The following is a 916455-nucleotide window of genomic DNA, read 5'->3' on the forward strand; positions in this document are numbered from 1 at the left end:
CTGCGCTGATCGTCAGCGAGGAAGAGGTGCAAACCGGTCTGGACCGTTTTGCGCAGGCGTGTGAAAAAGTGAAATCCGGGGTGTCATCATGATGGTCATCCGTCCCGTTGAGCGTGGCGATCTCGCCGGGCTCATGCAGCTTGCCGGTAAGACGGGAGGCGGGCTGACCTCGCTTCCTGCCGATGAAAAAACGCTGTCGGCGCGCATCGAGCGCGCCCTGCAAACCTGGCAGGGGACGTTGCCAAAAAGCGAGCAGGGGTACGTGTTCGTGCTGGAAGACACCGACACGGGAACCGTGGCAGGGATCTGCGCCATTGAAGTGGCCGTCGGGCTTAACGACCCGTGGTACAACTACCGCGTCGGCACCATGGTTCACGCCTCGAAAGAGCTGAACGTCTATAACGCGCTGCCCACGCTGTTTCTCTGCAATGACCACACGGGGGCCAGCGAGCTGTGCACGCTGTTCCTCGACCCGGCGTGGCGCAAAGAGGGCAACGGCTATCTGCTCTCCAAATCGCGCTTTATGTTTATGGCCGCCTTCCGCGATCGCTTTAACGAAAAAGTGGTCGCAGAGATGCGCGGCGTGATCGACGACACCGGCTACTCGCCGTTCTGGGAGAGCCTGGGCGAGCGCTTCTTCTCGATGGAGTTCAGCCGGGCGGACTACCTGTGCGGTACCGGCCAGAAAGCTTTTATTGCCGAGCTGATGCCGAAGCATCCTATCTATACCCATTTCCTCAGCCCGGAAGCGCAGGCGGTGATCGGCGAAGTGCATCCGCAAACCGCCCCCGCCCGCGCGGTGCTGGAGAAAGAAGGCTTCCGCTACCGCAACTATGTCGACATCTTTGACGGCGGGCCTACGCTTGAGTGCGATATCGACCGCGTGCGCGCAATCCGTAAAAGCCGGCTGGTTGAGGTCTCTGAAGGCCAGCCCGCGCCGGGCGACTGGCCTGCATGCCTGGTGGCGAACGAAAATTACGCCAACTTCCGCGCCATGCTGGTGCGAACCAACCCGAAATGTGAACGTCTGGTGCTGACGGCTGCTGAGCTCGATGCCCTGAAATGTAACGCCGGCGATAAGGTTCGCCTGGTGCGTCTCTGCCCTGAGGAGAAAACAGCATGACATTATGGATTAACGGTGACTGGGTCACGGGCGAAGGCGAACAGCGCGTAAAGACCAATCCGGTTGGAAAAGAGGTGCTCTGGAAGGGGCATGACGCCAGCGCCGCGCAGGTAGAACAGGCCTGCCATGCCGCTCGCCGTGCGTTTCCGGCGTGGGCAAAACAGCCTTTCGCCGTGCGCCAGGCAATTGTTGAAAAGTTTGCCGGGCTGCTGGAGGCAAACAAGGCTGAACTGACGCGCATCATCGCGTCTGAAACCAGTAAACCACGCTGGGAAGCGGCAACCGAAGTGACGGCGATGATCAATAAAATCGCCATTTCGGTCAAGGCGTACCATACCCGTACCGGCGAACAGCATACCGACATGCCGGACGGCGCGGCCACGCTGCGCCACCGTCCGCACGGCGTGCTGGCGGTGTTTGGTCCGTACAACTTCCCGGGGCATCTGCCGAATGGCCACATTGTTCCCGCGCTGCTGGCGGGCAATACCGTTATTTTCAAACCGAGCGAGCTCACGCCATTAATCGGCGAGGCGGTGGTTAAGCTGTGGGAACAGGCCGGCCTGCCGCCGGGCGTGCTGAACCTCGTGCAGGGCGGACGTGAAACCGGCCAGGCGCTGAGCGCGCTGAACGATATCGACGGCCTGCTGTTTACCGGCAGCGCCGGGACGGGCTATCAGCTGCACCGCCAGCTGGCGGGGCAGCCGGAAAAAATTCTGGCGCTGGAGATGGGCGGCAACAACCCGCTGATTGTGGAAGACCCGGATGATATCGACGCCGCGGTGCACCTGACGATTCAGTCCGCCTTTATTACCGCCGGACAGCGCTGCACCTGCGCCCGCCGCCTGCTGGTGAAGCGGGGCGCGCAGGGGGATGCCTTCCTGAAGCGTCTGGTAGAAGTGAGCGCGCGTCTGGTGCCTGCCGCGTGGAATGCCGATCCGCAGCCGTTTATCGGCGGGCTGATTTCCGAACAGGCCGCGCTGAACGTGCTGAAGGCCTGGCAGGACCACGTTGCGCGCGGCGCGAAAACCCTGCTCGAGCCGAAGCAGGTTCAGCCGGGTACCTCGCTGCTGACGCCGGGCATCGTTGAGATGAGCGGCGCGAGCAACGTGCCGGATGAAGAGGTCTTTGGCCCGCTGCTGTGCGTCTGGCGCTATGACGACTTCGATGCGGCCATTGCGATGGCGAATAACACCCGCTACGGCCTGTCGAGCGGGCTGATTTCGCCGCATCGCGAGAAGTTTGAACAACTGCTGCTGGAAGCACGCGCCGGGATTGTGAACTGGAATAAACCGCTGACCGGGGCCGCGAGCACCGCGCCGTTCGGCGGCGTGGGCGCGTCGGGCAACCATCGCGCCAGCGCGTGGTATGCCGCTGATTACTGTGCGTGGCCGATGGCGAGCCTGGAAACCCCGGCGCTGACGCTGCCGGAGACGCTGAATCCGGGGCTGGACTTTACCGGAGGGGACCGTCATGAAAGCGCGTGAAGTTAACTTTGACGGGCTGGTGGGGCTGACGCACCACTATGCCGGGCTCTCTTTTGGTAATGAAGCCTCGACGAAGCACCGCTTTCAGGTCTCGAACCCGAAGCTGGCGGCGAAGCAGGGGCTGCTAAAAATGAAGGCGCTGGCGGATGCCGGTTTCCCGCAGGCGGTGATCCCGCCGCAGGAGCGTCCGAACGTGGCGGTGCTGCGTCAGCTCGGCTTTAGCGGCACCGATGAGCAGGTGGTTGAAAAAGCGGGTACGCAGACGCCGCACCTGCTCTCGGCGGCAAGTTCGGCCTCCTCTATGTGGGTGGCCAACGCCGCGACCGTCGCGCCGTCAGCCGATACGCTGGATGGCAAAGTTCATCTGACGGTGGCGAACCTGAACAATAAATTCCACCGCGCCACCGAAGCGGAAACCACCGAGCGCGTGCTGCGCGCCATTTTCAACCATGACGCCCATTTCGCGGTGCATCAGGCCCTGCCGCAGGTGGCGATGTTTGGCGACGAAGGCGCGGCCAACCATAACCGCCTGGGGGGCGATTATGGCGACCCGGGCATGCAGCTGTTTATCTACGGACGAGAAGAGGGGGGCCACGCTGCGCCAACCCGCTATCCTGCGCGTCAGACGCTGGCGGCCAGCCAGGCCGTTGCCCGCCTGAACCAGGTCAATCCTTCCCAGGTGATTTTTGCCCAGCAGAACCCGCATGTGATCGACCAGGGCGTGTTCCACAACGACGTGATTGCCGTTTCCAACCGCCAGGTGCTGTTCTGCCACGAGCAGGCGTTTGCCCATCAGGAAAAGCTGCTCGCCACGCTGCATGAGCGCGTGCGCGGCTTCACGGCAATTCAGGTGCCAACGGAGGCGGTGAGCGTGCAGGACGCGGTCGAAACGTATCTGTTCAATAGCCAGCTGCTGAGCCGCGATGACGGCAGCATGATGCTGGTCCTGCCGCAGGAGTCCCGGGATCATCAGGGCGTGTGGCGCTACCTGACTGAGCTGGTGAAGGCCGATAACCCGATTGACGAACTGCGCGTTTTTGATCTGCGCGAAAGCATGGCTAACGGCGGTGGCCCAGCCTGTTTACGTCTGCGCGTGGTCTTGACCCAGGACGAAATGCAGGCGGTTAACCCGGCGGTCATGATGAACGATACGCTCTTTACCCGTCTGAATGACTGGGTCGATCGCTACTATCGCGATCGGCTAACGCAGGCGGATCTGGTTGACCCGCAGCTTCTGCGTGAAGGACGCGAGGCGCTGGACGCGTTATCGACAATCCTGCAGCTGGGATCGGTTTACCCGTTCCAGCGCTAAAGGAGTGGATATGGAAAATTTACTGGCGCTGACCCTGGCCGATGAGACGCCGGAACAGAAAGAGGGGGACGGCCCCTCATTTCGCTGGCGGTGGCTGGGGCGCGGGGTGCTTGAGCTGACGCCGACCGCAAAAAGCGATCTCTCGCTGCTGCTTTCAACGGGCATTCACGGGAATGAAACGGCACCCGTTGAGATTGTCGATCTGCTGCTGCACGCGCTGTATCGCGGTGAGATCGCCCTGACGTGCCGCGTGCTGGTGGTGCTCGGCAATCCCCCTGCGCTGGCGCAAAACAAACGGTATTTGGTCAGCGACATTAACCGCATGTTCGGCGGGCGCTGGTCGCAGTTTCCGCAGAGCGATGAAACGGCGCGGGCAGCGTGGCTGGAGAGCGTCGTGACCGCGTTTTTTGCCGCTGCGGGGCCCGTGCGCTGGCATCTGGATCTGCATACGGCAATCCGCGCGTCTTACCATGTTCGCTTCGGCGTGCTGCCGCAGCGCAATCAGCCGTGGGAGGAAGATTTCCTGAGCTGGCTGGGAGACGCCGGGCTGGAGGCGCTGGTATTTCACCAGTCGCCGGGCGGAACCTTTACGCACTTCACCAGTGAGAACTTTGGTGCGTTGTCCTGTACGCTGGAGCTGGGGAAAGCGCTGCCGTTTGGCCAGAACGATCTCACCCGCTTTGCGCCTACGCATCTCGCCCTGCGGGCGCTGCTGGGAGGAAAGGCTCCCGAGCACGCGCATCAGCCCGTTGAGCGGTACCGGGTCGTACAGCAGATCACACGCCGCAGCGATGCCTTCCTGCTGCATATGGCCGCGCATACTCTGAACTTCACCCCGTTTCGCAAAGGGGCGCTGCTGGCCGAGGATGGCGAGGAGCGTTACGAGGTGCAGAAAACCACCGAGTATGTTTTATTCCCTAACCCCACCGTCGCGTTTGGCCTGCGGGCCGGGCTGATGCTGGAAAAAATATCCTGAACCTTTCCCCTCTCATCATTCGGGAGGGGGAAGTAAAAAACTTTTCTTAACGATTAAAGCGCTTGCGCTTGTTTTGCAGAATATTCCTGGTGAATTGCTTTATTATTCACCTTCACTCCGTTATAATTCTTCTAAATCGCTTTAAAATCATCGCATTGAATATTTTTTGTTGCAACTCTCCACGCTTTATCCTTATTTCCTCCACATTTGGCGAAAATTTGTTTTTTACACTTTCATTGTTTTACCGTTGCTCTGACTAATTGACGATAAACCTCGTAAAGTTAATCTCGTCAACACGGCATAGCGCCGAAGAATAACTGAAAGAAAGGAAATAAATTATGCGTAAGTTTACTGCACTGTTTGTTGCTTCTACCCTGGCTCTGGGCGCTACCAGCATGGCGTTCGCCGCAGATACTGCGACCACCACCACTGCCGCGCCTGCTGAAGGCAAAATGATGATGCATCATAAAGGTCCGGGTATGCACAACGAGATGATGATGTTTAAGGATCTCAACCTGACGGATGCGCAGAAGCAGCAGATCCGCGACATCAGAAAAGGTGAACGCGACCAGATGAAACGTCCTCCGCTTGAAGAGCGTCGTGCGATGCATGACATCATCGCCAGCGACAGCTTCGACAAGGCGAAAGCCGAAGCGCAGATTGACAAAATGGCCGCGCAGCACAAAGCCCGCATGCTGGCTCACATGGAAACTCAGAACAAGATCTACAACATTCTGACCCCGGAACAGAAAAAACAATTTAATGCGAATTTTGAGAAGCGTCTGACAGAACGTCCGGCGATGGAAGGTAAAATGCCAGCACCAACCGAATAATCGGTTCACACTCTTAAGACCGCCGGGATCCTGTCCACAAAAGCGCAATCGCTGTGGACAGGACCGGCGGTTTTTCTTTCCTGCCCTCTTGCCTGCCGCCGCCAGCGCGGTATCCTCCTGTAGTCGCTTCAGGGAATGTTTGTAGAGTCATGGCGTTAGCATTTTTATTAACGTTGCGCTAAGGCCTGCCCGTTCTGCTGCCGATACTGTTTCTGTGAATACCCAACGATAACAATCAAGACAGCAACGATAGCAATATCCTTGCCCTGGCACGGGTTGTGCCATTCAGGAGTGGTGATGGAGTTCTTTGATATCCGTAAGATGCCGGTCAGCCTCTGGCGCAATGGTGCTGGCGAAACGCGTGAGATTTGCTGCTTCCCTCCCGCGACGAGGGATTTTCACTGGCGTGCCAGTATCGCGACTATCGCCAGCAACGGCGAATTCTCCTCGTTTCCCGGCGTCGATCGGGTGATTACTTTGCTGGAAGGCGGGGAGGTGACCCTGGATGCCGGTCAGGCGTTCTTCCATACCCTGAAGCACCATCAGCCCTATAGCTTTGCCGGCGACCTGCCGGTGAAAGCGCTGCTGTCCGATGGGCGGATGGCGATGGACTTCAACATCATGACCCGCCGCGACTGCTGCCGGGCGAAGGTGCGCGTGGCTGACCGTACCTTTACCACCTTTGGCACACGCGGGGGCGTGGTGTTTGTGTTAAGCGGGGCGTGGCAGCTGGGCGATAAGTTGCTGACGGCCGATCAGGGCGCCAGCTGGGAGGAGGGTACCCATACGCTGCGTCTGCTGGAGGCTCAGGGTACCTTATTGTTCAGCGAAATCACATGGCTGCCAGGCCATTGAGTTCAATGATCTCAAACTTACCGGCCAGGACAGGTTTACAGAGAATTTTGTAGCCATCGTGGTCAAATCCGGCGGGCGTGCGCAGCAGGGTTGCCGCGTCGTTGATGTTGTCGACAGCGCCCAGCCAGAGCCAGTTATTGACGATGTGATACTGGGTCATTGTCTCGCCCACCTCTTTGAGCGCAACGGCGCTTTCCCAGGGCCAGCAGTTCACGTTGATGGCTGCCAGACCGCTGAGGAGGCGGGCCTGGTGCGCCTCAACGCTTTCTTTCCCGCAGCAGGCACCGGCGCAGCGCTTCAGCGCGGATCGAAAACAGGCGCGTCCGCGGGTGGTTGCCTCCAGACCTAAAAGGCTGTAGCAAAGCTGGAGCTCGTCCGCGAGCGTCTGCAGCGCCTGAAGTGCGGCTCGTTTATTGGCGAACAGCCCGTAGAGATTCGGGGCATGAGAAAAATCAACGTCGCGCGCGTAGACGACCTGCGGCTTGCCCTCGCTGATCTGCAGGGAGCAGAGCTGACGGTTGCGGCGCAGGCGCTTGTTGAACAGCGGCTGCTGTTCTTTTATCAACCGCGCCTCCAGCAACAGCGCGCCCATTTCTCCGGCCGTCTGGAACCAGGTAATGCGTCGCGACTGGCGCAGCATGGCGGCTTCGTCCGGCGTACGAAGATGGGATAATACCCGACTGCGGATGTTAACGCTCTTGCCGATGTAGAGCGGGAGAGTGTCGCTTTCGCCGTGAAAGATGTACACGCCCGGCTGTTTAGGCAGTGCCTCAAGCCAGGGGCGAAGGTGCTCGGGATATTCGTAGATAGCCGCCGCTTCAAACTCAAGACGCGGGGCGGATTGACGCCTGCTCACATACTGCTCCATATACTGTTCAGGTATACAGTGTAGCAGGAGTGTGGTGGTTAAAAAAGAGCCGGGTGGCGGCGACACCTACCCGGCCATGACGTGCGGCCTGATGCCCTCACCCCAACCCTCTCCCACGGGAGAGGGCGCAAACACTAAAAACGGTAACCTGGGGTTACCGTTTTGCTTTTATTTCTTCCAGAAGTCGTCAAACACCGTAATCGGTGGGCGACGCTTGTGCTCGGTTTTCAGATACCAGCCTACGATGATTTTCGCGGTACCTTCATCCAGCTTTTTGCCTTCCAGATAATCATCAATGTTGTCGTAGGTGACGCCAAGGGCCGCTTCATCCGGCAGGGAAGGGCGATCGTCTTCAAGGTCCGCTGTCGGCGCTTTCTTATACAGATGCTCAGGACAGCCCAGCGCGGCCAGCAGTTGCTTACCCTGACGCTTGTTCAGACGGAAGATAGGGTTAATGTCGGTGCCGCCGTCGCCGTATTTGGTGAAGAAACCGGTGATCGCTTCTGCCGCATGGTCGGTGCCGACGACGACGCCTTTGGTCATCCCGGCGATGCTGTACTGCGCTTTCATGCGCTCGCGGGCTTTTTCGTTGCCGCGAACAAAATCGCTCAGCTCAATGCCCGCTTCGCGAAGCGCCTGCTCGCTTGCCAGCACCGAGCCCTTAATATTCACGGTCAGCACGCGGTCAGGCTGAATGAAGGTAATGGCATCCTGGCAATCCTGCTCGTCCGCCTGCACGCCATAAGGAAGACGCACCGCGATAAACTGCAGCGTCTCATCGCCCGTCTCTTCGCGAAGCTCTGAAATTGCCATCTGGCAGAGTTTACCGGTCAGGGTAGAGTCCTGGCCGCCACTGATGCCCAGCACCAGGGATTTCAGGAAAGCGTTCTTTTTTAAGTACGATTTTAAAAAATCCACGCTGCGGCGGATCTCTTCATGTGCATCTACCGTGGGCTTCGCGCCCAGTGCCTGAATAATCTCTTGTTGCAGAGCCATCACGCCCTCCATATGCAGTACATAAACAGATTGTGTTAGCTGTTAAAACTAACCCTTTGGGCGAGAAACGACAAGGATCACAGTTTCGAGTGCGCTAATTTGCGCCGATTTAGCAGGTTATCGTTGTTTTATTAGAATTTTCCGAAATTCGTCTGGCGTAACTCACAAAGTTGAACAATAGTACTTTTTATCCCATGCTTATATAACACGCTGATAAACAAGAGGACGGAATATGAACAAGAACGTAGCAGGAATTCTTAGCGCAGCGGCGGTACTGACTATGCTGGCAGGGTGTACGGCTTACGATCGCACCAAGGATCAGTTTACGCAGCCCGTAGTAAAAGACGTTAAAAAAGGGATGACCCGTTCGCAGGTGGCCGCGATTGCCGGCAAACCTTCTTCTGAAGTAACCATGATTCATGCGAAAGGGACCTGCCAGACCTATATCCTGGGTCAACGTGATGGTAAGGCAGAAACCTACTTTGTCGCGCTGGATGATACCGGTCATGTGATCAACTCCGGCTATCAGACCTGTGCTGAATACGACACCGATCCGCAGGCACCTAAGGCGCAGTAACCCTCCTTGCCTGAGGATGTTAACAAACCGGCCCAGGGGCCGGTTTTTTTATGCATACGTAAATCTTATTTCTTTGCGCGAATTATTTGCCCGAAATGTGAAGGGAGTCAACAAGCCAGGTCAATGAGAGACAATTTGAGTCTATCCAGAATTATCCCCTGTCTGTACCATTGCGTATACTCACTCCAACGATAAACAACAGTACGCAAGCTACCTGTCTGCCGGGACAGCGAGTCGAGTGATAGCGCGATGGCAGGTAGTCATACAAGAGGGAAAACACGATGGAAAAGAAACATATCTACCTGTTCTGCTCAGCGGGCATGTCAACCTCGCTTCTGGTGTCAAAGATGCGTGCGCAGGCTGAAAAGTATGAAGTCCCTGTGGTGATTGAAGCGTTTCCAGAGACGCTGGCGGGCGAAAAAGGCCAGACAGCCGATGTCGTTTTACTGGGGCCGCAAATTGCCTATATGTTGCCCGAAATTCAACGACTGTTACCGAATAAACCGGTCGAAGTGATCGACTCGGGGCTGTACGGCAAGATTGATGGTTTAGGTGTTCTTAAAGCTGCTGTGGCAGCAATTAAAAAAGCTGCTAATTAATTTTTATTTTTCCCGTCAAAGAGTTATTTCACACACAATACGCCGTAACATGCGTTACGGCATTTAAGGGTATTTTCCTATGAGTAAAGTCATCGCTTCACTTGAAAAGGTACTCCTTCCTTTTGCTGTTAAAATAGGAAAGCAGCCTCACGTTAACGCCATCAAAAACGGTTTTATTAAATTAATGCCGTTGACGCTGGCCGGGGCCATGTTCGTTTTAATTAACAACGTTTTTCTGAGCTTTGGTGAAGGTTCCTTCTTTTATTCATTAGGAATTAGGTTAGACGCTTCCACTATTGAAACCCTTAATGGTTTTAAAGCCATCGGCGGCAACGTCTATAACGGTACGTTGGGGATTATGTCGCTGATGGCGCCTTTCTTTATTGGGATGGCACTGGCAGAAGAGCGTAAAGTCGATCCGCTGGCCGCCGGGTTATTATCCGTTGCTGCCTTTATGACCGTCACGCCTTACAGCGTGGGTGAAGCCTATGCCGTCGGTGCCAACTGGCTGGGTGGGGCCAACATTATCTCCGGTATTGTTATCGGCCTGGTGGTGGCAGAAATGTTCACCTTTATTATCCGTCGCAACTGGGTTATCCGCCTGCCGGATAGCGTACCGGCTTCCGTTTCCCGTTCATTTTCCGCGTTGATTCCGGGCTTCATTATTCTCTCTATCATGGGGATTATCGCCTGGGCGCTCTCCCACTGGGGCACAAACTTCCACCAGATCATCATGGACTCTATCTCTACGCCGCTGGCGTCGATGGGTGGCGTGGTCGGTTGGGCGTATGTGATTTTCACCTCTCTGCTGTGGTTCTTTGGCGTGCATGGTTCACTGGCACTGGCCGCGCTGGACAGCGGGATTATGACCCCCTGGGCACTGGAAAACGTTGCGCTTTACCAGCAGTACGGCTCCGTTGACGCGGCGCTGGCAGCCGGTAAAACCTTCCATGTGTGGGCGAAGCCGATGCTTGACTCCTATATCTTCCTGGGCGGTACCGGGGCGACCTTGGGTCTGATCATCGCGGTCTTTATTGTCTCTCGTCGTGCTGATTACCGTCAGGTCGCGAAGCTGGCGCTGCCATCAGGCATCTTCCAGATTAACGAACCGATTCTGTTCGGTCTGCCAATCATCATGAACCCGGTAATGTTCATTCCGTTCATCCTGATTCAGCCGCTGCTGGCCGCTATCACCCTGACGGCGTATTACATGGGCATCATTCCACCGATTACCAACATTGCACCGTGGACCATGCCAGCAGGTCTGGGCGCCTTCTTCAACACCAACGGCAGCGTCGCAGCCTTCCTGCTGGCGATATTCAACCTCGGGATTGCCACCCTGCTGTACATGCCATTCGTGGCGATTGCCAACAAAGCCGCCACCATCATTGATGAAGAAGAGAGCGAAGAGGATATTGCCCTCTCACTGAAATTCTAAGATTGACCGGCGCGGGGAAGCCTGCGCCAGCCACAAGGAGCTTAAACATGTTAGATTTGGATAGTATTGTCGCAGACGAAGCCGCCGAGAACGATCTTGAAGAAGTGGTGATGGGGCTTATCATCAACTCCGGACAGGCCCGCAGCCTGGCCTATGCCGCACTGAAGCAGGCTAAGCAGGGGGATTTCGCCGCCGCGAAAACCATGATGGAACAGTCCCGCACGGCGCTGAATGAAGCGCACCTGGTGCAGACAAAGCTGATTGAAAGCGATCAGGGCGAAGGGAAGATGAAGGTCAGCCTGGTGCTGGTCCACGCGCAGGATCACCTGATGACCTCGATGCTGGCGCGTGAGCTGGTGGCGGAGCTCATTGAGCTTCACGAGAAGATGCAGTAAGTCAGACTGAGCAGCAGGAGGTCAGCACGATGGAAATTAAAACCGCACTTGAACAGCAGCTGTTTAATGGCAAAAATTTTCATGTGGTTATCTACAACAAAACGGAGAGCGCCAGTGGTCTGCACCAGCATGACTACTACGAGTTCACGATTGTTCTGACCGGTCGCTACTACCAGGAGATCAACGGTAAGCGCGTCCTGCTTGAGCGAGGGGATTTTGTCTTCCTGCCGATGGGGTCTTATCACCAGAGCTTTTACGAATTTGGTGCCACCCGCATTCTGAACGTGGGCGTCAGCAGACGTTTCTTCGAGAAGCACTATCTGCCGCTGGTGCCGTTCTGCTTCGTTGCCTCCCAGGTCTATCGGGTCAAAAACGAGTTCATGACCTGGATTGAGACGGTTATCGCTTCGCTTAACTTCCGCGACAATGAATTTGATGAGTTTATTGAAACGGTGACATTCTATGTGATGAACCGGCTGCGCCATCATCGTGAAGAGCAGCAGGTGACGGATGATATTCCGCAATGGCTGCGCGGCACCGTTGAGCTGATGCACGATAAAGGCCAGTTCAGCGAAAATGCGCTGGAAAATATGGTGTCGCTGTCGGGCAAATCCCAGGAATATCTGACCCGTGCAACGCAGCGCTATTATCGTAAAACGCCCGTGCAAATTATTAATGAAATCCGCATTAACTTTGCCAAAAAACAGCTGGAAATTACCAACTATTCTGTCACCGATATTGCGTACGAGTCAGGATACAGCAGTCCCAGCCTGTTTATTAAGACCTTTAAAAAATTGACGTCATTCACACCGAACAGTTACCGGAAGAATTTAACGGTAATGAATTAACTTTCGGCGGATTACCCGCCACAAATATTGCTTTAATGGCTTGCCCAAATAGCGGGAAGAGTACGCTATACCTTGCAGGCGATTAACCTGATACGCTAAGGGAGATATTATGCAGAAGAAATTAAAAGTCGTAACCATTGGTGGCGGCAGCAGCTATACCCCGGAACTACTTGAAGGTTTCCTGAAACGTTATCATGAATTACCGGTCAGCGAATTATGGCTGGTGGACGTTGAGGAAGGTCAGGAGAAGCTGAATATTATTTTCGACCTGTGCAAGCGCATGGTGGAAAAAGCGGGCGTGCCTTTGACCGTGCATAAAACCCTGGACCGTCGTCTGGCGCTGAAAGATGCGGATTTCGTCACCACCCAGCTGCGCGTTGGCCAGCTGAAGGCGCGCGAGCTGGACGAGCGTATTCCGCTGAGCCACGGCTATCTGGGGCAGGAGACCAACGGCGCTGGCGGCCTGTTTAAAGGTCTGCGTACCATCCCGGTCATTTTCGACATCGTCAAAGACGTGCAGGAGATCTGCCCGAACGCGTGGGTGATTAACTTCACCAACCCGGCCGGGATGGTCACTGAAGCGGTCTATCGTCATACCGGCTTCAAACGTTTTATCGGCGTCTGCAACATTCCGATCGGCATGAAGATGTTTATCCGCGACGTGCTGGCGCTGACCGACAGCGACGATCTCTCCATCGATCTGTTCGGCCTGAACCACATGGTGTTTATTAAAGATGTCATCGTGAACGGAAAATCGCGCTTTGCCGAGCTCCTCGACGGCGTGGCTTCCGGTCGCCTGACGGCGGCATCCGTGAAAAACATCTTTGACCTGCCGTTCAGCGAAGGGCTGATCCGCTCGCTGAACCTGCTCCCGTGCTCGTACCTGCTTTACTACTTCAAGCAGAAAGAGATGCTGGCCATCGAAATGGGCGAGTACTATAAGGGCGGCGCGCGCGCGCAGATCGTTCAGAAGGTCGAGAAGCAGCTGTTCGATTTGTATAAAGACCCGAACCTGAACGTCAAACCGAAAGAACTGGAGCAGCGCGGCGGGGCCTACTACTCCGATGCGGCGTGTGAAGTGATCAACGCCATCTACAACGACAAGCAGGCGGAACACTATGTCAACGTGCCGCATCACGGTCATATCGACAATATCCCGGCGGACTGGGCCGTCGAGATGACCTGCATCCTGGGGCGCGAGGGCGCTAAACCGCATCCACGCATTACCCACTTCGATGATAAGGTCATGGGCCTGATCCACACCATTAAGGGCTTTGAAGTGGCGGCAAGCAACGCGGCGCTGAGCGGCGAGCTCAATGATGTTCTGCTGGCGCTGAACCTCAGCCCGCTGGTGCATTCAGACCGCGATGCGGAGCAGCTGGCCAGCGAGATGATCCTGGCACATGAAAAATGGTTGCCGAATTTTGCCGCCACGATCGAGAAGCTGAAGTTCAAACACCACTAAGAGGACGCACAATGGAAAACCTGCTGATCGTTAATGCTGATGACTTTGGTCTCTCGAAAGGCCAGAACTACGGCATTATTGAAGCCTGTCGCCGGGGGGTTGTGACCTCTACCACGGCACTGGTGAATGGTGAGGCGGTTGAACACGCGGCGCAGCTGAGCCGCGAGGTGCCGGCGCTGGGCGTCGGCATGCATTTTGTGCTGACGCTCGGGATGCCGCTTTCGCCAATGCCGGGCCTGACGCGCGACGGACAGCTTGGAAAGTGGATTTGGGAACTGGCGGAGCAGGATGCTCTGCCGCTCGAAGAGATTGCCCGCGAGCTGGACTGTCAGTTCAACCGCTTCGTTGATGTGTTTGGTCAGGCGCCGACGCATATCGACAGCCATCACCACGTGCATATGATCCCGGCGATTTTCCCGATTGTCGCCGGGTTTGCCCAGCGCAAAGGCGTGGCGATGCGCGTGGATAGGGAGGCGCGCGGCGTGCCCGACTGCGACGTGACAACCACTGAGGGGTTCAGCAGCGCATTTTACGGCGACGAGATCGACGAAGTGCTGTTCCTGAAGGTGCTGGACGATTCCGCCGCGCGGGGGGAAAAGTCGGTAGAAGTGATGGCGCATCCGGCTTTTGTCGATAACACCGTGCGGAAAAGCGCCTACTGCTGGCCGCGCCTGGCGGAGCTGGACGTGCTGACGTCGGCGTCGCTGAAGTATGCGATTGCCGAGCGCGGGTATCGGTTGGGGACGTTTGGGGATCTTTGAGATAAAGCCCGGTGGCGGCTTCGCCTTACCGGGCCTACAAAACCAATCGAATGTAGGCCGGGTAAGCGCAAGCGCCACCCGGCTTTTCTTACGCCGGAATCTGATCGATCTTGCTGCTGCGCGACCAGACGCGGTGCGCGGCGAGCAAATCAAACAGCTTCGTCATAAAGGCATCGTCAACGTTATCTCCCTCGACAATGCCGTCTTCACCCTGATCGGTCACCTTCAGCTGCGCTTTAAATTGTCGCGCGTCGCCGGACAGCGCGATCGGTTTCAGGTGCTTATAGGCTTCCAGCAGATAATAGACGGCGTCCCCGTTGGTCAGCAGGCTGGCAATATCCCCGCACGGCACAATCACCGCATCGACGGTCAGCGATGGCGCCCCGGCAAAGGTTGCGGCCACCGGCAGCACTGAGCCATCGTCAGCCGTCACTTCACCCATGCGGGAATAGAGCAGTTTGGCATGCACGCCCTGAGTCTTCAGCGCCTGCATAATCCCCAGCACGTCGCTGGCGCGGGTTTTGTCATTCAGCAGAATGGCGACCACGCGGCCTTTAATCGAGCCGCCCGGCACGGCATACAGGCTCAGCGACGGATCTTTCTTCACGCCGTTAACCTCTTTCGGCGGAGCAAGGTTGCGCTGCTCGTCGGTCAGTGTAATGCCCAGGTTATCCGCGACGCTCTGGGCAAGCTGAATATCAATATGCGCCAGCTGATCGACCACGCGCTCGCGAATGTAGGTGCGCACCACTTTACTCAGCTCAAAGCTGAAGCCGCCGATGATGTGCTGTTGCTCAATCGGCGTCTGGCTGTTCCAGAACAGGCGAGGGTGGGCGTAATACTCACCGAACGAGGGGCTGCGCTCGCGAATTTTATTGCCATCGATACGCTCCTGATACGATTCGAATCCACCGCGTTTCGGGCCGGGAGGCGTTTCACGCGGCCAGTTATCGTTAATGGAGTTCGGCTCATAGTTTGCCGGGTTGGTATCAATATCCTGACGGTGCATCCCGTCGCGCTGGAAGTTGTGATACGGGCAGGTTGGGCGGTTAATCGGAATTTCGTGGAAGTTCGGCCCGCCGAGTCGGCTAATCTGCGTATCGGTATAGGAGAACAGGCGTCCCTGCAGGAGCGGATCGTTGGTGAAGTCCAGCCCCGGCACGATATGCCCCGGGTGGAACGCGGCCTGCTCGTTTTCGGCAAAGAAATTATCCGGGTTGCGGTTGAGCACCATTTTACCCACCAGCTGCACCGGCACCAGCTCTTCCGGGATCAGCTTCGTCGGGTCCAGAAGGTCGAAATCGAACTTAAATTCGTCCTCTTCCGGTATGAGCTGCAGGCCCAGTTCGTATTCCGGGAAGTCGCCCGCTTCAATGGATTCCCACAGCTCGCGGCGATGGAAGTCCGGATCGCGTCCCGTCAGCTTTTGCGCCTCGTCCCATACCAGCGAGGCTTTACCCGCGACAGGCTTCCAGTGGAAGCGGACAAACGTGGCTTTCCCCTCGGCGTTGATCAGACGGAAGGTATGGATGCCAAACCCCTCCATGGTGCGATAGCTGCGCGGAATGCCGCGGTCTGACATCGCCCACATCACGTTGTGTAAGGTTTCAGGCTGCAGGGAGACATAGTCCCAGAAGGTGTCGTGCGCACTTTGTCCCTGCGGTATGGCCCAGTGGGGCTCCGGTTTTACCGCATGGACAAAGTCAGGAAATTTATGCGCGTCCTGAATGAAAAACACCGGGGTGTTGTTGCCCACCAGATCGAAAATACCCTCTTCGGTATAAAACTTGGTGGCAAAGCCGCGGATATCCCGGACGGTATCTGCCGACCCCGCGCCGCCCTGCACGGTGGAGAAACGCACAAACACCGGGGTAATTTTATCCGGGTCGGAGAGGAAATCCGCTTTGGTGATCGCTTTCAGGCTCTTGTAGGGCTGAAAGTAGCCGTGCGCCGCGGAACCGCGCGCGTGGACGATGCGTTCTGGTATCCGCTCGTGGTCAAAATGGGTGATTTTTTCCCGCAGGATAAAGTCTTCCAGCAGAGTTGGGCCGCGCACGCCTGCGCGAAGGGAGTTCTGATCGTCAGCAATACGCACGCCCTGATTGGTGGTGAGCGCAAAACCTTCGCCGCCTTTACGGTGTGGCTCAAGAGATTTCAGCTTCTCGTTTCCCGTGTCCGGCGATTTCATGCTTCCCGGTGCGGTAGGCTGTTCGCCCGGTGCGGAGGGGCCAGGGGAGGGGCGGTGAGAGCCGTCTGCAGGGGCGAGAGAGTCCATACCCGGTTGAGATTCTTCAGTGCCATGAATCGGTGATTGATGTGTTTTATCTTTGTTCGACATTGCACGCTTCTCCTTTATCCATTGCTAAAAACCCTATTAAGGATAGAACAATGTCACGACATGGTTCGCGAACTAAGAGTTTTCACATGCCGTGATTAGCGAAAGGAGCCATCTCACCCACTCGGAGCGCGACGGAAGGCAGCAGGATCGGCTATCATAGAATTTTCCTGCTTCAAGAATTTTGCTTTAGTGAATCCGTCGCTTATGAAACCTCTTCGTCAACAAAACCGCCAGGTTATTAGCTATGTGCCCCGCGTTGAGCCCGCGCCGCCTGACCATGCCCTGAAAGTGGAGGGCTTTCGTGATGTCTGGCTGCTGCGGGGGAAATACGTGGCCTTTGTGCTGATCGGCGAACATTTCCGTCGCTCTCCCACGTTTACGGTGCCGGAGTCCGCACAGCGGTGGGCGATGCAGATCCGCCAGGATGAAGAGGTTGAAGAATAACAGCCATAAAAAAACCGCCTGATGGCGGTTTTTTTATTTCTACCGTGATTAACGGTGCGCCAGCTCGGCGTCGTCTTCACTTTCCAGAATCGCTTTGTCGGTCTGCTTCAGCCACTGGCTGGTCAGCGTACCGGCGGTCATGGAGCCGCTCACGTTCAGCGCGGTACGACCCATGTCGATCAGCGGCTCAACGGAGATCAGCAGGGCGACCAGCGTTACGGGCAGACCCAGCGCAGGCAGCACAATCAGCGCGGCGAAGGTTGCGCCACCGCCAACACCCGCAACGCCTGCGGAGCTTACGGTAACAATCCCGACCAGCGTGGCGATCCATACCGGATCCAGCGGGTTGATACCCACCGTCGGCGCGACCATCACGGCCAGCATCGCCGGGTACAGACCCGCACAGCCGTTCTGACCAATGGTGGCACCAAAGGAGGCAGAGAAGCTGGCGATGGATTCAGGCACGCCCAGACGACGGGTTTGCGCTTCAACGTTCAGCGGAATAGACGCGGCGCTGGAACGGCTGGTGAAGGCAAAGGTCAGTACCGGCCAGACTTTACGGAAGTATTTCAGCGGGCTGACGCCGTTCACGCCCAGCAGGATGCCGTGCACCACGAACATAATGCCCAGGCCGAGATACGAGGCGACAACGAAGCTGCCCAGCTTAATGATGTCCTGCAGGTTAGAGCCGGCAACCACTTTGGTCATCAGCGCCAGCACACCGTAAGGGGTGAGCTGCATAACCAGACGAACCAGCTTCATCACCCAGCTTTGCAGGGTGTCAATCGCGATCAGCACACGTTCGCCTTTTGGCGCGTCGTCTTTCAGCAGCTTCAGCGCCGCGACGCCCAGGAACGCAGCGAAAATAACCACGCTGATGATCGAGGTTGGGCTCGCACCGGTCAGGTCAGCAAACGGGTTCTTCGGAATGAAGGAGAGCACCATCTGCGGCACGGTCAGGTCAGCTACTTTACCCACATAGTTGGTCTGAATTGCGGTAAGACGTGCCGTTTCAGCGGTACCCTGAACCAGACCTTCTGCGGTCAGGCCAAACAAGTTGGTGACCAGCACACCCACCAGCGCGGCAATCAGCGTGGTGAACAACAGCGTACCAATGGTCAGGAAACTGATTTTTCCTAGCTGAGTGGCGTTATGCAGGCGGGCCACGGCGCTCAGAATAGAGGCGAACACCAGCGGCATAACGATCATCTGCAGCAGCTGGACGTAGCCGTTACCGACAATGTTGAACCACTGAATGGAATCTTTCAGAACTGGATTATCGGAGCCATAAATTGCCTGTAATGCCAGACCAAATACGACACCCATGGCCAGACCAACCAGCACCTTTTTCGCCAGGCTCCACTGTTTGTGGCGCGCCTGCGCGAGAAGCAATAGCAATATAACGAACGCAACGACGTTCGCGATGAGTGGAAAATTCATCCCCGTTCTCCTGATTTATTATTGGGTCGGTTTTTACCGATCCTGTTGGCGGAAGGTTAGCAGAAGTGTGATGTAGCGCTTATATCCAAATGGAATGGGTTATGACAAATGGGATAATTTTGTCGGTTTACTGTTCAATCTGGTGATGAATAAAGCGATTGAACTGAAATTGCAGCGAATTAATCATCTGGGAAGACCAGCGGACTGCACTGTTTTCGGGCAAGGTTTGCGGCATCCAGACGGCGTAAGCAAACAGCGCCATGCACAATACCCGCTCAAGCTGGTTACCTTTCTGCGGTGCGAGGATGGGAAAACGGAAACGCCAGCGGCAGGGCCATAGCAGCGGCACGCCCGCAGGCGTCAGCATATCGGCCAGAATATGGCTTAAATAGCCCAGCACCATCCCCTGGATGGCATCGGCGGGGACTATCCAGCTTTCAGGCACTTTTAAATAGAACAGCGTCAGCAGGCCAAACACGGCCAGCAGGCTGTGCGTAAACCCCCGGTGGCCGAACGCGCGGGCGATGGGTTTCGACACCCATTTCAGACGCTGTCCGAGGAAGGATTTAGGGTGGTCGATGTCGGGCAGCAGACAGGTCAATACGGCGGAAGGGACAATATGCCACCAGTCCCCCTGTGCCAGCATGGGGGTAAGTTCAGCGTTTTTGGCAAATACTGCGCACGCAATAGAAAAAAGCAGGTGGCCTTCCGCCGTCATGATAAAACCCACGAAACTGTCAATTCATACAGTATAGGGTTTTTATACAGTAGGCGGAAGAGGTGACGGTGTAACTGTTTGTCACAAACCGAAGGAGGGCGTTAACCGCCCTGCAGGTGGCGCGCCGTCAGTTCTGCCAGTGAATGTAGCTTCACGTCGGCAAGCGCAAACCGGGGATCGTGGCGGCCTTCTTCCGCAGGCACCACAATGGAGCGCATCCGCGCGGCTTTAGAGGCCACCATACCGTTAACGGAATCTTCCAGCGCAACGCAGCTGAGGGGATCCAGGCCGAGCTTAGCGGCACAGTCCAGATAGACCTGTGGGTGCGGCTTGCTGTAAGGCAATTTTTCAGCGGATGCCAGCGCGTCAAAACTGTCGCGCAGTTCAAACATCGTGAGCACTTTTTCCAGCATATGCAGCGGTGAAGCGGAAGCCAGGCCAACCTTCAGCCCCTGGGCTTTACACAGCGCGACAGCCTCACGTACGCCGGGCAGCAGCGGCCGGCTCTCTTCCACCAGAGAAATGGCGCGGCTGATAATGCGTGCGGTCACCTCATTGCGATCGGGACCCACCCACGGCTGTTGGGCAAACCACAGGTCAACCACCATATCGATGCGCAGGCCCAGCGTATCGGGTAGTTCATTACGGCGGCTGATATCGACGCCCAGACTGGCCATCACATCCAGTTCGGCGCGATCCCACAGCGGTTCGGAATCGATCAGTAATCCATCCATGTCAAAAATTGCGGCAAGAATTTGGCGCGGTGTCGACATCACAACGTCTCCTTATCCAGGGTGTTCGACAGACGATACGTGCTAAGCACAATCTGCAATTTAGCATATTGCTTTTAAAGAGCGGGCGAAATTGATGGCCAGCAGGTAGACTTAGGCACAAATAACGCGTCTTTATGAAGAGGAACTGATGACGTATCAACAAGCTGGACGCATTGCGGTCTTAAAACGTATTGCTGGCTGGGTGATTTTTATTCCTGCCGTCATTTCTACGCTGATTTCTGTACTCAAATTTATGTACGATCACAGCGAAAAACAGCCGGGTATCAGTGCGGTAATGCTTGATTTCGCTCATGTCATGATTGAGATGATGCGTTTTAATACGCCATTTTTGAATGTTTTCTGGTTTAACTCACCCACCCCGGATTTTCATCATCAGCTGAATATCGGCTTCTGGGTGATATACGCCCTGATCTTTGTCGCGCTGGCACTGCAGGCCTCTGGCGCGAGAATGAGCCGCCAGACGCGCTTTTTACGCGAAGGCGTTGAGGATCAGTTGATTCTGGAGCAGGCCAAAGGCCCGGAAGGCATGAGCCGGGAGCAGATCGAATCCCGCATTGTTGTGCCGCGTCACACCATTTTCCTGCAAATTTTCCCGCTCTATATCCTTCCCGTGATCATCATTGTGGCGGGATACTTCTTCTTCTCACTGCTCGGTTTTCTGTAAGCGATAAGGGTGGCGGCAAGGCCACCCGTGCGCGTCTCAGGCGGCAAGCATACGCTCGAGTGCCCGCTGGGCGTTAACCAGGTGTTCTCCGCCAAAAAGAATGGCACGGTTCATCAGCGTATAAAGCTGATACACCGGCTGGCGGTCGAGGAAACCGGGCGGCAGGGGGGAAACAGACTGGTATCCGTCGTATATTTGCGGTGGCTGCTCCGGATGAAGCGGCAGCATGGCAAGATCGCACTCTCTGTCACCCCAGTAGCAGGCCGGGTCGAAGATGTAGGGGCCGTTGGGACCCAGCGCGCAGTTATCAGACCACAAATCGCCGTGAAGCAGAGACGCCTGGGGCTGGTGGGAGGCCAGACGCTGTTGAACGTGCTCGACGATGGCATCAATATTGCCAAATTCCAGCCCTTTCTCGGCGGCCAGCTCAAGCTGCCAGCCAATGCGCTGCTCGGCAAAAAATGTCGACCAGCGACGCTGCCAGGCATTGGGCTGTGGCGTGGTAGAGAGATCGTTGTCAAAATCGAGACCAAACTGCGGCTGGTCGCTCCATTGATGGAGGCGCGCTAACTGTTGGCCGAGGATAAACGCATTATGGGCATCCAGCGGTCGGGCGGGGAGATATTCCATGACCAGAAAACTGTAATCGCGGTCGCTACCGACGGCCAGCACCTGCGGGACCGTCACCGTTTTACTGCGCGACAACAGCTCCAGCTGGTCGGCTTCGGCGGTAAAGATCGGAAGCAGCTCTCGCTCATCGCACTTAACGAAAAGATCGCGTCCTGCGTAGCGTAAATGCCACGCGGCGTGGATCTCACCGCCTGGCAGTTCGTTACGCAGTTCAATTTCACCTTCACCCAGCTGCTCACGTAAAAGATGACTGATAGCCTGCCACATGTTGTCTCTCCCATGTTGTCTGCCAGATCATAAAGTTAGCGCATAACTGCGGTAAAAAAATACGAACTAACGCACACCTGAGCGGTTTAAATTCATACAGCGCACTTATTGTTCTTTTTTCCGCCAGCTTTCCCATGTATCCACGTCAATTTCGGCAGGCTTGTCGGTCACGCTCTCTACCAGACTGGCGGCCAGCGCATGAACCTCTTCCTGGCTCAGGGCGCCGATGAGACCAAATGCCAGGGTGCCTAAATCATGAATATTGCCCTCGTCATCCGTCAGGGTGAGGAGAAAATTAGCCCGGGTGAAGGCGTTGTTGAGCTCATTCAGTTCGGTCAGCGATGCTTCATGAAGGTTGATGGTCACGACGTAACGTGTGATGTCACCACTGCTCATAATTCACCTCATTGTTATCATGGAAGTTTTCTTAGCATAGTCGATAGTTTGCGTTTGGCGACTCAGAGCGGACATTCCCCTCCGTAAAGACGAAGGGGAAAGGCGTTAATTTCGGGACAGGTAATCGACGATTTTTTGCGTATCGGCAAGTGAGCAGAGACGCGTGCCCTGATTGATAGTTGCGGCGCTACCCGCCGCCACGCCGTAGCGCGTCATTTCCAGCAGAGACGCGCCCTGCGCCAGTTTTAGCGTCATCGCGCCCACCATGCTATCGCCCGCACCAACCGTGCTCTGGCTCTTCATCGGCGGTGGAACAACCTGAACGGACGACGTTTCATCGACGGCCAGTGCCCCCTGCGGACCAAGGGAAACCACCACGCGCCGCGCTTTGCCGCTGCGCACCAGCTCCTGCGCGGCGGTGCGCACATCGTCAGGCTGCGTCAAGTCGCGGTTGACCAGCGCGCTTAGCTCTTTCTGGTTGGGTTTGACCAGTTCAAGATTGCCCGGCACTAAGGCCGCCTGCAGGGCCTCGCCGCTGCTGTCAACGATGCAGCGGATGCCGCGTTGCTGCGCCGCCTGAATAAGCGCGGTTAATTTTTCAGTGCTGACGCCGGGCGGCAGGCTGCCGCTTACCACCAGCAGCGCGCCGCTCTCTATCGTCAGCACTTTCTCTTCAAGCTGACGAAACTCGTCATCGCTGAGTTTCGCACCCGGCATGACAAAACGGTACTGCTCGCCGCTGGACTCCACGTGGACATGCAGGTTTTGCCGCGTCCAGTCTTTGGCCTCGACGGTCTCTACGGCTACCTGTTCATCTGCCAGCAGAGAGACCAGATGTTCACCGGTGGCTCCGCCTGCGGGGAAAATTGCCGTGGCTTTGCCGCCGAGGTGGGTAATAGCCCGCGCCACGTTGATCCCGCCGCCGCCGGGCTCAAATACCGGGGCGCTACAGCGCAATTTACCTTCCGGGTAAATCTGCGGCGTCAGGGTGGCGGAATCCAGGGAAGGGGAGAGCGTCAGAGTATAGATAGAAACCATCATTACCTCCTTTTAGTATGGGTTCTTATTAGCCTGGCACCATTTGACAGGAAGGCAATGTAAATAACAGTATGATTTTAAATATGAATACTGACAAAAAGTGAGGCGGGGGATATATAAAATAAAACGCTTTTTGAGATCGTTCTTATTCAAAAAATGAAATAAGAAAACATTGCTATGTTATTTGCGGCTTTTTATAATTTGTTACCTTTCTCTGGACGCCTTGTCATTGATCCTCAAGAAAGATTCCGGGACCGTGTGGTCTCTTTTTTTGTTGTACGGACTCCTTAATAAAATGAAGCTTTTAAAGACAGTGCCCGCTGCACTGATGCTGGCGGGTGGCGTGTTTGCGGCTATGAACGCGACCGCCGATGATTCCGTTTTTACTGTCATGGACGATCCCTCCACCGCGAAAAAACCGTTTGAAGGTAACCTGAACGCGGGGTACCTGGCACAATCCGGTAACACGAAAAGCTCTTCTCTGACGGCGGACAGTACGCTCACCTGGTACGGTAATACCACCGCCTGGTCTCTGTGGGGTAATGCCAGCAACACTTCCGCTAATGACGAACGTTCTTCCGAGAAATATGCGGTAGGCGGACGTAGCCGTTACAACATGACCGACTATGACTACCTGTTTGGACAGGCAAGCTGGTTAACCGACCGTTACAACGGTTATCGCCAGCGTGATGTGTTCACCGCCGGTTATGGTCGCCAGTTCCTGAACGGTCCGGTACACAGCCTCCGTTTTGAATTCGGTCCGGGTGTGCGTTATGACGAGTACACCAATGGCGATACCAAAACCCAACCGCTCGGTTACGCTTCCGGTACCTATGCCTGGCAGATGACTGACAACACCAAATTTACCCAGGGTGTTTCCGTATTTGGTGCCGACGACACGACGCTGAACTCTGAGACGGCGCTGAACGTGGCTATCAACGAACACTTTGGTCTGAAAGTGGCCTACAACGTGACCTGGAACTCTTCACCACCAGAAACCGCGCCGGATCATACCGACCGCAGAACCACGGTTTCACTGGGTTACAGAATGTAATAAAAGCGGGCCGATGTTGATGTCGGCCCGTTTATTGTCTGTGGCTATTTGACGTCCCTTCTGATGACCTGTCTTCGCCCCTAGCCCCAAATCATTGCCGCCCAACGGAGTAGCAGCATTGCGCCGCAGATGGCAATCAGCACCAGCACCATTTTCCAGTGTTTTACGGCAAATCGTTTTGTTGGCATAACCTAATCCTTGTTCGTTGATACCCACAGTCTACCAAACAGGGCCGAAATATGCCCCTTCTCGGGATCGATTGGGTTATGCCAGCATAGGGTTCGGCTCAGAACCAGTGGAATCGTTCGGCGAGAATCAACAATAAACCTGTGGCGGAAAGGAGATTCAATATCACAACCGTTCTGCTGGATACGTTCATGGTATGCACCTTTGGGTTTAAGGACCTGTTCAAGAGTAGCTCAGCATCTTCGAAATGCGAGCGCAGGGGAGAAGCAACCTGCAAATTCGTACGAAAGTGCCAGCCCATCAATCTGGCCGCAGAGGGTGCAATCTCCTTTGCGTTAGTGTTAACATTACGTCGCTTGCCGTAAATCCACATTAATCTGAATTCGGCAGGTGAATGATGACGAACCAATTTGACGATTGTTGGTCAGATGGTGTCGTAATCTATTGTCAAATCACGATTATTTTCTTTGTATATGCTCTTATGTGTGGGGCATCACTGCAAATAAGGATATAAAATGCCTGTAATTACTCTTCCTGATGGCAGTCAACGCCATTTCGACCGTGCTGTTAGCCCAATGGATGTTGCCCTGGACATTGGTCCTGGTCTCGCGAAAGCGACTATCGCTGGCCGTGTGAACGGTGAGCTGGTGGATGCCTCCGATCTGATCGAAAACGATGCGACGCTTGCCATCATCACCGCGAAAGACGAAGAAGGTCTGGAGATCATTCGTCACTCCTGCGCGCACCTGTTAGGCCATGCCATCAAACAGCTGTGGCCAAACACCAAAATGGCGATCGGTCCGGTTATCGACAACGGTTTCTACTACGACGTTGACCTCGACCACACCCTGACTCAGGAAGATATCGACGCGCTCGAAAAACGCATGCACGAGCTCGCCGAAACCAACTATGACGTCATCAAGAAGAAAGTCAGCTGGCACGAAGCGCGTGAAACCTTCGTGAAGCGCGGCGAGAGCTACAAGGTCTCTATTCTTGACGAAAACATTTCGCATGATGACAAGCCTGGCTTGTACCATCACGAAGAATACGTCGACATGTGCCGTGGACCGCACGTGCCGAACATGCGCTTCTGTCATCACTTTAAGCTGATGAAGATCGCAGGCGCCTACTGGCGTGGCGACAGCAACAACAAGATGTTGCAGCGTATTTATGGTACCGCGTGGGCCGATAAAAAAGCCCTGAACGCGTACCTGCTTCGTCTGGAAGAGGCGGCGAAGCGTGACCACCGTAAAATCGGCAAGCAGCTTGACCTGTACCACATGCAGGAAGAAGCGCCGGGTATGGTGTTCTGGCATAACGACGGGTGGACTATCTTCCGTGAACTGGAAACTTTCGTACGCTCCAAGCTGAAAGAGTACCAGTATCAGGAAGTGAAAGGCCCGTTCATGATGGACCGTGTGCTGTGGGAAAAAACCGGCCACTGGGACAACTACAAAGATGCGATGTTCACCACCTCGTCTGAGAACCGTGAATACTGCATCAAGCCAATGAACTGCCCGGGCCACGTTCAGATCTTCAACCAGGGTCTGAAATCCTACCGCGACCTGCCGCTGCGTATGGCGGAGTTCGGTAGCTGTCACCGTAACGAGCCATCAGGTGCGCTGCACGGTCTGATGCGTGTTCGTGGCTTTACGCAGGATGATGCGCATATCTTCTGTACTGAAGATCAGGTCCGTGACGAAGTTAACGCCTGTATTCGTATGGTCTACGATATGTACAGCACCTTTGGCTTCGAGAAGATCGTGGTCAAACTCTCAACGCGTCCGGAAAAACGTATCGGTAGCGATGAGACCTGGGATCGCGCAGAAGCGGATCTCGCCGTGGCGCTGGAAGAGAACGGCATTCCGTTCGAATACCAACTGGGCGAGGGCGCATTCTACGGCCCGAAAATTGAATTTACCCTGTATGACTGCCTCGATCGCGCATGGCAGTGCGGTACTGTACAGCTGGACTTCTCCCTGCCGCAGCGTTTAAGCGCCTCTTATGTTGGCGAAGACAACGAACGTCAGGTACCGGTAATGATTCACCGCGCAATTCTCGGTTCTCTGGAGCGCTTCATCGGCATCCTGACCGAAGAGTTCGCCGGCTTCTTCCCAACCTGGCTTGCGCCAGTGCAGGTCGTGGTGATGAACATTACCGATTCTCAGGCGGATTACGTTAAAGAATTGACGCAGAAACTACAAAATGCGGGCATTCGCGTAAAAGCAGACTTGAGAAATGAGAAGATTGGCTTTAAAATCCGCGAGCACACTTTACGTCGTGTCCCGTATATGTTGGTCTGTGGTGATAAAGAGGTGGAAGCAGGCAAAGTTGCCGTTCGCACCCGCCGTGGTAAAGACCTGGGCAGCCTGGACGTAAGTGAAGTGATTGAGAAGCTGCAACAAGAGATTCGCAGCCGCAGTCTTCAACAACTGGAGGAATAAGGTATTAAAGGCGGAAAACGAGTTCAAACGGCACGTCCGAATCGTATCAATGGCGAGATTCGCGCCCAGGAAGTTCGCTTAACAGGTCTGGAAGGCGAGCAGCTGGGGATTGTGAGTCTGAGAGAAGCAATCGAAAAGGCTGAAGAAGCTGGAGTAGATTTAGTTGAAATCAGCCCTAACGCCGAACCGCCAGTTTGTCGTATCATGGACTACGGCAAGTTCCTTTATGAAAAGAGTAAGTCTTCTAAGGAACAGAAGAAGAAGCAAAAAGTTATCCAGGTTAAGGAAATCAAATTCCGTCCTGGTACCGACGATGGCGATTATCAGGTAAAACTCCGCAGCCTGATTCGCTTTCTGGAAGATGGCGATAAGGCCAAGATCACACTGCGTTTCCGCGGTCGTGAGATGGCCCACCAACAGATTGGTATGGAAGTGCTTAACCGCGTCCGTGACGATCTGAGTGAACTGGCAGTAGTCGAATCCTTCCCTACGAAGATCGAAGGCCGCCAGATGATCATGGTGCTCGCTCCTAAGAAGAAACAGTAAGGCCTTCAAGCAGCAAAATCTGTGGAGCCTTCGGGTTTCATAGGTTTTGTTCGCCTATGTTTCGTTTATTTAACAATGCGAAGTGGAAGTTATTAAGATGCCAAAAATTAAGACCGTACGCGGTGCTGCTAAGCGCTTCAAAAAAACCGGTGGTGGTGGATTTAAGCGTAAGCACGCAAACCTGCGTCATATTCTGACCAAAAAATCTACTAAGCGTAAACGTCACCTGCGTCCAAAAGGCCTCGTTTCTAAAGGCGATCTGGGTCTGGTTATCGCGTGCCTGCCGTACGCATAAGCCGTTAACGTTTAATTTTTTACTAAGAATATAGATACAGGAGAGCACATATGGCTCGCGTAAAACGTGGTGTAATTGCACGTGCACGTCACAAGAAAATTTTGAAACAAGCTAAAGGCTACTACGGTGCGCGTTCACGCGTTTACCGCGTTGCCTTCCAGGCTGTTATCAAAGCAGGTCAGTACGCTTACCGTGACCGTCGTCAGCGTAAGCGTCAGTTCCGTCAACTGTGGATTGCGCGTATCAACGCAGCAGCACGTCAGAACGGTATTTCTTACAGCAAATTCATCAACGGCCTGAAAAAAGCCTCTGTTGAAATCGACCGTAAGATCCTGGCTGACATCGCAGTATTCGACAAAGTAGCGTTCACCGCTCTGGTCGAAAAAGCGAAAGCAGCACTGGCATAAGCCAGTTGAAAGAGGGGGCTTTGCTCCCTCTTTTCATTTAACACCATCAGAAGATTGACATTTATCCGTCCAGGCTTTTCAATAAGGTCTTAACGGTTTTTACCCAACAAGGTAACGCAAGCATGAATGCTGCTATTTTCCGCTTCTTCTTTTACTTTAGCACCTGACTTCAGGAGGCTAGCGCGTGAAAGATGAAACGAAAAACAGCGCCAGATAAGCCTCCCGATGGAGGCTTTTTTTGTGCCTGAATTTGAGAGAATAACTCCACCAAATCGGTGTCTGCACCGACATAATGAGGAAAATCATGTCACATCTCGCAGAGCTGGTTGCCAGTGCAACAGCCGCCATTAATCAGGCCTCAGATGTTGCCGCGTTAGACAATGTCCGCGTCGAATATCTTGGGAAGAAAGGGCACCTGACCCTTCAAATGACAACCCTGCGTGAGCTGCCGCCAGAAGAACGCCCGGCAGCGGGTGCGGTGATTAACGAAGCCAAAGAGCAGGTACAGCAGGCGCTGAACGCGCGCAAAGCCGAGCTGGAAAGCGCGGTGCTGAATGCGCGTCTGGCCGCAGAGACGATTGACGTTTCTTTGCCGGGTCGCCGTATCGAAAACGGCGGTCTGCACCCGGTTACCCGCACCATCGATCGCATTGAAAGTTTCTTCGGTGAGCTCGGCTTTACCGTGGCGACTGGCCCGGAAATCGAAGATGATTACCATAACTTCGACGCCCTGAACATTCCTGGCCATCATCCGGCACGCGCTGACCACGACACTTTCTGGTTCGACGCTACGCGTCTGCTGCGTACCCAGACCTCCGGCGTTCAGATCCGTACCATGAAGGATCAGGAGCCGCCAATTCGCATTATCGCGCCGGGCCGCGTCTATCGTAACGACTACGATCAGACCCACACCCCAATGTTCCACCAGATGGAAGGTCTGATCGTTGATAAAAACATCAGCTTTACCAACCTGAAGGGCACGCTGCACGATTTCCTGAACAACTTCTTTGAGGAAGATCTGCAGGTTCGTTTCCGTCCGTCCTACTTCCCGTTCACCGAACCGTCTGCAGAAGTTGACGTGATGGGTAAAAACGGCAAATGGCTGGAAGTGCTGGGCTGCGGCATGGTGCATCCAAACGTGCTGCGCAACGTGGGTATCGATCCGGAAGTTTACTCCGGCTTTGCCTTCGGCATGGGCATGGAGCGTCTGACTATGCTGCGTTACGGCGTGACCGACTTACGTGCATTCTTCGAAAACGATCTGCGTTTCCTCAAACAGTTTAAATAAGGGCAGGACAGAACAATGAAATTCAGTGAACTGTGGTTACGCGAGTGGGTGAACACCACGCTGGACAGCGAAGCGCTTTCTAACCAGATCACCATGGCGGGTCTGGAAGTGGACGGCGTTGAGCCGGTTTCAGGTGCATTCAACGGCGTGGTCGTCGGCGAAGTGGTAGAGTGCGGTCAGCACCCTAACGCTGACAAACTGCGTGTAACAAAAGTGAACGTGGGCGGTGACCGTCTGCTGGATATCGTCTGCGGTGCGCCAAACTGCCGTCAGGGCCTGAAGGTGGCCGTGGCGACCGTCGGTGCGGTACTGCCGGGCGATTTCAAAATTAAAGCGGCTAAGCTGCGCGGCGAGCCGTCTGAAGGCATGCTGTGTTCCTTCTCCGAGCTGGGTATTTCCGACGACCACAACGGCATCATTGAGCTGCCGCTGGATGCGCCAATTGGCACCGATATCCGTGAGTACCTGAAGCTTGATGACAACACCATCGAAATCAGCGTCACGCCAAACCGTGCCGACTGCTTAGGTATCATCGGCGTGGCGCGCGATGTGGCCGTGCTGAACCAGACCGAACTGAATGCGCCGGACGTTGCGCCGGTTGAAGCGACCATCAGTGACGTGCTGCCTATTCAGGTTGACGCTGCGGATGCCTGCCCGCGCTACCTCGGTCGCGTGGTGAAAGGCATTAACGTAAAAGCGCCAACCCCGCTGTGGATGAAAGAGAAGCTGCGCCGCTGCGGTATCCGCTCTATCGACGCTGTGGTTGACGTGACTAACTATGTCCTGCTGGAGCTGGGCCAGCCAATGCACGCGTTCGATAAAGATCGTATCGACGGCGGCATCGTTGTGCGCATGGCGAAAGAGGGTGAAACCCTGGTTCTGCTGGACGGCAGCGAAGCGAAACTGAACGCCGACACCCTGGTGATTGCTGACCACAGCAAAGCGCTGGCAATGGGCGGTATCTTCGGGGGCGAGCATTCAGGCGTGAACGACGAGACGCAAAACGTCCTGCTGGAATGCGCGTTCTTCAGCCCGCTCTCTATCACCGGTCGCGCACGCCGTCACGGCCTGCATACCGATGCCTCTCACCGCTACGAGCGCGGCGTTGACCCGGCGCTGCAGTATAAAGCGATGGAACGTGCGACTCGCCTGCTGATCGATATCTGCGGTGGTGAAGCAGGCCCGGTTATCGACGTCACCCACGAAGCGACCCTGCCGAAGCGTGCCATCATTACCCTGCGCCGCAGCAAGCTGGATCGCCTGATTGGCCATCACGTTGCCGATGCGCAGGTGACCGACATCCTGACGCGTCTGGGCTGCGAAGTGACCGAAGGCCAGGACGAGTGGAAAGCCGTTGCGCCATCATGGCGTTTCGACATGGAAATTGAAGAAGATCTGGTGGAAGAAGTGGCCCGCGTTTACGGCTATAACAACATCCCTGACGAGCCTGTCCAGGCAGGTCTGGTGATGGGCACCCACCGTGAAGCCGACCTGTCCCTGAAGCGTGTGAAAACCATGCTGAATGACAAAGGCTACCAGGAAGTGATCACCTACAGCTTTGTGGATCCAAAGCTGCAGCAGCTGATCCACCCGGGCCAGGAGGCGCTGATCCTGCCAAGCCCAATCTCCAGCGAAATGTCCGCGATGCGTCTGTCTCTGTGGACGGGCCTGCTGGGCACTGTCGTTTATAACCAGAATCGTCAGCAAAACCGCGTGCGAATTTTCGAAAGCGGTTTGCGCTTTGTACCGGATAATCAGGCAAATTTAGGCATCCGTCAGGATCTCATGCTGGCTGGCGCCATCAGCGGCAACCGCTATGAAGAGCACTGGGACCTGGCAAAAGGCACGGTTGATTTCTACGATATGAAGGGCGATCTGGAAGCAATTCTGGATCTGACCGGTAAATTATCTGAAATTGAATTCCGCGCAGAAGCCATCCCGGCACTGCATCCGGGCCAGAGCGCAGCTATCTATTTAGACGGCAAACGCGTTGGTTTTATTGGAGTTGTTCACCCTGAGCTGGAGCGCAAGCTGGACCTGAACGGCCGTACCATCGTGTTCGAGCTGGAATGGAACCCGGTGGCTGACCGCGTTATTCCTCAGGCTCAGGACGTCTCCCGCTTCCCGGCAAACCGCCGTGATATCGCGGTTGTGGTCGCGGAAAATGTGCCCGCAGCAGATATTTTGGCCGAATGTAAGAAAGTTGGCGTAAATCAGGTAGTTGGCGTAAACTTATTTGACGTGTACCGCGGCAAGGGCGTAGCAGAAGGTTTCAAGAGCCTCGCTATTAGCCTTATCCTTCAGGATACCAGCCGTACACTCGAAGAAGAGGAGATTGCCGCTACCGTCGCCAAATGTGTAGAGGCATTAAAAGAGCGATTCCAGGCATCATTGAGGGATTGAACCTATGGCGCTTACAAAAGCTGAAATGTCAGAATATCTGTTTGATAAGCTTGGGCTTAGCAAACGGGATGCCAAAGAGCTGGTAGAGCTGTTTTTCGAAGAGATCCGTCGTGCTCTGGAAAATGGTGAGCAGGTAAAACTCTCCGGTTTTGGCAATTTTGATTTGCGAGACAAAAACCAACGTCCGGGCCGCAACCCGAAGACGGGGGAAGATATTCCCATTACAGCCCGCCGCGTGGTGACCTTCAGACCCGGCCAGAAGTTAAAAAGCCGTGTCGAAAACGCAACGCCCAAAGCAGAGTAATATGAACTAACTAAAAAGGCCGCCCACGCGGCCTTTTTTCTTTGCGCTCTCCGGCAAACCCGCCGTAAAATCAATTACATCTCACGCTACTAAAACCGTACACATGCTTGATTATGCCCATCGCCAGCACCGTTCCGATAAGCGTCGCCTGCTTTTGCTGGTGCTATTGCTCATTGTCGCCGCGGCCGTGAGCCTCTGCGCCGGAGACCGATGGATAGGGCCTGAAAGCTGGTGGGGGCCGGACGGGCAGCTCTTCGTCTGGCAAATTCGCCTGCCGCGCACCGTCGCGGTGGTTCTGGTGGGTGCCGCGCTGGCGCTGTGCGGCACCATTATGCAGGCGCTGTTTGATAATCCGCTGGCGGAACCCGGGCTGCTTGGCGTGTCGAACGGAGCGGGCGTGGGGCTGATTGCGGCGGTGATGCTGGGCGGGGGAGAACTCTCCGGATGGAGTATTAGCCTGAGTGCTATTCTCGGCGCATTGCTGATCACAGCGATCCTTCTTCGCTTCGCCAGACGGCACTTATCGACCAGCCGTCTGCTGCTTGCCGGCGTGGCACTGGGGATCATCTGTAGCGCGTTGATGACCTGGGCGGTTTACTTCTCAACATCTTTTGACTTGCGTCAGCTGATGTACTGGATGATGGGCGGCTTTGGGGGCGTTGACTGGCACCAGGGCTGGCTGATGGCGCTGCTGGTACCGGTCATCGTGTGGGCTGCCCTGCAGGCGCAGCCGCTGAATATGCTCGCGCTGGGTGAAACCTCTGCCCGCCAGCTCGGCATGCCGATTGGGTTCTGGCGTAATGTGCTGGTGATCGTCATTGGCTGGCTGGTTGGCGTCAGCGTGGCCCTGGCGGGCGCGATCGGTTTTATCGGGCTGGTTATTCCGCACATGCTGCGTCTGTGTGGGCTCACGGACCATCGGACTCTGCTTCCGGCCTCGGCGGTCGCCGGGGCCGTCACGCTGCTGGTGGCCGATATCATCGCCCGGCTAGCCCTGACGGCCGCAGAGCTGCCGATTGGCGTGGTGACCGCCACGCTGGGCGCCCCGGTATTTATCTGGCTACTATTAAAAGCTGGACGTTAAATCAACTAGCCGTAAGACAACCTGAGGGAATGCTATGCAGTCAACTATCCTGAATACTGAAGTGACCACCATTGACGGCGAGAAAACCACGCTGGAAGGCTACAAAGGCAACGTGTTGCTTGTCGTCAACGTGGCATCCAAATGTGGCCTGACGCCGCAGTACGAGCAGCTGGAAAACATTCAGAAGGCCTGGGAGAAAGACGGTTTCACCGTGCTGGGCTTCCCGTGCAACCAGTTCCTCGGCCAGGAGCCGGGCAGCGAAGAGGAGATCAAAACCTTCTGCAGTACCACCTATGGCGTGACGTTCCCGATGTTCAGCAAAATCGATGTCAACGGTGAAGACCGCCATCCGCTGTATGCGAAGCTGATCTCTGCCGCACCGAAGGCCGTTGCGCCGGAAGGAAGCGGTTTTTATGAACGCATGGCCAGCAAAGGCCGCGCGCCGCTTTACCCGGACGATATACTCTGGAACTTCGAAAAATTCCTGATTGGTCGCGACGGCCAGGTCGTTCAGCGTTTTTCACCGGATATGACCCCTGAGGATCCGATCCTCATGGAATCGATCAAGCTGGCGTTGGCGAAATAATGTCGTTGCTGATGCAGCTCACGGACGTTGCCGAGAAGGGGCGTCTGGAGGCGATATCCGGTGCCGTCAATGCGGGAGAAATTCTGCATCTTGTTGGGCCAAACGGTGCGGGGAAGAGCACGCTGCTGGCACGGATGGCAGGCATGACCGACGGAGAAGGGCAGATAACGCTGCTGGAGCATACGCTCGCCGACTGGTCTCCGGTCTCGCTGGCGCATCGGCGCAGTTACCTCGTGCAGCAGCAGATGCCGCCCTTTGCGATGCCGGTCTGGCACTATCTGATGCTGCATTTGCACGACAAACAACAAACGTCACTGCTGACGGACGTGGCCGCGGCTCTGGGGCTGGAAGATAAACTGTCCCGGCACGCCAGCCAGCTTTCCGGCGGAGAGTGGCAGCGGGTGCGCCTGGCGGCTGTCATCCTTCAGATCCACCCGGCCGGCAATCCTCACGGGCGGATGCTGCTTCTCGATGAGCCCATGAGCGGCCTGGACGTGGCGCAGCAGGCGGCACTGGATACGCTGTTAAGCACCCTGAGCCGAAAAGGCATTGCCGTGGTGATGAGCAGCCATGACCTCAACCACACCCTGCGTCATGCCCACCGGGTATGGCTGCTCTCGAAGGGAAAGATGATTGCCAGCGGTGCGCGGGATCAGGTTCTTACGCCACCCCATCTTGCCCGCGCGTATAACATGTCGTTCCGCAGGCTGGATATAGAAGGACATAAGATGCTGATTTCTACCGGGCAGGTGTAACCGTTTCTTGCCTGTGAGCACAATTGCACGCTAAATTACGAAAAGAACAATAAAAGCAGAGGATTCGTCTGAAAATGCGATTCTGGTTTCTCCTGATGGCCACACTCTTTCTTGCGGGATGCAGTAGCCATCGTGCGCCGCCGCCTAACCCACGGCTTTCAGATTCGATCACCGTTATTGCCAGCCTTAACGATCAGCTGAGCAACTGGCGCGGCACGCCTTATCGCTACGGCGGCATGAGCCGCGGCGGTGTGGATTGCTCCGGCTTCGTTCTGATGACGTTTCGCGATAAGTTTGATTTACAGCTTCCGCGCGAAACGCGCAAGCAGGCAGAAATCGGCACTGAAATTGATAAAGACGATCTTCTCCCCGGAGACCTGGTTTTCTTCAAAACTGGTTCGGGTGAAAGCGGTCTTCACGTGGGCATATATGATACAGACAATCAGTTCATTCACGCCTCGACCAGTCGCGGGGTGATGCGCTCCTCTCTTGATAATGTTTACTGGCGTAAAAATTTCTGGCAGGCACGACGTATATAGTCTTTGTCGGATACTTCTCTTATGACGGCATGGTAAGAATAAATCATGCCGTTTTTTCTCAAATAAGATGCTTAAAGTTAAATTTACCTAAAATTAGCGAATCCTGCATGTGTCTGTTTTATCTAAAACTGGCTATTATTCTGCAACCAGGATAAAATTATTTTAGATTCAGGGATAAATCTGAAAATTAATACGGAACTAATGAAATTAATCTTATTAAAATCAAGACAGTGGAATTGTGTCGGCAATTGCTCCAGGATGTCCTCTCTCATCTTTAATGCGGGGCGAGTGCAATGATTATTACGCTAGATAATGCTTACCAGTCTGAACTGCTGCTTCTGCCTGCCCGTAATAGTGCAGGTGAGCTGAAAGGTTTAGAAATTCTGGTTAACTTTACTGGCGTCGGCAGCAATGTGCGGATCCCCACTGAGCTTGTTATCCCTCGGCTTTCAGCGGCTGAAGAGTTAGCGCTGTTTGACGAAAAACTGCAATTGCTTGATACCTGTAAACTGTTTTTTATTCAGCATCAGTTAATTGCATGGATCAATATTACACCTGCAATAGTTGAATTTTTATTAAGTAATGGAAACGCTGTTTCAATCCTTGAGCGTTATCCGTTTCTTGAGTTTACTGTTAATGAGAATTATCCAGGTTTAAATAACGGAAAGGACGACCTGCAGCTGGCGAGAATGGCAATCCATTTCCCGTTGGTCCTGGCAAACTTTGGTGCAGGCGCCGCCTCGCTCAAAGCGGTCTATGATGGATTATTTAAACGGGTCATTCTTGATAAAGGATTCATTCAGCAGCGTGCCCTGGAGCTCTCTTTTGAGCCTTTTATGCGCGCAATCCTCTGGCAAATCACGCCGCACTGCCAGTCAGTGATTGTCTCGGGCATTGACGACCACGGCCTGTTGCAACGCGTTTTGTCCTTCAATTTTGGTGCAATGCAGGGGGCTCTCTGGCCAGCCGTCTCTGCAGAACACGTCACTACGCTGGTTCAGCAGCGATAACCCTTGCTTTCGCCCGTGTTTAAGTCCGGGTAAACCCTCTACACTAAAAGCAGGAGGACTTATGACCCTGTCTTTTACTGCTCACTGGCATGACGAGTTGCCTGGCTTTTACACCGCACTCAAACCTACACCGTTACACAATTCACGCCTTATCTGGCATAACGATTTGCTGGCTGAAGAACTGGCTATTCCGCCTGAGCTGTTTCAGCGTTCAGAGGGCGCTGGCGTCTGGGGCGGTGAAACGCTTCTTGCCGGTATGCAGCCTCTGGCTCAGGTCTATAGCGGACATCAGTTTGGCGTCTGGGCGGGACAGCTGGGCGACGGCAGGGGGATCCTGCTCGGCGAACAACAGCTTCCCAACGGGGAGACGGTTGACTGGCACCTGAAAGGCGCGGGCCTGACTCCCTATTCGCGGATGGGCGACGGGCGAGCGGTACTGCGTTCAACGATTCGCGAGTGCCTGGGCTCCGAGGCGATGCATGCCCTGGGTATCCCCACCACCCGCGCGCTGTCGATCGTGACCAGCGATACCCCGGTTATGCGTGAAACCGTGGAAAAGGGTGCAATGCTAATGCGTATCGCGCAAAGCCATTTGCGCTTCGGTCATTTTGAGCATTTTTACTATCGTCGCGAGCCGGAAAAGGTGCGCCAGCTGGCTGACTTTGCCATTCGTCACCACTGGGCACATTTGCAGGACGAGGCGGATAAATACGTTCTCTGGTTCAGGGACGTGGTGGCTCGTACCGCAACCCTGATTGCCCGCTGGCAAACGGTAGGCTTTGCCCATGGCGTGATGAATACGGACAACATGTCGCTTCTCGGGTTGACCTTTGACTACGGTCCTTTTGGCTTCCTGGATGATTATCAGCCTGGGTACATCTGCAACCACTCCGACTATCAGGGGCGCTACAGTTTTGACAATCAGCCCGCGGTGGGCCTGTGGAACCTGCAGCGGCTTGCACAAACCCTGTCGCCGTTTATCGACGTTGATGCCCTGAATGATGCCCTCGACAGCTATCAGGAGATCTTACTGCGGGAATATGGCACGCTGATGCGCAACAAGCTGGGGCTGGTGACGCAGGAGAAGGGCGATAACGACATCCTCAATGGCCTGTTTGCCCTGATGGCGCGCGAGGGCAGCGATTACACGCGCACCTTCCGGATGCTGGGGCAGACGGAGCAGTACAGCGCCGCCTCGCCGCTGCGCGATGAGTTTATTGACAGACAGGCGTTTGACGACTGGTTTGCATCCTACCGCACGCGGCTGCAGCAGGAGCAGGTGGATGATGCCGCCCGCCAGACGCAGATGAACACCACGAACCCCGCGATGGTGTTGCGCAACTGGCTGGCGCAGCGGGCGATTGAGCAGGCAGAGCAGGGCGAGTACGACGAGTTACACCGTCTGCACGTGGCGTTGCGCACGCCGTTTGCCGATCGGGACGACGACTACGTCAGCCGCCCGCCTGACTGGGGCAAGCGGCTGGAGGTCAGCTGCTCAAGCTAGCGATTTTTGCCGGGCGGCGGCGTCGCCTAACCCGGCCTGAACATCACTGCGCGACCCAGCCGCCATCCATATTCCACGCGGCGCCGCGAACGTTCACGGCGATGTCGCTACACAAAAACAGCGCCAGTTCGCCCAGCTGCTCCGGGGTGACAAACTCACCCGAAGGCTGTTTTTCTGCAAGGAGCAGATCGCGAGCCTGCTCCGGCGGTACGCCCTCAGCGATACGTTTGTCGATCTGCTGCTGCACCAGAGGCGTCAGCACCCAGCCGGGACAGATCGTATTGGCGGTAATGCCGGTGCGCGCGGTTTCCAGCGCCAGCGATTTCGTAAAGCCCACTACGCCATGCTTGGCGGCCACGTAGGCCGACTTCTCTTTTGACGCGACCAGTCCGTGAACGGAGGCGATATTAATGATGCGCCCCCAGTTTTTCTCGCGCATGGCGGGCAGCGCCAGCCGGCTGGTATGAAACACCGAGGAGAGATTAATGGCGATAATGTCGTTCCATTTCTCCACCGGAAACGCGTCAACCGGGGCGACATACTGTATCCCGGCATTGTTGACAAGAATGTCCACGCCGCCAAACTGCGATTCGGCGTAGCGCATCATGGCTTCAATTTGCAGCACGTCACGCAGGTCTGCATCGTGATAGCCCGGCTTTTTGCCCAGTTGCGCAATCTCTTCTCGTGCTGATTCGCTGTCGCCGAAACCGTTGAGGATCAGCTGCGCCCCGGCCTTCGCCAGCACGCGGGCGATCCCCAGACCAATGCCGCTGGTCGAGCCTGTCACCAGTACGGTCTTACCGTTCAGATTCATCTTTCTCTCCTTACACAATGCCGGTCAGATAGAACACGGCAATGACAAAAAGCACTGCCAGACTTTTAATGATGGTGATAGCGAAAATGCCGCCGTAGGCCTGGCGATGGCTCAGGCCGGTAATCGCCAGCAGGGTAATCACCGCGCCGTTATGGGGCAGCGTATCCATACCGCCGCTCGCCATTGAGGCCACGCGGTGCAGCACCTCAAGCGGGATATTGGCGGCGTGGGCGGCGGCGACAAACGAGTCGGCCATGGCGGCGAGGGCAATACTCATCCCGCCGGATGCCGAGCCGGTGATCCCCGCAAGCACCGTCACGCTGATGGCTTCATTCAGCAGCGGATTCGGAATGGCCGCTAGCGCGTGGGATAACACCAGAAAACCGGGCAGGGCGGCGATAACCGCGCCGAAACCGTATTCCGAGGCGGTATTCATCGCCGCCAGAATGGCACCGCTCACCGCGGTCCGGCTGCCTTCAGCCAGACGCCCCCGGATATTGCGAAAGCCAAAAATCAGCACCAGCACGATACCGGAGATCAGCGCCGCTTCCACGGCCCAGATGGCGGTGATCTTGCCCACCTCGGTCACAATCGGTTTCGCCAGACCTGGCAGCGTAAGCTCGTGGGTTGTGCCGTACCAGCCGGGGATCCAGCGGGTAAACAGCAGGTTTAGTATGCCCACTACCAGCAGCGGGGAGATAGCAATCAGCGGGTGAGGGAGGTTAATGTTGTCCGGCGTTTCCGGTTCATTTTTCAGTTCCGTGCCGTAACCCTCGTTGTTGCTGAGCGCCTTACGACGCTGGCGCTCCAGCCAGAGCAGGCCAAAACAGATAATAAACAGCGAGCCAATCAGCCCCAGCCACGGCGCGGCCCAGGCGTTGGTACCAAAGAAGCTGGTGGGGATAATGTTCTGGATCTGCGGCGTGCCGGGCAGGGCATCCATGGTAAATGAGAATGCCCCCAGCGCCACGGTGGCCGGTATCAGCCGTTTAGGGATGCCGCTCTGGCGGAACAGTTCCGCGGCGAACGGATAAACCGCAAACGCCACCACGAACAGCGACACGCCGCCGTAGGTTAACAGCGCGCACACGAGAACAATTACCGGGATCGCGTGGCGACGGCCGAGGATCTGAATCGCCGCAGCGACGATGGACCGTGAGAAACCGGAAAGCTCAATCAGTTTGCCAAACACCGCTCCCAGCAGGAAAACCGGGAAGTAGAGCTTGACGAAGCCGACCATTTTTTCCATAAACAGGCCGGTAAACGTCGGGCCGACGGCGCCCGGGTCGGTCAGCAGCACGGCGCCGAGCGCCGCAATCGGCGCAAACAAAATCACGCTGTATCCGCGATAGGCCGCCAGCATCAGCAGCGCCAGCGCCGCCAGGGCAATTAATACACTCATCACGACTCCTCACTGTCATTATTATTCGGGTACCAACGAGATGTTTAACGCTCAACGGTCAGGGCAATGCCTTGCCCGCCGCCTACGCACAGGGTGACGAGCCCTTTTTTAACGTCACGGCGCTGCATTTCGTGCAGCAGCGTCACGAGGACGCGGCAGCCGGAGGCGCCAATCGGATGACCGAGGGCGATAGCGCCGCCGTTAACGTTCACCTTTTGCGCATCCCAGCCGAGCTGCTTGCCCACCGCCAGCGCCTGGGCGGCAAAGGCTTCATTGGCTTCAATGAGGTCCACGTCATCGAGCGTCCAGCCCGCCCGCGCCAGCGCGGTCTGACAGGCGCTGACCGGACCGATGCCCATCACCGACGGGTCAACGCCCGTCACGGCATAGCTCACGATGCGACCGAGGATCGGCAACCCGCTCTCCCGCGCCTTTTCACCACTCATCAGCAGCACCGCAGCGGCGCCGTCGTTGAGCGTGGAGGCATTTCCCGCCGTGACCGTGCCTTCCTCCTGCAAAAAGGCGGGGCGCAGCTGCGCAAGCTGCTCAGCGCTGGTCCCTGGCCGGGGCTGTTCGTCACGGCTGACGATAAGCGGCGGTTTTTTACCCTGTTTCACCGTCACCGGCGCTATCTCGGTGTCAAAGCGACCCGCTTCGATGGCGGCGGCCGCTTTTTGCTGCGACCGGGCGGCAAAGGCGTCCTGCTGCTCGCGGGAAATATCATTCTCACGGGCGACGTTTTCAGCGGTGATCCCCATGTGGTAATCGTTGAACGCGTCCCACAGACCGTCGGTAATCATGCTGTCCTGCAGGCCCGTATGGCCAAAACGCAGCCCTGAACGTGCGCCGTCCAGCAGATAAGGGGCATTGCTCATGCTCTCCTGACCGCCAGCGATAACCACATCCGCGTCGCCGCAGCGGATCGCCTGCGCGGCGAGCTGCACCGCTTTCAAGCCCGCACCGCAGACCAGGTTGACCGTTGTCGCTGGAGTGCGGACGGGCAATCCGGCGTTGATGGCCGTCTGGCGCGCAGGGTTTTGTCCGCATCCCGCCGACAGCACCTGACCGAAAATCACCTCATCTATCGTCTCAGCTGGAAGACCGCTGTTCTCCAGCAGACGACTCACCGCTATGGCCCCCAGCTCAACCGCTGAAAGGGAAGATAGCGATCCGCGAAAACTGCCAATGGGGGTTCGCGTTGCCCCGACAATCATGACCTCTTTCATCGTAAGTCCTCAGCTGAAGCGCATCTCGCGAACGTCGTCCGCCACAATTAATTTCCCGGCGGTCTTAGCCGCAATGTCGTCGATACTGACGCCGGGGGCGTATTCCCGCAGGATGAACGCGCCGTCCGCGATCTCGAGCAGCGCGAGGTCGGTTAAGACCCGGCGGATGCAGCCCGCGCCCGTGAGCGGCAGCGTGCAGCGCGACAGCAGCTTTGACTCACCGCTTTTTGACGCGTGGGTCATTACCACAATGATGTTCTGCGCCCCGGCGACGAGATCCATCGCGCCGCCCATGCCCTTCACCATCTTTCCGGGGATCATCCACGAGGCGATATTGCCCTCGACGTCCACCTCAAACGCGCCCAGCACGGTCAGGTCAACATGGCCGCCGCGGATCATCGCAAACGACTGGGCCGAGTCGAAAATGGCCGCGCCTGTCCGTGCGGTCACGGTCTGTTTACCGGCGTTGATCATGTCGGCGTCGAGGCTCTGCTCGTCAGGAAAAGCCCCCATCCCCAGCAGTCCGTTTTCCGACTGGAGCATCACATCCATCCCGTCCGGAATGTAATTCGCCACCAGGGTAGGGATACCAATCCCCAGGTTGACGTAATACCCGTCGCGCAGCTCGCGGGCGACGCGCATGGCCATCTGTTCACGGGTTAACATCGTCACACTCCTTCCGTGCGCAGCGTGCGCTGTTCAATGCGTTTTTCAAACTGGCCGACAATCAGCCTGTCGACGTAAATTCCCGGGGTATGAATGGCCGACGGGGGCAGCTCGCCCGGGGGAACAATCTCTTCCACCTCGACGACCGTTATCCTGCCCGCCGTTGCCATCAGCGGATTAAAGTTTTGCGCGGTATGTCGATAGACAACGTTGCCGTACCAGTCCGCTTTCCAGCCTTTAATGAGCGCGAAATCACCGGTAATGGCCTCTTCGAGGATGTAGTGCTTACCGGCAAACTGGCGCACGTCTTTGCCGGCAGCCACGGGCGTGCCATAGCCGGTGGCCGTGTAAAATGCCGGAATACCTGCACCGCCCGCGCGCACCTTTTCCGCCAGCGTGCCCTGAGGCGTGAGTTCAATCTCCAGTTCACCGCTCAGCACCTGCCGCTCGAACAGCGCGTTCTCGCCGACGTAAGAGGCCACCACTTTGCGAACCTGCCGCGTTTCGAGCAGGAGCCCGAGACCGAAACCGTCCACGCCGCAGTTGTTTGATACCACAGTCAGATCTTTCACCTGACGGCGTCTGACCTCTGCAATCAGGTTCTCCGGAATCCCGCACAGGCCGAAGCCGCCCGCCAGCAAAGTCATCCCGTCCGTCAGCCCATCCAGCGCCTGCGCATAGCTGTCGACGCGCTTATCCAGTCCCGCCATCGTCATTCCTCCTCTTAACCGTGGCGGTATCATTAGGGGCGGCAACTCATTTGTTAATTTTGAATTTGTGACCCACTCATTTGGTTTTTTTATTAATTTCCTGTTAACTAAATTTTTTCAATTAGTTAACGAGATGAAAAATGAGAATGAGTGTCAAACAGTTACGCGCGTTTTTAGCGGTAGCTCACACTCTGAATTTCGCCCACGCCAGCGAACGTCTGAATCTCTCCCAGCCGGCCCTGAGCCTGACGATTAAAGCGCTGGAGGACGCGCTGGGCGGACCGCTGCTGCAGCGGAGCACGCGCAAGGTCGCGCTGACGCAGGAGGGCGAGACGTTTTTGCCGATGGCGCGGCGGCTGCTTGCCGACTGGGATAATGTCGAAGAGGCAATGCACCAGTGCTTTACCCTGCAGCGCGGTAAAATCTCTGTCGCGGCGATGCCGTCGTTTGCCGCGAATGTTCTGCCCGAGGTGCTAAAAGCGTTTCGCGATCGCCATGCCGGGATCAACGTCACCGTGCATGACGTGATTAACGAGCAGGTGATTGAGATGGTGCGGGAAGGGCGGGTCGAGATGGGCATCGCCTTTGAGCCCGCGCCCACGCACAACCTGCTGTTTACCCCGCTGGGTCTCGACCGGTTTGTTGCCATTGTGCCGAAAGATTCCCCGCTGGCGGGCAAAAAGCGCCTGACATGGGAAGCGCTGCTGACGCTGGATTTCATCACCCTGCAGCGCCCCTCTGCGGTGCGTCTGATGATGGAAGAGGAGCTGGCGCGAAGCGGCAGAAAGCTGGACGTCGCGCTGGAGAGCCATCAGCTGGTGACGGTCGGGCGGATGGTCGCAAGCGGGCTGGGCGGCAGCGCCGTACCGGCGCTCTGCAAGACGCAGATGGCGTCGCTGGGCGCGGTCTGTATTCCGCTGGACAGCCCGCCCATTGAAAAGTGTATTGGGGTGATCCATCCCGGGCACACGCAGCTTTCAAAAGCGGCGCATGCCCTGCTGGAAACGCTGAAGGATTTTTACCAGCCCGATTAAGGGGCAAGAAACACCTGCGGCGCGGCGTGAGCCGGGTGCCTGCCGACGTGAACCTGTGCGCCGTACCAGCGCGCCAGCGCATCGGCCTGCAAAACGGTTTCCGGCTCTCCCTGGGACACGATCCTGCCGCTGTGCAGCAGCAGGATGCGGTCCGCCCACAGCGCCGCCAGGTTGAGGTCGTGCAGCACCGCGCAAACGTGCAGATGTCCCCGGCTGGTCAGGGATTTCAGCAGGCGCAGGAGATGCTGCTGGTGATAGAGATCCAGCGCAGAGGTGGGTTCATCAAGGAACAGCCAGCCGCGCGGCGCACCGTCGCACCAGAGCTGAGCCAGCGCGCGGGCGAGCTGGATGCGCTGCTGCTCGCCGCCGGAGAGTGCGGCAAACCGCCTGCCCGCCAGCGGTAAACAGCCTGTGACGGCCATGACCTCCTCAATAACCGACGCTTCTGGCGTGCGGGTCCAGGGCGCTCGCCCCATACCGACCACCGCCTCAGCCGGCCAGTCAAATCCGAGCTGCGTGTTCTGGCGCATCACCGCCCGGTAGCGGGAGAGCCTGTCCGGCTGCCAGGCCGCAAGCGGTGTGCCCGCCAGGCTGCACCGTCCGCCCGCAGGTTTAAGGTAGCCGGTCAGCAGCCGCAACAGCGTTGATTTTCCGGCGCCGTTGGGGCCAATCAGCGCCACCAGCTCGCCCTGAGATAAGGTCAGCGACACGTCGTTAATCAGCGTGCGCTGCCCGACGCGAAAAACAAGGTTTTCTGCACAGTAGCGCTCAGCCATGCGCACCTCCGCGACGAAAGATAAGCCACAGGAACCATGGCGCGCCGAGAAGGCTGGTCAATAAGCCAACCGGCATTTCCGCCGGGGCGACGAGGCTACGCGCCAGCGTATCGGCCACCAGCAGGAGTAGCGCACCGGCCAGCACCGAGCCGGGGAGCACGGCCCGATGGTCGGCCCCCAGCCACATGCGCACCAGGTGCGGCACCACCAGGCCGACAAAGCCGATCACGCCGCTGACCGCCACGGCGGCGGCCACCAGCAGGGCGCTGCACAGCAGCAGGATCCGCTGCACGGCGGCAACCTCCACGCCGAGGTAGTGCGCCTCTTCATCGCCCAGCTGCAGCAAATTCAGGGCGCCTGCCAGCCGCCAGATCGCCAGCGCGGTGGGGAGCATCAGCGACGCGACGGCCAGCAGCGTTGACCACTGCGCCTGGCCGAGGCTGCCCATTCCCCAGAGCGAAAGCTGGCGAAGCTGGGCATCATTGCTGAGCCATGACAGCACGCCGACGGCCGCGCCGCACAGGGCGTTGATGGCAATCCCTACCAGCAGCAGGCGCGACAGGGAAGCGTCACGCTGCCGGCTGAGCAGGAAAATCACGAAGGTGGCGGCCAGCGCGCCGAGAAACGCCGCCAGCATCGGGGCATACAGCATTACCAGGGCAGGCAGCGAGAGCGGAAGCACCACCCATAGCGCAACGGCGAGCGCCGCGCCGCTGCTGATGCCGAGCAGGCCCGGGTCCGCCAGCGGGTTGCGGAACAGCCCCTGCATCACGCAGCCTGCCAGCGCCAGTGAACCGCCGATCGCCAGCGCCAGCAGCACGCGAGGCAGGCGGATCGTCAGCCAGATTTGACGCAGCGCCTCGTCGCTGCCGTCCCACAGCAGGCTGGCCGGCAGGTGTAATGCCCCGACCCCGGTCGCTGCGAGCGTCATGACGGTCAGGATCGCGGTCAGCATCCATAACGATAAGGCTATCCGCCGGGACATCAGGGCAGTTGCTCCGCTTTGGCACGCAGCTGCCGGATGGCTTCCGGCGTTCGCACGCTGAAGCCCAGCAGCGCCATATCGTCAATTGCCAGCACCTGCCTGTTCCGTCCTGCCGGGGTTTGCGCCAGACCTGGCAGTTTCCACAGATTCGCTTCACCGCCAAGGGCGTTGATCCCGTCCTGCGAAATTACCACAAGGTCAGGCTGGCTGGCGATTGTGCCCTCCTGAGACAGCGGCTGATAGCGGGTGAACCCCTGCATGGCGTTCTGCAGACCCGCCGCACGAATGGCCGCGTCCGCGCCGGTCTGTTGTCCGGCAGCCATGGCGGTCATCCCGCCGTGGTTGAGAATAAACAGCACCCGCTTATTGAGCGGTGACGTGGGAAGCGCCGACAGCGCCTGGCGCAGCGTGCTGCGCAGGACCTCCCCCTCGGCCTCGCGGTGCGTCGCTTCAGCGACGATCCGCACCTTTTCGTCAATGACGTTCAGGTCGTTACCGGCAGGAATAGCGATTACCGGGACGTGGCTTTGCTCAACCTGCTTTAGCGCCAGAGACGGCTGCGCCTGGGCGCTGGCCAGCACTAGCGTGGGGCGCATGGACAAAATCCCCTCCGCATTGAGCTGGCGCAGATAGCCCACGTCAGGCAGGTCGTTCGCCGCCTGCGGCCACTGGCTGGTGCTGTCGCGGGCCACCAGCGAAGACGCTGCGCCGAGGGCGTAGACAATCTCAGTGACGTCGCCGCCGAGGGTAACGATTTTCTCCTGCGGCGCAGCAGACGCCAGCAGGGGCAGGGCGCTGAGCAGGGCAAGCCACCGTTTCATGCCGCCAGCCCTTTCGCCGTTAAGGCGTCAATCTGGCTGCGCCACTGGCTCTGCTCCGGTTCGCCTTCCGTACGCTGGCCGTACAGCTGGGCGATTTGCGTTCCATCGGCGGCAAACAGCTCCAGGCTGGTGACATGCCCGTCAGCCGTCGGTTTGCGCGTGACCCACGTCTCCGCAATGGAGCCTTCAAGCAGATGCAGGGTAAAGGTTGGGTTAAAGATGTTCAGCCAGCCTTTCATCGGCGTCAGCTTTTCCACCGCGCCGGTGAAAATCTGCACGCAGCCGCGGTTGCCTACGAAGACCATGATTTCGTTACCGTCCCGGCGCGCCGTTTCCAGCAGCTGCGCCAGCGCGGTGTTTTCTACCCGGCAGGCCAGATCGTCACCCACCAGGCGAAACGCCTGCTGGCGGCTGAGGTTATGGCGCTTGAGCAGGTTGAAGAACTGATGAACGTCGGTCATGGCGCGCCACTCTTTGTCTACCAGCACGGCATCCGCGTTTTCAGCATGAGCCGGTGCATCGGCCATCTTCAACGCCAGCGGCGGGTTGTCGGCAAAGATAAAGCGCGTCAGCACGTCGCCCCAGGCGGAAACGTCGGTGTTATCCGTGGCGTAGACCTTCAGCAGGGCATCGCCCTGGTGGTCGAAGAACTGAATGCTCTGCCGCTCGCCGCGGGCGGTGGCTTCACTGATGTGAAACGCGCTCGCCCACTGGTTGAGGAACAGGCGCAGATCCAGCGCGCGCGGGTTCAGCACCAGCCCGGCGTGGCCGTTCAGGTGCTGGTTGGTGAAGTTCCCGACCTGTTCGTGAACGGCGTAGTCGTTGCGGCAGATACATTTGGTTTCGCCCACCGCCTCCAGCGCGCCCAGGATCTCGCGGATGTCACCGCGCAGTCGCCAGGCGTCGTGACCCACGCGGGCAAAGGTCAGCTCTGCTTCACTGATGTTCATTAACCCCGCGACGTCGCGCGCGTACTTACCCGGATTGGCTTCTTTTAGCTCATGCCAGCGCGTGTAATGATTCATTGTCTCTTCCTTCTGAAAAGTTGCCCCGAAGGGAATTACCACTGATAGCTTACGAAAATCTTGCCGTTACGACCGTCCTGCGGAATGCCCTGAGGTGACCAGTACGCTTTGTCGAAGGCGTTGCCGAGTACCAGCGTGGTGGTCACGCCTTTGAGTCGCTCCTGGCCTTTGTAGCTGACATAGAAGTCGCTGACCGCATAGCCCGGCTGCTCGCTGTAGCTGCTGCTGATATGCGTAGAGCGATCGACAAAGGTCCCAATCCAGCCGACGGAGAACCCGCTTTGCGCCACCGGAACGTCCAGCTTGCTGGTGACGGTATCCGGGTTGATGCTGGAGATGTACTCGCCCGTATCGGTGTCTTTCCCGCGCGTGCGGTTATAGGCCAGGTCGAGGCTGAAGAGGTCGGCCGAGTATTTTGCCATCATGTCCCAGCCCCAGATTTTGGCGTTCGGGACGTTATAAGACATGGTGGTTGCCGCCGCGAAATTGACGGTGGTGGAGATATAGTCTTTGGCTTTGGTATCGAAATAGCTGGCTTTAAACTCCAGCGCATCGTTGGCAAGCATCAGATCGTCAAAGCGCAGGCCAAAACCAAACTCCTGCGTTTCGTTGGTTTCCGGGCGCAGGTTCGGGTTCGGCACCCAGTAGTTGGTATAGAAGCGGCCAATGGAGAAGTGTTTGGCGTCGTTATACATCTCGCCCATGGTCGGCGCACGGAAGGCCTGCGCGTAAGAGCCAAACAGCATCAGCCAGTCGGTTGGGCTGACGGTTAACCCGGCGCGGGAAGACCACTTATCGGCATCCACATCGTTGTAGCCGTCGCTGCTGCCGCGGTAGTTGTCATAGCGCGTGCCGCCCAGCAGGGTAACAGGCAGATCGCGCAGGGTGATCTCATCCTGCAGCCAGCCGGAGCTGAAGTCGATTTTCGCGTCCGGGAAGCCGGTGGTTGCCCCGCCCGGATGCTGCTCCTGACGATAGTATTCCCCGCCGTAGGTCAGAAGGTGTGCTGCAACGGTGTCGCTGAACAGGCGGGTGCGGTTTTCCACCTTGCCGCCTTTGGTGGTCTGCTTGCGGAACTCGCCGCTGTTGTCGATATTCTGGGCATTAATGCGCGCTTCGGACCAGTAGACCTTCGCGTCGGCGTTCAGCCAGTCGTTACCTTCCGGGGCGATGCGGTAGCCCACCTGCGCGTCACGCTGAATGGTGGAGCGATCGGTCATCGGGTTGCTGCTGTCCGCCCCGGTAGTTTGCGGGTTTTTCGGCTCCTGAGCGGCGTTATTGTAGTAGCGCAGGGAGCCGCTCAGGGTCTGGGCTGGGTCGAGTTTCCAGCTGCCTTTCGCCAGCATGTTGTTGATGGATTCGTCGTTAGGGGCGGTTGCTCCGTCGCTCTGGCGGATGTCACCGCGATCCCGGCTGGACCAGGCCACCAGACCGTCCAGGGTGTCGGTGCGGCCGTAGGCGCTGGCCCCCATCCCGAGGCTATGATCGCCCGTCGCGCCCGTTCCAAACACGCGGTAGCCGCTGTTTTTACCCGGCTCCAGCAGATCTTTCGCATCAGCGGTATCGTAGGAAATCACGCCGCCCAGCGCGCCGCTGCCGTACAGCAGGGCCGACGGGCCGCGAACCACTTCGATACGTTTAATCAGCGCCGGATCGAGGAAGGTGCTGTTCAGGTGACCGGTATCGGTGCCCTGGCGCACGCCGTCGACCAGCACCAGCACGCCGCGACGGTCATATCCGCGCAGGTTGACGTCCTGCCCGTTGGTGCGCCCGGTGCCGTCCAGCGTCAGACCGGGGACGTTACGTAGCAGGTCGGCCGCCGAGCTGGCGGTTTGTTTCTCCGGCGCGCTGGCGTCAATCACGCTCACCATCATGGGGGCTTCAAAGGCGCTGCGGGCGTTGCCCGTGGCGGTGACGGTAATGTCGTCTGTGGCGGCGAACGCGACGCCCGGCAGGGTGCTGACAATCGCCAGCGCCAGAAGTGACGGACGTAAAGATGCGGAAGGCAGGTGTGGCATAGCAACTCTCCATAAGAAGTGAAAAGCGCTGGCTGCCTGGGGTTTACCTGGGTGGCTGGCGAAGTTTTTTGTGTTGTTTATTTTGTGAGGATCAGTTTTCCGGCATGGGTCTGGCGCAGCAGATAGCGCTGACCGTCATGCTCGATAATGACCCGGCCCTCATCGCCGAGCAGGGTTTTGCTGTCAATCCGACGCTCGGTAGGGGCTGGTGCTGTGTCTGTTTTTGCTGGCGTTGCCGCGCTGTTATCCGTACGTGACATAATGTTTATAAATAACAATCAATGTAACAATGATAATCATTATCAATAAACTGCAAATTCACGGCAAGCGTTTTTGTGAAAAAAGGGTGAGAGGATCAATATTGTGCAATGAAAAGCCCGGTGGCGGCTTCGCCTTACCGGGCCTACAACGGCAGGAATCGTAGGCCGGGTAAGCGCAGCGCCACCCGGCAGGGTTTCAGAAGCGCGTATCTACCGCAGCAGCTAGCTTCTCCAGCAGCAGTTCGCTGTCTTCCCAGCTCAGGCACGGGTCGGTGATCGACTGGCCGTACACCATCTGCTGTCCGGCAACGATTTTCTGCGTGCCTTCTTTGATAAAACTCTCGGCCATAATCCCTGCAACGGCGGTTGAACCGCTGCGGATCTGCTGGCAGATCTCGTCGCAGACGTCCAGCTGGCGGCGATGCTGCTTCTGGCAGTTGCCGTGACTGAAATCCACCACCAGATGTTCCGGCAGATCGAACTCGGCCAGCGTTTCACAGGCTGCCGCAATATCTTCGGCATGGTAATTGGGTTTCTTGCCGCCGCGCATAATGATGTGCCCGTACGGGTTACCGCTGGTCTGGTAGATGGTCATATGACCGCTTTTGTCCGGCGACAGGAACATGTGGCTGGCACGGGCTGCGCGGATGGCATCAACCGCGATACGGGTGTTGCCATCGGTCCCGTTTTTAAAGCCGACCGGACAGGAGAGGGCGGAGGCCATCTCACGGTGGATCTGGCTTTCGGTGGTGCGTGCGCCAATCGCGCCCCAGCTGATCAGATCGGCGATAAACTGCCCGGTCACCATATCGAGAAACTCGGTCGCCGTCGGCACGCCCAGCTCGTTGACCTGTAAAAGCAGCTTCCGCGCCAGCTCGATACCGTGGTTAACGCGATAGCTGCCGTTGAGGTCAGGATCGGAAATCAGCCCTTTCCAGCCCACCACGGTGCGCGGTTTTTCAAAGTAGGTGCGCATGACGATCTCAAGGCGATGCTGGTACTTATCCCGCAGTCCCTGAAGTCGTTTTGCATAATCCATCGCGGCATCCAGATCGTGGATGGAGCAAGGCCCAATCACCACCAGAAGACGTTTGTCTTCACCATTGAGGATTTTTTCAATGCGGCGGCGGGAAGCCGTCACGTGTTCCGCGACGGCGGCGGAAACAGGATGCCGCTGGGCCAGTTCAGCCGGCGTGACAAGGCTGTCAATGCGCGCAGTGCGGAGTTCATCGGTTTTATTCATGGAATGTCTCAGAAAATTTTTGCTTCATCGGCAGACTACCGGGAAGTGATGGGCATCACCTTAAACCAATCCCTGCTGATTTCAAGTTCGGGGCGACACCGCCCCGTGGTTGCAGATGATGATACCTGAATCTGAGCTAATGTACTAGCATATTAGTACATGCGGCGGTTAAGCCCCATGATGTCGAGAATTTTGGTGGCAATTTCTTCAACCGAATAGTTGGTGCTGTTCAGCCACGGGATCTGGTTTTTGCGGTACAACGCTTCCACTTCGGAGACCTCCATACGGCACTGGCGCATAGAGGCGTAGCGGCTGTTCTCGCGGCGCTCTTCGCGGATAGCCGCAAGGCGTTCAGGGTTGATCGTCAGGCCGAACAGCTTGTGCTGCAGCGGCTTAAGGGCGGCAGGCAGCACCAGGTTATCCATGTCATCAGCGATAAACGGGTAGTTTGCGGCGCGGATGCCAAACTGCATCGCCAGATAGAGGCTGGTCGGGGTTTTGCCGCAGCGCGACACGCCAAGCAGGATCACCTGCGCCTGGTCGAGATTACGCAGAGAGATACCGTCATCATGTGCAAGGGTGTAGTCAATGGCGGCGATACGCGCGTCGTACTTGGTCAGGTTGCCGGGGTTCAGCCCGTGGGTACGGTGGGCAATAGGCGTCGGATCGAGCTTAAGTTCGCTTTGCAGCGGAGCCACCAGCGCCTGCACGATATCCTGGCAGAAGCCTTCACTTTGCAGAATGATGGAGCGGATCTCGGGGATCACGATCGAGTAGAACACCAGCGGGCGGACGCCGGTCTGCTGGTAGATGGCGTCAATCTGGTCCTTCACCGCTTTGGCGCGGCTCTCGTTTTCGACAAACGGCAGCGTAATGCTGTTAATCGAAACGGGAAACTGCGACATCACCGCGTGGCCCAGGACCTCGGCGGTGATCGCCGTACCATCAGAAATATAAAAAACGTGGCGATCGACAGCACTATCCATTTTACTCACCCTGAATATCAGACCTAATTGTCTGAAAGCATAAATTAAAAAAGTAAATTACACAGCAAAGAACTTATCTTAATTATAAATGAAACGGCGTTTTTGATTTTCCTGAAAAGTGGATTTCATTTTTCAAATAGCGACTTTATTTTTGGGGTTTCTGGCTGAAAATATAGGAATCATCGGGTTAATGCCTGGTGGGAAAGTATCCGAAAAGTTGAAATTTTAAATTGCTTACACGATTCACCGTTTTTTTAGCGCTAATAAATATGCCAGTATAAATACGTAGTCAGGTGTTACTTACTCCGATCAAATATCACAAAAGGATTGTTTCGATGTCCAACAATGGCTCGTCACCGCTGGTGCTTTGGTATAACCAACTCGGCATGAATGATGTAGACAGAGTTGGGGGCAAAAATGCCTCCCTGGGTGAAATGATTACAAATCTGTCGGGTATGGGTGTCTCCGTACCGAACGGGTTTGCCACCACCGCCGATGCCTTTAACCTGTTTTTAGACCAGAGCGGTGTTAACCAGCGCATTTACGACCTGCTGGATAAAACGGATATTGATGACGTCACCGAGCTTGCCAAAGCCGGGGCGCAGATCCGCCAGTGGATCATCGACACACCTTTCCAGCCGGAACTGGAAAAAGCCATTCACGACGCGTACAACCAGCTCTCTGCTGACGATGCGCAGGCCTCCTTTGCCGTGCGTTCCTCTGCGACCGCAGAAGATATGCCGGACGCCTCGTTTGCCGGGCAGCAGGAAACCTTCCTGAACGTCCAGGGTTACGATGCGGTGCTGGTGGCGGTGAAGCACGTGTTTGCTTCCCTGTTCAACGACCGTGCCATCTCCTATCGCGTGCACCAGGGCTACGACCATCGCGGCGTGGCGCTCTCCGCTGGCGTGCAGCGCATGGTGCGCTCGGACGTGGGCTCATCCGGCGTGATGTTCTCCATTGATACCGAATCCGGCTTCGACCAGGTGGTGTTTATCACCTCCGCGTGGGGGCTGGGTGAGATGGTCGTGCAGGGCGCTGTAAACCCTGACGAATTCTATGTCCACAAGCCTACGCTGGCCGCTGGCCGTCCGTCGGTGGTGCGCCGCACCATGGGCTCGAAAAAAATCCGCATGATCTATGCCCCGACCCAGGAGCATGGCAAGCAGGTTAAAATTGAAGATGTACCGCAGGAGCAGCGCGACCGCTTCTCCCTGACCGACGCCGAAGTACAGGAGCTGGCGAAGCAGGCGGTGCAGATTGAAAAACACTACGGCCGTCCGATGGATATCGAATGGGCGAAAGACGGGAACACCGGCAAGCTGTTTATCGTGCAGGCGCGTCCGGAAACCGTCCGCTCACGCGGTCAGGTAATGGAGCGTTATACGCTGCACGCGCAGGGCAAAATCGTGGCGGAAGGCCGTGCCATCGGTCACCGCATCGGTGCCGGTCCGGTCAAAGTGATCCACGACATCAGCGAGATGAACCGTATTGATCCAGGCGACGTGCTGGTGACCGACATGACCGACCCGGACTGGGAACCGATCATGAAGAAAGCGGCGGCTATCGTCACCAACCGCGGCGGTCGTACCTGTCACGCGGCGATCATTGCCCGCGAGCTGGGTATCCCTGCGGTTGTCGGCTGCGGTGACGCCACCGAGCGCATGAAGGACGGACAGAACGTGACCGTCTCCTGTGCCGAAGGCGATACCGGCTACGTGTACGCCGAAATCCTCGACTTCAGCGTGAAGAGCTCAAGCGTGGATACCATGCCGGACCTGCCGCTGAAGATCATGATGAACGTCGGTAACCCGGACCGCGCGTTTGACTTCGCCTGCCTGCCGAACGAAGGCGTTGGTCTGGCGCGTCTGGAATTTATCATCAACCGTATGATCGGCGTTCACCCGCGTGCGCTGCTGGAGTTTGACGATCAGGATCCGAAGCTGCAGAACGAAATCCGCGAGATGATGAAAGGCTACGACTCGCCGAAAGAGTTCTACGTCGGCCGTCTGACCGAAGGCATCGCGACGCTGGGTGCCGCCTTCTATCCGAAACGCGTGATCGTGCGTCTGTCTGACTTTAAGTCTAACGAATACGCCAACCTGGTCGGCGGCGAGCGCTACGAGCCGGAAGAAGAGAACCCGATGCTGGGCTTCCGCGGGGCCGGACGCTACGTGTCCGACAGCTTCCGCGACTGCTTCGCGCTGGAGTGTGAGGCGGTGAAGCGCGTGCGCAACGACATGGGGCTGACCAACGTGGAGATCATGATCCCGTTCGTACGTACCGTAGATCAGGCGAAAGCCGTTGTGGACGAGCTGGCGCGTCAGGGGCTGAAGCGCGGCGAGAACGGGCTGAAGATCATCATGATGTGTGAAATTCCGTCCAACGCCCTGCTGGCCGAGCAGTTCCTGGAGCACTTCGACGGCTTCTCTATCGGTTCGAACGACATGACGCAGCTGACGCTGGGTCTGGACCGCGATTCCGGCGTGGTCTCCGAGCTGTTCGACGAGCGTAACGAGGCGGTAAAAGCGCTGCTCTCTATGTCCATCCGCGCGGCGAAGAAGCAGGGTAAATACGTCGGGATTTGTGGTCAGGGTCCATCCGACCATGAAGACTTTGCCGCATGGCTGATGGAAGAGGGGATTGATAGCCTGTCCCTGAACCCGGACACCGTGGTGCAAACCTGGCTGAGCCTGGCGGAACTGAACAAGTAACGCCGCGCTGACCCGAAAAGGCGAGGATATTATTCCTCGCCTTTTTTATTTCCCCTCTTATTTGCTCCCCATCACAAATAAAGTAAAAAACCAAATATCATAATTTGCCTGTCAATTTAGACAATTGTTGGCGCGCAAACCGTTGCTAATACTTGAGCCTTACATGCGCATTTCCCTTCAGATGATGCGCAACTGGTTGAAATACGTTTTAACCTGATAAAAAGGCAAATAACAATGACACTCTCCTCTGTATTGCGTACCAAAGATAAAATAGGATATGGCTTAGGTGATATGGCCAGCGCGCTGGTCTGGCAAACGGCAACGTTATTTCTCGCCTATTTCTATACGGACGTTTTTGGGCTGCCCGCCGCGATTATGGGCACCATGTTTTTAGTGGTGCGCGTGGTCGATGCGTTTGTCGACCCGTGCATTGGCGCCCTGGTGGATCGCACCCAGACGCGTCACGGTCGTTTCCGTCCCTGGTTGCTGTGGTTCGCCATTCCGTTTGGCGTAAGCTGCCTTATCACTTTCTATGTACCGGACGTGGGACCGACGGCGAAAATCGTTTATGCCTGCCTGACCTACGCGATCTTAAGCCTGATTTATTCCGCCATTAACGTGCCTTACTGCGCCATGCCCGGCGCGTTGACGTTAGACCCGCGCGAGCGTCACTCCCTGCAGTCGTGGCGCTTTGGCCTGTCGTTTATCGGCGGGTTGATTGTGACGGTCATCGCCCTGCCGCTGGTTTCATTGTTAGGCCAGGGCAACGTGCAGAAAGGCTATTTCTATGCCATGAGCCTGATGGGGCTGCTGGGCATTGTGCTCTTTTTCTGCTGTTTCCTGATGACCCGAGAGCGCTATTCGCCGCGCAATGATACCTCCGGCTCCATGCTGACCGATTTAAAACTGCTGGCCGGTAACAGCCAGTGGCGTATTGTGTTCCTGTTTAATATTTTGCTGTTAACGGCGGTGGTGACGCGCGGTTCCGCCACGATGTATTACGTGAACTACGTGCTGTTGCGTCCGGATCTGGTTTTTGCCTTTATTGTTTCCGGAATGGTCGCCTCCTTAAGCGGCGCTTTATTATCTGAACGGCTGCTGGGGAAATTTGATCGCGTACGCGCCTATCAGTGGACCATTATTTCCTTCGTCATTTTCGGCGCGCTGATTTTCTTCCTGCCGCCTTCACAGGTGTGGCTGATTTTTGGCCTCAACATTGTCTTTAGCTTTGTGCAAAACCTGACCACGCCGCTGCAGTGGACCATGTTTTCCGATGTGGTCGACTACGAAGAGCACCGCAGTGGCCGCCGTCTGGACGGGCTGGTCTTCTCCACCGCGCTGTTTGCCATCAAATTCGGCCTGGCGCTGGGCGGCGCGGTGGTCGGCTGGGTGCTTGGCATGGTGGATTACGCCCCGGGACAGGCAACTCAGGCACCCCACGTACTCTCTACGATTAACGCGCTGTTCACCCTTATCCCGTGCGCGCTGTTCCTCTGCATGGTCGCGCTGCTTGCCATCTACAAGCTCAACAGCCGGCTGGTGGATTCCATCGCCCGGGAGCTGGCCAGCAAGCGTGAGGTAAGACCCGACGCGGGGCAGCTCAGCCCGGCAACACCTTCCGCACTACAGGAGTAAAATATGACTGCTATCTATAAGGACGCGGGACGTCCCGTGCACGAGCGCGTCGCCGATTTACTGGCGCGTATGACCCCGGAAGAGAAGTTCGCCCAGATGCATGCGTACTGGCTGATCCTCGATGAAAACGGCAACCACCGCGAGCGCAGCGATCTGAGCGATGAATTCGCCGGCGTGAGCGAGCAGGCCGCGCTGAGCGAACGGCTGAAGCTGGGCGTCGGGCAGATCACCCGTCCGCTGGGCACCCACATCGTTGATGCGAAAACCGGCGTGCGCGCCGCGAACCGCCTGCAGCGGATGATGATGGAAGAGACGCGCCTCGGCATTCCGGCCTTGTTCCATGAAGAGTGTCTGGTGGGGCTGCTGTGTAAAGACGCCACTCTGTTCCCGTCGTCGCTGAACTACGGCTCTACCTGGGATCCGGAACTGGTGCAGCGTGCGGCAGAGCAGATCGGTAAAGAGGCGCGATCCGTCGGCTGCCAGCAGGGGCTGGCCCCGGTGCTGGACGTTTCCCGCGACGTGCGCTGGGGGCGTACCGAAGAGACCTTCGGCGAAGATCCGTGGCTGGTGGGGGTGATGGCGACCGCCTACGTGAAGGGCTTACAGGGCGATAAGCGCGACCTGCTGGCGACCCTAAAACATTACGTGGGTCACTCGTTCAGCGAGGGCGCGCGCAACCATGCCCCGGTGCACCTTGGGTTCAGCGAGCTGAACGATACCTTCCTGCTGCCGTTTGAAATGGCGGTCAAGCTGGCAAACGCCGGGTCGGTCATGCCGGCCTATCACGATATCGACAATCAGCCGGGGCACAGCGACAGCTTCCTGCTGACTACCGTCCTGCGCGAACAGTGGGGATTCGACGGGATTATTGTGGCGGATTACGGCGGCGTCAGCCTGCTGCACCAGCATCACGGGATTTCCCACGATGCGGCCGAATCCGCCGCGCTGGCATTCAACGCCGGGCTGGACGTTGAGCTGCCAAAAGACGACTGCGCGCGCCATCTGGCGGAAGCGGTAGAGCGCGGGCTGATCTCTATGGCGAAAGTCGATGACATCGTGGCGCGCGTGCTGACGGAAAAATTCCGCCTGGGGCTGTTTGAAAAGCCGTACGCGGATGAAAACGGTATCGATCTGCAAAATGATTTGACCCGCCAGGCCGCGCGGGAAGTGGCGACAAAATCGGTCACGCTGCTGGAAAACAACGGCATTTTACCGCTCGGCGGCAAACCTCGCGTGGCGGTGGTGGGGCCGACGGCAGACGATCCGCTGGCGTTGCTCAGCGGCTATAGCTTCCCGGTGCATCTGATCATCAGCGATATGGTGGAAGAGACCTTGCAGGTCACGACCCCGCGCGCGGCGCTGGAGCAGTATCTCGGGGCATCGAACGTCCGCTATGCCAAAGGGTGCCACATCATCGAGAAACGGATGGCGGGCGCGCCGGTCTTCCCGGGCGACAGCGGCGGCAAACCGATGCAGCAGTCGCCGGTCTCGCAGAGTACCGCATTGATCCCCGAGGCCGTGAACGCGGCGCAGGAGAGTGACGTGGTGGTTGCCTGCGTGGGCGATCTCGCCGGGCTGTTCCAGAGCGGCACCGTGGGGGAAGGTTCCGACACCGACTCCCTGAACCTGCCGGGCGTGCAGCAACAGCTGCTGGAGGCGCTTGTAGCGACGGGCAAGCCGGTGATTGTTGTGATGACCGGCGGGCGTCCGTACAACCTTCAGGGGCTGGAGGATAACGTCGCGGCGCTGCTGATGGCGTGGGCGCCGGGGCAGGAAGGGGGCTGGGCGATTGCGGACGTGCTGACGGGGCGGGCGGAGCCGCAGGGGCGTCTGGTGGTGAGCGTGCCGAAAAGCGCCGGGGCAATGCCGTATTACTACAATCACAAGCTCAAAAGCGGCGGCACGCCGTTTGCGTTCCACTTCGGTTCGCGTTACCCGTTTGGCTTCGGCCTCGGCTGGACGACGTTTAGCTGGGGGGCTGCCCGCGTAGCGGAAAGCAGCGCGCCGGTCGACGGCGAGGTGACGCTGAGTGTAGATATCACCAATACAGGTGAACGCAGCGGCAGCGAGGTGGTGCAGGTTTACGTCAGGGATAAGGTCGCCACCCAGGTTCGGCCGCTCCAGGAGCTGAAGGCCTTCCAGCGCGTCACGCTCTCGCCGGGCGAAACCGCCACGCTCAGCTTTACGCTACCGGTTGAGATGTTCAACTTTACCCGACGGGACGGGAAACGCATCGTTGAGCCGGGCGAGTTTGAACTGCAGGTTGGCGCATCGTCGGCGGATATCCGCGAGAGGGTGACGGTCAGGGTAACCGGGGAAACCCGCGTGCTGCCTGCCGAGTGGCGGATGCTCAGTACCTGTAAGGTGACACGCGCGTAGTCAGGATAAAAAAAAGCCCATCGTGGGAGATGGGCAAAGACTACACACAGCAATTCGTTGTTTCACTCAGGGGATTTCCATGCTTATAAATCAAGGTGTTGATTTATAACCGTGAGCTAATAGTAGGCATTGTGATCTTTAGCGTCGATCAGATTCGTCTCAATAGTTAAAGAGGCGTAAAGATTTCTTGAGGTTAATCGCGGGTTTAATGCAGAAACGGCGGGTCTGACCAGTGTGCAACGAATAAATACTTTAGCATCGTTAAAGTATTGTGAGGGGGAATGTAGGCCGGGTAAGCGTTAGCGCCACCCGGCAAAAAACTTAATGCGTGTTCTTCTCTTCCAGCTCTTCCAGTTCGCTCAAAATCACGTCCGGGTCTGTTCCCGGAGGCGGAATTTCATGCACCCAGGCGGAGAACAGGCGCCAGGTAACGGCGAGCAGAACCGGGCCAATAAACAGGCCAATCATGCCAAAGGCAATCAGACCGCCAATGACCCCGGAGAGGATCAGGATCAGCGGCAGGTCTGCACCCATGCGGATGAGGATCGGACGAATGACGTTATCCATGGTGCCGACCACGCAGCTCCAGACCAGCAGCACCGTTCCCCACGTGGTGTCACCCGTCCAGTACAGCCAGATAATGCAGGGAACCAGCACCAGCAGCGGCCCCAGTTGCGCAAGACAGGTCATCAGCATGACAACGGTAAATACGGTGGCGTACGGTACGCCGGAAATCGCCAGACCGATACCGCCCAGCACCGCCTGCACCAGCGCGGTGACCACCACGCCCAGCGCCACCGCGCGCACGGCCTGCGCAGCCAGCAGTACCGCAGCATCACCGCGTTTGCCCGCCAGGCGGGTGGCAAAGTGACGAACGCCTAAAGCGACCTGCTCGCCGCGCCAGTAGAGCAGGGCGCTGAAGAGCAGCATCAGGGTACAGTGCATCATAAACCGGCCGATATGTGCCGCCTGACCGACAAACCAGGTGGTCGTGGTGCCAATGTACGGGCGGACTTTTGCCATCAGCGCGCTGCCGCCCATCTCCAGCAGACTATGCCAGCCGCTGTAGAGCTTGGCACCCACCACCGGAATGCTGTTCAGCCAGGCCAGATCCGGCAGCGTCACGTCGCCGCTGCTAATGGCGCGAATAACCGGGCCACTGGAATCCACCAGGCTATTCACCAGCAGGGCAATCGGGATAATAAACAGCAGGAACAGCAGAAGCGTCATGACCAGCACGGCTAACCCGCGACGGCCGAACAGCAGCTTCTGCAAGCGCAGCAGCAGAGGCCACGTGGCCACGACCACGGTCGCGGCCCAGGCGAAGCCGAGAATAAAGGGTTGAACAATCCACAGACACGCAATAATCATGAGGGCCAGGAACAGCACCGACAGCAATATTTGCGCAACATCCCTGGGCTGGCGAAGATTGACCATAAATGAAACTTTCCTTAAAAGAACGCCAGTACGACTGGCGGGAACGGAAAACCGCGTCTCTCTAATCATTGATGATCTCGGCGGTTTTTGACAGGCGGATTTTGCCTGTAATTCAGCAGAGATTATAAGAAAAAAATGTGATAAAACTTTTAAGATACACGCAAACGATTTCATACAACTCTAATTAGGGTCGACAGTCATGATCCCACAGATTTCTCAGGCACCTGGCGTCGTTCAGCTGGTGCTTAATTTTTTGCAAGCACTGGAGCAACAGGGTTTTACAGGTGATACCGCCACGAACTATGCCGACAGGCTGACGATGGCGACCGATAACAGTATTTACCAGCTTCTTCCCGATGCCGTGGTTTTTCCTCGTTCAACGGCCGACGTGGCGCTTATCGCCCGGCTGGCGACGCAGGAGCGCTTTGCTTCACTGGTCTTTACGCCGCGCGGCGGCGGCACCGGGACCAATGGTCAGGCGCTGAACCAGGGCATCATTGTTGATATGTCGCGCTATATGAACCGCATCATTGAGATCAACCCGGAAGAGGGGTGGGTGCGGGTCGAAGCGGGCGTTATCAAAGATCAGCTTAATCAGTATCTCAAGCCTTACGGCTACTTTTTTGCCCCGGAGCTTTCCACCAGTAACCGCGCGACCCTTGGCGGGATGATCAACACGGATGCCTCCGGTCAGGGCTCGCTGGTCTACGGTAAAACCTCCGATCACGTGCTGGGCGTGCGTGCCGTTCTGCTGGGCGGCGATATCCTCGATACCCAGCCGATGCCGGTCGAACTGGCGGAAACGCTGGGTAAAGATAACACCGCCAGCGGACGCATCTATCGTACCGTGCTGGAACGCTGCCGCGAAAACCGCCAGCTTATTCTCGATAAGTTCCCCAAACTAAACCGCTTCCTGACCGGGTACGACCTGCGTCACGTCTTTAACGACGACCTGACCCAGTTTGATTTAACCCGCGTGCTGACTGGCTCCGAAGGGACGCTGGCGTTTATCACCGAGGCGCGGCTGGATATCACCCGCTTGCCGAAGGTGCGTCGTCTGGTGAACGTGAAATATGACTCCTTCGACTCCGCGCTGCGCAATGCGCCGTTTATGGTGGAAGCGAAAGCGCTGTCGGTGGAAACGGTCGACTCCAAAGTGCTTAATCTGGCCAGGGAAGACATTGTCTGGCACTCCGTCAGCGAGCTGATTACCGACGTGCCGGATAAAGAGATGCTCGGTCTCAATATCGTGGAGTTTGCCGGCGATGATGCGGAGCTGATTGAGCGCCAGGTCACCACGCTCTGCCAGCGTCTGGATGAGTTGATTGCGCAGGGCCAGGGCGGCGTGATCGGCTGGCAGCTCTGTAACGATCTGGCCGGGATTGAGCGTATCTATGCGATGCGTAAAAAAGCCGTGGGCCTGCTCGGCAATGCAAAAGGAGCGGCGAAGCCCATTCCCTTTGCCGAAGATACCTGCGTGCCGCCTGAACATCTGGCGGATTATATTGTCGAGTTTCGCGCCCTGCTGGACAGCCACGGCCTGAGCTATGGCATGTTCGGCCACGTCGATGCGGGGGTACTGCACGTGCGTCCGGCGCTGGATATGTGCGACCCGCAGCAGGAGATCCTGATGAAGCAGATCTCCGACGACGTGGTGGCCTTAACCGCCAAATACGGCGGTCTGCTCTGGGGAGAGCACGGGAAAGGGTTCCGCGCGGAATACAGCCCGGCATTCTTCGGCGAACAGCTCTACGCGGAGCTGCGCAAGGTGAAAGCGGCTTTCGACCCGCATAACCGCCTCAACCCGGGCAAAATCTGCCCGCCTGAAGGCGTGGACGCGCCAATGCTGCAGGTGGATGCCGTCAAGCGCGGCACGTACGACAGGCAGATCCCGATTGCGGTGCGCTCCTCCTGGCGCGGCGCGATGGAGTGCAACGGTAACGGCCTGTGCTTCAACTTTGATGTGAAGAGCCCGATGTGCCCGTCGATGAAAATCACCAGCAACCGTATCCACTCGCCAAAAGGGCGGGCGACGCTGGTGCGCGAGTGGCTGCGTCTGCTGGCCGACCGCGGGGTGGATCCGCTGAGGCTGGAGCAGGAGCTGCCGGAAAAACGGGCCAGCCTGCGCTCGCTGATTGAGCGCACCCGCAACAGCTGGCATGCCAACAAGGGCGAGTATGATTTCTCCCATGAGGTGAAAGAGGCGATGTCCGGCTGTCTGGCCTGTAAAGCCTGCTCCACCCAGTGCCCGATTAAAATCGACGTCCCGGAATTCCGCTCGCGCTTCCTGCAGCTGTATCACACCCGCTACCTCCGCCCGGTGCGCGACCATCTGGTGGCGACGGTGGAAAGCTACGCGCCGCTGATGGCGCGCGCGCCGAAGACCTTCAACTTCTTTATCAACCAGCCGCTGGTGCGCAAGCTCTCCGAAAAACATATCGGCATGGTCGATCTGCCGCTGCTGTCGGTACCGTCTCTGCAGCGCCAGCTCGTCGGGCATCGCTCGGCGAACATGACCCTGGAGCAGCTGGAGGCACTCACGCCTGAGCAAAAAGCGAAGGTGGTGCTGGTGGTGCAGGATCCGTTCACCAGCTACTACGATGCGCAGGTTGTGGCCGATTTCGTCCGTCTGGCGGAGAAAGTGGGTTACCAGCCGGTTGTGCTGCCGTTCTCCCCGAATGGCAAGGCGCAGCACATTAAAGGTTTCCTGAACCGCTTTGCGAAGACCGCGCAGAAAACGTCTGACTTCCTGAATCGCGTGGCGCAACTCGGGATACCGATGGTCGGCGTCGATCCGGCGCTGGTGCTGTGCTATCGCGATGAATACAAGCAGACCCTGGGCGATAAGCGCGGCGACTTCAACGTGATGCTGGTGCACGAGTGGCTGCCGATGGCGCTGGAAGATAAGGCTGTTCAGGATGTCAGCGGTGAACCGTGGTATCTGTTCGGTCACTGCACGGAAGTGACCGCGCTGCCGGGTGCCCCCGCACAGTGGGCGTCTGTTTTTGCCCGCTTCGGTGCGAAGCTGGAAAGCGTCAACGTAGGCTGCTGTGGGATGGCCGGCACCTACGGACACGAAGTGAAAAACCACGCCAACTCGCTCGGCATCTATGAGCTGTCCTGGCATCAGGCGATGCAGCGTTTGCCGCGAAACCGCTGTCTGGCGACGGGTTACTCCTGCCGCAGCCAGGTAAAACGGGTAGAAGGCAACGGTGTACGTCACCCATTGCAGGCTTTACTGGAGATAATTGGATGATCTGGAAACGTGCCGTGACGCTGCAGGCGCTGAACGCCATGGGCGAGGGGAATATGGTGGGGCTGCTGGATATCCAGTTTATTCGCATTGGCGACGATGAGATTGAGGCCACCATGCCCGTCGATAGCCGCACCCACCAGCCGTTTGGTTTATTGCACGGCGGAGCGTCCGTCGTGCTGGCCGAAACGCTGGGCTCGGTGGCGGGGTATCTCTGCACCGAAGGGGAGCAGAAGGTTGTCGGACTTGAGGTGAATGCTAACCACATTCGCTCGGTGCGCAGCGGACGCGTGCGCGGTGTTTGCCGCGCGCTGCACGCCGGAAGCCGCCATCAGGTGTGGCAAATAGATATCCTCGATGAGCAGGATCGCCTGTGCTGCTCGTCGCGGCTGACCACGGCGGTTGTGTAAAGTTTTCAGATGTCTTGCCTTTGGTCAAAAACTAGCCAGTACGTTGTGGTATACTGGTTAGGTTTTGTACATAAGCGAGGACATCATGGATACTGAAATAACCCCAACACAGCTGGCAATTGAATATTTACGTCGCGATAAGAGCAACCTGTCTCCGGCGCAGTACCTGAAAAAGCTGAAACAGCTTGAGCTGGAATTTACAGATTTGCTGGCGCTCTCTTCAAATGAGCTGAAAGAAGAGATCTACTTTGCCTGGCGGTTGGGCGTTCACGTCCATTGAGTACATGAGAATAAAAGGGCCGCGAATGCGGCCTTTTTTGTGCCTGACATTCAGTATCGGGCGGGGAGTTTATTGATTTTGATGAGCCTGCCTTCTTCCATTTCGATGAATCCGCCGGTTTTTAAATCCGCCAGAATGCGCATCACGCCGCTGCGGGAGAGCTGGGTTTTCTCCCTGATATACCTTTCCGCCGTCACGCTGAGCCGATAACTCTCATCTTCCTCCATCAGCTTGACCAGCTGCTGGCGAATCATCTCATACGCCGTCGGCGCGCCCTGCGGCATCACGTTGTTATAAAGACGGCTATACACAAAGATGAGCTGTTTAGAAAGCAGTCCCCATAGCGCCTTCTCTTTGATAATTTCATTCACCCGCTCGGTGGTGAGCGTCCCTATCAGACAAGGGCTGACGGTCTTAATATAATCATTGAAATAGATGTCGGTCAGGTTGGCGAGGCCGAACACGGCTGGACTGCGAGCCGTAGACAGCATCATGTCATCGCTTCTTCTGTAGATGGCGATGGTTCCTTCGAGAATTAAATAGCACATGCCCTGACCGTTAATTTGCAGGTCCAGCCGCTCTCCTCGGGCGGTATGTCGCGTTGTGCAATCAGGCAACAGGTGTGAAATAAGCTCTTGCGCGTAGGGAAAACCCCGTTGAGACTTTTCTGAAAGGGACATGGCAGCCGACAACCTTAAAAATAACCTGGCTAATTATAGCGCTTCTCCCGGGTACAGGCACGCTGGCTATCAATATTTTCGCGGCAGATGGTGAATGTCAAGCAGCACCCCACGTTCCATGGTGATGTACTTCCCGGTCCGCAGTTCTGCCAGAATACGCATAATTCCGCTACGTGAAAGATACGTCCTGCTTTTGATGTACGCGGCGGCCGTCGTATTTTTCCGTATGGCATCGGGCTCCTGCATGAGTTCAACAAGCTGGAAGCGAATGATGTCGTAGGCAGACATTTGCGATATTTGCGCGCAGTGCTCATACACCCGTGAGGCCGTATAAATCAGCAGCTTTGAAAAGTGCTCCCATAAATCCTGCTGCGCAACAATCTGATTAAACGTCTCCAGCGACACGCGGGCGATTTCTGCCGTCTCCAGGGCCCTGACATAGAGATGCTCCGAAGAAAATTGACTGCTGACGCCAAGAATAAAAGGCGCTGATTCAGAGTTTAAAACAATGCCGTCGCCGCGACGATGAAGCGCCACGCTTCCCTGGAGAAGTAAAAAACACTGGCGCACATCATCTTTATAATAATGTACGGTTTCTCCCCGACAGATGACCATTCTGTTCGCAGCAGGTAGCACTGATTTAATCAGGGTATCTATATGGATAAACGGTTTTAAACCCAGAACGGTTGATTCGTGGTTATTCAATGGTGTGGTTAAACGCGTATTCATAAGATACCTCACAGCGACTACGGGTCTGATCGTTTTTTGATCTACCTGGAGAATTATCTTAAAAATGAAGGAGTCAGGGAATATTTCGGCAAGGTCCAAAAGTAGACCGTTGAGCATCTGATATCTAACCCCTTGAATGAAAACATAAAGACGATCAAGTCTACTAATAGACCAGGAAATAAGACGTAAGCGTATCCTGAAAGAAATGTTGAAATTACGTTAAATCAGAGTCTACAGCTAGACCATCAAAAAGTTGTATTCACCAAAATGATTATATAAATTTTAATAGCCAGTCAGAAAGACCTTATAGCGTTAATTAAAAAGAAGATGAATCCACTGCGATTTATTTATCAACTTTCTGCTGCGTACGTTTTAATAATAAATAAAGTTATCCCGTAAACAGGAAAATGAAGCTTATGAAAAAGAACATTATTTTAGCGATGGTTGCGACAGGTTCTGCCTTAATGATGAGCAATGCACTCGCTGCTGCAGGGACCGTTAATTTTAACGGTAACATCCTGGATTCTGCCTGCGATGTCGCGGTTGCTTCTCAAAATCAGGTGGTGGTATTAGGCGATTACAATAAAACAGAATTTCCGGCAACAGGCTCCCGCACTGCGGCAACGAAATTCGACATCGTCCTGAAGAACTGCCCGGTTACGGTCAACAGTGCCAAAGTCCGTTTTGACGGTACGCCCGATCTGACTAACGCCGATCTGCTTGCTATTGATACCTCCGTCGCCGGTGCGGCAACGGGTGTTGCTATTAATTTGATGACCGCTGATAAAGCGGATCTGCCGTTGCACGGCAGTAACAGCTATAGCTATGTGCTAAGCAGCACCGCCGATAATACGCTGAATTTCTACGCGCAGTATATTTCAACGGCGGCATCGGTGACGGCAGGTCCTGCAAACTCCGTGGCAAATTTCTCCGTTGTTTATAACTAGTCATTAAGCAGAACACGATTCGGTTCCATGACGTTCTGCGTGGGGGCAGTCTCTGCCCCCGTGTTTCAAGAGGTGTAACATGCATTTTATTAGCAAGGCCCTGCTCATATCGGCCGCCCTGACAGCATCGTTTTCGAACGCTTATGCCGGGGTCATTATTGGCGGTACCCGCGTTATTTTTGATGGTGGGAAAAAAGAGGCATCAATCAGTATCAATAATGCTGATAGCGTGCCTTATTTAATCCAGTCCTGGGTTGACATGCCAGAGGGGAATGCTAATAAAGCACCTTTTATTGTAACGCCGCCTTTATATCGACTGGATGGCGGGCAGCAAAACATTGAACGTATTTTACTCTCGGGTTCACTACCCCAGGATAAAGAAAGTCTTTTCTGGCTGAATATTAAAGCCATACCGTCTGCCTCAAAACAGGAAAACTCACTGCAAATTGCTGTCAAAACGCGCATCAAGCTTATTTATCGCCCGTCAGGTCTGAAGGGAACAACGCCGGAAGAACAAGCGAATAAATTAACCTGGTCGCGTAGCGGGAATAAGCTCATGGTCACCAATCCAACGCAATATGTCATCAACTTTAATGAAATAAGCGTCGGTGATAAAAAACTGGATGAGGTCTCCTGGGTGGCACCGGGTGCAACGGCGGTATTTAGCTTACCCGCAGGTGCCAATGGTAACCACATTACATTCAAAGTCATTAATGATTACGGCAGCCCCGGAAGAATGTATCAGGCCAGCTTTTAATTCATCAAAAGCGGCGATCCTCATATCAGGTCAGATTAATGATGATGGCAACGAAAACTAAAAAAATGCAGCCTGCGCGTCTGGCGATCTGTATCGCCTTTGCGCTGGTAAATGCAATGCAGACTGTTTATGCCCGTGATTCGTTCAACGCCGAGCTGGTTGAACTGGACAACCCGGGCACGGGTAAAGCTGATTTATCTGCTTTTGAATCAGGTTCGCAGGCACCAGGGAAATACCACGTTGACATTATCCTTGACGACCAACTCATCGAGACCAGCGATATTGATTTTACCGCAGTAAAAAGTGGGGAAGAGGGCGATAGCCTTAAGCCTTGTCTGAGTATTGAACAGCTCAACAGATGGGGCGTCAAAACCGCGCTTTTTCCCGACTTAGCCAGTAAGGACGCGTCCTGTGTCAACCTTCAGGCTATCCCTCACGCCAGCACGGATTTTCAGTTTGCCGCGCAGCGACTGATCGTCAGCATTCCTCAGGCTGCCATTGATATGCCGGCACGCGGGTATGTCTCGCCAGCGCTATGGGATGAAGGGATCGCCGCCGCCATGTTGAATTACAGCCTGAGCGGCGCAAACAGCCGGGCAAAACAAAACGGCAGTAAAAACAGCAACAGTCAATACGCCAACCTGCGCCCGGGTCTCAACGTTGGACCGTGGCGGCTGCGAAATTACACCACCTGGTCGAGGGATGAAACCGGTCAGGACAAATGGGATACCGTCTACACCTATGCGCAGCGGGCCATTATTCCGCTCAAAGCGCAGCTCACCCTGGGGGATAGCTCCGCGCCAGCCGACGTGTTCGACAGTATGCCGTTTCGCGGCGGACAGCTGGCTTCGGATGATGACATGCTCCCGGATTCGCTGAAAGGCTATGCACCCGTGGTGCGGGGGATCGCGCGCACCAATGCCCAGGTGGTGGTGCGGCAGAACGGCTATCAGATTTATCAGACCTACGTGGCGCCAGGCGCTTTTGAGATTACCGATATGTACCCCACGGGCGGCGCCGGGGATCTGGACGTCACCGTTAAAGAGGCTGATGGCAGTGAGCAACATTTCACCCTCCCGTACGCGTCATTACCGGTTTTACAGCGCGAAGGACGGCTCAAGTATGCAGTGACCGGAGGGCAATACCGTTCTTATAACGGCAGCGTCGATAAGACACCTTTCGGGCAAATCACCGGGATCTATGGTCTGCCGTATGGGCTAACGCTGTATGGCGGGCTGCAGGAGTCGAGTAAATATCAGTCGATCGCCACCGGGCTTGGAAAAAACATGGGTGATTTCGGCGCCATTTCTGCGGACATGACTCAGGCCTGGTCCACCCCGCAGGGCGGTGAGAAATCTAACGGTCAGTCATGGCGTGCGCGATACAGCAAAAACATTGTGGGGACCGGAACCCATTTCTCGATTGCGGGTTACCGCTACTCGACCAGCGGTTACTACGGTATGCAGGAGATCCTTGATTCGTACGGTGACAGCTCCGCGCTTCAGGATCGACGCCGCAACCGGGCCGAGCTGACGATGAGCCAGACGCTGGGCGGTAATCTTGGCTCGCTGACGCTGAGCGCGGCCCGTGAAGACTACCGGAATTCGGGTAAAACGATGGCGTCATACAGCCTGGGCTACAACAACTACTGGCACAACATCAGTTACGGACTCACCTGGACCTACAGTAAAAACGGCAGTGCGGGTTCATATGATAACAATAAACGGTACGACAAAGATCAACTGCTGGCCTTTAACGTCAGTATCCCGCTGGAGACGTTTTTGCCGCAGACCTGGGCTAACTATGGCGTGAGCGCCAGCAAGAATAACGGCACCACCCACAACATCGGCCTGAACGGCGTAGCGCTGGAAAACCACGCCCTGAACTGGAACGTGCAGCAAGGCTTTGGGTCGGACGGCGTCGGCTACACGGGCAATCTGAACGGTGATTATAAGGGAACCTACGGCGAAGCGACGGCGGGCTACAGCTACGATAAAAACAGCGAGCGCCTTAACTACGGCCTGCAAGGGGGCATTCTTGCTCACAGAGAGGGGATCACGCTTTCGCAACCCCTGGGCGAGACCAATGTTTTGATTAGCGCGCCGGGCGCACACGGTGTCGATATCCGCAATCAGGCGGGCGTTAAAACGGATTACCGCGGATATACGGTGGTCAGCAATCTCTCCGTATACCGTAAAAATGACATCACCCTTGCCCCGGAAAGTCTGCCGGATGATGTTGAGCTGGATATTAATACCCGGACGGTGACGCCGACGCGTGGCGCGATCGTTTTGGCCGACTATAAGGCGAAGGTGGGGCGGCGGGTGTTATTTAATTTACTGCATAACGGCCAGTTTGTTCCCTTTGGCGCGATGGCAAGCCTGAAGGGCGCCGACGGCAGCAGCGTTATTGTTGGCGATAAAGGCCAGGCTTATCTCACCGGCCTGGATACTCAGGGAACCGTCTTCGTCACGTGGGGAGCGGAAAGCGAACGGCAATGCCGCGCACCTTACGTGCTTTCCCCGCAGCCGTCGGCGGGGGGAATTACCGAAATTAACGTCAATTGTCTTTAGGGTTTTTTAACATGCGCTTAATTAACATCATATTCCTGCTGTGTATCGCCGCAGGCTGGAACAGTGCTCATGCAGGAACCTGCACGACGATTACGCCGCAGGAATCAACTTTGTCCATCGGCACCATTACGGTTCAACGTGACGTGGCCGTTGGAACCGTATTATTTTCGCGAAACGCGACAATAACCGGTTCCTATTTAACGGGGTGTGCCAATCCATTAATGCTGGGTTTTAGCATGCGGTATTTGAATGCGACACCGAGTGCTTACGGTAATCATGTTTATGACACGAATGTAAACGGTATAGGCGTGCGTTTTTCGTCGGGTAATTATTTTGAAAACCCGGCCAATACCTTTTCCTATAATGCGCAGGCAAGTTATGTCGAATGGTGGGGCGGTAAAATAGAACTTATCGTTACCGGACCGGTCTCGTCGGGGTCGCTGACGCCGGGCGTGCTGGGGGTAGTGATGCTGCAGGGCAGTGACGGCGTTTATCGTGATGGCCTGACGACCACCCTGCTGGGCGGAACCATTAATGTACTGGCCTGCAATATTACAACACCGCAACTGACATTTCCGATAGGCGATATTTCTGCCGCGCTTTTTGGCTCAACGATAGGCACCACACCGGCTGGCGCTCAAAATACGCAAAATCTCGGGCTTAACTGCGATGCGGGGGCTAACGTCAACGTATCACTCAGCGGCATTCAGAATCCTGACGTTGCAACACCCAGCGTGCTCGCGCTTACGGGGCAGGGTAATACAGGCACGGCGAAAGGGGTTGGCGTTCAGTTGCTCTATAACGGTACACCTCTCACCCTCAATGCGCGTTTGCCGCTGAAGCTTGCGGCAGGGGGGCAGGAAGCGTTCCCATTAACGGCGCGTTATTACCAGACGCAAACGACGGTAGAACCCGGCACCGCAAATGCGTCAGCAACCTTAAATTTGACCTACCAGTAAAGGGGATGATGATGAATATAATGCGCACGGCAGCGTTCATCGCGGCAATAATAAGCGGTAATGTTATTGCAGCGGATAGCGTTAACGTCAGCGTCACCGGCAATATCGTTGCTTCTCCCTGCGTATTTAACGGGGGGAATGACAATCTGGATGTTAATCTCGGCGATATTCAGGCATCCAATATGGCAACCCCGGGATCGTCTTCCGAACCTGTGCCTTTTAACCTGATGTTTACCCAGTGCCCCGTGGGAACCCGCAGCGTCACGGTCACCTTCAGCGGTAATCCCGACCCGATTGCCGGCGCGGACTACTACATGAACAGCGGCTCGGCAACAAACGTGGCGGTTGCCATGCGTGAAGCAGGCGCGGGGATATTAAAGGGAACAGGTTCCAGCCTTACGCAAAATATTGCGGCAGACAGAACTGCGACGATGGCCATGCAGGCTTCGGTTCACGCTGTCAGCGGTGGCGCGACACCGGGCAGTATCGGGGCTGTCGTTGTGATGACGATGCAATACAACTGAAAAGGCAGCGCGTTGACCATCCTCAGCGACTGACAGATATCGGTACTTGCTATGTTGAATATTCTGATTCAAGAGACAGACCAGTTTTTTTACAGCGGGTTGCAGCGTTTTTTTGTGGATTTCTTCGTGCGTAATTTTAAGCAGCAAATCCATTTTGCGGTTGGGCTTAACCATCAAAATGTGGGTGCTGCTGATATTATCGTGCTCTCCCTCTGTAAAGGGGAGACGCTAATTTGCTTTCCTGAATTACAGGCGCGCCAGAAAGGAATTGTGATAGGGTTAGTTGATGATGAGCATTATTATTCAGCTTTACCCCTCTGTTTTCAGGATATTATTTTTATCTCGCGTCGCGCCTCGCTTGACTGGATAAGTCAGGTGCTGTTCGTCGCATGGTACCGAACACAATCATCCGGCTATCTCCCGGAGAAAAGAAGCTGCTCCGAATGCCAGCATAAAATACTTTCACCGCAACAAAAAAGGATTATGGCGAATTTTTACCAGGGACTCTCTGTTGTGCAGATTGCCCGGGTACTAAAAATGAGCAATAAGACGGTGTTTACGCATAAGTATCTGTTGATGCAGAAATTTAACCTGCGAAGTGATTTTGAACTGATGGTCCTGATTCACCGGATGGTGGAGAGAAACAGATATCCGGGCAGAGTGGGTGACTATCTCACATCTTCATTGATAGTGTGAATTACAAAAAAATGTGTGCAGTTATACTCCTTTAGAAAAGCGGGGGTGTCATGTTACTTTTCGTGCTTTATATAATGACGCCTTCGCTATGCAAATTCATAAAACCATCAAGCCGATTTTTGTCTCTAAGTTCCAGTGTGTTGGGCCAGAGTGCTTAATATCGTGTTGTCGCGGCTGGTCAATCAATATTGATAAGAAAAGCCATCAGAAATATATCTTTTCCCCGCATGCTGAAATTGCCGCTATCGCCAAAGAAAATCTTATCCTTCAGCGAAAGGGTAAGAACAACTATTCCAGAGTGAAGCTAAACGAAAAAGGGGAGTGTCCTTTTATCGATGAAAACAAACTCTGCATGATACACCGCGATTTAGGGGAAGAGGCACTTTCGCCAACCTGTAGCACCTATCCCAGAAACTCAAGTCGGTACCGGGATGAGACACGCCATACGATGACGCTCTCCTGTCCGGAAGTGGTTCGACGCGTCCTGTTTGATCCGGATGCCATGCTGCTCCAGGAGAAAAATGAGCTCGTGCCAGGCAATAAGACGAACCTGATTGGGCAGCGTCAATCTGCTTCGCAGACGCAGCAGGTCATACATCTTTTTGCGTGGAATTTAATCCAGTCACCTTCGCGTAACATTGAAGAAAATTTGATGGCGCTGGCGCAGTTTATTCTGTGTCTTCAACACGTTAATTTTGATTTGCATAATAAATTTGCTGAAGTAGAAAATTTCTACGAAGCCTTACGCCATGAACTTCAATGCGGAAAATCGCTGATCGATTCCAGTAATTTGGCTAAATCAAACGCGATGAAATATCTGGCGTTGTCTGTGATGGGAACGAACGTGGCGAAGGATTCGGCCCGGGACGGTTTTATTCTTGAAGGGCATCAGCAAATTGCCTCGTATTTGAACGTTGCGGGTTCAGGCAACGCTGCGGAACTGGAAGCAAAATTCGACAAGATTAATCAGCAGTGGCACGCATTGTGTGAGGACTCCTGTTTATCAGAACCCTACGTGTTGCGCAATTATCTGTTGTACAAGCTTTACAGCGGTTATTTTCCCGGCAAAAATACGGCCACCATCATGCGTCAGTTTTACCGTATTGTTCTGGAATTTTTCTATCTCAAATTCATTCTCAGCGTAAGATCGATGCAGGGTGAAATCGACCAGCAGGTGGTGATGAAAACCATCGCCAGCCTCTCAGAAAAGACCATGCACAATAGCACCATTGATGCACGCATGGACTTTGCGATAGATAAAATCAACGGGGGCGATGATTTATCCTGCCTGCTGTTAATTGGGTAAACGCTCAATGTGTCAGAGGCTCACCGTAGGTGAGCCTCTTTTTATTTACACATTCACAGCGTTAATCAGCCGCGATTTCATGGACTGATACGCCGACGCGGCATAGTCCTCCGCCCAGCGCTGGTCCTCAATCGCCTCCAGCTGCACCGCGCAGTACTTCGTTTCCGGCGTTTTGGAGATGGGATCGAGATTATCCTGGGTCAGCTCGTTGCAGGCGCCAATCCACCACTGATAGGTCATATAAACCGCACCCTTGTTGATACGCTCGCTGATGCTGGCGCGGGTAATCACTTTGCCGCGACGTGAACGTACCCAGACCAGTTGACCCTCCTTAATGCCCAGATTTTCCGCATCGGCCGGGTGCATTTGCACCCGACCCGGCTCGTCGGCCAGGCTCTGCAGCGCAGCGCAGTTCCCGGTCATCGAGCGGCAGGAGTAGTGTCCCACCTCACGTACCGTACACAGCACCAGCGGGAAATCTGCATCCGGGGTTTCCGCCGGCGCGCGCCACGGTGCGGCAAAGAGCTGCCCTTTACCGGTCGGGGTGTCGAACTGATTGTCTTTGTACAGGTAAGGCGTGCCCGGATGATCCAGCGTCGGGCACGGCCACTGCACGTGGCCCATCTCGCCCATTTTTTCATACGTCACGCCGAAGAAGAGCGGGCACAGCTCGCGCATCTCATCCCAGATCTGCTGGTTGGAGTCATAATGCATCGGGTAGCCCATCTCGGTGGCGAGCAGGCTGATGATCTCCCAGTCGCGCTTCACGTTGCCGCTGGCCTCGATGGCTTTGCCAAAACGCTGGAACCCGCGATCGGCACAGGTAAAGACGCCGCCGTGTTCACCCCAGGAGGTGGCAGGGAGCAGAACGTCCGCCACTTCTGCCGTTTTGGTCATAAAGATGTCCTGAACCACAACAAAGTCGAGCGCCTCAAAACCGCTGCGAACGAGACCGAGATCGGCCTCGGTCTGAAGCGGATCTTCCCCCATGATGTAGTAGGCCTTGACCTTGCCTTCCAGCGCCAGATGAGGCACCTCGGTAATGCGCGTCCCGACGCGATCGTCCATTTTATTGACGTCAATCCCCCAGGCGTCGGCGAACTTCTGCCTGACCGCCGGATCGGTCACATCCTGATAGCCGGGGAACATATTCGGCAGTACGCCCATGTCGCAGGCACCCTGGACGTTATTTTGACCGCGCACCGGCCCGACGCCGACGGCGGGTCGGCCAAGGTTACCGGTCAGCAGCGCCAGGCTGGAAAGCCCTCTGACCACATCCACAGCCTGACCAAACTGGGTCACGCCCATACCCCACATCACGGTGGCGGAAGGGGCCGCCGCGAAGGTGCGCATCGCCTGGCGAACGTCGCGGGCGGGAATGCCGGTAAGATGCTCAACCTTCTCCGGCGCATAGTCTTTCACCGTCTGGCGGTAGGCCTCCAGCCCCTCCGTAAAGCGCGCCACGTAGCTTTTGTCGTATAACTCCTCTTCCAGCAGCACGTAGCCGAAGGCGTTCACCAGCGCCATGTTGCTGCCGTTTTTCAGCTGCAGATGCTGGTCGGCGATGCGCGCCGTTTCGATGCGCCGCGGATCGCAAACGATAATTTTCGCGCCGTTTTCACGCGCTTTCAGCACGCGCCGGGCGACGATAGGGTGGGAGTCCGCGCAGTTATAGCCAAACACCAGCAGACATTTTGAGTTTTCAATATCGTTGATGGAGTTGCTCATGGCGCCGTTGCCGAGCGTTTCCTGTAAACCGGCCACGGAAGGGCCATGACAGACGCGCGCGCAGCAGTCCACGTTGTTGGTGTTCAGCACCGCGCGGGCAAATTTTTGCATCACATAGTTTGTTTCATTGCCGGTTCCGCGGGAGGAGCCGGTGGTCATGATCGACCGAGGCCCGTGCTGCGCTTTAATGCTGCTGAGCCTGTGGGCGGTATAGCGGATTGCCTCTTCCCAGGTAACGGGGGTGAAAGCCTCGCCTTTGTGGTAGCGGATCATCGGCTGAGTGAGGCGCGGGGTGAGCAGACGGGTATCGTTGAGGAAGTCCCAGCCGTAAAAGCCCTTCAGACACAGGGTGCCCTGGTTTGTGACGCCCTCTGCCGCTTCGGCACGGATGATACGGTTATTTTCAACGACAAGGTTTAATTTACAGCCTGCACCACAGTAGGGGCAGACGCTGGCGATCTTTTTCATCAATAACAGACCTGTTAAGAAATGAAGCAAAGTTGACTGGAAAACCCAGTCCCGTAAACGGTGTTAAGCAGGAACCGTGCCAGGTTGGCTTTGCTGGTTTTACAGGGTGTTAAGGGGGAAAGACGCGTGTCATCGTCAGGCCGATCGTCAGTTTTGACGATGACACGTTAGGGGCGTGGCGAGCAGGAACTTAGAGATCGTCCATCGTGTAACCCACCACGATTTCCAGCGTCTTACGAATCACATCCGCCTGAACCACGTCGTTAGTGGCTTCCAGCGTCTGAATGAGCCAGAGGATGATCGCTTTATTGGACAGATGACCTTCGGAGGCCAGAACACAGCGTACTGCAGTAGAAAAAACAGCGGACTCTTCAGCAAAACGATCGCCTGCGTGACGGAAATATTCCGACAGCGCACTGTCTAAAAAAGCAGAATGGTATTCGGGTTGAAGCTGAATATTTTGTCTCATTTGTTCTCACCGTAGCTGTTAAATTGCAGTCAATGTATTTTTTTGGGGTCGGACGGTTTTCCACTTCCAAATAACGGCACTACATTGTCTCGGTTATCGTTGAGAGGTCCCTCTCTGTTTGTTCGTCCTTGCGCGGTTCTGCGACGTGTAAAGGCGATGCTGTTTGAGCCGATATCGGCAATCACCACCGCAAGTGTCTCCCGCCGCCGGGGATCCTTTTCATGCTCTTTCATTACCCGCAGACGCTGCAGCAATCCTTCGGTTGTCACTGGCCCCCGCTCTTTCAGAAGAGAAAGAACGGCTTCACCGATAAGCGTGTCGATCAGTCGGTCTGCGTCACTGCTATTCATCACGTTACCGTTCGAAGAGCAGACCAAGCAGCATGTGGTAATGCTCTTCCTCTTCCGGGCCATCGGCCTTTTCGAGGCGGCTGAGCAGTTTGGTACAGAGCGATTTGCGATTAAGGTTTCGCCCGTCGCTGAGAATTTCTACAACCACCTGGCCCAGCGTCTCCTGCTGGGTAGGGAGCGCGGCTTTTTCGAAGTACTGTGCGATTGCTGATGCGGAATCTGTGGCGTAACCTTTCTGCTGCATGTTTCGCTCCTGTAAAATTTTGTAATCACTAACGTTACAATTAAGGTATACACAATTCCTAAATCTGTACATATAAAATGTACAGATTTTTAATGTTTTTATGATATATTTTATAAATTACTTTATTTTCAGTTGGTTACTAGCTTGTCATGAATCGGTAATGTGACAGGATATATTGTACAAAAATGTCGGGCGCTGGTAAGTTATACAATCGAGAAGAACGGTCCTATCAACTGCCGTAAATGATTGAGATGTAAATTATTTGTCAGGCAATTAATGTGCTATAAGTGAAAATTACCCACGTCTACTGTGGCCAAAACCCTAACCCCAGGAAAAGCATGCTCACAACCATCATTTACCGCAGTCATATCTGCGAGGACGTTCCGGTGAAAGCGCTGGAATCAATGGTCGCTGCTGCAAATCGTAAAAATCGGCAATCCAATGTCACGGGGATCTTGCTGTTTAACGGCACACACTTTTTTCAATTGCTTGAAGGGCCGGTGGAGCAGGTTTCTGCTATCTATGAGCAGATCTGCAACGACCCGCGCCACCATAACGTGGTCGAGTTAATGCGCGATCACGGCCCTGTCCGGCGTTTTGGCAACGTGGGCATGGAGCTTTTTGACTTGCGCCACTTTGACAGGGACGAGGTACTGCAGCAGGTGCTCAATAAGGGGACGACACGCTACCAGTTGACCTATAACGACCGCCCTCTGCAGTTTTTCCGCACCTTTGTTGAGGCCACGGAAAAAGCGAACTATTTTGAACTTCCGCCTGCGGATTCCTGGGAATTCGTTCGCGAAGAAACGCGCCTTTCCGCGCAGCCTGAGGTGGTTGCGAAAGGGGCGGATTGTAGTTTTGCGTTCCAGCCGATAGTCGATCCGTTTATGCAGCAGGTCGTCTCCTGGGAGGCGCTTCTGCGCACTCCTGACGGTGACTCGCCGGGGGCCTATTTCGCCAGCCGCCCCCATGAAGAAGTCTACACGTCTGATTTGCAAAGCAAGCAGGTGGCACTTTCTATGGCCAGCGCGCTGGGGCTACAGGACCAGACGTTATCCCTGAACCTGCTACCCATGACGCTGGTCAACATTCCCAACGCCGTGGATTTCCTGCTCACCGCGATTGAGGCAAATGGGTTTGTACCCGAACAAATCGTGGTGGAGTTTACCGAGAGCGAAGCTATATCTCGTTTTGATGAATTCACGGATTCGGTCAGGCAGCTAAAAAGCGCGGGTATCAGCGTGACGATCGATCACTTTGGTGCCGGTTTTGCCGGGCTGCAGCTGCTGGCCCAGTTCCAGCCGGACAGAATTAAGATTAATCGAGATCTGGTCGCGAACGTGCATAAAAGTGGCCCCCGACAGGCCATTATTCAGGCGATTATCAAATGCTGTTCCTCGCTTGAGATCCAGTTCTGCGCTGTTGGGGTAGAGAAGGCGGAAGAGTGGATGTGGCTGGAGTCCGCGGGGATTTCCCAGTTCCAGGGACATCTTTTTGCCAGCCCAAGACACGGGGGTATTCCCGCGATTGCGTGGCCGGAGAAAAAGTTCGACTTCGGATAAAGCTGTACGCAATCCGGCAGACTTAACTGTACGAACGGCAAATTTTATACAACAATGTATTAACAGGTGGATGGAAAAGAACCCCGTTCACCCGTTCAAAATGCGGTCTTAGTTATACAAATGATGTGTACAATCTGATAAGGTTGGTGCAGTTAGGTATGGAAGTTCTGAGCGTGAGGGAGTTAATGGCCTATTACAGTATCGGCGAAGTGGCCGAACGATGCGGTATCAACCCCGTTACGCTGCGTGCCTGGCAGCGCCGTTATGGATTATTGAAGCCGCAGCGCAGTGAAGGGGGTCATCGTCAGTTTGACGATGAAGATATCCTGCGCATTGAAGAGATCAAACGCCTGATGAAAAGCGGCGTTTCGGTCGGAAAAGTTAAAGCCTTGCTGGAAAACAAGGAAGTGCTGACGCAGGGCAACTGGGTCTCGTTCCAGGAAGAGATGATGACCGTTCTGCGATACGCCAGTCCTCCAAAGCTGCGGGCCAAAATAGGTGAATTCCGCCGCGATCACGCGATGGATGCGCTGATTGACAATATTATCTCTCCCGTCCGTCAGCGTATGAACCAGGATCAAAATACCGTGCGTCACATGGCGAGCCTGTTTGACGGCGTACTGATCGAATTTGCGATTGCAAGCCTGGCGGAGTCCCGCAAAAAAGCCGGCAAAGACGCGCTCCTGATTGGCTGGGAGTGTGATGACCGCACCCACCTGTGGCTGGAAGCCGCGCGCCTGTCGCAAAAGGGCTGGCACATTGACGTGCTGGCAGAGCCCATTGACTCGCCGCGTCCTGAACTCTTCCCGGGGCAAAAAATCTTTGTCTGGACGGGGAAATCCCCAACGCCTCGCCAGCAGGAACAGCTTGACCACTGGCGTGAGCAGGGGTTTGCTGTATCATTTCATCACTGAGTGTAAGAGGCCTTGAAGGCCTTTTTTTGTCTTTGTCACTTTCCTTGCAAAAAGCTATCTTAAGAATAGGCATTATTCCTGCGGATGAGATTTACCCGGCTAATTTTAAACGGCATCTGCTTTTTTCTGGGGGCTTTGCTGTCGGAAACTTGTTCAATAGGGGACGGTGTCCCCTTATTAATACTCAGCGAGTATGGCGCTCATTCCATGCATCTGAAAATTGAATATTACCGTCAAGAATTCTCCAGGTGATTTTTTCATATTGAATGCTGACACTTTCTATGTGATTCATTTTATCGTTCCCCGCCAGCTTAATATTCGGAACGCTACAGTGGACGCCAGTTAATTTCACATTCTCCATAAGAACGGTGTAGTAGCAAACCTCCTGACCTGCATCATTGATGTGATAAAACCTTATTTCTGCGCTTTTCAGCGTCTGCCCAGTTGCTGCAGCCTTGTAAAGATATGGCGTAGAGCTATCAACTTCTTTCTCGATCATCATGGATGAGTGCTGGCGGGTGCCGGTGATTTTGCCGTTTGCGCTGTCAACGGGTAAATTTATACCGTGGCTCAGACCGATAATTTCAATACTACCTTCACGATCTTGTACATCAACAGATCCTTTGATATCTGCACCGCCATCGTCTTTAAGCCACATATAGGGAGGTATAGGCATTTTATTGTCTCCTTAACTTTTTGATTAACTTCATTGTTAAAATATAGAGAGGGGTAGCGATAATTAGCATTGTAAGCCAGTCAATAAGTGAATAGGCATCATACATTGATTCTGCATTTTCATTTCCGGCTATAATGATTGCTGTTGTTCTGGCTACATCATAGTTAATATATAACTCCGGGCCTGGTAGCATATGACCAAGAGCGAGTAATAAAATGAGAAAGTAAATAATTTTACTTGCCCTACGAGCAAGGTTTTTTAATGTAGCCACCCGCTACTACCTCTACCCAGCCTCGCGCCATGAGTGACCGCATGCATGGAACCTGAATAAGCGATGTATTCATTAGCGCGTTATGAATCATCGTAAAATCAGACATGTTGGCGATAGTTATGCATCCTTTTGAAACTGTGCCGGGGTGTAGTCGGAAATTTCCACGCTTTACACTTTCTATCCATGTGTAGTCATCTATGCCCCAGTCATCACGCCACAAAGCAAACCAGTCAGATTTACCAAAAGCATTTCGGCCAATAAATCTGTTAGCTTCATCGTGAATCTCCTCTTTTTTTTGTGAAAACCAGTTACCCTCCCTGCGATCTACAATCCAGTATTTCCCTGGGGGAATAGGGCCAGTATTGGCGACATGTCCGCAACTGGCATTGTTTCTGTTGGCCCCCAACCCGGAGTGCGCCATGAACACGCCTACCCCATACAGATCGAAAGGCGCGTAATCTGCACCGTTCAGAATCATCTTTCCCTGTAATGGCATATGCCACCTTATTTCCATTAAAAGTGTATGGTTAATGCTACAGCGATTAATAATGTGATCCAGAGTGAGTGAATGATTTTCAGAAAAAGACTCGCATTATCAGTCTGTCTATTGCTGAGAAGCGCTTTCCTGCTGCGCAACTGAAGCGTAGGCCTTCTACAGCGTGCCAAATCGCATCTGTTAAATTGAGTTTGCGGCAATCAAAGTAGCTATCTCAAAAATAGGCATTTCCGATGCATATTTTACTTTTCTCCTCTCCGTCAAAAATGCCACAACGAAATGCATTATTAATCAATGCATTGAACAATTAAATCCATCCTGCCTGCATCCTGCCACAGGGTCTATGCTTAATAAAAGTAGGCAAAAAGGGCGGTTTAACCGAATGCCCCTGCTGATAGAGGGTTGAAGTGATAATCGTTATCACTAACATGGTGTTATGCCCTGATGGCTTATCAGATGAGGTGGACCTATGGAACTGCATTCAGAAACCTTTAATCCAGCCGATTTTGCCTGGCGCGGGTTAACGCTCACGCCAGCGGCGGCGGCACATATTCACGAGCTGGTGGCGAAAAAGCCCGAGATCCTCGGCGTGCGTTTGGGTGTCAAACAGACCGGCTGCGCAGGTTTTGGTTACGTGCTCGATACCGTCACCGAACCCGAGAAAGATGACCTGGTATTCGAGACCGACGGCGCGAAACTGTACGTCGCGCTGCAGGCCATGCCGTTTATTGACGGCACCGAAGTGGACTACGTCCGCGAAGGCTTAAACCAGTTATTCAAATTTCATAACCCGAAAGCCCAGAACGAATGCGGCTGCGGCGAAAGCTTTGGGGTATAGGCGGAACTATGTCTCGTAATACTGAAGCAACGAGTGAAGTAAATACCTGGAGCGGTGGGCACCTCAACTATAAAGAGGGGTTCTTCACCCAGCTGCAGACCGATGAGCTGGCAAAAGGCATCAATGAAGATGTCGTGCGGGCGATCTCGGCGAAACGTAATGAGCCGGAGTGGATGCTGGAGTTTCGCCTGAGCGCCTTCCGTGCCTGGCTGGAGATGGAAGAGCCGCACTGGCTGAAAGCACATTATGACAAGCTGAACTATCAGGATTACAGCTACTACTCTGCGCCCTCCTGCGGCAGCTGTGACGACACCTGCGCCTCGCAGCCCGGCGCGGTGCAGCAAACCGGCGCGGAGAACAGCTTCCTCAGCAAAGAGGTGGAAGAAGCCTTTAATCAGCTGGGCGTGCCCGTGCGCGAAGGGAAAGAGGTGGCGGTGGACGCCATTTTCGACTCCGTCTCGGTGGCGACCACCTACCGCGAGAAGCTGGCAGAGCAGGGGATCATTTTCTGCTCCTTCGGCGAAGCGATTCACGATCATCCGGAACTGGTGAAAAAGTACATCGGGACCGTAGTGCCTTCAAACGATAACTTCTTTGCAGCGCTTAACGCGGCGGTGGCCTCGGATGGCACCTTTATCTACGTGCCGAAAGGCGTGCGCTGTCCGATGGAGCTTTCCACCTATTTCCGCATCAATGCCGAAAAAACCGGCCAGTTCGAACGCACGATTCTGGTCGCAGATGAAGGCAGCTACGTCAGCTACATTGAAGGGTGCTCCGCCCCGGTCCGCGACAGCTACCAGCTGCACGCGGCGGTGGTGGAGGTCATCATCCACAAAGATGCCGAGGTGAAATACTCCACGGTGCAAAACTGGTTCCCGGGCGACGGCAATACCGGCGGTATTCTGAACTTCGTCACCAAGCGCGCGCTCTGTGAAGGCGAAAACAGCAAGATGTCGTGGACCCAGTCCGAAACCGGCTCGGCCATCACCTGGAAATACCCGAGCTGCATTCTGCGCGGGGATAACTCCATCGGCGAGTTTTACTCGGTGGCGCTCACCAGCGGCCATCAGCAGGCCGATACCGGCACCAAGATGATCCACATTGGTAAAAACACCAAATCGACCATTATCTCGAAAGGCATCTCCGCCGGTCACAGCCAGAACAGCTATCGCGGGCTGGTGAAAATCATGCCGACGGCCACCAATGCGCGAAACTTCACCCAGTGTGACTCGATGCTGATTGGCGCAGATTGCGGGGCGCATACCTTCCCGTACGTCGAATGCCGTAATAACACGGCCCAGCTTGAACACGAGGCGACCACGTCGCGGATAGGAGAAGATCAGCTCTTCTACTGCCTGCAGCGCGGGATCAGCGAAGAAGACGCCATCTCGATGATCGTTAACGGCTTCTGTAAGGATGTGTTCTCTGAACTGCCGCTGGAATTTGCCGTTGAAGCCCAGAAACTCCTCGCCATTAGTCTTGAACACAGCGTCGGTTAAGGAAAGCACATGTTAAGCATTAAAGATTTACAGGTCAGCGTAGAAGACAAAGCCATCCTGCGTGGCCTCAATTTTGACGTCAAGCCGGGGGAGGTCCACGCCATCATGGGGCCGAACGGTTCCGGGAAAAGTACGCTTTCTGCAACGCTGGCGGGGCGCGAAGATTATGAGGTGACCCACGGCTCGGTCGAGTTTAACGGCAAAGATCTGCTGGAGATGTCGCCGGAAGATCGTGCGGGCGAGGGCATCTTTATGGCCTTCCAGTACCCGGTCGAAATTCCGGGCGTCAGCAACCAGTTCTTCCTGCAGACGGCGCTGAATGCGGTGCGTAAGTATCGCGGGCTGGAGGCGCTGGACCGCTTCGACTTCCAGGATCTGATGGAAGAGAAGATTAAGCTGCTGAAAATGCCGGAAGATCTGCTGACCCGCTCGGTGAACGTTGGTTTTTCCGGCGGTGAGAAAAAGCGTAACGATATTCTGCAGATGGCGGTTCTGGAACCCGAGCTGTGCATTCTGGATGAGACCGACTCCGGTCTGGACATCGATGCCCTGAAGATTGTCGCTGACGGAGTGAACTCCCTGCGCGACGGCAAGCGCTCGTTTATTATCGTCACCCACTACCAGCGCATTCTGGACTACATCAAGCCGGATTACGTCCACGTGCTTTACCAGGGACGTATTGTGAAATCCGGTGATTTCACGCTGGTTAAACAACTGGAGGAGCAGGGTTATGGCTGGCTTACCGAACAGCAGTAATGCGCTCCAGCAGTGGCACCGGCTGTTTGAAGCCCAGGGGGGCACGCGCTCCGAGCAGGCGCAGCAGCATCTCCAGCAAATGCTGCGTCTCGGGTTGCCGACGCGTAAGCACGAGAACTGGAAATACACCCCGCTTGATGGCCTTCTGAACGCCGAGTTTGTGACTCGTCTGGCGGATCTCACCCCAGCACAGCGCGACGCGCTGGCCTTGCGTGTCGATGCCCTGCGACTGGTGTTCGTCGACGGTCAGTTCCGTCCGGAACTGAGCGACACGGTTCAGGAGAGCGGCTTTGAGATTGAGATAAACGACGATCGCCAGCGCCTGAGCGCCCCGGTTCAGCCTGAGATCTTCCTGCACCTGACCGAGAGTCTGGCCCGCAGCGTGACGCACATCCGCGTGAAGCGTAACCAGCGTCCGGCAAAACCGCTGCTGCTGATGCACATCACTCAGGGGCTGAACGGCGATGAAATCAATACTGCGCACTATCGCCACCATCTGGAGCTGGCGGAGGGGGCGGAGGCCACGGTCATCGAACATTACGTCAGCCTCAATGAGACGCGTCACTTTACCGGATCGCGTCTAACGATGAATGTTGCCGCGAATGCGCAGCTTCATCATGTCAAGCTGGCGTTTGAGAATGCGCAGAGCCACCACTTTGCCCATAACGACATTGTCCTGGGTCAGGATGCCGCGGCGTACAGCCACAGCTTCCTGCTCGGCGGGGCGGTGCTGCGCCACAATACCAGCACGCAGCTTAACGGTGAAAACACCACGCTGCGCATCAACAGCCTGGCGATGCCGGTTAAATCGGAAGTGTGCGACACGCGGACCTGGCTGGAGCACAACAAAGGCTACTGCAACAGCCGCCAGCTGCACAAAACCATCGTCAGTGATAAAGGCCGCGCGGTGTTTAACGGACTGATTAACGTGGCGCAGCACGCTATTAAAACCGACGGGCAGATGACCAACAATAATCTGCTGTTAGGCCGCCTTGCGGAAGTGGACACTAAACCGCAGCTGGAGATCTACGCCGACGACGTGAAATGCAGCCACGGTGCGACGGTCGGGCGAATCGACGACGAGCAGATGTTCTACCTGCGCTCGCGCGGCATCGATCAGCAGGCGGCGCAGAAAATGATTATCTACGCGTTTGCCGCCGAACTGACGGAAGCGCTGCACGATGGTCAGTTAAAACTGCAGGTGCTGGATCGGATAGGTCAGCGCCTGCCTGGAGGCGAAGCATGAGTTTTCCCGTCGAGAAAGTACGGGCAGATTTCCCGGTTCTGACCCGTGAAGTAAACGGTCTGCCGCTGGCCTACCTGGACAGCGCGGCCAGCGCGCAGAAGCCGAATCAGGTGGTGGATGCCGAAGCCGAGTTTTATCGCCACGGCTATGCCGCCGTGCATCGCGGTATTCATACCCTGAGCGCCGAGGCGACCCAGCGGATGGAAAACGTGCGCACGCAGATTGCCGCCTTCCTTAACGCCCGCTCGCCGGAAGAACTGGTCTTTGTTCGCGGGACCACTGAAGGGATTAACCTTGTCGCTAACAGCTGGGGCAACGCTCAGGTCCACGGGGGGGATAACATCATCATCACCCAGATGGAGCACCACGCCAATATCGTGCCGTGGCAGATGCTCTGCGAGCGCGTGGGTGCGCAGCTGCGGGTGATCCCGTTAAATGCCGACGGGACGCTGCAGCTCGAGCAGCTAGACGCATTGCTTGACGATAAAACGCGGCTGGTGGCGGTCACCCAGGTCTCCAACGTGCTGGGGACGGAAAACCCGGTGGCGGAGATCGTCGAAAAGGCCCACCATGCGGGCGCGAAGGTGCTGATTGACGGCGCCCAGGCGGTGATGCACCACGCGATTGACGTCCAGGCGCTGGACTGCGATTTCTACGTCTTTTCAGGCCACAAGCTCTACGGGCCGACCGGGATTGGCGTGCTGTATGTGAAAGAAGATATCCTGCAGGCGATGCCGCCGTGGGAAGGGGGCGGGTCGATGATCGCCACCGTCAGTCTGACGGAAGGCACCACCTATGCGCGCGCGCCGTGGCGTTTTGAGGCGGGCACGCCCAACACCGGTGGGATTATCGGTTTAGGGGCGGCGATTTCTTATGTCTCCTCAATCGGCCTTGATAGCATTCAGGAGTACGAACAGCTGCTGATGCACTATGCGCTTGAGGAGCTTGCCAGCGTGCCGGATCTGACCCTCTACGGGCCTGCCGACCGGCAAGGGGTGATCGCGTTCAATCTCGGGAAACATCACGCCTATGACGTGGGCAGTTTCCTCGATAACTACGGCGTGGCGGTCCGTACCGGGCACCACTGCGCCATGCCGCTGATGGCGTTTTACCAGGTACCGGCAATGTGCCGCGCGTCGCTGGTGATGTACAACACAACGGAAGAGGTCGACAGGCTGGTGGCGGGGCTTAAGCGCATTCATCAGCTGCTGGGCTAACGGAGAGGCGAAAGATGGCGGAACTGCCGGACAAAGATAAACTGCTGCGTAACTTCTCGCGTTGCGCAAACTGGGAAGAGAAGTATCTCTATATCATTGAGCTGGGACAGCGCTTGCCGCCGCTCAGCGAAGAGGCGCACACCCCGGAGAACAGTATTCAGGGCTGTCAGAGCCAGGTGTGGATTGTGATGGCGCAGTCGGATGACGGCACTATCGAACTGCACGGCGACAGCGATGCGGCCATTGTAAAAGGGCTTATTGCGGTCGTCTTTATTCTTTATCACCGGATGTCGGCGCAGGATATTGTCGCGTTTGATGTCCGCCCGTGGTTTGAAAAAATGGCTCTGACCCAACACCTCACCCCGTCTCGTTCCCAGGGACTGGAAGCGATGATTCGCGCCATCCGCGCCAAAGCTGCAATCCTTAGCTAGACTTACAGAACAGCATTCATTCTGTTTCGCGAGGTGGTTCCCGCCTCGCTGGTTTTTCAGCTTTCTGGCGTTCTGTCAGTGAATAAGGAATCTCAGCATGAAGCGCGCGTCTCTAATAACTCTATTACTCCTCAGTTCGCTCGGCGCCCTTAATTCGGCCCGCGCGATGGACTATCCGTTGCCGCCCGCAGGCAGTCGTCTGATTGGGCAAAATCAAACCTACACGATACAGGAAGGGGATAATAAGCTGCAGACCATCGCCCGCCGGTTTAATACGGCGGCACAGGTGATCCTGGAAACGAACAATACCATTGCGCCGGTAAACCCTGCGCCGGGAACCGTGATTACCATCCCGTCGCAGATGCTGCTGCCGGACACGCCGCGCGAGGGCATTGTGGTTAACCTCGCAGAGCTTCGGCTCTACTACTTCCCGCCGGGAGAAAACATCGTTCAGGTCTTCCCGCTCGGCATCGGACAGCTGGGGCTGGAAACGCCGGTCACGACCACGCGCGTGAGCCAGAAAATCCCGAATCCCACCTGGACACCTACGCCGGGCATCAGAGCACGCTCTCTGGAGCAGGGAATTAAATTACCTCCGGTGGTGCCTGCCGGGCCAAATAACCCTCTGGGACGCTTCGCACTGCGTTTAGGCGTGGGCAATGGGGAATATCTCATCCACGGCACCAGCGCACCGGACAGCGTCGGCCTGCGGGTCAGCTCCGGCTGTATGCGGATGAATGCCCCGGACATTAAAGCCCTGTTCGAACAGGTGCGGGTGGGCACGCGGGTACAGATTATCAATGAACCCGTTAAGTTCTCCGTGGAGCCGGATGGTAAACGCTATATTGAAGTCCACCGCCCGCTGGCGCAGGCTGAGGGAGAAAACCCGCAGGTCTCGCCCATTACCCATTCCGCAGACTTTGCGACCTTTGTTTCTCAGGCGGGAAGCGACAAGGCGCTGATTGATAAAGCCCTGTCACGCCGCGCCGGGATCCCGGTTATCGTGTCGTCAGGCAGCGGCCCGTCAGCCAGCAATAGCGTGTTGTCGGTGCAGAACAGTCGGATGTCCGCAGCGGTAGCGGAAGATGAAGGGGAGAAGGTGACGCAGTAGTGGTTTGACGCAGGCAAAAAAAATGGCGCACAATGTGCGCCATTTTATTAACAGGTACTATTACTTACGGTATTTAGTAGCCTGGTTGTCCAGACGCTGGTTAGCGCGAGCTGCGTCGTCTTTAGCAGCCTGAACGTCGGAACGCATTGCGTTCACGTCGTTGCTCAGCTGGTCAACTTTAGCGTTCAGAGTCTGAACGTCAGAAGACAGCTGATCGATTTTAGCGTTGCTGGAGCAACCAGCCAGCAGAGTAGAACCCAGGATTACCGCGCCCAGTACCAGTTTAGTACGATTCATTATTAATACCCTCTAGATTGAGTTAATCTCCATGTAGCGTTACAAGTATTACACAAAGTTTTTTGGGTTGAGAATATTTTTTTGATGGGAATACACCTATTTTTGATCGTTCGCTCAAAGAAGCATCGAATCAGCCCTTTTCAGGCAAAAATCTAAGTAAAAAAAGGCATTTATCATCGGATTCATCTTAGATAATTCGCAATTAAATAGAAAAACCCGATTTGCAATTTGAATGACTTTGGCTAATGCGAGGAATAAAAAAAGCGCCCGGCGGGCGCTTTTTATCAAAATTAATTCGTTCGGGAATTATTACAGCACGTGAACAGATGCAGTATTGGTGGTTCCGCTTGGTACCAGCGCACCAGAAACCATGACCACAACGTCACCTTTCTGTGCCAGACCACGATCCACCAGCTCCAGCGCCACTTCTTTACCCAGACGGTAGAAATCATCCGTAGACGCGATCTCTTTCACCAGGTGAGGGATCACGCCTTTGCTCAGCACCAGCTGACGGGCAGTGGTTTCGTTGGTGGTCAGTGCCAGGATAGTCGCATCCGGGAAGTATTTACGCACCGCGCGAGCAGATTTACCGCCCTGGGTGGCAACCACGATCAGTGGTGCTTCCAGTTTCTCAGCCGTTTCTACAGCACCGCGGCATACTGCTTCGGTGATGCGCAGTTTGCGGCTGTCGTTGTTGTAGTCCAGACGGCTTTTCATAACGCGGTCGGTACGTTCGCAGATGGTGGCCATGATGGACACCGCTTCCAGCGGATATTTACCTTTCGCGGATTCGCCGGACAGCATAACGGCATCAGTACCGTCGAGGATGGCGTTTGCCACGTCGCCTGCTTCAGCGCGGGTTGGGCGTGGGTTTTTGATCATGGAGTCCAGCATCTGCGTTGCGGTGATAACCACTTTACGCGCGCGCACACATTTCTCGATCATCATCTTCTGCGCGAAGATCACTTCTTCGACCGGGATTTCTACGCCCAGGTCGCCACGTGCAACCATGATGCCGTCAGACGCTTCGAGGATTTCGTCGAAGTTGTTCAGGCCTTCCTGGTTTTCAATTTTGGAGATGATCTGGATCTTCTCGCCGCCGTGGGCTTTCAGGTGCTCACGAATTTCAACCACGTCGGAGCGCTTACGGATGAAGGAGGCAGCAACGAAGTCAACGCCTTGCTCGCAACCGAAGATCAGGTCCTGTTTGTCTTTTTCAGCCAGTGCTGGCAGCGCGATGGAAACGCCCGGCAGGTTAACGCCTTTGTTTTCGCCCAGGTCGCCGTTGTTCAGCACTTTACAGATAACTTTGTTGCCTTCGATCGCGGTGACTTCCATACCGATCAGACCATCGTCTACCAGCACGGTGTTACCGACGGACAGATCGCTGGTGAAGCCTTCGTAGGTCACTGCAACGATTTCGCTGTTGCCGACAACAGTTTTGTCGGTGGTGAAGGTGAAGGTCTGGCCCGCTTTCAGAGAGACGTCGTTACCGCCTTCCAGTTTGATGGTACGGATTTCTGGACCTTTGGTATCCAGCAGGATCGCGGCTTTTTTACCGGTCTTGCTCATTACGTTGCGCAAGTTCTGGATACGCTGACCGTGTTCTGCATAATCACCGTGGGAGAAGTTCAGACGCATCACGTTCATGCCGGCGTCCAGCATTTTGGTCAGCATCTCTTCAGATTCGGTTTTCGGGCCGATAGTACAAACAATTTTCGTCTTTTTCATGACAGTCTTAGTCTTTAAGTTGGGAAGGATATGGAAATCTCGCTCCGGGGGCGCACTGCCGCGGAGTCAAACCTGTGTTGCAAAAGAGTATATGACACGCACTAAGGATAGGAGACATCAAATGAGCGTGCAGAAGAAAGTGTGCCTGAGTGACAGCCCAACGAAGGAGTGGAGAAGTTGTACGTTGTTTTTTGTATTCCAAGCGCTGAAACCATTCACCAGGGATTTGGCGCGCATTATACGCTGATTTTAAGATAAAAGGAAAATGGAAACGGTGTTTCAGAAATAATCTGTGCTGTTTCTCATAATATTGTTATCAAGGCGTTAAGCCATGATGACAACTTGTGGCGGCAGGTGAGGGACCTGCCGCCATTTGCTTATTTCTGCAGCGCCTGGCTGAGGTCGGCAATCAGGTCTTTGGGATCTTCAATCCCGACTGACAGACGGATCAGCTGCGGCACAATGCCGTTTGCCAGACGTTGCTCCAGCGGAATCGAGGCGTGCGTCATGCTGTAAGGTTGGCTCACCAGACTCTCCACGCCGCCCAGGCTTTCCGCGAGGGTAAACAGCTTCAGGTTGCGAATCACCTCGGTGGCGCGTTGCGCATCGCCTTTGACCACGACAGAAATCATCCCGCCGGGCAGGGCCATCTGCGTACGGGCAAGCTGATATTGCGGATGTGATTCCAGGCCGGGATAGAACACCTTTTCGACCAGAGGATGCTGATCGAGCCATTGCGCAATCGCCAGCGCGTTGGTGCTGTGCTTTTCGACCCTCAACGCAAGCGTGCGAATACCGCGCAGCGTCAGGAAGCTGCTGAACGGATCCAGTACGCCGCCCACCGCGTTTTGCAGATAGCCCAGCTTATCCGCCAGTTCCTTGTTGTCCCCGACAATCGCCAGCCCGGCCACCACGTCAGAATGGCCGTTCAGGTATTTGGTGGCGGAGTGCACCACAATGTCGAAACCCGACTCCAGCGGACGATGGATCACCGGCGACGCGAAGGTGTTATCCGCCACGCTGATGACGTTATGACGACGGGCGATTGCCGCGATGGCCGCCAGATCCGCCAGCTTCAGCAGCGGGTTGGTTGGCGTCTCGACCCACACCATGCGGGTATCCGGGCGAATGGCGGCCTCAAGCCCGGCTAAGTCGTCCGGTTTAACCCAGCTGACCTGCAGGCCGGTGCTGCGCTTGCGCACGTTCTCGATCAGACGGTATGTGCCGCCGTATACGTCATCAATGGCAACGATGTGGCTGTCTTTATCCAGCAGTTCGAGCACCGTGGAGATGGCCGCCAGACCGGAGGCAAAGGCGTAGCCGCGCGTGCCGCCTTCCAGTTCGGCAATCGCCGTTTCCAGCGCATGGCGGGTAGGGTTGCCGCTGCGGGAGTACTCATATCCGGTATGCTCGCCGGGCGCGGGTTGCGCAAAAGTCGATGTGGCGTAAATCGGCGGCATGACGGCGCCGTGCTGGTCGTTGAATTCACCGCTGTGTACGCTGAGGGTGGCCAGATTTTTCATCATTGATTCCTTTATTGCTGTAGACGGTTGCGCCAGGCGGTCAGAACGTCGCTGCGCGTAATCAGACCGAGAAAACGGTCGTTGTCATTAATCACGGCCACCAGACCGCGGTCGAAGATGGCGTTCAGGGCGCTTTCCGGCGCGTGTTTATCCAGGAATTCGACCTGACGCGTCATGGCTGCCGTCACCGGAAGCGCGAAGCGATCGCCGTCGCCGCCGATGTGCCGCAGGAGATCCCACTCGTCGATAATGCCCACCACCTTGCCGTTCTCCAGCACCGGCAACTGGGAGATGTCATACAGGCGCATCCGTGCCAGGACGATGGAGAGCGTGTCGTCCGGGGCGGCGGTGACGGTGGCGCCTTCATCGTGGCGCAGGGCAATGTAGTCAGAGAGATCGCCGGCCTGGGGGCGCGTGATGAGTCCCTGCTGTCGCATCCAGTCATCGTTGAACATCTTCGAGAGATATTTATTGCCGCTGTCACAGGCGAAGGTCACCACGCGCTTCGGCGCGGTCTGCGCCTGGCAATACTTCAGCGCGGCCGCCAGCAGCGTGCCGCTGGAGGAGCCCGCCAGAATGCCTTCCGTTTTCAGCAGCTCGCGCGCGGTGGTAAACGCTTCGCGATCGGTAATGCGCCAGGCGCGATTCACCCCTTCAATGTGGGCCAGCGGCGGAATAAAGTCTTCGCCAATACCCTCAACCAGCCAGGAGCCCGCATCGTGGTAGCGTCCGGTCTCCACCTGGTCGGCCAGAACGGAACCGGCCGGATCAGCCAGGACAAACTCCGTGTGCGGAGAGTGCTCGGCGAACCATGCCTGCAGGCCGCCCAACGTGCCGCCTGAGCCGACGCCCACCACGATGGCATCGATTTTGCCGTCAAGCTGTTCATACAGTTCCGGCGCCGTGGTGGTGCGGTGCGCCAGCGGGTTGGCTTCGTTATTGAACTGGTCGATGTAAAACGCGCCGGGCAGTTCGTTCGCCAGACGCTGGGCGTAATCCTGGTAATAGGCAGGATGGCCCTTGTTGACGTCGGAGCGGGTCAGTACCACCTGGGCACCCAGCGCCCGCAGGTGGAAAATCTTCTCGCGGCTCATTTTGTCCGGCACCACCAGGATCAGCGAGTAGCCTTTCTGGGCGGCGATCAGGGCCAGACCGAGGCCGGTATTGCCCGCCGTGGCCTCAATAATCGTGCCGCCCGGCTGCAGCTGCCCGGTGCGCTCCGCTTCGTTAATCATCGACAGCGCAACGCGATCCTTAATCGAACCGCCCGGATTCTGGTTCTCCAGCTTCAGGAACAGCGAGCAGGGACCGGTATCAAGCTTATGCAGCTGGATCAGCGGGGTACGACCAATCAGTTCAGTGACGGAGTGATAAATCGTCATGATGTTTTCCTTTCTGGATGTCATGACGGGATGATAGGGCGGTGAAATTTTCTCAATAAAGAACCATTCACTGCTCTTTAGATCAGAAAGGAATATAAATGTCATTTTTGGAAGTCAGGACAGCAAGACGTAAAGTTGTCTGGATGTGAGGATGGCTATATTGGCATGAAATGCTGAAAAAATGACCGTTTTTCGCAGGCATTCGCCAGCAGATATGCATCCGGCAGATAATCATTGCTGAAATTGGTCTAAATGCATCCCACCCGGTAAATCCGCTGTTTATTTCCGAAAGTTATAACAAATTCTTTTTTGTTCATTTAAAAGCTGATAACGCCTGTTTACTATCGTTTGGACATCCATACTGCTAAACCGCCATGGGCGGCACGGATAATGAATAAGAATGATTGTACTGAGCAATATTTCGAAGGTTTTTGACAACGGAAAGGTGGCACTCACAGCCGTTGATAACGTCAATTTGACGATAGCACAGGGACAGATATACGGGATTATCGGTTACAGCGGGGCAGGTAAAAGCACGCTGATTCGTCTGCTCAACGGCCTGGAAAAACCCAGCGCCGGTAGCGTCACCATTAATGGACAGGACATTTCGGCGGCAAAAGGTGAAGCGCTGCGTCAGGCGCGCCTGAAAATCAGCATGGTGTTTCAGCACTTCAACCTGCTGTGGTCGCGCACGGTCAGCGAGAATATTGCGTTCTCGATGCAGATTGCCGGCGTGCCGAAAGCAAAAATCACCGCCCGCGTCGCCGAGCTGGTGGAGCTGGTCGGCCTGAATGGTCGCGAGAATGCTTATCCGTCACAGCTGAGCGGCGGGCAAAAGCAGCGCGTCGGCATTGCCCGCGCGCTGGCCAATAACCCGGATGTGCTGCTGTGCGATGAAGCCACGTCCGCGCTTGACCCGCAGACCACCGATCAGATCCTCGATCTGCTGCTGGATATTAACCGCCGGTTCAAATTGACCATCGTGCTGATCACGCACGAGATGCATGTGGTGCGCAAAATCTGCGACCGCGTGGCGGTGATGGAGAACGGTAAAGTCGTGGAAGAGGGCGACGTGCTGAGCGTCTTTACCCATCCGCAGCAGCCGATTACGCAGCAGTTTGTCCGTCAGGTGAGCCAGTACGCTGAAGAAGAAACGTTCAATACCGAACTGGCAAACGATCTGGAAGGTACGGTCATCAGACTGACCTTTACCGGGCACAGCACGCATAAGCCGATCGTGGGTGAACTGACCCTGCGCTATGGCCTGCCGTTTAACATCCTGCACGGGAAAATGACGCAAACCGCCCACGGCGTGTTTGGCCAGCTCTGGGTACATGTCGTGGCATCCGATGAACAACTGAACAATATCCTCGCCGACCTGAAGCACAGCGATATTGAAGGCGAGGTGATTAAACATGGCTGAGGATCTCTTTCCGCATCTCAAGTGGGACCAGCTCTGGGCGGCGACGCTGGAGACGCTGTACATGACCGCGCTGTCCGGCGTGGCGACTTTTGTACTGGGTATCGTGCTGGGTCTGGCGCTGTTTTTAACCGCGCGCGGCGGGCTGTTCCACAACCGCACGGTCTACAGCGTCATTTCGATTGTGGTGAACGTGTTCCGCTCGATTCCGTTCATCATTCTGATTGTCCTGCTGATCCCGTTCACCAAGACCGTCGTCGGCACCATCCTTGGTGCCAACGCGGCGCTGCCGGCGCTGATTGTGGGTGCCGCACCGTTCTACGCACGCCTGGTGGAGATCGCCCTGCGTGAAGTGGATAAAGGCGTCATAGAAGCAACGCGCTCGATGGGCGCACGACTGAACACGTTAGTGTTTCGGGTTTTACTGCCGGAATCATCACCTGCACTGGTATCTGGTATTACGGTGACGCTCATTGCGCTGGTGAGCTACAGCGCAATGGCGGGGGTGATTGGCGCCGGTGGTTTGGGAAATCTGGCTTATCTGGAAGGATTCCAGCGCAACCATGGTGACGTCACGCTGGTGGCAACGGTGACCATTTTAATCATCGTTTTCATTATCCAGTTCTGCGGCGATGTCATTACTTCACTGTTAGATAAACGCTAATAAATACACACAGGAACCACATCATGAAAAAGACACTGACACTGATCGCTGCCGCAACCCTGAGCGCCCTGAGCTTCGCTTCCTGGGCTGACACCCTGACCGTGGGCGCATCCAACACGCCGCACGCCGAAATTCTGGAGCAGGCAAAGCCGATTCTGGCGAAGCAGGGGATCGACCTGGAGATTAAACCATTCCAGGACTACATTCTGCCGAACACCGCGCTGGCGGGTCATGACATCGACGCGAACTATTTCCAGCACATTCCTTACCTGAACAGCGTGCTGAAAGATCATGCGGGCGATAAAGACTACGATTTTGTCAGTGCGGGCGCGATCCACATTGAGCCAATCGGCATCTACTCCAAAAAATACAAGTCGCTGAAAGACCTGCCGGAAGGCGGCAAAATCATCATGCGTGACGCGGTTTCTGAAGAGGGGCGTATTCTCTCTATCTTCGAAAAAGAGGGCGTGATCAAGCTGAAGCCGGGCATCGATAAAGTGACCGCGCGCATCAGCGATATCGTCGAGAACCCGAAAAAGCTGAAGTTCACGCCTAACGTTGAAGCGTCTCTGCTGCCGCAGATGTACAACAACAACGAAGGCGACGCGGTGGTGATTAACGCCAACTATGCGATTGACGCGGGTCTGGATCCGGTTCACGACCCGATTGCGGTTGAGAGCGGTGAAAACAACCCGTATGCCAACATCATCACCGTGCATCGCGGTGACGAGAAGAAGAAAGACATCGTCGCGCTGGTGAACGTGCTGCACTCAAAAGAGATTCAGGACTGGATCCGCACCAAGTACAAAGGCGCGGTCATTCCAGTAAACAACTAATTTACTGATTTTACAGATGAAGCCCGGCGAGTCTCTCGCCGGGCTTCTTTTTTGTATCCGGCTGGAGAATCATTTAAGCTCAACGTTTAACAGGCAATGGAGTGATGACGATGGGTAATGTGACCAAAGATGAAGCGCTGTACCAGGAGATGTGCCGGGTGGTCGGGAAGGTGGTGCTTGAGATGCGTGATTTAGGGCAGGAGCCAAAGCATATTGTCATTGCCGGAGTCCTGCGTACCGCGCTGGCGAACCAGCGCGTGAAACGCAGTGAATTGACAACCGAAGCGATGGAAACGGTGGTTAAAGCGCTGGCCGGGTAAAGCGCCAGCGCTTCGCAAGCTGCTCGAGCGAGCAGCAGAGCAGGTAGTAGACCACGCCCGTAAAGATAAAAATGGCCGCCGGGTAGATTTGCACCCGGTTGTTGACCTGTCCCGCCACCGTGGTCAGTTCCGGTACGTTCACGATAAACGCCAGCGACGTATCCTTCAGCAGGCTGATAAAAATTCCCACCAGCGACGGCAGAATATTCCTCAGCGCCTGCGGCAGCAGCACGCGCCACAGGGTTTGCTGCGTGCTGAATCCCTGTGACAGTGCGGCTTCGTACTGCCCGGAGGGTAGCGCATTAAGTCCGGCCAGTACCGAGTGCATTACGGTAGCCGCCGTAAACCAGGCCAGCGCCAGCGTGACGGTCAGCGCCCCCGGCAGATCGCCCCCGGTAATGAGCGGCAGGAGATACCACATCCAGAAAATTACGAAGATGAGCGGGATACCGCGAATCAGCTCTGCCCACAAAAAGAGGGTCTTGCGCACGAGCCCGGTAAAGCGCCAGGCCAGACACGCGAGCACTATCCCACCGGGCAGAGCAATGACGGCGGCCCCAATCGCCATCATCAACGAGAGCAATACGCCCCCCGGTTCACCCGTTGCCGCGCGTCCCCACAGCAGATAATCGAGGTTATCGGTGATGACATTAAGTCCGGCAATCATGTTTTTCACTCCCTGAGGTGGCGACGTTTAGGCGTTTACGTTTCGCTTCAGGTCCAATGCGAACCAGCACCATCCCCATGACCAGGCCGGTCAGCAGATAAAGTGCGGTTCCGAAGGTAAATGCTTCCAGCGCGTGCGCGTTATAGCTCTCAATCTGCCTGACCTGATAGGTCAGCTCGGCGAAGCCAATCCCGCTGGCGAGCGAGGAGAGCTTCATCAGATTAAGGTACTGGCCAACGACCGGCTGCCAGGCGTTGGCCAGCCCCTGCGGCAGCAGGATGTAACGAAACAAACGCCACGCGGAGAATCCCTGAGCGAGCGCTGCCTCCCGCTGTCCGGCAGGCACGGAACGTAAGCCCGACTCCACCTCTTCAATTAAAAACGCCGAGGTAAAGACACCCAACCCCCAGGCAGAACATAAAAATTCGGGTGTAAACCACCAGACGTCGCCGGGCAGAATTGACCAGCTGTGATCCGCGTTCACCGCGTCGCGGAACGCCTGCGGTAGACCGTTCCAGGCGGCAAAATACCAGAACAGCAGCTGCACCAGCAGCGGCGTATTGCGAAACAGCGACACCCAGCTGCTAACGACCGCGTTCCCGAGGCGTCCACCGGAAAGGCGCAGAAGCATAAAGATCAATGCGAGCAGGCTGGCCAGCATCATCCCGGCAAGCGTTACCCACAGGGTGGTGAGGAATCCGGAGAGTATCCACTGCAGAGGCTGTCCGGTCAGTACCCCCTGCCAGTCGAGCGCGGGCATTACAGATGCTCCTGATGCAGCGGGTTGAGCACCTTTTGCAGGAACCGCTGCGCGCGCGGATGCGAGGGCCGACTGAAAAATTGCGCCGGCGGCGCAATTTCCAGAATTTGCCCCCCGTCGATAAAGACGACTCTGTCGGCAATTTCCCGGGCGAACTGCATCTCATGGGTTACGACAATCATCGTGATCCCGCTGTGGGCGAGGGCTTTCATCACAAACAGCACTTCACCAATCATCTCCGGATCCAGCGCCGAGGTGGGCTCATCGAACAGGATGATTTGCGGTGAAGAGGCCAGGGCACGGGCAATCGCGACGCGCTGCTGCTGCCCGCCGGAAAGCTCTGCCGGAAAATGATGGGCTTTTTCCAGCATCCCGACCTTCTCCAGCAGGGCCAGCGCGCGCGCCTGGGCAGGCTGTGGCTTCCAGCCGTGAACGTGCTCCAGGGCCAGGGTGATGTTCTGGCTGGCGGTGAGATGGGCGTAAAGATTGAACTGCTGGAACACAAACCCCACGCGGCTGCGCAGCTGACGCAGCCCGGTACCGGAGAGCTTTCCGGTAGGCTTGTTATCGACCAGAATCTCCCCGCCGCTAAGGGTTTCAAGCTGGTTGATGAGACGAATCAGGGTGGATTTACCGGAACCCGACGGGCCGAGGATGGCGACCACTTCACCGGGCGTGATGGTGAGATTAATGTCGTTTAAAACCTGATGGTCACCGTAGCGTTTGTCCACATGACGAAACTCGACGCTGGCCTGTTCCAGATGTGAAAAATCCGCGGCACCGGCCGCGGAGTGTGAAAATAAACCTGAGAGCATAATTATCTGGCTTCTATTTTAAAGGCGCGAGGCTGCGGGGCAGGCGTGTTTGGGCCAAACCAGACATCGTAGATTTTTGCTGCCTGACCGTTCTTCTCGAGATTAACCAGCTCGTCGTTAACGGCCTTCAGCAGCGCCGTTTCACCTTTTTTCACCCCAACGCCAATCTCTTCTTTGCTCAGCAGATCGGGCAGGATTTTGAAGTTCGCTTTATCCGGTGCCTGCGCCAGCAGACCGGCCAGAATGGTGCTGTCCTGGGTAATGGCCTGGACGTTGCCATTGCGCAGCGCGGTCAGCGCCAGGGGAATGTCGTCATAAGAGAGGACGCGGGATTGCGGGAAACGCTGGTGCAGCGCCTGCTCGCCCGTCGTGCCTTTGACCGCGCCAATGCGCGCCCGGCTATAGTCATCGAGCTTGTCCGGTGATTTCACCGGAACGAGGAACTGCTGGCCGGTGACGAAGTAAGGCGTCGAGAAATCAATCACCTGCGCGCGTTCCGGGGTGATGGTGATATCTGCCACGATCAGGTCTGCTTTCCCGGACTGCAGCAGCGGAATACGGTTGGCCGGATTGGTGGCAACCAGTTCAAGCTTCACGCCGAGCGATTTTGCCAGCGCTTTGGCGAAGTCCACGTCGTAACCCACGATCTCGTGCGTTTTGGCATCAATCGAGCCAAACGGCGGGTTGGCGTCAAACGTGGCCACTTTCACCACCCCTGCGGCCTTAATATCCGCCAGCTGATCGGCCTGTGCCTGCGCTGAAAGCAGGCTCCCCGCCGCCAGTAATCCCAGAACCAGTGTCCGTTTGGTAAACCCTTTCATGTTTGCTGCCATAGTCATACGCCATCCCGTTGTTTTTGTTTTACCCCGCTACGCTCCCATAAGCGAAAGCTATCGCCAAATAAGAAATCGTTCTTTGCTTTGAGCAAAAAAGCATTAGTGAACAAGGTGTTAATGAAGCGTGAAAAGAACGGGAGGCTATTTGCAAATCCTGCACATGGACAGTGGATTTTGGTATTTCACCCGCGCGGCATTTGAGTGCTTAACTGAGGTCAGACACGGCGAGAGAGGGTAAGACGATGAAAAAGTGGATCAGCACGTTACGGCGGTTTTTTGCGACCCGACCAGTGAATGCGGAGAACAGCGCGCAACGTGTTCTTGAGTCAATACTGCCTGTCGCCAGCCTGTATGGCGTAGACGTTGCCAACATTGACCCGGAGTGGTTCCATGATAAAACGTCACGCTGAACTGCGCCGCACGCGCGAAACGTACTGGAACGAGGTGTGCTGCATTTTGTTCTGACGCCGGATAGCTGTTAATGTTGACAGATGGTTGAGTCTGCTCAGTTAACGGAATGAAGAACCCCTTTTTAAAGCGCGGCATTATTGTCTGGACGATAGTCTGCCTCATCAGCGGTGTCCTGCTCTATGCCGAGCAAATTCGCCGCCAGTTCTGGGAGCACGATCGCGAGTTTGCAGCACTCTTCTCTGAGTTAAGCGCGGTACTGACGCAAAATGAGTCCGTATTGCCACTTCTGAATGGCGATGAAGATATTGCCACCCTGCGCAAAAAATTCCCTCAGCTTCTTGCCCTGGAAAAGACCTCCGGACGCCCGCTTGATGCGCCACGGGTTGAACCTGCCCACGAGATACAGTACTGGCTTTACAATCCCTGGCGTCAGATCCGCGTGCTGGTGGACCTCGGCCCGATCCTGAATGCGCACCATCCCTTTACTCATCTCGGGATCCGTTTTATGCCAAACGGCGACGAGCCAGCGTCTGATGCCTTCTGGCACTGGCAACGTGCTTTCCCGCAGCATACTCAACCTTTTACGCTGGAAGCCGATTCCCGGCCAGACTGGCTCGCCGTTAACGGGTTGATGTATCCCATCTTGTTTATCGGTTGGGGGATAGTGATTGCGCTGGCGAGCGTGGTGCTCTGGCAGCGCAAAGCGCGGAAAGAGGCCGAGCAAAGGGCGCTCTATTACCAGCACGCCAGACTGAATACCCTGGGAGAGATCACCGCCGGTATCGTGCATGAGATTAACCAGCCGCTTACCGCCGCACAGACGTGGATCCAGGGGGCGCAACGCCAGCTGCAGCAGGACAACGGGCCCGCGGTGTCGCAGGCGTTAGTGGCCGCGCTGACGCAAATGCAGCGAATTAGCGCCTTGCTGACCCGCTTTCGCGAACACGTAGTGCAGGAGAAAGTATCCCTGCGCGAAACTGACCTGGCACAGTGCTGGCTACAGGTGGTGAACCTGCTTGAGCATGAGCGCAGGGCCGAACATATCACGGTCAGCCATATGTTTGCCCCGGGGGCGACAACCGTTCTGGCCGATCGTCTCTGGCTGGAGCAGGTGCTGCATAATTTGCTCAGCAATGCGATTCAGGCGCAGCAGGCCTCTGCAGCTGGCTGGGTAAAGATTGAAAGTCATAAAAATGCGCGCGGTATCCTGATTACCGTGACTGACGGTGGTCCAGGCTTTAGCCCGGAGGCGTTACAAAATGCCTTCATGCCGTTTTACAGCGGCAGAGAGGAGGGAATCGGGCTGGGGATGACCTTAACGGAGTCATTGATGACACGAATGAATGGATCGATTACGTTGGGTAATGCTCCGCAGGGCGGAGCGCAGATCAAACTACAACTGATGCACGGAAAGGAGGCTACGGATGGATAAGACAGTCTGGCTGATTGATGACGATGAATCCATCAGGGAGTCGATGGCGTTTTTGCTTTCAGGCATGGGCTGGCCGGTCAGAACGTTTGAAAGCGTCGATGCTTTTACCGCTGCCCATGCGCGTGAGACCGCGCTGGTGGGCTGTATGCTGCTGGATATGCGGATGCCGGGTAAAGGCGGACTCGCCTGGCTTGAAGAGGGCCAATGGCCCTGGCCCCTGCTGCCGGTGATAATCATGACCGGACACGGTTCGGTTGACGCCTGCCGCCGGGCATTCCGTAACGGCGTCTTTGAGTTTTTTACCAAGCCGCTGGATGCCGACAAGCTTATCGAAACCGTGGGCCTGGCCTTCGAGGAGAGCCAGCGCCGCTTTGCCGACTGGCAGGAAACAACCCGGATCGCGGCGCGTTTCGCGCAGTTGACCGCGCGTGAGCATGAGGTGCTGGGTGAGTTGATGAAAGGGCTCAGCAACAAAGAGGTGGCTGCCCGGTTGAACCTCTCGCCGCGTACGGTAGAGGCGCACCGCGCATCGGCATTTACCCGGCTTGGCGTCAATAGCTTAGTCCAGGCAATCCGGGAATACGATAAATTGCAATCCGTAAAACTACCAGGATGAGTGCGTAATCAACCGAATACCGTTTCATCGTGCGGCTGAGTAACCTCTGGGTGTCTCTCAACACGCGAGGAAGTGCGATGAAAAAAATAATGATGGTTGCGGCACTGGCCGCGGGTAGCCTGAGTCTGGCGGCACAGGCCGATACGCTGAATCAAAAGAATCTCTCACTGGCGCAGGCGAATGCGCTGGCAACCTCCGCCATTCAGGCCTGTACGGCAAAAAATTATCAGGTGACCGTCACCGTTGTTGACCGCGCGGGCGTGGTGAAAGCGGTACAGCGCACGGACAATGCCGGTCCTCACACGGTAAAAGCCAGCGAAATGAAAGCTTATACGGCGCTTAGCGCAAAGAATGCGTCCGGTAAGGTGATGGAAGCGGCGCAGAGCAACGCCGGTGCGCAAAACATGCGTGACATTCCGGGTTTCCTGCTGCTGGCGGGGGGCTTGCCGGTGAAAGAGGGCGATGAAACAATCGGGGCAATTGGTATCGGCGGTGCGCCGGGCGGTCATCTTGATGAAGCCTGCGCGCAGGCGGCTATCGACGGGTTAAAAAAATAAAAAAAAGCACCGGCTTGCCGGTGCTTTTTAATCAGATCTTGCAGGCGTCGCCGCAGTCGTCGTCGGCGACAATCGCCTGCGCTTTTTTATCCGCGTCGTCCAGACGTTCCGCATTACGCTCTTCTGCTTCATCCAGACCGTTAAAGACTAAATTATCGAGATCAATTTCCATGTTGCACCTGCTCTGTTCAGTTTTCGATACTGGCACAGTATAGGGCAAAAAAAGCCAGCAATGTACCTCGCAGCACATAAGGATAATCCCTGCCATACTCAGTGCTTTATCGCTGAGGAGAGCACATGATTACACTCTGTAAAACCTGCGGAACGGCTTACGATACACAGCCTGAGAAATGCCCGATCTGCGAGGATGAACGCCAGTATGTACCCATCACGGGGCAGGCGTGGGCCGATCTCGATACCGTCACCGCCACGCATAGCAACAAATGGCAGCAGCTGGAGCCGCGATTGTTTGGGATCAAAACGGTCCCGGCGTTTGCGATCAATCAGCGGGCGCTGCTGCTGCAAACGCCCCACGGCAATATTCTCTGGGACTGTATCGCCAACCTCGACCCCGCAACCAAAACGCTCATTACCGCCCTCGGCGGCATCAGCGCGATTGCGATTTCACATCCGCACTATTACACCACGATGCAGGAGTGGGCTGCGGCGTTTGATGCGCCGGTGTACCTGCACGCCAGCGACAGCGAGTGGGTGATGCGCGACAGCCCGGCCATTCATTTCTGGGAGGGGGATGCGCTGGAGATTTTCCCGTCAGTCACCTTGCTGCGTCTGGGGGGGCATTTTGCCGGGGGAACGGTGCTGCACTGGCAGGAGGGGGACGGGGTACTGCTGGCGGGCGATATTCTGCAGGTCACGCCGGGTAAAGACGCCGTCTCGTTTATGTGGAGCTACCCGAACTATCTTCCGCTGCCGGCCCGCACCGTGGCGTCGGTCGTGAATCATCTGGAAGGCAGAACGTTTGAACGTCTGTACGGCGCGTTCGAAGGGCAGAACATCCTCGCTAACGCGGACGAAATTGTGCAGCGCTCGGGCCAGAAATATATTGCTTGTCTGAAGTAAACCACGATGGGTAAACTTTACGAGTGTGATCTCGATCATACCTAAACTAAAACAGATAAAAGAGACATTGCTATGCAACATATCATTGAAGGTTTTCTCAGCTTTCAAAAAGAGATTTTCCCGCAACGTAAAGAACTCTTCCGCAGTTTAGCGTCCAGCCAGAATCCCAAAGCGCTGTTCATCTCATGCTCCGACAGCCGTCTGGTCCCGGAACTTGTCACCCAGCAAGAGCCAGGACAACTCTTTGTCATTCGTAATGCTGGCAACATCGTGCCGCCGTTCGGACCGGAGCCAGGCGGTGTGTCCGCTACCATCGAATACGCCGTCGTGGCGCTGGGCGTCACGGATATCGTGATTTGTGGTCACTCCAACTGTGGCGCGATGAAGGCGATTGCCGATAACGCGAACCTGGAGCCGATGCCTGCCGTGTCACACTGGCTGCGCTATTCCGACGCGGCGAAAGCCGTGGTGGAGAAAAAAACCTGGGATAAGCCGATCGATAAGGTCAATGCGATGGTGCAGGAGAACGTGTTTGCGCAACTGAGCAACATTAAGACCCATCCTTCCGTCGCGGTGGGCCTGCGTAATAACTCCATCCGACTGCACGGCTGGGTGTACGACATTGAAAGCGGCGAAATCCTCGCCCTGAATAAAGAGACGAAAACCTTCGTTTCGCTGTCGGAAAACCCGGAAGTCTTCTTCGAGTAATCCGCGACAGCAGGGCACGGATGCCCTGTCAGTTTTCAAAATAGGGCAATCTCTGCCGCACCCCCGACGCGGGTTTTTCCGCCGCTTGCGCCATCGCCTCTGCAATCTCTGCACACTCCGCCAGCCCCTGAACGAAGGGACGATCGTGCATCAGCCACGGTATCGCACCGAAGGCGATACGCCCGCGAACGGTGTCTGGCGCTTTTAAGGTGTAATCCTCGCCGATATCGGGTATCTCATCGCCGGTCGCTTCCAGCTGTTTTCGCAGCGTCGGGAAGGGCAGATCTTTCGTTTTGAGCGGCTTTTGCCCGCGCGCATCAATAAAAACGTCGAAGCGGTAAACGGTCTCTTGTGTGGTTATCACCGTTCGATCGCTGCCAACGTCGAGCGTGTAGTCGTCACCGAGCGCGGCCACGCTGATGATGCCGGCTTCGCGAAGCGCGAGCAGCCTGCGGATAGACTGCGGAGGGATGGCGGCATAGTTGTCGATAAATACCCGAGCCAGCCCCTGTTTGAAGCGTTCAACGTCTCGATCGCTGAGATGGGGAACGATCTCCTGAACCACTTCATGCAGCCGAAGCACGGTATAGCGCCAGGCCACGGTACGGCGTTCGCGTTTATTTTTCTCAACTTCTTTCAGGTTATCTTCCGCCCAGGTAAAGGGACCGTGCCGTTTACGATCCTCAAACCAGGCCTCACGAAGGGTGTCCGCATTCAGCGTATGCAGAGACATTTTTTCGCACCACTCCGGATCGGCAAGCTGAAGCTCTTTGACCATCAGGACAAAGATACGATCGAGCAGGCCATCCGGTCCTTTGGCAATCTCGCTTTCCACCACGCGTTCGGTCAATATCGACAGCGGCTCGTAAGGAATAGGGCAGTAAAAATCGGCTTCCGGCAGAATGCCAGTCCGGGACATCAGGACAATCTTCAGCGCCTCGCTGCCTTTATTCAGCACAAATTTATCATCGCGAAACGCACCGTGCTGCATTACGACCGCCATGGCCGCGTCGAGACCGCTTAACGATGTCCCCATAATACCGACGCGACAGGGAGGAATACTGGCGTCCATCAGACCGGACCATGGGCTGGGGAAGAACGTGCGCGTGGCTTCATCCTCCTCTGGCCAGACGTGGCCGGTGGCGATAACCGCGAGGTCGAAGCGTTCAGGAAAGGCGCTGCCGTTGACGGAAAGCGTAACGCCTTCTTTCGAGGGCACGATATCGGTGACCTGGGCGGATTTATGGACATCAACCTGAAATCCCCGTTTTTTCGCCTCTTTTACGATGGACCGAAAGCTGTCGCGGAAATACTCACCCAGCAGGATCCGGGGCAGGAACTGTCGGTTATGCAGGCGGGCTTTATCAACCTTGAAGCGTGCCAGATGGGATTCGCTCTGGCCCTTGAGCCAGTCGAGGTAGGTCATAAAAATGGGCGGGATTTCAATACTTGCGATATTTGCCAGCATCAGACGAGAGTTATCGTCGTCGTTATAGGGCATACCCACGCCCGCTTCATCACTTTGTTCAAAGACGGAGACCGAAAGCGGCTGCGGGTTTTTAAGAAGGGCGTAAAAGGTATAAATCCCTGTTGGGCCGGAACCGATAATGGCGATTTTCTTCATCGACGGTTGTCCTCTCTTTTTTCCATGAGAAAAGCGTAGCAGGAGAACAGTAATGAAAATGAAGGATTAGGAAAATTCAGGCTATCAGAAGAGGATTTGCACCATTTCAGGACTGAAATGGTGCGTCCGAGTGGACTCGAACCACCGACCCCCACCATGTCAAGGTGGTGCTCTAACCAACTGAGCTACGGACGCAGAATGGTGCGTTCAATTGGACTCGAACCAACGACCCCCACCATGTCAAGGTGGTGCTCTAACCAACTGAGCTATGAACGCAACGTGTTGTCGGTGACAACGGGGACGAATATTAGCGGCACAGCACCGAGGTGGCAAGAGGGAAAATGCAATTTTCTCTCTGATTTCACGCGATTGCTGTATTACCGCGCAAAGTGAAGAGAAAGTAGCCGCCGGGTGGCGGCTACTGCGTATTTAACGGGCAGCGCGTTGCAAAATGACCGTTGATGGCTGGCGCTGCAGGAAGCGCATGCGCATCATCATCATAATCGCCGCCGACGTCAGGCCGATGATAAAGCCCATCCAGAACCCCGCCGGTCCCATGCGGTCAACCACAAGGTCGGTCAGGGCCAGAATATAACCACACGGCAGACCCAGCACCCAGTAGGCGATGAAGGTGATAAAGAAAATGGAGCGCGTGTCTTTATAACCGCGCAGCACGCCGCTGCCAATCACCTGGATGGAGTCCGAAATCTGGTAAATCGCAGCCAGCAGCATCAGGTGCGATGCCAGCGTGACGACCTCCGGATTGTCGTTATAGAGCAGGGCAATCTGCTCGCGCAGCGCCACGGTGAAAAGCGCTGTGCAAATGGCCATGCAGACGCCGACGCCCAGTCCGGTCCGCGCGGCGGTTTGCGCATCGAGCGTCGAACCTTGTCCCAGGCGGAAGCCCACGCGAATCGTCACTGCCGCGGCCAGCGACATTGGCAGGACGAACATCAGGGAGCTGAAGTTCAGCGCAATCTGGTGCCCGGCCACGTTCACAATGCCCAGCGGGGAGACCAGCAGGGCAACCACGGCAAACAGGGTCACCTCAAAGAACAGCGCAAGGGCAATCGGCAACCCTAACTGCACCAGACGCGTCATGATGCTCCAGTCCGGCGTGCTGAATCTGTTCTCGTTGCGAATGTCGCGCATGGAGCGGGCGTGCTTCACGAAGGTAAGCATCGAGAAGAACATCACCCAGTAAACGGCTGCTGTCGCCACGCCGCAGCCGACGCCGCCCAGTTCCGGCATCCCGAAATGACCGTAGATAAAGATATAGTTAACCGGGATGTTGACCAGCAACCCGATAAAACCCATCACCATCCCGGGCTTGGTTTTCGCCAGACCTTCACACTGGTTACGCGCTACCTGGAAAAAGAGGTAGCCGGGCGCACCCCAAAGCAGGGCACGCAGATAGCCCACGGCTTTATCCGCCAGGGCCGGGTCAATGTTATGCATAGCGCGGATGATATGGCCCGCGTTCCAGAGCACGACCATGATCAGCACGGAGACAAACCCTGCCAGCCAGAACCCCTGACGGACCTGATGGGCAATGCGCTCGCGACGACCCGAGCCATTGAGCTGAGCGATAACAGGCGTGAGTGCGAGCAGCAGACCGTGGCCGAACAGGATGGCCGGAAGCCAGATTGACGTACCGATAGCCACGGCCGCCATATCGGTGGCGCTGTAGCCACCTGCCATTACCGTATCCACAAATCCCATTGCGGTCTGGGCCACTTGCGCGATGATCACTGGTATAGCCAGTGCCAATAACTGGCGCGCTTCATTCATGTACTTCTGCACGTGAACACCTTTATTTTGTAGTTATTTGAGAGACTAAAAAAGCCGCCGAAACGGGCAGCGAGAAGAAAATGCAGGGGGGTGCCAGCTATTGTAGCGGGCTTTAGCTATTTATCTAGTGAAAAAATCGCCAGAAAATGCGCTCCGCTGGCAACCTGTTTTTCCAACTGTTATTGTGGTGGGATTAAACGGTGTCACCACCGTCCGGAAAAAACAGGAGTTGTAAGCATGTTTACTGGTATTGTGCAGGGCACCGCCAAAGTGGTGTCCATTGATGAAAAACCTAATTTCCGTACTCATGTTGTTGAGCTGCCGGAATATATGCTTGAGGGCATTGAAACCGGTGCGTCGATTGCGCATAACGGCTGCTGCCTGACCGTGACCGAAATTAACGGCAACCAGATTAGCTTTGATTTAATGAAAGAGACGCTGCGCATCACCAACCTGGGCGAGCTGGCGGTGGGCGATACCGTCAACGTTGAACGCGCGGCGAAGTTCAGCGATGAGATTGGCGGCCACCTGATGTCCGGCCACATCATGACCACCGCTGAAGTGGCAAAAATCGTGACCTCGGAAAATAACCGTCAAATCTGGTTTAAAATGCAGGATCCGTCATTAATGAAATACATCCTCTATAAAGGATTTATTGGCATCGATGGGATTAGCCTGACGGTGGGGGAAGTGACGCCAACGCGTTTTTGCGTGCATTTAATTCCTGAAACGCTGCAGCGCACCACGCTGGGCACCAAAAAACTGGGGCATAGCGTGAATATCGAAATCGATCCGCAAACCCAGGCGGTGGTGGATACGGTTGAGCGCGTGCTGGCAGCAAAAGAAGCCGCAATAATAAAGACCACTGAAGAAGAATAAAAAATAACCCCGGATATCCGGGGTTATTTTTTTAGCGAGCGACACGCAGTCCGTGTTCAATCCCACGGCTGAATACCACCTGCCAGAGCTGAATATCCCGTGCGCGAAACGCCCCCGCGCAGGCATTCAGATAATAGCTAAACATCCGTTTGAATCGTTCAGAATAGTTGTCCGCAATCTCAGGCCAGGTCTCCTGAAAACGCGCATGCCATGCCATCAACGTGGTGTCGTAATCCGCGCCAAAGTTATGCCAGTCTTCCATCACAAAATGGGATTCGCTGGCGTTGGCAATCTGGCGAACGGACGGTAAACAGCCATTCGGAAAGATGTATTTATTGATCCACGGGTCAACGTTATTGTCGGTCCGCTTAGAGCCGATGGTGTGCAGCAGGAAGATGCCGTCCGGTTTCAGATTACGATCCACCACCTCAAAATAGGTGTCGTAGTTTTTCGGCCCGACGTGCTCGAACATGCCGACGGAAACGACCCGGTCAAACTGTTCATTCAGATCACGGTAATCCTGCAGCCGGATATCCACATCGAGACCCTGGCAGCGCTCCCGCGCCATTTTTTGCTGTTCCGCTGAAATCGTGACGCCCACTACGCTGACGCCATAGTGCTTCGCCATAAAATACGCCAGCCCACCCCAGCCGCAGCCGATATCCAGCACGCGCATGCCGGGCTGTAGCTGCAGCTTCTCGCTAATCAGACGCAGCTTTGCCTGCTGTGCTTCCTCAAGCGTCGACGCGTCTTTCCAGTAGGCGCAGGAGTACTGCATGAACGGGTCCAGCATACGGCTGAACAGGTCATTGCCGAGATCGTAATGCTCTTTGCCGACGATCCACGCGCGTTTTTTACTTTGCAGATTGAACAGTCGGGCAGAGGCGACACGCAGGGTGTCTTTCAGATTGCGCGGGAGTTGGTTTTCCAGACCGGCACGCAGCACGCTGGCAAAAAAGGTATCCAGACGTTCGCACTCCCACCAGCCGTCCATATAACTTTCTCCCAGGCCTAACGATCCCTCCCGCAATACGCGTTTAAAAAAGTCGGGATGTTTAACCTGAGGATCGGATGGCGATGATCCATTGATAGTGATGCCTGCTCGACCTAACAGTTCACTGACGATCCGGGACCAGTTATCGTCCGGAACGCTGACTTCTTCTATACACGATGAACTCATAGCTTCTCCATCACCCTGATGTGATCAGAACCTTCAAACAGCGTAGACGCTTTTTTTGGTTTGTGAGAAATCTCACGGTAAATACCGCGAGGCTAATATCCGACGTAGAACAGAGGAAGGGAGATAACCCTTGCCGAAATGCCTTCCATGGTAAAACGGGAGCACTCCGGCTCCCGTTAACACTTAATATTTATCGTATTTAATCGAACCAAATTTAGTATAGGCCTCAAAATTTGGTGATTCAATAGAAAATTGTTAGCAACCTAATCACTGAAATGTAACATGATTTCTGGCGCAATCAGGCATGCGAGGTTTCCACCTGAGCGCCGCTATCCTGCTCACGCTGCGCGGAGGCCTGCATGCGATAGCCCATCACCGCCAGCGCAACGGTGACCAGCATCACGCTGGTGGTGGTTAACAGTGGCGTCGCAATCAGCGCCGAGACCACCAGGCTTGCCAGGAAGCACAGACCCAACTGCAGGGTATTTTGCAGCGCGGCGGCGCGGCCTGTCGCCTGCGGGAACGGGCGTAACGCTTGTGCCACCACGATCGGGTAAATCGCCCCGTTCGCCACGGCCATGACGCAGAAGGGGATCAAAATTTCAGCCAGGCCCGCGCCCGGAATAAACCCGACGGCCCAGGTGCCGATGACGCTCAGCGCATACAGCACCAGCAGCCATGGCAGCATCTGCTGACCTTCCCATTTTTGCAGCGCCGCGCGACAGCCGTACCCGCCCACCAGGAAGGCGATAGTCTGCGGAACATAGCTCAAACCGATGGCCGCCGGGCTGTAGCCCATATCGTGCAGAATGAACGGCGAGCCGGTAAGCCACGCGAAGAAGCTGGCCGAACAGGCGGCGTAAATCAGGACATTGCCGCGATATGCTTTGGCGCTCAGCAGGGAGGTGAAGGTAATCGGCTTCGCATCCGCATGCGCCTCTTTTTTATGCGCGGGCTTAAGGGCAAACGCTGGCAGCATCAGCACCAGCGTGATGGCAAACAGCGTGGCAAAAATGGCCTGCCAGTCAAAGTGCGCGAGGATCCAGCTGCCCAGCAGCGGAGCCAGGGCAGGGGAAAGACCCACCAGCGGCATAATGGTGGCGAAAATACGGTTTGTGCGGTTAGCCGGATAGTAGTCGGTCACCAGTGCCTGCCAGGTCACCGCCGCAGCACAGACGCCCACGGCCTGAATAAAGCGCAGCACCAGCAGCCAGGTGGCATCGCGCACCCACAGCATCCCCAGGCAGCCCACGGCAAAAATGGCCAGACCCAGCAGCAGTACCGGTTTACGACCAAAGCGATCCGAGAGCGGTCCCCACAGCAGCTGCGCGAAAGCGAAACCGGCAAGGAACAGGCTCAGGCTGGCGCTGATGGCCGCCGCAGGGGTTTGCAAATCTTCCTGCATGGCGGCAAACGCGGGCAGGTACATGTCGGTGGCCAAAAAGCCCAGCACGCTTAAGCCGCCGAGCCAGACTAAAAATCCTTTCCTGGGTTGCATTCTCTTATTCTCCTGAGGAGGCAGGTGTACGTTGGCGCAGAGTGTAGGGAGTGCAAAGCCGCTTGTGAAACGCTAATATTTGGCGGGTGCATTCAAATTTTTTGCAGGCAGAAAATGTGGTCAGATTATTCTCTTGAAGTGGTCGATGCTGTCGCGCGTAACGGCAGCTTTAGCGGTGCAGCGCAGGAGTTGCACCGCGTCCCTTCGGCCATCAGCTACACGGTGCGTCAGCTGGAGGAGTGGCTGGCGGTTCCGCTGTTTGAGCGGCGCCATCGTGATGTGGAATTAACGCCCGCCGGGGCGTGGTTTTTGAAGGAAGGGCGTTCTGTTATCAAAAAAATGCAGATCACCCGCGAACAGTGTCAGCAGATCGCTAACGGCTGGCGGGGGCATCTTTCCATCGCGGTGGATAACATCGTTAAGCCGGAACGTACCCGGCAGATGATCGTCGATTTCTATCGTCATTTTTCAGATGTCGAGCTGCGGGTCTCGCAGGAGGTGTTCAACGGCGTCTGGGATGCGCTGGCGGACGGCAGGGCAGAGATGGCAATCGGGGCCACGCAGGCGATCCCGGTCGGGGGACGTTACGCCTTTCGCGATATGGGCATGCTGAGCTGGAAGTGCGTGGTGGCAAGCGATCATCCGCTGGCGGTGATGGAGGGGCCGCTCAGCGATGATACGCTGCGCAACTGGCCGTCGCTGGTGCTGGAGGATACCTCCCGTTCATTGCCCAAGCGTATCACCTGGCTTCTGGACAACCAGCGGCGGGTGGTAGCCCCTGACTGGGAATCGTCGGCGACGTGCCTCAGCGCCGGACTGTGCGTCGCGATGGTGCCCGTTCATTTCGCGCGTCCGCGCATCGATACCGGAGAGTGGGTTGAGCTGACGCTGGAGAATCCGTTCCCGGATGCGGCCTGCTGCCTGACCTGGCAGCAAAGTGATGTCTCGCCTGCGATGGCCTGGCTGCTGGATTATCTGGGAGACAGCGAAACGCTAAATCGGGAATGGTTACGGGAGCCAGCATAGCTGGCCCCGTAAAGCGATTAACGACGGTAATCGCGGAACGGACCGTCCGCAACGGAACGGCGTTCGATAAGACGCGGGTGAACTTCAATGGACTGCGACTCTTCACGTTTGTTGACGATCCTGTCCATCAGCATATTGAAGGCCGTTTCGCCCAGCGAATCTTTCGGCTGATGAATGGTGGTCAACGCTGGCGTGAAGAAACGCGCGTTACGCACGTTGTCATACCCGATCACGGAAATATCCTGCGGTACGCGCAGACCCAGCTCGTCGGCAGCGCAGAGCGCGCCCATTGCCATGATGTCACCCCCGCAGAAAACGGCGGTCGGACGGTGTGGCTGGGAGACGATCTGCTGCATTGCGCGGTAGCCCGACTCCGGCTCAAAGTCGCCCTGCACAATCCAGTTTTCCGGCACGTTGATCAGCGCTTCTTCCATCGCTTTCATAAAACCGGCCAGACGGCCCGCGCCGGTGTTGCGCTCCAGCGGACCGGGGATCACGCCAATCTCGCGGTGACCGCGTTCGATCAGATAACGACCGGCCATATAGCCGCCTTCAAAAGCGTTATCGATAACGGAATCAGTGAAATCCGCGCGCGCTTCACCCCAGTCCATGACCACCATGGGAATATGGCGATACTCTTCGAGCATCGACAGCACGGATTCCGGGTACTCGGAACACATTACCAGCAGGCCATCAACGCGCTTTTGCGCCATCATCGACAGGTAGGCGCGCTGTTTTTCAATGCTGTTCCACGCGTTGCCCAGAATCAGGGTATAACCTTTCTGGAAGCAGTTTTTCTCAACCGCTTCAATGATCTCGGCAAAATAGGCCGCTTCACTGCTGGTGGCCAGCAATCCAATGGACTTGGTGTGATTAACCTTGAGGCTGCGCGCAACCGCACTTGGCGAATAGTGCAGCTCTTTGATCGCTGCCCAGACGGCGTTGCGCGTCTCTTCCGCCACAAAGCGGGTTTTGTTAATTACATGTGATACGGTTGTAGTGGAAACGTTTGCGCGTTTTGCTACGTCTTTAATTGTTGCCATTAAATGTCACTCCAGACCATATCCTAAGCTCCTGAAAAACTTGAAGGTAAACGTTTGCCTTCTCTCACCCTTATCACGCAATCTTGAATTGCGGCACGCCGGGAAAACGACACGGGACGTCAGGAGGGGGTCAATGGCCGGTACGCTAATAAATTTAGCGTGGAATTTTGTCCTATCTTGATGAAAAGGGGAAGAGGTAAAGTGTTTATCAGCCTAAATCCAGGAAGATTTTTGACGTAAATTATGCAAAAATGAGCAGGCTCACTTTTCGTGGGGGGATTAAAAGGAGAAAAATTGATGAGTTCCGATCTGAAGTTTTCGCTGTTCACCACCGTTATTGTGCTGGCTCTGATTGTCGCGGCCGGTCTGACGGCTGCGCTGCACTGATTTACGCGGAGGGAGAGTCTTCTCCCTCCCGATCGACCCGATTGTTACTTCTCTGGCAAAAATCTTTTGCCATTTTGTTAACTTCTCATTTTTTGTGATTGATGTCATGCTTTCCGCTTCTTTGTTCTGTGTCACCACATGACACGGCATCCGGAGTTGACGCATGAAAATCAATTTTCCCCTGCTGGCCCTGGCGATTGGCGCTTTTGGGATTGGCACCACTGAATTCTCCCCGATGGGGTTACTGCCCGTCATCGCCCGCGGCGTGGACGTCTCGATCCCTGCGGCAGGGATGTTAATCAGCGCCTATGCTATCGGCGTGATGGTGGGGGCGCCGCTGATGACGCTTCTCCTTTCGCACCGCGCGCGCCGCAATGCGCTGATTTTCCTGATGGCGATTTTCACCCTGGGCAACGTGCTTTCGGCCATTGCGCCGGACTACACCACGCTGCTGCTGTCACGCATTCTGACCAGCCTTAACCACGGCGCGTTCTTCGGGCTGGGATCGGTCGTGGCTGCCAGCGTGGTGCCAAAACATAAGCAGGCCAGCGCCGTAGCCACCATGTTTATGGGGCTAACGATTGCTAACATTGGCGGGGTGCCTGCGGCAACCTGGTTGGGCGAGGTTATTGGCTGGCGGATGTCATTCCTGGCGACGGCTGGACTGGGCGTGGTCGCAATGGTGGCGTTGTTCTTCTCCCTGCCGAAAGGCAGCGCGGGTGAACGTCCTGACGTGCGCAGAGAGCTGTCGGTGCTGATGCGCCCGCAGGTGCTCTCCGCGCTGCTCACCACCGTGCTGGGGGCAGGGGCGATGTTTACCCTCTACACCTATATTTCACCGGTATTGCATGACATCACCCACGCAACGCCTCTCTTTGTGACCGCGATGCTGGTACTGATTGGCGTGGGCTTCTCGATTGGCAACTATCTCGGTGGGAAATTTGCCGACCGTTCCGTAAGCGGCACGCTGAAGGGCTTCTTAACCCTGCTGATTGTCATCATGATTGCCATTCCGTGGCTGGCGCGTAATGAGTTTGGCGCCGCGATCGCGATGGTCGTCTGGGGAGCCGCCACCTTTGCCGTGGTGCCGCCGCTGCAGATGCGCGTGATGCGTGTTGCGCATGAAGCGCCGGGCCTCTCATCGTCGGTCAACATCGGCGCCTTCAACCTGGGCAATGCGCTCGGTGCGGCGGCCGGTGGGGCCGTGATTTCAGGGGGACTGGGGTACAGCTTTGTGCCGGTGATGGGGGCGATTATTGCCGCGCTCGGCCTGCTGCTGGTGATGATGTCGGGTCGTAAACAGCCTGAAGCAGCCTGCGCTGCGGAATAAACCAAAAACGCAGAAGGGCGAACCCTTCTGCGTGTCTCTTACGCGGCGAAGTTCTTCGCCACAAAGTCCCAGTTAACCAGTGCCCAGAAGTGCTCCAGGTAGTTCGGGCGCGCGTTGCGGTAATCAATGTAGTAAGCGTGTTCCCATACGTCCACGGTCATCAGCGGCTTAGCGCTGGTGGTCAGCGGAGTGCCTGCGTTAGAGGTGGACACGATAGCCAGTTTGCCATCCGCCTCTTTAACCAGCCACGTCCAGCCCGAACCGAAGTTCTTGATGGCTGCATCGGTAAATTTCGCTTTGAAATCCGCGAAGCTGCCAAAGGCGGCGTTGATAGCGGTAGCCAGTTCACCGACAGGTTCGCCACCGGCGTTTGGCGCCAGGCAGTGCCAGTAGAAGGTGTGGTTCCACACCTGAGCCGCGTTGTTGAATACGCCACCCTCTGAACTGCGGACGATCTCTTCCAGCGTTTTGCCTTCAAAATCGGTGCCCTTGATCAGATTGTTCAGGTTAGTGACGTACGTCTGGTGATGCTTGCCGTAATGATATTCCAGGGTTTCCGCAGAAATATGCGGTGCCAGGGCGTCTTTTGCATACGGTAGTGCAGGTAATTCGAACGACATTGCTTCTCTCCTTATTGTATTTTGCGTTGCCAATAACCACACAGACAACAAGGACAGGATAGCAAATTGAAAGGGTATGCAAAAGAGGAACTTACCCTGCCACGGGTGTGGCAGGGCAGGGGTTAGCGAATGGTTTTCGGCGTCATCACGCGACGTGCGCCGACGTAATGGCGTACCCAGTAGTCTTCACTGAGAGAGGTGATCTGAATATCCTGGCCGCTACGCGGTGACTGGATGAATTTTCCGTTACCGACATAGACGCCGACGTGGTCAGCCGTGCCGCGACCCTGAGTGCGGAAGAACACCAGATCGCCGTTTTCCAGCTCACCGCGGTCAACCGGTGAGGCATCGCGCAGGTGGTACATCTCATTAGCGGTACGAGGAATGCGGAACTTGACCAGATCTTTATAGGCGTAATAGACGAGGCCGCTGCAGTCAAAGCCGGTACGCGGCGAGCTGCCACCCCAGTGATAGGGTTTGCCAATCTGCCCCATCAGTTTGTTCATCGCGGTTTTTTGCGCTTTCTGTACGCGCACCTTATGCACTTCCGCTATTTTCGTGACCTTCGTGCATTTCGCCTTGTGGCCTTTACGCGTGATGCATTTTTCAGTAACAAGGTTAGCGGCGGTTTGCGAAGCTTTACTTTTGGCGGAGTGGGCAGTACGGGAAGGTTTGGTTTTCGTCTTGCTGGAAGCGGTCTGTTTCGTCTGAGCCGGTGTTTTTTTCTTGTCGTTCTTAGCGGTGGTTTTTTTCTTACGTTCTGTGGCTTTCACCAGATGGTTTTTTTGTACAGCAGAATGCAGCGCCTGCTGAGAGGCGTTTGCCACTGGCGTGAAAGTGAGTGAAGTAAACAGTAAAGCACAGAGCGTGATCGAGATTTTATTTATCCGCGCCACTGGGCAGTCCCCTGATAAATGCAGGTCATCAATAATACCCGCGTGTGATTTACAAAGCCCGTCGATTCTAATCTATAAAAAGCCAGAAAGTTAATAGCATTTTTCAATCTACAATCGTGTTTCGTAAGCAAGTGCAAAAAAATTCATCGTTCTGTCGCTCATTTGCCCATTCCCTAAGCAAAACCCTGACCGCCGCAGGGTAAACACCATTTGCAATGCAACTTTTCCTGACTCGGAGTAGAATGTATAAACGTGACAAAAATGTTATTTTCCGATGCCAGTCTGAACCGCTACAATGTCAGACGAATGCCGTAACAGAAGTTAAAGGAAGCAAGACATGAGCACCACTATTGAAAAAATCCAGCGCCAGATCGCTGAAAACCCGATTCTGCTGTATATGAAAGGTTCTCCAAAGCTGCCAAGCTGCGGCTTCTCCGCGCAAGCGGTTCAGGCGCTGTCTGCCTGTGGTGAGCGTTTTGCTTACGTTGATATCCTGCAGAACCCTGACATCCGCGCTGAACTGCCGAAGTACGCGAACTGGCCGACGTTCCCACAGCTGTGGGTAGACGGTGAACTGGTTGGCGGCTGCGATATCCTGATTGAAATGTATCAGCGCGGCGAACTGCAGCAGCTGATCAAAGAGACGGCAGCGAAGTACAAAACGGAAGAGCCGGACGCAGAGTAATTTTCTCTGCGCAAATAAAAAAAGCGACCCGCTATATGGTCGCTTTTTTTTGTCGGGTGGCGCTGCGCTTACCCGACCTACGATTGGTGCTCGTCCTCATCACCCATCGGCAGCGGCCAGCCGCCCAGACGCTTCCAGCGGTTGACGATCTCACAGAACAGCTCTGCGGTACGCTCCGTGTCATACAGCGCGGAGTGCGCCTGCGTGCCGTCGAACGGAATGCCCGCCGTAATACAGGCCTTTGATAGCACCGTTTGTCCCAGCGCCAGGCCGCTCAGCGCGGCGGTGTCGAAGGTGACAAAAGGATGGAAGGGGTTGCGTTTAAGCGACGCGCGCTCGGCGGCGGCCATGGTAAAGCTGTGATCGAAGGTGGCGTTATGGGCCACCATAATGGCGCGGCTGCAGTTACTCTCTTTCATGCCTTTACGCACCATTTTAAAAATGGCGTGCAGCGCGTCATATTCACTTACTGCACCACGCAGCGGGTTATGCGGATCGATACCGTTAAACGCCAGCGCTTCCGGCTGTAAGTTTGCCCCTTCGAAAGGTTCAACGTGGAAATGCAGCGTGGTGTCCGGTGTAAGCCAGCCCTGTTCATCCATCTTCAGCGTGATGGCGGCAATTTCGAGCAGCGCATCGGTTTTAGCGTTAAATCCGGCTGTTTCTACATCAATGACAACGGGATAAAAACCACGAAAACGGTCGCACAGACCGCTAAATTGAGCGTTATCGGACATCAGGGTCTCTTACATGGGGAAAAAGCAGAGCGCATTATGGCAAATTTTGCGGGGGGATGCAGTAAAACTACGGGCGCACGTTGCGCCCTGAGGGATCAGTTGCCCAGACCGCGACCGGCGTCTTTGGCTTCAATCAGCTCGATTTTGTAACCGTCCGGATCTTCGACAAACGCAATCACGGTGGTGCCACCTTTTACCGGACCCGCTTCGCGCGTGACGTTACCGCCGTTGCTGCGGATGCGCTCACACGCTTCGGCCGCGTTGTCCACTTCCAGCGCGATGTGGCCGTAGGCCGTGCCCAGCTCATAGCTGTCAACGCCCCAGTTGTAGGTCAGCTCGATCACCGCTTCATCCGTTTCCGGGCCGTAACCCACGAACGCCAGCGAGTATTTGTATTCCGGGTTTTCGCTGGTGCGCAGCAGCTTCATGCCCAGGACGTTAGTGTAGAAATCGATAGAACGTTGCAGGTCGCCAACGCGCAGCATGGTGTGAAGTAGGCGCATAATTTCCTCATTAACCAATGAAATAGACTGTCTTTTTGAACAGAAACGATGTTTTAGTATAGCGGCGAAGCATCGCCGCTATCAATGAACAATGGCGAGATTACAAAGAAGGGTAGTCGGTGTAGCCTTCCGCGCCGCCGCCGTAGAAGCTTTCCGGGCGCTGCGGGTTGAGCGCTGCTTTTTTCTGCAGACGAGCAACCAGGTCCGGGTTGGCGATGTAGTCGCGGCCAAACGCGACAGCATCAATCAGCCCTTTGCCGATCAGGTCTTCGGCTTTCTCCGGGGTATAGGCGCCTGCACCGATGATCACGCCGTGGAAGCGCTCGCGCACTTTCTGACGGAAAGCATCCGTGTAAGGCTTACCGCCGGCCCAGTCAGGCTCGGACATGTGCAGATAAGCGATGCCACGTTTAGCCAGTTCTTCGATCAGGTACAGAGCATCCGCTTCCTCGTTCGGGCCGTTGTCGACGTTCTGGAAAGACCCGATTGGGGAAACGCGAATGCCGATACGGTCCGGGCTCCACTCCTTGCATACCGCATCCACCACTTCCAGCACCAGACGGGCACGGTTTTCGACGCTGCCGCCGTACTGGTCGGTGCGATGGTTAGACGACGGCGACAGGAACTGGTGCAGCAGATAGCCATGCGCGGAGTGCAGCTCAATCAGGTCAAACCCGGCTTCACGGGCGTTTGCCACGGCCTGGCGGAAGTCGTTAACAGTCCCCGGGATTTCGTCCAGCTCCAGCGCACGCGGCATAGAGGTATCCACGCGGATCGCATTGCCGTTTTCATCGCGCAGGGACGTACGGGTATTGGCGCTCAGGGCCGAAGCGGAGACCGGTGCCTGGCCGCCAGGCTGAATGCTGCTGTGAGAGATACGACCGGTATGCCACAGCTGGACCGCAATGCGACCTTCTTCAGCGTGGACGCCCGCGGTGATTTTCTGCCATGCGGCGATCTGTTCCGGGCTGTGAAGACCCGGCGCACCCGCATAACCCTTAGCCTGAGCAGAAATCTGCGTGGCTTCGGTGATGATCAGGCCAGAGCTTGCGCGCTGACGATAGTATTCACCCATCAGTGGGGTTGGGATGTCACCCGGCTCAATGCTGCGCAGACGGGTCAGCGGAGCCATGAACACGCGGTTTGGCGCCGTGACGGCACCCACTTTCAATGGGGTAAACAGTTTTTCAGCTGACATAAAGACTCCTGAGTAGACCAGTCGACTAGTAATAAGGTAAATAAAAAGCGCCCATTATACGTCAGGCGCAGTAATGCTGTTTTTCACATGTGCCAGCGCGCTTTCCAGCGGCACGGCACTGCGCGAAATTTTTGCCTGCAGGTTGGCCCCTAACCAGAGGGAATAGAGCACCTGAGACTGCATCAAGGGGTCGCCGGTAAAGGCCAGCGTTTTTTCGTCGCGGCCTTTTTCCAGCGCCTGAGCCAGCAGGGCGATCACGCCGCGGGCACCTTTATCCATCGCTGTGCGCATATCTTCAGAAAGATCGCACACTTCTGCAGACAGTTTAACGGTCAGACAACCGCTGATAATGCCCTGCTGACAGAACTGGTTCAGCGTTTCCTGATAGTAGTTCAGAACACGATCCCGGTAGTTACCTTCATCCGATGCAAAGTGGGTCGCCAGACGCTGGTGGTAGCCAGCATAATGACGCTCCAGCATCGCTACGCCGAAGGCCTCTTTGGACCGAAAGTAGTGATAAAACGACCCTTTCGGTACCTCAGCGGTTTTTAATAACTCGCTCAACCCCATACCGGTAAACCCGCGATGCATACAAAGTTGCTCGCCGGTCGCCAGTAGATGTTCGCGGGTATCGTGTTCAGTATTTCTGCTCATGGCCGCACTCTAATAGACCGTTCGGTCTAATGCAAGCGAGTTTACTGACGACATGCGCTCAGTATATCCAGCTGCTGTTGATAAACCGTTGATTTCACGTCCATCATACCCAGCACGGTCGAGAACAAATTGTCCTGAGAAACCGCATTTTTTGCTGCATGGTCACGCAAACACTGTTCGTTGATGCCAAAGTTTTTCGCGTAATCCGGTGACAGCCAGAACATAAATGGAATATGCGTTTGCTGCTCCGGCGCCAGCATGTACGGTGTACCGTGCAGATAAATACCGCTTTCACCCAGTGATTCACCGTGATCGGAGAGATAAATCAGCGCGGTGTTCATGCTCGCCTGACGGGCTTTCAGCGCATCAATGGTTTTGCTGACCATGCTGTCGGTGTAGAGGATAGTGTTATCATAGGTATTCATCAGCGCCTGATGATCGCAATCCTGAATCTCATTGGTGTCGCAGGTTGGGGTGAATTTACGGAAGTTGTCCGGGTAGCGGCGATAGTACGCCGGACCATGACTTCCCATCAGGTGGATAACCAGTACCGTGTCCTGCTTCAGACCATCCAGCACGTTGTCCAGACGGTAGAAATTCACATCATCAATACAGGATTTGTCTTTGCAGAACTGATCCAGATTCCACTGTGTCATGTCGGTATGGGGCACGCGATCGCAGGCGCCTTTACAGCCGCCGTCGTTGTCGCGCCACAGCAGGTTGACACCCGCATGCTTGAGCACGTCGAGCAGCCCCTCGCGATGGTGAGCCAGGTCGGCATCGTATTTGCTGCGCGTCATGCCGGAGAACATGCACGGAACGGAAACCGCGGTTTCGGTGCCGCATGAGGAAGCCTGCGGGAAGTTAATCACATCCTGCTTTTTCAGCTCCGGGTTCGTTTCACGATCGTAACCATTAAGGGAGTAGTTCGCCGCGCGAGAGGCTTCCCCAACGACCAGTACCAGAACGGTTTTCTTTTGTTGACCGGTAATCAGTGGCCCTTTATGGGCATCTTCACCAATACGCACCAGCGTTTGATCGCCAGCAAACCAGCGCATTTTGCTGTACTTCACCACGGCGCTGACATAGTTCGCCGGGGTGACCATTTTGACGATGCTTTTGTTGTTGCGGAACAGCGACGCGTAGTCTTTATAAAACAGCGCGGCAATCAGGATAATCACCAGCAGAGCGCCGAGCATCGCGGCCACACGCGTCAGCAGCGCATACCACCATTTTCCGGTACGAATGCGGGTCAACGCCAGCACCACGGAAGGCACGAGGCCAGCGATGACAATCCACAGAATCATCTGCGGGGTCACCAGGGCCGTCGCTTCCTGAGAGTTAGTTTCGAACACGTTCACAATCATGTTCTGATCGATCACCGCGCCGTAGGTATACATAAAGTAAGTTGCCGCGGCGCAACCGATCGTTAAAACGATCAGCAGCGGCTTACGGATATAGGGGATATTAAGCAGGCTAAAAACAATCACCCAACCGCAAAACAGCACCAGCGGTACGGAGGCGGCAAAGAGGATGTCGTGCAGATGGGCAGGGGCAATAATGGCCCAGCTGTGCTGGATAAACAGCCCGTTGATTAGCGTAAAGAAGAGTGCACAGCCCAGAGTAAATTTAATGTCGTTACATTGTAACTTTTTGATTAACCACATCGATCGATGAACCTGTCATTATCATGATGGGCCGAGTATAAAGAGGGAAGATTAGTGAAACCTTAATGCCACAAATCTGTGGTACAGGCCTTGCACGTGGCGCGTTTAGCGTCTTCACTGTAGGTGAGAGTGGTTATCTGGAGGTGAGTGTGGCAGAGCAGCTGGAGTTTTTCCCCATCCAGAGCCCGTGCCGGGGGATTTGTCAGGTGGATGAACGCGGATATTGCCGCGGGTGCATGCGTACCCGCGATGAGCGTTTTAACTGGCAAAACTTTAGCGACACGCAGAAGCAGGAGGTATTACGCCTCTGCCGTCAGCGTCTTCTGCGCAAAATACGCGCAAACAAAGCCGGTGAGACCGAAGAACCCCAGCAACCTTCACTTTTTTAACACGGTAATTGCGTATACTCATGACATCACGTCCTTGAGGAAAATGTTATGGTTCAGCGAATTACCCTTGCCCCCCAGGGGCCAGAATTCTCCCGTTTTGTGATGGGCTACTGGCGCCTGATGGACTGGAATATGTCCCCCCTCCAGCTGGCGAGCTTTATTGAAGAGCATATCGATCTGGGCGTCACCACGGTCGACCATGCGGATATTTACGGCGGTTATCAGTGCGAGGCCGCGTTCGGCGAGGCGCTCAAGCTGGTCCCGGCACTGCGCGATCGCATGGAGATCGTCACGAAGTGTGGAATTGCCACCACGGCAAAACCAGAACACGCCCTCGGTCATTACATCACCGACAGCGCGCATATCATCAAGAGCGCCGAGCAGTCGCTGGTCAATCTGGCGACCGATCGTATCGACCTGCTGTTAATCCACCGTCCGGATCCGCTGATGGATGCCGATGAGGTGGCGGAAGCCTTCCTGAACCTGCATCAGAGTGGGAAAGTGCGTCACTTTGGCGTTTCCAACTTTACCCCGGCACAGTTTGCGCTACTTCAGTCTCGTCTGCCGTTTACCCTCGCTACCAACCAGGTTGAGATCTCCCCGGTACACCAGCCGCTGCTGCTGGATGGCACGCTCGACCAGCTGCAACAGCTGCGCATTCGCCCGATGGCCTGGTCGTGCCTGGGTGGCGGACGCCTGTTTAATGATGATGAATTCCAGCCGCTGCGCAACGAGCTTGAAACCATCGCCCGCGAGCTGAACGCGGAGAGCATCGAGCAGGTGGTTTACGCGTGGATCCTGTGTCTGCCGTCAAAACCGCTGCCCATTATCGGTTCCGGCAAGATTGAACGCGTGCGATCTGCGCTGGCCGCTGAAGAGCTGCAGATGACCCGCCAGCAGTGGTTCCGCATCCGCAAAGCCGCGCTGGGCTACGACGTGCCATAAACCGCCAGAAGGTGACTTTCCGGTGAAATCTTTGCCTCTGGTATACACTTAAGGGGCAAAAAATAACCCGCGGAGGTCATTATGAAGCGTTTTGCTCTGGCAATGGTCACGCTGGTTGTTTGCGCAGGGGCGCAGGCAGCCAGCGACGAAGTGGAAATGAATCTCGTCACCTCTCAGGGTGTGGGTCAGTCCATCGGTACGGTGAAAATCACGGAAACCGACAAAGGGCTGGAGTTCGCTCCCAACCTCAAAGCACTCCCTCCCGGTGAGCATGGTTTCCATGTTCACGCCAAAGGCAGCTGTCAGCCCGCATTAAAAGAGGGCAAAGCGTCGGCAGCAGAAGCGGCAGGGGGTCACCTCGATCCGCAGCATACTGGCAAGCATGAAGGCCCGGATGGAATGGGGCATTTAGGCGATCTGCCCGTGCTGGTGGTCAATAACGACGGTAAAGCCACCGATCCCGTTGTCGCGCCGCGTCTGAAAAAGCTGGATGAAGTCAAAGGCAAAGCGCTGATGATCCATGTTGGCGGCGACAATATGTCCGATCAACCTAAACCGCTTGGCGGCGGCGGGGCACGCTATGCCTGCGGCGTGATCTGATCCCCAATCGTTCCCGGCGGTGGGGCCTGCTCCAGCTGCGACAGCGAGCAGTGCAGCCGCCAGATTATCGAGGCCAAATCACGGGCTGCGGGCAGATGATGTCGTGCAAGCGTATCGCAGATCCGCTGCAGTTCATTTAGCGTGGCTGCCAGCGGCCGCTGCTGGACACCGCGCTCGCTCATTACATCGCGCAGCAGGGAAATACACACATCACGAACCTGCGACAGTGGATCGGAACGCGTTTCCCACGCACGAAGCTGCCAGACCACGTGCGAGCAGTTCAATAGCACCACGCCCCAGCGCAGCAGCCAGCGTCGGGACAGCGCGTCCTGGCTGTTATTCAGCTGGCTGACGTGGTGATACACCAGCGATTCATACTCGTTTTCACCCAGATGCGGTTTACGGCTGAGCTGGTCTACAAACCCCCGGCGTAACTCCCGGATATGCCTGCGGCTCTTGCGGGCATCGGAGCCGGGACGCAATACCGCGAAAGCCAGCCATGCCAGCCCCACGCCAAGGATTTTCGCCAGGTTGTCATTGAGAAAATCGGCGTAATCGTAAGCCGGCGGATTGGTCACGGAGATAAACGAGCCCATAAAGACAATCAGCTGTCCCCAGAGGCCCGCCTGTTTTGGCATTTGCAGCTTAAGAAGCTGCATGGTGGTTAACAGGGGAAACAAAAACAGCAGGAACTGCCACAGATCGCTTATCTGCACCATCAGGCTAAACTTCACCACAAAACTGAACAATGACAGCAGCACCAGGGTGCGCAGCAGCAGCGTCAGCGAGTTGAACGGCGAGGCCGCGACGGAGTAAAGCACGCAGCTGATGGCGGCAAGCGTCAGGGCCGCCGTACCGGACTCCCACTGCGTGGTGATGCTCCACGCCCCCACCAACATCAGCGCGCAGAAGGTGCGAAAACCGCTCCACAGCGCTTCGAGGTAGTCGGTATGGCGGGCGAGAGCCGGGCTCCCGGGCACGTTGAACTCCGTGACCGGCGTGGCATTCTCAACCGCGTTAATCCAGCGGCTGCTGCGCAGGTACAGTCGGCAAAAGTAATTCAGACGCTGCCAGAAGGCGCGATGGCGATAGTCGTATTCATCAACCGGGGCGAGCGGGGCGATGATCTTCGCAACGGTGTAGATGTCCGCATCCGGGCGCGCAAGGGCCGCGAGCAGCGTTTCGATGACGGCACGGGTGTTTTCCGGCGGCGTCGGCCAGTTGAGCAGCATCCGGCGCAGGCTGGAGATGGCGCTGGTCATACGCAGCTGCTGGTGCAGTAAATAATTTAGCAGGGTGTTCTGACGACGAAAGCGGTAGTGGCTCCAGAACGCCTGAATACGCAATAGATTCATGGTCAGGATCTGCCCGATCACCTTTTCATGCGCGAGGCGGATCTCATCGCTGGTATCCGGTTGCCACAGCAGGCTCGCGTGCTCAAGCAGCCGGGTGTGCATGGTCTTGAGGGCGGTGATGAGCGCGGTGCCGTCGGAGGTGCTGGGGAGGATCATCATCATGAAGCCGCCGCTGAGGATCCCGACAATGACTTCGCAGACGCGCGCCTGCGCGATGTCCCACAGCTCGGTGGTGTCGAGTACGTTGACGACCGGGAAGGCGATAATGGCGGCGGTATAGCCCGCCAGCTGGAAAGCGTAGGCGACGTTATTGGTAAAATGGGCGCAGGCCCAGGTACAGCACCCCAGCCACGCCGCCATGCTCAGCAGGAACAGCCACGGATCGTTCAGCGTATGGCCGGCGATAATTAACGCCGCCGTGGCACCCAGCAGGCTGCCGGCGATGCGTCCAAGACTCTTACTGATCACCCCGCCGACCGTAGGAAAACTCACCACTGCGGCAGACGTCATCGCCCAGTAGGGTTCATCCAGGTTCAGGTAGTAGGCGACGGTCAGCGCCAGGCACATGGCAATGCCGTTACGCAGCGCGTAGCGCCACTGGGGACGCGTCGCTTTCATCCACGGGGTGTTGTGCCAGGAGAGTGCCGGCAGCTTCATCACCGGTTTCCGATGGAGACGGTGCAGGTGGTGCCGGAGACCAGGGTAATGTCCTGCGGTAAACGGTCAAATTCTACGCGAACCGGAACGCGCTGGGCCAGGCGCACCCAGGGTACGTTCGGCTTAATGTCCGGCACCAGGCCGGAATCCGTTTCAACGCTTTGATCGTAAATGGCGCGGCCAATGCTGGATACGTGACCCTGTAACTTTCTCGAGCCGCTGTAAAGCGTAATCGCGGCGGGGGATCCCTCGCGAATATGGCGAAGCTTGGTCTCTTCAAAATAGCCCACGACGTAGAAGGAGTGGCTGTCGACGAGGGCAAAAACCGGCTGGCCGGTAGTGGCGTAGTTACCCACGCGGGCGGAGAGGTTGGTCACCCATCCATCGACCGGTGCCGTAATCACGGTTTGGGTCAGTTGCCACTGCGCCTGCTTCAGCGTCGCCTCCGCCACGTTGACGCTCGCCTGCATGGCCTTAACGTTGATATTCGCGGTGTCTAAATCTTCCGCTGAGATGTAGTTTTGCGACAGGTGACGGCGGCGGTTGGCCTCGTTGTTGGCCTTTGCCAGGTCAGACTGGGCTTTCGCCAGCTGCGCCTCGGCGTTCAGAATCGCAATGTGGTACGGGGTGTCGTCAATTCGGAATAAAACATCTCCCTTTTTGACGAACTGGTTATCCTTAACCAGTAGCGTCGTGATACTTCCTGACACCTGAGGGGTGATGCTGACCTGTTCAGCGCGAACTTTGCCGTCACGCGTCCAGGGCGACTGCATATAAAAATTCCACATCCACCAGCCCGCAACCAGCGCGAGGGCGAGGACAAACAGGGTGGAAAAGTATTTCAGCGTTTTCAGAGGCATAGTCACCACACCATCAAGACAGCAAGGCCCAGACATACGGAGAGGGCAAACAGGGAAAGATCCATCAGCATGGGATGCCAGATTTCGCCGGAATACATCCAGTCGCGAAGCAGACGATGCGCGATGAGCCAGAGAATAAAGCCCACCAGCACGGCCTTAAACAAGGGGGGAAAGTAGACTGACGCACCGAAGATCAGATCCTGTAGGGGTAACCCCTCTGAGCGATGAAAAAACGTCACGGGCAGAAATCCTTTGCAGTGAACAGAATGCCGCGTTGGCTTGTCATAGTATGATGAAGCATCACAATTCAGTGTAAGTCATACTTTTAAGTTCGATGAATGCAGTATTGCATTTGTTTTGGCAATACAAATGCTGCACACTATTCTAAAATCAGTATAATAACTTAGCAAGCTAATTATAAGGAGATGAAATTGGAATCGCCATTAGGTTCTGATCTGGCAAGGTTGGTACGCGTCTGGCGTGCTCTGATTGACCATCGCCTGAAACCTCTGGAACTCACACAGACGCATTGGGTCACGCTGCACAACATTCATCAGCTGCCGCCCGATCAGTCGCAAATTCAACTGGCAAAAGCGATAGGCATTGAGCAACCGTCGCTGGTGCGCACGCTTGACCAGCTGGAAGAAAAGGGGTTGATCTCGCGGCAAACCTGCGCGAGCGATCGTCGTGCGAAACGGATTAAACTCACCGAAAAAGCGGCGCCTATCATCACGGAAATGGAAGCCGTGATTACCAGGACGCGCGGTGAAATCCTGTCTGGTGTTTCACCGGCGGAGCTGGAAATGCTCATCAGCCTCATTGGGCGCCTTGAGCAAAACATCCATGAACTGCAGTCGCGAGACTGACAAACACTAAGGCCTTGCAGCAGCAAGGCCTTTTTTTACTTAAAGACGACCACACGGTTACGACCCGTCTCCTTCGCTTCATACATCGCCTTGTCGGCACTTTCCACGCACGTTTCTGCGGTTATCGTTGATGACGTTGCCGTAAACACCCCCATACTGATGGTGATGGGCTCCGGCAACTGACCGCCGCTGCTGGTTTTATCAAAGCTGCTTAGCTTCAGGCGTATGCGCTCGGCCACCTGGTACGCGGAGTCTGACGACGTGTTGGCCAGCATCAGCACAAACTCCTCACCGCCGATACGGGCCGCGATGTCCTGCGGGCGCACGGAATCCATTAGCAGGTTGGCGACAAACTGCAGGACTTTATCGCCCTGGAGATGTCCGTAGGTGTCGTTAATACGCTTGAAGCGATCGAGATCGCTGACGATGACGGAAACGGGGCGATTGGGTCTGGCGATATCCAGCGCCTGGTTTAACGATTCATAAAAATAGCTGCGGTTATAAAGGCGTGTGAGCGGGTCGCGGATCGAGTTCTGATAGGACTGCTGATATTTTACGTGCGAGTCGCGATACAGTCTGAAGACATCGTAAAGCAGAACAAAAATAATCAGCAGCGTGGCGACAGTTTCAAATAACCGGGCGCGGTACCAGGAGATATCTTCGGCATGTCCACCCGCTAACAGCATTGAAAGCGTGACGATATAGCAAACGCAAAGAAAATTTCCGCCTACCCAGAATAAATTGCGCACGCGCGTGACAAACATCAGCGCTACTAATGTTATCACCCAGAAAACAATTAAAGATATATTAATGCAATGGCTCCAGAGGACCATAAACTGCCGGGTTTCATTATCAACCAGGTCAATGGATAACAAGGGCGAGTGGCTGGAATATATCCAGGCCAGTCCCACTGCACAGGCGGTAAAAAGAGACGCGCCGCTCACAATTGAGATATGCGCCAGCCGTGAAAGAGGGTAATCGCGCATGGGATAGAGTATTGCTGCCACGATAAACAGCACCGCCATTAAAAAGTGGCGGAACATATAGTAGATCATCGCATCGTTGTAGTTCACGACGTTGAACTGATAGAGATCCAGCCAGGCGGGGAAGCTGGTCAGCGTTCCGACCATCAGCAGTGCGGACCCGGCAAAGGCAAAGGCGATTGCGACCAGATACAACCGTCTTTTGTCACACCAGTATTTCATCGCCATAAAACAGGCAATAAACAGGTGAAACACCAGAAGAAAAATGGTGAGCGTAGGGAATAAAAGCGGTGAAAAGGACGGAACCCATTCAACGAGTTTTAAAAACAGCGCGTGTAATATCCCGATAACAACAAGGCAACCGAGACAGAACGTAATATAACGGCTCGTTAGAGCGCGACGATTCGCAAGCATAGAATTTTTACAAATTATAATGAATAAAGAGAAGGTAGTTGCGAAGAGTCTAATCAATTAGTGCAATAAATACTTTGCGCAGAAACAATATAAGGCGTGATTAATAATTGATGAGGTGAATGTATTTTGTAATTATATTTGTGAGAGTGATATATATTGTAAATGGATGTGGCCCGAGGACCACATCCACTTTTAATTAACGTGGGGAAACGGTCACCTGGCTTCCGTTGCTCGCCAGCACAACGCGCTGGCCTGCAGAGAAGCGAGTGCTGCCCTGTTTCTGAACAACCATGATCGTGCTGCCGTCGTCTTTACGGATTTCCAGCTCTACGCCCTGAGTTTTGTTCATCGCACCCTGAACGCCCTGGCCGGCTACGCCACCCGCAACGGCACCTGCGGCTGTTGCCAGAGAGCGACCCGTGCCGCCGCCGACGGTATTACCCAGGAAACCACCCAGGACGGCACCGCCAATTGCGCCCATCACGTTGTTTTCATCGCCACCCTGAATCTGTACAGGGCGTGCGTTAACAACGGTACCGTAAGTCACGTTCTGAACCTGTTTCGCTTCAGAAGCGCTGTAAACGTCGCCAGAAAGTGAACTGTCATTCACACAGCCAGCCAGAGTTAAACCAATCAGCGAAACGCCCAGTACACGTAAAATCATTTGAATCTCCTGTTCACCAAAAACGCCCGATTGAGGGCATCCGTTATGGCTAAATTATATGGCATAAGGAGCCATAGTTCATATCTTTGCATTAACAATAGGAAAATTGTACTTGAATTTGACTTAACGAGACATAAACAGGGTCCGCCTGTGTTACCCGTCTGACATTGTTAAAAAATATTATTGCCGGATGGCAAAGCGGCGCCGTTTATGGTTGAGTGGATATCCTTAGCCCACGCAACGTAAGGAAAGCGCATGAAATCGGGTCGCTACATTGGTGTGATGTCAGGCACCAGTCTGGATGGGGTAGATGTCGTTCTGGCCGCCATTGACGAAAATATGGTGGCACAGCAGGCGAGCCTGACCTGGCCAATCCCCATTTCACTGAAAGAGGATATTCTGAGTATCTGTCAGGGGCAGCAGCTGACCCTTTCCCAGCTTGGACAACTTGATGTTCGCCTGGGGGCGCTGTTTGCGGATGCGGTGCAGGCTTTGATGCAAAAAGAACATCTTCGCCCGCAGGATGTGGTGGCCATCGGGTGTCACGGACAAACGGTCTGGCATGAGCCCATCGGAGAGGCCCCGCATACTCTGCAAATCGGCGATAACAACCAGATTGTGGCGAAGACGGGCGTGACGGTAGTAGGCGATTTCCGTCGTCGCGATATCGCCCTTGGCGGACAGGGCGCGCCGCTGGTGCCCGCGTTCCATCAGGCGTTACTGGCGCACCCTTCAGAGCGGCGCATGGTGCTCAACATTGGTGGGATCGCCAATCTGTCGATGCTTATCCCGGGACAGCCGGTCCGCGGCTACGATACCGGACCGGGCAATATGTTAATGGATGCCTGGATCTGGCGTCAGTGCGGCCAAGCGTATGATAAAAACGCGGAGTGGGCGAGCGGGGGGAAAGTGATTCTACCGCTGCTGCAGTCGATGCTAAGCGATCCTTATTTTGCTCTGCCGGCCCCTAAGAGCACGGGGCGTGAATACTTCAACCTGGGCTGGCTTGAGCGTCAGCTGGCGCCATTCCCGGCGCTTGCGCCGCAGGATGTCCAGGCGACGCTTGCCGAGCTCACGGCCGTGTCGATCTCCGAACAGGTTCTGCTCAGCGGTGGATGTGAGCGCCTGCTGGTGTGCGGCGGAGGAAGCCGCAACCCGCTGGTGATGGCGCGTCTTGCCGGGCTGCTGCCGGGTACCGAAGTGACCACGACCGATGAGGCCGGCATCAGCGGTGATGATATGGAGGCGCTGGCCTTCGCCTGGCTCGCCTGGCGCACCATTGCCGGACTGCCGGGCAACTTGCCGTCGGTAACCGGTGCGCGTGAAGCGAGCGTCCTTGGGGCGATTTTCCCGGCCAATCCTCGTCATAATCAGAGTTAACTGAAATTCAGCGCGGCGCGTCGTCGTTAGAATGGAACGAAACAGGGGGGCAGCCATGCCCTCCAGGACCAGGAAAGTCTTCGGAATACGCCCATGAAAAAACTTCTTCTTATTGCCGCCCCTTTGTTGCTGTCAGGATGCAGCGTCTATAACCAGTTCCTTGAGCGCATGCAGACCGACACGCTGGAGTATCGCTGCGACGAAAAACCGTTGACCGTGAAGCTGAATAATCCACGTCAGGAGGCCAGCTTTGTTTACGACAATAAATTGCTGACGCTGAAGCAGGGTATGTCGGCCTCCGGCGCACGTTACTCCGACGGTATCTACGTCTTCTGGTCGAAAGGCGACAGCGCCACGGTCTACAAACGCGACCGTATTGTGCTGAACAATTGCCAGCTCGAAAACCCGAAGCGTTGAGATTTTTACAGGGGCGGCGCACAATAGCGCCACCTACTCTCAATGTCAGCTAACGCCATGTCAGATAACGACGAACTGCAGCAAATTGCGCATCTGCGCCGTGAATACACCAAAGGCGGCCTGCGTCGCCAGGATCTTCCCGCTGAACCCCTCGTGCTTTTTGAACGCTGGCTGAAACAGGCCTGCGAAGCGAAACTGGCCGACCCCACGGCCATGGTCGTCGCGACGGTGGATGAAAACGGTCAACCGTATCAGCGCATCGTATTGCTCAAGCATTATGACGAGAAAGGACTGGTGTTCTACACCAACCTCGGCAGCCGCAAAGCGCACCATCTGGAAAACAATCCGCGTATCAGCCTGCTGTTCCCGTGGCATATGCTGGAGCGTCAGGTGATGGTCACCGGCAAAGCGGAACGTCTCTCGACGCTGGAAGTGGTGAAGTATTTCCACAGCCGCCCGCGTGACAGCCAGATTGGCGCCTGGGTATCAAAACAATCCAGCCGAATTTCCGCCCGCGGCGTGCTGGAAAGTAAATTCCTGGAGCTGAAGCAGAAGTTCCAGCAGGGTGAAATTCCCCTGCCAAGTTTCTGGGGCGGTTTCCGTATCCCGATTGAGCAGATGGAGTTCTGGCAGGGGGGCGAACACCGCCTGCACGACCGCTTTTTATACCAGCGCGACAATGGCGGCTGGAAAATCGACAGACTGGCACCGTAATCCCCGAAATTTGTTGATTTAAGCGCTAGCGCACACCGCGCTTGCGCTTTATTCTATGGTCCTTTCGCATCAGGCGAAAAGTCGTGTACCGGCAAAGGTGCAGTCGTTTATACATGGAGAATTTGATGGCAAGCAGTAACTTGATTAAACAATTGCAAGAGCGGGGCCTCGTGGCCCAGGTGACGGATGAGGAAGCGTTAGCAGAGCGACTGGCGCAAGGCCCGATCGCGCTCTATTGCGGCTTCGATCCCACCGCTGACAGCTTGCATTTGGGGCATCTTGTTCCATTGTTATGCCTGAAACGCTTCCAGATGGCGGGCCATAAGCCTGTTGCCCTGGTGGGTGGCGCGACCGGTCTGATTGGTGACCCAAGCTTTAAAGCCGCTGAGCGTAAACTGAATACCGAAGATACCGTGCAGGAGTGGGTAGATAAGATCCGCAAACAGGTTGCACCGTTCCTCGACTTCAACTGTGGTGATAATGCCGCCATTGCCGCGAACAACTACGACTGGTTTGGCAGCATGAACGTGCTGACCTTCCTGCGTGATATCGGCAAGCACTTCTCTGTTAACCAGATGATTAACAAAGAGGCCGTGAAGCAGCGTCTGAACCGCGACGACCAGGGTATCTCCTTTACCGAGTTCTCCTACAACCTGCTGCAGGGGTATGACTTTGCCTGCCTGAACAAACTGCACGGCGTTTCCCTGCAGATTGGCGGTTCCGATCAGTGGGGTAACATCACCTCCGGTATCGACCTGACCCGTCGCCTGCACCAGAATCAGGTCTTTGGTCTGACTGTTCCGCTGATCACCAAAGCCGACGGCACCAAATTCGGTAAAACCGAAGGCGGCGCGGTGTGGCTCGATCCGAAGAAAACCAGCCCGTACAAGTTCTACCAGTTCTGGATCAACACGGCGGATGCCGATGTTTACCGCTTCCTGAAGTTCTTCACCTTTATGGACATTGAAGAGATCAACGCGCTGGAAGAAGAAGACAAGAACAGCGGTAAAGCACCGCGCGCTCAGTACGTGCTGGCGGACGAAGTGACCAAACTGGTTCACGGTGAAGAAGGTCTGGCCGCGGCAAAACGCATTACCGCAAGCCTGTTCAACGGTACCCTGAGCGATTTGAGCGAAGCGGACTTCGAACAGCTGGCGCAGGACGGTGTGCCGATGGTTGAGATGGAAAAAGGGGCTGACCTGATGCAGGCGCTGGTGGACTCCGAGCTCCAGCCTTCCCGCGGTCAGGCGCGTAAAACCATCGCGTCTAACGCTATCACCATCAACGGTGAGAAGCAGGCCGACCCGGAATACACCTTCGTTGACGGCGATCGTCTGTATGGTCGCTACACGCTGCTGCGTCGCGGCAAGAAAAATTACTGCCTTGTCTGCTGGAAGTAATTAACAGTCTTCAGGGGCGTGGGAAACCACGCCCCTTTTGTTTTTTCAGGGTTTGGTAAGAAAAAAATGAAGAACATCCTCGCCATTCAGTCCCACGTTGTTTTTGGACACGCGGGCAATAGCGCCGCGGAATTCCCGATGCGTCGCCTCGGCGTCAACGTCTGGCCCCTTAATACCGTGCAATTCTCTAACCACACGCAATACGGCAAATGGACCGGCTGCGTGATGCCGCCTTCGCATCTCACTGAGGTTGTGCAGGGTATTGCCGATATCGACCAGCTCAAACGCTGTGACGCCGTGCTGAGCGGTTACCTCGGCTCAGCGGAGCAGGGGGAGCATATCCTCGGTATCGTGCGCCAGGTGAAAGCCGCAAACCCGTCGGCAAAATACTTCTGCGACCCCGTCATGGGCCATCCGGAGAAAGGCTGCATCGTGGCGCCAGGCGTTGCAGAGTTTCACGTCCGTCACGCGCTGCCCGCCAGCGATATCATTGCGCCAAACCTGGTCGAACTCGAAATTCTCTGCGAGCGTCCGGTTAACAGCGTAGAAGAGGCCGTAAGCGCGTCCCGCGAGCTTATCGCGCTGGGGCCTGACGTTGTGCTGGTAAAACACCTTGCGCGCGCAGCGATGAGCCAGGACCGTTTTGAGATGCTGCTGGTGACGAAAGAGGATGCCTGGCATATCAGCCGTCCGCTGGTGGATTTTGGCCAGCGCCAGCCGGTTGGGGTCGGAGATGTCACCAGCGGTCTGCTGCTGGTGAAATTACTGCAAGGGGCGACAATGCGCGACGCGCTCGAGCATGTTACTGCGGCGGTGTACGAAATCATGATTGCGACGAAAGAGATGCAGGAATATGAACTGCAAGTGGTCGCGGCACAGGATCGTATCGCGAAGCCGGAGCACTATTTCAGCGCAACCCAGCTTTAAACACCGCCCGGCGGCGCTGCGCTTGCACGGGCCTACGGAATTCGTAGGCCGGGTAAGCGTCAGCGCCACCCGGCAACACAGTCTGCTCGGTTAATTCAACCCTTCCGCTTTCAGCGCTGCAGCCACCGCAGGACGCTCTGCCACGCGTTTCATATACGCTGCAATATGGTCTAACCCTTCCAGGTTAAGCTTAACCGCGCGCGCCCAGCGCAGCACGGTGAACAGGTATGCGTCGGCAATCGTGAAGCGCGAACCTGCAATCCACTGATCGTCTTTCAGCGACGCGTTAACATACTGCAACTTTTTCTCAAGAAGGGCGCGCAGGGTCGGTTTGAACTCTTCCGGCGTATCCGGGCGGAACAGGGGGGTAAAGCCTTTGTGCAGCTCGGTGGCAATGTAGTTTAGCCATTCCAGCGTCTTATAACGCGAAATGGTACTGACCGGCGCCAGCAGATGGCGATCGGGTACGCTATCGGCCAGGAACTGCATAATCGCCACGCCTTCAGTCAGCAGAGTACCGTCGTCCAGCAAGAGCGCCGGAACTTGTCCTTTCGGGTTGATGGCAAGAAAATCATCGCCGTTTTCCAGACGTTTTTTCATCAGGTCAACGCCATCCAGCGTGAAATCTTTGCCGCTCTCGCGCAGGGTGATATGGGAAGCAAGAGAGCACGCACCCGGTTTGTAGAACAGTTTCATCGGTAACTCCTTTTTGCTGAGGTTTCAGCTATGTTAGTGCGCAAACGGATAAAAAAAAAGCCGCTAATGCATTAGCGGCTTCTGGTCAGTCGTTTCTCACGGAAATCAGGCGGTAGCGGTGTTTGTCGCTTTAGCGGTCTTGTCGTCGTCCTGAGTCATACGGTTCAGTTTCGGCGCTGTCAGCAGCATCAGAGCGGCAATTACCGCAGTCGCGATACCAATCTGCATGAACACGGTACCGTAGACGTTCAGGGAAAGCAGTGGATCGGTTACATTTTCCGGAACAGCCATAAGGTTAGCAATCTTACCCGCGATGATTGCCGCACCGGCAGTGGTCAGGAACCAGCTACCCATGATGAAGCCCATCAGACGCTGAGGAACCAGCTGCGCAACCATGGCCAGTCCCAGGCCGGAGATCATCAGCTCGCCGATAGACTGCAGCGCGTAGCTCAGGATCAGCCAGTTAACGGAAACGATACCTGCGTCGGACGCAAATTTGGTACCCAGTGGCAGTACCAGGAAGGCACCAGAACACAGCACCATACCCAGCGCAAACTTGTGCGGCATCGGCAGACGGTCACCCATCTTGTTATAGATAGCAGCCAGAATTGGGGAACCAATCATGATCCAGAACGGGTTCAGTGCCTGGAACTGCTCAGGTTCAAACGCGATACCCAGAATGGAGTGCTCTACGTTACGGATGGCGAAGAAGTTCAGTGAAGTTGGCATCTGGCTGTACAGCACGAAGAAGATAATCGCTTCCAGCATCAGAATGAACGCCACAATCATCTTGCGACGGGCCGCACCCTGCATGGCGAATGCTTCTTTTGCAAAGATGACCACGATACCCAGCGCAACCACGCCCAGAACGGCACGTGCGATACCCTGGTTGTGCAGCAGCCAGGTGGCGATGGCCGCGAGGACAACAACGCCCACGATGGTGGCCAGCAGTTTGCCCATATGCACAGGCTCGAAGTCAGGTTTTGAACCGTAGTCTTTGACCCAGCTGCGGCAGAACAGGAAGTTCACCACGGTGATCAACATACCCACGAAGCTCAGTGCAAATGCCACGCTCCAGCCGAATTTCGCCGCGAGCCATGGAGTTGCCAGCATAGAGAAGAACGAACCGATGTTGATGGACATGTAGTACATGGTAAATGCACCGTCCAGGCGCGGATCGTCTTTGTTGTAGCAGGTCGAAAGCAGAGAGGACGGGTTCGCTTTGAACAGACCATTACCGACGGCAATCGTCGCCATACCCATATACACGACAGCGGCATCATGCCCTGACCATGCAACCAGACCATAGCCAATCGCCAGGACAATGGCGCCCAGCATGATGACGCGTTTAGTCCCGAGGACTTTATCGCCCAGCCAGCCGCCAATCGCGACCAGACCGTACACCAGAGCACTGAAGGAAGAGAACAGCGTGATGGAATCGGCTTCGGACATACCCAGCTGTTTTACCAGGTAAACCGCCATGATCCCTTGCAGGCCGTAATAACCAAAACGCTCCCATAACTCGATAGAGAAGATGAGATAGAACGCTTTAGGTTGTTTAAAAGCGTTAAGACTCACGCTTTCATCTGTTGGTTTATTGTTTGCAGTAGACACATATACCTCTTTTTTTACATCCCATATTAATGGGGGTGTTCATAGCGTGATGGCCGTAGTCCATACGCCTTATAGTTATATTGGGAGGAGAAACGGCGGGTAATGTTCACTATCCTGCCCCGTCTGGCAATACGTTTGTAATAATCTGTTACATATATCTGGAGTGGTATAATCGTTGGTTCATGCAAATGTTATTCAGCGTTAAATTTCATACGATGAGTAAAGGTAGTTTTTTCGACTGGTAATGACCCGTCCGGATCGGCTTTTGGCGATATGTTCTGCTATTCGTCGCTTTACGCAGTGATATAGCCCATATTCTGAAAAATAGCTGGTCTTATCTTCGGTTACAGGAGGTGAGTATGTTGTCAGACAAAGGGTTTAGGCCGATTTTGACAACAAAAATTCAACATGAAGTTATCAGGGTGATCGCGATCACAGATGTATAGAAATTTTTGGCTATGAAAAAAGTATTAACCTGTTTGAGCGTTAAACAACCGAACAAGTGACAGGTCAGAGTAAGCGAAAGACGGACAAGTAACGGCCAAAAGAAGAGCATTCGATAGCCCTTCCTTTAATATGGGATTGGGGTGGTCAGGGATACACTTTTTCTTTGTATTCGCAGAGATCTTCAATAATGCAGGAGCCGCAGCGAGGCTTGCGGGCAATACAGGTATATCGGCCGTGCAGAATCAGCCAGTGATGGCAATCCACCTTAAATTCTGCCGGAACCACTTTCAGCAGCTTCTCTTCGACCTGCTCGACGTTTTTGCCTGGCGCGAAGTTGGTCCGGTTAGACACGCGAAATATATGCGTATCCACGGCGATAGTGGGCCAGCCAAACGCAGTGTTAAGCACCACGTTTGCGGTCTTACGCCCCACGCCCGGTAAGGCTTCCAGCGCAGCGCGGTCCTCCGGTACTTCGCCTCCGTGCTGTTCCAGCAGGATCCGGCAGGTCTTGATGACGTTCTCGGCTTTGCTGTTAAACAGGCCGATGGTTTTGATATACGACTTCACGCCTTCCACGCCCAGCTCCAGCATGGCCTTCGGCGTATTGGCGACCGGATAGAGCAGGGCAGTGGCTTTATTGACGCTCACGTCGGTCGCCTGTGCAGAAAGCAACACCGCGATCAGCAGCTCAAACGGGGAGGTAAAATTCAGCTCCGTCGTCGGGTGCGGGTTCTCGTCCCGCAGACGGGTCAGGATCGCAATGCGCTTTTCTTTATTCATGAAGCCTTCTCGGGTGTCCCTTCCAGAACGCTACGCTCAGCCGCGCGGCGCTTACGTTTTTCATCAATCAGGTATTTTATCGCCAGCATCATGCCAAGGCCAATAAACGCGCCGGGCGGCAGCATCGCCAGCAGGAATGGCGTATCGGTGTGGAACACTTCAACGCGCAGCGCTTTGGCCCAGCCGCCGAGCAGCGCATCTGCGCCGTCAAACAGCGTACCGTTACCGAGGATCTCGCGCAGCGAGCCCAGCACGAACATGGCGCATGTGGCACCCATGCCAATGGAAAACCCATCCAGCGCCGACATGGCGGGGCTGTTTTTCACCGCGAAGGCTTCCGCGCGCCCGACAACGATACAGTTGGTGACGATAAGGGGAATAAAGATCCCGAGCGACTGGTACAGGCCAAACGCGTAGGCGTTAATCAGCATCTGAACGATACTGACCACCGACGCAATGATCATGACGTAAATCGGAATACGAATTTCCGACGGCGTCCAGCGGCGCAGGGCAGAGATGGAGAGGTTGGTCAGGGTCAATACCAGCGTGGTTGCCAGACCCAGACCGAGCGCGTTGGTGGCGGTGGACGTTACCGCCAGCAGTGGGCACATGCCCAGAAGCTGTACCAGCGCGGAGTTGTTCTTCCACAACCCCTGGACAATAACCTCTTTAACCTGGCTCATGATTACTCCTCACAGGCCGGAAGATTGTTGATTTGCGCGGGCAGCGTTTCAGCATACAGCCCGGCTCGTTTTACGGCATTCACCACCGCACGTGGGGTGATGGTCGCCCCGGTGAACTGGTCGAACTCGCCGCCATCTTTCTTCACTGCAAACGCGGTGTCACCTTCGCCATGGATCACTTTACCGGCAAAGTGCAAAATCCAGTCGCTCAGACGGGTTTCAATTTTATCGCCAAGACCCGGCGTCTCATGGTGCTCCGTCACGCGGGTGCCCAGTATGGTGCCGGAGAAATCGCTGCCCACAAGCAGCTGAATGGCGCCGGAATAGCCGTCAGGCGCCGTCGCTTCCATCACTGCGCCGACCGGTTTATCCCCTTTGCGGGCGATAAAGAGGCGGTGCGGGCCTTTCCCAAGCTGCGGCGCGTCTACCACAAAGCAGCTTTTTTGCAGGTCATTATCGTAGAAATCGGACGGGATCACCTGATCGAACAGCGCCTTTTGCTGCTTCGAGGCCTGTTCTTCGATGGTCGTTTTGGTCAGCGCATTAACCAGTGCTGTCAGCCCCGTCAGGACCGCGGCGAAGACAGCCAGCGTGACGCCGTGTTTTTGCATCGTTTTTAACATGGCGAAACCCTTAGCGATGACCGTACACGCGTGGACGCGTGTAATAGTCGATGAGCGGAACGGTTATGTTGGCAAGCAGGACGGCAAAGGCCACGCCGTCCGGGTAGCCGCCAAAGCTGCGGATGAGCCATACCAGCAGGCCCGCCAGCGCGCCGAAGATCAGACGTCCACGGTTAGTCGTGGACGCCGTCACCGGATCCGTCAGGATAAAGAAGGCACCCAGCATGGTCGCACCGGAGAGCAAATGCATCTGCGGGCTGGCCAGTGATTCAGGCGAGAAGACCCAGCCCAGCGTGGCGCAAACCGCCAGCGTCACGAGGAAGCTGACCGGAATATGCCAGCGGATGGCTTTCTGCTGCAGCAGGAACAGGCCGCCCAGCAGATACGCCAGGTTGACCCACTGCCAGCCTGCACCCGCCAGCATGCCGCTGTAGATCGCGGATTTCATGATCTGCTCAACGCTGTGCCCGGCATGCAGGGATGTTTTAAAGGTATCGAGAGGCGTCGCCTGGCTGATACCGTCCACGCCTATGCGCAGCGCGTTCATATCCGCACCGAGCGCCGTATGGCCGGTAAAGATCACGTGCAGGGCATCCATAAAGCCCGGAACCGTGGCCGCAATCTCATGCGGAGGCAGCCAGCTGGTCATCTGTACCGGGAAGGAGATCAGCAGCACCACGTAGCCAATCATCGCCGGGTTGAACGGGTTATGGCCGAGCCCGCCGTACAGCTGTTTGGCAATGATCACCGCAAACACGGTACCCAGGACCACCATCCACCATGGGGCGAACGGTGGGATACTGATGGCCAGCAGCAGGCCGGTCAACAGCGCGGAGTTATCGGCAAGAATGCGCGAGACAGCCGCCTTGCGCAGCTTAAGGACAAGCGCTTCCGCCGCCAGGGCGCTGGCGCAGCCCAGGATTATCTGGAACAGGGTTCCCCAGCCGAAAAACCAGCACTGAACGGCAATGCCCGGCAGCGCCGCCAGGCAGACCAGCATCATGATGCGCGATGTCTGGCGCTGATTGTGGGTGTAAGGGGAGCTTGCGATTCTGAAAACCATTTAATCCTCGTTAACTGCTTGCTGTGCGGCTTTCTTCGCCTGAACGCGCGCAATGGCGGCGGCGACGGCGGCCTTACGCGGGTCATCGTTGGCGGCCTGCGGTTGCTCATCCTGCTGCGCCGCTTTACGGGCTTTAGCGCGGGCAATTGCCGCTTCGACGGCGGCTTTACGCGGGTCGACCGGCGCTTCGGGTTCTGCGGTTTGTGTCTGCTGCGCCGTTTTGCGCGCTTTAGCACGGGCAATCGCCGCTTCGACGGCCGCTTTGCGAGGGTCGACGGCTTCCTGCTCGACCACTACATTTTGCTCACCGGCTTTGCGGGCTTTGGCCCGGGCAATCGCTGCCTCAACGGCGGCTTTACGCGGGTCGATCTCCGCCTCTGCCTGGACCGTTTGCGCTTTTTCAGCCTGACGGGCGCGCGCTGCGGCCTTACGTGCTTCACGCGCGGCAATCGCTTCGCTGTTGTCCGGCTTCTCGCCAGCCGGGATCACCACAGGCTGCGCCGCAGTGGCTTTTTTCTCGCGAACGCGCGCCAGTGCGGCGTTAATCGCATCCTGATCTTTCTCGGCAGGCTGAACGGCGGCCTGCTTATGGCGCTCCTGACGGGCGATTTTTTCGCGTTCCAGTCGCGCCTGGCGCGCTTCGAAGCGCGCTTTGGCTTCTGCCGCGCGTTTTTCTTCCATGGAGATGGCATAAATTTCAGCCTTCTCCTGGCGGAAATACTGCACCAGAGGAATGTTGCTAGGGCATACCCAGGCGCAGGCACCGCATTCAATGCAGTCGGCCAGGTTATGGGCTTTCGCCTTGTCGTGCAGCTGGCCTTTGCTGTACCAGTAGAGCTGCTGCGGCAGCAGATCCGCCGGGCAGGCGTCGGCGCAGGCGCTGCAGCGGATGCAGCCTTTCTCTTCCTGCTCCTCGCCCATTTCGGTCGGAGAAGGCGCGAGCAGACAGTTGGTGATTTTCACTACCGGAACGTCCAGCCACGGCAGGGTAAAGCCCATCAGCGGGCCGCCCATGATCACCATCTGGTCGCTGCCCGGGCAAAACTCAGCCTGTTCCAGCAGATGACGCACCGGCGTACCCAGACGCGCCCAGACGTTGCCCGGACGAGAAATTGATTCCCCGGTCAGCGTCACCACGCGCTCGGTTAACGGTTCGCCGTCAATCACCGCGCGCTTCACGGCGTAAGCGGTGCCGACGTTTTGCATCAGCACGCCGATATCCGAAGAGCGTCCGCCATGCGGGACCTGCTTGCCGGTGAGAATTTGCGTCAGCTGTTTTGCGCCGCCGGAAGGGTACTTGGTCGGGATAACGCGCAGGCTAATATCGTGACTGCCCGCCAGCACGGCGCGCAGCATTGAAATAGCCTGCGGTTTATTGTCTTCGATACCGATCAGCACTTCCCGCGGCTGCAGAATGTGCGCGAGGATGCGGATACCTTCCACCACCTGGGCGGCGCAGTCCTGCATCAGACGATCATCGGCGGTGATATACGGCTCGCACTCGGCGGCGTTAATAATCAACGTCTGAATGTTATCACCACCGCCGCGGAGTTTGACACCGGTCGGGAAGCCTGCACCACCCAGACCAGCAACGCCGAACTGATGAATGCGCTCGATAAGCGCTTCGCGACTGTGGGCGCGGTAATCGCTCCAGCCGTCACGGTCAATCCAGCGGTCTTCGCCGTCGGCTTCAATAATCACGCTCAGCTCTGAGAGCGCGGACGGATGAGCCACCGTATGAGGGGCGATAGCGACCACCTTACCGGAGGTGGGGGCGTGCACCGGCAGCATACGTCCGCGACCAAAGGTCAGCGGCTGACCGCGAAGGACGGTATCACCTTCTTTCACGCACAGCTCACCCTCCGCGCCGATGTGCTGCTTGAGCGGCATAACGAAACGGGTCGCCAGCGGAATTTGACGCAGCGGCGTGCCGTTAGACTGGGTTTTCATCTCCGGTGGATGAATACCGCCGTCAAAGTCCCAAATCTTCTCTTTTCTGAAAGCAGAAAATAACTTAAGCATGTTGTTCCACAGGAATATTGCGAACCGGAATGGCTTGAAGATCCCACTTCCAGCTTTCGGTAGTCGTTTCAACCGGGCGCAGCTCGATACATTGCGTCGGGCAGGGGGCTACGCAGAGGTTACAGCCGGTGCACAGGTCCGCCACGACGGTGTGCATGGCGCGGGTTGCGCCCACAATGGCGTCAACCGGGCAGGCCTGAATACATTTGGTGCAGCCGATACAGTTGGCTTCGTCGATCACGGCCAGCGCGCGGACCGACTCCTGCACGTCCGCATCGCCGTCAACAGGCTGCGGGTCAACGTTAAGCAGGGCCGCAATTTTCAACATCACCGCTTCGCCACCGGGCGCACAGCGGTTAATTTTTTCACCCTGAACCCCTACCGCTTCGGCATAAGGGCGGCAGCCGGGGTAGCCGCACTGCCCGCACTGGCTTTGTGGCAGAAGCTCATCAATTTTTTCTACAACGGGATCGTCCTCTACCGCAAAACGGCGGGAGGCGTAGCCCAGGATAAGGCCAAACACCAACCCCAGAACGCTGATAGAGGCGATGGCAATCCAGATAGCATTCATTACAACTTCACCAGACCACTAAAGCCCATAAAGGCCAGAGACATTAAACCTGCGGTCACCAGCGCAATCGCGTTACCGCGGAAGGGCGCAGGGATATCCGCTGCTGCCAGGCGCTCGCGAATGGAGGCGAACAGCACCATCACCAGAGAGAAACCGACTGCCGCAGAGAAACCATACAGCGCCGACTGCATAAAGTTATGGCCAAGGTTGATGTTCAGCAGCGCTACGCCGAGAACCGCACAGTTGGTGGTGATCAGCGGCAGGAAGATACCCAGCAGGCGATAAAGCGCCGGGCTGGTTTTACGCACCACCATTTCGGTAAATTGCACCACCACCGCGATAACCAGAATAAAGGCCAGCGTACGAAGATAGGTTAATCCCAGCGGGATGAGGATCCAGGTATCGATCCACCACGCGCAGATGGACGCCAGCGTCATCACGAAGGTCGTCGCCAGCCCCATACCCATTGCTGTTTCCAGCTTTTTGGAAACGCCCATAAACGGACACAGGCCAAGGAACTTCACCAGAACGAAGTTGTTAACCAGCACGGTGCCGACAAAGAGCAGTAAGTAATCGGTCATTATTTAGCCTGAAATAAAAAAGCCGCCTATTATCGGACAAACCGACGCAGGCGACAACAGGTTATCTGTAGGGTTATTACGGGTTCACGAAGGTGTTTTTCACCCGCGTCGAACGTTTGAAATAGGGCACCAGCAGCGCCGCAGCCAGCAACGGGAATAGCAGCTGACGAACGGCCAGCGCGTCTGATACGGGCGAAAAGGCAAACGCTTTCACCGCCAGCAGGACCGAAATCAGCAGCCAGATAATGTAGTGCTTAGGCACACTCTTGCGGCGCTTAAAGAAGGCGATGGTCAGCCACAGCGTGTAGTACCACATTCCAATCGCGAAAACGAACGACACAAACCACAAAGCAATATTCAGCACGCTTTGCGACATCAGGGTCTGGATGGCGTGAGGGGTAATCAGTGCGGTGGTATACAGCAGCAGCGCAAGCGATGCGCTTAATAAGGCAACCAGCAGCCATGCCAGTGGGGCGATTAACCAGCCTCCAATGCGTTCTCCAGGCGTTGCGGTCATGAACTCTCCCATAATCTGCGCGAAATGTTGTACAGCCAGTTTGCAGGGCGGAGAGTATATAACATTTCGCGCGGATGGCTACTTTCTTATAAAACGTAACGCCATACAGACTTAGGCACTTCACCGACGTTGAACAAACGACCACCGGAAACCAGCTCCGCGCGGCGATGGTCTGCGGCGCGATACATATTAATGATGTCCTGATTATCCGACAGGGTGTAGTTCAGATGGTCAAACAGTTTTTCCAGGCTCTCAAGCGAATTGATCTTGCGAAATTTTAATAAATAGTCCTGAACTGTCATATTAATAAGTTTCCATATAAAAGTGAGTAATACCAGTTAAGGTAATTCGGTCGAATAATAAACGGATTAATAAAGACGTAAACAGCCCACTCAGGTAACGCGACGAAATTAGGAGTTTTCTTTGCTGAAATTAAGGCATCAGACGATGCCTGGAAGAGAAGGTTAACCGTGTTCACCAGGGCTGGCAATACGAAACTGACATATTATGTCACTCTTTATTGCAGTAACCGGTTACTTGGGTTGGGCGATGGTGACAGGCTCCGGCGGCTGGTAGTTATCGATATGGCTGGCGACGCCCAGCAAAATGACCGAAACTCCAAGGACAATCCATCCCGCTAATTCAATGATTCGATTAATAATTGACGTCATAATGCGTAATTGTACTTTATCCATAAAGACAGGGCGCAAATGTTACAGTGACGTCTCCCTGACGGCAAGCGCTTTGGGAACGGTTCCCTTAAACAAAATCAGTAGGTTAATACTATGTAACAAAAACAACCCGTACAACCTGCTATTTTAAGTCATAGGGCACATTATTAATCTGTGCTCATGCCAGGTTAGCCAGTGTGAAATAAGAACGTCATAAAAGAGGATGGCACTATGAGTGATAATATCCGCGTCGGGCTTATCGGCTACGGGTACGCGAGCAAAACGTTTCATGCGCCTCTGATAGCCGGGACGCCGGGGATGGTGCTGGCGGCGGTATCCAGCAGCGATGCCGCTAAAGTCCATGTCGACTGGCCTTCCGTGCCGGTTGTCTCTGAACCTAAACACCTTTTCAACGATCCGAATATTGATTTAATCGTCATCCCCACGCCGAACGACACCCACTTTCCGCTGGCAAAGGCCGCGCTGGAAGCCGGTAAGCACGTAGTGGTCGATAAGCCCTTCACCGTGACGCTGTCACAGGCACGCGAGCTGGATGCGCTGGCAAGGAGTCTGGGCAGGCTGATGTCGGTGTTCCATAACCGCCGCTGGGACAGCGACTTTCTGACGGTAAAAAGGCTTCTCAGTGAAGGCACGCTAGGGGAGATCCTCTTTTTTGAATCGCACTTTGACCGCTTTCGTCCGCAGGTGAGAAACCGCTGGCGCGAACAGGCCGGTCCGGGCAGCGGCATCTGGTACGATTTAGCCCCGCATCTGCTGGATCAGGTCGTCAATCTTTTTGGTCTGCCGGTGAGCATGACGGTCGATCTCGCCCAGCTCAGGCCCGGCGCGCAGACAACCGATTACTTCCACGCGGTGCTCAGTTACCCGCAGCGGCGAATTGTGCTGCACGGCACGATGGTCGCTGCCGCAGAATCGGCCCGCTATATCATTCACGGTACGCGCGGGAGCTACGTGAAGTTTGGTCTCGATCCGCAGGAAGACAGGCTTAAAAACGGTGAACGTCTGCCGCAGGAAGACTGGGGCTATGATATGCGCGACGGCGTGGTAACGCGGGTCGAAGGCGAGGAGCTGGTCGAGGAGACCTTGCTGACGATACCGGGGAATTATCCGGCGTATTATGCCGCTATCCGCGATGCGCTGAACGGCACGGGAGAAAATCCGGTTCCGGCCAGCCAGGCGATTCAGATTATGGAGCTGATTGAGTTGGGCATCGAATCTGCCAAACATCGCGCGACGCTCTGTCTGGCATAATTTTTTAATATTTTGTAGTTGTAGGCCGGGTAAGGCGTAGCCGCCACCCGGCAAAAGGGTTTACGCGGTTGCCACCTTATCCCGCAGCGCCTGCTTCTCAGCAGGCGTCAGGAAGGCAATTTCCAGCCCGTTGATCTGCGCCTGACGGATCTGCTCGCGGCTCAGACCCGCCTGCGGTGCGGCGATGTTGTACTCGTGGATAATATCCACGCCCTGAACCGCCGGGTCGTCAGTGTTCAGCGAGGCCAGCACGCCGTGCTCGAGGAACGTTTTTAGCGGGTGATGCGCCAGCGTCGCCACGGTGCTGGTCTGAATGTTAGACGTCAGGCACGACTCAATCCCGATACGCTGCTCCGCCAGGAAATCCATCAGGGCGCGATCTTCGACCGCCTTCACGCCGTGACCGATACGCTCGGCGCCCAGCTCGCGGATGGCCTGCCAGATGCTTTCCGGGCCAGCCGCTTCACCCGCATGGACGGTAATGTGCCAGCCGGCATCGCGCGCGCGGTTGAAGTGGGAGAGGAACAGGCTGCCCGGGAAGCCCAGCTCGTCGCCGGCGAGGTCGACGGCGGTGATGGCATCGCGATGGGCCAGCAGCGCTTCCAGCTCCTGCAGGCAGGCGGCTTCACCGAACGTACGGCTCATGATGCCGATCAGCCGAGCCTGAACGTCGAAGGTTTTACACCCTTCGCGCACACCTTCAATGACGGCTTCCACCACGCCTGCAACGGGCAGGTTGTGGGTCATCGCCATATAGCCCGGCGAGAAGCGCAGCTCGACGTAGTGCAGGCCGTTGCGGGCTGCATCTTCGATGTTCTCAAACGCCACGCGGCGGCAGGCATCCAGCGACGCCAGCATCTTCACGCCCCAGTCGAGTTTGCTCAGGAAGCTGACCAGGTCCGGTTCATTAGAGGTCACCTGTACGTGAGGGATCAAGGACTCAAGGGTCTGAGCAGGAAGCGTTAAATTGAACTGGCGGCCAAGATCGAGGATGGTTTGGGCACGAATGTTACCGTCAAGGTGACGATGAATATCAGTTAAAGGCAGGCGTGTATCAATCATGGTCGCACTCTTTTCTGGTTAAAGTGCGCCATATTATAAAAACAAAACGGGGTAAAAAGCTATTTGCGCAAGGGAATATTCCGTTGCGCAAATTGATTACAGGAGCGTGTTAATCCCGGCAATGAGGCGTTGCACGCCTTGTTCCAGCTTGCTGCGCGGGCAGCCCGCATTCAGGCGAACAAAGCCATTTCCTTCTTTGCCGTAGGTATATCCCGGCATGATGGCGACCTTTTGCTGCTCGATCAGCACTTTTTGCAGCGTCCGATCGTCAATGTTCAGCGGGCGCAGATCGATCCAGGCCAGATAGGTCGCTTCGGGCGGCTGCCAGTTCAGTTTCGGAAAAGCGCGGTTTACTTCCTGCGCGATATACAACAAATTATCTTCGAGATAACCCCGCAGGGCATCCAGCCACGGCTCCCCCTGCTGATAGGCGGCGATATGCGCCGTCAGTGCCAGCACGGAAGGGGAAGAGAGTCCGTCCCGGCCTTTTAGCGCGCTGAGGTAACCGTTACGGCTCTCTTCATCGCCAATCAGGCCGTAAGCACCCGTCAGCGCCGGAATATTAAAGCTTTTCGAGCCGGAGGTGAGAAGCGCCCATTTGCCGCGCGCCACCGCGTTCCACGGCGTGTGACGATGCTCTCCCCACACCATGTCCATATGGATTTCATCGCTGATAACCGCCACGTCATAGCGCTCGCACAGTTCCGCCATCTGTGTCAGTTCATCCCGCGTCCAGACCTTGCCGGTCGGGTTTTGCGGGCTGCACAGCAGTAAAATTTTGTTTTCCGGTTTCGCCAGCGCCGCTTCGAGGGCCACCATATTGCCCTGCCAGCCTGCAGCCTGCTTTTCCATCTCAACCGCAACAACACGACGCGCGTTGCCCTCTATGGCTTTATAAAACGCATCGTATGCCGGGGTGTGCACCACCACGCCGTCGCCGGGGTATGACCAGAGGCGTATCAGTTCAGAAACCATGTAGATGACGGAGGGACCATAAACCACGCTTTCAGTATCAATCCGGCTGTTAAAGCGCTGCTGGAACCAGTGCGCGATGGCGGCGAGAAACTCGTCGTTCTTCCAGCGGCTATAGCCAAACACGCCGTGATGAATGCGCTGTTGCAGCGCGTCGGTTATGCAGGGCGCGGTGGCGAAATCCATATCCGAGATGGTGAAGGGCAGCAGGTCGGCCGCGCCAAAGCGGTCGGCGACGTAGTCCCACTGCGTACACCAGGTGCCGTGTCGATCCACGACGGTAGAGAAATCAAACATGACGTTAATCCTTAAAGTAAAACCCCCTCATGAGAGGGGGCTGAGGCATCAGGCTTCTACTGTTCGCATCAGGGTAGCCAGCTCATCCTTCACCGACTGTACCTGCGGGCCGATGACCACCTGCAAATTGTGCTGATTTAACTGTACCACGCCAATGGCCCGGTTGGCTTTCAGGGCGTTGGTATCCACTTTTGACATATCCGCCACCGACAAACGCAGGCGGGTAATGCAGTTATCCAGCGAGGTGATGTTATCCGCACCGCCCAGCGCCGCCAGAATGGCAGGGGTGTTGTAGCCGGATTTGCCCACGGTACCGGCAACCGCCTGTTCAACGCTGGTGGCCGTATCGGTATCGCGGCCTGGCGTTTTCAGGTTAAAGCGGGTGATGGCGAAGCGGAAGATCCCGTAGTACACCACGAACCAGATTGCCGCCACGACCGGGACCAGATACCACTTGGTGGAGAGACCGTGCAGGATCCCGAACACCACGAAGTCGATGACGTTGCCGTCGGTGTTGCCGATAGTGACGCCCAGCACCGCCATCACGGTAAAGCCCAGACCGGTCAGTACAGCGTGAATCAGATACAGCACCGGCGCAACGAACAGGAACAGGAACTCGATTGGCTCGGTGGTACCGCCTACGACGCAGGCGATCACGCCGGAAATCAGCAGGCCTTTAATTTTATGACGGTTTTCCGGACGTGCGCAGTGGTACATCGCCAGGGCGGCACCCGGCAGGCCGCCGAGGAAGGCAGGCATTTTACCCTGAGACAGGAAGCGGGTGGCGCTTTCGGAGAAGCCGTGGGTGGTCGGGCAGCTCAGCTGCGCCTGGAAGATGGTCAGCGCACCGCTCACGTCGTGACCGCACACCTCCATCGTCCCGCCCGCTTCGGTGAAGCGAATCAGGGCCACCAGGATATGCTGCAGGCCAAACGGCAGGAGCAGACGCTCGCCGGTGCCGAAGATCATCGGACCGAAATCTCCCGCGCCGTTAATGATGCGGCCAATACCGTTGATGCCCAGCGCAAAGACCGGCCAGATCAGCGGAATGATCAGACCAAACAGGCCCATCACCACCAGGGTGATAATCGGCACGAAGCGGGTGCCGCCGAAGAAGGCCAGGGCATCCGGCAGACGGATATTGTGAAAGCGCTCGTGCAGCATCCAGATAATCACCCCGGCGATCACCGCCCCGAGGATCCCGGTATCAATAGACTGGATACCAATCACGCTCTGAATGTTGTTAGCTTTCAGCACGGCAGCGTCGGTGGTCGGCAGAATGCCTTTCGCGGTCAGCCAGAAGTTAACCGCGAGGTTCATCACCGCGTAACCCACAAAACCGGCAAACGCCGCGACGCCTTTATTTTCGCGCGCCAGGCCCAGCGGGATAGCGATACAGAACATGACGGGCAGGAAGCTAAACGCAAAGGAGCCGACTTTACTCATCCAGATAAAGATCGCCTGCAGCACGGGGGTACCGAGGAACGGGATCAGCGTGATGACGTCTTTACTGCTTAGCGAGCTGCCGATCCCGAGCATGATCCCGCAGAACGAGAGGAGTGCCACGGGCAGCATAAAGGTTTTACCCAGTTGCTGGAAAAATTCCCACAGCGATATTTTTTGTGCTGCTTTCGCCGTCATAAAACGACTCCTTTATTGTTAAAATCAGTTTGTCTGCTTCAATGCCGCGAGAAGATAAAACGTTTTATCAAAGTTTAGTGCGCGCTAAATCACATTCTCAGGCTTTGACTGGTAGTATAAAGATAACGTATTGATAAAACGTTTTACCGATCTCATTTCAGGGAGTCACGCCGACACATGGCTGTAGCGAAAAAAATCACCATCAACGATGTCGCGCTTGCGGCGGGCGTTTCCGTCAGCACCGTTTCTCTGGTGCTAAGTGGGAAGGGGCGAATCTCTCCTGCCACCGGTCAGCGGGTGAACGAGGCGGTTGAACAGCTGGGCTTTGTGCGTAACCGTCAGGCGTCGGCGCTGCGCGGCGGGCAAAGCGGGGTGATTGGCCTGATTGTTCGCGACCTGACGTCACCTTTCTATGCGGAGCTGACGGCTGGATTAACCGAAGCGCTTGAAGCGCAGGGGCGGATGGTCTTTCTGCTGCACGGCGGTCGCGAGGCCGATCAGCTGCTTTCCCGGCTCGATATGCTGCTGAATCAGGGTGTGGACGGGGTGATCGTCGCCGGGGCATCGGGCGTGGGCAGCGAACTGTGCGAGCGCGCCGCCGAAAAAGGCGTGCCGCTGGTGTTTGCCTCGCGCGCCAGCTACCTCGACGAAGCCGATACGCTACGCCCGGATAACATGCAGGCCGCGCAAATGCTGACCGAGCATCTTATTCGTCGCGGGCATCAGCGCATTGCCTGGCTGGGCGGTAAAAGCTCGTCCCTGACCCGCGCCGAGCGGGTAGGCGGCTACTGCGCGACGCTGATTAAATTCGGCCTGCCGTTCCACAGCGAGTGGGTCGTGGAGTGTGAATCCAGCCAGAAGATGGCGGCGGAAGCGATAGGCGCGCTGCTGCGAAGCAGCCCGACGATCAGCGCCGTGATTTGCTATAACGATGTGATCGCTATGGGCGCCTGGTTTGGCCTGATCCGCGCCGGGCGTCAGAGCGGCGAGGGCGGGGTGGAAACCTTCTTCGGCCACCAGGTGGCGCTGGGGGCGTTCGCCGACGTCGGGGAAAACGCCCTCGACGACCTGCCGATCGTCTGGGCAACCACCCCAGCGCGGGAGATGGGTTACACCCTGGCGGACAGGATTATGCAGCGCATCGACAATGCGGATGTGCAGGCCGGGCACCAGATTGTGGCAGCGCGGCTGGTGACGGTGAAATAATCTCCGCTGCACATCGCCTGGCGGCGCTGCGCTTGCACGGGCCTACAACGGCTCTGAATCGTAGGCCGGGTAAGCGTCAGCGCCACCCGGCAATAAAAAACCCCTCATGCGAGGGGTTTTGACGTTTACTGCTGCGGTGCCGCCGGTTCGGCTGGCGCTGCCGGTTCAGCCGGTTCCGGCATCCCCAGAGCAGGCATACCGAACATGCCGACGAAGTCTTCCAGCGGCATCTTGTCGCCGTTGAGCGTGACCTGGCCGTTGGCGTACTGCAGGCTGGTGGAAATCGTGTTGTTTTCCACTTTGGTGATGCGGAACATCTGGCCCATTGCCGCCAGACCTTTCACCTGCTGGTTCGCCAGCTTGCCGGCATCTTCATCGCCGTAGCCTTCCAGCTTCGCAATCTGGGTCATAAACTCGGTCGCCATATCCATCGGGATGGTCAGCTTGCTGTCGAGTGACTTCACGCTGCGATCCACTTCCTGCGCCAGCGTCTGCGGTTCACCCGTGGCGGTGGCCGGATCTTTCAGGAACAGAGACAGGTTGAAGCTGGTTTCGCCTTTGCTGTTTTTCCAGCTCAGTGGCGCAACGGTTATCACCGGCTCGCCTTTCAGCAGGATTGGCAGGTTGTTGAACAGCACCGCCATCGCCTGCTGCTGGTACACTTCCGGGTTCTGCTGCAGCGCGGTATCGGTCAGCAGCGCCTGGCTCTCTTTACTGTATTTCTGGCTAAACTCGTGCCACGCCTGGCCGTCGATATTGCCGATCTTCAGCGACAGTTTGCCGGTGCCCAGATCCTGATTCTGTACTTTCAGGCTCTTCAGCGTGTAATCCAGCTGGGTATTGATGCTCTTACCGTCTTTGGAAACGTCGGATTTGCCGTTGACGTCCATGCCTTCCAGCACGGCCATCTCTTTCCCTTCAACCGCAATGGCGACTTTATCGAGAGACAGTTTTTGATCGCCGATACGCTCCTGGAAATCGGTCATTCGGCTGTTGCCGTCGGCTTTCAGGTTGCTGAAGGTGAGCTGAACTTTTTGGTTATATTCGTTCACGGCATTGACCAGGCCGCTCTCCGCTTCACCCGTCAGGGAGAACACGTTTCCGTCGCGGTCAGCATCGAGTTTGAAGTGGCCGCCGCTGAAGGCGACTTTTTCATTCTCTTTCTCGTAGTTCAGCGCTTTCAGCGCAATATCGGAACTGGTGTCACCGGCATAGCTAATTCGGGTATTAATGTCGAAAGGCGATTCATTCTTTGCCAGGTCAAACAGCGGTTTGGTGACGTCGTTATTCACCAGCACGGTATGAACGGACGCCATCGACGGGATCAGGTTAAAGGACTTCAGCTGCGCCATCGGGAATGGGCCGTGGCTCACCACTTCGTCCAGCACCACGCTCTGGCCCGGTTTCAGCCAGCCGTTTTCAGCACCGGCAACCGGCTTCACCACCAGCTGCATACGGCTGGTAAACACACCGCGGTGATAGTTCTGGTAGCTCAGTTCCAGACCTGCTTCCGGCGCGCTGCGCTTAATCTCTCCGTTAGCCTGCGCCACCATCTCAGCCAGACGGCCTTCCAGCTGTTTCCCGGTAAACCAGGAGGCACCCGTCCAGACCACGCCTAACGCTACAATCACTCCTACCGCTACGACCGATTTTTTCATTGCGACTATCCCTAAAATGAAACCAGGCGGTAAAAACCGCCTGGAGATATTAAGCCTGCAACTAGCTTAGCAAGAGTTGTTAAAAAAATCAGTAAGTCCCTAATACCCGTCATACTTCAAGTTGCCTGTGCGTTGGCTTTCCTCGCTCACCCCAGTCACGTACTTATGTACGCTCCTGGGGATTCGCTGCGTCGCCGCCTTCATGCAACTCGAATTATTTAGGGTATAGCTTATTGAAAACGCGCGCGAGGCGACCGGTGCCGCTCACGCTGACCGGGGACTCATTGGCTGCAACGAATGCTGACTCACCGGGCGTAAGCACCAGACGCTGTTCGCCTTTGCGCAGCGTCGCTTCGCCTTCAACGCAGAACAGAATCGCCGCGCTCTCCTGAGCCACCGACGTTTCGGCGCTGTTCAGGTCGTGCAGGGAGAAGGCAAAATCCTCAACCGGGATCGGGAAGTCCAGCTCTGCGCCGTTTTTCACCGGCTGAGTCAGCAGCTCCGCGGCAGGTTTAGCCACAAACTTCACGTTGGCAACCAGCTCAGGAATGTCGATGTATTTCGGCGTCAGGCCCGCGCGCAGCACGTTATCGGAGTTGGCCATCACCTCCAGCGCTACGCCCTGAAGGTAGGCGTGCGGGGTTTCCGCGAACAGGAACATTGCCTCGCCCGGGTTCAGCTTCACCACGTTCAGCAGCAGAGGGGAGAACAGGCCGCTGTCGTCCGGGTAGAATTCCGAGATCAGACGGATAGTCTCCCACGGTTCACCTTGCTGGCTGTCCAGGGCGGCTTTCAGTACCGCCAGTGCGTGGGATTTCTCTTCACCCTGCATATTCAGCAGGCTGGCAAACAGCTGGCTCAGCGCGTCGGCGTTCGGGTTTTCGAGGAAGTGGGCGATAGCCTTGTTGGCACCCGCGACCGGTTGCAGCAGAGAAATGATCTCCGAAAACTCGCGGAACGCGTTCATCGCCAGGAACGGCGTCAGCGCGAACACCAGCTCCGGCTTGTGGTTAGGATCTTTGTAGTTACGCTCGGCGGCGTCTAACGGGATACCCGCCGCGTTCTCTTTCGCAAAGCCGATTTCAGAGGCTTGCTTGTTCGGGTGAACCTGGATGGAGAGCGGCTGGTCGGCGCACAGCACCTTAAACAGGAACGGCAGTTCGCCGAAGCGGCGAGCGACCTTGTCACCCAGCAGCGCGGCTTTATCGGCATCAATCACGTCGCGCAGGCTGCGTACCTGGCCGTTGGCGTCTTCAATTTTTGAGCTGCTCTTCGGGTGCGCGCCCATCCACAGTTCTGCCATCGGCAGGTTGTCCGGGTTGGCGATACCGTAGAGATCCGTTAACGCAGTTTTACTTCCCCAGGCGTAGTTTTGCACTGAGTTAATGAGTTTTTGCATTATCAAGCCCTGATTCAATTGTGGAATTAACTCCGGGTATTAAAGCAATAAACCTCATGGAAGTAACCTGTGGATGTAAAAAGTCGTACTAGTCTCAGTTTTTGTTAAAAAATTGTGTAGGATAAGCTGACTCGCTTTTAAGCCGGGCAGCGGAACATCTGCCCTGAATAAACAGACCGAAGCAGTAAGTGAGAGACCAATGTCGAATAAACCCTTCCATTATCAGGATCCTTTCCCCCTCAGTAAGGATCAGACCGAGTATTACCTGTTAACCCGCGATCACGTCTCCGTTTCTGAGTTTGAAGGACAAGAGATCCTCAAAGTCGATCCGCAGGCGCTGACGCTACTGGCGCAGCACGCTTTCCACGACGCCTCGTTTATGCTCCGTCCTGCGCATCAGCAGCAGGTGGCCGATATCCTGAGCGACCCGGAAGCCAGCGAAAACGACAAATACGTTGCCCTGCAGTTCCTGCGTAACTCAGACATCGCCGCGAAAGGCATTCTGCCAACCTGTCAGGATACCGGTACGGCGATCATCGTCGGTAAAAAAGGCCAGCGCGTCTGGACCGGCGGCGGTGATGAAGCGGCGCTGGCGCACGGTGTTTATAACACTTACACCGAAGACAACCTGCGCTATTCGCAAAACGCCGCGCTGGACATGTACAAAGAGGTCAACACCGGCACCAACCTGCCAGCACAGATTGACCTCTACAGCGTCGACGGTGATGAGTACAAATTCCTCTGTATCGCCAAAGGCGGCGGTTCAGCCAACAAAACCTATCTCTACCAGGAAACCAAAGCGCTGCTCACCCCGGGCAAGCTGAAGAACTACCTGGTTGAGAAGATGCGCACCCTCGGCACCGCGGCGTGCCCGCCGTACCATATCGCGTTTGTGATTGGCGGTACGTCGGCTGAAAGCACGTTGAAAACCGTCAAGCTGGCCTCAACCAAATACTACGACGGCCTGCCTACCGAAGGTAACGAGCACGGCCAGGCGTTCCGCGACGTACAGCTTGAGCAGGAGCTGCTGGAAGAGGCGCGTAACTTGGGTCTCGGCGCGCAGTTTGGTGGCAAATACTTTGCCCACGACGTGCGCGTGATCCGTCTGCCGCGTCATGGTGCCTCCTGTCCGGTCGGGATGGGCGTCTCCTGTTCTGCGGATCGCAACATCAAGGCCAAGATCAACCGCGAAGGCGTGTGGATCGAAAAACTGGAAAACAACCCGGGCAAGTACATTCCGGAAGAGCTGCGTAAAGCGGGTGAGGGTGAAGCGGTTCGCGTTGACCTGAACCGTCCGATGAAAGAGATTCTGGCGCAGCTTTCGCAGTATCCGGTCTCGACCCGTCTCTCCCTGAACGGCACGATTATCGTGGGGCGCGACATCGCGCACGCGAAGCTGAAAGAGCGTCTGGACAATGGCGAAGGGCTGCCGCAGTACATTAAAGATCACCCGATCTACTACGCTGGCCCGGCTAAAACGCCTGAAGGCTACGCCTCTGGCTCGTTAGGCCCAACCACGGCAGGGCGTATGGACTCGTACGTTGACCAGTTGCAGGCTAACGGCGGCAGTATGATCATGCTGGCGAAAGGTAACCGCAGCCAGCAGGTGACGGACGCCTGCCACAAGCACGGCGGCTTCTACCTCGGCAGTATCGGCGGCCCGGCAGCGGTGCTGGCGCAGGGCAGCATCAAGAGCCTGGAGTGCGTGGAATACCCGGAACTGGGTATGGAAGCGATCTGGAAAATTGAAGTGGAAGATTTCCCGGCGTTTATCCTCGTGGATGACAAAGGCAACGACTTCTTCAAGCAGATCCAGTCGTCCCAGTGTTCGGCGTGTGTGAAGTAATTCTGTAAATTGCCGGGTGGCGCTGACGCTTACCCGGCCTGCATTCTCGTAGGTCGGGTAAGGCGCTGCCGCCACCCGACACCAAAAAGAGCGCACAAAGCGCCATAACGTTTCTCAGAAGTCATCAATACTTATCCCTTAAGCATGTGAGCAATCCCTCTTTTGTTATCAAGGAGAAAGTAATGACCACGGTACGCCATGAGAAAGATTCGATGGGCGCCATCGACGTCCCGGCCGACAAGCTATGGGGCGCGCAAACCCAGCGTTCGCTGGAGCATTTCCGTATCTCGACTGAAAAAATGCCCGTCTCGCTGATTCAGGCGCTGGCGCTCACCAAACGTGCAGCTGCGAAAGTGAACCAGGATTTAGGCCTGCTGACGGCAGACAAAGCGACCGCCATCATCAACGCCGCCGACGAAGTGCTGGCGGGCAAGCATCCCGACGAATTCCCCCTCGCCATCTGGCAGACAGGTTCCGGCACCCAAAGCAACATGAACATGAACGAAGTGCTGGCGAACCGGGCAAGCGAACTGCTGGGGGGCGTGCGCGGCATGGAGCGTAAGATCCATCCGAACGATGACGTCAACAAAAGCCAGAGCTCTAACGACGTCTTCCCCACGGCGATGCACGTGGCGGCGGTGATTGCTATCCGCGAGCAGCTTATTCCGCAGCTCAACGTTCTGAAATCCACGCTCAATGAGAAAGCGCAGGCCTTCCGCGACATCGTTAAAATTGGCCGTACGCACCTGCAGGACGCCACGCCGCTGACGCTCGGCCAGGAGATTTCCGGCTGGGTGGCGATGCTGGAACATAACCTGAAGCATATTGAGTACAGTCTGCCGCACCTGGCGGAGCTGGCGCTCGGCGGGACGGCGGTCGGGACCGGGTTAAACACCCATCCAGAATACGCGGTGCGCGTGGCGAAGGAGCTGGCAAACATCTCCGGGCAGCCGTTCGTCACGGCGCCCAACAAGTTCGAAGCGCTGGCGACCTGCGATGCGCTGGTCCACACCCACGGTGCGCTGAAAGGGCTGGCGGCATCATTAATGAAAATCGCCAACGACGTGCGCTGGCTGGCCTCGGGGCCGCGCTGCGGCATTGGTGAAATCAGCATTCCGGAAAATGAGCCGGGCAGCTCCATCATGCCGGGTAAAGTCAACCCGACCCAGTGTGAAGCCATGACTATGCTCTGCTGTCAGGTACTGGGCAACGACGTGGCCGTCAACCTGGGCGGTGCATCCGGCAACTTCGAGCTGAACGTCTATCGCCCGATGGTGATCCACAACGTTCTGCAATCGATTCGGCTGCTGGCGGACGGGATGGAGAGCTTTAACGAGCACTGTGCGGTAGGGATTGAGCCGAATCGCGAGCGTATCAGCCAGTTGCTCAATGAATCCCTGATGCTGGTGACGGCGCTGAATACCCATATCGGCTACGACAAGGCCGCCGAGATCGCTAAAAAAGCGCATAAAGAGGGGCTGACGCTGAAAGCCTCCGCCCTGGCGCTGGGCTATCTGACGGAGGCGGAGTTCGACGCCTGGGTTCGCCCGGAAGCGATGGTCGGCAGCCAGAAATAATCAACCCGCCACATACAGGTGCAGCCGCGGAATAATCAGCTGCAGCGGCTGCGCCTGAGGCCTGTAACGGTGCTGGACATTGTCCGCATCGTAATTCAAAAGCTCTCCAATATCCGGCACGATGGCCCCCTGATCGGCATCAAAGAGCGCAATCAGCGGCGTCGGACAGGCATACTGAACCTGTTTTTGCTGACCGGAATACCAGACACGGGCGATAGGCTGCACCTTCACCGGGCGCTTTATCTTGAGGCGCGTGTCCACCGGTAGCGAGGCGATGCTGTGGTACTCCTGCTCCAGGCGCTCAATCCACTGCTCACGCGACCACGGTGCGACGGTGCGCGGCGTCTTCAAACTTTTTTCCAGCTGCGCCAGAATCTCATCCCGGGTGAAGTTTTTAATGATGTGCTTATTTGCCCAGCCGAAGCGCAGCGTAGCGGGGTGACGCAGTACCGTCAGCGTGCGATAGGCATTCAGGGTAATTAACCCAGGAAGCTGACGGTGCACCCATTCAAACCGGGCGGCAGGGGCGAGGCCGGACTCTTCGGTAACGATCTTTTCAAATGCCGCTTTCAGGGTGTTGATATGGGTAATCTGGGCTTCCAGCGCTTCGCGCGTTGTCGCATCGGTTTGCAGGCAGATCACGCCGGGCAGACGCACGGCCGCCTTACTGCTGCGGTTTTCAGACTGCTGCTGGATAAACAGGCGACGATAGTGTTTCAGCGCCAGCTCAAGGGCGGCGCTGCCGATGTGCTGTTCAACCTCGATGGTGTCCAGCGGGTCGTGTTCTGCCCCTTTAGCTACCTCGGGCAGGGTAAAGACGCGCGCGGCCAGCAGACGGCAGGTCTGCAAACGTTCGGTCAGGGTCAGGAGCTCGTGTTCTATTTCCCGAAACGTGCTGTTCAGCCGTTCGAGGAGATCGTAAGTCGCCATAAACACTCTCATTAGTTACAACATACTTATCATATAGCACAGCACGCCGGGTCAGGCCAGCGTGCGGTTTAGGTCAGACAGGAACGGGAAGGGCGATGTTATGGTATACCGGCCAGCTAAAGCAGAAGCGCGCGCCGCCAAGCTCGCTCTCCTCGCAATGCACCGTGCCGCCCATTGCCTGCGCGATAGAGTAGACAATCGCCAGCCCCAGGCCACATCCGCCAGTAGCGCGATCGCGGCTGGGGTCGAGACGGACAAACGGTTCAAACACGGTTTCTCGCGCTTCCGGAGCTATCCCCGGGCCGTCATCCTCCACCGTCAGGCTTGCCTGATTGCCCTGCAAATCCAGCCCAATCTGTAGCGTACTTTCGCTGTAGCGCATGGCGTTGTTCATCAGGTTATCCAGCACGCGTTCCATCAGGCGCATATCGAGCGCGCCGTAATCACCCGGCGTGACGCGCGTCAACAGCGTACGCTGCGGGTTCACGCTCTGAACGTCATCAATGTGGGTTTGCAGCCAGGCAGGAAGATCTGGCGTGCTGAGGTTCAGCTCGTTTTGCGGGCGATCGAGGCGCGCGTAGGTCAGCAGCTCCTCAATCAGCGCCTCAAGCTGGCCAATGTCGCGGTTAAGCGCCTGAGACTCCGCTTCAGTCAGATTTTCGCTCATCTCCAGACGATAGCGCAGGCGCACCAGCGGCGTGCGCAGCTCGTGCGCAATTCCGTCGATCAACTGCTTCTTACTGGCGATCAGGGCATTGATGTTATCGGCCATCTGGTTAAAGGCCACGCCCAGACGTTCAAAGCTGGAACCGCTGTCGAAGTGAATGCGCTCGGTAAAATGCCCCTCGCCAAAACGCTGCGCAGCGGATTCCAGCTTCAGCATGTCCTGCCAGTGCGGGCGCATCCAGATAAAGACCGGAAACGCGAGCGAGATGGCGATAAAGGCCATCAGCGCCATGTCCAGCAGGCGCATCTGGTGCAGATAATAGAGATAGGGAACCGGGCCGACGGCCAGCACGTAATGGCTGCGCGGGATACGCTGGATAAAGGTGTATTTCTCATCCAGCGCGACGATGTCCCCGTCGCGCAGACGCTGCATGGCGGGTGGGTCCAGCTCAAAATTTTTTAAGGGCTCGATGCGTAAATCGAACGAGAGATTCAGATCCAGCTCTTTCAGGGTTTTCGCCCAGTCGTGCGGCGGGATCTCTCTTAGCTCGCTGCGCATCAGATAGAGCGAGCTTTTCATCAGGTCGTCCAGCGACTGCCTGCCTGCACGTTCGGCGGTGAATTTATAGACCAGCCCGACCAGCATGGTCATGACCAGGAAGCAGACAAACAGCAAAAGATAAAACTGCACAAACAGCTTTTTCATTGGATCTCACCGAAGAAACGCTTTGTGCAGAATATACATGAAACCCGCCGATATTTTCATGTCTGTGAAGCGTGTTACATGGCTTTCGCGCTGTTTTTTACCTTGGCGATGAGTGTTTCCGTTACGGCCAGTCCTTCCGCAATGTGCACATCAATCACATCGGTTCCAAATTTGTTAATTAAATCCAGAAGTATTTCGTAAGACTGGATGAGTTCAAGGAGATCAAAGAGCGCTTTCCGATCGGCGCGTGAGGGAGAGGCATGGCTAAGCGCTGCCTGATTAACAATCCATTCAAGATTGGTTTTGATGGCTTCAACCTGACTGTAGCTATACATATTTCATGGGCTTAAATCCTCATATCAAGATTTTATGGGAGAGGTTTCGTGAGAGCTTCACGGTGAGAAAGCGTTGTAGCCGGGTCAGTGCCAGCTGAAGAAAGGACAGTAGAAGGTTTAATTATGGGATAGTTCGCGTGCTTAGCAAGTTAATTGTTGCGCAAACGGATAAATAAAGGCGCGAAAGAGAGGGCATCACTGTGTAATACCTTCATTTCGCGCATGTTATGCTAACCGGTTAACGGAATCAGGTTTCCCAGGCGTGGGGGGCAAACAGGTAACCCTTATTACGCACGGTTTTAATGCGGTAGGGCTCGGTAGCGTTATCCTGCAGCTTTTTGCGCAGACGCGAAATCGCCACGTCAACGCTGCGGTCCATTCCGTCATAGCTCACGCCACGCAGGTTTTTCAGCAGCGCGTCGCGGTCCATGATTTGCCCGGCGTGCGTTGCCAGCTCCCACAGCAGGTCAAAATCTGCGGTGGAGAGGGCGATAAGCTCGCCAGAGAGCAGCACCTGACGGTTAATGGGGTCAATAGACAGCGTACCGAAGCGCATCGCTTTGTGCGGTGTCAGAGACGCCGCGGGTGCTTCGCGTTCGATGCTGGCGTGCTGGCGCAAATGGAGGCGCAGGCGAGCGAGCAGGACGGCAGGCGGTGTGGTTTTCAGAATGTAGTCATTGGCACCCATCTCCAGCGACAAGATATGGTTCATATCGCTGTCCAGCGAGGTGAGCAGGACGATAGGGCCCTCCCACCTGGCGCGCAGGTCACGGCAGAGCGTCATGCCGTCTTTGCCTGGCAACATGATATCCAGCAGCACCAGATCGGGGTTTTCACGGACGACCACCTCTTCGGCACGATCGCCGCGAGGTTCAACAATGACGTCCATATCATGTTTACCCAGATAGGCGGCGATCAACTGCCCGACTTCGGGTTCGTCTTCAACATAAACAATCTTATTCATACAGCGTCTGTTTTCGTGAAAAAAGCCAACATACACCGCGGAACCTTAACCTTCCATTAATCTTTCAAAATTAACGCCGGTTCCGTAATTCTGGCTGTTATTCGCTTTCACTAGCGCAGCGGACGGCCGCCGTCCACGGCAAAGGTTCTGCCGGTGACATAGCAGCTGGTGAGCAGGTAATCCACAAGGTCGATGACCTCTTTCTCGCCCGGGGCGATTTTCATAAGCGACTTATTCAGCGCCTGCTGGCGATACTCCGCATCATCGTTTTCGTTAAACAAAATCATCGCCGGGGCGATGGCGTTCACCTTCACCTCGGGCGCAAGCTTGCGGGCAAACGAGCGCGTCATATTATCCAGCGCGGCTTTGCTGGCCGCGTAGGCGATGTGCTTGTCGCTTCCGCGCTCCACTACATAATCAGTGAAGTGAATGATGTCGCCCGCAGCATGCCCATGGCCGCGCAGCAGATCCTGCAGGGCGTGGTTGAGCAGATAAGGGGTATTAACGTGGATCTGCAACATGGCGGAGAGCGTTTCGCTGAGTGACGTACCGGGTTTTTCGGCACGCCATGCGCTGGCGTTATGGATCACGGCGCGCAGCCCCATCGTGGTGGACTTCACCTCTTCCGCGAAAGCCAGAATGCCTTCATCGGTTGAAAAATCAGCCTGAATGCAGACAGCACCGGCTTTGCGTAACCCTTCAATCGACGGGTATTCCGTACGGTAGCTGACAATGACAGGATGGCGAAGGTTGAGAAAGTGATGGGCAAGAGCGAGGCCGATACGGCGGCCTCCACCGGTAATCAGTATTGGGCGAAGCGGTGCATTTCCCATCGTATTCTCCTTTACAGTTCAACAATGGGAAAGGCGATGCTATCCCATTAACATCCAGGTTGCCGGCAGGGCAGCAACCAGTAGCAGTCCAATTAATGCCATCTCACGGCGTTTCAGCGCATTCTCCAGCTGATGCGTGCGGCGGGCGTAGATAAACACCAGCAGACCCGGTGCGTACAGCACTACCGACAGCAGCAGATGCATAGGCCCGGAAGCATACAACAACCACAGGCCGTAAATACAGGCTCCGACACCCACGACATAATGCGCCGGGCGTGTGGCAATTTTTAACAGATACGCACCCACTAAGAAATAGGGTACCAGAATCATCTCCGAGGCGATGGTCAGCAGCGTGTTATAGTCTGAGCCTGTGAGCCAGATCAGCACCAGGCAGACCTGAACGCTGATGTTGGTCAGCCAGAGTGATGCCGATGGCGCGCTGTTTTTGTTTTGACGGGCGAACAGGCGTGGAAACGCCTTGTGCGTCGCGGCCAGGAACGGCACTTCAGCCGCCATGATGGTCCAGCTCAGGTAAGCGCCGCAGACGGAGACGATCAGTCCTGCAGCAATCACCACATCGCCCCAGGGACCGAGCATTTTCACCATCAGGCCTGCCATTGACGGGTTACGCATTTCCGCCAGCTCAGGACGCGCCACCACGCCCAGCGACAGCAGCGTCACCAGCAGATAGACCCCGAGCGCGGCCAGTACGGCCAGCAGCGTGGCGCGGCCCACATCGCGTTTATTCCGCGCACGGGCAGAAACCACGACCGCACCTTCCACACCGATGAACACCCACAGGGTAATCAGCATCGTGTTTTTCACCTGCTCCCAGACGGGAACGCCCAGCGCAACGCCGCTGAAATCGAGCTTGAATACGTCCATACGGAACGCAATAAAGGCCAGAACAATAAACAGGCCGAGCGGAACCAGTTTCGCCAGCGTCGCCACCAGATTGATGCTGGCGGCCGTTTGTACGCCGCGTAATACCAGCCAGTGGACGAACCACAGCAGCACCGAGGCGCCCACAATAGACTGCCAGGTATTCCCGTCGCCAAAGAGACGCAGCTCTGGCGTATCGGTAAAGAAACTGAGCGCCGAGAAGACGATCACCAGATAGGAGACGTTGGCGATAACGGCACACAGCCAGTATCCCCATGCGGAACAGAAGCCAATCAGCTCGCCGAAGCCTTCACGGGCATAGGTGAAAATGCCGCCGTCCAGGTCCGGGCGAATGCGAGTGAGGAGCAGCATGGCGAAGGCCAGCAGCAGTATTCCGACACCGGTAATGCCCCAGCCAATGATGAGCGCGGAAGGGCTCGCGACGGCCGCCATATTTTGCGGCAAACTGAATACGCCTGCACCCAGCATTGAGCTTAAAACGAGTGCAGTCAGAGCACTCAGGCCAAGTTTCTTTTCCATTGGCTTCCTGTTATGAAAGGTCAAAATCCAGAATAATTATTTCGCTCAGGCGCATAAAAATGGTGGATCACACTAAGGCGCGGGATTTTACGGAGTGTAACGAAAGCATGCAATGACGTGTGGCAGAAATTCAAAAAAAAGTAACAAAAAAGGCGGCATTGCGCCGCCTTTCGTAAACGATTTTGTTACTTGTACAGATCGGCGCTGATGGTCACGTTGTTACCACGTTCCTGCCACTGGCGGGTGATGTGGTAGTACTTCGCCCCTTTCTTCGCCGCACGCTTCGCGACCTGGTAAGAGACTTCCGTCATGTTGCCGTAGTTGCCGGTAAACTTGATGCTGTCGAACGGCACCATCTGCGCTGCAGTGGCGTTGTTCAACTCTTCAATTTTGGTACCGTCCGGCAGCGTAACGGAATAGCGGCCACCTTTCGTGGACTGCGTTTCGAAGAAACGGCCCACTTCAGCGCTTGGGGCAGCCGTCGTTGCTACGCCTGGAATTTCAACTTTCTTCGCTTCTTCGCCGCCTTTTGCTATTGCCGCGCGACCTGCTTCTGAATTCGCCGGGATGGCATCCGGGCTCTGCAGAACACGTTTTTTCGCATCTTTTTTATAGATGAACGCGGTAATACGCTGGTTGCCACCTTGGTTAGCATCGACCTGACGCACGATGAAGAACGAGTAGGCCCCTTTCTCTTTCGCGGCTTTGGTGATGGCATCGTTCACTTCAGGCTGGCTGCGATAGAAGCCCTGAACGGTGACAGTGTCGTAAGGTTCCAGCTCAATCGCCTGATCTTTCGGCAGTTCAACAACACCGTTGATCACGCGGTTTTTCGGTGCGTCAGCTTTTGGCGCATTGTCTTTGAACAGCGCAATGGTCACGCGCTGGTTACCGCTGTTGCCGTAATCGGACTGGTCAACGACATAAAACGAGGCAGCCCCGTTTTTATCAGCAGCTTTTGATGCCGCGGCGACGGCGTCGCCAATAGAATTATAACGACCCACAATGACCGTATGGTCAAAAGGTTTTAACGCTGCCGCTTGCTCCGGCGTTAACTCTGTTGCGGCATTCGCAGACAGGGCGGTCGCGGAAAGAAGTGCGGACGCCAGGAGTGTGTTCTTAAGCTTCATAAAAATGATCCTTCGCCTTGCGCAAACCATGTACTGGTATTGTTGTTAATTTGAGACGGTCCCGATTATTGCATTTAAAACCCGTCGCTGTCTGCGCCATTTTTCACTGCCCGTGCTTACTGAATCACCTTATTCGATAACATTTAGTGATATGTTGAAAAAACACGCGTTTGACAAGTAAAACTGATAAAGCATATGACTTTTACAAGTTAATTTAATGTTAACAAGTTGTTCTCTTATGGCGCTATATCATGTTTTTACCGCTTCGTTTGCGCGATTTATCGGTTCTGGCGATGAATTTAAGGTAAATATCACTGTCAGTGACGCCGATCGCTTATTTTTCACAGATAAAGTAAGAAATAGTGTTTTCCGGCGGTAGATCACGGGCGCTATTTTCAGTAGGTTATAGACAGTTTGTTACTGTTTTATTTTCCGGGGTTAATCATCTCTCGTCGCTCGCGCGATGGCGAAAATTGATACAAACCGCGGGCATTTATCGATAAACCATCATCAAAAACCGATGGAAGGGAAAACTATGCGTATTGGGGTACCAAAAGAACGGTTAGCCAATGAAACCCGCGTAGCGGCAACACCGAAAACGGTGGAGCAACTGCTTAAACTGGGTTTTACGGTCGCGGTCGAAAGCGGCGCAGGCAAACTGGCGAGTTTCGATGACGAGGCCTTTATCCAGGCTGGCGCAGAAGTGGTCGACGGTGCTGACGTCTGGCAGTCGCCGGTAATTCTGAAGGTCAACGCACCGGAAGAGAGTGAAATTGCGCTGCTGAATCCGGGGACGACCCTGGTGAGCTTCATCTGGCCTGCGCAAAACCCGGAGCTGATGGAGAAGCTGGCGGCCCGTGGCGTGACCGTGATGGCGATGGACTCCGTGCCGCGCATTTCGCGCGCGCAGTCGCTGGATGCCTTAAGCTCCATGGCAAACATTGCCGGCTACCGCGCCATTGTTGAAGCGGCCCACGAATTTGGTCGCTTCTTTACCGGTCAAATCACCGCCGCGGGTAAAGTCCCTCCGGCGAAAGTGATGGTGATTGGTGCGGGCGTAGCGGGCCTTGCCGCCATCGGTGCGGCAAACAGCCTGGGCGCTATCGTACGCGCCTTTGACACCCGTCCTGAAGTAAAGGAACAGGTTCAGAGTATGGGGGCCGAATTCCTTGAACTGGACTTTAAGGAAGAGGCAGGCAGCGGTGATGGTTACGCGAAGGTGATGTCCGAAGCCTTTATCAAAGCCGAAATGGAACTCTTCGCTGCACAGGCGAAAGATGTCGACATTATTGTCACCACCGCGCTTATCCCCGGTAAACCGGCACCGAAGCTGATTACCCGTGAGATGGTTGACTCCATGAAATCGGGCAGCGTGATTGTCGACCTGGCCGCCCAAAACGGCGGTAACTGTGAATATACCGTACCGAATCAGGTGACCACGACCGCTAACGGCGTGAAAGTGATCGGTTATACCGACCTGCCGGGCCGTCTGCCAACGCAGTCTTCTCAGCTCTACGGCACTAACCTCGTCAACCTGCTGAAGCTGCTTTGCAAAGAGAAAGACGGCAACATCACCGTCGATTTTGACGATGTGGTGGTGCGCGGCGTCACCGTGGTCCGTGAAGGTGAAATTACCTGGCCTGCGCCGCCTATTCAGGTTTCTGCTCAGCCTCAGGCGGCAGCGAAAGCGGCACCCGCGCCAAAAGAACCCGCCAAACCGGCTTCTCCGTGGCGTAAATACGCGATCATGGCGCTGGTGATTATTCTGTTCGGCTGGCTGGCTGACGTTGCACCGAAAGAGTTCCTCGGCCACTTTACCGTCTTCGCGCTCTCTTGCGTCGTAGGCTACTACGTGGTGTGGAACGTCTCCCATGCGCTGCACACGCCGCTGATGTCGGTAACCAACGCCATCTCCGGGATCATCGTAGTGGGGGCGTTACTGCAGATTGGTCACGGCGGCTGGATCAGCTTCCTGAGCTTTATCGCGGTGCTGATCGCCAGTATCAATATTTTCGGTGGTTTCACCGTGACTCAGCGCATGCTGAAAATGTTTCGTAAAGGCTAAGGGGTAGCATATGTCTGGAGGATTAGTGACAGCCGCATACATTGTTGCTGCAATCCTGTTTATTTTCAGTCTGGCGGGGCTTTCCAAACACGAAACGTCTCAGCAGGGGAATAACTTTGGTATCGCCGGGATGGCGATTGCGCTGATAGCCACCATCTTCGGGCCGGATACCGGCAACGTGGCGTGGATCCTGGTAGCGATGATCATCGGCGGCGCGATTGGTATTCGCCTCGCGAAACGCGTTGAAATGACCGAGATGCCGGAGCTGGTCGCTATTCTGCACAGCTTCGTGGGTCTGGCGGCAGTGCTGGTGGGCTTCAACAGCTACCTGTATCACGAACCGGGCCTGGAACCGATTCTGGTGAACATCCACCTGACGGAAGTGTTCCTCGGTATCTTCATCGGTGCGGTGACCTTCACTGGTTCTATTGTCGCGTTTGGCAAACTGCGCGGGAAGATCTCCTCTAAACCGCTGATGCTGCCAAACCGTCATAAGCTGAACCTGGCGGCGCTGGTGGTGTCGTTTGTACTGCTGGTGGTCTTCGTGCGTACCGAAAGCGTCGGTCTGCAGGTGCTGGCGTTGCTGGTCATGACCATCATCGCGCTGGCGTTCGGCTGGCACCTGGTGGCGTCCATCGGCGGTGCGGATATGCCGGTGGTTGTCTCGATGCTGAACTCCTACTCCGGTTGGGCGGCAGCGGCGGCAGGCTTTATGCTGAGCAACGACCTGCTGATCGTCACCGGTGCGCTGGTGGGTTCTTCCGGTGCGATCCTGTCTTACATCATGTGTAAGGCGATGAACCGTTCGTTCATCAGCGTTATCGCCGGTGGTTTCGGGACCGATGGGTCTTCTTCCAGTGCGGATGAAGAAGTGGGTGAGCACCGTGAAATTTCTGCGGAAGATACCGCAGACATGCTGAAAAACTCGCATTCCGTGATCATCACTCCGGGCTACGGCATGGCGGTGGCGCAGGCGCAGTATCCGGTGGCGGAAATCACCGAGAAACTGCGCGCGCGGGGCATTAAGGTTCGCTTTGGTATTCACCCGGTGGCAGGGCGTCTGCCTGGCCACATGAACGTGCTGCTGGCGGAAGCGAAAGTGCCTTACGACATCGTGCTGGAAATGGATGAGATCAACGATGATTTCGCCGACACCGACACCGTGCTGGTCATTGGCGCCAACGATACCGTTAACCCTGCTGCACAGGACGATCCGGGTAGCCCAATCGCCGGTATGCCGGTTCTGGAAGTGTGGAAGGCGCAGAACGTGATTGTGTTTAAACGCTCCATGAATACCGGCTATGCCGGGGTTCAGAACCCGCTGTTCTTCAAAGAGAACACCCACATGCTGTTTGGCGATGCCAAAGCCAGCGTGGATGCGATTCTGAAATCACTCTGACAGGGTTAAGCCCGGTGGTGCAAGCTTACCGGGCCTACCAAACCCGTAGGCCGGGTAAGGCGAAGCCGCCACCCGGCAAAAAAAACCGCCGGTTCCCCGACGGTTTTTTTTCATCTTGCTGGTTAATCGTCTTCCGGATCGTCCAGCTCAACCGGCGTCTGGTACTCATCCGGCTTAATGACCAGCAGGTCGCAGCGCAGATGGTCGATTACCTGTTCGGCGGTATTGCCGAGGAAGGCGGCAGAAATACCGGTCCGGCCAATGGTGCCCAGCACCACAATCCCCGCCTGCAGGTGTTCCGCCAGGTCCGGGATCACCTCTTCAGGCAGCCCTTTTTCCACGTGTGTCATCTTCTCGTCGATGCTGAATTTCTGGCGCAGCGCTTTCATGGCCAGCAGGTGCTGACCGCGGATCGCGTCGTTGTACACGCTCGGGTCAAATTCAGGCAGCTCAATGGCAATGTTAATCGGGGTGACCGGATAGGCACCCACCAGATGCACTTCGGTATGATTCACCTGATCGGCAAGCTGGAGGGTCTCCTTCACCAGCTTCTCGTTCAGCGAATTGTGGTAATCCTCTTCGCTCGCGAGGTTTACCGCCACAACGGCTTTCCCGCCTTCAGGCCACGGCTGGTCTTTCACCATCCAGACCGGGCAAGGGCATTTACGCAGCAAGTGCCAGTCGGTCGGGGTGAAGATCACGGATTCCAGCTTGTCGTGCTGGTGCGCCATCTTCAGCAGCAGGTCGTGCCCCCCGGCGACAATCTCCTGGATGATGGCTTCGAAAGGTCGGTTATGCCAGACCACTTTAATATCAATGGGCACACCCGCTTCCAGGTAATACTTCGCCTGTTCACGGATCCACGCGGTACGCTGGCTGATGACGCCCTGACGCATAGCGGTGCGCTCGTCAGGCGACAGAAGGGTGGTCATCTCATACGAGAAGTCATAGATCGGCAAAAACGCTTTGATTTTGCCACCAATCCGTTGATGCAAATACACAGCACGTCGTAATGCTGGCTGATCGTCCTGATTCGGATCGATAGCTACCAGCATGTTTTGATACTTGGCCATACAGGTCTCCTTACTACTGTCACCACAGTCTGTAATTAAAAGAGTAACCTATATATCCTGAATGAAACAGAGGGGAGGTTTTGCCAGATCAATAATTCATGAAAATATATCAGAGGAAAAGCACTGTGGTCGTCACCGCGATAAACGCAATAAACAGCAGCACCATCACCGCTATCGCAAAGGTCGTGGAGTCCTGAACGTAGGTTTTTTCCTCCCCCTTCATCGGGCCGACAAGCATGATCCAGATGAAGATAAAGGTCACTGAAGCGATCACGACTGAAACGAAAAACAAACTTTCTCTCAATTCATAACCTCAACGAGAACCTTTCGGGCGCTGTGTGGGGACGTACTACGGTGAAAATATCTTGAAACGAAAGTGATTATACCAGACCAATAAATCACAAGAATTTATCAGTCTGGTCATCAACAGGTGGAAAGTTATGCCACGTTGCGGGCGTGCCCGGCAAGAACGGCCAGCGCTTCACCGTTTTCGATAGTGATGTATTTACCTTTAACGGCCAGCATCCCGCTTTTCTGGAAACGACCCAGCAGACGGCTGATGGTTTCCACGGTCAGACCCAGGTAGTTACCGATATCGCCACGCGTCATTGTCAGACGGAATTCACGCGGCGAGAAGCCACGCTCGGCGAAGCGGCGGGAGAGGTTGTAGATAAACGCGGCCAGGCGCTCTTCTGCATTCTTTTTGGAAAGCAGCAGGATCATGTCCTGATCGCCTTTGATCTCACCGCTCATCAGACGCATCATCTGCTGACGCAGGTTAGGCATCTTGCCGGACAGATCGTCCAGGGTTTCAAACGGGATTTCACAAACCATTGAGGTTTCGAGTGCCTGAGCAAAGCTCGGGTGATGGCCCGTGCCGATGGCATCAAAGCCCACCAGGTCGCCCGCCAGATGGAAGCCGGTGATCTGCTCATCACCCTGTTCGGTGATGGTGTAGCTCTTGATGGTGCCAGAACGGATAGCATAGAGCGATTTCAGTTCGTCTCCCGCTTTAAACAGCGTCTGCCCTTTCTGAATAGGCTTTTTGCGCTCGATGATATTATCAAGCTGATCGAGTTCATGCTCATTCAGGGTAAACGGGATACAGAGCTGGCTGATGCTGCAATCCTGGCAATGGATAGCACAACCGCCAGACTGAATGCGTCGTATAATTCGCTTTTCCGGGATCATAGGTTTGCTCAAGCCTTAATTGATATTGGTCAATTTTAACATCTTTTTGGTAAGTACGTAAGCCTGACAAACCCTCAATAAGGACAAGAGACGGCAACGTGTCGCCATCTTCTTGAAATTCCACAGCTTGATTATGGATTTTTAGCCTAACCGGTAGAAAATTAAGCACAAAAAGCCTGGGAACTAGAGCAAGAGATACCCTTCGTGACGCAGCAGCCACTCTTTTCGCTGCACGCCACCGGCATAGCCTGTCATGGTACCGTTACGGCCAATGACGCGATGGCAGGGTACCACGATGCTCACCGGGTTAGAGCCGTTCGCGGCACCCACTGCGCGTGCTGCTCCTGCGCGGCCTAGCTGCTCCGCAAGCTGGCCGTAATGCATGACCTGCCCGCACGGAATCGAACGTAGCGCCTGCCACACTTCGCGCTGAAAAGGCGTGCCCGCCGTGGCGGTCGGCAGAGTATCGATGATGCTGAGATCGCCTTCGAAGTACGCTGCAAGCTTGTCGCTCAGCCCGCCCGGATTGGTGGCGCGGATACGTTCATATCCCTGTGAGCGGTAGTGAATCGCAAGCAGTTCTTCCATGCGGTCGCTGTGCTCTTCCCATTCGACGGCGCGCAGGCAGAACTGCTCGTCCGCGATCACCCACAGCGGCCCGAGCGGCGTCGCAATCTTGTCTTCGAGTAATCTCAGCATCCTCATTCCTTTAGTTCAGCCTCGGGTAAATCCCCGGTCCAATCGGCAGGCCGACAAGATACCATGCCACCAGCATCACCAGCCATACCCCTAAAAAGATAAGCGGGTAGGGTAAAACCAGCGAATAGTAGGTACCCAGTTTGGCCTCGGGTTTATAGCGCTGCAGGAAGCCTAAAAACAGCGGAACAAACGGCGAGACTGGCGCCAGCGGAATAACCGAAGAGTCCGCGATGCGGAACAGGATCTGCGCGAAAGCCGGGTGGAACCCCAGCATCATAAACATCGGCACGAAGATCGGGGCCAGAATCGACCAGATGGCGGAGCCGCTGGCGATAAACATGCACAGCAGGGATGACAGAAGCGCCAGGCCGACAAACGCCGGTACGCCGCTTAATCCGGCGGCCTCCAGCGCGTCGGTCAGGCCCACGGCCATAAACTTGCCCATGTTGCTCCAGTTAAACATCGCCACAAACTGGGCCAGCGGGAACACCATCACGATAAAGCCCGCCATCTCCTTCATTGGCTCGATCATCAGCTGCGGCAAATCGCCCTGACGGCGGATTTTGCCGGTAGCGATACCGTAGGCCAGCGAAACGACAAAGAAGAAGAGGATAATCAGCGGCACAATGCCCTGAATAAACGGTGACGGCAGGACCGTATGTTTAACCGGATCGCGCAATATGCCGTTTTCCGGGACCACCATCAGCGCCACCAGCGCGATAAAGGCCAGCGAGACCACGCCAGCCACGCGCAGGCCGAAGCGCTGCTCTTTGCTCAGGGTCTCCAGCTTTTCATCGCTACGGCCTTCCCATTTGCCCAGGCGCGGCTCGACGATCTTATCGGTAATCAGCCCGCCGACAATCGTCAGGACAATGACCGAGCTTGCCATAAAGTACCAGTTGTCGATCACGCTGACGTGCATGGCCGCATCAATGGCCTTTGCCGCCTCCGTGCTGATGCCCGAGAGCAACACGTCGGTGGTGACGATCAGCAGGTTAGCGGTGAATCCGCAGCCCACCCCCGCAATCGCCGACAGCAGGCCCGCCACGGGATGACGACCGACGGCGAGGAAAATCAGCGCCCCCATCGGCGGCATGATCACCAGCGCGGCGTCGGAGGAGATATGGCTGAAGAAGGCGATAAACAGCACCATGTAGCTCGCGTACCGCGCGCTGACGTGGGAAGCCATCTTCACCATTAATGCGGGCAGCAGGCCAACGCGTTCTGCCAGCCCGGCGCCCAGCACCAGCGCCAGAATGGCGCCCAGCGGGGCGAAACCGCTGAAGTTTTTGATGACGTTAGGTAAAAACCAGTGCAGCCCGTCAACGCTGAGCAGGTTCTTTACCGCCACCAGGCTGCCGTCAGCCGGGCTGCGCACGCTCACGTCAAAGGCGGAGAGCACGGCGGTGGCGACCATCAAAATCACAATCAGATAGATAAACAGCAGGAAAGGGTGCGGCACTTTATTGCCGATCCTTTCAACCCAGCCATAGAGCTTACCGGATGGGGAATGCGAAGGTATGGATGACATACTCATGGGCGTTCCTCGGGAGTGTTGTGTTGTTGTGTTTTTTTATTTTAAAGGTGACGGTGTCACGCCCTGTGGGATCGGACACGCGTACGGTTTTTCTTGTAATTGTTGTTCGAACTCTTCACGGCATTTGTTCAGCAGCGCTGCGTCCAGCAGCAGATTGAGCGCGGTCGCACCCATCACTTTTCCGGCCAGCAGCATGCCTTTGTGAGCAATGGAAGTACGCCCCTGGGACACCAGCTGCCAGGTGTGCAGCGGTGTGCCGACGGTAAAGCAGGGGCTGAAGCACTGGGCGACCGGCATTTTCCAGCTGACGTCGCCCACGTCCGTTGAGCCCGCCAGCACGTTGTCGGTAATAGCGTAGGGCGCGACTTCATCCACCAGCAGCGTCGCCTGATGACGACGGGCAAAGGCTTTCCCCGCTTCACCTCCCGTAGCGGCAATATTTTTCAGGCTGTTTTGCAGATCGTTGGGTGTCAGCGTGGCGCGGATCTCGCGGGCAAACTCTCGCTCCTCGTCGGTCCACTCCGGCGTGCCGTAGTGCTGCAGGGCGCGATACATCGCCGCCTCAAGCGTGCGGTTCGGCAGATAGCTGGAGCAGGCTTTATCAAAGCGGCATTCGACGGTGGTTTCGGTCATCAGCGCCGCGCCCTGGGCGATTTTCTCGATGCGCTCGTAGATCTGCTGCGCATCCGCCATCTCCGGGGCGCGGATCAGGTACAGCACCTCGGCCTGCGCCTGCACCACGTTGGGCGAAATCCCGCCGGTATCGGTAATGGCGTAATGGACGCGCGCTTTCTCGATAATGTGTTCGTTAAGGAAGTTGGTGCCGGTGGTCATCAGCGTCACGGCGTCCAGCGCGCTGCGTCCCAGGTGAGGGGAGTTGGCCGCGTGCGCCGCCACGCCGTGAAAACGCCAGGCGGCCTGAATATTCGCCAGCGTGCTGACGTTAAACATCCCGGCAAAGGCTTCCGGGTGCCAGGTGACGGCGGCATCGACGTCATCAAACAGCCCTTCGCGCACCATAAAGGTTTTCCCGGAGCCGCCTTCTTCGCCGGGACAGCCGTAAAAACGTACCGTTCCGCTGCCGCCATGCTGCTCCAGCCAGCTTTTCACCGCCACCGCGCCCGCCAGCGCCGCGGTGCCTAAGAGGTTATGCCCGCAGCCGTGTCCGTTGGCTCCCGGCGTGGCGGTCTGCGCGGTCGCGCAGTGTGCCTGCTGGCTTAATCCGGCCAGCGCGTCGTACTCGCCCAGCAGGGCGATAACCGGTTTCCCGCTGCCGAAGCTGGCGATAAACGCGTTGGGGATGCCGCCTGCCTCGCGGGTCAGCGTGAAGCCTTCTGCTTCCAGCTCGCTGGCCAGCCGTTCGGCGGACCAGAACTCTTCAAAGCGGGTTTCGGGACGATCCCAGATCGCGTCGGCAATATCGGTTAACGTCCGACATCGCGTATCGATCGCATCGGCAATAAAAGCGTAGTTCTCCTGCATTACACACCTCGCGTCCACGGGAAATTAAGCGCAGTTCGCGCCAGCGTTTCGATGGCGACAGGCATGACCTGCTCATCGAAGTCGAATTTTTCGTTGTGATGTCCGGCGCTCAAATCCGTGCCAAACACCATATAGGACGCCATGCCGCCGTTCTGCTGCACGCGGGCCATCATCAGCGTGGCGTCTTCGGAGCCTGCTGGCGCCTTCACCTTATCGATGGCGTGAACAACCCCGGAAACCTGGCTCGCCTGTTCGCGCAGATAATCCACCCAGGCCGGCGTTGGCGCGCTGGAGGTGGCTGCCCCCATCAGGCGCATCTCCGTGCTCACGCCGTAGAGCGCCGCCGCGCCGGTAATTACTGCCTGCGCGCGTTCAAAGACGTACTGATTAATCACTTCGGTTTCGCCGCGGGTTTCAACTTTGATCAGAGCATTGGCGGGCACCACGTTGCGTCCGCTGCCCGCCTGCATCACGCCGACGTTTACCCGGGAGGCACCTTCGCTGTGCGGGGCGATGCTGTGCAGGGCGAGGGCGGCCTGCGCGGCGGCGAGCAGGGCGTTACGACCGTCCTCCGGCTTACCGCCCGCGTGTGCGGCCACGCCGGTAAAACTCACGTCGAACTTGGTGGTGGCCATAAAGTTATCGCTGCCGCAGATTACCGTACCGGCGGGGACGCCAGTACCAATATGGATAGCCGTGAAATAGTCCACGTCATCCAGCGCCCCGGCGGCAACCATGGCGCGCGCGCCGCGCGTACCTTCTTCGGCGGGCTGGAAGATCAGCTTGATGGTGCCGTTCAGCCGGGCTTCATTCTGCTTAAGCACCTGCGCCAGCCCCAGACCAATGGTGGTGTGGCCGTCGTGCGCGCAGGCGTGCATCATTCCTGCGTTGCAGGAGGCAAACCCGTCGCGGAACGGGCGATGGCTGTCGTCGAGCGCTTCGCTTAAATCAAGGGCGTCCATGTCCACGCGAAACGCCAGGGTTGGACCAGGGCGGCCGGTATTCAGGGTGGCCACAATGCCGGTAAAGCCGCCTTCAAACGGCGCCAGCCATTTCTCAGGCGCGCCCTGCGCCCGCGCACGGGCAAACTCATGCGCCAGGGTAGCGGCATCGGGCAGCCCCATCCGGCTTTCGGCATCGACCACGTCGCGACCCATCGCCAGTTCGTAACCCAGCGAGTCCAGGATTTCCGCGACTTTCGCGGCGGTACGAAACTCTACCCAGCCGGATTCCGCGAAATGGTGAAAATCACGACGCCACGCGCTCAGCTGCGGGGTTAACGTCTGGATGTACTGTGCCAGTGTGTCCATATCTGTTCCTGTCATCATTAAAATATGTGAACTGCTTCACGCTGTGATAGTTTTTACTTATCACTAACCGATTTTTCACAGTTTTAACCGTTCAGGAATTACCCTCGCACATCCCTTTCCATTAAAGTAGATGACAGTTTCTTTACTCTGATAAACAACGGTTATCGGTCGGGCTATGACATTCCAGATTAAATTTCATCAAATCCGGGCGTTTGTTGAGGTTGCGCGTCAGGGCAGCATTCGCGGTGCCAGCAGGACGCTGAATCTTTCCCAGCCGGCGCTGACCAAATCCATCAAAGAGCTGGAGGAGGGCATGGCGGCGCAGCTTTTCGTGCGCAGGAGTAAGGGCGTCGCGTTGACGGAATGCGGTGAGGGTTTTTACCAGCGCGCCAGGTTGATTCTGGAAGAGCTGCGCGCGGCGCAGGATGACATTCGTCAGCGGCAGGGGGAGCTGGCCGGGCAGATCAACATCGGGATGGGGGCCAGCGTTTCACGCACGCTTATGCCCGCCGTCATTACCCGCTTTCACGCGCAGCATCCGCAGGTCAAGGTGCGGATTATGGAAGGGCAGCTGGTATCGATGATCAATGAATTACGCCAGGGCGAACTGGATTTCACCATCAATACCTATTATCAGGGGCCTTACGACCAGGAATTTACGTTTGAAAAGCTCTTCGAAAAACCGTTTGCGGTATTTTGTCGGGAAGGGCATCCGGCGACGGGGGCAACGTCTATTAATGAACTTCTGCATTATAACTGGACAATGCCGACCCCGCGGGGAAGCTATTACAAGCAATTAGAAGAGGTATTTAGCGATCGTTCGCAAATACCGCGAATAGGCGTTGTCTGCGAAACCTTTTCCTCCTGTATTAGCCTGGTTGCGCAAAGTGATTTTCTAAGCATATTGCCGCAGGAGCTAGGGTGTGACCCGCTGCTGGCGCACCGCCTGGTCATGCTGCCGGTTGTCGAATCGCTTCCAAAAGCAGCATATTATTTAATTCAGCGCCGCGATTCACGTCAGACGCCCCTGGCTGAATCATTAATTACACAGTTCAGGCGGGAAGCGAGGAAAATAATCGTGGCGTGAAAGTCAGATAATAAAAAAACAGGATCTGCCCGACATCAGACAGATCCTCCAGTACACACAGCAGTGCGTCCTTTCGCCAATCCTGAGTATTATATCCATGAAGCAGGTATATTTAGGTATAACACCTTTCCCGCAAAATGAAAGGATGTTGAGTGTTTGATTTTACGAAAATTTAACACAAATCACTTATTTCATCTTTGCTGAAATTTTAGTTAAGTCATATTTAAGTTTATTTTATAAATACTATATATATTCATCAGGTTAATATTTGTTGCACACGACGGCCCGTAACGGTGATTGAGGCCTGTCTCGGGCGCAGGTATAGTACCGTCCTCAGTTGTAGCCGGAGGATATCCATGAACCCTGACGACAAATCCTTTTTTCTTGACGCCATGGAAGATGTCCAGCCGCTGAAGCGTGGCCCGGATATTCACTGGCAGCCCAGCCGCAATACGCGGACGCGACAGGAGGTGGATAGTGAACAGCTGGATAACTTCCTGACGCTCGATTTTCTTGACCTTCTTCCCCTGGAAGAACCGCTGGCGTTCCAGCGCGAAGGGGTGCAGCAGGGCGTTATCGATAAGCTGCGCTCGGGTAAATATGCCCGCCAGGCCAGCTTAAACCTCCTGCGTCAGCCTGCCGAACGCTGCCGTCAGATGCTGTTTTCTTTTATCTGCCAGGCCAGACGTGACGGGTTACGTAACCTGATTATTATTCACGGGAAAGGGCGGGAGCAGAACTCGCATCCGAATGTGGTGCGCAGCTACCTGGCGCGCTGGTTAACCGAGTTCGAGGATGTACAGGCCTTCTGCGTGGCGCTGCCGCATCACGGCGGCAGCGGGGCATGTTACGTTTCACTGCGAAAATCCGATGAAGCAAAACAGGAGAACTGGGAGCGGCACGCCAAGCGCAGCCGCTAGCGGGCGATATTCTCGCCCGCCTGAGACTCAGAACGTTTCCCAGTTGCTGTCGGTGGAGGCGTTTGTCGTTGCCGGGCGCAGCAGCTGTGGCGTTTTCAGATTGGCCGGGCGTGGAGCGACCGCTCTTTCTTTGCCGTTCAGACGAAACGCGGCTACCGCCTGGCGCAGCTGTTCGGACTGATCTTCCAGCGCCGCTGCTGCCGTGGCGGACTCCTGCACCAGCGCGGCGTTTTGCTGCGTCACGCTGTCCATCTGCGAAACGGCCAGGCTCACCTGCTCAATACCGCGGCTCTGCTCGTCAGAGGCCGATGAAATCTCACCCATGATATCGGTCACGCGGGTGACGGCGGCGACGATTTCCTTCATGGTGGTGCCCGCCTCGCTGACCTGCTCAGAACCGGTATTCACCCGGCTGACGGAGTTCTCGATAAGCCCTTTGATCTCTTTCGCCGCCTGCGCGCTGCGGCTCGCCAGCGTACGGACTTCGCCAGCAACAACCGCAAAACCACGCCCCTGTTCCCCGGCGCGTGCCGCTTCCACCGCGGCGTTAAGCGCCAGAATGTTCGTCTGGAACGCAATGCTGTCGATCACGCTGGTAATATGCGCAATTTGCTGCGAACTGTCGGCGATTTCGTTCATGGTGCGAACCACGTTATCCACGACGTGACCGCCGCGCGCGGCCGTTTCAGAGGCATTTTTCGCCAACAGCGTGGCCTGACGGGCGTTATCGGAGTTCTGTTTAACCGTCGCAGTCAGCTCTTCCATGCTGGCGGCAGTCTCTTCCAGCGAGGCGGCCTGCTGCTCGGTGCGGGCGGACAGATCGTTGCTTCCTGCGGCAATTTCGCCTGCGCCGGTGTAGATGGAATCGGTGCTTCCGCGCACGGCGCTGACGGTGGTCACCAGCGACTGCTGCATCTCATGCAGGCCAGCGGCCAACTGGCCCATCTCGTTGCGGCCAGATATTGCGATATCCTGCGTCAGGTCGCCCCCTGCAATGGCGCGAATATGGTTCATAATGGAGTGGAGCGGTTTTAACAGCAGGTGCTGTAAACCCTGCCAGATGACCACCAGAACCGCGATAACGGCCAGCAGAATTGCCGCCAGGGTCCACTGCATCTGCGTGAAGCTGCTCTGGTTCTCTTCGGTTGCGGCCTTCAGCAGGGTGTTGTTTTCGGCGCGCCAGCGGTTATAGACCGCTTCCATGTCGTCCTGCGCCTGCTGCGCGTCCAGATCCCCATAGGCCTGATAGTTGTCGGCACGCAGATACTCAATCGATAAGCGCATCACTTCGTGCATCTGGTTCCAGGATTTCTGCATCTCGTCGGTCAATGCCGCCTCCTGGCCCTTAACCTGCGGCAGTTTCTGCCACTCTTTGTTATAGGCTTCGGCTTTTGCCAGCGAGTCGCCTGCGGTGCCAAGCAGCTTATTGATCGCCGCCAGGGAAGCCGGGTCACGCTGGTTTTTCAGATAGCGGATCGCCACGCGGGTGACGGTGACGCGCGTTTTCACCAGCGTGTTCACGCTGTCGCTCAGGCTTTCCTGCTGGGCATTGAGCACGCCGGAGTTCTGGAAGTTATGGCGATCGTTACTGACGGCAGAGTAGAACAACCCTCCCGTGACAACTTGCAGCAGACAGAATATGGTGAGGGCAAAGATAATACCGGTAATCACGTGCAGATTTTTCAGCATAGCGGTCGTCCGTTAGAAAGGATGCAGAGGTACACCAATACTATCGTCGTATAGAATTTAAACTTTAATTTAACTCGCGCTTAACTAAGGGCTCCCTGAGGGAACCTGTTGTAAATCCGGATCATTTTTATGAGGAAGGTCAACATGAGCAGCATTGATAAAAGTGGGACGTACGCGCTCGGGACGCGGACGGTGAAACGGCTGGGCTACGGCGCGATGCAGCTGGCCGGGCCTGGCGTCTTTGGGCCGCCGAAGGATAAGCAGGCCGCGCTGGACGTGCTGCGCGAAGCGGTGGCGGCGGGGGTGAACCACATTGATACCAGTGATTTTTACGGCCCTCATGTCACTAACCAGCTGATCCGCGAGGCGCTTCACCCGTACCGGGACGATCTGACGCTCGTCACCAAGATCGGCGCCCGTCGCGATGACAAAGGCGCCTGGCTGCCGGCCTTTTCCGCGCAGGAACTGACGCAGGCGGTGCATGACAACCTGCGTAATCTGCAGCTGGACGTGCTGGACGTGGTGAATCTGCGAATCATGTTTAGCGCACACGGGCCGGCGGAAGGGTCAATTGCTGAACCGCTTTCCACCCTTGCCGAATTACAGCAGCAGGGGCTGGTGCGGCATATTGGCCTGAGCAACGTCACGGCAACCCAGGTTGCGGAAGCCCGGAAGCTGGTGCCGGTGGTGTGCGTGCAGAACATGTACAACATTGTGAACCGGGGTGACGACGCGCTGGTGGATCTGCTGGCGCAGCAGGGGATTGCGTATGTACCGTTCTTCCCGCTGGGCGGCTTTACGCCGCTGCAATCTTCCGGGCTGCAGGCTGTCGCCGACTCGCTGGGCGCAACGCCAATGCAGGTTGCGCTGGCATGGCTGCTGCAGCGTTCCCCAAATATCCTGCTGATCCCAGGCACCTCTTCCGTGGCGCATCTGCGGCAAAACCTCGCGGCAGGGGAACTGCAGCTGCCGCCTGACGCACTGGAAACATTGAGTACGCTGATGGACTGATCGTCACAGGCGCAAAGCCGGAAGGGCGCTTCCGGGCTTTGCGCGTTTTAAATCTTCTGACACTTCAACGCGTTTGGGTTCGCCTCCGGAAATGACCTTGATCCCTGGCCATAATCCGTAATACTGTATTTACATACAGTATCTGGCGAGAAAGGCATTATGGACACTCTCTTTTCTTATCATCCAAACCAATCTATTGAATTACCGTTGTTTGCAGAGCGTGTAGCCTGTGGCTTCCCCAGTCCGGCGCAGGACTATGTGGAAGATCGTCTCGATCTTAACCGGTTGGCAGTGAGACACCCCAGTGCGACCTATTTTATCAAGGTGAGTGGAGACTCCATGATTGGCGCGGGGATCGGTGACGGCGATCTGCTGGTGGTCGATCGTTCGTTAAATGCCGAACATGGGGACATCGTCGTGGCGTCGGTCGCCGGTGAGTTTACGGTGAAAGAGCTACAGACCCGCCCGGTTCTGAGACTTCTGCCGCATAATGCCCGCTATCAGCCGATTACCTTTCAGTCCGAAGAGGAGCTGCAGATCTTCGGCGTCGTCACCCACACGCTTAAAACGCATAAACATGTTCGCGCTGGTTGATGTGAATAGCTTCTATGCCTCCTGCGAGAAGGTATTTCGCCCCGATCTGCAGGGGAAGCCCATCGTGGTGGTGTCCAATAACGACGGCTGCATTATTTCACTGTCGCCGGAGGCAAAGCAGTTCGGCATAAAAATGGGGGAGCCCTATTTTAAATTCAAAGAGAAGGGCTATCCGTCGCGGGTTTACGTCTTTAGTTCGAACTATGCGCTGTATGCCGATCTCAGCAGTCGGGTGATGCAGACGCTGACGGATCTGGCTCCGGCCATAGAAATTTACTCGATCGACGAGGCGTTCGTGAACGTTTCAGGGATCGGTAACTGCCTTGCACTGGAAGCGTTCGGACACCAGATGCGCACGCAGGTCTATAAAAATACGGGCTTAACCGTTGGCGTCGGTATTGCCCCGACCAAAACGCTGGCGAAGCTGGCCAACTATGCGGCGAAGCGGTGGGCGGGCACCGGCGGCGTGGTCGATCTCTCAGGCCGCGAGCGGCAGCGTAAACTGCTGGCAAAGGTGCCGGTAGAGGAGGTGTGGGGGGTAGGGCGGCGCATCACGAAAAAACTGAACGCGATGGGGATTACTACGGCGCTGGAGCTGGCGGAGGCCTCCTCGTGGGTCATTCGCAAACATTTCAACGTGGTACTGGAACGCACGGCGCGCGAGCTTCGCGGCGAGCCCTGCCTTGACCTGGAAGAGTACACCCCCACGAAGCAGCAAATCATCTGTAGCCGTTCGTTTGGACACCGCATTACCCAATATGAAGAGATGCATCAGGCGATTTGTGCCTACGCGGAGCGCGCTGCAGAGAAACTGCGCGGCGAGCATCAATACTGTCGTTTTATCAGCGTGTTTGTGCGCACCAGCCCGCACGCTGACAACGAAATTTATTACGGCAATCAGGCTTCTGTCACCCTGATGACGCCCACCAATGACTCGCGCGATATCATCCGCGCCGCCACGGAGGCGCTGGGGCGGATATGGCTCGACGGGTATCGCTATATGAAGGCCGGGGTCATGCTGGCGGATTTTTTCAGCAGCGGCGTCGCCCAGCTTAATTTGTTTGACGATAATCGTCTGCGCGCCAACAGCGCGGCGCTGATGGAGATGATCGACAGCGTAAATCACTCCGGCAAAGGGAAGATATGGTTCGCCGGGCAGGGGATTGAGAAACCGTGGGCAATGAAGCGGGAAATGTTGTCACCGGCCTATACGACGCGATACGCGGATTTACCGGTGGCGAGGTAGAGGATGGTTGCGTTATTTCTTTTGAATCAACCAGGTTGCCGCAGCCGCCAGCACGCCGATCAGCGGCATTTCGCTCGCTCCGGCCAGGAAGTTATGGCGATCGATCTCATTATTTTTACGGATATCCGCAAGGCGGGTAAGCGCCTCTTTTTCATCCGCAGCGCCGATCTCCTCAAACTGTTTTTCAAACCCCTGAGCGATGAGCTGAGCGGCCGCATCGGTGTTTGCGCTCTCAATCGCAATGAGGTTCGGGCCTTTTTGGAAAAAACAGTAATCCGGCATACGTGCTCCAGAAAGAGGGAATACGGTAAAAACACTCTATTCTTTGCGATTAAAAAATGCACGTGATTTACGGCGGAAACAATCAGTTTTTCTTTATTATTTCAGGCAGTAACTGCTCAATCACGCTGACGACCTTTCTGACGCGCTGCGGAATAAAGCGGGCGTCAGGATAGACGGCATAGAGGAAGCGATCGGGTAACCGCCAGTCGGGCAGCACCGGTACCAGCGTGCCGGTTTGCAGCGCGCGTGTCACGAGCGGCTGCTGCATGCCGCCGATACCAATGCCGGACTCTAGCGCCTGCAACAGCGCGTCGCTGGTGTTGGCACGGAAAACAGTATTCACGTTGACCTCGACCGTCTCCTCGTCAGACATCAGGCGCAGGGGAGCACCCAGCGGAATGCCGCTGAACCGCACGTGTGGCAGCGTCGCCAGCTCGCTGACGGCGCGTACCGCCTGAAAGCCGGGGGCGGCAAACAGCCTGGTTTCAATACGCCCCAGCACGCGCGCCGCATGCGCCTGCGGGGGCTCACTGCTCAGCCGTATCGCGACATCCACGCCCTCCGTCACCAGATCGGCAAGGCGGTCATCCAGGGAAAGCATCAGCTGCAGCTTGGGATGCAGACGCTGCAGCGCCAGCAGATGCGGCAAAAAAATCTGCCCCAGGCCGCTCGGTAACTGGACATGGACGCGTCCCTGAACGCTATGATCGACAGGATGTAAACGCCTCTCCGCTTCTCCCATGGCGTCCAGCACAAGCTGCATATCACGCCGGTAACGTTCACCCTGTTCGGTCAGCTTCATCTTACGCGTCGTACGGTGCAGCAGTACCACACCCAGTGATTCCTCAAGCGCCGCGATCTGTTGACTGACGGCGGACTGCTTAATACCGGTCTGACGGGCGGCCGCAGAAAACGAGCCCGCTTCAGCGACGCGCAGAAAGGTAGAAATGGCATTGAGCTTATTATTCATTTAATGATTCTGCTTATAAGTGCCATCGGTTTCATGGGATATCTCCAGAAAAAATAATATATCACACTGCGTCTGTCACCCTTTCCGGAGAAACACCATGAACAAGATGCAGCAACACAACGTCGCCCTGGTCGCGGGCGCCAGCGGCATTGTCGGCAGACAGCTGGTCAATACGCTCCTGCAACATCAGTGGGAGGTGATCGGCCTTAGCCGCCATGCCGCGTCTCATCCTGACGGCATCCCCGTGGTGAACGTCGATTTACTGGATGCGCAGGACACTGCACGGGCGCTGCACGCTCTGAACGGTGTCACCCACATCTTTTACAGCGCCTGGGCGAACGCGGCGCACTGGGCAGACATGGTTGAGCCGAACGTCACCATGCTGCGTAATCTGGTCAGCACCCTCGAAACAGCGGCAACTTTGCAGACGGTAAGCCTGATGCAGGGCTACAAAGTCTATGGTGCGCATCTGGGGCCGTTTAAAACCCCGGCGCGGGAAAGCGATCCCGGCGTAGCGGGTGCCGAATTTAACGCCGCGCAGCTCACGTGGCTCAGCCAGTTTCAGCGGGGGAAAGGCTGGCACTGGAATGCCATCAGGCCGGGCGTGGTGGGGAGCTCGGTGCCGGGCAATGCCATGAATCTTGCGCTGAGCATCGCTCTGTACGCCTCCCTGTGTAAGGCGCTGGGTTTACCGCTGCGTTTTCCCGGTTCAGAACAGACCTGGCACAGCATTGTTGACCATACCGACGCCGGGCTGCTGGCCGAGGCAACGCTGTGGGCCGCCACGTCACCTGCGGCACAGAATCAGGCCTTCAACGTAAACAATGGCGATATCTGGCGCTGGAGCGAGCTGTGGCCGCGCATCGCACGCTGGTTTGAACTGGATTCTGCGCCGCCGGTGAGGCTGTCATTTCATCAGCTGTTTAACGACTATCGCGGCGTATGGCGCGAGCTTGCCGGAGAGCGGCTAGTGGAAGCGGATATTTTGCAGCTAAGCGACGGGCGGTTTGCCGATTTTGTCTTTAGCTGGGATTACGACATGTTCGGTGACGGGAGCAAGCTGCGCAGGGCGGGCTTTACGCAAATGCAGGCGACCGATGAGATGTTTTTCCGCCTGTTTGCGCAGCTGAGAGCCGCGCGGATTATTCCCTGAGAACACAGGGCGTCCTGATAACCGTCAGGACGCCGAGGGCTTACTCAACCGCTAACAGATTGACGATCTCGGCCACGCTTTTCACGCTGCGGATGTTCCCAATCCCCGTGCCGAGCGCGATATAGCCTTCATCGGTGTTATTTTCCAGCATGCCCAGACGCAGGCCCCGTAATCCTCCCATCGCCTTGCCCAGCGCGTCGTTGCTTGCGCCTGCTTTATCCATCGATGCCAGTTTTTCCGCCAGCTTGCCGGGAAGCGCGCGGTAGTAATGGGGCACGGTGCGAAAAAGCAGTAAGTCCAGGCCGTTGGCGGCAACAATTTTCTCTTTGACCCCCTGCGGCACGCGGCTTTCTTCGGTACTGATAAAGACCGATCCGGCAAACACGCCTTCCGCACCTAACGCATGTGCTGCTCTGGCGGTGCGATTATCGGTAATACCGCCCGCGGCCATCACCGGGATGTGCTTCACGGCATCGGCAATCAGCGGCACGATGGAAAAGGTGCCCAGCGCCGTTGCGGGTAACGTTCCGCCCTCATCAAAACCGGTGGCGACGATAATGTCTGCCCCCAGATCTTCTGCGAGACGGGTGTTTTCCGGCGTGGGATTGATGTCGCGGTAGATAATGGCGATCCCTGCCTCTTTTAACTCGCTGAACAGCGCGGGAATAATGCTGCCTTCCCCATAGCCCGTATACACCACGGCCCTGACGCCTTCGTCTTTCACCACCTTAAGAATTGGTCCAGTCCAGACGTCATTAACGGCGGTGGGGATCAGGTTCACGCCAAACGGTTTTTCGGTCAGCCGTTTGGTTTTACGAATTTCTTCGCGCATTTTTTCGGCTGTCGCTTCCGGCGTGGAGACCGCGGTGTCGGCGGTTAAGCCTGCATTGGGTCCCAGCACGCCGAGCCCGCCGGCATTGCTGACCGCGGCAACTAAACGGGCATCGGTAAGCCAGGATAACGGCCCCTGAATAACAGGCTTTTCGATACCCAGGATCTGACAGATACGGTTATTTTTCATAGCAGACTCTCCCTTACGTTTGAATGGAGGAGAGTGTAGGGTGCAATATTGTTAGGAAAAATAGCCTAAAAGATTCATCACTGTTATAAAATCAATAACAATATCCCGTTCGCGGTTTGAAATCCTTTATGCAAATAAATCTCTTTGAATCTATTCGAATTTTTATTGAAATTGTCGAGTCAGGCAGTCTTACCCAGGCTGCGGAGAATCTGCAGATCCATCGTCCGGCAGTCACCAAAGCGTTACAGCTTCTGGAGCAACACAGCGGCACGCGGCTCCTGCAGCGCACAACGCGTCGAATTAGCCTGACGCCGGATGGGGAAGCATTCTATCGCCAGAGTAAACCCCTGCTGGCGCAGGCGGACGAATTACTGGAGTCGTTTGGTACCGACCGGGCAATACACGGTCAGCTGCGTGTGGATATGCCGGTCTCTTTTGCCACGCTGCGGGTGATACCCAATCTGCCTGATTTTTATCGTCAGCATCCTGAGATCGACATCATTCTGAGCAGCTCTGACCGCCGTCGGGATATGCTGCGGGATGGTCTGGACTGCGTGCTGCGGGTGGGAGAGCTGGACGACGGCGATTATATCGCGCGTAAAATCGGGAACATCAAAATCACGACCTGCACCAGCCCGGCCTGGCTGGCAAAACACGGTACGCCAGAAACGCCGGATGATTTACGCAAACATCAGGCCATCAACTGGATTAATACCAGCAGCAGACATATTCATCCGTGGACGTTTACCACGCCAGAAGGCGTCGCGGAGATGACTTTACCCGGAAAGCTTGTGGTGGATAACTCCGAGGCCTACATCGCGGCAGGCCTGGCCGGGCTGGGGATAATGCAGGGGATGAATCTCTTTCTCCAGCCTTACATTGACCGCGGCCTGCTGGTTGAGGTCTTGCCAGCCTATCGCTCGCCGGACCGCAAGCTGTCACTGCTCTACCCACACCGTCACCTCTCCCGCAAAGTGCGGGTATTTACCGAGTGGCTGGAGAGTCTGGTGTGAAAACGGCCAGTTCATGGCATAGGGTCCCAATCTGCCCTACGGCATTGAGCAGGCGGGGCGTCGGCTCGTTTGCGCAGTTTAGCCGCAGAAAGTGCGTGAGTTCTGCGCCAGGAGAAAACAGGGGACCGGGGCTGACGCCAATACCCAGCGCCAGCGCGCGACGATGCACCTCCAGGGCGTTGATCTGCTGAGGCAGTTCTACCCACAACAAAAAGCCGGCTGCGGGTACGTTTACGCGGGTTCCGGGGGGAAAACTGGCCTCGACCCGCGCCACGACGGCGGCTATTCCCTCCGCGATACGCCGCTTGAGCCGCCGCAGGTGACGGTCGTAGTCGCCGCTTGCCAGCATCTCGCTCGTCGCGGCTTCCAGCAGCGGCGCACCGGCCCAATCTCCGGCCATGCGGGCCTGCAAGACCTGCGTATAATAGCGTCCGGCGGCAATCCAGCCGATTCGCCACCCCGGCGCAAGCGTTTTAGACAGGGAGCTGCAGTAAATCACATTCCCGCTCTGGTCGAACGCCTTGCAGGCCGGAGGACGTTGCCCCTCACCGACCAGATCTCCGTAAACATCGTCCTCAATCAACGGAATTTCTGCCTCTTCAAGCAGGGCAACCAGTTCCTGCTTGCGTGCGACGGGCATGCTGGCACCCAACGGGTTTTGCACGGTGGGTGAGGCCAGGACGGCAGCGGGGCGATGGCAGCGAATGGCGTCAGCCAGCGGTTCCAGCAGCAGGCCTTCCACAGGGTCGGTGGGGATCGCTAAGGCCTTCAGGCCTAAATCCTCCAGCAGCAGGAGCGTGCCAAAGTAGGCTGGCTGCTCAATTGCCACCACATCACCTGGCTGACACACGGCCCGAAGTGCCAGGCGCAGCGCCTGCGTCGCGCCCGAAGTGATAATGAGATCGTCCGCGCCGAACCGGGCTCCCCATTGCGCAGAACGCGCGGCAATCTTACTTCGTAGGTCTGCTCTTCCCGGGGGCAGGCTGTAGCTCTGTCCATGCGCGTCCAGACGACGGCCCGCAGAGTGCAACGCCCGCTGCAGCGCGTCTCCTGGCAGCCACGCGGGATCGGGCAGGGCGGCACCCAGCGGGATCAGTCGGGCTTCTGCACTGCTGAACAGCGACCGGGCCACGGCTGACAGGGTGACGTGGACCGGGCCTGCCGGGGAGCGCGCGGGCTCCACGCGCGGTGGCAGGCTGGTCTGGCGGATGTAGTAACCTGAACGCGGGCGCGCAACGATCAGCCCTTCAGCCTCGAGGCAGCGAAGGGCCTCCAGCGCCGTCGGAAGGCTAACGTGCTCGCGCTCGGCCAGTTTACGCGCGGAGATCATCCTGTCACCGGCGCGCAGCGCGCCAGACGTCAGCGTGAGGCGCAGCATCTCGGCAATTCGGCGATAGTGTGGGGACGACTGGGACGGGGCAGACATGGGTATCTGTTCAGGCTAATTTTCGATAAAACTGACTATACAGCCAATAAAGCGCGCCATCTATAGTGTCCGGCATGTTCAGGACAAGGAGGCATTATGCACAGCGATAATTTCAACATTTCCACCTATTTCAAACGCATAAACTACACCGGACCAGCGGCTGCCGATACGGCCACCCTGCATGCGCTGATGCGTCATCAGCTCTTTTCCGTTCCCTTTGAGAATCTGGACGTGCAGGCGGGTAAAATTGTCTCGCTGGCGCCAGACGACATTGCCGATAAGGTGTTAACGCAGGGGCGTGGCGGCTACTGCTACGAGGTAAACGGGCTTTTTGCCATGGCGCTGGCGGCGTTAGGGATACCTTACCGTTTCGTGGCGGCGCGCCCGATGTTCTACCCCGCGCGGCGGCCGAAAACCCATATGGCGTTGATTGCCGAGGTGGAGAGCCGACAGTGGCTTTGCGACCTCGGGTTCGGCAGCTACGGCATTCGTGCGCCGATGGCGCTGGACACGCTTGATGTGGATATCACGCAGGATTTCGACACGTTCCGACTGAGCCGCAGTGCGGAGGGCGAATATCTGCTTGAGGCGAAGGTGGAGGGAGAGTGGGCCCGGCAATATGGCTTTGATCTCACGCCTCAGGAATGGATTGATTTCGTCCCGGCCAACTACCTTAACTCCACGCACCCGGATGCGATCTTTGTGCAGAAGCGGGTGGTGGTGCAGCACAGCCCGGAAGGACGTCAGATTTTACTGGGCGATATGCTGAAAACCATCACCGCGAACGGCACTGAAACGCGGCAGCTGGCGGAGGATGAAATCCGCCATGTCCTGAAGGACCGTTTTGCACTGACTGCCGCGTAATCAGCCGGGAAACGGTGGAGCCTCAGCGCAGTTCATCTTCTGTGGCTTTGCGCTGAGCGCCCCACTGTAACAGCAGGCTAAACGACGCGGGTAACACGGTCAGCGTCACCAGCGTCGCAACCAGCAGCCCGCCGATGATGGCATAGGCCATTGGACCCCAGAAGACCTGGTGAGAAATGGGGATCATGCCCAGAATGGCGGCACAGGCGGTCAGACAGATGGGTCTGGCCCGGTGTTCCGCAGCCGCCATAATCGCGGCATCGTTTGTCATCCCCTGAGCAAGATTGCTGTCAACCTCGCTAATCAATATCACCGCGTTCCGCACGATCATCCCCGCCAGGGCGATGACGCCCAGCAGCGCGACAAACCCCATCGGCGTTCCGCCGGGCAGCATAGCCAGCACGATCCCCGGTAAACCAAACGGTGCCATCAGGAGGGCCAGCATCATCCGGGAATATCGCCGCAGCTGAAGCATCAGCAGCAACAGCATGATGACCAGCGTTACCGGAAGAACGGTAAAGACGGAGCTGTTCCCCTTATCCGATTCGGCAACCGCGCCGCCTTCTTCAATGCTGTAACCTGCGGGCAGGCTCGCGCGCAGTTTATCCACCGTCGGACGCAGCGCCGCGGATACCGCTTCAGCCTTCAGCCCCGGGGCGAGGTCGGTTTGCACCGTGATAAAGGGCACGCGCTGGCGACGCCAGATGACCGGATCGTCCACGCCCCAGACCGGCGTCGCGACGGCGCTGAGCGGAATTTTTTTACCGTCGTTCCCCTGAATCGTGAGTGAGGAGAGGGTGGCGGTGCTGTGGCGCGCATTGTCTGTGGCCCGGAGCACCACGTCGACAAGGCGGTCGTTATCTCTGATGGACGTGACAACGCTGCCGGACCAGACGGTATTCAGCGTGCGGGCGAGACTTTCTGACGATATTCCCGCTGCTCTGGCCGCCGTCTGATTCACCTTAAGGGTGATGACCCTCTCCGGCTCTCCGGCCGTCTGGTTAACGTCGCGTGAGTACGGGGAGCGGCCAATCGCGTCCGTGAGTCGGTTCGCAAACGCCCGGACCTGCAGATAATCCGGCCCGCTCACCCGGTATTTGATGGGCCAGCCGACGGGGGGCCCCAGTTCAAGGGGCGACACGCGCGTGATGATGTCGCTAAACTGCGTCGCCAGGATCGTGTTGAGCTGTGCGTGCAGACGATCCCGCGCCTCAAGATCCTTAGCCACCACAACCATCTGGGCGATATTTTCATTTTCCAGCAGCACGTCCATCGGCAGGTAAAAACGGATGGCGCCTGAGCCAACGTAGGTCGAAAAGCGATCGATATTGCCGTTGTCGGCCAGCGCTTTTTCCAGCCTTTCCACCTCTCTGAGGGTTTCCGGCTGCGAGGCGTTGGCCGGAAGCGTCAGGCTGACCAGCAGTTCAGGCCTGTCGGAGGCAGGGAAAAACTCGCCCTGCATAAACGTCGTGCCGTACGCTGACAGCCCCAGCGCGGCAAGCGCAATCAGCACGGTGGAGAATCGGTGGCGGAGTGCCAGGCGTAAAAGCCGTCCGTACTCGCGCGCGATCCTTCCCGGTCCCGCCGCGTGATGTCTGACTTTTTCCGGCAGCAGCCACGTACCCGTCAACGGCGAAAACAGGATCGCGACAGCCCAGGAACAGAGCAGGGCGATGAGCACCACCGCAAACAGGGAAAAGCAGTATTCACCGGCGCTGGAGGCTGCAAAACCAACGGGAATAAAGCCGGCAATCATCACCAGGGTACCGGTGAGCATCGGGAAGGCCGTCGTTTTGAATGCATGGGTGGCCGCATGCCGACGGGAATCCCCGGCTTCCAGCCGGGAGACCATCGTTTCGACGGCGATCATGGCGTCATCCACCAGCAGGCCCAGGGCAATGATCAGCGCCCCGAGCGAGATACGCTGAAGGCCGATGCCTGCGAGCATCATGCCGGCAAACGTCATGGCGAGCACCAGGGGGATGGCCGTCGCCACCACCAGTCCGGCCCGTAAACCCAGCGAGACAAATGAGACCGCCAGCACGATAACAACGGCTTCGATAAGCACCCGGATAAACCCGCTTACCGCATCACTTACCACCGCTGACTGATCGGCGACTTTTACCATCTCGATACCGTGCGGCAGCCCGGCGCTGAGGGTCGCCATTTTTGCGTTCAGCGCAGCACCGAAACGCAGCATGTTGCCTGTCGGCGCCATCGAGACCGCCAGCCCGATAGCCGGTTTGCCGTTCACCCGGTAGGCCGGGGCCGGTGGCTCGGCGATTTCCCGGGTGACGGTGGCAATGTCGGTCAGCGGAATATAGCGATTGTTAATGTGCAGCGTGACGGCCCGTAAACTCTCTTCGGTCGTGAGCGCCCCGCTGACCTTTATCGCCATATTCTCCTGCCCGGTACGCATCGTTCCTGCCGGAACAACCGCGTTTTGCGCCCGGAGGGCGTCGGCGACCGCCTGAATATCCAGCCCCATACCGGCCAGGCGCGCCGGAGAAAAGGCGAGAACCCACTGCTCCTGCTGTTCGCCCAGCAGGATGATTTTGCCCATATCCGGCAGGGACATCAGCTCGCGCCGTATTGTCTCTGCGCGATCCCGCACCTCCCGCAGGGTGAAACCTTCGGGAATAAAGGCATAAATTGTGCCGAACGTGTCGTCAAACTCGTCGTCCACGGCAGGACCCTGCACCCCTTCAGGCAGGGACGGCGCGATGTCCTGCATTTTTTTGCGAACCTGATACCAGATGTCCGGCACGCTTTGCGGGGGCGTATCGTCACGGAGGTTGACGTGGATAACGGTGCGTCCGGCCCGGGTTTCACTTTCGAGATAGTCCAGCCAGGGCGTTTCCTGCAGCTTTTTTTCAAGCGTATCGGTCAGCAGGCGGGTAGTATCCGTCACGGAGGCTCCCGGCCACTGCGCGGAGACGACGGCCGTTTTAATGGTGAAAGCCGGATCTTCGTTACGCGGTAGCTTCTCATAGCAGAACACGCCCATCGCAATCACCAGCAGCATGAAAAAGCTGACCATCTGCTGGTTCTTCAGCGCCCAGGCGGAGAGGTTAAATTTGGCTTCCTGTCCTGTGTTCATGGCTGAACCTCTCCGGGCATCACCGGCTCGCCGGACCGCAATGTGCTCACGCCCGCCGTAATCACCCTGTCGCCGGGCTCAAGGCCGGAGGCAATCATGACGGAGGAGGCCGTATAGCTCGCGGGTACCACCACGCGCAGCCGCGCCCGCGACTGCGGGGTAATCACAAAAACGGCCGGTTTGTCGCCGGCACGGGTCAGCGCGGACGCGGGAAGGGTGTACCCGTGCGGGGCTGACGATGGCAACGTGACGGTAACGCTGGCACCCAGCGCCATGGCCGCCGGTGGGTTTTGCAGGGTGGCCCTGACGCGCCAGGTGCGGGTCTGAGGATCGGCCTGCGGGGTGATATCCCGCAGTAGGGCAGACGCCTGTACCGACGGGGCGCTGAGCAGGGAAACCTGCAAAACCGCCTTATCCAGAGGCGGGATCGTATCGGGCGCGGCAATATCAAACACCACGTCGCGGACTTCCCCGGTTGCCAGCGTCAGCACGGACTGACCGTCGCTGACAACCTGTCCCGCAGAGGCGTTCACGGCCGTAATGACGCCCGCTTGTGGGGCGAACAGGTGCGTCCAGCCGAGGCTTTCGCGGGCATTTCGCCACGCGGCCTCGCTGCTTTTTAAGCGCGCGCGGGCGACAAGCCAGTCCGCACGGGCGCTGTCGAGCTGCGTGCGGGCTATTGCACCCGTTGGCATGAGCTTTTGCATGCGACTGACGTTAAGCGCGGCGACCTGCGCTGAGGCTTTGGCGCTTTCATAATCGGCCTCAGCGCCGTCGAGCTGGTTTTGCCCGGTCGTATTGTCAAGCGTGGCCAGCAGCTGTCCGGCGGTGACCCTGTCACCAATATCGACGCTACGCGTCAGTATCCGCCCCCCGGTACGAAAGCTCAGGGTCGTTTCATCGTGGGCATGGATCTCACCGGTTCTTTCCAGCGCGGGAAGGGAGTGGGCGGTGCCAACGACGACGTAGCGTACCGTTCGCACAGGGTTGGGTTTGTTTTCGTGTTTATCACCGCAGCCGGTCAGCGGAAAAATCGCCAGCGCAAGCAGGGCCAGGGGAAGAAAATGCAGCCAGGAAAGGGTGCGCGCCACGCCGTACAAATGATGCAGGCAGTGGCGGAGGGAGAGAAAAATTTCGTCTGACATAACGCCGCTCCATAAAGGGAATGGCGTTATTAAATGTGCGCTACGTCGAGAAAGATTCGATGTTCTGTCAAGGCTTTATCAAGAGTGGAGATTTTCATTATCGGACGGATGCCAGGGCAACAAAATGCACACCGCGAGGCCGCCGGTTTCCGGTAGTGACGCGCTAATCTCACCCCCATGCGCCTGACAAATCGCCCGGGCGATGGACAATCCGAGGCCGCTGCCGCCGGAATGCCGCGCGCGGGACTGCTCCTCGCGGCTAAAGCGTTTAAACATTTCCGGTAAAAACTGGTGCGATACGCCCGGCCCGTCATCGGTAAATTCGAGGGTGTAATGACCGCTGGCGTAGTGCAGCGCCACCTCAAGATGGCCGCCATCGCGCCCGTAGCGTAGCGCATTTTCCATGAGGATGGTAACGACCTGTCCCAGACGGAACGCATCGCCTCTGAAGGGACAGGTGCGCGGATTACGCAGCGTTATCCGGAAATGATGCGCATCAGCCTGGGGCATGATCCAGGCAACCCGCTCCTGAATCAGCTCATCCAGACAGAACGGCTGGTCCTCCAGCACAAGGTTACCCGCGTCGGCCAGGGAGAGGAGGTGGAGTTCATCGGTGAGGCGGTTGAGGTGCTGGAGCTGTTTCATCACCATGCCCAGTTGCGCCGGGCTGGCATCAAACACGCCGTCTAACATGCCCTGCAGACGCCCGATGGCGGCCGTCAGGGGCGATCGCAGCTCGTGCGCCATCGCAACGTGCGAGGCGCGGAGCTCTTTTTCATAGCGGGCGAGTTGTCCCGTCATGGAGTTAAAGTCGGCCGCAAAGCTGACCATTTCCGCCGGTGCATCCTTGATAAGTTCCGCCTGACGGCCAAACTGCCCGTCGGCCACATCCTTTGCCGCATCGCGAAGGCGGCTGAACTGTAGCGCCAGCGGGCGGGCGTGTTTTAGCCCCATCACCACAATAAACGGGATCATTACCAGCACCAGCAGGGCTACCGTGACCCAGTCGGCTGAGGCGATGGACGGCGTGGAATAGCTCAGGCCCCACCAGGTGTCCACAATCGAGTGGAAGCGGGCCGGGTTGGCCTGCGGGTTCTGGCTGAGCGTAAGAAACTCCTGCCGGACCGCTGGCGGCATCCTGCCCATGATCCAGTAGTTCTGGACCGCATAGCGCAGCCACATGCAGGTGGCAATGACGATCACGCTGCCGATGGCCAGCGCTAAAATGCGCGCGCAAATCCAGCGCCACAGAGAGGCGTGTCGGTTTTTTATCATGGCTGTCTGAACCTGTAACCCACGCCGCGCACGTTGATCAGCACGCCGGAAATACCCACCGCTTCGAGTTTTTTACGCAGGTTATAAATATGGGTGTCCACCACGCGCTCCAGCGCCTCGCTTTCCGGCAAGCAGTGTTCCAGTAAATACTGGCGGGAGAACGGGTGCGCAGGAGAACGCAGCAGCGTGGCCAGAAGCGAGAATTCCGTTGGCGTAAGATCGAGCATCACGGGTGCGTCGTCGCCGTTATCCACGCTCGCAACAATGGCGGCGACATCCACCTCCAGCGTTTGCCAGCGAAGGATCGCTTCGTCTGTCTCTTTTTTACTGCTGCGCCGCAGCACCGCCTGCACCCGCGCCACCACTTCGCCCGGATGATAAGGCTTCACAACGTAATCATCGGCACCGTAACGCAGGGCGCCAATGCGATCGGGAGTATCCCCCATGGCCGTAACCATAATCACCGGCACATCGCTTTTACGACGCAGGCCCGCCAGCACCTCGGTGCCGTTAAGCCCCGGCAGCATTACGTCCAGCAGAATGAGGTCGGGCTTCCACCGCTGCGCCATATCCAGCCCGGAAAGACCGTCCCCGGTAATGGTCACGTCGTAATTTTCACGCCGTAAATAGGCTTCGAGCACGCCAGCCGCATCGGCGTCATCTTCAATAATCAGCACTCTTCTGGACAACATCCGTTCACCTTGACCATTTCTTAACACTATCCCGACGATTCATTGATTCAGCCAAATCATACTGCGCCAACATTGTGTGGCTGTCCCTGTCTCAGGAGACGCCAGCGTCTGTATGGAGAGCAGTATGATAGCGATAAAAAAAGTCCTGTATATGTCCGTCCCGCTTCTGCTGGTCGTGACGTCTGGCGTGCAGGCGGATGATGGCACAGCGTCCGATTCCTTAACCGTCGGGCTGGGAGGGCAGTATGCCCCGCGTTACTCAGGCTCAGACAAGCAGGTGTGGCAGGTGGTTCCGGTACTGCAGGGTCGTAAAGGCGCTTTCTTTATTGATGCGCAAAAAGGGGTGGGATATGACCTGCAAAACGACAGTGGTTGGTATTTCGAACACACGCTGGGCTACGACTTCGGAAGGGCTGAGAAAAATTCTGGCTGGCGTGAGGGGGCAAACAATCTGAAAGGGATGGGGGACATTGATGCCACCCTGAATACCGGCCTTGCCGTAGGCTGGCAGGCCGAGCCATGGCTGAGTATGGAAGGCAAAGCGACGCTGCCGTTAACGGACAGCCAAGGGGCAAGCTATCAGGCCTCCGTGACGCTAATCCCTTTACAAAATAACCAGGACACGGTCGCCTTGCAGTCTGCGGCCCTGTTTGGCGACAGCCGTTATCTGAATACGTGGTATGGGGTCAGCGAGCAGCAGAGTCGCCGCACCGGATATCGCCGCTATTCAGCGCCGGGTGGATTTTATGGCGTCGACACCAGCCTGACCTGGAGCCATCAGTTCGATGCTCACTGGGGGACGGTCCTGAGCGCGGACTATACCTGGCTTAGCGACCATGCGAATGACAGCCCGATCGTGATGCGGCGCAACGAGGGGTCTGCAACCGCCGCGATCACCTGGACATTTTAAATTCGCAGAGCACGATGTGCGCGAGGGGGGAGAGAGGATTACTTCTTCTTATCCATCATCGCCTTTAAATCGGCAAACGGGTTAAACGTGGCGACGCCCACGTCTTTTTGCGCGTCTTCCCCGGCGACCACGGTGGTGCCGTACTGATCCGCTTCGGTGTATTTCGAATGCTCGTGATCGTGGCAAAACAGGCACAACAGCTCCCAGTTGCTGCCATCTTCCGGGTTGTTGGTATGGTCGTGATCGATATGGTGAACCGTGAGTTCACGCAGATTGGAATAGACGAACTCGCGCGAGCAGCGTCCACACACCCATGGATAGATTTTTAATGCTTTTTCGCGATAGCCGCTTTCCAGCCGCGCGTAGTTTTTAGGGATCAGAGCCATTGCCGGTTTTACCTGCCATGAAAAAAATGGGGGATATTATATCCCATTATGGCGCGTAATGACGCCCCGCTCAATTCTGTCAATTTATTTGAATCATTCCGTTAAATAAACGGCATTTATTCTTACCGGGTAATGCGTAAAGTGGACAGAACGCAACGCATTATCAGGACACATGGTTATGAAAAAGATCGGGTTTTTATCCTTTGGTCACTGGACGCCTTCACCGCAGTCCGGCGCGCGCTCGGCGGCAGACACGCTGCTGCAGTCCATCGATTTAGCCGTGGCGGCTGAAGAGCTGGGGGCAGACGGCGCCTATTTCCGCGTGCACCACTTTGCCCGACAGCTTAGCTCGCCGTTCCCTCTGCTGGCCGCCATTGGCGCAAAAACGAAGACCATCGAAATTGGCACCGGCGTGATCGATATGCGCTATGAAAATCCGATGTACATGGCCGAAGATGCGGGCGCGGCGGATCTGATTTCCGGCGGTCGTTTGCAGCTTGGCATCAGCCGTGGCTCGCCGGAGCAGGTCATCGATGGCTGGCGTCATTTCGGCTATGTCCCGCAGGAAGGGGAAAACGAATCGGATATGGCGCGTCGTCATACCGAGGTGCTGCTTGAGGTGCTGCGTGGGGAAGGGTTTGCCAAACCGAACCCGCAGCCAATGTTCCCGAATCCGCCGGGGCTGCTGCGCCTGGAGCCGTATTCTGAAGGGCTGCGCGAGCGTATCTGGTGGGGCGCCGGCTCCAATGCGACGGCAGTATGGGCGGCAACGCTGGGAATGAACCTGCAAAGCTCAACGCTGAAGGACGATGAAACCGGTGAGCCGTTCCATATTCAGCAGGCAAAACAGATTCGGGCTTACCGTCAGGCCTGGAAAGAGGCAGGGCATACGCGCGAGCCGCGGGTGTCGGTCAGCCGCAGTATTTTTGCGCTGATGGACGACCGCGACCGGATGTATTTCGGTGCCAGCCGCAACGACAGCGATAGCGTGGGTTATCTTGATGAGAAAACGCGCGCCATCTTCGGCCGCAGCTATGCCGCGGAGCCGGACAAGCTGGTTGAACAGCTGAAAAAGGACGAGGCGATTGCCGAGGCGGACACGCTTTTACTGACCGTACCGAACCAGCTGGGTGTGGATTATAATGCGCACGTGATTGAGTCTGTTCTCAAACATGTCGCACCGGCAATGGGCTGGCGCGAGTAGTTCCGCTAGCAGCCGTGAGATCGTAATGGAAAACCTGGCCCTCTGGTATCGCCGTTTTGGCGAGCCAGAAACCGTTCTGCAACCTGAAACCGCGCCGCTGGGGGCGCTTGCGCCGGGTCATCTCCGCGTGCGAATGCTGTTTTCTCCGGTGAACGCGTCCGATCTCATTCCCATTACCGGCGCCTACCGCCACAGAACCCCGTTACCGGCGGTCGCGGGGTATGAAGGTGTCGGCGTTGTCACCGGGGCGCCCGCCTCGTTTAAGCATCTGGTGGGTAAGCGCGTCCTGCCGCTGCGCGGTCAGGGCACCTGGCAGCGCTATGTGGATTGCCCGGCAGAGTATGCGATACCCGTTCCGGACACCGTCGACGCACATCTGGCCGCGCGGGCCTATATCAACCCGCTAGCGGCGCAGATGATGCTGACCCGTTACCCGCCTCGTGGAAAGCGGGTGCTGCTCACGGCTGCCGGGTCGGATTGCGCCATACTGCTGGGGCAGTGGGCGCGTCAGGCGGGGGCGGAAGCGGTGTATGGCATTCACCGTTCTGCCGTGCATGTTGAACGACTGGAGGCGATGGGCATCATTCCCGTCGCGCAGCATGACGCAAACAGAATCGGCACCGTCGCCGCCCGCAGCGATATCGTCTACGATGCCACCGGCGGGCCGCTTGCGGAAGCGATCCTCAGCGTGATGCCAGAGCAGGGCATGTTTGTTTGCTACGGGCTGCTCTCCGGGCAAACCTTCAGACAGCAACGGCCCGTGCCGCGCGTGGCGTGGTTCCATATCCGAAACGGTCTGGATGCGCTCAGCGCTGGGGCGTGGCGCGCCGAGTTTGACCGCATCTGGCTTAATTTGCCCAACAGTGGGTACAGCGACGTCACGGTGTATCCACTGGCGGAATGGCAGAGAGCGATCGGTACGTATCGCGAAGGTGGAAGGACCCGCAAGCCCCTCCTGTCGATGGCGGACTGACCGCTATTGATGGCTCATATCGCTCAGCAGCACGGCGATACTTTGCCCGCCCGCCGTCTGTTCCAGGCCAATCTTGACGATGATGGTCAGCGGGACGGAGAGCAGCATCCCAACGGGCCCGAGCAGCCAGCCCCAGAATATCAGGGACAAAAAGACCACCAGCGTGGAAAGTCCCAGCCCTCGCCCCATCATTCGTGGCTCAAGAATGTTACCGAACACCAGATTGATGACCAGGTATCCGGCCAGCAGGATCAGCGCGTCATAAAGCCCGCTGAAAACCAGCACCTGAAGGATAGGGGGGATCGCCGCCAGCACGGAGCCGATGTTGGGAATGTAGTTAAGCGCAAACGCCAGCAACCCCCAGACAAACGCAAAGCGAACGTCCAGCGCCAGAAGCATCACCCAGACGACACCGCCCGTGACCAGACTAATGGCGGTTTTCAGCACCAGATAGCGGGAGACGCTGTCCAGCGCGCGTTGAATCGCCCCCATCCCTTCAACCGGACGGACCATCATCTGCTGCAGTTTTGCCGGCAGCTGCGGTACCTCCAGCAGCATGAACACCACCGTTAAAAACAGCAGGAAAATGGATGTCATGGCATTGGAAAGCTGTGCCAGCAGGCTGGTGACGATCGTCATGGCCGCATTGGGGTCGATATATTTCAGGAGTTCCTCAACCGAGACTTCGATACCCGCGCGCTGCAGCCAGGGTTCAAGCTGCAGCAGCGGTATCGCCAGCGAAGAGCGGTATTTTGGCAGCGTTCGCGCCAGTTCGTTTAGCGAGGTCCCCAGATACGCCACCAGCAAGACCATCGCCACAATAATGATGCTGATAAGCAGCGTGATGGCCAGCACGCGCGGAATGCGTAGCCGCGTCATGCGCTGTACCAGTGGATTAAGGATCACTGCAACAAACAGGGACAGAATAAAAGGCACAATAATGTCGGCGGCAAAACGAACGCCTGTCAATATGATCACCAGCATGCCCAGCATGATGACAATTTTTAACCCGTTCAGGGTAATGATGGGTTTAGCCATGGTGACTCCGGAATAATCTTTTTATTTATAATAAAGGTGAAAGGCATTGCAATAAACTAACCAAAATCAAACGGGATGGGTAAAGAATTGCAAAGACTTTGAGTAAAATCCTGGCTTATGGTACAAATTTGGTGTGTTTAACTACCGAGGACAATTTTCATCCGCACAGACGAGAAGCAACAACGCGGATAATTGTAATTTTATGGACAATATGTTCAGGACGTACTCTTCAAACAATACCGCTGTATACTCCACCTCCTTCTGCCTGCTTTCTGGTGAGCAACACTGGCGCACCGCACTATAGTCATTTCTTCTGCCTGAGCTGGCGCTAAGCGCTTAGCTGTCTGATTTCAATTCGTATTTTTTGGTTTGCTGCACGCAGCGGGCCACGATGGATTATATTCTCAAGCAGGAGAAAAACATGTTTTACTGGATCCTATTAGCGCTGGCAATTATCGCTGAAATTACCGGCACGCTGTCTATGAAGTGGGCAAGCATCAGCGATGGCAACACCGGTTTTATTTTGATGCTGGTGATGATTTCGCTTTCTTATATTTTCCTCTCGTTTGCGGTGAAAAAAATTGCGCTGGGCGTCGCGTATGCACTGTGGGAAGGGATCGGTATTTTGTTGATTACGCTGTTCAGCGTGCTGATATTTGACGAAACATTAACACCAATGAAGGTCGCCGGGTTAACGACGCTGGTCGCGGGTATTGTGCTGATTAAATCCGGTACCCGAAAACCTGGCAAACAGCAGAAGGAGCAGAACCATGCAACAGTTTGAATGGGTTCATGCGGCCTGGCTGGGGCTCGCCATTGTGCTGGAAATCCTGGCGAACGTTCTGCTGAAATTCTCCGATGGTTTTCGCCGTAAACTCTACGGCCTGATGTCGATTGCCGCGGTTCTGGGGGCGTTCAGCGCCCTGTCTCAGGCGGTAAAAGGGATCGATCTTTCGGTGGCCTATGCGCTGTGGGGCGGTTTTGGTATCGCCGCCACGCTGGCCGCAGGCTGGGTGCTCTTCGGCCAGCGTTTAAATAACAAGGGCTGGATGGGGCTCATCTTGCTGCTTGCCGGCATGATCATGATAAAACTCGCCTGACAGACCTCAAACCATGATTTACAGGCAGCGAAATTCGCTGCCTGTATTACGCTTAGAAAAGCAAAACATGAAGAGGATGGCTGATGTATCGCACATTAAGCTGGCGCAATATTCCCAATGCGAGAACGTTGTTTGCCATGGTCTTCATGGCGGGGATCGGCTTAATCATCTCCATCGTCGCACTGCTCTATCTTTCCCTGCATCTTATCAGCACCAAAACCAACGAAATTGATGAACACCGTACGGCGCTTTCCGTGCAGGGGGCTATTCAGACCTCGGTTAATCGCGTCTCCTCGCTGGTGCTGGATAACGCCGTCTGGGACGATGCGGTGCGGGAGGCCTACCGTCCCACGCTCGATACCGACTGGTTGTATAACACCTGGGGTGCTGGCTTTAAAATCAATAACCTCTATGACGGGACCTTCATGCTGGATGAGCATTTCAATGTCATCTGGGGATCGTTTAAAAGTCAGCCCTTTCAGGAGACGAATCTCGATTTTTTCGGTAAGGGGCTGAAAGCCCTTATTGCTCAGCACGCGCGCGACTTATCAAGCGATAAAAATATCTATGCCGGGATCAGCAAAACACGCAGCGGCGTCGCTTTTGTGGGCATTGGGTTGATTCGCCCGATGGTCGGAAGATTACAGGTTACCGACGGAACACGCCGCTATCTGGTGATCACCCGTCATCTGAACGCCAGAATCTTATCCGACCTGGGAGCGACCTTTCAGATCGATAACCTTCACTTTACGCCGGAAAAAATTAACGAGCTGAGTATGCCGCTGCGCAGTTCGGCTGGGGAGCTGCTGGGCTATCTTAACTGGCAGGCGCGGCTTCCGGGGGCGCAGGCCGCCCGGGCGGCATCTTCTGATATCAGGCAGATTGTGGTGCTGGCATCGGCCCTGATCCTGCTCTTTATTCTGGTGAGCAGCGTGGGGCTGTACAAGCTTGCGCGAGGAGAAAGCCAGGCGCGTCTGGTTGCCAGAACGGACTGGCTAAGCCACTTGCCTAACCGGCGTGCGCTCATCGAGGCGCTGGATCGGGTGCGTTTACGCGGTGATACCGACGTCAAAAGCGTGGTGTTTATCGATCTCGATGGTTTTAAGGATGTGAATGATATCTATGGTCACAGCGTGGGGGACGATCTCATCGTGGCGATTGCAAAAACGCTGAGTGAACGCGTGCCGCCGGGCGGGATGCTGGCGCGGATGGGCGGGGATGAATTTGCCATGACCATCGGCGGTGATGATGCAGAGGCGCTGGCTACCGCCTTTGCCGTTTCTGTGCTGGATTTTCTCACCACCCCGGTTCAACTGGGGGAACGCACCATCCATATCGGGGCCAGTATCGGTATCGCCAGCGGAACCCTGACTGAATGCAACAGCTCAGAACTGTTTCGCCGCGCCGATATTGCCATGTATCACGCCAAAATGAGCGGGAAAGGGCGTATTACCCACTATGATGCGGAGTTGAACAGCGTCCGGGAACGCAAGCTGGCGATTGAAAATCAGATTCGTGACGGTCTGGAACGCGATGAGTTTGATGTCTGGTATCAGCCGATTATTGACGCCCACAGCCAGACAATGAGCAGCGTCGAGGCGCTGGTCCGCTGGCCGCGTCGTCCGGACGGGCCGCTTGGGCCGGATATTTTTATCACCATCGCGGAGACCAGCGGTCTGATTTACAAGCTGGGCCAGTTTGTGTTGCAGCGGGCCTGCCAGGATCTGCAGCCGTACGGCGACTTAAAGCTCTCCGTAAATATCTCCCCCGCGCAATTTCGCGATCCCGCCTTTGAAGAAAAAGTGGCCAGCGTGCTGGAGACCACCCGTTTTCCGGCCCACCGATTGCAGCTTGAGGTCACGGAGTCCTATGTGCTGGAAAACCCTGAGCGTGCCCGCATGGCGATAGCCAATCTTAAAGCGCTGGGCACTGCGGTGGCGCTGGATGATTTTGGTACCGGTTATTCCAGCATTGGCTATTTGCGGCGTTTTAACTTCGACACCATCAAGATCGATAAATCCCTGGCCGGGCTGGTGGACCACGATGAACAGGCGGCCGCGCTGGTGAGCGGCACGGTGCGGATCGCCAATGCGCTGGGCATGGCGGTGGTGGCAGAAGGGGTGGAAACCGAGAAGCAAATGAAACTGCTGCGGCTGGCTGGCTGCGATCAACTGCAGGGTTTTTGGTTCAGCCAGCCGATGCCGATTGAGTCGGTCAGAGCGTTACGTAAGGTTAGACGCTGCTGATTTACTGCTGCGCCAGCGCTTCCAGCTTGTCGCGAAAACCGGTCACGGACAAGGCCCGGTTATCGGCGCGCCAGCGGTCTTTCGCCGCCGGGGCAGAGCTCTGCACACCGATCAGCTGCCAGCCGTTTTCCGTTTTCAACATCAGCGGTGAGCCGCTATCGCCCGGTAACGTATCGCACTGATGGGAGAGCACGCTGGTTTGCGCCCAGCCCGTCACAATACAGTCGGTATGCGTATAAAGCGTATCCAGATGATCGACAGGATAGCCCGATTGCGTCACCTTCCGGTCGGCGGCTTTCAGCGCGGCGGTGAGTGCGGCTTTGTCGCCCTCAAATAACGGCAGCGGCGTAATGCCTGAAGGCGGGTAGCGTAAAACGATCAGGCCAAAGTCCCATGAGGCAGCCCCCGGCGGCACGATCCAGCCGTCACCATCCGGTTTCAGGCGTTTGCCAAGAGAGGGATCAACCCGACCTTCAATGCCGTGGATTTCATAGCGCCAGGTCCCTTTTTGCGACACAAACCGCAGGGCAACCGCTTTATCCGGCTTGCCGTTTGGTGGGGTTAACAGACAGTGGCCTGCCGTCAGGGCAAGCTGCGGGGTGATCAACGTCGCAGTACATAAGTTACCGCTGGCGGTTTCCAGTTGACCTATAGCATCCCAGGGGGCCTGAGTGGGATCGGCGACGCGCGTGCGATCGTCATGACCGAAAAAAAGCGTCTTTAGCTCTTTCGCGCTAATGGTGTCATCACCGCCATCATCCGCATGTGAAAATCCAGAAAAAAGACCAAACGTTCCCAGTAACAACACAACAGATTTACGCATATCACACTCTGGTGGGGGTAATTATGATTATTAAAAGTGAACCCTATGAAAATACTATAGACGGGACAGCGCTAAAGTGGGAGTAAAATCAGCGTGCTACAATCAGGAAAGATAAAAATGGCTGGCGATGAGCGCGCATAAAATAAGCAGGATCAGAATCAGCTCAAACCGATAGCGTCGCAGCATACGCCCTCCGGATAAAAAAAACGGCGCGGAACCTGTTCCGGTTCGGCGCCGGTTTACCAACGTGCCCCGAAGGGCACGGTTTAGCTTGTACTCTTACGCAGCTGGCTGTGCAGCTGGTTTAGCAGCTTCGTGTTTTACTGCTTTTTTGTGATGCTTTTTAGCAGCCTGAGCTTTCTGCTCTACAGCCGGTTTAGCGGCTTTTTTGTGGTGATGCTTTTTAGCAGCCTGAGCTTTTTGCTCTACAGCCGGTTTAGCGGCTTTTTTGTGGTGGTGCTTTTTGGCAGCCTGAGCTTTCTGCTCGGTTGGTGCTGCGGTTGCAGGTGCAGCGGCTTCTTTTTTCGCTGCAGCTTTGTGATGTTTCTTATGGTGAACCGCTTTTGCTGGGGCAGCGGTGGTGGTTGCAGCAGGTGCGGCAGCCGGTGCAGCAGTTGCGGTAGTGTCAGCAGCAAATGCAGCAGAAGACAGACCCATAGCAGCGGCAACAACCAGAGCTAATACTTTATTCATTCTCATACCCTCGAATTTGGTTTTTCATTTAACCCCACTGCGGGGCCGTTGAAATAACTATATCCCTGTAAATTCGAGGTTTCCGTGAGTGATTGGTATCGGCGTGTAACCATATGTACATTGCCGGGGTTCTGCACGAACGACTCCCTCTCCCTTGAGGGAGAGGGCTGGGGTGAGGGGGGACATACGGCTGTGGAGGTCATTCCGTTCACTTTATGTTCCTTGCTACTCTGTAGGGGCATAACCTGTGAACGTGCCATGGCGGCTCAATCGCCGCCGCCCTGGCAACCCGGGCTCCCGGCGGTAAATCGCCGCTGCGCGGTACCTTCGGCTTATTCCTTCCGGCTTATCGGGGACGGGCGGAGGTAACGTCCCTGTAAAGCCCGCCCTCTCGGCGCATCCATGCGCCTCGCCCCGGCCGGAAGGCAAACGCCTCAGCGATTTACAGCCGGACCAGGGCATCGCTGCGGGGAAATCATTACGCTTCGAAAATGTGTATCGCTTCTGCTTAAAAAATTTACTGGAGGTCCCTCACCCCCGGCCAAACAGATTACAAATAGCGCGAGGTCAGATGTTCGCGGAAGTAACGGATATTCAGATCCTCGCCCGTCGCCTGGGTGATTAACTGCGACGTGCTGAAGCGGCTGCCGTGCTGCCAGATGTTCTGGCGCAGCCAGTCAAACAGCGCCGAAAAATCACCTTCAGCGATCGATGTCTGCAGACCCGGAAGCGCCGTTTTCGCGGCATGGAACAGCTGCGCGGCATACATGGCTCCCAGCGTATAGGATGGGAAGTAACCAAAACCGCCGTCGGTCCAGTGGATATCCTGCATACAGCCGTTGCGGTAGTTGTCTTTGGTGGATAACCCGAGCCAGGCCTGCATTTTCTCGTCCCACAGGGTGGGAATATCGTCCACCTCGATCTCGCCGTTGATCAGCGCACGTTCAATCTCATAGCGCAGCACCACGTGTGCCGGATAGCTCACTTCGTCCGCATCGACGCGGATATAACCCGGCTTCACGCGCTGGTTCCAGGCAATAAAGTTCTCTTCGCTGAATGCCGCCTGGCTGCCAAAACGGGCGTGCACCGCAGGGAGGAGATGTTTGAGGAAGGCCTCACTGCGTCCCAGCTGCATTTCAAAGAACAGGCTCTGTGATTCATGGATCGCGGTTGAACGCGCCAGAGCAATTGGCTGTCCTGCCCACGCGCGCGGCAGGTTTTGTTCGTAGCGGGCATGTCCGGTTTCGTGGATCACCCCAAACAGCGCGCTGAGCAGTTCATCTTCGTCATAGCGCGTGGTGATACGCACGTCTTCCGGGACGCCGCCGCAGAACGGGTGCGCACTCACGTCCAGGCGGCCGCCGTTAAAATCGAAGCCAAGCATCTTCATGGCTTCCAGGCCCAGCTCACGCTGTGTTGCCGTCGGGAAGGGGCCCTGAGGGGGAACGAACGAGCGCTGAGCCTGTTTTTCCACCACGTTTGCCAGCAGGTCCGGTAGCCAGGACTTCATATCGCCGAACAGAATGTCCAGACGCGCGCTGGTCATGTCGGGTTCAAAAATATCCAGCAGTGCGTCGTAAGGCGTACAGCCTTTGGCTTCCGCCCGCAGGCGAGCCTCTTCGCGGCTGAGTTTGACTACCTCTTTCAGGTTGGCGGAAAAGCCTTTCCAGTCGTTGGCGGGACGCTGGGTACGCCAGGCGTGTTCACATTTACTGCCCGCCAGCGATTTGGCTTCCACCAGCGATTCGGGCAGCAGGGTCGCCTGCTGGTAGTGGCGCGTCATTTCGCGCAGGTTGGCCTGCTCGACGTCATTCAGATCTTCTCCTGCCGCTGCCGCTAACAGGTCACCGACTTTTTTATCGGTCAGGATCTGGTGCTGCAGGACGCTCATCTCCGCCAGCGCCTCGCCGCGCGCGGCGCTGCCGCCTGGCGGCATCATGGTGAACATGTCCCAGCTGGCGATGGAGGAGAGGTGCGAGAAGCGGGAGAGACGCTGGAAGGTGCGGGTGAGAGCCTGATAAGCCGATGTTTTTTCCATTCTTGTTCTTCCTTATCGTTTTGGGAGTGTTAAGGGAGTGTAACGTGATTCATGCACTTTTCATGCACTCATCTTACCCGCTCTGCAAAGGATAGTTATCTGAGGAGAAAGAAACTTAACAACAGGACGATTTTCGTAAGCTTGAAGATGCGTTATCCGGATACCGGACTCAGTTCGATATCGTATACTCGGTCATGCGCATACCACCGCGTCAAACCATGTGTATAAGACCAGATAACCATTGAAACAAATGCTTCTGGCTTTAAATAAGACCACAGTGATGCAGTGAAGGGATATTAAGCCCCTACATTGAGATTAGTAATTATCCCTCACCACTTCATCATACCGCTCAATGAATGTTAATTGCTTATTACTTCCGTTGTAACTATCAACCCATTTTTTTACTGCTTCATCGAATAGGAACAGGAAATCGGTATAGTTCAGATAGACTATACCATCATGTTGTTGAGTTGGATGTCCTCGCTTACAGATGGCAATACTAAGGCGACGCTCTCTACCTTGTGTGACTTTGTGCGAGTTAAGATTAGTCATATGGAGAAGCGAGTTTCTTAACTCATACAGTTCATCAGACGTAATCCCAAGGCTTTGTATGGTTGAATATGTATCAAGCCAATTCTGAAATACTTTTTTAGTGTTGCCGAACTCGATATAGGCGATTGTATCAATGAAAGACATCAACAACTTGAAGCTTGCAAGGTAATGCTTGTTGTTAAAAAGCAGCTTTATCGGCTTCATATGGTCATCGTTGAGTAGCTTGGCTATTTGAAAACCTTCTTCATTCATGTAACTATCAAGGTAATCAGGCAGAGTTTTCACACCCTCAATGTTATGGTTGGGCATATGCTTGTTTCTCAGTTGTTCCGATAAAGAGACCTGAACTTGGGGCTGTAATTTTCCGTGAATAACAGGCGTCACAATAGCTAAAGGAGAGGCGGGGGCATTTAAAGCCTCAAGGGCTAACTCAAATGGTAAGAGAGAATTGCCAATCCTTAAATTTGAGTTATACCTTGCAAGAGATAACTTGTTATCACCATCCAGAACTGCTGGATGGATATCATGAAATGAACGACAAGAAGCCAGGTCAGTTTCTAATCTGCGTTTTAGGAATTCAAGCTTCTCATTGTCATTTCCTTCCAGTTCGTGGGGGACGATTCCTGCATGAGTGATGAACAATCCATCGTGAGAAAAGTAAAAGATGTTATAGACAGTTTCTTTCATTTTCCACCTAACTCCTTATCTTGCATGGTTCTTAACCACTCATCATGACATTTATCACATAGCCATCTTTCCATATCGGGTTGGAGTGTGCCACATTTAGCTGTAGAGCCAGGCACGGGAACTCTGCAACCTGAAGGTTGAAGACGTAATTGTACTTTGGTGAAGTTGCTAAGATGTCCCATTTTGGATAGTCCTTTCAGATGTTCGATTGAGCAAGGTTACCTGCTGAAATAAAAAGTGAAAAGCCTGATAAGCAAGATTGAGAAAGTCACAAAACCATCAGAGTCAATTTTTTCATGTCATCATCCTTTACGCGCTTCAGCCTTAACAGCAGCAATATCCTTGATGCGTTGCAGTTTCTGCTGTTTTTCGTAACGGGCTACGTACCAGTCATCTAACAGCATCTCAATCATCTCAATCAGAAGATCAGCTTCATCAGCGCTTACATCTAAAATCAGGTTGATGTCCTTTTCCATGTGAGCGCCAATATTACCGATGCTTTTAACATCTAAAATTGCCTGCCATACAACAGGGTCAACCATATCCTCAATAGCAAAGATTTCTTGATGAAGATTGGGTTTACCTGTTACACCCCAAAAATCACGAATCATGCCTTGCAAACAACGCCTTGAGAGGGTGGCAGATGCCTTGGGTGAAAGGTCAGCAATGGAGCACGCTTCTCGGTAATCACTAATAATTGGCGTGGGTATGTACGATGGATATTTTTTAGCTCGTTCTTTTTGTTCTGACGGTATAATGCGTTTATATCGTGCAGTGTGGCTAACAGTGGTCAATTGCCCAAACAAATTAGCCAGTTCGTCTGTTCGTAAAAGAATTGATGCCTTCTTGCAGGATGGGTTAGGGCATGTTATGCCTTGCAGTTCATATTTTAAGAAACCATCAGAAGAATCGAGATTTAAGGCTGCTTTGACAATATCTTCATTTTTTATGACAGCGGCTGTATTGCAGTGAGGACATACCCAAGACATCGTAACTCTCCATAGCTGGTTTTCTCTCATTATATGCCACGATATTCGTGTTGTTTTCAATGTGATTTGCTCAAAAAAAAGTGGCCAGTTGGATAGTCGGATCACCCGATTTTTTGATACAAGGGGCGCGAAGCCCCTTATGAGTCAGTCGTAGAGCCACTTGCCTGCTTTTGCCGACTCTGCAAACATTCTTACGGTCAACGGGATGCGGTTTGCTTCAACTTCTTCCCGCTTCAGCTTAAACCAGCGATCTAACAATGGGGTATTCTGCCAGGGAAAATAACGAGACCAGTTCACACCAGACAAATCGACGTTGAACTCTTTTTCGTACCGGTTTAATGCGTCATGCAGGTCATCGCCCGGTGAATCGAATAAATCAGAATCCAGTTCCAGAGGAACTTCTTTCCAGTCGTTATCCAGATAACCAGGAATTTCATCCCGAAACATAAATAACACGTCGTCTACGATGCTCATTAGAATGATGTCCACGCTATGCGGTCTTTTGGTCGTGCAATCAAATTGTATTTCTCTTGCGTACGCGTTGAAACTCGATGAAGAGTCATTGCAAGCGAGGCCCATCCTAGCCAGGGGATGTAACGACCAATTACCGCTGCGAGTTTGTTAGTGGGCTGCATTCTGACTCCAACGGGAGTAGGAATTTTAATCCCGAAAGGGAGACGTGCGTCCCGTAAAATTATTCGGGCGTACTTTGAAACAACGCTTGTCCCCAGGGTTGCACCTTTAGGTTTAGCCCGAGTACCTAGCCATGGTTGTCCGCCCAAAATAGCCGCACCTGAAACGGCATCTATCCCCAACTCCATACAGAATTCTTCCAGAAAGATGATCTCAAGTAACTCCCCCGGAGTGACGTTTGAATGGCCTCTGTAGAAGTAGGTTCCGTTAATCTCTTCCGTAGTATCCATACCAGTACTCCAGTTACGCTGTCGCCCGTTCATTCCATGCGTCAGAGAAAATGATATTGCCGTCGTTATGTTTCCACGTAATTTTCTCATAGTGCAACTCAACCGTTTCGAGGTGGTTGTTATTATTGTCGCCCGGCGCGGCCATTGCAGGTGATACCGAAACAATCCGCACGCCTTCCAGAAGAATATTGAAGTACTCCGCTTCAAGACCCGCGTCATTAATCTTATAGAACTTGAGTTCGGCTTTTTGCAGAGCCTGACCTGTCGCGACCGCTTTATAGAGATAGGGCGATGAGTAATCGAATTCCTTTACGATCATCATTGGGGAGTGGATGCGTTTACCTGTAGGTTTACCCGTCAGGTTATCGGTTGGCGTCGAAAGATTATGGTGAAATCCCTTGAACTCAATGCTGTATTCCCTGTGCTGCACATCACAACCACCTTTAATCAGTGCACCACCATCATCGAACAACCACATATTGCCTGGAATAGCCATTTTAAAATCCCTCTTTTCTTAGGATGGAGGCGACAAGCTTACAAAGAGATGGAGGGATGATAAATGCACAAAATGGTTATAATTTATTGATTTTTCTTAATTTATAATTAATCGTAACTAACGTTAGAAACGATCCCCCGCACAATCACGCTCATGCGGGGGATAGCGTATGTTTATTTCAAACGCTGATGCAGGCTTCCCCCCACCAGCAGCGCCGCGCACAGCATCAGCGCGATAAACCCGCCCACGCCGTTCCAGCCGTAGTTATGCCAGAACACGCCGCCGAGCGTCCCGGCGATGCTGGACCCCAGGTAATAGCTAAACAGATAAAGAGACGATGCCTGACCTTTGGCGCGACGCGCGCGCGGACCAATCCAGCTGCTGGCGACCGAGTGGGCGGCGAAGAACCCCGCGGAGAAGAGCAGCATGCCGGCAAAAATCAGCCACAGGGAGGAGAAGAGCGTCAGCAGCAGGCCGACCAGCATCACCGCCGTGAAGAACAGCATGACCGGGCCGCGTCCATAGCGTGCGGTCATCGCCCCGGCCTTCGGAGAACTCCACGTACCGGTCAAATAAGCAACCGAGAGTAAACCGACAATCGCCTGGCTCAGATGCCATGGCGAGAGCATCAGGCGGTAGCCAATATAGTTGAACAGCGTGACGAAGGAGCCCATCAGCAGGAAGCCGACCAGAAACAGGCGCGGCAGCCCTTTGTCACGCCAGTGCAGGCGGAAGTTGATAAACAGCGTTTTTGGGCGCAAAGAGGTCGGGCGGAAATGACGCGATTCCGGCAGAATTTTCCAGAACATCAGGGCTGATGCCAGCGCAAAACACCCGATGACCGCCAGCGCAATACGCCAGCTAAAGAAGTCCGTAAAGACCCCGCTCAGCAGGCGTCCGCTCATTCCGCCAATCGAGTTCCCGCTGATGTAAAGCCCCATAGAGAAGGCAACAAAGCTCGGGTGAATCTCCTCGCTGAGATAGGTCATCCCGACCGCCGCCACGCCGCTGAGCGAGAGCCCAATCAGCGCGCGCATCACCAGAATACCGTGCCAGCTGGTCATCATGGTCGAGAGTAACGTGCAGACCGACGCCAGCATCAGCGCGGTCACCATCACCTGTTTACGGCCAATGGCGTCGGACAGCGGCCCGGTAAAGAGCAGGCCAATCGCCAGCATGCCGGTAGAAATAGAGAGTGAAACGCTGCTGCTGGCAGGCGATACGCCAAATTCATGCGAGAGAACGGGCAGGATCGGCTGAACGCAATAGAGCAGGGCGAAGGTCGCCAGACCGGCGGAAAAGAGCGCCAGCGTGACGCGCATAAATTGGGGGGTACCACGTTTAATGAACTGGACCGGCTGCGGTGCTGCGGGTAAATCATTGATATCTCTTGCCGGATCGATATCAATAGTAGTTGTACGACTCACACAGTTTCCTTGCTTAAACATCCCCGTGATTTCTGGTGACGGGTATGACCACCTCTTCAGGGTAGGAAAATGTAAATATTCTGTCTAATATATTAATAATCTCAAATGATACTTTAAAAATATGAATATCGAGCTGCGTCATCTCCGCTACTTTGTCGCCGTCGCCGAAGAGCTGCATTTTGGCCGCGCGGCGGCACGGCTGAATATCTCTCAGCCCCCGTTAAGCCAGCAGATTCAGATCCTGGAGCAGCAGGTTGGGGCGCGCCTTCTGGCCCGTACCAACCGCAGCGTGAGCCTGACGGCGGCGGGCAAGCAGTTCCTGAACGACAGCCGACAAATTCTGAGCATGGTCGAGGACGCCGCCGCCCGGGCAGAACGGCTCTATCTCGGGGAAGCCGGAGAGCTGCGGATCGGGTTTACCTCGTCGGCACCGTTTATCAGTGCCGTCTCGGAGACCCTTTCGTCATTCCGCCGCCATTTCCCGGATGTTCATATTCAGACGCGCGAGATCAATACCCGCGAGCAGATTGCGCCGCTGAATGAAGGTTCCCTGGATCTGGGACTGATGCGTAACACCCAGCTGCCGGATACGCTGGCGTGGGAGGTGATCCTGCGCGAGCCGCTGATGGCCATGATCCCACACGATCACCCGCTGGCGTCGCGTCCGGCGGTTTCGCTGGCAGAGCTGGCAAAAGAGCCGTTTGTCTTTTTTGACCCGCAGGTCGGAACGGGTCTGTATGACGATATCCTGGGGCTGATGCGCCGCTACGATCTTGCCCCGGTCATTACTCAGGAAGTCGGGGAAGCGATGACCATTATCGGTCTGGTCGCCGCCGGGCTGGGCGTGTCTATTCTTCCGGCCTCCTTTAAACGGGTCCAGTTGCGCGAAATGCGCTGGGTGACCATTGCCGAAGAGGATGCCGTTTCTGAAATGTGGCTGGTCTGGTCAAAACACCGCGAGCAGAGCCATGCCGCACAGCGCTTCAAGCAGCAGTTAATAAGCGCCTCTGCCGGGCGGCATTTCCAGGGAAAAGGGGGCAAAAATGTGCGGTAAATCACATGGCTAAGTAAATATTTGACGGCAGCCATGCAAGTGCTTCACCATAGCAAACAGTTTATTTCGAAGCTCGAAAATAAGGGAGTACGAGGTGGTTGCTGATAGTCAGCCAGGGCATATCGATCAGATTAAGCAGACCAACGCTGGCGCGGTGTATCGCCTGATTGATCAGCTTGGTCCGGTTTCGCGTATCGATCTTTCGCGCCTGGCACAACTGGCACCTGCCAGTATCACCAAGATTGTCCGCGAGATGCTGGAAGCGCACCTGGTTCAGGAGACGGAAATTCAGGAGCCGGGCAGCCGTGGCCGTCCGGCAGTCGGGCTGGTGGTTGAGACGGAAGCATGGCACTACCTGTCACTGCGCATCAGCCGCGGCGAGATCTTCCTTGCGCTGCGCGATTTGAGCAGCAAGCTGGTGGTAGAGGACCGCCTTGAACTGCCGCTCAACGCGGAGGAACCGCTCCTCGACGCGATTGTCTCGCACATCGATCGCTTCTTTATTCGCCATCAGCAGCGGCTTGAACGCTTAACGGCGATTGCCATCACCATGCCGGGCATTATTGATACCGAAAATGGTATTGTTCACCGCATGCCGTTTTACGACGATGTCAAAGAGATGCCGCTGGGCGAAGTGCTGAAAAACCATACCGGCGTACCGGTCTATATTCAGCATGACATCAGCGCCTGGACGATGGCGGAGGCGCTGTTCGGCGCGTCCCGCGGCGCGCGGGATGTGATTCAGGTGGTCATCGACCATAACGTCGGGGCGGGGGTGATTACCGACGGACGTCTTCTCCACGCCGGAAGCAGCAGCCTGGTGGAAATTGGCCACACCCAGGTCGACCCGTACGGTAAGCGCTGCTACTGCGGCAACCACGGCTGTCTGGAGACCATTGCCAGCGTGGAAAGCGTGCTGGAGCTGGCGCAGGTCAGGCTCAGCCAGTCCATGAGCTCCTCGCTGCACGGACAACCCCTTACGGTGGATTCTCTCTGCGCCGCCGCGCGTCAGGGGGATCTGCTGGCGAAGGACATCATTACCGGGGTGGGGAATAACGTTGGCCGCATTCTGGCGATCATGGTGAACCTCTTCAACCCGCAAAAAATCCTCATTGGCTCACCGCTCAGCCAGGCGGCGGAGATCCTCTTCCCGGCGATTACGGCCTGTATTCAGCAGCAGTCGCTTCCCGCCTACAGCCGGAACATTGCGGTAGAAAGCACCCAGTTTTCCAACCAGGGTACGATGGCTGGCGCGGCGCTGGTCAAAGATGCCATGTATAACGGCTCGCTGTTGATCCGCCTGTTACAGGGTTAACTCTTTTCCGCAGATGTAAGAAAAATTGCGCTATCTCAAGCCGGGTAGCGCATGCATCCCGTAGACTTCCTCCACTGAATTATTTACCTGGTTTATATTTTCGAAGCATACCCAAGAGGTGGAGTGAGTCATGCTTAAGCGTTTCTTTGTTACTGGTACAGATACCTCTGTCGGCAAGACCGTCGTATCCCGCGCATTGCTGCAGGCGCTGGCAGCAAGCGGTAAACGCGTGGCAGGGTACAAACCGGTCGCAAAAGGGAGTAAAGAGACGCCAGAGGGATTGCGCAATAAAGACGCCCTGGTGCTGCAAAGCGTCTCGTCACTGGAGTTGCCCTATCACGCGGTCAATCCCATCGCGTTAAGCGAAGAGGAGAGCAGCGTAGCGCACAGCGGCCTGATTAATTACCCCCTGTTGTCCGACGGCCTGGCGAACCTGAGCGAGAAGGTTGACCACGTGGTAGTTGAAGGGACGGGCGGCTGGCGCAGCCTGATGAATGATTTGCGCCCGCTGTCTGAATGGGTTGTGCAGGAGCAGCTTCCGGTGGTGATGGTGGTGGGTATCCAGGAAGGGTGCATCAACCACGCGCTGCTGACGGCGCAGGCGATAGCCAATGACGGCCTGCCGCTGGTTGGCTGGGTAGCAAACCGCATTAACCCGGGCCTGGCGCACTACGCGGAGATCATCGACGTGCTGAGCACCAAACTGCCCGGACCGCTGGTGGGCGAGCTGCCTTATCTGCCACGCGCCGAGCAGCGCGAGCTAGCGCAGTACATCGATCTCTCTGCCCTCGGTGGCGTGTTGACCGTAGACAGAGTCGTGGCGTAACGTCCGCGACAATACGGACGCCAGCACGCAGGCGACCAGCAGGCCGGGCAGTAAAAAATACTGTCCGGTCATTTCACAGACCATCAGCGCCGACATAATGGGCGCGTGCGTGGTTGCGGCAAGTAGCGTTGCCATTCCTGCCAGCCCCAGCAGAATCGCCGTTTCAGAACCCGGCAGCCACAGCGCGAACAGCTGCGCGAACAGCATCCCCGTTGCCATACCGACAAACAGCGTGGGCGTAAACACCCCGCCCGGCGCGCCCGATCCGCTGCTCGCCAGTACCGCCAGCAATTTGCAGATAAACACCCCGGCAATCACCGACAGCAGCGGCGGCGCGAGCAGAAAAGCCTGAACCACGCTGTAGCCATTCCCCCACACCTTCGGCGTCAGAAGAGACAGCAGCCCGACGATCGCACCGCCCAGCGCTAATTGCCACGGCGGCGAAAGCTTGAGGCGCAGGAAAAGACCGTGGCTGAACGCCATCAGCCACATCAGCAGCGGCCCGCAGAGACCCGCCACCAGCCCCATCGCGACCAGCAGGGCATAATCGGCCGCGGTGAGGATGCCGCTCAGATGGACCGCGTAGAGCGTGCCGGTACCCGGCGCCAGAAGCTGCGTGGTGAGAAGCGCCACCACCGCCGCGATAACCACGGGCCCGAGCGAGGCCAGCATCAGGGTGCCAAACAGAATCTCAGCGATGAACAGGCTTCCGGCTAAGGGAGCATGGTAGGCGCTGGCCATCCCGGCGGCGGCACCGCAGGCTATCCATAATTTCCACTCGGATTTGGGCGTAAAGCGCCGGGCGAAAAGGGAGGCGGCGAGGGCGGCAAGCAGGATCATCGCCCCTTCACGCCCGATGGCGCTTCCGCTGGCAACGACCAGCAGTGAGGCGAGGGATTTAACCAGGCTGGCTCCGTAGTCAAACTGGCCGTCACCGGTCTCCAGCGCTTCCATGTAGTCGGTGGGGGCATGAGGCCGCTGCGCGGTCAGACGCTGCCATCCCCACAGCAGCAGCCCGGCGGCCAGACCACCCAGCGCAGGCGTCAGCGCGCGCCGCCAGGGGGAGAGCGACGCGGCGGCATTCACCAGGCTGCCGCTGTCGTTGCTGAGAAGCAGCCACTCCAGCAGGTACATGCTGTGGCGGAACACCGCCACGGCCAGCGCGGCCAGCACGCCGGTAACGGTAGCAATCAGCAGTCGGCGAAACATCGCGCGGATGTCGGGGTACGTATGAAGACGTTGCATGAGTCGCGAGTCAACGGGAAAGATACAATATTGTGGCGGCAAATCGCGGGGTTAGCAAAAGGTATGCGTGCGAAAAAGCCGGGCGATGCCCGGCCTGAAAGGTTAGCTCTCGCTATGAATATTCAGCGCCCGGCGCGTACGCCCTGAACTGAGATACTCGGCAATATAGTCCTGAGAAATCTCGCCGTTGTAGCGCCCGTCCTCATCCACGATCGGCATCCAGCTGGTGTTGCTCTCATACAGGCGTGACAGCACCACGCGTAGGTTGTCTTCCGCTTTACCGGTCATGCGGAACGGATGCAGGATGTCGGCGCAGGTCCCGCTGGCGTTTCGCGCTTCGCGACGCTTCACAAAGCCCAGCGGTTTGCCGTGCTCGTCGACCACCGTAATGGCACGAATGTCATTATCATCCATGGTCGCAAAGGCTTCAGGGAGCGGCGTAGAGCCCCGCACCGTAATGGTCGGCTGCTGGTCGGTGACGTCGCCCGCCGAGACCAGCAGCAGACGCTTCAGGGTGCGGTCCTGACCGACAAACGAGCCGACAAACTCGTTCGCCGGTTTCGCCAGCAGTTCATCCGGGCTGGCGCACTGCACGATTTTCCCCTGACGGAATACCGCGATACGGTCGCCGAGCTTGAGGGCTTCGTCGATATCGTGGCTCACCAGCATGACGGTTTTTTTCAGCTTGCGCTGCATCTCCAGGAACTGGTTCTGGATCACCTCGCGGTTGATCGGGTCCACCGCGCCGAAGGGTTCATCCATCAGCAGTACCGGAGGATCCGCCGCCAGGGCGCGGATCACGCCGATACGCTGCTGCTGGCCGCCGGACATCTCGCGCGGGTAGCGGTTGAGGAATTTATGCGGATCCAGCGCCACCATATCCATCAGCTCTTCGGCACGGGTTTTACAGCGTGCTTTATCCCAGCCCAGCATGCGCGGCACGACGGTAATGTTCTCTTCGATGGTCATGTTCGGGAACAGGCCAATCTGCTGGATCACGTAGCCGATGTTGCGGCGCAGGGTGACGGTGTCCATCCCGCTGGTGTCTTCGCCGTTAATCAGGATTGTCCCGCTGCTGGGGGTAATGAGGCGGTTAATCATCTTCAGGGTGGTGGTCTTCCCGCAGCCGGACGGGCCGAGCAGGACGCACATTTCCCCTTCGGGCACGTTCAGGTTGACGTTATCCACGGCCTTAAAGGTCTGGCCGTGCTTCTGTGAAAAGTGTTTGGTGAGGTTTTCCAGTTTTATCATTATCGAATCCCCTTTGGAGTCAGAACCACCTGCAGACGGTGCAGCAGCCAGTCGAGCACAATCGCTAAAAGACAAATCATCAGCGCGCCCGCAATCAACATGCGGATATCGCTTCCGCCGATGCCGTTGAGCAGCAGCAGGCCCAGGCCGCCCGCGCCGATCACCGCGGCAATCGCCATCACGCCGATGTTCATCACCACGGCGGTACGGATGCCGCCGAAAATCACCGGCAGCGCCATCGGGATTTCGACCCAGCGCAGGCGCTGCCAGAAGGTCATGCCGATGCCGCGCCCGGCTTCACGCAGGCCCGGCGGCAGGCTGTCGAGCGCGGTATGGGTGTTACGCACAATCGGCAGCAGCGAGTAGAGAAACACCGCCGTGATCGCGGGCAGGGCACCAATCCCCTGACCGATCAGCGAAAACAGCGGGATCATCAGGCCAAACAGGGCGATAGACGGAATGGTCAGCACGATGGTGGCTATCCCCAGCACCGGCGTTGCCAGCCACCTGTGGCGGACAATCAGAATGCCCAGCGGTACGCCGATGATGATGGCTAAACCCACGGCCAGCGCCACCAGCCACAGATGCTGCAGCGTCAGGGTTAAGAGGTAATCCCAGTTGTCCAGAATGTAGTGAATCGTCTCCATAGCGCCTCCTACAGCAGCTGTTTGCTACGCAGGAAATCGCGGGCGACCTGCTGCGGTGACTGATGGTCGATATCCACCTTTTTGTTCAGCTCGGTGATAACGTCGTTGTTGAGCTGGGCCGAGAGGGTGTTGAGCGCCTCTTCCAGGCCGGGGTTGGCCTCCAGCGTGTCCTTACGCACCACCGGGGTGACCGCATAGCTTGGGAAGAAGCCTTTATCGTCTTCCAGCACCTTGAGGTCGAAGCCCTTCACGCGACCATCGGTGGTATAAATCAGCCCGGCGTCAACGAAGCCGTCGCGCACGGCGTTATAGACCAGGCCGGGGTCCATCTGACGGATCTGCGGGCGGTCCAGCTCCATCTTATAGGCCGCCTGAAGTGGCTTCATGCCGTCGCTGCGCCCGGCAAACTCCAGGTCTAAGCCCAGCAGCCAGTTCTTATCCGGGTTGGTTTTACGGATCTGCTCAATCTTCGCCACCATCTCCGACATGGTGTTGATGTGTTCCGCCTCGGCGCGCTTGCGCTGCATGGCGAAAGCATAGGTGTTGTTCATATCGGCGGGCTTGAGCCAGACCAGACCGTGCTTCGCGTCCAGGCGTTTCACCGTCTCCCAGGACTCCTCTGGCGACATGCGCTTGTTGATGTGGTTAAAGATGATCAGCGACGTGCCGGTGTACTCCCAGGTCATATCAATCTGCTTGTTGATCATTGCGTTACGGGAAATCACCGTGGCGATATTGGTTTGCGGCTGAACCTGGAATCCTTTCTTTTGCAGGTACTGCACGGTCATCGCCGAGAGAATGTGCTGCTCGGTAAAGCTCTTGGTCGCCAGAATCAGCGGGGCCGCCATCGCCTGGCTGGTGAACAGCGCCGCGGCACACAGCGCCGTCAGGCCGGAAAACAGTCTCATAAAAGCTCCTTGTTATTGTTATCGAGCGAGATGTGGACTCATCACGCGACCCAGCGCCGCCAGCAGGGTATCGAGGATCAGGGCGAACAGGGCGGTGGCCGCCGCGCCGAGGATCAGGGTCGGGAAATCGTTCAGGTAAATACCGGGGAAAATCAGCTCGCCGTAGCTGCTGGCGCCAATCAGGAATGCCAGCGGCGCGGTACCGACGTTAATGGCGGTGGCGATGCGGATCCCCGAGAGCATGACCGGCCAGGCGGCAGGCAGCTCAACCTGACGCAGACGCTGCCATTTGGTCATCCCGATGCCGTTTGCCGCTTCCAGCAACGACGGCGGGACTGAGCACAGCCCGGCGTAGGTGTTACGCACGATCGGCAGCAGCGAGGCGAGGAACAGGGCGATGATGGCGGGCGTATCGCCAATGCCAATCACCACCATCGCCAGCGCCAGAACGGCCAGCGGCGGCAGCGTGTTGCCGACGTTGAAGAGTTGCATCACATATTCGGCGATACCCCGCGCTGCCGGGCGGCTCAGCAGAATACCGGCTGGAATACCCACCAGCAGGGCAAAAAACATCGACGAGAAAACCAGAATCATATGCTGTTGCCCGAGATAGATCAGGTCAACCTGACGCGCCTTTATCGTCTCCATCCCGATACCCCAGACGAGGAGGGCGAGGACCACAATAATGGCGCCGACAAACAGCAGCGAACGTTTGAGTAATGGGTGCATTGCGGTGTGTCTCCCTGTGCGCATGCGTTATAGCAACCACCGGTTGCCTGTTGTTATGCCATGTTTCGGCAGGGGTATTTCACCTATAGCAAGCGTTTGGGAAGGGTTCCAGCGAAGGGTTAAAATCAGTAACCCTATGAAAACAGTGATAACCTCGGGTTAAGCCTTATGGCGTAAGGGCTGATTGAGGAAGAGGCAGAATAGTCCTAAAGACGAGAAGTGAAAGTGACGTTGTCACTAATAATGGCCGCACCTCTGTCGGTGCGGCAGTGCATTTACGCTGTTTTGTGCGCTTTTGATCTCCATTCCTGCCAGATGTTTTCAAGACCCTGCCGGTATGAAGTGACGGGAAAGTCGGGAAAATGCCGCTTAAACTTCGTCGAATCAAACAGGTTATCAACGTCGTATCTGGGCAACAGCTCCCGCATTTCGCGCGCGCCCTGCGAAAACAGCGCCGTCGCGGCGAAGGCCAGCTCGCCCAGCACGGCGTAGTCCGCCTTCTGGCCGAAGATATCGCAGGCGAGGGTAACAAACTGTTGATACGTCAGCCTTTCATCGCAGCAGGGCAAATGCCACGTCTGCCCGTATGCCTCAGGCGTATTGCCCAGCCGGGCAAGCGCGCGACTGGCATCCGGCGTCCAGATGAGGGTGCGAAGCGTATCGTCACGTACCGGAACGCGCGGGCGTTTGTGCTGCTTCAGCCTGTCGATAATGAGCATATTCGTGAAGCTCTGCGTTCGCTCAGGCCCGTAGAACTCCGGGGCCCGACCAATGAGGACGGGAATGTCGCCCCGCTGCATTTCGGCAAGCACCCGGTTGGCCATCAGCGCACGCACGTTGCCTTTCCGTCCCCGGGGCGCAAAGCGCGTCTCTTCAGTTTGTGGCACATCACTCTGGGGGTACATGTAAGTATTGTCAAAATAGACGAATCTTGCGCCAGCCTTTCGCGTGGCCTCCAGGGCATTGTCCAGCATGGTTGGGAACTGACGCTCCCACAGCGCGGAATCAGGCGGCAGACCGGCGGTAAAATAGACTGTGTCGCTGCCTTTAACCGCCTCCTGCGTCTGCTGCGCATCCAGAAGATTGGCCGCAACCGTGATATCGCTGGTGTGGACTTTCTGCGGATGGCGGCTGACCAGCCTGATATCGTCGGTATAGGCGCGTTTTAATTCGCGGGTCAGTTCACGGGCGATTTGCCCGCTGGCACCCAGAATAGTTTGCATATGAGCTCCCTGATGAGATGACGATCCGGTTGACCGTATAAAAAGTTTAAGCTTAAAGTTAACTTTAAGGTCAAGGCGTAAGAGCAGATGAAATGAAAATTGGCGAGCTGTCGAAAATGACGGGTATTTCCCCGTCGCGTATTCGGTTTTATGAGGCGGAAGGTTTACTGCCGCGTCCTGTCAGGCAGGGGAACGGCTACCGGTCGTATTCTCAAGAGACGGCAGCGCTGCTGAACATCATCGACAGCGCGCAACGTACCGGGTTCTCACTCGAGCAAATACGCCGCTTTCTGCCGCAGCCGCAACAGCGCTGGGATCATGAGGGACTGATCCAGTCCCTGAAGACGCGTATTGCCGAAATAGAAGCGATGCAAAAGCAGCTTGAGGAAAACCGCAGGGAATTGCTGACGCTGGTCGCGAGTATCACCAACCGGCCGGAGGGGATCTCCTGCGACGACAACATGCAGCGCCTGCTGGGGCAGTTGCAACACTCAGACGGTAGCGCGAACCCGTCGAACCCGCGTCGAGACGGTGATAATTGAAACGATAGCGATCACGGCAAGCATCAGTCCGAGCGCCAGCATGGCGTTAAACCCGATCCACCTGAACAGCAGCAGCCCTGCGATACCGCCCGTAATAAACGAAAACAGGGTGGTTAAGTGGGTTTTCAGCTGACTTTTTTGCGCCGCCGTATCTTTGGAGTAATCCCTGCGCAGCATCGCCACCATTACGGAGGCCAGGGAAATTCCCGCGTCCGTTAGCGTGCCGGTAATGTGCGTCGATCTCACCCGTCCACCGGAAAGCTGCGTGGAGGTGGAGTTGTGAATGCCCATCAGGCCGCACAGGAAAAGAATAATCTCGCGGTTGCTGGTGAGGGCATGAAAATACATCTCGTAGAAGGAGACGCCGGTCAGCAATATCCCCTCGACAAACAGGATCTGGCAAAAAACCAGCCTGACGTTATGGATAATGCCCCATATTACAATCATGCGGGCAAGAATGGCGCCTGTGACAAAGGAGAGAATAATCGAGCCGAAAAAAATGATATCGCTCAGGTCAGTGGAAGAGACTTCGCTGGATAACTGTGAGGTGTTGCCGGTCATATGTGAGGGGAAAAAACCGAATGCCCCGAGGGCGATGGCATTCAGCAAACCTGCCGAGGTCGCCAGCCAGAGAGCGAGCCGGCGATCCTCCTTATGCGTTCGTTCTTTCTTGAGTCTAATCAGCAAGAATACCTCCGGGTTGAGCTTTGCCTGAATAGTCAGGCTAGCAAAGCGGTGCAACGGGCTGTCCAGGATATAGCTTAATTATTATTCCCTCTGACGGCTTTCAGGGTTAAGTAATTAAATAAAATATCCTTGCTCAAGCCAGGGGCGTGAAGACTTTACACCATGCCGTTATTGCCGTGACGCAAAAACGCCGGGCGCTGGTTAAGACGCTCGAACCAGGCCTCAATGGCGGGCACGTCTGGCTTATCAAACGGCGTCATTTTCCAGCGATTCACCGACAGCCCAAGCACCACGTCCGCGAGGGTAAACGTCTCGCCTGCCGCAAAGGCGCCGGTGCGCTGCAGCTGGTTTTCCAGAATGGTGATGCAGTGGTTCCACTCTTTTATTCCCGCCGCAATGCGCTCAGGGTCGTTAAAGTCCGGGTTTTTACGCCCCAGCGCCGGGAAAACATAGCGCCAGGCGTTATTGAATTCGGTTGCCTGCCAGTCCATCCAGCGCTCAACGTTGGCGCAGGCCTGCGGTTCTGCGGGCAGCAGATCGTGACGTCCGGCCTTGCGCGCCAGATAACGGCAAATGGAATTGGACTCCCACAGCACGAAATCGTCATCGATCAGCACCGGCACCATGGCGTTGGGGTTCAGGGCGCGGAAGGCATCCGTTTCCGTTGAGGCAAAACCGCTGCCGTAATCTTCCTGTTGATACGCGAGGCCTGCTTCTTCACAGGTCCAGAGTACTTTACGCACGTTGATGGAGGTGGTTTTGCCGAGGATGTTAATCATGCCGCCGCTTCTCTTCAGAGTGATGAATCGTTTAAAAACAATACACCAGTGGTGAAGAAAAGCGTCAACAAATCATCCGGCGAGTGATTTGTGACGACGCGAAAGCAGAAGCGTCAATACAACCGCGCCCAGGAGCAACATGCCGCCCAATGCAAACGTGCTCTGCCAGCCGAGATGGTCGAATACGAGGCCACCGGCCGTTGAACCCAGCGCAATAGAAAGCTGGATCACGGCGACCATTAACCCGCCACCGGCTTCGGCATCTTGCGGCAGCGTTCGCGCAATCCATGTCCACCATCCCGTTGGCGCCGCCGTCGCCAGCATCCCCCAGAAGCCTAACAGCAGGGCAACGATCCACACGCTGTGACCGGTCAGTATCAATACGCCTGCAATGACGGCCATCAGCAGGGGAATAGCGATTAACGTCAGGTAAAACGCGGCGTTCAGGACCAGAGCAACGAACAGTGTGCCAACAAAACCCGCGACGCCGATGGTGAGTAAAATCAGCGATAGGCCGGAGGGGCTGACCTGCGTGACGGTTTCGAGAAACGGACGCACATAGGTAAACAGCGCAAACTGTCCCATAAAGAACAGGCCGCAGGCCAGCAGACCGATGGAAACCACCGGCTGGCGGAATAACCCAAAGACGGATGCACGTGACGCTGTATTTTTATTGCCGTTCATATCGGGCAGGTTAAAGCATTGCCAGAGGAACGCCACTATCGCCACGGGAACCAGGCACAGGAAGGCGCCGCGCCAGCCAATGGTGGCGCCGAGATAGCTCCCGAGCGGGGCGGCGACTACCGTCGCCAGCGCATTCCCCCCGTTGAATATCGCCAGCGCGCGAGAGACCTGATGCTGCGGAACGAGGCGAATGGCCGTTGCGGCAGACATGGACCAGAACCCGCCTATAGCGATACCTATCAGCGCGCGGCCGGTCATGTAAACCAGATAGTTTTGGGCGAAAGCGATAATCATCCCCGAGAGCGCCATCAGGAGCGTCATGCCCAGCAGAAGGTGTTTGCGGTTCATATTCCCGGCAAGCCGGGAAAGGAAGAGGCTGGTCAGAACCGCCAGCGCGCCGGAGATGGCGATCCCCTGGCCAGCGAGCCCCTCCGTAACGCCCAGATCTCTGGCAAGAGGGGTAAGCAGGCTGACGGGCATAAATTCCGAAGCAATCAGGACGAATACGCACAGGGTCATGGCAAAAATACCGCCCCAGTGCGCGCGTTCATCATTCTGTGAGGTGGCAGGGTTCAGAGTGGACATAGTCATCTTTCACGAAGGGCCGCCCGCTCAACACGGGCGGCGGAGAGGTTTATTTCAGGCTGGTTTTGAAGAACTGTTCAAACTGGCCGAACGGGATCTTCCCGGCAGCATTGTCGTAGAGATCGACATGGTTTGCGCCCGGAACAATCACCAGTTCCTTCTGCTTGCTGCCGACCGCTTTAAACGCATCCTCCGCAAAGTAGCGGGAGTGCGCTTTTTCACCGGTGACGATAAGCGTCGGGATAGTAATTTCCCCGGCGTAGCTCAGCAGCGGCATATTCATAAAGGATAATGGCGTGGTTGCGGTCCACGCGCCGGTGGAGTTGACGGAACGCGCGTGGAAGCCACGCGGCATGCGGTAGTAGTCATAGAACTCCTTCAGTACCGGATGCGGGTCTGCTGGCAGCGTCTCTGGCAGAATACGTTCAGCCGCCGTCACCTTGCCGTTCTCATCGACATAAATGTCATGGCCGCCGTGCGCGAAGGTACCGTTCTCAGCATCTTTCCAGCGCTGTGCGTTCAGATACTGCAGAACGGCACGGCGGTCAGACGTTGAATAGCGATCTTTCCCGTCGCCCACGCCGTGGCTCATCGCCCGGCTCATGTCGTACATCACGCTGGTGGCGACCGCTTTCACGCGGGTGTCCATGGAGGCCGCATTCAGTGCCATACCGCCCCAGCCGCAGATGCCGAGAATACCGATGCGGTTACGATCAACCTCTTTCTGTAACCCCAGAAAATCCACCGCCGCGCTAAAGTCTTCGGTGTTGATATCCGGAGACGCAACGTTGCGCGGCTGGCCACCGCTTTCGCCCGTATAGGACGGATCGAACGCCAGGGTCACAAACCCATTCTCCGCCAGGGTCTGCGCATACAGGCCGCTGGACTGCTCTTTGACCGCGCCAAACGGCCCGCTGACCGCAATCGCCGCCAGCTTGCGGTCACCGCGGCTTTTAGGAAGATACAGATCGCCTACCAGGGTGATTCCGTACCGGTTCTGGAAGGACACCTTACGGTGATCGACTTTGTCACTTTCGGCGAAGGTTTTATCCCATGTGGTCACCATCGAAACGGGTGCGTTTGGGTTGGTGGTTTCTGCATAACTCATTGTTGTCACTCCACTTAATGATGCGCATAGCAGCATCGCAACGGACAGTTTTTGGGTGAATGTTTTCATGAAAATAGACCCTGTGGTGTTGTGTTGCGGACATTATAGTTAGCAGAAATAGTGCTGATTAGAGGCCGAAAGCTGCTAGGATTCATATCATATTGTTATAAATTGGGGGCGTGATGGCGAAGCGGGAAAACTACAATGAGCTGTACCTGTTTATGCAGGTGGTACGGGAGGGGAGCTTCACGGCGGCTGCGCAGCGGCTTGGGCTGGCGCAATCCGGGATCAGCCGCTCGGTTCGCGAGCTGGAGGAGCGGTTGGGCGTTCAGCTTCTGGTCCGCACCACGCGCAAGCTGTCGCTAACCCACGCCGGGGAACAGCTTTACCGGACCGCCGAGTCCGCGTTCGATACGCTCGATACGGGCCTGGCGACCCTGGCACACTATCGTCAGACGCCGTCCGGCACGGTGCGTATTAATGCCAGCCAGCACGCTATCGACAAATGTCTGCTGCCAAAGCTCGCCATTTTTAAACAGCGTTACCCGGACATCAGGCTGGAACTGATGAATGAAAGCCGCTTCGTCGACATTATCGCCGAGCGGTTCGATGCGGGTGTCAGACTGGGGCCGGAAGTGGGGCAGGGAATGATTGCAGTGCGTATCACGCCTAATATGGAAATGGCCGCAGTGGCTGCCCCGGAACACTTCAGACGCTACGGTTTTCCCCAGACGCCTGCGGATTTAGTGGCGCATCCGTGCATTGCCTACCAGCTTGCCGACGGTAGTGACTATCAGTGGGAGCTGGTGCAGGACGGGAAAAAAATCACCCATCGGCCAGAGGGGCAATGGGCGCTGTCTGACAGCTACATGGAAGCCGAAGCCGCCAGGCTGGGGCTTGGGCTGGCCTATGTCCCGGTGGAGCTGGTGGCTGACGATCTGGAGCGCGGAACGCTTATCCGGGTGTTGCAGCGCTATAGCCTGCGCATGGACGGGCTGTACCTCTATTATCCGCACCGCAACGTGTCGCCTGCGCTTAGAGCGGTGATTGATACGCTTAAAATTTAGGGCGGCGTTGACATTCTGGAAGGCGCCTCGCAAACCGCAAATTAACCGCGTGAAATTCAGGGTTATGTCTTTTCTTCGACCGATCGGGGTCGTAAAGTGCCTGCGTTGCGGCACATCCGCAATCGGGCGTAGGAACCCGCATCTACAGAGCGATATTTATATGTCGCGACAGCGCCGATCTCGTTAAAATTGCGGTGGCGCTGACGGAGCAGCCGCAAGGCTGGCCGTTTTCTCTGTGGGCGGTATTCCTACCTCTGTCAGCGCTACCCCCTCGAGCGTAGGAACTCATCGGGTGGTTCACCCAAATTTATACACGGAGGATGCCTTACCATGGCTACTATCCCAACCCTGACTTATCTTCCATCTGACGAAAACGTCATTCTGCAACTTATCTCCCGGCCGCTTCCGGCTGATGCCGATCTGTTTGTCGTCGCCGACAACTGCGCCGCGCTGGTGAGCGTGCTGGTCGAAATCGATGATGTCGCGAGCCGCACTGCGCTGTGCGAGCGTCTCCTTCAGACCCTGCGCAAGCTGCGTGAGCTCTGCGATGCCGATCTTCCGCCATACCTGATTGAACAGTTGATCATGGGTGAGAAAATCAACTCCTGCGTGCCGGACTGCTGGCAGGACACCCTGACTCAGGTGGACTACGTTCTGGCGCTGACACAGGCGGTGATGGGGGGAACGCTGCCCGCTCACGTAGCGAAGGAACTGACAGGCCTGCTGCACGATATGGTGTGGCTGCTGGCTGAGTTTGTGAAGGAACCGCGCATCACTACACATTAAGGGCGCAGGCGTGGAGGGGCGGCAGCGCCCCTTTGAAAGTGTGATTAACGCGATCGGTTCCCGGTATCCAGAAGCGACGTACCGTAAGAGTTGTCGATGGTACAAAGCCAGCGACCATCGCTTTCCTGTCGAAAAACATAGGTCGCGCGGCGCGACATTTCTGTTATTCCACCCTGACCATCAGGAAAACGCAGAACGGTTTCCATGATAACGAGGGCATTACCGCCACCTTCGATCACCTGCATCTCCCCTTGTTCGACGATCAGCTGATCCTGAAAATAATCAGAGATGGCAATAAACGCGCTGCGGATGTTCTCTTTGCCTTTAACCGTCATGCCTGGCTTGACCACCAGAGCCGCGTCTTCGGCGTAATACTCCATCAGCGCGTCATAGTTTTTGGTGGTGATGGCATGGTCACAGGATTCGATTATCTGGCGTAGCGGATGTGGGGTCATGCGCGTTTCCTCTTTATAGGGTAAACAGGTATTAACGTAACAGTCTGGCGTGTTTGTATAGCTACCAGGTTTTGTGGCGGGGTGTTGTGGGAAAGTTGAGGGGGGAGATAACGTTAGGTCTGCTGTGAACGAACAGCGGACATCATTTCCGATGGTTGATAACGCAAAGCAGCCTGCTGTAACTTCCACCAGGCTGCGGTGAACAACGGCGCCAATAAGCTGGTGCGCCAGTATTATTATAAAACCCAGACGATATGTCAGACAGGCTTATCGTCACAGTGGCTGGTATAGAAACTCACGCCATTGCCATCAGGGTCCAGCATTGAGAAGTAATAATGTCCATACAGCGAACCTTCTGCAATTTCCAAAGGGGAATACCCTTTTTCAATCAATCCGGTTCGATAATTCTCAAGATCTGATCTGGAATGACCCGCGATCATCAGATCAATTTTTTCGGAAATAAAATCAGAGCGCTGGCCGACACGGCTGTCGTGAAGCGTATCAGTCATTGGATCGTCTTTTGCCGCTAACAATAAATGTGTGCCGCCGCGTAGTTCGATGATTGCCATTCCTGGAAATTTGTCGAATCCGCGAAGACCTAACCCCTGATAAAAATCGTAACTCGACTCAATATTTTTCACTTTCATGACAAAGTGTGCGATGGCTGCAGATGGTAAACACTCTTCCATTTCATTGCCTTATATGTGTTTAGTGGTGGAAAGTTACAGGAGCGATCTTGTCGTACTAGGATCGCAGTGCTAATCTGACTGGCCAGTCGAAAACATTATGCGACTGATCAGTCGAAAAAGACAAGGGGAAGTTGTGACGCGTAAAAAAGAGATCGACAGAGAGCACGTTTTGGATGCTGCCGAAAGAATCATTCTTGAGTCTGGAGGGCGGATATTTACGCTGGATGCCGTTGCGGAACGTGCTGGCATCAGTAAAGGCGGCCTTGTGTATACCTTTTCATCAAAGGATGGCCTGATATACGCCGTGCTTGAGCGAGAAGTGAAGCGTTTCCAGCAGGCAGTCAGCCAGCGTCTTATTGATACCGCCGCAGGGCCACGGGAATTAATTCTTGCGCACATCGAGGAAGCGCTGGAGGAGGAGGATGCTGTAACACAGATGGCGGCGTTTCTTATCACGGCTCTCGTGCATGCGCCAGGTATGCTGGAACCCGTTCGCAACCTGTATCGCTCACTCCTCGAACCACTACGCGAGGCTGGAGAGGAGATGGCCGATGTCAGGCACGCGTTTCTCGCTGTAGAAGGCATATTCCTGCTACGCGGACTGGGGCTCGCTGATATCCCGGCAGACGAAATAAAATCGGTATTGCGTCACGCGCGTGAAATGATTTTGGCGGCGTTGGCACGAACCCGCTGAGGCAATACAATAAAAGCACCTGTTCAGTAGATGCTTTTATTCAGAAAATATGTCTTAGATTTTGCCCAGCAGAATATTCAACATGCGGCGCAAGGGCTCCGCCGCGCCCCACAATAGCTGATCGCCAACCGTCAGAACCGAATATATTGGATCGTTGTTAAGTGACATCTTCTTGTAACGGCCAATACCAACCTGAAGCGAACCGCTGATATAAGCCGGGGTCAATTTACTGACGCTTTCAACCTTGTTATTGGGCACATAGTTAACCCAGGGATGAGAATGCGTCACTAACGCTGCGAATTCTTCTTCGCTGACGTCACGCCTGAGCTTCAGGGTGATTGCGGCGCTGTGGCAGCGTATCACGCCAACACGAATACACAATCCATTTACCGGGATCGCACCAGGAGACAAACCAAGAATTTTGTTTGTTTCGGCTTCACCTTTCCACTCTTCACGGCTATTACCATCCCCCAAATCGCTGTCAATCCACGGTATAATACTGCCCATTAAAGGTGCGCCGAAATTCTGTATCGGCATGTCAGCACTGTTAATTAACGCACTGACTTTATTGACTAAAGGCAGCACTGAACCTGATGATGCCAGTTCATCAGAGGACAAATGCTTACTGATCCAGGCACTTTGAACAATTAATTCCCTGACATATTGCGCCCCCGCACCTGATGCAGACTGATAGGTCATAACGCTCATCCATTCGATCAGGTCAGCCTTAATCAACCCAGCCAGCCCCATAAGACTCAGCGTGATGGAACAGTTGCCACCGACAAAAAGTTTAATTCCCTCTTTAACGGCACGATCAATCGTGGGGCGATTGACGGGGTCGAGAATAATGCAGGCTTTCTCATCCATCCGTAGTGCTGAGGCCGCGTCAATCCAGTAGCCTTGCCAGCCACGATTAATCAAAGCAGGATAGATTGCTTTTGTGTAATCACCGCCCTGACAGGTAATGATGATATCCATTTCGGCCAGGTCACTGATGGAATTAGCATCTTTGAGTGTGTAGCTGACGCCGCCAATGACTGGACCGGCGGCCCCGGGGCTTGAAGTACTGTAAAAATGCGCTGAGATATCGTCGAAGTCGTTCTCTTCGACCATTCTCTGTAATAAAACAGAACCGACCATTCCTCGCCAACCAACAATACCAACCTGCTTCATTTGTTTAGCCTTATCAACGTTACAAGAATGTTAATTTCCGCATCAGGTTATATCTCATCCCAGGAAGAAGATCACTACGGACTGCAGCTAATTCCTTAATTATTAAAATGTTTCATAAGACATCAGTGATATTTATACCTGATAAAACCATCAGTTTAAAAACGATCGCAGGCATGACGTGCAATGACTGTCATTGAAGAATGAAAGAGCAATTATTAAGAAGGGAATCTCTGGCAAAGGGGGAGCCCGGAATTGGCTGCCGGGCCTGGTGAATAGTTCAAAATGAGTGATGATTGTTCTGACAATCAGGCCGCTTTCACAGCCCTGATTTTTTTCGTGTCAGCCGCATCGGATTCCGTTTTATCCGCTACAGCTGGAGCATTGAGATCGGGAAGCTTGCTGGTACGCAGAATATGCTGCACGGTCTCTTTCTGCTCGGCGAGATACAGGCCAAGATTTTCAGCCTGCGTTTCATCCATCTGCATTCCGCTTTGCAACAGCCAGTCGGTGAACGCGTCTGCCATATCGAGCAGCTTGTCGTGAGCGTCAGCCTCTTTCTTACTGGCAAATGTCATTTTCTCTTCACCTTTTCTTACGACAACAAATTTTGTTTCAACAGCCATCGTGCACCTCGCTATACTGTATTTATATACAGTATAGCAGTAACAGATCGACGTTGCAGCAAAATATGCATTACTGGCGAAGCTGCTGCGTTTCCGGGCCACCCAAACTCCGTCGCCATGCCCCAGGCGCCTGACCATACTGACGCTTAAAGCTGCGGTTGAAGGACTGCTGGGAGTCAAAGCCAAGTGCTATCGCCACGTTCAGAATCGGTTCATCGCTGCGGGTTAAGCGCTCAACCGATTTTTGCAGCTTTTGCGCGCGAATATACCCGGCGAGGGGATAGCCGGTATGCTCTTTAAACAGGCGCTGGAGGTGCCATTTTGAGTAGCCGGAACGCCTGGCGACGGACTCAATGTCCAGACGGCTATCCAGGTTGTTGTCGATCCAGTCGAGTAAATCATGCATAAATGCGCCAGTGTTCATCTGGTTGCCCTCACGCTGCTTGTATAAAAGTATCTTTGTCTGTTGCATTAAAAGGTGGCGCGTTTTTGTAGTAATTGCAAGTTTTATTGTTGCATTTAAAACCCTGAGCGAAACGGGTCTTTTTACATCCGCTCAAATAGCACATAAAGTGCAACAATTATTCTTGCACTTAGTTAAGCGCCTTCCTACAATCGCCGCGATAGTGTACTCGCAACTGTTACAGTTTTGTGGCGATGAACGACACAAATGGCCTTGAGACAGCCACCGGACAAAGGAAGTGGCGCGGTGCCTCCTGCTGCGTCTTGCCCGGCGGCGATAATGACTGGAATAAAAATAATGAGCCTGCAAAAAACCTGGGGTAACTTTCATCTGAACGCGCTGGGGGCAATGTTGCTCTCCGTGCTGCTCGTCGGATGCGATAACAGCGTCGCGCAAAATGCCGCGCCGCCTGCGCCCGCCGTCAGCGCTGCTGACGTGGTGGTGAAATCTATTAGCCAGTGGGATAGCTTTAACGGACGGATTGAAGCGGTGGAGAGCGTTCAGCTACGTCCGCGCGTTTCCGGCTACATTGATAAAGTGAATTACACCGACGGCCAGGAAGTGAAGAAGGGCGAGGTGCTGTTCACGATTGATGACCGAACCTATCGCGCCGCGCTGGAACAGGCGCAGGCGAACCTGGCGAGAGCCAAAACGCAGGCCAGCCTGGCGCAAAGTGAGGCTAACCGTACCGATAAGCTGGTCAATACCAACGTTGTCTCCCGTGAAGAGTGGGAGCAGCGTCGTTCGGCCGCCACTCAGGCGCAGGCCGATATTCGCGCCGCGCAGGCGGCAGTGGACGCCGCGCAGCTCAACCTGGACTTCACCAAAGTCACCGCGCCTATCGATGGTCGCGCCAGCCGGGCGCTGATCACCAGCGGGAACCTGGTGACTGCGGGCGACACCGCCAGCGTCCTCACCACGCTGGTCTCGCAGAAAACCGTTTACGTCTACTTTGACGTGGACGAGTCAACCTACCTTCACTACCAAAACCTGGCCCGCAGCGGGCAGGGGGCGTCCAGCAATCATACGGCGCTGCCGGTTGAGATTGGCCTGACGGGCGAGGAGGGCTATCCCCATCAGGGCAAAGTGGACTTCCTTGATAACCAACTGTCGCCAGGTACCGGCACCATCCGTATGCGCGCGCTGCTGGATAACGCGCAGCGTCAGTTCACGCCGGGACTGTTTGCCCGCGTACGCCTGCCGGGCAGCGCCGAGTTCAAAGCTACGCTTGTCGACGACAAAGCGGTGCTGACCGATCAGGATCGTAAATACGTCTATATCGTGGATAAAGAGGGGAAAGCGCAGCGTCGTGACATCACGCCGGGACGTCTGGCAGACGGTTTACGCATCGTGCGGCAGGGGCTGAACCCTGGCGATAAAGTCATCGTCGAGGGTTTACAGAAAGTGTTTATGCCGGGCATGCCGGTTAACGCGAAAACCGTTGCCATGACCGCCAGCGCCGCCCTCAACTGATCCCTTGACCTGAGAATCCACCCATGGACTTTTCCCGCTTTTTCATCGACAGGCCGATTTTTGCCGCGGTCCTGTCGATTCTGATTTTTATCACAGGGTTAATCGCCATCCCGCTGCTGCCGGTGAGCGAATATCCTGACGTCGTGCCGCCAAGCGTGCAGGTGCGTGCGGAGTACCCAGGCGCCAACCCAAAAGTGATTGCCGAGACCGTGGCGACGCCGCTGGAAGAGGCGATCAACGGCGTTGAGAACATGATGTACATGAAGTCCGTCGCGGGTTCCGATGGCGTGCTGGTCACTACCGTCACCTTCCGTCCGGGAACCGATCCGGATCAGGCACAGGTTCAGGTGCAAAACCGCGTCGCGCAGGCCGAAGCGCGTCTGCCGGAAGATGTGCGGCGTCTGGGCATCACCACCCAGAAACAGTCCCCGACGCTGACGCTGGTGGTGCATCTGTTTTCGCCTAACGGTAAGTACGACTCCCTGTATATGCGTAACTACGCCACGCTGAAGGTGAAGGACGAACTGGCGCGTCTGCCCGGCGTCGGCCAGATCCAGATTTTCGGCTCCGGCGAATACGCGATGCGCGTCTGGTTGGACCCAAATAAAGTGGCGGCGCGCGGTCTGACCGCCTCGGACGTGGTCACGGCGATGCAGGAGCAAAACGTACAGGTCTCCGCCGGTCAGCTTGGCGCCGAGCCGCTGCCGAAAGAGAGCGATTTCCTGATCTCCATTAACGCCCAGGGGCGTCTGCATACCGAAGAAGAGTTCGGCAATATTGTCCTGAAAACAACGCAGGATGGCACGGTCGTCCGCCTGCGCGACGTGGCACGTATCGAAATGGGCTCTGGCAGCTATGCGCTGCGTTCCCAGCTGAACAATAAAGACGCGGTCGGGATTGGTATCTTCCAGTCGCCGGGGGCGAACGCCATCGATCTGTCTAACGCGGTGCGCGCGAAAATGGACGAGCTGTCCACGCGCTTCCCGGCGGACATGAAGTGGGCGGCACCTTACGATCCGACGGTCTTTGTGCGCGATTCGATCCGTGCGGTGGTGCAAACGCTGCTGGAAGCGGTGGTGCTGGTGGTGCTGGTAGTCATTCTGTTCCTGCAAACCTGGCGCGCGTCGATCATTCCGCTGATCGCGGTGCCGGTGTCGGTGGTGGGTACCTTCAGCATTCTCTACCTGCTGGGCTTCTCGCTGAATACCCTCAGCCTGTTCGGGCTGGTGCTGGCCATCGGTATCGTGGTGGACGACGCCATCGTGGTGGTGGAAAACGTCGAGCGAAACATTGAAGAGGGGCTTGCTCCACTTGCGGCGGCGCATCAGGCGATGCGCGAAGTGTCCGGGCCGATTATCGCTATCGCGCTGGTGCTGTGTGCGGTGTTTGTGCCGATGGCGTTTCTGTCGGGCGTTACCGGCCAGTTCTACAAGCAGTTTGCGGTGACGATCGCGATTTCCACGGTCATCTCCGCCATTAACTCGCTGACGCTCTCTCCGGCGCTGGCGGCACTGCTGTTAAAACCGCACGGCGCGCCGAAAGACTTCCCGACCCGGCTTATCGATCGTCTGTTCGGCTGGATTTTCCGTCCGTTTAACCGCTTCTTCCTCCGCAGCTCGAACGGCTATCAGGGGCTGGTGGGCAAAACGCTGGGACGACGCGGCGCGGTATTTGTGGTGTATCTGCTGCTGCTCTGTGCCGCAGGCGTCATGTTTAAAGCGGTGCCCGGCGGGTTTATTCCGACGCAGGACAAGCTTTACCTGATCGGCGGCGTGAAAATGCCGGAAGGCTCTTCGCTGGCCCGCACCGACGCGGTGATCCGCAAAATGAGCGAAATCGGGATGAATACCGAAGGCGTGGACTACGCGGTCGCGTTTCCGGGGCTGAACGCGCTGCAGTTCACCAATACGCCGAATACCGGGACGGTCTTCTTCGGCCTGAAGCCGTTCGACCAGCGTAAACATAGTGCGGCGGAAATTAATGCGGAGATTAACGCGAAAATCGCCCAAATCCAGCAGGGCTTTGGCTTCTCCATTCTGCCGCCGCCGATTTTAGGACTGGGTCAGGGGTCGGGCTATTCCCTGTACATTCAGGATCGCGGTGGTCTGGGCTATGGCGCGCTGCAAAACGCGGTGAACACCATGTCCGGTGCGATTATGCAGACGCCGGGAATGCACTTCCCGATCTCAACCTACCAGGCTAACGTTCCGCAGCTGGACGTGCAGGTTGACCGCGATAAGGCGAAAGCGCAGGGCGTATTGCTGACCGATCTTTTCGGTACGCTGCAAACCTATCTGGGCTCGTCGTACGTCAATGACTTCAACCAGTTCGGGCGCACCTGGCGCGTGATGGCGCAGGCCGACGGGCAGTTCCGCGACAGCGTGGAAGATATTGCGAATCTGCGCACCCGCAACAGCCAGGGCGAAATGGTGCCGATTGGCAGCATGGTGAACATCACGACCACCTACGGGCCGGATCCGGTGATCCGCTACAACGGTTACCCGGCGGCGGACCTGATTGGCGATGCCGACCCGCGCGTGCTTTCATCTGCGCAGGCGATGACGCAGCTGGACGCGATGTCTAAGCAGATCCTGCCGAACGGGATGAACATTGAATGGACGGACCTGAGCTTCCAGCAGGCCACCCAGGGGAATACGGCGCTGATCGTCTTCCCGGTCGCGGTGCTGCTGGTGTTCCTGGTCCTGGCGGCGCTGTATGAAAGCTGGACGCTGCCGCTGGCGGTGATCCTCATCGTGCCGATGACCATGCTGTCCGCGCTGTTTGGCGTCTGGCTGACCGGGGGCGATAACAACGTCTTCGTGCAGGTAGGGCTGGTGGTGCTGATGGGGCTGGCCTGTAAAAACGCCATTCTTATCGTGGAGTTTGCCCGCGAGCTGGAAATTCAGGGCAAAGGCATCATGGAGGCCGCGCTGGAGGCGTGCCGCCTGCGTTTACGCCCGATTGTGATGACCTCCATCGCCTTTATTGCCGGGACCATTCCGCTGATCCTTGGTCACGGCGCGGGTGCAGAAGTGCGCGGCGTCACCGGGATCACGGTCTTCTCCGGGATGCTGGGCGTGACGCTGTTTGGTCTGTTCCTGACGCCGGTGTTTTACGTGACGCTGCGTAAGTTAGTGACGCGTGGTAAAGAGGAAAGGGAAGTTCTGCCTGCCTAGGGATATTGCAGATAATAAAAAACCGCCTTCATAGTGAAGGCGGTTTTTTTTCGCATCAGATAAAACGTTATGACGTTTTTTGATACTGGGCAATGAGGTCGGGGAGCGGATCCCATCCGCTGCTGTCGGCGTTTTTGACCGCTTCCAGGGCGCTTGCCACGGTATGGCGGGCCAGTACCGCTAACGACGCCTGCTCAGCTTCTTCGGAAATCGATTTGAAATACCAGCAGGCGTTCGCGCTGACAACGCAGCGGGCCGGTACGTCAGGGCGCGACGCCCACAGCTTTTTATCTTCGATGACCGACAGGTAGATATCGCGCAGGGTGATCTCTTCCGGTGGGCGACCAAGATGAATGGAGCCGTTACGTCCAAGCGTTGAGACGATAATGCCGTCTCGCGTCAGCGGAACCATCAATTTGCGGATGAAGCTCGGGTTCGCTTCCAGGCCGTAGGCCAGAATCGCACTCGTTGAACGTTCACCCAATTGCTCCGCCATCGCTACGCTGAGAACCATCTGCAAAGCTGTCGGGAAGCGGTAATCTAACATTTCTCTGTCCTGGGTTGCGGTGAATCTTATTCTTTTTGGCACCGCAGAGGTGAATAAGCAATAAACAACAATATAACAAATACGGTAATTATTTTGAAGCAATCTGCGGCATTTGCGATCAAACCCCCTGTTCTGCTTTAGCTAAACGTGCGGTTCGGGAAGTCAACCGTCACCATGAGGCCTCCTTCAGCGGAAGTGCTCAGGTTTACGCTGCTGCTGTGTTGCTGCGCCACCGCTTTGACGATGGCAAGCCCTAGCCCGCTGCCGCTTTGCACCTGATTGGGATCGCGGAAGAAGCGGTCGAACACGCGCTCCCGCAGTTCAACCGGAATGCCGGGTCCTGCATCTGAAACGCGAAGCCGCGCGAAGCTATCTACTACACGGACATCGACCTGAATCCGCCCGCCCTCGGGGCTGTACTTCACGGCGTTCTCAATAAGATTATCAATGAGCGACACCAGGCGTTCCCTGACGCCTGAGATCCAGATTTCATCCTCGGCGAAGAATTCCAGCTCAATGTCGCGCGCAGACGCTAGCGGCTCCAGCTCGGCCATTCGTTCCTGAATAAGCGTTGTCAGCGGCACGGGCTCCATAGCCGTATCAATACGCGCTTCACTGTGCATCATCAGCAGCAGTTGGTTGACGAGACGCGCGGCGCGGCTGTTGCTGCGAATCACTCCCGCAAGCAGCTCCTGCTGGTTCTCGCTGATGACCCAGGACTGCAGCGCTTCCACGTTGATGCGCATCGCCGCGAGGGGGGTACGCAGCTCGTGCGCGGCATCCGCAATGAAAACCCGTTCCCTTTCCGCGCTTTCACGGACTCTGGCAAGGAAGTCATTGATCGCGTCCACCATCTGACGAAGCTCCCTGTGCCTGGGAACGGCTTTTAAGGGGGAGAGATCGTCAGGCGTGCGTAACGTAATTTCATTGACCACCTTACTCCAGGGACGCATCGCAATGCGTATTGACAGCCATGCGGGAAACAGCAGAAAAGGGAAGCAAACCAGCAGCGGCAGGATGTAGTAGCCACGTGAGTTCAGATAGATAAAGAAGTTCCAGCCGCTGGCTGGGGTGAAAAGGGTAACCTCCACATTGGAGTGAGGGGATTTGAGGGTGCGGCTGGTCCAGACGCGACCTCCACTCTGAACGTGTTCCAGTTCTCCGGGCCGGGTGTTTGCTACTCCGCCAGGTGCCCCTTTTGATGAAAATATAACGGCATTATTCTTGCGAACGATGAGGTTAATCGACAGCACGGGATCGTCCCCGCCGCCATAGCCTTCACGCAGCGCCTTACTGAAGGCTTCCAGCACCGCGGTGCGATCCTGCGGGCGTCCGTCCATACGCTCGACCAGGGTAAAAAGGGTTTCGTAGGTATTACTGCCCGTGAGGATAGGAGGACTGCGCAGGTCCTCCCACAGAATGAAGGTGACAAAAAGACACCACAGCAGGGTAAGCAGCAGCAGCTGGGCGATAATAATTCGCCGTACCAGCGTTGGGCGTCTCAGGTGATACCAGACGTTTTGCATCAGCCGGTCACCTTCTGAATGGATACGGTATCAATGACGTACCCGACGCCCCGCACCGTTCGCACATAGCCGTCGCCGATCTTTCGCCGCAAATTCCCCATATGCACGTCGAGCGCATTACTGAGGTTCTCTTTGTTGCCGAATATCCGTTCTTCCAGAAACCGTCGCGTAATTACGCGGTCAGCGCGCAGCATCAGCGTTTCCAGTAGCGCGTATTCACTGGCCGTCAGATCGATATGGCGCGCACTTACCGTCACGCGACGCGTCGGGACATGAAGAGATAGGCCTCGAATTTCTATCGCCTCATTCTCGAAACCGTAGCTGCGCCGCGCCAGGGCTCTGACTCGCGCCAGCAGCTCGGCGAGAATAAAAGGTTTGACGAGATAGTCATCCGCACCGGCATCCAGCCCGCTCAGCCGATCCTGCAATGTGCCTCGCGCCGTCAGGATGATGACCGGGATCCCCTTGAGCTGCTGACGCAAACGCGTCATCAGGCTCATGCCATCGCCGTCGGGCAGTCCCAGGTCGAGCAAAATAAGTTCCGGCACGCAGACGTCCAGCTGATGCAGCGCATCCTCTTTACGGCGTACCCATATGACGTCAAATCCTTGATCTGAGAGGGCGATACGTACGCCATTGCCGAGATCGAGGTCGTCTTCGATTAGTAGAATTTTCACACTGGTAACTGTATCAACCGTGAATGAAGAACATCTTAAGAAAAAAACGGTATCAGGAAATCTGTCCGGGTTACAGCATCTGCTCGCGCTTCAGTGTTTCTTCATTTTCGGCTCATCAGAACCTTAGGGTCAGTATTCAAAATGGGCGTTCTGGCGGTTAACCGCATGCATCGTCATCATTTGAATCCAAAAGGGCTTCTGTAATGAGAAACATCGAACTGCGTCATACGTTCCCCCATTTACTTTCGGGCCGCAGCCTGAAAAACATCGCGCCGGGCGTCGTTCTGGCGTTACTGGCCACGCCCGTACTGGCGGCAGAACAGAGTCACGAAAACGTCTTAACCCTGGGGGGCGGCGTGGATGTCGCGCCACGCTACTCGGGTTCAGATAAAACTCGCGTCTCAGCGGCTCAGGTAGTGGATTATTCCATGGCAAATGGCTTCTTTATCGGCACCACGCGAGGGATCGGTTACGGCAACAACATTGGTAACCTGGATTACAGCGCAGCGCTGAGCTATCGAGTTGGTCGTAAAGATAAAGACGTGAGCAGCGATTCGATCAGCTCCGGCAGCGACGAGCTGCGAGGGATGGGCGAGATAAAAGGCTCGGCTATTGTTGTGCCTGGGCTGGAGTACAAGGTGACCGACTGGCTTCATCTACAGCTGCAGGCTGAGGTACCGGTTTCTGAAAGGGACAACGGTGAAGCGGTACATTTCGGCATTTCCAGCCCGTTCTACACCTCACCAACAAATGCGGTGACGCTGGCGCTGACCGGCAGTTGGGGATCCGACAAGTATATGCAGACGTATTACGGGGTCAACGCCGCCCAGTCGGCCGCATCAGGCTTTGCCCGACATGACGCCGGGGCCGGGATTTATGCCTGGTCGATGAATCTGGACTGGACCCACAAGCTCACCTCGCGCTGGAGCGTGCTTGCCTCAGCGGGCGTGACGCAGTTGACGGGGGATGCGGGGGATAGCCCGATTGTGCATCGTAAAACGTCCCCTACGGGGAGTTTGAAGGTGACGTACAGTTTTTGATGGTGGGCTGTGGTGGCTTAAAGTTTTGAGCGCGCACTAACAGTGTAGATAAGCCGCTCCGGTTGAGATGGCGGGGCGGTTATCCTTGCTGATAGTTACAGCACTGCACACGTGTTTGACGGATTTATCTAAAGCTCCATTGTGCTGTAATGACAAACACGGAGGGGATGATAATATCCACATCCATTCCAAAATAAGACATAAATCTATAGTTTATTGAGTACAGTTTTATTTCATCGGCAGAGCAGCCTCCAGGTATAATGTCCGCTCAGATAAACGGCAAAGAGGGTGTGATAAAATGCTGACATATATCACTATAGGTACAAATGACCTTCAGCGCTCCGTGGCGTTTTATGACGCTGTTTTTAGAGTGCTTGGCTATTCACGTGTGCCTGCCTGGACAGAAGGTTGGGCAATGTGGGGAGATGAAAATAATCCGGAGGAGGGTTTCAGCTTCTGTATTTGCCCTCCTTTTGACGGGCATCCCGCAACGGCGGGAAACGGGACAATGTTCGCATTCCGTGCCGATAACGCGGACCTTGTCAGACGGTTCCATGCGGCAGGCCTCCTTGCGGGCGGGAAGAATGAAGGCGCGCCGGGTACACGAACCGCGTACGGTCCCGATTTTTATGTTGCCTACCTGCGCGATCCTGATGGGAATAAGCTGGCATGTGTTTGCCAGCATTATTCTTCGGAGACAGATGAGTATTCAAAGGAACAATAGTTTCTCCATGGATGAAATTTAGAATGTTTAGCGGTGACTAAATCAGCCGTGTAATAGGGCGTTCCCTACGAGTAATCTCAATTCAGAACACGGCTGGCGCAGACTGCCTCTGGCTCGATGCGGACGATCTGACTGTGCTTAAGGTCCGCAGTGAGCGAGAAGCAGACGAGAAATGAAGATGATTGCCCGTGATGTTGTGTCCGGGGTAGCTTTGTAAGGTGGTCAGGCTGTTATTACAATTCCCGAACCGAGAGCTGTGGAGAGTTACTCTCTGGGTAAAAATGGATCCGGCCTACATTTTGATGAAATGCTTCTGGTATTTCTTATTTACAGATAAATGAGAGGGCTTTTGACACCACACTTCGTGGCGTAATGGTAAAGTGTCGTGATGCTCACTCTGGATGGGTTTGCTTCTATGCTGCAGAGGTATTTGTAAGAAACACCCATTTTATTAGCGAGTTGTTGTCGCGTCAGGCCAGCGATACTGCGCCATTCCATCAGCGTTTTTTGGAGGGTTTCCTTTAAAACTTCATTTTCAAGGCCGCTTTTTACCGCTGTTACAGTGAGTGCCTCTTTTCTGACATTATCCCAGCATTCATGGTTACCCGGTTTTGAGGGGGTCTGTCGGTCTGCCAAAAATGCTACGGCGTCATTCTGGTTGTAATGCTTCTTTTTCTTCATCGTTACGCCTAGAATTACCCCATCTTCAACAGTTCTGCTAATGAAAATGACTCTTTGTATGCCTGCTCCTTCTGTTTGAATCCCTGTTAAATTCTCATCTACTCTGAACAGAGTAGTGAAATCATCGCCGTTCAAAAATCTGTCGATAGCATGTATCACCTTCGCCCGGGAGTGGGTCGGGAGAGCTAAAAACTCTGCCTGTGCTGTTCCAGTTATTTTCATATTTTTGGGGCTCCGGTGTTGATTAGTTGCATTTTTTGTTTAGGCAGTAATTTACCTTTTCAGACCTGATGAACACGAATGTCCAGACCTTTAAACGCATTCACATATTCTTTTACTGTATTTTCCTCTGTCACAATGACATCGATATCGGTACTTTTTGCCACAACATATCTTGCGACACCGGGCATTTTCTCTGCGGTTAGAGCAACAATGTTTTCGCTGCTTTGATGTATGACGGCTTTTTTGAATTCACAGTCTGCGTAGTCGTAACCCGTTAATCCCGATTCCGGGGCCATCGCGCACCCACCAATAAAAGCCTGATCAAAATTTATCCCCTGGATCTGAGCTAATGCCGTGGAACCGATACAACCGTTCACACCCTTGTGAATCTGCCCGCCAAGGATAATTACTTCGCACATCGGTTTATTCAGAAGTACGGTCGCTATTTCAGGCGAATTCGTTACCACGGTTAAGCTCAGGTCTTCCGGAAGAGCCTCCGCCATGACCAGATTGGTCGTTCCTGAATCGATAAAAATGCAGGTTTCCGGTTTCACAAGTTGTGCACATTTATGCGCGATCTTGCTCTTTGATGAGGTGTTCAGGGATTTTCTGACATCAAAATCACTCACTTCAGGGATGGTGATCACCGCTCCACCATAGACCTTCTTACAAAACCCATCTTTGCTAAGTTCATGTAAATCACGGCGAATTGTATGTTCAGATACATTAAGGGTACTGGCTAACTCGGTCACAAGCACCCTGCCAGTCTCCCGGAGAGATTCTTTAATGAGCTCTTGTCGTTGGTCGGGGAAAGTTGCATAATCGAGCATGTTTTTTCCTGAAGTTATCTAAATCAAGCATCAGAGAGCATGATCGTGCATAAGCAATCCTCATGTCAACTCTCTGTACAGAAAGATGAGGCCTGAACGTGTTAGCAAATCCTGATGTGCGTTTTCTGAACCAACTCGCTGCGTTATCCGAAGATCTTATTTTGAAGGAACACGTTGTGGCCGCAAAAATACAGGGAGGGCGTGATGTTTCGGAAAACGAACACTATCCTGAGGGCAGTGACAGGGTTCTGAATACCCTGAAGGACTACATTTCGACGGAATACCCTGCACACGCGGTGGATGACCATAGTCGGGATGTTTCTGAGAATGAGTTTGTCTGGTCTGTCGATGTATTTACCACTGAACGACTGAGTGATCATGGCTTACCGGCGAAAGGCGTCTCCGCAGGGTTGTCTCACCGGGGAAAAAGCGTGGCAGGTATGGTTGTCAGGCCATTCACGCGGGAACGTTTCTGGGCCGAAGGCGCTGAGGCGCTGACCTTTGGCCCTCTCGGTCAGTTTCGTCTTAACACCAGAAGAAATATACAGTTGCATCAGTCGATTATGCATGTCAGTGAAGATGACTTTTTCAATGAGGTTACCCAGAAAGGCATTCAAAACCTGTCTTCCCGTGTGCTTATGACCCGACAGGGTGACCCGTGCCACGCAATGACCATGCTGGCTGCCGGCTACATCGATCTGTGCATCATCCATCCCGACAAGATGAGTGCACTCTCTCCCCTGATCCTGCTGGTCAAAAATGCCGGGGGATGTGTGACTGAATTGTCCGGACAACATGCCGGGTATCTGGCCAGCTCCGGGCCGGTTCTTCATGCAGAAATCCTCAGAGTGCTCAATTCAGCTAAATAAAGGTAATTCATGTCCATTTCAACACTGGAACGCTATCAGCGTTTGGGTACGAAACTTATTTTGTTTGTCGCCGGCTTTAGTACATCTTCATGGGCTGTGGTGGTGCCTTATGCCAGAGCCAATACCGGCGTAAACGAAGCAACATTAGGTACGCTTCTGCTTTGTCTCGGTGGCGGTGCATTGCTGGCCATGCCACTTACAGGATACCTGACGGCAAAATACAGCTGCAAAAAGGTCATCCGGGTGTCCGTCTGGAGCATTATTTTTTCACTGCCTTTACTCTCATTGATTGCCTCACCGTTGCTGCTGGCGGCAGTACTGCTGATATTTGGTACCGGGATTGGTATTACTGCCGGTGCCATCAATATTCAGTCTGTTATCGTGGAAAAAAAGGCCGGTAAACCGCTTATGTCAGGCTTTCACAGTATGTACAGCTGCGGAGGAATTGCCGGTGCCGGACTCATGACCGTGCTCCTGTCTACGGGTGTACCGGTTTCTGTCGCGACGGCATTTATCTCGGTAGTGGTGATCGTGCTGTTCACAATAAGTCATAAAGGGCTACTAACTGAATCCAGCCATGCGGAAGGTCCCACTTTTGCAAGGCCAAAAGGGATTGTCCTGTGGATGGGGATTATTTGCTTCAGTGTCTTTCTTGCTGAAGGCACGGTTCTTGACTGGAGTGCCGTTTTCCTTACGGAGATCCGGGGCGTGGCCGAATCCAACGGCGGACTCGGTTTCGCAACTTTCGCGCTGGCAATGACCTTTGCCAGAATGATTGGAGATCGTGTCATTACCGTGCTGGGAGCCATACCTGTTGTGGTTGCCGGGGCCCTTATCGCTGCCGTCGGGTTTGCGCTCGTTCTGTTTATACCCGACTGGAAAATATCTTTAGTCGGATATGCGTTAGTGGGGCTGGGATGCGCCAACATTGTCCCTGTCATGTTCTCGGCTGCAGGTCGACAGGCTGCCATGCCCGCGGCGGTGGCCATTCCGGCAGTCACAACGATGGGTTACCTTGGTGTTCTGGCAGGGCCTGCCATCGTCGGATACGTTGCCCACTTCAGCACATTACCCACAGCTTTTATCTGTATCAGCGTACTGATGATCCTGGTTTCCCTGATGACTCTGAAAACGAGAAGCGTGATGGCAGGAAGAACCTGCTCCGCCGAATCAGGTGCCTGACTACCGGAAAGACTTTTGGCTTTATTTATTCCCAGCACTATCAGCGGAAACTTAAGTATCAGATGCGGCCCCATTCAGGATGATGACTATGGTTAAGATGACTGATGTCGCCCGTCATGCGGGCGTCTCTATCGCGACAGTATCAAGGGTGTTATCAGGCGCTAACGTTGTGTCCCCGGACACGCATAAAAGAGTCATGGATGTTATCGCTGAAACGGGTTATGCCATTAACCAGACGGCACAGAGTTTATCGGTGCAGTCTGCGGAAAATATTGGTTTGCTGGTCAGTGAGGCTGTCTATAAAACGCGGTATTTTCCTGAACTTATCCGGCTCACTACGCAATTTGCGCAGGAGCATAACAAGAAACTGATTATTACGGATGCCAGGGCTGACGCTGAGGATGAACGGCAGGGTATTGCCCGTCTGGAGAATCAGCAGTGCGCGGTGATATTGATCATGAGCGTATCCATGGGCAGCGCGGAGCTGGGGCGGATTATTGAGCAATCTGCGTCAGATATCATACTGATCAATAAACGGTTAAGGCAGAACCCGCGTCATGCTATCTGGGTGGATTATCAGCCGTGTATCCTCAGGTTGGTGGAGATGTTAACTCGCTATGAGCGGGAGGATATTGCCATCCTCGGTGATTTTTCAACTGGAACCCCTGATTGTGAAATTATTGAACAGTTCCGGTATGCGGCCAGAAAGCTAAAACTGCCTCGTTCGAAATATCATCTGGTTCCTTGCGCCAGGAATTTTCAGGCGGGGCGCATGGCTATGTCAGGCCTCCTGTCGGGAAAAAGGGCAGTATCAGCCGTCATTACCTGCAATACTGAAATCTATTATGGCGTTTCACAGATGCTGTCCGAACAGCACATACCGGTGTCTCCTTTACTGATTACGTTTGATGAAATTTACGATCCGGTACTTGAGCATCAGGATGTCAACGTTGTCGTTATAAATTACCCGGAACTTATCAGGGAAGCGTTACACAAAGCCGCAGCCTTGTTTCACAATGCCCCCGGCACTGACGCAAAGGTATTTCGGGGAAACCTTATTCTGAGAACGTTCTGACAGTTCGCCTCCTGCTGAAGGGAGGATTGTCATGCACCCGGTTACGGGCGCTGTCATTGTTTATGGATGACGAGTCAGCGCCAGCAGTCTGGCTGCCACAGCAGCACCATCATGTTTTCCCCGCTCCCATACATCTTCAAACTCATCCAGTACAACGCGGTAATCTCTGCCTTCGCTAACCTCATCACTCAGATAGGAAAACCCGTTAACGTATTTATCTATGGCAAGGAACCGACGGTTACCGAAGAGATACAAATCCGGCAATTCCGTATTGCAGGTCCGGGTTCTCCATTCCCGTTCAAAACGCTCTGCAATCTCCTTTAATCCAAGACCCTGACTCTCCCTGCACTGAAGGATATTGCTGATAAACACCACCGGGCATCCTGAACGCGATATCGCTGACGTGATTCCGTCTACCTGGATATGAGGAAGAATGCTGGTATAGAAGCTTCCTGGACCGAATACAATCAGATCGGCATCCCTGATGGCTTCCAGAACGGCTGGATTGGCACCTGCCGCGTGCCCGTCTGATGTGCGTAAGTCGATATTTCTGATGCCTATTGAGGCATCTGATTCGGCGAGTTTGGTAATTTTATCCTGAGGAGAGACAACCTTCCCGTCATTCAGGGTTGCCGACAGAATAAGATCGTTATTGAGCGAAGAAGGCCAGACGTTACCTGCAATGTCGCACAACTTTTTGAACACAAAAATGGCTGTGTTGATATCCCTGTTATGTGCCAGATAAGCACCGGAAAGAATAAAATTCCCGATACTGCCATTACGGTAATCAAAGTCATTCCCGGCTTCTGCAGCAAAGGTCTTCAGGTAATTTACGATAGCGCCCCTGAGACCGGGCTCCAGCCGTTCAAGTACGGGGTGGTATCCCTCCAGATAGGCTGTAAATTCTGCTCTCGCATCCTGCGACAGCAGATCGGAAGATAAGCGCGTGTTACAGATGCGCACGACATCTCCCGACCGTTTTTCCCCGTGAGCCATCGTCATCAGAGCCTGACGGATATCTCCCACGGACAGCATATCGAGACTCAGCCTGATGGATCTCGAACTCCCGCCACTGTCCCAGGCGGGCACGACGCGGGTCAGAGATATATCATCCCTGCACAAAGCATTATTCAGGGAGCGACAGGCGCTCCCACCTGAAAACAGAACCACTCGTTTCATTTACGTGCTTCCTCACAAGCAATCTCATGCCCAGTACTTCTGATTCAGAAGGGGCCTGATTATATAAAACAGCTCGATCGTGCTCGATCTGGCAGTTTTCATCTTTACACTATGCTCGATTATGATACTTTGTGAGAGGCACGACAAGATCTGGCCGTATTTTTCAGAAGTGAGTTTGCCGGCAACTTCATGAGATAGCATTCATCCGGACGAAACCGGTAGCAGGAAACGCTCCACGCTGCATACGAAGGAAACAGAATTAATGAACGAGAAATTACCGTCCTGCGCTGACACCGGGGTGGAACGTGTCCGTCTTAAAGACGGGGATTACTTTTTCCCTGCTGAACCCGCCATAAAAGCGGATTCTTTGCGGACAAAATCGCTCCTTCATCGTTTTAACCACACCGATCCCGCTCATACGGATCCCCGCCTGCAATTGATGAAAGAGTTGCTGCCTGAATGTGGGGAAGGAGTATCTGTCACCACGCCTTTCCACTGCAGCAGAGGGTATAACATTCGGGCGGGGAAGAATTTCTACTGTAACGTTGACTGCGTCATCCTTGATCTCACTGACGTTATCATCGGGAATGATGTGCAGCTAGGGCCGCAGGTGAATATATATACCGTTAGCCATCCCGTTGACCCCGGCCACCGAAGCACCGGGATCGAATATGTCCAGCCGGTCACCATCGGCGACCGCGTCTGGATAGGAGGGAAATCAGTCATTCTTCCGGGAGTAAAGATCGGCAATGATGTTGTTATTGCTGCCGGGAGTGTCGTGACCTGTGATATTCCGGACAGGGTTGTAGCCGGTGGGGTTCCCGCCAGAGTGTTAAAACATATTCAGTAAGGGAGTGTAACTAAAATGAAACGTTCACATGCTGGAAAAAGTATTCTCGATGAATCCACAATCGCTGAGGGTGTCAATCTTGTTGCTGACAGGCTTAATTCTGATTTCAGCGATGCTGTGATTATTACCGTCGTACCGGGCGGGATATTTTTTACTGCTGACTTAACCAGAAAGCTGAGTTTTGATCTTGAAATGGATTATATTTCCTGCCCACACACGCCCGGTGAGCGCAATAACGCGTCAGAGATTGTTTTCCATAATAATATCGGCATTGAGGGCCGACATGTGATCGTTATCGATGACGCGATCGAGTCCGGTGGAACAATGAAACGGCTTGTGGAGCATCTGACTGAAAAATATAAACCACAGTCAGTATCGGTTGCGGTCCTTTTCGTTAAGCCCGGACGCGTAACCATTCCTGCACACTGTTATTACGCTTATGAAATGGAGAATGATGATCTGCTCGTAGGGTACGGTATGCCCTGGCAGAACAAGTTCCGCAATCAGCCCTTTGTGGCTCAACTGAACAAAGACAACTGAGCCGGCTTCGGGTTAAAAACTAACGATGTCCGCTCCTGGCACAAACCTGACATTGGAGAAATAGTAGGTCAGTTTGGATCGAGGAGCGGAAGTATGCAATCGCTCTCATAGTTGATGTCAGCGGCACGCATGTCAGCCCAGGAAATGTTGTCAGTTACTCTATCCAGGGGACAGGTTCACCAATATGCTTACAGACTGGTGCATTATGCTGAAATACAGTCCTACTGAAGCTACCAAAAAATCCGCTCATGATATAAAGAGAACCTGGCCTGAAGCAGCATGGCGGATTTGAGCAAAGCGCGCCATTCAAAACATAATCATGATGCTAGCCGCGCATGTCGAAGCCGGATTTTTGAAAATCTCTATAAACTTCTGGATTGCTGAAGGCCGGGAATTTGGCTTTATGGGCGGCTGATTTTATCGCTTCGCAATAGGCTCTATTGCCGTTACTGGTTGAGATGCTTAAAGGTGTGCCATCCTGAGCAAATTCCATATGCAACCTGCATTTTTTCCCTTTCCAGTTTTGTGGCTCTTCAATTTCGGCGTTTATTGCCGCCCTGATTGCCCGCGCCTGCGCGCCCCATTCATCCCGATCGTCCCAGCGTCCTGAACCGCAATTACCCGTTGCCGTGGTCTTATGGCAACCGGAAGGGTGTAGCGGCGCGCATCCCGCGGCCAGGTTCACCAGTATAGCCATCATAGCGATTTTCTTTACTGCTTGAGACATTCCCACTTCTTACCCCGCAATCCATTTAAGCTTCAGTAATGTTTCAATATTCTTCCGTAATTCATGACCTCTTTTCAACTACCAATAACGGGTTATAACGTCGGCGACCTGGCTGCCGGTTCCACCTCCGACTAACCGTTCGTTTTTGAACTATGTTTAACACCAGTCAGAATAATAAAATGGTTAAGCATTTATAGGACCTGAGCGGCGGGGCCTCCGTCCGGAGCATTTGAAAGCCAGAACCTCACATAAAAGTGTGCCAACATTTCGTGGGTAATATTAATGTCCGGAGAATAACGTGGTCGGAAAGCTATTGTTGAACTACATGCCAGGGCTACAAAATTTGTTAGCCTACGATAAAAGCTGGCTAAAACATGATGTTAAAGCCGGGTTATCCGTTGCGGCTGTCGCGCTACCCGTTGCTATTGCTTATGCTGAGCTGGCGGGGGTTGGGGCAATAGTAGGGCTGTATTCCTGCATTTTACCGATGATAGCTTATGCACTGTTTGGCTCTTCACGTCAGCTTATTGTTGGCCCTGATGCCACGACCTGCGCGGTGATTGCGGCCGTCGTGTTTCCTCTCTCAGCAGGTAACCCCGAACTGCACTGGCAACTGACGATCATCATGACATTGATGATGGGCGGGTGGTGCCTGCTTGCCAGTAAATTTCGCCTGGGCGCACTTGCCGATCTGCTTTCTCATCCCATTCTTACGGGTTTGCTGAATGGCGTAGCTGTGACGATTATTGTCGGGCAATTAGGCAAGGTTTTTGGGATTAAGCTAGATGAAGCGCAGGTTATTGAGAAAATAATAGCCTTGCCAGGCCGACTTTCGGACAGCCATTTATTAACGATAGGAATATCGCTTATAACGTTAATTATTTTAATGGTTATCAAAACGTACCGCAGCCAGTGGCCAGCACCTTTAATTGCCATTGTGATAACAACGGCACTGGTATGGGGGACATCTGCGCAACAGTATGGTATTGCCACTATCGGTGGGGATGGCTTCCAGTCTGGTTTACCCGTCGTTCACTGGGGGGCGTTCCAGCCCGGTCCGATGCGTGATTTAGTGATCCCGGCGCTGAACCTGGCCCTGGTGAGTTTTGTCAGTCTGATGCTGACCGCCCGCAGTTTCGCCGCAAAAAATGGCTATGAAATTAATGCTGATGCTGAGTTCCGGGCTCTGGGTATTGCGAACATTATGTCTGGCTTATCTCAGGGGTTTGCTATCAGTGGAGCCGATTCCCGGACCGCGGTTAATGATTCCGTTGGTGGGAAAAGCCAGCTGGTTTCCGTGGTTGCAGCCTTACTCATCGGTATCGTCGTGGTATTTTTCACTCAGCCATTACAATATATTCCGGTATCTGCGTTAGGTATTGTTCTAATGTATGCATCGTGGTCATTGATTGATTTACGAGGGCTATGGAACCTGAGGCGCAGAAATAAACAGGCATTTCGCCTGGCTTTCTTCACCTTTGGCTGTGTGTTAATTATCGGCGTTATCCAGGGGATCGGCCTTGCGGTGTTGCTTGGGCTGTTACAGTTCCTTCGTACGGTGTTTCGTCCCTCTGAGCACCTGCTGGGCACTGATGAAGATGGAATGATTCACTCGTTAGGGAATACCACCGATATTAAAATGGTTCCGGGCGTACTGATGTATCGATTTAACTCACCGTTGACCTATTTTAATGTGGCTTATTTTAAACGCCGGGTATTGAACCTGGTTGATGGTGCCGCTTTACAGCCTAAATGGGTGGTGATTGATGCCGTTGCCTGCTTCACCTATTCAGACATCAGTGTCCTGGCAACCATTAATGAGTTAAAGCGTGACCTGAAAGGTCGACAGATTAAATTAATCCTCGCGGGCAGAAAAACGGAATTAACACGCTGGTTTAAAGACAGTCGGCCAACAATGAATGACGATGACATGATTCTGGCACCAGACCTCTATTTGGCACTGCGGTTCATTCAAAGCAAAGAGAGTGCGAGTGAATCTGGTGGAGAGGGATAACTGGTTAAAGCTTGCCCGCCAACCGCGAGCAAGCCACACCCCTTAGCGATACAGCGTCTTTTCCGCAACCGGAATAAGGAGCCCGGATCGCCAGTCCGCGAGCGTCAGCTGCGCAAGCTTACCCAGCGAGGTATAAAACGGATGCCCGGCGTTGTCGACAAACACGGACAGGAAGCGGGGGCTCCACGGCAGCAGGTGCCACGCCAGAAGTTGAGCGCACTCCGCATCGCGGCCGTTCTCGGCCAGCCATGCCGCCAGCAGCAGTAATGTCCCGAAGTGATCTTCCGGTTCATTCTGCTGCATTTCAAATGCGATATTGTTCTCCCGCATCCACTGGCGCAGCGCGAGGGTCGAGTCGCCAAACAGCACGGATTCGCGGTCCAGCCAGACGGAGCCCCACGGTGGAGCGGGCAGGGCGTAAGGGCCAATAAACAGTCGTTGCCAGGCGTCCGTCAGCGGTTCGTCGGCAGACGCGGCAAAGGTGTCGGCTACGGGTCGCAGCGTTTCCGAAGGCAGGGGCCAGTCCTGAACCCATTCGCCCGCAGTGAGGGCCTGCACCAGCGGCGCGGCCTGCTCGCTGTCTGGTGCGAAATAAAACAGCGCACCCAGCACCCGGGCGCTGAACGCGAACGATTCACGATGTGAGACGTCTTTCATTACATCTTCCTTGTTCGCGCGGAGGGTGTCCGCGCGACGGTGTTAAACGATCATACAAACCATAGAATAAACTACGGTCAAGCCATTCACCCGCTACACCTTCTCGATCTGTACCAGATTGGTGTGCTGCGGGTTGCCTTTCGCCAGTGGTGAAGGGCGGTGCGTGGTCAGGGTGTTGATGCATGAGCCGTAGTCGATACGATCGCCACTCATATTGGCGTCGTGCCAGGCGCCCTGGCCCATGGCGCTCACGCCGGGCATGATGCGCGGCGTCACTTTTGCTTCAATTCTCACCTCGCCGCGACGATTAAAGACGCGCACCGTATCGCCGTTCTTGATGCCGCGCTTTTCGGCATCGACGGGATTAAGCCAGACCTCCTGACGGCAGGCCGCTTTCAGCACGTCGACGTTACCGTAGCTCGAGTGGGTACGGGCCTTAAAGTGGAAGCCAAACAGCTGCAGCGGAAACTGCGCACGCTCGGGCGCGTCCCAGCCGTCGAAGGTTGATGCGTAGACGGGCAGCGGGCTGATGGTTTCATCTTTTTCCAGCTCCCAGGTGGCCGCAATCTCCGCCAGCTTACTGGAGTATATTTCAATCTTGCCCGATGGTGTTTTCAGCGGATTGGCTTCCGGGTTCTCGCGGAATTTTTTATAGGCCACGAAGTGGCCGTTTGGATCTTTACGCTTGTAAATACCCATTTTTTTCAGCTCGTCATAGGACGGCAGTTGAGGGTCTTTTTCGAGCATTTTGGCATACAGGTACTGCAGCCACTGTTCCTGCGTGCGTCCTTCGGTAAATTTCTGATGAATATCCGGTCCGAGGCGTTTCGCCACTTCGCTCATGATCCAGTAGATCGGCTTGCGTTCAAACTTCGGCGCGGTCACGGGCTGGAGGAAAATCAGATAGCCCATATTGCCAGCATAATCGTTCGGAATGATGTCTTCCTGCTCGACGGTCATCAGGTCCGGCAGCACGATATCGGCGTACTTCGCTGACGAAGTCATGAAGTTATCGATGACCACGATCATCTCGCACTTGCTTTCATCCTGCAGGATTTCGTGGGTTTTATTGATATCGGAGTGCTGGTTGATGATGGTGTTGCCCGCGTAGTTCCAGATGAACTTAATCGGCACGTCCAGCTTATCTTTCCCGCGCACGCCGTCGCGCAGGGCGGTCATCTCCGGCCCGCGGGCGATGGCGTCCGTCCAACTGAAGCAGGAGATTTGCGTTTTGACCGGGTTGTCCGGCAGCGGCATACGTTCAATGGTGATGGTGTAGGTTGACTCACGTGCGCCGCTGTTACCGCCGTTAATCCCCACGTTCCCAGTCAGAATAGGCAGCATGGCGATGGCGCGGGACGTCAGCTCGCCGTTTGCCTGGCGCTGTGGTCCCCAGCCCTGACAGATGTAGGCCGGCTTCGCGGAGCCGATTTCGCGGGCAAGCTTAACGATGCGATCCGCCGGAATGCCGGTGATGCGTGAGGCCCACTCTGGCGTTTTCGCCGTGTGGTCATCACCCTGGCCGAGAATATACGCTTTGTAGTGACCGTTAGCGGGTGCGCCTTCCGGCAGCGTTTTTTCGTCGTAGCCAACGCAGTATTTATCCAGAAACGGCTGGTCGACCAGGTTTTCGTCGATTAACACCCAGGCAATGCCCGCCACCAGCGCGGCATCGGTACCCGGACGGATCGGGATCCATTCATCCTCGCGTCCGGCTGCCGTATCGGTATAGCGCGGGTCGATGACGATCATGCGGGCGTTGGACCGCTCGCGAGCCTGTTCCAGATAGTACGTAATCCCGCCGCCGCTCATGCGCGTTTCCGCCGGGTTATTGCCGAACATGACCACCAGTTTGGTGTTTTCGATGTCGGACGTGCTGTTACCGTCGTTGCTGCCGTAGGTGTAGGGCATCGCGCAGGCGATTTGCGCCGTGCTGTAGGTGCCGTAGTGGCTCAGAAAACCGCCGTAGCAGTTCATCAGGCGCGCCACCAGCGAAGCGTAAGGGGAGGAGCGGGTGATATTGCCGCCGACAATGCCGGAGGAATAGTTAATGTACACCGCTTCGTTACCGTATTTGGCCGCCACGTCTTTCAGGCTGGCGGTAATGGCGTTCAGTGCCTCATCCCATGTTATGCGCTCGAACTTGCCTTCACCGCGTTTGCCCACGCGCTTCATCGGGTAGTTCAGACGGTCAGGGTGATTGATACGACGGCGAATTGAACGTCCGCGCAGGCAGGCTCGCACCTGATGGTTACCGTAAATATCCTCGCCGGTGTTGTCCGTTTCGACCCAGTACACTTCATTGTCACGTACGTGCAGACGCAGCGCACAGCGGCTGCCGCAGTTGACCGAGCAGGCGCCCCACACCACGGTATCTTCAGGCGGCTGGACGGCGTTCTTCACCGCGGCGGCAGCGCTTTTAAGACCAAACGGAAGCGAGATCCCACCAGCGGCAAGCGCCAGAGAACCAATTGCGGTAGATTTCACGAGAGTTCGACGGCTAATTCCGCCGTGATGTTCAGTATCGGACATGGCTCACCCCATCATTATACCCGTCATACTTCAAGTTGCAGGTGCGTTGGCTGCACTCACTCACCCCAGTCACGTACTTATGTACGCTCCTGGGGATTCGTTCCCTTGCCGCCTTCCTGCAACTCGAATTATTTAGGGTATATAATTGCGTATTATTTTTCCCGAAATGATATCCGGGCTAATGATGGGGTGAGTGTTACTGATTTGGGGGGACTAAATATTAATCCTTATCAAATCAAAGGGGATTGAAGCTCAATTACTGAGGTTCAGCTGCCGCACCACTGCCGGTGCGGGTGTATAAAATTTTAAAGGTGTCGTTGGCGCAGTGGCCCACCACCTGCGTGCCCGCCTGATCGGCCTGGTCGTTAGGCACAATGCTCAGCGTAAAGCCTGACTCAGGCACGCCGTTGTTGATAATCTTCTGCTGAATGTCGCTTTTCACACGCTCGCAGGAATCCGGTGCCGCCAGCGCGGCCGTTGAGGCACTCATTAACAGCAGGGCGGTAATCCAGGGTAACCGTTTCATCTGTAGCTCCTTTTCTCTGTGTAGAGATTAATTTTAGCAGGCTTCGTGTAAACAACTGTATTTGCTAATATGATTGGGAATAATCTCCCTGTACGGTAATAAATGTGAAGAAATACGCAGCGATAACGCTACTGGCAGCAACACTGGTGGGGTGCGACAACAGCTCCGCGCCGCTGTCGTTTACGCCCGAGATGGCGAGTTTTTCGAACGAATTTGATTTTGATCCGCTGCGCGGCCCGGTCAAAGACTTTACTCAGACGCTGTTCAACGAGAAGGGCGAAGTGTCCAAACGGGTCACCGGCACCGTCTCGACGGAAGGGTGTTTCGATACGCTGGAGCTGCACGACCTGGAGGCCAACACCGGAGTGGCGCTGGTGCTGGATGCCAATTACTATCTTGACGCAGAAACCCAGCAGCGAAAAGTGAAGCTCCAGGGGAAATGCCAGCTGGCCGAACTGCCGTCAGCCGGGGTGACGTGGGATACCGACGACAACGGTTTTGTGGTGGCGGCGCACGGCAAAGAGATGGAAGTGAAGTATCGCTACGATACGGATGGCTACCCGCTGGGCAAAACCACCGTCTCCGGGGATCAGCATCTGTCCGTCCAGTCGACGCCGTCTAAAGATCTTCGCAAAAGAATGGATTACTCGGCGGTGAGCATGTTGAATGACAAGCCGCTGGGTAACGTCAAGCAGAGCTGCGATTACGATCGACACAATAATCCGGTGAGCTGCGATCTGACGATCACGGACGACAGCGTCAAACCCGCCGTTGAGCGCAAGTACACCATCAAGAACACGATTGAATATTACTGAGAATAAAACCGCGCAGGTTACTGCGCGGTAGGTCTCAGCAGGCTGGCGCCTGACGGCTTGTGCCCGGCCAGGTGCTGATGCTGGAAGATGCACATGCGAATGGTATTGCGATATTCACCGTTTATAAAGAACTCGTGAATCAGCTCGCCTTCCACCATAAAGCCCAGCTTGCGGTAGATATGGATCGCTTTCTCGTTCTCTTTGTCCACAATCAGGTAAAGCTTGTAGAGATTCAGAACGTTGAATCCGTAATCCATTGCCAGCTTCGCTGCCTGTGAGGCAAGGCCTTTTCCCTGATGCTCAGGGGAGATGATGATCTGGAACTCCGCCCGACGGTGAACGTGGTTGATTTCAACCAGCTCAACAAGACCGGCTTTTTCGCCTTCACACTCCACCACAAACCGACGTTCACTCTGATCGTGAATGTGCTTATCGTAGAGATCGGACAGCTCGACAAACGCCTCGTAAGGCTCTTCGAACCAGTAGCGCATCACGCTGGCATTATTATCGAGCTGGTGGACGAAACGAAGGTCTTCACGCTCCAGCGGACGGAGTTTAACGTCGCAGGATCCAGACATTACGGGGCTACCGTGCGGCCAGTGCGGCGATCCAGGCAGCGCAGAGTGTTAGGCTCCCAGTAGGCATTGACGTTTGCACTTTGCTGACACTTATCGCGCGCGTCAAAAGCGACATCTTCTTTGTCCCACTCTTTTTCAGCACGTTTGTTGACCTTCTGACGAAGGTTACGGGTGTCATTCCATTGTTCTTTGTCCATGGCGGCGTTCTGGCGGCTTTGCGCGCTGTCACCAGACTCAATAACGAGCTTGCTGGTTTCCGCTGTCGCAGAGGCGGCAAAGGCGAACGATGACAGCGCCAGCAGGGCTGTCAGACAAAGGCGTTTGCTTAATGTGGTCATAGCGTTTCCTTTTAAATGGGTGCAGATAATCAAGTTACCCCGTACAGATTCTACACTAAAGCGAAATGACGGCATACCCGCGGAGCAAGTATGGAAAAGTAAAGGGCATCATCAGGTATGATGGTTAAATAAATCCTCACCTGACGTGAAATATGCTTAAAACGACGCTGCTTTTTTTTGCCACCGCGCTATGCGAAATCATCGGCTGCTTCCTGCCCTGGCTCTGGCTGAAGAAGGGAGGAACCGTATTGTTGCTCGTTCCCGCAAGCGTCGCGCTGGCCCTGTTTGTCTGGCTGTTAACGCTGCATCCGGCGGCCAGTGGGCGCGTTTACGCGGCTTACGGTGGTGTTTATGTGTGTACTGCGCTGCTGTGGTTACGCGTGGTGGACGGCATCAAGCTCAGCGCATACGACTGGGCCGGGGCGCTGATTGCCCTGTGCGGTATGCTGATTATTGTGGCGGGATGGGGGCGCGCCTGAGTCCCCGGGTTTTGTGATCGTTAGCTGATTTTATGATCATTATACTTGTATGGTAGTAGGGTTGATGGGTAAATTTCCAGCATCACAACGAACGATGTAAGGAAAGGAATTATGAAGATTGTCGCGGCTGACGTGTTTGTTACCTGCCCGGGGCGGAACTTTGTCACCCTTAAAATCACCACCGATGAAGGGATTGTCGGCCTCGGTGACGCTACGCTAAACGGGCGCGAGCTCTCCGTTGCCTCGTACCTGAAGGATCACCTTTGCCCCCAGCTGATTGGCCGTGATGCGCACCGCATCGAAGACATCTGGCAATTTTTCTATAAGGGCGCCTACTGGCGTCGCGGCCCGGTCACCATGTCGGCCATCTCCGCCGTGGACATGGCGCTGTGGGACATCAAAGCCAAGGCGGCCAACATGCCGCTCTACCAGCTGCTGGGTGGCGCCTCCCGGGAAGGGGTGATGGTCTACTGCCATACCACCGGGCACACCATTGACGACGTGCTGGAAGACTACGCCCGTCATAAAGAGATGGGCTTTAAGGCGATCCGCGTGCAGTGCGGCGTGCCGGGCATGAAAACCACCTACGGCATGGCCAAAGGGAAGGGGCTGGCCTACGAGCCTGCGACCAAAGGCGACTGGCCGGAAGAGCAGCTGTGGTCCACCGAAAAATACCTCGATTTCACGCCGAAGCTGTTCGACGCGGTGCGCAGTAAATTCGGCTTTAATGAACATCTCCTGCACGACATGCACCACCGCCTGACGCCAATCGAAGCGGCGCGCTTCGGCAAGAGCATCGAAGAATTCCGCATGTTCTGGATGGAAGATCCAACGCCTGCGGAAAACCAGGCGTGCTTCCGCCTGATCCGCCAGCATACCGTTACGCCCATTGCGGTGGGGGAAGTGTTTAACAGCATCTGGGACTGCAAGCAGCTCATCGAAGAGCAGCTTATCGACTATATTCGCACCACCATTACCCACGCGGGCGGCATTACCGGGATGCGTCGCATCGCGGACTTCGCCTCGCTTTATCAGGTGCGCACCGGCTCGCACGGCCCGTCGGATCTCTCGCCCGTTTGCCACGCCGCCGCGCTGCATTTCGACCTGTGGGTGCCAAACTTTGGCGTCCAGGAGTATATGGGCTATTCCGAACAGATGCTGGAGGTCTTCCCGCACAGCTGGCGCTTTGATAACGGCTATATGCACCCGGGCGACAAGCCGGGGCTGGGCATCGAGTTTGATGAAAAACTGGCAGCGAAATACCCCTACGATCCGGCCTATCTGCCGGTAGCCCGTCTTGAAGACGGCACGCTGTGGAACTGGTAAACGAGGAGCGAACGATGAAAAGCGTAGTGATTCAACAGCCGAACGAACTGGTGATTGAAGAGCGGCCACGCCCGGAGCCAGGCGCAGGTGACGTCCGCGTCAAAATCACGCTGGCGGGGATCTGCGGTTCGGACAGCCACATCTATCGCGGCCATAATCCGTTTGCGAAGTATCCACGCACGATCGGCCACGAATTTTTTGGCGTGATTGACGCCGTGGGCGAGGGCGTAGACAGTGCCCGTCTGGGCCAGCGCGTCTCGGTTGACCCGGTGATCAGCTGCGGGCATTGCTACCCGTGCTCCGTCGGAAAACCGAACGTCTGCACCTCGCTGGTGGTGCTGGGGGTTCACCGTGACGGCGGCTTCAGCGAATATGCGGCAGTGCCCGCTAAAAATGCCTGGCCTATCCCGGATGACATTCCCGACCGACACGCCGTCATGGTTGAGCCCTTTACCATTGCCGCCAACGTAACGGGGCAGGCGAAACCGACGGAACAGGACGTCGCGCTGATTTACGGCGCTGGCCCGATGGGGCTGGTCACCGTGCAGGCGCTGAAAGGCGTCTATAAGGTCAAGCAGGTTATCGTGGTAGACCGCATAGACGAGCGCCTTGAGATGGCCCGGCGCAGCGGCGCGGATTGGGTCTTTAATAACGGCGAGCAGTCACTGCAGGCCGCGCTGGAGGAAAAAGGCATCAAACCGACGTTAATCATTGATGCCGCCTGCCATCCATCTATTTTGCAGGAAGCGATAACCCTGGCCTCTCCGGCGGCGCGCATCGTGCTGATGGGCTTCTCCAGCGAGCCGAGCCAGATTGTTCAGCAGGGCATTACCGGCAAAGAGCTGGCGATCTTCTCCTCGCGCCTCAATGCCAACAAATTCCCGGTCGTCATCGACTGGCTGAAGAGGGGACTGATCGACCCGGAAAAACTGATCACCCATACTTTTGACTATCACCACGTAACAGACGCCATCGAACTGTTTGAGAAAGATCAGCGGCAGTGCTGCAAAGTCTTACTCACGTTCGGCCAATAATCATTTACGCGATTAAGGGCCTGCGCAGACAGGCTCTATGTGGTTCGCATCTTACCTTTCAGAGATAGCCATCATGACACAAGCACAACCGCAACGATCCACTGCCGATCTGGTGAAAGCCGCCGTTTCCGGCTGGCTCGGCACCGCTCTGGAGTTTATGGACTTTCAGCTTTACTCGCTGGGGGCAGCTCTGGTCTTCCATGAGATCTTCTTCCCCGAACAGTCAGCCGCGATGGCGCTGATCCTGGCGATGGGGACCTACGGCGCAGGCTATATTGCGCGCATAGTTGGCGCCTTTATCTTCGGCAGAATGGGCGACAGCATTGGCCGTAAGAAGGTGCTGTTCATCACCATCACCATGATGGGGATCTGCACCACGCTGATTGGCGTCCTGCCGACCTATGCGCAGATCGGGATTTTTGCCCCGGTTCTGCTGGTGACGCTGCGCATTATTCAGGGGCTCGGGGCCGGGGCTGAGATTTCCGGAGCCGGGACCATGCTGGCGGAGTACGCGCCGAAAGGGAAACGCGGCATCATCTCCTCGCTGGTGGCGATGGGCACTAACTGCGGGACGCTGAGCGCCACGGCGATCTGGGCCATCATGTTCTTTGCCCTTGACCGTGAAGAGCTGCTCGCCTGGGGCTGGCGCGTGCCGTTCCTCGCCAGCGTCGTGGTGATGATCTTTGCCATCTGGTTGCGTATGAACCTCAAGGAGAGCCCGGTCTTTGAGAAAGTGAACGATGCCCAAACCGTGCAGCCGGACACATCGCTCGGTTCAATGGTGAAAAGCAAATCCTTCTGGCTGGCGACCGGCCTGCGTTTCGGCCAGGCGGGCAACTCGGGTCTGATCCAGACGTTCCTCGCGGGCTATCTGGTCCAGACGCTGCTGTTCGATAAGGCCATCCCTACCGATGCGCTGATGATAAGCTCCATTCTCGGGTTTATCTCCATCCCGCTGCTGGGCTGGCTTTCTGATAAAGTAGGGCGCCGTCTGCCGTACATTATTCTCAATATCTCCGCCATTCTGCTCGCCTACCCGATGCTGTCGATCATTGTCGATAAGAGCTATGCGCCGGGGACGATCATGCTCTCTATCATCGTTATCCATAACTTCGCCGTTCTGGGTCTGTTCGCGCTGGAAAATATCACCATGGCGGAGATGTTTGGCTCGCGAAATCGCTTTACCCGTATGGCTATCTCGAAAGAGGCGGGCGGTCTGGTAGCTGTGGGCTTTGGTCCGGTACTGGCGGGGATCTTCTGCAATATGACCGGCTCCTGGTGGCCGATTGTTGCCATGCTGGTGGCCTATTCCGTGATTGGGCTGCTCTCGGCGATCCTGATGCCGGAAGTGCGCGACCGTGATTTGAGCGCGGCGCAAGACGCAGCGGAGTCCTCACCAGAAGAGCGTGTGGGTTACGGCGCGATCTCCTCGCGGCGCTAATGGTTTATATCTTGAGTGACTTATCACACAACTTTATATTTATGTCACACCACATGAGCAAAAGTTAATATAAATCAAAATCTCAAACGTCAGTATCAGTATGGTTGATGGCAGTTATTTTTTTACCCCAACTACCATTCTAGTTGGTGTAGTCAGCAGGCGCAGCCGCTTCAGAAGGAGCGGCAGCGAACCACAGCTTTCTAATTAACGAGTCTTAATCATGGAAAATACCTTATTACAGGCCAACGCGACGCTGCCTCAGTACGATCGCGACAGCCTTAAAGCACGCATCGTTCATTTAGGCTTTGGCGCATTTCACCGGGCGCATCAGGCAGTGTATGCCGATATCCTCGCCGCTGATCACGGCAGCGACTGGGGTTACTGTGAGGTTAACCTGATTGGCGGCGAGCAGCAGATTGCCGATCTGAACGCGCAGGATAATCTCTATACCGTGGCGGAGATGTCTGCCGATGCGTGGACCTCCCGCGTGGTGGGCGTGGTCAAAAAGGCCCTCCATGCGCAGGTAGACGGGCTGGAGACGGTGCTGGCAGCGCTGTGTGAACCGCAGGTGGCGATTGTCTCGCTGACCATCACCGAGAAAGGCTACTGCCACTCACCGGCGACCGGGCAACTGATGCTCGATCACCCGTTTATCGTCGCCGACCTGCAAAACCCGCACCAGCCGAAATCTGCGCCGGGTGTAATCGTGGAAGCGCTGGCGCGTCGCAAAGCGGCGGGTCTGCCGGCGTTTAGCGTGATGTCCTGTGACAACATGCCGGAGAACGGCCACGTGATGCGCAATGTCACCTGCGCGTATGCCCGTGCGGTAGACGGTGAGCTGGCGGACTGGATCGAGGCTAACGTCACCTTCCCGTCAACCATGGTGGATCGCATCGTGCCCGCGGTCACCCCCGAAACGCTGGATAAAATTGAACGGCTGACCGGCGTTCGCGATCCGGCGGCAGTAGCCTGTGAACCGTTCCGTCAGTGGGTGATCGAAGATAACTTTGTTGCGGGCCGTCCGGAATGGGAAAAAGCTGGCGCCGAGCTGGTGTCGGACGTGATCCCGTTTGAAGAGATGAAGCTGCGCATGCTCAACGGCAGCCACTCGTTCCTGGCGTATCTGGGCTATCTGGCTGGATACCAGCATATCAACGACTGTATGGAAGATAAGAACTACCGCCTCGCCGCGCACGCGCTGATGCTTGACGAGCAGGCGCCTACGCTGAAGGTCAAAGGCGTTGATTTAGGTCGTTATGCCGATCTCCTGATTGCCCGCTACAGCAACCCGGCCCTGCGCCATCGGACCTGGCAAATTGCGATGGACGGCAGCCAGAAGCTCCCACAGCGTATGCTGGATTCCGTGCGCTGGCACCTGGTGCATCAGAAACCTTTCCCACTTCTGGCGCTGGGCGTGGCAGGGTGGATGCGCTATGTCGGCGGCGTGGACGAGCAGGGTAACGCTATTGACGTGAGCGATCCGCAGCTGGCGGTGATTCAGGCGGCGGTGAAGGGCAGTGCGGAAGGGGAAAGCCGGGTCAAGGCGCTGCTCGGCATCGAAGCCATCTTCGGCAAAGAGTTACCGCGTGAAGCCGTCTTTGTTGATGCGGTGATGACCGCGTACCGGACGCTGCTGCAACAGGGCGCGAAAGCGACCATGGCCCAATACGTCTCTCAACGGTAATTCAGCACATGCCGCCGTTCGCGGCGGCATGTCTGCGCACAGCTTAGTGCATCCCCAGGCGAATCAGCTCAATCGGCTCGAACTTACCTTCGCATCCTTCCACTTCAACCGTTTTGCTGCGGCGCACCTGCGCGGCATCCAGCCCGTCGCTGTGGATCGCTTTAATCACGCCAGTTTTGCCCGTGCCGCTAATCATGACGCGGCTGCCGGTGGTGATTGCATTGCGGTTACGGTCGTATGTCATCATGGTATTTTCTCCTCTCTAACCTGTTCGTTACGGCGCTATTTCAGGGTTGCCGTTCACGGAGCATATAAATACGCCTGTCTGCATCACATGTTTTTGTTTTTGATCAAACTCACACTTTTTTCTTTATTGTGTTGGGCACTGACGGTTCACGACAGCAATTTACAAAGCAGACCGTTATTTTCATTAATTGATAGTTTCGAAAGGGAAGCGTTGAGGGTTGGTTTATATTCCCGGTGCCATTCTGGGTACAGGAAATAACCCTTTCATTGGAATAAGGAGTCAGGCTTATGTATAAGAAGATTTTGATGCCTGTTGATGTGTTTGAAATGGATTTGAGCGACAAAGCGGTTCGCCACGCGGCAAACCTTGCAAAGGCAGAGGGCGCCTCGATTACCCTGGTCAATATTCTGCCGGCCAGCAGTCGGTCCCTGCTGCGCGGATTTAACGCCGATATTAAAAAGTTCGAAGAATATATGACTGAAGAATCCGGGAAGAAAATGAACGCGTTAAAAAGACTGTTCGATATCTCGCCGGAGAAAATTGACACCCTGGTTCGCTTTGGCAACGTCCGCGATGAAATTATCAGGCTGAGCAAGGAAGGGGAATATGACGTGATTGTCATCGGGTCGAAAAATCCGGGCATCACCACCCATCTGCTGGGATCAAATGCGGAATCTATCCTGCGCTACGCCACAATTCCGGTGTTAGTCGTTCGCTAAACCCATCGCCGCGTCCGAAAGGGGGCGGCGTAAAATTACTCTTCGCTAAACCACTCGCTATTTTCCTGACGAATCAACTGCACGGATTCGCTGATTTCCTGCAGATGCAGCGTCATCGCTTTTTCCACAGCGTCCGCATCGCGTTTTTCCAGCGCGCTGAAAATATCATGATGCTGTCGGAGCAACATTTCCGGCGGGGAGACGTGATCGAGGCTCATGTAGCGCACGCGGTCAATGGTGGCCTTGATGTTCTCGATGGTGTCCCAGGCAAGCTGGCAATCGGCTATCTGCGCCAGTTTCTGGTGGAATTCATCATCAAGCTGGAAGAAGTCATTCAGCTGCTTACGGTCAATCGCAATCCGCTGCTGATGCAGGTTCTGCTCCAGCAGGTAACACTGGTTGTCGTTGATGAGCGTTGCGGCACGGCGCGCCACCGCGCACTCAATGGCCTGGCGAACGAAACAGCCGTTGCGCACCTGAGAGAGTGAAATTTTGTTCACGTAGCTGCCGCGCTGCGGGCGGATCTGAATCAGACCGTTTTCCGCAAGCTTAATAAACGCTTCACGCACCGGCTGACGGGAAACGTCAAACCGCACGGAGACCTCTTTTTCTGAAAGCGGCGTTCCCGGTGGGATCAGACAATGGACAATATCACGTCGCAAAATGCGATAGATTTGCTGGTTTACGGGCTGGGTGGGATTGAGTTGCGATTCAGCGGCCATGAGTTGTCATTTCTCAGAGAGTTAGCCCGAACATACTACCATTCTTTTATAATCCGAAACAGACCCGGCCCGCAGGCCGGGAAGGGTAGATTTAGCCACGATGGACGCTAAGTCCGGCAAAACTCTGGCTGACTGGCATCATTTCTACGGTATTGATGTTGACGTGTTTTGGCAGCGTCGCCACCCACCAGACCGTTTCGGTGACATCTTCCGGCGTCAGGGCGTTCGCGTTTTCATAGGTTTTGTCTGCTTTCACGTCATCGCCTTTGAAACGCACGTTGGAAAACTCGGTGCCACCCACCAGGCCCGGCTCGATGTCGGTGACGCGGATGGCGGTGCCGTGCAGATCGGTCCGCAGGTTAAGGCTGAACTGGCGCACAAACGCTTTCGTCGCGCCATACACGTTGCCGCCCGCGTAAGGCCAGCTCCCGGCGGTGGAACCGATATTGATAATGTGGCCACGATTACGCTCAACCATGCCCGGCAGCACCGCGCGGGTCATATAGACCAGCCCTTTGTTGTTGGTGTCGATCATGTTTTCCCAGTCTTCCACGCTGGCTTTGTGGGCAGGCTCCATGCCCAGCGCCAGACCGGCATTGTTGACCAGCACGTCGATGGCGCGCCATTCTGCTGGCAGATTCGCAATCATCTCTTCGATCGCCGCGCGGTTACGCACGTCCAGCTGCGCGGTCAGGATGCTGTCGCCTAGTTCGTCTTTGAGCTCCTGTAAACGCTCCTGACGGCGGCCGGTCGCGATAACCTTGTGCCCGTTGGCGACGAAGCGACGCGTGATGCTTTCACCAAAACCTGCCGTTGCCCCGGTAACTAAAATAATCATCTCACTGTTCCTCAACGCTTTTTGTGTTGTACTAACATAGCACGGCCGCAGAGGGTGCGTTAAGGCAACATTTGTATGACAGCGTTGCAGGGGATGGCGGCCTGGCCTACTCTGGGAGGATACCCGTACTCAGGAGCGAAAGATGACGGCCACGAATCCCTTTTTTAACATCAGCCTGCTGCCTTACCAGGCCCCCCATTTTGATGAGATCAACGACAGCCACTATCGTCCGGCCTTCGATGAAGCCCTTCGCCAGAAGCGGGCGGACATTGACGCGATTGTCTCTCAGGCCGCTGCGCCTGACTTCACTAACACCGTGCTGGCGCTGGAGAAAAGCGGCGCTTTGCTCTCGCGCGTCAGCAGCGTGTTCTTCGCCATGACTTCCGCGCACACCAATCCGTATTTACAGGCGCTGGAGGAACAGTTCTCCACCGAGCTTGCCGCGCTGGCAAACGACATCTGGCTGAATGACGTACTGTTCGCCCGCGTGGAGAGCGTCTGGCAGGACCGTGCCGCGCTGGACGCCGAATCCCGTCGTCTGGTCGAGGAGACGTATCAGCGGTTTATTCTGGCCGGCGCGCGTCTGAATGAGACAGAAAAAGCCGAGCTGAAGGCGCTGAATACCGAGGCGGCTTCCCTGACCAGCCAGTTTAACCAGCGTCTGCTGGCTGCCGATAAAACGGGTGGGCTGGTGGTGGATTACGCGCACCAGCTTGACGGGCTCAGCGCCGGTGAGATCGCTGACGCGGCGCAGGCTGCCGCGGAGCGAGGGCTAAACGATCGCTGGCTGATCCCGCTTTTGAACACCACCCAGCAGCCCGCGCTTTCCGCGCTGCGCAATCGTCAGACGCGCGAAAACCTGTTCAACGCAGGCTGGACGCGTACCCAGAAAGGGGATGAAAACGATACCCGCGCGCTGATCCTGCGTCTGACGGCGCTACGTGCACGACAGGCCCGTCTGCTGGGCTTTGAGGATTACGCCAGCTGGAGCATCGCCGATCAGATGGCGAAAACCCCAGCCGCCGCGCTGGAATTTATGCGCGGCATTGTGCCTGCCGCCTGCGCCCGTGCGGAACGCGAGCAGGCCGATATTCAGAAAGTCATCGACGACGAGCAGGGCGGTTTCACCGTGCAGGCCTGGGACTGGGCCTTTTATGCGGAGCGCGTGCGCCAGGCAAAATATGCCCTTGATGAGTCGCAGATCAGGCCCTACTTTGCGCTCAATACCGTGCTGCAGGATGGCGTATTCTGGGCAGCCAGTCAGTTGTTTGGCATTCGCTTCGTCGAACGATTCGATATCCCGGTGTATCACCCGGACGTCCGCGTATGGGAAATTTTCGACCACACCGGTGAGGGCATGGCGCTGTTTTACGGTGACTTCTTTGCCCGTGATTCCAAGCAGGGCGGGGCATGGATGGGGAATTTCGTCGAGCAATCCTTCGAGTTTGCTGCCCGTCCGGTGATCTACAACGTCTGTAACTACCAAAAACCGGCGAATGGCGGTGTCGCGCTTCTCTCCTGGGATGACGTGATAACCCTGTTCCACGAGTTTGGCCATACGCTGCACGGTCTCTTTGCCAGCCAGCGGTTCGCCACGCTTTCCGGCACCAATACGCCGCGTGATTTTGTTGAATTCCCGTCGCAAATCAACGAGCACTGGGCCAGCCATCCACAGGTGTTTACCCATTATGCGCGCCATTACGAAACCGGTGAGCCGATGCCGGACGCGCTGCGGGAAAGCATGCTCAACGCGACCCATTTCAACAAGGGTTATGACATGACCGAACTGCTGGCTGCCGCACTGCTGGACATGAACTGGCACGGCATCAGTGAGGCCGTTTCGAGCGTGGAGGATTTTGAAGCGGCTGCGTTGAAAAAAGAGGGACTGGATCTGCCCGCCGTACCGCCGCGCTATCGCAGCAGCTATTTTGCCCATATCTTCGGCGGGGGCTACGCGGCGGGGTATTACGCCTACCTGTGGACGCAGATGCTGGCGGACGATGGCTACCAGTGGTTTGTCGAACAGGGCGGCCTGACCCGTGAAAACGGGCAGAAATTCCGCGAGGCGATTTTGTCCCGTGGTAACAGCACGGATTTAGCCGAACTGTATCGCAACTGGCGCGGGCACGATCCGAAGATTGAGCCGATGCTGGAGAATCGCGGGCTGAGCGCGTAAAACCGCCGTTAGCAAATAACAGAACCGGGCTTCGCGCCCGGTTTTTATTGTTTTTCCCGCAACGACTATTCGAATTCAGAATGAATAAATTGCCTGACCTGAAGTATCGAATTCAGGTTAAGTTTTTGCCCAATATTATTGGTGTAGGTATAGACAGTTTTGGGGGACAGGTAAATTTTTCTTGCAGCAGCAACCGTGTCATCAGTATCCAGCAGGGCGAAAAGTGTCTTTTTCTCCTGTTCTGAAAGCATGCTCAGACTTCTGCAGCGCGCGATGTGGTTCAACGCATATTCTGATGAATACGTCTGACCGCCCGTAAGCTGCTTTCGAAACTCCATAAAGCACGATTTCCTGTAGATTGTCACAAGCGGTTCGAGAACTCTTGAACTGACATCCTTGCCACCGATGAAGATCATTTCATGCTTTTCAGTGAGTTTCTTTCTTTTCAGAAGGTTGAAAATGGCACCCAGGCTTCGGAATGATTCAATATCTACGACGCAAACCTTTCTGCTGGGGGACGCTTGCTGGAGGATGACAGACAGCGCTTTATTCAAGAAAACATCTTTCGTCAAAATTATGTGAGGCATAAACATAACCAAAACATCTCAGAACAATGTGAAAAGGGGCCCTAAGGCCCCTGTGGTAACATCAGAATCCGATACGGACACCTGCCACACCCTGGATCGGTGTTTCGATTTGGCTACCCTGACGATAATTAGCCTCACCGTACAAGGTTACGTCTTTACCAACGTTGACTGAAGCGCCCAGACCGTACTTGCCTGATGTGCCTTTGACGTTGTTGCCAAAGCGATTGCGCTCATTGATCGTGACTTCGTTTGAGTTAGCAAACTCCTGGAGGACCGCAGCTGACAGATAAGGTTTGAACTCAGTCGAGCCAATATTGAACTTCCCGGCAAGCTTCGCACCGGCTTCACCTGTGACAGAACGCGGTGAGCCCGTATTACCTTTCATGCCGTTGCTGAGTTTCACATCCTCACTGGTCATCTGAACAAACGCCAGGCGCCCATAAGGCGTGATGCTTACGTCATCTTTGAGATCGAACTGATAACCACCTTCAACGGCTGTGCTGAGTGCATACTGCTTCCAGTCACCGCCGGTTCTACCGCCATTGGTCATGACCGCTCTCAGTTTGTTGTTAAGACGGTTACCTTTCACAACACCGTCAGCGTAGAACCCGCTGGCGTCAAACCACGTTGCATACAGGCCGAGGCCGTAGCTGTCAATTTTGCTTGTGCCGCCGCGGGCATGCTTCACTTTGTTATCGCTAAAGGACATGAATGCGCCAGTGACGAGGCTGCCGCCCGCAAAGTCTGTCCTGGTGTCAGCGCCGATCTCCATACCGTTCTGGCTAAGCTGATAGGCCGCGCCATTGCTTGTATCAATGTCACTTTTACTGCCGAGATAGTGTCCCCATACGTTGCTTTCTGGTCCGGTTTTATCCAGACTCGCGCGATACGCGCGCAGGCCATCCAGCTCACCGTGGATAACGTTCAGACCGGCATTGGACATGGCCAGAATGGCATCGGTTGCAGGGGTGGTCATCGGCTTCTTGCCGCCGTTCCCGTTACCGCCCGCGTTGCCGTTGTCACCGCCCGCGTTGCCGTTGTCACCGCCGCCAGGGTTCTCGCCGCCAGGGTTCTCACCGCCTGGATTCTCACCGCCTGGGTTCTCACCGCCTGGGTTCTCGCCGCCTGGGTTCTCGCCGCCAGGGTTCTCGCCGCCAGGGGTCTCACCGCCGGGGTTCTCGCCGCCAGGGTTCTCACCGCCGGGGTTCTCACCGCCAGGGTTCTCACCGCCAGGGTTCTCACCGCCAGGGGTCTCACCGCCAGGGTTCTCGCCGCCGGGGTTTTCACCGCCAGGGTTCTCGCCGCCGGGGTTTTCACCGCCGGGGTTTTCACCGCCAGGGTTTTCACCGCCAGGGTTTTCACCGCCAGGGTTCTCACCGCCGGGGTTCTCGCCGCCCGGGTTCTCGCCGCCCGGGTTCTCGCCGCCAGGGTTCTCACCGCCCGGGTTCTCACCGTCACCGTCCATCGCGCCGAGGTACCAGACGTTACCGCCGGTGAGACCGTCCTTATCCTGCTGGCTGTACAGGGTGTACATATAAGTCCCGCCGTCTACGAAGCGGGTGCTTCGCCCGGATGCCGTGACCATTTCAAAATCAATGTCACCGCCTTTCTCATGGATGAGGTTTAGCGTCAGGTCATCGTGGTCAGATATCTCCTTGCCGGAGTCATTAACGGCAATACCAAACTGACCAGTACCCTGATCGATAGTAACGAAGTTGCCTTGACGATCGGCAAGAGAGGTGTTCAGAAGGAAGTTCCCGGTACCGTTCAGCTCCGTAATCGTCAACTTCGCAAATTCACCATCGCTGTTGCGCAGGAAGTTGACATTACCGCTGTCCATGGTGAGCTTACCGACCTGAGCTGTGGTCTGGCCGGATGTGGCATCGGAAAGGTCGTTAACAGAGAGGGTGCCTCCCTGAATGTTTACGTCCGTTGCGAGAGAGCCAGCGTTCATCAACAGTTCGCCACCGGCGCTCACTCTGGTTTCGCCGTCGGCCACTGCACCGGATCGCAACCACGACTGGCCGCCATTGATGGTGGTATCAGTGGTCGTGCCACCACCATAGACATTCTGTTCCCCGCCATTGTGGATAGTCGTAAAAATGGCTGAACCGGTATAGTGGATATCCTGAGTACCACTGTTAATGATTGTTGATGTGGCCGCGCCGCCTTGGTATACCCTCAAAATACCACCCTCGATGGTGGTGTGGGTGGCAGTACCGCCTTCAATGTTCTGTTGACCACCGCTGCTGACCGTAGTCGAGATGGCCGTACCGAAGACCTTCTGTTGCCCATCGCTGTTGATTGTAGTAGAGGTGGCGATGCCTCCAGCGGAGACGTACTGAGCACCGCCGCTGTTGATTGTGGTAAAGGTAGCCGAGCCACCACTGGAAACGTACTGCCAGCCGATGTTGTTGAGAGTGGTATTAGTTGCCGTACCTCCATTCTCAACGTTTTGTCTTCCATACATATAGATGGTAGTGCTGTTAGCAGTACCGCCACTGGATATGAGTTGATTACCGCCGCTGCTGATGATAGCTAAGGTGGCCGAACCACCGCTCAAGACGTGCTGTTTACCGCCACTGCTGATAGTGGTACTTGAGGCAGCACCACCACTGGAAACGTGTTGAGCACCACCGCTGTTGATGATAGTAGAAGTGGCTCTGCCGCCATTTGATACGTCCTGCCTGCCAGCACTGTTGATTGTGGTTGAGGTCGCCGAGGCACCACTGTAGACGTACTGCCGGGCACCACTGTTGAGAGTGGTAGAGGTAGCTACACCGCCAGCGAAGACGGTCTGATAGCCCCAGTCATCAATAGTGGTGTCAGTGGCTGAACCGCCACTGGAAACGTGCTGATAACCACCGTCGAGAATGGTACCAGTAGCAGAGCCGCCCTCGACGTACTGATACCCTCCGCGGACGATGGTGGTGTGCGTTGCCGAACCTCCACTGGAGACGTACTGCTGGCCACCACTATTAATGTCAGTAGAGGTGACCAGCCCACCACTGGAGACGTACTGATATCCCCCACTATTGATAGTCGTGGAGGTTGCCTTTCCGCCAGCAAGGACGTTCTGTTTGCCCCAGGCATTGATGGTGGTATCAATGACCGAGCCGCCACTTGAGACGTTCTGATAGCCTGTGTAGATGGTCGAGGAGGTGGATGCGCCACCGATATTCGTGGAACTGGCCTTCCCGCCATTATAGACGAGCTGAGAACCACCACTGATACTGGTACCAGTAGCCGATCCCCCCTCGACGTGCTGATAACCTCCGCGGTCGATGGTAGTAGATGTGGCCACGCCACCATTGAAGATACTCTGTTTACCACTGCTGTTGATGATCGTTGAGGTGGCAGAGCCACCATTAAAGATGTTCTGTTCACCACCGCTGTTAATGGTGGTTTCAGTAGCCGAGCCGCCGGCGGAGAGCACCTGCCTACCACTGCTGTTGATGGTAGTAGAGGTTGCCACCCCCCCGGATAGTTGTTGAGAGCCAAAACCGCCGATGGTGGTATAGGAAGCCGAGCCACCAGTGTAAACGAACTGAGTGCCACTAATGGTAGTAGAGGTGGCCGAGCCGCGGAGGCTCTGAGTACCACCGAGTTTGATTGTGGTATCAGTGGCCGAGCCGCCACTGGAGACGCTCTGAGTACCACCGCTGTTGATTGTGGTAGAAGTGGCCGACCCGCCACTTGAGATGAACTGAGAACCATCGCTGATGGTGGTATCAGTGGCCGAGCCGCCACTGGAGACACTCTGAGTACCACCGCTGTTGACTGTGGTAGAAATGGCCGAGCCCTCGACAAGCTGGTGACCACCGCTATTGATTGTGGTAGAAGTGACCGCGCCGCCATTGTAGACGTACTGACGACCTCTAGTGATTGTGGTAGAAGTGGCCGACCCGCCACTTGAGATGAACTGAGAACCATCGCTGATGGTGGTATCAGTGGCCGAGCCGCCACTAGAAACCAACTGAACTCCATCAGCATTTATAGTAGTAGAGGTTGCTGAACCGTCACTCTCGACGTGCTGATAGCCTCCACTATTGATGGTAGCAGTAGTGGCTGAGCCGCCACTGAGGATGTACTGTCCACCACCTTCGATGGTGGTAGAATTCGCCGAACCTCCGTTATCGACATATTGATAACCCCAGGTGTTGATGGTTGTGTTACTGGCCAATCCACCCATTGATACGTGCTGACTACCACCGCTGTTGATAGTGGTAGAAGTGGCCTGGCCACCACTGAAGATGCTCTGAGTACCACTGTTTATGGTTGTAGAAATTGTAAAGCCACTATTAGTGACGTGCTGGACCCCAGCGCTATTTATAGTAGTGGTGGTGGCCGTTCCTCCGCTGACGAACTGGTTACCGCCATCAAGGATGGTAGAGGTAGCTTCCCCGCCGTTATAGATGAGCTGAGAACCACCGCTCATTATGCGTGTCGATGTAGCCGACCCGCCACTGGACACGCGCTGATTACCACTATAAATGGTGGTACTAGTGGCAGACCCGCCACTGGACACGTGCTGAGCACCACCACTGATGGTGGTGTCGATGGCAGTGCCGCCACTGTAAACGTGTTGTTCGCCATCAATTCCAACGATAGAGGTATTAACCGCTTCACCGCCATTAGAAACGTGCTGCTTTCCACCGAATTTAATGTCAGTAGAGGTTGCCCGGCCGCCACTTGAGATGTACTGAGTACCACCGCTGTTAATGGTAGTAGAGGTGGCTGAGCCGCCTCTGTAAACGTGTTGATTACCACGGTCGAGGGTAGCATTGGCGGCCAAGCCACCACTAGAGATGCGCTGTTCACCGCCATTACTGACGGTGCTATAAGTGGCGGAACCACCATTTGAGATATGCTGAAAGCCACCGCTAAGGATGGTAGTAGAATTGGCCCAACCACCACCGTAGATGTGCTGGTTGCCATTGCCATAAATGGTGGTGACATTGGCCCAACCGCCACTGGAGACACGCTGAATGCCACCGCTATTGATAGTGGTGAAAGAGGCCCAGCCGCCATTGGAAACGAGCTGAGCGCCACCCGTGTTGATGGTGGTAGCAGAGGTATAACCGTCACTAGTGATGAACTGACTACCACCGCTATTAATGGTGGTGGAGATGGCCCTGTCTCCTGAATGAATACCCTGTATACCCGTTACCGTCTCGCCCACATAATCCACAGCCATGACCGGCCCTGAAGGCAGCAGCACGGCGCCCAGCAGTAACGCCAGTGCGCTTTTCTTCGGCGTCAGCTTCGGACGACCGGACCCGGTCGCCAGCTCGGAGGTTACCACCCACTGCTGGCGCGACTCGCACCAGACTGTGGTATATATCTTGTTCATATCTATGTCCCTTACTTATCAACTAATCCTGAATGCAGACGCTCCACCATGCCGATGACCTGCCGGCCGGTTATCAGACTCGTGCACTCGTACTGACGCGGGGTGTTCTTGTGATGCGGACACCACAAAAAATCTATGTGGTCAAAATCAACGGACGTGTCATCCCAGCAGCCGTTACAACCGTGACTGCTAAACACCCGCCAGGGGGTGTAAAATTCGCTGTTGGGGAGGCTGAATCCGCTGATTAACACCACCGGGATACCGGATGCCCAGGCAAGCCATGACAGTCCGCTGCCAAGTCCGATAAAGAAGCTCGCATGCTTTAACAGGTCAACACGCTCCTGGAGCGGCATATTCCCCGTAAAGTCTTCGGCGCCCTGGGGAATGTGATTCCAGACGAAGCCCTGGCCGTAATGCGCATGGCGGTCAATGCACAGCACCCGGTATCCCAGAGATTTAAGGTGGGCAACTACCTCTGCCCAGCCATGGCCGTTGTTCCAGTACTTCGCCTGGTTGGTGGACTGCGCGGCGATGCAGACGTATGGCTCCGCAATTTTTCGCTCCGCATCCAGCTTCAGGCGGGGAGGGCATTCACGCGGGTCAACCCCCAGGATGTAGCCGGCATTGCGGTGGAAGCCGACCTTCCTGAAATCGATCGGTTGGTGTGTGGTATCACCCTTAAAGAAGAGGCCTACATACCAGGACGCGTAAGGATTTACCGTTTGTAGATTCTCCTTTGTGGAGAACGTAATTTCGGGATATTGCGCGCTGAGCAGTTCAATGATTTCCTGCCCCATAACGCACTCAAGCTGACAGCGGTGCAGCTGGCGAAAACGCTCTGCATAATGGAACCACCCAAGCATGTCGCCCAGCGTGCCCGTAGGGAAAAAGATAACAACGGGCTTGTCCTTCATATCCAGTGTTTCATCCAGGATCGGGCTCGCCGAACCCTGGTGGAATACCTGAATGCGGAAACGGACGTAATATTTTTTATTACTAATGACCCAGCCGCCTTCTGAATCACAACTGAAAAGAATATTGCCACTGTCGTCATCCATTAATATGACGTGCCATTTTCCTTCCGGAAGAAAAACGCGCGCGCCATAGTTAAAGTCATAAAGAATTCCGTCCGGTCCTGTGCAGGACGGGAGTTCTGGAGGGTTTGGGAAGTTAGCTGACATATATACTTTGTCCTTGGTGGTAATTTTAAATCTGTAACAAATAGGTTGAGTGCACTACATTTATTTAAGTAATGCTTTCCATGACAGGTTGCGAATTGCTGTGTTTATGCAATTGAAAAATGTTATATGTGCGTGCAAAACTCGCGCATGCTTACCGGTTTAGAAAATAGATAACCCTGGAAAATACTCACTCCTTTATCTTTCAAAAGCGACAGTTGCTCTTTATCTTCTATACCTTCAGCAATGACATGAATTTGTAATCGTTCTGCAAGAGTTACAATGGAATCAATTACCGCGGAATAGATTAATGATCCATTGCTCGCAATTGTGAGGCATTTATCAATCTTGATTGTTGAGAAACCTGCATGTTCAATATATTTAAGGCACGAACTCCCGCTGCCGAAATCATCGATCGCAAATCGCACACCTGACTCAGTAAGCTGTTGCATAGCATCAAGCGCAAAGTCGTCCAGGTTCATTGTTCCGCGTTCGACAATTTCCAGCGTGACAGCAATGCGTCCGTCGAATACTTTCTTAAAGTTCGTCACTGCTTCAATAACTCTTGAAGAGTTCAACTGTCTCGCACAGATATTGAATGAAAGATAAAAGTCATCAGGTAAAGTTCCTTCATAGCCTTCAAAAAATGCTTTAACATCAGACATCAGGCTACAAGTGACATCATTAATCACCTCGCATGATTCCATTGCTGAAAGATATTTTTCGGGAGATTGGTAAATCCCATCTTTGAGAACTCTGAGTAATACCTCTCCGCCTACGATCTTATCGCCCTTACATACCGGCTGAATGAAGGGAACAAATTCAGTACCAGTCAGTTCCGCTGATAAGATTGTTTCTCTAATCAATGTACGAGCTTTGATGAAGAAACGTTCTGCCTTCATGAGCATTTTGGTGCTTATCATAATGTCGCTCCTTATCTACTGGATCCGCTACCCGAGGTATTACTTCTTTCCCCCGGGTCGTGAATGGCAGTAGCGCGGATGCTGCTCGTGAAGATTAAGAATCTGCTCATTCACTTCTGCGAACAATCCTATCAACCGGAAATGCTTGATAGATACTTGTATCGTTGATTGATTAAAATACAAGACGATATTCTATTTGTTATGTCTTTTACAGGTTATATATCTGCTTGAGATGCCGTCGCGCCTGCCTGTGCTACGATGCTTGCAAGACGTTAATGGGTTTTCGAAGGTTGGAAAAAACGAGAGGATCCATTCAAATACCATCATGGATAAGGAGTCGTAGATGGTTTTCGTGATTGATAATAGGGTTTTTTATCGTTCTGAAGATGGTGCCTTATGGCCATCCGGAGACGAGGGCTCTACTGTCATTCTGACCCTGACAATGAACAGGCTACTAACATGCCTTCTCGAAAAGCATGGTCAAGTCCTGACTCGGAATGAACTCCTGGATAACGTCTGGGATGCTCATGGGTTGCGCTCATCGAATCACACATTAAATAAATACATCTCAGAACTGAGAAAACACTTCATCCAGCTTGGTATTACGGATGAATGTATTATCACAGTGCCTCGGGTAGGCTTTATGTTTAGCAGCGATATTGACGTCAGAGATATCACTGAATCTACGATTGCTGATGGGCGACTCAAAGAAATTGAAGAGCCGGAAGTACTAAAAGTAGTCCGCCGTACTGCGTTAGAGGGTAAGTACAAGGCTCTTCATTATACGCTGGCACTGATTGTGCTTTTAATCAGCGCTACCTTAGTTGTGTCAGGTCTCGTAATTCCGTCGAAAGACTTAATGGAAATAAAACAGATTAAGCCCCATTTTTTGTTTAACTATGACACCTGTCCTGTCTATACAGTCCAGAGCAACTCTGCATCCCTGTCCGAGCAAAAAAAAGAACTGTTTTTAGAATTGGCTAACTCAAGTCATATTCAGTGTCTGGAAGGCACATCTTTTCTCTATCAGGTTTCAGAGTCCTATCTGTACGGCAATAAGGGGAGGGCGTTTATTAGTCGATGCACGCAAAAAAATAATAATTACATCTCCTGTCTGAATAACTACTGGAGTGGTTATGAACGCAATCAATAAGAAAACAGGGATCCCTGCCGTAATTTTACTCCTCATCCTGGCGTTATCGGTGTGGTTCTACGTTCACATGCGTCATAAACAGAGTGCGTTAAGTGTTAACTGTTCCACAATTTTACGTTATAACCACTATGAACCTGATTTCGTCGCTACGCTGGAGTTTATTTTCCGTCTGGATGAAGACCACGATGGCCAGGCTGTCCTGTCGGGGAATATCCGGTCAGCGCGAGGTGTTCATGTCATCTCACGTACAATTCTTTTTAGCTATGAGATGAACAGGCCCGGTGAGATTGCCCTTACAGATACGCGCTACGTTAAAAATCCGCGTGATACAGCTGATGATGACAGTTTTAAAAGCAGCTTCTTTTTTGTTCCCGAGGGAACCGTTCGCCAGCTGAAGATTGAACCTACAGGTAATGGCTGGCTGATTGGCAATCTGCAGTCGCCATTTGCGCTTTGCGTCAACAGATAAGGCAGGTCAGCCATTGTGAAGCTGCTCATATTCCTGTGTAGCTATCTGTCAGGAGGGGGTCATGGTGTTGGCTTAAAAAACCGGGCGTTACGCCCGGTTTTTTTATCTTACCACCAGCACAGGGCATTTCGCATGCCGAACCACTGCCGCAGCGTTTGAGCCCAACAGATAGGTCGAAATGTCCGGCTTATGGGAGGCGATGATGATCAGGTCGGCGCCGATCGTATCTGCGAGCTTAAGGATCTGATCCTTCGGAGACCCCGTCACGGCATGCGTCTGTATCTTGTCTGCAGGGATTTTGAATTGCTTAACTATTTCATCCAGTTTTGCTAAGGCCGCGTGCTGGAATTCTTTCATCTTCGGCATTTCTACGGAGTAGGCCAAACCTAATGATGAGTAATAAGGAAGAGATGGAATAACAGTAAGAAAGTGAACTTTGGCCGTGTTAAGTGCCGTATGTGCCTGAACGAAAGGGATAACCATGTGCGTCAGGCTATCCTCGGAAATATCAATGGGAACCAAAATGGCGTTGTACATGTGTCCCTCCTCAGTGTTTTTTGCACAACTCAGGTTAGACCGTTAATTCCTGCAAAACAGAGAGCAGGCTGTCATAACGGGGACAAATTTCGGTTATGTGATATTCGTCCGGTCGAACCTGCCTCTGAATTCGTCAAAGTAGTGTGACAAAAAACGTCTTTTGAACGGGACATCCTGGGATTCATCGGCCCACGACACTGCCCATTTCTGCAAAACAGCAAAGTTTCAACCGGGCGCAATGCCCGGTATCGTATTCATATTGCGTGACAGCTTACGGAAGCCATAATTTTATTCCCGCCAATATTACCCATAATTAGCTCGAGTAATTTCCGGTATTCTTCACGGGTCATCACCTCGGCCCGAATTTCAGTTTTACCTTCTGCTTGCGCCGTATCGCAATAAATGGCTTTCAGACTTAACGTCAACTCTTTCGCCATGTTGACAATATTCTGCCGCACCGCATCTTCATGCTCGTCATTACAGGTGATTTTAAGGACATAGCATTTTTCGCCTTCATGGAGCGCGGGCAGTTGATTAATCCGTTGCGCAGCTTCGCGAAGCAATATGTTGGCACAAAGGATAATCACGCTGGCCATACCGGCATTCCAGAATTGACCTAAGCCGCACAGCACACCAATTCCGGCCGAACACCATAGCGTTGCGGCGGTATTTAGACCACGAATATTCATTCCTTCACGCATAATGACGCCAGCGCCAAGGAAACCTATTCCGGAGACGATCTGCGCTGCAATGCGCCCCGGGCTATCGGGTGACGTCGAGATGGAACTTAAAATAAACACGGCAGCGCCCGTCGCAACCAGTGCATTGGTACGAAGCCCGGCCATACGCTGGCGCCACTGTCTTTCCGCGCCGATAATTGCGCCCAGCAGCATCGCTGCGAGCAGATGAGAGATATAAGGGAACATCAGCCTGTCGCCTGTTAACATGATTAAACGATAGGCGTCAGTGCTTCACTAAGCACAGTATGACGCCGTTAAAACGCAAAGCATGTCAGCGCGAGGGTGGCGGAAAGAGTGAATGGTTAAACATGAACATCGTGATGCCCCACAAATTTGGTCGTTCTTAATGTATTGGGATGCAATCACGTAAAGAGGATTGCTGCCCACCGTAAAGGTAAGCAGCGAGAAAATCGCGTCAGCTTACCTTCGTATCGACGATAAAATAACTTTCCAACGAAGGACTCCTGTGAAAATTTATTGCCAGTATAGTCAGGGTCGATAATGAGTAAAGTGAAAAAACAACGTCCGTTATGAAGTGTTTAAGTTCGGAAGACATATTTTTTAAGACGTCATCTGATTTTCAAAAATACCCGGTATACTACATTTCCTTTTTTACAGGCGATAACAGACAAAGGCAGGATGTATGTCTCTTCGTTCGCTGCGGGCGTTATGCCTGACAAGTTTTTTCATTGCAGATGTCCGCGATGGCCTGGGGCCTTTTCTCGGTATTTTTCTGACCGAACGCCACTGGACCCCTGATGATATTGGCATCCTGATGACGGCCGGCGGGCTGGCGGGGTTACTGGCCACGCTGCCGGCGGGGTTCATCACCGACACCTCCCGCAACAAGCGTGCTGTGCTCGCGCTGCTGTGCATTCTGATCACACTAAGCACGCTTCTGCTCTGGTTTAGCCAGCAGAGCGCCGTGGTCGCCGTGTCGCAAATCGTCACCGGTATCTGTGCGGCATTTGTCGGGCCATTGATCGCCGGGATTACGCTGGGGTTGACCGGGCAGAGCGGCTTCAGCGCGCAGATGGGCAGAAACGAGGCGTTCAATCACGGCGGCAATTTCATGACCGCTCTGATTGCAGGCGGAATTGCCTGGTACTGGGGCGTGGGCGGAATTTTCCTGCTGATGACCTGTACCACGCTGCTAACGCTGTGTGCGCTGCTTGCCATTCGCAACAGCGATATCGATAACGACGCGGCGCGCGGGCTGTCCTCTTCAGCGAGCCTGCCGGTCCCCGGTTTTGCGATGCTGATGAAAAACCGGGCGCTGTTTGTGACCGGGCTGACGCTGCTGCTGTTCCACCTGGCGAACGCCGCGCTATTACCGATGCTGAGCATGAGGGTGGCTGCGGCACCCGCCACGATCAACCCCGGTTTGTACGCGGCGGGTACCGTCATCATCTCGCAGGCCGTGATGATCCCCGTCGCCATCTGGGCTTCGCGCCGGATCGAACATTTTGGCTACTGGCGCTTAATTATGCTGGCGCTGCTGGTCATGCCGGTACGCGCGGCGCTGGCGGCATCCACGGACGCGCCGTTAATGATGATCCCGGTACAAATTCTCGACGGCCTGGCCGCCGGGATCCTCGGTGTCGTCGTACCATCGTTTATTGTGGTGCTGCTGCGCGGAAGCGGGCACGTCAATGCCGGGCAGAGTGTGGTGATGCTGATGCAGGGAGTAGGGGCATCCATGAGCCCGGCGTTAACCGGGACGATCGCCGGTCATTACTCGTTTGCGACGGCATTCAGTGTCCTGAGCGCGATTGCGCTGGCCGCCGTCCTGATCTGGTGGCGCGTTGCGCACCGCAGCTGGGAAACAAACGCGCCGGGTGAGGCTTAGCCACCACCCGGCGTAGCACTTAAGCCAGTTCGTTAGGGCACGGCTCACCCTTTTCTAACTGCTGAAGATTGCCCAGCGTGGTTTCCGAAATGCTGATCAGCGCTTCGGCAGTCAGAAACGCCTGATGTCCGGTAAAAAGGACGTTATGGCAGGCAGAGAGGCGACGGAACACGTCGTCCTGGATGACATCATTAGACTTGTCTTCAAAGAACAGATCGCGTTCGTTCTCATACACGTCCATCCCCAGCGCACCAATTTTCTGGGTTTTCAGCGCTTCGATTGCGGCCTGAGAGTCAACCAGTCCGCCGCGGCTGGTGTTGATGATCATCACGCCATCTTTCATCTGGTCAAACGCCGCCTGATTGAGCAGGTGGTAGTTTTCCGGCGTCAGCGGACAGTGCAGGGAGATCACGTCGGACTGTGAGAACAGCGTCGGCAGGTCAACGTACTCCACGCCCAGATCCAGTGCTGCGGCGCTTGGGTACGGATCGAATGCCAGCAGACGCATGCCAAAGCCTTTCAGAATGCGCAGGGTAGCCACGCCAATTTTACCGGTACCGATCACGCCAGCGGTTTTGCCGTACATGGTAAAGCCGGTCAGCCCTTCCAGCGAGAAGTTGGCGTCACGGGTGCGCTGATAAGCGCGGTGAATACGACGGTTGAGGGACATCATCATGCCAATCGCATGTTCCGCGACCGCTTCCGGGGAGTACGCCGGAACGCGAACCACCTTCAGACCCAGCTCTTTCGCCGCGTCGAGATCCACGTTGTTAAAGCCCGCACAGCGCAGGGCGATGTACTTCACCCCCTGTTTTTTCAACTCTTCCAGCACCGGACGACTGCCGTCATCGTTTACGAAAATGCAGACGCCTTCACAGCCGTGCGCCGTTTTGGCGGTTTTTTCGGACAGCAGAAAGTCGAAAAATTCAAGCTCAAACCCGTAAGCCTCGTTAACATGTTGCAGATACTTTTTGTCGTACTGCTTTGTGCTGTATACCGCGAGTTTCATAAGACTTTCTCCAGTGATTTTGCATTCACGTTAGCATGATTAAAATTATCTTACAATTTCTAAAATATTATTGAATTCAATAAGTTCTATCAATTATTCTAGAGCATATGTGCACCCTAACTCCATGATATTCATATCCAACGCTTTCTTAAGGGGGGAGTTACACCAGAGACATGTCTGTTAGTTTTAATATTGGGGGACTCAAGTGGTTTACCAATGCCTAAAAACGTGACCACGCGTAGTTATTGATATTGCGTAGCTCTTTGAATGTATTAACATCAAAGGTAGTATTATCATTATTGTTTAAAAATGACAGGGAGACCGAATGTACAACCATAATCGGGAAAAAAGTCATTTCGAGGAGAAAGTCTCAGAGATTGAAAATCTTGCGCAGCGAATTGCCACAAAGCATTTGCTGTATGGTACCTCTGGCATGTTTTTTGAAGCTCAACAACTTGTTGCTCGTTTGAGAAGGGAGATCGAATCGCATTGCTTGACCTGGTCAGGCGGGATTCAAGTTCTTGATGAACAGATACATCATCTTAAGGAACAAGATGACTTACTTACCTTCAATAAGGCTAAATTATTCATTGTTGTTGAAAAAAATCGGACAACAACGACGACTTTAGCGCTTAAACAGATCGGTTTCGTTGCCGGTGGGGCGCAAGTGTATGGAGGCGCTAGTTTATGCGTCGGTTCGCTGGGTCTTGCCTGTGCTGCGTATGGTGCACCTATGATTACTCATGGGCTAAACAACATGTATGAAAATGGATACTATCTTCTCTATCGTGAAGATAGGTCTGGCACGCTAAGAGATGCTTATCGTTACGCAGCAGCGAAGCTCGGCTATGGGAATAATGAAGCTGATATTGTCTATGGTGTAGTTGATATCTCTTTATCAGCCTATGGCGCGGGCAGGAGAGTACTGGCTCCGAGAGAAAAATCCTGGAGTCTGTTTCGCAACATCGAATCTGATTATATCAGAGGATGGCAAGAGGCTTCTAAAACAGCGATGGCTCTGGATTTAACCAGTGGAAGCGTCACAGGTTGGCAGATGTACCAGATAGCTAAAGAGAATTAATTATGTCGGAACAGTTCGAGTTGTCATTAACCCCACCGATTCTACCTGCCGTGTGCTATTTTATTGTATCTATTATCATTTTTTTCTTATTGTACCTGGGGAAACTCAAGGTCAACAGGCTTCGTAAATATCCTCTATTCATAGCCTATACGCTGTTTGTGATAGCCATTGCAGCCATCCAGATTAACGTTTTTGCCAACGGCTATGAGTTTGTTAGCGGTTTTTTACATATCGATTTTGATCCCTGGCGGTACGACTCGGTGTATTGGGGGTCATTAATATTCGCAATGCTTTACCTGCTGGCAATGCCCAGGAACCGGTATTAATTACAAAGCTCTTCCGGCTTTTGCGCCTGAAATTATGCGTAACCCACTGAATCTAAAGTATGTTCTTGAGGTTGCGCATAGCAAAAAAGTTCCCGCATATTATTTACAGCATCTATCCTTAATCTTGGCGTTAACTTCACCTTAACCGCTAAACATGCGACAATGATCGGCACTGCCGGCTTAATTCTTTCGCTAAATCAGGATATTAACTGCCCATGAAGGGTAAATACAAAGCCGCTCTTGCGCTTTTACTGCTGTTCATATTGTTGCCGCTGACGCTGCTGATGACGCTCGCCCAGTGGGTACCGACGCTCGCCGGGATCTGGCTGCCCGTCGGGACGCGCATCGCTTTCGAAGAGAGTCCGAAACTGACTCGCCACGCGCTGGTGATCCCCGATCTTCGCTATCTGGTTGAAGACTGCGAAATTGCCCGCATCGATAACGTGACGCTGTCACATCCCAGCCGCTGGAAGCTGGATATCGGCGCGCTGGATCTTAACTCCGTTTGCCTGAGCAAAATTCCCCAGTCCGCGCCGTCAACGGTTGCTCCCAAAACGCTGGCCCAGTGGCAGGCGGTATTGCCCAATACCTGGCTTACGGTTCACCGTCTGACGCTGTCGCCCTGGCAGCAGTGGCAGGGTGAGCTTAATGCGTCGCTGACCCCGTCCAGCCAGGAGATCGCCTATAAAGGCGAGCAGGTCAGCATTAAAGGCACGCTTCGCGGCCAAACGCTCTCGGTCAGCCAGTTTGATGTACAGCTCCCGGACCAGCCGCAGCCGATTAAGCTGGTGGGCGAGTTTATCTTGCCGCTGGTTCCTGACGGCGTGCCGGTGAAAGGCCACGCGGTGGCGACCTTTAACGTGCCACAGTTAACGTCCCTGGTCGACGCCGATCTGGACTGGGAAGAGAATCAGGGACAGCTGGTGGTGATGGCGCGGGACAATCCCGATCCGCTGCTCGACCTGCCATGGCAGATCACGGCGGAGCAGCTGAACATCAGCGACGGGCGCTGGAACTGGGATCTCTCGGGTATGCCGCTGAGCGGGCGGGTGTCCCTTCGTGCAGACAACTGGCAGCAGGGGCTGGAGAAAACCACCCTGACCGGACGACTGAATGTGCTGACGCACGGCGATGCGGGGAAAGGCAACGCGGTACTGAATATTGGGCCCGGCAGGCTCAGTATGGAAAACAGCGAAATGCCCCTGCATCTGAGCGGCGAGGCGAAGCAAAACGATCTCATTCTTTACGCCAAATTGCCCGCCACGCTGACCGGCAGCCTGTATGAACCGCAGCTGGCCTTTGAGCCGGGCGCGCTGCTCCGCTCGCGCGGGCGCATCATCAATTCGCTCGATATCGATGAAATCCGCTGGCCTCTGGCGGGCGTGAAGCTGACGCAGAAGGGCGTGGACGGTCGTTTACAGGCGATTCTGCGCGCCCATGAAAACGAGATGGGTGATTTTGAACTCCACCTGGACGGCCAGGCCAATGACTTTTTACCTGGTAACGGCCTGTGGCAGTGGCGCTACTGGGGAAAAGGCGGTTTTACGCCGATGCATGCCCGCTGGGATGTCGCCGGGAAAGGCGAGTGGCGCGACAACCTTATTGAGCTGACGGCGCTCTCCACCGGTTTTGACAAGCTCCAGTACGGCACGATGGAGGTCAGCAAGCCGCGTCTGGTGCTGGACCAGCCGGTACGCTGGTTGCGCGATGCCGAAAAACCGGCCTTCAGCGGCGCGCTGTCGCTCAATGCCGGGCAAACCCGTTTCTCCGGCGGCAGCGTGTTGCCGCCCTCGGTCCTGACCTTCAGCGTCGACGGCACCGACCCGACAATTTTTCAGTTTAAGGGCGACCTCCATGCGGACAAAATCGGTCCGGTACAGGTGAACGGTCGTTGGGATGGCGTGCGCCTTCGTGGGCAGGCCTGGTGGCCGAAACAGTCCCTCACCGTATTCCAGCCGTTGATCCCGCCGGACTGGAAAATGACGCTGCGCGACGGGGAGCTTTATGCGCAGGTCGCCTTCTCGGCGGCGGCCGATCAGGGCTTTGAAGCGGGTGGGCACGGCGTGCTGAAATCCGGCAGCGCCTGGATGCCGGATAACCAGATTAACGGCGTCGACTTTGTGCTGCCGTTCCGCTTCAGCGAGGGAACCTGGTCCCTCGGCACGCGCGGTCCGGTCACGTTGCGCATCGGCGAAGTGGAAAACCTGGTGACCGCGCGCAACATTACCGCGGATTTACAGGGCGATTATCCCTGGACGGAGGACAATCCGCTGCTGCTCACTAACGTGAAGGTGGAAACCCTCGGCGGGAAGATCACCATGCAGCAGTTGCGGATGCCGCAGCACGATCCGGCCCTGCTGCGCGTGGACAATATCTCTTCGAGCGAGCTGATTAGCGCCGTCAACCCGAAGCAGTTTGCCATGTCAGGGCCGGTGAGCGGGGCGCTGCCGTTCTGGCTGGACAACGAAAAATGGATCATTAAAGATGGCTGGCTGACCAACCCGGGGCCCATGACGCTACGCATCGACAAAGATACGGCCGACGCCATCGTGAAAGATAATATGGTTGCGGGTGCCGCGATTAACTGGCTCCGCTATATGGAAATTTCGCGTTCGTGGACGAGAATCAATTTAGATAACCTGGGTGAATTAACCATGCAGGCGACCATCAAGGGGACCAGCCGGGTCGATGGCAAAAGCAGCTCCGTCAACCTGAACTATACCCACGACGAGAATGTCTTTACCCTCTGGCGCAGCCTGCGTTTTGGGGACAACCTGCAAACCTGGTTTGAGCAACATGCGGCGATACCTGCTCCCCGCAGTTCGACTGGCAAGGAAAGTGAGGAACAACAATGAATAAGATGGCTGGTGCGCTCACCGTCGCCGTTGCCGCGCTACTGACCGGCTGTACGCCGCGAATTGAAGTCGCTGCGCCAAAGGAGCCGATTACCATCAATATGAATGTCAAAATCGAACATGAGATCCACATCAAGGTCGATAAAGACGTTGAAACCCTGCTGAAATCGCGCAGCGATCTGTTCTGAGGACGCCATGAAACGAGTAGCTCTGATTTTGCTGGCGCTGGGGATGAACGTGCAGGCAGCTGCGCTGACCTTAAACGATGCCCGGGCCCAGGGGCGCGTGGGGGAAACCCTCAGCGGTTATCTTGCCCCGGTTCAACAGGACGCGGAAACGCTGGCTTTGGTCAATCGTATTAATGCGGCACGCACGGAAAACTACCAGAAGCTGGCTGACAGCAATAATTTGCCGGTCGATGAAGTGGCCAAAATGGCAGGTCAAAAACTGGTTGCCCGCGCGCAGCCTGGCGAATACGTGAAGGGCATTAACGGAAAATGGCTTAAAAAGTAGCTAGCGGTAGCGCTTGCGGTATTCCCCCGGCGAGACGCCAAAACGCTGCTTAAACGCCGTTGAGAAATGGCTATGGTCGGTGAACCCCCAGCTGTAGCCAATGCCCGCCAGCTTTTCATCATCACCGGCTGCGCGCAGAACCTGCGCGCACAGATCCAGACGACGGTTTTTGATGTACTGCGCCACCACCAGCCCTTTCTCGGCAAACATGCGGTAGAGGCTGCGCACGGACATACCGCTCTCGGCGGCAATCCATTCCGGGCGTAGCGATTCAGACTGAATATGGTCGTCAATCAGCGCCACCACATGCTGGAACTGGCGCTCCTTGCGCGGCTGAATGATTTCACGCTGCTGGAAAGCGGGACGCAGCAGACAGATCATCGCCTCAAGCGCCGCTTCACTTTCGCGGTCACTCAGGTCGGCATTGCTCATGCTCTCCATCAGCAGGCGATGGCTCAGTTGTACCGTGGGCAAGGTGCGGGAAAGGGCGGTCGCGCAGCTTATCTCCTGGAAACGACACTGCTGCTCAATAATCTGACGGGGAACCAGCAGCGAAATCTGGCGGGATTTTTCCCGCCAGTTGATCGAACAGGGACGCGACGCGTCAATCAGCGTGATATCACCGGTCCTGAGTAGCGCGCGACGGTCATCCTGTTCAATTTCCGCGCTGCCTTCAAGCTGAAACACGGTATAGAACCAGGCATCGTTACTCTGTGTAATCTCCTGACGGGAGCGGAACAGATTAACGCCGCCTGCGGTCACGGTGCTGAGCTTCAGGCTGCGCGCATAGCTGGTCTCCAGCTCGCCGAAGAATTTCCCCTCGGTGGGCTGCGCGTTAAAACGCCCGCAAACCTGGTTAATTTGCGCCAGCCACTGCTGATACTGTTCCTGCTCGCTTGCACACGCCATCGTTTCTCTCACTGCACCGTCAACGTTTTTGCATTGTTGCATTTGTGTTGCATTTTGTCAGAGCTATGAGGCTGACTATAGGAAAGAACACTCACCGGTAACAGCGATATAAGCGGCAATTATCGCGATTTGCGGAGCCTGTCACAGGTGGCAAAGCGAATGTCACAGAGACAAAAGCGAGAATGCAAAACCCCACTTAGACTGGATTAACACCCTGCGAAGAATAACGAAGGAGTATCCTATGTCTGAATCACAGGTGGCCATTCAGCCTGCCGTACAACAATTTTTAGACCGACAGCATGGCCTGTGGATTGAAGGGCGTCAGGCCGCGTCGGACAGTGAAAAGCGGCTGAACGTCTACAACCCGGCCACGGGCGAAGTCATTGCCTCGACTGCCGATGCCAGCGTCGACGACGTTGACCGTGCCGTCATGTCCGGCTGGCGCGCGTTTGTCGCCCGCAGCTGGGCCGGAAAACTCCCGGCGGAGCGCGAGCGGATCCTGCTCCATTTCGCCGATCTGGTGGAACAGCACAGCGAAGAGCTGGCCCAGCTTGAAACGCTGGAGCAGGGGAAATCTATTAACATTTCCCGCATGTTTGAAGTCAGCTGCACCCTGAACTGGATGCGCTATACCGCCGGGCTGACCACCAAAATTACGGGTAAGACCCTCGACCTTTCCATCCCGCTGCCGCAGGGCGCCCGCTATCAGGCGTGGACGCGTAAAGAGCCGGTTGGCGTGGTGGCCGGAATTGTGCCCTGGAACTTCCCGCTGATGATCGGGATGTGGAAAGTGATGCCTGCGCTGGCCGCGGGCTGCTCTATTGTCATCAAGCCGTCAGAAACCACGCCGCTGACCATGCTGCGCGTAGCGGAACTGGCCAGCGAAGCGGGCATCCCGGACGGGGTGTTCAACGTGGTGACCGGGAGCGGCGCGGTGTGTGGCGCAGCGCTGACCTCGCATACGCATATTGCAAAGGTGAGCTTCACCGGCTCAACGGCGACGGGTAAGCAAATTGCCCGTGCGGCGGCGGACACGCTAACCGGCGTGACCCTGGAGCTGGGCGGGAAAAACCCGGCTATTGTACTGAAAGACGCCGACCCGGCGTGGGTGATCGAAGGCCTGATGACCGGCAGCTTCCTGAACCAAGGGCAGGTGTGCGCGGCGAGCTCGCGCATCTATATTGAAGCGCCGCTGTTTGACACGCTGGTCAGCGGGTTTGAGCAGGCGGTGAAATCCCTGAGCGTCGGGCCGGGCATGTCGCCGGAGGCGTTTATCAACCCGCTGGTGTCGCGCGCCCACTGTGACAAGGTGCAGACCTTCCTTGATGAGGCGAAGTCGCGCAACGCGGAGCTAATCGTCGGTAACCGGGGGCCGGAAGGCAAAGGCTATTACGTTGCGCCTACGCTGGTGGTGAACCCGGATGCCTCGCTGCGCCTGACCCGCGAAGAGGTGTTTGGCCCGGTGGTCAACGTGGTGCGCGTCGCCGACGGTGAAGAGGCGCTTCAGCTGGCAAACGACAGCGACTATGGCCTGACGGCCAGCGTCTGGACGCAAAATATCAGCAAGGCGCTGGAGTATACCGACCGGCTGCAGGCGGGCACCGTCTGGGTAAACAGCCATACGCTGATCGACGCCAACCTGCCGTTCGGCGGCATGAAACAGTCCGGTACCGGGCGTGACTTTGGTCCGGACTGGCTGGACGGCTGGTGTGAAACCAAGTCGGTGTGCGTGCGGTATTAAAAACATTGCCGGGTAACGCTGCGGTTACCCGGCAGGCTTTAACCCGGCGGCTATTTCAATGCTGCGGCAATGACCGATGGAATAGCGTCAAACGCCTGCGCAACGCCTTTAGCCCTGACCTCTTCACTGCGCGTCGCCCCTTCAGCACGGACAAATTCCACTCTGTCGATGCCCAGAAAGCCAAAAAATTTCTGCAGGTATCGCTCCTGAAAATCCATGTCTTCGATTGGCGTACCGTGATATATCCCGCCGCGGGTTGAAACGACAATAATCCTTTTGCCGGTCGCATGCCCCACCGGGCCCGTCGGGGTATAGCTAAAGGTTTTTCCCGGCTGGGCGAGTCGATCTAACCAGGCTTTAAGCTGAGTTGAGACGGAGAAGTTATACATAGGCGCACCTATCACGATGAGGTCGCTATTGAGAAATTCGTTCACAAGTTCCCCGGACAGCGCGTGTTCGCGGACATCTTCAGCCGTCGCATCGGTGGCTATCCGCAGCGGCCGGAACCCAGCGGCAACGGTGCCGGTGAGATGGGCGATGGGGGTTTTAACGACGTCGCGATAGACCACCTTCTCTGACGCGATCTGGCGAACCACCTCTGCCGTCAGCTGATGTGAAAGTGAGAATTCGCCGTTAATACTTGAATCTATATGCAGGATATTCATTTCTCTGTTTCCTTTGCGTCGGTTTGGGTTGCTTGTTCGATAAACTGACTCACGGCGTCCGGGTGGGAAATCATCGACATATGGCTGCTCTTAATACGCAGGACGATGGCGTTCATGGCGCCGGCGAGCTGCTGCTGGATACCGGGAGAGAGGGCGCGATCCTCTTCGGTTATCAGATACCATGAGGGTTTTTCACGCCATGCTGCATGTTCTACCTTCTCGCTGAAGGCGCTTGCCGCGATAGGCTGCTGCGTTGCCGTCAGCAGTTTTACGCGTTTGAGGGGCAGATCGTTGGCCATCGTGCGCTGATAGGCATCGGGATCGTCCAGCCAGATTAACCCTTTTTTATCCGGGCGCATGTCGGCCATCGGGGCGTTGAGGTGGGTAAGAAGAGAGGTAACCGATTCACCGCTGTCGGGGGCAAGGGCGGAGAGAAAAACCAGTTTTTTCACCTTCGGGTTATTGCCTGCCTGAGCGATGACCGCGCCGGCCCAAGAGTGGCCAACAAGCACTACGTCCCCTTGCTGACGGTCGATGACACGCTCTGTGGCGGCGACGTCCTCTTCAAGCGAAGTCAGAGGGTTTTGCACTGCCGTGACGTGGTAGCCCCGGGTCTGCAAACGGCCTATCACCTCCTGCCAGACGGAACCATCAGTAAAGGCACCATGCACGAGGATGATGTTATTAATCCGCGCCTGCACAGACTGCGATGCAGCCATGCAAAGCAAAGAAAGAAGAACGGGCAAGCGTGTCGGTTTCATAAGCGTGACGTAATTTCCTGAGAGACGTTGAGGCACAGTGTAACGAGAGGGACAAAGAGGCTTGTAGTGTCTGAAATGACTGTTAACATACGAAATCAGACATTTTACTCAGGCCTGAATCATGAGAATTGCCATTTTAGCGTTACCCGGAAGCATGAAATCCGCCGTGGCTGGGCTCTGCGACATGTTCTGGCTGGCTAACGAGGTGATTGCTCAGCAGCCGGACGGCGAGGGCATTTCGCCTTTTGAGGCGGTCATCATCACGGCGGAAGGAAAGCCTGTCCCGGACGCGCAGGGGCGGCCGATCGAGGCCGAAGCGAGCTTTGTTACCGGAGGTACCTTCGATCTCGTGATTGCCTGCGGGATGAAGCTTGACGAGCAGAAACGCCCGGTCTCGCCAGCGGCCGTCCTCGAGGCTGGCGCATGGCTGCGCGGCCAGTATGATAAAGGCGCGATGCTTGCGGGAGCCTGTGCCGGTGGGTTGGTTCTCGCCGAGGCGGGGATCCTCAATGGCCGGGCATGCACGACGACCTGGTGGCTTTACCATACTTTCCGCCAGCGTTATCCGCTGAGCAAACCTGTCTGGGGTAAAGCGCTGGTGCAGGACGCACGGGTTATCACATCCGGTGGCCCGCTCTCGTGGGTTGACCTGTCGCTGCATGTCATCCGTCTGCACGCGGGGCAGAAGCTGGCGCGTCTGACGGCCGATATGGCCGTGGCTGACAGCCAGCCGTTATCTCAGCAGGTTTACGCGCCAGCAGGTTTTTTAAATTCAGTCCATCCGATGATAATGAAAGCGGAACATATCGTCCGGTATGAAAATCCGGCGATTACCGTAGAACAGCTTGCCCGGGCGCTGAATATGACCACTCGTACCCTTCACCGAAAAATGGCGGAGGAGATGAATGAAAGCCCTAAAAACTTTTTGACGCGCATGCGCATTGAAAAGGCAATGCGTCTCCTGGAGCAACCGGGGTACGCAATAACGGAGATTGCCAGCGCTTGCGGTTACGCTGACGACACGGCATTCAGGCGCGCTTTTACGGGGGTGACGGGCATGTCGCCCGGTCAATACCGCAAATGGATCGCCGAGCGTCATGCGGAATAGCCGCCGTTCTCACCGGCATACTCGATCCCGCCCGGCCTCCTTTGCCCGATACAGCGCCGCATCGGCGCGGGCGATGATCTCGGTGCCTGCTAACCCCTCCGCCATGCTCGCAATCCCCATGCTCACGGTGACATGGTCGCTAACGGTTGACGCGCTGTGTGGTATGGACTCCGCGCGCAGACCGTCCTGAATGCGTAAGGCAACCTTTTCCGCGATGTTTTCCGGGCAATTGAAGAGGATGACCACGAACTCCTCGCCGCCGTAACGCGACACCACATCGTCAGGTGTGCGCACCGACTGCTTCAGCACCCGCGCCACGCGGGTCAGACAGTCGTCGCCTGCCTGGTGCCCGTAGGTGTCGTTGTAGAGCTTGAAATAGTCGATATCCAGCATGATCACCGAGAAGGTTTTCTTCTGCTCAACCGCGTTTTCCAGCACCACCTCCATTTTCCGGCGATTGGCGGTTTTGGTTAACGGATCCTGATGCGCCAGCGCATCCAGTCTGGAGATCAGCAGCTGATTCTGCTGATTACGCCGCCAGGCCTCGTCAAACCAGCTCAACAGAATGAAACGCCCGCAGATCAGGATCAGCGTAAAGACGCTCCAGATGACGACGAAGTGAAGGTTGAGGCCATCGTTCCGTATCCAGCTTGCTATCGGCAGGGTGATCCAGAGCGGGAGCACAAAGGCGAGCAGCCCCTCGGGGTAAAAATAGAGCGCCGTTAAGCCGGCGAGTAATAAAATGACGCACAGCGGCCAGACGTGAGGCAGCAGCAGCTGGGTAATAAACCAGAAGCTGGAGACCGACCAGATGGCGCTACAGATAAACAACACCACGCTGATTCCGGCGATTCGCCGCCAGGCCATGAGGATCAGCGCGGCTGAGAGAATAATAATGCCGAGCATGGAGGCATCGACCATTCTCGTCAGCTGCGGCGAGTGGGGATAAAGGGGATCGCTGGCCTTAAGCAGAACGTGTCGCAGCAGGATCATCACCGCGAAGCTGATATTGACGAAGGCCAGCCACGGCAGGTTCATCGCCAGCCCGTGCATGACCATGGCATGGCGCGTTGGCCAGGTTGCCCGTTCAAGTGTCGGTTTTTTTCTTTTTTCCATTGACGCTTTTACCCTGTCTGGCGAACACGTGAAGCAGGAAAGGGCGGACGAACCGCCCTTTTGCATGCACCGTTACGGTGTCACAATGTTAAACCAGAAATCAAACTTATCCATGTAACTAAGCATGGCATCAAGTTTCGCGCTGTCGCCACTTATTTTGACATTTCCGCTGTCCTGAGCCTGTTTCAGCGTCACTTCCTTGAGAATGATTTTATTCAGGGTGTCACGGTTGAGCGTCAGCGTCGCATCCGCATCTTTTGCTTCTGCGTTCGCCGTGTGGTTCAGCACGCCATTTTCCAGCTCGAGTTTGTACTTCCCGCCATCGCTGCCCAAATCAATGTTAAACACAGATTTAGCCTCACCGGCTTTCTGGCCATTGATATGGACTGCCAGGTAGTCAAAGAACATCTCTGGCGTCATCGCGCGAACCGTATCCGGGCTAGCGGTATTCGGCGTTGGACCTTTCACCACGCCGTTACGCAACTCCTGCGCACCGGTCAGGTAGAAGTTACGCCACGGGCCGGATTCGGCTTGATAGCCAAGCTGTTCCAGCGCATCCGCTTCCAGGTTACGTGCCGCCTGATTGTTTGGATCGGCAAAGACCACTTTACTCACCACCTGCGCCACCCAGCGATAGTTCCCCTGGTCGAAGTCGGTTTTCGCCTTGTTCAGGATGGCATCCGCGCCGCCCATATACTCAACGAATTTCTTCGCGCCTTCTTCCGGCGGCAGCTCATCCAGCGTCGCCGGGTTGCCGTCAAACCAGCCCAGATACAGCACGTAGGTGGCTTTGACGTCATGGCTCACCGAACCGTAATAGCCGCGGTTCGCCCAGGTATGGGCCAGTGAGTCCGGGAGCGTGAAGTTCGCGGCAATTTCGTCGCGCGTCAACCCTTCGTTCGCCATACGCAGCGTCTGGTCGTTAATGTAACGATAGAGGTCACGCTGGCTTTTCAGCAGTTTGACCACGTTTTCGTTGCCCCAGGTCGGCCAGTGGTGTTGTGCCATGATGATTTCGGCCTTATCACCCCAGCGCACAATCGCCTGGTTAATGTATTTCGACCACGGCAGCGGCTCGCGGATTTTCGCTCCGCGCAGCGAGTAGGTGTTGTGCAGGGTGTGGGTCACGTCCTCTGCGGATTCAATGACTTTTTTCTCTTCGATATACCAGAGCATTTCCGATGGCGCTTCGGAGCCAGGCGCAAGCATAAAGTCGTAGGTCAGGCCGTCGATAACCTCTTTCTGCCCATCTTTCTCGATAATATTGGTCGGGGCAATCAGCGTGACCGTCCCGGCGGAGGTTGTTGTCCCAAGACCGGCACCCACCTGACCTTTGGCATCTGGCTTCAGCAGGTTGCCATACATATAGCTGGCGCGGCGGCTCATCACATTACCCGCCATGATATTCTCGGCAACGGCCGCTTCCATAAACCCGGCAGGGGCGTAGACCTTCACTTTACCGGACTTCACGTCCGCTTCATCCACCACGCCGCGCACCCCGCCATAGTGGTCAACGTGGCTGTGGGTATAAATGATGGCCACAACAGGTTTCTTGCCGCGATGTTTAAAATAGAGATCCATCCCGACCTTCGCCGTTTCTGCCGACACCAGCGGGTCAACCACGGTAATACCTTCTTTCCCTTCGATGATGGTCATATTCGACAGATCAAGATTTCGAATTTGATAAATACCGTCGGTCACTTCAAACAGGCCGCTGATATTAATCAGCTGAGATTGACGCCATAAGCTGGGATTAACGGAATCCGGGGCTTTATCGCCTTCTTTAATAAAGGAGTACTGCTGCGGGTTCCAGATGATATTGCCTTGTTCCCCTTTGATAATTTCCTGAGGAATAGGGGCAATAAAGCCTTTATGGGCGTCCGTAAAATCGGTGTTATCGGAGAAAGGAAGCTGATTAAACAGGGCGTTATTGGCTTGTTGCGTTGCGGCCGTGGCATCCTTCGGGGCTTCTGCGGCATAGGTGGAGCTAACGGAAATAACAAGTCCAGCCAGAGCAAGACTCCTGACGATCAAATTGAATTTCATCCTAACCTCTCAGTGGTGTATTACGTCGTTCGTGGAAACTTCGTGTCCTGGCTGAAAGTGGTTCAAGAAATGCAATGGAAATAAACGAGGTAGAAATAACTATAATCGGGGAGAGGCATTCAGCAAGTAAATAGATGAAAAACCGGGCATTGCGCCCGGTGCGTTATTTATTTCTGTTCGTCTTTCTTTTTCCCGAGCGTTGGCGTCTCGTCGAAGAAGTTCCACGGTTTAAGGAGGGTATGCACCCATTCCGTCGGCATGATCGGCCACTCCTCCGCGCGTGCCACGTGGGTGGTGCCGGTGGTCATCCAGACCACGTCATCCTGATCGTTGAGCGACTCGTTATCTTTGCTGTACTGACCCAGCCCGGTGTCGTGCACGGAGCGGTTCGGGAATTTTCCTTCCGGGTAAAGTTCATCCGGGTGGTAACGGGTCACCCACAGCTGTTTGTCCATAAAGCTCAGGCGATGGTAAATCCACTCGTCCGGGGCAAATTTCGCGCCGGTTGCCACCGGGTGCGTGCCGCCTGCGTAAGGGATAATCTGGTACGAAACCGGGTTGCCCATGCGGTTTTCTTTGCGGGTGTTGCTCAGCAGGCGAATCGTGCCCGGGTCGAATTTCTGCGCCGCCTGCTGCTCGGTATCAATATCGTACTGATTGATCTGCATGGTGCTGGTGCGCGGGCCACCGGCGGTATTCGGCTTCACTTCCGGATCCATGGCCACCAGCTTGTTGTTGATGCCGTCCACGTCCATATCAAGACGGAAATTGTAGATGTGCTGGTGCGTGGTGCCCACGATGTTATGGTCGATCAGCGTGCCGTATTTTGTATCGTCTTTGGCGGTGGCGTCGTGCATGGTTTTCGCCTGTACGCCTTTCACCGCTTCGATACCCGTCGCACCGGCGTCAATCCCGATGGTGCCATTTTCATGGAACACCCAGTCGAAGATGTAATCGTAGTTGCCCACGGTACTCACCCAGCGCACCACCAGTTCGCGGCGCTCGGTGCTGACGTTAGGCTGGCCCATCTCCTGATGCTTGTATTCCGGCCCCGCGTAGCGTTCGAAAATGGCGATCGCGCGCGGGATCTCCATCGGCGCGCCGGTGTAATCCGGGATGGTTTCATTGAGCATCACGGCGTTGGACGGCACGTCTTTGCCGCGCACCAGCGGTGAGGTCAGGGTGCCCATACCGTAGTCGCCGGAGTCGAGATAGGCTTTAAAGTACCAGCCCACGTCCGGATCGCCGTAAGGGACGATCATGCCGCCGAGCGACCCCTGATACATAATCTGGCGTTTTTTGCCGTTGTCGTTATAGGTGACGGTTGAGATCATCGGGCCGACGCGGGAGTCCAGGCTCAGGTGGAAATCCCAGTTCTGCCAGTGCACCATATCGCCGGTGATGGTGTAGTTCTTGCCTTCCGGCTCAATGATGTCGAGCGGTTTTTTAGGCGTCTCTATACGGTCGCGGCCATCGTAGGGACGCGGCGTCATCGGAACCGGAACAACGGCGCCTTCCTCAATCTTCTGGATTTTCTTCTGCTCAAGATCGACCACGGCCACCAGGTTTTCAATCGGGTGCGCCCAGTAGTTGCCGTCGCCAACGTCCAGATAGCTCACTACCTTCAGCAGGCGATCTTCCTGCTTCAGGCCATCTTTACCGTCGAAATAGCCGACGGTCAGCGGCGTGGTAATCACTTTTTTCGGGTCGGTGATGCCGTGTTTTTTAAGCACCTCGGCAAACTCCGTGCTGTCGTTGATGATTTGCTGAACCGCGGTGAAATCATCCAGCAGCACCATGCCGTGCGCGTCTTTCACCGGCTCCCAGCGCAGGATTTTTTTATCCTTCAGATCCACCAGGCTTTCGATAACGTGCTTTCCGTCGAGCATCACGATCTTCGCCTGACGCGGGGCATCCACCGCCGTACCGTTAAGCACAAAGTCCCACACTTTGGCTTTCTCTGGCTCAGCAAGGGCAATCTGGGTAAAGCGGGTATTCGGTTTAAAATCCGCCGAGGCTTTCACAATCTCAACGGCTTGCTTAATTTCGTCCGCCGTCAGCGCGTTTAGCGGGTGAGGGCGTTTTTCAACCTGGAAAGTCTGGTCAAGACCGGACTGGAAAACATCGTTGATGAAGCTGTCAGAGATAAAGGCTTTTTTGCCTTTCATCACCACCGGCACCTCGAGCTTGAGGGTTTTACCGTTGACGATGGCGGTTTTAGCGCCCGGTTTGACCTTCACAAAGGCGCCGTCTTTTGCAATGGTGAACATCTGTGCGTAATCATCCCACTGAACGTCGGCGCCAAAGTCCTGCAGCGTTTTGTCCATCGGGACCATATGCGCCTCACTGCCGTGGGCGAAAACAGGGGATTGCCAGGCGCAACACAGCGCAACGGCCATAGCCAGCGCCGTTCTACGGGCAGAAAAAGAAGAATTGCTTCCCATCGTAGACCTCATCTTGTTGTGTTTATTGTGTTGTGACAGCCTTATCCTGACAGGCGCCTGAGAAAAGCGTTTGCCTGCATCTGCCAGATTATTTGTCAGCCTTGCCAGGTTAAAAAAAGAGCGGGGGTAAATCACATGCCGGGCCATTTCCCCTCCCCATTGAGGCTGAGGGAACCCCACAAATGATGTCAGCACAGACGGCCCCCTCTCCCTTGAGGGAGAGGGCTGGGGTGAGGGGGAACATACGGCACTGGTGGGCATTCCGTTCACTTTATGTTCCTTGCTACTCTGTAACGACATGACCTGTGAACGTGCCAGGGTGGCTCAGTCTGCACTGAACCCCTAAACCTGGACACTGCGATTTCATTGTTGCTCTGCCAGCGTCCGGTATTGTACCGGACTCATCCCGCCCGTTTTTAAACTGATTCGTTCGGTGTTGTAATAGCGAATATATCTGCCAATATCGCTTTCCAGTTCTTTCACTGAACTGTACTTTTTCCTGTAATACATCTCTACTTTCAGATGACTGAAGAAGTTTTCCATCACTGCATTATCCAGACAGTTACCCTTACGCGACATACTTTGTGTGATGCCCGCTTCAGCCAGCATTCTGCGCCATACAGGTGTTCGGTAAGCCCAGCCCTGATCGCTGTGTAGCATCGCGCCTTCTTTGTTTCTGCATGCTTTAAGCGCTTTTTTTAGCATCCTGCAGACCAGAGGTTGTGACTGACTGGTTGATGTTTGCCAGGCCACTATTTCATTATTGAACAGGTCCTGAAGGGCTGACAGGAACAGTTTTTGACCACCGGCACGGAACTCCGTCACGTCTGTGCACCACTTTATTCCACTGCATGCAGCAGTGAAGTTACGGGCAAGCAGATTATCTGAAGCCAGTCCGCCTCCAGCCATACAGGAACGGTATTTCCTTCGGCGTAACTGACATGTCAGGCCATACTTTTTCATCAATATGCGAACCGTTTTATGGTTCAGGATGAAGGCTTCATTACGCAGCGCCACCGTCATTCTTCGGTAGCCGTAGCGTTGTGCATTTCTCTGACTGATGGTGGACATAGCACTGACAGCAGATGCATACCGCTCCGACTGAGTGACAGGTCTGGAGAGCTGGTAATAATACGTGCTACGCGCCAGCCCTGCGGCACATAACAGGTAAACAAGTCGGTGGTCTGCAAGCAAACTCTGTATCACTCGCGTTTTTTCTGCTGTTCCCTGAGAGCGTTTTCCTCCCTCAGGGCTTTGAGCTTTTTTAAATATGCATTTTCCGCCCGCAGATATTCCAGCTCTCTCAGAAGTTCTGAGGGAGTCATCTCACTGAGCGGTCTGGAGTCAGGTATAAACTTTTTCTGTGACATAGCGGGCCCGGGTTTGGCTGTATTAAGCGCCTGTGCGCCTCCTTTCCGGTAACGTCTTGTCCAGTCGAGAATGAGCGATTCATTTGGAATGGCAAAGCGCGCTGAAGCTTCCGCATAGCTGCAACCGTGTTCAGTAACATAACGGATTACGCGGAGCCTGAAAGCTGAAGTATAGGCCCGTGCAGGACGGTCCTCCAGCCCGGCCTTTCCCTGACGCCTGTAAGCCCGTATCCAGCGGGTAAGAGGCGTCCGGCCAACACTGAACAGATGTGCTGTTTCTTTAATGCTCGACTCACCAGTCATGTAATGCTGTACAGCCGCAAGACGAATGTGAAAAGGATATCTCATCTGAACCTCCAGATTTTATGATCTGGTGTCCAGGATATGGGGTTCAGTGCAGTCGCCACCACCCTGGCGACCTGGGCTCCCGGCGGTAAATCGCCGCTTCGCGGTGCCTCGGCTTATTCCTTCCGGCTTATCGGGGACGGGCGGAGGTAACATCCCTGTAAAGTCCGCCCTCTCGGCGCATCCCTGCGCCTCGCCCCGGCCGGAAGGCAAACGCCTCAGCGATTTACAGCCGGACCAGGGCATCGCTGAAGGCCCTCAGCCATTCTAAAAGCAGCGTTATTGCTTCTGCTTGCACATTACTTGAGAGCGCTCAGCCATTGTGGAGAGGATGAGGAGCAGGGAACTTAGCTGAAATCACCCTGCTGGCGCGCCACCAGCGTCAGGATGGAGTAGAGCGCCACGGCCTGCTGGTGCTGGTTGAAGATCTCAACCGCCCATTCCACCACGCCCGTCGGTCTTTCCTCGGCGGTGCGCTGTTTCTTCAGCGTTTTACGCTTGCAGGTCAGACGCACCTGAATAGTATCGCCCGGTTTAACCGGCTCGATAAAGCGCAGGTTCTCCATGCCGTAGTTGGCAATCACCGGCCCGACGCCCGCATCAACAAACAGCCCCGCGGCGGCGGAAATCAGGAAGTAGCCGTGCACCACGCGCTCGCCAAAGATCGACTCTGCCGCGCCGATCTTGTCCATATGGGCGTAGAAGTGGTCGCCGCTCAGGCAGGCAAAGTTCACGATGTCTGCTTCCGTCAGGGTGCGGCGCGGCGTCAGCAGGCTGTCGCCCGGCTGCAGCTCCTCAAAGTATTTGCGGAACGGATGCACGCGATCTTCTTGCACCGTTGCGCCACGCACCCATTGTTTGCCGATGGCGGCCAGCATGGTCGGACTGCCCTGAATCGCGGTGCGCTGCAGGTAGTGCTTCACCGCGCGCAGACCACCCAGCTCTTCGCCGCCGCCCGCGCGCCCCGGGCCGCCGTGCACCAGCTGCGGCAGCGGGGAGCCGTGCCCGGTGGATTCTTTCGAGGCTTCCTCGTTGAGGATCTGAATACGCCCGTGGGCGCGCGCCGCGCCGAGAATAAACTGGCGGGCAGTGTCCAGGTCTGCGGTGACCAGCGTACCCGCCAGGCTGCCGCCGCCCGCGCGGGCAAGCTGCATCGCGTGGCGTGCGTTGCGATACGGCATCAGCGTCGCAACCGGGCCAAAGGCTTCGGTTGAGTGCACTGCCGGGGTTTCATCCGGCTGCGGGCAGAACAGCAGGGTCGGTGGGAAGAACGCGCCCGCGGCCTGCAGATCCGCTTTGCCACCCAGACGGATCTGGCAGCCTGCGGCGATCAGTTGCTCCACTTTCTCCTGCACGTCCGCACGCTGTTCGGCGTTGACCAGCGCGCCCATCTTTACCCCTTCCTGCGCCGGATCGCCCACAACCACCTTTTCCAGCCGGGCAACCAGCGCCTGGCTCACGGCGTCAATCTGGCTCTGCGGGACGATAATGCGGCGAATGGCCGTACATTTCTGCCCGGCTTTGGCGGTCATCTCGCGCACCACTTCCCGAATGAACAGGGCAAATTCCGGCTGCTCCGGCGTGACGTCTTCCCCCAGCACGCAGCAGTTCAGGGAGTCGGCTTCCATGGTGAACGGAATGGAATTCGCCACAATATTCGGGTGCACGCGCAGACTTTGCCCGGTGCTGGCGGAGCCGGTAAAGGTCACCACGTCCTGGCTGTCGAGCTGGTCGAGCAGATCCCCGGCGCCGCCGCAGATCAGGCTGATGGCGCCGTCCGGCACCAGCCCGCTGTCGACGATGGATTTCACCATCGCCTGCGTCACCTGCGCGGTAGCGGTAGCGGGTTTGATGATGGCGGGCATGCCGGCAAGCCAGGTTGGAGCCAGCTTTTCCAGCATCCCCCAGCAGGGGAAGTTAAAGGCGTTGATGTGCACCGCCACGCCGGATTTGGAGGTCAGGACGTGGCGCGCCGCAAAGCCGCCTTCTTTTGAGAGCGGGATCAGCTCGTCTTCCGGCCACACGGTGTCATCCGGCAGCTCGCGGCTGCCCAGACTGGCGTAAGTGAAGAGGGTGCCGATCCCGCCTTCGATATCGACCCAGCTGTCCGCCTTCGTCGCTCCGGTCTGGGCGGACAGGGCATAAAACGTCTCTTTCTCGCTAAGCAGGTGCTTTGCCACCGCCTTCAGCATGGCCGCGCGTTCGATAAAGGTCATCGCGTGAAGCGCTTCGCCGCCGCGCTCAATCGCATAGCGACGGGCGGCCGCCATGTCCAGCCCTTCGCTGGTCACGCTCCACAGCGCTTCGCCACTGATGGCGTGATGAATAGTGCGTTCACGGCCCCGGCCAGACTGCCAGGTACCGGATAAGAAGCTGGCTAACTGCTGCATCGCTTATCTCCAAATGTTACGTAATTTACCCATTAATAGTTTGATCATGAATCATAAAAATCAAGCTGAGTTTTAATGAATTGTTAACATTGTGATCCGCTCTGACGAAACACGGCGCGCGAGGACGCTGTTCAGTACGCCTGCAGTAAAAGCCTTGCGAGCGATATCACAAAACAAGGAAACAATTCTTGGGGTTATATTTAACCTTTGTGTAACTTTTAAAAAACAAAGTGATTCAACATTACGCTTTAATTTGCAAACTAACGAATCATAAAGGTGATGACGTGACGCAAGAACAACGGTTTGAGCAGCGCATAGCGCAGGAGACGGCGATTGAGCCTCAGGACTGGATGCCTGACGCCTACCGTAAAACGTTGATCCGCCAGATTGGTCAACATGCGCACTCCGAAATTGTCGGCATGCTGCCGGAAGGGAACTGGATCACCCGCGCCCCGACGCTACGCCGCAAGGCGATCCTGCTGGCGAAGGTGCAGGACGAAGCCGGACACGGGCTCTACCTCTACAGCGCGGCGGAAACGCTGGGCTGCGCGCGGGAAGACATCTACCAGAAGATGCTCGACGGCAAAATGAAGTACTCCTCCATCTTCAACTATCCGACCCTGAGTTGGGCCGATATCGGCGTGATCGGCTGGCTGGTGGACGGCGCGGCCATCGTCAACCAGGTGGCGCTGTGCCGTACCTCCTACGGTCCCTATGCCCGGGCGATGGTGAAAATTTGTAAAGAAGAGAGCTTCCACCAGCGCCAGGGCTTTGAAGCCTGCATGGCGCTGGCGCAGGGCAGTGAAGCCCAGCGTCAGATGCTGCAGGACGCCATCAACCGCTTCTGGTGGCCGGCGCTGATGATGTTCGGGCCGAACGACGACAATTCGCCGAACAGCGCCCGCAGCCTGGCGTGGAAAATCAAACGCTTCGGCAACGACGAGCTGCGCCAGCGCTTTGTCGACAACACGGTGCCGCAGGTGGAGATGCTGGGCATGACGGTGCCCGATCCCGACCTGCGTTTTGATGAAGAGAGCGGCCATTATCACTTCGGCGAAATCGACTGGCACGAGTTTGACGAGGTCATCAACGGGCGCGGCATCTGCAACCACGAACGCCTGGCCGCCAAACGTAAAGCCTGGGAAGAGGGGGCGTGGGTGCGGGAAGCCGCACTGGCGCACGCGGAAAAACAACACGCCCGCAAAGTGGCTTAAGAGGAATCACGATGAGCAATGTCTACTGGCCGCTGTACGAAGTGTTCGTACGCAGCAAACAAGGGTTATCCCACCGTCACGTGGGCAGTCTGCATGCCGCCGACGATCGCATGGCGCTGGAAAATGCGCGTGATGCCTATACCCGCCGCAGCGAAGGCTGTTCTATCTGGGTGGTTAAGGCGAGCGAGATTGTCGCCTCCCAGCCGGAAGAGCGCGGCGAGTTCTTCGACCCGGCGGAAAGCAAGGTTTACCGCCATCCGACGTTCTACACCATCCCTGACGGCATCGAGCATATGTGAGGCAAAGAATGAATTCAGTGACTGCCTATGCCCTGCGTCTGGGCGACAACGGTCTGGTGCTCTCCCAGCGTCTCGGCGCCTGGTGCGGCCACGCGCCGGAGCTGGAGATCGACCTCGCACTCGCCAATATCGGTCTCGACCTGCTGGGCCAGGCGCGCAATTTCCTGACCTATGCCGCGGAGCTGGATGGCCAGGGCGATGAAGACACGCTGGCATTTGGCCGCGACGAGCGCCAGTTCCGCAACGTCCTGCTGGTGGAGCAGCCGAACGGCAGCTTCGCCGACACGATTGCCCGCCAGTACCTGATGGATGCCTGGAACGTGGCGCTGTATGAACGCCTGGCCCAAAGCCGCGACGGCCAGCTTGCCGCGATTGCCGCCAAAGCGATTAAAGAGGCGCGCTACCACCTGCGCTTCAGCCGCGGCTGGCTGGTGCGTCTGGGCGACGGGACCGAAACGTCCGCGCAAAAAATGCAGCAGGCCATCGACAGCCTGTGGCGTTTTACGGCCGAGCTGTTTGAGGCCGATGACGTTGAGCTGGAATTGATTCAGTCCGGCGTGGCGGTTGACCCGCGCACGCTGCGCCAGCCGTGGGAAAGCGAAGTGTATGCCGGTCTGAATGAAGCCTGCCTGCAGGTGCCCGCAGAGGTGGCGTACCGCACCGGGGGCAAGCAGGGGCTGCATACCGAACATCTGGGCCCGATGCTGGCGGAGATGCAGTATCTCCAGCGCGCGTATCCCGGTCAGCAGTGGTAAAGGAGAACGCTATGCAACGCCTCGTCGACATCGCGCCCGCGCAAATTCCGCAGATCTGGGCGCTGTTAAGCCAGATCCCGGACCCGGAAGTGCCGGTGTTAACCATCACCGATTTAGGCATGGTGCGCAGCGTGAAGGCGCAGGGGGAAGGCTGGGTCATTGGCTTCACGCCAACCTACTCGGGCTGTCCTGCAACGGAACACCTGCTGGGGGCGATCCGCGATGCGATGACCGCGCACGGCTTTACCCCGGTGCACATTGTGCTCCAGCTTGAACCCGCCTGGACCACCGACTGGATGACCGCCGACGCGCGCGAGCGCCTGCGGGCGTACGGTATCAGTCCGCCGGTGGGGCATAGCTGTCACGCGCACGCGCCGGTGGAGGTGAGCTGCCCGCGCTGCGCCAGCACCGACACCTCGCTTATCAGTGAATTTGGCTCGACGGCCTGCAAAGCACTCTACCGCTGCAATACCTGCCGTGAGCCCTTCGACTATTTCAAATGTATTTGAGGCTGCCATGACAACGTTTCATTCATTAACAGTGGCAAAAGTGGAACCCGAAACCCGCGACGCGGTGACCATCACCTTTGCGGTGCCGCAGGCGCTGCAGGAGGCCTACCGATTCCGTCCCGGCCAGCACCTGACGTTAAAAACGACGCTTGGCGGGGACGAGCTGCGCCGCTGCTACTCCATCTGCCGGAGTACCGCCCCGGGCGAGATCAGCGTAGCGGTCAAAGCCATCGACGGCGGGCGCTTTTCCCGCTATGCCCGGGATGAGATCAAAGCGGGTATGGCCCTGGAGGTGATGGTTCCTCAGGGGCAGTTTGGCTACCAGCCGCAGGCCGAACGCGAAGGCCACTACCTGGCGATTGCGGCAGGCTCCGGGATCACCCCGATGCTGGCGATTATCTCCGCCACGCTGGCGACCGAGCCCAACAGCCATTTCACCCTTATCTACGGCAACCGCAGCAGCCAGAGCATGATGTTCCGCCAGGCGCTGGCGGACCTGAAGGACAAATACCCGCAGCGGCTGCAGCTGGTCTCCATCTTCAGCCAGGAGCGGCTGGACAGCGATCTGCTCTATGGCCGCATCGACGGGGAAAAATTGCAGGTGCTGGCTAAAACCCTGATCAACTTCCGCCAGTATGACGAGGCCTTTATCTGCGGCCCGTCGGCGATGATGGACGACGCCGAAGCCACGCTGAAGGCGCTGGGGATGCCGGACAAATCCATTCACCTTGAGCGCTTTAACACCCCGGGGATCTCCGTTAAACGCGCGGTGCATGTGCAGGCGGAAGGCCAGAAAGTGACCGTTCGCCAGGACGGGCGCGACCGTGAAATCACCCTGACGGCAGATGATGAAAGTATCCTGGATGCCGCCCTGCGTCAGGGCGCGGATCTGCCGTATGCCTGCAAGGGCGGCGTCTGCGCCACCTGTAAATGCAAAGTGCTGCGCGGGAAAGTGGACATGGCGACCAACTACAGCCTGGAGCCAGACGAGCTGGCCGCCGGGTATGTGCTGAGCTGCCAGTCGCTGCCGTTAACCGCCGACGTGATTGTCGACTTCGACGCGAAGGGGATGGCATGAGCGAACTTATTGCTACCTGTCATGGCCGCGTGCTGCAGCTGACGCTCAACCGTCCGGCGGCGCGAAACGCCCTCAACAACGCGCTGTTAACCCAGCTTGCGGAACAGCTTGAGGCCGCTGCCGTGGATGCCGACATCGCCGTCTGCGTGATTTACGGCAACGAGCGCTGCTTTGCCGCCGGGGCCGATCTCAACGAAATGGCGGAAAAAGACCTGTCTGCCACCCTGAACGATATTCGCCCACAGCTGTGGGCACGCATTAACGCGTTCAGCAAACCGCTGATCGCCGCCGTGAACGGCTTCGCGCTGGGCGCGGGCTGCGAGCTGGCGCTGCTGTGCGACGTGGTGATTGCCGGTGACAACGCCCGTTTCGGCCTGCCGGAAATCACGCTCGGCATTATGCCCGGCGCGGGCGGCACCCAGCGTCTGATTCGCAGCGTCGGGAAATCCCTGGCCAGCAAAATGGTGCTGACGGGCGAGAGCATAACTGCACAGCAGGCGCTGAGCGCCGGGCTGGTGAGCGATGTTTTCCCGGCAGCGCTGACGCTGGAGTATGCCCTGAAGCAGGCGGCCCTGATGGCGCGCCACTCGCCGCTGGCGCTGCAGGCGGCGAAACAGGCGCTGCGCCAGTCTCAGGAGGTACCGCTCCAGGCCGGGCTCGCGCAGGAGCGCCAGCTGTTTACGCTGCTTTCCGCCACCGAAGACCGCCGGGAAGGCATCGACGCCTTCTTACAAAAACGCACCCCCGACTTTAAAGGACGCTAATTGTGGAATTTATTCTCAGTCATGTAGAACAGGGCGTGATGACCATTACGCTGAACCGTCCGGAGCGTCTGAACAGCTTTAACGACGTGATGCACCAGCAGCTGGCCGAGTGCCTGAAACAGGCCGAGCGTGATGACACCGTGCGCTGTCTGCTGATCACCGGGGCAGGACGGGGTTTCTGTGCCGGTCAGGATCTGAATGATCGCAACGTCGACCCCAACGGCCCGGCGCCGGATCTGGGGATGTCCGTTGAAACCTTCTATAACCCGCTGGTTCGCCGCCTGGCAAAGCTGCCTAAACCGGTCATCTGTGCCGTTAACGGCGTGGCGGCAGGTGCGGGGGCCACGCTGGCGATGGGGTGTGACATGGTGATTGCGGCCCGTTCCGCCAACTTCGTGATGGCCTTCAGCAAGCTCGGCCTGGTGCCGGACTGCGGCGGCACCTGGCTACTGCCGCGCGTGGCGGGACGCGCCCGCGCCATGGGGCTGGCGCTGCTCGGGGACAAACTCAGCGCCGAACAGGCGCAGGCGTGGGGGATGATCTGGCAGGTGGTGGATGACGAGCAGCTCTCCACCACGGCGCAGCAGATGGCGCTGCATTTTGCGTCGCAGCCGACCTTCGGGCTGGGGCTGATCAAGCAGGCCATCAACGCTGCAGAAACCAACACCCTGGACGACCAGCTCGATCTGGAGCGCGACTATCAGCGTCTGGCCGGACGCAGCGACGATTACCGCGAGGGCGTTAGCGCCTTCCTGGCGAAGCGCGCGCCGAACTTTACGGGGAAATAAGATGCTGAATATACGGACTGTCGCCGTGATCGGCAGCGGCACGATGGGCGCAGGGATTGCCGAAGTCGCCGCCAGCCACGGTCATCAGGTGCTGATCTACGACATCTCCAGCGATGCGATATCGCGCGCCATCGACGGGATCCGCCAGCGTCTGGCCTCCCGGGTAACGCGCGGAAAACTCTCCGCCGATGCCGGGAGCCAGATCCTGGCCCGGCTGGTTCCCGTTACGGATATCGACGCGCTCTCCGCGGCCGATCTGGTCATAGAAGCGGCCTCAGAGCGTCTGGAGGTGAAAAAGGCGCTGTTTGCTCAACTGGCTGAGATCTGCCCGCCGCAGACGGTGCTGACCAGCAATACCTCTTCCATCTCCGTCACGGCGATTGCGGCGGACGTCCACCACCCGGAGCGGGTCGCAGGGCTGCACTTCTTTAACCCGGCGCCGGTGATGAAGCTGGTGGAGGTGGTCAGCGGGCTGGCGACCTCTGCGGAAGTGGCCGACGCGCTGTGCGAGCTGGCGCTGAACTGGGGCAAACAGCCCGTTCGCTGCCAGTCAACGCCGGGATTCATCGTCAACCGCGTCGCCCGTCCGTTCTATTCTGAAGCCTGGCGCGCGCTGGAGGAACAGGTCGCTCCGCCGGCGGTGATTGATGCCGCCCTGCGGGAAGGCGGCGGTTTCCCGATGGGGCCGCTGGAGCTGACCGACATGATTGGTCAGGACGTGAACTTTGCGGTGACCTGCTCGGTATTTAACGCCTTCTGGCAGGAGCGTCGTTTTCTGCCTTCGCTGGTGCAGCAGGAGCTAGTGCTGGCAGGAAGGCTGGGCAAAAAGAGCGGGAAAGGCGTTTACGACTGGCAGGGTGACAAACCTGACGTGCAGTGGGTTGAGTCGGTGAACGACAGCTATAGCCCGATGCGCGTGGAAAAAATACGTGACGGTGTCACGGAAATAGATGATGTCTATCTGGTTGAAACGCAGGGAGAGACCGCGCAGGCGCTGGCGCTACGGCTCAACGGCCCGGTGGTGGTGGTGGACCGCATTGAGCGTGACGTGGCGGTCATTGCCGCCGCCGCCAGCAACCCGCACACCGCGACGCAAAAAGCCATCCGCTACCTGCAACAGCAGGGGCATCGGGTGGTGCAAATTGCCGATTACCCTGGCCTGCTGATCTGGCGCACGCTGGCGATGATTGCCAACGAGGCGCTGGATGCCCTGCAAAAAGGGGTCGCCAGCGAGAAGGACATCGATACCGCTATGCGCCTCGGCGTGAACTACCCGAGCGGGCCGATCGCCTGGGGCGAGCGCCTGGGCTGGCAGCGCCTGCTGACGCTGCTGGAGAACCTTCAGCGTCATTATGGCGAAGAGCGCTATCGCCCCTGTTCACTGCTGCGCCAGCGCGCGCTTCTGGAGAGTAGCTATGAGTCATAACGCCTGGCATAACGCCCGCACCATGTACGAACGGGACGCCTGCGCGCAGGCGATGGGGATGGACATTGTCGAGATGGACGAGGGCTACGCGGTGGTGACCATGACCATCACCCCGCAGATGCTGAACGGCCATAAAACCTGCCACGGCGGCCAGCTTTTTTCGCTGGCGGATACCGCCTTTGCCTACGCCTGCAACAGCCAGGGGCTGGCGGCGGTAGCCTCCGGCTGCTCGATTGATTTTCTGCGTCCGGGCTTTGCCGGGGACACGCTCACCGCCACCGCGCGGGTGAAGCACCAGGGCAAGCTGACCGGCGTGTATGACATTGAAATCCAGAACCAACAACAGAAAACCGTCGCCCTTTTTCGCGGAAAATCTCACCGCATCGGCGGCAGCGTGACAGGAGAGACAGATGCGTGACGCATTTATTTGTGATGGCGTTCGAACCCCGGTGGGGCGCTACGGCGGCGCGCTTGCCGCAGTCAGAACCGACGATCTCGGTGCCGTGCCGCTGCGCGCGCTGCTGGCCCGCTACCCGCAGCTCGATCTGGAGCGGATTGACGACGTGATTTTCGGCTGTGCCAACCAGGCCGGGGAAGATAACCGCAACGTGGCGCGCATGTCGTCCCTGCTGGCCGGGCTGCCGCAGACGGTGTCCGGGACCACCCTTAACCGCCTGTGCGGTTCCGGGCTGGACGCGATTGGTTTTGCCGCGCGCACCATTAAGGCGGGCGACGGCGACCTGCTGATCGCGGGCGGCGTGGAGTCGATGTCCCGCGCGCCGTTTGTGATGGGCAAAGCCACCGCCGCGTTTCAGCGTCAGGCGGAGATCTTCGATACCACCATCGGCTGGCGATTTGTGAATCCGCTCATGCATCAGCAATTCGGAACTGACAGTATGCCGGAAACGGCAGAGAATGTAGCTGAATTGTTAAAAATCAGCCGTACCGATCAGGACGCGTTCGCGCTGCGCAGCCAGCAGCGTACCGCGCAGGCGCAGCAGAACGGCGTTCTGGCGCAGGAGATTGTGCCGGTGCTGGTGCCGGGCAAAAAAGGGGCAGTCACAGCGTTCAGCGTGGATGAACATCCGCGCGCGGACACCACGCTCGAGCAGCTTGCCGGTCTGAAAACGCCGTTCCGTAAGAACGGAGTGGTTACGGCGGGAAATGCCTCCGGCGTCAACGACGGCGCTGCGGCGTTGATCGTCGCCAGCGAGAAGATGGCGCTGGCTCAGGGGTTAATCCCGCGCACGCGGATCGTGGCGATGGCGACGGCGGGCGTGGAGCCACGTCTGATGGGGCTCGGCCCGGTACCGGCCACTCGCAAGGTGCTGGAGCGCGCCGGACTCAGCATTAACGATATGGACGTGATCGAGCTTAACGAAGCTTTCGCCGCGCAGGCGCTGGGCGTGCTGCGTCAGCTGGGCCTGCCGGACGATGCTGCGCACGTCAACCCGAACGGTGGCGCGATTGCGCTGGGCCACCCGCTGGGCATGAGCGGTGCCAGACTGGCGCTGGCCGCGAGTAACGAACTGCACCGACGCGGCGGGCGCTACGCGCTGTGTACGATGTGCATCGGTGTGGGTCAGGGCATTGCCATGATCCTTGAGCGTGTTTGAGCATAAAACAATGTGAGTACCCTACAATGACAAATACAACAAAGCTTGATCCGATTGAAACGGCCTCCCTTGACGAGTTACAGGCGCTGCAGACCGAACGTCTGAAGTGGACGCTGCATCACGCCTACAGCAACGTGCCGATGTACAAACGCAAGTTTGACGCCGCGGGCGTTCATCCTGACGATTTCAAAGAGCTGGCGGATATCCGTAAGTTCCCGTGCACCACCAAGCAGGACCTGCGGGATAATTATCCGTTCGATACCTTCGCCGTGCCGATGGAGCAGGTGGTGCGCATTCACGCCTCATCCGGCACCACCGGCAAACCGACGGTTGTCGGCTACACCCAGGGTGACATCGACAACTGGGCCAACCTGGTGGCTCGCTCCCTGCGCGCCGCGGGCGGCAGCGCGAAGGACAAAATTCACGTGGCGTATGGCTATGGCCTGTTTACCGGAGGGCTGGGGGCGCACTACGGCGCCGAGCGTTTAGGCGCGACGGTGATCCCCATGTCCGGCGGCCAGACGGAGAAGCAGGCGCAGCTGATCCGCGATTTCCAGCCGGACATGATCATGGTGACGCCATCCTACTGCCTCAACCTGATTGAAGAGCTGGAGCGTCAGATGGGCGGCGATGCCAGCACCTGTTCCCTGCGCGTGGGCGTCTTCGGTGCCGAGCCGTGGACGCAGGCCATGCGTCGCGAAATTGAAAAACGCTTAGGCATTACCGCCCTGGACATCTATGGCCTCTCCGAAGTGATGGGGCCGGGCGTGGCGATGGAGTGTATCGAAACCGTCGACGGCCCGACCATCTGGGAAGATCACTTTTATCCGGAGATCGTCAACCCGAACGACGGCACGCCGCTGGATGACGGTCAGCAGGGCGAACTGCTGTTCACCACGCTGACCAAAGAGGCGCTGCCGGTGATCCGCTACCGTACCCGCGACCTGACGCGTCTGCTCCCGGCAACCGCGCGCAGCATGCGCCGTATGGACCGCATCAGCGGCCGCAGCGACGATATGCTGATCATTCGCGGCGTCAACGTCTTCCCGTCGCAGCTGGAAGAGGAGATTGTGAAGTTCGAACATCTTTCGCCACACTACCAGCTGGAGGTGAACCGTCGCGGGCATCTTGATTCACTTTCCGTGAAGGTGGAGCTGAAAGAGAGCAGCCTCACGCTGACGCACGAGCAGCGTTGCCAGGTGTGTCACCAGCTGCGCCACCGCATTAAGTCGATGGTGGGGATTTCCACCGACGTGACGATCGTGAACTGCGGCAGCATCCCGCGCTCAGAGGGGAAAGCCTGCCGGGTGTTTGACCTGCGTAAAGTTGCGGCCAACGGTTAAAACACCTTACCCCTCATCCTAACCTTCTCCCCAAAGGGGAGAAGGGACTGTACGGTGCGGTCTTTTCCCCTTTCCCCTCTGGGGAGAAGGTCAGGGTGAGGGTCCTATGCTATGATTCATCCAGGACAAAAATAACAACAGAATGAATCACATGAATAAACTCGACGCCTTTATCCAGCACGCGGTCAGCTCCGTTCCCGTCAGCGGGACCTCGCTTATCTCCTCGTTATACGGTGACGCGCTTTCCCATCGCGGCGGAGAGATTTGGCTCGGCAGCCTGGCCGCGTTACTGGAAGGGATGGGATTCGGAGAGCGCTTTGTACGCACCGCGCTGTTTCGCCTTAACAAAGAGGGCTGGCTGGATGTTTCCCGCCTCGGGCGACGCAGCTTTTACCGCCTGAGCGATAAGGGGCTGCGCCTGACGCGCCGTGCGGAGAATAAGATCTACCGTGCGGAACTGCCCGCCTGGGACGGAAAATGGCTATTGCTGCTCTCAGAAGGGCTGGACAAAACCACCCTCGCCGACGTCAAAAAACAGCTGATCTGGCAGGGGTTTGGCACGCTGGCACCGAGCCTGATGGCCTCGCCGTCGCAGCATCTGGCCGACGTGCAGTCTCTGCTTCACGATGCTGGTGTGGCGGAAAACGTGATTTTCTTTGAAGCCCACTCGCCGCTGGCGCTCTCCCGCGCCGCGCTGCGTTCACGCGTAGAAGAGTGCTGGCAGTTAACCGAGCAAAACGCGATGTACGAGTCGTTTATCAGCTCGTTCCGTCCGCTGCTACCGCTGCTGAAAGAGGCCGCGCCGGAGGAGCTGACGCCGGAACGTTGTTTCCAGATCCAGCTGCTGCTGATTCATTTTTATCGTCGCGTGGTGCTGAAAGACCCGCTGCTGCCGGAAGAGTTGCTGCCTGCGCACTGGGCGGGGCAAAGCGCCCGACAGCTCTGCATTAATATCTATCAGCGTGTCGCGCCGGGGGCCCTGGCGTTTGTCAGCGAGAAGGGCGAAACCTCCGTGGGCGAACTGCCCGTGCCCGGCGCGCTCTACTATCAACGCTTCGGTGGTCTTACAAGCGTATAAGGAGTGAAGATGCCTGTTTATCAAATTGATGGTCTGACGCCGGTGGTACCCGACGAGAGCTACGTTCACCCAACGGCAGTGCTGATTGGCGACGTGATTCTGGGCAAAGGCGTCTATGTTGGTCCTAACGCCAGCCTGCGCGGTGATTTTGGCCGTATCGTGGTGAAAGACGGTGCCAACATTCAGGATAACTGCGTGATGCACGGCTTCCCGGAGCAGGACACAGTGGTGGAAGAGGATGGGCATATCGGCCACAGCGCCATTCTTCACGGCTGCGTGATCCGCCGCAATGCGCTGGTGGGCATGAACGCGGTGGTGATGGACGGGGCGGTCATCGGCGAAAACAGCATCGTCGGCGCGGCGGCGTTCGTGAAGGCGAAAGCGGAGATGCCCGCTAACCATTTGATTATCGGCAGCCCGGCCAAAGCGATTCGCGCGCTGAGCGAGCAGGAGCTGGCATGGAAGCAGCAGGGGACGCGGGAGTATCAGGTTTTGGTGGAACGCTGCAAGCTCACTATGCACCAGGTGGAGCCGCTGCGCGAGGTTGAGCCTGAACGGAAACGGCTGACGTTTGATGAGAATTTAAGGCCGAAGTCGGCGGTGTAGGGGTAAGGCCGTCTTTTTTCGCCATATCCATCAATAGCGCGATGCCAATGTAATTACTCCAGTTAAAGGTATTTTGCAGCACCACCACCGCATTGCCTTTTTCTTTGTCATAGCCGATAAAGCTGGAGTAGCCGCCGATATAACCGACCTGATAGGTGATTTTTTCCAGACCGATAAAGTCGGTGGTCCAGGCAATACCCTGTACCCCGTCGGGACGTTGAATATCGGTATTTCTCACTTCGGCAAAGACGCTGTCCAGCAAGGGATTGTGGGTCGTTGAGACGTGATAGCGGGCATAGGTCGCCAGATCTTCGGCGTTACTGTATAAGCTCGCTGCCGCCACCATGTTGTTGGAAAAATGCCAGTCCGGTGTGAGCTGCCCGCGCGGGATAAACTTCGGCTGATCGCCCGCGTGGCCAAGCGCCCGCTGTGGATACCCTTTTAGCTGCCGGGGCGTAAAGCTGCTGTTAGCCATTTGCAGCGGATGGAAAATATAGCGCGAGGCTAAACTCTGGATATCTTCGCCGGTTTTGTGTTTCAGGATATAGCCGATCAGGGCGTAGCCGGTATTGGAGTATTGCGGCACTTTATTCTTTGGCGCTCGCCAGTCGGCGAGGTAGCGCAGCACGTTATCGCTATCCAGCTCACCGTAGAAATTATCGCCCGTGCTTAAGTAGCTGATGAATTTTCCAAGCATCGGAACATCCATATTCTGACGCGGCAGGCCGGAAGTGTGGGTTACCAGTTCAAGCAGGGTGATTTTTTGTGCATCCACGCTAAGCGGCGTCCCCGGCGGAAGCAATGTCGCCAGGTTATCGTTCCAGTTCAGTTGCCCTTCATTCACCAGACAAGCCACCACTTCCGCCGTGATCCCTTTGCTGAGGGAGCCAAGCGCAAACAGGGTATTGGGCCTGACCGGATAGCGATTGACCGCATCGGTTACGCCCCAGGTGTAAAACTGCGGTGAGCCGTGATTATGGATCACCGCGACCGTCATCCCGGGAACGGATTTTTGCGCCATGTAGTGACGCACCACGCTGTCAACGTCGCCATCCAGTGAATCATGGGTGAGAAGTTCCTGAGTACCTTCCGGGGAGGACATTTGCGAGAGCGTGCCACAACCGCTGAGGAGTGGGAGAGTAAGCAGAAGCCAGATAATTTTTTTTGTTATGTTCTGCATACCTGGTAGCGAGTGTGGTGGTCATTGGCGCGCCAGGAATGTATCACAAATAGCCTGCGTGAATGTAAACTTTCTACACGGTGGCGGCTCGTTGATGGTTACCGTGACTTTTCGGCCTGTTTTGAGGATTTCAGTATGACTCGCTTTTATCAACTTACCGCCACCCGTCTGGATGGGCAGCTTATCTCTATGGCCGACTTTGCCGGAAAGGTGGTTTTGGTCGTTAATACCGCCAGCCAGTGCGGCTTCACGCCACAGTACGGTGGCCTTGAAGCGCTATACAAGAAATACGCCGATGAAGGATTAGTCGTGCTGGGCTTCCCCTGCAACCAGTTCGGCAAACAGGAACCCGGCGGCGCCGACGAAATCTCGAAAACCTGTTACATCAACTACGGCGTGAGCTTCCCGATGTTTGAGAAAGTCGAGGTTAATGGTAACGCAGCGCATCCGCTGTTTCGTTATCTGAAAAACGAACTGCCCGGCGTGCTGGGCGAGCGGATTAAGTGGAACTTTACTAAGTTTCTAATCGGACGCGACGGTAAACCGTTCAAGCGTTTTGCACCGATGACTACGCCCGAGAAAATGGAGGGGGTAATTGTGGAGGCTTTGGGGAGGTGAGCTTTTTGGTGAATGGAATTAACCAGCATCTCTGTTCCCTCCATGTTCTTAAATACGCCCGTAGAATGCGCAAATGCAGCACGCTGCATCTCGTGATGATGACATCAGGTTTCGCTTAAGTTATTTAGTTAATAGTATGTTATCAGTTTATGCCACGCAAACGGCAGAACAGCACCCTATACTTTTGACTATTGCGTGAATGATCTACTTGTCCGGATGGCATACTCCTCTTTGTATTTTTACTCATATACCTATGAGCTAATGACAAAATGTGACACTCCAGATGGATATAATCACAAATTGTAAAAAAAAGGGTCGATTATTCATCGATCCGTTGCAACGAATAAGGAGAAAGTTGTGAATAACGTCAATACCTTCCTTAAGGAAAATTTACCTTCAGTAAGTAAGAACGTTTTTGTTGCTCCAGGTATCCCTGAAAAAAAACTGAATAACGTCGCTAAAGCATTCAATGTCGCTGATAACCTGAATGCTGTGCTGGCCATTTATGACAATACGGTATTTGGTAGTGCAAAAGATGGCATCGTTTTTACCGGTGAAAAACTGGTTATAAAAGAAGCATTTGAAAGTCCTTATGACGTATACTACAACAATATTGAAGCCGTAGAATATATAGAAGATGTCACCGTAAATGATAAAGGCAAGGAAAAGCGAACAGAATTTGTCTCCCTTAAACTAAAAAATGGCGAGATAAAACCACTCAAAAGTTTGATGGAGTGCAACTATAAGAAGCTGAGCGACATTCTTGAGCATACCATTAGTGACTTTGATGAGTTTAAAGAAGAAGATCAGCTCATCACTCTTGCCGAAATGTCAGAGGCTCTTAAAGTGGCTTACGTCAAAATCATCGTTAACATGGCGTTCTCAGATGACGGTCAGGTTGATAAAAAAGAGTTTGCCGAAATTCTCTTGTTGATGACCCGACTTGAGTTAACGACCGAATCCCGATTTATACTGCGTAGTTACATCGGTGCAGAATCCAGTCTAATGCCGGTTGAAGAGTTAATAGCGATTATTGACCGGGAATGCGTGCCTAGCCATAACAAGTCAATAAAAATCTCTCTTGTTAAAGACCTGATTAGCATTTTCATGAGTGTTAATGACGGTGAATATAAAAACTTTCCATTTCTTCAGCAAGTGCAACCCCTGCTGGGCGTAACTGACGAAGAAATAGAACTTGCGGTGATGGCTATTCAGCAAGATTTTAAGATGTTACGAGAAGATTTTTCCGACGATGCGCTGAAACGCAGCATGAAAGAACTTACGGCGAAAGCAGGTGCGGTAGGTGTGCCGCTTGCTGCTGTCTATCTTTCTGGCTCTGTTATCGGTATGTCCGCTGCGGGCATCACTTCTGGCCTCGCAACGCTTGGACTTGGCGGCGTGCTGGGCTTTTCAAGTATGGCAACGGGTATTGGTGTTGCGGTGTTATTAGGTGTAGGGGCCTATAAAGGGATTCGTCATCTTACGGGTGCTAATGAACTGGATAAATCAAAGCGCCGGGAGCTGATGCTGAATGAAGTCATCAAGCAGACACAATCCACATTGTCCGCGTTAATTAATGATCTCAATTATATTTCTGGCAAGTTTAACGACGCTCTGGATGCGCACAATCGGCAAGGTGAAAAAATTCAAAAGCTCCAGAAGATGATGAATGCATTGACCGGTGCGGCGGATGAATTGAATAAGAAATCGAATAAGATGCAAAACAGTGCACTCAAACTTAAGTGCCCTATCTACCTTGATGAGGCTAAACTCAGTTCTCTGACCCGAGAACCCATCAAAAAACAATTCTATGATATTGTTCTTTCATTCTATGAAGAATGTATTGTCGAAGAGCAACACGATGGTAAGACCGTTGAAGTGAAAAAACGTAAAATTAAAGAAGACACAGCTACTCAGCAATTAGAAAAACTTGCCGCCATCTTTGAAGGAATCGGCTATTTCAGAGCGGGGGACGTTATTAAAGGAAAATTGACTGGATTATTCTCATAATGAAAAAAACGGATACTCAGGTATCGGCCTTGCTGGTGCAGAAGCACCAGCTTGAACAAAGCGAGAGTCAATTAAGTGACCTTGATGCCGCTCTGGATGCACTTAACGCTTTGCAAACTGATACCAATGCTGCTTTAGATGAAATGATTTTCGCTATGGATGGTGTTCTGGAACACGCAGGTGTCACGTTTGATGAGAATTTCCACACAACGGTTTCCAGTGAATTCAGCGATTACCTTGAATCCGGTTTGACCCCGTCATCGTCCAGTATCAGTAAACTGTCGATGATAGAAACAATAGCGTTCACCAGCGATATGGACTGGGAAACCTATTCCCAGTCCGTATCGCACTATGCCCATAAGCATAATGTCGATTTAACTGTCGATCCGTTTAGCGCGCTGATGTCCCCAACTCAGAGAATTGCTCTGGAGAAACGCATTCAGGAAGACTTTACTTTTAAGACTGCCCACTGCGACAAATATGATTACATGATCGCTGGCACCTGTGGCGTTATTGGCGGGCTTATCGATATTTTTCTGGTAGGCGCACCTGGTGAAGGAAAACTGACCCAGCTTGCAGATAATGCAGTGGACGGTGCAGTCGAGAAATTCGCCTCAGCCTTTGGCTGGAAAGGCGGTGCAGAAGGGAGTGATCCTACAAAAAGCGCTATCGGTTTTCTGGAGAGAAAATTCAAGGTCAACTATGACCATCGGCATGGCGGTGATGTTGACGGTCTGTTCAGGATGAACACGAAGAATCACCATATTAAAAGTCTTGCCCACTCCCCGGACTTAGTCGGTTTATTTTTCTCGATCCTTGATCAATTTACCAGCACGGCACATTTTGTGGCAGACGGAAAACTGGTTTCCGTAGATACAGAAACTTTTGAGCTTAAAGGGAATAACCTTGTCTCTAAGGTATTCAGCGGTTTCGTAAACTGGATGGGCCATCTTTTTTCTGATATGGCGGGCTCTTCCGGGGCGCAAGGAAGAGGCTCTGGTATCCCTATACCTTTCTTTTCATTACTTCAGTTTATTGACGTGGGTGAATTTGGTCAGCATCGCCAGTCATTCGCTACCGTCGCCGTCCAGGTTTTTGAGAAGGGATACGACTTACGGCATGGATTAGCGATGGCGATCCCTGTTCTGATTACTGAACTGCTTGTGCGGATCACCTGGACGGTTAAACAACGTTGCTACCATAAGAAGGTCTGGGGTGAATGTATCCCTTCTGCGAATAACCCAGAACTCAGGCGAATGTTACTGGTTGCGCATGGAACCTTGTGTTTGATGGATGCAGGCGATGCGGCACTTCGTTCAGGAGGAGAAATGATTCAGTTCCTCCTGAGAACGAACCTCATTGGCTGGGCAAGGTTTGGAACGCTGGCGATTAAAGAGCTCCATGTCTGGTACAAAGCCGGTGGAATTGATGCCAGTGCTGTAGATGAATATATGGACCATGAACTTCGACGAATGCTAAAAGCGGGTTAACGATACGATCTCATTGAATAAATGCAAAGCCTGGATGCCTGGCTTTAATAAACTAGGCACTGGCTAATCTGTCAACGCAAAGCAGAAAAAGTGCTTTCATTGCAAGACTGATATGTGTCTTGAGATGCCTTGTCGGCTTGTGGCAGGTAAATGCCAGGAGCGGAAATTGGAGGTCAGTATCATTATTTTCGGAGTCAGGCCGTGCAAAAGCCGGGGACGACGACCTTCTGGAACAGGTGCGGGCTGGCTAAGACGGATTAAGGATATGCTGGAAGTTTCGCGAGGAATTCGGATCTGTGAAGGCCGCACGAACCGCCTCGGTGGATTCCCACATTACATAGTTCAGGTAACTCGGACTGTCGCCGATCGCTCGGTGGAGTTGCATGGAAATGAAGCCCGGTTGCTTCGTTATGACCTCGGCAGCCGCCTTGAAAGCATCCAGAAAGCCTATTTCGTCGGAGGGATCTGCAACCGTGAAAAGGTTGATGAGCACGAGAGGCGCGGCCGCAATACCAAGTTGGCGGTCAAACGGAAATTTCTCATCCAGGGGTTTAAATGGTTTTATGGCGACCATGGTGGCGCTCCTGTCTATTATGAATTGAGCTGGATGATAGATACTGCTTGCACTCAACTGAGCATCGACTGCTGAGCGAAGATACCCGCCATCGTGCCTTGCCATACTGCCGTAGTAACCGATGGGATACCGGGGTTGGCAAGGTCACCTGCGGCGTAGATGCCTGGTATGCTGGTTTCACGGTGTTCATCGGTCTTGAGTGCGATGCCGGTCGGCGTGTTGACCGTGGAGAGGCCCAGTACGTCATGCAGGCTTGCGGACGGTCTGGTACGCGGATGCGCGAAAAGAATATCGACTGACACATCGGGGCCGGTTTCGATCTTGATAGTGGCACTATGGCTCCCGTAAGGTTCGATTTCGCTGATCCTGCCATCAACTATAGGTACCTGGCGGGCGGCCAGATCGGCCCGTATGTCGAGAGTGATGTCATGACCGTTGCCAAAGACAGTCAATCTGTCTGTCCAGTCATGGAAGAGCCTGACCTGATTGTGCGACTGCGGGCCAGACCAGACGAGGCCCCAGTGTTGGTCGGCGACTTCAAAGCCGTCGCAGTAGGGGCATGGTATGATGGACGTCCCCCAGCCTTCAGCAAAGCCAGGAATATCAGGCATCTGGTCAGCGACGCCATAGCTCAAAATCAAGCGGCGCGCCCGCAGGCTTTCGTTATCGTCTGTGACGACGCAGAAATCGTCGAGGGTGCCAGATACGCTTTCGGCCCGCGCGTTGACCAACTTGATCGTTGGATAGCGTGCCAGTTGCTGCCGTGCCTCGACAAGGATATCTTGCGGTGGCTTGTGATCGTGGCCGAGCAGGCCATGTGAACGGCCAGCAAAGCGATTGCGTTGCCGGCCAGTGTCGAGGACCGTGACCTTGCGACGGGCACGGCCAAGCTGCAGGGCGGCGGCAAGACCGGCAAAGCTGCCTCCGATGATGATGACGTCATTCATGGTGATGAGTTCCGTGTTGAGGATGTAAGGAGATGAGCCAGTTCTGGCGCACCTTGCACATTTATGAAACTGTGTAGTATCGTAATTAATAAATTACGATACTGTCAAGGACTGTATTTATAGTGACCAATATAAAAAAAACGGCCCGGCGGGGTCGACCTGTCAATGAGGCGCTTGGTCAGACAATCGTCGAGGCCGCTTCCGAGCTATTCGTGGAATTGGGATTTCAGGCGACGACCTTGGACAAGGTCGCCCAGCGGGCGAAGATATCTAAACTCAGCATCTATCGGCATTTCGAGAACAAGGAAGCACTTTTCAGTGCGGCCATCGTGGCGGGTTGCCATCAGTTGTTTGCCCCACAGTCCATTCTTGAATGCGTAGATGGTTCGGTTGAAGATCAGCTGATGGCGGTGGGATCATTACTGCTGCGCACGCTGTTGAGACCCGACGTTAGTAGCGTCGAAGCCATGGTCATGGCCGACAAGACGAATCAAAAATCGTTAAGTAAGCTCCATTACGAAGCCGGTCCCGCTCATGTCATCGCCCAAATCGAAGCCCTTTTACGTCAGTTGCACGCGAAGGGGCTGCTGAGGGTTCCCGATCCACTTCAGTCCGCTCGCTTGTTTGCCGCACTTTTCAAAGGCTCCGACCTTCTGATTATCGCGCGCTTCGATAAGGCCAGAGTAGAGGACGACAACGAGATCGAATCTTATTGTCGGTCGGCCGTCGCCATGTTCATTACCGCGCATGGCGGCACTCGGGATGCGGTATCCCGGCTGTGATCTTGCTCAGAGAGTATATGTATGTGCATTCTGTAGAGATTGGGTCCAAAAAGCTCCCGAAATGGGAGTATTAGTATGAGTTATGTAAGTGTTTGTTTGTATGCTGATTTTCGAGTCCTGTGTTAACCCGACACATTGTAGAACCCAGATTATCGTTTCATGACACAGGACGATCTCTACGCTATTCAACTCAATGGTAAGGATTATGTGTAATTGCGGTGAACTTCCATCATCAGTGGTTGAACTTGAATATCATAATCAGGAATTTCAGTTTCAGCGGGAGTTATTTCTTAATCACTACTTCGAAATACCCGAAAGCGATCATTTCGAGCCATCGCTTGATTACTCACAATCTATGTATTGCTGTTTGGACTGCGGTCAGTCATGGTATATAGAGTGCACTCCAGAAGAGAACCCTTCTCCATTATTCGCCTTAAAAGTAGATGAGCCTGGTGTTTTACCTTCGGTTAAGGAGATTCAGGCAATGAAGCATTACCTAAGCATAGTCGCTCACGGAGGGTTTGATTCAGAACAATGTAGAATGGTGGACTGTCCAAATAATAAGCTGCTTGGGCGCGAATTATGCCATCTACATACACCATTTCCGTAGTGCAATTGGAGGTAGTCATCCTTTTGCTTCCGGGCCATTGGTGGCAACAGGCAATTTCCGCTCATATGTAACCTTATGCGTTTATGCACGGAATGGGTTACATACCCGACACGTAACCGTGTCGAGTATCAGCACAACTAAGAGGATTTAGCTATGTTCAAGGCTGGCTGTCCGTCAGCATGACGGAATAGTGAATACCCTGTGGCAGATTGATCGAGAATGGCTTATTGAGTGTCAGCGGGATGGTCTGTGGTGCAACCTGTATCGTCCTGACACTGTTTCCTGCCAAGTGTGCATTCACGTATAGCTCTTGATCAAAGTAATTTATCTCACCACCGATCTCAGCTGTTCTGTTTGCTTTACCTTGAGACAAATCGATATACATCGTCGCTGCGGCAAATTTTCTGTCCAGCTCAGAGGTAACTGCTTTCCCGGGCAACGGACGGAGTGAGTACAGTATCACATTACGAGTATTTACTTTTTTCAGAAGGCTGTCTGCGGCTACGGTTACTGAGGTTGGCCCTGAAACTGGCGACTGCATTTCTGTTTTTAGGTACTGAGTGCTGTTTTCTGAGGGCGCAGAACTACATCCCATCAGCACTAAAGATAAAACAGCGATTCCTGACATTCTATTCAACTCAGATATCCTTTTTTAATTATGAGTAACTGGTGGTCGTTCTGTCAGTATCGGCATGGACCAGAAATAATTGATACTGTTTTATCCTGAGGCTATCAAAGCAAAACCCCATTACCCCCGCAGCCACGGCGTAATCGTCAGCCCGGTAAGCAAGCCTTCCGGGCTGAGCAGGCGAGTGACGGTTTGCCCCCACGGTTCCATACGGTTAGCCACCAGTAACCGATAGCCTTTTTCACTCAGAATACGGGTAGCAGAATCGATATCCTGTACTTCGTATTCAACCCATCCCTGCGGTATCGGGTGCTCTGCGGGCCACTGTTCTTCGCCAAAACATGACATAGCCGCCTGTGCGAGCGGCCAGACAGCAAAATGCTTCACGCCTGCCAGCTGGCCCTCTTCAGTGAGCAGATAATCGGTATTCCCCTCCATCGGCTTCAGCGGAAGGCCGAGTGTCTGGACATAAAACGCGGTGCTGGACTCCGTATCCCGAGAAATGGGCCCGAACCCGGCGACAAACAAGACATCCATTCCCGCTAACGTCTGCGACATATCTACTCCTGCGTGAGGTGAAATTCACCCTGAATTTATATTACGACGGGCTGAAATACGACTCTCAATTCTGGTATCGCATTCATCGTGCCTGCACGCCCACGACGGGTTTAAAATTCAACGCGATGACGATCAGCAGCACGACTCCCGCACTCATGATCAGCCATGCGCTGGTCAGCGAGACCGAACTGTCGCGAACGATCCCCGCAATTAACGGCATAAGCGCGGCGATCATGTATCCACCTCCCTGAACTTTTGACAGTAACTTCCCGGCCTGCGCGGGCGTTCGCGCATGATCGAACGTGACGATGAGCGACAGCGGGAAGAGGGCGCCGATCCCGATGCCAAGCAGTAGCGTAGATAATACCGGCGTTGTACCCGGCGAAAAGACCAGACACAGGAGTCCCGCCAGCAGCAACAGCAATACGGCGATCAGCGGCACGCGACGGTCGGGGAATTTACCGATCAGCGCGGAGACGGCAAACCCTGCGACAACCTCGGTTAACGTCAGCCAGGCCAGCATGTAGCCGCTGCTGCGTGCGGACCATCCCGCCTGAATATAGAGCGGGGGCAGCCAGGCCAATACCAGCGTATAGGCTCCCGTTCCCACGCCGAAAAAGAGCAACAGCAGTGCCGTACGGGAGGAGGAGAGCGTAACGGTTTCAGGGGCTGTTTTTTCCCCCTGAGGATGCTTAACCAGGGTTAACCACAGTATCAGCGCCAGCAGCGCTAACAGCCCGGCCATTGCCAGCGCGGGCTTCAGCGTCAGCCATGAAAACAACGGCTCGGCGCTGGCGGCAGCGACTGCCGCACCGGCCATAATGCCCGTGCTGAATAGCGACATTACCGTGCTGGCCGTTTGCGTATATTCCTTTTTTATCAGGGCAGGCATTAAGGCCTGGATCGTGCCGATACTGGCCCCGCCCAGTAACGCGGTGCCCATAAGACTCTCCGGTGAGGCGCTAAAACCGCGTAATAAACAGGCCACAAGCAGGATGAAGAGCCCGAGCATAATTCCCCGTACGGCACCAACTCTGGCTAAAAGCCAGGGGCCACACAGGGCAGCCAGTCCCATCATCGCGACCGGCAGGGTGGTCAGCAGGCTAAATTGCGTAGCCGTTAGCCCCGCTTCGCGCTGCAGCACGGAAAACAACGGTCCGACAGAGGCCAGAATGGGGCGCAGGTTCAGCCCGACGATAAAAGCGATAACGGCGAAGAGTAAAGGCGATGTGCGTTTCAACAGGAGATCCTTTTCGGTTGTGAATGGCCGGGCAAATTGCCACAAGCATTTATCTTAACGTTAAGATAAAATGTGTTTTTGCGTAAGATGTACCGCACAACAGGATAAATACCCACACCATCAGGGGTGAAAATGAAAGACCATGTAGACTTCGTTGTCGGCCAGTGGAGCCGTGCCATGCCGGAACTGGACGCCTCATCGATGAAAATTTTTGGCCGAATGCTCCGGCTGATGAAGCATCTGGGAAAAGAATGGGCGGAGGCGATGGCGCAGTTTGGTTTTCGCGAGGGCGAGTTTGACGTGCTCGCCACGCTGCGCCGCGCCGGTGAGCCGTACTGCCTTTCCCCCACACAGCTGTATAAATCGCTGTTGATCACCTCAGGGGCGATGACGAACCGGCTCAGCCATCTCGAAAAGCAAGGGCTTATCAGGCGAATTGCCGATCCGGATGACAAGCGCAGCACGCTCGTAAGCCTGACACCGCACGGGCAGGAGCGTATCGAACAGGCGCTGATCGTGCACACACAGACGCAAAATGCGCTGCTGAGCAACTTGTCTGACGCGCAGCACGCGCAGCTTGAGTCCCTGCTGAGGGAATTGCTGCTGGCGTTTCCGGCAGAGGAATGGGATGAATCGTCACCGTGTGCCGATAATACAAAAATTGCATGATTACACCTTACAAAAAGGGAATGTATGTCTTTACCGCCACTGTATGCGCTGCGCGCGTTCGAAGTTGCCGCACGGCTGAACTCCTTCAGCAAAGCGGCTGAAACACTCCATATCACGCCGGGGGCGGTCAGCAGGCATGTCCAGACGCTGGAAATGTGGTTCGATTGCGAATTGTTTAAACGACAGGGGCCGAGAGTGGAGGTCAGCGATGCCGGACGTATTCTGGCCGGGCAGCTTAGCGAAAGTTTCTCGAATATTGAGTGGGCCTGTCGTGCATTCAAAAGTGAAAACCACCTTCTGCGCCTTAAAGCACCCAGCTCGCTGACGATGCGATGGCTTCTGGATGTGCTTAAATCCTTCCGCGAGAACCACGCGAAGCCCAAAATCGAAATTGCCAGCGTCTGGATGGACTTCGATACCGTTGATTTCAGTCGTGAGCCTTACGATTGTGCGATCCTCCTCGGTAACGGCTATTTCGGCGAGTCAACAGAAAGCAGGCTGCTCTTCAGCGAATGGCTTATTCCCGTTTGTACTCCGTCTTTGCTGGAGTCTGCCCGGCATACGCTTCCAGATTGCGATCTTATTCATCCGTCGCCGGACAGACGGGACTGGAAGCGCTGGCTGAAAAGGACGGGCTTATTCCCCGGCCTCGACATGAGCGGCGGAATCGTGTTCGACACCCTGGAGCAGGGAAGCCTTGCGGCCATGCACGGACACGGCGTGGCGATGGCCGACCTCCGGCTCACGCTCGACGTGCTGAAAAGCGGCCTGCTCGCGCTGCCTTTCAGGGAGGCGATAGCAACAGGGGACGGTTACTACCTTGTCTGGCCCAAAAATTCGCTCAGAGGACAGAGTATTGAACGGCTGCTGGCGTGGCTTAACCTTAACGCGCCGGTGGTGCCTTCTTTGGATATCGTCTGTCTTGATTACAATCAAAAGCGGGTTTAATAAATAGCGGAATATTTATTATGGGATATTCCGCATATTGAACGTATTTATGCGTAGGGAATATTCGCCATCTTTTTATATCTTTTCGGCAGGGCGCTGTTCAGGTTAAGTAATTTATCGAGAATATAAAGCGCAGGCGTCCCTTTTGCGCGTTCAGCATCGATCAGCGCAGTGCGTAACAGATTGGCAGCCGAGGTCATTTCACGGAAATAATCCTCGGATTCACGCGTCTGAGCTTCGCCTGACGCGGCGTAACGCACCTTTGGCCACTGCGCAAAGTCAAGCAGCGGAAGGATCCCATCCTCTTTTGGTAAATGCGCTGAGAGCAACTCTTCGGCGTTGCCCGGATTGCTTTGGGCGAAAGAGAGGAGGTGCAGTCGGTGGATGAAAGGTGAAAGCGCTTCTGAGCTTTCTTTTCCTGTTGAAAGTAACGTTATCAACTCATGCACATTTGCTTGGGCGCTAAATTTATGAGGCGAGATAACGTTAATTACATGGAATAAAACATCGAGTGTCATAGGTGCTCCATACAGGCTTTGTATTATTTATTTTTTTATCCCAGGGATAAGTGAATGGTATTTCAGGGGTGTCACTTTTGAAAAACGATAAATAGTGGGAATCAATGTGAGTTTTACTCAATGTTGCGCTTTGGAGTGCAATCACGCACATCCTCACGTTGCAGCGATTTGTTTCACAAATGCCATCGCCCATCAACCGTTCAGGATGGTATAACGTCTTGCGGCAATCGGGTTGCCGTCAGATGACCCCATTCACAAAGGTGTATATGAAACAAATTACTTTCAGTGACCTGCAGCAACAAAGCGAGCAGGCTGCAAATTCTCCTCGCTTACGCGCCCATCGCAATTTACACCCTGAGCTGAGCGACCCGGTGCAGCGCCTGGCCATCGCGATGGAACCCGGTACCTATGTTCGCCCCCATCGCCACCCGCACACGTTTGAACTGCTGACGGCGCTGAGCGGTCGCTTTCTGGTGTTGAATTTTGATGACAGCGGTAACGTGACCCAGCGCGTGGTGTTAGGTGAAGACTGCAAAGTGCTGGAGATGGATGCCGGTACCTGGCATGCCGTGCTGTCGCTGGATAAGGGCGGTGTTATTTTTGAGGTAAAACACGGTGGCTACCAGCCCGTTCCTGAGCACGATACCGCCCCATGGTCACCGGCTGAGAACGCACCTGGTAGCGCGGAGCTGATGAAATGGTACGCCCAGGCACAGGTGGGTGACGGTGGTTTTACCCTGTAATTGTGCTCTCATGTTCCCGGCGCGCAAAGGCGCACCGGGGAAGAGAGAGAGACGAACCCGCCAACTCAACTCGCCCTATTAAAATGCCAGTCGCGGGCAGTCGACAGTGTCACGAACGGACCTGCCAGAGTGCTGTTGTGATGGGCAATAATGTCGCTGGCGGATAAATAGTCATTATCCATTGTGGTATGCGCATCAGAAATCAATACCGTCCTGAACCCCAGCTCCGGTGCGGCCCGACAGGTCGTATCAACGCAAAACTCAGTTTTCATCCCGGCAATGACCAGCTGTTTGACACCTCGCTGATTAAGTTCTTGTAGCAATACCGTATCCCTAAAACAGCAGGGATAGCGCTTGGTGAAAACAACATCCTGCTCCTTCACGCCCAGCTCGGGTATCAGCTGTGTTAACGGACCCTTCTCTGAGAGCGGGGAGTCGTCTGGTCCAATATGGCGGGCAAAAAAGAGGGGCACCTGCGCGCGTCGCGCGTGGGTGATTAACAAACGGATATTTTCCAGAACGGCATCGGCGGAACAGGGGGAAACCGGGCCCCGGAAGAGGCCCTGCTGCATGTCGATAACCAGGAGTGCATTGTCAGACGAAACCATTTTATTTCTCCATTCAGAGGGTGGTGAACGGAGAGATATTTCCCCGTCCAGAGTGGCGGGGATTGAGGTTCTGTTTGTCAGCCGTTTGCTACAGATACACTCACGCCGCCGAAGGTTCCGGTGGTGAGCGTGGTTGTTGGCTGAACTGACTGATACATGCAATGACCTTTGTTTATTTCGCTGTTAGCGTAACTATCGCGTACAGTTATAGCGCTGGTGAGAGATTCTCTTCAATACACCAACATCAGTAGGTGCAACGTTAGCGTTGCGCCGGGATGATATTAAATACTGCCGAGCCCTTTCAGGAATTCCTCAACCTGCTCAGGCGTCGCCGTATCTGCCTGGTAAAGGATATCGAGCTTGACGTTCTTCAACCTGCAGAAGCCAAATACACCTTCGATAATCTGCGTTTGAATCGCCTTCGAATAGCCGTGTTTATCAAATCCGGTGAGATCGCTGCCGCCAGTGGCAATCAGGCGGACGGGAACATCCCGTAAGTTGCCCACAATCCGTCCGTCGTCGGCCACCTTATACGCCCAGTTCAGGGTTAATACACGATCGAACCAGCCTTTCAACAGCGCGGGGACCGACCACCAGTACACGGGGAAGACAAACACCAACATATCCGCTCGCTCGACGCGCTGCTGCTCGCGCAGAATATCGTCGGGAAGGGCGCTCGGATCGCCGTGATACAAATCAAGGTCGGCGCGAGACATGGCCGGATTAAACCCTTCAGCATGCAGATCTGCGATCTCAACCTGCGTACCTTGCTCGCGTAATTTTCCGGCAATATGGGTTGCCAGCGAATGGGATAACGAATTGTCGACAGGGTGAGCCGTCACGATCAGTGCGTTATTAATGGCATGTGTAGCAGACATAGCGACCTCAAAATGGGGGAGTAGTGATACCTATATTACTATTGGTAACTTAGGTGTCAATCCGCCCCCGACGATCATTTTGTGCTATGCGCGTAGGTCTCCAGCACGCCGGTCATGGCGCCGCTGAGCATATCTTCCGCAATATTTCGGGCGAGTACACCGTTGCCCGCCGCGGTGCTGAGCGCGTCCGCCGCGCCAATGATGGCCGTCAGTACCGCTTCCCCCTGAACGCCTTTTAAGACGATAAAAGGGGAAAGCGCGGTACGCAGGCAGTCGGCACATTCGGCCACGCATGCCTCACGAAACGTCTGCAACGCGTGGGAACCGGACAGCGCAGCCGCGATTGGCCCGGTTTCAGGCCCGGCAGTAATGGCGCAGTCGATATAGGCGGCACTGAAAAAGCGGATCGTCTTTTCCAGCGTTTTGCTGTCGACCGCCAGCGTCTCACGGAATTTCGCCAACTGCCGATCGCTATAATCCTGGTACAGCGCCATCAGCAACCCTTCACGATCGCCAAAGTGGTCATAGGGGATAGGCTTGGTCACGTTGGCCCGCTCGGCCAGGTAGCCAAGCGTCAATGCCTCCGTGCCTTGCTGGCGAACGATTCCGCGTGCAACCTCGAGCAGCTGCACGCGGCGGTCCTCTTTTCTTAAGCGCTTAACAACCATACTTTCCTCAAAACTGTTATCTACTCATGGTAGTTTACACGCTTTCTGCGGGGCGCTGCACGCGTTGTTCCACAGGGCGGATCCGGAACCATATCGCATACATCGCGGGCAGGAAGACGAGCGTGATGATCGTCCCGCCCAGCGTCCCGCCGATTAGCGTGTAAGCCAGCGTGCCCCAGAACACCGAATGCGTCAGGGGAATGAACGCCAGCACGGCGGCCATGGCGGTCAGCAGGACCGGGCGTGCGCGCTGGACCGTCGCTTCAACCACCGCCTGGAACGGCTCGAGACCGTCCTTCTGGTTATGATCGATTTGACCGATCAGGATCAGCGTATTGCGCATTAGAATGCCGGAAAGGGCGATCAAACCGACCAGCGCGTTGATGCCAAACGGCTGATTGAAAATCAACAGTACAGGCACCACGCCAATCAGCCCCAGCGGAGCGGTTAAGAACACCATCACCATCGCTGAGATTGAGCGCACCTGCAAAATGATGATCAGCAGCGTCAGGGCAATCATGATCGGGAACAGCGGCAACATGGCCTGCGTGGCTTTGCCCGATTCCTCAATCGAACCCGCCATGTCGATACGGTATCCGGCCGGCAGCGCATCAACGATCGGCTGGAGCTGCTTCATGATGGCGACCGACACATCCGGTGGCTGAAGATTGTTAGCGATATCCCCCCGCACGGTTATCGTCGGGGTGCGATCGCGACGACGCAGGATTGGGTCTTCCATACCAATCTCAATCTTGCCGATTTGAGACAGCGGAACGCGCTGTCCCGCATTGCCGACAAGGGTAAAGCCCTCGATTTTTGCCGGGTCAAGACGGATATCTCCCGCTGCGCGGCCAATCACCTCTACCGAGCGAATATCTTCCCGCACGGAGGTGACGGGCACACCTGAGAGCAGGAACTGAAGCTGCTCGGCAACGGCACTGGAGGTTAAGCCTGTCGCCTGCAGGCGGTTTTGATCGAGGGTGAAATGCAATACGGGAACGCGTGACCCCCAGTCGGTGTTGACGGTTCTCATCATCGGGCTTGCCTGGAGCACGGCTTTCACCTTATCAGCGATGTCATGCACCTGTTCGACATCCGGACCCGTCACGCGCCAGGCAACCGGGAAGGGCGAGTAAGGGCCAAACACCAGCTGGGTTACCCGCACGCGCGCTTCAGGCGCAAGGCCGTTGGCGACAGCTTCTCTCAGCCGGATCTTGAGCGCCTCGCGTGACGTCTCGCTGTCCGTCAGGATCACGATCTTCGCAAAAGACGGATCGGGCAGTTCAGGCGCCATCGCCAGATAAAAGCGGGGCGAACCCTGACCAATATAAGCAGTAACAATTCTGGCTTCAGGCTGCTGACCCAGCCACGCTTCTATTTTTGCCGTTGCGGCGCTGGTTTGCGCTATCGAGGTGCCGTAGGGCATCTGCACTTCAACCAGCACTTCCGGGCGATCGGAGGTTGGGAAAAATTGTTTTTTTACCAGCCCCATGCCGAGCACGGCCAGGATGAATATGGCGACCACAGCGCCGGCCACCCGCCATTTCCTGGCGATAACGCGGCCAAGCAGCTGGCGAAAACGGTTATAGCGAGGCGTGTTATAGATGGCGGCATGACCTCCTTCTACTTTGGGGATCGCCGGCAGGATCTTCACCCCAAGATAGGGCGTGAACACCACCGCGACAAACCACGATGCAATCAGGGCGAGGCCGACAATCCAGAACATATTGCTGGTGTATTCCCCGGCGGTCGACTGGGCAAAACCATTCGGCATAAAGCCAATGGCCGTCACCAGGGTTCCGGCCAGCATGGGCGCGGCGGTATGGCTCCAGGCGAAGGCCGAGGCTTTGATTCTGTCGTAACCTTCCTCCATTTTTACCACCATCATTTCGATAGCGATAATCGCATCGTCAACCAGCAGGCCGAGGGCGAGGATCAGGGAGCCCAATGTCACGCGGTCAAAGTTTATTCCCGCGGCTTCCATCACCACGAAGACGACCGCCAGCGTCAGCGGGACCGCCGCCGCAACCACCACCCCCACGCGCCAGCCCATGCTGACAAAACACACCACCATGACCACAAGCAGGGCGACGAAGAATTTAATCATGAACTCATCGACCGACGAGCGAATATTCACGGACTGGTCGGTGACTTTGGTCAGGGACATGCCAAGCGGCAGGCTATCATTGATTTTTGCCGTTTCCGCATCCAGCGCTTTACCCAGCTCCAGACCGTTCCAGCCTTCGCGCATCACGATGCCCAGCAGAAGGGCGGGTTCATGCTGATTACGTATCAGCATCGTCGGGGGATCTTCGTAGCCTCGCTCAACCGTTGCTACGTCGGACAGCTTGAGCGTTTTGCCCTGAGCAACAAAAGGCGTATCGCGGATTTTCTGCAGTTCATCGAACGCGCCGTCCAGGCGGATAAAAATTTGCGCGCCTCGGGTCTCAATGGAACCCGCCGCGGTTAACGCGTTCTGGCTGTTGAGCGCATTGAAAATATCCTGGGGTGAGAGCCCTATCGTCGCCAGACGGTCATGGGAGAAGGAGATATAAATCCGCTCGGCCTGTTCGCCGATAATGTTCACTTTCTTCACGCCGGGAACGTGCAGAAGCTGCTGGCGCAGGCCTTCGGCATCACGTACCAGCTGTCGCTGCGGTTCGCCTTTCGCTTTCAGGGCAAAGAGGGCAAAGGTGACATCCGAGAATTCGTCATTGATCATCGGGCCGATGACGCCCGCCGGAAGACGTTGAGATTCATCTCCAAGCTTCTTACGCGCCTGATAGAACTCCTCCTGCACTTCGGCAGGCGGGGTCTTGTCCTGCAATGACAACGTGATAAACGCCATGCCGGGACGGGTATAGGTTTCGGTACGGTCGTACCATTTAAGCTCCTGCAGGCGCTTTTCCAGCGGTTCGGCGACCTGATCCTGGATCTCCTGCGCGGTGGCGCCAGGCCAGACGGTTATCACCGTCATTTGCTTTACCGTGAAGGGCGGATCTTCCGCGCGTCCGAGCCCAAAAAAGGCGTAAATTCCGGCAATCGTGACCAGAACGATCAGAAACAGCGTGATGGAACGTTCGCGGACGGCCAGCGCTGACAGGTTGAAGCGGCTTCCGCTCATGGCGTGTTCTCCGTCAGGGCGGCATTGCGTTGTTTAGCAAGCCTGACGACCTCACCTTCGTGCAGAAGATGTGCGCCTAACGCAACAATTTTCTCACCGGGCTTCACGCCGCCCGTAACCTGCACCGCATCTTCACCCACGCTCAGCACCTTGACGGGCGTCCATGCGACTTTTGCCGGCTGGGCGGAAATACGCCAGACGCCGGGACCTTTTCCTGCATCATAGAGTGAAGCCAGCGGAACCTGCATGACCTGACCTTCCGCCTTATTGTCCTGAATGTTCAGCGTGACGGTCGCCCCCAGCGGCGCGTTTGCCAGCAGTCCATCCAGCACGTATCGGGCTTCATAAGTGCGGGTCGCGGCATCGGCAGAGTCAGACAGCAGGCGCAGCGTTGCGGTGACCGGGTTTTCTTCTTTGCCATAAAGGGTGGCCTGCGCCTCGCTGCCGACGGCAGGGCGCAGCGTTTCCGGAAGCTGCACGAGGGCTTCGCGTTGTCCCGCTCTGGCGAGCCTGATCACCACCTGTCCGGCACTGACGACCTGACCCGGCTCGGCGAGCGTCTCCATGACCACACCGTCTGAATCCGCCAGCAGTACGGCATAGCCCGTGGCGTTTTGCGCCACGTTGGCCTGGGCCCGGGCGGCGCTGAGATCGGCCCTGGCCGTATCGGCCGCCGCTTTGATCTGGTCATATTCCGAGGCAGATACGGCGCCGGACGCCACAAGGCCGCGATAGCGCGCTTCATCGCTGGAGGCTTTTCGCGCGCGCGCCTGGGCAGCATCTACCGCGCGCTGCTGCGCCTGAGCCTGTAATTTCAGGTCAACGGGATCCAGGCGCAGTAAGGGCTGGCCCTGTTTGACTGTCTGCCCCGTATCAACCAGTCGCTCAAGGATTTTTCCCTGAACCCTGAAACCCAAATCGCTTTGCGTTCTTGCGACCACAACGCCCGTGAAGGCGCGGGCGGTATTGTTCGCAAGCTCGACGGAAGCGGATCTGACGAGCGGTGGCTTTGTGCGCGGATCGTCACTCGCGGAAATATCGCCGCATGCCGCCAGGGCAAACGGCAGGAGACAAACGGCAACGTGGGCTGAAGTGAGCCTGAGCATGGGAAACCTTTTTGACGTAACAGGACGGTATCCGCATTCTCTGACTAGTGACCAAAAATGTCAATGGTCACAATTTAGGGGGCCAGGCTTCTTAAAATCAGTGAAGAGAGAAGCACCGCCGCGGTGGGGGCCATTTCGAGGTTGTACTGTAGCTGGATGGGATTGATAAAAGGACACATCACCATGTGGATAGCCTGTGTGACCTCGTCCAGCGGCGTTTTTCTCTCAAACTCTCCGGCCTGCCTGCCTTCGATAATGATGCTCTCAATCAGCTTCATCAGGCTTTCTGCATACCGTTCTGTCGACGGCCACTGCTCGCGTGCGGCGACGGCGGCAATGTCGTACAGCTTACGGTCGTGGAAAAACAGCTCGCTTCCCGCTTCGGTGAGCGCTTTGAAAAGACGGCGTAATTTTTCGCTTGCTGACGGCGCATCCTTGATGGCGGAAAGCACCGCCGCCATGATCAACTCCAGGCGGTTAGCGCAGATCACCTCGCCGATAGCCTGTTTGGAATCGAAAAACTTATAAATGTAGGACTTAGAAAAACCGATGGATTTAGCCAGCTCGGCGACGGTGGTTTTTTCATAGCCGTAGTGACCGAAGTGCTCAAAAGCGGCTTCGACGATTTGCTCTCTGACAGCGTGGTCAAGTGGACCACGTGCTGATGGGGGGTTCATATTTTTAGTCATTATTTAAGCTTAGCGTGACAGGCTACGATTAACAACGAGTGACCATTTCGTACTTTGGTTACCGTCATTCATCATGCGCCCTTCAGACGGGACGATCAACCAGGTGGGGGTAAGTGTATCACTGTTTTTCGTGCACTATGGCATCTATCTGTCTGCGATAAGCGAGGATTTCAGCGCAACTCCCTTGCACTGAACAGAGCCGTTTTTGCTTAAGCCGAGCGTGGACGCAATATTTTTTCAACGATGAGCACCAGACGCTTTCGCGTCACGAACCGGTGTAGCTGCCCCAGAAGCCAGTTACCGCATCCGGTAATCAGGGTGCTACGGTTACTCTCCACGGCCTTTAGCGCCAGGGCGACCACCTTGTCTGCGGGCATTCTTTTACCTACCGAGGCTTCCTCCGCATTCACCACATCAAAAAAGGCCGTATCCGTTGCGCCGGGGCAAAGCGCCAGAACGCGGATGCCCTTTGAGCGATATTCACCCCACAGCGCATTCGAAAACGAGAGCAGGAAGGCTTTGGTTGCGCCATAAATCGCCATATAGGGATCCGGCTGCATCGCGGCCGTTGAGGCCACGTTAATAATCACCCCCGAGCCTTTCTGGAGCATTCCCGGCAGCATGGCGTGCGTCAGCTCCACAGGGGCCAGGCAGTTCACGTTTATCTCATCACGCTGCCTGTCGATAGACAGCTTTTCGAATGGCCCATAGGTGGCGAACCCGGCGCAATTGATCAGAATGTCGGGGCAACGCCTTAAGGTTTCAAGCCGTTCCACAATGTGGGGAATGGCTTCCGGTTTCACTAAATCCTGCACAATAATCGTGATGGATACGCCATGCTTTCTGACTAACTCTGCGGCAAGCGCCTGCAGCTTTGGCTCGGAGCGGGCGATCAGGATCAAGGCCACGCCGCGGGCCGCGAGCTGCCTGGCGAAATCACGACCTATGCCCGAAGACGCTCCGGTAACCAGCGCTGTTTTTCCTGTATAATCAAAAGAATTCATATTTTTAATCCCGTTTCCCTAATGTATGCCGCACAGGATAAACCGTGCACTTAGGTACACGGTCAAGCGTGATTTTTACAAGGTGAGGGCGGCGCGATGCGAATTGGTGAACTGTGTGCGAAAACGGGATTGTCGAAAGAGACGGTGCGTTACTATGAGCGGCAAGGGCTATTAGAGAATATCCCGCAACCCAATCGCAGCAATAACTACAAAGTCTATTCCGCCGTCGATTTACAGCGTTTAAACATGATCAAGCATGCCAAAATGCTGGGCTTTACCTTAGCTGAAATTTCAGAGGTTTTAGCTGTCTGGGTTGACGACAAATTTACCGCTGAGCAAAAACAAGCGTCCCTGCGCCGCAAGCTGCAGCAGCTGGAAGAGAAAGAAGCGGCGTTAATTGAACTCAGGGCCAGGATAATCAATGCGATTAATAAGGTTGGTCAACCCTGTATCGACGAGTTTTGAACTGTGGGTGAGCGGAGGCCGCAAAACCGATGCGGCCTTATCTATCAGGCAGCCAGTTCAGGCATCTGCTCCTTCACGAAATTCAGTACTTTCTTCGCGTCCAGGGACGCATAGGGCAGACTCTCAATAATGGCGATTGAACGTGTATTACCCACCGTCTCTTTTATCTCATCGAGTTTGTACTGAATGTGCGGCGCGACGAGGAAACCATCGAAAGCGGGAGCGACACTGGCGAAGTTATCCAGCCCAACAGCGCTAATCATCAGCGGATAGCCTTCGCGTTCTGCCAGAGACTGCATCTTTTTGGCGAGAGAGTTTGCGGTATTACCAAACAAACAACAGATCAGAAGCTTTTTCATATTTTGTTCCTCCTGAAAACCGCTCTTAGGGTAGTCCTCAGGTTGTCACCGAAATGCGTGCTGTCTCTTATTTTGGCGACAAATTAATGCTCTCTTAGCCAGTCGAGAAAAAACTGGCTAAACGCAGTGACCTGAAGCGGCTGCAGCTTACGCTGCGGGTAAACAAACTGCAGCCCGACATCTTTGCGATCGTACCGACTAAATCCGGTGAAGCTGTCGGCAAACAGTACCGTGAGTCTGCCTGTATCAACATCGTCTTTTACATCCCACCACGATTTCCCCGCGATGCCAGCTCCGCTGAGCGCCCACTGGCGAAGCAATGCTCCGTCGTCGCACACCATGGCAGGCTCTACGCGTACAATGCTTTCTTCGCCATTGGTTTCAAAGCGCCATTCGTTCATCACCACACCCTGAGACTCAAGTGCCAGGCACTGATGCTGAGCCAAATCTGCAAACGTGGCGGGGATGCCGCGTTCGTTAAGGTACTCCCCGGAGGCGACCAGTACCCGATGGTTCGGGCGGATGTTTCTGACGACAAGGCTGCTGTCCGGCAGGTTGCCGAAACGCACGCTCATATCCAACCGGTTAGCGACCAGGTCCTCAACGTGTTCTTTTAGCGAGATGAAAAATTTAACGTCAGGATGGCATCGGGAGAATTCCACGACGGCGGGGCTAAGATACTGTCTGCCAAAGTCCGAGGGGGCAGAAAGGCGAATGTTGCCGCTGAGCACGCCTTCTTTTTGCGTCAGTAACGACTCGGCGTGATGCACCTCCTCCAGCACGCGCAGCGCGGCATGGTAAAACTCTTCCCCGGCGCGGGTCAGCGTGATGGACCGCGTTGAGCGGTGAAACAGACGGGTCTGGTAACGCTCCTCAATCGCCTTCAGCCTGGCCGTCATGGTGGCGGGGGAAAGCGACAGGCGTCGTCCGGCGGCAGAAAGACCGCCAGCCTCGGCCACTTCAACCAGTAATGCCATGTCTTCGAGTTTGCCCATTATTCATATTTTCCGAAAAGTGCATCTGCTTTTAGCGTAATTATCAAAACAAGATGCCGTCTGTAAAGTGATTTCATCCAAACCATAAGGGATGAAAACATGCAACGTACCTCACTTTTTGAACGCTACAGGCTGGGGCAGCAAGACCTGAAAAACCGTATCGTCATGGCGCCGATGACCCGCGCACGCTCCCTTCAACCGGGCAATATTCCCTCCACGCTGATGGCAGAGTATTACCGGCAGCGGGCCAGCGCCGGATTAATCATCACGGAAGCCACGCAGATCTCGCCTCAGGGCCAGGGATACTCATGGACACCCGGCATCCATTCGCCGGAGCAGGTTTCAGGATGGCAGCTCACGACGGGTGCCGTGCATCAGGCGGGCGGGATTATTTTTTCTCAGCTCTGGCACGTGGGGCGAATGTCGCACGCCCGTTTTCATCAGGATGGTCAGCCCGTTGCGCCGTCAGCACTGGCGCCGGACGCGCAGGTGTGGGTGGTGAATGAACAGGGGGAAGGCCAGATGGTTGACTGCCCGCAGCCGAGAACGCTCTCGCGCAAGGAGATTCACAGCATCGTCGCGGACTATCGTCAGGCGGCACTGAATGCCGTCCAGGCCGGGTTTGATGGCGTGGAGATCCACGGCGGAAACGGCTATCTGATCGACCAGTTTCTGCGTCAGACATCCAATAAACGCACGGATGAGTACGGCGGCACGCTGGCGAACCGGATCCGCTTTGCTCAGGAGGTGTTAAGCGCCATTGCTGAGGCCATTGGCCGCGAGCGTACGGGCATTCGCCTTTCCCCGTTTATTACCCAGCGCGGGATGAACGATCCGCAGGTGACGGAAGCCATTCTCGCGCTCGCGGCCTGGTGTGAGCAAAAAGGTATTGCTTTCATCCACCTGGCGGAAGCCGACTGGGACGATGCGCCGCAGGTACCTGAACAGTTCCGTCGATCCCTTCGCGAGACGTTTAGCGGAACCCTTATCGTTGCGGGTAACTATGGCCTTGAAAAAGCGGAAAAGATCCTTGCTGCCGGCTATGCCGATTTGATTGCCTTCGGACGACCGTTTATTGCCAACCCGGATTTACCGCACCGGCTGGCGCACCAGCTGCCTCTGGCCCAGGTGCGCGACCCCGCCACGCTGTTTGGCGGCACCGCGACGGGCTATACCGATTACCCCATTTACATCCTGCAGGAGGAAACGTTATGACCCGTAAAACCTTAATTATCGGCGGCGCGTCCGGCATCGGTTTCGCCGTGGGCAGCCTGCTTGCCGGGCGAGGCGAGGAAATTATTCTTGCGGGCCGCGACGGCGCGAAGCTGAACGCTGCGCGGCAACGGCTGAGCACCCACGCCGCCTCTGTTCACACCCTCGTGCTGGATATCAGCCGTGAGGCAGAGCTTGTCGCGCTCGGTGAAACGCTGGGTGAGGTCAATAATATCGTCGTTACCGCAGGTTCACAGGCTCCGGGAGGGCTTCTTTCCGGGCTTGATCTCCGCGCTGCAAGGCTGGCCTTTGATACAAAATTCTGGGGAAGCATCAATGTCGCCCGCTATCTCAGCGGGAACATCGCTCCCCGCGGTACGCTGACGTTCACCAGCGGGTTCGTGGCGCGTCGCACCGTGGCGGGCGCCATTGTTAAAACGACGATGAATGCCGCGATTGAGGCCGCGACAAAAGTGCTGGCGAAAGAGCTTTCACCGCTGCGCGTCAACGTCGTGAGTCCGGGGCTGACCGACACGGAGGCGTACGCGGGCATGGACTCCGCCGCGCGGGAAAAAATGCTCGCCGGTGCGGCGGAAACCCTGCCAGCCAAAGCCTGGGGAAGGGCGGAGGACATCGCGCAAGGGTATCTTTTCGCCATTGATAATCCCTTTGTCACGGGGTCGATCATTGATATTGAGGGCGGGGCGTTAATTAACTGACCCTCGCGGATTTGAACCGCAGGAAATCGACTGCGGGTAATGTAATACTCTATTGAGAAATATCATGAAATATACGACGTGTTTTCGTCCAGCTGTGGCGATGCTTATTCTTGCCGGTCTGTCCGGCACCGCATTTTCGGCGCAGCTGGAATGGCTTCCACCGAAACAGCTTATTGTTGATAATAGCCTGCCCCAGGCGCAATTAAGGGCGAATGAAGCCGTTGCCAGAGAATATGCAACGTTCTGGAATACGGGAGAAGAGTCCCTGGCGCGTGATGCGCTGGCAGTGAATTTCATCGATAAAACGCCTCCGGAAGGTCGTAAGCAAGGTCCCGAAGGCGCTATTTTAGCCTCCCGTGCGTTTCGTACAGCCGTGCCTGATTTACGCTGCGACGTTGAGCAAATGATTATTTCAGGCAATCGCGTGGTCTCGCATTTACATTTTCACGGCACATTCACCGGGACATTTGGCAAGCTGAAGGGAAAGGGGCAGAAAATAGATTTTATCGCCACGGATATCTATGAGATCGCTGACGGCAAGATTGCGGCTAACTGGCATATTGAGGACAACCTGACGCTGATGAAACAGCTGGGCGCATTGTAAATTCACCACTCCGGGGCGGCCCGGAGTGATGCGAAAATCCTATAAGCCAAGATCGCTCAGCGAAGGGTGATCGTCCGGGCGTCTGCCCAGCGGCCAGTGGAACAGCCGCTCGGATTCTTTTATCGGCATATCGTTTACGCAGGCAAAGCGGCGCTTCATCAACCCGTCCGGCTCAAACTCCCAATTTTCATTGCCATACGAGCGGAACCAGTTGCCGGAATCATCGTGCCATTCATAGGCATAGCGCACCGCGATCCGGTTATCCGTAAATGCCCAGAGCTCTTTAATCAGACGATAGTCCAGCTCTTTTTTCCATTTCCGCTCCAGAAACGCCCGGGCTTCTTCACGGTTAGTGGCGAACTCCGCGCGGTTGCGCCATTGGGTATCCAGCGTATAGGCCAGCGCGACCTTCGCCGGGTCGCGGCTGTTCCAGCCATCTTCTGCCAGTCTGACTTTTTCGATGGCGCTTTCACGCGTGAAGGGCGGTAAAGGAGGACGTGTGTTCATGGCGATTACCTCAGTGTTATATGATGTAGACAGGTCTGTCTACATGCGGTAATCTATGCCTGTAAAATAACGCTGTCAACATCCGTTTTGAGGCTACCCAAAAGTGAAAACAGAATCCGCAGGCAACGATACCAAAATCAGCGTCAGAGATAAGATATTACTTACGGCGCACGATCTGTTTTATTCCACAGGCTTCAGGGCGACGGGCGTGGATACGCTGATTAAAGCATCGAAGGTGACGAAGGTGACGTTTTATCGCCATTTTCCGAGTAAAAGTTTACTTATTCTCGCCTATCTGCGCTATCGGCACGAAATATGGATTGGCTGGTTTGAATCCACGCTGCGTCGACATCTTGATGAAGGTGAAATACCTTCTGATGCGATATCGGCAACGCTTTACGAATGGTTTATTTCGCCTGAGTTCCACGGCTGCGCATTTATTAATGCCAGCGCTGAGGCAAAATCGGAAGATATTGAAAGCGAAATAAAAGAGATATGCCGCGATCATAAAATCGAAACAAAGAATATTATTGCGTCGCTGACGAAGATCGCTGATGAGCGCGTCGTCAATGAAATCATGCTGCTCATTGACGGTGCCATTATTCATGCGCAAATGGGCATGGAGACGGATGATGTCATCACTCCGTTGAAGCGGGCATTAGCCGGGTTAATGGGATTTCCCCTTAACCCTCGTCGCGACGGCTGATAAACGTTTTTAGCATTTCTCCGGCACTATGAATATGTCGCACGACTTCAGCTCGTGCATTCCCGGCATCCCGTTCCCTGCAGGCTGTAAGGATACCTGCATGGTCATCCTGAAAAACCGGTGTTGCGGAAAGGAGCTTTCGCTGAAGGTATTCATACCGCTCTATCTGATAGCGGGTATCATTAATCAGCCTCAGCAGGCGTTGGTTTTTGCACCCACTGTAGACAAGATCGTGGAACTCCCGGTTAAGTGTGCCCTGCATGTCAAATTCAGTCGTTCTGGCGAGAAGCGTATGCGTAAGTTCGGCCCTCGCCAGCGTATCAGAGCTCAGGTTTTTCACGCTTTGAAAGACGGCTTCCCCTTCCAGTAAGGCACGCAGGGAGTAAATCTCATCCAGATCATCAACAGAAAGCGTTCTGACAACAGCGCCGCGGTTCCTGAAAATTTCCACCAGCCCATCGCGTTCAAGCTGCCTGATTGCTTCTCTCATTGGGATTCGGCTGACAGAAAAATGACTGGCAAGATCCCTTTCAACAAGCCTCTCTCCATCACGCAGACGACCGCTGTTTATCATCTTTCTTAATTCACTGGCGAGCACGTCCGGGGTCGAAAGGGCGTTAAGCTGCATACTGTTTCTCCTGAAAATATGGAATAATGGTATACCATCTGATAGCTTACGTCGAGACAGGTGATTGCGAACAAATATCGCCAGCAAAATCCATCGGATATCATTATCGGGAGCATCAAGATGAGCCGTCGTGAGCATCATTATCAGGTTAAGGTCGAGTGGAAAGGGAACAAAGGTCGGGGGACGGAATCCTATAAAGCCTACGATCGTCTTTATGACATCACGGCGGGTGATAAATCTCCGATTTCAGGTTCATCAGACCCTGCATTTCTGGGGGATGCATCATGCTGGAATCCTGAAGATCTTCTTGTCGCGTCAGCCTCTGCCTGTCACAAATTATGGTATTTGCATCTTTGCGCGGAAGCGGGGATAAGCGTTTATACCTATATTGACCGGGCGGAAGGAACGATGTGCGAAGGAGAAAAGGGGTGTTTCACCTCTATTGTCCTGAAGCCTCAAATCACGCTTCGCCCAGGGGATGATATCGATCGCGCTGTGGCACTTCATCACCGCGCGCATGAGCTCTGCTTTATTGCTAACTCACTGAATTTCCCAGTGACCTGCCAGCCAACCATACTGCATAGCGCCCGTTCATCCGTCGATGAACAATAACGCTAAGCGTTGCATAACCTTCAACCGGGAATGAGTAAATGGCTTCTAACCGTACTTTCGCTCTCGATATAAGCTGGAAAACGCTGCTGAAAGACGCGGGGCTTGAGCCAGAACGCATTCTCCGCAGGGCAGGATTACCTGACGATCTCTTTTTGCAAAAAGCGCGCGGACTCGATACGAATGAATACATTCGCTTCTGGAACGCGCTGGAGGCTGAAACGAACGATCCTGCCTTTCCCGTCCCGCTCATTGAGTTGATCTCTGCGGATGTGTTTGATCCGCCCCTTTTTGCCGCACTGTGTAGCAGCAATATGATGCAGGCTGTCCAGCGTCTGGCCAGATATAAACAGCTTATTGCTCCCATGGTTCTGGAGACAACGGTCGACCAAAACGGCAACCTTACCGTCTCACCGCGTTGGCTTTTTGCGACAACTATTCCGCCGTTTCTCCAGGTGGCAGAGCTGGGCTTCCTGCTCAAGCTTCTGCGGCTGGGAACTCGCGAACCGGTTAACCCCTTACGGATCTGCGTTTCTGCGCTACCGTCATCGGTTCAGAACAGCCACTTTTCGCGTTTCTTTGGTGCTGACGTGCAATACGGAGAACAGCCCGCCATCAGCTTTTCCGCAGCCGATGCGCTTCGACCCTTTTTAACGGTCAATGAGGGGATGTGGCAGGTATTTGAACCGGAACTGCAGCGTCGTCTCGGTCAGTTAAATGAACGGGCTTCAACCGCCGAGCGCGTACGAGCGGTACTCCTGGAGCTAATTCCCGGTAACGAAGCGACTATTGAAAAAGCGGCTGAGCGTCTGGGAATGAGTAAACGCACGCTGCAGCGAAGGCTTGAGCAGGAAGGGGAAAACTTTCGCAACCTTGTCAACGCGTGTCGAGAACACCTGGCCCGTCATTATCTTCGCAATACGCGTCTTTCCGGGTATGAGATCGCGTTTTTGCTGGGTTTCGAAGATCCTAACTCATTCTATCGCGCATTTATGACCTGGACGGGCCAGACTCCAGAAGCGGCCAGGACAGCCATGCGTCTTGAGTAAACACGTGCGTATGTATCGCTCTGATGGCGTAGTTTGCGAGTCATATGGCGCGATACGCTAGTTAACATGAGGTCAAAGGAGAGCAAACTAGCCACAGTCTACTTACCGAGGTATCTATGTTTACTCAGGACAAAAAAACTGCGCTGGTCACCGGTGCATCGTCAGGTATGGGCAAAGCCATCGCCCGTCGTCTTATTCAGGATGGCTATCAGGTTTACGCTGCTGCCCGTAGCGTTGAGAAAATGCACGATCTCGCCCAGCTTGGCGCGTACCCTCTGCGTATGGATATCTCACGTGATGAAGACATTGTGGTTGCCGTGAATACCATCATGTCGCAGACAGGTGGGGTTGACGTACTGGTCAACAACGCGGGTTTTGGGCTCTATGGACCGGTAGAAGAGATCGGTATTGATGAAGCTCGCTATCAGTTTGAGGTTAACGTGTTTGGTGCGGCCCGCCTTACGCAACTGCTGATCCCGGCCATGCGTGCCAGACGCAGCGGTTACATTATTAATATCACCTCTATGGGGGGTAAGATTTACACCCTTCTGGGAGCCTGGTATCACGCAACGAAACATGCGCTTGAGGGATGGTCTGACTGTCTGCGTCTTGAAGTGGCTGAATTTGGCATTAAGGTTGTGATTGTTGAACCGGGTTTAATCGAGACAGGCTTTGGTGATGTGGTCAGCGGCAATATAGTTAAACGTTCAGCAAATGGCCCTTACGCTCGCCTCGTGGAGAAGGTGGCTAAATCGGTCAAAAATGCATACGGAAATGGCAGAGGCAGCGACCCGAAGGTGATTGCGGACGTGGTTGCACGCGCCGTTAAAAGCCCTCATCCGCGTACACGCTATGCAGCCGGCAAGTATGCAAAGATGCTCATCCGTATGCGTCTCTGGTTGGGAGACCGTCTGTTCGATCGCGTTATTCTTGGCCAGACGCTATGACCCAGGCGCCGAGGATGAAAACATCCTCGGCGTCAGTATGTGCCATTACACAAGGCTGTAAACCCCCGCTCCCCAGTAACCGGTACCCGGGGAAGTCTGTTCTTTCCAGCCTGATGCGATCAGTTCCTTCGCAATCAACCGATTGATCATCCCGTGCCCCATGAGCAAGACGGGGCCGTCAGAGTCCTTCGCGACATTCACCAGGATTTCTGCCGCCTTAACGGCACGTTTTTTTGCGACGCTCACGCACTCTGCCTCGCCAGACAGGCCGCAGAGCCAAAGAACGCGAAACAGCGCTGCCCAGTAAAAAGGCGATAGCCGTAACCCCGGAATACGGAACACCGGCAGTTCTGCTTCCCGAAAAACCTCATCAATTAAACCCGGTTCACACCCCAGCGTTTTCAACGATGAAAGGGCTCGCGGGAGAGGGCTGCTGAGAAACGTGAGCGCACGGTACGCCTGAATTTGAGCCCTTTCAGGCGGCCTGTCGTTGCCCGTCGAAGAGAGGTTATAGCTGTCGATCCATTCGGTCATTTCCCTGTACGAGACCCTTGGCGCCCCCCTGTAATGGGGTTCTCCATGCCGCATCAAAATAATTTCCATACGTTCTAATCGCAAGTCCTGGTCATCCACTCAACACAGGCAGACTAGCGCGATCGGGTGAGGGTTTTCACCCACCCGTTTTGGTGTGTCGGGCGAGATCCATAATATGCGGGCTGTACTTAACGTCGTTCACCGCAATAATATATGCGGCAAGAATGTAACTGTTTTGTCTTTCTCGTTTCGCACGGCATCACACCTAAAGCGGTTAGTAAGGATACCCTCCATGTCTCTTCGAATTCGACAGGCCACCGGGGCCGATTCAACGCTGTTAAGCGAGCTGGGATATCGCATCTATCCCGCCCATTTTCAGCATCTGTGGGTGTCAGAGGCAGAGATGAAGGATTTTCTGCACGGAGAGTACGCGCGTTCTGTAGTTGAACAGAGCCTGAAAGATAACGCGGTTTCCTGGTATGTTGCAGAGACCGATCGGCCAGTGGGATTCATGAAAGTGACCTGGGAAGCCATGCTTCCAGAAACGGACAAGAAGGGTGTTCTCCTCAACAAGCTCTACCTTGATCCCGCCGCAACCGGCAAGAACTATGGTCAGGTGATGTTCAACAACATCGCAGACATGGCCCGGAGCAGGGGGAAAGACTACCTCTGGCTGGAAGTGCTTGAGCAGAACGCGGGAGCGTACCGGTTCTACCAGAAGCAGGGCATGCTCTGCGTTAAGAGCGTCCTTTTCGAAACCGCCTCACAGCAGAGCATTCTCAGGATTATGGGGATGCCTCTTTAGACAGCGTGTCATGCTGTGCCAGCGATAGCGCGCTGGCACTGGCGGGATCGAACAGCGAGAGGCTCTCAATCTGATTGAGTAAAATCACCTTCCGGAATGACATGGCGCTGCGGGGTTCCGAGTCGAGCGTGATGTCATGCTCCGCATACCACCTGCTGTAATTATTCTCGATGCGAAAGTTCATCGTCTTCGCGTCTCTGTACCCGCTCAACATAGGGATCAGCACGATGTTGGCCGTTTTTTCATATTCCAGCGTCGCGGTGTGGATCATACCCACGTAAATCCGCCTCGAGCGCAGCGTGACCTGCGCCAGCTCGCCTTGCTCCATACACTGGTACAGCAACTGTTCAATACCGCTCGACTGCGCCAGGCGTTTGTAGAGCTTTTTCCGGTTCTCGCCGTCCAGCCTGGCGCTGCCCGCCCAGTTAGAACGGTAGAGACAAAACAGGATGGCAAACGCCAGCATCACGACCACCGGCGCCTGAATGCCTAAAAAGCTCCAGTTCATAAAGTCGATTTGCCAGTCGGTGTATTTCGGTGAGGCAAAGTGAAAAGCGTTGTTGGCGGCGGAAAGGGCGAGCAAGAGTAGCCAGAGCAGGCCGGTAGCAATCACACCCTGCAGAACGAAAATACAGCCGTAAAGCGCAACGAGAAAATAGACATCCCAGCCGAAGGAACGCTTGATTTTAAAGCGGGTCGACAGGTCGCGGCTGGTGTACCAGTACCCGCATACCATCAGCACCATAAATATCGCCGTTCCCATATCAGGCCCTCTTCAGCGTGTTGACGTGACGCAGAAAATCCTGCCTCACCTCGTTGCTCTTGTAGTTCACCGAGGCGTTCCCGTCCTGGTCGATAATGATGCGATCGCCATCTTCCACGGCTTCAATAATTTCCTGCTGACTCATTACCTGCAGTAAGGATTCCGGGCTTGAGAAAAGGGAGAGGAAGAAACGTTTCATACGGGCATCCTTTTGAATAAAAAGGATAAGCCTGGAAGAAGACCGACGAATTTGCCTTAAGGATATCCTGAAAGTGAAAGCCGGGTGGCGGCTACGCCTTACCCGGCCTACAAAACCGTCAAACTATTGAGTTATCAAGTTGTTGATATTGATAGGTAATAAAAAATAAATCTGCACAAACTTGGACAAATAACGTTAATTGTGTAAGTTTTAATTATGCGATTACGCCACGTTGTTTACAGCCAGGATGTGACCCATGAGCACTTTGCCCTCTGTCGTGAGTCGGTTTGTCGAGTACTACGCCGCACTGGATAGCCAGCCGCCGTCCGCGCTGGCGGGGCTTTATCATTCGAATGCCACGCTTATCGATCCGTTTGGTGAGCACAACGGTATCTCTGCGCTTCAGCGCTACTTCACCCATCTGCTGGCCAACGTTGAGAACTGCCGTTTTTCTATCGATCCGCCGCTGTGCAGCGGGAACCGGTTTGTTGTCACCTGGGTGATGCACTGGTCGCATCCGCGCATTGCCGGGGGCGAACCGCTCGACCTGCCCGGATGTTCAGTGGTGCAGACGGAAAACGATCTCATCACGCGTCAGCGGGACTACTACGATGCGGGAGAGATGATCTACGAACATCTTCCTCTGCTGGGCTGGGCGGTACGCGGCGTTAAGCGGAGGGTGAAATCATGAAGACGGTGCTGATTACCGGCGCAAGCTCTGGGATTGGCGCCGGGCTGGCGAAATCCTTCTCTGCTGACGGCTACCATGTGATTGCCTGCGGGCGAGATCCGGCGCGTCTGGAAGCGCTGCATCAGACCTGCCCCAATCTCACCGTTCGCCTCTTCGACATGACGGACAGGGACGCCTGTCGCCAGGCGCTGACCGGCAGCTACGCCGACCTGATTATTCTCTGCGCCGGGACCTGCGAATACCTCGATCGGGGCGTGGTGGATGCGGCGCTGGTGGAGCGGGTGATGGCGACCAATTTCCTTGGCCCGGTGAACTGCCTCGAGGCGCTCCAGCCGCAGCTGGTTGCCGGTAACCGCGTGGTGCTGGTGAGTTCGATGGCTCACTGGCTGCCTTTTCCCCGCGCAGAGGCCTACGGCGCGTCCAAAGCGGCGCTGAGCTGGTTTGCCGAGAGTTTGCGCCTGGACTGGGAGCCAAAAGGGATTGCCGTCACGGTTGTCTCTCCGGGCTTTGTCGATACGCCCCTGACGCAAAAAAACGATTTTGCCATGCCGGGCAGGGTGACCGTCGACGAGGCGGTCAAGGCGATCCGTATCGGACTGGCGGCTGGGAAAATGCATATTGCATTTCCGTCCGGGTTTGGCTTCATTTTGCGGCTGCTCTCCGGGCTGCCTGCGTTTCTTCAGCGCGCGCTGCTGCGCAGGATGGTGCGTTCATGAACATTGCGATTATCGGCAGCGGCATTGCCGGGCTGACCTGCGCCTGGCGGCTGGCCGGGCACCATCAGGTAACCCTGTTTGAAGCAGGCGCCACGCCGGGCGGCCATACCGCAACGGTTGACGTGGCAACGCCACAGGGCACATACGCGATCGATACCGGGTTTATCGTCTATAACGATCGCACCTATCCGCGTTTTATGGGCCTGCTCAGCGAGCTGGGCATCAGCGGGCAAAAAACGCAGATGAGCTTTTCGGTACACAATCCCGCGACGGGGTTTGAGTACAACGGACACACCCTGACATCGCTGTTTGCCCAGCGTCGAAACCTGGTGAATCCGGCATTCTGGCGGCTGCTGGGCGAGATCGTTCGCTTTAACCGCCTGGCGAAAGCGGCGCTGGACGGGCAGGTGGACCCGAGCGCCACGCTGCAGACGTTTTTGCAGCAGCACGGCTTCACGCCGTTTTTTGCGCGCCACTACATTCTGCCGATGGGGGCCGCCATCTGGTCCTCGTCGCTGCAGGAGATGAAGCGTTTCCCGCTGCCGCTCTTCCTGCGTTTCTTTCACCACCACGGCCTGCTGGATATCACCCATCGTCCGCAGTGGTACGTCGTCCCGGGCGGCTCGCGGGAGTATATCCGCGCCATGCTGGATAAGCTGGGCGACCGCCTGACGCTGCGCCTGAACGCGCCGGTGCAGCGTGTGAAACGCCATGCGGATGGCGTCACCCTCCAGCTCGACGACGCCAGCCATACCTTCGACCAGGTGATCTTTGCCTGCCACTCCGCCAGTGCTCTGGCGATGCTTGATGACCCGACGCCCGCCGAGCGCGAAGTGCTGGGTGATATCGGTTGGCAGCGCAACGAGGTCGTTTTACACAGCGATCCGCGCTGGCTGCCTGTGCGGCCGCGCGCCTGGGCCAGCTGGAACTACCGTCTGAGCGAGCAGGCGCAGGCCAGCGCCTGCGTCACCTACAACATGAACATCCTGCAGGGGCTGCCTGCGGGCAGTCCGCTGTTCTGCGTCACCCTGAACCCGGACGCGCCGGTGGATGAACGCTTCGTTCTGCAACGCTTCGTCTATGAACATCCGCTGTTTAACCCGCAAAGCTGGCGGGCGCAGGCGCGGCGCGGCGAGATCAATGGCCATCGGCGGAGCTGGTTCTGCGGGGCCTACTGGTACAACGGGTTTCATGAAGACGGCGTGCGCAGCGCGCTGGACGTGGTCAATGCGATAGCTGCCGGAGAGGGGAACTGAGATGAACAGCTGCCTTTACCACGGCGTCTTACGCCACCGCCGCCTGCAGCCGAAAACCCATGAGTTTCGCTACAGCGTGTTTATGGCCTGGCTGGATCTCGATGAGCTGCCGCTGCTGGCGTCCGTCGGCGTGCGGCGCAATCGCTTTGCCGCCGCCTCGTTCCACGACGCGGACTACCCACTCGGCACGCCGCTTAAAGAGAACGTGCTGAGCAGGCTGGAGAGCCTGACCGGGGAACGTCCGGACGGACGTGTCATGCTCCTGACGCAGCTGCGCTATTTCGGATTCCATTTCAATCCGGTCAACTTTTACTACTGCTATGACGGGAAGGGTACCCTGCGCTGGGTGCTGGCGGAGGTTCGCAACACGCCGTGGAACGAGCGTCATTATTACGCGGTCGACGGGCAACATGCCCAGCCCACGGAAAAAGCGTTTCACGTTTCCCCCTTCAACCCGATGGACATGATCTACCACTGGCGCTTCAACGCCCCGGATAACACGCTGCATATGCACATTGAAAATCATCAGGAGGCGAAGGTGTTCGACGCCACGCTGGCGCTGCGCCGGGAGCCTCTGACTCGCCCTGCGTTGCGTTCGCTGCTCCTGCGTATCCCGCTTATGACCCTGAAAACCGTTTTCGCCATTTACTGGCAGGCGCTGCGCCTGTGGCTCAAGCGCGTGCCGCTGTATAACCATCCCGTCAGCAGGAGTGAACGCTCATGACCGATCCCGTCTTTGCGTTAGAACCCGATATCCCGCGCAACGTGCGCCTTGCGCGCTGGCTGCTTTTTCGTCTGTTAAGCGGCATTCGCGGCGGCTCGCTCACGCTGCGTGAAGGGGCGCAGACCTTTCATTTTGGCGAGACATCCTCCGCGCTGCATGCCGACGTGCAGATCCTTACGCCCGGCGTTTACTGGCGCGTCTTAACGGGCGGGAGCCTTGCCGCGGCAGAAGCCTGGATGGACGGCGAATGGGAAACCACGCACCTCACGCCGCTACTGGAACTTCTGGCGCTCAACGGCGAGGTGCTTGGTCGTCTCGAAAACGGGTTTCGTCTGCTCGGCAGGCCGCTGGAGCGGCTACGCCACTGGACGCGGCGTAACTCCCGCGCGCAGGCGCGTGAAAATATTGCCGCTCATTACGATCTGGGTAACACCTTCTACGCCCATTTTCTGGATAAGGAGCTGCTCTATTCCAGCGCGCTGTTTACCGCTGACGAGCAGGATCTCACTGCGGCTCAGCAGGCCAAAATGGCGCGGTTGTGCGAACAGCTGGCGCTGAAGCCGGACGATCATCTGCTGGAAATTGGCACCGGCTGGGGCGCGATGGCGGAATACGCGGCCCGTCATTATGGCTGTCGGGTGACCACCACCACGCTATCGCAGGAGCAGTACGTCTGGGCGACCGAGCGGATCGCCCGCGCCGGGCTGCAGGATCGGGTCGAGGTGCTGCTCTGCGACTATCGCGACCTCACCGGACAGTACGACAAGCTGGTCTCGATAGAGATGATCGAAGCCGTCGGGCAGCGCTATCTGCCCGTGTTCTTCCGTACCTGTCAGGCGCGGCTGCGCCCGGGAGGACGGATGGCTATTCAGGCCATCACCATTCAGGACCAGCGCTATCGCGACTACAGCAAAAGCGTCGATTTTATCCAGCGCTACATTTTTCCCGGCGGCTTCCTGCCGAGCATTACCGCGATGAACGAGCTGATGACGCGTCACACCGATTTCGTGGTGCGCAATCTGTTCGACATGGGTCCCGACTATGCCCGCACGCTGGCCCACTGGCGGCAGCGCTTTGTCCACGCCTGGCAGGAGATTGAAAAGCTCGGCTTTGATGAGCGGTTTCGCCGCATGTGGCTGTACTACTTTGGCTACTGCGAAGCCGGGTTTAACGCCCGCACCATCAGCGTGGTGCAGCTGACCGCCGAGCGCGTATGAAACGATATCTTCAGGTCTTTCTGCTGGCCGTCGCGTTCGATCTTTACTGGGCGCTGGTGGTGCTCTTTCGCGAAAAGGGCCTGATTATCTGGCTCACGCTGGCGATCCTGGCATGCCTGCTCTTGCCGTCTGTATACCGTTTTTACGCCATTGGGCTGGCCGCGGCGGGCAGTTTGCTGGATACGCTCTGGGCGCTGACGGGACTGATAGCCTTCACGGGCGACTCCCTGATGCCGCTATGGATGGTGGCACTGTGGCTGATGTTCGCCACCGTCTGGACGCAGCTGACGCGCACCACCACGTTGCCCGGGTGGCTGCTGACACTGCTGGCGGCCGTAGGAGGCCCGGTGGCGTACCTGATTGGCGAGCGGCTGGATGCCATCACATTTCTGGAGCCGACCTTTATCGTCGTCAGCTGGATGGCGCCGGGCTGGCTGGTGTTGATGCTGTTTTTCCACCTGCTGATGGGGAGACAAAAATGAGAGCTGCGATTTTGCTGCTTTGGCTAATCGCCATGCCCGCGACCCAGGCCGCCGACTGGCTGGCGTGGCGTAAGGTGGGCGATGCCACGCTCACCTGGGGGCCGTTCACCGTCTACACCTCCCAGTTGCGTACGCCGGACGGGCGTTACGGTCGGGAGAACCAGGATCAGGCGCTGATAATTACCTATGCGCGCGACATCGATCGCGATGAGCTGGTCGAGGCGACCCGCGACCAGTGGCAGGCGCAGGGGATCCTGGCGCAGGAACCGCAAAGCGAAGCCTGGCTGCGGATGCTCCGGACACTGTGGCCGGATGTTCGACCGGGCTCACAGCTGGCGTTTGTCCTTGATGACCAGCAGGGGCAGTTCTGGTACCGCGATCCGCCCCTTCAGAAAACCTTTATTCCCCTGGGACCACGCCAGTCAGAAGCGTTCAGTACCCGCTTTCTGGCCATCTGGCTGGCTCCCCGTACGCAATATCCTGAGCTGCGTCAGCAGTTAATCGGAGGCCAAAAATGAAACGTTTCCTGATGATGGTGCTGGCATTGACGATGCTGCTGGCGGGCTGTAGCACGGAGGTGACCGAGTACCGCCAGCAGCAGCCGCGGCTTGATATTTTCCATTACTTCCAGGGAAAAACCGAAGCGTGGGGGATGGTGCAGGATCGCAGCGGCAAGCAGATCCGACGTTTTCACGTGGAGATTGCCGGAGACGTTATCGGCGATACGCTGATGCTCAACGAACATTTTGTTTACGACGACGGTGAGAAGCAGCAGCGGGTCTGGCATATCCGGCGTCTGGGGACCGATCGCTATGAGGGCACGGCGGGGGATATCGAAGGGGTAGCGACGGGGCAGGCCGCAGGCAACGCGTTCAACTGGCATTACAGCATGAACGTGAAGGCCAACGGCAGCACCTGGCTGCTGAACTTTGACGACTGGATGTACCTGCAGGATGAGACGCACCTGTTTAATAAAACCGAGATGAAGAAACTGGGCGTCACCGTCGCCACGGTGACGCTGTTTTTCACCAAGGGATAAGGGATCCCCACTCAATTTGTAACCAGAAGCGATTCGGATTTTTTAAATGACATGATTATTTTGCAGCGATGACCTGGTCCGGCTGTAAATCGCTGAGGCGTTTCCTGCAGGCCGGGGCGAGGCGCATGGATGCGCCGAGAGGGCGGGCTTTACAGGGATGTTACCTCCGCCCGTCCCCGATAAGCCGGAAGGAATAAGCCGAAGGGACCGCGAAGCGGCGATTTACCGCCGGGAGCCCGGGTCGCCAGGGTGGTGGCGATTGCACTGAACCCCTAAACCTGGACACTGCGATTTCATTGTTGCTCTGCCAGCGTCCGGTATTGTACCGGACTCATCCCGCCCGTTTTTAAACTGATTCGTTCGGTGTTGTAATAGCGAATATATCTGCCAATATCGCTTTCCAGTTCTTTCACTGAACTGTACTTTTTCCTGTAATACATCTCTACTTTCAGATGACTGAAGAAGTTTTCCATCACTGCATTATCCAGACAGTTACCCTTACGCGACATACTTTGTGTGATGCCCGCTTCAGCCAGCATTCTGCGCCATACAGGTGTTCGGTAAGCCCAGCCCTGATCGCTGTGTAGCATCGCGCCTTCTTTGTTTCTGCATGCTTTAAGCGCTTTTTTTAGCATCCTGCAGACCAGAGGTTGTGACTGACTGGTTGATGTTTGCCAGGCCACTATTTCATTATTGAACAGGTCCTGAAGGGCTGACAGGAACAGTTTTTGACCACCGGCACGGAACTCCGTCACGTCTGTGCACCACTTTATTCCACTGCATGCAGCAGTGAAGTTACGGGCAAGCAGATTATCTGAAGCCAGTCCGCCTCCAGCCATACAGGAACGGTATTTCCTTCGGCGTAACTGACATGTCAGGCCATACTTTTTCATCAATATGCGAACCGTTTTATGGTTCAGGATGAAGGCTTCATTACGCAGCGCCACCGTCATTCTTCGGTAGCCGTAGCGTTGTGCATTTCTCTGACTGATGGTGGACATAGCACTGACAGCAGATGCATACCGCTCCGACTGAGTGACAGGTCTGGAGAGCTGGTAATAATACGTGCTACGCGCCAGCCCTGCGGCACATAACAGGTAAACAAGTCGGTGGTCTGCAAGCAAACTCTGTATCACTCGCGTTTTTTCTGCTGTTCCCTGAGAGCGTTTTCCTCCCTCAGGGCTTTGAGCTTTTTTAAATATGCATTTTCCGCCCGCAGATATTCCAGCTCTCTCAGAAGTTCTGAGGGAGTCATCTCACTGAGCGGTCTGGAGTCAGGTATAAACTTTTTCTGTGACATAGCGGGCCCGGGTTTGGCTGTATTAAGCGCCTGTGCGCCTCCTTTCCGGTAACGTCTTGTCCAGTCGAGAATGAGCGATTCATTTGGAATGGCAAAGCGCGCTGAAGCTTCCGCATAGCTGCAACCGTGTTCAGTAACATAACGGATTACGCGGAGCCTGAAAGCTGAAGTATAGGCCCGTGCAGGACGGTCCTCCAGCCCGGCCTTTCCCTGACGCCTGTAAGCCCGTATCCAGCGGGTAAGAGGCGTCCGGCCAACACTGAACAGATGTGCTGTTTCTTTAATGCTCGACTCACCAGTCATGTAATGCTGTACAGCCGCAAGACGAATGTGAAAAGGATATCTCATCTGAACCTCCAGATTTTATGATCTGGTGTCCAGGATATGGGGTTCAGTGCAGATTGAGCCACCCTGGCACGTTCACAGGTCATGTCGTTACAGAGTAGCAAGGAACATAAAGTGAACGGAATGACCACTACAGCCGTATGTTCCCCCTCACCCTAACCCTCTCCCCAAAGGGGCGAGGGAACTGTTTCGTGTCTACGCTGTGTCCGCAAGGTGTGATGTCATGCCCCGGCAGAACGGGTTTTACTACCCGAGTAAATAAAGACAAGCGCAATCCCCAGGCAGACTACCGCCCCCAGACGACTCGTTGAAAACGAAATGGCGGGATTACCCAGCCAGCCAAAGTGATCAATCAGCATGCTCATGGCGAGTTGGCCAAAGATCACCGCCACCGTGGCGACGGCGGTGCCGATGCGCTGTACGGCGAGTACCATAATCACGATATAGGGCACGCCGAATATCGCCCCGAGAAGCTGCCATTTCGGCACGTCCAGCAGCGTGACCGCCTGCTTAGGCTCAAAGAAGAAAATGAGCAGGGCGGTCACCAGCGCGCCGACGGAAAACGTCAGGAACGCGCTTTTGAAGACACCCACGTTGCTGCCAAGCTGTCCGTTAATTGCGGCCTGAATGCTCAGCGTCGCGCCGCCGCAGACGGCCAGAAGAATCATAATCAGTGTCATACGTTTACCCCTGTGCCACCAGAACCAGTGCCGCAATAATGAACCCCAGTGCAATAATGCGTTTCGCGTTTATCTTCCTGTGCGGCGTACCCAGCAGACCAAAGTGATCGATGATCAGGCTTTTAAAGACCTGACCTGCCAGAATGCCAATCATGGTCATTGCGATGCCGATAGCGGGGGTCGCCACGGTAAGGATGACCACGTACACCGGACCGAGCACGCCGCCGAGCAACTGCCAGCCGGGCTGTGCGAAAAACGACGGGCTGTTGCGCGGGCTGAAAAACAGCATCAGCAGAAACGTCAGCGCGGCGCCAACGCCAAAAATGCTGAACGTCGCCCATAAATCCCCGACCTTTCCCCCCAGCGGTCCCAGCAGTCCCGCCTCGACGGAGAGGCCCATCCCGCCGGCAATCACCAGTAAAATCAAAACAAACTGCATTCTTCTTCCTCCGTTTTCAGGCGAAGAAGATTACGTGGGTTGTTCAATGAGAAAAATGCCATAATGCAGTAAACACCTTTGCGAGAAATGCATTAATGGTTGACGCCAGCAACATCAACATCCGCGCGCTGCTGATCTTTATCGACGTGTATGAAGCGCAGAACTTCTCCGTCGTGGCGCGGCGGCAGGGGATATCGGCCTCGCAGATATCGCGCGTGATCCACCAGCTTGAGGATGCGCTCGGGCAGCAGCTTTTCTATCGCAATACGCGGGCCGTCATTCCCACGGAAAGCGGTCATCTGTTTGTTCGCTACGCCCGGTCGATGGCGGAAAACCTGGAAGAGGCGCGCCGGGAGCTGGACGCGCGTGCGGTGGAACCGTCCGGTGCGATCCGCATTAACGGACCGGTGTTTTTCGGCCAGAAGCACATAGCCCCAGGACTTCCCGGCCTGTCGGAACGCTATCCCCGCCTGAGCGTAGAGCTGACGCTGACCGATGATTTTATCGACCCCCATCGGGATGCGGCGGATGTTATCTTTCGGATTGGCGTGCTGACGGACTCCTCGTTTCATGCGCGGGTGTTCGGGCAGCAGGTTTATCATCTGGCCGCGTCGCCGGACTACGTGCGTAAACACGGTGCACCTGAAGGACCGGACGATCTGAACCGTCATCACTGTCTTGTCTATCGCGGATCGTCAGGGCCAAACCGCTGGCTCTTTCGCAGGAAGGGCGAGGCGTGGATACACTATCCCGTGACGCCATTGATGACCTCCAATAATGCGGAGGCGTTACTCGCTGCGGCGCTGGGCGGGATGGGGATTGTGCTGTTCCCGGACTGGTTGGTGAGTGAACAGCTCCAGCGCGGTGAGCTGATTCCGTTCCTGCCCGCGCTGGAGTGTGCCATCAATACGGAACAGCAGGCTATTGCGGCGATCTATCCTGATGCCCGACATCCGCCCCTGAACGTCAGGGCGGTAATTGATTATTACGTCGAGCGTTTTGGCACGCCGCCGTACTGGCAAACGTAAGGGGATTACGCGCCAAGCTCTTTGCGGATAATCTCTGCGCCAGCGCTAAGTGCTTTCAGCTTTCCGTTAGCGACCTCACGGGAGAGGGGAGCCATACCGCAGTTGGTTGACGGATATAGCTTGTCGGCATCGACAAACTGCAGCGCTTTACGCAGCGTATCGGCCACTTCCTCCGGCGTTTCAACCGTGTTGGTTGCCACGTCAATCGCGCCAACCATCACTTTCTTGCCGCGGATCAGCTCCAGCAGATCCATCGGCACGCGGGAGTTGTGGCACTCCAGAGAGATGATGTCGATGTTAGAGGTCTGCAGCTTAGGGAAGGCCTCTTCGTACTGGCGCCACTCGGATCCGAGCGTCTTTTTCCAGTCGGTATTGGCCTTGATGCCGTAGCCGTAGCAGATGTGTACCGCGGTCTCGCACTTCAGCCCTTCAATGGCGCGCTCCAGCGCGGCGATACCCCAGTCGTTGACCTCATCAAAAAAGACGTTAAACGCCGGTTCATCAAACTGGATAATATCCACGCCTGCGGCCTCTAGCTCTCGCGCTTCCTGATTGAGGATTTTGGCGAATTCCCAGGCCAGCTTTTCGCGGCTTTTATAGTGCGCGTCGTAAAGGGTGTCGATCATGGTCATTGGCCCCGGCAGAGCCCATTTGATCGGCTTATCCGTAAGCTGACGTAAATATTTAGCATCGTCCACGAAGACCGGTTTCTGGCGCGCGACGGCGGAGACCACGGTCGGCACGCTGGCGTCATAGCGGTTACGAATGCGCACCGTCTGGCGGTTCTCAAAATCGACGCCGCTCAGGTGTTCAATAAAGGTGGTGACGAAGTGCTGACGGGTCTGTTCCCCGTCGCTGACGATATTGATTCCCGCACGGACCTGCTCATCCAGAGACAGGCGCAGCGCATCCTGCTTGCCCGCCAGCAGTTCCTGATCCTGCAATTTCCAGGGTGACCACAGCGTTTCAGGTTGCGCAAGCCAGGTCGGCTTAGGCAGGCTGCCAGCCGTTGAAGTCGGGAGCAATGTTTTCATAATAAAAGACCTTTTTTGATGTATTAAAGCGTGTAGTTATCAGACCACTGCTCAAGAATGTGTTTGTAAGGCTTAATGAAGTACTCTTCAGTAAATCGACCCTGTTCAATCGCCAGACGGCTTCGCTCTTCCCGGTCATACACAATTTTGGTTAAGGAGTGATCCTGCTGGTTCAGATCCGGTCGATAGCACAGTCCGGCCGCCGAGTTGGCGTTATAGATTTCCGGGCGATAGATCTTCTGGAACGTCTCCATCGTGCTGATGGTGGCAATCAGTTCCAGATCGGTGTAGTCGCTCAGCAAATCCCCGGTAAAGAAGAACGCGAAAGGCGCCACGCTGTGTTCCGGCATGAAGTAGCGCACGCTCAGGCCCATCTTCGCGAAGTACTGCTCCGTGAGCGATTCGCCATCCGGCTGATACTCAACGCCCAGCACGGGGTGCTGATTACCGGTGCGGCGATAGGTATCTTTGCTGGAGACGCTCAGGCAAATCACCGGTCCTTTTGTGAAGTTCTCTTTGTATTCCGGTGAGTTCACAAAGTGGCGGAAAATATTGCCGTGCAGCTCGCCAAACTTTTCCGGAATGCTGAAGTGCTGCTGGTTCTTGTTATGCTCCAGCAGCAGGACGCTGAAATCATAATCCCGCACGTAAGACGAGAAGTTATTCCCGACGATACCGGGGATGCGCTGGTTGTTTTTCTTGTCGACAATATATGTTTGCAATATCTCAATGGCCGGGAACGGTTTTTCCGCGCCAATGTTCAAATCGACAGAGATGATTTCAAGCTCTACCGCGTAGCGATCGGCGGTTGGGTTATCCCAGCGCGCTAAGGCGTTGAAGCGGTTGTTGATCATCACCAGCGTATTGCGCAGGTTCTCCTGACGTTTTTCCCCGCGGGCCAGGTTGGCAAAGTTAGTGGTCGTACGCGTATTTTCTGACGGGTTGTAATTCTCATCGAAGCAACTGCGCTTAAGGTTATATGTGAAAGCTTTGCTCATTGTGGTTATGCATCCTAAGTTCATGTTGCTAAGAAGTTACCAATGCATAATTTATGCCTGAGCCCGCGGCGCAGGGGAAGTGACTTAATTTCAATGCAACATGAGCGAAGTTCATGAAGTGTAATGCGCGAGGTGTCGCTGCGCTTACCCGGCATACGATTCTGCTAATGTCGCACTCTTTCCTCAATTCCCGCTATAATCCCCAAAATTTCCAACCGGTTTAGAAACAATCATGACAAAACTCACCTTACAAGAGCAGATGCTGAAAGCGGGCCTCGTCAGCAGCAAGAAAGCGGCGAAAGTGCAGCGTACGGCAAAGAAATCACGCGTTCAGGCGCGTGAGGCCCGTGAAGCGGTCGAAGAGAACAAGAAGGCGCAGATCGAGCGTGACAAGCTGCTGAGCGAGCAGCAGAAGCAGGCCGTGCTGGCGAAAGAGTTTAAGGCGCAGGTGAAGCAGCTGATTGAGATGAACCGCATCACCGTGGCGAAAGGCAACATCACCTTTAACTTTACCGACGGTACGCTGATTAAAAAGATTGAAGTCGATAAGCAAACGCAGACCCAGCTGATCAATGGCCGTCTGGCGATTGCGCGTCTGGTGCTCAATGCTAACGGTGACTGCGACTACGCGATCATTCCGGCAGTGGTGGCCGATAAAATTGCCCAGCGCGATGCCGACAGCATCGTGTTAAACAGCGCGCTCAGCCAGGAAGAGCAGGACGAAGACGATCCGTACGCGGACTTCAAAATCCCTGACGATTTGATGTGGTAAACCGCATTCAGAACGGGGCGGCGTGACGGGCGTTAACCGGCTCGCCGCTCACGGGATGAATAAAGTTCAGCTCGCTGGCATGCAGCATCAGCCGGGGCGTTTCTTCAGCGCCCGGCACGTCAAGACCGCCATACAGATCGCAGCCCAGAATAGGGTGCCCCAGCTGCTGGCAGTGAATACGCAGCTGATGGGTTCGCCCGGTCTCCGGGATCAGTTTCACCCGCGTTAACGGCAGCCCCGTCCCCTGATAAAACCGTTCCACAACCCGATAGCGGGAGCGGGCGGGTTTACCGGTGATGGCGCAGATCGACATCAGCGGGAACAGCGCCGGGTCTTTGGCAATCGGCGCATCAATTACACCTTCGTCATTTTCCACATGTCCGCAAAGCAGGGCGCTGTAGGCTTTCTCCACGCTGCGCTGGCTGAACTGCTGGCACAGCGCCGCGTTGATGGCTTTATTGCGCGCAACCACCATCAGCCCGGACGTGCCAAAATCCAGACGGTGCACCAGCGTGCAGCCGGGGAACGTCTGAACCAGACGATAATGGACGGAATCAAGGTTTTGCGGATTTTTGCCCGAGAGGCTGAGCAGGCCGGAAGGCTTATCGATCAGCAGCAGATACTCGTCCTGCCAGAGAATTTCGATCTCATCGAGACAAGGTGGGGCAATAAAGTTATCGACGATTACAGACATCAGGCCGCCCGGCTGGAGAGTGGGAGCGGATGATAACGAAAAGCGGGGAAAAGAAAAACCCTCCCACCGGGCGGTGAGAGGGTGAAGTCTTACGCTGCAACCAGGCTGTCGATTGCGGCTTTCGCGTCGGTCTGCGCTTTGGTCGCCACTTCCGGACCGTAAGCGATACCTTCCGCGAACACGAAGTTCACGTCAGTGATGCCGATGAAGCCCAGGAACAGGCTCAGGTACGGCGCAACCAGGTCGGTTGGGGTATCTTTATGGATGCCACCGCGGCTGGTCAGGACGATCGCACGTTTACCTTTCACCAGACCTTCCGGGCCGTTCTCGGTGTAACGGAAGGTTACGCCAGCGCGCGCTACCAGGTCGAAGTAGTTCTTCAGCTGGGTTGGGATGTTGAAGTTGTACATTGGGGCGTTGATGACGATAACGTCGTGCGCCTGCAGCTCAGCAATCAGTTCGTCGGACAGGGCCAGCGCTTCCTGCTGACGCGGAGACAGCGGTGCATCGCTTGGGCGCAGCGCGCCAACCAGCTCACCGTCCAGCACAGGAATTGGGTTTGCAGCCAGGTCACGCACGGTGATTTCGTCAGCAGAATGCTGTTCACGCCACTGTTCAACGAAGTAATCAGACAGCTGACCAGACTGAGAGTACCCTGCCAGAATACTGGATTTCAAAACTAATACTTTGCTCATGGGTGATTCCTGTTGTTGCATTTGATTGAAGGGGGTTGCCCCGTTGCTTGTTGACACTCTATTCACAATCCTGCCACAGAGATAGCGCAATATATCGAAGCCTATGTTCGAATTTTTTGAATAAGGCGCGAAAGGCGTCAGTGTGGTACTCTATAGCAATCATTAAAAAGAGAGTTTATCAGGGCGTGTACTGCCCTTTAACGCTATGACAGAACAACAAAAATTCACCTTCCCGATGCTCCTGCAACAGCTTGATTCTCTGACGCTGCGCGACAAACAGCGCTTCGCCCGCCGTCTGCACGGCGTCAAGAAGGTTAAAAATCCTGATGCACAACAGGCCATTTACCAGGAGATGGCGAAAGAGATTGAACAGGCGGCAGGGAAAGTTGTGCTGCGTGAAGCCGCACGTCCGGCGATTACCTACCCGGAAAACCTGCCCGTCAGCCAGAAGAAACAGGACATTTTTGAGGCCGTACGCGACCACCAGGTGGTGATTGTGGCGGGGGAAACCGGTTCGGGGAAAACCACCCAGCTGCCGAAAATCTGTATGGAGCTCGGGCGCGGGCTAAAAGGCCTGATTGGCCACACCCAGCCGCGTCGTCTGGCGGCGCGCACCGTTGCCAACCGTATTGCCGAAGAGCTGCAGACGGAGCCGGGCGGCTGCATCGGCTACAAGGTGCGCTTCAGCGACCACGTTAGCGATAACACCATGGTCAAGCTGATGACCGACGGTATTCTGCTGGCGGAAATCCAGCAGGATCGCCTGCTGATGCAGTACGACACCATCATCATTGACGAAGCGCACGAGCGTAGCCTGAACATTGATTTCCTGCTCGGCTACCTGAAAGAGCTGCTGCCGCGTCGCCCGGATCTGAAAGTTATCATCACCTCCGCGACCATCGACCCGGAGCGCTTCTCGAAGCACTTCAACAATGCGCCGATTATCGAAGTCTCTGGTCGTACCTATCCGGTCGAGGTGCGCTATCGCCCGATTGTTGAAGAGGCGGATGATACCGAGCGCGACCAACTGCAGGCCATCTTCGATGCCGTCGACGAGCTGGGTAACGAAAGCGCGGGCGACATTCTGATCTTCATGAGCGGCGAGCGCGAAATTCGCGATACCGCCGATGCGCTCAGCAAGCGCGACCTGCGCCACACCGAGATCCTGCCGCTGTATGCCCGCCTGTCAAACAGCGAGCAGAACCGCGTCTTCCAGCCGCACAGCGGACGCCGCATCGTCCTGGCGACCAACGTGGCGGAAACCTCGCTCACCGTGCCGGGCATTAAATACGTGATCGATCCGGGTACGGCGCGCATCAGCCGCTACAGCTACCGCACCAAGGTCCAGCGCCTGCCGATTGAGCCCGTTTCGCAGGCGTCCGCCAACCAGCGTAAGGGCCGCTGCGGGCGCGTGTCGGAAGGGATCTGTATTCGTCTCTATTCCGAAGACGATTTCCTGTCGCGTCCGGAATTCACCGACCCGGAAATTCTGCGCACCAACCTGGCGTCCGTTATCCTGCAGATGACCGCCCTGGGGCTGGGCGACATCGCGGCGTTTCCGTTCGTCGAAGCGCCGGATAAACGCAACATTCAGGACGGCGTGCGTCTGCTGGAAGAACTCGGGGCGATTACCACCGACGAGCAGGCGACGGTCTACAAGCTGACGCCGCTGGGCCGCCAGCTTAGCCAGCTGCCGGTCGACCCGCGCCTGGCCCGTATGGTGCTGGAAGCGCAAAAGCACGGCTGCGTGCGCGAGGCGATGATCATTACCTCGGCGCTCTCCATTCAGGACCCGCGCGAGCGTCCGATGGACAAACAGCAGGCGTCGGACGAAAAGCACCGTCGCTTCCACGACAAAGAGTCCGATTTCCTCGCCTTCGTGAACCTGTGGAACTATCTCGGCGAGCAGCAGAAAACGCTCTCCTCGAACCAGTTCCGCCGCCAGTGCCGCGTGGATTTCCTCAACTACCTGCGCGTGCGCGAGTGGCAGGATATCTACACCCAGCTTCGGCAGGTGGTGAAAGAGCTGGGCATTCCGGTCAACAGCGAACCGGCGGAGTACCGCGAAATTCATATCGCGCTGCTGACCGGCCTGCTGTCCCACATTGGGATGAAGGACGCCGAGAAGCAGGAGTATACCGGCGCGCGTAACGCCCGTTTCTCCATCTTCCCGGGTTCCGGCTTGTTCAGGAAGCCGCCGAAATGGACCATGGTTGCGGAGCTGGTGGAAACCAGCCGCTTGTGGGGGCGCATTGCCGCGCGTATCGATCCGGAATGGGTGGAGCCGGTGGCTCAGCACCTGCTGAAACGCTCGTACAGTGAACCGCACTGGGAGCGCGCGCAGGGCGCGGTGATGGCGACCGAGAAAGTGACCGTTTACGGCCTGCCGGTCGTCGCCGCGCGTAAGGTCAACTACAGTCAGATCGATCCGGCCCTGTGCCGCGAGCTGTTTATCCGCCACGCGCTGGTGGAGGGTGACTGGCAGACGCGGCACGCCTTCTTCCGTGAAAACCTGAAGCTGCGTGCTGAAGTGGAAGAGCTGGAGCATAAATCGCGCCGCCGCGACATTCTGGTGGATGATGAGGCGCTGTTTGAGTTTTACGACCAGCGCATCAGTCACGATGTGATTTCCGCCCGCCACTTCGACAGCTGGTGGAAGAAGGCCAGCAAAGAGACGCCGGACCTGCTCAACTTCGAAAAGAGCATGCTGATTAAAGAGGGGGCGGAGTCGGTCAGCAAACTCGACTACCCGAACTTCTGGCATCAGGGCAACCTCAAGCTGCGTCTGACCTATCAGTTTGAGCCGGGGGCAGACGCGGACGGCGTGACCGTCCACATTCCGCTGCCGCTGTTAAACCAGGTGGACGAGAGCGGGTTCGAGTGGCAAATCCCCGGCCTGCGCCGCGAGCTGGTGATTGCGCTGATCAAATCCCTGCCGAAACCGGTGCGCCGCAACTTTGTGCCTGCGCCAAACTACGCGGAAGCGTTTTTAGGCCGCGTTACGCCGCTGGAGCTGCCGCTGCTGGACGCGCTGGAACGTGAATTCCGCCGCATGACCGGGACGACCATCGACCGCGACGACTGGAACTGGGATCAGGTGCCCGATCACCTGAAAATCAGCTTCCGCGTGGTGGACGATAAAAACAAAAAGCTGCTGGAAGGGCGTTCCCTGAGCGAGCTGAAAGAGGCGCTGAAAGGCAAAGTCCAGGAGACGCTCTCTGCGGTGGCGGACGACGGTATCGAGCAGAGCGGGCTGCACATCTGGAGCTTTGGCCAACTTCCGGAAAGCTACGAGCAGAAGCGCGGCAACTATAAGGTGAAAGCCTGGCCTGCGCTGGTGGACGAGCGCGACAGCGTGGCGATCAAACTGTTTGATAACCCGCAGGAACAGCAGCAGATGATGTGGCGCGGGCTGCGTCGCCTGCTGCTGCTCAACATCCCGTCGCCGATCAAGTATCTGCACGAGAAGCTGCCGAACAAGGCCAAGCTGGGGCTCTACTTTAACCCGTACGGCAAGGTGCTGGATCTGATTGACGACTGCATCTCCTGCGGCGTGGACAAACTCATCCACGAGGCGGGCGGTCCGGTCTGGACGGAAGAGGGCTTTGCTCAGCTTCATGAAAAGGTGCGCGCGGAGCTGAACGACACCGTGGTGGAGATTGCCAAACAGGTCGAGCAGATCCTCACCACCGTGTTCAATATCAACAAGCGTCTGAAAGGGCGCGTGGATATGACCATGGCGCTGGGGCTGTCGGACGTGAAGGCGCAGATGGCGGGGCTGGTGTATCGCGGCTTTGTCACCGGCAACGGCTTTAAGCGTCTGGGCGATACGCTGCGCTATCTGCAGGCGATTGAAAAACGTCTGGAGAAAATGGCGGTCGATCCGCACCGCGATCGCGCGCAGATGTTGAAAGTGGAGAGCGTGCAGCAGGCGTGGCAGCAGTGGCTCAACAAGCTGCCGCCAGCGCGACGCGACGATGAAGACGTGCAGGAGATCCGTTGGATGATCGAGGAGCTGCGCGTCAGCTTCTTTGCCCAGCAGCTCGGTACGCCGTATCCGATTTCGGATAAACGTATCCTGCAGGCGATGGTGCAGATTTCCGGTTAAAACCCGGTTTTCTCCCTCTCCCTGTGGGAGAGGGCATCAGCCCGCACATTTTTTCACCCGTTCACCATTGCCAGCGTAAACCCATCCCATCCCTTAACCCCCACCGTTTGCAGCGCGGTGGCGGTTAAGCGCGGGTTATCCCCAATCATCTCGATAAACCGACGCACGCCCAGCACGCGCGCGTCGTCGCTTTGCCCGTTAATGACCTCGCCGTCGCGCACCACGTTATCGCCAATGATTACCGTGCCGGGACGGGAATAGTGCAGCGCCCACTCCAGATAGCCGGGATTGTTTGGCTTATCGGCATCGATAAAGATCAGGTCGAACGGTGGAACGTCACCGAAATTCTCCAGCGAGTTAAGCGCCGGGCCTTCAATTAACTCAATACGATCGTTCAGCCCCGCGAGGCGAATATTCTGGCGGGCAACATCGGCATGCGTCGGGTCAGCCTCGAGCGTAATCAGCTTTCCGTCCGGCGGCAGGGCGCGCGCCATCCAGATTGAGCTATAGGCACCCAGCGTCCCAATCTCAAGAATGCGCCTTGCCTGCGTCATGCGCACGAACAACGCCAGCAGCTGCCCCTGATTGGCCGCGACATCGTGTTCAGGTAACCCGGCGCGTTTGTTGTTTTCCAGTACCTGATGAAGTACGTCATCGTCAGGAATAAGCGAAGAAATCATGTAATTATCTACTGCAGACCATTGTTGTTGCATAGATTGACTCCTTGGGAGGGATTGCCGGGTGGCGGCTGCGCCTTACCCGGCCTACAGGGCGAAATGTAGGCCCGGTAAGCGAAGCGCCACCGGGCAGGTTTTCAGGCACTGACCCAGCCGCCGCCCAGCGCTTTATACAAATCAATCTGCGCCAGCAGCAGGTTATTTTTCACCTGCACCACGCTGGTCTGAACCGAGAACAGCGTGCGCTGCGCGTCCAGCACGTCAAGATAGGAGGAATAACCGTTGCGATAGCGATTCTGCGCAATGCGCAGCGTCTCCTGGGCCACATCCTGCTGGGCAAGCAGTTCCGTCAGCTGTTCCTGATAGCGACTTATCGCATCAAGGCTGTTGTTGACTTCGGCAAACGCGTTACGCACGGTTTTTTCATAGGCGTACAGCGCCTGGTTCCGCTGGGACTGAGAAATATCCACCTGCGCATTCAGCGCCTGGCGGTTCAGCAGCGGGGCGAGAATACTGCCCCCGACGCTCCAGAGCTGAAGCGGGTTGTCCAGCAGGCCTGAAAGGGTGCGATCCTGAACCGATCCGGTGGCGGTCAGGTTGAACGACGGCAGCAGGCTGGCACGTGACGCCGCGAGCGAGGCATCCGCCGCCACCAGCTGGCGTTCGGCCTGAACGATATCCGGTCGACGATTCAGGAGCGTAGAAGGCAGCTGCGACGGCAGCGTCAGCGGCGTCAGCGCCGCAAAGCTTTCGCTGCGTGCCACCGCGCCGGGATTGCTTCCCAGCAGCAGGCTCAGGGCATTCTCCTGCTGCGCAATCTGGTGCTGCAGCACGGGCACCTGCGCCCGCGTTGAGCGCAATTCGGAATCCGACTGCATCAGCTCCAGACGCGAGCTGTAGCCCGTCTCAAACTGACGTTTCGCGAGGTTAAATGCCTCTTCGCGCGATTTCAGCGTGGACTCCGTCACGCGCAGCTGTTCGTCAAGCGAGAGCAGGGTGACATAGCCGGATGCAACGGAAGACGCGACGGTCAAATCCGCGGCAGCGGCGGCGGCTTTTTGCGCCTCCAGCGAGGCTTCGGCGGCATTGGCCGTGCTGCGGTTGACGCCCCAGATATCAACGTCATAGCTCGCCGTCAGGCTCCCTCTGTACAGCGTGCCGTAGACCGGCAGCCCGGTCGCGGCGGATTGCGAACGGGCGCGCGTCCCCGTTACGCCCGCGTCAAGCGAAGGAAACAGGCTGCCGTCGGCCGCGAAGACCCGCGCCTGATACTCGTTAATTCGTTCGCGGGCGATCAGCACGTCGCCGTTATTCTGCAGCGCCTGGTCCACATAGCGGTTGAGATGGTTGTCATGGAAATTGCGCCACCAGAGCTGCTCCGCCGGGCTGGCAGGGCCGGCGTCAGCTCGCCACTGGGTGGGGATGTGCAGCGTCGGCTGCGCCGGTTTGACGTCGACGGACTGGCATCCGGCCAGCATGACCGCTGCCACCAGCGCGGCTATCGGGCGAAGGATCATTACTTCGCCTCCCGCGTATCAATGGTCACCTGTACCGACATACCCGGACGCAGCAGCGCGGAATCTTCTGGCTTGCCGAGCACCTCGATGCGCACCGGGATACGCTGGGCGATTTTGACAAAGTTACCGGTGGCGTTGTCCGGCGTGATGGCGCTGAATTCAACCCCGGTTGCAGGCGAAATGCTCTCCACGCGGCCCTGATACGCTTTGTCGTTCAGGGCATCGACGGTGAATTTGACAGGCTGACCGACGCGCAGTTCCGCAAGCTGGGTCTCTTTAATATTGGCAATGACCCAGTGCTGAGGGGGCACAAGGGTGGTGAGATGGGTCCCGGCGGTCACATACGCCCCGAGACGCACGGCGATCTGGCCGAGCTGGCCGTCACGCGGCGCCACAATGCGGGTGTTCTGCAGGTCAATCTGCGCCAGCTCCAGCGCCGCTTTTGCGTTTTCAACATCCGCCTCCAGCGCACCGCGATTGACAATCACCGTCTGCAGATCCTGACGCGACATCTCAAGCGCCGCTTTCGCCTGGTCGATGTCGGCGCTGCCCTGGGCGGCACTGGCCAGCGCCGCGTCGCGCTCGCGAATCGAGAGCGAGCCGTCTGAAGTCAGCTCTTTCACCCGCTTTAAATCCGCCTGCGTTTTCAGGCTCTGGGCGCGGGCGTTTTTCAGCGCGGCGTCATTTTTTGCGATGACGGCTTCGGCGCTTTTACGCTGCTGCAGGTTGTTATTGAGGGCGGCAATTTTCATCGCCAGCTGTGCCTCGGCTTGATGTACGCGCTGACGATAGATGCGGTCATCAATCTGCAGCAGCAGGTCGCCTTTTTTGACCTGCACAAAGTCCTGAACCTTCACCTCGGTGATATAGCCATTCACCTGGGGGCTGATAAACGTCGTCTGGCCGCGCACGTAGGCGTTATCGGTAAACTGCGCGTGGCGGGTGAACGGCGGCAGCTGCCACGCATAAAGGATCACCAGTACGCCGACAATACCGATGGCAGCGGCGGTGAAAACGGAAACAATGCGCACATTTTTGCGGGTGTTGGCCTGCTCTTTGGCGGCATCCTGCTGACTCATAAACTCTCCAGAAATATTTTAATTATTTGTTGCCGGTGGCGTTCTTCAGCGCCAGACGGGCAGTGATGCGCAGGCGCAGCAAGCGCCATAAAATCCAGACCAGCGTGGCGGCAGCGATGCTCGCCGTCAGCAGATAAGTATCGTTATAAGCCAGAATATTCGCCTCCAGCGCGGTGACCGTTTGCAGCTGCGTTATCGCCTGGGTTCCCAGCAGCGCGCTGTCGCCAATCAGGCTCTTGTACATTTGGGTATAAAGCTGAATTCGCTCGTTGACCAGCGGGTTGAGCGTGGTGAGCTGGTCCGCCAGCAGGCTGGAGTGGTACTTCTCGCGCCAGGTCTGGAAGGTGCCGAGGATCGCGGAGCCCAGCAGACCGCCGAGGTTCTGGCTCATGCCAAACATCACCGAGAAGCTGACCAGGTTGCGCGGGTCGGCGATCACCCCGCCAATGGCGGCCAGCATGGCGGGCGCCAGGAAGAAGGCGCTGCCGAAGCCCAGCAGGAACTGGCTCAGCATCAGCTGATCCGGCCGGGTCAGGTTGTTGGACTGGCTGTCCAGCAGCGAGGCAACAATCATCAGGGCCAGAGAGGTGATGATTGGCCACGCCAGTTTCGTCGGCTTGATGGTGAGACAGCTGGTGACAATCCCGCAGACGATCCCGGCGAAAATGGACCACGCCAGGTAGGTCATCTGCTCATTCTGTAATCCCACATACTGCAGCCAGCCGATGACGCCGGTGTTTTGCTCTGCCAGCACGACACGGATCAGCAGCATGATCAGCCCCAGACGGACGATGCTGCCGCTCGACAGCCAGCGGGTGTTCAGCAGCGGGTTGGCACGGTTATGTTCAAAGACGATGGCAGCCACAATCAGCACCAGCGATAGCGCCAGCGACCAGCCGATCCACGGCGCCTCGAACCACCAGTCAAGACGGCCTAAGGAGAGCACGGCGCAGAGCAGGGCCATCCCGGGGGCCATTAAAAAGAAGGTGATGAAGTCTTTTTTCTCAAAGACCTTGCGCCGGTCGCCCGGCGGTAGTTTTAAGGCGATGACGCAGGCCAGGGAGATCAGCGCCAGTCCCAGCTCGAAGAAATAGAGCCCGCGCCACTCGTCCAGCTGAAGCAGTTCGGTCGAAAACAGGCGGGCCAGCGGGATGGCGAGTGACGATCCGGTGATGCCGATGGTCAGCGCCTTGAGGCGGTGCTTCGCCGGCCAGGCCTGGATCTGATAGTAAATCCCCAGCGAGCTGAGCGCGGCGGCTACCATCCCGTGCGCGGCGCGAACCATCAGCGCCGAGCTGAGGTCGTTCACGAACAGGTGGAAAAAGGTGACCAGCACGTACAGCACCAGAAAACCTTCCGTAAAGGCGCGCAGACCGTACTGCTGGCGGAATTTGACCAGCAGCAGGTTGATAGAGATGTTGGTCATGACGTAGACCGCGGGCAGCCAGGCGATTTCGGTCGACCAGGCCCCGAAGGTCCCCTGCAGATTTTGCAGGTTGGCGGTCACCACCGCATTTCCCAGCGCCCCCGTCAGGCACACCAGCAGGCCCACGACGCCGTAGGCAATGCGTTTTGGCGTACTGTGTTCGGGCGTGGAGGGCGAACCCAGCAGAGCGGGTTTCTCATGTGGCTGCCACTCGCGAGGAGCATAAGGGTCGCGTTCGGGCAGGCGCATAACGTCGTTTACCTTAGAAATAGTTGAATAATTAGCGGGCTAGCGATTCTACGTCTGCCGCAAATGATAATTCAAGTGAATATGATTTACGCATGTTAATCAAATGGTGAAGGGGATTTTAAGGAAAAAGAGCGGCCCGATGTCGCCGTTGTGTTGAGAACCTGAAGTCGCTACCCTGAAGGGATACAGAGAAGGAGTTCATCATGGAACAGACCCATTTTCCCATCCTGCCGGATGCCACGCTGGCGGCCTTTAATACTGTCGGTGAATGGCTGGCGCAGGACGACCTGAGCGGCAGCCGCCAGCACCTGGACGTCGATGTGGTGATCCTGGCAGGGAACGCGGTGATCCCGACCATTGAGGCGGCCTGTCGAATTGCCGCGCAGAGAAACATCCCGCTTCTGATTAGCGGCGGTATTGGTCATTCAACCGCGTTTTTATATTCAGCTATCGGCAGTCATCCGCGTTATCACACCTTACAAGTCGAAGGGCGGGCGGAAGCCAGCATTCTCGCCGACATTGCGCGGGCGTTCTGGCAGATCCCCGAGGCGCATCTGTGGGTTGAGGATCAATCCACCAACTGCGGTGAAAACGCGCGCTTTAGCTGGAACATGCTGAAGCAGCACCATCGAACGAGCGGGCGGGTGCTGGTGGTACAGGATCCCACGATGCAGCGCCGCACGATGGCGACGTTTGCCCGCGTTTGTCGGGATGAGCCCGTTTCACCGCAGTGGGTCAGCCATCCCGGGTTTACGCCGACGCTGCAAAACGGTAACGAGGGCGTGGAATTCAGCGAGGGCAACACCGGCCTGTGGCCCGTTGACCGTTATCTTTCACTGGTTATGGGGGAACTGCCGCGCCTGTATGATGACGCCAACGGCTATGGCCCGGCCGGGCGGGATTTTATCACGCACGTTGAATTCCCTGAGGCCGTCACCGCCGCATGGAGACAGCTGCAGCAGGACCCGGTCCTGAAGGTGGCGCGAAAAATCAGCTGAGCACGGAACAATTCCCTCGCCCCATTGGGGAGAGGGTTCCCCCAGTAATTTCTAAACCCGAAGCGATGAACGTTGCTTAAGAAAAATGAATGAATTGCAGCGACGCCCTGGTCCGGCTGTAAATCGCTGAGGCGTTTCCTGCAGGCCGGGGCGAGGCGCAGGGATGCGCCGAGAGGGCGGGCTTTACAGGGACGTTGCCTCCGCCCGTACCCGATAAGCCGGAAGGAATAAGCCGAGGGTACCGCGAAGCGGCGATTTACCGCCGGGAGCCCGGGTCGCCAGGGCGGCGGCGATTGAGCCGCCATGGCACGTTCACAGGTCGTGTCGTTACAGAGTAGCAAGATACATAAAGTGAACGGAATGACCACCAGAGCCGTATGTTCCCCCTCACCCCAGCCCTCTCCCTCAAGGGAGAGGGGGTCGTCCGTGCAGGCATTCTATTGTTGGGAACCCTCAGCCTTTGGTGAGGGAATCACAGCGCCGCAAACTTATCCAGCGTCCGCACCAGCTGCGTCACGAAACCATATTCGTTGTCATACCACGCGACGGCTTTCACCAGCTGCAGCTCTCCCGCTTCTGACACTTCCGTCTGCGTGGCGTCAAACACCGAACCATAATGTGAGCCAATCACATCGGACGACACAATCTCTTCATCGGTATACCCGAACGATTTATTGCCCTGCGTCGCCTTTTTCAGCGCGGCGTTGATCTCCTCAACGGTCACTTTCTTGCCCAGAATGGCCACCAGCTCGGTTACCGAACCCGTTTTAACCGGCACGCGTTGCGCGTGGCCTTTCAGTTTACCGCTGAGCGCAGGGATCACCAGACCAATGGCTTTGGCGGCACCGGTGGTATGGGGAATGATATTCTCTGCCGCCGCCCGCGAGGCGCGAAGATCTTTCCCGCGCGGGCCATCCACCAGCGCCTGCGTACCGGTATAGGCGTGAATGGTGGTCATGGTGCCCACCTTAATTTCAAACGCATCGTTCAGGGCTTTGGCCAGCGGGGCGAGGCAGTTGGTGGTGCAGGAGGCGACGGAGATGATGGTATCACTGGCGTCAATGGTGTCGTCATTCACGCTGTAGACGATGGTTTTCATGTCACCCGCAGGCGCGGAGATCAGCACTTTCTTCGCGCCGGCATCCAGGTGCGCCCGTGATTTCTCTTCAGAGGTATAAAAGCCGGTGCACTCCACGACGATATCCACACCGGCGGATTTCCACGGAATGTGCTTCGCCTCTTTTTCGGCGTACACCGCAATGGTTTTACCGTCAACAATCAGCGCATCCTCGGTGAAATCCACGCTCCACGGGAAGCCACCGTAGTTGGAATCATGTCTGAGCAGGTAGGCCAGCACTTTCGGGGAGGTGAGGTCGTTGATGGCGACGACGGTATTACTGTCCTGGGTTTCAAGAAGGCGACGCAGGACAAGGCGCCCAATGCGTCCAAAGCCGTTAATGCCAATTTTACTCATGGTGTTCTCCTGTAAACGTGTCGATGCGACAGTTTGAACTCATCCAGGCTTAGACCATCACGGGCAGGGCGGCAATTGAAGATGCTTCATGCGGGAGGAAGTATTTGAAAAACCATACAGAAAAGTTAATGAATTTTTAAGGAAAGGGGATTATGTTGGCGCGGTAACTGTTTTTAATCGGGAAATCACATGCGCACTAAATATACAAGCCTGCAAATCGGCATCCACTGGCTGGTGTTTCTGTTAATCATCGTCGCCTACTGCGCCATGGAGTTCAAAGGTTTCTTCCCGCGCACCGCGCGTCCGGCGATCAATATGATCCACGTGTCATGCGGGATCGGTATTCTGGTGCTGATGGTGACGCGTCTGCTGGTTCGCCTGAAATTCCGTGCGCCCCCGATTCAGCCGAAGCCAAAAGCGATGGTGACGGGGATGTCTCATCTGGGGCATCTGGTGGTGTATCTGCTGTTTATTGCGCTGCCGCTGATCGGGATTGTGATGATGTACAACCGGGGCAGCGACTGGTTTGCCTTTGGCCTGGCGATGCCGCATGCGGCGGAGTCCAATTTTGATCTGGTGGATACGCTGAAGGCGTGGCACGAGACGCTGGCAAACCTGGGCTATTTTGTGATTGGCCTGCACGCGGCGGCGGCGCTGATGCATCACTATTTCTGGAAAGATAATACTCTTCTGCGCATGATGCCGAAAAAGCGTTCGTAGTCTTCTCGCCCGGCGGCGCTTCGCTTGCACGGGCCTACAAACGGCTCTGAATCGTAGGCCGGGTAAGCGCAGCGCCACCCGGCTTGTTTTTAACCCAACAGAGCACGCTCTTCGGCACTTAACGCCAGCGCCTGCGTTGACCCCGTCTCCGACGACTTCACCGCCGCTTCCAGCACGGCCATGACCGCCAGCGCCTCAACAGGGTGGACAGGGTTGGTGATTTTCCCGCGTAACGCATCACGTACGTTGATGTAATACTGGCGCTGATCGCCTTTCGGGGTTGGGATCGTCTGTGGTGCACCGTCAGCCCCAAAGAACACCATACTGTCGCTGTCTTCGCCCCAGGTTTCACTGCCCGGGATCACCCCTGAGAGCAGCTGCGCTTCCTGCTGATCGATTCTGGCCTTCACCACGCTGCCTTTGTCCCCGTGGACGGTAAAGCGCGCCGTACCGCCAGCCACCAGCATGCTGGCGTGCAGAATCACCTTATGCTCCGGGTAGTTTAAGACCACGTGCGCCCAGTCGTTAATTTCTGCGCCGTCGCGCAGCGTCGCGATATTCCCCTGAACGGACTGCGGCAGGCCAAAGAGCTGTAGCGTCTGGTCGATAAGATGTGGGCCCAGGTCAAACCACAAGCCGCTCCCGGGGACGTTCTGCTCGCGCCAGCGCACGCGCACTTCCGGGCGGAAGCGGTCAATATGCGACTCCAGGTGTTTAACCTTGCCGAGCGTGCCTTGCTCAATAATCTGCTTAATGCCGAGGAAATCGCTGTCCCAGCGGCGGTTATGGAAGACGGAGAGCAGCAGCTGCTTTTCGTCCGCCAGCGCAATCAGGTCGCGGGCTTCCTGCATGTCGAGGGTGAAAGGCTTATCCACGACCACGTGTTTACCCGAGTTCAGGGCCAGCGTCGCCAGCGGGGCGTGCGTGGCATTGGGGGAGGCAATCACCACCAGATCGATATCAGGATGCTGAATGGCCTCTTCCGGTGTCGCCACCACCTGTACGTCCGGCAGATCGCGTTTAACCTTCTCTTCATCACGAGAAGAGACCACTGCCAGCTTAATCCCGTCCACAGACTGGATCAGCGGGGCATGGAAGGTTTTACCGACAAATCCATACCCGATCAGCGCAATGTTGATTGTTTGAACGTTACTCATGACCTTCTCCACGTTAATTCGCGCACACCGTGACCTGCAGTGCGCTATGGTCCCCAAGCTCAGGCCAGGGACGATCTAAAAAGAGTTGTTGAATACTGGATAACCCGGATACCAGATACGGCTCGCAGCGGTTAATTTTCAGGTGATCCGCGACAATCCAGTGCGCATGACTGGCGTCGAGCATCCCGCGTTTAACCTCGGCATCCGCTTCTTTACCGGCGCTCAACCCCAGTTCGGCATGAATGGCGCATGCCCCGAGGATGGCGATATCTGCCCGATAGCGGGACAGTAAAGACAGTGTGGCGCTGCCGGCAAACAGGCGCTGCTTGTGGTCCCATTTTCCACCGAGCAGGATCAACTCAACGTCTTCCCGGTCGCTAAAGTTCTGGGCGATATCCAGCGATGTGGTAATGACGGTGAGCGGCCCCTGAAGAAAGGTGGCGACGGCCATCACCGTGCTTCCGGCATCCAGAAACAGGGTGGAACCCGGTGGAACCCGCTGTGCGACCTGTTTACCCAGGCGCTGTTTGGTCTCTGGCAGCAGCGTATTGCGGCCCTGACGGTTCATGGCGGAGAGGTTGAGCGCGATGGCTCCGCCGTGGTTTTTCTGCGCAAGGCCCTGGTTTTCCAGGTCGGTCAGATCCCGACGGATAGTATCGGCTGAAACCTGCAGCTTTTCGGCCAGGTCGGTGATGCTGGCCTGGCCATGCTCGCTGAGGATATCCAGGACGTAGCGTTGACGAGCGGTTTTGTGCATGGGAGTACATTCCTGCAAAATGTCGCAATAGTTTGCATAATACAGCATTTTGACGCAGAGAGAAGAGGATTGTGGTCATGACGATGTACAGCGGTGTGATGATTCAGATAGGTGATTATTAAAATTTTATTAAGCAGGTATAAGGAAGCCGTTTTGAATGTTAATCACAATGTTATTGTTATGTTTTATTTAACGATTTGGGCTATGTAACCAACGTATTGTCATTGTGTGGTTTTAAATGCTGTTAAATTAAAATAATGCAGTTTTTAATTGCTTTAATTAGTTTTTTAAAAGCTTTTAATTTTAAATATACCCCTTTGGTTACTTAAATTGACATTTCTTTGAAAATCTTTGTGTCTGACCCGCTATGAAATTAACGCAAAAATGTGCACAGAAAGAATTAAGAATTTTCCTTAGATAACAGGAGGTTTATATGTTTCATCTGAAAGGAGACTTTTAGAGTTTTGTCCAGAAACCCCATGTTTTTTCTTACTTGTAACACCACATTAACATTGTGGGTGTAGTGGGCTATACCACATTTTGTTATGCTGCTAACCAGTTTAAGAAATAAGTAAATTCTTAATTGAAATAAGACGCAGGCAGATCTCATCTCCAATGGAAATGGGTATGGGGATTATTACCTAAAATTCAGCATGGTAGCTTAATAAGATATTTGTCTAATTATCTGTACCTCTTTTTGGGTATTTGCTTGAGTATCACTCAGAGTCAGGGAGATAACATGACGATATTACGAAAGCCTATGTTACGCCGATTTACAGCAGCACTGGCATTCATTTCATTAGCCATAAATACGGCGTACGCCAATAGTAGTCAGGTGGGAATTGCCCCGGTGGCAACCACAACCTTAAAAGAAAGTATTCTTTTTGCTATCGATCGCGATCCATCAATTAGTCAGCAGGCCGCGCAATTAGGTATTGGCCAGGCACAAATAGATGAAGCGCGCAGCGGCTGGATGCCGCAAATATCGTTGAACGGAAGTACAGGGCACAGCCAGACCACCGATTCCAGCGGGTCGCTGAAGAACTCCGCCGCCTGGGGGCTGAGCCTGACGCAGTTGCTGTACGATTTTGGTAAGACCAATAACAGCATCAGCCAGTCTTCCGCCCAGCGTGATAGCTACCGCTATCAGCTGATGGGCACGCTCTCTGACGTGGCGGAAAAAACAGCGCTGAGCTATGTAGAGGTCAAACGCTATTCCGATCTGCTGCAGGCGGCAAAGGAGAATGTCCTGGCGCTTAAAAACGTTGAGCAACTGGCGAAGCTGCGCGCTGACGCGGGCGTGAGTTCGACCTCCGATGAGCTCCAGACCCGCACGCGTATTGCCGGCATGCAGGCGACGGTCGCGCAGTATCACGCCGCCTTAAACAGCGCCCGCGCAAGGCTTGCTGTATTAACCGGCATGCAGGCAGATAACTTTTCGCCAGTGCCTGCGAACCTCGCGGTTGAGCCAGATTCGCTCAACCGTATTGATTATTCGTTAATACCGGCTGTGATGGCCGCGCAGAACATGGAACGTTCGGCTCAGTATGGCGTGGAAACGGCGAAGTCCCAGCACTGGCCGACGTTAAGCCTGAAAGGGGGGCGCACCCGTTATGAATCGGACAACCGTTCATACTGGGACGACCAGATACAGCTCAATGTCGATGCTCCGCTGTATCAGGGGGGCGCGGTTTCCGCTCGCGTTCGGCAGGCGGAAGGCGCACGGGCCATGGCCTCGTCCCAGGTCGATCAGGCGCGTTTCGATGTCCTGCAAAAAGCCTCCGTCGCGCAGGCGGACTGGGCCGGTGCACGGGGAAGAATGGAGGCCGGAAAGCAACAGCTGGAAAATGCGCTGCGCGCCCGCGATGTTTATAAAAATGAATACACCCTGAGCAAGCGGAGCATTAATGATTTGCTCAGCGTTGAGCAGGATGTCTGGCAGGCCACATCAGCGAAAATAATCGCTGAGTATGATGGCTGGAGTTCGGCAATTAATTATGCTTCCGCGGTTGATAATTTAATGCCGCTTATTGGAATAGAGAAAAACGCTGCCGCAAAATTACCTGACTTGAGTTAAAAAAGACGCGCAGTGTTGCGCAAAAATAAGTCTGAAAATAATGGGTGTTTTTTCCCAGGGATAGCTACATCCGTCTGGTGGACATATCCACAGGGATCCGCACACCTGCAAGGAGAAGAAATGAGTAACGTAAAGGTTGTTGATGTCATCATTCGCAAAACGGCGGAGAAAACGAAATTAACCGGCGAAGGAAATCTGTCGGTCTCTATTTCATCGCCGAGCGTGATTGAAATCCAGGGTTCTGCTCAGGATGTGGCGCGTTATGTCCGCCAGGGGAAAGACCTCCTCATTTATATGAAAGATGGCAGCGTTATTCGCTGCAATAACTATTTTGTCGAAGATCCAGAGACGCATAACCAGTCAGAACTGGTATTCAACGACCGTCAGGAACTGACACATATTTCTTTTGCCGATGCCGGGGAAGCGTCAGGCGTTGCGGTGACCGAGTTAACCGCGCAGGCCACACCGATTAGCAGCATTCAACCTTTCCTCGAGCAGGAAAGTGTTTTAAGCGACGCGCCGTGGGGCTGGATTGCGGGAGCTGCGTTAGGCGGCGGTGCCATCGGGGCACTGCTGGCAAACGGCGGTGACGGCGAGACTAAAACAAAAGTCATTGATAATACCAAAGAAGTTGAAAGCGCCACGCCGACCTTCTTGCTGTCGGATAAAGCGGGTGACAAGCAGGGCGTGCTGAGTGCAAACGAGATCACGGACGACAGCAACCCAACCTTTAGCGGCACCGGTCAGCCGGGCGCGACCATTCAGATCAAAGACAGCAGCGGCAGCACCATTGCCAGCACCATGGTCGGTAAAGACGGAACGTGGACGGTAATATTACCGACCCAGACGGACGGGGAGCACACCTGGTCGGTCGTGCAGATCGACGGCAGTAAAACCACCGATGCGGGCAGTATTACCGTGACGGTCTCGACCGCCGAGGCCGCCATTACGCTTGCCACCACGGCGGGCGATAACGTGCTGAACGCCAGCGAGCAATCTGCGGGCTTTACGCTCTCCGGTGCCAGCAAGAATCTGGCGCAGGGTACCGAACTTACCGTGACGCTGAACGGCAAAACCTACGCGGCTGAAGTCGGGGCAGACGGCGCGTGGAGCGTTAACGTACCCGCGGCCGACGCTCAGGCGCTGGGCGACGGTACCTGGACGGTTAACGTGAGCGGTAAAGACGCGGCGGGTAACACCGTCAGCGGAAGCCAGACGATTGGCGTGGATACCACCGCGCCAACCCTCTCTGTCGATACCCTCGCACAGGACAACATCATTAATGCGTCTGAGCATAATCAGCCGCTGACGCTAACCGGTAAAACGAATGCGGAAGCCGGTCAGATCATCACGGTCACCCTGAACGGTAAAAATTATAACGCCACGGTGGGCAGCGACGGCACCTGGTCCGTCACGCTGGAGGCGGGCGACGTGCAGGCGCTCAATGAGGGTAATCACACCCTGACGGTTAACGTGAGCGACAAAGCGGGCAACGGTTCGTCCGTGACGGCAGATTTCACGGTGGATACCGTCGCGCCGGTCATCACCATCCATACCGTGGCGGGCGACGATATCCTTAATATCAGCGAGCAGGGCCAGGCGCACATTATTTCCGGCCAGGCGAGCGGTGCCGCCGCGGGCGATGTGGTCACCGTAACCCTTGGCGGTCAGACCTTCACCGGCGTGGTGCTGGCGGACGGCAGCTGGAGCGTCGGCGTTCCGGCTTCCGTCCTGGGCGCGCTGGGCGAAGGCAACCATACGATTTCAGTTTCCGTGACCGACGCGGCAGGCAACACCGGCAGCGCCACGCACGACATTACGCTGAGTGGACATCCGCCAGAATTTACGATTGACGCCATCAGCCAGGATAACGTCCTGAATGCCCAGGAGGCGATGCAGCCGCTGAGCCTGACCGGCACCAGCAACCTGCCGGACGGCACCACCGTCACCGTGACGCTGAACAACGTCAACTATCAGGCCACCGTCGAAAACGGTATCTGGGCGGTCCAGGTGCCGGTTTCCGACGTCCTGAATCTGGCAAACACCCTTTACACCGTCAGCGTCAGCGGTACCGACAGCGTGGGTAACAGCGGTTCTGCCGAAGCAAATCTGCTGGTGGATACCGTCCTTCCGCAGGTCATCATCAATACGTTTGCGGGCGACAACCTGGTCAATAACGCCGAAGCGGGCGTCGATCAAACCCTCAGCGGTCGCGTTACCGGCGCGGCGGCGGGCGATACCGTCTCCATCACCGCAGGCGGCAAGAGCTACACCGCAACGGTTGGCAGCGATCTGACCTGGAGCGTGAAGATCCCATCAGCGGATCTTCAGGCGTTCGGCGACGGCGATTTAACCTTCACCGCGTCGGTGACCAACGGGCACGGCAATACCGGCACCGGCGAGCGTGATATCAATATCAACGCGGAGCTGCCGGGTCTGCGCGTGAACACCATTTCCGGCGATGACGTGATCAACGCCATTGAGCAGCAGCAGGATCTGAGCGTCACCGGCTCCAGTAGCCATCTGGCCGCGGGCACGCAGATTATCGTCACCATCAACAACGTTGAGTACGTTACCGCGGTTAACGCCAGCGGCAACTGGCAGATCGGCGTTCCGGCGGCGGACCTGCAGGCCTGGACGGCGGGCGGCATGACGGTGAGCGTCAGCGCGGTAGATGCCTGGGGCAATCCCGTTGCGGCTGAACACCCGATTGAACTCGATCTGAACGCCGTGGCGGTCACCATTGATACCGTCTCCGGCGACGACCTGCTGAATGCGGCAGAAAAAGGCGGTGATTTAACCCTTTCCGGCCAGACGCAGGGCGTGGAAGCGGGGCAGACCGTTGTGGTGAAATTCGCTGACCAGACCTTTACTGCGCAGGTGCAGCAGGATGGCTCCTGGAGCCTGACTGTACCCGCCAGCGCCATGGAAACCCTGACCGACGGGCGCGCGCAGGTGAGCGTCAGCGTCACTAACGTCAGCGGCAACAGCGCGGACGCGGCGCGCGTTGTCACGGTGGATACGCAGCCACCGGCGATTACGCTCGATAACCTGACCGCCGACAACATCATTAATGCGGCAGAAGCGCAGCAGGATTTACTGTTAAGCGGCAGCAGCAGTGCGGAACCCGGCCAGACGGTCACCGTGACGCTGAACGGCAAAACGTATCAGACCACGGTCCAGACGGACGGTACCTGGCAGCTGAGCGTCCCGGCGGCTGACGTCGGTGCCCTGACGGACGGCATCGTTACCGTGACGGCAACCGTGAGCGACGTGGCGGGCAACACCAGCAGCGCCGATCGCGTGGGTCTGGTGGATGCGACTGTACCGCAGGTGACCATTAATGACTTTGTCACCGGCACCAATACCATTAACCAGCTCGCCCATTCACAGGCGCAGATCCTGAGCGGCTCCGTCACCGGTGCGGCAGCGGGTGACCTGGTGACTATCACCATTAACAGCGTCGATTACACCACCGTGGTGGATGCGGCGGGCAACTGGAGCCTCGGCCTGCCGGCGCCCGTCGTGCAGGGTCTGGCGGACGGCACCTGGACCATCGACGTCTCCGTGACCGACCGATCCGGCAACACCGGAAGCAGTTCACTGGATGTGGTGGTGAATACCGTGACGCCTGTTATTGGTATCAGCACGCTGGCGGCGGACGACGTAATCAATGCGACCGAGAAGGGCGAAGATCTGCTGCTCTCCGGCACCAGCAACCAGCCGGAAGGCACGCGCGTCACCGTTAACCTGAACGGCATCAACTACACCGCCACCACCGACGCCAGCGGCAACTGGAGCGTGACCGTACCGGCCTCGGCCGTAAGCGCCCTGGGAGAAGCTCATTACACCGTGACGGCGAGCGTCACGGATATCGTGGGCAACAGCGCCTCAACCTCACACGATGTGCTGGTGGACAGCAGGCTGCCGGTGGTGACGATCAACACGCTGGCGGGCGACAATATCGTTAACGCGGCGGAAGTGGCGGCAGGGCAAACCCTGTCCGGTAACGTGACGAACGCGGCGCCAGGTGACACTGTCACGATTATCCTCGGCGGTCAGACTTACACGGCTACCGTGCAGGACGATCTCACCTGGAGCCTGCCGTTAAGCGAAAGCCAGTTAACCGCGCTCGGCAATGGCGATCTCACCGTATCGGCCAGCGTGACCAACGCGCACGGTAATACCGGTTCTTCTTCTCTCGACTTCAGCATCGACGCCCAGCTTCCGGGACTGCGTATTGATACGGTCGCAGGTGACGACGTGATTAACGTCATCGAACACGCCCAGAATCTGATTGTCTCCGGCACCAGCACCGATCTGGCGGCGGGCAGCGCCGTCACCGTGACCATTAACGGCAAAGCGTATTCCGCAACGGTGCTGGCCGACGGCACCTGGCAGGCAGCGGTACCGGCGGCGGACGTGTCCCAGTGGGCGGATGGCTCGCTGGATATCAAGGCAAGCGCGAAGGATGCCTCCGGTAACCCGGTGACCATCGGCACCGTCGTGGACGTCGATCTCGCGCCGGTCGCCATCACCATCAGCAGCGTGACCGACGACAACGTGCTTAACGAGGCGGAAAAAGGCGAGGACCTCGTGCTGTCCGGCACCACGTCCAACGTGGAAGCGGGTCAGACCGTCACCATCACCTTTGCGGATAAAACCTATACCACGACGGTGGATGGCAACGGCGACTGGACCTGGACCGTTCCGGCTGCCGATCTGAGTGCCCTGAAGGACGGTGACGCCAGCGTGCAGGTCAGCGTCACCAACGTGAACGGCAACGCGGCGTCTTCGGCGCAGGCATTCAGCGTCGATACCACCGCGCCGACGGTGACCATCACCACCATCAGCAATGACAATATGCTGAACGCGGCAGAGGCGGCGCAGGATCTGACCCTGAGCGGGACGTCTACTGCCGAAGCGGGCCAGACGGTCACCGTGACCTTCAACGGCAATCAGTACACCGCGCAGGTGCAGGCGGACGGCAGCTGGACGCTCGACGTTCCGGCGGCGGATCTGGCGGGCATCACCGACGGCAGCGCGGCGGTCACGGCGACCGTGTCCGACAAAGCAGGTAACCCGGCCAGCGCAGGTTCCTCGGTGCTGGTCGACACCACCGTGCCGCAGATCACCTTCAACATCGTTGCGGGCGACGACATCGTGAATATTGCCGAGCACGGCCAGGCGCTGATCGTCTCCGGTAAGGTGACGGGCGCGCAGGCGGGCGACGTGATCACCGTGACCCTGAACGGCAAAGACTACACCGCTATGCTGGACGCGTCCGGCAACTGGAGCGTGGGCGTTCCTGCGGCGGACGTGGGCGCGCTGGCAAACGGCGAGCAGACGATCTCTGCGACCCTCACCGACAAAGCCGGTAACAGCACCACCGCGACGCACGAATTTGACGTCTCCCTGACCGCGCCGGTCATTGCCATTAATACCCTGGCGGTTGACGACGTGATCAACGCGACTGAGAAAGGCCAGGATCTGCAGGTGTCCGGCACCAGTAACCAGCCGGATGGCACGACCATTACGGTGACCCTGAACGGCATCAGCTATACGGCCACCGCCGACGCGAGCGGGAACTGGAGCGTGACCGTTCCGGCGGCAAACGTCTCGGCGCTGGGCGAAGCGAGCTACGCCGTGACGGCGAGCGTGACCGACAGCGCGGGGAACAGCGCGAGCACCGGGCACAGCGTGCTGGTAGACAGCGCGCTGCCGCAGGTCACCATCAACCCTGTCGCCACGGACGATGTCATTAACGCGGCGGAAGTGGCTAGCGGGCAGACCCTGAGCGGCAAAGTGAGCGGCGCGACGAGCGGTGACACTGTCACTGTTTCAGTCGGTGGCAATACCTGGACCGCGACGGTTCAGGACGACCTGAGCTGGTCGGTCAACGTGCCGTCCACGGTCTTAACCGCCATCGGTAACGGCGATCTGACGGTGTCAGCCAGCGTCACCAACGGCCACGGCAACACCGGAACGGGCGAGCGCGAAATCGTTATAGATGCCAACCTGCCGGGCCTGCGCGTCGATACCGTGGCGGGCGATGACGTGATCAACAGCATTGAACACGCTCAGAACCTGATTATCACCGGCTCCAGCGAAGGTCTGGCAACGGGCGCGGCGCTGACGGTGACCGTCAACGGCAAAACCTACGCGGCAACCGTACTGGTGGACGGCACCTGGACGGCGGCCATTCCGGCGGCAGACGTCAGCGCGCTGAATGCGGGCACGATCGCCGTGACCGTGGAAGGCCAGAGCGCGGCGGGCAACCCGGTTTCCATCAGCCATGACGTGAAGGTGGATCTCGCTACGGTTGCCATCAGCATTGACCCGATTGCCACCGACGACGTGATTAACGCGGCGGAGAAAGGCGCGGACCTGGTGCTGTCCGGCTCGACCACCAACGTGGAAGAAAACCAGACCGTTACCATCACCTTCGGCGGCAAGTCGTACACCGCGACGGTGGATGCCAGCGGCAACTGGACGGCGACCGTACCGTCTGCCGATTTGGGCAGTCTGAAGGACGGCGATGCCAGCGTGCAGGTGAGCGTCACCAACGTGAACGGCAACAGCGCCACGGCGGGCCGCGAGTACAGCGTGGACGCCACCGCGCCGACGGTGTCTATTGAAATTGTCAGCGACAACAACATCATCAATGCGGCCGAAGCGCAGCAGGATCTGGTGATTAACGGCGTGACCAACGCCGAAGCGGGACAGACCGTCACCGTGACCCTTAACGGCGTGGACTACGCCACCACCGTACAGGCGAACGGCAGCTGGAGCGTGACCGTGCCGTCTGCTGACATGGGCGCAATTACCGACGGCAACTACACCATCAGCGCCGCCGTATCGGATAAAGCGGGCAACCCGGCCTCAGCGGATCGCGACGTGCTTGTTGATACCACCGTTCCACAGCTGACCATTCACACCGTCTCCGACGACGACGTGATCAACAGCGCCGAGCATGCGCAGGCCCTGATTGTCACCGGTTCCGTGACCGGCGCGGCGGCGGGCGATGTGGTCACCGTTACCCTCAACGGCAAATCCTACACCGCCACCCTGGACGCCTCCGGAAACTGGAGCGTCGGCGTGCCTGCGGCGGACGTCACCGCGCTCGCCGCCGGGGATCACGCTATTACCGCAGCGCTGACCGATAAAGCAGGCAACAGCAACAGCGCCACGCACGGCGTGGAGGTGAACCTGACCGCGCCGGGGCTGACCATTGACACCGTCTCCGGTGACGATGTGATCAACAATGCCGAGAAAACCCAGGATCTGACGATCACCGGTACGGCCTCCGGCCTGGCGGCAGGCGCGGTGGTAACCGTAATGCTCAACGGCAAAGCGTACAGCGCGCAGGTGGACGATAACGGAAAATGGACCACCACCGTTCCGGCGAACGAAGTCGGTCAGTTGGGCGAGGCGCTTTATACCGTCACCGCCTCGGCGACGGACAGCGTCGGTAACAGCACCAGCGCGTCGCACACCGTAAACGTGGAGTCCGTTCTGCCTGGCGTGATCGTCAACACCATTGCGGGCGACGACGTCATTAACGCGGCGGAGCTGGCAGCCGGCCAGACCATCAGCGGTAAGGTGGTGAATGCCGAAGCGGGCAATACCGTGACCGTGACGATTGGCGGTAATATCTACACCGCAACGGTGCAGAGCGATCTTACCTGGTCCGTTAACGTGCCGTCGGACGTGCTGACCGCGCTGGGTAACGGCGATTTAACGGTGTCGGCCAGCGTGACCAACGGCGTGGGCAACAGCGGATCCGCTGAGCGCGATATCACTATTGACGCTAACCTGCCGGGCCTGCGCGTGGATACCGTGGCGGGTGACGACGTGATCAACAGCATCGAACACGGGCAGAACCTGATTATCACCGGCACCAGCGACGGGCTGGCGGCGGGCGCGGCGCTGACCGTGACCGTCAACGGCAAAACCTATCCGGCGACCGTGCTGGCGGACGGCACCTGGCGCGCGGCGATCCCGGCTGCGGACGTGGGTGCGCTGAATGCAGGCACGGTCACCGTGACCGTGGCAGGCCAGAGCAGCGCCGGTAATCCGGTCTCCATCAGCCATGATGTGACGGTGGACCTGGCGACCGTTGCCATCAGCATCGATGCGATTGCCGCAGACGACGTGATTAACGCCGCCGAGAAGGGCGCGGATCTGGTGCTCTCCGGGGCGACCTCAAACGTTGAGGAAAACCAGACCGTTACCATCACCTTCGGCGGCAAGAGCTACACCGCGACCGTAGGCGCCGACGGCAAATGGACGACCACGGTGCCAGCCGCCGACCTGGCGGGTCTGAAAGACGGCGACGCCAGCGTGCAGGTGAGCGTCACCAACGTGAACGGCAACAGCGCCTCGGCGGGCCGCGAGTACAGCGTGGACGCGACCGCACCGTCCGTGACCATTAACACCCTGGCGACGGACGACATTCTCAATGCCACCGAAGCGAAGAGCGATCTGACCGTGTCCGGTACCAGTACCGCCGAAGCGGGCCAGACGGTCACCGTATCGCTGAACGGCAAAGACTACACCACAACCGTCAGCGCGGATGGCAGCTGGACGCTGAACGTTCCGGCGGCCGATGTTGCGGCCCTGACGGACGGCAGCGTGACCGTCACCGCAAGCGTCAGCGACAAGGCGGGCAACCCGGCATCGGTGGATCACAACCTGGCGGTAGATATCACCGTGCCTGCGGTGACCATCAATACCGTGGCGGGCGACGACGTGATTAACATCGCTGAGCACGGCCAGGCGCACATCATCAGCGGCACCGCCACCGGCGCGGCAGCGGGAGATAAGGTGACCGTCACCATCGGCGGCCAGACGTACACCACCGTGCTGGACGCGGCGGGCAACTGGAGCGTCGGCGTCCCGGCCAGCGTGATTTCCGGCCTCAGCGACGGCACCGTGACCGTCACGGCGTCGGTCACCGACGCGGCGGGCAATACCGGCACCGGCACGCATGACGTGACCGTCGATACCGGCCTGCCGTCCGTGGCCTTCAACGCCATCAGCGGCGACAACGTGCTGAACGCGGTGGAGAAAGGTCAGGATCTGAGCGTCAGCGGCACCAGCGCCAACCTGGCGGAAGGCACCGTGGTGACCGTGACCCTGAACGGCAAAAACTACACGGCGACGACCGCCGCAGACGGCACCTGGAGCCTGACGGTTCCGGCGGCGGATCTGGCCGGTCTCGGTCAGGCCAACTACACCCTGAACGCAACCGCCACCAACGGCGTGGGCAACAGCGTGAGCAACACCGCGAACCTGCTGGTGGACACCGCGCTGCCAACGGTCAACATCAACACCGTGGCGGGCGATAACGTCATTAACGCGGCGGAAGTGGCCGCAGGCCAGACGCTGAGCGGCACCGTGGCGAATGCCGAAGCGGGCAACACCGTGACCGTGACCATTGGCGGCAACAGCTATACCGCGACGGTGCAGAACGATCTGACCTGGTCCGTGAACGTGCCGTCTGACGTGCTGACCGCGCTGGGCAACGGCAGCCTGAGCGTAACGGCGACCGTCACCAACGGCCACGGCAACACCGGCACCGGCGAGCGCGAAATCGCTATCGACGCTAACCTGCCGGGCCTGCGCGTGGACACCGTGGCGGGCGACAACGTCATCAACAGCATTGAGCATGCGCAGAACCTGATCGTCACCGGCTCCAGCGACGGGCTGGCGTCGGGCACGGCGCTGACCGTCACCGTCAACGGTAAAGACTATGCGGCCACGGTGCTGGCGGACGGCACCTGGAGCGCGGCTGTTCCGGCAGCGGACGTGAGCGCGTGGCCGGAAGGCACCGTCAAAATCAGCGTTACCGGCGACAGTTCAGCGGGTAACCCGATTACCATCAGCCACGATGTGACGTTGGATCTGGCGACCGTTGCCATCAGCATCGATGCTATTGCGACCGACGACGTGATTAACGCGGCGGAGAAGGGCGCGGATCTGGTGCTGTCCGGTGCGACCACCCACGTGGAGGCCGGGCAAACCGTGACCATCAGCCTGAACGGCAAAATCTACACCACCACGGTGGACGACAGCGGCAACTGGACCTGGACCGTACCGTCTGCGGATCTGGCCCACCTCAAGGATGGCGACGCCAGCGTGCAGGTGAGCGTCACCAACGTGAACGGCAACAGCGCCTCAGCGGGGCGTGAGTACAGCGTGGATACGACCGCGCCGTCCGTGACCATTCATACCCTTGCAGCTGACGATATTCTGAATGCCGCAGAAGCGCAGTCCGATCTGACCGTGTCCGGCACCACCACCGCCGAAGCGGGCCAGACGGTGACCGTGACGCTGAACGGCAAAGACTACACCACAACCGCAGGCGCGGACGGCAGCTGGACACTGAGCGTTCCGGCGGCGGATCTGGCGGCGCTCGGCGACGGCAGCGTCATCGTGACGGCGAGCGTCAGCGACAAAGCGGGCAACCCGGCGTCGGCCGATCACACTCTGACGGTGGACGTGACCGTTCCTGCGGTGACCATCAATACCGTGGCGGGCGATGATGTCATTAACCTCGCAGAACACAGCCAGGCGCACATCGTCAGCGGCACCGCCACCGGTGTGGCCGCGGGCGATAAGGTCACCGTCACCATCGGCGGCCAGACGTACACCACCGTGCTGGACGCGGCGGGTAACTGGAGCGTCGGCGTCCCGGCCAGCGTGATTTCCGGCCTCAGTGACGGCACCGTAACCGTCACGGCGTCGGTCACCGACGCGGCGGGCAATACCGGTACCGGAAGCCATAACGTGACCGTTGACACCGGCCTGCCGTCCGTGGCCTTCAACGCCATCAGCGGTGACAACGTGCTGAACGCGGTGGAAAAAGGTCAGGATCTGAGCGTCAGCGGCACCAGCGCCAACCTGGCGGAAGGCACCGTGGTGACCGTGACCCTGAACGGCAAAAACTACACGGCGACGACCGCGGCAGACGGAAGCTGGAGCCTGACGGTCCCGGCGGCGGATCTGGCGAGCCTGGGCGAAGCCAACTACACCCTGAGCGCGACCGCGACCAATGGCGTGGGCAACAGCGTGAGCAACACCGCGAACCTGCTGGTGGACACCGCGCTGCCGGGCGTCACCATCAACACCGTGGCGGGCGATAACGTCATTAACGCGGCGGAAGTGGCCGCGGGCCAGACCCTCAGCGGCAAGGTAACGAACGCGGAAGCGGGCAATACCGTCACCGTGACCATTGGCGGCAACACATACACCGCGACGGTGCAGAGCGATCTGACCTGGTCCGTGAACGTGCCGGAGTCCGTCCTGACGGCGCTGGGCAATGGCGATTTGACCGTGTCAGCAACCGTCACCAACGGCCATGGTAATACCGGGACCGGCGAGCGCGAGATCGCGATCGACGCTAACCTGCCGGGCCTGCGTGTTGATACCGTGGCGGGCGACGATGTGATCAACAGCATCGAACATACTCAAAACCTGATCGTCTCCGGCACCAGCGACGGGCTGGCGGCAGGCACAACGCTCACCGTGACCGTCAATGGCAAAACTTATGCGGCCTCCGTGCTGGCAGACGGTTCCTGGAGCGCGGCGATCCCGGCGGCAGACGTCGCGGCCTTCGCAGCAGGTACGGTCACCGTGACCGTTGCAGGCCAGAGCGCGGCGGGTAACCCGGTGACCATCAGCCATGACGTGACCGTCGATCTGGCGGCGGTGGCTATCAGCATCGATGCGATTGCCACCGACGACGTGATTAACGCGGCGGAGAAAGGTACGGAACTGGTGCTCTCCGGCAGCACCTCGAACGTGGAGGAAAACCAGACCGTTACCATTACCTTCGGCGGCAAGACGTACACCGCGAAGGTGGATGCTGACGGCAACTGGACGGCCACCGTGCCGTCTGCGGATCTCGCGGGCCTGAAGGACGGTGACGCCAGCGTGCAGGTGAGCGTCACCAACGCGCACGGCAACAGCGCCTCGGCGGGCCGCGAGTACAGTGTGGACGCGACTGCGCCAACCGTGAGCATTGATACGGTCGCTGGCGATAACGTGATTAACGCCAGCGAAGCGTCTGCGGGCGTGGCCATTTCCGGCACCACCACGGCGGAAGTCGGGCAGACGGTCACCGTGACGCTGGGCGGTAAGAGCTATACCGCCCAGGTGCAGCAGGGCGGTATCTGGAGCGTGAACGTGCCGGGCAGCGATCTGACCGCTCTGGCGGATAACGGCTACACCGTGCAGGTCAGCGTGAGCGACGCCGCGGGTAACCCGGGCAGCGCGGGCAAAGCGATTACGCTTGATACCACGCCGCCGACCGTCAGCTTTAACGCTGTCGCGGGCGATAACGTCATTAACAGCGTGGAGCACGGGCAGGCGCAGATTGTCAGCGGCACGGCAACCGGCGCGAGCGTCGGCGATAAAGTGGTTATCACCATCGGTTCGAACCAGTACACCACTACCGTTGACGCCAGCGGCAACTGGAGCGTGGGCGTCCCGGCCAGCGTGATTTCCGCGCTGAACGACGGCACCGTGACCCTCAGCGCGACCATTACCGACAGCGCGGGCAACAGCAGCACCCAGACCCATGACGTGGTGGTCAACACCGCCTCCGTGGCGCTGACGGTGCACACCGTTAGCGGTGACGACGTCATCAACGCGGCTGAAGCCGGTTCGTCCCTGGTGATTAACGGCTCCAGCGCCCAGCTCGCCAGCGGGACGCAGGTTACCGTGACGCTGAACGGCAAGAGCTATACGGCCACCATCCAGAGCGACGGCAGCTGGACGACCACCGTTCCGGCCGCCGACGTGGGCGCCCTGGCGGATGGCGCGCGCTATCAGGTGTCCGTGTCGGCGCAGGACAGCGCGGGCAACAGCGCGTCGGCGACGCACGGCATCAGCGTGGATACCACTGCGCCGGTGGTGAGCATTGCGACGCTGTCGGCTGACGACATGCTGAACGCGGCGGAAGCCCAGCTGCCGCTGACCGTGCACGGATCTTCCAGCGCGGAGGCGGGTCAGACCGTTACCGTGACGCTGGGCGGCAAAACCTACACTGCGCTTGTCGGCAGCGACGGCACCTGGACGCTCGACGTGCCGGCAGCCGATCTGGCTGCGCTGAGCCAGGGCGCGCTGACGGTCACCGCCTCGGTCAACGATAAAGCGGGTAATAACGGCCAGACCACGCACACCTTAACGGTAGACACCGTCGCGCCAGCCGTAACCATCAGCACCGTGGCCGATGACGATATCGTCAACAACGCCGAGCAGCTGGCGGGCCAGACCATCCGTGGCACGACCACGGCGGAACAGGGCCAGACGGTGACCGTCTCCTTCAACGGGCACAGCTATCAGGCGACCGTCGGGGCGGACGGATCGTGGTCGGTCTTCGTGCCGGGCCGTGATTTCCTCGGCCTGAGCGACGGGGAGTACACCATCACCGCTTCGGTAAGCGACAGGGCGGGCAACCCGGGCAGCGCAACGCACGACGTGACGCTGAACGGCGATGTCCCAACCATCACCATTAATACCTTTGCGCAGGACGATATCGTCAACGCCGCCGAGCACGGCACGCCGCTGGTCATCAGCGGCACCACCGACGCGCCTGTAGGCCAGACGGTGACCATCACGCTGAACGGTAAAACCTATACGGCGACCGTGCAGAATGACGGTACCTGGAGCTACACGGTGGGAAGCGCTGACGTGACCGCGCTGGCAGACGGCGGCTCGTACGTGATTAACGCGCAGGTCAGCAATACCATCGGCAACAGCGCCAGCGATAACCATACCGTCACGGTGGATCTCACCGCGCCGTCGATGGGGATCGCTATTGATTCGCTGCAAAACGACACCGGCCTGAGCGCAACGGATTTCATCACCAACGACAGCCAGGTCGTCGTCAACGGCTCGCTGACCGCGCAGCTCGGCAATAACGAGAAGGCGCAGATCAGCCTCGACGGCGGCGTCACCTGGATCGACCTGACCGTGACCGGCACCACCTGGCGCTACGCCGATGGCCGCACCCTGACGGACGGTACGTATCAGTACCAGGTCCGCGTGATTGATAACGCGGGCAACGTGGGGGCCACGGACAGCCAGGACGTGGTGATTGACCTGACGAAGCCTGCGGCAACCACCATTACCGTGGATTCCATTACGCAGGATACCGGCCTGTCCGGCAGCGACTTTATCACCAGCGACAACCAGATCAGCCTGAAAGGGACGCTCGGCGCGGCGCTGGGCAGCGGCGACCACGCGCAGATCAGCCTTGACGGGGGCGTCACCTGGACCGACGTCAGCGTCAGCGGCCTGAGCTGGACGTATGTTGATGGCCGCACGCTGGCCGACGGGGATTACAACTACCAGCTGCGCGTGATTGACGACGCGGGCAATATCAGCGCCACCGCCAGCCAGGTGGTGACCATTGATACGGTTGCGCCGGACGCGAGCAAAACCATCGCCATCGACAGCATCAGTGACGATACCGGCCTGAGCAGCAGCGACTTTATCACCAACGATACGTCCCTGACGCTGCACGGCTCGCTCGGCGCGACGCTGGCCGACGGCGAATACGCCCAGATCAGCATCGACGGCGGCGTGACCTGGCAGAACGTCATCGTCACCGGCAACAGCTGGTACTACGTCGATGGCCGCACGCTGGGTAACCAGACCTATGACTACTACGTTCGCGTGGTGGATGCGGCGGGCAACGTGGGTGCCAGCGCCCATCAGCAGGTGACCGTCGATACGGTCGCCCCGGATGCGGCGATTACGGTGACCGTGGATAACATCACCGTGGATACCGGATTCGACAATAACGACTTCCTGACCAGTTCGACCTCGTACACGCTGCACGGAACGCTCGGCGCAGCGTTAGGGGCGGGTGAGTACGTGCAGGTGAGCATGGACGGCGGCAGCACCTGGGTGTACGCCACCGTCAGCGGGACGCAGTGGAGCTACAGCGACACGCGTACCCTGACCGACGGCAGCCATAACTACGAGGTGCGGGTCGTTGACCAGGCGGGGAACGTTGGGGCCACCACCGCGCAGGCGGTGACGGTGGATACCCACGCGCCGCAGTACGGCGTCACCATCGACAGCATCAGCGAAGATACCGGCCAGTCCGGGAGTGATTTCATCACCATGGACACCACGCTGACCATCAACGGTTCGCTGGGCAGCGCGCTGGCAAGCGACGAGCGCGTACAGATAAGCCTGGACGGCGGCAATACCTGGCTTGATACCGCGGTCACCAACCAGCGCTGGAGCTACACCGATACCCGCGATCTGCCTGACGGAGACTACACCTACCAGGTGCGGATTATCGACCAGGCGGGCAACGTCGGCTCCACCGCCTCTCAGGTGGTGACGGTGGACACCACGCCGCCAACCACCGTAGGCACGGTCGTGAGCTATACCGACGGTGAAGGCGAGCGTCAGGGCACCTTTGGCAGCGCGGTGGCAACGGACGATAACTCGCCGCTGATCAACGGAACGCTTAACCGCGCCCCGGACGACGGTGAAATTGTGCAGCTCTATCGTGACGGGGTCCTGCTCGGTCAGGTGACCATGAACGGCAGCGCAAGCTGGTCCTTCCAGGACAACGGCCTGAGCGACGGCAACCACACCTACATTGTGCGCGTCACCGACAGGGCCGGTAACTACACCGAGTCTGACGGCTTTGTGCTGAACGTTGATACCAGCATCCCGACCACCACGGCGGCGATTACCGCGCAGACCACGTCGGACACCACGCCGATCGTCACCGGTACCGTCTCCGCTGACCTGGTGAACGGTGAATACCTGGTGGTAACGGTGAACGGCAAAACCTACACCTCGCAGACCGGCGGCGCGGTGGTGGTCGATCCGGATCACAACACCTGGTATCTGCAGATCCCGGACGGCGATGCGCTGAGCGTGGCGAGCTACAGCGTGACGGCGCAGGTGAAGAGCAGCGCGGGTAACGGCAATACCACCGGTACGGCAACCGGCAGCCTGGTGATTGACACCACTTCGGTGAATACCGACTGGGCGACCACGGCGGGGAACAGCAACAACTCCACCATGACCCTCGGCATGAACAGCAGCGGTCTGTGGAACATCATTGCTAACGGCCAGTCTTATTCCAGCAGCGATAGCTCGACCTATGCCGGGAATACCCTGACCAACACCCGCGGCTATTACGTGGTGAGCCAGACCGCCGCCGACTTTGACCGTAACGGCACGCAGGACATTTTCGCCACGGAGACCACCTACTCAGGATCCACGCAGGTGATGTGGACCTACGATGGCAGCACCTATAACGCCAGCCAGCTGGCGATGGGGACCACCATCTGGTACGGCGGCGTGATTGCGTACGACAAAACCGGGGATGGCTATCTGGATCTGGCGTACGGTGACTCCGGCGCGGACTCCATTACCTATCTGATCAACAACAACGGGGTACTCTCGCCTGACGGTACTTACGGCGGCGCGGGGTTCTGGGGACAGTTCACCACCATGCGTGAAATCTCCGGCGTCGATATTAACAATGACGGCACCGTGGATGTGGTTCAGCACACCAACCGCAGCGGCGCGTACTCGTTAACCGTGATCAACAACAACGGTAACGGCACGCTCTCTATCGGTCAGAACCTGACGAACGTGTTTGTGGCCAACGCCTCGAATACCACCACGGCGGCGTCCATGACGTGGGCGGACTTCAACGGCGATGGCTACATGGATCTGTACCTGGGCAGCAGCTACAACAACAACGGCGGGGTGATCTACTACAACGACGGTACCGGGAAGCTCTCAACCACCAAGAGCGCGGTCGAGGCCTCTAACGCCACGGCGGGGTATCTGTCGGTGGCGGTGGACTGGAACGGTGACGGGCAGATGGACATCGTCAAGCTCAGCACCTACGGCGGCTCGCAGACGGCGACGCTGTTCACCAACAACGGTTACGGCTCGACCTGGACTGCAAGCCAGCTGGCTTCCGGACTGGCGAACGTCACCGGCGTGGCGGCAGTGGACTACAACTGGGACGGTGCGCAGGATCTGCTGGTCTCTCAGCAGAACGGCAAGGTGGTGCTGGTACAAAACAGCAAAACCATTGCTGACGGCACCGCGATGCACCTGCACATTGTCGACAGCGAGGGCATCAACGCCTACTACGGCAATACGGTCAATCTGTACAACGCCGCGGGCGTACTGGTGGCCTCGCAGATCATCAACGCCCAGTCCGGTATCGGTTCGAACGATACCTCTGCGCTGGTGAGCTTCTACGGGCTGGATCCGAATGAAACCTACTCGGCCGAGATCCTGAAGATCACCAACGGCGTGTCGGATAACGTCACCTGGAGCGGCCTGGAGGCGGGCAACGGCAAAGAGGGCTACGTCCTGACGGCCGAAGCGGCCACCGGCGGCCACAGCGGAACCATTACCGGAACCGGGTATAACGACACCTTTATCGCAGAGGATGGCACCTATACCTACAACGGTTCCGGCGGCTGGACTACCCATTCCGACCATGACACCTGGAGCAACACCGGTGGGATGGACGTGGTGGATTACCGCAATGCGACCTCCGGCGTAACCGTTGATTTGCGCCTTTCTACCGCGCAGAACACCGGATTCGGTACGTCACGACTGCTGAACATTGAGGGGATCAACGGCTCGAACTTCGACGACGTCATTACCGGCAACAGCGGTGATAACCAGTTCGAAGGTCGGGGCGGGAACGACACCTTCAACATCGGCAGCGGCGGTCACGATACGTTGCTCTACAAGCTGATCAACGCCTCGGATGCCACGGGCGGTAACGGTCACGACGTGGTGAACGGCTTTACGGTCGGCACCTGGGAAGGGACCGCGGACACGGATCGTATTGACCTGCGCGATCTGCTCTCCGGCAGCGGCTATACCGGCACGGGCTCGGCGAGCTACGTGAACGGCGTGGCCACGCTGGACAGCAGCGCGGGCAATATCAGCGATTACATCCGCGTGGTGCAGAACGGCAGCAATACCGAGATCCAGGTTGACCTGGACGGTACAGGCGGCCAGTTCTCGCCAACCACTCTGGTGACCCTGAACGGCGTGCAGACGGATCTGGCGACGCTGCTGGCGAACCATCAGCTGTTAATTGCGTAAACCAGCGCCGCGGGGAGAGCTCCTCGCGGCCTTTTGGCGTTTCTTTTTCACGAATTGCGTTAACCCGGAGATTATGAAGACACATCCACAGTACGAACCCTGGCTGCAGGGCATGCTTATCATCGCGAAACATTATCGGCTGGATTTCTCAGCGGAGCATGTTCGGGTCACGATTAACCATGAAAGCCAGTCTCCGCGCCAGCTGGTGCTGGAGGAGATGGCGCGCCAGCTTGGGCTGGGGATGCGTATGGTGGCGGCTGAAGCGGTATCCCTCGATCCGTGGCGTCTGCCGCTGCTGGCGGAATTCACCGGCGGACAAATCGCGGTCATTAACCGCATGGACAGCGAAGGCAACGTCAGCCTGCAGTTTAGCGGCGACGCGGGGCTGGAGACGACGCTGACGCCTGACGAGCTCGGGGCGCGGCTAAAGGGGCTGATGGTGTTGCGCCCGCTCGAATCCACGCCTGATGCCCGCGTGGATGACTACATCAAACCGTATGAGAAAAACTGGTTCTGGCAGCTGGCGCTGAAGGACTGGCGACGCTACAGCGACATTATGCTGGTGGCGCTGGTGGCCAACGTGCTGGCGCTTTCCGGCATGGTCTTCTCCATGCAGGTCTACGACAGGGTGGTGCCGTCGCAGTCGGAAGCCACGCTGTGGGTGCTGTTTGGCGGCGTGATGATTGCCATCGTGTTCGAATTCATCATGCGCATGCTGCGCGTGCATATTTCTGACGTGGTGGGCAAACGCGCCGACCTGCGTATCTCTGAACGCGTGTTTGCCCACGCGCTGCGGATTAAAAACGGCGCGCGATCCAAATCAACCGGATCGTTTATCGCGCAGATCCGCGAGCTGGAGTCGGTGCGGGAGCTCATCACCTCCACCACCATTGCGGCTATCTCCGATCTGCCGTTCTTCCTGCTGTTCGTCTTTATTCTGTGGATGATTGGCGGCCCGCTGGTGCTGGTGGTTCTGCTCGCGGTTCCGCTGCTGCTTATTCCGGGCCTGCTGGTGCAGCGCCCGCTGGGGAAACTCTCCAGCGAAGGGATGCGTGAATCCGCCATCCGTAACGCCACGCTGGTGGAAGCGGTGCAGGGCATTGAAGACATCAAGCTGATGCGCGCCGAGCAGCGTTTCCAGAACCAGTGGAATAACACCAACGACGTCGCCGCCAGCGTCGGCATGAAGCAGCGCTGGCTGACGGGCCTGCTGCTCACGTGGACGCAGGAGGTGCAGTCCATCGTCTATGCGGTGGTACTGCTGGTGGGCTGTTACCTGGTCATCAGCGGTGACATGACCACCGGTGCGCTGGTGGGTACCTCGATTCTGGCGTCACGGACCATTGCGCCGCTGTCGCAGATCTCAGGCGTGCTCTCGCGCTGGCAGTCGGCAAAAGTGGCCCGCAAGGGGCTGGACGATCTGATGCAGCGGCCGATTGACGATCCGCAGCACGGCAAGAAGGTGCACAAGGCCCACCTGCGCGGCGACTACGCGCTTGAGGACGTCGGGTTTTATTACGACGAGGAAGAGAAACTTACCGTACTTAACATCAGCAAGCTGCAGATCCGCGCCGGAGAGCGCGTGGCGGTGCTCGGACGTAATGGCTCCGGTAAAAGCACGCTGTTACAGCTTCTGGCGGGCATGCAGGAGCCGCAGCAGGGCAGCATTCTGCTGGATGATATTGCCCTCAATCACCTCGACCCGGCCGACGTGCGTCGCGACATGCAGCTGCTGAGCCAGCAGGCCCGTCTGTTCTTTGGCTCCGTGCGGGACAACATCCTGATGGGGAACCCGCTGGCGACCGATGACGAAATTCATCAGGCGCTGGTTAACAGCGGCGCGCTGGAGTTTGTGCGCAAACAGAAAATGGGGCTGAACTATATCATCAACGAGGGCGGGGCTGGCCTCTCCGGCGGACAGCGTCAGGCGCTGCTGCTGGCGCGTGCCCTGATCACCTCGCCGAATATCCTGCTGCTGGACGAGCCAACGGCCTGGCTGGACGAAATGAGCGAGAAGCAGTTTATTCAGCATCTTCACACATGGCTGGGTAAACGCCGGACGCTGGTGGTGGCGACGCATCGCCTGCCGATCCTGGACCTGGTCGACCGCATCATCGTGCTGGAAAACGGCAAGGTGGTGATGGACGGCCCGCGCGACGCCATCCTGCACCAGCACGGAATGGCGCCGCAAAAGACAGCGCAGCGCACCGTGACCATGAAGCCGGCGGCGGTTGCCGAGGAGGGCGCGGCATGAATGATTTCTCCCGTTTCAATAGCCGACTGAAGGAGCCTCGCCTGCCGCGCTCGTCGCTGGTGGCATGGTCGCTGTTCGCCCTGCTGGCGGCGTTTATCGCCTGGGCGAGCCTGTTCCATCTTGATGAGGTGACGACCGGCAGCGGCAAGGTGATACCGTCTTCGCATGAGCAGGTCATCCAGTCCCTGGAAGGCGGCATTATCCACAGCCTGATGGTGCGCGAAGGCGACATTGTGGAACGCGGCCAGCAGCTTGCGCAGCTAGACCGGACGAAAACCGAGTCGAGCGTGCTGGAGAGTGAGTCTCGTCTGAATGCGGCGATGGCCACGGCTGCGCGCCTGAAGGCCGAGGTGAACGACACGGAACTGGCGTTTCCGGGTGAGCTGGATGACGACGTTGAGCTGGTCAAACAGGAAACGGCACTCTACCAGTCCCGGCGCGAGAGTCTCGAAAAAGGGCTGGCCGGGTTGCGTCAGGGTGCCGAGCTGGTGCAGCGCGAGCTGTCATTAACCCGGCCGCTGGTGACCCAGGGGGCGGCCAGCAAGGTTGAGGTGCTGCGTCTTGAGCGTCAAAAAAATGAGCTTGAGAACAAAATCACCGAGATGAAAAACCAGTATTACGTTCGCGCCCGTGAAGAGCTGGCGAAAGCCAACGCGGAGATTGAAGCCCAGCGTTCGGTGATGAAAGGGCGTGAGGACTCCCTGACCCGGCTGACCTTCAATGCGCCGGTTCGTGGGATCGTGAAGGACATTGACGTCACGACCGTGGGAGGCGTTATCCCGCCGAACGGCAAGCTGATGAGCCTGGTCCCGCTTGACGATCAGATGGTGGTCGAAGCGAAAATATCGCCGCGCGATGTGGCGTTTATCCATCCCGGTCAGAAGGCGCTGGTGAAAGTGACGGCCTATGACTACTCCATTTACGGTGGGCTGGAAGGGGAAGTGACCATGATTTCCCCGGACACCCTGCAGGATGAGGTGAAAAGGGATGTCTACTATTATCGCGTCTATATTCGTACCGACAGTAACCATCTGACCAATAAGCAAGGGCAGGAATTTCCGGTCTTTCCGGGCATGATTGCTACCGTTGATATTAAAACCGGCAGCAAAACCATTCTGGATTATCTGTTGAAACCGCTGAATAAGGCAAAAGAGGCGCTGCGGGAACGATAGGTGAAGGGCGTTCGGGAGACCGAACGCCTGGAGAATTATACGGTTGACGTCGCGTTGTTAGCGTGGCGTCGCTCTTTGGGTACTACGTTGATGTAATGCGTAACATAGGCAAAATATAACCCGGCATAATTTTCGACGAGTTCGATAAACGCCGGGTATATCGATAGCCGACCATCACCCCGATCTTTCAGGTAGCCTGCCTCCTGAGCCGATTTGATAATCCGGTTAACGTGGATACGCGAAACGAAAAATTCTTTTGCGAGCGTGCTGGCTGAATAGTCGATGACGGCACCATGGGCAGATTTATTTTTCATAGCCTGCAGGTAAAGATAAAGCATAATCATACGTCCGCCATCTTTATCGATAAATAATCCCACTTCAGGCAACACCTTCCTGAACGTTAATCCCCGAAAAAGATATTCTGCCGCGCGGCGGAAGAAGTTATTTCTCAAAATATCATTATCCAGCAGGTTCACGTTAATATTGAATGTTGGGTAAAGAATGCTGACGGGCAAAAATGCGCCGGACATATAACGCTTAAGTTCATTCAGGCCTTTTTCAGTTGGCGCGATTCTCGTTTTGCGTCGGTCTTCCGTGCAGCGCCAGGTCCTGATGCGCCCGGTGGTTCTCAGTATCGTAATGATCGCAATAACGCTGTTGGGGCTGGCTATCTTATAGCGAGAACATAAATCTTTAATCTCTGAAACTGACTCCGCCTGATTTCCAAAAATAAAACAACACATAGAGAGGATAATGTTAAATCGTGATTCCTGCAGCATTGTCTTGTAGAAAAGAGGTTGTTTTTTATAGATGGTGTCATTAATTGTGTAGTGCTCTAATATTGCCTCACCGAATCGCGGATTGTTCTTTATAACATCCCTTCGATGTAGCAAGGCCCTGGATGAGATGTGATTATCCATAGCATTTTTCTCGTATTTTAATGAGCCGATAGATGAAGTGTTCAGTCTTCTTTTTCGGAATTCTCATTATACCCTGAGAATGAGATATTTGCCGTTGTTATTTGCAAAGAAAAGTATATTTGCGAACTGGTGATTAACGCAAAGATGTTCCAGTGAATCAGGCTGATAACTGTATCTTACCCTGAGGCTCCAGGATAAAATTACTGTTCTCAACGTGTGCAATAAATTTAATTTATTCACAAATGGAAACGGCGCTTTTGGTGCCCAGGAGCAGGTTATGATCCACAAAGTTTCTCTCAGAAATGGGGCGTGCGATGAACAAAAATTTGTCGTTTCAGCCTGCGCGTTCACATTCCAGGGATATCGCGAGATCCTTAGCAGGTACGGAGTACAGGCCACGCATATTCACTTTGAGGGGGATGAGGTCTCCCAACAGGAATTGCAAAATATCCTTATAAATCAGAATGCTCATATTGTGGCTTTTCTCGGCAAAGGTATTGTCGATCTTCTGGAGAGCCTGAAGCGACTGGCATTCGTGCTCAATGCACTCCCCGTTATTCGACGCGTCACCCTGTATGGTGACATACCGGATGGCTGGTTGTATCGCACCCTTAGCAGTCTTTTAAATAACCGCTATCAATTGTCATTAATTCGTATAGCCCATGTTTCAGATGTAATAACCTGTTTTCACACCCACCATAACGGGTTTAAAGACCGCTCACGTTTATTACGCGAACGCAGTACGGATATTTCTCCACATGAAAATATTAAATGGCTTACAAAAAGAGAGATTGATGTATTGTTAAATTTCTACCGCGGCATGTCCGTAAAAGAAATGTGCGATAGAATGGGGCTCTCTAATAAAACGGTTTACACCCACCGCAAGGAAGGTGTGCTGAAATTAAGGTTAATTAAGCAATGGCTACACGATCCGCACAATTTAAAAGTGGAGGGAAGTATTAAGCGGCGAAGTCAAAAAACGGAATTTACGGATAAGGAAGCAGAAATCTTCAATGCGTTGCATAACAAAGAGATATTTCCTGCCTATCAGATTATTACCGATCGTGATAAAAAAGGTGTAGGGTTTGAGATACTCATTCGCTGGAATAAGAATGGTAAGATTGTCAAACCAACCAGTTTTCTTACGGATATTTCCAGTTATGAAATATGGCTAAAAATAACGGCGCTAGTCATCCATGCCGCCGTATCAGGAATTAATAAGTATAACGGGAAATACTATTTTTCAGTGAATATCCCGCCTCGTCTGGCTTCCGGCAATGCCTTGCCAGATATGGCGAGAAAAGCCATCGGCATGCTGCTCAAACCGCAGTGGGCCGAAAAGCTGGTCTTTGAATTTGCAGAAGATATTGACGTGACGAAGGACAAAAGGATCCCTGAAACCATGCGGCATTTACGCAATACGGGGTGTCGATTGTTTCTGGATGACTGTTTCTCTAACCACCAAACCATGTTCCCGGTGCGCCAGGTGCATTTTGACGGACTCAAACTGGATCGGGACATCGTCGAGCATTTTGTGGCAAACGACAATGACTATAACTTGATTAAAGCGATACAGATTTATAGCGACATGACCGGGGCAGACTGCATTGCAGAGGGGGTTGATAGTGAAGAGAAATTCGAGAAATTAGTCGCGCTGGGCGTCAAAAACTTTCAGGGGTATTATTTATCGCGTGCTGTAAAAGAGGAAGAGTTAGACCGCATGGTCAGGTTGTTCAGTTAAGAAAAAATAAAGCCCCGAAGGGCCTTTTATTATTTCCGACCCAGCAACAGGCCGAGAACAATACCGACCGCACCCGCTGCCACGAGCCCGGTGAGGGGGTTATTTCTGACCGCTTCAGTAACATCGGAAACAGCATCGCTGGCCTGCGCGGCATATTTTTTTGCCGCACCTTTTACCTGATGCTTTGGTGAATCAACGAACTCACCAAACTGCTGCTGCGCCGAACCTGCAAGTTCATCAAGTTTATTTTTTGCTTTGTCTTCAGCAAACTGGGTGTTTTTATCAGTACCGATATCAGACATTTTTGCCTCCTTTTGTTGATAATTAAAGGATAGCCGTTCTTTGCGGATGTGAGAGACGAAAGGTTAATTTCAGCACCTGACAGGGTGGTTTTCGGATATATCTCTGTGCGGGGTGCTCGCACAGAGAGCGAGGGGTTGGCGCGTCATTCCGGGCTGTCCGGCTCCCAGGAGAGGATATCGCCCGGTTGACACTGCAGTGCCTCGCATATTTTCGCCAGCGTATCAAAACGTATCCCTTTCACCTTGCCGGACTTGAGCAGCGACAGGTTTTGCTCAGTGATCCCCACAAAGGCTGCCAGTGCTCTGGACGTCATTTTCTTCTCTACCAGCATTTTGTCCAGGTGAACCACGACAGCCATAATTAGATGAACTCCTTATTTTCTTCTTCCGCTTTGATCCCTTCGACCAGGGAGTGAAAGGTTACCAGCAGCAAACCGCCTGTTAATAACAGAACAAAATCCCCAAGCAAAAGGGTGACCTGGTAGTAATGTCCCGGCCACGCGATCGTCAGCGGGATCAAAAAGCGACAGACCGGCAGTGCGATCCCAAGGCTTAACATCGCGATGGCAATCTTGCGAACGCAGTTTGCCAGAGCCCGGGAGAGGATCTGTTTTTGACGAACCTGCCGGGTGACGCTCATTCCCTGCCAGACAGCAAAGGCAAACAGCCCCGCCGGAAGATAAAGGATCGCCAGCAGGAGTATCTGGCGCAGCGACGAAACCGTTGCAACAGCCAGATCGTCTTTCTGAACCTCGGCGAGCTTTAGCAGAGTGGAAATAAAAAACGACTCGTCGGTGAAATAAATCCACAAAGGGGCGATTAATACCAGGATGAGAAATAGCGGCAGCACCCCTGCGATGAACACCAGACTGAGTTTACCCCTCGCACCATTCACATCGAACCTTCCTGAGTGTTTCATATTATTTTAAGACCAGCACGCACAAGCATGACATAAGCATTAGCGCGATGGCAATCTTACCGCCGTTCAGCCAGTTAGCGGCGCGTTTCATCCAGGGTTTTGGCCACACATGATAGACGCAAAAGGCGAGATAAGACGCCTGAATCACCCAGGTGAGCATTCTGAACAGGTAGCCTGAACTGCTCAGATGGGTGATGGTCTGCATCATTTCCATGCAATAAAGAATGAGCCCAACGGTCAGCATTGTGTTCATCAGCCGAAGTTTATACTGCGCGGCCCACGTTCCGCGCCCAAACAGCAGGGCCGAAACAATGGTCAGTATCGCCCAGAGAATGTCAATCCAGTTCATGATGCGCCTCTGCTGTATGAGATGACTGGGTTAATAGCAGTCGCATGGCCGGGACAACCACCGGCCACGCGGTGTCGGAGAGGATCACCACGGCGCTTTTACGCTGTCGGTCGAAGGCGATAGCTGAAGCGAACCCCGACGATTCACCATCATGCCAGGTGATATCGCGCCCCTGAATGCGTGTGGTGAACCAGCCATAGCCCACGCGTGAATCGGGATCGTCAGTTGCAAACTGCGGCGTCATTGCGTCGCGCCATGCGAGCTGTCCTGCCAGCAGCGACTGAGCGTAATGGGCCATGTCGACAATGGTTGAACGCACGCCTCCGGCGGGGGTAAATGCGTGCATTATCCACGGCGCTTCGCTCAGGCCGGAAGCGGACCGACCCCGGCTGAACGTGGAAGAGGTGGGCGTTGTATCACTGGCGACGACAGAACCTGTCATGTGCGCCTGAGCGAATACGCGCGTTTGCAGGAGGTCAGCAAAAGATTGATGCGATGCACGCGCCAGCGCCAGTCCCAGCAGCGCATAGCCGGTGTTGGAATAGTCAAATCCGGCCGGGCGTTCGACGCTGGCTTTATTCACCATGTCTATTAATGTCTCCTCATCGAAGTCCCAGAAATTGTCTCGCAGGATGATGGACTTAATAACCTGAACTTTCTCGGGTAACGACGTCGCCAGCGGCGGCAGGCCGGAGCGATGTGAAGCCAGCTGCGCCAGGGTAATATCGCTCGCCGGGCCTGCGATCTCCGGAATAAGTTCACCGACGCGGGTTTGCGGAGTCGCCTCGCCGCGTCGCTGCGCCTCAACCAGCAGGCAGCTGGTCATGGTTTTGGTCAGGCTGGCGATTTCATACTGTTTTGTAAAATCGCTGTCCCACAGGGCGTACTGCACGCCTTTCGGCGTGATAAGTGCGACGGCAACGCTGCCGCGCGCACCGCCGAGGAGTGGCGTCAGGAACGAAACGATGGTTGCATCACCCGTCTGGCGCGGGGACGGCGTGCTGACGCCCGGCTGCAGGTAGATGCCTGCGGCAATCAGCGACACAAAAACCACCCCTGCGGCTAACACTCGCCTGCGGTTGTATACATACTGTTTATTCATGGTCTGCGCCTCAGAACTCGTACTGGATCATTGATGACAGGGTGTACTGCATGCGGCTGTTAACCAGCGGGCTTTTACCCGCTTCATCAAGCAGGCAGGCTGCGCGACCGGTCACCCCAGCCGCCAGATTTTCACTGATGTGCCAGACCAGTTCGCTATCGACTCCAGCTTCCTGTAAACCCGAAGATGGGGAATACGCCTCAAACCCGGTGCGCTGAGACTGGTTCGCGGTGACGCCATAGTGGCGCTGCTGATAGCCGCTGTTCGCCCAGGTGATGTCACCTGCGACCGAAAATTCGACGTCCTGCCCGCGCCAGAGGGTGGACTTTACGCCGCTGTTCACGGTCCTCGCCAGCTGCTGCGTCTCGCCACCGTACCGGTGTTTTTGCGTTGCACTTAACGCGCGCAGCCATATCGTCCAGTCCTCGCGTTGATAACGCATTTCCGCGCCCGCCATCAGCATGTCGGCCATATCACCCATTCCCTGGAGATCACGGTTTTTTCGAGCGGAGAAGGGATAGTTAACCGTCTCTTTTCGCCCCTCATCAGAGGCCAGCAGCAGGCTCACGGCAAACGGGGCGTCGGGGTGAAATGTCCATGCCAGCCCCTCCGTGGAGAGATCCCATTGCCCCCAGTCTTTACTCTTCAGACTCAGGCCGCCCTTCAGTAGCGGTTCGGGTGCGTAATGCCGCGATCCCGAATAAACGGGACTGACCGCGACGCCCAGACCCGCGTAACCGGACAGCTCCGCACCGTGTAAGGGGGCGCAAAGCGCGATCCCCGCGAGCAAAACGCCATACAGCAGACTTCTTTTCATTCGATGCCTCTCCAGGCAAAAAGTAAGTTGAAGTGCGTGCAGGCTAGCCTGGAGTTTATCGTTTAACAATAAACATTTATTGTTTTACACTAAAATTGGTAGGGCGATAAAGCTCTCACTACAAAAAGAGATGCGGCCGTGGAGGAAAGTACGATATCGTAACTCTATGATTGAATGAGGAGTTCGCAGGAACGCCGTCGCAACAGGACGATAAATGATTGATGACATCCGTTATCTGATAGTGTTTGCAAAGATTGCTGAAGCTGGAACCATTTCAGGTGGGGCAGAAGCGTTAGGGCTTACAACCGCAACGGCAAGCACGCATTTATCAAAGCTGGAAAAAAATCTTGGCTGCGCGCTGCTTTACAGAAACACCCGCAAACTTTCTCTGACTCACGATGGCGCAAATTTGCTGGAAACGGCTAAATCGATGCTGGCGCTGTATGAGCAGGGGGTCATTGAATTCAAGCAGCGTTCGATATCAACGGCGAATAAGCTTACTGTTTCACTTCCTGCCGTTTTTTTAAAGAGTGCGTTTACCCGGCATCTGGCCGATTTTATAAAGCGACATCCGGGCATTTTACTGAATATCTCTTACAGTGATACGCGCAGAGATATTATTGCTGACGGTATTGATGTTGCATTTAGAATCGGCGAACTTCCGGACAGTTCACTGAAAGCACGCCATCTTTTTGTGCTGCCGCGCCAGGTCGTTGCTTCCCGGGAATTGCTCAGCCATTACCCGACGATTACGCATCCTGATGACCTGGCGCAACTGCCATGGATTGGACTCAATATGCGGCAGAATAGCCGGGAATTTCGCCATAAAAATGGGGAAGTGGCTGTCGTAACGTATACGCCTGAAGTGTATGTAGATAATGTCGAAGCCGCTTATGCGCTTGCCAGGCAACAAATTGGTCTCGCAGCACCTCCCCGTTATTTAAGCGAAGAGGACGTTAAGCGTGGAGACATGCAGGAAATACTCCCTGACTGGTCATTAGAACCGCTGAAAGTCTATGCCGTATGGCCTTCTAATATGTCGACCAGCAGTATTGCCTACAAATTGATTAATGATATTTATAACGCGATTGAGTCCCATATGTTATAACGAGTTTAAAATGCTAAAGCGAGCATGTAACACGCCGTAATAAGCAACAGTCCGCCCATCAACACGTTAAACGTACGGATCTGCTGTGTGCTCCTGAGCAGCACCGACACCTTTGCTCCCATTAATGCCCATGCGGATAGCGACAGGTAACAGACTAAAAAATAGACCGTTACAAAGACGAATGCTGTCGCAGGGTTTGAGGGTTCGGAAAACATCGCTGCCCCTGAGGCGCACGCGGTCCATGCCTTAGGGTTGATCCATTGCATAACAAAACCCTGAACAAAACCGGGTGCATCCGTTTTTGTTAATGACATATCGGGCCGGGAAGACGCTATTTTATAGCCCAAATACATAATAAATAAAGAGCCGACAATATTAAGATGCCGAAAAAACACAGGATATTTTTCGATTGCAGCGTAAAAACCGAAACAAATAAAGATAAGTAATAACGTAAACCCTATTGTTGCACCGGAGACAAATGAGAAGGTCTTTCTAAAACCGTGAGCGGCCCCAGACGATATAATTACCATATTAACGGGGCCAGGAGAAAATGAAAGCGTCAGTGAAAATATAAACATTGTGAAAATGAACAGCATTTTATCTCCGCGTGTTGGCTTATCTGCATTAGAGGTGCTGCGACGATTAAGTCGCGACTTTATTCGTCATGTTTCTGAATACTACCTGGGAACATACGTCAGAGTAAGTGGCATTTATCTAAAGGTGTGTTTGATTTTTTGCACAGATCGCGCAGCCGCGGGGTAGCGCCTGCCGCAAGCAATCGGCAGGCGCGGGTGGCCCATAAGTAACAGATCCTAATATAATTTATGTAATGCGTGCGGTTCCTGTGTCAGGCATATAACAGCGCTTGTGATAAAACGGAAATAAGGTGGTAAACAAGGGATCGTCAATTTAACGGCAGGTAGATATCCGTTTGCAGCGCATGTTCAGGCACCTCGTGAATAAAGTTGAGGTAGTGGAAAAATACCGGGGCATCGCGCAGCGTTTCGCCGCTGGCCGGCAGCCAGTCGCGAAACATCGCCCACACCGTGGCGGAAATGGTATCCAGAGAACCCGTGTGACGCCCCACGGCGTAACGTCCGCCGTCGATTTCACCATTGGAAACCCCAAATTCATTTTCTGGTATCGCTTCAGCGATACTGCCGCAGATATCGAAGCGAAAGGCGTCTGCTGGCGTAGTTGCCGGGTCATCCCAGGCAATGCCAAACGTGCTGCTTTCGTGCACTGGCGATAAGCCCGTGGTTTTACGCCAGGCGATAAATGTCGCCGCGCTGTCATTAACCCGATCCGGGCTGCCACGGTGCTGCAGCATTGCCACTCGGGTCTGTGGGAAATCGACAATCTTAACTTCCATCGTTTTTTGCTCCTGAAAGGTCATTTTCGGTACGCGCTGGTGCCAGTTCAGCCAGTCCGGCTTTTGCCGAAACTGACGCGGGCTTTTTCCAAACGCATTTCTGAAGGCGCGACTGAACGATTCAGGGCTCTGGAACCCGGCATTGAGCGCAATATCAATCACCTTATCCTGAGGGTTAAACGCCAGTCGCCAGGACGCATGACGCAGGCGTAGCCACTGGATATAGCGATACAGAGGCTGACCGCTAAATGCCAGAAACTGCCGGTGAAAATGATAAGGCGAACAGCAGGCTAACGCGCTGAGCTTCTCCAGCGTGAGCGGTTCATCGAGATGGCGGGCGATATAGTCGCACACCATCGTGAAGCGCTCGCGGTAAGCCGTTTTGATTGCATCGTTCATTGCATCCTCCTGATGACCCACTTTGCCTCAGCGAACGGCCAGAATCCTGACCGATCTTGCTAATTATGGAGAAGTTATACTGGCCGCATATCGTTGTGCCGCAGCAATCGCCCTGTCGTCAAAAATATACTGTTCGAAATGATGGCTTGCATCGGTGACGCGATAAATTTTCCATTTACCGTCTTCTATGCGCAGATACACTTTTAGCTGCAGTTTCCGCTCATTACCCACACCCAACTGAACGTTAACAACTTTCCCGGACGCAGAGTTAATCGCATTGCTTACGCTTAGGTCAGGGATCCACTCAGCCGCATAGTCCTGCGAATAGGTAAAATAGTCGGAACCGATAATTTCTTGTTCATAGAGAGAGGAAATTTTCTGCAGTCGGGAGAGTGTGTCTTGCGCAATATAGTCACGCATTTTTGGTGAATCGAGATTATCTTCTTTGCTGTCTGTAACGAAAGCAGTGAGGTAAAACTTGTAAAAGTCATGAGTACGTTTTTCCGGCGCATCCATTTGTGTTGAACATCCCGTCAGTAACAGGCACATCAAGAGAACGTAACGCATCAGCTTTTCCTGTAAATTTTGTAAGCAGGGCGTGCGGAGCGATATCCCGGGCCACCCCACATATCTCTTTGTCTGAAGTCAGAGTACCAGGTAGTGCCGTCATAAATTGCCATGTGACCCGCAGGATTACCGCCATCATAGGGCTGAATAACAACCACATCGCCTTCCTGTAACGTTTCACCTTGCCCTAAAACTCGAAAACCTGCTCGTTCAAGGTTACTGCCATAGTCCTTTGCGTTAGGTGCATTGCCAATATCCACGCCACCTGCACGTATTGCCTTACGGGTAAATTCTCCACAGCGTCTTTGCGATGAAGTTCCCGCATTCTGGCGTGCGTGCAGGGCTGCTGCGTGTTTGTTCCATGCCATGTGTTAACTCCTGTTGTATATGAAATCGTCACTAAACAACGGAAGCTACAATCCGGTTAGGCAAATAATGTCATTAAAAAGTTATATATTTCAGTGTCTTATATCTTTTTGTTGTTTTATTTGCCTGGTTGATGATATGCAGTAGATACGCTGCTGTTGCAACGAAAACAGAAGGTTTACATCGACAGGAAAGTTAAATACCATACCCCCCTATAGTATCAGGAGGGCGTATGCCGCATTCACCCGAAGATAAAAAACGTATTCTTACCCGCGTCCGTCGCATTCGGGGCCAGGTTGATGCCCTTGAACGCGCGCTGGAGTCGGGTGACCCCTGTCTGGCCATCCTGCAGCAAATTGCCGCCGTGCGCGGGGCTGCCAATGGCCTGATGGGCGAAATGGTTGAAATTCACCTCAAAGACGAGCTGGTAACGGGGGAAACTACGCCGGATCAGCGAGCCGTACGCATGGCGGAAGTCGGCCATTTGCTGCGCTCTTATCTAAAATAAACCCACACACCTGACAAAAAGGGAAGACATGATGAAATCTCGCGCTGCAGTTGCATTTGGTCCCGGCCAGCCGCTGAAAATCGTTGAAATCGACGTGGCACCGCCGAAGAAAGGCGAAGTGCTGATCAAAATCACCCATACCGGCGTGTGCCATACCGATGCGTTTACGCTGTCGGGGGACGATCCTGAAGGTGTCTTCCCGGCGGTACTCGGCCATGAAGGCGGCGGGATTGTGGTGGAAGTGGGTGAGGGCGTGACCAGCCTGAAACCGGGGGACCATGTGATCCCGCTGTACACGGCGGAATGCGGCGAGTGTAAGTTCTGTAAATCCGGTAAAACCAACCTCTGCCAGGCGGTGCGCGCCACCCAGGGGAAAGGGCTGATGCCGGACGGCACTACCCGTTTCTCTTATAACGGCGAGCCTGTTTATCACTACATGGGCACCAGCACCTTCAGCGAATACACCGTTTGCGCGGAGATCTCGCTGGCGAAGGTAAACCCGCAGGCGCCGCTGGATAAAGTCTGCCTGCTGGGCTGCGGCGTGACCACCGGTATTGGCGCGGTGCATAACACGGCAAAGGTCAAAGAGGGCGATACCGTGGCGGTGTTCGGTCTCGGCGGCATTGGTCTGGCGGTGATTCAGGGCGCGGTGCAGGCGAAGGCCGGTCGTATCATCGCGGTCGACACCAACCCGGAGAAATTCAGGCTGGCGGGTGAAATGGGCGCGACCGATTTCGTGAACCCGAAAGATCACGAAAAACCGATTCAGGACGTCATCGTAGAGCTGACCGACGGCGGCGTTGACTTCAGCTTCGAGTGTATCGGCAACGTCAACGTGATGCGTTCCGCGCTGGAGTGCTGCCACAAAGGCTGGGGCGAGAGCATCATCATTGGCGTGGCCGGTGCGGGTCAGGAGATTAAAACCCGTCCATTCCAGCTGGTCACCGGGCGCGTGTGGCGCGGTTCGGCGTTTGGCGGCGTGAAGGGCCGTACCCAGCTTCCGGGTATGGTTGAAGATGCCATGGCCGGCAAGATCCAGCTCGACCCGTTCATCACCCACCGTTTACCGCTGGAGCAGATCAACGAGGCGTTCGATCTGATGCACGAAGGAAAATCCATTCGTACCGTTATTCATTTCGGCGACAAGTAACTCTTCTGCCAGCGGTTTTTCACCGCTGGCGTTTCTTTAATAATCTTCTCTAAAGTGTGACCAGTGCGGCGTTTTTAGCCGTAATCTAAATCCCCACCGTGCCGATGACTATTTAACACGCGTGTTTTTACGCATCTTACCTATAAGAGAGTCGACGGTCATGGACAACACTACTTCGATGCTGGCACAGCGTAAGCTGAGCTTCTTGCATCACATCAGGCTGGTTCCGCTGTTTTCCTCCATTCTCGGTGGCATTATTCTTCTGTTTGCCTTGAGCTCGGGTCTGGCGGGTTATTTCCTGCTGCAGGCCGATCGCGATCAGCAGGATGTCACTTCCGAAATTCAGGTGCGTATGGGGCTGTCGAACAGCTCAAACCATCTGCGAACCGCGCGTATCAACCTGATCCACGCCGGTGCGGCAAGCCGTATCGCGGAGATGGATGCGATGAAGCAGAACATCAGCGAGGCTGAAAAGCGTATTAAGCAGTCCCAGGAGAGCTTTACCGCCTATATGAATCGTGCCGTGCGTACCGCTGAGGGCGCAGCGCTGGATGAGGATCTCAAGGCGCGGTACGACGCCTATATCGCGGGCATGCAGCCGATGGTGAAATTTGCCAAAAACGGCATGTTCGAAGCGATCATCAACCACGAAAACGAAACGGCGCGCCCGCTGGATGACGCTTACAACGCCGTTCTGCTGAAGGCGATTAAGATCCGTACCGACCGTGCGAATGCGCTGACGGCGCAGGCGCACAGCCGCACGCAGCTGGGCCTGATGTTTATGGTAGGCGCGTTTGCGCTGGCGCTGGTGCTGACGGCGATGACCTTTGTCGTGCTGCGCCGCACGGTAATCAATCCGCTGCAGCGTGCAGCGAAACGTATCGAGAATATCGCTAAGGGCGACCTGACGATGCCGGACGACGTGGCGGGGCGCAGCGAAATCGGCCGCCTGACGCGCGATCTGCAAACCATGCAGCACTCGCTTGAAAACACCGTGGGCACCGTACGTCAGGGGGCGGAGGAGATCTACCGCGGCACCAGCGAGATTTCAGCCGGTAACACCGATCTCTCTTCGCGCACTGAGCAGCAGGCTGCGGCCATTGAGCAGACCGCCGCGAGCATGGAACAGCTGACCGCGACGGTGAAACAGAACGCCGATAACGCCCATCATGCCAGCAAGCTGGCGGAAGATGCCTCCGGTAAAGCCAGCCGCGGCGGCCAGATGGTCTCCGGCGTGGTGAAAACCATGGGCAATATCTCCAGCAGCTCGAAGAAGATCTCTGAGATTACCGCAGTGATTAACAGCATTGCGTTCCAGACCAATATCCTGGCGCTTAACGCGGCGGTAGAAGCGGCACGTGCGGGTGAACAGGGGCGCGGATTTGCCGTGGTGGCAAGTGAAGTGCGCACTCTGGCAAGCCGCAGTGCGAATGCCGCAAAAGAGATCGAAAGCCTGATTAACGAATCGGTATCGCTGATCGACCAGGGCTCCGGCGAGGTTGTTGCCGCCGGTAACACCATGAATGAAATCGTCGAAGCGGTGAAACGCGTCACCGACATCATGCTGGAGATCGCCGCGGCGTCCGATGAGCAGAGTCGCGGTATCGTCCAGGTGAGCCAGGCGATTTCTGAGATGGATAAAGTGACCCAGCAGAACGCCTCGCTGGTGGAAGAAGCCTCCGCGGCGGCGGCGTCTCTGGAAGAACAGGGCGCGCGTCTGACCGAGGCGGTTGGCGCGTTTCGGTTGAACGGTGCAAAGTCGGGCCGCGCGGTGATCTCTGCGCCAGTGGCGAAGAATGCACCGTTGCGCCCGGCGGCGACGGTTTCCGGGGATAACTGGGAGACGTTCTGAGTGGCGTGTTGTGTCGGGTGGCGGCTTCGCCTTACCCGACCTACAAAAACTGACCTACAAAAAAGGGACCTTTCGGTCCCTTTTTCACATCTTATTTCTTATCGGGTAACGCGTACGCGATAACGTAATCACCGCGATCCGGCGACTGGCGGGCGCCACCGGCGTTAATGATGATGTACTGCTTACCGGTTTTCGGCGACACGTAGGTCATCGGGCCGGACTGGCTACCGACAGGCAGACGGTCTTTCCAGATCTCTTTCCCGGTGGCGGTATCAAACGCGCGCAGGTAGAAATCCTGGGTACCGGCAAAGAACAGCAGGCCGGACTGGGTAGAGAGCGACGCGCCCAGGGTTGGCATACCGATCGGGATTGGCATGTGCATGCGAATACCCAGCGGGCCGGTATCTTCCACCGTGCCGACAGGAACCTGCCACACCAGTTTGCCGGTTTTCAGGTCAACGGCTGACATGGTGCCAAACGGCGGCTTCTGACACGGAATGCCCAGCGGTGACAGGAAGCGTTCACGCATCGCGCCGAACGGCGTGCCGTCCATTGGAACAATTCCCATCTCGATGCCGCTGGCGTTTTTCGCCACGTTCGCGCGCGGTACCATGTAGTTTGCCAGACCCAGGCGCATATCGTTGACGAACATCAGGCTGTTGTTCGGGTCAACGGAGACGCTGCCCCAGTTCATCCCGCCGAGTGAGCCAGGGAACTGCAGGGAACGGTCGAGGCCCGGCGGGGTGAAGACGCCCTGATGACGCATCTCTTTAAACTGGATGCGGCACAGCAGCAGGTCGACAGGCGTCGCGCCCCACATGTCGGACTCGGTCAGCGTCTGGTTGCCAATCATCGGCATGCCAACGGAGTACGGCTGGGTTGGGGAGTAGCGTTCACCCTCAACGTTACCCGCCGGAACGGGGCGTTCTTCCACCTTCGCCACCGGCTTGCCGGTTTCGCGGTTAAGCATGAAGATCATGCCCTGCTTGCTGGTCTGCACCAGCACAGGCGTGGTGCCGCCTTTACCGTCTGGCAGATCGTACAGCAGCGGCTGGGAAGGCAGGTCGAAATCCCACAGATCGTGGTGGGTGGTCTGGAAATGCCAGCGCACCTGACCGGTGGTCGCGTCGACGGCGACGATGGAGGAGCTGTACTTATCGTCCAGCGCGGTACGCTCACCCGCCCAGAAATCCGGGGTGGCGTTGCCGGTTGGCAGGTAGATCAGGTTCAGTTTGGCGTCGTAAGACATCGCAGACCAGACGTTCGGCGTACCACGGGTGTAGGTCTGGCCTTCCGGCGGCAGGCCGGTCAGGTTCGGATTACCCGGATCCCACGCCCAGGCCAGCTTACCGGTGTGAACGTCGTAGGCGCGCACCACGCCCGGCGGTTCGCCGGTAGAGTAGTTATCCGCGACGCGACCGCCGACGACAACAACGTTCCCGGCAACCAGCGGCGTGGAGGTCTGCTGATAATACCCGGGCTTGATCTCGCCCATGCCGACGCTCAGATCCACGGTGCCATGGTCGCCAAAGTCTTCGCAGACCTTGCCGTTATCCGCGTTGATGGCAATCAGACGGGCATCGGTGGTGGGCAGGAACAGGCGGCGAGAGCATGCCGCTGGTGATGTCCCGGTCTGTGACGCTGTCACGTTTGCATGATCTTCAAAGTAGCCCAGACCGCGGCAGCGCTGCCAGTTCGGCGCGGTCGCTTTCGAATCATAACGCCATTTTTCTTTACCGGAATCCACGTCCAGCGCCAGCACTTTACTGTACGGCGTACAGACATACAGCGTGTCGCCAATCTGCAGAGGCGTGTTCTGATCTTCCGCACCCGAGCCGTTGCTCTGCGGAATATCGCCGGTGTGCGCAACCCACGCGACCTTCAGCGAGCTGACGTTTTGCTTGTTAATCTGGTCCAGCGCGGCGAAACGGTCGCCGTGGGTTGTGTTGCCCCAGTGCTCCCAGTTCTTTTGCTGCTCGCCGGGTGCGACGGGTTTCACCGGCACGGGTTCGTTCGCTGCCACGAGGGTTTGCGGCTTAAACATCCAGCCCAGGCTGATCAGCATGGCCACCGCGAGCACGGCCGCGACGCCAAAAGCGGGCGCCTTGTTCGCGGCGCTGCGGTTCGCAGCACGCAGGAAAGGCCAGACGATGGCGCAGAGGAAGGCCAGAACGGCAAAGGTAAACAGGCGAGAGAACAGCGGCCAGAAATCCCAGCCCGCATCGCTTACCGCCCAGAACAGCGAGACAATAAATGCGATGCTGTAAAGCACGATCCCGCTGGTGCGGTTGAGGAAAATCAGGATCGCGGCAATCACCATCACCACGCCCATGATCAGGAAGTATCCACTTCCGCCTACGGTGGCGAGCTTAAAGCCCAACCCGCCGACCGCCAGACCTATGAGCATCATCAGTCCGGCAAGAAGCCACTGCAGAATACGAGGTATCCCGCGCGGCGCGCTGCCAAATGCCATGTCTTTCTCCTTTCGATCCCCCGCAGCGTCGGGTATGTACCAGTTGGGTAATAATTGCGGGAGGAATAATGATTAATACGAGTGAATTCGGTTTTATAAAATGATTTGCGAACCATTTGGTGAATTCGCCGTTATGATAAAACTGTTAAATTGTTTTACGCAATTGTTAATGAATTATTCCGCATTAATTGATTAACGCACGGGCTAGTCCACTCTCCCCTAAGGGGAGAGGGTTAGGGTGAGAGGTGAAAAAGGTGTTATACCGGCATTGATTTACGGATAGCGCTCAGCAGCGTCTGTGCGCCCGTGGAAAGGGGGGTATCCACCCGGGTCAAAATGCCGATGGGTTCGCCGGCACCTGGGGAGGTAATCGGCAGGGCGATCAGCGTTCCCTGGCGTAAATCATCTTTTACCGCGCCGGAGGGAACGAACCAGACGTAGTCATAATCCAGGGTGAGCTGGCGTGAAAGCGAGGCCGACAGCGTTTCGATACACCCTGAAGGGAGCGTACATCCCTGCATCTGCAGCAAGGATTCGGCGGTCTGGCGGGGGACGGTCCCTTTCGGGCACACCACTACCGGCCACTCCATAACGCGGCTTAGCGTCACCGTGTCCTGCAGCAGGGGATGATTGGGACGAACCACCAGCTTCAGGGACTCCAGGAATAACAGTTCGTAATTGAGACCGCCCATCAGTTCAGGGTCGGACATGCGACCGATACCGATATCCAGCTCGCCCGATTTCAGCCCCGCGAGCAGCATGGTGTTATTCATGGTGGCTACCTGAATTGTGGTATGCCGCTGCTGCTTGTGGAACTGGCCGATAACCGGCGGAAGAATACCCAGCGCTGCGGTAGGCAAGGCGCCCACGCGCACCACCTCACTGGATTGCGCTTCTTTTCGATGCAGGGACTGGCCCGCGGTATTGAGCGCATCCAGCACTTTAACGGCGTGCGTAAGGAACTGTTCGCCCACGATGGTAAGCTGTGCGCCCAGCCGCCCGCGGTCAAAAAGACGGGCACCGGTCAGCTGTTCCAGCTCGTTGAGGGTTTTCGAGAGCGCAGGCTGGCTCAGGTTAAGAGTTTCAGCCGCACGCCCCAGCGTTCCCTGTTGAGCGACGGCCACAAATGTATGCAAATGGCGCAAGCGTATGCGCTGACTGAACAGACCATTTTTTTCCATAGGCGATGTTAAAAACAGAGCGATGCGGGTGACAAGTTAAGTTGTTTAATTTTGATAACCTGATAGCAAAATATTTTTAACATTTGATCTGTTTGAGTTACAACATGTTTTTCGGCAGGGGAATAAGAGCGAACGTCCTTGTTCATTTATCGCTCATTACTGAGGGGAAAGGGTTAAGCGGTTAGATCACGCCGTCACCGCCGTCAGAACACCACACCTGGCCGGACGTAAATGAACATTCATCCGAGGCCAGCGTGACGTACAGCGGGGCAATCTCGACGGGCTGACCTGGACGCCCCAGCGGTGTATCTCCGCCAAACTCCTTTACTTTTTCCATCGGTTGCCCGCCGCTGGACTGCAGTACCGTCCAGTAAGGCCCAGGGGCAACCGCGTTGACGCGAATGCCTTTTGGACCCAGCTGTTTGGCTAAGGATTTGGTAAATACCGCCAGACAGGCTTTTGTCTGGGCGTAGTCCAGCAAAACGGGGCTGGGCTTCACCGCCTGAACGGAGGAGGTATTAATGATAACGGAGGAGGCTTTCAGGTGGCGCAGGGCCGCTTTGGTGATCCAGAAAGGGGCATAGACGTTGGTTTTAAACGTCGCGTCAAAATCCTCGGTGGTCAGGTCTTCAAGCGATTCACGGAACTGCTGACGCCCCGCGTTATTGACCAGAATGTCCAGCCCGCCCAGTTTCGACACGGCTTCTTCGACCAGATTCTGACAGAAGGTTTCGTCCCGGACATCCCCCGGCAGCGCGACGGCCTTGCGACCTTCCGCTTCGATCAGGTCGATGACCTCAGAGGCATCTTTTTCTTCTTCAGGCAGATAGTTGATGGCAACGTCAGCACCTTCACGGGCATAGGCGATAGCAACCGCGCGACCAATACCGGAGTCTCCGCCGGTAATCAGCGCTTTTTTGCCGGCAAGGCGGCCATGTCCTTTATAGCTTTTTTCCCCGTGGTCGGGTACAGGCTGCATTTCGGATGCCAGTCCCGGCGGCGTTTGCGGCTGTTCCGGGAACGGGGGCTGCGGGTAAGCGTTCGTACGTTGTTTTGTATCACTCATAGCTGACTCCTTAAGCCAAGGGGTGAGATTTGATGGATAACTGCAGCGTTAACGCTTCGCTGAATTATTTCTGCAAACGATCAACACGGACGACGGCAGGAGATGATTTTTTATCAAGCGAGCCGTTGATACTGATCATCTGGTCGGGTTTTACCGTTCTGCCGTCGAAAACTGCTTGGGGAATAATAACGTCGATTTTTCCGGTTTTATCCTGAAATACAAACTTATCGCCGCTACCATCAATAAGATTACCGCGTAATGAAATTGTCGCACCGTCGTGCATTTGTTTTGCCTGATCGATGGTCATAATACGCGCATCGTCGGTTCCGCGATATCCGCTATCAAGCGCGTGCGGTGGCGGCGGGGCTTCACCTTTTTGTAACCCGCCGTTATTATCAGCCCATGCGGTTGGAACCAGAAATATCAATAAAGCGGAAATAAGTGATAATTTCATCCGATATCCTTCATTTTGGGTGTCTTGACTTATTAAGTATTGTTGCTATTTCTTTATGTGGCAAATGTGATAAGTCCTAAAAACATTCGCGTGAAAAATCAAACTTATCGGATAATAAGCGAAACGGTGACGATGACCATGAAGCGTGAAAATGAAAAGTTACCCGGGATAGATGAGCATTATCGTTTGCTGACGTTTGAATACGCGTTTCGTCAGGTCGGTTTTATTGTTCTGTTGGCTATTATCGTCGCGGCGATTGCCGGTCTGTTTTCCAGCGGAATGGTCAGCGACACGGTCAAAATGAATTCCGCTAAATCACTGACCATAAACTATGAACGCTTTGGACGGCGGGAGACAGAAACGCGAATGGAGCTGGCGTTCCCGGTGCAGACAGAGGGAAAGTATGTCCTCAGCATGACCAGCGAGAGCAGCGAGGTTTACGAGCCTGGCAGCGTCTGGCCGCAGCCTGACAGCATGTTCAGCCGAGGGAAGACCCTCTATTTTGTCTATAACAATCTGAAAAAGTCAGACAGCTTCTCTGTGTTACTCTTCAGCACGCCTTCCAGAGCCGGTAAATGGAACACAGTCATCCGCGTCAACAGCGAGCCGGAGATTAACATCTGGCAATTCATTTACCCGTAGGAGGCTGATATGGATATGGTCTTTCGCGCGCTGGCGATTTATCTGTTCCTCATGGTGGTATTTAAAGTGGCCGGACGTCGCGCGCTGTTGCAGATGACCAGCTTTGATCTCATTCTGCTCCTGATAATTAGTGAAGCTACTCAGCAGGCGCTTCTCGGACAAGATTTTTCCGTCACCGGCGCGATGATTACCATTACCACGCTGGTGGTGGTAGATATTATATTTGGACTGATGAAGAAATATTTTTCCCCGGTTGAGAATATTCTGGATGGCACTCCCGTGATTCTGGTTGAGAACGGCGTGCCGTTAGCCGACAAACTGAAAAAAGTGGATGTCTCCTGCGATGATATTCTGGTGTCAGCCCGGCAAAATAATGGAATTACAGAAATAAGCGATATTAAATATGCCATACTTGAACGCAATGGACATATTTCGATCATTCCTTTCGAGAAATAAGAGGCGGAAAGATGAGCAATCTTTTTCACGACAACAATTATACCGTGGGTGAACTAACAAAAAAGCTGGCAAGCAAATTAACCGATCTCGGACTTCGCTTAACCACCGCGGAATCCTGCACGGGCGGCAAGCTCTCAGTGGCGCTTTGCGCTGAGGAAAACACCGCCGAATTTTATGATGTCGGCCTAGTCGTGTTCAGCGACGAAGCCAAAACGCGGATCCTCGGCGTGCGCCCTGAAACGCTCGCGCGCTATACCGCCGTCAGTGAACAGACGGTTACCGAGATGGCTGCCAGTATTCGCGACATCGCCCAGGCGGATATCAGCATCGCCATCAGCGGCTACGCAGGCCCGGAAGGGGGCGACGACGGCACGGCGGCGGGGACGGTCTGTTTTGCGTGGAACATCCGCGGCGAGACGAAGACTCGCACCGTGCTTTTCTCCGGTGACTGTCAGGACGTGGTGGAAAAAGCGGTGCATTTCTCGCTGGCCGAGCTGCTGGCAGCATTGTCGGACGGGCATAACGGTTGATTTCACGAGGAGGTTCTATGGCGGTCGTAGTGATTACCGGTGGGACGGCGGGCGTGGGAAAAGCCACGGCGCTGCACTTTGCAAAGGCAGGTTACGATGTTGGCCTCATCGCCCGCGATGAGGCAAGCCTGCACTCCACCCAGGAAGAGTTGCGCCGCTTCGGCGTGAATGCGCACGCCGTGCAGGCTGACGTCGCCGACAATCAGGCGGTGGTGGATGCCGCTAACGAAATTGAGTATCGCCTCGGCGCGATTGATGTCTGGGTCAACAACGCCATGGGGGCCGTGCTGGCACCGTTTCGCACCCTTACGCCGGACGAGTTTCGTCGCGTGACTGAGGTGACGTACCTCGGCTACGTGAACGGCACCCGCGCCGCTCTCGAACTGATGGTTCCGCGCGACAGGGGCGTGATTATCCAGGTGGGGTCCGCGCTGGCCTACCGTTCCATTCCATTGCAGTCAGCCTATTGTGGTGCCAAAGCGGCGATCCGCGGGTTTACCGATGCGGTGCGTACGGAACTGATGCATGAGAACAGCCGGGTTCAGCTTTCGATGGTGCAGATGCCGGGGCTCAATACCCCGCAGTTCGAATGGGCGAGGAATAAGTTCGCCTGGGCGATGCGGCCAGTGCCGCCGGTCTTTGAGCCTGAGGTGGCCGCGAGCGCTATCTTCAGGGTGGCGCAAAAACCGGTTCGCGAGCTGTGGGTAGGCAGCAGCACCATCCAGTCGATTGTCGGGCAGTTTCTCTTCCCGGGTTTTCTGGACCGGCTGATGGTCAGGAAAGCCTGGGAAGGCCAGATGACCGACGATCTGAACGCGCCGGATCGCCGGGACTACCTCGACCAGCCGGTTAACGATCTGCATAAAATCCATGGCCGCTTTACTGACGAGGCGAAAACCTGCGCGCCGTCCGTCACCTCCGGCATGCCGGGTAAAGTGGCGCTGGGCGCGCTCGCGGTGGCAGGGATAGTGCTGACGCGTCTGATAACCCGCCGGAAACCGTAATCAGCGCAGCGCGCTACGGTGCGTCCAGAACCAGCGATAGCCGTAGCCGCCAAGGCTGAGCTCAACGGTTTTACCGCAAATCAGCGCGTCATCGTAGCGCTTGTCCTCGAGACAGGCGGTCCAGGTGGCGTTGCGGATCCCTTTTGCGGTGAACTGCACCGGCTGGTCGCTAAAGTTGACGAAGGTCAGGATGCTGCGCTCGTCGGTCTCGTAATAGATCCCCAGCACTGCGTCATCATCGATTGTGATAAGTCGAAAAGGCGCAACGGCAATTTCGGGGAACTCCGAGCGGGTATTGGCAATATCGATTATCCGGTGCAGGAGCGAGTTGTGGTGAAGCAGCGAATCGGCGACGTTGACTTTCTGATAGCGGTAAGGGCCATGGTCGATAATCGGGGCGATAAATTTTTCAGGGTCGGCCGCGGAGAAACCGCCCCCTTGTGACCCCGCCCACTGCATCGGGGTGCGAACGGCGTAGCGCTCCTCCAGCTCCAGGTCGTCACCCATACCTATCTCGTCGCCGTAGCGCATCACCGGGACACCCGGCAGGGAAAACAGCACCGCGTGACAGAACGCCAGCCGCTTCCGATCGCCATTAAGCATCGGCGCCAGGCGGCGGCGGATCCCGCGCTGATAGACGTTCATCTCCTCATCAGGGGCGAAGGTATCGAGGACAAACTGTTTGTCTTTCTGGCTGATACCTTCAAGATCCAGCTCGTCGTGATTGCGCAGCCAGTTGGCAAAACAGCAGGCGTCAGGCGGGACGATCGTCTTCTTCACCGCATTGCGCAGCGGGCGGGCGCTTTTGCGGGCCAGGCTGACGTAGAAATACTTGTTGAGCCAGAAATTCAGCACCAGATTCAGGCGGTCATTATTGCCAAAGTAGTCCTGATAGGCCTCTACCTCGACGTCCACCTCACCCAGCAGGATCGCGTCCGGATTCCGCTGTTCGATAAGACGGCGCATATGCTCGAGGATCCACAGGCCCTTTTTTTCATCACCGTTTCCCGCCTGCGTGGTCAGGTGGGAGGCGGCATCGAGGCGAAACCCCGACACGCCCAGCTTGAGCCAGAAGAGGATGATATTCTCAATCTCTTTCAGCACCGCGGGCGAGGTGAGGTTCAGATCCGGCTCGTGGCGATAAAACATGTGCCGGTAGTATTGTCCCGCCTCGTCGTCCCAGCTCCAGATGCTCTTCTCCACGCCGGGGAACATGGGGGGCGTATCGTCCTCGTCGTTATCCGACCAGAGGTAATAATCACGATAGGGTGACGCCGGGTTGCGGCGCGCCTGCTGGAACCAGGGATGTGCGTCCGACGTGTGCTGGATCAGCAGCTCGATTATCACCTGCATGCCAAGCTCGCGGGCCTGTTCGATAAAGGCGATGATATCGGCCAGTTTTCCGAAGCGGGGGTCCACCTGAAGATGGTCGCTGACGTCGTAGCCTTCATCGAGAAAGGGCGTCAGGTAAAACGGGGTGATCCAGATGACCGTCGCCCCCATCCGGCGAATGTAGCGCAGCTTGGCCGCGATCCCGGCGATGTCCCCGCAGCCATCGCCGTTCAAATCATAAAATAGCGCGGTATCAATCTGATAAATAATGGCTCGTGTATGCCAGTCCGTCATAGCGTTCCTCAGTGATAGCCTTCAGTATCCGAAACTTTTCCCCGAAAGACGTAGTAGCTCCAGGCGGTGTACACCAGGATCACCGGAATAATCAGTAATGTCCCTACCAGCATAAACAGCTGGCTGGCAGGCGGGGCCGCGGCTTCCCACAGGGTGATGCGCGGCGGAATAATGTTCGGCCAGAGGCTGATGCCGAGCCCGCTAAACCCGAGGAAAATAAGCCCCAACGTCAGCAGGAAAGGGCGAGAGTGGCTGTCCGGATTGCGGGTCAGGCGCCAGATCAGCACGCTGAAAAGCCCGACCAGCAGAGGAACCGGCAGGAACCAGAAGAAGTTGGGCAAGGTAAACCAGCGGTCGGCCACGTACTGCCAGCCGAGCGGCGTCCAGATGCTGACTACCGCGATAACCACCATCAGCGCCAGCAGCACGTGGCGGGTCAACTCGCGCATGCGGACCTGCAGCGCGCCTTCGCTTTTCATAATGAGCCAGGTGGTGCCCAGCAGCGTGTAGGCGACGACCAGTCCGATGCCGCAGAAGAGGTTGAAGGGGGTGAGCCAGTCCAGCGCAGAGCCGACAAAACGTCGGCCCTCCACGTCAAAGCCGTTGATCACGGCCCCCACCACCACGCCCTGGCTGAAGGTGGCAAGCAGGGAGCCGCCGGCAAAGGAGTAGTCCCAGAATTTGCGGTGCGACGGCGTGGCTTTGAAGCGGAACTCGAAGGCGACGCCGCGAAATATGAGACCGATCAGCATCGCGGTGAGGGGGATCGTCAGCGCATCAATAATGACCGCATAAGCCAGCGGAAACGCGCCGAACAGCCCCGCGCCGCCGAGCACCAACCAGGTCTCGTTGCCGTCCCAGACGGGCGCCACGCTGTTGACCATCACATCGCGCTCTTTCGCATCGCCCACAAAGTTAAACAGCAGACCGATGCCCAAATCAAAGCCATCCATGATGATGTACATCAGCGTGGCAAAGACGATGATGGCAAACCAGATAACAGAGATATCGACGCCCATCAGATTCTCTCCTCTTCCGGAACAGATTCAGCGGCAGACAGCGGACGGGCAGGCGTGCCCGAGATGTTTGAGGTCAGCGTATCGACAGGCTGTGGACCTTTCTTAATCAGCCGGATGAGGTAAACATAGCCCACGCCAAACACGGAAGAATAGACAACAAAGAACGCCAGCAGGCTGATGCTCATCTGCAAGGTGCTGTGCAGCGATACCGCGTCGATGGTGCGCAGATAACCATAGACCACCCACGGCTGTCGGCCCACTTCGGTGGTTACCCAGCCGGCGAGCAGCGCCAGCAGCCCGGCAGGCCCCATGCAAAGGGCAAACCAGTGGAACGGGCGCGACTGGTAAAGCCGATGACGATAGCGTAGCCAGACGCTAACCAGGCCGAGAGTTATCATCAGCAGCCCCATCCCGACCATCACGCGGAACGACCAGAAAACGATGGTTGAATTTGGCCGATCCTCTTTTGGAAAGTCTTTCAGCGCGGGGACCTGTTTATCCAGGCTGTGCGTCAGGATAAGGCTGCCGAGCGCGGGGATCTCCAGTCCGTATTTGGTGCGCTCTTCCTCCATATCCGGCAGACCAAACAGCAGCAGCGGGGTGGCCTCGCCGGGCGGATTTTCCCAGTGGCCCTCAATGGCGGCAATTTTTGCCGGCTGATGCTCAAGCGTGTTCAGGCCGTGCATATCGCCCACCACCGCCTGAATGGGTGCGACCAGCAGCGCCATCCACATCGCCATGGAAAACATGGTGCGAACGGCAGGCGTATCGTTACCGCGCAGCAGATGCCATGCCCCCGATGCCCCGACAAACAGCGCACTGCTGAGAAACGCGGCGATAGCCATATGGATAAGGCGGTAAGGGAAGGAGGGGTTAAAGATGATGGCCAGCCAGTCCTGCGGGATCACCTGGCCATTCTCAATGGTGAAGCCCTGCGGCGTGTGCATCCAGCTGTTTGAGGCGAGGATCCAGAAGGTCGACATCAGCGTGCCGAGCGCTACCATGCAGGTTGAAAAGAAGTGCAGGCCGGGACCGACCTTATTCCAGCCGAACATCATGACGCCAAGGAAACCGGCCTCCAGGAAGAAGGCGGTTAAGACCTCATAGGTCAGGAGTGGGCCGGTAATACTGCCCGCGAACTGCGAGAACCCGCTCCAGTTGGTGCCAAACTGGTACGCCATCACCAGCCCGGAAACGACGCCCATGCCGAAGTTAACGGCAAATATCTTAAGCCAGAAATGGTATAGCGAACGCCAGACGTCGTTTTTGGTGCGCAGCCACATGCCCTCCAGCACCACCAGATAGCTGGCGAGACCGATGGTGATCGCGGGAAACAGGATGTGGAACGAGACGGTAAAAGCGAACTGAATTCTGGCCAGATGAAATGCATCGAGTTCGAACATGGTCCGTACCTCTGAGACGATGGGGCACGCGAATTGCCGGGCAGTTCAGGGCTGCCCGGCAAACCGATTACGGTTTAGTCTTACCGGCACCCAGCTCGGCACCGGTCAGCGGGTCGGAATGTGGATCGGATTTCGTGCGGGCAGACATCGCCTTGACCAGGGTTGCCTGCTCGGTTGTGAGCGTGACGCTGGCACTGCCATCGCCGCCATCCACCGCAGGCTGGGGGGACTCAACGTGATCGAAGTGTTTATCGCTGTTCCAGCTTCCGCGAACCTCTCCACCTTCTGACATATTGTAGTACTTGTTGGTGAATTCCTCGACTGGCGGCAGTTTCCCCGGCGGGAAGTTATTACGGATGGACTGCAGCGCCTTCTCAAAGGAGAGCTGATGCGCCGCCTCACGCGTCATCAGAAACGCCAGCGCGTCCTTTACGCCGGGATCGTCGGTCACGTTGATCAGCCGTTCATAGATGATTTTCGCTCTGGCTTCCGCTGCCACGTTTGAGCGCAGGTCCGCCGTCGGCTCCCCGATGGTATCGACGTAGGCCGCGGTCCAGGGTACGCCCGCAGAGTTAGTGAGCGGGGTACCGCCGCCATAGAGCAGGGAGGTGATGTGGCTGTCATTCCCGTTTTCGGTCATGGAGCGATACAGTTCGGCCTCATTTTCCACCCCTTCCGCCAGCGCGCCTTTGGCACCTTTATTCAGCATTCCGACCAGGGTACCGATGATTTCGAGGTGGCTTAACTCCTCCGTCGCGATATCCATCAGCATGTCCTTGCGGCCCGGATCGTCATCGCTCAACCCTTGCGTAAAGTAGCGGCAGGCGGCGGCCAGTTCACCCTGCGGCCCGCCAAACTGTTCCAGTAAAAGGTTGACAAGGCCGGGGTTGGGTTCGGCGACGCGAACCGTATATTGCAGCTGTTTGACGTGTCGAAACATAGGCACTCTCCTGTGGATTATTTTTTCGCTTCGACACCCGATGCGTCTGAACGCAGCAGGAACTGTTCCGTCGTTTGCGGGATATGGCGAATCAGCCAGTCGGCCATTTCACGTTCTTCTGCGAGGATCGTCTCAATAGCGGGTATCGAAGCAGTGTCCCCGGCTTTTTTGGCCGCTGCCAGCAGGGAGGTATAGCAGGCGATTTCAAACTGTTCGAAAACATAGCCGCTGATCGAGCCCTTCACGATTTCGTCTGAAGGGAACATGCCGCCGATGGATTGCCCCAGCGCCGCCATTTTGCTCATCGAGTCTTTTAAGACCGAACGAGAAATATCATTACGGTCGAGGATTTCCTCCAGCAATGTGATTTGCCGTTTTGTCTCATTAATATGCTGTTCAATTCTGGCGCGAACATCAGGATAATTATCGATACGGCTGGCCATGGATTCCAGCATAGATTCGGCTTGCTTTTCCATCGCATGGGCATCGCGTAGCCAGTCATGGTAGTGTTCTACGTGATTCATCATTGTATCCTCATTAGGGTTCGCTTATTTGGTCTCACTTTCAGCAGCCTGATCGGCACGCGCGGCACTGTAGCCAGATAAATGGCCGACAATATTGGCGTAAATACTGATGATAATGACCCACAGCACGCTGTTCTTCCACCATATTACGGAAGGGATGGCGAGAATGAACCATATTATGGCTGCCGTTAAATGGCACCGTTTAATTGTCCTGGGACTGATGCTCATTTTATTTAACCTGTATTATTGCGTCATTTCTGCGCTTTTTGGTTAATATTTCCAACGGCCAGGTCGGTGAGTTTAAGGTCGGTCTCTTTTTCTTCTTCCAGGGTTTCGGCAAGAAGTTTAACGGCTTTTTTATAGCCCAGTTGTTCTGCTAATGTGGCAAGGGTACCGTAGCTGGCTATTTCGTAATGCTCAACTTTTTGTGCAGCAGCAATTAACGCGGCATCACGCACTTCATTTTTTTCCGTACTTTCGATGACTTCGTTGGCTTCTTCAATTAAGCCTTCCATCGCCACGCACTTCATGCGTTTGATCTTAATACCGTCTTCCTGCTCGACGATCTGGTCAATACGTTCAATCTGACCCTGCGTTTCCTCCAGGTGTGCGGTAAAAGCGGCGCTCAGCTTCTCGCTGGACGCGGCGCGGGCGAGCTTGCTCAGCGCGCGGGTAAGCTGCTTTTCTGCGCTGTAGGTATCCGACAGAAGATGAATAAATACATCCTCAACACTTTTCATATTCATAATAATTACGCTCCGGTAAAATAAAGAAAGGGTACTGCGAGCTATTTAGCCCGCAGCATGCTCTCAGGTTTTATTAAAAGAGTTTTAAATAAGATCAGGAGTTATCAGATTTACGGCCTCCGCCGTGACTGTTCTGGCCCCCTTTCTTACCCGCTTCAGATGCGCGTTGCGGATCGTTTTTGAAATTCCCACCGCTGTGCTGGCCACCTTTACGTCCAGCTTCTGATGCTTTTTCACGGTCTTCAGCGAAATTACCGGAACCACCACGATGCTCTGCCATATTAAACCTCATAGTCATATATTGGTTATGTCAGTACGATACGAAAATATTCCGTATCACTCGTCGTTCGAGTAATAACTCTAGTCGCTGTGCGTCATCCGTCAAATGCGTTTTGCTATTTGCGGTTGCGTTATTTTTAAGTATTTGTAAATTTGCGCTTCGCTTAAAATGGAAATATGGATAGGCAGGAAGGGCTTGTAAACAACCATTCAGATTAATCCTAACTTCGAGCTAAAAATTTGAAAGGTGAGGATAAAAATAATGGCGTGCTCAAATTGATTAATTTGCAGTCAGGAGAAAAAGAAAAAATACTCCTTTATAGCTAGAAAGCGGAACCCTAAATAATTATAAGGAAAATCCTGGATAAAAGCGTTCAGGTCGAAAGGGCGGTTCCGTTCGGATCCGTTCGGGGGCCAGTAGCACACGGTTTGACCACTGTCGTCTTAAGATCACAAATCAGAAATTCTTCCCCCCGGAAGGAACGGGTTTCTCTACACTCCAGGTAATATTCACTGGAGGCATGACATCATGGCGAACACCATCACGGCTGATGACATTCGGGAACACTTTTCGCAGGCTATGTCGGCGATGTACCAGCAGGAAGTTCCGCAGTATGGCACCTTGCTCGAACTGGTTGCGGACGTAAACCTGGCGGTTCTGGAAAATAATCCACTATTACATGAACAACTCGCTAACGCCGATGAGCTTGCGCGCCTGAACGTTGAGCGTCACGGGGCGATCCGCGTCGGCACGGCACAGGAACTTTCAACCCTGCGTCGTATGTTTGCCATTATGGGGATGTACCCGGTCAGCTATTACGATCTCTCTCAGGCGGGGGTACCGGTCCACTCAACGGCGTTTCGCCCGATCGATGATGCGGCGCTGTGTCGAAATCCGTTTCGTATCTTTACCTCGCTGCTGCGCCTTGAGCTGATTGAAAACGTCGCGCTGCGCGAACGTGCCGCAGAGATCCTCTCTCACCGGAACATCTTTACCCCCCGCTGTCTGGAACTGATCGACCTCCACGAGTCGGAAGGGCACTTTACTGACGCACAGGCCCACGAGTTTGTACAGGAAGCGTTGGAAACCTTCCGCTGGCACCGCCATGCTACGGTCGATCAGGAGACCTATCTGGCCCTGAGCAACGAGCATCGGCTGATTGCCGACGTGGTCTGCTTCCCGGGCTGCCATATTAACCACCTCACGCCGCGCACGCTGGACATTGACCGGGTGCAGGAGCTGATGCCGAAGTACGGTATTGAGCCAAAAATACTGATCGAAGGCCCGCCGCGTCGCGAGGTGCCCGTCTTATTGCGTCAAACCAGCTTTAAGGCGCTGGAAGAGCCGGTGCTGTTTGCCGGGGAACATAAGGGTACCCACACCGCGCGCTTCGGTGAGATTGAGCAGCGCGGCGTGGCGCTGACGCCGAAAGGCCGGGAACTGTACGATAGTCTGCTTTCCCAGGCCGGTACCGGTAAAGATAACCTCACGCACCAGCTGCATTTGCGGGAGATCTTTGGCGCTTTCCCGGACAGCGAGCTGTTAATGCGCCGTCAGGAGCTGGCCTATTTCCGCTATCGTTTGACGCCAGCGGGTGAAGCGCATCGCCATGCGTTCCGGCCGGGAGACGATCCGCAGCCGCTGATTGAGCGCGGATGGGTGGTTGCCCAGCCGATCACCTACGAAGATTTCCTCCCGGTCAGTGCTGCGGGGATTTTCCAGTCCAATCTCGGGAACGAAACCCAGGCCCGCAGCCACGGTAACGCCAGCCGCGATGCGTTTGAAGACGCGCTGGGCTGTCCGGTGTATGACGAGTTTGCGCTCTATCAGGAGGCTGAAACCCGCAGCAAACAGCGTTGCGGTTTGCTCTGAAATCGTTACTCTGCTGGGGTGTGATGGAAAAAATAAGGTCGTTATGCAAAATCCTTCCGCCCCTGTGGTTGAAACGCGCCAGGGCGCACTGTCTGGTTTAACCGATGAAAATGTCCACGTCTGGTGCGGTATTCCCTACGCCGCACCGCCCGTGGGGGAGTGGCGCTGGCGCTCACCTCGGCCTCCTGAACGCTGGGATGGCCTGCGCGAGGCTACGGCTATCTCGCCCTCAAGCTGGCAAAGCAGCGAGTATTGTCAGGAGTTAGGCGGCGGCGATCCGGGCCAGTTTTCCGAAGATTGTCTCTACCTTAACGTCTGGTCCCCCAAAGAGCGCACCGGGGCGCTTCCGGTTATGGTCTGGCTGCACGGGGGCGGGTTTACGATTGGTGCCGGAGGCCTGCCGCCGTATAACGGCAAAGCGCTGGCCACGCGCGGCGTGGTTGTCGTGACGATCAACTACCGTCTCGGTCATCTCGGCTTTTTCGCCCATCCCGCGCTGGAAGGCGAGGAAGGGCGCGTGGTGCATAATTTTGCCCTGCTGGATCAAATCGCCGCCCTCGAATGGGTGCGGGAGAACATCGCCGGGTTTGGTGGCGACCCAGACAATGTGACCCTGTTTGGTGAATCTGCCGGCGCGCGCAGCGTGCTCTCTCTGCTGGCCTCGCCGCTGGCAGCAGGATTATTCCATAAGGCGATAGTGCAAAGCGGATACACCTTGCCGGACACGCCGCGTGAACAGGCGCTGCAAAAAGGGGAGGCGCTGGCCGCCCATTTTGGCCTGGAGAAGGCGACTGCTGAGCAGCTGCGCGCCATTCCGCCGGAGGCGTTCTGGCCGTTAACCGCACCGCTGAACGTCGCCCCGGCGCCCATCGTCGGGGATTGCGTTCTGCCCGAAGCCATGCTGGACGTCTTTTTTGCCGCCCGTCAGCATCCCGTGCCGGTGATGATTGGCTCCAACAGCGATGAAGCCAGCGTGATGGCGGTGTTTGGCATCGATCTCGCGGGGCAAATTCAGAAGCTTCGCCGGGAGCGTCGCTTCGGGCTGGGGCTGATTAAGCTGCTCTATCCGGGCGTGAAAGGCGATGAAGAGTTGGGCAGACAGGTGTGCCGCGACATGGCGTTCACCACGATGGGCTATGTGGTGATGCAGGCTCAGCAGCGCGTGGGTGGATTGTGCTGGCGTTACTGGTTTGACTATGTCGCCGAGGCGGAACATGGCACGTATATCAACGGCGCCTGGCACGGCAACGAAGTGCCCTACGTCTTCGATACCCTCGGCCAGGTGGAGCCTTCACGCCAGTATGTCAACGAACGGGATCTGCAGTTTGCAGCCCAGGTGGCGGATTACTGGGTGAGCTTCGCGCGATACGCAGGGCTTCGCGACACCCTGCCCGGGCCGACGCACTGGCCCGCGTGTCGCAAAGGGCGGGACGTTCTGTTACGCATTGGTGTGAATAAACATGCAGCTTTCAGGCTTGAAAACCGCTTTATGCGCGCCCGCATGAGCCTCTTCAAACGGGTGATGAAGCACCACGTCAGCCTCGATTAAGCAAACAGGCGCGAAACGCCGCCAGTCCATTTTCCTCGCCTGGCGTTTCGCGCAGCACCAGCCGGTAGCTTGCGCCGGTTTTTATGCTGGTTTCATAGGGCCGTAGCAGCCTTCCCGCGCGGACATCTTCTTCCACCAGCGTTTCGTCGGCGATGGCAACGCCCAGCCCCTGAATGGCGGCCGTAATGGCGAGATCCATCGTGTCGAAGTGTTGATTTTTGTGCATGACAAAGCCCGGACCTTCCTGTTTCGTCAGCCACAGCGACCAGTCTGTCTTATCCCTTGTGGGGTGCAGGAACGTCAGCGAGCCCAGCGCTGCTCCTGCCCGCACCGGGCTTATCACCGGGGTGAGCGCCTCCTCGAACAGCAGATCGCCTGCGCTCATGTGCGTGCCGAACACGATGGCCGCGTCGTAAGATTCGGTTTTGAAATTGACGTTGTGATCGGTGGTGGTGGTCAGCGCAATTTGCAGATCCGGATGCTCGCGCTCCACCTCCAGCAGGCGCGGCACCAGCCAGCGCATGGCGCAGGTGGGGGCCTTGAGCCGGATCACGGTGTGCTGGCTGCGGGCCTGGTCGGCCACGGACAGCAGCTGCTCGAAAGCGGACTGCAGCTCCGGAAGCAGAGCGCTGCCCTGCGGTGAGAGGCGCAGCCCGCGCGCGTGGCGTTCAAAAAGCGGAAAGCCAAACCACGCCTCAAGGGAGGCAATCTTGCGGCTCACGGCCCCCTGCGTCAGACACAGTTCTGCGGCGGCATGGGTCAGATTCAGGTGACGCGCGGTGACTAAAAATGCGTCGATGGCGTTAAGCGGGAGCGAACGGCGCGACATGGAAAATCCTCAGATATGCATTTTTTTCATGGCTATTATGACAACAATTCGATTGTCCCGACAGCACAGATGTTGTTTGAATAGTTATGCAATGTCCATGAGAAGGGAAAGAGGATGACTTTACGAACGCCTGTGCAAACGCGCTCCAAACTGCCCGATGTGGGCACCACCATTTTTACCGTTATCGGCCAGCTCTCGGCGCAGCATAACGCGATTAACCTTTCTCAGGGCGCACCGAATTTTTCCTGCGACCCGAAGCTGATTGCGGGCGTCACCCGCGCAATGGAGGCGGGGCATAACCAGTATGCGTCAATGACCGGCCTGCAGCCGCTAAAAGAACGTATTGCCGATAAAATTGCCACGCTCTACGGCACGCGGTATGACCCTGCCAGCGAGGTGCTGGTGACCGCCAGCGCCAGCGAAGGGCTCTATTCGGCAATAAGCGGGCTGGTGCATCCAGGTGATGAGGTGATCTACTTTGAGCCGTCATTTGATAGCTACGCGCCGATTGTCCGTCTGCAGGGGGCAACGCCGATTGCCATCAAGCTCACCGTGCCGGATTTTGCCGTCAACTGGGATGAGGTTCGCGCCGCGATCACCCCGCGCACGCGCATGATTATCATCAATACGCCGCACAACCCGAGCGGTCAGGTTTTCTCCGCCAATGACCTGCAGCAGCTGGCGGCCCTGACGCGCAATACCGACATCATTATTTTGTCTGACGAAGTGTACGAACACGTCGTTTTTGACAATGAACCGCACCACGGGATGGCCACGCACCCGCAGCTGGCGGAGCGTAGCGTAATTATTTCCTCTTTCGGAAAAACCTATCACGTCACCGGGTGGCGCGTGGGTTACTGTGTTGCCCCGGCGGTACTGATGGACGAGATTTGTAAAGTCCATCAATTTTTAATGTTTTCTGCCGATACGCCAATGCAGCACGCGTTTGCTGAGCATATGGTCGACCCGCAAACCTGGCTGTCGCTGTCGGCGTTTTACCAGCGTAAGCGCGATCTGCTGCACAGCCTGCTGGCCGATTCGCCGTTTACGCTGCTGCCGAGTGCCGGATCGTTCTTCATGCTGGCGGACTACAGCCAGTTCAGCGACGAGCGCGACAGCGAGCTGGTGAAACGGCTGATCGTCGAGTACGGTGTTGCCACCATTCCGCTGTCGGCGTTTTATGCGGACGGTACGGATAATAAATTGATTCGTCTCTCTTTTGCGAAAGATGAGGCGACGTTACGGGCAGGTGCCCAGGCCCTGTGTCGGGTTAAACCACGCTAAGGAGTATGAGATGAAATTACGCGCGCTAGTTGTCGGCATGGGATTGCTGTGTACCTTTTCCTCCTTCGCGGCGTCCGAGCTGCGTTACGGTCTGGAAGCAGAGTATCCGCCGTTTGAAAGCCGCAATGCGGCAGGCGAGCTGGAAGGGTTTGACGTTGAGCTGGGGAATGCCATCTGCAAAGCGGCAGCGCTGAAGTGCAGCTGGGTGGAAACCTCGTTTGATGCGCTGATCCCGGGGCTGGTGGCGAAGAAATTCGACGCCATCAACTCGGCGATGAACATTACTGAGCAGCGCCGCAAGAGCATTGATTTTACCCAGCCAATCTACCGTATTCCGTCACAGCTGGTCGGCAAGGCCGGTACGGCGGTTGAGGCGACGCCTGAAGGGTTGAAGGGCAAAACCATCGGCGTGCTGCAGGGTTCCATTCAGGAAACCTATGCCAAAGAGCACTGGGAAAAGCAGGGTGTCACCGTGGTGTCTTATAAAGATCAGAATATGGCCTGGGGCGATCTGCTGAATGGCCGTATCGACGCCTCGCTGGTCATGTCCGCGGCCGGGCAGGCAGGTTTCCTCAGCAAGCCGCAGGGGAAAGGGTTTGGCTTCATCGGCAAACCGGTGTCTGACGACACTATCCTCGGCAGTGGGATCGGTTTTGGGTTGCGTAAGGGTGACGAGGCTACCAAAAAGCAGCTTGATGCCGCAATTGATAAAGTACGTGCCGACGGCACGATCGCTAAACTCGCTGATAAGTACTTCCCGGGTATCGATGTCAGCGTAAAATAACCGCCTCATTAGCCCCGGCGAACGATGTCGCGCCGGGGCATTTTTATACACATTTTCCAGGCTTTCTTTACACCACTTTCAGGCCGTTCTGGTCGACAGAAAATATTTCTCACTTTGTTCAGATAATCACCGGCCAACAATTGGATTCTTAACCATTTTTGTTTAGGCTGTGCGTTCTTTCTTGCCGTCATTTCGCCGAGCGCGGAACACATTCACACGACCATAAGGACGTTTTTCCAGGCATGAATCGCAGACGTTTTCTAAAAGGCTCGCTGGCAGTGGCAGCCCTGAGCGGCACATCCGGCCTTGCTTCCCTGTTTTCCAAAGCGGCATATGCTGCCGACTCTGACATTGCTGACGGCCAGAGCCGTCGTTTTGACTTCTCCGTACTGCAATCCATGGCGCATGACCTGGCGAAAACCCCGTGGGGTGGCGCGCCGCGTCCGCTGCCGGAGACGCTGGCGACGATGACGCCGCAGGCGTACAACGCTATCCGCTACGATGAAAAACAGTCACTGTGGAACAACATTGAAGGGCGTCAGCTGGACGTGCAGTTCTTCCATATGGGGATGGGGTTCCGTCGCCGCGTGCGGATGTTCTCGCTGGACCAGTCCACCGCTATGGCGCGCGAGATCCACTTCCGCCCGGAGCTGTTCAGCTACGGCGAAACGGGTGTGGATACCAAACAGCTGGAAGGGCAAAGCGATCTCGGCTTTGCGGGCTTCCGCGCCTTTAAGGCCCCTGAACTGGCGCGTCGCGATATCGTCTCTTTCCTGGGCGCGAGCTATTTCCGCGCAGTGGATGACACTTACCAGTACGGCCTTTCTGCCCGCGGTCTGGCGGTAGATACCTTTACCGACACGCCGGAAGAGTTCCCGGACTTTACCTCCTTCTGGTTTGAAACCGTCAAACCCGGCGACACAACCTTTACCGTCTATACGCTGCTCGACAGTCCGAGCATTACCGGCGCCTATAAGTTTGTGATCCACTGCGAGAAGAGCCAGGTGATCATGGAGGTGGAAAACCATCTCTATGCGCGTAAGGACATCAAGCAGCTCGGCATCGCACCGATGACCAGCATGTTCAGCTGCGGCAATAACGAACGCCGCATGTGCGACACCATTCATCCGCAAATCCATGACTCCGACCGCCTGGCAATGTGGCGCGGCAACGGGGAGTGGATCTGTCGTCCGCTGAACAACCCGCAGAAGCTGCAGTTCAATGCCTATATGGACAAAAACCCGAAAGGGTTCGGCCTGCTGCAGCTCGATCGCGATTTCTCGCACTATCAGGACGTGATGGGCTGGTATAACAAACGCCCGAGCCTGTGGGTTGAACCGCGTAACGACTGGGGTAAAGGCGCGGTTGGCCTGATGGAGATCCCGACCACCGGTGAAACGCTGGATAACGTGGTCTGCTTCTGGCAGCCGGAAAAAGCTGTCAAAGCGGGCGATGAGCTGGACTTCAAATATCGCCTTTACTGGAGCGCGATGCCGCCGGTGCGTTCCCCGCTGGCCAACGTCTATGCCACCCGTACCGGCATGGGCGGCTTCCCGGAAGGCTGGGCACCGGGCGAAAACTACCCGAAAGTGTGGGCCCGTCGCTTTGCGATTGATTTTGTCGGCGGCGACCTGAAGGCCGCTGCGCCAAAAGGCATCGAGCCGGTGATCACGCTCTCCAGCGGTGAAGCCAAGCAGGTGGAGATCCTCTACGTTGAGCCGTTTGACGGCTACCGCATTCTGTTTGACTGGTACCCAACGTCGGATTCGACGGAGCCGGTGGATATGCGCCTGTTCCTGCGCTGCCAGGGCGACGCCATCAGCGAAACCTGGCTGTACCAGTATTTCCCGCCAGCGCCGGATAAACGTCAGTATGTTGATGACAGGGTAATGCGTTAACCCTTGTGCCGGGTGGCGCTAACGCTTACCCGGCCTGTGTTTCGATACTGTAGGCCGGGTAAGCGCTAGCGCCACCCGGCAATTGAGAGGCACCATGTCTTCAGAAATCATTCCCGTTTCACAACACATCGAACTGCGTTCCGTCGAAGAACATTACGCCACCGACCTGCACAATCTCGTCATCAAAAACAAAACCTTCCTGCAAACCGCCTTTGACTGGGCGCAGCACGTGGGCAGCGAAGAGGATACCCGCCGTAACGTGCAGAGTAACCAGATGCTGCACCAGCGCGGCTACGCCAAAATGTTTATGATCTTCAAGGATGGTGCGCTGGTTGGCGTGCTGTCGTTTAACACGATTGAACCGACCAACAAAACTGGCTACATCGGCTACTGGCTGGATGAAGCCCACCAGGGGCAGGGCATTCTCTCCCGGTCTCTGCAGGCATTTATGCGCTACTACGTCGAACGCGGTGAGATCCGCCGTTTTGTGATCAAGTGTCGGGTGGCGAATCAGCACAGCAACAGCGTTGCCGTGCGTAACGGTTTTACGCTGGAAGGGTGCCTGCGGGAAGCGGAATACCTGAATGGCCGCTTTGACGATGTGAATATCTACGGCAGGATCTGTACCCTATAACGCGCCCAGCAGCGGCGTGCGGGTGATGCGCTGGTCGCCGTTAATTACTTTTTCGCCGCGCAGGTGAATGCTCTCGCCGGCAAAGGCTTCAATGACCGCGTTATCGGTGATTTCGACCCGATGCTCGATAAGCACATCACCGCTGATGCGCGCGCGTCCCTGGATCACCACTTTGTCATCCAGCATGATCGGCCCGCCGCGCAGCCACGCCTGACCACCAATCAGGACGTGGTGCTTGATGATGCAGTTTCCTTCCACCACGGCATTCTCCGCAATCTGCGAGCTGTAGCGCACCGTCGGAATGGCATCGTCGTCAAAACCGGCAATCACGCGGGCGTTACCATAGACCTTTGCGCAGTCGCACACCCAGACGTTATTCAGGTCGTTACCCTCGAGGATCGCGTTGTCGAAGACTTCGGCCCGGTGCTCAACAAAGGCAAAATTAACCATTGCCTCACCGTAGATTTGCGCCTGATGCACAATGCGCGACTGGCTGACCGTCGCCTTATCGTAGATTTGTAGGATCTGTTCATGGTCCGGCGTTAACCCTTTGGCAGCAATCACCACGCTGTGATGCAGCACGCGCGCTTCGCCGTAGATATGACACTCGCCGCGTACGCAGGACTGCTGAATGGTGACGTTGTCACTTATACGCGCCCCGTGGCTGACCTCCGCGCCGTCCAGCCAGCAGCTGTCGCCGATATGCGCGTCATGGCTAATGATGCATGGAAGGGTAAGGCGCGCGTTGCCGGACACGGTTGCCCCCGCGAACACCACGCTGTTTTCGTCGTAGATCCAGCAGTCGCCGTCCTGCGCGAGGGCGCGCTCATCGTCAATCCAGCCGCCTTTTGTGCCGGCCGTCACGTCGTTAAAGTCCGCCGTCGCGACGATCTGCCGCAACGTCGCAGAGTGGGTGGTTTCGCCGTTTTTCCATTGCCAGAGGCGGGTTTCATCGCTGAGCCTGTATTTTTTCATCGTTTGATCTCTGGTATGCGTCTTCACTAAACGTAGCAAATTTTTCGGTTTTAGAACGGCTGGCAACCAGACGGTAAACGCCTTAAAATGGCATGTAAAATGCACTTTAACTTTATGCGAACGCAGGAAAAACAATGACCGTCGATGAGAATTACTTCACAGAGAAATATGGCTTAACCCGTACCCATTCAGAGGTGCTGTACAGCGCGGAGATTGTGAAGCCCGGTAAAACGCTCGATCTGGGCTGCGGCAACGGCCGTAACAGCCTGTACCTTGCGGCCAACGGGTACGATGTGACCGCGTGGGACAAGAACCCGATGAGCATCGACAATATCGAGCGCATCAAAGCGGAAGAAGGGATCGCTAATCTGCATACCGCGATTAAGGATCTGAACAACCTGAGCTTTGACGGCGAGTACGATTTCATTCTCTCCACCGTGGTGCTGATGTTCCTGGAGTCAAAAACCATCCCGGGCCTTATTGCCAACATGCAGCGCTGCACGACGCCGGGGGGTTACAACCTGATCGTTGCCGCCATGGATACGGCGGATTACCCGTGCACCGTCGGCTTCCCGTTTGCGTTTAAAAGCGGTGAGCTGAGCAACTACTACGAAGGCTGGGAGTTGCTCAAATACAACGAAGACGTTGGCGAACTGCACCGTACCGATGAAAACGGCAACCGCATCAAGCTGCGCTTTGCCACAATGCTGGCGCGCAAGCCCGCTTAACGGGCGGCCAGCAGGCAGATCTGCAGCGCAGTCTTGTAAGACGCCTCGAACGACGACAGCGGCAGGAATTCAAACTTCGAGTGGAAATTATGCGCCCCGGTGAAGAAGTTCGGGGTGAGTAGCCCTTTAGCCGAGAGCGCCGCGCCGTCGGTGCCGCCGCGCATCGGCGTCGGTTTCGGCGTAATGCCGAGCGATTCCATTGCCTCGAACATCAGATCGATGGCGCGCCGGTCTTCGCCAATCGCATTGCTGATATTGCTGTAGGTATCTTCAATGCGATAGTCCACTCTGGCTGTTGGATGTTGGGCGGCAATCAGCGCGGCCACGTCGGCAATCTGCTGCTTGCGGGCGGCAAAGCTGTCCTTGTCAAAGTCGCGGATATTGGCCTTAAGCACGGCCTCGTTCTGTCCGGCCTGAATGCCGTTAAACCAGATATATCCTTCACGCCCTTCGGTACACTCCGGCGTTTGCTGGCGGTCAAAATGGTTGATGTAGTCAGTCGCCATCAGCAGGGGATTCACCAGCACGCCTTTGGCGGACATCGGGTGCGCCGTCACGCCGGTAAAACGGATCTCCGCGGCTGCCGCATTAAAATTCTCGTAGACAATTTCCCCCAGCTCGCAGCAGTCGATGGTCCAGGCAAAGTCGACGTCGAAGCGCTTTAGATCGAGCGCCTTGGCGCCGTTCAGGCCGATCTCTTCGTCAGGCACAAACGCCACGACGATATCCCCATGCTGATGTTCCGCCGTCAGGTTTTCCAGCACCGTCATGACCACCGTGACCGCCGATTTATTATCGGCGCCCAATACGCTGGTACCGTCGCTGAAAATAATCTCCTCATTTGGATAAGCCAGAATTTCCGGATGCTCTTTAACCCGCAGCCAGATGTCTTTCTCTTTATTCAGACAGAGATCTTCACCGGTAAAGGTTAATATTTGTGGATGAATATCCGGTGACAGTCCCACGTCGACGGTATCAATATGGGTAATAAAGCCGATGCGCGGCGCACCGGGCACGTTACCTTTTTTTACCGCCGTTACCGTGGCGAATTCATCAATCACAATATCGTCTAACCCCAGCTGTGCCAGCTCCTGCGCCAGCTCCCGCGCCATGTCGTGCTGGCCCGGCGTTGAGGGCAGGGTTTTGACTTTAGGGTCGCTCTGGCTGGTGATCGCGAGATAGCGGAAAAAACGGTGCGTTAATTGTCTGGAAAGCGGCGAGCCCATAGTGATTTATTCCTTATTTATTTTTCAGGTGTTTGCCACATCACTTTAATGTTATTTATGAAATGGCAAAAGAATTAATTAGCCGTCGAATTAAAAAGACAGGAATAAATGATGAAAAGCAAACTCACAACTATAGCGCTGGCACTCGCTGTACTCACGGTCAGTTCCGCCGTTGCCGCGAAAACGCTGGTGTATTGTTCCGAAGGATCGCCGGAAAACTTTAATCCTCAATTATACACCTCGGGAACCAGCGTGGACGCCAGCGCCGTGCCGGTCTATAACCGTCTGGTTGATTTCAAACCCGGTACCACGGAGCTGGTGCCGAGCCTGGCGGAGCGCTGGGAGGTGAGCGACGACGGCAAGGTTTATACCTTCCATCTGCGTAAAGGCGTGAAGTTCCAGAGCAATAAATCCTTTACGCCGACTCGCGACTTTAACGCCGACGACGTGATTTTCTCGTTTATGCGGCAAAAAGACGTGAATCATCCTTACCACAACGTCTCTAACGGCAGCTACTCCAACTTCGAAAGCCTGGAGTTTGGTAGCCTGATTACCGCCATTGATAAAGTCGATGACCATACCGTGCGCTTTACCCTGGCTCACCCGGAAGCGCCGTTTGTCGCCGATCTGGCCTGGTATTTTGCCTCAATCCTTTCAGCGGAGTATGCCGACGCGATGCTGAAAGCGGGCACGCCGGAGAAGGTGGATATGGAGCCCATCGGCACCGGGCCGTTTAAGCTGGCGCAGTATCAGAAGGACTCCCGGATCCTGTTCACTGCGTTTGCCGACTACTGGCAGGGGAAATCGAAGCTGGACAGGCTGGTGTTCAGCATCACCCCGGATGCCTCCGTGCGTTTTGCCAAAATTGAGAAGAACGAATGTCAGGTGATGCCGTTCCCGAACCCGGCCGATCTGCCGCGCATGAAGGCCAACAAAGACATCAATCTGATGAGTAAGGCGGGGCTAAATACCGGCTTCCTGGCGTTCAACACGCAGAAGCCGCCGCTGGATAACGTGAAGGTCCGTCAGGCGCTGGCGATGGCCATCAACAAACCGGCGATTATTGATGCGGTGTTCCACGGTACCGGCACCGTGGCGAAGAATCTGCTGCCGCCGGGCGTCTGGAGCGCCGACAGCGCGCTTAAGGATTACGACTACGATCCTGAAAAGGCGAAAGCGCTGCTGAAAGAGGCCGGTTTTGCCAGTGGCGTGAGCGTCGACCTGTGGGCGATGCCTGTGCAGCGTCCGTACAATCCGAATGCGAAACGCATGGCGGAGATGATTCAGGCCGACTGGGCGAAAATTGGCGTACAGACCAAAATCGTCACCTACGAATGGGGTGAATACCTTAAGCGCGTGAAGGGCGGCGAACATCAGGCCGCGCTGATGGGCTGGACGACCGCAACGGGCGATCCCGATAACTTCTTTGGTCCGCTGTTTACCTGTACCTCGGCAAACGGCGGCTCAAATTCGGCGAAATGGTGCTATAAACCCTTTGATAAAATTATTGCGGAAGCAAAATCAACGACCGATCGCGATAAACGCGTGGCTCTGTATAAAGAGGCTCAGCAGATGATGCATGACCAGATGCCCGCGGTGATGATTGCGCATTCAACCATTTTCGAACCGGTGCGCAAGGAGGTGACGGGCTATGAAATCGATCCGTTTGGCAAACATCTGTTCTGGCAACTGGATATAAATCAGTAATTTTTCACTGCCCGGCGAGCCTCCGGGCAGTCTTTTTGCAATTTGTGCTCACCGCATCATTTTTTGTCACAACAAACCCGCCAGTCTTTTGCTATAACTTCAAATGCATACTTGCAGATAACATGGAAAACTATCATGCGTACTCAAACTTTTTTTAAAGTTGCAGTGCTTACTGGTCTGTTGGCGTTGGCCGGCTGTTCTTCAAAAGTCGCCGCTCCAGAACAATACTCCGGCTTTTTAAAAGACTACTCAGGCTTGCAGCAGACAACGTCTGCGACGGGTAAACCAACGCTGCGTTGGGTCGACCCTTCTTATAATGAAGCTAACTACGACAGTATTCTCTGGACACCGATTACCTATTATCCAACGCCAAAACCTACCACGCAAATTGGTCAAAAAACGCTTGATGAGCTGTTGAACTACACCAATAACAAAATGAAAACGGCGATTGGTACGCGTAAGCCGGTTGTGACCACGCCGGGTAAACATAGCCTGATTTTCCGCGGCGCGATTACCGGGGTGAGTTCGCAGAAAGAGGGGCTGCAGTTCTATGAAGTGGTGCCTGTTGCGCTGGTGGTTGCCGGGACGCAGATGGCAACCGGACACCGCACCATGGATACGCATCTCTTCTTTGAAGGCGAGTTGATCGATGCGGCCACCAATAAACCGGTCATGAAGGTGGTACGTAAAGGCGAAGGTAAAGAGCTGAATAACGAAAGCACACCAATGACCTTTGCAACGCTGAAGCAGGTTGTTGATGACATGGCGACGGATGCCACCATGTTTGATGTGAAAAAGACCGCAAAATAAAATAAAACGGCCTGCGTAATGCAGGCCTTTTTATTTATGCCATCCGTAAGCGCCTGAACCAGGTTTCCGGTTTGGTAAACATCACCATATTTCCTCCCAGAATCAGCACTAACCCCACGATACCGTTGATATGCCAGACGTACCCTTCATACACCGTGGAGATGGAGAGCGCCACCAGCGGGAAGAGCAGCGTGCTATAGGCCGCTTTGCCTGGACCAATGCGTCCCACCAGCGTGAAGTAGGCACCAAAAGCAATCACCGAGCCAAACAGAGCCAGATACACCAGCGCACCGAGATAGCTCACCGTCCATTCCGGCACAAAGCTATCGCCTCTGAACAGGGCAATGCAGCCCATCACCAGCGTGCCATAGAGCATCGCCCAGGCGTTGGTGGTCATGGTTTCCAGTCCTCTGCGCTGATGGCGCATGCTGATCATATTGCCCAGCGAGAAGCCGTAGGTACCGAGTGCGGAAAGCCCAATCCCGGTCAGGAGTGACGCGCTCCAGCCGCTGGCCAGCAGATCGTCCCAGAAGAGGGTGATGATCCCAACCAGCCCCAGTGCCGCCGCCGTCCAGAAACGCGCGGGCGGGCGCTGCCCGAAGAAAATAAAGCTGTTAATGGCGTTATAGAGCACGGCCATAGAGAAGATCACCGATTCCAGCCCGGTGTTAATGTGCGAGGCTGCGGTGTAAAAACACCAGAAGTTAAAGCAGAAAACGCAGCATCCCTGGAGTATGCAATATAGGTGATCCCGCAGCGCCAGCGTGCGCAGGCGGCGCAGGGCGATTAACACCATCATCATCGTGAGGCTGGCGACGGCGAAACGCCAGAAAATAGAGACGGGCGCCGCCACGGGACCCTGCTGCAGAAAAATGGCAATCCATGTGGTTCCCCAGATGACCACCACCAGTCCATAGAGTAATGCGTTCATATTTTTCTCTTCTCAAACCCCGAAAGCACGCAGTATGGCGCTGAGATGCGTAACGGGCTTTCACCGGCTTGCGGGTGACTTGCAAAATCTTGCGCTTTTTTCTTCCACGGGGACTGGCAACAGGAGACAACTCTTCTTAGACTGAGATTCCGATCAATCACGCGCTAACGGTTATGTCTCACGCTTACGATACCTTTGAAACGCTTTGCCAACAGAATGCGGTCCTGCGGGAAACCGTCTCGCTGAATTCGGGTATTCAGCTGGCAGCGTGGTACAACAAGCACGATACCATAACGGTAAAAAGCAACCATCATACCCTCAGCCTGTACGTGGCGGACGGCTACGAAAGCTATCAAAAAACGCCGGGCGGCTGGAAGAACGGTGGGGGGCCGGACCGTTTCTGCCTGATGCCCAAAGAGAGCGAATCGACGTGGGATATCCGTGATGACCTGTCGTTTGTGCATCTCTACTGCACCGATGAACACCTGCGCGACGTGGGGGAGAAAATCTGGGACAAGCGCCCGCTATCGCTGACCCTGGACGAGCGCATTTTTGGTAGCGACCCGAAGATTACCACGCTGTATCGCCAGTTTTTACTGGGCTGCGACTGGCAGCAGCACGCCAACCAGCTCACTCTGAGCACGGCCTCCACGCTGCTGCTGACCCATCTGCTGCAAAACTACTCAAACGTGCAGTGGAAGCTGCCGGTTGTCACGGGAGGGTTGTCGCCGTTTGTGCTGCGCAACGTCCTCGCCTTTATCGAAGAGAATCTCGGGCAGCCCCTGACACTGGCCGAACTGGCGGCGCAGGCTGCCCTCAGCGAATACCATTTTGCACGCATGTTCCGCCAGTCGACGGGGCTGGCGCCGCATCAGTACGTGATGCAGAGGCGAATGGATAAAGCGAAAGCCCTCGTCCAGCACACCTCGACGCCGCTGACGGAGATCGCACTTACCTGCGGGTTTAACTCCGCCAGCCACTTCAGCAACCGCTTTCGCAGCGCAACGGGCATGACGCCTTCGCAGCTACGCGCGGCGAGCGCGTGAAAACAGGGCGTAGCACACCCCGCCCAAGACCAGCCCCCAGAATGCCGAACCGATGCCCAGGATCGTGACGCCGCTCGCGGTCATCAGGAATGTAACGATGGCCGCATCGCGCTCCGCTTCGTGGCTTAATGCCTGATATAAACTCCCGCTGATGGTGCCCAGCAGCGCCAGACCGGCGAGCGTCTGGATCCAGCTAAGCGGCAACGCGGCCATCAGCCCGGTAATAGAGCCGCCGAAAATCCCCGCCAGCAGATAAAACCCTCCGGCAGCGATGGCCGCCAGCCAGCGTTTATCGGCATCCGGGTGCGCATCCGGGCTTTGACAAATAGCGGCAGTAATGGCCGCAATGCAGATAGAAAAGACGCCAAACGGAGAAAACAGCAGCGCCAGTCCACCCGTGACGATGATGAGCGGTGAGACCGCCAGCGGGTAACCGGAGGCCTTCATCGTGGCGAAACCCGGCGCATTTTGCGAGGCCATGGTCACCAGGAAGAAGGGCACGCCAATACTCACCAGGCTTGTGAAGGTGAAGGCGGGCGCAATAAACTCAGGCATCACCAGAGAAAGCGTGAGCCTATCGGTGACAACGTCACCTCCCGCCCAGGCCACAATACCGCCGACCAGCAGCGTAACGACGATGGCATAGCGCGGCGCCAGCGCTTTTGCGATCAGCCACGCCGCAATCATGCTGCCGCACAGCAGAAAGTGCCCTTCGAGATGCGCAAACGCGTGCAGGCCAAACTGCAGCAATACTCCCGCCAGCATAGCGGCAGCAAGCGAATGGGGGATCAGCTTCATCAGGAGGGCGAAGAGCCCGGTAATGCCGCAGATCAAAATAAGCGCGTTCGCAAAGATGAACACGCCGATGGTTTCCGCCAGCGTGACGCCGTGCAGGCTGGTGGCCAGCAGCGCCGCGCCGGGCGTCGACCAGGCGGTCAGGACTGGCGCCTTGTACCACCAGGAAAGCGCCAGCGTGCTGACGCCCATCCCAATTCCCAGCGCGGTCATCCAGCCCGCAATCTGCTGTGCGCTGGCGCCTGCCGCAGCGGCAGCCTGCCAGATGATGGCGGCCGAGCTGGCGTAACCGACCAGCACGGCGACAAATCCAGCCAGTGCGACTGGAACAAGGTGAGAGGAAGGGCGCATGAAAACTCCGTTGTGCGTTATAGCGTCCGGGATAAGGTAGCACTGTGCGCTATAGCGTACAAGTGGTATGCTGGTCGTCACCAGGAGGGAACATGGACATCACACGACATCTTGCAACCACATTGAAAACGCTGCGCCAGGCGCGCGGCTGGAGTTTGTCGAAGCTCGCAGACGAGACCGGCGTGTCAAAGGCCATGCTCGGGCAAATCGAGCGCAATGAATCCAGCCCGACGGTGTCGACGCTGTGGAAAATTGCCACGGGACTGAACGTTCCGTTTTCCGCCTTCATCACGCCGGAGGCGGACCAGCAGGCGGTATTTGACCCCCAGCAGCAGGCGATGGTCGTCAAGCCGCTCTTTCCGTGGGACGAGACGCTCAGGTTTGATTATTTCTCCATTACCCTGGCACCCGGCGCGCTGAGTGAATCCACGCCGCATGAGGCCGGAGTGATTGAACATGTGGTGGTGGTCAGCGGCGAGCTGGAGATGAAGCTTGACGGCAAGTGGCAGACGATTTCTGCCGATTCGGGCGTCCGTTTTGCCGGCGATAAACCGCACGCCTACCGCAACAGCAGCGACCGGACGGTGCATTTTCACTCCCTGATTCATTATCCCCGCTGAGGCTACGCAAAACTGTTTCGCTGACGCATACTTCTGACTACAATAGCCGCCATTTTGACCATAACGGATAACGACGAAGTATGCGCCTGCAATCCCATCATCTTGAACTTTTAAGCCCGGCCCGCGACGCCGCCATAGCCCGTGAAGCGATCCTTCATGGCGCTGACGCCGTCTACATTGGCGGCCCTGGCTTTGGTGCCCGCCATAACGCCAGCAACAGCCTGAGCGATATTGCTGAACTGGTGCCGTTCGCCCACCGTTTCGGGGCGAAAGTGTTCGTGACCCTGAACACCATTCTTCATGATGATGAGCTGGAGCCTGCGCAACGTCTGATTACCGATCTCTACCAGTCCGGGGTGGATGCCCTGATTGTTCAGGACATGGGCCTGCTCGAGCTGGATATTCCCCCCATTGAGCTGCATGCCAGTACCCAGTGTGATATCCGTACGGTCGAGAAGGCGAAATTTCTCTCCGACGTCGGCTTTTCACAGATCGTCCTCGCGCGCGAGCTGAACCTGAATCAGATCCGCGATATTCATCAGGCGACAGACGCGACGATCGAGTTCTTTATCCACGGCGCGCTGTGCGTGGCCTATTCCGGTCAGTGCAATATTTCCCACGCCCAGACTGGCCGCAGCGCCAACCGCGGTGACTGCTCTCAAGCCTGCCGTCTGCCGTATACCCTGAAAGACGATCAGGGCCGCGTCGTGGCGTTCGAAAAACACCTGCTCTCCATGAAGGATAACGATCAGACTGCCAACCTGGGCGCGCTGATCGACGCGGGCGTGCGTTCCTTCAAGATTGAAGGACGCTATAAAGATATGAGCTACGTGAAGAACATCACCGCGCACTATCGCCAGATGCTGGACGCCATTATTGAGGATCGCGGTGACCTGGCGCGCGCGTCGGCCGGCCGCACCGAGCATTTCTTTATTCCGTCGACGGACAAAACGTTCCACCGCGGCAGCACGGACTATTTCGTGAATGCCCGTAAAGGGGATATCGGTGCGTTTGACTCACCGAAGTTTATCGGTTTACCGGTCGGCGAAGTGCTGAAAGTGGCGAAAGATCACCTTGATGTTGCAGTGACGGAGCCGCTGGCGAACGGCGATGGTCTTAACGTGATGATTAAGCGCGAAGTCGTGGGCTTCCGTGCGAATACGGTCGAGAAAACCGGCGAGAACCGCTACCGCGTATGGCCGAATGAAATGCCGGCCGATCTCTACAAGGCGCGACCGAACGCGGCGCTTAACCGTAACCTCGATCATAACTGGCAGCAGGCGCTGCTGAAAACCTCCAGCGAACGACGTATCGCCGTGGATATTGAGCTGGGCGGCTGGGAAGAGCAGCTGATCCTGACCATGACCTGTGAAGATGGCATCAGCGTGACGCATACGCTCGATGGTCTTTTCGAGGTGGCAAACAACGCGGAAAAAGCGCTTAACAGCCTGAAGGATGGCGTGGCGAAGCTGGGCCAGACGATTTACTACGCGCGCGCTATCGACGTGAATCTGCCGGACGCGCTGTTCGTGCCGAACAGCCTGCTGAACCAGTTCCGCCGCGAAACGGCAGAGATGCTGGATGCCGCGCGCCTGGCGCAGTATCCGCGCGGTAGCCGTAAAGCCGAAGCCGTCCCTGCGCCAGTATACCCGGACACCCATTTGTCCTTCCTCGCCAACGTTTACAACCATAAAGCACGTGAATTCTATCATCGCCACGGCGTGCAGCTGATCGACGCGGCCTATGAAGCGCATGAAGAGAAGGGCGATGTGCCGGTGATGATCACCAAGCATTGCCTCCGCTTTGCGTTTAACCTGTGTCCTAAGCAGGCGAAAGGGAACATTAAGAGCTGGAAGGCCACCCCAATGCAGCTGGTAAACGGTGACGAAGTTCTGACCCTTAAGTTCGACTGCCGTCCTTGCGAAATGCATGTGATTGGCAAGATGAAAAACCACATCTTCAAAATGCCGCAGCCCGGCAGTATTGTGGCATCCGTCAGTCCGGACGACCTGATGAAAACCCTGCCAAAACGCAAGGGCAGTTAATTACCTGACGTGCGTGTCCGGTTTGCGCGATTTCTGCCACAGGTGGTGTTCGCGCAAACCCTCCGCCGACTCTTCCGCAGCGCTTCGCAACTCATCGCTGTCGGCTTCATGACGAAGCTGATGCGCCACGTTCTTTACCCATAAATATTCATGTCCTTTGTGCCCGGCCATAAGCTGGCCTGAAAACAGCGCGCAGATCAGCATGATAAGAGATAACCCTTTTTTGATCATGGATTCACCGTTGAATGATATTGCGGAATAATCATGCCGATTATTTTTTAGTGTTATTATTCAAAAGTTCAAATTAGCGCAAAGAGAATGTCAAAGAGTGTGGTTCAAAAATCAACCTAAGATATTTCCTAAAAATCTGTTGCGATTTGTAAACCGCCATTTTTAGTACACAATTGGACAGTTGCATTAAGGATAAATCCTATATAATAGTCAACCTCTGGCTAAGGAATGGGTCTGCTTAAATGAAAAAAATAATGGCGCTTGCGCTTCTGGTGGTTGCAGTAGGAGCCGCTGCGGGGGCTCATTATGTTGGTAATGATGCACCTGAATATATTCAATCCGCAGAAACTCGCGTAGGTTCATATTTAACCAGCGATTACGGGCGCGTGGTCTGTAATAGCACCAAAGTTAACGATCAGCGTTGGGAATTAGATTGCACTAATCGGACGAGAGGGAAAACATTCCAGTTTGCGGTGTATCCGTCTGAAAAAGCACCTTATGGTGTCTCGCGATCATTTTATCTCGAAGCCATTAATGATGACGCAAAACAGAGTGCTGAACAGGGTCTGATGCGTTATTTGCAAATCAATACCCAGGCAAGTTAATAGCGCTGTTTAGGGTTCGTTAAGATGAAAGGTGTTAGGTTGTAAGGGATCCGCAGCCCGGCCATGGAGTGTCGGGACGTAGAGACCAAAATACAAATCTATCCATGCAAGCATTTACCGCCATTTTTGGCGGTTTTTTTTGCTCAGTGTTTACCGTGGTTTTATGGCTTCAGTCGATAGTGTGACTGCACCAGGCCAGAAGGGAAGCTGCGGCTTGATACCAGCGTCAAATCGATATCTCCGGGCAGGGCGCCGAACAGCGATTTTCCCGATCCGAGCAGAACAGGAACGTTCGTGATCACCATATCCGCTACCAGTCCTTCGCGCAGGAACGACTGGATCACCTTTCCACCATCGAGATAGACGCGATGGACGTTCTGCATCGCCAGATCGTCGAGCACCTCCTTTGGCGTGCGGCCGGAAAACTGTACTTTGCCCCTCAGCGCGTCGGGCACGGACGTATCGGCCAGCTGTCGGGAAAGCACCAGCACGGGCCGATCATACGGCCATGTGTCAAAAGTCAGCACCTTCTCGTAGCTCCCCCGGCCCATCACGATCCACTCTTTGTCCGCGATGAACGCCGCATAGCCATGATCCTCAGTCGGGTCATCGCGCTGCAGCAGCCACTCGATATCGTCATTCTGTCGGGCGATGTAGCCATCAAGACTGACCGCGATGAAAACGTGTGTGGTGACCATCAGGTGCTCCGTATTAACCATAAAACTAACGCCTCAGCGGGCGGTACCAGTACGTGAAAATTGTTTGCGATACTGAGCCGGGGAGAGCGCGAACTGCTGGCGAAAATGATGACGCAATGTCGATGCCTGACCAAACCCGGTCTGTTCAGCGATGCTGTCGATGCTTAACCGGCTGCTTTCCAGATAATCTTTCGCCCGCAGCAGGCGCTCATTGATCAACCAGCGTGCGGGCGTCGTTCCCGTTGCCGCCTCGAAGCGGCGAAGAAAGGTGCGCTGGCTCATTCCGACCCGACGCGCCAGCGAGTCGACGCTATGCGCTTCGATAAGATGCGTGTGCAGAAAATCAAACAGCTGGCCGAGACGTTGACTCTCCCGCAGCTGCGCCACCGGGCGGCTCAGCTGCTGCGGCTGAGATCCATCCCTGTGAGGGGGAATGACCAGCCGACGCGCCACGCTGTTGGCGGTTTCCATGCCATAATCCCGACGCACAACGTGCAGGCAGAGATCGATCCCCGCCGCGCTGCCCGCGGAGGTCAGTATATCGCCCTCATCCTGGTAGAGCACATCCTCAACCACGTCGATGTCAGGGTAACGGGCTTTTAGCGTATCAATGTAGCGCCAGTGAGTCGTGGCTTTACGTCCATTCAACAGCCCCGTAGCGGCCAGGACAAACACACCCGAGCAGATGGAGAGTAGCTGACACCCGCGCACACTGGCCTGACGCAATGCGCCGCAGAGCGCATCCGGAACCGGTGAGTCCAGGCCCCGCCAGCCCGGAACCACAATCAGATCGGCGGACTCAAGCAGGGAGATATCGCCATCGGTAATGATGCGGATCCCGCCCGTCGCCCGAAGTTCACCGCTGTCCACGCCCGCCACGGCAAAACGATACCATTCGTCGCCCAGCTCGGGGCGAGGCAGGCCGAAGATTTCCACCGCCACCCCAAACTCAAAGGTACACAGACCGTCATACGCCAGCACGACCACCTTCGGGCGGGCAAGTTGTCTTAAGTTTGTCATCTTTTTGCTGTTTTCTGGCATAAGCGAGCGCATTCACGGGCTGAATTTGTGGATAGAGTAGTGTTAACACAAACGCCAAAGATGAGGAAGGATCATGAGCTATGTTACTGAATTTCCGGCTGCCGAGCCGCAGGAAGCTGTTACCCATTTTCTGCGTCGCCTGAGCGTCGAAACCGACTGTGCCGATGTGCATCATGCCATCGCCAATAATGAGCAGGACTTTGTTTTGCTGCATGTGGTGGGGAGCCCGGAGCAGTTTGCCCGTCGTCACGTACCTGGCGCATTGCATCTGCCGCGGAGCCAGATTACCGCTGAGCGCATGGCTCAATGGCCTGAAGGCACGCTGTTCGTTGTCTACTGCGCAGGGCCGCACTGTAACGGCGCGGACAGAGCCGCGCTCAAGCTGGCGCGCCTCGGGCTGCCGGTCAAAATCATGCTCGGGGGGATCACCGGCTGGGAAGATGAAAAGTTCGCCTTTGCCAGCAGCGAAACCGCCGCCGCGCTGTGAAGATGAATTTTTTTCAATGCCCGTGAAATTTTCTCGTTTGCCGACGCCGGTGAGGTATGACATTGTTTTTGGACATTTAGACATCCAGAAGTCTAAAACTTCAAATGATGAATTATCACTGCTGGCAATTACCGTCGGCAGACTGAGGAGATTTCCATGCAACGACACCACGCCCCGTACCGCGCCGATGTAGTCGGCAGTTTTTTACGCCCGGATGCCATCAAACAGGCGCGCCTGAAGTTCGCCAGCGGCGAAATCGATGCCGGACAGCTTCGCGCGGTAGAGGATGAGGCCATTCGCCATGTCGTTGAGCAGCAGTGTGCGTGCGGCCTGCACGTGGTCACCGACGGCGAGTTTCGTCGTGCCTGGTGGCACTTCGACTTCTTCGACGGACTGCAGGGCGTTGAACGTTACGATTCGCAGCAGGGCATCCAGTTTAACGGGGTGCAAACCAAAGCCCACGGCGTGCGCGTCACCGGCAAGCTGGGCTTTGGCGAGCATCCGATGCTGGAAGACTTTCGCTATCTGAAAAGCATCAGCGGGAACGCACAACCGAAAATGACCATTCCCAGCCCGAGCGTGCTGCATTTCCGCGGCGGTCGCAAAGACATTGATGCGACAGTGTATCCGGACCTGAACGTCTATTTCGACGATCTGGCCACCACGTGGCGTGATGCCATCCGCGCTTTCTATGACGCGGGCTGCCGTTATCTGCAGCTGGATGACACCGTCTGGGCCTATCTCTGTTCGGACGATCAGCGCCGTCAAATCCGCGAGCGCGGCGATGATGCCGATGAGCTGGCGCGCATCTATGCCCGCGTTCTGAACAAGGCGCTGGAAGGCAAGCCGGACGATCTGACCATCGGGCTGCACGTCTGTCGCGGTAACTTCCGTTCCACCTGGATCTCCGAAGGCGGCTATGAGCCGGTGGCGGAAGTGCTGTTCGGGACGGTCAACGTTGACGCGTTCTTCCTTGAATATGATAACGACCGCAGCGGGGATTTCGCGCCATTACGCTTTGTTCGACCGGGCAAGCAGCAGGTGGTGCTGGGTCTGATTACCACGAAAAACGGCGAGCTGGAAAACCCGGAGGGAATTAAAGCTCGTCTGGAAGAGGCGGCGAAATACGTGGCGAAAGAGCAGATCTGCCTCAGCCCGCAGTGCGGCTTTGCCTCTACCGAAGAGGGTAACAGCCTGAGCGAAACCCAGCAGTGGGACAAAGTCCGTCTGGTCACGCAGATCGCCAGCGAAGTCTGGTAAAATCGTCCTCCTCAGCGCTGCATTATAAAAGTGCAGCGCTGTGCCATTCTGAGACGTTCTCTTTACATCCGGCGTTCCCCTCCCAGAAATAGCGCTATCTCCATTCTGGCATCCTTTTTGCTCCTGCTTCGCTGACACTTTTATTTCCGCGTCCACGCCGTAACGGACGTTTTCGCACAGCGTTCTTTTTCAGGAGTGAAAATATGCAGCGTCGTACCTTATTAAAAGCCTTTGCGTTATCCGCGTCCGCCGTGGCGATGGGCATGAGTTTTGGCGCGCAGGCGGCCGATACCATCAAAGTGGGGATCATGCATTCTCTTTCCGGCACGATGGCCATCTCCGAGACTCCGCTGAAGGATGTCGCCCTGATGACGATTGATGAAATCAACGCCAAAGGCGGCGTGCTGGGTAAGAAACTGGAGCCGGTGGTGGTGGACCCGGCCTCAAACTGGCCGCTGTTTGCCGAGAAAGCGCGCCAGCTGTTGAGTCAGGATAAAGTGGCTGTGGTATTCGGCTGCTGGACGTCTGTTTCGCGCAAATCCGTACTGCCGGTCTTTGAGGAGCTGAACGGCCTGCTGTTCTATCCGGTGCAGTATGAAGGCGAAGAGATGTCGCCAAACGTCTTCTATACCGGCGCGGCGCCGAACCAGCAGGCGATCCCGGCGGTGGAATACCTGATGAGCGAAGACGGCGGCGCGGCGAAACGCTTCTTCCTGCTGGGAACCGATTACGTCTATCCGCGCACCACCAACAAGATCCTGCGCGCGTTCCTGCATTCGAAAGGGGTGGAGGATAAGGACATCGAAGAGGTTTACACCCCGTTTGGCCATAGCGACTACCAGACCATCGTCGCCAATATCAAAAAATTCTCAGCGGGCGGCAAAACCGCCGTGGTGTCGACCATCAACGGCGATTCCAACGTGCCATTCTACAAAGAGCTGGCTAACCAGGGACTGAAGGCGACGGACGTGCCGGTGGTGGCGTTCTCCGTGGGTGAAGAAGAGCTGCGCGGGATCGACACCAAACCGCTGGTGGGGAACCTGGCGGCATGGAACTACTTTGAATCCGTGGATAATCCGACAAACCAGGCCTTCGTGGCGGATTACAAAGCCTATGCCAAAGCGCATAAGCTGCCGAACGCCGACACCGTGGTGACCAACGACCCGATGGAAGCGACTTACGTGGGGATTCATATGTGGGCGCAGGCGGTGGAAAAAGCGGGCACTACCGACGTGGATAAAGTGCGTGCGGCGATGGCCGGTCAGTCCTTTCAGGCGCCGTCAGGCTTTACGCTCACCATGGATGCCACCAACCACCATCTGCATAAGCCGGTCATGATCGGTGAAATCGAAGGCAACGGTCAGTTCAACGTGGTGTGGCAGACGGAACAGCCGGTACGCGCCCAGCCGTGGAGCCCGTTCATCGCCGGGAATGACAAAAAGCCCGACCAGCCGATGAAAACCGCCAGCAACTAAGCCATCACCGCAGGGAGAAACGTCATGAACGCCATGCGCCTGTTCATTGCTCTTGTATGGCTTTCCGGACTGCTGCCAGGGATGGTGCAGGCATCGGATGCCGATCGTTTTGTTGCCGCCAGCCGCAGCCAGCAGGCGGATTTGTTGACGCAGTGGGCTGCCGCGCCGGACGCGGTTAGGCTGCCGCTGCTGCAGGCGCTGCAAAAGGAAAATTTGTATACCGACACCCAAAAGCACGCCTTTGCTCAGCGCAATGGTCAAATGATCTCGCTCGGTGACGCAAAGGCGGCCGAAGGGCCAACTAAAGCCGTTCGTCTGACCAACCGGCTGCGCGTACTGGCCGCCACGGCCATCGCGACGCATCAGCTGGTGAGTGACAGCGTCACCGAAAGGCGATCGGCGGCACGTCAGCTTCAGCGGGATGCCCAGCCCGGGATGCTCGCTTTTCTGGAAAAGCGGGTAAACGAAGAAACGGACGCGGTGGCGCGTCAGGCGCTGCTGCTGGCGGTGGCAAATCTCCAGCTAGCCAGCCCGCTGGCCGAGGTGCGCCGCAAGGCTGTTGAATTATTAGGGCAGTCTGACGATCCGGACGTGGAGTCCAGACTTACCCCGTTTACCCAGGCACAGACAGAGCCGGATGCCGGGGTTCGCGCTGCCGCGCAGGAGAGTCTTAGCCAGATCCAGCATCGGCTGATGTGGGGCGATCTGCTGGGCCAGGCGTTTATGGGGCTTTCTCTGGGGTCGGTGCTGCTGCTGGCGGCGCTGGGGCTTGCCATCACCTACGGCCTGCTGGGGGTCATCAATATGGCGCACGGCGAAATGCTGATGCTGGGCGCGTATGCCACGTGGATGGTGCAGCAGGCGATGGCCGGGCTTGCGCCCCAGTGGCTGGCGCTCTATCCCGTTATCGCGCTGCCGGTCGCGTTCTGCCTGACGGCGGGCATTGGAATGGTGCTGGAGCGCACCGTGATTCGTCATTTGTACGGTCGTCCGCTGGAAACGCTGCTGGCGACGTGGGGCATCAGCCTGATGCTTATCCAGTTGGTGCGCATGACCTTTGGCGCCCAGAACCTCGAGGTGGCGAACCCGGCATGGCTCTCCGGCGGGGTGCAGGTTTTTGCCAACCTGACGCTGCCGTGGAACCGCATTGTGGTGCTGGGCTTCGTGCTGCTGGTGCTGTTCTTCACCTGGCTCATTCTGAATAAAACCCGTCTGGGGCTCAACGTGCGGGCGGTGACGCAAAACCGCAGCATGGCCGCCTGCTGCGGGGTACCAACAGGGCGCGTCGATATGCTGGCGTTCGGGCTTGGCTCAGGGATTGCGGGGTTAGGCGGCGTGGCGCTATCGCAGCTGGGTAACGTCGGGCCGGAGCTGGGACAGGGCTATATCATCGACTCCTTCCTTGTGGTGGTGCTTGGAGGCGTAGGCCAGCTGGCAGGCAGCGTGGCCGCGGCGTTTGGTCTGGGGATCTTTAATAAAATCCTTGAACCGCAGATGGGGGCGGTGCTGGGCAAGATCGTGATTCTGGTGGCGATCGTGCTGTTTATTCAGAAACGCCCCCAGGGGCTGTTTGCGCTGAAAGGGAGGGTAATTGACTGATGAGCCAGCCGCTGACCTTAACGCTGGCGCGCAAAGCGCCACGCACAACGCAACTTGCAGGCAGCCTGCTGGTGGTGTGTCTGCTGATATTGCCGTTTTTCGCCTTACTGCCTGCGACGCATCCGCTAGCGTTGTCGACCTGGATGCTGACGCTGATTGGCAAGATCCTCTGCTACGCCATCGTTGCGGTGGCGCTGGATCTGGTGTGGGGCTATGCCGGGATGCTGTCGCTTGGGCACGGGATCTTCTTCGCGCTGGGCGGCTACGCGATGGGGATGTACCTGATGCGCCAGGCCGCGGGCGACGGTCTGCCCGCGTTTATGTCGTTCCTCTCCTGGAGCGAACTGCCGTGGTTCTGGTGGGGCACCCAGCATTTTGCCTGGGCGCTGGTACTGATTGTGCTGGTGCCGGGGCTGCTGGCGCTGGTATTTGGCTGGTTTGCCTTCAGCTCGAAGATCAAAGGGGTCTACTTCTCGATTATGACCCAGGCGCTGACCTATGCCGGGATGCTGCTGTTCTTTCGCAACGAAACCGGCTTTGGCGGCAATAACGGCTTTACCGGCTTCACCACGCTGCTCGGGTTTTCAGTAACGGAAACGACTACCCGTATCGCGCTGTTTCTGGCCACCGTGCTGTTGCTGATCCTGGCGTTAGGCACCGGATTTGCACTGTCGAAGAGCAAGTTTGGCCGCATCCTGACCGCGGTTCGTGATGCCGAAAATCGGCTGATGTTTTGCGGCTACGATCCGCGCGGCTTCAAGCTGCTGGTATGGACGCTCTCTGCCGTGCTGTGCGGTCTGGCGGGGGCGCTGTACGTGCCGCAGGTGGGCATTATCAACCCCGGTGAAATGTCACCAACGAACTCAATAGAAGCGGCCATCTGGGTGGCGCTGGGCGGGCGTGGCACGCTGGTGGGACCGGTGATTGGCGCGGCGCTGGTGAACGGGGCGAAAAGTTTCTTCACCGTCGCGATGCCGGAATACTGGCAGCTGTTTCTGGGGTTGATTTTTATCGCCGTCACGCTGTTTTTACCGCGCGGCGTCTATGGTCTGTTTCGAAAGGGAGATAAATAATGCAGCCAGCCGAAGGGTTATTTACCCGCCAGTTGCCCGGCGATCGTTACCGCGAGCAGACCGACCCTGTGCTTCAGCTTGAGGCCATTAACGTCAATTTTGATGGCTTTCAGGCCCTGACCGATCTCTCGCTGAATATCGGCGTGGGTGAGCTGCGCTGCGTGATTGGCCCCAACGGAGCCGGTAAAACCACGCTGATGGACGTCATCACCGGCAAAACGCGTCCAAAGAGCGGCAGGGCGATTTACGATCAGTCCATCGATCTGACCGCGCTGGAGCCTGCGGCCATTGCCCGCCAGGGGATCGGGCGTAAATTCCAGAAACCCACCGTTTTTGAAGCGCTGACGGTGTGGGAAAACCTGGAGATCGCCATGAAAACCGATAAGTCCGTCTGGGCGAGCCTGCGGGCAACGCTCAACGGTGAACAGCGCGACCGGATCGATGAGATGCTGGTTTTGCTGCGCCTTAGCAGCGAGCGCGACCGCCGCGCCGGGCTGCTTTCCCACGGGCAAAAGCAGTTTCTGGAGATCGGCATGCTGCTGGTGCAGGACCCGCATCTGCTGCTGTTGGATGAACCCGCCGCCGGGATGACCGACGCGGAAACGGAATATACCGCCGAGCTGTTCAAAACGCTGGCGGGCAAGCACTCCCTGATGGTGGTGGAGCACGATATGGGCTTTGTTGAAACCATCGCCGACCATGTGACGGTGCTGCATCAGGGGCGGGTGCTGGCGGAAGGGTCGCTTCGCGAAGTTCAGGCCAACGAGCAGGTGATTGAGGTCTATCTGGGACGTTAAGGAGAGGGAATGTTACAGGTCAACGAACTGAATCAGTATTACGGCGGCAGCCATATCCTGCGCGGCGTGAGCTTTGAGGCTAACACTGGCGAAGTCACCTGCCTGCTGGGTCGCAACGGCGTGGGGAAAACCACGCTGCTGAAGTGTCTGATGGGGCTGATCCCGGCGAAAACCGGGGAGGTCATCTGGCAGGGTAAAAAGATTACCCACAGCAGGCCGCATCAGCGGGTGCAGACTGGCGTGGCGTATGTTCCGCAGGGGCGCGAGATTTTCTCGCGCCTGACCGTGGAAGAGAACCTTCTGCTGGGGCTGTCGCGATTTTCCGCCCGTGAGGCGAAGCAGGTGCCGGAAGAGATCTGGCAGCTGTTCCCGGTGCTTAAAGAGATGAAGCATCGTCGCGGGGGCGATCTCTCCGGCGGGCAACAGCAGCAGCTGGCGATTGGGCGCGCGCTGGCGAGCCGCCCGCAGCTGCTGATTCTGGATGAGCCGACCGAAGGCATACAGCCGTCGGTGATTAAAGAGATTGGTCAGGTGATCCGCACCCTGGCTGACCGGGGGGATATGGCGATCCTGCTGGTTGAGCAATTTTACGACTTTGCCGCCGAGCTGGCAGACAGCTATCTGCTCATGTCGCGCGGCACCATTATTCAGCGCGGACGGGGTGAGAACATGGAGCAGGAGGGCGTGCGCGGCCTGGTTGCGATCTGAAATGTTATAATATAACATCCTCGTTCTTATCAAACGGAATGAGGGTGTTATGTTGACTGCACATATTGGAAAATTTGCTATGACTCTGGGGGCGCTGCTGGTCAGCGGCCAGCTGTTTGCTCACTCGCACGGCCATCAGATGGCTGAAGCGGAACAGAAAGCGGCGAACGGTGTGTTTGAGGATAAAGACGTGAAGGACAGAACGCTGTCTGACTGGGACGGGACCTGGCAGTCGGTCTATCCGTTCCTGCTTGATGGTTCGCTCGATCCGGTGTTTAAACAGAAAGCGCAGAAAGACAAAAGTAAAACCTTTGACGAGGTGAAAGCCTACTACCGAACGGGTTATGCGACGGACGTGGATGCCATCGGCATCGAAAATAACGTGATGGAGTTCCATCAGGGTAAAACGGTCAGCCGCTGTCATTATGATTACAGCGGCTACAAAATTCTGACCTACGCGTCAGGTAAGAAAGGCGTTCGCTATCTGTTTGAGTGTAAGGACGCCAGCAGCAAGGCGCCGAAGTTCGTGCAGTTCAGCGACCATACCATCGGACCGAAGGCCTCTTCGCACTTCCATATTTTCATGGGCAATACCTCCCACGAGGCGCTGCTGAAAGAGATGGATAACTGGCCGACCTATTACCCGAACGAGATGTATAAAGAGCAGGTGGTGGAGGAGATGTTGCACCACTGATGCTTTATTGCCGGGTGGCGGCTACGCCTTACCCGGCCTGCATTTGCTACGCCGCTTTGGGCGACTCGCACCACGCCTTCACGCTCATCCCGCGCAAAATCATCAGCCATGCGACAACAATGGCGACCATCATGATGACAAACAAGGACCAGTGCGGCAGGTTGGTCAGGATGATACCGGTGATCATCGGGTTTGCCGCAGCGCCGAGCCAGCCCAGCGCCTGCGCGGAGAAATAGCTCGCCTTCATTCCCGGTGGCGCAATGTTGTCGATCAGCATGTATTCGCCCGGCGCATAGATAATCTCACCCAGGGTAAAGATGGCGGCAGCAATGCCCCAGTAAACCAGGTTCTCTCCGGAGAGCATAAAGCCGCCCAGCCCCACGATAAAAAACAGGGTGGCGAGGGTCATCAGCGGGCGGATATTGCTGGCTGAGATTTTGCGGCCCAGCGCGTATTGCAGCGTCACCACCACGGCGGCGTTGACCGGGAGCACCACGGCCACCACCTTTTCGGCGAAATCACTGTCCGCATGCGCGGCCAGAACGTATTGCGAAATACAGCTCGCGAACGACCCGCCCACGTATGAGGCCAGCAGGCCAGACAGCGTGTACCAGAACAGCGCGCGGTCTTTCAGCAATACCGACGGCTGCCAGGGCGTCTTCTCCTCGGTAGTATCCAGCGCCACGCTTTTTTGCACAAAGAAATGGATAAAGCCCAGCGGCAGGGCAGCGCAGAAGGCCGCCAGCCAGAACGGCAGTTGCAGGCTGTACATCACCAGCAGGGTGCCAATTGGCGGTCCGATCGTCCAGCCAATGTTCAGGAAGCTGTAGTTCAGCGAGAAGACGCGCGCTTTCTGGCTCGCGGTGAGCACGTCGGAGAACCAGGCCTTCAGTACCGTCGAAAAGACGGAATAGGCGCAGTTGATCAGCGCAAAGAACAGCACCACCAGCGTGACGTTATCGACCAGCGGGATCGCGACAAAGCCGGCGATAAAGGCCACGATGGCGATCAGCATGTAGCGTTTTTTATCAAACTTATCGGCAAGAATGCCAAACCCCAGGCTGAACACCACGCCGATAGTCAGCGCAATCGTCAGGGCATAACCAATATTCTCGACGCTCATGCTGTAGACGCGCGTGAGATAGATGGTCATAAACGGCAGCGTTGCCCCTCGACCAATGGTTAACAACAATGACGATGCCAGCAGCGCTGCGGTTGAGCGCCTGAGAGATGGTTTCATATTCCTGCCCGACAGTTGCTTATGCTTTTATTAGATGTGTGTTAACAGGATTACCATGACATAAGGGGCTTGTATAGCACCTGATTTATCCCTAAGTGCTTCAGCTGCCTGCCAGAAATAATGATCTTCTCGCGGCGCACTTTTTTCTGTTACCTTGAAGTGTTAACAAATTATTAATAATTCAGGGGCTGGGTATGACGCGGAAAGACGGGCTGCTGGCGTTGCTGGTGGTCGTAGTATGGGGGCTCAACTTTGTGGTCATTAAGCTGGGGCTGCACAACATGCCGCCGCTGATGCTGGCCGGTTTACGTTTTATGCTGGTCGCTTTTCCGGCCATCTTCTTTGTCGCCCGCCCGAAGATCCCGTTGAAACTGCTGCTGGGCTACGGTCTGACCATTAGCTTTGGCCAGTTCGCGTTTCTCTTCTGCGCCATCAAGTTCGGCATGCCGGCGGGTCTTGCCTCGCTGGTGTTACAGGCGCAGGCGTTCTTTACCATTATTCTCGGGGCGTTCGTGTTTGGCGAGCGTCTGCAGGGCAAACAGCTGGCGGGGATCACCCTGGCGGTGTTCGGCGTGCTGGTGCTGATCGAGGCCAGCCTGAATGGTCAGCATGTGGCGCTGCTCGGGTTTATGTTGACGCTGGCGGCGGGGCTGAGCTGGGCCTGCGGGAATATCTTCAACAAGCTGATTATGCAGCACGAGGCGCGCCCGGCGGTGATGTCGCTGGTGGTGTGGAGCGCACTGATCCCGGTGATCCCGTTTCTGCTGGCGTCGAGTATTCTGGACGGTCCGGCGGTAATGTTGAACAGTCTGGTCGATATCGATATGACCACGATCCTGTCTCTCGTCTATCTGGCCTTTGTCGCCACCATTGTGGGCTACGGGATCTGGGGATCGCTGCTGGGACGGTATGAAACCTGGCGCGTCGCGCCGTTATCCCTGCTGGTGCCGGTGGTAGGACTTGCCAGTGCGGCGATATTGCTGGATGAAACGCTAAGCGCGCTGCAGCTGTTGGGCGCCGTGCTGATCATGGCCGGGCTGTACATTAACGTGTTTGGTCTGCGGGTTCGTCGGACGACGCGGGTAAGCGAAAAGGCATAAAAAAAGCCCCGCATCTGCGGGGCAAAAACGAATCAGAGGCCGTGCTGATTATAATAAGGCACGCCTAATTCGTCGGATTTGTCGCTACCAGCACCCATGTGGTTGAAATCATAAGGCGACTGGTCATGTGCTGACGGCAAAATCATCGTATCAGGATTATTTTGCTGCGTTGCACGAGGGGTTTGCTCCGCGAAGGTCTGGCTGGAGAACAGCACCAGCAAGGCGAGGGCGGCGGAGGCGATAACTTTCATGATTTCCTCGGTTACGTCTGTTACAGGCGATGATTAACTACAGTGTTTTAACGGATACAGGTATCGGGATTCGCCCGGCACGCTGGTGATTCGGTACTTATGAGGCGGCACGTCAAAATAGTTCTTGAACGTACGCGTCAGGGTTTGCTGCGATTCAAATCCGTAACGCTCCGCCAGATAAAGGATCGGCTCATTGCTTTCTTTCAGTTTCTGGGCAATTTCCGTCAGCTTGCGGCTGCGAATATATTGACCTAATGAATGACCGGTCTCTTTTTTGAACATCCGTTGCAGGTGCCATTTGGAGTAACCCGAACGCTCTGACACTTTTTCAAGGGAGAGCGGCGATTCCAGGTTATCCTCGATCCAGTCCAAAATGCTATGAATGGTGATAGCGTCAGTATTGCGTCTGGACATCGTCATACCTCTTTTTTCTGTTTACGGCAGGATTTTCTTCAGCAAAAGCTCAAGGGTTGCCACTTCATCTGCCGTTAAGTTTTTTGTTAGTTCCTGATGCAGTGTTTGTCCTACTAATTGATGACATTGCTCGCACATGTCCGCGCCATCGCTGGTTAGCTTCACCAGTACGCCGCGTTTGTCATTCGGGTTAGGGCTTCGTTCTATCCATCCTTTGCAGACGAGACGATCGAGCATGCGGGTTAACGCGCCCAGATCGACAGAGAGCACCTTTTTCAGCTCAACCGGCGTGATACACACTTCGCAGCGAATGGAACACAGCACTTTGAACTGTGTTGCGGTGATATCCAGCGGTGACAGGTAGTCATTGAGCAGGCGATCTTTTTTCTGATTGACCATATGAATAAGACGACCCAGCGGAACAACGTCGTTAAAGATATCACTGGTGCTTTTCACAATGGTTGCCCTGGCAAGTAATTAGTCACGGCAGATATTATTGCTCAGGCAAGTATAAGTCAACTGAATGAGTCAGCCGATGCCACGAATTGCTAAAACGTTTCATGAACTTTTTTTGAGGTCTTTCAAATCAGATAGATAACTGACAGTTATCTTTTCAGAAGGGAAATAATCGTTACGTTGCACCCATGGCTGAATGTCACACTTTCACCCTATAATTGCTGTGTTAAATATGGATAAGGACAACAACGCACTATGTTGGATTTAATTAAAGCAATCAGCCTTGGGCTGGTGGTCTTGCTGCCGTTGGCTAACCCGTTAACGACGGTGGCGCTGTTCCTCGGGCTGGCAGGGAATATGAATAGCGCCGAGCGCAACCATCAGTCGATGATGGCCTCGGTGTATGTGTTTGCCATCATGATGGTGGCTTATTACGCCGGACAGGTGGTGATGAATACCTTCGGGATTTCTATCCCGGGCCTGCGTATCGCTGGGGGGCTGATTGTGGCCTTTATTGGTTTCCGCATGCTGTTCCCGGCGCAAAAAGCGCATGAGTCGCCGGAAGCGGCCAGCAAATCGGAAGAGCTGGAAACCGAACCGAGTGCCAATATCGCCTTTGTGCCGATTGCCATGCCGAGCACGGCGGGGCCGGGTACCATTGCGATGATCATCAGCTCCGCGTCGACGGTGCGTGACAGCGCAACCTTCCCGGACTGGGTGCTGACGGTAGCGCCACCGCTGATTTTTGCGATTATCGGTCTTATCGTGTGGGTGTCGCTGCGCAGCTCTGGCGCCATTATGCGCTGGGTAGGCAAGGGCGGTATCGAGGCGATTTCCCGTCTGATGGGCTTCTTACTGGTCTGTATGGGCGTGCAGTTTATTATTAACGGCGTGCTGGAAATTATTAAGACCTATCATTGATGTCTTGCCCGGCGGCGTTTCGCTTGCACGGGCCTACGGGTTTTGTAGGCCGGGTAAGGCGAAGCCGCCACCCGGCAAGAAGGCTCACCCGTGCTGCCCCTGTTCCTCCAGCGCCACCGGCCATTTACGGAAGATGAGCACCGACCAGACAAGCGCCACCAGGGCCGGAATAGCCCCCAGATAGCCAATCGCCGACATCGACACGTGCAGTATGACCTGATTTCCCACCAGCGCGCCCGCGCCAATCCCTAGATTGAAAATCCCGGAGAACAGCGACATGGCAACGTCCGTTGCATCCGGCGCCAGGGCCAGCACTTTCACCTGCATGCCCAGACCAATAATCATGATCGCCACGCCCCAGAACAGGCTGAGGATCGCCAGATGGCTTTCACTGCCCGCGGCGGGCATCAGCAGCAGCAGGCAGGCCAGCAGCAGGCCGATGGCGCTGCTCACCAGCAAGGAGGCGTGCCGGTTACCCAGCTTGCCGAACAGCACGCTGCCAACAATGCCCGCGCCGCCGAGGATCAACAGTAAGACGGTGGCAAAGTTGGCGCTAAAGCCCGCTACCATCTGCACAAACGGTTCAATGTAGCTATACGCCGTGTAATGGGCCGTCACCACAATGACGGTCAGCAGGTAGATACTCAGCAGTGCTGGGCGACGCATCAGCAGCGGCAGGCTTTTCAGCGAGCCGGAATGTTCGCTCGGCAACGCGGGCAGCAGTTTAATCAGGCATATCAGCGTAACCAGCGCACCCATACCGATGGCGAAGAAGGTCGTACGCCAGCCGAAGTATTGCCCCACGATGCGGCCAATCGGCAGACCCAGCACCATCGCCAGTGCGGTACCGGTAGCAATCAGGCTCAGCGCCTGCGCGCGTTTCCCTGCCGGCGCCAGGCGAATCGCCAGCGACGCGGTGATCGACCAGAACACCGCATGGGCAAAGGCGATACCGATGCGGCTCATGACCAGCACCGTAAAATTCCACGCCATAAATGACAGCACGTGGCTCGCAATGAACAAGACAAACAGACCGATCAGCAGCCTGCGCCGCTCCATCTGGCTGGTCAGCAGCATAAACGGCAGGGACATCAGCGCCACTACCCAGGCGTAGATGGTCAACATAATGCCCACCTGAGCCGTTTCCATCTGGAAACTTTCAGCGATGTCAGACAACAGCCCAACCGGAACAAATTCTGTGGTATTAAAAATAAACGCGGCAATGGCCAGCGTGACCACGCGTAGCCACGCAACCCTGCGGGAAACTGTGTTCGTTGTCATAGGGATGTCGGAGATTCGTTGCTGAAAAGAAGAGGAGACGATCTTAAATCGTCAAACGGCGAAAACTCAACCATTATGTGATGCAGATCTCAATATTTACCTTATAAAAGCGGTAGCCGGGAACGCTGTTTTCATTGAATATAAAAGAACAACATAATAAAAACAGGCGGTAAGACAATGCAGGAGATTGATTTTTATCTGGTAGATGCGTTCAGCGATACCTCGTTCGGCGGCAACCCGGCAGCCGTTTGCCCGCTGAAAGCGTGGTTGCCCGATGAGACCTTACTGAAAATGGCGCAGCAGCATAATCAGTCGGAAACGGCTTTTTTCGTCTGCAGTAAAGGGGGCATTGAGCTCCGCTGGTTTACCACGCTCACCGAAGTCAATCTCTGCGGCCACGCTACGCTGGCGGCCGCGCACGTGCTGTTTACCGAGCTGGATTACCCGGATTCGCGGATCCACTTTGAAACCGCCTCTGGCCGCCTGACGGTCAGCCGGGAGGGTGAGTGGATGACGCTGGACTTCCCGGCATGTCCAACCCATGAAGAGACGCCCCCGCCTGAGATGCTCTCGGCGCTGGGTATCAGCCGCTACGTTGAAGCCCGGAAAGGGCGCGCCTGGGTCATCGTTCTTGAAAATCGCCAGCAGGTCGAGGCCCTCGCTCCACACTTTTCGGCGATGACGCCGGGCGAGCATAAGGTGAGCGTGACGGCGCGCGGTGAGGGGGAATACGATTTTGTCAGCCGCTTTTTCTCACCGGGCGTTTCCGTCCCGGAGGACCCGGTCACCGGCTCCGCGCACACCATGCTGATCCCGTACTGGAGCGAAAAGCTGGGTAAAACGACGATGTTTGCCCGTCAGGTTTCAGCGCGCGGTGGCGATGTGCGCTGTGAGCTGAAAGGCTCGCGGGTGCTGATGAGCGGACAGGCCACACTTTATCTGAAAGGCACAGTTTTTCTGCGCTAAATAGCCATAACAAGAGAGGAAGAGACAATGCAGGAAATTGATTTTTATCTGGTGGATGCCTTCAGCGACAAAACCTTTGGCGGCAACGCCGCAGCGGTATGTCCTCTGGAAGAGTGGCTGCCGGACGAGACGCTGCTCAAAATGGCGCAGCAGCATAACCAGTCTGAGACCGCCTTTTTCGTGCGCACCGACGGTGGGTTTGAGCTGCGCTGGTTTACCACGCTGGATGAAATTAACCTCTGCGGACACGCTACGCTTGCCGCATCGCACGTCATTTTCGAATACCTTGACTACCCGCATACCGAAATCACCTTCACCACCCGCTTCGTGGGCGAGCTGACGGTTAAACGCAGCGGCGACTGGCTGACGCTGAACTTCCCCGCGTGGTCAACGGAAGTTGTGGATAATCCTCCCGAGGTGCTGTTTAGCGCCCTGGGCATCACGGCGGCAAAAGAGGTGCGCGAGGGTCGGGATTACATGGTGGTGCTGGAGAGCCAGCAGCAGGTGGAGGCGTTAACGCCGGATATCGGGGCCATGCTTCCGCTGGATAAAATGGTCTGCGTGACGGCACCAGGCGAAGAATATGATTTCGTCAGCCGCTTTTTCTGCCCGGGCGAAGGGGTGCCCGAAGATCCGGTTACCGGATCTGCCCACAGCATGCTGATCCCGTACTGGAGTGAAAAGCTGGGCAAAACGTCGCTCAATGCCCGCCAGGTGTCGCACCGTGGCGGGGATCTGCGCTGTGAGCTTAAGGGCGACCGCGTGCTGATTGGCGGCCAGGCTACCCTGTATCTGAAAGGGCGTGTTTTCCTGCGCTAGCCGAGTGAGGCGCCGCCGCATATCACCATCTCCTGACCGGTGATGGCGGCGGCTTCATTGCTAAGTAAGAAATTCACCAACCCTGCCACCTCCTCTGGGGCGATCAGACGTCCGATTGGCGGACACTTCGGCGGCGAGGTTTCTCTCCCCGGTGCGCTGAGCATCGGCGTTTGGGTAGCCCCTGGCGCGACCACGTTAGCGGTGATCCCGCGCGGGGCCAGCTCCGCCGCCCAGCTTCTGACCATCCCTACCATCGCTGCTTTGGTGGCAACGTACTGCGATCGTCTTGCTGTACCGCGAGAGGTTCTGCTGCCAATCGCCACAAACCGTCCACCTGCGGCCATTGCGGGCGCAAAATGGTTAAACAACGCCTCACAGGCCCAGACGTGGAGTTGCCACAGTGAGGTGCTCACATCGCTTTCGAGCTGGCCCAGGGGCGCAGCGGCCATCATCCCTGCAGCATGGATCACCGCCTGGGGCGTCGCGATGGTTTGCAGGGCGCTGCACAGCGCAGCAGGATCGCTGATATCCACGCGCAGGCCCGTGAAGCCAGGGGCATTCAGCATCACTGCCCGGCGGCTGAGCCCGGTGACCTGCCAGCCTTCCGCCAGTAAACGCTTGACGATGGCCTCACCAATTCCGGAGCTGGCCCCGGTGACGACGGCGTGACGCATGTCAGACCTCCAGCATCGTTCGGGGAATTTTAAATACCGCTTTGCGAACGGTCAGCGGCGCCTCTGCGGCGCACAGCGCCTGGTGGGGTTCTCCAGGACAAAAGACCGCAAAGTCTCCTGCGGCAAGACTGATCCTGACGCTGTGTTCAGCAGGTGAAGTAATAAAGAGATCCGGCTTATGCTCTTCGTCCTCCGGCTTGCCAGTGGGGCGTGCGCCAGCATAAATATGTTCTTCTCCTGCCAGGACAACCTGAATATCGGCCCACTGGCGATGGTACTCCGTATGCCGATCTGCACGTGGCTGCGTCTGCGCCGGACCAATCTGGCAAAACCAGGTTGCATTTTCCGGCTGCCAGCGCCCGTCATCGCGTTCGCTGAGCGCCTGCAGCGTGCAGTCCGGACGGGATAGCAGGGTGTACAACGCCGACGGTAGCCCTGCCAGCGGCAGGGCGTTGAGATGACCGATAATCATATGGACTCCTTAACCCATTCCGATGTCACCCGCACATATTTGATGGCCTGGCGGAAGTATGTGTACGCGATATGAAGAGCGCCATCGGGCCCCTGTTTGATGCTGGGATAGGAGAATTCGCGGTTCAGCTTTTCCAGAGAGTTGTTGGTCATGCAGTAACCATCCCCCTCGTCCAGATGACGCTGCCACGGCCAGCTTTTTCCGCCGTCAGGCGAAATGGCGACGGTCATCGGCGCCCGCGGTGCGCCCCAGAAGGCCGTCCGACCGTGGGTAACAACCGGCTCCTTGCGGTCATCACCATCGTCAATTTCATCGTATAACGAGGCGCGACGTTCCCGCGCCCCGGCGGCGCTCATGGGGTTAAAGACCAGCGCGAGTTCACCGCCCGCAAGCGTGGTCACCTGGATAGAGGAGTTATTATTAGGGAGCTCCGTGGGCTCCGGTACGGACCAGCTTTCGCCGTTATCCGTTGACTGGCTGTAATAGATATTGTCTGCCCAGCGGCTGCGGAACAGGGCGACCAGTGTGCCGTTGAGCAGGCGGGTAATATTCATATGTACGCAGCCGAGGCTTTCCGGTACCTCAACATCGCGCCACGTTTTGCCGCCGTCCCCGGATATTTTTACCGCGCTGATATCGTCGTTTCCGACCCATTTCTCACCTGGTTGGGTACGGCAATAAAACACCGGGAGCAGCCAGTTACCGTTATCCACCACGACAATCGGCTGGCGGATAAACGTGCCCGGTTTATCGAGCAGGGTAGCGATCTCCCCCCAGGTTTTCCCAAGATCCCGGGACTGGCGATAGCGAACGATAGCCGTATCCTGATTACCTGAGATCTGCGCGGTCCACAGCAGCCACAGGACGTTGTCCGGGGCCAGGAACAGAACCGGGTTCTGTTCGGAACGCGTGGCATCGTCCGACAGTTTTACCGCATCACTCCACTGCTGGCTGCCCGGTGCCAGGCGTGACCCCCACACGGAGATATCGGCAATGCCTTCCTGAGTGCCGCCAAACCAGACGCACATCAGCGAGCCATCCGGCAGCGGCAGCAGATTCGCCGCGTGGTTTTGTGGGCAAGAGGAGGGCAGCATGGCGGTTTGCACGTGCGCATCCTGTTGTGGTCGAACAATCCCGTCGCGGGTTACGGTTACAGACATATCAGACTCCATTATTTTGAGCGGGGGTTGGCGCTTTACCCTGCGCTTTTCCCGGAATGAGGCGATCGATCGCCATGATGACGGCAGGGGTCAGCAAGGCAATGTACATATTGTTGATGCCGAAAGGGTCGCCCAGCAGATACCAGGCGGAGGTGACGACGCAGGCGCCAATCAGGCCCGCATTGGCACCGCGGGTGCTGCGGAAGAACGGCGCGTAAAACGCAATAACGGCCACCACGGAAATCGACAGGCGAATGGCGCGGGTAAAGAACGAGAGCTTCAGGACTTCAGGTACCAGCAGAACAAAAATCAGCGGCAGGAAACCAATCAGCAGGGAGATCCAGCGGGTGGCCTTAAACTCCTGATCGGGCGTTGGGTTGCGCATCGGCACGTAAAAGTCTTTTACCACCAGGGAGGCGATAGCCAGCGCCACGGTACTGACGCTGACGAAAATAGACGCCACCAGAGAGGTGGTGATCAGGCCGGCCAACCACGGGTTCATGTCCTGCAGGAAAATCGGCATTGCATACAGGCTGTTAATTTCCGGGTGCAGGTATTTTGCCGCCACCCCAATCACCGCAATGGCCAGCGCAATCGGCAGGCAGAAGAAGAAGGCGACCCAGGTAGAGCGTTTGGCCGATTTCACGTCTTTGGTGGAGGAGATTGCCTGGATTACAAACTGGGTACAGAAGATAGAGCCGATGGTGCCGATGAGCCAGGCGAAAATGGTCGACGCACCGATGTTACCGTCCCAGGTCCAGTAGAAGGCCGGCATGTTTTCAATCATTGGCGTAAAGCCGCCGGTTTTGGAGAGCGCAAAGCCCATGATAGCGAGGATACCGAAGTATTTCAGTGCGCTGTGCAGTACGGTCACCCAGGCTACCCCCTTCATGCCGCCAAAGGCGAAGTAGAAGGTACTGACGATGGCCGTAATGAAGGCGGCAACGGGCAGGTTGACTTTCAGTACGGTGGAAATAGCCGCTGCGCCGCTGACGTAATTCCCCACGTTAACCAGCAGCAGGGCGTAGATCATGATGACAGAAATAATGTTTTTGGTGCTGTTACCGTATTTTTCAGCAATCGCACCCGAGATAGTGATTTTCCCAGTGTTGTAGATGCGTTTTACCAGCAACAGGCCAAAGAGCGGGAAGCCAATCGCGGCCCCGATGACCGACCATGACGCGGCAAAGCCGTCTTCAAACGCCGCCTGTGCGGTGCCGATGGTGGATTTAGCACCGATATACTCGGACATCAGCAGGATCCCGACAATAAACGCCGGCATCGCGCGGGAGCCTTCCATAAAATCGCCGGAATTTTTACTGCGGATCCGGAAGGTCAGCCAGGTGGTGAAAAGGATGTAAGCAATAACAATGCCCACAATGATTAGGGTATCTTCAGCGGTAAAATTATTCATCTTTGCCTCTCTTCAGGGCGAGTGAATCCTGGGCACCTCGGGTACCCGGTATTCTTATTGACGAAACCAACGCCGTTTAGTTAAGTGACATTGTCACTATTCGGCGTATCTGTTGGCACTGCTGCTCGCTAAATGCCACGGCATATCGACTCTCACCGACGTCTTCCCCCATGATCTGCAGCGCTTTTTTGACTGCGGCAGGGGAAAACGCCACGTTGTACAGTTCGGTGCGCAGTTGGGTGACGCTCTCCTGCGCAAGGCGGGAACCGTCAATATCACCCGCGTTAAAGCGTGACCAGATAGCGTTGATGGCCGTCGGCGCCACGTTTGCCAGCCCGGAAATGCAGGCCGAACATCCGTCGATGAAGCCCTGGTGGATAAGCGAATCTGGGCCGTTGAGCACGTCGAATCCGTCCATGTCCCTCACCGCATTAAGGAATCCGCGCAGGCTTTCATAGCTCCCGGCACTGTCTTTAATACCGACGATGTTGGGATGTTCGGCCAGCGCGCGTGCGGTAGCGGGTTCAATGGTATTGCCGGTACGCGCTGGAATGTTGTACAGAAATACCGGTACGGCTAGCGCGTCGGCGATAGCGGTGTAGTGCGCGACGAGTTCAGACTGTTTCAGCGGAACGAAGTAAGGGGTAATGACGGAAACGGCATCGACGCCCAGCGAGGCGATCTGTTTCCCCAGACGGATGGTTTCGCGGGTCGAAATTTCCCCAATGTGCGCCACGACCGGTGCGCGGCCGGCCACCGTTTCCACGCAGGTGCGGGTGACGGCGATTTTTTCTTCTTCGTTAAGCACGAAGAACTCGCCGTTTGTGCCGCCGCAGAAGATGCCGTTGCCAGCACTGAGTTGACGATCGACCTGTCGTTTCAGGCCCGACAGGTTCAGCGCGCCTTCCGTGTCAAAGGGGGTTACAACGGCCGTTAGCACGCCCCTGATGTTGTTACGCATTACACACTCCTTTGCTATTAATGTTGGGGAAACAGTGTCCGGTAAATCGCCTGCACCTCGTCGTGATTAACCTGACAGGGTGCATTGTTCATGAGCCGCTTAACGTTAAGGGCCGCATCACTGAGGGAGGCGATATCTTCACGCGGTACGCCCAGTGTCTCCAGGTTATCCGGCATGCTGAGTCTGCGGACCAGCGCGGCAAAGTACTCCACCAGCGCGTGGGATTTTTCTTCGTCTGACAGCGACGTATCCGCGCCGGGCACCAAATCCCAGACTTGCGCAAATTTCGTCACGCAGTGGGGACGAACCACGCGCATGCAGGGCGCCAGCAGAATCGCGTTGGCCACCCCGTGAGGCAGGTGATATTTGCCGCCGAGCGGGTAGGACAGGGCGTGAACCAGGTGCGTGCCAGCATGTGCAATGGCGACCCCGCCGTAGTAAGACGCCCACAGCATCTCCAGCTTCGCCAGCAGATTGCCCGGTTCGGCGCAGGCCGTTTCAATGTTGTTGAGCAGCTTAGACAGGCCCATCAGCGCGGCGTTATCGCTAACCGGATTAGCGACCGTTGAGGTGAAACACTCAATCAGATGGCACAGGGCATCAATCCCGGTGGATGAGGCAATGTGTGCGGGCATGCTGGTCGTCAGCTCCGGCAGCAGGGCGACGTAATCGGGCAGCAGGACGGGGGAGATGATGCCCACTTTCGTGCTTTGCTCTGGTATGGTCAGAATGGCATTCGGCGTTGCTTCCGATCCGGTTCCTGCAGTGGCCGGGATCAGCAGTGACGCGATGCGTGCCACCGGTTTTATGCCCGCGAGCAGGTTGTCCAGCCCTGGAGAAAGCGGGTGACAAAGTACTGAAAGCAGTTTGGCTACATCCAGTACGCTACCGCCGCCGAGCCCGACGACCAGCCCAAACGTTCCCTTTAACGTCGAGAGCAGTTGGTTAACGTCGTGATGGGTGGGTTCAGGCGGGACATTGTCGATAATCGTGACGCCGCGCTGGTCCTCTTCGAGGATCGCGCGGATCTGCTTTGCTGCCTCCAGACGCGCAATATTGCCGTCCGTCACCAGCAGGATCTGCGTTTTATCAGTAAGTAATGGCCTGATGGCGGCGATGGCATTCGCCCCGCTAATCAGGGTGCTGTTGATCGTAACCACGCTTTTCTCCTGTCTCTGTATCCATGATTGATTTCGCTCAAGCAAGACGCTTCATGGTCATCGTGTGGCTAAATTTATAATTTATTCGCAAACTGATTAACTTGATCTTGCTCACATATAATCAATCATGATTGAATATAATCATTAACGGGAAAGGCTAACCCGAAGTGGGGATGAAAGTGAGCAATGTGAACAGAGAGGTCGTGGTCGTCGCCGATGACTTTACCGGCGCAAATGATGCCGGTGTCAGCCTGGCGCTGTGTGGCAAAAAAGTCAGCGTGGCGTTTCATACACCGTTTACCCAGGCGAGCGATGTGCTGATCGTTAACACCGATTCCCGGGCGCTGAAGGCATCGGAGGCGGCCGAAAGGGTGGCCGCACTCGGGGCTGAAATCGCGGATGCCCGCTGGCTCATTAAAAAGATGGATTCCACGTTGCGTGGCAATGCAGGAGCCGAATCTCAGGTTCTTAAGGCATTAAGCGGCAGGCGGCAGGTGATCGTGGCGCCGGCATACCCGTCAGCAGGGCGGATCACGCGGTACGGCAGGTGTCTGGTAAACGGCGTTCCGGTGAATGAAACCGAATTTGCCAGCGATCCCAAAACGCCTGTCCCGTCTGCCGCTATTGCTGACCTGTTTACCGGGGTGAGCGCTAAAAGCGTGACCGTGAAAACGCTCACTGCCGAACTTGCCCGAGGAACGGAATGGCTCATCGTGGATGCGCACACCGATGAGGAGATGGACGCCATTATCGATGCCGCGTTGGCCTGCTCACAGAGGCCGCTGCTGGTGGGCTCTGCCGGACTATGCGATGCGCTGGCCCGTCATCTGGCCCCGGTTCGGCGTAAACAACTGCTGGCCGTCGTCGGCTCGATGAGTGAGATCGCGCAACGACAGATTGCACTGGCGGTAAGCCAGGCGGACGTCTCGTCGGTACTCATTGATGTGAATGACGCGCTGCGCGGAGACACGTCCGGGTATCTCGAACAGATTGCGCAGGTACTTCAGTCTGGCCATCACTGCATTGTGCATACCTGTGCGGGCCACGAGGCCCGGCATCAGGTCGAGCAACTCTGCCAGCAGTATCGCGTCACCCGCGCAGGCCTGGGCGAAAAAATTTGTACGTTTTTAGGCGAACTGACCCGACAGGTGCTGGCGGCGCAGACGCCTGACGCGCTGTACGTCTCCGGTGGCGACGTGGCGATGGCTGTCGCGAGGGCACTGGATGCTCGGGGGTTTGAGATTACCGGGTGCGTCGCACAGTGCGTGCCAGCCGGAAAATTTCTGGGTTGTGGCTGGCAGCAGCCGGTAATGACCAAAGCAGGGGGCTTCGGAAACGAAGAGACGCTGCTTGAGGTGTTGCATTTTATCGAGGAGAGACTGAGTGACTAAAATTATTGCTGTAACCATGGGTGACCCGGCTGGCATTGGCCCGGAAATCATCATCAAATCCCTCACCGAAGGTGAGTTGTCAGGGGCACCTGTGGTGGTTGTGGGCTGCGCCAGAACGCTGCAGCGGGTGCTTGAGAAAGGAATCACCGGGCAGGCGGATATCCGCACTATCGACGCGGTCAGCGGCGCGCGCTTTGCCGCTGGCGTGATTAACGTGCTTGATGAACCGCTGGCCGATCCTGATGCACTGAAGCCGGGTATCGTTCAGGCTGAGGCCGGGGATCTGGCTTATCGCTGCGTGAAGCGTGCTACCGAACTGGCGATGGCGGGTGAGGTGAAGGCGATTGCAACGGCTCCCCTGAATAAAGAGGCGCTGCACCTGGCCGGGCATCTCTATCCGGGTCATACCGAGCTGCTGGCGCATCTGACCGACAGCAAAGATTACGCCATGGTGCTGTATACGGACAAACTGAAGGTGATTCACATCACGACCCACATTGCGTTGCGCAAATTCCTTGATACGCTCAATCAGGATCGGGTAAAAACCGTGATTGGGATTGCGGATAGATTCCTGAAACGCGTCGGCTTTCAACAACCGCGCATTGCGGTTGCCGGCGTTAACCCGCATGCGGGTGAAAACGGCCTGTTTGGCGATGAAGAGATCAAGATTGTCGGCCCGGCTGTCGACGCGATGAAAGCGCAGGGGTTAAACGTCACCGGACCGTGTCCACCGGATACGGTATTTATGCAATGCCACGAAGGTATGTATGACATGGTCGTTGCGATGTATCACGATCAAGGGCATATTCCGCTAAAATTACTCGGCTTTTATGACGGGGTGAATATCACCGCCGGCTTGCCGTTTATCCGTACCTCTGCGGACCACGGTACCGCATTCGATATTGCCTGGACCGGCAAAGCGAAGTCTGAGAGCATGACGGTGTCTATCCAGTTGGCTATGCAAATTACACGGGAATGATATGAAGGGATATAACCGGTTAGAGCAGATAATGGATTACCTGAAAGGGCACAATCTGGTGACGGTGGATCAGTTGGTGGCAATTACCGATGCCTCTCCGGCGACGATCCGCAGGGATTTGATAAAGCTCGATCAGGAAGGTGTCATTAGCCGCACCCATGGCGGCGTTACCCTTAACCGGTTTATTCCTTCCCAGCCCACAACGCATGAAAAAATGCAGCGCAGTCTGGCAGAAAAACATGCCATCGCCAGCGCGGCGGCAAGCTTTGTTAAAGCGGGCGACGCCATTGTGCTCGATGCTGGCACCACGATGATTGAACTCGCTCGCCAACTTACGCATCTGCCGCTTCGCGTCATCACCAGCGACTTGCACATTGCGCTGTTTCTCTCGGAATTCCGTCAGATTGAAGTGACGATAATTGGCGGGCGTATTGATGATTCAAGTCAGTCCTGCATCGGTGAGCACGGGCGTCGCTTGCTGCAGAACGTGTGGCCAGACGTGGCTTTCGTTAGCTGTAACGGATGGGATATCACCCGCGGCATTACCTCACCAACGGAAGAGAAGGCTGCCTTAAAGCGGGATCTGATTGCCAATGCAAAACGTCGCGTACTGCTGGCGGACAGTTCCAAGTACGGAGCCTGGTCGTTGTTTAACGTGGCGCATCTTAATACCCTGACGGATATCGTCACGGACAGCAGGCTGGACGAAGCGACACAGGCCGGATTGAGGGCGTTAGATGTCCAGTTGACGCTGGCGTCATGACATAAGTTAATACTATGAAGCACCCTGGCAGGCCTGCGCTATGTTGAAATTTAGCCTCATAAAAAAGCAAGGAGCCTGCCATGTATTCCATTACCTCTGAATCTGCACGTCATCCGGACATTCTCGCTCTGATCGCGGCGCTTGACCGCTATCAGAGCGAACTCTATCCCGCCGAAAGTAATCATCTGCTCGATCTGGCTGCGCTGCCGGAAGCCTCGCTGATCCTGATGATCATTCGCGACCAGCAGCTTCAGGCCGTTGGCTGTGGCGCTATCGTGCTCAACGGCGACGGTACGGGCGAGATGAAGCGGGTCTATATCGATCCGGCCCATCGCGGACAGCATCTCGGCGAAACGCTGCTGGCCGCCCTGGAAGATGAGGCTCTGAGCCGTCATTGTCATACCGTAAGGCTGGAGACGGGCATCAAACAGCATGCCGCGGTGCGTCTTTATGAACAGTGCGGATACGATTTGCGCCCGGCGTTTGCCCCGTACGTTGACGACCCGCTCAGCCTGTTTATGGAGAAGGCGCTGGTTGAAGACGTTCGTTTAGCAGCGCTATAAAGGCTTCCAGCTGGCGGGTCATCGCCCCGCGTCGCCATACCAGCCAGGTGGTGAGCCAGCGCCAGTTTTCCGCCAGCGGCCAGGCTTCAACCTGATGATGTCCCGGCATACTCTCCAGCATCGAGCGCGGCATCAGCGCGATGCCCGCGCCCGCAATGACGCAGGCGAGCATGCCGTGATAGGACTCCATCTCATGAATGCGGCCGGGCGTGGCGCGGTCAGCGTGAAACCAGCTCTCCAGGTGTCGGCGATACGAGCAGTTGGCGCGAAAGGCATAGACGTCGCTGCCGCTGACCTGCGAGGCGCGCGTCACCTCCACATGCCCGGCAGGCGTGACCAGCATCATCTCTTCCCGGTAGACCGGCATGCCTTCCAGCTCCGGGTGCGAAAGCGGACCGTCGACGAAGGCGGCGCTTAGGGTTCCCTCCAGTACGCCATCAATCATCGTCCCGGAAGGCCCGGTAGAAAGGGCAAACTGAATACGCGGATAGCGCTGGTTAAACTGCGCCAGCGTTTCAGGAATGCGCACGGCGGCGGTGCTTTCCAGCGCGCCGAGGGCAAATAACCCCTGCGGCTCATCCCCCGCGACAACCATGCGCGCTTCATCCACCAGGGCGAGGATCTGCCTGCTGTAGCGCAGGAAGTTATGGCCAGCCGGGGATAAGCGCAAACGCTGGTTTTCACGAATAAACAGCTCAACGCCCAGATCGGCTTCCAGCTGGCGGATGCGGGTCGTCAGGTTAGACGGCACGCGATGCACCTTCTGCGCCGCCTGGGTGATGCTGCCCGTCAGCGCGACGGCGTTAAACATTTCAAGCTGGGTTAAGTCCATGGCATTCTCGTTTCGTGAATAAGGTGGTTAGTATTATTCATTTTTAAGAAATAGCAGAGTGAGCCACAATCAATCAACCGAAATGCGTGGAGAACATCATGAAATATTCATCTGCTACACATGCCCTCTCTGTTAACCCGGCAACGGGTGAAACCCTCGCTGCGTATCCCTGGGCGACGCCGGAAGAGGTTGAACGCGCGATTTCTCAGTCCGACGCGGGCTATCGCCAGTGGCGACGCGAAAGCGTGTCCCACCGGGCGCAGAAGCTGCGGGATCTCGGCGCCGCGCTGCGAAACCGCGCGGAAGAGATGGCGCAGATTATCTCCCGTGAAATGGGCAAGCCCATCCTGCAGGCGCGAGCGGAAGTGGCAAAGTCCGCCGGTCTGTGCGACTGGTATGCCGAGCACGGCCCGGCAATGCTGCGTGCGGAGCCGACGCTGGTGGAAAACCACAACGCGGTCATTGAATACCGCCCGCTGGGGCCGATTCTCGCGGTGATGCCATGGAACTTCCCGCTCTGGCAGGTGCTGCGCGGCGCGGTGCCAATTCTGCTGGCCGGTAACAGCTATCTGCTCAAACATGCGCCCAACGTGCTCGGCTCTGCGGATCTTATAGGGCAGATCTTTGCGGATGCGGGTTTCCCTGAAGGCGTGTTCGGCTGGGTGAACGCCACCAATGACGGCGTCAGCCAGGCGATTAACGATCGTCGTGTTGCTGCGGTGACCGTCACCGGCAGCGTGCGTGCCGGGGCCGCCATTGGTGCTCAGGCAGGAGCCGCGCTGAAAAAATGCGTTCTTGAACTGGGCGGCTCAGACCCGTTCATCGTTCTCAACGATGCCGACCTGGATCTTGCCGTGAAGGCGGCGGTAGCGGGGCGCTACCAGAATACCGGGCAGGTGTGCGCGGCGGCAAAACGCTTCATTGTGGAAGAGGGTATTGCGGATACCTTTACCCAACGCTTTGTTGATGCGGTTGCTGCCCTGAAGCTGGGCGCTCCGGACCAGGAAGAAAACTACCTGGGCCCGATGGCGCGTTTTGATCTGCGCGATGAACTGCATCAGCAGGTGCAGGCGACGCTGGCAGAAGGTGCAACGCTGCTGCTGGGCGGTGAGAAAATCAGCGGCGAGGGGAATTACTATGCGCCAACCGTGCTGGCGAATGTCACCCCGTCGATGACGGCGTTCCGCCAGGAGCTGTTTGGTCCGGTCGCGGCCATTACCGTCGCGAAAGACGCGGAGCATGCCCTGATGCTTGCCAACGACAGCGACTTTGGCCTGTCCGCCACTGTCTTTACCGCTGACGCAGCGCTTGCGGATAAATTCTCCCGCGAGCTGGAGTGCGGCGGCGTGTTTATCAACGGCTTTAGCGCCAGCGATGCGCGCGTGGCTTTTGGTGGCGTGAAGAAAAGCGGTTTCGGCCGCGAGCTTTCCCACTTTGGCTTGCACGAGTTCTGTAACGTGCAGACGGTGTGGAAGGATCGCGTGTAATCCTTAATTTCGGCCCTCGTCGTGAGGGCCGTTGTCATTATTCTGCCATGGTTCTGTCATTTTCATTTTGTAGACTCGCACGCGTCTAACGCATTGTAAATGAAGCTAATTATGAACCTAACGCAAATTTTTCGCCGTATTGCGCAGCGTCTCACCCCGCGTCACTTTGGCCTGTTGACGGGCATCTTTTGCATCATTGGCCTTTTCTCCGCGCTGCAGCTCTCCTCGTCACTCCTGCTTAACGCCTCCCTGAACAACGCCCAGCGCAACGAGCAGCTAAATCTGCTGGCCTGGCAGCAGCAGAGCAAGCTGGATCTGGCCCGTGTTTCCCTGCTGGCGGCAAGCGATCTGCTTAACCGGTCCGGCGTCTGGTTTATGCAGGATAAAGAGACCGGCTCCGACGGAAGCTGGCATAGCCTGATGGACGATGCGCAAAAGGCGCTGACGGTTTCTCAGCAGGCGTGGAAGGCCTGGCTGGCGCTGAATCCGCCGAAAGATGACGCCCTGGTGAACAGCTATCTGCTTTTCTACGGTGCGATTAAAGAGCAGGCTGAAGGTCTGGTAAAAGACAACACCATCGACGCTTTTTTTGCCGTCCCGGCGCAGGCGTTTCAGACGGATTTTAACGATAACTATGCACGCTATCAGCAGGCAAGCGAGAAGCAGGCCATGCAGGGGCGTCAGAGCCTCATGGCACAGCTCTCAGGATTGCAAACGTTGTTCCTGTTTGCGCCGGTGCTGTTGCTCGCCATCGCCGCTGTCGTCTGGTTCGGCATGTCCAGATGGGTGATCACGCCGCTGCGTCGGTTGATTGCGCATATCAACCGGCTGGCGGCAGGGGATCTCTCCGGCACGCCGCCGGACGTCATGCGCTTCAACCGGGAGATAGGGCAGCTTAGCGACAGTATTGCCACGATGCAGCACGGTCTGCAGCAGCTGGTCACGCAGGTCAGCCATGCCACGGTGACCATGGTGGAGAACATTAGCTCCCTGGCACAGGGTAACCAGAAGCTGTATCAGCAGTCGGCACGCCAGGCGAAAGAGCTTGAGGATGTGACGGCGCATATCGCGGCGCTGGAAAACCATGTGGAAGGGAATACCGGCTATGCCAGACTCGCCAGCTCGCGGGCGGATGAAGCGCGTCAGGCCGCCGCGGGGGGAGACCAGATGATGTCGACCGTGAATGCGTCCATGCAGGCGATCGTCGACCGATCGTCTGAGATGCGCGGGATCGTGGCGATGATCGACAGCGTGGCGTTTCAGACCAACATCCTGGCGCTGAATGCGGCCATCGAGGCGGCCCATGCCGGAAACCAGGGGCGCGGGTTTGCCGTCGTCGCCCGGGAGGTTGGATTGCTGGCCAGAAAGAGCAGCCACTCGACGCAGACCATTCAGGAGCTGATCAACCGCTCGGTTCAGGGCATTGAAGACGGTTCCCGTGCCGTCACCCTGATGGAAGAGAATCTGCAGCAGGTCACCGGTCTGGTGGGCAATTTAAGCAGTTTGCTGAATGAGATCTCCACCGCCACCCTCAGCCAGGGAGAGAGTATTCACCAGATGACCCGCCAGCTTCAGGCGCTGAACCAGGTCTCCCGTCAGACGGACCTGCTGGTCTCTGACGCCTCAGATGCTTCTGAACGTCTGCAAAAGCAATCCGATCTTTTATTGCAGGCCGTTTCGCGTTTTCGTCTTAGCGCCTGACGCAATACATAAGCCTCTGTTATACTCGCAGCCCGTTTTAGCCTGAGGGCAAGGAGCAAAGTGTGGCTGCGGTCATCCATAATGAGATGTTGGACGAGATTCTGGCGCAGGTTCGTCCGTTAATTGGAAAGGGGAAGGTTGCCGACTATATTCCGGCCCTTGCCTCGGTCAGCGGGAATAAGCTGGGCATTGCTATCTGTACTATCGACGGACAGCGATACCAGGCAGGGGATGCAACAGAACGTTTTTCCATCCAGTCCATTTCGAAAGTGCTCAGTCTGGTTGCGGCGATGCGCCAGTATGAAGAAGACGAGATCTGGCAGCGGGTGGGCAAAGATCCGTCCGGCCAGCCTTTTAACTCGCTGCTTCAGCTCGAGATAGAACAGGGTAAACCGCGAAATCCCTTTATCAACGCCGGGGCGCTGGTGGTCTGCGATATGCTGCAAAGCCGCCTCAGCGCACCACGTCAGCGAATGCTTGAGATTGTGCGTCAGCTCTCGGGCGTTGACGACATTACCTATGATACGGTTGTGGCACGCTCGGAGTTTGAACACTCTGCCCGTAACGCGGCCATCGCCTGGCTGATGAAATCCTTCGGTAATTTCCACAACGACGTGGCGACCGTCCTGCAAAACTACTTCCATTACTGCGCCCTGAAAATGAGCTGCGTTGAGCTGGCTCAGACGTTCCTGTTCCTTGCGCACCAGGGGCACGCACCGCACCTTGATCAGGAAGTCGTTTCGCCGCTTCAGGCTCGTCAGGTTAACGCGCTAATGGCCACCAGCGGGATGTATCAAAACGCCGGCGAGTTTGCCTGGCGCGTTGGGCTTCCGGCTAAATCGGGCGTTGGCGGCGGGGTCGTGGCGATTGTGCCGCATGAAATGGCGATAGCCGTCTGGAGCCCGGAGCTGGATGAAACGGGAAATTCGCTTGCCGGCGTGGCGGTTCTGGAGAAACTGACCCAGCGTCTGGGACGTTCAGTATACTGATGCCCGATCTGGATCCTCTCTTTTCCCGTCTGGCGCGATCGACATTTCGCTCGCGCTTTCGTTTAGGCGATAAAGAACGACAGTACTGCTGGGACAAAGGTCCCGAAACCATTGACCAGCATGCCGCGGATTTTGTCGAAAAGCGCCTTGCGCCTGCACAACCCGCAAATGACGGTAAACAGACGCCTATGCGCGGTCACCCGGTGTTTATCGCCCAGCATGCCACCGCCACCTGTTGTCGGGGCTGCCTGGCAAAATGGCATAACATTCCACAGGGTGTAACGCTCACCGCGCCGCAACAAAATTATATCGTCAGCGTTATCCATCACTGGCTGGTGCTGCAGATGAACGCCTAAATTTGACGAGTTATGCTCCAGTGGTATTTGTGTTATAGATGCATCCTAAGTTAGTCCCGATCATGCTGACGACCGCAATAATTGCCATAAGCTTTCATATGGAATGATATTTAATGCGTTCTGCTCTTACCGCTTTCAGGCCGTTCCAGCCTGACACGCCGCTGCGAAATGCATCGACGATCTTCATCCTCACCACCTTGTTCTATTTTGTGGGCGCGGAATTACGGCTCGTTGAGGCCCTGTCGCTGTTCTGGCCGCTGAATGGCGTCATGGCAGGGATCTTCGCCCGCTATATTTACCTGAATCGCCTGCATTACTATGCGGTATGCTATGTCGCGATGCTGTTGTACGACGCGGTGACGACCAACTGGGGTATAGCCTCAGTGGTGATCAATATGTCTAACATGATCTTTATTGTCGTCGTCGCCGTGCTGGTCCAGCGCGACAAGCGACTGATGAAGAAAACCCCCGATCCGCTTAACGCGCTACGCCTGTTTAACTACTGTCTGATTGCCGCGCTGCTTTGTGCCTTGCTCGGCGCTGCGGGGTCGGTCGGGATTGACAGTCACACCTTCTGGCCGCTGTTTGCCGACTGGTTTAGCGAGCAGTTCTCAACCGGCGTGCTTGTTGTGCCCTGTATGCTCACGTTACGTATGCCCGGGCGTGATCTCAGGTTACGTCTGGAGCAGCTGCTGCCGGTGATGGCGCTGATCGTCTCGGTGGTCGCGTCGGTGGTGATTGGCGGAGCGGGGAGCCTCTCGTTTCCTCTGCCAGCGCTTATCTGGTGTGCGGTTCGTTACTCATTGCCTGCGACCTGTCTGCTGACGTTTATCACGGGTGCCACTGAAATCATTTTGGTCGCCAACTCGATTATTAACATTGCCGTGGCGACGCCGTTTACGACGCCAATGATGTTTTCAGCCCGGCTGGGTATCGCCACGATGGCGATCTGCCCGGTGATGGTCTCCGTCAGCATGGCGGCGATTAATTCCCTGATCCGCCAGGTTTCGCTGAGGGCGGATTATGACTTTTTAACGCACGTCTACTCGCGTTCCGGGCTTTATGAGGCGTTAAAGCATGAAGAGACGTACCGGCATACCCGTTTTTTGACCGTCATGCTGCTGGATATTGATTATTTCAAAAGCATTAATGATAACTACGGCCACGAGTGTGGAGATCGCGTGCTGGCGTCGTTTGCCCGACAGGTTCAGCAGGTCGTTGGCGAAGACGGCATGGTGGCGCGCATGGGCGGGGAAGAGTTCGCTGTGGTGGTTCATTCAGGCGACGCGCAGCACGGTTTTGAACTGGCTGAACGTATCCGTTCCACCGTTGCCAGCCATCCTTTTACATGGCGTCACCAGACGCTCTTTCTGACGGTCAGTATTGGCCTCGGCAGTGGAAAGGCTGAGTCATGGCAGTTGACCGAGGTATTCAACAAGCTCATGGCCGAAGCGGACGATCATCTCTATCGTTCAAAAAAAGCGGGTCGAAACCGTACCAGCGCCCGGGTGGCGGACGAGCAAATTGCCGCGCCCACCGGGAGTGAAACATAGCTGCGTTAATCGTCATAAGGCATTGACGTGAATAGTAAGCGACTTAACAGGCTGTCAGAACGCTGACAATGCCTCTGTTTAAGCTACGCTTTTAGTAACGCTTTACGTCAGGAGACATTATGAAAGCACCTGCAACCCCTGAAAATGAAACAGACAGACTCAACTCGCTACGAGAATCCGGTCTGCTTGAGATCGACAGTTCCCCGGCGTTTGACCGGTTAACGCGTCTGGCAAAACGCTTCTTCCAGGTGCCGCTGGCGATGGTCAATCTCATTGATGAGCATTCGCTAATCGTTAAGTCCGCTGATGGTCAGGCACCCGGCTCCGTTCCGCGTAACATCTCATTTTGTGGGCATACGATCCTCACCGAAGCGCCGCTGGTGGTAGGGGATATGCTTCAGGACGATCGTTTTGCGGATAACCCGCTGGTGGCCGGTGAACCTCGCGTGCGGTTTTACGCGGGCTTCCCGCTGCGCCTGCGTGACGGCGCAAGCGTTGGCTCGCTGTGCCTGATTGATTACGCTCCCCGGGAGTTTTCTGCCGCCGACCTCGCCGTCCTGGGAGATCTTGGCGCGCTGGCGGAAGATGAATTTGCTGCCATCAGCGCGGCGACCACGGATGAATTAACCGGGCTATTCAACCGTCGGGGTTTTAATCAACTCGTGCGCTTCACGCTTTCCGTTGCCCGGCGCCGGGCAGAGCCGCTGACGCTCGGCTGGCTGGATTTGGATCGCTTTAAGGAAATTAACGATCGCTTCGGGCATGAAGAGGGGGATAAGGCGCTGAATGCCATGGCGCAACTGATGCGTGCCTCTTTCCGCGAAGCGGATCTGCTGGTTCGTTTTGGCGGGGACGAGTTCGCCGTGCTGTTCGCGGATACGGATGAGCAGGGCGCCTGGATTGCCATGCAGTATCTCGTCGAGCAGGTAGAAAACTATAACGCCCGCAGGTTACACCCCTGGTCGCTTCACTTCTCATGGGGGCTAAGTGAATTCGATCATAACGGCAACGACCTGCAGCAGTGGTTAAAAGATGCCGATGAAAAGATGTATGCCATGAAGCAGCAGCGCCAGCGCGCCCGGTGACATAACAAAAGCCTATGTCCGATCCGTTTGCGTTAAGAAGATGTTAAATGCACAGTGAGGGTATTCAACGTAAGGAAAAACAATGAATACCTCACTGCAAATCAAAAACCTCACCCGAGACGAAATTCTCACCCACCTTGATGCGCTAGCCGGGATCCTCGAAAATTGTGTGAACGGCGGGGCATCCGTCAGCTTTATGCTTCCCTTTAGCCTGGAGAAGGCCCGCTCTTTCTGGCGCGGCATTGCTGAAAGCGTAGGGCGCAATGAGCGCCTCGTGCTGGCCTGTGTCGACCCGCAGGACGGCGTCATCGGAACGGTGCAGTTAATCACAGACCAGCCGGAAAACCAGCCGCATCGTGCCGATGTGGCGAAGCTGCTGGTTCACGAGAAAGCGCGCCGGAAAGGTGCCGCGATGGCATTGATGGAAGCGCTTGAAGCTGAGGCTCGGGCCGGGAACATTTCGGTTCTGGTACTTGATACCTCCACCGGCAGCGGCGCCGAGACGTTCTACCAGCGCGCCGGATGGCAAAAGGTGGGGGAGATCCCGCGCTATGCCCTTATGCCGGACGGCGCCATGACGGCCACGTCTGTATTTTATAAGTTCTTATGATTATTTTGTACAACTACGCGACGTATTGATCAAAACAGGGTTCCCGGTCGTTAAGTTTTGGTAAGTTATCGTACCAATCTTATCGGGCTGTATGACTAATCATAAAAGGAACCCCCTTGTGAACACGCTCAACCGTCGTGATTTTCCCGGTGCTCAATACCCAGAACGCATCATTCAGTTTGGTGAAGGCAATTTCCTGCGTGCGTTCGTCGACTGGCAAATTGACCTGTTAAATGAACATACCGATCTTAATGCCGGAGTGGTTATGGTCCGTCCTATTCAGAGTGACTTCCCGCCGTCGCTGAGCACTCAGGATGGTTTGTATACCACTATCATTCGCGGCCTGAACGAGCAGGGTGACGCGGTGAGTGAGAGCCGTCTTATCCGCTCGGTTAACCGTGAAATCAGCGTCTACGACGATTATGACGCGTTTCTGAAACTGGCACACAACCCGGATATGCGTTTTGTTTTCTCGAACACCACCGAAGCGGGTATTAGCTACCACGCGGGTGACAGATTCGACGATGCCCCTGCTGCGAGCTACCCGGCAAAGCTGACGCGACTGCTGTTTGAGCGCTTTAACCATTTCAACGGTGCAACGGATAAAGGCTGGATCATCATTCCGTGCGAACTGATTGACTACAACGGTGATGCACTGCGTGAACTCGTCCTGCGCTATGCCCAGGAGTGGTCGCTGCCTGCGGCCTTTATCCGGTGGCTAAATGACGCAAACAGCTTCTGCTCGACGCTGGTTGACCGTATCGTGACCGGTTACCCGCGCGACGAAGCGGCTGTACTTGAAGCTGAGCTGGGTTATCACGATGGGTTCCTTGACACGGCTGAACATTTCTATCTGTTCGTTATCCAGGGGCCGGCATCCCTTGCTCAGGAACTCCGTCTGGATAAGTACCCGTTAAATGTAGTGATTGTCGACGACATCAGGCCCTACAAAGAACGCAAGGTTGCCATTCTGAACGGGGCGCATACGGCGCTGGTGCCGGTCGCCTTCCAGGCCGGGCTGGATACGGTGGGTGAGGCGATGAATGATGCAGAGATCTGCGCATTCGTCGAAAAAGCGATTTATCAGGAGATCATTCCTGTTCTCGATCTGCCGCGTGACGAGCTGGAATCATTCGCCAGTGCGGTAACAGGGCGTTTTCGTAATCCCTACATCCGACACCAGCTGCTTTCCATTGCGCTTAACGGCATGACCAAATACCGCACCCGCATCCTGCCGCAGCTGCTGGCAGGGCAGAAGGCAAGCGGACAACTGCCTGCGCGTCTGACGTTTGCCTTAGCGGCGCTGATCGCGTTTTATCGCGGGGAGCGTAACGGGGAGAACTATCCGGTGCAGGATGACGCATTCTGGCTGCAACGTTATCAGCAGCTCTGGGCGCAGCACCGCGACCAGCAGCTGAGTACCCGTGACCTGGTGCAGTCTGTGCTGAGCGTGAGCGAGCACTGGGAACAGGATCTGACGCAGGTCGCCGGTCTTGTTGACCAGGTCACCCTGGACCTGGATGCCATTCTGCTGAAGGGAATGCGCGCAGCGGTTAAATCCCTTTGCTAATTAGTTGACCCGGCTTCGGCCGGGTTTAATGACACCTTTATTTAGTTACAACATACTATTTGCCCCTTTTTTTAAAACCAGATGCAGCACCGTGCGGTTATTGCTAAGCAGGCGAGAAAATTCAATGTTTCGTTAACATGCTTGCAACTGTGAGGGGGATCACGTTTAATAGCTTCGCTCTTTTCTTTCCTGAAACTCACTATGATTGTTCGTCCTAAACAGCACTGGCTACAACTGATTTTTGTCTGGCACGGTTCGGTACTTCCCAAAATCTACACCCGATTGCTGCTCAACTTCCTGCTTTCTATCGCCGTTATCCTGATGCTGCCGTGGTACACCTCGCTGGGCATCAAATTTACCGTGGCGCCATTTAGCATTCTCGGCGTGGCGATCGCTATCTTTCTGGGTTTCAGAAACAACGCATGTTATTCACGCTACGTTGAGGCTCGCCTGCTCTGGGGACAGCTGATGATAGCGGCACGCTCGCTGTTTCGCGAGGTAAAAAACACGTTACCTGACGATAAGCACCTGGGTGAATTTGTCCGCCTGCAGATTGCTTTTGCCAACTGCCTGCGCATGACCCTGCGGCGGGAGCTGAACGCCGAGCAGCTCTCTCGCTATCTTGCTCCGGATGATTTACGTCACGTGATGAGCGCCAACTCGCCGGCAAACCGTATTTTACTGATCATGGGGGAGTGGCTGGCCGTGCGGCGGCGTAACGGGCAACTCTCAGACATCCTGTTCCACAGTCTGAACAACCGTCTGAACGATATGTCCATCGTCCTTTCCGGGTGCGAACGCATTGCGACAACGCCGGTACCGTTTGCCTATACGCTGATTTTGCACCGCACGGTGTATCTGTTCTGCATCATGCTGCCGTTCGCGCTGGTTGTGGATCTGCACTACATGACGCCCTTTGTCTCGGCGCTGATCTCCTACACCTTTATCTCGCTGGACACCCTGGCGGAAGAGCTGGAAGACCCGTTCGGCACTGAGAATAACGATCTGCCGCTGGACGCCATCTGCAACATGATGGAACGCGATCTGCTGCAGATGAACGATGAAGAGAACATTCCGGAAAGGCTGATGCCGGATAAGCATTATCAGCTGACCTGACGGGCGTTCCACTCGTCGCGGGTGATCTCCCACAGTTCAGAATCCAGCATACCGCTGACGTAGGCTTTTTGTTCCGTTCTGATAAGCCGCATGCCGCTACTGTCTGAAATACGCCGGGAGCGGCTGTTGGCGGCGGCTTTCGGGGCGCGTAATACGGATTTGTTTAGCGTATTGAACCAGTAATCCGTCGCGGCAATGCTGGCCTCGCGCATGTATCCCTGGCCCTGAAACTCCGGGGCCAACCAGAATCCTCGGTTGTTATCTTCCACGTCGTACAGACAGATAATACCCATCAGCGCGTCCGGCACCTCGCGACGACGAATGCTCCAGAACCAGGCAATCCCTTTCGCCATATCCGGCAGCGCCACGTTGTTGACATAGTTTTCCGCACCGTTATCCGGGTAGGGCCAGGGCACGGAAGAGACCATATAGCGGACAATCTCCCAGCGCGGATAAAGCTTTTGAATCTGGGCCGCATCTTCGGCAACCAGCGGTTTTAGCAGCAGGCGTTCTGTCGTGAGCGTCGGTATCGTCATCCGCGGATCTCCATATTTAAGCGTTATGCTTTTGTTTGCGTTCTGGTATTTTCACTTCTATCACATTCTTTTTAGTTGAGTTGTAACTTTTTACAACCAAAACTACCACTCAGTCGCTGACGATATTCTGATGAAGTTTTTTAACCGGACGGGTTTTCCAGGATCTCCTGCAGCATGGCAAAGAGAGGCACGGGAAATGCGGCTAAAAAGCCGTTAAAGAGGTGATATGACGTTACGAAAAGCTAAGCCACAGGAAGCCGAAACGCTCTGGAATATTCGCAACCAGGCGATTCGTCACGGCTGTAAAACCAGTTACGACGCAGAGGTCATTGCGCGCTGGACGCCCGATCTCATGCCCGAACGCTTTCGGAAGATGATCATTGAATACCCTTTTTATGTGGTGGAAGATGAAAAGGGCGATGTTGCGGCAACCGGCTATCTCGATCTGGATACCCATTGCCTGGAGGCGATTTTCACCTTGCCTGCAGCCTTCGGTAAAGGCATGGCGACCCGGATTATTGAGGCACTCAAACAGGAAGCCCGTAGCCGGGGTATAACCCGCCTGACGCTCGATGCGACGCCTAACGCCCAGTCGTTTTATCAGAAGCTGGGGTTTGTTACGCTGAGCGAAAGCTATCATCACTCGCGTATGGCAGGTGTCGATTTACGCTGTTTCGAAATGGCGATCAATTTGTAATGTGAGGAACACATGGCTGTCACGGTAAGACCTCTACGCGCAGACGATTATTCCCAATGGCGACCGCTGTGGGATGGTTACACCCATTTTTATGATTGCTACCTCGAGGAATCCGTCACCGCAGCGACGTGGGAAAGGGCGCTATCAGCGCATTCCCAGATGTTCTGCCGGGTGGTAGAGAAGGACGAAAAGGTCATCGGTTTCGCGATGTGCATTCTGCATGAAGGAACCTGGTCAACGGCTCCCATCTGCTACCTGGAAGATCTGTTTGTTGATGCCGACGAACGCGGAGCGGGTGCAGGTAAGGCGCTTATTGATGCTCTGATTGAGGAAGGCAAGCGCGAAGGGTGGTCGAAACTGTACTGGGTCACCCGGGAGAACAACCCGGCGCGTAAACTCTATGACAAATATGGCGAAGCTGACGATTACGTCCGCTACCGACTCTCCCTTTAAGGCGACAACGCCTGTGTTTGTATCACACTGTATCAGCGTCCCGGATACATACACAGGCTTGCAATAAACCCGCTTTCGCACATATCCGCTATACATTGCAGTGTTGTTATATCCCCGTGAATTGTACTCAACCGGAGATACCAACATGTTTAGCAAACTCACGTACTCAACTCTTGCGCTGACCGTTTCACTTGGCACCGTGATGTCCTGTCAGGCCGAAGTCACCGGCACAAACGTCGCCGCAGCATTTGACCATCCCCAGCAAATCAATGCCGGCGATCTGAATGTCGGCTATGTCGACATTGGTCCGAAAGACGGTCAGCCGGTTATTTTACTGCACGGCTGGCCGTACGATATTCACAGCTATGCCGAGGTTGCACCCGCACTGGCGGCAAAAGGGTACCGGGTCATTGTGCCGTCTCTGCGCGGCTACGGCACCACGCGTTTCCTGTCAGCAAAAACGCCGCGCAACGGCCAGCCTTCGGCGATGGCGAAAGACATCGTCAACCTGATGGATGCCCTGAATATCCGGCAGGCGGTGTTTGCAGGATATGACTGGGGCGCCCGGACGGCGGATATCGTTGCGGCGCTGTGGCCCGAGCGCGTGAAGTCACTCGTTTCAGTGAGCGGGTATCTCATCAGCAGCCAGCAGATTGGCAAACAGCCGTTGCCGCCAAAAGCGGAGCAGCAGTGGTGGTATCAGTTCTATTTCTCTACCGCGCGTGGTGCTGAAGGCTATGCCAAAAACACGCATGACTTCGCCCGTTTAATCTGGTCTCAGGCCTCACCTGACTGGAAATTTAGCGATGCGGTCTTTAACACCAGCGCCAAATCCCTCGATAACCCGGACCACGTCGCGGTGACGCTCAGTAATTATCGCTGGCGTTTAGGGCTGGAAAAAGGCGAGCGCAAATACGACCGCTATGAGCAAAAACTGGCCACGCTGCCGAATATCACCGTACCAACGATCACCATCGAAGGCGGCAACAACGGCGCGCCGCATCCGGCACCGCAGGTCTATGCGGCTAAATTTACCGGCAAATATGAGCACCGCACCTTCGGCGCAACCGTAGGGCACAACCCGCCTCAGGAAGATCCGCAGGATTTCGTCAAGGCAGTTATCGACGCGGATAAGCTGTGAAATGTGCTATTTTCAGTACGTTACCCTTCGGTCTGGAGAGTTCGGTGGAACATATTGACCACATCCTTGTCGTCGATGACGACAGAGATATTCGTGAACTGATTGTCGATTATCTCGGTAAGTCTGGCTATCGCGCGACGGGCGCGGCCAACGGCAAAGAGATGCGTAGCGTACTGGATAAACAGCATATCGACCTGGTGGTGCTGGACGTCATGATGCCCGGCGATGACGGTCTCACGCTATGCCGGCAGCTACGCAGCGGCAAACATAAAGATCTGCCCATCCTGATGCTGACGGCCCGCAATGAGGAGACGGACAGGATCCTGGGTCTGGAGATGGGTGCGGATGACTACGTGGTGAAGCCGTTTGTCGCGCGTGAGCTTCTGGCACGCATTAAAGCGATTTTACGGCGTTTTCGCACGATGCCGCCCAATCTACAGGTGACAGAAGCAGGGCGGCTGGTGATGTTCGGTGAATGGCAGCTCGATACCGTCGCTCGCCACTTAATCGACCCGGAAGGGGTGATTGTGGCGCTCAGCGGGGCGGAGTATCGTCTGCTGCGCGTTTTCCTGGACCATCCGCAGCGCGTGCTGACCCGTGACCAATTGCTCAATCTGACACAGGGGCGTGACGCCGAGCTGTTTGAACGTTCTGTCGACCTGCTGGTGAGCCGGGTTCGCCAGCGTCTCAATGAAGATGCCCGCACGCCCGCCTATATCAAAACCGTGCGCAGCGAAGGCTATGTCTTTACGATGCCGGTGACCATCAAAGAGGTTAACGAATGACGCTCTGGCCACGCTCGCTGCTGGCCCGTTTGCTTATCGTCGTGCTGCCCGGTTTGCTGCTGGCTAACGCCCTGAGCCTGACGCTGGTCATGATTGAACGCATGCACAGCGCCCGCACGGTGATGCTCGGTAATCTGGAAAACGACGTCGCAACCAGCGTCGCCATTTTAGACCGCTTACCGGCCAGCGAACGCGCCGCCTGGCTGCCGCGGCTTGAACGGGGTAACTATCGCTATATTCTGGGCACAGGGGAACCCGGCGCAGCGCCGACGGATAAGCGTTCGCAGGATGCTATCCGAACCTTAAAAGCGACGCTCGCGGCACAATATCCTCTCAGCTTCACCGCCGTTCCCGGCGCCATTTCACATATCCAGGCGCATCTAACGTTAAGAGACGGCTCGCCGCTGACCATTGACCTCATCCCGCGCATGCCGCCCGTCGCCAGCTGGTTACCCGTTGTGCTCATCCTTCAGCTGCTGCTCCTGGCGGCCTGCTCCTGGATCGCCGTGCGGCAGGTGGTTCGGCCTTTTTCACAATTTACCCGCGCGGTGGATTCACTTGATCCGGCGGCCAGCACGCCAATGACGGAGAAAGGGCCGCTGGAGCTGCAGCGCGCAGCCCATGCCTTCAACGCCATGCAGGCGCGCATTCAGTCTTATCTCAGGGAGCGCGCACAGATCCTGGCCTCTATTTCTCACGATCTCCAGACGCCCATTACCCGCATGAAGCTTCGTGTAGAAATGACGGAGCAGCCTGAACTGCGGGACAAGCTCTTAAACGACCTTGATAACATGTCGCGTCTGGTGCGGGAGGGTATTGCGTATGCCCGGTCATCAGAATCACTGGAAGAGACGTCACTGAAGCTGGAATTGAACGCCTGGGTCAACAGCATCGCCAGCGATTATCAGGACATTGGTAAAAACGTGCAGTTTCAGGCAAACGAAGTCCGTTTGCCGATCGTCACGCGTCCGCAGGCGCTTCGTAGAGTGATGTCTAATCTACTGGATAATGCCCTGAAGTTCGGCAACTGTGCCGTCATTGCCATTGATGATTCGTCTGCCGAAGAGGTGGTGATTCATATTGTGGACGACGGACCGGGAATACCCGAAGCCGAGCTGGAGGCGGTTCTGCAGCCGTTTTATCGTGTTGAAACCTCGCGTAACCGCGATACCGGCGGGACAGGACTCGGCCTGGCGATTGCCGCGCAGCTAACCGCACAGCTGGAAGGAAAACTCAGGCTGGCGAACCGAGCCGGGGGCGGACTGGATGTCGCCATTACGCTGCCGCGCCGTTAATTGTACCGCTCTGTATCTCCCGGCGTGGGGATACAGAGCCAGACAAAACCAGCGTTTTTACACATATCCTGAACATATCCGCACGATGAAATAGCCTCACTGCAGTGTCGCAGGACGTGTAATGTGAGGTCATTATGTTTCTGGTAATCGCTTTTCTGGGCGGGATGATAAGCCTGCTCAGCCCATGTACGCTCCCGGTTATTCCACTCCTGTTCGCCGGTTTCCAGGGGCAACGACGCCATATTCTGGCCCTGCTCGCCGGGATGGTCGTGATGTTCACCCTGGTGGCGATGGTCATCACCGTCGCCAGCGAGTGGATAACAGCGGCAACCATTGTTGGGCGCTGGATCGCCATCGTCATTCTGGCCACCGCCGCGCTGGCCTTAATTTTCCCGTCTTTCGCCCAGCGTATCGCGGGACCGGCCGTCAGCGCGGGAAATGTTCTCAACACCCGAAGCGGGCAAACGCGCGGAATGGCATCGGCTTTTCTGGCCGGGCTTGCGGTCGGGCTACTCTGGTCTCCCTGCGCGGGCCCCATCCTGGGCGCTATTTTCAGCATTAATATCGCGGGCCACTCGGCCATCGCCACGGGCGCACTGCTCGCTGCCTATGGCAGCGGATGCGCGCTGATGCTGGGCCTGCTCGTTATCGGCAGCCGCACGCTGATGACACCGTTAAGGGCAAAGTCTGCGCTGATGGCGAAGCTCCGTCAGGGGGCAGGAGTTGCAATGTTAGCGGCAGTCGTCCTGAACGCGACGGGGATAACCTCGCTGCTGAAAGGGGCTAACGGCGTCGCAGACCGTCTTGAGACCGCGCTCTTAAATATGGCAAAACCCACAACCGCGCCGGTGAAGCTCCAGCCGGTGGCGATCGCTGAGCCCAGCAGCCAGCTGCCTTCGTTAAGCGGGGGAACAGGGTGGATTAACGGTGACCCTGTCACGTCTGAAGCATTACGAGGGAAGGTGGTGTTGATTGATTTCTGGACGTGGGATTGCGTTAACTGCCAGCACACGCTCCCGCATGTGCGAGACTGGGCCACGAAGTATCAGTCGCAGGGCCTGGTGGTGATTGGGGTTCACACCCCAGAATACCCCTGGGAAAAACCGCTTTCGTCGGTACAAAAGGCAGTAACGAAATGGCAGTTGCCGTATCGGGTTGTGACGGATAACAACTATCAAATCTGGAATGCGTTCGGCAACCAGTACTGGCCAGCGCATTACTACTTTGATGCCAAAGGGCAGCTGCGCTATACCGCCTTTGGCGAGGGTGATTATGCGCAGCAGGAAAAGGTTATCCAGCAGTTGCTCAAAGAAGCCCGCTTATAATCGGATCAGGGCTGGCGTTGAGCCACGATAAACAACCGAGGAAAAGCCAGCAGTATCTGCCCGTTTTCCTGAAGCGGATACTGCTCTTCCAGCAGTTCATGGTAGCGTTTCAGGAAACGTTTCTGCTCGCTCTCGTTCAGTTCCTGGAGCCAGGGGCGCAGGCCGGTGGCGCTTACCCAGTCAATAATGGCCTGATGAGAGCTCATTTTGTGATAATAGGTTGTCCGCCAGATATCCACGTCACAGCCAGCCTCCGAGAGAATATCGTAATAAGCATGTATACCCGGCAGAGGTTCGCGGCCACGGTCCGGGTAGTCTTGCTCCAGCGCCACTTCACGCATCGCCACATGGGTGGGTTCCAGCCAGTTATCAGGCATCTGGATCGCCAGCACGCCATTTAACTTAAGCAGGGAGACAAGATGAGGCAGGAGATCGTAATGGTCCGGAACCCATTGCAGCGACGCGTTAGCATAAATCAGGCTCAGCGGCTGGCCAGGCTTGTACTGACGGATATCGGCCTCAACAAAGTGGCAGTCAGGTAAGGCAGCGCGTGCTTCCTCGAGCATGGCAGGGGAGTTATCGACGCCGGTGATGTGAGCAGAAGGCCAGCGATGCTTTAACAGCGCCGTGCTGTTACCTGGCCCACAGCCCAGATCGGCGATAGTAGCGGCTTCATCAAGAGGAATTCTGGCGAGCAATTCGGCGGCTGGACGCGTTCTTTCTGCGCCAAATTGCAGGTAAAGAGAAGGGTTCCAGTCGGCCATCATCAATTCTCCGTTTTGCATGATTCTGCAAGAATAGCACAGGCAGATACCTGCAAAGCGGTACCGGCCAGGGTTTTGGGCGGATGAAGTCAGCAGATTCTGTAAAATGAAGGGGAAGGTGGGAAAAATAAGCAATCGGAAATATTACCCCTTAAAAGATTAAGGGGCAATGTTTTTATTGTAATTACTTTATGATTATTGTTTTTTATTATTTTATCGGCAAAGTGCTTCTTATGCTCTGTACCCGAAACTTTAAATATTAGATAATCATCGATGGGTATATCCCTGGTGTTTCGTAGGTCTTTGACCTCCTGACCGCTTAGTTTTGCGAGAACTTCGTGGTCAGGTACTTTTTAAGTATAGGGAATATGCGGCACAATGAAAGCTGTCCTAAAAGACAGGTGATGATAGTTTCAGGTGTTATTATCAGGAACAAGAGCATGATTTCTGTCATTGAATTTTTTTTACACGACTACGATGATTTACCCCCAGCACTAGCGCACGAACTCTACCGACTCAGAAGAAAAACCTTTCGGGACCGACTCGACTGGAAAGTGGAATGCGTCGAAGGGATGGAAAAGGATCAATTTGATTCCCATAACACGACATACTTACTGGGTATGTATGATGGTCAGCTGTTATGCGGCGCGCGATTTATTAACTCAACGCAGCCGACAATGATAAGCGAAATCTTTCACAATTATTTCGATAATCCCATTGTTTTTCCAGCCGATGTTCCCTGCTGTGAAGTGAGTCGTTTATTTTTAGATAAAGAAACACGAGACTCTGCAAGTTTGCAGGGCGTGCCCGCCAGTAAAGCATTGTTTCTTGCAATGAATATTTATTGCATAAAGAATAAATATCACGGAATGTACGCAGTAGCCAGTCGCGGTATGTATGCCATATTTCGGCATGCGAACTGGAAAGTTGAAGTTATTCAGCGCGGTGTTTCTGAAAAAGGGGAGGTTATTTACTATATTTATATGCCTGCCAGCACCCGCGTTATTGAAGATATTATTAGTAAAGACAAATCCAGCCACTGGCTTCGCGAAATGCTCGGGCATTTACGCTATCTATAACCAGTGTCTGAGGGTCAGTCGTCCAGTAACCGGAGTTCTGTTCCAAGCTTTATTGCATGTCTGGCATTATTCACACCGAGTTTTTTCATTATATTGCCCATATGGAATTTAACGGTGCGTTCAGCAATAGATAAAATAACAGAAATTTCTGCATAGGTTTTTCCGGCGCTGACCCATTTGAGGATTTGTCGCTCACGTGGCGACAAGAACACATTCTTTTTCTGCTGATGCTGACTATACAGATTGAGTGTCTTCTGATGTAACTGAACAAGGAAGCGTAGAAATTGCGGCCGATATTTCTCTATGTCAATACCAGAATGCTTAGGACTGATGACGGATAAGACAACAAGATTATTCAGATAGTCATGCAGAGGAAAAGTCTGCCCCTGGTATATATCATACTGAACGCTTTCGTCGAAAATGCGTGTCAGGTTATAACCATCCGACAGGACGACATCGCTTTCCCAGAAAAAGTCTTCAACACAGCGCAAAGCCCGAATAATGACAGGGTCAATGAACTGATATTTTCTTTCAAGGTAGATATTAAACCACTCAGGACTGTTATTGAGTATCCTCATCTGTGAAGGATCTTTCTTGTTCATAATAGCGTAGGCAAAGACGATCCCTTTGAAGTCCTCAAAAAACGCGTCCAGCTCACTCTGAATTAGCGTATTGATCGTTATGTCGTTGTAATATGTATCCTTCACGTGAGTTGCTGCCTCCTGTTCGAGTGGAGGAGCAAGTATAATATGCTTCGTTATCTGTAGCGAGTCGCATTTTAATCCAGTCAACAGATAAGACAGGCTACCTCTGCAGGCAGCCTTGTGAACGTTTGGCATTTTTGAATGGTAAATGCAGATGACTCAGGGAAATGTTTATGATTTTATCGAATTTCGAAATCGTTCACTAAATATAGTAGGCTGCAAAATTTAGGAGGTTTCCCGCATTCCATCCGCGTAACGGACAAGCGTACCAACTCATGCACCTTCAAATCAGGATTCAAACCAGTAGGTTACAGAATACCTTTAAGGGCCACATGATAAAGCAGCATGATGGTTTTCCCGTCGACGATTTTACCCGTCTCAATGCCTCGTAATGCCTCTTCAAGCGTCATTTCCAGCACGTCGATATCTTCTCCTTCCGCCTTGATCCCACCGCCAGCGCCGGTTCTGTCTCTCGGCTGGTACTCGGCAAGGTAAAAATAGAGCTTTTCCGTAACGGAGCCCGGGCTCATATAGGCTTCAAAAATTTTCTGCACGCGTGAAACGTGAAATCCGGTCTCTTCTTCCGCTTCTGCTTTGATGCGGCTCTCGGGATCCATGTTGTCCAGCAACCCCGCAGCGGCTTCAATTAGATTGTCCTCATGGCCGTTGATAAAGACGGGGAAGCGGAACTGGCGAGTCAGGATCACCGTCTTTTTATCACGGTTGTAGAGCAAAATCGTCGCGCCGTTGCCACGGTCGTAGACTTCCCGCTGCTGCCGCTGCCATTCGCCATCACGTCGCTGCAGGTCGAAGGTGTATTTTTTAAGGACGTACCAGTTATCTGACAGTGTTTCACTGTTAATGATGCGCACATCTGCACGTTTCGATTGCACGTTTGTTCCTCCTTACGTAGAGTAATTATCATAAACAGCATTATCGTGCATTTACAAGATAGAACATGCAATTTCAGGAATTCATGATGCTCACCAGTCAACGAAAACAATTGATCCTCGAAAAGCTCGGTGCCGAAGGTCAGGTCCAGTCAAAAGCGCTCAGCATTCTCTTTGACGTCTCTGAAGACACCATCCGGCGCGATCTGCGCGAGCTGGCGGGAGAAGGGCGTTTGCAGCGGGTTCACGGTGGCGCGCTGCCGTCATCTTCCGCGATTGCTCCGTTTGCTGAACGGCAATCCGTGAAAATGGATGCGAAAAAAAGGGTGGCCCGCAAAGGCGCGCAGCTGATTTCATCAGGCCAGGTGGTGATCGTCGATGGTGGCACGACAACGTCGGAGCTGATTACATTTCTCCCTCCCGAGCTTCGTATCACTGTGGTGACGCACAGCCCGAGCATTGCCCTGGGGCTTGTCGATCATCCGTCCATTGAAGTGATTCTGATCGGCGGTCGCTTGTATAAACACTCTATCGTTGCGGTCGGCGCTGCGGCCATCGAAGGCATCGAAAATATTCATGCAGACCTGTTCTTTATGGGCGTGACCGGGATCCATCCTGAAGCTGGATTAACGACCGGTGATTTCGAAGAGGCGTGCATCAAACGTGCATTTTCCGGCAGAGCCGCGGAGACTGTTGTTCTGGCTTCTCCGGAAAAGATCAACACAGCGTCTTCGTTTGTGATTGGTGATGTGTCATCGGTGAATACCATCGTCGTGGAAGACAATACCGATAAGGACTGGATCCGCGCAGTATCAGAAAAGGGGGTATCCGTCGTGTTAACCTCAGATCGTGATACTGTCTGACAGCCAGCCTGAGAGCACAGCATGGCTGTCGGTTTTCCTTAAGCCTCAGGAATGTCCTCAAGCGCGGTATAAACCCTGAGGCCGTATTTTCTGGCGACCTCAATGTCCATATCGGCACCTTTAGATGCACCGGCGATACGATAAATTGCATCGCATTTAGCTATGAGCCGGTGAGCAACGGGGTAGAGCATCGCTTCGCTGATTTCATCACCAACGGTTTTCGAGCCAGCGGCCTTTGCCAACGGCAAAGCAAGCCATTCACCTATGATCGGAATGTGACCACGCTGGTAAACGGCTAATGCTGCGCTTTCGAGACGCGCCAGATTCTCATCAATGCGCGCCTGAACGCCGTCGGTTCCGCTGCGGTAGGGGCCGGCAATTAGAATCAACTGTTGTGTCATAAATACCTCTGTCAGTGTTATTGCACGAAGCTGCACGATTACAGATCATACCTTACGGGATTAATGTGACTTAATGAAGTACTTTCGTGCACAATCGTGCAAATAGACGCATGACAGATATTTAATGACATCTGACGCTACAGACTCTGCGGCGCATGGCACACCGCCTCGATATTATGACCATCAGGCGAGATGACAAACGCGGCATAGTAATTTTCACCGTATGATCTCAACCCCGGCCCGCCGTTATCACGTCCTCCGGCGCGCAGTGCAGCATGGTAAAAATCATCAACCTGCTGACGCGTATTGGCCACAAACGCCAGATGCAGAGGCGCGGGTTTGTCATTTGTATGGAAAAGGCAAAGTGAAACATCGCCGGAACTCATTTCTACACCATACTCCGGCGTGCCTTCATCGATGAGTTCTACACCAAGCGGGCGAAGCGCCTCGAGGAAGAAGGTTTTACTTTTTTCATAATCGCTGACGCCGAATTTCACATGATCAAACATTATCGACTCCTGAAAAGAGATAGAGAAATGAAGAGTATAGGAGGTGAGTGGAGTCGAAGATGATCAAAGTCGTGTCAATGTGACTGATATCTCGCTACATAACAGACCGTTTACGTCCAACAAACGTCCAGCGCAGATAGTCGTAAAGCCAGTTAAACAGCATCGTGTATGGCAGGAAAAACAGTACAAGACCAATCTCAACAAAAAATGCCTCAGTCATTGTAAGATTCAGCATAATCATCGCGACAGGCATTAAGGTTATGATGAGTCCCGTTTCAAAACCTACCGCATGGATCGCACGAATGAGAAATGTTCTTTCAAACTGGTATTTTTTCTGCAGGGAATCAAAGAGCTTATTAAAAATAAAATTCCAGACCGTTGCGGTAAGTGCGGATATGACGGACAACGAGCCTGACTGGAGTACCGACACATTCATCAGCCAGGCAAGTGAAAGGGCAATAATAACGTTGGCCGTCACCTCAAAAATGACAGCATGGAAGATTCTCTCTTTAACACTTTTATTTAATTCAATTTCCATTTGATTAGGGCTGCGTTTTTCAAAAGCTTAAGTATATCAGACATCTTTCAACTCTTTCTAAACAGCAGGTTATGTTAAATACAGCCCAAACCAACTAATGTGGAATGTACGGCCTCATTAAGAGGGGTCTGCGGTTCGTGACCTAAAAAGGCAATCAGTTTTGAATTATCCATCTCTATTGTCTGCTCCCAAAGATAACGCATCTCCCGCATTTCATGCAGCGTGGTGTTAAAGGGACTCATCGCAGAGATAAGCCACCAGGGAAACGACTTCACCTTCGCCGTAATACCGGCACGTTCCGCGACGTGCTTTATGGCTGCGGTCATCGCTGTCCCATCAGGATCCCAATACCCGCGCATATGGAAACGGGCCAACGGTTCGAGTTCATCCCGACGCGCCAACAGTGCTGCGAGCGTTTCGGCGACATCCGGCAGATAAGCCCACTGGTGGCCTGCGCCGGTTTTCCCGGGGTTTTTAATGACCTGCGGTGGATGCCCCGGTTTGACCAGTCCCTGTGAAAACCAGTTGTTGCCAGCATGGGGACCAAAAAAGTCTCCAGCCCGCAAAATCAGCACCTTTCCGCCACGCTGTGCATAGGCTGCGAGTTCCTGCTCCATTTGCGCGCGTATGGCGCCTTTTCGAGTAACCGGATTCTGAGGGGAATCCTCGCGTAAGAGGGGAAAAGCATCCGGACCGTAGTTATAAATCGTGCCCGGCAGAACGATTAATGCACCGTTTTTCTCCGCTGCGCTGATGGTGTTATGCAGCATGGGCAAAACGAGCTGTTCCCAGTTTCGATAACCCGGCGGGTTAACGGCATGGACAATCACACTGCATTCTGACGCCGCCGCCTCAACCTGTTCAGCATTCAGCGCATCTCCGCTTATCCACGAAATGCTATTGTTGCGATCGGCATTTTGCGGAGTGCAGCGGCGCAATGCACGCACATCCCATTCGTCCCGGTTCAATTTACGGGCTATTTCGCCACCGATCCCACCCATTGCGCCCAGTATTAGTACCTTATTTGTGCTTTTCATCATCTGACCCTTATTGGATATCTGCTTGACATCTTAATGACCGCACGGGCTAAATGTAATTGCATAATATAAGCCAGCAGGTATGCATTTTTGTATGAAGCTAAATATCCCGTGGGAATGGTATCGCACATTTTTGGCCGTGATGAGGGAAGGGTCTCTGTCAGGGGCCGCACGCAGGCTTGCCATTACCCAGCCAACCGCCGGACGTCATATTGCAGCACTGGAATCAGCCCTAGGCCTTGTTTTATTTACACGTTCACAAACAGGATTGCAGGCTACGGACGCAGCCGTCGAGCTGAAGGGCCATGCACAAGCGATGGAAAATACGGCCATGATGATTGAGCGGTCAGCTGCCAGTTTCAGCTCCGGCGCAGCCGGATTACGAGGCGTGGTGCGCGTTGCCGCAAGTGAAATCATCGGCACTGAGGTTCTGCCTCCAGTGATTGCACAAATAAAGGAGGCATACCCGCAAATAACCGTTGAACTGGTTCTGTCTAACCGCGTTCAGGATTTACTGAACCGGGAAAGCGGATATTGCTGTACGCATGACCACACCGGTGCAGGAGCAACTGATTGCTCGTCGGATGGGCAGGATTGAAATAGGTCTGCATGCCGCGCCAGCCTATGTGTCACGACATGGAGCACCGGAAAGTATTGATGCGTTATTCACCCATACGCTTGTGGGTTTCGATAGTATGACGCCCTTTATTTTACAGGCACTTAAACAGTACCCACAGCTAAACCGCGAGCTGTTTACCGTGCGAACCGACAGCGATATTGCACAATTAAACCTCATACGTGCCGGAGCAGGTATCGGTATGTGCCAGGTGCATCTGGCCGATTTTTCTCCGCCGTTACAGAGGATAATGCCTGATTTCTTTGCATTTCATCTCGACACCTGGCTGGTGATGCATGAAGATTTACGCCACAGCCAGGCCTGTAAAACGGTGTTTGATTTTCTTGCAGAGGGTTTACAGGCTTATATCAACAGGGAAAAACGGTAAGTAAACCTGGGAAGAACAGTACCGTTAAGCTGGCATGCGCTGGACGCGCTGTGAGATAGCCGGCGTAGACGCTTGCAGAAGCCAGGCCAACACGATGTCCGCAAAACTCCAGATTTTCCCTGACTCCATATTGGTGCGCATAATGTATATTATGTTAAATTGACTTCGTGGGTCTATTCTCCATGGTGCTCTCATGCAGCAACAGAAATCAGGACGTTGGTGTCCTCCCTTCTCGATAAAATCCACTGTCGATGACAAACCATTTGTGAGAAAAACTCACAGCACCATTCGATAGCACATGCTGGTACCCTTCATGCCAGTGCAATAACCTGTCGCATACAGAATTGCTGGCAATAAAAGAAGGAACACCGAATGAAGTATGTGAATCTGGGTCGTAGCGGTTTGAAAGTCTCCCGTCTTTGTCTCGGTTGTATGAGCTATGGTGACCCCGAACGTTTGCCTCAACCCTGGTCCCTGGATGAAAAGGCGTCACGTCCGCTCATTCGTCAGGCGCTTGAAGCTGGCATTAATTTTTTTGATACCGCAAATATCTACTCGGGCGGAAGTTCAGAAGAGATCACGGGAAAAGCGCTGAGAGAAATGGCCAGACGCGATGAGATCGTTGTGGCGACAAAGACCTTCTTTCCGTGGCGCAACTCACCCAATACCGGGTTTCTTTCCCGCAAGGCCATTTTTCAGTCTATTGACGATAGCCTGATGCGCTTAGGTATGGATTATGTGGATCTCTTTCAGATTCACCGCTTTGACCACTCCACGCCTGTTGAAGAGACCATGGAGGCTCTGCATGACCTCGTAAAATCAGGAAAAGTACGTTATATCGGCGCATCATCTATGGAAGCCTGGCGCTTTGCAAAAATGCAGCATACTGCAGAGCGTAACGGCTGGTCCCGATTTATTACGATGCAACCGCAATATAACCTGCTTTACCGGGAAGAAGAGCGCGAGATGCTGCCCCTGTGTGAAGACCAGGGCGTTGGTGTGATCCCCTGGAGTCCGATGGCACGCGGCAGGCTCACGCGCGACTGGAGTGTCACGTCCCGACGAACGCAAAACGATGCCTTTGCGTTGAAAATGTATGAGAACGCAGCCCTTCTGGATAAGCCCGTTATTGATGTTGTTGCCAGCATTGCCGAAAAGCACGCTGTGCCAAGAGCTCATGTTGCAATTGCCTGGCTGTTATCAAAATCCGTCATCACAGCACCGATCATTGGCGCAACGAAACCAGAACATCTTTCCACGGCTATCAGCGCGCTGGACTTTTCACTTAGCGATGCAGAAATCACGGAACTCGAGGCACACTATCTGCCGCACCCTGTTGACGGGATCATTCCCCCGCTTCCGGATACGCCGCCTTCCCTCACGCCGCCTTCAGCAATCCAGAACTGTTAACACCCTGCCCTGGCCCGGCGTTGCCGGGTCTCCCAGACCACTCATTCCCGGTCACTGATGTGAAAAGGGATACGGTGCCGGCGCGAATGCGCCCGGTACGGAAGCAGAATGCTGGTCATGCATCATCTTGCTCATAAACTGAAACTCCCTATAACAAAGAAAGGATTCTAATTGAGTCATTACCAGGCATAAGCCTGGGGCGCTTCACCTCCGGGTCCGGGCCAGATTTCGTCGAGACAGCTCATGGTGTCGTCTGATAGCGTGATTGTCGTTGCGTGAAGCGCCTGATGGAGTTGTTCGACCGTACGAGGCCCGATAAGTGGAGCAGTAACGACAGGATTCTGCAGGAGCCACGCAAGCGCCACATCGGAAGGGGTTTCGCCGAGGTCCTCACATAATCCTTCGTAGGCTTCCAGCTGCGGACGGTGCTGTTCAATTAGACGGGCAAACGCGGGCCTTGCACGGCGCCCGCTTGCCATCTTTTTCAGTGCGCCACCAAGCAACCCTCCTGCAAGTGGGCTCCAGGGAATCACTCCCAGGCCAAAATGGCGGCATGCGGGAATGACCTCCAGCTCAACAGTCCGGGCAGTCAGATTGTAGAGACTTTGCTCAGTAACCAGGCCCAGAGAATGACGAGCCGTGGCAACTGACTGCGCAGTCGCAATGTCCCAGCCCGCGAAATTGCTGCTACCGATATAAAGCACTTTTCCCTGCTGAACAAGGAGTTCCATGGCCTGCCAGACCTCTTCCCATGGCGTATAGCGATCGATGTGATGCATCAGATAGACGTCAATATGGTCCGTCTTAAGCCGTCGCAAACTGTCCTCGCAGCCCTTGCGAATATGATAAGCAGAAAGACGGCGATCGTTCGGACCTGGCCCCATAGGCTGATAGACTTTCGTCGCCAGAACAATACGGTCACGGCGGCCCCCCTGCTGGAGCCAGCGACCAATAATCTCTTCGGACAGCCCCGAGCCTTGCTGGATATCGGGTGATTGTTCAGTGCCATACACGTCTGCTGTATCAATGAAATTTATACCCGCCTCAAGCGCTTCATCCAGAATGCGGGCGCTGGTTTTCTCGTCGGTGACGTCACCAAAATTCATGGTTCCGAGACAAAGGCGGCTGACTTTCAGGCCGGTGCGGCCAAGATGCGTATAGTTCATACACGGCTCCGTTAGGTGAATGTTCCGCCCTGACCGACGGCCAGAGCGCATAATTTTCAAGAATAACGAAGCACAACGTGTTCAGTGAGAGGCGATGAGCGGATGGACTTGTGAAATAAATTCAGCAACGGATTAGCGCTAATCGGTCTATGGTGTATATCATTTCCGTATCAACACATTCGCGCCTTAACGCACAAGGAAAACGATTCTGTATGCAAATAAGCAGAGCTGATGTCGCCGATCTCATTTATTTCATGGCTATTGCACGTCATCGCAGTTTCAGCCGTGCGGCGATTGAATTAGGTGTCAGTGCATCAGCGCTTAGTCATGCCCTGAAGGGACTGGAATCACGGCTCGGGGTTCGCCTCCTTAATCGCACGACCAAGAGCGTTACACCTACGGCTGCAGGTGAAGAACTGGTTCAGTCTGTCCTTCAGCCTTTCGACAAGATAGAAGGCGCGCTTGAATCGCTTAACCGGTATCGTAATACCCCTACCGGACGTATCCGCATCAATGCTGCCGTTGAAGCGGCCAATCTTTTGCTTGCGCCAGTTATGCCCGCGTTTATGGATCGCTATCCCGATATTGAAATCGATATTGTGGCCAGCAACCGTATGGTTGACGTCACTGATGCGGGCTTCGATGCCGGTATCCGCTATGGTGGCACGGTCCCGGAAGACATGGTTGCCCGGCGTTTATCTGCCGATATTCGCTGGGTTATCGCAGCATCCCCCGACTATCTTGAACGCTACGGAACGCCTGAATATCCGGATGATTTATTACACCATCGTTGTATAAGCAATCGTCTCGGCGACGATCGGATTTATCGCTGGGAACTTGAGCGAGACGGCGAAACGTACCAAATCACTGTGCCAGGCTCTGTGACGGTCAATCAGGCTGAAACGGGCCTTGTGGCCGTCTTAGGCGGAGCCGGCCTGATGTATTTTCCGGAGCCTCTTGTTGCACCCTATGTGAAAGATGGACGGCTCCGCCTGGTGCTTACGGAATGGTCCCCGCTGGAGGAAGGTTTTCATATCTATTATTCAAGCCGCCGGCAACTGCCGACCGGGCTTCGCCTTCTGATTGAGTTCATACAGGAGGCCAGGCCGCTGGGGTTGTGAAATAGCGTCGCCATACTGAACGAGGCGTTATCGTCTTTATCGCCCCGTAGCGGATATAAGAAAATCAATCAGGGCCTTCACTCTTTTCGTTTTACCCGCGTTTTTGGGGTAATAGAGATAGACTGGCGGGTAAGTTTTCCAGTAACTCTCCATCACGGGGATAAAGTGCTCCCTGTCAGGCTGTAACTGCCAGATGGGTTCAAACAAGCGTCCAATTCCCAGCCCGTTACGGATCCCGTCAGCCATAACGTCGATATCGTTACTGATTAACTGCCCGGGCATCTCAACCGTCAACTGCTCTCCGCGATCGTTAAGAATCAACGGAAGGATGCGGTTGTTAGTGATAAAACGGTAGCCAATGAGCTTGTGTTGACTGAGGTCAGCCGGCACCTCGGGCATTCCATGCTCGCTAATATAAGCTGAGGATGCATATAACCCTTCACGAAAGGGTTTCATTAACGGCCGCGCCACCACCCCACCTTCGAGGATATCGCCAAAACGGATCCCAAGATCAAAACGCTCTTCAATAACATTCACGGTACCGTCGTAAACCGAAATTTCAAGCTGTATACCCGGATATTGCTGACAGAATTTCGCCATTGCAGGCTTAAGAATTAACAGATAGGCAAAACGCGAGAGCGTGATTCGCACGATACCAGAGGGCTCCTGATTCTGGTCGCGAATGCTTTCAAGCGAATGTTCCAGCGACTCCACCGCCGCAGCGGTCTGTTCCAGCAACAGCTGCCCGGTTTCCGTCAGCTCAATACGGCGGGTCGTACGCACAAAAAGCGGATGGCCAATATGATCTTCCAGCAGCTTAAGCGCATTGCTGACGGAGGGAGGCGTAATTTCCAGTTTTCTTGCGGCTGCCGAAATATTGCCCTCACGTGCAATGCTCTGAAAGATGCGTATCTGGTTATACAGGGCGTTATTCATAATGTGTTCCTAAAGCAATCTCCGCCAGATTATTAAGTACAGTCTAAAGATGCTTAAGTCAATGCTCCTCTAATATTCGTGAAATTCGCCTCTTATACTTTTATCTCTTTCTACAACGACCTGAGTTCAGGAGACTATGATGCGAATTTTATGTCTGGATATCCCCGAACCTGGAGCATCGCTGGAAAAATATGCTCCACACCTTAACGCTGAAGCGCTACACGCCTGGGGATTGTATAAATCCGGCTTCATCCGCGACATCTACTTCCGTCAGGACAGACCTGGCGTCGCTATTTTTCTTGAATGTGACTCTGTCGATGAAGCGATGAACGTAATGGCCGAATTCCCGCTGGCAAAAGCTGGCTTATTAAGCTTTGAGTGCATTCCGCTTGGCTCCTTTATTAACTGGGAAAATCTCTTTGCCGCTGAATTTAAAAATAAATAGTGAGGCCCGATATGAAACCTGCAGATAAACCCGTGCTGTGTGTCGTTTCCAGTCATCCGATTAAAGGCGCATCCGGTGTACCAACCGGTTTTTTCCTGGCTGAGCTGACGCATCCGCTGAAAGTACTGGAAGATGCCGGACTAAAAACGACGATAGCCAGCATTCGCGGGGGACAGCCGCCGGTGGATGGATTTGACCTCAGTGACTCTGTCAACGCCTGGTTCTGGAACGAAACCGATTTTCAGCAGCGCCTGGCCACAACGCCTGCGTTATCTGAGCTGAACGGTTCCGATTACAGCGCCGTTTTCTTTGCGGGCGGGCATGGAACCATGTGGGATTTCCGCGACAGCCATGATGCCCAGCGTATTATCCGCGAAGTGTATGAAAGTGATGGGATTGTCTCAGCCGTCTGCCACGGGCCTGCGGCACTGGTTGACGCAAAGCTCAGCAGCGGCGAATACCTGGTGAAAGGCAAAAACGTGGCGGCCTTTACCAACAAGGAAGAGGAAGAAGTTCACACCACAGATGTGGTTCCCTACCTGCTTGAGACTGCACTCCGCGAGCATGGCGCGCTTCATCATGAAGCCCCGAACTGGTCTGAAAACGTGGTTACCGACGGACGCCTTATCACGGGGCAGAATCCCGCTTCAGCGCACGGTGTCGGTGTGGCGCTGTTAAATGCCCTCCGCCAGCCAACTTAATTCATTCATCTGTCTTTCATCGTTACTCACCCTCTTTGGCCGGTTTACGTCAGCAACGTTCCGGCCTTTTTTCAGGAGCTGAATATGAAAACTCTTCCTCCAGTCGCGCTGGGCACATGGTCCTGGGGCACAGGTTTCGCCGGTGGCGACACCGTCTTCGGCAATCATCTTTCTGATACTCAGATGGCAGACGTGTTCACCACGGCCATGAGTAAGGGTCTCAACCTCTGGGATACCGCAGCAGTATATGGCATGGGGAGTTCCGAGGCAGCGCTGGGAACATTAGTCCGTCAGTTCCCCCGCGAGGATATGATTTTATCCACCAAATTCACGCCGCAGATTGCGAACGAGCAGTCTGCACAGCCTGTCAGCGATATGCTTGAGGCCAGCCTCGGACGCCTGGGCGTGGACGCGATTGATATCTACTGGATCCATAATCCCCTCGACGTCGAAAAATGGACGCCAGGACTGATCCCACTTTTACAAAGCGGTAAGGTAAAACGCGTAGGTGTTTCCAACCACAATCTGGCACAAATCAGACGCGCCAATGAAATCCTTAACGCTTCCGGTTATTCCCTCAGTGCAGTACAGAATCATTACAGCCTGCTTTATCGCGCCTCTGAAGAGGCCGGGATCCTTGATTATTGCCGACAAAATAACATCACGTTCTTTGCTTACATGGTCCTGGAGCAAGGCGCGCTCAGTGGTCGTTATGATTCAAATCATCCCATGCCTGCCGGGAGTGGCCGGGCCGAAAGTTATAACGCTGTACTGCCGCAGATTGAAAGATTAACCGCCGCCATGAAAAAAATGGGAGCCGAAAGGAATGCCAGCGTTGCACAGATAGCCATCGCATGGGCTATTGCAAAAGGTACCCTTCCCCTCGTTGGTGCGACTAAAGCCCATCACGTGCTGGACGCCGCCTGCGCTTCAGACATCCAGTTACGCGATGAGGAAATCATCCTGCTGGAACAACTCGCCGCAGAGACCAGAGTGGATACACGAGGCGCCTGGGAAAAACCGATGGTGTAAAGTCCATCCGGAACAGACTGTCATGAATCACATTCACGTAGGACAGTTCCGGGCGATCCTAATCTGTATCACTTTTACTGCTTTGTATGAAGGGTGAGAATATGAAAATCATTTGCCTTGAAGAACATTATCTCGACAGCGAGTTAGGGCGAGCGTGTATGCCTGTTGCGCTTGAGCAGGCGCCTTTCCTTGGCGACTGGGGGAAAACCGTCGCTGATGGTCATAATCCTGACCGAAGCCGGCCGCAGATAGAAAAGAATGCGCTGATAAACGTGAAAGGCGCTGATTTGGGAAGCCGCCGCCTCAGGGATATGGATGAGGCTGGAATTACCCTGCAGATACTCTCTGTGGGCGGATTCCCCCAGCTGGCACACGAGGATGAAGCGGTAACATTAAATACGGCGGCAAACGATCGCCTTGCCGGGGCGGTAAGAAATCACCCGGATCGCTTCGCGGCATTTGCCACACTTCCCTGGGCACAGCCGAAAGATGCTGAAAATGAGCTTGTCCGCGCAGTTGAAAAATTGGGGTTTAAGGGGGCTCTTCTGAATGGCCGACCCTCTTCATGCTTTCTCGATCATCCTGACTATGACTCCCTGCTTTCCCGCTTTAATAAACTGAATGTGCCACTCTATCTTCATCCCGGATTACCGTTTAAAAGCGTGCAACAGGCCTACTTCACGGGCTTCAGCGCAGAGGTCAACGCCCGGCTCTCTATGTTTGGCTGGGGCTGGCATCACGAAGCCGGGATCCATTTGTTACGGCTTATGTTATCGGGCGCATTTGATAAATATCCCCACCTGCAGGTAATCAGTGGCCACTGGGGGGAGATGCTGCCCTTCTGGCTGCAGCGTCTTGATGACAGCCTTCCACTGGCTGCAACGGGTCTGTCACGCACGCTAACGAGAACCTTCCAGGAGCACGTTTACGTTACCCCGTCAGGTATGCTGTCGCTGCCGCACTTCCAGTTTATCTACGCGTTAATGGGGGCAGAAAGGATCCTGTTCTCCGTCGATTATCCCTATCAGACCCTGGACGGTGTAAAAACCTTTATCGACAGTCTGCCCGTCAACAAGGCTGAAAAAGAGGCCATCGCATTTCGCAATGCAGAACGTTTACTGGGCATCACGGCGTAGTTCACGGGTTCGTGATGACCGGTACAATGAGAACAGTCGACCATTATTAGTTTTTGTCTAAAAGTAAATGAGTCTTTACTGCTCTAAAAAAAACAATGGTGTCACTCTATACTGGGTTAAACATTCACCAAATATATTTAACTCATTGAAATGAAAAATATCCTTATTGTTTCAGGCCATCCTGAGCTTACCCATTCCGTCGCCAATGCCACGATCCTTGATGAAGTGGCGACCGCCCTTCCCGATGCTGAAATTCGTCGTCTGGACTGGCTCTATCCGGACGGCAAATTCAATATCGCTGCGGAGCAGGAAAGCCTGCTCAGGGCCGATGTGATTGTCTGGCAGTTTCCTTTTTCCTGGTATGGGCTGCCCGGGTTAATGAAACAATGGCTGGACGAGGTCTTTGTCCACGGCTTCGCGCATGGCTCAACGGCGAAACTGGGCGGTAAAAAGCTGCTCCTCTCCTTCACTACAGGGGCGCCACAGGCGCTCTATACCGCTGACGGTTTCTTTGGCCATGCCATTGAAGAGTATCTTATTCCGTTCGAGACCACGGCAAAACTGTGCAATCTTGAGCTGCTGGCGCCGGTTTATACCTGCGGTATCAGCTATGCCGACCGGGATGCCGACAAAATCGCGCAGCAAAAAACGCTTGCCCGGGAACACGCTTCAAGGCTTGTCGATCTGCTCAATTCCGTCGTGAATAATCCAGAGGGAGAATAACGATGCAGTATACCCGGCTCGGTAAAAGTGACTTACTGGTCTCCCGCATCTGTATGGGATGTATGGGGTTTGGCGACCCGTTAACGGGCCAGCATCGCTGGACGCTGGACGAAACAGCAAGCCGGGACATCATCCGCTACGGTCTCGAAAAGGGTATCAATTTTTACGATACCGCCATCGCCTATCAGAACGGCTCCAGCGAGCGATACGTTGGCCGGGCGCTGCGGGAGATGGCTAAACGCGAGGACGTGGTGCTGGCCACCAAGTTTCTGCCGCGAACCGCCGCGCAAATTGCCGCGGGGATCGGCGGAAAAGAGGCAATAGCCCGATCGCTCGATCAGAGCCTGCAGAATCTGGGGATGGACTACATCGACCTCTACATCTACCACATCTGGGATTACAACACGCCGGTTATCGAGGTGCTTGAAGCGCTGCATGCCGCCGTTACTGCGGGCAAAGTGCGCGCTATTGGTATTTCCAATTGCTATGCCTGGCAGCTTGCGAAAGCGAACGTCCTTGCCGAACGCGAAGGGCTGACGCCCTTTGTTTCCGTGCAAAGCCACTACAACCTGATTATGCGTGAACATGAACGAGAGCTCTTCGGTCTGTGCGCTGAGGATGATATCGCCATGACCCCCTATAGCGCGCTCGCCAGCGGCCGTCTCGCCCGGAAAGAAGGCCACACGCGGCGAGCCACCGAGGATGCCTATGCCCGCGGAAAATATGACAGCACGGCTGAACAGGATCGGATCATTATCGAGCGCGTCGCCGAGCTTGCTGAACGACAGAGGGTGTCCATGACGGAAATCTCACTCGCCTGGCTGCTGACAAAAGTCACGTCACCTGTCGTAGGGGCCACAAAAAAAGATCACGTCGATGGCGCGGTAAACGCCGTAAATCTTCAACTGAGCCCGGAGGAAATCCGGTTTCTGGAAGAAACCTACCAGCCGCACGTTCTGACGGGGATCATGGCGCAAAACACGCCGCAAACGAAAGACGCCAGGCAGGTCTGGACGCGGTAGCCCTTATTCACTTTCATGAAAGCTTATGAGGAGGAAGGATGATTTTTAAAACAGTGGTAGCCACTCTTTTCACCCTCTCCGGGCTCGCGTCAGCCCTGGCAGCAACGCCTGCTTATTACATCGCAGAGTTTCAGGCGACCGATCTTGACGCTATCAAACCGTACAGCGCTCAGGTTGAATCTACCTTCAGACCTTTTGGTGGACGCTTCATCGTCAGAGGAGGTGAACCCGATGTTAAAGAAGGGTTTGGAGCACAGGGCAGACTGGTTGTAATCAAGTTTGAGAGTCTCAAAAATGCCCAGGACTGGTATAGCTCGGCCGCATACCAGAAGATCATTCCTATCCGACACCGTGCCGGCAATTCGCGAACCTATATCGTAGAAGGATTGCCAGAACTGGCTCCTGTTACACCATAGCGTTTTACAGTCCTGTTAAGACAAAGGAGGTTTATGATGGTGTTACTTCAGCGCAGAGCAGCAGCATTGTTTTTGTTTGCCTTTATCTTCCTCATGCCCGCTAGTCATGCTCATAGCCGTGAAAAGACCGACATTAAAACGCTCGTTATCGTCTCTCACCCTTATCCGGAACGCTCAGTTCTGACAAAAGGGCTGCAGGAAGCCGCTGAGAGTATGGAAGGCGTGACGGTTCGCAACCTTGAGACGCTGTATGGCTATGACACACGTCGGATTAATGGCGACGCGGAGCGAAAAATGATGCGTGAGAACAGGCGTGTTGTTTTTATCTTCCCTACACACTGGTTCAACATTACACCAATGATGAAGGCCTGGCTGAATGAAACCTGGGGAAGTGTCGGACCCGGTCTTTGGCAGGGAAAGGAGATGTTTATTGTCAGTACGGCTGCGGGGGGAAGCTCCACTTACGGGCCGGACGGCAGGATCGGGGTATCGCTTGCGGATGTGTTTTTACCGATGAAGGCAAGCGCCCTGCATGCAGGTATGACGTGGCTTCCTCCCCTGGTCTTTGAGAGCGCCAGCAGCGATCGGTTACCTTCTTACCAACACCAACTTATAGAACGTCTTAAACAGCCATTTCAGTAAAAGGATCATCGTGAAAAAGACTCTTATGCTTTTAATTTGCATGCTGATAAGCAGCCCTGTCTTTGCAACAAAACTGGACGCGCCGGATAAGCGAGTGATGAATCTCTTTGAGCTCGGCGTCAGGCCCGATCGGGACAAAGATTTTGCAGACGTAGCCAGACAGACGATTTCAGCTTCGGTTGATCATGAAGTAGGTACGCTGGCGATGTACGCCCTGCACCGCAGCGACAATCCACATAAGGCATTCATGGTCGAACTCTATGAAAACGAGAGTGCTTACCGCAAACATCTAAATGCTGAACCATACAAGGCATTCGCTGCCCGGGCACCTGACATTATCGATTGGAAAAATAAAATCACTCTGGAGCCCCAATTTCTGGGGGACAAACACATCATACCGAATGAGCGAACCATTAATAATCTGGTGATCGTCGAGGTAAAGCCTGAATTTCAGACCGAATTTAAAAACATCGTCATGCCTGAAATGGCTGAGTCACTCAAAGTAGAGAAAGGCGTGTTAGCCATGTATTCCGCTACAGACTCGCAGACTCCGAACCGCTGGTATTTCTATGAGATTTACGCCAGTGAGGAAGCGTATCAACTGCACCGACAAACGCCACACTTCCGTGACTATCTCAGGCAAACGGCGCATATGAGCACCAGTAAGGACGCTATCCCGGTAAAACCGGTATTTCTTCGTAACAAAGGCGGAATCAAACAGGATCCGCACCGTTGACCAGTAAGGATTGACATGAAAAGCGTAATTGCAGCAGCGGCCATGTCGCTTGTTATTTCTGATTTTTCTAATGCTGAGGAAACAAGAGGTAAAACTATGATGAAAATTGAACCTTCAGCGATTTCTGAAGCTGATATTCGTTCTGTCTCACCGGCTCTTGCGCGCTTTGGTCGAGAAGCTATTACTGAAGATCTGTGGACACGCGATGCCCTCTCGCCCAGGGATCGTAGTATGGTGACCGTCGCCATGCTAATTGCCAGAAACCAGCCTGGCGACCTTAAGCACTATATAGACATTGCCCTTGATAATGGTGTTACGCCAGCGGAGTTGTCAGAAATCATTACCCATCTGGCGTTCTACTCAGGTTGGCCAAATGCAATGTCAGCCGTCAGCGTGACCAAAGCAGTATTTGAAACTCGTGGCGTCACGGCAGATGCACTTCCTGACGCTTCTCCGGACCTGCTTCCTCTCAATCAGGAAGCAGAAAAGCAGCGTTCAGAGACAGTGGAAAAAAATGTTGGCCCAATATCTCCGGGCCTGGTTAAATTCACTGCAGATCCACTGTTCCTGGATCTCTGGCAAAGACCCGCGCTGAAACCCCGCGACAGAAGCCTGATTACGGTCAGCGCGTTAATCGCATCCGGACAGAGCGCGCAGATTGGCTATCACCTCAATAGAGCAATGGATAATGGACTTTCTGTTGAGGAAGCTGGTGAGATCGTTACCCAGGCCGCCTTCTATGCTGGCTGGCCAAACGCATTTACCGCTGCTCCGGTTGTCGGAGAGGTGCTAAACAATCGATCATCGAGTAAAAGGTAATATTACTGAACACTAAAACCTGACGCACATCACAAAATTAGAACGATCAGTTCATGAACCAACAGACGTGACATCGAGTGATTTATGGACAGCGTTTAACACAGTTATGAACCAAAACTGAGTTCATAACTGTGAGTTTGAATCGCCATTTGATTAATATCCATTTAAAACAGTTTGTTATACTGTTTCTGGTGCTGTCGTAAATTATGTATATTCCTCAAACCCAGAATAGTTAAATCACGTTGATTGTTAACTTACGCTGTTTTGTACCACCCACCTTCAACCAACAGTGCTGACGCTATACCTGTTCTAAAAAGCTTTTCTGCCCGGCGGTTGCCGGGCAGCTCTTCGCCTTTCATGCACTCGACTTCAGTTCATTTGCGGGAACAGTATTAAAAGGCAGCGGCCCTAACTGCATCACGCTTCCCGCCTGATCGCCTAGCTGTTGCCACTGGCGTTTCATCGCGCTCAGCCTCAGTGCCAGATACCCTTTTGAACTCTGCTGCAGGTCGGCCAGCGTTTGCTGGTAGCTATCAGCAACGGTCTGCCATCCGTTGACCAGCAGCTTAGCGGCATCAATGGCAGACTGAGAAAGTCTTTCACTGGCCGTCAACTGGTTATAAACCGTGTCAAAAACAGCCACTTCCAATTCAAGCCCGACGAGATTGGTCAACGTTGTGCTGTACTCTTTTTGCGCTTTGACGATATCGGCAGAGCTTATGGTCATCGCCAGCGTTCCGCCCGCGACCAGGGTAATACCGGCAGCCAGAAGCGTTTGCGTTGCCCCACCGGTTTCGATAATTGTTGTGGCCGCAATGACAATCATGCCGATCCCTATAATGTCGCTCACCGCTCCCGCCGAAATCTGCACAATATCTGCATCCATCTGTTTATTCAGATCGTTTAGCTTCTGCCGAAGTGCCGATATTTCCCCTTTATCACCGGTAATTTGCGTCTGCACGATTTCTTTAGCCGCTTTAAATGTGCTCTGACTGCTGTTGATCCCATTCACATAAACCTGGACGTTATCGACAAACACCCCCGTGGAAGTGACGTTTTTCTGAGCAAGAAAAAGCAACTGCTGGATGCCCTGCTGGATATAAGGAAGCTGGCTTTTATCCCCCATGTCATATTTTTGTGCCGCCGGAAGAAGTGCATCGACATAAGCCCCCACCTGATTCGAAAAATTACGCACATTCACCAGAGAAGAGATGGCCGCCGGATTAATCGAGGATAACCATTCCTGCGCCTGATCGCGCGCAATAGCCTGCTGTGCAGGAAGATCAGGTAAAATATCTAAATGAATGTTGGGTTGACATAATACAGTGCTCGCATAAGTCTGTTGAGCAATCGATGAAGCACCAATGCCCTGAATACCTGTCATTAAGGTATTGGTTGATGATGATTCAGTATCATTTTTCACAGCTGCAATGGCTTGCATGATCATAATGAAAACCTCAAAGTCGTTAATTGGTTTTTGCCTTACTGCAATTGCTCAACGGTGCGCATCACTTCCTGCCAGTTCGCCTGCACGGTATTAACGGAGACGATAAGAAAATCCGCAGTCACCTGTTGTTGGGTGACCTCCGACAGCTCGGCCGTCACGGTTTGCCAACCATATTGAAGAGATTGTGTCAGGCCACACAAAATAGCGGTTCCTTTGGTCAATGCGTTCAGTGCATCACTGGTGGCGCCGAGCTGTCCTATTTCCTGATAAAGCCTCTCCGTTTCCTGTTGCGCCTGACCAATCGCCCGCTCTGTGCTTTGCACATAGCCTGTTAATTCCATAATGGCGGTGCCAATCCCAAGAGTAAAAATGCCGATGATAATTTCCATCCGCTTTTTACTTTCAAGCTCAGCATTCAGCGCATTCAGCTGAGCGTTAAGAGCTTCTAATCTTGCCCGATCGGCAGCTAATAACTGTTGCGCCCTTTGCTGATCGGCTAGCAAGTTCCTTGAGTCCGTCGTAATGTCATTATTAAAGGAAATAACAACCTCATTGAAATTATTCAGAGAGGCGGATAGCGGCGCGCTATCGGAGAGTAATTGCTTAATCTGCCCCTGAGCTTTTGTGAGATATCCCTGTCCGTCAGGACCATTTAATTCAGAACGGATGTTAGCAACCGTAGAATCCAGCTCGTCTCCAAACCTGATAACCTCGGAATACAACGAATCCATTTTCACCACAATGTCAGACAGATAATAATTCGCATGATTGTGGACGGAGACAATATTTTCATTCAGGTCGGAGATCTGCGGATCGTTAATGGGCGGAAGCTGTTCTAATTGTTGTGCGACCAGCTTCATCTGTTGACGCACATTTTGTTGAGCCGTTAATGCCTGAGTAAAGCTGACTTTTAATGCTGGCATACTCTGAACCTTAGACAAGGGTCTTTTATTGGCATCATCGTGAAACGATGCGTCCGGTTTGTCTGTTAAAACAATCAGACCCTCACGGGCCTGATTGATGATTGATGAACGCTATGCAGCAGCCAGCCGTGCAAACGTCGCCGTTGGGTTAGGCAACAGGATCCCACCGCTGGTAACCGATGCGTTGCTGACCGGTAAAGAACCATAATCCAGGAGTTTACGGGCATGATTGCCAACATCATCCCAGTCCGCTTTCGCCGCATTGAGTTGCGCGATCAGGAAATAACCTAAATCGGGGGTCGCGCTGGTCAGCGCCGACTGGAAGACAATAAAGTCCTGTTCAAGCGTCTGCCAACCTGCCAGTAAAGAACCCGCGGCCTGAACCGCAGCGGATGCCTGGCCTGAAAGGTTCTGAACAATCGTATTCACGTTTTTGGTGGCAGAATACTGTTGTTGTAGTTTTGTTCTGGTCGTAATGGCCGTGCTGAGCGCGCTGGTTTGCTTGGCATAGTCAACTCCCCCGGCAATGGCAACACCAGCACCGGCTCCAACGACCACCAATCCACCGACAATCAGTGCGGTACTGACACCTGCGGTCGCAATTTCCGCCAGTGCCCCCACGGCAATCATTAATCCCCCTACTACTGCGGCGGTTGAACCCGCTGCAATCATAGTCAAGTCTTTACTCATGGCGGAATTAATAGCGTCGATTTGTTTCCCCAGTGCGGCAATTTGCCCGTCTTTACCGGCTAATGCCGCCTCTGCCGTCGAAAAATCACTGGCGAAATTGCGGGCATCTTCGGCAAGCGTGGTCTGGAACCCCCCCACTGAATTAACCACGGTATGCGTAGCGGTTTGTTTTTGAGCGACCAACGCCTGAAGTTGCTGAACACCCAGTTTAAAAGTATTAATTGATGCTGTGTCCGAAGGGTTTTGCTGTATTTTTACCGCCAGCTTAACCAAAGGATCATAATAGGAATCAAAATTGTTAGAGAAGCTCACAATATCCGTATTGGTTGAGATCATTTGCGGCTGTATGACATCACGCCAGGATGTGGCATGGTCTCTGGCCTTTGCCTGATGTTCCGGTAGATCGGGTAATATATCAGGCAGAGAGAGATCGGCCTGTGTTAAAATGGTGCCAACATAGTTTTGAATGATCACAGCTGCCGTGGTTGAGGCATCAGCACTCGCTTTCATGTTATTACTGTTAATCGACGGATTAGTGCCGGCCTGTAGAATATGATTTAGCATTATTAAATACCTTTTCCGTTACTAAGATCGGAGTGAACTCTTAGAACTCAGTTAAATATAAAACATATTGACCGTGGCTAATCAGGTCATTTCATACCAAGGAAATCGCGTTTTAATCTCACGACTTCTTTCAATAAGTGGATTAAAGCAAAATCAACTTAATAAAAATCACTTATTTACGAAAAGACCGTCAAAGCCTGGAATGTTTTCCTAAATCACGCATTGACACAGTATTGATTGAAAGTTCAGATTCGGGTGATCCCGACAATATGCGGAGCCCCCTGCAAAGGCTGGAAGATTTCAACAATAGACTCCCACACCACTAAAGCAGGCGGAATTGAAGCAAGGCACTTGAAGCGATAATTTGTCCCGGCCACTAACTGCGTTGAGACGGCCTGCGGCTCATACGTCACACCAACAAATCCCGCCATGGCTTCTTTAAATACCTGCCAATCTTTTTCGGTCAACGTATGATAAGCCGTCCAGCCACCAACAATAGTCTCTTGATTCGACATGATATTGCCTCGATATTAGTCATCCTACTCATTTGGCTTTTCGGAGTTCGCCCCATTTATTTTGAAATGGTTTCTGGAATCCATTTATTTCCATAAGGATTTGTAAAGAAAAAGAACCACCAACTTCAATCTGGCAGAAGCTGCTTGTGATATATTTTATATTTTGGCTGGTGCAATAACTGGAAATCAGAACGTTCTTAAATATGAGTGGTGCAATCATTTCCCGCAACTGACTTTAATAATACGGAATTTCATTTTACTGCACCATGGGTTACATGGTGCAATGCGCTACTTAATGACATAAGCAAAGTATTAATGATGGCTATATCATCTTAATCCAGAGCAATACCTCAAGTGATTAATTATTATCAGAATAAACACCCCCTCACCCAGAAAAGGCAAAGAAAAATCACTTCCGTTTTAAACTAACAATTAAGCAATCATTAACGGTTAATTTATTTATTAACCAAAGCTTAATTATGTAAATATTTTAAATTTTGATTTGTCGACCTTTTTTCGGCTGGAATAAAAAACCCGCAGAGTCACCTGCGGGTTTTCAAATTGCCGTGCCGCCCATTTTCGCGACCACATGCAGACGGTACACTTCAGCAGGATCGATGGAGGGTTTACGGCCTCGAGAGGCTTCGCAGCGGATTAATTCTCTGTCATCTGGCGACGATGTTGTTGCGCCTGCTGCTGATGGCTGACCGAAGACTGGCCGTTATTCGCCGTCTCGTGTGCAATCGCCGCTTTCTCGTGTTCATTCATCTCGGAAAACGACGTCGCTGTTTCGTTAGTACCGCATGGACGGGTTTTGATCATCTCCTTATGCATTTCCGCCATGCCCTGGCTCGAATCCGATGTGTTGCTTTGCATCATGTCATGAGACATTGCTGCCTGTTCACGATTGTTGGTCTCTGCAGCCCAGCTGGATGCAGAAACTGCCAGGATGGCAATAACAGATAAAACGATCTTTTTCATGGTTGTATCTCCGAAGTTAAAGTGCCAGACATATGGGGCCTTATTTATGATTTAATTATAAAAAACAGCCCCTGTTTATCGCGTGACGGGCTGATGACAATTCTGTCAGAGGCGATCTCCCTCCCCCTTTAGTTCAGCGCAGAATAAAAAAAGGACACCTTTCAGTGTCCTTTATGTTCATCACATGTGTTTTTTATGCCTGCGCAACCAAATTAACTTATACGCCGCAGGAATAATAAACAGCGATAGCAGCGGAGCCGTGATCATCCCGCCAATCATGGGCGCCGCTATCCGGCTCATGACTTCTGACCCGGCACCGGTACCCCACAGAATGGGCAGCAGACCGGCAATAATCACCGCGACGGTCATCGCCTTTGGCCGCACGCGCAGCACCGCGCCATGATAAAGAGCGTCATCTAGCCCCTGTTCGGTGAACGTTTCCCGATGGGATAACGCCGGGTGCGCTTCAATGGCATGACGCAAATACATCAGCATGACCACCCCAAATTCTGCCGCTACCCCGGCCAGAGCGATAAAACCGGTGCCGGTTGCCACAGACATATGGAAGCCCTGCCAGTAGAGGAACCATATTCCTCCGACCAGGGCGAACGGCAAGCTCATCAGGATCAGCAACGCTTCATCCACGCGACGGAACGCCAGATAAAGCAGAATGAAGATGATCATCACCGTCATCGGCACCATCAGCTTCAGTTTCTTGTTGGCGTGTTCGAGCAGTTCAAACTGTCCGGAGAATGAGACGCTGGTACCCGGTCTCAGCTTTACGTTCTGACTGATAGCCGTTTTAATGTCGTTCACCACCGACACCATATCCCTGCCGCGGGCATCGATATAAATCCAGCTCGCAGGTCGGGCATTCTCCGTTTTTAGCATCGTGGGGCCGGAAACCACGTTGATATCCGCCACATCGCCCAGCGTGATCTGCTGTTTCATCGGCGTGAGGACAGGCATCTGCTTCAACGCGCTCGGGCTGTTCCGGTAGTCCTGAGGATAGCGAATATTAATCGGGTATCGGGCGACGCCTTCCACCGTTTCACCCACCGTCGCCCCGCCGATGGCCGAGGCGACAAAGAGCTGCACATCACCCACCGTCATCCCGTAGCGGGAGGCTTTTTCCCGGTTGATATCGACATCAATGTAGCGCCCGCCCTCCAGACGTTCAGCCAGGGCAGACACCACGCCCGGCACCGTTTTGGCTACCGCCTCGATGCTCTGCGCCGTGGCGTCAATATCCGACAGAACGGTACCTGACACTTTGATACCGATGGGGCTTTTGATCCCGGTCGAAAGCATGTCTATCCGGTTACGAATGGGCGGAACCCAGAGGTTCGCCAGGCCCGGCAAACGAACGGTCTTGTCTAGCTCGTCAACGATCTTGTCAATCGTCATGCCGGGCCGCCACTGATCCTCAGGCTTGAGCTGAATGGTGGTTTCCACCATTTCGAGCGGCGCGGAATCCGTTGCCGTTTCGGCCTTGCCGGTTTTGCCAAACACCGAGGCCACTTCAGGCACGGTTTTGATGAGCTTGTCCGTTGTCTGTAACAGCGCGGCAGCTTCAGCCGGAGAGACGCCCGGCAATGTTGACGGCATATACAGCAGGTCACCTTCATTTATCTTTGGCAGGAACTCGCCGCCCACCTGGCTCAGGGGCCAGATCACCGTGAAGATGGATAAGGCCGCAGCCAACAGGGTTGTTTTAGGCCAGTGGAGCACACGAATCAGTAGCGGATGATAGGCTTTAATCAGTAGCCTGTTCAACGGGTTACTGGTCTCTGCGGGGATTTTACCCCGGATCCAGAATCCCATCAGGATGGGGATAACAATGATGGCCAGCGCGGCCGCGCCCGCCATGGAGTACGTTTTTGTGAAGGCCAGCGGACCAAACAGCCGCCCTTCCTGACCCTCAAGGGTAAAGATAGGAATGAAGGACAAGGTGATAATCAGCAGGCTGATAAACAGCGCGGGGCCAACCTCGACAGAGGCGTTGGTGATCACCTTCCAGCGCGTGGCGTTATCAATCTGCTCTCCCGGATGCTGGTGATCCCACTCTTCCAGCCGTTTGTGCGCGTTTTCAATCATCACGATAGCGGCATCCACCATCGCGCCGACGGCAATGGCAATGCCTCCCAGCGACATGATATTGGCGTTCAGTCCCTGGAAACGCATGACGATAAAGGCAATACACAGGCCAAGCGGCAGAGAGATAATCGCCACCAGCGCCGAGCGAACGTGCCACAGGAACAGGGCGCAGACGATGGCCACCACGATAAACTCTTCGAGCAGCTTGGAACTCAGGTTGTCGATTGCCCGATCGATGAGCTGGCTGCGATCGTAGGTAGTCACAATCTCAACCCCTTCCGGCAGGCTGGCCTTCAGCGTCTCCAGCTTATCTTTCACCGCCGTGATGACCTCGCGCGCGTTTTTGCCCGAACGCAGGATCACCACGCCGCCCGCCACTTCACCCTGCCCGTTCAGCTCGGCAATACCGCGCCGCATTTCCGGCCCCGTTTGTACGCGGGCAACATCACGAAGGTAAATCGGTACCCCGTTCTCGCCAGTTTTCAGGACGATGTTATTGAAATCGTCCATCGTCTGCAGATAACCGCTGGCCCGGACCATATACTCCGCTTCCGCCATTTCAACTGACGATCCCCCTGCCTCCTGGTTAGACGACTCAAGGGCCTGCTTAACCTCCGGCAGACTAATGCCGTACTGAGCCAGTTTTAACGGATTGACCTGGATCTGATACTGCTTCACCACGCCGCCGACGGAGGCCACTTCAGCCACGTTCGGGATCGTTTTCAGTTCAAATTTCAGGAACCAGTCCTGCAACGAGCGTAACTCGGCGAGATCGTGTTTTCCGCTGCGATCCACCAGCGCATACTCAAATATCCAGCCCACGCCCGTGGCATCAGGGCCGATCTCTGAGCTCACACCGGCAGGGAGTTTGCCCTGAACCTGGTTCAGATACTCCAGCACGCGCGAACGGGCCCAGTACAAATCGGTACCATCTTCAAAAATGACATAGACATACGAATCACCAAACTGCGAAAAACCGCGCACGGTCTTTGCGCCGGGAACCGACAGCATGGTGGTGGTGAGTGGATAGGTCACCTGGTTTTCAACAATCTGCGGAGCCTGGCCGGGATAGCTGGTTTTGATAATCACCTGAACGTCAGACAGATCGGGCAAGGCATCGACCGGGGTGTTGATGATGGTCCATGTCCCCCAGACGCTGAGGAAGAGCGCCCCCATCATGACCAGGAAACGGTTGGCGACTGACCGCCGGATAATCCATTCAATCATCATCGTCTCCTTAATGGCCAGAATGCGCGCCGTCAGCCGTTTCAGCGTGACGCATGCGCTCCAGCGCGCCGGTAATATTGGCCTCCGAGTCAATCAGGAACAGACCGCTGACCACTACCGACTCTCCCTCTTCCAGTCCGCTACCAATGCCGGACTGCTGCTGAGCTTCATGCAGAACGTGGATCCTTTTCGGCACAAAACTCCCGTCCGCATCAACGGTAATAACGCGCTGTTCTTTGCCGGTATCGATTACGGCCTGGGAGGGGATCAACAGCATTTCCTGGCTTTGGGTATTTAGCTTCAGGTACGCATTCATGCCCGGTTTCAGCAGTTCATCCTTGTTAGAGACCTGCAGACGCACCTGCAGCGTACGGGTGGTTTGATCCACGCTCGGCAGAAGGCTCCACTTTTCAACCGGGAAGGATTTATCCGGATAAGCCGGTATGGAAACAGCAAACTGCGAGGTATCTTTCAGCAGATAAGCGATGGATTCAGGTACTGCCGCGCTGATCCAGACCGGATCCATTCCCTGAATTTGCGCCACCACCTTATCTTTGGAAATATTCATCCCGGTACGCAGGTCAAAGGCCGTGATCACCCCGTCGATAGGCGCCTTGATGGTAAACCGGGTCTGGATCGTTCGGGTCGCACGCAGCCTCTGAATATCGTCATCCGGCATTCCGGCCAGGCGAAGACGCTCCAGCACACCTTTTATTTGCGTTGGCGTTCCACCGGTGCCGGATAGCAGCAGAAACTCGCTCTGCGCTTCGACCCAGTCCGGAATGGTTATATCAATCAGCGGCGTGCCTTTCTTCACCTTATCGCCCGTCGTCAGCGGATACACTTTCTCCACGAACCCTTCCGCACGCGCCTGCACAATGACAAACTGATAGTCGTTATAGCTGACGTTGGCCGGGATCGTCTGGGCATAATTCAGCGTTCCGCGCGTCACCTTTTGCGTTTTTAATCCCAGGTTCTGAACCTGTGTCGGGTCGATACGTATTCCGGTGCTGCTTTTATCGTCATTTTCATCCGCATATTTCGGCACCAGATCCATATCCATAAACGGCGATTTACCGGGCTTATCGAATTTAACGTCGGGCTTCATCGGGTCATACCAGAAAAGCACCTTTCTTTCAGAGACGCTGTTTTCTGTTTTTTCAGACGAATGAAAAGCCTGCCATGCCGTTACCGATATCAGCCCTCCCGCAATCAGGCTGCTGACTATCATGGCAGCATATTTTATTTTTAATGAGGCCATGCCGTATCTCGCTATTTAATGCTCTTCAGTAAAGAGATATTGCCCTGCTGAACAAACGAAAAATCAACGTGACTGCCGACCTTTAAGGCGTTGATACTCTCATCGGCCTGAATAAAGGTGAAACGCATGGTCATCGCGGGCCAGCCAATCGCCGGGATGGCCTCATGAGAAATCGTGACTTTTTTATTTGTGAGATCAATGTCCTTCACGATACCGGTCCCGGTGATGAGCTGCTCTGAGCTCCCTTCGCTGGCAGCACTCATTCCCTCGTGCTGATGAACTTCAGCCTGGAGGCCAGCAGAAAACACAATAGAGATCGCACCGAATACAATAGCCTTAAGTGAATTGCGCATATTTATTTTCCTGTTTAATTAAATACCGTTATTCGACCCACCCGCCGCCGAGCGCGGTGAAGAGATTAATTTCATTAACCTGCCGGGCATAAATAAGGTCGAGAATATTTTTCTGCGTGGAGAAAAGAGAACGTTCCGCATCAAGCACTTCGATATAGCTGACCGCCCCGCTGGAATATAACCCTCTGGCCCGCTGCAGGGTGATGCGTAGCGAATCAAGATACCGCTGTTGCGCAGCAAGCTGCTGGTTAATGCTGTCCCGCAGCGCGAGCGCGTCGGCAACCTGTTTGAAGGCGGACTGAATTTTTTGTTCGTAATTCACAACCGACTGCTGCTGGCGAATTTCAGCCAGCTTCAGGTTGGCCTTATTCCTGCCCGCATTGAAAATGGGAATTTCGATTTTAGGAATAAAATTCCACATCCCGCTCCCTGACGTGAACAGGCTGGATAATTCCGTACTACCTGTGGAAAGCCCGCTGGTTAGTGATATGGACGGGAAAAAGGCAGCACGCGCGGCGCCGATATTCGCATCGGCCGCTTTAAGCTGGTACTCCGCCTCCATAATATCCGGGCGCTGTAACAGTATCGCTGAGGAAAGATGGGGAGGCAGTTTTACTGGCGCGACATCGCCGGCATTCATGCCGCTGTCGCCCGGGAGCGCGCGATACGTGCCGAGGACCAGCTGCAGGGCATTATTGGCCTGCGCCAGCTCTCCCTCTCGTTTGGCAATATCTGCCTGCGTGCTTTCGATCTGTCCCCTGGCCTGCTCCAGCGCCAGGACGTTCGTACTGCCCGTCACCAGCTGCTGCTCAACGAACGCATAAGACTGCTGGTAATTTGTCAGCGTTTCCCGCGCAATACGCAGCTGTTTATACGCCAGCTGCTGGTTGAAATAGCTTTGAGAAACGTTAGAGACGAGCAGGATATGCACCGCGCGCCGGGCCTCTTCGCTGGCGAAATAGTTTTGTTGGTCAGCCTCGCTCATGTTCCTCAGCTTGCCGAAGAAGTCGAGTTCATAGCTAAGCGCAAGGCCCGCGTCGTACTGCTGCGTGGTGGGTTTGTCACTTTTAAGCCCGCCGCTGTACGTGATACCCGAAGAGGCATTCAGCTGAGGATAACGGTCTGCATCCGTCACGTTGAACTGCGCCCGCGCCTCTTCAACCTTCAGGGCGGCCATTTTTACATCGCGATTGTTATTCAGGGCTTCCGTAATCAGCCCCGCTACCTGCGGGTCGGCAAAAAAGGTGCGCCAGCCGGTGTCCTGATAACCCGCCACCGCGGGCGTCAGGCCGTTGCGCGAGATTGAAAATTGCTGAGGTACCGGTGACGCCGGGCGCTGATAGTCGGGGGCCAGCGAGACACAGCCTGCCAGGATAAATACCGTACTGATGCTTAGTCGTTTTAACAGGAACATAACGGTCCAGATGAAGTCCAGAGTATTTTTAGGGCTACTCTACGGAACACATCCTGTTTGACGGGTGACAGGATAATGACAATGTTGTCATTTTTAACGTAAGTCATTGTGAACGGTCGCGGGCGCCATAGAATGTCATCAGCAGCCATTCTGGGGAGCATGATGAAAATACTGATCGTCGAAGACGAAATGAAAACCGGTGAGTACCTGTGTAAGGGGCTGACTGAAGCCGGGTTTGTTGTGGACCACGCGGATAATGGCCTGAACGGCTATCATCTCGCCATGACCGCTGAATACGATCTGCTGATTCTGGATATCATGCTGCCCGATGTGAACGGCTGGGACATTGTCCGTATGCTCCGCTCTGCCGGCAAAGGGATGCCCATTCTGTTACTTACGGCTCTCGGTACGATTGAACATCGGGTTAAAGGGCTGGAGCTGGGCGCGGATGATTATCTGATTAAGCCTTTCGCCTTTGCCGAGCTGCTCGCCAGGGTAAGGACGCTGTTAAGACGCGGAAATACGGTGATCGCGGAAAGCCAGCTTCAGGTGGCTGACCTGACGGTTGACCTCGTGTCGAGAAAGGTCAGCCGGGCCGGAAGTCGCATCCTGTTAACCAGCAAAGAGTTCAGCCTGCTGGAGTTTTTCATGCGCCATCAGGGAGAAGTGCTTCCCCGCTCCCTGATTGCCTCCCAGGTGTGGGACATGAATTTTGACAGCGACACAAACGCGATTGACGTGGCGGTAAAGCGGCTGCGCGCGAAAATCGATAACGATTTTGAACCGAAGCTGATCCAGACGGTGCGCGGCGTGGGCTATATGCTGGAGGTGCCGGATGCACGTTAAGCTTCCCCGGCGCCCCTTTTCTCTTGCCCTGCGGCTGACCTTTCTTATCAGTCTCTCCACTATACTGGCCTTTTTCGCCTTTACCTGGTTTATGCTCCATTCCGTTGAAAAGCATTTCGCCGAGCAGGATATCAGCGATCTGCAGCAAATCAGTACTGCGATGCACCGCATACTGCAATCACCGGCCGATCCCGATCAAAAGAAAATCAGCAAGATTAAAGAGTCGATCGCCAGCTACCGCAACGTGGCCGTCCTGCTTCTGGATCCGCAGGGCAATACCCTGTTCAGCTCGGCGCAAGGGGCGGCTTTGCGCCCGGCAATGAACACGGCGAACTTTAGCGAACACCGTCGCGCACAGGATGTGTTTCTCTGGACGGTAGAAGACCCGGCCAACCCCATGCACGCCGGGTCCGACATGAAAATGGAAACCTACCGGATTATCGCCTCTTCAGGCACGGCGACGCTGCAGGGAAAAACCCAGGACTACGTCATGCTGATCGGGCTCTCCATTAATTTTCATCTCCACTATCTTGAAGCGCTGAAAAAGAATCTCCTGGCGATTGCGGCGGTTATCAGCCTGCTGATTATCCTTGTCATTCGCATCGCGGTGCGCCAGGGACATTTGCCTCTGCGTAACGTCAGCAACGCCATAAAAAACATCACCTCTGAAAATCTGGATGCACGACTGGAGCCGTCCCGAGTACCCGTTGAGCTGGAGCAGCTGGTCATCTCCTTCAACCAGATGATCGAAAAGATTGAAGATGTCTTTACCCGTCAGGCTAACTTTTCCGCCGACATCGCGCACGAAATCAGAACCCCCATCACCAACCTGGTGACGCAAACGGAAATCGCGCTGAGTCAGAACCGCACTCCGAAGGAGCTGGAGGATGTGTTGTACTCCAGCCTGGAAGAGTACAACCGGATGACCCGCATGGTAAGCGACATGCTTTTCCTGGCGCAGGCGGATAACAATCAGCTCATCCCTGACCGGGTGATGTTTGATTTAAGCGCCGAGGTCATGAAAGTGTTTGATTTCTTCGAAGCCTGGGCGGAAGAACGTCACATCGCGCTGAAGTTTAACGGGATGCCCTGCCTGATAGAAGGCGATCCGCAGATGTTCAGAAGGGCCATAAATAATCTGTTATCCAACGCCCTGCGCTATACGCCAGCGGGCAAAACGGTGACGGTCTCACTGCGAAAACAGGATAACGACGTTGAGCTGGCGACAGAAAACCCCGGCACGCCGATCCCGCCGGCGCATCTGCCGAAGCTGTTTGACCGTTTTTATCGCGTCGATCCGTCCAGGCAGCGTAAAGGCGAAGGCAGCGGGATTGGGCTTGCTATCGTGAAGTCCATTGTCACCGCACATCAGGGAAAAGTCCGCGTGGAATCGGATGCGGTGTCGACGCGCTTCATCCTCACCGTGCCGGGGAAAGTGCTCTGAGCGTCAGCAAACAGCACGGCACACCTCAAGGACCTTTTCCCTGAGCCACCGGTGCGCCGGGTCCCTCTCCATGCGCGGATGCCACATCTGTGAAACCGTTATGGTCCGGGTCTTAAAGGGCAGTTCAAAGACGTGCACGCGCTCGGTCATCGCCTGATTGAGCAGATATAACGCCGGCACCATGGCAATCAGATCGGAGGCCAGCGCCACGGATAACGCCGTCGGAAAGCCGGGCACCACGCTGGCGACCTTGCGCTTCATCCCGCGCTCCGCCAGCGCCTCATCGACAAACCCGTGCAGCGATCCGTCCGGTGAGGCCACAACATGGCCCCAGGCGACATAGTCACTCAGGCTGACCTCCGGCTGCTCTGAAAGCGGATGCCCCTTGCGCACCGCGCCAACAAACCGATCCTGAAAGAGCCTTTGCAGCCGTATTTCAGGCCCCATGTTACCCTGCACGCCGATCTCCAGATCGACAAGTCCCTCACGCAAGTAGCGCGACGTTTTTTCCGGTTTCGGTGAGAAGCGGATGCACACCCCGGGCGCGACGCTCGCCACCGCAGCAATGAGCAGAGGCCCAAACGCCACCACAAAACCGTCGTTGGCCCGAATGGTGAACAGCCGTTCGAGGCTTTCCACCTTCATCGCGTCGGTGGAGGGTTGCAGCACCGCCCTCGCCTCATGCACGGCGCTTCTGGCGCGGTCCCGGGTGGCTTCGGCCCAGGGCGTCAACACCATGTGACGACCGGCCCGCACAAGGATCGGATCGCCGGTCACCTCCCGCAGCCGGCTCAGGGTGCGGCTCATGGCGGAGGTGCTCAGGCTCAAACGTCGCGCCGCGCCCGCCACGCTGGCTTCTGCCAGCAAAACGTCGAGCGCAACCAGAAGGTTAAAGTCAGGATCGGACACGATGGCTCCTCAGATATGGCGTTACGTGCAATGATTAAGTGCAAATGTTGCTTCTTCCGCCCTGTATACCGCATGATTATAGTTTCGTCATCACGATTCTTATTCGGAGTAACGACGATGACGCTCTTTTCAAACCAGCCCGGCGATGATGGTTTACCCGGGCATGAACGCGCCAGGGTGATGGCCGCCGTTATGACCACCACGCTGATGGGCGTTTTTGACGGTACCATGATCAACATCGCGCTCCCCTCCATGGCAAGAGCGATGCAGGTCCCCGCGAACGTTGCGGTCTGGTTCGCCAACGGTTATCTGCTGTCAGCGGCGATGACGTTGGCCATCTTCGCGGCGCTGGCAGCCCGCGTGGGCTATCGCCCAATCTTTCTGGCCGGGCTTGCCACCTTTACGCTCACCTCGCTCGGCTGCGCGCTGGCAACAACGCCGGAAATGTTAACCGGGATGCGAATTCTGCAGGGCATCGGCGGTGCGGCGACCCTGAGCATCGCCCCGGCGATCCTGCGCTCCGTTTTTCCGGGCCGGCTGCTGGGCCGCATTCTGGGGCTGCACGCCCTGCTTATCGCCTCCAGCACGGCGATTGCCCCGGTGCTCGGCGGAACAATACTGGACGCCCTGAGCTGGCAATGGCTGTTCGCCATTAACCTTATTCCAGGCAGCATCGCCCTGCTGCTGGCATGGCGGGCCTTGCCGCGGGAATCGGCCGCTGACCGCACTCCCTTTGACGCGCCGGGCGCCGTGCTCTCCGCCGTCCTGTTAGGTTCAGCGATCATGCTGGCCGACAGCCTTCAGCACGTGACGCAACACATTAACCAGGAGGCCGTCTGCTGGGGCGTTCTCGCGCTGGTCGGCGCCTTCGCCTTTACCTGGCGGATTCGGCGCGCACAACATCCGTTACTGCCGCCGGTGATGTTCAGAAACGGGCGCTTCACCCTCGCCGCGCTGACCTCGCTGGCGTCGTTTGTGAGCCAGGGGATCACGTTCGTCGCGCTGCCGTTCCTGTTTCAGAGCGTGTATGGCTACAGCCCGGTGGTTTCCGCGCTGCTGTTCACCCCGTGGCCGATTGGCATCGTGCTGATTGCACCGCACGCCGGGCGATGGGCGGATACAATTTCCGCGCCGCTGATCTCGACCCTCGGGCTGATCGTCTTTGTCGGTGGGTTGGTCCTGCTGGCCACGTTGCCGGAGAATCCTTCCGTCTGGAATATCTGCCTGCGCAGCCTGGTCTGCGGTATGGGATTTGGCTGCTTCCAGAGCCCCAATAACAGGGAAATGCTCGCTAACGTCGCGCGGGAATATGCCAGCTATGCCTCCGGCGTGTTGTCGATTGTGAGGACATTCGGCCAGTGTCTCGGCGCCGCCGTGGTGGGGGTGCTGCTGGCTGTGACTACAGGGTCAGGTCATCAAACGCTTGATGACCGGGCCGTGCATCTGGCGCTGTGGATTGCGGTGATTGCCTCAACGGGATCGGTCTTATTTAGCCTGAGCAGGCTGCGCCCTGCGGTTCGGGCATCAGCGTAAACTATTGCAGCGCCGAGAGGCGCTGCTCGTTTTTACGCATAGGCTGTAGGGCGTTCGTTCCACGCATCAGTGTACTGAATATTTCCGTCCAGAATTTTCCATGTGATTTTTGCATATCGCAAAGATACATTTTCCATGTGACCTGTACCGGGACAATCTCTTGTATCATGCATTATTGGAGTTATTGAAATGACTTTCACACCTTCCATAAGAATGTTGAAGTATTCCACTTCCTGACCAGCATCATTGATGTGGTAGAACTTTAATTCAGCACTATGAAGCGTCTGACCTGTAGCGACTGCTTTATATAGATAGGGTGAAGATGAATCAATTGCTTTTGTTAAACTGAACGCTGAGTGTTGCCTTGTACCTGTAAGTTTACCCGTTGCATCATCTGTTGGAATGCTCAGGTTATGAATCAGATCCCTGAGCTCTATACTTCCTTCACGGTCTGCAACATCAGAACCGCCACGGATCATTGCTCCGCCATCGTCTTTCAAAAAGAGGTGTACTGGTACAGCCATTTCTATAACTCCTTATTTTGATTAATCTCTTATTCCATTGGCTATGAGGTTAATTACAGGCATGATCGCTACACCATCTGCATAGAACAGATCAGAATTAGTGAATGAATAAACCTTGCCCGTGATTTTTACATTTACCGTGCTCCCATAAGCTGAAGCAGTAACATTGCTTGTATTGGCTTCAAGGAATGGTGATCGATCTTCAAGGGCTTTCATAATGTTCCCGCTGTTGTCTTTATCTAAATAGAAGCGGTAAACATCCGACACCGTAGCGCCCCCATCATCATACTTTGTTATGTACAGTGTGACGGCATCAGAGAGTTTCTGTTTGCTGACAAAACTATCGTGAGGAGGTGCATTAAAATAGTATTGATATGTCAGAAACCCACAAACAACGAGCAATAGAATCGTTGTGAGTAAGAAATGAAGCCGTTTAATAACCGTATTTCTTTGCATATTCGATACCTTGCCTTATCCAAAACTGATCGTGAGGATCATCCCCATAAGGCGGTTTTTGATACCAGTGTCCCCATTTCTTTTTGGAGGTTTTAGCTCTTTCCTGCGCCCATCCAGCCCCCATCAATAACGTTTTTGATGGTATCCCGGCGGCATAACCAGCCGAACCATAATTGAAGTTCCCAAAATTTGCTAACTCAGGGTGTCCCTGCTTGTAATCCCACGGCCCCTTATTTCTTACTTTTTGATAAAACCAAAGATAGGTTGTAGGGATAGCCATGTTTCTACTCATACCATGCGCTCTTGCAATCCTCATGTTTGCCAACACAAGTGCGATTCCTTCTTTAGGTAACAAAGGTATAACAGCCACATTAACCATCCATTCATTGTGGGTATATGGCCGCGTATCGTACACTTTTACGATGGTAAAAAAGATATCTGTTTCCAGAGAAATGACGGAAAAATATCCGACCACGGTATTAATCGCATTAAAAATCAAAGAAGTTTAGGCTGCGCCCTGCGCGGTCTACAGGCAAGCGTTGCACAATGTAGGCCGGGTAAGCGCAGCGCCACCCGGCAAGAAAGACGACTCGTTTGTTTACTCCAGCGCCAGCAGTGCAAAGCTCGCCAGCCAGTGTCCGCCGCTATAGTGGCTGCCGACCACATGCCCGACGCTGGCGGCCAGATGTTTCGTCACCGCCTCGCGCAACGCCGGTTGCGCCGGGTGGCTGGCAGGAAGCGCTTTCGCAATGTGCTTCATACACCACGCGCGGCTGAGGTTTAACCCGTCCAGATGGGCAATTTTCGGATCGGTACGGTCGCTCACCTCCGCCGGGTTCATCAGTGCCGTAACGGCGCCCACCTCTGGCAGAAACGCATCAAACCAGGCCGGGAAATCTTCAGACACTTTGCTCATCAGCAGCGCCTCCGTCAGCGCGCCGGAAATATACTCGTCTCCGCCGGGTTCATAGTGTGCCGGATAGCGCGTGTCGGCGAGATAAAACCGCTCCGCTGCCGCCAGAATCGCCTGTTCAAGCGCCTTGTCTCCCACTGCGCGACCGTAATCGAGCGCCAGCGCGAGAGCAAACGCGGTGTTGTAGTGCGTCCCGACGCGGATCGGATAGGTCAGCTTAGCAAGATAATCCACCAGCCGGTTGCGAATATCCTGGGTGAGCGGCTCCAGCATCCGGTACCAGCCTGCGGCCTGCGGCAGCGACGACTGTTTCAGCTCCTGGGCCAGCGCCAGCAGCCAGCCGTAACCATACGGGCGCTCAAACGAGGCGCGGAACGGCGCGTTAAAATAGGCCAGCTCCTTCGCCACGTTCTCTTCGGTCATGTGCTCGTCAAAAAGCGCGACGATCGCGTCCCGGCACGGTAATTCCGGATAGAGGCGCACGCAGCGCAGCAGCAGCCAGTAGCCGTGCACCGCCGAATGCCAGTCGAAACAGCCGTAGAAAATCGGGTGAAGTTCGCGGGGCGGCAGAACGTCACCATCATCATTCAGCAGGTGCATGATGTGGTTCGGGTATTCCTGGCGCAAATAGGTCAAAGGCATGCGGGCAAACGCGTCGGCCTGATGTTGCGTTAATTCCATAACAGCTCCTTAGCGAAACACGAGGAAATACATTAAGAACACGTTCACCACCAGCAGGGTTAACGCGGTCGGGATCTGGATCTTGATCACCTGATATTTGTCTTTCAGCTCCAGCAGCGCGGCGGGAACGATATTGAAGTTCGCGGCCATCGGCGTCATCAGCGTGCCGCAGTAGCCTGCGTACATGCCAATCGCCAGCAGCGGCGCAGGGTTGCCGTGATGCACGTTGATCAGAAACGGCAAGGCGATACCGGCACTTAATACCGGGAAGGCCGCAAAGGCATTACCCATAATCATGGTAAACAGCGCCATACCCACACAGTAAATCACCACCAGCATGAAGCGGCTATCCGGGTTCACAAACAGGCTCACCACTTTCTGCACCGAGTCGCCCGTGTTGGCCACCACGAACACGCCGCCGAGCATGGCCAGCATCTGCGGCAGGATCACCGCCCAGCCGATAGTATCGACAAGACGACGGGACTGACGAACGGCATGCAGCGGTGTGCCTTTGGTCAGCCACCAGCCGGTGAGGATCGCCGCAACGCAGGCCACGCACAGCGCCGCCAGGGTGAGCTGCTTCTGATCGAGCAGAAACACGCCGCCGACCGAAACGCCCTTCAGGAATAACGTGCCCAGCACCGTCACCACCGGGATCATCAGCGCGGGCAGGAACAGCCAGTTTTTAAGCCGGTTTGACGACGCGACGCGCTCCTCCTCGGTCGACATTTTATAGTGCCCTTTCCCGACGAGACCAAAACCCGCCAGCAGCGCGATAACGATAACGCCACCGCCGATAATCCGGTACGCCAGTGATTTCCCCAACTCCTGCACCATCAGATCGCCAAACAGGAAGATCCCGCCAAACAAGAACCAGAACAGCGCGGTGGTAAAGCGCTTCGGATTGGCGCGATCGCGCAGGGTCATCACAACCAGCAGCATCACGACAAAGCCAATCAGGTAGTACACGCGGTTAATGGTGATAAGCGTCATCATTGCGCGGCCTCCTGCGTACCCTGCTCTGCACGCCAGGCCATCACGTCGCGACGGATACTTGCATCGAGGCGCAGCAGGCGCGTCATATGAATAATCAATGCCGCAATGGCGGTTGGGATAGCCCACAGGCCGATATGCAGCGGTTCAATGCCCTGAATGCCATTCTCTTTCAGGAACGCGTCGATCAGCAGCACCGCCCCGAAGGCAATAAAGATATCTTCCCCAAAGAAAACCGCGATGTTGTCACACGCGGCGGCATGGGCTTTGATTTTGTCGCGAATGTGCTGCGGCAACTCGCCATATTCATTCAGCGCCGCCCCTTCGGCCATCGGCGCCAGCAGCGGGCGCACCGTCTGGGCGTGACCGCCCAGCGACATCAGGCCCAGCGCGGCGGTACCTTCACGGGCGACAAAATAGAGCATCAGAATACGCGCTGAGGTGGCGCTGGCGATCTTCGCCACCCAGGCCTGGGCGCGCTCTTTAAGCCCGTAATATTCCAGCAGACCAATCACCGGCAGGATCAGGATGAAGGTGGCCAGCGATCGGCTATTGACGAACTTCTCGCCGAAGGTCTCCAGCAGCATGCCGAAATCCATACCGACCAGCAGACCCGTCGCCAGCCCCGCCACCACGACCACCAGCAGCGGGTTGAAGCGCAGTGCAAAACCAATAACCACGATCGGTATCCCGATCAGCGGCAGCAGCGTAGTACCGTCCATAACGTTTACCCTATTGAAAGTGAGCGTTGCGCGCCGACGGCTATTTTTTTAATTTGCGGCGAGCGATGTTGTGTTTTGTTGGCAGGCTTCGCAAAACCTGCGCTAAAAAGCTATATCTGAACCTCAAAAACATGTAAACAAATTATCAATAAAATGTTCTTATTTTATCGATGAGTTTACATTTCTGGCTAAGGAACGTTATGACCTCAGAAAAGAGTGCTTCACCCGATCGCGACGATATCAACGATGGCCGGATCGTCTCTTCCCGCCACCTGGTATCCGAGCGCTGCGCGGAGTTATCAGAGCTGGAATATGCGCTGATCATGACCAGCAACGCGTTTAACAAATGGATGGTGCGCTGCATGACGGCTGCCGGCGAGCCCGATATGGGCGCCTTTGACGTTTCGCTGCTGCATCACGTGAACCACCGCGACCGCAAGAAAAAGCTGGCCGATATCTGCTTCGTCCTCAACGTGGAAGATACCCACGTGGTGACCTATGCGCTGAAAAAGCTGGTCAAAGCAGGCTACGTGACGAGCGAGAAAGCGGGTAAAGAGCTCTTTTTCTCTACCACGGAGGAAGGGAAAGCGCTGTGCATGAAATACCGGGACGTGCGGGAAGCGTGTCTGATTGCGATCCACGCGGAGAGCGGCATTGCCGGGAAGTCGATTGGTGAGACCGCGCAGCTGTTACGCACGATCTCCTCCCTGTATGACACCGCCGCCCGGGCGGCGGCGTCACTGTAACTAAGGTCGTCGGAACAGCGTAATGCTGCGACCGGCCAGTTCATATTCTACGGTTTCGGTGATCGCTGCCCCGGTGGCAGCGTCATCCGCCGTAGACAGCTCCAGCACCCATCCCCCTTCGCCAAACTGCGGGATCTGGAACGGCACGGTGCCTTCAAACGGGTTGAACAGCATCAGCACGTCGTGCCAGATACCGTCCTCCTGCCGAAGATCCGGCCTGCTGATGGAGACCCCAAGCGTCGAGCCTTCGTCCCACTGCTCGGCCTGCTGCGGACCGCCTCCGGCATTGAACCAGCGGATCTCCAGCCCGTCGCGCCAGCTCTCACGACGCAGCAGCGGCTGCTGCGCGCGCAGGGCAATCAACCGCCGGGTGAACTCGCGCAGCGCGGCTTCATTTTCTGACAGCCCCTTCCAGTCGATCCATGAGATCTCACTGTCCTGGCAGTACCCGTTGTTGTTCCCCTTCTGCGTACGGCCAAACTCGTCCCCGGCAAGCAGCATCGGCGTGCCGTGGGAGAACAGCAGCGTGGTCAGGAAATTTCGTTTCTGCCGCTCCCGGGTAGCAATAATATCCGGGTTCTCCGTCGGCCCTTCTTCGCCATAGTTGTACGAGCGATTATCGTTATGCCCGTCGTTATTGTCCTCGCCGTTGTCGGCGTTATGCTTTTCGTTGTACGACACCAGGTCATTCAGCGTAAAGCCGTCATGGGCGGTGATGAAGTTGACGCTGGCCCACGGACGACGGCCGCGCAGATCGTACAGATCGCCGGAGCCGAGCAGCCGCGCGGCAAAGTCCGTGGAGACGTTGTCCCCCTTCCAGTACTCGCGAACGGTGTCGCGGTATTTGTCGTTCCACTCCCCCCAGCCTGGCGGGAATCCGCCCACCTGATAGCCGCCGGGACCGATATCCCAGGGTTCACCAATCAGCTTCAGTCGGGATAAGACCGGATCCTGAGTCATGGCGTCAAAAAAACCGCCGCGTGGGTCAAACCCTTCGGGCTCGCGGCCCAGAATCGTCCCCAGATCGAAACGAAAACCGTCAATGTGCATCGACTCCGCCCAGTAGCGCAGGGAGTCCATCACCATCTGCAGCACGCGCGGATGCGAGGTGTTGACCGTATTTCCCGTCCCGGTGTCGTTGATGTAGTACCGGTGCTGGTCCGGAAGCGTGCGGTAATAGCTGTAGTTATCAATCCCCTTAAACGAGAGCGTCGGGCCAAGCTCGTTCCCTTCCGCCGTGTGGTTGTACACCACGTCCAGAATCACCTCGATGCCTGCGTCATGATAGGCGCGCACCATATCGCGAAAGCCCTGGATCCCCGCCGGGCCGTAGTAGCGTGACGCAGGGGCAAAAAAGCCCAGCGTGTTATAGCCCCAGAAGTTCTTCAGGCCACGGTCAAGCAGATGCTGATCGTCCGGGAACCAGTGAACCGGCAGCAGCTCCACCGAGGTAATGCCCAGGCTTTTGATATAGTCGACCGAGGCTTTGTGTCCCATCCCTTCAAACGTGCCGCGCAGCTCGGGCGGAATGGCAGGGTTCATCTGGGTAAAGCCTTTCACATGGCTCTCATAAACAACGGTATGCGGCCAGGGCACGTTCGGCCGGTTGCTGTCCTGCCAGTCAAAGGCATTCGGGTCGATGACCCTGCCTTTCGGCGTGAACGGCGCGCTGTCCCGCGTGTCAAAGCTCAAATCCAGTTCATCATGCCCCAGCTCATAGCCGAAATGGGCGTCGTTCCAGTCGATATCGCCCACCAGTTCACGGGCGTAGGGGTCGATAAGCAGCTTGTGCGGGTTGAAGCGATGACCGTTTTCCGGGTCGTAAGGGCCGTAGACGCGATAGCCGTACAGCGCCCCAGGCTTCAGGTCGGGCACATAGCCGTGCCAGACCTCATGGGTATATTCCGACAGTTCCAGCCGGGCGATTTCGGTTTTCCCGGACGGGTCAAACAGACAGAGTTCCACCCGCTCAGCGTGAGCGGAGAACAGCGCGAAGTTGACCCCTTTCCCGTCATAATTCGCACCCAACTGCTGGCCATGACCGGCCCGAATTTCAAACGTTGTATCCTTTGCCATTTTCGTTCTCCACGATTATTCGCAGGTAAGCAGAACCAGTACACATCCCTTTTCTGGCGTTAACGCCAGCGTTTCTTGCAGTATGCGGCTTTCGCCGCTGAACAGATCCCGATAGCGCTTCCCGGCCAGTTCGTCGGGTAACGCGACCGTGGTATTGACCCACAGCTGATGATTATCGGTGACGTCAAAAACCAGACGCGGCACGGCAACAATCAGCGCCTCGCCGTCCTTAACGCGCGCATAGACAATCAGGTTATCCTCACGATCGCCGGTGACCTTAAGCGGCAGCCAGTCGCCATAGCGGAAAAGCGCGTCGTAGTGCGGTCTAAGCCGCAGCAGCGTGGCGGTAACGAACTGTTTGACCCTGCCGTCACGCCAGCATATCGGGTTGTCAAACACCCCGGCATCCGCCGCGCTGAGGTGCTGCACCAGGGCCGGAAAGTCCGGTTCCCGCCGGTTATCCGGGTCGACAAGGCTAAAATTAAGCGCCTCGCTGCCCTGATAGATATCCGGGACGCCGGGCGCCGTCAGCTTGATCACCGTCTGGCTGAGGCTGTTCATCAGCCCGGCGCGGATAAAGGGCTGCATCGCCTCGCTGAAATCGTGCAGGAACAGGGTGTTGTCCGGTGAAAGCAGGTGCCGTGCATAGCTCAGCACCACGCTCTCATAGCTCTCGTTGCTGTCGATCCAGTCGGTGCGCTGCTTCGCCTCGCGCAGCGCTTTCTCAAGGAAGCCAAGGAAACGTTCTTCCAGTGATTTCAGCCCGTCGGCGTCGTCCGGTGACAGCGTGGCGGGCCAGACGCCCGCCAGCGCCTGGTAGATCATCCAGGTATCGGCGGCGTTCGGCGCGGTACCGTCATTGAGAAAACGCACCTGGGTCTGGTTCATCTGCCGCCAGCGGGCCAGGTTTTCCCCCCACCATTCCGGGGCTTCCGTCAGGGTGTAGAGACGCGCCCGGGCATCTTCCCCGCGCTTGGTATCGTGCGTGGAGGTGCCCAGCAGCGCGTCGGGCTGACGGGCGAGACGAATGCGCATTTCCTGGTGGAAGCGGGATAATGAAAACGCGCGCGGCGTCGGGTCGGCGCCCACTTCATTGAGCGCCAGCTCCAGGTTGTGGCGGAAGAACAGCGTGTCTTCAACGGATTTCGCCATCAGCGGCCCGGTGAGCTGCTGGAAGCGGGTCCTGAACAGCGCGGCGGTGTCGCAGCACGCTTCCGGCAGGTCGCCGGTAAGAATGCGCACGATCAGGCTGAGCGCCGCTTCCGACGTCTCCACGCTGGCAACCACGCGGTTAAGCAGCGCCACGTCCGTCTGGGTTAACCCCTCGCGAGTGCCATAGGTGCGGTAGACCGGAAACGCAATAAGCAGTTCGCGCAGCGCGTGGCGGATTTCCTCGCGCGGCAGCGCAACCTCATTGCGGCGTGCCAGATCCTCAGCAAGGTTCAGCAGCGTGGTGAATTCACCCTCAAAATTACGATCGGCCATCAGGCCTTTGGCATCGCGAAGTTCCGCGTGGCGATCGACCGTGATGCCCAGCGTCTCGTCGTGGATTTTCTCCAGACGCCCCAGGCTATCGTCGTCGACCAGCACTTCCGCCAGCGAGGCGATAAACTCGTACCCGGTGGTACCGGATACCGGCCAGTCAGCGGGGAGCTGTTCCCCTTTGGCGAGAATCTTTTCGACCGTAATGTAGCAGTCGGGCCCGGTGGCCTGCCGCAGGTGCTGCAGATAGCCCAGCGGATCCGCCAGGCCGTCGACATGGTCAATGCGCAGACCATCCACCACGCCCGCGTGGACCAGCTCAAGGATCAGCCGGTGCGTGTCGTCGACGACCGCATCATCTTCAACCCGAACGCCGACCAGCCCGGTGATCTCAAAGAAGCGCCGCCACGAGAGCTGCTTCGGCGCTTCCCGCCAGGACATCAGCCGCCAGCTTTGCGCGTCGTGCAGTTCCGCAATGCTCTTCTCCTCGCTGTACGTGCCCGGGTTGAGCGGATACTCCGCGTCGTAGTAGACCAGCGCGGCCTTTTTCGTGACAGGGTCACGTTTTAGCGTGATGGCCCCCTTCTCCAGCTCCGCCTCAAAGGTGTCGCCGAGGAACGGCAGCGTTAGCGGTCGCGACCCGTCGATATCAAAGTAGCGGAAATAGCGGCTCTGCTGGCCATATTCAATTACGTCGCGCCACCAGAGGTTTTCCAGCGAGGTGGACATATGGTTGGGGACTATGTCCAGAATCAACCCCATACCGGCCTGCTTAAGCGCCGCGGCCATGCGGTCAAATCCTTCCCGCCCGCCGATGGCGGGGTCGATTTCATTCGGATTGGTTACGTCATAGCCGTGGGTGGACCCCGTCGTGGCAGTGAACACGGGCGACGCGTAAAGGTGGCTGATGCCGAGGTCCTTCAGATACGGCACCAGCGCCACAACGCGGTCAAACGTCATGCCGTTACGGAACTGAATTCGGTACGTGGCGGAAGGGATCATAACGATGCTTCTCCATTAGCAAAGCGAACGACAATACCGTTCGGCGGTAATACGTCGGTGACTTCCGGCGAGGCAAAACGCGTCTCCCCCGCCAGAGCGGGCAGCGCGACGGGCTTAATGCCGATATTCAGCGCCAGAGAGAGCGTCCCCGACGGAAAGCGCCAGCACACCGCTACCATGCCGGGCGCGGTCTTGAGCACATGGCCCTCAACGGCGCCGCACGGATGCAGAAGCGGAACGATATAGCGATGGCGCAGCGTCAGCAGGTGGCGCGTGTAGCGCAGCCACGTCTTGCCCTCGTCGGTGGCGACTTTATGCCAGTCGAGCTTTGAGCGGATAAACGTGTTCACGTCGTTCGGGTCCGGGACGGTTTCATCGTGCCCGGCATGACCGGTAAACTCTTTCGCGCGCCCTTCCCGCACCGCCTTTGCCAGTTCGCCGTAAAAGTCGGTGAAGAACAAAAATGGATGCGTTTCACCGAACTCCTCGCCCATAAACAGCAGAGGGATATGCGGGGAGAGCAGCAGCGCAGCAAGCAGCACCCGCGTCTTGTCGGCACCGGCCAGGGAGATAAGCCGCTCGCCCTGGGCGCGATTGCCAGTCTGATCGTGGTTTTGAATAAAATCGACGAAGAACTGCGGCGGCTGCGTGCGGCATTCCACCCCGCGAGACTCGCCGGTTTGCAGAGATACCTCGCCCTGGTAGACAAAGCCTTCCGCCAGCGCCCGGGCGAACTTTTTCTCCGGCTCAAAGGCAAAGTCCTGGTAGTAAGCGTGCGTCTCTCCGGTGGCAAACACGTGGGCGGCGTTGTGGAAGTCATCGTTCCACTCGCCGGTAAACAGCGGCGCGTTGCCTTGTTCATCGCGCGGATGCAGGAAAATCACGTTGCGGCTGTCTTCCGTGGTCAGGTGAACGTGACGGTGCGGAATGGCCTCGCGGATCCTGGTGGCAATCTCCTCGAGAATATGCGTGTCGGAGCCGTCTTTTATCTGGTCGATGGCATCAAACCGCAGGCCGTCAAGGCGGTATTCCGTCAACCAGTAGAGCGGCGCGTCGGTCATGTACTGCCTCACCGGCTCGCGCTCGTAGGCGATGCCGTTGCCCCACGGCGTCATCCGCTGTGCATCGAAAAACGCGGGCGACAGCAAAGGCAGATAGTTCCCCTCCGGGCCGAAGTGGTTAAGCACGATATCCAGCACCACCGAAAGCCCCAGCCCGTGCGCGGCGTCGATAAACGCGTGGAAATCCTCCGGCGTACCGTAGGCTGAGTGTGGGGCATACAGCAGCACACCGTCATACCCCCAGCCGCGGGAACCGCCAAACTGAGAGACTGGCATCACTTCAAGCTGGGTAATCCCGAGTTCTGCCAGATACGGCAGCTTGTCGATGGCCGCCCGGAAGGTGCCCTCCGGGGTAAAGGTGCCCATGTGCAGTTCGTAAATGACCGTCTCTTCCCACGGACGCCCTGCCCAGTCGCGGTTGACCGGCTGGTAGCGTCGGGGATCGATCACCACCGAGGGGCCGTTAACGTCGCCCTTTTGCGCCCGCGAGGCGGGATCGGGCACCGCCATGCCGTCCTGAAGAACAAACTGATATTCTGCACCGTGCGTGACGCCGGGGACGTCTGCCTGGAACCAGCCGTCGCCCGTTGCCGTCATCGGCACGTCGGCGGCGGCCAGACGTAGCGTAAGTTCTTTCTGTCCTTCTGCCCAGACGCGAAAACGTACAACGTCATCGGAAATAAACTCAGCACCCCACCGCTTTTGAAATGTCCTGAATTCCATTCATTGTCCTCGAATGACCCACATTTTACGCGGAACGAAGTACAAGCTTAGTTCAGGATTAAAAGTGTGTTAGCCCAGCGGATTTAACCGCTTCGTCTATTCTTTATGAAATAACTCACTACCGGGAAAATTATGCAGATTCGAAAAGGATTAAATACGGACCTCGTCCGTCTTGAATGTTGTGACTTTTCTTTCACCATTAGCCACATTGCGCGAGAGCCCTTTAGCCATTGTGATTTGCATATCGAAGCCGTCGCCGAGCCCTGGATAAAAACCTACGAACTCGACATTCAAACGCTTGAAAACCACTGCGTTAATCCGGACGCCATATTTCTTGTTGCGGAAACGGATGACGGTGAAATAGCCGGATTTATTACCGCTTCAATTGGCTGGAATAAATTTATCTCAGTGGATTATATCGCCGTTGAGCGTACAAAACGCAGAACCGGCGCCGCACAAAAATTGATGGCCGCCGCCCACGTCTGGGCCCGCAGCGTAAACGCGCCGGGATTACGGCTTGAAACACAAAATGTGAACGTCTCTGCCTGTCTGTTTTACCGTCACTACGGATTTACCCTGGGCGGATACGACCGTTATCTCTACAACGCCTTGCCGGAAAAAGACGAGGTCGCCCTGTTCTGGTATTACATGCTGGTCTAGCGACGCGGCCGTCATATTTCTGTCATTGAATTTCATTACGCTTTCGGGATTTTAACCAGGGTGTTGAGGAAAAAAGCGTGAATTCAATGGCTAAGGCATTACTGCTGGCATTACCTGTTTTGAGTGCAGCGGCAACCGCGACGGCTGCCGGGCGCGACCTGTGTGAACCCAAAGCGTACGAAATGGCGCTGCGCTATCAGCAGAAATCGGCAGAGATTATGGCCCTGCAGCTGCAAACCTATCGGTTTGCCACCGAGCGTTTCAACGAGAAGTTAAAGGATCTGAAAACGCCCGAAAATTACGCCGTGGTGATGGACCTCGACGAAACGGTGCTGGATAACACCCCTCTGCTGGTGCGCGACGCGGAGCAGTGTCACGACTATACACAATGGGACACCTGGAGCGACTGGGAGAAGCAGGGAAAACCCGGCTTAATCCCGGGGGCGAAAGCGTTTCTTGACCACGTGAATCAGAGCAAGGTCCGGATCTACTACGTTTCGGATCGTATGCAGGAAAATAAAGCCGACACGCTGAAGACGTTAAACGCTCTCGGCCTGCCGCAGGTGTCTGACGAAAGCGTGCTGCTGGATACGGTCAGCAAGGAAGAGCGTCGCCAGAGCATCCTCAAAAAACAGCAGATCGTGATGCTGTTCGGCGACAGCCTGCCGGATTTCGCCGTGCAGTTTAAAAACAAAAAGCCGAGCGAGCAGCAGCGTGAGCTGGTTGAAGCCAGCGCCGAACACTTCGGCAACGACTGGATTGTGCTGCCTAATGCCGCTTATGGCGCCTGGTCCAAAGCCACGCTGGATAGCTGGAACGCACCGCTGAAAAAATAGGGTCTTACGGGCCGGAAAAGGCATCCCCCGCCTTCCCGGCCCTTCTGTTGGCTATCCATCCCGTTTATAGGTCCTATCATTTCTGGGCAGGTTCTTATAATTTTACGGAGCAGTAAGATGAGCACTTTCAAAGGAGACTCGTATGCTTACCGTGAAAAAACTTGCTCTTTCCACGCTGATTTCCAGTTCACTGCTTTTCTATCCTGCGCTCCAGGCCTCGGCAGAGACGCCCCAGCACGTCGTTAAACAACCGGCGGGCGGATACAGCGTTCAGGTTGGCGACGTTCTGGTCACCTCGTTTACCGACGGGACCGTCGCGCAGGATCTGCACAAGCTGCTGCGCAGGACAACGCCGCAAAACATTGATGCGCTGCTCGCGAAAAATTTCCAGACCAACCCGCCAGAGGTGTCCATCAACGCGTTCCTGATTGCGATGCCCGGACATAAAATCCTGGTGGATACCGGCTCGGGCCAGCTCTTTGGCCCCGGCAACGGCGGCCGTCTGATTGAGAGCCTCGCCACGCAGGGGATTAAACCCGAGGACATTACTGAAGTCCTGCTAACCCACGCCCACTCCGATCATGCCGGTGGCCTGGTGAAAGATGGCAAGGTGGTGTTCAGCAACGCGCGCGTTTTTGTTGGTAAACCGGATATCGACTTTTTCTTTAACGACGACAATCAGAAGAAAACCGGCTACGGCAAGAACTACTTTGACGTCGCGCAGAAGACCTTAAAGCCCTATCTTGACGCGGGGAAAGTGGTGCCGTTTAGCGGCACATCGGAGATTCTCCCGGGGCTGACCGGCACGGTTCATCCCGGCCATACGCCGGGTTCAGCCTTCTACACGCTGACAAGCAAAGGCGAGAAGATCACCTTTGTCGGCGACATCATTCACGCCGCGGCTGTTCAGTTCCCGCAGCCTGCGGTGACCATTACCTACGATGAAGATCAGAACAAAGCGGCAAGCGTTCGCGAACACGCGTTTGCTGACTTTGTGAAAAATAAAGATCTCATTGCCGCGCCGCACCTGCCTTTCCCGGGCATCGGCTATGTAACAAAAGGCGAGAACAGCGGCTATGCCTGGGTCCCTGTCACCTATACCAACCGGGACGCCAGCGGCGCGAAATAGAGCGATGACGCGGATATCTGACATGGATATAGACCTGCTCCTGACGCTGGACGCCCTGCTTCAGGACAGGAACATCACCCATGCGGCCGCGCGGCTGGGCATCAGCCAGCCCGCGCTGTCTGCCCGTCTCGCGCGTCTGCGCTCGCTGTTTGGCGAACCGCTGTTCATTCCCTCCCCGCATGGACGCGGGGTATTACCCACGCCGCGAGCGGAAGCGCTCAAGCCGCAGGTGGCGAACGTACTGCGCGGCATCAGCGCGATGTTTGCCCCCACGGCATTTGATGCGCAAACCAGCAGCCGGACCTTTGTTATCGCGCTGCATGAGAACCCGGCGCTGATGCTCGGTACCGAACTACTTAACCAGGTGGGAACCGACGCCCCCGGCATCCGCCTGCGCTTCGCCCTGCCGGAGATGGCTGACCTGCCGCAGCAGCTGGAAAACGGGGATGTGGACATCTACATCGGCGTGAGCGCGGGCGCTCATGACGGCTGGGTGAGGCGCAAACTCCTCGACGACGCGTTTGCCACCGCCCAGCGTAAAGGCCATCCGCGCGGAACAGGTCCGTTAGATCTGGAAAGCTACTGCGCGCTTTCCCATCTGGTGGTGTCGTCGGCGGGAGATCCGTTTACCGGCTTTGTCGACCAAACCCTTGCCGGGCTGGGCTATCAGCGACACGTCGCCATGTCCACCCAGAGCTACGCCATGGCGCCACCGCTTGTTGCCGGTACCGACCTGATCTGTACCCTGCCGGAACGGATGCTGCGACAGTTCGCCAGCACGCTGGATATTTTCCCACCGCCGCTGCCGCTCCAGCCAATTACCATCAACATGTACTGGCACCCGAAAAACAGCCAGGATCCGGCAAATGCCTGGCTGCGTGAACAGCTGCTGCGGGCCGCCGGACGTCAGGTGTGATCGAGGGTAACCAGAAACTTTTTAAGCACTTCTGAGCGAATAATCCGGTGGCAAACCAGGGTGAGTTCGCTCTCCCGCAGCCGGTCGAGAATGTCCACGTAAACCACATTCTCGACGCTCACCGCCTTTGCCGACGCGGGCAACAGCGCCAGCCCAAACCCTGCCGAAACCAGGCTTATCACCGTAGGCACGTCGGTCGCGTTTTGCACTACGTCCGGCTGAAAGCCCGCCCCGCTGCAGGCGTCATAGAAATACTGTTCCAGCCCCATTCCCTCCGGGTCGCGCAGGGAGATCCATTTTTCGTCTTTCACCGACGAGAGCGTCAGTGCGGCGGACCCGGCCAGGGGATGCTGACGATATAGCGCCAGCACCGTTTTCTCCGAGGTAAACGGGCGACTTTGCAGATCGTCCGGCAGCGACGGCAGCGGCGCGCGGATAATGGCCACATCCAACTGGTTGCTCTGCACGGCGGCGTAGAGCGTCTGCACGTTTCCCGTCATCAGCGACATGGTAATGGCGGGCCAGCGGCTGTGCATCTGGCGCAGCGCGGCGGGCAGCCTGCCGTCGAACATCGCGCTCGACACGCATCCGAGGTTTAACACCCCCTGCTCGCCCCTTGCCGTTTGCCTGGCGTCCAGCACCGCCTGCTCGGTTAACGAGATGGCAAGCCTGGCTTTTACCAGGAATGCTTCGCCCGCGGGCGTCAGGGTTAAGCGGCGATTCGCCCGGCTGAAAAGCGTGACGCCTAAACGTTCTTCCAGGGCCTTTATCTGCTGGCTCAGCGCCGGTTGCGCCATGTTCAGACGCTCGGCGGCCCGGTGCATGTGGAGCTCTTCGGCCACGACGATGAAGTGGCGCATCTGACGAAACTGCACGAGACGCCTCCTTATATTGATATGAATTTACTTATCAAATTAACAGTAATGATGCAATTGATGCTATTGGCCATTGCCATAAAAATGGAGGTATTCAACCAAGGGAGAAAAATATGGAAAACAAGATTAACGATCTCCGCAGCGCCATCGCCTTACTGCAGCGCCACGAAGGGCAGTATCTTGAAACCGATCGTCCGGTCGATCCCAACGCGGAACTGGCGGGCGTCTATCGCCATATCGGCGCAGGCGGCACGGTCAAACGCCCAACCCGCACGGGCCCGGCCATGATGTTCAACAGCATTAAGGGCTATCCGCACTCCCGCATTCTGGTGGGCATGCACGCCAGCCGCGAGCGCGCGGCGCTTCTGTTAGGCTGCGAGCCCTCTGAACTGGCAAAACACGTCGGCCAGGCGGTGAAAAAGCCGGTTGCGCCGGTTGTCGTTCCGGCCACACAGGCCCCCTGTCAGGAGCAGGTCTTCTACGCTGACGATCCTGACTTCGATCTGCGCAAGCTGCTTCCGGCTCCGACCAACACGCCGATTGATGCTGGCCCGTTCTTCTGTCTGGGGCTGGTGCTGGCAAGCGATCCGGAAGACAGCTCGCTGACGGATGTCACCATTCACCGCCTCTGCGTGCAGGAGCGCGACGAGCTTTCCATGTTCCTTGCCGCCGGGCGCCACATCGAAGTGTTCCGCAAAAAAGCGGAGGATGCCGGAAAACCGCTGCCGGTGACGATCAACATGGGACTCGATCCCGCCATCTATATCGGCGCGTGCTTTGAGGCCCCCACCACGCCGTTTGGCTACAACGAACTGGGCGTCGCCGGGGCGCTGCGTCAGCAGCCGGTCGAGCTGGTGCAGGGCGTGGCGGTCAAAGAGAAAGCCATCGCGCGGGCGGAGATCATCATCGAGGGCGAACTGCTTCCGGGCGTGCGCGTGAGAGAGGATCAGCATACCAACACCGGCCACGCGATGCCGGAGTTCCCGGGCTACTGCGGCGAGGCGAATCCCTCCCTGCCGGTGATCAAAGTGAAAGCCGTGACCATGCGAAACCACGCCATCCTGCAAACGCTGGTGGGGCCGGGGGAAGAACATACCACGCTGGCCGGATTGCCGACCGAGGCCAGCATCCGTAATGCCGTTGAAGAGGCAATTCCCGGATTCCTGCAAAACGTCTATGCCCATACTGCGGGCGGCGGTAAGTTCCTCGGGATACTGCAGGTGAAAAAACGCCAGCCGTCAGACGAAGGACGCCAGGGCCAGGCGGCGCTTATCGCCCTGGCCACTTACTCGGAGCTGAAAAACATTATTCTTGTCGACGAAGACGTAGATATTTTCGACAGCGACGACATCCTGTGGGCAATGACGACGCGCATGCAGGGTGATGTGAGCATCACCAATATTCCGGGGATCCGCGGCCACCAGCTGGATCCGTCCCAGTCGCCGGATTACAGCACCTCGATTCGCGGCAACGGCATTTCCTGCAAGACGATCTTCGACTGCACGGTGCCGTGGGCGCTGAAGGACCGCTTCGAGCGCGCGCCGTTTATGGAGGTGGATCCGCGTCCGTGGGCGCCGGAGCTGTTTGCTAATAAGAAATAAGCATCAGACAAACATAAAAAGGTCACCCGGCTTAAGCCCGAGTGACCTTTATTATGAGAGCGTCATACCTGGTTCATCTCTCACTAAACTGATTAATCAGCGCCGCCATAACTGCAGCGCAAATAAAGTAATGAATGAAAAGCCAGAGTAAGCCATACCATGCGAAATTCATCACCTCCAGGATCCGCCATGGACTGGCAAAGAGCCTGCTCATGATAATTCCCGGCAAGCGTATCGCCGGTACCTTCTGGTCTGGCCATACTGCCCATACAGCTATCGCCGACAGCAGCAAAAAGATCGCCGTCACCAGGAGCTGTGGCCCCAGACCGGGTGTAGTAATGGCCGAAAGCGCAGCAAAATAGAGTCCGCCAAAGAACCACTGAATAATGATGAGTGAAAACAGGAACTCAATGCCCAAAAAAGCACTGAGCAATCTGGGCCTGGAATGAGCACCTATCAGCACCATATCGCTGAAATAAAGGTAGAAAAAAAGTGTGGCTATCGTAATGGTGCTGACCAGGCTAATGCCCCCTGTGGAGGGTAAAATAGCGCTGAAAAGAAAGCCCCAGAATGCGAATAAGAAAAGACCCGCCGAGGTGATGCCTAAACGGGGTTTCTGCAGAAACTGCTGAATGGCGGGATTCAGCCTGGCGAGCGTTTCGGGGAAAAAGTGCAGTAGGTATCGATATCGTGCTGCCATTGCCTCAATAAGACCCGGCACTAATCTTATCCAAAATGGGACCTTCTGACGTTCACTTTTGAGCAACTTAATAGCCAGCCTCTCCCGCCATGATCCATGCTTCCCTTCCGCCTCCATTTTCTGCCAGACACGGAGGATTTCAGTCTGGCGTATCTGATGATTGATGGCGTGCTGAACGTCAAGCGGGATGACATGGCTAAAGTCGTAATCATTTATCCGCCAGTCCAGCGTTTCCGCCACGATATCAAGTTGCGCTTCAGTTAATCCATCCTGTTCAGCCAGTGCAGCGGCAAGACGTTGACTGAAAATTCGTTGTTGTTCAAGACTTCCTCGCCCGTTAATGCGGGCGGAGAGACGCTTGAGATAAGCAATACCTGTTATCTCTTCGTTGACGAGCTTATAAGCCAGAGCCGATATTTCCTGTTCCGTGTATAACGCTTCACGCTCTGGTAAAACAACGGCCACGCGTTCGTCAGTTTCTTCCAGACGATCAACCATGGCTGCCGGTTCATCGACAAAAACAGGTTGCGGCCCCTTCTCTTTGCCTTGCTGTGCTAACCGTTTTGCATCATCAAATGCTTCCCGCAGCCGTTGGTAACCCGTGGGGTCGGTATCAGGGCGATTCTTTTTTAACTGGCGGGCATAGGCTCGCCGAATTTCCGATTCATCCTCTGTAGGGGCAATATCAAGAATTTGCCAGATACTCATCTACCTGACCCCTTCGTAGTGATTGAGAAAAAGTTCAACCTCACGTGTGCAACGTTCAATCCGCTGCGGCTCCTGACTCTCAAGAGCCCACTCAAATTCTGTTGTAAGCCGGTCAATGCAGACACGCTCGTCCCCAAGAAGCCGTTCATACAGACGTGAACTGCGAGCCAACAGCGCGACGTTCTCCTTACGATCGCGAGGATGGATTTTGAGTGCAGCGAGCTTTTGCAGGCTCTCGGCAATGTGTTCATCGCTCATCTGCCCTGGCACTTTCTCAATAATCAGCCTTGAGATGGCGGGGTTTCCCTGGCACTGGCATTCAACTTCCAGCAAACCATCGAGGGTATAGGTAAAGCGGACATCCAGAGAGACCTCTCCCGCCGGGGCTGGAGGAACATCAATACTCATTTCACCCAGAAAAATATTATCGCGAACTTTGCGCGCCTCCCCCTGGTAAATCTTCAGTAAGACAGTGCGTTGATTATCTTCAACGGTATTGACTGTCTCCATCTTACTCACGGGTAGAAAGGTATTACGTTCGATGAGTGGCAGGAAATAACCCGTCTCAAGACGGTCCAAACTCCGTCGGGCAACTTCAACCCCCAGAGAAAAAGGCATCACGTCCGTGAGAATAATATCCTCAACGGCTACATCAGACATGACCATTCCCGCCTGAACGCCCGCGCCAAGCGCTACGGCTTCATCTGGATGAAGATCGTGACGTGGGAAACGGCCGAAAAGACGTGCGACCGTCTGGCGTACGAGTGGCATACGGGTAGCCCCTCCTACCAGCAGGATGTGGTCCAGATCGTGTACTGAGAATCGCGCATCATGGAGGGCCTGCTGAACAGGAGCCTGAAGCCGGTTTAAAATCGGTTTGCAGCACTGAGCAAATTGCTCTTCATTCATTAACCAATGCCACTCAGTATCATTCCAGAATAGCGTTGCCTGTGCCTCAGCATACTGACTAAGCGTCAGTTTCATGCTTTCTGCTTTTGCCAGCAGCTCGGCTCTCACCGTATCGGGAGCAGCGTTGAGAGCAGGATATTGTTGCAACATCCAGTGCAGAATAGCCTCAGAGAAATCATCTCCACCTAACCGTACATCACCGCTGCTGGCACGGACTTCCACCACGTTCTCAAACATATCGATAATGGAAACATCAAATGTCCCGCCGCCAAGATCGAACGTAAGGTATTTTTGTTCGCGGTTTTCCAGTAATCCAAACGCAAGAGATGCAGCTGTAGGTTCGTTTAACAGGCGGATTGCGTTCAGTCCTGCTAATCGCGCAGCATTTTTTACTGCCCGGCGTTGTACATCATTAAAGTAAGCCGGAACGGTAATGATCGCTTCGGATACGGCCTGACCAAGCCAGACTTCAGCATCGTCTTTGAGTTGGCGAAGCAGCAGAGCGGATAACTCCTCCGCACGAAATTGCCGCTGTCCAAGCGGAAGCTGGACGTCTGTCCCCATAAAACGTTTAAAGCTCGCATGCGTGAGATGGGGGTGAGTTTGTAAACGATCCCGGGCGGAACGACCTATCAGAATATTACCGTCATCGTCAAGCCCCACGACGGAAGGTGTCAGGACCTCACCAAATTTATTCGTAACCAGCACTGGCCGCCCCTCAAGCCATACACTGACCGCGCTGTTCGTTGTGCCGAGATCGATTCCCAGCACCTGATTATGCGTCATCGGTATACCCGTTTTTTATTGTTAGTCTATTGATTATACAGACAGTTAGAAGGAGCTAATGCCCAAAAAAGGGGGATCTCGATGTTATTGCCGCTTCCCCTGCTTTCTTGTACCCTTTCAGCGTTTACCCCAATCCCCTAAAAATCGAGACATCCGGACGCCTATGACTGCACATATTTCCAAAGATCCTTTGCATGGCGTAACGCTGGAGATGATGGTCAACGCCCTGGTGGCGAAATATGGCTGGAGCGAGTTGGGCGACCGCATCAAAATTAACTGTTTCAGAAAAGACCCCAGCATTAAATCGAGCCTGAAATTTCTGCGCCGCACCCCGTGGGCGCGTGCGGAAGTGGAAGCCCTGTATCTGGACTCCCTCAACGATGAGGGAAATACAGAGCAGGCGGCACCCGCCTTTAATCCCTGGGCCAACAGTCGGATTATCAAGAGCTAATACGCAAATGACGCGACACGTAAAACGGATCGGTGCGCTGGCTGCCTGCGCGCTTTTACTTGTGAGTTGCTCCTCAAAACCACCGAAATCGCTGGTTACCCCTCTCCCCACCGTCAGCAAACCGACGCCGCAGGCAAACGAGCCGATGCGCGGCATCTGGCTGGCGACCGTCTCACGTCTCGATTGGCCCCCGGTGGCCTCGGTGAATGGCCGCAGCGCGGACCAGCGCATCGCGATGCAAAAGCAGGCGCTGATCGCAAAGCTCGACAACCTTAAGCACCTCGGCATCAACACGGTGTTTTTCCAGGTGAAGCCGGACAGCACGGCTCTCTGGTCATCAAAGATTCTCCCGTGGTCGGATATGCTGACGGGCAACATCGGGGAGTATCCGGGATACGACCCGCTGCAGTTTATGCTCGATGAAGCGCACAAGCGCGGCATGAAGGTCCATGCCTGGTTCAACCCCTATCGCGTGTCGACCAACACGAAGCCGACCACCATCGCCGCGCTAAACCGGACCGCCTATCAGACCCCGTCCAGCGTCTATGTTCAGCATCCGGAGTGGGTGCGCATCTCAGGCGACCGCTTTGTGCTTGACCCGGGCATTCCCGAGGTGCGGGACTGGATAACCAAAGTGGTGACCGAAGTGGTGGCGAACTACCCGGTAGATGGCGTGCAGTTTGATGATTACTTCTATGCCGAATCGCCGGGCTCCGCGCTGAATGATTCGCAGACCTGGCGGCAGTACGGCCAGGGATTTGCCTCAAAAGCCGACTGGCGAAGGCACAACACGCAGCAGCTGATCGTCCAGGTCTCCCGCGCGATCAAGCAGACAAAGCCCGACGTTGAGTTTGGCGTCAGCCCGGCGGGGGTATGGCGTAACCGCTCCTTTGACCCGGCAGGCTCCGACACACGCGGCGCCGCGGCCTATGATGAATCCTTCGCCGATACGCGTCAGTGGGTGCAGCAGGGCCTGCTGGACTACATCGCGCCGCAGATTTACTGGCCCTTCTCCCGGGATGCCGCGCGCTACGACGTGCTGACCAAATGGTGGGCCGACGTCGTGAAGCCGACCCATACTCGCCTGTATATTGGCATTGCGTTCTATAAAGTGGGCGAGCCGTCGAGAAACGAGCCGGACTGGACGGTTCAGGGCGGCGTGCCGGAGCTGAAAAAGCAGCTCGACCTCAACGATTCGCTGCCCAACGTCAACGGCACCATCCTGTTCCGGGAAGATTACCTGAACCAGCCGCAGACCCAGCAGGCGGTAAACTACCTCCGTGGACGCTGGGGTAGCTAAGTGATTACCAGGCAGAAACGCCCGTTTCTGCCTGTTTTTTACGGCTTCGGCCCGAACATCGCCTCGAGCTGCTGAGCATCCGGCATTCCCACCACCTGCTGCAGCTCATTTTCCGCATTCAGATAGTAAATGGCCGGCGTGGCGTTAGCGCCCAGGCTGTCCATCAGTGCCTGATGTTTCTGTAGGATCTCAACCGTTTCGCGAGAAGCGTCCCCTTCAGGCTTGGGCAGTTTTTTGCCGCCGGAGAGCTCGTATTCGCGCCAGGCCGCAACCGGATCTTTCGCATTCAGAATCGCTGAGGCGTTACGCCCGCTGTTGGGGTTGAGGAACGCCACCAGCAGCGTATTGAGCTGAACCTTACCGGCCTTGACCCACGGCTGCGCTTCGGCCCAGAACTGCTTGCAGTACGGGCAGAACGGATCGGCAAAGACAAAGACTTTACGCGGGGCGTTATCCGCCCCTTCCTTCAGGGGATGCGCCGCGTTGAGGTTCTTCCACATTTCGCGTCCCATTGGGGCGTAGATCTCTTTCTGGAAATAGCCTTCGCTAAGGTTCTTCCCTTTGTCATCATAAAGATATCCCGAGATCACGTGCTTGCCGTCCGGCGTGAGAAAGAGCGTCACGCCCATATCCTGATACTGCCCAAGCCAGGCTGGCGCCCCGCCAGGCGCATCCAGCTTCTTGATGATTTTGATATTCTGCTGCTCGCTGAAGTGCTTCACCACATCCGGTATGGCTTCAGCCGCCTGTACCAGCCCTGACGTCGCCAGCGCCGAAAGTAACAGTAATTTTTTCATTTCCCTCTCCGGTTTGTCGGGGGCATTTCGCCCCCTTCAGGTTAGCGGTTTTTCAGTGCGTCACTGACCATTTCGTCGAACTGTTCGTACGGCACCCAGCCGGGCAGCAGCCCCTCGCCGATAAGCGTGGCAGGCGTGCCCTGGATCCCCATTTTTTCCGCCACAATGAGGCTGCGCCTGATCGTCAGCAAACTCTCCTCGTCCGGCGTCGTCACGCTCACGCCCGCCCGCCTCTGCGCCTCCTGAATGCTGGCGTCATCGTGGTACCCCTTTTTCGCCATCAGGGCATGGTTCAGCTTCATAAACTGCCCGGGATCTTTTCGCCAGAGCGTTAAGGCGTCTCGCGCGGCGGTCAGCGAACTTTCCGAGCGGAAAGGTAAAAACTTAAAGACCACCGCCACGTCCGGGTGTTTTTCGACAATCTTCTCCAGGTACGGATCGAATTTTTTACAGTACGGGCAGTTGTAGTCGGTAAACACCACCAGGGTGAGCTTTGGGTTTTTCGCGCCGATGCGCGGGGAGTTCGGATCGTTAAACAGGAAGTCAGCGATCATCTTCTGCGCACGCTGCTCCTGGTCCGCCGTCAGCGGCTGGGCAGCAAACACCTGAAGCGGGGCCAGCAGGAGCAGCAGCGTAATAAAGAGTTTTTTCATCATACCGTTAGCCTTTTGCATTGTTCAGAGTGGTGACCAGGGTGCGCTTGTCCAGCAGCGGCGAGAGGATTTCCCCTTCAGACAGGCCGGGGCCATACACCGCGTTAAACGGAATGGCGTAACGGTTTCGCTTCGCCAGAAAATCCGCGATAAACGCGGACGGCTGGCTCCAGTCTCCGCGCAGGGCCACCACGTCCGGCTGGCGCAGCGCGGCAATAACGTCCGGCTGACTGAGTACGCGGTGCTCGTTCACCTTACACGTCACGCACCAGTCCGCCGAGATATCTACAAACACCCGTTTCCCCTGCGCCAGCGCCTGCTCAATGGCCTCTTCACTGAGCGGCTGCCACGGGATGGTTTGCGCAACGTTTTGTGCCGGTGCGTCAGGCGGCGCGTTAAGCAGACCGCGCAGCTGATACCCGCCGAACGCCGACAGCGCGATGACCACCAGCCAGAACAAGGGTGAGGATTTTTGCCCCTTCAGCGCGAACAGCACCAGCGCTGCGGCAGTCAGCGCCAGCATCACGATCTGGCTGACCGCCTCGCCCAGATGCACGCTCAACAGCGTCGCCAGCCAGAGGCTTGAGACCAGCATCATCAGACCCAGGATGACCTTGAGCGTGTTCATCCAGCGGCCGGGTTTCGGCAGCAGCATCGCCGTTTTCGGTACCAGGGCAACGAACAGCCACGGCAGGCTCATGCCCACGCCGAGCATCAGGAAGATGAGCCACAGGGCGTTCAGCGGCGCACCAAGGGCAAAGGCAACCGCCGTACCGAGGAACGGCGCGGAGCACGGCGTCGCCAGCAGCGTGGCGAACATTCCTTCGCAGAAGCTGCCGCCGATCCCCGCTCCCCCTGCCGTCGCCAGCCGTCCTGCGGCAGAAGAAGGCAGCAGCATTTCAAACGTCCCAAACAGATTCAGCGCAAACAGGAAGGTCACGGTGACCATCAGGCCGATAAACCACGGGTTCTGGAACTGAATGCCCCACCCCAGCGACGCCCCGGCCAGCTTCAGCGCGGTGACCATCCCGGCCAGCAGCATAAAGGAGGTGAGGATCCCGGCGCTGGTGGCCAGAAAGCGTAGCCTGATGGCGCGGCTGTCCGATCCCGCCAGCAGGATGCTGTTAAGCTTCATGCCCATCACCGGCAGCACGCAGGGCATCAGGTTCAGGATCAGCCCGCCCAGCAGCGCAAAGAGCACCATTTTTCCCGTGCTGTCCGGTACGGAGGTCTCTTCGGGCGCGGTCCCAACGGTCATGGTGGTTTGCTGCGCCCGTTCGCCGTTGGTCAGCACAAACGACAGCCTTTTGCCTGCCAGCGAGGCGGGTTTATCGCCCCACTCGTCGGTCACGGGTACCGTCACCCGAAGGGTATTGCCGTCGTGTTTAATGACCGGCTCGCCGGGCAGAATGTCACCCTCCAGCGGGTCAAAGTAGATCCCCGGATTGTCCCATTCCCCGTCCGTGGTGCCGGTAATCACCAGCTTGTCGCCTGAAAGCCACGCGGAAAGATCCGACGACACGCCTGATGGGCCCGGCACGGCGCGCATCGCCTGCTCGAACTCGCTACGGAAGCCCTCGTCCACCGACTGGGTAAAATCGAGATGCAGCGGGTAGTCCGTCAGCAGGCAGACGTTGCTGCAGGTAGAAAGCGTCAGCGTCCCGTCGAGCGCGTCGCCCGTCACCCCGTCGAGCGTCATCGGGATCGTCACCTTATCGTGATAGCCCTGCGTGGTCATGCCGGAGATATCAAAGCGCGACGGCACCGGCCATGACCAGCTGTCCGTTACGCCTTCCGGCCAGCTGATTTTCGGCGCCACGCCGCCCTCGCCCGGCGATCGCCAGTAGGTTTTCCAGCCGGGCTTTAGCTCAACGGTGAGCAGGCCTTTAACGTGCGTTTGTTCCCTCTCCGCCTGAAAGCGGATGCGGGCGTGATCGTTTTGTGGGGAAACCAGCCAGCCGGTGTCTGCCGCATGGACAATGCCGATGCAGGACAGCCACAGGAAGACGAATCCCCTGAAGAGGTTAACCATGTTGTACTCCGTGAACAGTGAAAAATTATCGTGTGGTGACGATGTTTTTCATTCACGGAAAACGCAGTTTTTAAGGTGTATTCGGGGAGGAGGTGCCTGAACGGGCTGTTCCGCAGGAGCCAATGCCCGCCCTTGCGTCAACAGCTGCAGCAGCGCGAAGAAGATAACAATGGCCGGCAGCGCGCCGTCGAAGAACAGCGGCTGCGCGCAAAGCAGCGAGTGTGCGCCCAGCTGACACGGCGACGGGCCGGGTTGTTCAGTGCTGCTGGTTTGAGCCGGGGCATCTGCACTCAGTGAAATCTGCGGATCCAGTCCCTGTAAAAAATGGTTGAGCATCACCGCACGCTGCACGAGGCAAAGCGCCATCGCGAGACAGGTGATAATCAAAAGCCATTTTCCGAGGAGCTGACGGTTGCGCATAACATTCCAGAGTGACAAGACGACCCGATCATAAACGATAGTGATGAATCTACAAGTGCCGGAAGTGTAAGGTTTTGTCTGCCGCCGCTATTCGCCCGTCAGCGCGTCATAGACGTCCCGCAGCCGCGTGCGCAGAAACAGCACCGCCTTGTGCTTGCGGGATAACAGCGCCTGTTCGCTGGCGCCGGTCTCCTCTGCCAGCACCTTAATGCTGTAGCCGTGGAGTTCGGTCTTTTCAAACGCCTCCCGCTGCGGCGGAGGAAGTTCAGACAGCGCCTGCCCCAGTTCTTCCCACAGCAGCGTCTTGAGGTACTCCTCCTCCGGCGTGTGCGGTACGCCGAACAGGGTTTCGGCCAGCTCGTCTTCCGGGAAACCGTCGTCCTCTTCGCCCGTAAAATAGCCGGAGAGCGACACCTCGCGCTTTTTACGCGCCCGGTCGGTCATCTCGTTACGCGCCGCGCGGAACAGCCAGGCGGCGACGTTTTCGACCGGCTGCTCCACTTTCATCAGCTGATACGTCACTTCCTGCAAAATGTCGTCGGCATCATCGCGAACGGACGTCCGTCCGCGAATGAAGGCTTTCAGCCGGGCGCGACAGGCGTTGAGCGCCGACATCAGCATGGATCCGCCTGCCTCCCCGGCTTTCATCTCGCTCACTCTGCGTCCGGCGCTTTTGGCGTGGCGTCTTCGCGCTTATCGTCACGATGACCATGCCAGCCGCAGTGGCCGCGTCCGTGGCGACCAAACCCTTCGCGACGCTGCTGAATAAACGCCTCGCGCTGTTCTGGCGTCATATTCATCCAGCGCTCGTGCATCCGGCGGTGCGCGCCAAACATCCCCGGGCGGAAACCTAACCCGCCGAACAGAATGCGGCTCAGCACCAGAATGCCCAGTGCCTGCCAGAATCCGATGGCCTTCACGCCGAGGATGGCCGGGAGCAAGGCGTTCCACAGGGTCATCACCAGCAGGCCGAGCACGATGAAAATCACCGCGCCGATGACTAACCCCTTGCCCATACGGTGGCGACCAAATCCGCGCCCGTGACCTCTGCCGTGCATATCAAAATCTCTCATGGTGTTTACCTCGTTTACAGTAACTGATTATGGCGTGTGATGAGGTAGACGGATGAGGGAGGGAAATATTGCTGGGGTGAATAAAATTTTTTGTGCTGTCGGATTTGGACTCATAGCTGTTAGAGCTGGCGGGCGCTATGAGTCTCCTTCAGGCCATCATTTTTTGCGAAAGATTCGCTTAACGAATGCGATGGCGATGACAGCCAGTATGATCGACACCAGTGCGAGGAAGATGAGCAAGGATAAGAGTGGACTTACCAAGCCACCTAAACTGGTGAAGTCGCTGATACGCCCAAGCTGCTCGGGCGTGCATATACGCAGAATGATCTCAGGAATAATAAGCAAAAATATAATGACGGTCAGGACATAAATCAAAGCACTCTTGCGCTTTCCCATTTTCGATGTTGCCCCTCTATCAAACATGATCAATGATAATAAGGTAATGATACTGCAAGATTATATAAAATAGCACAAAACTCATAAATCACATCCTATTCGAGGTATTAAAGTTTTACTAAAAACTGCCGATTTATGAGTTACCACTTAATTTTGAGGCTCCAAAATGCTCTCTGATATTTTTAAAGACAAAGATTTTATTATCTATTTTATATATGGCGCTATATTTATATTAATTGTAAATAGAGCGTACGGAATGTCTAATTTACTAAGATTTGTCTTTCGCTACCTGGCAATTGGCTACTCAGATGTAAGAATGAAAGAACTTGATGATAAATGGTTTGATGTCCAACTATTCAAAATCACAAATGGAATTAACACCACCAACCTAAGCGACGCGCGACTAATACAAAGAGGGTTAAATGAGGGGGTGTTAAAGCCATCATGGTTTTTATTTACCAGTTCATGGGGAGACATCACCATAAAAATGTCGAAAAAGAAATTAATCTTATCCTCTTTAATGGGGTTGGTTATATTTTGCATGGGAAATTATGCATGGATTGAGCAAACCAAGATTGTAGATGGATTCGTCAAAATCGACTACAAGGAATTTAGTTATTACCTTTCTAAAGAAAAGCTGATCATAACATCACTCAACAGATCCATTGATAACGCCACCGTTCACAGTAAAGAGGATTGCAAGAGTATCCCGAACTCAATCGCTAAGGACTCAATGTTCTCTATAGCATGCACGAAGCTACTTGATGATAGATTGTCGTATATATGGTGGCTTGAAAAAGAAATCCAGTCTGTAAATAGTAGAAAAAACATGCTAAAACTTATATCTTACATTTATTGTATCACTAGCGTTCTGTGGGGGTTTTCATTATACCAATTCAATCGTGCCAGCACTCATGTCGTAAATTATAAGTTATCAATGCAAAATCAGACCTCATAGAGAGAAGTGAAAGACCACCTTCGAACACTTTTATAGAAGGTGGCTTTCGATAATGCCCCTGTGAAAGGTGTTATTACTGAAAGCCTACCCATTTTAGCTCCATATATTTTACAGCTATATTGCTTTGTGTTGCTTATTTAGAATGTAATTTCAGACAGAGCAAATTACAAACATATTCCGGAAAAATAGATTAATAAAAAGACCTGCCGAACACTAAAAATGTTCACTACATGTGCGAATAGCTACCTCGATCCATAGCAAATCAAAAAAACATGTTAGTAATTACAAATGTAAAAAATCACCGCCGAAAACTGTCAGAATTATAGAATTGTGGTGGAAGTAGTAAACGACGAGGCCCTCTCAGGGGCCTCGCTTCAAATCAAGCCTGCACCGGCAAACTAAAACTCGAAATACTCCGCGAAAGTTGCTGAGCCTGCTCTTCCAGCGAGGCCGCTGCCGCGGCGGACTGCTGCACCAGCGCGGCGTTCTGCTGCGTCACGCCGTCCATCTCGGTCACCGCCTGCCCGACCTGGCTGATCCCGCGGCTCTGCTCTTCGGAGGCGACGGAGATCTGCTCCATCAGCGTATTCACTTTATTCACTGACGAAATGATCGAGTCAATCACCTCGCCCGAGCGGCTCACCAGCTCCGCACCGTTTTTCACGCTGGAGACCGACTGCGCGATCAGGCTTTCGATGTCCTTGGCCGCCACTGCGCTTTTCTGCGCCAGGGTGCGCACTTCACTGGCCACGACCGCAAAGCCGCGGCCCTGCGTGCCGGCGCGCGCCGCTTCAACCGCCGCGTTCAGCGCCAGGATGTTGGTCTGGAAGGCGATGCTGTTAATCACGCTGGTAATGTCTTCAATGCGCTTCGAGTTCGCTGCGATGGTATTCATCGTGTCGATCACTTCACGGGTCACCGCTTCACCGGTGTGGGCATTTTTCACAGCGTCCTGCACCAGCTTCCCGGCCTGATACACGTTATCGGTATTGTTCGCCACCGTCGCGCTCAGCTCTTCCATGCTGGCCGCCGTCTGGGTTAACGCCGAAGCCTGCTGCTCGGTGCGTGACGCCAGGTCGATATTACCGGAGGCAATCTCCTGGGCTGCGTGCGTTACGGTATGGCTCGCATCGCGCACCTGGGCGATGGTCGCCAGCAGCGCCTGACGCATCTGCTCCATCGAGCCCATCAGATGGTCGATTTCGTTGCCTGTACTCCCCTTCACCGGCACCGGAATGTCCAGCTTGCCTGCCGCAATCTGGCTGCAGTGCTCGCGCGCCAGGTTGACCGGCGCAAAAACAAAGCGCTTCATCAGCAGGCTGACGGCGACAATCACCACCACAAACAGGCTGGCGATAGCGGCAATGATCGCCAGACCAGAGACGAAGTTACTGCTCGCATCTTCGTTCAGGCTTTTGGCGTATTTCTGGTGGACGGAAAGGACCTGGTCGAGAACGATCTCGTACTGGCGGTCGAGGCGGGAGACTTCCGGGATCAGCGCGTTAAATTTGGCGACATCGTGCGCCTCGGCGGCATCGATCAGCGGCGCCAGCCCCTGATTGCGGTAGTTTTGCCAGGCGTCCTGATAGGCAGTGACCAGCGACGCTTCATCGCTCAGGCGCGGCGACGCCATAAAGGCTGCAAAGGCGTGGTCCGCTTTGGTCAGCGCCTCTTTCACGGCGGTAAGCTTTGCAGCGCCGTCCGCCGCGTTGCCCGCTTCCACCATCTTCACATATTCCATCACCCGAACGCGCAGTGTACGGCTATGGTTGATCGGGTCAATAATGGACAGCACAACCTGGATCTCTTTATTGACGTTATCCAGCGAATTATTACTTTTAATGATGAGGCCAACGCTGGTGACGGTGCTGACAACAAAGAAGAAAAGCAGCGAGAACAGGACAATCAGGGATGACTTTTTCAACGACATAAACCAATACCTCAAGGAGAATTATTCCTTATGGTTATCGGCGCTTCCAAAACTTAAATTAATTAAAGTTATTGATGTATCGGTCCGGGCTATATTGCTCACTTATAGCGCCGCTGCAGGGTGGCAGACAGCTTGCGTTGCAACGGTTCCGGGGTCTCTCCCTCGATCAATTTGCTAATCAAATCAAAGCAGTGCCACGCCAGCTGGCGGTTGTCCTGGCGAATGGTATCCACCGGGATCGTCAGCGAATCGTAGAGGTAGTGATCGTCAAAACTGGCTAACCTGATATCGCTTTGCAGCAGGTTATGTTGGCCCATATAGCGCAGCACCCCTTCCAGCAGCCCGCAGGCGGCGGCGAAGAGCGCTTTCGGCGGACGACCCAGACGGGCGCAGAGTTCAGCAAACATCTCGTATCCGGAGCTCGGGTGATAGTTGCCGTGAATGATCCACTCGGGGCGCAGCTCCACACCGGCCTCACGCAGCCCTTGCTTAAACCCTTCCAGGCGGTCGCGCGTGGGCGACAGGCGGGGCTGGCCGCCGAGAAAGTAGAACTCATCAGGATGCTGGCGCGCAATGTCCGCCACCAGTTCGGTCGTCGGGGTGATGGAATCGGTGATCACCAGCGGCAGCGCGCTGTCGTTGATGTGGCGGTCAAACAGGACAACGGGCAGCTGCTCGCTCAGCTTGTGGTAGTCCGCATCGTTAAGCATGCTGGAGGCCACAATCAGCCCGTCCACCTGACGCGCCACCATGTTGTTCACCACCACCGTCTCCTGCCCCGGGTTTTCATCGCTGCAGGAGATCAGCAGCTGAACGCCCGCCTCGCGGCACAGCGTTTCCAGCTCATGAGAAAAAACGGCAAAACCGTAGTTGGTGATCTCCGGGACCACCAGACCAATGGTGTGGCTGCGGTTATCCCGCAGCGACCGGGCATGAATGCTGGGCTGATAGTGGTGCTCTTTTGCAATCGCCAGCACGCGCTCGCGCGTCTCTTCCGCCACGCGAAGCTCTTTGCTGCGCCCGTTCAGGACCAGGCTGGCGGTGGCTTTTGACACACCCGCCAGCTCCGCGATGTCTTTAATGGTGACGCGTTTTGTTTTTCTCACAACGACTTAGATCCGGCTGCCAAAACCCTCATTCTATCATGCAGGCGCGCAGCGACCAGTAGCGTAATGTGATATCGGACGCACCTTCGAATCGCACCCGGGCCGGTTGGTCAGGAAAATAGCGGCTGCTCATCACCCCTTCACCGTGATTGATGAAAATTTCGACGCTGGAACGGTCGCACAGAACGTGTAAATGACGGACGTCGCCCTGCCAGTAGCGGGTCAGCGTTTCACCGGTTTTCAGGCTCGCGCGTTCCAGGCGTATACCCTGCTCATCGAGCGTGAGACGCAGCGCACCGCCAAAATCGACATTCACATGCGATGCGCCCAGCTCAAACTCCAGGCGCGTCGCGTCCAGGTCCGGCGCGTCGCTGGCGTGCCCCTGCCAGCACTGCTCATCTTCACGCAGCGCCGTCAGCTCGCGCGCCGGGGTCTGCCAGAGCCTGCCGTCGCGATAGTGTAGTTCGCGCGGGCAGGTCATCTGGTGCATCCAGCCGTGCGCCCGGGTGGGCTGAAGCATCTCTTCCCCGTCCGGTACGCCCATCCAGCCGATCAGAATGCGGCGTCCATCTTCCGCCAGCGTCGTTTGCGGCGCGTAAAACTCAAACCCCGCGTCCAGCTCGTGCAGATCGCCGTGATCGAATGCGGCGCTGGCATAGTCAAACGCCCCGCTCATCCAGGTGGCCGGATAGGTGTTGAGGTAGCGATGCGGCTCGCGCGCCAGCCCCTGCGGGCAGCAGATCAGGACATGTGTCCCGTCGAGGGCAAACAGGTCCGGACACTCCCACATATACCCCGCATCCGTCAGGCCGTTAACCCCGTGACCGGCGATCTCCCCGCAGGACGTCCAGGCGTGCAAATCGGCTGATTTAAATAGCAGCACCTTGCCGCGCTTCTGCACATCCTGCGCGCCGAGCACCATGCACCACTCCCCGTCGTGCTGCCACACCTTCGGGTCGCGCACGTGGCCGGTGTAGCCTTCCGGCAGCGCCAGCACCGGCCCCAGCTTCCTGAAGGTCCCGTCCGGCTGCTCCACGGCCAGGCACTGCCAGGCGGTGCGGCTGCCGTCATCGAACTTGACGTTTCCGGTGTAGCACAGGGTCAGAACACCCTGGTTATCCACGGCGCTACCGGAGTAGCAGCCGTTGCGGTCATACGCTTCGTCGGGCATCAGCGCCAGGGGCTCATGCCGCCAGTGCACCAGGTCCGCAGAGCTCCAGTGCCCCCAGCACTTAAAGCGATGCTCGCAGTCCAGCGGGTTCCACTGATAGAACAGGTGATAGCGGCCGGCAAACCAGATAAACCCGTTCGGGTCGTTCATCAGCCCCGTCACCGGCGCGGGGTGCCACTGCGGATAGTGGCTATCCGCCAGCGCCCGTGGCTGACCTTTCATAACGGCCTGCAGGATCGCAGGCCAGCGGGAAGGCAACGTCATTATTCAGAGTCCGTTTTATATTTCAGCAGCAGTGAGACGGTAAACGCCACGCCGAAGGCAATCACCATGCCGATAATATAGTTCAGCAGCGAGCTGGCCTGCACGATGGCCATGCCCGGAATGGCGGTCAGCCCGACAGCGGTCATGTACACATGCACGGAGACCACCCAGGCCCCGCCCACCGCGCCGCCAATCAACGCGGCGATAAACGGCTTAACGAAGCGCAGGTTGATACCAAAAATGGCCGCTTCGGTGATGCCCAGCATCGCAGAAAACGCCGACGGTAAGGTAATGGCTTTGATTTTGGCATCTTTGGTTTTGAACCACACCGCCAGACAGGCGCCGCCCTGCGCCACGTTCGCCATGGCCCAGATCGGCAGCAGGAAGTTAACGCCAATCGACGGGTTACCCAGCAGTCCGGCTTCAATCGCGTGGAAACTGTGGTGAATACCGGTGATCACAATCACCGAGTAAAGCCCGCCGAACAGCAGCCCGGCCAGCCAGCCAGCGTGGGCGATCAGCGTGCTCAGAACGAAGGAGATGCCATCCCCTAAGGCGCGCCCCGCCGGACCGATAATCAGCAAGGCGATAAATCCGGAGATAACGACGGTGAGGAACGGCGTCAGGATCAGGTCTAACGCATCCGGGATCGCGCGGCGCAGGTTTTTCTCCACGATGCTCATAAACCAGACGGCCAGCAACACCGGGAATACCGTACCCTGATAGCCAATCATCGCGATCTCAAGGCCGAAGAAGTTCATGGTGTGGAAACCAGAGGCCACGCCCCAGGCGTTGGTCAGCGCCGGGTGGGTCAGAATCCCGCCCAGCGTCGCGCCGAGGTACGGGTTACCGCCAAATTCGCGCGCGGCGGTAAAGCCAATCAGAATAGGCAGAATGATAAACGCCGCCGAGCTGCACATGTCCAGCATGATGTAGATGGCGTTATCCGCATTGACCCAGCCGTAGGTTTTCACCATGCCGAGCAGGCCCATCAGCAGACCGGACGCCACAATCGCGGGAATGATCGGCACAAAGATGTTGGAGAGCAGACGGGCAATGCGCTGGAACGGGTTGAGCTTGCGCGCCGCCAGGTCCGCGGCTTCCGATTTGCTGGATTCGCTGATCCCCGCCGCCTGAATAAACGCGGCGTACACCTTGTTAACCACGCCCGTGCCAAAAATCACCTGCATCTGCCCGGCGTTACGGAAGCAGCCTTTCACGCCGTCGACCTTGCCGATAGCCTGCTGATCCGCCAGCGCGTCATCGACCAGTACCAGACGAAGACGCGTTGCGCAGTGCGCCGCGCTGGCGATATTTTCCTTGCCACCGAGCAGTGGAATAAGCTCGCGGGCGATTTGATTAAAATCCATAGATACCTCTGCCTGACTTCTTTTTATGATGTGCGAAACGCTCCCGCCAGGCGGGAGCGTGATGGGTTAAAACCAGGTTTCCATCTGGACCCCAAAGTTCCATTCCCCGCCGGCGTTGAAGCCGCTGCTGCCAAAGGCATCATCGCTGGCGTAATGATCCAGTTTGCTGCTCCAGTCCATCCAGGTGGCAAACAGGCGCAGCTCCGGACGGCTGAAGAAATCGCCGATTTTGCTCGCTTTTAACGTTGGCGCAAAGGTCAGCTTGTAGAAACTGCCGTTCACAGCGTTGCGGTCCTTATAACCTTCCGGATTTAAATCCATGTACTGATAGCTTCCCTCAAACGCCAGCGCGAAGTTCTGCGTCACCTCTTTAATCAGGCGAGTGTTGAGCGTTACCCACTCATAGCTATCGCCCTTGACGTAGCGATCTTTACTGCTCTGTGCCAGTACGGCTGGCGCAACGCTCCAGCCACCGCCGATCGGCGTGACACCGTAACTTGCGAAGCGCCAGGTATCCGCCTCAGACAGCAGTGCGCCGTCGGAGCCGATGCTTTTCACCTCCGCACCCAGCCCATGTCCATAAAGCAGCGCCGTTTTGGCGGTCCCTTCACGCAGGCCGTAGAAGCTGTCATTATGCAAACCCACCAGGGCATGAACGCCGGTATTGGCGGCATCCGTTTTGATGAGATCGCCATTGGTATCTTTACGGTCGTCGTTATCTTTCGCCCGCAGGCCGCTCACCATCAGCTGGAACGGGCCGGCGAAGTGGTTCATGCTGAGGATATAGTTCTGAACGTTGTTGTCGGTCTGCTCCACGCTGCCGAAGTTGCGGCCATAAATGGAGAAGTTGCTGCGCAGCGAATCGCTCCATTTCACGTCATAGACGCCGCCGCCGGTACCGGCGAGGAACACCACGTCGGAATCCAGCCAGTGAATGTCAAAGTTGTCGCGGTCAAAGCGTTTACCCGCCCAGAAGGTGCTGCCCTTCAGCGCGCCGGTAAAATCAGGCAGGTTGCCCAGCTCCGCGAAAGCCTGGCGAATATTGAGATCGCTGGTATCGGCTGACCAGTCGTTATAGGTTCTCTGACCGTCGGCCAGCATCGCTTTAAAGCGTGTGGTCGCCCCGTTGTCCAGGGTTTGCTTGTGCTCCAGATTCAGCTCCACGTAGGTATCGGCTTCGTTACCCAGACGCCCTACCGCACCGCCGGTTTCACCGGCCGGGGTCAGATAAGGACCGCTTTTGCTGCTGGAAGCCGCATCGTTCATCAGCAGGCCAGAACGAGCATAGCCGTGGAACTCAAACCCGCCGGTCTGATCCGCCTTCTTCTCCAGCGCGGTGGTGCGCTGCGCCACCTCCTGGGTCGTCGTTTGCGCCTGCTGCTGGGCGGCAACCAACTGCTGCGTTTTTTGTTCTGCATCGGTGGCGCGCTTCTCAGCCACCTGCGCACGCGTTTCCGCCGCCTGGAGGCGCTGCTCCATTGCGGCAAGACGCGCTTCGATACTTGTCATATCCGTTTGGGCAAAAACAGAGGTACTTCCGGCCAGCATGCCTATCATCACGGCAAGTCTGCGTTTTTTATACATTTTGTCGCATCCCTAAAAGAAGTCATTAAACGTGCTAAATTGCTAAACCGGTTTAGGTTGCTGATACTAAACCTCTGGATTTTGGATCGGCAATCTTTTTTGCTAAACCGATTTAGTAAGTGTGATCGAGGCGACAATTCAGGCCGCCGGATGGCGGCCAGGAGAGGAGAAATTACAGGTCGTGCTGCCAGGGCAACGCGGTCATCGCCCCTTTGGCCGTGGTGGCCAGCGCGCCGCAGCGCTGGGCGAGCGCGATAACCGGAGGCAGTGCCTGACCGTCGGCCAGGCCGTAGAGTAGCCCCGCGACGAAGGCGTCGCCCGCGCCGGTTGTATCGACACACTGAACGGGGGTGGCCGGATAATGTTTCACAGTGCCCTCATGCCAGGCGATCACCCCCTCTTTACCCTGGGTGACCAGCACCAGACGCGCCGGGCAGCGCGCCATCAGCGTGTCCAGACCGACGTTTACCTGCACATCTCCGGTTAAAAACGCCAGCTCTTCGACAGAGAGTTTCACCACGTCTGCGCTCTGCAGGGCCTGCTCCAGGCAGCGACGCAGTTCGTTCTCATCCGGCCAGAGGTCCGGGCGAATATTGGGGTCGAAACTGACGTAACCGCCCGCCTCCCGGATGGCGGCCATCGCCTGAAAGGTCGCAGAACGGCCCGGCTCGGCGCTTAAGGCGATGGAGCAGACGTGCAGCCACTCCCCGGCGCTGAACGTCGGCAGATCGGCAGATTCCAGAAACAGATCGGCGCTCGGGCGCACCATAAAGGTAAACGAGCGTTCGCCGTGGTCATCCAGATCGACCACCACCGTTGAGGTGCGGTGCGCCGGGTCAAGGCGCATATACTTCACGTCGACCCGCTCGTCGGCTAATGTCTTAGACATAAAACGCCCAAAAGGATCGTCGCCAACCCTGCCGATAAAGGCGCTCTGGCCGCCCAGCCGGGCAATGCCGACCGCGACGTTTGCCGGTGCGCCGCCGGGACACTGCAGTAATCTGCCTTCTCCATCGGGCAGCAAATCCACTACCGCATCGCCAAGTACCCAGATTTTTTTCATGTAACCCTCTCAGCTAAACTATGTTAAACCGTTTTAGCTATTTAAGCACAGGCTGGACAAAGGGGAAATAACGGGAGGGAAAATTGACTTAACGCACCAGGTGCGGCCAGTGAATATCACCGACGCCATTAATCTGCGGACGGGCAAACAGAAAGCCCTGGAAGCGGCGGATCCCGGCAGATTCGAGCCAGCACCACTCTTCTATTTTCTCGATGCCTTCGGCTACCAGGGTAATTTCAAGATCGGAGCAACAGCTGACGATGGAGCGCACGATCGCCTGCTTCGGGCCGCTGAGGTGGATATTGCTGACAATCTCCCGGTCGATCTTAATTTTATCCGGCTGGAACCGGGTCAGCAGCGAGAGCCCCGCATATCCGGAGCCAAAATCATCGATCGCCAGACCCACGCCCTCACCGCGAAGCTGCTTGATGGCGCTGTTAAACTGGTTAAACCCGGAGATCATCTCGTTTTCCGTGACTTCAATGACCACCTGCTCCGGCTGAAGCCCATGTTGTTTAATCTGATCGACCAGAAATTTCACTGCTCCGGGGACATTCACCAGCGACATGGGCAGCAGGTTTACCGCGATTTTATGGCTGCCAATGCCCAGCTTTTCCGCCAGCGCAAAGGCATACGCTTTCGTCTGGAGATCAACTTCGTAGATGTTGTCCGGGTCGACAGTGCTGAAGAAATGCTCCGGACTGCCGCCGTCGTTGCCGCGGATAAGGGCTTCAAGGGAGCTGATCTTCCCTTCCGAGGGCTCGACAATAGGCTGCAGCGCAAACTGGCAGGTTTGTCCGGTAAACAGGCCCAGATGTTCGCCAAAGGGTAACGCCTCGGGTGAAAGCGTCCATTTTTCAGGGGTGTAACGCGCGCCCGACGGGGCCGGACGTTTGCCCATGATAAACGTCTGAATAAATTTGAACACCCGATCGTCGGAGGTCAGATAGCTATCCAGCTTGCTGTAATGCAGGACCGACTGCAGCACCTCTTTCGGCGACTGCGTTTGCAGATCGAACAGCAGCATCCCGACGTTTTCGAATCGTCTGCGCGGGCCATAATCCCGCATCAGTTCAACCACTCCACTGTGCCGCTTGTCCTCACGGATGGTGTGGAACAGTTTGACCACACTCTCTTCCGACCCTTCGAGGATTTGCAGAACGTCATTCCCTTTTGCCAGGAGGACACCGGTGATATCCAGTTTTGTGTTGCGGCCCGTGGCGCGATCCACCAGCTCCCGCAGTTCGGTGGACGGGCGGGATAAATTCAACTGGCTTCGGTAAATCAAAGTCGTCAGCACAAAAATGGGTTCCGATGAGAGAGAGGTGCCTTGAAGCTATTATTTAACATACTTAATCAATGCGACCTAACATATTCACGCCACAAGAGAACGTTACTTTTTCGCGTCCCCGATCCGGCTGTTAATTCTTTCCTGCATGTAGTCGTAGAACGGGTTCGAGGTGACCCGCATCAACGCCTCTTTTCCAACGCTCAATACGGATGTTTCGCCCCAGAGCGCAATCGTCCCCAGGCTGATGCCATAGCGGTTTTTCACCCCAGGCTCGCGACCATAGAGATCGTCATCCGGCGGGAAAGGCACGGCAACGTGCGACAGGGAATAGACATCCTGCGGCCAGGCCTGCGCAAGCGGCACGACCGTCTCGCGGGTGCTGCCTGCCGGAGTTGTTTTCGCTACCGCCGAGAAACTGTGCTCGTCCGCATTGGTGATAACCGTGACACCGTAACGTCTCTGCGCAACCGGCAGCAGCGCCGTGGTGGCCGTCCATGATGACGGTTTAAAGAGCGGACGGAAGCTCGCCGCCTGGTTGATATCGAACATCACCAGCTCGCTGCCGTTTGCCGGAAGCTGGTCAAACAGGCCGCTGACCACCGCGCGAGTGCTGACCGTAGAATCCATCACCGACTGGAACGCCAGAACCGGCGGGAACTGCGCCAGCCGTTGCTCCCGCGCCGCGCGGCCAATTTGCTCCTGCAGAGCCTTCGTCAGCAGCCACGACTGGCGGGCGGCGTTCACCGGGAAAGAGTTGTATTTATACGGATTATATTCCGGGGAGATATTCAGCCAGGCCGCTTTGGCAAATGCCGGCAGCAGCGCCGGTAGCCCGGCGAAACCGGCAAAGCGCGCAAAGGCCGTCACGCCGATCATAGGCGAGAGCAGGATCACCTGCTGCGGTTTGCGCAGCGCAGGCGCGTCCAGCGCATCGAGGGCATATTTCATCGCCAGCGCCCCGCCGTTAGAGTAGCCCACCAGATGCAGAGGTACAGCCTCACCCGCCAGGCGCGTGGCTTCCCGTACGGCAAGGCGCGTGGCCGCCAGCCACATTTCCCAGTCAACGTCCGTCAGCGCGCCGGGCGCGGTGCCGTGTCCGGGAAGACGCGGGACTACGGCCACAAAGCCATGCTGCTGATAGTTCACGGCAAGGCGCCTGACGCTGTATGGCGAATCCGTCAACCCGTGCAGCAGCACCACCGCGCCGAGGGGCTTGCCGGCTGGCATCAGCACAAAGGAGCGGTTGGCATCGGGGGCAAACTGACCGGGCCACACCAGGCTATGACGGTAATAGCGGTTTAACGGGGTTTGTTCCTCGCCCGCTGTTTTCGCCGTCACCGCGTTATCCAGATCGGTGAAAATCGCCTTTTCCCGCGCGAGGTACCCGGCAAAGTCGGCGTTATCCAGCTCGCGCACGGACATCTCATCGGCCCGCCAGGTATGCCAGAGATGCAGTTCCGGCCCCTGCTGCGAGAGATACACCCGCACCGCCAGCAGAACGACCAGAACGATCCCCACGACCATTCCTGTTTTCTTTGCAAGCGCGATCAGGCGCACGCTGACTCGCCAGGGCAAATTCGCCATGAGGGATCCTTTTATGTTCTCAGTGCTTCTATCTTATCAAAAATGTGAACAGGCTGACGTATTCACCAAATTCATACCTGCACGGTCAGACAGTGCACCAAAAGTGAACTACGCTGCACAAATGTTGATCATTGGTTAACCAAATATTGCATGAAGTTTACTGCGCAGCGGGTTTTCACCCGCCTGTGAACATGGCACGCGTCATGCATTGTTAACCAGGTAACACAATTTCGGCCATTGACAGCCTGTTAACAGCGAGGCGGTATGACGACGAAACCTGAGATGTTGAGCCGTATCGAAGCGACCTTCAGCCAGCTGACACCCAGCGAAAAGCGGGTCGGGAGCTGGCTGCTGGCGCACGCCGCGCAAATCCCGTTTGAAACGGCGGAGAGCGTCGGGCTGGCAAGCGGGACCAGCGGAATTACCGTCGGTCGCTTCCTGCGCAAGCTGGGGTACCGCAACCTGGAGGATGCCAAAAAGAGCCTGCGCGATCCGTACCAGCCCTGGGGCATGAACGAGCGCCTCGACTCCTGGCAGCAGCAGCGCCCCCTGCCCAACCGCCTTCAGCATGCTCTGTCGCTGGAGGTGGATGCCATCACGCAGGTGTACCAGCTGGCACAAACGGATGCCTTTCGTCAGGTGGTGCACAACCTCGCCCACGCGGACGCGGTGTTTGTGCTGGGGATCCAGTCCACGCGCGGGATTGCCAATGCCTTCTTCAGCCACCTTGAATACCTCCGCCCGCGCGTGAGCTATTCGGAGGGCGCTTCCGGCAGTTGGGTGGAATCCCTGAACTCCGGGTTTGCGCACCCTTATGTCGTGCTGACCGACACGCGCACCTACTCCACGATGGCCCGCCAGTACTGCCGCGTCGCGAGCGAGAAAGGCATTCCGCTAGCCTTAATCACCGACATCTGGTGCCCGTGGGCGCGGGATTACCCGATTGATTTACTGCAGGTGAAAACCGATACCGGTCATTTCTGGGATTCACTTGCTCCCGTGAGCTGTCTGTTCAACCTGCTGCTGTCGGGCGTGGTGGAAGCGCTGGGTGAGGCGCTCCCGGCGCGTCTGGCGGTAAACCGACAATTACAACAAGAGTTTGGTCAATTCGAACGCTAAAGGAGCGGAGCTATGCCCGAAGAGAGTGAACTGATTGATGTGGCGAAGACGTTTCCCACGCTGCATATCGATCTGAAGTACGCCACCGCCGACAACATCACCGGCCGCCCGATCTATCAGGAGGCGCAGTGCCTGCTGCATACCGACGCGGCCACCGCCCTGGCAAAAGCCATCAGCATTGCCTCTCTGGCCGGTCTGAAGCTGGTGGTCTACGACGCCTATCGGCCGCAGCAGGCGCAGGCCCAGCTATGGGATGCCTGTCCGAACCCGGAATACGTGGTCGACGTGGCGATTGGCTCCAATCACAGCCGCGGCACGGCCATCGACGTGACCCTGATGGATGAACATAACGCCGTGCTGGATATGGGGGCCGGTTTTGATGAAATGCATGACCGATCGCATCCGTATCACCCCTCCGTGCCGCCGCACGCCCAGCGCAACCGTCTGCTGTTGAACGCCATCATGTTTGGCGGCGGTTTTGTGGGTATCAGCAGCGAATGGTGGCACTTTGAACTGCCGAATGCCGCCAGCTACCCGCTGCTTGACGACCGTTTTGCCTGTTTTCCACTGACGCACACCCCTCTTTAAACCTGGAGCACTGCCATGAAAACATCGCTTATCTCGACTCTGATCGCCGCCACGCTGGCCCTGAGTGCCCCGCTGGCGCTGGCTGCCGTCCCGAAAGACATGCTGGCGATCGGTAAAGCCGCCGACCCGCAAACGCTCGATCCGGCCATCACCATTGATAACAACGACTGGACCGTCACCTATCCGTCCTACCAGCGTCTGGTCAAGTACAAGCCAGGCTCTACCGAGGTGGAAGGCGATCTGTCGACGGGCTGGAAGGCGTCCGACGACCAGAAAGAGTGGACCTTTACCCTGGCGGATAACGCCAAATTCTCCGACGGCACACCGGTCACCGCCGAGGCGGTCAAACTCTCCTTTGAGCGCCTGCTGAAGCTCAGCCAGGGGCCGTCCGAAGCCTTCCCGAAAGATCTCAAAATTGATGCCGTTGATGAGCATACGGTGAAGTTCACCCTCAGCCAGCCGTTCGCGCCTTTCCTCTACACCCTGGCAAACGACGGCGCCTCCATCATTAACCCGACGGTGCTGAAGGCCAATGCCGCGGACGATGCGCGCGGTTTTCTGGCGCAAAACACCGCCGGCTCCGGACCGTTTATGCTGAAGAGCTGGCAGAAAGGCCAGCAGCTGGTGCTGGTGCCAAACCCCCACTGGCAGGGTGAGAAGCCACACTTCAAGCGCGTCTCAGTAAAAATTATCGGTGAGAGCGCATCGCGTCGTCTGCAGCTTTCCCGCGGTGACCTGGACATTGCCGACTCACTTCCGGTCGATCAGCTTGCGGCCCTGAAGCAGGAAGGGAAAGTGGCCGTCGCCGAATACCCGTCCCTGCGCGTGACTTACCTCTATCTCAACAACAGCAAAGCGCCGCTCAATCAGGTTGATTTACGCCGCGCGGTCTCCTGGGCGACGGACTATCAGGGGATGGTGAAAGGCATTCTGAGCGGCAACGGCAAGCAGATGCGCGGCCCGATCCCGGAAGGCATGTGGGGCTTTGACGCCACGGCCATGCAGTACAGCTTTGACGAGGCCAAAGCCAAAGCGGCGCTGGAGAAGGTTAAAGACAAGCCCGCCAGCCTGACCTTCCTCTACTCGGACAACGATCCGAACTGGGAGCCTATCGCCCTCTCGACGCAGGCCAGCCTTGGCAAGATCGGCATTAACGTCAAGCTGGAAAAACTGGCCAACGCCACCATGCGCGACCGCGTCGGAAAAGGCGATTATGACATTGCCATCGGCAACTGGAGCCCGGACTTTGCCGACCCGTACATGTTCATGAACTACTGGTTCGAATCGGACAAAAAAGGGCTGCCGGGCAACCGGTCGTTCTATGAGAACAAAGAGGTCGATTCCCTGCTGCAGGCGGCGCTGAAAACCACCGACCAGGCGGAACGCACCAAAGATTATCAGCAGGCGCAAAAGGTGGTCATCGACGAGGCGGCCTACGTTTATCTGTTCCAGAAGAACTACCAGCTGGCGATGAACAAAGAGGTCAAAGGCTTCACCTTTAATCCAATGCTCGAGCAGGTGTTCAACATCGCCACCATGAGTAAATAACGGTTCTCGCCGGGGGAAAGTGTATGACGTTCTGGAGCATCGTGCGCCAGCGCTGCTGGGGGTTACTCCTGGTGGTGGCCGGTGTCTGTATTATCACTTTTATTATTTCACACCTGATCCCCGGCGATCCGGCCCGTCTGCTGGCCGGCGATCGCGCCAGCGACGAAATCGTGCAGAACATCCGCCAGCAGTTAGGGCTGGATCAGCCGCTGTATATACAGTTTGGCCGCTACGTGGACGCCCTGGCCCACGGTGATTTAGGCACCTCCATCCGTACCGGGCGTCCGGTCGCTGAAGACCTGAAGGCCTTTTTCCCCGCCACGCTGGAGCTGGCCTTTTGTTCTCTGGTACTGGCGCTGGTCATCGGCGTGCCGCTGGGGATTTTGTCGGCGGTTTACCGCAACCGCTGGCTGGATCACCTGGTGCGTTTAATGGCGATGACCGGGATCTCCACGCCGGCCTTCTGGCTCGGTCTGGGCGTCATTGTCCTGTTCTACGGGCACCTGCAGATCCTGCCGGGCGGCGGCAGGCTGGACGACTGGCTCGACCCGCCTGCCCATGTCACCGGCTTTTATCTGCTGGACGCACTGCTGGAAGGTAACGGAGAGGTCTTTTTCAATGCGCTGCAGCACCTGATTTTGCCCTCGCTGACGCTGGCGTTTGTTCACCTGGGCATCGTGGCGCGTCAGGTCCGTTCCGCGATGCTGGAGCAGCTTAGCGAGGACTACATTCGCACGGCCCGCGCCAGCGGCCTGCCCGGCTGGTATATCGTCCTGCGCTATGCCCTGCCCAATGCGATGATCCCGTCCATTACCGTGCTCGGGCTGGCGCTGGGCGATCTGCTGTACGGCGCCGTGCTGACCGAAACCGTCTTTGCCTGGCCGGGCATGGGCGCCTGGGTGGTGACCTCCATTCAGGCGCTCGATTTCCCTGCCGTGATGGGCTTTGCCGTCGTTGTTTCGCTAGCCTACGTGCTGGTTAATCTGGTGGTCGATCTGCTTTACCTGTGGATTGACCCGCGAATCGGGCGCGGAGGTGCCGAATGATGTTAACGCAGGAAACGCCCGTCCCGGTTAAAACCGCCAGACAACGCATCAACTGGGCAAAGCTGTTCTGGATGCTGCGTCAAAGTCCGCTCACGATCGTTGGCGGCGTCATTATGATGGCGATGCTCTTCCTGATGGTGACCTCACCCTGGATAGTCCCGCATGACCCGAACGCGCTGGATCTGACCGCCCGCCTGCAGGCCCCTTCTGCGCAGCACTGGTTTGGTACCGACGAGGTGGGCCGCGACCTGTTCAGCCGCGTGCTGGCGGGCAGCCAGCAGTCGATTACCGCCGGGCTGGCGGTGGTGGTGATTGCGGGCGGCATTGGCTCGCTGCTGGGCTGTCTGTCCGGCGTGCTCGGCGGGCGCGGCGACGCCATCATCATGCGGGTGATGGACATTATGCTCTCGATTCCCTCCCTGGTGCTGACCATGGCGCTGGCCGCCGCGCTCGGGCCGAGCCTGTTTAACGCCATGCTGGCGATTGCGATTGTCCGCATTCCGTTTTACGTCCGGCTGGCGCGCGGGCAAACCCTGGTGGTGCGCCAGTTTACCTACGTGCAGGCCGCCCGCACCTTTGGCGCGTCCCGCTGGCATTTGATCCGCTGGCATATCCTGCGCAACGCCCTGCCGCCGCTGATTGTGCAGGCGTCGCTGGATATCGGCAGCGCCATCCTGATGGCCGCCACGCTGGGGTTTATTGGCCTGGGGGCGCAGCAGCCCACCGCCGAATGGGGGGCGATGGTGGCCGTTGGCCGTAACTACGTCCTGGACCAGTGGTGGTACTGCGCGTTTCCCGGTGCGGCGATTTTGATTACCGCCGTGGGCTTTAACCTGTTTGGCGACGGTATCCGCGATCTGCTGGATCCGAAATCGGGAGGGAAACAGTGATGACCGACCCGGTACTCAAGATTGAAGACCTGCACCTGAGCTTCCCGATTTTTCGCGGCGAGGTCCACGCGCTGAACCACGTCTCGCTGGAGATCGGCAGGGGTGAAATTGTCGGCGTGGTGGGCGAATCCGGTTCGGGGAAGTCGGTGACCGCCATGCTCACCATGCGCCTGCTGCCGGAGGGCAGCTACCGCATTCATCATGGTCAGGTGAAGTTACTCGGCGAAAACGTCCTGACGGCGTCCGAGAAGCAGCTTCGCCAGTGGCGCGGCGCAAAGGTCTCGATGATTTTTCAGGAGCCGATGACTGCCCTCAACCCGACGCGGCGAATTGGCAAACAGATGGTGGAGGTGATCCGCCAGCATCAGCCGCTTTCCCGGCATGAGGCACAGCAGAAGGCGATTACCCTGCTGGAAGAGATGCAAATCCCGGACGCGAAACAGGTCATGGCGCGCTATCCGTTTGAACTGTCCGGCGGGATGCGCCAGCGGGTGATGATCGCCCTTGCCTTCTCCTGCGAGCCGGAGCTGATTATCGCCGACGAACCGACCACCGCGCTGGACGTCACCGTCCAGCTACAGGTGTTGCGCCTGCTGAAGCACAAGGCGCGGGCCAGCGGCACCTCGGTGCTGTTTATCAGCCACGATATGGCCGTGGTGTCCCAGCTCTGCGACAGAATGTACGTGATGTATGCAGGCAGCGTGATCGAGAGCGGTGCCACGCAAACGCTGATCCACCAGCCTGTTCATCCCTATTCCATTGGCCTGCTGCAGTGCGCGCCGGAAAACGGCCAGCCGCGCGCCCCGCTTCCCGCCATCCCCGGCACGGTCCCCAACCTCAGCCAGCTTCCGCAGGGATGCGCGTTCCGCGAGCGCTGCTTTGCCGCTGGGGCGAAATGCAGCGAAACGCCGCGCTTACAGCCCACTGGCGCTGAGGGCCAACAGGCTGCCTGCTGGTATCCACAACGGGAGAAACACCATGTCTGATGTCCTGCTGGAACTGGATAGCGTGTACGTGAACTTTGCGGCGCGCAAAAACTGGCTGGGTCGAGTGACGGAACAGGTCCATGCGCTCAACGGGCTCGACCTGGAGATCCGTCGGGGAGAGACGCTTGGCATTGTCGGGGAATCCGGCTGCGGGAAAAGCACGCTGGCCCAGCTGCTGATGGGCATGCTTAAGCCCAGCACCGGCGCCTGCCAGCGGGCGCACCACGCGGGCGGCATGCAGATGGTGTTTCAGGATCCGCTCTCTTCGCTCGACCCGCGCCTGCCGGTCTGGCGCATTATCACCGAGCCGGTGTGGGTGCAAAAGCGCAGCAGCGAGCGCGAGCGCCGTCAGCTGGCTGAAAACCTGGCGCTGCAGGTGGGCATTCGCCCGGAATATCTCGACCGGCTTCCGCACGCCTTCTCCGGCGGGCAGCGCCAGCGCATTGCCATCGCCCGGGCGCTCTCGTCCGATCCGGATATCATCGTGCTCGATGAACCCACCAGCGCGCTGGATATCTCCGTGCAGGCGCAGATCCTCAACCTGCTGGTGACCCTGCAACAGCAGCGTAATCTGACCTACGTGTTGATCTCACATAACGTCTCGGTGGTCAGGCACATGAGCGACCGCGTGGCGGTGATGTACCTTGGGCAGATTGTGGAGCTGGGTAGCGCTGCGCAGGTGCTTGGCGAGCCGCGCCATCCTTACACCCGTCTGCTGCTCGACTCTGTTCCCCGCACCGGTGAACCGCTGGATGAGATGCTGGCCTTACGCAAAACGGAGCTTCCCGGCAATCGCCGCCTGCCCGAAGGCTGTTTCTTCCGCGACCGTTGTCCGATGGCAACGCAGGGGTGTGAGCGTCCCCAGCCGTTACAGCCCTCTCACGAGGGCCGTGACGTCCGCTGCTGGCGCAGTGTGGGTTAATTGCCGCATGATGCGGCAATTTCGCCCGGCTTTATTTTTTAAGAATAACATCACTGCAGCTGAAGAAAGTCTCGCGGGCGGGATCCTCATGACGTGCCCATGCAATATAAATAATGGCCTTATTACCTGTGGTATAACCCTCCGGTAATTTGACATCCAGTTTATAATGCCCGGGCACGGCTTTCGTCCCATCCGGAATACCTACAAATTTCACATCGGGGGATTCCTGTAAATCTGACCATTTCAGCTTACTGGTAGCAGGATTAAAATCGGGCTTGCTTAAATATACCGTAAACTCACTGGGGTCGTGCATCTGACTGGCTTTATAATCCAACGCAACGCGCCCCTCTTTTACTTCCACTTCAGTAGTGTGCCAGTCCGCGCTGGGCAAATTAATGCTTTTATAATTTTCAATACCTGCTGAACATAATTGCTCATCAGGTACTTTTGTTTGCCATTGGTCTTTAGGGGCATTTTGAGAATACGCGTTCCAGTTTACAAACAGTCTCTCTCTTTCCCAGTTCTCATTGCCTGCAGCCTCATACGCAGCCTTACAGGCCGCATTTTTAATGCCGCCACTGCCGCTACCGTAGTCTTTTTGAATATAGCAATAGTATTGCCGCGAAGGAGGGGTTTCCAGCGTGCCGTGTCTCGGCGCGGATGCTCCGTCAGTTTTTTTTGTTTCTGCAGCCATGGAAAGTGAACTTAAACTGGAAAGTACCGCAATACAACCAAAAGCAAGAACTGTATATTTCATGACATTCACCGTTTGAATTGATGTATTAATCACTGCGGTACCAGTATAGTCATAACAACAAAAATGCAACCGCCAATAAATAGCTAATCGCACTGCTCAGGGTTGCACCCTATTATAATTGGTGGGTGACGATATAAATAAGCCAGACTAATAACGTGATACATCATATATTGATAAGTTCATTTACTAAAAAAAACTGGCGGGAGTCATTTTATGAAACGACTAACGAGAAATTATTTCATTAATTAATAATATCAAATGAAATTAATGGCACTATGTTTAGCCGTAGTTAATTATAATATTTTACCGTTCGGAGGGATAGCCGGGCGTAAACCCGGCTGTGGATTAGTTAAGTTTATAGTCCAGCGTAATCTCAGCCTTCAGGAGCTGCGATACCGGACAGCCCGCTTTGGCTTTCTGAATAATACCGTCGAACTGCTGCGGGGCGATGCCGGGAACGGTCACCTTGCTTTTCAGGGCAACCTTCGTGATAGCAAAGCCGCCGTCGGTTTTTTCCAGAGAGACGTCCGCGGTGGTATCAATAGAGTCAGCGGTATAGCCCGCTTCGCCGAGCATCAGCGACAGCGCCATCGAAAAACAGGCCGCATGTGCCGCGCCGATCAGCTCTTCCGGGTTGGTCCCCTTTTCACCCTCAAAGCGGGTGTTAAAGCCATAAGGCTGCTGATTGAGAACGCCGCTCTCGGTGGAAACCGTCCCTTTACCGCGCTTAATGTCGCCAGACCAGTGTGCCGAACCGTGCTTATGAATAGTCATTCTTGCTCTCCTTTTGGCTTACAAAGGGTTAAGTATAGACTACGCATCTGGCACACCCTGGAACACAGACAATTCCAGGACTTTCACCTGCTGTACCGACAAAAAGGATAATGCTATGGCGCTAAAATTCAGGATGGCCGTTGCCGTAACCACACTGGCTCTGTCGCTGTCTTCACTGGCGAAAACGCCGGAGAACTTTATCTACACCAGCTCGGGCGATCTCGACGCGGCGTTTCCGCTTGTTGCGCGAAGCGATATCGGCGGCGTGCAGATCGTTTACAACTGGCGCTTGCTGGAGCCCGAGAAGGACAACTATGACTTCTCGCGGATTGAACAGGATCTGGCGCGCGTTAAGGCCGCCCGAAAAAAGCTTTTTATTCAAATCCAGGATCGTTTCTTTGAGCCGGACGCCCGCTACGTGCCGGACTATCTGATGCACGATAAGCGATATAGCGGCGGGATTGCGCCGCAGTTCGATAACCCCGGTGAAGGCAAGCCAGTCGGTTCTGGATGGGTGGCGCGTCAGTGGGATCCTGCCGTGCGCCAACGCTACCAGGCGCTGCTGGCCGCCCTCGCGAAGCGCTTTGATGGCGAGGTATATGGGGTAAACCTGCCCGAAACCGCGATTGATATCGACGAAAAAAATCCGCCCGCCGGGTTTACCTGCGACAGCTATTTTGCGGGAGAAATGGAAAACCTGGCCTTTGCGCGAAAGGCTTTTCAGAAATCACACGTGGTGCAATATGTTAACTTCTGGCCGTGCGAATGGGATAATGACCACAACTACATGGGGCGTCTGTTTGCGTATGCCAGCGCTAACAATGTCGGCCTGGGGGGGCCGGACATTGTTCCCAACCGCAAGGCACACATGAAGAATGCCTATCCCTTCTTCCATAAAAATAAACAAACGCTGCCGCTCATCGCCATGGCGGTTCAGGAACCGACCCTGACCTATAAGAATCCTCAGACCGGTAAGCCCTTTACCAAAGCGGAATTTGTCCGCTTCGGCGAAAGTTATCTCGGTGCCGATATTATATTCTGGAGCACGTCGTCTCCCTGGCTAAAGGCAAAGTAATCGCCTGCACATCCCGCTCTTAAGCCAGGTAACGAGCAAGTTCGTCAAGGAACACACGCAGCGCGGCAGGCTGGTATTCACGGGACTGATAAATGCCATGGATGGCAAGCGGTTTCGGCTCCAGGGCCGCCAGTACCGGCACCAGTAATCCCTGCTCCAGCGCGGCAGACGCTTCGCGCTCCGGCAGCATGGCGATACCGCAGTGCTTAACCGCCGCGTCCATCAGCAGCGAAGAGATGCTGGCGCTCAGGTTGCCGCTGACGGCCACGCTCAGGCTTTCCCCTTCCGGCGTCAGGAAGTGCCAGGACTGCCCGGCGAAAAAGCTGTAGTGCAGGCAGTTGTGCTGCGCTAATTCTTCGGGGCTGACGGGGGTACCGTGCTGCGCCAGATAGTCCGGCGAGGCGCAAAGCACCGAGCGACATTCCCCCAGCCGGCGGGCAATCATGCCGGGTTCAGGGTTATCCGTAATGCGCACGGCGACGTCAATGCGCTCTCCCACCAGGCTGACCGGGTGGTTATTCACGTCCAGCTCAATGCGCAGCTGCGGATAGCGCGAGAGCAGACCGGGCAGCACCGGCGCAATCAGGTGCATGGCGGTAAAGTGCGCGCAGGCCACCCGCAGCGTGCCGGACGGGAGATCTTTCTCCGACTGGCCTTCAATTTCCTGCGAAATCTGCGAGAGCGTCCGCGTTTTTTGCAGCACCTTTTCCCCTGCCGCGGTCAGCGTCAGCTTGCGCGTGGAGCGGTTTACCAGCCGCGTTCCCGCCCACTTCTCCATTTGTTCAAGGTAGCGGCTCACCATTGGTCGGGAAATGCCCAGCGCGCGGGCCGCCGCGCTCAAGCTTCCCAGCTCGCATATCCGGTTGTAGACCTGAGCGGCGATAACGCGATCCATATAAGCTCCATTTGCTCGATTTATGAAACTAAGCATGTCCTGTTTCAGGAATTCTGGCAAATGCGAATATCCGTACAATAGAGACATTCCTGAACAACAGAGACAACAGCATGAAATTCACTCACCTTGCCCTGCTTTCCACCCTTATCACGCCGGCTGTTTTTGCCGCGCCGTTGAGCATTGATACCTATAACCCGCAGGAGAAAGGCATTTTCGCGGTCTCCTCCACGCTGGTTTCCGGCCCGAAAGAAGCGGTGCTGTTTGACGCGCAGTTCAGCGTGAAGGATGGCGAAGCGCTGGTAGAGAAAATTCGTCAAAGCGGTAAGACCCTGAACAAGATTGTGATCACCTCCGGCGATCCGGATTTCTATTTTGGCCTGCAGCCGCTGGTCAAAGCCTTCCCGAACGCCAAAGTGGTGGCCACGCAGCACGTGGTTGACCACATCAAGGCCACCAAAGACGCCAAGCTCGCCTTCTGGGGTCCGCAGATGAAAGACGGCGCGCCAACCGAGCTGGTCGTCCCGCAGGTGCTCGCCTCCACCACGTTTATGGTGGACGGGGAAAAGATCGATATCGAACAGCCTGACAGCTACGCGGCCTATGTCTGGATCCCGTCAGCGAAAACCATCCTCGGCGGCACCGGGGTAGCCTGGGGGATCCACGTCTGGACGGCTGACACCCAGACGGCGGCAAGCCGTAAGCAGTGGCAGGAAACGCTGGTAAATATGGCGGCGCACAAACCCGAGCGCGTGATCCCGGGTCACTATCTGGGTACCCCGCCAGCCGGAGCGGGTGCGATTGATTTTACCCGTGACTATCTGCAGCGCTTTGAAAAGGCCTTATCCGTTCATAAAGATTCTGCGGGCGTCATCAGCACCCTGAAAAAACAGTATCCGAACCTGGCTGAAGAGAGCTCGCTGGAATTAAGCGCCAAGGTGAATACCGGCGAAATGAAGTGGTAATGTAAACTCTGCTCCTGCTATATTTTTGTGATAGCAGGAGCACCATTATAATATCTTCTCAACGCCACTTCAATTTACCCCCACATTTCAAAAGCACACAAAAGCATACACTTATGTCATTTTTATTTCTAAGATGAATCTGAGCCACAACCGGGAAAATATTTGCCATTCTGTTTGTGAATTAAATTTTTTGCGAGCCGTACCATTAAACAGACAACGACACGGAGGCAGCATGTTTACTTATTACCCGGCTAATACCGCAGCAGCACAACCTGAACTCGTTAACGCGATTGCGCAGGGTCTTCACGCCGAGCACGGTGCTGTGACTGAAGATGACATTTTGATGGAACTGACCAGGTGGGTGGAATCCACAGATAATGACATCCTCAGTGACATCTACCAGCAAACTATTAACTACGTTGTCAGCGGGCAAAACGCACCTTTGTAAAAACCTGCTAAGCTGGATCAGCAACCTAAGGGGTTACATTTCGTTTGCGTAAGCAAACTGGTCCTTAAAACTATCAACAGGATTGAGGAGTTAATATGAAATCGAACCGTCAGGCACGCCATATTCTGGGACTGAACTACAAGCTTTCTAATCAGCGCAAAGTGGTGATTGAAGGCGACCACGAAACGCAGGTCACTCACGCCACCGGCAGAAAACGCCACGCGGGCAAGTAAGTTCCAGACTGAGATCCAGAACACCATCGGTAATCCCGATGGTGTTTTTGTTTATGTGTTGCAGTAATTAATATTTAGCTCCTTTATAATACCGCCTGACCGCATCCCATCGCACAGGCCAGAAAGATGACAAACAGCAGTGTCAGGGACGGATCTTCATAAAAAGAGTGAGTGACATGGACAACAAACTGAAAAAACATCGTTCCTTATACATCCCATACGCCGGACCGGTTTTACTTGAGTTCCCCCTGCTCAACAAAGGCAGCGCCTTCAGCATGGAAGAGCGCAGCAGCTTTAACCTGCTGGGCTTACTGCCCGAAGTGGTTGAAACCATTGAAGAACAGGCAGAGCGCGCGTGGATCCAGTACCAGGGTTTCAAAACCGAAATCGACAAACACATCTACCTGCGTAACATTCAGGACACCAACGAAACCCTCTTCTATCGCCTGGTGCAGAACCATCTCGAAGAGATGATGCCGGTGATCTACACCCCAACGGTGGGTGCGGCGTGCGAGCGTTTCTCCGAGATCTACCGTCGCTCCCGCGGGGTATTCATCTCTTATCAGAACCGTCACAACATGGACGATATTCTGCAGAACGTGCCGAACCACAATATCAAAGTGATTGTGGTAACCGACGGCGAACGTATTCTCGGCCTTGGCGACCAGGGCATTGGCGGGATGGGGATCCCCATCGGTAAGCTCTCACTCTACACTGCCTGCGGCGGCATCAGCCCGGCGTATACCCTGCCGGTGGTGCTGGACGTTGGCACCAACAACCAGCAGTTGCTCAACGATCCGCTCTATATGGGCTGGCGCCACCCGCGCATTACCGACGATGAGTACTATCAGTTTGTCGACGATTTCATTCAGGCCGTGAAGCACCGCTGGCCGGACGTTCTGCTGCAGTTTGAAGACTTCGCGCAGAAAAACGCGATGCCGCTGCTGAACCGCTATCGAGATGAGATCTGCTCCTTTAACGACGACATCCAGGGTACCGCATCCGTGACCGTGGGTACGCTTATCGCCGCCAGTCGTGCAGCTGGCAGCCAGCTGAGCTACCAGAAAATCGTCTTCCTGGGCGCAGGCTCTGCGGGCTGCGGTATTGCCGAGCAGATTATCGCCCAGACGCAGCGCGAAGGGTTAAGCGAAGAGCTGGCACGTTCCCGCGTCTTTATGGTTGACCGTTTCGGCCTCCTGACCGACGGTATGCCAAACCTGCTGCCGTTCCAGACCAAGCTGGTGCAGAAGCGCGAAAACCTGAAAAACTGGGATACCGACAACGAAGTCCTTTCCCTGCTGGACGTAGTGCGCAACGTGAAGCCGGATATTCTGATCGGCGTTTCCGGGCAAACCGGTCTCTTTACCGAAGAGATTATTCGCGAGATGCACAAGCACTGCGAGCGCCCTATCGTGATGCCGCTGTCTAACCCGACTTCCCGCGTGGAAGCGACGCCGCAGGACATCATCGCCTGGACCGAAGGTAACGCGCTGGTTGCGACCGGCAGTCCGTTCGATCCGGTGGTGTGGAAGGATAAAACCTATCCGATTGCCCAGTGCAACAACTCGTACATCTTCCCGGGCATTGGTCTGGGGGTGATCGCCTCCGGCGCGTCCCGCATTACCGACGAAATGCTGATGTCGGCGAGCGAAACCCTTGCGGGTTACTCTCCGCTGGTCAATGACGGAGAAGGGCTGGTGCTGCCGGAACTGAAAGACATTCACAAGGTGTCGCGCGCCATCGCGTTTGCGGTAGGTAAAATGGCTCAGCAGCAGGGCGTGGCGGTGAAAACCTCTGCCGACGCGCTGCAGCAGGCCATCGACGACAACTTCTGGAAGCCTGAATACCGTAGCTATCGCCGTACCTCGATTTAATTCGCTTTGACCGTTCCCACTCCCTGCGGGAGACGCAGTGCGGCCCAATCGCCCGGTGGCGCTTCGCTTACCGGGCCTACGGGGGCTCTCCCTGTGGGCTCAGGAATCCCAGTAATTTTTTTACCGGAAGCGATGAATGTTGCTTCAGGAAAATGAATGACTTACAGCGACGCCCTGGTCCGGCTGTAAATCGCCGAAGCGTTTCCGTAAGGCCGGGGCGAGGCGCAGGGATGCGCCGAGAGGGCGTGGCCTGCAGGGATGCAGGCTCATGCCCGACCCGATAGCCTGAAGGAATAAGCTGAGGGCATCGCGAAGCGGCGATTTACCGCCGGGAGCCCGGGTCGCCAGGGTGGTGGCGACTGCACTGAACCCCATATCCTGGACACCAGATCATAAAATCTGGAGGTTCAGATGAGATATCCTTTTCACATTCGTCTTGCGGCTGTACAGCATTACATGACTGGTGAGTCGAGCATTAAAGAAACAGCACATCTGTTCAGTGTTGGCCGGACGCCTCTTACCCGCTGGATACGGGCTTACAGGCGTCAGGGAAAGGCCGGGCTGGAGGACCGTCCTGCACGGGCCTATACTTCAGCTTTCAGGCTCCGCGTAATCCGTTATGTTACTGAACACGGTTGCAGCTATGCGGAAGCTTCAGCGCGCTTTGCCATTCCAAATGAATCGCTCATTCTCGACTGGACAAGACGTTACCGGAAAGGAGGCGCACAGGCGCTTAATACAGCCAAACCCGGGCCCGCTATGTCACAGAAAAAGTTTATACCTGACTCCAGACCGCTCAGTGAGATGACTCCCTCAGAACTTCTGAGAGAGCTGGAATATCTGCGGGCGGAAAATGCATATTTAAAAAAGCTCAAAGCCCTGAGGGAGGAAAACGCTCTCAGGGAACAGCAGAAAAAACGCGAGTGATACAGAGTTTGCTTGCAGACCACCGACTTGTTTACCTGTTATGTGCCGCAGGGCTGGCGCGTAGCACGTATTATTACCAGCTCTCCAGACCTGTCACTCAGTCGGAGCGGTATGCATCTGCTGTCAGTGCTATGTCCACCATCAGTCAGAGAAATGCACAACGCTACGGCTACCGAAGAATGACGGTGGCGCTGCGTAATGAAGCCTTCATCCTGAACCATAAAACGGTTCGCATATTGATGAAAAAGTATGGCCTGACATGTCAGTTACGCCGAAGGAAATACCGTTCCTGTATGGCTGGAGGCGGACTGGCTTCAGATAATCTGCTTGCCCGTAACTTCACTGCTGCATGCAGTGGAATAAAGTGGTGCACAGACGTGACGGAGTTCCGTGCCGGTGGTCAAAAACTGTTCCTGTCAGCCCTTCAGGACCTGTTCAATAATGAAATAGTGGCCTGGCAAACATCAACCAGTCAGTCACAACCTCTGGTCTGCAGGATGCTAAAAAAAGCGCTTAAAGCATGCAGAAACAAAGAAGGCGCGATGCTACACAGCGATCAGGGCTGGGCTTACCGAACACCTGTATGGCGCAGAATGCTGGCTGAAGCGGGCATCACACAAAGTATGTCGCGTAAGGGTAACTGTCTGGATAATGCAGTGATGGAAAACTTCTTCAGTCATCTGAAAGTAGAGATGTATTACAGGAAAAAGTACAGTTCAGTGAAAGAACTGGAAAGCGATATTGGCAGATATATTCGCTATTACAACACCGAACGAATCAGTTTAAAAACGGGCGGGATGAGTCCGGTACAATACCGGACGCTGGCAGAGCAACAATGAAATCGCAGTGTCCAGGTTTAGGGGTTCAGTGCAGACTGAGCCACCCTGGCACGTTCACCGGTCACATCGTTAAAGAGTAGCAAGGAACATAAAGTGAACGGAATGACCACCAGAGCCGTATGTTCCCCTCACCCTAACCCTCTCCCAAAGGAGAGGGAATTACATTCGTCCCACCCACTAGCCAAACCCCTTTTCCCCCGCTACACTCCTTTCATCCATTAACCCACTGAATATATAGGGAGGCCAATTATGCTGTATCGTGAAATTTTCAATGTTTCACATACATTTGGTGATCGCACCAGCTCAAGCGTTATCGGTATCGTGCTGCGATAACTTCTGCTTGAGCGAAGACACCAACCCCTGAAATCCCTTCTCTCGGGCTTACTGAGTTATCGTCAGCGATGTTTGACGAGGCATAAACATGCCTGTAACTCTTGGGTAAGCAACAATGAGCACTTTACTCACTACACAATCTTTACGCGTTGATACGGCGTTTGGCACGCTCTTCGACTCACTCTCCTTTACGCTGAAAAAAGGCGACCGCATTGGCCTGCTGGGCGACAACGGCTGCGGCAAAAGTACGCTGCTGAAGGTGCTGGACGGCACGGACTCCCCTGCCGCCGGAACGGTAGCACTGGCCGGGCACTGCCTGATGGCGCGCGTGGAGCAACATCTTCCGGACGCTATTTTTCCGCTAACGATGCTGGATGCCGTCCTGGCCCAGTTGCCCTCAACTGAACGGGAAAGCCTGCGCTGGAAAGCAGAAACGCTGCTGGCGAGCATGGGCTTCACGCCGCAGGATATGATGCTGCAATCCGCCACGCTGAGCGGCGGGCAACACACCCGCCTGCTGCTGGCGCGGGCGCTGATTCACGAGCCGGACCTGCTCCTGCTGGATGAACCCAGCAACCACCTGGACCTCCCGACCATGCTCTGGCTGGAACACTTCCTACAGAACTGGTCGGGCAGCTTTGTACTGGTCTCGCATGACAGACAGCTGCTGGATGCCGTCACCAACGGCAGCTGGATCCTGCGCGATAAAACGCTTCACTACTTCGCCCTTCCCTGCACGGCCGCCCGCAAGGCGCTTGAAGCAAAGGATGAAAGCGATGCCCAGCGCCACAAGGCCGAGCAAAAGGAGATCGACCGCGTGACCGCCAGCGCGAAGCGGCTGGCGACCTGGGGCAAGGTTTACGACAACGAAGACCTGGCCCGCAAAGCCAAACAGATGGAAAAACAGGTCGAACGGCTGAAGGAGAGCCAGACGGCGCTCACGGCAGGCAGCCAGTGGACGTTAACCCTGCGCGGCGACGCGCTGCGGGCTGACCGTCTGCTGGAGATGGAAAACCTTAGCGTCCCGCCTGCGCCCGGGCTACCGCCGCTGTTTAACATCGACATGGCGCGGCTAAAAAGCGGCGATCGCGTGGCGATTGTCGGGCGTAACGGCTGCGGCAAATCGTCGCTGATGAGGCTTATCTGGCAACAGTTTGCCGATGAGTCCCCAGACAGTGGGTTGAAAATCCACCCGCGCTTGTCGCCAGGCTATTACGACCAGACGCTGAATCAGCTGCCGGACAACGCCACGCTGCTCGACGCGCTGGAGCCTTTCGCGCCGGATCCGCAGAACCGCAAAATGGCACTGATAAGCGCGGGTTTCCCGTGGGCGCGTCACGGGCAAACGGTCAGCACGCTCAGCGGTGGTGAACGCTCGCGCCTGCTGTTCGTAGGCCTGACGCTCGCCCGCTATAGCCTGCTGATGCTGGATGAGCCGACCAACCACCTGGACATGGAAGGCAAAGAGGCGCTGGCGCAAACCCTTCAGCAGTTCGAAGGCGGCGTGCTGCTGGTCAGCCACGATCGTCAGTTAATTAGCCAAAGCTGCAACCGTTTCTGGCTGATTGAAGAGGGAAAGCTGAGCGAGTGGCACGATGCAGAAGCGGTGTTTGAGCGTCTGCGTGAAAGCGCGGGGCTGGTGACCACCGCCGCGCCAGTCATGGATGCGGAGACGGTTCAATCCTCACCGTATGACGATCTGCTCGAACGGCTGGTCGCGCTGGAAACGCTGCTGGAAGACGATCTGGCGCGTAAGCCGAAGCATCAAAAGCCGCAGCTACAGGCGCAATGGCGTAAAGAGATAGAGGAGATAGAAGCACAGCTGTAAGTCTGCGCCCGGCGAGCATCTCGCCGGGCCAGAATTTTCCCCCTTAATTATTAGAGGAACGCCGTATTCTTAATCTGAAATCGAATCAAATGATGACATTATGTTGCCGCAGCCTTGCATTACCAGGCTAATGTATTAATCCTTAAGAGGTACTACACCTGCTATGCAGATTCTTATCATGAACAAGGAGATACACATGAAGGCTGCTGTTGTCACTCAGGATCACCAGGTCAACGTTACCGAAAAAACCTTACGCCCGCTAAAGCATGGGGAAGCCCTGCTGAAGATGGAGTGCTGTGGCGTATGCCATACCGACCTCCACGTGAAGAACGGTGATTTCGGCGATAAAACCGGGGTTATCCTGGGCCATGAAGGGATTGGTATCGTAAAAGAAGTCGGCCCTGGCGTGAAGTCGCTGAAAGTCGGCGACCGCGCAAGCGTGGCCTGGTTCTTTGAAGGCTGCGGCCACTGCGAATACTGTAATACCGGCAACGAAACCCTGTGCCGTGACGTGAAAAACGCCGGTTATTCCGTCGACGGCGGGATGGCGGAAGAGTGCATCGTTACCGCGGATTACGCGGTAAAAGTGCCGGACGGTCTGGATTCGGCGGCGGCCAGCAGCATCACCTGCGCTGGCGTCACCACCTATAAAGCAGTGAAGGTGTCGGGTATTAAACCGGGCCAGTGGATTGCGATTTACGGTCTGGGCGGGCTGGGCAACCTCGCGCTGCAGTACGCCAAAAACGTCTTTAACGCCAAAGTCATCGCCCTTGACGTTAACGACGAACAGCTGAAGCTGGCGGCCAGCATGGGTGCGGATCTCACCATCAACTCCCGCAGCGAAGATGCCGCTAAAATTGTGCAGGAGAAAACCGGCGGCGCGCATGCCGCAGTCGTCACTGCCGTCGCAAAAGCCGCCTTCAACTCAGCCGTTGATGCCGTGCGTGCCGGTGGCCGCGTGGTCGCCGTTGGCCTGCCGCCGGAAGCGATGAGCCTCGACATTCCTCGCCTGGTGCTGGACGGCATTCAGGTGGTGGGTTCGCTGGTCGGTACCCGTCAGGATCTGCAGGAAGCCTTCCAGTTCGCCGCTGAAGGCAAGGTCGTGCCGAAAGTCACGATGCGCCCGATCGAGGATATCAACGCCATCTTTAAAGAGATGGAACAGGGCCAGATCCGCGGCCGTATGGTGATTGACCTGCGTTCATAATCACCCACCGTTCAATTACCGCTCCTGACAGGGGCGGTTTTTTTATAGCCATTTTCCGGCAATCCTTATCTTAATTCCTTTGTTCCCTTGTTTTCCCCCGCGCCCGATGATGAATCCGACGCTAACAAGAAGATAACAAAGGAATTCACCATGCAAACCCCATTTCGTCTGCCGCTGCTGACGGCGCTCATTCTGACGACAACCGCAGCCTGGTCCGCGGATGCGCCCGTCAAAGGCGGCACGCTGATTTATCTGGAGCAACAGGCGCACACCAACCTCTATCCGCCTGCCGGTGGCTTTTACCCGAACGGCGGCATTCTGAACCAGATCACCGACAAACTGACGTGGCAGAACCCAAAGACGCTGCAGGTGGAACCGTGGGTAGCCGAAAGCTGGACCACCAACGCCGATAAAACCGAATACACCTTTAAAATTCGCCCCGGCATCACCTTCTCCGACGGCACGCCGCTGGACGCCAACGCCGTAGCGAAAAACTTTGATACCTACGGCTTAGGTAACAAGGCGCAGCGCCTGCCGGTGTCAGAAGTGATCAATAACTACGATCGCAGCGAAGTGGTCGACCCGCTGACCGTGAAGTTCTACTTCAAAAAACCGTCGCCCGGGTTCCTGCAGGGCACCGCCACAATCGGGTCGGGCCTGGTCTCACTCAGCACGCTGAAGCGCAACTTTGAAGAGCTGGGTGATGCCCGGCATATCATTGGCTCCGGCCCGTTTGTGGTGAAGGACGAGAAGCTGGGTCGCGAAGTGACGCTGGAAGCGCGTAAGGACTACCAGTGGGGACCGAAAAACCTGGCGCAGCAGGGTCCAGCCAATCTTGACGGCATCAAGTTTATCGTGACCCAGGAGGACAGCGTGCGCGTCGGCGCCCTGCTGGCCGGTCAGGCAGATTTTATTCGTCAGGTGCAGGCGTATGACGAAAAGCAGGCGACAGACCAGGGCTATAAAATCTACGCCGCCCCGACGCGCGGGGTGAATGACAGCATCAGCTTCCGCCCGGATAACCCGCTGGTCTCCGATATTCGCGTACGCCAGGCGCTGCTGCATGCCACCAATGCAAAACAGGTGGTCGAGACCCTCTTCTCGGCCAACTATCCGCAGGCGAAGTCGGTGATTGCCGATTCCGCCGCAGGCTTTGTCGACCTCAGCGACAAATTGACCTTTGACCCGGCAAAAGCCAACCAGCTGCTGGACGAAGCGGGCTGGAAAGCGGGCGGCGACGGGATCCGCGCCAAAGACGGCCAGCGGCTGGCGCTGACGGTGTATGAATCCCTGCCGCAGCCGCAAAATAAAGAGGTGCTGCAGCTGGTTGCCCAGCAGTGGCGACAGGTGGGCGTGGCGCTGAGCGTTAAAGCCGGTGACGCAGGCAGCCGCACGCTGGATAACCTTGATCCGCTGAAAACCCCGTTAACCGTCTCCGAAGTAGGCCGAGCCGATCCGGACGTGGTGAAAAGCATGTTCTACCCCGCAAATCGCGACGCGCTGCTGCAAAAAGGCGGCTCCAGCGACAAGGTCAAAAGCTTCCGTGACGACAAGCTGAATGAACTGCTGGTGAACATTTCTGCTGAAGTCGATCCGCAAAAACGCCTGCAGCTGACCGGCGATGCCCAGCGCTACCTGCTGGACAACGCCTACGTCATTCCAATTTTCGAAGAGCCGCAGGTCTTTGCCGGTGCGCCGTGGCTGAAAGGCGTCAATTTTGAAGCGGTCGGCCGCCCGTCGTTCTACGGCGCGTGGATTGAGAAACACTGAGGAGCTGACGATGCGCCACGCACTTCTTCAACGCTTTGGGCACGGGCTGCTGGTACTGTGGGCCGCCTTTACCCTCTCGTTCGTGTTGCTCCAGGTGCTGCCGGGCGACGCGGTGCTGATTAAATTTCAGAACCCGGACCTGGGCTTGAGCCCGGCGCAAATCGAGGAGATGCGCGTGGCCTATGGCGCGGACAGCCCGCTGTGGCAGCAATACGGCCATACGCTGCTGGCGATGCTGCGCGGGGATTTCGGCTATTCGTTACAGGCCGGGGTGCCGGTCAGCGAGCTGATTGCCAGCAATCTGCCGGATACCCTGAGTCTCGCCCTGCCCGCGTTTGTACTCGCAGTCCTGCTGGCGTTTGCGCTGGCCTTTGCGTCGCGCCTGCCGGGTCTGCGCTGGCTGAGTAATACCCTGCAGTCGCTGCCGGTCCTGTTTATCTCTTTACCGACGTTCTGGCTGGGGATTGCCCTCATCCAGCTCTTTTCTTTCCAGCTGCGGCTAATCCCGGTGATTAACCCGACGCCGCTGCAGGGGCTGATCCTGCCGATCGTGACCGTCGCGATCCCGATCTCCGCCCCGCTGGCACAAATCCTGATGCGCAGCCTCGACCAGGTGGCGACGCAGCCGTTTGTCGCCGTCGCCCGGGCAAAAGGGCTGAGTGAAACCGCCGTCCTGTGGCGTCACGTTACCGGCAACGCCCTGCTGCCGGTCCTGAATATTGCCGGATTGCTGCTGGGCGAGCTGATTGCCGGGGCGCTGATCACGGAAACCGTTTTTGGCCGCAGCGGGCTCGGACAGCTGACCCAGCAGGCGGTGAATAACCAGGATATCGCCGTGCTTCAGGCGGTCGTGATGATTTCCGCCCTCGGTTTTGTCCTGATCAATCTGCTGGTGGATCTGCTGATGCCGCTGCTGGATCCCCGTCTGCAACCCCTTTCAGGAGGTGCTTCATGAGCCTTGTCGATTACGCAGCCGCGGCGCGAAAACGCGTCCCCAGCTGGCAGGGCGTCGAATGGCAGCCCGGACTGTGGCTGGCATGGGCGGTGATTATTATCGCCGTTTTTGCCGCCGTGGCGCCCGGCCTGTTAACCCACTACAGCCCGATTGAGGGCATCGCCGGCGCACAGCGCCTGGCGCCTCAGGCGGAACACTGGCTCGGCACCGATCAGCTTGGCCGCGATGTTTACACCCGTATTGTTTATGGTGCGTCCCACTCCCTTAGCGCGGCGCTCGCCGCCGTCACGATGGGGCTGGTGGTGGGCACCGGCCTGGGGGTTATCGCCGGGGCGTTCGCCGGACGCGTCGAGTCTCTGCTGATGCGTGTCGTCGACGTGCTGTTGTCCATCCCGTCTCTGCTGCTCTCGCTGACGGTCATTATTCTGCTCGGGTTTGGCACCGTTAACGCCGCGATTGCCGTCGGCGTTGCCTCCATTGCCAGCTTCGCCCGCCTCGCGCGCGGTGAAGTGGTGCGCATCCGCCATACGGATTATGTCGAGGCGGCGTTTGGCAGCGGCGGGACGTTTTTCGCCGTGCTGTGGCGACACATCCTGCCCAACGCGTTAACCGCCGTCCTCGCCTTTGCCACGCTGCAGTTTGGTCAGGCCATCCTGGCGCTCTCCACGCTGAGCTTTCTCGGTTACGGCACCCCGCCGCCCGTGCCGGAATGGGGCTTATTGATTGCCGAAGGCCGTAACTATCTCTCTACCGCCTGGTGGTTAACCACCTTCCCCGGCGTCGTCGTCATCGCCGTGGTGCTGGCCACCAATCGTATCAGCCAACAGTTCAGCGGAGGTCGCTAATGACCGTTCTCTCAGTGGAAAATTTGACGATCAGCTACCGCACCGCACGCCAGTGGAGAGAGGTGGTGCATAACGTCAGCTTCACGCTCGGGCGAGGGGAAATGCTGGCGTTTGTCGGTGAATCCGGATCCGGCAAAACGACCACGGCACAGGCAATCATTGGCCTGTTGGCGGATAACGCCCGGCGCGATGCGGGAAAAATCGTGCTCAACGGCGAGGAGATTAGCCGGTGGTCCGCTAAACGTCTCGATACCCTTCGCGGGGCGCGAATTAGCCTGGTTCCGCAGGATCCGGGTAATTCGCTCAATCCGGTGAAGACCATCGGCTCGCAGGTCGGAGAGATTATTCAGCTACACCAGAAAGTGACCCGCGCCGAGCGCGACGAGCAGGTGCTCACCCTGCTGACAAAGGTCGGCCTGAGCCACCCCGAACAGCGCATGACGCAGTATCCCCATCAGCTCTCCGGCGGGATGAAACAGCGCGTGTTGATTGCCATCGCCATTGCCCTGCGCCCGGACGTGATCGTTGCCGATGAGCCCACCAGCGCACTGGATGTGACGGTGCAAAAACGCATTCTCGATCTGCTGGATATCCTGCGGCGGGAATCGGGCACTGCCGTTCTGTTTGTCACCCACGATCTGGCCCTGGCCGCCCAGCGCGCGGACAGGCTGCTGGTTTTTCGCGATGGCGAAATTCAGGAGCAAGGCAGCACCGTCGATATTGTCCGTACGCCGCAGCACGCCTACACCCGTCAGCTGCTGAGCGATCTCCAGGGCCAGCGCCTGACCATTGCCCCGGTATCAGGTCTTCCGCTCGCGTCACCGGCCATTCGCGCCCGCGCCATCAGCAAACGATTCTCGTTGGGCAAAGGTCATCAGCTTCAGGCGCTGGATCGGGTGACGTTTGACGTCAGGCGCGGCAGCACGCATGCGCTGGTCGGTGAATCCGGCTCCGGGAAGACCACCCTCGCCCGTATTTTGCTGGGTTTTGAACAGGCCGACAGCGGACAGGTCATTATTGATGATATTGATGCCACCACGCTCAGCCGCGAGGCCCGTCGTCAGCTGCGCCAGAAGATCCAGTTTGTCTACCAGAACCCGTTTGCCTCTCTCGACCCGCGTCAGACGCTGTTTGACATCATCGAAGAGCCCCTGAAGAACTTTTCTCGCCTCGGTAAGGCGGAGCGAAAGGCTCGGGTGGAAACCGTGGCGCAGCGGGTTGCCCTGCCCGTCGAACTCCTGGGCCGCACCGCCCGGGAACTTTCAGGCGGACAGCGTCAGCGCGTGGCCATCGCCCGGGCGCTGATCCTCGAGCCGACCATTCTGGTGCTGGACGAAGCCACCTCGGCGCTGGACGTCACCGTGCAGGCGCAGATTCTGGCTCTGCTTCAGCAGCTGCAGCAGCAGCTGGGATTAACCTACCTGTTCATCACGCACGATCTTTCTACCGTCCGTCGGATCGCCCACAGCGTCACGGTGCTGCGCAGCGGTCAGGTAGTCGAACACGGCGACGTCGGAACCTTATTTGCATCGCCGCAGAACGATTATACCCGCGAGCTGATTGACGCCATTCCCCATTTTTCACCCGCTACGGAGGAGTTCGCATGACGCGAAAACGCCTGGGATTTTTCACCCGCCTGCTTGACGACGCTACGCCGAAGGAGCGCTATCGTCTGGCAACTGAACAGATCCGCCACGCCGAACGCCACGGTTTTGACAGCGCCTGGATTGCGCAGCACCACTTTCACGAAACTGAAGGCGGACTGCCGTCGCCGCTGCTGTTTCTGGCACACGTAGCCGCACATACCGAAACCATCCGCCTGGGTACGGCCATCATTACCCTGCCGATGGAAAACCCGCTCCGCGTCGCAGAAGATGCCGCCGTGCTGGATTTACTCGCCAATGGCCGTCTTGAAGTCGGTTTTGGTTCAGGCGGCACACCGACCTCATTTCTGCCGTTCGGCATGACGTTTGAGGCGCGTGGCGCGGCCTTTGCCGACCATTTGCATGTGATTCAAAGCGCCTGGCGCGGGGATTCGCTCACCCATCCGGATAACCACCTTTACCCGCCTGCGCCACAGCTGGCCGACCGTATCTGGATTGCCACCTTTTCGGTCGACGGTGCCGTTCGCGCCGCGCAGGCCGGACACGGTTTAATGCTCTCCCGCACGCAGCCGCGCCCGGCAGACCAGTTGGATTTAACGCTCGACGCGATCCAGAACCCGATTGTGGATGCCTACCTAGAGGCACTGCCCGCCGGTATCGCACCGCGCATTCTGGCTTCCCGTACGGCATTCGTCGCCGACAGCGACGACTATGCGCTCAAGGTCGCCACACCGGGTCTCACGAAACAAGCCCAGCAGCATCGAGCCGCCGGGCACGCGGTTAAAGGTGACACCGTCACCGATTTTCGTCGCCAGTTCGACGCCCATATCGGTTCGCCCGAGACGGTGCTGCGCTCGCTGCAGGCCGATTCCGTTCTCCGGCGCGCCACGGACATCTCATTCCAGGTCCATTCGGTCGAGCCCACCCATCGCGACACCCTGCGCTCCATCGAACTGATCGCTGAACATATTGCCCCCCATATCCATTGAGGAGATACCTATGTCATTAAGTCACGACATTCTCGCCGAGCTGGCGGAAATTAAACCCGGTTCCCCTCTGGCAGAGGCGCGCGCCACGCGTGATGCCGCCACTCGCCACGCGCAGGGCAGCTACGAAATCTTATTTACCCAGCAGGATAGCGATTTTGCGCTGGACGAGCGCTTCGCCGTGGCGGCAAAAGTCGCCAGGTGGCACAACGCGGAGGCGCTGGCCGCGCACTATGCGGGGTTTGGCCTGGCCGACCCGACCTCTGAACGCCTGACCCCGGCGCTCAATTTCGCGCGGCTGCTGACCTTCTCCCCCGTCGAAGCCACGCCGGCATCGTTAAAAGCGCTGACCCAGGCGGGATGGAGCAAGGAAGGCATCGTGACCCTGGCGCAGCTTATCGCGTTTGTCAGCTTCCAGAGCCGACTCATCACCGGACTGCGGCTGCTGAACGACAAACCCATCGCCAAAAGCGATGCGCCGGTGGCGGCAGGCATCTGGCACACGACCGCCACCACGGCTACCGGAAAGGCGGCTCCCGTCGCCTTCACCCAGCAGGAACTGGGCTGGGAGCCATGGATCGCTGCCAAACCGCTGGCGGATTTTCGTGACGATGAGGTTGCCATCCTTGCAAAATTTGGCCATACCGATTCCGACTATTTCCGCCTGCTGGGGCGCAACCTGCCGGTGCTTGAACAGCGTACGCTAACGGATAAAGGGATTTTTTATACGCCGGGGGGATTGCCGCGCGCCGAGCGCGAGCTGGCGGCAACGGTTGCCAGTAAAATTAACGGCTGCATCTACTGCGCATCTGTCCATGCGCGCAAAGCCAGCCAGCTGTCAAAGGATGACCCGGCGGTAGAGGCCCTGCTGGCCGTGCGTCCGGGACAATCCCTGAACGAGGGACAATCTGCGCGCTGGCAGGCGGAAATCGATTTTGCAGCGGCGCTGTCGGTTACCCCACCTGCCGCCACGCCGCTGCACCTTGCCGCGCTGGAAAAAGAGGGGCTGGATACCTTAGCCCAGCTTGACCTGGTGCAGTCCGCCGCGTTCTTCGCCTGGGCCAACCGCCTGATGCTGACCCTGGGTGAGCCCTGGCTTGCCTGACTTCAATCAGGCTAGCGCACGCGCGTTAGCCTGAGCCCGTCTGGCCCACAGGTAACCGTAGATCAACAGCGCGCTCATGGCAGAGAACGAGAGTATCGCCGCAGGCAGCGTGACGTAGCGCCAGCTAAAGCCGAGGGTAATCATCATCCCGCCAAAGTACGCCCCGATCGCGCTGCCGAGATTAAACGCCATCTGCCCCCCTGCCGCCCCCAGCATTTCGCCACCCTTCGCATTTTGCAGAAGCAGGATCTGCAGCGGCGCAGAGAGCGCGAACAGCCCGGCACAGCAGATAAAGCCCATGATCAGCGAGGCCGTTTTGAGTTCACCACAGGCGAAAAGCAGCAGCAGCGAGGCGACAATCACCATGTCGGTGGTCGCCGCAATGCGCAGCGGGCTAAAACGCCCCGAGAGTTTGCCGCTCAACAGGTTGCCCAGCACCATGCCAAGCCCCATCAGCATCATGATGATCGTCATCACGCCTTCGGTGAAGCCTGAAACGTTGACCATAAACGGTTTAACGAAGCTGAACCACGCGAATACCCCGGCGTTGCCAAACATGGTGGCGGCAAAAATCAGCCAGGGTTCTGGTTTTTTCAGAAAGTGGAACTGCTCGGTCAATTTGATTTCTGATGTGTCGTGGATGTCCGGCACCCAGAGCAGAACCGAGAGGATCACCAGCGCGTCGAACACCGCAATCAGGAAAAAGGTATAACGCCAGCTGAACTGGTGCCCCAGCCAGGTACCCAGAGGGACGCCTACCAGGTTGGCCACGGTCATCCCGGCGATCATTCCCGCCACTGCGACCGTCACCTTCCCCGGCGGCGCAATTTTAGAGAGGATAATCGCCCCGACGCCGAAAATCGCGCCGTGCGGAAAACCGGAAATTAAGCGTCCCGTCGCCAGCCAGAAATATGATGATGAAAAGGTAAACAGGGCGTTCCCCACCGCGCACAGGGCAACCAGAAACAGCAGCGTCGTTTTTAACGAGAACTTGCCTGAGAACAGCGCCATAATCGGGGCGCCAATCACCACGCCGAAGGCATAAAACGAGATCATATTCCCGGCGGAGGGAATCGAAATACCGGTGTCATGCGCCAGCTCGGTTAACACGCCCATAATGCCAAACTCGGCCATGCCCAGGCCAAATGTGCCAAGCGCCAACGAAAATATTGTCTTTTTCATACCTCAACCACGGGTTAATCACTCGCAGCGGGCATTATTGAATAATCTTGTATGGTGAGCCAGTTCAAACTGGCAGACTGACACGTTAATCCATTTATACAGTGCACGCTGTGAATATTGTCAGCCGATAATCGCGATGCCAAGGCGTTCCATAATTTGCGACACTTGATAACTGTCCAGCTTAACGCCCTGTAGATCAGTGCCACGCACGTCCAGTTCACCCAGTTCCGAATTGGTTAAATCGCAGTGTGTGAAATTTGCTGCACGCCAGTCAAATGAAGAAAACTCGCCGCCTGACATATCCGAACCACTGAAAGTTGCCCCCAGGATCTGCGCGCCGTTCCAGCGGTTTTCCCACAACTCGCATTTTTCCAGAACCACCTTCGAAAAATTGGCATAGCTCAAGTTGCTTTTTGTTATATAAGCACTGCAAAACCAGGTACGCGTGGTGATCATGTTCATAAAACTGGCACCGCGAAAATCAGCCCCTTGCGCCCTGCATTCACGGATTTCGATGCCTAAGGCATTCGAATGCCTGAAATCTGCCATCGATAAATCGCAGCTTTTGAAAATAGCATCTTTAAGCTGCGCCCGAGTAAACTTAGCGCCCTGCTGGCTTTCCCGGTCATAGAACTGACAGCCGATAAACTCCGTGCTGGTTAAATCCGTGCCTGAAAAGTCGCAGTTACGAAAGATCGCATTCTCTATTTTCTCGCCGGTAAAACGAGTACGACCGATTTTTTCGCCCTCAAAAATCAATGCCATCACACCACCTGTTTATTCATACAGTACCATTCACCATTCTACCTCGTTCCCTGATGAAGAGAAACACGCTTATCAGACACACATATCAAAAATTCCCGCGAAGGTTGCAGGTCAGCATTACACTTCAAAGTGTTAGTTCCTTCTATGCACATCACACGTTCCGGAGATGAGGATTATCATGGGAAACGCAAAACAGAATAAAACCAAAGCAGTGACCGTGACCAAAGCGAGTGTAGATAGCGTGGTTAAACCCGTGCTGAAGACCAAAGAGTACGAAAAAGAGCTTCGTCGCCTGCATGTGGAACTGGTTAAGCTCCAGCAGTGGGTCGTCGCCAAAGGACTCAAGGTGTGTATTGTTTTTGAAGGACGCGACGGTGCCGGTAAAGGCGGCACCATCAAAGCGATCACCGAGCGCGTCAGCCCTCGCGTGTTTCGCGTTGTTGCGCTCCCTGCCCCAACTGAAAAAGAAAAAAGCCAGCTCTACTTCCAGCGCTATGTACCGCACCTGCCTTCGGCAGGCGAGATCGTGATATTCGATCGCAGCTGGTATAACCGCGCGGGCGTTGAGCGGGTTATGGGGTTCTGCACGGAGGAACAAGTGGAGAAATTTTTGGATGGCGCACCGGTGATGGAAAAAGCGATGGTCGATGCCGGAATTATCCTGCTGAAGTACTGGCTGGAGGTGACGCCTAAAGAGCAGGAGCGTCGCCTGCGCGACCGTATTAACGATGGTCGTAAGATCTGGAAGCTATCGCCGATGGATATTAAATCCTTTAACCTGTGGGACGAGTATACCCTCGCGCGCGACGCCATGTTTGAAGCCACCGATACCGCATGGGCGCCGTGGTTTGTGGCACGTTCAGAAGATAAAAAACGCGTGCGACTGAATATTATTTCGCACCTGCTTTCGCAGATCCCGTATAAAGAAATACACGTAGACAAGGTGGATTTACCGAAACGAAAAATCGGCAAAGTCAAACCCACAAAATATCCTTTCCGCTATGTGGAGGAGCGGTTCTGATATAACTGGAAGCCGCCTCGCAGAATAGATATTACCAGGAGAAACGGTATTGTTTTTTGTTGGCTGCGGTTGATAATGACCGCACCAACAAAGGAGATAACGATGAAACATACCACAGAAACAGAGCTGGGCCAGAACATCGCACCGCGTAAGCCCTTGTGTCATGCAGAACATAACTCAACCAGGCGGCATCAGCCATCAGACGAAGATCGTGCATTTATACGGGCAATGAATGAGTTTGTAGAAAAACATGGAACCATTACTGATGATGAGTTTTTCAGGGTGCTTTAATGCTAAGACAATTTAATGTTTATCGGAATACATCATTCGCAACACGGGACAAGCTGCCTTATTATATGCTTATTCAGGATGATTGCTATGACGACCTTGCCACACGCGTCATCGTACCGCTCGCAAGAAATAATAAGTTACCGTTATGGTAGAGCCATCTGGCTCCAGGCGTAAATATCGATTTTGAAACGTTTCTGATTTATTCGCCAATGATAACTAACCTTAACAACAACAAAATAAATCCTAAAGACTTTGTTTGTAATTTACGCAACGCACGTCATGACGTTATAGCGGCAATTGATCGTTTATTGACTAACACATGACGCCAGCCGGTCAGGCATTTTCCCTGCTCGCGCAAGCGCAGCGCCGCCGGGCAAAGCCGACGGCGCAGGGCTCACTTCAATCCTTCCGTACTTTCCTGTTTCGCTTCCAGACGCTCCACATCACGATACCAGCGCGGATGATGCTTCTGCGCCCAGCGGCGGCTCACCTTCCCTTCAATCATCCCTTTGATTGACCCTTTCACCCAGAACGCCATATACATATGGATCAGGATGGCGTGGATCAAAATGATGGCCGACGTGGCGTGGATAAGCAGCGCGTAACGCACCACCTGAATCGGGAAGTAGTGGGCAAAGTACGGACGCCAGATAATGACACCGGTCACCAGCAGCACAAAAATCATGCTCATGATGGTCCAGAACATCATCTTCTGGCCGGCGTTGTATTTGCCCACCTTCGCCACTTTATGCTCGTTACCTTTCAGGACTTCAACAATCCCTTTCACCCACGGGATATCCTGCTTGTCCGGGATGTTGTGATGAACAAAACGCACGAACATAAACATCAGCACCACGAAGATCAGCACGCCGAAGAACGGGTGCAAAATGCGCCCCATCTGCGGCGTACCGAAGGTTTCGGTCAGCCACTGCAGCGTCGGGAAGAAGAATGAAATCCCCGACACCGCCACCAGGAAGAAGCAGATCACCACCGTCCAGTGACAGGCGCGGTCGATAAACTTCGTGCGCACAATCATTTTCGACTTACTCATGATGCTCCTCCTCGTCGTCATCCACCTCTTTGTTTGGCCCAATACCGATGTAGTGATAAATGAGCCCCGCAAAGGTGGCGATAAAGCCCGCCGCAGAGAGCGGTTTAAGTGCCCCTTTCCACAGGTTGATCGAGGTATCGATCGCCGGATCCTTCGGCAGGTTGTGGTACAGCTCCGGCTGGTCGTTATGGTGCAGCACGTACATCACGTGCGTACCGCCCACGCCCTGTGGGTTGTAAATGCCCGCCTTGTCGTAGCCGCGCGCTTTCAGCTTATCGACGCGCGCCTGCGCCACGTCCAGCATCTCTTTCTTGGTGCCGAAGTGGATCGCCCCGGTGGGACAGGTCTTGACGCAGGCAGGCTCCTGCCCGACGCTGACGCGGTCCACGCACAGGGTGCATTTGTATACCCGGTTATCCTCTTTATTGAGGCGCGGAATATTAAACGGACAACCCGCGATGCAGTAGCCACAGCCGATGCAGTTGTCCTGCTGGAAGTCGACGATTCCGTTGGCGTACTGAATAATCGCGCCCGCTGAAGGGCACGCCTTCAGGCAGCCCGGATCTTCACAGTGCATGCAGCCATCTTTGCGGATCAGCCACTCCAGCCTGCCGTTCTGGTCGGTTTCGCTAAAACGCATCACCGTCCAGGATTTGGCGCTCAGATCCGCCGGATTGTCGTAGACACCCACGCAGTGCCCGACCTCATCGCGGATATCGTTCCACTCTGAGCACGCTACCTGGCAGGCCTTGCAGCCCACGCAGGAGGAGACGTCGATAAGCTTGGCGACTTCTGCCTTGTAGTCCCGCGCGCGAGGCGCGGGCGTTATCGGGTTAGTCGCGGAGCGTTTGATAATGTCTTGTGTTTCCATCGCCATTGAATCGCTCCTTACGCTTTCTCGATGTTGACCAGAAACGCTTTGTATTCCGGCGTTTGCGAGTTGGAATCGCCGACGTTTGGCGTCAGGGTATTGGCGATGTAGCCTTTCTGCGCCACGCCTTCAAAGCCCCAGTGAAGCGGGATACCGACGGTTTCCACCTGCTGACCATGCACGTTCAGACTTTGCAAACGACGGGTCACCACCGCCACCGCGCGAATAAAGCCGCGCTTGCTGCTCACCTTCACGCGGTCGCCGTTGGCAATACCTTTCGCCTTCGCCAGCGTCTCGCTGATCTCCACAAACTGTTCCGGCTGCGCGATGGCGTTAAGCCGCGCGTGCTTGGTCCAGGTATGGAAATGCTCGGTCAGGCGGTAGGTCGTACCCACGTACGGGAATTTGTCCTTTTTACCTAAGCGCAGGACGTCGTCTTCGTAGATACGCACCACCGGGCTGGAGACCACGTTCGGGTGCAGCGGGTTGGTCCCCAGTGGCGTTTCCATCGGCTCGTAGTGCTCCGGGAACGGCCCTTCCGCCAGCTTGTTGAGCGCAAACAGGCGTCCCAGCCCTTCCGGCTGCATGATAAACGGCCCGGTGTTGCTGCCCGGCGCGGCGGTGTTGTAGTCCGGGATATCGTTCCCCGTCCATTTCGCCCCGTTCCACTGGATCAGCATGCGCTTCGGATCCCACGGCTTGCCGTTTACGTCTGCAGACGCGCGGTTGTACAGCACGCGACGGTTCAGCGGCCACGCCCATGCCCAGCCCAGCGTATTGCCCAGCCCGGAAGGGTCAGCGTTGTCACGGTTGGCCATCTGGTTACCCTGCTCCGTCCAGCTGCCGGTGTAGATCCAGCAGGACGACGCCGTCGTGCCGTCGTCGCGCAGCAGCGCGAAGCTGTTCAGCAGTTGGCCTTTCTTCGCCACCAGATTGCCGTTAGCATCATAGAGATCCGCCAGCGCCATGCCGTTGTTCTCTTTCGCTACTTCTTCAGACTCGGGACGATCCGGCTGCTTGTAGCTCCAGCTCATCTTCAGCAGCGGCTCAGCGCCTTTGCCGCCTTCGGTGCGGTACATCTCGCGCAGGCGATGGTAAATCCCGGCAAGGATTTCGCCGTCGTTACGCGCTTCACCCGGAGCGTCCTGGCCTTTCCAGTGCCACTGCATCCAGCGGCCGGAGTTGGCTATCGAGCCGTCCTCTTCGGCAAAACAGGTGGACGGCAGGCGGAACACTTCGGTCTGAATCGACGCCGGATCGACATCGTTTGATTCCCCGTGGTTCTGCCAGAAGGTGGAGGTCTCGGTCACCAGCGGATCGATAACGACCATGTACTTCAGCTTGCTCAGGCTGCGAACGACTTTGTTCTTGTCCGGGAAGGAGGCCACCGGGTTGAAGCCCTGGCAGATATATCCCGTGACGTCGCCCTTATCCATCATGTTGAAATACTTGATGACGTCATAAGCCTGATCCCACTTCGGCAGCCACTCAAAGCCCCAGTCGTTCTCTTTCTGCGCCGCATCGCCGTAGAAGGATTTCATCAGGCTGACGTAGAACTTCGGATAGTTGCTCCAGTAGTTCACCTGGTCCGGCAGCGTTGCTTTTGGCGTGTTCGCCGCCAGATAGCTTTGCAGATCCGTCTGCTTTTCAGACGGCAGCGTCAGGTAGCCCGGCAGGCTGGTCGAGAGCAGTCCGAGGTCGGTGAGCCCCTGAATGTTGGAGTGACCGCGCAGGGCGTTCACGCCGCCCCCCGCCATGCCCATGTTGCCGAGCAGCAGCTGGATCATCGCCATGGTGCGGATGTTCTGCGCACCCACGGTGTGCTGCGTCCAGCCCAGCGCGTACAGGAACGTGGTGGTTCTGTCGGCGGCGCTGGTGGAGGCCAGCACTTCACACACCTTCAGGAAGTCCGCTTTCGGCGTGCCGCAGATGTTCTCCACCACGTCCGGCGTATAGCGGGAAACGTGCTGCTTCAGCAGGTTCCACACGCAGCGCGGATGCGTCAGGGTTTCATCACGCATCGCATAGCCGTTTTCATCGAACTGATAGTTCCAGGACGCTTTGTCGTACTGGCGTTTTTCGGCGTCATAGCCGCTAAACAGTCCGTCATCGAAGGCAAAGTCATCCCGCACCAACAGGTTCGCGTTGGTGTAGTGCTTAACGTATTCCGCGTTAATGTTGTTGTTTTCGATCAGGTACAGCAGCACGCCGGACAGGAACGTAATGTCCGTACCGGAGCGGATTGGCGCATAGATATCGGCCACCGATGCCGTACGCGTAAACCGCGGGTCGACGACGATAAGCGTCGCATCGTTGTTGTTTTTCGCTTCCATCGCCCAGCGGAACCCCACCGGATGGGCTTCAGCGGCGTTACCGCCCATCACCACCACGACGTTCGCGTTTTTGATATCAACCCAGTGGTTGGTCATCGCACCGCGACCAAATGTTGGAGCAAGACTTGCTACCGTTGGTCCGTGTCAGACGCGCGCCTGGTTGTCTACCGCCAGCATGCCGAGAGAGCGCACAAATTTTTGCGTCAGCATGCCGGTTTCATTACTTGCCGCAGACGCGCACAGCATCCCGGTGGAAAGCCAGCGGTTAACCGTTACGCCCTGCGCGTTCTTTTCAATAAAGTTGGCGTCGCGGTCGGCTTTCATTAATTTGGCAATACGGGAGAAGGCCTCATCCCAGGAGATTCGCTGCCATTTATCAGAACCCGGCGCGCGGTATTCCGGGTAGCGCAGGCGATTTTCACTGTGAACATAGTCCAGCAGCCCCGCCCCTTTCGGGCAAAGCGCCCCGCGGCTCACCGGATGATCCGGGTCCCCTTCAATGTGGTAAATCGCTTCTCTGGCGTTCTTCGCGCCATCGCCCAGGCTATACATCAAAAGCCCACAACCTACGGAGCAGTATGTGCAAGTGTTACGGATCTCTTTCGCGCGCAGCAGCTTATAGTTGCGTGCCTGAGCCAGCGCCATTTTGGGAGCAAATCCCAGCATGGCTGCCGTTGTTCCGGCCATACCGCCCGCGCAGATTTTAAAAAATTGTCTGCGGCTGACGTCCATCGTTGTCCTCGTGTTCATATAAGACTTCGCGCCGCAAACTAGCAGTAAAGTCCCTGATTTTTTTGCGTCAAATCAAGGTCATCTGTCTTCACCCCCTTAATAGTCACCCCCGGAACATTTCATTACCCCTTTTTGATTAACGGCTTAAGAGAATAATTCACGACAGCGACAGACGTAATGCGATACATTTTTCCTTTGATTTTTATTGCAATGGCGAAGTAATGGACAGAAAAAAGGCAACGCTTATTGGGTTGGCGGCAATACTGTTATGGAGCACCATGGTCGGCCTTATTCGCAGCGTGAGTGAGGGACTGGGGCCGGTAGGCGGTGCGGCGATGATCTACACCCTCAGCGGATTACTGTGTCTGGTGACGGTAGGATTTCCTGATATCAGACGGTTCTCGCCGCGGTATCTTATTGCGGGTAGCGCTTTATTTGTCAGCTACGAAATATGCCTGGCGCTGTCGCTGGGCTATGCCGCAACGCGATCGCAGGCGATTGAAGTCGGTATGGTGAATTACCTTTGGCCAAGCCTGACCATTGTGTTTGCCATTGTGTTCAACGGACAGAAATCTACCCTGTGGGTGATCCCCGGCCTGGTCATATCGCTGCTGGGCGTCTGCTGGGTATTGGGCGGTGAACAGGGTTTACATCTTGATGAAATAACCCGCAATATCGTTTCCAGCCCACTGAGCTACGCGCTGGCGTTTGCCGGGGCATTTATCTGGGCCGCCTACTGCACGGTCACCAGCAAATTTGCGAAAGGACAAAACGGCATCACCCTGTTCGTTTTGCTGACCGCGCTGAGTCTGTGGGTGAAATATGTCCTGAGCGATCAGCCAGAGATGGTGTTCACGCTTCCGGTAGTGGTGAAACTCGTCATGTGCGGCATTGCCCTTGGGTTTGGATACGCCGCATGGAATATTGGCATCCTGCACGGTAACGTCACTGTTCTGGCTGCCGTATCCTATTTTACCCCGGTCCTTTCAGCCGCGCTTGCCGCCGCAGTGCTGAGTTCCCCCCTCTCATTCTCGTTCTGGCAAGGCGCCCTGATGGTCTGCGCCGGGTCGTTACTCTGCTGGTACGCAACAAGAAAATAACGCTTTCTCGCACGGCCGGGTAAATTTCAACCCGGCAACATAATTAACATAAATTTAAAGTGTGATCGCACCTCAGAATATTCATCCTAATAATAGGATGTCTGTTTAATTTCGGTTTATATTTGGCACCTTCTGTAAACGCTCAACAAGATAATTGACACAAACTGACAACGACATGAAACTAGTCAACCATGAATATTAACACTATGGATAGCATTGAATGTAATAATTCAATTCTGACACATCCATGCAAATATTCGCAATATACGTTCAAACCCTCACCAAACTCACTGTTATTAAACCAAAAAACTAATAGCACCCCCTCAACGCATCGGGAATACCGAATTCTAACTTAATATACTAAAACTCACAGAAATTATAGCGATGGCAATAGTCCCGAAGATAACATAATTAATAATCGTATAAAATTCGGGCGCTTTGTTTGAATATTCGCCTTTTCACACGATCGAGATCACACTAATTGAAATTATCTCTAATATTTTGAAACTTATTATTGAAATAAGACTACGAGATTTTTAAGAATAGCATGCCATTGACGAACAGCCTCGTTTAGAAATCGTTCAAAGTGGTTCAGGAAATACCCAAAAAAAATTATAAGGAACATTTAAGATGAAACTTAAATTAGTTGCAGTGGCAGTCACTTCCATGCTGGCAGCAGGCGTTGTTAACGCTGCCGAAATTTACAACAAAGACGGTAACAAGCTGGATCTGTACGGTAAAGTAACAGGTCTGCACTATTTCTCTGATGACGCAGGCGCAGATGGCGATAAAACCTACATGCGTATCGGCTTCAAGGGTGAAACCCAGGTTAACGATCAGCTGTCCGGTTACGGCCAGTGGGAATACCAGATTCAGGGCAACAAAGACGAAGGCGACAACCAGTCCTGGACGCGTGTGGCGTTTGCAGGTCTGAAGTTCGCGGAAGCAGGTTCATTCGATTACGGTCGTAACTACGGCGTGATTTACGACGTGACCTCCTGGACCGACGTGCTGCCAGAATTCGGCGGTGACACCTACGGCGCAGACAACTTCCTGCAGTCTCGTGCAAACGGCGTTGCAACCTACCGTAATCAGGACTTCTTTGGTCTGGTTGACGGCCTGAACTTTGCTCTGCAGTACCAGGGCAAAAACGGCAGCGTAAGCGGTGAAAACACCAGCGGTCGCAGCCTGCTGAACCAGAACGGCGACGGCTATGGCGCGTCCCTGACTTACGATCTGGGTGAAGGCTTCAGCGTGGGTGGTGCAATGTCCTCTTCCCGTCGTACCGCTGACCAGAATGCGGCTGGCGTATACGGTGAAGGCGACCGCGCTGAAGTATACAGCGGTGGTGTGAAATACGACGCGAACAACGTTTACATCGCGGCGCAGTACTCTCAGACCTATAACGCAACCCGCTTCGGTACTTCTAACAACAAGCGTACCGACATTTACGGTTTTGCCAACAAGGCGCAAAACTTCGAAGTTGTGGCTCAGTATCAGTTCGACTTTGGCCTGCGTCCATCCATCGCTTACCTGCAGTCTAAAGGCAAAGACATCGAAAACTTCGGCGACCAGGATCTGGTTAAATACATCGATGTTGGCACGACCTACTATTTTAACAAAAACATGTCCACCTACGTGGATTACAAAATCAACCTGCTCGACGACAACAAGTTCACTCGCCAGGCAGGCATCGGTACCGACAACATCGTGGCGCTGGGTCTGACCTACCAGTTCTAAATATTGTCACTACAAAAGCCAGCTGAACAAGCTGGCTTTTTTTATCTTCCTATCCGGCTGACGACTCTCCGTTCGCAGCCCAACGAAGCCAGGTTTGCAGCAGCTTGCCGTCCTCGGTCATCTCTGAATCTGAACGCACGCAGAGGTGATAGTCGCGCCCGTCATCAATGGGTAAGTCAAATATCTTCACCAGCTCGCCGCTCTCAAGATACGGCGCAATCAGCGGCTCACGCATTAGCGCACAGCCCAGACCAGCCTGTACGCCCGCCAGCGTCAACAGTCCGTCTTCAAACAGCGGGCCGCTGCGCCGGAGTGGACGTTTTACCCCCTGCAACAAAAACCACTGCGTCCAGCTCGTACGCTCTTCATCGTGCAGGAGCGGCATTTGCAGCAACTGCTCAGGCGTATCGATATGGCCATGAATGCGTAAAAACGCACGGCTGCACACCGGCACCATCTGACCGGAAATCAGCTTTTCACTCTGATAGCCCGCCCACTGCCCGTTGCCAAAACGAATCGACATATCCGACGCGTCGCTCAGATAGTTACGGTGGTTGGCATACACCACGTTGATCTCGGTTTGGGGATTGGCGCGCATGAACGCAGGTAAACGTGGAATGAACCACCCCATGCCAAAAAGCGGGATCAGGCTGATGGTGACCTGACGCGTTTGCGCCTGCTCCGCCAGGTGCTCCGTTGCCTGGCGCAGCACGTTAAACGCCGCGCGGATCGAGCGGTAATATTCACGTCCGTGCTGGCTCAGCACCAGCCTGCGCCCCTGACGCTCCGTCAGCGGCATTTGCAGATACCCTTCAAGCACCTTGAGCTGATGGCTTACCGCCGACGGAGAGATATCCAGCTCCTGCGCGGCCAGCGTGACGCTGCCCAGCCGGGCGATGGCCTCAAAGGCACGGACAGCCCGAAGCGGCGGATCGTTTGCCAGGCGACTGTCTGCATACGCGGACAAATCTGCCGATTGTTCTGTTTTATTCATATGTTGATTTCTTTAGGCTTTTTAGCCGGGAACGCGATTACATTATCTTTATATAAATCATTAAGATAAAGCAATGCCGGTTTATCATAAGAAATAATATATGTGTATTTTACAATTTAATTCATTTATCGGATGGTAGCCACAGAAACAGCACTTTGCGGGTACAGACGTTGGATACACTCATACAACAACTGATCAACGGTGTGATGCTGGGAAGCATCTACGCGCTGATCGCGCTGGGCTATACCATGGTGTATGGCATCTTGCGCATTATTAACTTTGCTCACGGCGATATTCTGATGGTCGGTGCGCTCACCACGCTTTCCGCCATTAACGCCCTGAATACCACCTTTCCTCACATGCCGCTGCTGTTGCAGCTTGGTGTTGCCCTGGTGATTGCCATGGCCGTTTGCGCCCTGCTGGCAATGGCCGTGGAGCGGTTTGCCTACCGTCGACTGCGTAACGCCCCACGCCTGGCACCGCTGATCTCGGGTATCGGCGTCTCGGTCCTGCTGCAAACCGTGGCGATGATTATCTGGACGCGCAACCCGCTGATGTTCCCGCAGATCCTGCCCATGGATCCGATCGCCGTGACGTCAGGAAGTGAACAGCATCCCCCTGCCATTGTGACCGTCACCGGCATTGTTACCGTGGCGCTGGCGCTTGCGGTAATGACCGGGCTATGGCTGCTGGTGGAATACACCCGCCTGGGCCGCGGCATGCGTGCCGTGGCGGAAAACCCGCGCGTGGCCACGCTGATGGGGGTTAACCCCAATGCCATTATTACCCTGACGTTCGCCATTGGCGGCGTATTTGCCGCGCTGGCAGGCGTCATGATGGCCAGCAACTACGGCAACGCCAGCTTCTCAATGGGCTTTTTGCCGGGAATCAAAGCCTTTACCGCCGCCGTGCTGGGAGGCATTGGTAACATTCGTGGCGCAATGATTGGCGGGATCCTGCTCGGCATTATCGAAGCGCTGGGCGCAGGTTATCTGGGGGAACTCACCCACGGCGTCTTTGGCAGCAACTATCAGGATGTCTTTGCCTTTATGGTCCTGATTCTGGTGCTGGTCTTCCGTCCGGCTGGCCTGCTGGGCGAGCGCGTGGCGCACAGGGCGTAAGGAATACCATGACAACACTTCAACTCCAGACCCCAGCGACGACACGCAAATTCTGGTCAGGCATGAGCCTGTTCTGCCTTGCGCTGCTGATTGCTCCCGTGGTGGCCACGCAGCTTGGCGGCAACTACTGGGTGCGCGTTATCGACTTCGCTCTGCTCTACATCATGCTGGCGCTGGGGCTAAACATTGTGGTGGGCTATACCGGCCTGCTGGACATGGGCTTTATCGCCTTTTACGCGGTCGGCGCCTACCTCGCGGCACTGATGGCCTCCCCACACCTGCTGGCGGTATTTCCTGTCCTCAGCGTCTGGTTCCCGGACGGGCTGCACACCTCATATCTGCTGATTATTCCGCTGGCAGCACTCGTCGCGGCGGTCTGCGGCATTTTACTCGGTGCTCCTACGCTGAAGCTGCGCGGGGACTACCTCGCGATAGTAACCCTCGGCTTTGGTGAAATTATCCGCATTCTGATGCGCAACCTCGACCGACCGGTGAACATCACCAACGGTGCGAAGGGTATTACCGGGGTGGATACGCTCAACCTGTTCGGCCTGAAGTTTAGCGGCGTATACCACTGGTTTGGTTTCAACGTGCCCGCGCTTTGGCTGTGGTACTACCTGCTGATGCTGGTGATTGTGGCGATTATTTTTGTCTGCCTGCGCCTGCAGCATTCCCGCATTGGTCGCGCCTGGCACGCCATCCGTGAAGATGAGGATGTGGCGCGCGCGATGGGCATCAACGTGCGTAACTATAAGCTGCTGGCCTTTGCGATGGGTGCCTCTTTTGGCGGCGTGGCGGGTGCCCTGTTCGGCGCGTTTCAGGGCTTTGTCTCCCCGGAATCCTTCACGTTACAGGAATCCATTGCCGTGCTGGCGATGGTGGTGCTGGGCGGTATGGGACACATTCCTGGCGTGATCCTCGGCGCGATACTGCTTACCGCCCTGCCGGAACTGCTGCGCAGTCAGGCAGCGCCGGTTCAGCAGGCGCTGTTCGGTACGGTACTGATTGACCCGGAAGTGCTACGTCAGCTGTTCTACGGCCTGGCGCTGGTGCTGGTGATGCTGGTGCGTCCTTCAGGCATCTGGCCGGTTCGCCACAAGGAGGTGAAAGCATGAGCCTGTTAACCGTACGCAACATGTCAAAACGCTTCGGCGGGCTGACTGCCGTAGATGACGTTTCGATAACCGTGAACAGAGGCGAGATCTACGGGCTGATCGGCCCCAACGGCGCGGGAAAAACCACCTGTTTTAACCTGATCACCGGGCTTTATCCGGCGGACAGCGGTGAATTTTCGATTGCCGATAAGCCCTATTTCCCAAAGCACATTGAAAAAGTCACCGCCGCCGGGATTGCCCGCACGTTTCAGAACGTGCGCCTCTTTAACGACATGTCGGTGCTGGAAAACGTGATGGTGGGTCGCCACGTGCGCACCCGTAACGGCCTGTGGGCCGCGCTGAGCCGTCACAAACGCGCCCGTGAAGAAGAGAGGCAGACCCGGGAACTGGCCTGGCACTGGCTGGAGTACACCGGCATTGCCAGGTTCGCCCACTACCGCGCCTGCGATCTGGCCTATGGTCATCAACGCCGTCTGGAGATTGCCCGCGCGCTGGCAACGGATCCGCTGCTGCTGGCGCTGGACGAACCCGCCGCCGGGATGAACGCAGCGGAAAAAGTGGCGCTCGGCGAACTGCTCATCCGCCTGCGCGATGATGGCAAAACCCTGCTGATGATTGAGCATGACGTCAAGCTGGTGATGGGCATCTGCGATCGCCTGACGGTGCTGGATTACGGCAAAACGCTCGCCAGCGGCACGCCGGAGAGCGTACGTCGCGACCCGGCAGTGATCGCCGCCTGGCTTGGAGGCAACGCCCATGTCTGAATTACTGAAGGTAGAACGTCTGGACGTGCATTACGGCGGCATTCAGGCCGTACGCGATGTCTCCTTTACCCTGCGCGAGGGCGAACAGGCTACGCTGATCGGCGCTAACGGCGCGGGGAAAAGCTCCACCGTGCGCGCCATTACCGGGCTGGAAAGCTTTAGCGGCAGTATTGAATTCCGCGGTAAAGACGTCCGCAGACACAGGCCCGAGGCGCTACTGCGCGACGGACTGGTGATGGTCCCGGAGGGCCGCGGGATCTTCTCCCGCATGACGGTACTGGAAAACCTGCAGATGGGCGCCTGGCTCAGGCGTGACACTGTCACCTTTAGTCGCGAAATGAACGAGATTTTCGAGCGCTTCCCGCGCCTGGGCGAACGCCAGCATCAGCTTGCCGGCCTGCTGTCCGGCGGTGAGCAACAGCTGCTGGCCCTTAACCGCGCCCTGCTCAGCCGCCCGCGCCTGCTGATCCTCGACGAGCCGTCGATGGGCCTCGCGCCGAAGATGGTTGAAAACATTTTTGCCGTCATTGCCGGCCTGCGCGAGCGCGGCGTTGCCCTGCTGCTCATCGAACAAAACGCCCGTCTCGCGCTGGAAGTCACCGACAGCGCGTGGGTGATGGACAGCGGCAGCATTGTTCATCATGGCGAATCGAAAGCGCTGCTCAATGACGACCAGATTGCACAGATTTATTTGGGCGAAATGCCCGTTTAACCACACCAGCCAACATCAGGGAAATACAATGAAAACAGTAAAAATCCGTGCGCTCAGCGCCGCCATCCTCCTCGGCAGCTTTGCCTCGACGGCCACGTGGGCCGCTGACAGCGAAACCGTGGTTATCGGTCTGGCAGGCCCGCTCACTGGTCCGTCCGCCCGTATCGGTAAAGATCTGGAGAACGGCGCGCAGCTGGCCATTGACGACATTAACAAGCAGCACCCGACCATCGGCGGCAAAGCGGTCACCTTCAAACTGCAGTCCGAAGACGATCAGTCCGACCCGCGCACCGCCGTGGCCGTCGCGCAGCGTCTGGTGGACAGCGATGTGGCGGGCGTGGTCGGCCACTGGAACACCGGCACCAGCATTCCTGCGGCCCGCATTTATCACGATGCAGGCATCGCCCAGGTGGCACCGGTCGCGACCGGTCACGCCTATACGCAACAAGGTTTTGATACCAGCTTCCGCGTGATGGGACACGACGATGACGGCGGTCAGTTTGCCGGTCAGTACGCGGTGAATACCCTGAAAGCCAAACGCATTGCGGTGATCGACGACCGTACCGCATTTGGTCAGGGGCTTGCAGACCAGTTTATTAAATCGCTGGAAGCCCAGGGCGTGAAAATTGTCGATCGTCAGTACGTGGATGACAAAACGGTCGATTTTAGCGCCGTACTGACCGCTATCCGCAGTAAAAACGCCGATCTGATCTTCTTCGGCGGCGTCGACAGCCAGGCCGCACCGCTGGCGCGTCGCATCAAACAGCTGGGCATGAATGCCACGCTGATGGGCGCAGGCGGATTCGTCAGCCAGACGTTCCTGAAGCTGGCGCAGAAAGAAGGCGAAGGCGTTGTGGCGCTGGAGCCGGGTCTGCCCGTTGACCAGATGCCGGGCGGCAAAGCGTTCGAGCAGGCGTACCAGTCCCGCTACCACACCCATATCGAACTGCACGCCCCGTTCGCCTATGACGCCACGCGCGTGCTGGTTGCGGCAATGGAAAAAGCAAACTCCGTTGAGCCGTCCGACTATCTGCCCGCCCTGCGCGCCATCAGCTATTCCGGCGTCACCGGACAGATCGCGTTTGATAAAGAGGGCAACCTGAAATCGCCGTCGTTCACGGTCTACAAAGTTGTCGACGGCAAATGGCAGCCGCAGACCGTGCTGGGCGGCGCAAAAGCGAAGTAACGCAGCGAGGCAATGTGATGAGTGATAATAACGAGCTGGGCATTCTCGCCCGCCGCAAAATTGAAGCAGAAATTATTAAGCCAATTTATGAAATCCTGGTGCGCGAGATAGGGAAAGCCCGCGCCCAGGCGGTGATTGGCGAGGCCATTGAGCAGGCCGCGATTGACGCTGGCAAAGCGTTTGCCAGCAAAGAACCCAACGGCGCGAACATCAAGAGCTTTATCGCCCTGCAGTATCTGTGGGAGAAGGATAACGCCCTGGAGGTGAAGGTGATCGACGCCGACGACAAGCAGTACAACTACAACGTGACCCGCTGTCGCTACGCGGAGATGTATCACGAAATGGGGCTGGGCGAGATTGGCCATCTGCTCTCCTGCGCGCGGGATGAAAAATTCATCGTTGGCTATGCGCCGGACGTTGAGCTAACCCGCACCACCACCATCATGCAGGGCGGTGCGTGCTGTGATTTCCGCTACCGCAGCAGCAAGGACAAGCCATGATCCGCGTCAACGCCGAACGGCTGTGGTCAACGCTTGAGATGATGGCGCAGATCGGCGGCACGCCCGCCGGTGGCGTCACCCGTCTGGCATTGAGCGAGGAAGATCGTGTTGCGCGTAACCTGCTGCGCGACTGGGCGATGGACGCCGGTTTTACCTGTGACGTCGACAGCATGGGCAACATGTTTATCCGCCGCGCGGGGAAAAACCCGCAGCTTGCCCCGGTCATGACCGGTTCGCACGTGGATACCCAGCCGCTGGGGGGGAACTACGACGGGGTTTACGGCGTGCTGGCCGGGCTTGAGCTGCTGCGTACCCTCAATGACCATCACGTTGAGACGGAGCGTGACATCGTGCTGGTTAACTGGACCAACGAAGAAGGCGCGCGCTTCGCGCCAGCCATGCTCGCTTCAGGGGTCTGGACGGGTCAATTTAGCGAAGCGTACGCTCATGCCCGCGCGGATAACGATGGCATCACCGTGGGCGAAGCGCTGGATAGCATTGGCTACCGGGGTGAAGCCCCTCCCCGCGCGTTTCCGGTTCACGCCTGCTACGAGTTGCACATCGAACAGGGCCCGATCCTGGAAGACGAAGCCATCGATATCGGGCTCGTCCGCGCGGCAATGGGCCAGCGCTGGTTTACCCTGACGCTGGACGGATTCGCCGCTCACGCGGGCACGACGCCGATGCACAGCCGCCGTGACGCGCTGACCGCCTTCGCTGAGCTTGCATTGAAAGTGGAAGAGATTGGCTATCGGCATGCGCCGGACGGACGCGCGACGATCGGTATGGCGCAGGTTACGCCAAACTCGCGCAACGTCGTGCCGTTTCGTGTGGAATGCAGCGTGGAGTTTCGCCATCCGGCGCAGCAGGCTCTGGAAGCCATGGAAGCGGCGCTGCATAAGGTGGCTGAAAGCCTGAGCCTGCGCGGCGTGTCGGCTCTCGTTGAGCGCATTTTTGACTACGCGCCCATCGCGTTTGATGCTGAATGCCTCGCTCGTACGGAGAAGGCCGTGGCGGAACTGGGCTATTCGTCGAAACCGATGGTCTCCGGTGCGGGACACGACACCTGCTATGTGAGCAAAATTGCGCCCGCCAGCATGATCTTTATCCCCTGCGTGAAGGGCGTCAGCCATAACGAAGCGGAAAGGATCCTGCCGGAGTGGTCGGAGAAAGGGGCGAACGTGCTGTTGCACAGCGTCCTGTCCGCGGCCCAGGAGAGCTAGAACGGTGCGAAAGCAGAGGTCCTCTGCTTTCGCCAGAGTCTATACCGCAACGCGCCGGCTGATTTCAACCACCCGATCGCTGGGAAGGTGGTAGTGGTTAATGACGTGCGTGCAGTTGCGTTTCATGAAGGCAAAAATGTGCCGTTGCCAGGCCGCCATACCGGCCCCGCCTTCGCCTGCCACAATGGTTTCATGCCCGACATACCAGGTGGCATCATCCGTGGCAAAAAGCGCGTTAATCTCGCTGACCCCCTGTAACAACCGCGGAATGTCCGGGTGTTCCATAAAGCCATATTGCGCCACGCCGTGCCAGTAGCCCGGCGCGCGCTGTTCCACCCTGATACGCTGCTCTTCCCCGACGTAGGGCACATTGAGTATATCAATGGTCAGCGACAACACATCCTGCTGTAGCGCCCGGTTTCGCGCGACATGCCAGCGCATGACCGGTGGGATATTGTTCTGTGTACGGGTCAAAAACACGGCAGAGCCTACCACTCTGGGCACCGTCTTTTGCTGAAGCTGGGCAAAGAACGCATCCACGCTGACGCCCTTCTCGCCCACCGATGCGGAGACCGCCTTAACGCCGCGGTGCCAGATTAGCATCACCGTACAAATGGCTGCGGCCATCAGCAGCGGGATATAGCCACCCTCCAGGACTTTAATTAGATTGGCAAACAAGAAGGTGGCATCAATCACCAGGAAACAGAGGGCAATAAGCGCGCTGCTGACCCGGCTCCAGCGCCACACTTCCCGCATCGCCACAAACAACAGCCCCGTGGTCATCAGCATGGTTAACGACACGGCGATGCCGTACGCCGCGGCAAGCTTATCGGAGGATTTAAAGAACACCACCAGCCCGATGGTCACCACCATCAGCAGCCAGTTTATTATCCCGATATAAATCTGACCGTAGCTTTCTGCCGCCGTCTGTTTGATGCGTAACCGGGGTAACCAGCCAAGCTGAATGGCCTGGCGCGTCATGGAAAACGCGCCGGTAATAATCGCCTGACTGGCAATGATCGTCGCCAGCGCGGCAAGAATGATGAGTGGAACCTGGACAACAGGCGGACAGAGCGTGTAGAAAAGGTTTTGCTTGCTGTCGGCACCGGCCAGAATCAGCGCTGACTGGCCAGCATAGTTGAGCAGCAGCGAAGGAAAGACGATACCGTACCAGGCAAGCCAGATCGGCTTTTTACCAAAATGCCCCATGTCTGCATACAGGGCCTCGGCCCCCGTCACGCAGAGAAAAACGCCGCCCAGGACCAGGAAACTGGTGTACCCGTTCGAAAACAAAAATGCGATGCCGTAAGCAGGATTAAGGGCCAACAGTACCGAGGGGTGCTGAACGATCCCCCGCACGCCCAGCGCAGCAATCGCCAAAAACCACAGCGCCATCACCGGGCCAAATATTTTTCCTATGCGGGCTGTACCAAAAGGCTGGATAAGAAACAGCGCCAGCAACACTGCCACCGTCAGGGGTAATATGTACGGCTGGGACTCAGGGATCACCATCTCCAGCCCTTCAAGGGCAGAAAGCACGGAGATGGCCGGGGTGATCGCGCCATCACCGTAAATCAACGCTGCGCCAATCAGGGCGGCAAAAATGACCCAGCGCCCGCCTTTGCCTTTCTCCACCAGAAGCGACATTAAGGCCATGATGCCCCCCTCGCCATGATTATCAATTCGCATGGCGAAGGCGGCATATTTTATGGATGTCACCAGGATGAGTGTCCAGGTAATCAGCGAGAGCAGGCCCAGTATGACGCCGGGCGTAGGGTCATGCTCAGAGAGCGAAAGTACCGTCCGAAAGGTATAAAGCGGGCTGGTGCCGATATCACCAAAAACGACGCCCAGCGCCCCCCCTGCAAGCAGGGTTAACCGGGAGAGCGGTTGGGACGGTTCACTGCTGTGGCGAAGGCTCATATTTTCCAGCAAGAGTCAGATAATCCTGTAAAAAACATAGCCCATCTGCCCCGCCCGCGCCAACCGCGCGCCCTGTATTACTGCGGCTTGACCTTCGCCAGGCTGAACCAGATCCCCACGGCCAGCAACAGCAGCATTCCGCCCGCGCTGCCCAGCGCCACGCTGTGCGAGGTGATAAATGCGCTTTTCGCCGCCTCAATCACCGACTCCGCCAGCGTCGGGGTCAGATCCTGCGCCACCTTCATCGCCTCACCAATGGATGACGAGGCTTTATCGACGAGCGAGGCATTCAGCCCTTGCGGCAGGTCAATCGACGCCGAGAAGCTGCGGGTCAACAGCAGACCAAAAATGGCGATCCCCAGTCCGGCCCCCAGTTCGTAGGACATGGTTTCAATTGCCCCTGCGGCGGCGGCTTTCTCTTTCGGCGCGGCCGCCATAATTGCCGAGGTCGAGGCCAGCAGCGCGCTGGCGGCACTGAAGCCGAGCAGCACCATCAGTCCCCACGCCTGCCACTGCTGTGTGCTGAAGTCGAGCATCGACAGGCCGATAAAGCTGACGGCGCTGAGCCCCATGCCGCCGGCCGCGACGATGCGTAGCCCTAATCGCCCAACCAGCACGCCTGCGATCGGCCCGCTGAACCCGCTGGCGACCATCACCGGCAGCATGAACATGCCCGCTTCAAACGGCGTAAAGCCATGAACAAACTGCAGCTCCTGGGCCATCAGCAGCTCAAACCCGACCAGGGCAATCATGGCGGTCATCGCCATCACCACGCCGCTCAAAATGATGCGATGGCAGAACAGACGCATGTCGATCATTGGTACGCGAGCGCGGAGCTGAATACGCACGAAGATAAACAGCAGTACCGAGCCGGTAATCAGCGCGGACGCGACTATCCACGGTGACAGCGCGCCTTTCAGGGCTGTTTTCGCACTGTAGACCAGCAGTAAAATCGCCACAATCAGCATAATGGCATGGCTAATATTCAGCGGCTGCTCCGGGCGGCCGTGCTGAGGAGGCACAAAACGCGCAGCCAGCGAAACCACCACCAGCACAATCGGCACGTTAATTAAAAACACCGATCCCCAGTAAAAATGCTCAAGCAGCATACCGCCAATCAACGGGCCAAACGCCGCCCCACCGGAACCGACCGCCGCCCAGACGCCGAGCGCAATATTACGATCCCGCGCGTCGATAAACAGCGTACGGATCCCAGCCAGCGTAGCCGGAATAATCATCGCCGCACCAATTGCCAGCGAGGCGCGCGCCGCAATCAGCCACCCTGCTGACGGGGCAAACGCTGCCGCCAGCGATGACAGGCCAAACAGCGTACTGCCGATCATCAACAGCCGTTTAAAACCGATACGGTCACCCAGGGCGCCCATCGGCAACACCATACCCGCCATCACCAGCGAGTAAATATCGATGATCCACAGCAATTCATTGCCGCTGGCACCCAGCGTCATGCTCAATGTCGGCGCCGCCACGTGCAGCACCGTCGCGTCGATCGCCACCGGGATATACACCAGCACGATAATCATTAACGCTAACCACTGACGAAACATAAATTTCCTTTTCTTTTAAAACATGGACACATGTCCAGGATGCGATCCTACGCAAAGTTGAACACATGTCCAGCTTTTTGTTACACTCGTTTCGTTCCCATTGAGAGTGAGTAAACATGCGATATCTGAGCAAGGATGAACGGCGGGAAGCCATCTTACAGGCAGCCATGCGCGTGGCGCTGGCAGAAGGACTGGCGGCAATGACGGTACGCCGCGTTGCGGCTGAAGCCGGAGTCGCCACCGGACAGGTGCATCATCACTTTACGTCCGGCGGGGAGCTAAAATCGCTGGCCTTCGTACGGTTGATTCGCGAGCTGTTGGATGCAGATGTCGCGGGTAAACAGGCCGGTTGGCGGGAGCAGCTTCATGCCATGCTCGGCAGCGATGACGGGAGGTTTGAGCCCTATATTCGCCTGTGGCGTGAAGCGCAGATCCTTGCCAGCCGTGATGCCGACATCAAGGGCGCCTATGTGATGACCATGGAGATGTGGCATCAGGAAACGGTGGCGCTAATCAAAGCAGGAACGAAGGCCGGGGCATTGCGTCCGGGCGATCGGGCAGAAAATATTGCCTGGCGCTTGATTGGTCTGGTGTGTGGTCTTGACGGGATGTATATCTTAAACATGCCCGAAATGGACGAGGCCGCGTTTAACAGGCATCTTGATACATTAATTACGCTCGAGTTGTTTACTACCCCGTCCGAGCCGTGATGTTGCCGGGTGGCGGCGACGCCTTACCCGGCCTGCGTTTCACCATCTCCTCATCCGTTAAGACTGCAGCATGCCGTGCTGCATCAGGAAGCCCCACCAGGGAATGCCGAGGAACATGTGGAGTAAAAACGTGCACAACGCCACGAGCGTACCGATAGTCCACCATGACTTGATGTCGTTGTACCCGGCAGCAAAGATAATCGGTCCCGCTGCGCCGCCATAATGCGTGATGCAACCCCCATAGGAGTTGGAAAACAGAATGGCGAGAGCAAGCAGAACGGGTGCCGTTCCGGTAACCAGCCCCACGGTGGCAAAGACCGGCACCATCGCCGCGACGTACGCCCCACCTGAGGCAAAGAAATAACGAACCAGCACGCTGAGAAACACGATAATAACGATGGTCATATTCCCCGCGCTGAGAAAATTGAGGTGCGCTGACAGGAAATCAGCCAGCCAGCGGAAAAATCCCTCCTTGCTCAGCGTGGCGCTCAGACCGATGATACCCCCGTACCACATCAGGGTATTCCAGCCGCCTTTGTTTTTCTGTACGTCGCTCCAGCCGATAATATTAAACAGCAGCGCCGCGCCCATTGCGATAATGGCGACGGCGGATTCATTGAGCCCAAGCTGACGAGAAAAGATCCAGCCCAATAAGGCAGCGATAAAAATAACGACCAGGCCCTTCTCTTTGAGGCTCATTGCCCCGAGACTTTGCAAGCCGTTGGTAGCAATAGCGACATTATCAATTTTTTTAATTTCCGGGGAGGCAACGCGATAGCAAATATAGGGAATGATACACAGCATCAATAACCCCAACGGTGCTCCCGCCAGCATCCAGCCTATCCAGCTAATATGAACATGGAAGATATCGGAAATTAGCTGCAGCGCTAACGCGTTTCCGGCAAAGCCCGTTAAAAACATATAGCTGGTCGTTTTAGTCACCATATAGACATTGACCATTAAATAACGGCCAGCCTTGCACGGCGTCTCTTTTGGCGTTGAGCCTAATACCGTCGCGATGCTGTTAATAATAGGGAAAACCACGCCACCTGCCCGCGCGGTATTTGAGGGTGTCGCCGGTGCCAGCACCAAATCCAGCAAGGCGGTCACATACCCCAGCCTCAGCGTCGTGCTGCCAAACTTGAGGATAAACCAGTAGGCAAGGCGTTTCCCCAGACCGGTAGTAACAAACGCCGCGCTAAGCGTAAAGGCGCTAAACACCAGCCAGGTTGTGCCTGAGGCGTATCCGCTCAGGACATCCATTGATTTGACAGGAGAATCCGGGAATTTTGTTACGGTAAAACAGGTTAATGCCACCGCGACCAGCATAATGACGGGTTCGGGATACGGTTTAATGACCAGCCCAACGATAGCAGACAGATATATGCCTGCCAGTATCCACGCCTCTTTGGTTAATCCATCAGGCGGAGGAATAAATATTGATAGTAATATTATTACGGCAAGTAAGATTGTTTTTAAAACATTGGATTTAAGCATATCTCACCCATGAGAAAAGGGTCCCTGAATAGCAGAGGCCGCACCAGAAAGAGGCCTCCACCGATTAAATACATTTGCCAAATGAATAACTAAAAATCACACACTAACAATATCGATATTATCACTCTCTTTGAATTGATATTCGGGCAGGGTATCAAAACTGAGATAGCGATAGATATTTTCATGCGCATCGTGAAGTTTATCCGTATAGCTAAAATAGTCTTCCACGGTTGGCATTTTACCCAGTATGGCAGCGACGGTGCTTAATTCAGCTGAGGCAAGGAACACTTTCGCATTTGTTCCCAGACGATGCGGGAAATTTCGAGTGGACGTCGATACTACGTTGCTCCCCTCACGCACCCTCGCCTGGTTCCCCATACACAGAGAACAGCCCGCAGGCTCGATTCTCGCCCCCGATTTAATAAACTGATTAAAATAGCCTTCTCGGGAGAGCTGTTGGGCATCCATTTTTGTCGGCGGTGCGAGCCACAAACGCGCCTGGTTTTCGCTGGCACCGGCCATGATTTTCCCCGCAGCGCGGAAATGACCGATGTTTGTCATGCAGGAGCCAATGAAGACCTCTTCAATAGGGGTGCCGGCAACCGCCGAAAGTAATCGGGCATCGTCCGGATCGTCCGGGGCACAGACCACCGGCTCGGTGATTTCATTGAGATCGATCTCAATGACTGCCGCATATTCCGCGTCAGGATCGGCGCAGAGCAGTGACGGGTTAGCCAGCCACGCCTCAATTTCAGCAATGCGGCGCTCAAGCGTGGCGGCATTCTCATACCCTTGCTTAACCATCCAGCGCAGCAAGGCCGCATTGGAACGCAGATATTGCGCGACATTCTCTTCCGCCAGTCGCATAACGCACGCGGCAGCGGAGCGTTCGGCGGAGGCGTCAGCCAGTTCAAACGCCTGCTCTGCGCTTAATGTTTCCAGGCCTTCAATCTCGAGGATCCGGCCCGAGAAAACGTTACGCTTATTCTTTTTCTCGACCGTCAACAGCCCCTGCTTTCTGGCGTAGAGCGGAATGGCATGCACCAGGTCGCGCAGGGTGATCCCTTTCTGCATCTCGCCCTTGAAGCGCACCAGCACCGACTCAGGCATATCCAGCGGCATGATGCCGGTGGCCGCTGCGAACGCAACCAGCCCGGAACCGCCCGGGAAGGAGATCCCCAGCGGGAAGCGGGTATGGGAGTCGGCACCCGTGCCTACCGTATCCGGCAGCAGCATGCGGTTAAGCCACGAGTGGATAATGCCGTCACCCGGCTTGAGCGCCACCCCATTCCGGCGGGTGATAAACTGCGGCAGGGTTTCATGCAGTTGCACATCTACCGGCTTAGGGTAGGCAGAGGTGTGGCAGAAAGACTGCATCACCAGGTCGGCTGAAAACGTGAGGCAGGCCAGGTCGGTCAGCTCGTCGCGCGTCATCCCGCCGGTGGTGTCCTGCGATCCCACGGTCGCGATCTTCGGCTCGCAATACTGCCCGGGGCGGATCCCCGCCACGCCGCAGGCTTTACCCACCATTTTCTGTGCCAGCGTAAAACCGGTTTCGGATGGCGCAGGCAAAGCGGGCGTGCGGAATACCGCGGAAGGCCCAAGCTTCAGCGATTCCCGCGCTTTCGCGGTCAGGCTGCGTCCGATAATCAACGGGATCCGCCCGCCGGCGCGTACTTCGTCCAGCAGCACTTCGGTTTTAAGGGTAAAGGTCGTCACCAGCCGCTGGCTTTCTGTCTCACGAATTTCGCCCTTGTACGGGTAAAGATCGATCAGCATCCCGGTCGTCAGCGCGGAGACATCCATCTCTATTGGCAGCGCACCGGAATCTTCCAGGGTGTTGAAGAAAATGGGCGCGATTTTGCCGCCAAACACAAACCCGCCGTTACGTTTATTCGGCACGTACGGAATATCGTTCCCGATGTGCCAAAGGATGGAGTTGGTGGCGGATTTACGTGAGGATCCTGTCCCCACGACGTCACCGACGTACACCAGCGGCCAGCCCGACGCTTTGAGTTCTGCCAGCTGGTGCAAAGGGCCACGTACGCCGGGTTCATCAGGTGCTACCCCTTCCCTGACGTTACTGAGCATGGAGAGTGCGTGCAGCGGAATATCAGGACGTGACCACGCCTCCGGTGCCGGAGACAAATCGTCGGTATTGGTCTCACCGGGAACCTTAAACACCTTCAGAGTAATTTTTTCAGGCATGGCCGGGCGGCGCGTGAACCACTCGGCATTTGCCCAGGAGTGAAGCACCTCTTTTGCCCGGACGTTGCCGCTCTTCGCTTTGGCTTCCACCTGGCTGAATTTTTCAAAGATCAGGATGGTAGAAGAGAGTTGCTCAGCGGCCAGCGGTGCCAGGTTCGGATGGTCAAGGAGCTCAATCAGCGGCTGGACGTTATAGCCCCCCTGCATGGACCCCAGCAGCGTCGTAGCCGCTTCAGGAGAAAGCCCGTTAATCCGGTATTCCTGCAATGCCACCTTGAATAAAAAATCGGCTTTTAGCTTTGCTGCAGGATCGACGCCCGGCGGGACGCTGTGGGTTAATAAATCGATTAATAGCGGATGATGCGCGGGCGCATCATTTATTAAACGATAAATAAGTGCATCGGTTTGTTCCGCTGTTAACGGTTTCGCCGGAATACCCGATTCAGCGCGCGCTTTCTGGTGCTGATAATAATCATCTAACATAGGTTCTCCTGTTAAAGCTAAAGTTGTTCACAAAATTCTGTTAATCGTTCGAGTCCGTAAGGCCATTCGCCAAAACCGGACTCAGAATTAATATGTCCGGCCTCACCGATATCGATGAGATGGCCGCGCCAGCACGTTGCCCAGTAGTGAGCGCGAGCAAAAGGCATCAGAGGATCGTTTCGGCTGGCAAATATCATGCAGGGGACGGGTAATGGCGTTGGCTGAATGGCCTCTTCGAGGCCGAAAAAAGCGGGTTCAGCCGGTGCGACCATCACCACCCCAGCGACGTTTACCCGCCGCGTTTGCAGCAGCCGACATGACGCCAGCGCGCCAAAGCTGTGGCCGACGAGGATGGCGGGCAGCGGACACATTGCCAGCTCGCGGGTAATGGCGGAGACCCAGTTTTCGATATCGGGCTCAAACCAGTTTTTCTGCTGGATCCGTTTCCAGAAGGGAAAACGCCGCCCCCAGCAGCTTTGCCAGTGATGTTCATCGCTGTCTCTGAGACCCGGGACCAGAACAAGGGTATAACCCTGACTGAGCTGCTGCAGGCGTTGTTCAATCATGACGTTTTCCTGTTACGCTATTCGCGATTAGTCGGGTGGAAATTGTGACAATAACCAACCAACGGAAATAAGATCGGCGCAACCGCCGGGGCTTAAATTGCGTTTGATAAATTCCGCGTCCATTCTGAGCAGCGCGATAACTAATTTGTCCGCCGTGAGACGTTTTATTTTTAATAACCGCCTTGAATAACGTCTGGCATAATTCAGCCCTTCAATTCCGCCTCGGGAAACCAGATTGGTATCCGGATTCGCCGCCATCAAACCCAGCAGCATTCTCAAGAGCGCCACGTCTTCGGATTCATCCTGACGTAACGCGGTGCGCAGGTGCGGGAGACCCGCCTGGCGGACGGTGATAAAACCGCTGGCCGCTTCCCCTCTCGCCCCGGTAAACCCGTACGTCTGGAACTGCTGCTCCCCCTTCGTTCTGGCGATACCGGTCGTTTTCAGCTCCTGTTCAACGATGCCGGTACAGATAATGCGGGTCTCGCGGCATAAGCTGCGCTGCGTAAGCGTTTCATCCCTTTGCGTCAGACGTCCCGCCGCGGCACACAGCAGCCCAAGAGAGAAGATCCCGCCTTTATGGGTATTCACCCCGCCAGTGGCGTCAAACATCGCCTGCTCGCAGGCCAGACCGGTCGGTCTTATGGCCCGCAGCGTTTGCGGGCCAGTAAGATGAGCCGTCTCTCTGCCAACGTTAAAGAACGTCGAGAACCAGGGCGCAATCGCCGCGATACTCGTTATGAAAAGCGCAAAATCCATGTCGCGATGCGCCCCGCTGTTTACACGATCCACCAGACCCGGCTTCGGGGTTAAGCGAATTTCCCGATACATGGCCTCGGCAGCCAGCTCAGCGAAGGTGCGCTGAACGTCTGGCGCATTACATCTGGCAAGCGAAGTAGTCATCGGTTAACGCCTCGATTACGCGCGTGAGTTCGGCCTGCGAATGACGGCGGGCACGAGAGCAGACATGAGCGGGTTCATGACAGATAAAGCATCGGCGCATCGGCTGCTGGATGGCGTTTCTTTTCAACAGTCCCGTCTTCGGACAAAACACGTCGATGTCCCACAGGCGTCCCAGAGGATGGTTATCTTCCAGATGCGCCGTGACGTGTTTTATCATCCACGCGGGTGCCGACACCGACCAGAGCGCTTCTGGCCCCGTGACCGGCTGCAGGATCTGATGCCGACAGACCGTCCACTGATGCGTGCGGAATACCTCGCCGAGAGCCTGATTCGCGACGGCCATCACCCGTCTGGTCAGGTCGGTATCCTTCACCTCCCCCGGCCAGACCAGCGTGACGGATACAACCGTATGTTCGGACTGAAACAGCCACGCCTGCTGGCGACGGGCTCGCTGTTCTCTGGCGCTCAACACCTGTTCCAGAATGACTTTCACATTCGAGGCTTTATCCGTCATGAGGATTACTCCTTCACCTGGCGAACCACGTCTATCACGCTCCCGTCGCGGTAACGCACCACGCCGACGATCCGGTCAGTGAACTCGACAGGCTTGGGTTCACCCGAGATGAGCAGCGCCTTTTGATACAGGGTGTCGATGTCTACGACGGACAGCCCGGCGTTAATCAGGCGTTCGCGAATTTCCGGGCGCGCCGGGTTCACGGCAATACCGTGATCGGTAACCAAAACGTCAATACTTTCGCCCGGCGTTACCAGAGTCGTGACCTGTCTGACGACGGTAGGAATGCGGCTGCGGATCAGCGGGGCAACCACGATGGTGAGATTGGCCGCCGCGGCGACGTCGCAGTGTCCGCCCGACGCACCGCGCATCACGCCGTCGGAGCCGGTCAGGACATTGACGTTGAACTGGGTGTCCACCTCCAGCGCGCTGAGGATGACCACGTCCACCCTGTCGCAGCAGGCAGCTTTTGCAGCCGGGTTTGCATAGACGTTGGTGGAGATTTCCACGTGTTCGGGATTGACCGCCATAGAGGCTGCCGCCGCGCCGTCAAAGCTTTGCGTATCGAGGATCTTCTCGATTAACCCTTTCTGATGCAGATCGACAATGCTGCCGGTGATCCCGCCGAGCGCGAAGCGGGCAACGATATTGTGTTTGCGCATCCGGGTTTCCATAAACCGTGTACAGGCGGTTGACGCCGCCCCTGAACCGGTCTGAATCGAAAAGCCGTTGCGGAAATAGCCGGAGTGTTCGATAACGTCGGCAGCAGAGCGGGCAATCATCAGCTCGCGCGGATTACTGGTGACCCTGGCGGCACCTACGCTGATTTTTGCCGGGTCACCGACGCTCTCAATCTGCACCACATAGTCAACCTGATCCTGAATAATACTGGCCGGCAGGTTGGGGAACGGCTTCAGGGTTTCGGTAAGCAAAACCACCTTTCTGGCATATTTTGCGTCGACCATCGCATAGCCGAGAGAGCCGCACTGCGATGTGCCGCCGTTGCCGCTGGCATTGCCATATTCGTCGCTGCACGAGACAGCCAGAAAAGCGACATCAATGGCGATTTCGCCCTTCTGAATCAAATTTACCCGCCCGCCGTGGGAGTGGATTTGTACCGGCTCGTCCATCAGCCCGTGTGAAATCGCATCTGCCAGTTCGCCGCGCATCCCGGAGGTGTAGATTTTGCCGATCACGCCATTACGGATGTGATCTATAAGCGGCGTATTGCAGGACATTAATGAGCTGGACGCGAGCGTGATGCCTTTCAGGCCGCGCTGAGCCAGTTTGTCCATTACATAATTGATGACCTTATCCCCTTCGCGGAAGGCGTGATGGAAAGACACGGTCATGCCGTCATGCAGATCGCAGCGGGCCAGCACCTCGTCCACGCTGGCAAACAGTTTGCGCTGTGACTTTTGCTGGCTGTCAGCAAGATAAGGCGTCGTCGCGTTAGCGCCGCTGAAGGCGACGTATTCACGGCGAGAGCCAGGAATGTGATGCAGGGTTTCAGTTAGGTTTTTCATTGTTCATCCTGTCGCTTGCAATAGGGGATTACTGACGAATGCCGGAGGCATTTTTGCGTTCGATCACCACGCGGGCATGGTTGATGATTGGTGCATCGATCATTTTGCCGTTCAGCGAAATCACCCCCAGTCCGTTGCGTTCCCCCTCCTCTGCGGCGGCAATCACGCGCTCGGCGTAGTCCACTTCTTCCTGTGTTGGTGCGTAGGCGTTATGAAGAATTTCAATTTGGCGCGGATTAATCAGCGATTTTCCGTTGAAGCCCATCCGGCGGATGAGATCCACTTCTTTCAGGAAACCGGCCTCATCATTCACATCGGCGTATACCACGTCGAAGGCGTCAATACCGGCCCCGCGCGCGGCATGTAATACGGCGCACCGGGCATAGAAGAGCTCTGTCCCGTCGCCCCGCTCGGTTTGCATATCCATCACGTAGTCAAAGGCGGCCAGCGCAATACCCATTAAGCGGTCGGAGGATTTCGCAATGGCGACAGCGTTAATCACGCCCACGGCAGATTCTATCGCCGCCATTAATTTGGTTGAGCCAACGGGACGTCCACAGGTTTCTTCGATGCGGACGATTTCACGTTCGAGCTGATGTATATCTTCCGGGGAGTCGGTTTTGGGTAAACGAATGACATCGACACCCGCCCTGACGGCGGCTTCGAGATCTTTTAATCCAAAAGGCGTATTCAAAGGATTAATTCTGACAACGGTTTCAATATCGTTGTACATAGGATGTTGCAGGGCATGAAATACCAGAAGACGGGCGCTGTCTTTTTCTTTTAACGCGACGGCATCTTCCAGATCAAACATAATGGAGTCGGGTTTATAGATAAATGCCGTCGAAAGCATGGCGGCACTTGAACCGGGAATAAATAACATACTGCGGCGTAACTTTTTCATTATAACGTTTCCCATGTAATGTCTTCCCGGGCCATTCCTCTGAGCAGAGCAGCCTGCACGCGGGCGCGGATCACGCAATCCAGCGCGCCTTTATCTTCAACGACGATCAGCCCCTGCTCGATGTTGAACGAAGCCAGGGTTTCATTGACAACCTCTGCAATACGTTCGCCAAATTGCTTATACACTTCGCTCTGGATGACCACATCCAGCCCGCTCTCGACGGGACTCACCTTCACCATCAGGTCGCTGGACTCCAGCGTCCCCGCCATTGCGGCTTGCACAATTTTCATATCAATTTTCCTGTGATCATGCGGTTAAACCGCTGCCGACATCGGTTCGGATAAACAAGGCTGATGCTGTACCTCTTTATTCAGAAACGCGCGCGTGGTGGCCGGCACCATACGGCTGGCGGCAGAGATTTTGTTTTCATTCAATAAACGACGAACGGCTGAAGCCGAGACAGGCACGTTATTGCCATCCGTTTTTCTTTCTATTTCGTGCACACTGATACGGGCCGCCGTACTCGTTTCATCTTCCAGCCAGCGATGCATCGCCCGGTTATACTCCGCGGTTAACGGGCAAAACGGTTCGGTACCGACAAAACGATGGTTAATATTCAGCGCGGGGGCGATGTAATTTCTGAAAAGCATGAGATCAATGGCAGCGTAGGCTTTATCAATAACCTGCTTATCCTTCAGGAAATAGCCCGGGAATGTGCCGCGGGAAATAATATACGCAGACCCCGGATGAATCGTGACATTAGGGAGATGCTGCGATCCGTTCCTGACCATCGCAAACCGTTCTTTAAACGAAAAAGCGGAGACATCTTCCTGAACAACGAAAACATGCATCCAGTCGCACTGGCGTGCCGCATGCTCGATCAGATATTGATGGCCCAGGGTGAATGGATTGGCGTTCATCACGATCGCGCCATTGTTTTTCCCCGGCACGAAATGATGGCGACGCAGCTGGCTGCAGTAACGATGAATACCGACCGGCGTATTCTCCATTAATGCCGCACAATTCTCGACTGTCACCAGCGGGTAAAATCCGCATCCGCGAAACGACTTTACGTTATCCGGGCAGGTAAAAAGAAAGAGCTGATGTTCGCCGTTTTGTGCCGCCAGAAGCTCGGCCTCATGAATTAACGTCAGGCTTAACGACGTGCCCCGCCACACGGCATCCACGGCAATGCACTTTAGCGTGTTACCCGCAATACCGGTGCAGGCAACAAGCTGACGCCGATCGCGCGCAACGATAAATTGCTCGATATCGTTATCAATGCCTAAACCGTTGCGGGCCAGAAAACAGGCAACCTCCTCTCTGGCCTTCGCGTTACCGGCGTTAATCACCTCAAATTCTGGCGCTGTGGCGGTGTACATCGTCTCTCTCCTGAGCGTTTAGACGGTCAATTCTTGCTGCTGGGGTTGCGCTTCCACGATGGTGTTCATCAGGCGGCCAATGTTTTCGATTTCGACTTCGACGCGATCGCCATCGCGCATAAACAGAGGCGGATTACGTTTTTTCCCGACGCCACCAGGCGAGCCGGTGATAATGACGTCCCCGGCGCTGAGGGAGGTGAACGTGCTGATATAGGCGATGAGATCCGCGACTTTGTGGATCATGCTGCCGGTAGAATCATTCTGAACCAGCATGCCGTTCAGCCAGGTGTGGATGGTCAACGCGTGAGGATCGGGGATCTCATCCGCCGTGGTCATATAGGGGCCGAAGGCGCCGGTCTGCTTCCAGTTTTTACCGGCGGTGAACCAGGCGTGCTGCCAGTCGCGGACGGAGCCGTCCATATAGCAGCTGTAGCCCGCGACATGGCCGAGCGCTTCTTTAGCGTCAATGCCGCTGCCAGACTTGCCGATGATGACAGCCAGCTCACCTTCGTAATCGAATTCACTTGAGAGAACCGGTTTCATGACTGGGCGCGCGTGGCCCGTTTGCGAGTCTGGAAAACGAATAAAGAGCGTCGGCGCATTATTCGTCTCAGCAAACTCTTTTCGTTTTTCAGCGTAATTCATTCCCACGCAGAAAATTTTTCCAGGCTCTTCTATAACGGGCAGAAAGGTAATGTCTTCAGGCATAATATCCACAGGGTAATCGTGATATTGTCTGGCAACCTCGACCGCATCCCATTGAAGGAGATCTTTCAATGTCGCATATTGATGGCCGATTTTATTACCCAAATCGATAATGCCGTGTTGCGTATAAATCCCGTAGCTTTTGCGGCCCTGATGAATATAACTTGCTAATTTCATAATGATACCTGATTGATATTCGTACTCATTCTGTGTTCACACCCAGGGCGTGAACACATTGTCATGCTATTTATTCTGCTGACTGCGCTGGAACCAGTACCTGCTTATTACCGGATGCCAGATACGTAGCCACGACTACGCCAACGCCAAGTAATGCCAGAATAAATCCGGTCATTCCCTGCCAGCCCATTGAATGGAAGACAAAACCGTTGATAAAACCAATCACCGAACCGCCCATGTAGTAGAAGAATAAATAGAGCGCGACGGCCTGGCCTCTTGCGTGCGTGGCATTTTTACTGACCCAGCTTAAACCGATAGAATGGCAGCCGAAGAAACAGCCGGTAAAAATCACAGCACCAACAATAAAGGTGACGACATTCGACGTCAGCGTCAGCAGCATCCCTAAGGCCATCACCAGGAACAGCACACGCAAGACTTTCATTGCGCCATATTTCGCCGATAAGCGACCAGCCTGTGGCGCCGTAAAGAAACTCAGTGCGAAGCTAAAGGAAAGCAGACCCGCGTTTGCCGGTGAAATATGGAACGGCTCGCCTTTCAGGAAGAAGGCCAGATAGTTATACAGTGATGTAAATGCGCCGAAAATAATGAAGCTGATGACAAACGCCAGCGCCAGATTTTTGTTTTTGAAATGCGATGCCGCCCCTTTCACCATACGCATAACGTTAAGGTTCTGCGTAGGCGTAAAGTTTTTCGATTCCGGCAGCAGGAACTTCACCAGAATGGCAACTGCAATCAGACTGACCGCAAACCCGTAGAAGATCACATTGATTGAAACGTGGTCGATCAGCTGGCTAGCCACAATACGCCCGGACATGCCGCCCATTGAGTTACCGAAAACAAAGTATCCCGTCACGATGCCTGCCGCCACCGGTGCGACCTCTTCGCTGATATAGGCCGTTGCTGCCGCAGCGATGCCGCTCAGTGCCAGACCAATCACCGCACGCAGCGCCACCAGCATTGCCCAGGATTGAACCAGCGGGCAGAGCAGCGTCAGAATGCCGCCCAACAGGAGAGAGACAATAATTAACCGCTTCCTGCCATAGTGATCGGATAATGTTCCGGTAAACAGCAGTCCAATTGCCAGCAATGCCGTTTCTGCGGATAAGATAATACTCACCTGGCTGACCGGGACATTATATTCCACAGCAAGCATCGGCAGCAGTGGTTGGATAAAAAACAACGAAGCCAGTTCCGCAAGCCCGGATAAAGCCAGGGCCAGAATCACGCGAATATTTGCGCTTGCTTTTGCCGGATCGGGTGCTTTCAGGGTATTGTTAGCATGCGTTAACGCCATAATAACCTCAGTATTATAGTTAAGGTACAGAATGTATTATTTAAGATGGTTAATTTTTTATTTGAGACTTTACTCAATCAACTTCAGAGAGCATTTTTTCAGGTACACAAACAACACCTTCAAATAACTTTCGTGAAGTTCGAATAACCGCTGCACGGGTGTTTTCGATATTGTCATCCTCTCTTAGCAATGACACCGATATTTTTCCACTTGGGTGTTCAATATCGATAATGTTGGTAAAACGTTCCTTTGGACGATCGGCAACAATTTTCGCGGCGACGGAGCCTTCAATAAGCGTCGCGGTCGAAATACCAATCGAGCCGGTAATCGCCAGTGATTTATGGCAGGTATGCGGCATGAAATAACGCACCTGAAGCGTTCCGCCGTTACGCGCCCGGCTAAGAAGAACCGGTTTAGGGATCACTTTGGTGGATACATCCCCTAAGCCCATCGCCGCGCCAGCCTGACGGCGCAGATTCTCCAGCCTTTCCTTAAACCCCCTATCGCCATCTAATTCTGCAGGTGACTCCCCGCCTGTTTTGCCCAGCGCCGACGCGTCAATCAAAACCATCGGCATCGCCATATCAATACAGGTGACTTCAATACCGTCGAACACGTTTGTCACGCTACCGGTCGGCAGCAGTTTTCCCGTTTTGGAACCCGCAGAATTCAGGAAGGTTAAGCCTATCGGTGCCGCTGTACCCGGGACACCGTCGATTTGAGTTTCGCCTTCATAAACGACGCGATACTCAGGCGTTTGTACTTCGGCATCGACCAGCGTTCCGGTGTTCAGATTGCGGATACGCACCGTCGTCACCGGGCTTTGCGCCTTGACCAGCCCCTTTTCAATGGCAAAGGGGCCCACGGCACAGAGCATATTGCCGCAGTTCGGCGTGGTATCAACGCGACGTTCGTTCACCATCACTTGTGCGAACAAATAATCCACATCCGCGTCCGGACTGTCGGACGGATTGACGATCGCCACCTTACTGGTTTGCGGACTTCCCCCGCCAATACCGTCAATTTCGAGTTCATGCCCAGCGCCCATCAGGCTGAGTAAAACTGCATCACGCGCTTCGGTTTCCGCTGGCAGGTCGCTGGCCAGAATGACCGGGCCTTTTGAGGTACCGCCACGCATTAATACGCAAGGGATCTTTAACATGTCTTTTTCTCATTTCGCGTTTATCAGGAACGCAATTAGGTTTTCACACTCCTGTTGATAACTCTAATGTCGAAAAAAGCAGGATTAATACGCTTTGCGTATTAATAGCCCTTACGTTATCGTGGATTTAGGAAAACAATAATCAGGTGCGGATATGCAGCATGAATTACAGGGAATACAAGCGTTTGTAAAAATTGCAGAAATCGGATGTTTTACAAAAGCGTCTCAATTTCTTCACATTTCACAACCAGCTTTAACACGCAGAATTCAGAAGCTGGAAGAGAGCCTGGGGACAACACTGTTTGAACGTTCCACGCGCAGCGTTAAGCTCACAACGGTGGGACGGGAATTTTTACCTAAGGCAAAGAATTTAATCGATTTTTATGAAAGCTCGATCCTGAGTATTAAAGAGATGGCGACGCATCAGGCAGGGGTTATTACCGTTTCCTGTATTCCGACTGCCGCGTTCTATTTTCTGCCTTCCGTGATACGAGATTATAACAATGACTACCCAAACATCCGTATTCGCATACTTGAGCACAGCGCCAGCGATTGTCTCGAAGCGGTGTTAAATGGCGACGCAGATTTCGGCATAAATATGATAAACATCACACATCCCAATATCGATTTTGCGCCGCTGGTGAACGAACCCTTTGTCCTGGCATGCCGACGGGATAATCCGCTGGCAAAAAAACCGCTGGTCACCTGGGACGATCTGGCTGGCATGAAGCTGATCGGCGTCAGGCGCTCCAGCGGAAACCGTTCGCTTATCGATCAGGCTTTCGAAAAGATGGACTGGAAACCGAACTGGTTTTACGAGGTGCGTCATCTGTCAACGTCGCTGGGGATGGTAGAGGCGGGTCTCGGGGTGTCAGTTGTGCCGAGTCTGGCGATGCCAACCGATGAACATCATGTCCTTGTCAGCCGCCCGCTGATAGAACCCGTTATCCGGCGAACGCTGGGGCTGGTACAACGCAGGGAAACCCCTCTCAGCCCGGCGGCGGAAAAATTCAGAGAGCTGCTTGTTCAACTTTGGTCTGGTGAAAACAACAGCCCGTGGATCGGCAAGTTTACGCAGTAATATGGCCCAAAAGTACCGTTATTGGTTCTCCAGGTGACTCCTGCCGTTGACGACTGTGCGGAATAATGGCTCCCGAACACAACACAGAGGGAGTGAATGTGATGAAACGTTTTTTTCGTACGGCAGTGATGATCGGCATGATGAGCGCATTTTCCACTTATGCTACCGCACAGGAGACAACCAGCATGAATACCAAAACCATTCGCGCAATGACCGGCGCAAAAGCTACCCCATCCTTATCGGCGTCTGAAACTGCGTTAATCGTGGTGGATATTCAAAACGAATATTACGCATCAAAAGATTTTCGCGGTCAGATGGTGATCCCGGAAGGTGAAAAAGTACTGAAAAACAGTCAAAAACTGGTCAGCTATGCCCATCAAAAAGGGATGCCGGTCTACTTCGTTCGTCATATGGGGCCGAAAGACAGCCCGCTCTTTGCCGAAGGATCTGTCTATGCGCAGTTCCATAAAGATCTGCAGCCTTCTGCGCAAGACGCCATTATCACCAAAGCGACCCCGAGCTCTTTTGTTGGCACCGATCTGGATGCGCAATTAAAGAAAAAAGGGATTAAAAAGGTGATTGTGATTGGCCTGATGACGCACATGTGCATCTCGTCGACCGCGCGTGACGCTGTACCGCTGGGTTACAGCGTGATTATTCCTGAAGATGCAACGGCAACGCGCGATCTGGATGATGGCCAGGGCGGCGTGGTGGATCACAAGACGCTGCAGCGGGCGGCATTAGCCGGTGTGGCCGATGTATTCGCTGAGGTAATGACCACCCAAGACGTTATGGCACTGCCGGTCACAAAATAAGACCGGACTTGATCCCTGTCGCCAGCCAGACTTCTATACTGGCTGGCACATGGAGGCTTTTATGACGTTGAAAATTGGTATTGTGGTATTTGATGGCATCATCCCTTTTCACCTTTCAGTACCGTATGCCGTGTTTGAGAAAGCGCTCACGCCACAAGGTGAGCCCCTTTGTCAGTTGGTCGTTTGTGCCACAACACCCGGCGTACTGAAAACCAATGCCGGCTTTTCGATTGTCGTTGAACGCGGGCTGGATGCGTTGGCCGGAATGGATATGGTGATTGTCCCAAGCTGGGATGTTCCCGAGCGAGCCCCGGATCCCAACCTCCTGCTGGCGCTGCAAAAGGCCCATGCTGCGGGGGCACGCATTGTGGGTTTGTGCATGGGCGCATTTGTGGTTGCCGCCGCCGGGTTGCTGGAACATCGTCCTGCGACAACGCACTGGCGATGGGCAGCTGATTTTCAGCGCCTCTATCCCTCCGTGCAAATGGACAAAGACGTGCTTTATATTGATGATGGTGACGTTGTCACTTCAGCGGGAACGGCGGCGAGTATTGACTGCTGCCTGCATCTGGTGCGTCAGGCATGGGGTGCCGAAGTGGCAAACGGCGTGGCGCGAATGTTGGTTGTCCCGCCCCACCGCCAGGGCGGGCAGCGGCAGTATGTCGAGCTACCGGTTCAGAATACGCGTCGCGGGGATTATTTCACCGATGCACTGGCCTGGGCGACGGAGAATCTCCAGCTCGCACTCACGCTGGACTGTGTGGCAGAGAAAGCCTGCATGAGCCGACGCAGTTTTACCCGGCGGTTTCAGCAAACCACGGGGGAAAGTTTTTCGCGCTGGCTACTCAACCAGCGCATTATTGTCGCACAGCGCTATCTCGAAAAAACCGACCAGCCGGTGGATGACATTGCCGAGCGCGTCGGTTTTCCCTCAACGACCTCTTTACGTCGCCACTTTCACAACCAGCTCAATACCTCACCTTCCCGCTATCGACGCGAGTTTCGCGGCCGATAGCGAAGTGAGTTATTTCCCCTGCGTTTCAAAACCTGCCATCACGGACCGGAGCTCAGCCAGTGAAAATCCGTGTTTTGCATCGTCAACGCCCAGTGCAAAGCGTTCCTGCATCAGCTGGTAAAGCGCCTCAGCATCCGGCAAGTGGATCTGCTCCTCCACATGACCGTTCTGCCAGTGGGTAAAGTTGAAGTTGGTCAGCGTCAGCTTGCCGCCGTCCGGCAGATGGCGGCACATCAGCAGATGATGGCGGAAGTGCGACTGCGGCCAGTGCGCCGACCAGAAATTCCCCATCACGTAATCACTGAAATACTGTGTCGTCAGGTCAAAATGGTACATCGACTGCCAGTGCTCGTGGTGACGGAACTGCAGCACCCAGTCGTTACCCTCGCTCAGCAGACGATACAGGCCGTGCGGCGTCTCTTGTTCTTCACTGGCGAGCAGACGAATTGGCGCCGTCAGCGTCTGGCCGCCAAACCCCACGTCCGCAATCCAGCGCTCGCCGTTAAGCTCAACCAGCAGCAGGCGGTGCGTGCGCGGCGGCATTTGCGGTGGATTCGCTAATATCACGCGTCCCAGTACGCTGCGCACCGTAAAGCCAACTTCGCGCAATACGCGTTCGAACAGGCCGTTTTGCTCAAAGCAATAGCCTCCGCGGCGCGCGGAGACCAGTTTATCGACCAGATTCTGATCCTCAAGATGGATCTCTCGCGGCAGAACGACATCAATATTTTCAAAAGGGATCGCACAGTTGTGATGTAAATGCAGCGCGCGCAGAGTATCGATATCAACTGCGGTCGGTTGCGTCCAGCCGATGCGGGCGAAATAGGCGGTCAGGAATGGGGACATTAATCAGTTTCCTTTGATTGTGATGTTCTGTTTATAAACTAATTTTACGCACTCACTTTGATTTACGTGCTTTTTCGTCATACTCATCGTTACAGATGAGGAGATCCTATGAGCCACTTTCGCCCTGTTGAATTACGTCATGCCAGCCGTCTGCTGAACCACGGCCCTACTGTGCTTATCACCAGTCGGGATGAAAGCCTCGACAGACGCAACGTGATGGCCGCCGCATGGTCAATGCCCGTTGAGTTTGAGCCGCCGCGCATCGCAATCGTGGTGGACAAAAGTACCTGGTCGCGCGAGCTGATTGAACGCAGTGGGAAATTTGGTATCGTCATCCCCGGCGTCGCGGCGGCCAACTGGACTTACGCGGTCGGCAGCGTCAGCGGGCGCGATGAAGACAAATTCAACTGCTACGGGATCCCGGTCGTGAACGGTCCTGAACTTGGCCTGCCGGTGATTGAAGAAAAATGTCTGGCGTGGATGGAGTGTCGGTTATTACCCGTCACCTCCGCGGCAGAAAAATACGATACGCTGTTTGGAGAAGTGGTTTCAGCGGCAGCAGACGAACGCGCGTTTGTCGCCGGACGCTGGCAGTTTGACGAGGATAAGCTGAATACCCTGCATCATCTTGGAGCCGGGACATTTGTGGCGAGTGGGAAGATGGTGAAGGCGCTGGATTGAGAAAACCCTTCCCAGCCCTCTCCCTCAAGGGAGAGGGTGAACGTATTACTTCGCACGTCGTGAAATAATCTCATCCGCAACATTCCGCGGGGCTTCCGCAAAATGATGGAACTCCATCGTATACGTCGCGCGTCCCTGGGACATCGAACGCAATGTCGTGGCATAACCAAACATCTCTGCCAGCGGCACGTCAGCACGAATAATCTGGCTGCCGTACTGCTCCGCCATCCCCTGCACCATGCCGCGTCGGGAAGAGAGATCGCCCATAATGTTACCCGCGTACTCTTCCGGCGTTTCCACCTCCACGTGCATGATCGGCTCAAGGATCACCGGATCCGCCCTGCGGGCGCCCTCTTTGAAACCGAGGATCGCCGCCATGCGGAAGGCCATCTCCGAGGAGTCGACATCGTGATACGAGCCAAACGTCAGCGTCGCTTTGACATCGACGACCGGATAGCCCGCCAGTACCCCGCTGTTCATTGCTTCCCGCAGCCCTTTCTCAACGGACGGGATATACTCGCGCGGCACCACGCCGCCCTTAGTGGCATCTTCAAATTTGAAACCACTTCCGGGCTCCAGCGGCTCCAGGCTCAGCACCACATGACCGTACTGGCCTTTACCGCCGGACTGACGGACAAATTTGCCTTCGATATCCTTCACCGTTTTACGCAGGGTTTCACGGTAGGTCACCTGCGGACGACCGATATTTGCCTCGACGCCAAACTCACGTTTCATGCGGTCGACGATAATCTCGAGGTGTAGCTCACCCATCCCGGAGATAATGGTCTGGCCGGACTCTTCGTCAGTATGCAGGCGGAAAGACGGGTCTTCCGCTGCCAGACGCTGTAGCGCGATCCCCATTTTCTCCTGATCGCCTTTGGTTTTCGGCTCAATCGCCAGCGAGATCACCGGATCCGGGAACTCCATACGCTCAAGCGTAATGACGGCGTTCGGATCGGTAAGCGTGTCGCCAGTGGTCACGTCTTTCAGCCCGACACAGGCCGCGATATCCCCGGCGCGCAGTTCGTCCACCTCGTGACGATCGTTGGCATGCATCAGCACAATACGTCCGATACGCTCTTTCTTCCCTTTCACCGGGTTGTACACCGCGTCGCCTTTGCGCAGCACGCCAGAGTACACGCGGATAAAGGTCAGCTGCCCGACATACGGGTCGCTCATCAGCTTGAACGCCAGGGCCGAGAACGGCTCATCATCGCTCGGATGACGCTCCGCATGCTGCCCTTTTTCATCCACGCCATCAATGGCCGGCACGTCCAGCGGCGACGGCATGAGTTCAATAACCGCATCGAGCATGCGCTGTACGCCTTTATTCTTGAACGCGCTGCCGCACAGCATCGGCTGGATTTCGCCCGAGATGGTGCGAATACGCAACCCTTTGATGATTTCCGCTTCCGTCAGGTCGCCCGTCTCCAGGTACTTATCCATCAGTTCATCGCTGGCTTCCGCCGCCGCAGAGACCATTTTTTCCCGCCATTCCCGGGCGGTGCTGACTAAATCATCTGGCACAGGCGCATAGGTAAACACCATGCCCTGCGTCGCATCGTCCCACAGAATGGTGCGCATCTTGATGAGATCCACCACGCCGTTGAAGTGATCTTCAGCACCCACCGGGATGACAATCGGCACCGGATTGGCCTTCAGGCGTTCCTGCATCATCCGCACGACGCGGAAGAAATCAGCACCCGGACGGTCCATTTTGTTAACAAAGGCCAGTCGCGGAACGTGATATTTATTGGCCTGACGCCAGACGGTTTCTGACTGCGGCTGCACGCCGCCCACGGAGTCATACACCATCACGGCACCGTCGAGTACGCGCATGGAACGTTCCACTTCAATGGTGAAATCCACGTGCCCCGGGGTGTCGATGATGTTAATCCGGTGCGGCTCATATCCTCTGTCCATACCCGGCCAGAAGCAGCTGACCGCCGCGGAGGTAATCGTAATCCCGCGCTCTTGCTCCTGCGCCATCCAGTCAGTGGTTGCCGCGCCATCGTGTACTTCACCCAGCTTGTGGCTCATCCCGGTATAAAACAGGATGCGCTCAGTGGTGGTGGTTTTACCGGCATCGATATGCGCGGAGATACCGATGTTGCGATAACGTTCGAGAGGGATGGGTCGGGGCATGATATTTCCTTAAGTCTTATGACTTGTCTGTGACGACCAGGATGGTCGTGCATTCGTTCGTTTGCTATAATAGTCCTATTGTACGAGTATTATCGAACTATTTTTTAACGGTTGACCTATTGTTGATATAGCTCAATCTGACGCCATACGCAGGAAAACGATGATCCCAAACCACCCTGAAACTGAACAAATACTGCTGGAAAATGTGCTGTTTGCCCTCGGCAACCCGCTCCGGCTGTCGATAATTCGCCGGCTGGCCGATGGCAGCGAACTCAGCTGTAACGCGCTGCGCCCGGAAGATGTGGTGAAGTCTACGATGACCCATCACTGGCGCGTATTGCGCGACAGCGGCGTGATCTGGCAGCGTCCGCAGGGACGAGAAAACATGATTTCATTGCGTAGAGAGGATCTGGATGCCCGCTTTCCGGGGTTGATGGCGATACTTTTACAGGCTAAATCATAAGAGCATATCGGGTTAAAGCCCCTTAATGATGTAAGGGGCATATTGTCAGCAAAGGGATCTACCTTACCTGCATACGATATTCAATCATTCCACTTTTTTTCGCAATCCAGTCGTACAATCGTTGCCCGCGATAGTTGGCTTCATGCGTGTGCCAGTAAAGATGACTGGCATGATGTTTTCTGGCTTCTCTCTGAACATATTCTATTAACTGTTTGCCAATATGTTTGCCCCTGACTGCTTCGCAGACATATAAATCTTCGAGGTAGCAGTAATCGCTCTCAGCCCAGGTCGAACGGTGAAAGAGATAATGCGCAAAACCCACTATGTCTCCATTACATCGTGCCACCACGCAGAATAGCGGCTCAACGGGGCTGAAAAATCGTTGCCAGGTTCGTTCTGTAATTGCCCCGGACAGATCGACGTTGTAAAACTCCTGATATTTTCCCCATAGTGGCATCCAGCTTTCAAAATCACGTTCTTTAACTACCTCAATTGTCACGATCATATTGTTCATATTGCCTCTTCTCTCACCCGTTTATTCGTTTCAGGAAGAGTGTATTCGCTGAATGGCACGTTTTACCCCGCCAATTCTCGCCATCAAAGCAGACCAATTTCTCATCCTGCTGCATGCAGTATTGCTTTAGAATCAAGAGACACAGAGGAAAAGTGGACAACGTAATGTTTAAGCACGCGCAGCTTGAAACGGTTAAGGCATGGATTATCGACCCCGCTAACGGATCGCTACCGCTTCATGAAAGGATCCAGAGAGCAATACGGACGCTGATACTGGAAGGGGTATTATCTCACGGTAAGGCCCTTCCTGCTTCACGCGCTCTGGCGGCTTCTCTCAGCGTTTCCCGGGATACCATAGAAGCGGCCTACTCCAGCCTGCATGCCGAAGGGTTTATTGAGAGACAAACAGGCAGAGGGAGCTTCGTCTCTTCCAGCGCGCGCTTTTTAAAACCCCGCCCTCGACAGCATCAGCCAACCGCTGCGTTACGAAAAGCAAAACTCAGCGTCCGAGGAAAGATCGTTTATGAAAGCGGTGGGATCCGCGAATTTTCCTCCCCTCGCCCCCTTGCGCCCGGCATTCCTGAAACCCGCATGTTTCCCATTTCAACCTGGGAGCGTCTTCAGCGACAGGTCCTGAAGGAGTTTCAGCATCAGGCATTAGAGCAAAGTCCACCACAGGGTATAGAGCACCTGCGACGGGCCATTGCGGAATATGTCAACCTGGAGCGCGGAACACGTGCGAGGGCAGAACAGATCATCGTTCTGACAAGTTCTCAACAGGCGCTTGCGCTCTGTTCCCACGTGCTGATGGATGCCGGAGACGGCATTGTCATTGAAGATCCCTCCTATCAAGGGGCACACAAAGCGTTCAACGCCGCAGGACTTCGCTGCATTCCGGTTCCTCTTGATGAAAAAGGCATCTCGGTTGACGGTCTTAATTCTCTGACCGAGCCAGCCAGGGCGATATACCTTACGCCTTCTCATCAGTACCCTACCGGGGTGACGCTCTCTCTTGACCGACGACTGGCAGTTGTCAAATGGGCAAACCATTACGGGGCCTGGATCATTGAGGATGACTATGACAGTGAGTTTCACTACGAAGGTAAGCCTATGGCCAGCCTTCAGGGGCTTGATACGTACAACCGGACCATTTATATCGGCACCTTCACCAAGTCTCTGTTCCCCGGGCTGCGTATTGCCTACATGATCGTTCCCTCAGAATTGACAGAGCCCTTTATCATGGCGAGGACATTGATGGATGGCCACACCGCCTCAATAACCCAGCTGACGCTGGCTAAATTTCTGGAGGGAGGCCATTTTGGTGCTTATGTTCGCAAGATGCGGGGAATTTATGTTGCTCGTCGCGATGCGCTGGCAAGCCTGATGGATGCGTATCTTTCTGAGTATGTTGCCTGTGAAACACCAGCGGGGGGAATGCAAATGCCTTGTCATCTGAAACACGGAATATCCGAGAAAGAGATAGCCACCGCCGCCCGCCGTGCGGGTGTTGATATACTTGGGCTTACCGATTTATATGCAGGTCCCCCCGCGTCCACCGGTTTTTTGATGGGATTTGCTGCTTACACGGAAAGGGAAATAGAAGACGCTGTAAAAAAACTGGCCGCCATTTTCCGTCATGTTTGATGCCGTCGACTGCTCAGCGGCGAATACTCATTCCGGGCGAGCAAGGCTATATACGGGGATCCGTCGGCTGGTCTTTGTCAGCGTATCAAAGACTTCGGTCTCCGACGTCACAATTCTCACGCCCATTTTCCTTAACCTCTGTACATCCGCCGCGATGCGCTGAATGCCAAACCAGAAAAGCCCGTCGAGTGCCGTCACAGACAGGCCGTTTTCCAGCGCCAGCTTGAGACGTTCCTTTGGGGCTTTGACCTGCTGGGCAATTTGCCTGTAAGGCACTTCATTACATCCCGTCGCGTCACTGCGCTGGATCCGCGTTTTCAGCTGATAGGTAAACTCGTCAGGTATTCCATTGAGATCTCTTTTCAGGCTATAGACGCAGCCAAAGCGCTTGCCGTTAAACAGAACATTTTTCTGACTGAGCTGAAGTTCTTTTCTGACAACGTCTATTAACTGGGGCGCACGGGTGAGAAGTAGCCTGAAGGGCAGCTCGAAGCTGGTGACGTAATCCACATTAAGCAACGCGAGACGCAACCGCTCCTCTGCCCCGGACTTTTGCTCACGACACTCTTCCATCACCTCCGCCCACTGGCGCGTCAGGCGCTCCGGCTCGGCGGCTTCGGTAAGGAGATATTTTTCAATCTGATAATCAACTCTTCCGGTCATCATGTGGTATCCCGTCGCTGTGGATGCGGTAATTCTATACAGTACGGTGATATTTATAAAGGACTGAACCGCAGCGACATCCTGAAAATGTCGTTGCAATTCAGTATCCTGACGTTTCGAATCAGTGCGCCATAATCCAGCCCATCAGCAGCGTGGCGAAAATCACCGTCGACGCGCCGCCGATGCGGGTGGCGATCTGCGCGAACGGCATAAGCGACATCCGGTTAGACGCGGACAAAATGGCCACGTCCCCCGTTCCGCCCAGCCCGCTGTGGCAGCAGGTCACAATGGCCGCTTCCACAGGATACATATTCAGACGCGACGCGATAAAGTAGCCGCTCAACGCCATTGCAATCACAACCGAACCGCATACCACCACGTATCCTACCGAGAACACCGACACCACGCTCTCAAGCGGCACGTATAACATCCCAAGGCCGATCATCAGCGGCCAGACCAGCGCAGCCGAGACGAATTTATAGCAACTGTGCGCGCCCTGCTCCATTGAGGCCGGGATCACCCTGAAGTATTTACAAAGAACAGCAATCAGGATCATCAGCACCGGGCCGGGAATGTGGACCAGTTTTTCAAACAATCCGCCGACGATGAAAAACGCGCACACCATCAGTAACCCGCCGCCCATCAGATGAAAATCCGTCTGCTGCGTGCTTTGCGTCCCGGCAAACAGGCTGGCGTCGTCTTTACTCCGCGTGAGCATGCCATTTCCCGAAAGCGCAGGACGTTTCGCGCCGAGACGCGCCAGCGAGCCCGCACAAATAATGGCGAAGATATTCCCGACGACCGCAGCGGGTGCCAGCTGCGCAACGTAGACGTCCGGCGTCTGCCCCAGTATTGCCGAATAGGCCAGGGACAGCGGCAAAATGCCCTCGCCAATTCCACCGCCAATGATGGGCACAATGATGAAGAAGAAGGTGTGGTAAGGCGTATAACCAAACAGTGAGCCCACAATGAGGCCGCTCAGCACGGCCATGCATGTTCCCGCCACCAGCGGAACAAACATGCGCATCATCCCCTGGATCAGTAGCACCCGGTTCATCCCCAGAATGCTGCCGACCACCAGGCAGGCAATGACGAAATAGAGCAGGTTCGCCTCTTTCATCAGCAGATGCACGGTATCAAGGGTATGTTTCCCGAATACGCCAAAATAGACCAGCACGGAGGGCACCATCAGGCACAGGATCGCCGGGCCGCCGATATCTTTCAGCACCGGGATTTGACGCCCTACTTTCGCAAACGCGAAACCGAGGGTCATGATCACCGCGAGGCCACCTATCATATTTTTTGGCAGCAGCCCTGCCCAGGCGGATGTCGCCACAATCGCGGCAATCCCGACGAACAGCATCAACGGGACCGTGCCCACCTCGGTATTGTTGAGCCCAAAGGCAAAACGCGAGGTAGACAGCTCAGAAGTCGGTACAGGATTATCTTTCATATAATCACCTGAAAATTGTGTTCGGATATACAGAGAAAGGAATAACTGAAATTATTCCTGATACGAAAAAATGTTCTTAAATATAAATAATGATTTAGATGGCCTTTTCTAAAAACAGGCTCAATGTGAAATTAACACGGGCTTGCCAGGATAAATGTGAACAACTCGTCTCTTTGTCTTTAAATAACTTAATTCAGCGTTTAGTAACTAAAGTTATTTATAGTGACTCGTGTCGCATTCTTGCGTCTTATCAATTTTTAACGAAAGTCTTACTTATCCAACTAATGCAATCTTTTTGAAATTAATAAAACCAGAGAGAGTGTGACACTTGTCACTCCTGCCCTGCTATCTAAGCGCTAGATTAGCGCTGCAATAAAACACATAAAATACCCTACAGGAAATACTATGCCTTCATTACTATTACAGTCACTGTTTCCGCTCGTCTTTATTATGTTACTTGGATGGCTAAGTGGAAAGCTGGGATATTCGCGGCGAGAAGATGCAAACGTCATGGCAACCGTGGTGATTCGTTTTGCCCTTCCTTTTCATCTTTTCATTGGTGCATTGCATACCGATCCCAATAAAATTAAAAACCTGACCTTTATGGCCGTCCTGGTTGTCGGTTTAATGGGGTCGTATTTACTGACGCTGTTTATATCACGCTATGTTTTTCGCCACGATATCAAAACCAGCGCCATTCAGTCTCTGGTTTGCGCCTTTCCTGATATGGCCTACTTTGGCGCGCCGGTCCTGGCGGTATTGATTGGGCCGGAAGGATTTATCGGTGTGCTGATAGGTAACATTATCACCAGCGTTATCATGATCCCTCTGACTATCGTCCTGATTCGTATGGGTGATAAAAACGGTCATGATGGCCTGGAGGCGCTGCACCCGGGCGCGATGATCGTGCAAAACCTCATCAAAGCGGCACGCAACCCTATCGTCTGGATCCCGGTCTCCGGCGTCTTGCTCAGTCTCGCCGGTGTGCAAATCCCTTCCATTCTCAGCATGCCTATTGAGATGGTTGGCAAGGTTTCAGGCGGACTGTCCCTGTTTGCCCTCGGCCTGCTGTTTTACGGTGAACGTCCAAAACTGAACGTGCAGACATTTACCAATATCAGTATTAAAAACCTGATTCAGCCGGCAATGATGGCCGCCGCAGGGATCGCCTTTGGCCTGAGTCATACCTTACTGCAGCAGGTCGTAATTATTGGCGCAACGCCTTCCGCTATTGCCGCAGGGATGTTTGCTTTACGCAGCGATACCTATATCGATACCGCATCCTCTTCCATATTAATTGGTACTGCCGTCGGGGTCGTGACCGAAGGCATTATGATCTATTTCATCTCTTAATCTGTTTTATATAAAAAATTCAGGAGTTAACCATGTCCCGGAAAGAAGTTCTGTACACCCCTTACAATGGGGCCGTATTGCTGGAGAATCCGCTATTAAATAAAGGACTCGCTTTTATTAAAGAAGAGCGTGATAATTTTAATCTGCATGGGTTATTGCCGCACAACGTTGAAACCATTGAAGAACAAACCGAGCGCGCCTGGGTACAGTTCTGTCATTTTAAAAGCGATATCTCGCGTCATGTTTATCTGCGAAATATTCAGGACACCAATGAAACTCTCTTTTACAATCTCTTGCGTTCGCATCTGAAAGAGACGTTACCGATTATCTATACCCCGACGGTCGGTGAAGCCTGCGAGCATTTCTCTACGATTTATCGCCGCGCGCGCGGCTTGTTTATTTCATGGCCTAACCGTCATCGTATTGATGAGATGCTGCAAAGTTTTTCACGCAACGACGTTCGCGTGATTGTGGTGACGGACGGGGAACGTATTTTAGGGCTTGGCGATCAGGGTATCGGCGGTATGGGCATCCCGATTGGTAAGCTGTCGCTGTATACCGCCTGCGGGGGGATCCATCCGGCCTCTACCCTCCCGATTATGCTGGATGTCGGCACCAATAATCAGCAACACCTCGACGACCCGATGTACATGGGCTGGCGTCATCCGCGCATCAGCGACGACCAATACGCTGAGTTTATGGATATGTTTGTCAGCACCGTTAAAGCACGCTGGCCCAATGTTCTCCTGCAGTTTGAAGACTTTGCGCAGAAAAACGCCACCCGCCTGCTCCAGCGCTACCGCGACCAGCTTTGCTGCTTCAATGATGATATCCAGGGCACGGCAGCGGTCACCGCAGGTACGCTGATGGCGGCGGCCCATGCGGCAGGCACCCGCATTCGCGATCAGCGCGTTGTCTTCCTGGGCAGTGGTTCTGCCGGATGCGGGATCGCTGAAAAAATTGTGGCGCTGATGGTGGATGACGGCCTGAGCGAGTCCGAAGCGCGCAGCCGGATCTTTATGGTCGATCGCTTCGGCCTGCTGACAGACGACATGACCAACCTGCTCGATTTCCAGAAAAACCTGCTTACCGCGCGCGACGCCGTTAGCCGCTGGCAGGTAGAGGCGAAGAATATTTCCCTGCTGGACGTGGTGAAGAACGCGCATCCTACGGTGATGATCGGCGTTTCAGGCCAGCCGGGGCTGTTCAGCGAAGAGATTGTCAAAGAGATGCATCGCCACTGCCCGCGTCCGATTATCATGCCGCTCTCAAACCCGACGTCGCGGGCGGAGGCCCAGCCTCAGGATCTTATCGCCTGGACCCAGGGAGCCGCGCTGGTGGCCACTGGCAGCCCGTTCGCGCCGGTATTCTGGGAGAATGCACACTACGAGATTGCCCAGTGTAACAACGCCTATATCTTCCCTGGTCTGGGGCTGGGCGTTCTGGCCTGTAACGCGCGCCGGGTCACGGAAGAGATGCTGATGGCAGCTAGCCGCAGCCTGGCCGCGCAGTCTCCTCTGGTCACCACGGAAAAAGGCGGATTGCTGCCGCCGGTAGATCAGATTGAAACGGTCTCACGCCAGATTGCCGTCGCCGTCGCCCGGGCTGCGATTGAACAGGGCGTGGCACCGGCGATAGATGATGAGACGTTGATGGCGCGTATCGAGAAGACGTGGTGGCAGGCGGACTATGCGCCGTACCGCCGATCCGCGCTGTAGCGACGGTCATGCCCTCACCGCAGGGTGAGGGCATCGCTAAGGCTTTAGTGCTGTATGCCTGATCGGTCAGTAAAATCGCTGGCGGAGAGAATATCACCCCGTGGTGCCACGCTCTTGCGGCGGTCATACCGGTCAGGTACACCTTCAGGACGCGTTTTGAAGCGCCGGTGCAGCCACATATACTGTTCTGGCGCCATCCGTACAGCGTGTTCAATCGCCCTGTTCATCTGCGTCGCCACGGCTTCTTTATCGCCGCCCTGCAACGCCTCGCTGATATCTTCCAGAATGATCAGCTCGTAACCGGTACCATCCGCCTTGCGGCGCGGCACAAAGGGAATGACGGCAGGCTTAGCGCTTTTGACCAGCATATAGCTTCCAGCAGTCGTCGCGGCATCCGGCACCGCAAAGAACGGCACAAATACGCTATTGGTTTTGCCATAGTCATGGTCCGGGGCGTACCACAAAATTTCATTTTGCTTCAGCGAGCGGATCATGCCCTTTAAATCATGACGATCGAGCATGGTTTTATTGGAACGCAGGCGCCCGCGCGTCTGAAGCCAGTCCAGCAGGGCATTATTATTAGGACGATACACCCCGATACCGGGGTTAAGCATGCCAAATATCCGCGCGCCCAGCTCAAGCGTCAGAAAATGCATCCCCACCAGCACCACGCCCTTTCCCTGCGCCCTGGCCTTTTCCATGTGCTCATAACCCCGCACGGTAAAGTATTTCTTCACCCGCCACTCGGGCCAGAACCATGCCATCCCGGTCTCGATCACCCCCATTCCTACCGATTCAAAATTACGCTGCAGCAATGACTCTCGCTCCGCCTTTTTCATCTCCGGAAAACAAAGCTCCAGGTTGCGGCGGGCAATTTCGACGCGGCGGGGAAGCAAGCGCATCGCCAGTCGACCAAGGCCATGACCGATTCTGAACAGAAGCGGATAAGGGAGCAGCATGATGAGCCACAGCGCGGCAATGCCGGCCCAGCTTAGCCAGTAACGGGGATGAAGAAAGGCGAATGAAAAACGGGGTAATTTTGTCATCAGAAAATTATCCTTTAACGTGTCTGTCCTTAATTGATTCTGTTGAAGATCTTTCCTAAGGATTAATAATGTGTCAGCCAGAAACGTTAAGTGTAGCGGATAAGACAAAACGTATTTTTATCGATTTTTGCGAAAAACGGGAAGACGAGCCGGGGAAAACTTATCCGTTCCCCGGCAGAAGATCCTACATCGAATACCCGGGCTTCTTAATGAGCTCCTCCAGCTTCGGTCCAATTTCGGTATCCCAGACCTGCGCCTTCCAGTCTTCAGGGGCGATCTGATTCAACGCAACCGACACGGAACTGTCTTTGCTGTTGAAATGGCGAATAATCACGTCGGCAATATCCGCCGCCAGGGCCGTTTTTTGTTCGTCGTTCAAATCACGGGGAAAACATTTGATATCTACGTGTGGCATGTGCAGGCTTCCGGTTGTGAATGTGGGTTACACGTTATCAGATAATATTGTTTGCCTTTAACACCTTGTGCAGTTCCGGTAGCTGACATACGGTGTCCGCAATTGCCGTGAATTTAGGGGTGTTTTCGGCAAACCAGGCATGACGAGGCCCCCAGGTGCGCGCCACCGCAATATACACATCCAGCAGCGTCAGCCGTTCCCCCAGCGCAAACGGGGCGGCCTTAAGCTGACTTTCGAACCACAAATAGAGGGATTTCCGGTATGCGATGCAGTTTTTCTGCAGCTGTTCCGGCGCATCCGGCACCCAGCGTTCGGGATAGTCTGCATACGTAAATGTGGGATAGACGTTGGCCACAAACCAGATCAGCAGACGCTGAAACTGCTGGCGTTCGGCCTGCCCCACGGGCGGAGCAAGGTCGGGACATCTGTCGAGCACCATCAGGGCAATCGCCGCCGTTTCGGTCATGATGGCACCATTTTCCAGCGCCAGCGTCGGCACCTGACACAGCGGGTTGAGCTTTTGCAGCAGCTCACGCTGCGGGCCGGGCTGGTCAAACCCGTCCACGTTGATAAATTGATAAGGGATATCAGCCAGGGTCAGCATCACTTCACCGATCGCCGAGCCCCAGCCGGGTACGCCATAGAGTTTAATCATGTTGCCCCCTCAGGAGTGAAAATCCTAAGTGTAGAGCACCATTAGTAGGTTATCCCAGGCGGGTTGACCTCCGACTGTGCCACCGCTTCCCCCTGCTCGCCCCAGCGCGCCAGTACCTTCTGGTAATCTCCCCGCTTGATCGCGCCGTCCAGCGCCGCCTGTAACGCGTACACCAGCTCATTGCCTTTTTTGGTCGTGGTCGCGACATAGGCTTTTTTCGGCCCTAAACCGACCACGCGGGTTTTACCTGTGAGCGCCGCTTTATAGGCTGAAACCGACTGAGGGCCAAAGAACACATCCGCCCTGCCGGACTGGATATAGAGATTGCCCGAAGCATCATCGTGGAGATAAACCGGCAGCGCAGGCTCGCGCCCCGCCTTTTTATTCTCTTCGTTCCAGCCCAGCAGAATGCGTTCCTGATTCGTACCGGAGCCGACAATCACCCTTTTCCCGGCCAGATCTTCCGCGCTTTTGATTGACTGGATCTCGCTCGTGGATTTCACCGAAAACGCCAGCGAGTCGACGCGGTAGGTCGCAAAATCAAACTTCTCTTTACGCTGTTCGGTCACCGCAATGTTCACCAGCGCCACGTCGTAGCGCCCGGAGGCGATCCCCAGCGGCCAGTCTTCCCACGCCGTCGGCACCAGCTTCAACTTCAGCCCCAGGCTGCCCGCCAGCAGGCGGGCGATATCCGGGTCGCTGCCAATGCGCGTACGGTTATCGCTGGCCAGCAGCGCCAGCGGCGGGGAGTTCAGCATTGAGACGGCGACCGTCAGCGTACCCGGCTCCACGAATTTGTAACTGGCGGGGATCTTCGCCACGGCCTGCCGATCCACCGTCACCGGCAGCGGCTGCTCGTTGGCTTTCAGATCGATGCTGGCGTGGCTCGCCGTCGTGAAGACCAGCCCCGCCAGAAGTCCGTATTTCATTGGCACTCCTTATAAGACTTTGGACAGAAACTGGCGCGTTCGCGCATGTGACGGACGGTTTAATACCTCGTCACTGCTTCCCTGCTCGACAATTTTTCCGTCGACCATAAACACCACCTGATCCGCCACTTCCCGGGCAAAGCCGATCTCATGAGTGACCACCACCAGCGTAGTCCCGGACCGGGCCAGTTTTTTGATTACGTCCAGCACTTCCCCTACCAGCTCCGGATCCAGCGCCGAGGTGGGTTCATCAAACAGCATCACGCGAGGACGTAACGCCAGCGCACGGGCAATGGCAATACGCTGCTGTTGCCCGCCGGAGAGATGGCGGGACCAGGCATCGGCTTTATCCCGCAGCCCGACCACGTCCAGCAGGCTGTACGCTCTTTCCACCGCCTCTTTTTTGCTGAGCTTTTTATGCGCGATGGGCGCCTCAATCAGGTTTTCCAGCACCGTGAGATGCGGAAAGAGATTGAAGTTCTGGAACACATAGCCCACGTTGACGCGCTGTTTGAGGATCTCCTTCTCCTTCAGCTCGTAGAGCCTGTCTCCCTGACGACGGTAGCCAATGTAATCCCCGTCGATCTGAATAAAGCCTTCATCGACGCGCTCCAGGTGATTAATGGTGCGCAGCAAGGTTGATTTGCCTGACCCGGACGGCCCGAGAATGACCGTCACGGACCCGGGCTGGATCTCAAGCGAAACGTTGTCGAGCGCCTTATGGCGGCCAAAAAATTTGCTGACGCCGGTAATCGAGATATGTCCTTCAGGAGAGGCTTGCATGGATAGGCTCCTGTGCTGGCGTGGTGGTGACAGAACGGGTACGACGGGCGGCACGGTTCTGATTTACCGCAGAGCGGCGTTCGCTGCGGGCAAGTGCGCGTTCAACACCGTACTGGATAGCGGACAGGACGGTGGTGATCGCCAGGTACCAGGCGGCACCGACCATCAGCAGCGGGATCACCTCCTGCGTGCGGTTGTAGATCATCTGGATGGTATAGAACAGCTCCGGCATCGCCAGGACGTAAACCATCGCAGTGCCCTTGGCGAGGCTGATGATTTCATTGAACCCCGACGGCAGAATGGTGCGCAGCGCCTGAGGCAAAATGATGCGCACTGTGCGGCGCCAGGCCGGCAGGCCGAGCGCGGCGGCGGCCTCATACTGCCCGTGATCGACCCCGAGGAAGCCCCCGCGAATGATCTCAGCGGTATAGGCGCTCTGCACCAGGGTTAGCCCCACCACGGCGGTAGAAAACTGCCCCAGCACGTTGATGGTTTCAAAGCTGCCCCAGGTGATGCCGGTGAACGGCACGCCGAGCGAGAGCGTGTCGTAGAGATAGGAAAAGTTGTACAGGATGATCAGCACCACAATCAGCGGCAGCGACCGAAACAGCCAGATGTACGCCCACGCCAGGCTGCTCAGCAGCCAGGATGAAGAGAGTCTCGCCAGGGCCAGCATGCCGCCAAACACCACGCTCAGCGCGGTGCCGATCAGCGTCAGCAGCAGGGTCTGTCCGACACCTTCGAGGATCACCGGGTCGAAGAACCAGCGGGCGAACACCGCCCACTCCCAGCGCGGGTTAAAGGCCACGGACTGAATCACGACCGCCAGGACAAACAGCGCCACCGCGGCGCCGACGGCCCGCAGCGGATAACGCGCCGGGACCACCTTAATGGTTTCAACGTTGCTCATCGTCGTTCCTCATGCGGTTTTACTGAACGCTTCACGTACCAGCGTTTTGGTGAATCGCAGCCGACCGTCAAACGGCGGCTGGCTGTACTCTTCCGGATCGCGGTTCAGATCGAACTGCGGCTGATAGCCCTGGCTGAGATAGAGCCTGACCGCTTCCGGCTGACGAAAGCCGGTTGTCAGGTAGATTTGGCTATAGCCTGCCAGCACCGCCCTGCGCTCCAGCTCCTGCACCACGCGCCCGGCAAGCCCCTGCTGACGCAGGGTTTTGTCCGTCCAGATGCGTTTGATTTCCGCGGTGCGTTCGTCGAACGGTTTGTACGCGCCGGTGGCGATAATCTTCCCGTCGCGCTCCAGCACGATAAACAGCCCCTGCGGCGCTAAATACCACTCGGTGAGCTCCACTTCCGCGTCTTTAGAGAAGTAGTCCCCGTAGCGGGCCGCATACTCACCGAACAGCCCCTCAATAATGGGCTGAAGTTCGGCGTCTTCCGGTGAAACATCACGAAATCGTTCGCTCATCACGCCTCCTTAATCGCCCAGGCCTGCCGGGTTCACTTCGGACTGAGGAATGCGCTCAACCCCTTCCCCCCAGCGGTTCAGCACTTTGTCGTAATCGCCGTTTTTGATGACGCCGTTCAGCGCGGTTTGCACCGGCTCAACCAGTCCGCTGCCTTTTTTCAGCGTCACCGCGATGTGCGCCGCCTTCGGCCAGCCGCCGTCGACGCTGCCCACCAGTTTGGTTTTCCCGTTCAGCGCCGCTTTCCAGGCGCCAATCACGTTCGGACCAAAGTAGGCATCCGCGCGTCCTGACTGCAGCGCCAGCGTTTGTGCCGCATCGTCTTTGGTGTAGATCGGGGTAAAGGGTTTCAGCCCCTTCTTCAGGTTTTCGGCATTCCATGCCAGCAGGATGGCCTCCTGGTTGGTGCCGGAGCCGACGATAATCCGCAGCCCGGCGATGTCCTCAGCCTTCTCAAGCGACTTGATCGGGCTGGTTGATTTCACGTAGAACCCGAGGGAATCTTTTCGGTAGGTGGCAAAGTCAAACTTCTGTTTGCGCTCTTTAGTGACGGTGATGTTGCTGATGGCGGCATCGTATTTCCCGGAGGCGACGCCCAGCGGCCAGTCTTCCCAGGAGGTCGGCACCACGTTCAGCTCCAGCCCGAGGCTGTCGGCGACCAGACGGGCGACGTCAACCTCGCTTCCCAGCAGCGTTTTGTTGTCGTCGGAGAAGACCGTCAGCGGCGGTTGATTGAGCCCCGCAACCGCCACGGTAAATTTCCCCGGCACGGCAAAGCGATAGTCTTTCGGCAGCTGTGCCACCGCATCATTGTTTTTGGCAGTGTTAACCGGCGTTTTATTGGCCTCGATGCTCACGCCGGTGCCGTTAATATTCACATTCTCTGCCCAGACGGCAGGGGTAAAGGCCAGCGCGAGCGCCAGAATAAGCGATGATTTCTGCATAGCGGGGTTCTCTTTTATTGTTGTGTGAACTGGTTTTTCGGTTGGTCTAAACCCAGGCTTTCGCGCAGCGTGGTGCCCGGATAGTCGGTACGGAACAGGCCGCGGGCCTGAAGAATGGGCACCACCTGGTCAACAAAGCGCGGGAAGGTATCCGGCGTACCGCCCTGAATGATGAAGCCGTCAGCGGCATAGCCTTCAAACCAGGCCTGCAGACCGTCAGCCACCTCTTCTGGCGTACCGGAAAAGCGCGGGCGCGGTGATGCAGCTTCAAGGGCTACCTGACGCAGGGTTAAGCTGCGCTCGCGGGCGTTACGCTTAATTTCATCGGTGGTACTGCGGAAGCTGTTTTTGCCTAAATCGCCGATATCCGGGAACGGCTCGTCGAGCGGATACTGGCTGAAATCATGATGTTCGAAATAGCGCCCCAGGTAATTGAGGGCATCGTTAATCGACACCAGCGCCGCCGTGGTCTGGTACTGGTTTTCCACGTCTTCGGCGTCTTTTCCCACAATCACGCTGACGCCCTGGAATATATGCAAGTCAGACGCGCGGCGACCGTTTGTTTCCAGCTGCTGCTTCACGTCGCGGTAAAAGGCTTTTGCCTCATCGAGCGTCTCGTGGTGGGTGAAAATGGCGTCGGCATGTTTCGCCGCCAGCTTTTTCCCGTCGTCCGACGCCCCGGCCTGAAAGACAATCGGACGCCCCTGCGGGGTGCGGCCAATATTCAGCGGCCCGGCGACCTGGAAGAAATCACCGTGATGATCCAGGGTGTGAAGCTTTGACGCGTCAAAGAATTGCCCGCTCTCTTTATTACGTACGAACGCATCACCTTCCCAGGAATCCCACAGCCCTTTCACCACGTCGAGATACTCATCCGCAATCCGGTAGCGCAGCACATGCTCGGGGTGTTTTTCGCGGGAAAAGTTCTTCGCCGACCCTTCCAGCGGCGAGGTCACCACGTTCCAGCCCGCGCGTCCGTTGCTGAGGTGGTCGAGGCTGGCGAACTGGCGCGCCGTGGTGAAGGGTTCGCTGTAGGAGGTGGATAAGGTTCCCACCAGCCCCAGGCGCGAGGTGATGCTGGCGAGAGCGGATAACACCGTCAGCGGTTCAAAGCGGTTTAAAAAATGCGGGATCGATTTCTCGTTTATATAGAGACCGTCGGCAACGAATAAAAAATCGAGTTTGCCCTCCTCCGCCTTTAACGCCGTCGATTTGACGAAATCAAAATTGATACTGGCATCGGCGACGGCCTCAGGGTGACGCCAGGCGGACATATTTCCGGATGCACCATGCAAAATGGTCCCCAGCCGCAGTTGACGATGTGCAGACATATTCACCTCTTAAGAATTAAACGTGTTGCAGGGCTTTTTCCGCAAGCTGTGCAAAATAGCGGGCAGCGGGCTCAATTAAGGCTTCATCCGGATTAAATGCCGGATGATGTAAACCGTACGGGCTGTTGCTGCCGATGCTGACAAACGCCCCCGGGATCTGCTGCAGATAGACAGCAAAATCTTCCCCGCCCATATGCAGCTCGGCGTGCCGGGTTTCGTATCCGGCGTCCCGTGCGACCGAGGTGGCGAAATCGGCCCAGCGTTCGTCATTCACCAGCGCGGTGGGCCCGGCATACCAGGTGATATCAATCTGCGCGCTGAAGGCGCTGGCAAACCCGGCAGCGATTTCGCCCACGCGGGCTTTCACATTCTGCTGCACTTCCGTGCGATGGGTACGCAGCGTGCCTTCCAGCTCGACGCTTTCCGGCAGCACGTTCCAGGTGTTACCGCCCGCAATGCGCGTCACGCTCAGCACCACCGAATCCAGCGTATTGACGTTGCGGCTGGCGACGCTTTGCAGCGCCGTCACCAGCTGGCTCGCCAGCACAATGGCGTCGTTGCCTTCGTGCGGACGCGCGGCGTGCGCGCCCTTACCGGTAATGCGGATCACAAAGCGGTCGACGTTGGCATAAAACGGCCCGCCGCGGGTAGCGAACTCACCGACCGGCAGGCCGGGCTCGTTATGCATGCCGAAGATGGCGCTGACGTCACGCAGGGCACCGGCGCGCACCATGCTCTTCGCACCGCCAAAGTTCTCTTCGGCAGGCTGAAACAGGATCCGCACCCGGCCGTTAAGCGAGGCCTCTCGCTCTTTCAGCTTTAACGCGGCACCGAGGATGACGCTGGTGTGGATATCGTGTCCGCAGGCATGCATTACGCCTGCACGCTGCGAGCTAAACGGCACGCCGCTGCGCTCTTCAATCGGCAGGGCATCAATATCCGCCCGCAGCGCAATCAGTTTGCTGCCCGAGCCGATTTCCGCCACCAGCCCGGTAGACAGGTCGTAAGGCTGCGGGGTAATCCCGGCATTCGTCAGCCACTGGCGCAGGCGCGTCGTGGTCTCCACTTCCTGGCCGGAGAGCTCCGGGTTCTGGTGCAGTTCGCGACGCCAGGCAATCAGCTGTTCGCCAAAGCTCATACGGTGACCTCCCTGTTAAGACGCGCCTCGGCAAGCAGACGCAGCGACGCGACGCGCGTTGCTCCCTCCGCTACCGGCGTGTCGATGATAAATTCGTCAATACCCCACTGCTGGTGCAGCGCGTTGAGCTGTTCCACTACCGACTCCGCGGTGCCCGCCAGCAGCGACTGCGCCCGACGTGCAATGCGCACCGGCTCACTGCCCGCCTGACGCGCAAAGGCGTAGGCCTGCTCTTCGCTGGCCACGGTGACGCGCTGCCCGTTTGCCAGCTCAACGCCCCACACCTCGACCTTCTGCGCCAGCGCGTCTGCCTCGGCCTGCGTCGGCGCGACAATCGCCTGTACCGCCACTATCACGTCCCGCGCGCTGTTCTCACGCCAGGTCAATACCACCTCGCGCAGCAGATCCGGGTCACCGTTCAGGTGTGCGGCAAATACAAAGTGCCAGTCGAGCCTGGCGGCCAGCAGCGCGCTTTCGGTACTCGCGCCCAGCAGGAAACCTTCAGCAGGCAGCGGCGGCAGCGGCGTGGCGCGGACGGCTTCTTCAATAGCGTGATGCTCAGGACGGATCCAGCGGTCGAGCTGGGCCAGCTGTTCGGCAAAGCTGCCCTTTTCCTGTTGATTCAGACCCTGCTGCAGCGCGCGGGTTGAGAGCGGTAATCCGCCGGGGGCTTTCCCGACGCCGAGATCCACGCGGCCAGGCGCCAGCGCGGCCAGCACGTTAAAATTCTCGGCGACTTTATAGGGGCTGTAGTGCTGAAGCATTACGCCGCCGGACCCGACGCGAATGCGCGTGGTTTGCCCGAGGATCCAGGCAATCAGCAGCTCCGGGGAAGGGCTGGCAAGCTGTGGGGTGTTGTGGTGTTCGGCAATCCAGAAGCGGTGATACCCCAGATTTTCTGCCTGCTGCGCCAGCGCCAGGGTACGCGCCAGTGCATCGGCAGCCGTTTCGTTTTCAGCGATGGGGCTTTTATCCAGAATGCTGATTCGCCATGACATGTTGCGTTCTCGTTTGACTTAACATGTCGTCATTATTAAAGGCGCATTTCACCACTGAGAAACAATTAATTTACATTTAGTTTGCCGGAAAACAGATATATAAAACCCTGCTAAGAATAAGACTTTAAGGAGGCAATCAGCGTTTCCACCTGCTCCCGACGGGTAATGCGGACGAAGCGAATATGGCTATATTGCGGGTTTTGCAGATCGGCTTCATAGCGCTTGCGGTTGTTACGCCAGGTTTTAATCGTCCAGATGATAATCGATTCTCTGCTGAAGAACGCGCGCCGGAAACTCTCTTTATTCCCCGTTCCCGGCCAGAGCTCGTGCTTATGCCAGGCCCGCTTTATTGCTCGCGTGACGGCCTGCCAGAGGGTGCGGATAAACCCATAATCCACCCACACCACAACGTCTACATTGCGCCATTTCACAGGCCGCGTGCGGTTGTAGTTACCGTCCAGCACCCAGTCTGGCGACGCCTGTAGCGCCTGCTCCAGCTTTGCCTGAAACTCGTCGTCCGGCGTGCCCTGCCAGTCAGCCTGCCAGTAGAGTCTGTCCATCTCGATACAGGGAATAGCCAGTTCGGTCGCAATCTGCTTCGCCAGCGTGCTTTTTCCACTTCCGCTGGTTCCTATGACGTTAATTTTCACCTCAGCCTCCCTGTATTTACGAAAATGAGACCAAATCATAGCGTTTTCATCCTGTTAACGAAACGCTATTTCAGCATGACAATTTTTCCCGGGAAGCGATCTCCCTCTTACAGTTTGGCTTATGTCATTTATTTACAGCGCCTCCCAAAAACGCCTCTGAAAATATTTTCATTTTTATTACATTCGATAGCGTTAACCGTTTAAAAATAATATGTAGCGAGTATTTCAGACAGCCAAAATTTCAGAGAGAATAAGCAGCAGACAGTTATAAAAATAATTTCATTAATCTTGCCGGAGTGCTTTCCGGACGTTTTTTTATTCTTGCACAACATCATGGAGTTACTCATGAGGCGTAACACTCCCGTTACACAAAACGAGTATTTGCTTAACGATGGTTCGACGTTAATGTCGACCACCGATACAAAAAGTCATATTACCTATGCTAATTCCGCTTTTATTGAAGCCAGCGGATATAAAGAAGAACATCTTCTTGGTGAGCCGCATAACCTCATCCGCCATCCCGACATGCCTGCCGAAGCGTTTGGCGACATGTGGTTTACCCTGCAGCAGGGCGAGACCTGGACAGGGCTGGTGAAGAACCGTCGTCATAATGGCGATCACTACTGGGTGCGGGCCAACGTGACGCCGGTCTGGCAGGGTGGATCCCTGACGGGCTATATTTCGGTGCGAAATATCCCCGCACGGGAAGAGATCGCAGCCAGTGAAAAACTGTATGCAAAAGTGCGTAATAACGAATTAAAACATTATCGTTTTTATAAAGGACTGTTGGTTCGACGCGGTTTATTTTCCTTTATGTCGCTTTTTAAATGTCTCAGCACCTGTAAACGAATCCATCTTGGTATTGCAACGACAGCGTTACTCTCCTGCCTGGCGGTGTATTTCTTCCCTGATAAAATTGTGCAGTCGGGGAGTCTGGTGCTGCTCTTTTCTGCCCTTGCCTGTTATCTTCACGCGCAGATCGCACGGCCGGTAAAATCTATTGTTCAACAGATGCAGCGCGTGGTTTCAGGACGTAAAACGGACTATTACCATTTTGACAGGATCGATGACATCGGGCTGATGATGCGCCTGGTGAATCAATCAGGTTTGAACCTGAATTCGCTGGTTGACGATGTCGGGGCGCAAATCAGCGGGATTGGCACCATCAGCCAGCAGGTCGCGAAAGAAGGTGCGGCGCTGCAAACGCGCTCTGAAGAAACCGCAGACTTTCTGCAGCAAACCGCATCTGCGGTGGAAGAGATCGCCAGCGCGGTGAAGCAGACGGCAGAAACCGCGAATGAAGCGATCCAGATGGCGGATCGCACCAGCGACAGCGCCCACTGCGGTGAAGCGATGATGAAAGAGACCATCGGTATGATGCAGTCCGTGTCGCAGGATAACGGCCAGATCGTCGATATTATCAGCGTTATCGATCGCATTGCCTTCCAGACCAATATTCTTGCGCTGAATGCCGCCGTGGAAGCGGCGCGCGCGGGTGAAGCCGGGCGCGGTTTTGCCGTGGTGGCGGCTGAGGTGCGCAATCTTGCGCAGCACTCCGCGACGGCGGCGAAAGAGATCAAAGCGCTGATCGAGAAAAACGTTGCCAGCGTCAACGCTGGCGTGGAGAAGGTGGTACAAACCGAATCACAGCTGACGGTCATGATCGACCATGTTCTGCAGGTTTCCACCTTGATTAAGGAGATCGGCCACGCCACGCAGGAACAAACCCAGGCGTTGACGCTGATCAACGCCTCCCTCTCCCGTATCGGCGCAATGACCCAGAGCAATACGGGGATGGTGGATAACGTCACTCACGCCGCGAATCACCTGACGCAGCGGACGACGCGCCTGCAGCAGGCAATTTCCGTTTTTGGCGGTTAGCCGTTCGGGTACTGCTCGTCAGTCACTTTTTCCAGCCATGTTACCGGGCTGCCGTTTACCGCTTCGGCGATGGCAAGATGCGTCATCGCCGTTTGCGCATTTGCGCCGTGCCAGTGCTTCACGCCGGGTGGGATCCAGGCGATATCGCCCTGATTCAGGATTTCCGCCTCTTTGCCCCACTCCTGTAACCAGCCGCGCCCCTGCGTCACAATCAGCGTTTGTCCCAGGGGATGCGTATGCCAGGCCGTGCGCGCGCCCGGCTCAAAGGTTACGGTTGCCCCGCCGACGCTGGCAGGTTCGGTCGCCTGAAAGGGTGCGTCAATCCGAACAGTCCCGGTAAACCAGGCTTCCGGTCCTTGTACTGAAGGTATTGAACCGCTGCGGATAATTTTCATCTTTTGCTCCTCGTTGACTGTTGCGTTAACAGTAGCGCAAAGCACTCGGCAGCATTAGGGTGCATAATCAGATAGGACACATGACTGAAACTCATAAATAGAACCGCGATGCTAAAAGATAATTTCAACGATCTGCTCTCCTTTATGGTGGTGGCCCGCGAGCGTAGCTTTACGCGCGCAGCGGCGCAGCTGGGCGTCTCGCAATCGGCACTGAGCCATGCGATGCGCAAGCTTGAGGCGCGATTAGACGTTCGCCTGTTAACCCGCACAACCCGCAGCGTGGTTCCGACACCCGCGGGTGAGCAGCTTTTTTCGCGCCTCAGCCCGCATCTGCTGGAGATCGAACAGGAACTCACGGCGCTTCGCAGCACCCGCGACAAACCCGCAGGCGCTATCCGCATCGTCGCCGGCGAGCACGCGATGGATGCCGTGCTCTGGCCGGTCCTGAAGGCTTTTATGCTGCAATATCCTGACATTAACGTCGAAGTGATGGTCGACAATGGCCTGACAGATATCGTAGATGGCCGCTTCGACGCAGGGGTTCGCCTGGGTGAACAGGTGGCAAAAGACATGATTGCGGTGCGGATTGCGCCGGACATGCGCATGGCGGTCGTCGGCTCCCCGGATTACCTGGCTCGTTTTGGCGTGCCGCTCGTGCCGGAGCAGCTGGGTGAACACCGTTGTATCAATCTCCGCCTGCCCACCCGAGGGGGATTGTATAACTGGGAATTTGAGCGCGACGGGCGCGAGCTTCGCGTGCGGGTTGACGGACAGCTTACGCTGAATAACCTGTCGCAGCGCATCGACGCCGCGGAGAATGGTCTCGGATTAGCCTACGTGCCCGAGTCCTCGGTTCTGGACGCTCTGAATCAGGGACGGCTGGTCAGGGTCCTTGAATCGTGGTGCCCCACGTTTGAAGGATACCACCTCTATTATCCGAGCCGCCGGCAGCACACAACCGCGTTCAGGTTACTTCTCGATGCCCTGCAGCAGCAAAAATTTATACCATCTGGTAATAATTAAGATAATCTGATGATTAAATAATCAACCTCGCCATTGTTTTGACTAAAAACTCATCACGATTCAGCGTGTTGTGATCCCCGTCTGCTCTGACCACACGATTTCCTTCGACGTGCATCACTTTCGGCACGGTTATATTTTGCGTCGCTTATGAATTGCAGGTAGGATGCCTCGCCATGTTTCGCCTTATCCATACGCAGAATGACTGGGAAGGCGACATGTGTTTGCGCAGAAGCAATCGTTTGTATTGCGTTCTGCCAGGCAGGACTATCACGATAATGGTTCAGACAGGCAAACAGGTAACTCAATGAAAACAAGCAATAAAAGCGCAGCCGATCATCATGCTGCTAAACGTCGCTGGTTGAACTCTCACGAAGAGGGCTACCACAAAGCGATGGGCAACCGTCAGGTTCAAATGATCGCCATCGGCGGCGCTATCGGAACGGGTCTGTTTTTAGGTGCTGGTGCACGCCTGCAGATGGCTGGCCCGGCTCTCGCCCTGGTTTATCTGGTGTGCGGGATCTTCTCTTTCTTTATTCTTCGTGCACTGGGCGAACTGGTACTGCATCGCCCTTCCAGCGGAAGCTTCGTCTCTTACGCCCGTGAATTCCTCGGTGAAAAAGCGGCTTACGTTGCGGGCTGGATGTACTTCGTCAACTGGGCGATGACAGGTATTGTCGATATCACCGCCGTTGCGCTGTATATGCACTACTGGGGCGCGTTTGGTGATGTGCCACAGTGGGTGTTTGCGCTAGGCGCGCTGGCGATTGTCGGCACCATGAACATGATCGGCGTGAAGTGGTTCGCGGAAATGGAGTTCTGGTTTGCGCTGGTAAAAGTGCTGGCCATCGTGGTGTTCCTGGTCGTGGGTACCGTCTTCCTCGGCAGCGGTAAGCCGCTGGATGGCAATGCCACTGGCTTCCACCTGATAACCGATAACGGCGGATTCTTCCCGCACGGTCTGCTGCCTGCGCTGGTACTGGTTCAGGGCGTCGTGTTCGCCTTCGCCTCTATCGAACTGGTGGGCACCGCGGCAGGTGAATGTAAAGATCCGCAGACGATGGTGCCAAAAGCCATCAACAGCGTGATCTGGCGTATCGGTCTGTTCTACGTCGGTTCCGTGGTGCTGCTGGTTCTGCTGCTGCCATGGACTGCCTATCAGGCGGGCCAGAGTCCGTTCGTGACCTTCTTCTCTAAGCTGGGCGTGCCTTACGTGGGCAGCATCATGAACATCGTGGTCCTGACGGCGGCGCTCTCCAGCCTGAACTCCGGCCTTTACTCTACCGGTCGTATCCTGCGCTCCATGTCGATGGGCGGTTCCGCGCCGAAGTTCATGTCGAAGATGAGCAAGCAGCAGGTTCCCTATGCAGGGATTCTGGCCACGCTGGTGGTTTACGTCTTTGGCGTGTTCCTGAACTATCTGGTGCCGTCCCGCGTATTTGAGATCGTTCTGAACGTGGCTGCACTGGGGATTATCGCTTCCTGGGGCTTTATCGTGGTCTGCCAGATGCGTCTGCGCAAGGCGATTAAAGAAGGCAAAGCGGCTGATGTGAGCTTCAAGATGCCGGGCGCACCGGTGACCTCCTGGCTTACCCTGCTCTTCCTGTTCAGCGTGCTGGTGCTGATGGCGTTCGACTATCCGAACGGTACCTACACCATCGCGACGATTCCGCTGCTGGCGGTACTGCTGATTGCCGGCTGGTTCGGCGTGCGTAAGCGCGTTCACGAGATCCACAGCACCGCGCCGGTTCATCACGACGATGAAAAACACGACGCACCGCTGGTGGAAGAAACCTCGCGTTAATAAAAAAGCCGGGTGGCGGCTTCGCCTTACCCGGCCTACATTTCATTGTTTTGTAGGCCCGGTAAGCGCAGCGCCTCCGGGCAATTCCCATCTTACAGCGCAATACGAATCACGTCGTCAGGCTGAGTAGCTTCCTGCTGGCGAGTCGACTTCTGTTTCACCGTCACATACAGCGTTTTACCATCGGCAGAAAGCGCCAGGCTGTTCGGGTAGACCGGCGTGTCGAACGTTTTAGTCACCTTATACGTTTTCGCATCAATCACGCTCACCTTGCCGGCTTCACGGTGGGTCACGTAGGCTTCGTTGCGGGCCGGGTTAAACAGGACCGCCAGGGATTCCGGCGCGGCGATTTTCTCGAGCACGCTGCCGTCTTTCAGGCTCACTACCAGCACTTCCGGCTGTTTTGAATCAGTCAGGAACGCACGCTGACCGGCCGCGTCGAGGCTCAGGTTCAGATAGAAGTGCTCTTTCCCGTCGTCCTGCACTTTTTTACGGCTGATAATTTTGTTGCTGGCCGTATCAATCGTCACCAGTTCACCGTCTGCATTCGTGGTATAAAGACGTTTCGCCTGCGCATCCAGCGCCAGACCGGTGCTGTAGGTGCCAGTATTGGCAATGGTCTCTTTCAGCTTCAGCGTTGCGCCATCCACGACCCAAATCACGCTCTCTTTGCCGACACCGGTGATGTAAATCGTGTTGCTCACGTCATCCGCCACCAGCTGGCGCGGCTGCAGCGGTTTGACGGTTTCGCTGCGTTGACGCCCGTCCAGCACCAGACGCCCTTTTACGTCGCCCGTTTTTGCATCAATCGCGGTTACCGCGCCGTTGATGGTGTTGCCAAACCACAGGGTTTGCGTCGCGCTGTCGAGAGTGGCACCAAAGGGTTTCAGATCGCTGTGAATCGCCTGCGTCACGTCCAGCGTGACCGGATCAAGACGGTAAACAACCCCGCCCTTATCGGTTTTGCGGCTTTGCGAGGTCGCCACCCACAGCGCATTCTCCTGCTGGCTCACGGCCATTTCATACGCCCCTTTGCCCACCGCTTTACGCAGCACCTCTTCGGCGGCATGCGCCTGGAACGTCCCGGCAAGCAGTAAAGTGGCAGACAACAGTGACAGGCTCAGACGCGGCGAGCACAGATGACGTAAAGACATAACAATTCCTTTTCTGAAAAGAGGGGTTTGGGCTGACATCACTTCCGGCAGGCAACGTCATGGCATCGCCTTTTGATAATGAGAATAGTAATCATTAATCAACTGAATGTGGAGTTTTTCTTTCCCATACCACCTTTCATTAACGCAATGTGCGGTTATAGTTTTCAAAACATTTACAAAACCTTTAACATGTATGGACATGTTCCATTTGGTTCGTTTACACACCACAACCGGTTTTATTCATGAAAATCATTTCTGCCCGTAAGGCCTCTCTCCCGCTGCTGCTGGTTCCCGTTACTTTCGCGCCGCTCACCGCTATGAGCGCAGAAGAACAGACCATGATCGTCAGCGCCACGCCGCAAACCGTATCGGAGCTGGATACCCCGGCCGCGGTCAGCGTCGTCAATGGCGATGACATGCGCCACGCCGCGCCTCGCATCAACCTGTCTGAATCACTTGGCAGCGTCCCGGGACTGCAAATTCAGAACCGCCAGAACTATGCTCAGGATCTCCAGCTTTCGATGCGTGGGTTTGGCGCCCGCTCAACGTTTGGCGTGCGCGGTATCCGTATGTACGTCGACGGTATCCCTGCCACCATGCCGGACGGACAGGGCCAGACCTCCAACATCGATCTCTCCAGCGTGGAGAGCGTTGAAGTGCTGCGCGGCCCCTTCTCTGCCCTGTACGGCAACGCCTCTGGCGGCGTGATTAACATCAACACCCAGACCGGGCAGCAGCCGCCAACCATTGAAGCCAGCAGCTACTACGGCAGTTACGGTACCTGGCGCTACGGCATGAAGGCCACCGGTGCGATGGGCGACGGCACCCACGCAGGCGATGTGGACTACACCGTTTCTACCACCCGTTTCACCACCCAGGGCTATCGCGACCACAGCGGCGCGCGGAAGAATCTGGCCAACGCCAAGCTGGGCGTGCGTATTGATGACGTCAGCAAGCTGACGCTAATCTTCAACAGCGTAGACATGAAGGCCAACGATCCGGGCGGACTGAGCTATCAGGAGTGGCAGAATAATCCGCGTCAGTCTCCGCGTGGCGATCAGTACAACACCCGTAAGACCATCAAACAGACCCAGGCCGGCCTGCGCTACGATCGCCAGCTCAGCGCTCAGGACGACCTCAGCGTGATGATGTACGCCGGTGAGCGTGAAATGACGCAGTACCAGTCGATTCCCTATCAGCCGCAGCTGAAACCTTCCCACTCCGGTGGGGTGATTGATATGCAGCGCCACTATCAGGGCGTGGATACCCGCTGGACGCACCGTGGCGAGCTGCTGGTGCCGGTGACGTTTACCACCGGCCTGAACTACGAAAACCTGAGTGAAGATCGTCGCGGCTACGAGAACTTTGTGATGAGCAACGGCGTGCCGGACTACGGCGTCAAAGGCGATAAACGTCGTGACGAACGTAACCTGATGTGGAACGTCGATCCTTATCTGCAGAGCAGCTGGCAGCTGACGCAGAAACTCTCTGTCGATGCGGGTGTCCGCTACAGTTCGGTCTGGTTTGATTCCAACGACCATTACGTTACGCCGGGCAACGGCGACGACAGCGGTGACGCGAGCTATCACAAGTGGCTCCCGGCGGGCGCCGTTAAGTATGCGGTGACTGACGGGTGGAACCTCTACGCTGCCGCAGGGCGTGGGTTTGAAACGCCAACCATCAACGAACTCTCCTATCGTGCGGATAATCAGGGTGGTCTGAATATTGGCCTGAAGCCATCCACGAACAACACCTATGAAGTGGGCAGCAAAACCCGCATCGGCAACGGCCTGCTGACGGCGGCGTTGTTCCGCACCGATACGGATGATGAGATCGTGGTGGACTCCAGTTCCGGCGGCCGCACAACCTATAAAAATGCCGGGAAAACACGCCGTCAGGGTGTGGAAGTTTCCCTGGATCAGCAGTTCGCTGAGAACTGGAAGCTGAAGATGGCGTGGACGTACCTGGATGCCACCTACCGGACTAACGTCTGCAGCGACGCAGACTGTAACGGTAACCGTATGCCGGGGATTGCGCGCAACATGGGCTTCGCCTCGTTTGGCTGGCAGCCGGAGGAAGGCTGGTACGCGGGCACGGACGTGCGTTACATGAGCGACATCATGGCCGACGACGAAAACACCGCGAAAGCGCCGTCGTACACGGTAGTCGGGTTGAATACCGGGTATAAGTTTAACTACGGCAACTGGGGAATGGACGTCTTTGGCCGTGTCGATAACCTGTTCGATAAAGAGTACGCGGGCTCGGTTATTGTCAACGAATCCAACGGCCGTTATTACGAACCTGCGCCAGGCCGTAACTATGGCGTTGGGCTGTCGGTCTCTTATCGCTTCGAGTAAGGAAAAGAAAAGTTTATTTTATATATGAAATAACCCTCCTGATGGCAATAAGCCATCAGGAGTTATTCACCAAATAAATAATTAGGCGCAGTATATAGTCGCTCTGTTAAATAATCTCTCAGTTAAAATATTGTCGCTGTAAAAGAAAATCCGCTTCATCAATCAACTTATCAATTGCCTTCTGGCTGGCCTCCACATCTCTCCGCTCAAGGGCTGAAAGAAGCTCATCATAGTGATACGTTGACGTTTTAATGTCGTTAAGTTCCTGATGCAGGTAGTTCATGCAGGGTCCGATGCGCACCCATAACTGTTCAATTAAGGCATTAAGCGTAGGCATTTCCGCATATTGATAAAGCGTAAACCGGAAGATGCGATTTGCATGCAATGCCTGCTGAACGTTTCCATTGCGCATAGCCTCATGGAAGGCCTCTGACATTTTGCGCAACGCCTCCAGCTTGCCGTCTGACATATTCTGGCATGCAGCAGCAACCGCCATCGGCTCAAGCTGTTTTCTGATGGCGTTAATCTCGTTATAACGCTCCAGCGTCACCTCAGGGACCAGAAATGCCTGCGCTGGCGTGGCGTGAAGCGCGCCCGAGGAGACCAGGCGTAGCAGCGCTTCGCGGACCGGCGTAATACTGGTGCCTAATTTATCAGCAATCTCTTTCGTAATCAGTCGTGCTCCTGGTTTGAGGGAGCCTGTAATTAACGCCCCTTTCAAACTGTGTTCAACCTGCATGGTAAGGCTAACCCTTTGGGCTTTTTCTAAGTGATCCAAATCAAGCATGTGGAATTCCTGTAGCTAAAACTTAATGCTATTTTTAAACGCCAGTTTTAATAAAACGGCGCCGGTACGATATATCCTGTATCGTCATGCCTGGTGGTGGGAAGTACGTAAAACAGCCAAAAAAAGCAAACATCATTTTTTTATCGTTTTCGGGCTCATCCGGGATGATGGCGCGAAAAACCCTGTCCAGTAATTAAAGACAATATATCGTATCTTCACAAATAAATATGGCGGGAAACCCCGCCATTGTGCTCTTTATTTATTGTCACTCGCGACGCGAATCACGACTTTGCCGAAGTTTCGTCCTTCCAGCAGGCCAATCAGCGCCTCGGGGGCGTTTTCCAGCCCGTCCGTTACCTGTTCGCGATAGTGGATTTTCCCCTCCTGCACCCAGCGCCCCATCGCCTCCTGGAACTCATGAATGCGGTGCCCGTAGTCCTGGCCGATGATAAAACCCTGCATACGAATGCGTTTTTTCAGGATGGTCGCCATCAGGAGCGGGAGGCGATCTGGCCCTTCGGGCAAGCCTGTCGCATTGTAGCCGCTCACCAGGCCACACACAGGCACGCGCGCAGAGGTATTCAGTAACGGCAGAACGGCGTCAAACACTTTCCCGCCGACGTTTTCATAATAGACATCAATACCTTTCGGACAGGCATGTTTCAGCTGGTCGGCAAAATCCGCCGCATGGTGATCCAGACACAGGTCAAAGCCGAGAACCTCAACGGCATGGCGGCATTTCTCTTCACCACCGGCCACGCCGACCACCCGGCAACCTTTGATTTTGCCGATCTGCCCTACTGTCGCGCCAACCGGGCCGGTCGCCGCAGCCACCACCAGCGTTTCACCCGCTTTCGGTTGCCCGATATCCAGCAGCCCCATATAGGCGGTAAAGCCCGGCATACCCAGTACGCCCAACGCCCAGGAAGGATGAGACGGATTTTCGCCCAGCTTCACCAGGCCGCTGCCGTCCGAGAGTTCATACTCCTGCCAGCCGCTGTAGCCCAGCACCCATTCGCCAGCTTTGAAGTCGGGATGGTTTGACTGCTCAACGCGGCTGACCGTTCCCCCCACCATCACAGCACCGATCTCAACCGGCGGTGAATAGGATGGCGCGTCGCTCATGCGACCCCGCATATAAGGGTCCAGCGACAGCCAGACGGTACGCAGCAAAAGCTGCCCCGCACCCGGTGCCGGAACAGGCTGCGTTTCCAGACGAAAATTGTCCGCGACCGGCGCACCCTGTGGACGAGAGGCCAGTACCCAGCGGCGATTTTGCGAAACAGGTTGGTTCATCAGGATCTCCTTCTGGTACAAATGTCATTACAGCCTGGCTCACGATCGGCGTTATCGCATTAGCATTACGAGCCAGACTGGTTGAGTCGTACAACCAGATAGATGCAGGTTTCATTCGTCTCGTTGATGAACCGGCAGTCATTCGGCGGCCCCAGCTCGAGACAGTCTCCGGCGTGCATCTCGTGGCGCGTATCGCCCTCCTGGAACACCAGCTCACCGGACTGGAGCCAGATAAGCTGACGTGCCAGCGCGTAAGAGGATGCAGGCATAGGAACATCGCTGCCCGCAGGCAGTTCAACCTGAACCAGGTCGATGGGTAGATCGGTACGGGGAGAAACATGACGGCGGAGGTAGTGCGTCTGCGGATCGCGCCAGACGGGCTGGTTTGCCAGGCGCAGCAGCTTGCCTTCCTGCATTTCGGCCCGGGCAATCAGCGTTGACATGCTGATGCCAAACGCGCCAGACAGGCGGGCAAGCAAGGTGGCCGTCGGGCTACTGTCTCCGCGTTCTATCTTGTGGATCATCGCGCGTGAGACCCCTGCCCGGTCAGCAAGCTCGCTCAGGGACCATCCGCGAGACTCGCGTTCAAGGCGAATTCTTGCGCTAATCCGTTGATTCATCGTGTCTGTTATGGTGTTCATGACGTCATACTATAGTGTATGAACGGCATTTCAATGGGCTTTTGATAACAAAAAAATATGGCTTATGCCGTAGCGATCGGGGGATACAGTTGTGTAATATCGTGGCGATAACGTAATACTATAGTAAACAACACACAGAGGCTTCATCATGATCGTTCGTCATGCCTGCAAAGAAGACTGCGCTGCGATAGGCGAGATTTACAACCACGCGGTGCTGCATACTGCCGCGATCTGGAACGATAAAACCGTCGATACCGATAACCGAATCGCGTGGTTTGAGGCGCGCACGCTGGCGGGTTATCCGGTTCTGGTGAGCGAAGAAGACGGTGTCATCACCGGTTACGCCTCTTTCGGCGACTGGCGCGCCTTCGACGGTTTTCGTCATACGGTTGAGCATTCGGTCTACGTTCATCCGGCCCATCAGGGTAAAGGGATTGGCCGCACGCTGATGAAGGCGCTGATTAACGAGGCCCGCGCCATCGGTAAACACGTGATGGTGGCCGGCATTGAAGCGCAAAACCATGCCTCGATTCATCTCCATGAGACGCTCGGCTTTGTGACGACCGGACAAATGCCGCAGGTGGGAACCAAGTTTGGCCGCTGGCTGGACTTAACCTTTATGCAGCTGCAGCTGGACGAGCGCAGCGATCCGGACGCTATCCCATGAATCAGTCACTGACGCTGGCATTTCTGGTGGCGGCGGGGATCGGTCTGGTGGTACAAAACACCCTGATGGTGCGTATCACCCAGTCCTCCTCCACCATTCTCATCGCGATGCTGCTGAATTCGCTGGTCGGCATTGTGCTGTTTGTCAGCATTCTGCTGCTGAAACAGGGCGTCGCGGGATTCAGCGAGCTGGCCGCAACGGTGCGCTGGTGGACGCTTATCCCGGGGCTGCTGGGGTCGTTTTTCGTGTTTGCCAGCATTAGCGGCTATCAGAACGTTGGCGCGGCGACGACCATCGCCGTGCTGGTCGCAAGCCAGCTGATTGGCGGGCTGGTGCTGGACGTGCTGAGGAGCCATGGTATTCCGCTTCGCGCCCTGATTGGCCCGGTGTGCGGCGCGGTGATGCTGGTCGTGGGGGCCTGGCTGGTGGCGCGACGCCAGTTTTGATCGTTACAGTATGGTGCCGCCTTTCGTCAGCTGTTCCTCACGCGCGTCCATCTCTTCTTTATGCTGCTTACCGTGATGCGAAATCGCGGTGCGCAGACGCTGCTGCTGGGTGTAGCGATCTTCACGGCTGAGCTCAGCATCATCGCTTAATTCAATCAGCAGCTCGTTCATGTGGGTAATCACGCTCTCTTCGATGGCGGCATCGACGCGGGCGATAACTTCGTTTAAATGTGACATTGTCACTCCTTGTGAATTGCCGGGTGGCGGCTACGCCTTACCCGGCCTACAGGGGGAACCGTAGGCCCGGTAAGCGCAGCGCCACCGGGCACACGATCAGTTCAGCTTCGCTTTCGAGAAATCGCTGCCCATCAGGCTTACGCTGTACCCGGTCACATTGCTGCGGGTCGCGTAGAACGTTTTCCCGTTGGCCAGTGCGATCCACGGTGCCTGCTGGTAGAAGATCTCCTGCGCCTGGCTATAGAGCTTCGCGCGCTCAGCCGGGCTGCTGGTCAGCTTCGCTTTTTGCACCAGGGCATCATACCCCTTATCGCACCAGCGCGCGGCGTTTGAGCCGGTTTTAATGCTGTTGCAGCCGAGCAGCACGTCGGCAAAGTTGTCCGGGTCGCCGTTGTCGGACATCCAGCCAAACAGCGCGGAGTCATGTTCGCCTTTACGCATTCCGGAGAGATATTCGCCCCACTCGTAGGAGACAATTTTGGCCTTCACGCCAACTTTGGCCCAGTCGCTCTGGATCATCTCCGCAATACGACGCGAGTTCGGGTTATACGGACGCTGAACCGGCATTGACCACAGCGTGACTTCCGCGCCCTTCTCCAGACCCGCCTGCTTCAGCAGGGCTTTCGCTTTTTCAGGATCGTAGCTGTAGTCCTTCAGGTCTTTATTGAAGCCCAGCATATTTGGCGGGATCGGCGATTTTGCCACCGTGCCCGATCCCATAAAGACCGCATTAACGATGGCCTTCTTGTCGGTCGCGTAGTTAAGCGCCTGACGCACCAGCACGTTATCAAACGGTTTTTTCTCGGTGTTAAACGCCAGATAACCGACGTTCAGCGCATCGACCGAGTGCAGCGTCAGGTCTTTGTTGTTCTTGATGGCGTCAAACTGAACCGGGGACGGCGCAGGAATAATCTGGCACTCGTTGGTCTGCAGCTTCGCCAGGCGGGTTTCCACGTTTGGCGTAATGGAGAAGATGAGATGCTTCGTCGGCACTTCACCTTCCCAGTAGTTCGGGTTCGCAACGTAGCGGATCAGCGAATCCACTTTGTACTGCTGCAGCACGTAAGGCCCGGTACCAATCGGCCAGGTGTCTACGTTTTCAGGTGTGCCTTTTTTCAGCATCGCGTCGGCGTATTCAGCGGAGAGAATCGAGGCGAAATCCATCCCCCAGTCGGCCAGGAACGCGGCGTTGGGCTCGCTCAGGGTGAACTGAACGTGGTAATCATCGACCTTTTTAACGTCCTGGATCAGCTTATCGAGACCCACATCGTTAAAGTATTCGTAGTTGCCCTGCGACACGTTGTGGTACGGGTGTTTAGGGTCTTTCTGACGCATGACCGAGAAAATAACGTCATCGGCATTAAAGTCGCGCGTCGGTTTGAAGAACTTGTTGCTGTTGAACTTCACCCCTTTACGCAGGGTAAAGGTATAGGTCTTGCCGTCCGGTGAAATCGTCCAGGACTCCGCCAGCGACGGCACCGGAGTGTTTTTCACCGGGTCAAAATTGATCAGACGGTTATACAGCACCTGGGAGCTGGCCACAAAAGATGGGCCAGAGCTGGCGATTTGCGGGTTGAAGGACTCGGGAGACGCTTCAGAACAGTAAATAAGCGTGTCGTTGTTTGCCGCCCATGCGGCACCGGCTGGTAACAGCGCGCTCAGCGCAAGGGCGAGCAGTGTTTTCCCTGTAGACATGGTTATAACCCTGACAGTTTTATTATATAGGACAGTAATAACAGCACAGGCGTTTTGACCTGGCAAATAACGAAACACTATCAGGTTATTCTAAAGCCGCGTTTTTTGCTGTTTTAACCGCCAGCGTCCAAAAAGGTGATTTGCCTTAAGGGCCATTATTCGTCAAGCACAACCGTCACTTTCTATGCCGCAAGAAATCGGCGCTTTTAGCGTCTCTTCCTCCGTTTGTTTGCTTCCTCGTTTCGTTAAAGTAACGGTGTGAAGAAGTATATGGGATCAAATCGTGGCAAAAACTCTTTTACGCAGCGGTAATCTGGATGACTTTCAGGCCGTTGGCGGCGGCGGACAAGCCGTTTTCGAATCAGCGTTACAAATCCGGGAAGCGCTCCGGTTGCGCAAACAACAGGCCATCGTCAACTGTCTGGCAATTCCTCAGGTCAACGACAGCGGTGACCGCGTGGACTGGTATTCCCCGGTTGAAGGGAGCGTAACCAGCTGGAAAGCGGCAGATGAAGATGACCGCTATCGCGCCCTGCGCTATCTGGAAAACACGCTCGCCAGCGTCGAGTCGTTAAGCAAGAAATGCCTGCAGTCGCCCAAAACCGCGCAGCAGCTTTTTGGTTCTCTGCTGTCGAAGGCGTTTCAGTTCCCGGGTGAAAACTTCCTCTTCCTGGTAGACGGGAAGCCGGTCATCAGCTTCTGGGGGTTTGTAAACCTGAACGAGAATGCGCGCGACGACGTCCTCGACTGCCTGCGTGAATCGCTGGTCCCTGAGCCTGCTCTCGTTGTCATTGAAGATCCTGAACCGGAACCTGAGCCAGAACCGCTGGTGACCTTTGAACAGGCTGACGAGCCGCTGATCGCCCCTTCCACGGTGGTGCGCATTACGCCGGAAGATCTGTATGAGCCAGAACCGGCCCCGGTTGTGGCGCAAGCCGTTCAGGAAACTCCCCCGGCGATTGTCGCGAAAAAGCGCCGCGTCCCACTGTGGACGCTGCCGGTTGCCGCCGTGATCGTCGCCGCCATTGCCGCCCCACTGCTGTGGCCAAAACAGTCGCCTTCCGCTGAGCCCGCTCCGGCGCCTGCACCAGAGCCCGTCGAGATTGCGCCAAAACCGATCAAAGCGGTTGAGCCACTGGAGATGAAATTACCGCTGCATCAGGCAGAGGTCGTGGCCAGCAAAGAAAAAGAAGCAGTTCCGGCGCCTGCACAAACAGCCGCTCCGGTGGTGATTGTCGCCATCCCGAAAGATGCCATGGTGATGGAAGCGAATCAGGTAAAAGCGGGATCGACGCGTTTCCTGAACGGCACCTGGCGTGCGGTTCTCGACGTGAAAGATCCGGTCACCGGCAAGCCGCCATCAATGCGCTATCAAATCCAGAACAATAAAGGCTTCGCCCGGGTTGTTCATGGCGATAACGTGGTCTGCCGTGCGGAGGTCTTCTCCGGGCTGCACAGCAATGGCGAGCTGATGATTAAAAGTCGCGGTACCGCCCGCTGCACCGACGGTTCCCGCTACCCGATGCCGGAGGTTGCCTGTAAAGCCGGCACCAGCGATATCGCGGAATGTCGCGCCCGTTATGATGCCAACACCGTCGTCCCACTGACGTTCAAGAAAGCAGGTGCCTGATCCTATGCTGGTTAATCTTTGCGACTATAAACAAAGCGTCACGCTTATTGCCAACAGCGGCGTGCAGTTCCTTGATTTCGGTCTGACACCGCAGGACACCGCCAGCAACGGGCGCTTCGTACGTAAAACCGCGAACGGCCCGCTGTTGCGCCTCGATTTCGACCTGGTCAACGGTCGCTATACCCTGCCGGGAACGAACGGCGGGCAGCCTGAAGTGGTCAAACCGGAAACCACCATCCCGCTGCATCAGTCTCTGACGGTGCTGGACGGCGTCTGGCTTCCGGTTCCGTTCCTGCGCTTTAACCCACCGCGAACCTTTGTTGAGGGGCCGGATAACTGGGCACGCGTTCAGGTGCGCAGGCTTGATACGCCCGATACGGCAGGCAATACGCACCGCGTCACGCTCGCCCTTGACAGCCAGATTGCTGAACATGCCACGTCCGCCCTGTCCCCGGTTGAAAACGATATTCTGAACGGGACCCGTTTCGCGCTGGCCTGGCGCGATAACGAGGTAGAAAGTTTCCTCGATCAGACCTGGATTGACGGCTGGCTGCGCGAGGCCTTTACCCAGTATGCCGACGGCGTTGAGAACCGCTCTGAACGCGACCTGCAGCAGGCGATGCGCAGTTTTGAGTATCAGGCCCACTGGCTCAATGTGCTGACCATGCTCGGTGAACAGCTCACCGTGCCGGAAGTGAAATTTGTTACCCATACGCTCAGCACGCCAGCCATTCCGGTTGACCTGATCCTCGACGTGGGTAATACCCACACCTGCGGCGTCATTATTGAAGACCACGGCGATGCGAACGATGGGCTGCGCCAGACCGCCGAGCTGCAGGTTCGCTCGCTCAGCGAGCCGCAGTTCCTGAACGAACCGCTGTTCACCAGCCGTCTCGAGTTTTCGGAAGCGCGTTTTGGCAAGCAGCACTTCTCGGTTGAAAGCGGTCGCGAAGATGCCTTTGTCTGGCCGTCGATTGTGCGCGTCGGTGATGAAGCCCGCAAGCTGGCGATGCAGCGTCTGGGAACCGAAGGCAACAGCGGTATCTCCAGCCCGCGTCGCTACCTGTGGGATGAAACGCCGGTCGTGCAGGACTGGCGCTTTAGCCAGATGAACAGCAAGACCCAGCGTGAACCGCTTGCCACCGCATTCCCGCTGATGAACCTGATGAACGATGACGGCGAGCCGCTCTTCACGCTGCCGCAGGACGAGCGCTTGCCGGTCTTCTCGCCGCAGTACAGCCGCAGCACCCTGATGACGCACATGCTGTGCGAGCTGCTGGCGCAGGCGCTGGGACAGATCAACAGCGTCGCCACGCGCTTGCGTCTGGGCTTCCCGGCATCGCCGCGCCAGTTGCGCACCCTGATCCTGACTCTGCCCTCGGCCATGCCAAAGCAGGAGCGCGAGATTTTCCGTCGCCGCATGTTTGAAGCCATCGCCATTGTCTGGAAAGCGATGGGCTGGCACCCGCAGGATGAGGATTTTGTCACCCGCAAACAGCAGGAAAAAAGCGTGGTGCCGGTACCTGAAATCCAGATGGAGTGGGATGAAGCCAGCTGCGGTCAGCTGGTCTGGCTGTATAACGAAGCCATCTCCCGCTTTGGCGGTCAGACCGAAGCCTTCTTCGCCTCCCTGGCCCGCCCGGACCGTGAGCCTGAGCCGGGTAGCCAGCCGGGACGCGCGCTGCGCGTCGCGTCCATCGACATCGGCGGTGGCACAACGGATATGGCGATCACCCATTATCAGCTGGATGACGGTTCCGGCAATAACGTCAAAATCACCCCGCAGCTGCTGTTCCGTGAAGGGTTTAAGGTCGCGGGTGACGATACGCTTCTGGACGTGATTCAGCGCTACGTGTTGCCCGCTCTGCAAACGCAGCTGCAGAAATCCGGTATCGCGGATGCCTCGCTGCTGATGGCCTCGCTGTTCGGTGACTCCGGGCGCATTGATACCCAGGCCGTGCTGCGCCAGCAAACGGCGCTGCAGCTCTTTATGCCAATTGGCCATGCCATTCTTGCCGGATGGGAATCCAGCGACGTTGACGATCCGCTGGCCGGTCTGCATGCCACCTTTGGCGATCTCCTGCCGCAAAAGCCGACCCGCAACGTGATGAATTACCTCCAGCAGGCGATCGATCATGCCCTGCCTGCGGGTTCAGACGCTTTCGATCTGTTCGCGGTGCCGCTGCATGTGAACTTCCGCGAAATGCAGGATGCGATGCTGGCCGGGCAGTTTACGCTGGCCTCCCCGCTCCACGCGGTGTGTGAGGCGATTTCCCATTACAGCTGCGATATTCTGCTGATCACCGGACGCCCCGGCTGCCTGCCTGGGGTTCAGGCGCTCATTCGCCACCTGCAGCCGGTGCCGGTCAACCGCATCGTCTGGCTGGATAAATACCAGGTGCACGAGTGGTATCCGTTCAGCCAGCAGGGGCGCATTGGCAACCCGAAATCCACCGCCGCGGTGGGTGCCATGCTCTGCAGCCTGGCGCTCGATCTGCGTCTGCCGCGCTTCAACTTTAAAGCCGCGGACATTGGCGCGTATTCCACCGTGCGCTATCTCGGCGTGCTGGATAACACCGTCAATACCCTGCGCGAGGAAAACGTCTGGTATCAGGATATCGATCTCGATAAGCCCGGCGCTAAGCTTGACGCGCGTCTGCACTTCCCGCTGCGCGGTAACGTCACCCTCGGCTTCCGCCAACTGGCGAATGCGCGCTGGCCTGCCACGCCGCTCTACACGCTCAGCATTAACTCGGCTGAACTGGCCAAAGCCATTGCCGGTGACGGCGTGCTGAACGTGCGGCTGAAACTCTGCGGCGGCAGCAAGCAGGAAGGCCCGGAGGCCTTCGAGCTGAGCGATGCCTGGCTGCAGGACGGCACGCCGGTTGCGCCTGACGCACTAACCTTCAAACTGAATACTTTGGCCGACCGCCGACACAGCGGCAGCCACTACTGGATCGACAGCGGGAGCGTATACCTCAAATGACAGCGACCACGACCACCACTCAGGCCTTAATCGGGTGGATTAATGAGACGCGCCTGAACGCCCCAGTGCTGGATAACGATGCTGACGCCCTGCTTGCTCGCATCAACGCGGTGCAGGCGCGGGAGCAGGCCATTGAACGCGCCATGACTCGCCAGAGCAGCATTGGGCTTTACGGTCATTCACAGAGCGCGAAAGCGCACCTGCTGCTGTCTCTGTGCGGCAGCGGCAATGTACGCCTTAACGTAACGCCAGGCCAGCGCACCTTTGACTATTTTTCGCATATCAATCCGGGACATGCCCTGACCAACATGGCCGTCCGCTTCACCCGGGAAACCCCGGAGGTGGCTGATGAGGCGTTCCCGCTGCGTCTGCGTCTGGTCACCGAGGCCGAGCTGGTACAGCTGTTTATTGCCCGCACGACCCTGCACCCGCAGATGCGCGCAGTGGATAAGGCGGTCATTGAGACACGTCTGGAGAAATGGCGCGGGCTGCGCCAGCCGCAGGGCGTGCCTGGTATTACCGCTCAGGAAGTGGGAGCGATTGCCCGCTTCTGGCAAAGCACCGTACCCGCCGCGAAACAGCAAGTTGATGATGCCCTCTGGTATGAGTTTGCCCAGCTGGTACCATCGCTCGATCTCAGCACGCGGGCCAGCGTCTGGTCCCTGCTGTGGGGCGAGCAGCAGGAGTTGACCCAGCAGTGGTTAAAACTGGCCCACGTGCTGCACCAGACCAGCCATGTCAGCGAACTTGCTGCCCCGCTTAGCCTGCTGGTGGACAGCTTTGGGCTGCCGGGTGAAGGGTTCCTGACGCACGACGGCACGTTAGATCTTCAGGAGGCGCAGGAGACGCTGCTTCATCCGCTGAATGGGGGTGAAATGCTTAACGCCATCAGTATCCCCGTCGATGTGCTGGCCTTCCTGACCCGCGAGCTGGTGTTGCCGGTTGAGAACGGCGCGCTGGATAACGTCGATATTATTGATATTCCGGTTTTTGAAGATAACCGTGCCGACCCGCTACGCCAGGCGAAATCCCAGTGGCTGCTCGAGCATTACCGTCAACAGCTTCAGCCTGATGTACTGGTGATTTGTAACGCGACGGCGCAGCACGAACAGACGGCCAAAAAAGCAAAAGTGTTAATGAACTGGGTGAAGGAGACGCAGCCTGCTGAAGAGTCAGCCCTTCCAGGTCTGGTGTGGGCGATCACCCCGCATGACGCCCGCTTTACTACCCGGCAGAACCTCGACGAAGCCGTACAGCATCTGCTCGGAAAGCCGGGCTTACGCTGGGGCACGCTGCAGGCCCTGGACAGCCACAGCATGCAGCGCGTCATCGAGTGGTTGTCTCAGGCCACGCTGCCCGCGCAGCGACAGAAGCGCCTCAGCACGCTGAAAGGCCTGCTGCGACAGGAGCTCTCATCGCTGATGCAAAGCTATCTGACGCCGCTGGTTGAGGAGCCGGGGACAAGACGTGCTCAGGCCGAAAACATGGTGCGCACGCTGCAAAGCAGCGCCGCCCGCCACGGCGAACTGCTTGAAGGCCTGCTGCCGCCGCTGAAGGCCTTTGAAACGCTGCTCGCCGTTCAGCAGCCTCGCGAGGAGCAGGTGAACGGGCTGTTTACGGACACCATTGACCTGTTTGCCGAGAATGCACAGGAAAGCAACGGCCTGTTCCAGACAAAAGACAAAGCACGGCTGGCGCACAGAGTCTGGATAAATCATCTGCGCCAGTGGAGCCGCAATGAGGCCGCGGCCGTCCGCCTTGGGCTGGAACCTGCGGTGTTACAGCAAATCGCGGATGTGCTGGTGACCACCAGCTACCGGCTTGATCTGCCTCAACAGCTTCAGCGTATCGTCGAAGCGGATAAAAGTAGCGCTGCGCAACTGCATGCCGTGATGGGTAATTTCATTGGCTGGCTGGGTTACGACCAGACGCCCGTGGCGGTACGTCCGGCAAGCCGCATCCGCAAGGGCCAGGCCATCTTCGTCACGCCAGTGGTCAGTAGCGCCGAGCCTCGTCTGACGCGCCTGGGAGAACAGCCTGTGCATGCGGCCACCGCGTACGTTTACGACTGGCTGGTCGCCCTCTATAGCCGCGCGATAGAGAACATTGATTACCAGCATCCGCATGATGTTCAGCCTGACGCACGTCAGGCACTTCAGGCTTTAATAAAGTAGCCGCCCTTCTTGCCGGGTGGCGCTGCGCTTACCCGGCCTACATTTTGCAACGATAATAAATTGCACAACGATCACACCGTCATACACTCAGCTAACGTCTGTGCCAGCGCAGACGGGTTTTCCCACGACATTGAATGCCCCGCCGCAGGGATAATTTTTACCTCAACACCCTTCTGCTCTAGATTTTCCACATCGTCATCCGGCAGAGATAGCTCGCCGAAAATCAGCGTCACCGGGCAAGTAAGTGACAGAAACTGCGCTTCCCATTCCGGTTCAACGCCCGCCACCAGGCTGGATGCACCGCGCCAGACGGCATAAGCGGCATTGCTCTGCAGGCACCCTGCCCACGCTGTTTTTTCTGCGCTGAGCATGGCGTCATAACCTTGCTCCAGAAACTGTTGCTCGGTTTGCGCTGCTATAGACCGGCTGAACATGCCCCCACCCGCGTGAAAATTGGGCTCTGACACCATCAGTCCCTTAACGCGCGTTGCCAGCAGCCCCGCCGTTTCGATAGCAATACTGCCGCCCATGCTGTGGCCGTATAACCAGAAGGCATCCAGCTCAAGATGGTCAATCAGTTCCGCGACAACGTGGGCCTGGTCAGTGGTTTTATAGCTGTAGTGCAGAGGCTTATCGCTGTAGCCGCTGCCGGGCAAGTCGATGAGAATCGCTCTGCGCGAGCCAAACAGCGGGTCACAAACGACGCGGGGATATTCATAGGAAGAGGCGCAGCCCAGCCCGTGAATGAACACCACGGGATCGCCGGTACCGGGCAAGTCGTGCCAGCGCACGGTGCAACCGGCCTGCTGCGAGTAAAAACTGTTCATAAGCACTCCTTTTATGATGTACTGTGTATTTATACAGTCATCACATCAGGAATGCTATGTTCATTTTTAAAACTGGAAGCGTGCTTCAGAAAAGCGAGACCAGCAGCGCAACGGGAAAGCTCATTGGCCAGGTTGACCCCACCAGAAAAGCGCTGAGCAGGCGGATACGTTTGCGGTCTTTGGAGAGGAACCAGGTAATTAATGCGCAGACGGAAGCCATGATTGCGTAAAAAACCAACATCTTTTGATACAACGTCATTCTGTTTACCAGAGCCGAAAAAATAACCGCACGCAATATGCGTCATATGTTGACACAGATCAAGTTTTTTCGTTACAGAATAACCACTTAAAAACTATGGCTAATAACAATTGAGTATCTTACGTAACACGGGTGGCGGACAAGGAGAGCGCCTGGCCGCAAATGCGACCAGGCATGACGGGCTCAGTGTTTAATCATAACATGCCGCACGACCGTATAATCCTCAAGCCCGTAGACCGACATATCTTTGCCGTAGCCGGATAATTTCATGCCGCCGTGCGGCATTTCGCTCACCAGCATAAAATGGGTATTCACCCAGGTGCAGCCGTACTGCAGGCGCGCGCTCAGGCGATGAGCGCGGCCCACGTCTTTCGTCCAGACCGATGACGCCAGGCCGTATTGCGAATCGTTCGCCCAGGCTAGCACCTGCGCCTCATCGTCAAACTCGGTGACGCTCACCACCGGGCCAAACACCTCGCGCTGAACGATGGCGTCGTCCTGTTTTGCCCCCGCCAGCAGGGTTGGCTGGAAGTAGTAGCCTGCACCCTCTTTTTTGCTGCCGCCGGTGACAACGCGGATATGGCCGAGCGCTTTCGCATCATCGACAGCCTGACAGACGCGAGAAAGATGGGCGGCCGAGCTGAGCGGTCCCAGTTCGGTAGAGGCATCCTCCGGTGCACCCATTTTAAGGCTGGCGACCGCTGCGCCCAGCTTTTCCACCAGTGCGGCATAAATGCCTTTCTGGGCATAAATACGACAGGCCGCCGTACAGTCCTGTCCGGCATTGTAGAAACCAAACGTCCGCACCCCTTCGACAACCGCATCCAGGTCGGCATCATCAAAGACAATAACCGGCGCTTTACCGCCCAGCTCCATGTGGGTGCGTTTAATGGAGGACGCCGTATGGCCGATGATATGTTCCCCGGTAGCAATCGAACCGGTCAGCGAAACCATGCGGACTTTTTCATGCCCGGTCAGCGGATCGCCGACCGTTTTCCCCCGCCCAAACAGCACGTTCAGAACGCCTGCCGGGAAGATATCTTTTGCCAGTTCTCCCAGCTTCAGCGCGGTCAGCGGGGTGATCTCTGAGGGCTTAATCACCACGCAGTTTCCTGCCGCCAGCGCGGGCGCGAGCTTCCACGCCGCCATCATCAGCGGATAGTTCCATGGTGCAATAGAGGCAACCACGCCCACCGGGTCACGGCGAATCATCGAGGTGTGTCCTTCGAGGTATTCTCCCGCAGCCAGGCCGTTCAGGCAGCGGGCGGCCCCGGCAAAGAAGCGGAAAACGTCCACCACCGCCGGAATTTCATCACCCAGAGCGCAATGCAGCGGCTTGCCGCAGTTGAGGGATTCCAGCTTCGCGAAAGTGTCGGCATGTTCTTCGATGGCGTCGGCCAGTTTCAGTAAGCACTCTGCACGGGCTTTCGGGGTGGTTTGCCCCCACTCGATAAAGGCACGATCGGCAGCCCGAACGGCAGCATCGACCTGCGCGGCAGAGGCTTCAGCGATGTCCAGCAGCACCTCTCCGGTGGCGGGATTGTAAACCGGCTGCTTTTCCCCTTCGCCAGTAATCAGTTCACCATTAATCAGCAGTTGGTTTTGCATAGCGTTGTCCTGTTTAAATCGAAGTTATTTCCCGCCACCAGCGATGTTCTCGCCGTCGCGGGTGAGCCACCAGGCTCCCAGAATGGGGAGAGTTGTCACCAGCATCACCAGCAGAGCAACGACGTTGGTGACCGGCACGTCGCGTGGACGCCCGAGCTGATTGAGCAACCACAGCGGTAACGTGCGCTCGTGTCCCGCGGTAAACGTCGTGACGATGATCTCGTCAAACGACAGGGCGAATGCCAGCATTCCCCCGGCCAGCAGCGCGGAACCCAGATTGGGCAGCACCACATAGCGGAAGGTTTGCCATCCGTCGGCCCCGAGATCCATCGACGCTTCCACCAGGCTCCAGGAGGTGCGTCTGAATCGGGCAATCACGTTGTTAAACACCACTACCACGCAAAAGGTGGCGTGTCCGACCACGATGGTGAAAAACCCCGGCTCAAGGTTGATCGTTTTGAAGGCCGTCAGCAGCGCCAGACCGGTGATGATCCCCGGTAATGCAATCGGCAACAGCAGCAACAGCGAAATCGCATTCTTGCCAAAAAAATCGCTTCGCCACAGCGCCGCTGCAGCAAGCGTGCCAAGCACAAGGGCAATTGCGGTAGATAGCGCCGCAATTTGAAGTGACAACGTCACGGATTCAATAATATCGCCGCGCCCCGCCGCCACGCTAAACCACTTCAGCGTCAGCCCCTGCGGTGGAAAGCTGAAGGCAGCGTCTTCGGTGTTGAAGGCGTAGGTCGCGATAATCAGCAGCGGGAAGTGCAGGAAGATGACGCCTCCCCACGCTGCCACTTTCAGGAACAGCGGTGCGCGTTCAGAGTGCATCGAATGCTCCCAGACGTTTCACGAACGCCAGATAAAGAGAAATCAGCACGATGGGAACCAGCGTAAACGCGGCGGCCATTGGCATATTGCCGATAGCGCCCTGCTGCGAGTAGACCATGTTACCAATGAAATAGCCCGGCGGGCCGACCAGCTGCGGAACGATGAAATCCCCCAGCGTCAGAGAAAAAGTGAAGATTGAGCCCGCCGCAATGCCCGGAATGGCCAGCGGCAGAACGACATAGCGAAAAGTCTGGCGAGGACGCGCGCCGAGGTCGGCTGAGGCCTGCAGCAGCGAGGCCGGCAGGCGTTCCAGCGCCGCCTGAACCGGCAGGATCATAAACGGCAGCCAGATATAGACGAAGACCAGAAACCGTCCCAGCCCGGAGGTGGACAAGGTGTTGCCGCCAATCGCCGGGAGCGTAAGGAGTGAGGTCAGGATCGGCTCCAGCCCCATATGACTAAGAAACCACTGCGCTACCCCGTCCTTCGCCAGCAGCAGCGTCCAGGCATAGGCTTTGACGATGTAGCTCGCCCACATAGGCAGCATCACAGCGATATAGAAGAAGGCCTTCCACTTGCCGCGGGTGTATCGCGCCATGTACCACGCCATAGGGAATGCCAGTATGGCGCTGGCAATGGTCACCGCAATCGCCATCGTTAACGTGCGCAGGATGATGTCGTAGTTTGCCGGGTTAAAGAGCGCCAGAATGTTCGCCAGGGTCAGGTCCGGCGTGACGGCCATGGTGAAATCGTCAAAGGTGTAAAAACCCTGCCACAGCAGCGTCAGAAGCGATCCTAAATAGACGATGCCAAACCACATCAGCGGCGCGAGCAGAAGCAGGAACAGGCCGAGCGACGGCTTGCGCCAGAACAGTGCGGTCATGCGGCTTACGCGACCGCGCGAGGCGGGAGGATGCGCGACACTCATATCCATTTCACCTCTCCTCGCGCAGGCGAATCATCGCCTCGCGTGACCATGACGCCATGACAGCCTGCCCCGGCGCAATGCCGCTCAGCGGAGAGGTTTCACTGAGATTAGCCTGGCTCACCAGCAGCTTGGCACCATCGGCGAGCTTCAGCTCCAGACGCGTGGCCGCCCCCTGATACTGAACGGCCTGCACGACGCCCTGAACCTGAACGTCTCCGCCCTCATTAAGGCGAATATGTTCCGGGCGCAGGGAATAGCTGCCTTCCATGCCGCATATTTTCTGCGCAAGGCCCGCATCGAAGACGTTAGAGGTGCCGACAAAACCGGCAACAAACGGCGTGCGCGGACGCATGTAGAGATCGCGCGGGGTATCCACCTGCTCGATGCGCCCGTTATTGAACACCGCCACCCGATCTGACATGGAAAGGGCCTCGCCCTGATCGTGGGTGACAAAAATAAAGGTGATACCAAGTTCCTGCTGAAGCTTCTTCAGCTCAAACTGCATCTGTTCCCGCAGCTTGAGATCGAGCGCCCCTAAAGGCTCATCCAGTAGCAGGACGCGCGGTTCATTCACCAGCGCGCGGGCAATGGCGACACGCTGACGCTGGCCGCCGGAAAGTTGCGAAGGTTTGCGGGCAACGGCAAAGCTCAGGCCCACTTTTTCCAGGGCCTCACGGGCCTGGGCATGGCGTTTTTTCTTGTCGATGCCTTTGACCATCAGCCCGTAGGCAACGTTGTCGAGGATCGACATATGCGGGAACAGCGCGTAGTCCTGAAACACGGTGTTCACATCCCGCTCCCAGGGAGGCAGTTCGCTCGCCTCTTTGCCGAAGATAGAAATCGTCCCGCCTGACAGCTGTTCAAAACCCGCTATCAGGCGCAGGCAGGTGGTTTTGCCAGAGCCCGAAGGCCCCAGCATGGAGAAAAACTCTCCGTCACGAATCGCAATGGTGACCCCATCCACCGCCCGGACGTCGCCGTACAGGCGGGAAACATTGTTAAACTCGACCGCGTACGTCATGTTCTGCTCCCGGGCAATTAACGACCGCCCATGATGGCGATGTAATCCTGCGTCCAGCGGCTGTAAGGCACAAATTTGCCGCCTTCTGCGATGGGGGTTTTCCAGAACATGATTTTGTCGAACTCGTTATAACCGTTTGTTTCGCAGCCTTTATCGCCCAGCAGCGTGCTGGCTTTACACCCTTCCGGAACCACGGGCAGGGAACCAAACCATGCTGCCAGATCGCCCTGCACTTTCGGCGTCAGCGACCAGTTCATCCATTTGTAGGCGCACATCGGGTGTTTAGCCTGCGCGTGGAGCATGGTGGTGTCCGCCCAGCCGGTTACCCCCTCTTTCGGGAAGACGGTGGCAATGGGCTGGTTCTCGGCCTTCAGAGCATTCGCCTGATACGGCCAGGCGCTGGAGGCCACGACGCCTTCGTTTTTGAAGTCGCTCATCTGGACGGTGGTGTCGTGCCAGTAGCGGTGGATCAGGGCATGCTGGTCGCGAAGCACCTTAAGCACGGCGGCATACTGTGCTTCGGTGAGCTGGTACGGGTCTTTGATACCCAGCTGCGGCTGCGTGGCTTTGACGAACAGCGCCGCATCGGCGATATAAATCGGGCCGTCATACGCCTGTACGCGTCCCTGATTGGTTTTACCGTCCGGCAGATCCTGTTTAGTAAAGACCACGCTCCAGCTGTCCGGCGGCGTCGGGAAGGTTTTGGTGTTGTACATCAGCAGGTTTGGCCCCCACTGGTACGGCGTGCCGTAGACCTTGCCCCCGACGTTAAACCATTCCCCTTTCACAATCCGTTCGTCGAGGGTTTTCCAGTTGGGGATGAGGTCGGGGTTAATCGGCTGGACGCGTTTGCCCATGATCAGTCGCAGGGAGGCGTCACCCGAGGCGGTGACCAGATCGTATCCCCCTTTCGCCATCAGGCTGACCATTTCATCCGATGTGGCTGCCGTTTTGACGTTGACCGCACACCCGGTCTCTTTTTCAAACTGGGTGACCCAGTCGTAGTTTTTATCCGTCTGTCCCCGCTCGATGTATCCCGGCCAGGCGATAATATCCAGTCGACCTTCCCCGTCGCCAATGGCCTTGGGGGGTTCTGCGGCTTGCGCTGTCATGATAGTCATGCCGAGCGCACACAGGCTGCTGCGGGCAAAATTTTTGCTCATAAGAGTTACTCCTGTCGCAATGAAATTTAGCGGCAGCCGTGCCGTAAAAATATCTCCCTTATTAAACGTAGACCGCGCAAATGCGCCGCACCGTACGGCTTCAGGAAATTTCATCAAGGTGTGACCGAGGGCGCATTCCCCGTTAACTGGATTATAGACAAGGAGTTAGGCGCGAGAGACGGTATGCAGATTTCCTATGACAGGTCACCGCGAAATATTCGCAGTGCCGTCATCAGGATAAGAATTGATTATTTAAATAACGGAGAAAGGATTATTCCAGCATCGTGCTAATTAATTTCCCTAACTGAATGACCGCCTGCTCTTCCCGCTCTCCCCAGGCCCAGGAGGTATTAAAACGAAAGAATGGCGTCCACGCGTCAGAGGTGGAAAACATCTTTCCGGGGGCAATGCTGATGTGATGCGTTAAGGCCTTTTCGCTCAGCAGCCCCGCATCCAGCTGCGCCGGAAGCTCCAGCCATAAAAAGTAGCCGCTGTCGTTATGGTGGATTTTGACGCCGGCAGGCATATGGCGCAAAAGTGACTGCCAGGCCTGCTGCTTTCGCTCGGCCAGCGTACGCCGCAGGCGGCGCAGGTGAGCGTCGTAGCGTTTGGTCGCCAGGTAATCCACCAGCGCCAGCTGCATGGGAGAACTGGTTGAGAGCGTGCTCATCAGCTGCAGTTGCTGAATGCGCCGCGCGTGTTTACCAGCCGCCACCCAGCCGATGCGAAAACCGGCCACCAGACATTTTGAAAAGGACGAGCAGTGCAGCGTCATGTCCTGACGATCCCATGCTTTCGCCGGGAGCGGCTTATCGCGGCCAAAATAGAGCTCGCTGTAAACATCGTCTTCAATCAGGGGGACATTGTGCTGCGTTAACAGCGCCACAAGCTGCGCTTTTTTCTCCGCGCTCAGCGTGAAGCCAAGCGGGTTTTGGCTGTTAGTCATGATCCAGCAGGCTTTAACCGGGTACTCATTCAGCGCCTGTTCAAGGGCATTCAGGTCAATCCCCTCGCGGACGTCTGTCGCAATCGACAACGCCTTAAGCTTCAGGCGTTCCAGCGCCTGCAGCGCGCCGTAGAAACAGGGGTTTTCGACGATCACCCAGTCGCCAGGTTCGGTCACCGCCTGCAGGCTGAGATTGAGCGCCTCGAGGGCGCCTGCGGTGATCACGATCTCTTCCGGGGAGATGTTCATCCCCTGCTGCGCGTAACGACGGGCAATGGCGTGGCGGAGATCGACGTTACCCGGCGGCAGGTTCTCAATCACGCTCATCGCCGTCGCGGTTTTACTGACGTTCGCCAGCGAGCGGTTGAGCTGCTGAAGCGGGAAAAGCCGGGGATCGGGAAACGCGGAAGCAAAGGGAACAACGGAGGGGTCGCGGCTGGCCTGTAAGACGTCGAAGATGTAGGTATTGATATCCACCGCTTCGTCACGCATCACCTGAGCGGGTGGCGCAGGCTGGTGTGCGGTCGGGCGCGAGGCAACGTAATAGCCCGACTGCGGTCTGGCGACAATGCGCCCCTGACTTTCCAGCATCTGATACGCGTGGCCAACGGTCATAAAACTCATGCCGCTGCTTGCCACCTGCTCTCGCAGGGAAGGCAGTTTATCGCCCGGCAGCCATACGCCAAGCTCAATCTGCGAGATAATTTGTTGCGCCAGACGCTGGTATTTTTTCATCAGATTCTCCTTATGACCGACAGTGTATATCAGCAGGAGAAAAAGAGAAGATTTAGCTAACTGTTATAGTCTGGAAGATGAATTACTTACGGTATTCGGTCACGTGGCTCTGAGCGGAATGCGCGGCGGCCAGGTGGTCGAGCGTGATCATCGGCGATTTGCAAAAGATGCATTTCGCGCCAAACGGGTTTTTCTCAGACACGTCAAAGGCTGAGGTACGGTACTGCGAGCCATGACAGCATGGGCAGCGAAAATGGATATAAGAAGTCATAGGATTCTCCTGTAAACGTTAAAACGTAAATTACTAATGGGCCGATTGGGCATTAATGGTTTTAAACAAAACGAATCGGAATGTAGATAAAGACCCAAGAGAGGCTGCGGAGAGGCACAACGTGATGAGAACTGCTTTAAAAACTACGTCAGATATTTATTTGGACTCAAAACCAGAAGACCATTAACGCACGGCGCTGACGACAAAGCAAGCAGTTTTATGCGTAAAATTCATAAAAATACCGTTTTTATTCAGAAACACTAAAAGCTGGCACTAACTATATATTAAGTCAATAACAAAGAAAACACTTATAAATCAATGAAATATAAATATTCTGCATGACACTTTTTGCCTAATAACCTTAACACACAGGGAGTATTAACATTCGTTAAAACACGAATTGTTAATGAAAAAAGGAGTTTGAGATGGCCATTCCAGCATACCTTTGGCTGAAAGATGATGGCGGCGCAGATATCAAAGGCGCTGTTGATGTACAAGAGCGGGAAGGAAGTATTGAGGTGTTGGGATTCGGTCACGGACTGCATCTACCGACAGATAACATGACAGGAAAAATAACTGGTACTCGTATTCATTCAGCCCTCGTTTTTGAGAAGGAATTCGACAGTTCTAGCCCCTATCTTTACAAAGCCGTTGCAAAAGGTCAGACGCTGAAAAGTGCGGAATTTAAGTGGTATAAAATCAACGATTCCGGGCAGGAGGTTGAATACTTCAATATGCAGCTAGAGAATGTCAAGGTGGTATCTATATGTCCACTCATGCACGACGTTAAAAACCCGGCAACAGAGAAACATAACCATCTGGAAAGTATCGCCCTGCGTTACGAAAAAATAACCTGGAAGCACTGTGACGGTAATATTATTTTTTCTGACGAGTGGAAAGACAGATGATTCGGTGTACTTTTCATTTGAATGGCTATCAGCTTTCCACTTTGAGCTGTCCTGGCTTAGGCTTTTTCCCCGCGTATTCTGGAAACTCGGGGAATAACAGAAATAATCCTGATGCCGTTGCTACTGCTGAGGTGGGCCCCTTACCCCCAGGACTCTATTATATCGTGACACGACCACGAGGCGGGTTTGGTACTCACTGGCATGACGCAATCAAAGGGTTGGAAAGCGGTTCAAACCGTGACTTTTGGTTTGCTCTTTACCGCCACGATACTCACATTGACGACAGAACTTTTATCAATAATGTTGAGCGCGGGTCTTTCCGGTTACACCCTGCGGGACAGTCTGGAATTAGTAATGGATGTATTACGTTACCAAATCACTCCCATTACAGAATACTGATGCATGGTCTACTCGCATCAGGCACGTTTAAAGTTGCTGCTGGCTTAGATGCACTTGGAACAATACAGGTATATTGATGAATGCAAAAAAGCATGTCCTGACCTGGATTATTGAAACATTGATGTTGTTTGTTATTTACTCCCTTGTATGTTACTTCATGCCTGATGTATTACTTTATCATCTCTTCACCAGACAGTTTGGTTTTGTAACTGAACTTGAATGGAGTGAAAGCTATACACTATTGCTTTTCATCTTTTCATTTTTGCTCAATGCCATGTTGATTTTTCTCTGGGCGTTACGAAAATGAACCTCTCCTGGGCGGAAAAATTGCCGCCCAACACGAGCAACCACACAGACAGGCAAGAGAACTGTTATAGATAAATAACACAGGTCTGTTTCTGCAACCCAGAGCTGGCGCGGCTTAGAATGGCATCGACATAATTACATCGCGGAGTTTTGCATGTTTGGTTTGGATGCTTTTCACCTTGCACGGATACAGTTTGCCTTTACCGTATCCTTTCACATTATTTTCCCGGCCATCACCATTGGTCTCGCAAGCTACCTTGCCGTACTCGAAGGGCTGTGGCTGAAAACAAAAAATCCGGTCTGGCGCTCGCTGTACCATTTCTGGTCGAAGATTTTTGCCGTCAACTTTGGCATGGGCGTGGTCTCCGGGCTGGTGATGGCCTACCAGTTTGGCACCAACTGGAGCGGCTTTTCGCAGTTTGCGGGTAGTATTACCGGCCCGCTGCTGACTTATGAAGTGCTTACCGCCTTCTTCCTCGAAGCCGGTTTCCTCGGCGTAATGCTGTTCGGCTGGAACAAAGTCGGGCCGGGACTGCACTTTTTCGCCACCTGCATGGTGGCGCTGGGAACCATCATCTCCACCTTCTGGATCCTCTCATCGAACAGCTGGATGCAGACCCCGCAGGGCTATGAGATCGTCAACGGACAGGTGGTACCGGTAGACTGGTTCGCCGTGGTGTTTAACCCCTCTTTCCCATACCGCCTGCTGCATATGTCGATAGCCGCGTTCCTGAGCAGCGCCCTGTTTGTGGGCGCATCGGCGGCATGGCATCTGCTGCGCGGCAATAATACCCCTGCCATCCGGGCAATGTTTTCGATGGCGCTGTGGATGACGCTGATTGTCGCCCCCATCCAGGCCATGGTTGGCGATATGCACGGATTGAACACCTTAAAGCACCAGCCCGCCAAGATTGCCGCCATTGAAGGCCACTGGGAAAATCCGCCGGGTGAGCCGACCCCGCTGCTGCTGTTTGGCTGGCCGGATATGGAGCAGGAGCGCACCCGCTTTGGGCTGGAGATCCCCGCGCTCGGCAGCCTTATTCTGACACACAGCCTGGATAAACAGGTACCGGCGCTGAAAGAGTTTCCAAAGGAAGACCGCCCGAACTCCACCATCGTCTTCTGGTCGTTCCGCATTATGGCGGGTCTGGGCATGCTGATGCTGCTGCTTGGGGTGACGGCTCTCTGGCTGCGCTATAAAAAGCGCGTTTATTCTTCCCGACCTTTCCTGTGGTTTGCGCTGTTGATGGGACCATCCGGGCTGATTGCTATTCTGGCCGGGTGGATCACCACCGAAGTGGGCCGGCAGCCGTGGGTGGTCTACGGACTCCAGCGAACGAAGGATGCGGTGTCTGCCCATGGCGATCTGCACATGAGCGTGAGCCTGCTGGCCTTCTTCGTCGTCTATACCTCGGTATTTGGCGTGGGTTACAGCTATATGGTGCGCCTCATCCGAAAAGGCCCGCAGCCGCATGAATCTTTCGCCACCGAGTTCGACGGACGTCCGGCGCGCCCGCTTTCTGCCGTCACAACTGAACACAAGGAGCAACCATAATGGGTATCGATCTTTCCATTATCTGGTTTGTCATCATCGTCTTTGCCACGCTGATGTATATCGTCATGGACGGTTTTGATCTGGGGATCGGCATTCTGTTCCCGGCAACGCGAAACGCCGACGATCGCGACGTGATGGTCAACAGCGTCGCGCCGGTCTGGGACGGAAATGAGACCTGGCTGGTGCTCGGCGGAGCCGCCCTGTTCGGCGCGTTTCCGCTGGCCTATGCAGTGATCGTTGATGCCCTGACCATTCCGCTGACGTTAATGCTGATCGGACTTATTTTCCGCGGGGTGGCATTTGAGTTTCGCTTTAAAGCCACCCCGGCTCACCGTCCCTTCTGGGATAAGGCGTTTATAGGCGGTTCAATTCTGGCGACGTTTACCCAGGGCGTGACGGTAGGCGCCGTCATTAACGGCTTTGCCGTCACCGGTCGGGCCTATACCGGCGGCCCCTTTGACTGGTTTACCGCGTTTAACCTGTTTTGCGGCGCGGGGCTGGTGGTAGCCTATGCACTGTTAGGCTCTACCTGGCTGGTGATGAAAAGCGAAAACGCATTGCAGCAGCGGATGCGTGAGGTGTCGAAAACGCTGTTAATCGTGCTGCTGGCGTTTATTGCGGCGATCAGCCTCTGGACGCCGCTGGCGCAACCGGCCATCGCTGCGCGCTGGTTTACGCTGCCGAATCTGTTTTATCTGCTGCCCGTCCCGGCGCTGGTCGTGATGTTTAGTCTGTACCAGTGGCGCTGCCTGAATAATCCCGACAGCCATAGCCGTCCGTTTATTCTGACGCTGGGGCTGATCTTCCTCGGCTTTAGCGGGCTGGGGATCAGCATCTGGCCCCATATCATTCCACCGACGATCACCCTGTGGCAGGCGGCCGCACCGACGCAAAGCCAGGGCTTTATGCTGGTCGGCGCGCTGTTGATCATTCCCGTTATTCTGGTCTACACCTTCTGGAGCTACTACGTGTTTCGCGGCAAAGTTCAGCATGGGGAGGGTTATCACTGATGCAACAACCGGTCTGGAAAAGATTGCTGTGGCTGGCCATTATCTGGGGCGGCAGCGTACTGGCGCTGGCTGCGGTCAGTATGCTCTTCCGTATGCTGATGACGGCGGCAGGGTTTAAATCGCATTAACGTCATCCCGGGCAACCGCTGCGTTGCTCGGTACCTCCCCCCGCACTTTCAGATAAACCCCATTAACGCACGGCAGAGTATCGTTACACTGGAAAAAGATTCACAGTATTTATAGTTTGAGAAGAAAAATGAAAAAGCTCATTGCGTTAAGCGTTATTAGTCTTGTCCTTACCGGCTGCGTTAATCCGGGTAAAGCCTCCGTTCAGCCGGAGCAACTTCAGAACCACCGCTTTGTGCTGGAAAATGTAAACGGTAAGGCAGTGAAGAGTGCGACAACGCAACCTGAGATCGGTTTTAGCGCGCTGCCAGATATCAGCCTGGTTAATAACATCAGCATTTCTGGCCAGATGTGTAACCGCTTCAACGGACAGGGGAAATTGTCCGAAGGCGAGCTTAAGGTTAAAACGCTGGCCATGACGCGCAAGCTATGTACTGAACCACAGCTGAATGAGCTGGATCAGGCCATCGGCGACATGCTGCGCAAAGGGGCGCAGGTCGACCTGACTGAAGACCAGTTAACGCTGGCCACGGCCGATAAAACGCTGATGTTTAAGCGTGCAGAATAATCAGTAGTTACCGCAGCTACCAACGGCAAGCGACTGTTCGCTACAGCGTTTGCCATTTGGCAAGGCGCACATCCCAATCGCAGAACCATCCAGCTGACGGGCAACCGACAGCGAACCGCCAATCATTGCGCAGTTGGCCTGACCCGAGCTGGACATCGCCGCTTTCATTCCCGGCGCCACGTGGGCTGCCGTTGCCTGCTGAACGGGCTCACTGCTACATGCCGACAACAATAATGCGGCACACCCTAACCAAAATGCTGAGCGCATGCTCTCTCCCCCATGAATAAAGCGAAACCTATGCATAATAGGCATCGCATCCCGTGTCGTCGAGAGCGAAAGTGCGTATTTATGCGCTTCAGAAACAATTTCTCGCAATTTTTTCGCCAAAAGTTTGATCTACTCATTGATGGCGAGAATACCGAGGACACAAAAGCGAAAATCGTAAAATCACCCATTTGCTAGAATACACAGATAATATTCAGGGTTTGTTGCCGTAATACAGACCCCTATTTTTTGTGCAATGTAAGGGTGTTGTCCTATGCAAACTATTGACGGTAATGGTGCAGTTGCCTCAGTCGCGTTTCGCACCAGTGAAGTTATCGCCATCTACCCAATTACGCCAAGTTCTACCATGGCTGAGCAGGCGGACGCCTGGGCGGGTAACGGGTTAAAAAACGTCTGGGGCGATGTCCCGCGAGTGGTTGAAATGCAGTCGGAAGCCGGTGCGATTGCCACGGTGCACGGCGCGCTTCAGACCGGCGCGCTTTCCACGTCGTTTACCTCTTCTCAGGGATTGTTGTTAATGATCCCAACACTGTACAAACTCGCCGGGCAACTGACCCCCTTCGTTCTGCACGTCGCGGCGCGTACCGTTGCCACCCACGCACTCTCTATCTTTGGCGATCACTCTGACGTGATGGCCGTACGCCAGACCGGCTGCGCGATGCTGTGCGCCAGCAGCGTTCAGGAAGCGCAGGACTTTGCCTTAATTTCGCATATTGCCACGCTCAAAAGCCGCGTGCCGTTTATTCACTTCTTTGATGGTTTCCGCACCTCTCACGAAATCAACAAAATCGTCCCGCTGGCCGACGATACTATCCTGAATCTGCTTCCGCAGACGGACATCGACGCGCATCGCGCCCGGGCCCTTAACCCTGAACACCCGGTTATTCGCGGCACATCGGCGAACCCCGATACCTATTTCCAGTCCCGCGAGGCCACGAACCCGTGGTACAACGCGGTTTACGACCATGTTGAACAGGCGATGAATGACTTTGCCGCCGCGACCGGCCGGGAATACAAACCCTTTGAGTACTACGGCCATCCGCAGGCGGAACGGGTCATTGTGTTGATGGGCTCGGCCATTGGCACCTGCGAGGAAGTTGTTGATGAGCTGCTGACGCGCGGCGAAAAAGTGGGCGTGCTTAAAGTACGTCTCTATCGTCCGTTCTCGGCGAAACATCTGCTCTCTGCGCTGCCGGAGACCGCGCGTACCGTTGCGGTGCTCGATCGCACCAAGGAGCCGGGCGCCCAGGCGGAACCGCTGTATCTGGATGTGATGACTGCTCTGGCCGAGGCCTTTAATCACGGCGAACGTGAAACGCTGCCGCGCGTGATCGGGGGTCGCTATGGGTTATCGTCCAAGGAGTTTGGTCCGGACTGCGTGCTGGCGGTATTCAACGAGCTCAGCGAAGCGAAGCCCAAGCCGCGCTTTACCGTCGGCATTTATGATGATGTGACGAATCTGTCCCTGTCGTTGCCGGAAAACACCCTGCCCTCAACCGCCAAACTTGAGGCGCTGTTCTATGGTCTGGGCAGCGACGGCAGCGTCTCCGCAACCAAAAACAACATCAAAATCATCGGCAACTCCACGCCGTGGTACGCCCAGGGGTACTTCGTCTATGACTCCAAGAAAGCCGGCGGTTTGACCGTTTCCCACCTGCGCGTGAGCGAACACCCCATCCGCTCTGCGTATCTTATTTCTCAGGCTGATTTTGTTGGCTGTCACCAGCTGCAGTTTATCGATAAATACCAGATGGCCGAGCGCCTGAAGCCCGGCGGTATTTTCCTCCTGAATACGCCATACAGCGCGGACGAAGTCTGGGCGCGCCTGCCGCAGGAAGTGCAGGCGGTGCTGAACCAGAAAAAAGCCCGTTTCTATGTGGTTAACGCCGCAAAAATTGCCCGCGAATGTGGCCTTGCTGCACGTATTAATACCGTAATGCAGATGGCCTTCTTCCATCTGACCAATATCCTCCCGGGCGACAGCGCGCTGGTAGAACTGCAGGGTGCGATTGCTAAAAGCTATAGTAGCAAGGGCCAGGAGCTGGTCGAACGTAACTGGCAGGCGCTGGCGCTGGCGCGCGAGTCGCTGTTCGAAGTCCCGCTGCAGCCGGTCAATGCCGCAAGTCCGAACCGCCCTCCGGTCGTGTCCGATGCGGCGCCTGATTTCGTGAAGACCGTGACGGCGGCGATGCTGGCCGGGCTGGGTGATGCCCTGCCCGTCTCTGCGCTGCCGCCAGATGGCACCTGGCCGATGGGCACCACCCGCTGGGAAAAACGAAACATCGCCGAAGCGATCCCCATCTGGAAGGAAGAGCTGTGTACCCAGTGCAACCACTGCGTGGCGGCCTGCCCGCACTCTGCCATTCGTGCCAAGGTGGTTGCACCGGAAGAGATGGAAACTGCACCAGCCAGCCTGCATTCGCTGGATGTGAAATCCCGCGATATGCGCGGACAGAAATATGTTCTGCAGGTCGCGCCGGAAGACTGCACCGGCTGTAACCTCTGCGTCGAGGTCTGTCCGGCGAAAGACAGGCAGGATCCGGAGATCAAAGCCATCAATATGATGTCGCGTCTGGAGCACGTTGAAGAGGAGAAGGTCAATTATGACTTCTTCCTGAATCTGCCGGAAATCGATCGTAGCAAACTGGAACGCATTGATATTCGTACGTCACAGCTGATTACGCCGCTGTTTGAGTATTCCGGCGCCTGTTCCGGCTGTGGTGAGACGCCGTATATCAAGTTGCTTACCCAGCTGTACGGTGACCGCATGCTGATTGCCAACGCTACCGGCTGTTCGTCTATCTATGGCGGTAACCTGCCCTCCACACCGTACACCACTGACGCCAACGGTCGCGGTCCGGCGTGGGCAAACTCGCTGTTCGAGGACAACGCCGAATTCGGTCTGGGCTTCCGCCTGACCGTTGACCAGCACCGCGCACGCGTGATGCGCCTGCTGGAGCAGTTTGCCGGGCAGATCCCTGCTGAGCTTAATGACGCGCTTCATGCGGACGCGACGCCTGAAGAACGGCGTGAGCAGGTTGCTGAGCTGCGTCGCGCGCTTCAGGGCGTGGCGGGCGCTGAGCAGCTGCTGACCGACGCTGACGCCCTGGTCGAAAAATCGATCTGGCTGATTGGTGGTGACGGCTGGGCTTACGATATCGGCTTTGGCGGGCTGGATCACGTGTTGAGCCTGACTGAAAACGTCAATATCCTGGTTCTGGATACACAGTGTTATTCCAATACCGGTGGCCAGGCGTCGAAAGCCACACCGTTAGGCGCTGTGACGAAATTCGGTGAACACGGTAAACGCAAGGCGCGCAAAGATCTCGGTGTGAGCATGATGATGTACGGTCACGTTTACGTCGCGCAAATCTCGCTGGGTGCCCAGCTTAACCAGACGGTAAAAGCCATCCAGGAAGCGGAAGCGTATCCTGGCCCGTCGCTGATCATTGCCTACAGCCCGTGTGAAGAACACGGCTACGATCTGGCACTCAGCCACGACCAGATGCGTCAGCTGACCGCGACCGGCTTCTGGCCGCTGTACCGGTTCGACCCGCGCCGTGCGGACGAGGGTAAGTTACCGCTGGCGCTGGATTCACGTCCGCCGTCAGATGCCCTGGCCGAGACGTTGATGCAGGAACAACGCTTCCGTCGCCTTAACGCGCAGCAGCCGGAAGTGGCCGAACAGCTCTGGAAAGACGCCGCGGCCGATCTGCAAAAACGTTATGATTTCCTGGCGCAGCTGGCGGGTAAAGCCGAAAAATCGACCAGCGACTAGTTTCTCAGCCCGGCGTGTCCGGGCTTTTTTTTGCCATAAAAAAACCCGGTGTATTCACACCGGGCGAATCCAGATAATCAATAAATATCTATTTAGTTTCCTAAATATTATTCACGCGAATTATGGATAAATAATCTTAAAGGCATATAACACCGCCAAGAATAGCTTAATTAACGCCTGATTAATAATTTTAATTTATTATGTTTTGCATTAAAACATTCATCAAACAGATGACTATTACCATTGATTTATTCGGTTTAGATTTTACTTAGTTCGTAACAATTATAATTTATTACTCTTACACAGGAGTGATTTAGCATGAGACAACTTTCTCACTCGGGAAGTTCAACAGGTAATTAAATAAAAACAACTGCAAAGGAATATCACAATGCAAAGAAAAGTACTGGCCCTGATGATTCCGGCTCTGTTAATGGCTGGCGCAACTCATGCAGCAGAGATTTATAATAAAGACGGCAACAAATTAGATCTGTACGGAAAAGTAGATGGTCTGCACTATTTCTCCGATGATAAAGGCGCTGACGGGGATCAAACCTATATGCGTCTGGGCTTCAAAGGCGAAACCCAGATCAACGACATGATGACCGGCTACGCACAGTGGGAATACAACATTCAGGCCAATAACACCGAAGGGTCTGATAACCAGTCCTGGACGCGTCTGGCCTTCGCTGGTGTGAAGGTGGGCGACTACGGTTCCTTCGATTACGGTCGTAACTATGGCGTGCTGTACGACGTGGAAGGCTGGACCGATATGCTGCCTGAGTTCGGCGGTGACTCCTACACCAAAGCCGACAACTTCATGACCGGCCGTGCCAACGGCGTGGCCACCTACCGTAACACCGACTTCTATGGTCTGGTGCAGGGTCTGAACTTTGCGCTGCAGTATCAGGGCAAAAATGAAGATGCCAGCAACAATCAGGAAGGCACCAACAATGGTCGCGACACGCGTCACGAAAACGGCGACGGCTTCGGTATCTCAACTACCTATGACTTCGGCATGGGCATTACCGCAGGTGCAGCCTACACCTCTTCTGACCGTACCAACGAGCAGGTGATGAATACCACCGCGGGCGGCGACAAAGCGGATGCATGGACTGCGGGCCTGAAATATGACGCCAATAACATCTACCTGGCGGCAATGTATTCTGAAACCCGTAATATGACGCCGTACGGTGATAACACCGATGCCGTGGCGAACAAAACCCAGAACTTCGAAGTGACCGCGCAGTACCAGTTCGACTTCGGCCTGCGTCCGACCCTTTCATACCTCCAGTCTAAAGGTAAGGATCTGGGCAACGGTCAGGGCGATCAGGATCTGGTTAAATACGCTGACGTAGGCGCGACCTACTACTTCAATAAAAACATGTCCACCTACGTGGATTACAAAATTAACCTGCTGGATGAAGATGACAGCTTCTATAAAAACAACGGCATCGGCACGGATGATGTCGTCGCGTTAGGTCTGGTTTACCAGTTCTGATTGCCAGAGCCCGCATTATGATGCGGGCTCGATTTTTTTGAAGTCCGTCACAAAAGACAGTTTCAGAAAGGGATTGGCTGAGGGTAAGTTGAAAGAAAGCTGGTTAAACTCAGGTGATAGCCCTTTCGTCACTAAGGATAACAGCGTTGTTTAGTCGTGTATCCCTTGCCGTTCTTACCCTTTTAGCCGTGCTGTGGATGGCGTTAATTTTCGATTTTGCTGATGTTGTCGGGCATCTCGGCGCACTGTTAAACCATCTGGATGGCGGTTAACTGTGTTCCGTAAACAAAAAGCCACCAGCAGTGCCGGTGGCGGATAAACGCACAGGTCGCGTTATTTTTTCACCGGTTGAGGTTTTTTATCACCTGATTCAGGTGCCTCTCGCGGATCGTCTTTTTCAACACAGAGCATAGTCTCTCCTGTTTCAGATAACCACTCTCCACTATAGCCAGGCTGATTAAAGAATGGCCAGGCGGCAATTACGCCTCAACTGTCCCTTTCTTGCGAAAAGAGAGATAGCCAAACACCCCGCTGTCTCCATCCGAGGGATGGTTTACCCCATCCATTACCTTCACCTCAGAGAAATCGAACGGTGAGACGTTTTCAAAGCAGGCAACATTCACGCCGTATTCGTTTGGATTGGAACGCCGCTGATGGAACGTGTAGATCCCGCACACTGAGCAGAAGAAGTGCCGTGCCGTTCCCGTGTTAAAACGGTACTCCGTGAGCTTATCCTCACCTTTTGTCACGGTAATCCCTGACAGCGGCGCAGAGACGACGACCGCACCCCGCATGCGACAAAAAGAACAGCTGCAGCGCCGCGCGGTATTCAGGCCATCCGTGAGCGCAACGGTAAAGGCCACCGCACCGCAATGGCACTGCGCATTACGACATTCAGCCATAGGCTATACCCCTTTTCTCACCAGCTCGGCGGCTTTCACGAAAACCTCGTCTTCTACACCATCGCCTTTTTGCCTGCCCAGCCTGACCAGCTCATCAACGATACTGTTGCGATGGATCGGTTTTTGCGCTGAAACCAGCCCAATAACGGCGGCCCCAATCGCCAGCCCCACTAAACCGGTTTGTTCATCTTTGTTTTTCATATTCATGCTCCTGGTACAACAAACAAGCGTAGCAGGAATACGGTAAAACGGAATGCCGGACACATGCTCTGTGAATATTATTTAAACAGTTCAGACAGGTACGACTTCTAAAATCGACAGATACGAACGGGTGTCTATTATTTTGTTCAACTTAAGATTGGTCTGTTCAAACAAGGCCTGATACTCAGACTCTGTTCGTGCCCGTCCTCCATCAAAACTGGTTAACAGAAGAAGGTCAATTTCAAATCGTCCCTGTTCATTATTTTCTTTTTTAATAAGCGGCTCAAAAACTAATAGCCGGGAGTTTTCTTTCATAGCCTTTCTGCAGCATTGAAGGATCTGAATGGCTTTCTCATCAGGCCAGTCCATCAAAATATATTTAAGCAGGTAAATGTCCGCTACAGGACAGGCTTCAAAAAAGCTGCCCTCAACGGTCTCCCATCGACGATTATCCTTTAACAGGTGCAGTCGATTCCGCTCAAGCACGTCTTTTTGATCGAAGAGGATCCCCGTTAAGGTCGGATTTCGACGTAAAACGGCCAACAATAAGTTACCCAGCCCACCGGCGATATCGGCAACGACAGCGTTTTGAGGGAACGAATAGCTATCTGCGATGACTTCATTCTCTACGGATGACATAGAGGCCATACCCGCATGAAAAATGTTGCTGTCAGTCATCGTGTCATCATGCTGCCAGTAGTCGTAAAAAGGCTTGCCAAACAAATCATTAAAAACAGGTTTGCCTTGCAATATTTCATCCATTTTAGCCGCTGGCTGCCAGAATGTTGGGTCTGTCAGCATGAGCACCGCCGCACGCAAGGAAAATTCATGCTCAGAACAGAGGAACTGTGCTGAATGGCTAAGACTGTATTCAGCTTCAGATAATTCGTTGAACACCCCGCGAGAGGACAATAAGCGCATGATCCGATGAAGGTAGTCGCCATCGACATTAAGCTCCTCCGCCAGTTGCGTAACGGATTTTTTTCCTTCAACCAGACGATCTGCGACCCCTAATACCGCGACCGCCCGAAGTGCTGCCTGCCAGACAAAACCCATGCTTTGCTCTAACAGACACATTCCCTCTTTACGGCTTAGTAAATCCAGACTATTACGTTGCGACATTTTCTGCTCCTTACCAGTAAAGATGTGCTGAACAACTAAAACGCCGCTAGCAAGCGTAAGTCTGGTAGTGAGCTTTATCCATAATGTCAGAAAGGATTATTTGTGCGGTTTCGTACCGTTTAGCATACAGTCCATTTCAATACGTAAAAAAACAGGGCCACTTACTCCTTACTTTGATTAATAACACCACGACACTATTATTTCATAAATGATTACCATGATAGAAATAATACCTGTCGCGAGACAGACATTTCATCGTTAGAATCTCGGCGTCAGCCCGTATTTTGGCGTTTTGATATTTGCCGCCCAAATTTTGATATCGTTTTGCAGGAGAATAGTGAAATCAGATTTCAAATGCGTCACCATGCCATTGACGCTGTCCGCATCTACCACTGAAAAATGTTCAATTCTGTTCTGCCCTATCTGAACACAATCATATTTGGCGGGCAGGACTTTACCATTCACATTGAGCGGCAGCTTATTCCCACTACAGCGCCCTTCCGTAATATATGACACCAGCAAATTAGCGGATTTTCTACCAGGCTGGGATACACTCACCATGACGGGATAACCTTCCGAGGTCTGCGTCATATCGTAAAGCACCGCATTTTTCATATACCAGGTATTATATTCCCGTTCCTGAAAAGCAGACCAGGAAGGTGCAGAAAAGACAGACAGCACTGCCAGTATAATAGAATTTATTTTCATGGGATGTTGTCTTCCTTGTTGTTGCACGTATTATTCAGATTGTGCAAAAAACAGCAACCACTTAAGAATAGTCCTACTACTATTGGCAGTGATGGAGGATTAATTAACGACGTGCGATGCGCCCCATTTCTTCGTTCCGGACGTTTACCCGCGTTATTTATCCTGATTCATCGTTCGAATCGCTTCCAGACCGACACGCTGTCCAAATGACAGCTCTAACGTATTTCCATCGGGATCGGCAAAAAAGACATAGTAGCCGACGGGATCGCCTACGTTCTCAGGCGCTTTCCTTAGCACGCCTTCAGCGGTGGCCATCGCGGTTTTTCTGTCAATTTCTTCGCGGGTCGCGCAGGCAATACCCAGATGCCCGAAGCTACCCAGCGGCGTATCGGTCACGGTATCGGCCTGTACAAGAACAAGTGCAAAAGGACGAGTATGGTCGCTAAGCCATGCCACTTTTCTTGCATCAGGCATATCGGGTTCACGCAAATGAATGACCTCCATACCGGCATAGCGACGATAGAAGGCAATACTCTTTTCCAGGTCTCTGACCATAAACGCGACATGAGTGAAACCTACATCAATCTCTTTCATTTTAAGATGTTACTCCCTTATCAACGTGGTGCTGGCATCTTAAAAGCTCAAGTTAACTTGATGTCAATACGTTCATAAAGAAGAAACAGGAGAGAAATGGTAAAGCACCGCCATCATGCCGATGCTGACCACGACGCTTAAAAAAAAGTAGGTTTTGAAGGGCTGCTTTTGGGTTTTATGGCGAAAAAGCTGCTGGCCCACAATGGCGCCAGGCCAACCTCCTGTCACGCCAAATACCAGCAATGTAGCTTCCGGTACCCTGCGCATCCCTTTACGCGCCGCCATTTTATCAGCGCCATACAGAGCCAACGTCAGCACATTGATCAGCAGAAACCACATCACCACAGGATTCGAGGCCAGAAAGCTACCGATCGCAGCAAAGATCAGGAGTAAGTAACAAAAGCGATTGAGGGTCATAGCACAAGCCAGTGGGTTGTTGAGCGGTTTTGGAAGAGGGATTATACGCTATCTTAGAAATGTTTCAGGGTGAAACGCTGATAGCGGGTTAAACCTCATTCCACCCTCACTTTAACTTTTGGCTTCGACAGGAGAACTTTGAGCAGTTCCTTGAAAGGAAGAGGTTTATAGAAGAAAAAGCCCTGTAAAAAACGGATATGATTGCGCGTGAGGTAATCAAGCTGCTCTTCTGTTTCAACACCTTCCGCCACGATGCTAATTGATAGTTTTTTTGCCAACTCCAGCACCGAATCCAGGATCAACGTTGAATCCTCATTCGCGTTAACCCTGGCAACAAAGCTTTGGTCGATTTTAATGTAATCAATATGAAGCGCTTGCAGATAGGATAGACCTGAGTATCCCGTACCAAAGTCATCCAGGGCAATAGCAAATCCGTTGTTATGCAGCTCATTCAGGGTCTTAACGAGATGTTCATCGATGTGGAGCGGTTCGCGCTCGGTCACCTCAACGACAAGATTAAGATCCTGTTGAATAAAACTGTGTTTGTAGTGGAGACACTCTTCAACAAAGGTGGACGCAACGATATGAGAAGCGCTGAAGTTCATCCCTACGTGGAACCCTTCTGGCAGCAATGTTGAAATAGAATTCATCTGCTTTGCAACCTGTCTCATTAAACTTTGAGTTAACGGAATAATTAACCCTGATTTTTCAGCGAGAGGAATAAAGGAGGCGGGAGAAATAAACCCCGATTGCGGATGCTTCCATCTGGCCAGCACTTCTACACCACGCAAGGTGCCCTCTTTTCCGCTCACGACGGGTTGGTAATAGGGAATAATTTCATTTCTGTAGATGGCAGTACGCAGCGATTCCTCAGGCGAAATATCCTTAGAGAGGTATCGCTGCAAAAGATAAGCAGGAAGAGAGGAAATGAGCAACAGAAATAACAACACCCCACCGGCCTGGTCGAATAATCTCGTCAGGCTAAAAAGAGGCGGAGCGTTAAATTGAATCGCGAAGGGATAATCAGCGTCTTTTACCGTCAGTACATCTTTGTTTGCATGGGGTGCCGTCAACACATCGCCGGATTGGCCTAAACGACGATTGCCGACTTGCAGTGAATACGCCACGCCGCGTAATGGCATATTCAATGCATCCCGGATATGGCTGTCACTGATGCTCACCATGATTCGGCTTCCGGCATGGTTTGTCTGGAATAAGAGAACCGGCAGGCCGTTGACCGTACTTTTCGATGGAACGAGTAGCAATGATGCCTGAGGCAGCGCTGAGCCGTTAACCAACAACACGCGATTTCCCGGTAAAGAGGAGCACCAGACCGCATCTTGTTTCAGAATAACGATCGTTCTCAGATGTGGTTGTAATGCCGCCTCAGTACCGAGCCGATACTGCCCTTCAGCATCACACTCATTCTCAGCAAGCTGCATTGCTATCTGGGTCGCATGACGGGCTTCTTTAAGAATGACGTTCATGTTCCGCACGACATAGTGCGCCCCTGCAAGGCTGTCAGTCCGTGCAGAATACCAAACCTGTAAATTGATGATAAAAACGCCCAGCAAAAATATTGCCGTGGCTGCAGCTACGGGGATAGATGCATGGCGCATTTAGGGTTCTCGATTAGAGTGAAGTAACCACTTCAGCGATGCTGAAGTGATTGAATTGTCATCGCCTTAATCATGGTAGATAACATAATAATTACCATGTCAGGCGTCGAAAATTTTCATTCAGCCCCGAATATTTGGTCTGCTTCCATGGCGCAATAAACGACATAATCGAGGGGAAACATAAAAGGCCACCGAATGGCAGCCCTGCTGATACGTTTTCATTAATTTCAGGTAGACTGAGAACCAGATCAGAACGATACCCTGACACTTCATCGCAAACCGCTTAACGTTAGGCCACTTCCGTTTCTGGTAAATCAATGATAACCAGTGTGCCAAAACTGCCTGTTTCTACCGTATGGGGAGTGCCAGCTTTGGCTACATAAAGTTGTCCAGACGTTACAGAGATTTTTTTACCCTTCACGCTCAACTCCAGACGTCCATCAATGACCAGTAACCCCTCGTCATACTCATGAACCTCTTCAATCACTGAGCGTTCATCCATGCGTAAAACTTTGAGATTCGAAGTTCCAATGCGGCCTAATACATGAGAGTGCCAGGCCTCCGGTAATGCAAGTGCTTCGGTTTTGAGGTCATATAGCGACATAACGTCATTCCTTTTGATTTTCGTTTAACGCTCTTATGCCATACAAGTTTCCTCCCGTCATAGAACAAATATGGAAAACCAGGACGAGTAATATGCTATAGGAGGTCTTGAAACCACAGCGCACGCTGACAGCGTTGCAACGCCAGATATAACCTCGCTGCAAAACGTGCTGGTATTCGCCGCCGGAATCCGTACCATACGCGGCATACAATTTTTGCCCCTGCTGGCTCCGAAGGTAGTACTCAATGCAAGAGAATCAAGAGATTAACAAAAAAGAGCAATACAACCTGAATAAACTGCAAAAGCGACTGCGCCGTAACGTGGGCGAAGCCATTGCAGACTTCAATATGATTGAAGAAGGCGACCGCATCATGGTTTGCCTGTCAGGGGGTAAAGACAGCTACACCATGCTGGAGATCCTGCGTAATCTTCAGCAAAGTGCGCCGGTGAAATTTTCCCTGGTGGCGGTCAACCTTGACCAGAAGCAGCCGGGTTTTCCGGAGCACATTCTGCCGGAATACCTCGAGAAGCTGGGCGTTGAGTACAAAATCGTCGAAGAAAATACATACGGTATTGTGAAAGAGAAAATCCCGGAAGGGAAAACTACCTGCTCTCTGTGCTCTCGCCTGCGCCGCGGCATTCTGTATCGTACCGCGACGGAGCTGGGCGCGACCAAAATTGCGCTGGGCCATCACCGCGACGATATCCTGCAAACGCTGTTCCTCAATATGTTCTACGGCGGCAAAATGAAAGGCATGCCGCCTAAACTGATGAGCGATGACGGTAAACACATTGTGATCCGCCCGCTTGCCTACTGTCGTGAAAAAGACATTGAGCGTTTTTCTCAGGCTAAAGGGTTCCCGATCATTCCATGTAACCTTTGCGGCTCTCAGCCGAACCTGCAGCGTCAGGTGATTGGCGACATGCTGCGCGACTGGGATAAGCGTTATCCGGGTCGTATCGAAACTATGTTCAGCGCGATGCAGAACGTTGTCCCTTCCCATCTCGCGGATGTAGAACTGTTCGACTTCAAAGGCATTAACCATGACTCAGACGTGGTGAATGGCGGCGATCTGGCGTTTGACCGGGAAGATATTCCCATGCAGCCAGCCGGCTGGCAGCCGGAAGACGATGACAATCAGTTTGAAGAGCTTCGTCTGAACGTGCTTGAAGTGAAGTAAGCGAGTAGCGTCTCAGAAACATCTTCTGAGACGCTTGATGCTTTATTTCAGCAGACGTACGCGACAGGTTTTACCCTTGATTTTCCCGTTCTGCAGCTGCTTCCATGCCTTATGGGCCACAGCCTGGCGAACCGCTACGTAGACATGCGCCGGATGAACTGCAATCTTACCGATATCCGCTCCGTCCAGACCCACATCCCCGGTCAGCGCGCCTAATACGTCACCTGGACGCATCTTGGCTTTTTTACCGCCATCAATGCAAAGCGTCGCCATTTCGGCTTCAAGCGGTACCAGGCTGACGCCAGCAGGTGCATTCATCCAGTTCAGCTTCATCTGCAGCATCTCAGAGAGAATATTGGCGCGCTGCGCCTCTTCCGGTGCGCAGAGGCTGATCGCCAGACCGCTGTTTCCTGCACGTGCGGTACGGCCAATACGGTGCACGTGCACTTCAGGATCCCACGCCAGCTCAAAGTTCACCACCAGCTCAAGGGATTTAATATCCAGACCGCGCGCAGCGACGTCGGTTGCGACGAGAATACGGGCGCTGCCGTTAGCGAATCGAACCAGCGTCTGATCGCGATCGCGCTGTTCCAGATCGCCATGCAGCGACAGTGCGCTCTGCCCGGCGGCATTGAGGGTATCACAGACCGACTGACAGTCTTTTTTGGTATTACAGAACACCACGCAGGAGGCCGGCTGATGCTGGCTTAGCAACTTCTGCAGGAGCGGAATTTTCCCCTGCTGCGAGGTTTCAAAGAACTGCTGCTCGATAGCGGGCAGCGCATCTACGCTGTCGATTTCAATGGTGAGTGGATTTTTCTGCACGCGGCCACTGATGGCGGCGATAGCGTCCGGCCAGGTTGCGGAGAACAGCAGCGTCTGGCGATCGGCAGGTGCGAAACGGATCACCTCGTCAATCGCATCGCTGAAGCCCATATCCAGCATCCTGTCTGCCTCATCCATCACCAGCGTTTGTAACGCATCCAGCGAGACGGTGCCTTTTTGCAGATGATCGAGCAGGCGGCCAGGCGTGGCGACAATAATGTGCGGCGCATGCTGGAGTGAATCACGCTGCGCGCCAAACGGCTGTCCGCCGCAGAGGGTTAAAATCTTGGTATTGGGCAGGAAACGCGCCAGGCGACGCAGTTCACCCGCAACCTGATCTGCCAGTTCGCGGGTCGGGCACAGCACCAGAGACTGGGTCTGAAAAAGTGCCGCATCGATATGCTGCAACAGGCCGAGGCCGAATGCCGCCGTTTTCCCGCTGCCCGTTTTCGCCTGTACGCGCACGTCACGGCCCTCGAGGATGGCAGGCAACGCGGCCGCCTGAACAGGCGTCATCGTGAGGTATCCCAGCTCGTTGAGGTTATCGAGCTGGGCAGCGGGCAAAACATTCAGGGTAGAAAAAGCGGTCACAATAGTCTCTCGTGGTCATCTTTGCAGTCAGATGGCGCGTATCCTCGCAGATCTCGCGGTTCGATGCGACAATTTAATCGGTTCTTCATCGGGCGGCGGGTCGGGCATCGGCTGCGGGCGCGGGATGGGATCGGGCATGGGCACCGGATCGCTGGGGATAGGATCGGATTGACGCGATTGTTGCAGTAGCAGAGCGTTCAGGATGCTCATCATTCCCTCCATAATTTACTGTCGTCCCTTTTAGGGTAGACGTTGAGAATCAGGAGGCAAAAAAAAGCCGACTATGAAGTCGGCGTCGTACGAATCAATTGTGCTATGCAGTAATTCAAAAAAGGAAGTAAGACAATATGGAGCGCAACGCCCATCGCTTGACGTTGCATTCACCTGCGGGAGTAATATTGCACCTTACGGGGTAGATGTTTATTGACTTCGCTCAATTAAAAGAGCGTTTTGATCCCGGTAAAAGCTGGAAAAAGCGTAAATTTACAGCCATTTACTACGATGCAACCACCATGCAACACCGCCTATCAAAACAACTAACATGACGCAAAACGCGGTAAAACCATAGCGATAGGCATTGCCCGGGATACCGCCCAGGTTTACGCCAAACAGCCCGGTAAGAAACGTGCTGGGCAAAAAGACCATCGCCATCAGGGACATCGTGTAGGTTCTTCTCGCCAGCGACTCCTGCATCACCTGTGCGATCTCGTCCGCCATCACCGCCGTTCTGGCAATACAGGAATCAATCTCGTCCAGCCCGCGCCCCAGCCTGTCGGCAATATCCTGCATTCTGCGTCGCTGATCGTCATTCATCCAGGCGAGTCTTTCGCTGGCAAGACGCGCGTACACGTCGCGCTGCGGCGTCATATAGCGGCGCATCACAATTAGCTGCTTACGCAACAGGGCCAGAAAACCGCGCGGCGGGATCTGCTGATCGAGCAGGTTATCTTCCAGGTCGATGATTTTGTCGTGCAGTTCTTCGATAAATTCGCTCGCGTGATCGGTAAGCGCGTCACAGACGTCCACCAGCCAGCTGCCGCAGTCGATCGGTCCGGTGCCCTCTTTCAGATCGTTTACGATGTCATCCAGCGCCAGGACTTTACGCTGTCGGGTGGAGACAATAAGTCCATCGTCCATATATACCCGCATCGCAACCAGCTGATCCGGACGTTCATCCGTGCTGCCGTTAATGCAGCGCAGGGTGATCAGCGTACCGTCCCCCATTCGGCTCACGCGCGGCCGCAGGCTTTCACCCGCCAGCGCATCGCGCACGTTATTAGGCAAGAGTGGGGTCGAAGCGAGCCAGTCAGCGCTGTCCGGGTGGGTATAGTTCAGATGTAGCCAGCAGGGATGCGCACTGTCGATCACATCATTATCTTCCAGCGGTCGCGCACCGCCGCGGCCGTCCAGCACCCACGCAAAAACTGCGTCAGGAACGTTAAGTTCAGATCCTTTAATGCTTTCCACAGCGCCTCCACCTTTTAAGCTCTTTTGGTGTCAGTCTAGCGTCCATCGGGGGTTAAGCAACAACTATGTCTCCCATCGCGCTGATATCGTTCAGGAAATGTACATGCTGGACAGAGGCGTAAAAAAAGCCTGGCATACCAGGCTTTGAGATTCAGTCAGAGTGAGTGCTCTGGCCGCTGGAAGAAGGATGGCGAGCCGCCTGGTAATGAGGAAGAAGAGCCCTGGTCAAGTCTGAAATTACGCGTGCGGGCCTGCAGCTCAATGACCTGATTGCGCAGGACATCAGAGGATCCGTTGAGTTCCTCAGCCATCGCAACGTTGCTTTGCGTGACCCGCTCCAGCTCCGAAAGCGCCAGCGTGATCTGAGAAATGCCTTTTTCCTGCTCTGACGTCGACGCGGAAATGTCGTCCATCAAGCGACTGACATTCCCTGAGCCCGTCACGATTTCATGCATATTCTTCTCTGCCTGCGAAACAACGGTAGCGCCCTGCGTGACGTTACTGCTGGTAACTTCAATCAGCGCTTTGATATTCTTCGCGGCCTCTGCGCTGCGGTGTGCCAGGTTTCTGACCTCTTCCGCAACGACAGAAAAACCTTTTCCATGATCGCCCGCCCTTGCCGCCTCAACGGCCGCGTTGAGCGCCAGAATATTGGTCTGGAACGCAATGCCGTCAATCAACGAAATAATCTCCGTCATCTGCTGGGCGCATTCGGTAATGGACTGCATATTGTTGGCGACCTGCCCCATCAGCTCCCCGCCCTTGCGCGCCTGCAGCGTCGCCACATTAGCCTGTTCACTCGCCAGGCGGGTGTTATCGGCATTGTTTTTGGTACTCGCAGCCATTTGCTCCATGCTGGCTGCGGTTTGCACTAAAGACGCAGACTGCTGCTCGGTTTTCACCGAAAGCTGAGCGCTACGTGCCGAGAGTTGATCCGATAAGGTCATCGCGGTTTGCGACGACGCCCTGATCTCGCGCACCAGCGTCGCAATGTTGCCGGAGAGGCTGTTTATCCCCGGGATGAGTCGGCCGGCACAGTTATTGCCAAATTCAGGGATAGAGACACCAAGATTACCTGCTGTCACCTCTTCAATACTCTTCTTCACCGTATTGATCGGCGTCACAAGATACTTCGTCATATAGACCCAGAGCAAAAATAGCGCAATGAAGTTGATGACATTAAGCGAAATAAAGAGAGAAGGATTGCTGGAAAATAGAACAACGACACCTGCATTCACCAAAAAAAGAGATAAAAGGAACCCAATAATAAAGGTCCTGACACTAATATTTTTTAGCATGATAATACCCACGTTTTATATTTTGGTCGGCATTAAGACTTATAGCATTGGCTCAGACGTTTTTCCTCGCAAACTTCACGGGTTTGTTTTTTCGCAGTTAGCATCCTGAGATTTGTCTTAAGTCAGACAAAAAGAGTGTATTAGTGAAAATGTTCTGCGCAGGATGCTGTGATACTAGTCTCTCGCCATCTTAAGCGATAGTATCGCCCGCGGTGAGACGATACGATCGCCCTCATATTTAAGGAGCTTTGCTACTTTTATTCGTTTTTGTTTAGCAATGCTTAATACATTAACAATGGAATATATTTTATATTCTTAATAAGTTTTAGAGTATTAATATGACTGGTCATTTTTCACGATAAATAACTAATATGGTTTGAATGCGCATGTTCGTTGCCCGATAAAGATGTACCCGGCAGGCGAAATCGGTAACCCTCTCAGGCGTGGGATTGCATAATGCTCAATATATCGTGGGACCCTGTGTTAATCGCTATATCTTATCTGGTGGCGTTTATCGCCTCCTTTGTTGCGCTGGACAGCGCCGGAAAGATCCCCCTTTCCAGCCGAAAGGCTGCCCTGTTCTGGCGTATTGCCGGTGGGGTTACGCTGGGCATTGGCATTTGGTCGATGCACTTTATCGGCATGCTGTCGATGCAAATGCCCATGATGATGAGCTACGACCTCTGGTTAACCCTTGCGTCACTGGGCGCCGCGGTGGTTGCATCGACCACGTCTCTGAACATTGCCGTCGTGGGCAAAAAACGCTCTTCCTTTCGACTGATCCTCGCCACGGCTATCCTGAGCGCTGGCGTGGTGTCTATGCACTACATCGGTATGGCGGCCCTGATGCTGGATGGCAGCATCATCTGGGATCGCCGTATTGTGGGGTTGTCCGTGGTCATTGCCGTGGTGGCTTCCGGCACGGCGCTGTGGCTGGCTTTCCGTCTGCGAGATAAACACAAAGGCGTCTTTATCGATCGTCTTCTCGCGGCCCTGGTCATGGCCGCCGCCATTTGTGCGATGCACTATACCGGCATGAGTGCCGCGCATTACCCGGAAATGTCGCATACCCTCCCCGGCGGGATCGGCGAACTGGGGTTATCCATCTGGGTTTCGGTCACCACGCTCTGCCTGCTTGGCGTGATGTTAATTATTTCCCTTGTCGATTCTCACCGACGCACCGGCCGGCTGACGGACAATCTGCGGCAACTCAATCGGCAGCTTGAGCTACAGGCGCGCTTTGACGCGCTCACCGGACTCGCGAATCGCCACCAGATGGATCTCCGTATGCAGGACTGCCTGCGCAGTGCGTTGCTGAGTAACAGGCAATTTGCCGTCATTTTCCTGAACGTCGATCATTTCAAACGCGTCAACGATACCTGGGGTCACAGCGTCGGCGATGAGTTATTGATCACCGTCGCACAGCGCATCACGGCCCGACTCACGCGTGAGATGACCCTGGCAAGACTGGGAGGAGACGCCTTTATCCTGCTGGTGCCGGAATGTGATGACGACAAGCTCAACGCCCTGCTCACTTCACTGCTCGGGGATGTACGACGCCCTCTGTCTGTTTGCGGACATACGTTGAGCACGACAATCAGCGCGGGCGTCAGCCTCTATCCTCGCGATGGCGAAACGCTGCACGAGCTCAAACTTAAGGCGGATGCAGCCTTACATCATGTCAAAGACGATGGGCGCAACGGCTGGGCGATTTATCAGTCCGAGATGTCAACAGCGATCCCGGCGAAACCCGGATTCCTGCAGGAACTTTCTCAGGCGCTTGAACGCGATCAGTTTGAACTGTGGTACCAGCCCACCTGGCATGCGGGAGAGAAAACCATTCATGGTTTTGAAGCCCTTCTGCGCTGGCGGCATCCTGAGCAAGGCGTTGTGCTGCCTGGTCTGTTTATCCCCTCGCTCGAACAAACCGGCTTAGTTATCCCGGTGGGCAACTGGGCCATTGAAGCGGCATGCCGGCAGCTGCATTTCTGGACTGAACAAGGGTTCAGCCAGTGGACGTTGTCGCTCAACCTATCCCCCGTCCAGTTCGAACAGCCGGACATTTTCCCTATCATCTCGTCGATGCTGGAAAAATATAACCTGTCTCCGTCCCGGCTGATCCTTGAGGTAACGGAGAGCACCGCGCTTAAAAATCTCGACCGCAGCATTGAGTTGCTCAATACGTTTAATCACGCAGGGATCACCGTCTCGATTGATGATTTCGGTACGGGCTATTCCAACCTGCTGATGCTGAGCGTGCTTCCGGCTAAAGAACTTAAGATCGACAGAAGCTTCGTAACCTCGATGCTGGAAAATGAAAAAAGCTACAAGCTGGTTGAAACCATCATCAGTATCGCCCGGACCATGGAAATGAATGTGGTGGCAGAAGGGATCGAAACGGAAGAACAACAGGCGATCCTCACCCGTCTCGGCTGCGATTATCTGCAGGGGTACCTTTTCTCCCGCCCCTTACCTGCCGAACAGGTACCGTGGCTGCTGCTGCAAATAAACTCGGACAAACAAATTATACCAATTGGTAAAATTCATTCGGAAAATGCATTTGCTTCACAAAAAAATCATGCCTGACGGGATGAAGTGGAGTATGTTTCAAAGCAGTACACGCGAGTCAATTCTGTCATACATGTCAGCCACAGTGTGCCAATGAACAGGAAATGCCTATGTCGCAACCTTGTTTTGATGCGTTGAATGTAATTAAAACACCCGTGTGGCTCATTTCACCCGTGTCGGAACAGATCATTTTTGCGAATGTGGCCGCAACCCAGGTCATGGGGGATAAAACGCTCGATGACCTTCGCAAAGGCACCTATTCTGCGAATGCGCAACTCCTCCTGTCGATGTATGTACCTGAACTGAAAACAGAGCAGGAGATCGTCGAAATCTGGACAATCAGCTGGGATGGCCAGGATACGCCGTTAAGCTGTCGTCTCTCGCTTGCCCACTACGCCCCCTGGGGTGACGTGATTGTTTTCGAGGGGACCTCACCACAATTACTCTCAGGATTGAAGGCCAGCCGTTCCGCCACCTACCGGCGGAAAAAACAGGGATTTTACGCGCGCTTTTTTCTGACCAACAGCGCCCCGATGCTGCTGATCGATCCTGCCCGCGATGGTCAAATCGTCGATGCGAATCTGGCCGCACTCAATTTTTATGGCTATTCACACGACGACATGTGCAGTAAGCATACCTGGGAAATTAATACCCTGGGGCGGGATGTGATGCCCATTATGACGGCGATTGCCGCGCTGCCCGGTGGTCATAAGCCGCTCAATTTTGTTCACCGCCTGGCCGATGGATCCACCCGCCACGTTCAGACGTATGCCGGGCCCATTGAGATCTACGGCGACAAGCTGATGCTGTGCATCATTCACGATATCACCGAGCAGAAAAGGCTGGAGCAGGAGCTGGAGCATGCGGCGTTACGTGACTCCATGACCGGGCTACTCAACCGGCGCCAGTTCTATGCCATTACCGACCAAAACAGCCTCAATTATCTTCCTGCGCAACAGCAATTTAGCCTGCTGCTGGTGGATACCGACCATTTCAAAAATATTAACGATCTGTTCGGTCATCTGAAAGGTGATGAGGTGCTTATCGCCCTCTCGCGAACGCTCGAAGCCTGTAGTCGGGAGGGCGACATGGTGTTCCGCTGGGGTGGCGAAGAGTTCGTAATTCTGCTGCCGCGCACTTCTCTCGACACCGCGTTGCAGATTGCCGAGTCGATCCGTGCAGCCGTAGCCCGCATTACGATTCCGGGCTTACCGCGGTTTACCGTCAGCATTGGCGTGGCGCGGCACGATCAGGGGGAGAGTATTGATGAGCTGTTTAAGCGTGTGGACGATGCCCTGTATCGCGCTAAAAATGACGGACGCAATAAAGTCCTTGCTGCATGAAACTGGAGTATCCAGTAAAGCCCCGCTACAATGCCCACCTCGAATCAATTAGCTTCAGGTGGGTTAAAGCTGCAATGGGAAAAACAGAAATAATACTCACCTTAATTATTTTACTCCTTATTATATTTGGCTTCTGGTTTATTTTTAGCGGTGAGATCTGGTATCTCGTCGAATTCCTTGAAAATAGCCTTTACCCGACCTTCGACGCACCGTAACGCACGTTTAATCGCTTGTTTCACCTACCGAATATGTCAGGTATCTGCTTCCCTTACAGCCGCGTAAAATACGCGGCGTTATCCTCCAACAACGTTGATAACGAATCACTTATTCATTTGCTTATGTTGCCCGTGCTCTAACGGGCTTTTTTATTTCCGGCAATTCAGCCACGCCAGGCTATATCTTTATCATCTTTATTGAAAAAGGTGAGGAATGATGAGCAGGAAGATCCTGATGCTGGTTGGCGACTACGCCGAAGATTACGAAACCATGGTGCCTTTTCAGGCTTTGCAGATGATTGGCCATCAGGTAGATGCAGTCTGTCCCGACAAACCAAAGGGCGACTACATCATGACGGCAATCCATGACTTTGACGGCGCCCAGACCTATAGCGAAAAACCCGGTCACCGCTTTACCCTCAACGCCGATTTTTCCACCGTAAAGGAACAGGATTACGACGCGCTGCTCATCCCCGGCGGGAGAGCGCCCGAGTATCTGCGGCTAAATGAGGACGTGTTAAAGCTGGTGCAGGCATTTGACGCCGCGCGTAAGCCGATTGCGGCAGTGTGCCACGGCCCGCAGCTGCTCGCTGCCGCAGGTATCCTGAAAGGACGAACCTGTAGCGCCTACCCGGCCTGCGCGCCTGAGGTGCGCCTCGCCGGAGGACACTACGCCACTATCGGCATCGATCAGGCCCACGTAGACGGCAACCTGGTGACGGCTCCCGCCTGGCCCGCGCATCCGCAGTGGCTGGCGAAGTTTAGTGCGCTGTTAGAATCATAGAGACCGGGTATCAGGCCACGCATAACGAATGAAGCGGTATCGCATATTGCAGAACTGGCGCGATAATGCGCCAGTTCTCACCAAACGTCAGTGCTTCTCAATATACATTGTCCGGCTATACGCCACGTCTTCCGGGTTATTGATGGGGTAGCCTTTCACCCAGGGCTTAATCAAACGACCATTGGTGTACTGATAAATTGGCGCGATGGGCGCTTTCTCCATGAGGATTTTCTCCGCCATGTTGTAATCCGTATTACGCGCTTTCGCCGTGGTTTCCAGTGTCGCCTGATGGATAATTTTATCGTAAGCCGGGTCATTGAAACGCGAGATATTGCCGCTGTGGGTTGAGGTCAGCAGGGACAGGAAGGTCGATGGCTCGTTGTAATCGCCTACCCATGACGCGCGGATCACATCAAAATTACCGGTATTACGGCTGTCGATATAGGTTTTCCACTCCTGGTTTTGCAGCTTGACGTCCGCACCGAGATTTTTCTTCCACATTGACGCCACCGCAATGGCGATTTTCTGGTGGTTTTCCGAGGTGTTGTACAGCAGGGTCAACTTCAAAGGACGCTGAGGACCGTAACCTGCGGCCTGGAGCAAGGTTTTCGCCTGAGCATTCAGCTCCTGCTGCGACATCTGCTCGAACGGTGAAGGTTCAGGCGTGAAGCCCGCCGTCACGTCAGGAGTGAAATGCCAGGCCGGCTTCTCACCGGTTCCTAATACCTTCTCCGCCATAATGCGGCGATCGATGGTCATGCTCAGGGCAAGACGAACCCGGGCATCGGCCGTCGGGCCCTTTTGCGTGTTAAACGCGTAGTAATAGGTTCCGAGCTGAGGCGGCGTATACACCTGTCCCGGAATGTCCTTCAGGAGCTTCTGATACATGTTTTTCGGGAACGATTCAGTGATATCAATATCCCCCGCCAGATAGCGTTTGGTGGCGGATGATTCCTGATTGATCGGAATGAAGGTTACTTTTTGCAGGACAGTTTTCGCATTGTCCCAGTAGTGGGTATTCGGAACGACAACCAGTTTTTCATTCACCACGCGGTCGTTCAGGACGTATGCGCCATTGCCCACCAGGGCACCCGGACGCGTCCACTCTTTACCGCTTTCAACGTTCGCTTTTTGTACCGGATAGAAGGCAAAGTTTGCCGTCAGGTTACTGAACCACGGTAGCGGTTTGTCCAGCTGGACGCGTAAGGTTCTGGCATCCACCGCCGTCACGCCCAGGGTGTCAGGCGCCGCTTTACCATCGATAATGGCCTGCGCGTTGTTGATACCCGCCAGCGCCGCAAACCAGGCAAACGGAGACGTGGTTTTCGGGTCAACCAGACGCTGCCAGCTGTAGACAAAATCCTGCGCGGTGACGGGCGTACCGTCAGACCATTTCGCGTTGTCACGCAGGGTGAACGTCCAGATACGGTTATCGTTGCTCTGCCAGCGCGTCGCCACGCCCGGAGTGAGCTCCCCCTTCTCGTTCTGATTCACCAGCCCTTCGAAAAGATCGCGAATCACCTGAATCTCGGGCAACCCCACCGCTTTTGCCGGATCGAGCGAAGCCGGTTCGTCTTTAATATGCCTGACCAGCTCCTGTTTTTGCGCCAGTACCGTGCCCTGCGGCACATCAGCAGCGTTTGAGAGTGTAGAGAGCCCGCACAGACACAGTGCGGTAAAAAGACGCGAAACAGGATGCTTCATAAGATCCCCTTTAATAAATTCAGGTAACAAGCAGATGCGTAATTATTTGTTTCGACAATAAGAAATGCAAATAACTTACGCCTGAATAGTGATTTAAGGCAATTCTCAGCCGTTACGGAAACTATTTGATTAACAGCGGCTTTTGCACAACACTGCCAGTAGAGACTTTTTTATCAGGATTTCATATGGCAACCACCCGACCACGCGCGGAACGCGGCGCCTTTCCTCCGGGCGCGGAACAATATGGCCGCTCATTTTTAGGCGCATCGCTGATCTGGTTCCCGGCACCCGATGCCGATCGCGACAGCGGTTTGATCATTGCCGGCACGCACGGTGATGAGAACTCGTCTGTCGTCACGCTCTCGTGCGCGCTGCGGACGCTGACGCCGTCATTACGACGCCATCACGTGATTCTTGCCGTGAATCCGGATGGCTGCCAGCTTGGATTACGGGCAAATGCGAGGGGGATCGACCTGAACCGTAATTTCCCGGCGGCAAACTGGCGCGCCGGAGAAACGGTGTATCGCTGGAACAGCTCCGCCGAGGAGCGGGACGTGGTGCTGCTGACGGGAGACAAGCCCGGTTCTGAGCCGGAAACGCAGGCGCTGTGCCAGCTTATCCATAAGATCCACCCCGCGTGGGTGGTCTCCTTCCACGATCCGCTGGCCTGCATTGAAGATCCGCGTCACTCCGACCTGGGCGCGTGGCTGGCACAGGCTTTCGCCCTGCCGCTCGTCACCAGCGTGGGGTATGAAACACCCGGATCATTCGGAAGCTGGTGCGCCGATTTGAGCCTGCCCTGCATCACCGCTGAATTCCCGCCGATATCCTCCGACGAAGCCAGCGAAATTTACCTAAAAGCGATGATGGAGCTTCTGCGCTGGCAGCCTCAGAGATGAAGCACGCCGCTGGTAAATTTAAGGGCCGGTGAAACGTCAACCGCCAGCCACGTCGGGCCATCCAGATCGGCAAAACGAACCTGATTGACCAGCGGCAGCGCCGCGCCGATCGCCCGGGAGGTGCAGAGCATGCATCCCAGCATCAGGGCGAACCCCTGCGCCCGGGCTTCCGCTGCCAGGGCCAGGGCTTCTGTCAGTCCGCCTGCCTTGTCGAGCTTGATATTGACCATGTCATAGCGCCCCTTAAGCTCGCTCAAATTTTCGCGGGTGTGGCAGCTTTCATCCGCGCACACGGGCAACGGATGGATAAAATTCTTCAGCGCTGCATCCTCTTTTACCGGCAGAGGCTGCTCCAGCATCGCTACGCCCAGATCGGCCAGCAGCTGGCATCGCGCGGCCAGCCCCTCGGGATGCCACGACTCGTTGGCGTCCACAATCAGCGTGGCTGAGGGCACCGCCGAGCGAATAGCGACCATCCGCTCGCTGATCAGACGATCGTCGAGCTTCACTTTTAACAGCGTGGCCCCGGCGTCATAGAGCGCTTTCGCGCTGGCGGCCATTTGCTCCGGCTCACCAATCACGACCGTTTGCGCCGTCACGACGGTCTCCGGCAGCACCACACCCAGCAAGGACGTCAGCGATTTTTGCTGCTTAGCGGCTTCAAGGCTCCAGAGCGCACAGTCGATGGCGTTGCGCGCCGCCCCGGCGGGTAAACGCTGCTGTAACGCCTCGCGCGTGAGCCCTTTTTGCAGGTCAGGCACCAGGGTCATGATCTGCGCCATCACCGACGCAGGACTTTCTCCGTAGCGCGGGTAAGGCGTACATTCCCCGACGCCTTTCATACCCTCTTCTTCGATTTCAACTACGACCACGCTGGCTTCACTTCGGCTGCCGCGAGAGATCACAAACGGGGTATGCAATGGCCAGGCTTCTTCATAGACCTTAACGCTTCTCATCACTGACTCCTTGCGGCCCGGTAAGGCGAAAAATTTGGTTTGCCGTGTTATCCGCTGATGGCATACACTAGCCCCGACGTTAACTATATGTAAACAGGAAGATATCTATGTCACAACTCGTTCATTTCCAGGGCAACCCGGTTGCTGTAGCAGGTTCCATTCCGCAGGCTGGCAGCAAAGCGCAGGCTTTTACTCTGGTGGCTAAAGATCTGTCTGACGTCACACTGGCTCAGTTTGCGGGCAAACGCAAAGTACTGAACATTTTCCCAAGCATTGATACCGGTGTTTGTGCCGCATCCGTGCGTAAATTCAACCAGCTGGCGACTGAAATGGACAACACCGTTGTGCTGTGTATTTCCGCTGACCTGCCGTTTGCCCAGTCCCGTTTCTGCGGTGCCGAAGGCCTGAGCAACGTTATTACCCTCTCCACCCTGCGCAGCGCAGATTTCCTCGAGAAATATGGCGTCAGCATTGCTGAAGGCCCACTGAAGGGTCTGGCAGCACGTGCTGTACTGGTTCTGGATGAAAACGACACCGTCGTCTTCAGCGAACTGGTTAACGAAATCACCACCGAGCCGGACTACACTGCCGCGCTGGACGTGCTGAAAGCATAATAAGTCCTTAGCATTCTATACAACTTATTCTCAACCTCGCTGCGGCGGGGTTTTTTATTACTTCAAAGCTGAATCGTTAAAGCTTAAATGCTCGTAAGTCACATTAATCATGCAAAAACCTTGGCAACATGTAACATGAGCGTGATCAATAACGCATAATAATCGTTAAAATTCCCTATTTTCATCCCCAGTGAAGCACATCACATTTCCCTTTTTGTCTAAACATTAGATTTGCTTACGAAAGAAAATAATCGTTTCAGCAAAAAGGATAATATATGAAGATCAAATTCGCTTTTACGCTCCTTGCGGTCCTGATTTCTGGTCATGCTGCGGCTAAAACCTGGGTGCTGACAAGCGCTGAAAGCAGCGTAGAGAAAGGAAACTGGAAGATTTCCAGTGACGAGCTGAAAGTTAAGAATCAAACGTTCAGCATTGAGCAAAAAGTCTTACATGGCGGTAAGCAGGAAGGCAGCAAAGTCATCATTATTAGCAGCAAAGATGGCCTCACTATCACCCTGAGCCCGACCCGCGGGATGAACCTTCTGCACGTAGAAGGCTTTGGCACCAGACTGGGTTGGAATTCCCCCGTCAAAGAGGTCGTGAACCCGGCTTATATCAATCTTGAAAGCCGCAACGGTCTCGGCTGGCTGGATGGTTTCAACGAGATGATGGTGCGCTGTGGCTATGAGTGGACAGGGCACCCGGTCACCGCGGACGGGCAAATTTATACCCTGCATGGCAGAGCCGGTAATACACCGGTATCGCAGGTCGAGGTCGAGGTTGCGGATGCCGCTCCGCATGAGATCCGCGTTCGGGGTTTGATCAAAGAGAGCACCTTTAAAAAAGCGGATCTGCAAACCATGACAGAACTGCGCTACGTCCCCGGAACCAACCAGTTCAGCCTGCATGATGTTCTGACCAACCATGCAGATTACCCTCATGATTACCAAATCATCTATCACAGCAACTTCGGCACGCCAATCCTCGAAGAAGGTGCCCGATTCCTTGCGCCTGCGGTGAGCGTGAGCCCATTCAATGACTACGCCAAAGCGGGCGTTAACGACTGGCAAACCTACGCCGGGCCGACAAAAGGCTTTGATGAGATGGTCTTTAACATTAAACCGCTCGCAGACAATAACCACGAAACGCTCGCGGCAGTGGTCAATAAAGCCGGAGATAAAGGCGCATCAATCCAGTTTGATACGCGCCAGCTGCCCGTGCTGACCTTATGGAAAAATACCGACACGCTGAAGCAGGGTTATGTCACGGGCATCGAACCGGGTACCAGCTACGCCTACCCCGTGACGATTGAACGCGAGCAGAAGCGGGTTAAGCAGCTGGAGCCAGGCGCCAGCGCGCAGTTTGATCTGACCTATACCCTGCTGCACAGCCCGCAGCAGGTGAAAGACGTCGAAAGCAGGATTGCGTCGATTCAGGGAGAGACAAAAACAGAAATCGTTAACACGCCGATGGCGAAGGAATAAACGTAAAGTAAAAAGCCTCTTTGCAGAGGCTTTTTTGTTATTCGTCACCTTTCTTATGATTCAAACCGTACTCACGCAGCTTATTCGCGATTGCGGTGTGCGAGACGCCAAGACGTTTTGCCAGCTTGCGGGTGCTGGGATAGCTGCGGTACAGCTGCGTCAGCACAGAACGCTCGAAACGGCTGGTGATATCATCCAGCGACCCTTCCATCGCCTCTTCGCCTACCGATACCGTTCCGGCATCGTAATCCGGCAGCAGGATATCCTGCGGACGCAGCTCATACCCTTCAAGCTGGGTCAGCGCGCGATATACGGCGTTTTTGAGCTGACGAATGTTGCCCGGCCAGCCGTAGCGCATGAGCACCGTGCCAAGATCGGCAGACAGCTTCGGACGCGGCACCCCCTGCTCGTCGGCAAAGCGGGCGACGAACAGCTCCGTAAGCGGCATGATGTCCTGAGGGCAATCGCGCAGCGGCGGAATATTCAGCGTCAGGACGTTGAGGCGGTAATAGAGATCTTCGCGGAAGATCCCCTTTTGCACCAGTTCAACCAGGTTTTTCTGGGTGGCGCAAATGACGCGCACGTCCACATGCACTTCGTGATCCTCACCGACGCGGCGGAACGTTCCGTCGTTCAGGAAACGCAGCAGCTTAGCCTGCATACGCGGCGACATTTCGCCGATTTCGTCCAGCAGCACCGAGCCGCCGTTAGCCTGCTCGAAGAACCCTTTCTTACCTTCCGGCGCGTGACCAAACAGCTCGCTTTCAACGGCATCTTCCGGAATAGAGGCGCAGTTGAGTGCCAGATAGGGCTTAGCCGCACGCGGACTCGCCAGATGCACGGCATGAGCCAGCAGGTCTTTCCCGGTGCCAGTATCCCCGGTAATCAGCAGCGGCGCGGTCAGGCTTGCAAGCTTACGCGCCTGATCAACCACATGGCGCATTTTCGGGCTGACGGCAATAATCTGGCTAAATGCGCCAACGTCCTGACTGGAGAGGTTTTGCAGCTGGCGACCCATGCGTAACGTCGAGCGCAGCATGATCACTGCCCCGGTCAACACGCGAGTATTCCCTTCCCCTTTCAGATAGACCGGCGTGATCTCCATCAGGAAATTCTGTCCGTTAATCACCACATGCTCGCTAAGCGTGTTCTGCGGATTGCTGTCCAGCCAGCGCTGGAAGTTAAAGCCGGGGATCAGCTGCGCGGCGTTATGGTTGCTGAGCTTCTCCTGGCTCTGCGCGAACAGCTGGCAGCTCGCATGGTTAACGCGCTCAACTTTGCTTTTCAAATCCAGAGAGAGGAACGGCTCGGGCATGGCTTCCAGCAGCGCGCTCAGGGCCAGATGCTCACGCTCAGAGGGCATCCAGGGAATGGTGCGTACATCCGTAACGCCAGCGATACGGCGGATTTCCGCCATCAGGCTGCTGAAGGTATTAAATTCAATTTCGGCAAAATTGAGGTAAATTCGCCCGACAGGATCGATCTCAATGCCACGTAAATCAATGCTACGTAAAACAAGAAGATCGAGTAATTCGCGGGTCAGACCGAGACGGTCTTCACAGAAGACTTCAAGACGCATGGGAAATTCACCGTTTTAAGCCAATAACAGTAAAATGATATGTCAGAACACGGTGATCCGGAAGATGGCTGTCAACAAATATTGACAGCCAGCACGATTAGTGAACAAAACCTTATGGCGCAGGTTTTTTATTGAGCGTCTCTTTGAGCTGGCCGATCAGTTCACGTCTGAAATCCCCCAGACGGGGCTTATCGCCATCGATCCACGGCAGCGGACGGCAGACTTCCATCGCTTTAATCCCCAGGCGTGCGGTTAATAATCCCGCACCGATGCCCTGAGCCGCACGGGCAGAGAGACGCGCCGCCAGATCCTGCGACATCCAGTCCATGCCCACTTCGCGCACCAACTCACTCGCCCCGGCAAACGCGATATTGAGCAGGACCAGCTTAAACAGTCTGAGCCGACTGTAGTAACCCAGCTCTATACCGTAAAGGTTCGCGATACGGTTGATCAGGCGCAGGTTACGCCAGGCGATAAAGGCCATATCGACCAGCGCCAGCGGGCTGACGGCAATCATCAGGGTGGATTCCGCCGCAGACCGGCTGATTTCGCGCCGCGCCTGAGCATCCAGCACCGGCTGAACCATATGGGAGTAGAGCGTCACCACTTCCCGGTCATTCTGGGTTTCATGGATGGCGGCATACCAGCGCTGAAGCGCCGGATGCGACTGATCGATTCCGGCCTGGCTGGCCAGCTTTTCACAGAATGCACGACCTTTCCCCGTGCCGTGGCTGTGGAGCAGATCGCGCGCTTCATCACGCTCGTGCGCGCGCTGGCGCAGACGCCAGAGCCGACGCCACTCGGTGGCAACCGACCCGATGCCCGCCCCCACAATCAGCGCGCCCGCGGCACATCCGCCCAGCGCGACCCAGTCCTGAGTATGCCAGGCATTCATCGTCCACTGCACGCCCTGCCCAACCACGCTTACGCCAAACAGCGCCAGACCGGCGGTGACCATCTTACGCCACAGACTGCGTTTTGGACGCAGAGCGGCTTCCACAACCGCCTCCGCCGGTCCTTCTTCGACGCCAGGCTCCTCAGTCAGGGCCGGGGCAAAGTTATCCGCCTGCGTGCCGCTGAACGTCTGCGCGGTTTTGAACGCCTCCTGAGGATCCTTCTCAAGCGTTCCGGTAAAGTCTATGCGCGGTTTTAACGGTTCCGTCATCGCAATTTATCTCCAATCAAAAACTCCAGCGCCGCATCCAGACGGATGTGTGGTAATGGCCTGTCGACGCTCATTGCCTGCGGGCGGAAGGCTTCAAACTGGAAGCCCTGATTCTGCCAGAAGGCCTGCCCCGGCAGGCGCGCAGGCACTTCGCCCGGATACACGGTAAGCGGTTCACCGTCGCTGAGCCGGTTACCGCGTAATGCCGGTATTTTCTCACCGTTAAGGTCAATCAGCCCGCTTTGCGTCGCCTGCACGGACGCGAGCCCAAGGCAATCCATGCCGATCCCTTCGAAGGCGGCGTTTTGCCAGGCGTCCTGCACCAGCTGCTGCAGCAGCGACACCATATTGGCATGCTGGTCGACCGTGACGTGATCGGCCTTCGTGGCCGCAAAGAGCAGTTTATCGATTACCGGTGAGAACAGACGGCGAAACAGCGTCCGCTGCCCGTAGTGAAAACTTTGCATCAGCTGCGTCAGCGCAAGGCGCATATCGTTGAAGGCCTGTGGCCCGCTGTTGAGCGGCTGCAGACAATCCACCAGCACAATCTGGCGGTCAAATCGCAAAAAGTGGTTTTTATAGAATCCCTTGACCACTTTTTCACAGTAGTAATGGTAACGCTCGCGCAGCATCCCGGCGTTAGTGTGCTTATCCGCCTGCGCCAGCGTCGACTCGCCCACCCCATCCACATCCGGCCAGGGGAAGAACTGAAGCGCAGGCGCGCCCGCTAAATCACCCGGCAGAACAAATCGCCCCGGCTGAATGAAGTGTAACCCTTCCTGCTTGCACTGGTGCAAATACGCCGTCCAGGCGTCGGCAATGGCCGCCAGACGGTTCTCATCTGCCGGCGCAAGCGGGTCCAGACCTTCGCACAGCTGTCGCCATTTGGCCGACCACCCGGCGCGCTGCCCCTGCAACAGGCCCGTCATCTGGCGGGACCAGCTAAGGTAATCCTGCGCCAGCATCGGCAGGTCGAGCAGCCATTCGCCGGGGTAATCGACGATTTCCAGGTACAGCGTGGAGGTATCCTTGAAGTGACGCATCAGGGATTCATTCGAGCGAAAACGCAGCGCGAGGCGAATTTCACTGACCCCTCGCGTCGGCGTCGGCCAGGTGGGCGGATCGCCATAGAGCTGCGCCAGCCCTTCGTCGTAGGTAAAGCGTGGAATACCAAAATCACGCTGTGGGACGCGCTTCACGCCCAGCAGACGCTCTTCCCGCACCGCGCTAAGCAACGGCAGACGCGCCCCGGCGTGCAGGTTCAGGAGCTGGTTTACCATCGCGGTGATAAACGCCGTCTTACCGCTGCGGCTCAGCCCCGTCACGGCCAGACGCAGATGACGGTCAACGCCACGGTTCACCAGTGAATTGATTTCGTTCTTAAGTCGCTTCATCGCCGTCCTTCGTTGCCTGGAAGCCTTGAATGCATGGCTTCAGAATACAATAAATGGGGGCAGATCGTTGATTATCAATTCTTATTTATTGCTATTGCCGTTTTCTCTCCAGTAAGATGAACGGCATTGCTGTCAGTCCGGAGTGAGTAAGGTGTATGTCACCCACCATCTATGATATCGCACGGGTTGCGGGCGTATCGAAATCAACCGTTTCCCGCGTTCTGAATAAACAAACCAATATTTCTCCCGAAGCACGTGACAAAGTGCTGAAGGCGATTGACGAATTAAATTATCAGCCCAACAAACTGGCTCGCGCCCTGACCTCTTCAGGCTTTGATGCCATTATGGTTATTTCGACCCGTTCAACCAAAACCACTGCCGGTAATCCCTTTTTCTCCGATGTCCTTCATGCCATTACGGCTAAAGCGGAAGAAGAAGGGTTTGATGTTATTTTGCAAACCTCAAAAAGCAGCGAAGACGATCTGCTGAAATGTGTAAGTAAAATAAAACAGAAAATGATCAAAGGGATCATTATGCTGAGTTCACCCGCAAATGAATCCTTTTTCACCACGCTGGATGCATATGGCGTACCGGTAGTGGTTATCGGCAAAGTGGAAGGTGAGTATCAGAATATTTATTCCGTCGACACGGATAATTTTCATGACAGCGCCACGCTGACCGAAACTTTTATAAAAAACGGTCGGCAAAAAATTGCCTGTCTGCATGCGCCGCTTGATTATCATGTTTCGATCGATCGTCTGGCGGGTTATAAAGCCAGTCTGGAAAAGCACCATATTGCCATTAACCCGGACTGGATCAGGGATGGCGGTTATACCCATGAGAGTGCGCTTGCGGCGGCTCTGGAACTGTTGTCGTCACCCACGCCGCCTGATGCGGTATTTGCGACCGACAGCATGAAGTTGCTCAGCCTCTATCGTGCGGCGGATGAGTTGAATCTGATGATCCCTGAACAGGTGGTGATAGCCGGATACAGCGACCCGATGCTGTCTCTCATTTTAACGCCCGCACCTGGCGGCTTTGATATCCCCACACGAAAACTGGGGGAAGAGAGCTGCGATCTTCTTTTCAGGCGTATTGCGGGTCAGCCCGCCCCGCAAAAAGTGCTGGTTGATACCCACTTTTTGTTGGCTGCTTCCCTTCGCTAAAACCAGGGGCTTAGTGCCCCTGGCGTATCGTCGGTCAGAACGCGTAGTTTACCCCAACGCCCGCATAGTGGAAGCGGTCGTTTTCACCCTCGTCATGATTTTCCCACTCATAGGCGTATTCCAGCGTCATGGATAAACCGTTGTTGAAGTCATAGGCGTACTGCATACCCAGTCGGTTGAAATCGTGTCCTTCACGCTCAGGATCGTCCTGCCAGTCCCAGTTCGACCAGCGATCGAGCCCCAGACGGGTATAAGGCGTTAAGGTCGTCTGGCCTAACGAAATGGGCAGATAGGCACGAATTTCCTGGGTAGAAAACTCGCCGTTATTACGGGAACTGTCCATATTGAAACCGCGCTCTAAATAGTAATTCACTTTAGCCGCAAAGGTTTCGTTGATGGTCCATGTAAAGCCCGTTTCGGTTTCGACGCGGCTGTCTGAATAGCCGGTTTTTTCCAGATCGTTGGCAAACTGATACATGGCAAACCAGCCGCCAAAACGCCAGTCATCGGTTAATTTAATATCCCAGTCAGGCTGAACTTTGTAGCGCTGCATATTCGCGCTGCCGTCTTTGGCACCGTGTTCATCTTTAAAGTGATAACCATAATTACGGAAACCACCGGTCAGACCGAAAGTAAAATCATCGGTTCCGATAAAACGATAGCGTAATTCAAATTCAGGACGGTCAAAATAGGTTCCACGGGTCATACTGCTGTAATCAACCGGCCCTTCCTGATACATTGCCAGTGAAATAGTCCACGCATCCCAGGTTGCATTAAACCACACGGAGGGTTCATATAAGCCATCTTTATCGTCGGCCTGCCCCTCAACGTTTTCGATTTCATACATCACGCCAATATTAAATTCCCACTGTTTAGCTGTTTCTGACGCTTGTGCGCAGCTAACCCCTGCGCACAGAACGAGCGCAGCACTTCTTAGTAGAGTACTCATTAAATATTCCCTTTATAATTTACAAACAAAAAAACCGGAAATTTGCATTTCCGGCAAACACCTTTCTTATCTAATAGCCGCTTCAGTTTCAGCGTCGAAGAAATGGCACTTATTCATATCGAACTGGATGTCGATATTATCCCCTGCGGCATAATCATTCGCGGCACCAGCGCGAACCACCAGTTCATGGCCGCCAACGGTGGCGTAGAGCATGAACTCCGCGCCGGTCAGTTCGGCGACGCTGACTTTCGCCGCGATGTTTTCACCGCTGCTCTGCAGAGTGAGAATATCTTCCGGGCGGATGCCAAAGACCACGGCTTTGCGCTGATACCCTGCGGCATTCAGTGAAGCGAGCGTGTCTTCCGGGATCGCCAGACGCAGCGTTTCCGTGACGAAATAGCGGTCATCGATAGCGCCGCGAATGAAATTCATGGCTGGCGAGCCAATAAACCCTGCGACAAACATGTTCGCCGGTTCGTTGTACACCTGCTTCGGGGCACCGACCTGCTGAATAATGCCGTCTTTTAAGATCACGATGCGGGTTGCCATCGTCATGGCTTCCGTCTGATCGTGGGTCACATAAATCATGGTGGTATTAAGCTTCTGGTGCAGCTTGCTGATTTCAGCCCGCATCTGCACGCGAAGCTTGGCATCGAGGTTGGAGAGCGGTTCATCCATCAGGAACACGCCCGCTTCGCGCACGATCGCCCTACCCAACGCCACGCGCTGACGCTGTCCGCCGGACAGCGCGCCGGGTTTACGCTTGAGGTACTCCCGCAAGCCGAGGATCTGTGCCGCCCAGTGAACGCGCTCTTCGATAACCGCCGGGGCGATTTTCTGCATCTTAAGGCCAAACGCCATGTTGTCGTAGACCGTCATATGCGGGTAAAGCGCATAGTTCTGGAACACCATCGCGATATCGCGAGACTTGGCGGGCACGTCGTTCATGCAAACGCCGTCAACGACCAGTTCGCCGGCGGAGATCTCCTCCAGCCCGGCAATCATGCGCAGCGTTGTCGATTTACCGCAGCCAGACGGACCGACAAAAACGATAAACTCCTTGTCCTCGATTTCGAGATTAAAATCCTTCACCACGTGGACCTGGTTATCGTAAATTTTCTGAATATGTTTCAGTGACAGTTGTGCCATTTTTAATTCCTTATCAATACGCCCGGGAGGCCCAAAACTCGGTCAGACATTTCCAGGTCAGTTCCTGCGTTGAATGAAGCTGTAATCCCGCATGGGTCAGGCCTGAGCCAATCCCGACCGACAGCATGCCCGCCGCGTTGATCGCCGCCACGCCTGCGGGCGCATCTTCGACCCCGATGGCCGCACCAGGGTGGACGTTCAGGCCAGCACACGCGGCGAGGAAGATCTCCGGATCCGGTTTTGAACAGACAATGCGGGAGGCATCAGCGCAAAAATCAAAGGCGTCATGAATACCCAGGGCATGCAGTATTCCAGGTGCATTGAGGGAAACGGAGGCGAGCCCAATTTTCACCTCTGCCGCCCGAATGTCCGCCAGCACCTCCCGGATACCCGGCAGCAGCGACGCCTCGGTCAATGACGACAGCGATGCGACGTAGAGCGCATTTTTCTTCCCCGCCAGCGCCAGGCACTGTTTATCGTCAAATACCCCCTCTTTCCCACCGTGTCGCAGGATCCGCTGCAGGGATTCCATGCGGCTAATTCCCTTCAGCTCCTCGTTAAACACCTCATCGATAGTGATGCCGATCTCCTGCGCGACCGAACGCCAGGCGAGAAAGTGCAGATGTGCGGTATCGGTGATAACCCCATCAAGATCGAATACAACGGCTTCAGGCTTCATCGCTGGCCTCCGTGGTAGCGGTCCCATTAAAAGATGTAAGAAATTCCCTACGAGAGAATGCCTGCCGCTCCGATACGCAAACCGTTTTTCCCCACAGCGTTAACGTGACGGGCGCGGAGGTATCGATGGTTAAAACGTCATTTTCAAACGTGAAGCGCAGGCGTGCGTTCTGCCAGCGCAGCGGGAAGGCAAGTTTTCGCCAGTGAGCGGGTAGCTTCGGCGCAAGGTGCAGCTCGCCCTCAACAATCTGCATGCCGGCAAACCCCTGAATGACGCCGGACCAGATGGCACCCGTGGCCGCGGCATGAATGCCGTCATCGCTGCTGTGCGGATCGTCGCCCAGATCGATAGCCACGCCAGCGCGCCAGAAGGTGTATGCCCCTTCCGTATCGCCACAGCGGGCGGCCACAATGCCGTGAATAGCCTTGCTCAGTGAAGAGTCATGGATCGTCCGCGGCTCGTAAAACTCCAGGTTGGCCGCGCACTGGGCTGGGGTAAATTTCTCCGGCAACAGGTAGTTAAGCATCACCACGTCAGCCTGCTTGAGGATTTGCATCTCGTTAACTTCCGCGCGAGAGTAATCCAGCAGGATGGTCTGCTTACCCGCTTTGGCTTTATAGCGACTTAAATCGATGGCGGGTTTCGCCATGAACGAATCGTCCTGCGGGATCACTCCCCCGGCGTCGGCTTCCGGCAGCCACAAGCGGGCCAGGAAGGTGGTCGCCTTCTCCATAAAGCAGGCCTCTTCACGCTCAAACATCGACATAAACCGGCATGCGCTGGCCACGTTGTGCCAGGCCAGATAGTTGGTATAAGCGTTGTTGTTCACATGCTCGGTGTATTCGTCCGGTCCGATGACGTCATGGATTTCGAGACGACCATTGATTTCCGTTGCGCGGCCCATCCAGAACGCAGCGGTTTCCATCAGCAGCGTCAGACCTTCATTCCGCATAAAGGCATCATCGTGTGTCGCCTGCCAGTAAGCGACGACGGCCCAGGCAATGTCCGCCACGATGTGGTGTTCCGCCAGCGCGGAGGCCACCTTCTGGCGCGTGCCGGTTCGGATGTTGATAGCCGCGAACTCCGGCGTCTCCTCTTTGCCGCTCGCGGCGCTCTCCCATGGGAACAGCGCGCCTGGCCAGCCGTTGCGACGGGCTTTTTCCCGCGCCCCGGCCAGGTTCAGCCAGCGATAGCGCAGCAGGCTGCGGGCGGTTCGGGGACGCGTGAAGAGATGGAAAGGCAGCAGGAAAATTTCGGTATCCCAGAAGACGTGGCCTTTATACCCCTCGCCCGTCAGCCCTTTGGCGGCGATACTGCTTCGCTCATCATGGGCAGGTGTCATGGTGGTCAAATGCCAGACGGCGTAATCCAGCGCCATCTGATCCTGATACTCCGCAGAGTCCACTTCCACCCGAGCGTCACGCCAGACCTCTTCCCAGGCATACGACGAACTCTCAAGCAACGCGTCGTAGCCTCTTGCCGCACAGACCTTAAGATCGGCCAGCGCGTTGCGAGCGAAAGAGGCCTGCGACAGTGCTTTATCACCGCGATGCGTCACCCAGACGATCTTTTCTAACGTGACAGTGTCACACTTCGCAATCGTCAGTGAATGATGAACGCTGAGACGACGATTTTTGGCGGTGAAGCAGCTGTCGCTCTTCGCAGAGAGCTGACAAAACGCCGAAACAACCACTTCTGACGCACGGTCCTGCGTTTCATACGCGCCCTGCATGTATTGCTGGTCAAACACTCTGACCGACATTTCATCCAGATGCTGTCTGCCGCTGTTCGTTTGCGTTGCATCAATGCCGGTTTTCAGCACGGCCTGCGAGACATCATCAAGCGGTGTGATCGAAAGCTGCATGGCCACCAGGGGCAACTGGTCCAGCGATACAAAACGACGGCTTTCCAGACGATAGCGTTTCCCGTCGGGCGAGCGCCAGACCACGCTACGACGAAGTTCGCCACTGGCAAACGCCAGCTCGCGCTGCCACTCGAGAATTTCGCCTGACAGGAGCGTGAAATTGACGCCATCCAGCTCAACATCAATACCGGTGATATCCGGCAGATTGATCAGCTCAGTGGTCTCGTTACGACCCGCCTGATGATAGAGACCCGCAAGATACATGCCCCGGGTTTGCTGGGTGTAATCTTCTTCATGCGCAGCGCGGATCCCCATGTAGCCATTACCGCAGGCCATGATAGAGGCGTATTTATTCAGGCTGTGTGGACAAAAGCCCGGGTCGGTTAATACAGACACGTTTAGCATAAGGTCACGCTTTCCCCTGTTTCTGCTGATTCATACAACGCGGCGACAAGCTGCTGAATAACCAGCCCCTGCTCCGCATCAGCTATCGTGACGGGCTCTCCCAGCACATGCCGTACGAAGGCATCCATACTGCCCATATGACGCTGGTCGTCAGCTTCTTCACGCTGCGTAAGGGTGACTAAAACACCGCCTTCATCGTTGTAGATGTGCGCCGGGAACAGCGTAGCGCCCGCCTTTTCTCCGCAGAATGCGACGTTCATGATCGATTGCTCCCGGATATTGAGCGCAAACGACGTGTCCAGACGCAGAATGCCACCGTTGCAGAATTCAATGGTGCCAAAGAGGGCGTCCTCAACGGTAAACTGCGTGGGATCCCACTCGCCAAACTGGCCGCTGCTTTTACGGTTTCCCAGCTTCTGGAAGCCGTGTGCCGTCACTTTTTTTACCGCCGGGAACCCCAACACGTACATTGCGGCATCGAGCATATGGATACCGATATCAATCAGTGGCCCACCGCCCTGTAGCGCTTTGTTGGTAAAGACGCCCCAGCCTGGAACCCCGCAGCGGCGTAGCGCCTGGGCCGAGGTGTAATAAATTTCCCCCAGCGCCCCCTTCATCACAGCCTCGCGAAGCAGCTGCGTATCTAGAGCAAAACGATGGTGAAAATCATACGCCAGCACTTTCCCCGCCTTGCGCGCGGCCATGCGCATCCTATCGGCCTCCTGCGGCGTCATAGCAGGTGGTTTTTCACACATCACGTGGCAGCCCGCCTCCAGCGCGGCCATGACGTGCTCGAAATGGAACCGGTTAGGCGAACAGACGCTCACCGCATCCGGCTTAACCGCCTCGAGCATCTCTCGCGTATCCTGCCATACCGAGGGAATACCATGACGCTCCGCAAACGCCCGAGCCTGTTCAGGATGGCTGTCCATGACAGCCACCATCTGAACATCACTGCGCGTGGCGTAATACGAGGCATGCACTTTGTCCGCGACCTGCCCGGCGCCAATAATGGCGACGCGCAGAGGCAAAGGTGAAGAAGCACTCATCACGCTCGTCATCCTTAGCATTCACGCAAATAAGTGAGGGAGTCCTGATAAGCCTGCGCCGGATCCTCGGCGCGGACACGGCACTCATACACCACGTAACCCTGGTAATTATCCGCACGCAGCTGATCGAACAGGCTGGCAAAATCGAGGCTACCGCTGCCCGGCTGATAGCGGTGATTATCTGCTATGTGCACATGGCCCAGCAGATCGCGGTGCTGATGCAGCGCATCCGTCAGCGACTCTTCTTCGATGTTCATATGATAGAAATCGCCGATGATCTGCACGTGCTTCAGGCCGTTCTCTTCGATATAGCGACGCGCATCAGCAAGGGTGTTGATCATATGATCCTGATAGCGGTTCAGCGGCTCCAGGTAGACGGTCGTCCCTGTGCGCGCCGCGACCTCATCCAGCCAGCGCAAGGAGGCGCTTACCGCGTTGCGGTCTCCTTCCAGGCTGCGTGGGGAGGTCATTGGCGGGAGGCGGAAGGTAAACATTCCCCAGGCAGCAGGCACGATAATGCCCTTGCCGCCCACCTCAGCCAGCGCTTCCAGAATGCGTTCAATCTGCTTTAACCCGTTCAGACGACGTTCTTCGATGAAGTCGCCAATCCAGCCATCGTATCCACCGCAGGCCGTCGTCACCGGCAGACCGGTGGCTTTGATGGCCGCTTTTACCTCGGCGAGGTTTTCTACCAGCAGTCGGCCATCAATTTCATAGCCATCAAAACCCATCGCTTTGATGTACTCGAATTTTTCCATGATATTGGTCGGGAAAAAGGCCTGGTTTTGCGTTGCGATTTTCATGATTTGCTCTCCTTAGCTTAAAAAGTGACGCCCATTTTGATACTGAGTTCCGGGTGCTGATCGACATACGTCATGTAGCTTTCCGGGCTGGTGGTGAAGGTCACGACCGGGTCGATCAGATCCTCACAATTCAGATAGCCGTTCATCAGCAGTTCCCAGCATGTCTCTTCAATACGTTTACGGCTCCAGCGCGGGTAGTCCGGGTTGGGTTCGCTGCAGGCGCGGGAGAAGACAATCTTCGCGTTGTTGAAATGCGCTTCGCGGCCAAGGTTAAAGCCTTCCGCGAACGGTTTTGCGAAGGCTACGTAGGAGATGGTGCCGCCATAGGCAAGTCCGCGCAGCGCGGACTGCAGTGCATCTGCATAGCCGCTGGTTTCGATGATCACGTCCGCGCCCTGCTTCCCGGTCAGCTTTTTAATTTCCAGACCGACATCAGTGCCGATTGGGTTCAGACAGTGGTCGGCCCCATGACGACGGGCGATCTCGCAGCGGTGTTCAATAGGGTCGACACCGATAACGACGGACGCCCCGGCTTTTTTGGCCAACTGGACAGCAATCTGCCCAATCGCCCCCAGCCCCACCACGACTACAAAATCGCCGACCCGCACGTTGGCATCACGCACGCCGCTCATGGCGAACTGCGCTGGATCGTAGCAAACGGCGTTTTTCCAGGAGGCACCCTGCGGCATTTTGCGCAGCTTGTAGTTGTTCACCGCGTTAACGATCACCGTTTCCTGCAGCGGTGCGTAGCAGCAGACGCTGTCGCCGATCTGATATTCAGTGACGTCATCACCGCATTCGATAATGTCGCCAACAATCATGTTGCCCAGCTGGAACTTACCGAATTCGATCCCGCGGGCAGAACCCTCGTCACGCGGGGTAAACATCTGCCACTCCGCGTTGAACTCTTCATCGATAAACGGACTGGCGGCGCGGAAATCCACCACTTCGGTCCCGTGTTTCGGCGCGCCAAAGCGTGCGCGAATTTTCACTTCATGAACCGCAACTGGACGATCTTCATATTCCACCAGCGCCGCCACACGAGGCGCTGTCGCAACTAATTTTTTCATGACTGACTCCTTGTTAAAATTGGCCGCCTCAGCCCTTCACGCCACCGGCGGTCAAACCACTTTTAATAAAACGTTCAGACAGGGCGTACATGATGACCACCGGAAGCGCTGTCACCAGCGATGCCGCCATCATGCGACCCCAGATATAATCTGGCGTGCTAAAGAGCGTGTTCAGCCCGACCGGCAAGGTGAAATTGCTGGCGCTGGACAGGAAAATGGACGCAAACAGGTAGTCGTTCCACGCCACCATGAAGCAGTAGACAAACACCGACACGAGCCCGGAAATCGCCAGCGGCACGGTGATGCGGAAGATGATTTGCAGGCGGTTCAGGCCGTCCATCATCGCGGCTTCTTCGATCTCGTCCGGGATGGTGTCGAAATAGCTGCGCAGCATGAACACCGCTGTCGGTAACGTTTGGGTCACCATGGTGACAATCAGCGCCAGCTCGGTGTCGTAGATCCCAAGGGCAGTGATGATTTTGAACAGCGGCACCACCAGCAATATTCCGGAGAACATATAGACGGTATAAAAACTCGCATTGATCGTCGTGCGACCCTTAAAACGCAGTTTGGACAGGGCGTAGGCCCCCAGCGTGCCGAGAAATACGGCAATCACCGATGAGGTCAGCGACACCACCATGCTGTTTTTGAAGTAGTCCACAAACGGGAAAATCAGCGGGTTAAAGATGTCGACGTAATGCTGCAGCGTCCACGCCTGCGGCAATATGGTCGGGTTAAGCGATATCGCCTCTTTCGCACTCTTAAATGACGTCATTAGCATCACGAAGAACGGGAACAGCGTGATGACCAGAAACACCGCCAGCCCCAGATAAAAACCAATGCGGCTCAGTACGCGTTTATTTGTTGCCATTGAGGTTTACCCTTTTTCTGGTCAGCAGAATCACCGCGAAGATGATCACGAACAGCACGACGGAGATCGCCGCTGCTTTACCCAAATCATTGAAAGCGAATGCCGTTTTGTAGAGGTAGACGCCCAAAATATCGACCTTGGTCGTCAACAGGTAGACATCCGCAAACATGTAGAACATCCAGATAGTGCGCAGCGTCACCACTGTTGCCAACACCGGCATAATCGCGGGTAGCGTAACGATTCGAAAACGCTGCCAGGCATTCGCGCCGTCCATTTCCGCCGCTTCATACAGCGACTTATCAATGGTCTGCAAAATCGCCAGGAACGAAATGAACGCGTACGGGAAGTAACGCCAGATGGCGAACAGCACCACCAGTACAAAACTGCTGCCAGGATTGTCGAACCACAGCGGCGCCTGGTCATACAGATGCAGCAGGTCAACGCCCAGATAGTTCACAATGCCGTAGCCGTTGTTGAACATGTATTTCCATGCAAACACCAGCGAAATGGACGGCGTAACGTAGGACAGAATCACCAGTGAACGCGCCGTTTTCCGCATACGGAATTCACGGTTAAAGAAGATCGCAACAGCCAGCCCCAGCCCCGTGCTGCCAATCACCACCAGCGCGGTGTACCAGAAGGTCATCCACAGCGAGTGCCAGAAAGCAGCATCCCCGAGAATGCGGATGTAGTTATCGAGCCCGACGAACACCGCATCTATACGCGGGTTCAGCGGCAGACGTAAGTAACTGATTTCAATATTGGAAATCATTGGCCAGGCCACCAGGCCCCCCAGCAAAATCAGGCTGGGGGCCAACAGCAGCATGGCGAAAGGCATATCTGAACGACCAGAAAACAACGTCTTCATAATTTCCTTCCGCAGAGCGCTCCTATCGTTGTGAAATCAGATCAGTCAGTCGCTTCTGGCTGTCACTAAGCGTGTTGCTGAGATCTTGTTTACCTACCGTGACGTTATGCACCATGGAACTGATGATGCCGGACCCGGTTACATCGCCCATGCGGGTGAAGTTTTTGTCGCCCACGGCACCAAACACCTGAACATTTGGGAACTGCGCAATCAGTTCGTAAGGCAGTTGCCCAAACGCTTTAATCACATCGTTGTTTTTCCAGGTATCAGTGCCCACCACCAGCTTGTTCACCGGCAGTGCCGCGCCAGGCGACATCATGACCCAGTCGGTTGCGTTTTGAGCCTGCTCCATCCAGGTCACAAACTTTTCAGCCGCCTGAGTTTCATCTTCGGTTTGACCGGTGGTAATCGTCAGCGACGTGACCATGCCGTAAACTGCAGAAGATGTTTCTGTTGGGACGACGAAGCCCAGGTTGGCAGGGTTTCCATCCTGGAATACCGCCGGCAGGATGTAGGTGGAGTAAACCGCCATCGGCGCAGAACCGTTCATGAAGGCATCTTTGATCTCCATGACGTCGTTTGAACCCGGCATGGTGGTCGCGGCCAGGGCTTTATAAAATGCCAGGGCCTTTGCCATTTCAGGGGTATCGATGTCGACGTTCCCTTTGGCATCAAAAACGTTCGCGCCGCCGGAAAGCGCAAACTGGGAGAATGCCTGCTCTGTCATCACGCTTTCCGCGGTGGGCAGCGCAATGCCGTAATGTTTTTTGGCCGGGTCGTTAAGGCTCTGGCTGGCTTTCAGCAGCTGTTCCCAGTTATGCGGCTCCTGGATACCCGCTGCGGCAAGCACATCTTTGTGATACCAGACGCCGGATAGCCAGGCACTGACTGGCACCCCCGTCCAGGCAGAACCATCTTCCGTACGCACAACACGCAAGATGCCGTCATAGAAGGTGTTCTCGCCTACCGCTTTAATGGCTTCACCAATAGCTTTGCGATCCAGCAGCTGTTCCTTATCCATGACTTTCGCGTAGTCATGACTGACTTCAATTACCTCAGGCAGTGCGCCCGTTCTGGCGAGCGTAATAACCTTGGTGTTGTAGGCATCCTCTTCTACCGGCACCTGTTTCACCGTGATGCCGGGGTTCTCTTTCTCAAATTTTTCGATCAGCTTCGTGATAACTGCCTGACGCTCCTGCTCGACAGATGAGTGCATAAACTCAATGGTGACAGCAGACTTTTTGTCATCCTTGCAGCCTGATAACAGGGCGCACGAAACCAGTGCTGATATCAGCACAATTCTGGGCATTTTCATTTTTAAGGTCCTTTTTAGTTTTCTTTAATCCACAACACCTGCCATGGATATAGGGTCAGTGTTTTATCTGTAATATCTTTTCCGGCAATCAACTCCGTTCCGGATTGAATATCGGACTGCACCGTTTGAATGCCATCACTGAAATTAAACAGCGCCGATATTTTTTCGCCACAATCCGCCACTCGAACGATTTTTAACACATGCTCACCTGACGCACTAAAATAAGCTTCACTGTCAGGATGGAATGCTTTTTCCGCCCTACGCAGCGCGATTAACTGGCTTAATGCGTAATAGACCTGAGAGCGCAGGCTATTTTTATCTTCAAGCACGCTATCAATTTGTCCTGCAATGTATTTTTCACGATTTATCGCGCGGTTGTATCCCAGACGTTCAACACCTGCATAATCATTACGCGAGCCGAGAATACTCTGAATATAAACCGCGGGCACGCCGGGGAAACTTAAGAGGACGGCATGCGCCAGAATAAACCGGGCAATCCGATGGCTATCAAGACTGTCACGCGTACTTAATGCATCCAGATAGGTCACATTAATTTCATAAGGACTGCATGTACCATCCGGGTTATTTTTCCAGTTAACCAACGCCCCTTCAGCCTGAAGTTTCTCCACAAGAGAGAGGATTTCCGACTCAGGTAAAATTCCGCGCAACGGATTCAGACCAATCCCATCATGCGAAGCCAGGAAGTTAAACCAGGTGGTTTTCGTCGAAGGCAGCCTCAGCGACGCTGCCCACTGGCTCAGCGTCCGGACGTCCTGACAATGCACCGCATGCAATACCAGCGGCGGCAAAGAGAACTGATAAACCATCTGCGCTTCATTTTCACCGTCACCGAAATAAGCGACGTTATCTTTATGCGGAACGTTCGTCTCGGTGATAATCACCGTCCCCGGGGCGACTGCCTCGGTGATAGCGCGGAAAAGCTGGATGAGCTGGTGGGTTTGCTCAAGGTGGATGCAGTTTGTTCCGGGTATTTTCCACATGAAGCCCACAGCATCCAGACGAATGTATCGCGCCCCTTCAATCAGGTAATGCAGCAGCACGTCCACCATCGCGATCAGCACCTGCGGAGAGGCAAAGTTAAGATCAACCTGGTCCTCGCTGAAGGTGGTCCACAGGTGTCGCACGCTGCCATCATGCAGCGTGAAAGGTGTAAGAAGCGGTAAGGCACGCGGACGCGTCACCGCGGATAAATCTGTTTCAGGATCGACAGAAATAAAGAAATCATCATAGCCAGGCGTTTGCTTCAGATAATTAGAGAACCATTTACTCTTGGCTGACATGTGGTTGCAGACAAAATCGAACATTAAACTGGCGGACTGTTTTAATTCAGCTACATCTCGCCACGTACCCGTTTCAGGCGCAACCTCATGATAATCAATAACAGAAAATCCGTCGTCCGAAGACCATGGATAAAAAGGTAAAAGATGGACATGAGAAAAAGATTGGGAAAGCCATTTGTTATAAAAACGTGTAAAAACCGGCAGCGCCTTCTCCCCTTTCGCTGAAAACTGATCGGCATAGGTAATCAGAACAACATCTTTTTCATCCCAGGCTATCTTACGTTTTTCTGTAATAACAGAAGCGGCCTTTCCAATATTTTCCATCAGCACCTTAAACTGGGCTTCAGAAAACGTTTCCCCGTAAACAAGATTAATGAGTTCTTTAATTTTTGTCTTCATTTCATTTTCCATGGTAGCGGTCCCACGAGGTGGCAATCTACTCCCATGAAAAATATCTGTCAACGGACCGGGAAGGAGAAAAAGGTGTTTGCAAAGCAGCTCAGCGCAATATTGTGAGCTGCCGCAAAGAAAGCACGGGGAAAAGAGAAATGCGGTTAACCGTCGCCAGTCCCTCTCCCGGAAGGGAAAGGGCTAACACCGGCGGAAATTATTGGGATAAGTAGCGGCGAGAAAGCCGTTTTGCCACCTTTTGCAACAGCGGTTCGAGCGCCACGGCCAGCACCATTCTGACCGGCTTGCGGGCAACGGATTTTATTGCCCACCCCGCCACACCTGCCGGTCCGAACCGTAACGCGGTCAGCAGGACCAGTTTACCTGCGATTTTCAGGCCGGGTTTTACCTTCTGACCGGCCTGTTGCCAGTGTTGTTTCATCTCATCTCTCTCTTAAAGCTGACGAAAACGACTTCTCAGCGTAAAGGTATCCGACGTGACATAGCGTTCCATTTCCCGTAGCCGCTTCTCACCGGCGGCGAGTTGCGCATCAACCGCATTGAGAAGATCGCTGCTGGTGGGGGCACCTTCCGCAGCCAGTTCTCCTTCCGGCATCGGGTCAAGGACAAACGACAGGACGATGTATGCCACCAGGGTAATAAACGCCAGTCCGAAGAATATCGATAGCACCGTAACCACGCGCACCAGTTTTACCGGGACATCAAGATAATGAGCCAGCCCGGCACAAACGCCGCGCACCATGCCCTGCTGCGGAATACGCCACAACTTTTTGTTCAGATTCAGTCCAGACATTAACGGTCCCTCCAGTTTGGATGTTCAGCATCCAGGATGGCTTCCAGCGCCTGAATGCGTTCGCGCATTTTGTTCGCCTCATCGGAGAGCTGAACTAGACGCTGTTGTTCACTCTGGGAAAGTTCGCCCCGTGAAGAACGGTTGCTGTAGTGCAGCCATAGCCAAATCGGCAAAACGAACAGCACGAAAATTGTCAGGGGAATGGCCAGAAAAAGCGCGCTCATGTGTACTCCTTGTCTTACGATGCGGCACGCTCAGGTGCCGCAGGAATTATTATTGGTTGTCTTGCTTCATTTTGGCTTTCAGTGCCGCCAGCTGCTCGCTGATTTCATCATCGGCCTTCAGGTCGGCGAACTGTTGATCCAGCGACTTCTGCTTACCGATGCCATGGCTTTCGGCTTCCGCTTCCATCTGGTCGATACGACGTTCAAACGATTCAAAACGCGCCATCGCCTCATCAAGCTTACCGCTGTCCAGCTGACGACGCACGTCGCGGGAAGAGCTTGCCGCCTGGTGACGCAGGGTCAGCGCCTGCTGACGCGCGCGGGTCTCGCTCAGTTTGTTTTCAAGCTCACCAATCTCTTTCTTCATACGGGTGAGCGTGTCATCCACCAGCGTCACTTCATGCTCGAGCGTCGCGACCAGCTCTGCCAGCTTCTGTTTTTCGATCAGCGCCGCGCGAGCCAGATCCTCTTTGTCTTTGCGCAGCGCAAGTTCCGCTTTTTCCTGCCATTCGTTCAGCTGAGCGGTAGCTTGTTCAATACGACGCGTAAGCTGTTTTTTTTCCGCCAGCGCACGGGCGGAGGTAGAACGCACTTCAACCAGCGTGTCTTCCATCTCCTGAATCATCAGGCGAACCAGCTTCTGCGGATCTTCCGCCTTCTCAAGCAGTGAGTTGATGTTGGCGTTCACGATGTCGGCAAAACGAGAAAAAATACCCATAATCAAATCCTCATAGTTCTGTTATCGGGCTATGCCCTGCTGTACAGACAATACAAACATCATGCCAACTTTTTATCTTATTGATTTCACTGAGACTGATTGATTTTCATGCAGTAAAGAACTATTCTTGCCTGGTGAATATCGCTAAGGAGTGGTTAATTTCATCATGCCTGGATACAAAGACAATTTACTCGGCGAAGCAAACAGTTTTCTGGAAGTGCTGGAACAGGTTTCTCGCCTGGCGCCGCTCAACAAACCGGTACTGATCATCGGTGAACGCGGAACGGGGAAGGAATTGATAGCTAACCGTCTGCACTATTTATCCGGGCGCTGGGACGGCCCCTTCATTTCCCTTAACTGCGCGGCGCTGAATGAAAACCTGCTCGATACCGAGCTTTTCGGGCATGAGGCGGGCGCGTTTACCGGTGCCCAGAAGCGTCATCCTGGACGCTTTGAGCGCGCCGACGGCGGTACGCTGTTTCTTGATGAGCTCGCCACCGCGCCCATGCTGGTGCAGGAAAAACTGCTGCGCGTGATTGAATACGGCGAGCTGGAGCGCGTCGGCGGTAGCCAGCCGCTGCAGGTCAACGTGCGCCTGGTATGCGCCACGAACGCCAACCTGCCGGAGATGGTGGCGGAGGAGAAATTCCGTGCCGACCTGCTTGACCGCCTGGCCTTTGACGTCGTTCAGCTTCCTCCGCTGCGCGAGCGCAAAAGCGACATCATGCTGCTGGCAGACCAGTTTGCGATTCAGATGTGCCGCGAGCTCGGACTGCCGCTGTTCCCAGGCTTCAGCGATTATGCACAGGAGACGCTGCTTGCTTACAACTGGCCGGGAAATATCCGCGAACTGAAAAACGTCGTGGAGCGTTCCGTCTATCGCCACGGCAGCAGCGAGACAGAGCTGGACAACATCATTATCGACCCTTTTCAACGCAACGTGCCGTCGCTGACCGTGCCAACGTCTTCAGGCGATCACCCTACTCTCCCCCTTGATTTACGCCAGTTCCAGCACGACCAGGAGAAACAGCTGCTGGAGCAAAGCCTGAAGACGGCGAAATATAACCAGAAACGGGCGGCTGAACTGCTGGGTCTGACCTACCATCAGTTAAGGGCATTGCTTAAAAAGCATCAAATGCGCTGACAATATCAGCACTTACCATAGACATTTTTACGAAGCAGGCGTAAGTGCGATACACTTTGCAGATCGAACCTAAAAACCTTAAAAATTATGCGTCTGGTTTTATCGTCCTTTTTTGCACTTGGTCTGTTTAGCAGCCAGGCTTTTGCTGCGCCCGGGCAAACGCCGCAGCCTGACATTCGTGACAGCGGCTTCGTCTATTGCGTAAGCGGCCAGGTGGATACCTTCAACCCGCAAAAAGCGGGCAGCGGCCTGATTGTGGATACCCTTGCCGCGCAGCTTTACGACCGTCTGCTTGATGTTGACCCGTACACCTACCGTCTGGTGCCTGAGCTTGCGGAAAGCTGGGAAGTGCTGGATAACGGCGCTACCTACCGTTTTCACCTGCGCGATGACGTCGCGTTTCAACGCACACCGTGGTTTACCCCCACGCGCAAGCTGAACGCAGATGACGTGGTCTTCACCTTCCAGCGTATCTTTAACCGCAACCACCCGTGGCATAACGTTAACGGCAGCAATTTCCCCTATTTCGACAGCCTGCAGTTTGCCGACACCGTGAAAAGCGTGCGCAAACTGGACAACCGCACGGTTGAATTCACGCTGACGCGCCCGGATGCCTCCTTCCTCTGGCACCTGGCAACCCACTATGCATCCGTCATGTCGGCCGAATACGCGGCTCAGTTGACGAAAAAAGATCGTCAGGAACTGCTCGATCGTCAGCCGGTTGGCACCGGTCCGTTCCAGCTGGCCGAATACCGCGCCGGACAGTATATTCGTCTGCAGCGCCATGAACATTTCTGGCGCGGTACGCCGCTGATGCCGCAGGTGGTGGTGGATCTCGGCTCTGGCGGAACGGGACGTCTGTCGAAATTGCTCACCGGGGAATGTGACGTCCTTGCCTGGCCCGCGGCCAGCCAGCTCACGATTTTGCGCGACGATCCGCGTCTGCGTCTGACGCTACGCCCGGGGATGAACATCGCGTATCTGGCCTTTAACACGGATAAACCGCCGTTGAATAACCCTGCCGTTCGGCACGCTCTGGCGCTGGCCATTAACAACCAGCGCCTGATGCAGTCGATCTACTACGGCACGGCGGAAACCGCCGCCTCAATTTTACCGCGCGCCTCGTGGGCCTATGACGGTGAAGCTAAAATTACGGAATACAATCCGGCAAAAGCGCGTGAACAGCTGAAAGCGCTGGGGGCAGAAAACCTGACGCTGCAGCTTTGGGTGCCCACCAGTTCCCAGGCGTGGAACCCCAGCCCGCTCAAGACCGCCGAACTGCTGCAGGCAGATATGGCGCAGGTGGGTGTCAAAGTGATCATCGTACCGGTTGAGGGCCGTTTCCAGGAGGCGCGCCTGATGGATATGAATCATGATTTAACCCTGACCGGCTGGGCGACCGACAGTAACGATCCGGACAGCTTCTTCCGGCCGCTACTGAGCTGTGCGGCGATAAACTCGCAGACCAACTATGCCCACTGGTGTAACCGGGAGTTTGACGCCGTGCTGCAAAAAGCGCTGGCTTCCCAGCAGCTGGCCTCACGTATTGACGCCTATGATGAAGCGCAGAAGATCCTCGCCCAGGAACTGCCGGTGTTGCCGCTGGCCTCTTCCCTGCGTCTTCAGGCCTATCGTTATGATATTAAAGGTCTGGTACTGAGTCCGTTTGGCAACGCCTCGTTCGCTGGCGTGTCGCGTGAAAAAGAACAAGAGGTGAAAAAACCGTGATTATTTTTACCTTACGTCGGCTCCTTTTGCTGCTGGTGACGCTCTTTTTCCTGAACTTTGTCGGCTTCAGCCTGAGCTATTTCACGCCCCATGCCCCGCTTCAGGGGTCGTCGCTGTGGGATGCCTGGCTCTTCTGGTTTAACGGGCTCCTGCACTGGGATTTCGGCGTGTCCAGCATTAACGGGCAGCTGATTTCCCAGCAGTTGAAAGAGGTGTTCCCGGCCACGATGGAGCTGTGCATTCTGGCCTTCGGCTTTGCCCTGATGGTCGGGATCCCCGTGGGCATGCTGGCCGGGATCTACCGCAATAAATGGCAGGATAAGTTTATCAGCGCCCTCGCCCTGTTCGGCTTCTCCATCCCGGTATTCTGGCTGGCGCTGCTGCTGACGCTGTTCTTCTCGCTGACGATGGGCTGGCTGCCGGTTTCGGGGCGTTTTGACCTGCTCTATACGGTTAAAACGGTGACGGGTTTTGCCATCATTGACGCGTGGCTGTCCGATTCGGTGTGGCGCCACGAGATGATCGTCAGCGCCCTGCGCCATATGGTACTGCCGGTGCTGACCCTGGCGGTTGCGCCGACAACCGAAGTGATCCGCCTGATGCGCCTGAGCACCATTGAGGTATTTGACCAGAACTACGTCAAAGCCGCCGCCACGCGCGGGTTGTCACGCCTGACCATACTGCGCCGCAACGTCCTGCACAACGCGCTACCGCCGGTTATTCCGCGTCTTGGATTACAGTTTTCCACCATGCTGACGCTGGCCATGATCACCGAGATGGTCTTTAGCTGGCCAGGCCTTGGGCGATGGCTGATTAACGCCATTCGCCAGCAGGACTACGCCGCTATTTCTGCGGGTGTGATGGTGATTGGTTCGCTGGTGATTATTGTCAACGTGTTGTCCGATATTCTGGGTGCTATGGCTAACCCATTGAAGCATAAGGAATGGTATGCCTTACGATAGCGTATACAGTGAAAAGCGCACGCCCGGCGTGCTGCGTACCGTGTGGCGTAAATTCTATGGTGACACCACGGCAATGATCGGCCTTTATGGCTGTGCCGGTCTGGTGTTGCTGTGCGTCTTTGGCGCGTGGTTTGCACCGTACGGCATTGACCAGCAGTTCCTTGGCTATCAGCTGCTGCCACCGTCCTGGTCGCGCTACGGTGAAGTCTCTTTCTTCCTGGGAACGGACGACCTCGGACGTGACGTGTTGAGCCGCCTGCTGAGCGGTGCAGCCCCGACGGTTGGCGGCGCATTTGTGGTGACGCTCGCGGCAACGATCTGCGGGCTGGCGCTCGGTATTTTTGCAGGATCCACGCATGGCCTGCGCTCGGCGGTGCTTAACCACATTCTGGATACGCTGCTGTCGATTCCGTCCCTGCTGCTGGCGATCATTGTGGTTGCCTTTGCCGGTCCGCATCTGTCGCATGCCATGTTCGCCGTCTGGCTGGCTATCCTGCCCCGCATCGTGCGCTCGGTTTACAGCATGGTGCATGATGAACTGGAAAAAGAGTATGTCGTCGCAGCCCGTCTGGACGGCGCAACGACCTTCAACATTCTGTGGTTTGCCGTGCTGCCTAACATCGCCGCCGGGCTGGTCACTGAGATCACCCGCGCCCTGTCGATGGCGATCCTGGACATCGCGGCGCTCGGCTTCCTCGACCTCGGCGCGCAGTTGCCGTCGCCCGAATGGGGTGCGATGCTCGGTGACGCGCTGGAGTTAATTTACGTGGCACCGTGGACGGTTATGCTGCCGGGTGCGGCCATTATGGTGAGCGTGCTGCTCATCAACCTGCTGGGCGACGGTATTCGCCGTGCAATTAATGCGGGGGTGCAATAATGCCGCTTCTTGATATTCGCAACCTCACCATTGAATTCAAAACCGGTGAAGGCTGGGTTAAAGCCGTCGATCGCATCAGCATTACCCTCGCCGAGGGTGAAATTCGTGGGCTGGTGGGTGAATCCGGCTCAGGCAAAAGTCTGATCGCCAAAGCCATCTGCGGCGTAGCGAAAGACAACTGGCGCGTCACCGCAGACCGTATGCGTTTTGATGATATCGATCTGCTGCGCCTCTCCCCCCGCGAGCGGCGTAAGCTGGTCGGGCATAACGTCTCGATGATTTTCCAGGAGCCGCAGTCCTGTCTCGACCCGTCCGAACGCGTGGGCAAACAGCTGATGCAGAACATCCCCGGCTGGACCTATAAAGGCCGCTGGTGGCAGCGCGTTGGCTGGCGCAAGCGTCGCGCCATCGAGCTTTTACACCGCGTCGGGATAAAAGATCACAAAGATGCGATGCGCAGCTTCCCGTACGAGCTGACCGACGGCGAGTGTCAGAAAGTGATGATTGCCATCGCACTGGCTAATCAGCCGCGTTTGCTGATTGCGGATGAGCCCACCAACGCGATGGAACCCACCACGCAGGCGCAAATCTTCCGCCTGCTGTCGCGTCTCAACCAGAATAACAACACCACCATTTTGCTGATCAGCCATGACCTGCAAATGCTCAGCAAATGGGCGGATAAAATTGACGTGATGTACTGCGGGCAAACGGTCGAAACCGCGCCGAGTGAAGACCTGATCACCGCGCCGCATCATCCGTATACACAGGCGCTTATCCGTGCGATTCCGGATTTTGGCAGCGCGATGCCGCATAAAAGCCGCCTGAATACCCTGCCGGGGGCGATTCCGCTGCTGGAATCCCTGCCGATAGGCTGTCGTCTGGGGCCGCGGTGTCCCTATGCTCAGCGTAAATGTATCGAGACGCCACGCCTGACCGGGGCGAAAAATCATCTTTACGCCTGTCATTTCCCGCTGAACATGGAGAGAGAGTGAAATGGTCGAAACCTTACTGGAAGTCCGCAACCTGAGTAAGACCTTTCGCTACCGCACGGGGCTGTTTCATCGCCAAACTGTCGACGCGGTGAAACCGCTGAGCTTTACGCTGCGTGAAAAACAGACGCTGGCGATTATTGGCGAAAACGGTTCCGGGAAATCCACCCTGGCAAAAATGCTCGCCGGCATGGTTGAACCGACTGCAGGCGAAGTGTTGATTGACGATCATCCTCTGACGTTCGGGGATTACTCTTTCCGCAGCCAGCGCATCCGCATGATCTTCCAGGATCCGTCTACCTCGCTTAATCCACGCCAGCGCATTTCGCAGATCCTCGATTTTCCGCTGCGTCTGAACACCGACCTGGAGCCAGAGGCGCGCCGTAAGCGCGTATTTGAAACTCTGCGCATGGTTGGGCTGTTACCGGATCACGAAAGCTACTACCCGCACATGCTGGCCCCCGGCCAGAAACAGCGTCTGGGTCTGGCGCGTGCATTGATATTGCGGCCAAAAGTGATCATTGCTGATGAAGCGCTTGCCTCGCTGGATATGTCGATGCGCTCTCAGCTGATTAACCTGATGCTGGAATTGCAGGAAAAACAGGGGATCTCGTATATCTACGTCACCCAACATCTGGGAATGATGAAGCATATCAGCGATCAGGTGATGGTCATGCACCAGGGAGAAGTGGTCGAGCGCGGCAGCACGGCGGATGTGATGGCCTCCCCGCTTCATGAGCTGACAAAACGACTGATAGCTGGTCATTTCGGTGAAGCATTAACCGCCGATGCATGGCGCAAAGACCGGTAAACAAACGTTGCACCGCTCAATAAGGATTAAATAGCCTTTACACACTATTTAATCCTTTAAATTTTCGTCTCCATACCTGCTCCATCTTTTAACCAATATCAATCAACAGTTCTTCTCCAGAATATCCGGATATTACGGAGGAGAAGAAATGAACAACGCCACTTACGTTCTCAAATATACCGAGTATCTCATCAGAAAATGCCGTTCATTCTTAATGACGGACCTGTACTTTCATACTGTGAGACTCGAGAAAACATCCGGGACAAAACCTGATATTCAATCACCCACGACGTTGAGTGAAAAAATATGTCATCGTCTGGTCTATGACCATAATAACCTCTACACGATGCTTGCCGATAAACTCGCCGTTCGGGCATACGTTTCCTCCAGAACAACGCGCGTGAAAACGGTGCCATTAATTGGCGTTTATACCAGGGCGTCGCAGATTGATTTTTCCGTGCTCCCTGACAAATTCGTCCTTAAGTGCAACCATGATAGTGGCAGCACAATAATATGTACGAACAAAGCGCAATTTAACGACAAGAAAGCGCGTAAAAAACTGAGCCTCGCGTTAAAGAAAAATTTGTACTACACCACGCGTGAGTGGCAGTACAAAAACATTACGCCGAGTATACTTTGCGAGCCATTCGTCGATCTCTTCGATGATGCTGACAGGAATACGACGCCCGAAATGCTGAGGATCCATTGCTTTCATGGCGTCGCCCACTATGTTGAAGCGGATTTTACGGATGATAACGGCAACGGTTTTATCAACGTTTATGACAGGCACTGGAACTTACAACCCTTCCAGATGGAGTATCCGAATACTTCAGTAAATCCAGACGAACCGGTCTTGTTCCGACAAGCGTTGCTGGCATCCCAGGAGCTGGCGGATGGCATCGACTACTGCCGCGTTGACCTCATGCTAAAAAAAGAAGACATCTATTTTAGTGAAATAACCTTAAGCCCGAGACGCGGTAAACTGACGATTACCCCGCAGGAATGGGATGCTAAGTTAGGAAAAATATGGCATTTATCGCCGGCAGGTGCATTTGACCTGCCGCTGAAACTCACGAGTCGGGCCAGGTAAGTTTAAATATCGAGTGGCTTTGCGTCGATAAGGTATAGGTAACATCGCCACCATGCGCCAGCATGATGGCTTTTACCACCGACAAGCCCAAACCACAGCCTTCCGGGTTCAACTGCCTGGCGCCATTATCGCGCTGAAACGGCTGAAATAAGAAATCATGAAACTCCCTGGGGATGCCCGGCCCCCCGTCCTGAATAAGGATATAATTGCCTTTATCAGAAACGCCATTTTTCACGATGAGTTTGCGCGAGGTTGAATAGTGTAAGGCATTGTCAAATAAAACGGTCAGACACTGATTGATGCGTAACGGATCGAATACGCATTGCTGATCCCTCAGTTCTGTATTGACGGTAAATGCCTTACGGCTGAACTCGGGCATGAAGGTATCGAGCGCGTCCTGTATTGTCCCTTTTAAATCTGTTCTGGACTGGTATAGCGTGTATCCCGCCCCGCCATGCGAACTGACAACCCGGAGATCTTCAATCAGGCGGGTTAACCCTTCCGTCTGTTTGAGAAGATTATTAAACAGCACCGGGTCCGGGGTAAAAACACCGTCAACCAACCCCTGAAGCCGTCCGCGTAAGATCGTGACCGGGGTTCTCAACTCATGCGCAATAGCCGCATTCCAGGATTTCCTCTGAATATCCAGCGTCTGTAATTTTTCCGCCATTTCATTGAAATCCGTCACAAGGTGATTAATCTCACCCAGCCGGGAACTGGCACAGAATGCCCGGGCATCCAGATCGCCCTGAGAAATCTTTTTCAGGCTGGACGCAACTGCGTTTAGCGGGGTGAGTATTCGCGATGACAGTTTGACCGTCAAAAAGAGTGCAATAATCAGGCTGATCGTCGTCGCGGTCCCAATCCATGCCCAGTCCCACATCGTCATCTGCTCATCATCGCCCGCAGCAGGGCCGCCCGGGAGGTGATCCAGAATAAAGGAGTAAAAAAACCAGGAGCCCAGGATGGCGATGGCAATTATCGTAAACGTCAGCAACAGCATATACGTTAAGATCTGACGACTCAGGACAGACTCTTTATTCATTTCTTTTCCCCAAGCCGGTAGCCCATGCCTCTGATGCTCTCGGGAACACCGTAAAGACCGGCAAGCTCCAGTTTTTTACGCAACTTGCTCATATGGCTATCGACCGTTCTGTCGAGCGTATCGCCTTCCGGCAGACACGCGTTGAGTAACTCTTCACGGGAACAGACCTTTCGCGGATATCGCACCAGCCAGGTAAGTAATTTAAATTCGGTCGTCGTTAATACCGGGGAGATAACCTCTTCGCCCACGGTGACTTCCACGTAGAAATCATCCGGATAGACCGTAATAAAGGGCGTTCTGAGCGGCAGGGAACCCGCCTGCTGAAGCGCAGGTTTTGTCCTGCGCAGCACCGCCTCAACCCGTGCGACAACCTCTGAGGGGTTGAAGGGTTTGATTACGTAATCATCCGCCCCGAGCCTCAGCCCCATAAGCTTATCGACGTCCTGATCGAGAGCGGAAACCATAATGACGGGGACAGCACTTTCATGGCGAAGCGTAGTAAGCACGCTCCAGCCGTCACACACGGGCAGGTGAATGTCCAGCAAGATGAGATCCGGTTTATGGAGGCGATTAAGCGTTATCGCCTGCTCGCCCTGCCTGGCCCTCAGCGTTTTCATTCCCGAACGCTCTAAGTAGCTCATCAGTATATCGGCGATTTCGTCTTCATCTTCAACAACAAGGATCAGCGTATTTTTGTTCATATTATCTCCGCGGGTGAAATCCCTTTAAGCACGCTATCAGATATCTTTAGCACAATAAGACACAGCCTCTGGGAAAAAGTGCCGTAGTCACGAAAATTTCCCGGTTGATTTAAATGCCCGGTTATTTCTCCACACAGCCTACACATTCAGTCAATAAAGACTCGACAATGTCCGTTCAAAATCGCTATTGAGGCATAACGCGTTGTGCATTGCGCGCTGCAAATTACCACTGTTTCTTAAAGATTTTATGAAGTTGGCTGAAATAATGAACATGGAACTTTCAAAATATTTCTCTCCTAAAAAACTGGGCATATATTCCCTGTTTCTGCTGCTATCGTGGGGATTACTTTATACCTGGCTGGTGCTGGTACACAGAGTGGATGAAAAAGTCGCCTCGACGCTGCTCTCTTCCCCTATTATCTATGGCTGCATCGCGTTGTCGGTGGTCTCACTGATCATCCAAAATAAAGCTGGTGCGCTAACTGAGCTATTTGTCGTCGCCTTCTGGCTGATGGTGATTTTTGTTTATCTCATTATTACGTTCACCGTGCTGTTAAACGCGATGCCCGATATCGAGGATCTGGTCTTTTATTACGAGTGTTATTTGATCATTTTTTTTGGCGGATCACCGCTGTACCTCATTATGAGAATGATTTGAGCCCTTGATCCACACGGCCTCCATAAACCGCCCACTTCCGCTAAACAGGTGCGCGGTAGAGTCTCTACCTCACTCTTTTGCACAAAAATAACTCAATGCCTCATTTTTTTATCGAACGTCCCATTTTCGCCTGGGTAGTGGCGCTGTTTATCGTCCTGACGGGTCTCCTGTCTATTCCTCGTTTGCCGGTTGCGCAGTATCCGGCGGTGGCACCGCCAGGTATCATCATTTCCGTCAGTTACCCGGGGGCCAGCCCCGATATCATGAATACGTCGGTGGTGTCGTTAATTGAGCGAGAAATCTCTGGAGTCGATAACTTGCTCTATTTCGAATCATCCAGTGACACAACCGGCTCGGCATCGATTACCGTCACGTTTAAACCCGGCACGGACATCAAGCTGGCACAGATGGATCTACAGAATCAGATTAAGATCGTCGAGCCTCGTCTTCCTCAGGCGGTAAGACAAAATGGCATTTACGTCGAGGCCGCTAATTCTGGATTTTTAATGATGGTGGGGCTGAAGTCCACCAACGGTCAATTCGAGGAAGCCGACTTAAGCGACTATTTTGCCCGAAACGTCAGTGACGAGCTTCGTCGCGTGCCCGGCGTAGGGAAAGTCCAGCTGTTTGGCGGCGAAAAAGCGCTGCGTATCTGGCTGGATCCAATGAAGCTCCACAGCTACGGCCTTTCGGTGAGCGATGTGCTTACTGCTGTTGGCCAGCAAAATGCCCTGGTTTCGCCCGGCAAAACGGGAGATGAGCCCGCATCTGAAGGACAAGGGGTAACGTATCCCATCACCGTAAAGGGACAGCTCTCCTCGGTCGAGGCGTTCAGGAATATCACCCTGAAATCTGACGCATCCGGCGCCCGCCTGAAATTATCCGACATTGCGCGGATTGAATCCGGCCTGCAAAGCTACGCTTTTGGTATCCGTGAAAATGGCGTGCCCTCGACGGCGGCGGCAATCCAGCTGTCGCCAGGCGCCAACGCAATGAGTACGGCTTCAGGCGTGCGTGCGCGCATCGACGAGCTTTCCCGGGTGTTACCCGACGGAATGGTGTTCACGGTTCCTTTCGATACCGCGCCGTTTGTGAAACTTTCTATCGTGAAGGTTGTTCAGACATTTGTGGAAGCGATGGTCCTCGTCTTTCTGGTTATGCTGCTGTTTCTGCAAAAAATACGCTGTACGCTTATCCCGGCGATTGTTGCTCCCGTCGCACTTCTTGGCACCTTCACGGTGATGTTATTGAGCGGATACTCCATCAATATTCTGACGATGTTCGGCATGGTGCTGGCGATAGGGATTATCGTTGATGATGCCATTGTGGTTGTGGAGAACGTCGAACGACTGATGGAGGAAAAAAGTCTTTCCCCACGGGACGCTACCCGGCAAGCCATGCAGGAGATCACCCCGGCGATTATCGGGATCACGCTAGTGCTCACCGCCGTCTTTATCCCCATGGGGTTTGCTGAAGGATCCGTCGGGATCATCTACCGGCAATTTTGTATTTCCATGGCAGTCTCCATACTGCTGTCCGCGTTTCTTGCCCTGACGCTGACCCCTGCCCTGTGCGCTACGCTACTCAAGCCGCATCAGGGAGAAAAGAGCGGAGGTGGGCGGTTCGCGGCAGGGTTTAATGCGCGCTTTCATAGGCTTACCACCTGTTACGAAGCCGGGCTGGGTGCCGTTCTGAAGCGAACCGGGCGTATGCTGCTTCTGTACGTTGCGCTTTGTGCTGCGCTGTTTTTGGGTTTGTCTTCGTTACCGTCGTCCTTTCTGCCGGACGAAGATCAGGGCTACTTTATGTCTTCAATCCAGCTGCCTTCAGATGCCACGATGCAGCGCACCCTTAACGTGGTTAAAAAGTTTGAAGAGGAAATTACGGCCCGGCCGGATATTGAAAGCAACATTATGATCCTGGGGTTTGGGTTTTCGGGTTCCGGACCGAATTCGGCGATGGCCTTTACCACCCTGAAAGACTGGAAAAATCGACGGGGCTCGACGGCCCAGGATGAAGCCGACCATATACAGGCCAGCATGACGAACGTCTCTGATGCCGTCACGATGAGCCTGCTCCCGCCGGCCATTTCGGATATGGGTACCTCCTCAGGCTTCACCTGGTACGTGCAGGACAGAGCAGGACTGGGCTACGAGGCGTTAAAGCGCGCTGCCGACGCGCTGGTCCTGCAAGCCAATCAGCGTCCTGAACTGAATGACGTCTATATAGACGGTCTGGCGGAAGGAACCAGCCTTGCGCTCCAGGTTGACCGGGAAAAAGCGGAAGCGATGGGCGTCTCATTTGATGAAATCAACCAGACGCTCTCCGTTACTCTGGGCTCAAATTACGTCAATGACTATACGAACAACGGCCGCGTTCAACAGGTGATTATTCAGGCCGATGCCCCCTACCGAATGCAGCCTGAGCAGATACTGAAACTATCAGTGAAAAACCGGATGGGTGAGATGGTGCCGTTATCAACGTTCGTGACGATCTCCTGGAACGTTGCGCCGCAGCAGTTGACGCGCTATCAGGGTTATTCTGCTCTTCGCATTACCGGAAATGCGGCGTCAGGAGTATCCAGCGGCACCGCAATGAAGGTTATGGAGAGTTTGTCCAGAGAGTTACCTCAGGGCATGGCGGGCGAGTGGGCCGGGAGTTCATTGCAGGAGAGAAAATCGGAATCTCAGCTTCCGGCCCTTATTGTCCTGTCGATACTGGTCGTGTTTATGGTGCTCGCCGCCCTGTATGAGAGCTGGTCTATTCCTTTTGCGGTCATGCTGGTCGTTCCGTTGGGTCTTATCGGCGCGGTGATAGCAGTGTTTGTTGCCGGCATGACGAATGACGTTTTCTTTAAGGTCGGCCTGATTACGCTTATCGGCCTGTCGACCAAGAACGCCATTCTGATTGTTGAATTTGCCAGGCAGCTCCATCGCCAGGGGCAGCCCCTGCTGGCGGCAACCATTCATGCCGCCAGCCAGCGCCTGCGTCCGATTCTGATGACATCGTTAGCCTTCAGCTTAGGGGTTGTTCCGTTGATGCTGGCCAGGGGGGCGAGCGACAGTACGCAGCATGCCATCGGTACCGGCGTATTTGGCGGCATGATTAGCGGTACGCTTCTCGCGATCTTCTTCGTACCGGTTTTCTTTATCGTCATTGCGCGTTTCGTCGACAACATCAGGAAAGCGTAAATACCCTGGTGGAATCACGCTGCCTCTCTGGTTGGATGAGGCGAAGCTGTTGCCGGGTGATATACTGGACGAATGCTGAAATTTTGAGCCCCCGCGAGTCCGCGGTGCATTCTTCGGGGCAGGCGTCTTCGGAGAAGTGCGAGAAATATCGTGACACAAGGGGCTGTGAGTGGGCTATAATTTCGAGCTAATTTCGAATGATTTTGAAATACTGCCTGTAACGCTATGAATTACAAGGCAAAATTAGCAATGAATATAAGGATTAAAGCTATGGGTTTTCTTTCCGGTAAGCGCATTCTGGTAACTGGCGTTGCCAGCAAACTGTCCATCGCATACGGCATCGCACAGGCAATGCATCGCGAAGGCGCTGAGCTGGCGTTCACCTACCAGAACGACAAGCTGAAAGGCCGTGTTGAAGAGTTTGCCGCGCAGCTGGGTTCCAGCATTGTTCTGGAATGTGACGTTGCACAAGACGAAAGCATCGACGGCATGTTTGCTGAACTGGCAAAAGCATGGCCGAAATTCGACGGTTTCGTTCACTCCATCGGCTTCGCTCCTGGCGACCAGCTGGACGGCGACTACGTGAACGCGGTTACCCGTGATGGCTTCAAAATCGCGCACGACATCAGCTCCTACAGCTTCGTTGCGATGGCGAAATCCTGCCGCGCGATGCTGAACCCGGGCGCAGCCCTGCTGACCCTGTCCTACCTGGGCGCTGAACGTGCTATCCCTAACTACAACGTTATGGGTCTGGCTAAAGCGTCTCTGGAAGCGAACGTACGCTACATGGCGAACGCAATGGGTCCTGAAGGCGTGCGCGTTAACGCCATCTCTGCAGGTCCTATCCGCACCCTGGCCGCTTCCGGTATTAAAGATTTCCGTAAAATGCTGGCACACTGCGAAGCGGTTACCCCGATTCGTCGTACCGTTACCATTGAAGATGTGGGTAACTCTGCAGCATTCCTGTGCTCTGACCTTTCCGCGGGTATCTCCGGCGAAGTGGTTCACGTTGACGGCGGCTTCAACATCGCTGCAATGAACGAGCTGGAAATTAAATAAGCTGTGACTCTCTTCCCGCCCGGGAAGAGAGTATTTCCCCCCGCGTCACCCCTTCGTTATTCCGTTCTGCTATTTGTTATCACCTAACAATATTTTTCCCTTTATCTGCCTTACGCCAGGATATTGATCGCCATTTTGAGATCAAGGAACGCACATGGAACAACGCCGTTTTTCCGGCAAAGGCCACTGGTATCATGAAACCCAGTCAAACCACGCGCAGACGGATGTTCTGCCCCTGGTGCCCGAAGCCGCTAACGTCGACGATCGTTTTTTGCTCGATTTAGCCTTGCCTGATGAGATTGTCGCCGCCTGTTCTGGCTGGCTTACCCCTGCCAGAGCCTTATGCCACCAGCTGTTTCCGCTCTCGATCCCCGTGAACCGCCTGCATACGCTCAGCGCTTACGATCGGCTCAGTACCGCGCTAACGGTCGCACAGGCCTGTGGCGTTCAGCGGCTCTGTAACCACTACGCCGCCCTGCTCGCCCCGCTTCCCGGCCCGGACTCCTCGCGCGAAAGCAACCGCCGCCTGGCACAGATCACCCAGTATGCTCGCCAGCTCGCCAGCTCTCCTGATGTCATTGATGATAAAGCGCAGAACCAGCTTGATGAGGTGGGCCTGTCAACGTATGACATTGTGGTGATAAACCAGATTATAGGGTTTATCGGTTTTCAGGCGCGCGTCGTCGCGATTTTTCAGGCGCTGTTGGGACATCCTGTTCGCTGGTTGCCAGGCCATCATATTCAGCCGCACACGCTTCCCGCGAGCCACGATGCATGGGTGCCGCTTTTGCCCGTCGTGGAGCTGCGCTATGCGAGTGCGCATCAGCTTGAGTCGCTGTCTCGCTGGCAAGCCGAACCCGCGCTGGAGGCGCTGACGCCGGTGCTTTGCCATGAGCCGTCGCTGCTCGACCTGACCGGAGAGATCCTGTTAAACAGCCGCGCAGAGATCCCGCAGACCTCCCCCGCACTTTCGGCGGCGGTCGAACTGCTGACCCGCTCTCCGGACCGCTTCAGCGCCGCGCAGTTTACCCCGCTCACGGATCAAGGACTCCAGGGCGAATATGCCATCACGCTGCTTACCCAAAGTGCGTTTGATGGCTGGCTCGATCGTCTGAAAGTGGCGTTTGGTAAAGAGGAATAACCACACTCATTACCCAAAGACCGCTTGCTGAGACAGTGAGAATCGCGTAAAACTGTCAGCCGCTCAATGGCTACGAAAATAGAACATTATGTTTCAGGACAACCCGCTGCTAGCGCAGCTTAAACAGCAACTGCATTCCCAGACGCCGCGTGCAGAAGGGGTCGTAAAAGCCACGGAAAAGGGCTTTGGCTTCCTTGAGGTTGACGCGCAGAAAAGCTACTTCATTCCGCCACCGCAGATGAAGAAAGTGATGCATGGCGATCGCGTCATGGCCGTCATTCATACCGAGAAGGATCGCGAGTCCGCGGAACCGGAAGAACTGATCGAACCGTTCCTGACCCGTTTTGTGGGTAAGGTGCAGCGAAAAGACGATCGGCTTTCTATCGTGCCGGATCATCCCCTGCTGAAAGATGCCATTCCCTGCCGCGCCGCCCGTGGCGTTGAGCATGATTTTAAAGAAGGTGACTGGGCCGTAGCAGAAATGCGCCGTCATCCTCTGAAAGGCGATCGCGGTTTTTATGCTGAGTTGACCCAATTCATCACCTTTGGCGCCGACCATTTCGTGCCATGGTGGGTCACGCTGGCACGCCACAATCTTGAAAAAGAAGCGCCGAACGGCGTAGCGACCGAGATGCAGGACGAAGGTCTGACGCGTCGCGATCTCACCGCGCTGGAGTTTGTCACCATCGACAGCGCCAGCACTGAAGATATGGACGATGCGCTCTACGCTGAAGAGAGCGACGATGGCAAACTGCATCTGACCGTCGCCATTGCCGATCCCACCGCCTGGATTGCCGAAGGCAGCAAGCTGGATGACGCGGCGAAAATCCGCGCCTTCACCAACTACCTGCCGGGCTTCAACATTCCGATGCTGCCGCGCGAATTGTCAGACGATCTTTGCTCGCTGCGTCCAAATGAAGTGCGCCCGGTCCTTGCCTGCCGCATGACCATTGCTGCGGATGGCGCGATTGAAGACGATATCGAGTTCTTTGCTGCCACTATCGAATCGAAAGCCAAGCTGGCCTACGATAACGTGTCCGACTGGCTTGAAAATACCGGTAGCTGGAAACCTGAATCAGACGCCATTGCCGCGCAGATCCGTCTGCTGCATCGCATCTGTCTCAACCGCGGCGAGTGGCGTCAAACCCATGCGCTGGTGTTCAAAGATCGCCCGGATTATCGCTTTGTTCTGGGTGAGAAAGGCGAAGTGCTGGATATCGTGGCCGAACCGCGACGCATTGCGAACCGCATTGTTGAAGAAGCGATGATTTCCGCCAACATCTGCGCCGCACGCGTGTTGCGCGACAAGCTGGGCTTTGGCATTTACAACGTCCACACCGGGTTTGATCCGGCGAATACCGAAGCGCTGGCGGCCCTGCTGAAGAATCACGATGTGCACGTTGATCCGGAAGAAGTGCTGACCCTGCCGGGCTTCTGCAAGCTTCGCCGCGAACTGGACGCGCAGCCGTCGGGCTTCCTGGACAGCCGCATTCGTCGCTTCCAGTCATTCGCGGAAATCAGTACCGAGCCGGGCCCGCACTTTGGTCTTGGCCTCGAAGCATACGCCACCTGGACATCGCCAATCCGTAAGTATGGCGATATGGTTAACCACCGTCTGCTGAAAGCGATTATCAAAGGCGAAACCGTTGCTCGTCCTCAGGAAGACACCACGCTGCAGATGGCCGATCGCCGCCGTCTGAATCGCATGGCGGAACGTGACGTTGGAGACTGGCTGTACGCACGCTTCCTGCAGGATAAAGCCGGGACGGATACCCGTTTCGCCGCAGAGATCATCGACATCAGCCGCGGGGGGATGCGCGTCCGCCTGGTCGATAACGGTGCTGTCGCGTTTATTCCTGCGCCGTTCCTGCATGCGGTTCGTGACGAAATGGTCTGTAGTCAGGAAAACGGTACCGTGCAAATTAAAGGCGAAACAGTTTACAAGGTCACCGACGTGATTGACGTTACTATTGCCGAAGTTCGCATGGAAACCCGCAGTATTATCGCGCGTCCTGTCGCCTGATAACCGGTTCAATTGTCGGTCCTTTCCTTCGGGGAAAGGCCGGCAATTTTTCTGTTTATCCCCGCCACAAAATCATTATTTTTCCTTACTATTTTCAGTCTCCCTTCGCCCAAATTCGCCATAATTATCTACAGTAAAAGAGTGTTGTTATATTCGGTTACGTGAATTTTTATACGCTCAGTATCCTTTTTAGCCTGACTCGTTTTATTATAAGAAATTAGGGAAAAACAATAAGTTCACTTCGGTTTTGCCGCTGTTCCTCAACGGAAAAGTCGACTGCAAATGAATAATTTGTGCGCTAATGAAAGCTGCGGGAGAAAACATGATGGACGATCTGGAGCCGAATTTGCTGTTTCGCTACATGGGGACTCACAGCCCGTGGTGGCGCTTGTCAGCTGACAGCAACGCTCTGCACCTTTCCACCAGCGAAAATGCCAATGTCACGCAGGTCGTGGCGCTGGACGATGAACAGGCCGATCTCATCCGTCATTTAAACGTTATCACCTCCAGCATTTCAATGTCGCTCTCCCTCTACGGTGAAGATGTTCCGGTTCATCTTGTGGGCCGTAAAATTACCCGTAATGAGTGGGCCGGAACCGCTTCTGCCTGGAACGATACCCCCTCCGTGGCACGCGATCTGGCTCAGGGGCTCTCTTTCGCGGAACAGGTTGTCTCAGAGGCTAACTCCGTCATTGTTATTCTCGATCGGCACGGCAATATCCAGCGTTTTAATCGGCTTAGCGAAGAGTACACCGGCCTGAAAGAACATGAAGTCATTGGCCAGAACGTCTTTAAGCTGTTTATGAGCCGCAGCGAAGCGGCAGCTTCAAAGCGCAATATTACCGGTTTTTTTCGCAACGGCAGCTCCTACGAAGTCGAACGCTGGATCAAAACGCGTAAAGGGCAACGGCTGTTTCTGTTCAGAAACAAATTCGTTCACAGCGGCAGCGGTAAAAATGAAATTTTCCTTATCTGTTCCGGGACCGATATTACCGAGGAGCGCCGCGCTCAGGAGCGGCTGCGCGTGCTGGCCAATACCGATACCATCACCGGCTTGCCAAATCGCAATGCGATCCACGACCTGATTTCTGACGCCATCGCCAACCGTGGGGACACGCAGGTGGGCGTGGTGTATCTCGATCTGGATAATTTTAAAAAGGTCAACGACGCTTACGGGCATATGTTTGGCGATCAGCTGTTACAGGCCGTTGCCCTCGCCATTTTGAGCTGTCTGGATGAGGAACAGGTGCTGGCGCGACTTGGCGGTGATGAGTTTATCGTCATGGCCACCAATACCTCTCAGGGCTCTCTGGAGGCGATGGCATCGCGCATTTTAACCCGTCTGCGCCAACCGTTCCGCATCGGGCTGATTGAGATTTATACCGGTTGCTCCCTGGGCATCGCCCTCGCCCCTCAGCATGGCAACGACCGGGAAAGCGTCATTCGTAACGCCGATACCGCCATGTACACCGCCAAAGAGAACGGCCGGGGCAAGTTCTGCGTCTTCTCGCCCGAGATGAACCAGCGCGTGTTTGAGTATCTCTGGCTGGATACCAACCTGCGTAAGGCGCTGGATAACGATCAGCTCCTGATTCACTACCAGCCGAAAATCACCTGGCGCGGGGAAGTCAGAAGCCTTGAAGCGCTGGTCCGCTGGCAATCACCAGAACGGGGTTTGATCCCGCCGCTGGAGTTTATCTCTTATGCCGAGGAGTCGGGGTTGATTGTGCCGCTGGGCCGCTGGGTGATGCTCGATGTGGTTCGCCAGGTGGCGAAATGGCGTGATAAGGGAATAAACCTGCGCGTGGCGGTGAACGTCTCTGCCCGCCAGCTGGCCGACCAGACTATTTTCAGTGACTTAAAGCAGGCGCTGAAGGATCTGAATTTTGAATACTGCCCTGTCGATGTCGAATTAACCGAAAGCTGTCTTATCGAGAACGAAGAGCTGGCGCTGTCCGTGATCCAGCAGTTCAGCCGACTCGGGGCGCAAATTCATCTGGATGATTTTGGCACCGGCTACTCTTCCCTTTCTCAACTGGCCCGCTTCCCTATCGATGCCATTAAACTCGATCAATCGTTTGTCAGGGATATTCATAAGCAGTCCATCTCCCAGTCTCTGGTGCGCGCTATCGTCGCGGTGGCGCAGGCGTTAAATCTGCAGGTGATTGCCGAAGGTGTGGAAAGCGCAAAAGAAGACGCCTTTCTCACCAAGAACGGCGTCAACGAACGGCAGGGTTTTCTGTTTGCTAAGCCGATGCCCGCTGCCGCATTCGAGCGATGGCTAAAACGATATCAAGCGCGAAATCAACGTTAACTGGCTTTACGCAACCCCGCCGCGTGATGGCGGTTTTGCAGCGTGACCAGACGCTCCATGTAGGCGATATCTTTCGGTTCGAGGCAGAAAGCGGCATCAACCCAGTCTTCCGTGATATCCATCAGTTCACTGCGGGGCAATTGCAGAACGCGCGTGCGGGCGCGCAGCATCGCCCTTACGCCATTCAGTTTTGGCCGCAGCGTATCGATGAAGGTTCGGGTGGAGACATAGCTTTGTCCGGGCTCAAACAGGACATCCACCAGCCCGTGCTGTTCATACCATTCAGCCGTATGGGATTCCCCTTTATAGATGAGTTCCTCCGCCAGCTTCATGCCAGAACGGCGTGCAACCAGGGAATATCCCCCCATACCCGGAAACAGGTTGAAGGCAATCTCCGGAAAACCCAGACGGGCATCGCGCTGAGCCAGGACGAAATGGTGCGCCAGAGCGGCCTCAAACCCGCCCCCTAACGCACTGCCTTCGACCATCGCCAGTGAGATGGCCCCGGTATCAAACCCCCGTGAGGCCGCATGGACGCAATCAACGCAGGCGCGAGCGTACGCCCGTAACGCCTCCCGACGTCCGTTCTGAATGCACTCGACGAAGAACTGTAAATCACCGCCCACATTGTACATATCGGGAACCAGCGAACCGGTTACCCAAAAATCAACCGCAAAGCCAGACTGGCGAACCAGCCATGAGAAGTTCATGATCTCCTCAATTAACGCATGGTTAAAACAAGGCCGTGGCTGGGCCCGCAACATCATCCAGACGGTGTGACGCTCCGCTTCGTAATACCCTGACAGCTGCGTGAACCGTTCAGTATCGGTAAACAGTGTGCAGGTAGGCTGATTGATAACTGTCATAGTCTAATTCCTCTTATAAAAAAGCGCCTTGCGCGCCGTTTTAGACTAATCCACTCAATAAGCCCACTGCATGAGGGGGAATAAATTTATCACTTACGTTTATGTAATTTAGTTATTGCATTTTTTCCCTTCTCTTTTGATCCTAATTTCTGCATCATTGAAAATATTAACTTTTCGCGCCTGGGGTGAGATTATGTCTACTATTGACGCACAAGCTGTAGCACAACGAATTGATACCGTGCTGGATATCCTGGTGGCGGGCGATTATCACTCTGCTATCCGTAATCTCGAGATCCTGAAGTCTGAACTTCTTGCTCAGAATGGTGCTGACAACGCGCCTGAAAACAGACAGCCAAAAGCGCCGTGGGAAGTTTAACCCCACCGTCTCCGACCTCGTTTCGCTTTATTAAATGGATGCTATGAATTCCCGACAACAACTCATTTTGCAGATGGTCATCGATCAGGGACGCGTAAGCGTAGTCGATCTCGCTAAAACCACCGGCGTGTCTGAAGTCACAATCCGTCAGGATCTTAATCTGCTGGAAAAACAGAGCTACCTGCGTCGCGCGCACGGATATGCTGTCCCGCTGGACAGTGATGACGTTGAGACGCGCATGATGAATAACTACGCGCTCAAACGTGAACTGGCGGAATTTGCCGCGTCCCTGGTGAACAACGGCGAGACCGTTTTTATTGAAAACGGCAGCAGTAATGCCCTTCTGGCACGCACGCTTGCCGATCAAAAGGACGTTACTATCATCACCGTCAGCAGCTATATCGCGCATTTGCTCAAAGAGACGCGCTGCGAGGTGATTCTTCTCGGGGGTATTTACCAGAAAAAAAGCGAAAGCATGGTAGGCCCGCTGACCCGTCAGTATGTCCAGCAGGTTCATTTCAGCAAGGCCTTTATCGGGATTGACGGCTGGCAACCGGAGACAGGTTTTACCGGTCGGGATATGATGCGCTCTGACGTTGTGAATGCTGTGCTGGAAAAAGAGTGTGAAGCCATTGTGCTCACCGACAGCTCTAAATTTGGCGCCGTTCACCCTTATACGATGGGCCCCGCTTCACGCTTTAGCCGCGTGATTACCGACGAAAGATTGAGCGACGCGCACCGTAATAAACTGGAAGATGACGGACTGATCGTCAATATTATTAAAACGACCGCCTGAGTTCCCTCCGCGCCCGAATTTCGGGCGCATACGCCCTTCTTTCTCTGAGATGATTCTTAACCCTGCTTTAAGAGTTTTTACCTGTTTAACCCGCCTTAAAGTCGTAAAATTAATGTTAGCGATATAACAGGAAGTGACTATCACCTGCGTGATTACGTAACGCCTGCGCGACCAGCTTTCACGGAGAACAGAATTAAGTATTCGATTCGTCTATACTTAACGTGTACATCTTTCCGTGAATCGATAATTCAGGAGAAAGTATTATGACCTTAACCAGCAAAAAATTAGCCGCCGCTGTTCTGGCAATCACTGTAGCAATGTCCCTGAGCGCATGCTCTAACTGGTCTAAACGTGACCGTAACACCGCTATTGGTGCCGGTGCCGGTGCTCTCGGTGGTGCAGTATTAACGGATGGTAGTACGCTGGGTACATTAGGTGGCGCTGCTGTCGGTGGTATTATCGGTCACCAGGTTGGCAAATAATTATTATCTAAGCCTTCCTCGATATTGCGATATTTAAACGCATTTCAGGTCTGACATACGCACGTATATAACACGAGCCACGGCATCTGCCGTGGCTCATTTATTTTAGCCACCTGCCAGTTTGACTTTCAGGCCTTTGGCTTCCAGCAGCGATTTTATTAAATCGCGTTTATCGCCCTGGATTTCAATAATGCCATCTTTCACGGCACCGCCGCAGCCACATTTCTTTTTCAGCTCGGCCGCCAGCGTTGTCAGTTCAGCATCATCCAGGTCAATGCCGGAGATCAGGCAAACGCCTTTCCCTTTTCGTCCGCTGGTCTGGCGCTGGATCCGAACGATGCCGTCCCCCTTAGGACGTTCCACTTTCGCTTTCGGTTCGTCTATACGCCCACTCTCGGTTGAATAGACCAGACGACTGTTGGAATCGGTCATTACGCCCCCTTTTTCAGCGATGCGTTGATAGCCTTAAGCGTCTCAGCAGGGTTTGCAGACTGCGTCACCGGACGCCCGATGACCATATAGTCAACGCCCGCCGCCAGCGCCTGCTCAGGCGTCATAATGCGGCGCTGATCGCCCACGTCGCTGCCTGCAGGGCGGATCCCCGGCGTGACCAGTTTAAAATCCCGGCCCAGCGCTGATTTGAAACGAACCGCTTCCTGCGCGGAGCAGACGACGCCATCCAGGCCACACTGCTGCGTCAGACGCGCGAGACGTTCGGCATGTTCCGCAGGTGACAACGTCACGCCAAGGTCGCGTAAATCACTTTCGTCCATACTGGTCAGCACGGTGACTGCGATCAACAGCGGCGCATCTTTACCGAACGGCAGGAGCGCCTCACGAGCGGCGGTCATCATTCTTGCCCCACCCGACGCATGGACGTTGACCATCCATACGCCCAGCTCTGCGGCTGCGGCAACGGCGTGGGCCGTAGTATTCGGAATATCATGGAATTTGAGGTCGAGGAAAACGTCAAAGCCGCGCTGTTGCAGATCGCGAACGATTTGCGGTCCAAACAGCGTGAACATCTCTTTGCCAACTTTCAAACGGCAGTCGCGAGGGTCGATACCGTCGACAAACGCCAGTGCGGCGTCACGCTTATTGTAATCAAGCGCAACAACAACAGGAGAATCCGTAATTGCGCGGGAAGTGGAGGATGTAACAGACGTCATGACCAGCCCTTTTCGTCTATGGGCGCGCAGCGGCGCGGAACAGATAAACGGCCAGCATTCTACCTGCCGACGCCGCAAATTGACAGGATCCATTTACGCGCCTGCCAGGCCGGCAAACCGCACGGAGTAAAGGATACGGTAAAAACCATCAGTATGTTGTAACTAAAATGGGGCGTTTTAAAAAATTACTGCCCGTCCAGGCCACGAATTGGCTTGATGGTGGACCAGGCGCGGCAGGAAGGACAGTGCCAGTAGAGCGTATACGCGGTAAAACCACACTTCTGGCAACGATAGCGCGGCTTGCTGCGCACCTGCTCGCCAACCATGTCGCGCAGGACCATCAGGCTCTCTTTGGCGCGCCCTTCTTCAGCATCGTTCAGGTGGTAATCCATCAGCTTATGGAACACCCTCATGGTCGGATGACGCTGCAGCTGGCGCGTAATATACACCTGCGCGGTGTCGCTTCCCTCATACTGCTCAACAACGTCTGAGAGCATCAGTTCAGCGGTGGCGCCGGTATTTTCTTCCACGCAGCGACGCAGGAATGCTACCCACTCTTCCTGCTTGTCCAGCTGTTGATAGCAGGTTTGCAGCATTTCCAGCGTTTCACTGACCAGCTCTTTATCCTGGTCGATAACCCGCAGCAGGCTTTCAACGGCTTTGGCATAGTCGCCATTCGCCATAAAGACGCGCCCCATCATGATGGAGATTCGCGCGCTGTTGCGGTCCGCGGCGGCGCCTTTCTTCAGCAGAGCCATGGCTTTATCCATGTCGTCGTTACCCATCTGCTGAAGCGCAAGCTCACAGTAGAAATGGGCTATCTCAACGCGCTGCTTATCTTTACCCAGCTTCACCAGACGTTCAGCCGTATCAATGGCTTTTTGCCAGTCGCTGGTGGCCTGATAAATCTGCAGGAGCTGCTGCAGCGCGCCGATGCGGAAATCTGTTTCATCCACCAGCTGCGCGAACATATCTTCTGCGCGATCGTACAACCCCGCGGCCATGTAATCACGCCCCAGCTGTTGCACCGCAAGGAGACGTTGATCATAGGTCAGCGAGGCGCTTTCCATCAGGGTCTGGTGAATACGAATGGCGCGATCGACCTCGCCGCGCGAGCGGAACAGGTTACCCAGGGTGAGATGCGCTTCAACCGTCCCTGTATCCTCTTTCAGCATATCGAGGAACAGGTCTACCGCTTTGTCCTGCTGATTACTCAGGAGGAAGTTCACCCCCGCAACGTAGTCGCGGGAGAGCCGGTTGGCCTCATCCTGTTTTGTTTGTTGCGCACTTCTGCGGCCCATATACCAGCCATAGGCTGCGGCTACAGGCAAAAGCAGAAACAACAACTCCAGCATAGTCGATTATTCCTTCACGACCGGCACACCAGAGCTTTCCGGGATGTCAGACGCAGGGGCAATGTTATTTTCGAGTCGCTTAATTTTACGTTCAGCGCGCGCAAGAGAAACACGGACTTTCAACCAGAACAGACCGCAAACCAGCCAGCCAATGGCAAAACCAGCAGCAAATAAGACCGCCAGCAGGCTCGAGACGCGATACTCACCCTGAGCCAGCAGATAGTTAAACGTCACCTGCTGATCGTTTTGTGCACCCAACGTGACTGAAATGACAAAAATCGCCAATACCAGTAAGAAAATGAGTAAATATTTCACATTACTTCCCGTTATGTGGTTCAAGCGAATAAAGTGTGTTCAACTCACCGCAATCAGCCTTATAAACTACCATTTTAGCGACGGGCGCGAAACGGAAAAAGTGACGCGCCAGTCATGTATCTATGGGCATAATACGGTTTATCAACCGTCAGGCGTCCGTTTGGTCCCTTTCGGCTATTTCTTCTTTCTCTTCTGGCGGTGGTGTAAGCGGGCCGCAGAATCGTTCAGCGAGCCAGGTCGCCAGCGTCACCAGCAGCCATGAGATCAGCGTGGCAACGACCAGGTCCCGCGGCCAGTGCATCCCCAGCAGTAAGCGGCTGCCCATAACCCCTGTCGCCCAGACCAGTAAAATCACAAGCGTGACCGTTCGACGCCTTGGCCACAGCAGCCCCACCCCCAGTAACGCCCAGCTGGCCGCAAACATGGTGTGACCGGAAGGAAACGCGAATCCCGTCTCTTTCTCCCAGTGTTTACGCAAGAATTTCGGGATATCCTGCTGTTCCGCAAGCTGTTCTTTCACCAGCGTCCCGCGATCTTTACGCTTTAAATTGTAGAACTCATCCACCGGAACATGATGCGTTTTTTCCAGCCAGACGACAAAAGGACGCGGTTCCTGAACGCGATCTTTTACCCAGGACTTCACGCCCTGACCAACAAGGATAGCGCCTCCGAGGATCGCAAAAAGCATCAGCGCCGCACGCAAACGAAAGCGCAGGCACCACAGAAACCAGGCGCAGAGAAGGACATGGGTAATAATTCCCCACGGCTGGGTGACCGTTTCCGTTATCCAGTATAACGTTTTCAGCCACGTGGCATTCTGCCCCGGCTGCCACATCCAGCCTGAGAGCCATACGGCCAGGGGCATAATCAGTAAAATGGCCGCGCCTGCTGCCGTACGTCTGGCGATTGAAAGCATGTCTTCTCCTTTTTCGCTAAGCCTCACAATCATAACTGAAATTCATTCGATGGGTGGATATGTCGGATCGTGCGTTTAACGTTCATATAGCATGGTGCCTATTAGGCGAACCTGCTGAGCTTGTGGCAAAATGAACTGATACAGAAAGCAAAACAGGGCAAAGGCACGAAACGTGTCAGCCTACTCTGGAGAATCACATGCAGCTTAAACGTGTGGCAGAAGCCAAACTGCCAACCCCATGGGGCGATTTCCTGATGGTGGGTTTTGAAGAACTGGCAACCGGACAGGATCATGTCGCGCTGGTGTATGGCGATATTTCAGGGCAGACGCCGGTGCTGTCTCGCGTCCATTCAGAGTGTCTTACCGGCGACGCGCTGTTCAGCCTGCGCTGTGATTGTGGTTTCCAGCTGGAAGCCGCCCTGTCTCATATTGCAGAAGAAGGCCGCGGCGTGCTGCTTTATCACCGTCAGGAAGGTCGTAATATTGGTCTGCTGAATAAAATCCGCGCTTACGCGCTTCAGGACCAGGGCTACGATACGGTGGAAGCAAACCATCAGCTCGGCTTTGCCGCTGACGAGCGCGACTTCACCTTGTGCGCCGATATGTTCAAGCTGCTGGGCGTGGACGAAGTTCGTCTGCTGACCAATAACCCGAAAAAAGTGGAGATCCTGACCGAAGCGGGGATCAACATCGTCGAGCGTGTACCGCTGATTGTCGGCCGTAACCCGAAAAACGCCCACTACCTGGATACTAAAGCTGCCAAAATGGGCCATCTGCTGAAAGAGTGATATAAAAAGCCCGGCACGCGTGCCGGGCTCGTTCATCAATCCAGCATCTTACGAATCACATAATGTAAAATGCCGTCGTTCTGGTAGTAGGTCAGTTCGGTTGCCGTATCAATACGGCATCGGCAATCCAGCACCTCGGTTTTGCCGTCTGCCCGCGTTAACGTTACCGGCACCGTTTTACCCGGCTGCAGGTTTTGCAGGCCGCTAATGTCAATCTGCTCTTCCCCGGTCAGGCCCAGCGTTTTACGCGTCACACCCTGCGGGAACTCAAGCGGCAGGATCCCCATACCAATCAGATTCGAGCGGTGAATACGTTCGAACGATTCGGCGATGACCACGCGAACGCCAAGCAGACGCGGACCTTTCGCCGCCCAGTCGCGGCTGGAGCCGGAACCGTACTCTTTCCCGGCAATCACCGCCAGCGGCGTACCTGCCTGTTGATATTTGACCGCCGCATCATAAATCGACACCACTTCCGTCCCCGGCAGATAGCGCGTCATGCCCCCTTCCACGCCCGGTACCATTTCGTTACGAATGCGGATGTTGGCAAACGTCCCGCGCATCATGACTTCATGATTCCCGCGGCGCGATCCGTAGGAGTTAAAATCACGACGTTCGACGCCCCGGCTTTGCAGATAACGACCCGCCGGGCTATCGGCTTTGATACTCCCCGCCGGAGAGATGTGGTCAGTTGTGACAGAATCCCCCAGCATCGCCAGGATACGCGCGCCGTGGATATCCTTAAGCGGCGCCGGCTCGGCCAGCATCTCATCAAAGAACGGCGACAGACGAATATAGGTCGAGTCATCCTGCCAGTCATAGGTATCAGAGCCAATGACGTTGATGGCTTTCCATTCCGGCGTGCCTTCAAAGACCTCCGCATACTCTTTGCGGAACATCTCGGTTGAGACCTTTTCAACGGCCAGCGCGATTTCACGCGAAGATGGCCAGATATCTTTCAGATAGACAGGGTCATTCTTGCGATCGTGGCCAATCGGATCGGTCACCAGGTTGATATTCATGTTCCCTGCCAGGGCATAAGCGACCACCAGCGGCGGTGAGGCCAGCCAGTTGGTTTTTACCAGCGGGTGAATACGCCCTTCAAAGTTTCGGTTGCCGGACAGGACCGCGCCTACCGTCAGGTCACCCTGCTTAATCGCCGTTTCAATGGGTTCAGGCAGTGGACCAGAGTTACCAATACAGGTCGTACAGCCGTAGCCCACGAGGTTAAAGCCCAGCTCGTCAAGGTACGGCGTCAGTTTGGCCTGCGCCAGGTAATCCGACACCACTTTGGATCCCGGGGCCAGCGAGGCCTTGACCCATGGCTGAGGTTTTAGCCCAAGCTCTACCGCCTTTTTAGCCAGCAGACCGGCTGCCATCAATACGCTGGGGTTGGACGTGTTGGTGCAGGAGGTAATGGCGGCAATCACCACCGCACCATCCGGAAGCTGATACTGATGTCCGTTCAGAACATAGTCGACGGGACGATGGTCCTTCTGCGCCACGTTTACTTCCAGCGCATTGCTGGCGGCAAAGGCTTTTGGCACGTCACTCAGCGCAACCCTGTCCTGCGGGCGTTTCGGCCCTGCGAGGCTCGCTTCGACGCTTCCCATATCGAGTTCAAGCGTGCTGGTGAAAACAGGCTCATCGCCCGGATTGCGCCACATGCCCTGCGCTTTGGTGTACGCTTCCACCAGCGCGACCTGCTCTTCGCTACGTCCGCTAAGACGCATGTATTCCAGCGTCACATCATCAATAGGGAAAAAGCCGCAGGTTGCACCGTATTCCGGCGCCATATTGGCAATGGTGGCGCGGTCGGCCAGCGGCAGTGAATCCAGTCCGTCACCGTAGAATTCGACAAACTTGCCTACCACACCATGCTTACGCAGCATCTGGGTGACGGTAAGCACCAGATCGGTGGCGGTAATGCCTTCAGACAGCCTGCCGGTGAGCTTGAAGCCCACCACATCCGGGATAAGCATGGACACCGGCTGGCCGAGCATGGCCGCTTCCGCTTCGATACCCCCGACGCCCCAGCCCAACACACCCAGACCGTTGATCATGGTGGTATGGGAGTCCGTACCCACCAGCGTGTCCGGATAGGCGACCCACTCTTTATCCTGCAATTCGCTCCAGACGGCTTTACCCAGATATTCAAGGTTAACCTGGTGACAAATACCGGTACCTGGCGGGACCACGCTAAACCGGCTGAACGCCTGCTGCCCCCACTTCAGGAACACGTAGCGCTCGTGGTTACGCTCCATCTCCAGACGCACGTTCTCGCCAAAGGCGTCGTCATCACCAAAGCGATCGACGGTTACGGAGTGGTCAATGACGAGGTCAACAGGGGAAAGCGGATTCACTTTTGCCGTATCTCCGCCCAGACGCTTAACGGCCTCGCGCATCGCGGCCAAATCAACGACGGCAGGAACGCCGGTAAAGTCCTGCATCAGCACCCTTGCCGGGCGGTAGGCGATTTCTCTGTCGGCATGGGCTTTTTCAAGCCACCCTGCCAGCGCCTGGATATCATCGAGGGTGACAGAGTCACCGTCCTGCCAGCGCAATAGATTTTCCAGTAAAACTTTCAATGACTTGGGTAAACGCGAAATGTCCCCAAGCGTTCTGGCAGCCAGCGGCAGGCTGTAGTAATGCCAGGTTTTGTTTTCTGCCTGTAATGTGTCCTTACTGGCTTCGCGTAGGGTTAACGACATAAGCTCCTCCTTAATCACAGAGATGCCCTGACAATCATCAGGGCCGTAATTAAAGATAACACAAAGATGTCGTAACGTTTTGATAACAACCCAAATTGATAAATTTAGGATTGGTCCAGAACAGGAAAACAAAAAACCCCGCCGTAGCGAGGTTTTACAATTTAGTGGAGGGCCAACCAGATGAGCTGACTCCAGAACAGAATCGACACGGTAAAAACGCCGATCCATGACCAGTATTTGTGAGACGTCATGTTATTCATCATAGGGACACCAGGCATTATTTATAAAACGTTCCGAGGTTTGACCTCAGTGCTATATTGCTGATGTGTATTTATTAAAGAGTACAAAAGTGCAGAGTCGATATTCAGACTATTTGCATCATTACGCAATTAACTAAATTATTGTTTTTTGGGTTCGTCTTCTGCGAACACATCAATAAACGCTTGCTGCTGCGGCGTCAGTTTCCAGGACGCGGGTACAACAGTCGCAGGTGCTTTACGCCCTCTGTGGCCATTGTCACGATGCTGACACATCTGTTTTACCGAAGCTGTACGTACCGTCACTGCCATATTTAACCCCAATATTTCCAGGCCAGGAGAGCAACCACCACCCAAAACAGGGTAGAGACGAGAAAGACCGCCAGCCAGGCTTTACGCTTGAGCGCAGGATCCCTTTGCGGTTCTTCACTTCCTGAAGGCATTGCTAACCTCATACAATCGACATCGCTTATCATTTAGGACCAAACAATTGGTACAATTAATCATCTGTTGAGATAAATCCTAAAGAAACTTTAGCCGAAAAGCCAGTGAATTTACGCACTAGGAGGTATGAAATATTCAATCTTTTGACCAGAAATAAATAATTGAAAAGAAAAATTTGCGAAGGCGTAAATTAGTTTCTACTTTTGTCGCCAATTCACGACATTATAACCTTACGGATTAAATGGATAATGACATTGTATGACAGGGGATACGTAGATGATGATAATTCTAATTTAGCTTTGAGGCGTTATTTCGGTATCTTTCCCTGAGGGAAAGATACCGGGTGTGATTATTTTTCGGGGAGTTTGATGTCTTTAAACATCTCTTCAATATCTTCATTTGAGCGTAATGCAACGGCGGTATCAACCACATCACGCGTTAAATGAGGGGCAAAGCGCTGAATAAAATCATACATATAGCTGCGCAGGAAGGTGCTGCGACGGAATCCAATCTTTGTAGTGCTATGACTGAAAACATCGTGCGCATCAAGACGCACCAGGTCAGGGTCTGACACCGGATCCACCGCCATGCTGGCAATGACGCCCACCCCCAGACCAAGCCGCACATAGGTCTTAATCACGTCTGCATCCGTCGCGGTAAAGACAATGCGCGGCGTTAGCCCTGCCCGGTTAAAGGCCGTATCAAGCTCGGAGCGACCGGTAAAGCCAAACGTATACGTCACCAATGGATACTGCGCCAGCTCTTCGATAGAGACCGAGCCTTTACCCGCCAGGGGGTGATCCGGGGTCACCACGATAGAACGGTTCCAATGATAGCATGGAAGCATGACCAGATCGTCATAGAGGTGAAGCGCTTCGGTGGCGATGGCAAAGTCTGCATTACCCTTGGAAACGGCTTCTGCAATTTGCGTTGGCGAGCCCTGGTGCATATGCAAAGAGACGCGGGGATAACGCTCGATAAAGCCTTTGATGACACCGGGAAGCGCATAGCGCGCCTGGGTATGTGTCGTGGCAATATACAGCGAACCTTTATCCGGCCAGGTGTGTTCCCCTGCCACTGACTTAATCGCATCGACTTTAGAGAGGACTTCCCGCGCAATGCGGATGATTTCCTGACCCGCAGGCGTCACTTGAGTGAGATGCTTACCGCTGCGGGCAAATATCTGGATACCTAACTCATCCTCCAGCATACGAACTTGTTTGCTGATGCCCGGTTGCGAGGTATACAACCCCTCGGCGGTAGAAGAGACGTTAAGGTTATGATTCACCACCTCAACGATATAACGAAGCTGCTGTAATTTCATGCCAGACCATCCGATTTAGCGCATGCGGTCAATCGCTTAAGACGATTTAATAATAAGAAACAGGTTAACTATAACCACTATATCATTTATAGCCTGACTGTATAGTACGGAACAAAAAATAATAACAAGGCAATAAAAAAGGGCCGGAAATCCGGCCCTTTTAAAGGTAAGTTACGGTAAGGGAAGATTATTTCTTGCCTTCAACCCATTTGCCATCGACAAAGAAAGCTGACCATCCGGTCGCTTTACCCTCTTTCTCGGCCGCAACATACTGCTGCTTGGTTTTACGGCTAAACCGTACCACGGTTTTGTTGCCTTCCGGATCCTGCTGTGGCGCATCGGCCAGATAACGCAGTTTCTCAGGCAGACGATCGCGGAAGCGATGCAGCTCTTCCACCAGCGGCGCGCGCGTTTCACGCGATTTCGGGAAGGTGTTGGCGGCCAGGAAGACACCCGCAGCGCCGTCACGCAGCACAAAGTACGCGTCAGATTTCTCGCACGGCAGTTCTGGCAGCGGAACCGGATCTTCCTTCGGCGGAGCCACTTCACCATTACGCAGAATTTTACGCGTGTTTTTACACTCGTCGTTGGTACAGGCCATGTACTTACCGAAACGCCCCATTTTCAGGTGCATTTCAGAGCCACACTTCTCGCACTCTACAATCGGGCCGTCATAGCCTTTAATGCGGAACTCGCCCTCTTCGATCTCATACCCGTCACACGTTGGGTTATTACCGCAGACGTGCAGCTTACGTTTTGGATCGATCAGGTAGCTGTCCATTGCCGTGCCGCATTTTTTGCAGCGGCGTTTGGCACGCAGAGCGTTAGTTTCCGCATCGTCACCTTCCAGCACGTTGAGAACTTCGTTCTCAGGCACCAGGTTGATGGTGGTTTTGCAGCGCTCTTTTGGCGACAGCGCGTAGCCGGAGCAGCCAAGGAACACGCCCGTCGTGGCAGTACGGATCCCCATCTTGCGACCACAGGTTGGGCAGTCGATGCTGGTCAGAACCATCTGGTTAGGCAGCATGCCACCCTCTTCAGGATCCTTCTCCGCTTTCTCAAGCTGGTCGGTAAAGTCGCTGAAGAAGCTGTCGAGGACCTTTTTCCATTCCGCCTGATGGCTGGCAACCTGGTCGAGGCTGTCTTCCATTTGCGCGGTAAAATCGTAGTTCATCAACTCGCGGAAGTTAGCTTCGAGACGATCGGTGACGATCTCACCCATTTTTTCCGCATAGAAACGACGGTTTTCAGCGCGTACGTAACCACGGTCCTGAATCGTAGAGATGATGGACGCATAGGTCGACGGACGGCCAATACCGCGTTTTTCCAGCTCTTTCACCAGGGACGCTTCACTGAAGCGCGCAGGCGGCTTGGTGAAGTGCTGGGCTGGCACGAGATCAACCAGCGAGAGCTCATCCCCTTTGTTCACTGCCGGCAGCGTTCGGTCTTCATCACCTTTACGCAGCGCAGGCATCACTTTCGTCCAGCCGTCGAAACGCAGGATACGGCCACGCGCTTTGAGACGGAAATCACCCGCACCAACGGTCAGCGTGGTGGAGTCATACTGTGCCGGGGTCATCTGGCACGCCACGAACTGGCGCCAGATCAGCTGATACAGCTTCTGCGCGTCGGCTTCCATGTCTTTCAGTGATTCCGCTAACACAGAGACATCAGAAGGACGAATCGCTTCGTGTGCTTCCTGAGAGTTCTCTTTGCTGGCGAACTGGTTAGCGCTTTCCGGCAGGTATTTCTTACCGAAGTTGTCGCTGATGTAGCCGCGCACCATGTTGACCGCGTCCTGGCTCAGGTTGGTTGAGTCGGTACGCATGTAGGTGATGTAGCCCGCTTCATACAGGCGCTGAGCCATCATCATGGTCTTCTTCACGCCGTAACCCAGACGCGTGCTTGCAGCCTGTTGCAGCGTTGAGGTAATAAACGGCGCACCCGGCTTGCTGCTGGTCGGTTTGTCTTCACGTTCCAGCACCTGGTAGCGTGCTTTTTCCAGCAGCGCTACGGCGGCCATGGTCTGGTCGCGGTTTTCTGGACGGAAAGGCTTATCGTTCTGATGGCTGACCTGCAGCGGCAGAGCGTCACCGCCCGGCGTGGTCACATTGGCGTCAACTTCCCAGAACTCTTCCGGCACGAAGGCTTTAATCTCGCGCTCACGCTCAACGACCAGACGCACGGCGACGGATTGCACACGCCCTGCTGACAGGCCACGGGCAATCTTCTTCCACAGCAGTGGAGAAACCATGTAGCCCACAACGCGGTCCATAAAGCGACGTGCCTGCTGTGCGTTTACACGGTCAATATTCAGTTCGCCCGGCTTCTCAAACGCCTGACGAATCGCATTCTTCGTAATTTCGTTAAACACTACACGACTGTAGCGTTTGTCATCACCACCAATCACTTCCCGCAGGTGCCACGCAATGGCTTCCCCTTCGCGGTCAAGGTCGGTTGCGAGATAGATGTGGTCTGCTTTTTCAGCCAGCTGCTTCAGCTCGTTAACGACTTTTTCTTTCCCGGGCAGCACTTCATATTGTGCGTCCCAGTTATGCCATGGGTTAACACCCATGCGGTTGACAAGCGCGCTACGTTCATCCTTTTTAGGCTTTTTAGCCCCTTTGGTGGAGGTAGAGTCTGCGCTCTTTTTGCTGGCTGAGCCACTGGTCGGCAAATCGCGGATATGACCCACGCTGGACTTAACCACGTAGTCATTACCCAGATACTTATTGATCGTTTTGGCTTTTGCCGGGGACTCAACGATGACGAGAGCTTTACCCATATTCACCTTTACCTAATTTAATTCTTCCAGGAATACGCCGCACGTTGATTTCCCTTCCGCTGACGACGAGCCCATGATATTGCGACTGCGTCAGGAGATATCAACCCCTTTGTCTTACCGGGCGTTAAAGAAAAGACGCCCAGGTGATTGAGTTCTCGGGTATTTTTCTCACATCTCGTGTAATTCGTGACGAATTCCCGGTTGAATGTCAAGCAATTCTGTTGCCAGAATGACGAAAGCGCACACTCTACCTGATAAAATTCGTTACGCAACTTTATTAGCATGCAAAAGCAAATCCCGCCAGCCAGGCTCCTCTACCTTATCCCCTCACATTACAGGGAAAATTTGCCCCCAAAGCGCCCTCGGCGTAGACTATTGTCACTGTTTAAGGAGTGGATTATGCAGAATACGACCCAACCTATTGACCGAGCCTCTCTGCTTATCGAAGCAAACAAGCTTATCCGTGACCACGAAGATACGCTGGCGGGTATTGAAGCCACCGGCGTAGAGCAGCGTAATGGCGTGCTGATTTTCAGCGGCGAATACTTCCTTGACGAACAGGGGTTGCCGACCCCGAAAAGCACCGCCGTGTTTAACATGTTTAAATACCTGGCGCATACGCTTTCCGAGAAATATCACCTGGTCGATTAACGCAAAACGCGAGGCATGTGCCTCGCGTTTTTGTTTACAGCAGCGGCTTTTGTCCGCGCTGTAGCCAGCGCAGCAGCAGGCGGTCCGCGCTTTCTGCCGCACTGTTGGTAAAGCGGTCAAGAAGTCGCTTACGCTGGGTAAAGCGCACGCCCACCAGTTCCCGGCCCTCCATCAGGTTGAGCAGCAGATCGTCGCTGGTTCCGACTTCATCCACCAGCCCTTTCTCCTGCGCCTGGACGCCGTACCAGTGCTCGCCTGTCGCAACTTGTTCAATATCGAGCGTCGGGCGCATACGATGCACAAAGTCTTTAAAGAGGTGATGCGTTTCGTTGAGATCTTCACGGAACTTTTGACGCCCTTCTTCCGTATTTTCCCCCAGCAGCGTCAGGGTACGTTTATACTGACCCGCCGTGTGAAGTTCGATATCAATCTCTTTATTTTTCAGGAAGCGGTTAAAGTTCGGAATTTGCGCAACCACGCCGATCGAGCCAATGATAGAGAACGGTGCGGCCACAATTTTGTCCGCCACGCAGGCCATCATGTAGCCTCCGCTGGCCGCCACTTTATCCACGGCCACGGTCAGCGGGATCTGTTTTTCACGCAGGCGCTGCAGCTGTGAGGCGGCCAGTCCGTAACCGTGAACCACCCCGCCCGGGCTTTCAAGACGCACGACAACCTGATCCTGCGGTGTCGCCACGGCCAGAACGGCAGTCACTTCCTCCCGCAGAGAGGAAACCTCATGCGCATCCATACTGCCTTTAAAATCGAGCACATAGACACGCGGCGTGGCCTTATCCTGCGGCGCATTGAGCTTCGCTTTTGCCTTTGCCGCTTTGGCTTCCTGTTTATGCTTTTTCTTCTGCGCTTTCAGCCAGAGTTTCTGTTGATGACTATCAAGCAGCGCCAGAGACATCTCTTCCTGCATCTCTTTATACTGCTCACTCAGGCGGGTGATGCGTAACTCCCCTCGCTGACGCTTGCGCTGCGTCAGGTTGACAATCAGAACGGCAACCACCGCAATGGCAATCACCACCGTCGCGATTTTGGCCAAAAACAACCCATATTGAGAAAGTAATTCCACGCGTTCCACCTTGATTTAACCACGAATCTTTCACGGCAGTGTACATCAGCCCTGCCCATGCGTCTCGCTCGTGACATTACCTCTGCGAGCCGCCTTCAGGAATCCCCGCACTGGCGTTTAAATATTTGCAAATTGTTAATTTTACAGTAATGCGTCCTGTAGACTGATTGAATTATTAGGCTAATTCGGGCATAAAGCCGAAAAGTCATCATAAAGGCGCCATTGCATCGCCGGTCGCCTGAGGAGTCACCGTGCATTATCAACCGCAAAAAAATCTGCTGCAAAACCGGATTATTCTTGTCACCGGTGCCAGCGACGGGATTGGCCGCGAGGCGGCCCTGACCTACGCCGATTACGGCGCGAACGTCATTCTGATCGGGCGCAACGAAGAAAAACTGAAAAACGTCGCTCAGGAGATTGAGGCTGTATGTGGCACACCGGCCCCGTGGTATACACTCGATTTACTGACCTGTACGCCCGAAGTATGCCAGGAATTAGCCCGGCGCATCAGCGCCCACTATCCGAGACTCGACGGCGTACTGCATAACGCCGGTTTGTTAGGCGAAGTGCGTCCGATGGATGAACAGGATCCTGATATCTGGCAGCAGGTGATGCAGGTCAACGTCAACGGGACGTTTTTCCTGACCCAGGCACTGCTTCCTTTATTACTCAAATCGGATTCAGGTTCACTGGTGTTCACCTCCTCCAGCGTTGGCCGTGAGGGACGCGCAAACTGGGGAGCCTATGCCGTATCAAAATTCGCGACCGAAGGCATGATGCAGGTGCTGGCGGAGGAGTACCAGAGCCGCCATCTGCGCGTAAACTGCATTAACCCGGGCGGTACGCGCACCAAAATGCGCGCCAGTGCGTTCCCGAGCGAAGATCCGCAGAAGCTGAAAACCCCGGCAGACATTATGCCGCTCTATCTCTGGCTGATGGGCGACGACAGCCGCCGCAAAACCGGGATGACCTTTGACGCCCAGCCAGGCCGTAAACCAGGAATTTCGCAATGAGTGAAGAACGTCATCAGCAGCGCCAGCAGCGTCTGAAAGAACAGGTCGATGCGCGCGTCGCGGCGGCACAGGACGAGCGTGGGATCGTCATTGTCTTTACCGGCAATGGCAAGGGGAAAACCACCGCCGCATTCGGTACGGCGACACGCGCCGTTGGACACGGGCAAAAAGTGGGCGTGATCCAGTTTATTAAAGGCACATGGCCCAACGGCGAGCGGAATTTGCTGGAGCCTCACGGCGTCGAGTTTCAGGTAATGGCAACCGGGTTTACGTGGAATACCCAGAACCGGGAAACGGATACCGCCGCCTGTCTCGCCGTCTGGGAGCATGCAAAGAGAATGCTGGCCGATCCCTCGCTGAATATGGTTCTGCTGGATGAGATAACCTATATGGTCGCCTACGACTACCTGCCGCTGGAAGCCGTACTGGATGCTCTGAAGAACCGTCCTGTACACCAGACGGTTATCGTCACGGGGCGCGGATGTCATCGGGATATTCTGGAGATGGCCGATACCGTCAGCGAGCTGCGTCCGGTCAAACATGCGTTTGATGCGGGCATCAAAGCGCAAATTGGCGTTGATTACTAAAGAAAAAAGCCCGGTGCGTTCACCGGGCTTTTACATTAACCGTTGTTATTACGGCTGCCGGAGCGGCGACTGCTGCTCACCTGGCTGTGGCGCTTCACCGCGCGACGGATCTGATTCGCCTTCATGCGACGACGATCTTTTTCCACCGCCACTTTTGAGGTGGTTTCCGGCGTCAGGCCGACCAGCTCGCGCAGGTAGTTGGTTTGGGTCAGATCCAGTTCGGTATAACCACCGCGTGGCAGACCTTTCGGCAGCAGGATATCGCCGTAACGGACACGGATAAGACGGCTAACCTGTACGCCTACCGCTTCCCAGAGACGACGCACCTCACGGTTGCGGCCTTCGGTCAGGGTCACGTTGTACCACTGGTTGATGCCTTCCCCACCGGTAAATTTGATGGTTTTGAACGCCGCAGGACCGTCTTCCAGCTGAACGCCACGCGACAGATCGCGCAGTTTATTCTCATCAACCTGGCCAAATACGCGCACCGCGTATTCACGTTCTACTTCACGGCTTGGGTGCATCAGACGGTTTGCCAGTTCACCATCGGTGGTAAACAGCAGCAGACCGCAGGTGTTCACGTCCAGACGACCAACGGCAATCCAGCGAGCGCCGCGCAGTTTAGGCAGACGGTCAAACACCGTCGGACGACCTTCCGGGTCGTTGCGGGTGCACAGCTCGCCTTCCGGCTTGTAGTAAGCCAGCACGCGACAGATTTGTTCAGCGGACTCTTTCACGGAGATAAGATGACCGTCGATGCGGATCTTCAGCCCCGGTACGATTTCAACGCGGTCACCCAGCGTGGCGATTTTACCGTCCACACTCACGCGACCCGCTTCAATAATGGCTTCGATTTCACGGCGTGAGCCGTGGCCGGCACGCGCCAGCACTTTCTGTAACTTCTCGCTCATTGAGCTTCCTCAGGTGTCGCCTTCACAGGCGTCGAATCAGGTCAAAAGAGGGCTGAGCCCTGCTTTGATGGCCGCGTAGTATATCTGCTTATACCTTTACAAGAAAGGCTTTACATCACCCACGCCTTCACGAATCACTTCCGGTGCATCTTCGGTTAAGTCGACCACGGTGGTCGGCTGCTGGCCGAGATAGCCGCCGTGAATAATCAGCTCGACCACCTTCTCCAGACGATCTTTGATCTCTTCCGGATCGGACTCGGTAAATTCACTTCCCGGCAGCATCAGCGAGGTAGACAGCATCGGTTCGCCGAGGGTTTCCAGCAGCGCCTGCGCAATCGGGTTCGACGGCACGCGCATGCCGATAGTCTTACGCTTTTCCTGCAGCAGGCGGCGCGGCACCTCTTTCGTCCCTTTCAGGATGAAGGTGTAGTTGCCCGGCGTGTTGTTCTTAATCAGGCGAAACGCCACGTTATCGACATACGCATAGGTCGACAGCTCAGAGAGATCGCGGCACATCAGGGTAAAGTTATGGCCGTCCGGCAACTGGCGAATACGACAAATGCGTTCCATCGCCCCTTTATCTTCAATTTTGCAGCCCAGCGCGTAGCCTGAATCGGTCGGGTAGACAATCACGCCGCCTTTGCGGACGATCTCCACGGCCTGGTTGATCAGACGTGGCTGCGGGTTATCCGGATGGATATAGAAAAACTGACTCATACTTCCCTCTCTTCAATTTGCTGCGGCTGTTCCCAGAGCTGCCAGACCGGCTCAACGCCAGCGGGCAGCCAGAGCTTGCGCCCCAGTTCAATCCAGGCGCAGGGCTGATGGAAATCAGACCCCTGTGACCCAAGCAGGCCGAACTGGCGGGCATAGGTCGCGAGCTGCGCGCGCTCGTTGGGCGCCTGCTGACACTGGGCGACTTCCATCGCCTCGCCACCGCATTCGGCAAAGTGCGCCAGCAGTCTTTTCAGCCATTTAGCAGAAAGATTATACCGCCCCGGATGGGCCAGCACGGCCTTACCGCCAGAATGATGAATCACATCAATAGCTTGTTTTATTGTACACCACTGTGGCGGAACGTATCCGGTTTTCCCGCGTGCCAGATACTTTTTAAAAACATCCGCCATGGTCGTCGCTTTGCCTGCTACTACCAGAAAACGGGCGAAATGACCGCGGGTGACTGCCCCGCCGTTCGCCAGCTTTTGCGCACCTTCCAGCGCACCCGGAATATGCGCCTTTTCCAGACGCTCGCCGATCATCTCTGCGCGCTGGTTGCGGCGCGTTTTTTGTTCTTGCAAAAAGGCAATAAGTGCCGGATGGTCTATATCGATGTTCAGGCCAACGATATGAATCTCATGGTTTTCCCAGACGGTCGAAATCTCAACGCCGGACACCAGATTCAGCGCCAGCCCGCTGCGGGCGATCTCAGCACGCGCCGCCGGAATGGCATCTGTCGTATCGTGATCGGTTATCGCCAGCGTACCGACGCGCATTTCAACGGCACGATGAACCAGGGCTTCGGGTGTCAGCAGGCCATCAGAGGCCTGAGTATGGCTGTGTAAATCATAAATAATGGCGTAGGTGGTATCGCTCAAAGCACTTCCCATAACAGGTTGGAGACATCCGAAAACCCCATGATACCGACTTCACGCGAAATTCTGAAATCAAGGGTTGACAACACGCCATCGAACTAGTTAACTAGTACGCAAGTTCACACGAGAAAGGTATCTGAAAATGACAGCACATTTCACTCTGCACGGTTGGTGGCGTACTTCCTGATCATCGGGCAGTGTCACGCGTCTGCGAAATGCAAACAGATACCCGCCCGCTACCCAGCGGGCTTTTTTTTGAACAGAATAAATGAGAACACCAACATGCAAACAGCCAAACCCCATCTCGAATTGCTGACCTGCGAGGCGGCCTATCGCCACAACCCGACCGCGCTGTTTCATCAGGTGTGCGGGGCTCGCCCGGCAACGCTGCTGCTGGAATCTGCAGACATCGACAGCAAAGACGATCTCAAGAGCCTGCTGCTGGTCGACAGCGCGCTGCGCATTACCGCTTTAGGTGACACCGTCACAATTAAGGCGCTATCAGACAACGGCGCATCGCTGCTGCCGCTGCTGGATGCAGCCCTGCCTTCAGGCATTGAAAACGAACGTCATCCAGAAATGCGCATTCTGCATTTCCCGCCGGTGAGCCAACTGCTGGACGAAGACGCGCGCCTCTGCTCCCTGTCCGTTTTCGATGCCTTCCGCCTGCTGCAGAACCTGGTTACCGTGCCGGAAGACGAGCGTGAGGCGATGTTCTTTGGTGGGCTGTTTGCCTATGACCTGGTCGCCGGATTTGAAGATTTGCCGGAAACCGAGCAGGGTAATCGCTGCCCGGACTATTGTTTCTATCTGGCTGAAACCCTGCTGGTGATCGACCATCAGAAACAATACACCCGTATCCAGGCCAGCCTGTTCACGCCTTCGACAGCTGAGAAAAACCGTCTTGAGCACCGCATCGCGCAGCTCCAGCAGCAGATGACGGAAGCGCCCCCTGCACTTCCGGTGCAGCGCGTGGAAAAAATGACCTGCGATGTGAACCAGACCGACGATCAGTACGGCGCCGTGGTTCGTCAGATGCAAAAGGCGATTCGCGCCGGGGAAATTTTCCAGGTGGTACCGTCCCGTCGCTTCTCACTGCCCTGCCCGTCGCCGCTCGCAGCCTACGACGTGCTGAAAAAAAGCAACCCGAGCCCGTACATGTTCTTTATGCAGGACAACGACTTCACGCTGTTCGGCGCCTCGCCGGAAAGCTCGCTGAAGTACGACGCCACCAGCCGTCAGATTGAGATCTACCCGATTGCCGGGACCCGTCCGCGCGGACGTCGCGCCGATGGCTCTCTGGATCGCGATTTGGACAGCCGTATCGAACTGGAAATGCGTACCGATCATAAAGAGCTCTCCGAGCACCTGATGCTGGTCGATCTGGCGCGTAACGATCTGGCCCGTATTTGTACCCCGGGCAGCCGCTACGTGGCGGACCTGACTAAAGTCGACCGCTATTCGTTCGTGATGCACCTGGTCTCTCGCGTAGTGGGCGAGCTGCGCCACGACCTCGACGTGCTGCACGCCTATCGCGCCTGCATGAACATGGGCACCCTGAGCGGTGCGCCGAAAGTGCGCGCCATGCAGCTGATTGCCGCCGCCGAAGGGCGTCGTCGCGGCAGCTACGGCGGCGCGGTGGGTTACTTCACCGCCCATGGTGACCTCGATACCTGCATCGTGATCCGCTCCGCCTATGTCGAAGACGGTATTGCCACCGTCCAGGCGGGTGCCGGAATTGTTCTTGATTCTGTTCCGCAGTCTGAAGCTGACGAAACGCGCAGCAAAGCCCGTGCGGTCCTTCGCGCCATTGCTACCGCACACCATGCACAGGAGATTTTCTGATGGCTGACATTCTGCTGCTCGATAATATCGACTCCTTTACCTATAACCTGGCAGATCAGCTGCGTGCGAATGGCCACAACGTTGTTATCTACCGCAACCACGTCCCGGCGCAGACCCTGATTGACCGTCTGGCAACCATGCAAAACCCGGTGCTGATGCTCTCCCCCGGGCCAGGCGCACCGAGCGAAGCAGGCTGTATGCCGGAGCTGCTGACCCGCATGCGCGGCAAGCTGCCGATTATCGGCATCTGCCTCGGCCATCAGGCGATCGTTGAAGCCTACGGCGGCTACGTCGGCCAGGCGGGTGAGATCCTGCACGGTAAAGCGTCCAGCATTGAACATGACGGCCAGGCAATGTTTGCCGGGCTGCCGAACCCGCTCCCGGTCGCGCGCTATCACTCGCTGGTTGGCAGCAACATTCCCGCCGGGCTGACGATCAACGCCTCGTTTGAAGGGATGGTGATGGCGGTACGTCACGATGCGGATCGCGTCTGCGGCCTGCAGTTCCACCCGGAATCGATCCTGACCTCCCACGGCGCCCGCCTGCTGGAGCAGACGCTCGACTGGGCGTTACAGAAGCTGGAGCAGACCAATACCCTGCAGCCGATTCTGGAAAAACTGTACCAGGCGCAGACCCTGAGCCAACAGGAGAGCCACCAGCTCTTCTCCGCCGTGGTTCGCGGCGAGCTGAAGCCTGAGCAGCTGGCGGCCGCGCTGGTGAGCATGAAAGTCCGCGGCGAAAGCCCGCAGGAGATCGCCGGTGCCGCTACGGCCCTGCTGGAAAATGCCGCCCCGTTCCCGCGCCCGGACTATCAGTTTGCCGATATTGTTGGCACCGGGGGAGACGGCAGTAACAGCATCAATATCTCCACTGCCAGCGCCTTCGTGGCGGCGGCGTGTGGTTTAAAGGTCGCGAAACACGGTAACCGCAGCGTTTCCAGCCGGTCTGGTTCTTCCGATTTGCTCGCCGCATTCGGTATTAATCTCGATATGAACGCCGAGCGTTCCCGTGAAGCGCTGGATGACCTGGGCGTCTGCTTCCTGTTTGCGCCGAAGTATCACACCGGTTTCCGCCACGCGATGCCTGTTCGTCAGCAGCTTAAAACCCGCACGCTGTTTAACGTGCTCGGCCCGCTGATCAACCCGGCGCACCCGCCGCTGGCGCTGATCGGTGTCTACAGTCCGGAACTGGTACTGCCGATTGCCGAGACGCTGCGCGTGCTGGGCTACCAGCGTGCCGCCGTGGTGCACAGCGGTGGAATGGACGAAGTGTCACTGCATGCGCCGACGCTGGTAGCCGAACTGCGCGACGGCGAAATCCTGAGCTACCAGCTGGAAGCCGCTGACTTTGGTTTAACCCCGTATCACCAGGAAGCGCTGGCCGGCGGTACGCCGGAAGAAAACCGTGACATTCTGACGCGCTTATTACAAGGTAAGGGAGAGGTCGCTCATGAGGCCGCCGTTGCTGCCAACGTCGCCATGCTGATGCGTTTGCACGGCGAGGAAGACCTGAAGGCCAACGTTCAAAAAGTTCTGGATGTACTGCGCTCCGGTGCAGCTTACGATCGCGTTACCGCACTTGCGGCAAGAGGGTAAAGAATGCAGACCGTTTTAGCGAAAATCGTTGCCGATAAGGCCATCTGGGTGGAAGCCCGCAAGCAACAGCAGCCGCTTGCCAGTTTCCAGAATGACGTCGTACCAAGCCAACGTCGTTTCTATGATGCCCTGCAGGGTGCGCGCACCGCGTTTATTCTTGAGTGCAAAAAAGCCTCCCCGTCAAAAGGCGTTATTCGTGACGATTTCGACCCGGCACGTATTGCCGGCATTTATAAGCATCATGCGTCAGCCATCTCCGTGCTGACGGATGAGAAATATTTCCAGGGCAGCTTCGATTTTCTGCCGATCGTCAGCGGCATCGCGCCGCAGCCGATCCTGTGCAAAGACTTTATCATTGACCCGTATCAGATCTGGCTGGCGCGCTTTTACCAGGCCGACGCCTGCCTGCTGATGCTCTCGGTACTTAACGACGAGCAGTATCGCCAGCTTTCCGCCGTGGCGCACAGCCTGAACATGGGCGTGCTGACCGAAGTGAGTAATGAAGAAGAGCTGGAACGCGCGATTGCGCTGGAAGCCAAAGTGGTTGGCATTAACAACCGCGATCTGCGTGACCTGTCCATTGACCTGAACCGCACGCGCCAGCTGGCACCGCGTCTGGGCGCTGGCGTCACGGTGATCAGCGAATCCGGCATTAACAGCTACGCCCAGGTGCGCGAGCTGAGCCACTTCGCCAACGGTTTCCTGATTGGCTCCGCCATGATGGAACATGACGATCTCAATGCGGCAGTACGTCGCGTGCTGCTGGGTGAAAACAAAGTCTGCGGCTTAACCCGCGAACAGGACGCCCAGGCCGCGTATGAAGCCGGAGCGATTTATGGCGGGCTGATTTTTGTGGATTCCTCTCCTCGCTCGGTCAGCGAAGAGCAAGCGCGTAAGGTCATCGCCGCGGCTCCGCTCAGCTATGTTGGCGTGTTCCGCAACGCAGACATCGCAGAGGTGGTTGAAAAAGCCGACGCGTTATCCCTGAGCGCGGTGCAGCTCCACGGCGAAGAAGATCAGGCCTATATCGATGCCCTGCGCGCCACGCTGGCACCGCAGGTACAGATCTGGAAAGCGCAACGCGTTGACGATACGTTGCCCCCGCGTAACCTGAACCACGTGGATAAATACGTCCTCGATAACGGCCAGGGCGGAACCGGCCAGCGTTTTGACTGGTCTCTGCTGAACGGCGAAAAGCTGGACAACGTTCTGCTGGCGGGCGGATTAAGCCCGGACAACTGTGTAGAAGCCGCGAAAACCGGCTGCGCAGGCCTCGATTTCAATTCAGGCGTAGAGTCCCAGCCGGGTATTAAAGATGCCAGCAAACTGGCCTCGGTTTTTAAAACTCTGCGTGCATATTAAGGAAGAGAAGATGACGACATTACTTAACCCGTATTTTGGTGAGTTCGGCGGGATGTACGTCCCGCAAATCCTGATGCCCGCGCTGCGCCAGCTGGAAGAAGCGTTTGTGAGTGCGCAGAAGGATCCGGCGTTTCAGGCGGAATTTACCGACCTGCTGAAAAACTATGCAGGCCGCCCAACGGCCCTGACCAAATGCCGTAACCTGACGGAAGGCACGAAAACCACGCTGTATCTGAAGCGTGAAGACCTGCTGCACGGCGGCGCACATAAGACTAACCAGGTGCTGGGCCAGGCGCTGCTCGCGAAGCGTATGGGTAAAACCGAAATCATCGCCGAAACCGGCGCAGGCCAGCACGGCGTGGCCTCGGCGCTCGCCAGCGCCCTGCTCGGCCTGAAATGCCGCATCTATATGGGGGCGAAAGACGTTGAGCGTCAGTCTCCGAACGTTTTCCGTATGCGTCTGATGGGTGCGGAAGTGATACCGGTGCACAGCGGCTCCGCGACGCTGAAGGATGCCTGTAACGAAGCGCTGCGCGACTGGTCTGGCAGCTACGAAACCGCGCACTATATGCTCGGTACCGCGGCGGGCCCGCACCCGTTCCCGACCATCGTGCGTGAATTCCAGCGCATGATCGGGGAAGAGACCAAAGCGCAGATCCTCGAAAAAGAGGGTCGCCTACCGGATGCGGTAATCGCCTGCGTCGGCGGCGGATCTAACGCCATCGGCATGTTCGCAGACTTTATCGACGACACCAGCGTGGGTCTGATTGGCGTCGAGCCTGCGGGTCACGGCATTGAATCGGGTGAACACGGCGCACCGCTGAAGCATGGCCGCGTGGGGATCTACTTCGGCATGAAATCCCCGATGATGCAGACCGATGAAGGCCAGATTGAAGAGTCTTACTCTATTTCTGCCGGCCTCGATTTCCCGTCCGTAGGACCGCAGCACGCCTATCTGAACAGCACCGGTCGTGCGGACTATGTCTCCATTACCGATGACGAAGCGCTGGAGGCGTTTAAAACGCTGTGCCGCAGCGAAGGGATCATCCCGGCGCTGGAGTCTTCACACGCTCTGGCCCATGCGCTGAAAATGATGAAAGACAATCCGGAAAAAGAACAGCTGCTGGTGGTGAACCTTTCCGGTCGCGGTGACAAAGATATCTTCACCGTTCACGATATTCTGAAAGCACGAGGGGAAATCTGATGGAACGCTACGATAACGTATTTGCAGAACTGAAATCCCGCCAGGAAGGCGCGTTCGTTCCCTTCGTCACCCTTGGCGACCCTGGCCCTGAACAGTCGCTGAAGATCATCGACACCCTGATTGAAGCCGGTGCCGATGCGCTGGAGCTGGGGATCCCGTTCTCTGACCCGCTGGCGGATGGCCCGACCATTCAGAATGCGACGCTGCGCGCGTTTGCCTCGGGCGTCACGCCGACCCAGTGCTTCGAGATGCTGGCGGCGATCCGTCAGAAGCACCCCACTATCCCGATTGGCCTGCTGATGTACGCCAACCTGGTATTCAACCGCGGTATCGATGAATTTTACGCCGAGTGCGCGCACGTGGGCGTCGACTCCGTTCTGGTGGCCGACGTGCCGGTTGAGGAGTCTGCGCCGTTCCGTCAGGCGGCAATGCGCCATAACGTCGCCCCGATTTTCATCTGTCCACCGAACGCTGATGACGAACTGCTGCGCCAGATAGCCTCTTACGGACGCGGGTATACCTACCTGCTCTCCCGCGCAGGCGTGACCGGTGCCGAGAATAAAGCCGCGCTGCCGCTGCATCACCTGGTGGAGAAGCTGGCCGAGTACCATGCCGCGCCTCCGCTGCAGGGTTTCGGGATTTCATCCCCGGATCAGGTCACCGCAGCGATTGAGGCTAAAGCAGCAGGTGCCATCTCCGGCTCTGCGATTGTGAAGATCATCGAAAAGAACGTGGACAAGCCAGAGCAGATGCTGGCCGAGCTGAAGGCGTTTGTGACCGCCATGAAGGCGGCGACGCGTAAAGCCTGACCCCTCCACCGTCTGGCATCCCTGCCAGACGGTTACCCTCTCTTCCCGGCCATCAACAAAGGATGACGTTAAAATTGATCCTTTCGATATTTTCGGTGTGAATGGCTTTTCAAACCGTCATGTAAGCGTATGATCTGGACTCTTTTTTATCTTTAATCCTTCTGAGTTCAGAGGCTTATTCATGTCATGGCAATCCTTCAAACAGGCTTACCTGGTTAAGTTCTGGTCACCCGTTCCGGCCGTTATCGCGGCAGGCATTCTCTCTACTTATTATTTTGGCATTACCGGTACCTTCTGGGCCGTTACCGGCGAGTTCACCCGCTGGGGTGGCCAACTGCTGCAACTCGCTGGCGTGCACGCCGAAGAGTGGGGATACTTTAAACTCATTCATCTGGACGGTACGCCGCTCACCCGCATCGACGGGATGATGATCATCGGCATGTTCGGCGGCTGCTTCGCTGCCGCTCTGTGGGCAAACAACGTTAAGTTGCGTATGCCCAAAAGCCGGATCCGCATTCTGCAGGCGATTATCGGCGGCATAATTGCTGGATTCGGCGCGCGCCTGGCGATGGGGTGCAACCTTGCCGCCTTCTTTACCGGGATCCCTCAGTTTTCTCTTCACGCCTGGTTCTTTGCTGTCGCCACGGCCATTGGCTCTTACTTTGGCGCAAAATTCACTCTACTGCCGCTGTTTCGCATTCCAGTGAAAATGGTAAAAGTCAGCGCAGCGTCTCCGTTAACCCAGAAGCCCTCTCAGGCACGCCACCGTTTCCGCCTCGGAATGCTGGTCTTTTTCGCCATGATCGCATGGGCGCTCTGCACCGCTCTGAACCAGCCCAAACTCGGTCTGGCGATGCTGTTCGGTGTGGGTTTTGGTCTGCTCATTGAACGCGCGCAGATCTGCTTCACCTCCGCGTTTCGCGATATGTGGATCACCGGGCGCACGATGATGGGGAAGGCGATTATCGCCGGGATGGCGGTCAGCGCCATCGGCATCTTCAGCTATGTTCAACTGGGCGTCGAACCAAAAATCATGTGGGCCGGTCCTAACGCGGTCATTGGCGGCCTGCTGTTCGGCTTCGGGATCGTGCTGGCTGGCGGGTGTGAAACCGGCTGGATGTATCGCGCCGTCGAAGGTCAGGTTCACTACTGGTGGGTGGGTCTTGGAAATGTGATAGGTTCTACGATCCTGGCGTATTACTGGGATGACTTGTCTCCCGTCCTGGCCACCAGCTGGGACAAGGTCAACCTGCTGAATACCTTCGGGCCTCTAGGGGGCCTGTTGGTCACCTACGCCCTGCTGCTGGTCGCTTTTTTACTGGTCGTCGCACAGGAGAAACGCTTCTTCCGCCGTGCGAGCGTTAAAACAGAAACGCAGGAGAACGCCGCATGAAAGAGATCGTGCCTGATTATCGTCTGGATATGGTCGGTGAGCCCTGTCCTTATCCGGCGGTTGCTACGCTTGAAGCACTACCGCAGCTTAAGAAAGGTGAAATTCTGGAGGTGGTCAGCGACTGCCCGCAGTCCATCAACAACATACCGCTGGATGCGAAAAACCACGGTTATACGGTGCTGGATATCCAGCAGGATGGACCCACCATTCGCTATCTGATTCAAAAATGATCGCTAAGGGCCTCGTAAGGGGCCTTTATCGTATTGAATTATAAGGCATCTTGATCCATGGCAAAAACGCAATTTTCGACTTAAGTAAAATCTCATTTCCCTTTTGAAGGAGGTTTTCGCGGTTTGATGTATTTACGAGCTTTACTGGTTTTCGCCTTATTGATTCCTTTCCATGCGCTGTCCCTGAATTTCTCTTCTACCTTCCTGCGCCTTAATTGTCCGCAAAGAGGACTTGTCGAGGTTATTCTTCACGTTTATGACCACACCCAGGAACGATGGCACGGTCATTTTGAAACCGGCGCGGGACACAAACGTGCGGGTGATACCGAAATTATCCCGTTTGCCAACGGCGATATTCTCTTCCATTCCCTGTCGAGCGACGCTTTCAGCTATTTATATGATGGGGAAACGATCCTGAGGCATTGCGTAAAGCTTGATGAGCGGTCGGTTTATCCGTCGTTTTGAAGTGGGCAAAGCAAACTGGCCACCCTGTGGCCAGTTTGATGGGGGATCAGAAACGATAACCCGCAGAGAACATGAACACCCACGGATCCAGGCGAGTATTGATACTTTGCTGCTGACCGCCCGCCTTGAAGCGTACGTCCGTATCAATATCCATGTACCAGACCGAGGCGTTGATCAGCCAGTCGCGGTTAATCAGGTAATCCAGACCGACCTGTCCCGCCATGCCCCACGAATCTTTCAGGCTGAGATCCGTCAGACCTGCCTCTTTACCGGTATCGTTGAATTTCTCATCAAAGAAGGTGGTGTAGTTCACACCGGCGCCAATATAAGGGCGCACCTTGCTGCTTGAGTCACCAAAGTACCATTGCGCCATCAGCGTTGGCGGTAAATGGTGAACCGTGGCGATATCACCGGTCGGCCCGAGACCCACGCGATGACGGAACGGCGTTGCTGCCAGAAGCTCAACACCAACGTTATCCGTCGCCATATAGGTGAACGTTAAACCTAACTGGGTGTTATTACTGACGTTAAAACCGCCCATACCCAGCACGTTATCCGATCCTTCAGTTGGGCGAACCGTAGCCGAACCGGCACGAATAAAGAATTCGCCTGCTTCATGCGCATATGCGCCGCCAGAGAGACTGCTTAATACAAGGGCTGCCACCGCTAATTTTTTCATATCCGCTCCATCGTTGTGGTTTTAATCGCGGGTGAGAATATACTCACAAAAGGGTAATAAGTGATCTGCCACAGATCACATTAAAACCAGTAACTTAACATTCATTGATCTGGATTAATTTTTTGTTACGCACCCAAAACCAATAAGTTGTTTCCATGTCAATTTTTGGCATTTCACGGTTACAAAATTTCCCTTTTCCCCCTCTTGCTCTTCCTCTGGCGGCTGGATAATTTATCGCTTCACAAGTTGATTTGATGCGTTCTTCTTTTGCAGGTGTGCCATGAGTGATATTAACCCGTGCATGACGTGCGGAGCCTGTTGTGCGTATTTTCGAGTCTCTTTCTACTGGGCCGAAGCCAGCGATGGCGGCGGTACCGTTCCGGTTCATCTTACCGAGCCGTTAACCCCCTTTCTGCGCTGCATGAGCGGCACGAACCAAAAGCAGGCCCGCTGTGTGGCGCTACAGGGTGAGCCTGGGGTCGCGACCCGCTGTTCCATCTATGAGGATCGCCCCAGCCCGTGCCGGGAATTTGCCATGTCGGGGGAAGATGGGCAGGTCAACGAAGCCTGTAACCGCGCCCGCGCCCGCGTTGGATTACCGCCGCTTTACAAAGATATGCTTTTCCATACAAGCCTTGATGCTGCCACAGCAGGTGCATCCGGTGTACAATTGCCGGCTAATTAACACCTGCAATACTCAAGGAGAGTGCATGTCTATCACGGCGAAGTCTGTCTACCGTGACACGGGAAACTTTTTCCGCAATCAGTTCATAACCTTTTTACTGATCGCGTTGCTATGTGCCTTTATCACGGTGGTGCTGGGTCATGCGTTCTCACCGAGTGAAGAACAGATTGCCAGCCTGAGCCAGGGCGACCATCTTGCGGGTAGCGTGGGGTTGTTTGAGCTGGTGCAAAACATGACGCCTGAGCAGCAGCAAATTCTGCTGCGCGCTTCTGCCGCGTCCACGTTCTCAGGCCTGATTGGTAATGCAATTCTGGCGGGCGGCGTTTTGCTGATGATTCAGCTGGTATCGGCGGGTCATCGGGTCAGCGCCTTGCGGGCGATTGGTGCCAGTGCGCCAGTTTTACCCAAGCTGTTTATCCTGATCTTTTTGACCACCCTGCTGGTGCAGATGGGGATTATGCTGGTCGTGGTGCCGGGTGTGTTACTGGCTATCGTGCTCTCATTTGCGCCGGTGATGGTCGTGCAGGATAAAATGGGGATTTTTACCGCGATGCGCAGCAGCATCCGACTGGCATGGGCTAATATGCGTCTGGTGGCGCCCGCCGTGATCGGCTGGCTGCTCGCCAAAACGCTGCTGTTATTGTTTGCGCCGAATTTTGCGGTATTAACGCCCAATGTTGGCGCGGTAGTAGCGAATACGCTGAGCAATCTGATTTCAGCGATACTGCTGGTCTATCTGTTCCGCCTGTATACGTTAATTCGTCAGTAATCTGGAGGCGGGGGACATCGCAGTCTCCCGCCCCGCTCAGAAGATGGAATCACAGAATGAAGCAGTTTCTTGATTTTTTACCGCTCGTGGTCTTTTTTGCTTTTTATAAGCTGTACGATATTTATGCCGCCACCACTGCGCTGATCGTTGCGACCGCCGTTGTACTGATTTACAGCTGGGTTCGCTATCGTAAAGTCGAAAAAATGGCGCTGGTTACCTTCGTCCTGGTCGCCGTATTCGGCGGGCTTACCCTGTTCTTCCACAATGATGAATTTATTAAATGGAAAGTGACCGTCATTTACGCGCTGTTTGCGGGCGCATTGTTAATCAGCCAGTGGGTGATGAAAAAGCCGCTGATCCAGCGCATGCTGGGCAAAGAGCTGACGCTGCCTCAACACGTCTGGTCCCGTCTGAATATCGCCTGGGCGGTCTTCTTTATTCTCTGCGGTCTCGCTAACATCTATATTGCTTTCTGGCTGCCGCAGAATATCTGGGTCAATTTTAAGGTCTTTGGCCTGACCGCGCTGACGCTTATCTTCACGCTGTTAAGCGGCGTATATATTTATCGCCACATGCCGCAGGACGACAAGCACTGATTAATCACTGACCAGAACGTCAACGACAGGTGTTCTGGTCTATTCTCTCCACTGTGAAATCATAGTAGCATCCCGCCTGAAGTATTCCGTTACGAGTTAAAACAATGACAACAACTAACGCCCCTCAGGGCGAACTGGTTTTACGCACACTGGCAATGCCCGCTGACACCAATGCCAATGGCGATATTTTTGGCGGCTGGCTGATGTCGCAGATGGATATGGGCGGCGCAATTCTGGCAAAAGAGATCGCCCACGGGCGCGTGGTGACGGTGCGGGTGGACGGCATGACCTTCCTGCGCCCGGTTGCGGTAGGGGATGTGGTTTGCTGCTACGCGCGCTGCGTGAAACGCGGCAATACCTCCATTTCCATCAACATCGAAGTCTGGGTGAAGAAAGTCTCTTCTGAGCCGATTGGGCAGCGTTATAAGGCCACTGAAGCGCTGTTTATTTATGTCGCAGTGGACAGCGAGGGTAAACCTCGTCAACTTCCACAGGCCTGATCGACAGGCAAAAAAAAGCCTCCTTTCGGAGGCTTTTTTTATTCCATCTGCGCCCCGCCGTTCAGGCGGAAAACGATATTAACAATCAATCCGCTGCCCGGCTTGCCTGGCTCATAGCGCCATCTGCGCATGGCAGATTTCACTTCGCGCTCAAACATATTAGAAGGCTGAGCAGATAAAATTTCGACGTTATCCACGCGTCCATCCGCGGTCACGTCGAATTTCACCCGTACGCGGCCTTCAATACGTAAGGCCTGAGCTCGCGGCGGATATTGGGGCTGGTTGCGGCTTACGGCACGCGGGCCCGCTGGCGCGGTAACCGTTGGCTTTGAAGTCGTTGCCGTATTGTTCATCACCGGGCGTGAAGGCGCCGCATTTTCTACTGCCTGGGTCGCGCGCGGTTCAACCGGACGTTCCTCGCGTTTCGGACGCTCTTCGACCTTCTTCACCGGTTTTGGCTTCGGCTTAGGTTTTGGCTTCGGTTCAGGCTTGTGGATCACCACCGGGGCTTCCTTCGGTGGCGCCGGAACAGGCTCGGGTTCTGGCTCCGGTTCAGCCACCGGCTGTGGCGGCGGAGGGGCAACCTGCGGCGGTTCAAGATCCGCTGGCGAGACCATCGTCACCGAAATCGGCTGCGCGGGCGCGGGCATTTCAATAACCTGATGAACCGAGGTATACAGCAGACCCGCCACAACGGCACCGTGAATCACGACAGAAAGCAGCGTCGGCCAGGGAAAGCGGCGAGGTAAATCAAGGGTCATCGAAGTCATAGTCATCAACGTTAAAAAACCGAACACTGATTTTAAATGCAAATAGCAATCATATTCAATAAGACACTTTGTTCTGACGCAACTTTAGCGCATGAGAGGCCAAAAAAGGCGCATTCAGATCAGGGTATTAACATTGTTTTTATTTTACATTGCAGTCGTTTGCCCTTTCACATAACGTAACTGACACTTTTACCGGTTAAGGAGCTTCGCCGTGTTTTACGTGATTTACTCTGAAGATGTTGCTGATTCGCTCGAAAAACGCCAGGCTGTGCGCCCTGCGCATCTGGCACGTTTGCAGTTGCTTCAGGATGAAGGTCGATTACTGACCGCCGGCCCTATGCCTGCAGTAGACAGCAACGATCCGGGTGCCGCCGGTTTTGCCGGCTCCACGGTTATTGCTGAGTTTGAATCCCAGGAAGCCGCTCAGGCCTGGGCTGACGCAGATCCGTATGTTGCGGCAGGTGTATATGCGAAGGTGACGGTTCGACCGTATAAGAAAGTGTTCTGATACCAAAGCGGCTCCGCAAGGAGCCTTTTTTATAGCGCCGGTTGTGCGTCTTTATACCAGGTAAACTGCTGCTCTGTAATCAGGCTTCCCCACTGGTCCCCTTCCCACTCTTTTACCAGCGTAAACCCAAACGACTCGTACAGCCGCCGGGCGGCGGTCAGCTTATTGAATGTCCAGAGGTGCACGGCAGAAAAACCGACACTGTCGCAGAACCGCATCGCTTCATTCAGCAGTTTTTTCCCCACGCCGTGTCCCCGACAGCCATCATCAAGAATAAACCAGCGAAGATGGGCTTCACCCGGCGCCAGATCCTCGCCATCTATCGCCACCGAGCCGACAATTTTGTTGTTGAGTACTGCCAGCCAAATCTGGTTACAGGGCTTCTCCAGTCTTTCACTGAACTCGGCCAGCCCTGAAGCCACTTTGGCCTCGAAGAAGCGACCAAAGTTATGCTCCCGCGAATAATAGCTGCCATGCATCTCCGCGATACGGCCAATCATGCCGGGGATGTACCCCTGCACTATCTTCAGCTCGTCGGGCTGCATATCGTTGCCCGCCTCACGGCATGCCTGCAGCGCATTGGCATAAAGGGTGAGCCCCTCAGAAATGGTCTGCTGCTGGGCAGGAGCAAGACGCTTTATTGCTGTAACCACGCGCTCATTGCTGAAGGCATTAATTTTGCTGACCGTCTCGTGACCTTTCGCGGTCAGCCTGAGGCTCTTTGCTCTCGCATCCTCAGCAGAAATAACTTCCTCGAGTTCGCCAGCGGCAATCAGACGAGACAGCATCCGGCTGACGCTGGACTTTTCCAGGCCCAGCAGTTGCACCAGCTGACTCGCCGTCATCTGTTTGCGTAAGGCGATTTCGACCAGGGTATGGACGGCCGAAGGTGAGTAGCTCGTTGAGGCCAGGGTAGAACCCATAAAACCTAACTCTCGCACCATGAGGCGCGAGGAACGTCGAATGACACTGACTACCGGAGTTTCGCTGTGCATGTTCTGTCCTCATCATTTAGTTGTACTATACAACTAAATGATGAGGGATTGTCAAACAGAATAAAAAAGGCCCCCGCAGGAGCTTTTTACAACACTTCAACACAATGAAATAAAAGGATTTATTTCAAACAAAGTCCACATATTGACCACATCGATACATGAAGCCCCGCAAATGCGGGGCTTCTATTAAAAGTTATAACTGTTGACACCCTTTAAATGATTGAACAAAAAAGAACCTACTACAAAACATTTAAACAGTTCCCACGACATCTCGGACCGATTAATATATTAAAAGTTGATAATTTACAGTTTGGCCTAACCCCTTTTGAACTTCCATCTTAGTGCCAAACCAGACAGCGCCAGAAGAGAAACAGAAACAATACTATTAAGAACACCTACGAGTACAAATCCCATATATGATAGTGTATTTTTGTTAGCCATGAAGTCATTATTCCTCAACACATCAAAAGGCAAAAATGTTTGCTTCAATGTGATAATTAATGATTTAATAACGCAATTCCAATCTATCGGCAAGAAAATAGATATTACTGGAGAGCTAATAAGTGCATAAAGAATTGTAAAAACTGGCATGGACATCAGTAGATAGATTAAAGGAGCGCGATAATTCGTACCGTAATCTGAAAATAAATAATATAAATAACTAGCACTAAGAAATTTATTTTTTTTGTCTTCTCCATTTAACAGGCTCTCTTGTTCAAGTGAGAAAAACATCCCCTCAAACTCTCTATTCCTTTGAGACTCCATGATAAATCTTAACGCACGATAGCACGAAGCATCATGCAAGCCTCTTCGACTAATAAAGTATGTTTTATTGGGGAACACACTCCCTTCAGGAATATTTGAACCCTGTATTTGAGGAGGGGTTTGAAATTTTGTCTCTGAGAAATCAATTGCATGAATTATTTTTCTATGTCTAAAGCTAAATTTACGCAACGATGATCCAGTCACATTCATGTTATATATGAAATTGTTTTTATCATCATCCTTCTCAATGGTTGAAAGATCTAACCCTCCAACTTCTGAATCTTTTATTATCAAATTTTCAGTAGCAATTGAAAATAGGTCAAAATTCATCCTCCCTATTTTTGAACCGGATATATCAAGCTTTTTTAATATCGTGCCTTCGGAAAAGTTCACATATGCTCTGTCAGAATCAGAATCAGAATCAGAATCAGATTTCAATTTCAAAAAACCACATTTATCTATGTGTACTGAAATTGGTGATTTAATGTTTATATTTATCTGAGAATTTTTGAGGAAGCTACAGCTATTAAAAAACAAACCGCATGGTTCGCTTTCAATAGTAGAACTTATCAATACCTTTTTCATAAAAACAACCTCATCGAAAACGGGTGGTTGTTCACATGTACACTCGAAATACTCGATAATACACTTTTCAATATCTGGAGAAAGGCGTTCTGTAAAGTCTTCGATTTTATCTTGGTCTATAAGTAGGCTACGGCAATTAACTCCACTTATTTTAACGTTACCAAGAAAAAAACCTTTTTTACAGTTTTCAATTTTAAAATACCGGCCATCTTTAAGGTTAGATATTACCGTTGAAACAACAAACGTGCAGTTTTTAATGAGTACAGAACTTACTGCATTTGGTAGATCTATAACTTTAACGGTGATCTTCGAATTTTCAATTTTTAAGCTTATGTCATCCAAGCCGGTTAGAAGCAACTTGAGTTGCTCAAATACGACATCAGTTAAATCCACATTTATCAATATAGAATTGTCAATTACTTTCAATGATTGCACTCCTAAAAAATGAATTATTGCCATAACATACTATTGTGTGTTTTTTTGATTAAAATTACAAATATTAACCATATCCACAGCATAGAAATTCTTTTAGAAGGAAGCGACAAAAATCGCCCCCTGGATTTAAATAGTACAAAAATTTAATATGTATCTTTAGAGTATTAAGAAGTTTCGCTCTGTAATATTCTGCAGTATTGACTTCACTACAAGTGATACTTTTCACTCCTTTTGCTCGCCTGAACCAACCAATCATATGATTATTTTAAGTTATTTATTAAACTTACACCACTTTCCTGACGGTAAAAGAATGAAGCCACTAAATTTTAGCCTCGTTATAGGGAGCAAAATCTTTATTCAAATCCATTGCATTTGTTGCTGACCTGAGTTTGAGGGGTGAGGTGCCGCTGGTACTACAACTCCCGGCGATACGATAAAACGCTCGACCGTCTCAGTGGTCACAAATGTCGCGCTGCAGTTGATGTTTGTACACTGGTGATACCGCTCTTTGGTTGTGTCAGAAAAATAGCGACTTGTGCGGGCGTGAGCGGCGAAATGGCATTTTGGGCAGTGAAACATGGCGAGCACCTAATTTAATTTCCGATGCGTTAATTTTACTCACTTCATCCATATATAACAAACACTTAATAGATAATCATTGCGTTAATTCTTCGCTTTCGTACTCCACATCCGAAACCTTAACCTCAAGCTCTAAGCCCGTCGTGTAGCCGTTCCCGTTGAGGTTATGCACCACCCGGCTGATTATCCACGCCTGATCGTCTATGACGCGCTTAAACCCTTTCACCGCGACTGGCGTTTCAGGAAATAAATCTGCCCGGCCAATCGCCAGCGAGATTGAAAACTCCGCAACACCTCGCTGCAGCTTGTCCCACTTCGCCTGAGCGGCGCGCATGGCCTGCGCCTTTGTCGCGTAGATGGTTGTCAGCTCCAGCACGTTGTCAGACTCACCGGCCATGTACTCACCCTCGCGCGCTTCCTGCTCTTTTTTGGCTTTGGCCTTTGCCGGGGCTTTGGTCGCTTTCGGGTGCTGCAGCGCGCGAAGGTGCTTCTCTTTGGGCTTACGCCTGAGCTTCACCTTCTGCTTTTGCGGTTTCGGGTCTTTAGTGTGCAGCCATTTTGCCGTAACACCGGTGTAGGCTTCCCGGTCAGCAATGGCAAACTGATGACGATCGCCGTCGCCGCGCTCTAGCGTCATTTGCGGAATGGGCTTCCCGCTGGCCGTCTTACCGCTCCCCGCCCTCAGGAATAACAGCTTACCCGCTTTGACCGAAACCGCCGCCCCGTTCCGTTCCGCCAGGCGGGACAGAAACACCGCGTCGGATTCCTGCGACTGGTCAATGTGAGGCACTGCGACGGCTTTCAGCGTGTCGGCCACGCTGGCCGACAGTTTATTGCGTGCCGCAATCGTCTCAACAATTTGCCCGAGCGTGGTGTCATGCCATGACTGTTCCCGGCGTGAGTTCAGCGTCCCGCGAAAATCGGCGCTTCGCCCCCGGATGGTGAGCGTATCAGGCGCGCCCCTGTGCTCGATTTCGTCAACCGTGAACGTCCCTTTTTTTATCAGCGCGGATCCCTGCCAGCCTAACCACAGCGTCAACGTTGCTCCGCGCGGTGGCAAAGCTATCTGGCCGTCAGTGTCATCGAGCTCGATATCGAGCTGGTCGGCCTCGAATCCGCGATTGTCGGTCATGGTCAGGCTGATAAGGCGGTCGCTAAAATCCCGGGTGATATCGTCGTTATCCAGCTTGAGCATAAACGCCGGGGCAATCTTCGCCCCGGCCTGAATATCCATTCCTGTAATCATCCTGCCAGCCCTCCCAGCCAGTCACCGGCAGACGTGACCAGATTGTCGGCCTGCGTTTTCAGGTCGCCATAAATGGCCGCCAGCGATTTATCGACCCGCTTAAGGGAAAGGCTAAACTCGATTTTTCTCGCCGCTCCGTCGCTGAATAGCTCGGTGTGCGTGTGCGTCACTTTGTCGATGACATACATGCCGTGGATCATGCCCGTTCCGTCAATCAGCGGCCACGCGCGCCCCTCGTCGGCCATCAGCTCGATGGCGGTCAGTGACAGACGTCCGCCGGTAATTTCGGGATAGAGCACGCCCGACAGCGTGCGCGTGGTTTCCCCTTCCCCGAGATACTGGTAAGCCGGTGGCTTGCCGATACGGTCGTTTGACGCCCAGCGGTAATCCTTCGAATACTGCATGGACTGATAGGGCAGCGTGCGGCGCTCAAACACAAACAAACCTAAAACCATTAACATGCTTTATCCCCCCTCAGTCATGACGCATACTTGAGCGCTGACGCGCACGGTTTTCACGGTCGAGTTTATCGACAGCTTCACGCAGCTGACGGTCGAGGTCGCTGCCCGGCGCAATGCCACCATTCAGGTTGATGTTATATTCTGGCTTGCTCTGGTCTACGTAAGTCTTACCTGTGGGTGCCGTTACCGGCTGATATGCCTGATAGCCGCCATATGCTGAGGTTGCCGGAATATAAGACCCATTTTGCGAGCCGGTGGCGGCACTGGCTTTTGCGGCCTTCTGGTCAAGGTCGCTCGATTCTTTATTGATAACCCCGAGCTTTTCCAGCAGCCAGTTAACGCCGGTACGCAATGTATTAAAGCTTTTGAGCGGTAACATCAGCGCTTCGGCCAGTAACTTACCGAACATCACACCCGCATTTTTGCAACTGTCGAGCGTCTCCTGCGTCGACTTAACCGGTGCGATCAGGTCTTTGAACCACTGCCAGACTCCGCGTAATTTCTCCATGAAAGAATCAAACACCGGCGCGAGCGGTGCAAAAATTTCCGCCACCGGCGCAAAGGCCGCTTTAAGCCCCTCCACCACGCCGGAAAAGAATGCGCTTATTGGCTCCCAGTATTTGCGGATAAGCAGCGCACCGGCGACGATGGCAACGCCAATAGCGACAATCGGCCAGGTAATCGCCCCGAGCACAGAGACAATGGCCGTACCCATTGCGGCCAGATTTGTACCGAGAAAACCAGCAGCAGCGATAATCGTGTTGATGCCCGTTACCACCGGCCACGCTATCAGGCCAATCCCGCCCAGCACGCCAATCAGCGCCAGTCCGCCCCCAACTATTACCCCGATAGTTGTCGCCAGTACCTTATTCTTCTGGATCCATCCGTCGAGCTGTAACACATATTTCGTGGCGGTCTGGGTGAGCTTACGCAGTGAGCCCTCCTGCTGGTCAAACAGGTCAGTACCGACGGCCTCATAGGCTGACTGGAATTCTTTGAAGTCGCCGCCGAGGTTGTCCTGCATGATTTTAACGAGCTCAGCGGTTTTCCCGTCCGAGGCTTTAAAGGCCGCCGTGAGCTGGTCGAGCTTGCCGCTTGAGGCAGCGGTCATCAGCACCGCCGCCGCCGAGCTGGCTTCCTCACCAAAGATGGTTTTCATGTACTCGCCTTTCTGGCTGGTTCCGAGATTGTTTTTCTCAAAACTGCGCTGCATTTCTTTCAAAATGGCGAAAATCGGGCGCGTGTTGCCCTTGCTGTCAGACGTTTTAACGCCGAGCTCTTTGATAGCCTCGTATGCCTTACCGGTCGGAGCCTGCAGTCGACTGAGGACGGCACGGCTGCCGGTCCCTGCCATCGAGCCGGTGATTTTGGCGTCATGGAGTGCGCCGACCATTGCGGCGGTCTGCTCGATACTGACCCCGGCATTTTTTGCCACCGGCGCAGCATACGTCAGCGCGTCGCTCAGCCCGTCAAAGTCAGCGGCCGTTTTGTTCATCGTCATCGACAGCACGTCGCCGATGTGTGCGATCTGGTCGTTTGACATCTGAAACGCGGATTTCATACCCGTCAGCAGCGCGGCGTTTTCTTCCATCGAGCGACGGTTAGACAGCGCCATATTCAGCGTGACCGGCGTCGCCGCCTGAATCGCTGCGACATCCCCGCCGCTTTTCGCAATGATAATCTGCGCGCTCGCCGCATCATCTGCAGACGCTGCAGTATTGTCCCCGAGCTGTCGCGCCTGTTTGCGCAGCGCCTCCATTTCGGGTGATTGTTTCTCTACCCCGAGCACGGCCTGCAGCTCAGAGTTTTTCTGTGCAAACGAATAGCCAGGCATCAGCAGTTTCACCCCGGCCATCGTTCCCGCCGTGGCAATACCGACGCCCGCCGCGCCTGCCGCTGCAGCGCCTCCGGCAAGGGATTTACCGGCCTGATAACGCTCTTTTACCCGACTGAGTCTCGCCTGCTGTTGACTGACCCGAGCCAGCGCCTCGCGCTGCCGGTTAAGCTGAGCGGTCGTTTCACTGATGCTGGTTTTCAGTCGGCGCTCATCCGCTGACAGGGTGCGGGTATTTATCCCGGCCTGCGCGAGCTCGGTGCGCTGGCGCTGTACCGACTGCCTGAGGCTGTTGTATTTGAGCTGCAGGTCAGCGGCGGATTTTTTTGCCGCTTCCATCGCCCGCGCCTGCGCGGTTGTGGGGTTCTGCGTGTTTTTAAACTGCACGGCCAGCGCGGCGGCTTCCTGTTTCGCCTTGTTAAGCGACTGACCTGTCACGGCAAGCTGTGCGCTCGCTTTCCTGAATCCGTCAATTCGGGCCGCCTGCGCATTCAGATCGCGCAGGCTGTTTTGAGAAGTGCGGATATCGCCGGCAAGGGTTTTGCTGGCAGTCTGGATAGCTTTGAGCGGTCGGCTTGCCCGGTCTACTGCGTTCAGCAGTACCTCAATCCTGACGTTATTGCTCATGGTGGTGTCCGCTTCGCTGCAGCGCTTTTTCGCGCCATGTGATGAGCTCGGTCACGCTCAGGGAATAAAGCTCTGATGGCGGCCAGTGAAAAATCACCGCGATATCCGCCATCAGGTCATCGACCGAAAGGTTATCGGGGAATGTCAGCGAGCCGAAGATGGTGACAAAAAACCAACCACCTTACCGGCGAACAAAATCAGGTCTGACGCTTCCAGACGCATGACCTCATGCTCGGTGAGTGCCGGGTACGTCATACGCGGCAGCACCTTAATCAGCGCGTCGACGTCAGAGTTTGCCAGCGACGCCAGACTCACGCCGCGCAGGGTTCCCGCGTTGGGTTTTGTGACGGTCACCTGCTCGATTTTCTGCTCACCGCGCATGACGGGGTTATTGAGGATCACAATGTTTGAGTTTTCGGTTTCGGTGGTGGCGGTTTCGTTGATGTTTTCCATGATGTCGCTCTCTTTGAATGTGAGTAAGTGACCGGCCAGCCAGGCTGACCGGTTAACAGGTTACAGGCCAATCGCCCGGCGGTGCTCAGCGAGACGGTCGACGCCGTCGACTTTCATCACCATGTTGACGACGTCAATCTCGATGACCTCCTTGCCGTCGATCGTGAGCTGGTAGTACGAGCACTCGGTCGCGATTTTGGTCGTGCCGCTTTCGCCTTGTTTGTTCTCGCCGCCGTCGTACTCTTTGTGACGGCCGCGCATGACCACCTCAACGGCAGAAATATCGCCAGTGTCATCGCGCTGGAATGAGCCGGTGAAGCGCAGCGGCACGCTGTCGGCACCCGGTGACGCGTACTGAGCCCAAAGCTCAACGTCAGGCAGACCGCCCAGCGTCCACTCAAACGACAGCGCGTCGTCGTCGAGGCCGAGGTCAATCGACACCGAGCCCGGCATCCCGCCGCCGCGATATTTCTCAAGCTTTCGGGTCAGCTTTGGCAGGGTGACGGATTCAACGACGCCCATGTAGCTGAGACCGTCGTTAAACATGTTCAGGTATTTCAGTTTGCGTGGTAACGCCATGCTCTGAGCTCCTTAGCTGTTGACCGAGTCTGACAGGTCTGCCAGATAGATATCGGTGATGCGCTGGCGCAGGGTCAGGTTTTCCAGCGGCGGGACGGGGGTGTAGTCGTAATCGATATACAGTTTCCCGGCTTTCAGGGTTTCCACGGTGTTTGACTCCGGGTCGTACCAGCAGGAGCCGTCAACGATGTAGCCGTTGTTTTTCAGCTCGCGGAATTTGGCATTGATACCGGCGACGATGTCGCGGATGAGCGTTGCGGAAACGGGCTTATCCATCGCCCACGCGTGCGCCTCCGCCATCGTGTCGGCCAGCACCTGCGCCGTGCGGGTGTAGTTTTCAAACACGAATAACGGATCGTCCGAGCAGGTACGGTTGCCCCAGAACTTAAAGCCGTCGTTGCGGATGAGCGTTGTCACCCCGGCCTGATTAAGCAGGTTGGCGTCGGTGGCCTGCTCCTGCAAATCCCATGACACCGAGGCACTGACGCCGGTGACGCCATTCACACCGACGTTGGACAGCGTTTTGTGCCAGCCGGTTTCCTGGTCGATTTTGGCGCGCAGGCCGAGCGCGCGGGCGGTCGCCCATGCGGTCTGGGTTTCGTTTGTCGTGGTGTCCCACGCCAGAAAATCAGGGTGAATGACCATCAGCTCGCGCTGGCTGAAGTTCTCCCGATAGGCGATCGCTTCGGAAATGGTCTTGCAGCCCCACGCGCTCACGTAGCCGAACGCGCGCAGGCTCTGGCAGGTCGACGCAAGCGCGGTCGCCACTTCCTGAGAATCCAGCCCCGGCACGCCGAGAATGCGCGGCTTAACGCCGGTGACGGTTTTCGCCGTTAACAGCGCTTTCAGTCCGGTGTATTTGCCGTTTTCGTCGGTCGTGCCGATGATGTTCGAAATGGTTTCTTTCTGCGCCGCTTCCGGGTCTGCCGGGTCGTCGATACCTTCGGGAACGCGCACCACCACAATGACCGGCTTGCACTGGTCGGCAATGGCCTGCAGGGATTTTGCCAGCGTGCCCTGTTTACCGGCTTTCCCGATCGCCGTTTGCACGCTGGTAATCAGTACCGGCTCGTTTAAGGGGAATGTCTTTGCGTCAGCATCGCTGGCCGTGCAGACCATACCGATGATGGCCGTCGAGACGGTGGAAATGGTGCGCGTGCCATCGTTAATCTCGATGACCTCGACGCCGTGATGATAGTCGCCCATCTGTTTAACTCCGTGGTTAAGGGGTGCGACTATTTTCTGTTGTGTGTGGGGAGCGAGAAACGTAACGCCGTTGGAATGGGGACTGCACAACGGGCAGTGAGTGGTTGAGATGGGCGGGAAAGGTGATTGATCGTTTTGAGCGATCAATCATGAGTAATTGATCGCTGATAACCATTATCAATGAAAGGGTATTATCGCTATCGTTGCGCCATTAGCGAGGTGACAACGATGACGATTTTACTCTGGATAACAGGCGGTCTGACAGCATGGGGGATTTTCGGTTTTTGCTGGCTCAAATTCTTTGCCGGTGATGAAACCGAAAAAGACTATGAAGAATGCCCCTACGATTAAACCCGCTTAACGCGGGTTTTTTATTATCGGGTTGCCGGTGGTTCAGGCCAGACAATTTTAGCGGCATCATTGACAGTAATCCGGTTCAGGCTGACCCTGTATTTTTTCCACTCATTTAACAGCGCCCTCTCATCGTCAGTTTCAATCCCTAAATCTGACGCATCCTGCAGGGGTGCCATTGCAATTTTGGCCTCCTCGAGGAGCTCCTTCCTTTTTTGCTCAGCAAGTTCGGCCGCATCAGGTCGAATATCGGTAAATACCCCATCCTGAAACGTGTAGTTTCCTATGACATTGTCCGGGATGTTGTCGGGGTCAACCTCATAAACGTTTCGCCCCTCCATCATTCCCATAAGGGTGACATCGGTCTCGCAGGCAATCACAATCCCTTCGGCATCAACAGCAATAGCGCCTTTCCAGTCGCGGAGGGTTTCGTACCAGTCGCGCCCGTGGATATCCTGAAAATAAAGCCCCGTACGCATGACGCCGTTAATTTCGACATGTTCATATTTATAAATTACAGGATTGATGAAAGTATCCATGATTAATCCCCGACGTTAATCCAGCTATTAGTTTGTTTATTGAAATATTGCAGCTGGCGGTAATAAACGCCCAGCTTTCGTCCGTCGCTTCGGCCATCCATCGTTATTCCGGTAACAACGCACCCGGCTGGTGATTCCCAGTTACCGAAAAATGCGTCTGTCGGGTTCTGAAGTTGCTGTCCGCCTCGCCTGACTCCGTTGACCATGCCAAAATTAGCGATAACCCACGACTGCATGGCGTAGGGGCTTAAATCCTGCTTCGGCGGTGGGTTATTTGAGGAATAAACCCTAACGTTAGGCGTGTCGTACAAACCACCGCCAGCAACAATTGCATTGGGCGCGTTGAAGGTACCATTAGCATTAAAACCAAAAATGGCTCCATCGCCGCTATCCCCGATAATCTGGATTATGGCAGAACCAAAATCAGCATTTCCTGTGCGCAGAATGCCAAAGCTTACCGATGCGCCATAGCCATATACTGCTGTATGAGATATTCCCTTAATAATCGGTAGGTACTGAGAATTATCTTTTACTGATGCAAAGCCATAAGGGACAAGAAACGGCGCTGCATTATTCCGGTACTGGTCAGCAAAAGCACCTCCGCCGTACCATCCGGCCGGGTTAGTCTTGTAATACGTTGCATTTTCCAGGTACGCAACACGTCCGCCACTTGTCGGTACCGCGCCAATATCTCCCGGTGTCGGTTTATTTGCTGCATCATATTGTTTTGCCCATGACGTCCATGCGCCATTAAAAAAAATACGGATGTATGAGCGTGAATCCGCATATATCCGGTAAACCTGCGTAATACCTGCATGTTTGTAAACTTCAAGCGACCCGGCCACCGGTTCGGGATAATTTGTTCCAGCTTGCGCCTGCGCATTGGATGGCTGGTAATATAATCCCGGTGTATTAAAGCTATTCAGATCAGCAGCATTCCCAATCAGCACGGCCTGACCGTTAAAAATATCCTGCGAAGTGATATTGATATCTTCCGCCAGCGCTCGCCCGTTAACCTTCCGCCCTGACGGCACGCGGCCATTGGCATTGTCATTAGCAGCCTTAACCGCTTTCGGCGTCGCGGCGAGCGTCTCAGACGCGCTGTCGGTGGCGCTACTGAGCTGGACGATACCCTTTTGCGCCGTGGTCGCGTCCTGAGCCGTATATTTGCCATTGGCAAGGTCATACGCCGTCTTAACTGCTTTCGGCGTCGCGGCGAGCGTCTCAGACGTGCTGTCGGTCGCGCTACTGAGCTGAACGATACCCTTTTGCGCCGTGGTCGCGTCCTGCGCCGTGTATTTACCTTTAGCAAGGTCATACGCCGTCTTAACCGCTTTCGGCGTCGCGGCGAGCGTCTCAGACGTGCTGTCGGTCGCACTGCTGAGCTGGGTAAATCCTTTTTCCGTAAGCGTGGCGTCAGGATGACGGCGGGACTGCTCATGCTCTGCGAGTTTATTGTCAACATAGTCCTGCGTTGCCATCACCGTTGAGGTGTCAATCGTCAGCTCGACAGACTCGATGTCGCTTACCATGATGACCATACGCACGGTCTGCGCGCGGCCTGACCCCTCCGCCAGCTCCGGCTTGTAGCTTTCCGCCATGTTGCCGACAGCAATCAGCGTGCCGGTGTCGTCATAGAGTCCCATTTCGCGCATCCAGAAACCGCCGGTTTCAGGCGGGATGAGCAGCTCCGCGATCACATAATTTTGATTCTTGTTGTCCTGGCTGATTTTGTTCAGCGTATGGCGCCAGACTTCATTGATGAGCTTTGTCTGGCTGGCATCAGGCACCGGTAATGTGCCGCCGCCGTCGCCGATGGCCATCGCCGTAAAGTTCACTTTCTTCCCGTTCGGGACGGTCGCGGCAGCAAGCTTAATCGCACCGGCTTTGGTGATGACCGTTTTATATTTTACTGTCATGGTGTTCTCACTTATCCGGGTAAACCGTGATGATGTCGCCGTCATACGTCAGCGCGCCGGTGTAGAGATAGCCCGGCACATCCTGAATAATGTTGAGGCCGATAAGATGGCGGCTGGCTGGCTTTGCATCCGCAATGAGCCGCTCCATCTCGTAATACATTTCCTCGGTGATGCCGGTCTCTAACACACCGATATCGAGGCGAAACGTGCCGGGCGGGTCGTTCGTTTCCCACCACTCGGACACGTTAATCAGGTAGCCGAGCGGCTCGACCACGCGACGCACCGCCCCAATCGTTCCTTTGTGCGCATGGATAAACCACGCCGCGCGGATCACATCCCGCTTTGTGGCCTCCGGCCAGCTCTCATCCCAGCGGTCAACGGAAAACGCCCACGCCAGCCACGGCAGCAGATTTGCCGGGCAGTCGTCAGGACTCCAGAGGCGACGCAGCGGAACGGGGGTATTTTCAATCTCAGCGCAGGCGCGCGCCGCCGCCACCTCAAGCGGTGACGAGCCCACCGGCAGCAGGCGGGTATCATTCATCGTTGCCCCCGATCGTCACGCTGTACTCGCTGCACCATGACGCCTGAGTGTCATCGAGCACGATGTCGGCCACCGGTTCGGCCAGCTCAACGCGCTGCACGCCCTCGACGTGGAGCGCGGCATAAATCGCTGATTTGCGGATGTCTCGCCCGAGCCGGTGCTGCGCGGTGATATACGCCTGCAGCTTTGCTTTCGCCGCACTGAGCACCGGCTCGCTTTCGGGACCGGGGTAAAGGTAAAGCGATGCGGTGATTTTATAGTCGACAATGTTCGCCGACTGCACGGTCACGCGGTCAGCGACCGGCCTGACGTCTTCATCGTTCAGCGCGGTGCGCACGATGGCGAGCAGCTCGTCAGACGCCACGCCGTTATTTTCGCGTGACAGCACCGTGACCGTGACACACGCAGGCTCGGGACTGATAACCGAAATATCGGCGACTCGCCCGTCAGCGCTGCGGCCGTGAAACTGATAGGAGCCTGTAGAGCCTGCGGTACTCAGCCCCTCGAAGGCCTGCTGAATGCGCAGACGGTAGTCGGTGTCCGACTCCATCACGGCAGGCATCGGCGGAAACGTCGTGTCGTCTGCAGGGGTGATGACAAGGCGCTGGACGTTGTAATTCCCGCCTATCTGGTCGAGGTCTGCGCCGGTGGCGTAGGCCAGCATGACCGCGCGCGCGGCCTCGTTGACGCGCTGTCGCCAGATTACTTCCCGGTAGGCGTTTTCCTGCAGCAGCTTCACCAGCGGCTCGGACTCAAGCGACAGCGTGCGCGCGATGGCGTCCTGCTGGTCTTCCGGGTACAGCGAGACGAGCGTCGCCTTTCGCTCGCTCAGGATGGTTTCATAGTCCAGTTCTTCCACGACGTCTGGCGCGGCGAGCTGGTTAAGGTCAACAATTGCCATAGCGTTTAACTCAGTGGAATGGTGAGTGAAAAAGGCTGGCCGCCGGTTGAGCGGGTGCCGGTGATGTCGACATACAGCCCGCCGTCGGTCTCCGACCGTTCAAAGGTGATGGTCGTGAGATTTACGCGTGGCTCCCACTTCTGGATCGCGGAATAGCACGCGGCCATAATCTGCAGGCGCAGCGCCGGGGTCTGCGGCTGGTCAATCATCTGCGACAGGAGCGAGCCGTATTCACGGCGCATGACGCGCGAGCCAACCGGCGTGACCAGAATGTCGCGTACGCTTTGCCGGATATGCTCAACCTCAGAGATACTGAGGCCGGTCTGGCTGTTCATTCCCAGATAACGCACCGTCATTGCGTCCCCTTAGTCCAGCTTCCGCCGCTCTGTACGTTGCCGTGCGCGTGGTTATCCACCTGCACGCCGTTTGATTTCAGTGTCCCGCCGGTGTGCTCGATGTTCCCGCGCATGGTGCCGCCGTTCTTCACTTCGAGCGTGCCGGTTGTCAGCTTGTTGGTGCAAACCACCTCCGGCGTATCGAGCGTGATGTGGCTCGACGCTTTCACCAGCACCACCGGCACGGTGGCCGTAATGGATTCAGACGCGGCGACGTCTGCGGTTTTGATGCCTGACACAGTGAGCGCGCCGTTTTCGGGCTCGTACTCAATAACCGCCCCGTCAGGAAAGGAAACATGAAGCGCATCAGGGGAGGCAGACGGCGCGGGATGGTCATCAGAGAAAATGCCGGGCAGCACAAATGCCGTATCGAGCTCGCCGCCGATCGCCAGCAAAAGCACCTGCTCGCCAACAGATGGAGCCCACCATACTCGCGAGCGCCCGGCGCGACTGGTAAGCCAGTTCAGCCAGGTGGTTTGCATGCCGCCGGTCTGGACACGACACAGCCCCTCGTCGTGGTCGACGTCGGTCACGATGCCGGTGCGGATAAGGTTGCGGATCGCGCGTGCGATTTCCTGCGGAGAATTTAGATTATTCATGTGGAAAGGATGCCGCAGAGCGTGGCAAGCGGCAATTGATGATCTTTCTTTGAGGAATGTAACAACATGAACCAAATGAAATGCAGTCCAAGAAAAAATCTAGTTTAATCAGACTCCTAGAAGAGTGGTAAAATGGACATATTGGATTTGGAAGATGCTCAGTCTTGTAACAAACGACCGCCTAAAACGCTGTAATGCATTAATTTCATTGCAATTTAATACTTCATTGGCATACTAAGTTGCGAAGACCATCAAGTAAAAAGGAATATTAATGTTTTTAAAAGAAAGCGCTGTATTTATGTCGATTGGATTGCCAATCGCAATATTATATATACTCATTACAATCTCACTATTTGAAAGAGAGAAAGCACATATACGCTTACGAGATGTGTGTATCTCCGTCATTGCTTTAGATGTATACAAACTTGCATCATTACTTGAGAGCGGAGATATGTTTTCTAGGGTTACAGGAACCTATCCCATACTGATATTATGCATTTTACTTCTTGTAGCTCACCTCGCGCTCACATTAAAAATTAAAAAAATCCTTCAGATTAAAAATGAGTATAAAATAAATTACAAATTTTTATTAATTCGAGATGCATATATAGGAATATCTTTACTAATGTCGAACGCAGTCTCAATAGTGGCGCTAATTGAAATGGCTGGAGGGATTAATTAATGAAGTTATCAAACTTTATTAAGAACTCTGCATGGGCTATTCTGCCAGCTTTATTACTTCTCTTTGCGCAGTGGCTTGCCAATACAATGACACAAAAAGATGTTGTACTAAGTTTCAAAGCCACCAGTAGGTCAGTGAGCGGCTTGTATACTACCTATATTGAAATATTTAATTATTCTGACATTGCAATTGACAAAGTCATAATAAAATCGAATCCATCCGAAGTCATCCAAGCCTCATACGAACCAGCAACAAGCAATCAAAAATCAAATGCTTGGGAGGGGGAAATATTAGCAGGCAAAAGCATGAAAATATTGTATATCTTAAATAAAGAGATGCCTACCTCGGCATCCGCACTAAACTCACTACTCACTGCCGAATATAAAAAAAGAAATAAAGAAACTGGCCGACTCGAATGGATGGCAGTTAATCTTCGCGAGGACAGCATAATTTCATCAGTAACGGCAACCTATTTATTCTGGTTTTTCCTTCCCTTCATACTAATGACAGTTATTATCTTTGCCGCTTACTATGTATTTAAAAAATACACTCCAACCAACCCCACCCCATGAACTAGAGGGAAACCTCACCCAAAAATATATTGTGCGCACTTAAGAAAACATTGCAATATAGTACGCTTTAACAACCATCCGCTTCTCTACCGAAGCGGATAGTGCTGAAATCACATTTCAAACCTTGCTTTCCCCATAATCTATACAAGATTAAAAACAAACCATAGTCAGACCTAAACTTTATCACTTTCATTTCCCTGTACTAATATCTTAAACAATTGGGGGCGCCATCCCTAAGTGCTCATTAAGAAATAGCGACCACATCCAACTTAAATAAATTTATTTTAAAAGACAATCATTTAGCATTTTAAGCAACTGTGTTATTACTAAGACACTCAAACATCAGCTCTTCGACCAAACTTTTATCTAACTGATTAAAGCCTAGTAACTGGCGCTGAGGGTAATGCATATCCTTAGCATGCCGATTTGGCCGGTCTTTCAATCCCCACTGATGAGTCTGCGCGATGCGTTGCACCTTGCCAGTGAAAGCCACAACAACATCATTCATGCTACCACTGGCTTTCATATACCGACTCGTGCGGAGCCTCTGAAACATTACCCGTTTAATCCGCCCGGTTTTAGCCCTGAGAGGCTGGCGCTTTCGCGCCTGATATGGCGAGCCGTCCGGGGCTTTTTGCTGTTTGATACGTTGCTGTTGCGACTTACGCAGCTCCTTTGCTATCTCCCCGGCCAGCTTCCGGCGCGCTGCCGGTGACAGGGCAGCAATCAGACCATTGAGCCTGTCGTCAAAGTGCTTAAAGTCACTCATCCCATTTGCTCACCAGTTCGCCGTTGATATAGAGCTCCTTTGGCCGGGGGACGGGCTCCGGCAGCGGCGGCTCAGGGGCATAGCTTACGTGCAGCGCGCCGTTTTCCTCCTTGATAAGGGTGCGCTCGGTGAGCTGCAGGCTGATGCTGATATCGACGCTGTCCCCGTCGTTCAAATCCATCTGGAAACGGTAGCCCTTTTTGCGGCCGTCATCGAGCGTGCAGATATCCGGCTGGTTTTCCCTGAGCCATGCGGCCACCGGCACGAAAATCAGGTCAGGGTCGCCCACAAAGTCACACACGATCACATTCAGGGTGTAAATTTTCTCATGCGACAGCGAGGCCGCGAGACGCGCATCGATATTCCCCTCATCGGCAAAGATGCGCATCATTTCGGGGTTTGTTTCAAGCTGCGGAACGGCTTTAATCAGCGCTTCGCGCAGGCTGCGTGCTTTCTTCATCGAGTTTATCCTGACAGTCTTTGACGGTTTCAACCTGCAGCGCGCAGGCGGCGAGCGCGTGCTCAAGCCTGCGAATATCGGCGCTCAGGTCGCCATTAGTGGCCGGGTCGTTTCCCGGCATCGGGCAATAGCTCACCTTCGGGCAGGCGCTGTAAACAATGACCGGCGGAGGCGCAGGCGGCGCGGGTGTGCAGCCGACGCACAACATCAGGCAGCTCAGCGCTATACCAGCGGCGTAAGGTTTCATTCTCATTTATCAGCCTCGTAATGGTTTGTTCACGCCGCACGGCCATTGCACCGGCGGCCAGCAGTTCGCCGCGTAGACTGACCTGCGCGGTTTCATTTCGCCTGGCAATTCCCTGCGAAACGGAAAGCTGATTTTTCAGCATTCCGATTGCGGTTTTTTGTTCCGTGGCGACCCTGTTCGCCCGTTCAAACGAGCGCGTCAGGTTGCCGTTTTCATGACGCTGCCAGAGCACAACCGCAATAAGCGCGGCCAGTAAAAACAACATCACTTTCATTGAATCCCCCTCAGGCAGTAAGCACGCTCGAGCGCGCGGCGGTTTTCCAGCCCCTTGTTAATTTCGCCATTCACGTAAACCCAGCGGGTGAGCTGGTCGCACGCCTGCGGCCATTGCTGGCGCTTAATAAACGAGACCAGCGTCGACCGGCAGGCCGCGCCGGTTCCCACGTTGAATGAGAAACTGACCAGCGCGTCGTAAACCTGCGGCGGCATTTTCACCGGCGCGCATACGGCCAGACGTTTCTCGACGTTCAGCACATCCGCGACGAGATTCGCCGCCGCCTGCCGCTCGGTGATTTCCCCCTTTGGCACGACGCCTGCAGTGTGGCCGATGCCCGACGTCCACACTCCCGCGCTGCACTGGTAAGGCGTCAGGCGACAACCTTCGAGGTCGGCAATCAGCGCCAGCCCCCCGGGCGAGGTGTTAAGCAGACGAAAGTCAGGCATCAGCGCTGCCAGCGCCAGCACGGCGGCCACACTGCATTTTTTAACGATTGATTTCACGAATAGCCCCTTTATCGAGTCCGAGCGATGTCAGATAGAGGTACGTCTTGCGCTTAAACCAGTAGTTCGTTAGCGCGGTAAAAATGGCGCATCCGCCGCCCACGTAAAGCGCCATCTTTTCGGGGGACATTGCCCCGACATACGCCAGCCCCACGGCCAGCCAGTAGGCGATAAACGTGGTGATTTTTTCCATACTCAGTCCCATAGATTCACCGTTTCGGTTCTGGCTGCGCTCTCGGTCTCGGGCAGCTCTACTGCCGTGCCGTGCGGCAGGATCACACCGAGCTCAGACAGGCCGGGATTAGCCTCTAAGACGGTTTCGACCACGCCCTCAGTGCGCCCGTAATACCGGGCGCAAATCGCGTCGAGGGTGTCGCCCTGCAGCGCATACGCTTTCATCAGATTTGCCCCACAATGCAGCGCGCTTTGTCCTGGATGCGCGCCACAGACCAGCGCATATCCCGCCACATTTCATCGATAGTGCTGTCGATGCTGTCCGCCTTTTTGTCGCCTTTGGCGGTCGCATCCACGCCGCGAAAACGCTCATAAAGCGTGGCCGTCGTCATCGAGCACACGGCGTTGAAGTAGTGGAAAACGCGCACGCTCTCGCCGTCGAGCTCGTCGGTCGGGACATCCGCCAGCGTGGCGTAACCGGCATCGAGCTGACTTTCGCGCCAGTCGCTCAGCTCCGCGTTAGTCTCCGCGATCGCGGTCTTAATCGCCCGGCGCAGGCGAACGGGGGAAACGGTCTGCTCCAGTCGCATTTCTTCCCGCACGCGCTTCGGATCCACGTCAGGAAAAAACGGGGTGTTTTTGATTACCGGCTCGCTCACGCCCGGTGGCGGTATCACCACGCCCGGCACATCCTGCGGCTCTTTTTTTGGCTCAATAATCAGCGTCGTCATGACAACCTCGGGTAATGGGTGGGCGGTGGACGCCGATCGCAGTCAGGGCAATTAATACCCGCATTGACCGGCGTGCCGCCCGGCTCGGGGAGCGCTCGGTTAACCAGCGGCTTTTGCCGCCTTTGGTGGACGCCCGCGCCGTGCCGCCGGTTTAGCGGCAGGTTTGCGCGTGCGCGGTTGAGTCGTTTTGGTTTTCGGTGCCGGTTCGGGTTTTGGCCTGAGCTGGCGCTCTAGCTGCTCAATGTCTTTTCGAACGCCGATGGTGCTCTCTAACTGGATCGCACGCTGCAGGTGCGCCAGCGCCTCCGGTAGTTGCTCCGCATCACGCAGCACGTAGCCGGTGATTTTGTGCAGCTTCGCGCGCACGATGTCGGGCATATCCGCGCGCTCGGTCAGCGCGAGGGTGTCGAGCAGGTTCGACAGTTCGACCGGCTGTTTCGCACCGCGCAGGCGTTGCGCGGCCAGTGCCACCTCTTCGGCCAGAAGGTAAGGCGTCGGACGGCGACCGGTCGGCATGGTCAGGCCGTAGGTCATGGCATAACGGGCAATTTCCAGCGCCCCGGCGATATCGTCAGCATCGAGACGCCAGAGCATCACCGTCATGACGATGTCATCCTGCGCACCTTTGCCGTTTTCTAGGACGCCAGCGACCCACGGCAGATAGAACGGCAGCAGTTCGCGCTTTTGGTCTGCCTTGCGCTCATTGGATCGGATTTGTTTCAGAGTGCGGTTGTCTGCGGCCAGCTTAACGAGCATCTGCTCATAGGCAGTTGCATTGCGCAGCGGGACGGCAGCCCGCTGCGCTGTTTCAGAGGCCGAGACCCGCATCATGTGACGCGCTGCGGGACTCGTCATGGCTTACTCTCCGCTTTCCGGTGCAGCTGGCGCGGAAGCGCTTTCCGGCGCTGCCGGTGGGGTAAAGTCTCCGAGCTTGATATTTTCAATCAGGCAACCTGCGGCGTAAGCCTCGACCACATAGTCAATATTCATTGACTCGTAGTTTTCTACGCGGTCTTTTTTCGGTTCTTCGATGATGGCGCGACGGTGCGCGTCATCCATGAAGTAGATAGAGAGGTTATCGAGACGCGTGACCATCAGTCCATCTGCCGGGAAATACGGCACGCGCACTGCTGGCAGGTTGCCGATTCGCTTCTGGCTGATGATGATGTCAGCGGCCAGCGATTCGGTGTTTGCCTGCTCCTGATTGACGATAGGGAAATATTTATCCGCCATCAGCTTACGCCCGGTGATGACGACGAGCTCCGGGTCATCCTGATAAATCTCATCAATCAGGTTACTGGTGGCATCCATGACCAGCGCGTCGAGGTTCGCATAGTCACCGTTTTTACCCACGCGGATCACGTCGGAAATGACTGTGCCGTCCTCGTCGGTGACTTTCGACATCACGCGCGCTGGCGCTTCATTACGGTACTTCTGCAGCCAACCAACGGCCACGTCCTGCAGCATCGGATTTTTTTTACGGTCGGACGTCGCCGCACGCTCGATGCCGTTGAAACCGGCCATGATGAAATCGAGGGACTGACGTTTGATGATGGCGTCACGGATACGGGTCTGGAAGTCCTGGAATCGCGCCCACAGGTCGAGCTGTTTGTAGCGGATATGGAAGTCAAAGTTAATCTGGGCGCACTCGTACTTATTCGACTCCAGCGCGGTAAAGTCAGCGGTCTTACGCTCATCATCACCGGTGGTGTCGGTAGTGCTCGCAATTGTTCCGTTAACACCGACCCCGACCTTTTCGCCTTTCAGCTCGTCGACCGGCACGATGTTGATTTTGGTCAGAAACGCGGATGACATCTGCAGGGTGGTCATCAAAGTTTGCGTGACCGACGGCTCGACGGTGAATTTCTTCGCCACATCATCGGTGGAAACGCCGTTCAGCTCCGCGACGCGGGACAGGTAGGCATTAAATTTGAAGCGGGTATCTTTACGCATGGTTTTTCCTGTTCGGGTAAAAGGGGTCAGGCCGGGCAGCACGCCCGGCGTTTTATCAGCAGTTGGTCAGCAGCTCGTCGCCCGTACCGCCTTTTGAAAGCTCGCGGCGCGGCTGGCGCTGGCTTTCGGTGTTATCGAGGGAGCTTTTGAGATCGTTAAACGCCTGCGCGCTTTCTTCGGCCTTGCTGGTCACGTCCTGCTTAAGCTGCGCCAGTTCGGTCTCCAGCTCGGTGACGCGCTGGTCGGTGGCGGTGAGGTTGGTCTGCACTAGCTCGGTGACGGTGGTCACGGCCTCATGCACATCGGCGAGACGCGCGTCATCGCTGGCCTGCTTGCGGCTGAAAATGGCCTTAACCTTATCGGTCAGGCTGTTGAGCATGGTGTCGGGGACGTCTTCAAATTCCAGTACAGCCAGTGAGGCCACAGAGAAAACGTCGTCCGGCTGGTCTTTTTTACCGGCGAGCGGGTTCTGCGCGGCGCGGCTGCAGAATTCGAGGTATTCGGTGCCGAGGCTTGCCGGGTCATCGGTGACGGCAAGCCCGATGAGGTAGCACTTGCCGCTGTTTGAGAAGTTCGGGCGGATCTCCATGGAGGTGTAAACCTTCTGCCCGGCGCGCACCATGCTGACCAGCTCGTCAAGCGGGGCAATTTTGTCAAACAGCGCCTTTTTGCCGTTAAGCGCAGAGTCATCGCTGATAATCTCCGCCTTGAGCGCGGTCACATCGCCATAGCGTTTAAACGGGCTGTCAGGTAACAGGCTTTTGATATGTTCGAGGTTAATCCGGCAGCCGTAGACGCGCGGGTCGAACGTGTCAGCCATATCCTGAATATCATCGCCGCTGATGACACGGCCATCGCAGGTGTCACCCTCGACGCCGATGCGAAACCATTTAGAAACTTTCTTTGCCATTGTTCAGGTGTCCTGATGTTAGGTTTTCGGGTCGGGATTAGTTTCCCGACTCCATCCCGCATCAGCCACCGTTTGCGCTCCTGTTAGATCTGATACAACAGTCACTTAGCGCGAATACCCCCCTATTTCCTTAGCCTTGCCACGTCACACCAAAAACGAGGCAAGCATGACCATTTCAACTGACCTTTCTGTGTTAAATGACCCGCGACGACAGGCGCGACTGTTGTACTGGCAGGGGTTCGCCGTGCCGCAAATCTGCGACATGCTGCAGCTCAAGCGCCCGACCGTGCAGAGCTGGAAACAGCGGGATGGATGGGAAGAAACCGCGCCGATTAACCGCGTGGAATCGACATTAGAGGCGCGGCTTATCCAGCTCTACGCTAAGCCAGACCTGACCGCGCATGACTTCAAAGTCGCGGATTTTTTGTCGCGCCAGATGGAACGGCTCGCGCGCATTAACCGCTACGGCCAGACCGGAAACGAGGTGGATTTAAACCCCAATATCGCCAGCCGTAACAAAGGGGATCGCAAAAAGCCGAAACGCAATTTCTTCAGTGATGAAGCGATTGAAAAGCTGGAAGAGATTTTCTTCGACCAGTCGTTTGACTATCAGCTCCGCTGGCATAAAGCGGGGTTAGAGCACCGCATCCGCCACATCCTGAAATCCCGCCAGATTGGCGCGACGTTCTACTTTGCGCGCGAGTCACTCCTGCGCGCGCTTAAGACCGGGCAAAATCAGATATTTTTATCGGCGAGTAAAACGCAGGCGTATGTGTTCCGAAAGTACATCATCGCCTTTGCCCGTCTGGTTGACGTCGACCTGTCAGGCGACCCGATCGTCATCGGCAACAATGGCGCTGAGCTGATATTTCTCGGTACCAATTCCAACACCGCGCAGAGCCATAACGGCGACCTGTATGTCGATGAAATTTTCTGGATACCAAATTTCCAGAAGCTGCGCAAAGTCGCCTCCGGTATGGCCTCACAATCACACCTGCGCACAACCTATTTTTCGACCCCGTCGACGCTGGCTCATGGCGCTTACCCGTTCTGGTCTGGCGAGTTGTTTAACCGTGGCCGCAGCAACCGCGACGAACGTGTCGACATCGATATCAGTCATCAGGCGCTCGCCGGTGGCGTGCTGTGCGGGGACGGTCAGTGGCGGCAGATTGTCACCATTGAGGACGCGCTCGCCGGTGGCTGCACCCTGTTTAACCTCGACCAGCTTAAGCAGGAAAACAGCGCGGATGACTTCCGTAACCTGTTTATGTGCGAGTTCGTCGACGATAAGGCGTCCGTATTCCCGTTCGAGGAGTTGCAGCGCTGCATGGTCGATGCGATGGAAGAATGGGAGGACTTCGAGCCGTTCGCTGACCGTCCGTTTAACTGGCGCCCGGTCTGGATTGGCTACGACCCTTCACACACCGGCGACAGCGCAGGCTGTGCGGTACTGGCTCCGCCGGTGGTTGCCGGTGGCAAGTTCCGCATCCTTGAGCGTCACCAGTGGAAAGGCATGGACTTTGCCGCGCAGGCTGAGGCCATCCGTGCGCTGACCGAGAAATACACCGTCGACTACATCGGCATCGATGCGACCGGCATCGGCCAGGGGGTTTACCAGCTCGTGCGCTCATTCTTCCCGGCGGCGCGCGCCATCCGCTACACGCCGGAAATGAAAACCGCAATGGTGCTGAAAGCAAAAGACACCATTCGCCGCGGGTGTCTGGAATACGACGCCGGTGCAACCGACATCACGCAGTCATTTATGGCTATCCGCAAAACCATGACCAGCAGCGGCCGCAGCGCCACCTATGAAGCCAGCCGCAGCGAGGAAGCCAGCCACGCGGATATCGCATGGGCGACCATGCACGCGCTGTTAAACGAGCCGCTTTCCGCCGGTAGCGGTATGCAATCAAGTTCAATTCTGGATATTAACTAAGATGAAAAAACGCCTAAAGAAACAGCCAAAACAGACCAGCATGACCGCCAGCGCGCCACAGAAAATGGAGGCGTTCACCTTTGGTGAGCCGTCACCCGTTCTGGATCGCCGCGACATCCTCGACTATGTCGAGTGCATCAATAACGGCAAATGGTACGAGCCGCCGGTCAACTTCTCGGGACTGGCAAAAAGCCTGCGCGCCGCCGTACATCACAGCTCCCCGATTTACGTAAAGCGCAACATTCTGACCAGCACCTTTATCCCGCATCCGTTGCTGTCGCGTCAGGACTTCAGCCGCCTTGTGCTTGATTATCTGGTGTTTGCAAACGGCTATCTCGAAAAGCGCATGAGCGTGACCGGCCAGCTCTTTAAACTGGAAACCTCCCCGGCCAAATACACCCGCCGTGGTGTAGAGGATGGCGTTTACTGGTACGTGTCGGACTATACGCACCCGCACCAGTTCGCACCCGGTTCGGTGTGCCATTTGCTTGAGCCCGATATCAATCAGGAACTCTACGGGATGCCGGAATACCTGAGCGCGCTCAATTCCGCCTGGCTGAATGAGTCCGCCACGCTGTTTCGTCGCAAGTATTACCAGAACGGCGCACATGCGGGTTACATCATGTACGTGACCGATGCGGCGCAAAGTAGCACCGACGTCGAGGCGCTGCGCTCCGCGATGCGTGACTCGAAAGGGCTCGGGAATTTTAAAAATCTGTTTTTCTACGCCCCGAACGGGAAACCGGATGGTATTAAGATTGTGCCGTTGAGTGAAGTCGCCACGAAGGATGATTTTTTTAACATTAAGAAGGTGAGCGCCGCTGACCTGCTCGATGCGCACCGCGTGCCGTTCCAGCTCATGGGCGGCAAGCCTGAAAATATCGGCTCGATGGGCGATATCGAGAAGGTGGCGCGCGTGTTTGTGCGCAACGAGCTGACTCCGCTACAGGAGCGTTTCAAAGAGATAAATGACTGGCTCGGGATGGAGGTGATCCGCTTTAAGGATTACAACATTGAGACCGATTAATCCCGCCCAAAATGCCGCCTCCGGGCGGCACATCCTCAGAGCTCACCAGACGCGGCAAACGCCACGCAACCCCGCCACCGCCTCACGATTTGACCTCATCACTCATCACGCCACCACGACGCGCACAGACGCGCAAAATAAATCCTGTCACCACGTCAGGCGCGCAGTGCTATCCCCGCCTCGCCTGCCCTCTTTATGGGTCGGTTTTAATGCAGTTGCATGACCACTCTGGATCCACGCCAGCTGTGGTGGCGCATGGCCAAAACGGGTAGTCCCTACGCATGCAAAACAATGCACCTGATGCATGCATAGAAAAAAGACTCATTTTGGGTATACTGATATTTCTACGATGAATTTTTCAAGATTTGCTTCTGCTAGGAACAGGGGGAATTTTAGCTCTTTTGACAACTCTTCCAATTTTATACGCGTCGCTGGCGTGGCTTTGCTGCCGATGATTACACCATCAACACAGTTACTTTCAAGGTGGAGCGCCCGACCCAAACCAATATCATCGCCCTCAAGTTGACACAAGCTCCTCAACTCACTTTCATGAAGCCATTCTTCATGTTTAAACTTTGGGATTTTTATTAATACTTCATCATTCCTTTTTGTCCTATATGAGTATGCATGATCCATTGCATTTACCTCAATGCCAGCCTCCCCATACTCCACCGCATCAAGTCTAATGCGCGATTTAATAAGTCGCTCTCTATTATATATAATGCAAAACCCTTTCATCCCCTGACAGTAATACCCCCACATGAGGCGATTGTCAGGTTTTTCAGTAAACGATGCAATGGCCACTGTATTTCTAAAATCATTTATGAAATCGCCAAAGAAATCATACTCCTCAAACCTATTAATCATGAATAATTTTTCAATCAATATATTAGAGTTGAAATGCTTCAACAATTCATTAGTGCTTATGGTGTTCCGATATGGCTGAGGGAATGTATGTCTTGCGAAACAATTAGCCCAAAGCTTGAACCATTCATTCTCGCTGAGTTCCTGCAATTCATTTCGATTGCTTTTTGCATATGCTTCAAACGGGTCATTCAGCGTTCCAATGGCTGCGTGCCATATTACAGCACTTGAAATTTCTTCAATGGAATAATTACGCTCCAAATCACCTGTTTTAGTGGTTGCATCAGGGCGGTACCGGAACGCATGAGTTTCGCTTGTAAAGCCGCGCTCAGAAAGAACCTTTGGTATGATTGTATTCTTACTCATAACATTGCATCCATCTTAAAATTGATTCTAACGCCTCGTTTTACTCGTTGTTCAAACCCGCCAGCACCGAAACCTAGTTTCAGCGTTAGTGGGATTTCTGTGATAAGTCATCTAAAACAGACAGAAACTCTTTAAACTTTGAATGTAGATATATATATTCAGATTGCAGTATTGACTTTTAAAGTAAGAACTTTCGATTTATAGCGTTGCTCAATAACCCCCATTGAATGCAATCGACCAAAGAGCGTTTTAGCAATCGGTGTATCCCTCGCATTTTCAGCATCTTTAATTATTTTCCAATACTCAATATCCCTAGCCATTAACCTATGCTGCTCGTTCCTAACTTTTAAACAGTCGCCGAAGACAATCACTCCAGTAACCAATTTTGGTTTATCTTTTGCATACAACTTCGTTTTAGTTGGATGCATATTATGGCCATGCTTGCTAATCACTTTACGAACTACAGCGCAAAATAATCGATTTACATTAGCTCCTGAAAATGTAAGATCATCGACATAAACAGTCATTTTAATCCTTAGTTTTCGGCATAGTTCATCAATCTCACAAAACATTCTGGAGTTTGCAAAGTAGGCCAAAGGCATGCTGATTCTACTACCTGTTGGTAAACGCTCATGACAAGTACATATATGCGACAATATATCTGCAACGTCAGATGACATTTTCATCACAGAAAAGAAAAATGAAAATATCATACTTCTTGTTGTTGATGGGAAAAATGCCTTAATATCAGAGGTCATCATCTTTTCATGATTAAGATGAGCTTTTGCATTTGTTACATTCGAGCATTTTTTCTTACCCGAGTGCAAGTATTCTGGCAAAGCGATACGAGATAATAGACTGGCAATTCGTGTGTGCACCACATCTAATTTATCAACAGGTTTTTGTATTTTCCGTGGCTTACCCTTTTTAGATAATTGTTCAAAAACGGAATAGTTACCTTCATCTTTTTTTAAAGCATATAAATCATTAGTATCAACACATAGAAGGCATGCTAGTTTTTTTTTGCTTTTGAGTTTATAAAACGGCGAATCCATTACGCCATAAGATTTATTATTCGTGAAGATCTTAAGCTTTTTCCGTTTTTTCATTTTTTTCACTTACCCACTCGACAACATCCAAAACTTTACCAGCCAAATTCAAACGCAGCCGCTTAGATAAACGTCCTTGCGTACCTAATGATTCTGAGAAAAAAACTAAAGAGGATACTGGTATGTCGAAGTGGGATGCATATTTCTGTAAAACTTCAATCGACGGTGACCATACTCCGCTTTCTAGTTCTACTATCTTTTCTTTGGGAATGTCTAAAGATGTTGATAACTCGACTAATGATTCTTTGTGATATTGCCTTATCAAACGAAGGGCTTTATGTAACATTGGCAACTCCTGCTATTGAAACTAGGGAGGACGCATTACTTATCTCCTCCTTCGAAGTAGTCCATTAAGCGTGTGATTAAATCAAACAGTCTAATACCCCATTTAATCGCTTCCCAAGCATAAGCAGCCCACTTTTTCCGGTTTGACTTGCTCTGCGCCTGCTGTTCGTTGGTTACTTTATCATTCTTCATGACTTTTTCCTTATGCCCACGGTGTGCGAACGAATGTTCACTCAAGCACCATGGTTCGCCCTCATAAGGATGAGATTGAACAGCACTAGCCCCCTGCTCCACGAACCCTTGGTCGCCCAAAGGGTTCGAATACCCATACGCCATACCACCTGGACATACGATGACTCTCGCGAGCTGCGTCGCTCAGGGGCGTTGCGCGGGGTAAAGGTTAGAAAGCATCTGCTTTCCACGGGTAATCAATACCCAATTGATGGCGATTTATCTCACTAACTAACCAATATCAGCATCATAGCAAGTAATCCGCTGTGCATAATTCATTTTGATATACCTTATTGTCATTACTAATGAAATTTAATAGTAAATGGGAATAAGAGGAAATTTTCATGTATAACAAAAATGTTCAAACCCAACACCAATGAGATTGTACTCTATCGGTTTAGTTCCGGAAGGTGGAACATTTATAGAGAGGTTGAGTTAAATATTGAATCCCAGCCATTCATCAGCGATCGGAAAAAAGAATTTTTGCCCGCCAAACATCACCGTAGCGCCACGCGCGAGCGCCTGAAGCTCCCACCGCTGCGGGGTGATGCCCTGCTGCGCCAGCTCGAAGCGGATGCGCGGAATCTGCGACCGTTCTGCTTTCGTCATTCGCCCTGATGGCGCTATCTTATGCGGTTTTAATGGCTCGCCGCTTCTTTGCTGGCGATTTGGGCACGGTGCGTCGTGTTTTAGTGCGCCCCTGAGCGCCGTCACGACTTCGGGGTCATCCCATGCGATAACCCCGCCATCAAGGAGATTTAACACCGCTGCGGCATGCTCAGACGGCGTGGGGGTCATAACAGGAATGTCACCGCCGGTGAGCTTTCCACAGTTATTGACAGGACTCCGAGGCGCGGCAGAGCCGCTTTTTAAGGTCAAAGGCTCAACGGCCAAAACCTTTGGAACGATGCGCCATTCGGCTGTACGGGTTACATGGACACGATTAGCCCCGAGATGAGGGGCATAAATCCCGACAACCCTCTCGATATCTTCCTCGTATTCGTTGACCTCATCCGTCACCTTACGGGCGACCCTGACCGCCTGAGCATCACGCGGCATGTTTGCTCCACCCTGCGCGATGATGTACCGCTCAAAGTCCCCCTCATCTGCAGCAGCTCGCACGGCCTCGACCCTGTCGTCAAACTCGCAGGCAATACTCACCCCACGCGGCAGTTTGCGCAGTTCACGGTAAGCGCCCATCGTCGGGAGACCAATCGGTTTAAACTGAGGGATACGCCATGTTGACGCCCATGCTGTGACGGCTGCGGCCGTATCTTTCAGAGGCTTGCCGGTGTCGTGATCGAGTTGGCCGTCGAGCGCGTAACCGTCGATATTTTTTGCAATGTATTTAGCGATATAACCCGCCGCTCCGCCCTGATTAAGATGGCGTGACTCAAAGCGCTGTTTTGACGCGCCCTTTTCGTGTCCGTCCTCTTTGAGGGCATAACAACGCATAATTTCGTTAATGGCTTTACGCTGACCGGGTTTGCAAAAAAGCATCATGTGCCAGTGTGGCGTGCCGTCGTGGTGCGGTTCGACAACGCGCATCCCGTAAACCTCTAAATCGTTATCTTTGAAAGCTGTACGCATCAGGCTCCAGATTCGGCATAGATAGCGCTGGCCGTCTTTGGGTGTGAATGCTGTTTCGTTCCAGCCGTGATTGAGCTGCACCGTTTTGCTTTCACCTTTGCCAACCTGACGGGTCGGGTGATACTTCGATGGCGTGGTCAGCGTGATAAACATCCCTACGTCACCCACGCTGGTCGCGTAGCGTTCAATCCCAGCGATAGTATTCATCAGCTCCATACGACGTATTTCAGGGTTCGAAATACTCCCCATGACCTTACTGATTAGGTCGATACGTTCGCCGGTGACTTTGTTTTCCAGCTCACATGATTTTAGGTATTCAAGATTAGCCAGGCGGCGCGCGTGGACATCGCGAATAGCCATTTTGCTTGCGTAAGGTGAACGGTCTTTGTTGACCTCACCGGCAGCGATGAGAAGCGCCTCGCGCCAACGCATCCGCTGCGCCTTAAGCTGGTTAACCCACCATTCGTCCTTAATCAGGCGGGAAATAGCGGAAAATGCCATGCGGATCGTCATCAGACCCTTACGGTATTTTTTCCAGTACATCGGGGTGATGTTAAATGCGCGAGCAATACCGGCCACTTGCCCGTATAGGTGCGACTGAGCTTCATCGGTGAAAAGTGTCTCTTTCCCGCCGTGAGCCTCCGCCCAGGCGTCGCTTAACTCCTCGTATTTGCTCCAGAGCTGAGAGGCGATTCTGGCCGCAAATTTCCTTAGCTCTTTATCATTCATATCTGGTAATCGCGCATACTTGTCGCGCTCGGACAGAAACCCAATCGAGGCGGATTCATTCATCCCGCACAGCTCATTAACACGCTCAAGACGTGGCAGCAGCTTGCGCTCAAAGGTGTTTTTAAGGAAATAGAGCCCACCTAAAGGGCTCTTTTTACGGCGGATGAAGTTATAACGCGATGTAAACAGCGTTTGCAGGAAAAACGGCAGACGGTCAATCCGGTTTAAAACACCTTGCACCTGACGAAGTTCGGCACGTGTAAGGGGTCTGTCGCGGCCAATGGCCTCTTTAGTGACGTTATTCCAGGGATAAGCACCAACGAATGAATCACTGGTGCCCTTCAAAAATGGTGGTGGTGGCGAGGGGGCAATACGCCCCCGAGATTCGATGGACATACTATTTGAAGGCGTCCAGACATTGCTTCCCCAGGCGTTCAATTCGAGCTTCCAAAGCTGAGAAGCCAATAAGATCGCTGGTCAAAAGATCATGCAATATCAGGCCTGAGATAAGCTTAGGGATAGTTGGGTAGTAACCCACAACGTCCAGCCAATCCTTGCCTTTGTTCTTCCCGGATGTTGCGGTCTTCTTCTCCTGCAAAATGAATTGATAGCGGTCACTGGTGATGACGTACTGGTTATTTATCTCGATGCGTATGCTCATTCTGACTTCCTTTTAAAAGTGGTTAGTCCGCTCAATCGAAAATTGAGTTGTGCAGATTTGCCGACTCTTGACCTAATAACTCGATAATCTCGGTACGATTGAGCTCAGACTTGCTGATATGCGCGATAAGCCCGTCAAATCGAGAAGAGAAACGTGTCGCGAGGTCGCGCTGTGCCTCGCTTACTGCCTGCGCCAGAAGTGCCGAATACATCCCCCGCTGCGCTGTATCTTGCTTTTGCATTTGCCTATCTCCAGACAAAAGGAGTCCCCACGCTGTAAGGCGCGTAATAAATCGAATCCAGATTAATTAATGTAAATACTGCTCAGGTTTTACCGAGGTTAAAATGGTTGGTGCGTACTCAAAAAGGCTGAACAGCTCTCGCAGAGCGCGGAAAAGTTTGTCACGCCAATAACAGTCCTCCTCATTCAAACGCCAGTGCGGCATCATAAATTCCCGCTCTGTCAGTCCAGCATGAAGAAACAATGAGCGCCTTTGGCTGACGGTCAGGCGGCTGATGAAAGTTGCTTTTGACGCGCCAAGTTGACGATACCGGGTGAATGCAGTTCTCAATTCATCAAGCGCACAAACAAGACGCTCACGATCGGCTTCGGTCATTTCCTCTAAGCGCATGACAGAGTGCCGCTGTTTTAATTGAGCGTGGAAACAAACCGTAAGACGCTCCCGCTCCATCATCTGATTGTAAAAATCGCAAGTGTCCTGCCAGCGAGGCTGAGCCAGATACTTGCAGACTAAACCGCGAAGTGCTGTTGGTTGCTTCTGGATCACATCAAGTGTCATTACCGTCATAACCACAGTCCTCTCTTTTTGACCAGGCGCCGAAGCTTCTCGATAACGCCCGGCTTTCGGGTTCGGATGATGATGCCCTTACGTCCACGACCGTGAGTGATAGTGAAGTTGGTAGGATTAGGACTTTCTATTCGAAGCAACTGCGCAATACAGCGAGGTTCACTATTCATACTGGCTCCCCTAATCCGAGCCACATCAGCCAACCATCACGAATTTCCTTCGGGCGGCTGTCATATGCCATCTTCATACCCTTGTTCCAGGCAGGCAGATAAACCCAATATTCCCCTGCGCGCCCACTCGTTGACTGCGGATCAGTCATCTCGACTACAGGAAGCTTGCCCTTTTCAATCATGCCTTTAACGGCTGCAGGTGTTTTACCAATAAGGCGCGCGAATTCCTGATATGGAACCGCATCTGTTCTGCTTACAAGCTGGTTAGTCATCTGTTACGATTCTCCTTTAGTGTGATTAATTGCTCTAAATAGGGTTTAGTTGCTCTAAAAGGTGATTCATCTATCGAATAGATAAATCTACGATAGGTGATAATGTTCAACTATAGGTGATTTTATGTCAATACAGATCCATGAAAAAATCAAGCTGATAAGAGAGTCAGAAAGGTTAAATAGGCGACAATTCAGTGAGTTAACTGGAATCGTTTACGGTTCTTTTTGTAGTTATGAAGCCGGTGACAAAAAGCCGGGAGTCGAACAAATCATGAAAATCCTCCAGCATCCGCGCTTCACGAAATACACCTTGTGGTTTATGACTGATCAAATAACACCCGAAGCTGGGCAGATTGCACCGGCTCTCGCGCACTTTGGGCAGCAGACAACAACGTCATCCCACTCAGACCAGAAAACTGGCTAACTATTTATGGCGCTTATTTGTGCAGTAAATGCACAGTGAGTTTTTGCTATTTAAATCAGGAAATTGAAGTAAGCAGTAACATCATCGGGAGGCTTTATGTCTGTTAAAAAGCTCGATGATGGTCGATATGAAGTGGACATTAGACCGACCGGGCGTAACGGAAAACGCATCCGTCGGAAGTTCGACAAGAAAAGCGAGGCGATGGCTTTTGAAAAGCATATTCAATATAACCATCACTCAAAGGAATGGCTTTCAAAACCCACGGACAAACGCCAACTGTCAGAACTGAAAGAGTTATGGTGGAAGCTGAAAGGTAAACACGAGGAACACGGTCAATCGTATCTCAGGAAAATTGAGCGTTTCGAAACGATGACCGGTAACCCATGCGCTTTCCAGATCACCAAGAGCCTGATAACGCAATATTGTGCTCAACGCCGGGCTGAAGGTATTAAGCCAACTACCATCAACCGCGACCTGATTACATTAGGTGGGATGTTTACTACCCTGATTGAGTCAGAAATGTATAACGGAGAGCATCCGTTTAGGGGGTTCAAAAAACTGAAAGAGCAGACTGCCGAAACGGGCTATCTCACTCTTGAGGAAATTGACGCCTTACTGGCAGCGCTATCAGGAGATAATCGTAAAATTGCCGTCTTGTGTCTGAGTACCGGGGCTAGATGGGGTGAGGCTGCAAGGCTGAAAGCGGAGAACGTGATTCATAACCGGGTGTCTTTCGTTAAGACGAAAACCAACACACCGCGCACGGTCCCGATCTCTGATGACGTTGCGGCTTACGTAGTCAGCAAAGCACGAGGCTTTCTGTTTCCTGATGCCAGTTATGCTGAATTCAGGCGAATCCTCAAAGAAGTTAAGCCCGACTTACCAGCGGGGCAAGCAACACATGCGCTACGACACTCTTTTGCCACGCACTTTATGATTAACGGGGGCAATATCATCACACTGCAGAGGATCTTAGGTCATACGAAAATCGCGCAGACAATGGTCTATGCGCACTTCGCTCCTCAGTACCTGCAGGACGCGATTTCGCTTAACCCGTTGAAGGGTGCTAATGGTGGTCAGAGTGTCCACAATGTGTCCACACCCTAGCCGCTTTTTATGGATTTTGACTGCTAGTAGTAAAACGTGAAGCCTTGTCTGGTGCGGCTTTCCAGCTACGCCAGACATTAAAAAGGCTCCCGCAGGAGCCTTTCATTCATCAATGCAGCGACGCCAACCTCGCCGCAAACCCGACAAACAGCAGCCCTATGAGCCCGTTCCCCAGCTTTGCCAGTTTCTTTTTCGTTTTGAGATAACGCGTGACAAACGCACCGGAGAAGATCAGGAAGCTCATGTACATGAAGCTTATCAACTCAAGCGTCGTCGCGAGGATAAGGAAAGAGGTGCCGGTGCTCTGTGCGTTCACGTCAATAAACTGAACGAAGAACGATACGTAGAAAAGAATCGCTTTGGGATTGGTCAGGCTCAATACCAGCGAACGTTTCATGATCATACTGGCAGGTTCGGGGCCGCTCTCATGGGCGTTTTTTTGACGATTCACCACCGACCAGAGCATTTTGCCCCCCAGCCACAGCAGATAGAAGGCGCCGAGATATCGCACGATGTTAAACAGCACCGGCGTGGTCTGGATTAATGCTGCGACACCCGCCCAGGCAAGAAACATCAGAACCGCATCACCGATAAATACGCCTGTGGCGGCAAGATACCCTTTTTTAACGCCGTGTCCAATCCCGGTTTTCAGCACAAACAGGGTATTCGGCCCCGGTACCAGCACGATAAAAAACGCGCCTACAACATACGTCCAGAAATTCAGTACGCCAAACTCCGCAAACACTTCTTCTCCCTCCTTTTGCTCAATACAGCAGGAATAGCGCTGCAAATACGCTACTCCTAAAAATCAGACTCTATAAAATCAGCGGGCACCATTACGGTGCCCTCATGGTACTCAGATATCCTGGACTGCGAACAGCAACGCGTTGCGATGCCGGGTCATTCCACATTTTCTGATGGCGTGAATACGCATATTGCGGCGGGATTGTGCTTCCAGCCAACGAGCCTTGCGACGACTCACCTGTCGCAACATGCGCCAGCGCCCTACTTCTGTTCTACTGCGCTTCATGTCTACAACTCTTTCTCTAACACTTTTTCTCTAAAAGAAAGGCCATTATAAACCCAACCCTGCGGCAAACCAGCGCTTTTACCTGGCGTTTTTATTTGCCAGATGAATCCTGATGCGTACACTCATAACAATACGCTTTCAAAAGGATTTTTTTACCTATGACAACCTTCTACACCGTGGTGAGTTGGCTGGTCATTTTGGGATACTGGCTGTTAATCGCAGGTGTGACATTACGCATCCTGATGAAGCGCAGAGCCGTTCCCTCTGCCATGGCCTGGCTTCTGATAATCTACATCCTCCCGCTGGTGGGAATTATTGCCTATCTCTCTTTCGGTGAGCTTCATCTGGGTAAACGCCGCGCAGAGCGGGCCCGTGCCATGTGGCCCTCCACCGCAAAGTGGCTGAACGACCTTAAAGCCTGCAAACATATCTTTGCCGAGGAGAACAGTAGCGTCGCATCATCACTGTTTAAGCTGTGCGAGCGCCGTCAGGGGATTGGTGGCGTTAAGGGCAATCAGCTCCAGCTGCTGACCTCGTCCGACGACGTCATGCAGGCATTAATCCGCGATATCCAGCTGGCGCGTCATAATATCGAGATGGTTTTTTATATCTGGCAGCCCGGCGGGATGGCTGACCAGGTCGCTGAATCGCTGATGGCCGCGGCGCGACGCGGCATTCACTGCCGTCTGATGCTTGACTCCGCAGGCAGCGTGGCATTTTTCCGTAGCCCCTGGGCGGGCATGATGCGTAATGCTGGGATCGAGGTGGTCGAGGCGCTGAAGGTCAATCTCCTGCGCGTGTTTCTGCGCCGGATGGATCTCCGCCAGCATCGTAAAATGATCATGATCGATAACTATATTGCCTACACCGGCAGCATGAACATGGTTGATCCGCGCTTCTTCAAGCAGGACTCGGGCGTGGGCCAGTGGGTGGATTTGATGGCGCGAATGGAGGGGCCGATTGCCACCTCGATGGGCATCGTTTACTCCTGCGACTGGGAGATAGAAACCGGCAAACGCATTCTGCCGCCACCGCCGGACGGCAATATTATGCCGTTTGAAGAGGCCAGCGGTCACACCATTCATACCATTGCTTCCGGGCCGGGCTTCCCGGAGGATTTGATTCATCAGGCGCTGCTGACGGCAACGTACTCGGCGCGTGAATACCTGATCATGACGACGCCCTACTTTGTTCCCAGCGATGACCTCCTGCACGCGATCTGTACCGCGGCGCAGCGCGGCGTCGATGTGAGCATTATATTGCCGCGCAAAAATGACTCCCTTCTGGTGGGCTGGGCCAGCCGGGCCTTCTTTAGCGAACTGCTGGCCGCAGGGGTGAAGATCTACCAGTTCGAAGGTGGATTGCTCCACACCAAAAGCGTGCTTGTCGACGGCGAGTTAAGCCTGGTGGGAACGGTCAACCTGGATATGCGCAGCCTGTGGCTCAACTTTGAAATCACGCTGGTTATTGATGATGCCGGCTTTGGTGGCGATCTCGCCGCGGTGCAGGATGATTATATCTCCCGCTCGCGGCTGCTGGATGCCAGACTGTGGGTAAAACGTCCACTGTGGCAGAGAATTGCCGAACGACTGTTTTACTTCTTTAGTCCGTTGCTGTAAAACGTGCCCAACGATGTTAAACAGGTAGTCATCATGGAAATGGATCTGAACAATCGCCTGACCGAAGACGAAACGCTCGAGCAGGCCTATGACATTTTTCTCGAACTGGCGGTTGATAACCTCGATCCCGCAGACGTGATCCTCTTTAATCTGCAGTTCGAAGAGCGCGGCGGCGCTGAATTGTTCGACCCTTCAGAAGACTGGGCTGAGCATGTGGATTTCGATCTGAATCCTGACTTCTTTGCCGAAGTGGTCATAGGGCTGGCCGATGAAGACGGTGGCGAGATTAACGATATTTTCGCCCGTGTCCTGCTGTGTCGAGAGAAAGACCACAAGCTGTGCCATATCCTCTGGCGCGAATAATAAAAAAGGCTGCGATTGCAGCCTTTTTTATTTACTCCGGCAATTCACTGCCGCAGCGGTGACAAAACCGCGCGTTAAGGTCATGGTCACCCTGGTGACATGCCGGACATTTGCGCTGCTGCTTGCGGCTCTGAAATGCGCTGCTCATGTGCGTGGTAATAAGCCCGGTCGGAATAGCAATGACCGAATAGCCAATCAAAATCAGCACTGAGGCCACAATGCGGCCCAGCGGCGTATGGGGCGTGATATCACCGTACCCCACGGTCGTCACGGTTACTATCGCCCAATAAACGGACGCATTGAGCGTCGTGAAACCATATTTCGGCCCCTCTATCAGATACATCAGCGCGCCAAAAACGATCATGACGATGGCAATAAACGAGTAGAAGAGAATAAGCTGATGTCGCGCGCTGACAATTGCGCTCCAGAACACGCGCAGTGAGGGCATAAAACGCAGTAATTTCAGAATACGTAATACCCGAATTACGCGCATCGCCCGCCAGGTAAAGACATAACTCAGGCTGATTTCCGGCCACAGCCACATGACGTAGAGCGGCAGAATAGTGGCTAAATCAATAAATCCCCAGAAGCTGAAAACATATCGGGCCGGGTTGGGCCACGCAATTACTCTGAGCAGATATTCAGCGGTAAAAACCAGGGTAATCGCCAGCTCAAGCCAGACAAAGACATGCCATTCGTCAAACGTCAGGTGGTATTGCGTCCCGGCGCCCGATTCAATAAAGATGACCACCACGCTAAGAAGCGCAAATAAACCGCAAAGACCTTCGAATCGTCGTCCAGATACCGTTTCAGGATCGAATAAAACATGATAAAGCCGCCGACGGGCTGACGTGAATAAACGCGACACAGTAACCTCGCAAAAAATAAGGGCTGACATCATGTCAGCCCTTGCGATTATAACGGGTCAACTTTCAGGCAGGAAACCGCATGTCGGAAACTGCCTTCGAGAACCGGTCGCGTTTTTGCACATTCCGGCCCGGCCATTGGGCAGCGCGTGCGGAAGACGCAGCCCGACGGCGGGTTAATGGGTGAGGGTAATTCCCCTTCCAGAAGCTGGATAGTCTTATTCTTTTCCAGATCGGGATCGGGGATCGGTACCGCGGACATCAGCGCTCTGGTGTATGGGTGCAATGGATTGTGGTACACCTCGTCATAGGTGCCCAGCTCCACGGCGTGACCCAGGTACATCACCAGCACGCGGTCGGAAATGTGTTTCACCACGGCCAGGTCATGCGCGATGAAGATCAGCGACAGCCCCATTTCGCGCTGCAGCTTCTGCAGCAGGTTAACCACCTGCGCCTGAATGGACACGTCGAGCGCGGAAACCGGCTCATCACAGATAATCAGCTTCGGTTCGAGGATCAGGGCGCGCGCAATACCAATACGCTGACACTGACCGCCTGAGAACTCGTGCGGATAGCGGTTGATGAGGTTAGGCAACAGCCCGACTTTCAGCATCATCGCCTTAACGCGATCGCGCACTTCCTGACGGGACATCTTTGGATGATAAGTCCGCAGCGGCTCGGCAATAATCTCACCGATGGTCATACGCGGATTAAGTGACGCCAGCGGATCCTGGAAAATCATCTGGATATCGCTGCGCACCTCGCGCCACTCGTCGGGTTTCATGCCCAGCAGATCTTTACCCAGCCAGGCCACTTTGCCGTCGGTGGCTTTTACCAAACCGATAATGGCGCGCGCAAAGGTCGATTTACCGCAGCCGGACTCGCCCACCACGCCCAGGGTTTCCCCTTCATACAGGCGCAGCGTGACGCCGTCCACCGCTTTCAGGGTCTTCGACGGCTGCCAGAACCACTGTTTGCCGTCTTTGATGTCGAAATGCACCTTAAGGTCAGCAATCTCGAGCAGCACATTGCGTTTTTCATCTAATGCGTTCATACCAGCTCCTCCTGCGGCTTAAAGCAGGCGCGCAGACGGCCTGGTGCAAACTCTTCCAGCGGCGGAGCGCTGTTGCAGATTTCCATCGCGTGCGGACAGCGCGGCTGGAACGGACAGCCTTTCGGCAGGCGCAGCAGGTTTGGCGGGTTGCCCGGAATGGTGAGCAGGGATTCCCCTTCCGCATCAAGACGTGGCACCGCATTCAGCAGGCCAATCGAGTAAGGATGAGCAGGCTGATAGAACACATCACGCGCTTTGCCGTATTCCATGGTACGACCGGCATACATCACCAGCACTTTGTCACAGATGCCCGCCACCACGCCCAGGTCGTGGGTGATCATGATAATCGCCGTGTTGAACTCACGCTTCAGCTCGTTCAGCAGGGTCATGATTTGTGCCTGAACGGTAACGTCCAGCGCGGTGGTCGGTTCGTCGGCAATCAGCAGTTTTGGCCGACACAGCAGCGCCATCGCAATCATCACGCGCTGACGCATACCGCCAGAGAACTCGTGCGGGAACATGCGCATGCGCTTGCGCGCCTCCGGCATTTTCACCGCATCGAGCATTTTGACAGACTCTTCAAAGGCTTCGGCTTTACCCAGGCCTTTGTGCAGCATCAGGACTTCCATCAACTGCTCACCAACGCGCATGTACGGGTTCAGCGAGGTCATCGGATCCTGGAAAATCATCGAGATCTGCTCGGCGCGCAGCTTGTTCAACTCGTGCTCCGGCAGGTTGAGGATTTCGCGACCGTTGAATTTCGCGGAACCGCCAATCACACCGTTAGCGGCCAGCAGGCCCATTAGTGCAAAGGCGGTCTGGGACTTCCCGGATCCGGATTCACCCACGATGCCGAGCGTTTCGCCCGCGCGCAGGTTGAAGTTGAGATCGTTCACGGCGGTCACATCTCCGTCCGGGGTCTTAAAGGTGACGCGAAGATCTTTTACGTCCAGCAGAAGGTCGCTCCGCTGCTGCGCCTGTGGCGCGGTTGCCGTTTCAATCATTGTCATGACGGCGCTCCTTAACGGTCTTTCGGGTCGAGGGCATCACGCAGGCCATCGCCGATAAAGTTAAAACAAAACAGGGTAACGACCAGGAAACCCGCCGGGTATAACAGCAGCCACGGTGACACTTCCATTGAGTTTGCACCGTCACTCAGCAGCGCGCCCCAGCTGCTCAGCGGCTCTTGCGTACCCAGACCGAGGAAGCTCAGGAAGGATTCAAACAGGATCATGCTTGGCACCAGCAGTGAGGCATAAACCACTACCACGCCCAGCACGTTAGGAACGATATGGCGAACTACGATATTCCCGGTAGAGACACCGCCGACCTGCGCGGCTTCGATAAACTCTTTGCGTTTGAGACTCAGCGTCTGGCCGCGAACAATACGCGCCATATCCAGCCATGACACCATCCCGATGGCCACGAAGATCAACAGGATATTCTGACCAAAGAAGGTCACCAGCAGGATGACGAAGAACATAAACGGGAAGGAGTTCAGGATTTCCAGCAGACGCATCATCACCGAGTCCACTTTGCCGCCAAGGTAGCCGGACAGTGAGCCGTAGAGCGTCCCGACGATCACCGCCACCAGCGCGGCAGCAATCCCGACCATCAGCGAGATACGCCCCCCGATAGCAACACGCACCAGCAGATCGCGTCCGGAAGAGTCCGTGCCGAAATAGTGGCCAGACTCCATATCCGGCGCGCTGGACATCATGCCCCAGTCGGTGTCGAAATAGGTAAATTGCGACAGCATCGGCGCCAGGGTCACAAACAGCGCGATGATCACCAGAACCACCAGACTCGCCACCGCCGCGCGGTTGTGCATAAAGCGACGGCGCGCGTCCTGCCAGAGGCTACGACCTTCTACTTCCAGTTTTTCACTGAAGTTTTCCAGCGCCTCGCTGTTTTTCTTACTCAACATCATGGCGTGCTCCAGTTAGTAACGGATTTTCGGGTCGATGACGGCGTACAGAACATCGACGATTGCGTTAAAGAGAATGGTCAGCGCACCGACGAGAATGGTCAGGCTCAGTACCAGCGAATAGTCGCGGTTAAGCGCGCCGTTAACGAACAGCTGACCAATGCCCGGCAGGCCGTAGATGGTTTCGATAACCATCGAGCCGGTGATGATCCCGACGAATGCCGGTCCCATGTAGGAAAGCACGGGCAACAGCGCCGGTTTAAGCGCGTGGCGGAAGATAATCCGACGCATCGGCAACCCTTTAGCGCGCGCGGTACGAATGAAGTTTGAGTGCAGCACTTCGATCATTGAACCACGAGTAATACGCGCGATACTGGCGATGTACGCCAGAGATAATGCCACCATAGGCAAAATCATGAACTTCAATGCCCCGCCGTTCCAGCCGCCACCCGGCAGCCACTTCAGCGTGATGGCAAATATCATCACCAGTAATGGCGCGACAACGAAGCTGGGTATCACTACCCCGGTCATTGCCACCCCCATTACGGCATAATCCCATTTGGTATTTTGTCTGAGCGCGGCGATAACGCCTGCGGTGACCCCGAAAACGATGGCCAGAATGAATGCCGCAGCCCCCAACTTAGCCGAAACCGGGAAGCTGGACGCCACAAGGTCGTTAACGGAATAGTCTTTATATTTAAATGACGGTCCAAAATCACCGTGAGCCAGCTGCTTCAGATAATTGAAGTACTGGGTGGAGATGGGATCGTTTAAGTGGTATTTCGCTTCGATATTCGCCATGACTTCTGGCGGCAGCGTACGCTCACCGGTAAATGGACTTCCCGGCGCAAGGCGCATCATGAAGAAGGAAATCGTGATGAGAATAAATAGCGTTGGAATCGCTTCAAGACAGCGACGTAGGATAAATTTCAACATTGCCCGTACCTTCTGGCGTGTGCCTATATTATGTGACGTTGGTTAGACACCGTGGGGCGAGCACGCCCGCCCCACTCATTGCCATTAATGCTTGATAATATACAAGTTTTTAACGTAGATATTATCCATCGGGTCTTTACCGGTATATCCACCTACCCACGGTTTCACCAGACGGGCGTTAACGTAGTAGTAAACCGGAACGATCGCGGAATCTTTATCCAGCTGCTGCTCGGCCTTAGAGTACAGTTCTGTACGCTGTGCTTCGTCAGTGGTTTTCAGCGTGTCGGCGATCAGCTTGTCGAACGCCGGGCTCTTATAGTGCGCGGTGTTGTTCGAGCTGTCGCTCAGCATGGTGTTCAGGAAAGAGGTCGGTTCGTTATAGTCCGCACACCAGCCAGCACGCGCCACGTCAAAGGTGCCCTGATGACGGCTGTCGAGGAAGGTTTTCCACTCCTGGTTCTCCAGCTTCACGTTCGCGCCCAGGTTTTTCTTCCAGATCGAAGCGACGGCGATAGCCAGTTTTTTGTGCAGATCGGAGGTGTTGTACAGCAGGCTGAAGGTCAGCGGCTTATCTGCGGTATAGCCCGCTTCGGCCAGCAGTTTCTTCGCTTCTGCGTTACGCTGTTCCTGAGTCTGTTTGAACCAGTCTGGCTCGGTCAGTTTTGCACCATCGGTGTATGGAGGGGTATAGCTGTATGCCGGCAGATCGCCCTGGTTTTTCACTTTGTTTACGATGATATCGCGATCCAGAGCCAGCTTCAGCGCAGTACGAACGCGTACGTCGGTGAACGGTGCTTTCTGGTTGTTGATTTCATAGTAGTAGGTGCACAGATACGGGTCGACGTGAACTTCTTTAGGGATCTCTTTTTTCAGTTTCTGGAACAATTCAATCGGCATGTTGTTATAGGTCATGTCGATTTCACCGCTGCGGTAGCGGTTAACGTCAGTCACTTCAGACGAAATTGGCAGGTAGGTCACCTGATTAATGACGGTTTTCGCGTTGTCCCAGTATTGCGGGTTACGCTCAAGCACCATACGCTCGTTGACCACCCAGTCTTTCAGCTTATAGGCACCGTTGGTCACGATATTGGCAGGCTGCGTCCATTTTTCACCAAATTTTTCCACGGCGGATTTTGGTACCGGGGAGACGGACGGGTGAACCAGCAGCTTATAGAAGTACGGAACAGGTTCGCTCAACGTCACTTCAAAGGTATTCGCATCGATCGCTTTTACGCCCAGGTCGGTAACAGGTTTTTTACCCGCGATGATGTCATCAATATTGGCGATGTGGCCATATTGCAGGTAGCTCGCATACGGAGAGGCGGTTGTTGGGTTCGCCAGACGCTGCCAGCTATAAACGAAATCTTCGGCCGTGACCGGTGTACCATCGGACCATTTCGCATCTTTACGCAGATGGAAGGTCCAGACTTTGAAATCTTTGTTTTCCCATTTTTCGGCTACACCCGGTGCCGGGTGGCCATCTACGTCTGTCACCAGCAGGCCTTCGAACAGGTCGCGGTTAACGTTAGACTCAGGAACACCTTCAATTTTGTGCGGGTCAAGAGACTGAACTTCCGCACCGTTGTTACGCACCAGCGTCTGTTTCTCAGCCAGTTGAACACCTGCAGGAACGTCCGCAGCCATTGCAGCGTTGCCCGCGATTAGCGCAGTTAAAATCCCCGCCGCTACCAGATTTTTTTTTGTGATGATGGACATTGTGTTGGTACTCCACTCATTATAATGACTGGCCTTCGCCAGCTGTGTAATCCCCTGTTGGGGCCTGTACAGCGCAGGAGTTTTTTTTGCTGCTGTCAGGTTCTTCTTTTTACTGCTTGCTATCACCGACTTTTTTATTACTGACCGCTCGTATGGCCGTCTTGCGTCGATTCTTTACAGGCCACCCTGTTTGAGACCTGCGTTGGATATCTGAGAAGAGAACCATATGAAAATAATTCTCATCTGCTTGTTTTATGCTGCAAAATATTAGGCCGGAAAGTATCAAATGGCGTAAACGTGCGCCAATACATTTTGCAAATTTGTTAAGCAATTCTCTTTTACGGTGAGTACCGCATCGTTGAGGGCAGCCCTGCCGGACATTGAGCATCAGAAAAACAACATGACATTCAAAAGGATAGAGAAAATTCTCTCTCCAAGCGCGTCGCTGCGCTATCATCGAGTGACTTTGTACAAAAATTTAACAACTGGTTATTATTTAGCACATTCATCTAGGGGAATGTTGAAATTACTAATATCATTTCGGTTATCTCTCAGCAAGCCCCAGAGTATCATGTGAGTAAAATAACAGAGCGATCGAAGATTTTCTGCGCAGGCGGGTTTGAGGGGAATTAATAACTTGTTGAAATACAAGCAATGAACATTATTAGTAGAATTTATTATGATATGTGAGCATTTCAACTTTAGTTATAGGATTTACTGATAATGACGTAAAAAAACGGAGCCGTGGCTCCGTTCTTTCATATGCAATATCAGTGCAGCAAACCGGGGAAAATGCTTTTTATACCCGTAACGATAAATTCAATCCCTAACGCCATCAACAGCAGGCCCATGATACGCGTTATGACGTTAATGCCCGTCTGACCCAGCAAGCGCACCAGCCAGGGTGCCATGCGGAACACGCCCCAACAGCAGAGCGCGAAAATGGCAATCGCCACTGAAAAACCAATCAGGTGCATCAGGCTATGATAGCGCGTCCCCCAGACAATGGTTGAACTGATGGCACCAGGACCGGCCATCAGCGGTAAGGCCAGCGGCACTACGCCAATGCTTTCGCGGATAGCGGTTTCTGACTTCTCTTGTTTATTCTGCTTATCCTCGCCCAGCTTACCGCTGATCATGGACATGGCGATGGTCACCACCAGGATCCCACCCGCAATGCGGAAAGAGTCGATCGAAATCCCGAAGAGCTGGAGAATGGCGTCACCCAGAAAAAGAGAGGTGAGCAATATGATCGCCACTGACAGGTTAGCGGTCAGGTTGGTCTTGTTCCTGGCCGCCGCCGTCTGGTAACTCGTCATACTAATGAAGACAGGAATGATCCCCACCGGGTTGACCAGGGCAAACAAACCAATAAAAAATTTAAAATACGTTGGAAAATCAAAGAGCGTTTGGATCACGTTTTGCTCCGCTTATGCACATGCCCGGGACTGACAATTAGTCATGAGAAATCGCGCTGAAGATACCCTTTTTATCTGCATACTTCACTTGAAATCTGTACCAAAACGTTATCATTTCAGGATGTTAAACATATGTATAATCAATGATAGCGCTGCTTCCAATACTTACGTAATTATTTAACACTGGAAAAATCAGCACGAAATAACCCTGCTGAAAGGTATCAGCTTGGGGGAAAATTGACACAGATCATGATTTCCGTACTCAGAAGTGAGTAATCTTGGTTACACCCCCAGGGAGGTCACCTGACAAAAGGGATGATGCCAAGGTAAGGCTCTTTTAGTAAATTAGTGTGCTGACGCAGAAAGTAACTCTTTGTTTTACTTTGTGTTACGCAAGTCGTATCGGCTCTGTCTATACTGTGTGACGTATCGAGCGCTGGTTTACTAAAAGAGTTTAAACATTATCAGGAGAGCATTATGGCTGTTACTAATATCGCTGAACTGAACGCCCTCGTCGAGCGCGTTAAAAAAGCCCAGCGTGAATATGCCAATTTCACCCAAGAACAGGTTGATAAAATCTTCCGCGCGGCCGCACTGGCTGCTGCAGATGCTCGAATCCCTCTCGCTAAAATGGCCGTTGCCGAATCCGGCATGGGTATCGTGGAAGATAAAGTGATTAAAAACCACTTCGCTTCCGAGTATATCTATAACGCCTATAAAGATGAGAAAACCTGTGGCGTGCTGTCCGAAGACGACACCTTCGGTACTATCACCATCGCTGAACCTATCGGCATCATCTGCGGTATTGTTCCGACCACTAACCCAACGTCTACCGCTATCTTCAAATCGCTGATTAGCCTGAAGACCCGTAACGCAATCATCTTCTCTCCACACCCACGTGCGAAAGACGCGACCAACAAAGCTGCGGATATTGTCCTGCAGGCGGCGATCGCTGCTGGCGCACCAAAAGATCTGATCGGCTGGATCGACCAACCTTCCGTTGAGCTCTCTAACGCCCTGATGCATCACCCGGACATTAACCTGATCCTGGCGACCGGTGGTCCTGGCATGGTTAAAGCGGCATACAGCTCCGGTAAACCAGCCATCGGTGTGGGCGCCGGTAACACCCCTGTTGTTATCGACGAAACCGCTGACATCAAACGTGCCGTTGCGTCTGTACTGATGTCTAAAACCTTCGATAACGGCGTGATCTGTGCATCTGAACAGTCTGTCGTTGTTGTTGACTCCGTGTACGACGCCGTTCGCGAACGTTTCGCCAGCCACGGCGGCTACCTGCTGCAGGGCAAAGAGTTGAAAGCAGTTCAGGACATCATCCTGAAAAATGGCGCGCTGAACGCCGCTATCGTGGGTCAGCCAGCGTACAAGATTGCTGAACTCGCAGGCTTTACCGTTCCGGCAACAACTAAAATCCTGATCGGTGAAGTAAAAGTTGTCGACGAAAGCGAGCCGTTTGCACATGAAAAACTGTCTCCAACGCTTGCAATGTACCGTGCGAAAGATTTCGAAGACGCGGTAGAAAAAGCCGAGAAACTGGTTGCCATGGGTGGTATCGGTCACACCTCTTGTCTGTACACTGACCAGGATAACCAGCCAGAGCGTGTTGCTCACTTCGGTCAGATGATGAAAACTGCCCGTATTCTGATTAACACCCCTGCTTCTCAGGGTGGTATCGGTGACCTGTACAACTTCAAACTCGCACCTTCCCTGACTCTGGGTTGTGGTTCCTGGGGTGGTAACTCCATCTCTGAAAACGTTGGTCCAAAACACCTGATCAACAAGAAAACCGTTGCTAAGCGAGCTGAAAACATGTTGTGGCACAAACTTCCGAAATCTATCTACTTCCGCCGTGGCTCACTGCCAATCGCGCTGGATGAAGTGATTACTGATGGCCACAAACGTGCGCTCATCGTGACTGACCGTTTCCTGTTTAACAACGGCTACGCTGACCAGATCACCTCTGTGCTGAAAGCGGCTGGCGTTGAAACTGAAGTGTTCTTTGAAGTTGAAGCTGACCCTACCCTGAGCGTTGTGCGTAAAGGTGCTGAGCTGGCCAACTCCTTCAAACCAGATGTGATTATCGCACTGGGTGGTGGTTCCCCAATGGACGCCGCGAAAATCATGTGGGTCATGTACGAACATCCTGAAACCCACTTCGAAGAACTGGCGCTGCGCTTTATGGACATCCGTAAACGTATCTACAAGTTCCCGAAAATGGGCGTAAAAGCGAAGATGATCGCGGTCACCACTACTTCCGGTACCGGTTCAGAAGTCACGCCATTCGCGGTAGTAACGGACGATGCGACAGGTCAGAAATACCCACTGGCTGACTATGCCCTGACCCCAGACATGGCTATCGTCGATGCGAACCTGGTCATGGATATGCCGAAGTCACTGTGTGCGTTCGGTGGTCTGGATGCGGTAACTCACGCCCTGGAAGCTTACGTTTCTGTACTGGCGTCTGAGTTCTCTGACGGTCAGGCTCTGCAGGCTCTGAAACTGCTGAAGGAAAACCTGCCAGCATCCTATAACGAAGGGTCTAAAAACCCGGTAGCACGTGAACGCGTTCACAGTGCAGCAACCATCGCCGGTATCGCGTTTGCGAACGCCTTCCTGGGTGTTTGCCACTCGATGGCGCACAAGCTGGGTTCTCAGTTCCACATTCCTCACGGTCTGGCGAACGCCCTGTTGATCAGCAACGTTATTCGTTATAACGCTAACGACAACCCAACCAAGCAGACTGCTTTCAGCCAGTACGACCGTCCGCAAGCACGTCGTCGTTATGCTGAAATAGCAGACCACCTTGGTCTGAGCGCACCGGGCGACCGTACTGCTGCGAAGATTGAGAAACTGCTGGCATGGCTGGAAAGTCTGAAAGCTGAGCTGGGTATTCCTAAATCTATCCGTGAAGCGGGCGTACAGGAAGCTGACTTCCTCGCTCATGTAGATAAGCTGTCTGAAGATGCATTCGATGACCAGTGTACAGGTGCCAACCCGCGCTACCCACTGATCTCCGAGCTGAAACAGATTCTGCTGGATACCTTCTACGGTCGTGAGTTCAAAGAAGGTGACGTTGCCGCTGTGAAAACAGAAGTGCCTGTCATCAAAGCTGACAAGAAAGCGAAGAAAAGCGCTTAATTGACCGCAAATGAAAAACCCGCCTTTATGGCGGGTTTTTTTATGTCTGAATAATAAAGCTAACGTTATTTTCTGTTGTCGTGCTGAATCGCTGTCAGCGAGCCTACAGACAGCGCTTCTTTATAATGCTTACGACAGACCGATACATAGCGTTCATTACCGCCTATAACCACCTGCTCACCATCTGCATAAGGTTTTCCTGCCTGGTCGAGACGAAGCACCATACTGGCTTTGCGACCGCAGAAGCAGATCGTTTTTAATTCGACGAGTTTATCCGACCAGGCGAGCAAATACTGACTCCCGGCAAAGAGCTCACCGCGGAAATCCGTACGAAGCCCATAGCACAGCACGGGGATATCAAGCTCATCAACCACCTCGGAAAGTGCGTGAACCTGTTCACGCGTCAGAAACTGGCTTTCATCGACCAGGACACAGTGAATAGGCCGCTCAGCATGTTCCGTGCGAATGTCCTCAAACAGATCGGTTTTCGGGTTAAACAGCCTGGCAGGTGACGAGAGTCCTATTCTGGAGCTCACCTTCCCTGCACCAAAGCGATCGTCAATCTCAGCCGTATAAACAACGGTACGCATCCCGCGCTCCTGGTAATTGTACGAGGATTGCAGCAGCGCGGTGGATTTACCGGCATTCATCGCCGAATAGTAGAAATACAGTTGTGCCATTGGCCGTAAAACCCTAATCAATGTGTAATATTCCCGATGAGTCATTGTACCATATTTTGTCAGGTCATCAGCGATACAGCGCACAGAGGATGTAGTTCAGCGCGGCGTTCAGAACCTTCTGTTTTCGAAAATAATCCGTTAAAACATGAAGTAAACGCATGCATCCAGGCCAATATGTTATATGTTAAGCCCAACATAACACTTGTTTTTATAGTGGAATCACCGTTCATTAAAATTCACCATTTATTAACTATTTCAGCCTTAACATCACGGGGGGGAACTAATACAAAAGGCTGATATTTATCCGCCGCAACTATAATTCCTGCGGTAAATGTCACAAAAAAAGAGGCAATCAACCGGACAAAGCAGGTTGATGTGATAACAAGCGAGACTGTCGGGTGATGAAATTTAAGTTAGCGTAATTAATAATAGTGAGACGATTTAGTATTTTTTGAATTCCTTACATTCCTGGCTATTGCACATATGAATTTATGGCTCTATTATTAGGTCAACAAACCCCCCCCCCCATTATAAGTTTGAGATTACTACAATGAGCGAAGCACTTAAAATTCTGAACAACATCCGTACTCTTCGTGCGCAGGCAAGAGAATGCACCCTCGAAACGCTTGAAGAAATGCTGGAAAAATTAGAAGTTGTAGTTAATGAACGTCGCGAAGAAGAAAGCGCTGCTGCTGCTGAAATCGAAGAGCGTACTCGTAAACTGCAGCAATATCGTGAAATGCTGATTGCTGATGGTATCGATCCAAATGAATTGCTGAACAGCATGGCTGCGGCTAAAACCGGTACCAAAGCCAAGCGTGCTGCTCGTCCTGCTAAATATAGCTACGTTGACGAGAACGGCGAAACTAAAACCTGGACTGGCCAGGGTCGTACTCCTGCTGTTATCAAGAAAGCCATGGATGAGCAAGGTAAACAGCTGGATGACTTCCTGATCAAGGATTAATCAAGGCACATTCAGAGAAATCCCGCATATTGCGGGATTTTTTTTAACCTAAATTTGTCCCAAACATCCTCTTACACTCTGTCATAAAGCATTATTTAACAACTTTATCGACTGTACTTTCAGACAGGTTTTCGGGAGTGGTATAGACATAAAAAAACCGGTGGGCAGCGCCTCACCGGTTTCGAACATTTACAACCGTGGCTTATTTCTTAATACCTACGCTCTCTTTGAGCCAGGTTTTAAATTCTTCGCCAAGGGTATTGTGGCGGATACCATATTCAACAAACGCCTGCATATAACCGAGCTTATTACCGCAGTCATGGCTCTTACCTTTCATATGGTAGGCCTCAACGGTCTCTTTCTCGATCAGCATATCGATGGCATCCGTCAGCTGGATCTCATCACCCGCTCCTGGAGGCGTTTTAGCCAGCAGAGGCCAGATTTCAGCACTCAGGACATAGCGACCTACAACAGCAAGGTTTGAAGGGGCTACATCGGCTTTAGGCTTCTCTACGACGCCAACCATTGGCACACTTTCACCCGGCTCAAGGTTAACGCCTTTACAGTCAACCACACCGTATGCCGTTACATCTTCAACAGGCTCAACCATAATCTGGCTGCTGCCGGTTTCGTCGAAACGTTTGATCATTTCAGCCAGGTTATCCTGAGAAAGATCGGATTCGTATTCGTCCAGAATAACGTCAGGCAGAATTACCGCTACAGGCTCATCACCCACAACAGGATGCGCGCACATAACAGCGTGACCCAGACCTTTAGCCAGCCCCTGACGAACCTGCATAATGGTGACGTGTGGAGGGCAAATAGACTGAACTTCTTCTAACAGCTGACGCTTAACACGCTTTTCCAGCATGGCTTCAAGTTCAAAGCTTGTATCGAAATGGTTTTCGATAGAGTTTTTAGATGAATGCGTAACCAGCACAATTTCAGTGATGCCGGCTGCAATGCATTCATTAACGACATACTGGATTAATGGCTTATCAACCAGAGGCAACATCTCTTTAGGAATCGCCTTAGTTGCTGGTAACATCCTGGTCCCCAATCCCGCTACCGGGATAACGGCCTTTCTGACTTTCGAATTTAGGGCAGCCATTCAAATTCTCCTGAGCTGTTCAAGTTTTGAACTTTTATGCAATAAATAACGCGTTGAGTATATCAGCCTCGCCCCGCAGTCCGGGTCTGAAAAGAACGCGTTGCCGATCAATTAGGATAAATACGCATGAAACCGGGCAGCGATAGTAGCACTCCCCGCAAAACACAGGTAAAGCAATCTTAAAATTACGACCCAATTGCTTATTCCGTGGACAACATTAAGCGTAGCCGTCCCCCGGCGCCCCAAATTTGGCACTGCCAGGAGGAACAGCGGTGGCTAATTTGATTAAGATACGCCGTTCCCAATGTCCCAAGCGGCACACCGTTACTCACCTGAATATGGTGTTCACCGGTATTCAGTGATGCATTGAGACCGGCTGAAACGAGGATCAGATTCTTTAAACCGCTGTGGTAATAGCCGACCAGCAGCGGGAACTGTCCTGGCAAATTGGCCTGACGAAAAAGCTGGTTTACCTGTTTGAGTAAACTGCCTAACTCCGGCAACCGTTGTCCCTGATGGGATAACTGTTCCTGCAACAAACCATTAAATAGCGCACGAAGAAGTAACGCCGCTAATACACCATTATCCCCCGCCCGGGTGACATCCAGAGAATAAAACGCGAGGTCGGAATCTGACAGTGGTGCAATATCCAGCACCAGTCCTGGCTGATCAGCGGCCACCAGCTGGCGATAATTTACACGGCAGTGTGAAATAGTTTGCTGGACGGGCGGCTGGAGTTCTTGCAACAGCTTCGCCGCAGCAGGCGGATTACTCACCAGAGCGTCCCAGTCCTGGAAAAGACGCTCCTCTTCCTCTACCCGGGAATTAAACATATTCGGATAAAGGCACGCTAAGACCGTTTCCCGCAATCTATGCAAATCCTTGACTGGTTTGAGCAGAATATCCTGTACCCCAAGACGTAATGCTTTGGCGATATCCGCCATGTTCTCGGTGGCAGAGATCACCAGAATCGGCGTCTGATTACCTTCGTTACGCAGATGTTCAACCAGCTTCAGTCCATTCATGCGCGGCATCGCAATGTCGCAAATCATCAAATCGGGCGTAATGCTGATCATTTTTTCCAGGGCGTCGATGCCATCTTCAGCCAGTGACGTCATTGCGCCCAGCGAGGATAACCACGAATCCAGTAGCGATCGGAAAACGGGCTCGTCTTCAACAATCAAAATGTGTTTTCCGGCCAATGGCTGCGTCATGGTTCCTCCCCTGGCTGACAGTAACTAAATAGTGGCATGCGATCGGCACTATCGCCTGTCGGATTTTGCTGAAGTAGTCAAAAAAAGGTGCTTAACGTGCGGTCTGCACAAAAGGCAACAATTCGTCCATTTTCTTTTCGACGGCTAACGAGCCCGCTGCGATGGCGGACTCAGCCCGATGGAAATCAAGGGTAGAGATTTGCGGACAGTACGGTTGAATAAGAATATCCGGAGGATCGCCTGCCATACGGTTACGTTTAAGGCGGTTCTCGAGTACCTGAATTGACGTGGTCATGATTTCTATCGCCGTCGGTGCGGTAACCGAGCGACGTGCGGCCATACGCCCGATTCTTCCGCGCAGGCGTTCATGCCAGGCCAGTTTCTCGCCCTCAACATCTTCGCTCTGGAGATTGACCGGCATGAGATCCTGCTGCATCAGGTGGGCGTCGTGCTGCAGGTCGACGGCAATCACGATATCCGCCCCCATTGCGCGCGTCAGAGAGATGGGAACCGGGTTAACGACGCCACCGTCCACAAGCCAGTAACCGTTGTGTGGGACAGGCGCCATGAGCCCCGGCATACTGCAGGAGGCACGCACGGCAAGATGGATATCCCCTTCGGTGAGCCAGAGCTCGCGTCCTGTACTGAGGTTCGTCGCGACGGCGCCGAAAGGCATCTGACAATCGGTGAAGTCTTCGAGAGGCATAACCTGGCGGAACTGGTTAAACACGCGCTCGCCGCGCAGCAGCCCACCACGCTGCCAGGAGAGGTCCATCAGACGCAGCACGTCCCAGTAGCTGAAGGAGCGCACCCACGTCTCGAGTTCAGGAAGCTTCCCGCACGCGTAAGCAGAGCCGACAAGCGATCCTATTGAACACCCTGCGACAATATCAATGTCAATGCCCATCTTGTTTAAGGCATTAATTACGCCGATGTGTGACCACCCCCGGGCTGCACCTGAGCCCAGCGCCAGTCCAATTTTAACCTTTCTCATTAGCCCTGTTTTACTTCCCCTGGATTCCTGACATAGCGTCAACGCAACAGCTCAGTTAACATAGTGCTACCCGAAGCGTTTAACGCCTTTATTTTTTGTTCCAGGAAGAGAATCGTGTCTCAACTCTGCCCCTGTGGTAGCGCTCTGGAGTATAGCCTATGTTGCCAGCGATATCTGTCTGGCGATCAGGTTGCACCAGACCCGTCACACCTCATGCGCTCACGGTACACTGCTTTTGTGATCAAGGACGCAGACTACCTGATTAAAACCTGGCATCCATCCTGCCGCGCAGCCGATTTCAAACAGGACATCGAAGCCGGGTTCGCGAACACGCAGTGGCTCGGCCTTACCGTCTATGAATCCGCAACAGGCAGTCATGTTGACGAAGGTTACGTCAGCTTTGTTGCCCGTTTTAGCGAGAATAATAAACCGGGTGCCATTATCGAGCGTTCCCGGTTCTTAAAGGAAAGCGGGCAATGGTATTATATTGACGGAACGCGCCCACAGTTTGGTCGTAACGATCCCTGCCCGTGTGGTTCAGGTAAAAAATTTAAAAAGTGTTGCGGGCAGTAATGCCTGACAACCCAGACTTCGCAAATACAAACAGGATTTCCCGGCGATGCAATCATTACAACGTAAAGTTCTGCGCACCATCTGTCCCGATCAAAAAGGACTGATCGCACGAATTACCAACATTTGCTACAAGCATGAACTGAATATCGTGCAGAACAACGAGTTCGTTGACCACCGTACCGGTCGCTTCTTTATGCGTACCGAGCTGGAAGGTATTTTCAACGACACCACCCTGCTTGCCGATCTGGACAGCGCGCTTCCGGAAGGTTCCGTGCGCGAACTGACCCCAGCGGGTCGACGCCGCATCGTGATCCTGGTGACCAAAGAAGCACATTGTCTGGGCGACCTGCTGATGAAAGCCAACTACGGTGGTCTGGACGTTGAAATTGCTGCCGTTATTGGCAACCATGAGACGCTGCGCACGCTGGTCGAGCGTTTTGATATTCCGTTCGAGCTGGTGAGCCACGAAGGCCATACCCGTGAAGAACACGACGATTTGATGGCGCAGGCCATTGAAGCGCATAACCCGGACTACGTGGTGCTGGCGAAATACATGCGCGTGTTAACGCCATCCTTCGTAGCGCGTTTCCCGAACAAGATCATCAACATTCACCACTCGTTCCTGCCGGCCTTTATTGGTGCGCGTCCTTACCACCAGGCGTACGAGCGCGGCGTGAAGATCATCGGTGCGACCGCGCACTACGTGAATGACAACCTGGATGAAGGTCCAATCATCATGCAGGACGTCATTCATGTGGATCACACTTACACCGCTGAGGACATGATGCGTGCGGGTCGTGACGTTGAGAAGAATGTGTTGAGTCGTGCGCTGTATCAGGTGCTGGCGCAGCGGGTCTTCGTGTACGGCAACAGGACCATCATTCTTTAATCTTTCGGAAAATGAATTGATTAGCTTTGCGCCTTTACGGATAAAAAGCAGGCAAACGACTTCATTTCCCTAAAGGAATGCTTTACAGGGGCGTCTCATTTGATATGATGCGCCCCGCTTCCAGCAGGAAGCCGGCCAGTAAAAAAGCATTACCCCGTGGTGGGGTTCCCGAGCGGCCAAAGGGAGCAGACTGTAAATCTGCCGTCATCGACTTCGAAGGTTCGAATCCTTCCCCCACCACCATCTCTCAGCAAGACCTCAAAATTTGAATTGCCCCTGGTGGGGTTCCCGAGCGGCCAAAGGGAGCAGACTGTAAATCTGCCGTCATCGACTTCGAAGGTTCGAATCCTTCCCCCACCACCATCACTTCCAAACGACGCTAAACCTTCTGTTCGCACCAGGCATCATGTATTTCCGTAACGGGGAAGGATGAGAAGCTTCGACTAAGGTTCGATTCGAGCACAGCGAGAAAGCGTTGCCGCAGGCAACGACCCGAAGGGCGAGGCGCAACGCGCCGAGTAATCCTTCCCCCACCACCATCACTTCCCCAATATAAAAAACCGAGTCCGCCTTCGTAGGCCGGGTAAGGCGCAGCCGCCACCCGGCGACAGAAACCTACATCGGCGGCAAACGACGCCTGACCGGCGAACTCTTCACAATCGACGTATTACACTGGGCATGTTCTGCCAGGCCGTCCAGCAACGCATCAAGCTGTTCGATTGACCGCACCACCAGCCTAATCACAAAGCAATCTTCCCCGGTGACTTTGTCGCTCTCAATACACTCCGGCATCGCCTGAATGTACTTATCCACCTTATGCAACAGCCCCGGCAAAGGCCGCACGCGCACCAGCGCCTGCAGCGTATACCCCAGCGCCGCCAGATTCACCCGTGCACCATAACCCTGAATCACACCGCGTTCTTCCAGCCTCTTCAGGCGTTCTGCCGTGCTGGGGGACGTCAGACCGATGCGGCCGCTGAGCACCTTCAACGACATGCGCGCATCCTCAACCAGACAAGCTAAAATTTGTCGGTCAATATCATCGATAAGGCATTCCATTCTTTTCACCTAATTTTAAAAAGTGATTTACCTATTCAACCTTATATCACCCCTGTAAAACCCGACAGCGATTTTCGACAATAGCGTCATTAATCAGGAGGTGGATGATGCGTGATTTACATAAAGGCGTCTGGCAAATGAGCCTGGCGATGTTAATTTCCGGCTCTATCGGCGCGTTTGTTTTGCTCTCCGGTCTGCCGGTGACGGAAGTGGTGTTCTGGCGCTGTCTTATCGGTGCTATTGCGCTTTTTATTTTTATCCGGGTAAGTCAAAAACCCTTCAGTCCCCTCACCCACACCACGCTGCTGCTGGCTATTCTCGGCGGCGTGGCATTAGTGGTGAACTGGCTGCTGCTCTTCGCCGCCTATGAGCGGATCTCAATTGGCCTTTCGACCGTGGTCTATAACACCCAGCCGTTTATGCTGGTCTTGATGGGAATGTTTTTAGGTGAACGCGTCAGCCTGGTGAAATGGGGCTGGCTGTTCCTCGCCTTTGGCGGCGTGGTGATACTGCTCTCCAGCGAGCTGACCGGCGCGCATGGTGGTGAATGGCTCGCCGGAATCGGTCTGGCGATGGCCGCGGCGTTCTTCTATGCGGTCACGGCCATGATTGCCCGCAAACTCAGATCCGTTGCGCCGCAGCATATTGCCTTTATCCAGGTGCTGACGGGCGTCGTGATGCTTTTACCGTTTGCCCAAATGCCGTCATTTTCCGGTGATTTCCCCTGGCCTATCCTGCTGACGCTGGGCATTGTCCATACCGGCATTATGTACCAGCTGCTCTACAGCGCGATTCAGAAGCTGCCTACGCCCATTACCGGCTCCCTGTCGTTTATCTATCCGGTGGTGGCAATTGTTGTTGATAATCTGGTGTTCGGACACGCGCTGAATCTGACGCAGCTGGCGGGCGGCGCGCTGATCCTGTTTGCTGCCGCGGGGAACAACCTGGGCTGGGGCGAAAAAAAACCCCGCGAGTGCGGGGTTGGTATCAAAACGGCAAATTAGCGACGGGCGCGTACTATCTGGTATTTGCGCGTCAGGTACTCCACCGGCGCGCTCCAGATATGCACCAGGCGGGAGAACGGGAAGAGCACAAACAGCGTCATCCCCAGCACCAGGTGAACGCGGAAGATAAACGCCACGCCGTCCAGGTGCGCGGAGGCTCCGCCGTTGAAGGTCACCACGGACTGTGCCCAGCCCACCAGCTTCATCATTTCGCTCCCGTCCATATGCTGCGCCGAGAACGGAATGGTCAACAGACCCAGCGCACACTGCACCATCAGCAGGGAGAGGATCAGGATGTCCGCTGCAGTCGTGGTCGCACGCACGCGCGGGCTGAACAGACGACGTTTCAGCAGCAGCAGGCCACCGACCAGGGTCATCACGCCGCAGGCACCGCCGGCGATCATCGCCATCTTCTGCTTCACCTCTATCGGTAGCCACGCTTCATACATCCAGTGCGGCGTCAGCATCCCCAGGAAGTGACCGGCAAAAATGCCCAGAATACCGATGTGGAACAGGTTAGAGCCCACATGCATCCCCTTACGATCCAGCATCTGGCTGGAGGCAGCACGCCAGGTGTACTGGCCGTAGTCATAACGCAGCCAGCTTCCCACCAGGAACACGGTGCCCGCGATATACGGGTAAATGTCAAAGAAGAACATATTCAGGAAGTGCATTAGTGCCGTCCTCCGTTAGAGATATTCAAATATTGCGGGGCAACCGCGCCGGCAAAACGACGCTGGTGAGCGGAGATTTCAGACTCGCCGCAGTTCTGGTCAGCAAAGAATTTCACCTGCTCTTCTTCCCAGACCGCATCCAGCGCCTGTGGCGTATCATCGCGGGCTTCATCCGCAATTTTCTCCGCCACTTTTTCACTGTCGACCGCGGCGTTGGCCAGCTTCACCAGCAGATCGAACAGCACCGCATAGCGGCTCTCGCGCTGCTGAAGACGCGCGCCGAGCAGCGCCAGGATCGGCGCGATGTCCTGCAGACCGCCCAGCGCCTCTTCTTTCGGCAACTGCGCCAGGTACTCCAGATAGAGCGGCAGATGGTCCGGCAGCTCGCGGCTGTCGAGCTGCAGGCCGTGCTGTTCATACTGGGCCATCAGATCCACCATCGCCTGACCGCGGTCGCGGGATTCACCGTGCACGTGTTCAAACAGCAGCAGGGACGTTGCACGACCACGGTCAAACAGCTGGCTGTAGTCCGACTGGGCATCCAGAAGGTCGCGCGCAAGCAGGTCGCGGAGGAAAACACCCAGCTTCTGGGCATCGTCCTTATCCAGGTTTTCAGATGACGCGAGTGCATCAAAGAGTTCCTGCTGATGCTGCGCAAGCGCAGCATCCGGGTACTCGAGCAGACGCGAAACAATGACGAGTTCAATCATTGGTGCGGCTCCGTTTTACTGGTCACATCCATGGCATCAATGCGGCGGCTGTTGAAGAGATTGAATTTGCTGTCTGACCCGTGGCAACCGTCGCCAAAGGTAAAGCCACAGCCATTTTTTTCCGGGAAGGCTTCGCGGGCCAGCTCACGGTGACTGCTCGGCACCACGAAACGGTCTTCGTAGTTAGCGATCGCCAGATAGCGGTACATCTCCTGCGCCTGCGCTTCGGTCAGACCGACCTCTTCCAGCGCGCGGGTATCGGTTACGCCATCCACGGTTTCGGCACGCTTGAAGTGGCGCATTGCCAGCATACGCTTCAGCGCCAGCAGGACCGGCTGGGTATCGCCTGCGGTCAGCAGGTTTGCCAGATACTGAACCGGGATACGCAGGCTCTCCACGTCCGGCAGAATGCCGTTGCTGCCCAGTTCACCCGCGTCAGCCGCAGACTGAATCGGCGACAGCGGCGGCACGTACCAGACCATCGGCAGGGTGCGGTATTCCGGATGCAGCGGCAGGGCCAGCTTCCAGTCCATCGCCATTTTGTACACCGGCGACTGCTGCGCAGCGTCAATCACGCTCTGCGGCACGCCGTCCTTCAGCGCCTGCTCAATGACCTTCGGATCGTTCGGATCGAGGAACACGTCCAGTTGACGCTGATAGAGATCTTTCTCGTGCTCGGTGCTGGCTGCGTTTTCAATCGCGTCCGCGTCGTACAGCAGCACGCCGAGGTAGCGAATACGGCCTACGCAGCTTTCGGAGCAGACGGTTGGCATCCCGGCTTCAATACGCGGATAGCAGAAGATGCACTTCTCGGATTTGCCGCTCTTCCAGTTGAAGTAGATCTTTTTGTACGGGCAGCCGGTGATGCACATACGCCAGCCGCGGCACTTGTCCTGGTCGATCAGCACGATACCGTCTTCTTCACGCTTGTAAATGGCGCCGCTCGGGCAGGTCGCCACGCACGCCGGGTTGAGGCAGTGCTCGCACAGGCGCGGCAGATACATCATGAAGGTATTTTCGAACTGGCCGTACATCGCCTTCTGCATGTTCTCGAAGTTCTGATCTTTGGCGCGTTTCTCGAACTCGCCGCCCAGAATCTCTTCCCAGTTTGGACCGCTGGTAATTTTGTCCATGCGCTGGCCGGTGATCAGCGAGCGAGGACGGGCGATCGGCTGGTGTTTGCCTTCCGGCGCGTTGTGCAGGTTCTGGTAGTCGTAATCAAACGGCTCGTAGTAATCATCGATGCCCGGCAGATGCGGGTTAGCGAAGATTTTTCCCAGAAGCCAAGCGCGGTTACCCATGCGCGGCTGCAGCTTGCCGTTGATTTTACGGATCCAGCCGCCCTTCCACTTCTCCTGGTTTTCCCAGTCGGTCGGGAAGCCGGTGCCCGGCTTGCTTTCCACGTTATTGAACCAGGCGTATTCCATACCTTCACGGCTGGTCCAGACGTTTTTACAGGTGACCGAGCAGGTATGGCAGCCGATGCATTTATCCAGATTCAGCACCATGCCGACTTGTGAACGAATTTTCATTTTACGCTCTCCTGTACCTGGTCATTACCTTCGCCGTCTAACCAGTTAATATTCTTCATCTTACGTACCACCACGAACTCATCGCGGTTCGATCCTACGGTGCCGTAGTAGTTAAATCCGTAGGCCAGCTGCGCATAGCCACCGATCATGTGGGTCGGCTTCGGCGTAATGCGGGTCACGGAGTTGTGGATCCCGCCGCGCTGCTCGGTGATCTCTGACCCCGGCAGGTTAACAATACGTTCCTGCGCGTGGTACATCATGGTCATCCCGGCCGGTACGCGCTGGCTCACCACCGCACGCGCCGTCAGGGCACCGTTGCTGTTGAACACTTCGATCCAGTCGTTATCTTCAATACCCAGATCTTTGGCATCCGTTTCGCTCATCCAGACAATCGGACCGCCGCGCGACAGGGTCAGCATCAGCAGGTTGTCGCTGTAGGTGGAGTGAATACCCCACTTCTGGTGCGGCGTCAGGAAGTTCAGCGCCTTCTCAGGGTTACCGTTCGATTTCGCGCCCATCACCGCTTTCACGGAGCGGGTGTCGATTGGCGGACGGTACACCAGCAGGCTTTCACCGAAGTCGCGCATCCACTGATGATCCTGATACAGCGACTGGCGGCCTGACAGGGTGCGCCATGGGATCAGCTCGTGAACGTTGGTGTAGCCCGCGTTATAGGACACATGCTCATCTTCCAGGCCTGACCAGGTCGGGCTGGAGATAATCTTGCGCGGCTGGGCCTGAATATCGCGGAAGCGGATTTTCTCTTCCTCTTTATTCGTCGCCAGGTGCGTATGGTCGCGACCGGTGAACTCGCTCAGGGCCGCCCAGGCCTTCACCGCCACGTGGCCGTTGGTTTCCGGTGCCAGGGTCAGGATCATCTCTGCCGCATCAATCGCCGTGTTCAGCATTGGCTGGCCTTTCGCCGGACCGTCCGCTTTGGTGTAGTTGAGCTTGCGCAGCAGGTCCATTTCGCTCTGGGTGTTCCAGGCGATCCCTTTCCCACCGTTACCGATTTTCTCCATCAGCGGGCCGATAGAGGTAAAGCGCTCGTACGTTGCCGGGTAGTCACGCTCAACCGGAATGATGTGCGGCGCGGTCACGCCCGGGATCAGGTCACATTCGCCTTTTTTCCAGTCCTTCACGTCCAGCGGCTGCGCCAGTTCGGCGGCGGAGTCGTGCTGGATGGGCAGCGTCACCACGTCGGTCTCTTTGCCGAGGTGCCCCACGCAGACTTCGGAGAATGTCTTCGCGATGTCTTTGTAGATCTCCCAGTCGCTTTTCGATTCCCACGCCGGGTCAACGGCCGCAGACAGCGGATGAATAAACGGATGCATATCCGAGGTATTCATGTCGTCTTTTTCGTACCAGGTCGCGGTTGGCAGCACGATGTCGGAGTACAGGCAGGTGCTGGACAGGCGGAAGTCGAGGGTGACCACCAGATCCAGCTTGCCGTCGAGACCGTTGTCTTTCCACTCCACCTCTTCCGGCTTCACGCCGCCCTGCTTGCCGAGATCTTTCCCCTGGATACCGTTTTCGGTACCGAGCAGGTATTTCAGCATGTACTCGTGGCCTTTACCGGACGAGCCCAGCAGGTTGGAGCGCCAGATAAACAGGTTACGCGGATGGTTTTTACCGTTCTCCGGCTGTTCCGCCGCGAAGCGAATTGAGCCATCCTTCAGGGACTGCACGGTGTAATCCACCGGCGACATGCCTGCCTGCTTTGCCGCTTCCGCAATGCGCAGCGGGTTAGTGCCCAGCTGCGGCGCAGACGGCAGCCAGCCCATGCGCTCGGCGCGCACGTTGAAGTCAATCAGATGGCCGCTGTAGCGGGATTTATCCGCCATCGGCGACAGCAGCTCCTGCGCGGTCACCGTTTCGTAGCGCCACTGGCTGGAGTGGTTATAGAAGTAAGAGGTACTGTTCATGTGGCGTGCCGGACGCTGCCAGTCGAGGGCAAACGCCAGCGGCTGCCAGCCGGTCTGCGGACGCAGTTTTTCCTGGCCCACGTAGTGCGCCCAGCCGCCGCCGCTCTGGCCGACGCAGCCGCAGAAGATCAGCATGTTGATCAGGCCACGGTAGTTCATATCGAGGTGATACCAGTGGTTCAGACCCGCACCGACGATGATCATGGAGCGACCGTGGGTCTTGTCGGCGTTATCCGCAAACTCGCGGGCGATACGCACGATCTGCGCGCGTGGAACGCCGGTGATTTGCTCTGCCCATGCCGGGGTGTAGGCTTTCACATCGTCATAGCCGGTGGCGCAGTTTTCATCGCCCAGACCACGTTCCAGGCCGTAGTTCGCCATGGTCAGGTCATAGACGGTGGTGACCAGCGCAGTAGACCCGTCCGCCAGCTGCAGGCGTTTCACCGGCAGCTTGTGCATCAGTACGTTTTTCAGTTCAACCTTGTTGAAGTGCTCGGAACCTTCACCGCCGAAGTACGGGAAGCCCACCTCGGCGATCTCGTCCTGGCTACCCAGCATGCTCAGGCGCAGCTCCGTCTCTTCGCCGGTCGTGCCGTTACGTTGCTCAAGGTTCCACTTGCCCTTCTCGCCCCAGCGGAAGCCGATAGAGCCGTTTGGCGCCACCAGCTCGCCGTTGCTGTTATACGCAACGGTTTTCCACTCAGGATTATTTTCCTGGCCCAGCGAATCCACCAGATCGGCAGCGCGCAGCGTACGGCCTGCTGCGTAGTAGCCGTCACGCTCTTCGAGCATCACCAGCATCGGCATGTCGGTATAGCGGCGGACGTAGTCGGTGAAGTACTGGCTTGGTTTATCCAGGTGGAACTCGCGCAGCATGACGTGGCCCATCGCCATCGCCATCGCCGCATCGGTACCCTGTTTCGGCGCCAGCCACAGATCGCACAGCTTGGCGATTTCGGCATAGTCCGGGGTCACCGCCACCGTTTTGGTGCCTTTGTAACGGACTTCGGTAAAGAAGTGCGCGTCCGGCGTACGGGTCTGCGGCACGTTAGAGCCCCAGGCGATGATGTAGCTGGAGTTGTACCAGTCCGCGGATTCCGGCACGTCGGTCTGCTCGCCCCAGGTCTGCGGAGACGCGGGCGGCAGGTCGCAGTACCAGTCGTAGAAACTCAGGCAGGTACCGCCGATTAAAGAGAGATAGCGCGCGCCGGAGGCATAAGAGACCATCGACATCGCCGGGATCGGCGAGAAGCCCGCCACCCGGTCAGGACCGTAGGTTTTGACGGTGTAGACGTTGGAAGCGGCAATCAGCTCGTTCACTTCTTTCCATGAGGAGCGAACGAAACCTCCGCGACCGCGGGCCTGCTTGAAGCTTTTTGCTTTGTCAGCGTCTTCAATGATGGAGGCCCAGGCATCCACCGGATCGCTGTGCTGCACTTTCGCTTCACGCCACATTTTCATCAGGCGCTTGCGCATCAGGGGGTATTTCAGACGGTTCGCGCTGTAGAGATACCAGGAGTAGCTGGCGCCACGCGGGCAGCCGCGCGGTTCGTGGTTCGGCATATCCGGGCGGGTGCGAGGATAGTCGGTCTGCTGCATTTCCCAGGTCACCAGACCGTTTTTAACGAAAATCTTCCAGCTACATGAGCCAGTGCAGTTCACGCCGTGGGTCGAACGGACGACTTTGTCATGCTGCCAGCGCTGGCGGTAACCGTCTTCCCAGTCCCGGTTGGTATCCAGAACCTGGCCGTGCCCATCGGCAAACGTTTCACCCTTCTGCTTGAAGTAGCGAAACCGGTCCAAAAATTTGCTCATCGGGTATCTCCTGTGTGGAGCCTGTGGCTCTCTAAATCGACATTGCTGATTTGCAGCGAAGGTAACGCCCTGAAAGAGGGGGAGAATTGATAACGATCAAGACGAGGAGGGACTTTCAGGCGAGGGATTACACCGAATACCACCAAAGCGGTATCTGTTCAAAATTCATATCCACATGAAATATATCGTTATTTTTATTTTATCGTACAAACCGCCAGGCAAAATTTAACCTCTCAGGTATTAAGGGGTAGAGCGACCTGTAAAGCGATGGCGATCACAGCGTTACCCGTGGGCTTTCTCTGTAAACCCATCAGTATGTTGTAACTATAACCAGCACAAAAAAAACGCGGCCCGAAGGCCGCGTAAACGGATAATCAACTTACTTTTTATTTTTAGAATTACGCCCGTATACCGCCCAGGTGATCACAACGCAGGCGATATAGAAGACGAGGAAGACTTTCATGGCACCGGCCGGAGAGCCGGTCAGGTCCAGAGAGATACCGAACGCTTTCGGGATAAAGAAGCCGCCAATCGCGCCGATGGCAGAGATAAAGCCCAGCGCCGCAGCCGTATCCGTCGCCGCTTCGCGCATGGCCTGCTCTTCGCTCCCGCCCTGTGCTTTTACGCGGTCCATGGTCAGCTTACGGAAGATCACGGAGATCATCTGGAAGGTGGACGCACTCCCCAGCCCGGCCGTAAGGAACAACACCATAAACACGCCGAAGAAGGCGATGAAGTTACCGCCCTGCCCGTCGGCTGGCAGCGTGAGGAACAGCAGCGCACAGAAGACAGCCATCACGACAAAGTTAACCAGCGTCACGCGGGTACCGCCCAGGCGGTCAGACACCATGCCGCCCAGCGAACGTGCCAGGGCACCAATAAACGGCCCGAAGAAGGCAAAGTGCAGGATCTGAATCTCCGGGAACTGCGTTTTCGATAGCATCGCGAAGCCCGCTGAGAAGCCGATAAACGAACCGAAGGTGGCCAGATACAGCAGCGCCATCACCCAGAGGTGTCCACGCTTCAGCACCGGCAGCTGTTCGCTCAGCGACGCCTTCGACGCGGACAGGTCATTCATAAAGAACCAAGCTGCGAGGGTGAAGACCACGAGGAATGGTACCCAGATCCAGGCTGCATTTTGCAGATAGAGGGAAGAACCATCCGCCTGCTCAACGCCACCGCCGCCAAAGGCTGCAAAAATGGAGACCGAGATCGCCAGCGGGGCAATGAGCTGCATCACGCTCACGCCCATATTCCCCAGACCGCCGTTAATCCCCAGCGCGCCGCCCTGCTTCGCTTTCGGGAAGAAGAAGCTGATGTTCGCCATGCTGGAGGCGAAGTTTGCACCCGCAAAACCGCACAGCAGGGAGATAATCACGAATACGCTAAATGGCGTAGAGGTATCCTGCACCGCGAAGCCGAGCCAGACGCAAGGGACGATCATTATACCTGTACTGAACGCCGTCCAGCGACGACCGCCAAACACCGGCACCATAAACGCGTAAGGCACACGCAGCAGCGCGCCTGACAGCGACGGCAGCGCGGTCAGCATGAATAGCTGATCGGTGGTAAACGTAAAACCCACTTTCGGCAGGTTGACCGCCACCGCGCTAAACAACATCCATACGCAAAACGCTAATAACAGACACGGCACGGAAATCCACAGATTCCGGCTTGCTACACGATGGCCGCGCTGTTGCCAGAACGCCAGATCCTCTGGACGCCAGTCTGTAATAACGGCACCATTTTCCCTTTCGGGAGCGGATGAGTGACTCATAGACACCTCTGATTCTCGAATGATGCTGCAAACATTAGGGTTTTAGGACGGCGGTAAGTTGATATAAATCAAAGGAAAAGTGGGAGGATTTGCGGCGAAAAATAAGGCCTCACCCTTAGTGAGTAGGCTAATTCGGTAAAAAAGACGTGGTTTTTCACGGTGCTGACGGTTCCTGGCTACCCCCACCTCCTTCCCTCTACTCCGTTGGCAATTTAGGGGTAATCCTTTATTGGTATGGGTATACTCCAGGGTATGCACCAGAATAGCGCCATTCCTGCAAGCAGGCCACGTCAGGAGCACGCCACCTCTATGTTAAAAAGATGTTTATCTCCGCTGACGCTCGTGAATCAGCTCGCCCTGATCGTTTTGCTGTCCACCGCCATCGGTGTGACCGGCATGGCAATCTCCGGCTGGCTGGTACAGGGAGTACAGGGTAATGCGCATGCCATCAACGAGGCAGGCTCGCTACGCATGCAGAGCTATCGCCTGCTGGCATCGGTTCCCCTGACGCAGGACGATCGTCCCCTGATTGATGAAATGGAGCGCACGGTCTTCAGCCCCGAGCTGGAAAAAGCCGCTATCCGCGCCGGTCAGCAATCCCAGCTTAACGCCCTTCAGGGCTACTGGCACACCCAGCTGCAGCCCGGGCTAAAACAGGCGCGCAGCACGGAAACCGTTGCGCAGGACGTGGCGGGGTTCGTCTCCCGCATTGATGCGCTGGTCTCCGCTTTCGACCAGACCACCGAATTACGCATCGACCGGGTGGTAATGGTGCACCGGGCCATGGCGCTGTTTATGGGGCTGCTGCTGATCTTCACCATCGTCTGGCTCCGCGCGCGGCTGCTGAACCCATGGAAACAGCTGCTGGCCATGGCCCGCGCGGTCACCGCACGCGACTTTACCCAGCGCACGCACATCAGCGGGCGCAATGAGATGGCCATGCTCGGCCAGGCGCTTAATACTATGTCGGCAGAGCTCTCCGAGAGCTACGCGGTGCTGGAACAGCGCGTTCAGGAAAAAACGGCCGGGCTGGAGCAGAAAAACGAGATCCTCTCCTTCCTGTGGCAGGCCAACCGTCGGCTGCACATGCAGGTACCGCTATGTGAACGTCTCTCGCCGGTACTGAACGGCCTGCAAAATCTGACCCTGCTTCACGACCTTGAGCTGCGGGTCTACGATATGGAAGACGAAGATAACCACCAGGAATTCACCTGCCAGTCCGATATGTCCTGCGATGACAAAGGCTGCCATCTTTGTCCTCGCGGCCTGCCGCCGCTGACGACCGGCGGCACCACCCTGAAGTGGCGCCTGACGGACAGCCACACTCAGTACGGCATTCTGCTGGCAACACTGCCAGCCGGGCGTCACCTCAGCCACGACCAGCAGCAGCTGGTGGATACACTGGTTGAACAGCTGACGGCCACGCTGGCGCTCGACAGGCATCAGGAAAAGCAGCAGCAGTTGATCGTCATGGAAGAGCGCGCGACCATCGCCCGCGAGCTTCACGACTCTATCGCTCAGTCGCTCTCCTGTATGAAAATGCAGGTGAGCTGCCTGCAGATGCAGGATGCGGAGATGCCCGAAAGCAACAAGCAGCTGCTCAGCCAGATCCGCAACGAGCTGAACACCTCCTGGGTGCAGCTGCGCGAGCTGCTGACCACCTTCCGCCTGCAGCTGACCGAGCCGGGCCTGCGCCCGGCGCTGGAAGCCAGCTGTCACGAATTTAGCGCCCGGCTGGGGTTCCCGGTGAAGCTGGATTACCAGCTGCCGCCGCGGTTTGTCCCCTCCCATCAGGCCATCCATCTACTGCAGATCGCCCGCGAAGCGCTGAGCAACGTGCTCAAACACGCTGACGCGACGGCGGTCACGGTCACCGTCAGCCAGCACGATAATCAGGTCAAACTGACGGTTCACGATAACGGCCGCGGCGTGCCGGAAAATGCCGAACGCACTAACCACTATGGTTTAATCATTATGCGAGACCGCGCCCAAAGCCTGCGCGGTGATTGCCAGGTTCGCCGGAGAGAGACGGGCGGCACGGAAGTTGTCGTCACCTTTATTCCCGAGAAACCGCTCACAACTGCTCAAGGAGAAACCCATGACTAATCAGGAACCGGCATCCATCCTGTTGATCGACGACCATCCGATGCTGCGCACTGGCGTGAAACAGCTGGTCAGCATGGCACCCGATATCACCGTGGTGGGCGAAGCCAGCAACGGTGAACAGGGCATTGAGCTTGCCGAATCTCTCGATCCCGATCTGATCCTGCTCGATCTGAATATGCCCGGCATGAACGGTCTGGAGACCCTCGACAAGCTGCGGGAAAAATCGCTTTCCGGGCGCATCGTCGTCTTTAGCGTGTCGAACCATGAGGAGGACGTAGTCACGGCGCTGAAGCGCGGGGCAGATGGCTATCTGCTGAAGGATATGGAGCCGGAAGACTTGCTTAAGGCGCTACAGCAGGCGGCGGCGGGCGAAATGGTGCTCAGCGAAGCCTTAACGCCGGTTCTGGCCGCCAGCCTGCGCGCCAACCGCGCCACCTCTGACCGTGACGTCAGCCAGTTAACCCCGCGCGAGCGCGATATTCTCAAACTCATTGCCCAGGGGCTGCCGAACAAAATGATCGCCCGCCGTCTGGATATCACCGAAAGCACGGTCAAAGTACACGTGAAGCATATGCTGAAGAAAATGAAGTTAAAATCCCGCGTTGAAGCCGCCGTGTGGGTGCATCAGGAACGCATCTTCTAAGGACTACTCCTCCGGCAGCAGCTTCCAACGCGGATCGTCGTCAGGCAATGCGACCAGTGGCTGCACCACGGCAAGCGTGATCTCATTGGACGAGACGCGCTGGCCTTTCTCATCTTCCACCACCGCCGACAGGTGCCAGCGGTTTGTCGCCCCTTCCCGGTCATCCCAGGCAGGGATAATCACGCTCCAGCCGTCGGTGCTGTTGCTTTTCGCCGGTGACGTCAGGCTCAATGCCTGCGTATCCCCCTGCCAGTGGATCTGACGAATACCGTTCGTGCTGCGAACCTGTAGCTTCAGCATAACGGTCTCGCCTCCTTTCAGATCCCACGGCGGCGTGGCCAGCCACACGGACAGCGTTTTCCGCTGGCGGAACTCCATAACCGGCAGGCTGGTGCGCTCCGGCGAGTCATAGCGACTGCCGCGCAGGGAACGCGTGGCGGCGACTTCACCGGCGGAAAGCTGCTTAACCAGCGGCACGCCAAAGCGATAGTTGAGCTTCAGCCCGAGGTTATTCTGGCTCTCGCCGCTTTCGCCCTGCTTGTGCCCGGCGGTCAACGTCACCAGTGGAACGGGGGTATAGTTAAGCCCCAGATTGACTGCAACCGGGTTGTGGTAGCCGGTTCCGCTGTTGAACAGGTCGACGTTATCGCCAAAATATTGCTCGAAGCTAACGCTGGTATTCAGATGATGGAACCAGGGCAGCCAGGCTTTTGCGGTCACGTCATATCCGCGCGCCATGCGCTGCTCCTGGACGTCAGATCGCGCGCGCCATCCGGCAAAGGGCTGATAATAGTTCGCTGACAGGCGCAGATTTTCCCCCCACGCTTCCGCCCCCAGCCCGGCACGCTGCAAATTTTCATCCAGAAGATTATCGTAAAAGGTGTTGTAGCCCAGCAGCCACTTCCCGGCGACCCAGCGCTGACCGATTCCGGCATTGCTGACCAGGCCATCCGCCTGCTGCGTCAGGCCAAGCTGGCTCCAGCTCAGATAGCGGTTAGTATCATTCCACGGGATAAACCAGCTCCCGCTGCTGCCGTTAAATTTGCCGTCGTTATCCACCAGCAGGTTCACGCTGGCGTTTCCCCAGGGCGACAGCCAGGACTCAATCTGCTGGTTCACTTCCCCGCTTACCGCGTCGCGCACCTGACCAAAGGCAAACTGACGCGCCTGCTCGCCGGTCGTCAGACCGTTGTCGGTCATGCTGGCTTCACCGAAGGCTTTCGCCATTTCGGCCAGATGTTTTTCCCCTTCGCCGGTGGGCGCCGCCATGCCGAGGTCGGGCAGACTGTCCCCGTTATTATCAAAGGGGTGCTGCGCCTGATGCATAAAGGAATTCGGCGCACCGTGAACGGCTCCGGCCGTAAGAAGGGGGAGTAAAAACAGCAAACGAATGCGGGACGATACAGCCATCAACGTCGTCAATAAGAACCTGTGTTTATGAATAAACTCTTATTATGTTAACGCGATAAGCCCTGAAATGCAGTCCTGGCGGACATTTCAGGATTATCCTGAAACAGCCCTTTCAGCTCCGGCACGCAGGAACCACAGTTCGTACCACAGCGCAGCTTAGCCCCCAGCGCGGTGACGGAATCACACCCTCCGGCAATCGCCTCCCGTATCGCCTCTTCCCCGACGCTGAAACAGCTACAGATAATGCGTCCCGGATCCGTCGCCCTCCCGACGCTCTGCCCGTTCAACAGGGCGTGGCGTTCTGCGGGCAGCACGGGTGGTGAATGAAAAGCGGCTTCAATCACCGTATGCGCCAGCGCCGGTAACGCGGTACCTTCCCAGAAACCCAGCATAAGCTGGCCTTCATACCAGGCCAGCACGCTGCTGCGTTCACCGGCCTGAGCAACCTGCAGTTGCCAGCCCCGGCCGCTGGCGTATTCCATTACCCACGACAGCAGCGGTTTATCGCACGCCACCGTCAGGCGTGAAGCTTTACGCCACCAGTAAACCGGAGAGGGCATTTCCAGTCCTTCGCGGGCATAGAGTTCTCCCTGCCAGGCGGGCTGCCAGGGCTGGATTCTGACGGCGGTTTGTTTACTCTCCGGCTGCCCCGAAACCGGATCGCAGCGCCCTTCCACCAGTGCATTCACCTTTCCCTGGCGGGCAAACTCAGCGTTCCAGTGCATCGGGGCAAAAGCGTTCCCTTCACGCTGAGCGTCGCTGATGCGCACTCTTGCTACCATGACGCCGCGCGGCGAACTGATGCGCGCCAGCTGGCCGCCGCACAGGGAAAACCGAACGGCGTCTGCGGGGCAAACCTCAACAAAGGGTTCGGTGATATGCTGCATGAGTCTGGCCACATATCCTGTTCGCGTCATGGTATGCCACTGATCGCGGATGCGCCCGGAGTTGAGAATCAGCGGGTACAACGCGCTGACCGTCGCACCGTGCGACTGTGGGTCAACGGGAACAATGTTTCGGCACGGAAAATCCCTCCCAGGCCACTGCCAGGGCTCAAGCCGCTCCCACTCCTCACGGGTTAACGTAGCCAGGTCGTGAAGGTTTAAGGCCCGCGCGCCGTCATTTTCAAAGGCCGTCAGCGCCGCATGCTCGCAAAAAATCTCGTGGGGATGCTGCCAGGCAAAGGCGTCGCCGTGCCCCAGCCGTTTCGCCACCTGCGCGACGATCCACCAGTCCGGCTTTGCCTCACCGGGCGCGGGCAGAAACGCGCGCTGGCGCGAAATGCGTCGCTCGGAATTGGTTACCGTACCGTCCTTCTCTCCCCAGGCCAGCGCCGGAAAGCGAATATGGGCAAACCGGCTGGTGTCGGTATCGTTCATCACCTCAGAGACAATGACCAGCGGGCAGCGCCCCAGCGCCTGACACACCGCGTGGCTGTCCGGCAGCGAGACGGCAGGATTGGTGCCCATGATCCACACCGCCTTCACCTCGCCGCGGGCAATGGCGTCAAACAGCTCCACCGCCATCAAGCCCGGCGTCTGCGCAAGCCGTTCCGTTCCCCAGAAACGCGCCACCCGCGAGAGATCGTCCGGCTCAAAGTTCATGTGCGCCGCCAGCTGATTTGCCAGCCCGCCCACCTCTCTTCCGCCCATTGCGTTTGGCTGTCCGGTCAGCGAAAACGGGCCGCAGCCCGGACGGTTAAATTTCCCGCTGGCAAGGTGCACGTTAATGATGGCGCTGCATTTGTCGCTGCCGCTGGAGGACTGGTTGATTCCCATGGTGTAGAGCGTGATGGCCCTGGGCGCCGTCATAAACCAGTCGTAAAACGTACCAATATCCTGCGGCGAGAGGCCGCAAAACGCCGCCACGCGGGATATCGGCCACGCGTCCGTTCCCTGAATCACATTGAGCAGACCGACGAACAGCCCGGCGTCGCTGCCGGGAGTGAGCGCCAGATGCAGGTCAGCAATATCACAGGAGGCGGTTCTGCGCGGATCGATGACCACCACTTTCATCTCCGGATTGTTGTGCTTTGCCTGTACCAGGCGCTGATACAGCACCGGATGCGTCCAGGCCGCGTTTGAGCCCACCAGCACCACCAGATCGCTGTTTTCCACATCCTCGTAGCTGCACGGCACGACATCTTCACCAAAGGCGCGCTTGTAGCCAACGACCGCCGATGACATGCAGAGCCGGGAGTTGGTATCAATGTTCGCCGCGCCGATAAACCCTTTCATCAGCTTATTGGCGGCGTAATAATCCTCGGTAAGCAATTGCCCGGACGCGTAAAACGCCACCGCCTGCGGCCCCCATTTGTCGATAATGTCCTGGAGGCGCTCGCCTGCCGCTCCCAGCGCCTGCGCCCAGGCCACCTCAGCACCGTCAACAACGGGGCGCAGCAATCGCCCCTGTAACCCCATTGTTTCCCCCAGGGCCGATCCTTTCACGCACAAGCGGCCAAAGTTCGCAGGATGGGTTTCATCCCCCCGAACGCTGACCGTTTCACCGTCCACGCGGGCGACCACGCCGCAGCCTACCCCGCAGTAGGGACACGTTGTCCGGGTTTCCGTCATGAGGCCTCCGCACGCATTACCAGGGCATCATTACCGACCCACACCTTGCCGTTCTCAATTTTGACCGGCCAGGCGCGCACCGCGGGTTCGCCGTTCTCCACCTGACAGCCGTCGCGCAGGCGAATACGCTGCTTGTAGAGCGGAGAGATCACCACCGGCTCCCCCGCCGCATCGCCAAGAATGCCTCGGGAAAGCACGTTTGCGCTGCTGCCAGGCTCCCGGTCGTCAAGGGCATAGACGGTTTTGCCAAATCGGAACAACGCAATCGGCTTACGCCCAAGCCGCGCGCCAATGCCCGCCTGCTCGGGGATATCGTCGATGCCACAGATTTCCTGCCAGCGTTTACCTTGATCCGCTGTGATGTCGTTCACCGTCGTGCGGAACAGCGCCAGACGGTTCGGATCGTTAAGCGTGGTTTGCCATTCGCACTGGTAGGTCTCCACCACCCGGGCCATCTCCTGCTCCAGCTCGTGGGCGATGCCCAGGCTATCGTTGAGGATCACCTCCCGAAGGTAGTCGAGACCGCCTTCCAGGTTGTCCATCCAGGTGCTGGTGCGCTGTAGGCGATCCGCCGTGCGGATGTAGAACATCAGGAATCGATCGACGGTGCGGATCAGCGTGTCATCATCGAGATCGCTGGCGAAGAGATCCGCATGGCGAGGCTTCATGCCGCCGTTGCCGCACAGGTAGAGGTTCCACCCCTTATCGGTGGCAATCACCCCCACGTCTTTACTCTGCGCCTCGGCGCATTCGCGGGTACACCCTGAGACCGCCATTTTGATTTTGTGCGGTGCGCGCAGGCCTTTGTAACGGTGCTCGAGCCTGACTGCGAGGCCGGTGGAGTCCTGCACGCCGTAGCGACACCAGGTCGACCCGACGCAGGATTTCACCGTGCGCAGGGATTTGCCGTAGGCGTGCCCGGTTTCAAATCCGGCTTCCACCAGCGCCTGCCAGATCTCCGGCAGTTGTTCGAGCGTGGCGCCAAACAGATCGATACGCTGGCCGCCGGTGATTTTGCTGTACAGTCTGTAGCGTTTCGCAATCTGGCCGATGGCGATCAGCCCGTCGGCGGTCACTTCCCCCGCAGGCATGCGCGGTACGATGGAGTAAGTACCGTCCTTCTGGATATTGGCGAAGTAGCGGTCGTTGGTGTCCTGCAGCGGCAGGTGTGCCGGTTTCAGCAGATACTCGTTCCAGCAGGAGGCGAGCACTGACCCCACCAGTGGCTTACAAATTTCGCACCCGTGTCCCTGACCGTAGCGGCTAATGAGCTGGTCAAAGGTGCGGATATGGTTGACGCGCACGAGGTGGTAAATCTCCTGACGCGAGTACGGGAAGTGTTCGCAGATGTCCTTTTTCACCTCCACGCCCTGCGCCGCCAGCTGGAACTCCATCACCTGCTTCACCAGTGCGCTACATCCTCCACAGCCGGTCGCCGCTTTGGTGCACTGCTTAATCGCGCCGATATCCGTTGCGCCCGCACTTACCGCCTGACAGATATCGCCTTTGCTGACGTTATGACACGAACAGATTTGTGCGCTTTCCGGCAGCGCTGCCACGCCGAGCGCTTTTGGCGCACTGCCTGAAGACGCGGGTAATATCAGCGTTTCCGGCTCTTTTGGCAGGGCTATCCCGTTGAGCATCATCTGTACCAGCGTGGCGTATTCACTGGCATCACCCACCAGCACGCCGCCGAGCAGCGTTTTGCCGTCGTGGCTGACCACGATTTTCTTGTAGATTTGCTGCGGGCCGTGCGTCCACTGGTAACTCAGCGCCCCCGGCGTGCGCCCGTGAGCATCGCCGAAAGAGGCCACGTCCACGCCCAGCAGCTTGAGTTTGGTGCTCATATCCGCGCCGGCGAAGAGGTTCTCCTCTCCCGCCAGCGCGGCGGCGGCCACCCGCGCCATCTGGTAGCCGGGCGCAACCAGCCCGAAGATTTTCCCTTCCCACAGGGCGCATTCACCAATGGCCAGCACGTCCGGATCGGAGGTCTGACAGCGGTCGTCAATGCCGATCCCGCCGCGCTCGCCGATAGCCAGCCCGCTGCTGCGCGCCAGCGCGTCCTGCGGACGAATGCCTGCAGAAAAGACCACCATGTCTGTTTCAAGCTGTTCGCCATCGGCAAAGCGCAACACCAGCCCGCCGTCCGCCGTGGCGATCTCCGTTGTCGCTTTACTGGTGTGAACGCCGACGCCTAGCGCCTCAATTTTCTTGCGCAGCATCGCCGCGCCGTCGTTGTCGAGCTGGACCGCCATCAGATTGGGCGCAAACTCCACCACGTGAGTTTCCAGCCCGAGCTGCTTCAGGGCATTCGCCGCCTCCAGCCCCAGCAGCCCGCCGCCAATCACTACACCCCGGCGTGAGCCCGCCGCATGCGCCGCAATCTTGTCCAGATCGTCAAGCGTGCGATAAACAAAACAGCCCGGTAGATCGTGGCCCGACACCGGTGGGACAAACGGATAGGACCCGGTCGCCAGCACCAGTTTATCCCAGTGGATCTCATGCCCGCTGGCGGTACGCACCACGCGCGCGTCACGATCGATAGCGACAATCTGCTGCGACAGGCGCAGCTCAATGCCGTTGTCGGCAAAGAAATCCCCTTCCACCAGCGAAAGCGACGCCGCGCTACGGCCGCCAAAATATTCCGACAGATGCACGCGGTCGTAGGCGGCATAGCGCTCCTCGCCAAAGACAACGATCTGATACTGCTGATGCAGATTGCGGTTCACGCAATCTTCGAGGAAATGATGGCCGACCATACCGTGCCCAACCACCACCAGAGTAGGTTTTGTCATAGCGTGCTGTCCTGCAACCTGCGGTTGCGTAGTGAAACGATCGAACAGCCAGTCCGCGTGCGCGGGCGCAGCCGTTGCCAGTAATTCGGTAAATGTCGCCGCGCTGCGGCAGTCCCCCATCAGCAGCACGCCAGCCAGCGCCCCCTGATGGATCAGTAAACGACGATAGTGACGGGTCAGCGGATCCCATGCGCTCCAGACCACATCGCCCTTCTGCTCTGCCACGCGACCAAGGCTGAACAACTCCACGCCGGTCACCTTGAGGCGCATGCCGTTGTCGGTCAGGGCAAATGGCGCGGTGACGTCTCCGGCCAGCCGTGCGGCGAGGATATCCGCCTGCGCCAGACAGGGGGCGACCAGGCCAAACGTCTGGTCGTCAATTTCACAGCATTCGCCAATGGCGTAGACGTCCGGCACGGAGGTTTGCATTTGGTGATCCACCACGATGCCGCGCGCGCAGCGAATGCCGCTGGCCTGCGCCAGTACGACGTTAGGCTGCACGCCCGTCGCCAGCACCACGCGCGCGGCGGTGACGCTGCGTCCGTTCAGCAGCGTCACGCTATTCCCGTCAATCGCCGCGATGCCAGAGGCGAGCTCACAGCGCACGCCCCGCGCCGCCAGCGCCTCTTCCAGCAGCACGCCCGCCTGCTCATCCAGTTGCTGCTCCATCAGCCACAGACCGCGATGAACAAGGATGACGTTGTCCCCTGAGCGCGCCAGCGCTGCCGCCGTCTCAACCCCGAGCACGCCGCCGCCCAGCACTACCACCGGACCGGCGATCGCCCCTATGGCCCGGATATCCTCAAGGGTACGGAACGTGAAGACATGCGGCGCATCGCAGCCGGGAATTGGCGGAACAAAGGGCGTTGATCCGGTGGCAAACACCAGCGCATCCCAGCCCAGCGTGCGGACGGTGGTTTGCACTTCCCGCGTGTCCACATTCACGGCGAGCGCCTTTTCGCCCCGCAGCACCGTCACGCCCCGTTCCTGGTACCAGTCGTCATTCTGAAGACTGATGCCCGCCGCCGTTTTTTCACCGCCCAGCACCGGCGAAAGCTGGATGCGGTTATAGGCATGCTCCGGCTCGTCACCGATGACGGTAATTGCGAAACGATCGGCAGCACGCCCGGTGAGCGAGGCAATCAGCCGCGTGGCCGCCATGCCATTTCCGATAATGACCAGTCGCATCAAAGCCCCCTCGCTACGCCGCTTTCGGCTGCTTTTCATAGAGGAAATGCAGGATCTGCTGGCGCATGTGGTGATAGCGGCTGTCGTCAGCCAGCTGCACCCGGTTACGCGGGCGCGGCAGGTCAACGTGCAGGATCTCCCCGATGGTCGCCGCCGGGCCGTTGGTCATCATCAGCACGCGATCGGAGAGCAGCACCGCCTCGTCCACGTCGTGGGTAATCAGCACGATTGTGGTGTTCAGCGCCTGCTGGATCTGCATCACCGAGTCCTGCAGATGGGCGCGCGTCAGCGCATCCAGCGCGCCGAAGGGTTCATCCATCAGCAGGACTTTCGGCTTCATCGCCAGCGCGCGGGCAATCCCGACGCGCTGCTTCATGCCGCCGGAGATCTCCCCCGGGCGCTTGTGCAGGGCGTGCCCCATCTGCACGCGGTCGAGGTTGTGCTCAATCCACTCCCGGCGCTCCGCCTTGCTCATGCTGTGGCGAAACACGTGATCTACCGCCAGGGCCACGTTGTCGAAGCAGGTGAGCCACGGTAGCAGCGAATGGTTCTGGAATACCACCGCGCGCTCCGGACCCGGCCCGGCAATTTCGCGGTTGTCGCAAATCAGCCCGCCTTCCGTCGGCAGCGTGATCCCAGCGATAAGGTTAAGCAGCGTCGATTTACCGCAGCCGGAGTGCCCAATCAGGCTGACGGTTTCGCCCTCATGGATATCAAAGGAGACGTTCTGCAGCGCCAGAAATTCGCCGCTGGCGGTGGAAAAACGCTGGCTCACGGCCTGGACCTGGATTAATGGTTTCATGTTCGCTCCTTATTTTTCCTGCCAGCTAAAGCGACGGGCGATCAGCATCAGCCCCTGCTCCAGCAGCAGCCCGACCACGCCAATGATGACGATGGCGATGAGAATGTTTTCGACGTTGAGATTGTTCCACTCGTTCCAGATCCAGAAACCGATCCCTAAACCGCCGGTCAGCATCTCGGCGGCGACAATCACCAGCCAGGCGATGCCAATAGAGAGGCGCACCCCGGTCAGCACCGCGGGCAGCACCGCCGGGAAGAGAATGCGGCGCATGATGGTCCACTCTGAAAGCTGCAGCACCCGGGCGACGTTAAGGTAGTCCTGCGGAATACACCGCACGCCTTCGGCGGTGTTGATCACCATCGGCCAGATGGAGCAGATAAAAATGGTCCAGCTCGACGCGGGCTCCGCTTTCTGGAACAGCAGCAGGCCGATGGGCAGCCAGGCCAGCGGGCTAACCGGGCGTAATAGCGCGATCAGCGGGCCGAACATGCGCGAAAAAAAGGTGAAGCGGCCAATCAGGAAACCAAGCGGGATCCCGGCGAACGCGGCCAGGCCAAACCCCACCGCCACGCGCTGTAATGAGGCGAGCACGTTCCAGCCGATGCCCATGTCGTTAGGCCCGTCGCGATAAAACGGATCGGCAAACAGGGTTATAGCGGAATCGAGCGTGCTGAGCGGCGTCGGGAAACCTTTGCTGTTAATCGCCGCCAGTTGCCAGAGCACCACCAGCAGTCCCAGCCCCAGAAAAGCCGGAATGATGCGCTGAAGGATCGCGTTAATACGACGCGCAAACGTCGGCGTACGGCGGCGAACCTGCACCGGAGGCAGGAGAATCACCTCTCCACTCTCCGGCGTCTCGTGTGATTTTGTCTTTTGCAGATGCTGCATAATCAGGCCCCTTTACGGTGAATGGCGAAACGGCTGGCGTATTCTTCCGGGTCGGTACCGTTCCAGACGGTGCCGTCCATCAATGTGCTGCTGCGTAGTGGTGAAGTCGGTGTGGTAATGCCCCCCACCGCCGTGGCGGCATCCTGCCAGACCGCCGTCTGGTTAATGCGCTGTGCGATGCCCGTATAGTCCGGGGCGGCTTTGAGCAAGCCCCAGCGGCGGAACTGGGTTAAGAACCACATGCCGTCGGAGTGATACGGGTAGCTGACGGCCCCCTCGTTGAAGAAGCGGATCGGGTGCGCGTCCTGCCAGCGCTGGCCCAGGCCGTTGTCGTACTCGCCGAGCATGCGTCCGGTGAGATACTGCTCTTTGCAGTTGAGCCACGCCCGGCGGGAGAGGATCTGCGCGGTTTCGCGTTTGTTTTCCGGGGAGGACTCAATCCAGCGTGCCGCCTCCAGCACTGCGCTCACCAGCGCCCGGGCGGTGTGCGGATTTTTCTCCACCCAGTCGCGACGCGTCCCGAGGATTTTTTCCGGATGGTCGGCCCAGATAGACTGCGACGTGGCGGCCGTAAAACCGATGCGGTCGTTGATGGCACGCGCGTTCCACGGCTCGCCGACGCAAAAGCCGACCATGTTGCCAATGCGCATGTTCATCACCATCTGCGGCGGCGGCACCACCACCGTACGCACGTCGTCAAAGGGGTGAATGCCCGCGCTGGCCAGCCAGTAGTAGAGCCACATGGCGTGCGTCCCGGTCGGGAAGGTGTGCGCGAAGGTATAGGTGCCAGGCGCCTGCTGCCCAATCAGCTTTTTCAGCCCGTCAAGGTCACGAACGCCCTTCTCTGCCAAATCGCTGGAGAGCGTAATCGCCTGGCCGTTCTGGTTGAGGGTCATCAGGTTAGCCATCTGCTGTGGCTTGCCAGCGATGCCCAGCTCCAGTCCGTACAGCAGGCCGTAAAGAATGTGCGCGGCATCGAGTTCGCCCGCCACCAGCTTGTCGCGCACCGCCGCCCAACTCGCCTCTTTGGTGGGCAGGATGGTAATACCGTATTTTTTATCAAACCCTTTCAGCGCAGCGATAACCACCGGGGCACAGTCGGTCAGCGGGATAAACCCGATGCGCACTGTTTCCTGCTCCGGTTTATCCGAGCCTGCCGCCCATGCGGCCTGCATGACACACGGCAACAGAATTGCACCACTCGCCAGCATGCTGGCCTGCAAAAAACGCCGTCTCGACAAATCCGCCATGACCACTCCTGAAAAAAAACCAAAAAAAAGCGCCCACGGTGCCGAAGCACCAGTGGACGCCTTTATCCCGAAGACGGATGCACCGCCGTTGGCGCATCGTCAAAAATGGTTAATCTGATAATGCAAAGTGAATGCCAGGTTTTAACACACTGTTTCTTGCGGTGCTTACCGTTCCTCCCTCGCCTTTACGCACCGCAAACAGGCATAAAATGCCCACTGACCGTGCAGCTACTCCTTTGGTGTTACCTGCCATACATTCTTCACCATGAGCAGCGCGCGGGCGATATCCACCATCCTTTGGTTCTTGTCCATCGCCATTTTGCGCAGCGCCGTCCAGGCCTGTTCCTCACTCATATTCTGGTGGGTCATCAGCACGCTCTTCGCTTTATCAATGATTTTGCGCTCTTCAAGCGTATCGCGCAGCGACGCAAGCTGACGTGAGAGCTGCTCTATCTCGCGCGCCTGCTGGCGAACCAGGGTAAGCAACGGTTTTTCCGGATAGCGGATCGGCGGATCATCCTGTTCATCGCCGGGGAGCGCGTACTCATCGTCACGGTGAATGCATTCGTCCACCGCGACCATCAGATCGGCGATGATCGTCTCCTCCAGCGTGCGCAGATGCTCAAGGCGCGCGGTTTGCAGAGCAAACCAGGCCAGTGCGGTAAGGCCGTTATCGGCGGCAGGCTGGCGGGTACAGGCCACGCGCCGGAGTTGCTCCGTTTCACGATCGGGCTGACAGTGCATTGAAAAGGTGGTCTGAACGTCAGCGGAGCTGTGCGAGAGAAAGATCTCAAAGCAGGCCTGCTGCCCGTCAATGCGGTCAACCAGCCTCTGACGAGTCACATCATCGAAAAAACCCTGCGTGAAGCCAATCGCCCCCAGCGCCCGCTCCTGTCCTGCCAGCTCTTTTCCCTGCATCAGGCTATAAAGCGCGACAAAACGTCCTGCGATTTGCGGATCGTCAATGCTGTCATTAAGCTGCGGCACGATACTGAGCAGATGGCGAAGCATACGGGAGTAGTGTTCCATCGCCTGGGGTGCCGTTACAGTCTGCTGAATCACACCGTCACGCAGCGCGGGAAGTGTATCCAGGCTCAGGAGCGCGCCGCCGATGCGTTCACAGACGGCACTTCCTGGGATCGGCGACTGTGTTTCAAGAATGCCGTAAAGGGCAGCGAGGTTTTCATCCACCAGCGCCCGGCTGGCTTTGCATTCGGGGGCGTACAGCTTGCCCTGTGAGCAGAGCCAGACGTTGGACGCCCCGCGCTCGCACTGTAACATGTGCACCAGTTGGCTAATGCCGTGCACAAGCACACCCAGCTGTGCCAGCTTGCTGAACTGCTCCTGGCGCATCATCTTTGCGCGCGTGAGCCATTCGGCAGCGCCTGGCGAAATGCCTGCCATTAATATCATGCTTACTCTCCCGGACAGCGAAACTCCGGGAAATTAAGCAATATTCGTGCCTTTACAAGAACAGGAGTCAACATGCAGAAGATTGTGATCGTCGCCAACGGTGCGGCCTACGGGAGTGAATCGCTTTTTAACAGCCTGCGCCTGGCCATTGCGCTGCGCGAAAAAGAGAGTGACCTCGCGTTACGCCTCTTTTTAATGTCGGACGCGGTCACCGCCGGGCTGAAGGGACAAAAACCGGCCGAGGGCTATAACATTCAGCAGATGCTGGAGATCCTGACCGCGCAAAACGTGCCGGTGAAGCTGTGCAAAACCTGCACCGACGGGCGCGGTATCACCGGGCTGCCGCTGATTGATGGCGTAGAAATTGGTACGCTGGTTGAGCTGGCCGAGTGGACGCTGTCCGCGGATAAAGTATTAACTTTTTAATAATAAACCCGTAAAAATATTATTTTCTTATGGACGCGGTTTCAGCATCAAGTTTACCTGCGGGGTTGCCGATAGGCATGGAAACAACACAGCAGGTATTTCACTTATGTTCAGATCGATTCGTGCACGCATCATCGCGGCGACGGCAGGCTGTCTGGTCGTCGCCCTTCTCCTCAATACCGTTATTAACTTCCAGGTCACACGCCAGGATAACCAGCAGTCACAGCGCGATATCCTGACCAGCACCAGCGCCAGCCATAACATGGCGATTGCCGACTGGGTCAAAAGCAAGATGACGGTGATTGCCTCCGCGCAGACCGTCGCACTGAGTGACGATCCGGTTCCGGTGTTTAAACAGCTTGCACAGGCGGGTGGATTCACCAACGTTTATGTCGGCTACGCCAGCAAAACGGCGAAATTCTCTGAACCGGCGGGGGTTCCGGCGGATTATGATCCGACCATTCGCCCGTGGTATCAGCAGGTGGTCAGTACGGACGGTCCGGTTGTCACCGCGCCCTACGTTGACGCGGGGACCGGTAAACTGGTGGTGACCTTCGCCGTGCCGGTGAAAGAGAATGGCACACTGAAAGCGGTAGTGGCGGGCGATGTGGCCATGGACAGCGTGGTGGCGAACGTACGCGGGATCCATCCAACCCCGGCCAGCAGCGGGTTGCTTCTGAACAGTGACGGCAGCGTGATTGCCGCTAACGATCCGGCTCTGACGCTTAAACCGTTTGCTGAGACCATCAAAGGCATCGATTTTGCTGCGCTGAAAAGCGGTAACCCGGTTGACGGCACGCTGAACGACGTCGAAAAAACCTTCGTGGCGACAGCCGTGCCGGGCACAAACTGGCTGCTAGTCGTCGCCCTCGACAACGGCGACGCCACCTCCGGCATGCGTTCCCTGCTTAAAGCATCGGCGATTTCGCTGGTGATCCTGGCACTGCTGAGCGCGACCATTGTTCACCTCCTGATTGCCCGCCTGCTGAAGCGTCTGTCCGACATTCGCGACGCGATGCACAACATTGCCAACGGGACTAACGATCTGTCCCAGCGTCTGCCGGACAGCGGCGAGGACGAAGTCGCGCAGATTGCGCAGGCCTTTAACGCCTTCAGCGATAAGCTGTCGGTGGTGATGGTGCAGCTCCGGGACGCCAGTGAATCGGTGAAAAACGCCGCCCAGGAGATTGCGGCAGGTAACCAGGATCTCTCCGGACGTACCGAGCAGGCGGCGTCCAGCCTGCGCGAGACGGCCAGCGCCGTGGAGCAGATCACCGCCTCCGTGACGCAGTCGAACGAGTCGGCGGCAGAAGCGAACGATCAGGCGAGCAAGGCCTCAGCGGCCGCGGCGCGCGGCGGCGAGGTGGTATCCCAGGCGATCAGCACCATGCAGTCCATCGAAGTCGCGTCGGCTAAAATTGGCGATATTACCAGCGTGATTGACGGCATTGCTTTCCAGACCAACATTCTGGCGCTGAACGCCTCCGTCGAGGCGGCCCGTGCCGGGGAGCAGGGTCGCGGGTTTGCCGTGGTGGCAGGCGAAGTGCGTAACCTGGCGAGCCGCAGCGCCCAGGCGGCGAAAGAGATCAAATCGCTGATCGATTCCACCACCGACAGCGTGGCCACCGGCTCCCGCTACGTGCATCTGGCCGGGGAAAGCATGGACGAGATCCGCTCCAGCATCGGCAGCGTCTCCGGCATCATGCGCGAAATCTCCATCGCCACCAGCGAACAGATGAAAGGCATTCACGAGATCAATCATGCGGTGACCCATCTCGACAGAATGGTCCAGCAGAACGCCGAGCTGGTAGTGCAATCCGCCGCTGCTGCGGGCGCCCTGCAGAGCCAGGCTGGGGACCTTGCTGAAACCGCCGGCCATTTCCGCATTTAATTTTATTCCGGCGCGGGTTTACCGGGTAAAACCCGCGCCAGCTGAATGCTTTCAGGAATTTTGTCATTTTTGTTTAAACGTTATGCCATTTTTTGATCAAAATCATCATCCCTCGCCCCCCGCTTTGGTGTTATGCAATGAGTAATTTGTGAACAATATCACGCTCGAGATGGGCAAAATCGACGGGGTAAAAAATGGCACTGGTAAAAACAAGTTTGAAACTGTTTGGCGGGGATACGGTAGTTGTGCGTTGCTCAGAGCGCTGTCGTATTCACCTGATGAGTGCGAAAGCACATAAACAATCCCAGGCGGATATTCTCACCGTGCAGGATGATAAAGCGTGGCTTACCGTGCCGTATACCGGCACGTGGGATGTGCTGATCGACAGCCACAGCCAGTCGCTGGAGCATTCCGTCAGCTACGTGGCTGCATAATAATAATAAACGCCCGGCGAGCCGGGCGTATCATCAGGCAAAGCCCGGTCGCAGCGTGCCGTTGAGCGGGTTCCCTTCCAGCAGCGCCTTCACCTTTACCACCAGCTCATTCAGACAATCGTCTTTCATGCCGAGGCGGGTCAGCTCCTGATCCAGGGAGAAGAGATATTGTGCATTGGTCCCCAGCGGTCCGCTGGCGGCAGCAATCAACGGGGCGATGACCTGCGTGCGAGTGTCCGCTTCATACAGCGGATGACGCGGGTCCATAATAAACACCAGCGCATTGACGGTGCGTCCGTCGTCCAGCTCCAGCTTGCACCAGCTCGGCATATAGCAGCCGGTGATCATCTCGCGCTTCCAGAGCAGCGTAAGCTCCTCTTCCAGCGAGGCATCCGGGAGGCGATACGCCACGCCCGTGGTGCGTCCGCCCTCTTTCAGTGCAAGCATACGTCCCGGCTGGCACGCGCTGCCGCGTCCGGCCGTCAGACGCAGGCAAAATGCGCGATGCCAGCCAGGCAGCGTTCCCGTTGCCGATTCGACAAATTCCAGAGCCGGGTTCCACATCAGGGAACCGTAGCCAAAAATCCATACCGGGCCATCATCCGGGCGGCAGGCAAGCGTGGCAGCAAGTGACGCCGCACGTTGTTCAGCTGACCAGAGAAGCGATTCCTCAATAGCACCAAATGCCGTCTTACAATCTGCCTTCATTAAGAAATCACGCGTTAACACTTTACACCTCCGCCACTGCATGCTTCCTTGCGACATCTGTAATTCGCCTTCCCGGCATTATGTGCTGGTCATTTTGCCAGCAGTTAAATAACGATAAGCAATTAGCGGACCAGTTGCAATACAACGGCAGTTCAACCGCCTGAAAAGTCAAAATGAAGGCAGCGAATTATTTCACGGCTATTTCTTTTTATGCCATTTATCGTCGTCTCCTTTTTCATATTCATGTTTTACGGCGGCCCAGGCGACTTTGTGCGCTGTCTCTTCACGGCTGGCATCATCCCGGCGATCGTCCTTATCTTTGTATTGTTCCCAGGCGCTGTTAAACGCCTCTTTGTAGATATCCTGCGCGTGAGCGGGCAGCACGTTTTGCACGTTATCGGGTAATTCGCGTTTCGTTTTATATGGCATCACTCACCTCTCTTTTGCTTAAAGAGATAAGTGTGGACGACGATATGGCAGCGTGCCACCCGGCCTTAATTTATGGATTCAAACCAAATGTAATTTATTGTTATTTAATAAGTATTATATGAAAACCGTCAATTACAGGAGTCAGGTATTAAATTTATGACAAAGGGTAAAATTAAGTAAAAAATAAAGGGTATTTAACAGAGATCTGTTAGTTTAATGACCTCAAAAATCTATCTATAATTACAAGCACCTGCATTGATGGAGAAGCACATGACAGCAACACACGAGGCGGTAAAGACCCGCCACAAGGAGACGTCACTCATTTTCCCGGTTCTGGCACTGGCTGTGCTGCTCTTCTGGGGAAGCAGTCAGTCACTGCCAGTGGTGGTTGGTATCAATATTCTTGCCCTGGTCGGCATCTTAACCAGCGCATTTAGCGTCGTTCGCCATGCGGACGTCCTGGCCCACCGTCTGGGCGAGCCGTACGGATCGTTAATTCTCAGCCTTTCCGTCGTTATTCTCGAAGTCAGCCTGATTTCCGCGCTCATGGCGACCGGCGATGCCGCGCCGACGCTGATGCGCGACACGCTCTACTCTATCATTATGATTGTGACGGGCGGCCTGGTGGGCTTCTCTCTGCTGCTGGGCGGGCGCAAGTTCGCGACCCAGTATATGAACCTGTTCGGCATTAAACAGTATCTGATTGCCCTCTTCCCGCTGGCCATTATCGTGCTGGTCTTCCCGATGGCGCTGCCGGGCGCGAATTTCTCTACCGGTCAGGCACTGCTGGTCGCACTGATTTCCGCCGCCATGTACGGCGTGTTCCTGCTGATTCAGACCAAAACGCACCAGAGCCTGTTTGTGTATGAGCATGAAGACGACAGCGACGACGATGACCCGCACCACGGTAAGCCGTCGGCCCACAGCAGCGCGTGGCATACGGTTTGGCTGATCGTACATCTGATTGCGGTGATTGCCGTCACCAAGATGAACGCCAACCCGCTGGAAACGCTGTTAACCGAGCTGAACGCGCCGGTAGCGTTTACCGGCTTCCTGGTGGCGCTGCTGATCCTGTCTCCTGAAGGGCTGGGCGCGCTGAAAGCCGTCTTAAACAATCAGGTGCAGCGCGCCATGAACCTGTTCTTCGGCTCCGTGCTGGCGACAATATCACTTACCGTACCGGTGGTGACGCTGATTGCCTTTATGACGGGCAACGAGCTGCAGTTTGCGCTGGGTGCGCCGGAAATGATTGTGATGGTGGCCTCGTTGCTGCTGTGCCAGATTTCGTTCTCCACCGGGCGTACCAACGTGCTGAACGGCGCGGCGCATATGGCGTTGTTTATTGCGTACCTGATGACGATATTTGCGTAGCCTTTTTGCCGGGTGGCGCTGCGCTTACCCGGCCTACAAAACCCGTAGGCCCGCGCAAGCGTAGCGCCGCCGGGCAAATAAAAAACCCGCCGAAGCGGGTTTTTTTATTAGTTGCTGGTATCCAGCTCGTCGAAGCTCTTCACCAGATCGTCAATCGCTTTGATCTGTTTCAGGAACGGCTCCAGCTTATCCAGCGGCAGCGCAGATGGGCCGTCGCATTTTGCGTTATCCGGATCCGGGTGCGCTTCAATGAACAGACCTGCCAGACCGGTTGCCATACCGGCACGCGCCAGTTCGGTCACCTGGGCACGACGGCCACCGGACGCAGCACCGAACGGGTCGCGGCACTGCAGGGCGTGGGTCACGTCGAAAATCACCGGAGACTGGCCGGAGACATTTTTCATCACGCTGAAGCCCAGCATGTCGACAACCAGGTTGTCGTAACCGAAGTTAGCGCCACGGTCACACAGGATCACCTGATCGTTACCGCCTTCGATAAACTTATCAACGATGTTACCCATCTGACCTGGGCTCACGAACTGCGGTTTTTTCACGTTAATCACGGCACCGGTTTTCGCCATCGCCGCCACCAGGTCAGTCTGGCGAGCCAGGAATGCCGGGAGCTGGATCACGTCAACCACGTCTGCCACCGGCTGCGCCTGAGAGGCTTCATGCACGTCGGTGATCACTTTCACGCCAAAGGTCTGCTTCAGCTCCTGGAAAATCTTCATCCCCTCTTCCAGGCCCGGGCCACGGTAAGAGTTGATGGAGGAGCGGTTGGCTTTGTCAAAAGAGGCTTTAAACACGTACGGGATGCCCAGCTTCTGGGTCACGGTCACGTAGTGTTCGCAGATACGCATGGCGAGATCGCGGGATTCCAGCACGTTCATGCCGCCAAACAGGACGAACGGCAGGTCGTTTGCTACCTTGATATCACCAATGCTAACCACTTTTTGTTTCATAGGATCGCCTTATTCAGGTGTGAATCGGAATTAAGATTAATGCAGTGTAATTTGCTTGTGCGAGATCGCGTTGATCTGCGCACGAATCATTTCGCTAATAGGATCTTCCGGACACTGCTCGACGAAATAATTCAAATCATTCAGCGCCACGTGCTCACAGTCGAGCTGGGCATAGATCAGCCCGCGATCGCGAATTTCGTACGGGTCTTCCGGGTTGAACTGCAGCAGTACTTCACTGGCGCGCAAGGCCAGCTCCATCTGACGCTCTTCCATTAATGCAGACTTCAGCGTATCCAGCAGCTTGCGAATGACCTCTGCGTTGTCCGCCTCGTCGAGATCTTCGTTGAAGAGTTCGGCCACCGGGCTGATATTGCCTTTCAGCCACACGTCCAGCGTATGTTCATCCAGCGTGTCGCCGTTGAAGGGATTAATGAGCCACATTTCGCCGTCCAGCCACTCTGCACGCAGGATCATCTGCGTCGGGAAAATGACCGGGACCAGCGGAATATCCAGACGCTGTGCGACCCATAGTAAAATAGACCCCAGCGCCACGGCGCTGCCCTGACGATTTTTTAAGACCTGGTCCAGCCATAATGCGTCAGACAGGCGATACACGCCCCGCGTGTCGCAGAAACCCCATTCGCCGTAGAAAAGCTCCAGCAGCTTCTCTAGTTGCCAGTCTTGCGGGCGAGCCTGATTAATCTCTTCACGCGCCAGGCTGACCAGATTCTCCAGCTCATCATAGACAAACTGCGACGTAAAATCGTCGCGAATCATCTCTGAAATCAGGATCATGCCATCGCAAAGCGGCACTTTATTAAATTCGAAATCGGCTAAGGACCTCATGACTTACCCCAGTAACGCCTGAGCGAACAATGACGCTCAGGCGCGATAAAACTCAAAACGATGTAGATGATAACGCCAAACTGCCTTTCAGTCAGCCTTACGCCTTTATCAGTAAATGGCAGATACCCGGAACTCAAGACCACCGCCCCAGCGTCAGGCGTTCGTTGCCGCCGTAGTCGCGGCAGGTTTCGACAGCGTCATAACCTGCTTGCGTAAACAGTGCCCGCACGGCTTCTCCCTGCGTCCAGCCATGCTCCACGAGCAGCCAGCCGCCGGGAAGTAAATGTTCCCGTGACGTTGTCACAATGTGATCAAGATCGGCTAATCCCGCGTTGGCGGCCACGAGCGACGTCAGCGGTTCGAAGCGAACATCTCCCTGTGCAAGGTGCGGGTCATGTTCGTCGATGTAAGGAGGATTGCTGACAATCATCGCAAATGTGCGATTCTCCAGCGCGGAAAACCAGCTGCTTTGCAGCACCGTCACGTTGCGGACCCCGAGACGTTCCACGTTACGCTGCGCTAGCGCCACCGCGTCGGGCATGACATCCACCGCCGTCACCGCGCAGTCGGGCCGCTCGGTGGCGAGCGCCAGCGCGATAGCACCTGTTCCCGTCCCGAGATCGAGAATACTGCAGGCCGCCGCCGGTAAACGCGCCAGCGCCTGCTCCACCAGACATTCGGTGTCCGGACGCGGGATTAGCGTCGCCGCCGAGACGTACAGGGGTAACGACCAGAACTCACGTTCACCGACAAGGTGCGCCACCGGCTCGCCGGTTTTACGACGGGCAAGCAGCGCGGCGAGCTGCGCTTCCTGCTCCGCGGTCAGTTCGGTTTCACCAAAAGCCAGCAGATACGTGCGGGCTTTACCCGTCACATGCTCAAGCAAAATTTCGGCATCGCGTTTCGGGCTTTCGCTTTCGGAAAGCTCACCGGCCGCCTCACGTAACCAGCGCTGAAAATCCATTATTCCTGCTCGGACAGCGCCGCCAGCTGATCGGCCTGGTATTCCTGCACGATAGGCTCAATCAGCATGTCCAGCTTCCCTTCCATCACCTCGTCCAGACGGTACAGCGTCAGGTTGATGCGGTGGTCGGTTACACGGCCCTGCGGGAAGTTGTAGGTGCGGTTACGGTCGCTGCGATCGCCGCTCCCCAGCAGGTTACGACGCGTAGACGCTTCCGCCTGCTGGCGTTTCGCCATTTCGGCCGCGTGGATACGCGCGCCCAGCACGGACAGCGCTTTGGCTTTGTTTTTGTGCTGTGAACGCTCGTCCTGACATTCGACGACGATGCCGGTTGGCAGGTGGGTAATACGAATGGCGGAGTCGGTGGTGTTAACGTGCTGACCACCCGCGCCAGAGGAGCGGAAAGTATCTATACGCAGGTCCGCAGGATTGATGTCCGGCAGTTCCGCTTCCGGCAGCTCCGGCATCACCGCCACCGTACAGGCGGAGGTGTGGATACGGCCCTGGGATTCGGTGGCCGGTACGCGCTGCACGCGGTGACCGCCGGATTCAAACTTGAGACGACCGTACACGCCGTCGCCGCTGATCTTGGCGATAACCTCTTTGTAGCCACCATGTTCGCCTTCGTTGGCGCTCATGATCTCCACGCGCCAGCGACGCGACTCGGCGTAGCGGCTGTACATGCGGAACAGATCCCCGGCAAACAGTGCCGCTTCGTCACCGCCGGTCCCGGCGCGGACTTCCACGAACGCGTTACGCTCGTCGTCTGGATCTTTTGGCAGCAGAAGCACCTGAAGCTGCTGCTCCATCTCCTCAGAACGCGCTTTCGCATCCTGCAACTCTTCCTGCGCCATCTCGCGCATTTCAGGATCGTCGAGCATCATCTGCGCGGTTTCGATATCTTCCTGAACCTGTCGCCAGTCGGTAAAGCATTTAGAAACATCACTTAACTGCGCGTATTCACGTGAGAGCGCGCGAAAACGCTCCTGGTCCGCAATGGTCCCGGCATCGCCGAGCAGCGCCTGGACTTCTTCATGGCGCTCGTGCAGAGCTTCCAGTTTAGCGACGATAGAAGGCTTCATAGGCGTAAGTGCACCTTGTCTTAGAAAATGGGTATAGGGCGCTATTCCAGCCCGAGGCTGTTGCGCAGAATAGTCAGGCGTTCATCATCCCCGTCACGGGCAGCCTGCTGAAGAGATTTGGTTGGCGCATGGATCAGGCGGTTGGTCAGTTTCCACGCCAGATCCTGCATAATTGCATGTGCGTCGCCGCCCTGTTCAAGGGCCGCTAACGCTTTGGCAGTCAGGTCATCACGCACCTGCTCCGCCTGTCCGCGGTACTCGCGGATGGTCTCGCTGACGCTTTGCGCGCGCAGCCAGGCCATAAACTCACTGGTTTCCTGCTCAACAATGGTTTCCGCCTGCACCGCCGCCGCTTTACGCTGAGCGAGGTTGTGCGAAATGATGCTTTGCAGGTCATCCACGCTGTAAAGGTAGGCGTTAGGCAGCTTGCCCACTTCCGGCTCAACATCGCGCGGAACGGCGATATCCACCAGCAGCATCGGCTGATTGCGACGGGACTTCAGCGCACGCTCCACCATCCCTTTTCCGATAATCGGCAGCGGGCTGGCGGTCGAGCTGATAATAATGTCCGCCTCTTTCAGACGTTCATCGATGTCGCTCAGGGCAACCACCTCTGCGCCCACTTCATCCGCCAGCACCTGCGCGCGTTCGCGGGTGCGGTTAGCGATAATCATCTTTTTCACTTTATGCTCGCGCAGATGGCGCGCCACAAGTTCGATGGTTTCGCCCGCGCCCACCAGCATCACGGTGACGGTGGAGAGGGATTCAAAGATTTGGCGCGCAAGGGTGCAGGCCGCGAAAGCAACGGAAACCGCACTGGCACCAATGTCGGTTTCGGTTCGCACACGCTTCGCCACGGAGAACGACTTCTGGAACATGCGCTCCAGCTCGCTGGCCTTCAGATGCCCTTTTTGCGAATCCGCAAACGCTTTTTTCACCTGCCCCAGGATCTGCGGTTCGCCGATCACCAGCGAATCCAGCCCGCTGGCGACGCGCATCAGATGGCTGACGGCATCGTTGTCCTGATGCCAGTACAGGCTATTGCGCAGTTCGTCTTCGTTGAGGTTGTGGTAGTCGCATAGCCAGCGGATAAGCGCTTCATGCAGGTTGTCCTGCTCATCCACGCTTAAATAGAGCTCGGTACGGTTGCACGTCGAGAGCACCACGCCCCCCTGCACCATCGGCTGTGCAAGCAGGCTGTCCAGCGCAAGGTCGAGCGTATCTGGCGAAAACGTTACGCGTTCTCGCAGCGAAACCGGGGCTGTTTTGTGGTTGATGCCGAGTGCTAATAGGGTCATGTTGAGCGGGAGTAGTACCAGCGTTAATAAGGTTAGCAGAACGCATCATACAGGATGCGCGAGATCAATAAAAGAGACAGCCCCCTTTCGGAGTAATAGGTTACACAACGCTTTGAGATAATTTGAACGTAGACGGTAGCCCCCTTCGACGCTAGCATTAACAGTTATAACTGCAACGTATCTCAAGGATTTGTCCTCATTATGACCCGACTGATTCGCCTGCTGCCGCTGGCAGCACTGGTTCTGACCGCGTGTACCGTCACCCAGCCAAAAGGCCCGGGCAAAAGCCCTGATTCACCGCAGTGGCGTCAGCACCAGCAGGACGTCCGTAATTTGAACCAGTACCAGACTCGCGGCGCTTTCGCTTATCTCTCTGACGAACAAAAAGTTTATGCCCGCTTCTTCTGGCAGCAGACGGGTCAGGACCACTATCGCCTGCTGCTGCTGAACCCGCTGGGCAGCACCGAGCTGGAGCTTATCGCTAAACCGGGCGAAGCGCAGATCACCGATAATAAAGGCCAGCACTACACCGCGACCGATGCCGAAGAGATGATTGGCAAGCTGACCGGGATGCCTATCCCGCTCAACAGCCTGCGCCAGTGGATCCTCGGCCTGCCAGGTGACGCCACCGACTACACCCTGGACGATCAGTATCGTCTGAGCCAGGTGAACTACACCCAAAATGGCAAAACCTGGAAAGTGGTGTACAGCGCCTATGACAGTAAGAGTAAACCGTCGCTGCCATCGAATATGGAGCTGACCCAGGGCAGCCAGCGTATCAAGCTGAAAATGGACAACTGGATCGTTAAATGATGACCCAATGGCCCTCTCCGGCAAAGCTGAACCTGTTCTTATACATCACCGGCCAGCGCGCTGACGGTTATCACACCCTGCAGACGCTGTTTCAGTTTATTGACTATGGCGACACGATCTCCATTGAACTGCGCCAGGACGGGCAGATTTGCCTGCTGACGCCGGTCGACGGCGTGGCACATGAAGACAACCTGATCGTGCGCGCCGCGCGTCTGCTGATGAAAGCCGCAGCGGAATCGGGCCGCCTGCCTGCGGGAAGCGGTGCGGATATCCGTATCGAGAAGCGCCTGCCGATGGGCGGCGGTCTGGGCGGTGGCTCATCTAACGCCGCGACCGTGCTGGTTGCGCTGAACCACCTCTGGGGCTGCGGGCTGTCGACGGACGAACTGGCAGCCCTGGGCTTGACGCTGGGGGCGGATGTCCCGGTGTTTGTGCGCGGTCATGCGGCCTTTGCCGAGGGCGTGGGTGAAATCCTCTCCCCGGCTGAACCGCCGGAGAAATGGTATCTGGTTGCTCACCCTGGCGTGAGCATTCCAACCCCGGTCATCTTTAAAGATCCTGACCTGAAAAGGAATACCCCGGTTCGGTCAATAGAAACGTTATTAAATTGTGAATTCAGCAACGATTGCGAGGATATCGCAAGAAAACGTTTTCGCGAGGTTGATGCGGTGCTTTCCTGGCTGTTAGAATACGCGCCGTCGCGCCTGACTGGTACAGGGGCCTGTGTCTTTGCTGAATTTGACACCGAATCCGCCGCTCGTCAGGTGCTTGAGCAAGCGCCGGTTTGGCTGCATGGTTTTGTAGCGCGTGGGATGAACATTTCCCCCCTACAGCAGGCCATTCTGGCGCAGACTGAGTTTCGGTGACAACGTCACCCTGTTCCAGACGTTGCATCGCGCTCTTTAATACACCGCCTGGATAGCCTTTGCCTGGCCCGCACAGTTTACGGCGAACGCTATCCACCACTGGACGCATGCCTGAGGTTCTTCTCGTGCCTGATATGAAGCTTTTTGCTGGTAACGCCACCCCGGAACTAGCACAACGTATTGCCAACCGCCTGTACACTTCCCTCGGCGACGCCGCCGTAGGTCGCTTTAGCGACGGCGAAGTCAGCGTACAAATTAACGAAAATGTACGCGGTGGTGATATTTTCATCATCCAGTCCACCTGTGCTCCAACGAACGACAACCTGATGGAACTGGTTGTTATGGTCGACGCCCTGCGTCGCGCTTCCGCAGGCCGTATCACTGCTGTAATCCCTTACTTCGGTTATGCCCGCCAGGACCGTCGCGTCCGTTCCGCGCGTGTGCCAATTACCGCTAAAGTTGTCGCTGACTTCCTGTCCAGCGTCGGCGTTGACCGCGTACTGACCGTTGACCTGCACGCAGAGCAGATCCAGGGCTTCTTCGACGTCCCGGTTGATAACGTATTCGGCAGCCCAATTCTGCTGGAAGACATGCTGCAGCTGAACCTGGATAATCCAATCGTGGTTTCTCCGGATATCGGCGGCGTGGTACGTGCCCGTGCTATCGCTAAGCTGCTGAACGATACCGACATGGCGATCATCGACAAACGTCGTCCGCGCGCTAACGTTTCTCAGGTGATGCACATCATCGGTGACGTGGCTGGCCGCGACTGCGTGCTGGTCGACGACATGATCGATACCGGCGGTACGCTGTGTAAAGCGGCTGAAGCGCTGAAAGAGCGTGGTGCTAAGCGCGTATTCGCTTACGCGACCCACCCGATCTTCTCCGGCAATGCCGTAAACAACCTGCGCAACTCCGTTATTGACGAAGTTGTGGTATGCGATACCATCCCACTGAGCGACGAGATCAAGGCACTGCCAAACGTGCGTACCCTGACCCTGTCCGGGATGCTGGCCGAAGCGATTCGTCGTATCAGCAACGAAGAATCTATCTCAGCAATGTTCGAACACTAATCGAACACGGCCGAAAAACCCGCTGCGGCGGGTTTTTTTGTCTCTGGGTTTTATTTGTATGATTAATGCCTCCTTCACCTGCCATTGATATGACAGATGATGCGCATACGGATGATAGATAATTGTGAAAAACGTAACCTCCTCACATGTTCTGCCCTTTCGCGCCCTCATCGACGCCTGCTGGAAAGAGAAATACACCTCCTCACGCTTTGTGCGTGACCTGATTGCCGGGATCACCGTCGGCATTATCGCCATCCCGCTGGCGATGGCGCTGGCGATTGGCAGCGGCGTTGCGCCGCAGTACGGCCTGTACACCTCGGCCGTTGCCGGGATAGTCATTGCCCTGACGGGCGGCTCACGCTTTAGCGTCTCCGGCCCGACCGCCGCCTTTGTGGTGATCCTCTACCCCGTTTCGCAACAGTTTGGTCTGGCAGGCCTGCTGGTCGCCACCCTGATGTCCGGGGTCTTTTTAATTCTGTTTGGCCTGGCCCGTTTTGGCCGCCTGATAGAGTACATCCCCCTTTCCGTGACGCTGGGGTTCACCTCGGGGATTGGGATCACCATCGGAACCATGCAGATCAAGGATTTCCTCGGCCTGCAAATGGCTCACGTCCCTGAACACTATCTGCAAAAAGTGGGCGCGCTGTTTATGGCGCTGCCGACTGCGAACCTCGGCGACGCCGCCATCGGGATGGTGACGCTGGGTACGCTGATCGTCTGGCCTCGTCTGGGGATCCGTCTGCCGGGCCATCTTCCCGCGCTGCTGCTGGGCTGCGCGGTGATGGCCATCGTCAATATGTTCGGTGGTCACGTCGCGACTATCGGCTCGCAGTTCCACTATGTTCTGGCGGACGATTCACAGGGTAGCGGCATTCCGCAACTGTTGCCGCAGCTGGTGCTGCCGTGGGATATGCCCGGCTCCAGCTTTACCCTAAGCTGGGATTCCCTGCGCGCTTTGCTTCCCGCCGCGTTCTCGATGGCGATGCTGGGGGCGATTGAATCCCTGCTCTGTGCCGTGGTGCTCGACGGCATGACCGGCACCAAGCACAAAGCCAACAGCGAGCTGGTCGGCCAGGGATTAGGCAACCTTGTCGCGCCGTTCTTCGGCGGTATTACCGCAACGGCAGCCATCGCCCGTTCAGCTGCAAATGTGCGCGCGGGGGCAACCTCACCCGTTTCGGCGGTTATCCACTCCGTGCTGGTGATCCTCGCCCTGCTGATCCTCGCCCCGCTGCTCTCCTGGCTACCGCTTTCCGCCATGGCCGCCCTGCTGCTGATGGTGGCCTGGAACATGAGTGAGGCGCATAAGGTGGTGAACCTGCTGCGTCGCGCGCCGAAAGACGACATCATCGTGATGCTGATCTGCATGTCGCTGACCGTGCTGTTCGATATGGTTATCGCCATCAGCGTCGGGATCGTGCTGGCTTCTCTGCTGTTTATGCGCCGTATTGCGCAGATGACGCGCCTTTCCCCGGTTAACGTGGAGGTGCCTGACGATGTGCTGGTGCTACGCGTGATTGGCCCGCTGTTTTTCGCTGCGGCTGAAGGATTGTTCAGCGATCTGGAGTCCCGCATCGCGGGTAAACGGGTTGTGGTGCTGAAGTGGGATGCCGTACCGGTGCTGGATGCAGGCGGCCTGGATGCCTTCCAGCGCTTTGTTGCACGTCTGCCGGAAGGCTGTGAACTGCGGGTGAGTAACCTGGAGTTTCAGCCACTGCGCACCATGGCGCGGGCGGGCGTGCAGCCGATCCCTGGCCGCCTTGCCTTTTATCCTAACCGTGAAGCCGCATTAGCGGATCTGTGAGCCACCTGATGCAGAGAAACGTCTTTGCATCATCACCCCGATCGCCTGCTGGAGCCATGCAAGCACGGCAGGCGTCATCCAGGTTCCCTTCATCAGATGCGGCTCCTGCTGCATGGCCGTGCGAAACTTTTGCTGAGTCTCCGGGCTGGTGCCCGCGTAAGACTGGAACAATGTCAGCCAGTTTTCAGCCAGCTTTTGCGCATCGTCAGAGGCGGGGCCGATATTTTCCCGCTGCGCCTGATGCAGTTTTGCCACCAGCGGCGGCCACTCCATCATGCGGTCAAAGTAATGTGCCCGGGTAAAGGCCATCTCTTCGGCAGTGAGATACTTCTCCCATATTTTGAGCTTTGATTCCGCAAACGCGCGCGTGATGTAATCCGTCATCTCAGGCGTGATACCGGTCTGCACCTGCATCTGCGGTTCAACGCTATGCATTTCGTTCAGCCGGGTGAGAAACTCCGGCTTGCCCGCCGTATCCTGCTCCAGGCGTTCCATCCAGCGCGTCGCCAGGTCCATGGCCCGCGGGTCCATAACGGATATGTGCTGTTTCAACAGCGTGTTTGCCTCTGCAACCAGCCCTGACCAGATAGCCGCCAGCGCATCCTTCTGCACCGCAAACGGGAGCTGCTGTAACTCTTCTTTGCTAAACCAGCGATCGTACATATTCATTAACTCCAGAGTCTGTAGCCAGGATTCCAGATCCGGCGTCGCATCGTCGAGAAGCCCGGTCCGCAGCTCCACCAGCCGGTCGCGCAGCGTATGTATGCTGCGCAGCTGTTTATCCAGCAGCGTGATTTGCGCATCGAGTAACTCGGTTAACGACAGCGACTCCTGTTCCAGGAAATCCCTGATTTCAGCAAGTTCCAGCCCCGCTTTTGCCAGCGCCTGAATCATGTGCAGACGCTGGACATCCGCCAGGTTGTAAAGCCGATAACCTGCCGCGCTTCTGGCAGAAGGCAGTAACAACCCTGTTTGCTCATAGTGGTGCAATGTCCGCACGGTGATCCCGGCACGTTTCGCCAGCTCACCCACCTGAATCAACATAACTGCTCCTTTTTCTTTGCCAGTGGCATCACTCTGGAGCCTTACGTTACGTGAGGGTCAACCCTTGATGCAAAAAAAAACGACTCCCTCAGGAGCCGTTTCGGTGTTCTTTATCGTAGCACTAGCTGTGCTTATGCTGGTCGCGACGACAGCGTTTATCGTAGTGGCGCACCCACCAGTATTTGTCACACACTTCCTCATGGCCACTCACGCGTGCTCCCGCCAGCCACAACACTGCACCAATGAAGATGCTCAATATCGCGCCATGCGCAAAGTATTGCGGAAGATCAAGCTGCGGCAGCTGGTTTAAAATTGAATAACCCACGCCGGCTACCATCACGAACAGCCCCAACCCCATCAGCACGTTACCGAGTAACGAAGCGTTTTTGCGTTTCATGTGTCACCTCCGGAACTTTGGGTTGTCAGGGGGAAAGCCCCTAATCCTTGTGTGTAAAGTATAGACAACGCCCCTTTTATGAGTTGCGTGAATGATCACAATTACAGATAACTCCCAAACAAAAGTTTACAAATAACACTTTGAACAGCTTGAAATTCTAATTGTTCAAATCAGAAATTATTCGTATTTCGCTTCGACGATCGCAGAATTTTGTCAAGCGGCGCGCCAGACAGTAAACTACGCGCCAGATCTGGAACCCATTAGGAATTGAATCGTGACGATTAAACTGATTGTCGGCCTCGCCAACCCGGGCGCAGAATATGCGGCTACCCGCCACAATGCCGGGGCATGGTACGTTGATCTGCTGGCCGAGCGGTTACGTGCTCCCCTGCGTGAAGAACCTAAATTCTTCGGATATACCTCACGTATCAACCTTGCTGGCGCGGATGTTCGTTTACTGGTGCCTACCACCTTTATGAACCTGAGCGGTAAAGCCGTGGCGGCAATGGCAACGTTTTATCGCATCAACCCGGATGAAATTCTGGTGGCTCACGATGAGCTGGATCTCCCGCCTGGCGTAGCAAAATTCAAACTGGGCGGCGGGCACGGCGGCCACAACGGTCTTAAAGACATCATCAGCAAGCTGGGCAATAACCCGAATTTCCACCGTTTGCGCGTCGGAATCGGCCATCCGGGCGATAAAAACAAAGTTGTCGGTTTCGTACTTGGTAAGCCCCCGGTTTCTGAGCAGAAACTGATTGACGAAGCGGTAGACGAAGCGGCGCGCTGCACCGAAATCTGGCTGAAAGACGGGCTAACCAAAGCGACAAACCGCTTGCACGCTTTCAAAGCGCAATAATCTGCCCGATCCGGCTTTTTTACCGCGCGTCATGCGGGTTACGTGTATAATAGGCGTAGTTATTTACTTTTCATCAATCGGTTATCGTTAACGGATTGATTATCAAGATATTAAGGTGATTTAGAAATGGGATTCAAATGCGGTATCGTCGGTCTGCCAAACGTGGGCAAATCCACCCTGTTTAACGCGCTTACCAAAGCGGGTATCGAAGCGGCGAACTTCCCGTTCTGTACCATCGAACCTAACACCGGCGTTGTGCCAATGCCGGACCCGCGTCTGGACCAGCTCGCGGAAATCGTGAAGCCTCAGCGCATTCTGCCAACCACCATGGAATTCGTGGACATCGCGGGCCTGGTAAAAGGCGCATCCAAAGGCGAAGGTCTGGGTAACCAGTTCCTGACCAACATTCGTGAAACCGAAGCGATCGGCCACGTTGTGCGCTGCTTCGAGAACGACAACATCATCCACGTAAACAACAAAGTGGATCCGGCTGACGACATCGACGTCATCAACACCGAGCTGGCGCTCTCTGACCTCGACACCTGCGAACGCGCGATTCACCGCGTGCAGAAGAAAGCCAAAGGCGGCGACAAGGATGCGAAAGCGGAACTGGCTGCACTGGAAAAATGTCTGCCACAGCTGGAAAACGCGGGCATGCTGCGCGCGCTGAAAAACCTGACTGAAGAAGACAAGGCGGCGATCAAATACCTGAGCTTCTTGACCCTGAAACCAACCATGTACATCGCCAACGTTAACGAAGACGGTTTCGAGAACAACCCGTACCTCGACAAAGTGCGTGAAATCGCTGCGGCGGAAGGTTCTGTGGTTGTTGCCGTGTGTGCTGCCGTTGAATCCGACATCGCCGAGCTGGACGACGCCGACCGTGAAGAGTTCATGGCCGAGCTGGGTCTGGAAGAGCCGGGCCTGAACCGTGTTATCCGCGCAGGCTATGAGCTGCTGAACCTGCAGACCTACTTCACCGCTGGCGTGAAGGAAGTGCGTGCGTGGACGATTCCTGTGGGTGCGACTGCGCCTCAGGCGGCCGGTAAGATCCATACCGACTTCGAGAAAGGCTTTATTCGTGCGCAGACTATCGCGTTTGAAGACTTCATCACCTACAAGGGTGAGCAAGGCGCGAAAGAAGCAGGCAAGATGCGTGCAGAAGGGAAAGATTACATCGTTAAAGATGGCGACGTGATGAACTTCCTGTTTAACGTTTGATTGGTTTTGAATGAAAAAATCCACGCTTTGGCGTGGATTTTTTATTGCGGGGTTAAAACACATTTTCCAGGAGTTCTGTTTTCATACTGGGTTCAAAAGGAATGATTTCGGCAGTCGCAAGTTTTAGCCTCTGAAAAGGATCCTCGCGTAAGCGCTCTTCAAGAGAGGAAAGACTCTCACACTTAGCGAGAATGACCCCACCGTTTCTTGGGATCCGTCTACCGGACGTCAGGAAAATCCCCTCTGCATACCCCTTTTTAAGCCACTCAACATGAGCAGGTATCGCTGCGTCGATTTCTTCGAGTGGTTTTCTATAGGTTAAAATAACTATGTAAACCGTGCTCATCTTTTGCCTCTCAGTTAAGCTTTTATCTAAGTAATAATTAATTCGTTTGTTAGATATACAGAAACAAATCCTCTTATGACATAAGGTAACGTTATAATTTTTAGCGGAGCTTTTAATCTTAAAAAGGGATCGCTATGCGACATTACTCTACGTTTCACCGTAATAATGCCATAATATACAATAAAAACTGGCAAGATCTTTCTTCTTAATATTTTCACTTACTCACTAAAAATAAAGTTATCTTCTGCCAGTTTATTTTTTTTCTTGTATTCCTTTTCCCATTCGAAGTATCCCTCAGGTTCATTTGGAGAAACTCCTTTTTCCCAATATTGATCACCATAGGCAATTAACATTGCCCAATGATATTCACTTTCATGACTGCGCAAAGCAACAGACATGTAATCATTTTCCGTAATACGAACAAGTGGAGAGGCTAACACTATACGCTCAGCCTCACTCTCTGTTTTATTTGCATATTTAACAATAATCGCTTTAATTAACTCAACCCAACTATAGTAATTAAAAACAACACTTTCATTAGAATCATCAAATCGGATACCATCGATAATATTCATTGCCCTTTACACCCTTTTTTTACTTTGTAACGATCAAACACGGTTGCTGCTTTATTTGAGAAAATAGCAAGTTGTGAACCTATAGGCTTAGCTTTTCCTCCTTTTTTTACAGCGCCAGGGTTTGCTAACATTGGCCCACTCACAGCATCATAACTATGTGCAAGTGTATTGGCTCTACCCTGAGTTACAAATTTAGCCCATTCATTATCAGCAGACTCAAATACTTTTATATTTAGTTTATTAAGTTCTGAATTCGGTATATCAAATTGCGTTATAGTAGGATGCCCTCTCAATTCTGCCCATTTAATAGCCTGCGATTTATCAGTAGTTACGTAAAAACCACCTTGATTAGAAGGATTAAAATCTAATCCATGCCTCCCCATAGAAGGATTGATCTCTCCCTGAATATCCCCAGCATGATAGAAAGTGGTTGATGATAAGCCAAGAGGATCAATATATTTCAGCGCATTCGGCGCATACTGGTAAAGGTTTATCCCCCCCGCCAGCCCTATCGGGTCCTGCTGCGTAAACCGTCCGCAGTCCGGGTCGTAATACCGGAACAGATTGTAGTGCAGCCCTGTCTCGCGGTCCAGGTATTGCCCCTGCATGCGCAGGTTCTGAGAATATCCTGATACCTGCGTCTCGCTTTCCCGCAGCAGCTTGCCCCAGGCGCTGTTCACCCCTTCCCAGCGCACCTGCCCTTCGATATCCGTCATCCGCTCCGGCGTGCCGTTCGGCTGGCAGTGGAACCAGAAGATCTCAGGGGCATCAACGCCGTCAATGCGCGCCAGCGGGTCGTAACTGTCCTGATCGCTGTAAACGTAGGTCAGCGGCACATCCCCGTGCACCTCCTGCAGCAGGCGGAACCCTTCCCAGACAAACCGGGTGGTGACCGGCTTGCCGGTTGGCTGTCCGCCCAGCATCTGGCGTCGCGTTTTGCTGATGCGTCGCCCGAGCGGATCGTAGCGGAAGCTGACCTGCGTCTGAGGTTTATTGCGATCCCGCGGCTGGCTGATGACTTCCGTCAGGCGATGTTCGCCATCGTAGCGGTAGTGCCAGCGGGTCTGGCCGTTATCTTTCTCCACGGTGCGGCCGTGGATGTCATAGCGCCAGCGAATGCCGTTCAGCTGCGTCAGGCGGTTGTGCGTGACCTTCTCAGCAGATCCTTCGAGCGGGTTACCGGCAGCATCCCAGCGCCACTGCTCCTGGCCGGGCAGCGTGCCGTCCTGAACCAGCAGGCGCCCGGCGCTGTCGTACTGCCAGCGGTACCAGCTGAACGGGTTATCGTCCCGCTCTTCGCGCACCAGGTTATTGCGGTAGTCGTAATCCCAGCGGCGGGACCAGCGGCGCGGCGACGGGCGCTGGGCATTGCCGGTAAAGACGTCCCGGCGATGCAGGCGTCCGAGGCGGTCGTACTCGCTGCGGGTGGTCAGCAGCCCCTGGGTGCGGCTGGTCTCGCGGTGGAGTTCGTCGCGGGTAAAATCGGAAACCGACAGCTTATCGAGCGCAATGCTGAGCAGATGCCCGCTGCCGTAGTAGAACTGCTTCAGCTCGCGGCCATCGGGCAGCGTGACGGAGGTGCGATTGCCCAGCGCGTCATACTCCCACGCCAGCTCACCGTGCTCGCCCGCTTCGCGGGTGACGCGACCGAGTGCGTCATACTCAAAGGCAAGTTCCTGCTCTGCCTCGGTGGTCCACACGTCGGCTGAAAGCGCAGGATGCAGCCCAATCCGGCTTAAAAGCCCGGACGGGGTATAGTGGTAGCGGGTCTGGCCTTCCGGCGTGGTGCGGGCGACCAGCTGGCCGCTCGCGCTCCAGGCGAAGGCGTGGGTGATGGCCTCCGGATGGCCGGCGGCAAAGGTGCGCGCAATCGTGCGCCCGCAGGCATCATAGCGATACTGCGAGGCCACGCCATCGAGCCCCACCTCTTCCAGCAGCAGCGAGTCCGGCCCCCAGCGGAACTGATACGCTTCGCCGTTCTCATTTTCCAGGGCAATCAGACGCCCGCGGCTGTCCCAGCGACGGCGCACCTCTTCACCCTGCGTATTACGGGTGGCGGTTAAGCGCCCCGCCTCATCGTATCTGAACTCGCTCTCTTTCCCGTCGGCGCCCGCATGCTTCACCGGCAGGCCACGTTCGTTCCATTTGAGCGACTCTGCCCAGCCTTCCGGGCGCTCAAGCTGCACCGGACGCCCTGCGGCGTCGTAGCGGTAGCGCGTCTCTTCACCGTCGGCGCCAGTCTCAGCCACCAGCCAGCCCAGTGGATGATAGCGATAGCGGGTAATACGCCCGGAACAGTCCGTCGAACGGACAATCTGCCCGGCCTCGTTGTACTCCTGGTAGCGGCTGTTGCCTGCGGCATCGACCTCTTCAACGACCTGGCCAAACTCGTCCCGGCGCAACTGCGTCGTCTGCCCCATCGGGTCCACCACGCGCTTCAGCCCGTGATGTTCGTCGTACCAGAACCGGGTGGCGCTGCCGTCGGCTTCGATAATGGCCGCAGGAAGCGCGCGGTGCTCCAGCCAGGTGGTGGTGCGGGTATTGCCGTCGGCATCGGTTTCCTGCACCCGGTTGCCCATCTCGTCGTAGACGAAGGTGACGGCGTTGCCGAGCGGATCGATGCGACGCGTGAGAAGCTCGTTATCATCCCACTCGTAGTGCCAGTTTTCACAGCGCTCGTCAACGTAGCGGACAATCAGATTCTGCGCGTTCCAGTAGTGGCGGCGCGTCTGACCATCGTAGTGCTCGACGGTCGTCAGCCCGGCGGCCAAATCGTAGCTAAAGCGGCAGCCGTCGCCGGTGCTGGTGCGGTTTTCCACCACGCGCCAGTGGTCGAATTTTTTCCAGCGGTATTCGCTCTCCAGCCCGCCCGGCATCCGGTGCCAGACCATCAGGCCGTGGTCGTTATAGCGGTATTCACGCGTCACCACGCCGGAGGCATCCGTCGCGCTCGCCAGCTGGCCGCGCGCGTCGTAGCCCCACTGCATCAGCGGCCATGTCTGGCTGCCGTCGATATGGCTGGCAGCGGTAACGCGATGCGGGAATCGTTCATCTTCATAGCGCAGGGTGACGTCTATCGCCCGCGGCTCGTCGTGAAGACCAACCAGCCTGCCCTGCTCGTCCCACTCCGTCAGCAGCGCGTTGCCGTATTCATCGCTGAGGGAGGCCAGACGCAGGGTGGAGGGATTCGCCCGGGTCGGTTTATACAGACGCCATACCGAACCGTCATCGTCGGCAATCGCCACGTCGCCGCTCTCATTCCGGCGAATAATGATGCCTTCGCTGATGCTGTAAAACGCGCGGTCAACCGGCGGCAGCTCGAAGCTCAGCTCGCGCCCGGTTTCGTCGAACCAGGTCGCATTGTTATCTTCCAGCGTCAGATAGCTGTCAAAAGTCGTTGCCCAGCCCAGACCAAACAGCCCTTCGCGGGTCGTCAGGCTGTTGTAGCTGCGCTGCCAGCGAAGCGGAAAGCGCCCCGGCAGCGAGAAATCGAGCTCGTCGTCGTCGTTCAGCACCTTGACGCCGGTGGCGGCGTGGACAGGGTGCGAGGAGCCAAACACGGCGTTGACGGCCATATCCGCCAGCATCCCGCCGCCGGCCGCCGCCAGCGCGCAAGGCATGTTTTTCAGGATCTTGCCCGGACGCCCGCGCAGCAGGGAGAGCGCAATCATCCCCAGCGCCAGACCCGGCGTTTTACCGCTTTTGATATCACGGACCGTGAGCGTGTCCCCGCCGATAATCACGTTCGGGGAAACATCGTCGGAAACGGTGCCTTCGCAGGTGGTGCGATCTTTCGCACGCACCGCGGGCTGTCCGTTGATAAAGACGCTTTTAGAACCTTCCGCCAGATACTGCGGTCCGGAGTGTTTTTCGCAGGCAACCTTGTCTTCTTCCAGCGGCGAGGTTCCCGCGGCGGCAGAGGCCACGCTCGGCTGCCACATCTCGCTGCCAAACTGTCCGGCGGCGGAAAGCAGCATGCCCGCGTAATCGGCAAAGCTGCCCGGCGACTGCGGCTCAGGGGACGGTGTATCGGCAGGCGTCAACGTGCCTGCCGCGCGTGCGGCGGGGATTGCGTTGGTCAGAACGTTGTTCGAGCCGGTGGTAATTTTACCCGCAGGCGACGGCGGGAAGAGCGCATTGCCTAACCCCTCAGCAGCGTTGCTGATATCGTCCGTGATCCCCGCGACGTTCGCCAGCACGCCGCCAATGATGCCGCTTAACAGACAGCTGGATCCAATTGCGGCCACGCCTGCTGCTGCTGCCCCCGCCCCCAGTAATGGCGCCGCTACGGTTGCTGCTGCGCCTACCGCCGCACCGATCACCGCATAGGCGGCACCTTCCGCCACAATGCTTGTGATATCAGCAAAAATGCTGGAGTGAATAATCTCGTCGCCCTTACGGGCCGCGTTGTTATCGCTCATGCCTTACACATTCCGGTTGTCGTTTAGCGTCAGACTCTGCTTAAGCGCGCTCCAGCGCACCTCGTCCTCTTCGGTAAAGGCTCTGAGTGCCGAGAGAGTAAAAATCATCAATACCGGTTTGCCCGGCGTCTGCACGGCGAGCTGTTTTTGCCACAGGCGCTGCCCGTTACGGTCAAACGTGGTTTCAACTTCCAGCCCGTTAATTTTTCCGTCAGGCCCGGCTTTTACGTTACTAAATTCGCTCTGGGCGATCTCACCCATCTGAGGACGCAGCACATCCCACTGGCGGTGAAATTCTTGTTCGTAGTCGCTGCCATCGGGAATCACGCCGCGGCTGACCACCACGGACAGCCCGCTTTCGTCATCGCGAATAATGTTCATGCTGTTATCCTGCCAGGCAGCAGGAAAAAGGGAAAATGAACCTTCCTGGAGAGTGTATTTCATAAGTGAACTCGGGATGATTAATAGTGAGAGAAACAAAAGAGGCCAATCCATGCTGGCCTTTTGGCTGGCTGTTTTATTATTTACGCCATTGACCTGATTGTTCGACTAGTTAGCATAATTCATACTTATTTTTACAACCATATTATCCTTAACCTTGAATGAAAGTAACTTAATTCCTAACTCATAGGAAACCCATTGTTCCCCAGAATCATTTTCGCTCTGACCAACCCCGTAAGCTTTATTGAGTTCTTCTATTGTTGAACCCACATGAATACCACGTGGTGTACTATACTCCCCGGAATTGATCGTAATTTGCGACACAATATAATCATTAACGTTTCGTTCGGTTTTATCCCACAAAAGATTGGAACTAAAAACATCTAGCTCAGCCTGATGATGTTGGTAGAATTTATAGTTAACTCCATCAAAAGGAATCTCACCAACAAATTGACCTTCTGTTGGGACCTCAATTTCATGCGCAACATCATTATCCCATCTATCACCCAATGCGATAGATTTTTTATTCATCGCAATAGAAAAATCCAACTCTCTCAAAGCGGGTGGCACAGTATGTGCCACTACTTCAGAAGAATATAGAAAACAAACAATAAAACTGAAACAAAAATATGCACGAATGAATTTTCTCACATTACGATTCTTTTTAATCAGACTTTTTTTTTCAACCGGTGGCACATCGCAAACCAGCGTTAATTACGTCAATGAGAAGGATTTTTTTATATCCAGGAAACCGCATCAACTTTCAGTGACAGTCATTGCTTTTAAAAAGCAATGACTGTTCGTCATTATATATTACAAATGAAGCTAATTACTCCACTCACCCTTCTGGTTCATTAATATTTTATTGCTCTCAATTACTGTCAGTGTATTATCAGCTTTACTAAGCATATAAGTTGTGGACGCATTTTTAAACTTGTACCCAATAATAGGACAAGGTGAGACAGAACACTCTTCTCGTATAGCTTTACCATGTAAGGTTACAGCTGCCCCATCTTTTTTGCGTTTCCCATAATAAGTTGCGTCATTGCACTCGCCGTTATCTGAACAGACAGTTGTTAACTTAATGGTATATGCCTTTGTATTAAAATACTCTGTTTTAGCCGCATCTTTATTGTTGTTTTTTTGCGTAGCAAAATTCATATTCTTAAATCTTTCAGCCCAGCGCTGAATATCTTTATTGACAGGTTGACCTTGTTCTGACGATTTATAGTTGATCACATCTGATTCAGGAACAACCCAGGCAGCATAAATCTTGCCGTCTGGGCTAATAACCGCAGCAGAAGCATTCTCCTGATAAAGATCTTTTAACCACCCTTCAATAAACACCCCTCCATCTGGGGTAACATGTGGCTCACCAAACACATCAAAATTGTTGGTAAAAGTCTCGTAGTCCTTTCCAAGCGTCTGCCTGAGATCATTAATGACTTCTTTGTCCTTAAAGATCTGACTCACCGTCTCCGGTTTACTATATTGCGCCAAATCGAGAGCAAGCGAGGATTCTATTGAGCAAATCAAACTAAGAGAAAGCAATGAAGATAACACGATTTTTTTGAACATAAATCACTCACCTGATAATTTTAAAAATTCGTCCGCTTCACGGGCATAGCGCTTCTGAAGACCAGTACCGTAACGATCCCACCAGTTGTACTGCTTACCCCCTTGTGTAGTAATTGTATTTCCGTATATGGCTTTATCGTATTCTACACGGGCTTTTAGCAAGTTTTGCTGAAAATCTGCTGGCGACATATTTTCAATTTTTGTTATAGCTTCTGGCGTCAAGGTACCCGTCTTGGCTATTTCTCCGGACTCCATTGAGTTCAGTATAGCCTGCGCACCTGATGGGCCACGCATATGCGCCAGGGAAGTAATTGCACCTTGTTTACCAGGGTCAGTAAAATTCAGTGCTCCAGCAGACTTCGCCGAAGCACTCATAGCTTTGGAAACCTCTTCGAATTCTTCTGCGCTTCCCTGACCATATTTATTTCGCGCAGCCAGGATTTTGTCATAAGCGTTTCCATTTCCTTTTCTGAAGCCGTACAACTCGCGCCGTCCTCCTTGTTCCCCGGCACTCCCCTCTGAGGCCATTACCGATTTCACGACGCGATTATCAATCCTTCCTGGTTTTGTTGCTGATTGGGCCGTCTGCGCCACAGGTGCTTTTGTCGCCGACTGCGCAGTCTGTGTTGCCGGAGCTTTTGCCGCACCGCCTTTTTTTTGTTTCTCCGGCGCAAACTTCGCCTGCACCGCCGCATCAATATCCCCTTTATGCCCCGATCCCGGCGCCGTCGTGCCCGGCTTGGTTCCCGAGGTATTCAGGTGCAGTTTACCGCCCGTGGTGATATACCCATCCCCTTCCACGAAGAAGTTAAATTCTTTGCCGATGAGGTTAATCTTGCCGTTAGCATTCAGCTCAATGGCACTCTCACCGGAGACCAGCCGCAGCTTCGTCCCGGAAGCAATGACGTACTGCTCCACCGCCGCATCCAGCTTGCCTTTCCCCGTCAGGATCTCGGTGCCACCTTTCACGGCCTGAGTCTGGTTCGCTTCCACGCGATGCAGTTCATTTTTCTTCACGTAATGGCTGCGCTCGCCGCCGACGCTGTGCGTTTCATCATTTTTAACGCTGGTGTCCATGTTGCGCTCGGCCTGGATCCACACCTGCTCTGCACCCGCTTTATCCTCAAACCGCAGGGCGTTGGCGTTGTCCACGGAACCGTCTTTCGTGCGGCTCATAAAGCCCATCTGCGTCGCCGCAGCCGGCAGCGCCCACGGCGGCATGCTCGCGTCGTTGTACACGCGACCGGTAATGATCGGACGGTCCGGGTCGCCGTTGATAAAGTCCACCACCACCTCATCGCCGACGCGCGGGATTTGCACCCCGCCGTAGCCCTGGCCCGCCCACGCGCTCGACACGCGCACCCAGCAGGAGCTGGTGTCATCGCCCTTCGCCAGACGGTCCCAGTGGAACTTCACTTTCACCCGGCCGTATTTGTCCGTCCAGATACTCTCGCCCTTCGGCCCCACCACTTTCGCCGTCTGCGGGCCGTAGGTGCGCGGCCACGCCGTGGACTGCGCCGGACGGTAGGCCACCGACGCAGGAATGACCGTGAAATCGGTGCGGTGAATGGTCTCCCCCTCGCCGCTGGCATAGCGGTTCTCTTCGAGGTGGTAACCCGCCGCCGTCACCAGATACTCACCGTTGTCGCTGAAGAACGGCGCGTTGGTTAAGGTGAAGGTGTGCCCGGGCGCAATCCCCGCCGCCGTCGCGGTGGCCTGAATCTGCTGATGCTCCACCTGCCAGCGCTCCTGACGGATACGGGCATAGAACTCCCCGTGCCCTTTGTCCACAAAGCGACCCGGCCAGTCGTACACGTCAATGCTGCCCGGCTTCGGCGACGCCGGGTTCTGCTGGGCCTGGAACAGCCACGCGTTCGGCTTGCGGAAGTCATAGTCGTCGAGGCTGTAAATCCCCGGCGTCACGCTGTCCTCCAGCGCCCACTGGCTGATGCCCTCTTCGTCCGTACTGCCGCCTGACGGCGTCTGGTGGTACGGAATGACCTCATAGCCGCTGAACGGCTGGTACTGCGTGGCGGCGTCGGTGAGCACCAGGGTGTGCTTGTCCGCCTCATGGCGGAAGTGATACGCAATCCCCTCCAGCTCCATCAGGCGGCTGATGAAGTCCAGGCTCGACTCCTGATACTGCACGCAGTAGTCCCACACCCGGTAGCTGCCGGTGAGTTTATCCTCAACGTTAACCTGATGCTCACCCAGCAGGGTTTTCACAATCTGCGGCACCGTCTGGCCCTGGAAAATACGCAGGTTACGGTCGCGCTTCATCGGCCACAGGTCCGGCTCCACCGTCAGCTGGTACACCGCATAGCGGGTGCCCGTCAGCTCAACGGCGCTGACCGCCACGCGGGTAATTTTTCCGTTAATATAGCGGGACGTCAGCAGGTTCTGCGTCGGGATGGTCACCGTGACCGGCTGGCCCAGCAGCTTGCTGCGGTCGATGCGCGCGTCCGTGCCGAGCACGGTCAGCGTCAGCGCAAACGACTCAGACATCGCCTCGCGGCCCGTCAGTTTCCAGAACAGAAGCCCCTCCACCGGGAGCTGAACGGTAATTCGGTTGAGCATAATCTTTATTCCATCTAGCTTATGCGATTCAGAAAAGAGGTTCGCATCAGTAACTGAGCGTCATTCTACGGATTCACCAGCCAGGTGCCCGGCTTGGCAATATCCAGCGTCTGGCCACGCGTTCTTCCGTTGCCCTGCAGTTCAATCTTCGCCTCACCGGCCGGCAGCTTGAGCGATGCATAGCCGTTGGTCCCCGGGCGCAGCGCTTTTGGCTCGCCGTTCACTTTCAGCGTTTCGCCGTCGAGGATGCGGATATAGACCAACGCAACAGGGCTCGCGACAGGCGGTGGCGTCTGTTGCGCCGTCGCCGGCTCGCTCACCTTTGCCGTTTCCGGCTTCACGTCTGGCGCGTTCGCGGCGGTTTCGGTCGAACGCGTCTCTGCCGGTGCCTGTGCAGCCTGCTCAGGCGTATCGTTACCGCCGCTGAACAGCATCGCCCCGGCGACAATACCCACCAGCACCCCTGCGGCAACCATGCCCGGGATCTTGTAGCGACGCCAGTCGAGCAGCGACGCCGGTTTTTCGTCTTCCACCGGTACCAGCATCGTGCCGGGCTTTTTCGCCGTCAGCACGTCGTTAATCCCGGCGACCGGCATCTCTATCAGCGCGGCGAACTCGTCGATGGACTGTGGACGGTCCTCCATGTGCAGCGCCAGCGCGCGGTCAATGGCCTGCAGCAGCGGAATGGAATAGCCCTGCGGCATGATTTCCACCAGCGGTTTGCAGGTATCCTGAATAGAGCGCACCACGCTGACCGGTGGCGGAGAACCCACAATCAGGGTACGCAACACCGCGCCGAGGGCGTAAATATCCGTCCACGGGCCCTGCTCGCTTTCGTTGTCGTCGGTGTACTGCTCAATCGGCGCAAAGCCCGGACGCAGCATGGTTTCCGTTTCGTCGGAGAGATTACCGATGGTGCGTCGCGCGGAGCCGAAATCGAGCAGCACCGGCAGGCCATTATCCTGGATCTGAATGTTATCCAGAGAGATGTCGCGGTGCAGGTAGCCTTCGTCGTGGATGGTCTTGATCGCACCGAACAGCATCGGCAGCGTGCGGCGGATCCAGGCTTCGTTGATCAGCTCCGGCTTTTCTTCCCGCAGGCGCGACAGCGTGGTGCCGCTGTAAAACAGCGTCCCCATATAGGCCGTGTCGTTTTGCACCCAGAAACGCAGGACGTGCAGCAGGTTCGGGTGGTTAAAGCGCGCCAGAAGACGCGCTTCCTGAATAAAGCTGTTCAGGCCCGCGGAGAACGCTTTGCCAAAGCGCTCGCTGCGCAGCACCAGGGTCATGTCGTCGCCGCGCACGGCGAGCGAGGAAGGCATAAATTCTTTGATAGCGATAGTGCGTTCGAGCTGGTGATCCCACGCGCGATAGACGATGCCAAAACCGCCGCCGCCGATCACCTCTTTGATTTCAAACTCGTTGAAGCGGTACCCGACCGGGAGCGCGTTTGGGACAGTCCGATTGTTATCATTATCCGTCATCTTTTACAGTTCTCTTGATGATTATTACGCGGCAAACTGACAGTGAAACTCGCCCTGCTCGCAGGTGACGTGCAGACGTCGGTACTGCTCGTCGCTGCGGCTGGCGGTAAGTAAGATCTGGCTCATCTGAGGCAGCAGAGTGTTGGTCAGAATAGCGTCCACCATGCGGCCGCCGGACTCCACCTCGGTACAGCGCTGAACAATCTGTTCCACCACGCTGTCGTCAAACTCAGAAATAATGCTGTGATTCTCTTCCAGACGACGCTGAATGCGCCTGAGCTGCAGGCGAACAATCTGCCCCAGCATCTCGTCGCTGAGCGGGTAATACGGCACCACCAGCAGACGTCCCAGCAGCGCGGGCGGGAAGACCTCCAGCAGCGGCTGGCGCAGCGCGCCGCTCAAGGCGTCCGGCTCCGGCACCAGATCCGGATCGGCGCACATCGCGCTAATCAGGTCGGTGCCGACGTTAGACGTCAGAATAATGATGGTGTTACGGAAATCAATGTGGCGCCCCTCGCCGTCTTCCATCCAGCCTTTATCAAAGACCTGGAAGAAGATTTCGTGGACGTCCGGGTGCGCTTTTTCAATTTCGTCCAGCAGCACCACGCTGTACGGGCGGCGGCGCACGGCCTCGGTCAACACGCCGCCTTCACCATACCCTACGTATCCCGGAGGCGCACCTTTTAAGGTGGACACAGTGTGCGCTTCCTGGAACTCACTCATGTTGATGGTGATAACGTTCTGCTCGCCGCCGTACAGCGACTCCGCGAGCGCCAGCGCGGTTTCGGTTTTACCGACGCCGGACGGGCCGCACAGCATAAAGACGCCCACCGGCTTGTTGGGATCGTCAAGCTTCGCCCGCGAGGTTTTCACGCGGCGGGCAATCAGATCCAGACCGTGACGCTGGCCGATAACGCGCTGGTTCAGCGTGTCGGCAAGGTTCAGAACCGCGTCGATCTCGTTTTTCACCATCCGGCCCAGCGGGATCCCGGTCCAGTCAGAGACCACCGCGGCAACCACGTTTTCATCCACAGCCGCAAACAGCAGCGGTTCATCACCCTGTAAGGCGTTCAGCGCCTGCTGCTGTTCCGTCAGCTTGCCGCGCAGCTCAGCGGTATCTTCTTCGCCCGCCGCGAACAGCGCGGCGCGCAGGCGGATAATCTCCTGCACCAGGCTGCGTTCTTCTTCCCAGCGCCGGGACAGGGCTTCGCGTTTTGTCTCATACGCGTCGCGTTCGGCGCGTAACGTTGCTACGCGCTCAGCGTCTCCGGCACCGACGCGCGCCTCGCGTTCTGCGATCTCAATTTCCACGTCCAGCGCGGCAATATGGCGCAGGCAGTCTTCCAGCTGCGCCGGCGGCGCGCTCTGGCTGACCGCCACGCGGGCACAGGCGGTGTCGAGCAGGGCCACGGCTTTGTCCGGCAGCTGACGCGCCGGAATGTAGCGATGCGACAGCTTCACCGCCGCGCTGACCGCTTCGTCGAGCAGCAGCACCTGGTGGTGCGTCTCCAGCGGCGACACGGTGCTGCGCAGCATCAGAATGGCTTTCGCTTCGTCCGGCTCGTGCACCTGCACCGTCTGGAAACGACGGGTCAGCGCGGGGTCTTTCTCGATGTACTTTTTGTATTCCGCCCAGGTGGTGGCGCCGATGGTGCGCAGCTGACCGCGCGCCAGCGCGGGCTTCAGCAGGTTTGCCGCATCGCCGGTCCCCTGCTGGCCGCCTGCGCCAATCAGGGTGTGGATCTCATCAATAAACAGAATGATCGGCGTGGCGCTGGACTGGACTTCATTAATAAGCGCCTGCAGCCGGGCCTCGAACTCGCCTTTCATGCCTGCGCCGGCTTGCAGCATGCCGATATCCAGCAGCCACAGCTGAATGTTCTGCAGCGGCTCCGGCACGTCGCCGTCGGCGATACGCAGCGCCAGACCTTCCACCACCGCCGTTTTGCCGACCCCGGCTTCCCCGGTCAACAGCGGGTTGTTCTGACGACGGCGCATCAGGATATCCACCATCTGGCGGATCTCCTCGTCGCGCCCGACAACCGGGTCAATCTTCCCGTCGCGGGCGCGGGCGGTCAGGTCCTGGCCGTACTGGGCCAGCGTCCCCTGCGCAGCCGGTACTGCACCCGCCGGTGCATCGACGGCAGCAGTGGCCTGCTGCGTCTCTTTGCTGTTGGCGCAAATAGCGTCGAACTGCTCAATCAGCACCTCGACGTTAAGGCGGGTGAACTGCGACGAGATACTTTTCAGCACGTTGGCCAGATTCCAGGTTTTCAGCATGCCGATCAGCAAATGGCCGCCGCGAATACGGCTGACGCCAAACTTCAGCGAGCCGAAAACCCAGGCGCGCTCAACGGCGCTGTCGATGTGTTCGGAGAGATCGGAAACGGAACTCGCCCCGCGCGGAAGGACATCCAGCGCCGCAACGATATCGCGCGTCAGCTGCTGTTCATCAAGGGCAAAGTGGCGGATGACCTGCTGCAGATCGCCATCCTGCTGCTGCATCAACTGATGCAGCCAGTGCACCAGCTCAACATAGGGGTTGCCGCGCAGCTTGCAGAACGCAGTGGCGCTTTCCAGAGAGGTAAATAACAGCGTATCCAGTTTGCCGAAAAGCACGGCACGGCTTATTTCTGACATGTTCGGTTCCATTGATAACAATGCGTTAGAAAAATTATCGCTCTGCGCAATACACCAGATCGCCACGCGGGACAGGCCGCGGCTGAAGGCCCAGCCAGGTGTTGTAGCCTAATCGCCCGGCACCACCGAGCGTGGTGCCCTGCACCGCGTCTTCGCGCAGGATCACCCGCGTTTCCCATTCAAACTCCACTCCGGCGTACTGACGCACCCAGTCGCGCAGCTCGGTGACCCACGCTTCACCCGGCAGAAAGCGGTTGTACTCCTCCGCGCTCAGTGGGCCAATCTCGATGCGAAACTTATGCTGCACGTCGCGGACGGCGACGCCGAGAAAGGCGGACTCACCCATGCGCGGCATGCGGCGCCCTGCTCCCAGCTGCGCCTGCTCGCGCGTGGAAAGCGGCATCCACTGCGGCACGTTGCTCACCAGCTTAACCGGCGCCTTAAAATAGCTGCGCAGGATCTTCTCCAGCCCCTCCGGATCCCGTCCGTGACGGGTCAGGTGCCCGGCGTGGGTAAAGCGGGCATGAGAACTCAGGCTGCCTTTGTTCATCTGACCCGGCTGCCCCATGCCAATCAGCGACGCCAGGTAGCCTTCAAAGCGCCTGTTATCGGCGCGATCCAGTGAGACAGTGGGCTGCGCATCCGCCCAGGCGCGGTAAAACAGCAGCGCAAGGCGGTGATGGAACAGATCGGCAAACGCGCTGAGGCTGGTGTCCTGATGATGATAAATACGCTCGCGGGCGTATTCGGTCATGTGGACCGGCAGCGGGCCGTTCGGGCCAAACAGGCCGAAGCTGAGGATAGACACCTCATGCAGCCCGCCGTCCTCCCGCTGACGCACCTGGGCCAGCGTCGACGGGGCAAAACTCATCGACGGCTGCTGGCCGATGCGCAGCGGTTCAAATTTCGGCAGCGGCGCGCGTCCCAGAGGGTAGCGCTCGCCGCCCTGGGCATCAATGCGCCTTAACAGCTCAAACAGATCGTAGCGCCAGGGCGTCTCGCGGACCCCGTGCCAGAACGCATCCGGCAGCTTCGTCAGGCGATGCACGCGCAGCGGTGCAGCGGTGTCACTCATATCAGCGCCCTTTTACCCATGCGCGGCGCCCAGTAGCCAATCTCGCCGCGCTGCTGACTTTTCAGGGTGAACTCCGTAAAGCTGTTGATCGACACCAGACGGGCAAAGAGACGCTCCATCACGCTGCCGAAGAGCCACGGACTGGCGCCGGAAAAGGCTCGCTCATCCACCGTCAGGGTAATGCCGATCCCGCGGGCGAAAACGACCGGGCCGGGTTCAGGCACGCGGCGGTGAACCGGCTCCAGCACGCAGTGACGAACGCCTTCCACCTGACGCGCCACGGGCGTTTCTGCCAGGTTGGCGTACAGCCCTAACAGCTGTCGCAGCGCGGCTGCGCCCTCTTCGTTTTCGCTGTCCATCAGGCTGAGGTAGTTCATCTGCAGCTGGCTAATGAGCCGCCAGGTGCTGAACCCTTCGGCCAGCGCCGGACGCGGCGGCGTCGGGCCTTTACGCAGCGTGAGGGATTTCACCGGCATGGAATCGGCCATAATGAACTGCCCGAGCTCCTGCTGCAGCATCAGCGGCAGATCGCGGCTGGTGCAGAGCACCTCGGCAGAGATATAGCGCAGGTTTTCCTGCCAGGGGGCGTGCTGTTCATCCACCAGCGAGACAAAGACCTCCGAGCCGATATAGCCGGTACGGGTGCCGTAGCGCAGGGCGTGCTCGGACAGCACGCGCTGTTCGCGGCGCAGGGAAAAATAGGCCCCGTAGTTGCCCGCATCGCCGCTCCAGGTGCTCCAGAACGGACGAAACGTCTGGTCATCACGCTGGCCGTCCGCGCTGCCATAGATTTTTTTGACCGCGTAAATTTCATAATCCAGCGGACGGATGTTATCCACCACCAGATGGTATTCATGCTGGCCCTCATTCAGCTTCTGACGCGCCGCGACCTTTGGGAACAGGTTGATGACCGGCGTGCAGTGCAGCGCCAGGTGGCTGGCATCGACCACGCGCTCCAGCTGTTCATCCGACTTATCCAACAGAATAAAGATATCGAAGGCTTTTTCGTCTTCACAGCGCTGGATGAGCTTGCTCAGGCCGCTGAGGCTAATGAAGCGGAAACGGGCCGGAAAGGCGAAATACTCCTGCAGCAGGCGATAGCCGTCAAAGTTGCGCAGATCGTCCGGAAGCAGCGCCTGGTCAGGTTCAAAACCCTCCTGGCGCAGCGCATCCGACGCCAGCAGCTGTCGCTGCGGCTGCGGGCCGACCGTCTGACAGACGATCCCAACGTGGTGCTCCATCACCAGCTCCAGCAACTTCAGCGCTTCAATGTCCGGACCGCCGAGGAAAAATTCCAGACGGTCGAAATCCAGGTGCCCGAGGTTTTGCGGGCCGTCGCAGGCGATGCGGATCCGCAGAGCGCTGCCGATCCCCCGCTGGCTCAGCCCCAGCTGCGCGAGCGGCAGATCGGCGGGCACGCCGCCCAGCTCGACCTTGTCGATTTTCAGCGGCAGCAGGTTGACCTCGTGCGCCGTGGTATAGCTGCAGGTCACGCCGGTTTTTTTCAGCGCCAGGCTGTCCATCATGGTACCGCGCGGCACAATGAAGCCCTTGCTCAGGTCACCCCTGCTGCTGTCGGGCTCAATCTCCGCGATCGCCATCGACGGCGTGGGCGCAAGATAGTTCGGCGCAATCATCTCCAGCAGACGCTGAGAGAAGCGCGGAAACTCCGCGTCCATTTTCATCTGCACGCGGGAGGTCAGGAAGGCGAAGCCCTCCATCAGACGTTCGGTATACGGGTCCGCCACCTCGATGCCGCGCATGCCCAGCCGCCCGGCGACTTTAGGATAGCGTTCGGCAAACTCGGCCCCCATTTCGCGCAGGTAGGCCAGCTCACGGTTGTAGTATTCGAGCAGTTTACTTTCCATGATTACCCCGCATCTTTCAGTTCAAAATGGCCGTTTTCCAGATCGACATCGGTACGAAACAGAAACTCCAGCGGGTAAGGCACACACCATAAACGCCCTTTGATCTCGATGGAGAGCACGTTGTGCAGATCCAGCGAGGAGGTATCCGACACGCAGCGGACCTGCAGCCCCTGCGGCAAAATGCGCGGTTCAAAATTGATGATGGCCTCGGTGAGCTTGCGCTGAATGTCGTGCCATTCGATGTCCGACATTCTCTTTCCGGCCAGCGGCGCGACGCCGAAGTTAACCACCGAGCGGCTCACGTGCGGCAAGGCGCTCAAATCACCTGAGGCATCGTGGTTGATGGTATTAAACAGCCACTGCAGATCGCGCAGGACATTGCGGCGCAGGGCGGCGTGGGTGATCAGATTGCTATTGGCCGACTCGCGCTTTTTTTCCGGATCGTTATCGGTGAGGCGATCGAGCAGCGAGGGCTGCATTTTGTCGCGCCCCCCCACCTTCTCCTGCTTGCTGCGGGCTTGCCAGCCGCTGCGTAGCAGATCGCCTTCGCCAGCGGGATTACTCATCGGCTCCATCCGTCGCAAACGTCACGAGGCTGAGCGACAGCAGCGGGCTTTCGCTTTGCTCGCTCAGCCAGGCCTTCTGGCCCTGGCCTTCATACAGCGTGCCGTCAGTATCGAGCGGGTGCCAGTCGGTGGTGCGCCCCAGTTTGACCGCATCAGAGGCGTCGTCTGCAAACGGATAACGCGCCGGGATCTGACACACCTGCTCCGTCCCGTCGGTCAGGCGCACCAGGGCGTGACGCCAGACCAGATCGGTCACGCTGGCGGGCGCCTGGAAACGGATCTCCGCGATAGCGCTAAACGGCAGCCAGAAATAGCGGCCGTTCACGATGGTTTCGCAGACCGGGCCGAGACGGGCGTCGCCGTCCATCAGCCAGTCAAAAGCCTGCGTCTCCTCATTTTCGAGGGCGATGTGACCAGGATTTGCCTGAGCCTGTTCAAGCGCTTCAAGACGCAGCGCCCGGGCGCGCTCGCCCTCCTCGCTCAGCGCAGCGGCAAGGGTAGTCAGCCACGGCCACTGGGTTTCAGGCATGGCCGGACGCGCCTGTCCCGCCATCACCTGCGCGCGCTGCAGCTCGCCCTGGATGGACTGCTCCAGCAGCGTGACGGTGGGTTTCGCCTGCGGCTTCAGCGCCAGCCAGCTTTTCAGCTGGGTCAGGGCACGCGTCCAGTTGCCGCTGAGGGTTAAAAACTGCACGAACGCGGCGCGGAGATCGGCATCCGCCGGACGGGCTTTGATTTCAGCTTCAAGGCGCGCCAGCGCGTCGTTGAGCGACTCGCCCGCCAGGTGTTGATAGAGCGTATTCATTGCCATTCCTTAATTTGCCGCGCGCCATGCGCCGACGGCCGGATCGCGCAGCTGAGGACGCAGGGTGTCAATCAGAACGATATTCAGCGGGGTACCGGGTGCCACCCAGGCGCTCCAGGTTTTTTTCACCGCCGCGATACGCGCCTGCAGTTTTGCATCATCGCTGGCGGTTTCACGGGAGATCTCCACCGCGACCGTGCCGTTGCTCTTCCAGCTGTTCAGGGCGTTGTCGTAAGGCAGGATCATCCAGCTCTGGTCGCTGTTTGGAGTGCTGAATACCATGCGCTCTTTGTTGACGGAGGTGATCAGCGCGTTTTCCGGGTCGGCGCTTTGATTCAGCCCGGTGACCGGGAAGCCATGAATGTATGTTACCGCCATCTCTTTCTGCCCGCCGTTGCGGGACTGCGACACAACGGTGTGTCCGCTCAGCCAACTGCCGTTCCCGCAGCGGGTGGTGTCAGAATCCGGAATAAAGAGCGCCGGTGCAGAAGCGCCCCCTTCCCAGAAGGTGCGCAGGTGGCAGCCGTCCTGAAGCGTAAACTCCTGCCACGGCGTACGGTCGGCGGCAACGGTGCGGGAAGCCACGTTCTGATCGGGCGGCAGTAACGCGCCGCTGGCTGGGGTGGCGGTGACGGTCGCGGCAGACGCGGCCTGCTCCTGTTTCACCACCAGCGCCCAGTCCTGCGCTTTGCCAGCCGTGCCCTGCGCCAGCGTGGTACCCGCCGGATCGTTGAGCGTCCAGCTAAGCTTATTCACTTTGCTGCACTGGTGTTCCAGCAGTGAGCCAAGACGCGGCACAAAGTTCTCCAGCACGGAGACGTCTTTCTTGCCGTTCGCCACAATACGCAGCGCCACCTCAGGCTTACACCAGCTCTGCGGCGTGTTGTCTTTGATGTTGTCGATCCAGATATCCAGCTTCTGCGCAGGAGACTGCACGATGCGGAAATTTTCAGCCTGCGCGGTGGAGGTCGCCGCCAGAAGTGCCAAACCCGATAGCCAAAGTTTCATATCGTTCCTTGTGTGTCTAATCAGTTCCGCAGGGAAGAAATTGTGCTGCGTCAGAGAGGGTGTGCAGCAAAGTGGTGTCCTGAGGGTTGCCCATCCATACCGCCAGGGCAGTATAGTTATCCTGAGCATTCCCTTCCTGTTCGCCATTCTTTTGAATGATTTGGTTCATTAAGGTCAGCCACTCCTGCGGCGTATTGACCATATGCAGCGACTGCTTCATTTGCTCTTCGCTGACGCCGTGCCAGAACCCGTCGGTGCACAGTAAAAAAGCATCGCCGTCCTCAACCTGCACCACGTCGCTGTAGCTCGCTTCCGGCCCGCCGTTTTCAATCCCCAGCGCCAGATAGAGCAGGTTGCTGTTCAGGTTGTCGGTCTGGTGCCCGGCATCTTTCATCTGCTGCACCAGGCTGTGGTCGGTGGTCACATGCCACAGCCATCCGCGGCGGAACAGGTACAGGCGGCTGTCTCCGGCATGCGCCCAGTAGGCCAGCCCGTAATCACGGTCAATGAACAGGCTGACCAGCGTCGTGCCCATCCGGCGATAGTCCTGAACGGCCTGCTGTTCGCTGAGAATGGTGCGATTCGCCGTCTGCACGTAGTCGCGGATGTGCTGCGCATTAAGATGTTTGTCGCCATCGAAGCGGGAGATAATGCTGTTGCGGGCCAGCGCGGCGGCCACCTCGCCGCCCGGCAGCCCCGCGATGCCGTCGCAGACGACAAAGCAGGCTGAACGTTCCCCTATGGTTTCTCCCGTCTGATCCTGGTTGCTGGCGCGCGTCCCCTGGCGGGAGAGAGAAGCCGTTGCGATATTCATTTGTCTTCCGATCCGCTCTGTGAGTCTTTGTACTGATTGACCTCCATGTCATACGCATGAAGGAAGGCTTCGCCGAACAGGGTGTGGAAGTCGTCCTCAATCTCGCCCGCCGTCTCGCCATAGCTGCGAACAAAGTAGTCCCACAGGGCGGCTTTGCGGCTGCCCGGCAGCGCCAGACGCGAGGTCATGCCGTTCTGCTTCGCCTGCTCTTCCAGCTGCTCCGGGTTAAAGGACTGCAGCATCGCGGCAATGATGGCGCGGATGCCGGAGATCATACCCAGCTGGTGCGCCTGCAGATCGATCAGCGCATCGCGCACGGATTTGGTTGGTGGCATAAAGCCCGGCATCGGGGTGCCGAACATTTGGATTAACACGGTTTTGCCGGTCGGCAACAGCTTGAACGGGTTGTTGGCATCGTCCAGCACCATGGTCATGTCGGCTTTTACGCCGCGCTTGAGAATGGAGCGTGAGGAGAGCAGCGCCACGGTCCCCTGAGAGAACATACCGAGGATCTGCCCCAGCTGACGCATATTTTCACGGTCAAACTGCGGAACGGGCTGCATTTCGCTCAGCCCCATCCCCTCCAGCAGTGCCTCCAGCAGCTCGCCCTGCAGCACTTCGCCCTTCTCACCGCTGTTTGCCGTGGCGGCTGGCGAGGCGGCGTTATTGACCGGGTCGATGCGCAGGCGGCCCTTCGGGGCCTGCGCGCTGCTGCGCGCAACGGCCTGCGGCGTAGGCATGGTGAAGCCTGCGTAATCCGGTCGCGCGGGCTCTTCTTCAGCACGCGGTTCTTCCTGCGGCTCAGGGGCGAACAGCGGAGAATCGGCCAGCACGTCCTCTTCCTGTTCAGGTTCAGGTTCAGGTTCCGGCACTGGCGCAGGCTTCTCGGCAATAATGTCATCCGGATGGGTTAGTGGCGCGCCGCCCATCAGCCCGAGCGGGTCGTCATTACGCGCGGCTGGTGCGCTGGCCTTACCGCCAAACAGGGCCAGCGGATCGAGCTCATCCGTCGCCTCTTCTTCTGGCTTCACGGGGTTCGTCTCGCCCGGCGGCACCAGCGTTGACGGGGTGACGTCGTCAAAAATACTCTCTTTTTTGAACAACGCTTCGTCGCTGAACAGCGTGTCCGGGTCGACATGCTTACGCTCGAGCTTTGGATCGCTGTCGTTGAACATCGCCAGCGGATCTTCGGCGTTACGCTCCGGGGCCGCAGGCTGGGAGAACGGATCGTGCGATGCAGCAGGCTGCGTTTTTGTACGGTTGCTGGAGATGCTGTCGGAGATGGAGAACTCCTGCATCAGGCTATCCCAGATCTCCGTTGGCACGGCGGTCGGCTCGGCTTTCCCGCGCGGTGCGGCACTTGCCGGTTTCGGTTGAGGCGCTGGCGCGGTCGCGGGTGCGGCTGTCGGACGCGCCTGCTGATGCATGCTGGCCGCCATACGGCTCACAGGCTGGGTATCGTGGATCAGTTCGGTCACTTCGATACGGTAGTCATCAATACCGAGAATGTCGCCATCCTGCAGTTCAACCTGACGCCCTCGCTCCAGCGGAATGTCATTTAATACCACGCGGGTGACGCTGCCACGGTTGGTCACGCGGCATTCGCCCTGGGCGTCCACGTGAACAATGGCCTGCAGTCGAGAGATGGTGCGGTCATTATCCGGCAATACCAGATTGTTATCCGTACCGCGCCCAATGGTGCCGCCCGGGGCGTAAAAATCACAGCTGCTTTGCGGCGGCTGATGACCGGGTTTCGTAGAAATAATCGTGAATCGCATGGCGTATTCCTGCTGGTATGATTAGCGCTCAAACGCTGCCGCTCTCAGGACGAGAACGGCGGCGTTTGGGGCCGGATTCCATTGCTTCTATTTTGCGGTTTTGAGCAGACGAATCGCGTCGCTGTTGGCGATTAAGCTGCACTTTAAAACCTGATATTGACCCGGTTCGGTACCGCCTACTTTCTCTTTCAGTAAAGAAACAATCACCTTGTCAGCTTTTTCAAAATTCTCAGCAGGGAGATTGCTTGCTTCCAGCCATGCGGCCGCGCTGGCCTCTGCATCGTCTTTCAGACTTTTACTGTCCGCAATCTTACTGATGCATCGATTTTGCACCCAGTTTTCAAAGATTTGTTGCTGAGAAAAAGCGCTGACATCAGGCAGGGTTTGGGCATAAACAGCAGAGGCATTTATAGCCAATACCAGCAGTAATAAACGTTTCATTTCAGGCTCCAGAATGTTGCGTTGGTCGGAATAAACGAACCATTACCCGGTGAGCCCAGAAAATGGCAATCATCAGAGCAAATATTTCCATTCCAGAGTGTGACATGCCCGGTTGCGTCGCTCCAGCCGTGCCCGGTAAAGATGATAATGCCTTGTTTGCCTGCAAATTGCGCAGGAGTGGGAGAAGAGACAGACATATCGGCATTGCCAAGTACCGTGGGTAGAAATGCAATCATATCTTTAACGCGGAACATATAGCGCTTTTTGTCGTTTCCGGTCACTGTCGCATATTTACTGTTAGAAGGAATAGGAATGCCACAGTAATTTAAAACGTAGCTCATACGAATTGGGCAGGCATTTTTAAAAATACCGGCGTCAATATTATGCTGTACTTTTCCACCCAACAATTTGCCAACCTGTTCTACGCTCACGTTCACTTCTCTGAATCTGTTCCAGGCGGCACCAAAAGCAGGACGCATTTGAGACATCTTGTTTCTCCTTGATAAGAAGCTCAGGATGGGGCTGTCGCTCTCGGGGCGAGAACAGCGACGTTTGGGGTTAATACATTCTATTCAGTCTGCGTAAGCTTAAACTGGCCTGAAGGACCTTCTTGTAAGGTGAAACGGGCCGCATAGCGAATAGAATCGTTTTTTCCTGACACTTTCAAGGCAACATCATATTCTCCGGCTTGCCACGCAATCCCCTTCCACTGGTGACACTGCTGGGTCGTTAACGTCACCTCTGGGCTAAACGTTGACGGCGGCGATATCGCTTTCCATTCATTTCCCGCGCGTTTCATTATGGTGGGCGAATGGCTGGTGACAGGCGCGTCTAAGCCGGAGTTAGCAGGGATAGCAAAGCAGGGTTCGTTGTTCTTTAGCGTAACTGAAAGTGACTGATATTGTGCAGGATGAGACACACAGGCACTCACCGTAAATGCGATTGCCACAACACTGAGGAACTGTTTCATAACCATACCCGCCGGTCTTTAGGATTTTGAATAAACAACGATAACACCTGCAGGTATTTATCCTTCAGGTCTGGCCCGATAATTCCCTCAAACCCTGCAATGTTTCGGAAATCACCCAGGCCGTAATTTATCAGATAATAAAAATCTGAAATGATAGAAGCCTGCTGCTCCATACCAAAGTCCGATAGTTTTTTATCCGGGGGCAGAGAATAATTATAACTTGCAGCCCAACTGAATACGCCTCGGGTTCGAACATTCATTCCAATCTGATGTTGCAACACATGCGCCATCTCGTGAATAAACCAGTGTTTATATCGCGGAACTTCTATTGAGAAGTCATCCCGATAATGCGGCTCGCGAAAATAGAGCTCACCATTGGGTGTCATCGCAACATCAGTCGACTGCATATTAAATGGCAAATAGCTTTTGTTATGGACTTTAACTTCTGAATACTTTATTGCGTCACCAAAAACCGAGCGCGCCAGTGCTATTTCGCCAATGGTGAGAGGACGGGTGCCTCCTTCCTGCAAACTTGCCATGCTATCTTCCTTCCCGGTTGATAATGACCGGGGAAAACTCCCCGGCCACATACGCAATTACGCTTCTTTGTTTTCTTTGATGTTCCAGCCAGCGCTGCTTTCAGCACCTTTACCACCAGACGTGGTCTGCTCCCAGTACTGCTGTTTCACTTTCGCAGCCTGGAATGCGTAGGTCACACCCACGGTATCGCCGTTGTCTGCACCGGTGTACTGAACAGAGGTCACCAGCACATCTTCCAGCGTAATGCGGGAGTATTCCACCTGCTGGCCGCCCGCTTTACAAACGGACAGTTCGACTTTAGTCAGGTGTTTACCGCTGGCGCAGTGTTTCAGGATAGCGGTGGTGGATTTGTCGATCAGCGCGTTAACGTGCAGGTCGTTAAAGTTAACTTTACCGGCACCGCCGCCACCGCCAACGCTCATATTACCTGGCTGGGAAGCGCCCCAGGAGAAGGAGGTAATATCAGTCCAGCCGGTGTGGTTAGAATCTTTAGATTCGCCCGTAACACCCTCGACCTTCAGAAACATATCAATAGCCATAATATCTACTCTTCGTGGATGAACAATATTGCTTTCGAAAAAGCACTTATATGGCAAACAGGAAAGCATGGGGCTGAATAAAACCGTCCATATTTTACCTCTGCCTCACATCAAATGACCCGTGTCATTTGACAGTCTTACATTCCCCCGCAATAACGGAATGAATGTGAAGTCATTATTACCGTGCGTTATTCTGGAACCTGTTAAAGTCGGCATTAACAACTTAGCCGTCTTTCTTGCCGGGTGGCGCTGTGCTTACCCGGCCTACATCAAGCAACAATATCAATAGGTTGCACGTTGCTCTTACGCGTCTTTCGTCTTCAGCGACGGCAGTTTAGATACCAGACGCAGAGAAACGGTCAGACCTTCCAGCTGGTAGTGTGGACGCAGGAAGAACTTCGCGGCGTAGTAGCCCGGGTTGTCCTCAATCTCCTGCACCTGCACTTCCGCAGCTGCCAGCGGTTTACGGGACTTGGTCTCCTGAGAGGAGTTAGCCGGGTCACCGTCGACGTAGTTCATGACCCAGTCGTTCAGCCAGCGTTCCATCTCTTCGCGCTCGCGGAAGGAGCCGATTTTGTCGCGCACGATGCACTTCAGGTAGTGGGCGAAGCGGCAGCAGGCGAACAGGTACGGCAGACGAGAGGCCAGACGCGCGTTAGCGGTCGCATCCGGATCGTGGTACTCCGCCGGTTTCTGCAGAGACTGCGCGCCGATGAAGGCGGCAAAGTCGGAGTTTTTGCGGTGAACCAGCGGCATAAAGCCATTTTTCGCCAGCTCGGCTTCACGACGATCGCTGATGGCGATCTCGGTCGGGCACTTCATGTCCACACCGCCGTCATCGCTCGGGAAGGTGTGGCACGGCAGGTTTTCCACCGCCCCGCCGGACTCCACGCCGCGAATCGAGGTGCACCAGCCGTACTCTTTGAAGGAGCGGTTGATGTTGGCTGCCATCGCGTACGCGGCGTTCGCCCAGGAGTAGCTGTTGTGGTTCGCGCCGTCGGTCTGCTCTTCAAAGTCAAAGCTGTCGACCGGGTTGGTGCGAATGCCATACGGCAGGCGCGACAGGAAGCGCGGCATCACCAGGCCCAGATAGCGGGCATCTTCGGATTCACGCAGTGAACGCCAGGCCGCGTATTCGGTGTTCTGGAAGATCTTGGTCAGGTCGCGCGGGTTAGCCAGCTCCTGCCAGGACTCCATCTGCATCACGCCCGGTGCGGTACCGGTAATGAACGGACAGTGCGCCGCAGAGCCGATGCGCGCCATTTCACCCAGCAGCTCAACGTCCTGCGGGCTGTGGTCGAAGTAGTAGTCGCCCACGATGCAGCCAAACGGCTCGCCGCCAAACTGACCGTATTCCTGCTCGTAGATTTTCTTGAAGATCGGGCTCTGGTCCCAGCCCACGCCCTTGAAGCGCTTCAGGGTACGGCCCAGCTCCTGCTTGGAGATGCTCATAAAGCGGATCTTCAGCATCTCGTCAGTTTCAGTGTTGTTCACCAGGTAGCTCAGACCGCGCCAGGCGCTCTCCAGCTTCTGAAACTCTTCGTGGTGAATGATCTGATTCACCTGCTGCGACAGCTGCTCGTCGATACCGGCAATCAGGTTCTGAATGGTACGGTAGGTATCGTTCGAGAAGGTGACGGTATTTTCCAGCGCCTGCTGCGCCAGGGTTTTGACCGCGCTTTCGACGGCGGAGCGGGCCTGATCGGTTTTCGGGCGGAACTCTTTGTTCAGCAGCGCGCTGAATTCATCCTGGCTGAACGCCTGACCCGCCTGCTGCTCATGTTGTTGAGTCTGGTTGCTCATCGATTATTCCTCGCTACCTTTCGCGCTTTCGTCATTTTTCGGCAACTGGCTCAGGGATTTGAGCAGCGTCGGATCCTGCAGAATTTTAGCGATCAGCTCTTCCGCACCGTTTTTGCCGTCCATATAAGTCAGCAGGTTAGAGAGCTGGGTACGCGCTTCAAGCAGCTTGTTCAGCGGCTCAACCTTGCGGGCCACCGCATCCGGCAGGAAGTCGTCCATGCTGTCGAAGGTCAGATCCACGTTTAGCTTACCTTCGCCGGTCAGCGTGTTATCCACCTGGAACGCCACGCGCGGCTTCAGCGCCTTCATGCGTTCGTCAAAGTTGTCGATGTCGATTTCGAGGAATTTACGCTCGTCGACGGCCGGCAGGTTTTCCACCGGTTTGCCGACCAGATCGGCCATGACGCCCATCACAAACGGCAGCTGAATTTTACGTTCTGCACCGTAGATCTCTACGTCGTACTCGATCTGCACGCGGGGAGCACGGTTACGTGCGATGAATTTCTGCCCACTGTTACTCATTGCCATGATGTTCTCCATCAAAGATGCGCGGTGAAGGTGAAACGGCAGGCTCCATGCCTGTCGTCATAATGCCTGGACGCGCTATTCGCGGCGCCCAAAGATGTTTTCCAGTTGGTTAACGCCGTCTGGCGCCAGGTCGCGAATAATGTCCATAAAGTTAAGTTCTGACAGCCGCTGCACCCGTTCAATCATCAGCGGTGCGGGGTGGCTCGGTTCGTACTGCGCAAAATACTGCTTCGCTTTTTCCAGCATCAGCTGCGCGTCGGCGCGGCTGGTGACCTGCACGCTTCGCCAGTCGGTGACCGGCTGAGCGGGCTGCGTTGCCGCCGATTGCTGCTCGGCCTGTGGTTCTGCCTGCACCTCACGGTTCGGCAGCAGCTTGCTGATGTCGGTCACCTGACACGCACTGGTTACCAGTCCGACGGTTTTCAGCAGTTGCTCCATCTCGGGCACGCCGCTTTCACCGAGATGCCCGGTGAGCAGCTCGCGAATCGCCAGCAGCCGTTCGTTAATGACGATAACCGCTGCGGTTCCCGGCTGGTCGCCGCGGGCCAGCTCGTCAATCAGCCGTGGACGGCCGCCGGGATAGTCCGAACATTCCGTCTTACTGCCGTCCAGCAGGGCCTGGGCATCCCGGAGCGAAATTTCATCGCCGTTTGAACGCAGAAGCGAGGCGTTTCGCACGGCGACGGTGAGGTCGGATTTATCGCTGAGCCCCGCCAGGGCGTTAATGCGATAGAACGGATCGGTTTCGCCATACTCTTCCAGCAGCGGATAGAGCGGTTCCCAGTAACGGGCGATCGCCTCCTGCACCAGCAATAATCCGTCCGCGTAGCCCGCCAGCCCGCGGCGGCGCGTCCAGGCATGGGTTAACGCCAGCAGGACGCGAAGATCTTTGGTGCGGGTCAGCAGGCTAGTGGCGTATTTTTCTACCGTGTTCCAGTCTGCGGGCTCTGCCGGGATAATGGTGTCGCCAAACTGCTGTTCCGCTTTCCCAAGACTTGCCTGATTCATGATCTGGAAGTCAGCGTCATACTCCAGGTTTTCGCCGCAGGGTTTGTCGGGGCTTATTGGCGCGAGAAATTCTTCGATATTCATAAGATCCCTGCTTATTCAAACATGGGCGGATAGAGACCGTGACGCCCCGGACGGGCGCCCCCTGCCGGGTCGAACAGCAGGGTGAAAAGCTGCCCGGTAAAGTTGCCGCTGTGCACGTGGGTGTATAGCGGGTAACCGTCGCAGCGGTTGGTCCACCAGTAGCTGGTCTGACGTAGCGGATCAAAACACTCCGCCGCCTGAGGCCAGCCCAGCGTGCTCTGGCCATCCTCGTCATAGCCAATCACATCCAGGATGTCGGAGCGCTTTTGCGGCTCGACCGGCTGCGGCGCCGGAATGGTCATCAGCATCTCATCCAGCTGCGAGGCGGAAAAACTGTTGCGCACCGCGTGCAGCCCCAGGCGCCCAATCTGCTGATACCAGCTTTCGGCCTGGCTCAGCAGGCTGGTCGACCATTCGGACGGCGCGAAGCTCAGCTGAAGGCAAACCGGATATTGTCGGCCAACGCTGTCGCGGCCGGGCAGCAGACAGCCCATCTGGATCATCTGGCTGCCCAGCATGGGCGGTACCACATAATTCCAGACTGGCGCTTTCTGGAACTGGCGCTCGCCGCTGCGCTGCTCTTCCTGCTGCCAGGCCAGCAGACCGACCTGAAACCAGTGTGACCACTGGCGCTGTAAAGTGTCAGGAAAGCGACGCTGCAAAAAATCTCCGGCGCTGGGTAATTTGCCATACCAGCTGTAGCGGTTCATCGCAGGGGTATTCGTCATACGGCTGTCCTTGCGGTTATGGGCATGAGAAACGGGGAAGCTGGAACGGGTTGCGAATGCTGTTTGGGGCAAACTCCAGCGTGACCTGATGTCCGTCGACGTTGAAGGTGGCCTGACGGCTCAGGCTACCCGCGCCCGGGCTGGTGCTCGCTTTATCGAAGAAGCGGTTGAGCGCCCAGGCGCCGTTGGTGACCAGCGTCGCCGTGCTGCCGTTCGCCAGCCCCAGCTGCATGCGTACCTGGTTGGTGCCGCCCGGCCCCGGCCAGTTCATGATCTGCACGGCCTGCGGACCGTGGCTGTAGCGCAGCAGCTGGCCGTCAACGTCCAGGGTCAGGTTCAGAATGGTGTTATCCATTCGCACGGTGCGAACCGTCACCTTGAAGGACGGCGTCGTTGCGCCATTAGCAAAGAAGGCGTCGCGAATCGACTGGGCCTGCTGGAACGGTCTCAGCAGCCCTTCACTTCCCGGCAGCGTTTTCCCGTCGATGCCCGGCATAAAGCGCCAGTTGGCCTGCGTGGTGTCCACCTTATTGGTCAGATTGTCGCGGAAGAAAGCGTCCATCAGCCCGGTACCCGGCGCAAACATGCGCGCGAGATCGTCAGGGGTGACCTCGGTGCTGGCGCTGCGTACCAGCGGGTAGCGACCGGCAATCGCCTGACGGCAGAAACCGCCCACTTCAACGTTAATTCGCTTACGTACGTTTTCCAGATCACGACGCTGGGTATCGCTGCTGGCGCCCACCGCCATGTTGCTGAACATGGTTTGCAGCCCGCCCGGCAGACGACCGGCGCTGGCCTGCAGACGGCTGATCGCCTCGCCGCCCGGTGCCGGCATCCCGCTGTTGGCCGCGTCCTGGACGGCGGTCAGGTAACGATAGAGTTCATCCACCTGCTTGAGAAAATCATCAAATACGATGGTCTTCCCCCCCTTCTCCAGCGGCTGCGCCAGCTCAATCATCGGCGCATAGTGGTCGGTGACCAGCTGTTCCGGCGCCTGGGTGACCACGGCGGCCTGGGTCGGCGCTGCGTCATTGTTGCTGAACAGGGCTTCCAGCGTACGGGTGGCGCGGTTGCTTTGATCCTGCGCTTTGCCTGCATCTTCTGGCGCTGGCGCATTGCGTGACAGCGTCAGGACCTGGCTCAGGTTCTGCACCAGACGGCGCAGCGGCGAATTGCCGCCGGAGAGCAGGCGCGCGGTGTTGATACGCTGGGAAAGGTCGGCGCTGTTATTGAGCTGAATGTCGGCGAGGAAGCGATCCCAGTTAGCGATAAAGTCGCGCATGTAGAGCTGGCGCACGGCGTTATCGATCTGCTGCTTATCCTCCTGCGCGGTGGCGGCCCCCAGCACCCAGGCGTCGTCCTCGTGCAGGGCGGTGGTCACGCTGTCAATCTGGCCGTTAAAGCTTTTCCAGTAGCCGTCCGGCGTATACAGACCCGGTACGCCTTCGCTCACCGGCTTGCCGCTTTTGCGGGAAAATACCAGCTCGCTCTGCGGTCCGCCCAGGTCGGAAAGGGAGACCGGCTTCAGGTTGTCATCATGTTCCAGCAGGCGCTTGAGGCGACCGTAGACGCGGGTTGAAAGCGGCTGCTGGTTGATCATCGCTCTTTCGCGGGCAACCAGAGATTCATCCTGCGCGTACGGCGAGGCCTGAATTTTCGGTTCCAGCAGCTGCGTCAGGTGCCATTCAAGCTGCTGCAGCTGCGCCTTCGTGACGTTCTGCGGCAGATTCCGCTGCAGATTGAGCATCACCCACGAATGCAGGAATTTGCCGTCATAGTGCTTCGGCTGATACAGCATCTGATAGGCTTTCAGCGCTTCATAGCTGTATTCCACATCGCTGCCGTTGTCGTTGCGCAGCCAGGTAGTGATGTGCATGGCAACGGCAGGGAGCAGCATCTGATCCAGCGCTTTCTGGTACAGAGACTGCGCGGCATCGCTGACGTCATCCCCGCGATAGAGCCCCATGCGGCGGGATACGGGCGGATCGTTCACATCAAACGCGTCGCTTTTCGGCAGGTCAACCAGCCCGTTCAGCAGCGGC

General features: G+C 55.6%; 874 protein-coding genes, 4 tRNA genes, 2 other RNA genes, 8 pseudogenes and 2 other annotated features (2 of these 890 running past the window's edge). Of the genes and pseudogenes, 392 read left to right on the forward strand and 496 right to left on the reverse strand.

Features of this window, described 5'->3' with window-relative positions:
- The 7 genes from astC to ves form a co-directional block, all read left to right on the forward strand.
- A protein-coding gene (gene astC / locus AC4IC4_RS09160) for a succinylornithine/acetylornithine transaminase (protein ID WP_024908554.1) crosses the window boundary here: on the forward strand, positions 1 to 92 show its end. 1129 nt of this gene lie to the left of the window's left edge; only the last 92 of its 1221 coding nucleotides appear in the window; its start codon lies off the left edge, out of view; it ends in the stop codon at positions 90 to 92.
- Positions 89 to 1123 carry an arginine N-succinyltransferase gene (astA, locus tag AC4IC4_RS09165; RefSeq protein ID WP_008500686.1) on the forward strand — a complete coding sequence of 345 codons (1035 nt, stop codon included), beginning with the start codon at positions 89 to 91 and terminating at the stop codon, positions 1121 to 1123. The genes astC and astA overlap by 4 nt, the downstream gene beginning before the upstream one ends.
- A complete protein-coding gene (gene astD / locus AC4IC4_RS09170; RefSeq protein ID WP_491472579.1) occupies positions 1120 to 2607 on the forward strand; it encodes a succinylglutamate-semialdehyde dehydrogenase in 1488 nt (495 codons plus the stop codon). Before astA ends, astD begins: the two co-directional genes overlap by 4 nt.
- Entirely contained in the window at positions 2594 to 3919 is a 1326-nt protein-coding gene (astB, locus tag AC4IC4_RS09175) for an N-succinylarginine dihydrolase (RefSeq protein WP_491472580.1), read from the forward strand. The genes astD and astB overlap by 14 nt, the downstream gene beginning before the upstream one ends.
- Positions 3920 to 3929: 10 nt before the next feature.
- On the forward strand, positions 3930 to 4895 hold the full coding sequence (gene astE / locus AC4IC4_RS09180; RefSeq protein ID WP_491472581.1) for a succinylglutamate desuccinylase: 966 nt from the start codon (positions 3930 to 3932) through the stop codon (positions 4893 to 4895).
- 338 nt (positions 4896 to 5233) lie between these two features.
- On the forward strand, positions 5234 to 5728 hold the full coding sequence (spy, locus tag AC4IC4_RS09185) for an ATP-independent periplasmic protein-refolding chaperone Spy (RefSeq protein WP_024908549.1): 495 nt from the start codon (positions 5234 to 5236) through the stop codon (positions 5726 to 5728).
- A gap of 297 nt (positions 5729 to 6025) precedes the next feature.
- Entirely contained in the window at positions 6026 to 6583 is a 558-nt protein-coding gene (gene ves / locus AC4IC4_RS09190; RefSeq protein WP_021241069.1) for an environmental stress-induced protein Ves, read from the forward strand.
- Here the strand turns inward: ves and cho are convergent.
- A complete protein-coding gene (cho, locus tag AC4IC4_RS09195) occupies positions 6561 to 7439 on the reverse strand; it encodes an excinuclease Cho (protein WP_491472582.1) in 879 nt (292 codons plus the stop codon). The two genes, ves and cho, sit on opposite strands and share 23 nt — an antisense overlap.
- A 180-nt stretch (positions 7440 to 7619) precedes the next feature.
- Positions 7620 to 8447 (reverse strand): NAD(+) synthase, encoded by an 828-nt coding sequence (nadE, locus tag AC4IC4_RS09200; protein WP_491472583.1) that lies wholly within the window; start codon positions 8445 to 8447, stop codon positions 7620 to 7622.
- 232 nt (positions 8448 to 8679) lie between these two features.
- Here nadE and osmE point away from each other — a divergent pair, with 232 nt between their 5' ends.
- From osmE to chbG, 7 genes and pseudogenes are all read left to right on the forward strand, one after another.
- Positions 8680 to 9024, forward strand: coding sequence for an osmotically-inducible lipoprotein OsmE (gene osmE, locus AC4IC4_RS09205; protein ID WP_010430142.1), 345 nt, complete (start codon positions 8680 to 8682; stop codon positions 9022 to 9024).
- A 281-nt stretch (positions 9025 to 9305) separates the two neighbouring features.
- Positions 9306 to 9623 carry a PTS N,N'-diacetylchitobiose transporter subunit IIB gene (chbB, locus tag AC4IC4_RS09210; RefSeq protein WP_008500676.1) on the forward strand — a complete coding sequence of 106 codons (318 nt, stop codon included), beginning with the start codon at positions 9306 to 9308 and terminating at the stop codon, positions 9621 to 9623.
- Positions 9624 to 9702: 79 nt separating this feature from the next.
- Positions 9703 to 11061: a PTS N,N'-diacetylchitobiose transporter subunit IIC gene (chbC, locus tag AC4IC4_RS09215; protein WP_028017210.1), complete on the forward strand. Its 1359-nt coding sequence runs from the start codon at positions 9703 to 9705 to the stop codon at positions 11059 to 11061.
- A 47-nt stretch (positions 11062 to 11108) separates the two neighbouring features.
- On the forward strand, positions 11109 to 11456 hold the full coding sequence (chbA, locus tag AC4IC4_RS09220) for a PTS N,N'-diacetylchitobiose transporter subunit IIA (RefSeq protein WP_024909443.1): 348 nt from the start codon (positions 11109 to 11111) through the stop codon (positions 11454 to 11456).
- An 11-nt stretch (positions 11457 to 11467) separates the two neighbouring features.
- Positions 11468 to 12304, forward strand: a pseudogene (gene chbR / locus AC4IC4_RS09225) (transcriptional regulator ChbR); the annotation flags it as partial.
- A gap of 109 nt (positions 12305 to 12413) precedes the next feature.
- Entirely contained in the window at positions 12414 to 13769 is a 1356-nt protein-coding gene (locus AC4IC4_RS09230) for a 6-phospho-beta-glucosidase (RefSeq protein ID WP_024909441.1), read from the forward strand.
- Positions 13770 to 13780: 11 nt separating this feature from the next.
- Complete coding sequence (gene chbG / locus AC4IC4_RS09235; RefSeq protein ID WP_491472584.1) at positions 13781 to 14530, forward strand: chitin disaccharide deacetylase; 750 nt, start codon at positions 13781 to 13783, stop codon at positions 14528 to 14530.
- A gap of 88 nt (positions 14531 to 14618) precedes the next feature.
- On the opposite strand, the gene katE is transcribed toward chbG, so the two are convergent.
- On the reverse strand, positions 14619 to 16868 hold the full coding sequence (gene katE, locus AC4IC4_RS09240) for a catalase HPII (RefSeq protein ID WP_491472585.1): 2250 nt from the start codon (positions 16866 to 16868) through the stop codon (positions 14619 to 14621).
- Between the two features lie 204 nt (positions 16869 to 17072).
- Here katE and cedA point away from each other — a divergent pair, with 204 nt between their 5' ends.
- A complete protein-coding gene (gene cedA, locus AC4IC4_RS09245; protein ID WP_024909438.1) occupies positions 17073 to 17312 on the forward strand; it encodes a cell division activator CedA in 240 nt (79 codons plus the stop codon).
- 48 nt (positions 17313 to 17360) lie between these two features.
- On the opposite strand, the gene AC4IC4_RS09250 is transcribed toward cedA, so the two are convergent.
- The 3 genes from AC4IC4_RS09250 to hxpB form a co-directional block, all read right to left on the reverse strand.
- Positions 17361 to 18752 (reverse strand): L-cystine transporter, encoded by a 1392-nt coding sequence (locus tag AC4IC4_RS09250; RefSeq protein ID WP_491472586.1) that lies wholly within the window; start codon positions 18750 to 18752, stop codon positions 17361 to 17363.
- A gap of 127 nt (positions 18753 to 18879) precedes the next feature.
- A complete protein-coding gene (locus tag AC4IC4_RS09255) occupies positions 18880 to 19470 on the reverse strand; it encodes a metal-dependent hydrolase (protein ID WP_491472587.1) in 591 nt (196 codons plus the stop codon).
- Between the two features lie 101 nt (positions 19471 to 19571).
- Positions 19572 to 20243 carry a hexitol phosphatase HxpB gene (gene hxpB, locus AC4IC4_RS09260; RefSeq protein ID WP_032650939.1) on the reverse strand — a complete coding sequence of 224 codons (672 nt, stop codon included), beginning with the start codon at positions 20241 to 20243 and terminating at the stop codon, positions 19572 to 19574.
- A 148-nt stretch (positions 20244 to 20391) separates the two neighbouring features.
- On the opposite strand from hxpB, the gene AC4IC4_RS09265 reads away from it, so the two are divergent.
- A complete protein-coding gene (locus tag AC4IC4_RS09265) occupies positions 20392 to 20928 on the forward strand; it encodes a YniB family protein (RefSeq protein WP_491472588.1) in 537 nt (178 codons plus the stop codon).
- A 36-nt stretch (positions 20929 to 20964) separates the two neighbouring features.
- Here the strand turns inward: AC4IC4_RS09265 and AC4IC4_RS09270 are convergent, their stop codons facing one another.
- From AC4IC4_RS09270 to pfkB, 3 genes are all read right to left on the reverse strand, one after another.
- Positions 20965 to 21825 carry a fructosamine kinase family protein gene (locus AC4IC4_RS09270; protein ID WP_024909435.1) on the reverse strand — a complete coding sequence of 287 codons (861 nt, stop codon included), beginning with the start codon at positions 21823 to 21825 and terminating at the stop codon, positions 20965 to 20967.
- 105 nt (positions 21826 to 21930) lie between these two features.
- Complete coding sequence (ghoS, locus tag AC4IC4_RS09275) at positions 21931 to 22221, reverse strand: type V toxin-antitoxin system endoribonuclease antitoxin GhoS (protein WP_047648044.1); 291 nt, start codon at positions 22219 to 22221, stop codon at positions 21931 to 21933.
- Between the two features lie 105 nt (positions 22222 to 22326).
- Positions 22327 to 23259: a 6-phosphofructokinase II gene (pfkB, locus tag AC4IC4_RS09280; protein WP_234084148.1), complete on the reverse strand. Its 933-nt coding sequence runs from the start codon at positions 23257 to 23259 to the stop codon at positions 22327 to 22329.
- A 295-nt stretch (positions 23260 to 23554) separates the two neighbouring features.
- Here pfkB and AC4IC4_RS09285 point away from each other — a divergent pair, with 295 nt between their 5' ends.
- The gene (locus AC4IC4_RS09285) at positions 23555 to 24313 is read left to right on the forward strand and encodes a DUF481 domain-containing protein (protein WP_491472589.1); all 759 of its coding nucleotides are present in this window, start codon (positions 23555 to 23557) and stop codon (positions 24311 to 24313) included.
- A gap of 80 nt (positions 24314 to 24393) precedes the next feature.
- Here the strand turns inward: AC4IC4_RS09285 and yniD are convergent, their stop codons facing one another.
- Entirely contained in the window at positions 24394 to 24501 is a 108-nt protein-coding gene (gene yniD, locus AC4IC4_RS09290) for a small membrane protein YniD (protein ID WP_008500658.1), read from the reverse strand.
- 98 nt (positions 24502 to 24599) lie between these two features.
- The gene (gene yncL, locus AC4IC4_RS09295) at positions 24600 to 24872 is read right to left on the reverse strand and encodes a stress response membrane protein YncL (RefSeq protein ID WP_081758184.1); all 273 of its coding nucleotides are present in this window, start codon (positions 24870 to 24872) and stop codon (positions 24600 to 24602) included.
- Positions 24873 to 25014: 142 nt separating this feature from the next.
- On the opposite strand from yncL, the gene thrS reads away from it, so the two are divergent.
- The 14 genes from thrS to selO all read left to right on the forward strand — a co-directional run bounded on the left by thrS (position 25015) and on the right by selO (position 37664).
- Positions 25015 to 26943, forward strand: coding sequence for a threonine--tRNA ligase (gene thrS, locus AC4IC4_RS09300; protein ID WP_008500657.1), 1929 nt, complete (start codon positions 25015 to 25017; stop codon positions 26941 to 26943).
- 3 nt (positions 26944 to 26946) lie between these two features.
- Positions 26947 to 27489 carry a translation initiation factor IF-3 gene (infC, locus tag AC4IC4_RS09305; RefSeq protein WP_023616141.1) on the forward strand — a complete coding sequence of 181 codons (543 nt, stop codon included), beginning with the start codon at positions 26947 to 26949 and terminating at the stop codon, positions 27487 to 27489.
- Positions 27490 to 27586: 97 nt separating this feature from the next.
- Positions 27587 to 27784, forward strand: a complete 198-nt coding sequence (gene rpmI, locus AC4IC4_RS09310; protein ID WP_003030583.1) for a 50S ribosomal protein L35 — start codon at positions 27587 to 27589, stop codon at positions 27782 to 27784.
- A gap of 50 nt (positions 27785 to 27834) precedes the next feature.
- Positions 27835 to 28191 (forward strand): 50S ribosomal protein L20, encoded by a 357-nt coding sequence (gene rplT, locus AC4IC4_RS09315; protein WP_000124850.1) that lies wholly within the window; start codon positions 27835 to 27837, stop codon positions 28189 to 28191.
- A gap of 117 nt (positions 28192 to 28308) precedes the next feature.
- Positions 28309 to 28433: a sequence feature (Phe leader region), on the forward strand.
- Complete coding sequence (pheM, locus tag AC4IC4_RS09320; protein WP_001386830.1) at positions 28314 to 28358, forward strand: pheST operon leader peptide PheM; 45 nt, start codon at positions 28314 to 28316, stop codon at positions 28356 to 28358. (Overlaps the previous feature by 45 nt.)
- Positions 28434 to 28495: 62 nt before the next feature.
- The gene (gene pheS / locus AC4IC4_RS09325) at positions 28496 to 29479 is read left to right on the forward strand and encodes a phenylalanine--tRNA ligase subunit alpha (RefSeq protein WP_010426091.1); all 984 of its coding nucleotides are present in this window, start codon (positions 28496 to 28498) and stop codon (positions 29477 to 29479) included.
- A 15-nt stretch (positions 29480 to 29494) separates the two neighbouring features.
- Positions 29495 to 31882: a phenylalanine--tRNA ligase subunit beta gene (gene pheT, locus AC4IC4_RS09330; RefSeq protein WP_491472590.1), complete on the forward strand. Its 2388-nt coding sequence runs from the start codon at positions 29495 to 29497 to the stop codon at positions 31880 to 31882.
- 4 nt (positions 31883 to 31886) lie between these two features.
- Positions 31887 to 32186, forward strand: a complete 300-nt coding sequence (gene ihfA / locus AC4IC4_RS09335; RefSeq protein ID WP_003857805.1) for an integration host factor subunit alpha — start codon at positions 31887 to 31889, stop codon at positions 32184 to 32186.
- Between the two features lie 103 nt (positions 32187 to 32289).
- On the forward strand, positions 32290 to 33270 hold the full coding sequence (gene btuC, locus AC4IC4_RS09340; protein ID WP_032650944.1) for a vitamin B12 ABC transporter permease BtuC: 981 nt from the start codon (positions 32290 to 32292) through the stop codon (positions 33268 to 33270).
- A gap of 34 nt (positions 33271 to 33304) precedes the next feature.
- On the forward strand, positions 33305 to 33856 hold the full coding sequence (locus tag AC4IC4_RS09345; protein ID WP_473721865.1) for a glutathione peroxidase: 552 nt from the start codon (positions 33305 to 33307) through the stop codon (positions 33854 to 33856).
- The gene (gene btuD / locus AC4IC4_RS09350; RefSeq protein ID WP_417927243.1) at positions 33856 to 34611 is read left to right on the forward strand and encodes a vitamin B12 ABC transporter ATP-binding protein BtuD; all 756 of its coding nucleotides are present in this window, start codon (positions 33856 to 33858) and stop codon (positions 34609 to 34611) included. The genes AC4IC4_RS09345 and btuD overlap by 1 nt, the downstream gene beginning before the upstream one ends.
- Positions 34612 to 34685: 74 nt before the next feature.
- Entirely contained in the window at positions 34686 to 35150 is a 465-nt protein-coding gene (locus AC4IC4_RS09355) for a C40 family peptidase (protein WP_023335377.1), read from the forward strand.
- Positions 35151 to 35443: 293 nt separating this feature from the next.
- Positions 35444 to 36160 carry an EAL domain-containing protein gene (locus tag AC4IC4_RS09360; protein ID WP_248164141.1) on the forward strand — a complete coding sequence of 239 codons (717 nt, stop codon included), beginning with the start codon at positions 35444 to 35446 and terminating at the stop codon, positions 36158 to 36160.
- 61 nt (positions 36161 to 36221) lie between these two features.
- Complete coding sequence (gene selO, locus AC4IC4_RS09365) at positions 36222 to 37664, forward strand: protein adenylyltransferase SelO (protein ID WP_417927244.1); 1443 nt, start codon at positions 36222 to 36224, stop codon at positions 37662 to 37664.
- 43 nt (positions 37665 to 37707) lie between these two features.
- On the opposite strand, the gene AC4IC4_RS09370 is transcribed toward selO, so the two are convergent.
- Genes AC4IC4_RS09370 through AC4IC4_RS09390 form a run of 5 tightly spaced genes read right to left on the reverse strand, consistent with a single transcriptional unit; the run spans position 37708 to position 42482 of the window.
- On the reverse strand, positions 37708 to 38478 hold the full coding sequence (locus AC4IC4_RS09370) for a 3-hydroxybutyrate dehydrogenase (RefSeq protein ID WP_024909425.1): 771 nt from the start codon (positions 38476 to 38478) through the stop codon (positions 37708 to 37710).
- A gap of 10 nt (positions 38479 to 38488) precedes the next feature.
- Positions 38489 to 39883, reverse strand: a complete 1395-nt coding sequence (locus AC4IC4_RS09375; RefSeq protein WP_417927245.1) for a GntP family permease — start codon at positions 39881 to 39883, stop codon at positions 38489 to 38491.
- Positions 39884 to 39924: 41 nt separating this feature from the next.
- Positions 39925 to 41106, reverse strand: a complete 1182-nt coding sequence (locus AC4IC4_RS09380; RefSeq protein ID WP_491472591.1) for an acetyl-CoA C-acetyltransferase — start codon at positions 41104 to 41106, stop codon at positions 39925 to 39927.
- Between the two features lie 9 nt (positions 41107 to 41115).
- Positions 41116 to 41772 (reverse strand): CoA transferase subunit B, encoded by a 657-nt coding sequence (locus tag AC4IC4_RS09385; RefSeq protein WP_032650952.1) that lies wholly within the window; start codon positions 41770 to 41772, stop codon positions 41116 to 41118.
- A gap of 2 nt (positions 41773 to 41774) precedes the next feature.
- On the reverse strand, positions 41775 to 42482 hold the full coding sequence (locus AC4IC4_RS09390; protein ID WP_032650954.1) for a CoA transferase subunit A: 708 nt from the start codon (positions 42480 to 42482) through the stop codon (positions 41775 to 41777).
- Positions 42483 to 42622: 140 nt separating this feature from the next.
- On the opposite strand from AC4IC4_RS09390, the gene AC4IC4_RS09395 reads away from it, so the two are divergent.
- Positions 42623 to 43516 (forward strand): LysR family transcriptional regulator, encoded by an 894-nt coding sequence (locus tag AC4IC4_RS09395; protein ID WP_491472592.1) that lies wholly within the window; start codon positions 42623 to 42625, stop codon positions 43514 to 43516.
- On the opposite strand, the gene AC4IC4_RS09400 is transcribed toward AC4IC4_RS09395, so the two are convergent.
- The 8 genes from AC4IC4_RS09400 to ppsR form a co-directional block, all read right to left on the reverse strand.
- Positions 43513 to 44292, reverse strand: a complete 780-nt coding sequence (locus AC4IC4_RS09400) for a heme ABC transporter ATP-binding protein (RefSeq protein WP_491472593.1) — start codon at positions 44290 to 44292, stop codon at positions 43513 to 43515. The genes AC4IC4_RS09395 and AC4IC4_RS09400 overlap by 4 nt on opposite strands.
- On the reverse strand, positions 44285 to 45277 hold the full coding sequence (locus AC4IC4_RS09405; RefSeq protein ID WP_491472594.1) for a FecCD family ABC transporter permease: 993 nt from the start codon (positions 45275 to 45277) through the stop codon (positions 44285 to 44287). The genes AC4IC4_RS09400 and AC4IC4_RS09405 overlap by 8 nt, the downstream gene beginning before the upstream one ends.
- Entirely contained in the window at positions 45277 to 46098 is an 822-nt protein-coding gene (locus tag AC4IC4_RS09410; RefSeq protein ID WP_491472595.1) for a heme/hemin ABC transporter substrate-binding protein, read from the reverse strand. Before AC4IC4_RS09410 ends, AC4IC4_RS09405 begins: the two co-directional genes overlap by 1 nt.
- Entirely contained in the window at positions 46095 to 47123 is a 1029-nt protein-coding gene (gene chuS / locus AC4IC4_RS09415) for a hematinate-forming heme oxygenase ChuS (RefSeq protein ID WP_491472596.1), read from the reverse strand. Before chuS ends, AC4IC4_RS09410 begins: the two co-directional genes overlap by 4 nt.
- Positions 47124 to 47158: 35 nt before the next feature.
- On the reverse strand, positions 47159 to 49141 hold the full coding sequence (locus tag AC4IC4_RS09420) for a TonB-dependent hemoglobin/transferrin/lactoferrin family receptor (RefSeq protein WP_491472597.1): 1983 nt from the start codon (positions 49139 to 49141) through the stop codon (positions 47159 to 47161).
- 77 nt (positions 49142 to 49218) lie between these two features.
- Complete coding sequence (gene hemP / locus AC4IC4_RS09425) at positions 49219 to 49401, reverse strand: hemin uptake protein HemP (protein WP_024909414.1); 183 nt, start codon at positions 49399 to 49401, stop codon at positions 49219 to 49221.
- A 196-nt stretch (positions 49402 to 49597) separates the two neighbouring features.
- On the reverse strand, positions 49598 to 50644 hold the full coding sequence (gene aroH / locus AC4IC4_RS09430) for a 3-deoxy-7-phosphoheptulonate synthase AroH (RefSeq protein WP_021241096.1): 1047 nt from the start codon (positions 50642 to 50644) through the stop codon (positions 49598 to 49600).
- Between the two features lie 152 nt (positions 50645 to 50796).
- Positions 50797 to 51630 carry a posphoenolpyruvate synthetase regulatory kinase/phosphorylase PpsR gene (gene ppsR, locus AC4IC4_RS09435; protein WP_023311315.1) on the reverse strand — a complete coding sequence of 278 codons (834 nt, stop codon included), beginning with the start codon at positions 51628 to 51630 and terminating at the stop codon, positions 50797 to 50799.
- 335 nt (positions 51631 to 51965) lie between these two features.
- Here ppsR and ppsA point away from each other — a divergent pair, with 335 nt between their 5' ends.
- From ppsA to AC4IC4_RS09450, 3 genes are all read left to right on the forward strand, one after another.
- Positions 51966 to 54344, forward strand: coding sequence for a phosphoenolpyruvate synthase (gene ppsA / locus AC4IC4_RS09440; RefSeq protein ID WP_491472598.1), 2379 nt, complete (start codon positions 51966 to 51968; stop codon positions 54342 to 54344).
- 234 nt (positions 54345 to 54578) lie between these two features.
- The gene (locus AC4IC4_RS09445; protein ID WP_024909412.1) at positions 54579 to 55979 is read left to right on the forward strand and encodes an MFS transporter; all 1401 of its coding nucleotides are present in this window, start codon (positions 54579 to 54581) and stop codon (positions 55977 to 55979) included.
- A 3-nt stretch (positions 55980 to 55982) separates the two neighbouring features.
- Positions 55983 to 58358, forward strand: a complete 2376-nt coding sequence (locus tag AC4IC4_RS09450; RefSeq protein WP_491472599.1) for a glycoside hydrolase family 3 N-terminal domain-containing protein — start codon at positions 55983 to 55985, stop codon at positions 58356 to 58358.
- A gap of 5 nt (positions 58359 to 58363) precedes the next feature.
- Here the strand turns inward: AC4IC4_RS09450 and rprA are convergent.
- An RNA gene (gene rprA / locus AC4IC4_RS09455) (antisense sRNA RprA) lies at positions 58364 to 58471 on the reverse strand.
- A 208-nt stretch (positions 58472 to 58679) separates the two neighbouring features.
- Entirely contained in the window at positions 58680 to 59795 is a 1116-nt protein-coding gene (gene ydiK, locus AC4IC4_RS09460; protein WP_024909410.1) for an AI-2E family transporter YdiK, read from the reverse strand.
- A 199-nt stretch (positions 59796 to 59994) separates the two neighbouring features.
- Between ydiK and ydiJ the strand changes: the two genes are divergently transcribed.
- The 3 genes from ydiJ to AC4IC4_RS09475 all read left to right on the forward strand — a co-directional run bounded on the left by ydiJ (position 59995) and on the right by AC4IC4_RS09475 (position 63738).
- Complete coding sequence (ydiJ, locus tag AC4IC4_RS09465) at positions 59995 to 63051, forward strand: D-2-hydroxyglutarate dehydrogenase YdiJ (protein WP_491472600.1); 3057 nt, start codon at positions 59995 to 59997, stop codon at positions 63049 to 63051.
- Entirely contained in the window at positions 63048 to 63458 is a 411-nt protein-coding gene (gene menI / locus AC4IC4_RS09470) for a 1,4-dihydroxy-2-naphthoyl-CoA hydrolase (protein ID WP_023311321.1), read from the forward strand. The genes ydiJ and menI overlap by 4 nt, the downstream gene beginning before the upstream one ends.
- A gap of 85 nt (positions 63459 to 63543) precedes the next feature.
- Positions 63544 to 63738: a YdiH family protein gene (locus AC4IC4_RS09475; RefSeq protein ID WP_003857766.1), complete on the forward strand. Its 195-nt coding sequence runs from the start codon at positions 63544 to 63546 to the stop codon at positions 63736 to 63738.
- A gap of 50 nt (positions 63739 to 63788) precedes the next feature.
- Here AC4IC4_RS09475 and AC4IC4_RS09480 read toward each other — a convergent pair whose 3' ends face one another.
- On the reverse strand, positions 63789 to 64418 hold the full coding sequence (locus tag AC4IC4_RS09480; RefSeq protein WP_491472601.1) for a helix-turn-helix domain-containing protein: 630 nt from the start codon (positions 64416 to 64418) through the stop codon (positions 63789 to 63791).
- A gap of 69 nt (positions 64419 to 64487) precedes the next feature.
- Positions 64488 to 65147: a winged helix-turn-helix transcriptional regulator gene (locus tag AC4IC4_RS09485; protein ID WP_032650971.1), complete on the reverse strand. Its 660-nt coding sequence runs from the start codon at positions 65145 to 65147 to the stop codon at positions 64488 to 64490.
- Between the two features lie 416 nt (positions 65148 to 65563).
- On the opposite strand from AC4IC4_RS09485, the gene AC4IC4_RS09490 reads away from it, so the two are divergent.
- From AC4IC4_RS09490 to fliB, 7 genes are all read left to right on the forward strand, one after another.
- Complete coding sequence (locus tag AC4IC4_RS09490; RefSeq protein ID WP_024909406.1) at positions 65564 to 66094, forward strand: fimbrial protein; 531 nt, start codon at positions 65564 to 65566, stop codon at positions 66092 to 66094.
- 79 nt (positions 66095 to 66173) lie between these two features.
- Positions 66174 to 66851 (forward strand): fimbrial biogenesis chaperone, encoded by a 678-nt coding sequence (locus AC4IC4_RS09495; protein WP_491472602.1) that lies wholly within the window; start codon positions 66174 to 66176, stop codon positions 66849 to 66851.
- A 44-nt stretch (positions 66852 to 66895) separates the two neighbouring features.
- Positions 66896 to 69424 carry a fimbria/pilus outer membrane usher protein gene (locus tag AC4IC4_RS09500; protein WP_491472808.1) on the forward strand — a complete coding sequence of 843 codons (2529 nt, stop codon included), beginning with the start codon at positions 66896 to 66898 and terminating at the stop codon, positions 69422 to 69424.
- A gap of 11 nt (positions 69425 to 69435) precedes the next feature.
- Positions 69436 to 70383: a fimbrial protein gene (locus tag AC4IC4_RS09505; protein ID WP_048991562.1), complete on the forward strand. Its 948-nt coding sequence runs from the start codon at positions 69436 to 69438 to the stop codon at positions 70381 to 70383.
- A 5-nt stretch (positions 70384 to 70388) separates the two neighbouring features.
- Positions 70389 to 70907, forward strand: a complete 519-nt coding sequence (locus AC4IC4_RS09510; protein ID WP_491472603.1) for a fimbrial protein — start codon at positions 70389 to 70391, stop codon at positions 70905 to 70907.
- Between the two features lie 51 nt (positions 70908 to 70958).
- Positions 70959 to 71603 carry a helix-turn-helix transcriptional regulator gene (locus AC4IC4_RS09515; protein WP_491472604.1) on the forward strand — a complete coding sequence of 215 codons (645 nt, stop codon included), beginning with the start codon at positions 70959 to 70961 and terminating at the stop codon, positions 71601 to 71603.
- Between the two features lie 88 nt (positions 71604 to 71691).
- Positions 71692 to 72909, forward strand: coding sequence for a flagellin lysine-N-methylase (gene fliB / locus AC4IC4_RS09520; protein WP_491472605.1), 1218 nt, complete (start codon positions 71692 to 71694; stop codon positions 72907 to 72909).
- A 45-nt stretch (positions 72910 to 72954) separates the two neighbouring features.
- Here fliB and fdhF read toward each other — a convergent pair whose 3' ends face one another.
- The 4 genes from fdhF to ycgZ form a co-directional block, all read right to left on the reverse strand.
- Positions 72955 to 75105: a formate dehydrogenase subunit alpha gene (gene fdhF / locus AC4IC4_RS09525; RefSeq protein WP_491472606.1), complete on the reverse strand. Its 2151-nt coding sequence runs from the start codon at positions 75103 to 75105 to the stop codon at positions 72955 to 72957.
- A 190-nt stretch (positions 75106 to 75295) separates the two neighbouring features.
- Positions 75296 to 75574, reverse strand: coding sequence for a biofilm development regulator YmgB/AriR family protein (locus AC4IC4_RS09530; RefSeq protein WP_023617825.1), 279 nt, complete (start codon positions 75572 to 75574; stop codon positions 75296 to 75298).
- 29 nt (positions 75575 to 75603) lie between these two features.
- Positions 75604 to 75924, reverse strand: a complete 321-nt coding sequence (locus AC4IC4_RS09535) for a hypothetical protein (protein ID WP_032650984.1) — start codon at positions 75922 to 75924, stop codon at positions 75604 to 75606.
- 4 nt (positions 75925 to 75928) lie between these two features.
- Positions 75929 to 76168 carry a regulatory protein YcgZ gene (ycgZ, locus tag AC4IC4_RS09540; protein ID WP_491472607.1) on the reverse strand — a complete coding sequence of 80 codons (240 nt, stop codon included), beginning with the start codon at positions 76166 to 76168 and terminating at the stop codon, positions 75929 to 75931.
- Positions 76169 to 76506: 338 nt separating this feature from the next.
- On the opposite strand from ycgZ, the gene AC4IC4_RS09545 reads away from it, so the two are divergent.
- Together AC4IC4_RS09545 and AC4IC4_RS09550 are read left to right on the forward strand one after the other, a co-directional pair.
- On the forward strand, positions 76507 to 77730 hold the full coding sequence (locus AC4IC4_RS09545) for a diguanylate phosphodiesterase (RefSeq protein ID WP_491472608.1): 1224 nt from the start codon (positions 76507 to 76509) through the stop codon (positions 77728 to 77730).
- A 185-nt stretch (positions 77731 to 77915) separates the two neighbouring features.
- Positions 77916 to 78644 carry a MerR family transcriptional regulator gene (locus AC4IC4_RS09550; RefSeq protein WP_491472609.1) on the forward strand — a complete coding sequence of 243 codons (729 nt, stop codon included), beginning with the start codon at positions 77916 to 77918 and terminating at the stop codon, positions 78642 to 78644.
- 184 nt (positions 78645 to 78828) lie between these two features.
- On the opposite strand, the gene AC4IC4_RS09555 is transcribed toward AC4IC4_RS09550, so the two are convergent.
- Genes AC4IC4_RS09555 through AC4IC4_RS09565 form a run of 3 tightly spaced genes read right to left on the reverse strand, consistent with a single transcriptional unit; the run spans position 78829 to position 80087 of the window.
- Complete coding sequence (locus tag AC4IC4_RS09555; protein WP_048991558.1) at positions 78829 to 79320, reverse strand: Hcp family type VI secretion system effector; 492 nt, start codon at positions 79318 to 79320, stop codon at positions 78829 to 78831.
- A 1-nt stretch (position 79321) separates the two neighbouring features.
- The gene (locus AC4IC4_RS09560; protein ID WP_491472610.1) at positions 79322 to 79591 is read right to left on the reverse strand and encodes a hypothetical protein; all 270 of its coding nucleotides are present in this window, start codon (positions 79589 to 79591) and stop codon (positions 79322 to 79324) included.
- Positions 79563 to 80087: a DUF2778 domain-containing protein gene (locus AC4IC4_RS09565; RefSeq protein WP_491472611.1), complete on the reverse strand. Its 525-nt coding sequence runs from the start codon at positions 80085 to 80087 to the stop codon at positions 79563 to 79565. Before AC4IC4_RS09565 ends, AC4IC4_RS09560 begins: the two co-directional genes overlap by 29 nt.
- A 469-nt stretch (positions 80088 to 80556) precedes the next feature.
- Between AC4IC4_RS09565 and sufA the strand changes: the two genes are divergently transcribed.
- From sufA to ldtE, 7 genes are all read left to right on the forward strand, one after another.
- On the forward strand, positions 80557 to 80925 hold the full coding sequence (gene sufA / locus AC4IC4_RS09570) for a Fe-S cluster assembly scaffold SufA (RefSeq protein ID WP_008500631.1): 369 nt from the start codon (positions 80557 to 80559) through the stop codon (positions 80923 to 80925).
- Between the two features lie 8 nt (positions 80926 to 80933).
- Entirely contained in the window at positions 80934 to 82424 is a 1491-nt protein-coding gene (gene sufB / locus AC4IC4_RS09575; protein WP_024909392.1) for a Fe-S cluster assembly protein SufB, read from the forward strand.
- Positions 82425 to 82433: 9 nt separating this feature from the next.
- The gene (sufC, locus tag AC4IC4_RS09580; protein WP_014831592.1) at positions 82434 to 83180 is read left to right on the forward strand and encodes a Fe-S cluster assembly ATPase SufC; all 747 of its coding nucleotides are present in this window, start codon (positions 82434 to 82436) and stop codon (positions 83178 to 83180) included.
- Positions 83155 to 84426 carry a Fe-S cluster assembly protein SufD gene (gene sufD / locus AC4IC4_RS09585; RefSeq protein ID WP_491472612.1) on the forward strand — a complete coding sequence of 424 codons (1272 nt, stop codon included), beginning with the start codon at positions 83155 to 83157 and terminating at the stop codon, positions 84424 to 84426. Before sufC ends, sufD begins: the two co-directional genes overlap by 26 nt.
- Positions 84423 to 85643: a cysteine desulfurase SufS gene (gene sufS, locus AC4IC4_RS09590; protein ID WP_491472613.1), complete on the forward strand. Its 1221-nt coding sequence runs from the start codon at positions 84423 to 84425 to the stop codon at positions 85641 to 85643. The genes sufD and sufS overlap by 4 nt, the downstream gene beginning before the upstream one ends.
- Before the next feature lie 14 nt (positions 85644 to 85657).
- The gene (sufE, locus tag AC4IC4_RS09595; protein WP_032650996.1) at positions 85658 to 86074 is read left to right on the forward strand and encodes a cysteine desulfuration protein SufE; all 417 of its coding nucleotides are present in this window, start codon (positions 85658 to 85660) and stop codon (positions 86072 to 86074) included.
- 97 nt (positions 86075 to 86171) lie between these two features.
- Positions 86172 to 87185 carry a L,D-transpeptidase LdtE gene (gene ldtE / locus AC4IC4_RS09600; RefSeq protein WP_090417262.1) on the forward strand — a complete coding sequence of 338 codons (1014 nt, stop codon included), beginning with the start codon at positions 86172 to 86174 and terminating at the stop codon, positions 87183 to 87185.
- A 60-nt stretch (positions 87186 to 87245) separates the two neighbouring features.
- On the opposite strand, the gene lpp is transcribed toward ldtE, so the two are convergent.
- The 5 genes from lpp to AC4IC4_RS09625 all read right to left on the reverse strand — a co-directional run bounded on the left by lpp (position 87246) and on the right by AC4IC4_RS09625 (position 92118).
- Positions 87246 to 87482 carry a murein lipoprotein Lpp gene (lpp, locus tag AC4IC4_RS09605; RefSeq protein WP_001082307.1) on the reverse strand — a complete coding sequence of 79 codons (237 nt, stop codon included), beginning with the start codon at positions 87480 to 87482 and terminating at the stop codon, positions 87246 to 87248.
- Between the two features lie 309 nt (positions 87483 to 87791).
- Entirely contained in the window at positions 87792 to 89213 is a 1422-nt protein-coding gene (pykF, locus tag AC4IC4_RS09610) for a pyruvate kinase PykF (protein WP_024909386.1), read from the reverse strand.
- A gap of 7 nt (positions 89214 to 89220) precedes the next feature.
- Positions 89221 to 89415 carry a protein YnhH gene (gene ynhH / locus AC4IC4_RS09615; protein ID WP_443112201.1) on the reverse strand — a complete coding sequence of 65 codons (195 nt, stop codon included), beginning with the start codon at positions 89413 to 89415 and terminating at the stop codon, positions 89221 to 89223.
- 175 nt (positions 89416 to 89590) lie between these two features.
- Positions 89591 to 90736, reverse strand: coding sequence for a trans-sulfuration enzyme family protein (locus AC4IC4_RS09620; RefSeq protein ID WP_024909385.1), 1146 nt, complete (start codon positions 90734 to 90736; stop codon positions 89591 to 89593).
- 11 nt (positions 90737 to 90747) lie between these two features.
- A complete protein-coding gene (locus AC4IC4_RS09625) occupies positions 90748 to 92118 on the reverse strand; it encodes a pyridoxal-phosphate dependent enzyme (protein WP_491472614.1) in 1371 nt (456 codons plus the stop codon).
- Positions 92119 to 92518: 400 nt separating this feature from the next.
- Between AC4IC4_RS09625 and AC4IC4_RS09630 the strand changes: the two genes are divergently transcribed.
- The 4 genes from AC4IC4_RS09630 (at position 92519) to fumD (ending at position 95358) form a co-directional block, all read left to right on the forward strand.
- Positions 92519 to 93541, forward strand: a complete 1023-nt coding sequence (locus AC4IC4_RS09630; protein WP_491472615.1) for a methionine ABC transporter ATP-binding protein — start codon at positions 92519 to 92521, stop codon at positions 93539 to 93541.
- Positions 93534 to 94202 (forward strand): methionine ABC transporter permease, encoded by a 669-nt coding sequence (locus AC4IC4_RS09635; protein WP_491472616.1) that lies wholly within the window; start codon positions 93534 to 93536, stop codon positions 94200 to 94202. The genes AC4IC4_RS09630 and AC4IC4_RS09635 overlap by 8 nt, the downstream gene beginning before the upstream one ends.
- Before the next feature lie 23 nt (positions 94203 to 94225).
- The gene (locus AC4IC4_RS09640) at positions 94226 to 95038 is read left to right on the forward strand and encodes a MetQ/NlpA family ABC transporter substrate-binding protein (RefSeq protein ID WP_008500616.1); all 813 of its coding nucleotides are present in this window, start codon (positions 94226 to 94228) and stop codon (positions 95036 to 95038) included.
- A 110-nt stretch (positions 95039 to 95148) separates the two neighbouring features.
- The gene (gene fumD, locus AC4IC4_RS09645; RefSeq protein ID WP_008500615.1) at positions 95149 to 95358 is read left to right on the forward strand and encodes a fumarate hydratase FumD; all 210 of its coding nucleotides are present in this window, start codon (positions 95149 to 95151) and stop codon (positions 95356 to 95358) included.
- On the opposite strand, the gene AC4IC4_RS09650 is transcribed toward fumD, so the two are convergent.
- From AC4IC4_RS09650 to AC4IC4_RS09665, 4 genes are read right to left on the reverse strand one after another with little or no spacing between them, the layout of a single operon-like run.
- Positions 95339 to 96025: an amino acid ABC transporter permease gene (locus AC4IC4_RS09650; protein WP_024909381.1), complete on the reverse strand. Its 687-nt coding sequence runs from the start codon at positions 96023 to 96025 to the stop codon at positions 95339 to 95341. The genes fumD and AC4IC4_RS09650 overlap by 20 nt on opposite strands.
- Positions 96009 to 96785, reverse strand: a complete 777-nt coding sequence (locus AC4IC4_RS09655; protein WP_491472617.1) for an amino acid ABC transporter permease — start codon at positions 96783 to 96785, stop codon at positions 96009 to 96011. Before AC4IC4_RS09655 ends, AC4IC4_RS09650 begins: the two co-directional genes overlap by 17 nt.
- Positions 96785 to 97600, reverse strand: coding sequence for an amino acid ABC transporter ATP-binding protein (locus AC4IC4_RS09660; protein WP_024909379.1), 816 nt, complete (start codon positions 97598 to 97600; stop codon positions 96785 to 96787). Before AC4IC4_RS09660 ends, AC4IC4_RS09655 begins: the two co-directional genes overlap by 1 nt.
- Positions 97601 to 97602: 2 nt before the next feature.
- Positions 97603 to 98433: an ABC transporter substrate-binding protein gene (locus tag AC4IC4_RS09665; protein ID WP_193745651.1), complete on the reverse strand. Its 831-nt coding sequence runs from the start codon at positions 98431 to 98433 to the stop codon at positions 97603 to 97605.
- 245 nt (positions 98434 to 98678) lie between these two features.
- Here AC4IC4_RS09665 and AC4IC4_RS09670 point away from each other — a divergent pair, with 245 nt between their 5' ends.
- The 4 genes from AC4IC4_RS09670 (at position 98679) to AC4IC4_RS09685 (ending at position 101452) form a co-directional block, all read left to right on the forward strand.
- Positions 98679 to 98846, forward strand: coding sequence for a hypothetical protein (locus AC4IC4_RS09670; protein ID WP_014831607.1), 168 nt, complete (start codon positions 98679 to 98681; stop codon positions 98844 to 98846).
- A gap of 107 nt (positions 98847 to 98953) precedes the next feature.
- Positions 98954 to 100279, forward strand: a complete 1326-nt coding sequence (locus AC4IC4_RS09675; protein ID WP_491472618.1) for a sensor histidine kinase — start codon at positions 98954 to 98956, stop codon at positions 100277 to 100279.
- Positions 100272 to 100895 (forward strand): response regulator transcription factor, encoded by a 624-nt coding sequence (locus AC4IC4_RS09680; protein ID WP_032651013.1) that lies wholly within the window; start codon positions 100272 to 100274, stop codon positions 100893 to 100895. Before AC4IC4_RS09675 ends, AC4IC4_RS09680 begins: the two co-directional genes overlap by 8 nt.
- 77 nt (positions 100896 to 100972) lie before the next feature.
- Positions 100973 to 101452 (forward strand): GlcG/HbpS family heme-binding protein, encoded by a 480-nt coding sequence (locus tag AC4IC4_RS09685; RefSeq protein ID WP_032651014.1) that lies wholly within the window; start codon positions 100973 to 100975, stop codon positions 101450 to 101452.
- Positions 101453 to 101483: 31 nt separating this feature from the next.
- Here the strand turns inward: AC4IC4_RS09685 and AC4IC4_RS09690 are convergent, their stop codons facing one another.
- Positions 101484 to 101624 carry a hypothetical protein gene (locus AC4IC4_RS09690; RefSeq protein ID WP_003857665.1) on the reverse strand — a complete coding sequence of 47 codons (141 nt, stop codon included), beginning with the start codon at positions 101622 to 101624 and terminating at the stop codon, positions 101484 to 101486.
- Between the two features lie 125 nt (positions 101625 to 101749).
- Here AC4IC4_RS09690 and AC4IC4_RS09695 point away from each other — a divergent pair, with 125 nt between their 5' ends.
- Together AC4IC4_RS09695 and AC4IC4_RS09700 are read left to right on the forward strand one after the other, a co-directional pair.
- Positions 101750 to 102532, forward strand: coding sequence for an MBL fold metallo-hydrolase (locus AC4IC4_RS09695; RefSeq protein WP_491472619.1), 783 nt, complete (start codon positions 101750 to 101752; stop codon positions 102530 to 102532).
- A gap of 72 nt (positions 102533 to 102604) precedes the next feature.
- Positions 102605 to 103240 carry a carbonic anhydrase gene (locus AC4IC4_RS09700; protein WP_024909376.1) on the forward strand — a complete coding sequence of 212 codons (636 nt, stop codon included), beginning with the start codon at positions 102605 to 102607 and terminating at the stop codon, positions 103238 to 103240.
- Between the two features lie 28 nt (positions 103241 to 103268).
- Here the strand turns inward: AC4IC4_RS09700 and AC4IC4_RS09705 are convergent, their stop codons facing one another.
- The 4 genes from AC4IC4_RS09705 to mdtK all read right to left on the reverse strand — a co-directional run bounded on the left by AC4IC4_RS09705 (position 103269) and on the right by mdtK (position 106667).
- Positions 103269 to 104864, reverse strand: coding sequence for an FAD-NAD(P)-binding protein (locus AC4IC4_RS09705; protein ID WP_491472620.1), 1596 nt, complete (start codon positions 104862 to 104864; stop codon positions 103269 to 103271).
- Between the two features lie 118 nt (positions 104865 to 104982).
- A tRNA-Val gene (locus AC4IC4_RS09710) sits at positions 104983 to 105059 on the reverse strand.
- A gap of 4 nt (positions 105060 to 105063) precedes the next feature.
- Positions 105064 to 105140 (reverse strand) — tRNA-Val (locus AC4IC4_RS09715).
- A 153-nt stretch (positions 105141 to 105293) separates the two neighbouring features.
- On the reverse strand, positions 105294 to 106667 hold the full coding sequence (gene mdtK, locus AC4IC4_RS09720) for an MdtK family multidrug efflux MATE transporter (RefSeq protein WP_491472621.1): 1374 nt from the start codon (positions 106665 to 106667) through the stop codon (positions 105294 to 105296).
- Between the two features lie 225 nt (positions 106668 to 106892).
- Between mdtK and AC4IC4_RS09725 the strand changes: the two genes are divergently transcribed.
- On the forward strand, positions 106893 to 107534 hold the full coding sequence (locus tag AC4IC4_RS09725) for a riboflavin synthase subunit alpha (RefSeq protein ID WP_491472622.1): 642 nt from the start codon (positions 106893 to 106895) through the stop codon (positions 107532 to 107534).
- A 31-nt stretch (positions 107535 to 107565) separates the two neighbouring features.
- Here the strand turns inward: AC4IC4_RS09725 and cfa are convergent, their stop codons facing one another.
- Together cfa and punC are read right to left on the reverse strand one after the other, a co-directional pair.
- Positions 107566 to 108714 carry a cyclopropane fatty acyl phospholipid synthase gene (gene cfa, locus AC4IC4_RS09730; protein ID WP_048991257.1) on the reverse strand — a complete coding sequence of 383 codons (1149 nt, stop codon included), beginning with the start codon at positions 108712 to 108714 and terminating at the stop codon, positions 107566 to 107568.
- A 298-nt stretch (positions 108715 to 109012) separates the two neighbouring features.
- A complete protein-coding gene (gene punC, locus AC4IC4_RS09735; protein WP_061715420.1) occupies positions 109013 to 110212 on the reverse strand; it encodes a purine nucleoside transporter PunC in 1200 nt (399 codons plus the stop codon).
- A gap of 114 nt (positions 110213 to 110326) precedes the next feature.
- Between punC and punR the strand changes: the two genes are divergently transcribed.
- Positions 110327 to 111238, forward strand: a complete 912-nt coding sequence (gene punR, locus AC4IC4_RS09740) for a DNA-binding transcriptional activator PunR (RefSeq protein ID WP_417927265.1) — start codon at positions 110327 to 110329, stop codon at positions 111236 to 111238.
- A gap of 17 nt (positions 111239 to 111255) precedes the next feature.
- Here the strand turns inward: punR and purR are convergent, their stop codons facing one another.
- On the reverse strand, positions 111256 to 112281 hold the full coding sequence (purR, locus tag AC4IC4_RS09745; protein ID WP_023335431.1) for an HTH-type transcriptional repressor PurR: 1026 nt from the start codon (positions 112279 to 112281) through the stop codon (positions 111256 to 111258).
- Between the two features lie 297 nt (positions 112282 to 112578).
- Between purR and cydH the strand changes: the two genes are divergently transcribed.
- Positions 112579 to 112668 (forward strand): cytochrome bd-I oxidase subunit CydH, encoded by a 90-nt coding sequence (gene cydH, locus AC4IC4_RS09750; RefSeq protein ID WP_020688313.1) that lies wholly within the window; start codon positions 112579 to 112581, stop codon positions 112666 to 112668.
- Positions 112669 to 112831: 163 nt separating this feature from the next.
- Positions 112832 to 113998, forward strand: coding sequence for an MFS transporter (locus tag AC4IC4_RS09755; protein ID WP_491472623.1), 1167 nt, complete (start codon positions 112832 to 112834; stop codon positions 113996 to 113998).
- Positions 113999 to 114036: 38 nt separating this feature from the next.
- Here AC4IC4_RS09755 and sodB read toward each other — a convergent pair whose 3' ends face one another.
- Both sodB and AC4IC4_RS09765 read right to left on the reverse strand, forming a co-directional pair.
- Positions 114037 to 114618 (reverse strand): superoxide dismutase [Fe], encoded by a 582-nt coding sequence (gene sodB / locus AC4IC4_RS09760; RefSeq protein ID WP_029739795.1) that lies wholly within the window; start codon positions 114616 to 114618, stop codon positions 114037 to 114039.
- A 122-nt stretch (positions 114619 to 114740) separates the two neighbouring features.
- Positions 114741 to 115514 (reverse strand): C40 family peptidase, encoded by a 774-nt coding sequence (locus tag AC4IC4_RS09765; RefSeq protein WP_491472624.1) that lies wholly within the window; start codon positions 115512 to 115514, stop codon positions 114741 to 114743.
- A 337-nt stretch (positions 115515 to 115851) separates the two neighbouring features.
- On the opposite strand from AC4IC4_RS09765, the gene grxD reads away from it, so the two are divergent.
- Entirely contained in the window at positions 115852 to 116199 is a 348-nt protein-coding gene (gene grxD / locus AC4IC4_RS09770; RefSeq protein ID WP_003832760.1) for a monothiol glutaredoxin 4, read from the forward strand.
- Between the two features lie 77 nt (positions 116200 to 116276).
- Here the strand turns inward: grxD and rnt are convergent, their stop codons facing one another.
- The 5 genes from rnt to eptA all read right to left on the reverse strand — a co-directional run bounded on the left by rnt (position 116277) and on the right by eptA (position 120958).
- Complete coding sequence (rnt, locus tag AC4IC4_RS09775; RefSeq protein WP_491472625.1) at positions 116277 to 116936, reverse strand: ribonuclease T; 660 nt, start codon at positions 116934 to 116936, stop codon at positions 116277 to 116279.
- 95 nt (positions 116937 to 117031) lie between these two features.
- A complete protein-coding gene (gloA, locus tag AC4IC4_RS09780; RefSeq protein ID WP_013096923.1) occupies positions 117032 to 117439 on the reverse strand; it encodes a lactoylglutathione lyase in 408 nt (135 codons plus the stop codon).
- A 100-nt stretch (positions 117440 to 117539) separates the two neighbouring features.
- Positions 117540 to 118637, reverse strand: a complete 1098-nt coding sequence (locus AC4IC4_RS09785) for an alkene reductase (protein WP_491472626.1) — start codon at positions 118635 to 118637, stop codon at positions 117540 to 117542.
- 54 nt (positions 118638 to 118691) lie between these two features.
- Complete coding sequence (locus tag AC4IC4_RS09790) at positions 118692 to 119291, reverse strand: TetR/AcrR family transcriptional regulator (RefSeq protein ID WP_491472627.1); 600 nt, start codon at positions 119289 to 119291, stop codon at positions 118692 to 118694.
- A 41-nt stretch (positions 119292 to 119332) separates the two neighbouring features.
- Positions 119333 to 120958: a phosphoethanolamine transferase EptA gene (gene eptA / locus AC4IC4_RS09795; protein ID WP_491472628.1), complete on the reverse strand. Its 1626-nt coding sequence runs from the start codon at positions 120956 to 120958 to the stop codon at positions 119333 to 119335.
- 149 nt (positions 120959 to 121107) lie between these two features.
- Here eptA and AC4IC4_RS09800 point away from each other — a divergent pair, with 149 nt between their 5' ends.
- From AC4IC4_RS09800 to sodC, 3 genes are all read left to right on the forward strand, one after another.
- Positions 121108 to 121347 carry a DUF1289 domain-containing protein gene (locus AC4IC4_RS09800; protein WP_008500587.1) on the forward strand — a complete coding sequence of 80 codons (240 nt, stop codon included), beginning with the start codon at positions 121108 to 121110 and terminating at the stop codon, positions 121345 to 121347.
- Positions 121348 to 121395: 48 nt separating this feature from the next.
- Positions 121396 to 122292, forward strand: coding sequence for an aldo/keto reductase (locus tag AC4IC4_RS09805; RefSeq protein ID WP_491472629.1), 897 nt, complete (start codon positions 121396 to 121398; stop codon positions 122290 to 122292).
- An 81-nt stretch (positions 122293 to 122373) separates the two neighbouring features.
- Positions 122374 to 122892: a superoxide dismutase [Cu-Zn] SodC gene (sodC, locus tag AC4IC4_RS09810; RefSeq protein WP_032651026.1), complete on the forward strand. Its 519-nt coding sequence runs from the start codon at positions 122374 to 122376 to the stop codon at positions 122890 to 122892.
- Here the strand turns inward: sodC and AC4IC4_RS09815 are convergent.
- Genes AC4IC4_RS09815 through AC4IC4_RS09825 form a run of 3 tightly spaced genes read right to left on the reverse strand, consistent with a single transcriptional unit; the run spans position 122871 to position 126003 of the window.
- Complete coding sequence (locus tag AC4IC4_RS09815; RefSeq protein ID WP_491472630.1) at positions 122871 to 124904, reverse strand: FUSC family protein; 2034 nt, start codon at positions 124902 to 124904, stop codon at positions 122871 to 122873. The genes sodC and AC4IC4_RS09815 overlap by 22 nt on opposite strands.
- Positions 124904 to 125764, reverse strand: coding sequence for an efflux RND transporter periplasmic adaptor subunit (locus AC4IC4_RS09820; protein WP_491472631.1), 861 nt, complete (start codon positions 125762 to 125764; stop codon positions 124904 to 124906). The genes AC4IC4_RS09815 and AC4IC4_RS09820 overlap by 1 nt, the downstream gene beginning before the upstream one ends.
- Positions 125765 to 125766: 2 nt before the next feature.
- A complete protein-coding gene (locus AC4IC4_RS09825) occupies positions 125767 to 126003 on the reverse strand; it encodes a DUF1656 domain-containing protein (RefSeq protein WP_024909360.1) in 237 nt (78 codons plus the stop codon).
- A gap of 186 nt (positions 126004 to 126189) precedes the next feature.
- On the opposite strand from AC4IC4_RS09825, the gene slyA reads away from it, so the two are divergent.
- A complete protein-coding gene (gene slyA / locus AC4IC4_RS09830; protein WP_032651029.1) occupies positions 126190 to 126630 on the forward strand; it encodes a transcriptional regulator SlyA in 441 nt (146 codons plus the stop codon).
- Positions 126631 to 126665: 35 nt separating this feature from the next.
- On the opposite strand, the gene AC4IC4_RS09835 is transcribed toward slyA, so the two are convergent.
- Positions 126666 to 128027 carry a sensor domain-containing diguanylate cyclase gene (locus AC4IC4_RS09835; RefSeq protein WP_157189018.1) on the reverse strand — a complete coding sequence of 454 codons (1362 nt, stop codon included), beginning with the start codon at positions 128025 to 128027 and terminating at the stop codon, positions 126666 to 126668.
- Between the two features lie 196 nt (positions 128028 to 128223).
- Positions 128224 to 128691, reverse strand: a complete 468-nt coding sequence (slyB, locus tag AC4IC4_RS09840; protein ID WP_008500578.1) for an outer membrane lipoprotein SlyB — start codon at positions 128689 to 128691, stop codon at positions 128224 to 128226.
- Between the two features lie 255 nt (positions 128692 to 128946).
- On the opposite strand from slyB, the gene anmK reads away from it, so the two are divergent.
- The 5 genes from anmK (at position 128947) to pdxY (ending at position 133529) form a co-directional block, all read left to right on the forward strand.
- Positions 128947 to 130071, forward strand: coding sequence for an anhydro-N-acetylmuramic acid kinase (gene anmK / locus AC4IC4_RS09845; RefSeq protein WP_491472632.1), 1125 nt, complete (start codon positions 128947 to 128949; stop codon positions 130069 to 130071).
- Between the two features lie 93 nt (positions 130072 to 130164).
- Positions 130165 to 130488, forward strand: a complete 324-nt coding sequence (mliC, locus tag AC4IC4_RS09850; protein ID WP_024909356.1) for a C-type lysozyme inhibitor — start codon at positions 130165 to 130167, stop codon at positions 130486 to 130488.
- A gap of 57 nt (positions 130489 to 130545) precedes the next feature.
- Positions 130546 to 131202: a pyridoxamine 5'-phosphate oxidase gene (gene pdxH, locus AC4IC4_RS09855; protein ID WP_028017303.1), complete on the forward strand. Its 657-nt coding sequence runs from the start codon at positions 130546 to 130548 to the stop codon at positions 131200 to 131202.
- 125 nt (positions 131203 to 131327) lie between these two features.
- Positions 131328 to 132602, forward strand: a complete 1275-nt coding sequence (gene tyrS / locus AC4IC4_RS09860) for a tyrosine--tRNA ligase (RefSeq protein WP_023335449.1) — start codon at positions 131328 to 131330, stop codon at positions 132600 to 132602.
- Positions 132603 to 132668: 66 nt separating this feature from the next.
- Positions 132669 to 133529 (forward strand): pyridoxal kinase PdxY, encoded by an 861-nt coding sequence (gene pdxY, locus AC4IC4_RS09865; RefSeq protein WP_420278158.1) that lies wholly within the window; start codon positions 132669 to 132671, stop codon positions 133527 to 133529.
- A gap of 90 nt (positions 133530 to 133619) precedes the next feature.
- Here the strand turns inward: pdxY and gstA are convergent, their stop codons facing one another.
- The 12 genes from gstA to blr form a co-directional block, all read right to left on the reverse strand.
- A complete protein-coding gene (gene gstA, locus AC4IC4_RS09870) occupies positions 133620 to 134225 on the reverse strand; it encodes a glutathione transferase GstA (protein ID WP_061715411.1) in 606 nt (201 codons plus the stop codon).
- A gap of 105 nt (positions 134226 to 134330) precedes the next feature.
- The gene (gene dtpA / locus AC4IC4_RS09875; protein ID WP_024909352.1) at positions 134331 to 135839 is read right to left on the reverse strand and encodes a dipeptide/tripeptide permease DtpA; all 1509 of its coding nucleotides are present in this window, start codon (positions 135837 to 135839) and stop codon (positions 134331 to 134333) included.
- Positions 135840 to 136430: 591 nt separating this feature from the next.
- The gene (gene nth / locus AC4IC4_RS09880) at positions 136431 to 137066 is read right to left on the reverse strand and encodes an endonuclease III (protein WP_008500570.1); all 636 of its coding nucleotides are present in this window, start codon (positions 137064 to 137066) and stop codon (positions 136431 to 136433) included.
- On the reverse strand, positions 137063 to 137749 hold the full coding sequence (locus AC4IC4_RS09885; protein WP_023617347.1) for an electron transport complex subunit E: 687 nt from the start codon (positions 137747 to 137749) through the stop codon (positions 137063 to 137065). The genes nth and AC4IC4_RS09885 overlap by 4 nt, the downstream gene beginning before the upstream one ends.
- A 2-nt stretch (positions 137750 to 137751) precedes the next feature.
- Positions 137752 to 138372: an electron transport complex subunit RsxG gene (gene rsxG, locus AC4IC4_RS09890; protein ID WP_032651034.1), complete on the reverse strand. Its 621-nt coding sequence runs from the start codon at positions 138370 to 138372 to the stop codon at positions 137752 to 137754.
- Positions 138373 to 138382: 10 nt separating this feature from the next.
- Positions 138383 to 139435 carry an electron transport complex subunit RsxD gene (gene rsxD, locus AC4IC4_RS09895; RefSeq protein ID WP_491472633.1) on the reverse strand — a complete coding sequence of 351 codons (1053 nt, stop codon included), beginning with the start codon at positions 139433 to 139435 and terminating at the stop codon, positions 138383 to 138385.
- A complete protein-coding gene (gene rsxC / locus AC4IC4_RS09900; RefSeq protein ID WP_417927269.1) occupies positions 139436 to 141457 on the reverse strand; it encodes an electron transport complex subunit RsxC in 2022 nt (673 codons plus the stop codon). It abuts the gene before it with no gap.
- The gene (gene rsxB, locus AC4IC4_RS09905) at positions 141450 to 142028 is read right to left on the reverse strand and encodes an electron transport complex subunit RsxB (protein ID WP_491472634.1); all 579 of its coding nucleotides are present in this window, start codon (positions 142026 to 142028) and stop codon (positions 141450 to 141452) included. Before rsxB ends, rsxC begins: the two co-directional genes overlap by 8 nt.
- The gene (rsxA, locus tag AC4IC4_RS09910) at positions 142028 to 142609 is read right to left on the reverse strand and encodes an electron transport complex subunit RsxA (RefSeq protein ID WP_008500564.1); all 582 of its coding nucleotides are present in this window, start codon (positions 142607 to 142609) and stop codon (positions 142028 to 142030) included. The genes rsxB and rsxA overlap by 1 nt, the downstream gene beginning before the upstream one ends.
- 76 nt (positions 142610 to 142685) lie before the next feature.
- The gene (locus AC4IC4_RS09915; protein WP_024909347.1) at positions 142686 to 143126 is read right to left on the reverse strand and encodes a DUF2569 domain-containing protein; all 441 of its coding nucleotides are present in this window, start codon (positions 143124 to 143126) and stop codon (positions 142686 to 142688) included.
- 86 nt (positions 143127 to 143212) lie between these two features.
- Entirely contained in the window at positions 143213 to 143428 is a 216-nt protein-coding gene (gene ydgT, locus AC4IC4_RS09920) for a transcription modulator YdgT (RefSeq protein WP_013096896.1), read from the reverse strand.
- A gap of 231 nt (positions 143429 to 143659) precedes the next feature.
- Positions 143660 to 143785 (reverse strand): division septum protein Blr, encoded by a 126-nt coding sequence (gene blr, locus AC4IC4_RS09925; RefSeq protein WP_169814161.1) that lies wholly within the window; start codon positions 143783 to 143785, stop codon positions 143660 to 143662.
- Positions 143786 to 144028: 243 nt separating this feature from the next.
- Here blr and AC4IC4_RS09930 point away from each other — a divergent pair, with 243 nt between their 5' ends.
- Complete coding sequence (locus AC4IC4_RS09930) at positions 144029 to 145069, forward strand: oxidoreductase (RefSeq protein ID WP_491472635.1); 1041 nt, start codon at positions 144029 to 144031, stop codon at positions 145067 to 145069.
- Positions 145070 to 145129: 60 nt separating this feature from the next.
- On the opposite strand, the gene add is transcribed toward AC4IC4_RS09930, so the two are convergent.
- The 3 genes from add to malX all read right to left on the reverse strand — a co-directional run bounded on the left by add (position 145130) and on the right by malX (position 149041).
- Positions 145130 to 146131, reverse strand: coding sequence for an adenosine deaminase (gene add / locus AC4IC4_RS09935; protein WP_023292620.1), 1002 nt, complete (start codon positions 146129 to 146131; stop codon positions 145130 to 145132).
- Positions 146132 to 146227: 96 nt separating this feature from the next.
- Positions 146228 to 147400, reverse strand: coding sequence for a MalY/PatB family protein (locus tag AC4IC4_RS09940; protein WP_491472636.1), 1173 nt, complete (start codon positions 147398 to 147400; stop codon positions 146228 to 146230).
- Positions 147401 to 147448: 48 nt separating this feature from the next.
- On the reverse strand, positions 147449 to 149041 hold the full coding sequence (malX, locus tag AC4IC4_RS09945) for a maltose/glucose-specific PTS transporter subunit IIBC (RefSeq protein ID WP_032651044.1): 1593 nt from the start codon (positions 149039 to 149041) through the stop codon (positions 147449 to 147451).
- A gap of 177 nt (positions 149042 to 149218) precedes the next feature.
- Here malX and AC4IC4_RS09950 point away from each other — a divergent pair, with 177 nt between their 5' ends.
- Entirely contained in the window at positions 149219 to 150247 is a 1029-nt protein-coding gene (locus AC4IC4_RS09950; RefSeq protein WP_024909341.1) for a Mal regulon transcriptional regulator MalI, read from the forward strand.
- 125 nt (positions 150248 to 150372) lie between these two features.
- On the opposite strand, the gene AC4IC4_RS09955 is transcribed toward AC4IC4_RS09950, so the two are convergent.
- Both AC4IC4_RS09955 and manA read right to left on the reverse strand, forming a co-directional pair.
- Positions 150373 to 151905 carry a YdgA family protein gene (locus AC4IC4_RS09955; RefSeq protein ID WP_491472637.1) on the reverse strand — a complete coding sequence of 511 codons (1533 nt, stop codon included), beginning with the start codon at positions 151903 to 151905 and terminating at the stop codon, positions 150373 to 150375.
- A gap of 214 nt (positions 151906 to 152119) precedes the next feature.
- Positions 152120 to 153304, reverse strand: a complete 1185-nt coding sequence (gene manA, locus AC4IC4_RS09960; RefSeq protein ID WP_491472638.1) for a mannose-6-phosphate isomerase — start codon at positions 153302 to 153304, stop codon at positions 152120 to 152122.
- A 199-nt stretch (positions 153305 to 153503) separates the two neighbouring features.
- Between manA and fumA the strand changes: the two genes are divergently transcribed.
- Both fumA and fumC read left to right on the forward strand, forming a co-directional pair.
- Entirely contained in the window at positions 153504 to 155150 is a 1647-nt protein-coding gene (fumA, locus tag AC4IC4_RS09965; protein WP_024909338.1) for a class I fumarate hydratase FumA, read from the forward strand.
- A 182-nt stretch (positions 155151 to 155332) separates the two neighbouring features.
- The gene (gene fumC / locus AC4IC4_RS09970; protein ID WP_491472639.1) at positions 155333 to 156727 is read left to right on the forward strand and encodes a class II fumarate hydratase; all 1395 of its coding nucleotides are present in this window, start codon (positions 155333 to 155335) and stop codon (positions 156725 to 156727) included.
- On the opposite strand, the gene tus is transcribed toward fumC, so the two are convergent.
- From tus to ydgH, 7 genes are all read right to left on the reverse strand, one after another.
- Positions 156728 to 157657, reverse strand: coding sequence for a DNA replication terminus site-binding protein (gene tus / locus AC4IC4_RS09975; RefSeq protein ID WP_491472640.1), 930 nt, complete (start codon positions 157655 to 157657; stop codon positions 156728 to 156730).
- Positions 157658 to 157730: 73 nt separating this feature from the next.
- The gene (rstB, locus tag AC4IC4_RS09980; protein ID WP_491472641.1) at positions 157731 to 159029 is read right to left on the reverse strand and encodes a two-component system sensor histidine kinase RstB; all 1299 of its coding nucleotides are present in this window, start codon (positions 159027 to 159029) and stop codon (positions 157731 to 157733) included.
- Positions 159030 to 159103: 74 nt separating this feature from the next.
- Complete coding sequence (locus tag AC4IC4_RS09985; protein ID WP_463726612.1) at positions 159104 to 159364, reverse strand: hypothetical protein; 261 nt, start codon at positions 159362 to 159364, stop codon at positions 159104 to 159106.
- Between the two features lie 247 nt (positions 159365 to 159611).
- Positions 159612 to 160328 (reverse strand): two-component system response regulator RstA, encoded by a 717-nt coding sequence (gene rstA, locus AC4IC4_RS09990; protein WP_024909333.1) that lies wholly within the window; start codon positions 160326 to 160328, stop codon positions 159612 to 159614.
- A gap of 110 nt (positions 160329 to 160438) precedes the next feature.
- Positions 160439 to 161161, reverse strand: coding sequence for a dihydromonapterin reductase (gene folM, locus AC4IC4_RS09995; protein ID WP_491472642.1), 723 nt, complete (start codon positions 161159 to 161161; stop codon positions 160439 to 160441).
- Positions 161162 to 161200: 39 nt separating this feature from the next.
- Positions 161201 to 162583: an amino acid permease gene (locus AC4IC4_RS10000; RefSeq protein WP_023335474.1), complete on the reverse strand. Its 1383-nt coding sequence runs from the start codon at positions 162581 to 162583 to the stop codon at positions 161201 to 161203.
- A 185-nt stretch (positions 162584 to 162768) separates the two neighbouring features.
- Complete coding sequence (gene ydgH / locus AC4IC4_RS10005) at positions 162769 to 163713, reverse strand: DUF1471 family protein YdgH (RefSeq protein WP_024909331.1); 945 nt, start codon at positions 163711 to 163713, stop codon at positions 162769 to 162771.
- Positions 163714 to 164248: 535 nt separating this feature from the next.
- Here ydgH and pntA point away from each other — a divergent pair.
- Positions 164249 to 165778, forward strand: a complete 1530-nt coding sequence (pntA, locus tag AC4IC4_RS10010; RefSeq protein WP_024909330.1) for a Re/Si-specific NAD(P)(+) transhydrogenase subunit alpha — start codon at positions 164249 to 164251, stop codon at positions 165776 to 165778.
- 10 nt (positions 165779 to 165788) lie between these two features.
- A complete protein-coding gene (gene pntB, locus AC4IC4_RS10015; protein ID WP_024909329.1) occupies positions 165789 to 167177 on the forward strand; it encodes a Re/Si-specific NAD(P)(+) transhydrogenase subunit beta in 1389 nt (462 codons plus the stop codon).
- A 122-nt stretch (positions 167178 to 167299) separates the two neighbouring features.
- On the opposite strand, the gene uspE is transcribed toward pntB, so the two are convergent.
- The 7 genes from uspE to AC4IC4_RS10050 all read right to left on the reverse strand — a co-directional run bounded on the left by uspE (position 167300) and on the right by AC4IC4_RS10050 (position 174469).
- Positions 167300 to 168250, reverse strand: a complete 951-nt coding sequence (gene uspE, locus AC4IC4_RS10020) for a universal stress protein UspE (protein ID WP_024909171.1) — start codon at positions 168248 to 168250, stop codon at positions 167300 to 167302.
- A gap of 109 nt (positions 168251 to 168359) precedes the next feature.
- Positions 168360 to 168542: a hypothetical protein gene (locus AC4IC4_RS10025; protein ID WP_014883604.1), complete on the reverse strand. Its 183-nt coding sequence runs from the start codon at positions 168540 to 168542 to the stop codon at positions 168360 to 168362.
- 146 nt (positions 168543 to 168688) lie between these two features.
- Positions 168689 to 169441, reverse strand: coding sequence for a fumarate/nitrate reduction transcriptional regulator Fnr (gene fnr / locus AC4IC4_RS10030; protein ID WP_006174991.1), 753 nt, complete (start codon positions 169439 to 169441; stop codon positions 168689 to 168691).
- Positions 169442 to 169624: 183 nt separating this feature from the next.
- The gene (gene ogt / locus AC4IC4_RS10035; RefSeq protein ID WP_032651063.1) at positions 169625 to 170140 is read right to left on the reverse strand and encodes a methylated-DNA--[protein]-cysteine S-methyltransferase; all 516 of its coding nucleotides are present in this window, start codon (positions 170138 to 170140) and stop codon (positions 169625 to 169627) included.
- Between the two features lie 10 nt (positions 170141 to 170150).
- Positions 170151 to 171677 (reverse strand): p-aminobenzoyl-glutamate transporter, encoded by a 1527-nt coding sequence (gene abgT / locus AC4IC4_RS10040; protein ID WP_491472643.1) that lies wholly within the window; start codon positions 171675 to 171677, stop codon positions 170151 to 170153.
- Positions 171678 to 171713: 36 nt separating this feature from the next.
- Complete coding sequence (locus AC4IC4_RS10045; RefSeq protein WP_267216599.1) at positions 171714 to 173159, reverse strand: M20 family metallopeptidase; 1446 nt, start codon at positions 173157 to 173159, stop codon at positions 171714 to 171716.
- Complete coding sequence (locus AC4IC4_RS10050; RefSeq protein WP_491472644.1) at positions 173159 to 174469, reverse strand: M20 family metallo-hydrolase; 1311 nt, start codon at positions 174467 to 174469, stop codon at positions 173159 to 173161. Before AC4IC4_RS10050 ends, AC4IC4_RS10045 begins: the two co-directional genes overlap by 1 nt.
- 175 nt (positions 174470 to 174644) lie before the next feature.
- Between AC4IC4_RS10050 and AC4IC4_RS10055 the strand changes: the two genes are divergently transcribed.
- Both AC4IC4_RS10055 and smrA read left to right on the forward strand, forming a co-directional pair.
- Positions 174645 to 175556 carry a LysR family transcriptional regulator gene (locus tag AC4IC4_RS10055; protein WP_491472645.1) on the forward strand — a complete coding sequence of 304 codons (912 nt, stop codon included), beginning with the start codon at positions 174645 to 174647 and terminating at the stop codon, positions 175554 to 175556.
- 356 nt (positions 175557 to 175912) lie between these two features.
- Positions 175913 to 176476, forward strand: coding sequence for a DNA endonuclease SmrA (smrA, locus tag AC4IC4_RS10060; RefSeq protein WP_032651068.1), 564 nt, complete (start codon positions 175913 to 175915; stop codon positions 176474 to 176476).
- Between the two features lie 27 nt (positions 176477 to 176503).
- Here the strand turns inward: smrA and tcp are convergent, their stop codons facing one another.
- Positions 176504 to 178165: a methyl-accepting chemotaxis citrate transducer gene (gene tcp / locus AC4IC4_RS10065; protein WP_491472646.1), complete on the reverse strand. Its 1662-nt coding sequence runs from the start codon at positions 178163 to 178165 to the stop codon at positions 176504 to 176506.
- A 144-nt stretch (positions 178166 to 178309) separates the two neighbouring features.
- Between tcp and AC4IC4_RS10070 the strand changes: the two genes are divergently transcribed.
- From AC4IC4_RS10070 to umuC, 3 genes are all read left to right on the forward strand, one after another.
- On the forward strand, positions 178310 to 179176 hold the full coding sequence (locus AC4IC4_RS10070; protein ID WP_491472647.1) for an aldo/keto reductase family oxidoreductase: 867 nt from the start codon (positions 178310 to 178312) through the stop codon (positions 179174 to 179176).
- A gap of 159 nt (positions 179177 to 179335) precedes the next feature.
- Positions 179336 to 179770, forward strand: coding sequence for a translesion error-prone DNA polymerase V autoproteolytic subunit (gene umuD, locus AC4IC4_RS10075; RefSeq protein WP_024909162.1), 435 nt, complete (start codon positions 179336 to 179338; stop codon positions 179768 to 179770).
- Positions 179754 to 181016 carry a translesion error-prone DNA polymerase V subunit UmuC gene (umuC, locus tag AC4IC4_RS10080; protein ID WP_420278186.1) on the forward strand — a complete coding sequence of 421 codons (1263 nt, stop codon included), beginning with the start codon at positions 179754 to 179756 and terminating at the stop codon, positions 181014 to 181016. The genes umuD and umuC overlap by 17 nt, the downstream gene beginning before the upstream one ends.
- Before the next feature lie 12 nt (positions 181017 to 181028).
- Here umuC and AC4IC4_RS10085 read toward each other — a convergent pair whose 3' ends face one another.
- Both AC4IC4_RS10085 and AC4IC4_RS10090 read right to left on the reverse strand, forming a co-directional pair.
- Positions 181029 to 181298, reverse strand: coding sequence for a hypothetical protein (locus tag AC4IC4_RS10085; RefSeq protein ID WP_491472648.1), 270 nt, complete (start codon positions 181296 to 181298; stop codon positions 181029 to 181031).
- Positions 181299 to 181380: 82 nt separating this feature from the next.
- Complete coding sequence (locus AC4IC4_RS10090; protein WP_061715388.1) at positions 181381 to 182268, reverse strand: LysR family transcriptional regulator; 888 nt, start codon at positions 182266 to 182268, stop codon at positions 181381 to 181383.
- A gap of 97 nt (positions 182269 to 182365) precedes the next feature.
- Between AC4IC4_RS10090 and AC4IC4_RS10095 the strand changes: the two genes are divergently transcribed.
- The gene (locus tag AC4IC4_RS10095; RefSeq protein WP_491472649.1) at positions 182366 to 183421 is read left to right on the forward strand and encodes an SDR family oxidoreductase; all 1056 of its coding nucleotides are present in this window, start codon (positions 182366 to 182368) and stop codon (positions 183419 to 183421) included.
- A gap of 40 nt (positions 183422 to 183461) precedes the next feature.
- Here the strand turns inward: AC4IC4_RS10095 and AC4IC4_RS10100 are convergent, their stop codons facing one another.
- Entirely contained in the window at positions 183462 to 184442 is a 981-nt protein-coding gene (locus AC4IC4_RS10100; RefSeq protein ID WP_491472650.1) for an NAD(P)H-dependent flavin oxidoreductase, read from the reverse strand.
- A gap of 128 nt (positions 184443 to 184570) precedes the next feature.
- Here AC4IC4_RS10100 and AC4IC4_RS10105 point away from each other — a divergent pair, with 128 nt between their 5' ends.
- Complete coding sequence (locus AC4IC4_RS10105) at positions 184571 to 185455, forward strand: LysR family transcriptional regulator (protein WP_491472651.1); 885 nt, start codon at positions 184571 to 184573, stop codon at positions 185453 to 185455.
- Here AC4IC4_RS10105 and AC4IC4_RS10110 read toward each other — a convergent pair.
- On the reverse strand, positions 185427 to 186881 hold the full coding sequence (locus tag AC4IC4_RS10110) for an aminotransferase-like domain-containing protein (RefSeq protein ID WP_491472652.1): 1455 nt from the start codon (positions 186879 to 186881) through the stop codon (positions 185427 to 185429). The two genes, AC4IC4_RS10105 and AC4IC4_RS10110, sit on opposite strands and share 29 nt — an antisense overlap.
- 96 nt (positions 186882 to 186977) lie before the next feature.
- Between AC4IC4_RS10110 and AC4IC4_RS10115 the strand changes: the two genes are divergently transcribed.
- Positions 186978 to 187745 (forward strand): arylamine N-acetyltransferase family protein, encoded by a 768-nt coding sequence (locus AC4IC4_RS10115; protein WP_463726619.1) that lies wholly within the window; start codon positions 186978 to 186980, stop codon positions 187743 to 187745.
- A gap of 22 nt (positions 187746 to 187767) precedes the next feature.
- Here AC4IC4_RS10115 and AC4IC4_RS10120 read toward each other — a convergent pair whose 3' ends face one another.
- The 4 genes from AC4IC4_RS10120 to AC4IC4_RS10135 form a co-directional block, all read right to left on the reverse strand.
- Positions 187768 to 190845 (reverse strand): efflux RND transporter permease subunit, encoded by a 3078-nt coding sequence (locus AC4IC4_RS10120; protein ID WP_491472653.1) that lies wholly within the window; start codon positions 190843 to 190845, stop codon positions 187768 to 187770.
- The gene (locus tag AC4IC4_RS10125) at positions 190842 to 191990 is read right to left on the reverse strand and encodes an efflux RND transporter periplasmic adaptor subunit (RefSeq protein ID WP_491472654.1); all 1149 of its coding nucleotides are present in this window, start codon (positions 191988 to 191990) and stop codon (positions 190842 to 190844) included. The genes AC4IC4_RS10120 and AC4IC4_RS10125 overlap by 4 nt, the downstream gene beginning before the upstream one ends.
- A 78-nt stretch (positions 191991 to 192068) precedes the next feature.
- A complete protein-coding gene (locus AC4IC4_RS10130; RefSeq protein ID WP_491472655.1) occupies positions 192069 to 193265 on the reverse strand; it encodes a sensor histidine kinase in 1197 nt (398 codons plus the stop codon).
- Complete coding sequence (locus AC4IC4_RS10135; protein ID WP_491472656.1) at positions 193262 to 193957, reverse strand: response regulator; 696 nt, start codon at positions 193955 to 193957, stop codon at positions 193262 to 193264. Before AC4IC4_RS10135 ends, AC4IC4_RS10130 begins: the two co-directional genes overlap by 4 nt.
- Before the next feature lie 124 nt (positions 193958 to 194081).
- Between AC4IC4_RS10135 and AC4IC4_RS10140 the strand changes: the two genes are divergently transcribed.
- Positions 194082 to 194867 (forward strand): MipA/OmpV family protein, encoded by a 786-nt coding sequence (locus AC4IC4_RS10140; RefSeq protein WP_463726623.1) that lies wholly within the window; start codon positions 194082 to 194084, stop codon positions 194865 to 194867.
- Between the two features lie 38 nt (positions 194868 to 194905).
- On the opposite strand, the gene yajD is transcribed toward AC4IC4_RS10140, so the two are convergent.
- Positions 194906 to 195253, reverse strand: coding sequence for an HNH nuclease YajD (gene yajD, locus AC4IC4_RS10145; RefSeq protein WP_003857471.1), 348 nt, complete (start codon positions 195251 to 195253; stop codon positions 194906 to 194908).
- A gap of 178 nt (positions 195254 to 195431) precedes the next feature.
- Between yajD and AC4IC4_RS10150 the strand changes: the two genes are divergently transcribed.
- Together AC4IC4_RS10150 and AC4IC4_RS10155 are read left to right on the forward strand one after the other, a co-directional pair.
- The gene (locus AC4IC4_RS10150) at positions 195432 to 196457 is read left to right on the forward strand and encodes an LLM class flavin-dependent oxidoreductase (RefSeq protein WP_491472657.1); all 1026 of its coding nucleotides are present in this window, start codon (positions 195432 to 195434) and stop codon (positions 196455 to 196457) included.
- Positions 196458 to 196482: 25 nt separating this feature from the next.
- Positions 196483 to 197430 (forward strand): zinc-dependent alcohol dehydrogenase family protein, encoded by a 948-nt coding sequence (locus AC4IC4_RS10155; RefSeq protein ID WP_491472658.1) that lies wholly within the window; start codon positions 196483 to 196485, stop codon positions 197428 to 197430.
- A gap of 3 nt (positions 197431 to 197433) precedes the next feature.
- On the opposite strand, the gene AC4IC4_RS10160 is transcribed toward AC4IC4_RS10155, so the two are convergent.
- Positions 197434 to 198468: an AI-2E family transporter gene (locus tag AC4IC4_RS10160; protein ID WP_024909146.1), complete on the reverse strand. Its 1035-nt coding sequence runs from the start codon at positions 198466 to 198468 to the stop codon at positions 197434 to 197436.
- Between the two features lie 133 nt (positions 198469 to 198601).
- Here AC4IC4_RS10160 and AC4IC4_RS10165 point away from each other — a divergent pair, with 133 nt between their 5' ends.
- From AC4IC4_RS10165 to AC4IC4_RS10180, 4 genes are all read left to right on the forward strand, one after another.
- On the forward strand, positions 198602 to 198772 hold the full coding sequence (locus tag AC4IC4_RS10165; RefSeq protein ID WP_491472659.1) for a protein YdgV: 171 nt from the start codon (positions 198602 to 198604) through the stop codon (positions 198770 to 198772).
- 117 nt (positions 198773 to 198889) lie between these two features.
- Positions 198890 to 199252, forward strand: a complete 363-nt coding sequence (gene mdtJ, locus AC4IC4_RS10170; protein WP_024909145.1) for a multidrug/spermidine efflux SMR transporter subunit MdtJ — start codon at positions 198890 to 198892, stop codon at positions 199250 to 199252.
- Positions 199239 to 199568 (forward strand): multidrug/spermidine efflux SMR transporter subunit MdtI, encoded by a 330-nt coding sequence (gene mdtI, locus AC4IC4_RS10175; RefSeq protein WP_024909144.1) that lies wholly within the window; start codon positions 199239 to 199241, stop codon positions 199566 to 199568. Before mdtJ ends, mdtI begins: the two co-directional genes overlap by 14 nt.
- A gap of 83 nt (positions 199569 to 199651) precedes the next feature.
- A complete protein-coding gene (locus tag AC4IC4_RS10180) occupies positions 199652 to 201814 on the forward strand; it encodes a bifunctional diguanylate cyclase/phosphodiesterase (RefSeq protein ID WP_491472660.1) in 2163 nt (720 codons plus the stop codon).
- A 1-nt stretch (position 201815) separates the two neighbouring features.
- Here AC4IC4_RS10180 and AC4IC4_RS10185 read toward each other — a convergent pair whose 3' ends face one another.
- From AC4IC4_RS10185 to AC4IC4_RS10230, 10 genes are all read right to left on the reverse strand, one after another.
- Positions 201816 to 202637, reverse strand: coding sequence for a trypsin-like serine peptidase (locus AC4IC4_RS10185; RefSeq protein ID WP_024909142.1), 822 nt, complete (start codon positions 202635 to 202637; stop codon positions 201816 to 201818).
- A gap of 102 nt (positions 202638 to 202739) precedes the next feature.
- Complete coding sequence (gene ydgU / locus AC4IC4_RS10190) at positions 202740 to 202823, reverse strand: small membrane protein YdgU (RefSeq protein WP_021241182.1); 84 nt, start codon at positions 202821 to 202823, stop codon at positions 202740 to 202742.
- A gap of 93 nt (positions 202824 to 202916) precedes the next feature.
- Positions 202917 to 203330 (reverse strand): acid resistance repetitive basic protein Asr, encoded by a 414-nt coding sequence (gene asr, locus AC4IC4_RS10195; RefSeq protein ID WP_032651095.1) that lies wholly within the window; start codon positions 203328 to 203330, stop codon positions 202917 to 202919.
- A gap of 550 nt (positions 203331 to 203880) precedes the next feature.
- The gene (locus AC4IC4_RS10200; protein WP_491472661.1) at positions 203881 to 205368 is read right to left on the reverse strand and encodes a carboxypeptidase M32; all 1488 of its coding nucleotides are present in this window, start codon (positions 205366 to 205368) and stop codon (positions 203881 to 203883) included.
- A gap of 315 nt (positions 205369 to 205683) precedes the next feature.
- Positions 205684 to 206607, reverse strand: coding sequence for a hypothetical protein (locus AC4IC4_RS10205; protein ID WP_491472662.1), 924 nt, complete (start codon positions 206605 to 206607; stop codon positions 205684 to 205686).
- A gap of 302 nt (positions 206608 to 206909) precedes the next feature.
- Complete coding sequence (locus AC4IC4_RS10210; RefSeq protein ID WP_491472663.1) at positions 206910 to 207596, reverse strand: DUF4145 domain-containing protein; 687 nt, start codon at positions 207594 to 207596, stop codon at positions 206910 to 206912.
- Positions 207597 to 207740: 144 nt separating this feature from the next.
- On the reverse strand, positions 207741 to 208070 hold the full coding sequence (locus AC4IC4_RS10215) for a DUF1493 family protein (protein WP_491472664.1): 330 nt from the start codon (positions 208068 to 208070) through the stop codon (positions 207741 to 207743).
- Positions 208070 to 208519, reverse strand: a complete 450-nt coding sequence (locus tag AC4IC4_RS10220) for an STM2901 family protein (protein WP_157189051.1) — start codon at positions 208517 to 208519, stop codon at positions 208070 to 208072. The genes AC4IC4_RS10215 and AC4IC4_RS10220 overlap by 1 nt, the downstream gene beginning before the upstream one ends.
- A gap of 13 nt (positions 208520 to 208532) precedes the next feature.
- Positions 208533 to 209015 (reverse strand): Hcp family type VI secretion system effector, encoded by a 483-nt coding sequence (locus AC4IC4_RS10225; protein WP_491472665.1) that lies wholly within the window; start codon positions 209013 to 209015, stop codon positions 208533 to 208535.
- A gap of 173 nt (positions 209016 to 209188) precedes the next feature.
- A complete protein-coding gene (locus AC4IC4_RS10230; protein WP_491472666.1) occupies positions 209189 to 210442 on the reverse strand; it encodes an MFS transporter in 1254 nt (417 codons plus the stop codon).
- 121 nt (positions 210443 to 210563) lie between these two features.
- On the opposite strand from AC4IC4_RS10230, the gene AC4IC4_RS10235 reads away from it, so the two are divergent.
- From AC4IC4_RS10235 to bioD, 3 genes are all read left to right on the forward strand, one after another.
- Positions 210564 to 211496: a LysR family transcriptional regulator gene (locus AC4IC4_RS10235; protein ID WP_024909132.1), complete on the forward strand. Its 933-nt coding sequence runs from the start codon at positions 210564 to 210566 to the stop codon at positions 211494 to 211496.
- 94 nt (positions 211497 to 211590) lie between these two features.
- Positions 211591 to 212811, forward strand: a complete 1221-nt coding sequence (gene mlc, locus AC4IC4_RS10240) for a sugar metabolism global transcriptional regulator Mlc (RefSeq protein WP_024909131.1) — start codon at positions 211591 to 211593, stop codon at positions 212809 to 212811.
- A 130-nt stretch (positions 212812 to 212941) separates the two neighbouring features.
- Positions 212942 to 213637, forward strand: a complete 696-nt coding sequence (bioD, locus tag AC4IC4_RS10245) for a dethiobiotin synthase (RefSeq protein WP_024909130.1) — start codon at positions 212942 to 212944, stop codon at positions 213635 to 213637.
- Here bioD and clcB read toward each other — a convergent pair.
- From clcB to AC4IC4_RS10275, 6 genes are all read right to left on the reverse strand, one after another.
- Positions 213572 to 214882, reverse strand: coding sequence for a voltage-gated ClC-type chloride channel ClcB (clcB, locus tag AC4IC4_RS10250; protein WP_157189054.1), 1311 nt, complete (start codon positions 214880 to 214882; stop codon positions 213572 to 213574). The genes bioD and clcB overlap by 66 nt on opposite strands.
- A 102-nt stretch (positions 214883 to 214984) precedes the next feature.
- On the reverse strand, positions 214985 to 216133 hold the full coding sequence (gene osmV, locus AC4IC4_RS10255; RefSeq protein ID WP_008502444.1) for an osmoprotectant ABC transporter ATP-binding protein OsmV: 1149 nt from the start codon (positions 216131 to 216133) through the stop codon (positions 214985 to 214987).
- Complete coding sequence (gene osmW / locus AC4IC4_RS10260) at positions 216133 to 216780, reverse strand: osmoprotectant ABC transporter permease OsmW (RefSeq protein WP_023311514.1); 648 nt, start codon at positions 216778 to 216780, stop codon at positions 216133 to 216135. Before osmW ends, osmV begins: the two co-directional genes overlap by 1 nt.
- 8 nt (positions 216781 to 216788) lie before the next feature.
- Positions 216789 to 217688, reverse strand: a complete 900-nt coding sequence (gene osmX / locus AC4IC4_RS10265) for an osmoprotectant ABC transporter substrate-binding protein OsmX (protein WP_208763809.1) — start codon at positions 217686 to 217688, stop codon at positions 216789 to 216791.
- An 18-nt stretch (positions 217689 to 217706) separates the two neighbouring features.
- Positions 217707 to 218417 carry an osmoprotectant ABC transporter permease OsmY gene (gene osmY, locus AC4IC4_RS10270; protein ID WP_024909126.1) on the reverse strand — a complete coding sequence of 237 codons (711 nt, stop codon included), beginning with the start codon at positions 218415 to 218417 and terminating at the stop codon, positions 217707 to 217709.
- A gap of 275 nt (positions 218418 to 218692) precedes the next feature.
- The gene (locus tag AC4IC4_RS10275) at positions 218693 to 219640 is read right to left on the reverse strand and encodes an NAD-dependent epimerase/dehydratase family protein (protein ID WP_491472667.1); all 948 of its coding nucleotides are present in this window, start codon (positions 219638 to 219640) and stop codon (positions 218693 to 218695) included.
- A 92-nt stretch (positions 219641 to 219732) separates the two neighbouring features.
- Here AC4IC4_RS10275 and AC4IC4_RS10280 point away from each other — a divergent pair, with 92 nt between their 5' ends.
- Positions 219733 to 220182 carry a MerR family transcriptional regulator gene (locus AC4IC4_RS10280; RefSeq protein WP_491472668.1) on the forward strand — a complete coding sequence of 150 codons (450 nt, stop codon included), beginning with the start codon at positions 219733 to 219735 and terminating at the stop codon, positions 220180 to 220182.
- Here the strand turns inward: AC4IC4_RS10280 and AC4IC4_RS10285 are convergent.
- The 4 genes from AC4IC4_RS10285 to AC4IC4_RS10300 all read right to left on the reverse strand — a co-directional run bounded on the left by AC4IC4_RS10285 (position 220132) and on the right by AC4IC4_RS10300 (position 224094).
- The gene (locus AC4IC4_RS10285; RefSeq protein WP_491472669.1) at positions 220132 to 220869 is read right to left on the reverse strand and encodes a YoaK family protein; all 738 of its coding nucleotides are present in this window, start codon (positions 220867 to 220869) and stop codon (positions 220132 to 220134) included. The two genes, AC4IC4_RS10280 and AC4IC4_RS10285, sit on opposite strands and share 51 nt — an antisense overlap.
- 155 nt (positions 220870 to 221024) lie before the next feature.
- A complete protein-coding gene (locus AC4IC4_RS10290; RefSeq protein ID WP_491472670.1) occupies positions 221025 to 221648 on the reverse strand; it encodes a glutathione S-transferase family protein in 624 nt (207 codons plus the stop codon).
- Between the two features lie 72 nt (positions 221649 to 221720).
- Entirely contained in the window at positions 221721 to 222917 is a 1197-nt protein-coding gene (locus AC4IC4_RS10295) for an MFS transporter (RefSeq protein WP_491472671.1), read from the reverse strand.
- A gap of 49 nt (positions 222918 to 222966) precedes the next feature.
- Complete coding sequence (locus AC4IC4_RS10300; protein WP_491472672.1) at positions 222967 to 224094, reverse strand: alpha/beta hydrolase; 1128 nt, start codon at positions 224092 to 224094, stop codon at positions 222967 to 222969.
- Positions 224095 to 224207: 113 nt separating this feature from the next.
- Between AC4IC4_RS10300 and AC4IC4_RS10305 the strand changes: the two genes are divergently transcribed.
- Together AC4IC4_RS10305 and AC4IC4_RS10310 are read left to right on the forward strand one after the other, a co-directional pair.
- Entirely contained in the window at positions 224208 to 225092 is an 885-nt protein-coding gene (locus AC4IC4_RS10305) for a LysR family transcriptional regulator (protein ID WP_491472673.1), read from the forward strand.
- Positions 225093 to 225422: 330 nt separating this feature from the next.
- Positions 225423 to 225878, forward strand: a complete 456-nt coding sequence (locus AC4IC4_RS10310) for a hypothetical protein (RefSeq protein ID WP_135346240.1) — start codon at positions 225423 to 225425, stop codon at positions 225876 to 225878.
- A 44-nt stretch (positions 225879 to 225922) separates the two neighbouring features.
- Here the strand turns inward: AC4IC4_RS10310 and AC4IC4_RS10315 are convergent, their stop codons facing one another.
- Positions 225923 to 226333: an SgcJ/EcaC family oxidoreductase gene (locus tag AC4IC4_RS10315; RefSeq protein ID WP_248164273.1), complete on the reverse strand. Its 411-nt coding sequence runs from the start codon at positions 226331 to 226333 to the stop codon at positions 225923 to 225925.
- 257 nt (positions 226334 to 226590) lie between these two features.
- Entirely contained in the window at positions 226591 to 227022 is a 432-nt protein-coding gene (locus AC4IC4_RS10320) for a VOC family protein (protein WP_267216576.1), read from the reverse strand.
- A 133-nt stretch (positions 227023 to 227155) separates the two neighbouring features.
- On the opposite strand from AC4IC4_RS10320, the gene AC4IC4_RS10325 reads away from it, so the two are divergent.
- On the forward strand, positions 227156 to 227716 hold the full coding sequence (locus AC4IC4_RS10325; RefSeq protein WP_491472674.1) for a TetR/AcrR family transcriptional regulator: 561 nt from the start codon (positions 227156 to 227158) through the stop codon (positions 227714 to 227716).
- Between the two features lie 54 nt (positions 227717 to 227770).
- Here the strand turns inward: AC4IC4_RS10325 and asd are convergent, their stop codons facing one another.
- The 3 genes from asd to AC4IC4_RS10340 all read right to left on the reverse strand — a co-directional run bounded on the left by asd (position 227771) and on the right by AC4IC4_RS10340 (position 229936).
- Positions 227771 to 228889, reverse strand: a complete 1119-nt coding sequence (gene asd, locus AC4IC4_RS10330) for an aspartate-semialdehyde dehydrogenase (protein ID WP_417927299.1) — start codon at positions 228887 to 228889, stop codon at positions 227771 to 227773.
- A gap of 305 nt (positions 228890 to 229194) precedes the next feature.
- The gene (locus AC4IC4_RS10335) at positions 229195 to 229512 is read right to left on the reverse strand and encodes a YebG family protein (protein ID WP_417927300.1); all 318 of its coding nucleotides are present in this window, start codon (positions 229510 to 229512) and stop codon (positions 229195 to 229197) included.
- 70 nt (positions 229513 to 229582) lie between these two features.
- Positions 229583 to 229936 carry a helix-turn-helix domain-containing protein gene (locus AC4IC4_RS10340; protein ID WP_024909115.1) on the reverse strand — a complete coding sequence of 118 codons (354 nt, stop codon included), beginning with the start codon at positions 229934 to 229936 and terminating at the stop codon, positions 229583 to 229585.
- A gap of 336 nt (positions 229937 to 230272) precedes the next feature.
- On the opposite strand from AC4IC4_RS10340, the gene oqxA reads away from it, so the two are divergent.
- Together oqxA and oqxB are read left to right on the forward strand one after the other, a co-directional pair.
- Positions 230273 to 231448, forward strand: coding sequence for a multidrug efflux RND transporter periplasmic adaptor subunit OqxA (oqxA, locus tag AC4IC4_RS10345; protein WP_032651126.1), 1176 nt, complete (start codon positions 230273 to 230275; stop codon positions 231446 to 231448).
- A gap of 23 nt (positions 231449 to 231471) precedes the next feature.
- Positions 231472 to 234624, forward strand: coding sequence for a multidrug efflux RND transporter permease subunit OqxB (oqxB, locus tag AC4IC4_RS10350; RefSeq protein WP_491472675.1), 3153 nt, complete (start codon positions 231472 to 231474; stop codon positions 234622 to 234624).
- 67 nt (positions 234625 to 234691) lie between these two features.
- Here the strand turns inward: oqxB and oqxR are convergent, their stop codons facing one another.
- The 3 genes from oqxR to AC4IC4_RS10365 all read right to left on the reverse strand — a co-directional run bounded on the left by oqxR (position 234692) and on the right by AC4IC4_RS10365 (position 237374).
- Positions 234692 to 235171 carry an efflux pump transcriptional repressor OqxR gene (oqxR, locus tag AC4IC4_RS10355; protein ID WP_025760257.1) on the reverse strand — a complete coding sequence of 160 codons (480 nt, stop codon included), beginning with the start codon at positions 235169 to 235171 and terminating at the stop codon, positions 234692 to 234694.
- A 137-nt stretch (positions 235172 to 235308) separates the two neighbouring features.
- The gene (locus tag AC4IC4_RS10360) at positions 235309 to 236697 is read right to left on the reverse strand and encodes a sensor histidine kinase (protein ID WP_491472676.1); all 1389 of its coding nucleotides are present in this window, start codon (positions 236695 to 236697) and stop codon (positions 235309 to 235311) included.
- Positions 236697 to 237374 (reverse strand): response regulator, encoded by a 678-nt coding sequence (locus AC4IC4_RS10365; RefSeq protein ID WP_061715351.1) that lies wholly within the window; start codon positions 237372 to 237374, stop codon positions 236697 to 236699. Before AC4IC4_RS10365 ends, AC4IC4_RS10360 begins: the two co-directional genes overlap by 1 nt.
- A 203-nt stretch (positions 237375 to 237577) precedes the next feature.
- Between AC4IC4_RS10365 and AC4IC4_RS10370 the strand changes: the two genes are divergently transcribed.
- Positions 237578 to 238414, forward strand: a complete 837-nt coding sequence (locus AC4IC4_RS10370; RefSeq protein WP_491472677.1) for a MipA/OmpV family protein — start codon at positions 237578 to 237580, stop codon at positions 238412 to 238414.
- A 298-nt stretch (positions 238415 to 238712) separates the two neighbouring features.
- On the forward strand, positions 238713 to 239138 hold the full coding sequence (locus AC4IC4_RS10375; RefSeq protein WP_491472678.1) for a VOC family protein: 426 nt from the start codon (positions 238713 to 238715) through the stop codon (positions 239136 to 239138).
- A gap of 327 nt (positions 239139 to 239465) precedes the next feature.
- Here the strand turns inward: AC4IC4_RS10375 and AC4IC4_RS10380 are convergent, their stop codons facing one another.
- On the reverse strand, positions 239466 to 240041 hold the full coding sequence (locus tag AC4IC4_RS10380) for a helix-turn-helix domain-containing protein (protein WP_491472679.1): 576 nt from the start codon (positions 240039 to 240041) through the stop codon (positions 239466 to 239468).
- A gap of 59 nt (positions 240042 to 240100) precedes the next feature.
- Positions 240101 to 240871: a DeoR/GlpR family DNA-binding transcription regulator gene (locus tag AC4IC4_RS10385; protein ID WP_463726636.1), complete on the reverse strand. Its 771-nt coding sequence runs from the start codon at positions 240869 to 240871 to the stop codon at positions 240101 to 240103.
- Between the two features lie 98 nt (positions 240872 to 240969).
- Between AC4IC4_RS10385 and AC4IC4_RS10390 the strand changes: the two genes are divergently transcribed.
- The 3 genes from AC4IC4_RS10390 to AC4IC4_RS10400 all read left to right on the forward strand — a co-directional run bounded on the left by AC4IC4_RS10390 (position 240970) and on the right by AC4IC4_RS10400 (position 243997).
- Positions 240970 to 241740 carry an inositol monophosphatase family protein gene (locus AC4IC4_RS10390; RefSeq protein WP_463726637.1) on the forward strand — a complete coding sequence of 257 codons (771 nt, stop codon included), beginning with the start codon at positions 240970 to 240972 and terminating at the stop codon, positions 241738 to 241740.
- Between the two features lie 9 nt (positions 241741 to 241749).
- Positions 241750 to 242922, forward strand: a complete 1173-nt coding sequence (locus AC4IC4_RS10395) for an MFS transporter (RefSeq protein ID WP_491472680.1) — start codon at positions 241750 to 241752, stop codon at positions 242920 to 242922.
- An 88-nt stretch (positions 242923 to 243010) separates the two neighbouring features.
- Positions 243011 to 243997: a LacI family DNA-binding transcriptional regulator gene (locus AC4IC4_RS10400; protein WP_491472681.1), complete on the forward strand. Its 987-nt coding sequence runs from the start codon at positions 243011 to 243013 to the stop codon at positions 243995 to 243997.
- Between the two features lie 60 nt (positions 243998 to 244057).
- On the opposite strand, the gene AC4IC4_RS10405 is transcribed toward AC4IC4_RS10400, so the two are convergent.
- Positions 244058 to 245176 (reverse strand): gluconeogenesis factor YvcK family protein, encoded by a 1119-nt coding sequence (locus AC4IC4_RS10405; protein WP_463726640.1) that lies wholly within the window; start codon positions 245174 to 245176, stop codon positions 244058 to 244060.
- A 262-nt stretch (positions 245177 to 245438) separates the two neighbouring features.
- Between AC4IC4_RS10405 and AC4IC4_RS10410 the strand changes: the two genes are divergently transcribed.
- Positions 245439 to 246026, forward strand: a complete 588-nt coding sequence (locus AC4IC4_RS10410; RefSeq protein WP_473702442.1) for a sugar O-acetyltransferase — start codon at positions 245439 to 245441, stop codon at positions 246024 to 246026.
- A gap of 15 nt (positions 246027 to 246041) precedes the next feature.
- Positions 246042 to 246566 (forward strand): phosphoribosyltransferase, encoded by a 525-nt coding sequence (locus tag AC4IC4_RS10415; RefSeq protein WP_463726642.1) that lies wholly within the window; start codon positions 246042 to 246044, stop codon positions 246564 to 246566.
- A gap of 325 nt (positions 246567 to 246891) precedes the next feature.
- Here the strand turns inward: AC4IC4_RS10415 and AC4IC4_RS10420 are convergent, their stop codons facing one another.
- Positions 246892 to 247293 carry a cell envelope integrity TolA C-terminal domain-containing protein gene (locus tag AC4IC4_RS10420; RefSeq protein WP_491472682.1) on the reverse strand — a complete coding sequence of 134 codons (402 nt, stop codon included), beginning with the start codon at positions 247291 to 247293 and terminating at the stop codon, positions 246892 to 246894.
- 298 nt (positions 247294 to 247591) lie between these two features.
- On the opposite strand from AC4IC4_RS10420, the gene AC4IC4_RS10425 reads away from it, so the two are divergent.
- Entirely contained in the window at positions 247592 to 249307 is a 1716-nt protein-coding gene (locus tag AC4IC4_RS10425; RefSeq protein ID WP_491472683.1) for a SulP family inorganic anion transporter, read from the forward strand.
- 42 nt (positions 249308 to 249349) lie between these two features.
- Here AC4IC4_RS10425 and dmsD read toward each other — a convergent pair whose 3' ends face one another.
- The 3 genes from dmsD to AC4IC4_RS10440 all read right to left on the reverse strand — a co-directional run bounded on the left by dmsD (position 249350) and on the right by AC4IC4_RS10440 (position 253022).
- Positions 249350 to 249964 (reverse strand): Tat proofreading chaperone DmsD, encoded by a 615-nt coding sequence (dmsD, locus tag AC4IC4_RS10430; protein WP_491472684.1) that lies wholly within the window; start codon positions 249962 to 249964, stop codon positions 249350 to 249352.
- A 93-nt stretch (positions 249965 to 250057) separates the two neighbouring features.
- Positions 250058 to 252496, reverse strand: coding sequence for a selenate/tellurate reductase subunit YnfE (ynfE, locus tag AC4IC4_RS10435; RefSeq protein WP_491472685.1), 2439 nt, complete (start codon positions 252494 to 252496; stop codon positions 250058 to 250060).
- 256 nt (positions 252497 to 252752) lie between these two features.
- Positions 252753 to 253022: a DUF1161 domain-containing protein gene (locus AC4IC4_RS10440; RefSeq protein WP_024909100.1), complete on the reverse strand. Its 270-nt coding sequence runs from the start codon at positions 253020 to 253022 to the stop codon at positions 252753 to 252755.
- Between the two features lie 104 nt (positions 253023 to 253126).
- Between AC4IC4_RS10440 and AC4IC4_RS10445 the strand changes: the two genes are divergently transcribed.
- Positions 253127 to 253837 carry a YnfC family lipoprotein gene (locus AC4IC4_RS10445; RefSeq protein WP_491472686.1) on the forward strand — a complete coding sequence of 237 codons (711 nt, stop codon included), beginning with the start codon at positions 253127 to 253129 and terminating at the stop codon, positions 253835 to 253837.
- A gap of 17 nt (positions 253838 to 253854) precedes the next feature.
- On the opposite strand, the gene speG is transcribed toward AC4IC4_RS10445, so the two are convergent.
- Positions 253855 to 254415 (reverse strand): spermidine N1-acetyltransferase, encoded by a 561-nt coding sequence (gene speG, locus AC4IC4_RS10450; protein WP_491472687.1) that lies wholly within the window; start codon positions 254413 to 254415, stop codon positions 253855 to 253857.
- The gene (locus tag AC4IC4_RS10455; protein WP_028017573.1) at positions 254415 to 254753 is read right to left on the reverse strand and encodes a DUF1283 family protein; all 339 of its coding nucleotides are present in this window, start codon (positions 254751 to 254753) and stop codon (positions 254415 to 254417) included. Before AC4IC4_RS10455 ends, speG begins: the two co-directional genes overlap by 1 nt.
- 152 nt (positions 254754 to 254905) lie before the next feature.
- On the opposite strand from AC4IC4_RS10455, the gene AC4IC4_RS10460 reads away from it, so the two are divergent.
- From AC4IC4_RS10460 to AC4IC4_RS10480, 5 genes are all read left to right on the forward strand, one after another.
- Entirely contained in the window at positions 254906 to 255232 is a 327-nt protein-coding gene (locus AC4IC4_RS10460) for a YnfA family protein (protein ID WP_491472688.1), read from the forward strand.
- 111 nt (positions 255233 to 255343) lie between these two features.
- A complete protein-coding gene (gene manD / locus AC4IC4_RS10465; RefSeq protein ID WP_063145672.1) occupies positions 255344 to 256558 on the forward strand; it encodes a D-mannonate dehydratase ManD in 1215 nt (404 codons plus the stop codon).
- A 14-nt stretch (positions 256559 to 256572) separates the two neighbouring features.
- The gene (locus AC4IC4_RS10470; protein WP_491472689.1) at positions 256573 to 257592 is read left to right on the forward strand and encodes a Zn-dependent oxidoreductase; all 1020 of its coding nucleotides are present in this window, start codon (positions 256573 to 256575) and stop codon (positions 257590 to 257592) included.
- Positions 257593 to 257665: 73 nt separating this feature from the next.
- Positions 257666 to 259033, forward strand: a complete 1368-nt coding sequence (locus tag AC4IC4_RS10475; RefSeq protein WP_024909095.1) for an MFS transporter — start codon at positions 257666 to 257668, stop codon at positions 259031 to 259033.
- A 220-nt stretch (positions 259034 to 259253) separates the two neighbouring features.
- On the forward strand, positions 259254 to 260717 hold the full coding sequence (locus AC4IC4_RS10480) for a mannitol dehydrogenase family protein (protein ID WP_491472690.1): 1464 nt from the start codon (positions 259254 to 259256) through the stop codon (positions 260715 to 260717).
- A gap of 43 nt (positions 260718 to 260760) precedes the next feature.
- On the opposite strand, the gene ydfZ is transcribed toward AC4IC4_RS10480, so the two are convergent.
- A complete protein-coding gene (gene ydfZ / locus AC4IC4_RS10485) occupies positions 260761 to 260964 on the reverse strand; it encodes a putative selenium delivery protein YdfZ (protein WP_014883679.1) in 204 nt (67 codons plus the stop codon).
- 287 nt (positions 260965 to 261251) lie between these two features.
- On the opposite strand from ydfZ, the gene AC4IC4_RS10490 reads away from it, so the two are divergent.
- Positions 261252 to 261683, forward strand: coding sequence for a universal stress protein (locus AC4IC4_RS10490; RefSeq protein ID WP_048989540.1), 432 nt, complete (start codon positions 261252 to 261254; stop codon positions 261681 to 261683).
- A 35-nt stretch (positions 261684 to 261718) separates the two neighbouring features.
- On the opposite strand, the gene AC4IC4_RS10495 is transcribed toward AC4IC4_RS10490, so the two are convergent.
- Positions 261719 to 262405: a GntR family transcriptional regulator gene (locus tag AC4IC4_RS10495; RefSeq protein WP_090417139.1), complete on the reverse strand. Its 687-nt coding sequence runs from the start codon at positions 262403 to 262405 to the stop codon at positions 261719 to 261721.
- 91 nt (positions 262406 to 262496) lie between these two features.
- Positions 262497 to 263243 (reverse strand): bifunctional NADP-dependent 3-hydroxy acid dehydrogenase/3-hydroxypropionate dehydrogenase YdfG, encoded by a 747-nt coding sequence (gene ydfG / locus AC4IC4_RS10500; RefSeq protein ID WP_491472691.1) that lies wholly within the window; start codon positions 263241 to 263243, stop codon positions 262497 to 262499.
- Between the two features lie 142 nt (positions 263244 to 263385).
- Here ydfG and dcp point away from each other — a divergent pair, with 142 nt between their 5' ends.
- Entirely contained in the window at positions 263386 to 265419 is a 2034-nt protein-coding gene (dcp, locus tag AC4IC4_RS10505) for a peptidyl-dipeptidase Dcp (protein WP_417927316.1), read from the forward strand.
- Between the two features lie 65 nt (positions 265420 to 265484).
- On the opposite strand, the gene AC4IC4_RS10510 is transcribed toward dcp, so the two are convergent.
- The 5 genes and pseudogenes from AC4IC4_RS10510 to AC4IC4_RS10530 form a co-directional block, all read right to left on the reverse strand.
- The gene (locus tag AC4IC4_RS10510) at positions 265485 to 265973 is read right to left on the reverse strand and encodes a helix-turn-helix transcriptional regulator (RefSeq protein ID WP_196243986.1); all 489 of its coding nucleotides are present in this window, start codon (positions 265971 to 265973) and stop codon (positions 265485 to 265487) included.
- Positions 265974 to 266067: 94 nt separating this feature from the next.
- Positions 266068 to 269481 (reverse strand): autotransporter outer membrane beta-barrel domain-containing protein, encoded by a 3414-nt coding sequence (locus AC4IC4_RS10515; protein ID WP_491472809.1) that lies wholly within the window; start codon positions 269479 to 269481, stop codon positions 266068 to 266070.
- Positions 269482 to 269640: 159 nt separating this feature from the next.
- Positions 269641 to 271359: pseudogene (locus AC4IC4_RS10520) on the reverse strand (AIDA repeat-containing protein); the annotation flags it as partial.
- 11 nt (positions 271360 to 271370) lie between these two features.
- Positions 271371 to 272540 (reverse strand): autotransporter strand-loop-strand O-heptosyltransferase, encoded by a 1170-nt coding sequence (locus AC4IC4_RS10525; protein WP_491472692.1) that lies wholly within the window; start codon positions 272538 to 272540, stop codon positions 271371 to 271373.
- Between the two features lie 122 nt (positions 272541 to 272662).
- Positions 272663 to 273460 carry an EAL domain-containing protein gene (locus AC4IC4_RS10530; protein ID WP_491472693.1) on the reverse strand — a complete coding sequence of 266 codons (798 nt, stop codon included), beginning with the start codon at positions 273458 to 273460 and terminating at the stop codon, positions 272663 to 272665.
- Positions 273461 to 273803: 343 nt separating this feature from the next.
- Between AC4IC4_RS10530 and AC4IC4_RS10535 the strand changes: the two genes are divergently transcribed.
- Positions 273804 to 274613 (forward strand): winged helix-turn-helix domain-containing protein, encoded by an 810-nt coding sequence (locus tag AC4IC4_RS10535; protein ID WP_491472694.1) that lies wholly within the window; start codon positions 273804 to 273806, stop codon positions 274611 to 274613.
- Positions 274597 to 275082, forward strand: a complete 486-nt coding sequence (locus tag AC4IC4_RS10540) for a hypothetical protein (protein ID WP_491472695.1) — start codon at positions 274597 to 274599, stop codon at positions 275080 to 275082. Before AC4IC4_RS10535 ends, AC4IC4_RS10540 begins: the two co-directional genes overlap by 17 nt.
- 102 nt (positions 275083 to 275184) lie before the next feature.
- On the opposite strand, the gene uspF is transcribed toward AC4IC4_RS10540, so the two are convergent.
- Positions 275185 to 275619 (reverse strand): universal stress protein UspF, encoded by a 435-nt coding sequence (uspF, locus tag AC4IC4_RS10545; protein WP_491472696.1) that lies wholly within the window; start codon positions 275617 to 275619, stop codon positions 275185 to 275187.
- 254 nt (positions 275620 to 275873) lie between these two features.
- Positions 275874 to 276545, reverse strand: coding sequence for an MgtC family protein (locus AC4IC4_RS10550; RefSeq protein WP_491472697.1), 672 nt, complete (start codon positions 276543 to 276545; stop codon positions 275874 to 275876).
- Between the two features lie 457 nt (positions 276546 to 277002).
- On the opposite strand from AC4IC4_RS10550, the gene AC4IC4_RS10555 reads away from it, so the two are divergent.
- On the forward strand, positions 277003 to 278208 hold the full coding sequence (locus AC4IC4_RS10555) for an MFS transporter (RefSeq protein ID WP_148768872.1): 1206 nt from the start codon (positions 277003 to 277005) through the stop codon (positions 278206 to 278208).
- A 19-nt stretch (positions 278209 to 278227) separates the two neighbouring features.
- Here AC4IC4_RS10555 and AC4IC4_RS10560 read toward each other — a convergent pair whose 3' ends face one another.
- Complete coding sequence (locus tag AC4IC4_RS10560; RefSeq protein WP_024909491.1) at positions 278228 to 279217, reverse strand: 2-hydroxyacid dehydrogenase; 990 nt, start codon at positions 279215 to 279217, stop codon at positions 278228 to 278230.
- Between the two features lie 325 nt (positions 279218 to 279542).
- Between AC4IC4_RS10560 and AC4IC4_RS10565 the strand changes: the two genes are divergently transcribed.
- The 4 genes from AC4IC4_RS10565 to AC4IC4_RS10580 all read left to right on the forward strand — a co-directional run bounded on the left by AC4IC4_RS10565 (position 279543) and on the right by AC4IC4_RS10580 (position 283992).
- Positions 279543 to 280298 (forward strand): DUF4225 domain-containing protein, encoded by a 756-nt coding sequence (locus AC4IC4_RS10565; RefSeq protein WP_491472698.1) that lies wholly within the window; start codon positions 279543 to 279545, stop codon positions 280296 to 280298.
- 541 nt (positions 280299 to 280839) lie between these two features.
- Positions 280840 to 283479: a YdbH family protein gene (locus AC4IC4_RS10570; protein WP_491472699.1), complete on the forward strand. Its 2640-nt coding sequence runs from the start codon at positions 280840 to 280842 to the stop codon at positions 283477 to 283479.
- Positions 283476 to 283667 carry a YnbE family lipoprotein gene (locus tag AC4IC4_RS10575; protein WP_032651162.1) on the forward strand — a complete coding sequence of 64 codons (192 nt, stop codon included), beginning with the start codon at positions 283476 to 283478 and terminating at the stop codon, positions 283665 to 283667. The genes AC4IC4_RS10570 and AC4IC4_RS10575 overlap by 4 nt, the downstream gene beginning before the upstream one ends.
- Positions 283668 to 283674: 7 nt before the next feature.
- The gene (locus AC4IC4_RS10580; RefSeq protein WP_024909488.1) at positions 283675 to 283992 is read left to right on the forward strand and encodes a YdbL family probable chaperone protein; all 318 of its coding nucleotides are present in this window, start codon (positions 283675 to 283677) and stop codon (positions 283990 to 283992) included.
- On the opposite strand, the gene feaR is transcribed toward AC4IC4_RS10580, so the two are convergent.
- The gene (gene feaR / locus AC4IC4_RS10585) at positions 283993 to 284901 is read right to left on the reverse strand and encodes a transcriptional regulator FeaR (protein ID WP_032651163.1); all 909 of its coding nucleotides are present in this window, start codon (positions 284899 to 284901) and stop codon (positions 283993 to 283995) included.
- 241 nt (positions 284902 to 285142) lie between these two features.
- Here feaR and AC4IC4_RS10590 point away from each other — a divergent pair, with 241 nt between their 5' ends.
- Complete coding sequence (locus AC4IC4_RS10590; protein ID WP_491472700.1) at positions 285143 to 286642, forward strand: aldehyde dehydrogenase family protein; 1500 nt, start codon at positions 285143 to 285145, stop codon at positions 286640 to 286642.
- A gap of 50 nt (positions 286643 to 286692) precedes the next feature.
- On the opposite strand, the gene AC4IC4_RS10595 is transcribed toward AC4IC4_RS10590, so the two are convergent.
- The gene (locus AC4IC4_RS10595; RefSeq protein WP_491472701.1) at positions 286693 to 287307 is read right to left on the reverse strand and encodes an FMN-dependent NADH-azoreductase; all 615 of its coding nucleotides are present in this window, start codon (positions 287305 to 287307) and stop codon (positions 286693 to 286695) included.
- Positions 287304 to 288068 (reverse strand): alpha/beta fold hydrolase, encoded by a 765-nt coding sequence (locus AC4IC4_RS10600; protein ID WP_491472702.1) that lies wholly within the window; start codon positions 288066 to 288068, stop codon positions 287304 to 287306. Before AC4IC4_RS10600 ends, AC4IC4_RS10595 begins: the two co-directional genes overlap by 4 nt.
- Positions 288069 to 288189: 121 nt before the next feature.
- Between AC4IC4_RS10600 and AC4IC4_RS10605 the strand changes: the two genes are divergently transcribed.
- Complete coding sequence (locus AC4IC4_RS10605) at positions 288190 to 289176, forward strand: GlxA family transcriptional regulator (RefSeq protein WP_491472703.1); 987 nt, start codon at positions 288190 to 288192, stop codon at positions 289174 to 289176.
- Positions 289177 to 289185: 9 nt separating this feature from the next.
- Here AC4IC4_RS10605 and AC4IC4_RS10610 read toward each other — a convergent pair whose 3' ends face one another.
- The 5 genes from AC4IC4_RS10610 to paaZ form a co-directional block, all read right to left on the reverse strand.
- Positions 289186 to 290292 carry a GGDEF domain-containing protein gene (locus AC4IC4_RS10610; RefSeq protein WP_491472704.1) on the reverse strand — a complete coding sequence of 369 codons (1107 nt, stop codon included), beginning with the start codon at positions 290290 to 290292 and terminating at the stop codon, positions 289186 to 289188.
- A 72-nt stretch (positions 290293 to 290364) separates the two neighbouring features.
- Positions 290365 to 292338, reverse strand: coding sequence for an alkyl/aryl-sulfatase (locus AC4IC4_RS10615; RefSeq protein ID WP_491472705.1), 1974 nt, complete (start codon positions 292336 to 292338; stop codon positions 290365 to 290367).
- Positions 292339 to 292505: 167 nt separating this feature from the next.
- A complete protein-coding gene (tynA, locus tag AC4IC4_RS10620; protein WP_491472706.1) occupies positions 292506 to 294782 on the reverse strand; it encodes a primary-amine oxidase in 2277 nt (758 codons plus the stop codon).
- A gap of 363 nt (positions 294783 to 295145) precedes the next feature.
- Positions 295146 to 296500, reverse strand: a protein-coding gene (locus AC4IC4_RS10625; protein ID WP_491471184.1) for an IS3 family transposase whose coding sequence is annotated in 2 segments (ribosomal slippage) — positions 295146 to 296050 and positions 296050 to 296500 — 1356 coding nt in all. Because the reading frame shifts where the segments join, the coding sequence is not laid out codon by codon here.
- A gap of 344 nt (positions 296501 to 296844) precedes the next feature.
- Positions 296845 to 298887, reverse strand: coding sequence for a phenylacetic acid degradation bifunctional protein PaaZ (paaZ, locus tag AC4IC4_RS10630; protein ID WP_491472707.1), 2043 nt, complete (start codon positions 298885 to 298887; stop codon positions 296845 to 296847).
- Between the two features lie 284 nt (positions 298888 to 299171).
- On the opposite strand from paaZ, the gene paaA reads away from it, so the two are divergent.
- From paaA to paaY, 13 genes are all read left to right on the forward strand, one after another.
- Complete coding sequence (gene paaA, locus AC4IC4_RS10635; protein ID WP_491472708.1) at positions 299172 to 300101, forward strand: 1,2-phenylacetyl-CoA epoxidase subunit PaaA; 930 nt, start codon at positions 299172 to 299174, stop codon at positions 300099 to 300101.
- An 11-nt stretch (positions 300102 to 300112) separates the two neighbouring features.
- Entirely contained in the window at positions 300113 to 300400 is a 288-nt protein-coding gene (gene paaB, locus AC4IC4_RS10640) for a 1,2-phenylacetyl-CoA epoxidase subunit PaaB (protein ID WP_008502380.1), read from the forward strand.
- Positions 300401 to 300408: 8 nt separating this feature from the next.
- Positions 300409 to 301155, forward strand: coding sequence for a 1,2-phenylacetyl-CoA epoxidase subunit PaaC (gene paaC / locus AC4IC4_RS10645; RefSeq protein WP_491472709.1), 747 nt, complete (start codon positions 300409 to 300411; stop codon positions 301153 to 301155).
- An 11-nt stretch (positions 301156 to 301166) separates the two neighbouring features.
- On the forward strand, positions 301167 to 301664 hold the full coding sequence (gene paaD / locus AC4IC4_RS10650; protein ID WP_213751144.1) for a 1,2-phenylacetyl-CoA epoxidase subunit PaaD: 498 nt from the start codon (positions 301167 to 301169) through the stop codon (positions 301662 to 301664).
- A 7-nt stretch (positions 301665 to 301671) separates the two neighbouring features.
- Positions 301672 to 302742 carry a 1,2-phenylacetyl-CoA epoxidase subunit PaaE gene (gene paaE, locus AC4IC4_RS10655; protein WP_491472710.1) on the forward strand — a complete coding sequence of 357 codons (1071 nt, stop codon included), beginning with the start codon at positions 301672 to 301674 and terminating at the stop codon, positions 302740 to 302742.
- The gene (paaF, locus tag AC4IC4_RS10660) at positions 302739 to 303506 is read left to right on the forward strand and encodes a 2,3-dehydroadipyl-CoA hydratase PaaF (protein ID WP_491472711.1); all 768 of its coding nucleotides are present in this window, start codon (positions 302739 to 302741) and stop codon (positions 303504 to 303506) included. The genes paaE and paaF overlap by 4 nt, the downstream gene beginning before the upstream one ends.
- Complete coding sequence (gene paaG / locus AC4IC4_RS10665) at positions 303506 to 304294, forward strand: 2-(1,2-epoxy-1,2-dihydrophenyl)acetyl-CoA isomerase PaaG (RefSeq protein ID WP_491472810.1); 789 nt, start codon at positions 303506 to 303508, stop codon at positions 304292 to 304294. Before paaF ends, paaG begins: the two co-directional genes overlap by 1 nt.
- 1 nt (position 304295) lies before the next feature.
- Positions 304296 to 305720, forward strand: a complete 1425-nt coding sequence (gene paaH / locus AC4IC4_RS10670) for a 3-hydroxyacyl-CoA dehydrogenase PaaH (RefSeq protein WP_491472712.1) — start codon at positions 304296 to 304298, stop codon at positions 305718 to 305720.
- Positions 305710 to 306138: a hydroxyphenylacetyl-CoA thioesterase PaaI gene (paaI, locus tag AC4IC4_RS10675; protein WP_219368611.1), complete on the forward strand. Its 429-nt coding sequence runs from the start codon at positions 305710 to 305712 to the stop codon at positions 306136 to 306138. Before paaH ends, paaI begins: the two co-directional genes overlap by 11 nt.
- Positions 306131 to 307336 carry a 3-oxoadipyl-CoA thiolase gene (gene pcaF, locus AC4IC4_RS10680; protein WP_491472713.1) on the forward strand — a complete coding sequence of 402 codons (1206 nt, stop codon included), beginning with the start codon at positions 306131 to 306133 and terminating at the stop codon, positions 307334 to 307336. The genes paaI and pcaF overlap by 8 nt, the downstream gene beginning before the upstream one ends.
- 26 nt (positions 307337 to 307362) lie before the next feature.
- Positions 307363 to 308679: a phenylacetate--CoA ligase PaaK gene (paaK, locus tag AC4IC4_RS10685; RefSeq protein WP_491472714.1), complete on the forward strand. Its 1317-nt coding sequence runs from the start codon at positions 307363 to 307365 to the stop codon at positions 308677 to 308679.
- Between the two features lie 142 nt (positions 308680 to 308821).
- A complete protein-coding gene (gene paaX / locus AC4IC4_RS10690) occupies positions 308822 to 309757 on the forward strand; it encodes a phenylacetic acid degradation operon negative regulatory protein PaaX (protein WP_491472715.1) in 936 nt (311 codons plus the stop codon).
- A gap of 9 nt (positions 309758 to 309766) precedes the next feature.
- Positions 309767 to 310363 (forward strand): phenylacetic acid degradation protein PaaY, encoded by a 597-nt coding sequence (gene paaY / locus AC4IC4_RS10695; RefSeq protein WP_032651188.1) that lies wholly within the window; start codon positions 309767 to 309769, stop codon positions 310361 to 310363.
- Here the strand turns inward: paaY and AC4IC4_RS10700 are convergent.
- A complete protein-coding gene (locus tag AC4IC4_RS10700) occupies positions 310272 to 311543 on the reverse strand; it encodes a serine hydrolase domain-containing protein (RefSeq protein ID WP_491472716.1) in 1272 nt (423 codons plus the stop codon). The genes paaY and AC4IC4_RS10700 overlap by 92 nt on opposite strands.
- 135 nt (positions 311544 to 311678) lie before the next feature.
- Between AC4IC4_RS10700 and AC4IC4_RS10705 the strand changes: the two genes are divergently transcribed.
- From AC4IC4_RS10705 to AC4IC4_RS10715, 3 genes are all read left to right on the forward strand, one after another.
- Complete coding sequence (locus AC4IC4_RS10705; protein ID WP_491472717.1) at positions 311679 to 312161, forward strand: glutathione peroxidase; 483 nt, start codon at positions 311679 to 311681, stop codon at positions 312159 to 312161.
- A gap of 357 nt (positions 312162 to 312518) precedes the next feature.
- A complete protein-coding gene (locus AC4IC4_RS10710) occupies positions 312519 to 314171 on the forward strand; it encodes a hypothetical protein (protein WP_024908029.1) in 1653 nt (550 codons plus the stop codon).
- Positions 314171 to 315661 carry a hypothetical protein gene (locus AC4IC4_RS10715; RefSeq protein ID WP_491472718.1) on the forward strand — a complete coding sequence of 497 codons (1491 nt, stop codon included), beginning with the start codon at positions 314171 to 314173 and terminating at the stop codon, positions 315659 to 315661. The genes AC4IC4_RS10710 and AC4IC4_RS10715 overlap by 1 nt, the downstream gene beginning before the upstream one ends.
- Before the next feature lie 247 nt (positions 315662 to 315908).
- On the opposite strand, the gene AC4IC4_RS10720 is transcribed toward AC4IC4_RS10715, so the two are convergent.
- Both AC4IC4_RS10720 and AC4IC4_RS10725 read right to left on the reverse strand, forming a co-directional pair.
- On the reverse strand, positions 315909 to 316235 hold the full coding sequence (locus AC4IC4_RS10720; protein WP_230581855.1) for an antibiotic biosynthesis monooxygenase family protein: 327 nt from the start codon (positions 316233 to 316235) through the stop codon (positions 315909 to 315911).
- A 53-nt stretch (positions 316236 to 316288) separates the two neighbouring features.
- Positions 316289 to 317182, reverse strand: coding sequence for an NAD(P)/FAD-dependent oxidoreductase (locus AC4IC4_RS10725; RefSeq protein ID WP_024908028.1), 894 nt, complete (start codon positions 317180 to 317182; stop codon positions 316289 to 316291).
- 122 nt (positions 317183 to 317304) lie between these two features.
- Between AC4IC4_RS10725 and AC4IC4_RS10730 the strand changes: the two genes are divergently transcribed.
- Positions 317305 to 317964 (forward strand): TetR/AcrR family transcriptional regulator, encoded by a 660-nt coding sequence (locus AC4IC4_RS10730; protein WP_024908027.1) that lies wholly within the window; start codon positions 317305 to 317307, stop codon positions 317962 to 317964.
- 767 nt (positions 317965 to 318731) lie between these two features.
- Here AC4IC4_RS10730 and AC4IC4_RS10735 read toward each other — a convergent pair.
- From AC4IC4_RS10735 to AC4IC4_RS10745, 3 genes are all read right to left on the reverse strand, one after another.
- Positions 318732 to 319202, reverse strand: a complete 471-nt coding sequence (locus tag AC4IC4_RS10735) for a hypothetical protein (RefSeq protein ID WP_148769414.1) — start codon at positions 319200 to 319202, stop codon at positions 318732 to 318734.
- 120 nt (positions 319203 to 319322) lie between these two features.
- Complete coding sequence (locus AC4IC4_RS10740) at positions 319323 to 319760, reverse strand: VOC family protein (protein ID WP_491472719.1); 438 nt, start codon at positions 319758 to 319760, stop codon at positions 319323 to 319325.
- Between the two features lie 82 nt (positions 319761 to 319842).
- Entirely contained in the window at positions 319843 to 321000 is a 1158-nt protein-coding gene (locus tag AC4IC4_RS10745) for an MFS transporter (protein WP_491472720.1), read from the reverse strand.
- Between the two features lie 132 nt (positions 321001 to 321132).
- Here AC4IC4_RS10745 and AC4IC4_RS10750 point away from each other — a divergent pair, with 132 nt between their 5' ends.
- Positions 321133 to 321669 carry a MarR family winged helix-turn-helix transcriptional regulator gene (locus AC4IC4_RS10750; protein WP_491472721.1) on the forward strand — a complete coding sequence of 179 codons (537 nt, stop codon included), beginning with the start codon at positions 321133 to 321135 and terminating at the stop codon, positions 321667 to 321669.
- A gap of 24 nt (positions 321670 to 321693) precedes the next feature.
- A complete protein-coding gene (locus AC4IC4_RS10755; RefSeq protein ID WP_491472722.1) occupies positions 321694 to 322617 on the forward strand; it encodes a LysR substrate-binding domain-containing protein in 924 nt (307 codons plus the stop codon).
- A gap of 47 nt (positions 322618 to 322664) precedes the next feature.
- Here the strand turns inward: AC4IC4_RS10755 and AC4IC4_RS10760 are convergent, their stop codons facing one another.
- The gene (locus AC4IC4_RS10760; protein ID WP_491472723.1) at positions 322665 to 323135 is read right to left on the reverse strand and encodes a hypothetical protein; all 471 of its coding nucleotides are present in this window, start codon (positions 323133 to 323135) and stop codon (positions 322665 to 322667) included.
- 266 nt (positions 323136 to 323401) lie between these two features.
- Here AC4IC4_RS10760 and AC4IC4_RS10765 point away from each other — a divergent pair, with 266 nt between their 5' ends.
- Entirely contained in the window at positions 323402 to 323878 is a 477-nt protein-coding gene (locus AC4IC4_RS10765; RefSeq protein ID WP_014883727.1) for a WbuC family cupin fold metalloprotein, read from the forward strand.
- A 65-nt stretch (positions 323879 to 323943) separates the two neighbouring features.
- Here the strand turns inward: AC4IC4_RS10765 and AC4IC4_RS10770 are convergent, their stop codons facing one another.
- The 7 genes from AC4IC4_RS10770 to AC4IC4_RS10800 form a co-directional block, all read right to left on the reverse strand.
- Positions 323944 to 324486, reverse strand: coding sequence for a cysteine hydrolase family protein (locus tag AC4IC4_RS10770; protein ID WP_491472724.1), 543 nt, complete (start codon positions 324484 to 324486; stop codon positions 323944 to 323946).
- Positions 324487 to 324767: 281 nt separating this feature from the next.
- Complete coding sequence (locus tag AC4IC4_RS10775; protein ID WP_491472725.1) at positions 324768 to 325364, reverse strand: NAD(P)H-dependent oxidoreductase; 597 nt, start codon at positions 325362 to 325364, stop codon at positions 324768 to 324770.
- Positions 325365 to 325438: 74 nt separating this feature from the next.
- Complete coding sequence (locus AC4IC4_RS10780; protein WP_491472726.1) at positions 325439 to 326032, reverse strand: TetR/AcrR family transcriptional regulator; 594 nt, start codon at positions 326030 to 326032, stop codon at positions 325439 to 325441.
- 34 nt (positions 326033 to 326066) lie between these two features.
- Positions 326067 to 329156, reverse strand: coding sequence for an efflux RND transporter permease subunit (locus AC4IC4_RS10785; protein ID WP_491472727.1), 3090 nt, complete (start codon positions 329154 to 329156; stop codon positions 326067 to 326069).
- On the reverse strand, positions 329153 to 330262 hold the full coding sequence (locus AC4IC4_RS10790) for an efflux RND transporter periplasmic adaptor subunit (RefSeq protein WP_491472728.1): 1110 nt from the start codon (positions 330260 to 330262) through the stop codon (positions 329153 to 329155). Before AC4IC4_RS10790 ends, AC4IC4_RS10785 begins: the two co-directional genes overlap by 4 nt.
- 74 nt (positions 330263 to 330336) lie before the next feature.
- Positions 330337 to 330951 carry a TetR/AcrR family transcriptional regulator gene (locus AC4IC4_RS10795; RefSeq protein WP_024908014.1) on the reverse strand — a complete coding sequence of 205 codons (615 nt, stop codon included), beginning with the start codon at positions 330949 to 330951 and terminating at the stop codon, positions 330337 to 330339.
- A 209-nt stretch (positions 330952 to 331160) separates the two neighbouring features.
- Positions 331161 to 331955, reverse strand: coding sequence for an SDR family NAD(P)-dependent oxidoreductase (locus AC4IC4_RS10800; RefSeq protein ID WP_491472729.1), 795 nt, complete (start codon positions 331953 to 331955; stop codon positions 331161 to 331163).
- Between the two features lie 96 nt (positions 331956 to 332051).
- On the opposite strand from AC4IC4_RS10800, the gene AC4IC4_RS10805 reads away from it, so the two are divergent.
- Complete coding sequence (locus tag AC4IC4_RS10805) at positions 332052 to 332420, forward strand: MerR family transcriptional regulator (protein ID WP_417927340.1); 369 nt, start codon at positions 332052 to 332054, stop codon at positions 332418 to 332420.
- 44 nt (positions 332421 to 332464) lie between these two features.
- Here the strand turns inward: AC4IC4_RS10805 and AC4IC4_RS10810 are convergent, their stop codons facing one another.
- Together AC4IC4_RS10810 and AC4IC4_RS10815 are read right to left on the reverse strand one after the other, a co-directional pair.
- The gene (locus tag AC4IC4_RS10810; protein ID WP_213329343.1) at positions 332465 to 332779 is read right to left on the reverse strand and encodes a PTS sugar transporter subunit IIB; all 315 of its coding nucleotides are present in this window, start codon (positions 332777 to 332779) and stop codon (positions 332465 to 332467) included.
- 83 nt (positions 332780 to 332862) lie between these two features.
- Positions 332863 to 333774, reverse strand: coding sequence for a LysR family transcriptional regulator (locus AC4IC4_RS10815; protein ID WP_491472730.1), 912 nt, complete (start codon positions 333772 to 333774; stop codon positions 332863 to 332865).
- 99 nt (positions 333775 to 333873) lie between these two features.
- On the opposite strand from AC4IC4_RS10815, the gene AC4IC4_RS10820 reads away from it, so the two are divergent.
- From AC4IC4_RS10820 to AC4IC4_RS10830, 3 genes are all read left to right on the forward strand, one after another.
- Positions 333874 to 334989, forward strand: a complete 1116-nt coding sequence (locus AC4IC4_RS10820; protein WP_491472731.1) for an alkene reductase — start codon at positions 333874 to 333876, stop codon at positions 334987 to 334989.
- On the forward strand, positions 334986 to 335705 hold the full coding sequence (locus AC4IC4_RS10825; RefSeq protein WP_061715230.1) for an SDR family oxidoreductase: 720 nt from the start codon (positions 334986 to 334988) through the stop codon (positions 335703 to 335705). Before AC4IC4_RS10820 ends, AC4IC4_RS10825 begins: the two co-directional genes overlap by 4 nt.
- A 64-nt stretch (positions 335706 to 335769) precedes the next feature.
- Positions 335770 to 336309 (forward strand): ester cyclase, encoded by a 540-nt coding sequence (locus AC4IC4_RS10830; RefSeq protein WP_491472732.1) that lies wholly within the window; start codon positions 335770 to 335772, stop codon positions 336307 to 336309.
- Between the two features lie 39 nt (positions 336310 to 336348).
- Here the strand turns inward: AC4IC4_RS10830 and AC4IC4_RS10835 are convergent, their stop codons facing one another.
- Positions 336349 to 336816, reverse strand: coding sequence for a nuclear transport factor 2 family protein (locus AC4IC4_RS10835; protein WP_032645324.1), 468 nt, complete (start codon positions 336814 to 336816; stop codon positions 336349 to 336351).
- A 103-nt stretch (positions 336817 to 336919) separates the two neighbouring features.
- Between AC4IC4_RS10835 and AC4IC4_RS10840 the strand changes: the two genes are divergently transcribed.
- Positions 336920 to 337522 (forward strand): TetR/AcrR family transcriptional regulator, encoded by a 603-nt coding sequence (locus tag AC4IC4_RS10840; RefSeq protein ID WP_491472733.1) that lies wholly within the window; start codon positions 336920 to 336922, stop codon positions 337520 to 337522.
- Here the strand turns inward: AC4IC4_RS10840 and AC4IC4_RS10845 are convergent.
- A complete protein-coding gene (locus AC4IC4_RS10845) occupies positions 337500 to 338150 on the reverse strand; it encodes a GntR family transcriptional regulator (RefSeq protein ID WP_491472734.1) in 651 nt (216 codons plus the stop codon). The genes AC4IC4_RS10840 and AC4IC4_RS10845 overlap by 23 nt on opposite strands.
- Positions 338151 to 338270: 120 nt before the next feature.
- On the opposite strand from AC4IC4_RS10845, the gene AC4IC4_RS10850 reads away from it, so the two are divergent.
- The 3 genes from AC4IC4_RS10850 to AC4IC4_RS10860 all read left to right on the forward strand — a co-directional run bounded on the left by AC4IC4_RS10850 (position 338271) and on the right by AC4IC4_RS10860 (position 340755).
- Complete coding sequence (locus AC4IC4_RS10850) at positions 338271 to 338762, forward strand: OsmC family protein (protein ID WP_491472735.1); 492 nt, start codon at positions 338271 to 338273, stop codon at positions 338760 to 338762.
- Positions 338763 to 338800: 38 nt separating this feature from the next.
- Entirely contained in the window at positions 338801 to 339808 is a 1008-nt protein-coding gene (locus AC4IC4_RS10855; RefSeq protein WP_491472736.1) for an AraC family transcriptional regulator, read from the forward strand.
- Between the two features lie 116 nt (positions 339809 to 339924).
- Entirely contained in the window at positions 339925 to 340755 is an 831-nt protein-coding gene (locus tag AC4IC4_RS10860) for an oxidoreductase (protein ID WP_047748967.1), read from the forward strand.
- A gap of 45 nt (positions 340756 to 340800) precedes the next feature.
- Here AC4IC4_RS10860 and AC4IC4_RS10865 read toward each other — a convergent pair whose 3' ends face one another.
- The gene (locus tag AC4IC4_RS10865) at positions 340801 to 341343 is read right to left on the reverse strand and encodes a histidine phosphatase family protein (protein ID WP_491472811.1); all 543 of its coding nucleotides are present in this window, start codon (positions 341341 to 341343) and stop codon (positions 340801 to 340803) included.
- Between the two features lie 238 nt (positions 341344 to 341581).
- On the opposite strand from AC4IC4_RS10865, the gene AC4IC4_RS10870 reads away from it, so the two are divergent.
- A complete protein-coding gene (locus AC4IC4_RS10870) occupies positions 341582 to 342094 on the forward strand; it encodes a GNAT family N-acetyltransferase (RefSeq protein ID WP_032647040.1) in 513 nt (170 codons plus the stop codon).
- Here AC4IC4_RS10870 and AC4IC4_RS10875 read toward each other — a convergent pair.
- Positions 342075 to 342857: a hypothetical protein gene (locus tag AC4IC4_RS10875; protein ID WP_491472737.1), complete on the reverse strand. Its 783-nt coding sequence runs from the start codon at positions 342855 to 342857 to the stop codon at positions 342075 to 342077. The two genes, AC4IC4_RS10870 and AC4IC4_RS10875, sit on opposite strands and share 20 nt — an antisense overlap.
- 1 nt (position 342858) lies before the next feature.
- Positions 342859 to 343056 carry a hypothetical protein gene (locus tag AC4IC4_RS10880; protein WP_024908361.1) on the reverse strand — a complete coding sequence of 66 codons (198 nt, stop codon included), beginning with the start codon at positions 343054 to 343056 and terminating at the stop codon, positions 342859 to 342861.
- 256 nt (positions 343057 to 343312) lie between these two features.
- Between AC4IC4_RS10880 and AC4IC4_RS10885 the strand changes: the two genes are divergently transcribed.
- Genes AC4IC4_RS10885 through AC4IC4_RS10920 form a run of 8 tightly spaced genes read left to right on the forward strand, consistent with a single transcriptional unit; the run spans position 343313 to position 349181 of the window.
- Positions 343313 to 343747, forward strand: coding sequence for a nuclear transport factor 2 family protein (locus AC4IC4_RS10885; RefSeq protein WP_491472738.1), 435 nt, complete (start codon positions 343313 to 343315; stop codon positions 343745 to 343747).
- Complete coding sequence (locus AC4IC4_RS10890; protein ID WP_491472739.1) at positions 343744 to 344463, forward strand: SDR family NAD(P)-dependent oxidoreductase; 720 nt, start codon at positions 343744 to 343746, stop codon at positions 344461 to 344463. The genes AC4IC4_RS10885 and AC4IC4_RS10890 overlap by 4 nt, the downstream gene beginning before the upstream one ends.
- Positions 344460 to 345719 carry an NAD(P)/FAD-dependent oxidoreductase gene (locus AC4IC4_RS10895; RefSeq protein WP_491472740.1) on the forward strand — a complete coding sequence of 420 codons (1260 nt, stop codon included), beginning with the start codon at positions 344460 to 344462 and terminating at the stop codon, positions 345717 to 345719. Before AC4IC4_RS10890 ends, AC4IC4_RS10895 begins: the two co-directional genes overlap by 4 nt.
- A 1-nt stretch (position 345720) precedes the next feature.
- The gene (locus AC4IC4_RS10900) at positions 345721 to 346443 is read left to right on the forward strand and encodes a DUF1365 domain-containing protein (RefSeq protein ID WP_491472741.1); all 723 of its coding nucleotides are present in this window, start codon (positions 345721 to 345723) and stop codon (positions 346441 to 346443) included.
- Positions 346440 to 347660 (forward strand): class I SAM-dependent methyltransferase, encoded by a 1221-nt coding sequence (locus AC4IC4_RS10905; protein WP_491472742.1) that lies wholly within the window; start codon positions 346440 to 346442, stop codon positions 347658 to 347660. Before AC4IC4_RS10900 ends, AC4IC4_RS10905 begins: the two co-directional genes overlap by 4 nt.
- Positions 347657 to 348142 (forward strand): DUF2878 domain-containing protein, encoded by a 486-nt coding sequence (locus AC4IC4_RS10910; RefSeq protein WP_491472743.1) that lies wholly within the window; start codon positions 347657 to 347659, stop codon positions 348140 to 348142. The genes AC4IC4_RS10905 and AC4IC4_RS10910 overlap by 4 nt, the downstream gene beginning before the upstream one ends.
- Positions 348139 to 348660 (forward strand): chalcone isomerase family protein, encoded by a 522-nt coding sequence (locus tag AC4IC4_RS10915; protein WP_491472744.1) that lies wholly within the window; start codon positions 348139 to 348141, stop codon positions 348658 to 348660. The genes AC4IC4_RS10910 and AC4IC4_RS10915 overlap by 4 nt, the downstream gene beginning before the upstream one ends.
- Positions 348657 to 349181 carry a DUF3833 domain-containing protein gene (locus tag AC4IC4_RS10920; protein ID WP_491472745.1) on the forward strand — a complete coding sequence of 175 codons (525 nt, stop codon included), beginning with the start codon at positions 348657 to 348659 and terminating at the stop codon, positions 349179 to 349181. The genes AC4IC4_RS10915 and AC4IC4_RS10920 overlap by 4 nt, the downstream gene beginning before the upstream one ends.
- A gap of 293 nt (positions 349182 to 349474) precedes the next feature.
- Here AC4IC4_RS10920 and AC4IC4_RS10925 read toward each other — a convergent pair.
- The 3 genes from AC4IC4_RS10925 to AC4IC4_RS10935 all read right to left on the reverse strand — a co-directional run bounded on the left by AC4IC4_RS10925 (position 349475) and on the right by AC4IC4_RS10935 (position 351945).
- A protein-coding gene (locus AC4IC4_RS10925; RefSeq protein ID WP_491471184.1) for an IS3 family transposase occupies positions 349475 to 350829 on the reverse strand; the annotation gives its coding sequence in 2 pieces (ribosomal slippage) (positions 349475 to 350379 and positions 350379 to 350829; 1356 coding nt in all).
- Between the two features lie 218 nt (positions 350830 to 351047).
- Entirely contained in the window at positions 351048 to 351506 is a 459-nt protein-coding gene (locus AC4IC4_RS10930) for a DMT family transporter (protein WP_248164421.1), read from the reverse strand.
- A gap of 4 nt (positions 351507 to 351510) precedes the next feature.
- Complete coding sequence (locus tag AC4IC4_RS10935) at positions 351511 to 351945, reverse strand: DMT family transporter (protein WP_491472746.1); 435 nt, start codon at positions 351943 to 351945, stop codon at positions 351511 to 351513.
- 95 nt (positions 351946 to 352040) lie between these two features.
- On the opposite strand from AC4IC4_RS10935, the gene AC4IC4_RS10940 reads away from it, so the two are divergent.
- On the forward strand, positions 352041 to 352973 hold the full coding sequence (locus tag AC4IC4_RS10940; protein ID WP_491472747.1) for a LysR family transcriptional regulator: 933 nt from the start codon (positions 352041 to 352043) through the stop codon (positions 352971 to 352973).
- A gap of 5 nt (positions 352974 to 352978) precedes the next feature.
- Here the strand turns inward: AC4IC4_RS10940 and AC4IC4_RS10945 are convergent, their stop codons facing one another.
- Both AC4IC4_RS10945 and AC4IC4_RS10950 read right to left on the reverse strand, forming a co-directional pair.
- Positions 352979 to 354007, reverse strand: a complete 1029-nt coding sequence (locus AC4IC4_RS10945) for a methionine synthase (RefSeq protein ID WP_491472748.1) — start codon at positions 354005 to 354007, stop codon at positions 352979 to 352981.
- A 23-nt stretch (positions 354008 to 354030) separates the two neighbouring features.
- Positions 354031 to 355005, reverse strand: a complete 975-nt coding sequence (locus tag AC4IC4_RS10950; protein ID WP_024908374.1) for a DUF1852 domain-containing protein — start codon at positions 355003 to 355005, stop codon at positions 354031 to 354033.
- Between the two features lie 232 nt (positions 355006 to 355237).
- Here AC4IC4_RS10950 and AC4IC4_RS10955 point away from each other — a divergent pair, with 232 nt between their 5' ends.
- Positions 355238 to 355777, forward strand: coding sequence for a DUF2058 domain-containing protein (locus AC4IC4_RS10955; RefSeq protein ID WP_008502315.1), 540 nt, complete (start codon positions 355238 to 355240; stop codon positions 355775 to 355777).
- 7 nt (positions 355778 to 355784) lie between these two features.
- Here AC4IC4_RS10955 and AC4IC4_RS10960 read toward each other — a convergent pair whose 3' ends face one another.
- Together AC4IC4_RS10960 and azoR are read right to left on the reverse strand one after the other, a co-directional pair.
- Positions 355785 to 356471: an RluA family pseudouridine synthase gene (locus tag AC4IC4_RS10960; protein WP_491472749.1), complete on the reverse strand. Its 687-nt coding sequence runs from the start codon at positions 356469 to 356471 to the stop codon at positions 355785 to 355787.
- Between the two features lie 89 nt (positions 356472 to 356560).
- Entirely contained in the window at positions 356561 to 357166 is a 606-nt protein-coding gene (gene azoR, locus AC4IC4_RS10965; RefSeq protein WP_008502313.1) for an FMN-dependent NADH-azoreductase, read from the reverse strand.
- Between the two features lie 205 nt (positions 357167 to 357371).
- On the opposite strand from azoR, the gene hrpA reads away from it, so the two are divergent.
- Positions 357372 to 361274, forward strand: coding sequence for an ATP-dependent RNA helicase HrpA (gene hrpA / locus AC4IC4_RS10970; protein ID WP_491472750.1), 3903 nt, complete (start codon positions 357372 to 357374; stop codon positions 361272 to 361274).
- Between the two features lie 53 nt (positions 361275 to 361327).
- Here the strand turns inward: hrpA and AC4IC4_RS10975 are convergent, their stop codons facing one another.
- The 4 genes from AC4IC4_RS10975 to AC4IC4_RS10990 all read right to left on the reverse strand — a co-directional run bounded on the left by AC4IC4_RS10975 (position 361328) and on the right by AC4IC4_RS10990 (position 366222).
- Positions 361328 to 361987 (reverse strand): O-methyltransferase, encoded by a 660-nt coding sequence (locus AC4IC4_RS10975; RefSeq protein ID WP_491472751.1) that lies wholly within the window; start codon positions 361985 to 361987, stop codon positions 361328 to 361330.
- A 101-nt stretch (positions 361988 to 362088) separates the two neighbouring features.
- Positions 362089 to 363468 carry an efflux transporter outer membrane subunit gene (locus AC4IC4_RS10980; RefSeq protein WP_491472752.1) on the reverse strand — a complete coding sequence of 460 codons (1380 nt, stop codon included), beginning with the start codon at positions 363466 to 363468 and terminating at the stop codon, positions 362089 to 362091.
- Positions 363468 to 364547: an HlyD family secretion protein gene (locus AC4IC4_RS10985; protein WP_032647076.1), complete on the reverse strand. Its 1080-nt coding sequence runs from the start codon at positions 364545 to 364547 to the stop codon at positions 363468 to 363470. Before AC4IC4_RS10985 ends, AC4IC4_RS10980 begins: the two co-directional genes overlap by 1 nt.
- A gap of 22 nt (positions 364548 to 364569) precedes the next feature.
- A complete protein-coding gene (locus AC4IC4_RS10990; RefSeq protein ID WP_491472753.1) occupies positions 364570 to 366222 on the reverse strand; it encodes an MFS transporter in 1653 nt (550 codons plus the stop codon).
- A 203-nt stretch (positions 366223 to 366425) separates the two neighbouring features.
- Between AC4IC4_RS10990 and AC4IC4_RS10995 the strand changes: the two genes are divergently transcribed.
- Positions 366426 to 367220, forward strand: coding sequence for a YdcF family protein (locus AC4IC4_RS10995; RefSeq protein WP_491472754.1), 795 nt, complete (start codon positions 366426 to 366428; stop codon positions 367218 to 367220).
- Positions 367221 to 367692: 472 nt separating this feature from the next.
- On the opposite strand, the gene gap is transcribed toward AC4IC4_RS10995, so the two are convergent.
- Positions 367693 to 368694, reverse strand: a complete 1002-nt coding sequence (gene gap, locus AC4IC4_RS11000) for a type I glyceraldehyde-3-phosphate dehydrogenase (protein WP_032647083.1) — start codon at positions 368692 to 368694, stop codon at positions 367693 to 367695.
- Between the two features lie 189 nt (positions 368695 to 368883).
- On the opposite strand from gap, the gene cybB reads away from it, so the two are divergent.
- Positions 368884 to 369414, forward strand: coding sequence for a cytochrome b561 (gene cybB / locus AC4IC4_RS11005; RefSeq protein ID WP_032647085.1), 531 nt, complete (start codon positions 368884 to 368886; stop codon positions 369412 to 369414).
- 89 nt (positions 369415 to 369503) lie between these two features.
- On the opposite strand, the gene AC4IC4_RS11010 is transcribed toward cybB, so the two are convergent.
- On the reverse strand, positions 369504 to 370571 hold the full coding sequence (locus tag AC4IC4_RS11010; RefSeq protein ID WP_491472755.1) for an oxidoreductase: 1068 nt from the start codon (positions 370569 to 370571) through the stop codon (positions 369504 to 369506).
- A gap of 13 nt (positions 370572 to 370584) precedes the next feature.
- A complete protein-coding gene (locus tag AC4IC4_RS11015) occupies positions 370585 to 371328 on the reverse strand; it encodes a DeoR/GlpR family DNA-binding transcription regulator (RefSeq protein WP_491472756.1) in 744 nt (247 codons plus the stop codon).
- Positions 371329 to 372067: 739 nt separating this feature from the next.
- On the opposite strand from AC4IC4_RS11015, the gene AC4IC4_RS11020 reads away from it, so the two are divergent.
- From AC4IC4_RS11020 to AC4IC4_RS11035, 4 genes are all read left to right on the forward strand, one after another.
- Complete coding sequence (locus AC4IC4_RS11020) at positions 372068 to 373405, forward strand: TolC family outer membrane protein (RefSeq protein WP_491472757.1); 1338 nt, start codon at positions 372068 to 372070, stop codon at positions 373403 to 373405.
- Positions 373406 to 373525: 120 nt separating this feature from the next.
- The gene (locus tag AC4IC4_RS11025) at positions 373526 to 391531 is read left to right on the forward strand and encodes an Ig-like domain-containing protein (RefSeq protein WP_491472758.1); all 18006 of its coding nucleotides are present in this window, start codon (positions 373526 to 373528) and stop codon (positions 391529 to 391531) included.
- 73 nt (positions 391532 to 391604) lie between these two features.
- The gene (locus AC4IC4_RS11030; RefSeq protein WP_491472759.1) at positions 391605 to 393785 is read left to right on the forward strand and encodes a type I secretion system permease/ATPase; all 2181 of its coding nucleotides are present in this window, start codon (positions 391605 to 391607) and stop codon (positions 393783 to 393785) included.
- Positions 393782 to 394957 carry an HlyD family type I secretion periplasmic adaptor subunit gene (locus AC4IC4_RS11035; RefSeq protein WP_491472760.1) on the forward strand — a complete coding sequence of 392 codons (1176 nt, stop codon included), beginning with the start codon at positions 393782 to 393784 and terminating at the stop codon, positions 394955 to 394957. The genes AC4IC4_RS11030 and AC4IC4_RS11035 overlap by 4 nt, the downstream gene beginning before the upstream one ends.
- Positions 394958 to 394992: 35 nt before the next feature.
- On the opposite strand, the gene AC4IC4_RS11040 is transcribed toward AC4IC4_RS11035, so the two are convergent.
- Entirely contained in the window at positions 394993 to 395877 is an 885-nt protein-coding gene (locus AC4IC4_RS11040) for a helix-turn-helix domain-containing protein (protein WP_061715199.1), read from the reverse strand.
- A gap of 277 nt (positions 395878 to 396154) precedes the next feature.
- On the opposite strand from AC4IC4_RS11040, the gene AC4IC4_RS11045 reads away from it, so the two are divergent.
- Positions 396155 to 397618, forward strand: a complete 1464-nt coding sequence (locus tag AC4IC4_RS11045) for an EAL domain-containing protein (protein WP_491472761.1) — start codon at positions 396155 to 396157, stop codon at positions 397616 to 397618.
- A gap of 29 nt (positions 397619 to 397647) precedes the next feature.
- Here the strand turns inward: AC4IC4_RS11045 and AC4IC4_RS11050 are convergent, their stop codons facing one another.
- The 6 genes from AC4IC4_RS11050 to AC4IC4_RS11075 all read right to left on the reverse strand — a co-directional run bounded on the left by AC4IC4_RS11050 (position 397648) and on the right by AC4IC4_RS11075 (position 401107).
- Positions 397648 to 397920 carry an ElaB/YgaM/YqjD family protein gene (locus AC4IC4_RS11050; protein ID WP_024908392.1) on the reverse strand — a complete coding sequence of 91 codons (273 nt, stop codon included), beginning with the start codon at positions 397918 to 397920 and terminating at the stop codon, positions 397648 to 397650.
- A 143-nt stretch (positions 397921 to 398063) separates the two neighbouring features.
- On the reverse strand, positions 398064 to 398279 hold the full coding sequence (locus AC4IC4_RS11055) for a helix-turn-helix domain-containing protein (RefSeq protein ID WP_024908393.1): 216 nt from the start codon (positions 398277 to 398279) through the stop codon (positions 398064 to 398066).
- Positions 398280 to 398281: 2 nt separating this feature from the next.
- Positions 398282 to 398839 (reverse strand): DUF2975 domain-containing protein, encoded by a 558-nt coding sequence (locus AC4IC4_RS11060; protein WP_491472762.1) that lies wholly within the window; start codon positions 398837 to 398839, stop codon positions 398282 to 398284.
- A gap of 1 nt (position 398840) precedes the next feature.
- A complete protein-coding gene (locus AC4IC4_RS11065; RefSeq protein ID WP_491472763.1) occupies positions 398841 to 399188 on the reverse strand; it encodes a hypothetical protein in 348 nt (115 codons plus the stop codon).
- A complete protein-coding gene (locus AC4IC4_RS11070; protein WP_491472764.1) occupies positions 399175 to 400290 on the reverse strand; it encodes a serine hydrolase domain-containing protein in 1116 nt (371 codons plus the stop codon). The genes AC4IC4_RS11065 and AC4IC4_RS11070 overlap by 14 nt, the downstream gene beginning before the upstream one ends.
- Before the next feature lie 10 nt (positions 400291 to 400300).
- Positions 400301 to 401107, reverse strand: a complete 807-nt coding sequence (locus AC4IC4_RS11075) for a MipA/OmpV family protein (RefSeq protein WP_491472765.1) — start codon at positions 401105 to 401107, stop codon at positions 400301 to 400303.
- A gap of 214 nt (positions 401108 to 401321) precedes the next feature.
- On the opposite strand from AC4IC4_RS11075, the gene AC4IC4_RS11080 reads away from it, so the two are divergent.
- On the forward strand, positions 401322 to 402215 hold the full coding sequence (locus AC4IC4_RS11080; protein WP_491472766.1) for a LysR family transcriptional regulator: 894 nt from the start codon (positions 401322 to 401324) through the stop codon (positions 402213 to 402215).
- 5 nt (positions 402216 to 402220) lie between these two features.
- Here AC4IC4_RS11080 and AC4IC4_RS11085 read toward each other — a convergent pair whose 3' ends face one another.
- From AC4IC4_RS11085 to AC4IC4_RS11100, 4 genes are all read right to left on the reverse strand, one after another.
- On the reverse strand, positions 402221 to 402811 hold the full coding sequence (locus AC4IC4_RS11085) for a LysE family translocator (RefSeq protein ID WP_491472767.1): 591 nt from the start codon (positions 402809 to 402811) through the stop codon (positions 402221 to 402223).
- Positions 402812 to 403119: 308 nt separating this feature from the next.
- Entirely contained in the window at positions 403120 to 403986 is an 867-nt protein-coding gene (locus AC4IC4_RS11090) for an AraC family transcriptional regulator (protein ID WP_491472768.1), read from the reverse strand.
- Between the two features lie 63 nt (positions 403987 to 404049).
- On the reverse strand, positions 404050 to 404553 hold the full coding sequence (locus tag AC4IC4_RS11095; RefSeq protein WP_024908401.1) for a YqhG/Tai3 family protein: 504 nt from the start codon (positions 404551 to 404553) through the stop codon (positions 404050 to 404052).
- On the reverse strand, positions 404553 to 404921 hold the full coding sequence (locus AC4IC4_RS11100; RefSeq protein WP_071994490.1) for an NlpC/P60 family protein: 369 nt from the start codon (positions 404919 to 404921) through the stop codon (positions 404553 to 404555). The genes AC4IC4_RS11095 and AC4IC4_RS11100 overlap by 1 nt, the downstream gene beginning before the upstream one ends.
- A gap of 230 nt (positions 404922 to 405151) precedes the next feature.
- Between AC4IC4_RS11100 and AC4IC4_RS11105 the strand changes: the two genes are divergently transcribed.
- From AC4IC4_RS11105 to AC4IC4_RS11115, 3 genes are all read left to right on the forward strand, one after another.
- Positions 405152 to 405427, forward strand: coding sequence for a metal/formaldehyde-sensitive transcriptional repressor (locus AC4IC4_RS11105; protein ID WP_003857256.1), 276 nt, complete (start codon positions 405152 to 405154; stop codon positions 405425 to 405427).
- 31 nt (positions 405428 to 405458) lie between these two features.
- Positions 405459 to 406577 (forward strand): S-(hydroxymethyl)glutathione dehydrogenase/class III alcohol dehydrogenase, encoded by a 1119-nt coding sequence (locus tag AC4IC4_RS11110; RefSeq protein ID WP_024908403.1) that lies wholly within the window; start codon positions 405459 to 405461, stop codon positions 406575 to 406577.
- 160 nt (positions 406578 to 406737) lie between these two features.
- Positions 406738 to 408429: a methyl-accepting chemotaxis protein gene (locus AC4IC4_RS11115; protein ID WP_463726682.1), complete on the forward strand. Its 1692-nt coding sequence runs from the start codon at positions 406738 to 406740 to the stop codon at positions 408427 to 408429.
- Positions 408430 to 408520: 91 nt separating this feature from the next.
- Here AC4IC4_RS11115 and AC4IC4_RS11120 read toward each other — a convergent pair whose 3' ends face one another.
- The 4 genes from AC4IC4_RS11120 to AC4IC4_RS11135 form a co-directional block, all read right to left on the reverse strand.
- Positions 408521 to 410902 carry a glucose/quinate/shikimate family membrane-bound PQQ-dependent dehydrogenase gene (locus AC4IC4_RS11120; protein ID WP_491472769.1) on the reverse strand — a complete coding sequence of 794 codons (2382 nt, stop codon included), beginning with the start codon at positions 410900 to 410902 and terminating at the stop codon, positions 408521 to 408523.
- 257 nt (positions 410903 to 411159) lie between these two features.
- Positions 411160 to 412083, reverse strand: coding sequence for a LysR substrate-binding domain-containing protein (locus AC4IC4_RS11125; protein WP_024908406.1), 924 nt, complete (start codon positions 412081 to 412083; stop codon positions 411160 to 411162).
- Between the two features lie 181 nt (positions 412084 to 412264).
- On the reverse strand, positions 412265 to 413149 hold the full coding sequence (locus AC4IC4_RS11130) for an SDR family oxidoreductase (RefSeq protein WP_048991107.1): 885 nt from the start codon (positions 413147 to 413149) through the stop codon (positions 412265 to 412267).
- A gap of 64 nt (positions 413150 to 413213) precedes the next feature.
- The gene (locus AC4IC4_RS11135; protein WP_024908408.1) at positions 413214 to 413603 is read right to left on the reverse strand and encodes a YdeI family stress tolerance OB fold protein; all 390 of its coding nucleotides are present in this window, start codon (positions 413601 to 413603) and stop codon (positions 413214 to 413216) included.
- Positions 413604 to 413741: 138 nt separating this feature from the next.
- On the opposite strand from AC4IC4_RS11135, the gene AC4IC4_RS11140 reads away from it, so the two are divergent.
- From AC4IC4_RS11140 to AC4IC4_RS11155, 4 genes are read left to right on the forward strand one after another with little or no spacing between them, the layout of a single operon-like run.
- Positions 413742 to 414245, forward strand: a complete 504-nt coding sequence (locus AC4IC4_RS11140; protein ID WP_491472770.1) for a hypothetical protein — start codon at positions 413742 to 413744, stop codon at positions 414243 to 414245.
- A gap of 9 nt (positions 414246 to 414254) precedes the next feature.
- Positions 414255 to 414701, forward strand: coding sequence for a DUF421 domain-containing protein (locus AC4IC4_RS11145; RefSeq protein ID WP_023335661.1), 447 nt, complete (start codon positions 414255 to 414257; stop codon positions 414699 to 414701).
- An 11-nt stretch (positions 414702 to 414712) separates the two neighbouring features.
- A complete protein-coding gene (locus AC4IC4_RS11150; RefSeq protein WP_032647124.1) occupies positions 414713 to 415231 on the forward strand; it encodes a 2-oxo-tetronate isomerase in 519 nt (172 codons plus the stop codon).
- A 17-nt stretch (positions 415232 to 415248) separates the two neighbouring features.
- On the forward strand, positions 415249 to 416235 hold the full coding sequence (locus AC4IC4_RS11155) for an SDR family oxidoreductase (protein WP_491472771.1): 987 nt from the start codon (positions 415249 to 415251) through the stop codon (positions 416233 to 416235).
- Here AC4IC4_RS11155 and AC4IC4_RS11160 read toward each other — a convergent pair whose 3' ends face one another.
- From AC4IC4_RS11160 to AC4IC4_RS11195, 8 genes are all read right to left on the reverse strand, one after another.
- A complete protein-coding gene (locus tag AC4IC4_RS11160; RefSeq protein WP_491472772.1) occupies positions 416236 to 417861 on the reverse strand; it encodes an alpha-amylase family protein in 1626 nt (541 codons plus the stop codon).
- A gap of 8 nt (positions 417862 to 417869) precedes the next feature.
- Positions 417870 to 418880 (reverse strand): cytochrome d ubiquinol oxidase subunit II, encoded by a 1011-nt coding sequence (gene cydB / locus AC4IC4_RS11165; protein ID WP_048991113.1) that lies wholly within the window; start codon positions 418878 to 418880, stop codon positions 417870 to 417872.
- Positions 418880 to 420283 (reverse strand): cytochrome ubiquinol oxidase subunit I, encoded by a 1404-nt coding sequence (locus AC4IC4_RS11170; protein WP_491472773.1) that lies wholly within the window; start codon positions 420281 to 420283, stop codon positions 418880 to 418882. The genes cydB (AC4IC4_RS11165) and AC4IC4_RS11170 overlap by 1 nt, the downstream gene beginning before the upstream one ends.
- Positions 420284 to 420350: 67 nt before the next feature.
- Entirely contained in the window at positions 420351 to 421223 is an 873-nt protein-coding gene (locus tag AC4IC4_RS11175) for a manganese catalase family protein (RefSeq protein ID WP_491472774.1), read from the reverse strand.
- A 17-nt stretch (positions 421224 to 421240) separates the two neighbouring features.
- Positions 421241 to 421747, reverse strand: coding sequence for a ferritin-like domain-containing protein (locus tag AC4IC4_RS11180; protein ID WP_014883791.1), 507 nt, complete (start codon positions 421745 to 421747; stop codon positions 421241 to 421243).
- Between the two features lie 24 nt (positions 421748 to 421771).
- The gene (locus AC4IC4_RS11185; RefSeq protein WP_013096662.1) at positions 421772 to 421975 is read right to left on the reverse strand and encodes a hypothetical protein; all 204 of its coding nucleotides are present in this window, start codon (positions 421973 to 421975) and stop codon (positions 421772 to 421774) included.
- Between the two features lie 23 nt (positions 421976 to 421998).
- On the reverse strand, positions 421999 to 422493 hold the full coding sequence (locus AC4IC4_RS11190; RefSeq protein WP_023311678.1) for a YciE/YciF ferroxidase family protein: 495 nt from the start codon (positions 422491 to 422493) through the stop codon (positions 421999 to 422001).
- A 94-nt stretch (positions 422494 to 422587) separates the two neighbouring features.
- Positions 422588 to 422773: a con-10 family general stress protein gene (locus tag AC4IC4_RS11195; RefSeq protein WP_004150795.1), complete on the reverse strand. Its 186-nt coding sequence runs from the start codon at positions 422771 to 422773 to the stop codon at positions 422588 to 422590.
- A 528-nt stretch (positions 422774 to 423301) separates the two neighbouring features.
- On the opposite strand from AC4IC4_RS11195, the gene hglS reads away from it, so the two are divergent.
- Both hglS and AC4IC4_RS11205 read left to right on the forward strand, forming a co-directional pair.
- Entirely contained in the window at positions 423302 to 424645 is a 1344-nt protein-coding gene (gene hglS / locus AC4IC4_RS11200) for a 2-oxoadipate dioxygenase/decarboxylase HglS (protein WP_463726685.1), read from the forward strand.
- A 43-nt stretch (positions 424646 to 424688) separates the two neighbouring features.
- A complete protein-coding gene (locus AC4IC4_RS11205; RefSeq protein WP_417927368.1) occupies positions 424689 to 426194 on the forward strand; it encodes a carboxylesterase/lipase family protein in 1506 nt (501 codons plus the stop codon).
- Here AC4IC4_RS11205 and AC4IC4_RS11210 read toward each other — a convergent pair.
- On the reverse strand, positions 426181 to 427023 hold the full coding sequence (locus AC4IC4_RS11210) for a LysR family transcriptional regulator (RefSeq protein ID WP_024908419.1): 843 nt from the start codon (positions 427021 to 427023) through the stop codon (positions 426181 to 426183). The two genes, AC4IC4_RS11205 and AC4IC4_RS11210, sit on opposite strands and share 14 nt — an antisense overlap.
- Positions 427024 to 427137: 114 nt before the next feature.
- Between AC4IC4_RS11210 and AC4IC4_RS11215 the strand changes: the two genes are divergently transcribed.
- The 4 genes from AC4IC4_RS11215 (at position 427138) to rimL (ending at position 431623) form a co-directional block, all read left to right on the forward strand.
- The gene (locus AC4IC4_RS11215; protein WP_417927369.1) at positions 427138 to 428307 is read left to right on the forward strand and encodes a pyridoxal phosphate-dependent aminotransferase; all 1170 of its coding nucleotides are present in this window, start codon (positions 427138 to 427140) and stop codon (positions 428305 to 428307) included.
- 10 nt (positions 428308 to 428317) lie between these two features.
- The gene (locus tag AC4IC4_RS11220; protein ID WP_021242531.1) at positions 428318 to 429091 is read left to right on the forward strand and encodes a transporter substrate-binding domain-containing protein; all 774 of its coding nucleotides are present in this window, start codon (positions 428318 to 428320) and stop codon (positions 429089 to 429091) included.
- Positions 429092 to 429333: 242 nt separating this feature from the next.
- Entirely contained in the window at positions 429334 to 430989 is a 1656-nt protein-coding gene (locus AC4IC4_RS11225; protein WP_126533895.1) for a glucan biosynthesis protein D, read from the forward strand.
- A gap of 94 nt (positions 430990 to 431083) precedes the next feature.
- Entirely contained in the window at positions 431084 to 431623 is a 540-nt protein-coding gene (gene rimL / locus AC4IC4_RS11230; protein ID WP_491472775.1) for a 50S ribosomal protein L7/L12-serine acetyltransferase, read from the forward strand.
- On the opposite strand, the gene ydcK is transcribed toward rimL, so the two are convergent.
- A complete protein-coding gene (gene ydcK / locus AC4IC4_RS11235; protein WP_491472776.1) occupies positions 431618 to 432598 on the reverse strand; it encodes a YdcK family protein in 981 nt (326 codons plus the stop codon). The genes rimL and ydcK overlap by 6 nt on opposite strands.
- 134 nt (positions 432599 to 432732) lie before the next feature.
- On the opposite strand from ydcK, the gene tehB reads away from it, so the two are divergent.
- Positions 432733 to 433326 (forward strand): tellurite resistance methyltransferase TehB, encoded by a 594-nt coding sequence (tehB, locus tag AC4IC4_RS11240; RefSeq protein ID WP_061715168.1) that lies wholly within the window; start codon positions 432733 to 432735, stop codon positions 433324 to 433326.
- On the opposite strand, the gene pepT is transcribed toward tehB, so the two are convergent.
- On the reverse strand, positions 433323 to 434552 hold the full coding sequence (pepT, locus tag AC4IC4_RS11245) for a peptidase T (protein ID WP_491472777.1): 1230 nt from the start codon (positions 434550 to 434552) through the stop codon (positions 433323 to 433325). The genes tehB and pepT overlap by 4 nt on opposite strands.
- 111 nt (positions 434553 to 434663) lie before the next feature.
- Between pepT and AC4IC4_RS11250 the strand changes: the two genes are divergently transcribed.
- Together AC4IC4_RS11250 and AC4IC4_RS11255 are read left to right on the forward strand one after the other, a co-directional pair.
- Complete coding sequence (locus AC4IC4_RS11250; RefSeq protein ID WP_491472812.1) at positions 434664 to 436259, forward strand: ABC transporter substrate-binding protein; 1596 nt, start codon at positions 434664 to 434666, stop codon at positions 436257 to 436259.
- 135 nt (positions 436260 to 436394) lie between these two features.
- Positions 436395 to 437069: a DUF3313 domain-containing protein gene (locus AC4IC4_RS11255; RefSeq protein WP_045910520.1), complete on the forward strand. Its 675-nt coding sequence runs from the start codon at positions 436395 to 436397 to the stop codon at positions 437067 to 437069.
- Between the two features lie 34 nt (positions 437070 to 437103).
- Here the strand turns inward: AC4IC4_RS11255 and AC4IC4_RS11260 are convergent, their stop codons facing one another.
- Positions 437104 to 438000, reverse strand: coding sequence for a DMT family transporter (locus tag AC4IC4_RS11260; protein WP_032647160.1), 897 nt, complete (start codon positions 437998 to 438000; stop codon positions 437104 to 437106).
- 173 nt (positions 438001 to 438173) lie between these two features.
- Here AC4IC4_RS11260 and AC4IC4_RS11265 point away from each other — a divergent pair, with 173 nt between their 5' ends.
- Positions 438174 to 439046: a helix-turn-helix transcriptional regulator gene (locus tag AC4IC4_RS11265; protein ID WP_491472778.1), complete on the forward strand. Its 873-nt coding sequence runs from the start codon at positions 438174 to 438176 to the stop codon at positions 439044 to 439046.
- Here AC4IC4_RS11265 and AC4IC4_RS11270 read toward each other — a convergent pair.
- Complete coding sequence (locus AC4IC4_RS11270) at positions 439026 to 440192, reverse strand: benzoate/H(+) symporter BenE family transporter (RefSeq protein WP_491472779.1); 1167 nt, start codon at positions 440190 to 440192, stop codon at positions 439026 to 439028. The two genes, AC4IC4_RS11265 and AC4IC4_RS11270, sit on opposite strands and share 21 nt — an antisense overlap.
- A gap of 92 nt (positions 440193 to 440284) precedes the next feature.
- Between AC4IC4_RS11270 and AC4IC4_RS11275 the strand changes: the two genes are divergently transcribed.
- A complete protein-coding gene (locus AC4IC4_RS11275) occupies positions 440285 to 440812 on the forward strand; it encodes a helix-turn-helix domain-containing protein (protein ID WP_048991135.1) in 528 nt (175 codons plus the stop codon).
- Positions 440813 to 440892: 80 nt separating this feature from the next.
- Positions 440893 to 442857 carry a peptidase U32 family protein gene (locus AC4IC4_RS11280; RefSeq protein ID WP_491472780.1) on the forward strand — a complete coding sequence of 655 codons (1965 nt, stop codon included), beginning with the start codon at positions 440893 to 440895 and terminating at the stop codon, positions 442855 to 442857.
- Here the strand turns inward: AC4IC4_RS11280 and AC4IC4_RS11285 are convergent, their stop codons facing one another.
- Entirely contained in the window at positions 442858 to 443088 is a 231-nt protein-coding gene (locus tag AC4IC4_RS11285) for a DUF2554 family protein (RefSeq protein ID WP_032640211.1), read from the reverse strand. It lies immediately after the preceding gene.
- Positions 443089 to 443330: 242 nt separating this feature from the next.
- Between AC4IC4_RS11285 and AC4IC4_RS11290 the strand changes: the two genes are divergently transcribed.
- The gene (locus AC4IC4_RS11290) at positions 443331 to 443693 is read left to right on the forward strand and encodes a hypothetical protein (protein ID WP_032647170.1); all 363 of its coding nucleotides are present in this window, start codon (positions 443331 to 443333) and stop codon (positions 443691 to 443693) included.
- Positions 443694 to 443854: 161 nt separating this feature from the next.
- On the opposite strand, the gene AC4IC4_RS11295 is transcribed toward AC4IC4_RS11290, so the two are convergent.
- Together AC4IC4_RS11295 and ftrA are read right to left on the reverse strand one after the other, a co-directional pair.
- Positions 443855 to 444391 carry a dihydrofolate reductase family protein gene (locus AC4IC4_RS11295; protein ID WP_491472781.1) on the reverse strand — a complete coding sequence of 179 codons (537 nt, stop codon included), beginning with the start codon at positions 444389 to 444391 and terminating at the stop codon, positions 443855 to 443857.
- Positions 444392 to 444424: 33 nt separating this feature from the next.
- Positions 444425 to 445432: a transcriptional regulator FtrA gene (gene ftrA / locus AC4IC4_RS11300; protein WP_024908436.1), complete on the reverse strand. Its 1008-nt coding sequence runs from the start codon at positions 445430 to 445432 to the stop codon at positions 444425 to 444427.
- A gap of 73 nt (positions 445433 to 445505) precedes the next feature.
- On the opposite strand from ftrA, the gene AC4IC4_RS11305 reads away from it, so the two are divergent.
- The 8 genes from AC4IC4_RS11305 (at position 445506) to zinT (ending at position 453525) form a co-directional block, all read left to right on the forward strand.
- The gene (locus AC4IC4_RS11305) at positions 445506 to 445919 is read left to right on the forward strand and encodes a rhodanese-like domain-containing protein (RefSeq protein ID WP_024908437.1); all 414 of its coding nucleotides are present in this window, start codon (positions 445506 to 445508) and stop codon (positions 445917 to 445919) included.
- Positions 445920 to 446075: 156 nt separating this feature from the next.
- Positions 446076 to 447179 (forward strand): cobalamin-independent methionine synthase II family protein, encoded by a 1104-nt coding sequence (locus AC4IC4_RS11310; protein ID WP_024908438.1) that lies wholly within the window; start codon positions 446076 to 446078, stop codon positions 447177 to 447179.
- A 203-nt stretch (positions 447180 to 447382) separates the two neighbouring features.
- Positions 447383 to 448654, forward strand: a complete 1272-nt coding sequence (gene urtA / locus AC4IC4_RS11315; RefSeq protein ID WP_491472782.1) for an urea ABC transporter substrate-binding protein — start codon at positions 447383 to 447385, stop codon at positions 448652 to 448654.
- A 24-nt stretch (positions 448655 to 448678) separates the two neighbouring features.
- Positions 448679 to 450253, forward strand: coding sequence for an urea ABC transporter permease subunit UrtB (gene urtB, locus AC4IC4_RS11320; RefSeq protein WP_024908440.1), 1575 nt, complete (start codon positions 448679 to 448681; stop codon positions 450251 to 450253).
- Complete coding sequence (gene urtC / locus AC4IC4_RS11325; RefSeq protein WP_491472783.1) at positions 450253 to 451326, forward strand: urea ABC transporter permease subunit UrtC; 1074 nt, start codon at positions 450253 to 450255, stop codon at positions 451324 to 451326. Before urtB ends, urtC begins: the two co-directional genes overlap by 1 nt.
- Positions 451326 to 452123, forward strand: a complete 798-nt coding sequence (urtD, locus tag AC4IC4_RS11330; RefSeq protein WP_133548944.1) for an urea ABC transporter ATP-binding protein UrtD — start codon at positions 451326 to 451328, stop codon at positions 452121 to 452123. The genes urtC and urtD overlap by 1 nt, the downstream gene beginning before the upstream one ends.
- Before the next feature lie 9 nt (positions 452124 to 452132).
- Positions 452133 to 452831 carry an urea ABC transporter ATP-binding subunit UrtE gene (gene urtE / locus AC4IC4_RS11335; RefSeq protein WP_024908443.1) on the forward strand — a complete coding sequence of 233 codons (699 nt, stop codon included), beginning with the start codon at positions 452133 to 452135 and terminating at the stop codon, positions 452829 to 452831.
- Between the two features lie 52 nt (positions 452832 to 452883).
- On the forward strand, positions 452884 to 453525 hold the full coding sequence (gene zinT, locus AC4IC4_RS11340; protein ID WP_491472813.1) for a metal-binding protein ZinT: 642 nt from the start codon (positions 452884 to 452886) through the stop codon (positions 453523 to 453525).
- 46 nt (positions 453526 to 453571) lie between these two features.
- Here the strand turns inward: zinT and ydeE are convergent, their stop codons facing one another.
- Complete coding sequence (gene ydeE, locus AC4IC4_RS11345; RefSeq protein WP_024908445.1) at positions 453572 to 454765, reverse strand: efflux MFS transporter YdeE; 1194 nt, start codon at positions 454763 to 454765, stop codon at positions 453572 to 453574.
- A 194-nt stretch (positions 454766 to 454959) separates the two neighbouring features.
- Here ydeE and eamA point away from each other — a divergent pair, with 194 nt between their 5' ends.
- Entirely contained in the window at positions 454960 to 455865 is a 906-nt protein-coding gene (eamA, locus tag AC4IC4_RS11350; protein WP_048991149.1) for an O-acetylserine/cysteine exporter, read from the forward strand.
- A 32-nt stretch (positions 455866 to 455897) separates the two neighbouring features.
- Here eamA and marB read toward each other — a convergent pair whose 3' ends face one another.
- Genes marB through marR form a run of 3 tightly spaced genes read right to left on the reverse strand, consistent with a single transcriptional unit; the run spans position 455898 to position 456986 of the window.
- Entirely contained in the window at positions 455898 to 456116 is a 219-nt protein-coding gene (gene marB / locus AC4IC4_RS11355) for a multiple antibiotic resistance protein MarB (RefSeq protein WP_023335698.1), read from the reverse strand.
- Positions 456117 to 456149: 33 nt separating this feature from the next.
- Positions 456150 to 456530 carry an MDR efflux pump AcrAB transcriptional activator MarA gene (marA, locus tag AC4IC4_RS11360; RefSeq protein ID WP_008502237.1) on the reverse strand — a complete coding sequence of 127 codons (381 nt, stop codon included), beginning with the start codon at positions 456528 to 456530 and terminating at the stop codon, positions 456150 to 456152.
- Positions 456531 to 456551: 21 nt separating this feature from the next.
- Entirely contained in the window at positions 456552 to 456986 is a 435-nt protein-coding gene (marR, locus tag AC4IC4_RS11365; protein WP_032647191.1) for a multiple antibiotic resistance transcriptional regulator MarR, read from the reverse strand.
- A gap of 255 nt (positions 456987 to 457241) precedes the next feature.
- Between marR and AC4IC4_RS11370 the strand changes: the two genes are divergently transcribed.
- Positions 457242 to 457907, forward strand: coding sequence for a MarC family NAAT transporter (locus tag AC4IC4_RS11370; protein WP_024908448.1), 666 nt, complete (start codon positions 457242 to 457244; stop codon positions 457905 to 457907).
- Positions 457908 to 457991: 84 nt separating this feature from the next.
- Here AC4IC4_RS11370 and AC4IC4_RS11375 read toward each other — a convergent pair whose 3' ends face one another.
- A complete protein-coding gene (locus AC4IC4_RS11375) occupies positions 457992 to 459188 on the reverse strand; it encodes a sugar transporter (protein WP_491472784.1) in 1197 nt (398 codons plus the stop codon).
- A gap of 177 nt (positions 459189 to 459365) precedes the next feature.
- On the opposite strand from AC4IC4_RS11375, the gene AC4IC4_RS11380 reads away from it, so the two are divergent.
- Together AC4IC4_RS11380 and AC4IC4_RS11385 are read left to right on the forward strand one after the other, a co-directional pair.
- Positions 459366 to 460154: a PhzF family phenazine biosynthesis protein gene (locus tag AC4IC4_RS11380; RefSeq protein WP_024908450.1), complete on the forward strand. Its 789-nt coding sequence runs from the start codon at positions 459366 to 459368 to the stop codon at positions 460152 to 460154.
- Between the two features lie 27 nt (positions 460155 to 460181).
- Complete coding sequence (locus AC4IC4_RS11385; RefSeq protein WP_090416956.1) at positions 460182 to 460973, forward strand: PhzF family phenazine biosynthesis protein; 792 nt, start codon at positions 460182 to 460184, stop codon at positions 460971 to 460973.
- Here AC4IC4_RS11385 and AC4IC4_RS11390 read toward each other — a convergent pair.
- From AC4IC4_RS11390 to AC4IC4_RS11415, 6 genes are all read right to left on the reverse strand, one after another.
- On the reverse strand, positions 460970 to 461647 hold the full coding sequence (locus tag AC4IC4_RS11390) for an SDR family NAD(P)-dependent oxidoreductase (protein ID WP_491472785.1): 678 nt from the start codon (positions 461645 to 461647) through the stop codon (positions 460970 to 460972). The genes AC4IC4_RS11385 and AC4IC4_RS11390 overlap by 4 nt on opposite strands.
- A gap of 1 nt (position 461648) precedes the next feature.
- A complete protein-coding gene (locus tag AC4IC4_RS11395; RefSeq protein ID WP_491472786.1) occupies positions 461649 to 462119 on the reverse strand; it encodes a NanQ anomerase/TabA/YiaL family protein in 471 nt (156 codons plus the stop codon).
- Positions 462116 to 463279, reverse strand: a complete 1164-nt coding sequence (locus tag AC4IC4_RS11400) for a sialidase family protein (RefSeq protein ID WP_491472787.1) — start codon at positions 463277 to 463279, stop codon at positions 462116 to 462118. Before AC4IC4_RS11400 ends, AC4IC4_RS11395 begins: the two co-directional genes overlap by 4 nt.
- A 1-nt stretch (position 463280) precedes the next feature.
- Positions 463281 to 464693, reverse strand: a complete 1413-nt coding sequence (locus tag AC4IC4_RS11405) for a sodium:solute symporter family protein (RefSeq protein WP_417927383.1) — start codon at positions 464691 to 464693, stop codon at positions 463281 to 463283.
- 76 nt (positions 464694 to 464769) lie between these two features.
- Entirely contained in the window at positions 464770 to 465654 is an 885-nt protein-coding gene (locus AC4IC4_RS11410; protein ID WP_491472788.1) for a dihydrodipicolinate synthase family protein, read from the reverse strand.
- 17 nt (positions 465655 to 465671) lie between these two features.
- Complete coding sequence (locus AC4IC4_RS11415; protein WP_024908456.1) at positions 465672 to 466814, reverse strand: iron-containing alcohol dehydrogenase; 1143 nt, start codon at positions 466812 to 466814, stop codon at positions 465672 to 465674.
- 173 nt (positions 466815 to 466987) lie between these two features.
- Between AC4IC4_RS11415 and dtnK the strand changes: the two genes are divergently transcribed.
- The 4 genes from dtnK to AC4IC4_RS11435 all read left to right on the forward strand — a co-directional run bounded on the left by dtnK (position 466988) and on the right by AC4IC4_RS11435 (position 470510).
- Entirely contained in the window at positions 466988 to 468205 is a 1218-nt protein-coding gene (gene dtnK, locus AC4IC4_RS11420) for a D-threonate kinase (RefSeq protein ID WP_024908457.1), read from the forward strand.
- Complete coding sequence (locus AC4IC4_RS11425) at positions 468198 to 469184, forward strand: D-threonate 4-phosphate dehydrogenase (RefSeq protein WP_024908458.1); 987 nt, start codon at positions 468198 to 468200, stop codon at positions 469182 to 469184. Before dtnK ends, AC4IC4_RS11425 begins: the two co-directional genes overlap by 8 nt.
- A gap of 1 nt (position 469185) precedes the next feature.
- Positions 469186 to 469947 carry a DeoR/GlpR family DNA-binding transcription regulator gene (locus AC4IC4_RS11430; protein WP_023311787.1) on the forward strand — a complete coding sequence of 254 codons (762 nt, stop codon included), beginning with the start codon at positions 469186 to 469188 and terminating at the stop codon, positions 469945 to 469947.
- 80 nt (positions 469948 to 470027) lie between these two features.
- Positions 470028 to 470510: a GNAT family N-acetyltransferase gene (locus AC4IC4_RS11435; RefSeq protein ID WP_157189177.1), complete on the forward strand. Its 483-nt coding sequence runs from the start codon at positions 470028 to 470030 to the stop codon at positions 470508 to 470510.
- On the opposite strand, the gene ptrR is transcribed toward AC4IC4_RS11435, so the two are convergent.
- The gene (ptrR, locus tag AC4IC4_RS11440; protein WP_208762870.1) at positions 470464 to 471342 is read right to left on the reverse strand and encodes a putrescine utilization regulator PtrR; all 879 of its coding nucleotides are present in this window, start codon (positions 471340 to 471342) and stop codon (positions 470464 to 470466) included. The two genes, AC4IC4_RS11435 and ptrR, sit on opposite strands and share 47 nt — an antisense overlap.
- A gap of 98 nt (positions 471343 to 471440) precedes the next feature.
- Between ptrR and sad the strand changes: the two genes are divergently transcribed.
- The 9 genes from sad (at position 471441) to AC4IC4_RS11485 (ending at position 481809) form a co-directional block, all read left to right on the forward strand.
- Entirely contained in the window at positions 471441 to 472829 is a 1389-nt protein-coding gene (gene sad, locus AC4IC4_RS11445; RefSeq protein ID WP_370883651.1) for a succinate-semialdehyde dehydrogenase, read from the forward strand.
- Between the two features lie 111 nt (positions 472830 to 472940).
- On the forward strand, positions 472941 to 474530 hold the full coding sequence (locus AC4IC4_RS11450; RefSeq protein WP_491472789.1) for a methyl-accepting chemotaxis protein: 1590 nt from the start codon (positions 472941 to 472943) through the stop codon (positions 474528 to 474530).
- 62 nt (positions 474531 to 474592) lie between these two features.
- Positions 474593 to 475519: a glutaminase B gene (glsB, locus tag AC4IC4_RS11455; RefSeq protein ID WP_024908464.1), complete on the forward strand. Its 927-nt coding sequence runs from the start codon at positions 474593 to 474595 to the stop codon at positions 475517 to 475519.
- The gene (locus AC4IC4_RS11460) at positions 475519 to 475875 is read left to right on the forward strand and encodes a DUF4186 domain-containing protein (protein ID WP_032647208.1); all 357 of its coding nucleotides are present in this window, start codon (positions 475519 to 475521) and stop codon (positions 475873 to 475875) included. Before glsB ends, AC4IC4_RS11460 begins: the two co-directional genes overlap by 1 nt.
- 113 nt (positions 475876 to 475988) lie before the next feature.
- Complete coding sequence (locus tag AC4IC4_RS11465) at positions 475989 to 477428, forward strand: sensor domain-containing diguanylate cyclase (RefSeq protein WP_491471132.1); 1440 nt, start codon at positions 475989 to 475991, stop codon at positions 477426 to 477428.
- A 119-nt stretch (positions 477429 to 477547) separates the two neighbouring features.
- Positions 477548 to 478513 (forward strand): sensor domain-containing diguanylate cyclase, encoded by a 966-nt coding sequence (locus AC4IC4_RS11470; RefSeq protein ID WP_061715145.1) that lies wholly within the window; start codon positions 477548 to 477550, stop codon positions 478511 to 478513.
- Between the two features lie 82 nt (positions 478514 to 478595).
- Positions 478596 to 479123 (forward strand): GNAT family N-acetyltransferase, encoded by a 528-nt coding sequence (locus AC4IC4_RS11475; protein WP_491471133.1) that lies wholly within the window; start codon positions 478596 to 478598, stop codon positions 479121 to 479123.
- Positions 479124 to 479241: 118 nt separating this feature from the next.
- Entirely contained in the window at positions 479242 to 480693 is a 1452-nt protein-coding gene (locus AC4IC4_RS11480; protein WP_491471134.1) for a tagaturonate reductase, read from the forward strand.
- Between the two features lie 201 nt (positions 480694 to 480894).
- Positions 480895 to 481809 (forward strand): bestrophin family protein, encoded by a 915-nt coding sequence (locus AC4IC4_RS11485; protein ID WP_063142779.1) that lies wholly within the window; start codon positions 480895 to 480897, stop codon positions 481807 to 481809.
- Here AC4IC4_RS11485 and AC4IC4_RS11490 read toward each other — a convergent pair.
- Complete coding sequence (locus AC4IC4_RS11490) at positions 481797 to 482345, reverse strand: GNAT family N-acetyltransferase (protein WP_252029885.1); 549 nt, start codon at positions 482343 to 482345, stop codon at positions 481797 to 481799. The two genes, AC4IC4_RS11485 and AC4IC4_RS11490, sit on opposite strands and share 13 nt — an antisense overlap.
- A gap of 226 nt (positions 482346 to 482571) precedes the next feature.
- Between AC4IC4_RS11490 and AC4IC4_RS11495 the strand changes: the two genes are divergently transcribed.
- The 6 genes from AC4IC4_RS11495 to AC4IC4_RS11520 all read left to right on the forward strand — a co-directional run bounded on the left by AC4IC4_RS11495 (position 482572) and on the right by AC4IC4_RS11520 (position 488041).
- Entirely contained in the window at positions 482572 to 483042 is a 471-nt protein-coding gene (locus tag AC4IC4_RS11495; RefSeq protein WP_491471135.1) for a GNAT family N-acetyltransferase, read from the forward strand.
- A 12-nt stretch (positions 483043 to 483054) separates the two neighbouring features.
- Positions 483055 to 483495 carry a GNAT family N-acetyltransferase gene (locus AC4IC4_RS11500; RefSeq protein WP_024908474.1) on the forward strand — a complete coding sequence of 147 codons (441 nt, stop codon included), beginning with the start codon at positions 483055 to 483057 and terminating at the stop codon, positions 483493 to 483495.
- A gap of 145 nt (positions 483496 to 483640) precedes the next feature.
- Positions 483641 to 484636 (forward strand): alpha/beta fold hydrolase, encoded by a 996-nt coding sequence (locus tag AC4IC4_RS11505; RefSeq protein WP_491471136.1) that lies wholly within the window; start codon positions 483641 to 483643, stop codon positions 484634 to 484636.
- A gap of 44 nt (positions 484637 to 484680) precedes the next feature.
- Positions 484681 to 485421 carry a response regulator gene (locus tag AC4IC4_RS11510; RefSeq protein ID WP_032647230.1) on the forward strand — a complete coding sequence of 247 codons (741 nt, stop codon included), beginning with the start codon at positions 484681 to 484683 and terminating at the stop codon, positions 485419 to 485421.
- Positions 485418 to 486716: an ATP-binding protein gene (locus AC4IC4_RS11515; RefSeq protein ID WP_491471137.1), complete on the forward strand. Its 1299-nt coding sequence runs from the start codon at positions 485418 to 485420 to the stop codon at positions 486714 to 486716. Before AC4IC4_RS11510 ends, AC4IC4_RS11515 begins: the two co-directional genes overlap by 4 nt.
- A 134-nt stretch (positions 486717 to 486850) precedes the next feature.
- Positions 486851 to 488041: a cytochrome c biogenesis protein/redoxin gene (locus tag AC4IC4_RS11520; protein WP_491471138.1), complete on the forward strand. Its 1191-nt coding sequence runs from the start codon at positions 486851 to 486853 to the stop codon at positions 488039 to 488041.
- A 5-nt stretch (positions 488042 to 488046) separates the two neighbouring features.
- On the opposite strand, the gene tam is transcribed toward AC4IC4_RS11520, so the two are convergent.
- Positions 488047 to 488805: a trans-aconitate 2-methyltransferase gene (gene tam / locus AC4IC4_RS11525; protein ID WP_024908479.1), complete on the reverse strand. Its 759-nt coding sequence runs from the start codon at positions 488803 to 488805 to the stop codon at positions 488047 to 488049.
- A gap of 440 nt (positions 488806 to 489245) precedes the next feature.
- Between tam and AC4IC4_RS11530 the strand changes: the two genes are divergently transcribed.
- On the forward strand, positions 489246 to 489884 hold the full coding sequence (locus AC4IC4_RS11530; protein ID WP_048991632.1) for an acyl-homoserine-lactone synthase: 639 nt from the start codon (positions 489246 to 489248) through the stop codon (positions 489882 to 489884).
- Positions 489885 to 489898: 14 nt separating this feature from the next.
- Here AC4IC4_RS11530 and AC4IC4_RS11535 read toward each other — a convergent pair whose 3' ends face one another.
- Both AC4IC4_RS11535 and AC4IC4_RS11540 read right to left on the reverse strand, forming a co-directional pair.
- Complete coding sequence (locus AC4IC4_RS11535) at positions 489899 to 490591, reverse strand: helix-turn-helix transcriptional regulator (RefSeq protein ID WP_024908481.1); 693 nt, start codon at positions 490589 to 490591, stop codon at positions 489899 to 489901.
- 305 nt (positions 490592 to 490896) lie between these two features.
- The gene (locus AC4IC4_RS11540; protein WP_024908482.1) at positions 490897 to 491481 is read right to left on the reverse strand and encodes an NUDIX hydrolase; all 585 of its coding nucleotides are present in this window, start codon (positions 491479 to 491481) and stop codon (positions 490897 to 490899) included.
- An 86-nt stretch (positions 491482 to 491567) separates the two neighbouring features.
- On the opposite strand from AC4IC4_RS11540, the gene AC4IC4_RS11545 reads away from it, so the two are divergent.
- Positions 491568 to 492341, forward strand: a complete 774-nt coding sequence (locus AC4IC4_RS11545; RefSeq protein ID WP_491472814.1) for a DeoR/GlpR family DNA-binding transcription regulator — start codon at positions 491568 to 491570, stop codon at positions 492339 to 492341.
- A 38-nt stretch (positions 492342 to 492379) separates the two neighbouring features.
- Here AC4IC4_RS11545 and AC4IC4_RS11550 read toward each other — a convergent pair whose 3' ends face one another.
- From AC4IC4_RS11550 to AC4IC4_RS11565, 4 genes are all read right to left on the reverse strand, one after another.
- The gene (locus AC4IC4_RS11550) at positions 492380 to 492742 is read right to left on the reverse strand and encodes a TIR domain-containing protein (protein ID WP_024908484.1); all 363 of its coding nucleotides are present in this window, start codon (positions 492740 to 492742) and stop codon (positions 492380 to 492382) included.
- A 137-nt stretch (positions 492743 to 492879) separates the two neighbouring features.
- Positions 492880 to 493251 (reverse strand): VOC family protein, encoded by a 372-nt coding sequence (locus AC4IC4_RS11555; RefSeq protein WP_024908485.1) that lies wholly within the window; start codon positions 493249 to 493251, stop codon positions 492880 to 492882.
- Between the two features lie 94 nt (positions 493252 to 493345).
- Positions 493346 to 493789 carry a PACE efflux transporter gene (locus tag AC4IC4_RS11560; protein ID WP_032647236.1) on the reverse strand — a complete coding sequence of 148 codons (444 nt, stop codon included), beginning with the start codon at positions 493787 to 493789 and terminating at the stop codon, positions 493346 to 493348.
- A gap of 74 nt (positions 493790 to 493863) precedes the next feature.
- Positions 493864 to 494826, reverse strand: a complete 963-nt coding sequence (locus AC4IC4_RS11565; RefSeq protein ID WP_491472815.1) for an NAD-dependent epimerase/dehydratase family protein — start codon at positions 494824 to 494826, stop codon at positions 493864 to 493866.
- Between the two features lie 94 nt (positions 494827 to 494920).
- Between AC4IC4_RS11565 and AC4IC4_RS11570 the strand changes: the two are divergent.
- Both AC4IC4_RS11570 and AC4IC4_RS11575 read left to right on the forward strand, forming a co-directional pair.
- Positions 494921 to 495830: pseudogene (locus AC4IC4_RS11570) on the forward strand (LysR family transcriptional regulator).
- A gap of 372 nt (positions 495831 to 496202) precedes the next feature.
- A complete protein-coding gene (locus AC4IC4_RS11575; protein ID WP_491471139.1) occupies positions 496203 to 497240 on the forward strand; it encodes an aldo/keto reductase in 1038 nt (345 codons plus the stop codon).
- 179 nt (positions 497241 to 497419) lie between these two features.
- Here the strand turns inward: AC4IC4_RS11575 and AC4IC4_RS11580 are convergent, their stop codons facing one another.
- Positions 497420 to 498406 (reverse strand): aldo/keto reductase, encoded by a 987-nt coding sequence (locus AC4IC4_RS11580; RefSeq protein ID WP_491471140.1) that lies wholly within the window; start codon positions 498404 to 498406, stop codon positions 497420 to 497422.
- Between the two features lie 212 nt (positions 498407 to 498618).
- Here AC4IC4_RS11580 and AC4IC4_RS11585 point away from each other — a divergent pair, with 212 nt between their 5' ends.
- Positions 498619 to 499527, forward strand: a complete 909-nt coding sequence (locus tag AC4IC4_RS11585; protein WP_491471141.1) for a LysR family transcriptional regulator — start codon at positions 498619 to 498621, stop codon at positions 499525 to 499527.
- A 36-nt stretch (positions 499528 to 499563) separates the two neighbouring features.
- Here AC4IC4_RS11585 and AC4IC4_RS11590 read toward each other — a convergent pair whose 3' ends face one another.
- Entirely contained in the window at positions 499564 to 500463 is a 900-nt protein-coding gene (locus tag AC4IC4_RS11590) for a LysR family transcriptional regulator (protein WP_015366637.1), read from the reverse strand.
- A 139-nt stretch (positions 500464 to 500602) separates the two neighbouring features.
- Here AC4IC4_RS11590 and AC4IC4_RS11595 point away from each other — a divergent pair, with 139 nt between their 5' ends.
- The 10 genes from AC4IC4_RS11595 (at position 500603) to AC4IC4_RS11640 (ending at position 508135) form a co-directional block, all read left to right on the forward strand.
- Positions 500603 to 500908, forward strand: coding sequence for a superoxide dismutase (locus AC4IC4_RS11595; protein WP_491472816.1), 306 nt, complete (start codon positions 500603 to 500605; stop codon positions 500906 to 500908).
- Positions 500909 to 500919: 11 nt separating this feature from the next.
- Positions 500920 to 501609, forward strand: a complete 690-nt coding sequence (locus AC4IC4_RS11600; protein WP_015705388.1) for a type 1 glutamine amidotransferase domain-containing protein — start codon at positions 500920 to 500922, stop codon at positions 501607 to 501609.
- 84 nt (positions 501610 to 501693) lie between these two features.
- Positions 501694 to 502641, forward strand: coding sequence for an aldo/keto reductase (locus AC4IC4_RS11605; RefSeq protein ID WP_491471142.1), 948 nt, complete (start codon positions 501694 to 501696; stop codon positions 502639 to 502641).
- Positions 502642 to 502742: 101 nt separating this feature from the next.
- Positions 502743 to 503777, forward strand: a complete 1035-nt coding sequence (locus tag AC4IC4_RS11610) for an amidohydrolase family protein (RefSeq protein ID WP_491471143.1) — start codon at positions 502743 to 502745, stop codon at positions 503775 to 503777.
- 150 nt (positions 503778 to 503927) lie between these two features.
- Complete coding sequence (locus AC4IC4_RS11615) at positions 503928 to 504500, forward strand: NAD(P)H-dependent oxidoreductase (RefSeq protein ID WP_032674800.1); 573 nt, start codon at positions 503928 to 503930, stop codon at positions 504498 to 504500.
- Positions 504501 to 504502: 2 nt separating this feature from the next.
- The gene (locus AC4IC4_RS11620; protein WP_491471144.1) at positions 504503 to 505522 is read left to right on the forward strand and encodes an aldo/keto reductase; all 1020 of its coding nucleotides are present in this window, start codon (positions 504503 to 504505) and stop codon (positions 505520 to 505522) included.
- 38 nt (positions 505523 to 505560) lie between these two features.
- Positions 505561 to 505938 carry a DUF1330 domain-containing protein gene (locus AC4IC4_RS11625; protein WP_023292403.1) on the forward strand — a complete coding sequence of 126 codons (378 nt, stop codon included), beginning with the start codon at positions 505561 to 505563 and terminating at the stop codon, positions 505936 to 505938.
- Between the two features lie 36 nt (positions 505939 to 505974).
- Positions 505975 to 506580: an NAD(P)H-dependent oxidoreductase gene (locus AC4IC4_RS11630; RefSeq protein ID WP_491472817.1), complete on the forward strand. Its 606-nt coding sequence runs from the start codon at positions 505975 to 505977 to the stop codon at positions 506578 to 506580.
- 40 nt (positions 506581 to 506620) lie between these two features.
- The gene (locus AC4IC4_RS11635; RefSeq protein WP_204278856.1) at positions 506621 to 507316 is read left to right on the forward strand and encodes an antibiotic biosynthesis monooxygenase; all 696 of its coding nucleotides are present in this window, start codon (positions 506621 to 506623) and stop codon (positions 507314 to 507316) included.
- Between the two features lie 15 nt (positions 507317 to 507331).
- Complete coding sequence (locus tag AC4IC4_RS11640; RefSeq protein WP_491471145.1) at positions 507332 to 508135, forward strand: carboxymuconolactone decarboxylase family protein; 804 nt, start codon at positions 507332 to 507334, stop codon at positions 508133 to 508135.
- 355 nt (positions 508136 to 508490) lie between these two features.
- On the opposite strand, the gene AC4IC4_RS11645 is transcribed toward AC4IC4_RS11640, so the two are convergent.
- The 10 genes and pseudogenes from AC4IC4_RS11645 to AC4IC4_RS11690 all read right to left on the reverse strand — a co-directional run bounded on the left by AC4IC4_RS11645 (position 508491) and on the right by AC4IC4_RS11690 (position 519607).
- Positions 508491 to 509582 carry an HBL/NHE enterotoxin family protein gene (locus AC4IC4_RS11645; protein WP_491471146.1) on the reverse strand — a complete coding sequence of 364 codons (1092 nt, stop codon included), beginning with the start codon at positions 509580 to 509582 and terminating at the stop codon, positions 508491 to 508493.
- A 35-nt stretch (positions 509583 to 509617) separates the two neighbouring features.
- Complete coding sequence (locus tag AC4IC4_RS11650) at positions 509618 to 510505, reverse strand: hypothetical protein (protein ID WP_491471147.1); 888 nt, start codon at positions 510503 to 510505, stop codon at positions 509618 to 509620.
- A gap of 111 nt (positions 510506 to 510616) precedes the next feature.
- Positions 510617 to 511759: an HBL/NHE enterotoxin family protein gene (locus AC4IC4_RS11655; protein WP_048991623.1), complete on the reverse strand. Its 1143-nt coding sequence runs from the start codon at positions 511757 to 511759 to the stop codon at positions 510617 to 510619.
- 245 nt (positions 511760 to 512004) lie between these two features.
- Positions 512005 to 512274: a hypothetical protein gene (locus tag AC4IC4_RS11660; RefSeq protein WP_024908520.1), complete on the reverse strand. Its 270-nt coding sequence runs from the start codon at positions 512272 to 512274 to the stop codon at positions 512005 to 512007.
- Positions 512275 to 512833: 559 nt separating this feature from the next.
- A pseudogene (locus tag AC4IC4_RS11665) lies at positions 512834 to 512911 on the reverse strand (recombinase family protein); the annotation flags it as partial.
- Positions 512912 to 512928: 17 nt separating this feature from the next.
- Complete coding sequence (locus AC4IC4_RS11670) at positions 512929 to 513255, reverse strand: Silver-binding protein (protein WP_491471148.1); 327 nt, start codon at positions 513253 to 513255, stop codon at positions 512929 to 512931.
- A gap of 180 nt (positions 513256 to 513435) precedes the next feature.
- A complete protein-coding gene (gene silA / locus AC4IC4_RS11675) occupies positions 513436 to 516579 on the reverse strand; it encodes a Cu(+)/Ag(+) efflux RND transporter permease subunit SilA (RefSeq protein ID WP_491472818.1) in 3144 nt (1047 codons plus the stop codon).
- 10 nt (positions 516580 to 516589) lie between these two features.
- Positions 516590 to 517840, reverse strand: coding sequence for an efflux RND transporter periplasmic adaptor subunit (locus tag AC4IC4_RS11680; protein WP_491471149.1), 1251 nt, complete (start codon positions 517838 to 517840; stop codon positions 516590 to 516592).
- Between the two features lie 11 nt (positions 517841 to 517851).
- Positions 517852 to 518193: a cation efflux system protein CusF gene (gene cusF, locus AC4IC4_RS11685; RefSeq protein WP_208762882.1), complete on the reverse strand. Its 342-nt coding sequence runs from the start codon at positions 518191 to 518193 to the stop codon at positions 517852 to 517854.
- 28 nt (positions 518194 to 518221) lie between these two features.
- Positions 518222 to 519607 (reverse strand): efflux transporter outer membrane subunit, encoded by a 1386-nt coding sequence (locus tag AC4IC4_RS11690; protein ID WP_491471150.1) that lies wholly within the window; start codon positions 519605 to 519607, stop codon positions 518222 to 518224.
- A gap of 162 nt (positions 519608 to 519769) precedes the next feature.
- On the opposite strand from AC4IC4_RS11690, the gene AC4IC4_RS11695 reads away from it, so the two are divergent.
- Positions 519770 to 520453 (forward strand): copper/silver response regulator transcription factor, encoded by a 684-nt coding sequence (locus AC4IC4_RS11695; RefSeq protein WP_024908527.1) that lies wholly within the window; start codon positions 519770 to 519772, stop codon positions 520451 to 520453.
- Positions 520443 to 521897 (forward strand): Cu(+)/Ag(+) sensor histidine kinase, encoded by a 1455-nt coding sequence (locus tag AC4IC4_RS11700; RefSeq protein ID WP_491471151.1) that lies wholly within the window; start codon positions 520443 to 520445, stop codon positions 521895 to 521897. The genes AC4IC4_RS11695 and AC4IC4_RS11700 overlap by 11 nt, the downstream gene beginning before the upstream one ends.
- Before the next feature lie 3 nt (positions 521898 to 521900).
- On the opposite strand, the gene AC4IC4_RS11705 is transcribed toward AC4IC4_RS11700, so the two are convergent.
- Positions 521901 to 522806 (reverse strand): LysR family transcriptional regulator, encoded by a 906-nt coding sequence (locus AC4IC4_RS11705; protein WP_491471152.1) that lies wholly within the window; start codon positions 522804 to 522806, stop codon positions 521901 to 521903.
- A gap of 117 nt (positions 522807 to 522923) precedes the next feature.
- Between AC4IC4_RS11705 and AC4IC4_RS11710 the strand changes: the two genes are divergently transcribed.
- Positions 522924 to 524339 carry an MFS transporter gene (locus tag AC4IC4_RS11710; protein WP_491471153.1) on the forward strand — a complete coding sequence of 472 codons (1416 nt, stop codon included), beginning with the start codon at positions 522924 to 522926 and terminating at the stop codon, positions 524337 to 524339.
- A gap of 32 nt (positions 524340 to 524371) precedes the next feature.
- Here the strand turns inward: AC4IC4_RS11710 and AC4IC4_RS11715 are convergent, their stop codons facing one another.
- The 6 genes from AC4IC4_RS11715 to AC4IC4_RS11740 form a co-directional block, all read right to left on the reverse strand.
- Positions 524372 to 524863, reverse strand: a complete 492-nt coding sequence (locus AC4IC4_RS11715; RefSeq protein WP_148768574.1) for an Hcp family type VI secretion system effector — start codon at positions 524861 to 524863, stop codon at positions 524372 to 524374.
- 21 nt (positions 524864 to 524884) lie between these two features.
- Entirely contained in the window at positions 524885 to 525319 is a 435-nt protein-coding gene (locus tag AC4IC4_RS11720; protein WP_491471154.1) for a hypothetical protein, read from the reverse strand.
- Positions 525297 to 525818, reverse strand: coding sequence for a polymorphic toxin type 44 domain-containing protein (locus AC4IC4_RS11725; protein ID WP_491471155.1), 522 nt, complete (start codon positions 525816 to 525818; stop codon positions 525297 to 525299). Before AC4IC4_RS11725 ends, AC4IC4_RS11720 begins: the two co-directional genes overlap by 23 nt.
- Positions 525819 to 525917: 99 nt before the next feature.
- The gene (locus AC4IC4_RS11730; protein WP_491471156.1) at positions 525918 to 526913 is read right to left on the reverse strand and encodes a DUF2891 domain-containing protein; all 996 of its coding nucleotides are present in this window, start codon (positions 526911 to 526913) and stop codon (positions 525918 to 525920) included.
- Positions 526914 to 526922: 9 nt separating this feature from the next.
- Complete coding sequence (locus AC4IC4_RS11735; RefSeq protein WP_023344166.1) at positions 526923 to 527909, reverse strand: DUF979 domain-containing protein; 987 nt, start codon at positions 527907 to 527909, stop codon at positions 526923 to 526925.
- The gene (locus tag AC4IC4_RS11740; RefSeq protein ID WP_008501655.1) at positions 527906 to 528628 is read right to left on the reverse strand and encodes a DUF969 domain-containing protein; all 723 of its coding nucleotides are present in this window, start codon (positions 528626 to 528628) and stop codon (positions 527906 to 527908) included. Before AC4IC4_RS11740 ends, AC4IC4_RS11735 begins: the two co-directional genes overlap by 4 nt.
- A gap of 200 nt (positions 528629 to 528828) precedes the next feature.
- On the opposite strand from AC4IC4_RS11740, the gene AC4IC4_RS11745 reads away from it, so the two are divergent.
- A complete protein-coding gene (locus AC4IC4_RS11745) occupies positions 528829 to 529374 on the forward strand; it encodes a winged helix DNA-binding protein (RefSeq protein WP_024908533.1) in 546 nt (181 codons plus the stop codon).
- Here the strand turns inward: AC4IC4_RS11745 and glgX are convergent, their stop codons facing one another.
- Genes glgX through treZ form a run of 3 tightly spaced genes read right to left on the reverse strand, consistent with a single transcriptional unit; the run spans position 529375 to position 535718 of the window.
- Positions 529375 to 531450, reverse strand: coding sequence for a glycogen debranching protein GlgX (gene glgX, locus AC4IC4_RS11750; RefSeq protein ID WP_491471157.1), 2076 nt, complete (start codon positions 531448 to 531450; stop codon positions 529375 to 529377). It lies immediately after the preceding gene.
- 15 nt (positions 531451 to 531465) lie between these two features.
- On the reverse strand, positions 531466 to 533934 hold the full coding sequence (treY, locus tag AC4IC4_RS11755; protein ID WP_491471158.1) for a malto-oligosyltrehalose synthase: 2469 nt from the start codon (positions 533932 to 533934) through the stop codon (positions 531466 to 531468).
- Positions 533931 to 535718, reverse strand: coding sequence for a malto-oligosyltrehalose trehalohydrolase (treZ, locus tag AC4IC4_RS11760; protein WP_491471159.1), 1788 nt, complete (start codon positions 535716 to 535718; stop codon positions 533931 to 533933). Before treZ ends, treY begins: the two co-directional genes overlap by 4 nt.
- Before the next feature lie 132 nt (positions 535719 to 535850).
- Between treZ and AC4IC4_RS11765 the strand changes: the two genes are divergently transcribed.
- The 4 genes from AC4IC4_RS11765 to AC4IC4_RS11780 all read left to right on the forward strand — a co-directional run bounded on the left by AC4IC4_RS11765 (position 535851) and on the right by AC4IC4_RS11780 (position 539259).
- A complete protein-coding gene (locus AC4IC4_RS11765; protein WP_491471160.1) occupies positions 535851 to 536378 on the forward strand; it encodes a GNAT family N-acetyltransferase in 528 nt (175 codons plus the stop codon).
- 86 nt (positions 536379 to 536464) lie between these two features.
- Positions 536465 to 537214: a 5'-nucleotidase, lipoprotein e(P4) family gene (locus AC4IC4_RS11770; protein ID WP_249430341.1), complete on the forward strand. Its 750-nt coding sequence runs from the start codon at positions 536465 to 536467 to the stop codon at positions 537212 to 537214.
- Positions 537215 to 537356: 142 nt separating this feature from the next.
- Positions 537357 to 538343, forward strand: a complete 987-nt coding sequence (locus tag AC4IC4_RS11775) for an MBL fold metallo-hydrolase (protein WP_407858562.1) — start codon at positions 537357 to 537359, stop codon at positions 538341 to 538343.
- A gap of 4 nt (positions 538344 to 538347) precedes the next feature.
- A complete protein-coding gene (locus AC4IC4_RS11780) occupies positions 538348 to 539259 on the forward strand; it encodes a LysR family transcriptional regulator (RefSeq protein ID WP_491471161.1) in 912 nt (303 codons plus the stop codon).
- Here the strand turns inward: AC4IC4_RS11780 and AC4IC4_RS11785 are convergent.
- Positions 539250 to 540134 (reverse strand): LysR substrate-binding domain-containing protein, encoded by an 885-nt coding sequence (locus tag AC4IC4_RS11785; protein ID WP_090416892.1) that lies wholly within the window; start codon positions 540132 to 540134, stop codon positions 539250 to 539252. The two genes, AC4IC4_RS11780 and AC4IC4_RS11785, sit on opposite strands and share 10 nt — an antisense overlap.
- Before the next feature lie 113 nt (positions 540135 to 540247).
- Between AC4IC4_RS11785 and AC4IC4_RS11790 the strand changes: the two genes are divergently transcribed.
- Positions 540248 to 541735, forward strand: a complete 1488-nt coding sequence (locus tag AC4IC4_RS11790) for a UbiD family decarboxylase (protein WP_491471162.1) — start codon at positions 540248 to 540250, stop codon at positions 541733 to 541735.
- A gap of 73 nt (positions 541736 to 541808) precedes the next feature.
- Here AC4IC4_RS11790 and AC4IC4_RS11795 read toward each other — a convergent pair whose 3' ends face one another.
- Together AC4IC4_RS11795 and AC4IC4_RS11800 are read right to left on the reverse strand one after the other, a co-directional pair.
- A complete protein-coding gene (locus AC4IC4_RS11795) occupies positions 541809 to 543143 on the reverse strand; it encodes a J domain-containing protein (protein ID WP_491471163.1) in 1335 nt (444 codons plus the stop codon).
- Entirely contained in the window at positions 543144 to 544838 is a 1695-nt protein-coding gene (locus AC4IC4_RS11800) for an Hsp70 family protein (RefSeq protein ID WP_491471164.1), read from the reverse strand.
- Between the two features lie 163 nt (positions 544839 to 545001).
- On the opposite strand from AC4IC4_RS11800, the gene AC4IC4_RS11805 reads away from it, so the two are divergent.
- Positions 545002 to 545289 carry a VF530 family protein gene (locus tag AC4IC4_RS11805; RefSeq protein ID WP_491471165.1) on the forward strand — a complete coding sequence of 96 codons (288 nt, stop codon included), beginning with the start codon at positions 545002 to 545004 and terminating at the stop codon, positions 545287 to 545289.
- 7 nt (positions 545290 to 545296) lie between these two features.
- Positions 545297 to 546589, forward strand: coding sequence for a glycoside hydrolase family 10-like protein (locus AC4IC4_RS11810; RefSeq protein ID WP_491471166.1), 1293 nt, complete (start codon positions 545297 to 545299; stop codon positions 546587 to 546589).
- Positions 546590 to 546627: 38 nt separating this feature from the next.
- Here AC4IC4_RS11810 and dsbG read toward each other — a convergent pair whose 3' ends face one another.
- The 7 genes from dsbG to AC4IC4_RS11845 form a co-directional block, all read right to left on the reverse strand.
- Positions 546628 to 547386, reverse strand: a complete 759-nt coding sequence (dsbG, locus tag AC4IC4_RS11815) for a thiol:disulfide interchange protein DsbG (protein ID WP_032647330.1) — start codon at positions 547384 to 547386, stop codon at positions 546628 to 546630.
- Positions 547387 to 547427: 41 nt separating this feature from the next.
- On the reverse strand, positions 547428 to 548039 hold the full coding sequence (locus AC4IC4_RS11820) for a DsbA family protein (RefSeq protein ID WP_491472819.1): 612 nt from the start codon (positions 548037 to 548039) through the stop codon (positions 547428 to 547430).
- Positions 548040 to 548046: 7 nt separating this feature from the next.
- Positions 548047 to 550071 carry a protein-disulfide reductase DsbD family protein gene (locus tag AC4IC4_RS11825; protein ID WP_491471167.1) on the reverse strand — a complete coding sequence of 675 codons (2025 nt, stop codon included), beginning with the start codon at positions 550069 to 550071 and terminating at the stop codon, positions 548047 to 548049.
- Positions 550072 to 550119: 48 nt separating this feature from the next.
- Positions 550120 to 550491, reverse strand: coding sequence for a hypothetical protein (locus AC4IC4_RS11830; protein WP_407858574.1), 372 nt, complete (start codon positions 550489 to 550491; stop codon positions 550120 to 550122).
- Between the two features lie 87 nt (positions 550492 to 550578).
- Positions 550579 to 551139, reverse strand: a complete 561-nt coding sequence (locus tag AC4IC4_RS11835; protein ID WP_491472820.1) for an RNA polymerase sigma factor — start codon at positions 551137 to 551139, stop codon at positions 550579 to 550581.
- A 5-nt stretch (positions 551140 to 551144) separates the two neighbouring features.
- On the reverse strand, positions 551145 to 551564 hold the full coding sequence (locus tag AC4IC4_RS11840) for a hypothetical protein (protein ID WP_491471168.1): 420 nt from the start codon (positions 551562 to 551564) through the stop codon (positions 551145 to 551147).
- Between the two features lie 156 nt (positions 551565 to 551720).
- Positions 551721 to 551960 carry a hypothetical protein gene (locus AC4IC4_RS11845; RefSeq protein WP_491471169.1) on the reverse strand — a complete coding sequence of 80 codons (240 nt, stop codon included), beginning with the start codon at positions 551958 to 551960 and terminating at the stop codon, positions 551721 to 551723.
- Between the two features lie 166 nt (positions 551961 to 552126).
- Between AC4IC4_RS11845 and AC4IC4_RS11850 the strand changes: the two genes are divergently transcribed.
- Positions 552127 to 552918, forward strand: a complete 792-nt coding sequence (locus AC4IC4_RS11850; protein ID WP_491471170.1) for a hypothetical protein — start codon at positions 552127 to 552129, stop codon at positions 552916 to 552918.
- A gap of 379 nt (positions 552919 to 553297) precedes the next feature.
- Here the strand turns inward: AC4IC4_RS11850 and AC4IC4_RS11855 are convergent, their stop codons facing one another.
- From AC4IC4_RS11855 to AC4IC4_RS11890, 8 genes are all read right to left on the reverse strand, one after another.
- On the reverse strand, positions 553298 to 554848 hold the full coding sequence (locus AC4IC4_RS11855; protein ID WP_048992346.1) for a methyl-accepting chemotaxis protein: 1551 nt from the start codon (positions 554846 to 554848) through the stop codon (positions 553298 to 553300).
- A gap of 98 nt (positions 554849 to 554946) precedes the next feature.
- Positions 554947 to 555954, reverse strand: a complete 1008-nt coding sequence (locus AC4IC4_RS11860) for a LacI family DNA-binding transcriptional regulator (protein ID WP_048992344.1) — start codon at positions 555952 to 555954, stop codon at positions 554947 to 554949.
- Between the two features lie 28 nt (positions 555955 to 555982).
- A complete protein-coding gene (locus AC4IC4_RS11865) occupies positions 555983 to 557389 on the reverse strand; it encodes a sucrose-6-phosphate hydrolase (protein ID WP_491471171.1) in 1407 nt (468 codons plus the stop codon).
- On the reverse strand, positions 557389 to 558759 hold the full coding sequence (locus tag AC4IC4_RS11870; RefSeq protein WP_024909534.1) for a sucrose-specific PTS transporter subunit IIBC: 1371 nt from the start codon (positions 558757 to 558759) through the stop codon (positions 557389 to 557391). The genes AC4IC4_RS11865 and AC4IC4_RS11870 overlap by 1 nt, the downstream gene beginning before the upstream one ends.
- A gap of 66 nt (positions 558760 to 558825) precedes the next feature.
- Entirely contained in the window at positions 558826 to 560343 is a 1518-nt protein-coding gene (locus AC4IC4_RS11875; RefSeq protein WP_491471172.1) for a carbohydrate porin, read from the reverse strand.
- Between the two features lie 172 nt (positions 560344 to 560515).
- Positions 560516 to 561406, reverse strand: coding sequence for a fructokinase (gene cscK, locus AC4IC4_RS11880; RefSeq protein ID WP_491471173.1), 891 nt, complete (start codon positions 561404 to 561406; stop codon positions 560516 to 560518).
- Positions 561407 to 561494: 88 nt separating this feature from the next.
- Positions 561495 to 562706: a diguanylate phosphodiesterase gene (locus AC4IC4_RS11885; RefSeq protein WP_491471174.1), complete on the reverse strand. Its 1212-nt coding sequence runs from the start codon at positions 562704 to 562706 to the stop codon at positions 561495 to 561497.
- Between the two features lie 93 nt (positions 562707 to 562799).
- Complete coding sequence (locus AC4IC4_RS11890) at positions 562800 to 564281, reverse strand: alpha/beta hydrolase (protein WP_491471175.1); 1482 nt, start codon at positions 564279 to 564281, stop codon at positions 562800 to 562802.
- Between the two features lie 264 nt (positions 564282 to 564545).
- Between AC4IC4_RS11890 and AC4IC4_RS11895 the strand changes: the two genes are divergently transcribed.
- From AC4IC4_RS11895 to AC4IC4_RS11925, 7 genes are read left to right on the forward strand one after another with little or no spacing between them, the layout of a single operon-like run.
- A complete protein-coding gene (locus AC4IC4_RS11895; protein WP_032647349.1) occupies positions 564546 to 565400 on the forward strand; it encodes a MurR/RpiR family transcriptional regulator in 855 nt (284 codons plus the stop codon).
- 12 nt (positions 565401 to 565412) lie between these two features.
- A complete protein-coding gene (ddpX, locus tag AC4IC4_RS11900) occupies positions 565413 to 565988 on the forward strand; it encodes a D-alanyl-D-alanine dipeptidase (RefSeq protein ID WP_491471176.1) in 576 nt (191 codons plus the stop codon).
- 15 nt (positions 565989 to 566003) lie between these two features.
- Positions 566004 to 567536, forward strand: a complete 1533-nt coding sequence (locus AC4IC4_RS11905) for an ABC transporter substrate-binding protein (protein WP_248164716.1) — start codon at positions 566004 to 566006, stop codon at positions 567534 to 567536.
- 23 nt (positions 567537 to 567559) lie between these two features.
- Entirely contained in the window at positions 567560 to 568582 is a 1023-nt protein-coding gene (locus tag AC4IC4_RS11910) for an ABC transporter permease (protein ID WP_024909542.1), read from the forward strand.
- A complete protein-coding gene (gene ddpC, locus AC4IC4_RS11915) occupies positions 568579 to 569472 on the forward strand; it encodes a D,D-dipeptide ABC transporter permease (protein ID WP_491471177.1) in 894 nt (297 codons plus the stop codon). The genes AC4IC4_RS11910 and ddpC overlap by 4 nt, the downstream gene beginning before the upstream one ends.
- A complete protein-coding gene (locus tag AC4IC4_RS11920) occupies positions 569472 to 570458 on the forward strand; it encodes an ABC transporter ATP-binding protein (RefSeq protein WP_491471178.1) in 987 nt (328 codons plus the stop codon). The genes ddpC and AC4IC4_RS11920 overlap by 1 nt, the downstream gene beginning before the upstream one ends.
- The gene (locus AC4IC4_RS11925; protein WP_491471179.1) at positions 570451 to 571380 is read left to right on the forward strand and encodes an oligopeptide/dipeptide ABC transporter ATP-binding protein; all 930 of its coding nucleotides are present in this window, start codon (positions 570451 to 570453) and stop codon (positions 571378 to 571380) included. Before AC4IC4_RS11920 ends, AC4IC4_RS11925 begins: the two co-directional genes overlap by 8 nt.
- 31 nt (positions 571381 to 571411) lie before the next feature.
- On the opposite strand, the gene AC4IC4_RS11930 is transcribed toward AC4IC4_RS11925, so the two are convergent.
- The gene (locus AC4IC4_RS11930; protein WP_491471180.1) at positions 571412 to 572137 is read right to left on the reverse strand and encodes a lytic polysaccharide monooxygenase; all 726 of its coding nucleotides are present in this window, start codon (positions 572135 to 572137) and stop codon (positions 571412 to 571414) included.
- 345 nt (positions 572138 to 572482) lie between these two features.
- Positions 572483 to 572911 carry an OsmC family protein gene (locus AC4IC4_RS11935; protein WP_445096943.1) on the reverse strand — a complete coding sequence of 143 codons (429 nt, stop codon included), beginning with the start codon at positions 572909 to 572911 and terminating at the stop codon, positions 572483 to 572485.
- Positions 572912 to 573026: 115 nt separating this feature from the next.
- Between AC4IC4_RS11935 and AC4IC4_RS11940 the strand changes: the two genes are divergently transcribed.
- Positions 573027 to 573986 carry a hypothetical protein gene (locus AC4IC4_RS11940; protein WP_491471181.1) on the forward strand — a complete coding sequence of 320 codons (960 nt, stop codon included), beginning with the start codon at positions 573027 to 573029 and terminating at the stop codon, positions 573984 to 573986.
- 19 nt (positions 573987 to 574005) lie between these two features.
- Here AC4IC4_RS11940 and AC4IC4_RS11945 read toward each other — a convergent pair whose 3' ends face one another.
- Complete coding sequence (locus AC4IC4_RS11945) at positions 574006 to 574881, reverse strand: LysR family transcriptional regulator (protein ID WP_491471182.1); 876 nt, start codon at positions 574879 to 574881, stop codon at positions 574006 to 574008.
- A 110-nt stretch (positions 574882 to 574991) separates the two neighbouring features.
- Here AC4IC4_RS11945 and AC4IC4_RS11950 point away from each other — a divergent pair, with 110 nt between their 5' ends.
- From AC4IC4_RS11950 to AC4IC4_RS11965, 4 genes are all read left to right on the forward strand, one after another.
- The gene (locus tag AC4IC4_RS11950; protein WP_407858587.1) at positions 574992 to 575843 is read left to right on the forward strand and encodes a Vmh family MBL fold metallo-hydrolase; all 852 of its coding nucleotides are present in this window, start codon (positions 574992 to 574994) and stop codon (positions 575841 to 575843) included.
- A 232-nt stretch (positions 575844 to 576075) separates the two neighbouring features.
- Positions 576076 to 576291 carry a biofilm-dependent modulation protein gene (bdm, locus tag AC4IC4_RS11955; RefSeq protein ID WP_008501713.1) on the forward strand — a complete coding sequence of 72 codons (216 nt, stop codon included), beginning with the start codon at positions 576076 to 576078 and terminating at the stop codon, positions 576289 to 576291.
- Positions 576292 to 576386: 95 nt separating this feature from the next.
- Complete coding sequence (gene sra, locus AC4IC4_RS11960; protein WP_008501714.1) at positions 576387 to 576524, forward strand: stationary-phase-induced ribosome-associated protein; 138 nt, start codon at positions 576387 to 576389, stop codon at positions 576522 to 576524.
- Positions 576525 to 576700: 176 nt separating this feature from the next.
- The gene (locus tag AC4IC4_RS11965; RefSeq protein WP_024909550.1) at positions 576701 to 578398 is read left to right on the forward strand and encodes an NAD-dependent malic enzyme; all 1698 of its coding nucleotides are present in this window, start codon (positions 576701 to 576703) and stop codon (positions 578396 to 578398) included.
- 144 nt (positions 578399 to 578542) lie between these two features.
- Here the strand turns inward: AC4IC4_RS11965 and AC4IC4_RS11970 are convergent, their stop codons facing one another.
- Positions 578543 to 578773, reverse strand: coding sequence for a hypothetical protein (locus AC4IC4_RS11970; RefSeq protein ID WP_491471183.1), 231 nt, complete (start codon positions 578771 to 578773; stop codon positions 578543 to 578545).
- Between the two features lie 36 nt (positions 578774 to 578809).
- Here AC4IC4_RS11970 and AC4IC4_RS11975 point away from each other — a divergent pair.
- From AC4IC4_RS11975 to AC4IC4_RS12015, 9 genes are all read left to right on the forward strand, one after another.
- Positions 578810 to 580164, forward strand: a protein-coding gene (locus AC4IC4_RS11975) for an IS3 family transposase (RefSeq protein WP_491471184.1) whose coding sequence is annotated in 2 segments (ribosomal slippage) — positions 578810 to 579260 and positions 579260 to 580164 — 1356 coding nt in all. Because the reading frame shifts where the segments join, the coding sequence is not laid out codon by codon here.
- A gap of 448 nt (positions 580165 to 580612) precedes the next feature.
- A complete protein-coding gene (locus tag AC4IC4_RS11980) occupies positions 580613 to 582325 on the forward strand; it encodes an ABC-F family ATP-binding cassette domain-containing protein (protein WP_491471185.1) in 1713 nt (570 codons plus the stop codon).
- Positions 582326 to 582521: 196 nt separating this feature from the next.
- On the forward strand, positions 582522 to 583532 hold the full coding sequence (adhP, locus tag AC4IC4_RS11985; RefSeq protein ID WP_032647362.1) for an alcohol dehydrogenase AdhP: 1011 nt from the start codon (positions 582522 to 582524) through the stop codon (positions 583530 to 583532).
- A 150-nt stretch (positions 583533 to 583682) separates the two neighbouring features.
- A complete protein-coding gene (locus AC4IC4_RS11990; protein ID WP_491471186.1) occupies positions 583683 to 585302 on the forward strand; it encodes a TIGR04028 family ABC transporter substrate-binding protein in 1620 nt (539 codons plus the stop codon).
- A gap of 10 nt (positions 585303 to 585312) precedes the next feature.
- Positions 585313 to 586257: an ABC transporter permease gene (locus AC4IC4_RS11995; protein ID WP_047348424.1), complete on the forward strand. Its 945-nt coding sequence runs from the start codon at positions 585313 to 585315 to the stop codon at positions 586255 to 586257.
- Entirely contained in the window at positions 586254 to 587102 is an 849-nt protein-coding gene (locus AC4IC4_RS12000) for an ABC transporter permease (protein ID WP_491471187.1), read from the forward strand. Before AC4IC4_RS11995 ends, AC4IC4_RS12000 begins: the two co-directional genes overlap by 4 nt.
- Positions 587102 to 588709 (forward strand): dipeptide ABC transporter ATP-binding protein, encoded by a 1608-nt coding sequence (locus AC4IC4_RS12005; RefSeq protein WP_491471188.1) that lies wholly within the window; start codon positions 587102 to 587104, stop codon positions 588707 to 588709. The genes AC4IC4_RS12000 and AC4IC4_RS12005 overlap by 1 nt, the downstream gene beginning before the upstream one ends.
- Entirely contained in the window at positions 588706 to 589695 is a 990-nt protein-coding gene (locus tag AC4IC4_RS12010) for a putative FMN-dependent luciferase-like monooxygenase (protein ID WP_491471189.1), read from the forward strand. The genes AC4IC4_RS12005 and AC4IC4_RS12010 overlap by 4 nt, the downstream gene beginning before the upstream one ends.
- A gap of 10 nt (positions 589696 to 589705) precedes the next feature.
- The gene (locus AC4IC4_RS12015) at positions 589706 to 590797 is read left to right on the forward strand and encodes an alkylhydroperoxidase domain protein (protein WP_491471190.1); all 1092 of its coding nucleotides are present in this window, start codon (positions 589706 to 589708) and stop codon (positions 590795 to 590797) included.
- 6 nt (positions 590798 to 590803) lie between these two features.
- On the opposite strand, the gene araJ is transcribed toward AC4IC4_RS12015, so the two are convergent.
- Complete coding sequence (araJ, locus tag AC4IC4_RS12020) at positions 590804 to 591979, reverse strand: MFS transporter AraJ (protein WP_491471191.1); 1176 nt, start codon at positions 591977 to 591979, stop codon at positions 590804 to 590806.
- A 120-nt stretch (positions 591980 to 592099) separates the two neighbouring features.
- Positions 592100 to 592744, reverse strand: coding sequence for a QnrE family quinolone resistance pentapeptide repeat protein (locus AC4IC4_RS12025; RefSeq protein WP_032647374.1), 645 nt, complete (start codon positions 592742 to 592744; stop codon positions 592100 to 592102).
- Between the two features lie 178 nt (positions 592745 to 592922).
- Between AC4IC4_RS12025 and ppk2 the strand changes: the two genes are divergently transcribed.
- From ppk2 to AC4IC4_RS12040, 3 genes and pseudogenes are all read left to right on the forward strand, one after another.
- Positions 592923 to 593765, forward strand: coding sequence for a polyphosphate kinase 2 (gene ppk2 / locus AC4IC4_RS12030; protein WP_032647376.1), 843 nt, complete (start codon positions 592923 to 592925; stop codon positions 593763 to 593765).
- 102 nt (positions 593766 to 593867) lie between these two features.
- A complete protein-coding gene (locus AC4IC4_RS12035; protein WP_491471192.1) occupies positions 593868 to 594056 on the forward strand; it encodes a type II toxin-antitoxin system CcdA family antitoxin in 189 nt (62 codons plus the stop codon).
- Positions 594056 to 594379: pseudogene (locus AC4IC4_RS12040) on the forward strand (CcdB family protein). Before AC4IC4_RS12035 ends, AC4IC4_RS12040 begins: the two are co-directional and overlap by 1 nt.
- A gap of 71 nt (positions 594380 to 594450) precedes the next feature.
- On the opposite strand, the gene fdnI reads toward AC4IC4_RS12040, so the two are convergent.
- The 3 genes from fdnI to fdnG are packed head-to-tail and all read right to left on the reverse strand — an operon-like array spanning position 594451 to position 599043.
- On the reverse strand, positions 594451 to 595107 hold the full coding sequence (fdnI, locus tag AC4IC4_RS12045; protein WP_491471193.1) for a formate dehydrogenase-N subunit gamma: 657 nt from the start codon (positions 595105 to 595107) through the stop codon (positions 594451 to 594453).
- The gene (gene fdxH / locus AC4IC4_RS12050; protein ID WP_491471194.1) at positions 595100 to 595984 is read right to left on the reverse strand and encodes a formate dehydrogenase subunit beta; all 885 of its coding nucleotides are present in this window, start codon (positions 595982 to 595984) and stop codon (positions 595100 to 595102) included. The genes fdnI and fdxH overlap by 8 nt, the downstream gene beginning before the upstream one ends.
- Positions 595985 to 595995: 11 nt before the next feature.
- Positions 595996 to 599043 (reverse strand): formate dehydrogenase-N subunit alpha, encoded by a 3048-nt coding sequence (gene fdnG, locus AC4IC4_RS12055; protein WP_491472821.1) that lies wholly within the window; start codon positions 599041 to 599043, stop codon positions 595996 to 595998.
- A 221-nt stretch (positions 599044 to 599264) separates the two neighbouring features.
- Between fdnG and yddG the strand changes: the two genes are divergently transcribed.
- Positions 599265 to 600143, forward strand: a complete 879-nt coding sequence (gene yddG / locus AC4IC4_RS12060; protein WP_491471195.1) for an aromatic amino acid DMT transporter YddG — start codon at positions 599265 to 599267, stop codon at positions 600141 to 600143.
- A 630-nt stretch (positions 600144 to 600773) separates the two neighbouring features.
- Complete coding sequence (locus AC4IC4_RS12065) at positions 600774 to 601883, forward strand: porin OmpC (RefSeq protein ID WP_491471196.1); 1110 nt, start codon at positions 600774 to 600776, stop codon at positions 601881 to 601883.
- 49 nt (positions 601884 to 601932) lie between these two features.
- On the opposite strand, the gene AC4IC4_RS12070 is transcribed toward AC4IC4_RS12065, so the two are convergent.
- On the reverse strand, positions 601933 to 602877 hold the full coding sequence (locus AC4IC4_RS12070) for a LysR substrate-binding domain-containing protein (RefSeq protein WP_032647386.1): 945 nt from the start codon (positions 602875 to 602877) through the stop codon (positions 601933 to 601935).
- 170 nt (positions 602878 to 603047) lie between these two features.
- On the opposite strand from AC4IC4_RS12070, the gene AC4IC4_RS12075 reads away from it, so the two are divergent.
- From AC4IC4_RS12075 to AC4IC4_RS12105, 7 genes are read left to right on the forward strand one after another with little or no spacing between them, the layout of a single operon-like run.
- Positions 603048 to 603998 (forward strand): branched-chain amino acid ABC transporter permease, encoded by a 951-nt coding sequence (locus AC4IC4_RS12075; protein WP_463726738.1) that lies wholly within the window; start codon positions 603048 to 603050, stop codon positions 603996 to 603998.
- An 8-nt stretch (positions 603999 to 604006) separates the two neighbouring features.
- Positions 604007 to 605113, forward strand: coding sequence for a branched-chain amino acid ABC transporter permease (locus tag AC4IC4_RS12080; RefSeq protein ID WP_491471197.1), 1107 nt, complete (start codon positions 604007 to 604009; stop codon positions 605111 to 605113).
- A complete protein-coding gene (locus tag AC4IC4_RS12085) occupies positions 605110 to 605877 on the forward strand; it encodes an ABC transporter ATP-binding protein (RefSeq protein WP_491471198.1) in 768 nt (255 codons plus the stop codon). The genes AC4IC4_RS12080 and AC4IC4_RS12085 overlap by 4 nt, the downstream gene beginning before the upstream one ends.
- Positions 605870 to 606589 carry an ABC transporter ATP-binding protein gene (locus tag AC4IC4_RS12090; protein ID WP_491471199.1) on the forward strand — a complete coding sequence of 240 codons (720 nt, stop codon included), beginning with the start codon at positions 605870 to 605872 and terminating at the stop codon, positions 606587 to 606589. Before AC4IC4_RS12085 ends, AC4IC4_RS12090 begins: the two co-directional genes overlap by 8 nt.
- 28 nt (positions 606590 to 606617) lie before the next feature.
- On the forward strand, positions 606618 to 607775 hold the full coding sequence (locus AC4IC4_RS12095; protein WP_491471200.1) for a branched-chain amino acid ABC transporter substrate-binding protein: 1158 nt from the start codon (positions 606618 to 606620) through the stop codon (positions 607773 to 607775).
- A gap of 17 nt (positions 607776 to 607792) precedes the next feature.
- Entirely contained in the window at positions 607793 to 608275 is a 483-nt protein-coding gene (locus tag AC4IC4_RS12100) for an L-2-amino-thiazoline-4-carboxylic acid hydrolase (RefSeq protein WP_491471201.1), read from the forward strand.
- Positions 608272 to 609498, forward strand: a complete 1227-nt coding sequence (locus AC4IC4_RS12105) for a Zn-dependent hydrolase (protein ID WP_491471202.1) — start codon at positions 608272 to 608274, stop codon at positions 609496 to 609498. The genes AC4IC4_RS12100 and AC4IC4_RS12105 overlap by 4 nt, the downstream gene beginning before the upstream one ends.
- Positions 609499 to 609537: 39 nt before the next feature.
- Here the strand turns inward: AC4IC4_RS12105 and AC4IC4_RS12110 are convergent, their stop codons facing one another.
- Together AC4IC4_RS12110 and AC4IC4_RS12115 are read right to left on the reverse strand one after the other, a co-directional pair.
- The gene (locus AC4IC4_RS12110) at positions 609538 to 611421 is read right to left on the reverse strand and encodes a potassium transporter Kup (RefSeq protein WP_491471203.1); all 1884 of its coding nucleotides are present in this window, start codon (positions 611419 to 611421) and stop codon (positions 609538 to 609540) included.
- A 77-nt stretch (positions 611422 to 611498) separates the two neighbouring features.
- On the reverse strand, positions 611499 to 612986 hold the full coding sequence (locus AC4IC4_RS12115; protein ID WP_491471204.1) for an MFS transporter: 1488 nt from the start codon (positions 612984 to 612986) through the stop codon (positions 611499 to 611501).
- Positions 612987 to 613102: 116 nt separating this feature from the next.
- Between AC4IC4_RS12115 and AC4IC4_RS12120 the strand changes: the two genes are divergently transcribed.
- Positions 613103 to 613696 (forward strand): TetR family transcriptional regulator, encoded by a 594-nt coding sequence (locus tag AC4IC4_RS12120; RefSeq protein WP_032647404.1) that lies wholly within the window; start codon positions 613103 to 613105, stop codon positions 613694 to 613696.
- 57 nt (positions 613697 to 613753) lie between these two features.
- Here AC4IC4_RS12120 and AC4IC4_RS12125 read toward each other — a convergent pair whose 3' ends face one another.
- The 12 genes from AC4IC4_RS12125 to AC4IC4_RS12180 all read right to left on the reverse strand — a co-directional run bounded on the left by AC4IC4_RS12125 (position 613754) and on the right by AC4IC4_RS12180 (position 627038).
- The gene (locus tag AC4IC4_RS12125; RefSeq protein ID WP_491471205.1) at positions 613754 to 615193 is read right to left on the reverse strand and encodes an anion permease; all 1440 of its coding nucleotides are present in this window, start codon (positions 615191 to 615193) and stop codon (positions 613754 to 613756) included.
- A gap of 96 nt (positions 615194 to 615289) precedes the next feature.
- Complete coding sequence (locus AC4IC4_RS12130; RefSeq protein WP_491471206.1) at positions 615290 to 617884, reverse strand: bifunctional aconitate hydratase 2/2-methylisocitrate dehydratase; 2595 nt, start codon at positions 617882 to 617884, stop codon at positions 615290 to 615292.
- A gap of 17 nt (positions 617885 to 617901) precedes the next feature.
- The gene (locus tag AC4IC4_RS12135; protein WP_491471207.1) at positions 617902 to 618450 is read right to left on the reverse strand and encodes an RBBP9/YdeN family alpha/beta hydrolase; all 549 of its coding nucleotides are present in this window, start codon (positions 618448 to 618450) and stop codon (positions 617902 to 617904) included.
- A gap of 27 nt (positions 618451 to 618477) precedes the next feature.
- On the reverse strand, positions 618478 to 619353 hold the full coding sequence (gene citG, locus AC4IC4_RS12140; protein ID WP_491471208.1) for a triphosphoribosyl-dephospho-CoA synthase CitG: 876 nt from the start codon (positions 619351 to 619353) through the stop codon (positions 618478 to 618480).
- Positions 619328 to 619867 carry a citrate lyase holo-[acyl-carrier protein] synthase gene (gene citX / locus AC4IC4_RS12145; protein ID WP_491471209.1) on the reverse strand — a complete coding sequence of 180 codons (540 nt, stop codon included), beginning with the start codon at positions 619865 to 619867 and terminating at the stop codon, positions 619328 to 619330. Before citX ends, citG begins: the two co-directional genes overlap by 26 nt.
- 5 nt (positions 619868 to 619872) lie before the next feature.
- Positions 619873 to 621393, reverse strand: coding sequence for a citrate lyase subunit alpha (gene citF, locus AC4IC4_RS12150; RefSeq protein WP_491471210.1), 1521 nt, complete (start codon positions 621391 to 621393; stop codon positions 619873 to 619875).
- 28 nt (positions 621394 to 621421) lie between these two features.
- Positions 621422 to 622297, reverse strand: coding sequence for a citrate (pro-3S)-lyase subunit beta (gene citE / locus AC4IC4_RS12155; protein WP_237423100.1), 876 nt, complete (start codon positions 622295 to 622297; stop codon positions 621422 to 621424).
- Positions 622297 to 622587, reverse strand: a complete 291-nt coding sequence (gene citD, locus AC4IC4_RS12160) for a citrate lyase acyl carrier protein (protein ID WP_491471211.1) — start codon at positions 622585 to 622587, stop codon at positions 622297 to 622299. The genes citE and citD overlap by 1 nt, the downstream gene beginning before the upstream one ends.
- A gap of 24 nt (positions 622588 to 622611) precedes the next feature.
- Positions 622612 to 623679 carry a [citrate (pro-3S)-lyase] ligase gene (gene citC / locus AC4IC4_RS12165; protein WP_491471212.1) on the reverse strand — a complete coding sequence of 356 codons (1068 nt, stop codon included), beginning with the start codon at positions 623677 to 623679 and terminating at the stop codon, positions 622612 to 622614.
- 18 nt (positions 623680 to 623697) lie between these two features.
- Positions 623698 to 624561 (reverse strand): fumarylacetoacetate hydrolase family protein, encoded by an 864-nt coding sequence (locus tag AC4IC4_RS12170; protein ID WP_237423098.1) that lies wholly within the window; start codon positions 624559 to 624561, stop codon positions 623698 to 623700.
- Positions 624562 to 624631: 70 nt separating this feature from the next.
- Positions 624632 to 625876 (reverse strand): MFS transporter, encoded by a 1245-nt coding sequence (locus AC4IC4_RS12175; RefSeq protein WP_032647424.1) that lies wholly within the window; start codon positions 625874 to 625876, stop codon positions 624632 to 624634.
- A 73-nt stretch (positions 625877 to 625949) separates the two neighbouring features.
- Positions 625950 to 627038 (reverse strand): 4-oxalomesaconate tautomerase, encoded by a 1089-nt coding sequence (locus AC4IC4_RS12180; RefSeq protein ID WP_491471213.1) that lies wholly within the window; start codon positions 627036 to 627038, stop codon positions 625950 to 625952.
- A gap of 154 nt (positions 627039 to 627192) precedes the next feature.
- Between AC4IC4_RS12180 and AC4IC4_RS12185 the strand changes: the two genes are divergently transcribed.
- The 3 genes from AC4IC4_RS12185 (at position 627193) to AC4IC4_RS12195 (ending at position 629949) form a co-directional block, all read left to right on the forward strand.
- The gene (locus tag AC4IC4_RS12185; protein ID WP_237423095.1) at positions 627193 to 628119 is read left to right on the forward strand and encodes a LysR family transcriptional regulator; all 927 of its coding nucleotides are present in this window, start codon (positions 627193 to 627195) and stop codon (positions 628117 to 628119) included.
- Between the two features lie 101 nt (positions 628120 to 628220).
- Positions 628221 to 628934 (forward strand): isochorismatase family protein, encoded by a 714-nt coding sequence (locus AC4IC4_RS12190; protein ID WP_237423290.1) that lies wholly within the window; start codon positions 628221 to 628223, stop codon positions 628932 to 628934.
- Between the two features lie 61 nt (positions 628935 to 628995).
- Positions 628996 to 629949, forward strand: coding sequence for a GlxA family transcriptional regulator (locus tag AC4IC4_RS12195; RefSeq protein WP_237423094.1), 954 nt, complete (start codon positions 628996 to 628998; stop codon positions 629947 to 629949).
- 9 nt (positions 629950 to 629958) lie between these two features.
- Here the strand turns inward: AC4IC4_RS12195 and nhoA are convergent, their stop codons facing one another.
- Entirely contained in the window at positions 629959 to 630795 is an 837-nt protein-coding gene (gene nhoA / locus AC4IC4_RS12200) for an N-hydroxyarylamine O-acetyltransferase (RefSeq protein WP_491471214.1), read from the reverse strand.
- A gap of 108 nt (positions 630796 to 630903) precedes the next feature.
- Between nhoA and AC4IC4_RS12205 the strand changes: the two genes are divergently transcribed.
- Positions 630904 to 631476 carry a flavin reductase family protein gene (locus AC4IC4_RS12205; RefSeq protein WP_248237736.1) on the forward strand — a complete coding sequence of 191 codons (573 nt, stop codon included), beginning with the start codon at positions 630904 to 630906 and terminating at the stop codon, positions 631474 to 631476.
- A gap of 45 nt (positions 631477 to 631521) precedes the next feature.
- Here AC4IC4_RS12205 and fusA read toward each other — a convergent pair whose 3' ends face one another.
- Positions 631522 to 633621, reverse strand: a complete 2100-nt coding sequence (fusA, locus tag AC4IC4_RS12210; protein WP_491471215.1) for an elongation factor G — start codon at positions 633619 to 633621, stop codon at positions 631522 to 631524.
- Between the two features lie 160 nt (positions 633622 to 633781).
- Between fusA and AC4IC4_RS12215 the strand changes: the two genes are divergently transcribed.
- The gene (locus tag AC4IC4_RS12215) at positions 633782 to 634084 is read left to right on the forward strand and encodes an ArsR/SmtB family transcription factor (RefSeq protein ID WP_024909591.1); all 303 of its coding nucleotides are present in this window, start codon (positions 633782 to 633784) and stop codon (positions 634082 to 634084) included.
- A gap of 58 nt (positions 634085 to 634142) precedes the next feature.
- Here the strand turns inward: AC4IC4_RS12215 and AC4IC4_RS12220 are convergent, their stop codons facing one another.
- On the reverse strand, positions 634143 to 634598 hold the full coding sequence (locus tag AC4IC4_RS12220; protein WP_491471216.1) for a GNAT family N-acetyltransferase: 456 nt from the start codon (positions 634596 to 634598) through the stop codon (positions 634143 to 634145).
- 164 nt (positions 634599 to 634762) lie between these two features.
- Between AC4IC4_RS12220 and pdxR the strand changes: the two genes are divergently transcribed.
- Complete coding sequence (gene pdxR / locus AC4IC4_RS12225) at positions 634763 to 636241, forward strand: MocR-like pyridoxine biosynthesis transcription factor PdxR (RefSeq protein ID WP_491471217.1); 1479 nt, start codon at positions 634763 to 634765, stop codon at positions 636239 to 636241.
- Between the two features lie 27 nt (positions 636242 to 636268).
- Here the strand turns inward: pdxR and AC4IC4_RS12230 are convergent, their stop codons facing one another.
- Both AC4IC4_RS12230 and AC4IC4_RS12235 read right to left on the reverse strand, forming a co-directional pair.
- The gene (locus AC4IC4_RS12230) at positions 636269 to 636904 is read right to left on the reverse strand and encodes an ECs1377 family protein (RefSeq protein WP_491472822.1); all 636 of its coding nucleotides are present in this window, start codon (positions 636902 to 636904) and stop codon (positions 636269 to 636271) included.
- 121 nt (positions 636905 to 637025) lie between these two features.
- Positions 637026 to 638357, reverse strand: coding sequence for a 2-hydroxycarboxylate transporter family protein (locus AC4IC4_RS12235; RefSeq protein ID WP_032647438.1), 1332 nt, complete (start codon positions 638355 to 638357; stop codon positions 637026 to 637028).
- 405 nt (positions 638358 to 638762) lie between these two features.
- Here AC4IC4_RS12235 and AC4IC4_RS12240 point away from each other — a divergent pair, with 405 nt between their 5' ends.
- Together AC4IC4_RS12240 and AC4IC4_RS12245 are read left to right on the forward strand one after the other, a co-directional pair.
- Positions 638763 to 639710 carry an AEC family transporter gene (locus AC4IC4_RS12240; protein ID WP_024909596.1) on the forward strand — a complete coding sequence of 316 codons (948 nt, stop codon included), beginning with the start codon at positions 638763 to 638765 and terminating at the stop codon, positions 639708 to 639710.
- 32 nt (positions 639711 to 639742) lie between these two features.
- Positions 639743 to 641428, forward strand: a complete 1686-nt coding sequence (locus AC4IC4_RS12245; protein WP_024909597.1) for an NAD-dependent malic enzyme — start codon at positions 639743 to 639745, stop codon at positions 641426 to 641428.
- 44 nt (positions 641429 to 641472) lie between these two features.
- Here the strand turns inward: AC4IC4_RS12245 and AC4IC4_RS12250 are convergent, their stop codons facing one another.
- The 11 genes and pseudogenes from AC4IC4_RS12250 to AC4IC4_RS12300 form a co-directional block, all read right to left on the reverse strand.
- Positions 641473 to 642474: a Kdo(2)-lipid IV(A) acyltransferase gene (locus AC4IC4_RS12250; RefSeq protein ID WP_491471218.1), complete on the reverse strand. Its 1002-nt coding sequence runs from the start codon at positions 642472 to 642474 to the stop codon at positions 641473 to 641475.
- 184 nt (positions 642475 to 642658) lie between these two features.
- Positions 642659 to 642889 carry a tautomerase PptA gene (gene pptA / locus AC4IC4_RS12255; RefSeq protein ID WP_024909599.1) on the reverse strand — a complete coding sequence of 77 codons (231 nt, stop codon included), beginning with the start codon at positions 642887 to 642889 and terminating at the stop codon, positions 642659 to 642661.
- 37 nt (positions 642890 to 642926) lie between these two features.
- Positions 642927 to 643544: a glutathione S-transferase family protein gene (locus AC4IC4_RS12260; protein WP_048992013.1), complete on the reverse strand. Its 618-nt coding sequence runs from the start codon at positions 643542 to 643544 to the stop codon at positions 642927 to 642929.
- Positions 643545 to 643585: 41 nt separating this feature from the next.
- A complete protein-coding gene (locus AC4IC4_RS12265; RefSeq protein WP_032647448.1) occupies positions 643586 to 644473 on the reverse strand; it encodes an ABC transporter substrate-binding protein in 888 nt (295 codons plus the stop codon).
- A 9-nt stretch (positions 644474 to 644482) separates the two neighbouring features.
- Positions 644483 to 645256 (reverse strand): amino acid ABC transporter ATP-binding protein, encoded by a 774-nt coding sequence (locus tag AC4IC4_RS12270; protein WP_491471219.1) that lies wholly within the window; start codon positions 645254 to 645256, stop codon positions 644483 to 644485.
- Positions 645240 to 646166 (reverse strand): amino acid ABC transporter permease, encoded by a 927-nt coding sequence (locus AC4IC4_RS12275; RefSeq protein ID WP_023327573.1) that lies wholly within the window; start codon positions 646164 to 646166, stop codon positions 645240 to 645242. Before AC4IC4_RS12275 ends, AC4IC4_RS12270 begins: the two co-directional genes overlap by 17 nt.
- Positions 646167 to 646175: 9 nt before the next feature.
- On the reverse strand, positions 646176 to 646685 hold the full coding sequence (locus AC4IC4_RS12280) for a GNAT family N-acetyltransferase (protein ID WP_008501765.1): 510 nt from the start codon (positions 646683 to 646685) through the stop codon (positions 646176 to 646178).
- A gap of 9 nt (positions 646686 to 646694) precedes the next feature.
- Positions 646695 to 648958 (reverse strand): annotated as a pseudogene (locus AC4IC4_RS12285) (NtaA/DmoA family FMN-dependent monooxygenase).
- 16 nt (positions 648959 to 648974) lie between these two features.
- Complete coding sequence (locus AC4IC4_RS12290) at positions 648975 to 650096, reverse strand: M20 peptidase aminoacylase family protein (protein ID WP_032647454.1); 1122 nt, start codon at positions 650094 to 650096, stop codon at positions 648975 to 648977.
- Positions 650093 to 651094 carry an LLM class flavin-dependent oxidoreductase gene (locus AC4IC4_RS12295; protein ID WP_491471220.1) on the reverse strand — a complete coding sequence of 334 codons (1002 nt, stop codon included), beginning with the start codon at positions 651092 to 651094 and terminating at the stop codon, positions 650093 to 650095. The genes AC4IC4_RS12290 and AC4IC4_RS12295 overlap by 4 nt, the downstream gene beginning before the upstream one ends.
- 110 nt (positions 651095 to 651204) lie before the next feature.
- The gene (locus tag AC4IC4_RS12300) at positions 651205 to 651744 is read right to left on the reverse strand and encodes an AAA family ATPase (RefSeq protein WP_491471221.1); all 540 of its coding nucleotides are present in this window, start codon (positions 651742 to 651744) and stop codon (positions 651205 to 651207) included.
- A gap of 345 nt (positions 651745 to 652089) precedes the next feature.
- Here AC4IC4_RS12300 and AC4IC4_RS12305 point away from each other — a divergent pair, with 345 nt between their 5' ends.
- On the forward strand, positions 652090 to 653625 hold the full coding sequence (locus tag AC4IC4_RS12305) for a methyl-accepting chemotaxis protein (protein WP_491471222.1): 1536 nt from the start codon (positions 652090 to 652092) through the stop codon (positions 653623 to 653625).
- Here AC4IC4_RS12305 and AC4IC4_RS12310 read toward each other — a convergent pair.
- Complete coding sequence (locus AC4IC4_RS12310; RefSeq protein ID WP_491471223.1) at positions 653622 to 654020, reverse strand: (R)-mandelonitrile lyase; 399 nt, start codon at positions 654018 to 654020, stop codon at positions 653622 to 653624. The genes AC4IC4_RS12305 and AC4IC4_RS12310 overlap by 4 nt on opposite strands.
- A 108-nt stretch (positions 654021 to 654128) precedes the next feature.
- On the opposite strand from AC4IC4_RS12310, the gene AC4IC4_RS12315 reads away from it, so the two are divergent.
- Positions 654129 to 655043: a LysR family transcriptional regulator gene (locus tag AC4IC4_RS12315; protein ID WP_157189251.1), complete on the forward strand. Its 915-nt coding sequence runs from the start codon at positions 654129 to 654131 to the stop codon at positions 655041 to 655043.
- A gap of 304 nt (positions 655044 to 655347) precedes the next feature.
- Entirely contained in the window at positions 655348 to 656844 is a 1497-nt protein-coding gene (ansP, locus tag AC4IC4_RS12320; protein WP_024909651.1) for an L-asparagine permease, read from the forward strand.
- A 92-nt stretch (positions 656845 to 656936) separates the two neighbouring features.
- On the opposite strand, the gene yncE is transcribed toward ansP, so the two are convergent.
- Positions 656937 to 657998 (reverse strand): 7-bladed beta-propeller protein YncE, encoded by a 1062-nt coding sequence (yncE, locus tag AC4IC4_RS12325; RefSeq protein WP_491471224.1) that lies wholly within the window; start codon positions 657996 to 657998, stop codon positions 656937 to 656939.
- 242 nt (positions 657999 to 658240) lie between these two features.
- On the opposite strand from yncE, the gene pqqU reads away from it, so the two are divergent.
- Entirely contained in the window at positions 658241 to 660355 is a 2115-nt protein-coding gene (gene pqqU / locus AC4IC4_RS12330; protein ID WP_491471225.1) for a TonB-dependent receptor PqqU, read from the forward strand.
- A gap of 118 nt (positions 660356 to 660473) precedes the next feature.
- Here pqqU and AC4IC4_RS12335 read toward each other — a convergent pair whose 3' ends face one another.
- The 3 genes from AC4IC4_RS12335 to AC4IC4_RS12345 all read right to left on the reverse strand — a co-directional run bounded on the left by AC4IC4_RS12335 (position 660474) and on the right by AC4IC4_RS12345 (position 663079).
- Positions 660474 to 661142: a GntR family transcriptional regulator gene (locus AC4IC4_RS12335; RefSeq protein ID WP_032647467.1), complete on the reverse strand. Its 669-nt coding sequence runs from the start codon at positions 661140 to 661142 to the stop codon at positions 660474 to 660476.
- 255 nt (positions 661143 to 661397) lie between these two features.
- Complete coding sequence (gene curA, locus AC4IC4_RS12340; RefSeq protein ID WP_491471226.1) at positions 661398 to 662438, reverse strand: NADPH-dependent curcumin/dihydrocurcumin reductase; 1041 nt, start codon at positions 662436 to 662438, stop codon at positions 661398 to 661400.
- 65 nt (positions 662439 to 662503) lie between these two features.
- A complete protein-coding gene (locus AC4IC4_RS12345) occupies positions 662504 to 663079 on the reverse strand; it encodes a helix-turn-helix domain-containing protein (RefSeq protein ID WP_008501301.1) in 576 nt (191 codons plus the stop codon).
- A 148-nt stretch (positions 663080 to 663227) separates the two neighbouring features.
- Here AC4IC4_RS12345 and AC4IC4_RS12350 point away from each other — a divergent pair, with 148 nt between their 5' ends.
- Positions 663228 to 663746 (forward strand): GNAT family N-acetyltransferase, encoded by a 519-nt coding sequence (locus tag AC4IC4_RS12350; protein ID WP_032647470.1) that lies wholly within the window; start codon positions 663228 to 663230, stop codon positions 663744 to 663746.
- On the forward strand, positions 663743 to 664192 hold the full coding sequence (locus tag AC4IC4_RS12355) for a DMT family transporter (protein ID WP_008501299.1): 450 nt from the start codon (positions 663743 to 663745) through the stop codon (positions 664190 to 664192). The genes AC4IC4_RS12350 and AC4IC4_RS12355 overlap by 4 nt, the downstream gene beginning before the upstream one ends.
- Positions 664193 to 664195: 3 nt before the next feature.
- On the opposite strand, the gene AC4IC4_RS12360 is transcribed toward AC4IC4_RS12355, so the two are convergent.
- On the reverse strand, positions 664196 to 664429 hold the full coding sequence (locus AC4IC4_RS12360) for a YdcY family protein (RefSeq protein ID WP_008501298.1): 234 nt from the start codon (positions 664427 to 664429) through the stop codon (positions 664196 to 664198).
- 96 nt (positions 664430 to 664525) lie between these two features.
- Positions 664526 to 666124, reverse strand: coding sequence for an ABC transporter substrate-binding protein (locus AC4IC4_RS12365; RefSeq protein WP_157189256.1), 1599 nt, complete (start codon positions 666122 to 666124; stop codon positions 664526 to 664528).
- 283 nt (positions 666125 to 666407) lie between these two features.
- Between AC4IC4_RS12365 and AC4IC4_RS12370 the strand changes: the two genes are divergently transcribed.
- Genes AC4IC4_RS12370 through AC4IC4_RS12380 form a run of 3 tightly spaced genes read left to right on the forward strand, consistent with a single transcriptional unit; the run spans position 666408 to position 672914 of the window.
- The gene (locus tag AC4IC4_RS12370; protein ID WP_491471227.1) at positions 666408 to 667754 is read left to right on the forward strand and encodes an SrfA family protein; all 1347 of its coding nucleotides are present in this window, start codon (positions 666408 to 666410) and stop codon (positions 667752 to 667754) included.
- Between the two features lie 4 nt (positions 667755 to 667758).
- Positions 667759 to 670740 (forward strand): virulence factor SrfB, encoded by a 2982-nt coding sequence (locus tag AC4IC4_RS12375; protein ID WP_491471228.1) that lies wholly within the window; start codon positions 667759 to 667761, stop codon positions 670738 to 670740.
- Entirely contained in the window at positions 670737 to 672914 is a 2178-nt protein-coding gene (locus tag AC4IC4_RS12380; protein WP_491471229.1) for a virulence factor SrfC family protein, read from the forward strand. Before AC4IC4_RS12375 ends, AC4IC4_RS12380 begins: the two co-directional genes overlap by 4 nt.
- A gap of 71 nt (positions 672915 to 672985) precedes the next feature.
- Here AC4IC4_RS12380 and AC4IC4_RS12385 read toward each other — a convergent pair whose 3' ends face one another.
- The 9 genes from AC4IC4_RS12385 to ymcF all read right to left on the reverse strand — a co-directional run bounded on the left by AC4IC4_RS12385 (position 672986) and on the right by ymcF (position 681503).
- The gene (locus AC4IC4_RS12385; protein WP_491471230.1) at positions 672986 to 673741 is read right to left on the reverse strand and encodes an alpha/beta fold hydrolase; all 756 of its coding nucleotides are present in this window, start codon (positions 673739 to 673741) and stop codon (positions 672986 to 672988) included.
- An 85-nt stretch (positions 673742 to 673826) separates the two neighbouring features.
- Positions 673827 to 674000, reverse strand: a complete 174-nt coding sequence (locus AC4IC4_RS12390; RefSeq protein WP_048991982.1) for a GhoT/OrtT family toxin — start codon at positions 673998 to 674000, stop codon at positions 673827 to 673829.
- Positions 674001 to 674183: 183 nt separating this feature from the next.
- A complete protein-coding gene (gene patD, locus AC4IC4_RS12395; protein ID WP_032647482.1) occupies positions 674184 to 675608 on the reverse strand; it encodes an aminobutyraldehyde dehydrogenase in 1425 nt (474 codons plus the stop codon).
- 24 nt (positions 675609 to 675632) lie between these two features.
- Positions 675633 to 676439, reverse strand: coding sequence for an ABC transporter permease (locus tag AC4IC4_RS12400; RefSeq protein ID WP_491471231.1), 807 nt, complete (start codon positions 676437 to 676439; stop codon positions 675633 to 675635).
- Positions 676429 to 677373, reverse strand: coding sequence for an ABC transporter permease (locus AC4IC4_RS12405; RefSeq protein WP_491471232.1), 945 nt, complete (start codon positions 677371 to 677373; stop codon positions 676429 to 676431). The genes AC4IC4_RS12400 and AC4IC4_RS12405 overlap by 11 nt, the downstream gene beginning before the upstream one ends.
- Before the next feature lies 1 nt (position 677374).
- Positions 677375 to 678388 (reverse strand): ABC transporter ATP-binding protein, encoded by a 1014-nt coding sequence (locus AC4IC4_RS12410; protein WP_491471233.1) that lies wholly within the window; start codon positions 678386 to 678388, stop codon positions 677375 to 677377.
- A gap of 17 nt (positions 678389 to 678405) precedes the next feature.
- A complete protein-coding gene (gene ydcS, locus AC4IC4_RS12415; protein ID WP_024907240.1) occupies positions 678406 to 679551 on the reverse strand; it encodes a putative ABC transporter substrate-binding protein YdcS in 1146 nt (381 codons plus the stop codon).
- A 271-nt stretch (positions 679552 to 679822) separates the two neighbouring features.
- A complete protein-coding gene (locus tag AC4IC4_RS12420) occupies positions 679823 to 681232 on the reverse strand; it encodes an aminotransferase-like domain-containing protein (protein WP_090416750.1) in 1410 nt (469 codons plus the stop codon).
- Positions 681233 to 681314: 82 nt separating this feature from the next.
- Positions 681315 to 681503 carry a cold shock small protein YmcF gene (gene ymcF / locus AC4IC4_RS12425; RefSeq protein ID WP_032645155.1) on the reverse strand — a complete coding sequence of 63 codons (189 nt, stop codon included), beginning with the start codon at positions 681501 to 681503 and terminating at the stop codon, positions 681315 to 681317.
- Positions 681504 to 681928: 425 nt separating this feature from the next.
- Between ymcF and AC4IC4_RS12430 the strand changes: the two genes are divergently transcribed.
- The 6 genes from AC4IC4_RS12430 (at position 681929) to hslJ (ending at position 686375) form a co-directional block, all read left to right on the forward strand.
- The gene (locus AC4IC4_RS12430; RefSeq protein ID WP_491471234.1) at positions 681929 to 682411 is read left to right on the forward strand and encodes an Hcp family type VI secretion system effector; all 483 of its coding nucleotides are present in this window, start codon (positions 681929 to 681931) and stop codon (positions 682409 to 682411) included.
- Complete coding sequence (locus AC4IC4_RS12435; RefSeq protein WP_491471235.1) at positions 682408 to 682887, forward strand: DUF2778 domain-containing protein; 480 nt, start codon at positions 682408 to 682410, stop codon at positions 682885 to 682887. The genes AC4IC4_RS12430 and AC4IC4_RS12435 overlap by 4 nt, the downstream gene beginning before the upstream one ends.
- Positions 682888 to 683270: 383 nt before the next feature.
- Positions 683271 to 684671 (forward strand): cytochrome ubiquinol oxidase subunit I, encoded by a 1401-nt coding sequence (locus tag AC4IC4_RS12440; protein WP_267216377.1) that lies wholly within the window; start codon positions 683271 to 683273, stop codon positions 684669 to 684671.
- On the forward strand, positions 684671 to 685681 hold the full coding sequence (gene cydB / locus AC4IC4_RS12445) for a cytochrome d ubiquinol oxidase subunit II (RefSeq protein ID WP_491471236.1): 1011 nt from the start codon (positions 684671 to 684673) through the stop codon (positions 685679 to 685681). Before AC4IC4_RS12440 ends, cydB (AC4IC4_RS12445) begins: the two co-directional genes overlap by 1 nt.
- Entirely contained in the window at positions 685681 to 685809 is a 129-nt protein-coding gene (locus AC4IC4_RS12450; protein WP_008501283.1) for a DUF2474 domain-containing protein, read from the forward strand. The genes cydB (AC4IC4_RS12445) and AC4IC4_RS12450 overlap by 1 nt, the downstream gene beginning before the upstream one ends.
- A 128-nt stretch (positions 685810 to 685937) precedes the next feature.
- Complete coding sequence (hslJ, locus tag AC4IC4_RS12455) at positions 685938 to 686375, forward strand: heat shock protein HslJ (protein ID WP_024907233.1); 438 nt, start codon at positions 685938 to 685940, stop codon at positions 686373 to 686375.
- Here the strand turns inward: hslJ and AC4IC4_RS12460 are convergent, their stop codons facing one another.
- Entirely contained in the window at positions 686376 to 686642 is a 267-nt protein-coding gene (locus AC4IC4_RS12460; RefSeq protein ID WP_024907232.1) for a putative hemolysin, read from the reverse strand. It abuts the gene before it with no gap.
- Between the two features lie 271 nt (positions 686643 to 686913).
- Here AC4IC4_RS12460 and nifJ point away from each other — a divergent pair, with 271 nt between their 5' ends.
- From nifJ to AC4IC4_RS12475, 3 genes are all read left to right on the forward strand, one after another.
- The gene (gene nifJ / locus AC4IC4_RS12465; protein WP_491471237.1) at positions 686914 to 690438 is read left to right on the forward strand and encodes a pyruvate:ferredoxin (flavodoxin) oxidoreductase; all 3525 of its coding nucleotides are present in this window, start codon (positions 686914 to 686916) and stop codon (positions 690436 to 690438) included.
- A gap of 388 nt (positions 690439 to 690826) precedes the next feature.
- Complete coding sequence (ompC, locus tag AC4IC4_RS12470) at positions 690827 to 691936, forward strand: porin OmpC (protein ID WP_032647495.1); 1110 nt, start codon at positions 690827 to 690829, stop codon at positions 691934 to 691936.
- 146 nt (positions 691937 to 692082) lie between these two features.
- A complete protein-coding gene (locus AC4IC4_RS12475; protein WP_269142042.1) occupies positions 692083 to 692208 on the forward strand; it encodes a hypothetical protein in 126 nt (41 codons plus the stop codon).
- Between the two features lie 61 nt (positions 692209 to 692269).
- Here AC4IC4_RS12475 and AC4IC4_RS12480 read toward each other — a convergent pair whose 3' ends face one another.
- The 9 genes from AC4IC4_RS12480 to AC4IC4_RS12520 all read right to left on the reverse strand — a co-directional run bounded on the left by AC4IC4_RS12480 (position 692270) and on the right by AC4IC4_RS12520 (position 698103).
- Positions 692270 to 692347, reverse strand: coding sequence for a hypothetical protein (locus tag AC4IC4_RS12480; protein WP_223239581.1), 78 nt, complete (start codon positions 692345 to 692347; stop codon positions 692270 to 692272).
- A gap of 68 nt (positions 692348 to 692415) precedes the next feature.
- On the reverse strand, positions 692416 to 692838 hold the full coding sequence (locus tag AC4IC4_RS12485; RefSeq protein ID WP_032647497.1) for a GFA family protein: 423 nt from the start codon (positions 692836 to 692838) through the stop codon (positions 692416 to 692418).
- 3 nt (positions 692839 to 692841) lie between these two features.
- Entirely contained in the window at positions 692842 to 693039 is a 198-nt protein-coding gene (locus AC4IC4_RS12490) for a hypothetical protein (RefSeq protein WP_023312007.1), read from the reverse strand.
- 90 nt (positions 693040 to 693129) lie between these two features.
- Positions 693130 to 694161 carry a methyltransferase gene (locus AC4IC4_RS12495; protein WP_491471238.1) on the reverse strand — a complete coding sequence of 344 codons (1032 nt, stop codon included), beginning with the start codon at positions 694159 to 694161 and terminating at the stop codon, positions 693130 to 693132.
- Between the two features lie 258 nt (positions 694162 to 694419).
- Positions 694420 to 694869: a hypothetical protein gene (locus AC4IC4_RS12500; RefSeq protein ID WP_491471239.1), complete on the reverse strand. Its 450-nt coding sequence runs from the start codon at positions 694867 to 694869 to the stop codon at positions 694420 to 694422.
- A gap of 153 nt (positions 694870 to 695022) precedes the next feature.
- Positions 695023 to 695463 carry a VOC family protein gene (locus AC4IC4_RS12505; RefSeq protein ID WP_491471240.1) on the reverse strand — a complete coding sequence of 147 codons (441 nt, stop codon included), beginning with the start codon at positions 695461 to 695463 and terminating at the stop codon, positions 695023 to 695025.
- A gap of 72 nt (positions 695464 to 695535) precedes the next feature.
- Positions 695536 to 695880 carry a DUF1294 domain-containing protein gene (locus tag AC4IC4_RS12510; RefSeq protein ID WP_048991959.1) on the reverse strand — a complete coding sequence of 115 codons (345 nt, stop codon included), beginning with the start codon at positions 695878 to 695880 and terminating at the stop codon, positions 695536 to 695538.
- Between the two features lie 95 nt (positions 695881 to 695975).
- On the reverse strand, positions 695976 to 697499 hold the full coding sequence (locus AC4IC4_RS12515; RefSeq protein WP_491471241.1) for an EAL domain-containing protein: 1524 nt from the start codon (positions 697497 to 697499) through the stop codon (positions 695976 to 695978).
- Positions 697500 to 697788: 289 nt separating this feature from the next.
- Positions 697789 to 698103: a cupin domain-containing protein gene (locus tag AC4IC4_RS12520; RefSeq protein ID WP_491471242.1), complete on the reverse strand. Its 315-nt coding sequence runs from the start codon at positions 698101 to 698103 to the stop codon at positions 697789 to 697791.
- Between the two features lie 141 nt (positions 698104 to 698244).
- On the opposite strand from AC4IC4_RS12520, the pseudogene AC4IC4_RS12525 reads away from it, so the two are divergent.
- Positions 698245 to 698313 (forward strand): annotated as a pseudogene (locus AC4IC4_RS12525) (hypothetical protein); the annotation flags it as partial.
- 35 nt (positions 698314 to 698348) lie between these two features.
- Positions 698349 to 699284 (forward strand): tRNA 2-thiocytidine(32) synthetase TtcA, encoded by a 936-nt coding sequence (gene ttcA, locus AC4IC4_RS12530; RefSeq protein ID WP_024907166.1) that lies wholly within the window; start codon positions 698349 to 698351, stop codon positions 699282 to 699284.
- 42 nt (positions 699285 to 699326) lie between these two features.
- Here ttcA and dbpA read toward each other — a convergent pair whose 3' ends face one another.
- From dbpA to AC4IC4_RS12550, 4 genes are all read right to left on the reverse strand, one after another.
- Positions 699327 to 700700, reverse strand: coding sequence for an ATP-dependent RNA helicase DbpA (gene dbpA, locus AC4IC4_RS12535; protein ID WP_148769248.1), 1374 nt, complete (start codon positions 700698 to 700700; stop codon positions 699327 to 699329).
- A gap of 27 nt (positions 700701 to 700727) precedes the next feature.
- The gene (gene ynaL / locus AC4IC4_RS12540) at positions 700728 to 700910 is read right to left on the reverse strand and encodes a proline-rich small protein YnaL (protein WP_071787463.1); all 183 of its coding nucleotides are present in this window, start codon (positions 700908 to 700910) and stop codon (positions 700728 to 700730) included.
- A gap of 273 nt (positions 700911 to 701183) precedes the next feature.
- Entirely contained in the window at positions 701184 to 702167 is a 984-nt protein-coding gene (zntB, locus tag AC4IC4_RS12545; RefSeq protein ID WP_024907164.1) for a zinc transporter ZntB, read from the reverse strand.
- Positions 702168 to 702322: 155 nt separating this feature from the next.
- Positions 702323 to 703465: a methyl-accepting chemotaxis protein gene (locus tag AC4IC4_RS12550; protein ID WP_290093131.1), complete on the reverse strand. Its 1143-nt coding sequence runs from the start codon at positions 703463 to 703465 to the stop codon at positions 702323 to 702325.
- A gap of 456 nt (positions 703466 to 703921) precedes the next feature.
- Between AC4IC4_RS12550 and AC4IC4_RS12555 the strand changes: the two genes are divergently transcribed.
- The 4 genes from AC4IC4_RS12555 to AC4IC4_RS12570 all read left to right on the forward strand — a co-directional run bounded on the left by AC4IC4_RS12555 (position 703922) and on the right by AC4IC4_RS12570 (position 708375).
- Positions 703922 to 706051 (forward strand): putative bifunctional diguanylate cyclase/phosphodiesterase, encoded by a 2130-nt coding sequence (locus AC4IC4_RS12555; protein WP_491471243.1) that lies wholly within the window; start codon positions 703922 to 703924, stop codon positions 706049 to 706051.
- 92 nt (positions 706052 to 706143) lie between these two features.
- Positions 706144 to 707376 carry a sensor domain-containing diguanylate cyclase gene (locus AC4IC4_RS12560; RefSeq protein WP_032647511.1) on the forward strand — a complete coding sequence of 411 codons (1233 nt, stop codon included), beginning with the start codon at positions 706144 to 706146 and terminating at the stop codon, positions 707374 to 707376.
- Positions 707377 to 707450: 74 nt separating this feature from the next.
- Positions 707451 to 707591: an Ecr family regulatory small membrane protein gene (locus AC4IC4_RS12565; RefSeq protein WP_021240268.1), complete on the forward strand. Its 141-nt coding sequence runs from the start codon at positions 707451 to 707453 to the stop codon at positions 707589 to 707591.
- A gap of 217 nt (positions 707592 to 707808) precedes the next feature.
- Positions 707809 to 708375 carry a DJ-1/PfpI family protein gene (locus tag AC4IC4_RS12570; RefSeq protein ID WP_491472823.1) on the forward strand — a complete coding sequence of 189 codons (567 nt, stop codon included), beginning with the start codon at positions 707809 to 707811 and terminating at the stop codon, positions 708373 to 708375.
- An 87-nt stretch (positions 708376 to 708462) separates the two neighbouring features.
- On the opposite strand, the gene AC4IC4_RS12575 is transcribed toward AC4IC4_RS12570, so the two are convergent.
- Positions 708463 to 710079 carry a peptide ABC transporter substrate-binding protein gene (locus tag AC4IC4_RS12575; protein ID WP_491471244.1) on the reverse strand — a complete coding sequence of 539 codons (1617 nt, stop codon included), beginning with the start codon at positions 710077 to 710079 and terminating at the stop codon, positions 708463 to 708465.
- A gap of 185 nt (positions 710080 to 710264) precedes the next feature.
- Here AC4IC4_RS12575 and mpaA point away from each other — a divergent pair, with 185 nt between their 5' ends.
- Positions 710265 to 710978 (forward strand): murein tripeptide amidase MpaA, encoded by a 714-nt coding sequence (mpaA, locus tag AC4IC4_RS12580; RefSeq protein WP_491471245.1) that lies wholly within the window; start codon positions 710265 to 710267, stop codon positions 710976 to 710978.
- On the opposite strand, the gene ycjG is transcribed toward mpaA, so the two are convergent.
- Positions 710969 to 711934: an L-Ala-D/L-Glu epimerase gene (ycjG, locus tag AC4IC4_RS12585; RefSeq protein WP_491471246.1), complete on the reverse strand. Its 966-nt coding sequence runs from the start codon at positions 711932 to 711934 to the stop codon at positions 710969 to 710971. The two genes, mpaA and ycjG, sit on opposite strands and share 10 nt — an antisense overlap.
- A 107-nt stretch (positions 711935 to 712041) precedes the next feature.
- On the opposite strand from ycjG, the gene tpx reads away from it, so the two are divergent.
- Together tpx and AC4IC4_RS12595 are read left to right on the forward strand one after the other, a co-directional pair.
- Positions 712042 to 712548, forward strand: a complete 507-nt coding sequence (gene tpx / locus AC4IC4_RS12590) for a thiol peroxidase (RefSeq protein WP_023335907.1) — start codon at positions 712042 to 712044, stop codon at positions 712546 to 712548.
- Between the two features lie 275 nt (positions 712549 to 712823).
- Positions 712824 to 714032 (forward strand): aldose 1-epimerase family protein, encoded by a 1209-nt coding sequence (locus AC4IC4_RS12595; RefSeq protein ID WP_248164830.1) that lies wholly within the window; start codon positions 712824 to 712826, stop codon positions 714030 to 714032.
- Positions 714033 to 714069: 37 nt separating this feature from the next.
- Here the strand turns inward: AC4IC4_RS12595 and tyrR are convergent, their stop codons facing one another.
- From tyrR to AC4IC4_RS12610, 3 genes are all read right to left on the reverse strand, one after another.
- A complete protein-coding gene (gene tyrR / locus AC4IC4_RS12600) occupies positions 714070 to 715611 on the reverse strand; it encodes a transcriptional regulator TyrR (protein ID WP_023312028.1) in 1542 nt (513 codons plus the stop codon).
- A 112-nt stretch (positions 715612 to 715723) separates the two neighbouring features.
- Entirely contained in the window at positions 715724 to 716776 is a 1053-nt protein-coding gene (locus tag AC4IC4_RS12605) for a TIGR01620 family protein (protein WP_491471247.1), read from the reverse strand.
- Complete coding sequence (locus AC4IC4_RS12610; protein ID WP_024907152.1) at positions 716773 to 718170, reverse strand: YcjX family GTP-binding protein; 1398 nt, start codon at positions 718168 to 718170, stop codon at positions 716773 to 716775. The genes AC4IC4_RS12605 and AC4IC4_RS12610 overlap by 4 nt, the downstream gene beginning before the upstream one ends.
- A 155-nt stretch (positions 718171 to 718325) precedes the next feature.
- Between AC4IC4_RS12610 and AC4IC4_RS12615 the strand changes: the two genes are divergently transcribed.
- A complete protein-coding gene (locus AC4IC4_RS12615; RefSeq protein WP_491471248.1) occupies positions 718326 to 719336 on the forward strand; it encodes a LacI family DNA-binding transcriptional regulator in 1011 nt (336 codons plus the stop codon).
- A gap of 34 nt (positions 719337 to 719370) precedes the next feature.
- Here the strand turns inward: AC4IC4_RS12615 and AC4IC4_RS12620 are convergent, their stop codons facing one another.
- From AC4IC4_RS12620 to pspA, 15 genes are all read right to left on the reverse strand, one after another.
- On the reverse strand, positions 719371 to 720285 hold the full coding sequence (locus tag AC4IC4_RS12620; protein ID WP_491471249.1) for an OmpG family monomeric porin: 915 nt from the start codon (positions 720283 to 720285) through the stop codon (positions 719371 to 719373).
- A gap of 66 nt (positions 720286 to 720351) precedes the next feature.
- Entirely contained in the window at positions 720352 to 721434 is a 1083-nt protein-coding gene (locus AC4IC4_RS12625) for an ABC transporter ATP-binding protein (RefSeq protein ID WP_491471250.1), read from the reverse strand.
- A 13-nt stretch (positions 721435 to 721447) separates the two neighbouring features.
- Positions 721448 to 722113, reverse strand: coding sequence for a beta-phosphoglucomutase (pgmB, locus tag AC4IC4_RS12630; RefSeq protein ID WP_491471251.1), 666 nt, complete (start codon positions 722111 to 722113; stop codon positions 721448 to 721450).
- The gene (locus AC4IC4_RS12635; RefSeq protein ID WP_491471252.1) at positions 722103 to 724382 is read right to left on the reverse strand and encodes a glycoside hydrolase family 65 protein; all 2280 of its coding nucleotides are present in this window, start codon (positions 724380 to 724382) and stop codon (positions 722103 to 722105) included. Before AC4IC4_RS12635 ends, pgmB begins: the two co-directional genes overlap by 11 nt.
- Positions 724376 to 725431, reverse strand: a complete 1056-nt coding sequence (gene ycjS / locus AC4IC4_RS12640; RefSeq protein WP_491471253.1) for a D-glucoside 3-dehydrogenase — start codon at positions 725429 to 725431, stop codon at positions 724376 to 724378. Before ycjS ends, AC4IC4_RS12635 begins: the two co-directional genes overlap by 7 nt.
- Positions 725432 to 725445: 14 nt before the next feature.
- Complete coding sequence (ycjR, locus tag AC4IC4_RS12645) at positions 725446 to 726234, reverse strand: 3-dehydro-D-guloside 4-epimerase (RefSeq protein WP_491471254.1); 789 nt, start codon at positions 726232 to 726234, stop codon at positions 725446 to 725448.
- 17 nt (positions 726235 to 726251) lie between these two features.
- The gene (gene ycjQ, locus AC4IC4_RS12650; protein ID WP_090416712.1) at positions 726252 to 727304 is read right to left on the reverse strand and encodes a D-guloside 3-dehydrogenase; all 1053 of its coding nucleotides are present in this window, start codon (positions 727302 to 727304) and stop codon (positions 726252 to 726254) included.
- A gap of 28 nt (positions 727305 to 727332) precedes the next feature.
- Positions 727333 to 728175: a carbohydrate ABC transporter permease gene (locus tag AC4IC4_RS12655; RefSeq protein WP_491471255.1), complete on the reverse strand. Its 843-nt coding sequence runs from the start codon at positions 728173 to 728175 to the stop codon at positions 727333 to 727335.
- Positions 728162 to 729043, reverse strand: a complete 882-nt coding sequence (locus AC4IC4_RS12660) for a carbohydrate ABC transporter permease (RefSeq protein ID WP_491471256.1) — start codon at positions 729041 to 729043, stop codon at positions 728162 to 728164. The genes AC4IC4_RS12655 and AC4IC4_RS12660 overlap by 14 nt, the downstream gene beginning before the upstream one ends.
- Before the next feature lie 22 nt (positions 729044 to 729065).
- Positions 729066 to 730358 (reverse strand): ABC transporter substrate-binding protein, encoded by a 1293-nt coding sequence (locus AC4IC4_RS12665; RefSeq protein ID WP_061714987.1) that lies wholly within the window; start codon positions 730356 to 730358, stop codon positions 729066 to 729068.
- Between the two features lie 14 nt (positions 730359 to 730372).
- Positions 730373 to 732070, reverse strand: a complete 1698-nt coding sequence (locus AC4IC4_RS12670; protein ID WP_491471257.1) for a sugar phosphorylase — start codon at positions 732068 to 732070, stop codon at positions 730373 to 730375.
- A 196-nt stretch (positions 732071 to 732266) separates the two neighbouring features.
- Complete coding sequence (gene pspD / locus AC4IC4_RS12675) at positions 732267 to 732491, reverse strand: phage shock protein PspD (RefSeq protein WP_023312043.1); 225 nt, start codon at positions 732489 to 732491, stop codon at positions 732267 to 732269.
- A gap of 12 nt (positions 732492 to 732503) precedes the next feature.
- Complete coding sequence (gene pspC / locus AC4IC4_RS12680; RefSeq protein ID WP_008501237.1) at positions 732504 to 732863, reverse strand: envelope stress response membrane protein PspC; 360 nt, start codon at positions 732861 to 732863, stop codon at positions 732504 to 732506.
- A complete protein-coding gene (gene pspB / locus AC4IC4_RS12685) occupies positions 732863 to 733087 on the reverse strand; it encodes an envelope stress response membrane protein PspB (protein WP_023312045.1) in 225 nt (74 codons plus the stop codon). The genes pspC and pspB overlap by 1 nt, the downstream gene beginning before the upstream one ends.
- Before the next feature lie 49 nt (positions 733088 to 733136).
- Positions 733137 to 733805 carry a phage shock protein PspA gene (pspA, locus tag AC4IC4_RS12690; protein WP_021240283.1) on the reverse strand — a complete coding sequence of 223 codons (669 nt, stop codon included), beginning with the start codon at positions 733803 to 733805 and terminating at the stop codon, positions 733137 to 733139.
- Positions 733806 to 733971: 166 nt separating this feature from the next.
- Between pspA and pspF the strand changes: the two genes are divergently transcribed.
- The 7 genes from pspF to AC4IC4_RS12725 all read left to right on the forward strand — a co-directional run bounded on the left by pspF (position 733972) and on the right by AC4IC4_RS12725 (position 741406).
- Positions 733972 to 734949 carry a phage shock protein operon transcriptional activator gene (gene pspF, locus AC4IC4_RS12695; RefSeq protein ID WP_491471258.1) on the forward strand — a complete coding sequence of 326 codons (978 nt, stop codon included), beginning with the start codon at positions 733972 to 733974 and terminating at the stop codon, positions 734947 to 734949.
- An 87-nt stretch (positions 734950 to 735036) separates the two neighbouring features.
- Positions 735037 to 736677, forward strand: a complete 1641-nt coding sequence (gene sapA, locus AC4IC4_RS12700) for an ABC transporter substrate-binding protein SapA (RefSeq protein ID WP_032647550.1) — start codon at positions 735037 to 735039, stop codon at positions 736675 to 736677.
- On the forward strand, positions 736674 to 737639 hold the full coding sequence (gene sapB, locus AC4IC4_RS12705) for a putrescine export ABC transporter permease SapB (protein WP_024907137.1): 966 nt from the start codon (positions 736674 to 736676) through the stop codon (positions 737637 to 737639). Before sapA ends, sapB begins: the two co-directional genes overlap by 4 nt.
- Positions 737626 to 738516: a putrescine export ABC transporter permease SapC gene (gene sapC, locus AC4IC4_RS12710; RefSeq protein ID WP_024907136.1), complete on the forward strand. Its 891-nt coding sequence runs from the start codon at positions 737626 to 737628 to the stop codon at positions 738514 to 738516. The genes sapB and sapC overlap by 14 nt, the downstream gene beginning before the upstream one ends.
- Complete coding sequence (gene sapD / locus AC4IC4_RS12715; RefSeq protein ID WP_008501228.1) at positions 738516 to 739508, forward strand: putrescine export ABC transporter ATP-binding protein SapD; 993 nt, start codon at positions 738516 to 738518, stop codon at positions 739506 to 739508. The genes sapC and sapD overlap by 1 nt, the downstream gene beginning before the upstream one ends.
- A 1-nt stretch (position 739509) precedes the next feature.
- On the forward strand, positions 739510 to 740316 hold the full coding sequence (gene sapF, locus AC4IC4_RS12720; RefSeq protein WP_023312051.1) for a putrescine export ABC transporter ATP-binding protein SapF: 807 nt from the start codon (positions 739510 to 739512) through the stop codon (positions 740314 to 740316).
- A gap of 148 nt (positions 740317 to 740464) precedes the next feature.
- Positions 740465 to 741406: an ATP-grasp fold amidoligase family protein gene (locus AC4IC4_RS12725; protein WP_473721515.1), complete on the forward strand. Its 942-nt coding sequence runs from the start codon at positions 740465 to 740467 to the stop codon at positions 741404 to 741406.
- On the opposite strand, the gene AC4IC4_RS12730 is transcribed toward AC4IC4_RS12725, so the two are convergent.
- Entirely contained in the window at positions 741387 to 742451 is a 1065-nt protein-coding gene (locus AC4IC4_RS12730) for an ATP-binding protein (RefSeq protein ID WP_491471259.1), read from the reverse strand. The two genes, AC4IC4_RS12725 and AC4IC4_RS12730, sit on opposite strands and share 20 nt — an antisense overlap.
- Positions 742448 to 743152, reverse strand: coding sequence for a response regulator (locus tag AC4IC4_RS12735; RefSeq protein WP_024907133.1), 705 nt, complete (start codon positions 743150 to 743152; stop codon positions 742448 to 742450). The genes AC4IC4_RS12730 and AC4IC4_RS12735 overlap by 4 nt, the downstream gene beginning before the upstream one ends.
- A gap of 247 nt (positions 743153 to 743399) precedes the next feature.
- On the opposite strand from AC4IC4_RS12735, the gene crrC reads away from it, so the two are divergent.
- From crrC to pdeR, 6 genes are all read left to right on the forward strand, one after another.
- Entirely contained in the window at positions 743400 to 743810 is a 411-nt protein-coding gene (crrC, locus tag AC4IC4_RS12740) for a colistin resistant protein CrrC (RefSeq protein WP_473723530.1), read from the forward strand.
- 95 nt (positions 743811 to 743905) lie between these two features.
- Positions 743906 to 747001, forward strand: a complete 3096-nt coding sequence (locus tag AC4IC4_RS12745; protein ID WP_491471260.1) for a multidrug efflux RND transporter permease subunit — start codon at positions 743906 to 743908, stop codon at positions 746999 to 747001.
- Positions 747002 to 747271: 270 nt separating this feature from the next.
- Positions 747272 to 748060 (forward strand): enoyl-ACP reductase FabI, encoded by a 789-nt coding sequence (gene fabI, locus AC4IC4_RS12750; RefSeq protein WP_003856831.1) that lies wholly within the window; start codon positions 747272 to 747274, stop codon positions 748058 to 748060.
- 154 nt (positions 748061 to 748214) lie between these two features.
- A complete protein-coding gene (locus AC4IC4_RS12755) occupies positions 748215 to 749201 on the forward strand; it encodes a CMD domain-containing protein (RefSeq protein WP_491471261.1) in 987 nt (328 codons plus the stop codon).
- A gap of 88 nt (positions 749202 to 749289) precedes the next feature.
- Positions 749290 to 751224 carry an exoribonuclease II gene (locus AC4IC4_RS12760; protein ID WP_024907129.1) on the forward strand — a complete coding sequence of 645 codons (1935 nt, stop codon included), beginning with the start codon at positions 749290 to 749292 and terminating at the stop codon, positions 751222 to 751224.
- 322 nt (positions 751225 to 751546) lie between these two features.
- Positions 751547 to 753538 carry a cyclic di-GMP phosphodiesterase gene (gene pdeR, locus AC4IC4_RS12765; protein WP_491471262.1) on the forward strand — a complete coding sequence of 664 codons (1992 nt, stop codon included), beginning with the start codon at positions 751547 to 751549 and terminating at the stop codon, positions 753536 to 753538.
- Here the strand turns inward: pdeR and AC4IC4_RS12770 are convergent.
- Complete coding sequence (locus AC4IC4_RS12770) at positions 753535 to 754404, reverse strand: crotonase/enoyl-CoA hydratase family protein (protein ID WP_032647560.1); 870 nt, start codon at positions 754402 to 754404, stop codon at positions 753535 to 753537. The two genes, pdeR and AC4IC4_RS12770, sit on opposite strands and share 4 nt — an antisense overlap.
- Positions 754405 to 754597: 193 nt before the next feature.
- Here AC4IC4_RS12770 and AC4IC4_RS12775 point away from each other — a divergent pair, with 193 nt between their 5' ends.
- The 3 genes from AC4IC4_RS12775 to osmB all read left to right on the forward strand — a co-directional run bounded on the left by AC4IC4_RS12775 (position 754598) and on the right by osmB (position 756058).
- Positions 754598 to 754780, forward strand: coding sequence for a YciZ family protein (locus tag AC4IC4_RS12775; RefSeq protein WP_024907126.1), 183 nt, complete (start codon positions 754598 to 754600; stop codon positions 754778 to 754780).
- A 43-nt stretch (positions 754781 to 754823) separates the two neighbouring features.
- Positions 754824 to 755576 (forward strand): DNA-binding transcriptional regulator YciT, encoded by a 753-nt coding sequence (yciT, locus tag AC4IC4_RS12780; protein ID WP_048991911.1) that lies wholly within the window; start codon positions 754824 to 754826, stop codon positions 755574 to 755576.
- A 263-nt stretch (positions 755577 to 755839) separates the two neighbouring features.
- Entirely contained in the window at positions 755840 to 756058 is a 219-nt protein-coding gene (gene osmB / locus AC4IC4_RS12785; protein WP_008501216.1) for an osmotically-inducible lipoprotein OsmB, read from the forward strand.
- Between the two features lie 105 nt (positions 756059 to 756163).
- Here the strand turns inward: osmB and yciH are convergent, their stop codons facing one another.
- The 5 genes from yciH to pgpB form a co-directional block, all read right to left on the reverse strand.
- On the reverse strand, positions 756164 to 756490 hold the full coding sequence (gene yciH / locus AC4IC4_RS12790) for a stress response translation initiation inhibitor YciH (protein ID WP_032647566.1): 327 nt from the start codon (positions 756488 to 756490) through the stop codon (positions 756164 to 756166).
- Positions 756490 to 757227 carry an orotidine-5'-phosphate decarboxylase gene (gene pyrF / locus AC4IC4_RS12795; RefSeq protein ID WP_148769839.1) on the reverse strand — a complete coding sequence of 246 codons (738 nt, stop codon included), beginning with the start codon at positions 757225 to 757227 and terminating at the stop codon, positions 756490 to 756492. Before pyrF ends, yciH begins: the two co-directional genes overlap by 1 nt.
- Positions 757228 to 757412: 185 nt before the next feature.
- A complete protein-coding gene (gene lapB, locus AC4IC4_RS12800) occupies positions 757413 to 758582 on the reverse strand; it encodes a lipopolysaccharide assembly protein LapB (protein ID WP_023335944.1) in 1170 nt (389 codons plus the stop codon).
- 6 nt (positions 758583 to 758588) lie between these two features.
- On the reverse strand, positions 758589 to 758897 hold the full coding sequence (locus tag AC4IC4_RS12805; RefSeq protein WP_023312067.1) for a LapA family protein: 309 nt from the start codon (positions 758895 to 758897) through the stop codon (positions 758589 to 758591).
- A gap of 148 nt (positions 758898 to 759045) precedes the next feature.
- A complete protein-coding gene (pgpB, locus tag AC4IC4_RS12810) occupies positions 759046 to 759813 on the reverse strand; it encodes a phosphatidylglycerophosphatase B (protein ID WP_491471263.1) in 768 nt (255 codons plus the stop codon).
- A 197-nt stretch (positions 759814 to 760010) separates the two neighbouring features.
- Between pgpB and ribA the strand changes: the two genes are divergently transcribed.
- Positions 760011 to 760601, forward strand: a complete 591-nt coding sequence (ribA, locus tag AC4IC4_RS12815; RefSeq protein WP_008501210.1) for a GTP cyclohydrolase II — start codon at positions 760011 to 760013, stop codon at positions 760599 to 760601.
- A 35-nt stretch (positions 760602 to 760636) separates the two neighbouring features.
- On the opposite strand, the gene acnA is transcribed toward ribA, so the two are convergent.
- The 6 genes from acnA to topA all read right to left on the reverse strand — a co-directional run bounded on the left by acnA (position 760637) and on the right by topA (position 768122).
- Positions 760637 to 763312, reverse strand: coding sequence for an aconitate hydratase AcnA (gene acnA, locus AC4IC4_RS12820; RefSeq protein ID WP_157189308.1), 2676 nt, complete (start codon positions 763310 to 763312; stop codon positions 760637 to 760639).
- 161 nt (positions 763313 to 763473) lie between these two features.
- Positions 763474 to 763572 (reverse strand): small membrane protein YmiC, encoded by a 99-nt coding sequence (gene ymiC / locus AC4IC4_RS12825; RefSeq protein ID WP_032623144.1) that lies wholly within the window; start codon positions 763570 to 763572, stop codon positions 763474 to 763476.
- Positions 763573 to 763710: 138 nt separating this feature from the next.
- Complete coding sequence (locus AC4IC4_RS12830) at positions 763711 to 763881, reverse strand: YciX family protein (RefSeq protein ID WP_021240301.1); 171 nt, start codon at positions 763879 to 763881, stop codon at positions 763711 to 763713.
- A 2-nt stretch (positions 763882 to 763883) separates the two neighbouring features.
- Positions 763884 to 764024 carry a YmiA family putative membrane protein gene (locus tag AC4IC4_RS12835; RefSeq protein ID WP_213327741.1) on the reverse strand — a complete coding sequence of 47 codons (141 nt, stop codon included), beginning with the start codon at positions 764022 to 764024 and terminating at the stop codon, positions 763884 to 763886.
- Positions 764025 to 764362: 338 nt separating this feature from the next.
- Positions 764363 to 765337, reverse strand: a complete 975-nt coding sequence (gene cysB, locus AC4IC4_RS12840) for an HTH-type transcriptional regulator CysB (RefSeq protein WP_024907120.1) — start codon at positions 765335 to 765337, stop codon at positions 764363 to 764365.
- 187 nt (positions 765338 to 765524) lie between these two features.
- Positions 765525 to 768122 (reverse strand): type I DNA topoisomerase, encoded by a 2598-nt coding sequence (gene topA, locus AC4IC4_RS12845; RefSeq protein WP_024907119.1) that lies wholly within the window; start codon positions 768120 to 768122, stop codon positions 765525 to 765527.
- 399 nt (positions 768123 to 768521) lie between these two features.
- On the opposite strand from topA, the gene AC4IC4_RS12850 reads away from it, so the two are divergent.
- Complete coding sequence (locus AC4IC4_RS12850; RefSeq protein WP_023312072.1) at positions 768522 to 768773, forward strand: YciN family protein; 252 nt, start codon at positions 768522 to 768524, stop codon at positions 768771 to 768773.
- Positions 768774 to 768807: 34 nt separating this feature from the next.
- Here AC4IC4_RS12850 and sohB read toward each other — a convergent pair whose 3' ends face one another.
- Positions 768808 to 769854 carry a protease SohB gene (gene sohB / locus AC4IC4_RS12855; protein WP_032647576.1) on the reverse strand — a complete coding sequence of 349 codons (1047 nt, stop codon included), beginning with the start codon at positions 769852 to 769854 and terminating at the stop codon, positions 768808 to 768810.
- 251 nt (positions 769855 to 770105) lie between these two features.
- On the opposite strand from sohB, the gene AC4IC4_RS12860 reads away from it, so the two are divergent.
- Entirely contained in the window at positions 770106 to 770867 is a 762-nt protein-coding gene (locus AC4IC4_RS12860; protein ID WP_024907117.1) for a YciK family oxidoreductase, read from the forward strand.
- The gene (gene cobO / locus AC4IC4_RS12865) at positions 770864 to 771454 is read left to right on the forward strand and encodes a cob(I)yrinic acid a,c-diamide adenosyltransferase (protein WP_024907116.1); all 591 of its coding nucleotides are present in this window, start codon (positions 770864 to 770866) and stop codon (positions 771452 to 771454) included. The genes AC4IC4_RS12860 and cobO overlap by 4 nt, the downstream gene beginning before the upstream one ends.
- Before the next feature lie 35 nt (positions 771455 to 771489).
- Here cobO and rluB read toward each other — a convergent pair whose 3' ends face one another.
- From rluB to rnm, 3 genes are all read right to left on the reverse strand, one after another.
- Positions 771490 to 772365: a 23S rRNA pseudouridine(2605) synthase RluB gene (rluB, locus tag AC4IC4_RS12870; RefSeq protein WP_023312076.1), complete on the reverse strand. Its 876-nt coding sequence runs from the start codon at positions 772363 to 772365 to the stop codon at positions 771490 to 771492.
- 96 nt (positions 772366 to 772461) lie between these two features.
- Positions 772462 to 773082: an L-threonylcarbamoyladenylate synthase gene (locus AC4IC4_RS12875; protein WP_003856793.1), complete on the reverse strand. Its 621-nt coding sequence runs from the start codon at positions 773080 to 773082 to the stop codon at positions 772462 to 772464.
- Positions 773079 to 773960, reverse strand: a complete 882-nt coding sequence (gene rnm / locus AC4IC4_RS12880) for an RNase RNM (protein WP_491471264.1) — start codon at positions 773958 to 773960, stop codon at positions 773079 to 773081. Before rnm ends, AC4IC4_RS12875 begins: the two co-directional genes overlap by 4 nt.
- 139 nt (positions 773961 to 774099) lie before the next feature.
- On the opposite strand from rnm, the gene trpL reads away from it, so the two are divergent.
- The 9 genes from trpL (at position 774100) to AC4IC4_RS12925 (ending at position 782860) form a co-directional block, all read left to right on the forward strand.
- A complete protein-coding gene (gene trpL, locus AC4IC4_RS12885) occupies positions 774100 to 774144 on the forward strand; it encodes a trp operon leader peptide (protein ID WP_106993556.1) in 45 nt (14 codons plus the stop codon).
- Positions 774121 to 774214, forward strand: a sequence feature (Trp leader region). (Overlaps the previous gene by 24 nt.)
- 25 nt (positions 774215 to 774239) lie before the next feature.
- Positions 774240 to 775802 carry an anthranilate synthase component 1 gene (locus AC4IC4_RS12890; RefSeq protein ID WP_048990764.1) on the forward strand — a complete coding sequence of 521 codons (1563 nt, stop codon included), beginning with the start codon at positions 774240 to 774242 and terminating at the stop codon, positions 775800 to 775802.
- Positions 775802 to 777397: a bifunctional anthranilate synthase glutamate amidotransferase component TrpG/anthranilate phosphoribosyltransferase TrpD gene (gene trpD / locus AC4IC4_RS12895; RefSeq protein WP_032647582.1), complete on the forward strand. Its 1596-nt coding sequence runs from the start codon at positions 775802 to 775804 to the stop codon at positions 777395 to 777397. The genes AC4IC4_RS12890 and trpD overlap by 1 nt, the downstream gene beginning before the upstream one ends.
- Positions 777398 to 777400: 3 nt before the next feature.
- The gene (trpCF, locus tag AC4IC4_RS12900) at positions 777401 to 778759 is read left to right on the forward strand and encodes a bifunctional indole-3-glycerol-phosphate synthase TrpC/phosphoribosylanthranilate isomerase TrpF (protein WP_491471265.1); all 1359 of its coding nucleotides are present in this window, start codon (positions 777401 to 777403) and stop codon (positions 778757 to 778759) included.
- Positions 778760 to 778769: 10 nt separating this feature from the next.
- Positions 778770 to 779963 (forward strand): tryptophan synthase subunit beta, encoded by a 1194-nt coding sequence (gene trpB / locus AC4IC4_RS12905; protein ID WP_024907111.1) that lies wholly within the window; start codon positions 778770 to 778772, stop codon positions 779961 to 779963.
- Positions 779963 to 780772, forward strand: a complete 810-nt coding sequence (gene trpA / locus AC4IC4_RS12910) for a tryptophan synthase subunit alpha (RefSeq protein ID WP_491471266.1) — start codon at positions 779963 to 779965, stop codon at positions 780770 to 780772. The genes trpB and trpA overlap by 1 nt, the downstream gene beginning before the upstream one ends.
- Before the next feature lie 181 nt (positions 780773 to 780953).
- On the forward strand, positions 780954 to 782165 hold the full coding sequence (gene yedE, locus AC4IC4_RS12915; protein WP_491471267.1) for a selenium metabolism membrane protein YedE/FdhT: 1212 nt from the start codon (positions 780954 to 780956) through the stop codon (positions 782163 to 782165).
- Complete coding sequence (yedF, locus tag AC4IC4_RS12920; protein ID WP_003856774.1) at positions 782162 to 782395, forward strand: sulfurtransferase-like selenium metabolism protein YedF; 234 nt, start codon at positions 782162 to 782164, stop codon at positions 782393 to 782395. The genes yedE and yedF overlap by 4 nt, the downstream gene beginning before the upstream one ends.
- A 126-nt stretch (positions 782396 to 782521) precedes the next feature.
- Positions 782522 to 782860 (forward strand): hypothetical protein, encoded by a 339-nt coding sequence (locus AC4IC4_RS12925; protein ID WP_491471268.1) that lies wholly within the window; start codon positions 782522 to 782524, stop codon positions 782858 to 782860.
- A 46-nt stretch (positions 782861 to 782906) separates the two neighbouring features.
- Here AC4IC4_RS12925 and ompW read toward each other — a convergent pair whose 3' ends face one another.
- The gene (ompW, locus tag AC4IC4_RS12930) at positions 782907 to 783539 is read right to left on the reverse strand and encodes an outer membrane protein OmpW (protein ID WP_023335963.1); all 633 of its coding nucleotides are present in this window, start codon (positions 783537 to 783539) and stop codon (positions 782907 to 782909) included.
- Between the two features lie 280 nt (positions 783540 to 783819).
- Here ompW and AC4IC4_RS12935 point away from each other — a divergent pair, with 280 nt between their 5' ends.
- From AC4IC4_RS12935 to yciA, 4 genes are all read left to right on the forward strand, one after another.
- Complete coding sequence (locus AC4IC4_RS12935) at positions 783820 to 784224, forward strand: YkgJ family cysteine cluster protein (RefSeq protein ID WP_032674935.1); 405 nt, start codon at positions 783820 to 783822, stop codon at positions 784222 to 784224.
- Between the two features lie 25 nt (positions 784225 to 784249).
- Positions 784250 to 784993: a YciC family protein gene (locus AC4IC4_RS12940; RefSeq protein ID WP_491471269.1), complete on the forward strand. Its 744-nt coding sequence runs from the start codon at positions 784250 to 784252 to the stop codon at positions 784991 to 784993.
- 56 nt (positions 784994 to 785049) lie between these two features.
- Positions 785050 to 785589 (forward strand): septation protein A, encoded by a 540-nt coding sequence (locus AC4IC4_RS12945; protein ID WP_032647595.1) that lies wholly within the window; start codon positions 785050 to 785052, stop codon positions 785587 to 785589.
- A gap of 104 nt (positions 785590 to 785693) precedes the next feature.
- A complete protein-coding gene (gene yciA, locus AC4IC4_RS12950) occupies positions 785694 to 786089 on the forward strand; it encodes an acyl-CoA thioester hydrolase YciA (protein WP_008502796.1) in 396 nt (131 codons plus the stop codon).
- A gap of 38 nt (positions 786090 to 786127) precedes the next feature.
- Here yciA and tonB read toward each other — a convergent pair whose 3' ends face one another.
- Positions 786128 to 786850 carry a TonB system transport protein TonB gene (gene tonB / locus AC4IC4_RS12955; RefSeq protein ID WP_491472824.1) on the reverse strand — a complete coding sequence of 241 codons (723 nt, stop codon included), beginning with the start codon at positions 786848 to 786850 and terminating at the stop codon, positions 786128 to 786130.
- Between the two features lie 220 nt (positions 786851 to 787070).
- Here tonB and AC4IC4_RS12960 point away from each other — a divergent pair, with 220 nt between their 5' ends.
- Positions 787071 to 787367: a YciI family protein gene (locus AC4IC4_RS12960; RefSeq protein WP_024907101.1), complete on the forward strand. Its 297-nt coding sequence runs from the start codon at positions 787071 to 787073 to the stop codon at positions 787365 to 787367.
- A 29-nt stretch (positions 787368 to 787396) separates the two neighbouring features.
- Here AC4IC4_RS12960 and AC4IC4_RS12965 read toward each other — a convergent pair whose 3' ends face one another.
- From AC4IC4_RS12965 to AC4IC4_RS13010, 10 genes are all read right to left on the reverse strand, one after another.
- Positions 787397 to 788362, reverse strand: coding sequence for a bifunctional helix-turn-helix transcriptional regulator/GNAT family N-acetyltransferase (locus tag AC4IC4_RS12965; protein WP_491471270.1), 966 nt, complete (start codon positions 788360 to 788362; stop codon positions 787397 to 787399).
- 315 nt (positions 788363 to 788677) lie between these two features.
- Positions 788678 to 790138 (reverse strand): hypothetical protein, encoded by a 1461-nt coding sequence (locus AC4IC4_RS12970; protein WP_491471271.1) that lies wholly within the window; start codon positions 790136 to 790138, stop codon positions 788678 to 788680.
- A gap of 366 nt (positions 790139 to 790504) precedes the next feature.
- Complete coding sequence (locus AC4IC4_RS12975; RefSeq protein WP_491471272.1) at positions 790505 to 790726, reverse strand: DNA-binding transcriptional regulator; 222 nt, start codon at positions 790724 to 790726, stop codon at positions 790505 to 790507.
- A 76-nt stretch (positions 790727 to 790802) separates the two neighbouring features.
- A complete protein-coding gene (locus AC4IC4_RS12980; RefSeq protein WP_491471273.1) occupies positions 790803 to 791972 on the reverse strand; it encodes a phage late control D family protein in 1170 nt (389 codons plus the stop codon).
- Positions 791969 to 792433, reverse strand: coding sequence for a phage tail protein (locus AC4IC4_RS12985; protein ID WP_023333118.1), 465 nt, complete (start codon positions 792431 to 792433; stop codon positions 791969 to 791971). Before AC4IC4_RS12985 ends, AC4IC4_RS12980 begins: the two co-directional genes overlap by 4 nt.
- 13 nt (positions 792434 to 792446) lie before the next feature.
- Positions 792447 to 794894, reverse strand: a complete 2448-nt coding sequence (locus AC4IC4_RS12990; protein ID WP_491471274.1) for a phage tail tape measure protein — start codon at positions 794892 to 794894, stop codon at positions 792447 to 792449.
- Complete coding sequence (locus tag AC4IC4_RS12995; protein WP_047365949.1) at positions 794884 to 795006, reverse strand: GpE family phage tail protein; 123 nt, start codon at positions 795004 to 795006, stop codon at positions 794884 to 794886. The genes AC4IC4_RS12990 and AC4IC4_RS12995 overlap by 11 nt, the downstream gene beginning before the upstream one ends.
- Before the next feature lie 32 nt (positions 795007 to 795038).
- Positions 795039 to 795347, reverse strand: a complete 309-nt coding sequence (locus AC4IC4_RS13000; protein ID WP_491471275.1) for a phage tail assembly protein — start codon at positions 795345 to 795347, stop codon at positions 795039 to 795041.
- Between the two features lie 60 nt (positions 795348 to 795407).
- Positions 795408 to 795926, reverse strand: coding sequence for a phage major tail tube protein (locus AC4IC4_RS13005; protein ID WP_491471276.1), 519 nt, complete (start codon positions 795924 to 795926; stop codon positions 795408 to 795410).
- 12 nt (positions 795927 to 795938) lie between these two features.
- Complete coding sequence (locus AC4IC4_RS13010; protein WP_491471277.1) at positions 795939 to 797132, reverse strand: phage tail sheath protein; 1194 nt, start codon at positions 797130 to 797132, stop codon at positions 795939 to 795941.
- 228 nt (positions 797133 to 797360) lie between these two features.
- On the opposite strand from AC4IC4_RS13010, the gene AC4IC4_RS13015 reads away from it, so the two are divergent.
- Positions 797361 to 797483, forward strand: a complete 123-nt coding sequence (locus AC4IC4_RS13015) for a hypothetical protein (RefSeq protein ID WP_255518592.1) — start codon at positions 797361 to 797363, stop codon at positions 797481 to 797483.
- Positions 797484 to 797506: 23 nt separating this feature from the next.
- On the opposite strand, the gene AC4IC4_RS13020 is transcribed toward AC4IC4_RS13015, so the two are convergent.
- The 6 genes from AC4IC4_RS13020 to AC4IC4_RS13045 are packed head-to-tail and all read right to left on the reverse strand — an operon-like array spanning position 797507 to position 802377.
- Entirely contained in the window at positions 797507 to 798022 is a 516-nt protein-coding gene (locus tag AC4IC4_RS13020) for a tail fiber assembly protein (protein WP_491471278.1), read from the reverse strand.
- A 2-nt stretch (positions 798023 to 798024) separates the two neighbouring features.
- Positions 798025 to 799941 carry a tail fiber protein gene (locus tag AC4IC4_RS13025; RefSeq protein WP_491471279.1) on the reverse strand — a complete coding sequence of 639 codons (1917 nt, stop codon included), beginning with the start codon at positions 799939 to 799941 and terminating at the stop codon, positions 798025 to 798027.
- Positions 799942 to 799948: 7 nt separating this feature from the next.
- Positions 799949 to 800482 (reverse strand): phage tail protein I, encoded by a 534-nt coding sequence (locus AC4IC4_RS13030; protein ID WP_126818540.1) that lies wholly within the window; start codon positions 800480 to 800482, stop codon positions 799949 to 799951.
- Positions 800475 to 801383 carry a baseplate assembly protein gene (locus tag AC4IC4_RS13035; protein WP_491471280.1) on the reverse strand — a complete coding sequence of 303 codons (909 nt, stop codon included), beginning with the start codon at positions 801381 to 801383 and terminating at the stop codon, positions 800475 to 800477. The genes AC4IC4_RS13030 and AC4IC4_RS13035 overlap by 8 nt, the downstream gene beginning before the upstream one ends.
- A gap of 5 nt (positions 801384 to 801388) precedes the next feature.
- On the reverse strand, positions 801389 to 801739 hold the full coding sequence (locus AC4IC4_RS13040) for a GPW/gp25 family protein (RefSeq protein WP_234617520.1): 351 nt from the start codon (positions 801737 to 801739) through the stop codon (positions 801389 to 801391).
- Entirely contained in the window at positions 801736 to 802377 is a 642-nt protein-coding gene (locus AC4IC4_RS13045) for a phage baseplate assembly protein V (protein WP_491471281.1), read from the reverse strand. Before AC4IC4_RS13045 ends, AC4IC4_RS13040 begins: the two co-directional genes overlap by 4 nt.
- Before the next feature lie 271 nt (positions 802378 to 802648).
- On the opposite strand from AC4IC4_RS13045, the gene AC4IC4_RS13050 reads away from it, so the two are divergent.
- Positions 802649 to 803059, forward strand: a complete 411-nt coding sequence (locus tag AC4IC4_RS13050; RefSeq protein ID WP_491471282.1) for a hypothetical protein — start codon at positions 802649 to 802651, stop codon at positions 803057 to 803059.
- Positions 803059 to 803631: a hypothetical protein gene (locus AC4IC4_RS13055; RefSeq protein WP_491471283.1), complete on the forward strand. Its 573-nt coding sequence runs from the start codon at positions 803059 to 803061 to the stop codon at positions 803629 to 803631. The genes AC4IC4_RS13050 and AC4IC4_RS13055 overlap by 1 nt, the downstream gene beginning before the upstream one ends.
- Positions 803632 to 803938: 307 nt before the next feature.
- Here AC4IC4_RS13055 and AC4IC4_RS13060 read toward each other — a convergent pair whose 3' ends face one another.
- The 11 genes from AC4IC4_RS13060 to AC4IC4_RS13110 form a co-directional block, all read right to left on the reverse strand.
- Positions 803939 to 804400: a phage virion morphogenesis protein gene (locus AC4IC4_RS13060; protein WP_491471284.1), complete on the reverse strand. Its 462-nt coding sequence runs from the start codon at positions 804398 to 804400 to the stop codon at positions 803939 to 803941.
- Complete coding sequence (locus AC4IC4_RS13065; RefSeq protein ID WP_155687024.1) at positions 804393 to 804860, reverse strand: phage tail protein; 468 nt, start codon at positions 804858 to 804860, stop codon at positions 804393 to 804395. The genes AC4IC4_RS13060 and AC4IC4_RS13065 overlap by 8 nt, the downstream gene beginning before the upstream one ends.
- Positions 804823 to 805068, reverse strand: a complete 246-nt coding sequence (gene lysC, locus AC4IC4_RS13070) for an Rz1-like lysis system protein LysC (RefSeq protein ID WP_491471285.1) — start codon at positions 805066 to 805068, stop codon at positions 804823 to 804825. The genes AC4IC4_RS13065 and lysC overlap by 38 nt, the downstream gene beginning before the upstream one ends.
- Entirely contained in the window at positions 804956 to 805381 is a 426-nt protein-coding gene (gene lysB, locus AC4IC4_RS13075) for an Rz-like lysis system protein LysB (protein WP_063145448.1), read from the reverse strand. The genes lysC and lysB overlap by 113 nt, the downstream gene beginning before the upstream one ends.
- Complete coding sequence (locus AC4IC4_RS13080) at positions 805378 to 805887, reverse strand: lysozyme (protein WP_491471286.1); 510 nt, start codon at positions 805885 to 805887, stop codon at positions 805378 to 805380. The genes lysB and AC4IC4_RS13080 overlap by 4 nt, the downstream gene beginning before the upstream one ends.
- Entirely contained in the window at positions 805871 to 806092 is a 222-nt protein-coding gene (locus AC4IC4_RS13085; RefSeq protein WP_001354073.1) for a hypothetical protein, read from the reverse strand. The genes AC4IC4_RS13080 and AC4IC4_RS13085 overlap by 17 nt, the downstream gene beginning before the upstream one ends.
- Complete coding sequence (locus AC4IC4_RS13090) at positions 806083 to 806286, reverse strand: tail protein X (protein WP_023333101.1); 204 nt, start codon at positions 806284 to 806286, stop codon at positions 806083 to 806085. The genes AC4IC4_RS13085 and AC4IC4_RS13090 overlap by 10 nt, the downstream gene beginning before the upstream one ends.
- Positions 806286 to 806792, reverse strand: a complete 507-nt coding sequence (locus AC4IC4_RS13095) for a head completion/stabilization protein (protein WP_048998837.1) — start codon at positions 806790 to 806792, stop codon at positions 806286 to 806288. Before AC4IC4_RS13095 ends, AC4IC4_RS13090 begins: the two co-directional genes overlap by 1 nt.
- A gap of 99 nt (positions 806793 to 806891) precedes the next feature.
- On the reverse strand, positions 806892 to 807647 hold the full coding sequence (locus AC4IC4_RS13100; protein WP_491471287.1) for a phage terminase small subunit: 756 nt from the start codon (positions 807645 to 807647) through the stop codon (positions 806892 to 806894).
- A 3-nt stretch (positions 807648 to 807650) separates the two neighbouring features.
- Positions 807651 to 808745, reverse strand: a complete 1095-nt coding sequence (locus tag AC4IC4_RS13105) for a phage major capsid protein, P2 family (RefSeq protein WP_149278411.1) — start codon at positions 808743 to 808745, stop codon at positions 807651 to 807653.
- Positions 808746 to 808800: 55 nt separating this feature from the next.
- Positions 808801 to 809655 (reverse strand): GPO family capsid scaffolding protein, encoded by an 855-nt coding sequence (locus tag AC4IC4_RS13110; RefSeq protein ID WP_491471288.1) that lies wholly within the window; start codon positions 809653 to 809655, stop codon positions 808801 to 808803.
- A 166-nt stretch (positions 809656 to 809821) separates the two neighbouring features.
- Here AC4IC4_RS13110 and AC4IC4_RS13115 point away from each other — a divergent pair, with 166 nt between their 5' ends.
- Positions 809822 to 811591 carry a terminase ATPase subunit family protein gene (locus tag AC4IC4_RS13115; protein WP_491471289.1) on the forward strand — a complete coding sequence of 590 codons (1770 nt, stop codon included), beginning with the start codon at positions 809822 to 809824 and terminating at the stop codon, positions 811589 to 811591.
- Position 811592: 1 nt separating this feature from the next.
- The gene (locus AC4IC4_RS13120; protein ID WP_491471290.1) at positions 811593 to 812618 is read left to right on the forward strand and encodes a phage portal protein; all 1026 of its coding nucleotides are present in this window, start codon (positions 811593 to 811595) and stop codon (positions 812616 to 812618) included.
- Between the two features lie 321 nt (positions 812619 to 812939).
- Here AC4IC4_RS13120 and AC4IC4_RS13125 read toward each other — a convergent pair whose 3' ends face one another.
- The 9 genes from AC4IC4_RS13125 to AC4IC4_RS13165 form a co-directional block, all read right to left on the reverse strand.
- Positions 812940 to 813848, reverse strand: a complete 909-nt coding sequence (locus AC4IC4_RS13125; RefSeq protein WP_220719453.1) for a DUF2971 domain-containing protein — start codon at positions 813846 to 813848, stop codon at positions 812940 to 812942.
- 158 nt (positions 813849 to 814006) lie between these two features.
- Positions 814007 to 814957: a reverse transcriptase family protein gene (locus AC4IC4_RS13130; RefSeq protein ID WP_220719513.1), complete on the reverse strand. Its 951-nt coding sequence runs from the start codon at positions 814955 to 814957 to the stop codon at positions 814007 to 814009.
- Positions 814935 to 815243, reverse strand: coding sequence for a helix-turn-helix domain-containing protein (locus AC4IC4_RS13135; RefSeq protein WP_491471291.1), 309 nt, complete (start codon positions 815241 to 815243; stop codon positions 814935 to 814937). Before AC4IC4_RS13135 ends, AC4IC4_RS13130 begins: the two co-directional genes overlap by 23 nt.
- Before the next feature lie 35 nt (positions 815244 to 815278).
- Entirely contained in the window at positions 815279 to 815434 is a 156-nt protein-coding gene (locus AC4IC4_RS13140; RefSeq protein WP_220719449.1) for a hypothetical protein, read from the reverse strand.
- 474 nt (positions 815435 to 815908) lie between these two features.
- On the reverse strand, positions 815909 to 818188 hold the full coding sequence (locus AC4IC4_RS13145) for a replication endonuclease (protein ID WP_491471292.1): 2280 nt from the start codon (positions 818186 to 818188) through the stop codon (positions 815909 to 815911).
- A 1-nt stretch (position 818189) separates the two neighbouring features.
- The gene (locus tag AC4IC4_RS13150; RefSeq protein WP_491471293.1) at positions 818190 to 818453 is read right to left on the reverse strand and encodes a DUF5405 family protein; all 264 of its coding nucleotides are present in this window, start codon (positions 818451 to 818453) and stop codon (positions 818190 to 818192) included.
- A 31-nt stretch (positions 818454 to 818484) separates the two neighbouring features.
- Positions 818485 to 818694, reverse strand: coding sequence for a DUF2732 family protein (locus tag AC4IC4_RS13155; protein ID WP_491471294.1), 210 nt, complete (start codon positions 818692 to 818694; stop codon positions 818485 to 818487).
- 66 nt (positions 818695 to 818760) lie between these two features.
- A complete protein-coding gene (locus tag AC4IC4_RS13160) occupies positions 818761 to 819261 on the reverse strand; it encodes a replication protein B (RefSeq protein WP_491471295.1) in 501 nt (166 codons plus the stop codon).
- 166 nt (positions 819262 to 819427) lie between these two features.
- Positions 819428 to 819703 (reverse strand): regulatory phage cox family protein, encoded by a 276-nt coding sequence (locus tag AC4IC4_RS13165; RefSeq protein ID WP_059354248.1) that lies wholly within the window; start codon positions 819701 to 819703, stop codon positions 819428 to 819430.
- 124 nt (positions 819704 to 819827) lie between these two features.
- On the opposite strand from AC4IC4_RS13165, the gene AC4IC4_RS13170 reads away from it, so the two are divergent.
- The gene (locus AC4IC4_RS13170) at positions 819828 to 820127 is read left to right on the forward strand and encodes a helix-turn-helix domain-containing protein (RefSeq protein ID WP_202783860.1); all 300 of its coding nucleotides are present in this window, start codon (positions 819828 to 819830) and stop codon (positions 820125 to 820127) included.
- A 96-nt stretch (positions 820128 to 820223) separates the two neighbouring features.
- Positions 820224 to 821234, forward strand: a complete 1011-nt coding sequence (locus tag AC4IC4_RS13175) for a phage integrase (protein ID WP_491471296.1) — start codon at positions 820224 to 820226, stop codon at positions 821232 to 821234.
- A 109-nt stretch (positions 821235 to 821343) separates the two neighbouring features.
- Here the strand turns inward: AC4IC4_RS13175 and leuE are convergent, their stop codons facing one another.
- Entirely contained in the window at positions 821344 to 821979 is a 636-nt protein-coding gene (gene leuE / locus AC4IC4_RS13180) for a leucine efflux protein LeuE (RefSeq protein ID WP_023312092.1), read from the reverse strand.
- A 111-nt stretch (positions 821980 to 822090) separates the two neighbouring features.
- A complete protein-coding gene (locus AC4IC4_RS13185) occupies positions 822091 to 822264 on the reverse strand; it encodes a YciY family protein (RefSeq protein ID WP_021240326.1) in 174 nt (57 codons plus the stop codon).
- 158 nt (positions 822265 to 822422) lie between these two features.
- On the opposite strand from AC4IC4_RS13185, the gene cls reads away from it, so the two are divergent.
- Complete coding sequence (gene cls / locus AC4IC4_RS13190; protein ID WP_008502791.1) at positions 822423 to 823883, forward strand: cardiolipin synthase; 1461 nt, start codon at positions 822423 to 822425, stop codon at positions 823881 to 823883.
- A 33-nt stretch (positions 823884 to 823916) separates the two neighbouring features.
- Entirely contained in the window at positions 823917 to 824246 is a 330-nt protein-coding gene (locus AC4IC4_RS13195) for an HI1450 family dsDNA-mimic protein (RefSeq protein WP_006810881.1), read from the forward strand.
- Positions 824247 to 824277: 31 nt separating this feature from the next.
- On the opposite strand, the gene AC4IC4_RS13200 is transcribed toward AC4IC4_RS13195, so the two are convergent.
- The 7 genes from AC4IC4_RS13200 to AC4IC4_RS13230 all read right to left on the reverse strand — a co-directional run bounded on the left by AC4IC4_RS13200 (position 824278) and on the right by AC4IC4_RS13230 (position 832163).
- Positions 824278 to 825147, reverse strand: coding sequence for an ion transporter (locus tag AC4IC4_RS13200; RefSeq protein ID WP_491471297.1), 870 nt, complete (start codon positions 825145 to 825147; stop codon positions 824278 to 824280).
- A 14-nt stretch (positions 825148 to 825161) separates the two neighbouring features.
- Positions 825162 to 826166: a murein tripeptide/oligopeptide ABC transporter ATP-binding protein OppF gene (oppF, locus tag AC4IC4_RS13205; protein WP_024907098.1), complete on the reverse strand. Its 1005-nt coding sequence runs from the start codon at positions 826164 to 826166 to the stop codon at positions 825162 to 825164.
- A complete protein-coding gene (locus AC4IC4_RS13210) occupies positions 826163 to 827176 on the reverse strand; it encodes an ABC transporter ATP-binding protein (protein WP_024907097.1) in 1014 nt (337 codons plus the stop codon). Before AC4IC4_RS13210 ends, oppF begins: the two co-directional genes overlap by 4 nt.
- An 11-nt stretch (positions 827177 to 827187) precedes the next feature.
- A complete protein-coding gene (oppC, locus tag AC4IC4_RS13215) occupies positions 827188 to 828096 on the reverse strand; it encodes an oligopeptide ABC transporter permease OppC (RefSeq protein ID WP_008502787.1) in 909 nt (302 codons plus the stop codon).
- 12 nt (positions 828097 to 828108) lie between these two features.
- Positions 828109 to 829029 (reverse strand): oligopeptide ABC transporter permease OppB, encoded by a 921-nt coding sequence (gene oppB / locus AC4IC4_RS13220; RefSeq protein ID WP_008502786.1) that lies wholly within the window; start codon positions 829027 to 829029, stop codon positions 828109 to 828111.
- 84 nt (positions 829030 to 829113) lie between these two features.
- Positions 829114 to 830745 carry an oligopeptide ABC transporter substrate-binding protein OppA gene (gene oppA, locus AC4IC4_RS13225; protein ID WP_025756555.1) on the reverse strand — a complete coding sequence of 544 codons (1632 nt, stop codon included), beginning with the start codon at positions 830743 to 830745 and terminating at the stop codon, positions 829114 to 829116.
- A gap of 770 nt (positions 830746 to 831515) precedes the next feature.
- Positions 831516 to 832163 carry a YchE family NAAT transporter gene (locus AC4IC4_RS13230; protein ID WP_021240330.1) on the reverse strand — a complete coding sequence of 216 codons (648 nt, stop codon included), beginning with the start codon at positions 832161 to 832163 and terminating at the stop codon, positions 831516 to 831518.
- Between the two features lie 477 nt (positions 832164 to 832640).
- On the opposite strand from AC4IC4_RS13230, the gene adhE reads away from it, so the two are divergent.
- Positions 832641 to 835319: a bifunctional acetaldehyde-CoA/alcohol dehydrogenase gene (gene adhE, locus AC4IC4_RS13235; protein WP_032647603.1), complete on the forward strand. Its 2679-nt coding sequence runs from the start codon at positions 832641 to 832643 to the stop codon at positions 835317 to 835319.
- Positions 835320 to 835384: 65 nt separating this feature from the next.
- Here adhE and tdk read toward each other — a convergent pair whose 3' ends face one another.
- Positions 835385 to 835999, reverse strand: a complete 615-nt coding sequence (tdk, locus tag AC4IC4_RS13240) for a thymidine kinase (RefSeq protein WP_024907093.1) — start codon at positions 835997 to 835999, stop codon at positions 835385 to 835387.
- 550 nt (positions 836000 to 836549) lie between these two features.
- Here tdk and hns point away from each other — a divergent pair.
- Entirely contained in the window at positions 836550 to 836963 is a 414-nt protein-coding gene (hns, locus tag AC4IC4_RS13245) for a histone-like nucleoid-structuring protein H-NS (RefSeq protein WP_008502781.1), read from the forward strand.
- Between the two features lie 202 nt (positions 836964 to 837165).
- Here the strand turns inward: hns and galU are convergent, their stop codons facing one another.
- The 3 genes from galU to rssA form a co-directional block, all read right to left on the reverse strand.
- Positions 837166 to 838074 (reverse strand): UTP--glucose-1-phosphate uridylyltransferase GalU, encoded by a 909-nt coding sequence (gene galU / locus AC4IC4_RS13250; protein WP_008502780.1) that lies wholly within the window; start codon positions 838072 to 838074, stop codon positions 837166 to 837168.
- A 200-nt stretch (positions 838075 to 838274) separates the two neighbouring features.
- Positions 838275 to 839288 carry a two-component system response regulator RssB gene (gene rssB / locus AC4IC4_RS13255; protein WP_032647605.1) on the reverse strand — a complete coding sequence of 338 codons (1014 nt, stop codon included), beginning with the start codon at positions 839286 to 839288 and terminating at the stop codon, positions 838275 to 838277.
- 91 nt (positions 839289 to 839379) lie between these two features.
- Positions 839380 to 840282 (reverse strand): patatin-like phospholipase RssA, encoded by a 903-nt coding sequence (rssA, locus tag AC4IC4_RS13260; RefSeq protein ID WP_491471298.1) that lies wholly within the window; start codon positions 840280 to 840282, stop codon positions 839380 to 839382.
- A 114-nt stretch (positions 840283 to 840396) separates the two neighbouring features.
- Between rssA and AC4IC4_RS13265 the strand changes: the two genes are divergently transcribed.
- The 5 genes from AC4IC4_RS13265 (at position 840397) to AC4IC4_RS13285 (ending at position 842283) form a co-directional block, all read left to right on the forward strand.
- The gene (locus AC4IC4_RS13265; protein WP_024907090.1) at positions 840397 to 840855 is read left to right on the forward strand and encodes a YchJ family protein; all 459 of its coding nucleotides are present in this window, start codon (positions 840397 to 840399) and stop codon (positions 840853 to 840855) included.
- Positions 840856 to 840901: 46 nt separating this feature from the next.
- A complete protein-coding gene (purU, locus tag AC4IC4_RS13270) occupies positions 840902 to 841744 on the forward strand; it encodes a formyltetrahydrofolate deformylase (protein ID WP_023312104.1) in 843 nt (280 codons plus the stop codon).
- A gap of 158 nt (positions 841745 to 841902) precedes the next feature.
- Positions 841903 to 841987: transfer RNA gene (locus AC4IC4_RS13275), tRNA-Tyr, on the forward strand.
- Positions 841988 to 842022: 35 nt separating this feature from the next.
- Positions 842023 to 842107: transfer RNA gene (locus tag AC4IC4_RS13280), tRNA-Tyr, on the forward strand.
- A gap of 45 nt (positions 842108 to 842152) precedes the next feature.
- A non-coding RNA gene (locus AC4IC4_RS13285) (RtT sRNA) lies at positions 842153 to 842283 on the forward strand.
- Between the two features lie 76 nt (positions 842284 to 842359).
- Here AC4IC4_RS13285 and AC4IC4_RS13290 read toward each other — a convergent pair.
- Positions 842360 to 842803, reverse strand: a complete 444-nt coding sequence (locus AC4IC4_RS13290) for an Lrp/AsnC family transcriptional regulator (RefSeq protein ID WP_021240337.1) — start codon at positions 842801 to 842803, stop codon at positions 842360 to 842362.
- 107 nt (positions 842804 to 842910) lie between these two features.
- Between AC4IC4_RS13290 and AC4IC4_RS13295 the strand changes: the two genes are divergently transcribed.
- Positions 842911 to 843807: a DMT family transporter gene (locus AC4IC4_RS13295; RefSeq protein WP_491472825.1), complete on the forward strand. Its 897-nt coding sequence runs from the start codon at positions 842911 to 842913 to the stop codon at positions 843805 to 843807.
- Here the strand turns inward: AC4IC4_RS13295 and narI are convergent.
- The 5 genes from narI to AC4IC4_RS13320 form a co-directional block, all read right to left on the reverse strand.
- Positions 843804 to 844481 carry a respiratory nitrate reductase subunit gamma gene (gene narI, locus AC4IC4_RS13300; protein ID WP_491471299.1) on the reverse strand — a complete coding sequence of 226 codons (678 nt, stop codon included), beginning with the start codon at positions 844479 to 844481 and terminating at the stop codon, positions 843804 to 843806. The genes AC4IC4_RS13295 and narI overlap by 4 nt on opposite strands.
- Positions 844481 to 845191 (reverse strand): nitrate reductase molybdenum cofactor assembly chaperone, encoded by a 711-nt coding sequence (gene narJ / locus AC4IC4_RS13305; protein WP_032656683.1) that lies wholly within the window; start codon positions 845189 to 845191, stop codon positions 844481 to 844483. Before narJ ends, narI begins: the two co-directional genes overlap by 1 nt.
- Entirely contained in the window at positions 845188 to 846723 is a 1536-nt protein-coding gene (gene narH / locus AC4IC4_RS13310; RefSeq protein ID WP_491471300.1) for a nitrate reductase subunit beta, read from the reverse strand. Before narH ends, narJ begins: the two co-directional genes overlap by 4 nt.
- Positions 846720 to 850463 (reverse strand): nitrate reductase subunit alpha, encoded by a 3744-nt coding sequence (locus tag AC4IC4_RS13315; RefSeq protein ID WP_491471301.1) that lies wholly within the window; start codon positions 850461 to 850463, stop codon positions 846720 to 846722. The genes narH and AC4IC4_RS13315 overlap by 4 nt, the downstream gene beginning before the upstream one ends.
- Before the next feature lie 379 nt (positions 850464 to 850842).
- Positions 850843 to 852240 carry a NarK family nitrate/nitrite MFS transporter gene (locus AC4IC4_RS13320; RefSeq protein ID WP_491471302.1) on the reverse strand — a complete coding sequence of 466 codons (1398 nt, stop codon included), beginning with the start codon at positions 852238 to 852240 and terminating at the stop codon, positions 850843 to 850845.
- A gap of 309 nt (positions 852241 to 852549) precedes the next feature.
- Here AC4IC4_RS13320 and narX point away from each other — a divergent pair, with 309 nt between their 5' ends.
- Together narX and narL are read left to right on the forward strand one after the other, a co-directional pair.
- Complete coding sequence (narX, locus tag AC4IC4_RS13325) at positions 852550 to 854346, forward strand: nitrate/nitrite two-component system sensor histidine kinase NarX (protein ID WP_061714961.1); 1797 nt, start codon at positions 852550 to 852552, stop codon at positions 854344 to 854346.
- Entirely contained in the window at positions 854339 to 854989 is a 651-nt protein-coding gene (narL, locus tag AC4IC4_RS13330; RefSeq protein WP_008499531.1) for a two-component system response regulator NarL, read from the forward strand. Before narX ends, narL begins: the two co-directional genes overlap by 8 nt.
- A 3-nt stretch (positions 854990 to 854992) precedes the next feature.
- Here the strand turns inward: narL and AC4IC4_RS13335 are convergent, their stop codons facing one another.
- From AC4IC4_RS13335 to nasR, 7 genes are all read right to left on the reverse strand, one after another.
- Entirely contained in the window at positions 854993 to 856399 is a 1407-nt protein-coding gene (locus AC4IC4_RS13335) for a YchO/YchP family invasin (RefSeq protein ID WP_491471303.1), read from the reverse strand.
- A 47-nt stretch (positions 856400 to 856446) separates the two neighbouring features.
- Positions 856447 to 858972 carry a nitrate reductase gene (locus AC4IC4_RS13340; protein ID WP_491471304.1) on the reverse strand — a complete coding sequence of 842 codons (2526 nt, stop codon included), beginning with the start codon at positions 858970 to 858972 and terminating at the stop codon, positions 856447 to 856449.
- A complete protein-coding gene (nirB, locus tag AC4IC4_RS13345) occupies positions 858969 to 862955 on the reverse strand; it encodes a nitrite reductase large subunit NirB (protein WP_491471305.1) in 3987 nt (1328 codons plus the stop codon). The genes AC4IC4_RS13340 and nirB overlap by 4 nt, the downstream gene beginning before the upstream one ends.
- 13 nt (positions 862956 to 862968) lie before the next feature.
- Positions 862969 to 863757, reverse strand: coding sequence for an ABC transporter ATP-binding protein (locus AC4IC4_RS13350; RefSeq protein WP_024907079.1), 789 nt, complete (start codon positions 863755 to 863757; stop codon positions 862969 to 862971).
- 9 nt (positions 863758 to 863766) lie between these two features.
- The gene (gene ntrB / locus AC4IC4_RS13355) at positions 863767 to 864645 is read right to left on the reverse strand and encodes a nitrate ABC transporter permease (protein WP_024907078.1); all 879 of its coding nucleotides are present in this window, start codon (positions 864643 to 864645) and stop codon (positions 863767 to 863769) included.
- 2 nt (positions 864646 to 864647) lie between these two features.
- Positions 864648 to 865895 carry a CmpA/NrtA family ABC transporter substrate-binding protein gene (locus AC4IC4_RS13360; protein WP_491471306.1) on the reverse strand — a complete coding sequence of 416 codons (1248 nt, stop codon included), beginning with the start codon at positions 865893 to 865895 and terminating at the stop codon, positions 864648 to 864650.
- A gap of 228 nt (positions 865896 to 866123) precedes the next feature.
- On the reverse strand, positions 866124 to 867308 hold the full coding sequence (gene nasR / locus AC4IC4_RS13365) for a nitrate regulatory protein NasR (protein WP_024907076.1): 1185 nt from the start codon (positions 867306 to 867308) through the stop codon (positions 866124 to 866126).
- Positions 867309 to 867380: 72 nt separating this feature from the next.
- Between nasR and AC4IC4_RS13370 the strand changes: the two genes are divergently transcribed.
- From AC4IC4_RS13370 to AC4IC4_RS13380, 3 genes are all read left to right on the forward strand, one after another.
- Complete coding sequence (locus tag AC4IC4_RS13370; RefSeq protein WP_008499522.1) at positions 867381 to 867734, forward strand: DsrE/DsrF/TusD sulfur relay family protein; 354 nt, start codon at positions 867381 to 867383, stop codon at positions 867732 to 867734.
- Between the two features lie 106 nt (positions 867735 to 867840).
- On the forward strand, positions 867841 to 869625 hold the full coding sequence (locus AC4IC4_RS13375; protein WP_491471307.1) for a methyl-accepting chemotaxis protein: 1785 nt from the start codon (positions 867841 to 867843) through the stop codon (positions 869623 to 869625).
- Between the two features lie 194 nt (positions 869626 to 869819).
- Positions 869820 to 870059 (forward strand): DUF1883 domain-containing protein, encoded by a 240-nt coding sequence (locus AC4IC4_RS13380; protein ID WP_024907074.1) that lies wholly within the window; start codon positions 869820 to 869822, stop codon positions 870057 to 870059.
- A gap of 33 nt (positions 870060 to 870092) precedes the next feature.
- Here the strand turns inward: AC4IC4_RS13380 and AC4IC4_RS13385 are convergent, their stop codons facing one another.
- Together AC4IC4_RS13385 and chaB are read right to left on the reverse strand one after the other, a co-directional pair.
- Positions 870093 to 870788, reverse strand: a complete 696-nt coding sequence (locus AC4IC4_RS13385; RefSeq protein WP_032647627.1) for a gamma-glutamylcyclotransferase — start codon at positions 870786 to 870788, stop codon at positions 870093 to 870095.
- Positions 870789 to 870965: 177 nt separating this feature from the next.
- Positions 870966 to 871196: a putative cation transport regulator ChaB gene (gene chaB, locus AC4IC4_RS13390; RefSeq protein WP_021240355.1), complete on the reverse strand. Its 231-nt coding sequence runs from the start codon at positions 871194 to 871196 to the stop codon at positions 870966 to 870968.
- Positions 871197 to 871466: 270 nt separating this feature from the next.
- On the opposite strand from chaB, the gene chaA reads away from it, so the two are divergent.
- Positions 871467 to 872567 (forward strand): sodium-potassium/proton antiporter ChaA, encoded by a 1101-nt coding sequence (gene chaA, locus AC4IC4_RS13395; RefSeq protein ID WP_024907071.1) that lies wholly within the window; start codon positions 871467 to 871469, stop codon positions 872565 to 872567.
- Between the two features lie 107 nt (positions 872568 to 872674).
- Here chaA and kdsA read toward each other — a convergent pair whose 3' ends face one another.
- The 6 genes and pseudogenes from kdsA to hemA all read right to left on the reverse strand — a co-directional run bounded on the left by kdsA (position 872675) and on the right by hemA (position 877719).
- Positions 872675 to 873529, reverse strand: coding sequence for a 3-deoxy-8-phosphooctulonate synthase (gene kdsA / locus AC4IC4_RS13400; RefSeq protein WP_024907070.1), 855 nt, complete (start codon positions 873527 to 873529; stop codon positions 872675 to 872677).
- A 36-nt stretch (positions 873530 to 873565) separates the two neighbouring features.
- On the reverse strand, positions 873566 to 874375 hold the full coding sequence (sirB1, locus tag AC4IC4_RS13405; protein ID WP_032647631.1) for an invasion regulator SirB1: 810 nt from the start codon (positions 874373 to 874375) through the stop codon (positions 873566 to 873568).
- A 41-nt stretch (positions 874376 to 874416) separates the two neighbouring features.
- A pseudogene (locus AC4IC4_RS13410) lies at positions 874417 to 874500 on the reverse strand (siroheme synthase); the annotation flags it as partial.
- An 8-nt stretch (positions 874501 to 874508) separates the two neighbouring features.
- Positions 874509 to 875339 (reverse strand): peptide chain release factor N(5)-glutamine methyltransferase, encoded by an 831-nt coding sequence (gene prmC / locus AC4IC4_RS13415; protein ID WP_491471308.1) that lies wholly within the window; start codon positions 875337 to 875339, stop codon positions 874509 to 874511.
- On the reverse strand, positions 875339 to 876421 hold the full coding sequence (gene prfA / locus AC4IC4_RS13420; protein ID WP_021240360.1) for a peptide chain release factor 1: 1083 nt from the start codon (positions 876419 to 876421) through the stop codon (positions 875339 to 875341). Before prfA ends, prmC begins: the two co-directional genes overlap by 1 nt.
- 41 nt (positions 876422 to 876462) lie before the next feature.
- The gene (hemA, locus tag AC4IC4_RS13425) at positions 876463 to 877719 is read right to left on the reverse strand and encodes a glutamyl-tRNA reductase (protein WP_491471309.1); all 1257 of its coding nucleotides are present in this window, start codon (positions 877717 to 877719) and stop codon (positions 876463 to 876465) included.
- 201 nt (positions 877720 to 877920) lie between these two features.
- Here hemA and lolB point away from each other — a divergent pair, with 201 nt between their 5' ends.
- The 4 genes from lolB (at position 877921) to dauA (ending at position 882275) form a co-directional block, all read left to right on the forward strand.
- Complete coding sequence (gene lolB, locus AC4IC4_RS13430) at positions 877921 to 878532, forward strand: lipoprotein insertase outer membrane protein LolB (protein WP_024907066.1); 612 nt, start codon at positions 877921 to 877923, stop codon at positions 878530 to 878532.
- Positions 878529 to 879398: a 4-(cytidine 5'-diphospho)-2-C-methyl-D-erythritol kinase gene (gene ispE, locus AC4IC4_RS13435; protein ID WP_032647635.1), complete on the forward strand. Its 870-nt coding sequence runs from the start codon at positions 878529 to 878531 to the stop codon at positions 879396 to 879398. Before lolB ends, ispE begins: the two co-directional genes overlap by 4 nt.
- Positions 879399 to 879523: 125 nt before the next feature.
- On the forward strand, positions 879524 to 880471 hold the full coding sequence (gene prs, locus AC4IC4_RS13440) for a ribose-phosphate diphosphokinase (RefSeq protein WP_003856663.1): 948 nt from the start codon (positions 879524 to 879526) through the stop codon (positions 880469 to 880471).
- Between the two features lie 124 nt (positions 880472 to 880595).
- Positions 880596 to 882275, forward strand: coding sequence for a C4-dicarboxylic acid transporter DauA (dauA, locus tag AC4IC4_RS13445; RefSeq protein WP_491471310.1), 1680 nt, complete (start codon positions 880596 to 880598; stop codon positions 882273 to 882275).
- On the opposite strand, the gene AC4IC4_RS13450 is transcribed toward dauA, so the two are convergent.
- Positions 882261 to 883319, reverse strand: coding sequence for a MerR family transcriptional regulator (locus AC4IC4_RS13450; protein ID WP_491471311.1), 1059 nt, complete (start codon positions 883317 to 883319; stop codon positions 882261 to 882263). The two genes, dauA and AC4IC4_RS13450, sit on opposite strands and share 15 nt — an antisense overlap.
- Positions 883320 to 883440: 121 nt before the next feature.
- The gene (ychH, locus tag AC4IC4_RS13455) at positions 883441 to 883716 is read right to left on the reverse strand and encodes a stress-induced protein YchH (protein WP_024907062.1); all 276 of its coding nucleotides are present in this window, start codon (positions 883714 to 883716) and stop codon (positions 883441 to 883443) included.
- Between the two features lie 274 nt (positions 883717 to 883990).
- On the opposite strand from ychH, the gene pth reads away from it, so the two are divergent.
- Together pth and ychF are read left to right on the forward strand one after the other, a co-directional pair.
- Positions 883991 to 884575 carry an aminoacyl-tRNA hydrolase gene (pth, locus tag AC4IC4_RS13460; protein WP_023336005.1) on the forward strand — a complete coding sequence of 195 codons (585 nt, stop codon included), beginning with the start codon at positions 883991 to 883993 and terminating at the stop codon, positions 884573 to 884575.
- A gap of 126 nt (positions 884576 to 884701) precedes the next feature.
- Positions 884702 to 885796 carry a redox-regulated ATPase YchF gene (gene ychF / locus AC4IC4_RS13465; RefSeq protein WP_010432886.1) on the forward strand — a complete coding sequence of 365 codons (1095 nt, stop codon included), beginning with the start codon at positions 884702 to 884704 and terminating at the stop codon, positions 885794 to 885796.
- A gap of 52 nt (positions 885797 to 885848) precedes the next feature.
- Here ychF and AC4IC4_RS13470 read toward each other — a convergent pair whose 3' ends face one another.
- The 26 genes from AC4IC4_RS13470 to tssM form a co-directional block, all read right to left on the reverse strand.
- Positions 885849 to 886142 (reverse strand): YciI family protein, encoded by a 294-nt coding sequence (locus AC4IC4_RS13470; RefSeq protein ID WP_491471312.1) that lies wholly within the window; start codon positions 886140 to 886142, stop codon positions 885849 to 885851.
- 218 nt (positions 886143 to 886360) lie between these two features.
- A complete protein-coding gene (locus tag AC4IC4_RS13475) occupies positions 886361 to 886717 on the reverse strand; it encodes a hypothetical protein (protein ID WP_491471313.1) in 357 nt (118 codons plus the stop codon).
- Complete coding sequence (locus AC4IC4_RS13480) at positions 886714 to 891138, reverse strand: RHS repeat-associated core domain-containing protein (RefSeq protein ID WP_491471314.1); 4425 nt, start codon at positions 891136 to 891138, stop codon at positions 886714 to 886716. Before AC4IC4_RS13480 ends, AC4IC4_RS13475 begins: the two co-directional genes overlap by 4 nt.
- Positions 891139 to 891141: 3 nt before the next feature.
- Positions 891142 to 891582: a DcrB-related protein gene (locus tag AC4IC4_RS13485; RefSeq protein WP_491471315.1), complete on the reverse strand. Its 441-nt coding sequence runs from the start codon at positions 891580 to 891582 to the stop codon at positions 891142 to 891144.
- Positions 891583 to 891687: 105 nt separating this feature from the next.
- Positions 891688 to 892275, reverse strand: coding sequence for a hypothetical protein (locus AC4IC4_RS13490; RefSeq protein WP_491471316.1), 588 nt, complete (start codon positions 892273 to 892275; stop codon positions 891688 to 891690).
- A gap of 129 nt (positions 892276 to 892404) precedes the next feature.
- Positions 892405 to 893157, reverse strand: a complete 753-nt coding sequence (locus AC4IC4_RS13495) for an Ivy family c-type lysozyme inhibitor (RefSeq protein ID WP_491471317.1) — start codon at positions 893155 to 893157, stop codon at positions 892405 to 892407.
- 3 nt (positions 893158 to 893160) lie between these two features.
- Positions 893161 to 895734, reverse strand: a complete 2574-nt coding sequence (locus AC4IC4_RS13500; RefSeq protein WP_325818030.1) for a type VI secretion system Vgr family protein — start codon at positions 895732 to 895734, stop codon at positions 893161 to 893163.
- 65 nt (positions 895735 to 895799) lie between these two features.
- A complete protein-coding gene (locus AC4IC4_RS13505; protein WP_491471318.1) occupies positions 895800 to 897218 on the reverse strand; it encodes a serine/threonine protein kinase in 1419 nt (472 codons plus the stop codon).
- 24 nt (positions 897219 to 897242) lie between these two features.
- Positions 897243 to 899858, reverse strand: coding sequence for a type VI secretion system ATPase TssH (gene tssH / locus AC4IC4_RS13510; protein WP_491471319.1), 2616 nt, complete (start codon positions 899856 to 899858; stop codon positions 897243 to 897245).
- Between the two features lie 34 nt (positions 899859 to 899892).
- The gene (gene tssG, locus AC4IC4_RS13515) at positions 899893 to 900933 is read right to left on the reverse strand and encodes a type VI secretion system baseplate subunit TssG (protein ID WP_491471320.1); all 1041 of its coding nucleotides are present in this window, start codon (positions 900931 to 900933) and stop codon (positions 899893 to 899895) included.
- The gene (tssF, locus tag AC4IC4_RS13520) at positions 900930 to 902801 is read right to left on the reverse strand and encodes a type VI secretion system baseplate subunit TssF (RefSeq protein WP_090419874.1); all 1872 of its coding nucleotides are present in this window, start codon (positions 902799 to 902801) and stop codon (positions 900930 to 900932) included. Before tssF ends, tssG begins: the two co-directional genes overlap by 4 nt.
- Before the next feature lie 2 nt (positions 902802 to 902803).
- The gene (tssE, locus tag AC4IC4_RS13525) at positions 902804 to 903367 is read right to left on the reverse strand and encodes a type VI secretion system baseplate subunit TssE (RefSeq protein WP_491471321.1); all 564 of its coding nucleotides are present in this window, start codon (positions 903365 to 903367) and stop codon (positions 902804 to 902806) included.
- Positions 903360 to 904172 (reverse strand): type VI secretion system accessory protein TagJ, encoded by an 813-nt coding sequence (locus tag AC4IC4_RS13530; protein WP_024909841.1) that lies wholly within the window; start codon positions 904170 to 904172, stop codon positions 903360 to 903362. The genes tssE and AC4IC4_RS13530 overlap by 8 nt, the downstream gene beginning before the upstream one ends.
- A 9-nt stretch (positions 904173 to 904181) precedes the next feature.
- Positions 904182 to 905180 (reverse strand): hypothetical protein, encoded by a 999-nt coding sequence (locus AC4IC4_RS13535; protein WP_048029471.1) that lies wholly within the window; start codon positions 905178 to 905180, stop codon positions 904182 to 904184.
- Between the two features lie 16 nt (positions 905181 to 905196).
- Positions 905197 to 905994, reverse strand: coding sequence for a PP2C family protein-serine/threonine phosphatase (locus AC4IC4_RS13540; protein WP_008502637.1), 798 nt, complete (start codon positions 905992 to 905994; stop codon positions 905197 to 905199).
- Positions 905991 to 907772, reverse strand: a complete 1782-nt coding sequence (gene tagH / locus AC4IC4_RS13545; RefSeq protein WP_491471322.1) for a type VI secretion system-associated FHA domain protein TagH — start codon at positions 907770 to 907772, stop codon at positions 905991 to 905993. Before tagH ends, AC4IC4_RS13540 begins: the two co-directional genes overlap by 4 nt.
- A gap of 87 nt (positions 907773 to 907859) precedes the next feature.
- The gene (locus AC4IC4_RS13550; RefSeq protein ID WP_491471323.1) at positions 907860 to 908213 is read right to left on the reverse strand and encodes a T6SS amidase immunity protein Tai4 family protein; all 354 of its coding nucleotides are present in this window, start codon (positions 908211 to 908213) and stop codon (positions 907860 to 907862) included.
- Positions 908210 to 908701: a type VI secretion system amidase effector protein Tae4 gene (locus AC4IC4_RS13555; protein WP_032645536.1), complete on the reverse strand. Its 492-nt coding sequence runs from the start codon at positions 908699 to 908701 to the stop codon at positions 908210 to 908212. Before AC4IC4_RS13555 ends, AC4IC4_RS13550 begins: the two co-directional genes overlap by 4 nt.
- A gap of 80 nt (positions 908702 to 908781) precedes the next feature.
- A complete protein-coding gene (locus AC4IC4_RS13560) occupies positions 908782 to 909189 on the reverse strand; it encodes a putative T6SS immunity periplasmic lipoprotein (protein ID WP_412728472.1) in 408 nt (135 codons plus the stop codon).
- The gene (locus AC4IC4_RS13565) at positions 909180 to 909722 is read right to left on the reverse strand and encodes a hypothetical protein (protein ID WP_491471324.1); all 543 of its coding nucleotides are present in this window, start codon (positions 909720 to 909722) and stop codon (positions 909180 to 909182) included. The genes AC4IC4_RS13560 and AC4IC4_RS13565 overlap by 10 nt, the downstream gene beginning before the upstream one ends.
- 57 nt (positions 909723 to 909779) lie before the next feature.
- The gene (locus AC4IC4_RS13570; RefSeq protein WP_008502640.1) at positions 909780 to 910262 is read right to left on the reverse strand and encodes an Hcp family type VI secretion system effector; all 483 of its coding nucleotides are present in this window, start codon (positions 910260 to 910262) and stop codon (positions 909780 to 909782) included.
- Positions 910263 to 910565: 303 nt separating this feature from the next.
- Entirely contained in the window at positions 910566 to 912065 is a 1500-nt protein-coding gene (gene tssC, locus AC4IC4_RS13575) for a type VI secretion system contractile sheath large subunit (RefSeq protein WP_014884232.1), read from the reverse strand.
- Between the two features lie 3 nt (positions 912066 to 912068).
- Positions 912069 to 912593 carry a type VI secretion system contractile sheath small subunit gene (tssB, locus tag AC4IC4_RS13580; RefSeq protein WP_008502644.1) on the reverse strand — a complete coding sequence of 175 codons (525 nt, stop codon included), beginning with the start codon at positions 912591 to 912593 and terminating at the stop codon, positions 912069 to 912071.
- 75 nt (positions 912594 to 912668) lie between these two features.
- Positions 912669 to 913685, reverse strand: coding sequence for a type VI secretion system protein TssA (tssA, locus tag AC4IC4_RS13585; protein ID WP_491471325.1), 1017 nt, complete (start codon positions 913683 to 913685; stop codon positions 912669 to 912671).
- 11 nt (positions 913686 to 913696) lie between these two features.
- The gene (gene tagF, locus AC4IC4_RS13590) at positions 913697 to 914413 is read right to left on the reverse strand and encodes a type VI secretion system-associated protein TagF (protein ID WP_024909832.1); all 717 of its coding nucleotides are present in this window, start codon (positions 914411 to 914413) and stop codon (positions 913697 to 913699) included.
- Between the two features lie 16 nt (positions 914414 to 914429).
- Positions 914430 to 916455, reverse strand: partial view of a type VI secretion system membrane subunit TssM gene (gene tssM, locus AC4IC4_RS13595; RefSeq protein ID WP_491471326.1) — the 3' portion only. It continues 1595 nt past the right edge of the window; the window shows 2026 of its 3621 coding nt (coding positions 1596–3621); its start codon lies beyond the right edge, outside the window; its stop codon occupies positions 914430 to 914432.

It is taken from the genome of Enterobacter sp. Taxon_2, assembly GCF_058355295.1.

Coding starts and splice junctions, on each gene's coding strand:
- astA (WP_008500686.1), top strand. CDS start 89: ATGATGGTCATCCGTCCCGTTGAGCGTGGCGATCTCGCCGGGCTCATG.
- astD (WP_491472579.1), top strand. CDS start 1,120: ATGACATTATGGATTAACGGTGACTGGGTCACGGGCGAAGGCGAACAG.
- astB (WP_491472580.1), top strand. CDS start 2,594: ATGAAAGCGCGTGAAGTTAACTTTGACGGGCTGGTGGGGCTGACGCAC.
- astE (WP_491472581.1), top strand. CDS start 3,930: ATGGAAAATTTACTGGCGCTGACCCTGGCCGATGAGACGCCGGAACAG.
- spy (WP_024908549.1), top strand. CDS start 5,234: ATGCGTAAGTTTACTGCACTGTTTGTTGCTTCTACCCTGGCTCTGGGC.
- ves (WP_021241069.1), top strand. CDS start 6,026: ATGGAGTTCTTTGATATCCGTAAGATGCCGGTCAGCCTCTGGCGCAAT.
- nadE (WP_491472583.1), bottom strand. CDS start 8,447: ATGGCTCTGCAACAAGAGATTATTCAGGCACTGGGCGCGAAGCCCACG.
- osmE (WP_010430142.1), top strand. CDS start 8,680: ATGAACAAGAACGTAGCAGGAATTCTTAGCGCAGCGGCGGTACTGACT.
- chbB (WP_008500676.1), top strand. CDS start 9,306: ATGGAAAAGAAACATATCTACCTGTTCTGCTCAGCGGGCATGTCAACC.
- chbC (WP_028017210.1), top strand. CDS start 9,703: ATGAGTAAAGTCATCGCTTCACTTGAAAAGGTACTCCTTCCTTTTGCT.
- chbA (WP_024909443.1), top strand. CDS start 11,109: ATGTTAGATTTGGATAGTATTGTCGCAGACGAAGCCGCCGAGAACGAT.
- AC4IC4_RS09230 (WP_024909441.1), top strand. CDS start 12,414: ATGCAGAAGAAATTAAAAGTCGTAACCATTGGTGGCGGCAGCAGCTAT.
- chbG (WP_491472584.1), top strand. CDS start 13,781: ATGGAAAACCTGCTGATCGTTAATGCTGATGACTTTGGTCTCTCGAAA.
- katE (WP_491472585.1), bottom strand. CDS start 16,868: ATGTCGAACAAAGATAAAACACATCAATCACCGATTCATGGCACTGAA.
- cedA (WP_024909438.1), top strand. CDS start 17,073: ATGAAACCTCTTCGTCAACAAAACCGCCAGGTTATTAGCTATGTGCCC.
- AC4IC4_RS09250 (WP_491472586.1), bottom strand. CDS start 18,752: ATGAATTTTCCACTCATCGCGAACGTCGTTGCGTTCGTTATATTGCTA.
- AC4IC4_RS09255 (WP_491472587.1), bottom strand. CDS start 19,470: ATGACGGCGGAAGGCCACCTGCTTTTTTCTATTGCGTGCGCAGTATTT.
- hxpB (WP_032650939.1), bottom strand. CDS start 20,243: ATGTCGACACCGCGCCAAATTCTTGCCGCAATTTTTGACATGGATGGA.
- AC4IC4_RS09265 (WP_491472588.1), top strand. CDS start 20,392: ATGACGTATCAACAAGCTGGACGCATTGCGGTCTTAAAACGTATTGCT.
- AC4IC4_RS09270 (WP_024909435.1), bottom strand. CDS start 21,825: ATGTGGCAGGCTATCAGTCATCTTTTACGTGAGCAGCTGGGTGAAGGT.
- ghoS (WP_047648044.1), bottom strand. CDS start 22,221: ATGAGCAGTGGTGACATCACACGTTACGTCGTGACCATCAACCTTCAT.
- pfkB (WP_234084148.1), bottom strand. CDS start 23,259: ATGGTTTCTATCTATACTCTGACGCTCTCCCCTTCCCTGGATTCCGCC.
- AC4IC4_RS09285 (WP_491472589.1), top strand. CDS start 23,555: ATGAAGCTTTTAAAGACAGTGCCCGCTGCACTGATGCTGGCGGGTGGC.
- yniD (WP_008500658.1), bottom strand. CDS start 24,501: ATGCCAACAAAACGATTTGCCGTAAAACACTGGAAAATGGTGCTGGTG.
- yncL (WP_081758184.1), bottom strand. CDS start 24,872: ATGTGGATTTACGGCAAGCGACGTAATGTTAACACTAACGCAAAGGAG.
- thrS (WP_008500657.1), top strand. CDS start 25,015: ATGCCTGTAATTACTCTTCCTGATGGCAGTCAACGCCATTTCGACCGT.
- rpmI (WP_003030583.1), top strand. CDS start 27,587: ATGCCAAAAATTAAGACCGTACGCGGTGCTGCTAAGCGCTTCAAAAAA.
- rplT (WP_000124850.1), top strand. CDS start 27,835: ATGGCTCGCGTAAAACGTGGTGTAATTGCACGTGCACGTCACAAGAAA.
- pheS (WP_010426091.1), top strand. CDS start 28,496: ATGTCACATCTCGCAGAGCTGGTTGCCAGTGCAACAGCCGCCATTAAT.
- pheT (WP_491472590.1), top strand. CDS start 29,495: ATGAAATTCAGTGAACTGTGGTTACGCGAGTGGGTGAACACCACGCTG.
- ihfA (WP_003857805.1), top strand. CDS start 31,887: ATGGCGCTTACAAAAGCTGAAATGTCAGAATATCTGTTTGATAAGCTT.
- btuC (WP_032650944.1), top strand. CDS start 32,290: ATGCTTGATTATGCCCATCGCCAGCACCGTTCCGATAAGCGTCGCCTG.
- AC4IC4_RS09345 (WP_473721865.1), top strand. CDS start 33,305: ATGCAGTCAACTATCCTGAATACTGAAGTGACCACCATTGACGGCGAG.
- btuD (WP_417927243.1), top strand. CDS start 33,856: ATGTCGTTGCTGATGCAGCTCACGGACGTTGCCGAGAAGGGGCGTCTG.
- AC4IC4_RS09355 (WP_023335377.1), top strand. CDS start 34,686: ATGCGATTCTGGTTTCTCCTGATGGCCACACTCTTTCTTGCGGGATGC.
- AC4IC4_RS09360 (WP_248164141.1), top strand. CDS start 35,444: ATGATTATTACGCTAGATAATGCTTACCAGTCTGAACTGCTGCTTCTG.
- selO (WP_417927244.1), top strand. CDS start 36,222: ATGACCCTGTCTTTTACTGCTCACTGGCATGACGAGTTGCCTGGCTTT.
- AC4IC4_RS09370 (WP_024909425.1), bottom strand. CDS start 38,478: ATGAATCTGAACGGTAAGACCGTACTGGTGACAGGCTCGACCAGCGGC.
- AC4IC4_RS09380 (WP_491472591.1), bottom strand. CDS start 41,106: ATGAAAGAGGTCATGATTGTCGGGGCAACGCGAACCCCCATTGGCAGT.
- AC4IC4_RS09385 (WP_032650952.1), bottom strand. CDS start 41,772: ATGTTAACCCGTGAACAGATGGCCATGCGCGTCGCCCGCGAGCTGCGC.
- AC4IC4_RS09390 (WP_032650954.1), bottom strand. CDS start 42,482: ATGGCGGGACTGGATAAGCGCGTCGACAGCTATGCGCAGGCGCTGGAT.
- AC4IC4_RS09395 (WP_491472592.1), top strand. CDS start 42,623: ATGAGAATGAGTGTCAAACAGTTACGCGCGTTTTTAGCGGTAGCTCAC.
- AC4IC4_RS09400 (WP_491472593.1), bottom strand. CDS start 44,292: ATGGCTGAGCGCTACTGTGCAGAAAACCTTGTTTTTCGCGTCGGGCAG.
- AC4IC4_RS09405 (WP_491472594.1), bottom strand. CDS start 45,277: ATGTCCCGGCGGATAGCCTTATCGTTATGGATGCTGACCGCGATCCTG.
- AC4IC4_RS09410 (WP_491472595.1), bottom strand. CDS start 46,098: ATGAAACGGTGGCTTGCCCTGCTCAGCGCCCTGCCCCTGCTGGCGTCT.
- chuS (WP_491472596.1), bottom strand. CDS start 47,123: ATGAATCATTACACGCGCTGGCATGAGCTAAAAGAAGCCAATCCGGGT.
- AC4IC4_RS09420 (WP_491472597.1), bottom strand. CDS start 49,141: ATGCCACACCTGCCTTCCGCATCTTTACGTCCGTCACTTCTGGCGCTG.
- hemP (WP_024909414.1), bottom strand. CDS start 49,401: ATGTCACGTACGGATAACAGCGCGGCAACGCCAGCAAAAACAGACACA.
- aroH (WP_021241096.1), bottom strand. CDS start 50,644: ATGAATAAAACCGATGAACTCCGCACTGCGCGCATTGACAGCCTTGTC.
- ppsR (WP_023311315.1), bottom strand. CDS start 51,630: ATGGATAGTGCTGTCGATCGCCACGTTTTTTATATTTCTGATGGTACG.
- ppsA (WP_491472598.1), top strand. CDS start 51,966: ATGTCCAACAATGGCTCGTCACCGCTGGTGCTTTGGTATAACCAACTC.
- AC4IC4_RS09445 (WP_024909412.1), top strand. CDS start 54,579: ATGACACTCTCCTCTGTATTGCGTACCAAAGATAAAATAGGATATGGC.
- AC4IC4_RS09450 (WP_491472599.1), top strand. CDS start 55,983: ATGACTGCTATCTATAAGGACGCGGGACGTCCCGTGCACGAGCGCGTC.
- ydiK (WP_024909410.1), bottom strand. CDS start 59,795: ATGGTCAATCTTCGCCAGCCCAGGGATGTTGCGCAAATATTGCTGTCG.
- ydiJ (WP_491472600.1), top strand. CDS start 59,995: ATGATCCCACAGATTTCTCAGGCACCTGGCGTCGTTCAGCTGGTGCTT.
- menI (WP_023311321.1), top strand. CDS start 63,048: ATGATCTGGAAACGTGCCGTGACGCTGCAGGCGCTGAACGCCATGGGC.
- AC4IC4_RS09475 (WP_003857766.1), top strand. CDS start 63,544: ATGGATACTGAAATAACCCCAACACAGCTGGCAATTGAATATTTACGT.
- AC4IC4_RS09480 (WP_491472601.1), bottom strand. CDS start 64,418: ATGTCCCTTTCAGAAAAGTCTCAACGGGGTTTTCCCTACGCGCAAGAG.
- AC4IC4_RS09485 (WP_032650971.1), bottom strand. CDS start 65,147: ATGAATACGCGTTTAACCACACCATTGAATAACCACGAATCAACCGTT.
- AC4IC4_RS09490 (WP_024909406.1), top strand. CDS start 65,564: ATGAAAAAGAACATTATTTTAGCGATGGTTGCGACAGGTTCTGCCTTA.
- AC4IC4_RS09495 (WP_491472602.1), top strand. CDS start 66,174: ATGCATTTTATTAGCAAGGCCCTGCTCATATCGGCCGCCCTGACAGCA.
- AC4IC4_RS09500 (WP_491472808.1), top strand. CDS start 66,896: ATGGCAACGAAAACTAAAAAAATGCAGCCTGCGCGTCTGGCGATCTGT.
- AC4IC4_RS09505 (WP_048991562.1), top strand. CDS start 69,436: ATGCGCTTAATTAACATCATATTCCTGCTGTGTATCGCCGCAGGCTGG.
- AC4IC4_RS09510 (WP_491472603.1), top strand. CDS start 70,389: ATGATGATGAATATAATGCGCACGGCAGCGTTCATCGCGGCAATAATA.
- AC4IC4_RS09515 (WP_491472604.1), top strand. CDS start 70,959: ATGTTGAATATTCTGATTCAAGAGACAGACCAGTTTTTTTACAGCGGG.
- fliB (WP_491472605.1), top strand. CDS start 71,692: ATGCAAATTCATAAAACCATCAAGCCGATTTTTGTCTCTAAGTTCCAG.
- fdhF (WP_491472606.1), bottom strand. CDS start 75,105: ATGAAAAAGATCGCCAGCGTCTGCCCCTACTGTGGTGCAGGCTGTAAA.
- AC4IC4_RS09530 (WP_023617825.1), bottom strand. CDS start 75,574: ATGAGACAAAATATTCAGCTTCAACCCGAATACCATTCTGCTTTTTTA.
- AC4IC4_RS09535 (WP_032650984.1), bottom strand. CDS start 75,924: ATGAATAGCAGTGACGCAGACCGACTGATCGACACGCTTATCGGTGAA.
- ycgZ (WP_491472607.1), bottom strand. CDS start 76,168: ATGCAGCAGAAAGGTTACGCCACAGATTCCGCATCAGCAATCGCACAG.
- AC4IC4_RS09545 (WP_491472608.1), top strand. CDS start 76,507: ATGCTCACAACCATCATTTACCGCAGTCATATCTGCGAGGACGTTCCG.
- AC4IC4_RS09550 (WP_491472609.1), top strand. CDS start 77,916: ATGGCCTATTACAGTATCGGCGAAGTGGCCGAACGATGCGGTATCAAC.
- AC4IC4_RS09555 (WP_048991558.1), bottom strand. CDS start 79,320: ATGCCTATACCTCCCTATATGTGGCTTAAAGACGATGGCGGTGCAGAT.
- AC4IC4_RS09565 (WP_491472611.1), bottom strand. CDS start 80,087: ATGCCATTACAGGGAAAGATGATTCTGAACGGTGCAGATTACGCGCCT.
- sufA (WP_008500631.1), top strand. CDS start 80,557: ATGGAACTGCATTCAGAAACCTTTAATCCAGCCGATTTTGCCTGGCGC.
- sufB (WP_024909392.1), top strand. CDS start 80,934: ATGTCTCGTAATACTGAAGCAACGAGTGAAGTAAATACCTGGAGCGGT.
- sufC (WP_014831592.1), top strand. CDS start 82,434: ATGTTAAGCATTAAAGATTTACAGGTCAGCGTAGAAGACAAAGCCATC.
- sufD (WP_491472612.1), top strand. CDS start 83,155: ATGGCTGGCTTACCGAACAGCAGTAATGCGCTCCAGCAGTGGCACCGG.
- sufS (WP_491472613.1), top strand. CDS start 84,423: ATGAGTTTTCCCGTCGAGAAAGTACGGGCAGATTTCCCGGTTCTGACC.
- sufE (WP_032650996.1), top strand. CDS start 85,658: ATGGCGGAACTGCCGGACAAAGATAAACTGCTGCGTAACTTCTCGCGT.
- ldtE (WP_090417262.1), top strand. CDS start 86,172: ATGAAGCGCGCGTCTCTAATAACTCTATTACTCCTCAGTTCGCTCGGC.
- lpp (WP_001082307.1), bottom strand. CDS start 87,482: ATGAATCGTACTAAACTGGTACTGGGCGCGGTAATCCTGGGTTCTACT.
- pykF (WP_024909386.1), bottom strand. CDS start 89,213: ATGAAAAAGACGAAAATTGTTTGTACTATCGGCCCGAAAACCGAATCT.
- AC4IC4_RS09620 (WP_024909385.1), bottom strand. CDS start 90,736: ATGAAAAATCTGGCCACCCTCAGCGTACACAGCGGTGAATTCAACGAC.
- AC4IC4_RS09625 (WP_491472614.1), bottom strand. CDS start 92,118: ATGACGATTTATCACTCCGTCACTGAACTGATTGGTCGTACCCCGCTG.
- AC4IC4_RS09630 (WP_491472615.1), top strand. CDS start 92,519: ATGATTGTACTGAGCAATATTTCGAAGGTTTTTGACAACGGAAAGGTG.
- AC4IC4_RS09635 (WP_491472616.1), top strand. CDS start 93,534: ATGGCTGAGGATCTCTTTCCGCATCTCAAGTGGGACCAGCTCTGGGCG.
- AC4IC4_RS09640 (WP_008500616.1), top strand. CDS start 94,226: ATGAAAAAGACACTGACACTGATCGCTGCCGCAACCCTGAGCGCCCTG.
- fumD (WP_008500615.1), top strand. CDS start 95,149: ATGGGTAATGTGACCAAAGATGAAGCGCTGTACCAGGAGATGTGCCGG.
- AC4IC4_RS09650 (WP_024909381.1), bottom strand. CDS start 96,025: ATGATTGCCGGACTTAATGTCATCACCGATAACCTCGATTATCTGCTG.
- AC4IC4_RS09655 (WP_491472617.1), bottom strand. CDS start 96,785: ATGCCCGCGCTCGACTGGCAGGGGGTACTGACCGGACAGCCTCTGCAG.
- AC4IC4_RS09660 (WP_024909379.1), bottom strand. CDS start 97,600: ATGCTCTCAGGTTTATTTTCACACTCCGCGGCCGGTGCCGCGGATTTT.
- AC4IC4_RS09665 (WP_193745651.1), bottom strand. CDS start 98,433: ATGGCAGCAAACATGAAAGGGTTTACCAAACGGACACTGGTTCTGGGA.
- AC4IC4_RS09670 (WP_014831607.1), top strand. CDS start 98,679: ATGAAAAAGTGGATCAGCACGTTACGGCGGTTTTTTGCGACCCGACCA.
- AC4IC4_RS09675 (WP_491472618.1), top strand. CDS start 98,954: ATGAAGAACCCCTTTTTAAAGCGCGGCATTATTGTCTGGACGATAGTC.
- AC4IC4_RS09680 (WP_032651013.1), top strand. CDS start 100,272: ATGGATAAGACAGTCTGGCTGATTGATGACGATGAATCCATCAGGGAG.
- AC4IC4_RS09685 (WP_032651014.1), top strand. CDS start 100,973: ATGAAAAAAATAATGATGGTTGCGGCACTGGCCGCGGGTAGCCTGAGT.
- AC4IC4_RS09690 (WP_003857665.1), bottom strand. CDS start 101,624: ATGGAAATTGATCTCGATAATTTAGTCTTTAACGGTCTGGATGAAGCA.
- AC4IC4_RS09695 (WP_491472619.1), top strand. CDS start 101,750: ATGATTACACTCTGTAAAACCTGCGGAACGGCTTACGATACACAGCCT.
- AC4IC4_RS09700 (WP_024909376.1), top strand. CDS start 102,605: ATGCAACATATCATTGAAGGTTTTCTCAGCTTTCAAAAAGAGATTTTC.
- AC4IC4_RS09705 (WP_491472620.1), bottom strand. CDS start 104,864: ATGAAGAAAATCGCCATTATCGGTTCCGGCCCAACAGGGATTTATACC.
- AC4IC4_RS09725 (WP_491472622.1), top strand. CDS start 106,893: ATGTTTACTGGTATTGTGCAGGGCACCGCCAAAGTGGTGTCCATTGAT.
- cfa (WP_048991257.1), bottom strand. CDS start 108,714: ATGAGTTCATCGTGTATAGAAGAAGTCAGCGTTCCGGACGATAACTGG.
- punC (WP_061715420.1), bottom strand. CDS start 110,212: ATGCAACCCAGGAAAGGATTTTTAGTCTGGCTCGGCGGCTTAAGCGTG.
- punR (WP_417927265.1), top strand. CDS start 110,327: ATGTGGTCAGATTATTCTCTTGAAGTGGTCGATGCTGTCGCGCGTAAC.
- purR (WP_023335431.1), bottom strand. CDS start 112,281: ATGGCAACAATTAAAGACGTAGCAAAACGCGCAAACGTTTCCACTACA.
- cydH (WP_020688313.1), top strand. CDS start 112,579: ATGAGTTCCGATCTGAAGTTTTCGCTGTTCACCACCGTTATTGTGCTG.
- AC4IC4_RS09755 (WP_491472623.1), top strand. CDS start 112,832: ATGAAAATCAATTTTCCCCTGCTGGCCCTGGCGATTGGCGCTTTTGGG.
- sodB (WP_029739795.1), bottom strand. CDS start 114,618: ATGTCGTTCGAATTACCTGCACTACCGTATGCAAAAGACGCCCTGGCA.
- grxD (WP_003832760.1), top strand. CDS start 115,852: ATGAGCACCACTATTGAAAAAATCCAGCGCCAGATCGCTGAAAACCCG.
- rnt (WP_491472625.1), bottom strand. CDS start 116,936: ATGTCCGATAACGCTCAATTTAGCGGTCTGTGCGACCGTTTTCGTGGT.
- gloA (WP_013096923.1), bottom strand. CDS start 117,439: ATGCGCCTACTTCACACCATGCTGCGCGTTGGCGACCTGCAACGTTCT.
- AC4IC4_RS09785 (WP_491472626.1), bottom strand. CDS start 118,637: ATGTCAGCTGAAAAACTGTTTACCCCATTGAAAGTGGGTGCCGTCACG.
- AC4IC4_RS09790 (WP_491472627.1), bottom strand. CDS start 119,291: ATGAGCAGAAATACTGAACACGATACCCGCGAACATCTACTGGCGACC.
- eptA (WP_491472628.1), bottom strand. CDS start 120,958: ATGTGGTTAATCAAAAAGTTACAATGTAACGACATTAAATTTACTCTG.
- AC4IC4_RS09805 (WP_491472629.1), top strand. CDS start 121,396: ATGGTTCAGCGAATTACCCTTGCCCCCCAGGGGCCAGAATTCTCCCGT.
- sodC (WP_032651026.1), top strand. CDS start 122,374: ATGAAGCGTTTTGCTCTGGCAATGGTCACGCTGGTTGTTTGCGCAGGG.
- AC4IC4_RS09815 (WP_491472630.1), bottom strand. CDS start 124,904: ATGAAGCTGCCGGCACTCTCCTGGCACAACACCCCGTGGATGAAAGCG.
- AC4IC4_RS09820 (WP_491472631.1), bottom strand. CDS start 125,764: ATGCCTCTGAAAACGCTGAAATACTTTTCCACCCTGTTTGTCCTCGCC.
- slyA (WP_032651029.1), top strand. CDS start 126,190: ATGAAATTGGAATCGCCATTAGGTTCTGATCTGGCAAGGTTGGTACGC.
- AC4IC4_RS09835 (WP_157189018.1), bottom strand. CDS start 128,027: ATGCTTGCGAATCGTCGCGCTCTAACGAGCCGTTATATTACGTTCTGT.
- slyB (WP_008500578.1), bottom strand. CDS start 128,691: ATGATTTTACGTGTACTGGGCGTTTCGCTGATTGGTTTAACTCTGGCT.
- anmK (WP_491472632.1), top strand. CDS start 128,947: ATGAAATCGGGTCGCTACATTGGTGTGATGTCAGGCACCAGTCTGGAT.
- mliC (WP_024909356.1), top strand. CDS start 130,165: ATGAAAAAACTTCTTCTTATTGCCGCCCCTTTGTTGCTGTCAGGATGC.
- pdxH (WP_028017303.1), top strand. CDS start 130,546: ATGTCAGATAACGACGAACTGCAGCAAATTGCGCATCTGCGCCGTGAA.
- tyrS (WP_023335449.1), top strand. CDS start 131,328: ATGGCAAGCAGTAACTTGATTAAACAATTGCAAGAGCGGGGCCTCGTG.
- pdxY (WP_420278158.1), top strand. CDS start 132,669: ATGAAGAACATCCTCGCCATTCAGTCCCACGTTGTTTTTGGACACGCG.
- gstA (WP_061715411.1), bottom strand. CDS start 134,225: ATGAAACTGTTCTACAAACCGGGTGCGTGCTCTCTTGCTTCCCATATC.
- nth (WP_008500570.1), bottom strand. CDS start 137,066: ATGAATAAAGAAAAGCGCATTGCGATCCTGACCCGTCTGCGGGACGAG.
- AC4IC4_RS09885 (WP_023617347.1), bottom strand. CDS start 137,749: ATGAGCCAGGTTAAAGAGGTTATTGTCCAGGGGTTGTGGAAGAACAAC.
- rsxG (WP_032651034.1), bottom strand. CDS start 138,372: ATGTTAAAAACGATGCAAAAACACGGCGTCACGCTGGCTGTCTTCGCC.
- rsxD (WP_491472633.1), bottom strand. CDS start 139,435: ATGGTTTTCAGAATCGCAAGCTCCCCTTACACCCACAATCAGCGCCAG.
- rsxC (WP_417927269.1), bottom strand. CDS start 141,457: ATGCTTAAGTTATTTTCTGCTTTCAGAAAAGAGAAGATTTGGGACTTT.
- rsxB (WP_491472634.1), bottom strand. CDS start 142,028: ATGAATGCTATCTGGATTGCCATCGCCTCTATCAGCGTTCTGGGGTTG.
- rsxA (WP_008500564.1), bottom strand. CDS start 142,609: ATGACCGATTACTTACTGCTCTTTGTCGGCACCGTGCTGGTTAACAAC.
- AC4IC4_RS09915 (WP_024909347.1), bottom strand. CDS start 143,126: ATGACCGCAACGCCTGGAGAACGCATTGGAGGCTGGTTAATCGCCCCA.
- ydgT (WP_013096896.1), bottom strand. CDS start 143,428: ATGACAGTTCAGGACTATTTATTAAAATTTCGCAAGATCAATTCGCTT.
- AC4IC4_RS09930 (WP_491472635.1), top strand. CDS start 144,029: ATGAGTGATAATATCCGCGTCGGGCTTATCGGCTACGGGTACGCGAGC.
- add (WP_023292620.1), bottom strand. CDS start 146,131: ATGATTGATACACGCCTGCCTTTAACTGATATTCATCGTCACCTTGAC.
- AC4IC4_RS09940 (WP_491472636.1), bottom strand. CDS start 147,400: ATGTTTGATTTCTCTACCGTCGTGGATCGACACGGCACCTGGTGTACG.
- malX (WP_032651044.1), bottom strand. CDS start 149,041: ATGACGGCGAAAGCAGCACAAAAAATATCGCTGTGGGAATTTTTCCAG.
- AC4IC4_RS09950 (WP_024909341.1), top strand. CDS start 149,219: ATGGCTGTAGCGAAAAAAATCACCATCAACGATGTCGCGCTTGCGGCG.
- AC4IC4_RS09955 (WP_491472637.1), bottom strand. CDS start 151,905: ATGAAAAAATCGGTCGTAGCGGTAGGAGTGATTGTAGCGTTAGGCGTG.
- manA (WP_491472638.1), bottom strand. CDS start 153,304: ATGCAAAAACTCATTAACTCAGTGCAAAACTACGCCTGGGGAAGTAAA.
- fumA (WP_024909338.1), top strand. CDS start 153,504: ATGTCGAATAAACCCTTCCATTATCAGGATCCTTTCCCCCTCAGTAAG.
- fumC (WP_491472639.1), top strand. CDS start 155,333: ATGACCACGGTACGCCATGAGAAAGATTCGATGGGCGCCATCGACGTC.
- tus (WP_491472640.1), bottom strand. CDS start 157,657: ATGGCGACTTACGATCTCCTCGAACGGCTGAACAGCACGTTTCGGGAA.
- rstB (WP_491472641.1), bottom strand. CDS start 159,029: ATGAAAAAGCTGTTTGTGCAGTTTTATCTTTTGCTGTTTGTCTGCTTC.
- AC4IC4_RS09985 (WP_463726612.1), bottom strand. CDS start 159,364: ATGTATAGCTACAGTCAGGTTGAAGCCATCAAAACCAATCTTGAATGG.
- rstA (WP_024909333.1), bottom strand. CDS start 160,328: ATGAATAAGATTGTTTATGTTGAAGACGAACCCGAAGTCGGGCAGTTG.
- folM (WP_491472642.1), bottom strand. CDS start 161,161: ATGGGAAATGCACCGCTTCGCCCAATACTGATTACCGGTGGAGGCCGC.
- AC4IC4_RS10000 (WP_023335474.1), bottom strand. CDS start 162,583: ATGGAAAAGAAACTTGGCCTGAGTGCTCTGACTGCACTCGTTTTAAGC.
- ydgH (WP_024909331.1), bottom strand. CDS start 163,713: ATGAAGCTTAAGAACACACTCCTGGCGTCCGCACTTCTTTCCGCGACC.
- pntA (WP_024909330.1), top strand. CDS start 164,249: ATGCGTATTGGGGTACCAAAAGAACGGTTAGCCAATGAAACCCGCGTA.
- pntB (WP_024909329.1), top strand. CDS start 165,789: ATGTCTGGAGGATTAGTGACAGCCGCATACATTGTTGCTGCAATCCTG.
- uspE (WP_024909171.1), bottom strand. CDS start 168,250: ATGGCCAAGTATCAAAACATGCTGGTAGCTATCGATCCGAATCAGGAC.
- fnr (WP_006174991.1), bottom strand. CDS start 169,441: ATGATCCCGGAAAAGCGAATTATACGACGCATTCAGTCTGGCGGTTGT.
- ogt (WP_032651063.1), bottom strand. CDS start 170,140: ATGCTGAGATTACTCGAAGACAAGATTGCGACGCCGCTCGGGCCGCTG.
- abgT (WP_491472643.1), bottom strand. CDS start 171,677: ATGAGTATGTCATCCATACCTTCGCATTCCCCATCCGGTAAGCTCTAT.
- AC4IC4_RS10045 (WP_267216599.1), bottom strand. CDS start 173,159: ATGCAGGAGAACTACGCTTTTATTGCCGATGCGATCGATACGCGATGT.
- AC4IC4_RS10050 (WP_491472644.1), bottom strand. CDS start 174,469: ATGGACACACTGGCACAGTACATCCAGACGTTAACCCCGCAGCTGAGC.
- AC4IC4_RS10055 (WP_491472645.1), top strand. CDS start 174,645: ATGACATTCCAGATTAAATTTCATCAAATCCGGGCGTTTGTTGAGGTT.
- smrA (WP_032651068.1), top strand. CDS start 175,913: ATGAACCCTGACGACAAATCCTTTTTTCTTGACGCCATGGAAGATGTC.
- tcp (WP_491472646.1), bottom strand. CDS start 178,165: ATGCTGAAAAATCTGCACGTGATTACCGGTATTATCTTTGCCCTCACC.
- AC4IC4_RS10070 (WP_491472647.1), top strand. CDS start 178,310: ATGAGCAGCATTGATAAAAGTGGGACGTACGCGCTCGGGACGCGGACG.
- umuD (WP_024909162.1), top strand. CDS start 179,336: ATGGACACTCTCTTTTCTTATCATCCAAACCAATCTATTGAATTACCG.
- umuC (WP_420278186.1), top strand. CDS start 179,754: ATGTTCGCGCTGGTTGATGTGAATAGCTTCTATGCCTCCTGCGAGAAG.
- AC4IC4_RS10085 (WP_491472648.1), bottom strand. CDS start 181,298: ATGCCGGATTACTGTTTTTTCCAAAAAGGCCCGAACCTCATTGCGATT.
- AC4IC4_RS10090 (WP_061715388.1), bottom strand. CDS start 182,268: ATGAATAATAAGCTCAATGCCATTTCTACCTTTCTGCGCGTCGCTGAA.
- AC4IC4_RS10095 (WP_491472649.1), top strand. CDS start 182,366: ATGAACAAGATGCAGCAACACAACGTCGCCCTGGTCGCGGGCGCCAGC.
- AC4IC4_RS10100 (WP_491472650.1), bottom strand. CDS start 184,442: ATGAAAAATAACCGTATCTGTCAGATCCTGGGTATCGAAAAGCCTGTT.
- AC4IC4_RS10105 (WP_491472651.1), top strand. CDS start 184,571: ATGCAAATAAATCTCTTTGAATCTATTCGAATTTTTATTGAAATTGTC.
- AC4IC4_RS10110 (WP_491472652.1), bottom strand. CDS start 186,881: ATGTCTGCCCCGTCCCAGTCGTCCCCACACTATCGCCGAATTGCCGAG.
- AC4IC4_RS10115 (WP_463726619.1), top strand. CDS start 186,978: ATGCACAGCGATAATTTCAACATTTCCACCTATTTCAAACGCATAAAC.
- AC4IC4_RS10120 (WP_491472653.1), bottom strand. CDS start 190,845: ATGAACACAGGACAGGAAGCCAAATTTAACCTCTCCGCCTGGGCGCTG.
- AC4IC4_RS10125 (WP_491472654.1), bottom strand. CDS start 191,990: ATGTCAGACGAAATTTTTCTCTCCCTCCGCCACTGCCTGCATCATTTG.
- AC4IC4_RS10130 (WP_491472655.1), bottom strand. CDS start 193,265: ATGATAAAAAACCGACACGCCTCTCTGTGGCGCTGGATTTGCGCGCGC.
- AC4IC4_RS10135 (WP_491472656.1), bottom strand. CDS start 193,957: ATGTTGTCCAGAAGAGTGCTGATTATTGAAGATGACGCCGATGCGGCT.
- AC4IC4_RS10140 (WP_463726623.1), top strand. CDS start 194,082: ATGATAGCGATAAAAAAAGTCCTGTATATGTCCGTCCCGCTTCTGCTG.
- yajD (WP_003857471.1), bottom strand. CDS start 195,253: ATGGCTCTGATCCCTAAAAACTACGCGCGGCTGGAAAGCGGCTATCGC.
- AC4IC4_RS10150 (WP_491472657.1), top strand. CDS start 195,432: ATGAAAAAGATCGGGTTTTTATCCTTTGGTCACTGGACGCCTTCACCG.
- AC4IC4_RS10155 (WP_491472658.1), top strand. CDS start 196,483: ATGGAAAACCTGGCCCTCTGGTATCGCCGTTTTGGCGAGCCAGAAACC.
- AC4IC4_RS10160 (WP_024909146.1), bottom strand. CDS start 198,468: ATGGCTAAACCCATCATTACCCTGAACGGGTTAAAAATTGTCATCATG.
- mdtJ (WP_024909145.1), top strand. CDS start 198,890: ATGTTTTACTGGATCCTATTAGCGCTGGCAATTATCGCTGAAATTACC.
- mdtI (WP_024909144.1), top strand. CDS start 199,239: ATGCAACAGTTTGAATGGGTTCATGCGGCCTGGCTGGGGCTCGCCATT.
- AC4IC4_RS10180 (WP_491472660.1), top strand. CDS start 199,652: ATGTATCGCACATTAAGCTGGCGCAATATTCCCAATGCGAGAACGTTG.
- AC4IC4_RS10185 (WP_024909142.1), bottom strand. CDS start 202,637: ATGCGTAAATCTGTTGTGTTGTTACTGGGAACGTTTGGTCTTTTTTCT.
- ydgU (WP_021241182.1), bottom strand. CDS start 202,823: ATGCTGCGACGCTATCGGTTTGAGCTGATTCTGATCCTGCTTATTTTA.
- asr (WP_032651095.1), bottom strand. CDS start 203,330: ATGAATAAAGTATTAGCTCTGGTTGTTGCCGCTGCTATGGGTCTGTCT.
- AC4IC4_RS10200 (WP_491472661.1), bottom strand. CDS start 205,368: ATGGAAAAAACATCGGCTTATCAGGCTCTCACCCGCACCTTCCAGCGT.
- AC4IC4_RS10205 (WP_491472662.1), bottom strand. CDS start 206,607: ATGAAAGAAACTGTCTATAACATCTTTTACTTTTCTCACGATGGATTG.
- AC4IC4_RS10210 (WP_491472663.1), bottom strand. CDS start 207,596: ATGTCTTGGGTATGTCCTCACTGCAATACAGCCGCTGTCATAAAAAAT.
- AC4IC4_RS10215 (WP_491472664.1), bottom strand. CDS start 208,070: ATGAGCATCGTAGACGACGTGTTATTTATGTTTCGGGATGAAATTCCT.
- AC4IC4_RS10220 (WP_157189051.1), bottom strand. CDS start 208,519: ATGGATACTACGGAAGAGATTAACGGAACCTACTTCTACAGAGGCCAT.
- AC4IC4_RS10225 (WP_491472665.1), bottom strand. CDS start 209,015: ATGGCTATTCCAGGCAATATGTGGTTGTTCGATGATGGTGGTGCACTG.
- AC4IC4_RS10235 (WP_024909132.1), top strand. CDS start 210,564: ATGAATATCGAGCTGCGTCATCTCCGCTACTTTGTCGCCGTCGCCGAA.
- bioD (WP_024909130.1), top strand. CDS start 212,942: ATGCTTAAGCGTTTCTTTGTTACTGGTACAGATACCTCTGTCGGCAAG.
- clcB (WP_157189054.1), bottom strand. CDS start 214,882: ATGCAACGTCTTCATACGTACCCCGACATCCGCGCGATGTTTCGCCGA.
- osmV (WP_008502444.1), bottom strand. CDS start 216,133: ATGATAAAACTGGAAAACCTCACCAAACACTTTTCACAGAAGCACGGC.
- osmW (WP_023311514.1), bottom strand. CDS start 216,780: ATGGAGACGATTCACTACATTCTGGACAACTGGGATTACCTCTTAACC.
- osmX (WP_208763809.1), bottom strand. CDS start 217,688: ATGAGACTGTTTTCCGGCCTGACGGCGCTGTGTGCCGCGGCGCTGTTC.
- osmY (WP_024909126.1), bottom strand. CDS start 218,417: ATGCACCCATTACTCAAACGTTCGCTGCTGTTTGTCGGCGCCATTATT.
- AC4IC4_RS10275 (WP_491472667.1), bottom strand. CDS start 219,640: ATGCAAACTATTCTGGGTGCCAGCGGGCAAATCGCCCGTGAACTGACC.
- AC4IC4_RS10280 (WP_491472668.1), top strand. CDS start 219,733: ATGAAAATTGGCGAGCTGTCGAAAATGACGGGTATTTCCCCGTCGCGT.
- AC4IC4_RS10290 (WP_491472670.1), bottom strand. CDS start 221,648: ATGATTAACATCCTCGGCAAAACCACCTCCATCAACGTGCGTAAAGTA.
- AC4IC4_RS10295 (WP_491472671.1), bottom strand. CDS start 222,917: ATGTCCACTCTGAACCCTGCCACCTCACAGAATGATGAACGCGCGCAC.
- AC4IC4_RS10300 (WP_491472672.1), bottom strand. CDS start 224,094: ATGAAAACATTCACCCAAAAACTGTCCGTTGCGATGCTGCTATGCGCA.
- AC4IC4_RS10305 (WP_491472673.1), top strand. CDS start 224,208: ATGGCGAAGCGGGAAAACTACAATGAGCTGTACCTGTTTATGCAGGTG.
- AC4IC4_RS10310 (WP_135346240.1), top strand. CDS start 225,423: ATGGCTACTATCCCAACCCTGACTTATCTTCCATCTGACGAAAACGTC.
- AC4IC4_RS10315 (WP_248164273.1), bottom strand. CDS start 226,333: ATGACCCCACATCCGCTACGCCAGATAATCGAATCCTGTGACCATGCC.
- AC4IC4_RS10320 (WP_267216576.1), bottom strand. CDS start 227,022: ATGGAAGAGTGTTTACCATCTGCAGCCATCGCACACTTTGTCATGAAA.
- asd (WP_417927299.1), bottom strand. CDS start 228,889: ATGAAGCAGGTTGGTATTGTTGGTTGGCGAGGAATGGTCGGTTCTGTT.
- AC4IC4_RS10335 (WP_417927300.1), bottom strand. CDS start 229,512: ATGGCTGTTGAAACAAAATTTGTTGTCGTAAGAAAAGGTGAAGAGAAA.
- AC4IC4_RS10340 (WP_024909115.1), bottom strand. CDS start 229,936: ATGAACACTGGCGCATTTATGCATGATTTACTCGACTGGATCGACAAC.
- oqxA (WP_032651126.1), top strand. CDS start 230,273: ATGAGCCTGCAAAAAACCTGGGGTAACTTTCATCTGAACGCGCTGGGG.
- oqxB (WP_491472675.1), top strand. CDS start 231,472: ATGGACTTTTCCCGCTTTTTCATCGACAGGCCGATTTTTGCCGCGGTC.
- oqxR (WP_025760257.1), bottom strand. CDS start 235,171: ATGTTAGATTACCGCTTCCCGACAGCTTTGCAGATGGTTCTCAGCGTA.
- AC4IC4_RS10360 (WP_491472676.1), bottom strand. CDS start 236,697: ATGCAAAACGTCTGGTATCACCTGAGACGCCCAACGCTGGTACGGCGA.
- AC4IC4_RS10370 (WP_491472677.1), top strand. CDS start 237,578: ATGAGAAACATCGAACTGCGTCATACGTTCCCCCATTTACTTTCGGGC.
- AC4IC4_RS10375 (WP_491472678.1), top strand. CDS start 238,713: ATGCTGACATATATCACTATAGGTACAAATGACCTTCAGCGCTCCGTG.
- AC4IC4_RS10380 (WP_491472679.1), bottom strand. CDS start 240,041: ATGAAAATAACTGGAACAGCACAGGCAGAGTTTTTAGCTCTCCCGACC.
- AC4IC4_RS10385 (WP_463726636.1), bottom strand. CDS start 240,871: ATGCTCGATTATGCAACTTTCCCCGACCAACGACAAGAGCTCATTAAA.
- AC4IC4_RS10395 (WP_491472680.1), top strand. CDS start 241,750: ATGTCCATTTCAACACTGGAACGCTATCAGCGTTTGGGTACGAAACTT.
- AC4IC4_RS10400 (WP_491472681.1), top strand. CDS start 243,011: ATGGTTAAGATGACTGATGTCGCCCGTCATGCGGGCGTCTCTATCGCG.
- AC4IC4_RS10405 (WP_463726640.1), bottom strand. CDS start 245,176: ATGAAACGAGTGGTTCTGTTTTCAGGTGGGAGCGCCTGTCGCTCCCTG.
- AC4IC4_RS10410 (WP_473702442.1), top strand. CDS start 245,439: ATGAACGAGAAATTACCGTCCTGCGCTGACACCGGGGTGGAACGTGTC.
- AC4IC4_RS10415 (WP_463726642.1), top strand. CDS start 246,042: ATGAAACGTTCACATGCTGGAAAAAGTATTCTCGATGAATCCACAATC.
- AC4IC4_RS10420 (WP_491472682.1), bottom strand. CDS start 247,293: ATGTCTCAAGCAGTAAAGAAAATCGCTATGATGGCTATACTGGTGAAC.
- dmsD (WP_491472684.1), bottom strand. CDS start 249,964: ATGAAAGACGTCTCACATCGTGAATCGTTCGCGTTCAGCGCCCGGGTG.
- ynfE (WP_491472685.1), bottom strand. CDS start 252,496: ATGTCCGATACTGAACATCACGGCGGAATTAGCCGTCGAACTCTCGTG.
- AC4IC4_RS10440 (WP_024909100.1), bottom strand. CDS start 253,022: ATGAAACGGTTACCCTGGATTACCGCCCTGCTGTTAATGAGTGCCTCA.
- speG (WP_491472687.1), bottom strand. CDS start 254,415: ATGTCTGGATCCTGCGACGTTAAACTCCGTCCGCTGGAGCGTGAAGAC.
- AC4IC4_RS10455 (WP_028017573.1), bottom strand. CDS start 254,753: ATGACCACATTAAGCAAACGCCTTTGTCTGACAGCCCTGCTGGCGCTG.
- AC4IC4_RS10460 (WP_491472688.1), top strand. CDS start 254,906: ATGCTTAAAACGACGCTGCTTTTTTTTGCCACCGCGCTATGCGAAATC.
- manD (WP_063145672.1), top strand. CDS start 255,344: ATGAAGATTGTCGCGGCTGACGTGTTTGTTACCTGCCCGGGGCGGAAC.
- AC4IC4_RS10470 (WP_491472689.1), top strand. CDS start 256,573: ATGAAAAGCGTAGTGATTCAACAGCCGAACGAACTGGTGATTGAAGAG.
- AC4IC4_RS10475 (WP_024909095.1), top strand. CDS start 257,666: ATGACACAAGCACAACCGCAACGATCCACTGCCGATCTGGTGAAAGCC.
- AC4IC4_RS10480 (WP_491472690.1), top strand. CDS start 259,254: ATGGAAAATACCTTATTACAGGCCAACGCGACGCTGCCTCAGTACGAT.
- ydfZ (WP_014883679.1), bottom strand. CDS start 260,964: ATGATGACATACGACCGTAACCGCAATGCAATCACCACCGGCAGCCGC.
- AC4IC4_RS10490 (WP_048989540.1), top strand. CDS start 261,252: ATGTATAAGAAGATTTTGATGCCTGTTGATGTGTTTGAAATGGATTTG.
- AC4IC4_RS10495 (WP_090417139.1), bottom strand. CDS start 262,405: ATGGCCGCTGAATCGCAACTCAATCCCACCCAGCCCGTAAACCAGCAA.
- ydfG (WP_491472691.1), bottom strand. CDS start 263,243: ATGATTATTTTAGTTACCGGGGCAACGGCAGGTTTTGGTGAAAGCATC.
- dcp (WP_417927316.1), top strand. CDS start 263,386: ATGACGGCCACGAATCCCTTTTTTAACATCAGCCTGCTGCCTTACCAG.
- AC4IC4_RS10525 (WP_491472692.1), bottom strand. CDS start 272,540: ATGTCAGCTAACTTCCCAAACCCTCCAGAACTCCCGTCCTGCACAGGA.
- AC4IC4_RS10530 (WP_491472693.1), bottom strand. CDS start 273,460: ATGATAAGCACCAAAATGCTCATGAAGGCAGAACGTTTCTTCATCAAA.
- AC4IC4_RS10535 (WP_491472694.1), top strand. CDS start 273,804: ATGGTTTTCGTGATTGATAATAGGGTTTTTTATCGTTCTGAAGATGGT.
- AC4IC4_RS10540 (WP_491472695.1), top strand. CDS start 274,597: ATGAACGCAATCAATAAGAAAACAGGGATCCCTGCCGTAATTTTACTC.
- uspF (WP_491472696.1), bottom strand. CDS start 275,619: ATGTACAACGCCATTTTGGTTCCCATTGATATTTCCGAGGATAGCCTG.
- AC4IC4_RS10550 (WP_491472697.1), bottom strand. CDS start 276,545: ATGTTCCCTTATATCTCTCATCTGCTCGCAGCGATGCTGCTGGGCGCA.
- AC4IC4_RS10555 (WP_148768872.1), top strand. CDS start 277,003: ATGTCTCTTCGTTCGCTGCGGGCGTTATGCCTGACAAGTTTTTTCATT.
- AC4IC4_RS10560 (WP_024909491.1), bottom strand. CDS start 279,217: ATGAAACTCGCGGTATACAGCACAAAGCAGTACGACAAAAAGTATCTG.
- AC4IC4_RS10565 (WP_491472698.1), top strand. CDS start 279,543: ATGTACAACCATAATCGGGAAAAAAGTCATTTCGAGGAGAAAGTCTCA.
- AC4IC4_RS10570 (WP_491472699.1), top strand. CDS start 280,840: ATGAAGGGTAAATACAAAGCCGCTCTTGCGCTTTTACTGCTGTTCATA.
- AC4IC4_RS10575 (WP_032651162.1), top strand. CDS start 283,476: ATGAATAAGATGGCTGGTGCGCTCACCGTCGCCGTTGCCGCGCTACTG.
- AC4IC4_RS10580 (WP_024909488.1), top strand. CDS start 283,675: ATGAAACGAGTAGCTCTGATTTTGCTGGCGCTGGGGATGAACGTGCAG.
- feaR (WP_032651163.1), bottom strand. CDS start 284,901: ATGGCGTGTGCAAGCGAGCAGGAACAGTATCAGCAGTGGCTGGCGCAA.
- AC4IC4_RS10590 (WP_491472700.1), top strand. CDS start 285,143: ATGTCTGAATCACAGGTGGCCATTCAGCCTGCCGTACAACAATTTTTA.
- AC4IC4_RS10595 (WP_491472701.1), bottom strand. CDS start 287,307: ATGAATATCCTGCATATAGATTCAAGTATTAACGGCGAATTCTCACTT.
- AC4IC4_RS10600 (WP_491472702.1), bottom strand. CDS start 288,068: ATGAAACCGACACGCTTGCCCGTTCTTCTTTCTTTGCTTTGCATGGCT.
- AC4IC4_RS10605 (WP_491472703.1), top strand. CDS start 288,190: ATGAGAATTGCCATTTTAGCGTTACCCGGAAGCATGAAATCCGCCGTG.
- AC4IC4_RS10610 (WP_491472704.1), bottom strand. CDS start 290,292: ATGGAAAAAAGAAAAAAACCGACACTTGAACGGGCAACCTGGCCAACG.
- AC4IC4_RS10615 (WP_491472705.1), bottom strand. CDS start 292,338: ATGAAATTCAATTTGATCGTCAGGAGTCTTGCTCTGGCTGGACTTGTT.
- tynA (WP_491472706.1), bottom strand. CDS start 294,782: ATGGGAAGCAATTCTTCTTTTTCTGCCCGTAGAACGGCGCTGGCTATG.
- paaZ (WP_491472707.1), bottom strand. CDS start 298,887: ATGCAGCAGTTAGCCAGCTTCTTATCCGGTACCTGGCAGTCTGGCCGG.
- paaB (WP_008502380.1), top strand. CDS start 300,113: ATGAGCAATGTCTACTGGCCGCTGTACGAAGTGTTCGTACGCAGCAAA.
- paaC (WP_491472709.1), top strand. CDS start 300,409: ATGAATTCAGTGACTGCCTATGCCCTGCGTCTGGGCGACAACGGTCTG.
- paaD (WP_213751144.1), top strand. CDS start 301,167: ATGCAACGCCTCGTCGACATCGCGCCCGCGCAAATTCCGCAGATCTGG.
- paaE (WP_491472710.1), top strand. CDS start 301,672: ATGACAACGTTTCATTCATTAACAGTGGCAAAAGTGGAACCCGAAACC.
- paaF (WP_491472711.1), top strand. CDS start 302,739: ATGAGCGAACTTATTGCTACCTGTCATGGCCGCGTGCTGCAGCTGACG.
- paaH (WP_491472712.1), top strand. CDS start 304,296: ATGCTGAATATACGGACTGTCGCCGTGATCGGCAGCGGCACGATGGGC.
- paaI (WP_219368611.1), top strand. CDS start 305,710: ATGAGTCATAACGCCTGGCATAACGCCCGCACCATGTACGAACGGGAC.
- pcaF (WP_491472713.1), top strand. CDS start 306,131: ATGCGTGACGCATTTATTTGTGATGGCGTTCGAACCCCGGTGGGGCGC.
- paaK (WP_491472714.1), top strand. CDS start 307,363: ATGACAAATACAACAAAGCTTGATCCGATTGAAACGGCCTCCCTTGAC.
- paaX (WP_491472715.1), top strand. CDS start 308,822: ATGAATCACATGAATAAACTCGACGCCTTTATCCAGCACGCGGTCAGC.
- paaY (WP_032651188.1), top strand. CDS start 309,767: ATGCCTGTTTATCAAATTGATGGTCTGACGCCGGTGGTACCCGACGAG.
- AC4IC4_RS10700 (WP_491472716.1), bottom strand. CDS start 311,543: ATGCAGAACATAACAAAAAAAATTATCTGGCTTCTGCTTACTCTCCCA.
- AC4IC4_RS10705 (WP_491472717.1), top strand. CDS start 311,679: ATGACTCGCTTTTATCAACTTACCGCCACCCGTCTGGATGGGCAGCTT.
- AC4IC4_RS10715 (WP_491472718.1), top strand. CDS start 314,171: ATGAAAAAAACGGATACTCAGGTATCGGCCTTGCTGGTGCAGAAGCAC.
- AC4IC4_RS10720 (WP_230581855.1), bottom strand. CDS start 316,235: ATGGTCGCCATAAAACCATTTAAACCCCTGGATGAGAAATTTCCGTTT.
- AC4IC4_RS10725 (WP_024908028.1), bottom strand. CDS start 317,182: ATGAATGACGTCATCATCATCGGAGGCAGCTTTGCCGGTCTTGCCGCC.
- AC4IC4_RS10735 (WP_148769414.1), bottom strand. CDS start 319,202: ATGTCAGGAATCGCTGTTTTATCTTTAGTGCTGATGGGATGTAGTTCT.
- AC4IC4_RS10740 (WP_491472719.1), bottom strand. CDS start 319,760: ATGTCGCAGACGTTAGCGGGAATGGATGTCTTGTTTGTCGCCGGGTTC.
- AC4IC4_RS10750 (WP_491472721.1), top strand. CDS start 321,133: ATGAAAGACCATGTAGACTTCGTTGTCGGCCAGTGGAGCCGTGCCATG.
- AC4IC4_RS10755 (WP_491472722.1), top strand. CDS start 321,694: ATGTCTTTACCGCCACTGTATGCGCTGCGCGCGTTCGAAGTTGCCGCA.
- AC4IC4_RS10760 (WP_491472723.1), bottom strand. CDS start 323,135: ATGACACTCGATGTTTTATTCCATGTAATTAACGTTATCTCGCCTCAT.
- AC4IC4_RS10765 (WP_014883727.1), top strand. CDS start 323,402: ATGAAACAAATTACTTTCAGTGACCTGCAGCAACAAAGCGAGCAGGCT.
- AC4IC4_RS10770 (WP_491472724.1), bottom strand. CDS start 324,486: ATGGTTTCGTCTGACAATGCACTCCTGGTTATCGACATGCAGCAGGGC.
- AC4IC4_RS10775 (WP_491472725.1), bottom strand. CDS start 325,364: ATGTCTGCTACACATGCCATTAATAACGCACTGATCGTGACGGCTCAC.
- AC4IC4_RS10780 (WP_491472726.1), bottom strand. CDS start 326,032: ATGGTTGTTAAGCGCTTAAGAAAAGAGGACCGCCGCGTGCAGCTGCTC.
- AC4IC4_RS10785 (WP_491472727.1), bottom strand. CDS start 329,156: ATGAGCGGAAGCCGCTTCAACCTGTCAGCGCTGGCCGTCCGCGAACGT.
- AC4IC4_RS10790 (WP_491472728.1), bottom strand. CDS start 330,262: ATGCTCAGGCTCACTTCAGCCCACGTTGCCGTTTGTCTCCTGCCGTTT.
- AC4IC4_RS10795 (WP_024908014.1), bottom strand. CDS start 330,951: ATGACTAAAAATATGAACCCCCCATCAGCACGTGGTCCACTTGACCAC.
- AC4IC4_RS10800 (WP_491472729.1), bottom strand. CDS start 331,955: ATGAATTCTTTTGATTATACAGGAAAAACAGCGCTGGTTACCGGAGCG.
- AC4IC4_RS10805 (WP_417927340.1), top strand. CDS start 332,052: ATGCGAATTGGTGAACTGTGTGCGAAAACGGGATTGTCGAAAGAGACG.
- AC4IC4_RS10810 (WP_213329343.1), bottom strand. CDS start 332,779: ATGAAAAAGCTTCTGATCTGTTGTTTGTTTGGTAATACCGCAAACTCT.
- AC4IC4_RS10815 (WP_491472730.1), bottom strand. CDS start 333,774: ATGGGCAAACTCGAAGACATGGCATTACTGGTTGAAGTGGCCGAGGCT.
- AC4IC4_RS10820 (WP_491472731.1), top strand. CDS start 333,874: ATGCAACGTACCTCACTTTTTGAACGCTACAGGCTGGGGCAGCAAGAC.
- AC4IC4_RS10825 (WP_061715230.1), top strand. CDS start 334,986: ATGACCCGTAAAACCTTAATTATCGGCGGCGCGTCCGGCATCGGTTTC.
- AC4IC4_RS10830 (WP_491472732.1), top strand. CDS start 335,770: ATGAAATATACGACGTGTTTTCGTCCAGCTGTGGCGATGCTTATTCTT.
- AC4IC4_RS10835 (WP_032645324.1), bottom strand. CDS start 336,816: ATGAACACACGTCCTCCTTTACCGCCCTTCACGCGTGAAAGCGCCATC.
- AC4IC4_RS10845 (WP_491472734.1), bottom strand. CDS start 338,150: ATGCAGCTTAACGCCCTTTCGACCCCGGACGTGCTCGCCAGTGAATTA.
- AC4IC4_RS10850 (WP_491472735.1), top strand. CDS start 338,271: ATGAGCCGTCGTGAGCATCATTATCAGGTTAAGGTCGAGTGGAAAGGG.
- AC4IC4_RS10855 (WP_491472736.1), top strand. CDS start 338,801: ATGGCTTCTAACCGTACTTTCGCTCTCGATATAAGCTGGAAAACGCTG.
- AC4IC4_RS10860 (WP_047748967.1), top strand. CDS start 339,925: ATGTTTACTCAGGACAAAAAAACTGCGCTGGTCACCGGTGCATCGTCA.
- AC4IC4_RS10865 (WP_491472811.1), bottom strand. CDS start 341,343: ATGCGGCATGGAGAACCCCATTACAGGGGGGCGCCAAGGGTCTCGTAC.
- AC4IC4_RS10870 (WP_032647040.1), top strand. CDS start 341,582: ATGTCTCTTCGAATTCGACAGGCCACCGGGGCCGATTCAACGCTGTTA.
- AC4IC4_RS10875 (WP_491472737.1), bottom strand. CDS start 342,857: ATGGGAACGGCGATATTTATGGTGCTGATGGTATGCGGGTACTGGTAC.
- AC4IC4_RS10880 (WP_024908361.1), bottom strand. CDS start 343,056: ATGAAACGTTTCTTCCTCTCCCTTTTCTCAAGCCCGGAATCCTTACTG.
- AC4IC4_RS10885 (WP_491472738.1), top strand. CDS start 343,313: ATGAGCACTTTGCCCTCTGTCGTGAGTCGGTTTGTCGAGTACTACGCC.
- AC4IC4_RS10890 (WP_491472739.1), top strand. CDS start 343,744: ATGAAGACGGTGCTGATTACCGGCGCAAGCTCTGGGATTGGCGCCGGG.
- AC4IC4_RS10895 (WP_491472740.1), top strand. CDS start 344,460: ATGAACATTGCGATTATCGGCAGCGGCATTGCCGGGCTGACCTGCGCC.
- AC4IC4_RS10900 (WP_491472741.1), top strand. CDS start 345,721: ATGAACAGCTGCCTTTACCACGGCGTCTTACGCCACCGCCGCCTGCAG.
- AC4IC4_RS10905 (WP_491472742.1), top strand. CDS start 346,440: ATGACCGATCCCGTCTTTGCGTTAGAACCCGATATCCCGCGCAACGTG.
- AC4IC4_RS10910 (WP_491472743.1), top strand. CDS start 347,657: ATGAAACGATATCTTCAGGTCTTTCTGCTGGCCGTCGCGTTCGATCTT.
- AC4IC4_RS10915 (WP_491472744.1), top strand. CDS start 348,139: ATGAGAGCTGCGATTTTGCTGCTTTGGCTAATCGCCATGCCCGCGACC.
- AC4IC4_RS10920 (WP_491472745.1), top strand. CDS start 348,657: ATGAAACGTTTCCTGATGATGGTGCTGGCATTGACGATGCTGCTGGCG.
- AC4IC4_RS10930 (WP_248164421.1), bottom strand. CDS start 351,506: ATGACACTGATTATGATTCTTCTGGCCGTCTGCGGCGGCGCGACGCTG.
- AC4IC4_RS10935 (WP_491472746.1), bottom strand. CDS start 351,945: ATGCAGTTTGTTTTGATTTTACTGGTGATTGCCGGCGGGATGGGCCTC.
- AC4IC4_RS10940 (WP_491472747.1), top strand. CDS start 352,041: ATGGTTGACGCCAGCAACATCAACATCCGCGCGCTGCTGATCTTTATC.
- AC4IC4_RS10945 (WP_491472748.1), bottom strand. CDS start 354,007: ATGAAAACATTGCTCCCGACTTCAACGGCTGGCAGCCTGCCTAAGCCG.
- AC4IC4_RS10950 (WP_024908374.1), bottom strand. CDS start 355,005: ATGAGCAAAGCTTTCACATATAACCTTAAGCGCAGTTGCTTCGATGAG.
- AC4IC4_RS10955 (WP_008502315.1), top strand. CDS start 355,238: ATGACAAAACTCACCTTACAAGAGCAGATGCTGAAAGCGGGCCTCGTC.
- AC4IC4_RS10960 (WP_491472749.1), bottom strand. CDS start 356,471: ATGTCTGTAATCGTCGATAACTTTATTGCCCCACCTTGTCTCGATGAG.
- azoR (WP_008502313.1), bottom strand. CDS start 357,166: ATGAGCAAAGTATTAGTTTTGAAATCCAGTATTCTGGCAGGGTACTCT.
- hrpA (WP_491472750.1), top strand. CDS start 357,372: ATGACAGAACAACAAAAATTCACCTTCCCGATGCTCCTGCAACAGCTT.
- AC4IC4_RS10975 (WP_491472751.1), bottom strand. CDS start 361,987: ATGCAACAACAATGGTCTGCAGTAGATAATTACATGATTTCTTCGCTT.
- AC4IC4_RS10980 (WP_491472752.1), bottom strand. CDS start 363,468: ATGATCCTTCGCCCGATAGCCGCGCTGGTGGCAGCGGTCATGCTGGCC.
- AC4IC4_RS10985 (WP_032647076.1), bottom strand. CDS start 364,547: ATGAGTCAGCAGGATGCCGCCAAAGAGCAGGCCAACACCCGCAAAAAT.
- AC4IC4_RS10990 (WP_491472753.1), bottom strand. CDS start 366,222: ATGCGCCTGCCCGAACGCGACCCTTATGCTCCTCGCGAGTGGCAGCCA.
- AC4IC4_RS10995 (WP_491472754.1), top strand. CDS start 366,426: ATGGAACAGACCCATTTTCCCATCCTGCCGGATGCCACGCTGGCGGCC.
- gap (WP_032647083.1), bottom strand. CDS start 368,694: ATGAGTAAAATTGGCATTAACGGCTTTGGACGCATTGGGCGCCTTGTC.
- cybB (WP_032647085.1), top strand. CDS start 368,884: ATGCGCACTAAATATACAAGCCTGCAAATCGGCATCCACTGGCTGGTG.
- AC4IC4_RS11010 (WP_491472755.1), bottom strand. CDS start 370,571: ATGAGTAACGTTCAAACAATCAACATTGCGCTGATCGGGTATGGATTT.
- AC4IC4_RS11015 (WP_491472756.1), bottom strand. CDS start 371,328: ATGCACAAAACCGCTCGTCAACGCTACGTCCTGGATATCCTCAGCGAG.
- AC4IC4_RS11020 (WP_491472757.1), top strand. CDS start 372,068: ATGACGATATTACGAAAGCCTATGTTACGCCGATTTACAGCAGCACTG.
- AC4IC4_RS11025 (WP_491472758.1), top strand. CDS start 373,526: ATGAGTAACGTAAAGGTTGTTGATGTCATCATTCGCAAAACGGCGGAG.
- AC4IC4_RS11030 (WP_491472759.1), top strand. CDS start 391,605: ATGAAGACACATCCACAGTACGAACCCTGGCTGCAGGGCATGCTTATC.
- AC4IC4_RS11035 (WP_491472760.1), top strand. CDS start 393,782: ATGAATGATTTCTCCCGTTTCAATAGCCGACTGAAGGAGCCTCGCCTG.
- AC4IC4_RS11040 (WP_061715199.1), bottom strand. CDS start 395,877: ATGGATAATCACATCTCATCCAGGGCCTTGCTACATCGAAGGGATGTT.
- AC4IC4_RS11045 (WP_491472761.1), top strand. CDS start 396,155: ATGATCCACAAAGTTTCTCTCAGAAATGGGGCGTGCGATGAACAAAAA.
- AC4IC4_RS11050 (WP_024908392.1), bottom strand. CDS start 397,920: ATGTCTGATATCGGTACTGATAAAAACACCCAGTTTGCTGAAGACAAA.
- AC4IC4_RS11055 (WP_024908393.1), bottom strand. CDS start 398,279: ATGGCTGTCGTGGTTCACCTGGACAAAATGCTGGTAGAGAAGAAAATG.
- AC4IC4_RS11060 (WP_491472762.1), bottom strand. CDS start 398,839: ATGAAACACTCAGGAAGGTTCGATGTGAATGGTGCGAGGGGTAAACTC.
- AC4IC4_RS11065 (WP_491472763.1), bottom strand. CDS start 399,188: ATGAACTGGATTGACATTCTCTGGGCGATACTGACCATTGTTTCGGCC.
- AC4IC4_RS11070 (WP_491472764.1), bottom strand. CDS start 400,290: ATGAATAAACAGTATGTATACAACCGCAGGCGAGTGTTAGCCGCAGGG.
- AC4IC4_RS11075 (WP_491472765.1), bottom strand. CDS start 401,107: ATGAAAAGAAGTCTGCTGTATGGCGTTTTGCTCGCGGGGATCGCGCTT.
- AC4IC4_RS11080 (WP_491472766.1), top strand. CDS start 401,322: ATGATTGATGACATCCGTTATCTGATAGTGTTTGCAAAGATTGCTGAA.
- AC4IC4_RS11085 (WP_491472767.1), bottom strand. CDS start 402,811: ATGCTGTTCATTTTCACAATGTTTATATTTTCACTGACGCTTTCATTT.
- AC4IC4_RS11090 (WP_491472768.1), bottom strand. CDS start 403,986: ATGAACGATGCAATCAAAACGGCTTACCGCGAGCGCTTCACGATGGTG.
- AC4IC4_RS11095 (WP_024908401.1), bottom strand. CDS start 404,553: ATGCGTTACGTTCTCTTGATGTGCCTGTTACTGACGGGATGTTCAACA.
- AC4IC4_RS11100 (WP_071994490.1), bottom strand. CDS start 404,921: ATGGCATGGAACAAACACGCAGCAGCCCTGCACGCACGCCAGAATGCG.
- AC4IC4_RS11105 (WP_003857256.1), top strand. CDS start 405,152: ATGCCGCATTCACCCGAAGATAAAAAACGTATTCTTACCCGCGTCCGT.
- AC4IC4_RS11110 (WP_024908403.1), top strand. CDS start 405,459: ATGAAATCTCGCGCTGCAGTTGCATTTGGTCCCGGCCAGCCGCTGAAA.
- AC4IC4_RS11115 (WP_463726682.1), top strand. CDS start 406,738: ATGGACAACACTACTTCGATGCTGGCACAGCGTAAGCTGAGCTTCTTG.
- AC4IC4_RS11120 (WP_491472769.1), bottom strand. CDS start 410,902: ATGGCATTTGGCAGCGCGCCGCGCGGGATACCTCGTATTCTGCAGTGG.
- AC4IC4_RS11125 (WP_024908406.1), bottom strand. CDS start 412,083: ATGGAAAAAAATGGTCTGTTCAGTCAGCGCATACGCTTGCGCCATTTG.
- AC4IC4_RS11130 (WP_048991107.1), bottom strand. CDS start 413,149: ATGAGTGATACAAAACAACGTACGAACGCTTACCCGCAGCCCCCGTTC.
- AC4IC4_RS11135 (WP_024908408.1), bottom strand. CDS start 413,603: ATGAAATTATCACTTATTTCCGCTTTATTGATATTTCTGGTTCCAACC.
- AC4IC4_RS11140 (WP_491472770.1), top strand. CDS start 413,742: ATGAAGCGTGAAAATGAAAAGTTACCCGGGATAGATGAGCATTATCGT.
- AC4IC4_RS11145 (WP_023335661.1), top strand. CDS start 414,255: ATGGATATGGTCTTTCGCGCGCTGGCGATTTATCTGTTCCTCATGGTG.
- AC4IC4_RS11150 (WP_032647124.1), top strand. CDS start 414,713: ATGAGCAATCTTTTTCACGACAACAATTATACCGTGGGTGAACTAACA.
- AC4IC4_RS11155 (WP_491472771.1), top strand. CDS start 415,249: ATGGCGGTCGTAGTGATTACCGGTGGGACGGCGGGCGTGGGAAAAGCC.
- AC4IC4_RS11160 (WP_491472772.1), bottom strand. CDS start 417,861: ATGACGGACTGGCATACACGAGCCATTATTTATCAGATTGATACCGCG.
- cydB (WP_048991113.1), bottom strand. CDS start 418,880: ATGGGCGTCGATATCTCTGTTATCTGGTTTGCCATCATCGTCTTTGCC.
- AC4IC4_RS11170 (WP_491472773.1), bottom strand. CDS start 420,283: ATGTTCGAACTCGATGCATTTCATCTGGCCAGAATTCAGTTCGCTTTT.
- AC4IC4_RS11175 (WP_491472774.1), bottom strand. CDS start 421,223: ATGTTTCGACACGTCAAACAGCTGCAATATACGGTTCGCGTCGCCGAA.
- AC4IC4_RS11180 (WP_014883791.1), bottom strand. CDS start 421,747: ATGAATCACGTAGAACACTACCATGACTGGCTACGCGATGCCCATGCG.
- AC4IC4_RS11185 (WP_013096662.1), bottom strand. CDS start 421,975: ATGAGCATCAGTCCCAGGACAATTAAACGGTGCCATTTAACGGCAGCC.
- AC4IC4_RS11190 (WP_023311678.1), bottom strand. CDS start 422,493: ATGAATATGAAAAGTGTTGAGGATGTATTTATTCATCTTCTGTCGGAT.
- AC4IC4_RS11195 (WP_004150795.1), bottom strand. CDS start 422,773: ATGGCAGAGCATCGTGGTGGTTCCGGTAATTTCGCTGAAGACCGTGAA.
- hglS (WP_463726685.1), top strand. CDS start 423,302: ATGGCGAACACCATCACGGCTGATGACATTCGGGAACACTTTTCGCAG.
- AC4IC4_RS11205 (WP_417927368.1), top strand. CDS start 424,689: ATGCAAAATCCTTCCGCCCCTGTGGTTGAAACGCGCCAGGGCGCACTG.
- AC4IC4_RS11210 (WP_024908419.1), bottom strand. CDS start 427,023: ATGTCGCGCCGTTCGCTCCCGCTTAACGCCATCGACGCATTTTTAGTC.
- AC4IC4_RS11215 (WP_417927369.1), top strand. CDS start 427,138: ATGACTTTACGAACGCCTGTGCAAACGCGCTCCAAACTGCCCGATGTG.
- AC4IC4_RS11220 (WP_021242531.1), top strand. CDS start 428,318: ATGAAATTACGCGCGCTAGTTGTCGGCATGGGATTGCTGTGTACCTTT.
- AC4IC4_RS11225 (WP_126533895.1), top strand. CDS start 429,334: ATGAATCGCAGACGTTTTCTAAAAGGCTCGCTGGCAGTGGCAGCCCTG.
- rimL (WP_491472775.1), top strand. CDS start 431,084: ATGTCTTCAGAAATCATTCCCGTTTCACAACACATCGAACTGCGTTCC.
- ydcK (WP_491472776.1), bottom strand. CDS start 432,598: ATGAAAAAATACAGGCTCAGCGATGAAACCCGCCTCTGGCAATGGAAA.
- tehB (WP_061715168.1), top strand. CDS start 432,733: ATGACCGTCGATGAGAATTACTTCACAGAGAAATATGGCTTAACCCGT.
- pepT (WP_491472777.1), bottom strand. CDS start 434,552: ATGGGCTCGCCGCTTTCCAGACAATTAACGCACCGTTTTTTCCGCTAT.
- AC4IC4_RS11250 (WP_491472812.1), top strand. CDS start 434,664: ATGAAAAGCAAACTCACAACTATAGCGCTGGCACTCGCTGTACTCACG.
- AC4IC4_RS11255 (WP_045910520.1), top strand. CDS start 436,395: ATGCGTACTCAAACTTTTTTTAAAGTTGCAGTGCTTACTGGTCTGTTG.
- AC4IC4_RS11260 (WP_032647160.1), bottom strand. CDS start 438,000: ATGAACGCATTACTCTATGGACTGGTGGTGGTCATCTGGGGAACCACA.
- AC4IC4_RS11265 (WP_491472778.1), top strand. CDS start 438,174: ATGTCTCACGCTTACGATACCTTTGAAACGCTTTGCCAACAGAATGCG.
- AC4IC4_RS11270 (WP_491472779.1), bottom strand. CDS start 440,192: ATGCGCCCTTCCTCTCACCTTGTTCCAGTCGCACTGGCTGGATTTGTC.
- AC4IC4_RS11275 (WP_048991135.1), top strand. CDS start 440,285: ATGGACATCACACGACATCTTGCAACCACATTGAAAACGCTGCGCCAG.
- AC4IC4_RS11280 (WP_491472780.1), top strand. CDS start 440,893: ATGCGCCTGCAATCCCATCATCTTGAACTTTTAAGCCCGGCCCGCGAC.
- AC4IC4_RS11285 (WP_032640211.1), bottom strand. CDS start 443,088: ATGATCAAAAAAGGGTTATCTCTTATCATGCTGATCTGCGCGCTGTTT.
- AC4IC4_RS11290 (WP_032647170.1), top strand. CDS start 443,331: ATGAAAAAAATAATGGCGCTTGCGCTTCTGGTGGTTGCAGTAGGAGCC.
- AC4IC4_RS11295 (WP_491472781.1), bottom strand. CDS start 444,391: ATGGTCACCACACACGTTTTCATCGCGGTCAGTCTTGATGGCTACATC.
- ftrA (WP_024908436.1), bottom strand. CDS start 445,432: ATGCCAGAAAACAGCAAAAAGATGACAAACTTAAGACAACTTGCCCGC.
- AC4IC4_RS11305 (WP_024908437.1), top strand. CDS start 445,506: ATGAGCTATGTTACTGAATTTCCGGCTGCCGAGCCGCAGGAAGCTGTT.
- AC4IC4_RS11310 (WP_024908438.1), top strand. CDS start 446,076: ATGCAACGACACCACGCCCCGTACCGCGCCGATGTAGTCGGCAGTTTT.
- urtA (WP_491472782.1), top strand. CDS start 447,383: ATGCAGCGTCGTACCTTATTAAAAGCCTTTGCGTTATCCGCGTCCGCC.
- urtB (WP_024908440.1), top strand. CDS start 448,679: ATGAACGCCATGCGCCTGTTCATTGCTCTTGTATGGCTTTCCGGACTG.
- urtC (WP_491472783.1), top strand. CDS start 450,253: ATGAGCCAGCCGCTGACCTTAACGCTGGCGCGCAAAGCGCCACGCACA.
- urtD (WP_133548944.1), top strand. CDS start 451,326: ATGCAGCCAGCCGAAGGGTTATTTACCCGCCAGTTGCCCGGCGATCGT.
- urtE (WP_024908443.1), top strand. CDS start 452,133: ATGTTACAGGTCAACGAACTGAATCAGTATTACGGCGGCAGCCATATC.
- ydeE (WP_024908445.1), bottom strand. CDS start 454,765: ATGAAACCATCTCTCAGGCGCTCAACCGCAGCGCTGCTGGCATCGTCA.
- eamA (WP_048991149.1), top strand. CDS start 454,960: ATGACGCGGAAAGACGGGCTGCTGGCGTTGCTGGTGGTCGTAGTATGG.
- marB (WP_023335698.1), bottom strand. CDS start 456,116: ATGAAAGTTATCGCCTCCGCCGCCCTCGCCTTGCTGGTGCTGTTCTCC.
- marA (WP_008502237.1), bottom strand. CDS start 456,530: ATGTCCAGACGCAATACTGACGCTATCACCATTCATAGCATTTTGGAC.
- AC4IC4_RS11370 (WP_024908448.1), top strand. CDS start 457,242: ATGTTGGATTTAATTAAAGCAATCAGCCTTGGGCTGGTGGTCTTGCTG.
- AC4IC4_RS11375 (WP_491472784.1), bottom strand. CDS start 459,188: ATGACAACGAACACAGTTTCCCGCAGGGTTGCGTGGCTACGCGTGGTC.
- AC4IC4_RS11380 (WP_024908450.1), top strand. CDS start 459,366: ATGCAGGAGATTGATTTTTATCTGGTAGATGCGTTCAGCGATACCTCG.
- AC4IC4_RS11385 (WP_090416956.1), top strand. CDS start 460,182: ATGCAGGAAATTGATTTTTATCTGGTGGATGCCTTCAGCGACAAAACC.
- AC4IC4_RS11390 (WP_491472785.1), bottom strand. CDS start 461,647: ATGCGTCACGCCGTCGTCACCGGGGCCAGCTCCGGAATTGGTGAGGCC.
- AC4IC4_RS11395 (WP_491472786.1), bottom strand. CDS start 462,119: ATGATTATCGGTCATCTCAACGCCCTGCCGCTGGCAGGGCTACCGTCG.
- AC4IC4_RS11400 (WP_491472787.1), bottom strand. CDS start 463,279: ATGTCTGTAACCGTAACCCGCGACGGGATTGTTCGACCACAACAGGAT.
- AC4IC4_RS11405 (WP_417927383.1), bottom strand. CDS start 464,693: ATGAATAATTTTACCGCTGAAGATACCCTAATCATTGTGGGCATTGTT.
- AC4IC4_RS11410 (WP_491472788.1), bottom strand. CDS start 465,654: ATGCGTAACAACATCAGGGGCGTGCTAACGGCCGTTGTAACCCCCTTT.
- dtnK (WP_024908457.1), top strand. CDS start 466,988: ATGAAAGTGAGCAATGTGAACAGAGAGGTCGTGGTCGTCGCCGATGAC.
- AC4IC4_RS11430 (WP_023311787.1), top strand. CDS start 469,186: ATGAAGGGATATAACCGGTTAGAGCAGATAATGGATTACCTGAAAGGG.
- AC4IC4_RS11435 (WP_157189177.1), top strand. CDS start 470,028: ATGTATTCCATTACCTCTGAATCTGCACGTCATCCGGACATTCTCGCT.
- ptrR (WP_208762870.1), bottom strand. CDS start 471,342: ATGGACTTAACCCAGCTTGAAATGTTTAACGCCGTCGCGCTGACGGGC.
- sad (WP_370883651.1), top strand. CDS start 471,441: ATGAAATATTCATCTGCTACACATGCCCTCTCTGTTAACCCGGCAACG.
- AC4IC4_RS11450 (WP_491472789.1), top strand. CDS start 472,941: ATGAACCTAACGCAAATTTTTCGCCGTATTGCGCAGCGTCTCACCCCG.
- AC4IC4_RS11460 (WP_032647208.1), top strand. CDS start 475,519: ATGCCCGATCTGGATCCTCTCTTTTCCCGTCTGGCGCGATCGACATTT.
- AC4IC4_RS11465 (WP_491471132.1), top strand. CDS start 475,989: ATGCGTTCTGCTCTTACCGCTTTCAGGCCGTTCCAGCCTGACACGCCG.
- AC4IC4_RS11470 (WP_061715145.1), top strand. CDS start 477,548: ATGAAAGCACCTGCAACCCCTGAAAATGAAACAGACAGACTCAACTCG.
- AC4IC4_RS11475 (WP_491471133.1), top strand. CDS start 478,596: ATGAATACCTCACTGCAAATCAAAAACCTCACCCGAGACGAAATTCTC.
- AC4IC4_RS11485 (WP_063142779.1), top strand. CDS start 480,895: ATGATTGTTCGTCCTAAACAGCACTGGCTACAACTGATTTTTGTCTGG.
- AC4IC4_RS11490 (WP_252029885.1), bottom strand. CDS start 482,345: ATGACGATACCGACGCTCACGACAGAACGCCTGCTGCTAAAACCGCTG.
- AC4IC4_RS11495 (WP_491471135.1), top strand. CDS start 482,572: ATGACGTTACGAAAAGCTAAGCCACAGGAAGCCGAAACGCTCTGGAAT.
- AC4IC4_RS11500 (WP_024908474.1), top strand. CDS start 483,055: ATGGCTGTCACGGTAAGACCTCTACGCGCAGACGATTATTCCCAATGG.
- AC4IC4_RS11505 (WP_491471136.1), top strand. CDS start 483,641: ATGTTTAGCAAACTCACGTACTCAACTCTTGCGCTGACCGTTTCACTT.
- AC4IC4_RS11515 (WP_491471137.1), top strand. CDS start 485,418: ATGACGCTCTGGCCACGCTCGCTGCTGGCCCGTTTGCTTATCGTCGTG.
- AC4IC4_RS11520 (WP_491471138.1), top strand. CDS start 486,851: ATGTTTCTGGTAATCGCTTTTCTGGGCGGGATGATAAGCCTGCTCAGC.
- tam (WP_024908479.1), bottom strand. CDS start 488,805: ATGGCCGACTGGAACCCTTCTCTTTACCTGCAATTTGGCGCAGAAAGA.
- AC4IC4_RS11530 (WP_048991632.1), top strand. CDS start 489,246: ATGATTTCTGTCATTGAATTTTTTTTACACGACTACGATGATTTACCC.
- AC4IC4_RS11545 (WP_491472814.1), top strand. CDS start 491,568: ATGCTCACCAGTCAACGAAAACAATTGATCCTCGAAAAGCTCGGTGCC.
- AC4IC4_RS11550 (WP_024908484.1), bottom strand. CDS start 492,742: ATGACACAACAGTTGATTCTAATTGCCGGCCCCTACCGCAGCGGAACC.
- AC4IC4_RS11555 (WP_024908485.1), bottom strand. CDS start 493,251: ATGTTTGATCATGTGAAATTCGGCGTCAGCGATTATGAAAAAAGTAAA.
- AC4IC4_RS11560 (WP_032647236.1), bottom strand. CDS start 493,789: ATGGAAATTGAATTAAATAAAAGTGTTAAAGAGAGAATCTTCCATGCT.
- AC4IC4_RS11565 (WP_491472815.1), bottom strand. CDS start 494,826: ATGAAAAGCACAAATAAGGTACTAATACTGGGCGCAATGGGTGGGATC.
- AC4IC4_RS11575 (WP_491471139.1), top strand. CDS start 496,203: ATGAAGTATGTGAATCTGGGTCGTAGCGGTTTGAAAGTCTCCCGTCTT.
- AC4IC4_RS11580 (WP_491471140.1), bottom strand. CDS start 498,406: ATGAACTATACGCATCTTGGCCGCACCGGCCTGAAAGTCAGCCGCCTT.
- AC4IC4_RS11585 (WP_491471141.1), top strand. CDS start 498,619: ATGCAAATAAGCAGAGCTGATGTCGCCGATCTCATTTATTTCATGGCT.
- AC4IC4_RS11590 (WP_015366637.1), bottom strand. CDS start 500,463: ATGAATAACGCCCTGTATAACCAGATACGCATCTTTCAGAGCATTGCA.
- AC4IC4_RS11595 (WP_491472816.1), top strand. CDS start 500,603: ATGCGAATTTTATGTCTGGATATCCCCGAACCTGGAGCATCGCTGGAA.
- AC4IC4_RS11600 (WP_015705388.1), top strand. CDS start 500,920: ATGAAACCTGCAGATAAACCCGTGCTGTGTGTCGTTTCCAGTCATCCG.
- AC4IC4_RS11605 (WP_491471142.1), top strand. CDS start 501,694: ATGAAAACTCTTCCTCCAGTCGCGCTGGGCACATGGTCCTGGGGCACA.
- AC4IC4_RS11610 (WP_491471143.1), top strand. CDS start 502,743: ATGAAAATCATTTGCCTTGAAGAACATTATCTCGACAGCGAGTTAGGG.
- AC4IC4_RS11615 (WP_032674800.1), top strand. CDS start 503,928: ATGAAAAATATCCTTATTGTTTCAGGCCATCCTGAGCTTACCCATTCC.
- AC4IC4_RS11620 (WP_491471144.1), top strand. CDS start 504,503: ATGCAGTATACCCGGCTCGGTAAAAGTGACTTACTGGTCTCCCGCATC.
- AC4IC4_RS11625 (WP_023292403.1), top strand. CDS start 505,561: ATGATTTTTAAAACAGTGGTAGCCACTCTTTTCACCCTCTCCGGGCTC.
- AC4IC4_RS11630 (WP_491472817.1), top strand. CDS start 505,975: ATGGTGTTACTTCAGCGCAGAGCAGCAGCATTGTTTTTGTTTGCCTTT.
- AC4IC4_RS11635 (WP_204278856.1), top strand. CDS start 506,621: ATGCTGATAAGCAGCCCTGTCTTTGCAACAAAACTGGACGCGCCGGAT.
- AC4IC4_RS11640 (WP_491471145.1), top strand. CDS start 507,332: ATGAAAAGCGTAATTGCAGCAGCGGCCATGTCGCTTGTTATTTCTGAT.
- AC4IC4_RS11645 (WP_491471146.1), bottom strand. CDS start 509,582: ATGATCATGCAAGCCATTGCAGCTGTGAAAAATGATACTGAATCATCA.
- AC4IC4_RS11650 (WP_491471147.1), bottom strand. CDS start 510,505: ATGCCAGCATTAAAAGTCAGCTTTACTCAGGCATTAACGGCTCAACAA.
- AC4IC4_RS11655 (WP_048991623.1), bottom strand. CDS start 511,759: ATGCTAAATCATATTCTACAGGCCGGCACTAATCCGTCGATTAACAGT.
- AC4IC4_RS11660 (WP_024908520.1), bottom strand. CDS start 512,274: ATGTCGAATCAAGAGACTATTGTTGGTGGCTGGACGGCTTATCATACG.
- AC4IC4_RS11670 (WP_491471148.1), bottom strand. CDS start 513,255: ATGAAAAAGATCGTTTTATCTGTTATTGCCATCCTGGCAGTTTCTGCA.
- silA (WP_491472818.1), bottom strand. CDS start 516,579: ATGATTGAATGGATTATCCGGCGGTCAGTCGCCAACCGTTTCCTGGTC.
- AC4IC4_RS11680 (WP_491471149.1), bottom strand. CDS start 517,840: ATGGCCTCATTAAAAATAAAATATGCTGCCATGATAGTCAGCAGCCTG.
- cusF (WP_208762882.1), bottom strand. CDS start 518,193: ATGCGCAATTCACTTAAGGCTATTGTATTCGGTGCGATCTCTATTGTG.
- AC4IC4_RS11690 (WP_491471150.1), bottom strand. CDS start 519,607: ATGTTCCTGTTAAAACGACTAAGCATCAGTACGGTATTTATCCTGGCA.
- AC4IC4_RS11695 (WP_024908527.1), top strand. CDS start 519,770: ATGAAAATACTGATCGTCGAAGACGAAATGAAAACCGGTGAGTACCTG.
- AC4IC4_RS11700 (WP_491471151.1), top strand. CDS start 520,443: ATGCACGTTAAGCTTCCCCGGCGCCCCTTTTCTCTTGCCCTGCGGCTG.
- AC4IC4_RS11710 (WP_491471153.1), top strand. CDS start 522,924: ATGACGCTCTTTTCAAACCAGCCCGGCGATGATGGTTTACCCGGGCAT.
- AC4IC4_RS11715 (WP_148768574.1), bottom strand. CDS start 524,863: ATGGCTGTACCAGTACACCTCTTTTTGAAAGACGATGGCGGAGCAATG.
- AC4IC4_RS11720 (WP_491471154.1), bottom strand. CDS start 525,319: ATGCAAAGAAATACGGTTATTAAACGGCTTCATTTCTTACTCACAACG.
- AC4IC4_RS11730 (WP_491471156.1), bottom strand. CDS start 526,913: ATGGAATTAACGCAACATCAGGCCGACGCGTTTGCCCGCATGCCTTTG.
- AC4IC4_RS11735 (WP_023344166.1), bottom strand. CDS start 527,909: ATGATGACGCTTATCACCATTAACCGCGTGTACTACCTGATTGGCTTT.
- AC4IC4_RS11740 (WP_008501655.1), bottom strand. CDS start 528,628: ATGGACGGTACTACGCTGCTGCCGCTGATCGGGATACCGATCGTGGTT.
- AC4IC4_RS11745 (WP_024908533.1), top strand. CDS start 528,829: ATGACCTCAGAAAAGAGTGCTTCACCCGATCGCGACGATATCAACGAT.
- glgX (WP_491471157.1), bottom strand. CDS start 531,450: ATGGCAAAGGATACAACGTTTGAAATTCGGGCCGGTCATGGCCAGCAG.
- treY (WP_491471158.1), bottom strand. CDS start 533,934: ATGATCCCTTCCGCCACGTACCGAATTCAGTTCCGTAACGGCATGACG.
- treZ (WP_491471159.1), bottom strand. CDS start 535,718: ATGGAATTCAGGACATTTCAAAAGCGGTGGGGTGCTGAGTTTATTTCC.
- AC4IC4_RS11765 (WP_491471160.1), top strand. CDS start 535,851: ATGCAGATTCGAAAAGGATTAAATACGGACCTCGTCCGTCTTGAATGT.
- AC4IC4_RS11770 (WP_249430341.1), top strand. CDS start 536,465: ATGGCTAAGGCATTACTGCTGGCATTACCTGTTTTGAGTGCAGCGGCA.
- AC4IC4_RS11775 (WP_407858562.1), top strand. CDS start 537,357: ATGCTTACCGTGAAAAAACTTGCTCTTTCCACGCTGATTTCCAGTTCA.
- AC4IC4_RS11780 (WP_491471161.1), top strand. CDS start 538,348: ATGACGCGGATATCTGACATGGATATAGACCTGCTCCTGACGCTGGAC.
- AC4IC4_RS11790 (WP_491471162.1), top strand. CDS start 540,248: ATGGAAAACAAGATTAACGATCTCCGCAGCGCCATCGCCTTACTGCAG.
- AC4IC4_RS11795 (WP_491471163.1), bottom strand. CDS start 543,143: ATGAGTATCTGGCAAATTCTTGATATTGCCCCTACAGAGGATGAATCG.
- AC4IC4_RS11800 (WP_491471164.1), bottom strand. CDS start 544,838: ATGACGCATAATCAGGTGCTGGGAATCGATCTCGGCACAACGAACAGC.
- AC4IC4_RS11805 (WP_491471165.1), top strand. CDS start 545,002: ATGACTGCACATATTTCCAAAGATCCTTTGCATGGCGTAACGCTGGAG.
- AC4IC4_RS11810 (WP_491471166.1), top strand. CDS start 545,297: ATGACGCGACACGTAAAACGGATCGGTGCGCTGGCTGCCTGCGCGCTT.
- dsbG (WP_032647330.1), bottom strand. CDS start 547,386: ATGAAAAAATTACTGTTACTTTCGGCGCTGGCGACGTCAGGGCTGGTA.
- AC4IC4_RS11820 (WP_491472819.1), bottom strand. CDS start 548,039: ATGAAAAAACTCTTTATTACGCTGCTGCTCCTGCTGGCCCCGCTTCAG.
- AC4IC4_RS11825 (WP_491471167.1), bottom strand. CDS start 550,071: ATGGTTAACCTCTTCAGGGGATTCGTCTTCCTGTGGCTGTCCTGCATC.
- AC4IC4_RS11830 (WP_407858574.1), bottom strand. CDS start 550,491: ATGCGCAACCGTCAGCTCCTCGGAAAATGGCTTTTGATTATCACCTGT.
- AC4IC4_RS11835 (WP_491472820.1), bottom strand. CDS start 551,139: ATGAAAGCCGGGGAGGCAGGCGGATCCATGCTGATGTCGGCGCTCAAC.
- AC4IC4_RS11840 (WP_491471168.1), bottom strand. CDS start 551,564: ATGAGAGATTTTGATATGCACGGCAGAGGTCACGGGCGCGGATTTGGT.
- AC4IC4_RS11845 (WP_491471169.1), bottom strand. CDS start 551,960: ATGGGAAAGCGCAAGAGTGCTTTGATTTATGTCCTGACCGTCATTATA.
- AC4IC4_RS11850 (WP_491471170.1), top strand. CDS start 552,127: ATGCTCTCTGATATTTTTAAAGACAAAGATTTTATTATCTATTTTATA.
- AC4IC4_RS11855 (WP_048992346.1), bottom strand. CDS start 554,848: ATGTCGTTGAAAAAGTCATCCCTGATTGTCCTGTTCTCGCTGCTTTTC.
- AC4IC4_RS11865 (WP_491471171.1), bottom strand. CDS start 557,389: ATGACGTTGCCTTCCCGCTGGCCTGCGATCCTGCAGGCCGTTATGAAA.
- AC4IC4_RS11870 (WP_024909534.1), bottom strand. CDS start 558,759: ATGGATTTTAATCAAATCGCCCGCGAGCTTATTCCACTGCTCGGTGGC.
- AC4IC4_RS11875 (WP_491471172.1), bottom strand. CDS start 560,343: ATGTATAAAAAACGCAGACTTGCCGTGATGATAGGCATGCTGGCCGGA.
- cscK (WP_491471173.1), bottom strand. CDS start 561,406: ATGAAAAAAATCTGGGTACTTGGCGATGCGGTAGTGGATTTGCTGCCC.
- AC4IC4_RS11890 (WP_491471175.1), bottom strand. CDS start 564,281: ATGGCGAATTTGCCCTGGCGAGTCAGCGTGCGCCTGATCGCGCTTGCA.
- AC4IC4_RS11895 (WP_032647349.1), top strand. CDS start 564,546: ATGACGACGAAACCTGAGATGTTGAGCCGTATCGAAGCGACCTTCAGC.
- ddpX (WP_491471176.1), top strand. CDS start 565,413: ATGCCCGAAGAGAGTGAACTGATTGATGTGGCGAAGACGTTTCCCACG.
- AC4IC4_RS11905 (WP_248164716.1), top strand. CDS start 566,004: ATGAAAACATCGCTTATCTCGACTCTGATCGCCGCCACGCTGGCCCTG.
- AC4IC4_RS11910 (WP_024909542.1), top strand. CDS start 567,560: ATGACGTTCTGGAGCATCGTGCGCCAGCGCTGCTGGGGGTTACTCCTG.
- ddpC (WP_491471177.1), top strand. CDS start 568,579: ATGATGTTAACGCAGGAAACGCCCGTCCCGGTTAAAACCGCCAGACAA.
- AC4IC4_RS11920 (WP_491471178.1), top strand. CDS start 569,472: ATGACCGACCCGGTACTCAAGATTGAAGACCTGCACCTGAGCTTCCCG.
- AC4IC4_RS11925 (WP_491471179.1), top strand. CDS start 570,451: ATGTCTGATGTCCTGCTGGAACTGGATAGCGTGTACGTGAACTTTGCG.
- AC4IC4_RS11930 (WP_491471180.1), bottom strand. CDS start 572,137: ATGAAATATACAGTTCTTGCTTTTGGTTGTATTGCGGTACTTTCCAGT.
- AC4IC4_RS11935 (WP_445096943.1), bottom strand. CDS start 572,911: ATGACTATTCATAAGCACGGTTCGGCACACTGGTCTGGCGACATTAAG.
- AC4IC4_RS11940 (WP_491471181.1), top strand. CDS start 573,027: ATGGCGCTAAAATTCAGGATGGCCGTTGCCGTAACCACACTGGCTCTG.
- AC4IC4_RS11945 (WP_491471182.1), bottom strand. CDS start 574,881: ATGGATCGCGTTATCGCCGCTCAGGTCTACAACCGGATATGCGAGCTG.
- AC4IC4_RS11950 (WP_407858587.1), top strand. CDS start 574,992: ATGAAATTCACTCACCTTGCCCTGCTTTCCACCCTTATCACGCCGGCT.
- bdm (WP_008501713.1), top strand. CDS start 576,076: ATGTTTACTTATTACCCGGCTAATACCGCAGCAGCACAACCTGAACTC.
- sra (WP_008501714.1), top strand. CDS start 576,387: ATGAAATCGAACCGTCAGGCACGCCATATTCTGGGACTGAACTACAAG.
- AC4IC4_RS11965 (WP_024909550.1), top strand. CDS start 576,701: ATGGACAACAAACTGAAAAAACATCGTTCCTTATACATCCCATACGCC.
- AC4IC4_RS11970 (WP_491471183.1), bottom strand. CDS start 578,773: ATGGGGTTCAGTGCAGTCGCCACCACCCTGGCGACCCGGGCTCCCGGC.
- AC4IC4_RS11980 (WP_491471185.1), top strand. CDS start 580,613: ATGAGCACTTTACTCACTACACAATCTTTACGCGTTGATACGGCGTTT.
- adhP (WP_032647362.1), top strand. CDS start 582,522: ATGAAGGCTGCTGTTGTCACTCAGGATCACCAGGTCAACGTTACCGAA.
- AC4IC4_RS11990 (WP_491471186.1), top strand. CDS start 583,683: ATGCAAACCCCATTTCGTCTGCCGCTGCTGACGGCGCTCATTCTGACG.
- AC4IC4_RS11995 (WP_047348424.1), top strand. CDS start 585,313: ATGCGCCACGCACTTCTTCAACGCTTTGGGCACGGGCTGCTGGTACTG.
- AC4IC4_RS12000 (WP_491471187.1), top strand. CDS start 586,254: ATGAGCCTTGTCGATTACGCAGCCGCGGCGCGAAAACGCGTCCCCAGC.
- AC4IC4_RS12005 (WP_491471188.1), top strand. CDS start 587,102: ATGACCGTTCTCTCAGTGGAAAATTTGACGATCAGCTACCGCACCGCA.
- AC4IC4_RS12010 (WP_491471189.1), top strand. CDS start 588,706: ATGACGCGAAAACGCCTGGGATTTTTCACCCGCCTGCTTGACGACGCT.
- AC4IC4_RS12015 (WP_491471190.1), top strand. CDS start 589,706: ATGTCATTAAGTCACGACATTCTCGCCGAGCTGGCGGAAATTAAACCC.
- araJ (WP_491471191.1), bottom strand. CDS start 591,979: ATGAAAAAGACAATATTTTCGTTGGCGCTTGGCACATTTGGCCTGGGC.
- AC4IC4_RS12025 (WP_032647374.1), bottom strand. CDS start 592,744: ATGGCATTGATTTTTGAGGGCGAAAAAATCGGTCGTACTCGTTTTACC.
- ppk2 (WP_032647376.1), top strand. CDS start 592,923: ATGGGAAACGCAAAACAGAATAAAACCAAAGCAGTGACCGTGACCAAA.
- AC4IC4_RS12035 (WP_491471192.1), top strand. CDS start 593,868: ATGAAACATACCACAGAAACAGAGCTGGGCCAGAACATCGCACCGCGT.
- fdnI (WP_491471193.1), bottom strand. CDS start 595,107: ATGAGTAAGTCGAAAATGATTGTGCGCACGAAGTTTATCGACCGCGCC.
- fdxH (WP_491471194.1), bottom strand. CDS start 595,984: ATGGCGATGGAAACACAAGACATTATCAAACGCTCCGCGACTAACCCG.
- yddG (WP_491471195.1), top strand. CDS start 599,265: ATGGACAGAAAAAAGGCAACGCTTATTGGGTTGGCGGCAATACTGTTA.
- AC4IC4_RS12065 (WP_491471196.1), top strand. CDS start 600,774: ATGAAACTTAAATTAGTTGCAGTGGCAGTCACTTCCATGCTGGCAGCA.
- AC4IC4_RS12070 (WP_032647386.1), bottom strand. CDS start 602,877: ATGAATAAAACAGAACAATCGGCAGATTTGTCCGCGTATGCAGACAGT.
- AC4IC4_RS12080 (WP_491471197.1), top strand. CDS start 604,007: ATGACAACACTTCAACTCCAGACCCCAGCGACGACACGCAAATTCTGG.
- AC4IC4_RS12085 (WP_491471198.1), top strand. CDS start 605,110: ATGAGCCTGTTAACCGTACGCAACATGTCAAAACGCTTCGGCGGGCTG.
- AC4IC4_RS12090 (WP_491471199.1), top strand. CDS start 605,870: ATGTCTGAATTACTGAAGGTAGAACGTCTGGACGTGCATTACGGCGGC.
- AC4IC4_RS12095 (WP_491471200.1), top strand. CDS start 606,618: ATGAAAACAGTAAAAATCCGTGCGCTCAGCGCCGCCATCCTCCTCGGC.
- AC4IC4_RS12100 (WP_491471201.1), top strand. CDS start 607,793: ATGAGTGATAATAACGAGCTGGGCATTCTCGCCCGCCGCAAAATTGAA.
- AC4IC4_RS12105 (WP_491471202.1), top strand. CDS start 608,272: ATGATCCGCGTCAACGCCGAACGGCTGTGGTCAACGCTTGAGATGATG.
- AC4IC4_RS12110 (WP_491471203.1), bottom strand. CDS start 611,421: ATGAGCCTTCGCCACAGCAGTGAACCGTCCCAACCGCTCTCCCGGTTA.
- AC4IC4_RS12115 (WP_491471204.1), bottom strand. CDS start 612,986: ATGTTTCGTCAGTGGTTAGCGTTAATGATTATCGTGCTGGTGTATATC.
- AC4IC4_RS12120 (WP_032647404.1), top strand. CDS start 613,103: ATGCGATATCTGAGCAAGGATGAACGGCGGGAAGCCATCTTACAGGCA.
- AC4IC4_RS12125 (WP_491471205.1), bottom strand. CDS start 615,193: ATGCTTAAATCCAATGTTTTAAAAACAATCTTACTTGCCGTAATAATA.
- AC4IC4_RS12130 (WP_491471206.1), bottom strand. CDS start 617,884: ATGTTAGATGATTATTATCAGCACCAGAAAGCGCGCGCTGAATCGGGT.
- AC4IC4_RS12135 (WP_491471207.1), bottom strand. CDS start 618,450: ATGATTGAACAACGCCTGCAGCAGCTCAGTCAGGGTTATACCCTTGTT.
- citG (WP_491471208.1), bottom strand. CDS start 619,353: ATGACTACTTCGCTTGCCAGATGTAATGCGCCAGACGTTCAGCGCACC.
- citX (WP_491471209.1), bottom strand. CDS start 619,867: ATGACGGATAAAGCCTCGAATGTGAAAGTCATTCTGGAACAGGTGTTG.
- citF (WP_491471210.1), bottom strand. CDS start 621,393: ATGAAAAACCTAACTGAAACCCTGCATCACATTCCTGGCTCTCGCCGT.
- citE (WP_237423100.1), bottom strand. CDS start 622,297: ATGAAAAAGTTACGCCGCAGTATGTTATTTATTCCCGGTTCAAGTGCC.
- citD (WP_491471211.1), bottom strand. CDS start 622,587: ATGAAAATTGTGCAAGCCGCAATGGCGGGGACGCTGGAGTCCAGCGAC.
- citC (WP_491471212.1), bottom strand. CDS start 623,679: ATGTACACCGCCACAGCGCCAGAATTTGAGGTGATTAACGCCGGTAAC.
- AC4IC4_RS12170 (WP_237423098.1), bottom strand. CDS start 624,561: ATGAAATTAGCAAGTTATATTCATCAGGGCCGCAAAAGCTACGGGATT.
- AC4IC4_RS12175 (WP_032647424.1), bottom strand. CDS start 625,876: ATGGCGTTAACGCATGCTAACAATACCCTGAAAGCACCCGATCCGGCA.
- AC4IC4_RS12180 (WP_491471213.1), bottom strand. CDS start 627,038: ATGTTAAAGATCCCTTGCGTATTAATGCGTGGCGGTACCTCAAAAGGC.
- AC4IC4_RS12185 (WP_237423095.1), top strand. CDS start 627,193: ATGCAGCATGAATTACAGGGAATACAAGCGTTTGTAAAAATTGCAGAA.
- AC4IC4_RS12190 (WP_237423290.1), top strand. CDS start 628,221: ATGAAACGTTTTTTTCGTACGGCAGTGATGATCGGCATGATGAGCGCA.
- AC4IC4_RS12195 (WP_237423094.1), top strand. CDS start 628,996: ATGACGTTGAAAATTGGTATTGTGGTATTTGATGGCATCATCCCTTTT.
- nhoA (WP_491471214.1), bottom strand. CDS start 630,795: ATGTCCCCATTCCTGACCGCCTATTTCGCCCGCATCGGCTGGACGCAA.
- AC4IC4_RS12205 (WP_248237736.1), top strand. CDS start 630,904: ATGAGCCACTTTCGCCCTGTTGAATTACGTCATGCCAGCCGTCTGCTG.
- fusA (WP_491471215.1), bottom strand. CDS start 633,621: ATGCCCCGACCCATCCCTCTCGAACGTTATCGCAACATCGGTATCTCC.
- AC4IC4_RS12215 (WP_024909591.1), top strand. CDS start 633,782: ATGATCCCAAACCACCCTGAAACTGAACAAATACTGCTGGAAAATGTG.
- AC4IC4_RS12220 (WP_491471216.1), bottom strand. CDS start 634,598: ATGAACAATATGATCGTGACAATTGAGGTAGTTAAAGAACGTGATTTT.
- pdxR (WP_491471217.1), top strand. CDS start 634,763: ATGTTTAAGCACGCGCAGCTTGAAACGGTTAAGGCATGGATTATCGAC.
- AC4IC4_RS12230 (WP_491472822.1), bottom strand. CDS start 636,904: ATGACCGGAAGAGTTGATTATCAGATTGAAAAATATCTCCTTACCGAA.
- AC4IC4_RS12235 (WP_032647438.1), bottom strand. CDS start 638,357: ATGAAAGATAATCCTGTACCGACTTCTGAGCTGTCTACCTCGCGTTTT.
- AC4IC4_RS12240 (WP_024909596.1), top strand. CDS start 638,763: ATGCCTTCATTACTATTACAGTCACTGTTTCCGCTCGTCTTTATTATG.
- AC4IC4_RS12245 (WP_024909597.1), top strand. CDS start 639,743: ATGTCCCGGAAAGAAGTTCTGTACACCCCTTACAATGGGGCCGTATTG.
- AC4IC4_RS12250 (WP_491471218.1), bottom strand. CDS start 642,474: ATGACAAAATTACCCCGTTTTTCATTCGCCTTTCTTCATCCCCGTTAC.
- pptA (WP_024909599.1), bottom strand. CDS start 642,889: ATGCCACACGTAGATATCAAATGTTTTCCCCGTGATTTGAACGACGAA.
- AC4IC4_RS12260 (WP_048992013.1), bottom strand. CDS start 643,544: ATGATTAAACTCTATGGCGTACCCGGCTGGGGCTCGGCGATCGGTGAA.
- AC4IC4_RS12265 (WP_032647448.1), bottom strand. CDS start 644,473: ATGAAATACGGACTTCTGGCGGGGCTGGTCTTCACGACGGCGAGCCAC.
- AC4IC4_RS12270 (WP_491471219.1), bottom strand. CDS start 645,256: ATGCAAGCCTCTCCTGAAGGACATATCTCGATTACCGGCGTCAGCAAA.
- AC4IC4_RS12275 (WP_023327573.1), bottom strand. CDS start 646,166: ATGAGCAACGTTGAAACCATTAAGGTGGTCCCGGCGCGTTATCCGCTG.
- AC4IC4_RS12280 (WP_008501765.1), bottom strand. CDS start 646,685: ATGAGCGAACGATTTCGTGATGTTTCACCGGAAGACGCCGAACTTCAG.
- AC4IC4_RS12290 (WP_032647454.1), bottom strand. CDS start 650,096: ATGAGCTTTGGCGAACAGCTGATTGCCTGGCGTCGCGAACTGCACCAG.
- AC4IC4_RS12295 (WP_491471220.1), bottom strand. CDS start 651,094: ATGTCATGGCGAATCAGCATTCTGGATAAAAGCCCCATCGCTGAAAAC.
- AC4IC4_RS12305 (WP_491471222.1), top strand. CDS start 652,090: ATGAGGCGTAACACTCCCGTTACACAAAACGAGTATTTGCTTAACGAT.
- AC4IC4_RS12310 (WP_491471223.1), bottom strand. CDS start 654,020: ATGAAAATTATCCGCAGCGGTTCAATACCTTCAGTACAAGGACCGGAA.
- AC4IC4_RS12315 (WP_157189251.1), top strand. CDS start 654,129: ATGCTAAAAGATAATTTCAACGATCTGCTCTCCTTTATGGTGGTGGCC.
- ansP (WP_024909651.1), top strand. CDS start 655,348: ATGAAAACAAGCAATAAAAGCGCAGCCGATCATCATGCTGCTAAACGT.
- yncE (WP_491471224.1), bottom strand. CDS start 657,998: ATGTCTTTACGTCATCTGTGCTCGCCGCGTCTGAGCCTGTCACTGTTG.
- pqqU (WP_491471225.1), top strand. CDS start 658,241: ATGAAAATCATTTCTGCCCGTAAGGCCTCTCTCCCGCTGCTGCTGGTT.
- AC4IC4_RS12335 (WP_032647467.1), bottom strand. CDS start 661,142: ATGCTTGATTTGGATCACTTAGAAAAAGCCCAAAGGGTTAGCCTTACC.
- curA (WP_491471226.1), bottom strand. CDS start 662,438: ATGAACCAACCTGTTTCGCAAAATCGCCGCTGGGTACTGGCCTCTCGT.
- AC4IC4_RS12345 (WP_008501301.1), bottom strand. CDS start 663,079: ATGAACACCATAACAGACACGATGAATCAACGGATTAGCGCAAGAATT.
- AC4IC4_RS12350 (WP_032647470.1), top strand. CDS start 663,228: ATGATCGTTCGTCATGCCTGCAAAGAAGACTGCGCTGCGATAGGCGAG.
- AC4IC4_RS12355 (WP_008501299.1), top strand. CDS start 663,743: ATGAATCAGTCACTGACGCTGGCATTTCTGGTGGCGGCGGGGATCGGT.
- AC4IC4_RS12360 (WP_008501298.1), bottom strand. CDS start 664,429: ATGTCACATTTAAACGAAGTTATCGCCCGCGTCGATGCCGCCATCGAA.
- AC4IC4_RS12365 (WP_157189256.1), bottom strand. CDS start 666,124: ATGTCTACAGGGAAAACACTGCTCGCCCTTGCGCTGAGCGCGCTGTTA.
- AC4IC4_RS12375 (WP_491471228.1), top strand. CDS start 667,759: ATGCTGGTTAATCTTTGCGACTATAAACAAAGCGTCACGCTTATTGCC.
- AC4IC4_RS12380 (WP_491471229.1), top strand. CDS start 670,737: ATGACAGCGACCACGACCACCACTCAGGCCTTAATCGGGTGGATTAAT.
- AC4IC4_RS12385 (WP_491471230.1), bottom strand. CDS start 673,741: ATGAACAGTTTTTACTCGCAGCAGGCCGGTTGCACCGTGCGCTGGCAC.
- AC4IC4_RS12390 (WP_048991982.1), bottom strand. CDS start 674,000: ATGACGTTGTATCAAAAGATGTTGGTTTTTTACGCAATCATGGCTTCC.
- patD (WP_032647482.1), bottom strand. CDS start 675,608: ATGCAAAACCAACTGCTGATTAATGGTGAACTGATTACTGGCGAAGGG.
- AC4IC4_RS12400 (WP_491471231.1), bottom strand. CDS start 676,439: ATGCACTCTGAACGCGCACCGCTGTTCCTGAAAGTGGCAGCGTGGGGA.
- AC4IC4_RS12405 (WP_491471232.1), bottom strand. CDS start 677,373: ATGGATATGAGTGTCGCGCATCCTCCCGCCTCGCGCGGTCGCGTAAGC.
- AC4IC4_RS12410 (WP_491471233.1), bottom strand. CDS start 678,388: ATGACGTACGCGGTCGAGTTTAACAATGTTTCCCGCCTGTACGGCGAC.
- ydcS (WP_024907240.1), bottom strand. CDS start 679,551: ATGAGCAAAAATTTTGCCCGCAGCAGCCTGTGTGCGCTCGGCATGACT.
- AC4IC4_RS12420 (WP_090416750.1), bottom strand. CDS start 681,232: ATGAAAAAATACCAGCGTCTGGCGCAACAAATTATCTCGCAGATTGAG.
- ymcF (WP_032645155.1), bottom strand. CDS start 681,503: ATGACTTCTTATATCCATTTTCGCTGCCCATGCTGTCATGGCTCGCAG.
- AC4IC4_RS12430 (WP_491471234.1), top strand. CDS start 681,929: ATGGCCATTCCAGCATACCTTTGGCTGAAAGATGATGGCGGCGCAGAT.
- AC4IC4_RS12435 (WP_491471235.1), top strand. CDS start 682,408: ATGATTCGGTGTACTTTTCATTTGAATGGCTATCAGCTTTCCACTTTG.
- AC4IC4_RS12440 (WP_267216377.1), top strand. CDS start 683,271: ATGTTTGGTTTGGATGCTTTTCACCTTGCACGGATACAGTTTGCCTTT.
- cydB (WP_491471236.1), top strand. CDS start 684,671: ATGGGTATCGATCTTTCCATTATCTGGTTTGTCATCATCGTCTTTGCC.
- AC4IC4_RS12450 (WP_008501283.1), top strand. CDS start 685,681: ATGCAACAACCGGTCTGGAAAAGATTGCTGTGGCTGGCCATTATCTGG.
- hslJ (WP_024907233.1), top strand. CDS start 685,938: ATGAAAAAGCTCATTGCGTTAAGCGTTATTAGTCTTGTCCTTACCGGC.
- AC4IC4_RS12460 (WP_024907232.1), bottom strand. CDS start 686,642: ATGCGCTCAGCATTTTGGTTAGGGTGTGCCGCATTATTGTTGTCGGCA.
- nifJ (WP_491471237.1), top strand. CDS start 686,914: ATGCAAACTATTGACGGTAATGGTGCAGTTGCCTCAGTCGCGTTTCGC.
- ompC (WP_032647495.1), top strand. CDS start 690,827: ATGCAAAGAAAAGTACTGGCCCTGATGATTCCGGCTCTGTTAATGGCT.
- AC4IC4_RS12480 (WP_223239581.1), bottom strand. CDS start 692,347: ATGCTCTGTGTTGAAAAAGACGATCCGCGAGAGGCACCTGAATCAGGT.
- AC4IC4_RS12485 (WP_032647497.1), bottom strand. CDS start 692,838: ATGGCTGAATGTCGTAATGCGCAGTGCCATTGCGGTGCGGTGGCCTTT.
- AC4IC4_RS12490 (WP_023312007.1), bottom strand. CDS start 693,039: ATGAAAAACAAAGATGAACAAACCGGTTTAGTGGGGCTGGCGATTGGG.
- AC4IC4_RS12495 (WP_491471238.1), bottom strand. CDS start 694,161: ATGTCGCAACGTAATAGTCTGGATTTACTAAGCCGTAAAGAGGGAATG.
- AC4IC4_RS12500 (WP_491471239.1), bottom strand. CDS start 694,869: ATGAAAATAAATTCTATTATACTGGCAGTGCTGTCTGTCTTTTCTGCA.
- AC4IC4_RS12505 (WP_491471240.1), bottom strand. CDS start 695,463: ATGAAAGAGATTGATGTAGGTTTCACTCATGTCGCGTTTATGGTCAGA.
- AC4IC4_RS12510 (WP_048991959.1), bottom strand. CDS start 695,880: ATGACCCTCAATCGCTTTTGTTACTTACTCCTGATCTTTGCTGCGATC.
- AC4IC4_RS12515 (WP_491471241.1), bottom strand. CDS start 697,499: ATGCGCCATGCATCTATCCCCGTAGCTGCAGCCACGGCAATATTTTTG.
- AC4IC4_RS12520 (WP_491471242.1), bottom strand. CDS start 698,103: ATGTCGCTATATGACCTCAAAACCGAAGCACTTGCATTACCGGAGGCC.
- ttcA (WP_024907166.1), top strand. CDS start 698,349: ATGCAAGAGAATCAAGAGATTAACAAAAAAGAGCAATACAACCTGAAT.
- ynaL (WP_071787463.1), bottom strand. CDS start 700,910: ATGAGCATCCTGAACGCTCTGCTACTGCAACAATCGCGTCAATCCGAT.
- AC4IC4_RS12550 (WP_290093131.1), bottom strand. CDS start 703,465: ATGCTAAAAAATATTAGTGTCAGGACCTTTATTATTGGGTTCCTTTTA.
- AC4IC4_RS12555 (WP_491471243.1), top strand. CDS start 703,922: ATGCTCAATATATCGTGGGACCCTGTGTTAATCGCTATATCTTATCTG.
- AC4IC4_RS12560 (WP_032647511.1), top strand. CDS start 706,144: ATGTCGCAACCTTGTTTTGATGCGTTGAATGTAATTAAAACACCCGTG.
- AC4IC4_RS12565 (WP_021240268.1), top strand. CDS start 707,451: ATGGGAAAAACAGAAATAATACTCACCTTAATTATTTTACTCCTTATT.
- AC4IC4_RS12570 (WP_491472823.1), top strand. CDS start 707,809: ATGAGCAGGAAGATCCTGATGCTGGTTGGCGACTACGCCGAAGATTAC.
- AC4IC4_RS12575 (WP_491471244.1), bottom strand. CDS start 710,079: ATGAAGCATCCTGTTTCGCGTCTTTTTACCGCACTGTGTCTGTGCGGG.
- mpaA (WP_491471245.1), top strand. CDS start 710,265: ATGGCAACCACCCGACCACGCGCGGAACGCGGCGCCTTTCCTCCGGGC.
- ycjG (WP_491471246.1), bottom strand. CDS start 711,934: ATGAGAAGCGTTAAGGTCTATGAAGAAGCCTGGCCATTGCATACCCCG.
- tpx (WP_023335907.1), top strand. CDS start 712,042: ATGTCACAACTCGTTCATTTCCAGGGCAACCCGGTTGCTGTAGCAGGT.
- AC4IC4_RS12595 (WP_248164830.1), top strand. CDS start 712,824: ATGAAGATCAAATTCGCTTTTACGCTCCTTGCGGTCCTGATTTCTGGT.
- tyrR (WP_023312028.1), bottom strand. CDS start 715,611: ATGCGTCTTGAAGTCTTCTGTGAAGACCGTCTCGGTCTGACCCGCGAA.
- AC4IC4_RS12605 (WP_491471247.1), bottom strand. CDS start 716,776: ATGACGGAACCGTTAAAACCGCGCATAGACTTTACCGGAACGCTTGAG.
- AC4IC4_RS12610 (WP_024907152.1), bottom strand. CDS start 718,170: ATGAAGCGACTTAAGAACGAAATCAATTCACTGGTGAACCGTGGCGTT.
- AC4IC4_RS12615 (WP_491471248.1), top strand. CDS start 718,326: ATGTCACCCACCATCTATGATATCGCACGGGTTGCGGGCGTATCGAAA.
- AC4IC4_RS12620 (WP_491471249.1), bottom strand. CDS start 720,285: ATGAGTACTCTACTAAGAAGTGCTGCGCTCGTTCTGTGCGCAGGGGTT.
- AC4IC4_RS12625 (WP_491471250.1), bottom strand. CDS start 721,434: ATGGCACAACTGTCACTGAAACATATTCAGAAAATTTACGATAACCAG.
- pgmB (WP_491471251.1), bottom strand. CDS start 722,113: ATGAAGCCTGAAGCCGTTGTATTCGATCTTGATGGGGTTATCACCGAT.
- AC4IC4_RS12635 (WP_491471252.1), bottom strand. CDS start 724,382: ATGCTAAACGTGTCTGTATTAACCGACCCGGGCTTTTGTCCACACAGC.
- ycjS (WP_491471253.1), bottom strand. CDS start 725,431: ATGAGTGCTTCTTCACCTTTGCCTCTGCGCGTCGCCATTATTGGCGCC.
- ycjR (WP_491471254.1), bottom strand. CDS start 726,234: ATGAAAATCGCAACGCAAAACCAGGCCTTTTTCCCGACCAATATCATG.
- ycjQ (WP_090416712.1), bottom strand. CDS start 727,304: ATGAAAAAATTAGTTGCGACAGCGCCTCGTGTGGCGGCGCTGGTGGAA.
- AC4IC4_RS12655 (WP_491471255.1), bottom strand. CDS start 728,175: ATGGCAACAAATAAACGCGTACTGAGCCGCATTGGTTTTTATCTGGGG.
- AC4IC4_RS12660 (WP_491471256.1), bottom strand. CDS start 729,043: ATGAAGACGTTGTTTTCTGGTCGTTCAGATATGCCTTTCGCCATGCTG.
- AC4IC4_RS12665 (WP_061714987.1), bottom strand. CDS start 730,358: ATGAAAATGCCCAGAATTGTGCTGATATCAGCACTGGTTTCGTGCGCC.
- AC4IC4_RS12670 (WP_491471257.1), bottom strand. CDS start 732,070: ATGGAAAATGAAATGAAGACAAAAATTAAAGAACTCATTAATCTTGTT.
- pspD (WP_023312043.1), bottom strand. CDS start 732,491: ATGAAACAACACTGGCAACAGGCCGGTCAGAAGGTAAAACCCGGCCTG.
- pspC (WP_008501237.1), bottom strand. CDS start 732,863: ATGTCTGGACTGAATCTGAACAAAAAGTTGTGGCGTATTCCGCAGCAG.
- pspB (WP_023312045.1), bottom strand. CDS start 733,087: ATGAGCGCGCTTTTTCTGGCCATTCCCCTGACAATTTTCGTGCTGTTC.
- pspA (WP_021240283.1), bottom strand. CDS start 733,805: ATGGGTATTTTTTCTCGTTTTGCCGACATCGTGAACGCCAACATCAAC.
- pspF (WP_491471258.1), top strand. CDS start 733,972: ATGCCTGGATACAAAGACAATTTACTCGGCGAAGCAAACAGTTTTCTG.
- sapA (WP_032647550.1), top strand. CDS start 735,037: ATGCGTCTGGTTTTATCGTCCTTTTTTGCACTTGGTCTGTTTAGCAGC.
- sapC (WP_024907136.1), top strand. CDS start 737,626: ATGCCTTACGATAGCGTATACAGTGAAAAGCGCACGCCCGGCGTGCTG.
- sapD (WP_008501228.1), top strand. CDS start 738,516: ATGCCGCTTCTTGATATTCGCAACCTCACCATTGAATTCAAAACCGGT.
- sapF (WP_023312051.1), top strand. CDS start 739,510: ATGGTCGAAACCTTACTGGAAGTCCGCAACCTGAGTAAGACCTTTCGC.
- AC4IC4_RS12725 (WP_473721515.1), top strand. CDS start 740,465: ATGAACAACGCCACTTACGTTCTCAAATATACCGAGTATCTCATCAGA.
- AC4IC4_RS12730 (WP_491471259.1), bottom strand. CDS start 742,451: ATGAATAAAGAGTCTGTCCTGAGTCGTCAGATCTTAACGTATATGCTG.
- AC4IC4_RS12735 (WP_024907133.1), bottom strand. CDS start 743,152: ATGAACAAAAATACGCTGATCCTTGTTGTTGAAGATGAAGACGAAATC.
- crrC (WP_473723530.1), top strand. CDS start 743,400: ATGAAGTTGGCTGAAATAATGAACATGGAACTTTCAAAATATTTCTCT.
- AC4IC4_RS12745 (WP_491471260.1), top strand. CDS start 743,906: ATGCCTCATTTTTTTATCGAACGTCCCATTTTCGCCTGGGTAGTGGCG.
- fabI (WP_003856831.1), top strand. CDS start 747,272: ATGGGTTTTCTTTCCGGTAAGCGCATTCTGGTAACTGGCGTTGCCAGC.
- AC4IC4_RS12755 (WP_491471261.1), top strand. CDS start 748,215: ATGGAACAACGCCGTTTTTCCGGCAAAGGCCACTGGTATCATGAAACC.
- AC4IC4_RS12760 (WP_024907129.1), top strand. CDS start 749,290: ATGTTTCAGGACAACCCGCTGCTAGCGCAGCTTAAACAGCAACTGCAT.
- pdeR (WP_491471262.1), top strand. CDS start 751,547: ATGATGGACGATCTGGAGCCGAATTTGCTGTTTCGCTACATGGGGACT.
- AC4IC4_RS12770 (WP_032647560.1), bottom strand. CDS start 754,404: ATGACAGTTATCAATCAGCCTACCTGCACACTGTTTACCGATACTGAA.
- AC4IC4_RS12775 (WP_024907126.1), top strand. CDS start 754,598: ATGTCTACTATTGACGCACAAGCTGTAGCACAACGAATTGATACCGTG.
- yciT (WP_048991911.1), top strand. CDS start 754,824: ATGAATTCCCGACAACAACTCATTTTGCAGATGGTCATCGATCAGGGA.
- osmB (WP_008501216.1), top strand. CDS start 755,840: ATGACCTTAACCAGCAAAAAATTAGCCGCCGCTGTTCTGGCAATCACT.
- yciH (WP_032647566.1), bottom strand. CDS start 756,490: ATGACCGATTCCAACAGTCGTCTGGTCTATTCAACCGAGAGTGGGCGT.
- pyrF (WP_148769839.1), bottom strand. CDS start 757,227: ATGACGTCTGTTACATCCTCCACTTCCCGCGCAATTACGGATTCTCCT.
- lapB (WP_023335944.1), bottom strand. CDS start 758,582: ATGCTGGAGTTGTTGTTTCTGCTTTTGCCTGTAGCCGCAGCCTATGGC.
- pgpB (WP_491471263.1), bottom strand. CDS start 759,813: ATGCTTTCAATCGCCAGACGTACGGCAGCAGGCGCGGCCATTTTACTG.
- ribA (WP_008501210.1), top strand. CDS start 760,011: ATGCAGCTTAAACGTGTGGCAGAAGCCAAACTGCCAACCCCATGGGGC.
- acnA (WP_157189308.1), bottom strand. CDS start 763,312: ATGTCGTTAACCCTACGCGAAGCCAGTAAGGACACATTACAGGCAGAA.
- ymiC (WP_032623144.1), bottom strand. CDS start 763,572: ATGAATAACATGACGTCTCACAAATACTGGTCATGGATCGGCGTTTTT.
- AC4IC4_RS12830 (WP_021240301.1), bottom strand. CDS start 763,881: ATGGCAGTGACGGTACGTACAGCTTCGGTAAAACAGATGTGTCAGCAT.
- AC4IC4_RS12835 (WP_213327741.1), bottom strand. CDS start 764,024: ATGAGGTTAGCAATGCCTTCAGGAAGTGAAGAACCGCAAAGGGATCCT.
- cysB (WP_024907120.1), bottom strand. CDS start 765,337: ATGAAATTACAGCAGCTTCGTTATATCGTTGAGGTGGTGAATCATAAC.
- topA (WP_024907119.1), bottom strand. CDS start 768,122: ATGGGTAAAGCTCTCGTCATCGTTGAGTCCCCGGCAAAAGCCAAAACG.
- AC4IC4_RS12850 (WP_023312072.1), top strand. CDS start 768,522: ATGCAGAATACGACCCAACCTATTGACCGAGCCTCTCTGCTTATCGAA.
- cobO (WP_024907116.1), top strand. CDS start 770,864: ATGAGTGAAGAACGTCATCAGCAGCGCCAGCAGCGTCTGAAAGAACAG.
- rluB (WP_023312076.1), bottom strand. CDS start 772,365: ATGAGCGAGAAGTTACAGAAAGTGCTGGCGCGTGCCGGCCACGGCTCA.
- AC4IC4_RS12875 (WP_003856793.1), bottom strand. CDS start 773,082: ATGAGTCAGTTTTTCTATATCCATCCGGATAACCCGCAGCCACGTCTG.
- AC4IC4_RS12890 (WP_048990764.1), top strand. CDS start 774,240: ATGCAAACAGCCAAACCCCATCTCGAATTGCTGACCTGCGAGGCGGCC.
- trpD (WP_032647582.1), top strand. CDS start 775,802: ATGGCTGACATTCTGCTGCTCGATAATATCGACTCCTTTACCTATAAC.
- trpCF (WP_491471265.1), top strand. CDS start 777,401: ATGCAGACCGTTTTAGCGAAAATCGTTGCCGATAAGGCCATCTGGGTG.
- trpB (WP_024907111.1), top strand. CDS start 778,770: ATGACGACATTACTTAACCCGTATTTTGGTGAGTTCGGCGGGATGTAC.
- trpA (WP_491471266.1), top strand. CDS start 779,963: ATGGAACGCTACGATAACGTATTTGCAGAACTGAAATCCCGCCAGGAA.
- yedE (WP_491471267.1), top strand. CDS start 780,954: ATGTCATGGCAATCCTTCAAACAGGCTTACCTGGTTAAGTTCTGGTCA.
- yedF (WP_003856774.1), top strand. CDS start 782,162: ATGAAAGAGATCGTGCCTGATTATCGTCTGGATATGGTCGGTGAGCCC.
- AC4IC4_RS12925 (WP_491471268.1), top strand. CDS start 782,522: ATGTATTTACGAGCTTTACTGGTTTTCGCCTTATTGATTCCTTTCCAT.
- ompW (WP_023335963.1), bottom strand. CDS start 783,539: ATGAAAAAATTAGCGGTGGCAGCCCTTGTATTAAGCAGTCTCTCTGGC.
- AC4IC4_RS12935 (WP_032674935.1), top strand. CDS start 783,820: ATGAGTGATATTAACCCGTGCATGACGTGCGGAGCCTGTTGTGCGTAT.
- AC4IC4_RS12940 (WP_491471269.1), top strand. CDS start 784,250: ATGTCTATCACGGCGAAGTCTGTCTACCGTGACACGGGAAACTTTTTC.
- AC4IC4_RS12945 (WP_032647595.1), top strand. CDS start 785,050: ATGAAGCAGTTTCTTGATTTTTTACCGCTCGTGGTCTTTTTTGCTTTT.
- yciA (WP_008502796.1), top strand. CDS start 785,694: ATGACAACAACTAACGCCCCTCAGGGCGAACTGGTTTTACGCACACTG.
- tonB (WP_491472824.1), bottom strand. CDS start 786,850: ATGACCCTTGATTTACCTCGCCGCTTTCCCTGGCCGACGCTGCTTTCT.
- AC4IC4_RS12965 (WP_491471270.1), bottom strand. CDS start 788,362: ATGCACAGCGAAACTCCGGTAGTCAGTGTCATTCGACGTTCCTCGCGC.
- AC4IC4_RS12975 (WP_491471272.1), bottom strand. CDS start 790,726: ATGTTTCACTGCCCAAAATGCCATTTCGCCGCTCACGCCCGCACAAGT.
- AC4IC4_RS12980 (WP_491471273.1), bottom strand. CDS start 791,972: ATGATTACAGGAATGGATATTCAGGCCGGGGCGAAGATTGCCCCGGCG.
- AC4IC4_RS12985 (WP_023333118.1), bottom strand. CDS start 792,433: ATGTTAATGGTTTTAGGTTTGTTTGTGTTTGAGCGCCGCACGCTGCCC.
- AC4IC4_RS12990 (WP_491471274.1), bottom strand. CDS start 794,894: ATGAGCAATAACGTCAGGATTGAGGTACTGCTGAACGCAGTAGACCGG.
- AC4IC4_RS12995 (WP_047365949.1), bottom strand. CDS start 795,006: ATGGCGGATATCGCGGTGATTTTTCACTGGCCGCCATCAGAGCTTTAT.
- AC4IC4_RS13000 (WP_491471275.1), bottom strand. CDS start 795,347: ATGGAAAACATCAACGAAACCGCCACCACCGAAACCGAAAACTCAAAC.
- AC4IC4_RS13005 (WP_491471276.1), bottom strand. CDS start 795,926: ATGGCGTTACCACGCAAACTGAAATACCTGAACATGTTTAACGACGGT.
- AC4IC4_RS13010 (WP_491471277.1), bottom strand. CDS start 797,132: ATGGGCGACTATCATCACGGCGTCGAGGTCATCGAGATTAACGATGGC.
- AC4IC4_RS13015 (WP_255518592.1), top strand. CDS start 797,361: ATGACGATTTTACTCTGGATAACAGGCGGTCTGACAGCATGGGGGATT.
- AC4IC4_RS13020 (WP_491471278.1), bottom strand. CDS start 798,022: ATGGATACTTTCATCAATCCTGTAATTTATAAATATGAACATGTCGAA.
- AC4IC4_RS13025 (WP_491471279.1), bottom strand. CDS start 799,941: ATGACAGTAAAATATAAAACGGTCATCACCAAAGCCGGTGCGATTAAG.
- AC4IC4_RS13030 (WP_126818540.1), bottom strand. CDS start 800,482: ATGAATGATACCCGCCTGCTGCCGGTGGGCTCGTCACCGCTTGAGGTG.
- AC4IC4_RS13035 (WP_491471280.1), bottom strand. CDS start 801,383: ATGGCAATTGTTGACCTTAACCAGCTCGCCGCGCCAGACGTCGTGGAA.
- AC4IC4_RS13040 (WP_234617520.1), bottom strand. CDS start 801,739: ATGACGGTGCGTTATCTGGGAATGAACAGCCAGACCGGCCTCAGTATC.
- AC4IC4_RS13045 (WP_491471281.1), bottom strand. CDS start 802,377: ATGAATAATCTAAATTCTCCGCAGGAAATCGCACGCGCGATCCGCAAC.
- AC4IC4_RS13050 (WP_491471282.1), top strand. CDS start 802,649: ATGTTTTTAAAAGAAAGCGCTGTATTTATGTCGATTGGATTGCCAATC.
- AC4IC4_RS13055 (WP_491471283.1), top strand. CDS start 803,059: ATGAAGTTATCAAACTTTATTAAGAACTCTGCATGGGCTATTCTGCCA.
- AC4IC4_RS13060 (WP_491471284.1), bottom strand. CDS start 804,400: ATGAGTGACTTTAAGCACTTTGACGACAGGCTCAATGGTCTGATTGCT.
- AC4IC4_RS13065 (WP_155687024.1), bottom strand. CDS start 804,860: ATGAAGAAAGCACGCAGCCTGCGCGAAGCGCTGATTAAAGCCGTTCCG.
- lysC (WP_491471285.1), bottom strand. CDS start 805,068: ATGTTGTGCGTCGGCTGCACACCCGCGCCGCCTGCGCCTCCGCCGGTC.
- lysB (WP_063145448.1), bottom strand. CDS start 805,381: ATGAAAGTGATGTTGTTTTTACTGGCCGCGCTTATTGCGGTTGTGCTC.
- AC4IC4_RS13085 (WP_001354073.1), bottom strand. CDS start 806,092: ATGGGACTGAGTATGGAAAAAATCACCACGTTTATCGCCTACTGGCTG.
- AC4IC4_RS13090 (WP_023333101.1), bottom strand. CDS start 806,286: ATGAAAGCGTATGCGCTGCAGGGCGACACCCTCGACGCGATTTGCGCC.
- AC4IC4_RS13095 (WP_048998837.1), bottom strand. CDS start 806,792: ATGACGACGCTGATTATTGAGCCAAAAAAAGAGCCGCAGGATGTGCCG.
- AC4IC4_RS13100 (WP_491471287.1), bottom strand. CDS start 807,647: ATGACGAGTCCCGCAGCGCGTCACATGATGCGGGTCTCGGCCTCTGAA.
- AC4IC4_RS13105 (WP_149278411.1), bottom strand. CDS start 808,745: ATGCGTAAAGATACCCGCTTCAAATTTAATGCCTACCTGTCCCGCGTC.
- AC4IC4_RS13110 (WP_491471288.1), bottom strand. CDS start 809,655: ATGGCAAAGAAAGTTTCTAAATGGTTTCGCATCGGCGTCGAGGGTGAC.
- AC4IC4_RS13115 (WP_491471289.1), top strand. CDS start 809,822: ATGACCATTTCAACTGACCTTTCTGTGTTAAATGACCCGCGACGACAG.
- AC4IC4_RS13120 (WP_491471290.1), top strand. CDS start 811,593: ATGAAAAAACGCCTAAAGAAACAGCCAAAACAGACCAGCATGACCGCC.
- AC4IC4_RS13125 (WP_220719453.1), bottom strand. CDS start 813,848: ATGAGTAAGAATACAATCATACCAAAGGTTCTTTCTGAGCGCGGCTTT.
- AC4IC4_RS13130 (WP_220719513.1), bottom strand. CDS start 814,957: ATGAAAAAACGGAAAAAGCTTAAGATCTTCACGAATAATAAATCTTAT.
- AC4IC4_RS13135 (WP_491471291.1), bottom strand. CDS start 815,243: ATGTTACATAAAGCCCTTCGTTTGATAAGGCAATATCACAAAGAATCA.
- AC4IC4_RS13140 (WP_220719449.1), bottom strand. CDS start 815,434: ATGAAGAATGATAAAGTAACCAACGAACAGCAGGCGCAGAGCAAGTCA.
- AC4IC4_RS13145 (WP_491471292.1), bottom strand. CDS start 818,188: ATGTCCATCGAATCTCGGGGGCGTATTGCCCCCTCGCCACCACCACCA.
- AC4IC4_RS13150 (WP_491471293.1), bottom strand. CDS start 818,453: ATGAGCATACGCATCGAGATAAATAACCAGTACGTCATCACCAGTGAC.
- AC4IC4_RS13155 (WP_491471294.1), bottom strand. CDS start 818,694: ATGCAAAAGCAAGATACAGCGCAGCGGGGGATGTATTCGGCACTTCTG.
- AC4IC4_RS13160 (WP_491471295.1), bottom strand. CDS start 819,261: ATGACGGTAATGACACTTGATGTGATCCAGAAGCAACCAACAGCACTT.
- AC4IC4_RS13165 (WP_059354248.1), bottom strand. CDS start 819,703: ATGACTAACCAGCTTGTAAGCAGAACAGATGCGGTTCCATATCAGGAA.
- AC4IC4_RS13170 (WP_202783860.1), top strand. CDS start 819,828: ATGTCAATACAGATCCATGAAAAAATCAAGCTGATAAGAGAGTCAGAA.
- AC4IC4_RS13175 (WP_491471296.1), top strand. CDS start 820,224: ATGTCTGTTAAAAAGCTCGATGATGGTCGATATGAAGTGGACATTAGA.
- AC4IC4_RS13185 (WP_021240326.1), bottom strand. CDS start 822,264: ATGAAGCGCAGTAGAACAGAAGTAGGGCGCTGGCGCATGTTGCGACAG.
- cls (WP_008502791.1), top strand. CDS start 822,423: ATGACAACCTTCTACACCGTGGTGAGTTGGCTGGTCATTTTGGGATAC.
- AC4IC4_RS13195 (WP_006810881.1), top strand. CDS start 823,917: ATGGAAATGGATCTGAACAATCGCCTGACCGAAGACGAAACGCTCGAG.
- AC4IC4_RS13200 (WP_491471297.1), bottom strand. CDS start 825,147: ATGATGTCAGCCCTTATTTTTTGCGAGGTTACTGTGTCGCGTTTATTC.
- oppF (WP_024907098.1), bottom strand. CDS start 826,166: ATGAACGCATTAGATGAAAAACGCAATGTGCTGCTCGAGATTGCTGAC.
- AC4IC4_RS13210 (WP_024907097.1), bottom strand. CDS start 827,176: ATGACAATGATTGAAACGGCAACCGCGCCACAGGCGCAGCAGCGGAGC.
- oppC (WP_008502787.1), bottom strand. CDS start 828,096: ATGATGTTGAGTAAGAAAAACAGCGAGGCGCTGGAAAACTTCAGTGAA.
- oppB (WP_008502786.1), bottom strand. CDS start 829,029: ATGTTGAAATTTATCCTACGTCGCTGTCTTGAAGCGATTCCAACGCTA.
- oppA (WP_025756555.1), bottom strand. CDS start 830,745: ATGTCCATCATCACAAAAAAAAATCTGGTAGCGGCGGGGATTTTAACT.
- adhE (WP_032647603.1), top strand. CDS start 832,641: ATGGCTGTTACTAATATCGCTGAACTGAACGCCCTCGTCGAGCGCGTT.
- tdk (WP_024907093.1), bottom strand. CDS start 835,999: ATGGCACAACTGTATTTCTACTATTCGGCGATGAATGCCGGTAAATCC.
- hns (WP_008502781.1), top strand. CDS start 836,550: ATGAGCGAAGCACTTAAAATTCTGAACAACATCCGTACTCTTCGTGCG.
- galU (WP_008502780.1), bottom strand. CDS start 838,074: ATGGCTGCCCTAAATTCGAAAGTCAGAAAGGCCGTTATCCCGGTAGCG.
- rssB (WP_032647605.1), bottom strand. CDS start 839,288: ATGACGCAGCCATTGGCCGGAAAACACATTTTGATTGTTGAAGACGAG.
- rssA (WP_491471298.1), bottom strand. CDS start 840,282: ATGAGAAAGGTTAAAATTGGACTGGCGCTGGGCTCAGGTGCAGCCCGG.
- purU (WP_023312104.1), top strand. CDS start 840,902: ATGCAATCATTACAACGTAAAGTTCTGCGCACCATCTGTCCCGATCAA.
- AC4IC4_RS13290 (WP_021240337.1), bottom strand. CDS start 842,803: ATGGAATGCCTTATCGATGATATTGACCGACAAATTTTAGCTTGTCTG.
- AC4IC4_RS13295 (WP_491472825.1), top strand. CDS start 842,911: ATGCGTGATTTACATAAAGGCGTCTGGCAAATGAGCCTGGCGATGTTA.
- narI (WP_491471299.1), bottom strand. CDS start 844,481: ATGCACTTCCTGAATATGTTCTTCTTTGACATTTACCCGTATATCGCG.
- narJ (WP_032656683.1), bottom strand. CDS start 845,191: ATGATTGAACTCGTCATTGTTTCGCGTCTGCTCGAGTACCCGGATGCT.
- narH (WP_491471300.1), bottom strand. CDS start 846,723: ATGAAAATTCGTTCACAAGTCGGCATGGTGCTGAATCTGGATAAATGC.
- AC4IC4_RS13315 (WP_491471301.1), bottom strand. CDS start 850,463: ATGAGCAAATTTTTGGACCGGTTTCGCTACTTCAAGCAGAAGGGTGAA.
- AC4IC4_RS13320 (WP_491471302.1), bottom strand. CDS start 852,240: ATGAGTCACTCATCCGCTCCCGAAAGGGAAAATGGTGCCGTTATTACA.
- narX (WP_061714961.1), top strand. CDS start 852,550: ATGTTAAAAAGATGTTTATCTCCGCTGACGCTCGTGAATCAGCTCGCC.
- narL (WP_008499531.1), top strand. CDS start 854,339: ATGACTAATCAGGAACCGGCATCCATCCTGTTGATCGACGACCATCCG.
- AC4IC4_RS13335 (WP_491471303.1), bottom strand. CDS start 856,399: ATGGCTGTATCGTCCCGCATTCGTTTGCTGTTTTTACTCCCCCTTCTT.
- AC4IC4_RS13340 (WP_491471304.1), bottom strand. CDS start 858,972: ATGACGGAAACCCGGACAACGTGTCCCTACTGCGGGGTAGGCTGCGGC.
- nirB (WP_491471305.1), bottom strand. CDS start 862,955: ATGCGACTGGTCATTATCGGAAATGGCATGGCGGCCACGCGGCTGATT.
- AC4IC4_RS13350 (WP_024907079.1), bottom strand. CDS start 863,757: ATGAAACCATTAATCCAGGTCCAGGCCGTGAGCCAGCGTTTTTCCACC.
- ntrB (WP_024907078.1), bottom strand. CDS start 864,645: ATGCAGCATCTGCAAAAGACAAAATCACACGAGACGCCGGAGAGTGGA.
- AC4IC4_RS13360 (WP_491471306.1), bottom strand. CDS start 865,895: ATGGCGGATTTGTCGAGACGGCGTTTTTTGCAGGCCAGCATGCTGGCG.
- nasR (WP_024907076.1), bottom strand. CDS start 867,308: ATGATATTAATGGCAGGCATTTCGCCAGGCGCTGCCGAATGGCTCACG.
- AC4IC4_RS13370 (WP_008499522.1), top strand. CDS start 867,381: ATGCAGAAGATTGTGATCGTCGCCAACGGTGCGGCCTACGGGAGTGAA.
- AC4IC4_RS13375 (WP_491471307.1), top strand. CDS start 867,841: ATGTTCAGATCGATTCGTGCACGCATCATCGCGGCGACGGCAGGCTGT.
- AC4IC4_RS13380 (WP_024907074.1), top strand. CDS start 869,820: ATGGCACTGGTAAAAACAAGTTTGAAACTGTTTGGCGGGGATACGGTA.
- chaB (WP_021240355.1), bottom strand. CDS start 871,196: ATGCCATATAAAACGAAACGCGAATTACCCGATAACGTGCAAAACGTG.
- chaA (WP_024907071.1), top strand. CDS start 871,467: ATGACAGCAACACACGAGGCGGTAAAGACCCGCCACAAGGAGACGTCA.
- kdsA (WP_024907070.1), bottom strand. CDS start 873,529: ATGAAACAAAAAGTGGTTAGCATTGGTGATATCAAGGTAGCAAACGAC.
- sirB1 (WP_032647631.1), bottom strand. CDS start 874,375: ATGAGGTCCTTAGCCGATTTCGAATTTAATAAAGTGCCGCTTTGCGAT.
- prmC (WP_491471308.1), bottom strand. CDS start 875,339: ATGGATTTTCAGCGCTGGTTACGTGAGGCGGCCGGTGAGCTTTCCGAA.
- prfA (WP_021240360.1), bottom strand. CDS start 876,421: ATGAAGCCTTCTATCGTCGCTAAACTGGAAGCTCTGCACGAGCGCCAT.
- hemA (WP_491471309.1), bottom strand. CDS start 877,719: ATGACCCTATTAGCACTCGGCATCAACCACAAAACAGCCCCGGTTTCG.
- lolB (WP_024907066.1), top strand. CDS start 877,921: ATGACCCGACTGATTCGCCTGCTGCCGCTGGCAGCACTGGTTCTGACC.
- ispE (WP_032647635.1), top strand. CDS start 878,529: ATGATGACCCAATGGCCCTCTCCGGCAAAGCTGAACCTGTTCTTATAC.
- AC4IC4_RS13450 (WP_491471311.1), bottom strand. CDS start 883,319: ATGTTGATTCAGGTGGGTGAGCTGGCGAAACGTGCCGGGATCACCGTG.
- ychH (WP_024907062.1), bottom strand. CDS start 883,716: ATGAAACGCAAAAACGCTTCGTTACTCGGTAACGTGCTGATGGGGTTG.
- ychF (WP_010432886.1), top strand. CDS start 884,702: ATGGGATTCAAATGCGGTATCGTCGGTCTGCCAAACGTGGGCAAATCC.
- AC4IC4_RS13470 (WP_491471312.1), bottom strand. CDS start 886,142: ATGAGCACGGTTTACATAGTTATTTTAACCTATAGAAAACCACTCGAA.
- AC4IC4_RS13475 (WP_491471313.1), bottom strand. CDS start 886,717: ATGAATATTATCGATGGTATCCGATTTGATGATTCTAATGAAAGTGTT.
- AC4IC4_RS13480 (WP_491471314.1), bottom strand. CDS start 891,138: ATGAGCGATAACAACGCGGCCCGTAAGGGCGACGAGATTATTCACTCC.
- AC4IC4_RS13485 (WP_491471315.1), bottom strand. CDS start 891,582: ATGAAATACACTCTCCAGGAAGGTTCATTTTCCCTTTTTCCTGCTGCC.
- AC4IC4_RS13495 (WP_491471317.1), bottom strand. CDS start 893,157: ATGTTCAAAAAAATCGTGTTATCTTCATTGCTTTCTCTTAGTTTGATT.
- AC4IC4_RS13500 (WP_325818030.1), bottom strand. CDS start 895,734: ATGCTCAACCGAATTACCGTTCAGCTCCCGGTGGAGGGGCTTCTGTTC.
- AC4IC4_RS13505 (WP_491471318.1), bottom strand. CDS start 897,218: ATGACGGATAATGATAACAATCGGACTGTCCCAAACGCGCTCCCGGTC.
- tssH (WP_491471319.1), bottom strand. CDS start 899,858: ATGTCAGAAATAAGCCGTGCCGTGCTTTTCGGCAAACTGGATACGCTG.
- tssG (WP_491471320.1), bottom strand. CDS start 900,933: ATGAGTGACACCGCTGCACCGCTGCGCGTGCATCGCCTGACGAAGCTG.
- tssF (WP_090419874.1), bottom strand. CDS start 902,801: ATGGAAAGTAAACTGCTCGAATACTACAACCGTGAGCTGGCCTACCTG.
- tssE (WP_491471321.1), bottom strand. CDS start 903,367: ATGAGTAATCCCGCTGGCGAAGGCGATCTGCTACGCAGCGGCTGGCAA.
- AC4IC4_RS13530 (WP_024909841.1), bottom strand. CDS start 904,172: ATGAATACGCTCTATCAACACCTGGCGGGCGAGTCGCTCAACGACGCG.
- AC4IC4_RS13535 (WP_048029471.1), bottom strand. CDS start 905,180: ATGAAACTTTGGCTATCGGGTTTGGCACTTCTGGCGGCGACCTCCACC.
- AC4IC4_RS13540 (WP_008502637.1), bottom strand. CDS start 905,994: ATGAATATCGCAACGGCTTCTCTCTCCCGCCAGGGGACGCGCGCCAGC.
- tagH (WP_491471322.1), bottom strand. CDS start 907,772: ATGCGATTCACGATTATTTCTACGAAACCCGGTCATCAGCCGCCGCAA.
- AC4IC4_RS13550 (WP_491471323.1), bottom strand. CDS start 908,213: ATGAAACGTTTATTACTGCTGGTATTGGCTATAAATGCCTCTGCTGTT.
- AC4IC4_RS13555 (WP_032645536.1), bottom strand. CDS start 908,701: ATGTCTCAAATGCGTCCTGCTTTTGGTGCCGCCTGGAACAGATTCAGA.
- AC4IC4_RS13560 (WP_412728472.1), bottom strand. CDS start 909,189: ATGGTTATGAAACAGTTCCTCAGTGTTGTGGCAATCGCATTTACGGTG.
- AC4IC4_RS13565 (WP_491471324.1), bottom strand. CDS start 909,722: ATGGCAAGTTTGCAGGAAGGAGGCACCCGTCCTCTCACCATTGGCGAA.
- AC4IC4_RS13570 (WP_008502640.1), bottom strand. CDS start 910,262: ATGGCTATTGATATGTTTCTGAAGGTCGAGGGTGTTACGGGCGAATCT.
- tssC (WP_014884232.1), bottom strand. CDS start 912,065: ATGAGCAACCAGACTCAACAACATGAGCAGCAGGCGGGTCAGGCGTTC.
- tssB (WP_008502644.1), bottom strand. CDS start 912,593: ATGGCAATGAGTAACAGTGGGCAGAAATTCATCGCACGTAACCGTGCT.
- tssA (WP_491471325.1), bottom strand. CDS start 913,685: ATGAATATCGAAGAATTTCTCGCGCCAATAAGCCCCGACAAACCCTGC.
- tagF (WP_024909832.1), bottom strand. CDS start 914,413: ATGACGAATACCCCTGCGATGAACCGCTACAGCTGGTATGGCAAATTA.